763 protein-coding genes, 17 tRNA genes, 6 rRNA genes, 6 pseudogenes and 1 riboswitch (1 of these 793 running past the window's edge) are annotated in these 769,051 nt (G+C 57.0%); of the genes and pseudogenes, 514 read left to right on the top strand and 278 right to left on the bottom strand.

The window, feature by feature from the left end; all coding sequences use genetic code 11:
• The first annotated feature begins 106 nt into the window (after positions 1–106).
• The 8 genes from rpmH to lptC all read left to right on the top strand — a co-directional run bounded on the left by rpmH (position 107) and on the right by lptC (position 6,400).
• Positions 107–241: a 50S ribosomal protein L34 gene (gene rpmH, locus QMG15_RS12950; protein ID WP_005798102.1), complete on the top strand. Its 135-nt coding sequence runs from the start codon at positions 107–109 to the stop codon at positions 239–241.
• A 3-nt stretch (positions 242–244) separates the two neighbouring features.
• Entirely contained in the window at positions 245–679 is a 435-nt protein-coding gene (locus QMG15_RS12945; RefSeq protein ID WP_281788926.1) for a ribonuclease P protein component, read from the top strand.
• A complete protein-coding gene (yidD, locus tag QMG15_RS12940; protein ID WP_108359474.1) occupies positions 676–939 on the top strand; it encodes a membrane protein insertion efficiency factor YidD in 264 nt (87 codons plus the stop codon). Before QMG15_RS12945 ends, yidD begins: the two co-directional genes overlap by 4 nt.
• Positions 936–2,639, top strand: coding sequence for a membrane protein insertase YidC (gene yidC / locus QMG15_RS12935; protein WP_281788924.1), 1,704 nt, complete (start codon positions 936–938; stop codon positions 2,637–2,639). Before yidD ends, yidC begins: the two co-directional genes overlap by 4 nt.
• Positions 2,640–2,710: 71 nt before the next feature.
• Positions 2,711–4,162, top strand: coding sequence for a tRNA uridine-5-carboxymethylaminomethyl(34) synthesis GTPase MnmE (gene mnmE, locus QMG15_RS12930; protein ID WP_281788923.1), 1,452 nt, complete (start codon positions 2,711–2,713; stop codon positions 4,160–4,162).
• Between the two features lie 26 nt (positions 4,163–4,188).
• Positions 4,189–5,202 (top strand): KpsF/GutQ family sugar-phosphate isomerase, encoded by a 1,014-nt coding sequence (locus QMG15_RS12925; RefSeq protein WP_281788922.1) that lies wholly within the window; start codon positions 4,189–4,191, stop codon positions 5,200–5,202.
• Positions 5,202–5,756 (top strand): HAD hydrolase family protein, encoded by a 555-nt coding sequence (locus QMG15_RS12920; protein WP_281788920.1) that lies wholly within the window; start codon positions 5,202–5,204, stop codon positions 5,754–5,756. Before QMG15_RS12925 ends, QMG15_RS12920 begins: the two co-directional genes overlap by 1 nt.
• A complete protein-coding gene (gene lptC / locus QMG15_RS12915; protein WP_281788918.1) occupies positions 5,753–6,400 on the top strand; it encodes an LPS export ABC transporter periplasmic protein LptC in 648 nt (215 codons plus the stop codon). Before QMG15_RS12920 ends, lptC begins: the two co-directional genes overlap by 4 nt.
• Before the next feature lie 67 nt (positions 6,401–6,467).
• Here the strand turns inward: lptC and QMG15_RS12910 are convergent, their stop codons facing one another.
• Together QMG15_RS12910 and QMG15_RS12905 are read right to left on the bottom strand one after the other, a co-directional pair.
• The gene (locus tag QMG15_RS12910; protein ID WP_281788917.1) at positions 6,468–6,899 is read right to left on the bottom strand and encodes an RNA-binding protein; all 432 of its coding nucleotides are present in this window, start codon (positions 6,897–6,899) and stop codon (positions 6,468–6,470) included.
• Positions 6,900–7,093: 194 nt separating this feature from the next.
• Positions 7,094–8,296: an ammonium transporter gene (locus QMG15_RS12905; RefSeq protein WP_281788916.1), complete on the bottom strand. Its 1,203-nt coding sequence runs from the start codon at positions 8,294–8,296 to the stop codon at positions 7,094–7,096.
• Between the two features lie 133 nt (positions 8,297–8,429).
• On the opposite strand from QMG15_RS12905, the pseudogene QMG15_RS12900 reads away from it, so the two are divergent.
• A pseudogene (locus QMG15_RS12900) lies at positions 8,430–8,984 on the top strand (TMEM165/GDT1 family protein); the annotation flags it as partial.
• A 178-nt stretch (positions 8,985–9,162) separates the two neighbouring features.
• Here QMG15_RS12900 and gap (QMG15_RS12895) read toward each other — a convergent pair.
• From gap (QMG15_RS12895) to tkt, 3 genes are all read right to left on the bottom strand, one after another.
• The gene (gap, locus tag QMG15_RS12895) at positions 9,163–10,161 is read right to left on the bottom strand and encodes a type I glyceraldehyde-3-phosphate dehydrogenase (protein ID WP_281788915.1); all 999 of its coding nucleotides are present in this window, start codon (positions 10,159–10,161) and stop codon (positions 9,163–9,165) included.
• Between the two features lie 141 nt (positions 10,162–10,302).
• On the bottom strand, positions 10,303–11,310 hold the full coding sequence (gene gap / locus QMG15_RS12890) for a type I glyceraldehyde-3-phosphate dehydrogenase (protein ID WP_281788914.1): 1,008 nt from the start codon (positions 11,308–11,310) through the stop codon (positions 10,303–10,305).
• Positions 11,311–11,347: 37 nt separating this feature from the next.
• Positions 11,348–13,429 carry a transketolase gene (gene tkt / locus QMG15_RS12885; protein ID WP_281788913.1) on the bottom strand — a complete coding sequence of 694 codons (2,082 nt, stop codon included), beginning with the start codon at positions 13,427–13,429 and terminating at the stop codon, positions 11,348–11,350.
• A gap of 126 nt (positions 13,430–13,555) precedes the next feature.
• On the opposite strand from tkt, the gene QMG15_RS12880 reads away from it, so the two are divergent.
• From QMG15_RS12880 to QMG15_RS12865, 4 genes and pseudogenes are all read left to right on the top strand, one after another.
• Positions 13,556–14,404: a nucleotidyltransferase family protein gene (locus QMG15_RS12880; RefSeq protein ID WP_281788912.1), complete on the top strand. Its 849-nt coding sequence runs from the start codon at positions 13,556–13,558 to the stop codon at positions 14,402–14,404.
• Between the two features lie 32 nt (positions 14,405–14,436).
• Positions 14,437–15,831, top strand: a complete 1,395-nt coding sequence (locus QMG15_RS12875) for an aminopeptidase P N-terminal domain-containing protein (RefSeq protein WP_281788911.1) — start codon at positions 14,437–14,439, stop codon at positions 15,829–15,831.
• Between the two features lie 208 nt (positions 15,832–16,039).
• Positions 16,040–18,349, top strand: coding sequence for an NADP-dependent malic enzyme (locus tag QMG15_RS12870; protein ID WP_281788910.1), 2,310 nt, complete (start codon positions 16,040–16,042; stop codon positions 18,347–18,349).
• Positions 18,350–18,497: 148 nt separating this feature from the next.
• Positions 18,498–18,887: pseudogene (locus QMG15_RS12865) on the top strand (barstar family protein); the annotation flags it as partial.
• Positions 18,888–19,139: 252 nt separating this feature from the next.
• On the opposite strand, the gene rsmA reads toward QMG15_RS12865, so the two are convergent.
• The 3 genes from rsmA to QMG15_RS12850 are packed head-to-tail and all read right to left on the bottom strand — an operon-like array spanning position 19,140 to position 23,689.
• Complete coding sequence (gene rsmA / locus QMG15_RS12860) at positions 19,140–19,898, bottom strand: 16S rRNA (adenine(1518)-N(6)/adenine(1519)-N(6))-dimethyltransferase RsmA (RefSeq protein WP_281788909.1); 759 nt, start codon at positions 19,896–19,898, stop codon at positions 19,140–19,142.
• Between the two features lie 12 nt (positions 19,899–19,910).
• Entirely contained in the window at positions 19,911–21,212 is a 1,302-nt protein-coding gene (locus QMG15_RS12855; protein ID WP_281788908.1) for a peptidylprolyl isomerase, read from the bottom strand.
• Between the two features lie 8 nt (positions 21,213–21,220).
• Entirely contained in the window at positions 21,221–23,689 is a 2,469-nt protein-coding gene (locus tag QMG15_RS12850; RefSeq protein ID WP_281788907.1) for an LPS-assembly protein LptD, read from the bottom strand.
• Positions 23,690–23,781: 92 nt separating this feature from the next.
• Here QMG15_RS12850 and QMG15_RS12845 point away from each other — a divergent pair, with 92 nt between their 5' ends.
• From QMG15_RS12845 to QMG15_RS12835, 3 genes are read left to right on the top strand one after another with little or no spacing between them, the layout of a single operon-like run.
• Positions 23,782–24,909: a phosphotransferase gene (locus tag QMG15_RS12845; RefSeq protein WP_281788906.1), complete on the top strand. Its 1,128-nt coding sequence runs from the start codon at positions 23,782–23,784 to the stop codon at positions 24,907–24,909.
• 2 nt (positions 24,910–24,911) lie between these two features.
• Positions 24,912–25,643 (top strand): 16S rRNA (uracil(1498)-N(3))-methyltransferase, encoded by a 732-nt coding sequence (locus QMG15_RS12840; RefSeq protein ID WP_281788905.1) that lies wholly within the window; start codon positions 24,912–24,914, stop codon positions 25,641–25,643.
• The gene (locus QMG15_RS12835; protein ID WP_281788904.1) at positions 25,640–26,569 is read left to right on the top strand and encodes an EamA family transporter; all 930 of its coding nucleotides are present in this window, start codon (positions 25,640–25,642) and stop codon (positions 26,567–26,569) included. The genes QMG15_RS12840 and QMG15_RS12835 overlap by 4 nt, the downstream gene beginning before the upstream one ends.
• A gap of 11 nt (positions 26,570–26,580) precedes the next feature.
• Here QMG15_RS12835 and metW read toward each other — a convergent pair whose 3' ends face one another.
• The 3 genes from metW to QMG15_RS12820 are packed head-to-tail and all read right to left on the bottom strand — an operon-like array spanning position 26,581 to position 31,348.
• On the bottom strand, positions 26,581–27,159 hold the full coding sequence (gene metW / locus QMG15_RS12830; protein ID WP_281788903.1) for a methionine biosynthesis protein MetW: 579 nt from the start codon (positions 27,157–27,159) through the stop codon (positions 26,581–26,583).
• On the bottom strand, positions 27,156–28,373 hold the full coding sequence (locus tag QMG15_RS12825; protein WP_281788902.1) for a homoserine O-acetyltransferase: 1,218 nt from the start codon (positions 28,371–28,373) through the stop codon (positions 27,156–27,158). Before QMG15_RS12825 ends, metW begins: the two co-directional genes overlap by 4 nt.
• 17 nt (positions 28,374–28,390) lie before the next feature.
• A complete protein-coding gene (locus QMG15_RS12820; protein WP_281788901.1) occupies positions 28,391–31,348 on the bottom strand; it encodes a DNA topoisomerase III in 2,958 nt (985 codons plus the stop codon).
• Positions 31,349–31,458: 110 nt separating this feature from the next.
• Here QMG15_RS12820 and QMG15_RS12815 point away from each other — a divergent pair, with 110 nt between their 5' ends.
• Genes QMG15_RS12815 through QMG15_RS12805 form a run of 3 tightly spaced genes read left to right on the top strand, consistent with a single transcriptional unit; the run spans position 31,459 to position 33,152 of the window.
• A complete protein-coding gene (locus QMG15_RS12815; protein WP_281788900.1) occupies positions 31,459–32,088 on the top strand; it encodes an SET domain-containing protein-lysine N-methyltransferase in 630 nt (209 codons plus the stop codon).
• A 5-nt stretch (positions 32,089–32,093) separates the two neighbouring features.
• Positions 32,094–32,894: a biotin--[acetyl-CoA-carboxylase] ligase gene (locus QMG15_RS12810; protein ID WP_281788899.1), complete on the top strand. Its 801-nt coding sequence runs from the start codon at positions 32,094–32,096 to the stop codon at positions 32,892–32,894.
• A gap of 57 nt (positions 32,895–32,951) precedes the next feature.
• On the top strand, positions 32,952–33,152 hold the full coding sequence (locus QMG15_RS12805; protein ID WP_281788898.1) for a hypothetical protein: 201 nt from the start codon (positions 32,952–32,954) through the stop codon (positions 33,150–33,152).
• 64 nt (positions 33,153–33,216) lie between these two features.
• Here QMG15_RS12805 and ahpF read toward each other — a convergent pair whose 3' ends face one another.
• The 10 genes from ahpF to QMG15_RS12755 all read right to left on the bottom strand — a co-directional run bounded on the left by ahpF (position 33,217) and on the right by QMG15_RS12755 (position 43,642).
• Complete coding sequence (gene ahpF / locus QMG15_RS12800; RefSeq protein WP_281788897.1) at positions 33,217–34,770, bottom strand: alkyl hydroperoxide reductase subunit F; 1,554 nt, start codon at positions 34,768–34,770, stop codon at positions 33,217–33,219.
• A gap of 162 nt (positions 34,771–34,932) precedes the next feature.
• A complete protein-coding gene (gene ahpC, locus QMG15_RS12795) occupies positions 34,933–35,496 on the bottom strand; it encodes an alkyl hydroperoxide reductase subunit C (protein WP_281788896.1) in 564 nt (187 codons plus the stop codon).
• Positions 35,497–35,640: 144 nt separating this feature from the next.
• Complete coding sequence (locus QMG15_RS12790) at positions 35,641–35,856, bottom strand: hemin uptake protein HemP (RefSeq protein WP_281788895.1); 216 nt, start codon at positions 35,854–35,856, stop codon at positions 35,641–35,643.
• On the bottom strand, positions 35,853–36,260 hold the full coding sequence (locus tag QMG15_RS12785; protein WP_281788894.1) for a biopolymer transporter ExbD: 408 nt from the start codon (positions 36,258–36,260) through the stop codon (positions 35,853–35,855). The genes QMG15_RS12790 and QMG15_RS12785 overlap by 4 nt, the downstream gene beginning before the upstream one ends.
• 2 nt (positions 36,261–36,262) lie before the next feature.
• Positions 36,263–36,973, bottom strand: coding sequence for a MotA/TolQ/ExbB proton channel family protein (locus tag QMG15_RS12780; RefSeq protein WP_281788893.1), 711 nt, complete (start codon positions 36,971–36,973; stop codon positions 36,263–36,265).
• A 15-nt stretch (positions 36,974–36,988) separates the two neighbouring features.
• Complete coding sequence (locus tag QMG15_RS12775) at positions 36,989–37,648, bottom strand: TonB family protein (RefSeq protein ID WP_281788892.1); 660 nt, start codon at positions 37,646–37,648, stop codon at positions 36,989–36,991.
• Positions 37,648–38,328, bottom strand: coding sequence for a Fe2+-dependent dioxygenase (locus QMG15_RS12770; protein ID WP_281788891.1), 681 nt, complete (start codon positions 38,326–38,328; stop codon positions 37,648–37,650). The genes QMG15_RS12775 and QMG15_RS12770 overlap by 1 nt, the downstream gene beginning before the upstream one ends.
• A gap of 52 nt (positions 38,329–38,380) precedes the next feature.
• On the bottom strand, positions 38,381–40,663 hold the full coding sequence (locus QMG15_RS12765; RefSeq protein ID WP_281788889.1) for a TonB-dependent siderophore receptor: 2,283 nt from the start codon (positions 40,661–40,663) through the stop codon (positions 38,381–38,383).
• 189 nt (positions 40,664–40,852) lie between these two features.
• Positions 40,853–41,911, bottom strand: a complete 1,059-nt coding sequence (locus QMG15_RS12760) for an extracellular solute-binding protein (protein WP_281788888.1) — start codon at positions 41,909–41,911, stop codon at positions 40,853–40,855.
• A gap of 111 nt (positions 41,912–42,022) precedes the next feature.
• On the bottom strand, positions 42,023–43,642 hold the full coding sequence (locus tag QMG15_RS12755) for an iron ABC transporter permease (protein WP_281788886.1): 1,620 nt from the start codon (positions 43,640–43,642) through the stop codon (positions 42,023–42,025).
• Positions 43,643–43,701: 59 nt separating this feature from the next.
• Between QMG15_RS12755 and QMG15_RS12750 the strand changes: the two genes are divergently transcribed.
• Positions 43,702–44,892: an ABC transporter ATP-binding protein gene (locus QMG15_RS12750; RefSeq protein ID WP_281788884.1), complete on the top strand. Its 1,191-nt coding sequence runs from the start codon at positions 43,702–43,704 to the stop codon at positions 44,890–44,892.
• Between the two features lie 33 nt (positions 44,893–44,925).
• On the opposite strand, the gene QMG15_RS12745 is transcribed toward QMG15_RS12750, so the two are convergent.
• The 3 genes from QMG15_RS12745 to QMG15_RS12735 are packed head-to-tail and all read right to left on the bottom strand — an operon-like array spanning position 44,926 to position 47,605.
• Entirely contained in the window at positions 44,926–46,368 is a 1,443-nt protein-coding gene (locus QMG15_RS12745; protein WP_281788883.1) for a sensor histidine kinase, read from the bottom strand.
• 15 nt (positions 46,369–46,383) lie between these two features.
• The gene (locus QMG15_RS12740) at positions 46,384–47,058 is read right to left on the bottom strand and encodes a response regulator transcription factor (protein ID WP_104801907.1); all 675 of its coding nucleotides are present in this window, start codon (positions 47,056–47,058) and stop codon (positions 46,384–46,386) included.
• Positions 47,059–47,095: 37 nt separating this feature from the next.
• Complete coding sequence (locus tag QMG15_RS12735) at positions 47,096–47,605, bottom strand: MarR family transcriptional regulator (protein WP_281788882.1); 510 nt, start codon at positions 47,603–47,605, stop codon at positions 47,096–47,098.
• A 140-nt stretch (positions 47,606–47,745) separates the two neighbouring features.
• Between QMG15_RS12735 and recA the strand changes: the two genes are divergently transcribed.
• Together recA and recX are read left to right on the top strand one after the other, a co-directional pair.
• Positions 47,746–48,876 carry a recombinase RecA gene (recA, locus tag QMG15_RS12730; RefSeq protein WP_281788881.1) on the top strand — a complete coding sequence of 377 codons (1,131 nt, stop codon included), beginning with the start codon at positions 47,746–47,748 and terminating at the stop codon, positions 48,874–48,876.
• A 48-nt stretch (positions 48,877–48,924) separates the two neighbouring features.
• Complete coding sequence (gene recX / locus QMG15_RS12725) at positions 48,925–49,413, top strand: recombination regulator RecX (protein ID WP_281788880.1); 489 nt, start codon at positions 48,925–48,927, stop codon at positions 49,411–49,413.
• Here the strand turns inward: recX and argC are convergent.
• Positions 49,410–50,327 carry an N-acetyl-gamma-glutamyl-phosphate reductase gene (argC, locus tag QMG15_RS12720; protein ID WP_281788879.1) on the bottom strand — a complete coding sequence of 306 codons (918 nt, stop codon included), beginning with the start codon at positions 50,325–50,327 and terminating at the stop codon, positions 49,410–49,412. The two genes, recX and argC, sit on opposite strands and share 4 nt — an antisense overlap.
• Before the next feature lie 172 nt (positions 50,328–50,499).
• On the opposite strand from argC, the gene sucC reads away from it, so the two are divergent.
• The 5 genes from sucC to QMG15_RS12695 all read left to right on the top strand — a co-directional run bounded on the left by sucC (position 50,500) and on the right by QMG15_RS12695 (position 55,762).
• Positions 50,500–51,660, top strand: a complete 1,161-nt coding sequence (gene sucC, locus QMG15_RS12715; RefSeq protein ID WP_108359437.1) for an ADP-forming succinate--CoA ligase subunit beta — start codon at positions 50,500–50,502, stop codon at positions 51,658–51,660.
• A 10-nt stretch (positions 51,661–51,670) separates the two neighbouring features.
• Positions 51,671–52,567 (top strand): succinate--CoA ligase subunit alpha, encoded by an 897-nt coding sequence (sucD, locus tag QMG15_RS12710; RefSeq protein ID WP_108359436.1) that lies wholly within the window; start codon positions 51,671–51,673, stop codon positions 52,565–52,567.
• Between the two features lie 130 nt (positions 52,568–52,697).
• The gene (locus QMG15_RS12705; RefSeq protein WP_281788878.1) at positions 52,698–53,210 is read left to right on the top strand and encodes a pilin; all 513 of its coding nucleotides are present in this window, start codon (positions 52,698–52,700) and stop codon (positions 53,208–53,210) included.
• Between the two features lie 76 nt (positions 53,211–53,286).
• Positions 53,287–54,966 (top strand): O-antigen ligase family protein, encoded by a 1,680-nt coding sequence (locus QMG15_RS12700; RefSeq protein ID WP_281788877.1) that lies wholly within the window; start codon positions 53,287–53,289, stop codon positions 54,964–54,966.
• A 13-nt stretch (positions 54,967–54,979) separates the two neighbouring features.
• Positions 54,980–55,762 carry a glycosyltransferase family 2 protein gene (locus tag QMG15_RS12695; RefSeq protein ID WP_281788876.1) on the top strand — a complete coding sequence of 261 codons (783 nt, stop codon included), beginning with the start codon at positions 54,980–54,982 and terminating at the stop codon, positions 55,760–55,762.
• 17 nt (positions 55,763–55,779) lie between these two features.
• Here the strand turns inward: QMG15_RS12695 and moaC are convergent, their stop codons facing one another.
• A complete protein-coding gene (gene moaC / locus QMG15_RS12690; RefSeq protein ID WP_281788875.1) occupies positions 55,780–56,256 on the bottom strand; it encodes a cyclic pyranopterin monophosphate synthase MoaC in 477 nt (158 codons plus the stop codon).
• A 55-nt stretch (positions 56,257–56,311) separates the two neighbouring features.
• On the opposite strand from moaC, the gene QMG15_RS12685 reads away from it, so the two are divergent.
• Positions 56,312–57,907, top strand: a complete 1,596-nt coding sequence (locus QMG15_RS12685; RefSeq protein ID WP_281788874.1) for a M48 family metalloprotease — start codon at positions 56,312–56,314, stop codon at positions 57,905–57,907.
• Here QMG15_RS12685 and QMG15_RS12680 read toward each other — a convergent pair.
• Positions 57,860–58,219: a phage holin family protein gene (locus QMG15_RS12680; RefSeq protein ID WP_108359431.1), complete on the bottom strand. Its 360-nt coding sequence runs from the start codon at positions 58,217–58,219 to the stop codon at positions 57,860–57,862. The two genes, QMG15_RS12685 and QMG15_RS12680, sit on opposite strands and share 48 nt — an antisense overlap.
• 79 nt (positions 58,220–58,298) lie before the next feature.
• Between QMG15_RS12680 and QMG15_RS12675 the strand changes: the two genes are divergently transcribed.
• Complete coding sequence (locus QMG15_RS12675; protein WP_108359430.1) at positions 58,299–58,778, top strand: DUF3717 domain-containing protein; 480 nt, start codon at positions 58,299–58,301, stop codon at positions 58,776–58,778.
• 25 nt (positions 58,779–58,803) lie between these two features.
• Here QMG15_RS12675 and QMG15_RS12670 read toward each other — a convergent pair whose 3' ends face one another.
• The gene (locus QMG15_RS12670; RefSeq protein ID WP_281788873.1) at positions 58,804–59,364 is read right to left on the bottom strand and encodes a YaeQ family protein; all 561 of its coding nucleotides are present in this window, start codon (positions 59,362–59,364) and stop codon (positions 58,804–58,806) included.
• 4 nt (positions 59,365–59,368) lie between these two features.
• Positions 59,369–60,772 carry an adenylosuccinate lyase gene (gene purB, locus QMG15_RS12665; protein ID WP_281788872.1) on the bottom strand — a complete coding sequence of 468 codons (1,404 nt, stop codon included), beginning with the start codon at positions 60,770–60,772 and terminating at the stop codon, positions 59,369–59,371.
• Positions 60,773–60,856: 84 nt separating this feature from the next.
• Between purB and QMG15_RS12660 the strand changes: the two genes are divergently transcribed.
• Positions 60,857–61,471: a glutathione S-transferase N-terminal domain-containing protein gene (locus QMG15_RS12660; RefSeq protein WP_281788871.1), complete on the top strand. Its 615-nt coding sequence runs from the start codon at positions 60,857–60,859 to the stop codon at positions 61,469–61,471.
• A 1-nt stretch (position 61,472) separates the two neighbouring features.
• Here QMG15_RS12660 and QMG15_RS12655 read toward each other — a convergent pair whose 3' ends face one another.
• The 8 genes from QMG15_RS12655 to QMG15_RS12620 form a co-directional block, all read right to left on the bottom strand.
• Positions 61,473–61,940 (bottom strand): nuclear transport factor 2 family protein, encoded by a 468-nt coding sequence (locus tag QMG15_RS12655; protein WP_281788870.1) that lies wholly within the window; start codon positions 61,938–61,940, stop codon positions 61,473–61,475.
• A 9-nt stretch (positions 61,941–61,949) separates the two neighbouring features.
• Positions 61,950–62,732 (bottom strand): SDR family NAD(P)-dependent oxidoreductase, encoded by a 783-nt coding sequence (locus tag QMG15_RS12650; protein ID WP_108359425.1) that lies wholly within the window; start codon positions 62,730–62,732, stop codon positions 61,950–61,952.
• 1 nt (position 62,733) lies between these two features.
• Positions 62,734–63,246, bottom strand: coding sequence for a DUF3833 domain-containing protein (locus tag QMG15_RS12645; protein WP_281790149.1), 513 nt, complete (start codon positions 63,244–63,246; stop codon positions 62,734–62,736).
• An 86-nt stretch (positions 63,247–63,332) separates the two neighbouring features.
• Positions 63,333–63,935, bottom strand: coding sequence for a chalcone isomerase family protein (locus tag QMG15_RS12640; protein WP_281788869.1), 603 nt, complete (start codon positions 63,933–63,935; stop codon positions 63,333–63,335).
• On the bottom strand, positions 63,932–65,167 hold the full coding sequence (locus QMG15_RS12635) for a cyclopropane-fatty-acyl-phospholipid synthase family protein (protein ID WP_281788868.1): 1,236 nt from the start codon (positions 65,165–65,167) through the stop codon (positions 63,932–63,934). The genes QMG15_RS12640 and QMG15_RS12635 overlap by 4 nt, the downstream gene beginning before the upstream one ends.
• 19 nt (positions 65,168–65,186) lie before the next feature.
• Positions 65,187–65,933, bottom strand: a complete 747-nt coding sequence (locus tag QMG15_RS12630) for a DUF1365 domain-containing protein (RefSeq protein ID WP_281788867.1) — start codon at positions 65,931–65,933, stop codon at positions 65,187–65,189.
• Positions 65,930–67,222, bottom strand: a complete 1,293-nt coding sequence (locus QMG15_RS12625) for an FAD-dependent oxidoreductase (RefSeq protein ID WP_281788866.1) — start codon at positions 67,220–67,222, stop codon at positions 65,930–65,932. The genes QMG15_RS12630 and QMG15_RS12625 overlap by 4 nt, the downstream gene beginning before the upstream one ends.
• Positions 67,219–67,716 (bottom strand): glutathione peroxidase, encoded by a 498-nt coding sequence (locus QMG15_RS12620; protein ID WP_281790148.1) that lies wholly within the window; start codon positions 67,714–67,716, stop codon positions 67,219–67,221. Before QMG15_RS12620 ends, QMG15_RS12625 begins: the two co-directional genes overlap by 4 nt.
• Before the next feature lie 190 nt (positions 67,717–67,906).
• Between QMG15_RS12620 and QMG15_RS12615 the strand changes: the two genes are divergently transcribed.
• Positions 67,907–68,869 carry a MerR family transcriptional regulator gene (locus QMG15_RS12615; RefSeq protein ID WP_281788865.1) on the top strand — a complete coding sequence of 321 codons (963 nt, stop codon included), beginning with the start codon at positions 67,907–67,909 and terminating at the stop codon, positions 68,867–68,869.
• 11 nt (positions 68,870–68,880) lie between these two features.
• Entirely contained in the window at positions 68,881–69,384 is a 504-nt protein-coding gene (gene rfaE2 / locus QMG15_RS12610) for a D-glycero-beta-D-manno-heptose 1-phosphate adenylyltransferase (protein WP_108402035.1), read from the top strand.
• A gap of 32 nt (positions 69,385–69,416) precedes the next feature.
• Here rfaE2 and glnE read toward each other — a convergent pair whose 3' ends face one another.
• Positions 69,417–72,122 (bottom strand): bifunctional [glutamate--ammonia ligase]-adenylyl-L-tyrosine phosphorylase/[glutamate--ammonia-ligase] adenylyltransferase, encoded by a 2,706-nt coding sequence (glnE, locus tag QMG15_RS12605; RefSeq protein WP_281790147.1) that lies wholly within the window; start codon positions 72,120–72,122, stop codon positions 69,417–69,419.
• 36 nt (positions 72,123–72,158) lie between these two features.
• Between glnE and QMG15_RS12600 the strand changes: the two genes are divergently transcribed.
• The 3 genes from QMG15_RS12600 to QMG15_RS12590 are packed head-to-tail and all read left to right on the top strand — an operon-like array spanning position 72,159 to position 78,856.
• The gene (locus QMG15_RS12600; protein ID WP_281788864.1) at positions 72,159–76,217 is read left to right on the top strand and encodes a YhdP family protein; all 4,059 of its coding nucleotides are present in this window, start codon (positions 72,159–72,161) and stop codon (positions 76,215–76,217) included.
• On the top strand, positions 76,217–78,217 hold the full coding sequence (locus tag QMG15_RS12595) for an ATP-binding protein (protein ID WP_108359416.1): 2,001 nt from the start codon (positions 76,217–76,219) through the stop codon (positions 78,215–78,217). Before QMG15_RS12600 ends, QMG15_RS12595 begins: the two co-directional genes overlap by 1 nt.
• A gap of 3 nt (positions 78,218–78,220) precedes the next feature.
• Positions 78,221–78,856 (top strand): response regulator, encoded by a 636-nt coding sequence (locus QMG15_RS12590; protein WP_281788863.1) that lies wholly within the window; start codon positions 78,221–78,223, stop codon positions 78,854–78,856.
• Position 78,857: 1 nt separating this feature from the next.
• Here the strand turns inward: QMG15_RS12590 and QMG15_RS12585 are convergent, their stop codons facing one another.
• Positions 78,858–78,998, bottom strand: coding sequence for a hypothetical protein (locus tag QMG15_RS12585; protein WP_170108445.1), 141 nt, complete (start codon positions 78,996–78,998; stop codon positions 78,858–78,860).
• Between QMG15_RS12585 and QMG15_RS12580 the strand changes: the two genes are divergently transcribed.
• Positions 78,931–80,193: an MltA domain-containing protein gene (locus QMG15_RS12580; RefSeq protein ID WP_281788862.1), complete on the top strand. Its 1,263-nt coding sequence runs from the start codon at positions 78,931–78,933 to the stop codon at positions 80,191–80,193. The genes QMG15_RS12585 and QMG15_RS12580 overlap by 68 nt on opposite strands.
• Before the next feature lie 12 nt (positions 80,194–80,205).
• On the opposite strand, the gene QMG15_RS12575 is transcribed toward QMG15_RS12580, so the two are convergent.
• Positions 80,206–80,682, bottom strand: coding sequence for an Lrp/AsnC family transcriptional regulator (locus tag QMG15_RS12575; protein ID WP_108359413.1), 477 nt, complete (start codon positions 80,680–80,682; stop codon positions 80,206–80,208).
• Between the two features lie 141 nt (positions 80,683–80,823).
• Here QMG15_RS12575 and QMG15_RS12570 point away from each other — a divergent pair, with 141 nt between their 5' ends.
• The 4 genes from QMG15_RS12570 (at position 80,824) to secF (ending at position 87,667) form a co-directional block, all read left to right on the top strand.
• Complete coding sequence (locus QMG15_RS12570; RefSeq protein ID WP_281788861.1) at positions 80,824–84,384, top strand: indolepyruvate ferredoxin oxidoreductase family protein; 3,561 nt, start codon at positions 80,824–80,826, stop codon at positions 84,382–84,384.
• Positions 84,385–84,471: 87 nt separating this feature from the next.
• On the top strand, positions 84,472–84,801 hold the full coding sequence (gene yajC / locus QMG15_RS12565) for a preprotein translocase subunit YajC (RefSeq protein ID WP_108359622.1): 330 nt from the start codon (positions 84,472–84,474) through the stop codon (positions 84,799–84,801).
• Between the two features lie 28 nt (positions 84,802–84,829).
• On the top strand, positions 84,830–86,683 hold the full coding sequence (secD, locus tag QMG15_RS12560) for a protein translocase subunit SecD (protein ID WP_281788860.1): 1,854 nt from the start codon (positions 84,830–84,832) through the stop codon (positions 86,681–86,683).
• A gap of 30 nt (positions 86,684–86,713) precedes the next feature.
• The gene (secF, locus tag QMG15_RS12555; RefSeq protein ID WP_281788859.1) at positions 86,714–87,667 is read left to right on the top strand and encodes a protein translocase subunit SecF; all 954 of its coding nucleotides are present in this window, start codon (positions 86,714–86,716) and stop codon (positions 87,665–87,667) included.
• Positions 87,668–87,740: 73 nt separating this feature from the next.
• On the opposite strand, the gene QMG15_RS12550 is transcribed toward secF, so the two are convergent.
• Both QMG15_RS12550 and dprA read right to left on the bottom strand, forming a co-directional pair.
• Positions 87,741–88,223, bottom strand: coding sequence for a DUF494 domain-containing protein (locus QMG15_RS12550; protein ID WP_281790146.1), 483 nt, complete (start codon positions 88,221–88,223; stop codon positions 87,741–87,743).
• 61 nt (positions 88,224–88,284) lie between these two features.
• The gene (gene dprA / locus QMG15_RS12545; protein ID WP_281788858.1) at positions 88,285–89,448 is read right to left on the bottom strand and encodes a DNA-processing protein DprA; all 1,164 of its coding nucleotides are present in this window, start codon (positions 89,446–89,448) and stop codon (positions 88,285–88,287) included.
• Between the two features lie 98 nt (positions 89,449–89,546).
• On the opposite strand from dprA, the gene def reads away from it, so the two are divergent.
• From def to QMG15_RS12525, 4 genes are read left to right on the top strand one after another with little or no spacing between them, the layout of a single operon-like run.
• The gene (def, locus tag QMG15_RS12540) at positions 89,547–90,053 is read left to right on the top strand and encodes a peptide deformylase (protein WP_281788857.1); all 507 of its coding nucleotides are present in this window, start codon (positions 89,547–89,549) and stop codon (positions 90,051–90,053) included.
• A gap of 14 nt (positions 90,054–90,067) precedes the next feature.
• A complete protein-coding gene (gene fmt / locus QMG15_RS12535) occupies positions 90,068–91,057 on the top strand; it encodes a methionyl-tRNA formyltransferase (protein WP_281788856.1) in 990 nt (329 codons plus the stop codon).
• On the top strand, positions 91,057–91,794 hold the full coding sequence (locus tag QMG15_RS12530) for an AzlC family ABC transporter permease (RefSeq protein WP_281788855.1): 738 nt from the start codon (positions 91,057–91,059) through the stop codon (positions 91,792–91,794). Before fmt ends, QMG15_RS12530 begins: the two co-directional genes overlap by 1 nt.
• Positions 91,791–92,126 carry an AzlD domain-containing protein gene (locus tag QMG15_RS12525; RefSeq protein WP_108359403.1) on the top strand — a complete coding sequence of 112 codons (336 nt, stop codon included), beginning with the start codon at positions 91,791–91,793 and terminating at the stop codon, positions 92,124–92,126. The genes QMG15_RS12530 and QMG15_RS12525 overlap by 4 nt, the downstream gene beginning before the upstream one ends.
• Before the next feature lie 34 nt (positions 92,127–92,160).
• On the opposite strand, the gene QMG15_RS12520 is transcribed toward QMG15_RS12525, so the two are convergent.
• Positions 92,161–92,544: a hypothetical protein gene (locus QMG15_RS12520; protein ID WP_281788854.1), complete on the bottom strand. Its 384-nt coding sequence runs from the start codon at positions 92,542–92,544 to the stop codon at positions 92,161–92,163.
• Positions 92,545–92,656: 112 nt separating this feature from the next.
• Here QMG15_RS12520 and QMG15_RS12515 point away from each other — a divergent pair, with 112 nt between their 5' ends.
• Positions 92,657–93,406: an SDR family oxidoreductase gene (locus QMG15_RS12515; RefSeq protein WP_281788853.1), complete on the top strand. Its 750-nt coding sequence runs from the start codon at positions 92,657–92,659 to the stop codon at positions 93,404–93,406.
• Positions 93,407–93,496: 90 nt separating this feature from the next.
• A complete protein-coding gene (locus QMG15_RS12510) occupies positions 93,497–94,690 on the top strand; it encodes a phosphoglycerate kinase (RefSeq protein ID WP_281788852.1) in 1,194 nt (397 codons plus the stop codon).
• A gap of 3 nt (positions 94,691–94,693) precedes the next feature.
• Here the strand turns inward: QMG15_RS12510 and QMG15_RS12505 are convergent, their stop codons facing one another.
• The gene (locus tag QMG15_RS12505) at positions 94,694–95,065 is read right to left on the bottom strand and encodes a surface-adhesin E family protein (protein WP_146179039.1); all 372 of its coding nucleotides are present in this window, start codon (positions 95,063–95,065) and stop codon (positions 94,694–94,696) included.
• A 69-nt stretch (positions 95,066–95,134) separates the two neighbouring features.
• The gene (locus QMG15_RS12500) at positions 95,135–96,217 is read right to left on the bottom strand and encodes a fatty acid desaturase (RefSeq protein ID WP_281788851.1); all 1,083 of its coding nucleotides are present in this window, start codon (positions 96,215–96,217) and stop codon (positions 95,135–95,137) included.
• A 237-nt stretch (positions 96,218–96,454) separates the two neighbouring features.
• Between QMG15_RS12500 and pyk the strand changes: the two genes are divergently transcribed.
• The 3 genes from pyk to QMG15_RS12485 all read left to right on the top strand — a co-directional run bounded on the left by pyk (position 96,455) and on the right by QMG15_RS12485 (position 99,970).
• Positions 96,455–97,888, top strand: coding sequence for a pyruvate kinase (gene pyk / locus QMG15_RS12495; protein WP_281788850.1), 1,434 nt, complete (start codon positions 96,455–96,457; stop codon positions 97,886–97,888).
• Between the two features lie 108 nt (positions 97,889–97,996).
• Positions 97,997–99,061, top strand: coding sequence for a class II fructose-bisphosphate aldolase (gene fba / locus QMG15_RS12490; RefSeq protein WP_281788849.1), 1,065 nt, complete (start codon positions 97,997–97,999; stop codon positions 99,059–99,061).
• 3 nt (positions 99,062–99,064) lie between these two features.
• Positions 99,065–99,970, top strand: coding sequence for a phosphoribosylaminoimidazolesuccinocarboxamide synthase (locus tag QMG15_RS12485; protein ID WP_281788848.1), 906 nt, complete (start codon positions 99,065–99,067; stop codon positions 99,968–99,970).
• Here QMG15_RS12485 and trxA read toward each other — a convergent pair whose 3' ends face one another.
• Positions 99,971–100,927 carry a thioredoxin gene (trxA, locus tag QMG15_RS12480; RefSeq protein ID WP_281788847.1) on the bottom strand — a complete coding sequence of 319 codons (957 nt, stop codon included), beginning with the start codon at positions 100,925–100,927 and terminating at the stop codon, positions 99,971–99,973. It abuts the gene before it with no gap.
• A gap of 46 nt (positions 100,928–100,973) precedes the next feature.
• On the opposite strand from trxA, the gene purE reads away from it, so the two are divergent.
• Genes purE through QMG15_RS12460 form a run of 4 tightly spaced genes read left to right on the top strand, consistent with a single transcriptional unit; the run spans position 100,974 to position 104,562 of the window.
• On the top strand, positions 100,974–101,465 hold the full coding sequence (gene purE / locus QMG15_RS12475; RefSeq protein ID WP_281788846.1) for a 5-(carboxyamino)imidazole ribonucleotide mutase: 492 nt from the start codon (positions 100,974–100,976) through the stop codon (positions 101,463–101,465).
• The gene (locus QMG15_RS12470) at positions 101,462–102,634 is read left to right on the top strand and encodes a 5-(carboxyamino)imidazole ribonucleotide synthase (protein ID WP_281788845.1); all 1,173 of its coding nucleotides are present in this window, start codon (positions 101,462–101,464) and stop codon (positions 102,632–102,634) included. The genes purE and QMG15_RS12470 overlap by 4 nt, the downstream gene beginning before the upstream one ends.
• A gap of 23 nt (positions 102,635–102,657) precedes the next feature.
• Positions 102,658–103,680: an L-threonylcarbamoyladenylate synthase gene (locus QMG15_RS12465; RefSeq protein WP_281788844.1), complete on the top strand. Its 1,023-nt coding sequence runs from the start codon at positions 102,658–102,660 to the stop codon at positions 103,678–103,680.
• A gap of 30 nt (positions 103,681–103,710) precedes the next feature.
• Positions 103,711–104,562 (top strand): SGNH/GDSL hydrolase family protein, encoded by an 852-nt coding sequence (locus QMG15_RS12460; RefSeq protein WP_281788843.1) that lies wholly within the window; start codon positions 103,711–103,713, stop codon positions 104,560–104,562.
• On the opposite strand, the gene QMG15_RS12455 is transcribed toward QMG15_RS12460, so the two are convergent.
• Entirely contained in the window at positions 104,559–104,834 is a 276-nt protein-coding gene (locus QMG15_RS12455; RefSeq protein ID WP_108402015.1) for a SemiSWEET transporter, read from the bottom strand. The two genes, QMG15_RS12460 and QMG15_RS12455, sit on opposite strands and share 4 nt — an antisense overlap.
• Positions 104,834–106,342: a D-alanyl-D-alanine carboxypeptidase/D-alanyl-D-alanine-endopeptidase gene (dacB, locus tag QMG15_RS12450; RefSeq protein ID WP_281788842.1), complete on the bottom strand. Its 1,509-nt coding sequence runs from the start codon at positions 106,340–106,342 to the stop codon at positions 104,834–104,836. The genes QMG15_RS12455 and dacB overlap by 1 nt, the downstream gene beginning before the upstream one ends.
• A gap of 32 nt (positions 106,343–106,374) precedes the next feature.
• Here dacB and tsaB point away from each other — a divergent pair, with 32 nt between their 5' ends.
• The 4 genes from tsaB to pyrF all read left to right on the top strand — a co-directional run bounded on the left by tsaB (position 106,375) and on the right by pyrF (position 109,606).
• Entirely contained in the window at positions 106,375–107,184 is an 810-nt protein-coding gene (tsaB, locus tag QMG15_RS12445) for a tRNA (adenosine(37)-N6)-threonylcarbamoyltransferase complex dimerization subunit type 1 TsaB (protein ID WP_281788841.1), read from the top strand.
• A 27-nt stretch (positions 107,185–107,211) separates the two neighbouring features.
• Positions 107,212–107,676, top strand: coding sequence for a ribosomal protein S18-alanine N-acetyltransferase (gene rimI / locus QMG15_RS12440; RefSeq protein WP_281788840.1), 465 nt, complete (start codon positions 107,212–107,214; stop codon positions 107,674–107,676).
• A gap of 11 nt (positions 107,677–107,687) precedes the next feature.
• A complete protein-coding gene (locus QMG15_RS12435; protein ID WP_281788839.1) occupies positions 107,688–108,632 on the top strand; it encodes a uracil-DNA glycosylase in 945 nt (314 codons plus the stop codon).
• A gap of 134 nt (positions 108,633–108,766) precedes the next feature.
• Positions 108,767–109,606, top strand: coding sequence for an orotidine-5'-phosphate decarboxylase (gene pyrF, locus QMG15_RS12430; RefSeq protein ID WP_199220209.1), 840 nt, complete (start codon positions 108,767–108,769; stop codon positions 109,604–109,606).
• A gap of 17 nt (positions 109,607–109,623) precedes the next feature.
• On the opposite strand, the gene QMG15_RS12425 is transcribed toward pyrF, so the two are convergent.
• Positions 109,624–110,286, bottom strand: coding sequence for a GntR family transcriptional regulator (locus tag QMG15_RS12425; protein ID WP_281788838.1), 663 nt, complete (start codon positions 110,284–110,286; stop codon positions 109,624–109,626).
• Between the two features lie 99 nt (positions 110,287–110,385).
• Here QMG15_RS12425 and QMG15_RS12420 point away from each other — a divergent pair, with 99 nt between their 5' ends.
• From QMG15_RS12420 to QMG15_RS12365, 12 genes are read left to right on the top strand one after another with little or no spacing between them, the layout of a single operon-like run.
• Positions 110,386–110,589 (top strand): hypothetical protein, encoded by a 204-nt coding sequence (locus tag QMG15_RS12420; RefSeq protein WP_281788837.1) that lies wholly within the window; start codon positions 110,386–110,388, stop codon positions 110,587–110,589.
• Positions 110,582–111,862: an amidase gene (locus QMG15_RS12415; RefSeq protein WP_281788836.1), complete on the top strand. Its 1,281-nt coding sequence runs from the start codon at positions 110,582–110,584 to the stop codon at positions 111,860–111,862. The genes QMG15_RS12420 and QMG15_RS12415 overlap by 8 nt, the downstream gene beginning before the upstream one ends.
• A 2-nt stretch (positions 111,863–111,864) precedes the next feature.
• Positions 111,865–113,061: a CaiB/BaiF CoA-transferase family protein gene (locus tag QMG15_RS12410; protein ID WP_281788835.1), complete on the top strand. Its 1,197-nt coding sequence runs from the start codon at positions 111,865–111,867 to the stop codon at positions 113,059–113,061.
• A gap of 2 nt (positions 113,062–113,063) precedes the next feature.
• Positions 113,064–113,837, top strand: coding sequence for an enoyl-CoA hydratase (locus QMG15_RS12405; protein ID WP_281788834.1), 774 nt, complete (start codon positions 113,064–113,066; stop codon positions 113,835–113,837).
• Between the two features lie 24 nt (positions 113,838–113,861).
• Positions 113,862–114,839, top strand: a complete 978-nt coding sequence (locus QMG15_RS12400) for an ABC transporter substrate-binding protein (protein WP_281788833.1) — start codon at positions 113,862–113,864, stop codon at positions 114,837–114,839.
• Between the two features lie 15 nt (positions 114,840–114,854).
• Positions 114,855–115,655 carry an ABC transporter permease gene (locus tag QMG15_RS12395; RefSeq protein ID WP_281788832.1) on the top strand — a complete coding sequence of 267 codons (801 nt, stop codon included), beginning with the start codon at positions 114,855–114,857 and terminating at the stop codon, positions 115,653–115,655.
• Positions 115,656–115,662: 7 nt separating this feature from the next.
• On the top strand, positions 115,663–116,421 hold the full coding sequence (locus QMG15_RS12390; RefSeq protein ID WP_281788831.1) for an ABC transporter ATP-binding protein: 759 nt from the start codon (positions 115,663–115,665) through the stop codon (positions 116,419–116,421).
• Positions 116,414–117,292, top strand: a complete 879-nt coding sequence (locus QMG15_RS12385; RefSeq protein ID WP_281788830.1) for a polysaccharide deacetylase family protein — start codon at positions 116,414–116,416, stop codon at positions 117,290–117,292. Before QMG15_RS12390 ends, QMG15_RS12385 begins: the two co-directional genes overlap by 8 nt.
• A 26-nt stretch (positions 117,293–117,318) precedes the next feature.
• Positions 117,319–118,101, top strand: a complete 783-nt coding sequence (locus tag QMG15_RS12380; protein ID WP_108402007.1) for an SDR family oxidoreductase — start codon at positions 117,319–117,321, stop codon at positions 118,099–118,101.
• A 3-nt stretch (positions 118,102–118,104) separates the two neighbouring features.
• Entirely contained in the window at positions 118,105–119,259 is a 1,155-nt protein-coding gene (locus QMG15_RS12375; protein ID WP_108359377.1) for an acyl-CoA dehydrogenase family protein, read from the top strand.
• Positions 119,260–119,268: 9 nt separating this feature from the next.
• Positions 119,269–120,075, top strand: coding sequence for an enoyl-CoA hydratase-related protein (locus QMG15_RS12370; RefSeq protein WP_281788829.1), 807 nt, complete (start codon positions 119,269–119,271; stop codon positions 120,073–120,075).
• A gap of 3 nt (positions 120,076–120,078) precedes the next feature.
• Positions 120,079–121,470, top strand: coding sequence for an MmgE/PrpD family protein (locus QMG15_RS12365; protein ID WP_281788827.1), 1,392 nt, complete (start codon positions 120,079–120,081; stop codon positions 121,468–121,470).
• Here the strand turns inward: QMG15_RS12365 and QMG15_RS12360 are convergent.
• Both QMG15_RS12360 and QMG15_RS12355 read right to left on the bottom strand, forming a co-directional pair.
• A complete protein-coding gene (locus QMG15_RS12360; protein WP_281788826.1) occupies positions 121,467–122,381 on the bottom strand; it encodes a DMT family transporter in 915 nt (304 codons plus the stop codon). The two genes, QMG15_RS12365 and QMG15_RS12360, sit on opposite strands and share 4 nt — an antisense overlap.
• Positions 122,382–122,427: 46 nt before the next feature.
• Positions 122,428–122,826 carry a glutaredoxin gene (locus tag QMG15_RS12355; protein ID WP_281788825.1) on the bottom strand — a complete coding sequence of 133 codons (399 nt, stop codon included), beginning with the start codon at positions 122,824–122,826 and terminating at the stop codon, positions 122,428–122,430.
• A 77-nt stretch (positions 122,827–122,903) separates the two neighbouring features.
• Between QMG15_RS12355 and QMG15_RS12350 the strand changes: the two genes are divergently transcribed.
• Complete coding sequence (locus QMG15_RS12350) at positions 122,904–123,374, top strand: peptidylprolyl isomerase (RefSeq protein WP_281788824.1); 471 nt, start codon at positions 122,904–122,906, stop codon at positions 123,372–123,374.
• A gap of 57 nt (positions 123,375–123,431) precedes the next feature.
• Here QMG15_RS12350 and uvrA read toward each other — a convergent pair whose 3' ends face one another.
• Entirely contained in the window at positions 123,432–126,410 is a 2,979-nt protein-coding gene (gene uvrA / locus QMG15_RS12345) for an excinuclease ABC subunit UvrA (protein WP_281790145.1), read from the bottom strand.
• Positions 126,411–126,597: 187 nt separating this feature from the next.
• On the opposite strand from uvrA, the gene QMG15_RS12340 reads away from it, so the two are divergent.
• Complete coding sequence (locus QMG15_RS12340) at positions 126,598–127,785, top strand: MFS transporter (RefSeq protein WP_281790144.1); 1,188 nt, start codon at positions 126,598–126,600, stop codon at positions 127,783–127,785.
• Positions 127,786–127,812: 27 nt separating this feature from the next.
• A complete protein-coding gene (gene ssb, locus QMG15_RS12335; RefSeq protein WP_104800452.1) occupies positions 127,813–128,310 on the top strand; it encodes a single-stranded DNA-binding protein in 498 nt (165 codons plus the stop codon).
• 77 nt (positions 128,311–128,387) lie between these two features.
• Here the strand turns inward: ssb and QMG15_RS12330 are convergent, their stop codons facing one another.
• Positions 128,388–128,939, bottom strand: coding sequence for a DUF2889 domain-containing protein (locus QMG15_RS12330; RefSeq protein WP_281788823.1), 552 nt, complete (start codon positions 128,937–128,939; stop codon positions 128,388–128,390).
• Positions 128,940–129,179: 240 nt separating this feature from the next.
• Here QMG15_RS12330 and QMG15_RS12325 point away from each other — a divergent pair, with 240 nt between their 5' ends.
• From QMG15_RS12325 to QMG15_RS12280, 10 genes are all read left to right on the top strand, one after another.
• Positions 129,180–130,031 carry a branched-chain amino acid ABC transporter permease gene (locus QMG15_RS12325; RefSeq protein WP_108358871.1) on the top strand — a complete coding sequence of 284 codons (852 nt, stop codon included), beginning with the start codon at positions 129,180–129,182 and terminating at the stop codon, positions 130,029–130,031.
• 18 nt (positions 130,032–130,049) lie between these two features.
• A complete protein-coding gene (locus QMG15_RS12320) occupies positions 130,050–131,030 on the top strand; it encodes a branched-chain amino acid ABC transporter permease (RefSeq protein ID WP_281788136.1) in 981 nt (326 codons plus the stop codon).
• Between the two features lie 72 nt (positions 131,031–131,102).
• Positions 131,103–131,831, top strand: coding sequence for an ABC transporter ATP-binding protein (locus tag QMG15_RS12315; protein WP_108401504.1), 729 nt, complete (start codon positions 131,103–131,105; stop codon positions 131,829–131,831).
• On the top strand, positions 131,828–132,532 hold the full coding sequence (locus tag QMG15_RS12310; RefSeq protein WP_281788137.1) for an ABC transporter ATP-binding protein: 705 nt from the start codon (positions 131,828–131,830) through the stop codon (positions 132,530–132,532). The genes QMG15_RS12315 and QMG15_RS12310 overlap by 4 nt, the downstream gene beginning before the upstream one ends.
• 69 nt (positions 132,533–132,601) lie before the next feature.
• Positions 132,602–133,789, top strand: coding sequence for an ABC transporter substrate-binding protein (locus QMG15_RS12305; RefSeq protein WP_281788822.1), 1,188 nt, complete (start codon positions 132,602–132,604; stop codon positions 133,787–133,789).
• Positions 133,790–133,876: 87 nt separating this feature from the next.
• Complete coding sequence (locus QMG15_RS12300) at positions 133,877–135,394, top strand: FAD-dependent oxidoreductase (protein ID WP_281788821.1); 1,518 nt, start codon at positions 133,877–133,879, stop codon at positions 135,392–135,394.
• A gap of 19 nt (positions 135,395–135,413) precedes the next feature.
• Positions 135,414–135,659, top strand: a complete 246-nt coding sequence (locus tag QMG15_RS12295) for a hypothetical protein (RefSeq protein ID WP_281788820.1) — start codon at positions 135,414–135,416, stop codon at positions 135,657–135,659.
• A 27-nt stretch (positions 135,660–135,686) separates the two neighbouring features.
• A complete protein-coding gene (locus QMG15_RS12290) occupies positions 135,687–137,096 on the top strand; it encodes an FAD-dependent oxidoreductase (RefSeq protein ID WP_281788819.1) in 1,410 nt (469 codons plus the stop codon).
• Between the two features lie 28 nt (positions 137,097–137,124).
• Positions 137,125–138,840, top strand: coding sequence for an FAD-dependent oxidoreductase (locus QMG15_RS12285; protein WP_281788818.1), 1,716 nt, complete (start codon positions 137,125–137,127; stop codon positions 138,838–138,840).
• The gene (locus QMG15_RS12280) at positions 138,806–139,645 is read left to right on the top strand and encodes an SDR family oxidoreductase (RefSeq protein WP_281790143.1); all 840 of its coding nucleotides are present in this window, start codon (positions 138,806–138,808) and stop codon (positions 139,643–139,645) included. The genes QMG15_RS12285 and QMG15_RS12280 overlap by 35 nt, the downstream gene beginning before the upstream one ends.
• 21 nt (positions 139,646–139,666) lie before the next feature.
• On the opposite strand, the gene QMG15_RS12275 is transcribed toward QMG15_RS12280, so the two are convergent.
• A complete protein-coding gene (locus tag QMG15_RS12275; protein ID WP_281788817.1) occupies positions 139,667–140,728 on the bottom strand; it encodes a Gfo/Idh/MocA family oxidoreductase in 1,062 nt (353 codons plus the stop codon).
• Positions 140,729–140,773: 45 nt separating this feature from the next.
• A complete protein-coding gene (locus QMG15_RS12270; RefSeq protein WP_281788816.1) occupies positions 140,774–141,535 on the bottom strand; it encodes an SDR family NAD(P)-dependent oxidoreductase in 762 nt (253 codons plus the stop codon).
• Between the two features lie 111 nt (positions 141,536–141,646).
• Here QMG15_RS12270 and QMG15_RS12265 point away from each other — a divergent pair, with 111 nt between their 5' ends.
• Positions 141,647–142,570, top strand: coding sequence for a LysR family transcriptional regulator (locus tag QMG15_RS12265; protein WP_108360396.1), 924 nt, complete (start codon positions 141,647–141,649; stop codon positions 142,568–142,570).
• A 168-nt stretch (positions 142,571–142,738) separates the two neighbouring features.
• Positions 142,739–142,978 (top strand): hypothetical protein, encoded by a 240-nt coding sequence (locus tag QMG15_RS12260; protein WP_281788815.1) that lies wholly within the window; start codon positions 142,739–142,741, stop codon positions 142,976–142,978.
• Positions 142,979–142,999: 21 nt separating this feature from the next.
• On the opposite strand, the gene mnmA is transcribed toward QMG15_RS12260, so the two are convergent.
• Both mnmA and QMG15_RS12250 read right to left on the bottom strand, forming a co-directional pair.
• Positions 143,000–144,127 carry a tRNA 2-thiouridine(34) synthase MnmA gene (mnmA, locus tag QMG15_RS12255; protein ID WP_281788814.1) on the bottom strand — a complete coding sequence of 376 codons (1,128 nt, stop codon included), beginning with the start codon at positions 144,125–144,127 and terminating at the stop codon, positions 143,000–143,002.
• Between the two features lie 7 nt (positions 144,128–144,134).
• Positions 144,135–144,635 carry an NUDIX hydrolase gene (locus tag QMG15_RS12250; RefSeq protein ID WP_281788813.1) on the bottom strand — a complete coding sequence of 167 codons (501 nt, stop codon included), beginning with the start codon at positions 144,633–144,635 and terminating at the stop codon, positions 144,135–144,137.
• 102 nt (positions 144,636–144,737) lie between these two features.
• Here QMG15_RS12250 and QMG15_RS12245 point away from each other — a divergent pair, with 102 nt between their 5' ends.
• The 5 genes from QMG15_RS12245 to QMG15_RS12225 are packed head-to-tail and all read left to right on the top strand — an operon-like array spanning position 144,738 to position 150,144.
• Positions 144,738–145,868: a Re/Si-specific NAD(P)(+) transhydrogenase subunit alpha gene (locus QMG15_RS12245; protein WP_281788812.1), complete on the top strand. Its 1,131-nt coding sequence runs from the start codon at positions 144,738–144,740 to the stop codon at positions 145,866–145,868.
• A gap of 16 nt (positions 145,869–145,884) precedes the next feature.
• Positions 145,885–146,208, top strand: a complete 324-nt coding sequence (locus tag QMG15_RS12240; protein WP_108283800.1) for an NAD(P) transhydrogenase subunit alpha — start codon at positions 145,885–145,887, stop codon at positions 146,206–146,208.
• Between the two features lie 2 nt (positions 146,209–146,210).
• Positions 146,211–147,704: an NAD(P)(+) transhydrogenase (Re/Si-specific) subunit beta gene (locus QMG15_RS12235; protein WP_281790141.1), complete on the top strand. Its 1,494-nt coding sequence runs from the start codon at positions 146,211–146,213 to the stop codon at positions 147,702–147,704.
• Positions 147,701–149,389, top strand: a complete 1,689-nt coding sequence (locus tag QMG15_RS12230) for a long-chain-fatty-acid--CoA ligase (RefSeq protein ID WP_281788811.1) — start codon at positions 147,701–147,703, stop codon at positions 149,387–149,389. Before QMG15_RS12235 ends, QMG15_RS12230 begins: the two co-directional genes overlap by 4 nt.
• Positions 149,386–150,144, top strand: a complete 759-nt coding sequence (locus tag QMG15_RS12225) for a 5'-methylthioadenosine/adenosylhomocysteine nucleosidase (RefSeq protein ID WP_281788810.1) — start codon at positions 149,386–149,388, stop codon at positions 150,142–150,144. The genes QMG15_RS12230 and QMG15_RS12225 overlap by 4 nt, the downstream gene beginning before the upstream one ends.
• Here QMG15_RS12225 and corA read toward each other — a convergent pair whose 3' ends face one another.
• Positions 150,145–151,131 carry a magnesium/cobalt transporter CorA gene (corA, locus tag QMG15_RS12220; RefSeq protein ID WP_108360403.1) on the bottom strand — a complete coding sequence of 329 codons (987 nt, stop codon included), beginning with the start codon at positions 151,129–151,131 and terminating at the stop codon, positions 150,145–150,147.
• Positions 151,132–151,412: 281 nt separating this feature from the next.
• Between corA and raiA the strand changes: the two genes are divergently transcribed.
• From raiA to hprK, 3 genes are all read left to right on the top strand, one after another.
• A complete protein-coding gene (gene raiA / locus QMG15_RS12215; RefSeq protein ID WP_104800461.1) occupies positions 151,413–151,742 on the top strand; it encodes a ribosome-associated translation inhibitor RaiA in 330 nt (109 codons plus the stop codon).
• Positions 151,743–151,830: 88 nt separating this feature from the next.
• On the top strand, positions 151,831–152,295 hold the full coding sequence (locus tag QMG15_RS12210) for a PTS sugar transporter subunit IIA (protein ID WP_108360404.1): 465 nt from the start codon (positions 151,831–151,833) through the stop codon (positions 152,293–152,295).
• Entirely contained in the window at positions 152,292–153,239 is a 948-nt protein-coding gene (gene hprK, locus QMG15_RS12205) for an HPr(Ser) kinase/phosphatase (protein WP_108360405.1), read from the top strand. Before QMG15_RS12210 ends, hprK begins: the two co-directional genes overlap by 4 nt.
• Before the next feature lie 3 nt (positions 153,240–153,242).
• On the opposite strand, the gene fur is transcribed toward hprK, so the two are convergent.
• Positions 153,243–153,677, bottom strand: coding sequence for a ferric iron uptake transcriptional regulator (gene fur, locus QMG15_RS12200; protein ID WP_108360406.1), 435 nt, complete (start codon positions 153,675–153,677; stop codon positions 153,243–153,245).
• Positions 153,678–153,762: 85 nt separating this feature from the next.
• Between fur and QMG15_RS12195 the strand changes: the two genes are divergently transcribed.
• From QMG15_RS12195 to gshB, 11 genes are all read left to right on the top strand, one after another.
• Positions 153,763–154,305 carry an outer membrane protein assembly factor BamE gene (locus tag QMG15_RS12195; RefSeq protein WP_281788809.1) on the top strand — a complete coding sequence of 181 codons (543 nt, stop codon included), beginning with the start codon at positions 153,763–153,765 and terminating at the stop codon, positions 154,303–154,305.
• A gap of 22 nt (positions 154,306–154,327) precedes the next feature.
• On the top strand, positions 154,328–155,146 hold the full coding sequence (gene dapB, locus QMG15_RS12190) for a 4-hydroxy-tetrahydrodipicolinate reductase (RefSeq protein WP_108360408.1): 819 nt from the start codon (positions 154,328–154,330) through the stop codon (positions 155,144–155,146).
• A 5-nt stretch (positions 155,147–155,151) separates the two neighbouring features.
• Positions 155,152–155,778, top strand: a complete 627-nt coding sequence (locus QMG15_RS12185; protein ID WP_108401989.1) for a MotA/TolQ/ExbB proton channel family protein — start codon at positions 155,152–155,154, stop codon at positions 155,776–155,778.
• On the top strand, positions 155,778–156,230 hold the full coding sequence (locus tag QMG15_RS12180; protein ID WP_281788808.1) for a biopolymer transporter ExbD: 453 nt from the start codon (positions 155,778–155,780) through the stop codon (positions 156,228–156,230). The genes QMG15_RS12185 and QMG15_RS12180 overlap by 1 nt, the downstream gene beginning before the upstream one ends.
• A gap of 95 nt (positions 156,231–156,325) precedes the next feature.
• Positions 156,326–159,013 carry a leucine--tRNA ligase gene (gene leuS / locus QMG15_RS12175; protein WP_281788806.1) on the top strand — a complete coding sequence of 896 codons (2,688 nt, stop codon included), beginning with the start codon at positions 156,326–156,328 and terminating at the stop codon, positions 159,011–159,013.
• A gap of 8 nt (positions 159,014–159,021) precedes the next feature.
• Positions 159,022–159,528: an LPS assembly lipoprotein LptE gene (lptE, locus tag QMG15_RS12170; RefSeq protein WP_108401986.1), complete on the top strand. Its 507-nt coding sequence runs from the start codon at positions 159,022–159,024 to the stop codon at positions 159,526–159,528.
• 2 nt (positions 159,529–159,530) lie between these two features.
• A complete protein-coding gene (holA, locus tag QMG15_RS12165; protein ID WP_281788805.1) occupies positions 159,531–160,601 on the top strand; it encodes a DNA polymerase III subunit delta in 1,071 nt (356 codons plus the stop codon).
• A 15-nt stretch (positions 160,602–160,616) separates the two neighbouring features.
• Entirely contained in the window at positions 160,617–161,897 is a 1,281-nt protein-coding gene (locus QMG15_RS12160; RefSeq protein ID WP_281788804.1) for a glutamate-5-semialdehyde dehydrogenase, read from the top strand.
• Between the two features lie 81 nt (positions 161,898–161,978).
• The gene (gshA, locus tag QMG15_RS12155) at positions 161,979–163,274 is read left to right on the top strand and encodes a glutamate--cysteine ligase (protein ID WP_108360416.1); all 1,296 of its coding nucleotides are present in this window, start codon (positions 161,979–161,981) and stop codon (positions 163,272–163,274) included.
• Positions 163,275–163,279: 5 nt separating this feature from the next.
• The gene (locus tag QMG15_RS12150; protein ID WP_281788803.1) at positions 163,280–165,154 is read left to right on the top strand and encodes a potassium transporter Kup; all 1,875 of its coding nucleotides are present in this window, start codon (positions 163,280–163,282) and stop codon (positions 165,152–165,154) included.
• Positions 165,155–165,157: 3 nt separating this feature from the next.
• Complete coding sequence (gshB, locus tag QMG15_RS12145; protein ID WP_281788802.1) at positions 165,158–166,105, top strand: glutathione synthase; 948 nt, start codon at positions 165,158–165,160, stop codon at positions 166,103–166,105.
• Here the strand turns inward: gshB and QMG15_RS12140 are convergent.
• The 3 genes from QMG15_RS12140 to QMG15_RS12130 are packed head-to-tail and all read right to left on the bottom strand — an operon-like array spanning position 166,102 to position 168,574.
• Positions 166,102–166,878 carry a class II glutamine amidotransferase gene (locus QMG15_RS12140; RefSeq protein WP_108360422.1) on the bottom strand — a complete coding sequence of 259 codons (777 nt, stop codon included), beginning with the start codon at positions 166,876–166,878 and terminating at the stop codon, positions 166,102–166,104. The genes gshB and QMG15_RS12140 overlap by 4 nt on opposite strands.
• 15 nt (positions 166,879–166,893) lie before the next feature.
• The gene (locus QMG15_RS12135; RefSeq protein WP_281788801.1) at positions 166,894–168,357 is read right to left on the bottom strand and encodes an MFS transporter; all 1,464 of its coding nucleotides are present in this window, start codon (positions 168,355–168,357) and stop codon (positions 166,894–166,896) included.
• Positions 168,350–168,574: a cysteine-rich CWC family protein gene (locus QMG15_RS12130; RefSeq protein WP_281788800.1), complete on the bottom strand. Its 225-nt coding sequence runs from the start codon at positions 168,572–168,574 to the stop codon at positions 168,350–168,352. Before QMG15_RS12130 ends, QMG15_RS12135 begins: the two co-directional genes overlap by 8 nt.
• Before the next feature lie 46 nt (positions 168,575–168,620).
• Here QMG15_RS12130 and QMG15_RS12125 point away from each other — a divergent pair, with 46 nt between their 5' ends.
• Positions 168,621–169,823, top strand: a complete 1,203-nt coding sequence (locus tag QMG15_RS12125) for an FAD-binding domain-containing protein (RefSeq protein WP_281788799.1) — start codon at positions 168,621–168,623, stop codon at positions 169,821–169,823.
• 17 nt (positions 169,824–169,840) lie between these two features.
• Here the strand turns inward: QMG15_RS12125 and QMG15_RS12120 are convergent, their stop codons facing one another.
• From QMG15_RS12120 to QMG15_RS12110, 3 genes are all read right to left on the bottom strand, one after another.
• A complete protein-coding gene (locus QMG15_RS12120; protein WP_281788798.1) occupies positions 169,841–170,236 on the bottom strand; it encodes a hypothetical protein in 396 nt (131 codons plus the stop codon).
• 102 nt (positions 170,237–170,338) lie between these two features.
• A complete protein-coding gene (locus tag QMG15_RS12115) occupies positions 170,339–172,558 on the bottom strand; it encodes a malate synthase G (protein ID WP_281788797.1) in 2,220 nt (739 codons plus the stop codon).
• A 131-nt stretch (positions 172,559–172,689) separates the two neighbouring features.
• Entirely contained in the window at positions 172,690–173,718 is a 1,029-nt protein-coding gene (locus QMG15_RS12110; protein WP_281788796.1) for an SLAC1 anion channel family protein, read from the bottom strand.
• Positions 173,719–173,769: 51 nt separating this feature from the next.
• On the opposite strand from QMG15_RS12110, the gene QMG15_RS12105 reads away from it, so the two are divergent.
• Genes QMG15_RS12105 through QMG15_RS12095 form a run of 3 tightly spaced genes read left to right on the top strand, consistent with a single transcriptional unit; the run spans position 173,770 to position 177,135 of the window.
• A complete protein-coding gene (locus tag QMG15_RS12105; RefSeq protein WP_281788795.1) occupies positions 173,770–174,711 on the top strand; it encodes a LysR family transcriptional regulator in 942 nt (313 codons plus the stop codon).
• Positions 174,708–175,538 carry a ChbG/HpnK family deacetylase gene (locus QMG15_RS12100; RefSeq protein ID WP_281788794.1) on the top strand — a complete coding sequence of 277 codons (831 nt, stop codon included), beginning with the start codon at positions 174,708–174,710 and terminating at the stop codon, positions 175,536–175,538. The genes QMG15_RS12105 and QMG15_RS12100 overlap by 4 nt, the downstream gene beginning before the upstream one ends.
• A 7-nt stretch (positions 175,539–175,545) precedes the next feature.
• On the top strand, positions 175,546–177,135 hold the full coding sequence (locus QMG15_RS12095) for a glycosyltransferase family 39 protein (RefSeq protein ID WP_281788793.1): 1,590 nt from the start codon (positions 175,546–175,548) through the stop codon (positions 177,133–177,135).
• Here QMG15_RS12095 and QMG15_RS12090 read toward each other — a convergent pair.
• Positions 177,058–177,429, bottom strand: a complete 372-nt coding sequence (locus QMG15_RS12090; RefSeq protein WP_281788792.1) for a GtrA family protein — start codon at positions 177,427–177,429, stop codon at positions 177,058–177,060. The genes QMG15_RS12095 and QMG15_RS12090 overlap by 78 nt on opposite strands.
• Positions 177,430–177,432: 3 nt before the next feature.
• Complete coding sequence (locus QMG15_RS12085; RefSeq protein ID WP_281788790.1) at positions 177,433–178,473, bottom strand: glycosyltransferase family 2 protein; 1,041 nt, start codon at positions 178,471–178,473, stop codon at positions 177,433–177,435.
• Between the two features lie 68 nt (positions 178,474–178,541).
• Here QMG15_RS12085 and argS point away from each other — a divergent pair, with 68 nt between their 5' ends.
• From argS to QMG15_RS12045, 8 genes are all read left to right on the top strand, one after another.
• A complete protein-coding gene (gene argS, locus QMG15_RS12080) occupies positions 178,542–180,251 on the top strand; it encodes an arginine--tRNA ligase (RefSeq protein ID WP_281788789.1) in 1,710 nt (569 codons plus the stop codon).
• Between the two features lie 20 nt (positions 180,252–180,271).
• Entirely contained in the window at positions 180,272–180,958 is a 687-nt protein-coding gene (locus QMG15_RS12075; protein ID WP_281788788.1) for an SPOR domain-containing protein, read from the top strand.
• Between the two features lie 17 nt (positions 180,959–180,975).
• Positions 180,976–181,635, top strand: a complete 660-nt coding sequence (locus QMG15_RS12070; RefSeq protein ID WP_281788787.1) for a thiol:disulfide interchange protein DsbA/DsbL — start codon at positions 180,976–180,978, stop codon at positions 181,633–181,635.
• A gap of 111 nt (positions 181,636–181,746) precedes the next feature.
• A complete protein-coding gene (gene lptA, locus QMG15_RS12065; RefSeq protein WP_281790140.1) occupies positions 181,747–182,265 on the top strand; it encodes a lipopolysaccharide transport periplasmic protein LptA in 519 nt (172 codons plus the stop codon).
• On the top strand, positions 182,262–183,044 hold the full coding sequence (lptB, locus tag QMG15_RS12060) for an LPS export ABC transporter ATP-binding protein (protein ID WP_281788786.1): 783 nt from the start codon (positions 182,262–182,264) through the stop codon (positions 183,042–183,044). The genes lptA and lptB overlap by 4 nt, the downstream gene beginning before the upstream one ends.
• A 103-nt stretch (positions 183,045–183,147) precedes the next feature.
• Positions 183,148–184,719 (top strand): RNA polymerase factor sigma-54, encoded by a 1,572-nt coding sequence (locus QMG15_RS12055; protein WP_281788785.1) that lies wholly within the window; start codon positions 183,148–183,150, stop codon positions 184,717–184,719.
• 48 nt (positions 184,720–184,767) lie between these two features.
• Positions 184,768–186,183: a THUMP domain-containing protein gene (locus QMG15_RS12050; protein WP_281788784.1), complete on the top strand. Its 1,416-nt coding sequence runs from the start codon at positions 184,768–184,770 to the stop codon at positions 186,181–186,183.
• On the top strand, positions 186,180–186,626 hold the full coding sequence (locus QMG15_RS12045) for a putative toxin-antitoxin system toxin component, PIN family (RefSeq protein ID WP_281788783.1): 447 nt from the start codon (positions 186,180–186,182) through the stop codon (positions 186,624–186,626). Before QMG15_RS12050 ends, QMG15_RS12045 begins: the two co-directional genes overlap by 4 nt.
• Positions 186,627–186,657: 31 nt before the next feature.
• Here the strand turns inward: QMG15_RS12045 and QMG15_RS12040 are convergent, their stop codons facing one another.
• The 4 genes from QMG15_RS12040 to apaG are packed head-to-tail and all read right to left on the bottom strand — an operon-like array spanning position 186,658 to position 189,062.
• Positions 186,658–187,173, bottom strand: coding sequence for a CinA family protein (locus tag QMG15_RS12040; protein ID WP_281788782.1), 516 nt, complete (start codon positions 187,171–187,173; stop codon positions 186,658–186,660).
• Positions 187,170–187,658, bottom strand: coding sequence for a phosphatidylglycerophosphatase A (locus QMG15_RS12035; protein WP_281788781.1), 489 nt, complete (start codon positions 187,656–187,658; stop codon positions 187,170–187,172). Before QMG15_RS12035 ends, QMG15_RS12040 begins: the two co-directional genes overlap by 4 nt.
• Before the next feature lie 10 nt (positions 187,659–187,668).
• Positions 187,669–188,658, bottom strand: a complete 990-nt coding sequence (gene thiL, locus QMG15_RS12030) for a thiamine-phosphate kinase (protein ID WP_281788780.1) — start codon at positions 188,656–188,658, stop codon at positions 187,669–187,671.
• Between the two features lie 11 nt (positions 188,659–188,669).
• Positions 188,670–189,062 carry a Co2+/Mg2+ efflux protein ApaG gene (gene apaG / locus QMG15_RS12025; RefSeq protein ID WP_108360464.1) on the bottom strand — a complete coding sequence of 131 codons (393 nt, stop codon included), beginning with the start codon at positions 189,060–189,062 and terminating at the stop codon, positions 188,670–188,672.
• Between the two features lie 55 nt (positions 189,063–189,117).
• Between apaG and rpe the strand changes: the two genes are divergently transcribed.
• The 30 genes from rpe to QMG15_RS11875 all read left to right on the top strand — a co-directional run bounded on the left by rpe (position 189,118) and on the right by QMG15_RS11875 (position 220,311).
• Entirely contained in the window at positions 189,118–189,807 is a 690-nt protein-coding gene (gene rpe, locus QMG15_RS12020; protein WP_281788779.1) for a ribulose-phosphate 3-epimerase, read from the top strand.
• Positions 189,808–189,815: 8 nt separating this feature from the next.
• A complete protein-coding gene (locus tag QMG15_RS12015) occupies positions 189,816–190,208 on the top strand; it encodes a YkvA family protein (protein WP_281788777.1) in 393 nt (130 codons plus the stop codon).
• A gap of 435 nt (positions 190,209–190,643) precedes the next feature.
• Positions 190,644–192,497, top strand: coding sequence for a VCBS domain-containing protein (locus QMG15_RS12010; RefSeq protein ID WP_281788776.1), 1,854 nt, complete (start codon positions 190,644–190,646; stop codon positions 192,495–192,497).
• Positions 192,431–194,608 (top strand): VCBS domain-containing protein, encoded by a 2,178-nt coding sequence (locus QMG15_RS12005; RefSeq protein ID WP_348773332.1) that lies wholly within the window; start codon positions 192,431–192,433, stop codon positions 194,606–194,608. Before QMG15_RS12010 ends, QMG15_RS12005 begins: the two co-directional genes overlap by 67 nt.
• Before the next feature lie 42 nt (positions 194,609–194,650).
• Positions 194,651–195,022 carry a hypothetical protein gene (locus tag QMG15_RS12000; RefSeq protein WP_281788775.1) on the top strand — a complete coding sequence of 124 codons (372 nt, stop codon included), beginning with the start codon at positions 194,651–194,653 and terminating at the stop codon, positions 195,020–195,022.
• A gap of 100 nt (positions 195,023–195,122) precedes the next feature.
• Positions 195,123–195,845 (top strand): phosphoglycolate phosphatase, encoded by a 723-nt coding sequence (gene gph, locus QMG15_RS11995; protein ID WP_281788773.1) that lies wholly within the window; start codon positions 195,123–195,125, stop codon positions 195,843–195,845.
• Positions 195,846–196,050: 205 nt separating this feature from the next.
• Positions 196,051–197,562 carry a chorismate-binding protein gene (locus QMG15_RS11990; protein ID WP_281788772.1) on the top strand — a complete coding sequence of 504 codons (1,512 nt, stop codon included), beginning with the start codon at positions 196,051–196,053 and terminating at the stop codon, positions 197,560–197,562.
• A complete protein-coding gene (locus QMG15_RS11985) occupies positions 197,559–198,128 on the top strand; it encodes an aminodeoxychorismate/anthranilate synthase component II (protein WP_281788771.1) in 570 nt (189 codons plus the stop codon). The genes QMG15_RS11990 and QMG15_RS11985 overlap by 4 nt, the downstream gene beginning before the upstream one ends.
• Before the next feature lie 9 nt (positions 198,129–198,137).
• A complete protein-coding gene (gene trpD / locus QMG15_RS11980) occupies positions 198,138–199,184 on the top strand; it encodes an anthranilate phosphoribosyltransferase (protein WP_281788770.1) in 1,047 nt (348 codons plus the stop codon).
• A 10-nt stretch (positions 199,185–199,194) separates the two neighbouring features.
• Positions 199,195–199,356, top strand: coding sequence for a hypothetical protein (locus tag QMG15_RS11975; RefSeq protein WP_170108475.1), 162 nt, complete (start codon positions 199,195–199,197; stop codon positions 199,354–199,356).
• Positions 199,353–200,144 (top strand): indole-3-glycerol phosphate synthase TrpC, encoded by a 792-nt coding sequence (gene trpC, locus QMG15_RS11970; protein ID WP_281788769.1) that lies wholly within the window; start codon positions 199,353–199,355, stop codon positions 200,142–200,144. Before QMG15_RS11975 ends, trpC begins: the two co-directional genes overlap by 4 nt.
• Positions 200,145–200,150: 6 nt before the next feature.
• Positions 200,151–200,951 carry a uracil-DNA glycosylase gene (locus QMG15_RS11965; protein WP_281788768.1) on the top strand — a complete coding sequence of 267 codons (801 nt, stop codon included), beginning with the start codon at positions 200,151–200,153 and terminating at the stop codon, positions 200,949–200,951.
• A gap of 60 nt (positions 200,952–201,011) precedes the next feature.
• Positions 201,012–201,097 (top strand) — tRNA-Tyr (locus QMG15_RS11960).
• A 63-nt stretch (positions 201,098–201,160) separates the two neighbouring features.
• Positions 201,161–201,234: transfer RNA gene (locus QMG15_RS11955), tRNA-Gly, on the top strand.
• 39 nt (positions 201,235–201,273) lie between these two features.
• Positions 201,274–201,348 (top strand) — tRNA-Thr (locus QMG15_RS11950).
• Positions 201,349–201,388: 40 nt separating this feature from the next.
• On the top strand, positions 201,389–202,579 hold the full coding sequence (tuf, locus tag QMG15_RS11945; RefSeq protein ID WP_281788767.1) for an elongation factor Tu: 1,191 nt from the start codon (positions 201,389–201,391) through the stop codon (positions 202,577–202,579).
• A 24-nt stretch (positions 202,580–202,603) separates the two neighbouring features.
• Positions 202,604–202,677: transfer RNA gene (locus tag QMG15_RS11940), tRNA-Trp, on the top strand.
• 99 nt (positions 202,678–202,776) lie between these two features.
• The gene (gene secE, locus QMG15_RS11935) at positions 202,777–203,160 is read left to right on the top strand and encodes a preprotein translocase subunit SecE (RefSeq protein WP_281788766.1); all 384 of its coding nucleotides are present in this window, start codon (positions 202,777–202,779) and stop codon (positions 203,158–203,160) included.
• On the top strand, positions 203,160–203,756 hold the full coding sequence (gene nusG / locus QMG15_RS11930) for a transcription termination/antitermination protein NusG (RefSeq protein ID WP_108358433.1): 597 nt from the start codon (positions 203,160–203,162) through the stop codon (positions 203,754–203,756). The genes secE and nusG overlap by 1 nt, the downstream gene beginning before the upstream one ends.
• A 112-nt stretch (positions 203,757–203,868) precedes the next feature.
• A complete protein-coding gene (gene rplK / locus QMG15_RS11925; RefSeq protein ID WP_104800531.1) occupies positions 203,869–204,300 on the top strand; it encodes a 50S ribosomal protein L11 in 432 nt (143 codons plus the stop codon).
• Between the two features lies 1 nt (position 204,301).
• Positions 204,302–204,997, top strand: coding sequence for a 50S ribosomal protein L1 (gene rplA, locus QMG15_RS11920; RefSeq protein ID WP_108358432.1), 696 nt, complete (start codon positions 204,302–204,304; stop codon positions 204,995–204,997).
• 235 nt (positions 204,998–205,232) lie between these two features.
• Complete coding sequence (gene rplJ / locus QMG15_RS11915) at positions 205,233–205,733, top strand: 50S ribosomal protein L10 (protein ID WP_104800533.1); 501 nt, start codon at positions 205,233–205,235, stop codon at positions 205,731–205,733.
• A gap of 39 nt (positions 205,734–205,772) precedes the next feature.
• A complete protein-coding gene (gene rplL / locus QMG15_RS11910; protein WP_104800534.1) occupies positions 205,773–206,144 on the top strand; it encodes a 50S ribosomal protein L7/L12 in 372 nt (123 codons plus the stop codon).
• Positions 206,145–206,401: 257 nt separating this feature from the next.
• Positions 206,402–210,514, top strand: a complete 4,113-nt coding sequence (rpoB, locus tag QMG15_RS11905; protein ID WP_281788764.1) for a DNA-directed RNA polymerase subunit beta — start codon at positions 206,402–206,404, stop codon at positions 210,512–210,514.
• 28 nt (positions 210,515–210,542) lie between these two features.
• On the top strand, positions 210,543–214,769 hold the full coding sequence (gene rpoC, locus QMG15_RS11900) for a DNA-directed RNA polymerase subunit beta' (RefSeq protein ID WP_281788763.1): 4,227 nt from the start codon (positions 210,543–210,545) through the stop codon (positions 214,767–214,769).
• Positions 214,770–214,846: 77 nt separating this feature from the next.
• Positions 214,847–215,404, top strand: a complete 558-nt coding sequence (locus tag QMG15_RS11895; protein ID WP_158268535.1) for a hypothetical protein — start codon at positions 214,847–214,849, stop codon at positions 215,402–215,404.
• Positions 215,401–216,741 (top strand): 16S rRNA (cytosine(967)-C(5))-methyltransferase RsmB, encoded by a 1,341-nt coding sequence (gene rsmB, locus QMG15_RS11890; RefSeq protein ID WP_108358428.1) that lies wholly within the window; start codon positions 215,401–215,403, stop codon positions 216,739–216,741. Before QMG15_RS11895 ends, rsmB begins: the two co-directional genes overlap by 4 nt.
• A complete protein-coding gene (locus QMG15_RS11885; protein WP_281788762.1) occupies positions 216,695–217,357 on the top strand; it encodes a DUF4390 domain-containing protein in 663 nt (220 codons plus the stop codon). Before rsmB ends, QMG15_RS11885 begins: the two co-directional genes overlap by 47 nt.
• Positions 217,354–219,633, top strand: coding sequence for an ATP-binding protein (locus tag QMG15_RS11880; protein ID WP_281788761.1), 2,280 nt, complete (start codon positions 217,354–217,356; stop codon positions 219,631–219,633). The genes QMG15_RS11885 and QMG15_RS11880 overlap by 4 nt, the downstream gene beginning before the upstream one ends.
• Positions 219,634–219,654: 21 nt before the next feature.
• Positions 219,655–220,311 carry a response regulator gene (locus QMG15_RS11875; protein WP_108358425.1) on the top strand — a complete coding sequence of 219 codons (657 nt, stop codon included), beginning with the start codon at positions 219,655–219,657 and terminating at the stop codon, positions 220,309–220,311.
• Between the two features lie 7 nt (positions 220,312–220,318).
• On the opposite strand, the gene QMG15_RS11870 is transcribed toward QMG15_RS11875, so the two are convergent.
• Positions 220,319–220,933 carry a hypothetical protein gene (locus QMG15_RS11870; protein ID WP_281788760.1) on the bottom strand — a complete coding sequence of 205 codons (615 nt, stop codon included), beginning with the start codon at positions 220,931–220,933 and terminating at the stop codon, positions 220,319–220,321.
• 49 nt (positions 220,934–220,982) lie between these two features.
• Here QMG15_RS11870 and QMG15_RS11865 point away from each other — a divergent pair.
• From QMG15_RS11865 to QMG15_RS11830, 8 genes are all read left to right on the top strand, one after another.
• Positions 220,983–221,058: transfer RNA gene (locus QMG15_RS11865), tRNA-Phe, on the top strand.
• 282 nt (positions 221,059–221,340) lie between these two features.
• Positions 221,341–222,540, top strand: a complete 1,200-nt coding sequence (locus QMG15_RS11860) for an ABC transporter substrate-binding protein (RefSeq protein ID WP_108358423.1) — start codon at positions 221,341–221,343, stop codon at positions 222,538–222,540.
• A gap of 84 nt (positions 222,541–222,624) precedes the next feature.
• The gene (locus QMG15_RS11855; protein WP_108358422.1) at positions 222,625–223,542 is read left to right on the top strand and encodes a branched-chain amino acid ABC transporter permease; all 918 of its coding nucleotides are present in this window, start codon (positions 222,625–222,627) and stop codon (positions 223,540–223,542) included.
• Entirely contained in the window at positions 223,542–225,362 is a 1,821-nt protein-coding gene (locus QMG15_RS11850) for a branched-chain amino acid ABC transporter ATP-binding protein/permease (protein ID WP_281788759.1), read from the top strand. The genes QMG15_RS11855 and QMG15_RS11850 overlap by 1 nt, the downstream gene beginning before the upstream one ends.
• The gene (locus QMG15_RS11845; RefSeq protein WP_281788758.1) at positions 225,355–226,080 is read left to right on the top strand and encodes an ABC transporter ATP-binding protein; all 726 of its coding nucleotides are present in this window, start codon (positions 225,355–225,357) and stop codon (positions 226,078–226,080) included. The genes QMG15_RS11850 and QMG15_RS11845 overlap by 8 nt, the downstream gene beginning before the upstream one ends.
• A 5-nt stretch (positions 226,081–226,085) precedes the next feature.
• Positions 226,086–227,729, top strand: coding sequence for a GMC family oxidoreductase N-terminal domain-containing protein (locus QMG15_RS11840; RefSeq protein WP_281788757.1), 1,644 nt, complete (start codon positions 226,086–226,088; stop codon positions 227,727–227,729).
• Positions 227,730–227,746: 17 nt separating this feature from the next.
• A complete protein-coding gene (locus QMG15_RS11835; RefSeq protein ID WP_281788756.1) occupies positions 227,747–229,426 on the top strand; it encodes a GMC family oxidoreductase N-terminal domain-containing protein in 1,680 nt (559 codons plus the stop codon).
• 12 nt (positions 229,427–229,438) lie between these two features.
• A complete protein-coding gene (locus tag QMG15_RS11830; protein ID WP_281788755.1) occupies positions 229,439–230,737 on the top strand; it encodes a hydroxymethylglutaryl-CoA reductase, degradative in 1,299 nt (432 codons plus the stop codon).
• 14 nt (positions 230,738–230,751) lie between these two features.
• On the opposite strand, the gene QMG15_RS11825 is transcribed toward QMG15_RS11830, so the two are convergent.
• Positions 230,752–231,423 carry a glutathione S-transferase family protein gene (locus QMG15_RS11825; RefSeq protein WP_281788754.1) on the bottom strand — a complete coding sequence of 224 codons (672 nt, stop codon included), beginning with the start codon at positions 231,421–231,423 and terminating at the stop codon, positions 230,752–230,754.
• 194 nt (positions 231,424–231,617) lie between these two features.
• Between QMG15_RS11825 and QMG15_RS11820 the strand changes: the two genes are divergently transcribed.
• Positions 231,618–233,270, top strand: coding sequence for an AMP-binding protein (locus QMG15_RS11820; protein WP_281788753.1), 1,653 nt, complete (start codon positions 231,618–231,620; stop codon positions 233,268–233,270).
• On the opposite strand, the gene QMG15_RS11815 is transcribed toward QMG15_RS11820, so the two are convergent.
• Positions 233,267–234,649 (bottom strand): PLP-dependent aminotransferase family protein, encoded by a 1,383-nt coding sequence (locus tag QMG15_RS11815; RefSeq protein ID WP_281788752.1) that lies wholly within the window; start codon positions 234,647–234,649, stop codon positions 233,267–233,269. The genes QMG15_RS11820 and QMG15_RS11815 overlap by 4 nt on opposite strands.
• Before the next feature lie 17 nt (positions 234,650–234,666).
• Positions 234,667–236,751, bottom strand: a complete 2,085-nt coding sequence (locus QMG15_RS11810; RefSeq protein ID WP_281788751.1) for a UvrD-helicase domain-containing protein — start codon at positions 236,749–236,751, stop codon at positions 234,667–234,669.
• A gap of 63 nt (positions 236,752–236,814) precedes the next feature.
• Here QMG15_RS11810 and QMG15_RS11805 point away from each other — a divergent pair, with 63 nt between their 5' ends.
• Positions 236,815–237,783, top strand: coding sequence for an AEC family transporter (locus QMG15_RS11805; protein ID WP_108358413.1), 969 nt, complete (start codon positions 236,815–236,817; stop codon positions 237,781–237,783).
• A gap of 7 nt (positions 237,784–237,790) precedes the next feature.
• Here the strand turns inward: QMG15_RS11805 and priA are convergent, their stop codons facing one another.
• From priA to QMG15_RS11785, 4 genes are all read right to left on the bottom strand, one after another.
• Complete coding sequence (gene priA / locus QMG15_RS11800; RefSeq protein ID WP_281788750.1) at positions 237,791–239,893, bottom strand: primosomal protein N'; 2,103 nt, start codon at positions 239,891–239,893, stop codon at positions 237,791–237,793.
• Positions 239,894–240,240: 347 nt separating this feature from the next.
• Positions 240,241–241,347 (bottom strand): uroporphyrinogen decarboxylase, encoded by a 1,107-nt coding sequence (gene hemE / locus QMG15_RS11795; protein ID WP_281788749.1) that lies wholly within the window; start codon positions 241,345–241,347, stop codon positions 240,241–240,243.
• Between the two features lie 25 nt (positions 241,348–241,372).
• Entirely contained in the window at positions 241,373–241,777 is a 405-nt protein-coding gene (locus QMG15_RS11790; RefSeq protein ID WP_281788748.1) for a CoA-binding protein, read from the bottom strand.
• 3 nt (positions 241,778–241,780) lie between these two features.
• Positions 241,781–244,114, bottom strand: coding sequence for a thioredoxin family protein (locus QMG15_RS11785; protein WP_281788747.1), 2,334 nt, complete (start codon positions 244,112–244,114; stop codon positions 241,781–241,783).
• A 73-nt stretch (positions 244,115–244,187) separates the two neighbouring features.
• Between QMG15_RS11785 and QMG15_RS11780 the strand changes: the two genes are divergently transcribed.
• A complete protein-coding gene (locus QMG15_RS11780) occupies positions 244,188–245,021 on the top strand; it encodes a creatininase family protein (protein WP_281790138.1) in 834 nt (277 codons plus the stop codon).
• Between the two features lie 12 nt (positions 245,022–245,033).
• Here QMG15_RS11780 and QMG15_RS11775 read toward each other — a convergent pair whose 3' ends face one another.
• The 3 genes from QMG15_RS11775 to QMG15_RS11765 all read right to left on the bottom strand — a co-directional run bounded on the left by QMG15_RS11775 (position 245,034) and on the right by QMG15_RS11765 (position 248,319).
• Positions 245,034–245,702 (bottom strand): histidine phosphatase family protein, encoded by a 669-nt coding sequence (locus QMG15_RS11775; RefSeq protein WP_281788746.1) that lies wholly within the window; start codon positions 245,700–245,702, stop codon positions 245,034–245,036.
• Between the two features lie 104 nt (positions 245,703–245,806).
• The gene (locus QMG15_RS11770) at positions 245,807–246,430 is read right to left on the bottom strand and encodes a LysE family translocator (RefSeq protein ID WP_281788745.1); all 624 of its coding nucleotides are present in this window, start codon (positions 246,428–246,430) and stop codon (positions 245,807–245,809) included.
• Positions 246,427–248,319: an ATP-binding cassette domain-containing protein gene (locus QMG15_RS11765; protein WP_281788744.1), complete on the bottom strand. Its 1,893-nt coding sequence runs from the start codon at positions 248,317–248,319 to the stop codon at positions 246,427–246,429. The genes QMG15_RS11770 and QMG15_RS11765 overlap by 4 nt, the downstream gene beginning before the upstream one ends.
• 473 nt (positions 248,320–248,792) lie before the next feature.
• On the opposite strand from QMG15_RS11765, the gene QMG15_RS11760 reads away from it, so the two are divergent.
• The 10 genes from QMG15_RS11760 (at position 248,793) to rrf (QMG15_RS11715) (ending at position 259,670) form a co-directional block, all read left to right on the top strand.
• Positions 248,793–250,327 (top strand): 16S ribosomal RNA (locus QMG15_RS11760).
• Between the two features lie 98 nt (positions 250,328–250,425).
• Positions 250,426–250,502, top strand: a tRNA-Ile gene (locus tag QMG15_RS11755).
• Positions 250,503–250,521: 19 nt separating this feature from the next.
• Positions 250,522–250,597, top strand: a tRNA-Ala gene (locus QMG15_RS11750).
• Positions 250,598–250,941: 344 nt separating this feature from the next.
• A 23S ribosomal RNA gene (locus QMG15_RS11745) occupies positions 250,942–253,818 on the top strand.
• A gap of 115 nt (positions 253,819–253,933) precedes the next feature.
• A 5S ribosomal RNA gene (gene rrf / locus QMG15_RS11740) occupies positions 253,934–254,046 on the top strand.
• Between the two features lie 370 nt (positions 254,047–254,416).
• Positions 254,417–255,951: ribosomal RNA gene (locus QMG15_RS11735) — 16S ribosomal RNA — on the top strand.
• Positions 255,952–256,049: 98 nt separating this feature from the next.
• A tRNA-Ile gene (locus QMG15_RS11730) sits at positions 256,050–256,126 on the top strand.
• A 19-nt stretch (positions 256,127–256,145) separates the two neighbouring features.
• A tRNA-Ala gene (locus tag QMG15_RS11725) sits at positions 256,146–256,221 on the top strand.
• 344 nt (positions 256,222–256,565) lie between these two features.
• Positions 256,566–259,442: ribosomal RNA gene (locus QMG15_RS11720) — 23S ribosomal RNA — on the top strand.
• 115 nt (positions 259,443–259,557) lie between these two features.
• Positions 259,558–259,670 (top strand): 5S ribosomal RNA (gene rrf / locus QMG15_RS11715).
• The 16S, 23S and 5S rRNA genes sit together here with 4 tRNA genes alongside, the layout of an rRNA operon.
• A 76-nt stretch (positions 259,671–259,746) precedes the next feature.
• Here rrf (QMG15_RS11715) and QMG15_RS11710 read toward each other — a convergent pair.
• Positions 259,747–260,661 (bottom strand): MBL fold metallo-hydrolase, encoded by a 915-nt coding sequence (locus tag QMG15_RS11710; RefSeq protein ID WP_281788743.1) that lies wholly within the window; start codon positions 260,659–260,661, stop codon positions 259,747–259,749.
• A gap of 182 nt (positions 260,662–260,843) precedes the next feature.
• On the opposite strand from QMG15_RS11710, the gene QMG15_RS11705 reads away from it, so the two are divergent.
• The 18 genes from QMG15_RS11705 to QMG15_RS11620 all read left to right on the top strand — a co-directional run bounded on the left by QMG15_RS11705 (position 260,844) and on the right by QMG15_RS11620 (position 278,894).
• Positions 260,844–261,569 carry a GNAT family N-acetyltransferase gene (locus QMG15_RS11705; protein ID WP_281788742.1) on the top strand — a complete coding sequence of 242 codons (726 nt, stop codon included), beginning with the start codon at positions 260,844–260,846 and terminating at the stop codon, positions 261,567–261,569.
• Between the two features lie 68 nt (positions 261,570–261,637).
• Positions 261,638–262,522 (top strand): CBS domain-containing protein, encoded by an 885-nt coding sequence (locus tag QMG15_RS11700; protein WP_108358407.1) that lies wholly within the window; start codon positions 261,638–261,640, stop codon positions 262,520–262,522.
• Positions 262,523–262,573: 51 nt separating this feature from the next.
• A complete protein-coding gene (gene lnt / locus QMG15_RS11695) occupies positions 262,574–264,160 on the top strand; it encodes an apolipoprotein N-acyltransferase (RefSeq protein WP_281788741.1) in 1,587 nt (528 codons plus the stop codon).
• Between the two features lie 64 nt (positions 264,161–264,224).
• Positions 264,225–265,130 carry a glycine--tRNA ligase subunit alpha gene (gene glyQ, locus QMG15_RS11690; protein WP_104799598.1) on the top strand — a complete coding sequence of 302 codons (906 nt, stop codon included), beginning with the start codon at positions 264,225–264,227 and terminating at the stop codon, positions 265,128–265,130.
• 17 nt (positions 265,131–265,147) lie between these two features.
• Positions 265,148–267,301 carry a glycine--tRNA ligase subunit beta gene (gene glyS / locus QMG15_RS11685; protein WP_281788740.1) on the top strand — a complete coding sequence of 718 codons (2,154 nt, stop codon included), beginning with the start codon at positions 265,148–265,150 and terminating at the stop codon, positions 267,299–267,301.
• Positions 267,302–267,316: 15 nt separating this feature from the next.
• A complete protein-coding gene (gene gmhB / locus QMG15_RS11680) occupies positions 267,317–267,910 on the top strand; it encodes a D-glycero-beta-D-manno-heptose 1,7-bisphosphate 7-phosphatase (RefSeq protein ID WP_281788739.1) in 594 nt (197 codons plus the stop codon).
• A complete protein-coding gene (locus QMG15_RS11675; RefSeq protein ID WP_281790137.1) occupies positions 267,910–268,656 on the top strand; it encodes a lysophospholipid acyltransferase family protein in 747 nt (248 codons plus the stop codon). The genes gmhB and QMG15_RS11675 overlap by 1 nt, the downstream gene beginning before the upstream one ends.
• A gap of 10 nt (positions 268,657–268,666) precedes the next feature.
• Entirely contained in the window at positions 268,667–269,662 is a 996-nt protein-coding gene (locus tag QMG15_RS11670) for a SprT family zinc-dependent metalloprotease (protein ID WP_281788738.1), read from the top strand.
• A gap of 60 nt (positions 269,663–269,722) precedes the next feature.
• A complete protein-coding gene (locus QMG15_RS11665) occupies positions 269,723–270,154 on the top strand; it encodes a MerR family DNA-binding transcriptional regulator (RefSeq protein WP_108358403.1) in 432 nt (143 codons plus the stop codon).
• Positions 270,151–270,582 (top strand): PaaI family thioesterase, encoded by a 432-nt coding sequence (locus QMG15_RS11660; RefSeq protein WP_233246831.1) that lies wholly within the window; start codon positions 270,151–270,153, stop codon positions 270,580–270,582. Before QMG15_RS11665 ends, QMG15_RS11660 begins: the two co-directional genes overlap by 4 nt.
• A 17-nt stretch (positions 270,583–270,599) precedes the next feature.
• On the top strand, positions 270,600–271,781 hold the full coding sequence (locus QMG15_RS11655) for an isovaleryl-CoA dehydrogenase (protein ID WP_108401894.1): 1,182 nt from the start codon (positions 270,600–270,602) through the stop codon (positions 271,779–271,781).
• 47 nt (positions 271,782–271,828) lie between these two features.
• The gene (locus QMG15_RS11650) at positions 271,829–273,826 is read left to right on the top strand and encodes an LTA synthase family protein (protein WP_281788737.1); all 1,998 of its coding nucleotides are present in this window, start codon (positions 271,829–271,831) and stop codon (positions 273,824–273,826) included.
• Positions 273,827–273,829: 3 nt separating this feature from the next.
• Positions 273,830–274,483: a carbonate dehydratase gene (gene can, locus QMG15_RS11645; protein WP_108358400.1), complete on the top strand. Its 654-nt coding sequence runs from the start codon at positions 273,830–273,832 to the stop codon at positions 274,481–274,483.
• A gap of 38 nt (positions 274,484–274,521) precedes the next feature.
• Positions 274,522–275,712: an acetyl-CoA C-acyltransferase gene (locus tag QMG15_RS11640; RefSeq protein WP_281788736.1), complete on the top strand. Its 1,191-nt coding sequence runs from the start codon at positions 274,522–274,524 to the stop codon at positions 275,710–275,712.
• A gap of 9 nt (positions 275,713–275,721) precedes the next feature.
• Complete coding sequence (locus tag QMG15_RS11635; RefSeq protein WP_281788735.1) at positions 275,722–276,852, top strand: acyl-CoA dehydrogenase family protein; 1,131 nt, start codon at positions 275,722–275,724, stop codon at positions 276,850–276,852.
• A gap of 72 nt (positions 276,853–276,924) precedes the next feature.
• Positions 276,925–277,806 carry a cupredoxin family protein gene (locus QMG15_RS11630; RefSeq protein WP_281788734.1) on the top strand — a complete coding sequence of 294 codons (882 nt, stop codon included), beginning with the start codon at positions 276,925–276,927 and terminating at the stop codon, positions 277,804–277,806.
• 7 nt (positions 277,807–277,813) lie between these two features.
• Positions 277,814–278,221 carry a YchJ family metal-binding protein gene (locus QMG15_RS11625; RefSeq protein WP_281788733.1) on the top strand — a complete coding sequence of 136 codons (408 nt, stop codon included), beginning with the start codon at positions 277,814–277,816 and terminating at the stop codon, positions 278,219–278,221.
• Between the two features lie 7 nt (positions 278,222–278,228).
• Positions 278,229–278,894 (top strand): HAD family phosphatase, encoded by a 666-nt coding sequence (locus tag QMG15_RS11620; RefSeq protein ID WP_281788732.1) that lies wholly within the window; start codon positions 278,229–278,231, stop codon positions 278,892–278,894.
• Between the two features lie 39 nt (positions 278,895–278,933).
• On the opposite strand, the pseudogene QMG15_RS11615 reads toward QMG15_RS11620, so the two are convergent.
• Together QMG15_RS11615 and QMG15_RS11610 are read right to left on the bottom strand one after the other, a co-directional pair.
• Positions 278,934–279,038: pseudogene (locus QMG15_RS11615) on the bottom strand (epimerase); the annotation flags it as partial.
• A gap of 28 nt (positions 279,039–279,066) precedes the next feature.
• Positions 279,067–280,104 (bottom strand): AraC family transcriptional regulator, encoded by a 1,038-nt coding sequence (locus tag QMG15_RS11610; RefSeq protein WP_281788731.1) that lies wholly within the window; start codon positions 280,102–280,104, stop codon positions 279,067–279,069.
• A gap of 98 nt (positions 280,105–280,202) precedes the next feature.
• On the opposite strand from QMG15_RS11610, the gene QMG15_RS11605 reads away from it, so the two are divergent.
• Genes QMG15_RS11605 through QMG15_RS11570 form a run of 8 tightly spaced genes read left to right on the top strand, consistent with a single transcriptional unit; the run spans position 280,203 to position 289,085 of the window.
• Positions 280,203–281,810 (top strand): carboxyl transferase domain-containing protein, encoded by a 1,608-nt coding sequence (locus tag QMG15_RS11605; RefSeq protein WP_281788730.1) that lies wholly within the window; start codon positions 280,203–280,205, stop codon positions 281,808–281,810.
• A 12-nt stretch (positions 281,811–281,822) separates the two neighbouring features.
• Positions 281,823–282,617: an enoyl-CoA hydratase/isomerase family protein gene (locus QMG15_RS11600; RefSeq protein WP_281788729.1), complete on the top strand. Its 795-nt coding sequence runs from the start codon at positions 281,823–281,825 to the stop codon at positions 282,615–282,617.
• A 24-nt stretch (positions 282,618–282,641) separates the two neighbouring features.
• Positions 282,642–284,687: an acetyl/propionyl/methylcrotonyl-CoA carboxylase subunit alpha gene (locus tag QMG15_RS11595; RefSeq protein ID WP_281788728.1), complete on the top strand. Its 2,046-nt coding sequence runs from the start codon at positions 282,642–282,644 to the stop codon at positions 284,685–284,687.
• A 2-nt stretch (positions 284,688–284,689) separates the two neighbouring features.
• Positions 284,690–285,604 (top strand): hydroxymethylglutaryl-CoA lyase, encoded by a 915-nt coding sequence (locus tag QMG15_RS11590; RefSeq protein WP_281788727.1) that lies wholly within the window; start codon positions 284,690–284,692, stop codon positions 285,602–285,604.
• 28 nt (positions 285,605–285,632) lie between these two features.
• Entirely contained in the window at positions 285,633–285,917 is a 285-nt protein-coding gene (locus QMG15_RS11585) for a DUF1289 domain-containing protein (protein WP_281788726.1), read from the top strand.
• A 27-nt stretch (positions 285,918–285,944) separates the two neighbouring features.
• On the top strand, positions 285,945–286,577 hold the full coding sequence (locus tag QMG15_RS11580; protein ID WP_281788725.1) for a 2-hydroxychromene-2-carboxylate isomerase: 633 nt from the start codon (positions 285,945–285,947) through the stop codon (positions 286,575–286,577).
• A 28-nt stretch (positions 286,578–286,605) separates the two neighbouring features.
• The gene (locus QMG15_RS11575) at positions 286,606–288,426 is read left to right on the top strand and encodes a DUF294 nucleotidyltransferase-like domain-containing protein (protein WP_281788724.1); all 1,821 of its coding nucleotides are present in this window, start codon (positions 286,606–286,608) and stop codon (positions 288,424–288,426) included.
• Positions 288,426–289,085, top strand: a complete 660-nt coding sequence (locus tag QMG15_RS11570; RefSeq protein ID WP_281788723.1) for a 3'-5' exonuclease — start codon at positions 288,426–288,428, stop codon at positions 289,083–289,085. Before QMG15_RS11575 ends, QMG15_RS11570 begins: the two co-directional genes overlap by 1 nt.
• Before the next feature lie 373 nt (positions 289,086–289,458).
• Here the strand turns inward: QMG15_RS11570 and QMG15_RS11565 are convergent, their stop codons facing one another.
• Both QMG15_RS11565 and QMG15_RS11560 read right to left on the bottom strand, forming a co-directional pair.
• Positions 289,459–291,252 (bottom strand): cation acetate symporter, encoded by a 1,794-nt coding sequence (locus QMG15_RS11565; protein ID WP_281788722.1) that lies wholly within the window; start codon positions 291,250–291,252, stop codon positions 289,459–289,461.
• Positions 291,249–291,557, bottom strand: a complete 309-nt coding sequence (locus QMG15_RS11560) for a DUF485 domain-containing protein (RefSeq protein ID WP_281788721.1) — start codon at positions 291,555–291,557, stop codon at positions 291,249–291,251. The genes QMG15_RS11565 and QMG15_RS11560 overlap by 4 nt, the downstream gene beginning before the upstream one ends.
• Before the next feature lie 395 nt (positions 291,558–291,952).
• On the opposite strand from QMG15_RS11560, the gene QMG15_RS11555 reads away from it, so the two are divergent.
• The 3 genes from QMG15_RS11555 to QMG15_RS11545 all read left to right on the top strand — a co-directional run bounded on the left by QMG15_RS11555 (position 291,953) and on the right by QMG15_RS11545 (position 300,026).
• On the top strand, positions 291,953–293,611 hold the full coding sequence (locus QMG15_RS11555) for an MFS transporter (RefSeq protein WP_281788720.1): 1,659 nt from the start codon (positions 291,953–291,955) through the stop codon (positions 293,609–293,611).
• Between the two features lie 84 nt (positions 293,612–293,695).
• Positions 293,696–293,878 carry a hypothetical protein gene (locus QMG15_RS11550; RefSeq protein ID WP_108358387.1) on the top strand — a complete coding sequence of 61 codons (183 nt, stop codon included), beginning with the start codon at positions 293,696–293,698 and terminating at the stop codon, positions 293,876–293,878.
• A gap of 154 nt (positions 293,879–294,032) precedes the next feature.
• Positions 294,033–300,026: an excinuclease ABC subunit UvrA gene (locus QMG15_RS11545; RefSeq protein WP_281788719.1), complete on the top strand. Its 5,994-nt coding sequence runs from the start codon at positions 294,033–294,035 to the stop codon at positions 300,024–300,026.
• A 349-nt stretch (positions 300,027–300,375) separates the two neighbouring features.
• Here the strand turns inward: QMG15_RS11545 and QMG15_RS11540 are convergent, their stop codons facing one another.
• Positions 300,376–302,007 carry a peptide chain release factor 3 gene (locus QMG15_RS11540; RefSeq protein ID WP_281788718.1) on the bottom strand — a complete coding sequence of 544 codons (1,632 nt, stop codon included), beginning with the start codon at positions 302,005–302,007 and terminating at the stop codon, positions 300,376–300,378.
• A 107-nt stretch (positions 302,008–302,114) separates the two neighbouring features.
• A riboswitch (S-adenosyl-L-homocysteine riboswitch) is annotated at positions 302,115–302,199 on the top strand.
• Positions 302,200–302,287: 88 nt separating this feature from the next.
• Between QMG15_RS11540 and ahcY the strand changes: the two genes are divergently transcribed.
• From ahcY to metF, 3 genes are read left to right on the top strand one after another with little or no spacing between them, the layout of a single operon-like run.
• Positions 302,288–303,721, top strand: coding sequence for an adenosylhomocysteinase (ahcY, locus tag QMG15_RS11535; protein ID WP_281788717.1), 1,434 nt, complete (start codon positions 302,288–302,290; stop codon positions 303,719–303,721).
• 18 nt (positions 303,722–303,739) lie between these two features.
• Entirely contained in the window at positions 303,740–304,495 is a 756-nt protein-coding gene (locus tag QMG15_RS11530; RefSeq protein ID WP_281788716.1) for a TlyA family RNA methyltransferase, read from the top strand.
• Positions 304,496–304,517: 22 nt separating this feature from the next.
• Positions 304,518–305,357 (top strand): methylenetetrahydrofolate reductase [NAD(P)H], encoded by an 840-nt coding sequence (metF, locus tag QMG15_RS11525; RefSeq protein ID WP_281788715.1) that lies wholly within the window; start codon positions 304,518–304,520, stop codon positions 305,355–305,357.
• Positions 305,358–305,417: 60 nt separating this feature from the next.
• Here the strand turns inward: metF and rlmJ are convergent, their stop codons facing one another.
• Positions 305,418–306,296: a 23S rRNA (adenine(2030)-N(6))-methyltransferase RlmJ gene (gene rlmJ / locus QMG15_RS11520; RefSeq protein WP_281788714.1), complete on the bottom strand. Its 879-nt coding sequence runs from the start codon at positions 306,294–306,296 to the stop codon at positions 305,418–305,420.
• A 210-nt stretch (positions 306,297–306,506) separates the two neighbouring features.
• Between rlmJ and rplM the strand changes: the two genes are divergently transcribed.
• The 3 genes from rplM (at position 306,507) to erpA (ending at position 307,861) form a co-directional block, all read left to right on the top strand.
• Complete coding sequence (rplM, locus tag QMG15_RS11515) at positions 306,507–306,935, top strand: 50S ribosomal protein L13 (protein WP_104799524.1); 429 nt, start codon at positions 306,507–306,509, stop codon at positions 306,933–306,935.
• 9 nt (positions 306,936–306,944) lie between these two features.
• Positions 306,945–307,337: a 30S ribosomal protein S9 gene (gene rpsI, locus QMG15_RS11510; protein WP_104797055.1), complete on the top strand. Its 393-nt coding sequence runs from the start codon at positions 306,945–306,947 to the stop codon at positions 307,335–307,337.
• Positions 307,338–307,495: 158 nt separating this feature from the next.
• Positions 307,496–307,861, top strand: coding sequence for an iron-sulfur cluster insertion protein ErpA (gene erpA / locus QMG15_RS11505; RefSeq protein ID WP_108358382.1), 366 nt, complete (start codon positions 307,496–307,498; stop codon positions 307,859–307,861).
• An 18-nt stretch (positions 307,862–307,879) separates the two neighbouring features.
• Here the strand turns inward: erpA and QMG15_RS11500 are convergent, their stop codons facing one another.
• Positions 307,880–309,007 carry an anhydro-N-acetylmuramic acid kinase gene (locus QMG15_RS11500; RefSeq protein WP_281788712.1) on the bottom strand — a complete coding sequence of 376 codons (1,128 nt, stop codon included), beginning with the start codon at positions 309,005–309,007 and terminating at the stop codon, positions 307,880–307,882.
• Positions 309,008–310,342: a M23 family metallopeptidase gene (locus tag QMG15_RS11495; RefSeq protein ID WP_281788711.1), complete on the bottom strand. Its 1,335-nt coding sequence runs from the start codon at positions 310,340–310,342 to the stop codon at positions 309,008–309,010.
• 120 nt (positions 310,343–310,462) lie between these two features.
• Here QMG15_RS11495 and tyrS point away from each other — a divergent pair, with 120 nt between their 5' ends.
• From tyrS to dbpA, 4 genes are read left to right on the top strand one after another with little or no spacing between them, the layout of a single operon-like run.
• Positions 310,463–311,695, top strand: a complete 1,233-nt coding sequence (tyrS, locus tag QMG15_RS11490; protein WP_281788710.1) for a tyrosine--tRNA ligase — start codon at positions 310,463–310,465, stop codon at positions 311,693–311,695.
• Positions 311,696–311,718: 23 nt separating this feature from the next.
• Complete coding sequence (locus tag QMG15_RS11485; protein ID WP_281788709.1) at positions 311,719–312,666, top strand: cation diffusion facilitator family transporter; 948 nt, start codon at positions 311,719–311,721, stop codon at positions 312,664–312,666.
• A gap of 51 nt (positions 312,667–312,717) precedes the next feature.
• Positions 312,718–313,164: a D-aminoacyl-tRNA deacylase gene (gene dtd, locus QMG15_RS11480; RefSeq protein ID WP_281788707.1), complete on the top strand. Its 447-nt coding sequence runs from the start codon at positions 312,718–312,720 to the stop codon at positions 313,162–313,164.
• Positions 313,161–314,573 carry an ATP-dependent RNA helicase DbpA gene (dbpA, locus tag QMG15_RS11475; protein ID WP_281788706.1) on the top strand — a complete coding sequence of 471 codons (1,413 nt, stop codon included), beginning with the start codon at positions 313,161–313,163 and terminating at the stop codon, positions 314,571–314,573. Before dtd ends, dbpA begins: the two co-directional genes overlap by 4 nt.
• Positions 314,574–314,607: 34 nt before the next feature.
• Here the strand turns inward: dbpA and QMG15_RS11470 are convergent, their stop codons facing one another.
• From QMG15_RS11470 to QMG15_RS11460, 3 genes are read right to left on the bottom strand one after another with little or no spacing between them, the layout of a single operon-like run.
• Positions 314,608–316,149, bottom strand: coding sequence for a glycosyltransferase family 39 protein (locus tag QMG15_RS11470; protein ID WP_281788705.1), 1,542 nt, complete (start codon positions 316,147–316,149; stop codon positions 314,608–314,610).
• A gap of 17 nt (positions 316,150–316,166) precedes the next feature.
• A complete protein-coding gene (gene ybeY / locus QMG15_RS11465; protein WP_108358375.1) occupies positions 316,167–316,619 on the bottom strand; it encodes an rRNA maturation RNase YbeY in 453 nt (150 codons plus the stop codon).
• A 4-nt stretch (positions 316,620–316,623) separates the two neighbouring features.
• Positions 316,624–317,583 carry a PhoH family protein gene (locus QMG15_RS11460; protein ID WP_281788704.1) on the bottom strand — a complete coding sequence of 320 codons (960 nt, stop codon included), beginning with the start codon at positions 317,581–317,583 and terminating at the stop codon, positions 316,624–316,626.
• Between the two features lie 27 nt (positions 317,584–317,610).
• Between QMG15_RS11460 and ruvA the strand changes: the two genes are divergently transcribed.
• The gene (gene ruvA, locus QMG15_RS11455; protein ID WP_108401876.1) at positions 317,611–318,183 is read left to right on the top strand and encodes a Holliday junction branch migration protein RuvA; all 573 of its coding nucleotides are present in this window, start codon (positions 317,611–317,613) and stop codon (positions 318,181–318,183) included.
• A gap of 3 nt (positions 318,184–318,186) precedes the next feature.
• Entirely contained in the window at positions 318,187–319,239 is a 1,053-nt protein-coding gene (gene ruvB, locus QMG15_RS11450) for a Holliday junction branch migration DNA helicase RuvB (protein WP_108358372.1), read from the top strand.
• Positions 319,240–319,248: 9 nt separating this feature from the next.
• On the opposite strand, the gene QMG15_RS11445 is transcribed toward ruvB, so the two are convergent.
• Positions 319,249–319,908 carry a histidine phosphatase family protein gene (locus QMG15_RS11445; RefSeq protein ID WP_281788703.1) on the bottom strand — a complete coding sequence of 220 codons (660 nt, stop codon included), beginning with the start codon at positions 319,906–319,908 and terminating at the stop codon, positions 319,249–319,251.
• 67 nt (positions 319,909–319,975) lie between these two features.
• On the opposite strand from QMG15_RS11445, the gene QMG15_RS11440 reads away from it, so the two are divergent.
• The 5 genes from QMG15_RS11440 to QMG15_RS11420 are packed head-to-tail and all read left to right on the top strand — an operon-like array spanning position 319,976 to position 324,233.
• Complete coding sequence (locus QMG15_RS11440) at positions 319,976–320,662, top strand: TetR/AcrR family transcriptional regulator (RefSeq protein WP_281788702.1); 687 nt, start codon at positions 319,976–319,978, stop codon at positions 320,660–320,662.
• 11 nt (positions 320,663–320,673) lie between these two features.
• On the top strand, positions 320,674–322,470 hold the full coding sequence (locus QMG15_RS11435) for an acyl-CoA dehydrogenase C-terminal domain-containing protein (protein ID WP_281788701.1): 1,797 nt from the start codon (positions 320,674–320,676) through the stop codon (positions 322,468–322,470).
• Positions 322,471–322,508: 38 nt separating this feature from the next.
• A complete protein-coding gene (locus QMG15_RS11430) occupies positions 322,509–322,958 on the top strand; it encodes a DUF2147 domain-containing protein (protein ID WP_281790136.1) in 450 nt (149 codons plus the stop codon).
• A gap of 15 nt (positions 322,959–322,973) precedes the next feature.
• Complete coding sequence (locus QMG15_RS11425) at positions 322,974–323,738, top strand: enoyl-CoA hydratase (RefSeq protein WP_281788700.1); 765 nt, start codon at positions 322,974–322,976, stop codon at positions 323,736–323,738.
• 12 nt (positions 323,739–323,750) lie between these two features.
• Complete coding sequence (locus tag QMG15_RS11420; protein ID WP_281788699.1) at positions 323,751–324,233, top strand: thioesterase family protein; 483 nt, start codon at positions 323,751–323,753, stop codon at positions 324,231–324,233.
• Between the two features lie 3 nt (positions 324,234–324,236).
• Here the strand turns inward: QMG15_RS11420 and QMG15_RS11415 are convergent, their stop codons facing one another.
• The gene (locus QMG15_RS11415) at positions 324,237–324,647 is read right to left on the bottom strand and encodes an acyl-CoA thioesterase (protein WP_281788698.1); all 411 of its coding nucleotides are present in this window, start codon (positions 324,645–324,647) and stop codon (positions 324,237–324,239) included.
• Positions 324,648–324,685: 38 nt separating this feature from the next.
• Here QMG15_RS11415 and QMG15_RS11410 point away from each other — a divergent pair, with 38 nt between their 5' ends.
• Positions 324,686–326,494: an ABC transporter ATP-binding protein/permease gene (locus QMG15_RS11410; RefSeq protein ID WP_281788697.1), complete on the top strand. Its 1,809-nt coding sequence runs from the start codon at positions 324,686–324,688 to the stop codon at positions 326,492–326,494.
• A gap of 408 nt (positions 326,495–326,902) precedes the next feature.
• Here the strand turns inward: QMG15_RS11410 and metK are convergent, their stop codons facing one another.
• On the bottom strand, positions 326,903–328,084 hold the full coding sequence (metK, locus tag QMG15_RS11405; protein ID WP_281788696.1) for a methionine adenosyltransferase: 1,182 nt from the start codon (positions 328,082–328,084) through the stop codon (positions 326,903–326,905).
• Between the two features lie 195 nt (positions 328,085–328,279).
• Here metK and QMG15_RS11400 point away from each other — a divergent pair, with 195 nt between their 5' ends.
• The gene (locus QMG15_RS11400; RefSeq protein ID WP_281788695.1) at positions 328,280–329,146 is read left to right on the top strand and encodes a lysophospholipid acyltransferase family protein; all 867 of its coding nucleotides are present in this window, start codon (positions 328,280–328,282) and stop codon (positions 329,144–329,146) included.
• 3 nt (positions 329,147–329,149) lie between these two features.
• Positions 329,150–330,016, top strand: coding sequence for a lysophospholipid acyltransferase family protein (locus tag QMG15_RS11395; protein WP_281788694.1), 867 nt, complete (start codon positions 329,150–329,152; stop codon positions 330,014–330,016).
• Here QMG15_RS11395 and yihA read toward each other — a convergent pair whose 3' ends face one another.
• Positions 330,017–330,619 carry a ribosome biogenesis GTP-binding protein YihA/YsxC gene (yihA, locus tag QMG15_RS11390; RefSeq protein ID WP_108358505.1) on the bottom strand — a complete coding sequence of 201 codons (603 nt, stop codon included), beginning with the start codon at positions 330,617–330,619 and terminating at the stop codon, positions 330,017–330,019.
• A gap of 228 nt (positions 330,620–330,847) precedes the next feature.
• Here yihA and QMG15_RS11385 point away from each other — a divergent pair, with 228 nt between their 5' ends.
• From QMG15_RS11385 to QMG15_RS11375, 3 genes are all read left to right on the top strand, one after another.
• A complete protein-coding gene (locus QMG15_RS11385) occupies positions 330,848–331,474 on the top strand; it encodes a c-type cytochrome (protein WP_281788692.1) in 627 nt (208 codons plus the stop codon).
• A 144-nt stretch (positions 331,475–331,618) separates the two neighbouring features.
• Positions 331,619–332,641 carry a protein-methionine-sulfoxide reductase catalytic subunit MsrP gene (gene msrP / locus QMG15_RS11380; RefSeq protein ID WP_281788691.1) on the top strand — a complete coding sequence of 341 codons (1,023 nt, stop codon included), beginning with the start codon at positions 331,619–331,621 and terminating at the stop codon, positions 332,639–332,641.
• A gap of 13 nt (positions 332,642–332,654) precedes the next feature.
• Positions 332,655–333,284 carry a protein-methionine-sulfoxide reductase heme-binding subunit MsrQ gene (locus tag QMG15_RS11375; protein WP_281790135.1) on the top strand — a complete coding sequence of 210 codons (630 nt, stop codon included), beginning with the start codon at positions 332,655–332,657 and terminating at the stop codon, positions 333,282–333,284.
• 120 nt (positions 333,285–333,404) lie between these two features.
• Here QMG15_RS11375 and lysA read toward each other — a convergent pair whose 3' ends face one another.
• Positions 333,405–334,682, bottom strand: coding sequence for a diaminopimelate decarboxylase (lysA, locus tag QMG15_RS11370; protein WP_281788690.1), 1,278 nt, complete (start codon positions 334,680–334,682; stop codon positions 333,405–333,407).
• A gap of 17 nt (positions 334,683–334,699) precedes the next feature.
• Positions 334,700–334,951, bottom strand: a complete 252-nt coding sequence (locus QMG15_RS11365) for a lipoprotein (protein WP_108358358.1) — start codon at positions 334,949–334,951, stop codon at positions 334,700–334,702.
• Between the two features lie 13 nt (positions 334,952–334,964).
• Between QMG15_RS11365 and cyaY the strand changes: the two genes are divergently transcribed.
• Complete coding sequence (cyaY, locus tag QMG15_RS11360; RefSeq protein WP_281790134.1) at positions 334,965–335,294, top strand: iron donor protein CyaY; 330 nt, start codon at positions 334,965–334,967, stop codon at positions 335,292–335,294.
• A 41-nt stretch (positions 335,295–335,335) separates the two neighbouring features.
• Here the strand turns inward: cyaY and QMG15_RS11355 are convergent, their stop codons facing one another.
• On the bottom strand, positions 335,336–337,597 hold the full coding sequence (locus QMG15_RS11355) for a penicillin-binding protein 1A (RefSeq protein WP_281790133.1): 2,262 nt from the start codon (positions 337,595–337,597) through the stop codon (positions 335,336–335,338).
• Between the two features lie 234 nt (positions 337,598–337,831).
• Between QMG15_RS11355 and pilM the strand changes: the two genes are divergently transcribed.
• The 39 genes and pseudogenes from pilM to pdxA all read left to right on the top strand — a co-directional run bounded on the left by pilM (position 337,832) and on the right by pdxA (position 374,280).
• The gene (gene pilM, locus QMG15_RS11350; protein ID WP_281788689.1) at positions 337,832–339,031 is read left to right on the top strand and encodes a pilus assembly protein PilM; all 1,200 of its coding nucleotides are present in this window, start codon (positions 337,832–337,834) and stop codon (positions 339,029–339,031) included.
• A gap of 59 nt (positions 339,032–339,090) precedes the next feature.
• Positions 339,091–340,020, top strand: a complete 930-nt coding sequence (locus QMG15_RS11345; protein ID WP_281788688.1) for a pilus assembly protein PilP — start codon at positions 339,091–339,093, stop codon at positions 340,018–340,020.
• Positions 340,021–340,136: 116 nt separating this feature from the next.
• Positions 340,137–341,561, top strand: a pseudogene (gene pilQ / locus QMG15_RS11340) (type IV pilus secretin PilQ); the annotation flags it as partial.
• 8 nt (positions 341,562–341,569) lie between these two features.
• On the top strand, positions 341,570–342,145 hold the full coding sequence (locus tag QMG15_RS11335) for a shikimate kinase (RefSeq protein WP_281788687.1): 576 nt from the start codon (positions 341,570–341,572) through the stop codon (positions 342,143–342,145).
• Positions 342,146–342,148: 3 nt separating this feature from the next.
• Positions 342,149–343,249 carry a 3-dehydroquinate synthase gene (aroB, locus tag QMG15_RS11330; RefSeq protein ID WP_281788686.1) on the top strand — a complete coding sequence of 367 codons (1,101 nt, stop codon included), beginning with the start codon at positions 342,149–342,151 and terminating at the stop codon, positions 343,247–343,249.
• A 150-nt stretch (positions 343,250–343,399) separates the two neighbouring features.
• Positions 343,400–344,554, top strand: a complete 1,155-nt coding sequence (locus tag QMG15_RS11325) for a deoxyguanosinetriphosphate triphosphohydrolase (RefSeq protein WP_281788685.1) — start codon at positions 343,400–343,402, stop codon at positions 344,552–344,554.
• Between the two features lie 21 nt (positions 344,555–344,575).
• Complete coding sequence (locus QMG15_RS11320; protein ID WP_281788684.1) at positions 344,576–345,793, top strand: MFS transporter; 1,218 nt, start codon at positions 344,576–344,578, stop codon at positions 345,791–345,793.
• A complete protein-coding gene (locus QMG15_RS11315) occupies positions 345,786–346,361 on the top strand; it encodes a DUF1415 domain-containing protein (RefSeq protein ID WP_281788683.1) in 576 nt (191 codons plus the stop codon). The genes QMG15_RS11320 and QMG15_RS11315 overlap by 8 nt, the downstream gene beginning before the upstream one ends.
• Positions 346,362–346,364: 3 nt before the next feature.
• Positions 346,365–347,237 (top strand): SAM-dependent methyltransferase, encoded by an 873-nt coding sequence (locus QMG15_RS11310; protein ID WP_281788682.1) that lies wholly within the window; start codon positions 346,365–346,367, stop codon positions 347,235–347,237.
• A gap of 34 nt (positions 347,238–347,271) precedes the next feature.
• Entirely contained in the window at positions 347,272–347,985 is a 714-nt protein-coding gene (locus QMG15_RS11305; protein ID WP_281788681.1) for a transposase, read from the top strand.
• A 173-nt stretch (positions 347,986–348,158) separates the two neighbouring features.
• The gene (gltB, locus tag QMG15_RS11300) at positions 348,159–352,868 is read left to right on the top strand and encodes a glutamate synthase large subunit (RefSeq protein WP_281788680.1); all 4,710 of its coding nucleotides are present in this window, start codon (positions 348,159–348,161) and stop codon (positions 352,866–352,868) included.
• Positions 352,869–352,897: 29 nt separating this feature from the next.
• The gene (locus tag QMG15_RS11295) at positions 352,898–354,379 is read left to right on the top strand and encodes a glutamate synthase subunit beta (RefSeq protein WP_281788679.1); all 1,482 of its coding nucleotides are present in this window, start codon (positions 352,898–352,900) and stop codon (positions 354,377–354,379) included.
• An 86-nt stretch (positions 354,380–354,465) separates the two neighbouring features.
• Positions 354,466–355,299, top strand: coding sequence for an ABC transporter ATP-binding protein (locus tag QMG15_RS11290; protein ID WP_281788678.1), 834 nt, complete (start codon positions 354,466–354,468; stop codon positions 355,297–355,299).
• Positions 355,296–356,072: a lipid asymmetry maintenance ABC transporter permease subunit MlaE gene (mlaE, locus tag QMG15_RS11285; RefSeq protein ID WP_281788677.1), complete on the top strand. Its 777-nt coding sequence runs from the start codon at positions 355,296–355,298 to the stop codon at positions 356,070–356,072. Before QMG15_RS11290 ends, mlaE begins: the two co-directional genes overlap by 4 nt.
• A 15-nt stretch (positions 356,073–356,087) precedes the next feature.
• Positions 356,088–356,567, top strand: a complete 480-nt coding sequence (gene mlaD / locus QMG15_RS11280; protein ID WP_281788676.1) for an outer membrane lipid asymmetry maintenance protein MlaD — start codon at positions 356,088–356,090, stop codon at positions 356,565–356,567.
• Between the two features lie 8 nt (positions 356,568–356,575).
• Positions 356,576–357,322, top strand: coding sequence for a VacJ family lipoprotein (locus tag QMG15_RS11275; RefSeq protein ID WP_281788675.1), 747 nt, complete (start codon positions 356,576–356,578; stop codon positions 357,320–357,322).
• Between the two features lie 47 nt (positions 357,323–357,369).
• On the top strand, positions 357,370–358,011 hold the full coding sequence (locus QMG15_RS11270; RefSeq protein ID WP_281788674.1) for an ABC transporter substrate-binding protein: 642 nt from the start codon (positions 357,370–357,372) through the stop codon (positions 358,009–358,011).
• A gap of 3 nt (positions 358,012–358,014) precedes the next feature.
• Positions 358,015–358,302, top strand: a complete 288-nt coding sequence (locus QMG15_RS11265; RefSeq protein ID WP_281788673.1) for an STAS domain-containing protein — start codon at positions 358,015–358,017, stop codon at positions 358,300–358,302.
• A gap of 74 nt (positions 358,303–358,376) precedes the next feature.
• Positions 358,377–359,294: an ABC transporter ATP-binding protein gene (locus QMG15_RS11260; protein WP_281788672.1), complete on the top strand. Its 918-nt coding sequence runs from the start codon at positions 358,377–358,379 to the stop codon at positions 359,292–359,294.
• On the top strand, positions 359,294–360,073 hold the full coding sequence (locus QMG15_RS11255; RefSeq protein WP_281790132.1) for an ABC transporter permease: 780 nt from the start codon (positions 359,294–359,296) through the stop codon (positions 360,071–360,073). Before QMG15_RS11260 ends, QMG15_RS11255 begins: the two co-directional genes overlap by 1 nt.
• Positions 360,074–360,083: 10 nt before the next feature.
• A complete protein-coding gene (locus QMG15_RS11250; protein ID WP_281788671.1) occupies positions 360,084–360,329 on the top strand; it encodes a BolA family protein in 246 nt (81 codons plus the stop codon).
• A gap of 8 nt (positions 360,330–360,337) precedes the next feature.
• The gene (murA, locus tag QMG15_RS11245) at positions 360,338–361,615 is read left to right on the top strand and encodes a UDP-N-acetylglucosamine 1-carboxyvinyltransferase (RefSeq protein WP_281788670.1); all 1,278 of its coding nucleotides are present in this window, start codon (positions 360,338–360,340) and stop codon (positions 361,613–361,615) included.
• A 100-nt stretch (positions 361,616–361,715) separates the two neighbouring features.
• Complete coding sequence (gene hisG / locus QMG15_RS11240) at positions 361,716–362,384, top strand: ATP phosphoribosyltransferase (protein ID WP_281790130.1); 669 nt, start codon at positions 361,716–361,718, stop codon at positions 362,382–362,384.
• Between the two features lie 24 nt (positions 362,385–362,408).
• Positions 362,409–363,752: a histidinol dehydrogenase gene (gene hisD, locus QMG15_RS11235; RefSeq protein WP_281788669.1), complete on the top strand. Its 1,344-nt coding sequence runs from the start codon at positions 362,409–362,411 to the stop codon at positions 363,750–363,752.
• A 6-nt stretch (positions 363,753–363,758) separates the two neighbouring features.
• Positions 363,759–364,883, top strand: a complete 1,125-nt coding sequence (hisC, locus tag QMG15_RS11230; RefSeq protein WP_281788668.1) for a histidinol-phosphate transaminase — start codon at positions 363,759–363,761, stop codon at positions 364,881–364,883.
• 13 nt (positions 364,884–364,896) lie between these two features.
• Positions 364,897–365,502 (top strand): imidazoleglycerol-phosphate dehydratase HisB, encoded by a 606-nt coding sequence (gene hisB / locus QMG15_RS11225; protein WP_108358335.1) that lies wholly within the window; start codon positions 364,897–364,899, stop codon positions 365,500–365,502.
• Entirely contained in the window at positions 365,499–366,158 is a 660-nt protein-coding gene (gene hisH, locus QMG15_RS11220; RefSeq protein WP_281788667.1) for an imidazole glycerol phosphate synthase subunit HisH, read from the top strand. Before hisB ends, hisH begins: the two co-directional genes overlap by 4 nt.
• A 15-nt stretch (positions 366,159–366,173) precedes the next feature.
• Entirely contained in the window at positions 366,174–366,914 is a 741-nt protein-coding gene (gene hisA, locus QMG15_RS11215) for a 1-(5-phosphoribosyl)-5-[(5-phosphoribosylamino)methylideneamino]imidazole-4-carboxamide isomerase (RefSeq protein WP_281788666.1), read from the top strand.
• Entirely contained in the window at positions 366,907–367,782 is an 876-nt protein-coding gene (locus QMG15_RS11210) for a D-hexose-6-phosphate mutarotase (RefSeq protein ID WP_281788665.1), read from the top strand. Before hisA ends, QMG15_RS11210 begins: the two co-directional genes overlap by 8 nt.
• A gap of 18 nt (positions 367,783–367,800) precedes the next feature.
• Entirely contained in the window at positions 367,801–368,601 is an 801-nt protein-coding gene (hisF, locus tag QMG15_RS11205; protein WP_281788664.1) for an imidazole glycerol phosphate synthase subunit HisF, read from the top strand.
• 23 nt (positions 368,602–368,624) lie between these two features.
• On the top strand, positions 368,625–369,020 hold the full coding sequence (hisI, locus tag QMG15_RS11200) for a phosphoribosyl-AMP cyclohydrolase (protein WP_281788662.1): 396 nt from the start codon (positions 368,625–368,627) through the stop codon (positions 369,018–369,020).
• Between the two features lie 5 nt (positions 369,021–369,025).
• On the top strand, positions 369,026–369,394 hold the full coding sequence (locus tag QMG15_RS11195; RefSeq protein ID WP_104797164.1) for a phosphoribosyl-ATP diphosphatase: 369 nt from the start codon (positions 369,026–369,028) through the stop codon (positions 369,392–369,394).
• A 7-nt stretch (positions 369,395–369,401) separates the two neighbouring features.
• Positions 369,402–369,758 carry a histidine triad nucleotide-binding protein gene (locus QMG15_RS11190; protein ID WP_108358330.1) on the top strand — a complete coding sequence of 119 codons (357 nt, stop codon included), beginning with the start codon at positions 369,402–369,404 and terminating at the stop codon, positions 369,756–369,758.
• Between the two features lie 32 nt (positions 369,759–369,790).
• Entirely contained in the window at positions 369,791–370,021 is a 231-nt protein-coding gene (gene tatA, locus QMG15_RS11185) for a Sec-independent protein translocase subunit TatA (RefSeq protein ID WP_108281767.1), read from the top strand.
• 19 nt (positions 370,022–370,040) lie between these two features.
• A complete protein-coding gene (gene tatB, locus QMG15_RS11180) occupies positions 370,041–370,514 on the top strand; it encodes a Sec-independent protein translocase protein TatB (protein ID WP_281788661.1) in 474 nt (157 codons plus the stop codon).
• Positions 370,507–371,277 carry a twin-arginine translocase subunit TatC gene (gene tatC, locus QMG15_RS11175; RefSeq protein WP_108358328.1) on the top strand — a complete coding sequence of 257 codons (771 nt, stop codon included), beginning with the start codon at positions 370,507–370,509 and terminating at the stop codon, positions 371,275–371,277. The genes tatB and tatC overlap by 8 nt, the downstream gene beginning before the upstream one ends.
• An 18-nt stretch (positions 371,278–371,295) precedes the next feature.
• Complete coding sequence (locus tag QMG15_RS11170; RefSeq protein ID WP_281788660.1) at positions 371,296–372,438, top strand: Do family serine endopeptidase; 1,143 nt, start codon at positions 371,296–371,298, stop codon at positions 372,436–372,438.
• The gene (locus QMG15_RS11165; protein WP_281788659.1) at positions 372,435–373,202 is read left to right on the top strand and encodes a Nif3-like dinuclear metal center hexameric protein; all 768 of its coding nucleotides are present in this window, start codon (positions 372,435–372,437) and stop codon (positions 373,200–373,202) included. Before QMG15_RS11170 ends, QMG15_RS11165 begins: the two co-directional genes overlap by 4 nt.
• A gap of 13 nt (positions 373,203–373,215) precedes the next feature.
• Positions 373,216–374,280: a 4-hydroxythreonine-4-phosphate dehydrogenase PdxA gene (gene pdxA / locus QMG15_RS11160; protein WP_281788658.1), complete on the top strand. Its 1,065-nt coding sequence runs from the start codon at positions 373,216–373,218 to the stop codon at positions 374,278–374,280.
• Between the two features lie 6 nt (positions 374,281–374,286).
• Here the strand turns inward: pdxA and mscL are convergent, their stop codons facing one another.
• Positions 374,287–374,694, bottom strand: a complete 408-nt coding sequence (mscL, locus tag QMG15_RS11155) for a large conductance mechanosensitive channel protein MscL (RefSeq protein ID WP_281788657.1) — start codon at positions 374,692–374,694, stop codon at positions 374,287–374,289.
• 147 nt (positions 374,695–374,841) lie between these two features.
• On the opposite strand from mscL, the gene petA reads away from it, so the two are divergent.
• The 6 genes from petA (at position 374,842) to QMG15_RS11125 (ending at position 378,932) form a co-directional block, all read left to right on the top strand.
• Positions 374,842–375,441 (top strand): ubiquinol-cytochrome c reductase iron-sulfur subunit, encoded by a 600-nt coding sequence (petA, locus tag QMG15_RS11150; RefSeq protein ID WP_281788656.1) that lies wholly within the window; start codon positions 374,842–374,844, stop codon positions 375,439–375,441.
• An 11-nt stretch (positions 375,442–375,452) separates the two neighbouring features.
• Complete coding sequence (locus QMG15_RS11145; protein ID WP_281788655.1) at positions 375,453–376,862, top strand: cytochrome bc complex cytochrome b subunit; 1,410 nt, start codon at positions 375,453–375,455, stop codon at positions 376,860–376,862.
• Positions 376,863–376,882: 20 nt separating this feature from the next.
• Complete coding sequence (locus QMG15_RS11140) at positions 376,883–377,641, top strand: cytochrome c1 (protein ID WP_108401847.1); 759 nt, start codon at positions 376,883–376,885, stop codon at positions 377,639–377,641.
• 96 nt (positions 377,642–377,737) lie between these two features.
• Positions 377,738–378,349, top strand: coding sequence for a glutathione S-transferase N-terminal domain-containing protein (locus QMG15_RS11135; RefSeq protein WP_108358321.1), 612 nt, complete (start codon positions 377,738–377,740; stop codon positions 378,347–378,349).
• Positions 378,350–378,354: 5 nt separating this feature from the next.
• Complete coding sequence (locus tag QMG15_RS11130) at positions 378,355–378,822, top strand: ClpXP protease specificity-enhancing factor (RefSeq protein WP_281788654.1); 468 nt, start codon at positions 378,355–378,357, stop codon at positions 378,820–378,822.
• Positions 378,823–378,856: 34 nt separating this feature from the next.
• A tRNA-Thr gene (locus tag QMG15_RS11125) sits at positions 378,857–378,932 on the top strand.
• Positions 378,933–378,972: 40 nt separating this feature from the next.
• Here QMG15_RS11125 and QMG15_RS11120 read toward each other — a convergent pair.
• Positions 378,973–379,359, bottom strand: coding sequence for a hypothetical protein (locus tag QMG15_RS11120; protein WP_342748872.1), 387 nt, complete (start codon positions 379,357–379,359; stop codon positions 378,973–378,975).
• Positions 379,360–379,471: 112 nt separating this feature from the next.
• On the opposite strand from QMG15_RS11120, the gene secA reads away from it, so the two are divergent.
• The 4 genes from secA to QMG15_RS11100 are packed head-to-tail and all read left to right on the top strand — an operon-like array spanning position 379,472 to position 384,820.
• Positions 379,472–382,216, top strand: a complete 2,745-nt coding sequence (secA, locus tag QMG15_RS11115) for a preprotein translocase subunit SecA (RefSeq protein ID WP_281788653.1) — start codon at positions 379,472–379,474, stop codon at positions 382,214–382,216.
• 7 nt (positions 382,217–382,223) lie between these two features.
• Positions 382,224–383,465: a bifunctional glutamate N-acetyltransferase/amino-acid acetyltransferase ArgJ gene (gene argJ, locus QMG15_RS11110; protein WP_281788652.1), complete on the top strand. Its 1,242-nt coding sequence runs from the start codon at positions 382,224–382,226 to the stop codon at positions 383,463–383,465.
• Positions 383,465–384,346, top strand: coding sequence for an ATP-binding protein (locus QMG15_RS11105; RefSeq protein ID WP_281788651.1), 882 nt, complete (start codon positions 383,465–383,467; stop codon positions 384,344–384,346). The genes argJ and QMG15_RS11105 overlap by 1 nt, the downstream gene beginning before the upstream one ends.
• A 3-nt stretch (positions 384,347–384,349) precedes the next feature.
• Positions 384,350–384,820, top strand: coding sequence for an NUDIX domain-containing protein (locus tag QMG15_RS11100; RefSeq protein WP_281788650.1), 471 nt, complete (start codon positions 384,350–384,352; stop codon positions 384,818–384,820).
• Between the two features lie 13 nt (positions 384,821–384,833).
• Here the strand turns inward: QMG15_RS11100 and QMG15_RS11095 are convergent, their stop codons facing one another.
• The 6 genes from QMG15_RS11095 to QMG15_RS11070 all read right to left on the bottom strand — a co-directional run bounded on the left by QMG15_RS11095 (position 384,834) and on the right by QMG15_RS11070 (position 389,731).
• Positions 384,834–385,034, bottom strand: a complete 201-nt coding sequence (locus QMG15_RS11095; RefSeq protein ID WP_108358298.1) for a DNA gyrase inhibitor YacG — start codon at positions 385,032–385,034, stop codon at positions 384,834–384,836.
• A 3-nt stretch (positions 385,035–385,037) separates the two neighbouring features.
• Positions 385,038–385,790 (bottom strand): cell division protein ZapD, encoded by a 753-nt coding sequence (gene zapD / locus QMG15_RS11090; protein ID WP_108358297.1) that lies wholly within the window; start codon positions 385,788–385,790, stop codon positions 385,038–385,040.
• A gap of 73 nt (positions 385,791–385,863) precedes the next feature.
• A complete protein-coding gene (gene coaE / locus QMG15_RS11085) occupies positions 385,864–386,487 on the bottom strand; it encodes a dephospho-CoA kinase (protein WP_281788649.1) in 624 nt (207 codons plus the stop codon).
• 10 nt (positions 386,488–386,497) lie between these two features.
• Entirely contained in the window at positions 386,498–387,307 is an 810-nt protein-coding gene (locus QMG15_RS11080; protein WP_281788648.1) for an A24 family peptidase, read from the bottom strand.
• A complete protein-coding gene (locus QMG15_RS11075; RefSeq protein WP_281788647.1) occupies positions 387,304–388,311 on the bottom strand; it encodes a type II secretion system F family protein in 1,008 nt (335 codons plus the stop codon). Before QMG15_RS11075 ends, QMG15_RS11080 begins: the two co-directional genes overlap by 4 nt.
• Before the next feature lie 199 nt (positions 388,312–388,510).
• On the bottom strand, positions 388,511–389,731 hold the full coding sequence (locus QMG15_RS11070) for an ATPase, T2SS/T4P/T4SS family (RefSeq protein ID WP_281788646.1): 1,221 nt from the start codon (positions 389,729–389,731) through the stop codon (positions 388,511–388,513).
• A gap of 188 nt (positions 389,732–389,919) precedes the next feature.
• Here QMG15_RS11070 and QMG15_RS11065 point away from each other — a divergent pair, with 188 nt between their 5' ends.
• From QMG15_RS11065 to QMG15_RS11055, 3 genes are all read left to right on the top strand, one after another.
• Positions 389,920–390,192 (top strand): HU family DNA-binding protein, encoded by a 273-nt coding sequence (locus tag QMG15_RS11065; protein WP_108358292.1) that lies wholly within the window; start codon positions 389,920–389,922, stop codon positions 390,190–390,192.
• Between the two features lie 112 nt (positions 390,193–390,304).
• Entirely contained in the window at positions 390,305–390,685 is a 381-nt protein-coding gene (locus tag QMG15_RS11060) for an H-NS histone family protein (RefSeq protein ID WP_281788645.1), read from the top strand.
• 23 nt (positions 390,686–390,708) lie between these two features.
• Positions 390,709–391,035, top strand: a complete 327-nt coding sequence (locus QMG15_RS11055) for a hypothetical protein (protein ID WP_281788644.1) — start codon at positions 390,709–390,711, stop codon at positions 391,033–391,035.
• An 18-nt stretch (positions 391,036–391,053) separates the two neighbouring features.
• Here the strand turns inward: QMG15_RS11055 and QMG15_RS11050 are convergent, their stop codons facing one another.
• Together QMG15_RS11050 and QMG15_RS11045 are read right to left on the bottom strand one after the other, a co-directional pair.
• Complete coding sequence (locus QMG15_RS11050; protein WP_281788643.1) at positions 391,054–391,455, bottom strand: hypothetical protein; 402 nt, start codon at positions 391,453–391,455, stop codon at positions 391,054–391,056.
• Positions 391,456–391,469: 14 nt separating this feature from the next.
• Positions 391,470–392,399, bottom strand: a complete 930-nt coding sequence (locus QMG15_RS11045) for a polyprenyl synthetase family protein (RefSeq protein ID WP_281790129.1) — start codon at positions 392,397–392,399, stop codon at positions 391,470–391,472.
• A gap of 192 nt (positions 392,400–392,591) precedes the next feature.
• On the opposite strand from QMG15_RS11045, the gene rplU reads away from it, so the two are divergent.
• The 4 genes from rplU to proB all read left to right on the top strand — a co-directional run bounded on the left by rplU (position 392,592) and on the right by proB (position 395,451).
• Positions 392,592–392,903, top strand: a complete 312-nt coding sequence (gene rplU / locus QMG15_RS11040) for a 50S ribosomal protein L21 (protein WP_104796975.1) — start codon at positions 392,592–392,594, stop codon at positions 392,901–392,903.
• Between the two features lie 12 nt (positions 392,904–392,915).
• Positions 392,916–393,173, top strand: a complete 258-nt coding sequence (rpmA, locus tag QMG15_RS11035; RefSeq protein ID WP_104796974.1) for a 50S ribosomal protein L27 — start codon at positions 392,916–392,918, stop codon at positions 393,171–393,173.
• A 64-nt stretch (positions 393,174–393,237) separates the two neighbouring features.
• Entirely contained in the window at positions 393,238–394,308 is a 1,071-nt protein-coding gene (gene cgtA / locus QMG15_RS11030; protein WP_108358288.1) for an Obg family GTPase CgtA, read from the top strand.
• A 9-nt stretch (positions 394,309–394,317) separates the two neighbouring features.
• Positions 394,318–395,451, top strand: a complete 1,134-nt coding sequence (gene proB / locus QMG15_RS11025; RefSeq protein ID WP_281788641.1) for a glutamate 5-kinase — start codon at positions 394,318–394,320, stop codon at positions 395,449–395,451.
• A gap of 27 nt (positions 395,452–395,478) precedes the next feature.
• Here the strand turns inward: proB and QMG15_RS11020 are convergent, their stop codons facing one another.
• A complete protein-coding gene (locus QMG15_RS11020) occupies positions 395,479–396,111 on the bottom strand; it encodes an RNA pyrophosphohydrolase (protein WP_281788640.1) in 633 nt (210 codons plus the stop codon).
• A 105-nt stretch (positions 396,112–396,216) separates the two neighbouring features.
• On the opposite strand from QMG15_RS11020, the gene QMG15_RS11015 reads away from it, so the two are divergent.
• The 3 genes from QMG15_RS11015 (at position 396,217) to QMG15_RS11005 (ending at position 399,118) form a co-directional block, all read left to right on the top strand.
• Positions 396,217–397,962: a proline--tRNA ligase gene (locus QMG15_RS11015; RefSeq protein ID WP_281788639.1), complete on the top strand. Its 1,746-nt coding sequence runs from the start codon at positions 396,217–396,219 to the stop codon at positions 397,960–397,962.
• A 119-nt stretch (positions 397,963–398,081) separates the two neighbouring features.
• Positions 398,082–398,735: a lytic transglycosylase domain-containing protein gene (locus tag QMG15_RS11010; protein ID WP_281790128.1), complete on the top strand. Its 654-nt coding sequence runs from the start codon at positions 398,082–398,084 to the stop codon at positions 398,733–398,735.
• Complete coding sequence (locus tag QMG15_RS11005; RefSeq protein WP_281788638.1) at positions 398,732–399,118, top strand: hypothetical protein; 387 nt, start codon at positions 398,732–398,734, stop codon at positions 399,116–399,118. Before QMG15_RS11010 ends, QMG15_RS11005 begins: the two co-directional genes overlap by 4 nt.
• Positions 399,119–399,146: 28 nt before the next feature.
• Here QMG15_RS11005 and grxD read toward each other — a convergent pair whose 3' ends face one another.
• From grxD to hemA, 4 genes are all read right to left on the bottom strand, one after another.
• Positions 399,147–399,464 (bottom strand): Grx4 family monothiol glutaredoxin, encoded by a 318-nt coding sequence (grxD, locus tag QMG15_RS11000; protein WP_108358283.1) that lies wholly within the window; start codon positions 399,462–399,464, stop codon positions 399,147–399,149.
• A gap of 25 nt (positions 399,465–399,489) precedes the next feature.
• Positions 399,490–400,323: a peptide chain release factor N(5)-glutamine methyltransferase gene (gene prmC / locus QMG15_RS10995; RefSeq protein WP_281790127.1), complete on the bottom strand. Its 834-nt coding sequence runs from the start codon at positions 400,321–400,323 to the stop codon at positions 399,490–399,492.
• Between the two features lie 68 nt (positions 400,324–400,391).
• Positions 400,392–401,498: a peptide chain release factor 1 gene (prfA, locus tag QMG15_RS10990; protein WP_281788637.1), complete on the bottom strand. Its 1,107-nt coding sequence runs from the start codon at positions 401,496–401,498 to the stop codon at positions 400,392–400,394.
• 11 nt (positions 401,499–401,509) lie between these two features.
• The gene (gene hemA, locus QMG15_RS10985; RefSeq protein WP_108358281.1) at positions 401,510–402,769 is read right to left on the bottom strand and encodes a glutamyl-tRNA reductase; all 1,260 of its coding nucleotides are present in this window, start codon (positions 402,767–402,769) and stop codon (positions 401,510–401,512) included.
• Between the two features lie 25 nt (positions 402,770–402,794).
• Between hemA and QMG15_RS10980 the strand changes: the two genes are divergently transcribed.
• From QMG15_RS10980 to katG, 12 genes are all read left to right on the top strand, one after another.
• Positions 402,795–403,079, top strand: a complete 285-nt coding sequence (locus QMG15_RS10980) for a hypothetical protein (RefSeq protein WP_108358280.1) — start codon at positions 402,795–402,797, stop codon at positions 403,077–403,079.
• A 358-nt stretch (positions 403,080–403,437) separates the two neighbouring features.
• A complete protein-coding gene (locus tag QMG15_RS10975; protein ID WP_281788636.1) occupies positions 403,438–407,310 on the top strand; it encodes an FAD/FMN-binding oxidoreductase in 3,873 nt (1,290 codons plus the stop codon).
• Positions 407,311–407,321: 11 nt separating this feature from the next.
• Complete coding sequence (locus QMG15_RS10970) at positions 407,322–407,741, top strand: DUF971 domain-containing protein (protein WP_108358278.1); 420 nt, start codon at positions 407,322–407,324, stop codon at positions 407,739–407,741.
• 16 nt (positions 407,742–407,757) lie between these two features.
• On the top strand, positions 407,758–408,489 hold the full coding sequence (ubiE, locus tag QMG15_RS10965) for a bifunctional demethylmenaquinone methyltransferase/2-methoxy-6-polyprenyl-1,4-benzoquinol methylase UbiE (protein ID WP_108358277.1): 732 nt from the start codon (positions 407,758–407,760) through the stop codon (positions 408,487–408,489).
• 27 nt (positions 408,490–408,516) lie between these two features.
• Positions 408,517–409,479, top strand: a complete 963-nt coding sequence (locus QMG15_RS10960) for a Tim44-like domain-containing protein (RefSeq protein WP_281788635.1) — start codon at positions 408,517–408,519, stop codon at positions 409,477–409,479.
• Positions 409,480–409,538: 59 nt separating this feature from the next.
• A complete protein-coding gene (locus QMG15_RS10955; RefSeq protein ID WP_281788634.1) occupies positions 409,539–410,108 on the top strand; it encodes a hypothetical protein in 570 nt (189 codons plus the stop codon).
• Positions 410,108–411,676, top strand: coding sequence for a ubiquinone biosynthesis regulatory protein kinase UbiB (ubiB, locus tag QMG15_RS10950; protein WP_281790126.1), 1,569 nt, complete (start codon positions 410,108–410,110; stop codon positions 411,674–411,676). Before QMG15_RS10955 ends, ubiB begins: the two co-directional genes overlap by 1 nt.
• 20 nt (positions 411,677–411,696) lie before the next feature.
• Positions 411,697–413,142, top strand: a complete 1,446-nt coding sequence (locus QMG15_RS10945; RefSeq protein WP_281788633.1) for a sodium:solute symporter family protein — start codon at positions 411,697–411,699, stop codon at positions 413,140–413,142.
• Positions 413,143–413,217: 75 nt separating this feature from the next.
• Positions 413,218–413,535 carry an FmdB family zinc ribbon protein gene (locus tag QMG15_RS10940; RefSeq protein ID WP_281788632.1) on the top strand — a complete coding sequence of 106 codons (318 nt, stop codon included), beginning with the start codon at positions 413,218–413,220 and terminating at the stop codon, positions 413,533–413,535.
• Between the two features lie 24 nt (positions 413,536–413,559).
• On the top strand, positions 413,560–414,195 hold the full coding sequence (locus tag QMG15_RS10935; RefSeq protein WP_108358272.1) for a DUF502 domain-containing protein: 636 nt from the start codon (positions 413,560–413,562) through the stop codon (positions 414,193–414,195).
• 2 nt (positions 414,196–414,197) lie between these two features.
• On the top strand, positions 414,198–416,012 hold the full coding sequence (gene aspS, locus QMG15_RS10930; RefSeq protein WP_281788631.1) for an aspartate--tRNA ligase: 1,815 nt from the start codon (positions 414,198–414,200) through the stop codon (positions 416,010–416,012).
• Between the two features lie 166 nt (positions 416,013–416,178).
• Positions 416,179–418,338, top strand: coding sequence for a catalase/peroxidase HPI (gene katG, locus QMG15_RS10925; protein ID WP_281788630.1), 2,160 nt, complete (start codon positions 416,179–416,181; stop codon positions 418,336–418,338).
• Between the two features lie 49 nt (positions 418,339–418,387).
• On the opposite strand, the gene QMG15_RS10920 is transcribed toward katG, so the two are convergent.
• Positions 418,388–418,993, bottom strand: coding sequence for an ATP-binding cassette domain-containing protein (locus QMG15_RS10920; RefSeq protein ID WP_281788629.1), 606 nt, complete (start codon positions 418,991–418,993; stop codon positions 418,388–418,390).
• Between the two features lie 62 nt (positions 418,994–419,055).
• Between QMG15_RS10920 and QMG15_RS10915 the strand changes: the two genes are divergently transcribed.
• A complete protein-coding gene (locus QMG15_RS10915; protein ID WP_158268532.1) occupies positions 419,056–419,961 on the top strand; it encodes an alpha/beta fold hydrolase in 906 nt (301 codons plus the stop codon).
• Here the strand turns inward: QMG15_RS10915 and QMG15_RS10910 are convergent.
• Together QMG15_RS10910 and QMG15_RS10905 are read right to left on the bottom strand one after the other, a co-directional pair.
• Positions 419,927–421,054, bottom strand: coding sequence for a class I SAM-dependent methyltransferase (locus QMG15_RS10910; RefSeq protein WP_281788628.1), 1,128 nt, complete (start codon positions 421,052–421,054; stop codon positions 419,927–419,929). The two genes, QMG15_RS10915 and QMG15_RS10910, sit on opposite strands and share 35 nt — an antisense overlap.
• Before the next feature lie 37 nt (positions 421,055–421,091).
• Complete coding sequence (locus QMG15_RS10905) at positions 421,092–421,835, bottom strand: hypothetical protein (protein ID WP_281788627.1); 744 nt, start codon at positions 421,833–421,835, stop codon at positions 421,092–421,094.
• A 63-nt stretch (positions 421,836–421,898) separates the two neighbouring features.
• Between QMG15_RS10905 and QMG15_RS10900 the strand changes: the two genes are divergently transcribed.
• From QMG15_RS10900 to QMG15_RS10880, 5 genes are read left to right on the top strand one after another with little or no spacing between them, the layout of a single operon-like run.
• Positions 421,899–422,636, top strand: coding sequence for an endonuclease/exonuclease/phosphatase family protein (locus QMG15_RS10900; RefSeq protein WP_281788626.1), 738 nt, complete (start codon positions 421,899–421,901; stop codon positions 422,634–422,636).
• Entirely contained in the window at positions 422,621–423,817 is a 1,197-nt protein-coding gene (gene clsB / locus QMG15_RS10895) for a cardiolipin synthase ClsB (protein ID WP_281788625.1), read from the top strand. Before QMG15_RS10900 ends, clsB begins: the two co-directional genes overlap by 16 nt.
• Positions 423,818–423,863: 46 nt before the next feature.
• Positions 423,864–424,562 carry a GTP cyclohydrolase I gene (folE, locus tag QMG15_RS10890; protein WP_281788624.1) on the top strand — a complete coding sequence of 233 codons (699 nt, stop codon included), beginning with the start codon at positions 423,864–423,866 and terminating at the stop codon, positions 424,560–424,562.
• A gap of 4 nt (positions 424,563–424,566) precedes the next feature.
• Positions 424,567–424,992: a BLUF domain-containing protein gene (locus QMG15_RS10885; RefSeq protein ID WP_108358264.1), complete on the top strand. Its 426-nt coding sequence runs from the start codon at positions 424,567–424,569 to the stop codon at positions 424,990–424,992.
• 34 nt (positions 424,993–425,026) lie between these two features.
• On the top strand, positions 425,027–425,887 hold the full coding sequence (locus QMG15_RS10880; RefSeq protein ID WP_281788623.1) for a DUF429 domain-containing protein: 861 nt from the start codon (positions 425,027–425,029) through the stop codon (positions 425,885–425,887).
• 5 nt (positions 425,888–425,892) lie between these two features.
• Here QMG15_RS10880 and QMG15_RS10875 read toward each other — a convergent pair whose 3' ends face one another.
• Both QMG15_RS10875 and QMG15_RS10870 read right to left on the bottom strand, forming a co-directional pair.
• Positions 425,893–427,233 (bottom strand): DNA-directed DNA polymerase, encoded by a 1,341-nt coding sequence (locus tag QMG15_RS10875; protein WP_281788622.1) that lies wholly within the window; start codon positions 427,231–427,233, stop codon positions 425,893–425,895.
• A 40-nt stretch (positions 427,234–427,273) separates the two neighbouring features.
• Positions 427,274–428,956 carry a SulP family inorganic anion transporter gene (locus QMG15_RS10870; RefSeq protein ID WP_281788621.1) on the bottom strand — a complete coding sequence of 561 codons (1,683 nt, stop codon included), beginning with the start codon at positions 428,954–428,956 and terminating at the stop codon, positions 427,274–427,276.
• A gap of 133 nt (positions 428,957–429,089) precedes the next feature.
• Here QMG15_RS10870 and QMG15_RS10865 point away from each other — a divergent pair, with 133 nt between their 5' ends.
• On the top strand, positions 429,090–429,575 hold the full coding sequence (locus tag QMG15_RS10865; protein WP_281788620.1) for a thermonuclease family protein: 486 nt from the start codon (positions 429,090–429,092) through the stop codon (positions 429,573–429,575).
• 12 nt (positions 429,576–429,587) lie between these two features.
• On the opposite strand, the gene moeB is transcribed toward QMG15_RS10865, so the two are convergent.
• From moeB to gpmA, 3 genes are all read right to left on the bottom strand, one after another.
• Positions 429,588–430,340 carry a molybdopterin-synthase adenylyltransferase MoeB gene (gene moeB, locus QMG15_RS10860; protein WP_281788619.1) on the bottom strand — a complete coding sequence of 251 codons (753 nt, stop codon included), beginning with the start codon at positions 430,338–430,340 and terminating at the stop codon, positions 429,588–429,590.
• 18 nt (positions 430,341–430,358) lie between these two features.
• Positions 430,359–431,819 carry a S41 family peptidase gene (locus QMG15_RS10855; protein ID WP_281788618.1) on the bottom strand — a complete coding sequence of 487 codons (1,461 nt, stop codon included), beginning with the start codon at positions 431,817–431,819 and terminating at the stop codon, positions 430,359–430,361.
• A gap of 77 nt (positions 431,820–431,896) precedes the next feature.
• The gene (gpmA, locus tag QMG15_RS10850; RefSeq protein ID WP_108401827.1) at positions 431,897–432,640 is read right to left on the bottom strand and encodes a 2,3-diphosphoglycerate-dependent phosphoglycerate mutase; all 744 of its coding nucleotides are present in this window, start codon (positions 432,638–432,640) and stop codon (positions 431,897–431,899) included.
• A 91-nt stretch (positions 432,641–432,731) separates the two neighbouring features.
• On the opposite strand from gpmA, the gene QMG15_RS10845 reads away from it, so the two are divergent.
• From QMG15_RS10845 to QMG15_RS10830, 4 genes are all read left to right on the top strand, one after another.
• Positions 432,732–433,139: a rhodanese-like domain-containing protein gene (locus QMG15_RS10845; protein ID WP_108358257.1), complete on the top strand. Its 408-nt coding sequence runs from the start codon at positions 432,732–432,734 to the stop codon at positions 433,137–433,139.
• Positions 433,140–433,173: 34 nt separating this feature from the next.
• Positions 433,174–433,431, top strand: a complete 258-nt coding sequence (gene grxC, locus QMG15_RS10840) for a glutaredoxin 3 (protein WP_281788617.1) — start codon at positions 433,174–433,176, stop codon at positions 433,429–433,431.
• A gap of 81 nt (positions 433,432–433,512) precedes the next feature.
• Positions 433,513–433,959 (top strand): protein-export chaperone SecB, encoded by a 447-nt coding sequence (gene secB / locus QMG15_RS10835; protein WP_281788616.1) that lies wholly within the window; start codon positions 433,513–433,515, stop codon positions 433,957–433,959.
• A 21-nt stretch (positions 433,960–433,980) separates the two neighbouring features.
• The gene (locus QMG15_RS10830; RefSeq protein ID WP_281788615.1) at positions 433,981–435,006 is read left to right on the top strand and encodes an NAD(P)H-dependent glycerol-3-phosphate dehydrogenase; all 1,026 of its coding nucleotides are present in this window, start codon (positions 433,981–433,983) and stop codon (positions 435,004–435,006) included.
• Positions 435,007–435,326: 320 nt separating this feature from the next.
• Here QMG15_RS10830 and panC read toward each other — a convergent pair whose 3' ends face one another.
• The 6 genes from panC to metG all read right to left on the bottom strand — a co-directional run bounded on the left by panC (position 435,327) and on the right by metG (position 441,990).
• Positions 435,327–436,190, bottom strand: coding sequence for a pantoate--beta-alanine ligase (panC, locus tag QMG15_RS10825; RefSeq protein WP_281788614.1), 864 nt, complete (start codon positions 436,188–436,190; stop codon positions 435,327–435,329).
• A gap of 1 nt (position 436,191) precedes the next feature.
• A complete protein-coding gene (panB, locus tag QMG15_RS10820) occupies positions 436,192–437,064 on the bottom strand; it encodes a 3-methyl-2-oxobutanoate hydroxymethyltransferase (protein ID WP_281788613.1) in 873 nt (290 codons plus the stop codon).
• 50 nt (positions 437,065–437,114) lie between these two features.
• Positions 437,115–437,912 (bottom strand): ScpA family protein, encoded by a 798-nt coding sequence (locus QMG15_RS10815; protein WP_281790125.1) that lies wholly within the window; start codon positions 437,910–437,912, stop codon positions 437,115–437,117.
• Between the two features lie 98 nt (positions 437,913–438,010).
• A complete protein-coding gene (locus QMG15_RS10810; protein ID WP_108358251.1) occupies positions 438,011–438,214 on the bottom strand; it encodes a DUF3460 family protein in 204 nt (67 codons plus the stop codon).
• 40 nt (positions 438,215–438,254) lie between these two features.
• Positions 438,255–439,916: a SulP family inorganic anion transporter gene (locus QMG15_RS10805; RefSeq protein ID WP_281788612.1), complete on the bottom strand. Its 1,662-nt coding sequence runs from the start codon at positions 439,914–439,916 to the stop codon at positions 438,255–438,257.
• 1 nt (position 439,917) lies between these two features.
• Positions 439,918–441,990, bottom strand: coding sequence for a methionine--tRNA ligase (metG, locus tag QMG15_RS10800; RefSeq protein ID WP_281788611.1), 2,073 nt, complete (start codon positions 441,988–441,990; stop codon positions 439,918–439,920).
• Positions 441,991–442,046: 56 nt separating this feature from the next.
• On the opposite strand from metG, the gene QMG15_RS10795 reads away from it, so the two are divergent.
• The 15 genes from QMG15_RS10795 to QMG15_RS10725 all read left to right on the top strand — a co-directional run bounded on the left by QMG15_RS10795 (position 442,047) and on the right by QMG15_RS10725 (position 457,306).
• Complete coding sequence (locus QMG15_RS10795; protein WP_108358248.1) at positions 442,047–442,328, top strand: AraC family ligand binding domain-containing protein; 282 nt, start codon at positions 442,047–442,049, stop codon at positions 442,326–442,328.
• Between the two features lie 129 nt (positions 442,329–442,457).
• A complete protein-coding gene (apbC, locus tag QMG15_RS10790) occupies positions 442,458–443,549 on the top strand; it encodes an iron-sulfur cluster carrier protein ApbC (RefSeq protein WP_281788610.1) in 1,092 nt (363 codons plus the stop codon).
• Positions 443,550–443,557: 8 nt separating this feature from the next.
• Positions 443,558–444,148, top strand: a complete 591-nt coding sequence (locus tag QMG15_RS10785; RefSeq protein WP_281788609.1) for a DUF3305 domain-containing protein — start codon at positions 443,558–443,560, stop codon at positions 444,146–444,148.
• Positions 444,138–444,815, top strand: a complete 678-nt coding sequence (locus QMG15_RS10780) for a DUF3306 domain-containing protein (RefSeq protein WP_281788608.1) — start codon at positions 444,138–444,140, stop codon at positions 444,813–444,815. Before QMG15_RS10785 ends, QMG15_RS10780 begins: the two co-directional genes overlap by 11 nt.
• Entirely contained in the window at positions 444,742–446,841 is a 2,100-nt protein-coding gene (locus tag QMG15_RS10775; protein ID WP_281788607.1) for a 4Fe-4S binding protein, read from the top strand. Before QMG15_RS10780 ends, QMG15_RS10775 begins: the two co-directional genes overlap by 74 nt.
• An 8-nt stretch (positions 446,842–446,849) precedes the next feature.
• Positions 446,850–447,467: a molecular chaperone TorD family protein gene (locus QMG15_RS10770; protein WP_281788606.1), complete on the top strand. Its 618-nt coding sequence runs from the start codon at positions 446,850–446,852 to the stop codon at positions 447,465–447,467.
• A 179-nt stretch (positions 447,468–447,646) separates the two neighbouring features.
• The gene (locus QMG15_RS10765; RefSeq protein ID WP_281788605.1) at positions 447,647–447,865 is read left to right on the top strand and encodes a formate dehydrogenase; all 219 of its coding nucleotides are present in this window, start codon (positions 447,647–447,649) and stop codon (positions 447,863–447,865) included.
• A gap of 11 nt (positions 447,866–447,876) precedes the next feature.
• Positions 447,877–450,840, top strand: coding sequence for a formate dehydrogenase subunit alpha (locus tag QMG15_RS10760; RefSeq protein WP_281788604.1), 2,964 nt, complete (start codon positions 447,877–447,879; stop codon positions 450,838–450,840).
• A 10-nt stretch (positions 450,841–450,850) separates the two neighbouring features.
• Complete coding sequence (gene fdh3B / locus QMG15_RS10755) at positions 450,851–451,480, top strand: formate dehydrogenase FDH3 subunit beta (protein ID WP_281788603.1); 630 nt, start codon at positions 450,851–450,853, stop codon at positions 451,478–451,480.
• Positions 451,477–451,698 carry a hypothetical protein gene (locus tag QMG15_RS10750; protein ID WP_281788602.1) on the top strand — a complete coding sequence of 74 codons (222 nt, stop codon included), beginning with the start codon at positions 451,477–451,479 and terminating at the stop codon, positions 451,696–451,698. The genes fdh3B and QMG15_RS10750 overlap by 4 nt, the downstream gene beginning before the upstream one ends.
• A gap of 15 nt (positions 451,699–451,713) precedes the next feature.
• The gene (locus QMG15_RS10745; protein ID WP_281788601.1) at positions 451,714–452,853 is read left to right on the top strand and encodes a formate dehydrogenase subunit gamma; all 1,140 of its coding nucleotides are present in this window, start codon (positions 451,714–451,716) and stop codon (positions 452,851–452,853) included.
• A gap of 21 nt (positions 452,854–452,874) precedes the next feature.
• Positions 452,875–453,240, top strand: a complete 366-nt coding sequence (locus QMG15_RS10740; RefSeq protein ID WP_108358240.1) for a hypothetical protein — start codon at positions 452,875–452,877, stop codon at positions 453,238–453,240.
• A 72-nt stretch (positions 453,241–453,312) separates the two neighbouring features.
• Positions 453,313–454,200, top strand: a complete 888-nt coding sequence (locus tag QMG15_RS10735) for a formate dehydrogenase accessory sulfurtransferase FdhD (protein ID WP_281788600.1) — start codon at positions 453,313–453,315, stop codon at positions 454,198–454,200.
• Positions 454,197–456,887, top strand: a complete 2,691-nt coding sequence (locus tag QMG15_RS10730) for an FtsX-like permease family protein (RefSeq protein ID WP_281788599.1) — start codon at positions 454,197–454,199, stop codon at positions 456,885–456,887. Before QMG15_RS10735 ends, QMG15_RS10730 begins: the two co-directional genes overlap by 4 nt.
• 14 nt (positions 456,888–456,901) lie before the next feature.
• Positions 456,902–457,306 (top strand): group II truncated hemoglobin, encoded by a 405-nt coding sequence (locus QMG15_RS10725; RefSeq protein ID WP_281788598.1) that lies wholly within the window; start codon positions 456,902–456,904, stop codon positions 457,304–457,306.
• Between the two features lie 12 nt (positions 457,307–457,318).
• On the opposite strand, the gene QMG15_RS10720 is transcribed toward QMG15_RS10725, so the two are convergent.
• Complete coding sequence (locus tag QMG15_RS10720; RefSeq protein WP_281788597.1) at positions 457,319–457,960, bottom strand: Smr/MutS family protein; 642 nt, start codon at positions 457,958–457,960, stop codon at positions 457,319–457,321.
• Complete coding sequence (gene radC / locus QMG15_RS10715; RefSeq protein WP_281790124.1) at positions 457,957–458,634, bottom strand: DNA repair protein RadC; 678 nt, start codon at positions 458,632–458,634, stop codon at positions 457,957–457,959. Before radC ends, QMG15_RS10720 begins: the two co-directional genes overlap by 4 nt.
• A gap of 64 nt (positions 458,635–458,698) precedes the next feature.
• Between radC and QMG15_RS10710 the strand changes: the two genes are divergently transcribed.
• The 7 genes from QMG15_RS10710 (at position 458,699) to QMG15_RS10680 (ending at position 463,845) form a co-directional block, all read left to right on the top strand.
• Positions 458,699–459,157, top strand: a complete 459-nt coding sequence (locus tag QMG15_RS10710) for an FKBP-type peptidyl-prolyl cis-trans isomerase (RefSeq protein ID WP_108358235.1) — start codon at positions 458,699–458,701, stop codon at positions 459,155–459,157.
• A gap of 6 nt (positions 459,158–459,163) precedes the next feature.
• Entirely contained in the window at positions 459,164–460,102 is a 939-nt protein-coding gene (ispH, locus tag QMG15_RS10705; protein WP_281788596.1) for a 4-hydroxy-3-methylbut-2-enyl diphosphate reductase, read from the top strand.
• A gap of 15 nt (positions 460,103–460,117) precedes the next feature.
• Positions 460,118–461,440: a serine--tRNA ligase gene (gene serS, locus QMG15_RS10700; RefSeq protein WP_281788595.1), complete on the top strand. Its 1,323-nt coding sequence runs from the start codon at positions 460,118–460,120 to the stop codon at positions 461,438–461,440.
• 31 nt (positions 461,441–461,471) lie between these two features.
• Positions 461,472–461,951, top strand: a complete 480-nt coding sequence (locus tag QMG15_RS10695) for a hypothetical protein (protein WP_281788594.1) — start codon at positions 461,472–461,474, stop codon at positions 461,949–461,951.
• A 34-nt stretch (positions 461,952–461,985) separates the two neighbouring features.
• Positions 461,986–462,075 (top strand) — tRNA-Ser (locus tag QMG15_RS10690).
• Between the two features lie 80 nt (positions 462,076–462,155).
• Positions 462,156–463,400, top strand: coding sequence for a voltage-gated chloride channel family protein (locus tag QMG15_RS10685; protein WP_281788593.1), 1,245 nt, complete (start codon positions 462,156–462,158; stop codon positions 463,398–463,400).
• 10 nt (positions 463,401–463,410) lie between these two features.
• Positions 463,411–463,845 (top strand): hypothetical protein, encoded by a 435-nt coding sequence (locus QMG15_RS10680; RefSeq protein WP_281788592.1) that lies wholly within the window; start codon positions 463,411–463,413, stop codon positions 463,843–463,845.
• 28 nt (positions 463,846–463,873) lie between these two features.
• Here QMG15_RS10680 and QMG15_RS10675 read toward each other — a convergent pair whose 3' ends face one another.
• A complete protein-coding gene (locus QMG15_RS10675) occupies positions 463,874–464,071 on the bottom strand; it encodes a hypothetical protein (RefSeq protein WP_108358175.1) in 198 nt (65 codons plus the stop codon).
• A gap of 20 nt (positions 464,072–464,091) precedes the next feature.
• On the opposite strand from QMG15_RS10675, the gene QMG15_RS10670 reads away from it, so the two are divergent.
• The 10 genes from QMG15_RS10670 to ccmI are packed head-to-tail and all read left to right on the top strand — an operon-like array spanning position 464,092 to position 472,002.
• Positions 464,092–465,015: a GNAT family N-acetyltransferase gene (locus QMG15_RS10670; RefSeq protein ID WP_281788591.1), complete on the top strand. Its 924-nt coding sequence runs from the start codon at positions 464,092–464,094 to the stop codon at positions 465,013–465,015.
• 3 nt (positions 465,016–465,018) lie between these two features.
• Complete coding sequence (gene ccmA / locus QMG15_RS10665) at positions 465,019–465,657, top strand: cytochrome c biogenesis heme-transporting ATPase CcmA (protein ID WP_281788590.1); 639 nt, start codon at positions 465,019–465,021, stop codon at positions 465,655–465,657.
• Positions 465,654–466,325, top strand: coding sequence for a heme exporter protein CcmB (ccmB, locus tag QMG15_RS10660; protein WP_281788589.1), 672 nt, complete (start codon positions 465,654–465,656; stop codon positions 466,323–466,325). The genes ccmA and ccmB overlap by 4 nt, the downstream gene beginning before the upstream one ends.
• On the top strand, positions 466,322–467,065 hold the full coding sequence (gene ccmC, locus QMG15_RS10655) for a heme ABC transporter permease CcmC (protein ID WP_281788588.1): 744 nt from the start codon (positions 466,322–466,324) through the stop codon (positions 467,063–467,065). Before ccmB ends, ccmC begins: the two co-directional genes overlap by 4 nt.
• Entirely contained in the window at positions 467,062–467,253 is a 192-nt protein-coding gene (gene ccmD / locus QMG15_RS10650; RefSeq protein WP_108358171.1) for a heme exporter protein CcmD, read from the top strand. Before ccmC ends, ccmD begins: the two co-directional genes overlap by 4 nt.
• Complete coding sequence (ccmE, locus tag QMG15_RS10645; protein WP_108358170.1) at positions 467,253–467,723, top strand: cytochrome c maturation protein CcmE; 471 nt, start codon at positions 467,253–467,255, stop codon at positions 467,721–467,723. The genes ccmD and ccmE overlap by 1 nt, the downstream gene beginning before the upstream one ends.
• Entirely contained in the window at positions 467,720–469,639 is a 1,920-nt protein-coding gene (locus tag QMG15_RS10640) for a heme lyase CcmF/NrfE family subunit (RefSeq protein WP_281788587.1), read from the top strand. Before ccmE ends, QMG15_RS10640 begins: the two co-directional genes overlap by 4 nt.
• Entirely contained in the window at positions 469,636–470,217 is a 582-nt protein-coding gene (locus QMG15_RS10635; RefSeq protein WP_108358168.1) for a DsbE family thiol:disulfide interchange protein, read from the top strand. The genes QMG15_RS10640 and QMG15_RS10635 overlap by 4 nt, the downstream gene beginning before the upstream one ends.
• A complete protein-coding gene (locus QMG15_RS10630; protein WP_108358167.1) occupies positions 470,214–470,678 on the top strand; it encodes a cytochrome c-type biogenesis protein in 465 nt (154 codons plus the stop codon). The genes QMG15_RS10635 and QMG15_RS10630 overlap by 4 nt, the downstream gene beginning before the upstream one ends.
• A gap of 1 nt (position 470,679) precedes the next feature.
• Positions 470,680–472,002 carry a c-type cytochrome biogenesis protein CcmI gene (gene ccmI / locus QMG15_RS10625; protein ID WP_281788586.1) on the top strand — a complete coding sequence of 441 codons (1,323 nt, stop codon included), beginning with the start codon at positions 470,680–470,682 and terminating at the stop codon, positions 472,000–472,002.
• A gap of 75 nt (positions 472,003–472,077) precedes the next feature.
• Here the strand turns inward: ccmI and QMG15_RS10620 are convergent, their stop codons facing one another.
• The 7 genes from QMG15_RS10620 to QMG15_RS10590 are packed head-to-tail and all read right to left on the bottom strand — an operon-like array spanning position 472,078 to position 477,509.
• Positions 472,078–472,668: a response regulator transcription factor gene (locus tag QMG15_RS10620; RefSeq protein WP_281788585.1), complete on the bottom strand. Its 591-nt coding sequence runs from the start codon at positions 472,666–472,668 to the stop codon at positions 472,078–472,080.
• Positions 472,669–472,690: 22 nt separating this feature from the next.
• Complete coding sequence (locus tag QMG15_RS10615) at positions 472,691–473,887, bottom strand: tryptophan--tRNA ligase (protein WP_281788584.1); 1,197 nt, start codon at positions 473,885–473,887, stop codon at positions 472,691–472,693.
• Positions 473,888–473,889: 2 nt separating this feature from the next.
• Positions 473,890–474,561, bottom strand: coding sequence for a site-2 protease family protein (locus QMG15_RS10610; RefSeq protein WP_108358163.1), 672 nt, complete (start codon positions 474,559–474,561; stop codon positions 473,890–473,892).
• A gap of 46 nt (positions 474,562–474,607) precedes the next feature.
• On the bottom strand, positions 474,608–475,243 hold the full coding sequence (locus QMG15_RS10605; protein WP_108401809.1) for an L-threonylcarbamoyladenylate synthase: 636 nt from the start codon (positions 475,241–475,243) through the stop codon (positions 474,608–474,610).
• A 54-nt stretch (positions 475,244–475,297) separates the two neighbouring features.
• On the bottom strand, positions 475,298–476,155 hold the full coding sequence (locus tag QMG15_RS10600; protein WP_281788583.1) for a 3',5'-nucleoside bisphosphate phosphatase: 858 nt from the start codon (positions 476,153–476,155) through the stop codon (positions 475,298–475,300).
• Positions 476,156–476,159: 4 nt separating this feature from the next.
• Positions 476,160–476,978, bottom strand: a complete 819-nt coding sequence (locus tag QMG15_RS10595) for a TatD family hydrolase (RefSeq protein ID WP_281788582.1) — start codon at positions 476,976–476,978, stop codon at positions 476,160–476,162.
• Between the two features lie 15 nt (positions 476,979–476,993).
• Positions 476,994–477,509 carry an Rrf2 family transcriptional regulator gene (locus QMG15_RS10590; RefSeq protein ID WP_281788581.1) on the bottom strand — a complete coding sequence of 172 codons (516 nt, stop codon included), beginning with the start codon at positions 477,507–477,509 and terminating at the stop codon, positions 476,994–476,996.
• Between the two features lie 128 nt (positions 477,510–477,637).
• On the opposite strand from QMG15_RS10590, the gene nhaR reads away from it, so the two are divergent.
• Positions 477,638–478,534: a transcriptional activator NhaR gene (gene nhaR, locus QMG15_RS10585; RefSeq protein ID WP_281788580.1), complete on the top strand. Its 897-nt coding sequence runs from the start codon at positions 477,638–477,640 to the stop codon at positions 478,532–478,534.
• Between the two features lie 51 nt (positions 478,535–478,585).
• Here nhaR and lolD read toward each other — a convergent pair whose 3' ends face one another.
• Together lolD and QMG15_RS10575 are read right to left on the bottom strand one after the other, a co-directional pair.
• Positions 478,586–479,269 carry a lipoprotein-releasing ABC transporter ATP-binding protein LolD gene (lolD, locus tag QMG15_RS10580; protein WP_281788579.1) on the bottom strand — a complete coding sequence of 228 codons (684 nt, stop codon included), beginning with the start codon at positions 479,267–479,269 and terminating at the stop codon, positions 478,586–478,588.
• A gap of 8 nt (positions 479,270–479,277) precedes the next feature.
• The gene (locus QMG15_RS10575) at positions 479,278–480,549 is read right to left on the bottom strand and encodes a lipoprotein-releasing ABC transporter permease subunit (protein WP_281788578.1); all 1,272 of its coding nucleotides are present in this window, start codon (positions 480,547–480,549) and stop codon (positions 479,278–479,280) included.
• 73 nt (positions 480,550–480,622) lie between these two features.
• Between QMG15_RS10575 and QMG15_RS10570 the strand changes: the two genes are divergently transcribed.
• The 6 genes from QMG15_RS10570 to QMG15_RS10545 all read left to right on the top strand — a co-directional run bounded on the left by QMG15_RS10570 (position 480,623) and on the right by QMG15_RS10545 (position 487,692).
• Positions 480,623–481,678: a phosphoglycerate mutase gene (locus QMG15_RS10570; RefSeq protein WP_281788577.1), complete on the top strand. Its 1,056-nt coding sequence runs from the start codon at positions 480,623–480,625 to the stop codon at positions 481,676–481,678.
• 4 nt (positions 481,679–481,682) lie between these two features.
• A complete protein-coding gene (gene recJ / locus QMG15_RS10565) occupies positions 481,683–483,392 on the top strand; it encodes a single-stranded-DNA-specific exonuclease RecJ (RefSeq protein WP_281788576.1) in 1,710 nt (569 codons plus the stop codon).
• Between the two features lie 16 nt (positions 483,393–483,408).
• Complete coding sequence (locus QMG15_RS10560; RefSeq protein WP_281788575.1) at positions 483,409–484,170, top strand: spermidine synthase; 762 nt, start codon at positions 483,409–483,411, stop codon at positions 484,168–484,170.
• 117 nt (positions 484,171–484,287) lie between these two features.
• Positions 484,288–484,773, top strand: coding sequence for a tripartite tricarboxylate transporter TctB family protein (locus tag QMG15_RS10555; protein ID WP_108358152.1), 486 nt, complete (start codon positions 484,288–484,290; stop codon positions 484,771–484,773).
• Between the two features lie 17 nt (positions 484,774–484,790).
• Positions 484,791–486,302, top strand: coding sequence for a tripartite tricarboxylate transporter permease (locus tag QMG15_RS10550; protein WP_108358151.1), 1,512 nt, complete (start codon positions 484,791–484,793; stop codon positions 486,300–486,302).
• Positions 486,303–486,417: 115 nt separating this feature from the next.
• Positions 486,418–487,692 carry a DUF3422 domain-containing protein gene (locus tag QMG15_RS10545; protein WP_281788574.1) on the top strand — a complete coding sequence of 425 codons (1,275 nt, stop codon included), beginning with the start codon at positions 486,418–486,420 and terminating at the stop codon, positions 487,690–487,692.
• Positions 487,693–487,715: 23 nt separating this feature from the next.
• Here QMG15_RS10545 and QMG15_RS10540 read toward each other — a convergent pair whose 3' ends face one another.
• Positions 487,716–489,905 carry a hypothetical protein gene (locus QMG15_RS10540; RefSeq protein WP_281788573.1) on the bottom strand — a complete coding sequence of 730 codons (2,190 nt, stop codon included), beginning with the start codon at positions 489,903–489,905 and terminating at the stop codon, positions 487,716–487,718.
• A gap of 189 nt (positions 489,906–490,094) precedes the next feature.
• Here QMG15_RS10540 and QMG15_RS10535 point away from each other — a divergent pair, with 189 nt between their 5' ends.
• From QMG15_RS10535 to QMG15_RS10520, 4 genes are all read left to right on the top strand, one after another.
• Positions 490,095–491,717, top strand: a complete 1,623-nt coding sequence (locus tag QMG15_RS10535; protein WP_281788572.1) for a gamma-glutamyltransferase family protein — start codon at positions 490,095–490,097, stop codon at positions 491,715–491,717.
• A gap of 81 nt (positions 491,718–491,798) precedes the next feature.
• Positions 491,799–493,583, top strand: a complete 1,785-nt coding sequence (locus tag QMG15_RS10530; RefSeq protein WP_281790123.1) for a gamma-glutamyltransferase family protein — start codon at positions 491,799–491,801, stop codon at positions 493,581–493,583.
• A complete protein-coding gene (locus QMG15_RS10525) occupies positions 493,576–494,169 on the top strand; it encodes an EndoU domain-containing protein (RefSeq protein WP_281788571.1) in 594 nt (197 codons plus the stop codon). Before QMG15_RS10530 ends, QMG15_RS10525 begins: the two co-directional genes overlap by 8 nt.
• A 3-nt stretch (positions 494,170–494,172) precedes the next feature.
• Positions 494,173–494,586, top strand: a complete 414-nt coding sequence (locus QMG15_RS10520) for a hypothetical protein (protein WP_281788570.1) — start codon at positions 494,173–494,175, stop codon at positions 494,584–494,586.
• Positions 494,587–494,593: 7 nt separating this feature from the next.
• Here QMG15_RS10520 and QMG15_RS10515 read toward each other — a convergent pair whose 3' ends face one another.
• Positions 494,594–496,363, bottom strand: coding sequence for a cation:proton antiporter (locus QMG15_RS10515; RefSeq protein ID WP_281788569.1), 1,770 nt, complete (start codon positions 496,361–496,363; stop codon positions 494,594–494,596).
• Positions 496,364–496,445: 82 nt separating this feature from the next.
• Between QMG15_RS10515 and QMG15_RS10510 the strand changes: the two genes are divergently transcribed.
• Positions 496,446–497,354 (top strand): DMT family transporter, encoded by a 909-nt coding sequence (locus QMG15_RS10510; protein ID WP_281788568.1) that lies wholly within the window; start codon positions 496,446–496,448, stop codon positions 497,352–497,354.
• The gene (locus QMG15_RS10505; protein ID WP_281788567.1) at positions 497,354–498,148 is read left to right on the top strand and encodes an SDR family oxidoreductase; all 795 of its coding nucleotides are present in this window, start codon (positions 497,354–497,356) and stop codon (positions 498,146–498,148) included. The genes QMG15_RS10510 and QMG15_RS10505 overlap by 1 nt, the downstream gene beginning before the upstream one ends.
• Position 498,149: 1 nt before the next feature.
• Here the strand turns inward: QMG15_RS10505 and QMG15_RS10500 are convergent, their stop codons facing one another.
• Complete coding sequence (locus tag QMG15_RS10500) at positions 498,150–499,070, bottom strand: DMT family transporter (protein ID WP_281788566.1); 921 nt, start codon at positions 499,068–499,070, stop codon at positions 498,150–498,152.
• 112 nt (positions 499,071–499,182) lie between these two features.
• On the opposite strand from QMG15_RS10500, the gene QMG15_RS10495 reads away from it, so the two are divergent.
• Complete coding sequence (locus QMG15_RS10495) at positions 499,183–500,166, top strand: quinone oxidoreductase (protein WP_281788565.1); 984 nt, start codon at positions 499,183–499,185, stop codon at positions 500,164–500,166.
• A 16-nt stretch (positions 500,167–500,182) separates the two neighbouring features.
• Here the strand turns inward: QMG15_RS10495 and QMG15_RS10490 are convergent, their stop codons facing one another.
• From QMG15_RS10490 to QMG15_RS10475, 4 genes are all read right to left on the bottom strand, one after another.
• Positions 500,183–500,932, bottom strand: a complete 750-nt coding sequence (locus tag QMG15_RS10490) for a 2OG-Fe dioxygenase family protein (protein ID WP_281788564.1) — start codon at positions 500,930–500,932, stop codon at positions 500,183–500,185.
• Positions 500,933–500,934: 2 nt separating this feature from the next.
• A complete protein-coding gene (gene lspA, locus QMG15_RS10485; RefSeq protein ID WP_281788563.1) occupies positions 500,935–501,435 on the bottom strand; it encodes a signal peptidase II in 501 nt (166 codons plus the stop codon).
• A gap of 20 nt (positions 501,436–501,455) precedes the next feature.
• A complete protein-coding gene (gene ileS, locus QMG15_RS10480) occupies positions 501,456–504,341 on the bottom strand; it encodes an isoleucine--tRNA ligase (RefSeq protein ID WP_281788562.1) in 2,886 nt (961 codons plus the stop codon).
• A gap of 128 nt (positions 504,342–504,469) precedes the next feature.
• Positions 504,470–505,444 carry a bifunctional riboflavin kinase/FAD synthetase gene (locus QMG15_RS10475; protein ID WP_281788561.1) on the bottom strand — a complete coding sequence of 325 codons (975 nt, stop codon included), beginning with the start codon at positions 505,442–505,444 and terminating at the stop codon, positions 504,470–504,472.
• Between the two features lie 109 nt (positions 505,445–505,553).
• On the opposite strand from QMG15_RS10475, the gene QMG15_RS10470 reads away from it, so the two are divergent.
• Positions 505,554–506,111 carry an HNH endonuclease gene (locus QMG15_RS10470; RefSeq protein WP_281788560.1) on the top strand — a complete coding sequence of 186 codons (558 nt, stop codon included), beginning with the start codon at positions 505,554–505,556 and terminating at the stop codon, positions 506,109–506,111.
• Between the two features lie 129 nt (positions 506,112–506,240).
• Here the strand turns inward: QMG15_RS10470 and purN are convergent, their stop codons facing one another.
• The gene (gene purN / locus QMG15_RS10465) at positions 506,241–506,831 is read right to left on the bottom strand and encodes a phosphoribosylglycinamide formyltransferase (protein ID WP_281788559.1); all 591 of its coding nucleotides are present in this window, start codon (positions 506,829–506,831) and stop codon (positions 506,241–506,243) included.
• A gap of 59 nt (positions 506,832–506,890) precedes the next feature.
• Positions 506,891–507,133 (bottom strand): DUF1653 domain-containing protein, encoded by a 243-nt coding sequence (locus QMG15_RS10460; RefSeq protein WP_281788558.1) that lies wholly within the window; start codon positions 507,131–507,133, stop codon positions 506,891–506,893.
• Between the two features lie 20 nt (positions 507,134–507,153).
• Here QMG15_RS10460 and QMG15_RS10455 point away from each other — a divergent pair, with 20 nt between their 5' ends.
• Both QMG15_RS10455 and QMG15_RS10450 read left to right on the top strand, forming a co-directional pair.
• Positions 507,154–508,488 carry an RsmB/NOP family class I SAM-dependent RNA methyltransferase gene (locus QMG15_RS10455; protein ID WP_281788557.1) on the top strand — a complete coding sequence of 445 codons (1,335 nt, stop codon included), beginning with the start codon at positions 507,154–507,156 and terminating at the stop codon, positions 508,486–508,488.
• Between the two features lie 51 nt (positions 508,489–508,539).
• Positions 508,540–509,751 (top strand): fatty acid desaturase, encoded by a 1,212-nt coding sequence (locus QMG15_RS10450; RefSeq protein ID WP_108358129.1) that lies wholly within the window; start codon positions 508,540–508,542, stop codon positions 509,749–509,751.
• 120 nt (positions 509,752–509,871) lie between these two features.
• Here the strand turns inward: QMG15_RS10450 and rpmG are convergent, their stop codons facing one another.
• From rpmG to trxB, 3 genes are all read right to left on the bottom strand, one after another.
• Complete coding sequence (gene rpmG, locus QMG15_RS10445) at positions 509,872–510,042, bottom strand: 50S ribosomal protein L33 (RefSeq protein ID WP_100131508.1); 171 nt, start codon at positions 510,040–510,042, stop codon at positions 509,872–509,874.
• A 25-nt stretch (positions 510,043–510,067) separates the two neighbouring features.
• Positions 510,068–510,301, bottom strand: coding sequence for a 50S ribosomal protein L28 (gene rpmB, locus QMG15_RS10440; RefSeq protein WP_100131507.1), 234 nt, complete (start codon positions 510,299–510,301; stop codon positions 510,068–510,070).
• Between the two features lie 115 nt (positions 510,302–510,416).
• Positions 510,417–511,373 carry a thioredoxin-disulfide reductase gene (gene trxB, locus QMG15_RS10435; RefSeq protein ID WP_281788556.1) on the bottom strand — a complete coding sequence of 319 codons (957 nt, stop codon included), beginning with the start codon at positions 511,371–511,373 and terminating at the stop codon, positions 510,417–510,419.
• A 104-nt stretch (positions 511,374–511,477) separates the two neighbouring features.
• On the opposite strand from trxB, the gene QMG15_RS10430 reads away from it, so the two are divergent.
• The 8 genes from QMG15_RS10430 to QMG15_RS10395 all read left to right on the top strand — a co-directional run bounded on the left by QMG15_RS10430 (position 511,478) and on the right by QMG15_RS10395 (position 519,947).
• Positions 511,478–513,829 carry a DNA translocase FtsK gene (locus tag QMG15_RS10430; RefSeq protein ID WP_281788555.1) on the top strand — a complete coding sequence of 784 codons (2,352 nt, stop codon included), beginning with the start codon at positions 511,478–511,480 and terminating at the stop codon, positions 513,827–513,829.
• A gap of 49 nt (positions 513,830–513,878) precedes the next feature.
• The gene (lolA, locus tag QMG15_RS10425) at positions 513,879–514,532 is read left to right on the top strand and encodes an outer membrane lipoprotein chaperone LolA (RefSeq protein ID WP_281790122.1); all 654 of its coding nucleotides are present in this window, start codon (positions 513,879–513,881) and stop codon (positions 514,530–514,532) included.
• A gap of 8 nt (positions 514,533–514,540) precedes the next feature.
• Positions 514,541–515,059 (top strand): DNA-deoxyinosine glycosylase, encoded by a 519-nt coding sequence (locus QMG15_RS10420; RefSeq protein WP_281788554.1) that lies wholly within the window; start codon positions 514,541–514,543, stop codon positions 515,057–515,059.
• 74 nt (positions 515,060–515,133) lie between these two features.
• On the top strand, positions 515,134–516,423 hold the full coding sequence (locus tag QMG15_RS10415; protein ID WP_281788553.1) for a replication-associated recombination protein A: 1,290 nt from the start codon (positions 515,134–515,136) through the stop codon (positions 516,421–516,423).
• 3 nt (positions 516,424–516,426) lie between these two features.
• Positions 516,427–517,356 (top strand): branched-chain amino acid ABC transporter permease, encoded by a 930-nt coding sequence (locus QMG15_RS10410; RefSeq protein WP_281788552.1) that lies wholly within the window; start codon positions 516,427–516,429, stop codon positions 517,354–517,356.
• 5 nt (positions 517,357–517,361) lie between these two features.
• A complete protein-coding gene (locus QMG15_RS10405) occupies positions 517,362–518,450 on the top strand; it encodes an ABC transporter ATP-binding protein (protein ID WP_281788551.1) in 1,089 nt (362 codons plus the stop codon).
• Positions 518,447–519,217 (top strand): ABC transporter ATP-binding protein, encoded by a 771-nt coding sequence (locus QMG15_RS10400; protein WP_281788550.1) that lies wholly within the window; start codon positions 518,447–518,449, stop codon positions 519,215–519,217. Before QMG15_RS10405 ends, QMG15_RS10400 begins: the two co-directional genes overlap by 4 nt.
• A gap of 1 nt (position 519,218) precedes the next feature.
• Positions 519,219–519,947, top strand: a complete 729-nt coding sequence (locus tag QMG15_RS10395; protein WP_281788549.1) for an ABC transporter ATP-binding protein — start codon at positions 519,219–519,221, stop codon at positions 519,945–519,947.
• A 17-nt stretch (positions 519,948–519,964) separates the two neighbouring features.
• Here QMG15_RS10395 and QMG15_RS10390 read toward each other — a convergent pair whose 3' ends face one another.
• The 3 genes from QMG15_RS10390 to QMG15_RS10380 are packed head-to-tail and all read right to left on the bottom strand — an operon-like array spanning position 519,965 to position 522,003.
• Positions 519,965–520,165: a DUF2788 domain-containing protein gene (locus QMG15_RS10390; RefSeq protein ID WP_104801216.1), complete on the bottom strand. Its 201-nt coding sequence runs from the start codon at positions 520,163–520,165 to the stop codon at positions 519,965–519,967.
• Between the two features lie 6 nt (positions 520,166–520,171).
• A complete protein-coding gene (locus QMG15_RS10385) occupies positions 520,172–520,948 on the bottom strand; it encodes a DUF2189 domain-containing protein (protein WP_281788548.1) in 777 nt (258 codons plus the stop codon).
• 23 nt (positions 520,949–520,971) lie between these two features.
• Positions 520,972–522,003 carry a CDP-6-deoxy-delta-3,4-glucoseen reductase gene (locus QMG15_RS10380; protein ID WP_281788547.1) on the bottom strand — a complete coding sequence of 344 codons (1,032 nt, stop codon included), beginning with the start codon at positions 522,001–522,003 and terminating at the stop codon, positions 520,972–520,974.
• A 34-nt stretch (positions 522,004–522,037) separates the two neighbouring features.
• On the opposite strand from QMG15_RS10380, the gene QMG15_RS10375 reads away from it, so the two are divergent.
• Positions 522,038–522,952 carry an NAD-dependent epimerase/dehydratase family protein gene (locus QMG15_RS10375; RefSeq protein WP_281788546.1) on the top strand — a complete coding sequence of 305 codons (915 nt, stop codon included), beginning with the start codon at positions 522,038–522,040 and terminating at the stop codon, positions 522,950–522,952.
• Between the two features lie 47 nt (positions 522,953–522,999).
• On the opposite strand, the gene QMG15_RS10370 is transcribed toward QMG15_RS10375, so the two are convergent.
• The 7 genes from QMG15_RS10370 to QMG15_RS10340 all read right to left on the bottom strand — a co-directional run bounded on the left by QMG15_RS10370 (position 523,000) and on the right by QMG15_RS10340 (position 529,863).
• Positions 523,000–523,962: a tripartite tricarboxylate transporter substrate binding protein gene (locus tag QMG15_RS10370; protein ID WP_281790121.1), complete on the bottom strand. Its 963-nt coding sequence runs from the start codon at positions 523,960–523,962 to the stop codon at positions 523,000–523,002.
• Positions 523,963–524,022: 60 nt separating this feature from the next.
• Positions 524,023–525,144 carry an NADH:flavin oxidoreductase/NADH oxidase gene (locus QMG15_RS10365; RefSeq protein ID WP_281788545.1) on the bottom strand — a complete coding sequence of 374 codons (1,122 nt, stop codon included), beginning with the start codon at positions 525,142–525,144 and terminating at the stop codon, positions 524,023–524,025.
• Positions 525,145–525,237: 93 nt separating this feature from the next.
• A complete protein-coding gene (locus tag QMG15_RS10360) occupies positions 525,238–526,398 on the bottom strand; it encodes a hypothetical protein (protein WP_281788544.1) in 1,161 nt (386 codons plus the stop codon).
• 146 nt (positions 526,399–526,544) lie between these two features.
• A tRNA-Leu gene (locus QMG15_RS10355) sits at positions 526,545–526,629 on the bottom strand.
• 78 nt (positions 526,630–526,707) lie between these two features.
• A complete protein-coding gene (locus tag QMG15_RS10350) occupies positions 526,708–527,115 on the bottom strand; it encodes a hypothetical protein (protein ID WP_281788543.1) in 408 nt (135 codons plus the stop codon).
• 186 nt (positions 527,116–527,301) lie between these two features.
• Positions 527,302–528,927, bottom strand: coding sequence for a response regulator (locus tag QMG15_RS10345; RefSeq protein ID WP_281788542.1), 1,626 nt, complete (start codon positions 528,925–528,927; stop codon positions 527,302–527,304).
• A gap of 390 nt (positions 528,928–529,317) precedes the next feature.
• Positions 529,318–529,863 (bottom strand): phasin family protein, encoded by a 546-nt coding sequence (locus QMG15_RS10340; RefSeq protein ID WP_281788541.1) that lies wholly within the window; start codon positions 529,861–529,863, stop codon positions 529,318–529,320.
• 166 nt (positions 529,864–530,029) lie between these two features.
• On the opposite strand from QMG15_RS10340, the gene cysM reads away from it, so the two are divergent.
• Together cysM and QMG15_RS10330 are read left to right on the top strand one after the other, a co-directional pair.
• Positions 530,030–530,932, top strand: coding sequence for a cysteine synthase CysM (gene cysM / locus QMG15_RS10335; protein WP_281790120.1), 903 nt, complete (start codon positions 530,030–530,032; stop codon positions 530,930–530,932).
• Positions 530,929–531,156 carry a sulfurtransferase TusA family protein gene (locus QMG15_RS10330; protein WP_281788540.1) on the top strand — a complete coding sequence of 76 codons (228 nt, stop codon included), beginning with the start codon at positions 530,929–530,931 and terminating at the stop codon, positions 531,154–531,156. Before cysM ends, QMG15_RS10330 begins: the two co-directional genes overlap by 4 nt.
• 1 nt (position 531,157) lies before the next feature.
• Here the strand turns inward: QMG15_RS10330 and galU are convergent, their stop codons facing one another.
• Both galU and QMG15_RS10320 read right to left on the bottom strand, forming a co-directional pair.
• Positions 531,158–532,042 carry a UTP--glucose-1-phosphate uridylyltransferase GalU gene (gene galU, locus QMG15_RS10325; RefSeq protein WP_281788539.1) on the bottom strand — a complete coding sequence of 295 codons (885 nt, stop codon included), beginning with the start codon at positions 532,040–532,042 and terminating at the stop codon, positions 531,158–531,160.
• A gap of 39 nt (positions 532,043–532,081) precedes the next feature.
• A complete protein-coding gene (locus QMG15_RS10320) occupies positions 532,082–535,009 on the bottom strand; it encodes a valine--tRNA ligase (RefSeq protein ID WP_281788538.1) in 2,928 nt (975 codons plus the stop codon).
• A 180-nt stretch (positions 535,010–535,189) separates the two neighbouring features.
• Between QMG15_RS10320 and QMG15_RS10315 the strand changes: the two genes are divergently transcribed.
• The 3 genes from QMG15_RS10315 (at position 535,190) to queF (ending at position 538,474) form a co-directional block, all read left to right on the top strand.
• Positions 535,190–536,785: an ABC transporter substrate-binding protein gene (locus QMG15_RS10315; RefSeq protein ID WP_281788537.1), complete on the top strand. Its 1,596-nt coding sequence runs from the start codon at positions 535,190–535,192 to the stop codon at positions 536,783–536,785.
• Positions 536,786–536,846: 61 nt separating this feature from the next.
• Positions 536,847–537,629: a peroxide stress protein YaaA gene (yaaA, locus tag QMG15_RS10310; protein WP_281788536.1), complete on the top strand. Its 783-nt coding sequence runs from the start codon at positions 536,847–536,849 to the stop codon at positions 537,627–537,629.
• A complete protein-coding gene (queF, locus tag QMG15_RS10305; RefSeq protein ID WP_281788535.1) occupies positions 537,629–538,474 on the top strand; it encodes an NADPH-dependent 7-cyano-7-deazaguanine reductase QueF in 846 nt (281 codons plus the stop codon). The genes yaaA and queF overlap by 1 nt, the downstream gene beginning before the upstream one ends.
• Positions 538,475–538,485: 11 nt before the next feature.
• Here queF and QMG15_RS10300 read toward each other — a convergent pair whose 3' ends face one another.
• The 4 genes from QMG15_RS10300 to dinB form a co-directional block, all read right to left on the bottom strand.
• Entirely contained in the window at positions 538,486–539,559 is a 1,074-nt protein-coding gene (locus QMG15_RS10300) for an HD domain-containing phosphohydrolase (RefSeq protein WP_281788534.1), read from the bottom strand.
• Positions 539,560–539,561: 2 nt separating this feature from the next.
• The gene (locus QMG15_RS10295; protein WP_281788533.1) at positions 539,562–540,983 is read right to left on the bottom strand and encodes an ATP-binding protein; all 1,422 of its coding nucleotides are present in this window, start codon (positions 540,981–540,983) and stop codon (positions 539,562–539,564) included.
• A gap of 1 nt (position 540,984) precedes the next feature.
• Complete coding sequence (locus QMG15_RS10290; RefSeq protein WP_281788532.1) at positions 540,985–541,800, bottom strand: phosphate/phosphite/phosphonate ABC transporter substrate-binding protein; 816 nt, start codon at positions 541,798–541,800, stop codon at positions 540,985–540,987.
• 99 nt (positions 541,801–541,899) lie between these two features.
• A complete protein-coding gene (gene dinB / locus QMG15_RS10285) occupies positions 541,900–543,147 on the bottom strand; it encodes a DNA polymerase IV (RefSeq protein WP_281790119.1) in 1,248 nt (415 codons plus the stop codon).
• A 75-nt stretch (positions 543,148–543,222) separates the two neighbouring features.
• On the opposite strand from dinB, the gene QMG15_RS10280 reads away from it, so the two are divergent.
• On the top strand, positions 543,223–543,411 hold the full coding sequence (locus tag QMG15_RS10280) for a 4-oxalocrotonate tautomerase (RefSeq protein WP_108358102.1): 189 nt from the start codon (positions 543,223–543,225) through the stop codon (positions 543,409–543,411).
• Here the strand turns inward: QMG15_RS10280 and QMG15_RS10275 are convergent.
• The 5 genes and pseudogenes from QMG15_RS10275 to argH all read right to left on the bottom strand — a co-directional run bounded on the left by QMG15_RS10275 (position 543,408) and on the right by argH (position 548,048).
• A complete protein-coding gene (locus tag QMG15_RS10275) occupies positions 543,408–543,926 on the bottom strand; it encodes an anti-sigma factor (protein ID WP_281788531.1) in 519 nt (172 codons plus the stop codon). The two genes, QMG15_RS10280 and QMG15_RS10275, sit on opposite strands and share 4 nt — an antisense overlap.
• A 14-nt stretch (positions 543,927–543,940) precedes the next feature.
• Positions 543,941–545,096, bottom strand: a pseudogene (locus QMG15_RS10270) (alpha-hydroxy acid oxidase).
• A 99-nt stretch (positions 545,097–545,195) separates the two neighbouring features.
• Positions 545,196–546,131, bottom strand: a complete 936-nt coding sequence (locus QMG15_RS10265; RefSeq protein ID WP_281788530.1) for a 1-phosphofructokinase family hexose kinase — start codon at positions 546,129–546,131, stop codon at positions 545,196–545,198.
• Positions 546,128–546,598: a DUF2127 domain-containing protein gene (locus tag QMG15_RS10260; protein ID WP_281788529.1), complete on the bottom strand. Its 471-nt coding sequence runs from the start codon at positions 546,596–546,598 to the stop codon at positions 546,128–546,130. Before QMG15_RS10260 ends, QMG15_RS10265 begins: the two co-directional genes overlap by 4 nt.
• A 1-nt stretch (position 546,599) precedes the next feature.
• Positions 546,600–548,048, bottom strand: coding sequence for an argininosuccinate lyase (gene argH / locus QMG15_RS10255; protein ID WP_281788528.1), 1,449 nt, complete (start codon positions 548,046–548,048; stop codon positions 546,600–546,602).
• A 197-nt stretch (positions 548,049–548,245) separates the two neighbouring features.
• On the opposite strand from argH, the gene hemC reads away from it, so the two are divergent.
• Genes hemC through QMG15_RS10235 form a run of 4 tightly spaced genes read left to right on the top strand, consistent with a single transcriptional unit; the run spans position 548,246 to position 552,391 of the window.
• A complete protein-coding gene (gene hemC / locus QMG15_RS10250) occupies positions 548,246–549,154 on the top strand; it encodes a hydroxymethylbilane synthase (RefSeq protein WP_281788527.1) in 909 nt (302 codons plus the stop codon).
• 15 nt (positions 549,155–549,169) lie between these two features.
• Positions 549,170–550,006: a uroporphyrinogen-III synthase gene (locus QMG15_RS10245; RefSeq protein WP_281788526.1), complete on the top strand. Its 837-nt coding sequence runs from the start codon at positions 549,170–549,172 to the stop codon at positions 550,004–550,006.
• Entirely contained in the window at positions 550,003–551,091 is a 1,089-nt protein-coding gene (locus QMG15_RS10240) for a uroporphyrinogen-III C-methyltransferase (RefSeq protein WP_281788525.1), read from the top strand. The genes QMG15_RS10245 and QMG15_RS10240 overlap by 4 nt, the downstream gene beginning before the upstream one ends.
• 1 nt (position 551,092) lies before the next feature.
• Positions 551,093–552,391, top strand: a complete 1,299-nt coding sequence (locus QMG15_RS10235; protein WP_281788524.1) for a heme biosynthesis HemY N-terminal domain-containing protein — start codon at positions 551,093–551,095, stop codon at positions 552,389–552,391.
• Between the two features lie 100 nt (positions 552,392–552,491).
• Here the strand turns inward: QMG15_RS10235 and QMG15_RS10230 are convergent, their stop codons facing one another.
• A complete protein-coding gene (locus QMG15_RS10230; protein WP_281788523.1) occupies positions 552,492–555,467 on the bottom strand; it encodes an Rne/Rng family ribonuclease in 2,976 nt (991 codons plus the stop codon).
• Positions 555,468–556,027: 560 nt separating this feature from the next.
• On the opposite strand from QMG15_RS10230, the gene QMG15_RS10225 reads away from it, so the two are divergent.
• The 4 genes from QMG15_RS10225 to QMG15_RS10210 are packed head-to-tail and all read left to right on the top strand — an operon-like array spanning position 556,028 to position 559,068.
• Positions 556,028–557,041 (top strand): RluA family pseudouridine synthase, encoded by a 1,014-nt coding sequence (locus tag QMG15_RS10225; RefSeq protein WP_281788522.1) that lies wholly within the window; start codon positions 556,028–556,030, stop codon positions 557,039–557,041.
• Positions 557,042–557,044: 3 nt separating this feature from the next.
• Positions 557,045–557,704, top strand: coding sequence for an HAD-IA family hydrolase (locus QMG15_RS10220; protein ID WP_108358093.1), 660 nt, complete (start codon positions 557,045–557,047; stop codon positions 557,702–557,704).
• Complete coding sequence (locus QMG15_RS10215) at positions 557,697–558,080, top strand: Rieske 2Fe-2S domain-containing protein (RefSeq protein WP_281788521.1); 384 nt, start codon at positions 557,697–557,699, stop codon at positions 558,078–558,080. The genes QMG15_RS10220 and QMG15_RS10215 overlap by 8 nt, the downstream gene beginning before the upstream one ends.
• A 19-nt stretch (positions 558,081–558,099) precedes the next feature.
• Positions 558,100–559,068, top strand: a complete 969-nt coding sequence (locus QMG15_RS10210; RefSeq protein WP_281788520.1) for a S49 family peptidase — start codon at positions 558,100–558,102, stop codon at positions 559,066–559,068.
• Positions 559,069–559,166: 98 nt separating this feature from the next.
• Here the strand turns inward: QMG15_RS10210 and QMG15_RS10205 are convergent, their stop codons facing one another.
• Positions 559,167–559,937: an SAM-dependent methyltransferase gene (locus QMG15_RS10205; protein WP_281788519.1), complete on the bottom strand. Its 771-nt coding sequence runs from the start codon at positions 559,935–559,937 to the stop codon at positions 559,167–559,169.
• Positions 559,934–560,539 (bottom strand): Maf family nucleotide pyrophosphatase, encoded by a 606-nt coding sequence (locus QMG15_RS10200; RefSeq protein WP_281788518.1) that lies wholly within the window; start codon positions 560,537–560,539, stop codon positions 559,934–559,936. Before QMG15_RS10200 ends, QMG15_RS10205 begins: the two co-directional genes overlap by 4 nt.
• 26 nt (positions 560,540–560,565) lie before the next feature.
• On the opposite strand from QMG15_RS10200, the gene QMG15_RS10195 reads away from it, so the two are divergent.
• From QMG15_RS10195 to QMG15_RS10095, 21 genes are all read left to right on the top strand, one after another.
• Positions 560,566–561,105, top strand: a complete 540-nt coding sequence (locus tag QMG15_RS10195) for a YceD family protein (RefSeq protein WP_281788517.1) — start codon at positions 560,566–560,568, stop codon at positions 561,103–561,105.
• A gap of 99 nt (positions 561,106–561,204) precedes the next feature.
• Positions 561,205–561,387 carry a 50S ribosomal protein L32 gene (rpmF, locus tag QMG15_RS10190; protein WP_100131470.1) on the top strand — a complete coding sequence of 61 codons (183 nt, stop codon included), beginning with the start codon at positions 561,205–561,207 and terminating at the stop codon, positions 561,385–561,387.
• Between the two features lie 75 nt (positions 561,388–561,462).
• A complete protein-coding gene (gene plsX / locus QMG15_RS10185) occupies positions 561,463–562,494 on the top strand; it encodes a phosphate acyltransferase PlsX (RefSeq protein ID WP_281788516.1) in 1,032 nt (343 codons plus the stop codon).
• 12 nt (positions 562,495–562,506) lie between these two features.
• Entirely contained in the window at positions 562,507–563,508 is a 1,002-nt protein-coding gene (locus QMG15_RS10180) for a beta-ketoacyl-ACP synthase III (RefSeq protein WP_281788515.1), read from the top strand.
• 19 nt (positions 563,509–563,527) lie between these two features.
• The gene (gene fabD, locus QMG15_RS10175; RefSeq protein ID WP_281788514.1) at positions 563,528–564,478 is read left to right on the top strand and encodes an ACP S-malonyltransferase; all 951 of its coding nucleotides are present in this window, start codon (positions 563,528–563,530) and stop codon (positions 564,476–564,478) included.
• A 15-nt stretch (positions 564,479–564,493) separates the two neighbouring features.
• Complete coding sequence (gene fabG / locus QMG15_RS10170; RefSeq protein WP_281788513.1) at positions 564,494–565,237, top strand: 3-oxoacyl-ACP reductase FabG; 744 nt, start codon at positions 564,494–564,496, stop codon at positions 565,235–565,237.
• A gap of 93 nt (positions 565,238–565,330) precedes the next feature.
• Positions 565,331–565,570, top strand: coding sequence for an acyl carrier protein (gene acpP, locus QMG15_RS10165; RefSeq protein ID WP_104801359.1), 240 nt, complete (start codon positions 565,331–565,333; stop codon positions 565,568–565,570).
• A 16-nt stretch (positions 565,571–565,586) separates the two neighbouring features.
• Positions 565,587–566,831, top strand: coding sequence for a beta-ketoacyl-ACP synthase II (gene fabF, locus QMG15_RS10160; protein WP_281788512.1), 1,245 nt, complete (start codon positions 565,587–565,589; stop codon positions 566,829–566,831).
• A gap of 10 nt (positions 566,832–566,841) precedes the next feature.
• Complete coding sequence (locus tag QMG15_RS10155) at positions 566,842–567,276, top strand: hypothetical protein (RefSeq protein WP_281788511.1); 435 nt, start codon at positions 566,842–566,844, stop codon at positions 567,274–567,276.
• 14 nt (positions 567,277–567,290) lie between these two features.
• Positions 567,291–568,775 carry a DegQ family serine endoprotease gene (locus QMG15_RS10150; RefSeq protein ID WP_281788510.1) on the top strand — a complete coding sequence of 495 codons (1,485 nt, stop codon included), beginning with the start codon at positions 567,291–567,293 and terminating at the stop codon, positions 568,773–568,775.
• Between the two features lie 458 nt (positions 568,776–569,233).
• Positions 569,234–571,042, top strand: coding sequence for a translation elongation factor 4 (gene lepA / locus QMG15_RS10145; RefSeq protein WP_281788509.1), 1,809 nt, complete (start codon positions 569,234–569,236; stop codon positions 571,040–571,042).
• Positions 571,042–572,037, top strand: coding sequence for a signal peptidase I (gene lepB / locus QMG15_RS10140; protein WP_281788508.1), 996 nt, complete (start codon positions 571,042–571,044; stop codon positions 572,035–572,037). The genes lepA and lepB overlap by 1 nt, the downstream gene beginning before the upstream one ends.
• Entirely contained in the window at positions 572,034–572,759 is a 726-nt protein-coding gene (gene rnc, locus QMG15_RS10135) for a ribonuclease III (RefSeq protein WP_281788507.1), read from the top strand. Before lepB ends, rnc begins: the two co-directional genes overlap by 4 nt.
• Positions 572,759–573,766: a GTPase Era gene (gene era / locus QMG15_RS10130; RefSeq protein WP_281788506.1), complete on the top strand. Its 1,008-nt coding sequence runs from the start codon at positions 572,759–572,761 to the stop codon at positions 573,764–573,766. The genes rnc and era overlap by 1 nt, the downstream gene beginning before the upstream one ends.
• Positions 573,767–573,782: 16 nt before the next feature.
• Positions 573,783–574,550 (top strand): DNA repair protein RecO, encoded by a 768-nt coding sequence (recO, locus tag QMG15_RS10125; protein ID WP_281788505.1) that lies wholly within the window; start codon positions 573,783–573,785, stop codon positions 574,548–574,550.
• 8 nt (positions 574,551–574,558) lie between these two features.
• A complete protein-coding gene (locus QMG15_RS10120) occupies positions 574,559–575,308 on the top strand; it encodes a pyridoxine 5'-phosphate synthase (protein WP_281788504.1) in 750 nt (249 codons plus the stop codon).
• An 8-nt stretch (positions 575,309–575,316) separates the two neighbouring features.
• Positions 575,317–575,712 carry a holo-ACP synthase gene (gene acpS, locus QMG15_RS10115; RefSeq protein ID WP_281788503.1) on the top strand — a complete coding sequence of 132 codons (396 nt, stop codon included), beginning with the start codon at positions 575,317–575,319 and terminating at the stop codon, positions 575,710–575,712.
• 16 nt (positions 575,713–575,728) lie between these two features.
• Complete coding sequence (gene nagZ, locus QMG15_RS10110) at positions 575,729–576,811, top strand: beta-N-acetylhexosaminidase (protein ID WP_281788502.1); 1,083 nt, start codon at positions 575,729–575,731, stop codon at positions 576,809–576,811.
• A gap of 37 nt (positions 576,812–576,848) precedes the next feature.
• A complete protein-coding gene (locus tag QMG15_RS10105; protein ID WP_108358073.1) occupies positions 576,849–577,058 on the top strand; it encodes a hypothetical protein in 210 nt (69 codons plus the stop codon).
• Positions 577,059–577,087: 29 nt separating this feature from the next.
• On the top strand, positions 577,088–578,050 hold the full coding sequence (locus tag QMG15_RS10100; protein ID WP_281788501.1) for a Bug family tripartite tricarboxylate transporter substrate binding protein: 963 nt from the start codon (positions 577,088–577,090) through the stop codon (positions 578,048–578,050).
• Positions 578,051–578,054: 4 nt separating this feature from the next.
• Positions 578,055–578,441: a hypothetical protein gene (locus tag QMG15_RS10095; RefSeq protein ID WP_108358071.1), complete on the top strand. Its 387-nt coding sequence runs from the start codon at positions 578,055–578,057 to the stop codon at positions 578,439–578,441.
• A 70-nt stretch (positions 578,442–578,511) separates the two neighbouring features.
• Here the strand turns inward: QMG15_RS10095 and lysS are convergent, their stop codons facing one another.
• Complete coding sequence (lysS, locus tag QMG15_RS10090) at positions 578,512–580,053, bottom strand: lysine--tRNA ligase (RefSeq protein WP_281788500.1); 1,542 nt, start codon at positions 580,051–580,053, stop codon at positions 578,512–578,514.
• 192 nt (positions 580,054–580,245) lie between these two features.
• Here lysS and QMG15_RS10085 point away from each other — a divergent pair, with 192 nt between their 5' ends.
• Positions 580,246–580,584 (top strand): type II toxin-antitoxin system RelE/ParE family toxin, encoded by a 339-nt coding sequence (locus QMG15_RS10085; RefSeq protein ID WP_281788499.1) that lies wholly within the window; start codon positions 580,246–580,248, stop codon positions 580,582–580,584.
• The gene (locus tag QMG15_RS10080) at positions 580,581–580,895 is read left to right on the top strand and encodes a helix-turn-helix domain-containing protein (protein ID WP_281788498.1); all 315 of its coding nucleotides are present in this window, start codon (positions 580,581–580,583) and stop codon (positions 580,893–580,895) included. Before QMG15_RS10085 ends, QMG15_RS10080 begins: the two co-directional genes overlap by 4 nt.
• Here QMG15_RS10080 and QMG15_RS10075 read toward each other — a convergent pair whose 3' ends face one another.
• A complete protein-coding gene (locus tag QMG15_RS10075) occupies positions 580,896–581,390 on the bottom strand; it encodes a YqaA family protein (protein ID WP_281788497.1) in 495 nt (164 codons plus the stop codon).
• Positions 581,391–581,523: 133 nt separating this feature from the next.
• Here QMG15_RS10075 and dusB point away from each other — a divergent pair, with 133 nt between their 5' ends.
• The 4 genes from dusB (at position 581,524) to QMG15_RS10055 (ending at position 585,781) form a co-directional block, all read left to right on the top strand.
• Positions 581,524–582,558: a tRNA dihydrouridine synthase DusB gene (gene dusB / locus QMG15_RS10070; RefSeq protein WP_281788496.1), complete on the top strand. Its 1,035-nt coding sequence runs from the start codon at positions 581,524–581,526 to the stop codon at positions 582,556–582,558.
• Positions 582,551–582,787, top strand: a complete 237-nt coding sequence (locus QMG15_RS10065) for a helix-turn-helix domain-containing protein (protein ID WP_108358066.1) — start codon at positions 582,551–582,553, stop codon at positions 582,785–582,787. Before dusB ends, QMG15_RS10065 begins: the two co-directional genes overlap by 8 nt.
• Before the next feature lie 12 nt (positions 582,788–582,799).
• On the top strand, positions 582,800–584,386 hold the full coding sequence (gene purH / locus QMG15_RS10060) for a bifunctional phosphoribosylaminoimidazolecarboxamide formyltransferase/IMP cyclohydrolase (RefSeq protein ID WP_281788495.1): 1,587 nt from the start codon (positions 582,800–582,802) through the stop codon (positions 584,384–584,386).
• 81 nt (positions 584,387–584,467) lie between these two features.
• Positions 584,468–585,781, top strand: coding sequence for a DEAD/DEAH box helicase (locus QMG15_RS10055; protein ID WP_281790118.1), 1,314 nt, complete (start codon positions 584,468–584,470; stop codon positions 585,779–585,781).
• Between the two features lie 95 nt (positions 585,782–585,876).
• Here QMG15_RS10055 and QMG15_RS10050 read toward each other — a convergent pair whose 3' ends face one another.
• From QMG15_RS10050 to QMG15_RS10035, 4 genes are read right to left on the bottom strand one after another with little or no spacing between them, the layout of a single operon-like run.
• Positions 585,877–586,230: a DUF6172 family protein gene (locus QMG15_RS10050; protein WP_108358064.1), complete on the bottom strand. Its 354-nt coding sequence runs from the start codon at positions 586,228–586,230 to the stop codon at positions 585,877–585,879.
• Between the two features lie 50 nt (positions 586,231–586,280).
• Positions 586,281–586,433 (bottom strand): hypothetical protein, encoded by a 153-nt coding sequence (locus tag QMG15_RS10045; RefSeq protein ID WP_281788494.1) that lies wholly within the window; start codon positions 586,431–586,433, stop codon positions 586,281–586,283.
• Positions 586,430–587,734, bottom strand: coding sequence for a glutamate-1-semialdehyde 2,1-aminomutase (gene hemL, locus QMG15_RS10040; protein WP_281790117.1), 1,305 nt, complete (start codon positions 587,732–587,734; stop codon positions 586,430–586,432). The genes QMG15_RS10045 and hemL overlap by 4 nt, the downstream gene beginning before the upstream one ends.
• Before the next feature lie 3 nt (positions 587,735–587,737).
• On the bottom strand, positions 587,738–588,670 hold the full coding sequence (locus QMG15_RS10035) for a bifunctional hydroxymethylpyrimidine kinase/phosphomethylpyrimidine kinase (protein WP_281788493.1): 933 nt from the start codon (positions 588,668–588,670) through the stop codon (positions 587,738–587,740).
• 15 nt (positions 588,671–588,685) lie between these two features.
• Here QMG15_RS10035 and QMG15_RS10030 point away from each other — a divergent pair, with 15 nt between their 5' ends.
• Positions 588,686–588,889 (top strand): rubredoxin, encoded by a 204-nt coding sequence (locus QMG15_RS10030; RefSeq protein WP_108358061.1) that lies wholly within the window; start codon positions 588,686–588,688, stop codon positions 588,887–588,889.
• Positions 588,890–588,894: 5 nt separating this feature from the next.
• The gene (locus QMG15_RS10025; RefSeq protein WP_281788492.1) at positions 588,895–589,542 is read left to right on the top strand and encodes a hypothetical protein; all 648 of its coding nucleotides are present in this window, start codon (positions 588,895–588,897) and stop codon (positions 589,540–589,542) included.
• A gap of 21 nt (positions 589,543–589,563) precedes the next feature.
• Here the strand turns inward: QMG15_RS10025 and QMG15_RS10020 are convergent, their stop codons facing one another.
• Positions 589,564–591,063 (bottom strand): deoxyribodipyrimidine photo-lyase, encoded by a 1,500-nt coding sequence (locus QMG15_RS10020; protein ID WP_281788491.1) that lies wholly within the window; start codon positions 591,061–591,063, stop codon positions 589,564–589,566.
• Positions 591,064–591,085: 22 nt separating this feature from the next.
• Here QMG15_RS10020 and QMG15_RS10015 point away from each other — a divergent pair, with 22 nt between their 5' ends.
• From QMG15_RS10015 to QMG15_RS09970, 10 genes are all read left to right on the top strand, one after another.
• Positions 591,086–591,763 (top strand): YqgE/AlgH family protein, encoded by a 678-nt coding sequence (locus tag QMG15_RS10015; RefSeq protein WP_281788490.1) that lies wholly within the window; start codon positions 591,086–591,088, stop codon positions 591,761–591,763.
• The gene (gene ruvX, locus QMG15_RS10010; protein ID WP_281788489.1) at positions 591,760–592,236 is read left to right on the top strand and encodes a Holliday junction resolvase RuvX; all 477 of its coding nucleotides are present in this window, start codon (positions 591,760–591,762) and stop codon (positions 592,234–592,236) included. The genes QMG15_RS10015 and ruvX overlap by 4 nt, the downstream gene beginning before the upstream one ends.
• Positions 592,233–592,736: a bifunctional pyr operon transcriptional regulator/uracil phosphoribosyltransferase PyrR gene (pyrR, locus tag QMG15_RS10005; protein ID WP_281788488.1), complete on the top strand. Its 504-nt coding sequence runs from the start codon at positions 592,233–592,235 to the stop codon at positions 592,734–592,736. Before ruvX ends, pyrR begins: the two co-directional genes overlap by 4 nt.
• A 14-nt stretch (positions 592,737–592,750) precedes the next feature.
• Positions 592,751–593,713, top strand: coding sequence for an aspartate carbamoyltransferase catalytic subunit (locus QMG15_RS10000; RefSeq protein ID WP_108358055.1), 963 nt, complete (start codon positions 592,751–592,753; stop codon positions 593,711–593,713).
• On the top strand, positions 593,710–595,026 hold the full coding sequence (locus QMG15_RS09995) for a dihydroorotase (protein WP_281788487.1): 1,317 nt from the start codon (positions 593,710–593,712) through the stop codon (positions 595,024–595,026). Before QMG15_RS10000 ends, QMG15_RS09995 begins: the two co-directional genes overlap by 4 nt.
• Entirely contained in the window at positions 595,026–595,757 is a 732-nt protein-coding gene (locus QMG15_RS09990; RefSeq protein ID WP_281788486.1) for a lysophospholipid acyltransferase family protein, read from the top strand. Before QMG15_RS09995 ends, QMG15_RS09990 begins: the two co-directional genes overlap by 1 nt.
• A 177-nt stretch (positions 595,758–595,934) precedes the next feature.
• The gene (locus tag QMG15_RS09985; RefSeq protein WP_104801433.1) at positions 595,935–596,222 is read left to right on the top strand and encodes a metalloregulator ArsR/SmtB family transcription factor; all 288 of its coding nucleotides are present in this window, start codon (positions 595,935–595,937) and stop codon (positions 596,220–596,222) included.
• Positions 596,223–596,229: 7 nt separating this feature from the next.
• Positions 596,230–597,807, top strand: coding sequence for a HAMP domain-containing sensor histidine kinase (locus QMG15_RS09980; protein WP_281788485.1), 1,578 nt, complete (start codon positions 596,230–596,232; stop codon positions 597,805–597,807).
• Positions 597,800–598,393, top strand: coding sequence for a response regulator (locus tag QMG15_RS09975; protein WP_281788484.1), 594 nt, complete (start codon positions 597,800–597,802; stop codon positions 598,391–598,393). The genes QMG15_RS09980 and QMG15_RS09975 overlap by 8 nt, the downstream gene beginning before the upstream one ends.
• A gap of 51 nt (positions 598,394–598,444) precedes the next feature.
• Positions 598,445–598,855, top strand: a complete 411-nt coding sequence (locus QMG15_RS09970) for a hypothetical protein (protein WP_281788483.1) — start codon at positions 598,445–598,447, stop codon at positions 598,853–598,855.
• 11 nt (positions 598,856–598,866) lie between these two features.
• Here the strand turns inward: QMG15_RS09970 and QMG15_RS09965 are convergent, their stop codons facing one another.
• From QMG15_RS09965 to QMG15_RS09945, 5 genes are all read right to left on the bottom strand, one after another.
• The gene (locus tag QMG15_RS09965) at positions 598,867–599,046 is read right to left on the bottom strand and encodes a hypothetical protein (RefSeq protein WP_281788482.1); all 180 of its coding nucleotides are present in this window, start codon (positions 599,044–599,046) and stop codon (positions 598,867–598,869) included.
• Positions 599,047–599,216: 170 nt separating this feature from the next.
• Complete coding sequence (locus QMG15_RS09960) at positions 599,217–599,648, bottom strand: DsrE family protein (protein ID WP_281788481.1); 432 nt, start codon at positions 599,646–599,648, stop codon at positions 599,217–599,219.
• Between the two features lie 11 nt (positions 599,649–599,659).
• Positions 599,660–600,946 (bottom strand): NAD(P)/FAD-dependent oxidoreductase, encoded by a 1,287-nt coding sequence (locus tag QMG15_RS09955; RefSeq protein WP_108358047.1) that lies wholly within the window; start codon positions 600,944–600,946, stop codon positions 599,660–599,662.
• Between the two features lie 13 nt (positions 600,947–600,959).
• Positions 600,960–601,295: a c-type cytochrome gene (locus tag QMG15_RS09950; protein ID WP_108401740.1), complete on the bottom strand. Its 336-nt coding sequence runs from the start codon at positions 601,293–601,295 to the stop codon at positions 600,960–600,962.
• 144 nt (positions 601,296–601,439) lie between these two features.
• Positions 601,440–602,516 carry a YeeE/YedE family protein gene (locus tag QMG15_RS09945; RefSeq protein ID WP_281788480.1) on the bottom strand — a complete coding sequence of 359 codons (1,077 nt, stop codon included), beginning with the start codon at positions 602,514–602,516 and terminating at the stop codon, positions 601,440–601,442.
• 107 nt (positions 602,517–602,623) lie between these two features.
• On the opposite strand from QMG15_RS09945, the gene QMG15_RS09940 reads away from it, so the two are divergent.
• The 11 genes from QMG15_RS09940 to QMG15_RS09890 all read left to right on the top strand — a co-directional run bounded on the left by QMG15_RS09940 (position 602,624) and on the right by QMG15_RS09890 (position 611,404).
• Complete coding sequence (locus QMG15_RS09940) at positions 602,624–603,604, top strand: MBL fold metallo-hydrolase (RefSeq protein WP_348773319.1); 981 nt, start codon at positions 602,624–602,626, stop codon at positions 603,602–603,604.
• On the top strand, positions 603,604–604,089 hold the full coding sequence (locus tag QMG15_RS09935) for a thioredoxin fold domain-containing protein (RefSeq protein WP_281788479.1): 486 nt from the start codon (positions 603,604–603,606) through the stop codon (positions 604,087–604,089). The genes QMG15_RS09940 and QMG15_RS09935 overlap by 1 nt, the downstream gene beginning before the upstream one ends.
• Positions 604,090–604,174: 85 nt before the next feature.
• On the top strand, positions 604,175–604,489 hold the full coding sequence (locus QMG15_RS09930) for a hypothetical protein (protein WP_281788478.1): 315 nt from the start codon (positions 604,175–604,177) through the stop codon (positions 604,487–604,489).
• A gap of 115 nt (positions 604,490–604,604) precedes the next feature.
• Entirely contained in the window at positions 604,605–605,957 is a 1,353-nt protein-coding gene (gene soxC / locus QMG15_RS09925; RefSeq protein WP_281790113.1) for a sulfite dehydrogenase, read from the top strand.
• On the top strand, positions 605,941–607,011 hold the full coding sequence (locus QMG15_RS09920; protein ID WP_281788477.1) for a c-type cytochrome: 1,071 nt from the start codon (positions 605,941–605,943) through the stop codon (positions 607,009–607,011). The genes soxC and QMG15_RS09920 overlap by 17 nt, the downstream gene beginning before the upstream one ends.
• 26 nt (positions 607,012–607,037) lie before the next feature.
• Positions 607,038–607,493, top strand: a complete 456-nt coding sequence (soxY, locus tag QMG15_RS09915; protein WP_281788476.1) for a thiosulfate oxidation carrier protein SoxY — start codon at positions 607,038–607,040, stop codon at positions 607,491–607,493.
• A 24-nt stretch (positions 607,494–607,517) separates the two neighbouring features.
• A complete protein-coding gene (soxZ, locus tag QMG15_RS09910; RefSeq protein WP_199220168.1) occupies positions 607,518–607,829 on the top strand; it encodes a thiosulfate oxidation carrier complex protein SoxZ in 312 nt (103 codons plus the stop codon).
• Positions 607,830–607,855: 26 nt separating this feature from the next.
• The gene (gene soxA, locus QMG15_RS09905; protein WP_281788475.1) at positions 607,856–608,677 is read left to right on the top strand and encodes a sulfur oxidation c-type cytochrome SoxA; all 822 of its coding nucleotides are present in this window, start codon (positions 607,856–607,858) and stop codon (positions 608,675–608,677) included.
• Between the two features lie 11 nt (positions 608,678–608,688).
• A complete protein-coding gene (gene soxX, locus QMG15_RS09900; protein WP_281788474.1) occupies positions 608,689–609,342 on the top strand; it encodes a sulfur oxidation c-type cytochrome SoxX in 654 nt (217 codons plus the stop codon).
• 71 nt (positions 609,343–609,413) lie between these two features.
• Complete coding sequence (gene soxB, locus QMG15_RS09895; protein WP_281788473.1) at positions 609,414–611,150, top strand: thiosulfohydrolase SoxB; 1,737 nt, start codon at positions 609,414–609,416, stop codon at positions 611,148–611,150.
• Between the two features lie 23 nt (positions 611,151–611,173).
• Positions 611,174–611,404, top strand: a complete 231-nt coding sequence (locus QMG15_RS09890; RefSeq protein ID WP_281788472.1) for a DUF2892 domain-containing protein — start codon at positions 611,174–611,176, stop codon at positions 611,402–611,404.
• A gap of 9 nt (positions 611,405–611,413) precedes the next feature.
• Here QMG15_RS09890 and QMG15_RS09885 read toward each other — a convergent pair whose 3' ends face one another.
• From QMG15_RS09885 to QMG15_RS09875, 3 genes are read right to left on the bottom strand one after another with little or no spacing between them, the layout of a single operon-like run.
• Positions 611,414–612,475: a YeeE/YedE family protein gene (locus QMG15_RS09885; protein ID WP_281788471.1), complete on the bottom strand. Its 1,062-nt coding sequence runs from the start codon at positions 612,473–612,475 to the stop codon at positions 611,414–611,416.
• A gap of 34 nt (positions 612,476–612,509) precedes the next feature.
• Positions 612,510–612,926: a YeeE/YedE family protein gene (locus QMG15_RS09880; protein ID WP_281788470.1), complete on the bottom strand. Its 417-nt coding sequence runs from the start codon at positions 612,924–612,926 to the stop codon at positions 612,510–612,512.
• Positions 612,927–612,936: 10 nt separating this feature from the next.
• Positions 612,937–613,374, bottom strand: coding sequence for a YeeE/YedE family protein (locus tag QMG15_RS09875; RefSeq protein WP_281788469.1), 438 nt, complete (start codon positions 613,372–613,374; stop codon positions 612,937–612,939).
• Positions 613,375–613,417: 43 nt separating this feature from the next.
• Here QMG15_RS09875 and QMG15_RS09870 point away from each other — a divergent pair, with 43 nt between their 5' ends.
• From QMG15_RS09870 to QMG15_RS09795, 16 genes are all read left to right on the top strand, one after another.
• Positions 613,418–614,308, top strand: coding sequence for an MBL fold metallo-hydrolase (locus QMG15_RS09870; RefSeq protein ID WP_281788468.1), 891 nt, complete (start codon positions 613,418–613,420; stop codon positions 614,306–614,308).
• Positions 614,309–614,424: 116 nt separating this feature from the next.
• Positions 614,425–615,438, top strand: coding sequence for a sulfate ABC transporter substrate-binding protein (locus QMG15_RS09865; RefSeq protein ID WP_281788467.1), 1,014 nt, complete (start codon positions 614,425–614,427; stop codon positions 615,436–615,438).
• A 5-nt stretch (positions 615,439–615,443) separates the two neighbouring features.
• Positions 615,444–616,034, top strand: coding sequence for an NADPH-dependent FMN reductase (ssuE, locus tag QMG15_RS09860; RefSeq protein WP_281788466.1), 591 nt, complete (start codon positions 615,444–615,446; stop codon positions 616,032–616,034).
• Between the two features lie 133 nt (positions 616,035–616,167).
• Positions 616,168–617,142, top strand: a complete 975-nt coding sequence (locus tag QMG15_RS09855; protein ID WP_281788465.1) for a sulfonate ABC transporter substrate-binding protein — start codon at positions 616,168–616,170, stop codon at positions 617,140–617,142.
• 12 nt (positions 617,143–617,154) lie between these two features.
• Positions 617,155–618,150, top strand: coding sequence for a sulfonate ABC transporter substrate-binding protein (locus QMG15_RS09850; protein ID WP_281788464.1), 996 nt, complete (start codon positions 617,155–617,157; stop codon positions 618,148–618,150).
• Positions 618,151–618,181: 31 nt separating this feature from the next.
• On the top strand, positions 618,182–619,330 hold the full coding sequence (gene ssuD / locus QMG15_RS09845; protein ID WP_281788463.1) for an FMNH2-dependent alkanesulfonate monooxygenase: 1,149 nt from the start codon (positions 618,182–618,184) through the stop codon (positions 619,328–619,330).
• A 10-nt stretch (positions 619,331–619,340) separates the two neighbouring features.
• Positions 619,341–620,225 carry an aliphatic sulfonate ABC transporter permease SsuC gene (gene ssuC / locus QMG15_RS09840; RefSeq protein WP_281788462.1) on the top strand — a complete coding sequence of 295 codons (885 nt, stop codon included), beginning with the start codon at positions 619,341–619,343 and terminating at the stop codon, positions 620,223–620,225.
• Between the two features lie 13 nt (positions 620,226–620,238).
• Entirely contained in the window at positions 620,239–621,069 is an 831-nt protein-coding gene (locus tag QMG15_RS09835; protein ID WP_281788461.1) for an ATP-binding cassette domain-containing protein, read from the top strand.
• Between the two features lie 47 nt (positions 621,070–621,116).
• Positions 621,117–621,332, top strand: a complete 216-nt coding sequence (locus QMG15_RS09830; protein ID WP_281788460.1) for a molybdopterin-binding protein — start codon at positions 621,117–621,119, stop codon at positions 621,330–621,332.
• Between the two features lie 114 nt (positions 621,333–621,446).
• The gene (locus QMG15_RS09825; RefSeq protein WP_281788459.1) at positions 621,447–621,803 is read left to right on the top strand and encodes a thioredoxin family protein; all 357 of its coding nucleotides are present in this window, start codon (positions 621,447–621,449) and stop codon (positions 621,801–621,803) included.
• Positions 621,804–621,812: 9 nt separating this feature from the next.
• The gene (locus QMG15_RS09820; protein ID WP_108358032.1) at positions 621,813–622,406 is read left to right on the top strand and encodes a malonic semialdehyde reductase; all 594 of its coding nucleotides are present in this window, start codon (positions 621,813–621,815) and stop codon (positions 622,404–622,406) included.
• Between the two features lie 125 nt (positions 622,407–622,531).
• A complete protein-coding gene (locus QMG15_RS09815; RefSeq protein WP_281788458.1) occupies positions 622,532–623,125 on the top strand; it encodes an alpha/beta hydrolase in 594 nt (197 codons plus the stop codon).
• A complete protein-coding gene (locus tag QMG15_RS09810; RefSeq protein WP_281788457.1) occupies positions 623,122–624,114 on the top strand; it encodes a sulfate ABC transporter substrate-binding protein in 993 nt (330 codons plus the stop codon). The genes QMG15_RS09815 and QMG15_RS09810 overlap by 4 nt, the downstream gene beginning before the upstream one ends.
• A 6-nt stretch (positions 624,115–624,120) precedes the next feature.
• The gene (gene cysT, locus QMG15_RS09805) at positions 624,121–624,975 is read left to right on the top strand and encodes a sulfate ABC transporter permease subunit CysT (protein ID WP_281788456.1); all 855 of its coding nucleotides are present in this window, start codon (positions 624,121–624,123) and stop codon (positions 624,973–624,975) included.
• Positions 624,972–625,865 (top strand): sulfate ABC transporter permease subunit CysW, encoded by an 894-nt coding sequence (cysW, locus tag QMG15_RS09800; protein WP_281788455.1) that lies wholly within the window; start codon positions 624,972–624,974, stop codon positions 625,863–625,865. Before cysT ends, cysW begins: the two co-directional genes overlap by 4 nt.
• Before the next feature lie 16 nt (positions 625,866–625,881).
• Complete coding sequence (locus QMG15_RS09795; protein WP_281788454.1) at positions 625,882–626,976, top strand: sulfate ABC transporter ATP-binding protein; 1,095 nt, start codon at positions 625,882–625,884, stop codon at positions 626,974–626,976.
• A 20-nt stretch (positions 626,977–626,996) separates the two neighbouring features.
• Here QMG15_RS09795 and QMG15_RS09790 read toward each other — a convergent pair whose 3' ends face one another.
• From QMG15_RS09790 to QMG15_RS09770, 5 genes are all read right to left on the bottom strand, one after another.
• Positions 626,997–627,896 carry a dienelactone hydrolase family protein gene (locus tag QMG15_RS09790; RefSeq protein ID WP_281788453.1) on the bottom strand — a complete coding sequence of 300 codons (900 nt, stop codon included), beginning with the start codon at positions 627,894–627,896 and terminating at the stop codon, positions 626,997–626,999.
• 11 nt (positions 627,897–627,907) lie between these two features.
• Positions 627,908–628,486, bottom strand: coding sequence for a rhodanese-like domain-containing protein (locus QMG15_RS09785; protein ID WP_281788452.1), 579 nt, complete (start codon positions 628,484–628,486; stop codon positions 627,908–627,910).
• A gap of 91 nt (positions 628,487–628,577) precedes the next feature.
• The gene (locus tag QMG15_RS09780; RefSeq protein ID WP_281788451.1) at positions 628,578–628,883 is read right to left on the bottom strand and encodes a c-type cytochrome; all 306 of its coding nucleotides are present in this window, start codon (positions 628,881–628,883) and stop codon (positions 628,578–628,580) included.
• 119 nt (positions 628,884–629,002) lie between these two features.
• Positions 629,003–630,352: a TolC family protein gene (locus tag QMG15_RS09775; RefSeq protein WP_281788450.1), complete on the bottom strand. Its 1,350-nt coding sequence runs from the start codon at positions 630,350–630,352 to the stop codon at positions 629,003–629,005.
• Positions 630,349–633,573 (bottom strand): efflux RND transporter permease subunit, encoded by a 3,225-nt coding sequence (locus QMG15_RS09770; RefSeq protein ID WP_281788449.1) that lies wholly within the window; start codon positions 633,571–633,573, stop codon positions 630,349–630,351. The genes QMG15_RS09775 and QMG15_RS09770 overlap by 4 nt, the downstream gene beginning before the upstream one ends.
• Positions 633,574–633,657: 84 nt before the next feature.
• On the opposite strand from QMG15_RS09770, the gene QMG15_RS09765 reads away from it, so the two are divergent.
• From QMG15_RS09765 to QMG15_RS09750, 4 genes are read left to right on the top strand one after another with little or no spacing between them, the layout of a single operon-like run.
• The gene (locus QMG15_RS09765) at positions 633,658–634,020 is read left to right on the top strand and encodes a metalloregulator ArsR/SmtB family transcription factor (protein ID WP_281788448.1); all 363 of its coding nucleotides are present in this window, start codon (positions 633,658–633,660) and stop codon (positions 634,018–634,020) included.
• Positions 634,017–634,397: a rhodanese-like domain-containing protein gene (locus QMG15_RS09760; protein WP_281788447.1), complete on the top strand. Its 381-nt coding sequence runs from the start codon at positions 634,017–634,019 to the stop codon at positions 634,395–634,397. The genes QMG15_RS09765 and QMG15_RS09760 overlap by 4 nt, the downstream gene beginning before the upstream one ends.
• A gap of 17 nt (positions 634,398–634,414) precedes the next feature.
• On the top strand, positions 634,415–634,762 hold the full coding sequence (locus tag QMG15_RS09755; RefSeq protein WP_281788446.1) for a carboxymuconolactone decarboxylase family protein: 348 nt from the start codon (positions 634,415–634,417) through the stop codon (positions 634,760–634,762).
• Entirely contained in the window at positions 634,759–635,934 is a 1,176-nt protein-coding gene (locus QMG15_RS09750) for an MFS transporter (RefSeq protein WP_281788445.1), read from the top strand. Before QMG15_RS09755 ends, QMG15_RS09750 begins: the two co-directional genes overlap by 4 nt.
• A 21-nt stretch (positions 635,935–635,955) precedes the next feature.
• Here QMG15_RS09750 and QMG15_RS09745 read toward each other — a convergent pair whose 3' ends face one another.
• The 14 genes from QMG15_RS09745 to QMG15_RS09680 form a co-directional block, all read right to left on the bottom strand.
• A complete protein-coding gene (locus QMG15_RS09745; protein ID WP_281788444.1) occupies positions 635,956–636,171 on the bottom strand; it encodes a DUF2892 domain-containing protein in 216 nt (71 codons plus the stop codon).
• Positions 636,172–636,240: 69 nt separating this feature from the next.
• Positions 636,241–637,083 carry an amidohydrolase family protein gene (locus QMG15_RS09740; protein WP_281788443.1) on the bottom strand — a complete coding sequence of 281 codons (843 nt, stop codon included), beginning with the start codon at positions 637,081–637,083 and terminating at the stop codon, positions 636,241–636,243.
• Positions 637,080–638,141: an isocitrate/isopropylmalate family dehydrogenase gene (locus QMG15_RS09735; RefSeq protein WP_281788442.1), complete on the bottom strand. Its 1,062-nt coding sequence runs from the start codon at positions 638,139–638,141 to the stop codon at positions 637,080–637,082. Before QMG15_RS09735 ends, QMG15_RS09740 begins: the two co-directional genes overlap by 4 nt.
• A gap of 1 nt (position 638,142) precedes the next feature.
• Complete coding sequence (locus QMG15_RS09730; protein ID WP_281788441.1) at positions 638,143–639,111, bottom strand: tripartite tricarboxylate transporter substrate binding protein; 969 nt, start codon at positions 639,109–639,111, stop codon at positions 638,143–638,145.
• Positions 639,112–639,122: 11 nt separating this feature from the next.
• Positions 639,123–640,082 (bottom strand): tripartite tricarboxylate transporter substrate binding protein, encoded by a 960-nt coding sequence (locus QMG15_RS09725; RefSeq protein WP_281788440.1) that lies wholly within the window; start codon positions 640,080–640,082, stop codon positions 639,123–639,125.
• Positions 640,083–640,109: 27 nt separating this feature from the next.
• The gene (locus tag QMG15_RS09720) at positions 640,110–640,700 is read right to left on the bottom strand and encodes a carboxymuconolactone decarboxylase family protein (RefSeq protein ID WP_281788439.1); all 591 of its coding nucleotides are present in this window, start codon (positions 640,698–640,700) and stop codon (positions 640,110–640,112) included.
• The gene (locus QMG15_RS09715; protein ID WP_281788438.1) at positions 640,693–641,316 is read right to left on the bottom strand and encodes a hypothetical protein; all 624 of its coding nucleotides are present in this window, start codon (positions 641,314–641,316) and stop codon (positions 640,693–640,695) included. The genes QMG15_RS09720 and QMG15_RS09715 overlap by 8 nt, the downstream gene beginning before the upstream one ends.
• 1 nt (position 641,317) lies before the next feature.
• A complete protein-coding gene (locus tag QMG15_RS09710; protein ID WP_281788437.1) occupies positions 641,318–641,839 on the bottom strand; it encodes a carboxymuconolactone decarboxylase family protein in 522 nt (173 codons plus the stop codon).
• 10 nt (positions 641,840–641,849) lie between these two features.
• Positions 641,850–642,809: a tripartite tricarboxylate transporter substrate binding protein gene (locus QMG15_RS09705; protein ID WP_281788436.1), complete on the bottom strand. Its 960-nt coding sequence runs from the start codon at positions 642,807–642,809 to the stop codon at positions 641,850–641,852.
• An 11-nt stretch (positions 642,810–642,820) separates the two neighbouring features.
• Positions 642,821–643,633, bottom strand: a complete 813-nt coding sequence (locus QMG15_RS09700; protein ID WP_281788435.1) for an SDR family NAD(P)-dependent oxidoreductase — start codon at positions 643,631–643,633, stop codon at positions 642,821–642,823.
• Positions 643,634–643,645: 12 nt separating this feature from the next.
• Positions 643,646–644,503, bottom strand: a complete 858-nt coding sequence (locus QMG15_RS09695; protein ID WP_281788434.1) for an amidohydrolase family protein — start codon at positions 644,501–644,503, stop codon at positions 643,646–643,648.
• Positions 644,504–644,528: 25 nt separating this feature from the next.
• On the bottom strand, positions 644,529–645,092 hold the full coding sequence (locus QMG15_RS09690) for a c-type cytochrome (RefSeq protein WP_281788433.1): 564 nt from the start codon (positions 645,090–645,092) through the stop codon (positions 644,529–644,531).
• A 32-nt stretch (positions 645,093–645,124) separates the two neighbouring features.
• Positions 645,125–646,360 carry a PQQ-dependent sugar dehydrogenase gene (locus QMG15_RS09685; RefSeq protein ID WP_281788432.1) on the bottom strand — a complete coding sequence of 412 codons (1,236 nt, stop codon included), beginning with the start codon at positions 646,358–646,360 and terminating at the stop codon, positions 645,125–645,127.
• Positions 646,361–646,450: 90 nt separating this feature from the next.
• On the bottom strand, positions 646,451–648,565 hold the full coding sequence (locus tag QMG15_RS09680; RefSeq protein WP_281788431.1) for a TonB-dependent receptor: 2,115 nt from the start codon (positions 648,563–648,565) through the stop codon (positions 646,451–646,453).
• A gap of 137 nt (positions 648,566–648,702) precedes the next feature.
• Here QMG15_RS09680 and QMG15_RS09675 point away from each other — a divergent pair, with 137 nt between their 5' ends.
• The 3 genes from QMG15_RS09675 (at position 648,703) to QMG15_RS09665 (ending at position 652,092) form a co-directional block, all read left to right on the top strand.
• Positions 648,703–650,916, top strand: coding sequence for a SulP family inorganic anion transporter (locus QMG15_RS09675; RefSeq protein WP_281788430.1), 2,214 nt, complete (start codon positions 648,703–648,705; stop codon positions 650,914–650,916).
• A 6-nt stretch (positions 650,917–650,922) separates the two neighbouring features.
• On the top strand, positions 650,923–651,330 hold the full coding sequence (locus tag QMG15_RS09670) for a c-type cytochrome (RefSeq protein WP_281788429.1): 408 nt from the start codon (positions 650,923–650,925) through the stop codon (positions 651,328–651,330).
• Positions 651,331–651,534: 204 nt separating this feature from the next.
• The gene (locus QMG15_RS09665; protein WP_281788428.1) at positions 651,535–652,092 is read left to right on the top strand and encodes a helix-turn-helix domain-containing protein; all 558 of its coding nucleotides are present in this window, start codon (positions 651,535–651,537) and stop codon (positions 652,090–652,092) included.
• A 327-nt stretch (positions 652,093–652,419) separates the two neighbouring features.
• On the opposite strand, the gene QMG15_RS09660 is transcribed toward QMG15_RS09665, so the two are convergent.
• On the bottom strand, positions 652,420–652,530 hold the full coding sequence (locus QMG15_RS09660; RefSeq protein ID WP_281788427.1) for a helix-turn-helix transcriptional regulator: 111 nt from the start codon (positions 652,528–652,530) through the stop codon (positions 652,420–652,422).
• Positions 652,531–652,659: 129 nt separating this feature from the next.
• On the opposite strand from QMG15_RS09660, the gene QMG15_RS09655 reads away from it, so the two are divergent.
• Positions 652,660–653,652, top strand: a complete 993-nt coding sequence (locus tag QMG15_RS09655) for a hypothetical protein (protein ID WP_281788426.1) — start codon at positions 652,660–652,662, stop codon at positions 653,650–653,652.
• Here QMG15_RS09655 and QMG15_RS09650 read toward each other — a convergent pair.
• The 8 genes from QMG15_RS09650 to QMG15_RS09615 form a co-directional block, all read right to left on the bottom strand.
• Positions 653,642–654,226 carry a recombinase family protein gene (locus tag QMG15_RS09650; RefSeq protein ID WP_281788425.1) on the bottom strand — a complete coding sequence of 195 codons (585 nt, stop codon included), beginning with the start codon at positions 654,224–654,226 and terminating at the stop codon, positions 653,642–653,644. The two genes, QMG15_RS09655 and QMG15_RS09650, sit on opposite strands and share 11 nt — an antisense overlap.
• 114 nt (positions 654,227–654,340) lie before the next feature.
• On the bottom strand, positions 654,341–654,967 hold the full coding sequence (locus QMG15_RS09645) for a hypothetical protein (RefSeq protein WP_281788424.1): 627 nt from the start codon (positions 654,965–654,967) through the stop codon (positions 654,341–654,343).
• A gap of 471 nt (positions 654,968–655,438) precedes the next feature.
• A complete protein-coding gene (locus QMG15_RS09640; protein ID WP_281788423.1) occupies positions 655,439–656,770 on the bottom strand; it encodes a tyrosine-type recombinase/integrase in 1,332 nt (443 codons plus the stop codon).
• Positions 656,771–656,848: 78 nt separating this feature from the next.
• Positions 656,849–656,923: transfer RNA gene (locus QMG15_RS09635), tRNA-Arg, on the bottom strand.
• 14 nt (positions 656,924–656,937) lie between these two features.
• Positions 656,938–657,408 carry a universal stress protein gene (locus QMG15_RS09630; RefSeq protein WP_281788422.1) on the bottom strand — a complete coding sequence of 157 codons (471 nt, stop codon included), beginning with the start codon at positions 657,406–657,408 and terminating at the stop codon, positions 656,938–656,940.
• A gap of 17 nt (positions 657,409–657,425) precedes the next feature.
• Positions 657,426–658,967 carry a DHA2 family efflux MFS transporter permease subunit gene (locus tag QMG15_RS09625; protein ID WP_348773318.1) on the bottom strand — a complete coding sequence of 514 codons (1,542 nt, stop codon included), beginning with the start codon at positions 658,965–658,967 and terminating at the stop codon, positions 657,426–657,428.
• A gap of 16 nt (positions 658,968–658,983) precedes the next feature.
• A complete protein-coding gene (locus tag QMG15_RS09620) occupies positions 658,984–659,889 on the bottom strand; it encodes an efflux RND transporter periplasmic adaptor subunit (RefSeq protein WP_281788421.1) in 906 nt (301 codons plus the stop codon).
• Between the two features lie 25 nt (positions 659,890–659,914).
• Complete coding sequence (locus QMG15_RS09615) at positions 659,915–661,372, bottom strand: efflux transporter outer membrane subunit (protein WP_281788420.1); 1,458 nt, start codon at positions 661,370–661,372, stop codon at positions 659,915–659,917.
• 97 nt (positions 661,373–661,469) lie between these two features.
• Between QMG15_RS09615 and QMG15_RS09610 the strand changes: the two genes are divergently transcribed.
• The gene (locus QMG15_RS09610; protein ID WP_281788419.1) at positions 661,470–662,075 is read left to right on the top strand and encodes a TetR/AcrR family transcriptional regulator; all 606 of its coding nucleotides are present in this window, start codon (positions 661,470–661,472) and stop codon (positions 662,073–662,075) included.
• 18 nt (positions 662,076–662,093) lie between these two features.
• On the opposite strand, the gene QMG15_RS09605 is transcribed toward QMG15_RS09610, so the two are convergent.
• The 4 genes and pseudogenes from QMG15_RS09605 to QMG15_RS09590 all read right to left on the bottom strand — a co-directional run bounded on the left by QMG15_RS09605 (position 662,094) and on the right by QMG15_RS09590 (position 664,990).
• Positions 662,094–663,278: a VWA domain-containing protein gene (locus tag QMG15_RS09605; RefSeq protein WP_281788418.1), complete on the bottom strand. Its 1,185-nt coding sequence runs from the start codon at positions 663,276–663,278 to the stop codon at positions 662,094–662,096.
• Positions 663,279–663,293: 15 nt separating this feature from the next.
• Positions 663,294–663,905 (bottom strand): annotated as a pseudogene (locus QMG15_RS09600) (GNAT family protein).
• Positions 663,902–664,123: a hypothetical protein gene (locus tag QMG15_RS09595; protein WP_281788417.1), complete on the bottom strand. Its 222-nt coding sequence runs from the start codon at positions 664,121–664,123 to the stop codon at positions 663,902–663,904. Before QMG15_RS09595 ends, QMG15_RS09600 begins: the two are co-directional and overlap by 4 nt.
• Before the next feature lie 12 nt (positions 664,124–664,135).
• Positions 664,136–664,990, bottom strand: a complete 855-nt coding sequence (locus QMG15_RS09590) for a MoxR family ATPase (RefSeq protein ID WP_281788416.1) — start codon at positions 664,988–664,990, stop codon at positions 664,136–664,138.
• 56 nt (positions 664,991–665,046) lie between these two features.
• Between QMG15_RS09590 and QMG15_RS09585 the strand changes: the two genes are divergently transcribed.
• The gene (locus tag QMG15_RS09585) at positions 665,047–665,709 is read left to right on the top strand and encodes a c-type cytochrome (RefSeq protein ID WP_281788415.1); all 663 of its coding nucleotides are present in this window, start codon (positions 665,047–665,049) and stop codon (positions 665,707–665,709) included.
• Positions 665,710–665,754: 45 nt separating this feature from the next.
• Here the strand turns inward: QMG15_RS09585 and QMG15_RS09580 are convergent, their stop codons facing one another.
• From QMG15_RS09580 to QMG15_RS09565, 4 genes are read right to left on the bottom strand one after another with little or no spacing between them, the layout of a single operon-like run.
• On the bottom strand, positions 665,755–668,229 hold the full coding sequence (locus tag QMG15_RS09580; RefSeq protein ID WP_281788414.1) for an ATP-binding protein: 2,475 nt from the start codon (positions 668,227–668,229) through the stop codon (positions 665,755–665,757).
• 51 nt (positions 668,230–668,280) lie between these two features.
• Positions 668,281–669,453, bottom strand: a complete 1,173-nt coding sequence (locus QMG15_RS09575) for a CoA transferase (protein ID WP_281788413.1) — start codon at positions 669,451–669,453, stop codon at positions 668,281–668,283.
• A gap of 3 nt (positions 669,454–669,456) precedes the next feature.
• Positions 669,457–670,449 (bottom strand): tripartite tricarboxylate transporter substrate binding protein, encoded by a 993-nt coding sequence (locus tag QMG15_RS09570; RefSeq protein WP_281788412.1) that lies wholly within the window; start codon positions 670,447–670,449, stop codon positions 669,457–669,459.
• 47 nt (positions 670,450–670,496) lie between these two features.
• The gene (locus QMG15_RS09565) at positions 670,497–670,931 is read right to left on the bottom strand and encodes a DUF1841 family protein (protein ID WP_281788411.1); all 435 of its coding nucleotides are present in this window, start codon (positions 670,929–670,931) and stop codon (positions 670,497–670,499) included.
• A gap of 93 nt (positions 670,932–671,024) precedes the next feature.
• On the opposite strand from QMG15_RS09565, the gene QMG15_RS09560 reads away from it, so the two are divergent.
• Together QMG15_RS09560 and QMG15_RS09555 are read left to right on the top strand one after the other, a co-directional pair.
• Positions 671,025–671,753 (top strand): 3-oxoacid CoA-transferase subunit A, encoded by a 729-nt coding sequence (locus QMG15_RS09560; RefSeq protein WP_281788410.1) that lies wholly within the window; start codon positions 671,025–671,027, stop codon positions 671,751–671,753.
• A 2-nt stretch (positions 671,754–671,755) separates the two neighbouring features.
• Positions 671,756–672,406 carry a 3-oxoacid CoA-transferase subunit B gene (locus tag QMG15_RS09555; protein WP_281788409.1) on the top strand — a complete coding sequence of 217 codons (651 nt, stop codon included), beginning with the start codon at positions 671,756–671,758 and terminating at the stop codon, positions 672,404–672,406.
• Between the two features lie 2 nt (positions 672,407–672,408).
• Here QMG15_RS09555 and QMG15_RS09550 read toward each other — a convergent pair whose 3' ends face one another.
• The 3 genes from QMG15_RS09550 to QMG15_RS09540 form a co-directional block, all read right to left on the bottom strand.
• Positions 672,409–673,185, bottom strand: a complete 777-nt coding sequence (locus QMG15_RS09550; RefSeq protein ID WP_281788408.1) for a ferredoxin--NADP reductase — start codon at positions 673,183–673,185, stop codon at positions 672,409–672,411.
• A 136-nt stretch (positions 673,186–673,321) separates the two neighbouring features.
• A complete protein-coding gene (trmL, locus tag QMG15_RS09545; protein ID WP_281788407.1) occupies positions 673,322–673,792 on the bottom strand; it encodes a tRNA (uridine(34)/cytosine(34)/5-carboxymethylaminomethyluridine(34)-2'-O)-methyltransferase TrmL in 471 nt (156 codons plus the stop codon).
• 69 nt (positions 673,793–673,861) lie between these two features.
• Positions 673,862–674,632 carry a ComF family protein gene (locus QMG15_RS09540; protein WP_348773317.1) on the bottom strand — a complete coding sequence of 257 codons (771 nt, stop codon included), beginning with the start codon at positions 674,630–674,632 and terminating at the stop codon, positions 673,862–673,864.
• Here QMG15_RS09540 and QMG15_RS09535 point away from each other — a divergent pair.
• The 7 genes from QMG15_RS09535 (at position 674,631) to QMG15_RS09505 (ending at position 680,272) form a co-directional block, all read left to right on the top strand.
• Positions 674,631–675,545 carry a class I SAM-dependent methyltransferase gene (locus QMG15_RS09535; protein WP_281788406.1) on the top strand — a complete coding sequence of 305 codons (915 nt, stop codon included), beginning with the start codon at positions 674,631–674,633 and terminating at the stop codon, positions 675,543–675,545. The genes QMG15_RS09540 and QMG15_RS09535 overlap by 2 nt on opposite strands.
• Positions 675,546–675,654: 109 nt before the next feature.
• Positions 675,655–676,821: a cytochrome c oxidase subunit II gene (gene coxB / locus QMG15_RS09530; protein ID WP_108357967.1), complete on the top strand. Its 1,167-nt coding sequence runs from the start codon at positions 675,655–675,657 to the stop codon at positions 676,819–676,821.
• Positions 676,822–676,846: 25 nt separating this feature from the next.
• The gene (gene ctaD, locus QMG15_RS09525; RefSeq protein ID WP_281788405.1) at positions 676,847–678,463 is read left to right on the top strand and encodes a cytochrome c oxidase subunit I; all 1,617 of its coding nucleotides are present in this window, start codon (positions 676,847–676,849) and stop codon (positions 678,461–678,463) included.
• A 2-nt stretch (positions 678,464–678,465) separates the two neighbouring features.
• Entirely contained in the window at positions 678,466–678,576 is a 111-nt protein-coding gene (locus QMG15_RS09520) for a cytochrome oxidase small assembly protein (RefSeq protein ID WP_281788404.1), read from the top strand.
• A 4-nt stretch (positions 678,577–678,580) separates the two neighbouring features.
• Positions 678,581–679,186 (top strand): cytochrome c oxidase assembly protein, encoded by a 606-nt coding sequence (locus QMG15_RS09515; RefSeq protein ID WP_281788403.1) that lies wholly within the window; start codon positions 678,581–678,583, stop codon positions 679,184–679,186.
• Positions 679,183–679,377, top strand: coding sequence for a DUF2970 domain-containing protein (locus QMG15_RS09510; RefSeq protein WP_281788402.1), 195 nt, complete (start codon positions 679,183–679,185; stop codon positions 679,375–679,377). The genes QMG15_RS09515 and QMG15_RS09510 overlap by 4 nt, the downstream gene beginning before the upstream one ends.
• A gap of 13 nt (positions 679,378–679,390) precedes the next feature.
• Positions 679,391–680,272, top strand: coding sequence for a cytochrome c oxidase subunit 3 (locus QMG15_RS09505; protein ID WP_281788401.1), 882 nt, complete (start codon positions 679,391–679,393; stop codon positions 680,270–680,272).
• Between the two features lie 59 nt (positions 680,273–680,331).
• Here the strand turns inward: QMG15_RS09505 and QMG15_RS09500 are convergent, their stop codons facing one another.
• Positions 680,332–680,553, bottom strand: coding sequence for a twin transmembrane helix small protein (locus QMG15_RS09500; RefSeq protein ID WP_108358448.1), 222 nt, complete (start codon positions 680,551–680,553; stop codon positions 680,332–680,334).
• Between QMG15_RS09500 and QMG15_RS09495 the strand changes: the two genes are divergently transcribed.
• The 5 genes from QMG15_RS09495 to QMG15_RS09475 are packed head-to-tail and all read left to right on the top strand — an operon-like array spanning position 680,552 to position 684,642.
• A complete protein-coding gene (locus tag QMG15_RS09495; protein WP_281788400.1) occupies positions 680,552–681,316 on the top strand; it encodes an SURF1 family protein in 765 nt (254 codons plus the stop codon). The genes QMG15_RS09500 and QMG15_RS09495 overlap by 2 nt on opposite strands.
• The gene (locus QMG15_RS09490; RefSeq protein WP_281788399.1) at positions 681,294–681,986 is read left to right on the top strand and encodes a hypothetical protein; all 693 of its coding nucleotides are present in this window, start codon (positions 681,294–681,296) and stop codon (positions 681,984–681,986) included. The genes QMG15_RS09495 and QMG15_RS09490 overlap by 23 nt, the downstream gene beginning before the upstream one ends.
• Before the next feature lie 28 nt (positions 681,987–682,014).
• The gene (locus QMG15_RS09485) at positions 682,015–683,139 is read left to right on the top strand and encodes a COX15/CtaA family protein (RefSeq protein WP_281788398.1); all 1,125 of its coding nucleotides are present in this window, start codon (positions 682,015–682,017) and stop codon (positions 683,137–683,139) included.
• Positions 683,140–683,158: 19 nt separating this feature from the next.
• The gene (cyoE, locus tag QMG15_RS09480; protein WP_281788397.1) at positions 683,159–684,046 is read left to right on the top strand and encodes a heme o synthase; all 888 of its coding nucleotides are present in this window, start codon (positions 683,159–683,161) and stop codon (positions 684,044–684,046) included.
• The gene (locus tag QMG15_RS09475; protein ID WP_281788396.1) at positions 684,046–684,642 is read left to right on the top strand and encodes an SCO family protein; all 597 of its coding nucleotides are present in this window, start codon (positions 684,046–684,048) and stop codon (positions 684,640–684,642) included. The genes cyoE and QMG15_RS09475 overlap by 1 nt, the downstream gene beginning before the upstream one ends.
• Before the next feature lie 73 nt (positions 684,643–684,715).
• Here QMG15_RS09475 and rpoH read toward each other — a convergent pair whose 3' ends face one another.
• On the bottom strand, positions 684,716–685,639 hold the full coding sequence (gene rpoH, locus QMG15_RS09470) for an RNA polymerase sigma factor RpoH (protein ID WP_281788395.1): 924 nt from the start codon (positions 685,637–685,639) through the stop codon (positions 684,716–684,718).
• A gap of 161 nt (positions 685,640–685,800) precedes the next feature.
• On the opposite strand from rpoH, the gene QMG15_RS09465 reads away from it, so the two are divergent.
• On the top strand, positions 685,801–686,025 hold the full coding sequence (locus QMG15_RS09465) for a hypothetical protein (protein WP_281788394.1): 225 nt from the start codon (positions 685,801–685,803) through the stop codon (positions 686,023–686,025).
• 5 nt (positions 686,026–686,030) lie between these two features.
• Here the strand turns inward: QMG15_RS09465 and ftsY are convergent, their stop codons facing one another.
• The gene (gene ftsY, locus QMG15_RS09460) at positions 686,031–687,095 is read right to left on the bottom strand and encodes a signal recognition particle-docking protein FtsY (RefSeq protein WP_281788393.1); all 1,065 of its coding nucleotides are present in this window, start codon (positions 687,093–687,095) and stop codon (positions 686,031–686,033) included.
• Between the two features lie 30 nt (positions 687,096–687,125).
• Here ftsY and rsmD point away from each other — a divergent pair, with 30 nt between their 5' ends.
• From rsmD to QMG15_RS09440, 4 genes are all read left to right on the top strand, one after another.
• Positions 687,126–687,749: a 16S rRNA (guanine(966)-N(2))-methyltransferase RsmD gene (rsmD, locus tag QMG15_RS09455; RefSeq protein ID WP_281788392.1), complete on the top strand. Its 624-nt coding sequence runs from the start codon at positions 687,126–687,128 to the stop codon at positions 687,747–687,749.
• 36 nt (positions 687,750–687,785) lie between these two features.
• Positions 687,786–688,283 (top strand): pantetheine-phosphate adenylyltransferase, encoded by a 498-nt coding sequence (gene coaD, locus QMG15_RS09450; protein WP_281788391.1) that lies wholly within the window; start codon positions 687,786–687,788, stop codon positions 688,281–688,283.
• Positions 688,280–689,011: a histidine phosphatase family protein gene (locus QMG15_RS09445; RefSeq protein ID WP_281788390.1), complete on the top strand. Its 732-nt coding sequence runs from the start codon at positions 688,280–688,282 to the stop codon at positions 689,009–689,011. The genes coaD and QMG15_RS09445 overlap by 4 nt, the downstream gene beginning before the upstream one ends.
• Before the next feature lie 75 nt (positions 689,012–689,086).
• On the top strand, positions 689,087–689,341 hold the full coding sequence (locus tag QMG15_RS09440) for a YfhL family 4Fe-4S dicluster ferredoxin (RefSeq protein ID WP_281788389.1): 255 nt from the start codon (positions 689,087–689,089) through the stop codon (positions 689,339–689,341).
• 44 nt (positions 689,342–689,385) lie between these two features.
• On the opposite strand, the gene QMG15_RS09435 is transcribed toward QMG15_RS09440, so the two are convergent.
• From QMG15_RS09435 to QMG15_RS09400, 8 genes are all read right to left on the bottom strand, one after another.
• Positions 689,386–689,934 (bottom strand): hypothetical protein, encoded by a 549-nt coding sequence (locus QMG15_RS09435; RefSeq protein WP_281788388.1) that lies wholly within the window; start codon positions 689,932–689,934, stop codon positions 689,386–689,388.
• Positions 689,894–690,568 (bottom strand): aminoacyl-tRNA hydrolase, encoded by a 675-nt coding sequence (gene pth / locus QMG15_RS09430; protein ID WP_281788387.1) that lies wholly within the window; start codon positions 690,566–690,568, stop codon positions 689,894–689,896. The genes QMG15_RS09435 and pth overlap by 41 nt, the downstream gene beginning before the upstream one ends.
• A 67-nt stretch (positions 690,569–690,635) precedes the next feature.
• A complete protein-coding gene (locus QMG15_RS09425; RefSeq protein ID WP_108357949.1) occupies positions 690,636–691,256 on the bottom strand; it encodes a 50S ribosomal protein L25/general stress protein Ctc in 621 nt (206 codons plus the stop codon).
• 114 nt (positions 691,257–691,370) lie between these two features.
• Positions 691,371–692,348 (bottom strand): ribose-phosphate pyrophosphokinase, encoded by a 978-nt coding sequence (locus tag QMG15_RS09420; protein ID WP_108283498.1) that lies wholly within the window; start codon positions 692,346–692,348, stop codon positions 691,371–691,373.
• An 81-nt stretch (positions 692,349–692,429) separates the two neighbouring features.
• Positions 692,430–692,506 (bottom strand) — tRNA-Gln (locus QMG15_RS09415).
• 32 nt (positions 692,507–692,538) lie between these two features.
• Entirely contained in the window at positions 692,539–693,384 is an 846-nt protein-coding gene (gene ispE, locus QMG15_RS09410; RefSeq protein WP_281788386.1) for a 4-(cytidine 5'-diphospho)-2-C-methyl-D-erythritol kinase, read from the bottom strand.
• Positions 693,385–693,387: 3 nt separating this feature from the next.
• On the bottom strand, positions 693,388–693,882 hold the full coding sequence (locus QMG15_RS09405) for a lipoprotein insertase outer membrane protein LolB (RefSeq protein WP_281788385.1): 495 nt from the start codon (positions 693,880–693,882) through the stop codon (positions 693,388–693,390).
• A gap of 2 nt (positions 693,883–693,884) precedes the next feature.
• Complete coding sequence (locus tag QMG15_RS09400; RefSeq protein WP_281788384.1) at positions 693,885–695,525, bottom strand: tetratricopeptide repeat protein; 1,641 nt, start codon at positions 695,523–695,525, stop codon at positions 693,885–693,887.
• A 41-nt stretch (positions 695,526–695,566) separates the two neighbouring features.
• Here QMG15_RS09400 and mutM point away from each other — a divergent pair, with 41 nt between their 5' ends.
• Complete coding sequence (gene mutM, locus QMG15_RS09395) at positions 695,567–696,382, top strand: bifunctional DNA-formamidopyrimidine glycosylase/DNA-(apurinic or apyrimidinic site) lyase (protein ID WP_281788383.1); 816 nt, start codon at positions 695,567–695,569, stop codon at positions 696,380–696,382.
• Complete coding sequence (gene mutY / locus QMG15_RS09390) at positions 696,379–697,428, top strand: A/G-specific adenine glycosylase (RefSeq protein WP_281788382.1); 1,050 nt, start codon at positions 696,379–696,381, stop codon at positions 697,426–697,428. Before mutM ends, mutY begins: the two co-directional genes overlap by 4 nt.
• Here the strand turns inward: mutY and rapZ are convergent.
• From rapZ to QMG15_RS09375, 3 genes are read right to left on the bottom strand one after another with little or no spacing between them, the layout of a single operon-like run.
• Positions 697,425–698,303 carry an RNase adapter RapZ gene (gene rapZ, locus QMG15_RS09385; RefSeq protein ID WP_281788381.1) on the bottom strand — a complete coding sequence of 293 codons (879 nt, stop codon included), beginning with the start codon at positions 698,301–698,303 and terminating at the stop codon, positions 697,425–697,427. The genes mutY and rapZ overlap by 4 nt on opposite strands.
• Positions 698,300–699,973, bottom strand: a complete 1,674-nt coding sequence (recN, locus tag QMG15_RS09380; RefSeq protein ID WP_281788380.1) for a DNA repair protein RecN — start codon at positions 699,971–699,973, stop codon at positions 698,300–698,302. The genes rapZ and recN overlap by 4 nt, the downstream gene beginning before the upstream one ends.
• Entirely contained in the window at positions 699,970–700,866 is an 897-nt protein-coding gene (locus QMG15_RS09375) for an NAD kinase (RefSeq protein ID WP_108357941.1), read from the bottom strand. Before QMG15_RS09375 ends, recN begins: the two co-directional genes overlap by 4 nt.
• Positions 700,867–700,905: 39 nt before the next feature.
• On the opposite strand from QMG15_RS09375, the gene hrcA reads away from it, so the two are divergent.
• The gene (hrcA, locus tag QMG15_RS09370) at positions 700,906–701,907 is read left to right on the top strand and encodes a heat-inducible transcriptional repressor HrcA (protein ID WP_108358446.1); all 1,002 of its coding nucleotides are present in this window, start codon (positions 700,906–700,908) and stop codon (positions 701,905–701,907) included.
• 5 nt (positions 701,908–701,912) lie between these two features.
• Here hrcA and QMG15_RS09365 read toward each other — a convergent pair whose 3' ends face one another.
• Entirely contained in the window at positions 701,913–702,854 is a 942-nt protein-coding gene (locus tag QMG15_RS09365) for a DMT family transporter (RefSeq protein ID WP_199220165.1), read from the bottom strand.
• A 47-nt stretch (positions 702,855–702,901) separates the two neighbouring features.
• On the opposite strand from QMG15_RS09365, the gene QMG15_RS09360 reads away from it, so the two are divergent.
• The 7 genes from QMG15_RS09360 (at position 702,902) to greB (ending at position 706,692) form a co-directional block, all read left to right on the top strand.
• Positions 702,902–702,978, top strand: a tRNA-Ile gene (locus QMG15_RS09360).
• A gap of 31 nt (positions 702,979–703,009) precedes the next feature.
• Positions 703,010–703,086: transfer RNA gene (locus QMG15_RS09355), tRNA-Arg, on the top strand.
• 195 nt (positions 703,087–703,281) lie between these two features.
• Positions 703,282–703,848 carry a hypothetical protein gene (locus QMG15_RS09350; RefSeq protein WP_281788379.1) on the top strand — a complete coding sequence of 189 codons (567 nt, stop codon included), beginning with the start codon at positions 703,282–703,284 and terminating at the stop codon, positions 703,846–703,848.
• A gap of 128 nt (positions 703,849–703,976) precedes the next feature.
• Positions 703,977–704,954, top strand: coding sequence for a tripartite tricarboxylate transporter substrate binding protein (locus QMG15_RS09345; RefSeq protein ID WP_281788378.1), 978 nt, complete (start codon positions 703,977–703,979; stop codon positions 704,952–704,954).
• Positions 704,955–704,968: 14 nt separating this feature from the next.
• A complete protein-coding gene (locus tag QMG15_RS09340; protein ID WP_281788377.1) occupies positions 704,969–705,670 on the top strand; it encodes a substrate-binding domain-containing protein in 702 nt (233 codons plus the stop codon).
• A gap of 10 nt (positions 705,671–705,680) precedes the next feature.
• Complete coding sequence (locus QMG15_RS09335) at positions 705,681–706,112, top strand: hypothetical protein (RefSeq protein WP_281788376.1); 432 nt, start codon at positions 705,681–705,683, stop codon at positions 706,110–706,112.
• Between the two features lie 13 nt (positions 706,113–706,125).
• Positions 706,126–706,692: a transcription elongation factor GreB gene (gene greB, locus QMG15_RS09330; RefSeq protein WP_281788375.1), complete on the top strand. Its 567-nt coding sequence runs from the start codon at positions 706,126–706,128 to the stop codon at positions 706,690–706,692.
• Between the two features lie 3 nt (positions 706,693–706,695).
• Here greB and QMG15_RS09325 read toward each other — a convergent pair whose 3' ends face one another.
• The 4 genes from QMG15_RS09325 to QMG15_RS09310 form a co-directional block, all read right to left on the bottom strand.
• On the bottom strand, positions 706,696–708,960 hold the full coding sequence (locus QMG15_RS09325; RefSeq protein ID WP_281788374.1) for a bifunctional (p)ppGpp synthetase/guanosine-3',5'-bis(diphosphate) 3'-pyrophosphohydrolase: 2,265 nt from the start codon (positions 708,958–708,960) through the stop codon (positions 706,696–706,698).
• Between the two features lie 69 nt (positions 708,961–709,029).
• A complete protein-coding gene (gene rpoZ, locus QMG15_RS09320; RefSeq protein WP_104798901.1) occupies positions 709,030–709,233 on the bottom strand; it encodes a DNA-directed RNA polymerase subunit omega in 204 nt (67 codons plus the stop codon).
• 16 nt (positions 709,234–709,249) lie between these two features.
• On the bottom strand, positions 709,250–709,873 hold the full coding sequence (gene gmk / locus QMG15_RS09315) for a guanylate kinase (protein WP_108357934.1): 624 nt from the start codon (positions 709,871–709,873) through the stop codon (positions 709,250–709,252).
• The gene (locus QMG15_RS09310) at positions 709,873–710,784 is read right to left on the bottom strand and encodes a YicC/YloC family endoribonuclease (protein ID WP_281788373.1); all 912 of its coding nucleotides are present in this window, start codon (positions 710,782–710,784) and stop codon (positions 709,873–709,875) included. Before QMG15_RS09310 ends, gmk begins: the two co-directional genes overlap by 1 nt.
• A 137-nt stretch (positions 710,785–710,921) precedes the next feature.
• Between QMG15_RS09310 and rph the strand changes: the two genes are divergently transcribed.
• The 6 genes from rph (at position 710,922) to QMG15_RS09280 (ending at position 714,944) form a co-directional block, all read left to right on the top strand.
• Positions 710,922–711,656 carry a ribonuclease PH gene (gene rph, locus QMG15_RS09305; protein WP_281788372.1) on the top strand — a complete coding sequence of 245 codons (735 nt, stop codon included), beginning with the start codon at positions 710,922–710,924 and terminating at the stop codon, positions 711,654–711,656.
• Positions 711,657–711,678: 22 nt separating this feature from the next.
• On the top strand, positions 711,679–712,296 hold the full coding sequence (gene rdgB, locus QMG15_RS09300; RefSeq protein WP_281788371.1) for an RdgB/HAM1 family non-canonical purine NTP pyrophosphatase: 618 nt from the start codon (positions 711,679–711,681) through the stop codon (positions 712,294–712,296).
• 10 nt (positions 712,297–712,306) lie between these two features.
• Entirely contained in the window at positions 712,307–713,521 is a 1,215-nt protein-coding gene (gene hemW / locus QMG15_RS09295) for a radical SAM family heme chaperone HemW (protein WP_281788370.1), read from the top strand.
• Between the two features lie 51 nt (positions 713,522–713,572).
• Positions 713,573–713,662, top strand: a tRNA-Ser gene (locus QMG15_RS09290).
• 69 nt (positions 713,663–713,731) lie between these two features.
• On the top strand, positions 713,732–714,628 hold the full coding sequence (locus tag QMG15_RS09285; protein WP_281788369.1) for a recombination-associated protein RdgC: 897 nt from the start codon (positions 713,732–713,734) through the stop codon (positions 714,626–714,628).
• 16 nt (positions 714,629–714,644) lie between these two features.
• Positions 714,645–714,944 (top strand): DUF5710 domain-containing protein, encoded by a 300-nt coding sequence (locus tag QMG15_RS09280; RefSeq protein WP_281788368.1) that lies wholly within the window; start codon positions 714,645–714,647, stop codon positions 714,942–714,944.
• Here the strand turns inward: QMG15_RS09280 and QMG15_RS09275 are convergent.
• The 8 genes from QMG15_RS09275 to QMG15_RS09240 form a co-directional block, all read right to left on the bottom strand.
• Positions 714,934–715,317: a hypothetical protein gene (locus QMG15_RS09275; RefSeq protein WP_281788367.1), complete on the bottom strand. Its 384-nt coding sequence runs from the start codon at positions 715,315–715,317 to the stop codon at positions 714,934–714,936. The genes QMG15_RS09280 and QMG15_RS09275 overlap by 11 nt on opposite strands.
• A gap of 109 nt (positions 715,318–715,426) precedes the next feature.
• Complete coding sequence (locus QMG15_RS09270) at positions 715,427–716,740, bottom strand: citrate synthase (RefSeq protein WP_281788366.1); 1,314 nt, start codon at positions 716,738–716,740, stop codon at positions 715,427–715,429.
• Positions 716,741–716,777: 37 nt separating this feature from the next.
• Complete coding sequence (locus QMG15_RS09265) at positions 716,778–717,101, bottom strand: succinate dehydrogenase assembly factor 2 (RefSeq protein ID WP_281788365.1); 324 nt, start codon at positions 717,099–717,101, stop codon at positions 716,778–716,780.
• 31 nt (positions 717,102–717,132) lie between these two features.
• The gene (locus tag QMG15_RS09260; protein WP_108357926.1) at positions 717,133–717,837 is read right to left on the bottom strand and encodes a succinate dehydrogenase iron-sulfur subunit; all 705 of its coding nucleotides are present in this window, start codon (positions 717,835–717,837) and stop codon (positions 717,133–717,135) included.
• 13 nt (positions 717,838–717,850) lie between these two features.
• Complete coding sequence (sdhA, locus tag QMG15_RS09255; protein ID WP_281788364.1) at positions 717,851–719,647, bottom strand: succinate dehydrogenase flavoprotein subunit; 1,797 nt, start codon at positions 719,645–719,647, stop codon at positions 717,851–717,853.
• A 3-nt stretch (positions 719,648–719,650) separates the two neighbouring features.
• Entirely contained in the window at positions 719,651–720,016 is a 366-nt protein-coding gene (gene sdhD, locus QMG15_RS09250; protein ID WP_108357924.1) for a succinate dehydrogenase, hydrophobic membrane anchor protein, read from the bottom strand.
• A gap of 18 nt (positions 720,017–720,034) precedes the next feature.
• On the bottom strand, positions 720,035–720,466 hold the full coding sequence (sdhC, locus tag QMG15_RS09245; RefSeq protein ID WP_108357923.1) for a succinate dehydrogenase, cytochrome b556 subunit: 432 nt from the start codon (positions 720,464–720,466) through the stop codon (positions 720,035–720,037).
• 85 nt (positions 720,467–720,551) lie between these two features.
• Positions 720,552–721,361 (bottom strand): GntR family transcriptional regulator, encoded by an 810-nt coding sequence (locus tag QMG15_RS09240; protein WP_281788363.1) that lies wholly within the window; start codon positions 721,359–721,361, stop codon positions 720,552–720,554.
• 144 nt (positions 721,362–721,505) lie between these two features.
• On the opposite strand from QMG15_RS09240, the gene QMG15_RS09235 reads away from it, so the two are divergent.
• The 4 genes from QMG15_RS09235 to acnB are packed head-to-tail and all read left to right on the top strand — an operon-like array spanning position 721,506 to position 726,695.
• Entirely contained in the window at positions 721,506–722,492 is a 987-nt protein-coding gene (locus QMG15_RS09235) for a malate dehydrogenase (protein WP_108357921.1), read from the top strand.
• Positions 722,493–722,511: 19 nt separating this feature from the next.
• Positions 722,512–723,492 (top strand): aldolase/citrate lyase family protein, encoded by a 981-nt coding sequence (locus tag QMG15_RS09230; protein ID WP_281788362.1) that lies wholly within the window; start codon positions 722,512–722,514, stop codon positions 723,490–723,492.
• Positions 723,493–723,504: 12 nt separating this feature from the next.
• A complete protein-coding gene (locus QMG15_RS09225) occupies positions 723,505–724,068 on the top strand; it encodes a hypothetical protein (protein WP_281788361.1) in 564 nt (187 codons plus the stop codon).
• Positions 724,069–724,103: 35 nt separating this feature from the next.
• Positions 724,104–726,695 carry a bifunctional aconitate hydratase 2/2-methylisocitrate dehydratase gene (acnB, locus tag QMG15_RS09220; RefSeq protein WP_281788360.1) on the top strand — a complete coding sequence of 864 codons (2,592 nt, stop codon included), beginning with the start codon at positions 724,104–724,106 and terminating at the stop codon, positions 726,693–726,695.
• 98 nt (positions 726,696–726,793) lie between these two features.
• On the opposite strand, the gene yegQ is transcribed toward acnB, so the two are convergent.
• Both yegQ and QMG15_RS09210 read right to left on the bottom strand, forming a co-directional pair.
• Positions 726,794–728,161 (bottom strand): tRNA 5-hydroxyuridine modification protein YegQ, encoded by a 1,368-nt coding sequence (gene yegQ, locus QMG15_RS09215; RefSeq protein ID WP_281788359.1) that lies wholly within the window; start codon positions 728,159–728,161, stop codon positions 726,794–726,796.
• A gap of 32 nt (positions 728,162–728,193) precedes the next feature.
• Positions 728,194–729,171 carry a tripartite tricarboxylate transporter substrate binding protein gene (locus QMG15_RS09210; RefSeq protein WP_281788358.1) on the bottom strand — a complete coding sequence of 326 codons (978 nt, stop codon included), beginning with the start codon at positions 729,169–729,171 and terminating at the stop codon, positions 728,194–728,196.
• Positions 729,172–729,259: 88 nt separating this feature from the next.
• Here QMG15_RS09210 and QMG15_RS09205 point away from each other — a divergent pair, with 88 nt between their 5' ends.
• Positions 729,260–730,480, top strand: coding sequence for an FAD-dependent monooxygenase (locus QMG15_RS09205; RefSeq protein ID WP_281788357.1), 1,221 nt, complete (start codon positions 729,260–729,262; stop codon positions 730,478–730,480).
• A 6-nt stretch (positions 730,481–730,486) separates the two neighbouring features.
• Here the strand turns inward: QMG15_RS09205 and QMG15_RS09200 are convergent, their stop codons facing one another.
• Genes QMG15_RS09200 through QMG15_RS09190 form a run of 3 tightly spaced genes read right to left on the bottom strand, consistent with a single transcriptional unit; the run spans position 730,487 to position 732,926 of the window.
• Positions 730,487–730,792, bottom strand: coding sequence for a YkgJ family cysteine cluster protein (locus QMG15_RS09200; RefSeq protein ID WP_281788356.1), 306 nt, complete (start codon positions 730,790–730,792; stop codon positions 730,487–730,489).
• Positions 730,792–731,733 (bottom strand): ornithine carbamoyltransferase, encoded by a 942-nt coding sequence (gene argF, locus QMG15_RS09195; protein ID WP_281788355.1) that lies wholly within the window; start codon positions 731,731–731,733, stop codon positions 730,792–730,794. Before argF ends, QMG15_RS09200 begins: the two co-directional genes overlap by 1 nt.
• The gene (locus QMG15_RS09190) at positions 731,730–732,926 is read right to left on the bottom strand and encodes an aspartate aminotransferase family protein (protein WP_281788354.1); all 1,197 of its coding nucleotides are present in this window, start codon (positions 732,924–732,926) and stop codon (positions 731,730–731,732) included. The genes argF and QMG15_RS09190 overlap by 4 nt, the downstream gene beginning before the upstream one ends.
• Positions 732,927–733,122: 196 nt before the next feature.
• On the opposite strand from QMG15_RS09190, the gene QMG15_RS09185 reads away from it, so the two are divergent.
• The gene (locus QMG15_RS09185; protein WP_281788353.1) at positions 733,123–733,443 is read left to right on the top strand and encodes a DUF3579 domain-containing protein; all 321 of its coding nucleotides are present in this window, start codon (positions 733,123–733,125) and stop codon (positions 733,441–733,443) included.
• A 106-nt stretch (positions 733,444–733,549) separates the two neighbouring features.
• On the opposite strand, the gene rpsT is transcribed toward QMG15_RS09185, so the two are convergent.
• Positions 733,550–733,849 (bottom strand): 30S ribosomal protein S20, encoded by a 300-nt coding sequence (rpsT, locus tag QMG15_RS09180; RefSeq protein WP_108282997.1) that lies wholly within the window; start codon positions 733,847–733,849, stop codon positions 733,550–733,552.
• 118 nt (positions 733,850–733,967) lie between these two features.
• Between rpsT and murJ the strand changes: the two genes are divergently transcribed.
• Positions 733,968–735,533: a murein biosynthesis integral membrane protein MurJ gene (murJ, locus tag QMG15_RS09175; RefSeq protein ID WP_281788352.1), complete on the top strand. Its 1,566-nt coding sequence runs from the start codon at positions 733,968–733,970 to the stop codon at positions 735,531–735,533.
• Positions 735,534–735,557: 24 nt separating this feature from the next.
• Positions 735,558–736,286, top strand: a complete 729-nt coding sequence (locus QMG15_RS09170; protein ID WP_281788351.1) for a transglutaminase-like domain-containing protein — start codon at positions 735,558–735,560, stop codon at positions 736,284–736,286.
• Between the two features lie 41 nt (positions 736,287–736,327).
• Here QMG15_RS09170 and purM read toward each other — a convergent pair whose 3' ends face one another.
• Positions 736,328–737,356 (bottom strand): phosphoribosylformylglycinamidine cyclo-ligase, encoded by a 1,029-nt coding sequence (gene purM, locus QMG15_RS09165; protein WP_281788350.1) that lies wholly within the window; start codon positions 737,354–737,356, stop codon positions 736,328–736,330.
• Between the two features lie 82 nt (positions 737,357–737,438).
• Between purM and QMG15_RS09160 the strand changes: the two genes are divergently transcribed.
• The 8 genes from QMG15_RS09160 (at position 737,439) to QMG15_RS09125 (ending at position 744,011) form a co-directional block, all read left to right on the top strand.
• On the top strand, positions 737,439–738,512 hold the full coding sequence (locus QMG15_RS09160) for an AI-2E family transporter (protein WP_281788349.1): 1,074 nt from the start codon (positions 737,439–737,441) through the stop codon (positions 738,510–738,512).
• A 6-nt stretch (positions 738,513–738,518) separates the two neighbouring features.
• A complete protein-coding gene (gene hda / locus QMG15_RS09155) occupies positions 738,519–739,205 on the top strand; it encodes a DnaA regulatory inactivator Hda (RefSeq protein WP_281788348.1) in 687 nt (228 codons plus the stop codon).
• Positions 739,205–739,876: an HAD family hydrolase gene (locus QMG15_RS09150; RefSeq protein WP_281788347.1), complete on the top strand. Its 672-nt coding sequence runs from the start codon at positions 739,205–739,207 to the stop codon at positions 739,874–739,876. The genes hda and QMG15_RS09150 overlap by 1 nt, the downstream gene beginning before the upstream one ends.
• The gene (pcnB, locus tag QMG15_RS09145; protein WP_281788346.1) at positions 739,873–741,417 is read left to right on the top strand and encodes a polynucleotide adenylyltransferase PcnB; all 1,545 of its coding nucleotides are present in this window, start codon (positions 739,873–739,875) and stop codon (positions 741,415–741,417) included. Before QMG15_RS09150 ends, pcnB begins: the two co-directional genes overlap by 4 nt.
• Before the next feature lie 14 nt (positions 741,418–741,431).
• Positions 741,432–741,917: a 2-amino-4-hydroxy-6-hydroxymethyldihydropteridine diphosphokinase gene (gene folK / locus QMG15_RS09140; RefSeq protein WP_281788345.1), complete on the top strand. Its 486-nt coding sequence runs from the start codon at positions 741,432–741,434 to the stop codon at positions 741,915–741,917.
• A complete protein-coding gene (locus tag QMG15_RS09135) occupies positions 741,914–742,276 on the top strand; it encodes a DMT family protein (RefSeq protein ID WP_281788344.1) in 363 nt (120 codons plus the stop codon). The genes folK and QMG15_RS09135 overlap by 4 nt, the downstream gene beginning before the upstream one ends.
• 63 nt (positions 742,277–742,339) lie before the next feature.
• Entirely contained in the window at positions 742,340–742,987 is a 648-nt protein-coding gene (locus QMG15_RS09130) for a DUF47 domain-containing protein (protein WP_108357903.1), read from the top strand.
• A 13-nt stretch (positions 742,988–743,000) separates the two neighbouring features.
• Complete coding sequence (locus QMG15_RS09125) at positions 743,001–744,011, top strand: inorganic phosphate transporter (RefSeq protein ID WP_281788343.1); 1,011 nt, start codon at positions 743,001–743,003, stop codon at positions 744,009–744,011.
• Here QMG15_RS09125 and QMG15_RS09120 read toward each other — a convergent pair whose 3' ends face one another.
• Positions 744,012–744,458 carry a hypothetical protein gene (locus QMG15_RS09120; protein WP_281788342.1) on the bottom strand — a complete coding sequence of 149 codons (447 nt, stop codon included), beginning with the start codon at positions 744,456–744,458 and terminating at the stop codon, positions 744,012–744,014. It abuts the gene before it with no gap.
• A gap of 108 nt (positions 744,459–744,566) precedes the next feature.
• On the opposite strand from QMG15_RS09120, the gene rpsP reads away from it, so the two are divergent.
• The 6 genes from rpsP to QMG15_RS09090 all read left to right on the top strand — a co-directional run bounded on the left by rpsP (position 744,567) and on the right by QMG15_RS09090 (position 748,403).
• Positions 744,567–744,821 carry a 30S ribosomal protein S16 gene (rpsP, locus tag QMG15_RS09115; RefSeq protein ID WP_108358439.1) on the top strand — a complete coding sequence of 85 codons (255 nt, stop codon included), beginning with the start codon at positions 744,567–744,569 and terminating at the stop codon, positions 744,819–744,821.
• A gap of 18 nt (positions 744,822–744,839) precedes the next feature.
• Positions 744,840–745,403: a ribosome maturation factor RimM gene (rimM, locus tag QMG15_RS09110; protein WP_281788341.1), complete on the top strand. Its 564-nt coding sequence runs from the start codon at positions 744,840–744,842 to the stop codon at positions 745,401–745,403.
• Positions 745,404–745,426: 23 nt separating this feature from the next.
• A complete protein-coding gene (trmD, locus tag QMG15_RS09105; protein ID WP_281788340.1) occupies positions 745,427–746,188 on the top strand; it encodes a tRNA (guanosine(37)-N1)-methyltransferase TrmD in 762 nt (253 codons plus the stop codon).
• Positions 746,189–746,279: 91 nt separating this feature from the next.
• Positions 746,280–746,675 carry a 50S ribosomal protein L19 gene (gene rplS, locus QMG15_RS09100; RefSeq protein ID WP_108282983.1) on the top strand — a complete coding sequence of 132 codons (396 nt, stop codon included), beginning with the start codon at positions 746,280–746,282 and terminating at the stop codon, positions 746,673–746,675.
• A gap of 57 nt (positions 746,676–746,732) precedes the next feature.
• Complete coding sequence (locus QMG15_RS09095) at positions 746,733–747,407, top strand: CoA pyrophosphatase (RefSeq protein ID WP_281788339.1); 675 nt, start codon at positions 746,733–746,735, stop codon at positions 747,405–747,407.
• A gap of 39 nt (positions 747,408–747,446) precedes the next feature.
• Complete coding sequence (locus tag QMG15_RS09090; RefSeq protein ID WP_108357898.1) at positions 747,447–748,403, top strand: CobD/CbiB family protein; 957 nt, start codon at positions 747,447–747,449, stop codon at positions 748,401–748,403.
• 25 nt (positions 748,404–748,428) lie between these two features.
• Here QMG15_RS09090 and rsgA read toward each other — a convergent pair whose 3' ends face one another.
• The gene (gene rsgA, locus QMG15_RS09085) at positions 748,429–749,316 is read right to left on the bottom strand and encodes a ribosome small subunit-dependent GTPase A (RefSeq protein WP_281788338.1); all 888 of its coding nucleotides are present in this window, start codon (positions 749,314–749,316) and stop codon (positions 748,429–748,431) included.
• Positions 749,313–750,569, bottom strand: a complete 1,257-nt coding sequence (locus QMG15_RS09080; RefSeq protein ID WP_281790110.1) for a M48 family metallopeptidase — start codon at positions 750,567–750,569, stop codon at positions 749,313–749,315. Before QMG15_RS09080 ends, rsgA begins: the two co-directional genes overlap by 4 nt.
• A gap of 71 nt (positions 750,570–750,640) precedes the next feature.
• Between QMG15_RS09080 and orn the strand changes: the two genes are divergently transcribed.
• A complete protein-coding gene (gene orn / locus QMG15_RS09075) occupies positions 750,641–751,231 on the top strand; it encodes an oligoribonuclease (RefSeq protein ID WP_108357896.1) in 591 nt (196 codons plus the stop codon).
• 216 nt (positions 751,232–751,447) lie between these two features.
• Positions 751,448–753,388, top strand: coding sequence for a DEAD/DEAH box helicase (locus QMG15_RS09070; RefSeq protein WP_281788337.1), 1,941 nt, complete (start codon positions 751,448–751,450; stop codon positions 753,386–753,388).
• 100 nt (positions 753,389–753,488) lie between these two features.
• Here the strand turns inward: QMG15_RS09070 and QMG15_RS09065 are convergent, their stop codons facing one another.
• The 3 genes from QMG15_RS09065 to QMG15_RS09055 all read right to left on the bottom strand — a co-directional run bounded on the left by QMG15_RS09065 (position 753,489) and on the right by QMG15_RS09055 (position 755,064).
• Positions 753,489–754,088 (bottom strand): 2-hydroxychromene-2-carboxylate isomerase, encoded by a 600-nt coding sequence (locus QMG15_RS09065; RefSeq protein ID WP_281788336.1) that lies wholly within the window; start codon positions 754,086–754,088, stop codon positions 753,489–753,491.
• A gap of 147 nt (positions 754,089–754,235) precedes the next feature.
• Positions 754,236–754,451 carry a SlyX family protein gene (locus tag QMG15_RS09060; RefSeq protein ID WP_281788335.1) on the bottom strand — a complete coding sequence of 72 codons (216 nt, stop codon included), beginning with the start codon at positions 754,449–754,451 and terminating at the stop codon, positions 754,236–754,238.
• A 13-nt stretch (positions 754,452–754,464) separates the two neighbouring features.
• Positions 754,465–755,064: a hypothetical protein gene (locus tag QMG15_RS09055; RefSeq protein WP_281788334.1), complete on the bottom strand. Its 600-nt coding sequence runs from the start codon at positions 755,062–755,064 to the stop codon at positions 754,465–754,467.
• A gap of 98 nt (positions 755,065–755,162) precedes the next feature.
• On the opposite strand from QMG15_RS09055, the gene QMG15_RS09050 reads away from it, so the two are divergent.
• A complete protein-coding gene (locus tag QMG15_RS09050) occupies positions 755,163–755,333 on the top strand; it encodes a hypothetical protein (protein ID WP_170108465.1) in 171 nt (56 codons plus the stop codon).
• A gap of 74 nt (positions 755,334–755,407) precedes the next feature.
• On the opposite strand, the gene minE is transcribed toward QMG15_RS09050, so the two are convergent.
• From minE to minC, 3 genes are read right to left on the bottom strand one after another with little or no spacing between them, the layout of a single operon-like run.
• The gene (gene minE, locus QMG15_RS09045) at positions 755,408–755,659 is read right to left on the bottom strand and encodes a cell division topological specificity factor MinE (RefSeq protein WP_108357891.1); all 252 of its coding nucleotides are present in this window, start codon (positions 755,657–755,659) and stop codon (positions 755,408–755,410) included.
• A 3-nt stretch (positions 755,660–755,662) separates the two neighbouring features.
• On the bottom strand, positions 755,663–756,478 hold the full coding sequence (gene minD / locus QMG15_RS09040; RefSeq protein ID WP_281788333.1) for a septum site-determining protein MinD: 816 nt from the start codon (positions 756,476–756,478) through the stop codon (positions 755,663–755,665).
• Between the two features lie 40 nt (positions 756,479–756,518).
• Positions 756,519–757,265 (bottom strand): septum site-determining protein MinC, encoded by a 747-nt coding sequence (gene minC / locus QMG15_RS09035; protein WP_281788332.1) that lies wholly within the window; start codon positions 757,263–757,265, stop codon positions 756,519–756,521.
• 167 nt (positions 757,266–757,432) lie between these two features.
• On the opposite strand from minC, the gene QMG15_RS09030 reads away from it, so the two are divergent.
• Together QMG15_RS09030 and QMG15_RS09025 are read left to right on the top strand one after the other, a co-directional pair.
• Positions 757,433–759,538 carry a TonB-dependent receptor gene (locus QMG15_RS09030; RefSeq protein WP_281788331.1) on the top strand — a complete coding sequence of 702 codons (2,106 nt, stop codon included), beginning with the start codon at positions 757,433–757,435 and terminating at the stop codon, positions 759,536–759,538.
• Positions 759,535–760,392 carry an alpha/beta hydrolase gene (locus QMG15_RS09025; protein ID WP_281788330.1) on the top strand — a complete coding sequence of 286 codons (858 nt, stop codon included), beginning with the start codon at positions 759,535–759,537 and terminating at the stop codon, positions 760,390–760,392. The genes QMG15_RS09030 and QMG15_RS09025 overlap by 4 nt, the downstream gene beginning before the upstream one ends.
• Positions 760,393–760,482: 90 nt before the next feature.
• Here the strand turns inward: QMG15_RS09025 and QMG15_RS09020 are convergent, their stop codons facing one another.
• Complete coding sequence (locus tag QMG15_RS09020) at positions 760,483–761,460, bottom strand: GMP reductase (RefSeq protein WP_281788329.1); 978 nt, start codon at positions 761,458–761,460, stop codon at positions 760,483–760,485.
• A 140-nt stretch (positions 761,461–761,600) separates the two neighbouring features.
• Here QMG15_RS09020 and QMG15_RS09015 point away from each other — a divergent pair, with 140 nt between their 5' ends.
• Positions 761,601–764,027: a UvrD-helicase domain-containing protein gene (locus tag QMG15_RS09015; RefSeq protein ID WP_281788328.1), complete on the top strand. Its 2,427-nt coding sequence runs from the start codon at positions 761,601–761,603 to the stop codon at positions 764,025–764,027.
• Between the two features lie 6 nt (positions 764,028–764,033).
• On the opposite strand, the gene QMG15_RS09010 is transcribed toward QMG15_RS09015, so the two are convergent.
• Positions 764,034–764,810, bottom strand: a complete 777-nt coding sequence (locus QMG15_RS09010; protein WP_281788327.1) for a BPSS1780 family membrane protein — start codon at positions 764,808–764,810, stop codon at positions 764,034–764,036.
• Positions 764,811–764,813: 3 nt separating this feature from the next.
• The gene (locus QMG15_RS09005; protein ID WP_281788326.1) at positions 764,814–765,776 is read right to left on the bottom strand and encodes a homoserine kinase; all 963 of its coding nucleotides are present in this window, start codon (positions 765,774–765,776) and stop codon (positions 764,814–764,816) included.
• 417 nt (positions 765,777–766,193) lie between these two features.
• Between QMG15_RS09005 and polA the strand changes: the two genes are divergently transcribed.
• Together polA and QMG15_RS08995 are read left to right on the top strand one after the other, a co-directional pair.
• A complete protein-coding gene (gene polA / locus QMG15_RS09000) occupies positions 766,194–768,992 on the top strand; it encodes a DNA polymerase I (RefSeq protein ID WP_281788325.1) in 2,799 nt (932 codons plus the stop codon).
• 21 nt (positions 768,993–769,013) lie between these two features.
• Positions 769,014–769,051, top strand: partial view of a LysE family translocator gene (locus QMG15_RS08995; RefSeq protein ID WP_108357881.1) — the start only. Its footprint extends 595 nt past the window's final position; the window shows 38 of its 633 coding nt (coding positions 1–38); it begins with the start codon at positions 769,014–769,016; its stop codon lies beyond the right edge, outside the window.

Genomic DNA, 769,051 nt, shown 5'->3' with positions numbered 1-769,051 from the left:
AAAGCAAAGCTAAAAAGAGTGTGGATAAAAGTCTGCAAGGGGGCGAAAAGTTTGAGATAATCATTGGTTTCCCTGATCTCTCAGGGCTTAGCTTTTTGGAAAAATCATGAAACGCACTTACCAGCCTTCTAAAACCCGTCGCGCCCGTACCCATGGCTTCTTGGTCCGCATGAAAACACGCGGTGGCCGCGCTGTGATCAACGCACGTCGCGCTAAAGGTCGCAAGCGTCTGGCTGTCTAATTTTTGACCGCTGAACAGGCCCGCGACCCAAGCGCCGTGGAACGTCTGAAACAGTGGTCAGAATTTCAGGCCGTCATGTCGGCAGGTTCTGTTGCACGTACGCCGCACTTTGTGCTGCACCAGTGGCAACCGTCTGCCAAAGCCTCTACAGGGTCTGGGTTTGAAGAAGCCCCGACCCTGTTTGTCGATGGCGTCTTGATGATGGGTGCGTTGACGCCCAAGCGTTGGGCTAAGCGCGCGGTCACGCGCAATTTAATTCGACGTCAAATTCATGCGGTTTCGCGTGACTTTGAAAAAGGCTTGATGCCCACCGCCTATGTGGTTCGGTTACGCGCAACATTTAACGCACAAAAGTTTGTCAGCGCGTCTTCGGATGCACTCAAGCAAACGGTGCGTGAAGAGCTCAAACAATTGTTTGGCAGAGTGAGTACACCATGATGCAGTCATTTTTAATGGCGTTGGTGCGTGGGTACCGCTTGTTCCTCAGCCCGTGGTTGGGGTCCTCGTGCCGATTTGAACCGACGTGCTCTGTGTATTCGTTGCAAGCTTTAGAAGTTCATGGTGCCGCGCGTGGCAGCTACCTGACATTGCGTCGCTTAGCGCGTTGCCATCCTTGGTGTGTGGGTGGACATGACCCCGTACCTCCCGCTTTGTTTACCTCTTTGACCTCTTCCAACTCCGGAAAGAAAACTTCATGAATGACATTCGCCGCACCATTTTGTGGGTGATCTTTGGCTTCTCCATGGTCCTTCTGTGGGACCAATGGCAAGTTCACAACGGTCACAAAGCCACATTTTTCCCAACACCTGCGCAGCAAGCGCAAGTGGCAGCAGCTTCGGCTGCCGCACCGCAAGCGGCGGGCGTACCAGCGGCTGTTGTGCCGCAAGGTACGGTGGCTGTGCCAGTGGTTGAAACACGCGCTGCCAGCAAAGAGTTGGTTCAAGTTGAAACCGATTTGTTCAAACTCAGCTTCGACACCGAAGGCGGCACGTTGGTCCGTGCCGAGTTGCTCAAGCATGAAGACGAGCAAAAGCCGGGTCACAAAATTGTGTTGTTGGACGACAGCAAAGACCGCATCTACACCGCACAAACGGGTCTGATTGCCAGCACCCCAGGCGTTGCATTGCCCACACACAAGACCTTGATGACCGTTCGCCCAGGCGCTCGCCAACTCAAAGACCGTGACAACGAGTTGTCCATCACGTTTGAGTCGGCCGCACAAGGCGGCGTGAAGTTGGTCAAGACCTACACCGTCAAGCGTGGCGCGTACGACATGGCTGTGAAACACGACATCGTGAACACGGGCACTCAAGACGTGGCACCGCAGTTGTATTTCCAATTGGTCCGCGATGGCAACAAGCCTGCAGGCGAGTCCTCGTTTTATTCCACCTTCACGGGCCCTGCGATTTACACAGAAGCCAAGAAGTACCAAAAGGTGGAGTTTGCCGACATCAAAAAGAAAAAAGTAGATGTTGAAAAACAAGCCAGCACCGGCTATATCGCCATGGTGCAGCATTACTTCGCGAGCGCATGGATCTTGCCTGATGGCATGAACCGTGACATCTCTATCGACGCGGTCGACATTGGTTCAACCATGGCCGATTGCTGCTACCGCGTGACGTTGATTGCGCCTTTGGAAGCGATCAAGCCAGGTCAAACCAAGAGCGTGGCCGCCACGTTCTATGCCGGCCCACAAGAAGAGAAAAAACTCGAAGCGCTCTACCCTGGCTTGGAGTTGGTCAAGGACTACGGTTGGTTGACCATTTTGGCCAAGCCTTTGTTCTGGTTGCTGCATCAGCTCAACAACATCTTGGGTAACTGGGGCTGGTCGATTGTCAGCTTGGTGGTTTTGCTCAAAGCGGCCTTCTACTGGTTGAACGCTCATGCGTACCAAAGCATGGCCAAGATGAAAGCCATCAATCCAAAAATCATGGAAATGCGCGAGCGTCTCAAAGACAACCCGCAACAAATGCAAGTGGAGATGATGAAGATTTACCGCGAAGAGAAGGTCAACCCCATGGGTGGTTGCGTTCCTATCGCGTTGCAAATCCCCGTGTTCATTGCTTTGTACTGGGTGTTGTTGTCGACCGTTGAAATTCGCAACGCACCTTGGGTGGGTTGGATTCACGACTTGTCGGCACCAGACCCTTATTTCATCTTGCCACTGTTCATGACATTGACAACGTTGCTGCAAACTGCATTGAACCCCGCACCACCAGACCCCATGCAAGCCAAGATGATGTGGATCATGCCGCTGGCTTTCAGCGTGATGTTCTTCTTCTTCCCTGCAGGCTTGGTCTTGTATTGGATCACCAACAACGTGTTGTCGATTGCACAGCAATGGCTCATCAACATTCGCATGGGCGTGCCACCGCAATTCAACTTGCCTAAGTTCTAACGTAGAAACTTGGTCAATCAAAAACCCGCCTCCTTCATCGGTTGGCGGGTTTTTTTCTGGACAATCTAGCCATGCTTGCTCAACACGACGCCCCCATCATCGCCATCGCCACCGCACCCGGTCGAGGGGCCGTGGGCATTGTGCGCGTGAGCGGCAAAAACCTCGGCGCTTTGATTCTGGCTTTGTGTGGTCGCGGACTCAAACCGCGTGAGGCCACCTACATGCCGTTGCCAGATGAAACCGGCGCGCCCATAGACCATGTGCTGGCCTTGCATTTTCCAGGCCCGAACAGTTACACCGGCGAAGACGTGTTGGAGCTGCAAGCACATGGTGGCCCAGTGGTGCTGCAACTTATCCTGGCGCGTTGCCTGCGCGTCGCGGCTTCGTTGAACGAACACGGCAAGCCTTTGCTTGGGGGCTTGCGCTTGGCGCAGCCCGGTGAATTTACCCAGCGTGCATTTTTGAACCACAAGCTCGATTTGGCCCAAGCCGAAGCGGTGGCCGATTTAATTGATGCCAGCACCGAAGCGGCAGCGCGCGGTGCCAGCCGTTCGTTAGCGGGGGCGTTCTCCAACGAAATTCATCAGTTACGTGATGCGCTCATCCACTTGCGCATGTTGGTTGAAGCCACGTTGGATTTTCCAGAAGAAGACATCGACTTTTTGAAGCAAGCCGACGCGCAAGGCCAGCTCAACCGCTTGCAACACAACCTTGCGCGTGTGATGGCGCAAACCAAACAAGGTGCGCTGTTGCGCGAAGGCATTCGCGTGGTCATTGCGGGCCAGCCCAACGCTGGCAAAAGCTCGTTGCTCAACGCCTTGGCGGGCGCAGAGTTGGCCATCGTCACGCCGATTGCGGGCACCACCCGAGACGTGGTGCAGCAAACCATTCAAATTGATGGCGTACCTTTGCATGTGGTGGACACCGCCGGTTTGCGTGAGCACCCCGATGTGGACGAGGTCGAGCGCATTGGCATTGCCCGCGCATGGGACCAAATTGGCAAAGCCGATGCCGTGCTCTTTTTGCACGATCTGACGCGCAAAGACGATGCGGCTTATGCCGCAGCCGATCTGCAAATCGAACAAACATTGCAAGGCAAACTAGACGCCCATGTGCCGGTCTTGCACTTATGGAACAAAGCCGATGCGAAAAGCATGGCTGCAACGCTGCCAAGCCAAGCAGGCACCGCTGATAGCCAGCAACAAGCCACACACCTCACCCTGTCGGCCAAGACAGGCGACGGCCTGCCCGCGCTGCGCCAACAACTGCTGCATCTGGTGGGTTGGCAAGGGGGCGGTGCCGAAGGCATGTTCATGGCCCGTGAGCGCCACGTACAAGCCCTGCACGAGGTGGACGAACACCTCATGTTGGCCAATGCCAGTCTCCAGGCCCAAGTGCCCGCACTGGACTTGTTGGCCGAAGAACTGCGCTTGAGCCAAAACGCACTCAACGCCATTACGGGTGAGTTCACTTCGGATGACTTATTGGGCGTGATCTTCTCTAGCTTCTGCATCGGCAAATAAGTCCACCCCACCGATAAAATGTGCGCATGACCCAAACCCATGCTCACGTCGCCAGCCCTGCTGCGCAGGTGGACGACCAGCGCATTTTGCAGCTGGCCCATGACACCCTCACCATCGAGGCAGACGCTGTGCGGCACTTGCGCGAAGGCTTGTCGCCCTCATTCGTGCAAGCCGTGCGTGCAATCCTCAAAGTCACAGGCCGCGTGGTCGTGATGGGCATGGGCAAAAGCGGCCATGTGGGTCGCAAGATCACCGCGACCTTGGCCTCCACAGGCACTGCCGCAATGTTTGTGCATCCCGCCGAAGCCAGCCATGGCGATCTCGGCATGGTCAAAGATTCGGATTTGGTGATTGCCATTTCCAACAGCGGTGAAAGCGATGAACTCGCTGCCATCCTGCCTGTGCTCAAACGTCAAGGCGTTCCTCTGGTGGCGCTCACCGGCGGCGCTCAGTCCACGCTTGCCAGCCATGCGGACATCGTGCTCAACACAGGCGTGCTCAAAGAAGCCTGTCCACTCAACTTGGCACCCACCGCCAGCACCACCGCACAAATGGCCATGGGCGACGCCTTGGCCGTTGCGCTGCTGGATGCGCGTGGTTTCAAGGCCGAAGACTTTGCCCGTTCACACCCCGGCGGCGCCTTGGGCCGCCGTTTGCTCACGCATGTGAGCGATGTGATGCGCAGCGGTGACGCCGTGCCAGGCGTGTTGCCCACAGCGACCTTCAGTGACTTGATGCGCGAGATGAGTGCCAAAGGTTTGGGCGCATCGGCCATCGTGGACGCGAACAAAAAAGTGTTGGGCATCTTCACCGATGGGGACTTGCGCCGCTTGATTGAAACAGGCACCGACATGCGTCAACTCACCGCGCAGCAAGTCATGCACGCCAACCCACGCACGGTGCGTTCAGGGGCATTGGCTGCTGAAGCCGCTGAGTTGATGGAGCTGCACCGCATCACCAGCGTTTTGGTGGTGGACGAAAAAGGCACCCTGTGCGGCGCGATCAACACCAACGACCTGATGCGCGCGAAAGTCATTTGATGAATACCTTTACCCCTGCGTTGAATTTTGAACCCGCGCTGCTGTTGCGCGCACAAGGCATACGCGTTGCATTTTTTGACGTGGATGGCGTGCTCACCGACGGTGGTTTGCTGTTTACCGAGAGCGGCGAAACCATCAAGCGCTTTTCTACCCTGGATGGCCATGGTTTGAAGATGCTGCAAAAAGTGGGCATCACACCCGCAGTCATCACGGGTCGCGACAGTGCGCCTTTGCGTGCGCGCCTCAAGGCCTTGGGCATCACGCACGTGCGTTATGGCACTGAAGATAAAGCGCCCGCCGCGCAAGAAATCTTGAACGAGCTGGGCCTGGATTGGTCACAAGCCGCACACATGGGCGATGACTGGCCCGACTTGGCTGTCATGACACGCGCGGCCTTTGCTTGCGCCCCCAGCAACGCACACATCGAAGCGAAAGCAGTTGCGCACTATGTGACGCAACGCGAAGGCGGGCACGGTGCTGCGCGCGAGTTTTGCGACTTGTTGCTGGTGGCCAGTGGCCGTTACGCCGAGTTGCTAAGAGGTTATCTCGCATGAGCACGGCTGCCCCTGTGTCGTTGGTGCTGCGCGTCCGCCGTGTGTGGGACCGCTTGGCGGTGTATCTACCGCTGTTGCTCATGGGCGTGATGGCCATGACCACCTATTGGCTGGTGCGCAACACGCCCACCATGGGTGAGCCAGAGCTCGAAGCCGCACCGCGCCATGTCCCAGACTATTTCATGCGAGATTTTTCAGTCAAGGTGTTTGGCGAAAACGGCAAACTCAAAAGCGAAATGATGGGTATTGAAGGTCGTCACTACCCCGATACCGATACCTTAGAAATCGACCAGCCACGCATTCGCATCGTGGGTGCCGAAGGCCGCATCACCACCGCCGTGGCTGCGCGTGGCCTCATCAATGCGGATGGTTCGGAGGCGCAGTTGTTTGACAAAGCGGTGGTCGTTCGTGAAGCCAGCACCGACGCCCAAGGTGTGGTGACGCCGCGCAGCGAATTGCAAAGTGATTTCTTGCACTTGTTTGCCAATACCGAACAAGTCCGTTCGCACTTGCCAGTTGTTTTGGTCCGTGGCGCAGGCGATCGATTTACAGCAGATGGCATGGACTACGACAATTTAGATCGTTTGATGCAGCTCACTGGGCGTGTGCGCGGCACATTGCAGCCGCCCAAAGAAAAAAAATAAGCGCATTCAAGCGCCCATGAAAAAAGGCTCCCGAGGGAGCCTTTTGATTTGCAGTGAAGCAGATCGATTAGTAGCTGCTGCCACCACCGAAACCGCCGCGACCACCACCGCCGCCTTCACGACGACCGCCGCCAGCACCGCCGCCGCCGTAGGGGCTACGGAAACCGCCGCCACCGCCGCCGCCTTCACGACCGCCACCACCGTAGCCGCCGCCGCCACCACCGAAACCGCCGGTGCGGGGAGGACGTGGCTCCATTGGGCGAGCTTCGTTCACCACGAGGCTACGACCACCCAAAGGTGCGCCGTTCATGCCTTCGACGGCTGCCAAAGCTTCGGCATCGCTGCCCATCTCGACGAAACCAAAACCTTTAGAGCGACCAGTGTCGCGCTCCATCATGACTTTGGCGCTAGTCACAGAACCGAACTGTCCGAAAGACTGCTCAAGATCGCTGTCGCGTACCGAATACGGCAAATTGCCGACGTACAGTTTATTGCCCATGAAAGGGACTCCTTAAAACACAAAAACAAAGCGATGGAGTCCCGAACCGAAACTGACCGATCACCAAATACAACCTTGCCCATGACGAGCATTTACAAGGTTGCGACCATTATGGAGCACAAGTTACCTAAATAACCAAGCGTTTACCTGTATTTAACAGGATTCATACCCGAAAAACGACAAATCGTGCCGCCTTACCAGCTGGCTTCTCGATCTGGAGACGCTGTGATCTTGTGAATCGTCAAGTCCGCGCCTTCGAATTCTTCCTCTTGGCTCAAGCGCAAACCGAGCGTCATCTTCAGCACGCCGTACACCACAAAACCACTGATCAATGCCCACACCACACCGAGCGCTGTGCCCGCCAACTGCGCCGTGAGATTGACGCCGCCCAAACCACCGAGCGCTTGCGTGCCAAAAACGCCAGCTGCAATACCGCCCCATGTGCCGCACAAGCCATGCAAAGGCCACACACCCAACACATCGTCAATGCGCCACTTGTTTTGGGTGAGCGTGAACATCACCACAAAAATGCCACCTGCCACAGCGCCCACCACCAAGGCGCCCATGGGGTGCATCAAATCAGAGCCCGCACACACTGCGACCAAACCCGCCAAGGGGCCGTTGTGCACAAAGCCTGGGTCGTTCTTGCCCGCAATCAGCGCCACCAACGTGCCGCCCACCATCGCCATCAATGAGTTGACCGCCACAAGGCCCGAAATTTTGTCGAGGGTTTGTGCGCTCATCACGTTGAAGCCAAACCAGCCCACGATCAAAATCCATGCGCCCAAAGCGAGGAATGGAATGCTCGAAGGGGGATGTGCAGAAATTGCACCGTCTTTGCGGTAGCGGTTGCTACGCGCACCGAGCAACAACACGGCGGGCAAAGCAATCCAGCCGCCTACGGCGTGAACCACCACGGAACCCGCAAAATCGTGGAACTCATCACCGGTCAATGCTTTGAGCCACGCTTGAAACCCGAAATGCTGGTTCCAAGCAATGCCCTCGAAGAAGGGATACACAAAACCAACAATGACTGCTGTGGCAATCAGTTGTGGCCAAAACTTGGCGCGTTCCGCAATACCGCCCGAGATGATGGCGGGAATGGCCGCCGCAAATGTCAGCAGGAAGAAGAACTTCACCAGCTCGTAGCCGTTTTTGTCGGCCAACGACTCAGCGCCGATCATGAAGCTTGCGCCATAAGCCACGCCGTAACCCACCACAAAGTAGGCAATGGTGGAGACACAGAAGTCCACCAAAATTTTCACCAGCGCATTCACCTGGTTTTTGCGGCGAACTGTGCCCAGTTCTAAAAATGCGAAGCCTGCATGCATGGCAAGCACCATGATGGCCCCGAGCAGAATGAACAAAGCATCTGCGCCCTGTTTGTGTGCGTCCATAAATCTATCCTTGGAAGGTTTGTCTTGTTTTGGTGCGTTTTTGCACCTATTTTTTCATTTGCACCGGATGTAAGCAAAAAATGCACCAAATGGTGCGAGTGATTTGAAAAACGACGCGCGGTACGATTGCCATATGGAAGCATTTTTGATCTCAACGGGCATCGTCGCCCTCGCCGAAATGGGCGATAAGACGCAACTTTTGTCACTGGTACTCGCGGCACGTTTTCGCAAGCCTTGGCCCATCGTGTGGGGCATCTTGGTGGCCACGCTGGCCAACCACGCTTTGGCTGGTGGGTTGGGCGCATGGGTGACCAGTCTCATGGGCCCCAACGTGTTGCGTTGGGTGTTGGGCGTGTCGTTCTTGGCCATGGCTGCGTGGATGTTGGTGCCCGACAAGTTGGACGACGATGACGCCGATGTGCAGCCTAAGTTTGGCGTGTTTGGCACCACGGTCATTGCCTTCTTCTTGGCCGAGATGGGCGACAAAACACAAATTGCCACCGTGATGTTGGCCGCTGAATATCAGTCGTGGTTGTGGGTGGTGGCGGGCACGACGCTGGGCATGATGCTGGCCAACGCGCCGGTGGTGTGGTTTGGCGAGCGCATCACGCGACTCGTGCCGCTCACCTGGGTCCACCGCATCAGCGCGGCGGTGTTTGTGGTGTTGGGTCTGCTGGTGTTGTTTGGCACAGAAGCGCCAGAGACGCACGGCAAGCCACACGGTGCTGCCGAACAAGTCGCGGTACCCAGTGAGCCTGCTTCTGCTGTGACAGCGCCAGCCGCATTCAGCGCGCAATAAAAAACGCCAGTGCTTTTTGAGCACCGACGTTGTTTGAAACACTCGGCACGCAAGGTGCCGGTGTGGCTTATTTGGCGATCACGCGCACCATCTCCAAACACTTGTTGGAGTAGCCCCATTCGTTGTCGTACCAGCTGACGATCTTGATGAACGTGCCGTCCAATGCCAAGCCTGCGTCCGCGTCAAACACCGAGGTGCAGGTCTCGCCGCGGAAGTCGGTGGAGACCACTTTTTCTTCGGTGTAACCCAACACGCCTTTCAAAGCGCCAAGGCTTTGGGCCTTCATTTCCGCACAAATTTCTTTGTAGGTGGCTTCGCTGTTCAGCTCAACGGTCAAGTCGACGACCGACACGTCCGACGTCGGCACGCGAAATGACATGCCCGTCAGCTTGCCTTTGACGGCAGGAATCACCACGCCCACCGCTTTGGCTGCACCCGTGCTGGAGGGAATGATGTTTTCCAAAATACCGCGGCCACCGCGCCAGTCTTTGTTGCTCGGGCCGTCCACCGTTTTTTGCGTGGCGGTGGTGGCGTGCACCGTGGTCATCAGGCCGCGCTTGATGCCCCATTTGTCGTTCAACACTTTGGCCACAGGGGCCAAGCAGTTGGTGGTGCAGGACGCGTTGGAGATGATGGGCTGGCCCGCGTAAGTCGTGTGGTTCACGCCATACACAAACATGGGTGTGTCGTCTTTGGAGGGGGCTGACAGCAGCACCTTCTTCGCGCCTGCGGCCAAGTGTTTTTCGGCGGTGGCTTGGTCTAGGAAAAGACCGGTGGCTTCGACCACCACGTCGGCGCCAATCTCATTCCACTTCAATGCGGCGGGGTCGCGCTCTTGGGTGAGGCGAATCTTTTTGCCGTTGACGATCAAGTGGCCGTTGTCCACCGACACCTCGCCTTGGAAGCGGCCGTGTACGCTGTCGAACTTGAGCATGTAGGCCAAGTAGTCGGGCTCTAGCAAGTCGTTGATGCCGACAACTTCGATGTCGTGAAAGTTTTGAATGGCGGCGCGAAATACCATGCGTCCGATGCGGCCAAAGCCGTTGATGCCGATTTTGATGGTCATGTCAGTCTCCTTAGATGGTTCAATTCTATGAAACTTTGTTACATGATTTCAAGATAATTTATGTATTTTTTTTACCTAACGAAAGCAGCAGGCAAAGAAAAAGCGCCCGAAGGCGCTTTTGTATCGCAAGGCTTGGAAGTCTTACTTCTTCTTCGCCACCACGCGAACCATTTCCAAGCACTGCTTGGCATAGCCCCATTCGTTGTCGTACCAAGCGACGATCTTGACGAAGTTCTTGTCCAGCGCGATACCGGCGGTGGCATCAAACACCGAAGCACATGGCTCACCACGGAAGTCGGTGGACACCACTTTTTCGTCGGTGTAGCCCAACACGCCTTTGAGCGCGCCTTCGCTTTGCGCTTTCATTTCAGCGCAGATTTCAGCGTAGCTGGCTTCGTTGGTCAGCTCAACGGTCAAGTCGACCACGGACACGTCAGAGGTCGGCACGCGGAAGGCCATGCCAGTGATCTTGCCTTTGATTTCTGGAATCACCACGCCCACGGCTTTGGCTGCGCCTGTGCTGGACGGGATGATGTTTTCCAAAATACCGCGACCGCCGCGCCAGTCTTTGCGTGACGAGCTGTCCACGGTGGCTTGGCTGGCTGTGGCAGCGTGCACGGTGGTCATCAAACCGCGCTTGATGCCCCATTTGTCGTTCAACACTTTGACCACGGGGGCCAAGCAGTTGGTGGTGCAAGAGGCGTTGGACACGATGGCCTCGCCCGCGTATTTCTTGTGGTTCACGCCGTAGACGAACATGGGGATGCTGTCTTTAGACGGGGCGGAAATGACCACCTTCTTTGCGCCTGCTGCGATGTGCATTTGGCTGGTGGGTTCGGTCAAGTAGTGGCCGGTGCATTCGAGCACGGTGTGAACGCCCATCTCGCCCCACTGCAGGTTGTGTGCATCGCGCTCATGTGAGAGCTTGATTTTTTTGCCGTTGACGATCAGCGCGTCGTCAGTGTGCTCCACCGTGCCATCAAAGCGGCCGTGCACGCTGTCGTACTTGAGCATGTAAGCCAAGTAGTCGGCGGGTTTGGGGTCGTTGATGCCGACGATTTGGATGTCGGTGTAGCCATGCTTGAGCGCAGCGCGCAAAGCCAGGCGACCGATACGGCCGAAACCGTTGATACCTAATTTGATGGTCATGTGGAGCCTTGAGGAGGAAGTTAAAAACCTAGGTGGCTCAAGCCTGCTTTTGCAGCGCGGCTTGAACGGTGTCGGCCACGTTTTCTGGCGTGAAACCGAAGTGTTTGAACAAAACAGGCGCAGGGGCTGATTCGCCGTAGGTGTCGATGCCGACCACGGCCGACACGCCATATTTCCACCAGCCATCGGTCGAGCCCATTTCCACCGCAATGCGGGGCACGCCTGCTGGCAACACGGCAGCTTTGTAAGCCACGCTTTGGCGGTCAAAAGTAGTGGTGCTGGGTACAGACACCACGCGCACGGCAATCTTGCGCTCGGCCAACAAAGCTTGCGCTTTCATGGCCAGTTGCACTTCAGAGCCGGTGGCCAAGATGACGGCTTGCGCCTTTTTCTTGATGCCGACTTCGCTTGGCTCGGCCAGCACGTAAGCGCCTTTGTTGATGGCGTCCAAGCCCGAAATGTCGCCAGCGGCTTCGGTGGCTTTGGTGGCCACCACGTCGCCCTTGGGCAAGTAAGGCAGGTTTTGGCGGCTCAGCAACAACGCGGTGGGCTTATTTTTGTTTTGCAAAGCCACAGCCCAAGCCACAGCAGTTTCAGCTGTGTCCGCAGGACGCCACACGTCGAGGTTAGGAATCAAACGCAGCGAGGCAGCGTGTTCGATGGACTGGTGGGTAGGGCCGTCTTCGCCCAAACCGATGGAGTCGTGGGTGAACACATGGATGATGCGTTGCTTCATCAGCGCGGCCATGCGGATGGCGTTGCGAGAGTAGTCGCTGAACGTCAAGAACGTGCCGCCGTATGGGATGAAGCCACCGTGCAAAGCCACGCCGTTCATGATGGCGGCCATGCCAAATTCGCGCACGCCGTAGTTGATGTGGCGGCCACCTTGGCCAGCTTCGTTCTTCACCACGTTCCCTGCCAAGTCAAAGCGCAGGTTGGGGGTGGATTTGGTGTTGGTCAGGTTGGAGCCGGTCAAGTCAGCGCTGCCACCCAAGAGTTCGGGCAAGGCGGCGGTGAAGGCTTCCAGGGCCAATTGGCTGGCCTTGCGGCTGGCCACTGTTTCGGCTTTGGTGTGGGCGCCGATGACGGTGTCGACCACGGTTTGTGCAAAGTTCTTGGGCAACTCGCCCGCCATGCGGCGCAGCAGTTCTTTGGCCAAGGCGGGGTGTGCAGCTTTGTAGGCGGCGAAAGCGGCTTTCCACTCGGCTTCTTGGGCCTTGCCTTTGGCAGCAGCGTTCCAGTCGGCGTACACCTCTTTGGGCATGTCGAACGGGGCGTGGTTCCAGCCGATGGCGGCGCGGGTCAAGGCGATTTCGTCGGCGCCCAAGGGTTCGCCGTGGGCTTTGGCCGTGTCAGCGCGGTTGGGGCTGCCTTTGCCGATGCTGGTTTTGCACACGATCAAGGTGGGCTTGGTCGTACTCAGCTTGGCGGTGGCAATCGCTTGGCTCACCACAGCAGCATCGTGGCCGTCGATGGGGCCGATGACTTGCCAGCCGTAGGCCTTGAAGCGCTCAGGCGTGTTGTCGGCAAACCAAGGGGCCACTTGGCCGTCGATGGAGATGCCGTTGTCGTCGTACAAGGCGATGAGTTTGTTCAGCTTCCAAGCGCCTGCGAGTGAGCACGCTTCGTGGCTGATGCCTTCCATCAAACAACCATCGCCCATGAAGGCGTAGGTGTGGTGGTCGACGATGTCGTGGCCTTCGCGGTTGAACTCAGACGCCAACAGCTTTTCAGCCAGCGCCATGCCCACCGCGTTGGTGATGCCTTGGCCCAAGGGGCCGGTGGTGGTTTCGACGCCAGGGGTCACGCCCACTTCGGGGTGGCCAGCGGTTTTGCTGTGCAATACGCGGAAGTTTTTCAACTCGTCCATCGGCAAGTCGTAGCCGGTGAGGTGCAACAGCGCGTAAATCAACATCGAGCCGTGGCCGTTGGACAGCACAAAGCGGTCGCGGTTCAACCACTGTGGGTTCTTGGGGTTGTGACGCAGGTGGTCGCCCCACAAAGCGACAGCCATGTCGGCCATGCCCATGGGCGCGCCGGGGTGTCCTGAGTTGGCTTGTTGTACAGCGTCCATTGCCAAGGCGCGAATTGCGCTGGCCATTTGTTGGGTGTTTGCCATGTCAGGCGGCTCCGATGGGGTGTGAGGGAAAACCACGATTTTAGCGAGCCTGCCTACCGCTGGCTGACCACGCGTGACAGATGTTTCATAAATACCCAGCGGCGGGGCTGGCTACACTGCGGCGTGATGACAAAACACCTCATTTCAGCCCCTTCAACTTCGCCTGTTGGCTCTGCGTCAGGCCTTGCCACGGGCCTACTTTTGGCAGCAGGCCGTGGTGAGCGCATGCGTCCCCTCACCGATGCCACGCCTAAGCCGCTACTGCCCGTGCGCGGCCAACCCCTGATGCAATGGGCCATGCAAGGCCTGCAGCGCGGCGGCGTAGAAAACTTGGTCATCAACACGGCTTGGCTGGGCGAGCAAATTCCTCAGCACTTTGGTGAGGTGTTTGAAAGCAACGGCCTTGCGCCCATGCACCTCCAATATTCGCAAGAAGGCGTGGACTTTGGCGGCGCATTGGAAACAGCAGGTGGCATTGCCCGTGCCTTGCCCCAGTTGGCAGATGTGTTTTGGGTGGCTGCGGGCGATGTGTTTGCCCCAGACTTTGTGTTTGCGCCTGAGGCCTATGCGCGCTTCACAGCCAGCCCCCAACTCGCTCACATTTGGCTGGTCCCCAACCCCGAACACAACCTAGGCGGCGACTTTGGTTTGTCTGCCGAGGGCTTGGCTTTGAATTTACCGAAGCTGGCGGTCGCAACAAGCGCTGATGCGCCTGTTATTGCCACTGCCGCAGCAGGCCAAGAGATGTCGCGCTACACCTTCAGCACCATCGCGCTTTACAAGCGTGCTTTCTTCGAAGCGGCTTGGTGTCCTATCCCCGCAGGAAATCCGGAAGGCGTGAAAGCCCCGCTGGCCGCCATGTTGCGTGCCGCCATGGACAATGGCGCGGTAAGTGCGTCGCTCTTCAGTGGCGCGTGGACCGATGTGGGCACGCCCGAGCGATTGGCAGCGTTGAACGCTGCATCTGTCAGCTGACACGTCAACATCACTTTAAAACTGAACGCGCCATGACCCAAGCCTCTGTTTCTCTTTACGCCGCTCGCCGCGCCCGCTTGGCTGCACAGTTGGGCGATGGTGGCGTGGCCATCATTCCCACGGCCCCCGAGCACGCGCGTAACCGCGACAGCGATTTCCCGTACCGCCACGACAGCTACTTTTATTACCTGACGGGCTTCACCGAACCCAACGCTTGGCTGGTGCTCGACGCCACGGGGCGCAGCACGCTGTTTTGCCAGCCCAAAGACTTGGAGCGCGAAATTTGGGACGGTTACCGTTTGGGGCCAAACGCCGCCGTGGCTGCACTGGGTGTGAGTGCCGCTGTGTCAGTGGCCGAGCTGGACAAACAGCTGCCTAAATTGCTGGAGAACCAACACACCGTTTGGTACCCGTTTGCCACGCACAAGGGGTTGGAAACCCGTGTGGATGGATGGCTCAACGCCGTGCGCGCCCGTGTGCGTTTTGGCGCGCAATGCCCTGCACAGCAGCGTGATGCTTGTGGCCCACTGGATGAGATGCGCCTCATCAAAGACGCGCATGAGCAAGACGTGATGCGCCGTGCAAGCGCTATCAGCGCGCGCGCCCATATCCTTGCCATGCAAACCAGCGCACGCATGTTGCGTGCGGGCCAAGACGTGCGCGAGTACCACCTAGACGCCGAGTTGCTGCATGAGTTCCGCATGCACGGCTCACAGTTTCCTGCCTACACCTCCATCGTGGCCGCGGGCGCCAATGCCTGCGTGTTGCACTACCGCGCCGATGCCGCGCCTGTGCGCGATGGCGAGTTGGTGTTGATTGATGCGGGTTGCGAGTTGGATGGCTATGCCTCCGACATCACGCGTACTTTTCCTGCGAACGGCAAGTTCACGGGCCCGCAGCGCGACCTCTACAACTTGGTGCTGGCCAGCCAAGACGCGGCAGTAGCGGCGACCAAAGCCGGTGCGCGTTTTGTGGACCCGCACGACGCGACGGTCAAAGTTCTGGCGCAAGGTTTGTTAGACCTCGGGCTGCTGAGCAAAACCAAGCACGGCACCGCGCAAGACGTGATTGAAAAGCGCGCGTATTTTCCGTTTTACATGCACCGCACCAGCCACTGGCTGGGCATGGATGTGCACGACTGCGGCAGCTATGTGGAGCCGTCTGAGTTGGGCCAAACCAGCGAGCGCAAAGACCCCTTGTCGGGCGAGACCATCGTCAACCGACCCAGCCGCATCTTGCGCGACGGTATGGTGCTCACCATAGAGCCTGGCCTGTATGTGCGACCTGCCGACGATGTGCCCGAGGCGTTTTGGAACATCGGCATTCGCATTGAGGACGATGCCATCGTGACAGCCGATGGCTGCGAGCTCATCACGCGTGGTGTGCCTGTGATTGCTTCGGAAATTGAAGCGTTGATGCGCGGTTAATTTCTTTGACGTACCGCCTCACATCCAAGCGGCGGCCAAAGCAAGTGACCGCTTAAGTTTGCTTTTGCGAATAAGTAAAAACCATTGCCACTTGTGTAAGCACATCCACGCATAAAGCGCCTTAGTCACAGGCCTAAAATGAAATCACAAGCCTAGGCGGTCGTGCTTTTGCAAAGCACGCCGCCTTTTGCATAACAAGGAGATTTCTATGGGTTCCAACCACTCTCACAACAGCGCCGAGGCACGTGCCGAACTGCGCCGCGCCGCGCTCGAATACCACGAGTTCCCCACCCCAGGCAAAGTGGCGATTCACGCCACCAAGCAGCTGGTCAACCAACACGATTTGGCCCTGGCCTATTCCCCTGGCGTGGCCGCACCTTGCGAAGAAATCGTCAAAGACCCGAACAACGCGTTCAAGTACACCAGCCGTGGCAACTTGGTGGCCGTGATCACCAACGGCACTGCCGTGTTGGGCTTGGGCGACATTGGCCCGCTGGCCTCTAAGCCGGTGATGGAGGGCAAGGGCGTTTTGTTCAAGAAGTTCGCCGGCATCGACGTGTTCGATTTGGAAATTGACGAGAAGAACCTCGACAAATTGGTCGACATCATTGCGGCCCTAGAGCCCACATTCGGCGGTATCAACCTCGAAGACATCAAGGCGCCTGACTGCTTCTACGTCGAGCGCAAGTTGCGTGAGCGCATGAAAATCCCAGTCTTCCACGACGACCAACACGGCACCGCCATCACCGTGGGCGCCGCCATTTTGAACGGCCTCAAAGTCGCGGGCAAAGACATCAAAACCGTCAAGCTCGTCACCTCAGGTGCGGGTGCTGCGGCTTTGGCTTGTTTGGGCTTGTTGCTCAAGATGGGCATGCCACGCAAAAACATTTACGTCACCGACTTGGCAGGCGTGGTCTACGAAGGCCGCACCGAGTTGATGGACGAAGACAAGATTCAGTTCGCCCAAAAAACCGATGCGCGCACTTTGAGCGACATCATCGAAGGCGCTGACGTGTTCTTGGGCTTGTCGGCTGGCGGCGTGTTGAAGCCAGAGATGGTCAAAAAGATGGCCTCAAACCCCATCATCATGGCCTTGGCCAACCCCAACCCCGAAATCACGCCTGAAGAAGTCAAAGCCGTGCGCGATGACGCCATCATCGCCACCGGTCGCAGCGACTATCACAACCAAGTGAACAACGTGCTGTGCTTCCCCTACATCTTCCGTGGTGCCTTGGATGCGGGTGCATCCACCATCACCGACGAGATGGAAATTGCCGCGGTGTACGCGATTGCCGAACTGGCGCAAGCCGAGCAAAGCGAAGTGGTGGCGGCGGCTTATGCGGGCGAGACCTTGGCCTTTGGCCCTGAGTACCTCATCCCCAAGCCCTTCGACCCACGCTTGATGATGAAGATTGCGCCTGCCGTGGCCAAAGCCGCTGCAGACAGTGGCGTCGCCACGCGCCCCATCAAAGACATGGAAGCCTACATTGAGAAGCTGCAAGGCTTTGTGTATGCCTCGGGCTCCATCATGAAGCCCATCTATGCCGCTGCCAAACGCGCCACCAAAAAGCGCGTGTGTTACGCCGAGGGCGAAGAAGAACGCGTGCTGCGCGCCGTGCAAATCGTGGTGGACGAGCGTTTGGCCAAGCCCACTTTGATTGGTCGCCCCTCCGTCATTGCCCAGCGCATTGAGAAATTCGGCTTGCGCCTGAAAGAAGGCGTGGACTATGACGTGGTCAACGTCGAGCAAGACCACCGCTACCGCGATTTCTGGCAAACCTATTACAAGATGACGGCTCGCAAAGGCGTGACCGAGCAGTTGGCCAAGATCGACATGCGTCGCCGTTTGTCGTTGATTGGCACCATGATGTTGCACAAAGGCGAGGTAGACGGCCTGATTTGCGGCACGTGGAGCACACCGCTGACTCATCTGAACTATGTGGACCAAGTGATTGGCCACCGCAAAGGCGTGAGCACCTACGCCGCCATGAACGGCTTGTTGTTGCCTGACCGCCAAGTGTTCTTGGTCGACACGCACATCAACTACGACCCCACCGCTGAGCAGTTGGCCGAAATCACGGTGATGGCCGCTGAAGAAATGCGTCGCTTTGGTATCCAGCCCAAGGCCGCTTTGTTGTCGCACTCCAACTTTGGCAGCAGCGATCAGCCCTCCGCCCTCAAAATGCGCGAAACCTTGGGCTTGGTCAAGAAAAAGGCGCCTTGGCTTGAAATTGATGGCGAGATGCACGGCGACGTGGCGCTGGACGGCCATGTCCGTCAGGCCCAAATGCCTGACAGCTCCTTGATTGGCGATGCCAACTTGCTGGTGTTGCCGAATCTGGACTCGGCCAACATTGCCTACAACCTGCTCAAGACAGCGGCTGGCGGCAACATTGCCATTGGCCCCGTGCTGTTGGGTGCTGCCAAGCCCGTGCATATCTTGACCGCGAGCACCACGGTGCGCCGCATCGTCAACATGACGGCCTTGACCGTGGCGGATGCCAGCGCGGTGCGTTAAGCGTTTTCCCTAGCCTAAATTAACCTTTTTAGGTTAAATAACCCTTCAAGGGCCCCCCAGTAATGGGAGGGCCCTTGCTTTTTTGTTTCAATTCGAAGACACTTGCGCTTCCAAATTTCGGGTTAACCCGAACACGAAACGAATACTTATGCCATTGCGTACCGTCAAAACAAATATTGTTCAGTCTATCCGTGCATTCCGCGTGCCTGATTTACAAGAAGCTGCCCAAGGTCTGGGCCACCACTTTTTGTATGTCAACTTGGCCCAAGCCCAAAGCAAACAAGACATCTTGGACATCATCTCCAAAGAGTTCAACTTGTCGGCTTCAGCCAGCAAGAACTTTGATTCTCTGTACGACGGCATGACCGATCCTCTGCACAAGTCTGGCCCACAGCCTGGCTTTATCTTGGTTTTGGAGCACATCCCTGCCCATGCCAAGTTTGACAAAGAAGCCCGCGAACAGCTGTTGGACATCTTCCGCGAAGCCGCAGACTACTGGTCTGACCGCAAAGTGGCGTTCCGCTGCTTCTACTCGTTCTCTGTGGCCCGTGCGCCTTCTGCTGAAAAAGTAGGCGTGTCGCCCGAAGGCATCGAGCTGTTGGAAGAAGGCGAAAAAATGCCAACCGACAAGTTGGTGGACGTGTCGCCCATGGCTTTGCGCATGAGCAGCCCCTTCAACGCAGGCTACTGGCAAACAGCGGCTTAATTGGCAGGCCGCCTTTCAGGCGGCACCAAAAACAAAACCCGTCGCAGGTGACTGCTGACGGGTTTTTTGTGGGCGCTTCGGTCTTTACAGACGCTGCACCAACGCCACATATTCGGCTACCGGCACTTCTTCCGCGCGGCGTTGCACATCAAAGTGCCCTGCAAAATTACGCGCTTCTAGCCAGCGGCCCAAGGTGTGGCGCAACAGTTTGCGGCGTTGGCTGAACGCCGTTTTCACCATTTCTTCCATCAGCTTGACGTTGATTTTGGGCGGCTCCGCCAAGGGCACCATACGCACCACAGCGCTGTCCACGCGCGGTGGCGGATCGAACGATTCAGGCGGCACAAACAACACGTTTTCCATGTCGTAACGCCATTGCAGCATCACACTCAGGCGGCTGTAGTCGCCGCTGCTGGGCGTGGCGACCATGCGGTCAATCACTTCTTTTTGCAGCATGAAGTGCTGGTCTTGCACCACGGCCACGTGTTCAAGCAGGTGGAACAGAATAGGCGACGAGATGTTGTACGGCAGGTTGCCCACCACGCGCAGTTTGGGCACCTTCAAATCAGCGGCCAGTTGGGTGAAGTCCACGCGCAGCACGTCGGACTCAATCACGTTCAGGTGCGGATGCTCGCGCAGGCGCACGGCCAAATCGCGGTCCAGCTCAATGACGTTGAGTTGACCCAAGCGCTCCACCAAGGGCTGCGTCAAGGCGGCCAGACCGGGGCCAATTTCGACCATGGGGTCGCCAGCTTGTGGGTTGATGGCATCCACGATGCCTTCAATGATGGCGCCGTCGGTTAAGAAGTGTTGGCCGAAGCGCTTGCGTGCAATGTGTTTCAAAGTGGGCTCTGTTTATTGCGGTGCGTCGCGGTATTCCACATAGGCGCGGCCACGCACTTCTTGTGCCCACAACTGGTAGGTCTCATCAAACTTTTTCTCGCGCAGGTTGTTGCGTGCCATGTCACGCAGCTCGCGTTCGCTGATGGGGGCTTCGCGGCGCTCCAGCACTTGAATCAGATGCACACCAAAGCGCGAGATGGTGGGGTCAGCCATTTGGCCGGGTTGCAGCTGGTTCATGACTTCTTCAAACTCAGGCACAAACATGCCCGGAGAGACCCAGCCCAAGTCGCCGCCTTCTGGGCCGCTGCCGTCTTGCGAGTGTTCACGGGCAAGTTTGGCAAAGTCGGCTTTACCCGTTTCGATTTGGCGTTTGTATTCAGCCAACTGCGCACGTGCCGTGGTTTGGCTGAGCTGGCCGCCTGGGCGCAGCAAGATGTGGCGGGGGTGGGTTTGTGTCACGGTGATCACACTGCTGGCACGTTTGGTGACCACCTTCAACACATGAAAGCCGGCACCTGAACGCACAAGCGTTGCATCGCCCACGTTCATATTTTTGATGGCATCCACAAACAGCGTTGGGTAACGGCTGGCAGCGCGCAAGCCCATTAAGCCGCCTTTGTCGCGCTCCGCACCATCAGAAAATTCTTTGGCAACACGCGCCAAGTCATCGCCGCGCTTGACGTGTGCCAATGCGGTTTGGGCTTTGGTTTGAAGCGCGGCCACTTCTGCGTCGCTGGCTTTTTCTGGAATGGCAACCAAGACGTGGCCAAGTTCAATGTCGGGGTTGGTGCCCACGCTGGCGTTTTGACGCTCGCGAATCGCTTGGTCAATCTCCACATCGCTGACACGAATTCGGCTGGGGACATTGCGCTCGGTCAGGCGCTGCAGGGTGAGTTGTTCAAGCAGGTTTTGACGCAAACGCGCCACGCTGGAGCCTTCGGCTTTTACTTTTTTATGCAGGGCATCTACGCTGAGTTGGCTTTGCGCAGCCAAGCGTTGCTCGGCTTGCGTCACCGCCTCGTCTTCTACAGTGACGCCGGCTTCTTTGGCGTGTTGCAACAAGGCTTTTTCAACAATCAAACGTTCTAAGGCGGCTTTGAGCAGGGCGTCACCTTGGGGCACGGGGCGACCCTGTTGCTTGAGCTGGTCGCGCAACTGCGGCGCGCGCAAGGCCACGTCGTGGTTGGTGATGGGCACCGAGTCGACGACGGCCACAATGAAGTCGCGACCATTGACGGCGCTTTGCGCTGCGACAGACACTGTCCACGCCATCAAGGCCCACACAAGGTAAGAACGGGGTTTTGAAAAGAACATGGTCATCGTCAATCGTAATTGCCAAAACGGCTAGGGTTCATGGTCGGTTGGCGCAGGGGTTGGTAACGCGGCACGTTGTTGCGCAGCGAGCCCAGTGCGTTTGTGCCCACGCGCGACAGGCCCACAAACTCAAGTTGGAACAAGATGCGTTGACGGGCCAACCCGTCGGTAATTTGTAAACGTTCAATCACGGTGCGGCTGAGCCAACAGCCCGCATCGTATTCGAAGCCGATGACGGACTCGACCGCCTTCTTATTCAGCATGTCGTAGTTCACACGTGCCACGCTGTACCAACGGCCTTCGCCCAAGCCGCGGCCTTGACCATCGTCGCCGTCTGCGCCGCCCCACAGGTCGTGCAACGGCCATTGCCAGCCCACGTCTAACTGTTTGGACACGGGGTTGGCGGATTCGTCGTTTTCGGTTCGCAAGGCGGCATTGATGACGCGGTATGAGCCGGGGTTGTAACGTCCACCGACCACCCGGCGCATGAAGTTGCTGGTTTTGGGGTTGTACTGCACGGTGGAGTCCAGCGCCCAAGCGCGCGACAGGTTCAGGGTTGCGCCGGCCAAGATGTCGCTGATACCCGCCTTGGCGGTTGGGTCATCTGGCAGCGTGACCAATTGCTCTTGCATGCGCAAGCGTTGGGCTACGCCAAAGCGTGCGCCTTCGGCGCCTGTTTCAGGATCAATGAAGCGTGACGTGGCACCCAAAGTGAGCAGCTTGCTGTCTGAAATGCGGTCATGCCCACCAAAGGCGTTCTCAGTGAAGATGCTGGCGAAGTTGAAGGCGTTGCTGCCCGAGTCGTAGTTCGGCAAGTAGTTTTGGTTGCGGTAAGGCGTGTGCACATAAAACACGCGAGGCTCCAAGGTTTGTATCCAGTTGCGGCTGAACAAACGCTTGTTGCGCTCAAAAGCCATCCCTGCATCTAAGCTGAAGGTTGGCACCGTCACGCTGGCGCTGGTTTGGCCTTGGTGGCCGTCATAAAACGAGGTGTTGGGCAGGCCACCATCAAACTGGTAGTTGCGGCCATGCAATTGCACTTTGGGTGTGACATAGCCATAAGGTGACACAAAGGGGCGGCTGAGCTGCACCCAAGACACGGCGCGATCGGCATTGGGGGCGCAGTTGTAAAACGACTTGCTGGTGCCGTTGGCAGCGGCGGCTGCACAGTCGATGTCTCGCACAGATGAAAAACGCGTCAAATCGCCGTCGACGCTGAAATCGAAGCCCCCCGCGACGTTGAATTTTTGTAGCCGCGCTGTGAGTTGCGGCAAACGATCAAACGGTGGCGTGATGCGGTTGTTCACGTTGGCCAAGTCTTGCAGCGTTTGCCATTTTTGAGCGCGTATGCCTGTGCTGACAAAACCGTCTGTCCAAGTGAGGCCGGCATCACTGGACAGCAAGCGTTGAATGCCGACGCCACTGCTGACCGAAAAGTCTTTCCAATAATCGTCGTCGCTCACGCGGTTGATGTTCAGGTTCATGCCCAGACCACCGCCTGCAAAGTAGGGGTTCAGCAGGCCCGTGTGCACGTAATTCATGCTCCAGCGGCGCGAATCGTTGCGAATCTGGTCTTTCTCCATGTAGTCAAAGCGCATGATGCCTTGGAACGGAGGTTGTGGTGCCGCGCTTTCCATGTAGCGGAACTCGGTGCCTAAGTTGATGCCGCGTTTGCTCCAGTACGTCGGGGTCAAGGTCATGTCGCGGTTGGGCGCCAGGTTCCAGTAGTACGGTTGGGTGTATTCCAAGCCGCCAATGTTGTCGATGCCAATGCTGGGCGGTAGCAGGCCCGATTTGCGTTCGTCGTTCAGCGGAAACTCAACCTCTGGCACCGGCAAGATGGGGACACCTTTGAAGCGAACCGATGCGCCTTCCACCAAACCCACATTGCGATCGCTGTCGATGGAAATCTTGTCGCCTTTGAAGAACCAGTCTGGCATCCAGCCTGGCCCAGGCTTGCGTTGACAGGTGGTGAAACTGGCGTTGTGCATGACCGTGTGGGCAGGGTCCACAAAATCAATGCGGTCGGCGTTGCCGTAGGCGTTGTTTTTTAACAGGCGGTAGTTGGGTTGCGTGAAGAACCCTTCGAACGCATCCAAATGCAGATCAAGCGCTGGACCTTGGTACACGTTGCCCGACTGGTTGATGTACACATGGCCACGCGCTTGGGCGAGGTCGTTCACCTGGTCGTAATCAATTTTGTCGGCTTTGAGCAAAAGCTCGCCGCGACGCAACACCACTTGGCCTTCGAGCACAGTTTGTTGGCTGGTTCGCTCATTGAGCGTGTCGCTCTGTAAAAAGGTGGGCAATTGCCGGCGTGTTTCAGGCGACAGAGCTTCTTGCAGCAAGCTGCTCGGCTTCAAAACCAGCGACGGCGCATCGGCCGTTTGTGCCTGCACGCTGGCGTGACCGGCGAACATGCCCATCACCAGCCACGACAGGGCGCGAATTTGGCGGTGAAAATCAGGCAACAGCATGAAAACGGGAAGACCTTCAATGAAGCGATCCCTTGAGCAGCGTGCCCGAAAAGTCGGGGCGCCGAGGACCGTTTGTAGAATTTAGATTATCCATGAGCACACCCTCTATTTCCCAGCCTTCGGGCACATCTCCCCACGCGCCAATCGAATGGGCCCAGCCCGAGCGCCAAGTGGCCTTTCACCAGTGGCTAGACGCCCAAGCCAGCGCCCACGGCGTGCTGCCCGCCACCGTGCGTGCCGCCTCGGCAGATGCCAGCTTTAGGCGCTATTTCCGTGTCGATACGGCCCATGGCTCGTGCATCGTCATGGACGCCCCGCCCGACAAAGAAAACTGCGAACCCTTTGTGCGCATTGCTCGCCTGATGCTGGACGCGGGCCTCTATGCCCCACGCATCTTGGCGTGGGACGAGCCACAGGGCTTCATGTTGCTGGACGACATTGGCTCACAAACCATGATGGACGTGATCAACCGTGACGACCCGCAAGCCAACCACGGCCTGTACATGCGCGCCGTTGATGCGCTGTTGACCTTGCAACAAAGCAGCCGCCCCGGCGTGTTGCCTGTTTATGACGAGGCCTTGTTGCAGCGCGAACTATCGCTGTTTCCCGATTGGTACCTCACCCAACACCGCAAGCTAGACATCGACAGCAGCCAGCGCCAGATGCTGGACAAAACTTTCCAAACCATCGTGCAACGCAACTTGGCCGCCCCCAGCGTGTACGTGCATCGCGATTTCATGCCGCGCAATTTGATGATGCCGCACGACTCCGCCGAACAACGTTTGGGCGTGCTCGACTTCCAAGACGCGGTTTATGGCCCCGTGACCTACGACATCGCCAGCCTCATGCGCGACGCGTTTTTGACCTGGGAAGAAGACGTGGTGTTGGACGTGACCATCCGCTACTGGGAACGCGCCCGCAAACTCGGCCTGATGGACTTTGACGGCTGGCACAACGACTTTGGTGCGTTTTACCGCGCCGTGGAGTGGATGGGTCTGCAACGTCACCTCAAAGTGGCTGGCATCTTTGCACGCCTCACTTTGCGCGATGGCAAACCCAAATATTTGGCCGACGCCCCGCGCTTCATCAACTACATCCGCACCACGGCCAGCCGTTACAGCGAGCTCACGCCCTTGCTGCGCCTAATCGACAAGATTGAAGGCACAGAGCCCGCCATCAGCTTGGCGTTCCCTCGACTCACGCCCGGCGGGCGGGGCTAACGATGGCCCGCTTTTACTGCCCCCTGCCCTTGGTGCCTGGCCAAGTGGTGGACTTGCCACCCACAGCCGCCCGCCATGTGCAGGTGCTGCGCATGCAGCCCGGTCACACGCTGACTTTGTTCAACGGCGAAGGTGGTGAATTCACCGCCGAAGTGCAACACATGGGCCGCAGCGATGTGCGCGTGGTCGTGGGCGAGCACCGCGCCGTGGAATGCGAAGCAGCGTGCCAAGTGCACCTCGCCGTGGGCATGCCCGCCAACGAGCGCATGGATTGGCTGGTGGAAAAAGCCACCGAGTTGGGCGTGCACCGCATCACCCCCTTGATGACTGAGCGCAGCGTGATTCGCCTGACGGGTGAACGCGCCGAAAAGAAACAAGCCCATTGGCAAGCGGTGGCCGCCAGCGCGAGCGAGCAATGCGGCCGCAACCGCGTGCCTGTCATCGACATGCCTGAGCGCTTAGACGCGTGGCTGGCACGTCAAACGACGCAGGCCGATGTGGTGCATGGGGTGTTGTCGTTACACGCGAGCACGCAGCCTTTGAATGCGTTGCGTGAAGGCGCAGCGACCAGCGCAAAGTCTTGGGTCTTGCTCAATGGCCCAGAAGGTGGCTTGACCGATGCAGAAGATGCGGCGGCTCGCGCCAAAGGCTTCACGGCCTTGAGCTTGGGCGAGCGCGTCTTGCGTGCCGAGACCGCGGCCTTAGGCGCTTTGGCCTTGCTCACCCTCGCATGACGCAACGCCTGTCTGACACGCAGCAAGGCTTTGCGTTGGCTTTGACCTCAGCGGTGCTGTGGGGCGTGTCGGGGGCTTGTGCGCAATACGTGTTTCAAAACAAAGGCCTCACCATTGGCTGGTTGGTGACGGTGCGTTTGCTGCTGGCGGGCAGTCTGTTGTTGGGTTACGCACATTGGCGCGGGCAAGATGTTTGGCGCATTTGGCAAACGCAACGCTCAGCGGTGAGCCTGCTGATTTTTGGTCTGCTGGGCATGTTGGCCATTCAGTACACCTACTTCGCGGCCATTCAATATTCCAACGCAGCCACGGGCACCGTGCTGCAGTACGTGGGCCCTGTGCTGATTGCCGTGTACTTTGCGTGTGTGCGCCGCCGTTGGCCCACGCGTGCAGAAAGCTTGGCCGTGATGTTGGCGTTCTTGGGCACGGTGTTGCTGGTCACGCATGGCGATTGGACAGCGTTACAAGTTTCGCCTGCCGCCTTGTTCTGGGGCTTGGCGTCCGCGGTGGCGCTGGCGTTCTACAGCATTCAACCTGAACGTTTGCTGCAAGAAAACGAAGCCACCGTGTTGGTGGGCTGGGGCATGTTGATTGGGGGCTTGGGTTTTTGCGGCGTGAGTCAGCCGTGGCATGTGCCGGGTGTATGGGATATCGCCACCTTGCTGGCGGTCGTGTTCATTGTGTTGTTCGGCACCTTGTTTGCCTTTTACGGCTACTTGGTTGCTGTTCAAAAAATTGGGCCTGAAACCACCAGCTTGTTGGCTTGCGCGGAGCCACTGTCAGCGGCGGTGGTGGCGGTGCTGTGGTTGAAGGTGCCGTTTGGTCTGCTGGATTGGCTCGGCTCGGTGTGCATCATGGCGACCATTTTTTTATTGAGCCACAAAGCACCGAATGCATCCAGCGAAGATGCAGAAACGGGCCCTTGAGGCCCGTTTGTTTATGCTTCAAATTTGAACACCGCCGTGCCCGCCATGAGGTTGGGCCACGTGTCCACACGCTGGCCGTTTTGCAAGCCAAATGAATCGGTCACATGCAGACCGTTTTTCTCGGCCAACACTTCAAAGTCTTTGAACGTGCCCACGCGAATGTTGGGCGTGTCGTACCACTGGTAGGGCAAGCGCTTGGTCACGGGCATGCGGCCTTGCAGAATGCTCAGGCGGTTGGGCCAGTGTGCAAAGTTGGGGAAAGCCACGATGCCAGTTTTGCCCACGCGTGCGGTTTCGCGCAACATGGTTTCGGCGTTGCGCAAATGTTGCAAGGTGTCGATTTGCAGCACCACATCAAACGACTGGTCGGCAAACACGCTCAAACCCAAATCGAGGTTGAGTTGCAGCACGTTCACACCGCGCTGCACGCAGGCGTGCACATTGGTGTCGTCAAGCTCTACGCCGTAGCCGGTGCAGGCTTTGTGTTGTTGCAAATAGGCCAGCAACGCACCGTCGCCGCAGCCGAGGTCGAGCACGCGGCTGCCTTGGGGCACGAGGGCGGCAATGGCCACTAAGTTGTCGTGGGTCATGCTGCACCTCCGGTGTGCGCGGCCAAGGCGGGCTGGACGCCGTTGTTAGAACTGCACGCCGGCAACTCGCCGCTGATGCGCGCAAAGTACGAGCGCACCACATTCATGTAGCGGGCGTCGTCCAGCAAGAACGCATCGTGGCCGTGTGGCGCGTCGATTTCGGCGTAGCTCACATCGCGTTGGTTGTCGAGCAGGGCTTGCACCATCTCGCGGCTGCGTGCGGGTGAGAAGCGCCAATCGGTGGTGAAGCTCACCAGCAAAAACTTCGCGGCTGTGCGTGCAAACGCGGCTGACAAATCGCCGCCGTAAGTGCGGGCGGGGTCGAAGTAATCGAGGGCTCGGGTGATGAGCAAATAGGTGTTGGCGTCAAAGTACTCGCTGAACTTGTCGCCTTGGTAGCGCAGGTAGCTTTCGATTTGAAACTCCACATCTTGGGTGGAGTACTTGTAGCCGGTGGCGCTGCCGACGACTGCATCACGCAGTTCGCGGCCAAATTTTTCGTTCATCACATCGTCGCTGAGGTACGTGATGTGGCCCACCATGCGAGCAATGCGCAAACCGCGCTGCGGCACAACGCCGTGTTGATAGAAGTGCCCACCATGAAAGTCAGGGTCGGTCACGATGGCGCGGCGTGCCACTTCGTTGAAAGCGATGTTTTCAGCCGTGAGGTTGGGCGCACTCGCCACCACCACGGCGTGACGCACGCGGTCTGGGTATTGCAGCGTCCAGCTCAGGGCTTGCATGCCGCCCAAGCTGCCGCCTAAAACGGCGGCGAGCTGGGTGATGCCCAAACGGTCGAGCAGCAAGGCTTGGGCGTTCACCCAGTCTTCCACCGTGACCACGGGGAAATCCGCGCCGTACACCTTGCCCGTGTCGGGGTGGGTGTGCATGGGGCCGGTCGAGCCAAAGCAAGAGCCGAGGTTGTTCACGCCAATCACAAAGAAGTGGTTGGTGTCCACGGGCTTGCCTGGGCCAATCATGTTGTCCCACCAGCCTTCGCTTTTGTCTTGGCCTTCGTACACGCCCGCCACATGGTGCGAGGCGTTGAGGGCGTGGCACACCAGCACGGCGTTAGAACGGTCGGCGTTGAGCGTGCCGTAGGTCTCGTAGGCCAGGGTGTAGTCGCGCACACTGGCGCCGCTCTGCAATTGCAAAGCTTGCTCAAAGTGCATCGCCTGTGGCGTGGCAATCATGGGTTTGGCGTGGACGGTCATGCGGTCACTCTATTTTTTTACTCACCAATGGGTCGCAGGTGTTTGCCTGCAATGCCTGCCAATTCAAACATGGTCACTTGATCTTTCCCAAACACGGGTTTGAGTTTGGCATCGGCGTTGATGGCGCGTTTGTTGGTGGCGTCTTGCAAACCGTTGGCCTTGATGTAGTCCCACAGCTTTTTGATCACTTCGGTGCGGGCCACGGCTTCGGCGCCAATCACGTTGGCCAGGTCAGCGCTGGGCAAATAGCCTGCGGTGACTTTGCGTGGTGCTTTGGGCTTGGCTACTTTTTCAGCTTTTGCTTTGGCAGCCTTGGTGGTCTTGGCGGGCACTTTTTTGCCAGCGGCCTTAATGAGCGCGTTGGTCGTGGGCGTTTTGCCGCCTTTGGGTGGGTACTTGCTCACGCGGGGTTCGAACGCGAAGTTCACCTTGCCCGCTTCGGCGTCCCACTGCAAGAAGGCTTTGAACGAACGGCGTGTGCGCATGGACACAAACTTGTCGAGCAAATCGGTTTTTCCTTCACTCAACAGCTTGGTCATTTGCTCGCGTTCGACTGGCTGCTGCAAGATGATTTTGCCGCTCTTGAAGTCGCAGCTTGGCGTGGCTTGTGCATGTGTGGGCACAGCCTTGCTACACACATAGTTGCTGCCGTGTTCGTGCACGGGGCTGCCGCACTTGGGGCAGTTGCCCAGAGCGGGCGCGTCGCTGAACTCGACGATTTCGCCGGAGTCTGCACCGTCGTCACCAAAGTCGAATTCGAGTTTCCAGTTTTGGTCTTCTTCGCTGTACTTGAGGGCGATTTCGGCGGTGAACGGCCAGCCTGCTTTGGAGCGGAAGCCGTCGAGTGGGCCAATCTTTTTGTTGGTCAAAAACTCTTCCACTTCAGCCGCATCAAAAGTGCGACCGCCTGGAATTTTGCTGATGGAGAAACCGCAGCCTGCGCCGTTTTCGCCCGAGTCAGACGCGCTGCCGTCTTTACCTACGCAGGCGTAGCGACGGTAGTTTTCTTTCACCACGCCGCCGCACTTGGGGCAGGGCGTTTTCAATGTGGCGTAGTCACCGGGAATGGTGTCGCGGTCAAACTCTTTGGCCTTCTTGACGATGTGCTCGGTCATTTCGGCAATTTCGCGCATGAATTCTTCGCGGCTCAGTTGGCCGTGTTCCATGAGCGAGAGCTTGTGCTCCCAGCCGCCCGTGAGTTCGGGCTTTGACAACTCCTCCACGCCCAAGCCGCGCAGCAGCGTGAACAGTTGGAAGGCTTTGGCGGTGGGAATCATCTCGCGGCCATCGCGGATGAGGTATTTCTCGTTGAGCAAGCCTTCAATGATGGCCGCGCGCGTGGCGGGTGTGCCCAAGCCTTTTTCTTGCATGGCTTCGCGGAACTCGTCGTCTTCCACCAACTTGCCAGCCCCTTCCATTGCGCCGAGCAAGGTGGCTTCGCTGTAGCGTGCGGGCGGGCGGGTTTTCAGGCCTTTGGCGTCGGCGGATTCGTTTTTGGCCGACTCGCCTGCTTTCAAGGCGACGAGGGTCTTGCCATCTTCTTCGTTGTCAGAGGCTTCTTGCGCGGCGTCTTTGCCGTACACGGCCATCCAACCGGCGTTGACCAACACTTTGCCTTCGGTGCGGAAGGTGTGGTCTTTGCCGGCAGCTTTGACGGTGCTGATGCGCGTGGTCACCATGTATTCGGCGCTGGGGAAGAACACCGCCATGAAGCGGCGCACCACCAAGTCATACAACTTTTGCTCGGCTTCAGACAAACCGCTGGGTGCTTGCAAGGTCGGGATGATCGCAAAGTGATCGCTGACCTTTTTGTTGTCAAACACGCGTGGCAATTTGCGCACGTAGTTGTTGTTCAGCGCGACGGTGGCATGTTGCTCTAAGTGCTTCATGCCGCTGTCTGCCAGCATGGTGAAGGTGTCTTTCACCACGGCCACATAGTCTTCAGGCAAGTGGCGTGAATCGGTACGTGGGTAGGTCAGCGCTTTGTGGCGCTCGTACAAACTTTGCGCCAAGGCCAAGGTGGTTTTGGCGGAGAAACCAAAGCGACCGTTGGCTTCGCGTTGCAGCGAGGTCAGGTCAAACAAGCCGGGGCTGGCTTTGGTGGTGGGTTTGCTCTCTTCGGTGACGGTGGCAATTTGGTTGCGCACAGCGTCGGCAATGGCCAAAGCTTCGGCTTCGCTCCACACACGGTCGTGTTTTTTCTCGGCGTCTTCGGCGTCTTTTTTGTGCTCGGGGTTGAACCACTTCGCGGGGTAGGCACCTGCTTCCACTTTGAATGACGCGTGAATTTCCCAGTAGTCGCGGCTGATGAACTTGCGAATTTGTTCTTCGCGTTCCACCACCACCGACAGCGTGGGCGTTTGCACACGGCCCACGGTGGTCAAGAAGAAGCCACCCTCGCGCGAGTTGAACGCGGTCAAAGCGCGGGTGCCGTTGATGCCCACCAGCCAGTCGGCCTCAGAGCGGCTGCGTGCAGCATCGGCCAAGCCTTGCATTTGTTTTTCGCTGCGCAAAGATTCAAAACCATCGCGAATCGCTTGCGGCGTCATCGACTGCAGCCACAGGCGCTTCACAGGTTTGTCGAGGGGCTTTTTGCCGCCAGCGTATTGCTCGATCAAACGGAAGATCAGCTCACCTTCGCGGCCCGCGTCACAGGCGTTGATGAGGGCGGTCACGTCTTTGCGTTTGGCCAGCTTCACCACCGCGTTCAAACGCGTCTTGGTTTTTTCCACTGGCTTCAAGTCGAAGAAGGGAGGAATCACGGGCAGGTTGGCAAAGCTCCATTTGCCGCGTTTGACGTCGAATTCTTCGGGTGCTTGGATTTCCACCAAATGACCCACGGCACTAGAGACGACATAGGTGTCGCTCTCAAAGTGATCGTCGTGTTTTTCGAACTTCCCCGCCACAGGCGTGAGTGCGCGCACGATGTCTTGCGCGACCGAAGGTTTTTCGGCAATCACGAGGGTTTTGCTCATTTCAAAGTTCCTTAAAAACTGACCACTACAATTTGCTTCTCTCGCGTGCGCACGCGCGCCCACGGGCGCGCACGCACATGCGTACGTATTTAAGTTAACAGAAAAATTCAGTGTCCAAAAAATCTATCGCCCAAACCCCCGCGCCCATCAAAGGCCGTCGCATTCAAACCCGTCGCTCAGGTGTCCATGGCAAAGGGGTTTTTGCACTGACAGACTTCGCCAAAGGCGAGACCATCATTGAGTACGTGGGCGAAATCATCACTTGGAAAGAGGCGCTGCGCCGTCACCCGCACGACCCCACCGATCCCAACCACACGTTTTACTTTCACATCGACGAGACCCACGTGATTGACGCGCTGTACGGCGGCAACTCTTCGCGTTGGATCAACCACTCGTGCAAACCCAGCTGTGAACCAGACGAAGTGGATGGCCGCATTTTCATCAAGGCGATCCGCGACATCAAAGCCGGTGAAGAGCTGAGCTACGACTACGGCTTGGTCATCGACGCGCCCATGACGCCCGCGCTCAAGCTGGAATATCCCTGCTGGTGCGGCGCGAAGAAGTGCCGTGGCACTTTGCTGTCTTCCACCTCTGAATTTCCAAAGGACGAAAAGCCCAAAGCGAAAAAGGCGGACAAGCCAAAGAGCAAGCCAGCCAAAGGTGACAAAAAGAAGTCAGACAAAAAGTCGACCGGCAAGGCCGACAAAGACGCGTCTAAAGCCAAAGCGCCCAAACGCTAAACCCCATGATCTGGCCAGCGGAAGACCTTTGGCTCGCGATGGTTGCCAAGCAACCAGGCCTCACAGTCGAGGTGCTGCCAGCCATTGATTCCACCAACACCGAGCTGATGCGCCGCGCACGCGCAGGCCAAACCGAACCGGTGCTGTTGGTGGCCGAAACCCAAACCGCAGGCCGTGGCCGCCTAGGTCGCCCATGGCACGGTGAAGTGGGCCATGCCTTGACCTTCTCCTTGGGCCTCATGCTCAAGCCTGCGGATTGGTCGGGCCTGTCTTTGGCGGTCGGCTTGTCGTTGGCGCGCAGCCTAGATCCGCAGGGCGAACTGGGCGTGCGCTTGAAGTGGCCCAACGACTTGTGGGTGAAGCGCCCCCAGACGGCGACAGGCTGGGGCAAATTGGCGGGCATTTTGATTGAGACAGCCCTGCCCGCAGGTATGGACTACGGCAGTGGCCAAGGACGCTATTGCGTGGTGGGTGTGGGCATCAACATCGCCCCGCCTGTGGCCGAGGGCCTATCCACTGCGCCATTGGGCCTGCAAGACCTGCAAAACGGCATCACCGCACCCGAGGCCTTGATGAGGGTGGCCGAGCCTTTGTTGGCCACCTTGCTGGCGTTTGAACGCACGGGCTTTGCGCCATTGCAAAACGCCTTTAATGCCCGTGACGCATTGCGCAATTTGAACGTCACTTTGAGCGATGGTCGTCACGGCGTGGCAAGGGGCGTAGACGCCGCTGGCGCGATGCTGGTGGACACCGAACAAGGCCAAGAGGCCATCAGTAGCTCAGAGGTGAGCGTGCGGCCGGTTTAACGCGGACAACTTCATGCGCGAAAATTCGGCGCAACTTAAAGAACAAAGGTGGTGTTTATGAACTCGAAATATTTTTGGCGCAACGTGGTCTATGCCTTGGCCGCCATCAACCTCTTGTTTTGGTTGTGGAACGACGGTGGCTTGCGTTTCTTGGGGCTCGGCCCTAAGCCTGTGCAAGAGCCGCATCGCGTAGAAAACCAAGTGGACCCAGAGCTGCTGACAATCAAACCAGCAGCGTCTGCGGCCTCTTCGCACTAACGCGCGGCTCAGAAAAAAAGCCCAACGCATAGACACACGTTGGGCTCAGCAAGTGTCTGAACGATCAGTTGCGAATCAAGTGGTCAAACGCTGACAATGCCGCCTTCGCACCCTCGCCCGCCGCAATGATGATTTGCTTGTAGGGCACGGTGGTGCAGTCGCCCGCCGCAAACACGCCAGGCATGCTGGTGTGGCCTTTGGCATCCACCACGATTTCGCCAAACTTGCTCAGCTCCATGCTGCCCTTCAAAAACTCGGTGTTGGGCACCAAACCGATTTGCACGAACACGCCTTCGAGGGGCACGTGGTGCACAACGTCCGTGGCGCGGTCTTTGTAGCTCAGACCATTGACTTTGCCGCCCTCGCCTGTGATTTCGGTGGTTTGTGCATTGGCATGGATGGTCACGTTGGGCAAGCTCTTGAGCTTGTTCACCAACACAGCATCAGCTTTGAGCTGGTCGGCAAATTCAATCAGTGTCACGTGTTCGACGATGCCTGCCAAGTCAATGGCGGCTTCCACGCCAGAGTTGCCGCCGCCGATCACGGACACGCGCTTGCCTTTGAACAAAGGGCCGTCGCAGTGTGGGCAGTAGGCCACGCCTTTGTTTTTGTACTCGGCTTCGCCGGGCACGTTCACATTGCGCCAACGTGCACCCGTCGACAAGATCACGCTCTTGGCCTTGAGCACGCCGCCGTTTTCCAAGTGCACCTCGGTCATGCTGCCGGTTTGTTCGGCAGACACAATTTTGCTGGCGCGTTGCATGGCCATGATGTCCACGCCGTAGTGCTGCACTTGGGCTTCGAGGTCAGCGGCGAGTTTGGGGCCGTTGGTTTCGAGCACCGAGATGTAGTTCTCGATCGACATGGTGTCGTTCAGCTGACCGCCAAAACGCTCAGCGGCAATACCCACGCGGATGCCTTTGCGCGCTGCATACACAGCGGCAGCTGCACCAGCGGGGCCACCGCCCACGATCAACACGTCGTAAGGGGCTTTCTCGCTCATCTTCGCTGCGTCGCGGGCTGCTGCGTTGGTGTCGAGCTTGGCCACGATTTCTTCCACGCTCATTCGGCCCGAGCCAAACACTTGACCGTTCAAGAACACCATGGGCACCGCCATGATTTGGCGCTCTTCCACTTCCTTCTGGAATGCACCGCCTTCAATCACCACGGTCTTGACCTTGGGGTTGACGATGGCCATGAGCGAGAGCGCTTGCACCACGTCTGGGCAGTTGTGGCAGCTCAGGGACATGTAGACCTCAAAGTTGAAGTCGCCATCCAAACCCTTGATGCTGTCGATCACGTCTTGCTCCACCTTGGGTGGGTGGCCGCCTGTCCACAGCAGGGCCAACACCAAGGAGGTGAACTCGTGGCCGAGTGGCAAACCTGCAAAGCGCACGCCCTGTGTTTCGCCTTCGCGAGCGACGACGAAAGAAGGCTTGCGGGCATCTGTGCCCGAGGTGTCGAGTGTGACTTTGTCTGACAGGCCCACGATGGTGTTGAGCAGCTCGTGCATATCCTTGCCGGTTTCGCTGTCGTCCAATGAGGCGATCAAGCGAATGGGCTGGCGCAACATGCCAAGGTATTGTTGAAGTTGAGCTTTGAGGGCGTCGTCGAGCATGGTGTTCTCCTGTTTCAGGGTGCAAACATCCTAGGCCATGCGCGTTCAGCGCTGACCTGGGTGGTTCAAAAGGTTGGGGGGATTTCGTTGAGTACAACGCACGCTGGCATGCCAATGTGCGCTGCGGTCAACGACCTGCGTGAGCAGGTGTGGATCTAAAAATTAGATCTTGCCGACCAAGTCGATGGAAGGAGCCAAAGTCTTCGCGCCTTCTTTCCACTTCGCTGGGCACACTTGGCCTGGGTTGGCGGCTGTGTACTGAGCAGCCGTCAACTTGCGCAGTGTTTCAGACACGTCACGGGCGATTTCGTTGGAATGGACTTCCATGGTTTTGATCATGCCTTCTGGGTTGATCACGAAAGTGCCGCGCAAAGCCAAGCCGTCTTCTTCGATGTGCACGCCAAAAGCGCGTGTCAATTTGTGTGTGGGATCGCCCACCAATGGGAACTTGGCTTTGCCCACTGCTGGAGAAGTCTCGTGCCACACTTTGTGTGAGAAGTGAGTGTCGGTGGTGATGATGTACACCTCAGCGCCGGCTTTTTGGAAGGCTGCGTAGTTGTCAGCAGCGTCTTCAATTTCTGTGGGGCAGTTGAAGGTGAAAGCGGCTGGCATGAAGATGAACACGTTCCACTTGCCTTTGAGCGTGGCTTCGGTCACTTCGATGAATTTGCCGTTGTGGAAGGCTTGGTTTTTGAAAGGCTGAACTTGTGTGTTGATCAAAGACATGTGGTTTCCTTTGTATGGTTGTTAAAAACTATCGAATGAGCAAAACTCATTGACGTGAATGATAGTCAAGATTTTCTGCGTCGGTGATTGTTTGTCTCAATGAGGCCGATTGAGACAGCCTTGCGTGAGGCCATCTGTGCGTCATCACTTGGTCAAAATTAACTTGCCAAAACGCGTGGTTTGTAGCCGATAGACCTCACCCAAATGCACGATTTCCAGCACGCGTTGGCCGCCCATCAACGCGGCGCTGTCCACCCGTAGTGGCCCCACGCACCCAGTCGCGGTGGTGGGCGCTGGGCTTGGCGCAGGTTGCGTGGCTGACGTGGCTATTGAGGCCGATGTGGGCGGGCGAGTGCTCAAGGCTTTTGGGCGATGAAATTGACCTTGGCCAAGCCTGTGCTTTGCAAGGTGCTGAGTGTTTGCAGCACGCGCTCATAGGGCACGGCACGGTCGCCGCTCAGGCGCACCACGGGTTGTGGGTCCAGCGTGGCGGCTTGTTGGGCTTGGGCTTTGAGCGCGTCGTCTTCGACGGCTTTGCCGTTCCAATAGATGTGGCCTTGCGCGTCGATGTCGAGGCGCACGGGTTCGGCGGGTTGCTGTGGCGCCGCACTGCTGGCACGCGGCAGCACCAAGGGAATGGCGCTGTGAATGGCGGGCACGGCCAAGATGAACACGATCAACAACACAAGCATCACGTCAATCAACGGTGTCATGTTGATTTCGGTCATCACCTCGTCATCGTCTTGGGCGGGTAAGAACGACATGCTCAAACTCCCGCGTTGTTGCGCTGGCCCACACGAGCGCCTGTGACCAAAAAGGCGTGCAAGTCGTGTGCGAAGCGATTGAGTTGGCCCAAGATGAATTTGTTGCCACGCACCAAGGCGTTGTAGCCCAGCACCGCAGGCACGGCCACCACCAAGCCCAGCGCGGTCATGATGAGGGCTTCGCCAATCGGGCCGGCCACGCGGTCCATGCCCACTTGGCCTGAGGCGCCAATGCCGATGAGCGCGTGATAAATGCCCCACACCGTGCCGAACAAACCCACGAACGGTGCGGTCGAACCAATCGAGGCCAACACGGCCAAGCCTGCTTGCAAGCGGGCGGTGGAGTCGTCAATCGCGTTGCGCAAGCTGCGTGTGACCCAATCGCTCACGTCCAAGCTGTCGTGCAGTTGTTCTTGCGTGGCGCGGTGGTGGGCCGAGGCTTCGTGGCCTTGTTTGGCCAAGCTGTAAAACGGGTTGGCGTGGGTGACATGCGGTGTTCTGGCATCGAGTGCAGACAAGCCTTCGTTTAAGTTGCTGCTGTGCCAAAACGATTCCACGTGTTGCGCCATGCGTTTCAAGCGCACGATGTCGAGCGCCTTCATGACGATGACGACCCACGACAACACAGACATGCCAATCAACAGCAGCGCCACGATGTGGGTGATGACGTCACCTTGTTGCCAAAAATTCAAAATGCCGGCTTGGTTTTCCATGACAGTTTCCAAAAGTTATTCCAAAACAAAATTAACGGGGACGTTGAACCACATGGCCTCGGGTGTGCCAAAACGTTGGCCCGGCACAAACCGCCAGCGCATTACCGTGCGCAAGGCCTCTTGGTCGAGGCGGTCGTAACCACTGCTGGTTTTGACCTCGCCTTGTTGTGCTGCGCCATCGGTCGTCACGAACACACGAATCACCACTTGCCCTTGTTCGTTCAAGCGACGGCTGACGCGTGGGTACGCGGGCTTGGGGTTGTTCAAGCCATGCGCTTCGCTGCTGGGTAGGCTGAAGGCGGGTGCGCCTTGTGATTTGCCGGTTTGTGTTGGCGTCGTCGCAGGTGCTGCGTTCGTCGCGGAGGATGAAGCCAATGCATCTGCGTTACGTGTGGCCAGCGCAGATGAAAGCGAAGGTGCGGCAACAGCAGGCGTGTTGGGTGTCGTCGGTGCGGCTGTGGGCGTGAGTGCCGCCTGTGCTTTCGCGGGTGTGTTGCTGACCGGGGCCAGCACCATTTCCATGGCGATGCTGTGTTGGTTGTCGATGACGGTGGTGCTTGGCGATAACAGCAAAGTGCCCATGGCCAACACATGCAACGCCACCACGCACAGCACCACGGTGGGGGCTGTGCGTTGCCGCTCTGCGTGTGATGGCGCGTAAGTGAATTGCAGCATCAGGTGTCCGCCCACATGCGCAAGAGGTTGTGATACACGCCGGTTTGCGTGACCGCTTCTGGAATTTCGCCGTATTGGTTGCGCAAGCTCAGCAGGCTCATGTCGAGCTCGTACAGCAGGCGGCGTTGCTCGTCGCTGCGCACCAAACTTTCAATCCAAAAAAAGCAAGCCAACCGCTCGCCACGTGTGACGGGTTTGACTTGGTGCAAGCTGGTGCCGGGGTAGATGACGATGCTGCCCGCAGGCAGCTTGATGCTTTGCTCGCCGTAGGTGTCGGCAATGGTCAGCTCGCCGCCGTCGTAGCTGTCGGGCTCGCTCAAAAACACGGTGCACGAAATGTCGGTGCGCACGCGTTTTTCGTGGCTCAACATACGGATGGCGCCGTCGATGTGGTTGCCAAAGTAATTGCTGTCACCTGCATAGCGGTTGATGCGCGGTGTGTAAATTTTCTTGGGCAGCGTGGCCGAGAAGAAGGTGGGATTGGCGTTGAGCGCCTTGAGCACCATCTCGCGAATGTTCACCGCGGCGTCGCAGCTTTGCGGCAATTGCTCGTTGTGTTTGACCATCGCTGCTTGCCGACCCGCCGTGCCAAGGCCTGGCTCCCAAGGTGCGTCTTTGAGCCAAGCGCGGGTTTGGCTCAATTCTTCGGCGGACAACAAATTGGGCAGGGTCAGCAGCATGGTCGACCCGACGACATGGGGCGTGTTGAAAGCGGTGTCATGGTGTCTCCTGTTAAAACTTGTAAGAGCCCGTCACCTGCACCAAGCGCCCCGCACCCGGCACGTAGTGGCCGCTGTAGAGCTGGTCGGCGTAGAGCTTGTTGGTGAGGTTGCTCACATTGCCTTTGAAGGTGAGCTGTTCGCTGACGCGGTATTCGGCCATCACGTCGGCGGTGGTGAAGGCCGGTGCTTCCCAGCCGGGGTTGCGGTTGGGCGTTTGCGCACCACGGTGATTCAGGCCTGCGCCCACACGCCATTGGCCGTTGATTTGGTAGGTGTTCCACAGCGTGGCGCTGATGCGCGGTGTGAGCGAGGGGCGTGCGCCGGTGCGTTCGTTGTCGCTGCCGGTGGGCGACTTGTAGGCTTCGTCAATGCGTGCATCTGGAATCCACATGAACGAGCCATAAGCTTCCCAGCGCGGCGTGATGCGCCCCGTGAAGTCAAGCTCTAAGCCCGTGGCGTGGCGCTTGCCCGACAACACGGCCACGTCGACCAAGGGGTCGGTGTTGCGCTCGTGGAGTTTGGTGGAGCGAAACAGCGCGTAGCGCGTGGTGAAGTTTTTATCGGCCGAATCAATCTTGGCGCCCAGCTCTAAGTTGATGCTTTGCTCGGGCGGCACATCGGCGTTGTTGGCACCCAAGGAGTAGGCATCGCCCGAGGTGTTGAACGAGGTGGCCGCAGAGAAGTGGTACGACTCGCGTTCGTTGGGTTGGAACAAAGCACCCACGCGCTTGCTCCATTCGCCCACGTTCATTTGGTAATTCGACTTCATACCGTTCGTGGCATTGGCACCGTTGGCAGGCGCCGCAAAACTGTCGTAGTTGCCGTTGAGGTTGTCATAGCGCAAGCCGCCCAAGAGTTTCCAGTGAGGGGCAACTTGCACCAAGTCTTGCGCGTACACGCCCCAAGCTGTGGATGTGTATTGGTTGTTCACGCGCAAGGCACGCGAACCTTCATTCACCCAAGCGCCGTCGTCCGGCGTGCCCACCGTGGTGTTGGGTTTGACGAGGTCGACACCCCCCAAGCCTTGTGCGGCGGTGCGTGCGGCATACACGGTCTTTTGTTCGCGGGCCACATCAATACCGCTGAGTAATTCGTGCTTCATGCCCAGCGCGTCAAACTTTGCACTCAAGTCGCTTTGCAGATACACCGAGTCCAAGTCTTGAATTTTGTTTTGCGTGCCGCGCGTGAGCACCGTGCTGGGGCCAAAGTTCGACAAGTTTTCGCCCGTGGTCAGGCGAATGGTGCTGGCGCGCTGGTCGCGTGTGTAAGCACCACGGCGCAGGCGGGTGGTGAGTTCGGTGTCGCCGTCAAAGCGGTGCGTGTGCGCGAGCGTGGCGTAAGTGGCCGTGCCATCGTTGTAGTCGCTGGCCATTCCGTAATTGCTCGTGGGGCTCACGGGCAACAAGGTGGTGGCGCTGGCAGGGCTGGTGCTGGTCGGTTTGATCCACGGCATGCCGTAATTGATGCCGTTGTTGTTTTCTAAGCGGTACAGGCTGGCGGTGAACTCGTCGCGCTCGCCAATGCCCCAGCGGTAGCTGCCAGCGATGCCTTGTTTGTCGATGCTGCTGCCCGCGCCGTTGTTGTCGGCCGTGGTCTTCATGGCGCTCACGCGCAAGGCCGAGCTCTCGCCGGTTTGTTGGTTGAAGTCGCCCACCACGCGGCGGTGGTTGTGGCTGCCCACGGTCACGTCGATTTGGTTTTCGTCCATCAAGCGCGGCACTTTGTTGACCATGTTGACAGCGCCGCCTGTGGAGCCGCGGCCAAACAACATGGAGGCTGAGCCGCGCAGGAGTTCTACGCGGTCAAGGTTGAAGGTGTCGCGGTCGTAAAACGCGGGGTCGCGAATGCCGTCTACAAAAATATCGCCTGTTGTGGAAAGTGCAAACCCACGCAAGCGAATGTCTTCTTCTCCGCCCTCGGCGGCTTGAAAGGTGATGCCCGCAGTTTGCTTGAGCGCGTCTTTGACGGTGTCTAAGTTGCGGTCATCCATCATGCGCTCGGTCACCACGGTGATGGATTGCGGAATGTCGCGCAGCTTTTGTTGGCCTTTGCCAATGCGGGTTTCGGTGGCGCGCAGGCTGTCTTTGCCTTCTGCCACTTCTGCTTTCTCGCGCACGGTGACGGTGCTGAGTGTGTTTTCAGTTTGCGCGCGCACTGCGCTTGCAAAACTGGCCGCCAACAACATGGCGCCCAAGGGCAACAGTTTGGAGGGCCGCGCAACTTGCACACATGAGTTGCGAGGCGCAGGTAAAGACAAGCGGCGTCGGTTGAGCCGCGAACGGGTGGTCGCCATGGAGAAGCTCCGAAAGTAGTCGCCGAACCAAGTCGGCAGTTGTGATCAGAGGCTGGCTACACGCCCCTGCACGGAGGGCGACAAACGCGGGGTTTGTTGGCTGGCCGAAAAGTTACGGCGCAAAAATTTCTATGTTTTGCGCCTAAGTGCTGGGCACCGCGCCGGGTGCGCGGTGTGTGAGGCAGGTGTTTACTTGAAACCTACGCGGTCCAACATTTGTTGCACCTTGATTTGGTTCATGCCGACAGCGCTGATAGGCACCAGCTCGCTTTTGAAGTTGCCGCCGGTCATGGCTTTGAGTGCGGCGTTGTCCAGCTTCAAGCCTTTGACCACGGGCCACTCGTTGTTGCCGTTGGCAAAGTGGTTTTGGGCTTCGGGGCTGACGAGGTATTCCAAAAACTTCACGGCGTTCGCTTGGTTCTTGGAGTAACGCGCCACGGCACCGCCCGCAACGTTCACGTGCGTGCCCCAGCTTTGTTGGTTGGGAAACACCACGCCCACGCGCTCGGCCACCGCTTTGTCGGCGGGGTTGGTTGAGCGCATCAAGCGCGCCAAGTAATAGGTGTTGGTCACCGCAATGCCGCACTCGCCGCTGGCCACCGCTTTGATTTGGTCGGTGTCGCCGCCTTTGGGGGCGCGTGCCATGTTGTCGACCATGCCTTTGAGCCACGTCTCAGTCGCTGCGGGGCCGAGGTGTTCGGTCATGGCGCCAAACAAGCTCAGGTTGTACGGATGCGAGCCAGAGCGGATGCACAGCTTGCCTTTGTTTTTGGGGTCGGCCAGCTCTTCGTAGGTGTCCACGTCGTCACGTTTGACCTTGAGCTTGTCGTACACCACCACGCGAGCGCGGGTGGACAAACCAAACCATGCAGTGCCGCCGTCATCGGTGGGCTTAGAGCGCAGTTGTGAGGGCACCGCAGTTTCCAAAGTTTTGGACTTGACGGGCAAGAACATGCCATCGACTTCGCCTTTCCACAAACGCGCAGCGTCCACCAGCAAGATCACATCAGCGGGCGATGCGGTGCCTTCAGCCTTGAGGCGGGCAATGATGCCGGCGTCGTCCGAATCCACGCGGTTGATTTTGATGCCCGTGGCTTTGGTGAAGTCGCTGTACAGCGCTTCGTCGGTGGGGTAATGACGGGCGGAGTAAAGGTTGATGACGGGCTCGTCGGCCAACGCAGAAGCGCTGAACAAGCCAGCGGACAAGGCCGAAACGGCCAAAGACAAAACGGTGAGGGTGCGACGCATGTGGCGACTCCAAGTTAAAAAGCTTGGAATGAGTGTACATCAAATGCGAATCATTATCATTTGACTTGGATCAAATGCCCCTGCCGAAAGTGCAGGTTTTGCCGCGCAGCGTCAGCTGCGGCGCAGGGTGCGGCTGAGCAAGATGACCGGCAACAAGCCCACCAGCACCAAAGCCAACGAGGGCAAAGCGGCTTCGCCCAAGCGTTCGTCTCGCGCCAATTGGTAGGCCATGACGGCCAAGGTGTCGGTGTTGAAGGGGCGCAGCACCAAGGTGGCGGGCAGCTCTTTCATCACGTCCACCAGCACCAGCAGCGTGGCCGCTGCCAATGGTTTTTTCAGCAAAGGCCAATGCACGCGGCGCACCAGCGAGAAGCCAGAGGTGCCCAACATGCGCGCGCTGTCATCCAGCGAAGCAGGCACGCGCGCGTAGCCGCTTTGCACTGATTGCAAAGCCACGGCCACAAAGCGCACCAAGTAAGCCCAGACCAAACCCAGCACCGTGGCCGTCAGCCAAAAGCCCACGCCCGATTGCGGCCATGTGGCTTGCACCCAGCCCACGGGCAAGAGCAAGCCCACCACAATCACCGCGCCTGGCACGGCATAGCCCAAGCTCACCACGCCCATGGCTTGGCGCGTGAGCCAGTTGGGGTGCAAGCGGGCTTGTGCGGCCAGCAGCAACGCAGCACCCACAGCCAGCAAAGCCGTCATGCCACCCAAGGACAAACTGGTGAGTGACCATTGCATGAAACGGTCCCAAGGCAAGTCCACCACGCCGTCGCCTTGCAGCAAGGCGCGCACCATGAACAACACGGGCAACACAAAACCGCACAACACGGGCAACACGCACAAAGTCCACACAAACGCAGCAGACAAACCCTGCAACTTCAACGGTTGCGATTCACTGCTGTGACGGTCGGCACGTGCACTCGAAAAACGCAAACGCGATTGCGCGCGTTGTTCGGCTGCCAACAAAGCCACCACCACAATCAGCAGCAAGGTCGCCAGTTGCGCAGCGGCAATGCGGTTGTCCATCACCAGCCAGGCCTTGTAAATGCCAGCGGTGAAGGTTTGAATGCCAAAGTAGCTCGACACACCAAAGTCAGCCAAGGTTTCCATCAAGGCCAATGCGGTGCCAGCGGCAATCGCAGGGCGGGCCAGCGGCAAGGCCACGCGCATGATGCGGCGCGACAAAGGTGCACCCAGCAAACGTGCGGCTTCCATCAAATGGTTGGCGCGTTCAGACAGGGCGGTGCGAGCCAACAAATACACATAGGGATACAGCGCGAGGGTGAACACACACGCCGCCCCCCACACATTGCGCACTTCGGGAAACACGCGACCCTCTAGGCCAAACGCCGCGCGAATGCCGGTTTGCAGCGGACCGCTGAATTGCAAATAGTCGGTGTACGCATAAGCCACCACATACGCGGGCATGGCCAGTGGCAAGAGCAGCGCCCATTCCAAACTGCGACGCATTGGAAAGTCAAACAGCGTCACCGCTGCCGCCGACACCGTGCCCATGCTGATGACGCCTACGCTCACCAAGGCGCACAACAGCAATGAGGTGCCCACGTAGTCGGGCAGCACGGTGCTGGCCATCTCGGTCAAGATGCTGGCAGACGCCGCGTTCCACTGTGCCCAAGAAAACAGCACGGTCAACACCGGCAGTGCCAACAGCAAGGCCAGCACGACCAACACACAGCGTAAAAACAAGCGAGAGCTAAAAACCATGCGGCATTGTAGGTAGCCGCACAGCGTGTGGCGTTAAAGGCCGTCTCTACAATGGCGGTATGTTTTTAGATGTCGTCCAGCTCTCTGTCAGCTACCCAGAACGCCCCCGCCCTTCGGTGGACCGCGTCACCTTGGGACTGCGTGCGGGTGAAATGGGCGTGCTCATTGGCCCTTCGGGTTGCGGCAAAACCACGCTGTTGCGCGCGGTGGCCGGCCTCGAGCGTGCCAGCGCAGGTGAAATTCGCTTGGCCCAATCGGTGGTCAGCAGCGCCTCTGTGCATGTGGCACCCGAAGCGCGACGCATTGGCATGGTGTTTCAAGACTATGCCCTCTTTCCGCATTTGACCGTGCATGACAACGTGAGCTTTGGCTTGCACAAACAACCCCGTGCCGAGCGCGAGGCGCGTGTGCGTGAGGTGTTGGCCTTGGTTGGTTTGGCCAGCAGTGCACAACGTTTCCCGCACGAGTTGTCGGGTGGTCAGCAACAGCGCGTGGCCTTGGCCCGTGCGTTAGCGCCCAAGCCGCAACTGTTGTTGTTGGACGAGCCGTTCTCCAACCTCGATGTGGAGTTGCGCGAACGTTTGGCCTTGGAAGTGCGCGGCATTTTGAAAGAGGCACAAACCACCGCCTTGTTTGTGACGCACGACCAAATGGAAGCCTTTGCGATTGGTGATGTGATTGGCGTCATGTCCGAAGGCCGCTTGCACCAGTGGGACGATGCCTACACGCTGTACCACCGCCCTGCCACCCGCTTTGTGGCGGAGTTCATTGGTCACGGTGTGTTCACGCCTGCCACCTTGCGTGAGGTGAACAACCAAGTGGTGGTTCACACGCCCATGGGTGATTTGATGGATGTGGCCGAGTGTCCGCTGCCCTGCACCTTTGCATCAGGTGAGTGCGACGTGCTGCTGCGCGCCGACGACATCGTGCATGACGACGATGCGCCGGTGAAGGCGGAAATCATTCGCAAATCATTTCGCGGCTCAGAGTTTTTGTACACCTTGCGCTTGAAAACAGGCGAGACGGTGATGGCCCATGTGCCCAGCCATCACGACCACAAAGTGGGCGAGTGGATTGGCATTCGCGCGGAGGTGGACCACGTGGTCACGTTCAACCGTGCTTGCCCGGTGAACGGCCACGACTTGTGCAACATGCCGTGCGCCGAGCACGAAGCGCCGCATGAGCACGCACATGCACATGAGGCACCGCATGAGCAGCCGATTCACTTTCACGTGAAGCCTTCGGCCTAAGCCACTACCTCAGAGGCTGGCAAGCCGCGCGTATCAAGCCTGCGTATTCGAGAAGCGCACCGTGAACCGAGCGCCCGGCATGGGCTTGCCGGGATAAGCATCTTCCAACGTCACCACCGCCGCGTGTTGGTGTGCAATCTCCATCACGATGGGCAGGCCTAAGCCCGAGCCATCGGCCTCGGTGCCCAAGGCGCGGTAGAAGGGCTGGAACACCAAATCACGCTCGGCTTCTGGAATGCCGGGGCCCGAATCTTCCACCTGCAACACCACCACTTTGCCAAACTTGTCGGCGAGCAAGCGCACGGTGATCACGCCTGGGGTGTCGGCTGTGGAGGGCGTGTAGTTGATGGCGTTGTCCACCAAGTTGCGCACCATTTCTTTGAGCAACGTGGGGTTGCCCACCACGCGCACGCCGGTGCTGCCAGACGCTGCGCCTTCGTAGCCCAAGTCAATGTATTTGTCCATCGCGCGGGGCAGCGAGTCTTGAATCACATCACTCACCAGGCTCACCAAATCGCAGGGGCTGCGCGCGATGTTGGTGCTGCCGCTTTCGGCGCGTGCCAGTGACAGCAACTGGTTCACCGTGTGCGTGGCGCGAATGCTGGCGCGACCAATGAGCTTGAGCGATTGTTTGAGTTCATCCGCGCTGGAGTCCGCGCGTTGCGCCAAGTCGGCTTGCATGCGCAAACCCGCCAGCGGTGTTTTGAGCTGATGCGCGGCGTCGGCCAAAAAGCGTTTTTGGGTGGCGATGGATTCTTTGAGCCGCGTGAGCAAGTCGTTGATGGAGGCCACCAGAGGGGCCACTTCTTGCGGCACCGCAGATTCATCCAGTGGACTCAAGTCATCGGGCAAGCGCTGTCGAATGCGCTCTTCAAGTTTGTTGAGCGGGCGAATGCCGCGCGCCAAAGCCAGCCACACCAGCAACACGGCCAGCGGCAAGATGACGAACTGCGGCAGCATCACGCCTTTGATAATTTCGGTGGCCAGCACCGAGCGCTTCTCTAGCGTTTCGCCCACTTGCACCAGCACAGGCTTGGCGCCCGGCACGTCCACGCGCACCCAGGTGTAGGCCACGCGCACATCGGCACCGCGCATTTCGTCATCGCGAATGCGCACTTCACTGGGCAAAGGTTTTTCTTCGTCGGGGGGCAGCGGAAAGTCGCGCTCGCCGCTGACAAACTCGCCGCGTGTGCCCAGCACTTGGTAGTAAATCAAGTCGGCTTCGTCGGCACGCAAAATTTCGCGCGCGGGCAGCGGCAGGTTGAAGTACATGCGCGTTTGGTCGCTCTTGACGAGCTGCGCGAGGGCTTGAACGTTGTATTCCAGGCCCCGGTCAAATGGACGGCCTGCAATGTTTTGCGCCACCAGCCATGTCAGCGCCAAGCTGACTGGCCACAGCAGCAGCAGCGGCGTGAGCATCCAATCCAGAATCTCGCCAAACAGCGAGTGTTGCTCGCGCCTAAACAGCTTTGCCATGCACGTGTGCCGTGTTTAGCCCGGAATTTTTTCGAGGCAGTATCCCAAGCCGCGCACCGTGGCAATGCGAATCGGGCCTTTTTCAATCTTCTTGCGCAGGCGGTGGATGTACACCTCAATCGCGTTGTTACTCACCTCTTCGCCCCACTCGCACAAGCGCTCGACCAACTGGTCTTTGCTGACCAAGCGACCGCTGCGTTGCAACAACACTTCGAGCAAGCCCAGTTCACGTGCAGACAGCTCGACCATCTTGCCGTCGATGGTGGCGACACGACCAGTTTGGTCGTACACCAAGGGGCCATGCTTGATGGATGACGAGGTGCCGCCCATACCGCGACGCGTGAGGGCACGTACACGGGCCTCGAGTTCTTGCAAGCTGAAGGGCTTGGCCATGTAGTCGTCCGCGCCGTAGTCCAAACCCTTGACGCGTTCTTCCACGCCATCAGCGGCGGTGAGGATGAGAACGGGAATAGAGGAGCCGCGTGAGCGCAAACGTTTGAGCACTTCAAGGCCGTGCATTTTGGGAAGACCTAAATCCAAGATGAGCAAGTCAAACTCATCGGTGGTCATCAAGGCGGCATCGGCTTCGGTGCCGCTGGCCACGTGGTCGGCGGCAGCACCCGATGCGCGCAAAGTACGCAACAGGCCATCGGCCAAGACCAAGTCGTCTTCTGCAATCAGGATGCGCATGTTTTGTCTCCAGCTTTGTTTGTGTTTTTTGCAAGTGTCAGCGCTGCGATTCTAGGTCCGAGTAAGCCCCCGCATAGGCCTCCAACCCTAAGCTGACCACGGTGGCCACATCTGCCCCCACTTCTTGTTTGAATTCCGCCTCGGTTTGTGCCACCGCTTGCTCAAAAGCGCGTAGCCAAGCCAAGCCTGTTTCGGTGAACACAATGCGCCGCGCGCGGGCGTCTTGCGGGTCGGGCGTGCGTTGCACCAAGCCCCAGGCCTCGCACTGGGTGACCAAGTCACCCATGGCTTGCTTGGTCATGCCGGCGCTGTCGGCCAACTCGATCAGACGTGAGCCCTCAAGGCTGAGATGGCGCGTGATGTGAATGTGCGCCGCGCTCACTTGGGCGCGTGCTGCGAGGTTAGACAGGGCCAAAGGCACATCTTCGTTGTGCGCCATCAGGTGCAGCACACGTGCATCAAAGCGGCGCATGGCGTGGCCCAGCAAGCGGCCCAAGTGAACTTGCCGCCAGTCTTGCTGGGTAGAAAACGAGGGGGAAGAAGCCATGTTTATATAGTAAGGCAAACTGACCAAAAAAAGTGTTTACAAGTTTTGACTTTGCGGTAAAGTACTGGTCAAGCATCCAGTTGTTGTTAAACACAGTAATTGGACATTCTTGGTAAGCCCTTGATTCCACGGAGATTTTCATGAACAACAAACCCATCGTCGCTGACAGCGAAAAAGCCAAAGCCCTCCAAGCCGCCTTGGCACAAATCGAAAAACAATTCGGCAAGGGCACCATCATGCGCTTGGGCGAAGGCGAAGTGATTGACGACATCCAAGTCGTCTCCACCGGCTCGTTGGGTTTGGACATCGCCTTGGGCGTGGGTGGTTTGCCCCGTGGTCGCGTGATTGAAATCTACGGCCCAGAGTCATCCGGCAAAACCACCCTCACCTTGCAAGTCATTGCCGAGATGCAAAAGCAAGGCGGCACTTGCGCCTTTGTGGATGCTGAGCACGCTTTGGATTCGCAATACGCCCAAAAACTCGGCGTGAACTTGCAAGACCTGCTCATCAGCCAGCCCGACACCGGCGAACAAGCCCTCGAAGTGGTGGACAGCTTGGTGCGTTCCGGCGCGGTGGATTTGGTGGTGGTGGACTCTGTGGCAGCCCTCACACCCAAGGCCGAACTCGAAGGCGACATGGGCGATTCATTGCCAGGCTTGCAAGCCCGTTTGATGAGCCAAGCGCTGCGTAAATTGACGGCTTCCATCAAGAAGACCAATTGCACCGTTATCTTCATCAACCAGATCCGTATGAAGATTGGCGTGATGTTTGGTTCACCCGAAACCACCACCGGCGGTAACGCGCTCAAGTTCTACGCCTCGGTGCGCTTGGACATTCGCCGCACCGGCACCATCAAGCGTGGTGACGAGGCCGTGGGTAACGAGACCAAAGTCAAAGTGGTGAAAAACAAAGTGGCGCCTCCGTTCAAGACAGCCGAGTTCGACATCTTGTTTGGCGAAGGCATCAGCCGCCAAGGTGAAATCATTGACATGGGTGTGAACGCCAAAGTCATTGAAAAGTCTGGCGCTTGGTATGCGTACCAAGGCGAAAAGATCGGCCAAGGCCGCGACAACGCCCGTGAGTTCTTGCGTGAAAACGAAGCCTTGGCTTTCGAAATCGAAAACAAGGTGCGCGAATCTTTGGGTATTCCTTTGTTGGCTGGCGGTGTAGATGCACCTGCGGCCAAAGAAGAAAAAGCGCCCAAGGCCTCTAAGGCTGCCAAAGAAGCCAAAGGCGCTGCGGACGCAGATGCCGACGGCGTGGTGGCTTAACGCGCACTCAAAAGCGTCAACCAAAAAGCCAGCCTCGTGACACACGACGTGGATTCAAACGGAGACGAGAAACCTCAGGCGAAAAGGGCCAACGGGTTTCAACTCTCGCTCAAAGGCCGAGCCCTGCGCTTGCTGTCGCAACGTGAGCACTCGCGCTTTGAGCTAGAGCGCAAGCTCAAACCGTTTGAAGAAACGCCGGGCGAGCTGGTCGAGGCTTTGGATTTTTTGCAGGCCAAAGACTTCATCAACGAACAGCGTGTGGTGGAGTCGGTGGTCAATAGCCGCTCTCGCAAGCTCGGTGCATCCCGGGTGCGTCAAGAATTGCAAGCCAAGGGGTTGCCTGTCGAGGCCATCGCCGAAGCTGTGCAAGAGATGCGCAGCACCGAGCTAGAGCGAGCCCGTGAAGTGTGGCGAAAGAAATTTGGCGCGCCGCCCGTGGACCAAGCGGCACGCGTCAAGCAAGTGCGGTTTTTAGTGAGCCGAGGCTTTGCGCCGGAGGTTGTGCGCAAAGTCGTAGCTGGCGCGGAAGACTTTTAAACGCCCAGCATCAGCTGCAGGTTTTGCACCGCAGCGCCGCTGGCACCCTTGCCCAAGTTGTCCAAACGCGCCATCAGCACGGCATGGCGATGGGTTTCGTTCGCGAAGACGCGAATTTCTAGTTTGTTGGTGTCGTTCAACGCGGTCGCGTCGAGCTTGCCGTTGTCGGTGGCGGGTTGCACGCTCACCCAGCTGTCTGGGTTTTGGCCGTAGTGTTTGGCCAGCGCGTCGTGCAGGTCAGCGGCTTTGGGCTTGCCAGGCAACATGTCCAAATGAATGGGCAGCTGCACCAACATGCCTTGGCGGAAGTTACCCACCGACGGCACAAACAAGGGGCGGCGTGTGAGGCCGGTGTAGGCCATGATTTCTGGGATGTGTTTGTGCTCAAGGCCCAAGGCGTAGGCTTCAAACAGGGGCGCTTTGCCCGCTTCGTAGTCTTCAATCATGGTGCGGCCACCGCCCGAATAGCCGCTGACTGAAGGCAGGGCCACGGGGAAGTCGGCAGGCACCAAGCCGGCATCGACCAAGGGGCGCAACAGCGCAATCGCGCCGGTGGCGTAGCAGCCGGGGTTGGCCACGCGGTCGGCGTTGATCACCGCGTCGCGTTGACCAGCGGCCAGCTCTGGAAAGCCATAGACCCAAGCCGGTGCCACGCGGTGCGCGGTGGAGGCGTCGATGATTTTGGGTTTGCGGCCAGCAAGGCTGTCGATCATGGCCACCGATTCAAGGGCGTGGTCGTCGTGCAGGCACAGGATGACCATGTCCACGCCAGCCATGAGCTCGCGTTTGGCTTCGGGGTCTTTGCGTTTGGCGGGGTCGATGCTGACCACTTGCACAGCTGGCATCAGGGCCAAACGTTCGCGAATTTGTAGACCTGTGGTGCCGGCTTCGCCGTCAATGAAGACTTTAGACATGGATGTCGCCAAAAAGTACAAGAAAAGTTGGGCGTCGCTAAGCTCTTGTAAGCCAATTAAAAGTTTGACGCGATGCAGCATGATACAGTCTTAAGGCTTTGTGCAGGGCGGCTCTTTGGCGTCGTTCACTGCAGAAAACGTTACAAATCCACCGATTACTAAGAGAGATCTCATGAAGATTCACGAGTACCAAGGCAAGGAAATCTTGCGTCAATTTGGTGTGCCAGTGCCACGCGGTATCCCCGCGTTCACGGTGCAAGAAGCGGTGGAAGCCGCGCAAAAGTTGGGCGGCCCAGTTTGGGTTGTGAAGGCCCAAATTCACGCGGGTGGCCGCGGCAAGGGCGGCGGCGTCAAAGTGGCTAAGACCATCGAAGACGTCAAACGCATCTCTGGCGAAATTTTGGGCATGCAGCTCAAGACCCACCAAACGGGCCCAGAAGGTCAAAAAGTCCGTCGTCTCTACATCGAAGACGGCGCTGACATCAACAAAGAATATTACGTGTCAGTTGTGACTGACCGTGCAACGCAAAAGATTGCTTTCATCGCTTCCAGCGAAGGCGGCATGGACATTGAAGAAGTTGCCCACAGCACCCCAGAAAAAATCATCACCGAGTTCATCGACCCGTTGACTGGTTTGGGCGATGCACAAGCCAAGAAGATCGCAGACGCCATCGGCATGCCTGCTGACTCCACCGCACAAGCCGTGGACATCTTCAAGAAGCTGTACCAGTGCTACATGGAAACTGACGCATCTTTGGTGGAAATCAACCCACTGAACCGCGACAGCAAAGGCAACGTGATGGCTTTGGATGCGAAGTTCAACTTCGATGCCAACGCTTTGTTCCGTCACCCAGAAATCGTGGCTTACCGCGATTTGGACGAAGAAGATCCTGCTGAAGTGGAAGCTTCTAAGTTCGACTTGGCCTACATCTCGTTGGACGGAAACATCGGTTGCTTGGTCAACGGTGCTGGCTTGGCCATGGCCACCATGGACACCATCAAGTTGTTCGGCGGCGAGCCAGCCAACTTCTTGGACGTGGGCGGCGGCGCAACTGCCGAGAAGGTCACTGAAGCTTTCAAGATCATGTTGAAGAACCCCAATGTCAAAGGCATTTTGGTCAACATCTTCGGCGGCATCATGAAGTGCGACACCATCGCCAGCGGCGTGATCACAGCTTGTAAAGCCGTGAACTTGTCAGTGCCATTGGTTGTGCGCATGAAAGGCACCAACGACGAGCTGGGCAAGAAAATGTTGGCCGAATCAGGTCTGCCAATCATCTCTGCCGACACCATGGCCGAAGCCGCGACGTCTATCGTTGCAGCCGTGAAGTAAGGGAAAAAACATGTCCATCTACATCAATAAAAACACCAAGGTCATCACCCAAGGTATCACCGGTAAAACCGGTCAGTTCCACACTGAAAAGTGCATCGAATACGCAAACGGTAAAAACTGTTTCGTCGCGGGTGTGAACCCCAAGAAAGCCGGCGAAAAGATTTTTGACGTGCCAATCTTTGCATCCGTCAAAGAAGCTGCTCAAAACACAGGCGCCACCGTGTCTGTGATCTACGTGCCACCAGCAGGCGCAGCTGCAGCCATCTGGGAAGCTGTGGAAGCCGACCTCGACTTGGCCATCTGTATCACCGAAGGCATCCCCGTCCGCGACATGCTCGAAGTCCGTAACAAGATGAAAGCCAAGGAAGCTGCTGGCGGCAAGAAAACCTTGTTGCTCGGCCCTAACTGCCCTGGTTTGATCACACCTGACGAAATCAAGATCGGCATCATGCCTGGTCACATCCACCGCAAAGGTCGTATCGGCGTTGTGTCACGTTCTGGCACATTGACTTACGAAGCCGTGGCGATGTTGACCGAAGTGGGCTTGGGCCAATCCAGCGCCGTCGGTATCGGTGGCGACCCCATCAACGGTTTGAAGCACATCGACGTGATGAAGGCTTTCAACGACGATCCAGACACCGACGCCGTCATCATGATCGGTGAAATCGGTGGTCCAGACGAAGCCGAAGCCGCCATGTGGTGCAAGGCCAACATGAAGAAGCCAGTTGTTGGCTTCATCGCTGGTGTGACTGCCCCTCCCGGCAAGCGCATGGGCCATGCAGGTGCTTTGATTTCTGGCGGTGCAGATACTGCAGATGCCAAGCTCGCCATCATGGAAGAGTGCGGCTTCATCGTCACACGCAACCCCTCTGAATTGGGCAAATTGCTCAAAGCTCAGTTGAAGTAATTTCTTTCGAGAATTGCGAATGAAGAAGCGAGCGGTGGTTTCACCGCTCGCTTTTTTTTGAACTGATGGATTGGCGTTTACTTTGACGCAGATGCCTAAAATTAATGCCCTACCTATCCAAGGATTTGCGATGAAACACACTTTGCAACGCGGCTTCACCTTGATCGAACTCATGATCGTGGTGGCCATCATTGGCGTTTTGGCTTCAGTGGCCTTGCCCGCATACCAAGACTACATGGTCCGCGCACGCGTGAGCGAAGGTTTGGGGCTGGCATCTGCTGCCAAGACGAATGTGCTCGATGTGGTCAACAGCGGCAACATCGCGACAGTCGCCAACGGTTACAAAGCAGGCTACACCTGGTCGGGTGCCACCAAGAACATCAGCAGCATTGACATTGCGTCGAGCACAGGCGTCATCACCATCACCACCACGGCGGCAGCCGGTGGCGGTAGTTTGTTGCTGGTGCCGTACACCAAAAATGGCACGACTGACTCAGCCTTACCGGCCCCGACGACGACCAATGGGGTGGTCGATGGGGTGGTGCAGTGGAAGTGTTTGGCCAAAGGTGCGGATGCATTCGTGGGCGTGTCAGTGCCTGCCGATGCGTTGCAGAAAAAGTATGTGCCCAGTGACTGCAAATAAGTCACCCGACGCATTGAACAAGGCGCCTGCGGGCGCCTTTGTTTTTTTAGGTGCGTGACTGATAGAAAATCTCACCATGAATTCGTCTACAGCCCAAAGCATCTTGGTGCGCAATGTCGTTCTTGTTGCGTGCATCGCTCTGCCGTGGCTCAACCCATTTGCCAGCAGTCCATCTACAGCGGTCATTCCTTTGCTGGTGAGTTGGATGCTGGCCGCCTGCGCCTTGTTGGCGGTGGTGGAGTTGCCCTTGGCGAAGCCGCGTTGGCCGATGTCCTCGCGTGTGGTGTTGGGCGTGCTGCTGTTGTGGTTATTGGCTTCGCTGCTGTGGGTGCCGCAGGTGGTGGACCGTGCATTAACCGCAGGTTTGTTGGCGTCGCTGATGTGTGTGTGGCTGATGGTGGCCGTTGGCCGGCGTGCTGCGGTAGACGAAGGTTTGCTGCAGTGGGTGGTGTGGGGCTTGGTCGTTGCCGCGACCATCAGTGCGGTGCTGGGCATGTTGCAGTATTTGGGTTTGGCACATGGCTTGTCGCCTTGGGTGAACCAACCTTTGAAGGGGGATGCCTTTGCCAATTTGCGTCAGCGCAACCAGTTTGCATCGCTCACCAGCTTAGGTTTGGTGGCCTTGCTGGGCTGGGTGGCCGCGCAGGCCAAGCGGCACACCCTGCAGCGTTCCACTTGGGTGCTGGCGGTGGTGTTGCTCAATGTGTTGGCTGCGGGTGTGGCGTGCTCGGTGTCGCGCACGGGTGCCATGCAATGGGCGTTGGTGGGCGTGTTGATGTCGGCCTGGGGCTGGCGCAGCGCTAAGCAAGATGCTGCATCTGGCAAAGGCTTGGTGTGGCTGGCCTTGGCCGCGCCTGTGTTGGTGGCCGTGTGGTCGGTGTTGATGCCTTGGTTGGCATTGCAAAGCACAGGCGAATGGGGTGCGAGCATGATTTTGCGGGTCACCGGCCAAGCGCAAGACTACGCCGCCTGCGGGGGGCGCCGCGTGTTGTGGGCCAACGTCTTGGCTTTGATTGCGCAACACCCGTGGTTGGGCTGGGGCTGGGGTGAGACCGATTACGCGCACTTCATGACCGGCTACAGCAGCCTGCGTTTTTGCGACATGCTCGACAACGCGCACGACTTTCCCTTGCACATGGCGTTGGAGCTGGGCGTGCCATTCGCGTTGGTGGTCATGGTTGGCATGACTGCGTGGGTGCTGCGTCGCACACCGTGGCGCGAGCGACATGCCTGGCGTGTGATGGCCTGGTGTTGGCTGGTGGTGCTGGGCTTGCACAGTTTGCTGGAGTACCCGCTTTGGTACGGCCCGTTTCAAATGACGCTGGGCTTGGCCATCGGTTTGTTGTGGGCGGCCCCTGATACGTCGGCGGAGCAAGAAGCGCAAGAAGGCCCCATGTGGGTCGCAGCATTGCTCTTCATCGGTTGCTTGTATGCCGCGTGGGATTTCAACCGCGTGGGCCAAATTTACCGACAAGCCGCCTCGCGTGATGCGGCTTACCGTGACAACCCACTGCACCACGCCAAGCAATCGTGGCTGTTCAAAAATCAAGCCGACTTTGCTGAACTCACCACACAAACCGTGACGGCGGACAACGCGGCTGAGCTGTATCCGCAAGCGGTGCGCTTGATGCACTATTCGCCCGAAGCGCGCGTGGTGCAACGCGTGATCGACAGCGGCAAGTTACTCGGGCATCACGAAGAGGCCCAAGCTTTGGCTGAGCGCTTAGAAGACGTGAAACAAAACACGCCGCGCTAAACTCATCTGCAACATGACCCACGCTCACCCCACCCTCTCGGCCATCGTCATCACGCGCAACGAAGCGCATAACCTGCACGACTGCTTGCAGTCCATGCGCGGTTTGGTTGATGAAATCATTGTGGTGGACAGCCAAAGCACAGACGCCACCGTGGCCATTGCTCAGCAGCATGGCGCCAAAGTGGCGCAGCCTGCTGATTGGCCAGGCTTTGGGCCACAAAAAAACCGAGCCTTAAATTTAGCTACCTGTGATTGGGTGTTGTCGATTGATGCAGACGAGCGCGTCACGCCCGAGTTGGCTGCGGAAATCAAACAGGTGTTGCAAGCGGACGCGTCCGACGTGGCCTACAAGTTGCCCCGCTTGTCGTCGTATTGCGGCAAATTCATCCATCATGCGGGCTGGCAACCAGACTATGTGCTGCGCTTGTTCAAGCGTGGCACGGCCAAGTTTTCAGACGATCTGGTGCATGAACGTGTGGTGACCGAGTTGCCCGTGCAGGCGCTGCACAACCATTTGCTGCATTACAGCTACCTCAACTTCTCGCAAGTGTTGTCCAAGGTCGACGCGTATTCCAGTGCCTCTGCCAAACAAGCCTATGCGCGTGGCAAGCGTTCGTCGGTGGCGGGGGCTTTGGGCCACGGTGCATGGGCCTTCTTTCGCACCTATGTGATTCGCCGAGGTTTCTTAGATGGCGGACATGGGTTGGCGTTGTCTATCTCGAATGCTGAGACCAGCTACTACAAGTATTTGAAGCTTTGGCAAATGCAGCAGGCCGAAGAGGCCGCTGCAAAGTAAGCGCACATAGATGGTTTTTAGGCCGCTACGTAGCTGCCCGACTTACCGCCGTGCTTCTCCAGCAAATGCACATCGGTCATCGTCATGCCTCGGTCCACGGCTTTGCACATGTCATAGATCGTGAGTAAAGCGACTTGCACAGCGGTGAGGGCCTCCATCTCCACACCCGTTTGACCGACGGTTTCCACGGTTGCCGTGCATTGCACGCTGTGCGTGGCTTCGTCGATGGCAAATTCCACCGCCACGCGGGTGAGTGCGAGTGGGTGACACAGGGGAATCAAGTCGCTGGTTTTCTTGGCGGCTTGAATGCCTGCAATGCGTGCGATGCCCAACACATCGCCTTTCTTGGCGGTGCCGCTTTGAATCAAGGTCAAGGTGGCGGGCAACATGACGATGCGGCCTGTGGCCACGCCCACGCGCTTGGTGTGGGCTTTGTCGGCCACGTCCACCATGTGGGCTTGGCCTTGTGCGTCAAAGTGTGTGAGTGTGGACATGCTGAAATTTACAACGGGTTAACATGAAAGCCGCATCATACGGTCCATGGCACACATGCTTTCCACCCAGCTTTCGCCCCATCTTTTACGTCGCTTTGGCGTGCTGAGTGTGTGCGCGGCTTTGCTGCTGCCCGTGGCGCCCGCCCATGCGCAACTCAATCCCAGTCGCTTGCCTAATTTAGGCGATGGTGCAGAGGTGCCACTGGGCGTCGAGCGGCGCTTGGGCGAAAGCATCGCGCGGGAAATTTACCGTGACCCCGATTACTTAGACGATCCCGTGCTCGGCGACTATTTGCAGTCGATCTGGCAAACGTTGCTGGCCTCGGCTCGTCAACGCGGCGAGTTGACGCCTGAGTTGGAGCAGCAGTTTTCTTGGGAGGTTTCGCTCATTCGCGACCGCAGCATCAACGCGTTTGCATTGCCGGGTGGTTACTTGGGCGTGCATTTGGGGCTAATTTCGGCGGTCAGCAGCGCAGATGAATTGGCGTCAGTGCTCGCGCATGAGTTGAGCCACGTCACGCAACGCCACATCGCACGCATGATTGCGCAGCAAGGCCGTCAAGGCCCGATGGTGATGGGCGCCATGATTTTGGGCATGTTGGCGGCCAGTCGCACAGCAAACGCCAGCAGCATGAGTGCAGCAAATGCCGTGATGGTCGGTGGACAAGCTGCAGCGATACAAAGTCAGCTGAACTTCTCGCGCGACATGGAGCGCGAGGCCGACCGCGTGGGCTATGGCGTGATGACCGAAGCTGGCTACGAAGCCCAAGGCTTTGTCACCATGTTTGAAAAACTACAACAAGCCGCCCGCTTGAACGACAACGGCTCTTTCCCTTATTTGCGCAGCCACCCCATGACGACCGAGCGCATCGCCGATGCCCAAGCGCGTCAGCAGCTGTTGCCTGCGCGTGCCGCTGTGGCGACCACAGCCACGCACGCCATGATGTCTGCCCGTGCCCAAGTGTTGGCCAAGCCCGGTGTGGATGTGTTGCGCACCATTGCTGCCCAAGCGAATGCCACAACGTTGTTATCGGCCAGCAAAGCCAAACAAGCGGGGGTGTTGTACGGCGCGACCTTGGCGGAGATGGAGCAGCGTAATTTTGCAGTCGCTCGTCAGCATTTGGCCCGTTTACAAAGCTTGAGTGGCCTAGAACTCAGCGCCCTCCGCGTGGTGCGTTTGCTGGCTGCAGAGCTGGCGCTGATGTCGGGTGATGCTGCGCAAGCCGTGGGCTTGCTTGAGCCGAAGGCTGCCGTGTTAGCCAGCCATGACCGTGCAACGCGTATGCAGCTGGCACGTAGCCGCGTTGCTACGCAAAAGCCTGCGCAAGGCAAAGTGGCGGCAAGTGAGTTGTCGTTGTGGTTGAACCAGCACCCACGTGATGCGTCGGCGTGGTTGCTGCAGGCCTCGGCCTATGAGTTGCAAGGCGATAGCTTGCGCGCCATTCGTGCACAAGCAGAGGCGCGCGCCATGGAGTTGGATTACGGCGCAGCCCTCGACCGCTTTAAGGCCGCGCAGCTGTTGGCGCACCAAATGGCAAGTGAAGGCAAGTTAGACCGCGCGGGCCACATGGAGGCGTCCATCATTGACGCCCGTTTGCGCGAATTAGAGAATTTGCGGCGGGAACAAGCGCTCGAGCGCGGCATCAATTAACACGCCAAACGCGGAGTAAATCAGCGAGCCCAGCAGGGCTGAGCCAAAGCCGCGTACCCAGAAGCCTTCGAGCAAGCCTGCCGCGGCCCAAAACATGAAGGCATTGATGACGAACAAGAACAAGCCCAGCGTGAAAAACGTCACAGGCAAGGTCAGCACGACCAAGGCGGGGCGCACGATGAGGTTAAAAATGCCCATGACCAAGGCGGCTGCCATGGCCGCACCAAAGCCCGTGACCTCAACGCCGCTGTATAGGTGTGCCAATGCCATCAAGGCTGTGGCATGGAGTACCCAAGTTAAAAGTAGTTTCATTGCTCGGTCAGCATAGCATTGCCGCTATCATCCACACCCCGACTTTCACCCTGCTTTTTAGGTAACAAACTCTAACGCGATGGCTGGCATTCACATCACCGACATTGAAGCGGCCATCAACTATTGGCGCGAACAAAAACCCTCACCCGATGGCGTCACGCTGGCGCCAGAAATCCGCGCGCTGGCTGAGGTCTACGCGTTGATGATTTATTACCACCACGAAGAAGCGGCGGAACAAGGCTTTCCCAAAAAGGCTTACGAAGCATGGCTAGGTTGGTACCGCACCACACCCGACGCCCCGTGCATCGCCATTTGTTCGACCAGCCAAGGCGATGAAGAGTGCAAAGGCTGTGGCCGCACGTTTGAAGAAGTGCAGTACTGGCCAGAAATGTCGCCAGGCGAGAAGCGCAGCACGTGGCGACGCATCACCATGATTGGCACCTCTTGGCGCTTCAACAAGTACGCAGAGCGTGCGTTGGCGTGTGCGTCAGTGGATGTGGGCGATACGCAAAAAGACGGCGAAGCTAAATCTGACGCGCAAGAAAAAAGCGCACCTTAAGTGCGCTTTGTCAGAGTGGCAGCGCTTATTTCCAGCGCTCGCACTCAATGTCAACGGTGGTCTTGCCGTTGCTCATCATCACCACGCCCTCTTGAATGGTCGCTTGCAGCTGCATGCTGCGCTCGGCCAGGTTGGCCAAATCTTGCGAGGCGCTGCTTGGAATGCGCCACACCTGCAGGGTGGTGGGTTTGATGAGTTTGTTTTGCATGTTCTTCCACCAGACATCGCCTGAGCTGGAGAACACATACAACATCACTTGGTCGGCCTTGCTGCAGGCTTTGAGCAGTGGCTTTTCTTCGGGCTGACCCACTTCAATCCACAGGCGCTTGCGGCCGGTGAAATCGGTCAGCATCACATCGGGTTCGTCGGGGTCTGACAGACCAGCACCAAACGCCAGTACGCCGTCGCCGTTGCACACGTCTTGTAGCAAATGCGCTTGCAATGACAGCGCGACCAAACGCACCATCATGCGTTCATCGGTTTCGCTGGGGTGACGCGCGAGGGTCAGCGCGTGGTCGGCGTAGTAGCCGTGGTCAATGTCAGCGATTTGAACGTTCGCTTTGAAGATGGTGGATTTGATCGCCATCTGTTTAAACGCGACGCGCCAGTTCGGCGGCTTTGCCCACGTAGCTGCCGGGCGTCATGGCCAACAAACGGTCAATGTCTGCTTGTGGAATTTGCAAAGAGGCAATCAAACCATGCAATGCTTCCGCCGTGACGGTTTTGCCACGCGTGACTTCTTTGAGCTGCTCGTAAGCGCCTTGCACACCGTAGCGACGCATGACGGTTTGGATGGGCTCGGCCAACACTTCCCAAGCGGCATCGAGGTCAGCAGCCAAGGCTTCTTCGTTGAGTTCGAGTTTGTTCAGGCCCACCATCATCGATTGGTACGCCAAGGCGGTGTAGCCCAAGGCCACGCCCATGTTGCGCAACACGGTGGAGTCGGTCAGGTCACGTTGCCAGCGGCTGATGGGGAGCTTTTCGCTCAGGTGTTTGAGCACGGCGTTGGCCAAACCCAAATTGCCTTCGGCGTTTTCAAAGTCAATCGGGTTGACTTTGTGCGGCATGGTGGACGAGCCAATCTCGCCCGCTTTCAAACGTTGTTTGAAGTAGCCCAAAGACACATAACCCCACACGTCGCGCGACCAGTCAATCAGGATGGTGTTGGCACGCGCCACGGCGTCGAATAACTCGGCCATGTAGTCGTGGTGTTCGATTTGAATGCTGTAGGGTTGGAAGGTCAGACCGAGGCCCAACGGCGCAGGTGTTTCCACCACTTTGCGGCTGAAGGCTTCCCAGTCGAAGTCGGGCCAAGCGCTCATGTGGGCGTTGTAGTTGCCTACGGCGCCATTCATCTTGGCCATGATGTGCACGCCCGCAATGCGCTCGCGCACTTGGCGCAGGCGCATCACCACGTTGGCCACTTCTTTGCCCACGGTGGTGGGGCTGGCGGTTTGGCCGTGCGTGCGGCTGAGCATGGGCACGTCGGCGTAGGCGTGGGCCATCTCGCGCAGCTTGGCAATCAGGCCATCGAGGCCAGGCAAGATGACTTCATCGCGGCCCGCCTGCAATTGCAGCGCGTGGCTGGTGTTGTTGATATCTTCGCTGGTGCAAGCAAAGTGCACAAACTCAGCAGCCGCTTCGAGTTCTGCATGGCCTTTGAATTTCTTTTTGATCCAATATTCCACGGCCTTCACGTCGTGGTTGGTGACCTTCTCTTCGTCTTTGATAGCCAGCGCGTCTTCGGTGCTGAAGTTGGTGACCAAACTGATGAGATAGTCGCGAGAAGCAGCGCTCAAGGGTTTGAATTCCGCAAAGCCCGCATCGCTCAAGGCGATGAACCACGCAATCTCCACTTGCACGCGGCGGTGCATATAGCCTTGCTCGCTCATCAGGGGGCGCAGGGCGGCGACTTTGCCGGCGTAGCGGCCATCCAGGGGCGACAGGGCGGTGACTTGGGAAATAGCTTGGGGGGTGCGGGTTGTATTGCTCATGTTGCAATTTTAGGTGCTTGGCCCAAGTGCCATGTATACGCCAAGCTCGCTAAACTAGAGTCTCAACAAATCTATGAAAAACATATGAAACTGATTGGTGCAATTACCAGCCCCTATGTGCGCAAAGTGCGCATCGTCATGGCCGAGAAGAAACTGGACTACCAGTTTGTGACCGAAGACGTCTGGGCTGCAGATACCAACATCACGGCATCCAACCCTTTGGGCAAGGTGCCTTGCCTCATCATGGAAGGCGGCGAGGCGCTGTTTGACTCGCGCGTCATCGTTGAATATGTGGACACCCTGTCACCCGTGGGCAAGCTCATTCCTGGCAGTGGCCGCGAACGCGCCGAAGTAAAAACTTGGGAGGCTTTGGCTGATGGCTTGTTGGACGCGGCCATTCTTGCCCGTCTGGAAGCCACTTGGCCTGGTCGCAAAGAGGGGGAGCGCAGCCAAGCGTGGATTGAGCGTCAAATGAAAAAGATTGACGACAGCTTGATTGCGATGGATCGTGCTTTGGCCGAGCGCAGCAACTGCGTGGGCATTCACCTGAGCTTGGCGGACATTGCGGTGGGCGCAGCCTTGGGCTACTTGGATTTCCGTTTCGCGCACATTGATTGGCGTGGTCAGCACCCCAATCTGGCTGCTTTGTATGAGCGTTTGGCACAACGCCCAAGCTTCAAAGACACAGCGCCGGTTTGATTTAGCTGTTGGCGCGTTTTTTCAACCAACGCATCACGCTGCCCACCACGGGCAGCTTCTCGTACAGCTCTTCTGCTGCATCCCAATAGTCGCGGTGCACGGCCACGCGCCACACGCCGGCTTCTTCACGCAACACAAAGTGGGTTGCGCCGCGAATGGTTTGTATTGCGCCGTTGTCCATGCGTGGCGCAGAGAAGAAAAAATCCCAAGTGACAAAACATTGCGCACCGTTTTGTACTTGCTGGGTAATCACAAAGCGTGGTGCTTCTAGCGCTTCAAACATGTGGGTAAAGATGCGCGCAATCGCTGAGATGCCTTGCACCTCATTGAAGGGATCTTTGAACTGCGCGTCTGCGGTGTAGAGCTGCCCCGCACGCGCCACGTCGCCAGGTTGCAGGTGTTCAAAAAAATGCACCACGCGTTGTAGTGCAGCTTCGGGGCTGTCAGGCTGGGTCAGTTGAAATGGCATCGTGACCTCTTACATGCCAGTGCCGCGGCGTACCAAGGCAAAGTACCAGCGATAAGGCAGCAAGCGCATCAAAAGCAACATGCGTGTGAAGCGCTTAGGAAAGTGAATGTGAAATTGGCCCTGACGCCATCCGTTCAAAATTTCAGAAGCGGCTTTGTTGGGCGTGATGAGCGCGGGCATGGGAAAGTCGTTGTTGGCTACCAGCGGAGTTTCTACAAAGCCAGGGTTGATCAAACTCACGCCAATACCGTGGGGCGACACGTCGTAATACAAAGCCTCTGCCAAATTGATAAGCGCGGCCTTGGTGGGCCCGTACGCCAAGCTTTGCGGCAAACCGCGAAAGCCCGCCACGCTAGAAATAAAACTGATGTGGCCGCGCTGCTGCGGCAGCAACTCGGGCAGCACAGCATCCAGCACACGCAGAGCGCCGGTGTAGTTGATGTCAAGGTGGCGCAGCATTTCGGACAGCGAATAGTCGGCCGCGCGCATGGCTTGGTAGTAGCCCGCACAGTACATCACCACATCCAAACCTTGTTGTGTTTGCACGTAGCGGGCTGCGGTGGCAATGGCGGCAGTGTCAGCCACATCCAGCACCACCGCTTGCGCGCCAGGGTGGTCGTCGACAAACTGTTGCAGCAACCCGGCATTGCGTGCCGATACCACCACGCGGGCGCCTGCGGCATGCAGGGCTTTGGCGGTGGCCAAGCCAATGCCGCTAGACGCGCCAATCAGCCACACGCTGCGGCCCTGCCAGTCGGTGATGGGTGGGTTCATGGGTTTGATCCAAGACATGTCAACCTCGGCGAGTGAAGGACAAGGTGACGTCGCCCAAGTGCACGCCCCACTTGCTCATGCGTGCTTTGTTGAGCATGACACGGTCGCTCATCAGATACATCCAATCGTCCATGCTCACATGCAGCACACGGCCGTCCACGGGCAAGGCCAAGGTGTAGCCCCAACGAAAGGCGTTGCCGCGTGTTTGTCCGCTGGCGATGCCCACCACGTCGCCAGCCGTGCCTTGGTACTGGCCGTTACCCAAGTGGGTGAGTTTCCAAATGCGGCGCTCTTGTGTGCCATCGGAGTAGACAAAGCGCTCATCCAACACGCCCTGTTCTCCCTGCCAAGTGCAGGCCATGTCCACGGTGAAGCGCTTCACCACTTTGCCTTGGCGGTCTGTGAACACGCCCCAGGCATCGACCTTGCCGTTGAAGTAGCTGCGCAAGTCCAGCGTGGGTTTGTCCTGGGCGTAGTCTTCAATCGAAGGGCTGGCACAGCCGCTCAAGCCCACAGCAGCCAGTGCGCCCATGCCGGTGGCACTGCGGGTTAAGAGTTGTCGTCTGTTCACCATCTGGTTTCTCCCAAAGTTCAAATGCAGTTCTGCGGTGCTGGGCTTCATTGTTGAGCGCCGGCCAGCAATTGCTGGCGAAGCTGGCGTTGCGAAGTTTCGGGGGCCAACCAAATGCCAAAAAAGCGTTTCGCCAATTCTGCGTCGGTTATGTCACCCAACAGGCGGTCTTGGTGCAAGAGCTGCATGCCTTTGTCGGGGGCGTAAACGCCGGTGATGCGGTCGCCGCTGCGCACGTTTGGAATGAGCGATTGCAACACGCCCGACCAGTTGTGTTGTTGGGCAGCGCTCAAGGTACGCTGGCCTTGCATTTCATCTATGGAGCGTTGCGCAATGTCAGCGCCTTTGAAATCCCGCAGGTAGCGCAGCTCTAGCACCAAGGCTTGCATGGCCCAGTTGTCGGGGGCAAAAGCGGTGCTGCCCCACAGGCTGGCGTCGTACACCTCAAAGCCCCAATAGGTGAATCGGTGCTGCCCAATCAGGCGCGGTGTGCCGCGAAGCAGGGAGCGCACAAAACTTGGGACTGCGGTTGGTGTGTCTGGCTTGGCGTTGCTTTGCTGGTTGGCGTGTGCGTCTAACGACAAGGCACCCGCACAGCTGAGAACCGCCGCACGCATCACATGGGTCAATGCGCTGCGGCGTGTGGTCATGGCTTGACCAAGGTGAACTGCAACACATCGGTGTTGTGCTGCTCAAATGCGGCTTCGCAGTAAGCGAGGTAGAACTCCCAAATACGGATGAAGCGCTCGTCAAACCCCAGTTGCAACACCTGCGTTTTGTCCGCCATGAATTGGTGACGCCAGCGGCGCAAGGTTTCGGCGTAGTCCAAACCAAAGGCCAGCTCGTCCACCACTTTCAGGCCTGCGCGTTCGGCGTGCGCGCGAAACTCGCGCGGACAAGGCAAACAACCGCCGGGAAAAATGTATTGCTGAATGAAGTCGGTGCTTTTGACATAGCGGTCAAACAGCGCGTCGTCGATGACGATGGTTTGGATGCAAGCTTTACCGCCAGACTTCAGCAAGCGAGCCACGCTCTCGAAATAGGTGGGCCAATATTCTTGGCCGACAGCCTCCAACATTTCGATGGAGCAGATCGCGTCATAGGGGCCGTCGTCAATGTCGCGGTAGTCTTGCAAGCGCAGGTGGCTGGTGGCGGCCAAGCCTTGGGTTTGCATGCGTTGGTTGGCAAACGCCAGTTGCTCGTGGCTCAAGGTCACGCCGCTCATGTGCGCGCCAAACTCTTGGCCGCCCAGCTCAGCCAAAGCGCCCCAGCCGCAGCCGATTTCAAGAATGCGGTCACCCGCTTTGGCGTCGACCATGCGCAGGGCGCGCCGCACTTTGGCGGTTTGTGCCTCGGCCATCGGCTTGGCGCGGTCGTTGTCAAACCACGCGGACGAGTAGTTCATCGTGGGGTCAAGCCACAGCTCATAAAAGGCATTGCCCAAGTCGTAATGTGCGTGGATGTTTTTCTTGCTGTTGCTGCGCGTGTTGCGGTGAAGCAAGTGGCGCACGCGGTAGAACAAGCGGCCCAACCAGCTGCCAAAGATCAGCTCGTCCATGTCGCGGCGGTTGGCGACTAAGAGCTGCAGCAGCTCAGACAAATTGTTTGTGGTCCACTCGCCCGCAATGTAGCTTTCAGCGAAACCAATGTCGCCCGATTTCAAGGCTTGCGTCAGCGGGGCATAGCTGTGCAAATGCAGGGTCGCGTTGAGTGCTGGGCCTGTGGCGGGTGCTGCGCCGTATTGCGCCACACTGCCATCGGGCCATTGCACATGCAAGGTGCCATGTTGTAAACGTTGTAGCAAGCTCAGCACGCGCCGCGCAGCAGCGGGCATGTCTTGGGGGGCAGAGCGGACGGGGGCCGAGGTCGTGGATGAAGTCATGGCTAGGCTTTGAATCAGTTCAACGGGTTACAAAATCTTTGGGTGGCGTGGGCTTGGTGAAAAACGGCACACGCTTGCGCCACAGCTTCATCGCTTGCCAATGGATGCGGGCCATGACCATGAGCGTCATCAGCGGGTAGCCCCACAAGGCGCGGCGCAAGGCGGCGCGGGTGATGGGTTCGAGTTGGCCGCTGACGCTGGTTTCGATCAAGGGGCCCAGCGCATCGTCGTGGTCCACGCGCGCCACGGTGTGGTCGGCGGTGCGCATGAAGCGAAAGCGGTAGTCGCCTTGCACGTCGCAAAACGGCGACACATGAAACACCTTGTTGGCGCATTGCTCCACGCCGTATTGCGGGCGATCTAGCAAATAACAGTGGCGTTCGCCAAAGGTGTTGTTCACTTCCACCACGATGGCGCGTAGGCTGTTGTCTGCTGCGTGGCAATACCAAAAGCTCACGGGCTTGAAGGTGTACCCCAGCACGCGTGGGTAGCAATGCAGCCACACCTCGCCCGTGGCGTCGGTGATGCCTTCCTTGTGCAGCAATTCCTCTAGCCATGCCAGGGCACCACCCGCTTCGGGTTTGCGTCCATCGCCGTGGTCTGTGTCGTGAAAGCTGATGGCGCCTGCGCGGTTGATGGGTAGCACCGTGTGGGTGTGAAGCGTGCGCATGGGCAGCATCAAAAAGAAAGTGCTGTAGTTGAACGCATGCACCTTGGGCCGCAAACGTGTGTGACGCACTTGACCAAAACCAATCATGTGGCTCATCTTGCCAAGCTCGCCAATAAGTTCTGTGCGGCATCGCGCCCAGCCTTGAAGCCGTCTTCATGAAAGCCATAACCCATCCATGCGCCGGCAAACCAGGTGTGGTGTTGGCCTTGCAGTTGGGGCATGTGGGCCTGCGCCTGAATGGCGGGCAAGTCAAACACGGGGTGGGCGTAGTCGTATTCTCCAATGACGTGCGCTGGGTCAATCTCGTGCACAGGGTTGAGCGACACGATCACGTCTTGTGTGAACGGCAGCGGCTGCAAGAGGTTGAGCCAGTAGTGCAGGCACACGCGGGTGGACTCGGTGTTGTCATGCGCGGCACGTTCGTAGTTCCATGCCGCCCAGGCGAGTTTTTTCTTGGGCATCACCGACACGTCGGTGTGCAGCACCGCACGGTTGGGGTGGTAGTGAATGGCGCCTAATGTGCTTTGTTCTTGCGCCGTGGGCTCGGCCAGCATGGCCAACGATTGGTCGGCATGGGTGGCCAAGATCACTTGGTCAAAGCGTTCAGAACCTGCGTGGGTTTGCAGCGTCACGCTGTGGGCATCGCGTTCAATGCGCAGCACGGGTGTGTTCAAACGCTGATCGCCAACGCCTGCCAAAATTTTCTCGACGTAATGGCGCGCGCCACCGGCCACCGTGTACCACTGCGGGCGGTTGTTCACTTGAATCAGCCCGTGGTTGTGGCAAAACCGAATCATGGTGGCCACAGGGAATTTCAGCATTTGGTCGGTGGGGCAGCTCCAGATGCATCCCAGCATCGGCAGCAAATACCAATCGCGGAAGGCGTCGCTGAACTTGTGCGAAAACAAAAATCCACTCAGCGGCTGGGCCAGTTCGTGGTCTTGGTTGCGCTCGGCCAATTCTGTGGCCAAGGTGTTGAAGCGAACCACATCGCGCAGCATGCGAAGGAAGCTGGGCTTGAGCAAATTGCTGCGCTGGGCAAACACGGTGTTGAGGTTGGCGCCGTTCCACTCCAACGCGCCTTTGCCGTTCTTGTTGGGCACTTGCACCGAGAACGACATGTCGGATTTGACGGTGGCCACTTGCAGTTGTTCAAACAAGGCAATCAGCCCTGGATACGTGCGCTCGTTGTAGACCAAGAAGCCGGTGTCCACACCGTGGGTTTGCAGGCCTGTGGGGGTGGGCAAGGTCACGTCCACGGTGTGGGTGTGACCGCCAAAATAGTCACCCGCTTCAAACAGCGTGATGTCGGCTTGGCCCTGCAAATGGTGGGCCGCAGACAGGCCCGAAATGCCTGAACCCACAATGGCGATACGTGGCTTCATAGCGCAGAGGCTTTCATGGCCAACTGGTTTTCAATCTCTTGCACAAAGCTTTTATCTTGTGGCCCGGTCATGCTGCTGAAGCTCTTGATGTGTTTGCCATCGCGGCTGATGACGTATTTGTAAAAGTTCCACTTAGGCGTGGTGCCAGTTTGCTCGGCCAACTGTTTGAACAAGGGCAAAGCGTCTGCGCCGCGCACTGTGGTTTTGACAAACATGGGGAACTTCACGCCAAATGTGTTTTCGCAAAAGTCGGCGATCTTGGCATTGTTGTCGGGCTCTTGTGAGAAGTCGTTGCTGGGGAAGCCCAGCACCACCAGACCGCGATCCTTGTATTTGGCATACAGCGCTTCGAGGCCTTTGTATTGCGGCGTGAACCCACAAAAGCTGGCTGTGTTCACGACAACCACCACTTGACCTGCGTATTGGCAGAGTGCTTGTGGTTTTTCGTCTTGCAGTCGCAGCACCGTGTGTTGCAGGACGCGTGGGCAGGTCATTGTTGCTGTCGTGGCGTTTTCTGAGGCGCTGTGCGCTGTGTTGAGGCCCAAGAGCAGCCAAACGAACAAGAAAACAAAACGGTGCGCCATGGGAAAGCCCTTCTTCAATAGGGGACAATCATGGCCTAATCTGAAAAAACCGTCTAGGACAGAACTTATTCTCCATGTTCACTTACGGGGATTGCCATTTATGAACTCACGTGATGATCCTTCAGGCCTGGTGCTTTCCATTGCGGCTGTCGAACGCGACACGGGCATTGGCAAGGACACCCTGCGTGTCTGGGAGCGACGTTATGGCTTCCCTGTGCCCGGTCGCGACGCGCATGGTGAGCGCGCCTACCCGATAGCGCAGGTGGAAAAGCTGCGCCTGATTAAGCGTTTGATGGACCAAGGGCATCGTCCGGGCCGCATCGTGGCGCAGTCCATGGAGGCGCTGCAGCACCTCAGTCGTGGTGAGGCCTCATTGCAGTCAAGCGATGAAGCCGGCATCTTGCATCCACGTTCAGATTTGATGGCTTACATCGTCATGTTGCAAACGCAAGACCATCAAGGCCTTCAGCGCGAACTCCTCAAAACCTTGTCGCAAGATGGCTTGCAGCGTTTTGTCACCGATGTGGTCGCGCCCCTCACGGCGATGGTGGGCGACACGTGGGCTCGCGGTGATTTGGCTGTGCATGAAGAACATCTCTACACGGAATGTGTCATGACCTTGATGCGACAAGCGATCTTGGCGCTTCCAAAGCCAGCCAACGGTGGCGAACCATCGGTGTTGCTGACCACGTTCCCGCAAGAGGCCCATGGATTGGGCTTGTTGATGGTCGAAAGTTTGTTGACCTTGCAAGGCTGCCGTTGTGTGTCGTTGGGCACGCAAACCCCTGTGCGCGACATTGCCCAAGCGGCGATGGCCCATCGTGCGGACGTGGTGGCTTTGAGTTTCAGTGCCAACATGAAGCCCAACCCTGTGGTGGACGGTTTGACCGAGTTGAATTTGCTATTGCCCGCTTCGAGCCAGATTTGGGTGGGCGGGCAAGCCTCGGCGTTGCGTCGTCGACAGATTGAGCGCGTGGTGGTGTTGCACGATTTGAATTCGATCACCGATGCCGTGAACCATTGGCGTCGCCACAAGGCTGCGTCAGTCCATGCCGCCACCTAAAATTCATCCCCATGACTGACACCACTTTGCTCCCCCCGGCTTTCCTTTCCAAGTTGGCTTCACGCCACGACGCGGTGCAACGCGTGGCGGCCTTGCGCGCGCAAGGGCCCGTGGTGTTCACCAACGGCGTGTTTGATGTGCTGCACCGCGGCCACGCCTCGTATTTGGCCCAAGCCCGCAGCTTAGGCGGCAGCTTGGTGGTGGCTTTGAACAGCGATGCGTCTGCGCGCCGTTTGGGCAAAGGCCCAGACCGCCCACTGAACAACGAGCTGGACCGTGCGGCGTTGATGGCGGCTTTAGAGTCCGTGAGTTTGGTAACGTGGTTTGACGAAGACACACCGCTGGAGCTCATCACCGAGTTGCGCCCCGACGTGCTGGTCAAAGGCGGCGATTACGACATGGGCAAACTGGCGGAAACGCAAGTGGTGCTGGCCTACGGTGGCCGCGCCCAAGCGATTCCGTTTGTCGATGGCTACTCCACCACTGCGTTGGTGAAAAAAATCCGACAAGGGTAAAAGCCCCGCACGGTCGTTGCGTGCGGGCTGATTCACACCTCAGGAAACACCGCGTGCCACAGCGCCTGGATGGCTGAACATTCTTTTTCCAGCTCAGCCGTGGGCACTTGCGTGGGTTGTTCGTCCAAGCGCGCACGGTGTTGCACACGGCGCAGTTCTCGGTAAGCGCTGCCAGCCGCTTCGCCCACACCAGCGGGCAGCAAGCCGGCTTTTTCAGCGCTCAGCAACAAGGCAATGTTGCCCACGTTTGCCAGCAAGGCCGGGTGTTGCTGCGCAAACGCCAGCACCAAGTATTGGACGGCAAACTCAACATCCACCATGCCACCCGCGCTGTGCTTCACGTCAAACAAATCGGGCTTGACGGTGTGTGCGGCGTGCAGCTTTTCGCGCATGGCCACAATTTCTTGGCGCAGCGCCGCTTGGTCGCGTTTGGCGTTGATGACGTTGGCGCGGACGGCGTCGAAGCGGGCTTTGAGATCAGACGCGCCCAAGCAAAAACGCGCACGCGTCATGGCTTGGTGTTCCCAGGTCCATGCGGTGTTTTCACCGCGTTGGCATTGGTAGTCTGAGTAGGCTTCGAAGGTTGACACCAACAGGCCCGAGTTGCCGTTGGGACGCAAAGCGGTGTCAATCTCGTACAAATCGCCTTCGCCAGTTTTGACGGTGAGCCAGTTGATGAGCTTGCGCACATAGGTCGCATAAATTTCGCCCGCGCGTTCGTGTGTGTCTTCATAGACAAACACGATGTCCAAGTCGCTGCCGTAGCCCAGCTCTTTGCCGCCCAGCTTGCCGTAGGCGAGGATGGCAAATTGCGGCTCGTCGCGGTGGCGTTGTTTGAAGTGTTGCCACACCCAACGGCTGGTGATCTTCAACACCGAGTCAGCCAAAGCGCTCAAGTCGTCGGCCACTTGCTCGACGGTGATGCGGCCTTCCACGTCACGCGCCAAGGTGCGGAACACTTCGGCGTGGTGCGCGCGGCGCAGCAAGTTGAGCAACGTTTCTTCGTCGGCCTGCCCGGTCGCTTGCAGCGATTCCAGGCGACGTTCCAGTTCTTGTTCAAACTCGGCAGGCACAAAGCGCTCGGCCAACAAGGCTTCGCCCGCGAGCTCGTCAATGACCCCCGGGTGCTGCTGCAAATATTTGGCAGGCCAACGTGCCATGCCCAGCAAACGCATCAGTTGCTCGTGCACGCGAGGCCGCTCAATCAGCAAGGCCAAATAACTTTCGCGGCGTAGCAGCGGCTCCATCCAGTCGCTCCAGCGCACGGCAGCTTCTTCGGTGATGCGGCCATCGTCGATCCATGCATTGGTGCGTTGCAAAAGTTTGAGCAAGCGCTGCACACTGTCGTCGCGCAAGGCGCGCACGCGGGGTTGCTCTGACCACAACGCCACGCGCTCGCGCAGATGCACATTCAGGTCTGGCAGCAAAGACTCGAGGTCTACGTAGTCGTTTTGCGCTTTGGGTGTGCAGCCTTTGCACTCGCTGTTGTTTGTGTTTTCTGCTTTGTCGCCCAAGCCCAACAAGCGGTCAAACTCGTGCGCCACCAATTCCCGGTGGGTGTCGAGCTGGGTCAAAAAGTCGCACACATCGCCATACCCCAAGGTCAGTGCAATCCAGTTCAGGTCGTCGTCGTTGGTGGGCAAGACGTGGGTTTGTTGGTCGTCTAAGTATTGAATGCGGTGCTCGACTTGACGCAGAAACACATAGGCCTTGGCCAACGCATCGGCGGTGGCGGCGGGCATGAGGTTGGCTTGGCTCAGGCGCTGCAAGGCTTGCAGTGTGGGGCGTGTGCGCAATTCGGGGAAGTGGCCACCGCGCACCACTTGCAGCAGCTGCACCGTGAATTCAATTTCACGAATGCCGCCGCGCGAGAGCTTGACATCGTTGGCGCGCTCAGGCCGGCCCGCACTGCGCGTGACCGAGTGCTTGCGAATTTGCTGATGCAAACCGCGCAGCGACTCAAACACGCTGTAGTCCAAATAGCGGCGGAACACAAAAGGCAGCACCGTGTCACGCAGTTCAAACGCATTGGCTTTGGCGCTGAAGGGCGCGACCACGCGGCTTTTGAGCCAAGCAAAGCGCTCCCACTCGCGGCCTTGCACCAAGAAATATTCTTCCAGCGATTGGCGCGACACCACGCTCGGCCCCGAGTTGCCGTTGGGGCGCAAAGCCAAATCCATGCGAAAGACAAAGCCATGCTCGGTGTTGTCGCCGATCAGCGCGTAAATCAGTTTGACGGCTTTGGCAAAGTAGTCGTGGTTGCTGATGCGTCCGCGTCCATCGGGCAAGCCCGTGGTTTCGCCGTCTTCGTCGTACACATAAATCAGGTCAATGTCGCTCGACACGTTGAGTTCACGCGCGCCAAATTTGCCCATGCCAATGATCCACAGCACCGCGCGTTCGCCGCTAGGCGTGGTGGGTGTGCCGTAGCTGGCGTCGAGTTGGGCTTGGGCCTCGTGATAGGCCGCGTCGAGGGTGAATTCGCCCAGTTCGGTCACGGCGCGCGTCACCACATCCAGGCCTGCACCTTGGTCGCAGTCCAACACCGCCAAGCGTTCCATCACCAGTTGGCGCAACATGCGCAGGGCGTTGCCGCAGGGCTGGGTTTGGCGCAGCGCCTCAAAACACGTTTGCATGGTGGCCAAGTTTGGCGCGCCCGCAGGCAGCAGGTGCAGCTCATTGGCATAGCGGCGGCGCAAGCGCTGCACAAAGCGCGAATAAGTACTTAAGTCCTGCATGGAGGGAGGGATAATTCCAGTCACGTTGCTAACACCATGAAAAATTTGTCTGACTCTGTCAATGCCACCCCCGAATCCAAGGCTTCTGATTTGCAAACCAAATCAGGCTGGCGACGCGCGCTCAACTGGGCTTTAGGCCTGGTTGCATTGGCATGGGTGGTGGTGTTGGTCGCTTGGAGCGCCCTGCACATTTTCATTGTGCCCCGAATCGGCGATTACCGTGAGGTGCTGCAACAACAGGCTTCGCGTGCCATGGGTGTGCGCGTGGACATTGGCAGCATCAGCACCCAAGGCGGTTGGTGGGTGCCGTGGTTTGAAGTGAACGACATCGTGTTGTTCGACCGCGAAGGGCGTGAGGCTTTGCGCTTGCCCCGCGTGTTGGCGGCGGTGTCGCCACGCTCTGTCGTGCTGGGCCAGTTTGAGCAACTGGACATTGAGCAACCTGAATTAGAAATTCGCCGTGATGCCGACGGTCACGTGTGGGTGGCGGGTTTAGACACCGGCGCCGCGGGTGACGGCAGCGGTGCCGATTGGTTCTTCTCGCAACCCGAGTTTGTGGTCCGCCAAGGGGTTGTGCATTGGCGTGACGAAAGTCGCCCAAGTGAGGCACAAACGATCGCCCCGGCGCTGACCCTGCGTGGTGTGGACGTGTCGGTGAAAAACCATGGGTTCCAACACGAGCTGCGTCTGGATGCCACGCCGCCCGATGCCTTGGGTCAGCGCATGTCCGTGCGCGGTAAGTTTTACCAAGTGCCCTGGCAACGCGCGGGCGACACCTCGCAATGGACGGGTGAGTTGTTTGCCGATTTGCCGTATGTTGACATCGCCGCGTTGCGTCAGTGGGTGGCTTTAGACAAAGGCTTGTCTTTGCAAGAAGGCCGTGGCGCGATGCGTGTGTGGACCGATGTGCAAAAAGGGCAGCCCATGGGTGTGACGGCTGACGTCGCGCTAGATGCCGTCACCGCGCGTTTGGGCGCTGACTTGCTGCCTTTGGGGCTGCGCCATGTGCATGGCCGTGTGGGCGCGCAATGGCAAGGCGGTGAAGTTGAAATCAGCAGCCAAGACTTGGTGTTTGACACCCAAGAGGGCGAGCACTGGCCGGGCGGTGTGTTGCGTGTGAGCTGGCGCGGCGATGCGTTTGAGTCTGGCACCGTGAATGCCGACCGTTTGGACTTAGACGCGCTGGTGCAAATCAGCCAGCGCCTGCCGTTGCCAGAGGATTGGCGCGAAATTTTGGCGCGCGTGCAACCGCAAGGCCAAGTCAACCAGCTCAAGGCCACTTGGCAGAAAAATGAAGGCGATGTTTTGCAATACGGCGCACGCGGCCAAGTGCGTCAGCTTTCTCTCCAACGTGACGCGCAGCCAGACAGCCCCTTGGCCAATTTGCCTGGCTTGCAAGCGGCGCAGCTCGAATTTGATTTCACACAAAAAGGCGGCAAAGCACGGGTGAGCATTCACAAAGGCAGCGTGACCTTGCCCATGGGTTTGGATGAGCCGTACCTGGCCTTCGAAGAAGCCTCGGCGCAGCTCGCTTGGCAGCTCAAAGGCGATGACGTGGCCGTGCAGTTCACACAAGGCCGTGTGGTCAGCGACGATGTGGCCGGCGAATTCAACGGCAACTGGAAAACAGGCGAAGCCGAGGCGCGTCTGCCGGGCGTGTTGGATTTGACCGCTGCGATCAGCCGAGCCAATGTGGCGCGGGTGTACCGCTACCTGCCCAATACCTTGCCCGCTGATGTGCGCGCCTATGTGCGTGATGCGGTTCAAGCGGGTGAGGCCCATCATGTGACCTTGCGCTTGCGCGGCAATTTGAATGACATGCCGTTTGAGAACCCCAAGCTGGGCGAGTTCCGCATCGTGGCCCAAGTGACGCAAGGGCGCTATGCCTATGTGCCGCCCACACCACCCAAGCCCAAAACACCACCACCGCCTGCATGGCCTGCTTTGATGGCGGTGAACGGCGAGTTGGTGTTTGACCGCACTGCGTTGCATTTCAAAGGCAGCACCCAGTTGGCTGGTGCCCCAGGCGTGATCTGGCAAAAAGTAGAAGCGCACATCCCCAAGCTGGCGCAACCCGTGGTCAGCGTGACAGGTGAGGCACGTGGTCCCGTGGCGCAAGTGCTGGACATGATTGCCAAATCGGCACTCAACGAGTTGACGGGCACCGTGTTGGGCAAGAGCCAAGCAACGGGCGATGCCAATTTCAAATTGGCTCTGACCTTGCCCATCGACAAACTAGAGACCTCCAAAGTTCAAGGCAGTGTGGCGTTTGCGGACAACGCATTGCAAATCATGCCGGGCACACCCGTGCTTAACCGAACGCGTGGCAACTTGCAGTTCAGCGAGCAAGGGTTTGAGCTCAAAGCAGTGCAAGCGCAGCTGTTGGGCGGCGATGCTGTGTTGGATGGTGGCCTGACCTTTGTGGCCACAGAGGGCCAATCGCCCTTGCAACTCAAAATTCGCGGTGACTTGACGGCAGAGGGTTTGCAACAAGCGCGTGAGCTGGGCTTTGTGTCACGCTTGGCGCAACGCGCCACAGGCAAGTCGACTTACACCGCAACTTTGGGGCTACGCCGTGGCGAGCCAGAGCTGTTGATCAACAGCGACCTCAAAGGCATGGCCTTGAACTTGCCAGCACCGCTGAACAAAACAGCCCAGACCGCCATGCCGTTGCGCATTGAGTCGCAACTCACGCGGGAATCGCTGCAAGCCAAATCACGCGTGTTGCAAGACCAAATCAAAGTCACCTTGGGTCGGTTGGTGTCGGTCACATATGTGCGCGATCTCAGCGGCCCACGCGTGCGCGTGGTTCGTGGTGGCATTGCCGTGGGGCAGTCGGTCGTTGATGCGGTGCCCATGCGTGACAACGCGGTGAGCTTGAATTTGCAATTGCCCTCGCTCGACTTGGATGCGTGGAACACCGCGCTCACCCAGCTCACGGGTGTGTCGCCGCTCAAGCGCAAACAGGCCACGGCAGCTGTCATCGGCAGCGAAGCCACGGGTGAAGGCGCGCAAGAGTACATGCCTTCCTTTGCCGCGTTGCTGGCGGACCAAATCAAGGTGTCTGATCGCGTGATTCACAAAGTGGTGGTGGGTGGCACACGCCAAGGCGATTTGTGGCGCTTGAACATCGGTGCCGATGAGCTCAATGGCTCGGCAGAAGTGCGGCCACCTAATGGCAATGTGCCCGCACAGCTGTATGTGCGTTTGGCGTATTTGAATATCCCACCCAGCTCGGTGCCCGATGTGGAGCGCCTGTTGACCGAGCAGCCCAGCAGCATTCCCACCTTGGACATCGTGGTGAATGAGCTGACCTTGCGTGGCAAAAAACTGGGCCGCTTAGAAATTGATGCTGTTAACCGCGTGGGCACAAACGCCGTGCGCGAATGGCGCCTGAACAAATTCAACGTGACGCTGCCAGAAGCCACCTTGACGGCCAATGGCAATTGGGCAACCGAAGGGCCGCGCGTGCGTCGCACGCAGTTCAACTTTGTGTTGGCCATCCGTGACAGTGGCGAGCTGTTGGGCCGCTTGGGCACGCCAGGGGCCATTCGCCATGGCGAAGGACGCCTGGAGGGCCAAGTGTCTTGGCAGGGTTCGCCCATCACGCTGGACTACGCCAGCATGAGCGGCAAGATGAACTTGGCGATTGAAAAAGGGCAGTTCTTAAAAACAGAGCCAGGCGCAGCCCGCTTGTTGGGCGTGCTCAATTTGCAAGCCTTGCCGCGTCGCTTGACCTTGGATTTCAGCGACTTGTTCAGCGACGGGTTTGCGTTCGACTTTGTGCGTGGCGACGTGCGCATTGAGCAAGGCGTGGCCTCCACCAACAACCTGCAAATGAAGGGCGTGGTGGCTGGCGCATTGATTGAAGGCCATGCCGACTTGGTGCGCGAAACCCAACAGCTCAAAGTGGTGGTGGTGCCTGAAATCAATGCAGGCACGGCCTCGCTTTACGTTGCCACCATCAATCCTTTGATCGGCTTGACCAGCTACCTTGCGCAGATGGTGTTGAGCAAGCCTTTGGTGCGTGCCGGGACCAACGAGTTTCATGTGGATGGCACGTGGGCGGACCCCCGTGTGACCAAGGTCGACTGATGCCGTTCAACGCTGGAACACAAGTGCGCCGTTGGGTGCTGTGGGTGCTTCTGGTGGTGCTGGTGCTGTCCATGCTCAGCACTTTGGTGTGGTTGGCGGGGCGTTATGAAGTCAGCCAAGTACAAAGCCGTTTGGAGCGTGATGCGGCGGATGCTGTGGGCGACATTCGCACCGCACTCACCCGCAATGTGCAGAGCTTGCAAGCGCTGCAATACGCCGACCGGGCTGCTACGCCTTGGGAGCAAGATGCCCACACATTGCTGCGTGAACACCGCGAGTGGTTGCGTTTGGAGTTGCGGGATACGGAGTTGCGGGTGCTCAAAAGCATCGACACCTCGTTTCGTGCGCCCGTGTTCAACCGCTTTGGCCGAGCTGCCAACCAGCCCGAAGTGGTGCAAGCCTGTGGTGTGGCGCGTCGCCAAAGCGGCCCCGGCTACGGCGCCAGTACCTACGTGCCGCAAGCCGATGGTTTGGGTTTGGAAATCATGGATCTGTGCTTGCCCGTCATCACCGATGGGCAGCTCACGGGTTACACCGTGGCCACGTATTCCTTGGGTGAGATGTTGGTCAACATGGTGGGCCCGCAACTGACCCGCAGCCAAGAGGTGTCGTTCACCGAGTCGGATGGCACACGCTTGGCCATGCATGGCACGGCACGCCGCGGTTCGCGCGTGTTCATTGCCAAACAGCTGCTGGATTTGCCCGGTCACACCATGGTGCTGCGCATGGACAGTTGGCGCGGTGCACCCGATTTGTTCCCCAACGTTTTGACAGCCTTGGTCACGGCGATGGCGATTGCCTTGGTCACCGTGCTCATCATGCTGGCGCGTGACATGCGCCGTCGCCAACGCGTGGAGCTGGATTTGGCTGACGCGCTGGCCTTTCGCAAAGCGATGGAAGATTCTCTGGTCACGGGTTTGCGCGCGCGTGACAACGAAGGTTGCATCACGTATGTGAACCCTGCGTTTTGCGAGATGGTGGGCTTTGAGGCCAAAGAGTTGATCGGTCGCGGCATTCCTGCCCCCTATTGGCCGCCAGAGATGGTGGATGAATACGGTCAGCGCCAAGCCTTGCGGCTGGCGGGCAATGCACCGCCGCGTGAAGGGGTGGAGTCCGTCTTCATGCGCAAAAACGGCGAACGTTTTGCGGTGATGATTTTTGAAGCCCCGCTCATCAACGCCTTGGGCGAGCAAACTGGTTGGATGGGCGCGGTGTTGGACATCAGCGAGCAGCGCCGCGTGGAAGAAGTGTCGCGTGCCAGCCAAGAGCGACTGCAAGCCACAGCGCGTTTGGCCACGGTGGGTGAAATGGCGTCGCTCTTGAGCCATGAACTCAACCAACCCTTGGCCGCGATTTCCAGTTACGCCACGGGCAGCATGAACTTGTTGCAAGAAGCTGCCGTCAAAGACCCGCAATTGGCGGAGACGCTCAGCAGCGCCATTCAACGCATTGGGCAGCAAGCGGAGCGTGCGGGCAAGGTCATCAAGAGCGTGCACGACTTCGTGCGTCGCCGCGACCAAGCGCGCGAGGCCGTCACGCCACGCGCCTTGTTGGATGACGTGATGCCTTTGGTGATTTTGCAAGCCCGTAAGCTGGGCGTGCGCGTGGTCGTGCAATGCCCGCCTGATTTGCCCACCGTGTGGTGTGACCGCACCATGGTCGAACAAGTGCTGCTGAACCTGTCGCGCAATGGCATGCAAGCCATGGCCGATGACACGCCCAACAAAGTGCTCACGCTCAGCGTGCGTCCTGCGGCGTCGAACGCCATCAGCCGCTGGCTTGAGTTTTCAGTGGCCGATTTGGGCCAAGGCATTCCTGAGGGCGTGTCCGAAAAACTCTTCACACCCTTCTTCACCACCAAAGAAGAAGGCATGGGCTTGGGCTTGAGTTTGTGTCGTACCGTGGTGGAACAGCACGGCGGATTTTTGGGGCACCGCCCCAACACGCCGCGCGGCACGGTGTTCAGCTTCACCCTGCCACAATCGTCACCCGAGACCTGACACATGCAACCCACAGAAGACGCTTTGGTTTTTATCGTTGACGACGACGCTGGCGTGCGCGAAGCCTTGGCGTGGCTGTTGCGCTCGCGTCGCTTGCCCAGTCAATCCTTTGAAAGCGCCGACGCCTTCGCTGAATTTTTGGATGCGGGCAGCAGCCCTTGGCAGCCCACGCAGCCTGGGTGTTTGCTGCTCGATGTGCGCATGCCCGGCATGAGTGGCCTGGCTTTGTTTGAGCAACTCATCGAACGTCAGCTGTTGGATGCGCTGCCCGTGATTTTCTTGACGGGCCATGCCGACGTGCCCACCGCCGTGGATTCGGTCAAGCGTGGTGCTTTTGATTTCTGTGAAAAACCGTTCTCAGACAACGCCTTGGTCGACCGCATTGAGCAAGCCTTGGCGCGCTCGGCGCAAACCTTGCAAAGCCTGCGCAGCAAACAAAATTTGCAACACAACTTGGCAGACTTGACCGAGCGCGAACGCGACGTGATGGACTTGGTTGTGGAGGGCTTGCCCAACAAGCTGATCGCAGATCAGCTCGACATCAGCGTGCGTACGGTGGAAGTGCACCGCGCCCGCGTGTTTGACAAAATGAATGTGAAGTCGGCCGTCGAATTGGCCAACTTGCTGCGCGGCGAGTGAGTTACGGCTTGTCTTTGGCGGCTTCTTGCTGCGCCGCACGGTGCTCTGCTTCGGCCTCTGCACGACCTGAGAACATGGTCCACCACACGATCAATACCAAGATGCAACCTGCGCCTAGCGCTTCTAGCAAAATTAACAGCATGAGACAAATCCTGTGGCGTTTGACGTGGGCCTTGATTGTAGGAAGCTTGGTGGCTTGCGGCACCACGCGCCATGCACCTGTGAGCGACTACGGACGCACGCCGCCTTCAGCTGCGCGCACCCCTGCGGATGCGCCGCGCACGACAGGCAGCTTGGCAGGCACGCCTGGCACACCTAGCCCGCAGCAAAGTTATCGCAGCCGCTGGGTGGCTGCGTCGTGGAGCGAGGTGCCTGGCTGGCAAAACGACCAAATGCAAGACGCATGGAATGCGTGGCTGCAAAACTGCGAACGCCCTGGCCCTTTGTTTGCGCCTCTTTGCAAAGATGTGCGTCAGCTCATGCTGGGCAGCGACGATGACCGCCGCCTGTGGATGATGGGCCGCTTGCAGCCGTATCGGGTTGAATCTTTGGATGGTGCGAGCGACGGTTTGCTCACCAGCTATTACGAGCCGTTGTTTGATGCGTCGGCCCAAATGCGCCCCGGTTTTGAAGTGCCTTTGTACGCACCGCCCGAGGGCTTGGCCGAAGCGCGCCGCGCAGGCCGCCCTTGGTTCAGCCGACAAGAGATCGACACCAACCCTCAAGCGCGTGATGCTTTGCGTGGCCGAGAAGTGGCGTGGCTCGCTGACCCGATTGACGCCTTGGTGTTGCACATCCAAGGTTCGGGCCGCGTGCGCATCGCCAACCCCGATGGCACCACGCGCATCGTGCGCTTGGCGTTTGCAGGTTCGAACGAACAGCCCTACCAAAGCGTGGGCCGTTGGTTGTTGGACCGCGGCTTGATTCGTGATGCCTCTTGGCCCGGCATCAAAGCCTGGATTGTCAGCACACAACAAAGCAACCCGCGCTTGGTGCAAGAGATGTTGTGGAGCAACCCCCGCTATGTGTTTTTCCGCGAGGAAGTTCGCAGTGCCGCCGAGGCCGACTTGGGTCCGCGCGGCGCACAAGGCGTGCCCTTGACCTCTGGCCGCTCCATTGCGGTGGACAAAGATTCGATCCCTTATGGCACGCCGGTTTGGTTGGCCAGTGCGGGCCCCAATGCCAACCTGCAGCGCTTGGTGTTTGCGCAAGACACCGGCAGCGCCATCGTGGGCGCGGTGCGTGCCGATTACTTTGCCGGCACAGGGCCAGAGGCTGGCGACTTTGCGGGTCGCATGAAGCAGGGCCTGCGTTTGTGGGTGTTGTGGCCCAAGTGACCGGACGCTGACTTATTTTTTCAAATGCGTCAGTGGCAAAGCGCCGCTGGCTTTGACTTCGCCCAAGGAAAAACTGGTGTGAATGTCTTTCACATGCGGCAAGTTGATCAGCACCTCGCGTGCAAATTGGCTGAAGCTTTCTAAGTCTTGAGACACCACTTGCAGCTCAAACGTGCCGGTGCCGCTGATGTAGTGGCAAGCCACGATTTCTGGAATTTTGCGAATCGCCACTTCGAGTTTGCGCGCCACATCGCCCGTGTTGCGTTCGGCATCCACGCGCACAAATGCCAACACGCCCAAACCAATTTTGTGGCGGTTGATTTCAGCGCGGTAGCCCGTGATGTAACCCTCTTCTTCGAGCACACGCACACGCCGCCAACATGGCGCGGCGCTCAGGCCCACGCGTTGCGCCAACTCTGCATTGGTCAGGCGTGCATCGGCTTGTAATTCGCCCAAGATGGCAAGATCAAACTTGTCGAGTGTTTCCAAGCTTGCGCTCCTTTGTTTCGTTTAGTGAAGATTTTAGAAAGAATCTTGCGCAAAGGGGGTGATTTAGAGCGAAAAACGCAAACCTTTATCTGGGTTGCAACCCTACACTTTGCTTCAAACACAAAACAAACGGAGACACCGATGAACGCACCCATGTCCGATTCCCTTCGCCGCGCCCTGGACACCGTGACGCTGGACGACAAATACAGCCTCGATGTGGGCCGTGCGTTCATGAGTGGTGTGCAAGCGCTGGTCAAGCTGCCCATGTTGCAGCGCCAACGCGATGCGCTGCAAGGCAAAAACACAGCCGGCTTTATCAGCGGTTATCGCGGGTCACCCCTGGGCACGTATGACCAATCGTTGTGGAAAGCCAAGCCTTACTTAGAAGCGCAAAACATTGTGTTTCAGCCGGGTGTCAACGAAGAGTTGGCGGCTACCGCGTTGTGGGGCACGCAGCAACTTGGGTTTGCGCCACAAGGCAGCAACAAGTTTGATGGTGTGTTTGGCATTTGGTATGGCAAGGGCCCGGGCGTGGACCGTTGCTCGGATGTGTTCAAACACGCCAACATGGCAGGCACCACCCCGTGGGGTGGCGTGCTGGCGATTGCTGGTGACGACCATGTGGCCAAAAGCTCCACCGCTGTTCACCAAAGCGACCACATTTTCAAAGCCTGCGGCACGCCCGTGTTCTTTCCGAGCAGCGTGCAAGAAATTTTGGATTTGGGTTTGCACGCGATTGCCATGAGCCGTTTCAGCGGTGTGTGGTCGGGCATGAAGACGATTCAAGAAATTGTGGAGTCCAGCTCCACCGCGGTGATTGACCCGCACCGCGTGAACATCGTCATCCCTGAGTTTGAAATGCCTGCGGGTGGCTTGCACATCCGTTGGCCTGACACCGCGTTGGAACAAGAAGCGCGTTTGTTTGACTACAAGTGGTATGCGGCCCTTGCGTATGTGCGCGCCAACCGTTTGAACCACAACGTCATCGAAGGACCGAATGACCGTTTGGGCTTGATCACCAGTGGCAAGGCCTACAACGACACGCGCCAAGCTTTGCTTGACTTGGGGCTGGACGATGCCACGTGTCGTCGCCTCGGTATTCGTTTGCACAAGGTGGCTGTGGTGTGGCCGCTGGACGCGCAGCTCACACGCGAGTTTGCCCAGGGCTTGCAAGAAATTTTGGTGATTGAAGAAAAGCGCCAAGTCATTGAGTACCAACTCAAAGAAGAGCTGTACAACTGGCGCGCTGATGTGCGCCCCAATGTGCTGGGTAAGTTCAACGACATGGGCGGTGACCAAGGGCCAGACAGCCTCTTCGGCGGTGGCGGCGAATGGTCCATGCCCAACCCCAGCGCCAACACCTTGTTGCGCGCCAATGCCGACTTGAACCCCGCACTCATTGCCAAGGCGATTGCACAACGCGTCTTGAAGCTCGGCGTGGATGCCGATACCACCGCACGCATCAACGCGCAGCTGGCCATCATCACGGCCAAAGAACAAGCCATGACGGCGGTCACCTTAAAGGTTGACCGCATGCCTTGGTTCTGTTCCGGCTGTCCGCACAACACCTCGACCAAAGTGCCCGAAGGCTCACGCGCGATGGCGGGCATTGGCTGTCACTTCATGGTGTTGTGGATGGACCGCGACACCCATGGCTTCACACAAATGGGTGGCGAGGGCGTGCCTTGGGTGGGCCAGCAACCGTTTGTGAACGACCAACACATCTTCGCCAACTTGGGCGATGGCACTTACTTCCACAGCGGCATCCTGGCGATTCGCCAAAGCATTGCAGCGGGTGTGAACATCACCTACAAGCTGCTCTACAACGATGCGGTGGCGATGACGGGTGGCCAACGCGTGGGCGAACGGCCAGAAGGTCACAGTGTTTTGCAAATCGCGCAAAGCATGAAGGCCGAAGGCGCGCAACGCATCACCGTGGTGACGGATGAGCCCGAGAAATACGAAGGCGTGGGTTTGGTCGATGGCGTGGCGGTGTTCCACCGCGATGAGCTAGACCGCATCCAACGCGAGATGCGCGAGATCAAAGGCTGCACGGTCATCATTTATGACCAAACTTGCGCCACCGAAAAACGCCGCCGTCGCAAACGCGGCACCATGGCCGATCCAGCCGTGCGCGTGATGATCAACGAACTCGTGTGCGAAGGCTGCGGCGACTGCGGCGTGCAAAGCAACTGCATGAGCGTGGAGCCACTCGAAACCGAGTTCGGTCGCAAACGCACCATCAACCAAAGCACGTGCAACAAAGACATCAGTTGCGTGAAAGGCTTTTGCCCGAGCTTCGTCACGGTGGAAGGCGGCAGCTTGAAAAAGAAAGCCAAGGGCGTGTCGCGCATGGCACTGCCTGCGCTTGAATTGCCCGAACCCAAGCTGCCCGATACCACCCACGCGTGGGGCATGGTGGTGGCAGGGGTGGGTGGCACGGGTGTCATCACCATTGGCCAGTTGTTGGGCATGGCCGCGCACATCGAAGGCAAAGGCGTGGTCACGCAAGACGCAGCGGGTCTGGCGCAAAAAGGCGGAGCCACTTGGAGCCATGTGTTGATTGCCAACCACCCAGATGACATTCGTACCACGCGTGTGGGTCTTGCTGCGGCAGACCTCGTGATTGGTTGCGACCCCATCGTGGTGGCCGGCAAAGAAACCTTGCAACGCATGCGTGCCGGTCGCACCCATGTGGCGCTCAACGCGCACAGCGCACCCACCGCAGCTTTTGTGCGCAACGCCAACTGGGAGAACCCAGGCGAAGCGTGCGTGGCCGAAATCGTGCACACCGTGGGTACCGAGGGCGTGAGCGCCTTTGACGCAGACCGCGTGGCCACGCAAGTGCTGGGCGACAGCATTTTTGTGAACCCCATGGTCTTGGGTTTTGCTTGGCAAAAAGGTTGGGTCCCATTGGGACGCGAAGCCTTGATGCGCGCGATGGAACTCAACGACATGGCCGTTGCACAAAACAAAGCCGCGTTTGAATGGGGCCGTCATTGCGCGGTGCATTGGGAGGCTGTGCAAGCGTTGCTCGCGCCCGCGCAAGTGGTGCAATTCCACAAGCCTGAAGGCGTCGATGCGCTCATTGCCAAGCGCGTGGCATTTCTCACTGACTACCAAAACGCGGCTTATGCCAACCGCTACCGTGCGGTGGTTGACCGTGTGCGTGAGGCGGAGGCACCGCTGCACAAAACCACGCTGACCGAAGCCGTGGCGCGCAACCTCTTCAAACTCATGGCCTACAAAGATGAGTACGAAGTGGCGCGCTTGCACACCGACACCGCTTTCTTGCAAAAGATCGACGGGATGTTCGAAGGCAACTACACGCTCAACTACCACTTGGCCCCGCCGTTGACCGCCAAGACCAACGCCAAGGGCGAATTGCAAAAGCAAAAGTTTGGACCGCTCATGCTCACGGGCTTCAAAGTGCTCAAACATTTCAAGTGGCTCAGAGGCAGCGCTCTGGATGTGTTTGGGTACACCGAAGAGCGCCGCACCGAGCGTGCCCTCATCCAGCAATACCGCACAAGCGTGGATGTGTTGGTGAGCCAGCTCAACGCCAGCAACCATGCGTTGGCGGTCGAGATCGCGCGAATCCCTGAACAAATCAAGGGATTTGGCCATGTCAAAGCGCGCCACTTGGCGGCTGCCCGTGAGAAGTGGAACAGCTTGAAAGCCCAGTGGTCGACTCAGAACTGAGAAACTAAGCCAGCCGCATACAATCCGCGGTTGGTCTGCTAGGGCGTTTTGCACCCTGGCAGCCGTCCCTCAATTTGGAGTTTGACCGTGTTGATTTCTTCTGCTTTTGCCCAAACCGCTCCTGCCGCTGCTGCAGGCAACGACATCATGTCTTCTCTCCAAGGCATGTTGCCTTTGGTGTTGATGTTTGTGGTGTTGTACTTCGTGATGATTCGTCCACAAATGAAGCGTCAAAAAGAACACAAAGCCATGATCGAGGCCATCGCCAAAGGCGACGAAATCGCCACTGCTGGCGGCTTGCTCGGCAAGGTGACCAAGTTGGCTGAAGCCACGGTGACCATTGAAATCGCGGCTGGCGTGGAAGTGCAATTGCAACGCCAAGCCGTGGTGCAAGTGCTGCCCAAAGGTACTTTGTAATTTTTAGCCACGAGACGACGAAGCGATCATGAACCGTTACCCCCTTTGGAAGTACGCGATCATCGTGATCGCTTTGTTGGTTGGCAGCATCTACACGCTGCCTAACTTTTTTGGCGAAGCGCCTGCGGTGCAGGTGTCGGCTGCCAAGTCGTCCGTCAAAGTTGACCTGGCGGTGCAAGACCGTGTGCAAGCTGCTTTGGCGGCTGCCAACCTCAGCCCCGATGTGGTCACGTTGGACAACGGCTCGCTCAAAGTGCGCTTTGACAGCACGGACAACCAGCTCAAAGCCAAGGACGCGATACAGCATGCCTTGGTGCCCGACGCGAACGATGCCTCGTACGTTGTGGCTTTGAATTTGTTGGCCCGCTCACCCGCGTGGCTGACCTCGCTCAATGCAGCACCCATGTATTTGGGTTTGGATTTGCGCGGTGGCGTGCACTTCATGTTGCAAGTGGACATGCCTGCTGCTCTGACCAAAAAGGCCGAATCTTTGGCTGGTGACATTCGCACCGGCTTGCGTGAAAAGAACGTGCGCCACAGCGGCATCAGCCGCAACAACCAAACCATCGAGATTCGTTTCCGCGACATGGAAACCCTCGAAGCAGCACAACGCGTGATTCAAGACCAGTTCTTGGATTTGCAAACCACCAGTGCCCCCGATGGCGCTGACGTCAAGCTCACAGCGGTGATCAACCCTGTGGCTGCCAAGCGCGTGCAAGAGCAAGCGATCAAGCAAAACATCACCACTTTGCACAACCGAATCAACGAACTTGGCGTGGCCGAGCCCGTGATTCAACAGCAAGGCACCGACCGCATCGTGGTGCAACTGCCAGGCGTGCAAGACACGGCCAAAGCCAAAGACATTTTGGGCCGCACCGCCACGCTGGAAATCCGCATGGTGGACGACAGCGCCGAAGCCCGTTCTGCCGAATTCGGCAATGGCCCCGTGCCGTTTGGCACAGAGCGCTTCATGGACCGCGGCGGCCAAGCGGTGATTGTGAAAAAGCAAGTCATCTTGACTGGCGAAAACCTCACCGATGCCCAACCCGGCTTTGACAACCAAAACCAAGAAGCGGCAGTGCACCTGACGCTCGACGCCAAAGGCGCACGCATCTTCAAAGACGTGACGCGTGAAAGCGTGGGCAAACGCATGGCCATCTTGCTGTTTGAAAAAGGCAAGGGCGAAGTCGTCACTGCGCCTGTGATTCGCAGCGAAATCGGCGGTGGTCGTGTGCAAATTTCGGGTCGCATGAGCACCGTGGAAGCCAACGACACCGCGTTGTTGTTGCGCGCGGGCTCGCTGGCAGCACCGATGGAAATCATTGAAGAACGCACCATCGGTCCAAGCCTGGGCGCTGAAAACATTGCTAAAGGTTTTGACTCCGTCACTTGGGGCTTTGTGGCCGTGACCGCCTTCATGTGTATCTATTACATGTTGTTTGGTGTGTTCTCTAGCGTGGCTTTGGCGGTGAACTTGTTGCTCTTGGTGGCGGTGCTTTCCATGTTGCAAGCCACGCTCACTTTGCCCGGCATGGCCGCGATGGCTTTGGTGTTGGGTATGGCGATTGACGCCAACGTGCTCATCAACGAACGCGTGCGCGAAGAGTTGCGCAACGGTGCGTCAGCGCAGTCGGCTATCCACGCCGGTTACGACCGCGCTTGGGCCACCATCCTTGACTCCAACGTCACCACCTTGATTGCGGGCTTGGCCTTGTTGGCCTTTGGCTCTGGTCCTGTGCGCGGCTTTGCCGTGGTGCATTGCTTGGGCATTTTGACCAGCATGTTCTCTGCGGTGTTCTTCTCGCGTGGCTTGGTCAACGTTTGGTATGGCCGCCAAAAGAAATTGCAAAGCGTGTCCATTGGCACCGTGTGGCGCGCCTGATCGCTTAGCGACAAGAAAGAGATTTGAGTCATGGAATTTTTCAAAATCCGTAAAGACATCCCGTTCATGAAGCACGCGGTGGCGTTCAACGCCATCTCGTTCATCACGTTTTTGGCGGCGGTGTTCTTTTTGTTCAGCCGTGGCCTGCACCTGTCGGTGGAGTTCACGGGCGGCACGCTGATGGAAGTCAGCTACAGCCAGCCTGCTGACCTCAATGCCGTTCGCGACCAAATCGCCAAGCTCGGTTTCTCCGACGTGCAAGTGCAAAACTTTGGCACCGCCCGCGATGTGATGATCCGCATGCCTGCGGTCAAAGGCCAAAGCTCTGCCCAGCAAAGCGAACAAGTGCTGAATGCACTCAAAACCACCGATGCCAATGTGCAACTGCGCCGCACCGAATTTGTTGGCCCCCAAGTGGGCGACGAGTTGGCGGTTGACGGCCTCAAGGCTTTGGCCTTTGTGATTGTGGGCATCATGATTTATTTGGCCATGCGCTTTGAGTGGAAGTTTGCGGTGGCTGCCATCATTGCGAACTTGCACGACGTGGTCATCATCTTGGGCTTCTTCGCGTTCTTCCAGTGGGAGTTCTCGCTGCCCGTGTTGGCTGCCGTGTTGGCTGTGCTGGGCTACTCAGTGAACGAATCGGTGGTGATCTTTGACCGTATCCGTGAGAACTTCCGTCGCTTTCGCAAGATGGACACGGTTGAGATCATCGACAACGCCATCACCTCCACCATCAGCCGCACCATCATCACCCACGGTTGTACGCAGCTCATGGTGTTGTCTATGTTGTTGTTTGGCGGTGCCACCTTGCACTACTTTGCGCTGGCGCTGACCATCGGCATTTGCTTTGGCATTTACTCATCGGTGTTCGTGGCCGCAGCCATCGCCATGTGGCTGGGCATTCGCCGTGAAGACCTGATCAAACACACCACCAAAGTGGCGGGCGATCCGGATGACGAAAATTCGGGTGCGGTGGTTTAAACCTCTGCGCTGCCCATGAAAAAAGCCGGTTTGTGAACCGGCTTTTTTGTGTCTGTGGTTTGTCTAAATTGGCTTAATGCGCCACGCGATCCGCGTCGTCGCACAGCTCATCCAGCACCAGCGCATCCGGCTCTAGGCCAATGCTCCAGTACACCATCAACACAATGATCTTCAGGTCGTCCAAATCCATGGGGTGACCGGGGATGGCCATGGCGCGGTCCAGCACGATTTCGCGCATGTGGGGCGATAGCACATCCGCAGATTCAAGGAAGTTGATGAAGCCCAAGCAAGCCGCGCCCAAGTGGTCTTGCTCGGCCACCGAGTACACGCGCATGCTGTGGGCCGATTCGGTGTGGTGTTCGCGTGCGGATTGGCTGATGTCGATCAGCTCGGTTTTGTGCGACGCCAAGTTGAGCTCGTCTAGCCACGACAAAGCTTGTTGGATGTCTTCTACGTTAAAACCAGCAGCGCTGAGTTTGCGGCCCAGCTGCTCTAGCTCGGGACACGCATCGCCTCGCCAGTAGTTTTCATAGACGAATACGAGCACTTCAAACATGGAGCCAATATACATGTTTTTTGTTTCTCCGCAGCCGCAAAACATCAGTGTTCACCCTCAATCACGCCGAGGCCAAACGCTGAAACAAACCACCCGGTAATCGACCTACAGCACCGTCTAGTTCTAACGTCAGCAGTTGCGCTTGTAGTGAGGAAGTGTCCAGCCCGCAACGCGCTTGTAAGGCGTCCAAGCTCACGGGCGCAAAGGCCATGTGGGTGAGCAGCGGGTGTTCGTTGTCAGACGCGCCTGTAGCCTCTCCGTCGTTTAACGCATCGGCAAATAAGTTGACTTGTTGTTGTGGTGCAAGCTGCAGCTCTTCCAACACGTCTTGTGCGTTTTCAACCAGCTTCGCACCTTGGCGAATCAGCGCATGGCAACCGTGCGATTGCGTGGCGTGGATGGAGCCCGGAATGGCCAAGACCTCACGGTTCAAATCTAACGCCATCTTGGCCGTGATGAGCGAACCCGATTTCAGCGCAGCCTCCACCACCAAGGTGCCCAAACCCAACGCCGCAATGATTCGGTTGCGCTTGGGAAAGTGGTGTGCCAGCGGTGCAGTGCCCAAGTGGTATTCGCTGATCAGCAACCCTTGCAACGCCATCTGCCCCGCCAGTGTTTGGTGCTGACGTGGGTACACGCGGTCCAAGCCCGTGCCGACCACGCCCACGGTGTGCCAGTGCTGTGTGCGTGTGGATGCCCCATCGCGAGCGTTGCCGCCACGCAGCGCACCTTGGTGTGCTGCACCATCCACGCCCAGCGCCAAGCCCGAGACCACGCACAAACCTGCTGCGCTGAGTGCCTCGCCAAACTGCGCTGCCGTTTGTGCGCCTTGTGGCGTGGGGTTGCGGCTGCCCACGATGGCAATGGCGTTGCCCAGCGCTCGCGCGGTTTGGCCTGCCACATAAATCATCAGCGGTGGGTCGGCCAGTTGCAGCAGCTCGCTGGGGTAGCGCGCATCGCCCAAGGTCCACAGCGCGTGGCTGTGTGTGTCGGGTTGGTGCATCAGCCATTGGTGGGTACGCACACATTGCACAGCCAGTTCGTTGGGTACGCTCAACAGGGCTTGGGCTTGTTGGGGGGTGACTATTTGGCCCAGCGCGGCTTCTGTTTGTTCAAACACCGCTTGCGGGCTGCCAAAGCAGCTTAGTAATCGACGGGCCGCGTCGTTGCCAATGCCCTCGGTCATGCTCAGGCGCAGCCATGCGCGCAACTCGTCTTTGTCCATGCGACCCTCCCGTGGAATGAAAAATCCATTGTCAGAATGGGTGTCACGAATAGGCGAGCCCGAAGGTCGAAAACTTCAAAACCGGAGACAATAAAGCCATGCCCAAGTTAGACATCCTCCGATTCCCCGACCCCAAGCTCCACACCGTGGCCAAGCCCGTCAAAGACATTGACGCGCGCATCAAAACCTTGATTGCCGACATGCTGGAAACCATGTACGACGCCAATGGCATCGGCCTAGCCGCCACGCAAGTGGGCGTGCACGAGCGTTTGGTGGTGATTGACACCTCCGAAGAGCGCGACGAGCCCATGGTGCTCATCAACCCCGAAATCACGTGGATGGGTGACGAGCGCGTCAAGGGCGACGAAGGCTGCTTGTCGGTTCCCGGTATTTACGACGGCGTGGAGCGCGCCACACAGGTGAAGGTCAAAGCCCTTGACGAGCACGGCAAAGAGCGCACCATCGAAGCCGAAGGTTTGCTGGCGGTGTGTATCCAACATGAACTGGACCACTTGTTGGGCAAAGTGTTTGTGGAATACCTCTCACCTTTGAAGCGCAACCGCATCAAAACCAAAATGCTCAAAGCCCTGCGTGACGACGAATAAATGGGTCAGCTTTTATGAGTGATTCATTACGCGTCATCTTTGCCGGCACGCCCGAGTTTGCGGCAGAGGCCTTGGCCAAAATTTTGGCCGCCGGTCACACCGTGCCCTTGGTACTGACCCAGCCCGATCGCCCTGCAGGTCGCGGCATGAAGCTGCAAGCTTCTGCCGTGAAGCAGTTGGCCGTGCAACACAACATCCCCGTGGCCCAACCTTTGAGCCTGCGCCTAGACGGCAAATACCCAGACGATGCCGCCGCTGCACAAGCCGCAATTGCCGAGGCGAATGCGGATGTGATGGTGGTGGCAGCCTATGGCCTCATCCTGCCGCAGTGGACTTTGGATGCGCCACGTTTGGGTTGCCTGAACATTCACGCCTCGCTGTTACCACGCTGGCGTGGCGCTGCGCCCATTCACCGCGCCATCGAGGCGGGGGATGCGCAAACCGGCGTGGTCATCATGCAAATGGACGCGGGTCTCGACACCGGCGACATGCTGCTGACCGACGTGCTCGACATTGCCGCGGATGACACCACCGCCAGCCTGCACGACCGCTTGGCCGACATGGGTGGTGCCTTGGTGGTGCGCGCTTTGGCCGACGCACAAGCGGGCCAATTGCAACCGGTGAAGCAGCCCGAAACTGGCATTACCTACGCCCACAAAATTGAAAAATCCGAAGCCGCGGTGGACTGGCAACAGCCCGCAGAGGCGATTGGCCGACGCGTGCGTGCGTTCAACCCATTCCCTGCGGCCTCGGCGCAGTTGGGTGCTGACGTCATCAAACTGTGGCGTGCCACCGTGGAGACAAGCGCACACAGCCAACAGGCAGGTACGGTGCTGAGTGCCGACGAACACGGCGTGCGCGTGGCCTGCGGCCAAGGCGTGCTGTGCGTGACCGAGTTGCAACGCGCAGGCGGCAAGCGCCTGAGCGCGGCCGACTTTTTGCATGGCTTCGCGCTCACACCTGGCCAATGTTTTGAACCTCACGTTTCACACAAAGTCGACTGATGTTTTGGCAACGCAGACTCCAGCAACACCCTGAGTTTCGACTTGGGGCCAAACATTACGCGCAGCAAGCGCTAGGCCAAGTGGCTTGGGGTTTGATGACCGGCGTGGCGATGGTCAAGTCAGGCATGAGTGTGTTTGAGTCCGTCGCCATGACGCTGTTTGTGTATGCCGGTAGCTCCCAGCTGGCGGCGATGCCGCTGATTGCTGTGGCTGCACCCGCATGGGTGATTTTGGCCACGGGCTTTTGTGTGAACTTGCGCTTTGTGGTGTTCAGCTTGCATCTGCGGCCTTATGTGATGCACCTGTCACGCGGCACACGCATGGCACTGGGCTACTTCACCACCGACATCACCTATGTGTTGTTTACCAAACGCTTTCACACCCCTGCAAAGAGTGACGATGAGCGCACCGCGCACGAGGCCTACATCGCGGGTGCGAGCTTTTTAAATTGGGCGGTGTGGATGGTGTCGAGCTTGGTTGGCGTGGCCTTGGCCAACATCATTCCGCCTTCGTGGGGTCTGGGCTTTGCGGGCATCTTGTGTCTGCTGGGTATTCAATGCTCGTTGGCCAGTTCGCGTTTGCGCGTTTTGTCGTCAGTTGTGGCTGGCGTGACGGCGGTCAGTGCTTATGCCTTCCCGCTCAAACTCAACATCATCTCAGCCATTGCCATGGCTGTGCTGGTGAGCATGCTGGTCGAACACGCCAAGCCGGCACTCGCACAAGGAAGTCGCGCATGATGGACATCAACTGGTGGACGTTTGGGGTGATCGTGGGCTTGGCCGTGGTGACCGTGGTGTCGCGCAGCTTTTTCTTTTTAAGCAACACGGATTGGGATTTGCCCCACTGGGCGCAACGCGGTTTGCAATATGCGCCCATCGCCGCACTGTCAGCTGTAGTGGTGCCTGAAATTGTGATGACCCAAGGCCAACTGATCACGACTTGGCAAGACGCCCGCATCTTTGCGGCGGCAGCTGGGGTAGCGGTTTACTTTGCCAAGCGTGATGTGTTGTTAACCATTGTGTTGGGCATGGCGGTTTTCTTGCCACTTCACTTGGGCTTGGGCTGGTAAGCCGCAAGCCTTGTGCGGCTTAGTCGCGCATCAATTAACCGCGAACAAACAAAGTGACGAGTTCGTCAGCCCCCACTTGGCGGCTCCAATGGCCGTGGACCTTGGGGTCAAACGTGGCGCCTGCGGGCAGCACATCGGCTGAGTAAAAGTGCTCACCAGGCCCAAAGATGCGCGACGTGCCGTCTTGCAAAAAGATTTCCATCTGACCTTCCAACACAAACAACCACTGCGGGTTGTCGGTGCAATGAAAGTCGCTGCGAAACCCCACAGGGCTGCGGCGCAACTGAAAACCATTGCTGGCCATGAGGGGCGACAAACGCGCTTGCGGCTTGCCTTCGGATAGCGCCACCGTTTCTTCGCGGAAACGCGCGAAGCCGTCGGTGTCGGTGAAAAGGATGACTTTGTTGAATGTGCTCATGCAGGTACTTTAGCGCGACTGCATGGGTTTGCTGTTTACGCGCACGAGACAATCATTGCTTGCGCGAGCCTTGAGCTTGTTCACAATCAGGGTTTTACACAGGAGCAACCCCATGAGCAAAGTAGCAATCGTCACAGGCGCCAGTTCTGGCATTGGCAAAGCATGTGCTTTGGCTTTGTTGGCCGAAGGCTGGAAGGTGGTGTTGGTGGGGCGTCGCGCGGATGCGCTGCAAGTCACGGTGCAAGCGGCGGGCGCGCACGCAGGCAATGCGTTGGCTGTGCCTTGCGATGTCAGCCATGAGGACGATGTGGCCAAACTGTTTGAGCAGGTGCGCGTCAACTACGGCCGCTTGGATTTGCTGTTCAACAATGCCGGCATCTTCTTGCCCGCCACCATGCCCGGCGATTTGTCGGGGGCCGATTGGCGTCGTTCGGTAGATGTCAATTTCAACGGCGCGTTTTATTGCCTCTCGCACGCGTTCAAGTTGATGAAAGAACAAAGTCCGCAAGGCGGACGCATCATCAACAACGGGTCGATTTCGGCCCACGCGCCGCGCCCGGGCTCGATCGCCTACACGGCCACCAAACACGCCATCACCGGCATGACCAAAGCGGCGTCGCTGGATGGCCGCGCGTTTGATATTGCAGTGGGCCAGATTGACATTGGCAACGTGGCCAGCGACATGACCGAAAAGTTTGCCGCTGGCGCTTTGCAAGCAGACGGCAGCGTGAAGCCCGAAGCCCGCATGGACATGCAAGGGGTGGTGGACAGCTTCATGGCCATGGCCCGTTTGCCGCTGACGGCCAATGTGCTGTTCATGACGGTGATGGCGACCAAGATGCCGTTTGTGGGGCGGGGCTAAAGCCCTTGAAGAGGACGGCTTGGGCTGCCAATTTCGCGCAAGGCTGAACTTTTAGAATAGCCCTAGTTTTTACTTTTACCGCTTACCTCCATGAACGTCATTCGCTTCTCTGATTTGTGCGCCAACGGCTCGGCCAAAGGCAAACGTGTGTTCATCCGCGCCGACCTCAATGTGCCGCAAGACGACGCAGGCAACATCACCGAAGACACCCGCGTGCGCGCTTCTGTGCCCGCGATTGAAATGGCGCTCAAGGCCGGTGCGGCTGTGATGGTCACGTCTCATTTGGGGCGCCCCACAGAAGGCGAGTTCAAACCAGCAGATTCTTTGGCGCCCGTGGCCAAGCGTTTAGGCGAGTTGTTAGGCCGCGATGTGCCGCTGGTGGCCAACTGGGTGGACGGCGTGACCGTCGAGCCAGGCCAAGTGGTGCTGCTGGAAAACTGCCGCGTCAACAAAGGCGAGAAAAAGAACAACGACGAATTGGCCCGCAAGTTGGGCGCGTTGTGCGACATTTTTGTGCACGACGCATTTGGCACCTCGCACCGCGCCGAAGGCACGACCTACGGCATCGCGCAATACGCGCCCGTGGCCTGTGCCGGCCCGTTGTTGGCGGCAGAGATTGACGCCATCACCAAAGCCTTGGCCAACCCCAAGCGCCCACTGGCCGCCATCGTGGCGGGCAGCAAGGTGTCCACCAAGCTGACCATCCTCAAGAGCTTGGCCAACAACGTGGACCAGCTCATCGTGGGTGGCGGCATTGCCAACACCTTCATGCTGGCCGCGGGCCTGAGCATCGGCAAGAGCTTGGCCGAACACGACTTGGTGGACGAAGCCAAAGCCGTGATCGACATCATGAAAGCACGCGGCGCCGAAGTGCCAATCCCCACCGACGTGGTGACTGCCAAAACCTTCGCGGCGGACGCTGTGGCCACCGTGAAGAAAGCCACCGACGTGGCCGACGACGACATGATTTTGGACATCGGCCCAGAGACCGCAGCCAAGCTGGCCGCGCAGCTCAAGCAAGCTGGCACGATCGTGTGGAACGGCCCCGTGGGCGTGTTTGAATTTGCGGCGTTCGAGAACGGCACCAAAACCATCGCGCACGCCATTGCCGAATCCAGCGCTTTCAGCATCGCAGGCGGTGGCGACACTTTGGCCGCCATTGCCAAGTACGGCATCGAAAAACAAGTGGGCTACATCTCTACCGGCGGTGGTGCTTTCTTGGAAGTGCTGGAAGGCAAGACCTTGCCTGCGTTTGAGATTTTGACCAAGCGCGCTGCGGGTTAAAACTCACCAAGCACAAGCAAACGCAAACAACTGTCGGCTCATGCTGTCTTGGCTGATGGGCCGCCAGCCTTCAGACACTGGCAGGGCTTTGATGGCGGGGCCGTTGCCCATTTTGTTGGGATGGCTGGTGGCGCTGAGGGTTTTGTATTTGCCTTCGGCGCAGTCGTAATCGATGTTTGATTTGACCGATTGCTGGCCTGTTTGGTCTGGTGCTTGCAGGTCGTACACCACCCACACGCGGCGGTTGCCACCCATTTTGCTGATGGCGCTGGAGTCGATGTAAACGGTGGCCACTTCGTTGCGCGTGACCGTGACCCACATGGCGTGCGATGCGGTGGCTGCAGCGGCCAACAAAAACAAAACAATGAACTTCATGGGCATGGAGCGTACAAGAAAAAGCCCCGCAAATTCGTGAGAACTTGCGGGGCTGAGAAGGCTGGGTGCTTAGGCCTTCATCGCACGAGGGCTAGTGACCTTGCCGTCGTAAGTGGTCCAGCTGTCGGTCTTGAAGTCATACAGCTTGCAGTCGCGTGCTGTTTGGAAGTACCAGCGCCAAGAGAAAGGCTGAACGATGATGCGCTCTGGCAGCAACTCTTCGAGTTTGCTTTGCGCTTGTTTCAGTTTGTACAGAGGAATGCTCATGTCCAAGTGGTGCGCGGTGTGCTCCATGATGTGGTGCATCAGCGCGCCAATGTTCAAGGGGAAGGTCAAGTGCACGGTGGTGGACACAAAAGGCGACGCCTTAGACCAACCTGTGCGCTCTTCGTGCCAAGACACGTCCACATGGGTGTGGTGCACGTACACCACGAAACCAATCATGGTCACCCAGAAGAAGAAGGGCACGCCCACGCCCATCAACAAGATGTAGCCGATGGTTTGCTCAGTGGCGATTGCAGCCCAAGCCATGACAGCGATCCAAACGACGGCGAATGCAGTGATCAGCAAGCAGTCTTTAATGAAGATGGGACGGCGTGTGGGCATGTTCTTTTCGTTGGGGAAGACCATCTTGTTCCACCAAATTTCGATCATGTAGTACAAGCCAGGTGCCCAGCCGCTGCGGTACACGCGGTCACGCAATTTTTCGAAGGGGCTCAGGGCTTCGAACTCTTCGGGGGTGTAAGGGGCCCACACGAAGTCGAAGTTTTTGAGGTTGGTGTAACCGTGGTGCACCACGTTGTGGCCAATGTCCCACAGGCTGTAGGCGGTCAACGAGGGCAAGAAGGCAATGCGGCCCAACCACTTGTTGAGGTTGCGGTGTGGTGTGAGGCTTTGGTGACAAGCGTCGTGGCCCAAGATGAACAAGCGGCCAATCACAAAACCTGCTGCGCAGCCGCTCAAGAGCTTGGCCCACCAAGACTCGAACAGCACGGTGCCTGCCATGAGCGCACCCCACAGCACGTAGTCAACGACGAGCATGACGATGGCCAGCGCCGTGGTGCGCTCGGCCAAAGGAATCAGCCATTCGCGCATGACTTTGCGGTGCGGCATCGGTTCGCCGGGGAGGATAGGTTGGATATTTGTGGTCATAGAAGATGAATCTTAGGTGAGCTGTGATGATGCGCACTGATTTGCATCAATTAGTGGCAGATTATCGCTGTTTACGCACATGAATGGGTGTTTACCCGTCAAGCCCCTTATCAACCAAAGGCTGATAAGAGGTCCAAAGCATGCGTTTTTGCCTGCGGATATGTTGAAACACGCCGCTGTGGCGTGCTTTAAGCATGTAAGAATCAAGCAAACAAAACACATTCGGAGACATAAAACATGGCACGTCACGCTACCAAAATTGTTGCTACTTTAGGCCCAGCTTCCAGCGATCCCGCGTTGCTGGAAGCCATGATTCGCGCTGGCGTGAACGTGGTTCGCCTGAATTTCAGCCACGGCAAAGCGCAAGACCACATTGACCGCGCCCGACTGGTGCGCGAAGCCGCCGCCCGCGCAGGCCGCGAAGTGGCCATCATGGCCGACCTGCAAGGCCCCAAGATTCGCGTGGGCAAGTTTGTGGACGGCAAGGTCATGTTGGAGAACGGCGCCAAGTTTGTGTTGGACGCCTCGCGCACCGAACCCGGCGATTTGCAAGGTGTGGGCTTGGACTACAAAGAACTGCCTCGCGACGTGAAGCCCGGCGACTTGCTGCTGCTCAACGACGGCTTGATTGTGTTGACGGTAGAGACCGTGCGCGGTGAGCAAGTGCACACCACAGTGAAGATTGGTGGCGAGTTGTCGAACAACAAAGGCATCAACAAACAAGGCGGTGGCCTGACTGCACCAGCCTTGACCGCCAAAGACATGGAAGACATCAAAACCGCGATGAGCTTCCAAGCCGACTACCTCGCGGTGAGCTTCCCCAAAAACGCCACCGACATGGAAATGGCGCGCCAACTGGCCAACGTGGCGGGCGCTGAATACAAACACAAGCCGGGCTTGATTGCCAAGATTGAGCGCGCCGAAGCCATCCCGCTGTTGGACGAAATTTTGCGAGCCAGCGACGGCATCATGGTGGCGCGTGGCGATTTGGCCGTTGAGGTGGGCAACGCGGCTGTGCCTGCACTGCAAAAGCGCATGATCAAGCTCGCGCGCCAGCACGACAAAGTGGTGATCACCGCCACCCAAATGATGGAAAGCATGATCACCAACCCCGTGCCCACGCGCGCCGAGGTGAGCGACGTGGCCAACGCCGTGATTGACGGTACAGACGCCGTCATGCTCAGTGCTGAAACCGCCGCAGGCAAATACCCGCTTGAGACAGTGCAAGAAATGTCCAAGATTTGCGAAGCCGCTGAAGCGGCTGAAGACGTGGAACTGGACGCCGATTTCAAAGGCCAAACCTTCACCCGCATTGACCAAACCATCGCGATGGGCGCCTTGTTCACGGCGCACCACTTGGGCGCAAAAGCCATCGTGGCCTTGACCGAATCGGGCTCCACCGCGCTGTGGATGAGCCGCCACCGCATTCATATTCCCATCTACGCGGTGACCACCAAAGTGGCCTCGCAGCGCCGCATGGCTTTGTTCCGCAACGTGCGCCCCTTGTTGATGGACACCAGCGCCGACCGCGACACCGCTCTGGCCCAAGCCGAAGCGCACCTGAAGTTACGCGAAATTGTGGACACGGGCGATGTCTACGCCATCACTTGCGGCGACCCCATGGGCACGCCCGGCGGCACCAACATGCTGCGCATTTGCGAAGTTCGCTAAACCATCTTGCACGGTGGGTGGGCTTTTGGGCCTGTCAGCTGTGCGTTGAGCTGCCGCCTTTAAAATTGCCAGCAGTTACATAAGTTTTTAATTTTTGAGGATTTCCCCATGGCACTCGTATCGATGCGCGAACTTTTGGACCACGCTGCAGAGCGCGGTTACGGCATTCCAGCTTTCAACGTCAACAACTTGGAGCAAGTGCAAGCCGTGATGATGGCGGCTGACGCCGTGGGCGCGCCTGTCATCTTGCAAGCCAGCGCTGGCGCACGCAAATACGCCGGTGAGCCTTTCATCAAGCATTTGATTCAAGCCGCCACCGAAGCCTACCCACACATTCCGTTGGTCATGCACCAAGACCACGGCACATCGCCCAAGGTTTGCCAAGGCGCGATTGACCTTGGCTTTGGCTCCGTCATGATGGACGGCTCGTTGATGGAAGACGGCAAGACACCTTCTAGCTTTGAGTACAACGTGCAAGTCACCCAACAGGTGGTGGCCATGGCGCACAAAGTGGGCGTGTCAGTCGAAGGCGAATTGGGTTGCTTGGGCAATTTGGAAACAGGCGAAGCCGGTGAAGAAGACGGCATTGGCGCGGTGGGCAAACTCGACCACAGCCAAATGTTGACCGATCCTGAAGAAGCTGCGCTGTTTGTGAAAGCCACGCAACTCGACGCCTTGGCCATCGCCATCGGCACCAGCCACGGCGCGTACAAGTTCACACGTGAACCCACGGGCGACATCTTGGCCATCAGCCGCGTCAAAGAAATTCACGCCCGCATCCCCAACACCCACTTGGTCATGCACGGCTCTAGCAGCGTGCCGCAAGACCTGTTGGCCATGATCAACCAATACGGCGGCCAGATGAAGCAGACCTTCGGTGTGCCCGTGTCTGAAATTCAAGAAGCCATCAAGCACGGCGTGCGCAAGGTCAACATCGACACCGACATCCGCTTGGCCATGACGGCTGCCGCGCGCAAGTTCATGTTTGAAAACCCAGAAAAATTCGACGCCCGCGAATGGCTCAAGCCAGCCCGCGAAGCCGCGATGAACATCTGCAAACAACGTTATTTGGAATTCGGTTGCGAAGGCCAAGGCAGCAAGATCAAAGGCGACAGCCTTTCTGTGGTGGCGGCCAAGTATGCCAAGGGCGAACTCGCTCAGTTGGTGAAGTAACTCATGACAGCTTTGCACACCTCTGCGCTCACTTCTTTGCCTTTGCTCGCACGCGGCAAAGTGCGCGACAACTACGCCGTGGGCGACGACCGCATCTTGATGGTGGCGTCTGACCGCATCAGCGCGTTTGACGTCATCATGGGCGAGGCCATCCCCGGCAAGGGCGAATTGCTCACGAAGATGGCATTGTTTTGGTTCGGCAAGCTCGGCCACATTTGCCCCAACCACTTGACCGGCGAAGCGCCCGAGAGCGTGGTGAGCGCGGACGAAGTGGCACAAGTCACTGGCCGCTCGATGTTGGTCAAACGCTTGAGGCCCATCCCCGTGGAAGCGGTGGTGCGTGGCTATTTGGCGGGCAGCGGCTGGCAGGAATACCAAGAGAACCAAGCCGTGTGCGGCGTCAAGCTGCCCAAAGGTTTGAAGAACGCCAGCAAGTTGCCAGAGCCCATCTTCACACCCGCGGCCAAAGCAGCCGTGGGTGACCACGACGAGAACATCACTTACGAACAAGTGGTGGAGATGATTGGTGGCGGCTTGGCCGAGAAAATCAAAACTGTCAGCATTGCTTTGTACGAAACCGCGCGTGATGTGGCCGTCGCCAAAGGCATCATCATTGCTGATACGAAGTTTGAATTTGGTTTGGATGCCAACAACGACCTCGTGTTGATGGACGAGGTGCTCACACCCGACTCCTCACGCTACTGGCCTGCTGACAGCTATGCGCAAAGTTTCAAAGACGGCGTGAATCCACCGAGCTACGACAAGCAGTTCTTGCGTGACTGGCTGGAGACTGCCCAAGTGCAAGGCAAGCCGTGGAGCAAGTCACCCCCTGCACCGCATTTGCCGCAAGAGGTGATCGCCCAAACCGCCGCCAAGTACCAAGAGGCTTGGGAGCGGTTGAAGGACTGATTAGTTCAGCACCATGCTGAGCTTGCGACGGTAGCGAGAAATCATCTCCAACACGGGGTCTTCTTGCACCGCAGCTTTGCCAGTTAACTCGATGCCGCCTGCGGATTTGCCGAAGGCGGCATCGTCCGTTTTGGGCTTGGGTGGCGTCATCAGTTCCAAGATGGCCACATAGGTTTTGCGCGCCACATCGTGGTTCCATGCCTTGTCGCGCATGATGATTTCCAGCAACTCGTCCATCGCGTTTTCAAACAACTCAGCGGCAATCAGCACGCGGGCTTTGGCCAAGCGGGTGTCGAAGTCGCGTTTGTTTTGGGCAATGGCGGCATCGAATTGCTCGAATGTCCAAGCTGCGCGCTCGTCGGTCGACACAAATAGCAAAGCTTGCAGCCAGTAGTTCAGTGCATCAAAGCGCAGTTGCAGCGGGATTTCGGTCAGCTTGGGCGCCAATGCCGCTTGCGCTTCTTCCAACTCACCCATAGAAATGAGCAGCTTGACCAAGTTGTAACGGGTTTCGTCGTCAGCCGTGTTGAGGCTCAAAGCCTCTTGCAGTTTGGCGATGGCGGCTTGCGCATCGCCTGCGTTGATGAGTTGCTCGGCTTCTTGGGCATCGGCTTGGGCCGCTACTTCGTTGTCAGATGGCAAATGCTTGTCCAAAAACTCGCGGACTTTACCCTCGGGCAGCGCGCCCATAAATCCATCCACAGGGCGGCCACCCATCAGCAAGATGCAGGTGGGCAGGCTTTTCACGCCAAAGGCGCCGGCCAGCTGCTGTTCGGTATCGGCGTTGATCTTGACCAGCTTGAAGCGGCCTTGGTAGTCGGCTTCCAGCTTTTCCAGCACGGGGCCTAGCGATTTGCAGGGGCCGCACCAGTCGGCCCAGAAGTCCACCAACACGGGGGTGGTTTGTGAGGCGGCGATCACGTCCGCCTCGAAATTTTCCATCGTCACATCAATCATGGGGGTCCCGTCTTAAAATTCGTTTTTGCTCACACACAGCCACATCATGACCCAGTGCCAAGTCGGTGTCGTCATGGGTTCCAACTCTGATTGGGACACCATGCAACATGCAGCCCAGATTCTCCAAGAATTTGGCATCACTTTTGAAACCCGCGTGGTTTCAGCCCACCGCATGCCCGATGACATGTTTGCCTACGCCGAAGCCGCGCAAGGCCGTGGTTTGCGCGCCATCATCGCAGGTGCGGGTGGCGCAGCCCACTTGCCCGGCATGATTGCTGCCAAAACCATCGTGCCCGTGTTGGGTGTGCCGGTGGCCAGTAAACATTTGCAAGGCGTCGACTCCTTGCACAGCATTGTGCAAATGCCCAAAGGCATTCCGGTGGCCACCTTTGCCATTGGCAATGCGGGTGCTGCGAATGCGGCTTTGTTTGCCGTCGCTTTGCTCGCATCGACCGATGCGGCCTTAGCTGAAAAGCTGCAAGCCTTCCGCGTAGCGCAAACCGAAGTGGCGCGCAACATGACGCTGCCACCCGTATGAGCAGCGCCCTGAAGCCATTGCTGCCCGGCTCGACCTTGGGCGTCGTGGGCGGTGGCCAGTTGGGCCGCATGTGGGCGCACGCTGCGCAACGCATGGGCTACAACACCGCCGTGCTCGACCCCGATGCACAAAGCCCCGCAGGCTTGGTGAGCCATCACCACATTCACACCGACTACTTGGATGCCGCAGGTTTGAAGCAACTCGCCGCCGTGTGCCAAGCCGTGACCACCGAATTTGAAAACGTGCCCGCCGACGCGCTGGCGCAACTCGCAGCCACCTTGCCCGTGTCACCCGCTGCATCAGCCGTGGCCGTGGCGCAAGACCGTGCGCGTGAGAAAGCCCACTTTGTGAAGTGCGGTGTGCCTGTGGCGCCGCATGCGGTGATCGACACGCCAGAGCAACTGGCCGCTGTGAACGACAACTTGCTGCCCGGTATTTTGAAAACCTCCCGCATGGGCTACGACGGCAAAGGCCAGTTGCGCGTGACCACGCGTGACGAGTTGAACGCCGGTTGGGCCAAGCTCGGCAAAGTGCCTTGCGTGCTGGAAAAAATGTTGCCCTTGGCCAGCGAGTGCTCGGTCATCGTGGCGCGTGGTCGTGATGGCGTGATGGTGAACTTGCCTGTGCAACGCAACTTGCACCGCGATGGCATCTTGGCCGTGACCGAGGTGTTTGCGGGCAATGTGCCTGACGCCTTGGCCAGTCAAGCCATCACCGCTGCCAAAGCCGTGGCGCAAGAGCTGAACTACGTGGGCGTGTTGTGCGTGGAGTTTTTTGTGTTGGCGGATCACTCGTTGGTCGTCAATGAAATCGCTCCTCGCCCGCACAACAGCGGCCACTACAGCCAAGACGCCTGCGATGTGTCGCAGTTTGAGCTGCAAGTGCGCACCATGGCCGATTTGCCTTTGACGCAACCGCGTTTGCACAGCCCCGCCTTCATGCTCAACTTGTTGGGCGATTTGTGGTTCAAGGACGCCAACGCTTCTCAAGTTGAACCGCCATGGCAAAAAGTGCTGGCGTTGCCTGGCACGCATTTACACCTGTACGGCAAACGCGAAGCGCGTGTGGGCCGCAAGATGGGTCACCTCAACATCACAGCTTCTACGCCAGAAGCCGCCCGTGCTGCGGCATTGCAAGCCGCTGCTATTTTGGGCATTGCGCCATTTTGATGGTTGCGCGTTAAGCCAAGCTCATGATCCTCAACGGCCAACTTCCCGCATCTATCGCCACTGCTGCACAAGCTTTGCAGCGCGGTGAGTTGTTGGGTCTGCCGACTGAGACGGTGTATGGCTTGGCTGCCGATGCGGGCAACGACGCCGCCGTCGCCAAAATTTTTGAAGCCAAAGGCCGCCCCGCCAACCACCCACTCATCGTGCATGTGGCCAGCGTGCAAGGCGTGCAGCGTTTTGCCAGCCATGTGCCCGACTTTGCGCAAAAGCTCATTGCCGCGTTTTGGCCAGGCCCTTTGACCCTCATCTTGCCGCGTCGACCCGAGGTGGCCGCTGTGGCCGCAGGCGGTCAAAACTCTGTGGGCCTGCGCTGCCCTGCGCACGCGACAGCGCACGCTGTGCTGCAAAGCGCTGAAGCCTTGGGCGTGTTTGGCGTGGCTGCGCCCAGCGCCAATTTATTTGGTCGTGTCAGCCCCACCACCGCTGCGCATGTGGCCAGTGAATTTGGTTCTGAGCTACTGATCATTGATGGCGGCGCTTGTGATGTGGGCATCGAGTCCACCATTGTTGATTGCACCCGCGCTGCGCCCGTGCTGCTGCGTCCCGGCGTGTTGACGCCTCAGCAGTTGAGCGAGGCCTGTGGCGTTCACGTCATCACGCCGAGTACGCCAGATGCCGATGCCCCACGTGCCTCTGGCACATTGGCATCGCACTACGCCCCCAGCGCCAAAGTGCAGTTGATGACCGCAGTTGAGCTGCAGCAAGCCATCGACGCGCAATCGGCTGCTCAGGCGGGTCTGCCCTTGACCGGGACCACTGCCGTGTGGTCGCGTTGCGCTTTGCATGTGCCGTCAGACAAGCGGACACAGTTCAACTTGCAGCCCATGCCCCTGGATGCGCATGACTGCGCCCACCAACTTTTTGCCCAGCTGCGTGACTTTGATGCCCAAGGCGTCGCGCACATTTGGGTCGAAATTCCTCCCCCAAACCCCGCGTGGGATGGCGTGCGCGACCGCTTGACGCGGGCCGCCACACCAACTTGTTAAACTAACGTGGTACTCAAAAGAGAGCCTGTGATGAACCCAATTTTTAGCCGAATTTCCAAAGCCCTGTGCATGCTTGCCGCAATCGCGCTGCTGTCTGCCTGCGGCTCAAGCAGTACGGTGGATCCGTTCAAACCAACGCGCGTGATTGGTTTGGGGGACGGTTACAACGACGTCAACGCAACGGTTCGAGAAGGTAGTGCCACTGACACTGTGGTTCAACAAGTGGCGGCGTATTTTGGGCAGTCTAGTGTGGTGTTCGCTGCAGGCAATGGCAAAAAGATTGTTGATTTAGCGACTCAAATTACGTCTGTCGGCAGCTTTTCCGAGGGTGATTTGGTGGTCATCACGGTGGGCACGCACGATGTGATTGATGGCACAAATTTGACAGATGCGAAAAACAATTTGGTTGCAGCAGTCCAAAGCTTGCTGAATGCAGGCGTCAAACATGTGTTGATCATGCCCGTGTTGGAGGTGTCATTAACGCCTTGGGGTCGCAGCACTAGCTCAACCGTTAGTACGACTGCTACCGATACTTTTAACAGTGCGGTACTAGAAGCTCTTGGCCCTGAGTTTGGTGGCCGTAGCATCAATACGGTGATCTATGCCAATGCCTCTAGCTTGACCGTTAGCTTTCGAAACGCAACATCGATTGCGTTGGCATACAGCCCGTTCACTGACACTGGCTTTGGTGGAACAGCCCCTGCTTGTGGCAGCGGTTCTGTTGCGAGCGGAAGCTGGGTGGGCTGTCCTACTACCGGCGCTGGCGCTGCCAGCGCCAGCTACACCACCATGTTGTTTGCCGACGGCATTCACTTGACGCCAGCAGGCAACCGTTGGGTGGCCAGTTATTTGTACAACGCCACCGCCCAAGGCTGGCGTTAATTCGGGGCTGATGCCTTGCGCGCAAAGCGCAAGCGCATCGCCAAAATACTGGCGGCCAACACCAAGGTGATGATGTTGGCAATCACGACGGGCCAGGCTTCAATCAGCAAGCCGTAGGCCAACCACAGCGCAATGCCTAGCGTGAACGCGCTGTACATCCCCAATGAAATGCCGCTCACGTCGCGGGTTTTGAAGGTCAGCCACGCCTGCGGCACAAAGCTCGCAGTGGTCAGGCTGGCGGCGGCGTAGCCGATCCATTCGGTGTAGTTCATCATGGTTGTCTCCCCGCCCAGTCAATCATGGCGTCCAGCGCAGGGCGCGCTGCATTGGCATTGGCGTGGTGCAGGATGGCCACCACCACCAAGCGCTTGCCGCTGGCCGCGTCGACAAAGCCTGCCACGCCTGCCACATCACGCAAACTGCCGGTTTTTAAATGCGCGCTGGCTTGTGCTTTGCTGCGCTTCATCGTGCCGTCTAGGCCGGTGACGGGCAGTGAGCTCATCAGTTCCGACATGGTGGGCGAGGCCCACGCAACCTGCAGCAAACGTGCCAAAGCTTGAGCGCTGATGCGTTCTTCGCGGCTCAGGCCCGAGCCGTTGTCGAAGATGGGTGCTTCACCGCCCACACGTTCGTGCCACCAGCGTTGCATCACCTCGCGCGACGCGTCAAAGCTGCCCACGCCGCGCTGCTGTTGGCTGAGGGTGAGGAACACGTGTTGCGCCATCACGTTGTTGCTGTACTTGTTGATGTCGCGGATGGTTTCTGCCAAGGTGGCTGACTCCGCATTGAATGCAGGTTGGAGGTTTGCGGGTACGTTGCCTTCACGCACTTGGCCGCTGAGTTGACCGCCCAGTTGTTGCCACATGCCTGCGATGGCGCGCTGTGCAAAATGCTGGGGTGCGGCGTAGGCGATGGGCCACATTTTTTCGCCACACACGGCGGGAAAGTTGCCTGCAAAGCGGATGCGGGTCGGGTCTGTCCAATCAGCACGCAAAGCGGTGCGGTAGTCGCTGCAGTCGCCATTGCTCAACGGCACGGTGGTGGGGAACTGCACACCCGCCAATGGCGGCTCGATTTGCACACGCGCCACGTTGGCAGCGCGATCGGGCACAAACTGAATCAGCAGCGATTTGAAGTTCAGCAGCAGCGCATCGGGCGCGGCGTTGTAGGGGCGCAGGGGCTCGCCGTCAAAACTGGCGGCGTCACGCGTGGGCACCTCAAACGCACTGCGGTCCAGCACGATGTCGCCTTGAATTTTCTGAATGCCCAAGCCTTGGATGCGGCGCATCAACAGCCACAAACGCTCCACCACCAAACGCGGGTCGCCGCTGCCCTTGATGTACACATTGCCTTGCAGTACGCCATCGCGCACAGGGCCGTCCACGTAAACGGGCGTGCGCCACACAAAGGCGGGGCCGAGCGTGTCCAGCGCGGCGGTGGTGGTGGCCAGCTTCATCAGCGAGGCGGGGTTCACACGGACTTGGGCTTGGTGGCTCAGACGTGGCGTGCTGCTGGCGCTGGTGTCGACCACCATGACATGGAAGTTCTCGCTTGGCACTTTGGCGCGTTGCAGCGCTGCTTGCACTTCGGGGGGCAGTTGGCCTATGTCGCCCGCCGTGTGTTTGGGGGGCTCGCTGCGCACGGCTTTGGAATGTGGGGCTGCATGCGCGTGCAAGACCGCAGCGCACATCACTGCCAATGCCAAGCGGCCCCAGTGAAATCGGGGGAGTGATAAATGCGCGGGAAGCCGGTGCAAAGAGGGCAAGTGCAGAGGAGTCATGGACAAATTATCACGGCTGGGATAATCACCCCATGCACAACAACCAGTGGCTGGCGTTAGAGACCAGCACCGACACCCTTTCTCTTGCGGTCGCGCGCGGTACGCACACATGGACGCACACCAGCGCAGGCGGTGCGCTCACGTCCACGCACATGATTCCGCAAACCTTGGCGCTCTTGAAAGAGGCCGATTTGGCATTGGCTGATTTGCAAGCCGTGGTGTTTGGCCGTGGGCCGGGCGCGTTCACGGGTTTGCGCACCGCGTGCTCGGTGGCGCAAGGTTTGGCCTTTGGTGCAGATTTACCCGTGTTGCCGATTGACACTTTGTTGGCCGTGGCTGAAGAAGCGCGTGCGGCCCGTGTTGCACCCGTGACCCGCGTGTTGACCGTGATGGATGCACGCATGGAGCAGGTGTATGTGGCGGCGTATGAGTTCACGCCAAATGCTGCTGATGTCACGCCCCCCAATGCAGACGACACCAATCAAATGCAAGGCACATGGCGCTGCGTGCAAGCGCCCGAGCTGCACAGCCCAGAATCTTTGCATTGGCCCGTTGAGTGGTCGCAAGACAGCTTCATTGCCGCAGGCAATGCGTGGCCGGTGTACGTAGACCGTTGGCCCACCGCATTCACGGCACCTCAAGTGACGGCCTTGCCCACCGCCGCTGCGCTGCTGCGTTTGGCTCCCGCTGCGTGGGCCGCAGGTGCTGCCGTACCTCCTGAAGAAGCATTGCCGCTCTACATTCGTGACAAGGTGGCGCAAACCACCGATGAGCGCATGCAAATCAAAGCGCAACAAGCAGAGCAGCTGGCGCAAGCCGCTGCGCCGACAATCAGGCCCTAACTTTTCATAGCCACATCCACCCACGCCATGAGTGCCGTTTTGAAACCCGAAGTTCGCCTAGAGCCGCTGACTGCAGCGCTGCTCGACGACGTGCTGCGCATCGAAAACAGCGCTTACGCCCACCCGTGGACGCGCGGCAACTTTGCGGATTCGCTCAAGTCGGGCTACAAGTTGCTGGCGCTGATGGGCGGCGACACCCTGATTGGCTACTTCGTGGCCATGGAGGGCGTGGAAGAAGTGCACTTGCTCAACATCACTGTTGCGCCTGAATTTCAGGGCCAAGGCTACGGCGTGCTCATGCTCGATGCCTTGTCGGTGTGGGCGCGCAGCCGCCAAGCCCAATGGCTGTGGCTGGAGGTACGCGTGGGCAACACCCGCGCCATGCAGGTGTACGAGCGGTTCGGCTACCGTCGCGTGGGCGAACGCAAAAACTATTACCCCGCTGACCACGGCCAACGCGAGCACGCGGTGGTCATGTCGCTCAAGCTGTAAGCTACTCACCCATGACCGACACCTTGCACCTCGACAAACGCCAACGGGCCATGCTGGCCGAGATGGGCGTACGCGTGTGGTCGCCCATGTCTGAGGCCGCTGTCATGGGTAGCCCCGCGGTGGAAACCTTGGTGGTCGACACATCCGCCTCTGCACCCGCTGAAGTGGTGATGCAAGCCCACGCCGAAGAGGCGCACAGCTTTGCTGCCGCTAGCGAACTGGCCACGCAAGCCATTGCCAACGCCGCAGGCCATGACACCGCAACACGGCAAATGCCTGCGCCTGTGGCCAAGGCTGAGTCCGCTCCCATCATCATTCAGCGCCCCGAGGGCATCGACCAAATGGATTGGTCAGCCTTGCACAGCACGGTGTCTGGCTGCCAAGCTTGCGCCTTGTGCGGCTCGCGCAAAAACACCGTGTTTGGTGTGGGCGCGCCTGCGGCAGAGGGGCAAGCCCCGCAGGTGGATTGGCTCATCGTGGGCGAAGCCCCAGGCGAAAACGAAGACTTGCAAGGCGAGCCGTTTGTGGGCCAAGCAGGCAAGCTGCTCGACAACATGTTGGGCGTCATGAAGCTGTCACGCACCGGTGAACGCACGGCAGAGGGCGGCGGCGTGTACATCGCCAACGTGCTCAAGTGCCGCCCACCCGGCAACCGCAACCCCAAGCCCGAAGAGGTGGCGCAGTGTCTGCCTTACCTTGAGCGCCAAGTGGCTTTGCTGAAACCCAAGATGATTTTGGCCATGGGCCGCTTTGCGGTGCAGGCCTTGTTGCGCGACACCGTGCCCGAGGTGGAAACCACGCCGCTGGGCAAACTGCGTGGCCGCGTGTACCAATACCAAAACTTGCCGGTGGTGGTGACCTATCACCCCGCGTATGTGTTGCGCAACTTGCCTGAAAAGGCCAAGGTGTGGGCTGATCTTTGTTTGGCGATGGCTCACCTTAAGGGCTCTGAGTAGGTTCTCTCGTTCGTGAGTGCTTCGCGCCGGAGAGGGTTGCGCAGCTTGGGTACCCCAGCATGAGGAACCTGCCCACGGCCTTTGCCCGCAGCGAGCCCAGCAAAACCCCCAAACAAGCCTTCTAAAATGGGCGCATGACCTTCCTTGACATGCTGAGCGCCGCAGAGCGCCAAAACAACTCCATGCTCTGCGTGGGCCTCGACCCCGAGCCGACCAAGTTTCCAGACCGCATCAAGGGCGACTCGAACAAGATTTACGACTTCTGTGCGGCCATCGTCGATGCCACAGCAGATTTGGTGAACAGCTTCAAGCCTCAAATCGCTTACTTTGCCGCGCACCGTGCTGAAGGCCAGTTGGAGCGTTTGATGGAGCACATGCGCCGCGTCGCGCCCCATGTACCCATCATCTTGGATGCCAAGCGCGGCGACATTGGCAGCACCGCCGAGCAATACGCCATTGAAGCCTTTGAGCGTTATGGCGCCGACGCCGTGACCCTGTCGCCCTTCATGGGCTGGGACTCGGTGGCACCTTATTTGAAGTACCACGGCAAAGGCGCGTTCTTGCTGTGCCGCACCTCCAACCCCGGCGGTGACGACTTGCAAAACCAACGCCTCGCGTCGGTTGACGGTCAGCCTTTGTTGTACGAACACGTGGCACGGTTGGCCCAAGGCCCTTGGAACCTCAATGGTCAACTGGGGCTGGTGGTGGGTGCGACCTACCCCAAAGAAATTGAACGTGTACGCGAACTTGCACCCACTGTGCCCTTGCTCATCCCCGGCGTGGGTGCTCAAGGTGGCGATGCGGCGGCGACTGTGAAGGCGGGTTTGCGTCAGCGCGATGGTGCCACCACAGGACCCATCATCGTCAACTCCTCACGTGCGATTTTGTATGCGTCGAATGGTGACGACTTTGCAGCCGCTGCACGTCGTGTGGCATTGCAAACGCGTGAGCTGCTTCAAGCCTCACGGGCTTGATTCAGCGCACTTGTGGATCAGCCGGCCAACAACTCACGTGGCAGGCTGATGATGAAATCGTTCAAAGTCTTTGAGTCGCGGCCAGGGCGCATGTGGGCCGTCATGCAGGTGAATGCAGCCGCAGCATCACGTTTTTCGAGCGCGTCGACTATTTTTTCGTGCTGCTCGTAAGACGATTTGATGCGGCCTAAAGCGCCAAACGCATGGCGCCGATAAGCCCCCGTGCGTGACCGAATGCGCAAGACCTCTTGTCGCAAGAACGAGTTACGGGCGCCCTCGTAAATAATTTCATGAAACTTAAGGTTGGCCTCTTGCCAGCCATCAATGTCTTCTTTGGTCGCCAGTTTCTGGCTGCTGCGGTGTTGTTTTACCAAGGCTTTGATTTCATCGTTGGTCATGCGCTCACATGCCAAGCGAACCACAACACCTTCCAACTCGGCAAGCAATTCCCAAAGCGAAAGCAGCTGCTGCAAGTTCATCTTTGACACGATATGACCGCCCCGCGGGGTGCTGCTCAAAATGCCTTGCGCTTGCAGCTGAAGCAGTGCCTCACGAACGGGCGTGCGAGAGACCTTGTGCTGCGTGGCCAAGGCCACGTCATCAATGGCATCACCGGGGAGCAGCTCTCCCGAAGAGATAGCCGATTCAATGCGAAGTCGAATTTGGTCACTGATTTTCATAAACATGCCTAGGTGAAAACGATATTTTAAATATTCCCTATAAATATATTTAATGATGTATAAATATACGCATGTAGATTATCCAAATACGCCAAACGCATGTTGATTAGCGCAAACAGGTCACAAGACTTTACCCAATTGGCCAAGCAGACCTTGGTCGAGAACGGTGTCTTGCCGTCTGATGCGCTGGCGCAAGCCACAGGGAAGATGCTGGCACGTTTGGCGACGTCTGAGCCCGTGCCACAAGCTTCGGACGTGGTTGTCACTCACGAAGCCATGCTGCGGAGGTGCGCCCTTGTTTGAGTTGCCCGATCGCATGGTGCAGTTGCAAGCGCAAATTCGCGCAGGGCAAATTTCAACGCAACAAGCGTTGCTTGCACAAGTTGCACAGGGCCGAGCTTTGCGTGGGCAGTACGCATGCGTGGTCGATGAGTTGCCGATGACCGCCCCTGAGGCAGGACCTTTGGCTGGCATAGCGCTGGCACACAAAGATATTTTTAATCTGCAAGACCAATTGCCTGGATGCGGTGTGCAGCACGGGACATCCCAGATGGGCCAGCAACCCGCGGCGGCCATCTCGGCGCTCGCCAAAGCTGGTGCGAGCCAATGGGCCACCTTGGTGATGGCGCCTCATGCCTGTGGCGCGACGGCGCAAAACCCACACTTTGCGCGTTGCGTCAATCCATTGGATGAGGCTGCGGCTGTGGGGGGCTCGTCAAGTGGTTCCGCCATCGCCGTGGCTGCGGGCATGACGTATGCCGCATTGGGGACTGACACCGCAGGCTCGGTGCGTATTCCGGCGGCGACGTGTGGTTTGATCGGTCTTAAAACCACGCAGGGTGCTGTGAGCACGCAAGGGTGTGCGCCTTTGGCGCCATCGCTTGACAGTGTGGGTCTTTTGAGCCGCTGGCCACAAGATGCGCGTGAAATTTGGCAGGCCCTGTCGCCTGAGTCCTTGCGCGAACCCGTGGTTGCGAATGCAGGGTGTCAGGTCTGGTTGCCTGGCCGTGGCGTAGACAGTCAAGTGATTCAGGCAATTCGTGAATGGGTTGCGCAACTGAATGTGGCCGTTGCTGAGATCGACATGGCCGCTGAGTTTGAGCAACTCAACCGACACGCGCAACGTGTGTTGTTTTATGAAACCGCGCGCACCCATCGCACGTCGTTGCTGGCGGGTCAAGCAGAACCTGCGGTACAGGCGATTGGCATGCCTGGCTTGGGCGTGCCCGACGCGTGGTACCAAGAGTCGATGGCCGCGCGTGCTGCCTATCTCGAGCAGTTTGTTCAGCGACATTTTCACGACGCAGAATTTTTGATCTTGCCCGCCTTGGGTTGCCTGCTGCCTGATTGGTCTGCGGTTGAGGTGGGCCACCCAGCCTTTGACCGTGTCCAGTTGGCGGGCATGCATACCTTTATGGGGTTTGTGAATTACTTGGGTTTGCCGGCGTTGAATTTGCCGATTGCGCGTGATGCGCGACGCCGCCCAATTTGCGTGCAGGTGCTTGCCCGTCCTTTTGCTGAACATCGCTTGCTTGACTTTGCAGAGCAAGCAGAATTAATTTCTCGGGTTACATAAACATGCCAAAAATACAAGCTTCTAGTGCACTCGCACGGTTCAAGGTGATCGATTTGTCGCGCGTGCGTGCGGGCCCCAACTGCGTGCGTATCCTGACCGACTTTGGTGCGGATGTGATTCGTGTCGAGCCGCCCGAAGGTGTCGACCCGAATGAAGCGATGTTTGCGGCGAACCGCAAAGGCGGTGATTTTCAAAACATCAACCGCAACAAGCGCTCCATGACACTCAATCTCAAAAAGCCCGGCGCTCTGGATGTGCTCATGCGCTTGGTCGCTGAGGCGGATGTGGTGGTGGAGAACTGGCGCCCAGATGTGAAAACCCGTTTGGGTCTTGATTACGAGTCTTTGGCCAAGGTCAACCCGCGCATCATCTTGGCGAGTATTTCTGGCTTTGGTCAGGATGGTCCATACGCTTGGCGTCCCGGATTCGATCAAATCATCCAAGGCATGGGCGGCTTGATGAGCGTGACAGGTGAGCCCGAGCACGGCCCCATTCGCGCTGGTTTGGCCGTGGCTGATCTGAGTGCAGGCTTGTACTGTGCCCTCGGTATTTTGGTGGCCCTGTTGGAGCGCGAGGTGTCTGGCAAAGGCCAGTGGGTGCACAGCTCTTTGTTGCACTCCCAAATTGCCATGATGGATTTTCAGATGGCGCGCTACCTCAACGACAACGATGTCCCCGTGCAAGTGGGCAACAACCATCCCACCAGTTCGCCGATGGGCTTGTTCGATGCCAACGATGGCTGCTTCAATTTAGGCGCGTCTGGTGAGGGCAACTGGAAACGCTTTTGTGATGCCTTGGGCAAACCTGATTGGTATGCTGATCCCGAATTCCGCACCGAGCCTTTGCGTGTGCAACACCGTGAACGCTTGAATGCACAAATTGCAGTTGAGTTTAAAAAGAACACCGTCAAGCATTGGGTCGATTTGCTCAACCAGATTGGCGTTCCCGCTGGTCCGGTTTACACCGTGCCTCAAGTGTTTGAAGATGAGCAAGTGAAGCATTTGAAAGTCACACAATCCTTGATGACAAATTTTGGCAAGGAAATTGCGTACATCACTCAGCCAGTGGTTTTAGAGCGCACACCGTCCCAAGTCGTGGCGCCTGCACCTGGATGGGGCGAGCACACGGATGAAGTGCTGCGCGAAGCCGGGTACTCGGACGAAGAGATTCAGCAATTTCACACACAAGAGGTGGTCTAAGCATGGGGGCTATACACGTCACACACGACGCGCACGTGACCGTGGTCACGATTGACGACGCCGAGCGTTACAACGCCATGAGCTTGTCGATGTGGATTGCGCTCGGCCAAGCGTTTGACGCGATTGAACGTCAGCCCGATGTGCGTGCTGTGATTTTGCGTGGTGCCGGTGAACGTGCGTTTGTGTCCGGCGCCAATATCAGCGAATTTGAAACCCAGCGAAATTCAGACGCATCGGTCGCTCACTACAACCAAAGCGTGGCGGAGGCGCAAGAGGCGATCACCCGTTGTCGCGTCCCTGTCATTGCTGCCATCAGTGGTATTTGTTATGGCGGCGGTTTGGGCTTGGCATTGAGTTGCGATTTGCGTTATGCGGGCCCTACATCGAAGTTCCGCATGCCTGCCGCACGCTTGGGCTTGGGCTATGGCTACCAGGGCATGAAAAGCATTGTGCAAAACCTCGGGCCCACAGCGGCGGCAGAAGCTTTTTATACCGCCAAGATTTACAGCGCAGCAGAGGCTGCACACATTGGCATCGTCAACTCAGTGCATGACGATGTGTTCGCGCATTGCGCCGATGTGGCTTTGCAAATTGCACAGAACGCTCCCCTCACGGTTCAAGCCGCCAAGCAAGCCATGCTGTGCATTGCAGATGGCGACACCTCTCAAATCACACGCATCGATCAGGCCGTAGATGCGTGTTTCAAAAGCAGCGACTATGCCGAGGGCCGACTGGCTTTTGCACAGAAGCGGCTACCTCAGTTCACCGGCCATTGAATCAACCACCCCATGGAGAAGAAGATGAAATCTTTAAGAACCCTGCTCACGATTGCGCTGTCATTGACAGCCACCGTTGCTTTGGCTGTAGGGCCCTCCCCCGCACCCATGAAACAAAAAGAAGTCCTCAGTGTGGGCTTTGTCAAAGTGGGCCACTTGGCGCCTATGCTGATGCTGGAAGAGGAGCTCAAGAAGCTCAACATTGAAGTCAAGCGTGCAGAGTTTGTGCGCTACGCCGATGCACGTACCGCGTTGCTGTCGGGCTCGGTCGATGTGTCGGCCGTTGGACCTGGCGATTTGGCCATCGTGGCGGCGCAAGGCAGCAAGAACTTGATCGGTTTGACCGGTGTGGGTAGCTCCAACAAATTTTTGGTGGTGCGCAAAGGCGTGAAGATCGACGAATGGGGTGATATCAATGGCAAGAAAATTGCCATCGCACCCGGATCAGCCGTGTGGTTCCAATGGGCCATGACCTTGATTGAAAAGAACATTCCTTACACCTCGTTCTCGCCCGTTAACGTGCAAGGCGGCGGGACAGCATTTGTGCAAGCCATGAAGCGTGGCGACATTGATGCGATGGTGTTGTGGGAGCCCTTTGAATCTCAAGCTGTTGCCGAAGGCGATGCGTATTTCGCGACCAAGCTTGATTACAGCCAGTCACGTTCCGTGGGCGCAGAGTTGGGCATGTTGGCCGCTTCGGGCGAAGCCATGGCGACTAAGAAAGAATTGGTGCGTCGCTTCTTGTGGGCCTACCTCAAAGTGGAGGAGCAATTGGCGAAAAACAACGACCAATTCGCAGATGCCTATGCCAAGTACACAGGTCTGCCACTGAGTGTGACCAAAGAATCAGCCAAGATCATCAAACTCGGCGGCGTGCTCAACAAAGAGCAGGTGGGTCGTTTGGCTGAGGCTGCGTTCAAGCAAGGCATCGTGCAAAAAGACGTGACCAAAGAAGCGGCTGAGCTGTATGACGACAGCATGGCCAAAGAAATCAAGAAGTAAGTGCAAGGACACACCATGAAGACAACGGCACATTTCAAGCAACTGCTGCTCGGACTGGTGGTACCCACCGCCGTTGTCGTGCTGTGGCAGGTGATGGGCAATATGCCCGGCATGGCCGGCATACTGCCTACGCCTTTGAAGGTGGTTGAGGGGTGGCACGGCTGGATCTTCGGACAAGCCGGTCTGGGCCTCAACCCCTACCTCGGCACGTGGTTGTCCAACGTGGAGTACTCCTCCATGCGTGTGGCACAAGGCTTTGTGTTGGCTGCACTGGTCGGCGTGCCACTCGGCCTGTTGATTGGTTGGAGCAAGTTCATTTCGCAAATGCTCGACCCCTTGATTCAAAGTTTGCGCCCCATTCCCATCACAGCATGGTTGCCCTTCTCCATCGCCGTGTTTGGTATCCGAGATGTGGGTTCGATCTTTCTCATTTTCCTAGGTGGCTTTTATGCCATCGTGGTCAACGCCACACAAGGCGCACGTGATGTCGATCGCAATTTGGTACGTGCTGCTTTGATGATGGGCGCGAGTCGCGCGCAGCTGTTGTATCGCGTGGTGTTGCCAGCGGCGATGCCGTCGATCTTCACCGGTTTGCGTATTGGCCTTGGCATTTCGTGGACAGCGGTGATCGTGTCAGAAATGGTGGCCGTCAAGTCTGGCCTGGGCTATGTGCTGTGGGATGCCTACTACGTGGGCCGCATGGACATCGTGTTGGCCGACATGGTGTCGATTGGTGCCATGGGTTATATCAGCGATCGCATCATTGTGTTCATCGAACGCAAGGTTCTGGTCTGGCGTATTTTGCAAAGTCACTGAAATTCTTATGTCCAATATCACTGTTCAAGATCTTTGCAAAACTTATCCTGGTCAACCGCCTGTCAAGGCACTTGATCACATTGACCTCGACGTGCCTCCGGGTGAGTTTGTGGCGTTGCTCGGCCCCTCGGGTTGCGGCAAGTCCACGTTGCTCAACCTGATTGCAGGTTTCGAGTTGCCCAGTTCGGGCATCTTGCAGGTCAACCAGCAAGCGGTGCAAGCGCCAGGCCCTGAGCGTGGCGTGGTGTTTCAAGAGGCCGCTTTGTTTCCTTGGTTGACAGTATGGGAGAACGTTATTTTTGGTCCTCAAATGCAAGGCCTTCCGAAGGCTGAGTATGAGGAGCGTGCCAATGAAATGCTCAGCATCGTGGGTTTGCATGATTTCAAAAATCACTTGCCCGTGCAGCTGTCAGGGGGCATGCGTCAACGCGTGGGCATTGCGCGCATTTTGACCTTGGGTTCACGTGTGTTGCTGATGGACGAACCCTTTGGCGCGTTGGATGCGCAGACCCGACTCACCATGCAAGAGCTGTTGTTGTCGGTGTGGCAAAAGCTCAAGCCCACCATCATCTTTGTCACACATGACATTGACGAAGCCATTTTCTTGGCCAGCACCATCTATGTCATGTCTGCACGACCTGGTCGCATCCAATCCAAAATCAATGTGCCCTTGGCGCGTCCCCGCACGGTGGCTGACACGGCGAGTGAGGCTTTCAGCGCCATGAAGCTCGACATTCTCAACCTCATCCGACACACCCATGGCTAATCCTCGCATCCCTTATCGGTTTTCTAACGAAGGCCCACAGCTGGCGGCGCCCAAAGAAGGTGCCATCTTGGTTCACTTGGTGGTCAACGTGGAGCACTGGCAGTTTGATGCCAGCATGCCGCGCACCATCATCACGCCGCCACATGGCAAAGAAACTGTGCCTGACGTGCCCAACTTCAGTTGGGTCGACTACGGTATGCGCGCAGGCTTGCCGCGCATCATCAATGCCATTCACAGCCGTGGCTTGCCTGCGTCCACCAGCTTTAACGCGGGTGTGATTCAAGCCTATCCACGTGCGGCAGAAGCCATGCACCAAGCCGGCTGGGAATTCATCGGTCATGGCGTGCATCAAAAGGCGCTCAACCATGCGGAGGGCGAAGAGGCATTGATCTCGACCAGCTTGGACATGATCGAGTCGTTCACGGGCAAACGCCCCAAAGGTTGGCTAAGCCCGGGTTTGCGTGAGTCGCACGACACCCCCGATATTTTGAAGAAGTTGGGCGTTGAGTACGTGTTCGATTGGGTGGTGGACGATGTGCCGCATTGGATGCACACCAAGAACGGCCCACTCATGTCCTTGCCTTACAACCTCGAAGTCAACGACTCCATCATCTACGCGATCGAAAAACATGCGTCAGACGAAATGTTCCAACGCTTGTCCAACACCTTGCGTTTGTTCAAGCGTGAATGTGCGATCCAACCACGGGTGCTGTCGCTTGGCTTGCATCCGCATTTGATCGGTGTGCCTCACCGTTTCGAGAGCTTCGAAAGAATGCTCGACCTTTTGATGGCAACGCCTGAGGTGTGTTTTGTCACCGGCGAAAAAATGGCCCAGTGGTATTCGGCCCAAGTGCCAGCCCCATCCAACTGATCCCAACTTCTTAAAGAGAGCCGACGATGAATTTAGAACTGACAGGACAGCGCGTCCTTATCACGGGTGGATCCAAAGGCATTGGTTTGGCGATTGCGCAAGCGTTCGCGGCCGAAGGCGCCAAGCCTGTTTTGGTGTCGCGTGATCGCGCCAACTTGGCCCATGCGGTGCAAGCCATTGAAGCTGCACACCACATCACTCCCGAGGTGTTTGAGGCTGATTTGGGCTTGCCTGGTTCCGCGGAAAAGTTATGCCAACAGGTGGGTGATATTGATGTGTTGGTGAACAATGCGGGCGCGATTCCAGGCGGCAACATCCACGACATCACCGAAGAGCGCTGGCGTCAGGCATGGGAGCTCAAGCTCTACAGCTACATCAACCTGACGCGCGCATATTTGCCCAGCATGGAAAAACGCGGCAAGGGTGTGATTGCCAACATCATCGGCATGGCCGGTGCGGCACCGCGCTATGAATACATCTGCGGCTCAGCGGCCAATGCGGCGCTCATCGCTTTCACCCAAGGTCTGGGCGGTGGCACGGTGCGCCAAGGTGTGCGCGTGTTCGGCATCAACCCTTCGCCCACCCGGAGTGACCGCATGCAGGGCATGTTGCAGCAGCAAGCCACCACCAAGTTGGGAGACGCCTCGCGTTGGCATGAACTGACCTTGGCTTTGCCGTTTGGTCGTCTGGCCGAACCCGATGAGATTGCCAAGTTGACAGCCTTTTGTGCCTCACCGTTGTGCGGCTATCTGAGCGGCAGTGTCATCAACGTGGACGGTGGCCAAATGTTCACCACACCGAGTAAATAAACCATGAGCCGAAATGATTTTCCCGAATTGCGCGAAGGTGTGCGCCAAGTGGTGTCCGCCTTTGACTCGCGTTACTGGCAAGAGATAGACGAGGCCAGGGCGTTTCCTGAAAAGTTTGTCACCGCCTTGACCGATGCAGGTTGGTTGTCTGCTCTGATTCCTGAGGAATACGGCGGGTCCAACTTGAGCCTGACCGAGGCCAGCGTGATCATGGAAGAGATCAACCGTGCTGGCGGCAATTCAGGCGCCTGCCACGGCCAGATGTACGTGATGGGTTGTGTCGTGCGTCATGGTTCAAAGGCGCAAAAAGAAGCTCTGTTGCCCAAGATTGCTTCAGGTGAGTTGCGCATGCAGTCGATGGCAGTCACGGAGCCAACCACGGGCTCGGACACCACCCAGCTCAAAACAGTCGCGGTGCGCCAAGGTGACCACTATGTCGTCAATGGTCAAAAGGTGTGGACCTCGCGTTTGCAGCACTCCGACTACATGTTGCTGTTGGCCCGCACCACGCCGCTGTCTGAAGTGAAGAAAAAGTCAGAAGGCTTGTCGGTGTTCTTGGTGGACTTGCGTGAAGAGGTCGGCAAGACCATCACGGTCAAACCCATTCGCAACATGGTCAACCATGAGACGAATGAAATCTTCATCGATAACTTGCGTATCCCTGTCGAGAACCGCATTGGCGAAGAAGGCTTGGGCCTGAAATACATTCTGGATGGGTTGAATGCCGAGCGCATTTTGATTGCTGCTGAATGTATCGGTGACGGCTATTGGTTTGTTGACCGAGCCACCCAGTATGCAAAGGAACGCGTGGTGTTTGGCCGCGCGATTGCACACAACCAGGGCATTCAATTCCCGATTGCCAAAGCGCACATCAACGTCGAAGCGGCCAGCTTGATGCGCTATGAAGCCGCGCGTTTGTTCGATGCCGGTCTGCCGTGCGGGGCCGAGGCCAATATGTCTAAATTGCTTGCGGCCGATGCGTCGTGGGAAGCCGCCAATGTGTGTTTGCAAACGCACGGTGGATTTGGCTTTGCCGCCGAGTACGACATTGAGCGCAAATTCCGCGAGACACGTCTCTACCAAGTGGCACCGATCTCGACCAACTTGATCTTGTCTTATGTGGGCGAGCACGTGTTGGGCATGCCTAAATCTTATTGAGCGCACACCATGGCCCACCCCCAGTTGCCGACTTACAGAACGCTTGAATGCACACAGGTGTCGGACCATGTGTTGCAGGTGTGTCTGAACCGTCCAGAGGCCGGCAATGCACTGAACACGCAGATGGGCATCGATTTGCTGGACCTGTGGGTGCGCCTGACCGATCAGCCTGGTGATCTGCGTTGTGTGGTGTTGACGGGGGCTGGCGCCAAAATATTTTGCGGTGGCGGAGATTTGAAAGAGCGCAACGGCATGACGCCGCAAGCGTGGCAATACCAGCACGAGATTTTTGAGCGCTTGTATTGGGCATTGATTGATTTGCCATTGCCCGTCATCGGGGCCATCAATGGCCATGCCTATGGCGGTGGTTTGGAAATGGCGTTGTGCTGTGACTTTTTGTACGCGAGCCAAGACGCACGCTTTGCGCTGCCCGAGGTCACCTTGGGCATCATGCCTGGCATGGGCGGTACGCAAAATTTACCGCGCGCTTTGGGCGAGCGACGCGCCAAAGAATTGGCGCTGACAGGCCGTCCTTTCAGCGCAGAGCAGGCCTTGGAATGGGGTTTGGTCAACCAAGTGGCTGCGCCTGATGCGGTCTTGGCATTGGCGCTAGAGACGGCGCAACGCATTGCCGCCAATGCGCCTTTGTCAGTGCGACAAATCAAGAAATCAATCCGCTACGGCGGGCAAATGGAGCTGCGCACCGCGTATCGGTTTGAGGTGGAGGCTTACAACCGCCTCGTGGACACCGACGACCGCCGCGAAGGTGTGGCAGCCTTTAACGACAAACGCCCACCGGTTTTCAAAGGCCGCTGAGTCATGCAAAGGCTTGGGCTAGGAGCCATCAACAGGCCTTCTTGGACCGAGCAGTTGTTGGCCTTGCAAGGCCGCCCCATCACCGACACCGACCGCCGCCGCGCGGCATTGCATCTGCTGGACTGGTTTGGGTGTGTGTTGCTGGGCCACGCTTCTCCGGCTGGTGCCGCTTTGAACCGTTGGGCCGCACAGACCGCGGCAGGACCCTGTTGGACGGCGGGTGGTTTGCAGTTGCACAGCGAAGCTGCTGCATTGGTCCACGGTGGGCTAGGCAACATCGATGAGTTGGACGACTTGCACCGGGCTGCTGTGGTGCATCCGGCTGACACCATCATGGCAGCAGCGTTGGCTGTTGCACAGCGTGAACAAGCCACACCGCATGCGCTGCTTGATGCGGTGGTGCGTGGCTATGAGGTGGCCATCCGTGTTGGTTTGTTGGCGGGTACCGCGCATTACCGGCACTGGTACAGTACGGCCACATGTGGGGTGTTTGGTGCAGCCACAGCCAGTGCCAGCTTGTTGCAGCTTGATGCCACACAAGCCATGCATGCTTTGGCGCAGGCTGGCATGCAAGCCAGTGGGGTGTGGCAATGTCGCTTAGAACCCGGTTTTTCTAAACAGTTGGCTGCGGGGCGCAGTGCGCAATCGGGCGTCATGGCGGCTGACTTGGCTGCGGCTGGTTTGGTCGGACCTCGTCATATCTTGGAGGGCGAACATGGCTGGTTCGCTGCGACCGGTAGTCGCCCGAATGTAAGGCGCGCAAAGGCAGTGCTCACGCCAAAGCCAAATGCGCCGTGGCTGATACACGAAGTCAGCTTCAAACCTTGGCCTGCTTGCCGCCATGTTCATCCAGCCATTGCGTGTGCTGTGCGGTTGCACGCGCAAGTGCCAGATGTGAGCCAGATCACCCGCATCGAAATCCAGACCTACCAAACCGCAGTGGCGTTTGCCAACCAACCACACCCGAGTACGCGCCAACAAGCCCGCTTCAGTTTGCAACACGGCGTGGCGGTGGGCTTGCTGAGGGGCGATTTTGGTTTGGACGACACGCAACCTGAATGCCTGGCGCAACCCACCTTGGCACGTTTGCGCGCCTGCACCCATGTCAGTGCAGTGTCGCGCTGGAGTCGAGCCTACCCAGCGCACTACGGCGCTCAAGTTCGTGTCTGGTTACGCAACGGTGCGGTGTTGCACACCCAGGTGTCAGATGCACCCGGCGACCCAGAAAGTCCGATGTCTGATGCGATGGTGATCGCGAAAGCGCAACGTGTGATGCAGGCCGCAGGTTATTCGCCGCAGGCCGTGGCCAGGGTGCTTGCCGCCTGCGCCGCATTGCCGCAAGCGTCGTCGTCGGATGATTTATGGCGCGCCTTGCGCCACCTCAACACCGCCTAAATGTGTTCAGCTTGTGATGCGCGCGCTGGCCACAGCACAGAGGCGATGGCCGCGACCACCAGCAACACCGCCAGCCAGTCTTGCCAATGCAACACCTCGCCCAGCCACCACGCGCCTGCGAATACGCCAAGGACAGGGATGAACATCACGCTCAAACTCGATGCCAACGGTGGCAAGCTGCGCGCCAAACTTAGCCACGCGGCTTGCGCAAATACAAAGACGCCAATGGCGTTGTAAATGATGGAGCCCCAAGTGTGGGCAGGAGGCATGGCCCAACGGTCCATTTCAAACACAACGGCCAGCACACTCATCACCACCGCTGTCATGCCGGTCATCCAAAACACAATCGTGAGGGTGGGCACCGTCATCTTGGTGTGACGAATTTGCTGTGTGCCCAAGGCCCATGAGGCTGCGGCGATCAAAGCAATCAAAACGCCCAAGGGCTTCCCGGACAGATGTGCCAACTCGTGCCACAACAAGAGCATGGCGGCCAAGGCGGCCAATGCCACGCCCAACCAAGCACGAGGGCGCAGCGGTGATTTGAAAAACAAAACACCCATCAGCGCTGAAAAAATTGGCATGGTGTAGCCCAAGATGGCCGCGCGTCCACTCGACAAATCTTGCACCGCCAAAATGATCAACACATGCCAAACAAACATATTGCTGATGGCTAAAAGCACCAATTCCCGCCACTCGTGACGCGGCACTTTGAACGGCACTTTCATACGCAGCAGCACGAGGCCCAACAAGGGCCAGCCGATCCACATGGAAATGCTGCGAAAGGTAATGGCGGGATAGCCCGTCACGCCAATTTTTAAGATGGGCCAGTTCATGCCCCAAACCAAAGTCAGGATGACGAGGGTCAGCAACTGTTTGCGGGTGAGACTGTGTAGGGCTGACATGGTCTGCATGGTAAAGCTTCTGGATGCGCGAACATGACGTATAGGTCTTGCAGGTTCAAGCCACTGCTGTACCGAAGCGTTCACGCAGGTAGACCACGATGGTGTTCGAGTCTTGTAGCCACCTTATTTCTCCGTTTGCTTCAGTGATCTTCAGGCACGGCACTTTGGTTGCACTGCTGCCTTGCATCAGTTCGTCACGGTTGGCGGTGTTGTGTTGTGCATCGCGTTTCTCAATCGGCAGCGACAGGCGGCGCATTTCTTGGCGCACCTTGATGCAAAACGGGCAGGTGCTGAATTGGTACAGCGCCAGGTTTTGGCATTCCAGGTTGACCATGGTTTGCGCGGCGGGTTCGCGTTGCACGCCCTTGGTTTGAGTGAGGCGTTCTTTGAGCAACATGACAGGACCCAGCACGAGGCGCAGGGTTTTGAAAAAGGCACGGATGATAGGTTTCATGGGAGGGAATGGTAAGGCTTGATGCGGGTTCAGCCGTGCGGTCGTGGACAATTGAGCTTTTCATTCAAAGCCTAGCCATGCACATCATCCAAGACACGGCCGTCACCCTCAAATACCAAGTCACCACCCCCGCAGGCAAGCCTTTGGATTCGGGGCATTTGTCTTATTTACACGGCGGCTACGAAAACATTTTTCCCAAGTTGGAAGCCGCACTCAACGGCCAAGCGGTGGGCTTTGCCGTCACGCTGGATTTGAGCGCGGAAGACGCCTTTGGCGAGCGCGACGAATCGTTGGTGCGCGTCATTCCTAAAGCGGAATTTCCACCGGGCGTGAAAGTGGGCGGGCAGTTGCAAGGTGCAGGCGACGATGGGCAGCCGCGCGTGTTCAACGTCATGAAGATCAAAGGACCCGAAGTGCACCTAGACGGCAACCACGAGTTGGCGGGCCAAGCGCTGCGTTTCAGTTGTACCGTGACGGATGTGCGCGCCGCCACGGCTGAAGAAATTGCCCATCGCCATGTGCATGGCGCGCATGGGCATCAGCATTAACAGGTGACCTGTCGCGCGGGCCTGCTGCTCAATGGGGCAGCGAAGCCGCTCGCGTGCTCAGCTTGGCAACAAGCGCTTCAAGTACTTGCCGGTAAAGCTAGCAGGGTTGGCCGCCAAATCTTCGGGTGTACCAACGCCCACCACCATGCCGCCGCCCGAGCCGCCTTCAGGCCCCATGTCAATCAGCCAGTCGGCGGTTTTGATGACGTCGAGGTTGTGCTCGATGATGACGATGGTGTTGCCCGCATCGCGCAGGTGTTGCAGCACCTTCAGCAGCAGCGCAATGTCGGCAAAGTGCAGGCCGGTGGTGGGCTCGTCCAAGATGTAGAGCGTGCGACCTGTGTCGCGTTTGCTCAGCTCCAAAGCCAGCTTCACGCGCTGCGCTTCACCGCCCGAGAGGGTGGTGGCAGCTTGGCCGAGTTGCAGGTACGACAGGCCCACGTCCATCAAGGTTTGCAGCTTGCGGGCGATGTTGGGCACGGCGTTGAAAAACACCAGCGCGGCTTCGACGGTGAGCGTCAAAATTTGCGCGATGTTTTTGCCCTTGTACATGACCTCTAGTGTTTCGCGGTTGTAGCGCAAGCCGTGGCACACATCGCAAGGCACATACACATCGGGCAAAAAGTGCATTTCCACTTTCACCATGCCGTCGCCTTGGCAGGCTTCGCAACGGCCGCCGCCTGAGCCTGCGGCCACGTTGAAGCTGAATCGCCCTGGACCATAGCCGCGTTCACGCGCCATCGGCACTTCGGCCATCAGCTCACGGATGGGCGTGAACAGGCCGGTGTAAGTGGCAGGGTTGCTGCGCGGTGTGCGGCCAATGGGCGATTGGTCGACGTTGATGACTTTGTCGAAATAGTCGAGGCCGGTGATTTCGTCGTGCGCTGCTGGCTCGTCGTGCGCGCGGTGAATGGTGTGCGCGGCTGCGGTGTACAGCGTGTCGTTCACCAACGTCGATTTGCCCGAGCCCGACACACCTGTGACGCAGGTGAGCAAGCCCACGGGGAAATCGGCGGTCACGTTTTTCAAGTTGTTGCCCCGCGCACCACGGATGCGAATCACTTGGTGTTCCGACGCGTCTTTGTGCAGCTTGCGTTGGAACTTCAGCTCTTCGGCTTCCACAGGTAAGAAGGCATTGCGTTTGGCAGGCACGTCGATGCGCAACGCTTGCGCGAGGTAACGGCCCGTCAGTGAGTTGGGGTTGGCTTCAATTTCGCTGGGTGTGCCGCTGGCCATCACTTGGCCGCCATGCACGCCCGCGCCGGGGCCCATGTCCACGCAAAAGTCTGCGGCACGAATCATGTCTTCGTCGTGCTCGACCACGATCACGCTGTTGCCGATGTTGCGCAGGTGTTTGAGGGTGTCAATCAGACGGTCGTTGTCGCGCTGGTGTAGGCCGATGCTGGGCTCGTCCAGCACGTACATCACACCGGTGAGGCCCGAGCCGATTTGGCTGGCCAAACGAATGCGTTGTGCTTCGCCGCCCGACAGCGTGTCGGCGCTGCGGTCGAGGCTGAGGTAGTTCAGGCCCACGTCGTTCAAGAATTTCAGGCGTGAAGCAATTTCGCGCACCACTTTGTCGGCAATCTCGGCTTTGGCACCTTGCAGTTGCAGGGTGTTGAAGTAGCCAAAGCATTCGCCCAGCGTGGTGTGGCTGATGTCAAAAATGCCGCGCATTTGCGCACCTTCGCCAATGCGCACATTGCGCGCTTCGCGGCGCAGGCGTGTGCCACCGCATGAGGTGCAGGCACGCACGCCACGGTAGCGCGAGAGGTCTTCGCGCACCACGGTGGAGTCGGTCTCGCGGTAGCGGCGCTCCATGTTGACCAAGATGCCTTCGAAGGGGTGCTTCTTGCTGAGCTTTTTGCTAGAGCCGTTTTCAAGGCTGTAGTTGAATTTGATTTCTTCTTCGCCCGAGCCATACAGCAGCACTTGGCGCACTTCGGGGCTCAGGTCTTCATACGGTGCATCAAGGTCAAATTTGTAGTGCTTGGCCAAGCTCTCGAGCATCGTGAAGTAATGCGCGTTGCGGCGGTCCCAGCCTTTGATGGCGCCGCTGCCTAAGCTGAGTGACGGAAATGCCACCACGCGTGCTGGGTCGAAATAGTCTTGGTGGCCTAGGCCATCGCACGAGGGGCAAGCGCCCACGGGTGAGTTGAACGAGAACAAACGGGGTTCGAGTTCGCTGATGGAATACGTGCACTGTGGGCAAGAAAACTTGGCGTTGAACGCGTGCTCCACACCCGTGTCCATCTCCAGCGCGATGGCGCGGCCTTCGGCTAAGCGCAGCGCGGCTTCAAAGCTCTCGGCCAAACGCTGGCGCAAGCCGGGCGGAGGTGCAGCCACGGCAATGTCGCCAATGCTGGGCGCGGCCACAGGCGCGGGGGGCGCTGCGGGCGCTTCGTGGCGCACCTTGATGCGGTCCACCACCACGTCGATGTCGTGTTTCTCGGTTTTCTTCAGCTCGGGCAGCTCGTCGTATTCGTACACCTTGCCTTCGATGCGAAAACGCACATAGCCCTGCGCTTGCAACTGGGTGAAGATTTCGCTGTACTCGCCCTTGCGGTTGCGCGCGATGGGCGCGAGCAGCATGAGCTTGGTGTCTTCGGGCAGGGCCATGACGGCGTCCACCATTTGCGACACGCTTTGCGCTTGCAGCGCCAAGTTGTGGTCGGGGCAATAGGGCGTGCCCGCGCGGGCAAACAGCAAGCGCAGGTAGTCGTGAATTTCGGTCACCGTGCCCACGGTGGAGCGCGGGTTGTGGCTGGTGGCTTTTTGCTCAATGCTGATCGCGGGCGACAGGCCTTCAATCAGATCCACATCGGGCTTGTCCAAGCGGCCCAAAAATTGACGGGCGTAGGCCGAGAGGCTTTCCACATAACGGCGCTGGCCTTCGGCATACAGCGTGTCAAACGCGAGGCTGGATTTGCCCGAGCCCGACAAGCCCGTGATGACCACCAGCTGGTTACGCGGAATGTCCAGGTCGATGTTTTTCAGGTTGTGCGTGCGCGCCCCGCGAATGCTGATGTTTCGCATCGCGGAGGGGTGGTTCAGGGCTTGGCCTAAGTAGGCGCCGTCAGAAGGTGCGTTCACTGGACACTCAAAATAAAAGGGCAACCCGCCATGATAGTGGCGACGGGCTAACTTGGCCAGGAATACGGGACAATGGTAGGCTGTGACGATCAACTTAACCCCCGACCCCACACTGGACGATAGCCCCACCATGACGCGCACCGAGTTGCGCGCCAGTGGCTCGCTCGCGTCCATCTTTGCTTTGCGCATGTTGGGTTTGTTTTTGGTGTTGCCCGTGTTTGCGCTGGAAGCGCGTAAATACCCAGGCGGGGATGACCCCGCACTGATTGGCTTGGCCATGGGCATTTATGGCCTGACGCAAGGCATTTTGCAAATTCCGTTTGGCATGGCGTCTGACCGCTTGGGCCGCAAGCGGGTGATTATTTTTGGTTTGTTGGTGTTTGCCTTGGGCAGCTTGATTGCCGGCAGTGCCGACACCTTGACAGGTTTGCTGGTGGGCCGCTCGGTGCAAGGCGCGGGCGCGGTGTCTGCGGCGGTCACCGCTTTGTTGGCAGACCTGACGCGCGACAGCGTGCGCACCAAGGCCATGGCTTTGGTGGGCGCAAGCATTGGGCTGATGTTTGCCTTGTCACTGGTGGTGTCGCCCGTGATTGCGGCACACATTGGTTTGTCGGGCTTGTTTGTGTTGACAGCGGTGCTGGCGCTGTTGGGCACGGCCGTGGTGGTGTGGGGCGTGCCAGCTGAGCCTCAGGCGCACAAAGACGCGGCCCGCGGCGGCCTGCGCCACGTGCTGTCTAGCCCTGCGCTGCTGCGCTTGAACATCGGTGTGTTTGTGTTGCATGCGGTGCAGCTGGCCATGTGGGTGGCGATTCCTGCGTTCTTGGTGCAAGCCGGTTTGGGCAAGGACGACCATTGGCAAATTTATTTGCCCGCTGTGCTGGGCTCGTTCGTGTTGATGGGCGGTGTGTTTCCGCTGGAGCGTCGCGGCTATTTGCGTGCGGTGTTTTTAAGCGCCATAGCTTTGATTGCTTTGGTGCAAGTGGCGCTGCTGTGGGTGTCGTCTGGCGCGCCCAGCATCACCTGCTTGGCTTGGTTGTTGTTTGCGTTCTTTTGTGGCTTCAACGTGTTGGAAGCCACGCAACCCAGTTTGGTGTCGCGCATCGCGCCCGCTTCGTCGCGTGGCGCGGCCATGGGTGTGTACAACACGCTGCAATCGTTGGGCTTTTTTGCCGGTGGCGTGATGGGCGGTCAGCTTGTCAAAAGCTACGGCACACAAGGCCTGTTTTTAACTTGCGCGGCACTCATGGTGCTGTGGCTGGTGGTAGCTTGGCCCATGGTGGCGCCCAAGCGCCCAGCCCATTCCGCAAAGACCCCATAATTAGCCCCTATCTGGAGGAATTTACTCATGGCATCCGTTAACAAAGTCATCCTCGTCGGCAACTGCGGCCGCGACCCCGAAGTGCGCTACCTGCCCAGCGGCCAAGCCGTGGCCAACGTGAGCGTGGCCACATCGAGCCGCCGCAAAGACAAAAACAGCGGCGAGATGATTGAAGACACACAGTGGCACCGCGTCACGTTCTACGACCGCTTGGCTGAAATCGCTGGCGAATACGTCAAAAAAGGCCGTCCCATTTATGTGGAAGGCCGCTTGAAATACGGCGTGTACACCGACAAAACCACAGGCGTGGAAAAAAACACCGTGGACATCATTGCGACTGAGTTGCAACTCTTGGGTGGCCGTGAAGGCATGGGCGGCCCCAGCGGTGGTGGCGAAGAAGGCGGCGGTGGCTACAGCCGCCCAGCGGCAGCGCCTCGCGCCGCAGCCCCAGCAGCGCAACGCCCTGCGGCACCTGCGCCTGCCAAGGGTGGCTTTGACGACATGGACGACGACATCCCGTTTTAACGTCTAGGTATCTATCAATGTCAAAAGGCCCGTGACTCTAAGAGCACGGGCCTTTTGCGTATCTGAGATGTCAAAGTTTAAGAACCATCGGTGGATGGTTGTTTGAAAAACATGGGGTAGCGACGGCTGACCAATTCCGTGTCGAGCCGCCATGCGACACAACGGTTTAAGTGAGGTGGTGGTATTTCTGGATTGGTGACTTCAAATGTGCCAGTCACGGTTTGGAATGCGGCGGTGGCCATGTTGAACAGCAGCTCCCGCAGGTGCGCACACCCTTGAGATTTACCCAAGTTTTCTTCAATTGCTTTTCGCCAGCCACTGGCGAGTTGAGCGCCAATCAGTTTTTGCATAGGCGGCATGGCTTGGGGGCACTCGTCGTGCGGAACATCATCCATCGACACCTGAATGTCTTGAATCACAAGGCGTGCATTCACCGTTAAGCGAATCGACATGTTGTGAATTGGTTCGTTCGGTAGCCAAGATTTCTCGCCGGGAACTTCAAATGGCATGGGTTTGGTGTCACGCAACACACCTTCAATGTCCCACAAGCCATCGTCTCTTTGATAGCCAGTGAAAGTGACTTGCCTTGTGTGCGCGTGTCTTCGCGGTTGAGCTGCTGGTAAAGCCAAAGTGAATCCTGAGAACAGAGGGTTTTGATAGCGCTGACTGTATAGCCTCTATCGCTCATGTGCATGAGCCGAAGGTGATCGCATGTGTTTGCCGACAGTCGACACATCCAACATAGATATATTTTAAAAATATGGTTAATACGATTATTTCATTGGAAATGGAATAGCTTCATCTTGATACTCGCGCCCATAAGAAAACAAGTGACAAAACTGAAGGGTGAGTTTTATGAGGATGACAACATGTTGACCATCAACCTTTTTAACGGCCTCGTCTACGGCGCATTGCTCATCGTGATGTGCTCGGGCCTGGCCTTGATCTACGGCCTGCGCCGCGTGGTCAACTTTGCCCACGGCTCGCTCTACATGCTGGGCGCCTACCTCGGCTACACCGTCGCCCTGCAAAGCAACTTCTGGGTCGCTTTGGTGGTGGCCCCCGCCTTGATGGCCGTCTTTGGGGTGCTGCTGGACCGCTATGGTTTTCGCCTGCTCCAAGACCGCGAACCTCTTACCGTTGTGCTGGTCACCTTCGGCTTGCTGCTCGTCATCGAAGACATGGTGCAGTCGGTCTGGGGCAAGAGCAACCTCTCTGTCGCTGCACCCGAGGCCTTGAACTTCTCTGTCGATTTGTTTGGCACCTCCGTGCCCGCTTACCGCATTGGCGTGATCGTGATGGGCGCGGCTGTGGCTCTGGGCCTGAGCCTGTGGCTGCGCTACTCCAAAGTGGGTTTGTTTGTGCGTGCCGCCAGCACCGACCCCGTGACCACCGCCATGCAAGGCGTCAACACCGACGCCTTGAGCGCTGGTGTGGTGGGCTTGGGCACCGCGTTGGCCGGTTTGGCCGGTGTGGTGGCTGCACCCTTCTTGTCGTTGTCGCCTTCCATGAGTTCAGACGTGTTGATTGACTCTTTTGTGGTGGTCGTGATTGGCGGCTTGGGCTCACTCGCAGGGGCTTTCATTGCCGCCTTGTTGCTGGGCATGGTGCAGGCCATTGGCGCGGTGTATTTGCCTGACGCATCGGTGCTGCTGCCCTTTGTGTTCATGGTCGCCATCTTGATTTGGAAGCCCGCAGGTTTTGCTGGCAGCCGCACTTAATTCCCGAGGACTTTGGATATGAGCCCCCTTCGCGCTATTGCTTATTCTGTCGCCGCCCTGCTCGCAGGCGTGGGCTTGGTGGCGGTGATCAGTTCAAACACCGTCCTGTCACTGCTGACCCAAGCCGTGGTGTACGCCGTCTTTGCCTTGGGCATTGGCGTGCTGCTCAAGCAAAACGGCTTGGTGAGTTTTGGTCACGCCTTGTATTTTGGTGTGGCCGGTTACGCCATCGGCATCACCTTGCAACAACAACTCATGCCCGTCGAATGGGCCATCTTGGCCACCTTGGTGGGCATAGGCATCGCCGCCTTTGTGGTGGGCCTGATCATCGTGCGTGTGCCCGGCATTGCGTTTGGCATGTTGACCCTGGCGATTGGCCAAATGTTCTTCTTGTCCGTCTCTCGCGCCCGCGGCATCACCGGTGGCGCAGACGGCATGCAAGTCGACTGGCCTGCCACTATTTTCGGCTTCAGCCAATCGGCCATCCTCAAACCCGCTGCGATGTTTTTGATTTGCTGGACGACCTTGGTCATCGTCATGCTGCTGCTGACCTTGTTGCTCAACACACGTTTTGGTGCCATCACCGAAGCCGTGCGCGACAACGAAGAACGTGCGCGCTTCATCGGCATCTCCACCGTCATTCCACGCGCTGCCATCTACGCCTTGTCTGCGGTGGTCACCGCCGTGGCGGGCTTGTTGTCGACCTTGAACACCGGCTTTGTCTCTCCCGAGAGCTTGCACTGGAGCTTGTCGGGCATGGCCTTGATGATGGTTGTCGTCGGCGGCTTCAAAGCCCTGTGGGGCCCCGCCTTGGGCGCGGTGGTGTATTTCATCTTCAAAGACGTGGTGGGCGACTACGCCACCCATTGGATGTCTATTTTTGGTGTGGCCTTGATCGCCGTCATCGTGTTCTCGCCCACGGGCATCGCGGGAGCTTTGCAAGCGCTCTGGCGCGGCAAGCCCGCCTCAGCGTCACGCGCCAAGGCCGGTGCGCATTAAGCGGCAACCAAAGCCGCAAATAGCACCGCAAACAGAACGCTAAATAGACCGACACACAGACACGGAACCCCTATGAGCAATTCCTCTCCTTATGTACTCCAGGCCGACGATGTGGCCATCCACTACGGCGGCGTCAAAGCCGTTGATGGTGTGTCCCTGACTTTAGAAAAAGGCCAAATTCGCGGCCTGATCGGCCCCAACGGCGCTGGCAAATCCACCGTCATCGACGCCATCACCGGTCGTCGCCGTTTGACGCGCGGCAAAGTCACCTTGCGTGGCACCGATGTGAGCGAGATGGGCGTGGTCGAACGCCGCATGCTCGGCTTGTCACGCAGTTTTCAGCGCACCAGCATTTTTGGTGGCATGCCCGTTCGCAAACAAGTCGAACTGGCCTCGCACAAGATGGGCGTGCAGGACTCGGCCGCCGATGCAGATGCTGTGCTCAAAGAACTCGAACTCGACCGCATGGCCCATGTCATGGCCGAAGACTTGGGCTACGGCGAACAACGCCGCCTCGACTTGGCCCTGGCCTTGGTGGGTCGCCCCAGCGTGCTGCTGCTGGACGAGCCCATGGCAGGTTTGTCGGTCAAAGAGTCTCACGATTTGGCACACCACTTAAAAGCCCTCACCTCGCGCTGGGACGTGTCCGTGCTGCTGGTGGAGCACGACATGGATGTGGTGTTTGGCATCTCTGATGTGGTGACTGTTTTTGAATTGGGCCGCGTCATCGCCAGTGGTGAGCCGGCCGCCGTGCGCGCTGACCCGCGTGTGCGTGAAGCTTATTTGGGGAGTGCAGCATGAGCGCCTTACTGAACCTGAAAAACGTGCATGCCTACTACGGCGCTGCACACATCTTGCACGGCCTGAACTTGCATGTGAACGCAGGCGAACGCGTGGCCTTGATTGGTCGCAACGGCGTGGGCAAGACCACGGTGGTCAACACCATCTTGGGATTGGCCAACCTCAAAAACGGGCACATCCACTTAGGCGCACAGGAGATCAGCAAGCCCCGCCCCTACATGGCCGCACAACACGGCATCGTGGTGGTGCCCCAAGGCCGCTGCATCATTGCCAACCTCACCGTGGAAGAAAACCTCTTGCTCGGCGCTGCGGTGGGCCGCAAAGGCCCTTGGTCTGTGCCCGAGATTTACAAGCTCTTCCCCATCTTGCAAGAGCGCGCCCACACACCGGGCACAGCGCTCTCAGGCGGTCAACAACAAATGCTGGCCGTGGGCCGTGCGTTGATGGCCAACCCCAGTTTGATCTTGTTGGACGAACCCACCGAGGGCTTGGCGCCCGTCATCGTGGACCAACTCGCCGACATCTTCAACCGCGTGGCGGACGAAGGCACCGCCTTGTTGTTGATCGAACAAAACATGAGCCTCGTCGCACGTGTGGCGCACCGTTACTTGGCCATGGCCAAGGGCTCGGTGGTAGCACAAGGCGTGGTGAGCAACTCGCCCGAAGGCCTCAAAGATTTAGAAAGTCATGTGATGGTCTAAGGCCATCGCATCCAGTTCCCAACGGCCGTCGGACCGATTCCGGCAATCCTTCATACCTAGGAGACAAGCATGCAATATAAAAAAATCTATCAACTGTTGGCAAGCGCAGCGCTGGTGACAGCCCTGCCGTTGAGCGCTTTGGCGCAAGGCAAAGAGCCGGTCAAGGTCGGCTTGGTGTCGTCCAAAACAGGCGTTTGGGCGGAGATGGGCGAGGAGGTCATTCGCGGCATCCGATTTGCGATTGATGAGGCGAATACCAAAGGTGGCGTGGATGGCCGCAAAATCGAAGTGGCCGAAGGTGATGACGAGGGCAATCCCGACACGGGCCGTCGTGCTGCTGAAAAGTTGGCACGCGATGGTTACAACTTGCTGATTGGCCCAATCGGGTCCGCCGTTTCTTTGGCCATTGTTCCGAACTTGGAGCGCTGGGATGCGGCTTACTTCGCCACGATCAGCAAGACCGACAAGCTGACTGGCGAAACCTGCAAATTCCGCAGCTTCCGCACCGTGCAGTCGGATACGATTGACATTGCCATGATCAACGAATGGGCGCCCAACATCAAAGGCAACAATTTCGCCATCATCGCGGCTGACTACGCTTGGGGCCGCGACTCCGCGGCATCTTTTAAGAAGGCCGTAGAAGCCAAAGGCAAGACCGTGGCCACAGTTCTGTTCTCCCCCTTAGGGACCAAGGACTACTCACCCTACATTGCCCAATTGAAAGCCGCCAATGTGGATGGCGTTTGGGCTGCCATCCCTGCACGCGATGGCATTAACTTCATGAAGCAAGCGGGTGAGTTTGGTCTCATGCCAAAGACGCCAGTGATTGGTCATGCGATGTTGTCGGACTTCATGGTCGGCGCCACTGGAAAAATCCAAGAAGGCATGGCTGGCACTTTGGGTTACGGCGTTGACATTGACAACCCACGTAACAAGGCATTTGTGTCGGGCTTCCGCTCTAAGTTCAACCGTGCGCCCACCGAAACCGAGGGCTTGGCTTATCACGGTGCCACCGTCATGTTGGAAGGTGTGCGTTTGGCCAAGAGCCCCAAACCTGAAGACGTGAGCAAAGCTTTGCACGGGGCTCAAATCGAAACCATCATGGGATCTTTGACGCTGCGTGCTGCAGACCATCAATTGGTGGTGCCCAACTTTATGGCGCGTGTGAAATCGGTCGACGGCAAGCTCCGCCCTGTTGTTGATCAAACCTACAGCCCCGCCATCGTTCCGAGTGCATCGCCACTTTGCAAGATGTAAAGCGCGTCACCACGCACGCTTATATCTGGGTCTGCCCTCTGATCGGGGGCAGATCATGGACCTCAATTCCTTGAATCAGAAATCATCATGAACTCATCTCCTCAGTCCCTGCGAATAGAAACGGCAGATGTCATCGTTGTGGGCGGTGGCGGTTCGGGCATGGCTGCCGCGATTGCCGCAGCCGAACAGGGAGCGCACGTCATCCTGCTCGAAAAAAATCCATTTCTGGGCGGCACCACCAAGCTATCGGTGGGCTCGATCACGGCAACCGGTACGCGCTTTCAAAAAGCCAAGGGTATTGAAGACACGCCAGATGAGCACTTTAACGACATGTCTCTCTTCTTGAGTCCAGAGTTGGCCAAGAAGGAAAACTTAGAGTTGCGTCGGGTGCTGGTTGACAACGCGCAAGCGACGCTGGAATGGCTCATCAGCATTGGACTGAGTTTTTATGGGCCGATGCCAGAGCCGCCCCACAGCAAGCCGCGAATGCACAACGTGCTGCCCAATTCCCGGGCCTATGCGTACTACCTCGAGAAAGAGTGTCGCAAACAAGGCGTCGATATTCGTTTGGAAACTCGCTTGAGCCATTTGGTCATGGATGGTGAGCAAGTGACAGGCATCGTTGCGGACACAGGTTCAGGCATGACCGAGTTCAAAGCACGCGGGGGGGTCATTCTTGCCAGTGGTGACTTCAGCGCTAGCACCGCGCTGAAACAACAGCACGTACCGCATGCGGCGCATGTCGATGCAATGAACGCTGCCAGCACTGGCGATGGGCATCGCATTGCCCAACAAGTGGGGGGCTGGATCAAGAACCCTGAAGTGATGTGGGGACCAAGCATGCGCTTTAAGGCGCCACCGGTGGAAACACTGCTGCGTCGATTGCCACCTTACCGTTGGATCACCAAGCCGATGCAGTTTGCGTTGATGAATCTGCCGCTGTGGGTGTTCCGCCCTTTTGTGACTCGGTTCATGACCGCGTCACTGGCGCCAGAGCCTTCCCTTTTACGCGCTGGAGCCATGCTGGTTAACAAACGGGCCGAGCGCTTCAGCGACGAACTGGATCGCCCAGAACTTCAGGTGCCCAACCAACCGGACAAAGAGGCGTATCTTGTGTTCGACCATCGTGTGGCGCAAATGTTTGAGGCGTGGCCTAACTTTGTTTCTACCGCGCCAGGCGTGGCTTATGCGTATTTGAAAGACTACAAACACACACGTCCTGACCTGTATCACGAAGCTTCCACATTGGCTGAGCTGGCTCGCCAAATGGGGATGCCTGCAGACCAATTGAACACCAGTGTCCAAGCGTACAACCAGGCGATACAGGCGGATTCCACACGCACGCGTCAGCCGATTAGCCAAGGGCCTTTTTATGCACTCGGCCCAGTGATGAGCTGGATTGTTTTCACCGAAGGTGGTCTGGCCGTCACTGCGCGCCATGAGGTGACGCGACCCGACGGTCAGCGCATCTTGGGTCTTTGGGCGGCCGGCTCAGCAGGGCAAGGCGGCACCATTTTGGCGGGGCACGGGCATCACATTGGTTGGGCCATGACCTCGGGCCGTCGTGCAGGTCGCTTCGCTGCAGAACGCGCTATTCAACGTTAATCTCACATCCAAACTCACTATGTCAGAACCCTTTTCTTCTCACAGCTCATACCCCGTTGTGCAATTCCTGGTGCGTCGTGGACACACGGTTGCATTTGCTTTGTCCGCGTTCGTGTTTCTGGGCTTTCTCGGCATGTCTTTTCAGTTGGGACAGCTCTGGCCAAGCTTCGTTGGCTTCGTGCTTGCCGCTGTATTGCTGGGGCTGTTGGTGAGCTATGTGGAGGTGCTCCGCATCATTGCGGACACCCTGTTGCCTAAGTACTAAGAACACGTGGATTCAAGGAGATAGCCCATGACACTCAGCGATGTAATCGTGATCGGCGGTGGACTTGCAGGACTTGCCGCTGCCAACAAAGTGGCCGAGCAAGGCTGGAGCGTTCAAGTTCTGGAGCAGAGCAAAGACGATGCTTACTTGTGCAACAGCCGCTATACCGGAGGCTTGTTTCACATTGCCATGGACGACATGGCGGGCGACCCTCAGTGGGTGAAAGAGAACTTAGAAAAGACCACCCGCGGGACGACCAATCCACAGCTGGCGGATGCCTTGACGCAAAACGCGCGCCGTACTTTGCGTTGGCTGTCGTCTTTGGGCGTGCGCTTCATTCAAGCGGGGCCTGATGGCTTGCGTCGCAATTCACTTTCCCCACCCGGGGTCCGTCAAACTGGACTGAATTGGCGTGGACGCGCAGGTGATGTGATGTTGCGTACCTTGGGTGATAAGTTGCGTGCGCAAGGTGGCACGATCGCACAAGGTATGACGGCACAACGTCTGCTGATGGGGGCCGACCGTTGCGAGGGTGTCGAAGTCAAAACCGCCACAGGAGATGTGGTGCAGCTGCATAGCCGTGCTGTGGTGATTGCGGATGGTGGGTTTCAAGCCAACCCAGATTTGGTGAAGCGCTTCATCTCTGCACGACCCGATCGACTGTTGCAGCGCAATGCAGGCAGTGGCCAAGGCCAAGGGTTGCTGATGGCTGAGGCGGCGGGTGCAAAACTGGTCGGTACAGATCGTTTCTATGGACACATTCAACATCGCAAGGCCATGACCGATGGGGCGTTGTGGCCTTACCCCGTGCTCGATTCGTTGGCGTGCGGTGGAATCGTTGTAGACGAGACCGCCCGTCGCTTTTGTGATGAAGGCTTAGGTGGTGTGTTCATCACGAACGCGATTGCCCAGCGCGCTGATCCGTTGTCCGCCGTCATCATCTTTGACGAAGCCATTTGGAACGGCCCGGGACGCGACTGGTTGCTGCCTGCCAACCCCTACCTGCTCAGTGCCGGCGGCAATCTGATCAGTGCCGAGACCTTGCCTGAATTGGCTCAAAAGCTGGGACTCGATCCCAGCACGCTCGTCGATACCGTCACGCGCTACAACCAATTGGTCGATGAAGGCACTGCGTCCGATCAACCGCCGCGAAGCGTTCATCCGTATAAAGCGTGGCCGATTCGGCATGGGCCTTTTCATGCCATCGAGGCTTGCGCAGGGATCACTTACACCATGGGTGGCATTGCCACGGACGCGCAAGCGCGCGTCTTGCGTGAGGACGGCCAAACCATTCCAGGGCTCTACGCAGCAGGTGCTTGTACGGGTGGCTTGGAGGGGGGCGGTGAGGCGGCCGGCTACTCAGGTGGATTGTCCAAGTCAGCGGTATTTGGCATGTTGGCTGGAGAAGCCATCGACCAATACCTGCCATCGGTCTGAGCACAGGGTACGAAACAAAGGCAATGAGATGAACGCTAAATCAAATACAACATCCGGCTGGGATCAACAGGTCGATCTGCTGGTGATGGGCGCGGGCCCTGCGGGCATGACCACGGCGCTGGTTGCAGCGCTGGAAGGTATCAAACCGTTGATACTTGAAAAGTCTGCTTGGGTTGGAGGAACTGCAGCCACCTCGGCTGGAACGGTCTGGATTCCAGGCAATCGACAAAGCCTAGAAGCCGGTTACACCGACAGCGCAGATGCCGCTGCTCGTTACATGGATGCGTTGATCGGCGGCCCGGATGTGGATGGCCGACGAACCGCCTATTTGGCGACGGGGCCGAAGGTGGTTGACTACCTGCGTGAAAAAACGGATGTTCACTTCGTGCCTTGCGGCAAGCACCCAGACTATCGGGACATGGATGGTGCAGCGATCACAGGCCGTGCACTCGCGCCAGCCATGTTTGATGGACGACTTCTGGGTAAAGACTTTGAGCGAGTCCGTCCCCCTATTCCAGAGTTCATGGTTCTGGGCGGAATGATGGCGGGTAAGAGCGATCTTGCGCCTTTGATCGATCGCTTTCAATCGATGAGCAATTTCATTTACTCAGGCAAATTATTTTTGCGTTACGTGGTTGATCGTTTGCGTTACTCACGCGGGACGCGTGTTGTCATGGGCAACGCGTTGGTCTCACGTTTGTTTTATAGCCTTCGCAAGAACAATGTCCCCGTGATGTTTGAGACGACGGTGCAGGAAGTTATCTGGGACGCGGGTCGTGTGGTGGGCGTGGTCGCCCAATCCCAAGGCAAACGTCTACGCATCCAAACTCGCCGAGGGTTGGTCATTGCGACAGGTGGTTATGGTCACAACACAAAGCTGCGCCAAATGTTCATGCCAACACCAACACCGCCGCTCAGTGTTGCTTGTCAAAGTAACACGGGCGATGGCATTGAATTGGGATTGGCACATGGCGGCGTTGTCGCGCCAGAAACTCAGGGGCCGGGTGCATTTTGGACACCCGTTTCTGTGACCAAACGACCCGATGGAAGTCGTGGCGTCTACCCCCACTTGTCGCTTGATCGTGCCAAGCCTGGACTGATTGCCGTCAACAGCGCGGGCAAACGTTTTGTCAATGAAGCCAACTCTTACCATGACTTTGTTGAAGGTATGTATGCCTCGCACAAGACAGTGCCAACGATGCCGGCTTACCTAATTTGTGAAGCAAATTTCGTGAAGCAATACGGTCTGGGCAATGTCTATCCAGGCACTACCAATCTGAAACGCTTTGAGGCGGACGGTTACCTCTTGACTGCGGCTACGCTTGAGGCCTTGGCATTGAAACTCAAAATACCGCCAGAAAATCTGACGGCAACTGTGAGCCGTTACAACGCCATGGCGGTCCAAGGTCAGGATCTAGATTTTGGCAAGGGCGACAGCGAACTGAATCGTTTCAACGGCGACCCCACGCAAATGCCCAATCCCTGCCTGCGCCCCATCGCGCATGGTCCGTTCGTCGCCATGGAAGTTTGGCCTGCGGAGATTGGCACCAGCACTGGATTGATAACCAACGCCGATGCGCAAGTGCTGGATTCCCAAGGGCAGGTGCGCGATGGTTTGTATGCGGTTGGCAATGACATGGCGTCCATCATGATGGGAACCTATCCTGGCCCAGGAACGACGCTTGGCCCAGGGCTGACATTTGGCTATCGTGCAGCGATGCACGCAGCGGGCAAAACTGTTTGATTTCTTATTTAAAGCGAACACGATGAATAAAACGTCTTATCTGCATCAAACCTTTGGTTTGGATGGCCGTACGGCCTTGGTCACAGGGTCCGCGCGCGGCATTGGGTTGTCCATTGCAACCGCGCTTGGCAACGCGGGTGCGCGAGTGATCATCAATGATCTTCGATCAGCGGCCTGCGATGAAGCGGTCGCAGGCTTGCAAGCGCAAGGGATTGAAGCACGCGGCGCTAGTTTTGATGTGTCTGACCATGCTGCCGTGCAGGCGGCACATCAGCAGCTGCTCGCCGAGCATTGGGATGTCGATATTTTGATCAACAACGCGGGCAACCAAAATCGCAAACCTTTGATTGAAACGACGCCTGTGGAGTGGCAGCAGTTGATGAATGTGCACGTCAATGGCTCATTCAACTGCAGCCAAATATTCATACCGGGGATGCGCAATCGTGGCTTTGGCCGCGTGGTGATGACTTCTTCTATTTCCGCTGAGGCGACTATGCCGAACATTGCGGCTTACTCGACGGCCAAGGCCGCCATGGCCGCTATGGCGCGGGCGATCGCCGTGGAATATGGACCGCACGGCGTGACGGCGAATGCAATTGCCCCTGGATTTGTACGTACAGAGTTCACCGTTGGCTTACAGGAGCGAGAAGGGTTTGAACATTACTTGCAGGAGTCGGTGCCGTGTGGCCGTTGGGCTTTGCCTGAAGATATTGCCCCAGTGGTTCTGTTTTTGGTTTCGCCCGCCGCTCGTTTTGTCAACGGTCAGACGCTGGCCATTGATGGCGGGTTGTTAGCCCGCGCCTAGGTCGCCACTCAGCAAGACCCGTTAAGCGGGCGTGATTTGAACTGTTTGCCCAGAGCGCGCAGCTTCGTGAACCGCTAGCGTTGTGCGCAAGGTCTGTAACCCGTCCCAGCCAGAGCAGACGGGCACTTCATGTCCTTCTGCCACGGCGCGAATATGAGTTAACTGTGCAACGTACGGATCACCGCGATGTAAGGGCGTGCGCTCTTGCGTGAGCGGTTCATGCCAACCGCGTTTCTCCTTAAAGCTGAAAATTTGGAGCTGAGGAAGTGTGATGGAAGCTTCGGTGCCTGTGATGAAGATGGCATCCACATCCTGTTTGGCGTAGTGAGACGCCTCGCCTGCTGCGAAATCCCAGTTCCACGGTGCGACGGCGGCATCTGAAACGTTGAGTACCGCCAGTGCGCCATTTTCAAACCGCAGCAAGGCTGATGCTGTGTCCTCGACCTCAAACCCCCGAATGGCGTTAGAGGTTTGCGCCTGCACAGACACCACTTCGCCTAACAAGAAGCGCAGTAAATCGATGTCGTGAATCATGTTGATCAAAATCGGTCCGCCACCCGGTTTGCGGCGCCATTCCATTTGAAAATACTCATCTGGTTTGAGCCAAGTTGCCATGGCCGTGGCCGTGACTGGGCGACCAAGCAAGCCCTGTTGTACCAGCGCTTTGGCGCGGCGAAGGATGGGGTTGTGGCGACGCTGATGGCCCACCATCACTGGCACGCCAGCCGTGTCGGCAGCCCTACATAGTTGCGCGGCACTCTCCAGCGTGTGGGCAATGGGTTTTTCTACCAAAAAGGGCAACTTGCGTGCAATGCAAGCCAGTCCCGCGGACGTATGTGTCTGATTGGGCGTGGCAATGATCACCGCTTCGGGTTTGGTGCTTTCCAACAAGGCCAAAGGTTCGCTGAACCACGGCACATTCAAATCGGCGGCCAGTTCGCGCGCGGCGTCCGAAGGGTCTGCAATGCCGCTGAGGCAGACATCAGGATGTGACTGAATGCGTTCAATGTGCATGCGTCCAATCGCGCCTGCGCCGAACACCGCAATGGGCATGCGCGCCGTGGTTTTGAGCCTAGAGGTCATCGGTATCTTTCGTTGTGTGAGTGTGGCTGACGGGTGCGGATGCGTTCACAAACCACGCCCGCCCGACAAGTCGTAAGTGGCACCTGTCGAGAAGGAACACTCTTCAGAGCACAACCAGCACACCAAGGCCGAGGCTTCATCTAGCGTGCCAGGACGGCCTAAAGGAATCCGCGATAGCGCTGCAGCCATGTATTCGGCGGAAAGCTGTTGCAACAACTCCGTTGCAATCAAGGCCGGCGTGATGGCGTTGACGAGTACGCCCGTGCTGGCTAAGTCCTTGCCCATTGACTTGGTGAGTCCCACCACGCCCGCCTTGGAGGCGGCGTAAGGACCCAGATTTTTGGGCCCCTCATTGGCTGTGACAGACGCAATGTTGACAATTCGCCCCCAGCCTCGATCGATCAGATGCGGTGTGACGGCGCGCGACACATAAAAAGTGCCGAACAAATTGATACGCATCACGCGTTCCCAATCCGAAACATCGACTTGCCAAAATGGACCATTAGGGCCCACGATGCCCGCGCCATTGACCAAGATATCTAGTTGAGAAAATTTCTGTAGCGCCTCTTTGAGGGCGTGCTGAATTTGTTGATCGTCTGTGACGTCGACGCGCTGCGTCAACACCCGGTCTTTGTGCGTGTTCTGGCAAGCTTGTAACTTGGCGGCATCGATGTCCCAGACGATGGCTTTCGCCCCTTCATGCACCAAACGATCGACGACCGCTCTGCCAATGCCCGAGGCCCCACCCGTGACCAAGGCCACGCGATTTTCAAAACGCCCTGCAAAAAGAGCTGGTTGATTTGTCATATGACTCTCCAATAATCTGTGGGTACCGATAGTGCGCCAAGAGGCATAACTTTTAAAATAAAAAGTTCTTATACTCCATACGATTATTGGTATATCAAGGCTGGTTAACTTATGAGTACTGACTGGACGCATCGCCTGCGTTTGCGTAATTTGCAAACACTTCTGAGTCTGGGGCAAACAGGCAATATGAGCCAAACGGCTGACGCGTTGAACACGACACAGCCAGGGCTGTCAAAGTGGCTCAAAGAGTTGGAAGATGACATTGGGTTGCCCCTGTTTGAACGTCACGCCCGAGGGTTGCGCCCAACGGTTCATGGCCAAGCTTTGATTGATCATGCGAGACGCATTGAGGCTCACTTAGACACGGCCCGGGATGAAATGTTGCTTCTGCGCGAAGGCAGCAGCGGCCAGGTGACGATCGGTTTTGCCGGCGCATCTTCTGTCGACACGGTGCCAATGGCTGTTTTGAAAATTGTGGATCGATTGCCAATGGCGCGCATCCATTTGCTGGAAAACAAAATCAACGGCCTATTCGATGCACTCAATGCGGGCGAAGTCGATGTCGTGGTTGGCCCTTCGGAAATCATTGCGCACGGGCCTGACATCAAAAGTGAATTGCTCTATTCAGAGCCCATCCATTTGGTTGCACGCATTCAGCATCCGATTTTTCAGTTGAAGACCATCGAATGGGATGACGTGCTGAAATATCCTTGGGCGCTCTGGGCCAAGGGGACGCCTGTTCGTAAAGCGTTTGACCAGGCGTTGTCTCACTTAGGGCACAAACTCCCACCGAATTATGTGGAAAGCAACTCTGCAACATTGACGACCACGCTCCTGTTGCACAGCGACATGATTGGGGTTACCTCACAGCGCCCCGCGCTGCGTTACAGCCGACTACAACTTCTGGGGTTAATCCCGCTGAATTTAGATGTGCACGGTTCAATTAGTTTGTACTGGCGTGCTGATGCGATGGATCGGATTGCGGTGAAGACAGCACTTGATTGCATACGTGAAGTTGTCTACGAGTTCGCTTAACAACTTTTTAATCGCATGGTCGTGTGCCAACGAAAACGCAGACTAACGAACGTTGAGTCTGGTGCGTTGACCAAAATATTTAAATATTTGCGTCAACAGCTGCGTCTTCCTTGCCGTTGAATGTTCACTCCGCTGTTGGAGTTGTTCAACCACCGTAAAGGAATTTATATGAACAAGCTGATTGCCTCTTTGATCGTTGGTGCTTTTTCTGCTGCAGCGTTTGCTGTGACACCTGCGGCGCCGGCGACACCAGCAACACCTGCCACGCCCGCTTCTGCAGCCAAGGTTGAAGCCGCACCTGCGGTGAAGACCGAAGGCAAACACCTCGGCCAAGAGAAGAAGGCTGCAAAAAAAGCCGAAGGCGCTAAGAAGGTCGAAGCCGCTCCTAAAGCTGACGCTGCCAAGTAAACGCGTCGCTGCCTAGCGCAGTTAGGCGAGGGTTGTGTTCAGCGCTGCAGCGCTGGCAATGACCCCGCCGCCCATACACACCTCACCGTCATACAACACAGCCGATTGGCCGGGTGTGACGGCCCACTGAGGGTCATCAAAGGCGAGCACCAGCTCGCCTTCTGTGTTGTAGCTCAACTCGCACGGGGCATCGGCTTGGCGATAGCGTGTTTTGGCTGCGTAGCGTCCGGGTGTTGGCGCGTGAGGGGCGCACCAGCTCAGGTCGTCGGCGTGCAGCGAGCCGTAAAGCAACCAAGGGTGGTCATGGCCTTGCACCACATACAAGGTGTTGGTGGCCAAGTCTTTGCGGGCCACAAACCAGGGCTGATGTTCACCGCCACCGCGCTGTGCGCCTTTTTCTTTGAGGCCACCAATGCCCAAGCCTTGGCGTTGACCAAGCGTGTAAAAACTCAAACCCACATGCGTGCCAATCTTGCGGCCACGCTCGTCTTTGATGGGGCCGGGCTCGTTGGCGATGTAGCGGTTTAAAAACTCACGGAAAGGGCGTTCGCCGATGAAGCAAATGCCGGTGGAGTCTTTTTTCTTGGCGTTGGGCAAACCAATTTCATCCGCAATGCGGCGCACTTCGGTTTTGTGCAGCTCGCCCACGGGGAACAAGGTTTTGGACAACTGTGCCTGGTTCAATCGGTGCAAGAAATAGCTTTGGTCTTTGCTGGGGTCCAAGCCTTTGAGCAGTTGAAACTCGCCATTTATTTCACGCACACGGCAGTAATGGCCGGTGGCAATTTTTTCTGCGCCCAAGCGCATGGCGTGGTCTAAGAACGCTTTGAACTTGATTTCAGCGTTGCACAAAATGTCGGGGTTGGGCGTGCGGCCGCCTTGGTATTCGCGCAAGAACTCGGCGAACACGCGGTCTTTGTATTCGGCGGCAAAGTTGACGTGTTCAATCTCAATGCCAAGCACGTCAGCCACGGCAGCGGCGTCCACGAAGTCGATGTTGGACGAACAGTACTCGCTGTCATCATCGTCTTCCCAGTTTTTCATGAAGATGCCGACGACGTCGTAGCCTTGTTGCTTCAACAGATAGGCACTGACGGCCGAATCCACGCCGCCGCTCAAGCCCACCACCACACGTTTGTTATTTGCCATGCGGCAATTATCCCTTTGCGGGGTTCAAGACGCTGGGGTCGGTGTAAATCAAATCCATCGGAAAGCGTTGTCCAGCCAAGTGGTCTTCCATGCAGCGCAATACCAATGGGCTGCGCAGGCGATGCACATTGGCGCGAATGTCGTCGGGCGTCATCCACAGGGTGCGCACAATGCCTTTGTCTAGCTTGGCGCCTGGTACCTGTTCACCCAGCTCGCCGCAAAACGCGAGGCGAAAGTAGGTCACGTCTTCGGCGGCACGACCTTCGCGGGCAGGGCGTAACAGCCGAGAGATGTAGATGCCCACCATGTCTGTGGGTTTGAAGGTGTAGGTGGTTTCTTCCAACGCTTCGCGTGCGCAGCCGTCTTCGGGTGACTCGCCTGGGTCGAGGTGACCTGCGGGGTTGTTCAGGCGCAAACCTTCAGGTGTGTGTTCTTCGATGAGGAGGTAACGACCATCGCGTTCAATGATGGCGGCGACGGTGACACTGGGCTTCCAACGTTTATTCATTCGCTCATTATCTTTCGGGTAAATCCCGCTCAGTTGTATTTGTAAAGTCGTGTAACCTTGCGTCACTCTGACAAGAATAAGCACTCACACGAGGAGAAGCGCATGTTGATAGGTGTTCCCGCCGAGACGACGGCAGGCGAGACCCGCGTGGCCGTCACGCCTGAAACGGCTAAAAAACTCATTTCCCAAGGACACACCGTCCGCGTGCAAAAGGGTGCGGGCGTTGCTGCCAGCGTTCCAGATACGGCTTATGCCGCGGTGGGCGCTGAAGTGGTGGATGCGGCCAGCAGCTGGGGTTGCGATTTGGTCCTCAAGGTGCGCGCGCCAGAGGCTGTTGAGGCGTCAAGCATCAAAGCTGGTAGCACCGTGGTGGGCATGTTGGAGCCTTTCAACGCGGAAGGCTTGCAGCGTTTGGCGACAGCAGGTGCCACAGGTTTTGCCCTCGAAGCGGCCCCACGAACCACCCGTGCGCAAAGCATGGACGTGTTGTCTTCACAGGCCAACATCGCGGGCTACAAAGCAGTCATGCTGGCGGCAGACACATACCAACGCTTTTTCCCCATGTTGATGACGGCAGCGGGTACGGTGAAGGCCGCCCGCGTGGTCATCCTTGGTGTGGGCGTGGCGGGCTTGCAAGCCATTGCCACTGCCAAGCGTTTGGGTGCGGTGATTGAAGCCACCGATGTACGCCCCAGCGTGAAAGAGCAAGTGGAGTCCCTCGGCGCCAAGTTCATCGACGTGCCGTTTGAAAGCCAAGACGAAAAAGACGCTGCCGAAGGCGTGGGTGGCTATGCCCGCCCCATGCCGCAAAGCTGGCTGGACCGTCAAAAGGTTGAGGTCGCCAAGCGCGTGGCCTTGGCCGATGTGGTCATCACCACGGCGCTCATCCCAGGTCGCGCAGCGCCTGTGCTGGTGACAGAAGACATGGTCAAGGCCATGAAGCCGGGCTCGGTCATCATCGATATCGCTGCAGGTAAAGGGGCCAACGGCACCGATGGCAACTGCCCGCTGACCGAGGCGGGCAAAACCGTCATCAAGCATGGCGTGACGCTCGTGGGCGAGACCAACTTGCCCGCCTTGGTGGCTGCAGACGCCAGCGCGCTGTATGCCCGCAACGTGCTCGACTTTTTGAAGCTCGTCATCAACAAAGAAGGTGCGTTGCACATCGACCTAGAAGATGACATCGTGGCCGCTTGTCTTGTCACCCGCGATGGCGCGGTGGTGAAGAAATAAAACGAGGAACAACAACATGGATGCAGTCTCCCCCACCCTCGTCAACCTGATTATTTTTGTGCTCGCCATCTACGTGGGTTACCACGTGGTGTGGACGGTCACTCCTGCGTTGCACACGCCGCTGATGGCGGTGACCAACGCCATTTCGGCCATCGTCATCGTGGGTGCCATGCTGGCGGCTGCCATGACAGAAACCACGCTGGGTAAAACCATGGGTGTGTTGGCTGTGGCACTGGCAGCGGTCAACGTGTTTGGTGGCTTCATGGTCACGCGTCGCATGTTGGAAATGTTCAGAAAAAAAGACAAACCCGCTAAGGCAGCAGCAGGAGACAAAGCATGAACATGGACTTTGTTTCAATGAACCTCGTCACCTTGATGTACTTGGTGGCGAGCGTGTGTTTCATTCAAGCGCTCAAAGGTTTGAGCCATCCCACCACGTCCATTCGCGGCAACGTGTTTGGCATGAGCGGCATGACGATTGCGGTGCTGACAACGGCCGCTTTGATCGTGAAGCTGTCTGGCTCCAGCATCGGCATGAGCTGGGTGCTGGTGGGTCTTGTGGTCGGCGGCGGTGCCGGCACCCTCATGGCGCAACGCGTTGAGATGACCAAGATGCCCGAGCTGGTGGCTTTCATGCACAGCATGATTGGTTTGGCGGCGGTGTTCATCGGCGTGGCTGCGGTGGCAGAGCCTTGGGCGTTTGGCATCACGCCAGCACCGCAAGAGTTGATCACCAAGGTGCAAACGACGTCGGGCGTGGTCATTACCGAGATGATGCAGCGCTTCCCCATTCCGGCCGGTAACCGTTTGGAGTTGTTCTTGGGTGCCGCCATTGGTGCCATTACTTTCAGCGGCTCGGTGATTGCGTTTGGCAAGCTTTCGGGTAAATACAAATTCCGCTTGTTTCAAGGTACGCCTGTGAGCTTTGCAGGCCAACACATGCTCAACCTCGTGTTGGGCTTGGTCATGATTGGTCTGGGCTTGATGTTTGTGATGACAGAGAGCTGGACTGCTTTCTTCTCCATGCTGGCCTTGTCGTTTGTGATGGGTGTGCTCATCATCATCCCGATTGGCGGTGCCGACATGCCCGTGGTGGTGTCCATGCTCAACAGCTATTCGGGTTGGGCTGCTGCGGGCATTGGCTTCTCGCTCAACAACAGCATGCTCATCATTGCGGGCAGCTTGGTGGGCAGCTCGGGCGCGATTCTGAGCTACATCATGTGCAAGGCCATGAACCGCTCGTTCTTCAGCGTGATTTTGGGTGGCTTTGGCGCAGAGGCGGTCACGGCAGTGGCTGGCGCCCAAGAGCAACGCCCCGTCAAGAGCGGCAGTGCCGACGATGCGGCTTACATCTTGTCTAACGCCGAAACCGTGGTGATCGTGCCTGGTTATGGCTTGGCTGTGGCGCGTGCGCAGCATGCGGTGAACGAGTTGGCTGAGAAGTTGATGCACAAAGGCATCAACGTGAAGTATGCAATTCACCCGGTGGCGGGTCGCATGCCTGGCCACATGAACGTGTTGTTGGCCGAGGCCGAGGTGCCTTACGACCAAGTGTTTGAGATGGAAGACATCAACGGCGAATTTGGCCAAGCCGACGTCGCCATCGTGCTGGGTGCGAACGACGTGGTGAACCCCGCTGCGTTGGAGAAGGGCAGTTCAATTTACGGCATGCCGATTCTGGAAGCTTATAAAGCCAAGACGGTGATTGTGAACAAACGCTCCATGGCTTCGGGCTATGCCGGTTTGGACAATGAGCTGTTTTATATGGACAAAACCATGATGGTGTTTGGTGACGCCAAGAAGGTGGTCGAAGACATGGTGAAAGCGATTGAATGAACTCCACAATGAAGCCTTGGTTAAGCGCCTACCCAGAGGGTGTGCCTGCAGAAATTGACATCACCGCGTACAGCTCGTTGGTAGATTTGATGCAAGAAAGCTTTCGCCAATACGGCGATCGCACAGCTTTCAGTTTCTTGGGTAAGCGGCTGACCTATAAAGAGCTTGACCGTTTGAGCCAAGTTTTTGCAGCCTATTTGCAAAGCTTAGGCTTGGTATTTGGTGACCGGGTGGCCATCATGCTGCCCAACGTGTTGCAGTACCCCATCGCTGTGGCGGCCGTGCTTCGCGCGGGTTTTGTGGTGGTCAACATCAACCCGCTTTACACCGCCCGCGAGTTGGAAGCCCAGCTCAAAGACTCAGATGCCAAAGCGATCGTGGTGCTCGAAAACTTCGGCGCGACTTTGCAAGAGTGTTTGGCCCGTACCCCTGTGAAGCATGTGGTGTTGTGTGCGATGGGCGACCGCTTAGGTTTGCTCAAAGGCGTGTTGGTCAACCATGTGGTGCGCAAAGTTAAAAAAATGGTGCCTGCGTTCGAGCTGCCCACAGCCGTTCGATTCAACGATGCATTAGCGGCCGGCGAGCGTTGCACATTGACGTCCCCTGAGATCCATGGCGATGACTTGGCGGTGTTGCAATACACCGGCGGCACCACAGGCGTGGCCAAAGGGGCTGAGCTGTTGCACCGCAATGTGATGGCCAATATGTTGCAAGCGTCGGCGTGGTTTCAGCCTGCACTCAAGCGCATTCCAGCCAACGAAATTCCAACTTTCATTTGCCCGCTGCCGCTGTATCACATCTTCGCGTTCACGCTCAACATCATGGCGTGTATGCGCATGGGCGGCTGCTCGGTGCTCATCCCCAACCCGCGTGATTTGCCCGCAGTGTTCAAAGAGATCAGCAAGCATCGCTTCCACGTTTTCCCTGCGGTGAACACCTTGTTCAACGCCTTGGCCAACCACCCTGATTTCAATAAAGTAGATTGGTCGCACTTGGTGGTGTCCGTGGGTGGCGGCATGGCCGTGCAAGGCCCAGTCGCCAAGTTGTGGCTGGAGAAAACCGGCTGCCCCATTTGCGAAGCCTACGGTTTGTCAGAAACCAGCCCTGCCGCCAGCGGTAACCCTGTGACCAACAAAGCCTTCAACGGCTCAATTGGTGTGCCATTGCCCAGCACTGACATGAAGATCATCGACGATGACGGCAACGAAGTGCCTGTGGGAACGCCTGGTGAAATCGCTATTCGTGGCCCACAAGTGATGGCGGGTTACTGGCAACGTCCTGACGAAACTGCACGCGTCATGACGGCGGATGGCTTCTTCAAATCGGGTGATGTGGGCGTGATGGACGAGCGCGGCTACTTTCGCATCGTGGACCGCAAGAAAGACATGATCTTGGTCAGTGGCTTCAATGTCTATCCCAACGAGGTGGAAGAGGTGGTGGCCGGTATGCCTGGCGTCATGGAGTGCGCGGTGATTGGCATTCCCGACGAACGCTCAGGCGAAGCCGTCAAACTGGTGGTGGTCAAGAAAGATGCTGCCTTGACCGAAACGCAAGTGCTGGAACATTGCCGCCACAACCTCACGGGCTACAAAATGCCACGCGTGGTGGAGTTCCGCACAGAGTTGCCCAAAACTCCCGTGGGCAAAGTGCTGCGCCGAGAACTGCGCGACAAAACCCCTGCATGAGCCGCATCGCGCTGGTCAGCGCCATGCACGAAGAGCTGGCGGCGGTGCTGGCACGCATGCCTGACGAACAAAAAACCGTGGTGGCGGGCCGCGAATTTTGGGTGGGGCATTGGCATGGTCACGAGGTGGTGGCTGTGCTCTCTCGCATCGGCAAGGTGGCCGCAGCCACCACTGCCACAACCTTGATTGAACGTTTTGGTGTGAGCCGCATCGTCTTCACAGGCGTCGCCGGTGGTTTGGCGCCGCAGGTGAATGTGGGCGATGTGGTGGTGGCGCGTGAGTTCATTCAGCACGACATGGATGCATCGCCTTTGTTCCCGCGCCACGAAGTGCCCTTGACCGGCATGACGCGTTTTGCCGCAGATGCCGCTTTGAGTGATGCCTTGACCAAAGCCGCGCCTTTGGCTATGCAAGACATGTTGGCATCTCTGCCAAAAACAGAGTGGCTCAATTTAGATTTGCCAAACGCCCAAGTGCACCAAGGCTTGATCGCCAGTGGCGACCGCTTTGTGTCACAAACGTTGGAAAGCCAAGCCTTGCAACGTGAGTTACCCGATGCCTTGGCGGTGGAGATGGAGTGCGCCGCCATGGCGCAGGTGTGTCACGACTATGGCGTGCCTTTGGCGGCGGTACGCACTATTTCAGACCGCGCCGATGATGCGGCGCATGTGGACTTTCCGCGATTCATTCAAAGCATCGCCAGTCGCTACAGCTTGGCGGTGCTTGACCGCCTGCTGTCCACGCTGGCCGTTTGATTACTTGAGCCAGCCGCGTTTGCGGAAGTACCACATGGGCACCAAAGCGCTGGCAATCATCAGACACAAGGCCATCGGATAACCCCAGGTCTTGTCGAGCTCTGGCATGTACTGGAAGTTCATGCCGTAGATGCTGGCAATCAAGGTGGGTGGCAGCAAGGCCACGCTGGCCACCGAGAAGATCTTGATGATCTTGTTCTGGTTGATGTTGATGAAACCCACGGTCGCATCCATCAAGAAGTTAATTTTGTCAAACAAGAAAGCCGTGTGGTTGTCCAGCGATTCGATGTCACGCAAAATTTGGCGCGCTTCTTCAAACTGGTCGGCATTGAGCATGCGCGAGCGCATCATGAAACTCACGGCGCGGCGGGTGTCCATCACGTTACGGCGAATGCGACCGTTCAAGTCTTCTTGGCGGGCAATGGCACCCAGCACTTCACCGGCCAGCACGTCGGTCACGTCTTCAGACAGTACCAACTTGCCTGCTTTTTCGAGCTGGTCGTAAATGCCTTCTAGCGTGTCGGCTGAGTATTCGGCGTCGGCGTCAAAGAGCTTTAACAGAACGTCTTTGTCGTCTTCAATCAAGCCAGGCGCGCGGCGTGCACGCATGCGCAACAAGCGGAACACGGGTACGTCTTCATCGTGAATGGAGAACAACACGCCACGGCTGCGTAGCGACGCGTTGTTTTGGTTCAAGATGAACGCCACACGCACGGTGCGGGGCTCGTCTTCGTCGGCGATCAAAAAGTCGCTACGGATGTGCAGTTCGCCGTTGTCTTCTTCGTAGAAGCGGGCAGACTCTTCAATGTCCTCGTCCATCGCATCTTCGGGGATGGAAAGGCCGTAGTACTGCTTGATCCAGCGTTTTTCCTCAAGCGTGGGCGCTTCGAGGTCAACCCAGATGGGTTGGAATTTGGAGAGTTCTTCCAGCGATTCGATCTCTTCTTGAAAGAGTCGACCGTTGGCCAGCGTGAAGATATTGAGCATGGCAGTCCTTGCGCGTGGGGCACAGAAATTCGAAGGGTGAGAAATGCAGCTTTCGAATTCGCGCGCCGTCTATAGGCCTGGTGCGATCCGAAAGCTACCGACTAGGGTAGGTTTCCAAGGAGATAGCTCCGCTGTTGATGTGGCGCAGATTATCGCACCGCCTCGGTGCAGTCTAGGGGTTTTCCGTAGGGTGTTTTTGGGCTGATTTTGAGTTCAACCCATTGCCTTTTAGGTAGGCTGAGCGCATAGTGAAAGCGCTAACTCACCAATGGAGGTTTTTTATGAACTTGACGATCAGTGGTCACCATCTTGAAGTAACTCCCGCCTTGCGCACTTACGTGACAGGCAAGCTAGACCGCATCACCCGACATTTCGATCAGGTGGTTGATGTGAAGGTGCTGCTTAGCATTGAGAACCAAACTGAGAAAGAGCGCCGTCAAAAAGCCGAGTGCAATATCCACGTCAAAGGTAGCGATATGTTCGCCGAGAGTGCACATGAAGACATGTACGCAGCCGTGGATGAGTTGGTGGATAAGCTGGATCGTCAAGTGGTTCGGCACAAAGACCGCTTGCAAAACCATCACCATGAGAGTCCCAAGCGTTTGATGTAGACCCAGAAGCTTCTCAAAACCGCCGTGAATCGGCGGTTTTGTCGTTTCAAGGCTTGTTATTTTGTAGGTGCATAATCTGCGCTCAATCATGAATCGTTTAGCTTCTATTCTTCCTCCAGCACAAGTTCTTGTGCGTGTTGAGGTCACCAGTAAAAAGCGCGCCTTTGAAGAGGCGGGCTTGTTGTTTGAGGGCCTGCACGGCCTCAATCGCGCGTTGGTGGCCGAGAGCTTGTTTGCGCGTGAGCGTTTAGGCTCCACAGGGTTGGGGCACGGCGTGGCGATTCCGCATGGCCGCATCAAAGGCTTGAAGTCGCCCATGGCGGCGGTGTTCCAGCTAGACAAAGCCATTGGCTTTGACGCCCCTGACGAGCAGCCTGTGAGTCTGCTCATCTTTTTGCTGGTGCCCGAGGCGTCTACGCAAAAGCACCTTGAAATTTTGTCTGAAATCGCTGAGTTGCTCAGCGACACCGGCTTGCGCGAAAAAATCAAAACCTGCGATGACGCGACGGAACTCCACCGCATCATCTCCACCTGGAATGCGGTGCAACCGTGAGACCTTCCGTCATCAGCGCGGATGTGCTGTTTGAAGCCTTTCGCGGTCGACTGCGTTGGGAATGGATTGCCGGCTTAGGTGCCTCAGAGCGCCACTTTGATGAGGTGGCTGTGCGCAGCGCGCGCTCTGGCGCCGACTTGGTGGGGTATCTCAATTACATCCATCCCTATCGCGTGCAAGTGATGGGTGAGCGTGAAGCCAATTACGTCAGCAAATGCTCGCCCGAAGACTGCGCCCGTCGCATCGCGCGCATCGTCACCTTAGAGCCTCCGGTGTTGGTCTTGGCTGATGGTCAGCAGCCCTCCGAGGCTTTGGTGTCCATGTGTGAGCGAGCCCAAATCCCCTTGTTTGCCACGCATGAGTCGGCAGCTTTTGTCATTGATTTGTTGCGCGCTTATTTATCCAAGCACTTTGCCGATCGCACCACCATGCACGGCGTGTTCATGGACATTTTGGGCTTGGGCGTGATGATTACCGGTGAGTCCGGCTTGGGTAAAAGCGAGCTGGGCTTGGAGTTGATTTCGCGTGGTAACGGTCTGGTGGCCGACGACGCGGTCGATTTGTACCGCATCAACCAAACCACCATCGAAGGTCGCTGTCCCGAGCTGCTGCAAAACTTGTTGGAAGTGCGCGGCATTGGTTTGCTCGACATTCGCGCCATCTTTGGTGAAACCGCGGTGCGTCGCAAGATGCGCTTGAAGCTCATTGTGCATTTGGTGCGCAAAGAAACCCTAGAGCGCGACTACGAGCGTTTGCCCCATGAGCCTCTGACGCAAGACGTGTTGGGCGTACCCGTGCGTAAGGTTGTCATTCAAGTGGTCGCGGGTCGCAACATCGCGGTGTTGGTGGAGGCGGCGGTGCGCAACTCAATTTTGCAGTTGCGCGGTGTCGACACTTATCAAGAGTTCATTGCGCGCCACCAGCGCGCCATGTCGCAAGGCTAAGCCTCACTTGCCCGCGGGGCGATGCTCGCAATTCTTTTTGACGCAGTGGGCATACAGACTGAGCGCGTGGTCTGCAATCTCGAAACCATGACGCTTGGCCACTTGGACCTGCAGAGCTTCGATTTCTTCGTCGTGAAACTCTTCTACGCGCCCGCAGTCTAGGCACACCAGGTGGTCGTGGTGCTCGCCTTCATTCAGCTCATACACCGCACGCTCGCTCTCAAAGTGGCTGCGTTTCAAAATGTCAGCTTGCTCAAACTGCATCAACACGCGGTAAACCGTGGCGATGCCAATGTCCATGTTTTGCAGCAGCAAATGGCGATACACGTCCTCGGCTGTCATATGCCGTTGCGTGCCTTGTTGGAAAATTTCCAAAATTTTCAGGCGAGGTGCGGTGGCCTTGAGGCCAATGCTTTTGAGGTCGTCTGGGTGTGCCATTTTGTCTTTCGCTCAGCGCTGGAAATAGACCCACCGCTACAATGAACGAATCATAGCCTTAGCGCCTCATTCGGCCTTTCACACCATGTTTGAATCCTGTCGAAATGCCCAAGAATTTTTGCGTCAGCAACGACGCTTCGTGGCCCTTGCCTGCTTGGTTGCGGGCCTAGGGCTGACGGCCTGTTCGAGCAACCTGATTTACAAGCCCGAAGTCGTGCAAGGCAACTTTGTCTCGCGTGAGCAAGTACAAGCTCTGCGCGCAGGCATGCCCCGCCAAGCGGTGCGTGATGTGCTCGGTACACCCTTGGTGACCAGCTTGTTTCATGCAGACCGGTGGGACTACGCCTTCACCATCCGTCGTCAAGGTGCTGAACCGCAGCAACGCCGCTTCAGCGTGTTCTTCAAAGGCGATGTGCTGGACCGCATTGAGGGCGATCCATTGCCCACCGAGGCCGAGTTCGCAGCCAAGTTAGACAACCGTCGCCCACCTACCAAATTGCCAGAGCTCAAAGCCACTGAGGCCGATTTGGCGAAGTTCCCAACCAAGCCGGCACCCGCTCAAGGCTCAGCCCAGCCAGCAGCACCTGTTGGCCCAGTTACTTACCCGCCGCTCGAAGTGGCTCGTTGATTTTTGAAAGCGCCGATACACCATGGCTCAATCTCCTGACATTTTGAAAATTGCCATCGCTGGCGCCAGTGGCCGCATGGGCCATATGCTGATCGAGGCTGTGCGCAACGACCCCACGTGCATGTTGGCTGGCGCCTTGGATGTGCCTTCTAGCCCTGGCATCGGCAACGATGCGACTGGCTTTTTGGGTCAAGCCAGCGGCGTGAACATCGAATCTGATGTGCGCAAAGGTTTGCAAAACAGCCATGTGCTGATTGACTTCACGCGTCCTGAAGGCACGCTGGCGCATTTGAAGATTTGCCGTGAATTGGGCGTCAAGTTGGTCATTGGCACCACCGGTTTTACGGACGAGCAAAAGGCAGAAATCGCCGAAGCCGCCAAGGACATCGCCATCGTCATGGCCCCCAACATGAGCGTGGGTGTGAACGTGACTTTGAAACTGTTGCAAATGGCCGCGCAAGCCATGCCCACGGGCTATGACATTGAAATCATCGAAGCCCACCACCGCCACAAGGTGGATGCGCCTTCAGGCACCGCATTGAAAATGGGCGAAGTGATTGCCGACGCCATCGGTCGCGACCTCAAAGATTGCGCGGTGTATGAGCGTTATGGCCACACGGGTGAGCGCGACCCCTCCACCATTGGTTTCTCCACCATCCGTGGTGGCGACATCGTGGGCGACCACACCGTGTTGTTCGCTGGCATTGGCGAGCGCATCGAAATCACGCACAAGTCGTCCAGTCGTGCCACCTACGCCCAAGGCAGTTTGCGTGCAGCAAGCTTCTTGGCTAGCAAGAAAAACGGCTTGTTCGACATGTTTGATGTCTTGAACCTGCGCTAATTTTTATGGACTTCTTCGCTGCTGCTTTGCAAGGTGACGCGCTCAGCGCCACCTTGGCCTTGGCAATGCTTGCCATGTCGGTGGCCAGCTGGACCGTTATTTTTTACAAAGCCTGGTTGCTGCACCGCGTGAGTGCGGACGTTGTCAATGGCAAAGCTGCCTTTTGGCAAGCGCGCGATGTGCAGCAAGGCATCCAAGCTTTGACGGCTGTAGAGCGCACGGCGGTGCTGTTGCCACTGGCGCAAGCCAACCAACAACTCATGCCCGGCACGTTGGGTGCGCAAGGCGATGTGTCGGCTCAGCGCACGCGCGTGTTGCGCGATGCCTTACACGGCGTGTTGCACCGTTTGCAGTCGGGTCAAGTGTTGCTGGCCACCGTCGGTTCTACCGCGCCGTTTGTGGGTTTGCTGGGTACGGTGTGGGGTATTTATCACGCGCTGACCGGCATTGCCACGGCAGGTCAGCTCACCATCGAGCGCGTGGCCGGTCCCGTGGGCGAGGCGTTGGTCATGACGGCTGCTGGTTTGGCGGTGGCCTTGCCCGCCGTGTTGGCCTTTAACGTGATGGGCCGCGTGATTAACCGCTTGGAGCAAGAGCTGGAAGGCTTTGCCCACGACCTGCGAGAGCTCTGATGGCCTTTGGACGTTTTGAGCGCACGCCGGGCCAAACGCCCATGAGCGACATCAACGTCACCCCGTTGGTCGATGTGATGATGGTGTTGTTGGTCATCTTCATCATCACCGCACCCTTGATGGTCAGCGCTTTGAAGCTTGATTTACCCAAAACCGACGGGGCTCAGGCCAGCAGCGCACCACCGCGCTTTGTCAAACTGAGCATTGACAACAAAGGTGCTATTTTTTTAGATGACAAACGCATTACTTTGGATGAGCTCAAGCGCAGTTTGAATGCCGAAGCCTCCAAAGCCTTAGCCGTAGACCATGGCGAACTGCCCGAAGTGCAGCTGCGCGCCGATGAACGTGTGCCTTATGGCCGGGTGGTCGAAGTCATGGGGCTGGCTCAGCAAGCGGGCATGAACCGTATTGGCTTTGTGACAGAGCGCAAACAGCCGCCAACGGCCCCCTGATTCCCCCTCAACCAAGGCCTAAAATCAAGGCATATGCAGCCTTTGCTTTTAAAGGCGTTGCTCCCCGATGATTTCGGGGTTCTCTGACTGATTCCATGCAAGACAAATACAACCACACCGAGGTCGAACGCGCCGTTCAGGCCGCTTGGACCCAAGCCGACGCCTACCGCGTGACCGAAGACGCGTCCAAGAAAAAGTTTTACGCCTGTTCCATGCTGCCTTACCCCAGCGGCAAGCTGCACATGGGCCACGTGCGCAACTACACCATCAACGACATGCTCACGCGCAACCTGCGCATGAAGGGCTACAACGTGTTGATGCCCATGGGCTGGGACGCATTTGGTTTGCCTGCTGAAAACGCCGCGCTCAAAAACGGCGTGCCACCCGCCAAGTGGACTTACGAAAATATCGCCTACATGAAGAAGCAAATGCAGGCGATGGGCTTGGCCATTGACTGGTCACGCGAGGTGGCCACCTGCGATGCGACCTACTACAAGTGGAACCAATGGCTGTTCTTGAAGATGCTTGAAAAAGGCATCGCCTACCGCAAGACCCAAGTGGTGAACTGGGACCCAGTGGATCAAACCGTGTTGGCCAACGAGCAAGTGATTGACGGCAAAGGCTGGCGCACAGGCGCGCCTGTTGAGAAGCGTGAAATCCCAGGCTACTACCTCGACATCACCCGCTACGCACAAGAGCTGTTGGACCATGTGCAAATCGGCAACGAGAAGGCCACGCTGAACGGCTGGCCCGACAAAGTGCGCTTGATGCAAGAGAACTGGATTGGCAAGAGCGAAGGTGTGCGTTTTGCGTTCACGCACGACATTGCGGGTGCAGATGGCTCGCTCATCGGCGACGGCAAGATGTATGTGTTCACCACACGCGCCGACACCATCATGGGTGTCACTTTCTGCGCAGTAGCGGCCGAGCATCCGCTGGCGCTGCACGCGGCGGCCAGCAACCCCGCAATGGCTGCTTTCCTCGAAGAATGCAAGAGTGGTGGCACGACCGAAGCCGAGTTGGCCACGCAAGAGAAAAAGGGCATGCCCACGGGCTTGTTCGTCACGCACCCATTGACTGGTGCAAAGGTCGAAGTGTGGGTGGGCAACTACGTGCTCATGTCTTACGGCGATGGCGCCGTCATGGGCGTGCCTGCGCATGACGAGCGTGACTTTGCGTTTGCTTTGAAATACGACTTGCCCATCCAACAAGTGGTGTCGGTCAAAGACCAAGCGTTCAATGACCAAGAGTGGCAAGAGTGGTACGGCGATAAACAGAGCTGTGTGTGCATCAACTCTGGTGAACTCGATGGCTTGAACCAAAAAGCGGCCGTCAACAAAGTGGCCGAGCTGCTCGCCGCCAAAGGCCTCGGCGAGAAAAAAACCACCTGGCGCTTGCGCGACTGGGGCATCAGCCGCCAGCGCTACTGGGGCACGCCGATCCCGATCATCCATTGCGACGAGCACGGTGCCGTGCCCGTGCCCGAAAAAGATTTGCCCGTGGTGCTGCCGCAAGACTGCATCCCCGATGGCTCTGGCAACCCATTGCACAAGCACGAAGGTTTCCACGCGGGTGTGACTTGCCCCGTGTGTGGCAAACCCGCGCGCCGCGAGACCGACACCATGGACACGTTTGTGGATTCGTCGTGGTACTTCATGCGCTATTGCGATCCAACCAACACCGACGCGATGGTGGCCGAGGGCGCGCAGTACTGGGCGCCGATGGACCAATACATTGGCGGCATTGAGCACGCAATTTTGCATTTGCTCTACGCACGTTTCTGGACCAAGGTCATGCGCGACATGGGGCTGGTCAAAGTGGATGAGCCCTTCACCAAGTTGCTCACGCAAGGCATGGTGCTCAACCACATTTACTCACGCCGCACCGCCAAAGGTGGCAAAGATTACTTTTGGCCCCACGATGTGGAGCATGTGCTGGACGACGCAGGCAAAGTGGTGGGCGCCAAGCTCAAAAATGCGGCTGACAGCAGCGACGGCAAATTGCCCGTGGGCACCGCCATCGACTACGAAGGCGTGGGCACCATGTCCAAGTCCAAGAACAACGGCGTGGACCCGCAAGATTTGATCGAGCGTTACGGCGCCGACACCGCGCGTCTGTACACCATGTTCACCGCGCCGCCCGAAGCCACGCTGGAGTGGAACGATGCTGCGGTGGAAGGCAGCTACCGTTTCTTGCGTCGCGTGTGGAACTTCGCGTTCAAACACGAGGCCACGCTCAAGGCCGCCACCGCTGGCAACTTGAGCGCCGCCAAGCCGCGCAAAGAAGCTGCCGATCTGCGTCGCGAAATGCATGTGGTGCTCAAACAGGTCAGCTACGACTACGACCGCATGCAATACAACACCGTGGTGTCGGGCTGCATGAAGCTGCTCAACGCTTTGGAAGATTTCAAGGCCGATGGCAGCGAGGGCGACAACGCCGTGCTGTGCGAAGGCATGTCTGTGTTGCTGCGCATGCTCTACCCCGCCTGCCCGCACATCAGTGCGAACTTGTGGGCCGAGTTGGGCTACGCCGCCAAGTCGGGCGATTTGTTAGACACCGCTTGGCCTGAGGTGGACGAGAGTGCCTTGCAACGTGACGAGTTGGAGCTGATGCTGCAAATCAACGGCAAGCTGCGTGGCTCGGTCACCGTCAGCGCCACGGCCACCAAAGAGCAAATCGAGCAAGCGGCGTTGGCCACCGAAGCCTTCATCAAGCAAGCCAATGGTGCTGCGCCCAAGAAGGTCATCGTTGTGCCTGGCCGCTTGGTCAACATCGTCGTTTAAAGGTTGATATGCACACCACACGTCGCGCATGGTTGATGTCCACCGCCCTCATGACAGGGCTGGCGGGGTGTGGTTTTGAGCTGCGTAAGCCGCCCAGCTATGCATTCAACACGCTGTTCAGCAGCATTCCCATCGTGTCACCGTTTGGCGTGAAGCTCAAGCGCAGTTTGGAGTCTTCAGGTCAGGTTGAGGTCATCGGCGATCCGCGTCAAATTGAGCGCGCACAAGTCATTTTTGATCAGTTGTTTGAGTTGCGTGAAAAGGTGGTGGTGGGCCGCACATCGACCGGTGCCATTCGTGAATTTCAGTTGCGTTTGCGTTACCGTTTTCGCCTGCGCTCACGCAACGGCATTGAGCTGATTCCCGACACGGAAATTATGCTGACCCGCGACATCAACTTCAACGAAACTGGCGCGCTGTCCAAAGAGTCGGAAGAAGCCTTGTTGTACCGCGACATGGAAAATGATTTGGTCTTGCAAATTCAACGCCGCTTGGCAGCTGTGCGTCAAATTTAAATATGCAAGTCGCCAGCGCTCAATTTGCCAATCACCTGCAAACGCAGGCGAGCAAAGGCTTGCGCAGCCTCTACACCTTTCATGGGGATGAGCCTCTGTTGCAGCAAGAAGCGCTAGATGCTTTGCGCAATACTGCACGCGAACAGGGCTACACCGAGCGCAACGTGTACACCGTGGCTGGTGCGCATTTTGATTGGGGCGAAGTGTTGGCGGCAGGCGGTTCCATGAGCTTGTTTGCCGATAAGCAACTCATTGAAATTCGCATTCCTTCGGGCAAGCCCGGCAAAGAAGGCAGCACAGCTTTGCAGCAAATTGCTGAGTTGGCTGTGGGCAATGACAGCACGTTGACCGTGGTGCTGTTGCCGCGCTTAGACAAAGCGACCAAAAGTTCGGCTTGGTTCAGTGCCTTAGAAAACAACGGCATCAGCGTGCAGATTGATCCGATTGAACGCCACGCTTTGCCCACGTGGATTGCGCAACGTTTGGGTGCGCAGCAGCAACGCGTCGCCGCTGGCGAAGCGGGTCAACACACCTTGCAATTTTTTGCTGAACGTGTGGAAGGCAACTTGCTGGCAGCGCACCAAGAAATTCAAAAGCTTGGCCTTCTGTACCCCGCAGGCGAGTTGAGCTTTGAGCAAGTCGAACGCGCGGTGATGAACGTGGCGCGTTATGACGTGTTCAAACTCTCAGAAGCTGTACTCAGCGGTCAGCCGCTGCGCGTGCAACGCATGCTCGATGGCTTGAAGGCGGAAGGTGAAGCGGAGGTGTTGGTGCACTACACGCTGGCCGAAGAAATCCGTGCCTTGAAGCGTGTCAAAGACGCCGTGGCATCGGGCAAGGCCTTGCCCATGGCCCTGCGCGAACAGCGCATTTGGGGCCCGCGCGAGCGTTTGTTTGAACGCGTGCTGCCACGCTTGAGCGTGGGCATGCTCGAAAAATTGTTGCAGTCAGCACACCAAGTTGACGGCATTGTCAAAGGCTTGAAAACACCAGAATGGCCTGCCGACAACTGGCAAGCCCTGCACCGTTTGGCCATGCGTTTGTGCCGTGCTTGTATGCCGCGCAACGCTTAATTAGGAAAACACACCATGACGACTCTCAACGTTGCCGACCACATGCACGCGCTGGGCGCTCAAGCCAAAGTCGCTTCAGCGCACATGGCCAAAGCCTCTGCCGCGGTCAAAAACACCGCGCTGCGCAAGCTGGCCGCTTTGCTGCGTGACAACATCGCCGCGCTGCAAATTGACAACGCCAAAGACATCGCCCGCGCCATCGCCGCAGGCTTGGATGCGCCCATGGTGGACCGCTTGAAGCTCACGCCCAAAGTGTTGGAAACCTGCGCGCAAGGTTGCGAACAACTCGCGGCCATGCCAGAGGTGATTGGTGAAATCACGGGTTTGAAAGAGCAACCTAGCGGCATTCGCGTGGGCCAAATGCGCGTGCCTTTGGGTGTGTTCGGCATGATTTTCGAAAGCCGTCCCAACGTGACGATTGAAGCCGCGTCGTTGTCCATCAAGAGCGGCAACGCCTGCATCTTGCGCGGCGGCTCGGAAGCGATTGAGTCCAACAAAGCCTTGGCCAAGTTGGTGCAGCAAGCATTGAGCGAAAGTGGTTTGCCCATTGACGCCGTGCAGATGGTGCAGACCACCGACCGCGAAGCGGTAGGCCATTTGATTGCCATGCCTGAGTTTGTGGATGTCATCATTCCGCGCGGCGGCAAAGGCTTGATCGAGCGCATCAGCCGCGACGCCAAAGTGCCCGTCATCAAACACTTGGACGGTAATTGCCACACCTATGTGGACGACCCTTGCGACATCGCCATGGCTGTGACCGTGGCCGACAACGCCAAGACCCAAAAGTACAGCCCTTGCAACGCCAGCGAAAGCTTGCTGGTTGCACGTGGCGTGGCCGCCGAGTTTTTGCCCAAGATTGGCGCCATCTTTGCTGCCAAAGGTGTGGAGATGCGCTGTTCTCCAGAAGCCAAAACCATCCTCACACAAGTCAAAGGTGCAAACCTCAAAGACGCAACCGAGCAAGATTGGTTTGAAGAATATTTGGGCCCCATCATCAGCATCAAGGTGGTGGAGGGCTTGGACGAAGCCATTGCCCACATCAACCACTATTCGAGCCACCACACAGAGTCCATCCTCACGCGTGACCACATGCACGCCCAGCGCTTCTTGCGCGAGGTGGACTCGTCCAGTGTGATGGTGAACGCCAGCACCCGATTTGCAGATGGTTTTGAATACGGTTTGGGTGCTGAAATAGGCATTTCTACCGATAAATTTCATGCCCGTGGACCTGTGGGCATCGAAGGTCTGACCTCATTGAAATACGTGGTGTTGGGTCAAGGCGAAATTCGCACCTAGCCGATGGCGCGACACTTCTTCGTTTGAAACGCGTCTTGTCATCCCAACGTCCTAGAATTACTTTCCACATACAAGGACACCATGGTTCCTCATCTCATCACCGCCCTCAACGGCCCCATCAACGAGCTTGAACAACGCATCCTCGATTCCATGCCTGCCATCGAGCGTTGGTTTCGTTTGGAATGGATGGAGCACACGCCGCCGTTCTACAGCTCGGTCGATATTCGCAATGCGGGTTTCAAGCTCGCCCCCGTAGACACCAACCTCTACCCAGGCGGCTGGAACAACCTCACGCCTGAAATGCTGCCGCTTGCCGTGCAAGCCGCGATGGCCGCGATTGAGAAGATTTGCCCTGAAGCGCGCAACCTGCTGTTGATTCCCGAGAACCACACGCGCAACACCTTCTATTTGTCGAACGTGGCGCAGCTGCAGCGCATCTTCCACATGGCGGGTTTGAATGTGCGCATTGGCTCGATTAACCCCGAGATCAAAGAAAACACCACCATCGATTTGCCCAACGGTGACAGCGTCACGTTGGAGCCGGTGATTCGTGGCAAACGCCGCTTGGGGCTCAAAGACTTTGACCCTTGCACGATTTTGCTCAACAACGATTTGAGCGCAGGCATTCCTGGCATCTTGGAAGACCTGCACGAGCAACACCTGTTGCCCCCGCTGCATGCAGGCTGGAGCGTGCGCCGCAAGAGCAAACACTTTGAGTGTTACGAAGAGGTCGCCAAGCGCTTTGGCAAACTCTTGGGCATCGACCCTTGGCTGATCAACCCCATGTTCAACCAATGCGGCGAAGTCAACTTTGCCGAAGGCACGGGCATGGAGTGTTTGAAGACCAATGTGGATGCCTTGCTCACCAAGATCAAGCGCAAATACAAAGAGTACGGCATCAACGAAAAACCATTCGTCATCGTCAAGGCCGACAACGGCACCTACGGCATGGGCATCATGACCGTGCGCGATGTCAAAGACTTGGACGTGGTCAACCGCAAGACGCGCAACAAAATGAGCGTGGTCAAGGACGGCCAAGAAGTCAACCAAGTCATCATCCAAGAAGGCGTGCTCACGCACGAGCGCTTGAACGACGCGGTGGCTGAACCCGTGGTCTACATGATGGACCGCTACGTGGTGGGCGGCTTCTACCGCGTGCATGCCGACCGCGGCGTGGACGAAAACTTGAACGCTCCCGGGGCCAGCTTTGTACCTTTGGCATTTGAGCAAAGTGCGCACACACCGCAGCCTGGCATGAAGCCCGGCGCGAGCACGCCGAACCGTTTTTACATGTATGGCGTCATTGGCCGTTTGGCCATGCTGGCTGCGAGTTATGAACTCGAAGCCACCGATCCCGAAGCAGAAAACTACGACTGAGATTGATGATGGAACAACACGGCAAGTCGTCGCTCGCGGCGCTCACCTTAGGCGCGATTGGCGTCGTTTACGGCGACATTGGCACCAGCGTGCTGTATGCGATGAAAGAAGTGTTTGGTTCAGGACATGTGGAGTTCACGCCTGACAACATTTACGGCATCTTGTCGATCTTCTTTTGGACGCTGACGGTCATCGTGTCCATCAAGTACGTGGCCTTGGTGCTGCGTGCCGATAACCACGGCGAAGGTGGTTTGGTGGCGATGTTGGCTTTGGCGTCGATGGCGGTCAAAGACCGACCGGTGTTGCGCCAACGCATGTTGATCGTGGGTATTTTTGGCACCTGTTTGTTTTATGGTGATGGTGTCATCACGCCTGCTATTTCTGTGCTGTCGGCGGTGGAAGGTTTGGAGGTGGTGTCACCCGCCTTTAAGAAGTATGTGATTCCAATCACGATCGTGATTTTGTTTGGCCTCTTTGCGGTGCAAAAGCGAGGCACCAGTGGCATTGGTAAATTCTTTGGTCCCATCACCGTGGTTTGGTTTGCTGTCATTGCTGCTTTGGGGCTTTATCACATTGCATCGCATCCAGAAATCATGTGGGCGCTGAGCCCGCACTATGCCGTGCAGTTCATCATCAGCGAACCCACCGTCACATTTTTGATTTTGGGTGCTGTGGTGTTGTGCGTCACCGGCGGTGAAGCCTTGTACGCTGACATGGGGCACTTCGGGAAAAAGCCCATTCGCTTGGCTTGGTTCTTTGTCGTCATGCCTGCGCTGACGCTGAACTATTTTGGTCAGGGCGCGCTGCTGTTGAGTGACCCCACCGCTGTGGCTAACCCGTTCTTCAACATGGCACCCGATTGGTTGCTGGTGCCTTTGGTGGGCTTGGCGACAGCGGCCACTGTCATCGCATCGCAAGCCCTGATTTCAGGCGCGTTCAGCGTGACCAAGCAAGTGGTCCAAATGGGCTTCTTGCCGCGTTTGCAAGTGCTGCACACCAGCGTCAAGGACACGGGCCAAATCTATATTCCATTTGTGAATTGGGGTCTGTTTGCCGTCATCGTGTTGGCCGTGATGATGTTCAAGTCATCCAGCAATTTGGCGGCGGCTTATGGCATTGCGGTGTGTACTGACATGCTCATCACCACCGTGCTTACTTTCTTTGTGATTCACTATGGTTGGAAATACCCCTTCTGGTGGTGCTTGGCTGCAACCGGCTTCTTCTTTGTCGTGGACTTGGCCTTCTGGGCTTCCAACCTGTTGAAGTTGTTCGAAGGCGGTTGGTTCCCGCTCTTGATCGCTTCCGTCATCATGATGTTGATGCTCACTTGGCGTGATGGCCGTGGCATTCTTCATGAAAAACGCCAAGAGGATGCTTTGGATTTGACGAGCTTCTTGGAAGCGGTTTTCTTGTCTCCTCCCACGCGCGTGGAAGGCACAGCGGTGTTTTTGACATCTGGCAAAGGCAGCGTCCCCAATGCCATGTTGCATAACCTCAAGCATAACAAAGTGCTGCATCATCAAAACCTGTTTGTGAACGTGCAAAACCATGAGGTGCCTTGGGTTGATGATGCGGAGCGTTTGCAAATCAAAGCCTTGGGACACGATTGCTGGCAAGTCGAAATTCATTACGGCTTCAAAGATGATCCTGATGTGCCAGGCGCGTTGTCGCATTTGAAAGGTTTGGGCTGCGAAGTTAGCCCCATGACCACCAGCTACTTCTTGTCACGCGACAGCATCGTGCCTACGGTGGGCAGTGGCATGCCGGCCTGGCGCGAAAAGCTGTTCGCACAAATGCATCTCAATGCCAGCTCTGCTGCCGACTTCTTGAACTTGCCTAGCAACTCCGTGGTGGAGCTGGGCAGCAAAATCGAAATTTAAAACATGCACATCCTCTTCGTCGCAGACCCGTTGTCGTCTTTCAAAATCTACAAGGACACCACGTTTGCGATGATGCGTGAAGCCCAGCGCCGTGGCCACCAAGTGTTGGCCTGCGAACCGCAAGACATCGTGTGGCAAAGCGACCAAAAAGTCACTGCACGCGTGCAATATGTGCGCTTGACGGGTGATGCTGAGAATTGGTTTGACGTGCAAAGCGTGGACGAGCACTACGCGCTCAACAGCGCTGACGCCATCGTGATGCGCAAAGACCCGCCTTTTGACAGCGAGTACTTTTACGCCACGCACTTGCTAGAGCAAGCCGAGCGCGAAGGTGCCAAGGTGTTCAACAAACCTGCTGCTTTGCGCGACCATCCAGAAAAATTAGCCATTCTGGAATTCGCACAATTCATCAGCCCCACCCTGGTGACGCGCAGCGCCGATGCCATTCGTGCGTTTCATGCGCAGCACCGCGACATCATCTTGAAGCCACTCGATGGCATGGGCGGCATGGGCATCTTCCGCGTGAAGGACGATGGCTTGAACCTCGGTGCCATCACCGAAACCCTCAACCGTGACGGCGCCCAAACGGTCATGGTGCAAAAGTTCATCCCTGCGATTGACAAAGGCGACAAGCGCGTGCTCGTCATCGGCGGCAAGGTCGTGCCCTATTGCTTGGCACGCATCCCGCAGGGCGGTGAAGTGCGCGGCAACTTGGCCGCAGGCGGCAAAGGCGTGGCGCAAGCCATCTCCGCACGTGACCAAGAAATCGCCGAAGCCCTCGGCCCCATCCTCGCCAAGCGCGGTTTGTTGTTGGTGGGCTTGGATGTGATTGGTGATTGCCTCACCGAGGTCAACGTGACCAGCCCCACGTGTTTCCAAGAAATCTTTGACCAAACCGGTTTCGATGTGGCCGCCATGTTCATCGACGCGTTGGAAACTGCGGCCGCTTAAGCGCGCAGCTGTCCGTCCACAAACACCTTCAATTCCCCAGGCGCAAACGGCGTCCACACCTCATTGGTCGTCAAAGGCGCCGTCACCACCACAGCCACACGGTCATCAGGCGATGCGTGTTCCGCAAAGTTGATGCTCATGTCTTGGTCACTGAGCGTGGCCTTTGCAAACGGGTGTTTGCGTTCGATGTAGCAAAGATTAGTCGAGGCATGCGCCCACAGCGCCTGACCGTTGGACAGCAAGAAATTGAACGTACCGTGCTTGGCGATCTGCGGCACCAGTTCTTTGAGCGTCAGTGTCAGTTCGTCAACCGATGGCACGCTGGCGTGTGACTTGGCCATCTCTTGCATCAACCAGCAAAACGCCTGCTCGCTGTCGGTGTGACCGACGGGTTTGAAATTGCCGTGCAAGCGCGGTTCGTAGTTCTCTAGGTTTCCGTTGTGCGCAAACACCCAGTAGCGGCCCCACAGTTCACGCACAAAGGGGTGGCAATTCTCAAGTGCCACCACGCCTTGCGTGGCCTTGCGAATGTGGGAAATGACGTTGCGACTTTTGATCGGGTACTTGCGAATCAACTCGGCCACAGGCGAGGTGCTGGCGGGTAAATGGTCAATGAAATGGCGCAAACCGCGGTCTTGTTCGGAGCCTTCAAAGAACGCAATGCCCCAGCCATCGGCGTGGTGGTCGGTCACGCCAGCGCGTTGCGCGAAACCACTGAAGCTGAAGGTCGCGTCTGTGGGGTTTTTGCAATTCAGTCCGAGCAGTTGGCACATGTGGGTTCAACGCAATCAAGAGGTGTGAGGTGGGCGTGGCGCACGAATTTGCCAGGCAGCCAAAAGGGCCAGCAAGCAGACCGCGGCGAGCATGATGAACACCTCGTCAAAGGCGGTCAAACGTGCGGCGGATGTGGTGGCGTTGGTCAACGAGTCGCCATGCACGCGCAGGCGCCATTCAAGCAAGATGCCGCACAGGCTCACGCCAGCCGCACCACCCAGCATGCGTAAAAAATTAATGGCGCTAGCGCCTTGTGGAATCAAGCTCGCATCCATGCCGCGCATGGCACCGATGTTCAATGAGGGCAAGATAAAGCCCAAACCCACACGACCCAAAATTGCCAACACCACCAGCACCCACAACGCAGTTTGTAAATTCACCACCAACATGAGCGCGAACGACAGCGCCAGCAGCACCAAACCAAAGCTCACCATCAGGTGGGTTGGGTGCGTGCTGGAATAGCGTCCCACGATGGCAATGGTGAAAGCCAACAACAAGCCCGCAGGCAGCAGCAAGGTGCCCACATGGCTCGGCGAGAGCCCTAAGCCCAGTTGTAAATACACCGGCAGTAAATACGTTGAACCAAACATGGCAATGCCGTAAATGAAGGCCACGGTGGTGCCCATGGCAAAGGGGCGATGCGCAAACAAAGCCAAGTTCATCAAAGGCACGCCGCCTTGTTGGGTCTGTCTGCGTTGCCACATCACAAAAGCCACGGCGCTGAAAACCGACACACCAATTAAGGTGAACGAGCTTGCAAAATCACCGCTGTGCAGTTGCACCAGACCATTCAACAAACACAGCGTGCCGGCTGTGGCGAGTGCAAGGCCCGCCATATCCAATGATGGCTTGCCATGGTTGGCGCTGACGCCGCCGGGTGCGGTGGTGGGCACATAGCGAAGCGCCAACCACATGGACGCCAAACAAAAGGGCACCACCATGAAGAACAGGGATCGCCAGCCCATCCAGTCCACCAACAAACCGCCGATGCTGGGGCCAATCGCAGGTGCCAACACCACGCCCATGCCAAAGAAGCTGTTGGCGCGGCCTTGTTCAGAGGTGTCAAACGCACGCAAGATGATGATGGCTGGAATGGGTTGCACCACCCCTGCGGCCAAGCCTTCGGCGACGCGTGCCGCAAGCACGAGGTTGTAGTTGCTGGAGAGGCCACCTGCGATGCCTGCCGTGAGCAAGAGCAACATGCAACCCATGTACGTGGTGCGGTAGCCAAAACGTGCCAGCAACCAGGGCGTGGTCAACATGGACACGGTCATCGCCACCATGAAACCAGAGCTGACCCACTGCGCCAACTCTTGGCCAATGCCAAATTGCACGCTCATATCGGGAATGCCCACATTCATGATGGTGGACGACATGATGGCGGCCATGGAGCCAATCATGACCGTTGTGAGCATGAGCCAGCGGTGGCGTGTGCCGTAGCGGCTTTGCAAATCTGCCAGTGAGCCGCGTTCAGTCATCTTGTGCTTTCGTGGCGCACGTTTGGCAAATGCAGGCTTTGCGCTGTGCCGCAGCGGGTATTTGGGTCAGCACTTCAGGTGAGAAAGACACGTTCACACACCAGCAAGCGGCCACGGGTTGTCCCGTGCGTTTGGCAATTTCCATGGCGCACTGGTTGGGCTGGCCGCACAAGGGGCAAGCGCACGCGTCAATGGTGGCGGGCATTTGGCTAGGCATAGCCCTCAGTGTAGCGAGGCAGACAAGGCACAATTACAAAAAATATATGTACGAATTCCCACCCACGCCAGAAGCCGCACAGCTGCGGCTTGACCACGTCAGCCCCAAAGACTATGCGCACAGCCGCAACGCCTTGGATGGCGCGGTGACGCATTTGTCGCCGTACCTCACCCATGGTTTTTTGAGCGTGCCCGATGTGGCCAGCGCCATGTACCACCAGTACCGCGTAGGTGTACAGCACAAGCTGATTTATGAGTTGGGCTGGCGCGAATATTTCCAACACATGCATCACCATTTAGGTGATGGTATTGCGCAGTCCTTGCACGAAGGTGTCTTGCCAGAGTCCGAGTACAGCACCGAGCTACCCGAGGATGTGCGCCACGCTTGCACCCGCGTGCCTGTGATTGACACCGCCATACGCATGCTCTACACCACGGGTTATTTGCACAACCATGCGCGCCTGTGGGTGGCCAGCTACATCGTGCATTTGCGCAAAGTGCATTGGCGCGTGGCCGCCGATTGGATGTACAGCCATTTGTTGGACGGCGATGTGGCCAGCAACTATCTGGGGTGGCAATGGGTGGCCGCGACGGGAAGCAACAAACCTTATTTGTTCAACGCCGACACCGTCGAAAAATTCGCTCCTGAAATTTGGCACAGCCGCGCCACATCGATTGACGTGAGCTACGAGCTGATGGACATCTTGGCCCGTAGCTCGGCCACTGTGGCGCAAGTGCGTAAAAACGAATTGGCTTGGGATGAGCCAGTGGTGTTCTCCGAACCACCCGCTGATTTAGGGTTTACAAAACCTGTGGCAAGTGATGTGGCGGGCCAACATGTGTGGCTGGTGCATCCGTGGGTGCTGGCTGATTTGCCAAAGGACGTACCTGCGGATGTGGTGTGCGTGGCCGTGGCATTTGCAGAGCACACGCAAGCGCATCCATGGAATGCTTTGCGTTGGCACTTTGTGGGTGAACGCATGACGGCACTCACGCCGCACCGTTGGTTTGGTTCTGCTGACGAGGTGTTGGCCGCATTGGCCCATGCGCAAAGTGTGCAAACCGTGGCGCATTTGTGTTTGCCAGACCTTGCTGCAGGTCATGTGCAATTGCGACCTGCACCACGCCTGTTCCGGCACCTCGACAAGCCGATGGATTCGTTCAGCAAATGGTGGGTGCAGGTGAACAAGAACGTGCGGCACTTGCAGCAGTTGGTGTACCCGCTGCCTGCGCGACCACCCGCGTCTTAAACGCGGCTTGATGCGCCTTATTCGCCAGGCGCCGGCGTGACTTTGGTGATGAAGTATTCGGTCTCGCCAAAACAGGTCGGCAAGCCTTTGTGTTGCTCGTATTCCATCACCACTTTTTGACCAATGTGTTTGTTGATTTGGTCAGCCACCGCATCATCTCGTACGGTGAATGCAAACTTTTCTGGAATGGCAGGGAGGGTGGCTAAAGCCCGAATTTGTTCGCCTTCCCATGTTTTACAGATCCAGCCTTTGTAAGAGAGCTTTTGCACAAAACCCACGCTCTCGCCCTTGGAGTAGGTGAAGTGGTACGAGAACAGCAAGTACACGCCCACAGCAATCAGCACGGTCAACACCAAGCCAATCACGGTGCGCAGAGCAAAGCGTAGGGTGGAGCTAATCAAGGGATGTGTCATGGCAAGGGCTCAATCGAAAATGGAATACGCAATCATAGTTCGCAGTGCCCATGAAAAACGGCTCCCGTAGGAGCCGTTTTCTTTTGCTTCACGCAGCCGTGATTAGGCTTGACCGGCCTTCACTTTGAGGCGCCATGCGTGCAGCAAAGGCTCGGTGTAGCCGCTAGGCTGCTCTTTGCCTTTGAACACCAAGTCGAGGGCGGCTTGGTAAGCAGGTGCTTTGGCAAAGCGGCCCGCCATTTTTTGGTAAGCCTTGTCGCCCGCGTTTTGCTTGTCCACCACGGACGCCATGCGCTTGAAGGTGTCTTTCACTTCAGCCGGTGTGACCACGCCGTGGTGCAACCAGTTGGCGATGTGTTGGCTAGAAATACGCAAGGTGGCGCGGTCTTCCATCAGGCCCACGTTGTGGATGTCTGGCACTTTGGAGCAGCCCACGCCTTGGTCGACCCAACGCACCACATAGCCCAAGATACCTTGCACGTTGTTGTCCAACTCTTGTTGCTTCTCAGCAGGCTTCCAGTTGGGGTTGGCTGTGACAGGCACTTGCAACAAGTCGTTCAAGAGGCTGTCGCGTACTTTGTTGTAGTCGACCTTCTCCAACTCTTTTTGCACCTCGACCACTTTGACTTGGTGGTAGTGCATGGCGTGCAACACAGCCGCGGTGGGGCTTGGCACCCATGCGGTGTTGGCACCTGCTTTGGGGTGACCAATTTTTTGCTTCAGCATCTCGGCCATCAAGTCGGGCATGGCCCACATGCCTTTGCCGATTTGCGCCTTGCCGCGCAAGCCGCATGACAAGCCAGCCAACACGTTGTTCTTCTCGTAGGCTTGAATCCATGCGCTGGTTTTCATATCGCCTTTGCGCAACATGGGGCCTGCTTGCATGGCGGTGTGCATCTCGTCGCCGGTGCGATCCAAGAAGCCGGTGTTGATGAACGCCACGCGGCTGGCCGCTGCGGCGATACAGGCTTTCAAGTTCACGCTGGTGCGGCGCTCTTCGTCCATGATGCCCAGCTTGACGGTGCTGTCTGACAAGCCCAAAACCTTCTCAACGCGACCAAACAACTCGCAAGCAAACGCCACTTCGGTGGGGCCGTGCATTTTGGGTTTGACGATGTAGACAGAGCCTGTGCGTGAGTTGCGGATGCCTTTTTTGCCGTGGCCTTGCAAGTCGTGCAAAGCGATGGTCGTGGTGACCACAGCGTCCAAGATGCCCTCTGGGATTTCGTGCATCGCGCCGTCTTTGCCTTTGTAAAGAATGGCGGGGTTGGTCATCAAGTGGCCCACGTTGCGAAGGAACAGCAATGAGCGGCCGTGCAATTTGACGGGCTGGCCGTCTTTGCCTTTGTATTCGCGGTCGGCGTTCAAACCACGTGTGAACGTTTTGCCACCTTTTTCAACCGTCTCGGTCAAGGTGCCTTTGACGATGCCCAACCAGTTGCTGTAGGCCAGCACTTTGTCGTCAGCGTCCACGACGGCCACAGAGTCTTCCAAGTCGAGGATGGTCGACAAGGCAGCTTCCACCACCAAGTCGCTCACACCGGCTGGGTCTGTCGCGCCGATGGGGGTGTTGCGGTTGATTTGCAAATCAAGGTGCAAGCCGTTGTGCACGAACAGCACCGACGATGGCTCAGACATCTTGCCTTGGAAGCCCACAAACTGAGCGGCCTTGGCCAGCTTGGTGGTCTTGCCGCCTTTGAGGGTGACGACCAATTCGCCGTTCACCACGGCGTAGCCTGTGGAGTCGACATGCGAGCCGCTTTTCAAAGGCACGGTGCGGTCCAGCACGTGACGTGCATAGGCAATGACCTTGGCGCCGCGCTTGGGGTTGTAGCCCGCGGTTTTTTCTGCGCCGCCTTTTTCTGGGATGGCGTCTGTGCCATACAAGGCGTCATACAAAGAGCCCCAACGTGCGTTGGCCGCGTTCAAGGCGTAACGTGCATTGAGCACGGGCACCACCAGTTGTGGGCCAGCTTGCAGGGCCAATTCAGCGTCGACATTTTTGGTGGTGGCTTTGACCTTGTCGGGTTGTGGCACGAGGTAGCCAATTTTTTCCAAGAACTTGCGATAGGCCTTCATGTTTTTGATGGGGCCTGGGTTGGCGCTGTGCCATGTGTCCATCTCGGTTTGCAGGCGGTCACGCTCTGCCAACAGGGCAATGTTTTTCGGCGCCAAGTCTTGCACGATGGCGTCGAAACCCTTCCAGAATTTATCGCTGCTCACGCCGGTGTCGGGCAACACTTTGGTCTCGATGAATTTGTACAAGTTGGTGGCAACTTGCAAGCTGCGCACTTGGGTGCGCTTGGTGGTGTCTTGGCTCATGGTGAGGTCTCTCTGGATAAATCAAAAAGGGGAAATCAGGACGAATCTTATTGGATTGCACTGGGGTGATTGCATCGCCAGCTTTTGGGCTGTCGTGACAAATAGGGTGGTAATCCTTTGTGGCTGTGTTTTTACTTCTCAGGCACCAGCAATTGACCATGGCGCAAGCCACGCCATGTGCTGAGAGTTAAGCTCAAAATTAACAGCGATGTGATCGCCAACAGCAAGGTGGCTGGCATTTGCAACCAAGCACCGCCGGGCGCCTGCGTCATACGCAAAGTGAGTGAGGTGAAGGCAGCCAGCGGAAAGCTCATGCCCCAGTTGGCCATGCTGAAAGGTTGTTCGCGAATGATGTTTACTTGTGTCGACGCCAGTATCAAAAAGAATACACCAATCCCCCACGCCATCCATACCAAAGTTAAAGGCGCATCCAGTTGCAACAAGCTCAAGCCTCCAATGGATGGGGGCACCAGCGTGATGAACCAACTGGGCGCTAGGCGCGCAGGCAGGGGGCCGGCTTGGGCCAAACGAACAAACAACAAGGTTTGCAACACGAGCCACAAAAATACGCCCACGCCAAACTGAGCGGTGGCCCATGCTTCTAAGCCAATGCTCACACCGCCGAGTGGTGCGAGCACATTGCCCACCACGGGAACGAAAAACACAGGGGTGAATGTGCTCCACTGCAAACCACCGTTCTCAGCGTTGTTGAGCCAGCGTTCAACCACCCACACCGTGGCCACAATTTCTAAGATCGAACCCACGCACCACAGAAACGTCATCGCTGTGTCGAGCGTGCGGTCTGTGCCCCAAAACAAATGGATGCCTAAGGTTGCCAACAACATAATAGAAATAGGCAAGGTCGCCATGAAGGCGTGACGCACAGGGTGACGCATATCTGCCGCCACGGCGTTGGGGTGAAACGTCAAACGCACCACGCATGAAATGCACAGCAAGACAAATACAAATAGGGCAAAAAGAGAGCCCACCAGTCCTAAGCCAAGGGCGGTGTCGCCCAACACATCGGTGGCGCGCAACCACGCGAGTGACAAACCACACCAGCCCATGACCATGGCAAACCATGCGGGTGCGAGGTGCTCTAACAGCGCAATCGCGCGGGTGATTCGGCTGGGTTGATGCGTAGGCGCTTGGGTATTCATGCAGCTGATTTTAGGTTGGGAGCCGCTTTCACGCCCGTGGATAATTGATGCATGGACAAACTCAAAGCCTTTGAGTCTTTTGTGTCGGTGGCCTTGAAGGGCAGCTTGACCGCTGCGGCCAAAGCCGAGGGCGTGGCACCCGCCATCATGGGGCGTCGCTTGGACAGCTTAGAAACGCACTTGGGCGTCAAGCTCTTGGTGCGCACCACGCGACGCATCACGCTCACACACGAAGGCACGGCATTCCTCGAAGACTGTCAACGCTTGCTGGCCGATGTGGCCAATGCCGAAGCGAGCGTCAGTGCGGGTGGCCTTAAAGCCAGTGGACACTTGCGTATTACCGCGCCTGCAGGTTTTGGCCGTCGTCATGTGGCTCCGTTGGTGCCCAAGTTTCACAGCATGCACCCCGATGTGACGGTGTCACTCAATCTGAGCGACCGTGTGGTCGACTTGGCCGCCGAAGGTTTTGATTGTGCTGTGCGCGTGGGCGATTTGCCCGACTCATCGTTGGTGAGTGTGCGCATGGCCGACAACCGCCGCTTGTGTGTGGCCACCCCCGAATTTTTAAAACGCTACGGCACCCCCAAAGTGCCGAGTGACTTGATGCGCTTCAAATGCTTGACGCTTTCCAGCGATGCATCACAAACACGCGGCTGGGCGTTCCGTGTGCCTGTGACGGGCAAGCGCATCGACAGCCAAACCCATGAGGTGATTCACCTGCGCCCCAGTGGACCTATGGATTGCTCAGACGGCCAAGTGCTGCATGACTGGTGTTTGGCGGGCCACGGCATTGCATGGCGCAGCACGTGGGAGGTGGAGTCTGAAATCAGCAGTGGGCAATTGGTGCCTGTATTGGAAGAATTCGCCGCACCTCCCAACGGAATTTATGCGGTGTTCTCGCAGCGCAAACACCTGCCCCTGCGCTTGCGCTTGTGGATTGATTTTCTCAAAGACCACTACGGTCATGCGAGTTACTGGAGTTCGGCTGCATGACGTTCGATCACATCAAAGACGTCGTGCTGTGTGCAGACGACTACGCGCTGAATGCACCCGTATCGCAAGGCATCGTTGCTTTGGCTGTGCTCGGTCGCTTGAGCGCCACCAGCGTGATGAGCTTGTCGCCCCGTTGGGCTGAAGATGTGGCGGCCCTGCGTGACATGCGTGAGCGCTTGGACGTGGGGGTGCATTTGGATTGGACCAGCAGCTTTGCGATGGAAGCAGGGCACGGCGACCGCTTGGGTGCGGTCATGCTGCGGGCTGCGCTACGCCTCTACAACCAACAAAGCATTGAAGACGAAATTGAACGACAGCTTGATGCCTTTGAGGCTTTGTGGCAAGCGCCCCCCGATCACATCGATGGCCACCAACACATCCAGCAATTTGCGGTCTTTCGTCATGCCTTGGTCGAGGTGCTGATGCGCCGTTATGGCCATACCGCCCAGCGTCCTTGGCTACGCGTGTCGCAAGTCGCACAACCTGGGCTCAAGGCCAAAGTCATCTCTGCCATGGGGGCAACAGCGTTCGCCAAATGGGCCCAGCACCACGCATGGCCCACGGTGGGGCCGCTGTCGGGTGCCTACGGTTTTGAGGGGGGCATGGACGACTACGCACGCCACATGCAAGGCTGGCTCGCGCACTTACCAGCAGACAAAACCGCCCTCATCATGTGTCACCCAGCTGTGTCGGCACAGGCGGACGATGCGATTGGTCCTGCACGCAAGCGAGAGTTTGCTTATCTCGCTGGACACGATTTTGTGCAGCACATGTTTGACGCCCGCGTGCGTTTGGTGCGCGGCAGCGGCAAACTTATACAAGCTTGAGACCCACATGATTTCTTCTTTCTTTGCATCTCCTCGCTGGCGCACTTGGGGCCTTTGGCTCTTGCCGGTGTTGTTGCTGGTCCTGGCCGCCGAGCGTCCGCTCTCTATCCCCGACGAGGGGCGTTACGCGGAAGTGGGTCGATGGATGTGGATGAGTGGCGACTGGTTGACCCCACGCATTGATGGCATTCCTTTCTTTCACAAACCCCCGCTTTTGTACTGGTTCGAAGCGGCCTCCATGGCCGTGTTTGGCGCAACGCCTTGGGCTGCGCGTTTGGTGGTGGCGCTACATGCGTGTTTGATGCTGGGCCTCATGGTGGCCTGCGCGCGTCATTTCTCCGGGGCCGACGTGGCGCATCGCGCAGGTTGGGTGCTGGGTACCAGCATGACATTTTTGGTCGCCGGTCAATATGTGAACACCGACATGATGGTGGCCACATGGATGGGGGTGGCCATTTGGTGCTTTGCCCGTGCCTTCATGCATCAAGGTGGCTTGCATGCCAACTGGGCGCGCGCAGGTTTTGTGGCGTGCGCTTTGGGCGTGCTGAGTAAGGGCTTGATTGGTTTGTTGTTGCCCGGCCTCGTGCTGTTTGTTTGGATTGCTTACACCTGGCAGTGGCGCAAGATTTTGGCCTTGCCTTGGGTGAGTGGCTTGCTGCTCTTTGCTGCGGTCGCCTTGCCTTGGTTTGTGCTGGCTGCGCGTGAGCACCCCGATATGTTGGCCTACATGTTTGGCAAGCACCAGTTTGGCCGCTACACCGCCACCACGTTCAACAACGCGCGCCCTTGGTGGTTCTACGGCGTGGCTGTGCCGGTGTTGTTGTTTCCTTGGGTTTTCTTTGTAGCCGCTGATGGCGTTCAGCGCGTGCGCCAACGTGTGCGTCAGCAACCCTCCAACGACAACGGTACTTGGGTGGCGTTGTGCTGGATTTGGGTGCTGGCCATTCTTGGTTTTTTCTCTATTCCCAATTCCAAACTCATTGGTTATGCCTTGCCTGTGATGCCGCCCTTGGCAGTCTTGGCGGCTTTGTGGTGGCAGCGCCATTTGGCACCGCGTGCTTGGAGCGCCTGGTTGTTTGGCGCTTTGTCGCTGGTGGGCGTGGCGGTGGCCAGTTTTGCCAATCACTACGCTGGCGTGTTCACGCTAGAGCGCAGCACACGTGGCGTGGCCCAAGCGGTGGTGTGCCAAGTGGCTCCCAGCGATGTGCTGGCGGTGGTGGACGACTACCCTTATGACGTGATGTTCTATGCCCAACGCCAACGCCCGATAGAAGTGATTCAAGACTGGGCGCGCGAGGAACAAGAAGCCGGCGACGATTGGCGCCGCGAGCTCATGGACGGCGTGGACTTCGACAAACCCGCGGGGGCTGTGCTGCAACCGATGTCGCGCTTGGCCGAGCTACGCACCGATGAACACGCATGGGTGTTGGCGCCACGTTGGCGAAAGGCGTTTCGTAGCGAAACCTATGCTGGTTTCACCGAGGTCTACAAAGACGATGCGTGGGTTTTGTATCGCGGCTCAACGAGCGCGGCGAAAAGCCCAGAAGCGGCTGAGCAAAAAAGTCTGCGCGGATGCGAAGACCAGCGCAAAAAATAACGCCAACCAATCGGGCAAATTCAAGCCTCGCAGCAATGCCACAAACATCACCTCGTTCGCGGCAAATCCTGCCAGCGCCGTGGCCGCAAAGCGGCGAAAGCTTTGCCACAGGCTGGTCTGCGCATCGCTGAAGCTTAAAAATCGGTGCCCTGCAAAGCTCACCACAAATGCAATGCAAAAGCCCGCCGCATTCGCGACCTCGGGCCACATGTAGGGCGTGGCCAGCATGAACACAGCCATGTGGACCGCCGCGGCTGTTGCGCCCACCACTAAAAACCAAAAACCGGTACGCATGCTTTAGACGGGGTGCGGTGGGTCGTTGTCGATCACCGCAGGCGCTGTCGCTTTGACCGGCGCCAAAGACAAGCCCGCGCCCCAACGTTGGCTCACCAAATACATGGGGCGTTGTTTCACCTCTTCGTAAATGCGACCCACGTATTCAGCCAGGATGCCAATCGACAGCAGCTGAATGCCACTGAAAAACATCATGCCCACCACCAGTGTGGCGTAGCCCGGGACATCAATGCCCCAAACAAAATACTCGGCTACCACCCATGCGCCGTAGCCCAAAGCCAACATCGCCAGCATCAAGCCGGTGATGGTCAGGGCGCGCAACGGTGCGATGGAGAACGCCAATACGCCAGTCAGTGCCAACGCAAATGAGCCGCGCAAACCAAAGCTGCTTTCGCCCGCTGCGCGTGGCAGCGGCTCGTAGTCAATCGCGGTACTGGCAAAGCCCACCCAGGCGTACAAGCCCTTCATGAATCGGTTGCGCTCGGGCAGCTGCTTCAAGGCCTCCACCACGCGGCGATCCATCAGGCGGAAGTCGCCTGCGTGCGCGGGAATCTTCACGCGGTTGCCCATGTTGATGAGCTTGTAAAACATGCCTGTCAGCCCCGCGTGCAAGGCCGATTGGTCGTCACGTGTGCGGCGAATCGCGTACACCACGTCCGAGCCCTCACGCCAGCGCTTCACCATATCGGCAACCAGCGACACAGGGTGTTGGCCGTCGGCGTCCATCAGCACGACCACCTCGCCGCGTGCGGCGTCAATGCCCGCCGTCAGTGCGGCTTCTTTGCCAAAGTTGCGTGACAAGTTGATGCCCACCACCTCGCGGTGCGCTTCGCACAGCGCTTGAATGACCTGCGCCGTGTCGTCACGGCTGCCGTCGTTGATGAGCACGATTTCCACTTGCGAACCCAGTGCCTGCAAGGCTTGCAGCACCTGCGGCACCAAGGTGCCTAAGTTCTTGCCCTCGTTGTAGGCGGGCATGACGCACGACAGGGTGGGGGTGTATTGAAAACGGTCGGTGGGGGAGAGGTCGTGGGCGTCGCGCATGGGTACACATCATGCCAAAAAAATCGCCCACTCTTATGAAGGACAGGTCCGCCCCGTAAAATCTAGCCATGCTCCAAGTTAAACAAGAATTGCTGGCCGCCCTGAGCCAAGCCCTCGACGGTTTGTTGCCCGGCTCTGGCAACAAGGCTGCTTTTGAATCTCCTAAGGTCGCCGCGCATGGCGACTTCGCCATTACCGCTGCGATGCAGTTGGCCAAACCCCTCAAGCTCAACCCACGTCAGCTCGGCGAACAGCTGCGCGACGCGTTGCTGGCCGCGCCCGTGTACCAACAGTGGGTGCAAGACATCGAAATTGCAGGCCCCGGCTTCATCAACATCCGTTTGAAGCCTGCCGCCAAACAGCAAATCGTGCGCGAGGTGTTGGCTGCCAAAGAACAATTCGGCTTCCAAGCCGACAACGGTCAACGCGTGTTGGTCGAGTTTGTGTCTGCCAACCCCACCGGCCCGCTGCATGTGGGCCACGGCCGTCAAGCCGCGCTGGGCGATGCGATTTGTAATTTGTTTGCCACGCAAGGCTTCAACGTCTACCGCGAGTTTTATTACAACGACGCGGGCGTGCAAATCAACACCTTGGCCAAGAGCACGCACTTCCGCGCCCAAGGCATCAAACCCGGCGATGCCAGCTGGCCGGTGGACCCCGAGAACCCAGAGAGCAAAGCGTTTTACAACGGCGACTACATCCAAGACATCGCCACCGATTTCTTGGCTGGCAAAACCGTCAAGTCCGACGACCGCGAATTCACCGCCAGCGGTGATGTGAACGATGTGGACGGCATGCGCGAATTCGCCGTGGCCTACCTGCGTCACGAGCAAGACCTCGACTTGAAAGCCTTTGACGTCAAGTTCGACAACTATTACTTGGAAAGCAGCCTCTACACCAGCGGCAAAGTGGCCGATGCGGTGAGTCGCCTCCAAGCCGCAGGCAAAACCTACGAGCAAGACGGCGCCTTGTGGCTCAAGTCCACCGATTACGGCGACGACAAAGACCGTGTGATGAAAAAGACAGACGGCACGTACACCTACTTTGTGCCGGACGTGGCGTACCACATCACCAAGTGGGAGCGCGGCTTCACCAAGGTGGTGAACATTCAAGGCACGGACCACCACGGCACCATCGCCCGCGTGCGCGCTGGCTTGCAAGCCGCCAATGTGGGCATTCCCGAGGGCTACCCCGACTACGTGTTGCACACCATGGTGCGCGTGATGCGCGGCGGCGAGGAAGTGAAAATTTCTAAGCGCGCTGGCAGCTACGTGACCCTGCGCGATTTGATCGAGTGGACCAGCAAAGACGCCGTGCGCTTCTTCTTGCTGAGCCGCAAGCCCGACACCGAGTACACCTTCGACGTGGACTTGGCCGTGCAAAAGAACAACGACAACCCTGTGTACTACGTGCAATACGCGCATGCTCGCATTTGCTCGGTGCTGCGCGCATGGGTCGACAAAGACGGTGGCGATGTGGCTTCGCTCAAAGAGGTGGACTTGTCGGCGCTCGAAAGCCCACAAGCGCAAGCGCTTATGTTGCAGCTGGCCAAGTATCCCGCCATGCTCTCGGCAGCATCGGCCGACTTTGCGCCGCATGACGTGACTTTCTACTTGCGCGACCTGGCTGCTAGCTATCACAGCTACTACGATGCCGAGCGCATTTTGGTGGACGACGAAGCGGTCAAAAAAGCGCGACTTGCACTCGTGGCTGCCACCGCGCAGGTGCTGCACAATGGCTTGGCGGTGTTGGGCGTGTCAGCCCCCGCCAGCATGTAAATACGACGGAGACTTTGAGCATGAATCAGCAACGCGGCAGCACTTTGGTGGGCTTCATCATTGGTTTGGTGGTGGGCCTCGCCGTGGCCTTGGGCGTCGCGGTGTACGTGACCAAAGTGCCCATGCCTTTCATGAACAAAGGCCAAACGCGTTCGGCAGACTCCGACGCTGCCGAAGCCGAGAAGAACAAAGACTGGGACCCCAACGCACCGCTGTACGGCAAAAAGGGCGCTAAGTCGGGCGACAAAGCCGATGAAGCCAAAGCAGAGCCTAAGCCAGACGCCGCGGTCAAGGTTGACCCCAAGAGTGCAGACCCCTTGGGTGATTTGGCCAAAGTGAAAGCCGCTGAACCCAAGTCAGAGCCCAAAGCAAAGCCAGAGGCAAAAGCACCTGAAGCCCCGCCTGCAGAAACAAAAGCGCCCCAACCCAAAGCCGCTGAACCTGTTGCCGAGGCTAAGCCCGCCAGCACGGACCCATTCATTTACTTTGTCCAAGCTGGCGCCTATCGCAGCAACGACGAAGCCCAAGCGCAACGCGCCAAAACCGCCTTATTGGGCTTAGACGCCAAAATCAGCGAGCGCGACCAAGGCGGCCGCACGGTCTACCGCGTGCGTGTGGGCCCGATGGACAAAGTTGAAGCCGAGCGCGTGCGCGCCAAGCTCGAAGCTGCTCACATTGATTCCGCCATGGTGCGGGTGCAACGTTAAACACCAAGAGGTAACCCATGAAACGTCGTGATTTTTCTTTAGCCGCCATCAGCGCAGCGTCTGTGGCTGGTCTGCCCTTGGCTGCGCAAGCACAAAGCCCTGCCGCTGCCAAAAAGCCGGTGGAAGGCACGGATTACCTGTCGCTCGACAAGCGCGTGCCGACCGATGTGGGCGCAGGCAAGATTGAGTTGATCGAGTTTTTTTGGTACAGCTGCCCGCATTGCAATTCGTTTGAGCCGCAGTTTGCTGCGTGGGTCAAAGCGGCCCCTAAAGACGTGGTGGTTCAGCGCGTGCCCGTGCGCTTCCGTGACGACTTTGAAGCGCAACAACGTGCGTATTACGTGTTTGAGTCGCTCGGCTTGGTGGATGCCATGCACGGCAAACTGTTCCATGCCATTCACACCGAGCGCCAGCAGCTCAACACCGCACCCGTCTTGGCGGCTTGGGCTAACAAAAATGGTTTGCCTGAGAAGAAGTTTTTGGATACCTTCAACAGCTTTGGCGTCGCCACCAAAGCACGCCGCGCCACGCAGCTGCAAGACGCGTTCAAGGTCCAAGGCGTGCCTGCCTTGGGCGTGGCTGGCCGCTTCTACACAGACGGCTCGCTGACCCAAACCATGGACCGTGCCTTGCAGGTTGCTGAATACCTCATCGGCGAAGTACGCCGCGGCCGCTAACTCCAGCTGGGTCAGCACGAAAATTGCTTTGTTGATGGTTAGAATGCCATCAACTTAACGAGCAATATTCGTGCCTTGACTTCATTTGCTTCTTTCTCCCTCGCTTTGCTGATGGCCATCGTGCCGGTAGCGGCGTCTGCAGAAAAAGCAGATCGTGAGAAGCCCACCCACATCGAAGCCGACAGCTTGGTTCATGACGAGTTGAACCAAGTCAGTATCTTCACCGGACGTGCCGTGTTGACCCGAGGCACGATGGTGATGCGCGGCACGCGCATTGAGATGCGCGAAGACGCCGATGGTTATCAATTTGGCGTCATCCTTCCTGAGCCGAACAAGCGTGCTTTCTTTCGCCAAAAGCGAGAAGGCAATGACGAGTTCATGGAAGGCGAGGCTTTGCGCATCGAATTTGATGGCAAAGCAGACCGCGTCAAACTCATCGACAACGCCGAAGTGCGCCGCTACCGCGGTGCTGTGTTGAATGACACGATGACCGGCAAACTCATCATTTATGAAAACCTGACCGATGTCTTCAGCATCGATGGCCAACGCACCAAAGCAGGCGGCAAGGCCAGCGGTGGTCGGGTGCGTGCCGTGTTGGCGCCACGCAGCAAAACATTGGATAAACCGTGATCGAAACGCTTTCACCCACACACACCGCTGAGACCACAGAGAGTCGTTTGGAAGCCCGCCACTTGGAAAAATCCTATGGCAGCCGCAAGGTCGTGCACGACGTGTCGATTTCTGTGAAAAAAGGTGAGGTCGTGGGCTTGCTCGGCCCCAACGGCGCGGGTAAAACTACCTCGTTCTACATGATCGTGGGCTTGGTGCGCGCCGACGGTGGCAGCATCACCATCGATGGTCAGCCGGTGGCACATTTGCCCATTCACCGCCGCTCGCGTTTGGGTTTGAGTTATTTGCCACAAGAAGCCTCCATCTTTCGCAAACTGAATGTGGAAGACAACGTGCGCGCCGTGTTGGAGCTGCAACGCGGTGAAGACGGCAAGCCACTCAAGCACGAGGAAATTGAAACCCGCTTGACCTCGCTGCTGCAAGAGTTGCGCGTGGACCATTTGCGTGCATCGCCTTCTGTGGCGCTCTCCGGCGGTGAGCGCCGTCGCGTAGAGATCGCGCGCGCCTTGGCCACCAACCCGCGCTTCATTTTGTTGGATGAGCCGTTCGCTGGCATCGACCCGATTGCGGTGATTGAGATTCAGCGCATCATTGGCTTCTTGAAAGCGCGTGGCATGGGCGTGCTCATCACCGACCACAACGTGCGCGAAACGCTGGGCATTTGCGACCACGCGTGCATCATCAGTGATGGCCGTGTGCTGGCGCAGGGCACGCCGCGCGAAATCATCGAGAACGCCGACGTGCGTCGCGTGTACCTCGGCGAACATTTCCGAATGTAGGCATGCAGACCCCCACGCTCATCACTTCGTGTTTCGCTGCCCCCCGAGGGGGCCTTCGCGCCTTGGGGCGGCCCTTTGTCGCTCATCGTTTCGGAGCGAAACGATGAAGCAAGGCTTATCACTCCGCGTCTCCCAACATCTGGCGCTCACGCCGCAGTTACAGCAGTCGATCCGACTGTTGCAGTTGTCCACCTTGGAGTTGAGCCAAGAGATTGAGCAAATGCTCGACGAGAACCCGTTTCTCGACAAAGAGTTTGAAGAAGCGCCGCGCGAAGAGTTTGGCCTCGACAAAGCCGATGCCCCTACCCGTGACGAAGAAGTCGAGCCTGTCCGCGAAGTGCCATCGCTCGATGGCGGCATGTCTGAAATCAGCGTGGACAACACGGCCAGTGACACCGAACCCAGCGTGGATGGCGTGGCCGAAAGCTGGGATGGTGATGGCAGCGTGGAGTTCTCAGCCGACGATTCTGAGTGGGGCGGCGACGCACCCGCCAGCAATAACAACAACACCGCCGACAGCGACACCGCAGACGCCACCGAGCTGGCGCGCATGCAAGAGTCGCTCACCTCGCATTTGCACCGTCAAGCTTTGGCTTTGCGCTTGAGCCCTACTGACCAAGCGGCCTTGCGCTACTTGATTGAAAACCTCAACGACGACGGCTACCTCGAAGACACGCTGCGCAGCTTGGCCGAAGGTTTGGGTGGTGACGATGAAGAGGAAATTGAAGAACTCGAACACCGCTTCCAAGTGGCCTTGTCGCTGCTGCAAAGCCTAGAACCTGTGGGTGTGGGCGCGCGTGATTTGGCCGAGTGTTTGACGCTGCAACTCAAAGCCTTGACGCCCAAAGGCGAAGAAGCTTTGCAGATTCGCGACACCGCCATTCTCATGTGCAAGCAGCCCATGGAGATGTTGGCCAAGCGCGATTTCAAACGCTTGGCGGTCATCGTGGGTGACAGCGAAGCCAATGTCAAAGTGGCCATTGCCCTGATTGGCCGTCTAGAGCCCAAGCCCGGCCGTCGTTTTGCCGATGTGGAGCGCCATGTGGTGGTGCCTGATGTGTTGGTGACGCGCGTGGGCAAGTCGACCATGACGCCAAAATTCAAAGTGGCATTGAACCCCGATGTGATGCCTCGCTTACGTGTGCACGACATCTACGCCAATGCCCTCAGAGGCGGCAAGGGCGAAGCGCATGCGGGCTTGCAACAGCGTTTGCAAGAAGCGCGTTGGTTCATCAAGAACATCCAACAACGCTTTGACACCATCTTGCGTGTGAGCAATGCGATTGCTGAGCGCCAGAAAAACTTCTTCATCCACGGCGAACTCGCCATGCGCCCGATGGTGCTGCGCGAGATTGCCGAGGAGCTGGGGCTGCACGAATCCACCATCAGCCGCGTGACGACCAACAAATACATGAGCACCCCTTTTGGGACGTTTGAGCTCAAGTATTTCTTCGGTTCAGGGTTGGAGACGGACAGCGGCAACAACGCCTCCAGCACGGCGGTGCGCGCGCTCATCAAGCAATTTGTGGCGAGCGAAAACCCCAAAAAGCCGCTGTCGGATAATCAGCTCTCCGAAATGCTCAAAGAGCAAGGCATTGAGTGCGCCCGCCGCACCGTGGCCAAATACCGTGAGGCGCTGCGCATTGCGCCCACGACATTGCGCAAGGCCCTCTGATAACTTGCGGGACAGGCCCAATTTGCGCTGTCCTCAACTGGTGAAACTATGAATCAATTACATCTCTTCTTGCCCTGTGCGGCAGGCGTCGAATCCTATTTGGCCGAGGAAGTGCGCCGCATCACCGGCGTGGGCGACGACGACTTGCGCGCTTTCCGTGCTGGCGTGATGGTGCGCGCCTCGTGGCGCGATGTGTTGTTGCTCAACCTGCACAGCCGCTTGGCGCAGCGCGTGTTGGTGGAGTTGTCGCACACCCAATATCGCCAAGAGGAAGACCTGTACCGCGCGGCCTGCGAGGTGGCGTGGGAGCTGTGGTTCTCGCCCAAAGAGTCTTTCAAAATCGAAATCACCGCGCAGCACAGCCCGCTCAAGAGCTTGAACTTTGCGGCGCTCAAAATCAAAGACGCAGTGGCCGACCGCTTCCGTCACAAGTTTGGCGTGCGCCCCGATGTCAACACGCAATGGCCCGATGCCCGCATCTACGCCCACCTGACCACCGAAAATTGCACGCTGTATATCGACACCTCGGGCGAGCCCTTGTTCAAGCGCGGCTGGCGCGCTGACAAAGGCGATGCGCCTTTGAAAGAAACACTCGCTGCCGCCATGCTGGCCGCTAGCGGTTGGAGCCAAGGCGACGGCACAGCGGCCAACCCCGAAGGCCTCGTGGCCCAAGGCGTGCCGCTGTATGACCCGTGTTGCGGCAGCGGCACCATCGCGGTGGAAGCGGCGCAAATCGCCTGCAACATTGCACCGGGTTCGATGCGCAAATTTGGCTTCCAAAAACTCATTCCTTACCAAGAGCATGTCTGGCACGGCTTGCTCGACAACGCGCGCGCGCAAGAGTGCGAGCCGCGTGCGCCGATTTACGGCAGTGACGTGGCCTTTCGTATGGTCGACTTCGCGCAACGCAACGCCGAGCGCGCAGGCGTGGCCCACGCCGTGCAGCTGCGCGGTGGCGATGCCTTGCAGCGTATGCCCCCCAGCGATGTGCCGGGCGTGATGCTGGTCAACCCACCGTATGGCGAACGTATCGAAGCCGCAGGCATTGCGGGCGCGGCGCGCCGTGCGCGCTACTCGCCGCCCACCGACTATGTGTCGCCCTACGAAGACGTCAACCAAAACGGCGATGCAGGTTTTGATGACGAATCGTTTGACCATGGCATGGTGCGCGACGACGTCCCACGCTTTGGCGCACGCGACATTGCGCAGACCGAAGATGGTGGCGATTTCTTTGCCCAACTCGCGAGCCATTGGAAGAAAAACTACCCCGGCTGGACGGCATGGATGTTGACGCCCGACCTGAAACTGCCAAGCCGCATGCGCTTCAAAGAATCGCGCCGCGTGCCCATGTGGAACGGCCCGATTGAGTGCCGCATGTTCCGCTTTGACTTGCGTGCGGGTTCGATGCGCAACAAGCCCAACGACGCGCAGCCCCCAGAGGGCAACGCGCCGTCAACATCGTGAGCGGCGCTGTCGATGTAGCACCCGCGCGCGTGGTGCTTGACACCAACATCGTGCTGGATTTGTGGCTCTACCAAGACGCGGCCACGCCGGTGTTGTTGGCGGCGCTCACAAACAAGACGGTGCAATGGCTGGCCACGCAAGTCATGCGTGATGAGCTAGAGCGCGTGTTGGCCTACACCCACATCGTCAAACGGTTGGCGTTCAGTCAACTCACCGCGCAAGACATCTTGGCGCAGTTTGATGCACATGCGCAGCTGGTGCCTATCGCGCCCAAAGCGCTGTTTGTGTGCAAAGACGGTGATGACCAAAAGTTCATAGATTTGGCGGCACAACACCAAACCCAACTCATCAGCAAAGACAGAGCGGTGTTGACCATGCGTAACCGCATGGCGCGTTTGGGCGTGGCGGTGGGTAAGGTTTTTCCAGCGACTTTGCCGGTTTGATGTGCGCTTGATGGCGCGCGAGGTGTCTTGCTCAGTGCTGTTGCAGTAAGTTCAGCAAAGTGTTGAGCGCATGTTGTGTCGTGGCTTCGCGCACCGCAGCGCGGTCGCCAGCGAAGTGCATCAACTCAGTTTTGACCCACGCGGTTTCAGCGCCCAATGTGGGGCCAGCATCGCTGGGGGTGGCCCACGCCAACCACACCGTGCCCACAGGCTTGTCTGCCGAACCCCCTGTGGGGCCTGCCACACCTGTCACGGCCACAGACACTTGCGCGCGTGAGTGGCGCAAAGCACCCAAGGCCATCGCTTGTGCGACGGCTTCACTCACTGCACCATGCTGCGCAATCAACGCAGCGTCGACGCCCAGCATCTCGTGTTTGGCTTCGTTCGAGTAGGTCACAAAGCCGCGTTCAAACCAGTTGCTAGAGCCGGACAAATCCGTGCAGTTCGCGGCAATCAGGCCGCCCGTGCAACTCTCGGCGGTGGCCAGCATCCAGCCGTGTTGTTGCAACACGTCGGCCAGTTGTTCCGTCACAGTGTGTGCACTCATAACGACCTCCAAATAGCGATCACCAACAAGGTACAAAACGCAGCCACCAAGTCATCAAAGATGATGCCCCAGCCCCCACGCCAACCAAACCCTTTGAACAGGCTGTCGGCCCAGCGCACAGGGCCAGGCTTGGCCGCATCAAAGTAGCGAAACAAGACAAACGCACCCAGTTGGCCCCAGAACGTGGCGGGCGTCACCAGCCACAACACCAACCAAAACGCAATCACCTCGTCCCACACAATCGCGCCGGGATCTGCCACGCCCATGTGCTGTGCGGTGACTGTGCAAGCCCACCAGCCCACCAACGTGGACGCCGCAATCAGCATGCCCATTTGTAGCGGGGTCAACCAAATTTGCAAGAGTAAAAACACGGCCCATGCCCACAAGGTGCCTGCTGTGCCCGGTGCCAAACGCGACAGGCCCGAGCCTGCGCCGAGTGCAATGAAGTGGGCGGGGTGGGAGAGTAAAAAACGGCGGTTCAGCATCTGAGGCCTGTCATGCGAAATGGTCAAACGACGCAAAGCGTTTGGCAATGGGTTGACCTTGCGGGTCAAGTACCACCAAGCCAAGTTCTTGTGTGATGCGGCCAATGCGTGTGACGGGCGTGTGGGTTTCCCATGCGGCGGCATGCACCAGTTCGCGTTGGTTCACGGGTGCGGTGAAGCACAGCTCGTAGTCGTCGCCGCCTGAGAGGGCGAACTCTAGGCGTTTGTTCCAAGGCAGCTCGACCAGCACGGGCGTGATGCCTGCGGGCAAGCGTGCTTCGCCAAAGCTGCCTGCGGCTTGCAGCCAAGTGGTGTCAATCTGCGCGCCCACGCCTGAGCGTTTGAGGATGTGGCCTAGGTCGCCCAACAAACCATCGCTCACATCAATCGCCGCGTTGGCTACAGCGCGCAGTGCGCTACCCAATGCAACGCGGGGGGTGGGTTGCTCCATGCGCAAACGCGCTTGCTCGAAGGCTTCGCCTGACAGGGCGTGCGTGCCGCGAAACACTTCGAGTGCCAAGCGCGCATCGCCCACTGTGCCGCTGATGTAAATGTCATCACCCACTTGTGCGTTTTGGCGCAGCAGCGCGTCGCCTGGGGGCACTTCGCCAAAGACGGTGATGCAAATGTTCAGCGGTCCTTGCGTGGTGTCGCCGCCCACCAGCTCGCAGCCGTGGGCATCGGCCAAGCGCAGCAAGCCGCTCGAAAAACCTGCCAGCCATGCTTCGTCCACGCGTGGCAAAGAGAGCGCGAGGGTGAAGGCCAAAGGCTCTGCGCCCACAGCAGCCAAATCGCTCAGGTTCACGGCCAAGGCTTTGTGGCCCAAACGGGCGGGGTCGACCGTGCTTAAGAAGTGGCGGCCTTCCACCAACATGTCGCTCGACACCGCCAGCTGCATGCCGGGTGTGGTGTTGAGCAAGGCGCAGTCGTCACCCACGCCGAGTGCGGCTTTGTGTGTGGGGCGCTTGAAGTAGCGCTCGATGAGGTCAAATTCACCCATGACGTTTGGCCTTAGTGCAAGTTGCGGTTGCCCGGCTCATCGCTGAGCGCATCGAGCACAAACATGGGGATGTCGACATCAAACTTTTCCCCGTCTTCAGCCACGCAAAAGTAGCTGCCGTGCATGGTGCCCGTGGGCGTGCGCAGACGGGTGCCGCTGGTGTACTCAAACTGTTCACCGGGCTGCAGCAAGGGCTGGTGGCCCACCACACCTAGGCCTTTGATTTTTTCGTGCGTGCCGTTGGCGTCGTTCACGTTCCAGGTGCGCGAGATGAGCTGTGCCGCCACATGGCCCGCGTTGGTGATGGTGATGGTGTAAGCGAAGGTGTACAAGCCACCGTCTGGGTCGGACTGCTCAGGCAGGTATTGCGGGTGAACTTCGACTTGGAATTTGTAGCGTGGCATAGGGTGATTTTGGCCTAAGCCAGCTACCCCTCTCGGAGGGTGAAATAATCACCCCATGACCAGCCCACGCACCCCATTCAACATCGCGCCCTCCATCTTGTCTGCCGATTTCGCCCGTTTGGGTGATGAAGTGAAAAACGTCATCGCCGCTGGCGCTGATTGGATTCACTTTGACGTGATGGACAACCACTATGTGCCCAACCTCACGTTTGGCCCCATGATTTGCCAAGCCTTGAAGCCGCACGCCAAAACGCCAGCCGGCGTGGCCGTGCCCATCGACGTGCATTTGATGATTTCGCCTGTGGATGCTTTGGCCGCTTCGTTTGCCGAAGCCGGTGCGGACTACATCAGCTTTCACCCAGACGCCAGTGCCCATGTGCACCGCAGCATCCAAGCCATCAAGAGCAAGGGCGTGAAAGCGGGTTTGGTGTTCAACCCTGCCGAGCCTTTGGACGTGCTGGAATGGACGATTGACGAGATTGATCTCATCCTCATCATGAGCGTCAACCCCGGCTTTGGTGGCCAAAGCTTCATCGACTCGGCCCTGCGCAAAGTCGAGCTGGCTCGCAAGTGGATTGAGCGCAGCGGCAAAGACATTCGCCTTGAAGTGGACGGCGGCATCAAGCCCGACAACATCCGCCAAGTGGCCGATGCAGGCGCCGACACCTTTGTGGCGGGCAGCGCGATTTTTGGTAAGCCTGACTACAAAGCGGTGATTGACCAAATGCGCGTGGCCTTGGCCTGACTTTAGAAATGACGGACTCAGCGACACCGCCTTCCGTCATTTCTCGCTTGAAAACGTGGGCCCGCGGCATCAAGCGCGATGTGGTGACGGTCTACTTTGCCGCGCGCGACCCGCAAGCGCCTGTGGGTGCGCGCCTCTTGGCGGGTTTGGTGGCCGCCTATGCGCTCAGCCCCATTGATTTGATTCCCGATTTCATTCCCGTCTTGGGCTATTTGGATGACTTGCTCATCGTGCCTCTCGGCTTGCTGTTGGTCATGCGCTTCATGCCCGACGACGTGCTGGCCAACGCCCGTGCCAAAGCCGACAGCTTGTTCGCCAAGCCGCGCAGTCTGTTGGCTGCGGCGTGCTTTGTGCTCATCTGGTTGGCACTCGGGTTTTACATAGCACTTTGGCTGCTGTGAGCAGGATTTATTCCCTGTCTCATCCAAAGCAAAACACCTAAATTCATCAGCATGCAGTCGAGGCACTTTGCCTTGAGCTTTGCGGTTGTTCTCTGGTTTTTTATCGTCCGTGTTTTTGCTCGGTGTGATGCCCGCAGATTACCCAAGTCAGTGGTCTGACTGATCACGACATTTCAAAAATAAAGAAGTTAACCGAGTCAGTCGTCAGGCTTGAAATAGTGGCGCTGTGCTTTTTCGAGAGCTGCTTTAAAGGCTTTTTACTTTTGCTAGAAAAGCTTGAGCGCCGCCCGAAAAAAAGGTAACTCTCACCCATGTAAACCAATTGGCATGTGGCTTTGAACGCCTAAAGATCAGAAAATTTATTGATCACAAAACAGGTACGCACTATTTCGCGCGACAGCCTTTGTCGTTTCAAAGAAATCAACACATTGCATCATGGCTAAAACAATCAGATTCATCGTCAACACAGGCAAAGCTCAAACCACTCAAACCTTTGACGTGACGCAGGGTAGCGTGCAGGGGCAACCCATGCGCATTCAAGCGGTCAACGGTGCGCGTTACCAGTTGCAAGACCCCGCCGCCAACAACACGGCTCCTCAAAACCTACGTATCAAGCGTTTAGGTAAGAACCTGCACATTAGCTTGGAGGGCAGTGCGGAATCAGATCTGATCATCGAGGGCTATTACGATGCACCCCCTGAGATGGACGGACAAGGCAGTGTGTACGGCCGCGCTGAAGACGGCAAGCTCTACGAGTACAGCTCGCAAGCCGCAGGTGCATCGCCTGCACCCATGGCGCTGCAAGATGGCGCTCCTGCTTTGAGCCAAACGCTGGGCGGTGTGGAAATGGAGGAGGGTTACGAACTTAGTAACTTGTCCGTTTCAGGTGATGGGTTTGGTGGTTTTGTGACGAGTCTGGTTGGTGTCGCGGTGGTCACGAACAATCGCGAAAAAATCGACAACAAAGTTACCGTTGCGGTGAACAAAATCGAGGCCTACAACAATGGCGACGGCACCACGCCCGCTGCACTGACTCTGCAAGATTACGTTGATGCCGGTGTGAGCGGTGTCACGGCTCACAACTTGGCCGTCGTCAACGCCAAAGTGCTTGCCGCCTCAACAGGTGGCGCCGACACGACCGCAGAGGTGCAAGCGCTGGTCACCGCCGCTGTCGGCGCCTACGATGCCAGTTTGAATTTGATTGCAACGTACGCCGAAACCGGCGTCACCGCACCCGCACTGGGCGACTACACCCATGTGGGTGTAGTGGGCGTCACCATGGGCAACCTCGCGGCCATCAACAGCGCGATCAATGCCCAAGCTGGCGCTGACAACGTTGTGGGAAATGCCAACGACCGCGAGGGTGCAGACACCGCTGTAGCAGTGCAAAGCATCGTCAGCGCTTACAACGCAATCTTGTCTGCCGCTGACGGCGTCGACAACACCGCCAACAGTGCCAACCCCACCCAAACGCAATACGCAAGCATCGGCGTCAAGGGCGTGAGCACCGACGCGCATGCGAGCTTGTTGGGCGACATCATTGACAGGCTCGCTTCTTCGGCGGTTGATACCGTTGCTAAAGTGCAGGCTTTGGCGGACGCGGTGGCAGCTGTCTTGACGGGTGCGGCCAATGGCACCGCACCGACGTTGGTGCAGTTGTCGTCCTTAGGCTTGGCGAACGTCAATACCAACAACATTGCGTTGGTGCAAGCCACTCTTGCAGGCACTGCCAACGATGGGTCTGATGTAGACACTTGGGCAGAGTTGCAAGCGCTGATCCGCTCGGTGAATACCCCCGCCATCATCGGTGGCGACACCACCAAGGTACTGACCGAAGCCAATGCGGCACTCAGCACCGGCGGCACTTTGACAATCACCGATGCAGACGGTTCCCCAACGTTTACAGCCCAAACCAATATCGCAGGCAGCAACGGCTACGGTGCGTTCAGCATTGACGCCGCGGGTGTGTGGACGTACACGATGAACGGCGCGCACGACGCGTTTGTGGGCGGCACGGCATATACCGACAGCCTCACGGGTGCGGCGGTCGACGGCACGCAGCAAGTGGTGACCGTCACCATCACAGGCACGAATGATGCGGTTGTGATCAGTGGCACCAGCACGGCGGCAGTGACAGAAACCAACACAGCGCAAAGCGCAAGCGGCACGCTCGTTCCCACTGACGTGGATGGCACAGCAACGCCTTTACAGCCCAAACCAATATCGCAGGCAGCAACGGCTACGGCACCTTCAGCATCGACACCGCGGGTGCATGGATGTACACGATGAACAGCGCGCACGATGTGTTTGTGGGCGATCAAAGCTACACCGACAGCATCACGGTTGCGGCGATCGACGGCACGCAACAAGTGCTGACCATCACCATCACCGGAACCAATGATGCAGCCATCATCAGCGGTACCAGCACCGCAACGTTGACCGAAACCAACGCAGCGCAAACCGCAACAGGCACGTTGACCAGTGGCGATGTAGATGGCACAGCCAACTTGTTCACGGCGCAAACCAGCGTGACAGGCAGCAACGGCTACGGTGCGTTCAGCATCGACGCCGCGGGTGTGTGGACGTACACGATGAACGGCGCGCACGACGCGTTTGTGGGCGGCACGGCATATACCGACAGCCTCACGGTTGCGGCGATAGACGGCACACAACAAGTGGTGACCGTCACCATCGTCGGCAGCAACGATGCTGCTGTGATTAGCGGCGCCAGCACCGCCGCGTTGACCGAAACCAACGCAGCGCAAACAACAACAGGCACGTTGACCAGTGCCGACGTAGATGGCACAGCCAACGTGTTCACCGCACAAACCAGTGTGGCTGGCAGTAACGGCTACGGTGCGTTCAGCATTACCAGCGGTGGTGTGTGGACGTACACGATGAACAGCGCGCACGATGCGTTTGTGGGCGGTCAAAGCTACACCGACAGCATCACGGTTGCAACGGCCGACGGCACGCAACAAGAGGTGACCGTCACCATCACTGGCAGCAACGATGCGCCGACGACGGCTCTGATCACTTACACGTGCATGGAAGAAACGCCAGCCCCTATCAACGGCACAACGACGGGTACCGCCCTCGCTGATTTACCAGCGCTCGCTGGGAAAGATGCCGAGGGGACTGTCGTGGGCTTGGCAATCGTCAGTCCAACCTCGAACGGCTATGCCACGCTCTGGTTCAGCCTGAACGGTGGTACGACATGGACCAGTTTGAGCACAGTCGCGGGACTGTCTTTCACAAATGCTTTGGTATTGGATAGAACCGCACGCATTTATTTTCAACCTGGAAGTGACAAGTCGGGCGCTAATCTGGCCAGCATCACGCAGTACGCTTGGGATGGAACCGATGGGGCAGTCTCCGGTTCGAGGGTTGATTTGACTGGTAAGACCGGGGTCAGTGGTGCTTACTCTGCTGCTTCTAACTTCTTGAAGGTTTCGGTCACCGACATCAACGATGTACCCTCTCTGACCGCGACGGCCACAGGCGGCCCCTACACGGGAGCGGCAGTGACTGCTTTTAGCAGCGCTAGCGTGTACGCTGGTGGCTCCATGGGCGAGAGTTCACAAAAATTCATCAAACTAGTTCTCACGGTCAGCGGCTTGGCCGATGGTGCGAGCGAGCAGCTCACAGTTGATGGCAGTACGTTCAGTTTGACGGATGGCTCCACAGGCGTCACATCTACCAATGGCGTTAGCTACACCGTAAGCCTGACAGGAACAACGGCGACTGTCACTTTAGACAAGGCTGCAGGCGTTGCCTCTGCCGCATTCAACACCTTGGTGAATAGCATTGCGTACAGCGATGTGGCAAGTGTCCGTACGTCTGGCAACCGCGTGATTAGGCTCACCACGCTGCAAGACAGTGGCGGCGTGACCAGCGGTGGCATTGATACCGCCACGTTAAATTTAGCGAGCACGGTTAACGTGCAGGCGACTGTCCCCGTGGTCTTTGACCTCAACCGCGACGGCACCTTCAGTTACAGCCAGGTGGTGATGGATGTCAATGGCGATGGCTTGTTGGACAAAACCGCTTGGGCAGGCGCACAAGACGGTGTGTTGGTGTGGGACAAATACGCTGACGCTCAAGTGCATGACGCCAGCCAATACGCGTTTGCGCAGTACGGTGGCCGCACCGACTTGCAAGGCTTGGCCGCAGGGTTTGATACCAACTTGGATGGCAAGTTCAACGCGCAAGATACTAAGTTTGCCCAATTCAAAATCTGGCAAGACCTGAATCAAAACGGCATCAGCGACGCAGGCGAAGTGCGTAGCTTGGCCGATTGGGGCATTGCCGAGATCAACCTCAGCAGTGATGGCGTGGTGCGCACACCCGCCGCAGGTGTGGCCGAAGCAGGTCGTGCCACAGCCACAACCACCGATTGATCAATCCTCTTGGTGGCCGATGCAAGCTTTGACAGCGCCCCCTTGGACTACAGCATAACGGTTGCCAACACCCCGCAAACGGGTGCCACGCTGAGCGTGCTGGGCAGCGGTATGAGCATTGACTTGTCGCGCTTCATTGCGCAGCACGGTGCGATTGCAGAGGTTGATCTCAGTGGCACGGGGGCCAACACTTTGACACTCAGTTTGAATGACGTGTTGCAGGGCGCATCTGCCAATATCTTGAAGGTGACTGGCGATGCCGACGATGTGCTGAGCGTACAACTCGCCACCGACTGGGCCAATACCGGTTCAGTTGTGGCCAGCAACGACCACAGCTACGTGGTGTTCAGCGCCAATGCCAATTCGGCGGCTCAGCTGTTGATCGACCAACATTTGTTGATCCACGCGTCATAAGCGCTGAACTCACAACCAACTTGAAGGCCCGCGTTTCACAAGGACGTAGGCCTTTTTTCTTGTGTGTCGCGTGAGAGGTGTTGTCTGTCAAAATCCACCCATGTTTCCGAACGCTATTCATTTGCAAGCCGCCATCGTTGATCTTGATGGCACGATGATCGACACCTTGGGCGATTTTGAAATTGCCTTGAACCGTTCGCTGGCCGATTTAGATTTGCCGTGCGTGACCCGCGCCTTGGTCGAGCGCACCGTGGGCAAGGGTTCCGAGCATTTGATTCGTTCGGTGTTGGCGCATCAGTTGGCTTTGCCCGAAGTCAAAGGCCTCACCAACGTGTGCGATGCACGCAGTGTGGAGAACTTGTATGAAGCCGCTTGGCAGCGTTACCAGCACCACTACCTCGCCATCAATGGCGAGTTCGCGCTTGTGTATCCGGGCGTGGTCGAAGGCTTGCAACAGTTGCGCGAAGCGGGTTTGCAACTGGCGTGCCTGACCAACAAGCCGTTGTCATTTGCCAAGCCTTTGCTACAAGCCAAAGGCTTGGATGCGTTTTTCACCCACGTCTTTGGTGGTGACAGCTTTGAGCGCAAAAAGCCAGACCCGCTGCCCTTGCTCAAAACCTGCGAGGCCTTGGGCGTGAGCCCCAAGCAGGCGTTGATGGTGGGCGACTCCAGCAACGACGCCCAAGCCGCCCGTGCCGCGGGCTGCCCCGTGGTCTTGGTGCGCTATGGCTACAACCACGGAGAACCCGTGGATGGGGTGGATGCCGACGCCCACGTGGATACCCTGACCCACATCGCGCAAGCGCTGGCCCGCTTGGGTTGAGCGTTTGCTAAACTGAGCCCATGTTCATTCATCGCAGCACTGTCACAGGTTGTCATGACCGGGGAGCTTGGCCCTGGCGTACGCCGTCGTTTGCGCTCGTCTAAAGCACGCCTTGCCGTGCCCGCGCTGATGCACTTTTTTGCTGCTCAGCACTTGTCCGAATGAACGCCCCAAGGCTTATGGGGCAGAGCTGTGGAGGCTCACGATGACTGAAACTGAATTCAAACAATTGGCCCAAGAGGGCTACAACCGCATCCCGTTGGTGGCCGAGGCCTTTGCCGACTTAGAAACCCCGCTTTCGCTTTATTTAAAACTGGCCCATGTGCAAAACAAGGGCGAGCGCAGCTTTTTGCTGGAGTCCGTGGTGGGTGGCGAGCGCTTTGGGCGCTACAGCTTCATTGGCTTGCCCGCGCGCACGTTGTTGCGTGCCAGTGGTTTTGGCTCAGAGGCGAAGACCGAGGTGGTGACCGATGGCGTGGTGGTCGAAACCCACGCAGGCAACCCGCTTGACTTTGTGGCCGATTACCAAAAGCGTTTCAAAGTGGCGCTGCGCCAGGGTTTGCCGCGTTTTTGCGGTGGCTTGGCGGGCTACTTTGGCTACGACACGGTGCGCCACATCGAAAAGAAATTGGTGCACTCCTGCCCACCCGATGACCTCGGCATGCCCGACATCTTGCTGCTGCAAACCGAAGAGTTGGCGGTGATTGACAACCTCTCAGGCAAGCTCTCGCTCATCGTTTACGCAGACCCTGGGCAGCCCGATGCCTACGCCAAAGCCCATGCGCGTTTGGCGGAGTTGAAGCTGCGCCTGAAAGCGCCCGCGCAAGCCCCATCTATTGCGCCTTGCGCCAGCCACCCCGCCGAGCGCAGTTTTGCGAAAGACGATTACCTGGCCGCTGTGTTGCGTGCCAAAGACCTGATTGCAGCTGGCGACTTCATGCAAGTGCAAGTGGGTCAGCGGATTCATAAAAAGTTCACTGCCAGCCCGCTGTCCTTGTACCGTGCGCTGCGTTCATTGAACCCCAGCCCGTACATGTATTACTACAACCTCGGCGACGCCTACGTGGTGGGTGCATCGCCTGAGATTTTGGTGCGCCAAGAGTCCACGCCCGAAGGGCAAAAAGTCACCATCCGTCCCTTGGCCGGTACGCGCCCACGCGGTGCCACGCCCGAAGCTGACAAGGCGGCAGAGGTGGAACTCATCAACGACCCCAAAGAGCGTGCCGAGCATGTGATGTTGATTGACCTCGCGCGCAACGACATTGGACGCATTGCTAAAACAGGTAGCGTCAAAGTGACCGAGGCCTTTGTGGTGGAGCGTTACAGCCATGTGATGCACATCGTGAGTAACGTCGAAGGCTTGTTGCTCGACGGTGCAGATGGCAAGCCACTCACCAGCATGGACGTGCTCAAAGCCACGTTCCCTGCGGGCACGCTGACGGGGGCGCCCAAAGTGCATGCGATGGAATTGATTGACCAGCTCGAACCTACCAAGCGCGGTTTGTATGGCGGCGCTTGCGGCTACCTCAGCTTTGCGGGTGACATGGACGTGGCGATTGCCATTCGTACCGGCATCATCAAAAACGACACGCTCTATGTGCAAGCCGCCGCAGGCGTGGTGGCCGACTCGGTGCCCGAGTTGGAGTGGAGAGAAACCGAACACAAAGCGCGCGCCTTGTTGCGTGCCAGCGAGTTGGTCGAGGAGGGCTTGGAATGAAAAAGCTCAAACTCCTCATGGTCGACAACTACGACAGCTTCACCTTCAACATCGTTCAATACTTTGGCGAGTGGGGTGCTGAGGTCGAGGTGTTTCGCAACGACGAAATTACACTCGAAGGTATTGCGGCACGCAAGCCGGACCGCTTGGTGATTTCGCCCGGCCCTTGCTCGCCAGCTGAGGCGGGTATTTCGGTGGCGGCCATTCAACACTTTGCAGGCAAGTTGCCTATTCTTGGTGTGTGCCTTGGTCACCAAAGTATTGGCGCCGCGTTTGGCGGCAACGTCATTCGTGCGCAAGAGTTGATGCACGGTAAAACCAGTGTCATCACCACCACGCAAGAGGGTGTGTTTGCCGGGCTGCCCGAGAAGTTCACGGTCAACCGTTACCACTCGCTCGCGATTGAACGTGCGTCTTGTCCCTCGTGTCTCAAGGTCACGGCGTGGACGGATGATGGCGAAATCATGGGTGTGCGCCATACTGAGTTAGACATTCAGGGCGTGCAGTTTCACCCTGAATCTATCCTGACCGAGCATGGCCACGCCATGCTGAAAAACTTTTTGTAAAGGCTGGCTATGACAACCACCATGCACGCAATCACGCCACAAGAAGCGTTGCAGCGCGTCATCGAGCACCGTGAGATTTTTCATGACGAGATGCTGCACATCATGCGCCTCATCATGTCGGGCGAAATGTCGCCGGTCTTGATGTCGGCGTTCATCACCGCTTTGCGCGTGAAGAAAGAAACGATCGGCGAAATCACCGCCGCAGCACAAGTGATGCGCGAGTTCTCCACCAAGGTGGACGTGCCCGACCGCACCCACATGGTGGACATCGTGGGCACAGGCGGTGATGGTTCGCACACCTTCAACATCTCGACGTGTTCGATGTTTGTGGTGGCGGCTGCGGGCGGCAAAGTCAGCAAGCACGGTGGTCGCAGCGTGAGCAGCAAAAGCGGCAGCGCCGATGTGTTGGAGAGCTTAGGCGTCAACATCAATTTGCCACCTGCGCAAATTGCCAAGTGCATTGCCGATGTGGGCATTGGTTTTATGTTCGCACCCAACCACCACCCCGCAATGAAAAACGTGGCACCAGTTCGCAAAGAACTGGGTGTGCGCACCATCTTCAACATCCTCGGCCCCCTCACCAATCCTGCCGGCGCACCCAACATCTTGATGGGTGTGTTTCACCCGGATTTGGTGGGCATTCAAGTGCGTGCTTTAGAGCGCTTGGGCGCTGATCATGTGCTGGTCGTTTATGGCCGCGATGGTTTGGATGAGGTGTCCTTGGGTGCATCGACTTTGGTCGGTGAACTCAAAGACGGCAAGGTGCGCGAGTACGAAATTCACCCCGAAGACTTTGGTTTTGCCATGAGCAGCAACCGCGCTTTGCGCGTGGAAACGCCCGAGCAATCGCGTGCCATGTTGCTGGGCGTGTTGGACAACCAAGCGGGTCCTGCGCGTGACATCGTGGTGCTGAACGCGGGCGTGGCTTTGTATGCCGCCAACGTGGTGGGCAGCATTGAGGCGGGCATTGCGCGTGCGCGTGATGTCTTGGCGTCAGGTGCGGCCAAAGCCAAGCTGGACCAACTGGTCACCGTGGCGCATGCGTTGTCGGCCTGAGGTCTGAGTGATGTGGAATAACCCCGAGGCATGGATTGCCATTGGTGTCTCGGTGGGGTTTGTGGTTGCAGGCGTGGTGATGCATCGCGTGTTTGTGAATGTTTTGAAAAATGAGTCGTCAAATGACGATCACCATGTGTCGCCTGAGCGCGAAAAGAAAGCCAAGTCATGAGTGACATCCTGAACAAAATCGTTGCTGTCAAACACCAAGAGGTGGCAGCGGCCTTGCAACGCAAATCGTTGGCGGCCATGCGCGCCGATGCCGAAAGCCGCGTGCTCACGCGCGACTTCGTGGGCGCATTGCGCGCCAAGATTGCCGCAGGCTTGCCCGCGGTGATTGCCGAAATCAAAAAAGCCAGCCCATCCAAAGGCGTGATTCGCGAAGACTTCATTCCTGCTGACATCGCGCAAAGCTATGCCGAGCACGGTGCGGCATGTTTGTCGGTGTTGACGGATAAGGACTTTTTCCAAGGCCAAGTGGATTACCTCAAGCAAGCGCGCGCCTCGTGCGACTTGCCCGTGCTGCGCAAAGACTTCATGGTCGATCCGTACCAGGTGTACGAGGCCCGTGTGATGGGCGCAGACTGCATCTTGCTGATTGCCGCGTGCTTGACGGATACGCAAATGGCCGAGATGGAAGCGATTGCGCGTAACCTCGACATGGCGGTGTTGGTCGAGGTGCACGATGCGGACGAGCTGCAACGCGCGCTCAAACTCAAAACGCCGTTGGTGGGTATCAACAACCGCAACCTGCGCACCTTTGAGGTGTCGCTCGACACCACGATTGACATGCTCAAAGACGTGCCTGCTGACCGCTTGCTCATCACCGAGAGTGGCATCGTGCAACGCAGCGACGTGCAAAAAATGCGCGATGCGAACGTGCATGCGTTCTTGGTGGGTGAGGCGTTCATGCGCGCACCCGATCCCGGCGTGGCGTTGGCTGAATTGTTTGCGGCTTAATCGCGCATGACAGGCGATTTGTTTGGCGTTGCTGCGTCGGTTGAGCCGCAAGCGCCACGTTTGACCCAATGGTCGCCCACCGACTGGTCAACGCAGCCTGATTGGCGGCCTGTGCTGGATGCGTTTTGGCGCAGCGCGCAAGGCGTGTCGTTGGCGTCATTTGTGCAATCGCGCTTAGATGCTGGTGTGGTGGTCTATCCCAAGCATCCCTTGTGGGCGTTGCAGCTCACGCCTTTGTCGCAAGTGAAGGTGGTCATTCTGGGTCAAGACCCCTATCACGGGCCGCACCAGGCGCAGGGCTTGTCTTTTTCTGTCGCACCCGGCGTGAAGATCCCGCCTTCTTTGCGCAACATTTTCAAAGAGTTGCAGCGCGACTTGGGTCAAGCGGCTCCCCCTCATGGCTCGCTCGAGGCTTGGGCTAAGCGCGGCGTGTTGTTGCTCAACACCAGTTTGACCGTGGAGGATGGTCAGCCCGCCAGCCACGCCAAACGCGGCTGGGAGCAGCTGACCGATGCTTTGTTGGCTGAGGTGGCACGCACAGCGCCTGCCTGTGTTTACATGTTGTGGGGCGCGCACGCGCAAGCCAAGGTCGAGATCGTTGAGCGGGAGACCGCCAGTCAGTCGCCTGGTTTTGTGGGGTTGCGCGATGGCGCAGCGCAAAAACGCGCGGCGTTGGTGCTCAAAGCCAACCATCCCTCGCCGCTGTCAGCCTTGCGCCCGCCGCAGCCTTTCATTGGCTGCGGTCATTTTTCGCAGGCCGCAGCATGGCTGGCTCAACATAATCTGGACTTGGATTGGAATTTGTGAGTCATTTAGGTCCAAAGATTCGCGAATACCCTAAAACTCTGCTATAGTTCGCGATTCGCCGGAGGGGTGCCCGAGTGGCTAAAGGGGGCAGACTGTAAATCTGTTGGCTTACGCCTACACTGGTTCGAATCCAGTCCCCTCCACCAGCGAAAACCAACAAGTAGAAGTGCCGGTAGGCCTGCAACTGTGACGATCTTTTCTGATCCGATGCGGGAGTAGTTCAATGGTAGAACCCTAGCCTTCCAAGCTAATGACGCGGGTTCGATTCCCGTCTCCCGCTCCACCTGTGGTTTTCGATGGATTGATTGGCGATCAATGTTTTGCCCTTGTGGCTCAGTGGTAGAGCACTCCCTTGGTAAGGGAGAGGTCGCGGGTCCGATTCCCGCCAAGGGCACCAGATTTTTTGTGATTGACCTATTTTTTTTCGGAGTCGAAAGATGGCAAAAGGAAAATTTGAACGTACCAAGCCGCACGTGAACGTGGGCACCATTGGTCACGTCGACCACGGCAAGACAACGTTGACAGCTGCGATCACCACGATCCTGTCGACAAAGTTCGGTGGCGAAGCGAAGGCTTACGACCAAATTGACGCGGCTCCTGAAGAAAAAGCACGCGGCATCACGATCAACACCGCTCACGTTGAGTACGAGACTGAAACACGTCACTACGCTCACGTGGACTGTCCTGGTCACGCCGACTATGTGAAAAACATGATCACGGGCGCTGCTCAAATGGACGGCGCTATTTTGGTGTGTTCAGCTGCTGACGGCCCCATGCCACAAACTCGCGAGCACATCTTGTTGGCTCGTCAGGTGGGCGTGCCTTACATCATCGTGTTTTTGAACAAGTGCGACATGGTGGACGACGCTGAGTTGTTGGAATTGGTCGAAATGGAAGTTCGCGAACTTCTGCAAAAGTACGACTTCCCAGGCGACGACACCCCAATCATTCAAGGTTCAGCCAAGCTGGCCCTTGAAGGCGACAAAGGCCCATTGGGCGAAGAAGCCATTTTGAAATTGGCTGCTGCTTTGGACAGCTACATCCCTACGCCTGAGCGTGCAGTGGACGGTAACTTCTTGATGCCAGTGGAAGACGTGTTCTCTATCTCTGGTCGCGGTACTGTGGTGACAGGCCGTATCGAGCGCGGCATCATCAAAGTCGGCGAAGAAATCGAAATCGTGGGTATCGTTGATACCGTCAAGACAACTTGTACCGGCGTGGAAATGTTCCGCAAGCTGCTGGACCAAGGTCAAGCGGGCGACAACGTGGGTATCTTGTTGCGCGGTACAAAGCGCGAAGACGTGCAGCGCGGTCAAGTGCTGTGCAAGCCAGGTTCGGTCAAGCCACACACTCACTTCACTGCTGAGATCTATGTGTTGTCTAAAGACGAAGGCGGCCGCCACACACCATTCTTCAACAACTACCGTCCTCAGTTCTACTTCCGTACGACTGACGTGACAGGCGCTATCGAATTGCCAGAAGGCAAAGAGATGGTGATGCCAGGTGACAACGTGTCGATCACTGTGAAGTTGATCCACCCCATTGCGATGGAAGAAGGCTTGCGCTTCGCTATCCGCGAAGGCGGTAAGACGGTTGGCGCTGGTGTGGTTGCCAAGATCATTGCCTAATTAACAAATTTAGGCGCCAGATTTAGGGGCGTAGCTTAGTGGTAAAGTTGCGGTTTCCAAAACCGTCGATGGGGGTTCGATTCCCTCCGCCCCTGCCACAAAAGCTTCAAAGCTGAGTGGTTTACCAAGCCCGCCAAGATGGCGGGCTTCGGTGTCTTAATCAACGCATAAAAAACGGTACAGGAAAACCCTTATCCATGTCTGCAGCAAATATTGAAAACGTATCGACGACCGCCGACAAGGCCAAACTTGTCTTGGTGGTGGCTTTGGTCGTGGCTGCTTTGGCCGGTTTTTACACGCTGACTGCGCAAGGTCCTATCGTTCAATGGTTGACATTGATTGGTGGCTTGGTGGCTGCGGTAGTGGTTTTCTTGTTGTCGTTGCCGGGTCGCCAGTTGGTGGCTTTTGGCAATGATGCGTGGCGTGAAGTTAACAAGGTTGTGTGGCCAACTCGTAAAGAGTCAACGCAAATGACTTTGTATGTGTTTGCCTTTGTGGTGATCATGGCGCTGTTTTTGTGGCTGACTGATAAGACCCTCGAGTGGGTGTTTTACGACCTGATTCTGGGCTGGAAAAAATAATGAGCGACATCATCGACAACGCCGCAGCTGATGCGGCTTCAACGCCACCTGCTTACGTGAATCCTGATTTGCGTTGGTACGTGGTTCATGCCTATTCGGGCATGGAAAAAGCCGTTGAGCGCAACATCCGCGAAAGCATTGCGCGCGCCGGCATGGAGACCAAATTTGGTCGCATCTTGGTGCCTACCGAAGAAGTCGTTGAGATGAAAAACGGTCAGCGTCGTACCGCTGAGCGCAAATTCTTCCCTGGCTATGTCTTCGTTGAAATGGTGATGGATGACGACACATGGCACTTGGTGAAGCACACCAACAAGGTGACAGGTTTTGTGGGTGGTGCAAAGAACCGCCCTGCGCCTATTTCTGAGGCGGAAGTCCAGAAAATCGTGAGCCAAATGCAAGACGGCGCTGACAAGCCTCGTCACAAGGTGGAATTCATGGTGGGTGAGTTGGTGCGTGTCAAAGAAGGCCCGTTCACCGACTTCAATGGTTCGGTCGAAGAGGTCAACTACGAGAAAAGCAAAGTGCGCGTCTCGGTCACCATCTTCGGTCGTGCAACGCCTGTTGAATTGGAATTCGGCCAGATCGAGAAAACTTAATCTGGTTCAAAGTTTTGTGGTTTGGTACTTCCCGACTCGGTGCCAAACATTTGAAGTGAGTCGTTAACCCCGGGGAGTTCGCAAGAACGTTTGCACCCGCAAGGAGAAAAGCATGGCGAAAAAAATCGTCGGTTTTATCAAGCTGCAAGTTCCAGCAGGTAAAGCTAATCCATCGCCACCTATTGGCCCAGCATTGGGTCAACGTGGTTTGAACATCATGGAATTCTGCAAGGCGTTCAACGCCCAGACCCAAGGCGTTGAGCCAGGTCTGCCATTGCCAGTGGTCATCACTGCGTTTGCAGATAAATCCTTCACCTTCATCATCAAGACGCCTCCAGCGACCACCTTGATCAAGAAGGCTATCAAGCTCGACAAAGGTTCTGCCCGTCCTCACGTCGACAAAGTTGGCAAGATCACTCGCGCTCAGCTCGAAGAGATCGCCAAAACCAAGATGGAAGACTTGAATGCTGCCGACTTAGACGCAGCTGTTCGCATCATCGCCGGCTCTGCCCGTTCGATGGGCGTGACTGTGGAGGGCGTGTGATATGGCCAAGTTGACTAAAAAACAAAAAGCCTTCGAAGGCAAAGTTGATAGCACCAAGCTGTACGCTTTGGTCGATGCTTTGGGCATCGTCAAAGAGTGCGCAACTGCCAAGTTCGACGAGTCCATCGACGTTGCTGTGCAACTCGGTATCGACGCTAAGAAATCTGACCAAGTGGTGCGTGGCGCCGTGGTCTTGCCTAACGGCACTGGTAAAACTGCTCGCGTGGCCGTGTTCGCCCAAGGCGCTAAAGCTGAAGAAGCCAAAGCCGCTGGTGCTGACGTGGTGGGTATGGACGACTTGGCCGCGATGGTCAAAGCCGGTGACATGCCTTTCGACGTGGTGATCGCTGCTCCTGACGCCATGCGCGTTGTGGGTACTTTGGGTCAAATCTTGGGCCCACGCGGTCTGATGCCTAACCCCAAAGTTGGCACCGTTACACCAGACGTCGCCACTGCTGTGCGCAACGCCAAAGCTGGTCAAGTCCAGTTCCGCGTTGACAAAGCCGGTATCGTGCACGGCACCATCGGTCGTCGTTCATTCGACACAGATAAGTTGCAAGGCAACTTGGCTGCATTGATCGAAGCTTTGAACAAGGCCAAGCCTGCTTCAAGCAAGGGTGTTTACCTGCGCAAAGTCGCCGTGTCGTCCACCATGGGTGTGGGTGTTCGCGTTGACGTTCAAACAGTGGGCGCTTAATTAGCGTTCAAAAATCCGGGTGGTGCGAAAGCACTGCCCAGAGTGGTGGGCTGAGGCAGCTTTTCGAAGTTGCACAGGCCATCCAAGACCGTTGGTGTGGGGCTTGCCCCGCTTAATTTGATTGACCAACGCAGATGGCGATCCCGCTCGACGGAATTCTTCCTGACAGTTAGGTCGCTGCAAAAGTGGCGTGTCGACGGGTAATTACCTGAAGACACATTTAAAGGAGTAGACCTTGAGTCTTAATCGCAGTGAGAAAGAAGCGGTCATTTCAGAAGTGACCACGCTCGCCGCCCAAGCTCAAACGCTGGTGATTGCGGAATACCGCGGCATCACGGTCGCTGACATGACTAAGTTGCGCAACCAAGCGCGCAGCAACGGTGTGACCCTGAGCGTGTTGAAAAACACACTCGCACGCCGTGCTGTGACTGGTAGCTCATTCGAAGTCGTCGCCGACCAGATGACCGGTCCGCTGATCTATGGCTTCTCTGTTGACGCTATTGCTGCCGCTAAGGTGGTGGCTAACTTCGCGAAAACCAACGACAAGTTGGTGATCCGCGCTGGCGTTTACGGTGGTAAAGCTTTGGACGCGAACGGCGTTAAGCAATTGGCAAGCATCCCTTCGAAAGAAGTGTTGTTGGCTCAGTTGTGTGGCTTGTTGATGTCGCCTATGTCTCGCACCGCAGTGGTGTTGGGCGCTTTGGCTGCTCAAAAAGGCGAAACAGCTGCCGCTTAATGCGCAGCTTGTGTTTTAACTAATTGTTAGGAAATAAAAATGGCATTCGATAAAGACGCATTTTTGACCGCGCTCGACAGCATGACGGTCTTGGAACTCAACGAACTGGTGAAAGCCATCGAAGAGAAGTTTGGCGTGAGCGCTGCCGCTATGGCCGCTCCTGCTGCTGCTGGTGGCGGTGCCGCTGCTGCAGAAGAGAAGACTGAATTCAACGTCATGTTGATGGAAGCCGGCGCAAACAAAGTGTCCGTGATTAAAGCAGTTCGCGAAATCACCGGTCTGGGCTTGAAAGAAGCCAAAGACATGGTTGACGGCGCTCCAAAGGCTGTGAAAGAAGGCGCTTCTAAGGCTGACGCTGAAGCCGCTAAGAAGAAGCTCGAAGAAGCTGGTGCTAAGGTTGAACTGAAGTAATTCGGTTCGCTTTCGAGGCTGGAGTGTCCCGTCAAGGGCCTCCAGCCTTCTGTGCTTACAGAGCACACCCATAAGCGGGTTGAATCAACCTTCTTTTGAGTGTCTTCTGACCCCAACTGCAGAAGATGCCTTGGTTCGGGTTGCGTGCAATGCGCAACCGTCCGCCAACGCTGGTAGAGGCCAGCCGCCAAGCCTGATGTATGGGACGTGATGTCTCATGCAGAAAACAGTTCTGAAAGATCAAGCCCGGAGATCTCATGGCCTACTCATACACCGAACGCAAGCGTATCCGCAAGAGTTTCGGCAGCCGCGACAGCGTGCTGGAAATTCCATATTTGTTGCAGATGCAAAAAGACGCGTACACCGCGTTCTTGCAAGCTGATGTCGCCCCTAAAAAGCGTACCAACGAAGGTCTGCAAGCTGCATTTGAAGCTGCATTCCCCATCGTGTCGCACAACGGTTTTGTCGAGATGAAATATCTCGAATACAACTTGGCCAAGCCCGCCTTTGACGTGCGCGAATGCCAAACCCGTGGTTTGACTTTCTCTTCAGCTGTGCGCGCTCGCGTGCAACTCATCATTTACGACCGTGAGTCCTCTACACCACAGTCCAAAGTGGTCAAGGAAGTGAAAGAGCAAGAGGTCTACATGGGCGAAGTGCCTTTGATGACAGACAAAGGTTCTTTCATCATCAACGGTACCGAGCGCGTGATCGTGTCTCAGTTGCACCGTTCGCCTGGCGTGTTCTTCGAACACGACAAGGGCAAGACCCACAGCTCTGGCAAATTGTTGTTCAGCGCGCGCATCATCCCTTACCGCGGTTCATGGCTCGACTTCGAATTCGACCCCAAAGACTTGCTGTACTTCCGCGTCGACCGTCGTCGCAAGATGCCCGTCTCTATTTTGTTGAAAGCCATCGGCTTGACACCAGAGACCATCCTCGCGAACTTCTTCGTGAACGACAACTTCCGCTTGATGGACAGCGGCGCACAAATGGAATTTGTGGCCGAACGTCTGCGCGGCGAAGTGGCGCGCTTTGACATCACTGACAAAGCCGGCAAAGTGATCGTTGCCAAAGACAAGCGCGTGACCGCACGTCACACCCGCGAGTTGGACGAAAGCAAAACCACGCACATCAGCGTCCCAGAAGATTTCTTGATTGGCCGCGTGTTGGCCAAGAACATCATCGACAGCGACACAGGCGAATTGATTGCCCGTGCCAACGATGAGTTGACAGAAGCCTTGCTCAAGAAATTGCGCGAAGCCGGCGTGCAAGAACTCCAATGTATCTACACCAACGAACTCGACCAAGGTGCGTACATTTCGCAAACCTTGCGCACGGACGAAACCGTGGACGAATTCGCTGCACGCGTGGCCATCTATCGCATGATGCGCCCTGGCGAGCCACCGACAGAAGATGCGGTGCAAGCCTTGTTCCAACGTTTGTTCTACAACCCAGACACGTACGATTTGTCGCGCGTGGGTCGTATGAAGTTCAATGCCAAAGTGGGCACACCAGAATCCACAGGCCCCATGGTTTTGACCAACGACGACATCTTGTCTGTTGTGAAAATCTTGGTGGACTTGCGCAACGGCCGTGGCGAAGTCGATGACATCGACCACTTGGGTAACCGTCGCGTGCGTTGCGTGGGCGAATTGGCTGAAAACCAATACCGCACAGGTTTGGCACGTATCGAAAAAGCCGTGAAAGAGCGTTTGGGCCAAGCCGAGCAAGAGCCGCTCATGCCTCACGACTTGATCAACTCCAAGCCAATTTCTGCTGCGCTCAAAGAATTCTTCGGCGCATCACAGTTGTCACAGTTCATGGACCAAACCAACCCCTTGGCCGAGATCACGCACAAGCGTCGCGTCTCAGCATTGGGCCCAGGTGGTTTGACACGCGAACGCGCAGGCTTTGAAGTCCGTGACGTGCACGTGACCCACTACGGTCGTGTGTGTCCTATCGAAACGCCAGAAGGTCCAAACATTGGTTTGATCAACTCTTTGGCTTTGTACGCCCGTTTGAACGAGTACGGTTTCATTGAAACCCCATACCGTCGCGTGGTGGACGGCAAAGTGACGATGGACATCGATTACTTGTCCGCCATCGAAGAAGGCAAATACGTTATTGCTCAAGCCAACGCGGCTTTGGACAAAGACGGCAAGCTGACTGGCGACTTGGTGTCTGCCCGTGAAAACGGCGAATCCATTTTGTGCGGCGCAGAGCGCATCCAGTACATGGACGTGTCTCCAGCGCAGATCGTGTCTGTGGCGGCCTCTTTGGTTCCGTTCCTCGAGCACGATGACGCGAACCGCGCGTTGATGGGTGCCAACATGTCACGTCAAGCCGTGCCTGTGTTGCGTCCAGAAAAGCCAATGGTCGGTACCGGTATCGAGCGCGTTGCTGCGGTCGACTCGGGCACTGTGGTGACCGCCACTCGCGGTGGTGTGGTGGACTATGTCGACGCAACCCGCGTTGTGGTTCGCGTGAACGACGCCGAAGCACAAGCTGGCGAAGTGGGCGTGGACATCTACAACCTCATCAAGTACCAACGTTCTAACCAAAACACCAACATCCACCAGCGTCCGATCGTCAAGCGTGGCGACAAGATTGCCAAGGGTGACGTGGTGGCTGACGGTGCATCGACTGACCTGGGCGAAATCGCCATCGGTCAAAACATGTTGATCGCCTTCATGCCTTGGAACGGCTACAACTTCGAAGACTCGATCTTGATCAGCGAGCGCGTGGTGGCAGAAGACCGCTACACCTCGATCCACATCGAAGAACTCGTGGTGATGGCGCGCGACACCAAGTTGGGCGCCGAAGAAATCACACGCGATATTCCTAACTTGGCTGAGCAACAACTCAACCGTTTGGATGACTCCGGCATCATCTACGTGGGTGCAGAAGTGCAACCCGGCGACACACTGGTCGGCAAGGTCACGCCAAAAGGCGAAACCACACTGACACCAGAAGAAAAACTGTTGCGCGCGATCTTCGGCGAAAAAGCCAGCGATGTGAAAGATACATCTCTGCGCGTGAGCCAAGGTTCGCAAGGCACGGTCATCGACGTGCAAGTCTTCACGCGTGAAGGCATCGTGCGTGACAAGCGTGCTCAGCAAATTATTGATGACGAACTCAAGCGTTTCCGTCTCGATTTGAACGACCAGCTCCGCATCGTGGAAGCTGACGCGTTTGACCGTATCGAAAAACTCTTGAACGGCAAAACCGCCAACGGCGGTCCCAACAAGTTGGCCAAGGGCAGCAAGATCGACAAGGCCTATTTGGCTTCTGTCGAGAAGTTCCACTGGTTCGACATCCGTCCTTCTGATGAAGAAACTGCAGGCCAGTTGGAAAGCATCAAGAACGCGATGGAACAAACCCGCCACAGCTTTGACTTGGCCTTCGAAGAGAAGCGCAAGAAGTTGACGCAAGGCGACGAGTTGCCAGCAGGCGTGTTGAAGATGGTCAAGGTCTACTTGGCCGTCAAGCGTCGCTTGCAGCCTGGTGACAAGATGGCCGGTCGTCACGGTAACAAGGGTGTGGTGTCAAAGATCGTTCCGGTCGAAGACATGCCTTACATGGCCGACGGCACACCTTGCGACATCGTGTTGAACCCCTTGGGCGTTCCTTCACGTATGAACGTGGGTCAGGTGTTGGAAGTTCACTTGGGTTGGGCTGGTAAAGGTATCGGTCAACGCATTGGCAACATGCTCCAAGCAGAAGCCAAAGCCGCTGAAATCCGCAGCTTCATGGAAGAGTTGTACAACGGTTCAGGCCGCAAAGAAGACTTGACCAAGCTGAGCGACGCGCAAATCGTCGAGATGGCTGGCAACTTGACCAACGGTGTTCCTTTTGCAACCCCCGTGTTCGACGGCGCTGCAGAAGAAGACATCCGCACCATGTTGAAGTTGGCATATCCAGAAGACATCGCCAAGGCGAAAGGTCTGACGGCGACGCGTACACAAGCGAACTTGTTTGACGGCCGTACTGGCGAAGCTTTCGAGCGTCCAACCACCATCGGCTACATGCACTTCTTGAAGCTCCACCATTTGGTCGACGACAAGATGCACGCACGTTCTACCGGCCCGTACAGCTTGGTCACGCAGCAGCCGCTGGGTGGTAAGGCTCAGTTCGGTGGTCAGCGTTTCGGTGAGATGGAAGTGTGGGCTTTGGAAGCTTACGGCGCGTCTTACACATTGCAAGAAATGCTCACCGTCAAGTCCGACGACGTGCAAGGCCGTACCAAGGTGTACGAGAGCATCGTCAAAGGCGAACACTCGATCGAAGCGGGCATGCCCGAATCGTTCAACGTGTTGGTCAAAGAAATTCGTTCATTGGGCATCGACATTGAGTTGGACCGCGCCTAAGCGGTTTGACGACATAAGGATTTAAAACATGAAATCATTACTCGACCTGTTCAAGCAGTTCACGCCCGATGAGCATTTCGATGCCATCAAAATTGGCATGGCTTCTCCCGAGAAGATCCGTTCATGGTCTTTCGGCGAAGTGAAAAAGCCAGAAACCATCAACTACCGTACCTTCAAGCCTGAGCGCGATGGTCTGTTTTGCGCCAAGATCTTTGGCCCTATCAAAGACTACGAATGCTTGTGCGGCAAATACAAACGCCTCAAGCACCGCGGCGTGATTTGCGAGAAGTGCGGCGTTGAAGTCACACAAACCAAAGTGCGTCGCGAGCGCATGGGTCACATTGACCTGGCTGCACCTTGCGCCCACATCTGGTTCTTGAAGTCATTGCCATCACGTTTGGGCCTCGTGCTCGACATGACCCTGCGTGACATCGAGCGCGTGTTGTACTTTGAAGCATATGTGGTGACCGATCCCGGCATGACACCTTTGAAGAAGTTCGCCATCATGTCGGAAGACGACTACGAAGCCAAAGTGGTGGAGTACGGTGACGAATTCATCGCCAAGATGGGCGCTGAAGGCATCAAAGATTTGCTCGAAGGTCTCGACCTCGATGTTGAAATCGAAAAGCTGCGCAACGACTTGACCGGCTCTGAAATCAAGATCAAGAAAAACGCCAAGCGTTTGAAATTGATGGAGGCGTTCAAGAAGTCAGGCATCAAGCCCGAGTGGATGGTGTTGACTGTCTTGCCCGTGTTGCCACCTGATTTGCGTCCTTTGGTGCCGTTGGACGGCGGTCGTTTTGCGACCTCCGATTTGAACGACTTGTACCGTCGCGTGATCAACCGTAACAGCCGCCTGCGTCGTTTGCTCGAACTCAAGGCGCCTGAAATCATTGCACGCAACGAAAAGCGTATGTTGCAAGAAGCCGTGGACAGCTTGCTGGACAACGGCCGTCGCGGCAAGGCCATGACAGGCGCTAACAAGCGCGCCTTGAAGTCTTTGGCTGACATGATCAAAGGTAAGAGCGGTCGTTTCCGTCAAAACTTGTTGGGTAAGCGCGTCGACTATTCAGGTCGTTCCGTGATTACCGTGGGCCCAACTTTGAAACTGCACCAGTGCGGTTTGCCCAAGTTGATGGCACTCGAGTTGTTCAAGCCTTTCATCTTCTCGCGTCTCGAAGCCATGGGCATCGCGACCACGATCAAGGCCGCGAAGAAAGAAGTCGAATCCGGCTCAGCCGTGGTGTGGGACATCTTGGAAGAGGTGATCAAAGAGCACCCCGTGATGTTGAACCGTGCGCCTACGCTGCACCGCTTGGGTATCCAAGCGTTCGAACCTATCTTGATCGAAGGTAAAGCCATTCAGTTGCACCCACTCGTCTGTTCAGCGTTCAACGCCGACTTCGACGGTGACCAAATGGCCGTTCACGTGCCTTTGTCTGTGGAAGCACAGATGGAAGCCCGTACCTTGATGCTGGCTTCGAACAACATCTTGTTCCCTGCCAACGGCGAACCCTCTATCGTTCCTTCACAAGACGTTGTGTTGGGCTTGTACTACGCCACCCGCGACCGTATCAACGGCAAGGGCGAAGGCTTGGTGTTTGCCAACTTGACCGAAGTGCAACGTGCGTTGGACGCTGGCGTGGTCGAATTGACCGCCAAAGTGGCCGTGCGTTTGACCGAGTGGACCAAGGACAAAGAAACCGGTGAGTTCTTGCCGAGCACCAGCTTGGTTGACACCACCGTGGGCCGCGCTTTGTTGTCGGAAATCTTGCCCAAGGGCTTGCCCTTCTCGAACATCAACAAGTCGTTGAAGAAGAAAGAAATTTCTAAGCTCATCAACGTGTCATTCCGCAAGTGCGGTTTGAAAGAGACCGTCGTGTTCGCCGACAAACTGTTGCAAAACGGTTTCCGTTTGGCGACTCGCGCTGGCATCTCCATCGCGATTGACGACATGTTGGTGCCGCCAGAAAAAGGCGCCATCATCAGCGCGTCTGAAAAAGAAGTCAAAGACATCGAACAGCAATACGTGTCCGGTTTGGTGACTTCTGGCGAGCGTTACAACAAGGTGGTGGACATCTGGGGTAAGGCTGGCGACGCTGTGTCAAAGGTGATGATGGACCAACTCCGCAAAGAGAAGACCATCGACCGCCACGGCAAAGAAGTCGAACAAGAATCGTTCAACTCCATCTACATGATGGCCGACTCTGGCGCTCGCGGTTCTGCCGCTCAGATCCGTCAGTTGGCTGGTATGCGTGGTCTGATGGCCAAGCCTGACGGCTCCATCATTGAGACACCCATCACGGCGAACTTCCGTGAAGGTCTGAACGTGTTGCAGTACTTTATTTCCACCCACGGTGCACGTAAAGGTCTGGCCGACACGGCGTTGAAGACAGCGAACTCAGGTTACTTGACACGTCGTTTGGTTGACGTGACCCAAGACTTGGTGGTCACTGAACACGATTGCGGTACGACCAACGGTCAACTCATGCGCGCCATCGTTGAAGGTGGTGAAGTGATTGAATCATTGCGCGACCGTATCTTGGGCCGCACTGCGGTTGAAGATGTGTTGAACCCAGAAACACGTGCGGTGTTGGTCAAGGCCGGCGTCATGCTGGACGAAGACATCATTGACGAAATCGAAGCCGCTGGCGTCGACGAAGTCAAAGTGCGCACTGCATTGAATTGCGAAACACGCTTCGGCTTGTGCGCCATGTGTTACGGCCGTGACTTGGGTCGCGGTGGCTTGGTCAACAACGGTGAAGCTGTCGGCGTGATCGCTGCGCAGTCCATCGGTGAACCCGGTACACAGCTGACCATGCGTACGTTCCACATCGGTGGTGCAGCGTCTCGTGCCGCCGTGGCTTCCAGCGTGGAAGCCAAGTCGAATGGTGTGATTGGTTTCAACTCCACCATGCGCTATGTGTCCAACACCAAGGGCGAGTTGGTGGTGATTTCTCGCTCAGGCGAAATCATCATCCACGACGAACATGGCCGTGAGCGTGAGCGTCACAAAGTGCCGTACGGTGCGATTCTGTCGGTCAAGCCCGACCAGACCCTCAAGGCTGGTGTGATCTTGGCCAACTGGGATCCATTGACGCGCCCCATCATCACTGAATTCGCCGGTAAGGTGCAATTCGAAAACGTCGAAGAAGGCCTCACCGTTGCCAAACAAGTGGACGAAGTCACCGGCTTGTCTACCTTGGTGGTGATTGACCCGAAACGTCGCGGCTCAACCAAAGTGGTTCGTCCACAGGTCAAGCTGATCGATGCGTCTGGCAAAGAAGTGAAGATCCCTGGCACAGACCACGCGGTGACGATTGGTTTCCAAATCGGCGCGCTGATTCAAGTGCGCGACGGTCAAGATGTGGGCCCAGGCGAAGTCTTGGCACGTATCCCTGTTGAAGGTCAAAAGACCCGCGACATTACCGGCGGTTTGCCACGTGTGGCCGAACTGTTCGAAGCTCGCTCACCCAAAGACAAGGGTATGTTGGCCGAGATGACCGGTACTGTGTCGTTTGGTAAGGAAACCAAAGGCAAGGTTCGTTTGCAGATCACGGATCCAGAAGGCAAAGTGTGGGACGAACTCATTCCTAAAGAGAAGAACATCTTGGTCCACGAAGGCCAAGTGGTCAACAAAGGCGAGAGCGTTGTGGACGGCCCAGCCGACCCACAAGACATCTTGCGTTTGCTCGGCATGGAAGAGTTGGCTCGCTACATCGTCGACGAAGTGCAAGACGTTTACCGCTTGCAAGGCGTGAAGATCAACGACAAGCACATTGAAGTGATCGTGCGTCAAATGTTGCGTCGCGTTGTGGTCGAAAGCGTGGGTGATTCCAACTACATCGCTGGCGAACAAGTTGAGCGTTCTGAGATCCTCAACACCAACGAAGCGCTGCAACGTGATGGCAAAGTCCCCGCGACTTTCACCAACTTGTTGTTGGGTATCACCAAAGCGTCCTTGTCGACCGACTCGTTCATCTCTGCGGCTTCTTTCCAAGAAACCACACGTGTGTTGACCGAAGCTGCCATCATGGGCAAGCGCGACGAATTGCGCGGCTTGAAAGAAAACGTCATCGTCGGCCGCCTGATTCCTGCAGGTACCGGCATGGCTTATCACAAAGCCCGCAAGGTCAAAGACGCGATGGACGACGCCGAGCGCCGCGCCATTGCTGAAGCCGAAGCGGCTGAGTTGGCTGGAGACTCTTCGGAAGAAGAAACTCAAGTCGATCACGGCGCTGGCGAAGAAGCGTAAAGCGACCCTCTCAACAAAGGCCCGAAAGGGCCTTTGTTGTTATGGGACAAGAGGTTGGAAGACACAAGGGGTTCAACATGCTTGATGCGTGGTGGTTTTGGCTGTTTGTAGCCGTGATGGTGTTTTGGAGCGTGGGCGCCTACCGCCGTTTGGTGGGCTTGCGCACGGCGGTGAACAAGCAGTTTGCGGTGCTCGAAGAGCTCATGCTGCGCTACCAAGCGCTGGTGCAAGAGGCCACGACGGCTGCGGTGACCTCGCCTTCGGGCTGGCAAACCGCTGTGTCACCCGAGTTGGGTGCCAGTCACTGGACACGCTTGCAGGTGGCTGCCAATTTGTCAGCCATGGCTTTGGCGCGCATGCAAGAGCATCCGTTGGATCCTTCGTCATCCATTGCGCTGGTCGCGACCAGCCGTGATTTACAAGATGCGTGGGAAGCCCTCACGCATCCCGATGTGTATTACGTGTCGGTGCCCGCAGAGCTGACGCAGCGCTGGACGGAGTTGGGTATCTCGATCCAACCTGATTTGCAGCGTTTCAACCAAGCGGTGGCCCATTACAACGACGCGATTGATATGTTCCCAGCCACTTGGATGGCACGTTTGTTCAAGTTCAAACCCGGACGCATTTTGGGATGAGCGAACACACGTCTACCTCCATCCCCTTGTGGCAACAGCTGCAAGCTGTTGCGCAAGCCTTGGCGCAAGTGCGTCGTGGTGTCTCTGGCACGGCTGCGCTAGACGCGGTGCCATCGGCGCTGCGTCCCGGTGTGCAAGCCTTGCTGTTTCAAGCGCTGCGACAACTCGGCCGTGCGCAAGCCCTGCGTGCGCAGTTGGCCTCGCGTGCGCCCGCCCCGCTGCCCGATGCGCTGTTGTGCACGGCACTGGCCTTGGCGTGGGACCCAGAGAACGCGCCCTATGAGCCGCACACCTTGGTGAACCAAGCTGTTGAGGCTGCCAAGCAAACCCGCAGCTTGCAAATGCAGGCTAACTTTTTGAATGCGTGTTTGCGCCGTTTTTTGCGTGAGCGCGATGCGCTTGTGCGTGCCACAGACAACGATGTGCATGCGCAATGGAACCACCCCGAGTGGTGGGTCAAGCGTCTGCAAAAAGACCACCCTGACCATTGGCAAGACATCTTGCGCGCCAACAACCAAGCGGCACCCATGACATGGCGTGTCAACACCGCGCGCACCAGTCGCGAAGCTTTGCAAACGGACTGGGCCAACCATGGTTTGCCGTCGCATCCTGTGGGCGAACAAGGCTTGGTGCTTGAGCAAGCGCACAACGTGCGTGACATTCCTGGTTTTGCCGAAGGCTTGTGTTCGGTGCAAGATGCAGCGGCCCAATGTGCCGCGCAAATTTTGTTGAATGGTTTGGCTCCTGCGCATCAACCGCTGCGCATCTTGGATGCGTGTGCGGCACCTGGCGGCAAAACAGCACATTTGCTGGAAATGTTGAACGACCAGTCCGAGGTCATCGCTTTGGACATTGACCCACAGCGTTGTGAGCGCATCGCGCAAAACATGCAACGCATTGGGCGTAGCGCCAAAGTCATTGCGGCAGATGCCGCGTTGACCAAAACTTGGTGGGATGGTCAGCTGTTTGATGCGATTCTTTTGGATGCACCCTGTACAGCCTCTGGCATTGTGCGGCGTCACCCCGATGTGCGTTGGTTGCGTCGAGAGGCGGACATCGACAAACTCGCGGCGATTCAGAAAAACTTACTCAAGCAGCTTTGGCCCTTGGTCAAGCCCGGCGGTCGTTTGCTGTATTGCACATGCTCGGTTTTCAGAGCCGAGGGCGAGAACCAGGCCAAAACGTTTGTTGAACACAACACCAATGCCCGTTTACTGCCGTCTCTGGGCCATTTAAGGCCTCAAACCCATGCAACGACGGCCTTGCTCACCGACAATCTACCAGGTGACCATGACGGCTTTTATTACGCACTGCTGGAAAAACTTCCTACGCCTTGATCTGCCTTTCTCAGGTGGCGTCAAGCGCGTGCGGTCGCTGTGCGCCGCTGTGTTGGCCGTGTGTTGCTTGGCCTTCGCTGGTGTGGCACAAGCGGATACACCTGTCGATTTGCAGGGGCTTCAGCTAGAGCGCCAAGAAGCGGGGCTTTATATGTCTGGTCAATGGCGTTTTGATTTGCCGCCAGCCCTAGAAGATGCCTTGCTCAAAGGCATCACGCTTTACTTTGTGACGGAAGTCGAGATCAACCAAGAGCGCTGGTACTTTTACAACCAACGTGTGGCACGTGCGGAGCGTCATGTGCGCTTGTTCTACCAGCCACTCACACGCCGTTGGCGCGTCAATATTTCCCCGCAAGCGTTCAACCAGAGTGGCTTAGGCGTGAGCCTGGGCCAAAGTTATGACACCGCAGAAGAGGCCATGAGCGCCGTGCGTCGCATCATTCAGTGGCGCATTGCGAATGCAACCGATGTCGCCTCGGATGCCAAGCAAACCATCAGCATCAATTTCAAACTCGACCTCAAGCAACTGCCCCGACCTCTGCAAATTGGCGCAGCAGGCCAGAGTGACTGGAACATTGGCTTTAGCAAAACACAACGCCTGGAGTTGGCGCCATGATTGAGTTGGCTGAAAAGCGGGTGCGCCTTTCACGCTTTCAGTTGAGATGGTTGCTGGTCATCAGCGCCACGGTGGTGTTGGGTCTGGGCTTGGTGTTGTTGTTCTTGTTGACGCAAGCCACGGACAACCGAGAGCTGTACGAACGCAACTACCGCCAACTCTTTGGCTTGAATGTGGTGGTCGCCACCTTGTTGATGGGCGTGATTGCCTGGCTGTCCGTTCGCTTGTTGTTGCGCCTGCGTCAAGGCAAATTTGGCAGCCGCTTGTTGCTCAAAATCGCGGCGACCTTTGCGCTGGTGGGCTTTGTCCCTGGCTTGCTGATTTACAGCGTGTCATACCAATTCGTTTCGCGCTCCATTGAGAGTTGGTTTGATGTGAAGGTCGAGGGGGCGCTAGACGCAGGCCTGAGCTTGGGCCGCACCACACTCGACACTTTGGCGAATGACTTGGGCCAAAAAACACGTTCGGCAAGCGTGCAAATCAACGACTTGCCAGACGCCTCTGTGGGCGTGGCGTTGGATCGCATGAAAGACCAGCTGGGCGCCGATGACGTGATTCTGTGGAACACCTCTGGCCAAGCCTTGGCCAGTGCCGGCGATTCACGTTACAAAATCAACCCTGAGCGGCCCAGCCCTGCACAACTTCGCTTGGTTAAAACACAAAGTGTGGTCACGGCCGTTGACGGTTTGGACGAGGCGGATTCTCTGGGTACGGCCAAAGCGCGTATTCGTGCGTTGGTGTTGGTGGCCCCATCCGGTTTAGGCTTGCTGATTGAACCGCGTGTTTTACAAGTGACCAAAGTCTTGCCGCCAACTTTGGTCAGCAACGCCTTGGCCGTGGAAGTGGCGTATCGCGAATACCAAGAGCGTGCGCTTGGGCGTGAAGGCTTGCGCAGCATGTACATCGGCACTTTGACCTTGAGCTTGTTCTTGGCGGTGTTTGGTGCGGTGTTGTTGGCCGTGCTGCTGGGGAACCAACTTGCGCGGCCTTTGTTGATGTTGGCCGAAGGTGTGCGCGATGTGGCGGCGGGGGATTTGAGCCCAAAGCCTGCACTTCAAGGTCGCGATGAATTGGGCGGCTTGACACGTTCATTCGCCCAGATGACGCAGCAATTAGCCGATGCTCGCTCGGCAGTGGACCGAAGCATGTTGCAGGTGCACACCTCGCGCGCCAACTTGCAAACCATTCTTGACAACCTCACGGCGGGCGTCATTGTGATGACGGACAAGGGACTCATCAAATCTTCCAACCCTGGCGCCACGCGTATCCTGCGCGTGCCGTTGGCCGCTTGGGAAGGTCGCTCGCTCAGCGACATTGAAGGACTTGCCGAGTTTGCGCAGCATGTGCAATCGGAGTTTGATGGCTTCTTGGGCGAACGCAGCCAGCATGGTCTAGACCATTGGCAGCAGTCTTTTGAGCTGCATGCCACAGCCATCAGCCCTGCCGTGCAATTAACGGACGATATGCACCAGCACATCACTCTGCTCGCGCGTGGTGCCGTGCTGCCCAACAACGGACGCTTGCTGGTGTTTGACGATATTTCTGAAATTGTGTCGGCCCAGCGCGCGCAAGCGTGGGGCGAGGTGGCGCGTCGATTGGCGCATGAAATTAAAAATCCACTCACCCCCATTCAGTTGTCGGCAGAACGCTTGGAAATGAAACTCACGGGCAAGTTGCAAGAGCCCGAACAACTCATTTTGAACAAGTCGGTGAAGACCATCGTGGACCAAGTGGACGCCATGAAGCGTTTGGTGAACGAGTTCCGTGACTACGCCCGTTTGCCAGTGGCTGAACTCAAACCACTCGACCTCAACGCCCTGGTGCAAGACGTGATGCAGCTCTACGGGACAGAAAATGCTTCTGTTCCCGTACACGCCCAGCTAGACCCCACTTGTCCCATCATTCAAGGGGATGCTCAGCAGTTACGCCAAGTGGTGCACAACCTGTTGCAGAACGCACAAGATGCGACAGAGGGCCAAGCCCACCCCATGGTGTCCATTGCCACGCAATGGGTGCCTAGTTCGGGGCGCGTGCGTTTGGTGGTGCGAGACAACGGGCCTGGCTTTCCACCCAAAATCTTGAACCGTGCGTTTGAGCCCTATGTCACCACCAAGTCTCGTGGCACGGGTCTCGGCTTGGCGGTGGTGAAGAAAATTGCGGATGAGCATTCGGCGCGAATTGACCTCAAAAATCGTGGATTACAGGGGCGGGTGATTGGTGCGCAAGTGTCGTTATCATTCCAAGTTGCAGAATCGCAACAAACCCAACTCATTTAATTCAGCGAGACAAATTTAGACATGGCAAACATTCTGGTGGTGGATGACGAGTTAGGCATTCGGGACCTCTTGTTTGAGATCCTCAATGACGAAGGTCATGCGGTTGAAGTTGCAGAAAACGCCGCACAAGCGCGCATGGCTCGACAAGCCTCGCGCCCAGATTTGGTCTTGCTTGACATTTGGATGCCTGACACCGACGGTGTGACGCTGCTCAAAGAATGGGCGGGCGCGGGTTTGTTGAACATGCCAGTCATCATGATGAGTGGCCACGCCACCATCGATACCGCCGTCGAAGCAACCCGCATTGGTGCGCAAGCGTTCCTTGAAAAACCCATCACCATGCAAAAGCTGCTCAAAGCTGTTGAGCAGGGATTGGCGCGCAAACCGTTGGCTTCGGCGCCTGCGAAAGTTGGGTTGAACTCAAACAAAGACGCGTCAGGCGTATTCGTGACGCCGCAACCGGTGGTGCTGCCGCCAACGCATCAGAGCTTTGATTTAGAGCAGCCTTTGCGTGAAGCACGCGATACGTTTGAGCGTGCTTACTTTGAATACCACCTCACGCAAGAGAGCGGCTCGATGACCCGTGTGGCAGACAAAACAGGTTTAGAGCGCACGCATTTGTATCGCAAGCTCAAGCAGCTTGGTGTGGATTTGTCCAAAGCCAAGCGCGTGGCTTGAACTGGCGTCAGGTTTCCGTCGTTGGCGGCACGGGTTCTCTGGCTTTTTCGCGCAAGTACTGAATCAGTTGCGTACGACGCGCCAGCCAACGTAGGCCCAGTGCGCCAATGACGGCACCGTTGACATCGCCGATCACCATGTACATGAGCTGATTCGGATCCACCAATTGAGATGTGTCCAGTATTGACCACAGCAAGTGGTGTGTGAGTGCGTTGAGTAGGGCGTAAAACAAAGCCAGTTGGAGCAAGTCATCTAACCGTGTGAGCAAGAGTGCGCGTTTTTGCATAAAACGCATCAACATGACAGCCAGCGCGGCACTGCCCGCAGAGATGGTCGTGTTGGCAATGCTCAGCCACAAACTGTCGTTCATCCAAAAGAACAGCAAGGCACCACCAAAAGCCGAACCCAAGGTGCCCCACAGCAGCCCGAGTACCAATACATTGGCCAAGCGCAAAAAGCTGGGTAAATAGATCAAACTGATGTGTCCTGTGACCTCAAGCCCGCTGAATAACCAGTTGTTGGCCAGGTGTGTGGCGCAATACAAGCAGCCCGTCAAGACGACCAAGATGAGAATGGTTAGGTCTTTGTCAGGGGAGGACGGATCGAAAATGCTATTTTTCACGGGCCACCATCTTAATAGCCGCGCCAGAGGGTGTTACAATATTTCTCTCGGCCCGGTAGCTCAGTTGGTAGAGCAGCGGATTGAAAATCCGCGTGTCGGCAGTTCGATTCTGCCCCAGGCCACCAAAACGAGAAAGCCTCAGTGTTCGCACTGGGGCTTTTTTCTTTTCTGGATCGCTCTTTGACCGCGTCACGCGCATGGCGCATTTGACGGCGGCCACGGCACCGACCTCTTGGAGTCCCAAAGTGCGTGACATCGCATTGGGGACACGTCCATAACTGTTCTATCAAACTGTACCTTTCTGGGTGGGTACAGTTTGTATAAAGTGTGACGCACACGTGTTCACGCCGCTTATGTGGCGCACGCGTGCGGTTCAAGTAGCAGTGACGTCAACCAGGAGACAAGACATGAGAATGATTCATAAGATAGCCAAGGCCGCGGCCATTGCCCTGACGGCGGCATGTGCCATCAGTGCACATGCGCAAGATGTGATCAAGATTGGCTACACAGCAGACCAATCTGCCAGCGGCGTTGCCGAGCTGGGCATTGCCGGACGCTGGGGTTTTGAAGCAGCGATTGAAGATTTGAACAAGGCTGGCGGCATTCTTGGCCGTAAGGTGGTGGGTGTGGTGCGTGATGACCTCGGCACGCCCCCCAAGGCCATTCAAAACGTCACCGAACTGATTGACAACGAGAAAGTGCAAGCCATCGTCGGCCCCGCCAACTCGGGCAACGCTTTGGCTTGGTTGCATCTGCCGCAACAAAAGAAGATTCCTGTGGTGGTGCCAATTGCGACCTCGACAGAGATCACGACGCGCTACGCCAAAGAAGCACAGAACTACCTCTTCCGCGTCTCCATGGTGGATCGCGAGCAAGTGGCTTTGTTGGCTGCCTATGCCGCGAAAGCCTCAAAGGGTCACAAGATCGCGATCTTGGCTGACTCCACTGGTTATGGCCAAGGCGGTATCAAAGACGCCACCGAAGTGTTGGCATTGCATGGCGTCAAGCCTGTGGCTGTTGAAAAATACGGCCCCAAGGACACGGACATCACCTCGCAGTTGACCAAAATCCGTGATGCTGGCGCAGACACTGTGATCATTTATGGCATTGCAGACGGCGCGGCCAACGTGTTGCGCAGCATGGAAAAAATCAACTATCTGCCCACGACGCTCGGCACTTGGGGCAACCTGAGCTCGTTGTTGCCTCGCTTGGCCGGTCCAAAGATGGCCGACCACCTCATCTTGGCTGCTTCGACGACCGAAGATTCCAATGCCAAGACCAAGTCTTTGGGTGAGCGCGTGCGCAAGAACTTCCCCACGTTGACCACGTTCCCTTGTTCGGCTCAGGCCTATGACTCGGTGATGTTGTTGGCTGCGGCCATGAAGGCAGCAGGTACCACCGACGGCGAGAAAGTGGCTGCCGCGCTGGAAAACGTGAACAACGTTGAAGGCGTGATCAAGACCTACAACAAGCCGTTCTCCAAGACCGACCATGAAGGCTTGGGCGTTGCTGACTTCTACTTGGCCAAGTGGAAGAACGGCACGACGGTGGTGCGCTACGAAGATGCTGTGACAAAGTCGCTCACTGCAGCGGATTTGAAGAAGTAATTTTGCTGTTCCCCTGACGCCTTGCGTTTCCCTCGGGTCCTTCTGTGACTGGGGGAGCGCTCGGCGCTCTTAGAAAGTTTCCCCATGGTTGCTATCTTGCAAGCCTTGCTGAGCGGACTCGCGTTGGGCGGTATTTACGCGCTCGTCGCCGTCGGTTTCAACATCACCCACAACACCACCAAAACCTTCAACTTTGGCCAAGGCGAGTTCTTGTCAGTTGGTACGGTGGTTGCGGTGTCTGCCATGCTGTTGTTGTCTGGCAAAGACATCCATGGCGCGTTGACGCCTGAAGATGTGACGGTGTGGCGAATGATCGCTGCGCTCGTGATTTGTATGGCCGTTCTCGGTGCGCTGGGTGTGCTGCTGTACTACACCGCCGTGCGACCTTTTGTCGGTGGTGGCGGTTTGGCTTGGGTCATGAGTACCCTGGGCTTTGGCATCATCATTCAAAACGCGGCCTTGGCCGTTTGGGGGCCTGCCGCCATGGTGGTGCCTTCTATTTTGGGGAGCGATGTCATTCGCATCGGTGGCGCGGGTGTGCTGCCACAAGAAATTTTGGTGCTGGTTTTTAGCATTTGCATCATGTTGGGGTTGGACTTGGTGATGCGCAAAACCAAGATCGGCAAAGCGGTTCGCGCCGTCGCGCACAGCAAGAACGCCGCGACCTTGATGGGCATCAACGTGGGCGCCGTCGTCGTGCTCGCCTTCGTGATCAGTTCGGGCTTGGCAGGTGTGGCCGGCTTGCTGATTGCACCGATCACCACTGCTTCGGTTTTCATGGGCTTGCTGATTGCGTTGAAGGCGTTTTCAGCGGCCATCGTGGGCGGACTCTCGAACGCCCGTGGCTGCATGTTGGGTGGTTTTATGTTGGGCATCATGGAAGCCATGGTGGGTCTGTGGCAAGCAGAGATGCGAGAGATCAGCATCTTCTTGCTCATCATCATTGTGCTGGTCGTCAAGCCTGAAGGCTTGTTGGGCACACGTGTTGTGGAGAAGGTGTGATGAAGGCTTACAACACACACTGGATGGGTTTGATATTGGTGGTGGCTGCCATCGTCATTGGCCCACAACTCACAAATAACGGCTTCTACCTGAAGATCATGTTCATGATCGGCGTGAACTATTTGGCTGCTGCTGGCCTGAATGTGTTGGTGGGACACACAGGGCAGAAGTCATTGGGCCATGCCGGTTTGTTTGCCGTTGGCGCATACACAGTGGCGGTGCTGACAGCACGCCATGGTTGGAATCCTTGGTTTGCATTCTTGGCTGCAGGGGTGGTCGCTGCATTGTTTGGTGCGCTCATCGCTTTGCCAGCCTTGCGTGTCAAGGGCCCCGCCTTGGCGATGGTGACGATTGGTTTTGGCATCGTGGCTGAAAAGGTCGTCGCCGAGTGGCAAGACGTGTTCGGCGGTCAGGCCGGTATCTATGGTGTGGTGCCGCCGACCTGGGGCAGCCAGTCTCTGGATGACCGCGACTGGGTGTGGCTGGTGTCCGCGTTGTGCATCGTCACGCACTTGATGTTGCGCAGTTTGTTGAACGGCAAATATGGACGCGCCTTCATGGCCGTCAACACAGCCGAAGTGGCGGCTGAAAGCGTGGGGGTGAGCGTTTACCGAATCAAGGTCATCGCCTTTGTCATCAGCGCTGTCACCTGCGGTTTTTCGGGTGCTTTGATTGCGCAGCAGAACCAATTTATTTCTTCGGACTTCATCACCTTCAACATGTCGATCTTCTTCTTGTTGATCGTCTTGTTTGGCGGCAGTTCGGTGTATGGGCCTTTGTTGGGCGCGGTGGTGTTGACCTTGCTCGACAACTTCTTGGCGCGTTGGCCCCATGTGCAACATTTCACCTATGGTGCGTTGTTGTTGTTTGCGTTGTACGCCATGCCCGATGGCCTGTCCGCTTGGCTGCGTTCGATTGCCGTTCGAATTTTTCCGAGGTTGGCGCGTCACCCGGCCTTGCCTTCGGCGCTGAGTCCTTGGCGTTTGCATGCGAACGAAGCCTTAGAAGCCAACCGCCCCTTGTTAGAAGCCAAGGGCCTTTACAAAGCCTACGGCGGTGTCGTTCCCACCAACGACGTGGACCTGACGCTGCGCACAGGCCATGTGCATTCTTTGATCGGCCCGAATGGCGCTGGCAAGACCACCTTGCTCAACATCCTGTCGGGTGTGGTCGAACCTGATCGCGGCACCATTCGTTTCAATGGCACAGATGTGGTGGGCATGTCCATCAACGGTGTGGCGCGCTTAGGCTTGGCGCGCACGTTTCAAAACCTGCGTTTGTTTGTCGACATGACCGTGTTGGACAACGTCAAGGTTGGCTTGCATCGCCACATGGAGGCGGGGTTTTGGTCTTGCTTGTTTGGCTCGCGGCTTTCTGCGCGTAGCGAAATTCAGGCAACAGAAGAAGCGCTGCAAATTTTGGGGTTCCTTGGCTTGGCCGACAAAGCGTATGAGCGTGCAGGCAGCTTGCCCTATGGCGTGCAGCGTCGCGTGGAAATTGCACGCGCCTTGGCGACCCACCCACGGTTGCTGTTGCTGGACGAGCCAGCGGCCGGATTGAACCCACATGAAACCCGTGACTTGGTGGACGTGATTGCCCGCATCCGCGACCTAGGCATCACGGTCTTGTTGATTGAGCACCACATGGACTTGGTCATGCGCATTTCAGACCATGTCATCGTGCTGGACTATGGCCAAAAGATTGCAGAGGGCAAGCCCGCTGAGATTCAAAGTAACCCCCGTGTGATCGCCGCCTACCTTGGGACCGAGGATGAGACGGATGATGCAAACGATGTGGTGACAGGAGTGACCCATGGCTGATACCCCCTTGTTAAAAATTGAAAATCTTGAGGTCCGCTACGGGGCGGTAGAAGCCCTTAAGGGCGTCTCCATCCATGTGAATGCCGGCGAAGTGGTCACCATCATTGGCGGCAATGGCGCAGGCAAAAGCACCTTGATGAAAACCATTTCAGGTTTGGAGCCAGCGGCTGCTGGCCATGTGATGTTTGAAGGCCACGACATCACGCGCATGCCGGGTTATCAGCGGGTGGCGCTTGGCGTGGCTCAGTCACCCGAGGGGCGACAGGTGTTCCCTGATCAAACCGTCCGCGACAACTTGTTGCTGGGGGCGTACCACCGCAAGGCCCGTGCTGCTGAGTTGGAAGCCGACTTGCAAGCGCAATTTGAAACCTTCCCTCGCTTGCGTGAGCGTCAAGAGCAACCCGCGGGCACCATGTCCGGCGGTGAGCAACAAATGCTGGCCATTGCACGGGCGCTGATGGCGCGGCCTAAGCTGCTGCTGTTGGACGAGCCCTCGCTCGGATTGGCGCCGTTGATCGTGAAAGAAATTTTTGCGGTCATCCGTGCGCTCAAGTCACGCGGCGTGACCATCTTGCTGGTCGAGCAAATGGCCAACCAAGCCCTGGCCGTTGCTGATCGTGCGTACGTGTTGGAGACGGGGCACATCACCATCGAAGGGCCAGGCGCAGAGCTGCGTCGGGATCCACGCATTCGTGCGGCTTATTTGGGTGAGCATTGAACGCCATGACTGAAGAGAGTTTTGACTTCGTCGTCGTTGGGGGTGGCGCAGCAGGCGCCATCTTGGCAGACCGTCTGAGTGAGGACGGTCGCCACACGGTCTGTTTGCTGGAAGCGGGGCCGGCTGACTGGCATCCGTTTTTGCACATTCCCGCTGGGTTCATCAAAGTGTTGTTCGATCCCGCATTCACATGGACCTATTCGTCTGAGCCTACCGAGTGGACCCACGGGCGGCGTGTGCCCCTTCCGCAGGGGCGAACGTTGGGCGGTTCTACGTCGATGAACGGCTTGGTCTACAACCGTGGACAACGTGAAGATTTCGATGGCTGGGCAGCGCAGGGCAACCTTGGTTGGGGCTACGACGAGGTGCTGCCGTACTTCCAGCGCAATGAACGCTATGCGGGTGGCGACGACCGCTTTCGTGGCCGAAAAGGGCGATTGCCGGTCAGTGATTTGACGTGGATTCACCCCTTGTGCGAACAATTCATTGCTGGCGCACAAGGCTTAGGCATGCCGCGCAATCCCGATTACAACGGGGAAACACAAGCCGGCGTTGGCTATTTCCAGCGCAGCATTGAAGGGCGTTGGCGCATGAGCACGGCGCGCACTTATTTGCGCGCTGCGCGAGGCCGATCTAACCTGAAGATCATCACACGTGCGCAAGCCACTTCGGTGGTGTTTGACGGAACCCGTGCCACGGGTGTGCGCTATGTGCAGGGCCATGATCAGCACAACGTACGGCAAGTGCATGCACGTCGCGAAGTTGTGCTCTCGTGCGGCGCCACCAATACGCCCAAGCTGTTGCAGCTCTCGGGCGTGGGACCGGTGGACCAATTGCAAAGTCTCGGCATACCGGTGGTGCATGCCTTGCCAGGTGTGGGTGCGAACCTCAGCGATCATTTTTCTGTCCGCTTTGTGGCCGGTGTCAAAGGCATCACCACGATCAACGAACTCTCACGCGCCCCGCGCTTGTGGGGCCAGATTGCAGCTTGGTTGGCAGGACGGCCCAATATTTTGGCCGTGAGCCCGTCGCTGGTGCATTGGTTTTGGCAGTCTCAACCTGGCTTGAACCGCCCAGATTTGCAGGGCGTGTTTGCGCCGGCGAGTTACCGCGAGGGATATGTGGGTATGTTGGATCGCTACCCGGGCATGACGTGTGGCGTGTGGCAACACCGCCCAGAAAGCCGAGGCACCGTCACATTGCGTTCGCGCGATCCGCTGGCGCCGCCGGTGATTCAACCCAACTACCTCGCGGATGAACGAGACCGTGCGGTGTTGCTCGGCGGCATGCGTTTGGCGCGTGAATTGTTGGCGACGTCCGCGTTGTCTGGGTACGTGACAAAGGAAACCTTACCGGGCGCGCACGTGCAAAGCGACGATGAACTCATGGACTTTGCCAAACGCTATGGCGTGTCTTCCTACCATCTCAACGGCACAGCACGCATGGGATTGGCCAGCGATCCCACTGCCGTGGTGGACCCTGAGTTGCGCGTTCATGGCTTGCAGGGACTGCGCGTGGTGGATGCCTCGGTCATGCCGAGCATCGTGTCGGCCAACACATGTGCTGCCACCATGATGATCGCGGAGAAAGCCGCAGACATGATTCTGGGCAGGGCTGCATTGCCTGCTGCGCGAACGATGGCTGAATAACCCAGAAAGAACTGCGCATGAATGCCTCTGCATCAACGACGAGCGATGCTCGCGTTTTTGATTACGTCATTGTCGGCGGCGGTGCTGCGGGCTGTGTGCTTGCCAATCGGCTCTCGGCGGACGGGCGCTACACCGTGTGCCTGCTAGAAGCTGGGCCGCCAGATCACAACCCATTCATTCACATTCCTGCGGGTTTCATCAAGCTGGCGTACGACCCGCGCAACACGTGGCAAATCAAGACCGAGCCTACCGAATGGACGGCTGGGCGCGGCATCCCCACCACGCAAGGGCGCACCTTGGGTGGTTCAAGTGCCATCAACGGTTTCAACTACACCCGAGGCCAACGCGAGGACTACGATGGTTGGGCCGCGTTAGGCAACGCTGGCTGGAGTTACGCACAACTGTTGCCGTATTTCAAACGCTCGGAACGTCGCATTGGCGTGGCTGACCCGCGCTATCGGGGCACCGATGGCCCGTTGCCCATCACCGATTGCGATTGGCGTCATCCCTTGTGCGATGCCTTCATTGAAAGTGCGCGCGAGGTGGGTGTTCCTGATAACCCCGACTACAACGGTGCTTGCCAAGAGGGGGCCGGCTATTACCAGCGATGGATTTACCGTGGTCGCCGCTACAGCACCGCACGTGCTTTTTTAAGGCCTGCACGCAAACGCCCCAACCTCACGGTGGTGACACAGGCGCAGGCCACCCGCATCTTGCTCGATGGCAAACGCGCCATTGGCGTGGTCTACAGCGCGGGCGCGCATGCGCCGATGCACGAAGTGCACGCCAGGCGCGAGGTGGTGTTGAGTGCGGGGGCTGCCAACACGCCCAAGTTGCTCATGTTGTCTGGCATCGGCCGGCCTGATCGACTTTCGCCGCACGGCATTGCGGTGCAACATGCGTTGCCAGGTGTTGGCGATAACTTGCAGGACCATCACATGGTGCGATCGTCCGCACGTGTGCATGGCGTGGTCACCCTCAATGAAATGGCGCGCGGTTGGCGCCTCGTGGGTCAAGTGGTGCGCTGGTTGATGCGCCGCCCGAGCATCCTCAGCATCAGCCCTTCGGTGGCCTACGCCTTTTGGAAAACCGATCCCTCACTGGCGCGTGCGGATGTGCAATTTCATTTCAGCCCCGGCAGCTACAAAGAAGGCGTGGCCGGATTGCTGGACGATTTCCCGGGCATGACCTTGGGCTTTTATTTGATGCGCCCACACAGTCGCGGCCATGTGCGCTTGGCCTCGTCAAACCCATTTGATCTGCCCATCGTGCAGCCCAACTATTTGTCTGAAGCGTCGGACCGTGAGACCACAGTGGCTGCTTTGCGTTTGACGCGACGCATCTTGCACGGTCAAGCCTTGAGCCGTTTTCACGACGTCGATATGTTCCCGCCAGCTGAAGCGACCAGCGATGCACAGCTGCTGGAGTTTGCGCGTCAGCGTGGGGGAACGGCTTGGCATTTGATCGGCACGTGTCGCATGGGGCCCGCCCACCAGTCCGACTCGGTGGTTGACCCCGAGCTGCGTGTGATCGGGCTAGAAGGCTTGCGCATTGCAGACGCTTCGATCATGCCCACCATGCCCTCGGGCAACACGCAGGTGCCGACCATGATGATTGCCGAGAAGGCTGCTGATTTGATCCTTGGCCACGCAGCACCTGCCGCCGAGGACCCCGCTACTTTGCCCACTCACCCTTGAAATGGATTTTTCATGACACTCGATTCACGTCTTCCTGGCTTTCGTTCTTTGACCCCTGCACAGCGCTTGAGCCAACTGCAGACCTCTGTGGGCTTGACGGCAGAAGACCTGGCGCTCTTGAGCACGCCAGGGGCGTTGCCGCTGGCCACCGCGGATGGCATGGTCGAAAACGTCATTGGCACGTTTGAGCTGCCGCTGGGCGTGGCTGCAAATTTCCGAATCAATGACCGTGATGTGTTGATTCCCATGGCGGTTGAAGAACCTTCGGTGGTGGCAGCAGCCTCGTACATGGCACGACTGGCGCGCGAATGTGGCGGGTTTCAAACCTCGACCAGCGGCCCTGTGATGCGCGCACAAGTGCAAGTGTTGGGCGCGACAGATCCGCACGGCGCACGTCATGCGCTGCTGCGTGCGCGTCAACAAATCTTGGACACCGCCAATGTCCGCGACAAATTGCTCGTGAGTTTGGGCGGTGGTTGCAAAGACATCGATGTCCACGTGTTTGACGACACCCCACGCGGCCCCATGTTGGTGATGCATTTGATTGTGGATGTGCGCGATGCGATGGGCGCCAACACCGTCAACACCATGGCGGAAGCCGTGTCGCCCCTGGTTGAGCAAATCACGGGTGGCCGTGTCTGCTTGCGCATCTTGTCGAACTTGGCGGATTTGCGTCTGGCCCGTGCGCGTGTGCGTGTCACACCGGAGGTGTTGAGCACCAGCGAATACAAAGGTGAAGAAGTCATCGAAGGCATTCTGGATGCCTACACGCTGGCCGTGGTGGACCCTTACCGCGCCGCCACCCACAACAAGGGCATCATGAACGGCATTGACCCAGTCATTGTGGCCACCGGCAACGATTGGCGCGCGATTGAAGCAGGCGCCCACGCGTGGGCTTGTCGCAAGGGCAGCTACACCTCACTCACGCATTGGGAAAAAGACAGTTCGGGGGCCTTGGTGGGCACCTTGGAAATGCCGATGGCTGTGGGCTTGGTGGGGGGCGCCACACGCACGCATCCGCTGGCGCGTGTGGCACTGAAAATTTTGAATGTGCAATCGGCGCAAGAGTTGGCCGAAGTGGCGGTCACCGTCGGCTTGGCACAAAACATGGCGGCCTTGCGCGCGCTGTCAACGGAAGGTATCCAACGTGGGCACATGGCGTTGCATGGCCGAAACTTGGCGGTGATCGCCGGGGCTGTTGGCGAAGAGGTCGACATCATTGCCCGCCGCATGGCGCAAGAGCGCGATGTTCGAACCGACCGCGCGCTTGCGCTCTTGCAGGAAATTCGTCAAGGCGAAGCCAAGGCCTGAACGTCGCAGCTCAATCAAGCGGGCCGAATGTCGGGGGCCGGTACCTCCGACACCCCTTGCGCTTGGGCCGCGTGCTGCTGCGCCGCGAGCGCCTTGATGTAACCCGTGCGCGCTTGCAGGCGTGTCCAATACGCGGCAACAGCGGGCGTGAAACGCGGCGCTAACCCAAGATGCGTTGCCAACATCAAGGCGTACCCCACCGAGACATCGGCTGCCGTGAAGCGGTTGGCGCACAGGTAGGACTGGTTGTCGAGCACGGGTTCTAGCGTTTTGAGGCGTGCCAAAAACCATTTGGCGTAGTCCTCGGCGACGCTCGGTTGCCTGCGCTCGGGCGGTTCGAAATGGGCATAGCGCAGCACCAAGGTTTGAGGGAAGGTCAGCGTCGCTTCGCCAAAGTGAAGGTAGTTCAAGTACGCCCCAAAGTCAGCCTCGTCGGGCGAGACTTGCAGTGGTGTGGGCGCATGGCGCGCGCACAAGTATTCGCAGATGGCCACTGACTCGGTCATGCGTGTGTGGCCATCCACGAGCAAGGGAATGGTGCCCAGCGGATTGACGTCTAAGTAGCTGCGCTGCAGCACTCTTGGCGGAAACGGCAGCATCTCTAACGCATACGGCATGCCGAGTTCTTCAAGCATCCACAGGGGGCGGAATGAGCGCGCGCTCATGCAGTGAAACAGAGTAATCAACGGGTTTTTCCTTGAGGGGTGATCGTGTTGTTCGCGTCACCTTAACTGAAAATAGCGCTATCTTTCGCGTCAGCTGCCGCATCGGATGCGAACGCATCACTGTTCTATCAAACTGTACCTTTTGAGATGGGTACAGTTTGGCTAAAGTACATGAGACGTCGATGAATGACGAAGCACATGGATAGGAAGCTTGCATGATTGTTCCGAGTGAAACCGCAACCATCGGAGAAATTTTTTTCGACGCCGCGCAGCGCTATGCCGATCGCCCATTGTTGGTTGCGCCATCGAATTCGGCGCGTGCCTATGACCCGCAGGGCCGTTCGCTGAGCTACGCCGAGGCTGCGCATGCGGTGCGTGGATTGATGGCGCAGTACCGTGAAGCCGGTTATGGCGTCGGCCATCGCGTGGCCTTGTTCCTAGAGAACCGACTGGAGCACATGCTGCACAAGTTGGCGTTGAACGCGATCGGTGTGTGTTGCGTGCCCGTGAATCCAGACTATCGCCCTCGAGAGTTGGCGTATTTGATCGAACATGCACACGTGGATTTGGCGGTGGTTTTGTCGGCTCGCGTGGCGGACTGGGAGGCCGCGCGCCACGAGGCCACGTGGCAACCCCCACACGTGGTGTTTGAACAATGGACCGCGGGCTTGCCGCCTGTGTTGGTCCCTGCCAAGACCTACATGCCAGATGCGCAAACCCCCGCGAGCATTCTGTACACCTCGGGCACGACAGGCCGTCCCAAAGGCTGTGTGTTGTCGCATCGTTACGAACTTGCCGCAGGCGAGGCGTATGCCACGCGCGGCGGGCTGGCCACATTCCGTGCAACGGGTGAACGGCTTTACAACCCCTTGCCGCTCTTTCATGTGAACGCTTCGATTTTGTCGTTCTATGCCGTGCTGCTCACGGGCAGCTGCCAGATTCAGACCGACCGTTTTCAGCCCTCACGGTGGTGGACCGAAGTGCGCCAATCTCAGGCCACCATCGTGCATTACTTGGGGGTCATCATTCAGATGTTGCATGCGCAAGCACCGCACGACCAAGAGCGCGACCACTGCGTGCGCTTTGGCATGGGCGCTGGCGTAGAGCCGCATTTGCATGCGGCAGTCGAGGCTCGGTTTGGCTTTCCATTGCTAGAGCTGTGGGGCATGACGGAAAACGTGCGCATTTTGGTGGACAACATGCCGCCGCGCCAAGTGGGTACCCGAGCTTTTGGACGTGCGTTGCCAGGCATTGAGGTGCGCGTGGTGGACGATGCCGATGGCGATGTGCCAGACGGTCAGCCTGGCGAGATGGTGATTCGCCATTCCGAGCGCACGCCGCGCAAAGATTTTTTCTCCAGCTATCTGGATGATGATGCGGCCACGGAGGCCGCTTGGCGAGGCGGATGGTTTCACACCGGCGATGTCGTGACGCGTGATGACACGGGCATGCTGCATTTTGTGGAACGCCGCAAGAACATCATCCGACGTTCTGGTGAAAACATCGCAGCGGCCGAAGTGGAGGCTTGGTTGCTGTCGCACCCCGATGTCGAGCAGACCGCTGTGATTGCTGTGCCCGATGAGGTGCGCGAAGAAGAAGTGCTGGCTTGCATTGTGCTGAAGCCGCATGCGGCGCAGGCGTTGTCAGCGGCTTCGCAGGAGGCGTTGCTGCGTTCGATTTTTGACCATTGCAGCGCGGGCTTGGCCTATTTCAAAACCCCAGGTTGGGTTTGGTTTGCCGACCACATCCCGACGACAGGCACGCAGAAAATTCAAAAACACAGCATCTTTGCACCAGGAATCGACCCGCGTAGTCTGACCGGCATGCACGACTTGCGCGCATGGAAGAAGCGCACAAACGCACGTTAACCCAACAGTTTGTCGAGCGCGCGGCGGAACCTGGGGTCTAGCACCGCATGGGGGTTGCAGCGTGTCCAAGGTGAGATGTTGTTGGGGTTCACGCTGAAGATGTTGCCGGGTGCCATCACGATGTTTTCGTTCAGCATGGCGTGCGCTAGCTTTTGTGTGTCGGAGACGCCCGGCAGTTGGGCCCAGATAAAGAGCGAGCGCTCAGGTCTGACAAAGATGGTGGCGCCAACATCGTCCAGCAGCTCGTAAGCGCGGCCTGTGGCTTCCTCCAGTTTGCTGCGCAGCTCTTCGAGGTACTTCAGATGGTGCCGTTCGGCCAGCAGCGTGTCGACGGTGCGTTCTGCGTATTCAGAGCTGCTGACACTGGTCAAAATTTTGATGTTGGCAATGTCGTTGGCGATGTCAGCGCTGCAGGCCAAAAAACCCACGCGCAGGGCCGCTGAAAGCGACTTGGAAAAACTGCTGATGTACAGCGTGCGCTCCAATTGGTCCAAGGCCGAGAGGCGTGTTTGGCTGGCGCTTCGAAAGTCGCTGAGCGCATCGTTTTCAACCAACAACAAATTGTGTTGTTCGGCCAGTTTCAAAATGGCCCGCGCTTTTTGTTTTGACAGGTCTGAGCCTGTGGGGTTGTGGGCCAGTGATTGTGTGAAAAACAGGCGCGGGCGCCACGTGATCAAAAGGCGCTCGAGCTCTTTCAAATCAGGACCATCCGCCAAGCGCGGCACACCAATCGTGTTGGCACCTGCCAAGCGCAGCTTGCCGATCAGTGGGTAATAGCCGGGATCGTCAATCAGCACCGTTCCGCCCGCAGGCACAAAGTAGCGCACGATCAAATCCAAGGCTTCATTGGCACCGTGGGTCAACACAATTTGAGACGGGTGCGCGTCAATGCCTTGGTCTGCCAAGCGGCGCACCAAACGCTGACGCAAAGGTGCATAGCCGAGCCGGTCGCCATAGCGGAACAAGGTGCCCAAACCACTGCGTGCGACTTTGTGGTGTGGGCGGTCCAGCCTCGCGCCGGCCAGCCATTGGGAGGGCGGAAAAGCGTCGCCGACGGTCAGTTGCCCGGGCTCGTTTCTGAGCTGCATGTTCATGAGCCAGACGATGTTCATGGCGCCGTTCAGCGATTGCGTGTCGTGGGGCTCGGCTTTGACGGTTCTTTCTTTGACGTAAAAACCTGAGCCGTGACGCGGCTCGACCAAGCCTCTGGCGACCAACAATTCAAACGCGGCGACGACGGTGTTTTTCCCGTAGTTACGCAAGGCCGCGATTTCTCGTAAGGAGGGTAGTTTTTCGCCGACCTTGTACGCCTCATCACGAATCTGCCGCTCGATGGAGTCAGCAAGTGCGGTGAAAAGAGGCGTCTGTGAGGATGACATCGTATTTGTTCGCCGCTCTATTTGTTGGCGGCGCTTTCAGCCGATGCCGCGCTGGCGCGTTGGGCAAACTCAGCACGCAAGGCTTTGAGTTTTTCGCGCGGGTCTTCTTTCACGGTGTCTTTGTCCAAGCCCATCTCCGCGATGAAGCGGCTGGGGATGGCGGCAATCATGTCGCGGCCTTTTTTGCGTTTACGCGTCCAGCTGACGGACAAAGAGCGTTGGGCACGTGTGATGCCCACGTACATCAGGCGGCGTTCCTCTTGCAGGCGAACCGCGATGTTGTCGTTGGTGTGTTCGGTGCCGGGTTCGTCGTCAAGTTTGAAGGGCAACATGCCTTCGGTCACGCCTACCAACATGACATGCGGCCACTCTAAACCTTTGGAGGCGTGCAGCGTGGAGAGCGTGACCACGTTTTGGTCTTTCTCGCGCTCGGTCAAGGTGGAGAGCAGCGCGATGGTTTGCGCTACTTCCAGCAGGTTCTTCACTTCGTTGCCAGAGGTCACGCCAGCGGTGTCGTCAATCTGGCCGCCGCAGCGCTGGGCCATCCAGTCGCAAAACTCCATCACGTTGTTCCACTTGGAGGCAGCGGCTTTTTCGCTTTCTTCCGCGTCGTAGAGGTGCTTTTCGTAGCCAATGTCTTTGAGCCAGTCGGTCAAAAACGCGCGGGCATCTTCGGCGCCGGTGGTGAGGCGGGCGCGAAATTCAAGGTCGTTCACATAGCGGCCAAATTCGTGCAGGCTGCCCAAGGCGCGCGCATTGAGCACCGAGGGCAAGCTGTTGCTGAACAGCGCTTCAAACATGCTGAGTTTGTACTGGCTGGCGAACTGGCCCAAGCTGGCCAAGGTTTGGTGGCCAATGCCGCGCTTGGGTGTGGTGACGGTGCGCAAGAAGGCCGGGTCGTCATCGTTGTTGACCCACAGACGCAGCCACGCGCACAGGTCACGAATTTCGGCGCGGTCAAAAAAGCTTTGGCCACCCGACACCTTGTAAGGAATTTGCGCTTTGCGCAGCGCTTTTTCAAAGATGCGCGCTTGGTGGTTGGCGCGGTACAGCACCGCAAAGTCTTTGAGTTCTTTGAAGCCGCAGCTGCCTGCATCGGTGCCACCGTGCAAAGACTGGATGCGCGCCACCACGCGTTCGGCTTCGTGTTCTTCGTTGTCGGCATCGACCACACGCACGGGCTCGCCCTCGCCGAGTTCAGAGAACAAGGTTTTGGGAAACAGCTTGGGGTTGGGCTGGATGACGTTGTTGGCCGCGCGCAGGATGGCGCTGGTGGAGCGGTAGTTTTGCTCCAGCTTGATGACTTTCAGGTTCGGAAAGTCTTGCGGCAGTTTGCGCAGGTTGTCCAGCGTGGCACCGCGCCAGCCGTAAATCGATTGGTCGTCGTCGCCCACAGCGGTGAAGCGGGCGTTGTCGCCCACCAAACACTTGAGCACTTCGTATTGCGTGGCGTTGGTGTCTTGGTATTCGTCCACCAGCACATGGCCGAGTTGGGATTGCCATTTGAGGCGCACTTCGTCGTGCTCTTGCAGCAACTTCAAAGGCAGGCCAATCAGGTCGTCAAAGTCCACGCTTTGGTAGGCGGTGAGGCGCTCTTCGTAGCGCGCCATGATTTTGGCGATGATGCGTTCGTTGTCGTCTTTGGCCAGTGCCAAAGCTTGGGCTGAATTCAAACCCATGTTTTTCCAAAGGCTGATGGTCCATTGCCATTGGCGCGCGGTGGCCGCGTCGGTGGTGCCGCCTGCGTCTTTCAAAATGCCGGTCACGTCGGCGCTGTCCATGATGCTGAACTGGGGTTTGAGGCCCATCACGCCGCCGTCTTGGCGCAACATGCGCACGCCCAAGGCGTGGAAGGTGCAAATCACCACGTCGTTGGCCGCCTTGCCAATGAGCCCTTTGGCACGCTCACGCATTTCGGTGGCGGCCTTGTTGGTAAAGGTGATCGCGGCGATGCGCTTGGGCTCTAGCCCGGTTTGGATGAGGCGGCCAATCTTGTGCGTGATGACGCGCGTCTTACCCGAGCCCGCCCCCGCCAGCACAAGACAGGGACCGTGCAAGAAATTGACGGCTTCTTGTTGCGCGAGATTCAGGCCAGCAGACATTCAGGAGACAGTTGATGTGAAGCGGGCAATGATACCGACCCGCCCAACGGGCAAAATAGGCGGGTGCTGAACATTCTTCTCATTACCTTTCCCTTCTTTGCGCTGGTTTTGGCTGGCTTTGTGGCGGCGCATCGCCGCATGTTGCCGCTGGACGCGATTCCTGGTTTGAATGGCTTTGTGCTGTTCTTTGCGCTGCCGTGCATGTTGTATCGGTTTGGCGCGAGCACGCCCATCGTGCAGCTGTTGGATGCCACCTTGTTTTGTGCCTATTTGCTTTGCGCCTTGTTGATGGTGGGCTTTGTGGTGGCGGTGAGCATGAACAAACGCATCGGCTGGAACGACGCGTCGTTTGGTGCGTTGGTGGGCGCGTTCCCCAACACGGGTTTCATGGGCGTGCCGTTGTTGGTGGCCTTGCTGGGTGCTTCGGCGGCAGGGCCTGCCATCGTGACCATCGTGGTGGACATGGTCATCACCACGTCCTTGTGCATTGCCTTGTCGCGCTTAGACGGCGCGGACGAGCACGGTGCCAGCCGCGCGGCCAAGAGTGCCCTCAAAGGCGTGTTGACCAACCCCATGCCGTGGGCCATCAGCTTGGGTGGCTTGTCCTCGGCCCTGGATTGGCAGTTGGTGGGGCCCGTGGCGAAAACCGTGGGCTTGTTGGCGGACGCCGCTTCGCCGGTGGCCTTGTTCACCATTGGCGCGGTGCTGGCACGTTCACAAATTCGCGTGAAAGAAAGTGGCCATCCGCCCATTCTGTGGCGCGATGTGTTGCCTGTGGCACTTTTCAAATTGGTGCTGCACCCGTTGCTGGTGTTGCTGGTGTTGGCCGCAGCAGTGCAGATGGGCTTTCACATTGAACACTTCACCATGGTGGTGGTGGTGTTGGTCGCGGCATTGCCCAGCGCCAGCAATGTGGCTTTGTTGTCGGAGCGTTTTGGCGCAGATACGGGGCGCATTGCCATGATTATTTTGGTCACCACGGCCGCGGCGTTTTTTACTTTCTCAGGGGCCGTGGCACTGCTCCACGGCTGACCCCAACTTAAATCGCCAGCGGGTCCACGTCGACTGCCCAACGGATCACCTGCCGATGGGCGCTGCGCAGGCTGTGCAGATCAGCCTGCCAATGCGCCAAGAAATGTTGCAGTGCTTTGCGTGAGGTGCATTCGATCAACATTTGTGCACGCTCGATGTTGGCCACGCGCTGAATCGTCATGGGCACAGCGGGATACAAATCCACCAACAACTCATCGGCCAGTGCGGCACCGGCTTCGCGTGCGGCATTTAAAAACCCTTGAGCGGCTTCTTGGCTGCGTGCCTCTGCGCGCACCAAGGCTTGGAAGCTGAAGGGCGGCAAGGTGGCTTGCTCGCGTTCTTTGAGCTGTTGCTCTGCGAAGGCGGGATAGTCGTGCTGCTTGAGCGCTTCAAACAAAGGGTGCTGCGGGTGGTGGCTTTGCACCCACATTTCGCAGGGGCTGACCAAATTCATCGTGGCATCGCGCCCTGCCCGTCCGGCGGCTTGCATGAGCAAACTGAACAAACGCTCAGGCGCTCGGAAATCGCTCGAAAACAAAGCGCCATCCGTGTTGAGTGCCGCCACCAAGGTGACGCGCCGGAAGTCGTGGCCCTTGGCAATCATTTGCGTGCCCACCAACACATCCACCGCGCCTGCGTGGACTTCGGCCAGCTGGCGCTCTAGCTCACCTTTGAGGCGGGTGCTGTCGGCGTCGATGCGGGCGATGCGAATGGGCTCGCCGTCAGGTCTGCGCACATCGGCCAGCAACTCGGTCAAGTGTTCTTCGAGCTGTTCGGTGCCGCGGCCCAAAGGGCTGATGTCTAAATTGCCGCAGCTCGGGCACGCGCGTGGCACGGGCTGTGTGAAGCCGCAGTGGTGGCAGCGCAGCGTGCGGTCAAGTTTGTGGAACACGCGAAACGCGCTGCAGTGTGGGCATTCGCTTTTCCAGCCGCAGTCGTTGCAGTTGAGCACGGGCGCGTAGCCACGGCGGTTGAGCAACACCAAGATTTGTTCGCCACGCGTCACGCGTTCGCGCATGGCGTCGAGCAGGTGGTTGGAGAACACGGTTTTGTATGGCTGGCGGTTCATGTCCACGCGGCGCACCAAAGGCAAGGCACCTTGGCCCACGCGTGAAGGCATGGCCAAACGCATGTAGCGGCCTGCGGGTTCTGAGGTGGTGGCGGGGCGGCTGTGGTGCCAGCTTTCCAGCGAGGGTGTGGCTGAACCCAATATGACTTTCGCACCTTCGAGCTGGCCGCGGTAGATGGCCAGGTCGCGTGCCGAGTAGCGTGCGCCTTCTTGTTGTTTGTAACTGGGGTCGTGTTCTTCATCGACCACGATGAGGTGCAAATGCGGCATGGACGCAAACACGGCCATGCGCGTGCCCAACACAATGCGCGCCTCGCCGCTGTGCGCGGCCAGCCAGTTTTTCAGGCGCTGCGCGGGCGTGAGGCTGCTGTGCATGGACACCAAACAGTCGGCGCCCCACTGCGGGCAAAAGCGGGCGCGAAAGCGTTCTTCCAACTGTGGCGTGAGGTTGATCTCCGGCACCATCACCAAAATTTGCGCTTGCGGGTTGTGTTCCAGCACGGCTTGCGCGGCACGCAAATACACCTCGGTCTTGCCGCTGCCGGTGTTGCCAAACAACAAGAACGGGCCTTTGTGGGTGGCAATGTCAGCCAGCACTTGGGCTTGTTCGTCGGTGGGTTCAGGAATGGTTTGTGTGGCGCCCTCATAGGCCGCGACCACTTTGGGTTTGCGTTTGAGGCGGCGTGCCCATTGTTCAGCGCTCAGATCACGCAGCTGGCTGGGCAGTGCGGCCAAGGCCACCTCGCCTGCACTCCGTTGGTAATAACTGGCGGCAAACTGCACCAGCTGGCGCCAATGGGCGTTGAGCGGCGTGAGGCCTTCCAACACGCTGGCGATGGCGCGCAGCTGCATAGGGGCTGTTTCGCCGCTGTCGGCGTGCGGCCCCGCCCCGCCCCACACCACGCCCAACAGCTCTCGGCTGCCCAGTGGCACCCGCACCAAAGTGCCGGCTGTGTGCGCTGTGCCGCTTTCGTACGTGAGTGCGCCACCGATGCCGCTGTGCGCGGGGGTGTGGACCATCACTGAAATTTGGTGCGACATGTCAAGCGTTAAGTTGGGGTGGTTAGCTCAGGTGTTTTAGCAGAAAAGGCTTTAAGTCGTTGATTTACAAAGACTTCGGGATAAACCCAGAATTTTTGTGGATAACTTTGTTGATATCTACCGTTGAGTGGCTCCGAGGGCGCATGGATCAAGGCTTTGAACAAACTGCCTCAAAAAAATGCAGGCCAAGAACTCTATATAAATCAATGACTTACGAGATATTAAAGTTTTCCCGAATGCGGCAAAAGAAAAAACCAACTTGGTGCGTCGGATCAACTTTTTTGTGCATAAGTGTGAAGTCGAAGTAAAACTTTTGATGACTTGACACACTATTTCTTGAGTCAGTTTTAAGGTTTTCTCAGTGCGCGGGAGTGGCTGTGCACCGCTTCCACCAACACGCCCACGCTCTCCGGCGGGGTGAATTGGCTGATGCCATGGCCCAAGTTGAAAATTTGGGTCGGGCCGGTGGTGGTTTTGTTGGTGTGCGGTTTGCCAAACGCATCCAGCACGCGGCGTGCCTCGGTGGCAATGGCGTCGGCAGGTGCAAACAAGGCGTTGGGGTCGAGGTTGCCTTGCAGGGCCTTGCCGGGGCCGCCCACCGCGCCACCCACTTGGGCGCGCGCTTTGGCGAGGTTGACCGTCCAGTCCACGCCCAGCACGTCGCAGTCGAGGTCGGCCATTTCGGGCAACCACAAACCGCCGCCTTTGGTGAACACCAAGCGGGGAATCACGGCGCCATCGTGCGAGCGCTTGAGTTGTGCCAACACGCGCTTGGTGTAGGCCATGCTGAACTGTTGGAACATGCCGTCGGCCAGCACGCCGCCCCAGCTGTCAAAAATCATCACGGCTTGTGCGCCGGCTTCGATTTGGGTGTTGAGGTACAGGGCCACCGCGTCGGCGTTGATTTCCAAAATGCGGTGCATCAAGTCGGGGCGGCTGTACATCAGGCTTTTGACTTGGCGGTAGTCGTCTGAGCCTGCGCCTTCGACCATGTAGCAGGCCAAGGTCCAAGGGCTGCCTGAGAAGCCAATCAAAGGCACACGGCCGTTCAAGGCTTTGCGAATGGAGGTGACGGCGTCAAACACATAGCGCAGCTTGGCCATGTCGGGCACAGCCAGCTCGTTGACGGCGGCTTCGTTGCGCACGTTCTTGGCGAACTTGGGGCCTTCGCCTTGGGCAAAAGACAGGCCCAAGCCCATGGCGTCGGGCACGGTCAAGATGTCGCTGAACAAAATGGCGGCATCGAGCGGGTAGCGCTCCAGCGGTTGCAAGGTGACTTCGGTAGCGAAGTCGGTGTTGGTGGCCAAACCCATGAAGCTACCGGCCTTGGCGCGCGTGGCGCAGTACTCTGGCAAGTAGCGGCCGGCTTGGCGCATCAGCCAAACGGGGGTGTGGTCGGTGGCTTGGCGCATGCAAGCGCGCAAAAAGGTGTCGTTTTGGAGTGGTGCAAACATGGCGACATTGTCGCCGAGGTGTTGCTCAGCGAAGCTGACGGTGCTCAACCATCAAGCATTTGTCTTGCACGACGGTGAGGCCTGCGGCTTCGGCTTGCGCGGCTGCTGCGTCATTCACGACGCCAATTTGCAGCCAAAGCGATTTCGCGCCAATGGCAATCGCCTCTGCGGCGATGGGCGGGATGTCTTCGGAATTGCGAAAGCAGTTCACCATGTCGATGCGTTCGTGCATGGCTGCTTCGGTGAGGGAGGCGTAGGCTTTTTCGCCCAGCACTTCATGCGCGTTGGGGTTGATGGGCACGATGCGGCATCCGTGGTCTTGCATGTATTTGGCCACCCGGTAGCTGTCGCGGTGCGGTTTGGGCGAGAGGCCCACCACGGCGATGGTGTGGCAATTGGCAAGGCTTTGACGAATGGCGCTTTGAGTCATGGCTTATTTGCGGGTGAGTGTGGATGCGCCGTTGGTTGGGGGCTGCTGCGCAAAGTCAGTTGTGGGAGCAGGGCTTTCAGCCGCAGGCAAGGTGGCCAGCGCTTCGCGCATTTGGCGCACGCTTAACAACTCAGACAGCACCAGCGGCGCTTTGCCAGGTGCGTGCAGCACATACACCGGCACGCCGCTGCGGCCCAAGGCGGTGAGTGCGGCGGTGATGGCTGGGTCGCGACGCGTCCAATCGGCACGCATGAGCGTGACTTGGTGCGCCGCCACGTCTGCCAGCACCTCGCTGTTGGACAGGGTGGACTTTTTGTTGATTTGGCAGGTCACGCACCACGCCGCAGTGAAGTCCACAAACACAGGTCGGCCTTGGGCCAAGCTTTGTGCCACGGCGGCGTCAGACCAAGGCTGCCAAACGGCGCCTTGCGATTGGGGGCTGCCTGGCAACGCCGCTGTGGAAAGGCTGCTCGTCGGTGCTTTTAAATCTTCTGCGAAAGTGAGTGCGCCCCAAACCAGCGCGGCGGCCAAGAGCCCGCTCAAAACGCGAGATGCAGGGCCGTGTTGTTTGAGTGCCCACATCAAAGCGGTCAGCAGCAGCAAACCCCCCAGCGCAAACATGGCGGCATCTAAGCTGGTTTGTTGGCCCAGCACCCACAGCAGCCACACCACCGTGGCGAGCAAGGGGAAGGCCAACAGCTGGCGCAGCGTGACCATCCACGGGCCGGGGTGTGGCAGCAAACGCGCGACGGCGGGCACAAAGCTGGCTAACAAATAAGGCGCGGCCAAGCCCAAGCCCATGGCCATAAAAATAGCCAGCGCTTGCCACGTCGGCAAGGTCATCGCAAGGCCCAACGACGCACCCATGAACGGCGCGGTGCAGGGCGATGCCACTGCCACGGCCAGAACGCCAGAGAGGGCTGCATCCATGACGGGGTGTTTGTATTGAAAGCTGGCCATGCGTGAGGGCAAGATGTGCCCAAACTCAAACAGCCCCAATAAATTGAGTGCAATGAGCGTGAACAGAGCCGCCAGCACACTCACCACCACGGGGGACTGCAACTGAAAGCCCCAGCCCAGTTGCTCGCCCGCTGCGCGCAAGGCCAGCACGCCAGCGCCCAGCGCCAAGAAGCTCAGCACCACACCGGCGGTGTAGGCCAGGCCTGCCACGCGGTGTGCCCGGTGTGCGTGGCTGTGTTGCGCAAACCCCAGCAGCTTGATGGCCAGCACCGGCAACACGCACGGCATGAGGTTGAGGATGAGCCCGCCCACGAATGCGCCCAGCAGCGCCAAGGCAAAGCCCAGAAAGCCATCACTGCCGAGCATGGTTTCGTTGACTATGGCGCTGGCATGGCTTGTGGTGTTGGGCAAGGTGGCTGAGTCGGCGGGCAGATCAGATACGGCAGGCCAGGCCTGCGTGACAGGGGCGGAGACCACGAAGCCTTGGCGTTTGGCACTCTCGTCAGCGATGAGCAAAAAACCCACTTGCTTAGGTTCCGTCATGCGCAAATTGCTCAGAGGGAGTTGGACTGTCCACACATCGCCTTGCCACGATTGGCTGGCGCGCGGGTGCTGCTCAGTGGCAGACGCCACCAGCTCGGCGGTGTCTGGAAACACGCTGAGCGTTTTGCCGTGTAGCGAGGTGGGCAATCCTCTGACTTGCAGTGCCAAGCGTTGTGCTTCAAAGCGGGTGGTGGCTTTGACGTCTGGCAAAGGTTTGGGTTGCTCCGCCAGCAGCGCTGAAAACGCGGTGGCATGGGGCGCAAAGCTGCTGTTGACGGGAATGCGCAAGGCGAAGTCGCCTTCTTGTGGAATGCACTCCAGTCGGCAAACCAACCAGTTGGCGTGCAGTTGAATGTCCAGCGTTTGTGTGGCGTTGGGTTTGAACTGTGTCGACACTGTCAGCGGCACGGCCAGCAGCAAAGTTTTGTCGAAACCGTAGTTGGTCAAGTTGCCTGCTTTGAGTTTTTGCGGCAGCGGCCATTGCACCTCGCCCGCGGTGATGCCCGCAGGCAAATTCAGCTCTAGTTGTGTTGGCAGACCTGAGTCACCGGGGTTGCGCCAGTAGGTGTGCCACTCGGGCTGGTGCGTGAGCTGCAGGCCCACCCACATCGGCTGACCCGCTTGCACCCCTTGCGGGGCATGCACCACCAACTCGGCGCGCAACTGCGGCGTGCTGACCACGGCACTGGCCAAGGTCTGGGCATTGCTTGGCAGGGTAAATGCACAAGCCCCCCAGAGTAAAACGCCAAATGCTTTCGCCAACGTGGCTTTGGCGCAGACGGTCACGACACGGGGATGAGCTGCGCCCAGCAGGCGCGAAACAAAATGGAGCATGCGCCAGATGTTACCGAGCTACAGCCGCCCGCGTGTAAAGCCCAAGCCATGGCAGGAAAGTAAGATGGCGCTCATGACTGCGCACACCAGCACCCCCTTCCCCGCTTTGGCATCACACCGTTGGGCCGAACTCAACACCCGTGACTTTGTGGCCCTCGACCCCGCGCGTACCGTGGCCGTCTTGCCTCTGGGTGCGACCGAGCAACATGGGCCGCATTTGCCCCTGTCGGTGGACACGGTGTTGGTCGATGGTGTAGTGAACGCTGCATTGACGCACTTGGCTGCCACAGACCCTGTGCTGGTGTTGCCCACGCAGACGCTCGGCCTGAGTACCGAGCACACGGCCTTTGCTGGCACGCTGCATCTGTCGCCACAAACCTTGATCCAACTCTGGTGCGACATCGGTGCCTCGGTGGCGCGTGCGGGTGTGAAGAAGCTGCTGATGTTCAACGCCCACGGCGGCAATGTGGGGCTGATGGATGTGGTGGCGCGCGAGCTGCGTGCCCAGCATGGCCTGATTGTTTACAGCAGCAGTTGGTACAACTTGCCCTTGGATGCGGCCGTGATGGGGCAGTTCTCGGCGGATGAACACCGCTTTGGCATCCACGCGGGTGACATGGAAACGTCCATGATGCGGGCGCTGGCGCCCGATTGCGTGAACATGGCGGAGGCTCAAAACTTTGCTTCCACGTCGCAAGACCGGGCCAAACACTACCCGGTCTTGGGCAATGGCAAAAGCGCCAAGCTCGGCTGGCACATGCAGGACTACAACCCCCAAGGTGCCGCGGGCAATGCTGCTGCGGCCACTGCGGCGAAAGGCGAAGCGCTGGTGCACAGCGCGGGCGAGCAGCTGGCGCTGCTGCTGCAAGAGCTGGTGGCGCTGCCGCTCAGCACGGTGCGCGTTTAAATATTTCAGCCTTCAGGCGAACGTCACCCACTCTTTGTGGCTGGGCGTTTCTAAGTGCGGCACGCTGTTGAAGGCGATCAGGCTGTGACGTTTGGCGTTGAAGCTGAATTCGCTCACCGCGCTGTTGCGAAGCCGCATGTTCAGCTCGATGCTGGTTTCAGGGCTGACGCGCAGCACATGCGCCACGGCTGTGGCAATGGGGCCGCCGCTGGACACAAGCAAAACATTCCCCTCGTGCTGTTGGCGAATGTGATCGAGGGCTGACGTGACGCCTTTTGCAAACTCGGTGTAGCTGGGCATGCCCTGTGGGCTGACCACGCCGGCCATCCATTGTGTGAGGCCATCGCGTAGCAAGCGGAAATGCTGTTTGTAGCCCTCTGGCGTGGTGGGTTTCACCAGCTCGCCCGGTTGAATGGCGCGGATGAGGGCTTCGCTGTCGTATTCGTTCAGGCCTGGCCAAACCCGTGCTTCATGCCGTGTTCCCATGCCTTGTTGAATACCTGCCAAGGTTTGTGCATGGCGCTTGAGTGCGCCGGTGATGACGGCATCAAACGTGAGGCCTTGCGCTTGCCAATGCTCGCCGAGGCGATGGCTTTGCTGCAGGCCCAAAGGGCTGAGTTGGTCGTAATCGGCGGCGCCCAACGAGGCTTGCCCGTGTCGCACTAAATAGAGTTGTCCCATGGTGTGATGTGGGTTGTTTGCGTTCATTCTGAAGACGAATGGCAAGACAAACAGTCACGACTGAGACCCGCAGTCACCTGTGCGGCAGCGCGTGCGGCCCGTATTTAGAGTGTTTGCAGCGCCGGCCGCACCATCCACACGACCGTGCCTAAGAGCGCCAAGGCCATCAGTCGGTTGAACCATTGCAGGCGCTGCGCGGTGTCATTTGGGCCGCGCAGCCAGTGGCGCAAGCTGGCGCCTATCCATGCATAGGTGAAGTTGCTGGCGAGGCCAAAGAACATGAAGAGGGGCAATGTTTCCAGCAGACGTGCGGGGGTGTCGTCGTGGCCGATGACCCAGCCGCTCACCACTGACATGGCCAAGAACCAGGCTTTGATGTTGATGAACTGAAGCATCACGCCTTGCTTGAAACCCACGATGGGGCCTTGTGCCGCATCGCTCAAGCGCTGCGTGCTGGCGAGTTTCCAAGCGAGCCACAGCAAATACAACACGCCGGCTGCCAGCAGACCCCAACGCAGCGGTGGAAAGCCCAGCACCAGTGCGCCTAAGCCGGCTGCGTTGAGGACGAGTAAAACACCCCAGCCCGCAGGCACGGCGCACACAAAAGGCAGCGCACGTCGCAAGCCATGGTTCGCCGCAAGCGTGGCGGACAGTGCGGTGTTGGGGCCGGGGGTGAAGGTGCCCACGGTAGCGAGGGCAATCAGGGCAAAGAGTTCAGCGCTGCTCATGCCGGTGAGGATAGTTGCTCCCAGCGTTCAAGGGCTGTCATCAGTGCGTCTTCAATTTCAGTGTCGCGTTTGTGAATTTGCGCGACTTTGGCGGGGTCGCTGGCGTACAGGCTGTTGTCGCTGAGGGCGGCTTGGGTTTCTTTTTGCTCCGCTTCGAGCGATGCAATCAGTGCCGGCAGTGCCTCCAGTTCGCGTTGCTCTTTGTAGCTGAGCTTGCGCGTCTTTGCGGCAGGGGCTGCAGGCTTGGGCGCTTCTGCGGCCGTCGCTTTGGCCACTACGGGTGCGGAAACTTTGGTTTGAGGGGCGAGGCTGCGGGCGCGCTCTGACTGGATGAGCCAATCTTGCACGCCGCCTTCGTATTCGCGCCAGAAACCGGGGTTGTCCTCTGTGGCTTCAAACACCAAAGTGCTGGTGGCCACGTTGTCGAGGAAGGTGCGGTCATGGCTGACGATGAACACGGTGCCGTCATACTTTTGCAGCAACTCTTCGAGTAGTTCCAGCGTGTCGATGTCTAAGTCGTTGGTGGGTTCGTCCAGGACCAGGACGTTGGCTGGGCGTGCAAACAAACGAGCGAGCAGCAAGCGGTTGCGCTCACCGCCAGACAGCGAGCGCACAGGCGATGTGGCGCGAGCGGGTGAGAACAAGAAGTCGTCCAAGTAGCTTTTGACGTGTTTGCGCTGGGTGCCAATTTCAATCCACTCGCTGCCTGGGCTGATGAAGTCTTCGAGTGAGGCGTCCATGTCTAGCGCGTTGCGCATTTGGTCAAAGTACGCCACTTGCAGATTCGCGCCTTGGCGGATCTTGCCGCTGTCGGCCTCAAGCTCGCCCAAGATCATTTTCAACAGCGTTGATTTGCCTGCGCCGTTCGGGCCGATCAAGCCAATCTTGTCACCGCGCAAGAAGGTCGCCGAGAAGTTTTTGGTAATCACCTTGCCGCCAAAGGCTTTGTCCACCTCGGTGAGTTCGGCCACGATCTTGCCTGTGGGGGCGCCGCTGGCGACGTCTAGCTTCACACGGCCGACGGCTTCGCGGCGCGCTTCCCGCTGGCTGCGCAAAGCTTCTAGGCGTCCAATGCGGCTTTGGCTGCGTGTGCGGCGCGCTTCTACGCCTTTGCGAATCCACACTTCTTCACCAGCCAGCAGTTTGTCGGCTTTGGCGTTGATCACCGCTTCTTGGGCGGCTTGTTCTTCTTTTTGCAATTGGTACTGCGAGAAGTTCCCGGGGTAAGTCAACAAATGACCGCGGTCCAGTTCCACAATGCGTGTGGCGACCTTATCCAAGAACGATCGGTCATGCGTGATGGTGATGATGCTGCCCTTGAAATCAATCAAAAGCTGCTCCAGCCACTCGATGCTGTCGAGGTCCAAGTGGTTGGTAGGCTCGTCGAGTAAGAGCACGTCCGGTGATGTCACCAAGGCTTGTGCGAGTGCGACGCGTTTGAGCGTGCCCCCAGAGAGTGCACTGATGCGGGCATCGGGGTCAAGGTGCAAGCGGTGCAATGTTTCTTGCACGCGTTGTTCCCAGTTCCAGCCGTCAAAGAGTTCAATCTCGTTTTGCATGGCTGTGAGATCACCCTCACCAGCCGAGTACTGATCAATCAGGTGGATGACGCGCGCCAAGCCCGCACTCACGGATTCAAAGACAGAGGCGTTGCTATCTAGTTGAGGCTCTTGGGCCACATAGGTCACGCGCAAGCCCTGCTGGACACGTAAGTCACCATCGTCAGGCTTTTCTAGTCCGCCCAAGATGCGCAGTAATGAGGATTTGCCAGCGCCATTGCGGCCGATCAGGCCTACGCGCTCAGCGGTTTCAAGGGAGAACTCTGCGTGATCAAGGAGAGCGACGTGCCCAAAAGCGAGTTGGGCGTTCTGTAGAGTAATTAAAGACATGCCCCATTATCAAGGGCGCCCTTGGGCGGCTTCTATCTAGACAAAGCCAGGCTTTGTAGAAACGAGGCGCGAAGAGCTGATTGCGAACTTTTTTCAAGATAGTTGCGCGAAGCCAAAAAGTAGTGCTATACTGACGGGCTCCGCTGATGAGAACTGTTGAGGGTTTACCCGAGACAATGTTGGCGGAGGTGGCAGAAAAGATTTTTTAAAATTTCTTCGAAATGTTCAAAAATCCGATGTATACTGCAAGGCTTCGCTGATCGCAGCGTAGTTGCTCAAGTAGTTGAGTGGTTCATTAAAAACATACAGCCGATAAGCGTGGGCGTTTGATGGTGATTGCCAAGTTCTTTAGGAACTTAGCTTTAATTAGCTAACAAACGCTCATGAAGTAAAAAAGATGTGAAATTCGTCAAAGAAAATCACGTCGATTCCAATTTATGAGTTGATCGAAAGATCAAAAAAATATCAAGATCGAACTATAGAGTTTGATCCTGGCTCAGATTGAACGCTGGCGGAATGCTTTACACATGCAAGTCGAACGGCAGCACGGACTTCGGTCTGGTGGCGAGTGGCGAACGGGTGAGTAATATATCGGAACGTGCCCAGTCGTGGGGGATAACGTAGTGAAAATTACGCTAATACCGCATACGATCTAAGGATGAAAGCGGGGGATCGCAAGACCTCGCGCGATTGGAGCGGCCGATATCAGATTAGGTAGTTGGTGAGGTAAAGGCTCACCAAGCCAACGATCTGTAGCTGGTCTGAGAGGACGACCAGCCACACTGGAACTGAGACACGGTCCAGACTCCTACGGGAGGCAGCAGTGGGGAATTTTGGACAATGGACGCAAGTCTGATCCAGCCATTCCGCGTGCAGGACGAAGGCCTTCGGGTTGTAAACTGCTTTTGTACAGAACGAAAAGGTCTCTATTAATACTAGGGGCTCATGACGGTACTGTAAGAATAAGCACCGGCTAACTACGTGCCAGCAGCCGCGGTAATACGTAGGGTGCAAGCGTTAATCGGAATTACTGGGCGTAAAGCGTGCGCAGGCGGTTATATAAGACAGATGTGAAATCCCCGGGCTCAACCTGGGAACTGCATTTGTGACTGTATAGCTGGAGTGCGGCAGAGGGGGATGGAATTCCGCGTGTAGCAGTGAAATGCGTAGATATGCGGAGGAACACCGATGGCGAAGGCAATCCCCTGGGCCTGCACTGACGCTCATGCACGAAAGCGTGGGGAGCAAACAGGATTAGATACCCTGGTAGTCCACGCCCTAAACGATGTCAACTGGTTGTTGGGTCTTCACTGACTCAGTAACGAAGCTAACGCGTGAAGTTGACCGCCTGGGGAGTACGGCCGCAAGGTTGAAACTCAAAGGAATTGACGGGGACCCGCACAAGCGGTGGATGATGTGGTTTAATTCGATGCAACGCGAAAAACCTTACCCACCTTTGACATGTACGGAAGCCTTTAGAGATAGAGGCGTGCTCGAAAGAGAGCCGTAACACAGGTGCTGCATGGCTGTCGTCAGCTCGTGTCGTGAGATGTTGGGTTAAGTCCCGCAACGAGCGCAACCCTTGTCATTAGTTGCTACATTTAGTTGGGCACTCTAATGAGACTGCCGGTGACAAACCGGAGGAAGGTGGGGATGACGTCAAGTCCTCATGGCCCTTATAGGTGGGGCTACACACGTCATACAATGGCTGGTACAAAGGGTTGCCAACCCGCGAGGGGGAGCTAATCCCATAAAACCAGTCGTAGTCCGGATCGCAGTCTGCAACTCGACTGCGTGAAGTCGGAATCGCTAGTAATCGTGGATCAGAATGTCACGGTGAATACGTTCCCGGGTCTTGTACACACCGCCCGTCACACCATGGGAGCGGGTTCTGCCAGAAGTAGTTAGCCTAACCGTAAGGAGGGCGATTACCACGGCAGGGTTCGTGACTGGGGTGAAGTCGTAACAAGGTAGCCGTATCGGAAGGTGCGGCTGGATCACCTCCTTTCTGGAAAACTGCAATCTAAATTGAACGTCCACACTTATCGGTTGTTTTGAAGGTTGTCGTCGATTAACTCGGTTTACTGAGGATGTCGCGACCGGCTTGGGTCTGTAGCTCAGTTGGTTAGAGCACTGTGTTGATAACGCAGGGGTCGTTGGTTCGATTCCAACCAGACCCACCAAACGTCTAAGTGATTCATTGGGGGATTAGCTCAGCTGGGAGAGCACCTGCTTTGCAAGCAGGGGGTCGTCGGTTCGATCCCGTCATCCTCCACCATTCATTCAACAACAAAGCAGCTTCTGTTGAGGCTTCTTTGTTGTTGATCGATATTGATTGATTAACTAGGCTGTTCATTAAAAATTCATAGAGTAGATATCAGAGTTACTAGCGGAAACTGCACATTCGTAAAGGTTTAGTGCAGACCGTGCCGCTAGTAACATTTTTGATTGCGTCAAAACGAATATTCAAACTTTGGTTTGGATTTCAAGTAATGACGAATGTTCTTTAATAGCGATATTGAAGGATTATTCATATTTACGGCATAACGCGACAGGTGAGAGACCTGTCAAATCAGTCCTTGAAAACAATTTTTGATCTCGAAAGAGGTGTCAAAGTTATAGGGTCAAGTGACTAAGAGCATATGGTGGATGCCTTGGCAATGATAGGCGACGAAAGACGTGATAGCCTGCGATAAGCTTCGGGGAGCTGGCAAATTAGCTTTGATCCGGAGATTTCTGAATGGGGAAACCTTACCGAAAGGTAATCCTGCAGTGAATACATAGCTGCTGGAGGCGAACCGGGTGAACTGAAACATCTCAGTAGCTCGAGGAAAAGACATCAACCGAGATTCCGAAAGTAGTGGCGAGCGAAATCGGAGAAGCCTGCTAGTGATAGCACAAGACTTAACGGAACAACCTGGAAAGGTTGACTATAGAGGGTGATAGTCCCGTACGTGAAAAGACCTGTGTGGTACTAAGCTAGCGACAAGTAGGGCGGGACACGTGTAATCCTGTCTGAATATGGGGGGACCATCCTCCAAGGCTAAATACTCATCATTGACCGATAGTGAACTAGTACCGTGAGGGAAAGGCGAAAAGAACCCCGGGAGGGGAGTGAAATAGATCCTGAAACCGTATGCTTACAAAAAGTAGGAGCCCGCAAGGGTGACTGCGTACCTTTTGTATAATGGGTCAGCGACTTACATTCAGTGGCAAGGTTAACCGAATAGGGAAGCCGTAGAGAAATCGAGTCCGAATAGGGCGAATTAGTCGCTGGGTGTAGACCCGAAACCAAGTGATCTATCCATGGGCAGGATGAAGGTGCCGTAACAGGTACTGGAGGTCCGAACCGACTAATGTTGCAAAATTAGCGGATGACCTGTGGATAGGGGTGAAAGGCTAAACAAACTTGGAAATAGCTGGTTCTCTCCGAAAACTATTTAGGTAGTGCCTCAAGTATTACCTGCGGGGGTAGAGCACTGTTTTGGCTAGGGGGTCATGGCGACTTACCAAACCAATGCAAACTCCGAATACCGCAGAGTACAGCTTGGGAGACAGAGCACCGGGTGCTAACGTCCGGACTCAAGAGGGAAACAACCCAGACCGCCAGCTAAGGTCCCTAAAATTGGCTAAGTGGGAAACGAAGTGGGAAGGCTAAAACAGTCAGGATGTTGGCTTAGAAGCAGCCATCATTTAAAGAAAGCGTAATAGCTCACTGATCGAGTCGTCCTGCGCGGAAGATGTAACGGGGCTAAGCCAGTTACCGAAGCTGCGGATTTGCAATTTATTGCAAGTGGTAGGAGAGCGTTCTGTAAGCCTGTGAAGGTGCGTTGTAAAGCGTGCTGGAGGTATCAGAAGTGCGAATGCTGACATGAGTAGCGTTAAAGGGGGTGAAAAGCCCCCTCGCCGTAAGCGCAAGGTTTTCTACGCAACGTTCATCGGCGTAGAGTGAGTCGGCCCCTAAGGCGAGGCAGAGATGCGTAGTTGATGGGAAACAGGTAAATATTCCTGTACCGATGTGTAGTGCGATGTGGGGACGGAGAAGGTTAGCTCAGCAGACTGTTGGATATGTCTGTTCAAGCCTGTAGTCGTGCCTGGTAGGTAAATCCGCCGGGCTTAGATGAGGGGTGATAACGAGGATGCTTGCATCCGAAGTGAGTGATACCCTGCTTCCAGGAAAAGCCACTAAGCTTCAGCTACACACGACCGTACCGCAAACCGACACTGGTGCGCGAGATGAGTATTCTAAGGCGCTTGAGAGAACTCAGGAGAAGGAACTCGGCAAATTGACACCGTAACTTCGGAAGAAGGTGTGCCTTTAGTATGTGAACCTGTACAAGGGGAGCAGAATGAGGCCTCAGAGAATCGGTGGCTGCGACTGTTTAATAAAAACACAGCACTCTGCAAACACGAAAGTGGACGTATAGGGTGTGACGCCTGCCCGGTGCTGGAAGATTAAATGATGGGGTGCAAGCTCTTGATTGAAGTCCCAGTAAACGGCGGCCGTAACTATAACGGTCCTAAGGTAGCGAAATTCCTTGTCGGGTAAGTTCCGACCTGCACGAATGGCGTAACGATGGCCACACTGTCTCCTCCTGAGACTCAGCGAAGTTGAAATGTTTGTGATGATGCAATCTCCCCGCGGAAAGACGGAAAGACCCCATGAACCTTTACTGTAGCTTTGTATTGGATTTTGAACAGACCTGTGTAGGATAGGTGGGAGGCTTTGAAGCCGGAACGCTAGTTTCGGTGGAGCCAACGTTGAAATACCACCCTGGTGTGTTTGAGGTTCTAACCTAGGTCCATTATCTGGATCGGGGACAGTGCATGGTAGGCAGTTTGACTGGGGCGGTCTCCTCCCAAAGCGTAACGGAGGAGTTCGAAGGTACGCTAGTTACGGTCGGACATCGTGATGATAGTGCAATGGCATAAGCGTGCTTAACTGCGAGACTGACAAGTCGAGCAGATACGAAAGTAGGACATAGTGATCCGGTGGTTCTGTATGGAAGGGCCATCGCTCAACGGATAAAAGGTACTCTGGGGATAACAGGCTGATACCGCCCAAGAGTTCATATCGACGGCGGTGTTTGGCACCTCGATGTCGGCTCATCTCATCCTGGGGCTGTAGCCGGTCCCAAGGGTATGGCTGTTCGCCATTTAAAGAGGTACGTGAGCTGGGTTTAAAACGTCGTGAGACAGTTTGGTCCCTATCTTCCGTGGGCGCTGCAGATTTGAGGAAGCCTGCTCCTAGTACGAGAGGACCGGAGTGGACACACCTCTGGTGTATCGGTTGTCACGCCAGTGGCATTGCCGAGTAGCTATGTGTGGAAGAGATAACCGCTGAAAGCATCTAAGCGGGAAACTCGTTTCAAGATGAGATCTGCCGGGGCCTTGAGCCCCCTAAAGAGTCGTTCAAGACCAGGACGTTGATAGGTCAGGTGTGGAAGCGTAGTAATACGTTAAGCTAACTGATACTAATTGCTCGTGCGACTTGACCCTATAACTTTGATCCAATGTGATCAAGGAAGTTATGCCAAGTGACGCATTCAAAATAAATCTGATATTGCTCTATGAATTCGTTGCCTTGATTTGATCAAGGTGACAACAAGTTATGCCTGATGACCATAGCAAGTTGGTACCACTCCTTCCCATCCCGAACAGGACAGTGAAACGACTTAGCGCCGATGATAGTGCGGGTTCCCGTGTGAAAGTAGGACATCGTCAGGCTATTACAGCCTCAGAAACCCCCGCTCGATTGAGTGGGGGTTTTTGTTCCCAAGCTCTCTATCTAAGGATAGAGATGTTTGGAGATTCTTCTTAACGAAAAATCTCCAAACATTTGCAAAGTGGCACTTAATTGTGCTATACTGCAAGGCTTCGCTGATCGCAGCGTAGTTGCTCAAGTAGTTGAGTGGTTCATTAAAAACATACAGCCGATAAGCGTGGGCGTTTGATGGTGATTGCCAAGTTCTTTAGGAACTTAGCTTTAATTAGCTAACAAACGCTCATGAAGTAAAAAAGATGTGAAATTCGTCAAAGAAAATCACGTCGATTCCAATTTATGAGTTGATCGAAAGATCAAAAAAATATCAAGATCGAACTATAGAGTTTGATCCTGGCTCAGATTGAACGCTGGCGGAATGCTTTACACATGCAAGTCGAACGGCAGCACGGACTTCGGTCTGGTGGCGAGTGGCGAACGGGTGAGTAATATATCGGAACGTGCCCAGTCGTGGGGGATAACGTAGTGAAAATTACGCTAATACCGCATACGATCTAAGGATGAAAGCGGGGGATCGCAAGACCTCGCGCGATTGGAGCGGCCGATATCAGATTAGGTAGTTGGTGAGGTAAAGGCTCACCAAGCCAACGATCTGTAGCTGGTCTGAGAGGACGACCAGCCACACTGGAACTGAGACACGGTCCAGACTCCTACGGGAGGCAGCAGTGGGGAATTTTGGACAATGGACGCAAGTCTGATCCAGCCATTCCGCGTGCAGGACGAAGGCCTTCGGGTTGTAAACTGCTTTTGTACAGAACGAAAAGGTCTCTATTAATACTAGGGGCTCATGACGGTACTGTAAGAATAAGCACCGGCTAACTACGTGCCAGCAGCCGCGGTAATACGTAGGGTGCAAGCGTTAATCGGAATTACTGGGCGTAAAGCGTGCGCAGGCGGTTATATAAGATAGATGTGAAATCCCCGGGCTCAACCTGGGAACTGCATTTGTGACTGTATAGCTGGAGTGCGGCAGAGGGGGATGGAATTCCGCGTGTAGCAGTGAAATGCGTAGATATGCGGAGGAACACCGATGGCGAAGGCAATCCCCTGGGCCTGCACTGACGCTCATGCACGAAAGCGTGGGGAGCAAACAGGATTAGATACCCTGGTAGTCCACGCCCTAAACGATGTCAACTGGTTGTTGGGTCTTCACTGACTCAGTAACGAAGCTAACGCGTGAAGTTGACCGCCTGGGGAGTACGGCCGCAAGGTTGAAACTCAAAGGAATTGACGGGGACCCGCACAAGCGGTGGATGATGTGGTTTAATTCGATGCAACGCGAAAAACCTTACCCACCTTTGACATGTACGGAAGCCTTTAGAGATAGAGGCGTGCTCGAAAGAGAGCCGTAACACAGGTGCTGCATGGCTGTCGTCAGCTCGTGTCGTGAGATGTTGGGTTAAGTCCCGCAACGAGCGCAACCCTTGTCATTAGTTGCTACATTTAGTTGGGCACTCTAATGAGACTGCCGGTGACAAACCGGAGGAAGGTGGGGATGACGTCAAGTCCTCATGGCCCTTATAGGTGGGGCTACACACGTCATACAATGGCTGGTACAAAGGGTTGCCAACCCGCGAGGGGGAGCTAATCCCATAAAACCAGTCGTAGTCCGGATCGCAGTCTGCAACTCGACTGCGTGAAGTCGGAATCGCTAGTAATCGTGGATCAGAATGTCACGGTGAATACGTTCCCGGGTCTTGTACACACCGCCCGTCACACCATGGGAGCGGGTTCTGCCAGAAGTAGTTAGCCTAACCGTAAGGAGGGCGATTACCACGGCAGGGTTCGTGACTGGGGTGAAGTCGTAACAAGGTAGCCGTATCGGAAGGTGCGGCTGGATCACCTCCTTTCTGGAAAACTGCAATCTAAATTGAACGTCCACACTTATCGGTTGTTTTGAAGGTTGTCGTCGATTAACTCGGTTTACTGAGGATGTCGCGACCGGCTTGGGTCTGTAGCTCAGTTGGTTAGAGCACTGTGTTGATAACGCAGGGGTCGTTGGTTCGATTCCAACCAGACCCACCAAACGTCTAAGTGATTCATTGGGGGATTAGCTCAGCTGGGAGAGCACCTGCTTTGCAAGCAGGGGGTCGTCGGTTCGATCCCGTCATCCTCCACCATTCATTCAACAACAAAGCAGCTTCTGTTGAGGCTTCTTTGTTGTTGATCGATATTGATTGATTAACTAGGCTGTTCATTAAAAATTCATAGAGTAGATATCAGAGTTACTAGCGGAAACTGCACATTCGTAAAGGTTTAGTGCAGACCGTGCCGCTAGTAACATTTTTGATTGCGTCAAAACGAATATTCAAACTTTGGTTTGGATTTCAAGTAATGACGAATGTTCTTTAATAGCGATATTGAAGGATTATTCATATTTACGGCATAACGCGACAGGTGAGAGACCTGTCAAATCAGTCCTTGAAAACAATTTTTGATCTCGAAAGAGGTGTCAAAGTTATAGGGTCAAGTGACTAAGAGCATATGGTGGATGCCTTGGCAATGATAGGCGACGAAAGACGTGATAGCCTGCGATAAGCTTCGGGGAGCTGGCAAATTAGCTTTGATCCGGAGATTTCTGAATGGGGAAACCTTACCGAAAGGTAATCCTGCAGTGAATACATAGCTGCTGGAGGCGAACCGGGTGAACTGAAACATCTCAGTAGCTCGAGGAAAAGACATCAACCGAGATTCCGAAAGTAGTGGCGAGCGAAATCGGAGAAGCCTGCTAGTGATAGCACAAGACTTAACGGAACAACCTGGAAAGGTTGACTATAGAGGGTGATAGTCCCGTACGTGAAAAGACCTGTGTGGTACTAAGCTAGCGACAAGTAGGGCGGGACACGTGTAATCCTGTCTGAATATGGGGGGACCATCCTCCAAGGCTAAATACTCATCATTGACCGATAGTGAACTAGTACCGTGAGGGAAAGGCGAAAAGAACCCCGGGAGGGGAGTGAAATAGATCCTGAAACCGTATGCTTACAAAAAGTAGGAGCCCGCAAGGGTGACTGCGTACCTTTTGTATAATGGGTCAGCGACTTACATTCAGTGGCAAGGTTAACCGAATAGGGAAGCCGTAGAGAAATCGAGTCCGAATAGGGCGAATTAGTCGCTGGGTGTAGACCCGAAACCAAGTGATCTATCCATGGGCAGGATGAAGGTGCCGTAACAGGTACTGGAGGTCCGAACCGACTAATGTTGCAAAATTAGCGGATGACCTGTGGATAGGGGTGAAAGGCTAAACAAACTTGGAAATAGCTGGTTCTCTCCGAAAACTATTTAGGTAGTGCCTCAAGTATTACCTGCGGGGGTAGAGCACTGTTTTGGCTAGGGGGTCATGGCGACTTACCAAACCAATGCAAACTCCGAATACCGCAGAGTACAGCTTGGGAGACAGAGCACCGGGTGCTAACGTCCGGACTCAAGAGGGAAACAACCCAGACCGCCAGCTAAGGTCCCTAAAATTGGCTAAGTGGGAAACGAAGTGGGAAGGCTAAAACAGTCAGGATGTTGGCTTAGAAGCAGCCATCATTTAAAGAAAGCGTAATAGCTCACTGATCGAGTCGTCCTGCGCGGAAGATGTAACGGGGCTAAGCCAGTTACCGAAGCTGCGGATTTGCAATTTATTGCAAGTGGTAGGAGAGCGTTCTGTAAGCCTGTGAAGGTGCGTTGTAAAGCGTGCTGGAGGTATCAGAAGTGCGAATGCTGACATGAGTAGCGTTAAAGGGGGTGAAAAGCCCCCTCGCCGTAAGCGCAAGGTTTTCTACGCAACGTTCATCGGCGTAGAGTGAGTCGGCCCCTAAGGCGAGGCAGAGATGCGTAGTTGATGGGAAACAGGTAAATATTCCTGTACCGATGTGTAGTGCGATGTGGGGACGGAGAAGGTTAGCTCAGCAGACTGTTGGATATGTCTGTTCAAGCCTGTAGTCGTGCCTGGTAGGTAAATCCGCCGGGCTTAGATGAGGGGTGATAACGAGGATGCTTGCATCCGAAGTGAGTGATACCCTGCTTCCAGGAAAAGCCACTAAGCTTCAGCTACACACGACCGTACCGCAAACCGACACTGGTGCGCGAGATGAGTATTCTAAGGCGCTTGAGAGAACTCAGGAGAAGGAACTCGGCAAATTGACACCGTAACTTCGGAAGAAGGTGTGCCTTTAGTATGTGAACCTGTACAAGGGGAGCAGAATGAGGCCTCAGAGAATCGGTGGCTGCGACTGTTTAATAAAAACACAGCACTCTGCAAACACGAAAGTGGACGTATAGGGTGTGACGCCTGCCCGGTGCTGGAAGATTAAATGATGGGGTGCAAGCTCTTGATTGAAGTCCCAGTAAACGGCGGCCGTAACTATAACGGTCCTAAGGTAGCGAAATTCCTTGTCGGGTAAGTTCCGACCTGCACGAATGGCGTAACGATGGCCACACTGTCTCCTCCTGAGACTCAGCGAAGTTGAAATGTTTGTGATGATGCAATCTCCCCGCGGAAAGACGGAAAGACCCCATGAACCTTTACTGTAGCTTTGTATTGGATTTTGAACAGACCTGTGTAGGATAGGTGGGAGGCTTTGAAGCCGGAACGCTAGTTTCGGTGGAGCCAACGTTGAAATACCACCCTGGTGTGTTTGAGGTTCTAACCTAGGTCCATTATCTGGATCGGGGACAGTGCATGGTAGGCAGTTTGACTGGGGCGGTCTCCTCCCAAAGCGTAACGGAGGAGTTCGAAGGTACGCTAGTTACGGTCGGACATCGTGATGATAGTGCAATGGCATAAGCGTGCTTAACTGCGAGACTGACAAGTCGAGCAGATACGAAAGTAGGACATAGTGATCCGGTGGTTCTGTATGGAAGGGCCATCGCTCAACGGATAAAAGGTACTCTGGGGATAACAGGCTGATACCGCCCAAGAGTTCATATCGACGGCGGTGTTTGGCACCTCGATGTCGGCTCATCTCATCCTGGGGCTGTAGCCGGTCCCAAGGGTATGGCTGTTCGCCATTTAAAGAGGTACGTGAGCTGGGTTTAAAACGTCGTGAGACAGTTTGGTCCCTATCTTCCGTGGGCGCTGCAGATTTGAGGAAGCCTGCTCCTAGTACGAGAGGACCGGAGTGGACACACCTCTGGTGTATCGGTTGTCACGCCAGTGGCATTGCCGAGTAGCTATGTGTGGAAGAGATAACCGCTGAAAGCATCTAAGCGGGAAACTCGTTTCAAGATGAGATCTGCCGGGGCCTTGAGCCCCCTAAAGAGTCGTTCAAGACCAGGACGTTGATAGGTCAGGTGTGGAAGCGTAGTAATACGTTAAGCTAACTGATACTAATTGCTCGTGCGACTTGACCCTATAACTTTGATCCAATGTGATCAAGGAAGTTATGCCAAGTGACGCATTCAAAATAAATCTGATATTGCTCTATGAATTCGTTGCCTTGATTTGATCAAGGTGACAACAAGTTATGCCTGATGACCATAGCAAGTTGGTACCACTCCTTCCCATCCCGAACAGGACAGTGAAACGACTTAGCGCCGATGATAGTGCGGGTTCCCGTGTGAAAGTAGGACATCGTCAGGCTATTACAGCCTCAGAAACCCCCGCTCGATTGAGTGGGGGTTTTTGTTTTTGGGTTTTCAAATTTAAGATTTCTAAATTAATGATTGATGATGTATTCATCATTGATCGTGCATGCGCCGCTTGTCTCTAGGCTCTGGCACAAGTCAAAAAACCAAGTCTCAAAACTGATGCCTGTTGAATACATGGCATGCAGCAAGTGCAGATATTCAGCAGAATGCGCCCAAATGCAATAGTCACTCAGTTTGACTTTTTGTAACTCAAGCAGCTTGAACTTCAGTAAAACCTTGGCCGCGTAGCTTGCGTGCTTATCAGGTGCATTTTGAAATTGCGCCAGGCGACTTCTTGCACGTACAAGTGCGCCCGTCACGTCGGTGAAAGCCGCGCCGTGACCAGGGAGTACGAGTTTTGGAGCAAGTCGCTCAATGATTTGAAGTGTTGATTCGACCTCATTGAACGCTGATAGTCCTTCAATTTCTGGAAAAACAACACCAAAGCCATTCTCCCAAAGTGCATCGGCAGAGATCAACACACGATCTTCTTCATTGAAGAGGACGATTGAATGCGGGTCATGACCCGGTGCAGCATGGATCCGCCATGTTTTGCCTGCAACACAAAAATGGTCACCATCGCGAAGAACGCCCGACTTTTTAAATGGGGGACAGTACTGACCTGTTGGCGTGTAAGTTAGCGCATTCGAGTCCCATGAGTCAACATAGCTTGCATGACCAGGTGGTATCAAGGTTTCAAGCTTAGGAAACAATGCTTGCAGATGCGCATTTCCGCCGCAATGGTCGCTGTGCAAATGCGTATTGATAACCGTGGTGAGCGGTTGCTGTTTCAGGGCTGCTGTCACAAGCGCCGCAGTCTGCTCAGCATGCGTCCAGTAACCTGAGTCAACGAGGATGGCTTGAGCCTCATCCTGAATTAACACATTGTTGGACGAAAGCCAACCTCTTTCGAAAAAAGTAACGCCGGAAGGTAATGCGAGCATGAAAGTGCGTGTCCTCAAATATTAGAAATTAGCGTTCTCGATAACATTTTGACAGTTACCGCCTCGCTGCAACACGTTGGCTGTGACGTACGTTACAAATGCACGACTTCTCTGTTTAGAGCCGCGCGCCTAATTGACGTCAGATAACTGAAAGAATGAGGGAAAACCCGTAGAATTCCATCATGGCACTCGTACACACTCTTGCAAAAACCACCTTGGAGGGCGGGCGACAAATGCTTCGCTTCACTGGCGCATCGCAAGAGCAATTTCATAAAACCGACGGCGTATTGATTCCAATCGCGCCGTTGGGAATCGAGCACGTGCCTCAAATTTTGGCGCATTTGTTGGCGCTGTCAGAGCACGACCGTTATTTGCGCTTCGGCTATACAGCCACAGACGAGCACATACAGCGCTACGTTGCGGGGCTGAATTTTGACCGTGATGAAATTTACGGGATATTCAATAGCAATCTCGAGATCATTGCGATGGCGCATTTGGCGCTGATCAAAGATCCCGGACGTGAATTTAGCTCCGAATTTGGTGTGTCCGTATCTGCCTACGCACGTGGTCGTGGTTACGGCGCACGTTTGTTTGAGCGTGCAGTGATTCATGCCCGCAACGAAAAGGTGTACCAGATGTACATCCATGCCCTGAGTGAAAATGCCCCCATGATTCGAATTGCGCGCAAGGGCGGCGCAAAAATAGAGCGTGACGGTTCAGAAACAGAAGCCTTCCTGAGCTTGCCAAAGCGTGACCTCGACAGCCGAGTCACCGAGTTTGTTGCCGATCAGTATGCCAAAACAAACTACAGCATCAAGGAAGATGCCAAGCGTTTTTGGAGTTTCTTGGCCAAGGTTAAAGAAATTCGTGATGGTGTACGCGACGCCCGGCATCAAGCAGCTGAGTAAATGAATCGCCCATCCGCATGGGCTATGCTTGAGGCTTGTGAGACTCCCGCAGCAATGGCTGCAACACTGTGATACCCCCGCATTCCCGAGAATTAGACAAACAAGACAAGCGCAGCTATTGGCAGCGCTTGCTTGAGTTCATACATCCTGGCCCAGACTCGCGTGAAGAGCTGCTTGATGCACTCTCAGACGCAGAAGACAACCAAGTCATTGGTGCGGAAAGCCGTCTCATGCTTGAAGGCGTGCTGCGCATGGCTGATCTCACCGCCGGTGAGGTCATGGTCGCTGCGCCGCGCATGGATCTCATCAACCTTGATGCTCCCATTGAAGAGAGTTTGCATCAAGTCATCGACACGGGGCACTCGAGATTTCCCGTGTACGAAGGAGAGAGAGATAACTTGGTCGGCATCTTGTTAGCCAAGGATCTGCTCAAACTCCAGCGTGCACCAGCTCTGAACATTCGCACATTGCTGCGGCCTCCCGTTTTTGTGCCAGAAAGCAAAGGCTTGAACGACTTGTTGCGTGAGTTTCGCAACACACGCAACCACATGGCTTTGGTCGTCGATGAGTTTGGCCGCATCGCAGGGCTTATCACAATTGAAGATGTGTTGGAACAAATTGTGGGCGACATTGAAGACGAATTTGACAGTCAAGAAGATGTCGGCGACATCTTCGCATTGGCCGACGACACTTACCGCGTGAGTGGCAATGCTTCACTTGAACGCGTTGCCGAAGCATTTGGCACACACCTTGAAGTCACGGCTGCTGAGGAAAGCGAAGATACAAACTTTGACACCATTGGCGGCTTCATCGCTCATGCCATGGGCCACGTACCTCGGCGCGGCGAACACTTTGAAATCAACAAATTACGGTTCGAAGTGCTGCACACGCGCGGCGGTGCTGTGAAGTGGTTCAAGGTGTACCCCGCCCCCGTCGATAAAGCGCCGATCTAAAGAATGCGCGAGCACACACTGCAATCACAGAGGTGGCCTCTGACACTGCACGTGACCCTGCTTTTGGTCGTGGCTGGTTTGACGCAGGCCATCTCGCTTGCTTGGCCTTTTGACGGCAACTTTAAAGGCGTGCCACAAGGCTGGCTGCAGTATGTGAGTTTGCTAGTCCTTGCCGGATATTTGGATCGGAGTCAAACGCCTAAAGAAGCTTTTGCCAAAGGCTGGGCGTTTTCATTTGCATGGCTGCTTGGCGCTACGTGGTGGTTGTTCATTTCAATGAATCGTTACGGCGGGCTGTCGGCCCCTGTCGCCGCTCTTGCCGTCGCGCTACTTGCCGCAGGCTTGGCATTGTTTTATGGCGCAGCTTGTGCCATTTTTTATGCTGTGTGTAAGACGCGCGTCAACGTGCTGCCTCGCGCCAGTGCTTTTGCTGCTGTTTGGGGCTTGGCTGAAATGCTGCGCGGCACACTTTGGACCGGGTTTCCTTGGGGGGCTGTAGGCTATGCACACGTAGACAGCGTGTTGCAGCACTGGGCGCCTTGGGTTGGCGTTTACGGGCTATGTGCGTTGTCTGCGTTTTTCGCCATGGCTGTTGCTGCACAACGTCGAGGAAATGGTGTCGCATCGCCAAAGGCGCTGGTCGGTCCGTGCTTGTTCGTGATTGTCCTTGGCTTCACTTGGGTCACCTCGCCCAGCAGAAGCGCGACACTTGCGGATGTCTCTGTCTCTCCCTTACGTGTGACGCTGCTGCAAGGCAACATCGCGCAAGACTTGAAGTTTGGCGAGGGCGTCAGCCTTGCCCTGCATGACTACCGTGATGCCTTGCTCACAGGTCGTAGCGATTTGATCGTCACGCCTGAAACCGCAATTCCGTTAATTCCAGAACAAATGCCTGAGCATTATTGGCGTCAATTGCAATCGCATTTTTCCAAAGGTTCGCAAGCTGCACTGGTCGGCTTACCGCTGGCAAAACGCAGCCAACAGGGGCAGTTGCAATACAGCAACTCGGCATTGGGCTTGATGCCTCAAACCACGCCAGCATCGACGGCTACTTACCAATACGACAAGCACCATTTGGTGCCCTTTGGCGAGTTTGTGCCGCCGTTGTTTCAGTGGTTTGTTCAGATGATGAACATCCCTTTAGGTGACTTCACACGTGGCGATGTGGCGCAACCTAGTCTGCAATTCAAGGGTGAACGCATTGCACCGAACATTTGTTATGAAGATTTGTTTGGAGAAGAGTTGGCGCGGAGCTTTACTGACGCTGAAAGTGCGCCCACCATGCTGGTCAACCTCAGCAACATTGCCTGGTTTGGTGACACCGTAGCCATTGACCAGCATTTGCACATTTCCCGCATGCGCGCGATAGAACTAGGCCGCCCCATGCTGCGCGCCACCAACACAGGGGCCACGGCCATCATCAACGCCCAAGGCCAGGTCACGCACCGACTCCCCAGCGCCGTGAAGGGCGCTCTTACCGCCGATGTTTATGGCGTGCATGGACCCATCACGCCCTATGCACGCTGGGTGTCCGTTTGGGGGCTTTGGCCACTGGCTGGCTTGGCGTTGCTGACCCTCTGCATCGTTGCCGCCATGGCGCATGCATCTAGGCACGGCCAGAGGCGTTTCGGCCCGTAAAATCAGAGGTTTGCGGGCGTCTTGACCCGCAGCCTAATTTGCCAGCGTTGGCTGGCCACTTTGCATGCTGACTTTTCAACAAATCATTCTCAAACTCCAGTCCTACTGGGCCGAGCAAGGCTGTGCCTTGTTGCAACCCATCGACATGGAGGTCGGTGCGGGCACCTCGCACACCGCCACGTTTTTGCGCGCCTTGGGCCCTGAGCCTTGGAAAGCCGCCTACGTGCAACCCAGCCGCCGCCCCAAAGACGGCCGCTACGGCGAGAACCCCAACCGCTTGCAGCACTACTACCAATACCAAGTGGTGTTGAAGCCCGCGCCCAGCAACATCTTGGAGCTGTACTTGGGCTCACTCGAAGCGCTTGGCTTTGACCTCAAGAAAAACGACATCCGCTTCGTGGAAGACGATTGGGAAAATCCAACCTTGGGCGCATGGGGCTTGGGCTGGGAAGTTTGGTTGAACGGCATGGAAGTCACGCAGTTCACTTACTTCCAACAAGTCGGCGGCATTGACTGCAAACCCATCACCGGCGAAATCACCTACGGCTTAGAACGCTTGGCCATGTACCTGCAAGGCGTGGACAACGTCTACAACCTGCAGTGGACCGATGGCTTGACGTATGGCGACGTCTACAAACAAAACGAAGTGGAGCAATCCACTTACAACTTCGAGCACAGCGATGCTGAGTTCTTGTTCACCGCTTTTGGTGCACACGAGAAACAAGCGCAGCACCTCATGGGCGCGCAGCTCGCATTGCCCGCTTACGAGCAAGTGCTCAAAGCCGCGCACACCTTCAACCTGCTCGACGCCCGTGGCGCCATCAGCGTGACCGAGCGTGCCGCCTACATCGGCCGCATCCGTAACTTGGCGCGCGCTGTGGCACAAAGCTATTACGAGAGCCGCGAGCGTTTGGGCTTTCCCATGGCCCCGCGCGAATGGGTTGAACAAATGCCAAAGAAGACCGCTTGAGCGTAGGACACAAGAACATGACGACACAAAACCTACTCATCGAACTCTTCGTGGAAGAGCTGCCTCCTAAGGCTTTGCAAAAACTCGGCGACGCTTTTTCTAGCGTGTTGTTTGAGCAGCTCAAAGCCCAAGGCTTGACCGCTGCTAATTCAGCCGTGACGGCCTACGCATCGCCTCGCCGTTTGGCTGCGCACATCACCGCCGTGTCGGCATTGGCTGCTGACAAAGCCGTGCAGCAAAAACTCATGCCCGTCACTGTGGGCTTAGACGCCAGCGGCAACGCCACCCCCGCCTTGCTGAAAAAACTGCAAGCCTTGGGCGCTGGACCCGAGGCCGTGGCGCAACTCAAACGCGCGCCCGATGGCAAGGCCGAAGCCTTGTTCTACGACAGCATCGTCAAAGGTGCGAGCTTGGCCGATGGCTTGCAAAAAGCCTTGACCGAAGCCATTGCCAAATTGCCTATCCCCAAAGTGATGAGCTACCAGCTCGAAACCGACTGCGAATTGCCAGGCTGGAGCAGCGTTAACTTTGTGCGTCCCGCGCACAGCTTGGTCGCCTTGCATGGCAGCACCGTGGTGCCTGTCAAAGCATTGGGCTTGACCGCTGGCAACAACACACAGGGCCACCGTTTTGAAGCCCGTGTGTCGCCCGTCGTGTTGGCCAATGCCGATGTGTACGCAGACACACTCGCCAAAGACGGCGCAGTCATCGCCAGCTTCATCGAGCGCCGTGCTGAAATTGCACGCCAACTCGAAGCAGCCGCAGCCAAAGTTGGCGGTGGCGAGGACTCGCAGTCGCACGGAGCGCTCCGACCAATCGAAGATGCGGCTTTGCTCGATGAAGTCACTGCCTTGGTCGAACGCCCCAATGTGTTGGAGTGCGAGTTTGAAAAACAATTTCTCGACGTGCCACAAGAGTGCCTCATCCTCACGATGAAGGCCAACCAAAAATACTTCCCGCTGCTCGATGCTGCAGGCAAGCTCACCAACAAGTTCTTGGTGGTCAGCAATATCACGCCCGATGACGCATCGGCTGTGACTGGCGGCAACGAGCGCGTGGTGCGCCCCCGTCTGGCCGACGCCAAATTCTTCTTTGACCAAGACCGCAAAAAGACACTCGCTTCGCGCGTGGACGGTTTGGCCAAAGTTGTGTATCACAACAAACTCGGCACGCAAGGCGAGCGCACCGACCGCGTGCGCGCCATCGCCAAAGGCATTGCCGCTTTGTTGCCGCAAGGCAAAGACGCCGCCTTTGTGTCCGCCGTTGACGCTGCCGCGCAATTGGCCAAGACCGATTTGCTGACCGACATGGTGGGCGAGTTCCCCGAGTTGCAAGGCATCATGGGCGGCTATTACGCCCGTCACGATGGCTTGGGCGAAGAGGTGGCGCAAGCCATCGAAGACCACTACAAGCCCCGCTTCGCCGGTGACGAATTGCCGCGCAACACCGTGGGTGTGGTGGTCGCTTTGGCCGACAAACTCGAAACCCTGGTCGGCATGTTTGGCATCGGCAATTTGCCCACCGGCGACAAAGACCCATTTGCATTGCGTCGTCACGCCTTGGGCGTGGTGCGCATGTTGAGCGAAGCCAATTTGGATGTGGCCTTGGACGCGTTGATTGCACAAGCCATTCCCGCCTTCGGCGACAAAATCACCGACCCAGCTGCGGCGTTGACCTCGTTCATTTACGACCGCCTCTCTGGCGGCCTGCGCGAGCAAGGTTACTCAGCGCAAGAAGTCGAAGCCGTGTTGGCCTTGCACCCACAACGCTTGAGCGATGTGGCCAAGCGCCTCACCGCCGTTCGCGCTTTCGCTGCATTGCCCGAAGCCGCCGCTTTGGCCGCTGCCAACAAACGCATCGGCAACGTGCTCAAAAAAGCAGGCGAGGTCGATGCACACGTCAACACCGCTTTGTTCAAAGAAGATGCCGAGCAAGCGCTGTACGCCATCATGCAAAAGCTGTTGCCTGAATCTGAAGCGCAGTTCAAGGCTGGTGACTACACCGCATCCCTGCAAACCTTGGCCACCTTGCGTTCGCCCGTCGATGCGTTTTTTGACGACGTCATGGTCAACGCCGAAGAGATGGACTTGCGCCTCAACCGTCAAGGCCTGCTCAAGTGCTTGCACTTGGCCATGAACCGCGTGGCCGATTTGTCAGCCCTCGCTTCTTAAAGCCAAAGCCCAGCCATGCAAACCAAACTCGTCATCCTCGATCGCGACGGCACCATCAACCAAGACAGCGACGACTACGTCAAGTCTGCCGATGAGTGGATTGCGCTGCCCGGTGCGCTCGAAGCGATTGCGCGTTTGAACCATGCCGGCTGGCACGTGGTGGTGGCGTCTAACCAATCTGGCTTAGGTCGAGGTTTGTTTGATGTGGCGGCGCTCAATGCCATGCACAGCAAGATGCACAAGCTCTTGGCGGTTGCGGGCGGTCGTATTGATGCCGTGTTCTACTGCCCGCACAGTCCAGAAGAAACTTGCAACTGCCGCAAGCCTCTGCCGGGTTTGTATGAACAAATTGGCGAGCGCTATGGCATGGACCTCAAAGGTGTGCACACCGTGGGCGATTCGTTGCGTGACTTGCAAGCCGGTGCCGCTGTGGGTTGCGCCACGCATTTGGTACACACCGGCAAAGGTGCCAAGCTCAAAGGCCAACTCTTGCCCGTTGATTTTCCGCAAGGCACGTTGGCGCATACCGACCTCAGCGCATTTGCGGATTGGTTGCTCGCGCAACCCGAGTCTGCCGCGAAGGCCAGCAAAGCCGGGGGCAAAGCATGATGGCGATGCTCCGCTCAACGCTGCACATGGCGTTCATGTTTGTCACCGTCATTCCCTATACCTTGCTCATCTTGTTGGCGCGTGTGTTCGGCGCCAAGGGCGACAAGCTTTATGCGATTGCGCAAAAGTGGCTCACGCTCAGCGTGGATTCCGCGCGCGTCATCATGGGCATCCGTTACGAAGTGCAAGGCCAAGAGAACTTGCCCGTGGGTGAAACCAGCCCTGCCATCTTGTTGGTCAAACACCAGTCCACCTACGAAACATTTTTGATGCCAGCCATCATGCCGCACCCTCTGGCCTATGTGTTCAAAAAAGAGCTGCTGTATGTGCCGTTCTTTGGCTGGTCCATTGGCAGCTTGGACATGATTCACATCGACCGCAGCCAACGCGCCAAAGCGTTTGCCAAAGTGGTGGAGCAGGGCAAAGCCCTGTTGGCCCGTGGCGTTTGGGTCATCATGTTTCCAGAAGGCACACGCATTCCTCGTGGTGAGCGCGGCAGCTATAAAAGCGGCGGCACACGCTTGGCTATTGCCACAGGTGCACCCGTCATCCCCGTGGCGGTGACCTCCGCCAAATGCTGGCCACGTAAAGCTTTCATCAAACACCCAGGTGTGGTGGAGGTGTCCATTGGCAAACCCATTCCCAGCGTGGGCCGTGAGGCGGACGAGCTGATGCGCGAAGTCGAAACGTGGATCGAAGCCGAAATGCACCGCCTCGACCCCGAGGCCTACGCCGGCCAACACTGAGCCCGCACGCATGAGCCGCTTTTTGCAACTCGTGCTCGACATGTTCGACGGGGCCACTGCCAAGGCCTTGCAAGGTCTCGGCACAGACAACCGGCCTAGCCCCAAAAAACGCCAACCCAAAGCCCCCAAACGCATCAAGCCGCAAACCTTGTTTGGTGGCCTGCACAGCGATGCCAATGCGTTGCCCGCCGCACCTGCGCTACACGGCCCACATTTGCCCTCTGAACCCTTGGGGCAGGTGCTACCCAATGCGCATCACGCGCACCCACGTGCGACGCGTCGTATCCAACTCGGCACCACCGATGTGGCCTATGCCTTTCGGCGCGGCAAACGTCGCACCATTGGCATGGCGATTGGGCCTGACGGCCTAGAGGTCAGCGCGCCGCGCTGGGTGACGGTGGGCGAGGTGGAATCGGCCTTGCGCGAAAAAGCCGATTGGATTGCGCGCAAACTGGTGGAGATGCAAGAGCGTCAACAGCAACTCGGCGCCGCCCGCATCGTGTGGGCCGATGGTGTCGTGCTGCCGTATTTGGGCGAGCCGTTGCAAGTGGTGCTTGATTCGTCCAGCACGCTCAAAAAGAAGAGTGCGCAGTTTGAGCCGGCCACCTCGGACGTCCATACCTTGCGCTTAGGCCTGCCGCTGACGGCAGAGCCGCAGCAAATCCGCGACGCTGTGCAAGCTTGGCTTATGCGCCAAGCCAAAGCCTTGTTTGTGGAGCGCCTAGACCACTTTGCCCCGCAGCTCGGGGTGCAGTGGCAACGCGTGTCGCTCAGCAGTGCTGCCACGCGCTGGGGCAGTGCCAGCGCCAATGGGTCCATTCGCCTTAACTGGCGTTTGGTGCACCACAAGCGCGACGTGATCGACTACGTGGTGGCTCACGAACTCAGCCATTTGCGCGTGATGGACCACAGTCCGCGCTTTTGGGAAACCGTGCAAAGCGTCATGCCCGACTATGCCCAGCGCAGGCGTGTTCTTAAGGATGAACCCTTACCTCCGTGGTCTTGACTTGGTTTTTGGAGATTTCCCGTCATAATTGACGTTTACGTAAACGTAAACAAGGACATCATGGCGACCACCTACTCCATCAGCGACTTAGCGCGTGAGTTTGACCTCACCACGCGAGCCATCCGTTTTTACGAAGACATGGGCCTGTTACAACCCGAGCGCTCTGGCCCCGGCGGGCGCAACCGCGTCTACAGCCACCGCGACCGCACACGCCTCAAGCTCACCTTGCGTGCCAAGCGTTTGGGCTTGTCGCTCAACGAGGCCAAAGAGCTCATCGACATGTACGACACCCCACGCGACACGGGGCCGCAGCTGCAAAAATTCTTGCTCGTGCTCGATGCCCACAAGCGCGAACTCGAAGCGCAAATGGCTGAAATTGAAGCCAACCTTGATGAGGTGAAAGCCCACGAAAAAGAAGCGCGTAGCTTGTTGGCGAAGCAGGGCGAAAAGCCCGCCAAGGTGGCCAAATCTGCGAAAGCGAGCAAGGCATGACGCACCCCGATTTACACGCGCGCATCGAAGCCAGTTTTGTGCGCCAAGGCATGATGCAGCACCTCGGTGCGCGCATCGTTTCCGTTGCGCCCGGTGAGGTGGAAATCGCCTTACCGTATTCTGAGCGCGTCACCCAACAACAAGGCGGTTATCACGGCGGCGCCATGGGCGCGCTGGCTGATATTGCGGCGGGTTACGCCGGTCTCACCCTCGCGCCTGAGGGGCAAGAAGTCACGACGGTGGAATACAAGATCAACTTCTTGGCTGCTTTTCAAGGCGGCGAATTACGAGCCCGCGGCCATGTGGTGCGGGCGGGCAAGCGCCTCATCATCACCACCGCCGAAGTGGTGCACCTCGACGACAACGGCGGCGAATCGCCTTGCGCCTTGATGCAGCAAACCCTCGCCACTGTGAACAAAACCTACTAAGCCCATCGGAGACAAACATGAACAATTTACCCGGCCTCAACTTTCAATTAGGTGAAGACATCGATGCGTTGCGCGACGCCGTGCGTGATTTCGCGCAAGCCGAAATCGCCCCCCGCGCTGCACAGATCGACCACGACGACCAATTCCCCATGGACCTGTGGCGCAAGATGGGCGACCTCGGCGTGCTGGGCATCACCGTGGGCGAAGAATACGGCGGCGCCAACATGGGCTACTTGGCCCACATGATCGCGATGGAAGAAATTTCGCGCGCTTCTGCCAGCGTGGGCCTGAGCTACGGCGCGCACAGCAACTTGTGCGTGAACCAAATCAAGCGCAACGGCACCGACGCACAGCGCCAAAAGTATTTGCCCAAGCTCATCAGCGGTGAGCATGTGGGCGCCTTGGCCATGTCCGAACCTGGCGCTGGATCTGACGTCATCAGCATGAAGCTGAAAGCAGAAGACAAGGGCGGCTACTACGTGCTCAACGGCAGCAAGATGTGGATCACCAACGGCCCCGACGCTGACACCCTGGTGGTCTACGCCAAGACCGAGCCCGAGCTGGGCGCACGTGGCGTGACGGCCTTCTTGATCGAGAAGGGCATGAAGGGCTTCAGCGTCGCGCAAAAGCTCGACAAGCTGGGCATGCGCGGCAGCCACACCGGCGAGTTGGTGTTCAACAACGTCGAAGTGCCCGCTGAAAATATTTTGGGTGGCCTGAACATGGGTGCCAAAGTGCTGATGAGCGGTTTGGACTACGAACGCGCAGTGCTGTCAGGCGGCCCACTCGGCATCATGCAATCGGTGATGGACAACGTCATTCCTTACATCCATGACCGCAAACAGTTTGGTCAAAGCATTGGCGAGTTCCAGCTCATCCAAGGCAAAGTGGCCGACATGTACACCGTATTGCAAGCCGGTCGCAGCTTTGCCTACACCGTGGCCAAAAACCTCGATTTGTTGGGCACCGATCACGTCCGCCAAGTGCGCAAAGACTGCGCTTCGGTGATCTTGTGGACGGCTGAAAAAGCCACCTGGATGGCAGGCGAAGGCGTGCAGATTTTTGGTGGCAATGGCTACATCAACGAATACCCACTGGGCCGCTTGTGGCGTGACGCCAAGCTGTACGAAATTGGTGCTGGCACCAGCGAAATTCGTCGCATGCTGATTGGCCGCGAGCTGTTTGCCGAGACAATGTGAGGCTTGCGCCACACACCTGCGGCGCACCCTTTTTGACTCGTGATTGAATGAACAAACTTCTTGCCCTTTTGTTAATCCCCTCGCGTGCCGTGCTTCACGGTTTTGGGGTGGGTCTGTGTGTCGGGCTGGCGCTGGCGCTGTGGTTCAGCGTGGCGCGCGTGTTGATGCTGACCGCCTACTGGCCCTCCCCCGGAAATGACTTGTGGGCCGAGTTGCCCGTGGCCCTGCTCATGGGCTTTCGGTTTGACTTGAAGATGGGGGCCATTGCTGCGCTGTTGCTGTTCCCCTTGTTGGGCTGGCATGGGCGCATGCGTGCAGTGGTCATTCGCGTTTGGGCCAGCGCTTTTGCATTGCTCGCGGTCATCAACTTTTATTACTACGGTTTTTACAAGCTGCCGATTGACAGCGTGATTTTTGGTCTCGCCGATGACGACACCATCGCCGTGCTACACACCATTTGGCAAGACTTTCCGATGCTGCAAATTGTGGCGGTACTGGCGCTGGCCGTGTGGTCTGCCAACGCATTGGCCTTGCGGGTGGGGCAGCGTGCATGGCAGTGGCTGCAACAACACTGGGCCAGTGCGTGGCATGTGTTGTTGATTCCCGTTTTGTTAGTCGTCGTGTTGATGGTGGGCAAAGGCACACTCAAAGGCATGGCCTTGCAGTTGGACAACATCACGGCCACCAGCAAATCGTTTTTGAACAACGTCATCCCTAACGGCGTGACCGCGCTCTACAACGCCTGGGATGCTTATCGCACCTCTACCGACATTGGCGAAGAAGACACGGGTTTGAAAACCTATGGTTTTGGGTCGTACCAAGATGCCGCGCGTGCCTATGGCTTGACCGCAACCACGCCCGAAGGTGTGCAACGTGCGCTCATGGCTGCGGGCCCTCACAAACCCAATGGCAAGAACTTGGTGTTCTTCCAAATGGAGTCGTGGAGTGCGGAGCCTTTCAAATACCAATCCCAGGACATGGACGTGCTCGCGGGCTTGAGCAACAAATTGCACAACGCTTGGTTGTTTGACAACTTCGACGCGGCCCACCACGGGACCCATCCTGCGCTTGAAGCCATCTTGTTCAATACCCCCGTCACACCGATCACCAATGGCAAGTACCGCCACATCATGTTGGATTGGGGGGTTCCGTTTGCGATGAAGAAAGCGGGGTACGACACCTTGTTCGTCACGTCAGGTCAATCGGGCTGGCGCGAACTCAACCGTGTGTTGCTGACCCAAAGTTTTGACGAGGTGATTGATGCGGCGACCTTGCGTGCCAGATACCCTGGTGCTGAGGGCGGCATCTGGGGCGTTTGGGACGCTTACATGTTTCGCATCATCGAAGAGCGCTTGGCCAAGCAGCCCAAAGACAGACCTTTGTTTGTCTACGCCATGTCCACCACCAACCATCCGCCTTATGAGCTGCCGTCAGATTACAAGCCCTTTGTGTTTGACATCAACAAGTGGCCGGGCGACAAAGGCTCTGAACACCTGATCCCCAATCTGCAAACCTACCGTTACGCCAACGACGAGCTGGCCAAGTTCGTGACTGCAGTGGAAAGCAGCCCCGCCGCCAAGCGCACGGTGGTGGCCGCCACAGGTGATCACAACGTGCGCACCTTTGGCCAATACGCCACGCCTGAAAGTCAAGTATTGCGTCAGCAAGTGCCGTTTGTGGTGTGGGGGGCTGGCAAGCTGTCGTGTGACAACGCCTTGCATCAGGCCGCCAGTCATTTGGACATGTTCCCCACGCTGTTTCCTATGCTTGGTATTGGCCAGGGCTACCTGATGACGGGGCGTGACTTGGCCAAGTGCCCCAGTGCCACAGATGCCGCCGAGGCACTGGCTGTGACGTTCATTGGGCAAGCGCGTTCTAACCATGCCATTTGGAGCATGGGAGGCGCCAACACATTGGCCTGTCAACCCTTAGGCAGTGTGTGTGAATGGCAAGCCGAACAAGACGCCAAAGCGCGTGCCCGCGTAGCATTGATGGACTGGAATCTCCGTCATCACATCCATCAAGTCTCAGGGAAGAAGAAATAAAGCATGCCTAACTCACTCAAACATCTGTTCGACAACAACCGGGAATGGGCGGCGCGCATGGAGCGCGAGCAACCTGGATTTTTCTCCCGCCTGTCCCAGCAGCAGCTGCCCAAATATTTGTGGATCGGTTGCTCAGACAGCCGTGTCCCAGCCAACCAAATTACAGGCCTTGATCCTGGCGAAGTATTTGTGCATCGCAACGTGGCAAATGTGGTGGTTCACTCAGACTTGAACGCCTTGTCTGTTATTCAATACGCCGTGGATTGCTTGAAAGTCGAACACATCATGGTCGTGGGGCACTACGGCTGCGGTGGTGTGTTGGCGGCCACGCGCGGCACGCGCATTGGATTGGCAGACAACTGGCTGCGTCATGTGCAAGACGTGCGTTTGCGCCATCGCCAGCGCTTGAACCATTTGCCACAACCGCAATTGGAAGACGTGATGTGCGAAATGAACGTGATCGAACAAGTGGGCAACGTGGCCTTGTCCAACGTCATGCAAGACGCGTGGAGCCGCGGGCAAAAGGTGTCGATTCATGGATGGATTTACCGCGTGTCTGATGGCTTGGCGCACGACTTGGATGTGACGATGAGCCGTCCGGGCGAAGTGGTCGATGTCTTTCGTCGCGCTTTCAAGAAATATCCACGCGGGATGTAACAGCTTTTATTTTTCAAAACCTCAACAGGAGACACAACATGACCTCACACGCAGACCCCATCGTCATCGTCAGCGCAGCACGCACCCCCATGGGCAGCTTTCAAGGCGACTTCTCTGCGCTTGCCGCGCACGACCTCGGTGGTGCCGCCATCAAGGCCGCGGTGGAGCGTGCAGGCATCAGCCCCGAGTTGGTGACTGAGGTCTTGTTTGGCAACTGTTTGATGGCCGGTCAAGGTCAAGCCCCTGCACGTCAAGCGGCGTTCAAAGGCGGTTTGCCCAAGTCTGCTGGCGCAGTGACCTTGTCCAAGATGTGTGGCTCAGGCATGCGCGCGGCGATGTTTGCGCACGACATGTTGATTGCTGGTACGCACGATGTGTTGGTCGCTGGCGGTATGGAGAGCATGACCAACGCGCCTTACCTGATGCTCAAAGGCCGTGGCGGTTACCGCATTGGCCACGACCGCATCTTTGACCACATGATGCTCGACGGCTTGGAAGACGCTTACGAACCTGGCCGCAGCATGGGCACCTTTGGTGAAGACTGCGCGGCCAAGTACAGCTTCACCCGCGCCGAGCAAGACGCGTTTGCCACTGCCAGCGTGCAGCGCGCCAAAGCCGCCACCGAGAGCGGTGCCTTCGCCACAGAAATCACCCCCGTCACAGTGAAGACCCGCTCAGGCGAAACCGTGGTGTCGATTGACGAGGGCCCAGGAAAAATCAAGCTCGACAAAATCACCTCGCTCAAGCCCGCGTTCAAAAAAGACGGCACCATCACCGCCGCCTCTAGCTCGTCTATCAACGACGGTGGCGCAGCCATGGTGTTGATGCGCGAAAGCACAGCCAAGAAATTGGGTTGCAAGCCACTGGCCCGCATCGTCAGCCACGCCACGCACGCGCAAGAGCCTGAATGGTTTGCCACAGCCCCTGTGGGCGCCACACAAAAAGCCTTGGCCAAAGCCGGCTGGAAAGTGGAAGACGTGGACCTGTGGGAAGTCAACGAAGCCTTCGCCGTGGTGCCCATGGCTTTGATGAAAGAACTCAACGTGTCGCACGACAAGGTCAACGTCAACGGCGGCGCCTGTGCTTTGGGTCACCCCATCGGTGCATCGGGTGCGCGCATCATGGTCACGCTGATTCACGCGCTCAAAGCACGCGGCCTGAAAAAAGGCTTGGCCACCTTGTGTATCGGTGGCGGCGAAGGCACGGCTGTCGCGCTCGAAATCATTTAAGGACGCGCCATGTTGCTCACCCCAGATCAAACCATGATTCGCGATGCTGTGCGCGACTTTGCACAGCAAGAACTCTGGCCCAACGCCGCCAAATGGGACAAAGAACACACCTTTCCGCATGAGGTGCACAAAGGCTTGGCCGCCCTCGGCGCTTACGGCATTTGCGTGCCTGAAGACTTGGGCGGCGCTGGCTTGGACTATTCCACGCTCGCGATTGTTTTAGAAGAAATCGCCGCAGGCGATGGCGGCACCAGCACGGCGATTAGCGTGACCAACTGCCCTGTCAACGCCATCCTCATGCGCTACGGCAACGATGCCCAAAAGAAACAGTGGCTCACCGAATTGGCCCAAGGCAACATGCTCGGCGCGTTTTGCTTGACCGAACCACACGTGGGCTCTGACGCCTCTGCGCTGCGCACCACCGCCACCAAAGAAGGCGACGAATACGTCATCAACGGCGTGAAGCAATTCATCACCAGCGGTAAAAACGGCCATGTGGCCATCGTCATTGCCGTGACCGACAAAGGCGCAGGCAAAAAGGGCATGAGCGCCTTCATCGTGCCCACCAGCGCACCTGGCTACCAAGTGGCACGCCTCGAAGACAAGCTGGGCCAACATAGTAGCGACACCGCACAAATCAACTTTGACAACTGCCGCATCCCCGCTGAAAACCTGATTGGCGCAGAGGGTGAGGGCTACAAGATTGCGCTGTCTGCTTTGGAAGGCGGTCGCATCGGCATTGCTGCGCAAAGCATTGGCATGGCGCGCAGCGCGTTTGAAGCGGCCTTGCAGTACAGCAAAGAACGCGTGAGCTTTGGCACAGCCATCTTCAACCACCAAGCGGTGGGTTTTCGTTTGGCCGATTGCGCCACGCAACTCGAAGCTGCGCGCCAACTCATGTACCACGCCGCTGCGTTACGCGACGCTGGCTTGCCTTGTTTGAAAGAAGCTGCCATGGCCAAACTCTTTGCCAGTGAAACGGCCGAGAAGGTGTGCAGTGTGGCCATTCAAACCTTAGGCGGCTACGGCGTGGTGAATGACTTCCCCGTCGAGCGCATCTACCGCGACGTGCGCGTCTGCCAAATCTACGAAGGCACCAGCGACGTGCAAAAAATCATCATCCAACGCGCCTTGGCTTGATCTGCCTTAACTTGCCGTTCACATGGCCTGTGTAGGATTGTTTGTCTGCACTTCAGTGAATAGGAATTTGCCATGAGCTTTGCCCAAACCCATATCGCCACCTTGTTCAAATACGGTGGCATCAGCTTCATTGCAGGGGCGGTGAACCATGGCTTTTTCAGCGAGTCGCGCTCGATCTGGACCGCCGGCTTTGGTGTGCTGTTTTATTTGTTGGGCTCATGGCTAGACATTCGCAACGACCAAGCACGCCATGTGCGCTGGGGCGATGTGCTGGGCTTTGGTTTGTTGTCGTCCATCGGCTTGGGGTTTTTCACCGGCGGGTTGCAGCACTTTCCTGATTCGCCAGACCGCAGCCTGTGGGTTGTGCCACTCGGTTTTGTATTGAGTTTGCTGGCCATGTACTTCATGGATTGGCGTGGCCAACTGCGCGCGCGTGCGCTGGTCAGTTACGGCTTAATTTCGTTTGCGGTTGTGATGGCAGGCTCTGCGGCTGCATGGTCTGTGTTGCAAGGGGCGCCCGCTTCTGAACACAGCCACTCGCACGGCGAAGCGAGTGCCGCCCCTGAGCACAACCACGATGCCCATTCACATGATGCGACGGCTGGCGATGCGTCAATGCGAACCGTCACCATCACCATGGATGACACCATGCGTTTCACGCCTGCCAACTGGCAAGCCACATCAGGTGAAACCGTGCGAATTCGTGTGGTGAACATTGGCAAGGTGCGCCACGAGTTCATCATCGGCACGGACGCCGAGTTGAAAGCCCATGCGCAGGAGATGAAAAAGCCAAGCGCCCATCACCACCATGCGGATAACGCACTCAGCTTAGGCGCTGGCGAGTCGGGCGAGCTGCGCTGGACTTTTGCTGATGCAGGTGTGTTGCACATTGCGTGCTTTGAACCCGGTCATTACGAAGCCGGTATGCGCGGCACGATTTCTGTTTTGCCCTGAATCCGGTATGCGTGCCAGCGCTGCCTGCCCGTGCGGGCGCATCGACACCAAGAAACGTCCAGCGACATACGCCGATTGCTGCAGTCGTTTCGTTGACCACTTCGACACCGCACCTGCGCCCGACGCAGAGCACCTCATGCGTTCACGTTACAGCGCGTTTGTGCACGAACAAGCCAACTACTTGCTCACCACGTGGCACAGCAGCACACGTCCTGCATTGCTCGACTTCGATACAGGCGCCAAGTGGTTAGGCCTGGAGGTGCGCGAGCACACAGTCGCAGGGGCTGACACAGCCGAGGTGGAGTTTGTGGCGCGTTACCGTGTGGCCGGCCAAGCCGTGCGCCTGCACGAGCGCAGCCGCTTTGTGCGCGAAGACGGCCGCTGGTTTTATGTCGATGGTGATCAGCGCGGATAATTCCCGCATGACATTTGAAGCTGTTTTGTTCGATTGCGATGGCGTGCTGGTCGACAGCGAAGCCATCACCTGCGGTGCCTTGCGTGACATGCTGGATGAAAACGGCTGGCGCTTGAGCTTGGCCGAATGCATGGCGCACTTTGTGGGCCACACCGTGCGCAGCCGCGCTGACCTGATTGAACGTCACACAGGCAAGCCGCTGACCGACGCCTTCATGGACGAGTTCTATCGCCGCCGCAACCTTCGCCTAGAAAGCGACATCACTGCCATCGACGGCATTCACGATGCTGTGCGTCATCTGCATGAACGCTGCGAGGGCCGCATTGCGGTTGCTTCTGGTGCAGACCGTTACAAAGTTGAGATGATGTTGCAGCGCGTGGGCCTCGCTCAGTTTTTTGAAGGCCGCATTTTCAGTGGCCATGAAATGCCACGCAGCAAACCTTTCCCTGATGTGTACTTGGCTGCTGCAGCACACTTGCAAGTCGACCCTGCACGCTGCTTGGTGGTGGAAGACACACCCGTGGGCATCACGGCGGGTGTGGCTGCGGGCGCGACGGTGTGGGCGTATGCGCCGCCTCTTGCGCCCACTGACGTGCTCGTGCAAGCGGGCGCCAAGCATGTGTTTGCACACATGACCGACTTACGTTTGCCGTCATTGGGGAGCCTCGCCTGAGGTGTGTGGACGCTCAGCCCTGTGTGTTTGCGCCAGTGGTGTGCGTCCAGCGGTCACGACTTGGTGCACATCCTGGGCTGTCAGGCATTCACGCAAAACGCCTTGTCCCACCATCCCGCTGGCGCCAAAAATCAATACTTTCATCACAGTTCCTTTTGATAGTTGCCCAAAATTAGGCCTTGTGTCGGAACGCTTCAGGCGCTTGCCCTGTCCACGTTTTGAATGCACGAATGAAGCTCTTTTCATTCGAGAACCCCACCTCGTTGGCAATTTGCTTGAGCGGCTTGCGGGTGCGCAGCAGCAGTGTGCGTGCGCGTTGTTCACGCACACTGTCTTTGAGTTGTTGCAAGCTCGCGCCTTCTTCTTGCAGTTGCCGGTGCAGGGTGCGGGCCGACATGTTCAGCCACGCCGCCAAGTCATCCGCATTGCGGCTGTGTTCGGGGTGCTGGGCCAAGGCTTGGCGGACTTTCTCCACCAACAACCGGTCACGTCGATAGGGACGCACGGTCAGCAGCAAGGCGCGTTCCAGCATCTGTTGCAGAGCGGCTTCGTCGCGGCGCACGGGCAGTGCCAAGTAGCCCGCATCAAACTGCAAAGAGTTGGCCGCCGCATGGAAGTGCGTGGGGCCATCAAACAACACACGGTAGCTGTCGGCGTGTGCGGGCGGCGCAAAGCGCAGGTGCGTGGCGGTGAGCGGGATGCGTGAATCGGTCAGCCAACACGCCACCCCCAGCGCATTGCGCAACACCGACACCACGCAAAACTCACGGAACACACCCAAGTCGCGCGTCTCATCCAGTTGTAAGGTGGCCACGCCGTTGCGTTCGGTCAAGCTCAGCCGAATGTCGTCGGTCAACAAACCGTGGTGCCGGCACCAACGCCCCAGCGCCAAACCCAGTGTGGGTGAGGTGAGTGAGGCGCGCACCAACATGCCGTAGCTGCCCCAAGGCAGGCGGCGGCTGAACCAGCCTAGGCCCTCGTCGTCCAGCTCTTGCATGGCAATGCCCGACATCAACTCCATCTGCATGGCGGTGACGCGGGTGTTGTTTTTCTTTAAGAGTTTTGGCTCGATTTGTGCCTTTTTCAGGGCGTCGTCCACGCGCAAGTCGCGCTGCGCGTAGGCCGTCGCAATCGCTTGAATGAAGGCGATCGGCGTCTCGGCACGACCCAGCGCGGGCGTTTGTTCGGGGGCAGAATTAGGACTAACCATAAGAAGTGTCATTGTGGCAGGATTTGCAACCCATCTGACACATGACGTGGGGGTAAACAGCCTAAGCTTGGCAGCAACGCCGTTCAAGGAAAAAGACGATGACTGTTTTGCATTCCCAACTCAACCCACGCTCTGCCGATTTCACGGCCAACGTCGCTGCCATGCGCACCGTGGTGGATGACCTCAAGGCCCATCTCGAAAAAATCGCCGTCGGCGGTGGCGAGGCCGCACGCGCCAAACACACCGCACGCGGCAAGCTGCTGCCCCGCGACCGCGTGCAAATGTTGCTCGATCCAGGCACGCCATTCCTTGAGGTGGCCCCACTCGCCGCGCTCAACATGTACAACAACGACGCGCCGTGCGCAGGCTTGATCGCGGGCATTGGCCGCGTCAGCGGTGTGGACTGCATGATCGTCTGCAATGACGCCACGGTGAAGGGTGGCACCTACTACCCGCTCACAGTGAAGAAGCATTTGCGTGCGCAAGAAATTGCGCAGCAAAACAACTTGCCTTGCATTTACTTGGTCGACTCGGGCGGTGCCAACTTGCCCAACCAAGACGAGGTGTTCCCAGACCGTGACCACTTTGGCCGCATCTTTTTCAACCAAGCCAACATGAGCGCGCAAGGCATTGCGCAAATTGCGGTGGTCATGGGCAGCTGTACCGCAGGCGGCGCGTATGTGCCGGCCATGAGCGACGAAACCATCATCGTGAAAAACCAAGGCACCATCTTCTTGGGCGGCCCTCCTTTGGTGAAGGCCGCCACCGGTGAAGTGGTGACAGCCGAAGACCTGGGCGGTGGTGATGTGCACACGCGCCTCTCCGGCGTGGCCGACCACCTCGCGCAAAACGATGTGCATGCATTGGCGCTGGCGCGTCAGACAGTGAAAAACCTCAACGCTCAAAAGCAGCCCAACATTGCCACGCACGCGCCTGTGCAGCCGAAGTACGACGCGCAAGAGTTGTATGGCGTCATTCCCACCGACACACGCAAGCCGTTTGATGTGCGCGAAATCATTGCGCGCATCGTCGATGGCAGCGAGTTCGATGAATTCAAAGCCCGCTTTGGCACCACGCTGGTGTGCGGCTTTGCGCGCATCGAAGGCATGCCTGTGGGCATCATTGCCAACAACGGCATCTTGTTCAGCGAGTCTGCCTTGAAGGGCGCGCACTTCATTGAGCTGTGTTGCCAACGCAAAATCCCGCTGGTGTTTTTGCAAAACATCACCGGCTTCATGGTGGGCCGCAAATACGAAAACGAAGGCATTGCCCGCAACGGCGCCAAGATGGTCACGGCAGTGGCCACCGCCGCTGTGCCCAAATTCACCATCATCATTGGTGGCAGTTTTGGTGCGGGCAACTACGGCATGTGTGGCCGCGCGTACAGCCCCCGCTTTTTGTGGATGTGGCCGAATGCGCGCATCTCCGTCATGGGCGGCGAGCAAGCCGCCAGCGTGTTGGCCACCGTCAAGCGCGATGGCATTGAGGGCAAAGGCGGTCAGTGGAGCGCCGAAGAAGAGCAAGCCTTCAAAGACCCGATTCGCCAACAGTACGAAGAGCAAGGCCATCCTTATTTCGCCACCGCGCGTTTGTGGGACGACGGTGTGATTGACCCCGCTGACACACGCCGTGTCTTGGCTTTGGGATTGAGCGCTTCGTTGAACGCGCCCATTCCTGAAACCAAGTTTGGTTTGTTCCGCATGTGATGGAGCGCTGAGATGTCCACACCTTCAAACACCGCACTGACCATCGCCGACCACGGCGCCGTGCGCACCCTCACCCTCAGCCGTCCCGATGTGCGCAATGCGTTCAACGACGAAGTGATTGCCGAGTTGAAAAATGCTTTCATCGACGCTGGCCTTGCCGCTGACGTGCGCTGCGTGGTACTGGCCGCAGAAGGCCCCGCGTTTTGCGCAGGTGCCGACCTGAACTGGATGCGCCGCATGGCCGACTACACGCGGGACGAAAACCTCGCTGACGCAGGCCAGCTTGCTGCCATGCTGCGTGCGATTTACGAATGCCCCAAGCCAACCATCGCCCGCGTGCAAGGCGATGTGTTTGCCGGTGGCGTGGGCTTGGTCGCTGCGTGCGACATGGCGGTGAGTGTGGACACGGCCACCTACTGCTTGAGCGAGGTGAAGCTGGGTCTCATTCCCGCCACCATCAGCCCCTATGTGATTCGTGCCATGGGCGCGCGTGCTTCGCACCGCTACTTTTTAACGGCCGAGCGTTTCAGCGCGGCAGAGGCGCATCGTGTGGGCCTCGTTCACGAGGTGGTGGCCGCGGATGCGCTGGATGCCAAAGTGGCCGAGTTGACCAGCGCCTTGGTCAGTGCCAGCCCCAATGCTGTGCGTGCCTGTAAACGCTTGGTGCAAGACGTGGCTGAGCGCAAGATTGACGACGCCTTGGTGGCGCACACCGTGGCAGGCATTGCCGACATTCGTTCAAGCGCAGAAGGCAAAGAGGGCGTGCAGTCTTTTTTGCAAAAGCGCAAGCCTTCGTGGTTGCTGTGAGCTTCTCGGAAAAAGGATTCAAAGATGTTTAAGAAAATTCTGATTGCCAACCGTGGCGAAATCGCTTGCCGAGTTGCGGCCACCGCTCGCCGCATGGGTATCAAAACCGTGGCCGTGTATTCGGATGCTGACGCACAAGCCAAGCACGTGCAGGTCTGCGACGAGGCCGTTCACATCGGTGGCAGCGCCCCCAAAGACAGCTACTTGCGCTGGGAGCGCATCTTGCAAGCCGCCAAAGACACAGGCGCGCAAGCGGTGCATCCAGGCTACGGCTTTTTGAGTGAGAACGAAGACTTTGCCAAAGCGTGCGCAGCAGCAGGCCTCGTGTTCATTGGTCCACCCGCCTCAGCGATTTTGGCGATGGGCTTGAAAGCTGAATCTAAACAGCTCATGGAAAAAGCAGGCGTGCCTTTGGTGCCCGGCTACCACGCCGCTGACCAAGACCCTGCGTTGCTGCAACGCGAGGCCGACCGCATTGGCTACCCCGCGCTCATCAAAGCCAGCGCAGGCGGTGGTGGAAAAGGCATGCGCGTGGTCAACAGCAGCGCCGAGTTTGCCGATGCATTGGCCAGCTGCAAACGCGAAGCCATCAACAGCTTTGGCGACGACGCGGTGTTGATTGAAAAATACGTGCAACGCCCACGCCACATTGAAATTCAAGTGTTTGGCGACACGCACGGCAACTGTGTGTATTTGTTTGAGCGCGATTGCTCGGTGCAACGTCGCCACCAAAAAGTGTTGGAAGAAGCCCCTGCACCCGGCATGACCGAAGCCTTGCGCAAGCAAATGGGCGAAGCCGCTGTGGCCGCCGCCAAAGCGGTGAACTATGTGGGCGCGGGTACGGTGGAGTTCATCGTCGAGCAAACGGCGTATGACAAGCCCGAGTCCATGAAGTTTTTCTTCATGGAAATGAACACACGTTTGCAGGTGGAACACCCCGTGACTGAAGCCATCACCGGCCTCGACTTGGTGGAGTGGCAACTGCGCGTGGCCAGCGGCGAGCCGCTGCCTTTGCAGCAAAGCGATTTGCGCATCCACGGCCATGCCATTGAAGCGCGCATTTGTGCCGAGAACCCAGACAACAATTTCTTGCCTGCCACCGGCACTTTGGCGGTGTACCGCAAGCCCACCTGCAGCAGCTTTGAAATCCCGAACACGAGCGACACAGGCATTGCGGTCCGCATCGACGACGGCGTGCGCGAAGGCGACAGCATCAGCCCGTTTTACGACTCGATGGTGGCCAAGCTCATCGTGCACGGCGACACGCGTGAGCAAGCACTGGCGCGTTTGGACGAAGCGCTGTCGCAAACCCGCATCGTCGGTTTGACCACCAACGTGCAGTTCTTGCGCCACATCATTCGCACCGATTCGTTCGCCACGGCCAAGCTCGACACGGCCTTGATTCAGCGCGAAGAAAAAGCCTTGTTTGCGCAAGAGCCCTTAGGCCTCGCGCTCACTGCGGCATCGGTGGTGGCCAACACGCTGCACCGTGAACAGGCCTTGAAGGGCAACGATCCTTTCAGCAGTCGCGATGGCTGGCGCGCTTTTGGTGTCGCCACGCGCAACTTTGGTTTTGTGTTCCATGGCGCGTCTTACGACGCCGTGCTGACCTACGTCCATGACGGCAGCTTGCAATTGAGCGTGGCCGATGCAGACGGTGATGTGTCTGACACCTTGACTTACCGCGAAGACGGCGATGCCTTGCACATCAGCTTTGCGGGTCAACACGCCCGCGTGCAAGTCTTCCACGAAGCACAAGGCCATGAAGACGTGGCTCATGTGTTTGCGCCACAAGGCGCCACGCGCATCACCGTGGTCGATGCCTTGGCCCACGCCGGCGAAGTGCAAGAGGCGGGTGGTCGTTTGACTGCGCCCATGCCTGGTAAGGTGGTGTCGTTTGCGGTTGCCGCAGGTGACAAGGTCAAGGCCGGTCAGCCGTTGGCGGTGATGGAAGCGATGAAAATGGAGCACACCATTGCCGCACCTGCGGATGGTGAAGTGTTAGAACTGCTCTATGCGCCGGGCGACCAAGTGGCCGAAGGCGAAGAGCTTTTGAAATTGAAAGTGTGACCATGTTGACCTCTTTGCCGCATCGTGTGCGTTTGATTGATGTGGGGCCGCGTGATGGCCTGCAAAACGAAAAGCAGCCCGTGCCTGCCGCCGTCAAGGTGGAGCTGGTGCATCGCCTGCAAGACGCCGGTTTGAACGAAATTGAAGTCACCAGTTTTGTGTCACCCAAATGGGTGCCGCAAATGGCCGACAACGCCGAGGTGATGGCGGGCATTCACCGCCAGCCCGATGTGCGCTACTCGGTGCTCACCCCCAATTTGCAAGGCTTTGAAGCTGCGTTGAAAACCAAGCCCGATGAAATCGTGGTGTTTGGCGCGGCCAGCGAAGCCTTCAGCCAAAAGAACATCAACTGCTCGATTGCAGAAAGCATTGAGCGCTTTGCTCCCGTGGTGAAGGCCGCGCGCGATGCCGGCATTGCCGTGCGCGGCGCCATGAGCTGCACCGTGGGCTGCCCTTACGAGGGTGAGATTGCGCCAGAGCGTGTGGGGTACTTGGCGGGCTTGATGAAGAGCATTGGCATTCAGCGCGTGGACGTGGCCGACACCATTGGTGTGGGCACCCCGCGCAAAGTGCAAGCGGCCATGGAGGCCACGCTCAGACACTATGCGCTCAATGATGTGTCGGGCCACTTTCACGACACCTATGGCCAAGCCTTGGTCAACACCTTGGCCGCTTTGCAAATGGGCGTGTGGAATTTCCAATCTTCAGTGGCCGGCTTGGGCGGTTGTCCGTATGCCAAAGGTGCCACTGGCAACGTGGCCACCGAAGACGTGGTCTACATGATGCAAGGCATGGGCATTGAGACCGGCATTCATCTCGACAAGCTCATTGATGCAGGTGTGTTCATCAGCAACGCCTTGGGGCGCCAACCCAATTCCCTGGTGTCCCGCGCGGTTTTGAACAAACGCGCCGTTTGAGCGGTTGACGTTCGCCGACAATTCATCCATGTGTGGCAGCGAACTCACCCCCAAACCCCAAGGCTTGACGCCTGTTGATTTGCGCTTGCAAGCGCAGGCCAAGCGCGTGCTGCAAAGCCGCGATGCGCCCCCGTCTCCTTGTATTTCGATTTGCCGCATGTCAGACGACACCACGTATTGCGAGGGCTGCTGGCGCACCTTGGATGAAATTGGTGGATGGGGCCAGCGCACCGCAGATGACAAGCGTGCGGTGTGGCAGTTGATTGGCGAGCGTTTGGCGGCGCACGCCGTTGCATCTGCCCTGCCGAAGTAGCGCAGCGCTTTCCATCAGAATGCATCCATGAAAACCATCACGTGTTACCTTGATTTCATCTCGCCCTACGCCTACCTCGCGTTTGAGGTGTTGCCAAAACATTTGATGGGCGTGAGCCACCGCATGGTTTACAAGCCTGTGTTGTTCGCAGGCATGCTCAAGCACCACGGCCAACTGGGCCCTGCTGAAATTGCAGGCAAACGTGAGTGGACTTATCGTCAAGTGCTGTGGCAAGCCAAGCAGCTGGGCATTCGCTTAGACATGCCGCAATCACACCCGTTCAACCCCCTGGCCTTGTTGCGCTTGGCTGTGGCATGCAGCGCGGAGGGCGAGCCCAATCGTCATGTGTGCGAAACCATCTTCAAACACGTGTGGCAGGGCGGTGCAGCCGCCGATGACATGGCACGTTTGCAGGCCCTCACGCAACAGTTGGCACCCCAACGCTCGGTGGATACGCCTGAGGTCAAACAACAGCTCAAAGCCAACACCGAAGAGGCCATTGCGTGTGGCGTATTTGGTGTCCCCACGTTTTGTGTGGACGACAAAGTTTTTTGGGGCTTGGATGCGCTGCCCATGATGCGTGCTTACCTTGATGGAGATCAATGGTTTGATCAAACATGGCGCACCGCTGCAAGCATTCAGCAAGGCGTGAAGCGTTGAATCAGGGCATTGCTATGAAAATGCTCGCATGCCTAACGCTTTTAACTTCTCAGCCTCCCCGTTTGACTGCTTAACGCCCGACCAACAGCGCTTGGTGCGCGACAGTGTAGACGTGGTTTACTACCCCGAGGGTGAGACCATTTTGGATGTCGGCACAGCTCCCACGCATCTGTTTGTCATCATCAAAGGGTTTGTCACGCAGTACGACGGCGACGAGGTGATCACCACTTATGGGCCCGACGACACCTTTGATGGTCGCGGCCTGGTGGCAGGTAAAACCAGCAACAAATTTGTGGCGCAAGAAGAGGTAGTGGCCTACCAACTGGCGCGCAAAACCGTGACCGATTTGATTGCCAGCAACGCCACCTTTGGTGCTTTGTTGTTCTCGGACTTGAGCAACAAACTCACGGCTTTGTCGCAGCGACAAAGCCAGCACGAACTGCAGTCCCTCACGCTCTCGCGTGTGGATGAAGCCTTTGTACGCCCCGCACATTTTGTAGAGATGGATGCCGATGTGCTGTCGGTGGTCAAGGTGCTGCAAGTGCAACGCACCAAATGTGTGTTGGTGCGTGATCGCAGCAGCACGCCTGAGCGCTTGGGTGTGTTTACCGCCTCGACCTTGCAACGCGCGATCCTGAATGGCGCACCATTGGCGCAACAAAAGGTCGGAGACCTCGCCAACTTTCAAATCATTGCCGTGCGCCCATCTGACCAAGTGGGCGATGCCTTGGCGTTGTTGCAGCGCCACCGTGTGCACCGTTTGGTGGTGATGGACGACAACCGTGTGGTGGGCGTTCTAGAGGCCTTGGACTTGTTCAGCTTCTTGTCCAACCATTCGCACCTCATCACGGTGCAGGTTGAAGCAGCGACAGACATTGAAGGCTTGGCCCAAGCCGCCGCGCAAATCACCCGCATGGTGACCACGCTGTACCGCAGCGGTACGCGCGTGAGTTTGATTGCGCGCTTGGTGCAAGACTTGAATGCCCGTTTGTTTGAACGCGCTTGGCAGTTGATCGCCCCCGCAGATCTGGTGGCTAACAGTTGCTTGTTTGTGATGGGCAGCGAAGGGCGCGGCGAGCAGCTGCTGAAGACGGACCAAGACAACGGTCTTGTCCTGCGTGATGGCTACACGCCGCCCGATAACCTGGAAGCCATTTGCCAGTCGTTCTCGCAAGCTTTGTCCGCGTTTGGTTACCCCGAATGCCCGGGCCACATCATGGTCAACAACCCCATGTGGCGCAAGACCTCGTATGACTTTGGGCAGATGGTGAAGCATTGGCTGTTGATGCCTGATGCCAACAGTTTGATGAACTTGGCGATCTTCTTAGATGCCCACGCGGTGTGCGGCGATGCCCATTTGTTGCAAGACGCCCAGCAGGTGCTCATGCGTTTTGCTACGGACAACGATGCCATGCTGGCGCGCTTTGCAGCAGCGATTGATGCCTTCGGCAACAGCCAAGGTTGGTGGAACCGTTTGCTAGGCTTGGATGACCAGCAAGGCTTGCACCTCAAGAAAGAAGGCATCTTCCCGCTGGTGCATGGCGTGCGCAGCTTGGCCTTGGCCGAGCATTTGCAAGAGACCAGTACCACGGCGCGCATTGATGCCTTGGTGTTGAAAAACGTCATCACACCTGCGCTGGGTGCCGACCTCACGCAGAGCTTGCATTTTTTGATGGGTCTGAAGCTCAAGGCCGGTGTGACCGAAATGGAAACGCAACGTGAAGTGTCAGGCTTGGTCAATGTGGCCAAGCTGTCGACCTTGGAGCGCGACTTGTTGAAAGACGCGCTGGGGGTGGTGAAGCATTTCAAAGCTTTGTTGCGCAGCCGTTTCAAACTTGATGCGCTGTGATGATCTCGTTTCTCTCTCCTTTGCAGTGGTGGCGCTCGCTCAAGCGTGAGTGGCTGATTTATCACCTCGGCTTGCCTGAGTTTCGTTTCATGTTTGACGCCCCACCTCCGAACGAATGGGTGTCGCTCGATTGCGAAACCACAGGTCTGAATGTCAACTCAGATGAAATCATCTCCATCGGGGCGGTTCGCATTGTGGGCAACAAAATCATGACCAGCGAGCGCTTTGAAGTGCTGGTGCGCCCCGAGCGCGGCGTGTCTGCCGACAGCGTGCGTATTCACCGCTTGCGTGGTCAAGACGTGGCGCAAGGCTTGACCGCCGATGAAGCCATGAAGCAACTCCTGCGCTTCATTGGCAGCCGCCCCTTGGTGGGCTACTTTTTAGAGTTCGATGTGGCCATGCTCAATCGAGCGATCTGGCCGCTCTTGGGTCAAGGCTTGCCTCAGCCGAAGATCGAAGTCTCGGCGATGTACTACGACCACAAGTTTCGCCAGATGCTGCCGTATGAACAGCAGACCAACCCCAACATCGATTTGCGTTTTGCCACGTTGATGTCGGATTTAGATTTGCCTGTGCGTGAGGCGCACGACGCTTTGAATGACGCGGTGATGGCGGCCATGGCGTTCATTAAGTTGCGTCAGTTGCGTTCTGGGGGGTAACGTCCCTTCTTTGGCGCGCGAGGTGAGGTAGGCGAACACGGCTTACATCGCTGCGCGACGAATGGCGCCGTATTCGCCTACCTCACCTCGCTTTCGCTTGTGATGCGAATCAAGTTTCGCGTGCCTACAGTTGCTCAGTGAGCCGACTGGTTTGAATTCAGCTACTTCGCCACGCTTAAAGCTCACCGAAACACAAAGTGTGAGGGACACACAGATGCGGCGCCATTCGTCGCGAAGCGATGTAAGCCGCGTCTGTGTGTCCCTCACACATCTCAGCCAAAGCAAATATCAAAAACAAACAGACATAAAAAAACCGAGCACGAATGCTCGGTTCTTAGAGGACTGAGCCCCGAAGGACTCAGAACCCAAGGTCTTAGTGACCCGATGCGCCAGAAGCGCCGTAGCCAGTTTCCGAACGCACTTGTTGTGCGGCGAACGCTGCGCGCTCTTTCTTGGCTTGTTCGCTGTTGTCCAAGATGGAGAACAACCAGATACCCACGAAGCCGATGGTCATAGAGAACAAGGCAGGTGAGGCATAAGGGAACCATGCTGAACCTTTGGGGTTGCCCAGTGCGGCTTCCCACACAGAAGGCGACACCACGGTCAAAGCCACAGAAGAGATCAAGCCCAAGAAGCCACCAATCACGGCACCTTTGGTCGTGCAATCTTTCCACAACACAGACATGAACAACACAGGGAAGTTAGCAGACGCGGCAATCGCGAAAGCCAAGGCCACCATGAAGGCGATGTTTTGCTTCTCAAACGCAATGCCCAACACCACAGCCACAACGCCAAGCGCCAAGGTCGTGATGCGAGACACGCGCAATTCAGAAGCGCTGTCAGCGTTGCCCTTCTTGAACACCGTGGCGTACAAGTCGTGTGACACAGCGGATGCGCCAGACAAGGTCAAGCCAGCCACCACAGCCAAGATGGTTGCGAAGGCCACGGCAGAGATGAAGCCGAAGAACACGTCGCCGCCAACAGCCTTAGCCACCAGCACAGCCGCCATGTTGGCGCCACCGGCTTTGAGTTGCGCATTCAATTCAGGGTTGGTGATCACCAAGGTGATGGCGCCGAAACCGATGATGAAGATCAACACGTAGAAGTAGCCAATCCATGTGGTTGCCCAGAACACAGATTTGCGAGCTTCTTTGGCGTCAGGCACCGTGAAGAAGCGCATCAAGATGTGTGGCAAACCAGCAGTACCGAACATCAAAGCCATACCGAAAGAGATGGCAGAGATCGGGTCCTTGATGAAGCCGCCAGGGCCCATGATGGACATGCCCACTTTGGCTGCGTCCGTTGCATTGGCTTTGTCCAACGCAGCAGATGCAGCGGCAGCGGCTTCAGGTGTGGCTGCGGCAGCTGCAGAGGCGGTGGCCGCTGCAATGGCAGCTTCTTTCGCCACGCCAGCCAAGGCTGTTTTCACTTCAACGCCTTTGGCGAACAGAGCTTCAGGGCTGAAACCGAATTGAGCCAAGACCATGAAGGCCATGAAGGTCACACCGGCGAGCAGCATGATGGCTTTGATAATTTGCACCCATGTCGTGGCAGTCATGCCGCCGAACAACACGTACACCATCATCAATGCACCGACCAACACCACGGCGATCCAGTAGTCCAAACCAAACAACAGCTTGATCAATGAACCAGCGCCCACCATTTGAGCGATCAAATAGAAAGCCACCACCACCAAAGTGCCAGAAGCAGCAAAGGCGCGGATAGGGGTTTGAGCGAAGCGGTAGCCTGCCACGTCAGCAAATGTGAATTTGCCCAAGTTGCGCAGACGCTCAGCCATCAAGAAGGTGATCACTGGCCAGCCGACCAAAAAGCCGATGGAGTAGATCAAACCGTCATAGCCCGATGCCATCACAGCAGCGGAAATACCGAGGAACGACGCGGCAGACATGTAGTCGCCCGCAATCGCCAAGCCGTTTTGGAAGCCGGTGATGCCGCCACCTGCGGTGTAGAAGTCCGCTGCAGATTTGGTTTTGGCCGCAGCCCATTTGGTGATGCCCAAAGTGGCAATCACGAATGCGCCGAACATGACGATGGCGGTCCAGTTGGTGGCTTGTTTGGTGGTTTCACCCAAGTCAGCACCTGCTGCGAAGACGGTGCCTGCAGACAGCGCCAAGACAGCGCCTAAGAGTGTGGAGATTTTTTTCATTTGGTTGCGTCCTCCAAGATTTCCTTGGTCAACGTGTCGTATTCGCTGTTCGCGCGGTTCACATAGATGCCGGTGATCACGATGGTGAAAATGATCACGCCCATGCCCAATGGAATACCGATGGTTGTGACGCCTGCACCGATAGGTTGTGCGAGGAAAGGTTTGTTAAATGCAATCAATGCGATGTAGCCGTAGTACACGACCAACATCAACACGGCGAGGAACCAACCGAAGCCACCGCGCTTGGCGCGCAGCTCTTTGTATTTCGGGTGGTTCTGGATCTTGTCGACCACTGGATCACTCATTGTTATCTCCCATTTGGGTTATTGAAAAACGCAAGAAGGATGCTTCCTTCATTGACTGATCCATTGTGGAAAGGGGGACTGACCAAGTCCTTACGCGCTATAGGGGCAAACTCTTTGTTTTCAGAGGGAAATGCTTAAAAAATAAACAAATTTTGTCGGTGTAAACCCCTACGCTCAAGGGTGAGTTATTTCATGTTTTATAGTCCAATTTGGAACCGAATTCCGCATGTAGAAAAAACAGCAAAGGGTTTCTACTCGGTTTTGATGTTTTGTGTTTTTTGAGCAGTATTTGTTCTGTCATGGGGCGTCAGAAAACGGTCAGTTAGCACACAGATAGTTGCCGCCACAGCCGCTGCCTAGGGGCTGCAATCAAAAAGTCTAAGGAGACAAAAAACATGGCAACACTAGACGTCAATCGCCCGATGTCAGCTGAAGAAAAGAAGGTGATCTTCGCTTCTTCATTAGGTACCGTTTTCGAGTGGTACGACTTTTACCTGTACGGTTCACTCGCTGCAATTATTGCGAAGCAGTTCTTCAGCGGTTTGGATGAAGGCTCTGCGTTCATCTTCGCACTGCTGGCTTTCGCGGCTGGTTTCATCGTGCGTCCTTTTGGCGCGATCTTCTTTGGCCGCTTGGGCGACATGATTGGTCGCAAGTACACCTTCTTGGTGACGATCCTGATCATGGGCTTGTCCACCTTCATCGTGGGTATCTTGCCTAATTACGCCAGCATTGGTGTCGCTGCTCCTGTGATCTTGATCTGCTTGCGTTTGCTGCAAGGTCTGGCTTTGGGTGGTGAGTACGGTGGTGCGGCTACGTATGTGGCTGAACACGCGCCTCACGACAAGCGTGGCGCTTACACCTCTTGGATTCAAACCACTGCGACCTTGGGCTTGTTCCTGTCGTTGATGGTGATCTTGGGTACACGTACTGCTATCGGCGAAGAAGCATTTGCCGAGTGGGGCTGGCGTGTGCCGTTCATCGTGTCTATCGCGTTGTTGGCCGTGTCGGTCTACATCCGTTTGTCGATGAACGAGTCACCTGCTTTCGTGAAAATGAAAGCGGAAGGCAAAACTTCTAAGGCACCTCTGACCGAATCTTTCGGCCAATGGAAAAACCTGAAGATCGTGATCTTGGCCCTGATCGGTTTGACTGCAGGTCAAGCTGTGGTGTGGTACTCGGGTCAGTTCTACGCTTTGTTCTTCTTGACACAAGCGTTGAAAGTGGACGGCGCGACAGCCAACATCTTGGTGGCGGTGTCTTTGTTGATCGGTACACCATTCTTCATCGTCTTCGGCTCGTTGTCTGACAAGATTGGCCGCAAGCCCATCATCATGTTGGGCTGCTTGTTGGCTGTGTTGACTTACTTCCCTGTGTTTGAAGCGCTGACCAAGGCTGCTAACCCAGACTTGTACGCTGCACAACAAAAGAACAAAGTGGTTGTGACCGCTGACGCTGCTGAGTGCTCGTTCCAGTTCAACCCCACAGGCACTGTGAAGTTCACTAGCTCATGCGACATCGCTAAGCAAGTGTTGGCTTCTAGCTCTGTGAGCTATGAAAACACGGCAGGTGCTGCTGGTACGCCAGCCACCATCAAGATCGGCGAAGTCGAAATCGCCAGCTACAGCTCTAAAGGTTTGCCAGCTGACGAAGCCAAGGCCAAGTCTGCTGAGTTCCGCAAAGCAGTTGCTGAGGCTTTGAAAGCCGCCGGCTACCCAGCCAAGGCTGATCCAGCCAAAGTGGACCAAGTCAAGATCACCATCATCCTCACTTACTTGGTGATTTTGGTGACCATGGTTTACGGCCCAATCGCTGCGATGTTGGTGGAAATGTTCCCCACACGTATCCGTTACACCTCTATGTCTCTGCCTTATCACATCGGTAACGGCTGGTTCGGCGGCTTGCTGCCCACCACCGCTTTCGCGATCGTGGCGCAGACCGGCAATATGTACAACGGCTTGTGGTATCCCATCATCATCGCGGGTATGACCTTCGTCATCGGCATGATCTTTGTGAAAGAAACCAAAGACGTCGACATCTACGCTGACGACTAAGCATGTCAGCCACCCGGGGTGACCCGGGTGCTACATTCGAGCCCTCCCTGGTGGAGGGCTTTTTACTGATTTCGGAGATTTGATATGTTGAAAATTTTTGTAGGTTTCGTCATCTTCGCGGCACTGGCCATGTTTGTCATCTTCAAAGGCGGCAACAGCTTGGACATGGGCGGCGAAAAACATGGCGATGAAGCCATCCACGCCCCTGCGGAAGCCGCTTCTGGCGCTGCCTCGGGTGCGTCTGCAGACGCTTCTGCTGCCAAGTAATTTTTCGTTACTTCGCTCGTCAAAACGCCACGGCCAGTCCGTGGCGTTTTGCTTTTGTGGGTCGATTGAATGCTTAAGGTTAGGTAATGCCCCGACGGCGGGCTGGAACTGTGCGACTCTCTAGAATATTTGCCACACTACAAAAGGTCCAGCCATGACAGGCACCATCCGCATTCGTGGCGCTCGCCAACACAACCTCAAAAACTTAGACCTCGACATTCGCACGGGCGAGCTCACCGTGGTCACCGGCCCCAGTGGTTCGGGCAAGTCGAGTTTGGTGTTTGACACCTTGTACGCCGAGGGCCAGCGCCGCTATGTAGAGACCTTCAGTGCCTACGCGCGACAGTTTCTAGACCGCATGGACCGCCCCGCCGTCGATAAGGTGGAGGGTGTGCCCCCCGCGATTGCGATTGACCAAACCAACCCCGTGCGCAGCTCGCGCTCCACCGTGGGCACGATGACGGAGCTGAACGACCATTTGAAGTTGCTCATCGCGCGCGCTGGCCATTTGTTTGACCGCCAAACTGCACAGCCCGTACAGCACGACACGCCGCAAAGCATTTATGCCGAGCTGCAACGTCGCTGCGCGGCACAGCCGCAAGACCCACGCCTCATCATGACCTTCCCCGTGGAGTTGCCTGCCAACACCACAGCCGCCGAAGTCGAGCAGTGGTTGAGCGCCAGTGGCTTCACCCGCGTCCACGCCGAGCGCGAAGTGGCCACGCCGACAGGGCCACGCAAATTGCTGGATGTGGTGGCTGACCGCTTCAAACTCGGCAACACCGAACAAGCCCGCGTGGTGGAAGCCATTGAGCTGGCCATCAAGCGCGGCGGTGGCCGCTTGAATGTGTATTGGTCATTGGACGCCGAAGCCACGCCTGAACTCTGGCGCTTCTCCACCGGGCTGCATTGCCCCGACAGTGACTTGCGTTACAGCGACCCTATTCCTTCGATGTTCTCGTTCAACTCTGCTGTGGGTGCGTGCGAAACCTGTCGTGGTTTTGGCCGCGTGATTGGCGTGGACTACGGCTTGGTGATTCCGAACGACAAGCTCACCTTGCGTGCAGGGGCCATCAAAACCATCCAAACCCCAGCGTGGAAAGAAACCCAAGACGACCTGATGCGCCACGCCGAAGCCGAAGGCATTCCGCGTGACACGCCTTGGTACAAGCTGAGCCAAGAGCACAAAGACTGGGTCATCCACGGTTCGCCTTTGTGGAAAGGCAAGTGGAACCACCAGTGGTACGGCGTCAAACGCTTCTTTGAATACTTGGAGAGCAAGTCCTACAAGATGCATATTCGCGTGCTGCTGTCCAAGTACCGCAGTTACACACCATGTGGCACTTGTGCAGGCGCGCGTTTGAAAACCGACAGTTTGTTGTGGCGCATCGGCACCAAAGAACATGCCGACGCTGTGCTGCCACCGGCCAAGCGCTTCATGCCGCAAGGCGTGCAATGGAGCCGTGCGCAACTCGAAGCCATGCCAGGCTTGTGCCTGCATGACTTGATGCTCTTGCCCATCGACAAGCTGCACCAGTTCTTCAACAGCACACAAGTGGATGTGGCCGGTGCTGACGCACAAGCCTTGCATTTGTTGATGGACGAAATTCGCACGCGCTTGAGATACCTCAGCGATGTGGGCATTGGCTACCTCACCCTCGACCGCCAAAGCCGCACACTCAGCGGCGGTGAAGTGCAGCGCATCAACCTCACCACGGCACTCGGCACCTCGCTGGTCAATACCTTGTTTGTGCTGGACGAGCCCAGCATTGGCTTGCACCCGCGCGACATGAGCCGCATCAACGAAGCCATGCTGCGCTTGCGCAATGCAGGCAACACGCTGGTGGTGGTGGAACACGACCCCGCGGTGATGATGTGCGCCGACCGCATCATCGACATGGGCCCAGGCCCAGGCGTGAAGGGCGGGCAGATTGTGTTTGACGGCACCACCGAAGCTTTGAAGTCGGCTGATACCTTGACGGGCGCGTACTTGGGTGCCCGCAAAACCATTGGCCTTGGGCTTAAGCGCTTGGTCACCGACAACACGCCACGCCTGATTCTCGAAGGTGCGCGCGAGCACAACCTGCAAAACCTGAGCATCGAGTTCCCGCTGCAACGCTTGGTGTGCATCACCGGCGTCAGCGGTTCGGGCAAGTCGACCCTGATTCAAGATGTGCTCACGCCAGCGTTGCTACGCCACTATGGCCGCGCCACCGAAACACCAGGTGCACATGACCGTTTGTTAGGTGCGGACTACCTGAGCGATGTGGTGTTTGTGGACCAATCGCCCATCGGCAAAACCGCACGCTCCAACCCCGCCAGTTATGTGGGCGCGTGGGACGCTGTGCGCGAAATTTTCGCGGTGGCACCACTGTCCAAGCAACGAGGCTACACCGCCTCAAAGTTCAGCTTCAACAGCGGCGATGGCCGCTGCCCCACCTGCGGTGGTTCAGGCTTTGAACACGTTGAGATGCAGTTTTTAAGCGATGTCTACCTTCGCTGCCAAGACTGCAATGGACAACGTTACCGTCCAGAAATCCTAGAAGTCCGCATCGAGCGCAAAAAGCCGGTTGGCGCTGGGGCAGTGCTGACGCAGCGACATTCTGAGCAAAGCGAAGAGGAGCAAGGCAGTGCTGCCCCAGCGACAACCAGCGTCTTCCTCAATGTGGCGGACGTGCTGGAGCTGACTGTGGGTGAAGCGTTGGAAATTTTTGCGAGTGACCGCGAAGTAGTACGCACTTTGCAACCCATCGTCGATGTGGGCTTGGACTATGTGAAGCTGGGCCAACCCGTGCCGACCTTGAGTGGTGGCGAAGCACAGCGCTTGAAGCTCGCTGGCTTCTTGGCCGAGGCTGCCAAAGCGAAAACATCGAGTCGCCAGACGCTGGCTAAAAAGGGTGTGCTGTTTTTGTTTGACGAGCCCACCACCGGCTTGCACTTTGACGACATTGCCAAACTCATGCGCGCCATGCGCCGCTTGTTGGAAGACGGCAACTCGCTCATCGTCATTGAACACAACCTCGACGTCATCCGTGCCAGTGACTGGTTGATTGACCTCGGGCCCGAAGGCGGTGACGCGGGGGGCTTGTTGGTCGCCGAAGGCACGCCTGAAGAAGTACGCCTGCACCCCACGTCGCACACGGGCAAAGCCTTGCGTGACTACGCAGCGTCGATGGGCGTGGTGTACGAGATTGATGGCGAGAAGGCATCTGCAGGCTTGTTGGCTGCTGAAGACACGGCTCGGTTTGCAAAAGCTGCGCGTGGCATATCCGTTGCCGATGGCGCGATTCAAATCATCAATGCCAAAGAGCACAACCTCAAAAGCTTGAGCGTCAACATTCCACGCGGCAAGTTCAACGTCATCACGGGCGTGTCGGGCTCGGGCAAGTCCACGCTTGCATTTGATATTTTGTTCAACGAGGGGCAACGCCGCTATTTAGAAAGCCTTAACGCTTACGCGCGCAGCATCGTGCAGCCCGCAGGTCGCCCCGAGGTGGATGCGGTGTATGGCATTCCGCCCACGGTGGCGATTGAGCAGCGCTTAAGCCGCGGGGGGCGTAAGTCCACCGTGGGCACGACCACTGAGGTGTGGCATTTCTTGCGCTTGCTGTACGTCAAGCTGGGCACCCAACATTGCACCCACGACGGTGCCGCCGTGCAGCCGCAAACCGCAGAGCGCATTGCCGCACAGCTGATGCGCGAGTTCAAAGGTCAACACATTGGCCTGATGAGCCCCTTGGTGATGAACCGCAAAGGCGTTTACACCGAGCTGGCCGATTGGGCGCGTCCACGCGGCTACACCCACTTGCGCGTGGATGGTCACTTCTTGCCGACCAATGGCTTCCCGCGTTTGGACCGTTTCAAAGAGCACACCATTGAACTGCCAGTGGCCAGCCTTGAAGTTTCGGCACAAAACGAAACGGCCTTGCGGTTGGCGCTGACCATCGCACTAGAACATGGCAAAGGCGTGGTGCATGTCTTGAGTCAACTTGATGGTTTGCGCGAAGCGATGGAGGCCGGCACAGACACCAACAGCATTGGTCGCTTGGATGTGTATTCCACCAAGCGCGCCTGCCCTGTGTGCGACACCTCGTATGCCGAGCTGGACCCTCGCTTGTTCTCATACAACAGCAAGCACGGCTGGTGCCCCGACTGTGTGGGCACGGGCGTGAAGCTCAACAAAGACCAACGCAAGGTGTTGGACGATTCGGTGCGTGACGACAAAGAAAAAGGCCGCGAGCAAACCTTTGCCGAACCTGATGTGGACGACTTGGTCGATGTGGCTTGCCCGACCTGCGAAGGCACACGTTTGAACGCCACGGCACGTGCCGTGAAGTTTGCAGGCGTGGGCATCACAGACATCGCGCGTTTGAGCGTGACCGAGATTCGCAAGTGGGTTGAGAAGCTAGCCATGAGCGGGCGCGATGCCGACATCGCACGCGATCTGTTGCCTGAAATCAAGAGCCGTTTGGAGTTTTTAGAGCAAGTCGGTTTGAACTACCTCACGCTCGACCGTGGCGCGCCCACGCTCAGTGGTGGCGAGGCGCAACGCATTCGCTTGGCCGCGCAGTTGGGTAGTAACTTGCAAGGCGTTTGCTATGTGTTGGACGAGCCTACGATTGGTCTGCATGCGCGTGACAACCAAATTTTGTTGAACGCCTTGCATTTGCTCAGCGACAAGGGCAACACGCTGGTGGTGGTGGAACACGACGAAGACACCATTCGCCGTGCGGACCACATCATCGACATTGGGCCAAGCGCGGGTAAGCGCGGCGGGCGTTTGATGGGTGAGGGTTCGGTGAAAGACATCACCTCGCAGAGCGAATCTCAGACGGGGCGTTACCTGTTGCATGCGATGCGGCATCCGTTGCAGGCGCGGCGGCCTGTTTCTGAGGCGGCGCTGTCTGCTTTTGCAGCCGCCGCTGCTGCTGCCTCGCTCGCTGCGAAGGATGAGGCATTGCCGGGTTCCTCATGCGGCGAGCCAAAATCGTCACCCGGCAACGCCCCATCCTCCGCGAAGGTGGGTAAGCGCAAGGCGGCTGCTCCTGTTGCTGAAGCCGTTGCCACCGATGTGGCTGCTGTGCTTCAGTGGTTGTCGCTTGAGGGGGCATCGCTGCACAATTTGAGCGACGTGAGTGTGTCGATTCCGCTTAAGCGTCTGGTCGCGGTCACCGGTGTATCGGGGTCTGGCAAGTCCACCCTCGCGCGCGATGTGCTGTTGCACAACGTGGCGGCTGCGGTGGCGCAGCGCTCTACTCAGGCGGGGCGCAAGCTCGATGAGGAAGGCAAGCATCCGGCATGGTCTGGCTGCACGGGGCTTGATGGTTATCAAACCATCGACCGCGTGTTGGAGGTGGACCAAACGCCGATTGGCAAGACGCCACGTTCATGCCCTGCAACCTACATTGGTTTTTGGGACACGATTCGCAAATTGTTTGCCGAAACACTTGAAGCCAAAGCGCGCGGCTACGGCGCAGGACGCTTCAGTTTCAACACGGGTGAAGGCCGTTGCCACACGTGTGAAGGCCAAGGCCTGCGCACGATTGAGATGAGCTTTTTGCCCGACGTGAAAGTGCCATGCGAAACCTGCCACGGCGCTCGCTTCAACCCCGAGACTTTGGCAGTGAGCTGGCGCGGTAAGAGCATCGGCGATGTGTTGCAAATGGAAGTGGACGAGGCAGTGGAATTTTTCGCCACCATGCCCAACATCGCACACCCCTTGCAGCTGCTCAAAGACGTGGGCTTGGGTTACCTCACCTTGGGTCAGCCTTCACCCACGCTCAGCGGCGGTGAGGCGCAGCGCATCAAGCTGGTGACCGAGTTGAGCAAGGTGCGCGACGACGTGACGCGCCGAGGCAACAAAGCACCGCACACGCTGTATGTGTTGGACGAACCCACGGTGGGCCTGCACATGGCCGACGTGGACAAGCTCATTCGCGTGTTGCACCGCTTGGTGGATGGCGGTCACAGCGTGGTGGTGATTGAGCACGACCTTGATGTGATTGCCGAAGCCGATTGGATCATTGACCTCGGGCCTGAGGGCGGCGATGGCGGTGGTTTGATCGTGGCGGCCGATACGCCAGAGGCGGTGGTGGCTTTGGGGACGCACACGGGTGTTGCTTTGAAACCCGTGTTGGCTCGTTCGTAACGTTTCTTTTGTTGCGCTACGTTTCTGGGGCTCTGCTTGTTTCTTTGGCGTGGTTGCGTGCTGCGGGATAAGCCTAGGCTCCTCTTCGCTGCGCTCAGAATGTCGCTACGGCTTATCCCGCAGCACTTGTTTGTTTGCGAATGACTTCGCTCATACAAGTTGGTGCATAAGCGACGTTCTGAGTGTCAGAGTTTTCGGGCGCTGGCGGACGCTTGCACCTGCACCCGAATCTGATGCGTGCAAACGCGAAGAGAGGCTCAGTGGTGTTGCCCGTAGCGACATTCTGAGCGCAGCGAAGAGGAGCCTAGGGCAATGCCACTGAGCCTCTCTTCACTACAAAAGCAACAACTCAACCCGCAGTAGACAAAGCCAACCCAGCGTGCTCACGCAAAGGATGGAAATGAATCTTAGGAAAGCGTTCCTGCGCCAGTCGCACGTCATAAGGCGACGTGCATAAATACGCCAACGTATTGGCCGCATCCAACGCCATGCGCTGTGGATAGGCATAGGTGAACTCACGCAGCTCAGCTGGTGTGTCCGCCGTGATCCAGCGCGCACCCGTGTACTGACAGCTTTCTAGCTTCACATCGCAGTCGTACTCGGCTTTCAAGCGGTGTTGCACCACTTCAAACTGCAATTGGCCCACAGCGCCCAGCAGCATGGCGCCGCCAGCCTCGGGCTTGAATACCTGAATCGCGCCTTCTTCACCCAGCTGGTCCAAGCCCTGTTGCAGTTGCTTGGTGCGCAATGGGTTTTTCAAAATCACCGTCATGAACAACTCGGGCGCGAAGAATGGCAGGCCGGTGAATTGCAAGGCCGGTCCATCGGTGATGGTGTCGCCCAGCTGCACGCCGCCGTGGGTGGTGAAACCGATGATGTCGCCGGCATAGGCTTCTTCCACCGCTTCGCGGCGTTGCGACATGAAGGTCACCACGCTGGTGGGGCGCAGTTCTTTGGCGGTGCGTTGCACCTTCAGCTTCATGCCAGGGGTGAACTTGCCCGAGGCCACGCGCACAAAGGCAATGCGGTCGCGGTGGTTGGCGTCCATGTTGGCTTGCACCTTGAACACCACGCCTGCGAAGCCTTCATCTTCGGGCTGAATGGTTTTCTCAATGGCTTGCTTGTTGACGACAAGATGGCTCAAGCGTGGGCGAGGGGAGGGGGCGAGGTCGACCAAGGCGTCGAGCACTTCCATCACACCAAAGTTGTTCACGCCCGAGCCAAAGAACACGGGGGTTTGTTTGCCAGCCAAGAACGCTTCTTTGTCGAACTTTGGCGAGGCGCCCGTAGCCAGCTCCATGCTTTCCATGGCGGAGGCCCATTCCAAACCAAAGCGCTCGGCGAGTTTGTCTTGTTCGGTCAGCGGGTGGGTTTCAAAGTCTTGGGGCAAGCGTTCGGAGCCGGAGTCAAACACGGTCATGGCTTGCGTGCGCAAGTTGATGATGCCGCCAAACAGCTTGCCTTGGCCCACAGGCCAGGTCATGGGCACGCAGGGCATGCCGAGTTCGCGTTCGACTTCGTCGAGGATGTCGAGGGGGTCGCGCACTTCGCGGTCCATCTTGTTCACAAACGTGATGATGGGCGTGTCGCGCTGACGGCACACCTCAATCAGGCGTCGTGTTTGTGCTTCCACACCGTTGGCCGCATCAATCACCATCAAGGCCGAGTCCACGGCGGTGAGCACGCGGTAGGTGTCTTCCGAGAAGTCTTTGTGGCCAGGGGTGTCGAGCAGGTTGATGACGTGGTCGCGGTACAGCATCTGCATGACCGACGAGGCCACCGAAATGCCGCGTTGCTTCTCAATCTCCATCCAGTCCGAGGTGGCGTGGCGGCTGGCTTTGCGGCCTTTGACGGCGCCCGCAATTTGAATCGCGCCCGAGAACAGCAACAGCTTTTCGGTCAGCGTGGTTTTACCCGCGTCAGGGTGAGAAATGATGGCAAAGGTGCGGCGACGGCGCACTTCGTTCAGAAAGGAGCTCATGGGGTCACTATAAAAAGGGAGTGCCTAAAAATGGCAAATCAAGGCGGGAATCATAGCGCTGGGTCCGTGGTGAAGCAGGGGTTTTAGAAGTTCGTTTAAAATCTTGGCTATCCGAGGAGCGCTGCAGCCTGCGGACCTGCAACAGGTCTATTCATCAGGCGAGGCTCGGGTTTCCAACCGCGCTCACCCACTGTCAACGTGAGGTGAGCACCTCGTGAATCTTCATGAATGCTTGTCGCGCCCTGACATTGGTTTGACCCACTGTTTGGAGTATTTATTCATGAACGCTGTTCTTAAAACCAACGCCGCCGCCGATTACATCGTGGCCGACATGTCTTTGGCCGCTTGGGGCCGCAAAGAAATCAAAGTTGCCGAAACCGAAATGCCCGGTTTGATGGCCATCCGCGAAGAGTTCGCCAAAGCGCAGCCTTTGAAAGGCGCTCGCGTGACCGGCTCTTTGCACATGACCATTCAAACGGCTGTGCTGATCGAAACCTTGAAGTCTTTGGGCGCTGACGTGCGTTGGGCTTCTTGCAACATCTTCTCAACCCAAGACCACGCTGCTGCTGCGATTGCCGAAGCGGGCATTCCTGTGTTCGCCACCAAAGGCGAAACCTTGGCTGAGTACTGGGACTACACCCACCGCATTTTTGAATTCGGCGCCAAAGGTGCTGAAGGCGAAGGCCCCAACATGATCTTGGACGACGGCGGTGATGCCACGTTGTTGATGCACTTGGGCAAGCGCGCTGAAACCGATGCGTCTTTGATCGCCAACCCCACCAGCGAAGAAGAAACTTGTTTGTTCAACGCCATCAAAGCCAAATTGGCTGTGGACCCCACTTGGTACAGCCGCAAAGGTGCGCACATCATCGGCGTGACCGAAGAGACCACCACTGGCGTGTTGCGCTTGAACGAAATGGCCGCCAAAGGCAGCTTGATGTTCCGCGCCATCAACGTGAACGACTCAGTGACCAAGAGCAAGTTTGACAACCTGTACGGCTGCCGCGAATCTTTGGTGGACTCCATCAAGCGCGCCACCGACGTGATGATCGCTGGCAAAGTGGCTTGCGTGGCTGGCTACGGTGACGTGGGCAAAGGTTCAGCCCAAGCCTTGCGCGCTTTGAGCGCCCAAGTGTGGGTGACCGAGATCGACCCGATCAACGCCTTGCAAGCTGCCATGGAAGGCTACAAAGTGGTCACCATGGAATACGCCGCTGACAAGTGCGACATCTTCGTGTCGGCCACCGGCAACAAGAACGTGATCCGCTACGAGCACATGGCCGCGATGAAAGACGAAGCCATCGTGTGCAACATCGGTCACTTCGACAACGAAATCGATGTGGCTTCGTTGGAGAAGTGCAAGTGGGACGAGATCAAGCCTCAAGTCGACCACGTCATCTTCCCTGATGGCAAGAAGATCACTTTGTTGGCCAAAGGCCGCTTGGTGAACTTGGGTTGCGCCACTGGCCACCCCAGCTTTGTGATGAGCTCCAGCTTTGCGAACCAAACGATCGCTCAGATCGAGTTGTTCACCAAGCAAGACCAATACGAAGCGGGCAAGGTCTATGTGTTGCCTAAGCACCTCGACGAAAAAGTGGCACGTTTGCACCTCAAGAAAGTTGGCGCACAGCTGACCGAATTGACCGACGAGCAAGCGGCTTACATCGGCGTGTCTAAGAACGGCCCCTACAAAGCCGACACTTACCGCTACTAAGCACTTCGCACTTCACGGATGCGTGCCGACCAGCTACTTCTCGAACGTGGTTTAGCCGCTTCGCGCTCTCAAGCGCAGCGGTTGATAGCCTCGGGCGTCGAGTGGCGGTTGGGCACCAAGCCGTGGCAACGCGTTTCCAAAAATGGTGACGAGCTGCCACTGCCCTGTGAAGTGCGTTTGCTGGACACCGCCGAGGCGCGCTATGTGTCTCGCGGTGGTTTAAAGCTCGAAGGTGCGTTGCACAGCAGCGGCTTGTCAGCCCAAGGTTTGCGCTGCCTCGATGTGGGGCAAAGCACCGGTGGCTTCACCGATTGCTTGTTGCAGCAAGGTGCTGCGCAAGTGGTGGGGCTGGATGTGGGGCATGGCCAGTTGCATCCTCGTTTGCGCGACGATGCGCGTGTGGTGTGTGTGGAACGCATCAACGCCCGCGAGTTAGAAGTGAACGATGCGCGTGTGCCCGATGTGGCCCTAGGATTTGATTTGGTGGTGGGTGATTTGTCTTTCATCTCACTCACCTTGGTATTACCCGCGTTGCTGCCTTTGCTGAAAAAGGGCGGCGCGCTGCTGATGTTGGTCAAACCGCAGTTTGAACTGCAGCCCAGCGACATTGGCAAAGGTGGCTTGGTCAAGGACGAAGCCAGCTATGTGCAGGTCGAGGCGCGATTGCGCGAGGCTTGCGCAGCATTGAATTTAGAAGTGTTGGGCTATTGGCCCAGCGCCATTGCCGGTGGCGATGGCAACAAGGAATTTTGGATTGGTGCGCGTCGTGCATGACGCGCCAACACGTGAGACAGATATGAACGCGAACAACAGCTTGAGCATTGAGTTTTTTCCACCTAAAACGCCAGAGGGTGCAGAGAAGTTGCGCGCGGTGCGTCAGGCCCTGTACCCGCTCCAACCGCAGTTTTGTTCGGTCACCTATGGCGCAGGTGGTTCGACCCAAGCGGGCACGATTTCTACCTTGAAAGAAATCTTGAGCGAAGGCGTGCCTGCCGCCTCGCACTTCTCGTGCATTGGTGCCACGCGCGACAGTGTGCGTCAGCAATTGGCCGAGTTCAAAGCCATGGGCGTGAAGCGCTTGGTGGCCTTGCGTGGCGACTTGCCCAGCGGCTATGGCGCAGGTGGTGAGTTTCACTACGCCAGCGATTTGGTGGCTTTTATTCGCGCAGAGACGGGTGACGATTTCGGTATTGAAGTGGCCGCTTATCCAGAGATTCATCCGCAAGCCAAATCAGCCGAGGCTGATTTGCAAGCCTTTGCCACCAAAGTAAAGGCGGGCGCAGACTCGGCCATCACACAGTACTTTTACAACAGCGATGCGTATTTCCGTTTTGTGGAAGATGCCGATAAGCTTGGTGTGCACATCCCCGTGGTGCCCGGCATCATGCCCATCACCAGCTCGTCGCAGTTGTTGCGCTTCTCCGATGCCTGTGGTGCTGAGATTCCACGTTGGATTCGTTTGCGTTTGCTTGGGTTTGGGGATGACCTCGCGTCCATCAAAGCCTTTGGCTTGGATGTGGTGACTGATTTGTGTGACCAGTTACGTGCAGGTGGTGCGCCAGGTTTGCATTTCTACAGCATGAATCAAAGCGTCCCAACGTTGGCGATCTGCAAAAACTTAGGCCTTGGTGTCTAAGGGATTGTCCAAGTAAAAGGCCTCGCATTGCGAGGCCTTTTTTATGCGCGTGCAAGCAGCTTAGCCACCCGACTCCACCACCCAGCCCCGACCGGGGCCGCGTGCCAAGGCTTCTTCCACCACGGGTAGCGCTTCGTTCAACAAAGGCTTCAATGTGAAGGGCGGGTTGACGATGAACATGCCGCTGGCGCTTAAGCCCGCGTCATTGCCCCCCGTTTTGCGGCCGATGGCCAAGGTGGCATGCAGCCATGGCTTTTTGGCTTGGCTGCACAGGCCTTTGAGCTTGCGTGGCAAGTCGTGCGCTTCAGGGCGCGGCACGATGGGGTACCACACGATGTAGGTGCCGGTGGCAAAGCGCTTCAAGCTGTCTTGAATGCAATCGATCACGCGGTAGTAGTCGTTCTTGATTTCGTAGCTGGGGTCAATCAGCACGCAGGTGCGGCGTGAGCCGCTGCTAGATACCGGCGGTGGCAGCAAAGCCTTGAGCGATTCAAAGCCATCGGCGCGTGTGACGCTGACCGTGCGGCCCGCTTCGAGCTGCTGAATATTGCCCGCGAGTGATTTGTGGTCAGTCGGATGCAGTTCAAACAGCTTCAAGCGGTCGCGCGCTTCGTGGCGCAGCAGCTTGTGAATGATGAAAGGCGAGCCTGGGTAAATCTTGTGGCTGCCTTTGGCGTTGAAACTGGCCACCATCTCTAGGTAGTCGGTCAAGGCGGCAGGGCCTTTGAGGTTGAGCACCTTCAAAATGCCTTCGGCGGCTTCGCCACTTTTTTCGGCATAGTCGCCGTCCAGGCGGTACAGGCCCGCGCCGGCATGCGTGTCCACAAACTGAATGCCCGCGTCTTTGTGCATCAAATGCTTCAAAGTGGCAATCAAAGTGAGGTGTTTGAGGACGTCGGCGTGGTTTCCGGCGTGAAAAGCGTGGCGATAACTGAACATAACTGGGATGGTAACCCGCCAAATCGCCTTGTTTGGGCCAAATTTGCGCTAAGCGCTTGATTTTGCTTATAATCTTTGGCTATGCAGCGTTCGAGTGGTCCCGCGGCAGAGGCTTTGAAAAAGGCACATCCCACCTAAGAGGTTCTCAACAGAAGAACGCCGACCGTGGAAAAGGACCCTACAAACCAACTCTCCTTTTAGGATTTAACTATGTCTACATTCAGCGCAAAACCCGCTGACGTGGTGCATGAGTGGTTTGTGATTGACGCCACCGATAAGGTGCTCGGACGAGTAGCCAGCGAAGTTGCTCTCCGTTTGCGCGGCAAACACAAAGCCATTTACACACCCCACGTCGATACAGGTGACTTCATCGTCATCATCAACGCTTCCAAGATCAAGGTCACTGGTACCAAGTCTTTGGACAAGGTGTACTACCGTCACTCGGGTTACCCCGGCGGTATCACTGCAACAAATTTCCGCGATCTGCAAGCCAAACACCCTGGCCGCGCGATTGAGAAGGCTGTCAAGGGCATGTTGCCCAAAGGCCCACTCGGTTACGCCATGATCAAAAAGCTCAAGGTGTACGGCGGTGCAGAGCACCCTCACACCGCACAACAGCCTAAAGTGCTGGACATCTAAGGAGCCGAAATGATTGGTGAATGGAACAACGGCACCGGCCGTCGCAAATCAAGCGTCGCTCGCGTGTTTCTGAAAAAGGGCTCCGGCAAAATCACGATCAACGGTAAAGACATCGCCGCATATTTCGGCCGTCAAACCTCGATCATGATTTCGAAGCAACCCTTGATGCTGACCAACAACGGCGAAGCGTTTGACATTCAAGTCAACGTGCACGGCGGTGGTGAGTCTGGCCAAGCTGGTGCAGTGCGTCACGGTATTACCCGCGCTTTGATCGACTACGACGCAGCTTTGAAGCCCGTCCTGTCACAAGCCGGTTACGTGACTCGCGATGCTCGCGAAGTGGAACGTAAAAAGGTTGGCTTGCACTCTGCTCGCCGCCGCAAGCAGTTCAGCAAGCGTTAATCCGCTTTCTGTTTTGCCAAAAGCCGCATGGGTTCGCCCTTGCGGCTTTTTTGTTGTCGGGCGAATGCCCCCATCGGCAATAGCGTTTCTCGGGCCTTGTGCAGTGCTATACCCGAGTAAAGCGATATACTTTTACGCATTGATTCAGGAGTCCTCACATGAGCGCAGTTGCAGAAAACATCCAAACAGAAATGCCATCCCCTTTCGTCTTCACCGACAGCGCAGCTGCCAAGGTGGCGGACTTGATTGCGGAAGAAGGCAACCCTGAATTGAAGTTGCGCGTGTTCGTGCAAGGCGGCGGCTGCTCAGGCTTTCAATACGGTTTCACGTTTGATGAAATCGTGAACGAAGACGACACCACCATCAATAAAAACGGCGTGTCTTTGTTGGTTGACGCGATGAGCTACCAATACTTGGTGGGCGCTGAGATTGACTACAAAGAAGACTTGCAAGGCGCTCAGTTCGTCATCAAGAACCCGAACGCGACATCGACCTGCGGCTGCGGCTCGTCGTTCTCAGCCTGATCGATAGATCCCTAAAGCTCAGGCTTTAAAAATTCCACCCAGTATGCGGGCGCCTTGTGCGCCCGTTACTTTTGGCAAGTTGCCTGGCAGGCCCCGCACGGTTTGACGAGCCAGCCATGCAAAGGCGGCGGCCTCCACTTGTAAAGGCGGCATGCCGCGTTCAGCGGACGACAACACACGCACGCTGGGTAAGCCCGCTTGCAAGCGCTGCATCAGCAAACCATTCAACGCACCACCGCCACACACAATGAGCTCCGACGCCTCTGCCGCATGGCGCCGCACATCGTTCACGCAGGCACGTGCGGTGAACTCCGTCAGAGTGGCTTGCACATCGGCGGGGTTTGCATTGACGTCGCCGCTGAGTTGGTGTGTCAGCCAGGTGGGGTGAAACAAATCGCGTCCCGTGCTTTTTGGGGGCGCTTGGTGCAGAAAAGGTTCGGCCAACATGGCTTGCAGCAAGGGCTCTATCACGCTGCCGCTGGCGCCCCATGCGCCGTTGTTGTCAAAGGCGTCGCCGGTGTGTTGTTGGCACCAATGGTCCAGCAGGGCGTTGCCTGGACCGCAATCAAAGCCCAGCACATCGCCGTTGGCGTGCAACACGCTGAGGTTGGCAATGCCACCGATGTTCAGCACGCCTACTGTTTGGTTGGGTTGACCAAAGATGCCTTGGTGAAACACGGGCACGAGCGGGGCACCTTGACCGCTGGCTGCCACATCGCGGCTGCGGAAATCAGCCACCACATCAATGCCGGTGAGCTCGGCCAAGAGGGCTGGGTTGTTGAGCTGCAGCGTGTAGCCCGTGCCATCAAACGCGCCCGGTTGGTGGCGCACGGTTTGGCCGTGGGCGCCGATGGCGCACACATCGCGGGCGGGTGTTTGTGTGTCACTCAATAACGCTTGCACAGTTTGCGCATACACGCGCACCAAGCCGTTGGCGGCCAATGCCGCACGGTGCAGTTCGTTGTCAGATGGGGTGTTGAGTGCCAGCAGTTCTTGTTTCAATGCTGGCGCAAAGGGCATGGCGTGGTGTGCCAACACCCGTGGTTGCGGGCCGCTGAAGTCTGCCAACACACCGTCCACGCCGTCGAGCGACGTGCCCGACATCAAGCCAATGAAAAGCTGCGGTGATGCTGCAGACGCAGACATTTATTCAGCGCGGCTGATTTGGGTGCTGGCCGCTGCGGTCAAGTCAATCTTGGCCAGGGTGGCGTGGCGTTTGAATTGCTCGCGAGCAGCAGCAGACACTTCCACCGATACGCTTTGGCGTGCCATGGTGATCGGGTCTTTGTGCTGACCATTCACGCGGAATTCAAAGTGCAGGTGTGGGCCTGTGGCCCAGCCTGTGGCGCCGACCAAACCCAGGGTCTGGCCCTGCATGACCGACTGACCGCGTTTGACGTGGATGCGGCTCAAGTGCGCGTACACCGTGGTGTGACCATTGGCGTGCTTGACCATCACCACATTGCCAAAGCCGCCTTGCGTGCCGGCCACGTCCACAATGCCTTGGCCTACGCTGCGCACGGCGGTGCCAGTGGGCGCTGCGTAATCGACGCCGAGGTGGGCGCGCCAAGTTTGCAAGATGGGATGAAAACGCATCTTGAAGCCACTGGTCATGCGCGAGAACGCGAGGGGCGATGCCAAGTAGGCGCGTCGCAGGCTGATGCCGTCGGCGTTGTAGTAGCCGCCTTCTTTGGCATTGGCTTCTTGGAACCAAAACGCTTGGTGTGTTTTGCCGTTGTTCACAAATTCTGCAGACAACACGCGGCCTGTGCGCAGCACCTCGCCATCGGCTTCCAGCGATTCGTACACCACGGCGAAGCGGTCGCCTTTGCGCAGAGCGCGGTGAAAGTCGATGTCGCCAGCAAAGATGTCAGCCAACTGGCTGGCCACGCTGTCGGGAATATTTGCATCATCCGTGGCTGCAAAGAGTGAGCTTTGAATCGTGCCGTTGCCCATGCGTGTGCCGACGTTCAGGCGTGCGGTTTCTTCGCGCGCCACAAAACCTTCGGCGTTGCGCTCCATGATCCAACGGGTGAAGTTTTCCCCGTCGTCATTGGCCCAGCGTGCGGTCAAGCGGGTGAGGCGGTGCTCGGCATCGCCTTCCACGCTCACCATGCGTCCGGCGCGACCCATGAGCTGTTGGCGTGCTGTCCGTGCGTTGCGCAGGTAAGCCGCGGCCTCTGGGTCACTCAGGCCGAGGCGTGAGAGCAAACTGTCGGCCGTGTCGCTTGAGCGCGTCAGGTCTGAGCGGAACAGTTGCAAGGGCTTGTCAGCCCATAAATTAGGAAACGTGACGGTGTTGACGTTTTCCACCACTTGGCGAAGCGGCATGCTGGCGACGCCCGCATCCAAGCTCGCCACCGCAAATGCCCCGCCACCGACCACGGAGAGCGCGACAGCCACGCCAGCCATGACGCGACGGGGGTGGGTTTGAAAGCAGTTTTGCAGGCGTGTGGCCCACAAAGAAAAGAATTGCTGCAAGGTATTTCTCCGGCAGTAGGTAAAAGGCGGGGACTGAGCCCAGGGCCTCAAGGTTTGGGCCTCTAAAATCAGGCTCAAACACCAAACCGGTGAGTATACCTTGCACGGTAAAAAATCCTTATGAATCAAGCATCTTTACAAAACCACCCTGTCACCGATCGCGTCCTCGAAGCCTTGGCTGTGACCAAGCGCGGCTGCGAAGAGCTGATTCCCGAAGACGCTTGGGTCAAAAAGCTCGCGCGCTCCGAAGCCACGGGCCAACCCCTGCGCATCAAATTGGGCTTGGACCCAACGGCACCCGACATTCACATTGGCCACACGGTGGTGTTGAACAAGATGCGCCAGTTGCAGGACTTGGGGCATCAAGTCATCTTTTTGATTGGCGACTTCACCAGTTTGATTGGCGACCCATCAGGCCGCAACAGCACGCGCCCGCCGCTCACGCCTGAGCAAATCAAGGTGAACGCTGAGACGTATTACAAGCAAGCCTCGTTGGTGCTCGACCCCGCCAAAACCGAAATTCGCTACAACAGCGAATGGTGTATTCCGCTGGGCTCCATGGGCATGATTCAGCTCGCGTCCAAGTACACCGTGGCGCGCATGATGGAGCGCAACGACTTTCACGATCGCTTCCACGCCAACACGCCCATCAGCGTGCATGAGTTTTTGTACCCGCTGATGCAGGGCTACGACTCGGTGGCCTTGAAGTCTGATTTGGAATTGGGCGGTACCGACCAAAAATTCAACTTGCTCATGGGTCGCCATTTGCAGGCCGAGTACGGCCAAGAAGCGCAGTGCATCTTGACCATGCCTTTGCTCGAAGGTTTGGATGGCGTTGAAAAAATGTCCAAGTCCAAGAACAACTACATCGGCATCAGTGAAGAACCGAACACCATGTTTGCCAAGGTGTTGTCCATCTCTGACGTGCTCATGTGGCGCTGGTACACCTTGCTGTCGTTCAAGTCGATGGCTGACATCGAGGCCTTGAAAAAAGAAATCGAAGGCGGTCGCAATCCCAAAGACGCCAAGGTGGCCTTGGCCAAAGAAATCACGGCACGTTTCCACGGTGCAGCAGCTGCGGATGCGGCTGAACAAGACTTCATCAACCGCAGCAAAGGCGGCGTGCCCGATGAAATTCCAGAGGTGTCGCTCAGCGGCGCACCCATGGGCATTGGCGCCTTGCTCAAAGCGGCAGGCTTGGCACCTTCCAGTAGCGAAGCCAACCGTTTGATTGACGGCGGTGGTGTGCGAGTGGACTCCAGCGTGGTCAACGACAAAGGCTTGAAGCTCGATGCCGGAACGTTTGTGGTGCAAGTGGGCAAGCGCAAATTTGCGCGTGTCACATTGGCTTAATCGGCCGCCACTAGACTGCGCGCATGAACACTCGGACGCTTGAAAAATGGCTCTCGCCCAAAGGCTTGCTTTGGGCCTCGGTCGTGGTGGCGTGCATCACCATCGCACTCAAAACCTTGGCATGGCACCTCACCGATTCGGTGGGTTTGTTGTCCGACGCGATGGAGTCGCTGGTGAACTTAGCCAGCGCCATCTTTGGTTTGATGATGGTCACGGTCGCTGCTATGCCTGCGGACGAAGACCATCCTTATGGTCACCACAAGGCTGAGTATTTTTCATCGGGCTTTGAAGGCATCCTCATCGTGGTTGCCGCGCTGGGCATCATGTGGGCAGCGGGGCGCCGCATCTTTGACCCCCAGCCCTTAGAGCAAGTAGGTATTGGTTTGGCCTTGTCTGTGGCCAGTTCTGCGCTGAATGGTTTGCTGGCTTGGGTCATGTTTCGTGCGGCCAAAACACACCGCTCGATTGCGCTAGAGGCCGATGCGCGCCATTTGGTGACGGATGTGTGGACCTCTGCCGGTGTGGTGGTTGGTATTGCGTTGGTCAGCTACAGCGGTTGGCTGTGGTTGGATGCTGTGGTCGCGATTGGCGTTGCATTGAACATCCTCAAAGAAGGCTGGCATTTGATTTGGGGTGCCTCACAAGGCTTGATGGATGAAGCAGTCGAGCCCGAGGTGCTGGCGCAAATCAACACGGTGTTGCACAACCTGTCGATGGTCCATGAAGAGACAGGTGCCGACCACACGCACCTCGTGCGTTTCGATCACATCATCACGCGCAAAGCAGGCCAACGTCGCTTTGTGGACTTGCACATGCACATGCCTGCCGAGTGGACGCTGGGGCGTGCCGCCATGTTTCGCGCCAATGTGGAGCAATCGTTGATGAAAGCGGTGCCCGGTTTGCGCGCCACCATTCAGTTGCTGCCCAACGATGTGGAAGCGCATCTGGACGACCCGCTCGATGTGAACTAAGCCACGCGGCATGCCAAGGTTGCGAACCGAGGCCCTCAGAAAGAGACATGAATGAAAGCAGTTTTACAACGCGTGAGCGAAGCCCGTGTGGTGGTGGACGGTCAAACTGTCGGTGAGATTGCACAAGGCTTGTTGATACTGCTGTGTGCCGAGAAAGGCGACACCGAAGCGGTGGGCCAAAAAATGCTCGACAAAATTTTGAAGCTGCGCGTGTTTTACGACGAAGCAGGCAAGATGAACCGCAGCGTGAGCGATGTGCACGGCGGTTTGTTGGTGGTGAGCCAGTTCACCTTGGCCGCAGACACCAGCAGCGGCACTCGCCCCAGCTTCACCAGCGCTGCCCCCGCCGAAGAGGGCCGGCGCTTGTACGACGCCTTTGTGGCGCAAGACAAAGCGCAGCACCCGCAGGTGCAAACGGGCATCTTTGGCGCAGACATGAAAGTGCATTTGGTGAACGATGGCCCTGTGACCATCCCAATCACGATAATCGGTGCATGACCGATTTAAAAAATACCGCTACGACCTTTGCTTCCCTGAGCCTCGCGGCCTCTTCTCTCGATAACTTGACGCAGCTGGGCTACACCCAGATGACCCCTATTCAAGCTGCGAGCTTGCCCCTGACTTTGGCAGGTCGCGATTTGATTGCGCAAGCCAGCACCGGCAGCGGCAAGACGGCCGCGTTTGGCATCCCTTTGGTTGAAAAGCTCGACCCTGCGCAGTTCGATGCGCAAGCTATGGTGCTGTGCCCCACTCGCGAATTGGCCGATCAAGTGACGCAAGAAATTCGCCGCTTGGCTCGTGCTGTGGGCAACATCAAAGTGGTCACCTTGTGTGGCGGTGTGGCCTTGCGTGGGCAGACCGTCAGCCTCGAACACGGTGCGCATGTGGTGGTGGGTACGCCCGGCCGCATCATGGACCACTTGGAGCGCGGCTCGCTCAGCCTGCAAGGCTTAAAAATGTTGGTGCTCGATGAAGCTGACCGTATGTTGGACATGGGTTTCTTTGATGACATCGCCAAGGTGGCGCGCCAGTGCCCCAAAGATCGTCAAACCTTGTTGTTCTCTGCCACTTACCCGGAAGGCATTGCCAAGCTCGCCTCGCAATTCATGCGCGAGCCGCAAACCGTCAAGGTGCAAGCGCAACACGACGCACAAAAAATCAAACAAATTTTTTATGAGGTGAGTAACAACGAGCGTTTGCATGCTGTGTCGCAACTGCTGAACCACTTCCGGCCTGAATCGACCTTGGCGTTTTGCAACACCAAACAGCAATGCCGCGATTTGGTGACGGTGTTGCAAGCGCAAGGCTTCAGCGCTTTGGCCTTGTTTGGTGAACTTGAACAACGCGAGCGTGACCAAGTGCTGGTGCAGTTTGCCAACCGCAGTTGCTCGGTGTTGGTGGCCACCGATGTGGCGGCGCGTGGCTTGGATGTGGCCAATTTAGAAGCCGTCATCAACGTGGACGTGACGCCTGACCCCGAGGTGCACATTCACCGCATTGGCCGCACAGGTCGTGGCGATGCCGAGGGGTTGGCCTTGTCACTGGCCAGCATGGACGAGATGGGCAACGTGGGCAAGATTGAACAGTTGCAAAACCGCGAGTCCACATGGGCACCGCTCAGCAGCCTCACGCCAGCCGCAGGCGGCATCTTGCAGCCGCCCATGGCGACGCTGCAAATTGTGGGTGGTCGCAAAGAAAAGATTCGTGCCGGCGACGTGTTGGGCGCACTGACCGGCGATGCCGGCTTTGCCAAAGAGCAAGTGGGCAAGATCAATGTGAATGAGTTCTCTACCTACGTGGCGGTGGCGCGCAGCATTGCACGTGAGGCTGTCAAGCGCCTGAGCGAGGGCCGTGTCAAAGGTAAAACGGTGAAGGTCCGTTTACTCGAAGACGCTTCTGGGCGTTGATTGGCCTCTGCGTGCCGATACACGCAAGCGCGGCTCAGTCTGCTGAGTCGCTCAAGTTGCTGCAGCGTACCTCGCCACAGTAGTGCTGACAGAAGGGACACCCTGTCATGGGCAACCATGAGGGAATTCGGTGGCGCGTTTGAAAGATGTCTTTGAGCACCGTGTCACGGTAGACCGTCCACTTGAAGTTTTTCCCCTCAACGGCATAAAACGGCACGCCGTCTTGCGACACCGTGATGAGCGACACGCTGTCAAAGTAAGCGCGGTACGCGTCTAAGTTGGGCTGGCTAAATCCAATGATGCGCACGGTCTTGCCGTCAAAGTCGGCGAAATTGACCAACAGGTCATCTTGACGTGCATGGAAGCTGCCTGTGCCAAACACCGGCACATAGGTTTTGAGTGTTTGACCGTAGATGGAGGCGGGTGTGTACGACGTGGCCATCAGCACCGTGTTGGGGGCTTGCACCTGCGCCAACAGTTCTTGTGTGCGGTAGCTTCGCACAATCTCCGGGTAAATCTTGACGCTTTTCCAGTCAGCGAGTTGTGTGCTGTACATCGCCGCCACAGCGACCAGATGCACGCCTAAGAACACCGCCATCCATTGGCTGGTGCGTTTGACTTGCGCAAGGGGTAGCGCAAACGCGAGCCACACAAAGAACAAGGGGTAGAAGTTGAGCACCCAATGTAAGCCCACCACTTTTTTGACAGCGATGAGCGCAAAGAATGCCAGTGGCACAACGATGAGTGTGGCCAGTAATTTATGTTGGCGCGCGAACGCCACCATCGCTGTCCGCTCTTTCCATGCAAACCACACAAACCCTGGCGTGAGTAGATACACCCATGTCAGCAGATACAGCGCAGGTTTATGCCATGCAAACACTTCGCCTTGGTTGCGGTTGTAGACGTTGAACATGATGTTGGCCCATCCGTGGCCCATGTTCCACCACAGGTTCACCAATGGGCCTGGTGTGGCCGCCAGAACCAACAGCGCCAAACCCAACCAGCGTTCGCGGCGGAACGCCATGAAGTACACAAAATACGCGAAGCCGATCACGACTGCAAAGTATTTGGACAGAAATGCAAGACCTAAAAACAAGCCGCTCAAGGCGTGTAGCGCGTAAGTGTTGCGGTCTTGATGCGCGCGTTGCTCGGCACGAACCAAAGCGCAGATGGACAACACGGACCAAAAAATCAAAGGCGTATCGGTGGTGATGAGCGCATTCAGCCAGTTGATGGGCGTGAGCCAGAACAACACAATGGCCCAAGCTGTTTTCTCGCGGTCCACGTTCGAGAACCCCCACCACAAAGCAGCCCCCAAAGCCGTCGGTAACAACAGGGCAGGAATACGCATGGCAAACGTGGTGTCACCAAACAATGTCAGCATGGCAGCAATGGCCCAGCCGGCCATGGGCGGGTGGTCGTAATAGCCCCAGTCGGGATAAACACCCCACCAGTAGAAATACGCTTCATCGCCGGTGATAGGGAATGTCACGCCAATCCATGTGCGCACCAAGAGCGACAACACGCCAGTCCATAGCAGCAAACGAATCAATGACGGAGAAAGCGGTGCGTTCATGTGAGCAGCGTGGTCAATCAATAAGGGCAAGGCAGGCCGAGGGCTGCCATGATGAACATCTCAAGTGTTTCCATTTCATTGGCGTCGGCCTCAGAGGTTTCATGGTCGTAGCCTTGGGCGTGCAGCGCACCGTGAATCAACAAATGGGCGTAGTGTTCTTGCAGCGACTTGCCTTGCTCTTTGGCCTCGCGTGCCACGACGGGGGCGCACAGCACGAGGTCGGCCATCACCATAGGGGCTTGTGCATAGTCAAACGTCAACACATTGGTGGCGTAGTCTTTTTTGCGATAGCTGCTGTTCAAGGCTTGGCCTTCTTCAGCGTTGACGATGCGCACGGTCATTTCTGCGTCATGTGCCAACGCGTGGCGGATGCAACGGTTCACAAAAGCGCGGGGCAATGCCGCGCGGTGGCGCGCGGCGTAGGGCACATCGCCAAATTGCAGGGTGAGGTCTAAGGTGGGCAGGGCCATGTTTTTAAGATTGTTTGCGTGAAGGGGCGCCGGTGGTCGCCGTGCGCTGTGCGTCATAGGCATCCACGATGCGGGCCACCAGTGGGTGACGCACCACATCAGCGCTGGTGAAGCGGGTGACCGAGATGCCTTTGACGCGTTTCAACACGCGCTCTGCATCAATCAAGCCGCTGAGCTGACCCTTGGGTAAGTCAATCTGGCTCACATCCCCCGTGACCACCGCTTTGGCACCAAAGCCAATGCGGGTGAGGAACATCTTCATTTGCTCGGGCGTGGTGTTTTGCGCTTCGTCCAAGATGACAAAAGCGTTGTTGAGCGTGCGGCCTCGCATGAAGGCGAGTGGCGCAATTTCAATTGCATTGCGTTCAAACGCTTTTTGCACGCGGTCATAGCCCATCAGGTCATACAGCGCGTCATATAAAGGGCGCAAATACGGATCGACTTTTTGGCCCAAGTCGCCGGGCAAGAACCCCAGTTTTTCGCCGGCTTCCACGGCGGGGCGTGTCAAAACAATGCGTTGCACAGCGCTGCGCTCCAGCGCATCGACCGCGCAGGCCACGGCCAAATAGGTTTTGCCTGTACCCGCTGGGCCAATGCCAAAGCTGATGTCGTGCGCAGCAATGTTGTCGAGGTAGGCCGCCTGTGTGGGTGTGCGTGCGCGCAAATCGGTGCGGCGGGTTTGCAGCGTGGGGATGTTCTCTTCCTCCATCGCACTGTCACCCGCGAGCATGAGCTGCACTTGTTCGGGGGGGATGGCTTTGGCGGCGCGTTCATACAAGGCTTGCAGCACCTCCAGGGCACGGGTGGCTTTGGCTTTGTGGCCGTCCACTTTGAACTGCTCGTGGCGGTGGGCGATTTTCACGTCCAAGGCCAGTTCGATGGTGCGCAAATGCTCGTCGGTAGGGCCGCACAGATGCGACAAACGGGTGTTGTTATGCGGGGTGAAGGTGTGGCGAAGAATCAAGTCGATAATCCCTAAAAAGGTCCCCCAATGATAGGCAAGTTAACAGGCATCCTCAGCGAGAAAAATCCACCCCAAGTTTTGGTGGACTGCAACGGCGTGGGCTACGAAGTCGATGTGCCCATGAGTACGTTTTACAACCTACCCGCCACTGGCGAAAAAGTGTCGTTGCTGACGCACTTTGTGGTGCGCGAAGACGCCCAAATTTTGTTTGGTTTTGGCACCGCTTCTGAGCGTGCCACGTTTCGCTTGCTCATCAAAATCTCAGGCGTTGGGCCTCGCATGGCCCTTGGCATCTTGAGTGGCTTGAGCGCTGACGAGCTGGCGCGTGCGGTGTCTGACCAAGATGCGGCGCGTCTCACCAAAGTGCCGGGCATTGGCAAAAAAACGGCAGAGCGTTTGCTCTTGGAACTCAAGGGCAAGTTGGGCGCAGACCTTGGCCCCAATATGTTTTCTGCGCCCGACCATCAAAGCGACATCTTGCAAGCGCTGCTGGCCTTGGGCTACAACGACAAAGAAGCCGCTGCTGCACTCAAGGTCTTGCCCGCCGATGTGGGTGTGAGCGATGGCATCAAGCTGGCTTTGAAATCGTTGGCCAAATAAACCATGAGCATTCAAACTGACGACTTCGCCCCTACGCCACGTGTGGTGTCTGCCGCGCCCGTGTCTCCCAACGAAGAGGCCATTGAGCGCGCTTTGCGCCCCAAGCTGCTGCAAGAGTACGTGGGCCAGATGAAGGTGCGCGAACAGCTTGAAATCTTCATTGGTGCGGCCAAGATGCGCAACGAAGCGCTCGACCACGTGTTGCTGTTTGGCCCACCCGGTTTGGGTAAGACCACACTGAGCCACATCATTGCGCAAGAGCTGGGTGTGAACTTGCGTTCCACCAGTGGCCCGGTGTTGGAAAAGCCCAAAGACTTGGCGGCGCTGCTGACTGGCCTTGAGAAAAACGATGTGTTGTTCATCGACGAAATTCACCGCCTTTCGCCCGTGGTGGAAGAGATTTTGTATCCCGCGTTGGAGGACTACCAAATCGACATCATGATTGGTGAAGGCCCAGCGGCACGCAGCATCAAGCTTGATTTGCAGCCCTTCACCTTGGTGGGCGCCACCACACGCGCAGGCATGTTGACCAACCCACTGCGCGACCGCTTTGGCATTGTGTCGCGCCTTGAGTTTTACACCGCAGAAGAGCTGCAACGCATCGTGGTGCGCAGCGCGGGCTTGCTGGACACGCCGATGGATGTGGAAGGGGGCTTTGAGATTGCGCGTCGCTCACGCGGCACGCCCCGCATTGCCAACCGCTTGCTGCGCCGCGTGCGCGACTATGCCGATGTGAAGGGCACAGGCCGCATCACCGAAGACATTGCCAAACGCGCATTGGCCATGTTGGATGTGGATCCGCAAGGTTTTGACTTGATGGACCGCAAATTGTTGGAGGCGGTGATTCACCGTTTTGACGGCGGCCCCGTGGGTCTAGACAACATTGCCGCCAGCATCGGCGAAGAGCGCGACACCATTGAAGACGTGATTGAGCCGTATCTGATTCAGCAAGGTTTTTTGCAACGCACACCACGAGGCCGCATGGCCACGTTGGCGGCCTATCGCCACTTGGGTGTCACGCCGCCCAAGGCGATTGGCGAGGTGTCCGCCGATTAAGCCAGCGTTTTAAGTGGTGGTCTCGTCGCGCGGCGAGCCGTGTGCATCGTCAAAGTGCGACACATCGCCCCAGCCCACGAGGCTCAAGCCCTGAGGCGTCCACAGCAAGCGGTTGACGGCGGCATTGCCCAGGTGCCATGTACGTGGTGCTTCCACGGACTGATTGGTGGCCAAGCGGTACAACGCATCCATCACACCCCCGTGGGCCACCAGCACGATTTGTCCGCCTAGGTGTTGGCTGGCCAATTCATCCACACAGCGGCGAATGCGTTCGCGCAAGGCCGTGAGTGACTCACCGCCCACCGGCGACCAATGCGGGTCACGCCCGCGCCAGAGCTTGGCGTCTGCAGGCCAGCCACTCTCAATCTCTGCCCAAGTTTGACCTTGCAAGTGCCCAAAGTGGCGCTCGCGCAAACCGGTGTGCCCGACCACTGAAAGCTGGGCTGCGCGTGCGTGACTTTGCGCGATGGCTTGTGCGGTTTCAAAAGCACGCACCAAGTCACTGCTGTAAATCGCAGCGATGTGTTCTTCACGCAGGGCGTGGCCCACGCGTTGGGCCTGCCATTTGCCTGTGTCGTTGAGGCCGATGTCGAGTTGGCCTTGAATGCGGGTGTCGACATTCCAAGGGGTTTCCCCATGTCTTATGGCGAGAATTCTTGTGGCTTGCATGGCTGTGAAGTTTAGATGGCTTGTTTTTCATGCAAAATAGCACGATCGTTCTTTTCTTGAATTTCGTATGACCGCATCTCGTCAAACTGCCGCCTCTGAAAGCCGGGCCCTTCAAAAAGGCCAGCAAACCAAAGCCGCCATTGTGGACGCCGCTTTGGGCTTGGCCACACAAATTGGCTTAGAGGGTTTGAGCATCGGCGCTTTGGCCGAGGTGGCGCGCATGAGCAAGTCGGGCGTGTTTGCCCACTTTGGCTCGCGCGAAGAGTTGCAAATTTCGGTGGTGCGTGAATACCACCAACGCTTTGAACACGAAGTTTTTTTGCCCATCCTGCAAGCTGACCGCGGTTTGCCTCGCTTGCGCCAACTGTTTGCCAACTGGACCAAGCGCACCTCGGCTGAGATTGATTCAGGCTGCCTCTACATCAGCGGTGCTGCGGAGTTTGATGACCGACCCGGACCCGTGCGCGACGCCTTGGCCAGCTCGGTCAAAACTTGGCTGGCGGCGGTGTACCGCACGGTGGTGCAAGCACGTGACGAAGGCCATTTGGCGGCAGACATCGACGCCGAGCAAATGGTGTTTGAGTTGCATGGCCTCATCTTGGCCCTGCAATACGAAGCCCGGTTCTTACGCTCTTCCAAATCGTTGGCGCGCACCCTCAAAGGTTTTGAAAACATCTTGCAGCGCTATGGCGCAAGAGACGCAACACCCGTCATTAAAACAAGCGCCAAGCGCACCACTTCATCCAAAAAGTAAGGAGACACACCATGCCCAGCTACACCCCACCTCTGCGCGACATGCAATTTGTGCTGCACGAGGTGCTGCACGTCACCAACGACCTCCAGCAAATGCCCAAGCACGCCGACATGGATGCTGACACCATTGCGGCCGTGTTGGAAGAGGGCGGAAAGTTTGCGTCAGAGGTGATTTTCCCGCTCAACCAAGTGGGCGACCAGCAAGGCTGCACGCTCAACCGTGACACGCACGAAGTCAAAACGCCCGATGGCTTTAAAGCCGCGTATGACCAATACGTACAAGGCGGCTGGCCAGCCTTGAGTGCCGACCCCGAGTACGGCGGCCAAGGCCTGCCTGTGGTGGTGAACCAGTGTTTTTATGAAATGCTCAACAGCGCCAACCAAGCGTGGACCATGTACCCCGGCCTGACACACGGCGCCTACGAGGCACTGCATGCACACGGCACGGATGCCCAAAAAGCGCTGTACCTGCCCAAGCTCACCAGCGGCGAATGGACCGGCACCATGTGTTTGACCGAGCCGCATTGCGGCACCGACCTGGGCCTCTTGCGTACCAAAGCCGAGCCACAAGCCGATGGTACGTACCGCATCACAGGCAACAAAATTTTCATCAGCGCGGGCGAGCACGACATGGTGAGCAACATCGTGCACTTGGTGTTGGCGCGCTTGCCCGATGCGCCTGCAGGTAGCAAAGGCATCAGCTTGTTTGTGGTGCCCAAGTTCAACATCCATGCCGATGGCAGCTTGGGCGAACGCAACGGCATTTACTGCGGCGGCTTAGAGCACAAGATGGGCATTCACGGCAACGCCACCTGCCAGATGGTGTTGGACGGCGCGGTGGGCACGATGGTGGGCCAACCCAACAAGGGCTTGGCCGCCATGTTTGTGATGATGAATGCCGCGCGCGTGGGCGTGGGCATGCAGTCACTGGGCTTGACCGAGGTGGCGTATCAAAACGCCGTGGCGTATGCCAAAGACCGCATTCAGTCGCGCAGCCTGACGGGCGCCAAAGACCCCAGTAAACCCGCCGACAGCATCTTGGTGCACCCCGATGTGCGCAAGATGTTGCTCACCGCACGCGCTTACGCCGAAGGCGGTCGTGCATTGGCGCTGCATTGCGCCCTGTTGATTGACCGCGAACTGAATCACCCTGACGAGACGGTGCGTGCCGAGTCTGCCGAGCAAGTGGCCTTGCTCACGCCCATCGTCAAAGCCTTCATCACCGACAACGCGTGGACGGCCACCTCGTCGTGCATGCAGGTGTTTGGTGGTCATGGGTTCATTCGTGAATGGGGCATGGAGCAATACGTGCGCGACGCCCGCATCAACATGATTTACGAAGGAACCAACACCATCCAAAGCTTGGACTTGTTGGGCCGCAAGGTGTTGGGCAACCAGGGCGCATCGCTCAAGAAGTTTGGCAGACACATTGCCGAGCTGGTGGCCGAGACCCAAGGTGACGAAGACATGGCCGAGTTCATCAACCCGCTGGCCAAGCTGGGCCAACAGATGACGCAGTTCACCGGCGAGATTGGCTACAAAGCCATGGAGAACGCTGACGAAGTGGGCGCCGCTGCGGTGGACTACCTGCGCGTGGCGGGCCATTTGGTGTTTGGCTACTTCTGGGCGCGCATGGCCCAAGTGGCCTTGCAAAAGATCGCCGAAGGCAACCGCGATCCGTTCTACCAAGCCAAGGTGCAAACGGCGCGTTTCTACTTTGCCAAGTTGTTCCCAGAAACCGCATCGCTCATGGTCACCGCGCGCGCAGGCTCGGCTGTACTGATGGAGACAGAGGCAGTATTTGCCTGAGTTGTATGCACTTAGAAATCAGGTAAATTCAAAACATGATGAATACACGCATTTTGAAAACCCTCGCGGGGCTTACCCTGTTGGCAGCCGGTAGCAGCTTTGCACAAATGACGCCCGTTGGCACATGGCGCAACATCGACGACAAAACGGGTGAGGCGAAAGCTGAAATCCAAATTGTTGAAAAAGAGGGCGAGCTGAGTGGTCGCATCGTCAAGTCGTTGCGCAACGACCCGAACGCCAAGAAAACGTGTGAAGACTGCAAAGATGACCGCAAAGACCAAAGCATCCTTGGGATGGAAATCATCCGCGGTGTGAAGTCTGATGCTTCCAGTGAATTCTTATGGGCCGGTGGTGGAAAAATCTTGGATCCAGAAAACGGCAAGGAATACACCGTAAAAATGGTGCCCAAAGAGGGTGGCCAAAAGCTGCAAGTACGCGGCTATATCGGACCGTTTTATCGCACGCAGATTTGGTTGCGCGCGCAGTAATTAAGTAGGAAAGCCATGACAGAAATTTTGAGTCACATCGATGGCGGTGTGATGACCCTGACCTTCAACCGCGTTGACAAAAAGAACTCTCTCACTGCGGCGATGTACACCGCCTTGGCCGATGCCGTTGAGCAAGCGGACAGCAACCCGAGCGTGCGCGTCTTGGTGTTTCAAGGCCACGAAACTGTGTTTTGTGCCGGCAACGACATCGCCGATTTTTTGAACAACCCGCCATCTACCTTGGATGCGCCAGTGTTCCGTTTGTTGCGCAACATCGCGGCTTTCCCCAAGCCTGTGCTGGCCGCCGTGGCGGGCCCCGCTGTGGGCATTGGCACCACGCTGCTGTTCCATTGCGATTTGGTTTATGCCGGTGACAACGCCGCGTTTGCGATGCCGTTTGTCAACTTGGGCGTGTGCCCTGAAGCCGCATCTAGCTTGCTGGCCCCGCAAATGATGGGCTACCACCGCGCGGCAGAAGCGTTGCTGTTGGGCGAGCCCTTCATGGCCGAGGCCGCACTGGAAGTGGGCTTGGTCAACCGTGTGTTGCCGCCAACGGAGGTGAATAACTATGTGCAAGCGCAGGCACGCAAGCTGGCGGCCAAGCCCTTGTCATCGCTGTTGGAAACCAAACGCTTGATGAAAGCGGGTCAAGCTCAGCTGGTGCAAAAGCAGATGAACGAAGAGGCGGCTTCGTTTGGTCGCATGCTCACAGAGCCTGCGGCCAAAGAAGCGTTCGGCGCGTTCATGGAAAAACGCAAGCCCGATTTTTCGAAGCTTTGACTGACGCACGGCATGCCGCAACAACTCGCCAACGCCGTCGTGTTTGAGCCTGATTACCTCGAAGGTTTTCGCCAAATCTATGAAGAAAAAATTGTCTTCAACCACACGCTGGGCTTGAAGCTGGTGAGCGTCACGCCCGAAGAAGTCGTGGCCCGTATCGATATGCGCCCAGAGCTGGTGGGGCACTACGCCTATAACCGCATTCACGGTGGCGTCATCAGTGCCGTGCTAGACGCCATTGGCAGCGCGGCTGTGATGGCCTGCTTGGCCGCCAAGCACATGAAAGAGTCACCCGCAGAGCGCTTAGAGCGCTTTGCCAAATTGGGCACGATTGATTTGCGGGTGGACTATTTGCGTCCCGGCATTGGTGAGCACTTCACCATCCACGCCCATGCGCTGCGTGTGGGCACACGTGTAGGCACCTCGCGCATGGAGTTTCGCGGACCAGATGGCACGCTGATGTCCACCGGTACAGGCGCCTACATCGTTTCTTAACCCTCAGTCTTTGGGAATGGCACGTGGCTTGCCATCTTTGTCGATCGCCACGTAGGTGAGGGTGGCTTCGGTCACTTTCATGTATTCGCCCTGCGAGCTGAAGCGCTCGGCAAACACTTCCACTTGCACGGTGATGGAGGTATTGCCAATGCGTTGCACACGCGAGAAAAAGCTCAAGATGTCGCCCACTTTGACAGGGTGCTTGAAGATGAACTGATTCACCGCAATGGTGGCAAAGCGTCCGCGCGCATGGCGAGCGGGCAGCACCGCACCGGCTAAGTCCACCTGAGCCATCACCCAGCCACCGAAAATGTCGCCATTGGCATTGCAATCGGCGGGCATGGGGATGACCTTCAAGACCAGTTCTTGGTCCGTGGGCAGTGGTTCGGCATGAGGGTTGGGGGAATGAGACATAGGCACAATCGAAGAATTACTTTTTGGCATTGTGCAACATGCGTCATCACGCCCATTCTTCTGCCCCCGCTGGGCAACACGTTAAGCAACGCCCCGACAGCGAAACCCTGAAACGCCTCTTCCCGTATTTGTGGCAATACAAATGGCGAGTCGTCGCCGCGTTGACCTTCATGGTGGGGGCTAAGTTGGCCAACGTGAGCGTGCCCTTGCTTCTCAAAGAGTTGATTGACGCCATGTCGTTCAAGCCCAATGACCCGATGGCGGTCATCGTGGTGCCTGTGTCTTTGTTGGTGGTGTACGGCGTGCTGCGTTTGTCGGTGTCTGCCTTCACCGAGCTGCGTGAGTTGGTGTTTGCCAAAGCCACCCAAGGTGCTGCGCGGCAAATTGCACTGGAAACGTTTCAGCACTTGCATGCTTTGAGTTTGCGTTTTCATTTGGAGCGTCAAACCGGTGGCATGACGCGCGACATCGAGCGCGGTGTGCGCGGCATTGAATCGCTCATTTCGTATTCGCTCTACAGCGTGGTGCCCACGCTGATCGAGGTCGCTTTGGTGCTCAGCATCTTGGCCGTGAAGTTTGATGTGTGGTTTGCGGGCATCACGCTGGCTGCGCTGGCGCTGTACATCGTGTTCACCATCAGTGTGACCGAGTGGCGCACCCAGTACCGCCGTCAAGCCAACGAGTTTGATTCTGCCGCCCACACCAAGGCCGTGGACTCGCTGCTCAATTACGAAACCGTCAAATACTTCAACAACGAAGCCTTCGAGGCTTCGCGCTATGACAAGAGCTTGGAGGCCTTGCGCCGTGCGCGTCTGAAAGCACAAACGTCGTTGTCGTTGCTCAACACGGGGCAGCAACTCATCATCGCCGTGGCCTTGGTGGGTATGTTGTGGCGCGCCACGCAAGGCGTGGTGGACGGTCGCATGACCTTGGGTGATTTGGTGATGATCAACGCCTTCATGATTCAGCTCTACATTCCGCTCAACTTTTTGGGCGTGCTGTACCGTGAAATCAAACAAAGTTTGACGGACTTGGATCGCATGTTCACGCTGCTCGAAAAAGAGCGCGAAGTGGCGGATGCGCCCCATGCTTCGGCGCTTGAATTGAGTGGCCCGCCGACAGTGAAGTTTGAATCCGTGGTGTTTGCGTATGAACCCACGCGGCCCATCTTGCATGGCATCAGCTTCGAGATTCCTGCGGGCAAAACGGTGGCAGTGGTGGGCCCTTCGGGCTCGGGCAAGTCCACCTTGGCGCGCTTGCTGTTTCGTTTTTACGACGTGGGCTCGGGCGCGATCACCATCAACGGCCAAGACATTCGCCACGTCACGCAAGGCAGCGTGCGCCGAGCCATGGGCATCGTGCCGCAAGACACCGTGTTGTTCAACGACACCGTGCGCTACAACATCGCTTACGGCCGCACCGACGCGACCGAAGCTGAGGTGGTGCAGGCCGCACGCGCCGCACACATTCACGACTTCATCGCGGCCACACCCAAAGGCTACGACACGATGGTGGGGGAGCGCGGCCTGAAGTTGTCGGGGGGTGAAAAGCAACGTGTGGCGATTGCCCGTACCCTGTTGAAGAACCCGCCGATTGTGATTTTTGACGAAGCCACTTCGGCGTTGGACAGTGCCAATGAGCGTGCCATTCAGGCTGAGTTGCAAAGTGCCGCGCAGAACAAAACCACCTTGGTGATTGCGCACCGTTTGTCGACCGTTGTCGATGCGCATGAGATTTTGGTGTTGGACGCGGGGCGCATTATGGAGCGGGGTTCGCACTCGGAGTTGTTGGCGCTGAATGGGCGGTATGCGCAGATGTGGGCGTTACAGCAGTCTTCGGAAGTTTGATTCTTCTGTCGTTGCGGTTTCGTTCTTGGTTTTGTGCGTTTCTAGCTGAGGCGAAGCTTGGGTGGCGCACCCCAAACGGCTTACATCGCTTCGCGACGAATGGCGCCTTATTGGGGTACGCCACCCAAGCTTCTTTTGGCGAGCAAGCGGTGACACGCAATTGAACGTGTGCATCGCTGAAGGTGGTTAGAACAACAACATGCGGGTTGGGGTAGGCAGATGCGGCGCCATTCGTCGCGAAGCGATGTAAGCCGCGTCTGCCTACCCCAACTCGCATCTCCCGAGGCCAAAGAAAAAGGGCTTCCCGTAAAAACGAGAAGCCCTTCAACACGACTTCTGGTCTCCGCTCACATCGCAAGCGATATGAGCTTCGCCCAAGAACCGATACCTCGCTTGCGCGAGGCGGTCTTACAGACCGGCTGCTGCACGAAGTGCCGCAGCTTTATCGGTTCTTTCCCAAGTGAACTCAGGCTCTTCACGACCAAAGTGGCCGTAAGCCGCAGTCTTGGTGTAAATCGGGCGCAACAAGTCGAGCATTTGAATGATGCCTTTGGGGCGCAAGTCAAAGTGCTCAGCCACCAATGCTGACAACTTGTCGTCAGAAATCACACCTGTACCTGCGGTGTTCACGGTGATGTTCATGGGGCGTGCCACGCCAATCGCGTAAGCCACTTGCACTTGGCATTGCTTGGCCAAACCAGCCGCCACGATGTTTTTTGCCACGTAGCGTGCAGCGTAAGCAGCAGAGCGGTCGACCTTCGATGGGTCTTTGCCTGAGAACGCGCCACCGCCGTGAGGGCATGCGCCGCCGTAGGTGTCCACAATGATCTTGCGACCAGTCAAGCCGCAATCGCCTTGAGGGCCACCGATGACGAAACGGCCTGTGGGGTTGATCAAATACTTGGTGTCTTGCAACCACTCTTTGGGCAACACGGGTTTGATGATCTCTTCAATGATGGCTTCATTGAAGCTGGCCTTCATCTTGGTGGCTGACTCGCTTTGGTCGGGGCTGTGTTGGGTCGACAACACCACGGTGTCAATGCTGTGAGGCTTGCCGTCCACATAACGCATGGTCACTTGGCTCTTGGCGTCGGGACGCAAGAAAGGCAGGCGGCCGTCTTTGCGCAACTGGGCTTGGCGCTCGACCAAACGGTGGGCGTAGTAAATAGGAGCTGGCATCAACTCAGGCGTTTCGCTGCAAGCGTAGCCAAACATCAGGCCTTGGTCGCCCGCGCCGATGTTGAGGTGGTCGTCAGACGCATGGTCCACGCCTTGGGCGATGTCGTTGGATTGCTTGTCGTAACACACCATCACAGCGCAACCTTTGTAGTCGATGCCGTAGTCGGTGTTGTCGTAGCCGATGCGCTTGATGGTGTCGCGTGCGACTTGGATGTAGTCGACATGCGCGTTGGTGGTGATCTCACCAGCCAAGACAACCAAACCGGTGTTGGTCAGGGTTTCGGCAGCCACACGTGAAAGTGGGTCTTGCTCGAAGATGGCGTCCAAAATTGCGTCAGAGATTTGGTCTGCCACTTTGTCTGGGTGGCCTTCTGAAACAGATTCAGAGGTGAAGAGGTAATTGCTAGACATGAAAAAAGCTCCTTGTTTTCAGTGGGTTGTTCGGCGTTGCCGACCCTGAAAACTTGGAGCCCAGCGAACGCTTTAGCAGTGGTTTGGGCTTTGCCCTCACTCTCACACCGTGGTGTGTTGTCGCCCTGCAAGTTGTTCTGTAACTCAGCGACAATCGGAATTCTAATGGATTTTTGTCAAACTCATTAAAAGCACATGTCTGCCACCACGCGTCTTTTTCATTTCCTTGCCCGTATGCCCCTGCCCTTGATGCAGCGGGTAGGCGCTGTGTTGGGGTGGTTGGTGTGGTGGTTGTCGCCCAGCTATCGCCGCAATTTCAAGGCCAATGTACAAGCCGCTGGTGTGGCCTGGCGTCAGGCGCGTCCTGCCGTGGCCGCCATTGGCGCGATGGTGGCTGAGCTGCCTTGGGTGTGGATGCGTCCGCACAGTGCCAAGCTGGATGGTTTGGTGACGTGGGATGGTTCAGAGCATTTCGAAGCGGCCATGCAAGTGGGCAAAGGCGTCATCATCATGTCGCCGCATTTGGGGGCATGGGAGATTGGTGCACAAGCCATTGCTGAAAAATTTGGTCCCAACTACGGGCCGATGGTGGCGCTGTTCCGCCCCGCCCGCAAAGCATGGCTGGAGCCCTTGGTGGCCAATGCGCGTACGCGTCCGTATTTAGATTCCGCGCCTACATCACTGGCCGGTGTACGCACCCTCATTCGCACGTTGCGCAATGGCGGCTACACGGCCATCTTGCCCGACCAAGTGCCGCCCTTGGGTCAGGGCGTGTGGGCGCCATTCTTTGGTCGCGATGTGTACACCATGACCTTGCTGGCGAAGTTGGCGCAACAAACCGGTGCTGAAGTCATCATGACGTGGTGTGAGCGTTTGCCTGCTGGTCAAGGTTTTTGCATGCACATGCGACCCTTTGATGCGCCCGAAATGAAAAACGCCAGCGTGCCGCCCGAGGTGGCTGCAGCGGCGGTCAACCGCGGTGTGGAACGCATGGTGCTGGATGCGCCCGGTCAATACCTGTGGGGCTATGCACGCGACAAACAACCGCGGGCAGAGGGCTAAACCATGTTCAGCAAATTAGGTTTGTTACTGCTGCGCGCGTTGGGTTATTTGCCCTTGTCGTGGTTGCGTGCCTTAGGGGCAGGCTTGGGCGTTTTGTTGATGGTGGTGATTCCATCGCGCCGCCGCGTGGTGCATACCAATTTGCGTGTGTGTTTCCCGCATTTGAGCGATGCCGAGCGTGATGCGCTCACGCACCAAACCTTTGTGTATTTCGCGCAAGCATGGTTGGACCGCAGCTGGCTGTGGCACCGCAGCGCGGCGTGCATCCAATCGCGCGTGCAGCTGTCGGGCGAAGTGGCCGCTTTGTCAGAAGCCAAGCCCACGGTGTTGTTCGCGCCGCATTTCATGGGCTTGGATGTGGGGTGGACAGCGCTCACGCTCAACTTGCCTTTGCGTTTCACGACCATCTTCACGCCGCAATCGAACGCGGCGGTGGATGCGTGGGTGGCCAAAGGTCGTCAGCGCTTTGGTCACGTTCGATTGTTTCGCCGCGAAGATGGCGTCAAACCGATCGTGGCTGCCTTGCGTCAAAACGAGTTGCTGTACTTATTGCCTGACATGAACTTTGGCCCGAGCGAGTCCATCTTTGTGCCGTTTTATGGCGAGCCAGCGGCCACTGTGCCGTCGCTCTCACGCTTCGCCAAATTGGGCCGTGCCCGTGTGGTGCCTGTCATCACGCGGATGACGGATGCGGGTTATGAAGTGGTGGTGCATCCGGCGTGGTGCGATTTCCCTACCGATGACGCTGAGGCCGATACGGCCACCATGAATCAGCGCTTGGTGGTGTTCATCAACACCATGCCCGCTCAATACTTCTGGGTGCACAAGCGCTTCAAGACACGCCCACCGGGCGCGCCTGAACTCTATTGATTAAGGGTGCATCCACTTGTACAAGGTGGCGGCGACTTCGTCCACCCCTTGTTTTTTCAGCGCTGAGAACAAACGCACTTCACCGCCACCCGCTTGCAGCTTGGTGATTTGCAGGGCCTTCGCTCCATCGGTTTTGTTCAGTTTGTCTGCCTTGGTGAGCAGCACCAAAAACTTCAGGCCTTCTTCCACGCGTGGGCGAATCACGTCCAACAAAATTTCGTCCAGCTCGGTCAATCCGTGGCGTGGGTCACACATCAGCACCACCGCACGCAGGTTGGGGCGGGTGAGTAAATAGTTCGCCATCACTTGTTGCCAGCGAATCTTGTCTTGCTTGGGCACAGCGGCGTAGCCGTAACCGGGCAAGTCGGCCAGCACGGCATCGGTTTTGCCTTGGCGGCCCATGGCGAATAAGTTGATGTGCTGGGTGCGGCCGGGCGTTTTGGAGGCGTAGGCCAAGCGTTTTTGCTGGGTCAGCACGTTGATGCACGTCGATTTACCCGCGTTGGAACGGCCCACAAAGGCAATTTCAGGCAAGTCGTAGACGGGCAAGTGGTGCAACTGGGCCGCGGTAGTCAAGAACCGGGCCGTATGCAACCAGCCCATGGCGTATTTGGCTTGATCGGTGGGGCTTAGCGCCTCAAAGGTCGCTTTGGCGGCGGCGCGTTCGGCGTCTCTTTGGGCCTCAAGTTCAGCGTTCAAAACCGCGATTTCGGGCACCTCAGGCGTGTCAATTTGGGCGGGGGTGTCGTGTGGGTCTGGCTGGTTCATGCAGCATTGTAGAATCACCTCAGTTTTTCGACGTCTTTGAGACCCATTAACCAAAGAACACTTATGAAGCTGATTGCCTCTTTGCTGATTGCTGCCGCCATGGCAGCCCCCGCCCTTTCCAATGCCGCCGAGCCAGCAGCCCCTGCTGCCAAAGCCGATTTGGCCAAAGGTGAAGCCACTTACACCGCGATTTGCGCGTCTTGCCACGGTGCAGACGGTAACTCCGGTTCGCCTGCTTACCCCAAGTTGGCGCAGCAACACCCTGACTATTTGGTCAAGCAATTGCAAGAATTCAAATCCGGCAAACGCGCCAACGCCATCATGAGCGGCATGGCAGCAGGCTTGTCTGACGCCGACATGAAAAACGTGTCCGCTTGGGTGGGCTCGAAAGAATCTAAGCCTAACTTCGCCAAAGAAAAAGACTTGGTGGTGTTGGGTGAGCGCATCTATCGCGGTGGCATTGCTGACCGTCAAATCGCTGCTTGTGCCGGTTGCCACACGCCCACTGGCGCTGGTATTCCTTCTCAATACCCACGTTTGTCAGGCCAACACGCCGACTATGCGGTGGCGCAGTTGGTCGCCTTCCGCGATGGCGTGCGTAAGAACAGCGCCCAAATGACAGGCGTTGCTGCCAAGATGAACGACCGCGAAATCAAAGCGGTGTCTGACTACATCGCTGGTTTGCGTTGATCTGAGCGTTTCATCGCTTCCCAAAAAAGCTGGCCTTAAGCCAGCTTTTTTTATGCCCCGCAGAAAAGCCTTTGTCGGAGGTGTTGAGCATGAAAGCAAGCTTCGATTCACAATGTGAACCCACATCTGGAAAGAGAGCCCCGCATGCATCGCCATCTATTTAGCCGCGCCAGTGATTCTGGTTTTGTGCACCCCTTGGGCAGTGAAATCACGCCGCAGCAGATGTACATGCAACGTCGCGATTGGTTGAGGCAGGTGGCGGCAGGTGCTGCGGGCGTGTCTTTGGCTGCTTGGGCTTCCCGTGATGCCGTGGCGCAAGCGCCGAGCGAAGCCATCGCACGCCCTGGAAAATTAGCGCCCTTGACGGGGGCCGTGAGTCGCGTGAGCGGCGCCAACACGATGGAAAAAGCGACGCCGTACGCCGATGCCAGCAGCTACAACAACTTTTACGAATTCGGCACCGACAAAGCAGACCCCGCCAAATACGCGCACACCTTGCAGACCAAGCCCTGGACGGTCGAAATTGAAGGGCTTGTCAAAAAGCCGGGTCGTTTCGACCTAGACGCCTTGCTCAAACTCAGCCCCATGGAAGAGCGCATTTACCGCTTGCGTTGCGTGGAAGGCTGGTCGATGGTGGTGCCGTGGGTGGGTTATTCGCTGGCCGAACTCATCAAACGTGTGGAGCCTTTGGGCAGCGCCAAGTATGTGGAGTTCATCACCCAGGCCGACCCCAAGACCATGCCCGGCGTGCGCTCGCGCGTGCTCGATTGGCCCTATGTGGAAGGCCTGCGCATGGACGAGGCCATGCATCCGCTCACGTTGCTGAGCTTTGGTATGTACGGCGAAGTGCTGCCCAATCAAAACGGTGCGCCTGTGCGCTTGGTGGTGCCATGGAAATATGGTTTCAAGAGCGCCAAGAGCTTGGTGAAGATTCGCTTTGTTGAAAAGCAACCCGTCAACTCCTGGGGCCGCTCAGCGCCGCAAGAATACGGTTTCTATTCCAACGTGAACCCGAATGTGGACCACCCCCGGTGGAGCCAAGCCAGCGAGCGCCGCATTGGCGAAGATGGCTTGTTTGCGAAAAAGCGTAAGACCTTGATGTTCAACGGCTACGAAGCCCAAGTGGGTCAGCTCTACGCAGGCATGGATTTGAAAAAGCTGTACTGACGTGGTCGTTGCGTTGCGCCATGCTTTGAAGCACCGCAGTGCGAAGCCTGCGTTGTGGCTGCTGTGCAGCTTGCCGTTTGTGTGGCTGGTGTGGGGCGCTGCCAACGACGCGTTGGGTGCCAACCCCGCTGAGTCTGTGATTCGCGCCACGGGTGACTGGACGTTGCGCCTGCTGTGCGTGACGCTGGCCGTGACGCCGTTGCGTGTGATGTTGGGCTTGCCCGAACTGGCCAAACTGCGGCGCATGTTCGGCTTGTTCACCTACTTTTATGTGGTGCTGCATTTGCTGTGCTACAGCTGGCTGGACATGGGGTTTGAATGGCCCGAGATTGCCCTCGACATTGCCAAGCGGCCATTCATCTTGGTTGGTTTCAGCGCTTTTGTGTTGCTCACGCCGTTGGCATTGACCTCGTTCAACCGCGCGATTCGGGGGTTGGGTGCGAAGCGTTGGCAGTGGTTGCACCGTCTTGTTTATGTCGTGGCTATGTTGGCGGTGTTGCACTTCTTTTGGATGCGGGCGGGGAAGAACAACTTTGCTGAGGTATTTGTTTATGCCTCGGTGCTGTTTGTTTTGCTTGCTTGGCGTGTTTTCCGCTCTTCTATGTGGCAATACTTGGCTCGCTCGGTTGGCTTCACTCGCTGATGTGGCTACGGGGGTGCGGCCCCTTCCTCATGCTGGCGTACCAGAAATCGTCAGGGGCCGCACCCCCGTAGCCACATCGGATTCGAGTTTACGAACAGATTCACGCGAGCAGTCAAAAACTTAACGAACCAACGACTCGCAAGCCATCTGATCAGCCACAGTCTCACGGCGACGAATGACATGCGCCTTGTCACCGTCCACCAAAATCTCAGCCGCCCGTCCACGCGTGTTGTAGTTGCTAGACATCGCCATGCAATACGCGCCCGTAGACAACACCGCCAGCAAGTCGCCCGACTGCACGGCCAGTTGACGGTCACGGCCCAACCAATCGCCGCTTTCGCACACAGGGCCCACCACGTCATACGTCACGGCCTCACCTGCACGTGCAGACACCGGCACGATTTGGTGGAAGGCTTCGTACATGGCAGGGCGGGGCAGGTCGTTCATTGCGGCGTCAACGATGCAAAAGTTTTTTTGCTCGCCGGGCTTCAGATACAACACCTCTGTCAAACACACACCCGCATTGCCCACGAGTGAGCGGCCGGGTTCAATCATCAGCTGGCGCTGGCCGTAACCGCGTGCATCGAGCTTGGCCAACAGCTGCGCCCACAGCGCATCAGCGGCAGGTGGCGTGTCACCGTTGTAGTTGATGCCTAGGCCACCACCAAAGTCGATGTGGTGAATGGCAATGCCTGCGGCTTCAATGGCTTGCACGAGGTCCAGCACACGGTCCATCGCATCCAGGTAAGGCGTGGACTCGGTGATTTGCGAACCGATGTGGCAATCAATGCCCGTCACTTGCAAGCCGGGCAGGCTGGCTGCGCGCTGGTAAGTGGCCAAGGCACGTTCGTGGGCCACGCCAAACTTGTTGCCTTTGAGTCCCGTTGAAATGTAGGGGTGGGTTTTGGCATCCACGTTGGGGTTGACGCGAATGCTGATGGGGGCGCGTTTGCCCATGCTCTGCGCCACGTCGCTGAGCACTTCGAGTTCAGCTTCGCTTTCGACGTTGAAGCAGGCAATGCCTGCTTCCAAAGCTTTACGCATTTCGGCACGTGTTTTGCCTACGCCCGAAAAGATGACTTTAGAGACATCGCCGCCTGCCGCGATCACGCGGTCCAGCTCGCCGCCTGACACGATGTCAAAGCCGCAGCCCGCTTGTGCAAATACTTGCAGCACGGCCAAAGACGAATTGGCCTTCATGGCGTAGCAAATGCGCGCGTTGCGACCTGCAAAACCACGTTGGTAAGCCGCGAGGGCGCTGAGCATGGCGGCTTTGGAGTACACAAACAAGGGCGTGCCGTGAGCGTGCGCAAGGTCAGCGAGTTTGACGCTTTCCAAATACAAATCGTTGTTCTGTGTGGCCACAAAAGGCGCACCGGCAAGCGTGGTGTGTGTCATCAAACGGCTCTTAAAAATTAACGGCCAGTTGCAGCAGACGCTGCGCTGGCAGGTGAGGTGGCAGCGGGTGCTGGGGCTGTGGTGTTGCCTGGCAATTGCCGACGCACAATGTCAGGCAGCTTGGCGCGCTGTTGGAACTCAGGATCATTCGGCATGTATAAATTGCCTTTTTGTCCACAGGCCGTCAGCGCGGCTGCCGCGCACAACGCAGAGGCCACACACGCACGAAGGCTTGCGCCCGTGACTAGAATCTTTTGTTCAATACCCATGGCGCAAATTGTAATGACCGATCTCGAATTCTTAGACCGCGCAGAACTTCTGCTCAAAGCCATTGAATTGGCTTGCGACCGCATCAACGATGACGGCGAGGCTGACATCGACAACCAGCGCGTGGGCGGCATGATCACGCTGACGTTTGAGAACAAAAGCCAAATCATCATCAACTTGCAAAAGCCCTTGCACGAGGTGTGGTTGGCGGCACGTTCGGGCGGCTATCACTTCAAGTTTGATGGCCAGCACTGGGCCGACACCAAAGGTCAAGGCGAGTTCTTTGCACGTCTCAGCAAAGATGCCAGCGTGCAAACTGGTTTGGCGCTTACCTTTCACGCGTAAGGTCACCGTTCGATAAAAAAGGGCGCTGATAGCGCCCTTTTTTAATTCTTGAACAAATCGAGAATCTTTTTCTTCTCGTCGTTCGCCGGCAGTTGTTCGCTGCTGCTGCCCGAACGGCTGTCCAGCCCCAAGCTGCTCACGCCGCCGCCTTTGCTGAACTCGGCATAGGCCCAATCGCCGCTTTCATGGCTCAAGCCTGCAGGCGGCGTGGGTTCGGTAATCGGCACGTTTTGCAAAGCGTGTTGCATGTAGCTGATCCACACGGGCAAGCTCAAGCCACCACCGGTTTCGCGGTCACCCAATTTGCGTGGGGTGTCGTAACCAATCCATGTGACGGCTGTGAGCGTGGGGTGGTAACCCGCAAACCAAGCGTCCATGGAGTCGTTGGTGGTGCCGGTTTTGCCGTAAATGTCGTTGCGCTTCAAGGTGGCTTGTGCGCGTGCCGCTGTGCCCGAGCGGGTGACTTCTTGCAACAAGCTGGTCATCACAAACGCGTTGCGTGCATCAATGGCGCGGGCCGATTCATCCAAAGGCGTTGGTGTGAACTCAGACAAGGTCTTGCCCATTTGGTCCGTCACCTTGGTGATGAGGTAGGGGTTCACGCGGTAGCCGCCGTTGGCAAACACCGAATAACCCGCCGCCATTTGCATGGGCGTGACCGAGCCAGCGCCCAGCGCCATGGTCAAGTAGGGCGGGTGTTTCTCGGCATCAAAGCCAAATTGGGCAATCCAGTCTTGCGCGTTTTGTGCGCCCACGGCTTGCAGCACACGGATCGAAATCATGTTTTTCGATTTCGCCAAACCTTTGCGCAAGGTCATGGGGCCTTCAAAAGTGCCGTCGTAGTTTTTGGGCTCCCACGGTTGGCCGCCGGTGACGCTGGCGTCGAAGAACAGCGGCGCATCGTTCACCACCGTCATGGGCGTGAAGCCTTTTTCTAGGGCTGCCGAATAAATGAAGGGCTTGAAGCTTGAGCCGGGCTGGCGCCAAGCTTGGGTCACGTGGTTGAACTTGTTCTTGTTGAAGTCAAAGCCGCCCACCAGTGCGTGAATCGCGCCGTCGCGTGGGTCGATGGACACAAACCCACCTTCGACTTCGGGCAGTTGGGTGATTTCCCAGCCGCCTTTGGCGGTCTTGGTGATGCGCACCAGCGCGCCTGGGCGCAGCTTGATGTTGGGGGCTGCTTTGTCAGACAGGCCGGATTGAACGGGTTGCAGGCCATCGCCTGTGATTTCCAGCACTTCGCTGTTTTGGCGCATCACGCGGACTTTTTTAGGCGTGGCGTCCAGCACCACGGCGGCCAGCAAGTCGCCTTTGTCGCCTTGCTCAATCAAGGCGTCGTCAATTGCATCTTCCAGCTCTGCCGCTTTTTCTGGCAAGTTGATGAAGCGCTCAGGGCCGCGATAGTGTTGGCGGCGTTCAAAGTCCATGATGCCGCGGCGCAGCGCAAAGTAGGCCGCTTGTTGGTCGCTGGCGCGAACGGTGGTGTAGACATTCAAGCCGCGTGTGTAAATCTCAGGGCCGTATTGCGCAAACATCAGTTGGCGCGCCATTTCAGCCACGTAGTCGGCATGTGTGTTGAGGCTGCTCATGGCGGTGCGAATCTTCAACTCTTCTTGCTTGGCAGCGACGGCTTGCTCTTTGGTGATGAAGCCGTTTTCTTCCATGCGCTCAATGATGTAGAGCTGGCGTGCGCGTGCGCGCTTGGGGTTGGCAATTGGGTTGTAAGCCGATGGTGCTTTGGGCAGGCCGGCCAACATGGCCGCTTCGGCAATGCTGATGTTTTTCAACGGCTTGCCAAAGTAGGCCTCAGACGCAGCTGCAAAACCGTAGGCACGGTTGCCCAAATAAATTTGGTTCAGATAGATTTCAAAAATCTGGTCTTTGCTGAGCATGTGCTCGAGCTTGCTGGTCAGCAAGATTTCATAAATCTTGCGCGTGAAAGTTTTCTCTGACGACAAGTAAACGTTACGCGCCACCTGCATGGTGATGGTGGACGCGCCTTGACTCTTGGCGCGGCCTAAGTTGGCCAAGCTGGCGCGCATGAGGCCGATGTAGTCCACGCCACCGTGTTGGTAAAAGCGCGCGTCTTCAATGGCCAGCACCGCGTCTTTCATCACCTTGGGGATGTCTTTGAATGGGGTGAGGTTGCGGCGCTCTTCGCCAAACTCGCCAATCTGTGTGCCTTCGACGGAGTACACCCGCATGGAGAGCTTAGGCCGGTAATCGGCCAAGTCGGAAATGTCGGGCAGCTGTGGATAGGCCATGGCCAGCGCAACGCCGACCAACAAGCCCACCACGAGCATGATGGCTGCGGCAATGCCGAAGGCCCACAGCAAGAGTTGGCTCGCCAAAGAGCGAGGGGCTGCTGACGCAGCGGCGTGTTCTTTCGAACCTTCAGGGGTGTGGTTTTTCGCCATAAGTGGGAAGGATTATAAAAACCATGCTTTCATCACAAAAGTCCCGAGTCAAACACCTCCGCACGCACTTGTCAACGCGTTGAAATGCCAAGTATTCCCGCCCGATTCAAAGGATGTGTCATGCGTTGGTCGTCATGGTTGCTTCGCTTACGTCAACGCCGCTTGTGTGTGGTGGGGTTGGATGTGGGGCCTGAATTTTGTAGCTTGGTGGTGTTGACTGGCTCCCCAGCACAGCCCGACACGGTGTGCTGCGCCGAGTGGCTGAGCTTGCCCGAAGCTTGGGTGGTGCAGGGCGAGGTTTTGCAATCTTTTGAGTTGGGACATTGGTTGCAGGCTTATTTGGAGGCTGGCGACTACCAGCCCGAGGCCGTTTATATGGGCTTAAATGACGCCTGTATTTCGCATCACACCGTCACCTTGGCCGAGGGCTTGTCTGAAGACGATGTGGCGTTTCAGTTGTTCGCTGAAGTTCAGTCGGTCTTGCCCGAATACGCCGCTGATATTTCGATCGACTTCGGGGTAGATGCTGAGCCCGCTCCTGCGGGCGAGCCGCGTTATTGGGTGCAAGCGGTCCCTCGTGCGCGCGTGGATGCCTTGCAACGTGTGGCCCATGCGGCGAATTTAAAGTTGCAGGTGGTGGAGCCGCGCCATGATGCCGCACGTCGCACCCAGTTGAGCGACGCGTTGGCCCAGCTGCCTCAGGCCAGTGCTGCTTTGGCATGGCAGTGTGACGAAGCCTTTGGCTTGGCGTTGCGAGCTTGGCGTGACGAGGGGGTGAATTTTTTGCCGCACCGCGCAGTGTCAAAACACCTGTTGCGACGTGCTTGGGTTTTGGGCGTGTCTGTGTGCGCGATGGGGGGCGCATTTTTGGCGGCAGGCTTTGCGCTTGTCATGTCTTCTGCCGCCGAATCCAAGCATCGGCAGATGGGGGATGTGGTGGCTTCGGCCCAGGCCTATGACGCAGCGCAAAAAACCCATGCGCAGGCCAAAGCCGCACAACAGCGTCGTGCGGAACAAGCCCGCTGGCTCAAGGCGCGTCAAGACTTGCAGTCACAAAGTTTGCAATGGAGTCGGGTGCTCAGCCAAGCCGCACACGGCGTGTGGGTGGCCAGCGTGAAGCAGCAAGGCACGCGCTGGACGGTCCAGGGGGAAGCGCTGTCTGCGACCCATGCGCAGCAGTTGGTGGCGCAGCTCACGGCCTTGGATATTTGGGCGCAAGCACCGGCGCTGCCGCAGTTGCAAATCACATCTGCCGTGCCCACCACGGGTTTGCCAGTTTGGCAATTTCGCATCGAAGCCGATTTGAAAGTGGGCGTGTGATGCCGTGGCCGCGCATGCCCATGCCGCCACTGAATTGGCGTCAACCGTGGGGTTGGCCCATGGCATATCAACGCGCCTTGTTTGTGTGCGCGGCGATCATTGGCATCTGCTTGTTGAGCCCTTGGTGGGCCAAGAGCTGGCAAGCTTGGGATGAAGCCCTTCAGGCCCAAGAGCAGCTGCTTGCACAACAACAAGCCACACAGGACATGCGAGAGCAAACAGCCCTGTTGTTGCAAACGCAAACGGACCTGAAACTTTCTTTTGTGGATACGACTGCGCTGGCCACGCTCGCGCGACAACAAGGCTTGCAGTTCTCGCAGCTCGGTGTGGATAAGCCCCTGCAAACCGCTGCTTTGAGTGCCCTGCACATTCAACAACTGCCCTTGCATTGGCAGGTACAAGGCTCGTGGGAGGCTTGGCTCAATTGGCTGGCTCAGTGGCCGACCTCTGCGCCAGGTGTGACCGTGTCGTCACTTGAACTCAAAGCCGACCCACGGGGTGGCATTTCTGCGCAAGTGGTGGCTGTGGCCCCTCAGCCTACGGCGCACGAAGCGTCGTTTGCGCTGAGCAGTTTGAGTGCGGAAGACACCACCGCGACGGACCCTTTCAATGCGCAAGCGTGGATACACGCACAGCGCATGCGCGCCCAGCAACACCCCAGCTATGCCAAGTTGGTAGCGCCTGAACTCCTTCGCCCGCGTGCGACATTGGAAGCTTTTCCGCGCGAACGTTTGCAATACGTGGGGCAAATTGCTACTGGGACGGATGTTGAAGCCTTGGTCAAAGTGCTACCGGCGGCGGGTGGCAACAAGGACCCATCCATGATGACGGTGCATCGTGTGCGTGTGGGTGGTTATTTGGGGCATGACTTTGGGCGTGTGATCGCAATTTCCCCAGACCATCTGATGTTGCAAGAGTTGGTGCTGAATGCGACAGGCGAATGGCTGACCCGCGAGGCGACCTTGCCTTTGAAAGACGCTGCGCCATGAGCCGCCGCGACCTCTGTGTGGGCCGTTCAGCGGTGTTGTGTTTGATCGCTGTGTGCTGTGCCTGGGTTTTGCCACTGCGCAGCCAAGAAGTTAAGCCGAACTACACCGGTGCATCCATGTCGATGAATTTTCAAAACATCGAGGTGCGCACAGCTTTGCAAATCGTGGCGGATTTCACGGGGCTCAACATCATCACGTCAGACAGTGTGACGGGCGCGCTTACGCTCAAACTACACAAAGTGCCTTGGGACCAAGTGTTGGACATCATGGCGCAGGCCAAAGGTCTGAGCGTGCGCAAGCAAGGCAACGTCATTTGGGTGGCGCCGCGCGTAGAAGTCGCTGCACGTGAAAAACTTGAGTATGAAAGCAAGTTGGCGGCGCAAAACCTAGAGCCCATGCAAACGCGAGGCTTTGCCCTCAACTACGCCAAGGCGGTGGATGTGCTGACGCAGATTCAAGGTGGCACGGTGTTGCCTGCGATGGGTGGTTATGGTGCAGGCGCTGTTGGCAGTTATGGCGGGCTCGGTGGTCTGGGTGGCTTAGGCAACGCAGGTCTTGGCTACGCATCACCCACAAACGCAACTCCCTTCAGTCTGTCTTCGATGAGCGGTGGCTCACGCATCCTCAGCACACGCGGCAGCGCGATGGCCGAGCCTCGCACCAACCAGCTGTTTGTGACCGACATTGCCGAGCGCATCGACCAAGTGGCTCAGATGATTGCCAAGATCGACATTCCCCTGCGCCAAGTGATGATTGAAGCGCGCATCGTGCAAGCCAGCGACACCTTTGGCCAAACCCTCGGCGTGCGTTTGGGCGGCATGGGGCAGGTTGGTGCGCAAAGCGTGTGGGGGCCGACCAATGCCAATGTGATGGCCAATGCCAACCCCACGGCGCTACAAGCCACCAGCTTCAACATCGCCGACAAAGCGCTGGACACCTCGGGCCAGTTCGTCAATCTGCCTGCGGCTGGCCTGAATGGCTTTGCGTCAGCCAGTTTTGCCGTGTCCATCTTCAACTCGGCCAAGAACCGTTTTCTCAACCTTGAGTTGTCGGCCTTGGAAGCCGATGGCAAAGGCAAGGTCGTCTCTAGCCCGCGCGTGGTCACCGCAGACCAAGCCAAAGCCGTGATCGAGCAAGGGACCGAGTTGCCCTACCAAGTGGCGGCCGCAAGCGGTGCATCCACTTTGGCCTTTCGCAAAGCCAACCTCAAGTTGGAGGTCACGCCGCAAATCACGCCGGAGGGCGGCATCGTGCTCGATCTGGATATTTCCAAAGACAACGTAGGCCAAATTACCCCCGCTGGTTTTGCCATTGACACCAAACACATCAAGACCCAAGTGCTGGTGGAAAACGGCGGCACGGTCATGATTGGCGGCATTTACGAGACCAGCGAGCAAGAGGACGAGTACAAGGTGCCTTTCTTGGGTGACATCCCTGTGTTGGGCTATTTGTTCAAAAACCGCCGTCAAGTCCAAGCCAAGCAAGAGTTGCTGGTCTTCATAACCCCTAAAATGCTCGATCACAGTGCCGTTGCACGTTAAGAAAGCATATGTTGTTGGTTTTGGTGGGTCTGCCGGGTTCCGGTAAAACGACTGTTGGACGTCAACTTGCGCGACGTCTTCACCTCCCCTTTGTTGATTCGGATCACGCGATTGAGAACCGCTTGGGTTGCTCGGTGCGCGAATATTTCGAACGCGAAGGGGAAGACCGCTTTCGCGACCTCGAATCTGAAGTGCTGGCCGATTTGTGCCAAAACCACCAAGGCGTGTTGTCCACCGGCGGCGGCTCGGTGCTGCGCCCCATCAACCGTGAACGTCTGCACCAACACGGCCATGTGTTTTATTTGCGTTCTAGTCCCGAAGAAGTGTTTCGCCGTTTGCGCAACGACCAAAACCGCCCCTTGTTGCAAGTGGCTGACCCGCAAGCGCGCTTGCGCGAGTTGATGGAAAAGCGCGATCCGCTGTACCGCGAAACCGCGCACTACGTCATTGAAACAGGCCGCCCCAATGTGGCCAGCTTGGTCAACATGATCGTGGCGCAGCTCGAATTGGCTGGGCACATCAAACCCGTCTCGCCCCCCGCGCCTGCTGACCGCCCACGCGTGTCGCCCCCACACAGAATTTGAGCCATGTCGAACACCTCACACCTTGAACGCGTTGCCATTGACTTAGGCGACCGCAGTTACAGCATCTTGATTGGCGAGCAGTTGCTCGACGCCGCTGGTACGTGGGCCGATTTGCCCAAAGCCTCGGCAGCCCTCATCGTCACCAATGACACCGTGGGCCCCCTCTACGCTGAGCGTTTGCAAGCCGCGCTGGCGCCGCTCTACAAACACGTCCACACCGTGGCCTTGCCCGACGGCGAGAGTCACAAAGATTGGCAAACCCTCAACCTGATTTTTGATGAGCTGCTGGGCAAAGGTGCCGACCGCAAAACCGTGTTGTTCGCCTTGGGCGGCGGCGTGGTGGGTGACATGACTGGCTTTGCTGCCGCCTGCTACATGCGCGGCGTGCCTTTTGTGCAAGTGCCCACCACCTTGCTGGCGCAGGTCGATTCATCGGTGGGTGGCAAGACAGCCATCAACCACCCCATCGGCAAAAACATGATTGGCGCGTTCTACCAACCGCAACGCGTGGTGTGCGATCTAGATACGTTGCAAACCTTGCCCCAACGCGAGATGAGCGCGGGCTTGGCTGAAGTCATCAAATATGGCCCCATCGCCGACATGCAGTTTTTGGATTGGATTGACGCCAACCTCGACGCGCTCTTGGCACGCGACCCAAAAGCTTTGGCACATGCTGTGAAGCGCAGCTGCGAAATCAAAGCATGGGTGGTCGGCCAAGACGAACGCGAAGGTGGCATCCGCGCCATCCTGAATTTCGGCCACACCTTTGGCCACGCCATCGAAGCGGGCTTGGGCTTTGGCGAATGGCTGCACGGCGAAGCCGTGGGTTGCGGCATGGTCATGGCCTCGCACCTCTCGCAACGTTTGGGCTTGGTGGACGAGGCCTTTGTGTCACGCTTCACCGCCCTCATCGAACGCGCAGGCCTGCCCATCGTCGGCCCCAAACTTGGCGCCGACGAATACCTGCACCACATGCGCGTGGACAAAAAGGCAGAAGCCGGTGAAATCAAATTCGTGCTCATAGACAAACCCGGCACCGCCATCGTGCGCGGCGCACCCGATGCCTTGGTGGCCCAAGTCATCGACGATTGCTGTGAAAAATAAGCCGCAAGAGGTAATGCAAAAAACGGGGCGAGTGCAACAAAGCCCCGACGCAGTCTGGCGGTATGGGGGATGTGCCGCTTCTTCATGCTGGTCCAGAAATCATCAGCGGCACATCCCCCATACCGCCAGCGAGCACAGAAAACAAAAGCAATGACCCAACTCGCCCCCTACGCCTGCCAACCCGAACTGTCCCGTGGTCGCAGATACAAAGAGCAAGAAGCCCCCGCGCACGCCCCCAGCTTTCGCAACCCGCACCAGCGCGACCGCGACCGCATCGTTCACTCCACCGCGTTCAGACGTTTGGTCTACAAAACCCAAGTCTTCTTGAACCACGAAGGCGATTTGTTTCGCACGCGCATGACGCACTCGTTAGAGGTGGCGCAGCTGGGCCGCTCCATCGCCCGTGCGTTGAACTTGAACGAAGATTTGGTCGAAGCCATCGCCCTGGCCCACGACCTCGGCCACACGCCTTTTGGTCACGCGGGGCAAGACGCGCTGAACGAATGTATGTCCCCCTACGGCGGCTTCGAACACAACTTGCAAAGCCTGCGCGTGGTGGATGAGTTGGAAGAACGCTACCCCGCGTTCAATGGTCTGAATCTGAGCTTTGAAACCCGCGAAGGCATCTTGAAGCACTGCGCGCGTCGCAACGCAGAACTCATCAACGCGCAAGAACCCGGTGGCGTTGCTGCGCGTTTCTTGAACGGCACACAGCCCAGCCTAGAAGCGCAACTGTGCAACTTGGCCGACGCCATTGCCTACAACGCGCACGACATTGACGACGGCGTGCGCTCTGGTTTGCTCACGCTCGAACAAATGCAAGACGTGTCATTGTTTGCCCGTTATCACGCGCAAACCTTGGCTGAGTACCCGCACCTGCAAACGCAGCATCCCAATACGCAAGGCCGTCGCGTGTTGTACGAAACCATTCGCCGCATGTTGAGCGACCAGGTGTACGACGTGATCAACGCCACACGCGCGGCTCTGCAACAGCACGCACCCGCCAGTGCTGACGAAGCCCGTCAATGCCCGCCGCTGGTGCAGTTCAGCGCGGCGATGTACGAAGAGTCGAAAGCGCTCAAGTCGTTCTTGTTCCGAAATTTGTACCGTCACCCGCAGGTCATGCAAACCACCGATGGTGCGCGTGCGATGGTTCAAGAGCTGTTTGCTGTTTACTTGGCCAAGCCTCAAGAAATGCCAGCTGCCTACGCCCAGCGCAGCGATGTGCCGCGTGCCGTGGCCGACTACCTGTCTGGCATGACAGACCGTTTCGCCACGCGCGAGCACGCGCGATTGACGGCTTAACTTCAACCGCTCAAACCTGATATGCGCCACCACCGTTTTGGCATTCATCCCTCGTGGGTCATCGTGTTTGCAGGCGTATGCGCCGCGCTGCATGTGGGCAAGCTGCCCCCCGCGTTGCCGGTGCTGCAAGACGCACTGAATATCACTTTGGTACAAGCCGGCTTCTTGTTGTCTGCGGTGCAAGTGGCCAGCATGACATTGGGCTTGGCTGTAGGCCTGAGTGCCGATAGTTTGGGCCTGCGCCGCAGCATGTTGGTCGGTCTTGGCCTGTTGTCGTTCGCCAGCATCAGCGGTGGGTTTGTGGCCGATGCCAATGGCTTGTTGGTCTTGCGTGCGTTAGAGGGCTTGGGCTTTTTGCTGGTTGTCATGCCTGCGCCTGCACTCATTCGCCGCACGGTGGATGCCTCGCAGCTGAGCGGTCGCATGGGCTGGTGGGGCTCCTACATGCCCACAGGCAGTGCGCTGGCGTTGCTGTTGGGGCCTTGGGTCATTGCAGGTTTGAACTGGTCTGCTTGGTGGTGGCTGCTCGGTGCAGTGGCCGCGTTGGCTTGGGTGGCCGTGTGGCTGTGCGTGCCCGATGTGCAGCCGCCCGCACCCATACACAACGCCGCCAATGATGCATGGCCCAAGCGCTTGGCGCTCACCCTTCAAAGCCCTGGCCCTTGGTTGGTGGCGCTCACGTTTGCGGTGTATTCCTCGCAATGGTTGGCCGTGGTGGGCTTCTTGCCCACGGTCTATGCCGAGCTGGGTTTGGCTGCGGGCACGGCGGGCGTGTTGTCTGGCTGCGTGGCGCTGGCCAATGTGAGCGGCAACATCATGTCGGGCCGTTTGCTGCAACGTGGCTGGCCCACACAACGTTTACTTTTGATCGGCTTTGCCTGCATGGCATTGGGCGCTATCGGCGCGTACGCCGTGTGGCAGGGCGAAGGCTTGCCTACCTCGCTGCGCTTTGCGTGTGTGGTGATGTTCTCGGCCGTGGGCGGTTTGATTCCCGGCACGTTGTTTTCGTGTGCTTTACGTTTGGCCCCCAGCGAAGGCACGGTGTCCACCACTGTGGGCTACATGCAGCAGCTCTCGGCGCTGGGTCAGTTTGCAGGCCCGCCCTTGGTGGCATGGGTGGCGGCCAGCGCAGGCGGCTGGCAGTGGACGTGGGCCGTCACCGCCACACTCAGTTTGGCGGGCGCGGTGTTGGCGCATTTCATTGGCCGTGCATTGCACAAGAAAGAAAAACATGACTGACACATTGACTCCAGACCAAGAACGCACCGCCATCGAAGACACGCAAAAGTGGTTGTTAGAAGCCGTGGTGGGCCTCAACCTGTGCCCCTTCGCCAAAGCGGTGGTGGTCAAAGACATGGTGCGCTACCGCGTGTGCGCATCCGCCGAGCCAGCCGACCTGCTGGCCATGCTGCGTGAAGAGTTGCAACACTTGGCCGAGGCCGACCCAGACAAACTAGACACCACGCTGCTGATTGCGCCCAACGCCTTGCCCGACTTTTTGGACTTCAATGACTTCCTTGAAGACTGCGACGAAGTGCTGATGGACTTAGAACTAGACGGCGTGCTGCAAGTGGCCGACTTTCACCCGCACTACCAATTCGGCGGCACGGAGGTGGACGACATTGAGAACTTCACCAACCGCACGCCATACCCCACGCTGCACTTGCTGCGCGAAGCCAGCCTTGACAAAGCGGTCGAGGCTTATCCCGATGCGTCGCTCATCTTTGAACGCAACATTGAGGTGTTGAATAAGTTGGGGCATGCGGGGTGGGCTAAGTTGGGCATTGCGTCTCGACTGCACAATTGAGCCATGTCCAAACACAAACCCGCTGTTGCGGCTAAGCCCCAAGACCCAAGTTCTCAGCTCGACCTGCGCCCCGGCCAGTCCATCGAGTTGCTCAAAGAGCTGCACATCCTCACCCGCGACGGCAAGCTCAACCAAGATTCGCGCCGCAAGCTCAAGCAGGTGTATCACCTGTATCAGTTCATTGAAAAGCTGCTGAAAGAACTGCCGGCCAGCGAGCAAGGCCCCACCTTGGCCGACCACGGCGCGGGCAAGTCGTATTTGGGTTTCATCATTTACGACTTGTTTTTCAAAGCCTTGGGGCAGGGCAGTATTTACGGCATCGAGACGCGCAGCGAGTTAGTGGTGTCGTCCCAAGCACTGGCGCAGCGCTTGGGCTTTGAGCGCATGAAGTTTCTCAACCTCAGCGTGGCCGAGTCCGCGCACAGCGATGCTTTGCCCGACCAAATTGATGTGGTCACTGGGCTGCACGCGTGCGACACGGCCACCGATGACGCGATTGCGTTTGGTCTGCAAAAGAAAGCCAAATACATGGTGCTCGTGCCGTGTTGCCAAGCCGAGCTGGCGCGCGCGCTGAACAAAAACAAAGCACTCAATTTGCAACGCACACCGTTGGCCGAGCTGTGGCGTCACCCGCTGCACACGCGCGAGATGGGCAGCCAGCTGACCAATGTGCTGCGCTGTTTGTACCTAGAAGCGATGGGCTACCAAGTGACCGTGACCGAGCTGGTCGGTTGGGAGCACAGCATGAAAAACGAACTCATCTTGGCCAAATACACGGGGCAAAAAAAGCGCAGTGCGGCGGAGCGCTTGACGGCTTTGTTGGAAGAGTTTGGCTTGCAAGAGTTGGCTGAGACACGATTCCAAGTGAACGGTTAATTAATCGGGGTCAGATTCGAATTACCATCAGCAGATGGCCCGCCTACCCCGTCTCACCGTCACCGGCTACCCGCACCACGTCATCCTGCGGGGCAACAACCGACAAGACATTTTTCGCAGCACCGCGGATTACCAGCGCATGCTCGATTTGCTGTTCGAGCACAGCCGCGCGCACAAGGTCGACATTCACGCGTATGTGTTGATGGGCAACCATCTGCATTTGCTGCTCACGCCACAAGAAGACCAGGGCCTGCCCAAGATGATGCAGGCTGTGGGCCGCAGCTATGTGCAGGTGTTCAACAAAGTGCACGCACGCACGGGCACGTTGTGGGAAGGGCGCTACCGCTCCACGCTCATTCAGACCGATCGCTACTTGCTGGCGTGCATGGCCTACATCGACCTCAACCCCGTGCGTGCCCACATGGTGGCGCAGCCTGAGGATTACGCATGGTCGAGCTACGGGCATTACGCGGGGCAACGAATTGACAGGTTGATCACGCCGCATGCCTTGTATTGGGGGCTGGGCAATACCCCGTTTGCACGTGAAGCGGCATACGCCGAATTGGTGCGTACAGGCCTCAGTGCGGACCAGCAGGGTGCATTGACCGATGCCACGCTCAGTGGTTGGGCGCTGGGTGACGCGCGATTTGTGGCCGATTTACAGACGCAAACCGAAAGACGCTTGGTTAAAACCAAACCGGGCAGGCCATTTAGCAAGCCAAAAAATACAGAGAAGCCCGAAAAATAAGGGTTTGAGCTGTGGTGCTACCTTTAGCGAATCAGAATTTCAATCTGTCCCTAATTAATTTAACAACAAATCCCGGGTTTAATTAATTGGGTTCTGACCCCAATTATTTCTCTTGGCATGGATGCTGCAGTGCAGTATCCTTCTTGTCCCGCTGAATTTTTGAGGAATGCGCCATGACCACGGCTGCCGATAAAGCACAACTGCAATCTCAGGGTTTGTACGACCCATCTAACGAACATGACGCCTGCGGCGTGGGCTTTGTCGCTCACATCAAGGGTCAAAAGAGCCACGCCATCGTGGGTCAAGCGCTCAAAATTTTGGAAAACCTCGACCACCGTGGTGCTGTGGGTGCGGACGCACTCATGGGCGACGGCGCAGGTATCTTGATTCAATTGCCCGACGCGTTGTACCGCGAAGAGATGGCAAAGCTTGGCGTGACCTTGCCGCCACTCGGCGAATATGGCGTGGGCATGGTGTTCTTGCCCAAAGAAAGCGCGTCGCGCTTGGCTTGCGAGCAAGAGTTGGACCGCGCTGTCAAAGCCGAAGGCCAAGTGTTGTTGGGCTGGCGCGATGTGCCGGTCAACCTCGACATGCCCATGTCGCCCCGCGTGCGTGAAAAAGAGCCGGTCATCCGTCAAATCTTCATCGGTCGTGGCAATGACGTGATCGTGCAAGACGCGCTGGAGCGCAAGCTGTACGTGATCCGCAAAACAGCCAGCGCCGCGATTCAGCACTTGAACTTGAAGCACGGCAAAGAGTATTACGTGCCTAGCATGTCTAGCCGCACCATCATTTACAAAGGCTTGTTGCTGGCCGACCAAGTGGGTACCTATTACCGTGACTTGACTGACGAGCGCTGCGTGTCCGCCCTCGGCTTGGTGCACCAACGCTTCTCGACCAACACCTTCCCAGAATGGCCGTTGGCTCACCCCTATCGCTATGTGGCGCACAACGGTGAGATCAACACCGTCAAAGGCAACTACAACTGGATGAAGGCCCGCGAAGGCGTGATGTCTTCTCCCGTGTTGGGCGACGACCTGCAAAAGCTCTACCCCATCAGCTTCGCTGACCAGTCCGACACCGCCACGTTCGACAACTGCCTCGAATTGATGACGATGGCCGGCTACCCCATCAGCCAAGCTGTGATGATGATGATTCCCGAGCCATGGGAAAACCACACCACCATGGACGAGCGCCGCAAGGCCTTCTACGAATACCACGCGGCGATGTTGGAGCCATGGGATGGCCCAGCCTCTATTGTGTTCACCGACGGCCGCCAAATCGGCGCCACGCTGGACCGCAACGGCTTGCGTCCTTCACGCTACTGCATCACCGACGACGACATGGTCATCATGGGCTCTGAGTCGGGCGTGTTGCCTGTGCCTGAGAGCAAGATTGTGCGCAAGTGGCGTCTGCAGCCCGGCAAGATGTTCTTGATCGACCTTGAGCAAGGTCGCATGATCGACGACGAAGAACTCAAAGCTGGCCTGACCAACACCAAGCCCTACAAGCAATGGATTGAAAACGTCCGCATCAAGCTCGACGACGTCAAAGGCCACGAAGGCGAAGTCGCCCAAGCCAGTGATGTGTCTCTGCTGGACCGTCAACAAGCGTTTGGCTACAGCCAAGAAGACATTAAGTTCTTGATGGCGCCTATGGCCATCAACGGCGAAGAGGGCATTGGTTCGATGGGCAACGACAGCCCCTTGGCCGTGTTGTCTAGCAAAAACAAACCGCTGTACAACTACTTCAAGCAGTTGTTCGCGCAAGTGACCAACCCACCGATCGACCCGATCCGTGAAGCCATCGTGATGTCCTTGGTGTCGTTCGTGGGCCCTAAGCCCAACTTGCTCGACATCAACCAAGTCAACCCACCCATGCGTTTGGAAGTCAGCCAGCCTGTGCTGGACTTCGCCGACATGGCCAAGTTGCGTGACATCGAAACACACACACACGGCAAGTTCAAGAGCGCCACGCTCGACATGACTTACCCACTGGCTTGGGGCCACGACGGCGTGGAAGCCAAGTTGGCGTCGTTGTGCGCTGAAGCCGTGGACGCCATCAAAGGCGGCCACAACATCCTCATCATCAGCGACCGCGCTGTGGGCCCCACACAAGTGGCGATTCCTGCGGTGTTGGCTCTGTCTGCGATCCACCAACACTTGGTGCGCGAAGGCTTGCGTACCACCGCTGGCTTGGTGGTCGAAACTGGCAGCGCCCGCGAAGTGCATCACTTTGCGGTGTTGGCTGGCTACGGCGCAGAAGCCGTGCATCCCTACCTCGCGCTCGAAACATTGGCCAATCTGCACAAAGATTTGCCAGCCGATTTGTCGACCGAAAAAGCGATCTACAACTACATCAAAGCGATCGGCAAAGGCCTGTCGAAAATCATGTCCAAGATGGGCGTGTCCACTTACATGTCTTACTGCGGCGCGCAGTTGTTTGAAGCCATCGGTATCAACACCGAAACTGTGCAAAAGTACTTCACCGGCACACCAAGCCGCGTGGAAGGTATCGGCATTTTCGAAATGGCCGAAGAAGGCATTCGCATGCACAAGGCCGCATTTGGCGAAGACCCCGTGCTTGCCAACATGCTCGATGCAGGCGGTGAGTACGCTTGGCGCGCCCGTGGCGAAGAGCACATGTGGACGCCTGACGCGATTGCCAAGTTGCAACACAGCACGCGCTCCAACAACTTCAGCACGTACAAAGAATACGCACAAATCGTCAACGACCAAAACAAGCGTCACCTGACCTTGCGCGGTTTGTTCGATTTCAAGATTGACCCATCCAAAGCCATCTCGGTGGACGAGGTCGAGCCAGCCACTGAAATCGTCAAACGTTTCGCCACCGGCGCGATGTCACTCGGTTCCATCTCGACTGAAGCACACGCCACCTTGGCCGTGGCGATGAACCGCATCGGCGGCAAGTCCAACACGGGTGAGGGCGGTGAAGATCCAGCGCGTTACCGCAACGAACTCAAAGGCATCCCCATCAAAAAGGGTGAAACTTTGAAGAGCGTCATTGGCGCTGACGTGGTGGAAGTCGACATGCCTTTGGAAGCGGGTGACAGCCTGCGTTCACGCATCAAGCAAGTGGCTTCTGGCCGCTTCGGTGTGACAGCTGAATACCTGTCTTCTTCTGACCAAATTCAGATCAAGATGGCTCAAGGCGCTAAGCCTGGTGAAGGTGGTCAGTTGCCAGGCGCGAAAGTGTCTGAGTACATCGGCAAGCTGCGTTACAGCGTGCCAGGCGTGGGCTTGATTTCGCCCCCGCCACACCACGACATCTATTCGATCGAAGACTTGGCTCAGTTGATTCATGACTTGAAGAACGTCGCCCCTCACGCGGACATCAGCGTGAAGTTGGTGGCCGAAATCGGCGTGGGCACGATTGCCGCAGGCGTTGCCAAGTGCAAGGCCGATCACGTGGTGATCGCTGGCCACGACGGCGGCACAGGCGCATCGCCTTGGTCTTCCATCAAGCATTGCGGTTCACCTTGGGAAATCGGTTTGGCCGAAACCCAACAAACTTTGGTGTTGAATGGTTTGCGTGGCCGCGTGCGCGTGCAAGCCGACGGCCAAATGAAAACTGGCCGCGACGTGGCTGTGGGTGCTTTGCTCGGCGCTGACGAGTTTGGTTTTGCCACTGCACCGCTGGTGGTTGAGGGCTGCATCATGATGCGCAAGTGCCACTTGAACACCTGCCCCGTGGGCGTGGCCACACAAGACCCAGAGTTGCGCAAGAAGTTCACAGGCAAGCCTGAGCACGTCGTCAACTACTTCTTCTTCATCGCTGAAGAAGTGCGTCAAATCATGGCGCAGTTGGGCATCAAAAAGTTTGACGACATGATCGGCCGTGCCGACCTGCTCGACATGCGCGCTGGCATCGAGCACTGGAAAGCTTCTGGCCTCGACTTCGCACGTTTGTTGGCTGTGCCCCAAGTGGGCCCAGAAATTCCTCGCTACCACGTGGACAAGCAAGACCACGGCTTGGAAAAAGCACTGGACCAAAAACTCATCGAAAAATCCAAGCCCGCCATCGAGCGCGGCGAGAAGGTGCAGTTCATGGAAGTGGCCCGCAACGTCAACCGCTCAGTCGGTGCGATGTTGTCTGGTGCTGTGACCAAGGTGCACCCAGAAGGTTTGCCAGACGACAGCATCCGTATCCAACTCGAAGGCACGGGCGGTCAATCGTTTGGCGCGTTCTTGTGCAACGGCATCACGCTGTACCTCATTGGTGACGCCAACGACTACACCGGCAAAGGCCTCTCAGGCGGCCGCGTGGTGGTTCGTCCCAGCATTGATTTCCGTGGCGAAGCCGTCAACAACATCATCGTGGGTAACACCGTGATGATTGGTGCGACGCGCGGTGAAGCGTTCTTCTCTGGCGTGGCTGGCGAGCGTTTCGCAGTGCGTTTGTCCGGCGCGACCGCAGTGGTTGAAGGCACAGGCGACCACGGTTGCGAATACATGACAGGCGGCACAGTGGCGGTGTTGGGTAAAACCGGCCGCAACTTCGCTGCGGGTATGAGCGGCGGTGTGGCGTACGTGTACAACGAAGACGGCCAGTTCGACAAGAAGTGCAACACCGCCATGGTCTCCATGGAAAAAGTGTTGTCTGCTGCCGAGCAAGAAGCGTCTATCCCACGCGCCATTTGGCACCGTGACCAAACCGACGAAGCGCAACTCAAGAAGTTGCTCGAAGACCACCACCGTTGGACGGGCTCTAAACGCGCCCGCGATTTGCTGGACAACTGGGACACCGCACGTGCCAAGTTTGTCAAAGTGTTTCCCAACGAATACAAGCGTGCCTTGGGCGAGTTGAACGCAGCCAAGACTGCCAAAGCTCCTGCGGCCAAAAAAGCCGTCGCCGTCAAGTAATGCACAGCACCAGTATAAGGATTTGAATCATGGGAAAAGTCACTGGCTTTATGGAAATTGAGCGCATCGAAGAGGGCTACAAGCCCGTCAAAGAGCGCTTGAAAAACTACGACGAATTTGTGATTGGTTTGGACGACAAACAAGCCAATGCACAAGCTGCCCGTTGCATGGACTGCGGCACACCGTTTTGTAACAACGGCTGCCCAGTCAACAACATCATTCCGGACTTCAACGACTTGGTGTACCAAGGCGATTGGAAAAACGCGATTGACGTGCTGCACAGCACCAACAACTTCCCCGAGTTCACCGGCCGTATCTGCCCCGCGCCTTGCGAAGCAGCCTGCGTGGTGAACGTCAATGGCGACGCGGTGGGCATCAAGTCTATCGAGCACGCCATCATTGACAAAGCTTGGAATGAAGGCTGGGTGGTGGCTAAGCCCGCCAAACACAAGACTGGCAAGAAGGTTGCTGTCGTGGGCTCAGGCCCTGCCGGCATGGCCGCTGCACAGCAGTTGGCGCGCGTCGGTCACGACGTGACCTTGTTCGAAAAGAACGACCGCATTGGTGGTTTGTTGCGTTACGGCATTCCAGATTTCAAGATGGAGAAGTCGCACATCGACCGCCGCGCTAAGCAGCTCGAAGCCGAAGGCGTGACCATTCGCACCAACGTGATGGTGGGCGAGTTGCCCAAGGGCTCTAAGGTCACCAACTGGGCCAAAGAAACCATCACACCAGCTCAGCTCCAAAAAGACTTCGACGCTGTGTTGTTGACTGGCGGCTCTGAGCAGTCACGTGATTTGCCCGCTCCTGGCCGCGACTTGGCTGGCATTCACTTTGCGATGGAGTTCTTGCCCCAGCAAAACAAGGTCAACGGCGGCGACAAGGTCAAAGACCAATTGCGTGCAGACGGCAAGCATGTGGTGGTCATCGGCGGTGGCGACACCGGCTCTGACTGCGTGGGCACCAGCACACGCCACGGCGCTGCTGGCGTGGTTCAGTTCGAGGTGATGCCTATGCCACCCGAGCACGAGAACAAGCCTTTGGTGTGGCCTTACTGGCCGCTGAAGCTGCGCACCAGCTCTAGCCACGACGAGAGCGCCGAAAAAGGTTTGCTCAAGCGTGAATTCGCCATCTCGACCAAAGAGTTTGTTGGCGAAAACGGCAAAGTCACAGGCGTCAAAACCGTTCGCGTCGAATGGAAAGACGGCAAGATGGTCGAGGTTGCGGGCTCCGAAGAAATCATCAAAGCCGACCTCGTGTTGTTGGCGATGGGCTTCGTGAACCCTGTGGCCACCATTTTGGAAGGCTTCGGCGTTGAGAAAGACGCACGCGGCAATGCCAAGGCCACGACCGAATTCACCGGTGGTTACGCCACTAACGTGCCCAAAGTGTTTGCCGCAGGCGATATCCGTCGCGGTCAATCTTTGGTCGTTTGGGCCATCCGCGAAGGCCGCCAGGCTGCACGCTCGGTGGATGAGTTCTTGATGGGCGCGAGCGATTTGCCCCGTTAATTGACCATTTTTACAAGCTTGTGACGGCTTGGTTCTAAAATAGCAAAAGTTGGCCTGTTTTTATCAATAGGCCAGCTTTTGTTTTTATGAATAACACTTCCCCCTTAAACACAAACCCTGATGCGCTGGTCGAGCTGCGCGACATTCGCTTTGGCTATGGCGAACGCCTCATTTTGGATGGCATTTCGCTCACCATACCGCGCGGCAAGGTGACGGCGCTGATGGGCGCTTCGGGTGGCGGCAAGACCACGGTGCTGCGTTTGATTGGCGGCCAATACCGCGCTCAGTCTGGCAGCCTCACGTTTGATGGCCAAGAAGTTGGCGCGCTAGACCCCGCTGGTCTGTACGCCGTGCGTCGCCGCATGGGCATGCTGTTTCAGTTTGGCGCTTTGTTCACCGACTTGAGCGTGTTTGACAACGTGGCTTTCCCGCTGCGCGAGCACACCGACTTGAGCGAATCCATGATTCGCGATATCGTGTTGATGAAGCTCGAAGCCGTGGGCCTGCGTGGCGCGCGCGATTTGATGCCCAGCGAAATTTCGGGCGGCATGGCCCGTCGCGTGGCCTTGGCGCGTGCCATGGCACTCGACCCAGAACTCATCATGTACGACGAGCCCTTTGCAGGTCTAGACCCTATTTCTCTCGGCACCGCTGCTCGCTTGATTCGCCAGCTCAACGACACCTTGGGCTTGACCAGCGTGATCGTGTCGCATGATTTGGATGAGACCTTTCACATCGCCGATCAAGTGATCGTGTTGGCCAACGGCAAGATTGCTGCACAAGGCACACCTGATGAAGTGCGTCACAGCACCGACCCGTTGGTGAAGCAGTTTGTCACCGCCGCACCAGATGGTCCTGTGCGTTTCCATTACCCAGGCCCCAGCGTGGCGCAAGACTTTGGCGTGGAGGGCGAGGCATGAAATTCATCGCCAATTTAGGCTTTGCTGTGCGCAGCTACTTGGCTGGCTTAGGGCTAGGCGCACGTTTGTTTGTGCGTCTCATCACCGAGTTTGGCCACAACATGCGCCGCTTTGGTTTGGTGCGCGACCAAGTGCATTTTTTGGGCAACTACTCGTTGGCCATCATTGCGGTGTCGGGTTTGTTTGTGGGCTTTGTGCTCAGCTTGCAGGGCTACTACACCTTGCAGCGCTATGGCTCTGCCGAAGCGCTGGGCTTGTTGGTGGCCTTGAGCTTGGTGCGTGAACTTGGTCCCGTGGTCAGTGCCTTGTTGTTTGCAGGCCGTGCCGGTACATCGCTCACCGCTGAAATTGGTTTGATGAAAGCGGGCGAGCAACTCAGCGCCATGGACATGATGGCGGTCGACCCCGTGCGCCGCATCTTGGGCCCACGTTTTTGGGGCGGCATCATCGCTTTGCCTTTGCTGTCAGCGGTGTTCAGCGCCGTGGGCATTTTGGGCGGCTGGATGGTGGGCGTGTTGATGATTGGCGTCGATGCCGGCTCGTTCTGGAGCCAGATGCAAGGCGGCGTCGATGTGTGGAAAGACGTGGGCAATGGCGTGGTCAAAAGCATCGTGTTCGGTGTGACCGTCACGTTTGTGGCGCTGCTGCAAGGCTATGAAGCTCAACCCACACCCGAAGGTGTTTCGCGCGCCACCACCAAGACGGTGGTGGTCGCTTCGTTGGCGGTGTTGGGGTTGGACTTCATCCTCACCGCCATGATGTTCAGTATTTGATGAATCGAGGAAGCTATGCAACGCTCCAAAAATGATGTGTGGGTGGGTTTGTTTGTGCTCTTGGGCGCAGCAGCGATTTTGTTTTTGGCTTTGAAATCAGCCAATTTGTTGACCTTGAATTTCCAGTCCAGCTACACCGTGAGTGGCCGCTTTGACAACATTGGTGGTTTGAAGCGCCAAGCGGCCGTCAAGAGCGCAGGCGTGGTGGTGGGCCGTGTGGAAAACGTCACGTTTGACGACAAAACCTTTCAAGCCACGGTCACGATGAACATCGAGAGCCGTTACCAGTTCCCCAAAGACAGCTCATTGAAAATTCTCACCAGTGGTTTGCTGGGCGAGCAATACATTGGCATCGAAGCTGGTTCTGAGGCTGACAACTTGGCCAATGGCGACCGCATCCAAGCCACGCAATCTGCCGTGGTGTTGGAGAACTTGATCAGCCAATTTTTGTACAACAAGGCTGCTGAGCCAGCGCCTGAAAAGGGTGGCAAATGATAGGTGTGATGCTTCAACGTTGGGGTGTGTATGCAGCGTTGGTGGTGCTGACCGCGCTGAGCGCTGGCTGCGCCACAGATCCTAATGCGAACCCCAAAGATCCGTTGGAGCCATTCAACCGCAAAGTGTCCGTCTTCAACGACGCCTTGGACGATAACGTGCTCAAGCCGGCAGCCACAGGTTACCGCGACTACACGCCACAACCCGTGCAAACAGGTGTGAGCAATTTCTTTCGCAACTTGTCTGATGTTTGGTCTACCGCCAACAACGGTTTGCAACTCAAAGGCCGCAACACCGCTGAGTCGTTGATGCGCGTGGTGGTGAATACCGTGGTGGGTATTTATGGCATTTTTGACGTGGCAACAGAAATTGGTTTAGAGCGCCATCCTGAAGACTTCGGTCAAACGCTGGGCTATTGGGGCGTACCGAGCGGGCCCTACGTGGTGTTGCCTGTATTCGGCCCCTCGACAGTGCGGGATACCTCCACTTTGCCGTTGGAGTTTGCGACTGATTTTGTGACCCACCATGATGTGGTCGCAGAACGCAATGTGGCTGTTGTGGCGCGTACGGTGGACAAACGGGCGAGCTTGTTGCAAACCACGGATTTGTTGTCGGGTGCTGCTATTGATAAATACAGCTTCACGCGTGACTCCTACTTGCAATACCGTCGCAACCAGGTCTACGACGGGAATCCGCCGGATGAAGAAGACCTGCCTGACCCGAGCGCTGAGCCTGCCACTCCGTCAACGAAGTAAGACGTTTTGACGTTAAAAATAAACAGAATCCTTTGGAGCTTGAAACCATGAACCGCTTTTTGTCACGCCGCACATTGTCTGCATGGGTCTTGGGTGCGGCTTGCGCGCTGGGGATGGTCCATGCCGTGTATGCCGCGGAAGAGCCTGCGGATGTGTTTGTCAAACGCGTTTCAGGCGATATCTTGGACGCCATCAAGGCGGACAAATCCATTCACAGCGGGGATGTGAACAAAATTGGTCTTTTGGTTGACCAACGTGTCATGCCCAATGTCAACTTCTTGCGCATGACGGCGTCTGCTGTCGGCCCAGGCTGGCGCCAAGCCACGCCAGAGCAGCAAAAGCGTTTGCAAGAAGAATTCAAAACCTTGTTGGTGCGCACCTACGCAGGCGCTTTGGGTCAAGTCAACGACCAAACCATTGTGGTGAAGCCATTGCGTGCGGCTGCCGATGACAAAGAGGTGTTGGTTCGTACCGAAGTGCGTGGCAAAGGTGATCCCATTCAACTGGACTACCGTGTCGAGAAGTCTGCGGATGGCGCTTGGAAGGTTTACAACATGAATGTCATGGGCATATGGCTGGTTGAAAACTACAAAACTCAGTTTGCGCAAGAAATCAACGCCAAAGGCGTGGATGGCTTGATCGCCAGCTTGAGCGACCGCAACAAAACCAACGCTCGCGCATCCAAATAAACCATGAACACCTTGACCGCCGCCATTGCCTTGCCTGCCGTGTTGATGCAGGCTCAAGCTCAAGCCGTGGCTGATGGCTTGGTGGCGTCTTTGACCGCACAGCTGGCCGAAGGCGGCGAAGCGGTTTTGGATGCCTCTGCGTTGACTCAGTTTGATTCTTCGGCTTTGGCCGTGATCTTGGCCTGTCGCCGTGCGGTGTTGGACAAAGGTGCGCAGTTGCGCGTCACGGGCCTGCCCGAGCGTGCCCAAGCCTTGGCCAAAGTCTATGGCCTGAGCGCCTTGCTCCACTAAAACGGGTTTTAGGTGCCCTAAGTGGGTGCCGCCAAGTCAGGGCATTGGTAAAGCCTTAAAATCAAAGGCTACTCATGCCCGCTATTTCTTTTCAATCCGTTTCCAAAACCTTCCAAACCGCCCGAGGCCCGTTTCAGGCGCTCGATGGCGTGCGTTTTGATGTCCAAAAAGGCGAGTTCTTCGGACTCTTGGGCCCCAACGGTGCGGGCAAAACCACCCTCATCAGCATCTTGGCCGGTTTGGCCAAAGCCACGTCTGGCTCGGTGCTCGTGCACGGCGTCAATGTGGCCACCCAATCCGCCCAAGCCCGCCGCATGTTGGGCGTGGTGCCGCAGGAGCTGGTGTTTGACCCGTTCTTCAATGTGCGCGAAGCTTTGAAGTTTCAATCGGGCTACTTTGGCGTCAAGCACAACGATGACTGGATTGACGAGCTGTTGCACAGCCTCGGCCTCACCGATAAAGCCCACCACAACATGCGCCAACTCTCAGGCGGCATGAAACGCCGCATGTTGGTGGCGCAAGCTTTGGTGCACAGGCCGCCTGTCATCGTGCTCGACGAGCCCACCGCAGGTGTGGACGTAGAGCTGCGCCAAACCTTGTGGCAGTTCATCGCCAAGCTCAATCGAGAGGGCAGCACCGTGTTGCTGACCACGCATTACCTCGAAGAAGCCGAAGCTTTGTGCAGCCGCATTGCTATGTTGAAAAACGGCAAAGTGGTGGCGCTCGATAGCACCACCGAGTTGCTCAAAGCCGCATCGAGCAATGTGCTGCGCTTCAAGCTCGACACCGAGTTACCACCGGCACTCGCCGCTAAAGCGCGAGTGACAGGCCGCATCGTGCAGTTCCCTGCCAACGACGCGTTGGAGATTGAACGCTACCTTGCAGCCGTGCGCGAAGCAGGTTTGCATGCGCAAGACGTAGAAATTCGCAAAGCCGATTTGGAAGACGTTTTTCTTGATGTGATGCACAAAAGCGAAGAGGTGAACGCATGATGACCGGCTGGACCATGCTGTTTTACAAAGAGGTGCTGCGTTTTTGGAAGGTCAGTTTCCAAACGGTGGCGGCGCCTGTGCTCACCGCGGTGATGTACCTGATGATTTTTGGTCACGTGCTGGAAGCGCATGTGCAGGTGTACGACGGCGTGAGCTACACCGCGTTTTTGATTCCAGGCCTCGTGATGATGAGCGTGTTGCAAAACGCGTTTGCCAACAGTTCCTCGTCCATGGTGCAAAGCAAGATCATGGGTAATTTGGTGTTCTTGTTGCTCACCCCGCTGTCGCACTGGAGCTGGTTCTTTGCCTATGCGCTGTCAGCCATGGTGCGGGGCTTGTTGGTGGGTGCGGGCGTGCTGCTGGCGGGCGTGCTGTTTGTGTGGCAGTCGTCGGTGCTTAATTTCTCGCTCATGCCCACGCAGCCTTTGTGGGTCATCACCTTCGCTGTGTTGGGCGCGCTCATGCTCGGCTCGCTGGGTTTGATTGCCGGTTTGTGGGCGGATAAGTTTGACCAGATGGCTGCTTTTCAAAACTTCATCATCATGCCGATGACGTTTTTGAGCGGCGTGTTTTACTCCATCCACTCGCTGCCGAGCTTTTGGCAAAGCGTGAGCCACCTCAACCCGTTCTTCTACATGATTGACGGTTTCCGTTTTGGTTTCTTTGGCCAGAGCGATGTGTCGCCTTGGCTGAGCTTGGGCGTGGTGGGCGTGTGTTTAACCGCGGTGTCAGCCATCGCGCTGCACTTGCTGCGCACGGGTTACAAGATTCGAGGATGAAGGTTTTTAAATGACAGCAGAAGAACTACAAACCATCATCGCCGCAGGCCTGCCCTGCGAGCATTTGCACGTCGAGGGCGATGGCCGTCATTGGTATGCCACTTTGGTGTCCGCCGAGTTTGAAGGCAAACGCCTCATCCAACGCCACCAGAAGGTGTACGCCACCTTGGGCGAAAAAATCAAAACCGACGAAGTACACGCTTTGTCCATGAAAACCTACACGCCTGCCGAGTGGCAAGCTGCTTCTAAAGCTTAAGAAACCCTATGGATAAATTACTCGTTCGCGGCGGCCGCACCCTCAATGGCGAGGTGCTGATTTCTGGCGCCAAAAACGCGGCCCTGCCCGAGCTGTGCGCGGCCTTGTTGACCGACCAACCTGTCACGTTGCACAACGTGCCGCAGTTGCAAGACGTGGCCACCATGCTCAAGCTCATCCGCAACATGGGTGTCACCGCCGAGCGCGCCGATGACGGCACCGTGAGTTTGGATGCGGGTGGTTTGAACAACCCCGAAGCCCCTTACGAGCTGGTGAAAACCATGCGCGCTTCGGTGCTGGCGCTGGGCCCCTTGTTGGCCCGCTTTGGTCACGCCAAGGTGTCGTTGCCCGGCGGTTGCGCCATTGGCTCACGCCCTGTGGATCAGCACTTGAAAGGCTTGCAAGCCATGGGTGCTGAAATTGAGGTGGAGCACGGCTACATGGTGGCGAAGTTGGGTGGTGGTCGCACACGCCTCAAAGGCGCGCGCATTGCCACCGACATGGTGACGGTCACGGGCACAGAAAACTTCCTGATGGCTGCGGCTTTGGCCGACGGCGAAACCGTTTTAGAAAACGCTGCGCAAGAGCCAGAAATTCCAGACTTGGCTGAAATGCTCATTGCCATGGGCGCGAAGATTGAAGGCCACGGCACCAGCCGTATTCACATCCAAGGTGTGGAGCGCTTGCACGGCTGCACCCATAAAGTGGTGGCCGACCGCATTGAAGCCGGCACGTTTTTGTGCGCAGTGGCTGCGACCGGCGGCGACGTGTTTTTGCGCCACGCCCGTGCCGACCATTTGGACGCGGTCATCGACAAGCTGCGCGATGCTGGTGCAATCGTCACTGCCAACGAAGACGGCATTCGCATCCAAGGCACAGCGCCCGCGTATGAACACCTCAAGGCGCAAAACTTCCGCACCACCGAATACCCAGGCTTCCCCACCGACATGCAAGCGCAGTTCATGGTGTTGAACGCGATTGCCAAGGGTGCCTCGAAGGTGACCGAAACGATTTTTGAAAACCGCTTCATGCATGTCAACGAGTTGGTGCGCTTGGGTGCACACATCCAAATCGACGGCAAAGTGGCCGTGCTTGAAGGCGTGCAAAAGCTCTCGGGTGCAACAGTGATGGCTACTGACTTGCGCGCTTCTGCCTCGCTGGTGATTGCCGGCTTGGTAGCCGATGGCGAAACCTTGGTGGACCGCATCTACCACTTGGACCGTGGCTACGACAAGATGGAAGCCAAGCTGCGCGCTATCGGTGCAGATATCGAAAGAGTCAAGTAATGGCCCCCACGCTCGTCACTTCGTGTACTTCGCTGCCCCCCGAGGGGGCCCTCGCGCCTTGGGGCGGCCCGGCGGCGCTCACGCCATGAAAGTAAAAGAAATGCTCACACTCGCTCTCTCCAAAGGCCGCATCTTTGACGAAACCATGCCGCTGCTCAAAGCCGCAGGCATTGAGGTGCTCGAAGACCCAGAAAAATCTCGCAAGCTCATCTTGCCCACCAACCACGCCAACGTGCGCGTGGTGCTGGTGCGTGCGTCTGATGTGCCCACGTATGTGCAATACGGCGGTGCTGATTTGGGTGTGACGGGTCTTGACACGTTGATCGAACACAGCGGTGGTGTGGCGGGTGGCGTGGCCACCACGGGCCTGTACCAACCGCTCGATTTGCAAATCGCCAAATGCCGCATGAGCGTAGCCGTGCGTTCTGACTTCGATTACGCCGCGATGGTCAAACAAGGCGCACGCTTGAAAGTGGCGACCAAGTACACCACTATTGCGCGTGACTTCTTCGCCACCAAAGGCGTGCACGTCGATTTGGTCAAGCTCTATGGCTCCATGGAATTGGCCCCGCTCACCGGCTTGGCCGATGCCATCGTGGACTTGGTGTCTACCGGCAACACGCTCAAAGCCAACCACTTGGTGGAAGTTGAGCGCATCATGGACATCAGCTCGCGCTTGGTGGTCAACCAAGCCGCGCTCAAGATGAAGCAGGCCGACATTCGCCGCATCATCGATGCCTTCTCTGCTGCTCTGTCGGCAGGCAAATAATCTCTCACATCACACGTACACAAGATGGCCAAACCGCTTCGTCTCTCGACCACCAGCCCCACCTTTGAAGCTGATTTCAAAGCGCGTCTGCATTGGTCTGCCGACACCGATGCGGCCATCGAGCAACGCGTGGCTGACATCTTGGCCGACGTGCAAAAGCGTGGCGACGCCGCTGTGCTGGCGTACACCGAGCGCTTTGACGGCCTGAAGGCCGACAGCATGGCTGCGTTGGAGCTGACGCAAGTCGAACTCAAAGCCGCCTTCGATGGCTTGCCCGCCGAGCAACGCGACGCCTTGCAAGCCGCCGCCGCCCGCGTGCGCAGCTACCACGAGGCGCAAAAGAAAGCCAGTGGCGAAAGCTGGACTTACCGCGATGCCGATGGCACGCTGCTGGGTCAAAAAGTCACGCCACTCGACCGCGTGGGCATCTATGTGCCCGGTGGCAAAGCCGCGTATCCATCCAGCGTGTTGATGAACGCCATTCCTGCGCACGTCGCAGGCGTGAGTGAAATCATCATGGTGGTGCCTACGCCAGCACGCGATAGAAGCTCGGCTGACGCCTCGCGTGGCGAAAAGAACCCGCTCGTGTTAGCCGCTGCGTATGTGGCCGGCGTGAGCCGCGCCTTCACCATCGGTGGCGCACAAGCCGTGGCTGCGTTGGCCTACGGCACAGCCACAGTGCCAGCGGTGGACAAAATCACCGGCCCCGGCAACGCCTATGTGGCCGCTGCCAAGCGCCGTGTGTTTGGCACGGTGGGCATTGACATGATTGCGGGCCCCAGCGAAATTTTGGTGTTGGCCGATGGCTCCACGCCCGCCGATTGGGTGGCCATGGATTTGTTCAGCCAAGCCGAGCATGACGAGTTGGCGCAAAGCGTGTTGCTGTGTCCCGATGCTGCGTACATTGACCGCGTGCAAGCCGAGATTGAACGCTTGCTGCCGCAAATGCCGCGCAAAGACATCATCGAAAAATCGCTCAATGGCCGTGGTGTGCTCATCCACACCCAGAGCATGGAAGAAGCCTGTGCCATCAGCAACCGCATTGCGCCCGAACACTTGGAGGTGTCGAGCAACGAGCCACACAAGTGGGAGCCGTTGCTCAAGCACGCAGGTGCGATCTTCTTGGGCGCGTTCACCAGCGAAAGCTTGGGCGACTACTGCGCTGGCCCCAACCACGTGTTGCCCACCAGCGGTACGGCGCGTTTCAGCTCGCCCTTGGGCGTGTACGATTTCCAAAAGCGCAGCAGCTTGATCGAGGTGAGCGAGCAGGGCGCACAAACGCTGGGCAAGATTGCCGCTGTGCTGGCCTATGGCGAAGGCTTGCAAGCCCACGCCATGGCGGCTGAGTTTCGTTTGAAGAAAGACTGATCAGATATGACGAATCAAACGAACAAGGCTCTGCGTTTCATTCGCCCCGATGTTCAAGCCATGCACGCCTATGCTGTGCAGCACTCGGTGGGCATGGTCAAGCTTGACGCGATGGAAAACCCATTCACCCTCTCGTCCGAATTGCAGGCCAAACTCGGCGCACGTTTGGGCGCGGTGGAAGTCAATCGCTACCCTGGCGCTCGCATCGACGACTTGAAGAGCGCACTGGCGAAATACGTTGATTTGCCTGCAGGTTTGGGCCTGATGTTGGGCAACGGCTCTGACGAACTCATTTCTTTGTTGTCGCAAGCTTGTGCCGTCCCCGGCGCTCAAGATCGCGCCAAAGTTGTGGCCCCAGAGCCCGGCTTTGTGATGTACGGTATGAGCGCACAGCTGCAAGGTTTGCAATACATCGGTGTGCCGCTCAAGGCCGACTTTGAGTTGGACGAAGCCGCCATGTCTGTCGCCATCGCCCAACACGAACCGGCCATCGTTTACATCGCCTATCCCAACAACCCCACTGCCAACTTGTGGGACGCCGACACCATTCGTCGCCTCATCACGCAGGTCAGCGCTTACGGTGGCTTGGTGGTGATGGATGAGGCGTATCAGCCGTTCTCCAGCAAAAGCTGGTTGGACGAAATTCGCCAGCATCCAGCGGCGAACGCCCATGTGCTGCTGATGCGCACGCTGTCTAAGTTTGGTTTGGCTGGCATTCGCTTGGGCTACATGATTGCCCCACAGGCGCTGATCAACGAGGTCGACAAACTGCGCCCACCGTACAACGTGAGCGTGCTCAACGCCGAATGCGCTTTGTTTGCGCTGGAGCACACGGATGTGTTTGCCCAGCAAGCCGCTGTCATTCGCACCGAGCGTGAAGCTTTGTTCAAAGCCTTGCAGCAAATGACTGGCGTCACGCCCTATGCCAGCGAAGCCAACATGATGGTGCTGCGTTTCAATGGTGAGGCCGATGCCGCCAACCGCGCTTTTGAGGTGCTCAAGGCCCACAAAGTGCTGGTGAAGAACGTTTCTAAAATGCACCCATTGCTTGCCAATTGCTTGCGCCTGACCATCGGCACGCCCGAGGAAAATAAACAACTCTTGGCTGCCCTGCAAGCCGCTCTCTCTTAATCGAAAGTCAAACATGACAGCCCAAACAGCGCCAAGAACTGCCGAAGTCAGCCGCAACACGGCCGAGACCCAAATCACCGTCAAGATCAACCTCGACGGCACAGGCCAATCCAAGCTCTCTACCGGCATTGGTTTCTTTGACCACATGCTCGACCAAATCGCGCGTCATGGTTTGATTGACCTCGACATCCAAGCCAAGGGCGACCTGCACATCGACGGCCACCACACCGTGGAAGACGTGGGCATCACCTTGGGCCAAGCGTTTGCCAAAGCCGTGGGCGACAAAAAAGGCATTCGCCGTTACGGCCACGCCTATGTGCCGCTCGACGAAGCGCTCAGCCGCGTGGTGGTGGATTTCTCGGGCCGTCCTGGCCTCATCATGCATGTGCCGTTCAAGAGCGGCATGATTGGCGAGTTCGACAGCCAACTGGCGTTTGAATTCTTCCAAGGCTTTGTGAACCACGCTTTTGTGACCTTGCACATCGACAACTTGCGCGGCGAGAACGCGCATCACCAAGCTGAGACCGTGTTCAAGGCCTTTGCGCGTGCTTTGCGTGCTGCTTTGGAATTGGACCCACGCTCCGCCGGCATGATTCCTTCCACCAAGGGAAGCCTGTGACCAACAAAGTCGCAGTCGTTGATTACGGCATGGGCAACTTGCGCTCGGTGGCGCAGGCGGTGATGCATGCGGCTTCGCTGGTGGACCATGCCGAAGTGGTGGTCACATCTGACCCGCAGGTGGTGCGCGATGCGCACCGCGTGGTCTTGCCTGGTCAAGGTGCTATGCCTGATTGCATGCGCGAGTTGCGTGAGTCCGGCATGTTTGATGCGGTCATGGACGCTGCCCACAAAAAACCTTTGTTTGGCGTGTGCGTTGGCATGCAAATGATGCTGGACCACAGTGCCGAGGGCGACACGCCCGGCTTAGGCCTGATTCCCGGCGAGGTGGTGAAGTTTGATTTGGCGGGCCGCACACAACCCGATGGCAGCCGCTTCAAGGTGCCGCAAATGGGCTGGAACCAAGTGCAGCCCACACGCCCGCACTTCATGTGGACCGATGTGCCGTCAGAGAATGGGGGCAGCTACTTCTATTTCGTGCACAGTTTCTACGCCCGCCCAGCGAACCCAGAGCACAGCGCGGCCCAAACTGACTACGGCGGCCTTTTTACATGTGCCGTGGCCCGTGACAACATTTTTGCGACACAATTTCACCCGGAAAAAAGCGCGGCGCATGGCTTGGCCCTGTACCGCAACTTTCTGCACTGGAACCCTTGAACTTTTAACGCCATCATGTATTTAATTCCCGCCATCGACCTCAAAGACGGACATTGCGTGCGCCTCAAACAAGGTGACATGGAGCAATCCACCACCTTCGGTGAAGACCCAGCGCAAATGGCGCTCAACTGGGTGGCCAAAGGCGCGCGTCGCCTGCACTTGGTGGACTTGAACGGCGCTTTCGCCGGCACGCCACAAAACAAAGCGGCCATCAAAGCCATTTTGAAAGCCGTGGGCCACGACATCCCCGTGCAGTTGGGCGGCGGCATTCGCGACCTCGACACGATTGAAAAATACATCGACGCAGGCTTGCGTTACGTCATCATCGGCACCGCTGCCGTGAAAAACCCCGGCTTCTTGAAAGATGCGTGTGCAGCTTTTGGCGGCCACATCATCGTGGGCCTTGACGCCAAAGACGGCAAAGTCGCCACCGACGGTTGGAGCAAGCTCACCGGTCACGAAGTGGCTGACCTCGGCAAGAAGTTTGAAGACTATGGCGTTGAGTCCATCATCTACACCGACATCGGTCGCGATGGCATGTTGACAGGCATCAACATCGACGCCACCGTCAAGCTGGCGCAAGCTGTGTCGATCCCCATCATCGCTTCTGGCGGCTTGTCCAACATGGCCGACATCGAACAGTTGTGCGCCGTGGAAGATGAGGGCGTCGAAGGCGTGATTTGTGGTCGCGCCATTTACAGCGGCGATTTGGACTTCGAAAAAGCCCAAGCCCGCGCTGACGAACTCAATGGCTAATGCCACAGCCGCCGGTAACGCGGCCTGCGGTGAGCTTCACCAAGGCCTTGCCTGCCAGCGCTTGACCTTGCCTTGCGGCGATACCGTGTTGGTGGCCCTGCAAGGTGCGCATGTGTTGTCGTGGGTTAGCCAAGGCCGCGAGCGTTTGTATCTAAGCCCCAATAACCTGTGGGATGGCCAATCCGCCATCCGTGGCGGCGTGCCGGTGTGCTTCCCTCAGTTCAACCAACGCGGCACTTTGCCTAAACATGGCTTTGCACGCAACATGGATTGGACAGCGGGCGATGCGGTGACAAGTGGTGACGACGTACACATTGACTTCACCCTCAGCACCAACCCCGACACACTCGCCATTTGGCAACAGGCCTTTGTGGCCCAGCTGCGCGTGGCGTTGACACCCGGCCAGCTGACCCTCACGCTGACCGTCAACAACACCGAAGCGCAAAACGATTTGCACTTCACTGGCGCACTGCACACGTACCTAGCCGTCGATGACATTGACCTGACCGAGCTGCGTGGCTTGGGCGGTCACCCCGAATGGGATGCTGTGGCCGATGTGCACGGCGTGGCCGACGAGGCGCTGTACTTTGACGGCGAGTTCGACCGCGTATACGCGCGTGGTGAGGGCTTATCTGCCAAGCCGCTGCACCTGCAAGATGGTGCGTCTACCTTGCAAATTGAACAAAGCCCTTCGTGGGCTGAGTCTGTGGTGTGGAACCCCGGCGAAAGCAAATGCGCCGCACTGGCCGACATGCCCGCTCAAGGTTTTGCTCGCATGTTGTGCGTGGAAGCCGCGCAGGTGTTTGAACCCATCTCAATTCCCGCTGGTAGCCAATGGGTTGGCTGGCAGCGTTTGACCGTTTCTTGAAGAACTCTTTGGATCTCTATGCTTGCTAAGCGCATCATTCCTTGCCTCGACGTGACCGGTGGTCGCGTCGTCAAAGGCGTCAACTTTGTCGAGCTGCGCGATGCAGGCGACCCTGTTGAAATCGCGGCACGCTACAACGACCAAGGTGCAGATGAGCTGACGTTTCTTGACATCACCGCTACCAGCGACGCGCGTGATGTGATTCTTCACATCATCGAAGCCGTGGCCAGCCAAGTGTTCATCCCTCTCACTGTGGGCGGTGGTGTGCGCACCGTCGACGACGTGCGCCGCATGCTCAACGCAGGCGCTGATAAAGTGAGCTTCAACTCAGCCGCCATTGCCAACCCACAAGTGATTCGCGATGCCTCGGCCAAATACGGCGCGCAGTGCATCGTCGTGGCCATCGATGCCAAACGCCGCACCGCGGAAGACGAACAGCGTATGGGCGCAAACGGTTTGCCCGTTGGCCCCGGCTGGGATGTGTTCAGTCACGGCGGCCGTAAAAACGTAGGCCTGGACGCCGTGGCGTGGGCCAAGCAAATGGCCGATTACGGCGCAGGCGAAATCTTGCTTACCAGCATGGACCGCGACGGCACCAAGAGCGGCTTTGACTTGCAGCTCACCCGTGCTGTGTCCGACATCGTGCCCGTGCCCGTGATTGCCTCAGGCGGCGTGGGCAACCTCGACCACTTGGCCGACGGCGTGCAACAAGGCGGTGCTGACGCCGTGCTGGCTGCGAGCATCTTTCACTACGGCGAATACACCGTGCAGCAAGCCAAAGAGCGCATGCGTGAGCGCGGCATTCCTGTGCGCTTGTAATCCTTTTCTTGAAAACAACCGACATGACCTCAACTTGGCTTGATGCCATCAAATGGGACGACAAAGGGCTGGTGCCCGTGATCGCCCAAGAAAAAGACAGCGGCGATGTGCTGATGTTTGCGTGGATGAACCGCGAGGCGCTGCAAAAAACGGCTGAGCTCAAGCGTGCGGTGTATTTCAGCCGCTCACGCAACAAGCTGTGGTTCAAGGGCGAGGAGTCGGGCCATGTGCAAACGGTGCACGACATTCGCATCGACTGCGACAACGACGTGGTGTTGCTCAAGGTGACGCAAGAAGGGCACGAGCCCGGCATTGCCTGCCATACTGGCCGCCATAGCTGCTTCTACCAACGCCTTGAAGGTGAAGCGTGGCACGCTTGCGAGCCTGTGCTGAAAGACCCTGAATCTATTTACAAGTGAACACCATGAGTTCAAACGATACCCTGCAGCGTCTGGCCGACGTGATTGAAAGCCGCAAGCCCGCCAATGGCGGCGACCCCGAGAAGAGCTACGTCTCGCGCTTGCTGCACAAAGGCCCTGACGCGTTCTTGAAGAAGATTGGCGAAGAAGCCACTGAGACCGTGATGGCCGCCAAAGATGTGGACCATGGCGGCGACGCTTCTAAGTTGGTGTACGAAGTGGCCGACCTGTGGTTTCACAGCATGATCGCTTTGGCGCACTATGGCTTGAAGCCCTCTGACGTGATTGACGAGCTGGCGCGCCGCGAAGGCCTGAGTGGCTTGGAAGAGAAAGCTTTGCGCAAAGCGCAAGCCCGCGAAGCCGCAGGCGAGTGAGGACAATATGACAGACGCTAATTGCATTTTTTGCAAAATCATCGCGGGTCAAATCCCGTCGCGCAAGGTGTACGAAGACGACGAAATCTTCGCGTTTCACGACATCAACCCGTGGGCGCCCGTGCACTTTTTGATCATTCCTAAGTTGCACATTCCCTCGATGGCGCATGTCACGCCCGAGCATGAAGGTTTGTTGGGTCGCATGATGTTGCTGGCCCCCAAGCTGGCTTTGCAAGAAGGCGCAAAACCTTACCCCGAAGGTGGCTTTCGCATCGTGGCTAATACTGGCGCTGAAGGTGGGCAAGAAGTCCATCACATGCACTGGCATGTCATGGGCGGTCCACGCCCTTGGCTGCGCGGCTGATTAGAATTCAATCAATTATTTAGGAGTCACACATGGGTTCGTTTTCAATTTGGCATTGGCTGATCGTCTTGTTGATCGTCATCATGGTGTTTGGTACCAAGAAGCTCAAAAACTTGGGCTCAGACTTGGGCGGCGCCGTGAAGGGTTTCAAAGACGGCATGAAAGATGGCAGCGCACCTGCCGAAGACAAGCCAGCAGCGCCTGCTGCCGCTGTGTCTGCTGACAAAAACACCATTGACGTTGAAGTCAAGAACAAGTCTTAATTGATGTTGATCGCTTGCTTTGTTTGATCTCGATTTTTCCAAAATTGCGGTAGTGAGTGCGGTGGCCTTGGTGGTCATCGGGCCCGAGCGATTGCCCAGTGTCGCCCGCACGATGGGGACGATGATTGGCAAAGCCAAGCGTTACGTGGCTGACGTCAAAGCTGAGGTCAACCGCACGATGGAGCTCGATGAGCTCAAGAAGATGAAAGAGACGATGGAGACAGCGGCACGCGATGTGGAGCACTCCGTACACACCGCAGCCAGCGACTTTGAGAAAGACTGGTCCGAAACCACGGCTGGTTTGTCGTCTGACCATTACGAACCGTTGGCCCCACCGCCACCCACGTATGAAAACCCAGGCAAGAAATGGCGCCTCAAGCGTGGTGCCGTGCCGCATTGGTACAAAGCCCGTCAAGGTGTACGCACCAAGGCGCTATCTGGCGCGGCCCGCGTGGCGCGTTTTCGCCCTGTGAAGCGTTCTGAACATGTCTGATACCCCCTCTACCGACGAATTGGCAGGCACCGAGCAGCCGTTTGTGCAGCACTTGATTGAGTTGCGTGACCGTTTGGTCAAAGCCACGATTGCCGTGTTGGTGGCTGGTGCTGCGTTGGCGATTTACCCCGGCCCTGCCGAGCTGTATGACTTGTTGGCTGCACCTTTGGTGGCTCAGTTGCCTGCGGGTGCCACGTTGATCGCCACGTCGGTGATTTCACCATTTTTGGTGCCGCTCAAAATTTTGCTGATGACTGCGTTCTTGCTGGCGCTGCCGGTGGTGTTGTACCAAGTGTGGGCGTTCGTGGCGCCTGGCTTGTATTCGCACGAAAAGAAATTGGTGCTGCCTTTGGTGGTGTCGAGCACTTTGCTGTTCATGGTGGGGGTGGCCTTTTGCTACTTCTTCGTGTTTGGCCAAGTGTTCAAGTTCATCCAAAGCTTTGCGCCCAAAAGCATCACGGCTGCACCTGATATTGAGGCTTATTTGGGCTTTGTCATCAGCATGTTCATCGCCTTTGGTTTGGCGTTTGAAGTGCCTATCGTGGTCATTGTGTTGGCGCGCATGAATGTGGTGACCATCGAAAAGCTCAAAGACTTTCGCTCGTACTTCATCGTGTTGGCATTCATCATCGCGGCCATCGTGACGCCCCCCGATGTGGTGTCGCAGCTGGCGCTGGCCATTCCCATGTGCATCTTGTACGAGATCGGCATTTGGGCCGCACAGTTGTTCATCAAACACACGCAAGCGCCTGACGCCGAATAAGCTCTGCGCAAACACACCATGAAACGTCAATGGTTGCTGTTCTCCCAAGTGGTCACCGTGCTGGTGGCGATTTGGTTTGTGGTGGGGACCTTGAAGCCTGAGTGGCTCAACCGTCGCGTGCCAATCTCAGGTGTGACTTTGCTGGAGGCTGCACCCAATGTCGCTGGTACGGTCATGCCTGGCAGTTTCAGCCCCGCGGCCAAAGTGGCATCGCCTGCCGTGGTGAGCATTGCCACCACACAAGCGAATGCGCCCGCGCATCCTTTTCAAAACGACCCTTGGTTTCGCTTTTTCTATGGCGACCGCGAAGACGACACGCCACAGCAGGGCTTGGGCAGTGGCGTCATCGTCAGCCCTGAGGGGTACATCCTCACCAACAACCATGTGATTGAGGGTGCGCAAGAAATTGAAGTCACCTTGAGTGACAGTCGCCATGCAACTGCACAGGTGATTGGCGCAGACCCGGATACCGACCTCGCTATTTTGCGCATCAACCTAGACCGCTTGCCCGTCATTGCCTTGGGCAATTCAGACACCGCGCAAGTGGGTGACCGCGTGTTGGCAATTGGCAATCCATTCGGCGTGGGCCAAACCGTGACCAGCGGCATCGTGTCGGCCTTGGGCCGTAACCAGTTGGGCATCAACACTTTTGAGAATTTCATCCAAACCGATGCGGCCATCAACCCTGGCAACTCGGGCGGCGCTTTGGTGGATGTGAACGGTAATCTGATTGGTATCAACACCGCCATCTATTCGCGTTCGGGCGGCAACATGGGCATTGGTTTTGCCATTCCTGTGTCTACCGCGCGTCAAGTGCTAGAGGGTATCGTGCGCGATGGTCAAGTGACACGCGGCTGGGTGGGAATTGAACCCAGTGAGTTGACGCCTGAATTGGCCGAGACGTTTGGCTTGAAGCAAACCAACGGTGTGGTGATCACGGGGGTGCTGCAAAACGGCCCCGCTGCGAATGCAGGCTTGCGCCCAGGCGATTTGTTGTTGGCCGTGGCTGGGCAGCCCGTGAAAAATGTGGGCGAGCTGTTGACGCGAATTGCCGCACTCACGCCCGGCGAGAACGTGAAGCTCGAAGTGGTTCGGCGCAATCAAAACCTGACCTTGAATGTCACGGCGGTCCAGCGTCCCAAAACCAAGGTGCCCCGATGAGTCAAACCGTCACCCGCCAAACATTGCTGAGTGCCTTCAACGATTTGTTGCAGCCTGCACGTTTCAAAGATTACGGACCGAACGGTTTGCAAGTCGAAGGTGCAGACACCATTCGCCACATCGTCTCTGGCGTGACCGCCAGCCGCGCTTTGATTGAGGCGGCGATAGATGCCAAGGCGGATGCCATTTTTGTTCATCACGGTTTGTTTTGGCGTGGCCAAGACGGCACGGTCACCGGCTGGATGAAGCAACGCTTGCAACTGCTGTTGGCACACAACATCAACTTGTTGGCGTACCACTTGCCGCTGGATGCACATCCTGAATTGGGCAACAACGCGCAGCTAGGCCAGCGTTTGGGGCTGCAAGTGCAAGGCACGTTTGGTGAGCAAGATTTGGGCTTGTGGGGCGCGCGCGCGGATGGCCAAACGTTTGCCGATGCGCAAGCTTTGGCGGCAGTGGTGTCGGGGGCTTTGCAACGTGAGTCTGTGGTGGTGCAAACGCCTGCGCGAGAAATACGCAAAGTGGCTTGGTGCACCGGCGGTGCGCAAAGTTATTTCGAAGCAGCCATTGCCGCGGGTGTGGATGCCTTTATCACGGGCGAAATTTCAGAGCCCCAAGCGCATTTGGCGCGCGAAACTGGGGTGGCTTTTTTGGCTTGTGGGCATCACGCCACTGAGCGTTATGGCGCACCTGCCGCTGCGGCGCATGTGGCGGCACAACTGGGCATCAGCCACCAGTTCATCGAAATAGATAACCCCGCATGATGGGTGTTCGCACATGAGCACCGCTGAACATTTCAAGCCCATGGCCATCACGCTGGGCGATGCTGCGGGCATCGGCCCAGAAATCATCGTCAAAGCGTTTCGTGATGCACCCGAGCAGCTGCAAGGCTGCGTGGTCGTCGGTGATTTGGCGGTGATGCAGCGTGCCGCATTGCTGTTGGCTCAGTGCGAATACCACGAACCACAAATGCACATGCAGTTGGTCAACGATTTGCGTGAAGCTGCCCAAATCAAAGCGCCATTCACCATCCCCGTCTTGCAAGTCACGCAGCCTTTGGCGGCTGACCAGCTGCCTGCGTGGGGCCAAATCAGCGCAACCGCTGGGAAGCTGGCTGCTGACTGCGTGGTGTGGGCGGCGCAAGCCGCCTTGCGCGGCGATGTGTCGGCGGTAGTCACAGCACCTTTGCACAAAGAGGCCTTGTTTGCAGCGGGTGTGCCGTTCCCGGGGCATACCGAAATGTTGCAGGCGTGTGCAGCAGCCCATGCAGGCGTGGGGGTGGACGACATGCCCGTGCGCATGATGTTGGCCAACCCTGAACTCAAAACGGTGTTGGTCAGCATCCATGTGTCCCTGCGCCAAGCGATTGACGCGGTGACCCATGACAACATTTTGCAAACCCTGCGCATCACCCATGCGGCAGAGTTGGTGGCCACGGGTCGCGCACCACACATGGCCGTGGCGGGCTTGAACCCGCATGCGGGCGAGGGTGGCTTGATGGGGCGTGAAGAACTCGACACCATCATCCCCGCCTTGCAACAGGCGCGTGCCGAGGGCATGCACGTGAGCGGGCCGTTTGCGCCCGACACGGTGTTCATGCGCGCACGTGCCAAGAACGGACAACCCGGTGAGTTTGATGTGGTGGTGGCGATGTACCACGACCAAGGCTTGATCCCCGTGAAATACTTGGGCGTAGAGCAGGGCGTGAACGTGACGTTAGGACTGCCGCTGGTGCGCACCAGCCCCGATCACGGCACTGCCTTTGATGTGGCCGGCACGTGCAAGGCGGATGCGTCGAGCCTGTTGGCTGCGGTCGCCATGGCGCGTGCCATGCGCCGCTGAAGCGGTTTATTTTTTCAAACTGTCGCGGATATCGCGCAACAACAGGACTTCTTCTTTCGGCGCTGCTTCTTCGGCCGTGCCTTTGATGCGGTTGATTTGCTTGATCATCAAGAAAATGATGAACGCCAAAATCACGAAGTTCACGGCCACGGTGATGAAGTTGCCATACGCAAACACCGGTACGCCCGCTTTCTTCATGGCATCCAGCGTCATTGCGGTGCCTTGAGGGGCTGAACCGAGAACGAGGAAGAAATTAGAAAAATCGAGATGACCAATGAAGGCGGCCACGATGGGCATGATCAGGTCGTTCACGGCTGAATCGACGATTTTTCCAAACGCTGCACCGATGATCACACCGACAGCCAAATCGATGACATTGCCTTTGACGGCGAAGGCTTTGAACTCTTTCAACATGTTGAATCCTTTGTGTATAAAAGTATTCGAATTATCGCTGGCTTACCGCAGCCTTGCAGTGGAAGCACTGCGTAATAAATAGCGGGTGTGTGTGGTCAGCTACAATCAAGTGTTAACCCAACCAGTGATTATTGTTTGAGGAATTCCATGAGTGACACCCCAGTAGACACCAACAAACGCACGTGGCTGATTGCCTCGACTTGCGCGGGTGCGGTCGGTGGCGTAGCAGTAGCTGTGCCTTTCGTCAGCACGTTCCAGCCTTCCGAGAAGGCCAAAGCTGCCGGCGCTGCTGTCGAAGTCGACATCTCTGCCCTCAAACCCGGCGAAAAAATGACCGTCGAATGGCGCGGCAAACCCGTTTGGATCGTCAAGCGCACCCCTGAGCAGCTCGAGTCTTTGAACAAGACCGAAACTCAGCTGGCTGACCCCAAGTCGGAGCGCAAGCCCAGCGAACTCACGCCTGCATATGCGCGCAACCAAGCTCGCTCTATCAAACCTGAAGTGTTTGTGGCTGTGGGTATTTGTACGCACTTGGGTTGCTCACCCTCAGACAAATTCCAAACAGGCGCACAGCCTTCACTGCCTGACGATTGGAATGGTGGCTTCTTGTGCCCTTGCCACGGTTCGACGTTTGATATTGCTGGTCGCGTGTTTAAAAACAAGCCTGCGCCAGACAATCTCGAAATCCCGCCACACATGTACCTGTCCGACACCAAGCTGTTGATTGGTGAAGACAAGAAAGCCTGATAGGACGCACCATGGCTGAATTTAAAGAAATCTCCCCTGACGCCAGCGCTGGCGAAAAATTGCTCAACTGGGTGGACAACCGTTTCCCAGCATCAAAGCTCTACAAAGAGCATTTGTCTGAGTACTACGCACCCAAGAACTTCAACTTCTGGTACTTCTTTGGCTCATTGGCACTCTTGGTGTTGGTGATTCAAATCGTGACCGGTATTTTCTTGGTCATGCACTATAAGCCAGACGCCGCTTTGGCATTTGGTTCTGTTGAATACATCATGCGCGACGTGCCATGGGGCTGGTTGATCCGCTACATGCACTCCACTGGCGCTTCGGCGTTCTTCATTGTGGTTTACATGCACATGTACCGTGGCTTGATCTACGGTTCATACCGCAAGCCACGTGAATTGGTGTGGGTCTTTGGCTGTGCCATCTTCTTGTGCTTGATGGCCGAAGCTTTCATGGGTTACTTGTTGCCTTGGGGCCAGATGTCCTATTGGGGCGCTCAAGTGATCGTGAACTTGTTTGCTGCTGTGCCTTTCGTGGGCCCCGACTTGGCTTTGCTGATTCGTGGTGACTACGTGGTGGGCGATGCCACCTTGAACCGTTTCTTCAGCTTCCACGTGATTGCTGTGCCACTCGTCCTGTTGGGCTTGGTGGTTGCACACATCATTGCGTTGCACGAAGTGGGCTCTAACAACCCAGACGGCGTGGAAATCAAAGGCCCGAACGCACCGAAAGATGCCAACGGTCACCCACTCGACGGCGTGCCTTTCCACCCGTATTACACCGTGCACGACATTTTGGGTGTGAGCGGCTTCTTGTTGGTGTTCAGCGCTGTGATCTTCTTCGCACCTGAATTCGGTGGTTACTTCCTCGAATACAACAACTTCATCCCTGCGGATCCTTTGAAGACACCGTTGCACATTGCGCCAGTGTGGTACTTCACGCCCTTCTATTCGATGTTGCGTGCGATCACCAGTGAAATGATGTACGTGTTGATTGCTTGCGTTTTAGCTGGTGCTTTCTTTGGTGCTGTCAAAACCAACTTGCCAAAAGTAGTCAAAGCGGGTGTGGTGGGTGCAGCTTTGTTTGTGTCCGTGCTCATGCTCTCCATCGACGCCAAATTCTGGGGTGTGGTGGTGATGGGCGGCGCTGTCGTGATCTTGTTCTTCTTGCCCTGGTTGGACAACTGCGGTGTCAAATCAATCCGCTACCGTCCTGACTGGCACAAGTACATGTACGGTGTGTTCGTGGTGAACTTCATCGTGTTGGCTTATTTGGGCGTTCAACCACCCTCCGCCATTGGCGAGCGCGTGTCGCAAGTCGGTACCTTGTTCTATTTCGGCTTCTTCTTGTTGATGCCGATGTGGAGCCGCATGGGTGCAACTAAGCCTGTGCCTGACCGCGTTACCTTCACGCCTCACTGAGATTCACGGAGTACATAACCATGAAAAAAATCATTCTCAGCTTGGCATTGGCCCTCGGTGTGGTGGCTGGCGCGCAAGCGTCTGGCGGCGACACCATCGCATGGGACAAAGCGCCTAACAAAACCAACGATTTGGGAGCCTTGCAAAACGGCGCCAAAATTTTTGTCAACCACTGCTTGAACTGCCACTCGGCTGCATTCATGCGTTACAACCGATTGAAAGACATCGGTTTGACAGAACAGCAGATCAAAGACAACTTGTTGTTCACGACTGAAAAAGTCGGTGACACCATGAAGGCCAACATTGACCCCAAACAGGCCAAAGATTGGTTTGGTGCCACACCGCCTGACTTGACAGTGATCGCACGTTCACGTGCTGGTCACGGCGGCACAGGTGCGGATTACCTCTACACCTACATGCGCACGTTCTACCGTGACGAAACCAAAGCCACAGGTTGGAACAACTTGGTGTTCCCTAACGTGGGCATGCCTCACGTGTTGTGGGAATTGCAAGGCGAGCGTCGTCCGATCTATGACACACACGAAGACCACGGCCATCAAGTCCAAACCTTCAAAGGCTGGGAACAAATCAAGCCAGGCAAGATGACCGCTTTGGAATACGACCAAGCCATGGGTGATCTCGTGGGTTACTTGCAGTGGATGGCTGAGCCAGCTCAAAATACACGCGTGCGCATCGGCGTTTGGGTCTTGTTGTTCTTGGTTGGTTTCATGTTCATCGCATGGCGCTTGAATGCTTCCTTCTGGAAAGACATCAAGTAATTTGCGCAAATTCGGCAACAGGCTTCATGCCTGTTGTCACTTCACGGAGTGACAGGTTAGCCTGCCACTCTTTTTGATTTTTAGGAGCCGCCCATCATGATGGTGCTTTATTCGGGAACTACGTGTCCCTACTCACATCGCTGCCGTTTTGTCTTGTTCGAAAAAGGCATGGACTTTGAAATTCGCGATGTTGATCTTTACAACAAGCCCGAAGACATCAATGTGATGAATCCGTACGGTCAAGTGCCAATTTTGGTTGAGCGCGATTTGATCTTGTATGAGTCCAACATCATCAACGAATACATCGACGAACGTTTCCCACATCCACAGTTGATGCCTGGCGACCCTGTCGAGCGCGCCCGCGTGCGTTTGTTCTTGTTGAACTTCGAAAAAGAATTGTTCACACACGTGTCCACGTTGGAGTCTCGCGCTGCCAAAGCCAACGACAAAGCTTTGGAAAAAGCACGCGCTCACATCCGTGACCGTTTGACACAGTTGGCTCCCGTGTTCTTGAAGAATAAGTACATGTTGGGCGAAAACTTCTCCATGCTCGACGTGGCCATTGCACCACTGTTGTGGCGCTTGGATCATTACGGCATCGACTTGTCGAAGAATGCTGCACCATTGCTCAAGTACGCTGAGCGCATCTTCTCGCGCCCAGCCTACATCGAAGCATTGACGCCTTCTGAAAAGGTCATGCGCAAGTAATTCGTATGTTGAACGCTCCAGACGCCTCTTCCACCCGTCCGTATCTGTTGCGTGCGTTGCACGAGTGGTGCACCGACAGTGGGTTCACGCCCTATGTCGCGGTCTTGGTTGACGAGACCGTGCAAGTGCCGATGGAGTACGTCAAAAACGGTGAGATTGTGTTGAACGTGGGCTATGACGCCACGGCAGGCATGACGCTGGGCAATGAGTTCATTGAATTCAAAGCCCGCTTCGGTGGTGTGCCGCGTGAAATCATCATCCCCATCAATCGTGTGATGGCGATTTACGCGCGTGAAAACGGACAAGGCATGTCCTTTCCGATGAACACCGCATCTGATGCGGTTCCTGCCGCTGTGGCTAAACGTCCCGCATTAAGTGCGGTGGACACGTCACAGGTTGACGGTGGTGCAGACGATGAGCCGCCAACGCCCACGACACCTTCAGGTCGTCCAACACTCACGCGTGTGAAGTAAAAACACACGAAAGTTAGGTTAGAATTCTGCCTGCGCCGCTTTAGCTCAGTTGGTAGAGCACCCGCCTTGTAAGCGGTAGGTCGTCAGTTCGATTCCGACAAGCGGCACCAAAATAAAACCCGTTACGCCTTTGGCGTAGCGGGTTTTTCTTTAGCTGTGCGATTTCACTTTGACGCGGATGGTGTTCACATTCCAACCCTTGGTGCGCAAGTGGGCGCACAAGGCCGGCAATGTTTGCCGTAGCTTGGCGGCTACAGCGCTGTTGGGCACCAACAAACACCAAGCATCATCTTCTACCCCACCAGATTGGACCAGTGGACGCAACGAAGCGGGAAGCAGTGGGGCGATCGCTTTGAGTCTGTTTTGGGTGTCCTGAGCAATCGCGGAGAGGTGGGCCAAAGAAGGTGCTGAGCCAACCACTTGCTCCAAGGTCTGTGATTTACCGCGCACACTGACCCTTGATTTGGGCGGTGTGTTGTATCCCAGCGCACGATAGGCGGCAAGTGTGTCGGGATGCGGTGTAGAACGGGTGGCCATGACGCAATTATGGTTCCGCTGACGGTTAAAATTCTGAGCTTCTATCAAGCCTTTCACAAAGGATTTTGCGACCCTTGTTTTTGCAGAAAAACAGGGACCTCGCAGTGCTCGCATGGCTCTCAATTTCTTGACTCAAATTTTTGGTAGCCGCAATGAGCGGCTACTCAAGCAATACCGCAAAACCGTCACGCAAATCAATGCGTTGGAGCCTTCGTTGGAGAAGCTCGACGATGCGGCCTTGCGTGCCAAAACCGACGAATTCAAATCACGCGTCGCCAACGGTGAGGCCTTAGACGATTTGTTGCCTGAAGCTTATGCCGTGGTGCGTGAGGCTTCCAAGCGCGTCATGAAAATGCGCCACTTTGACGTGCAGATGTTGGGCGGCATTGCGCTGCACCAGGGCAAAATTTCCGAAATGCGTACCGGTGAAGGCAAGACCCTCACCGCCACATTGCCCGTGTACCTGAATGCCCTCACCGGCAACGGCGTGCATGTGGTGACGGTGAACGATTACTTGGCCAGCCGTGACGCGCAATGGATGTCGCGCCTGTACAACTGGTTGGGTTTGTCTGTGGGCATCAACTTGCCACAGATGCCGCGCGAAGAAAAGCAAGCGGCTTACCGCGCCGACATCACCTACGGCACAAACAACGAATACGGCTTTGACTACCTGCGCGACAACATGGTCTACGAAGCCGCTGACCGTGTGCAACGCAAACTCAACTACGCCATCGTGGACGAGGTGGACTCCATCTTGATCGACGAGGCGCGCACACCGCTCATCATCAGCGGTCAAGCCGAAGACCACACAGCGCAGTACGTGGCCATCAACCGCATCGTGCCGTTGCTCACTCGCCAAGTCGGTGAAGAAGACCCACGCACGGGCGAGGGCATCATCACGCCCGGTGACTTCACGGTGGACGAAAAATCACACCAAGTCTTCATGACCGAACAAGGCCATGAAAACGCTGAGCGCATTTTGAGTGCCAACGGTTTGCTGCCCGAAGGCGCATCGTTGTACGACCCCGCCAACATCAGCTTGATGCATCACCTGTACGCAGCCTTGCGTGCCAACCACCTGTATCACCGCGACCAACATTACGTGGTGCAAAACGGTGAGATCACCATCGTGGATGAGTTCACGGGTCGTTTGATGTCGGGTCGCCGCTGGAGCGATGGTCTGCACCAAGCGGTGGAAGCCAAAGAGGGCGTGGAGATTCAAGCCGAGAACCAAACACTCGCCTCCATCACGTTCCAAAACTATTTCCGCTTGTACAACAAGCTCGGCGGCATGACAGGTACAGCCGACACCGAGGCGTACGAGTTTCAAGAAATTTACGGTTTGGAAACGGTGGTGATTCCACCCAACCGCATCAGCAAACGTGAAGACCAGCTGGACCGCGTTTATAAAACCACGGCAGAAAAATACACTGCTGCCATTGACGACATCCGCGAATGCTACGAGCGCGGTCAACCCGTGCTGGTGGGCACCACCTCGATTGAAAACTCAGAGCTGATTGCTGAGATGTTGGAGAAGGCCAAGTTGCCGCACCAAGTGCTCAACGCCAAACAGCACGCCAGCGAAGCCACCATCATTGCGCAAGCCGGTCGCGCCAAGATGATCACCATCGCCACCAACATGGCCGGTCGTGGTACCGACATTGTGTTGGGCGGTAACGTTGAAAAAGCGATTGCTGAAGTCGAAGCCGATGAGGCTTTGGACGCCACAGAAAAACAAAAACAAATCGACGCCCTGCGCGTGCAATGGGCCAAAGACCACGACTATGTGAAGTCACTCGGTGGCTTGCGCATCATTGCCACAGAGCGCCACGAGTCACGCCGCATTGACAACCAGTTGCGCGGCCGCTCGGGCCGTCAAGGTGACCCAGGTTCTTCTCGTTTTTACTTGAGCTTGGATGACTCTCTGATGCGCATTTTTGCGGGCGAGCGTGTCAAGTCCATCATGGACCGATTGAAGATGCCAGAGGGCGAGGCCATCGAAGCTGGCATCGTCACACGCAGCATCGAAAGCGCGCAGCGCAAAGTCGAGGCACGCAACTTTGACATTCGCAAGCAACTGCTGGAATACGACGATGTGTCCAACGACCAGCGCCGTGTGATTTACCAACAGCGCAACGACATCTTGGATGCCACCGATTTGACCGCTCAAATCGCCAGCTTGCGTCAAGGTAGTTTTACCGACTTGGTGCGTCAATACGTGCCCGAAGAATCGGTGGAAGAGCAGTGGGACATCGCAGGCTTGCAACGTGCGTTGTTGCAAGAATGGCTCATTGAACTGCCGTTGCAAGAAACCGTGCAACAAGCGTCGGCCATCACCGACGAAGAGATTCTTGAGCAGGTCATTGAAGCGGCGCACGCCACATTCCAAGCCAAGCTCGATCGCGTGGGCATTGAACAGTTCACGCCGTTCATGCGCGTGGTCTTGTTGCAAAACATCGACAGCCATTGGCGCGAGCATTTGGCAGCCTTGGACTATTTGCGCCAAGGCATTCACTTGCGCGGCTACGCCCAAAAGCAGCCCAAGCAAGAGTACAAGCGCGAAGCGTTTGAGTTGTTTGGCCAGTTGCTCGACTTGGTGAAGAACGAAGTCACCCGCGTGTTGATGACGGTCAAGATTGAATCGAACGAGCAAATTGAACAAGCTGCGACTGAGTTGGAAGACCGCGCAGAGAATTTGCACAACGTGACCTACACCGCCCCTGACGAATCAGGCCAAGCGGTCACCACGGCAGATGAAACCACCTTTGCCGCACAAATGCCGCCTGTGGGTCGTAACGATCCCTGCCCGTGTGGCAGCGGTAAAAAATTCAAGTTCTGTCACGGTAAGTTGATCTAATAAATACATGTCAGTTCATCTCACTCCTCCCAATCCTGCCGATTTACATGCCATTGCTGGCGTGCGCATTGGTGTCACCCAAGCGGGCATTCGCAAAGCAGATCGCAAAGACTTAACCGTGGTGCTGATTGACGAAGGCGCATCGGTCAGCGGTGTGTTCACGCAAAACCGTTTTTGTGCAGCACCTGTCCAGGTGTGTCGTGAGCATTTGGATTCAGGTCAAGGTATCCGTGCGATGGTGGTCAACACCGGCAATGCCAATGCGGGCACGGGCGAAGAAGGCTTGAAGCGTGCACGCGAAACCTGCGTGGCCTTGGCTGAAGCCTTGCATATTTCTCCTAACCAAGTGTTGCCTTTCTCGACCGGCGTCATCATGGAGCCGTTGCCGCATGACCGCATCATTGCGGGCATGCCTGCAGCCATCGCCGCGGCTGGGGATGCCGGCAGTGCACAGCAATGGGCCTATGCCGCTGAAGGCATCATGACCACTGACACGGTGCCCAAAGCGGCCAGCACACAAGTACAAATTGGTGGTGCAACCGTCAGCGTGACCGGCATCAGCAAAGGCGCGGGCATGATTCGTCCCAACATGGCCACCATGCTGGGCTATGTGGCCACCGATGCGTGCGTGGCCCCCGTGTTGATGAAAGAGTTGTCGTTGGTTTTGGCCGAAGGCTCGTTCAACCGTATCACTGTCGATGGCGATACATCGACCAACGACTCGTTTGTCGTCATCGCCACCAACAAAGCGCAACACGCGCCTATCACCAGCTTGCAAAGCGCAGAAGGCCAAGCCTTGCTGCAAGCCATGTTGCAAGTCGCACGCGAACTCGCGCAAGCCATCGTTCGCGATGGCGAGGGCGCCACCAAGTTCATCACCATCCGCGTGGAGGGGGGCAACACCAGCGCAGAATGCCGTCAAGTCGCCTATGCCATTGCCCATTCGCCTTTGGTGAAAACAGCCTTCTTTGCCAGCGATCCCAACTTGGGCCGCATCTTGGCTGCGGTGGGCTATGCGGGCATCACCGACCTCGACCAAACTGGCATTGATTTGTATTTGGACGATGTACATGTCGCCATCCAAGGTGGCCGTCATCCCGAGTACCGCGAAGAAGACGGTCAACGTGTGATGAAGCAATCTGAAATTACTGTGCGCGTGGTCTTGGGCCGTGGCACAGCCAGTGACACGGTGTGGACTTGTGATTTGAGCCACGACTATGTCAGCATCAACGCCGACTACCGCAGCTAATGACAACCGAACTTCATCCCTTAGAACGCTTGGTGCAACGCGCCGAGGCTTTGATGGCGCGCATTGAGCAAGTGCTGCCGCAACCCATGGCTGAGCCTGATTGGTCAGCGAGCGTGGCCTTTCGGTATCGCAAACGCAACAATGGTCGCGGCGGCTTAGAGCCTGTACGTCATGTGGCCAAACTGGGTTTGGCTGACTTGCAAGAGATTGACGGCCAAAAAGAAAAAATTCAGTGCAACACTGAGCAATTTGTGAAGGGCTTGCCCGCCAACAACGTGTTGCTCACGGGCGCGCGTGGCACAGGTAAGTCGTCACTGATCAAAGCGTGTTTGAACGAATACGGCCCACAAGGTTTGCGTTTGATTGAGGTCGACAAAGACGACCTGACCGACTTGCCCGACATCATTGAGTTGGTGTCAGAGCGTCCAGAAAAGTTCATGATCTTCTGTGATGACTTGAGTTTTGAAGATGGCGAGCCCGGCTACAAAGCGCTCAAGTCCATCTTGGATGGCTCGATTGCGGCAGCGACACCCAATGTGTTGATTTATGCCACCAGCAACCGCCGTCATTTGTTGCCCGAGTACATGAAGGAAAACCTCACGTACACGCATACCGACGATGGCGAAGTGCACCCAGGTGAAGGCGTAGAAGAGAAAATTTCTTTGTCTGAACGCTTTGGTTTGTGGGTGAGCTTTTACCCCTTCAGCCAAGATGAGTACCTGACGATTGCTGCGCAGTGGCTCTCGTCGTTTGGCTTCAAGCCTGCTGAAATTGAGGCGGCCAAACCTGAGGCGTTGGTCTGGGCTCTAGAGCGCGCTTCGCGCAGTGGCCGTGTGGCGTATCAGTTTGCTCGCGACTACGCGGGCAAACACGCCGCTTAAATCATGACGGACGCTGAAGTGCGCGTGGTCGATGCAGACCGGCCGCGCTCGACGGACCGCAGCTTGGTGCAAGTGGCGGTCGGTGTGTTGATGCGCGGTGACGATGCCTTCTTGCTCACCAGCCGTCCCGAAGGTAAAGCCTACGCAGGCTTCTGGGAGTTTCCTGGTGGCAAGCTCGAGGCTGGCGAGACGGTTGAGCAAGCTTTGCGCCGCGAACTACAAGAAGAAATTGGAATCACCATTCACGATTGCACCCTGTGGAAGACCGAGCGCATCGATTACCCCCATGCCTTGGTGCAACTGAACTTTTGCAAAGTGACGCAGTGGTCGGGTGAGTTGCAAATGTTGGAGTCGCAGTCGTTTGCTTGGCAACAGTTGCCGGTGGCTGTGACGCCTGTCTTGCCCGGTACGGTGCCCGTGTTGCAGTGGTTTGCGCAAGAGCGCGCATTTGTGGGCGAGACGCATAGCGTCTGAGATATCGCGTTGTTTATTGCAGCGGTGTGTTTTCGAAGTCGGCGTCGTCTTGCGGCGTTTGATCGGGCAAGCGGTGTTCTTCGTTGGCCCAAGCGCCTAGGTCAATGTTGCGGCAGCGTTCGCCGCAAAAGGGGCGATACACATTGGCTGCTTCGTAGCGACTAGGCCCACCGCACTGCGGGCAAACAACGATGCGAACCTCAGCGTCACTCATGGCTTAAACGCAAAGAGCCATTTCAAAAGGCACATCATCGGTGCTGTGCTGCAAACGGCCATCGCCGTCTTGGCGCATCATGCGCACCCAAATCATCAAACGGTTGCCGCTGATTTCAGGGATGAAGCCCAGCGCTGGGTCAATCGCCACACGCATGAGTTGGAATTTTCCTTGCGCCAGCGATTGCTGGAACTGGCCGCCCATGGCCATCATTTTTTGTGTGGTGCCTGTGTCGCGCATGAGCGAGAGCAGCAGATTCACAGAGTCTTTCATGGGCTGGAACACTTCGAACCAGCGCATGATGTCGGCACGGCGCAGGTCTGGACTTTGTTGCTGCCATGCGTGGTACGCCGGCAAATCAAAACAGCAAGTGCCACCAGGAATTGCCACACGGTTGCGCAACGCGGTGAGCCATTCGTTTTCTGTGATGTTCTGGCCAATCTTGCCAACGGCCCCGTTGAGACCGCCATAGCAATGGTCGATGTTGTCGAGCAACTGTTGCAAGGCCGTTTCAGACACCGACGGGTTGCCGCGCAAGGAGTTGAACTGTTGTTTGTGGCGCTCTAAGTCTTTGAGCACGTCTGACTTGAGGTCGGTACGTCCACCGGCTTCGACCAACTCAAACAGGGTGGTGAGCGCAAAGTGGTTGTCTACGGGGTGGTTGCGCGATGTCAGTTCTTCAAAACGCTGAAACAGGTGTTCCAGGCGCAAGTAGGTGCGCACACGTTCGTTGAAGGGATGTTCGTACAGAATCACGCGAAAAAACGAGTCAAAGTTGGACTTTTGTAATTAACAAGATCATAACCGCTTGCAAACCCCGCCTCCCCGATTAAAGAGGCTGAATAGGTAAAGCGGCGACAAGTTGATCTAAGGCTTGGAGCGACAGCGCGTCGTTGTAAATCACCCAGTCAGCCGCAGCCAGTCGTTGCTCTCGGGTGGCTTGAGCCGCTATGATTTTTTCGACCGTGTCGCGGCTGAAATTGTTGCGTGCCATGACCCGTTGAATTTGAGTTTCGACGAGGCAGTCGACCACCAGCACGCGGTCAACTTGGCTGCGCCAACGGCCAGACTCAACCAGCAGGGGGACATCAAACACAACGGTGCGGTGTCCCGCATCCAAAGCGGCTTGGGCTTGACGCTTGGTTTCGAGCGAGACCAGCGGATGGATGATGCCTTCTAAGCGTTGTTTGGCCGAAGGGTCGCTGAAGACATGGGTGCGCATGCGTTCGCGGTCGAGCGCGCCTTCGGGCGTTACAAAATCAGCGCCAAACGCCTCGGCGATGGCGGGTATGGCCAAGCCATGTGCAGCGGTGACGCTGCGCGCGATGGCGTCTGCGTCAACCAAGGCCGCGCCGCGTTTCACAAGCATGGCTGCCACACTGCTTTTGCCGCTGCCAATGCCGCCGGTGAGGCCTAAACGAAGCGTGGGGGTGACATGTGAGTGTGCAGACATGGCGCTAAGTCTATGCAAAAAATGACCAACCCAACCATGCGGCAATAGGCCCCATGCCGACAACCGCGATCAACAGGCCTGCTGCCGCTAAGAAGGGGCCAAAAGGGACGTAACCGTCGGGGTGGAGCCGATCGATGAATTTGAGTGTCAAACCAAAGATGGCGCCGCTCAAGCTGGCCAACATCAGCAAGGGAATCAAAGCCAGCGGCCCCAGCCAAGCGCCTAAGCCAGCCAGTAATTTGAAGTCGCCAGCCCCCATGCCTTGCTTGCCTGTGATGCGTTCAAACGCCGTGGCCACGCACCAAAGCACACCATAGCCCATGACAGCACCCCAAACGGATTGATCTAGGCGAAGTGGCAGCCCACCACTGGCGCTGGCGATGAGGCCACCCCACACCAACGCTTGCGTTAGATCATCGGGGAGCAGCGTGGTTTGCCAATCAATCACGGCCAAAGCCAGCAGTGTTGTTGCAAAGAGTGCCCAGCAAAGCGCCGTGACATTGAACCCCCAGTGCCATGCGCATGCAACCCACGTCAGAGCCGTGATCACTTCAAGCAGTGGATACAGCGGGTGGATGGCTTGTTGGCAAAAACCGCAGCGACCTTTCAGCCAAACAAAGCTGAGCAAAGGAATGTTGTGGTGCCATTTCAAAGGCGTGTGGCACTGCGGGCAATGTGAGGCGGGCCAGCACAAGTCGTAGCGTTGATTTGTGTGAATGGTATTGGGCTCAGCCATCACCATGCGTGGCAAACGGTGAACCGCAACATTCACAAAACTGCCAACCAAAAGTCCGAGGCCAAAGGCGATGAGCCACGTCATACCACTTGCCCCAGTTGAAAAATTGGAAGATACAAAGCCATCACCAAGCCGCCAATCAAGACACCCAGCACCACCATGATGAAGGGTTCCATGAGTGTAGACAGTCTCGCCACGGTGCTGTCGACGTCGCGTTCGTAGTAGTCGGCCGTTTTGGCGAGCATGTGATCGAGTGCGCCAGACTCTTCGCCAATGGCGCACATTTGCCCGACCATGGGTGGAAAGAGTGCCTCGGTGCTGTCCAGTGCTTTCGAGAGTGATGTGCCTCGCATCAACTGCGCTTGGATGGACCGCGTTGCAGCTTGAAACACCGCGTTGCCTGTCACGCCCTGGACCACGTCTAAGGCCTCAGTCAGTGGCACGCCTGCTGTAAATAGAGTGGCCAAGGTGCGTGTCCAGCGCGCGGTGCAGGCATGGCGTATGAGTTGGCCAGCAATCGGGATGCGCAGCAAAAAACGATCCAGGCGTGCCTGCCAAGCCACACGGTGCCTGATTTGGTGGCGCGCCCACCACGCAGCGGCGATGCCTAACGCCGCACAGGCCAAGCCATAGCGTTGAAACGTCTCACTGAGCGCAATGACCATCCGCGTGAGCCAAGGCAACTCGGCACCGAACGAGGCAAAGATGTTTTGAAAAGCAGGCACCACAAACACCAAGATCAGTGCGAGGACCGTGAGCGCAATCACCAGAATTGCGGCGGGATAGACCAACGCTGAGCGGACCGTGGCCTGCAGCGCTTGCGTTTTTTCAAGATGGTGCGCCAACCGATCGAGCACAACATCCAGCGTGCCTGACATTTCGCCAGCCGCGACCAGATTGCAATAAAACGCATCGAACACCTGGTGTTTTCTGAAAGCTTGGTTGAGTGCAATGCCTCCTTCAATTTGGGTGTGCACATCGCGAATGAGAGTTTGAAGGTCGGAGGGGGCGAGACCTTTGCCGAGCATGTCAAAGGATTGAAGCAGCGGCACGCCTGCGTGCAGCAGCGTGGCCAACTGGCGGGTCATTTGTGTGAGCTCGTCAGTCTGAATGCGTGGTCTTCTTGTGCGCCTCAGCCAAGGTGGCAGTGTCCATTGACGTTGGATCTGGGTGGGTCGAATGCGCTGCTGACGCAACCATTCAGCCACATCGCTTGGGCTATTCGCTTGCATTTCGCCCCGCAAGCGCTGCCCTTGTCGATCGTTACCCCGCCATGCGTAGCGATGCTCAGCCATGGTTGGTGAGGGCCATGACCTCGTCCATGGTGGTGATGCCTTGCAAGACCTTCAACCATCCGGCTTGCCTTAAGGTACGCACGCCCTCCAGTGCGGCTTGCGCAGCCAAGGTTTGGGTGTCGTTGTCACGGATGATGCATGTTTGCATGGCATCACTGACAGGCATGACTTGGTAAATGCCGATGCGTCCTTTGTAGCCTTTGTCGCAGGCGTGGCAGCCGACCGCTTTGTACAGTGCGGCGTGTGCGCGTGAGTCGGCTGGAATGGCTTGGCTGTCTTGCGGCGTTAATGTGTTGAAAAAGAAGGCGGTTTGTTCTGCATCTAAAGGGCTTTTGCATTTGTCACACAAACGTCGGATCAGCCGTTGTGCTGTGATGAGGTTGACGCTCGCAGCCACGTTGAATGCCGCAATGCCCATGTGGCGCAGCCGCGCTAAGGTGCTGGGGGCGTCGTTGGTATGCAGTGTTGAGAGAACTAAATGGCCAGTTTGTGCCGCTTGAATGGCAATTTCGGCAGTTTCTAAATCGCGAATTTCACCCACCATGATCACGTCAGGATCTTGTCGCAGCAAGGCCCGAAGCGTGGTGGCAAAAGTCAATCCAGCGCGCTCATTGATATTGACTTGGTTCGCGCCAGGGAGGTGAATTTCTGACGGATCCTCAACCGTTGAGATATTGACTTCTGCCCGGTTTAATAATTCAAGGCAGCTGTAAAGAGACAAGGTTTTGCCAGAGCCCGTTGGCCCCGTCATCAAAATCAGGCCATGTGGGCGGCCTAGGGCTTGAAGTAATTTGGTGCGGTCATCTGGCTCATACCCCAACGCAGCCAGCCCCGGCCTTTCACGGGAGAAATTCAAAATTCGAACCACGATTTTCTCGCCATGCAACGTGGGCAAAGAGCTGACCCGTAAATCAATGGTTTGGTCTTTGTAGGGATACTGAATTCGGCCATCTTGCGGTACACGCTTCTCCGCAATATCCATCCGAGCCAAAACCTTGAGGCGCGAAACAACCGGATCTCGCAAACTGAGGGTAGGGGTGGCTGCGATTTGTAATTGCCCGTCAATGCGAAACCGCACGCGAAAGAAATCCTCGCCACTTTCGACATGAATGTCTGACGCAAGTTGTTCAAATGCGCGATGCAGGAGCAGATCCAGCGTTTGGACGGCAGATTGTTCCGGTATTGCGGATGGCGCGATGTGTGGGGGTGGCATCAAAATCCTTAACCAATGAATGAGGATTTTTGGCTGATGCTTCGGCCAGAAGATGGGGTTGACGTTACAAACATGTCATTTGCACCATTCCCGGGAAATACGCCAATTGGCGTATTTCAGAACACTTTAAATTTAAGTAAACTGCCTAAATCAGCATCGCTGGTAAAATCAACAACAGGAACAACACCGTGAACAAGACAGAACTCATTGAACACATCGCAGGTAAATCTGATATTTCTAAAGCTGCTGCCACACGCGCACTCGCTTCCATCATTGAGGCTGTCAAAAAGACACTCAAAAAAGGCGACACCGTGACTCTGGTTGGTTTTGGCACTTTCAGTGTGAGCAAACGTGCAGCACGCACAGGCCGTAACCCACGTACTGGCGCTGCTTTGAAAATCAAGGCCGCTAAGGTGCCACGTTTCAAGCCCGGCAAAGGTTTGAAGGATGCTTTGAATTAATATTAAATTCAAATCATTTTAATAAAAGCCCGCTTTATGCGGGCTTTTTAATTTCTCTGGTTATGTTTAGAATAACAACGTCTTTTTAAAACATATTGAATAGGAATATCTCATGGCACGTACAACTGTTGCAAATCAACTCGCCGCTATTCGTAAACAGCGCGAACTGTTGGACAAAAAAGAGCAGGCTTTGAAATCGAAGTCTCACGACAAAGTGTTGGCAAGTATTGTCGCCATGGCCAAAGACGCGGGTTTGACCGCTGACGACATTGCGAAAGCATTGAGCGCAGGCAAGGCCGCCAAGGCAGGCAAAGCCCCCAAAGCTACCAAAAAAGGCGCTTTGGCTGGTAAAAAAGTGGCACCTAAATACCGCAACCCTGCCAACCCAGAGCAAACTTGGACGGGCCGCGGCGTGTCCCCCACTTGGGTTCAGGCGTTGAAGAGTGCTGGCACCTTAGATTCAGCGCTCATCGCTCAAGCTGTTGCGGCTTAATTCACGGATTGCCGAGTTTGAACATGAGTCGTTTTAAATATGTGGCTTGTGCCTTGGCACTCATCGGTTTTGCAGCTTTGGCTAAGCCGATTGGCAACTATCCCTCGATTCATTTGAGTGAACTGCCTGACTCTTTGCGGTCTGTGTGGAAAGAGCTCAAGCCTGAAATGAATGAAATGAGCCATTGCGCTGCAGCCTTTGATAGCCATTCTGATGGTGAAAAAATGGCATTTCGCTGCTCAATTCATATCAAAATGTCTGCAGAGGGTGAACGTCGTGCGATGCGCTATTGCGAAGAAAAGCGCGCAGAAAAGGGCATCAAAATGCCCTGTAAATTGGTTGAAGAGTAAATATCTGGCGCGCTGTATTTAGCGCGCTAGATTTAATTTCTGCATGATTTGTTGGGTGGCCTGAATAATAGGCATGGCTGCCTCGGCCAATAGAGGCGCATCCGTGGATTGATGGGCCCATTGGTCAGCGCGATCGAGTATCAAATAGAAATCGTTCATATTGCCAATCTCGAACGATTCGTCTTTGGCTTTCATGATTTCGAGCAAAGTCAAATAGCCTAAGAAATACAAGGCGAACATCAAAGAGATGGACGCATTTTGTGACAGCGCATGACCATCCACAATTTCGGCAAACATCTCACGAATGGTGTCGATCGTGACAATTTCGTTGGGGTCGAATTTAAATTCTGCTTTGAAGCAATCGCAAGCGATGTCCCATTGCTGAATGCTGTCGGTGTAGGGTTTGTCTAAATCGTGCATTCGGTACCTGGGGTTTAGTTGCGGCGGTCTAGCAATTGCGCCGCCAAGGCATGCATGGCTTCGCGATACGGGCCAGTTGGCAAGATACTCAAGGCAGCAATCGCACGTTCAGCTTCAGCGCTCGCGGCCGCGCGGGTGGCGTCTAGTGCGCCGGTGCTGCGCACAATCTCGACAATTTCTGCCAAGGCATCCATTTCGCCATTTTCAATCGCGCTTTGGATGGTTTGGCGTTGCGCAGGTGTACCGCGCTGCATGGCAATGATGAGCGGTAAGGTGTTTTTACCTTCGCGCAAATCGTCGCCTAAGTTTTTGCCCAGTTCTTTGGCATCACCGTCGTAGTCGAGCACGTCGTCAATCACTTGGAAGGCCGTGCCCAAGGCTTGGCCGTAGTCGGCGCAGGCTGCTTCAACGTCAGGTGAGCTTTTGGCCAAAATGGCGGCCAAGCGTGTGCTGGCTTCAAAGAGTTTGGCAGTTTTGGAGCGAATCACGCGCAAATAACCGGCTTCGTCCAGCGAGGCGTCGTGCATGTTCATCAACTGAAGAACTTCGCCTTCAGCAATCACGTTGGTGGCTTCGGCCAGCACTTCCATGACGCGCATTTCGCCGGAATCCACCATCATTTGGAAGGCGCGGGAATATAAGAAGTCGCCCACCAGCACGCTGGCTGGGTTGCCAAACGATTCGTTGGCCGTGGGGCGGCCACGGCGCAGGGTGGATTCGTCCACCACATCGTCATGCAGCAAGGTGGCCGTGTGGATGAATTCCACCACGGCTGCCAAGTTGTGGCGCTGCGCATCGGTGTATCCCAAAGCGCCGGCCATGAGCAGCAATAACGCTGGGCGAATTCGCTTGCCGCCCGCGGAGATGATGTACTGCGACACGGTGCCCACCAGCGGCACGCCCGAGTCCAGGCGTTGCGCAATGACGCGGTCAACTTCTGCCATATCGGCAGCGATCAGGGCTAAGGCGTTGGAAGGTGTGGTGGACAAAGCGTGACTAGAAAAAATGGGGACAAAAGCGTTGAAACGCCGCTGGATTATAGGGACGAGCAAACCAAATCAATCACTGCTATAATTTCGGGCTCTGCGGAAATCCGTCCGTAGATATCCACATAGATTCTTATCTAGAGGTCTCACATGTACGCGGTCATAAAAACCGGTGGCAAACAGTATCGTGTTGCTGCTGGCGAAAAAATTAAAGTAGAACAGATTGCTGCGGACGTAGGCCAAGAGATTGTGATCGATCAAGTTTTGGCAGTCGGCAACGGCGCTGAACTCAAGGTCGGCACACCCTTGGTGTCCGGTGCAACTGTCACAGTGACAGTTTTGTCTCATGGCAAACACGACAAAGTTCGCATTTTCAAAATGCGTCGTCGTAAGCATTACCAAAAACGCCAAGGGCATCGTCAGCAATTCACAGAATTGCAGATTGCTTCCATCAACGGCTAAGGAGCATTTGACATGGCACAGAAAAAAGGCGGCGGCTCTACGCGAAACGGGCGCGATTCCAAGCCCAAAATGCTCGGTGTGAAAGCCTTCGGCGGTGAGTTGATCTCTGCTGGCTCTATCATCGTGCGCCAACGTGGTACCAAGTTCCACCCCGGCGTGAACGTCGGCGTGGGCAAAGACCACACTTTGTTCGCATTGGTTGACGGTCACGTCTCGTTCGGCGTTAAAGGCGCTTTGAACAAGCACATGGTCAACATCACACCCGTTTGATTTTTTCAAACTGATTTGTGACAAAGCCCCGACTTGTCGGGGCTTTACTTTTTACACTAGACCCATGAAATTCGTAGACGAAGCCTATATCGACATCGCCGCTGGTGATGGGGGGAACGGCTGCGTCTCCTTCCGTCATGAGAAGTACAAAGAGTTCGGCGGCCCCAACGGTGGCGACGGCGGGCGCGGCGGCCATGTGTTCGCCGTGGCTGACCCCAACCTCAACACCTTGGTTGACTTCCGTTACTCACGCCGCCACGAGGCCAAGCGCGGCCAACACGGCATGGGCTCCGACATGTTCGGCCATGCAGGCGACGACATCACCTTGAAAATGCCCGTGGGCACCATCATCACCGACGTCGAAACTGGCGACGTGTTGTTTGAGTTGCTCACCCCAGGCGAAGTCATCACCATCGCCAAGGGCGGTGACGGTGGCTTTGGCAACATGCGCTTCAAGAGCGCGATCAACCGTGCGCCCCGTCAAAAAACACCAGGCTGGCCTGGTGAAAAACGCGAACTCAAACTTGAGTTGAAGGTGTTGGCCGACGTCGGTTTGCTGGGCATGCCCAATGCGGGCAAGTCCACGTTGATTTCCGCCATCTCCAATGCGCGTCCCAAAATTGCCGATTACCCCTTCACCACCTTGCACCCAAATTTGGGTGTGGTGCGCGTGGCCGCCGAGCAAAGCTTTGTGGTCGCCGACGTGCCCGGCTTGATCGAAGGTGCGTCTGACGGTGCAGGCTTGGGCCATCAGTTCTTGCGCCACTTGCAGCGCACACGTTTGTTGCTGCATCTTGTGGACATTGCACCGTTCGATGAAGGCGTGGACCCCGTGGCGCAGGCCAAGGCCATCGTCAACGAACTCAAAAAATATGACAAGGCCTTGTACGACAAGCCGCGTTGGATTGTGCTCAACAAGCTCGACATGGTGCCCGCAGACGAACGCGAAGCCTTGGTGGCTGATTTCGTCAAGCGCATGAAGTACAAAGGTCCGGTGTTCCAAATCTCGGCGCTCACGCGCGAGGGTTGCGAACATCTGATCAAAGACATCTACAAACACATCAAAGCGCAACAGGTGGCTGAGCAGCCGCCCGAGTATGTTGACCCCCGCTTTGTTGAGCCCACGCCTGAATAAGCTGCTGCCATGACGCTTTCGACTTCCACCGTGTTGCGCGATGCACGACGCATCGTGGTCAAGGTCGGCTCTAGCTTGGTCACCAACGAAGGCCGTGGCTTAGACGAAGAGGCCATTGGCGAGTGGTGTCGCCAGCTCGGTGCCTTGGTGCGCGATGGCCGTGAAGTCATCATGGTGTCCAGCGGCGCCATTGCCGAAGGCATGAAACGCTTGGGCTGGACAACCCGCCCGCAAGAGCTGCACGAGCTGCAAGCCGCCGCCGCGGTGGGCCAAATGGGCTTGGCCCACATGTACGAAACCAAGCTGCGCGAAAACGGTTTGGGCTCGGCCCAAGTGCTGCTCACGCATGCCGACCTCGCTGACCGCGAGCGTTATCTCAACGCCCGTTCCACCTTGTTGACCCTGCTCACGCACGGCGTGCTGCCTGTCATCAACGAGAACGACACGGTGGTCAACGATGAAATCAAGTTTGGCGACAACGACACCTTGGGTGCCTTGGTGGCCAACTTGGTCGAGGCCGATGCCCTGATCATCTTGACCGACCAAAAAGGTTTGTACACCGCTGACCCGCGTCGCGACCCAACAGCTACCTTTGTGCATGAGGCGCGCGCAGGCGATGCCAAACTCGAAGAGATGGCGGGCGGCGCAGGCTCAAGCATCGGCAAGGGCGGCATGATCACCAAAATCTTAGCGGCCAAACGTGCCGCAGGTTCGGGTGCCTCCACCGTCATTGCATGGGGCCGTGAGCCAGATGCTTTGGTGCGTTTGACGCAAGGCGAAGCCATTGGCACCTTGTTGGTGGCGCAAACCCAAAAGCAACAAGCCCGCAAGCAATGGATGGCCGATCACCTGCAACTGCGTGGCTCCGTCACCATCGACGATGGCGCGGTGAATAAGCTTAAGTCCGATGGTTCAAGCCTCTTGCCCATCGGCATGACAGGTGTGGACGGTGATTTTTCACGCGGCGAAGTGATTGCGATTCTGGACAGCCAAGGCCAAGAAATTGCTCGTGGCTTGGCCAACTATGCGGCTGCTGAAGCGCGTTTGCTGTGTCGCAAGCCTTCAGGAAAAATGACAGAGCTACTCGGCTACGCCGCTGAGCCAGAGATGGTGCACCGCGACAACTTGGTGCTCTCCAAATAACAAAAAGCCCACCGAAGTGGGCTTTTTTTATGAACCTTCGCGCTGTCGCAAACCTGCTTGTGGGTCAGGGTCAAACGTGGCGCCTGGTGGCAACTCCATGTTCATGACGGCACCAAATTGCTTGGGCATACCGCTGTTTTCTTGTGCGGGGTGATGGCCAGTGCGCAAATGGCGGTTGCGGTTGTCTTGGCGCGGCAAAAAGCGCGACAGCTCAGTCAGCGCCATTTCATACACGCCGCGCTTGAACTCGACCACCACGTCCAGTGGCACCCAGTAGTCATTCCAACGCCAAGCGTCAAACTCTGGATGGTCGGTGGCACGTAAATTCAAATGGTGGTCAGGCGCGACCATCTGCAGCAAAAACCAAATTTGCTTTTGGCCTTTGTAAAAACCGCGCGCATCGCGGCGGATGAACCGGTCTGGCACCTCATAGCGCAACCAATCACGGGTACGGGCAACAATGCGCACATGCTCTTGCTTGAGCCCCACCTCTTCGTGCAGTTCACGGATCATGGCTTGCTCGGGAGTCTCTCCTCGATCAATGCCACCTTGTGGGAACTGCCAGCTGTGGGTGCGAATGCGCTTGCCCCAAAAAACCTGATTTTTCTGGTTGAGCAAGATGATGCCGACGTTGGGTCTGAACCCTTCTCGGTCAAGCATAATCAAACCTCAAATTTTTAAACTGAGTCGATTATGCACAGAGCTGCACCAGTTCACTCAAAATTTGACGTAATTCCCTACTAAATTGACGATTCGATTGCACGCATGAAAGCCTCCCAGTTTCTCATTTCCACCCTCAAAGACGCCCCCGCTGACGCCGAAGTGGTCAGCCACAAATTGATGATGCGCGCGGGCCTGATCAAAAAGCTCGGCGCTGGCATTTACAACTACATGCCCATGGGCTTACGCGTGATTCGCAAAGTCGAAGCCATCGTGCGCGAAGAGATGAACAAAGCGGGCGCCATTGAGCTCACCATGCCCGTGGTGCAACCTGCTGAGCTGTGGCAAGAAACCGGTCGATTCGACAAGATGGGCCCAGAACTCTTGCGCATCAAAGACCGCCATGGCCGCGACTTTGTGGTGCAACCCACCAGCGAAGAAGTGGTGACCGACATCGCCCGTCAAGAAATTCGCAGCTACAAACAGCTGCCTAAAAATTTCTACCAAATTCAAACCAAATTCCGTGACGAGCGCCGCCCACGCTTTGGTTTGATGCGCGGCCGCGAATTCATCATGAAAGACGCGTACAGCTTTGACCGTGACCAAGTTTCGGCCAAGCAAAGCTACCAAGTCATGGCTGACGCTTACCGCAAGATTTTTGACCGCTTCGGCTTGACCTACCGTGCCGTGGCTGCGGACAGCGGCGCCATTGGCGGCGACTTGAGCGAAGAGTTCCAAGTGATTGCCGCCACCGGCGAAGACGCCATCGTCTATTGCCCCACCAGCACTTACGCCGCCAACATGGAAAAGGCCGAGGCCTTGGCGCCCACGCAAACGCGCGGTGCAGCCACGCAGGCTTTGACCAAAACTGCCACACCTGGCAAAAGCACTTGCGAAGACGTGGCTACTTTGTTGAACGTGCCGCTGAACACCACCGTCAAATCATTGGTGTTGGCCACCGACACCCTCAACGACAAAGGCGAAGTCGTTAAGTCACAAGTGTGGCTCTTGCTCTTGCGCGGCGACCACGACATGAACGAAGTCAAAGTGGGCAAGTTGCCTGGCTTTGAAGGTGGCTTCCGTTTCGCCACAACGCAGGAAATCGACGACCACTTCGGTTGCAAGCCCGGCTACCTCGGTCCCGTCAACTTGAAGCAGCCTTTGAAGATCGTGGCAGACCGCGATGTGGCGGTGATGGCCGATTGGATTTGCGGTGCTAACGAAGTCGACTTCCACATGACGGGCGTCAACTTTGGCCGCGATGTGGCTGAGCCTGATTTGGTGGCCGACATTCGCAACGTGGTGGCCGGTGACGCCTCGCCAGACGGCCAGGGTGTGCTGGCGATTGAGCGCGGCATCGAAGTGGGCCATGTGTTCTACCTCGGCACCAAATACAGCCAAGCCATGAACGCCACGTTCTTGGACGTGAACGGCAAACCGCAATTCATGGAAATGGGTTGCTACGGTATTGGTGTGACGCGCTTGCCCGCCGCCGCCATCGAACAAAACCACGACGAGCGCGGCATGATTTGGCCTGATGCCATCGCACCATTCACCGTGGTGATTTGCCCCGTCAACATGGACCGCAGCGAAGACGTCAAAGCCGCTGCCTTCAAGCTCTACGAAGACTTGTTGGCCTTGGGCGTGGACGTCATCTTGGACGACCGTGGCGAGCGCCCCGGCGCGATGTTTGCCGACTGGGAATTGATCGGCGTTCCCCACCGCGTGACCATTGGCGACAAAGGCCTCAAAGACGGCGTGGTCGAGTACCAAAATCGCCGCGACAGCGAATCCACCAAAGTGGCCGTGGCCGAGGTGTTGGCGCATGTGAAGGCCAAGCTCGGTTTGTGATGCAGCAGCGTGCTTGCGCCCGTTCAGGCCAGACAGGCATGGCGGGTGTTGAGCACCTGATACGCAATACATGCCGCTTGCTTTGGCGCTTTGGGCGACAGAGTACGGCGGCTTTTTTTCTGTGCGTCTTATGCCTCCCCTTGGCGAATGCCGGCAACCAGCGTGAAGAGCCCTTGATCGATTCGGTGCGCACCGCGCTCAGCGCGGCGGTGCATCAGTCAGGTCCTCCGGTATTAGTTCATGCCGATGTGAAGGCGCTCAACGCCTTTCAGCAATGGCTCACGCAAACCGAAGCACGTTTAGAAAAACAGTTGCAACGTCGCAAAGCCAGCCCTGCACAAGCCAATCTAGCCATCGCTGCGGCCACGCCAAACGGCACACCTGATGTACTGGCGCATGAACTGGCCAATCCGCATTTGCGCCGCGAGTTTTTGCAAACCGTTTGGTACGAAAGCCAGCGTGCCGGCTTAGAGCCCTCGCTGGTGTTGGGCCTCATTCAAGTGGAAAGTGGTTTTCGCAAATTTGCCATCAGCAGTGCAGGGGCGCGGGGCTTTATGCAAGTCATGCCGTTTTGGACGCGTGTGCTGGCCGAGGGCGATGCCAGTGTGTTGTTTCAAGCGCAAACCAATTTGCGCTTTGGTTGCGTCATCTTGCGGCACTACATGAACGTTGAGAACGGAGATTTATTTTTGGCGCTAGGCCGTTACAACGGCAGTCGGGGCCAAGCGCAATATCCAAATGCTGTGTTGGCAGCGCAAAAGGGGTGGCAATGAAAGTATGGTTTTTCGTCTTGGCAGCGGCGCTGCTGACAGGCTGCGCCACCAAAGCCTATCGCGCTGTTGAGGCCGAGTGCGCGCCACAAGCTTTGGCGGATTACCCTGAGAACAAAGTGCAAGTGGTGCAAACACGTCAACGCGTGATTCATGTGTCAACAGGGATGCGCAGTTGTTTTAGCACGCGCGACGGCGCACACACCAACACCATTTGCAACGACATCACGCGGCCCGAATACATTCCCTACCAAGAAACTGTCGTGATTGACCAAAACGAAGCCGTTCGCAAAATGGCCATTGAGTCGTGCGCTGCCAATTTGTGTTTGCAACGCTACGGCAACGCCAAATGTAAAACTGAGCAACTGTTGGTGCCGGTGCAATAAAAAAGCCCGCTGCAGCGGGCTTTGGTGATTAACCGTTGATGACTTTTTGCAACTCACCCGACTCATACATTTCCATCATGATGTCGGAGCCACCAATGAATTCGCCCTTGATGTAGAGCTGTGGGATGGTGGGCCAGTTGCTGTATTCCTTGATGCCTTGACGAATTTCGGCGTCATCCAGCACGTTCACGGTTTTGATGGCTTTGGGGTCGACGCCGCAAGCTTTGAGCACTTGCACCGCACGGCCCGAAAAACCACACATGGGGAAGCTTGCGCTGCCCTTCATGAACAGCAACACCTCGTTGCCTTTTACGAGTTCATCAATGCGTTGTTGTGCGTCGCTCATAGGTTCTCTCCAAATCAAAAGTTAATTATTTCACTGTTGGCCATTGTCCACCCGAGCAGCGCAAGATGCCCGCAAGGTCAGGACGGCTTTGTACGTTCACAAACCCTTGGTTGCCCAGCAAGGTTTGCACGGCATGGGCTTGGTCGTAGCCGTGTTCCAGCAACAGCCAGCCATTGGGTTTGAGGTGTTGTGTGGCTTGGCGCACGATGGTGCGGATGTCGTCCAGTCCGTCCACGCCAGAAGCCAGCGCAGACAAAGGCTCGTGTTTCAACGCAGCCAAATGTGCATCATCGCTGGCCACATAGGGCGGGTTGGACACGATGGCGTCGAAGGTGTGCCCGTTCAAGGGGGCTAGCCACGAGCCGTGGTGAAAATCCACAGGCAGCGCCAAACGTTTGGCATTGGCACTGGCCACAGCCAAAGCATCGGCACTGGCGTCTACTGCACACACTTGGGCATCAGGCCGCGAATGTTTGAGCGCCAAGGCAATCGCGCCACTGCCGGTGCCAAGGTCCACCACGTCGGGCGAGGGCGTGTCGGCAAGGCAGGACAAGGCCCACTCCACCAAAGTTTCGGTGTCTGCGCGTGGGTCGAGCACGCGGTGGTCCACGTGCAGTGTCAACCCGAAAAACTCTTTCTCGCCGGTGATGTAGGCCACGGGTTCGGTGTTCAGGCGGCGTTGTGTGTTGGTCGCGAAGGTGGCTTGCACAGTCGCATCTAGCGCGTCATCACCGTGCGCCAACAACCAAGCGCGGTCATGCGGTGCGCGGCCCAAGGCGTGCAACAGCAGCACTTGGGCTTCTAGGCGTGGCAGGCCCAAGGTTTGTGCCCAGGCTGCAGCTTGCACGACAGTCTGCATGGCTTGTGCTTCTGATGTGTTTGCTCCAGTGGTCGACACGACAGGCAAACCGCTGGGCTGCATCGCGCTCATGTGTTGCCTTCCAGCGCGGCCAGTTGTTCGGCTTCGTGCGCATGCTTCAACGCTTCCATCGCTTCGCTCAAATCACCTTCCATGATGAAGTTGAGTTTGTACAGCGTGAGGTTGATGCGGTGGTCAGTCCAACGCCCTTGCGGGAAGTTGTAGGTCCGGATGCGGTCGCTGCGGTCGCCACTGCCAATCAAGCCTTTGCGCATGGCGGCGTCTTTGGCGGCGCGCTCTGAGCGGTCTTTTTCTTGGATGCGAGCCGTCAGCACTTTCAACGCTTGGGCTTTGTTGCTGTGTTGGCTTCGGCCGTCTTGGCATTCGGCCACGATGCCTGTGGGCAAGTGGGTGATGCGCACGGCAGAGTCGGTCTTGTTGATGTGCTGACCACCCGCACCGCTGGCGCGGTAGGTGTCGATGCGCAAATCGGATGGGTTGATTTTGATGGCCTCGGCTTCGTCTGGCTCAGGCAGCACCGCCACCGTGCAAGCGCTGGTGTGGATGCGGCCTTGGGTTTCGGTGGCTGGCACGCGCTGCACGCGGTGGCCACCCGATTCAAATTTGAGCCAGCCATACACGCCGTCGCCGCTAGAGCCACCGTCCATGCGCACCACCACTTCTTTGTAGCCACCCAGCTCGCTTTGTGATTCGCTCACGATTTCGGTGCGCCAGCCTTTGCGCTCGGCGTAGCGCATGTACATGCGCAGCAAATCGGCGGCAAACAAAGCAGACTCGTCGCCGCCCGTGCCCGCGCGAATTTCGATGAACGCAGGGCGTGCATCGTCGGGGTCTTTGGGCAGCAACATGCGTTGCAGCTCGGCTTCGAGTTGCAAGAGTTCGGCTTGGGCGCTGGCAATTTCTTCTTCAGCCATGGCGCGCATGTCGGCGTCATCGCCACCGTCTTGCAACATCTGCTGCGCGGCTTGCAAATCGGCTTCGCGTTGTTGGTAGCGCGCGTAGCGGCCTGCGGTGGCCGTCACGTCGGTGTGTTCGCGTGACAAAGCCAAGAACTGTGTCATGTCTTTCATGATGTCTTCGCGAGACAGCAAGAAATCGAGTTCATGCAAACGTTGGGTGTGGCGCGCAAGCTGAGCGCGCAGAAAGTCTTTCATGGGGTCAGCGCCTAACGGTTGCCGCGCAAAAAGAAATGCTCAATCGCGTGGCGTGCCCGTTCGCGCGAGTCGGCGTCACCTGCGTGCAATTCGGCCATGGCACCGTGCAGCATTTTTTGGGTCAGGCCGCGTGACAAGGTTTCCAGCACCGCATCGACATCGTCGCCTTTGGCCAGTGATTTACGGGCACGCGCCAGCTCAGCGCTGCGCCAGTCTTCCGCTTGCGCGTTGAGTTGCTGAATGAGCGGCACATTGCTGCGCTGGTCCATCCAGTGTTCAAAGCTTTGCACGCCGGCATCGATGATGGCTTCGGCTTGCGCCACGGCGGCTTGGCGGTTGGCTTGACCGGTTTGCACCACGTCAGACAAATCGTCCACGGTGTAGAGGTACACGTCTTCGAGTGACTTCACTTCGGGCTCAATGTCGCGTGGCACGGCCAAGTCGACCATGAACATGGGGCGGTGTTTGCGTTGTTTGAGTGCGCGCTCCACCGCACCCAGGCCAATCAAGGGCAGGGTGCTGGCGGTGCAGCTGATGACCACATCAAACTCATGCAGTCGCTGCGGCAAGTCGGCCAAGCGCATGACTTCACCGCTGAATTGCGTGGCCAGCTTTTCGCCGCGTTCCAACGTGCGGTTGGCAATGGCGATGGCTTTGGGGTTCTTGGCGGCAAAGTGCGTGGCGCACAGCTCAATCATTTCGCCCGCGCCCACAAACAGCACGCGGGTTTCGCTGAGGTCTTCAAACAGCTGGCTGGCCAAGCGCACCGCGGCGGCGGCCATGCTGATGGAGTGCGCGCCAATCTCGGTGGAGCTGCGCACCTCTTTGGCCACAGCAAACGAGCGTTGGAAAAGTTGATTGAGCGTGGTGCCCAAAGCGCCGGCTTCTGAGGCAGCGCGCACCGCGTCTTTCATCTGGCCCAAGATTTGGGGTTCGCCCAACACCATCGAGTCCAAGCCGCTGGCCACGCGAAAGGCGTGACGGGCGGCATCGGCTTCCAGCAGGGCGTAAGTGTGGCCTTTGAGGTCATCTGCCGACACGCCGCCTGACTGCGCTAACCAAGCCAAGGTTTGCTGCATTTGGGCCTCGCTGCCCGCGCAGTAAATCTCGGTGCGGTTGCAAGTGGATAGGATGGCCACCTCGCTGTCGGGTGCAAAAGAATGGCGCAGGGTCGCGATGGTCGGACCCATTTGTTCGACCGCAAAAGTAAAACGGCCCCGCAAATCAAGCGGGGCTGTCGTGTGATTGAGGCCTAAAGCCCAGACTGCCATAACGCAGATTATAAAATTTACTCACATGGGCCCTTTAGAACAAATCATTCACACTTTTAACTTCATTGCACCGGCATGGGTTGTGGCCCTGTTTTGCGTGCTCGTGGCCCGTTTCACCGCCCGTTGGTGGCTGCCTGTGGCCAGTTGGAGCCTGCTGAAACAGACTGTGGTGAGTGGTGTTTTAGGCACGGCCGTCTTGGCTGGCGGCTTGGTTTTATGGGGCGTTGACGGAAAAATGGCTACGTATTCGGCTTTGGTCATCGCTTGTGGCACTGCCCAGTGGTTGATGTGCAAAGGCTGGCGCAGCTAAGTGTTGTGGTGATAAACACCTAACTTGGCATTCAAACATGCAGGCTTAAGAGGTAAAGCGAAGCGAGCGCTCCCCGAGACGAGCGAAGCAACGCCCCGCCAGACGGTGAGTAGGCCGTGTGCGCGGTGAGCGACATTCTGAGCGCAGCGAAGAGGAGCCAACGCGCATGCGGCTTACTCACCGTGCAGAAGTGACTTCAATCCAACGTCACCCGACCAATACCCCTAAAAGCCAATACCCGACACCCCCAAAGCCAGTAAGTGCTCTCAGCCCTCAAAACTCAAGTACCCAAGCCCCCTGCGGTAAAATTAACCCCTTAATTCGCGCCCTCAATGCGCCTTAGCGCGCACACCACAACATGAATGCTCCCACCTCGCTGAACCACTTGCTCGCCACGGCTGAAGAAAGCCCGCGACTGCGCGAAATTCCCTACAACTACACCTCGTTCTCTGACCGAGAAATCGTGTTGCGTTTGCTCGGCGCCGATGCCTGGGAATTGCTGCTGCGTTTGCGCCAAGAGCGCCGCACCGGTCGCTCGGCTCGCATGTTGTACGAAGTGTTGGGCGACATCTGGGTGGTGCAACGCAACCCCTATTTGCAAGACGACTTGCTCGACAACCCCAAACGCCGCCACCAACTGGTGGAAGCCTTGCATCACCGCCTCGGTGAAGTTGAGCAACGCCGCACGCCCGATACCGACACCGAACGCGATGCCATGGTGGGCCAGCTGCTGCAAGCGGCCAGTCGTGCGATTGAAACGTTCAACACCCAGTTCGACGCGATTGCCGCCCTGCGCAAAAAAGCAGCGCGCATGCTCAAGAAGCACACCGCCCACGACAACATCAAGTTCGATGGCCTCTCACGTGTGAGCCACGTGACCGACGCCACCGACTGGCGCGTGGAATACCCCTTCGTTGTTCTGACGCCAGACACGGAAGAAGAAATGGCGGGCTTGGTCAAAGGCTGTATCGACCTTGGCCTGACCATCGTCCCACGTGGGGGCGGCACGGGCTACACGGGTGGTGCGATTCCGCTCACGTGGAAGAGCGCGGTCATCAACACCGAAAAGCTCGAAGCCATGACCGAAGTCGAAATGGTCGACTTGCCCGGCATCGCGCACAAAGTGCCCACCATCTACACCGAAGCCGGTGTGGTGACCCAGCGCGTGGCCGATGCGGCTGAGCGCGGTGGTTTTGTATTTGCCGTAGATCCCACGTCTGCTGAAGCCTCGTGCATTGGCGGCAACATCGCCATGAATGCGGGCGGTAAAAAAGCTGTGTTGTGGGGCACCGCGCTCGACAACTTGGCCAGCTGGCGCATGGTGACCCCCGACGCTGAGTGGTTGGACGTGGTTCGCGTGGACCACAACCTCGGCAAGATTCACGATGCTGAGATGGCCAGCTTCGAGCTGAAGTACTACCAAGCCGACGGCAAAACCTTCATCCGCCAAGAGCGCCTCGACATCCCCGGCAAGTCCTTCCGCAAAGAAGGTCTGGGCAAAGACGTGACCGACAAGTTCCTCAGCGGCTTGCCCGGCGTGCAAAAAGAAGGCTGCGATGGTTTGATCACCAGCGCGCGTTGGATCTTGCACCGCATGCCTGTGCACACACGCACCGTGTGTATGGAGTTTTTCGGCAACGCCAAAGACGCGGTGCCCAGCATCGTGGAAATCAAAGACTACATGTTTGCCGAGCAAAAGCGCAGCGGCGTGTTACTGGCTGGCTTAGAGCATTTGGATGACCGCTACCTGCGTGCTGTGGGCTACGCCACCAAGAGCAAACGCGGCGGCTTGCCCAAGATGCTGTTGATTGGCGACATCGCTGGCGATGACGCTGACGAAGTAGCTCGCGTCACCTCTGAAGTCTCACGCATGGCCAACACCCGCAGCGGCGAGTGCTTTGTGGCTGTGAGCCCTGAGGCGCGTAAAAAATTCTGGCTCGACCGCAAACGCACGGCAGCCATCAGCCGCCACACCAACGCGTTCAAGGTCAACGAAGACGTGGTGATCCCTTTGCCACGCATGGCCGAGTACACCGACGGTATTGAGCGCATCAACATCGAGTTGAGCCTGCGCAACAAGATTGAGCTGTGCGACGCTTTAGAAGACTTCTTTGCCAAAGGCAATTTGCCTTTAGGTAAGTCTGACGATGCCGCCGACATTCCTACGCCCGAGTTGCTCGAAGACCGCGTGCAACAAGCCCGCTCACTCATTGGTGAAGTGCGTGGCCTGTGGCAGCAGTGGCTCAACGAGTGCGATGCACTGTTCCCACAGTTGCAAGATCACACTTTGCGTGCCAGCTGGAAAACACAAATCCGTGCGGTGTTGCAAAACACGTTCACGGGCGCACAACTCGCGCCCATCTTGGACGAGTGCAATGCCATTCACCAACGCGTGCTCAAAGGCCGCGTGTGGGTGGCCCTGCACATGCACGCCGGTGACGGCAACGTGCACACCAACATCCCCGTCAACAGTGACAACTACGCCATGCTGCAAACCGCCCACGAAGCGGTGGCACGCATCATGGTGCTGGCGCGTTCGCTCAATGGTGTGATTTCGGGCGAGCACGGCATTGGCATCACCAAGCTCGAGTTTTTGACCGACGACGAACTCAAACCGTTTGCCGACTACAAAGCCAAGGTGGACCCAGAAGGCCGCTTCAATAAAGGCAAATTGCTGCGCAACCAGGATGTGGATACATCCTTGCGCCACGCCGATTTGAGCCAAGCCTACACGCCGAGCTTTGGTTTGATGGGCCACGAATCGCTGATCATGCAGCAGTCCGACATTGGCGAAATTGCGGCCAGCGTGAAAGACTGCTTGCGTTGCGGTAAATGCAAACCCGTGTGCTCGACCCACGTGCCACGCGCCAATTTGCTGTACAGCCCACGTAACAAAATTTTGGCCACCTCGCTGCTGGTCGAAGCCTTCTTGTACGAAGAGCAAACGCGCCGTGGTGTGTCCATCAAGCATTGGGAAGAGTTTGAAGATGTGGCCGACCACTGCACGGTCTGCCACAAGTGTTTGTCGCCTTGCCCGGTGAAGATTGACTTTGGCGATGTGTCCATGAACATGCGCAACCTGTTGCGCAAGATGGGTAAAAAGAGCTTCCGTCCCGGCAATGCAGCCGCGATGTTCATGCTCAATGCCACCAACCCTGAAACCATCAAGCTGGCACGTGGCGCCATGGTGGGCGTGGGGATGAAACTGCAACGCTTTGCGCACGATGTGCTCAAGGTCGTGGCACGCAAACAAACCAAGGCGCCGCCTGCGTCGGTGGGTGCCGCGCCCATCAAAGAGCAGGTGATTCACTTCATCAACAAAAAGATGCCCGGCAACTTGCCCAAGAAAACCGCGCGCGCTCTGCTGGACATCGAAGACAAAGACTACGTGCCGATCATCCGTGACCCGAAGACCACCACGTCTGAAACAGAAGCGGTGTTCTATTTCCCCGGTTGCGGCTCAGAGCGCTTGTTCAGCCAAGTGGGACTCGCCACGCAAGCCATGTTGTGGCATGCGGGCGTGCAAACCGTGTTGCCGCCTGGCTACCTGTGCTGCGGCTATCCGCAAAAGGGTTCGGGTCAGTTCGACAAGGCTGACAAGATCATCACGGACAACCGCGTGTTGTTCCACCGCGTGGCCAACACGCTCAACTACCTTGACATCAAAACCGTGGTGGTGAGCTGCGGCACGTGTTTTGACCAGTTGCAGGGTTACCAGTTCGACAAAATCTTCCCTGGTTGCCGCATCGTTGACATCCACGAGTTCTTGCTCGAAAAGGACATCAAGCTCAGTGCCGAGCAGCAAGCAGGCTATTTGTTCCATGACCCATGCCACAGCCCCATGAAGCAACAAGACCCGATGAAAACGGTCAAAGCTTTGGTGGGTGACCAAGTGGTCAAGAGTGACCGCTGCTGTGGCGAGTCTGGCACTTTGGGTGTGACGCGTCCTGACATTGCCACGCAAGTGCGCTTCCGCAAAGAAGCCGAGTTGCAAAAGGACGAAGCCGCTTTGCGCGCCATGACGGGTGAAGCCAAAGGCGACATGAAGATCCTCACCAGCTGCCCCAGCTGCTTGCAAGGCCTCACGCGTTACGGTGACGATTTGCAAAACGGCTTGCTCGAAGCCGACTACATCGTGGTCGAGATGGCACGCAAGATCTTGGGCGAGCAGTGGATGCCCGAATACGTGGCCAACGCCAATGCCGGTGGCATTGAGCGCGTGCTGGTCTAACAGGAGCCCTTATGGCTGGATTGCAAAAAAACACCCCTGCGCCTCAAGACATCACGGTGCATGGCGCCTCGCGTGTGTTGGAAGTCAGCTTTGCCGACGGCGCGAGTTTTCGCATCCCGTTTGAGCTGATGCGCGTCTACAGCCCGTCTGCCGAAGTGCAGGGCCACGGCCCTGGCCAAGAGGTGTTGCAAACCGGTAAGCGTTTGGTGGACCTCGAAGGCTTAGAGCCCGTGGGCAACTACGCCATCAAACCCACCTTCAGCGACGGCCACGACAGCGGCTTGTTCACTTGGGAATACTTGTATTTCTTAGGCTCTGAACAAGACCAGCTGTGGGCTGACTACGAACGCCGCTTGCAGGCAGCCGGCACCGAGCGCGATGCCCCCATGCCCGAAAAGGCAGGCGCAGGCTGTAGCAGTCACGCACATTGATAAAATTAACAAAATTATGAGCAGCACCCATTTCGGCTTCAAAACCGTCGACGAGAAAGAAAAAGCCAAGCACGTGCGTGGCGTGTTTGACTCGGTCGCGTCCAAATACGACGTGATGAACGACCTCATGTCCGCTGGCCTGCATCGCGTGTGGAAACGCTACACGGTCATGGTGGCTGACTTGCGCGAGGGCTCGCAAGTGCTCGACATCGCAGGCGGCACAGGTGACTTGTCGATGGCCTTTGCCAAGAAAGTTGGCAAAACGGGTCGCGTGGTGCATACGGACATCAACGAAGCCATGTTGCGTACCGGGCGTGACCGTTTGTTGGACCATGGTTTTGTGTTGCCCACTTTGGTGTGCGACGCTGAGAAACTGCCGTTCCCCGACAACCATTTCGATGTGGTCAGCGTGGCCTTTGGCCTGCGCAACATGACACACAAAGACGTGGCCCTCAAAGAGATGTGCCGCGTGCTCAAGCCCAACGGCAAGCTGCTGGTGTTGGAGTTCTCCAAAGTGGCCAAGCCGCTAGAAAAGGCCTACGACTGGTACTCCTTCAACATCCTGCCCAAGCTGGGCCAGATGATTGCGGGCGATGCATCTAGCTACCAATACTTGGCGGAGTCCATTCGCATGCACCCTGGCCAAGAGGAGCTGAAAGTCCTCATGAAACAAAATGGCTTTGGCCATGTGGACTTTCACAACATGAGCGCCGGTGTCGTTGCGCTTCATGTTGGAATCAAGTGCTGATACATTGAGACAACAGGAGACGACGAAATGAAAAAACTTTTGACAGCTATTTTTGTGGTGGCGATGGCATTTGCCACCATGCACGCCGAGGCCGCCAAGCGCTTAGGCGGCGGCAAATCTACTGGCCAGCAGTCCAGCAACGTGACGCAGCGTGAAGCTGCCAAGCCTGCGCCTGCAGCGACCCCCAGCGCCGCACCCGCAGCTCCTGCCGCAGCCCCCGCTGCTGCGCCTAGCCGTTTTGGTGGCATGGGTGGCATGCTCGGCGGTTTGGCGGCTGGTTTGGGCCTCGCTTGGTTGGCTCACTCGATGGGTTTTGGTGCTGAGTTTGGCCAGTTCTTGATGTTTGGCGTGTTGGCCTTGGTTGTGATGATGGTGATTGGTGCCATCATGCGCCGCCGCCAGCAACCAGCAGCAGCCAACAACAGTCCGTACGCCTTTGAAGGCGCTGGCGCTCCCGCCAACCCCGCCACCTTGCCTCAGTACAACCCCAAAAATGTGGGCAACGACTCGTCAGCCCGTCCTGTGGACACCCACACCGACTTCGCCCCTGTGGGTGGTGGCTCGATGATCGGTTCTGCTTTGGGTGGCAACCAAACTTGGGGCATCCCAGCCGACTTTGACACCGCTGGTTTTGTCAGTGCTGCCAAGCAAAACTTCATGACCTTGCAGCAAGCGTGGGACCGCTCAGACATCGCCGCCTTGCGCGTGATGATGACCGACAGCATGCTGGACGAAATCAAGGCCCAATTGGCTGAGCGTGAAGCCACAGCCAATGGCCAAGTCAACCACACCGATGTGGTCATGCTCGATGCACACCTGTTGGGTATTGAAGACGTGGGCAACAACTACATGGCCAGCGTGGAGTTCTCGGGCCTGATCCGTGAAGAACCATCTTCTGGTCCCACACCGTTCCGCGAAGTGTGGAACATGACCAAGCCCAAAGACGGCAGCTTGGGCTGGTTGGTGGCAGGCGTGCAAGCTCTGCAATAAGCCTGTCAAACATCAGGATGCCCTCAGAAGGGCATCCAAACAAGGAATAATCGGGGACTATGGCAACACAGTCCCCTTTTTCTTGGTTGGCCGATGCAGCAGACACGCTGCGCGCCCAACTTCCCGCAGATTTTCCACAGTCGTTCACGCCGCCTGCATGGGCCGTGGCTGAAGTGCAGCAGCGCGTGGTGCTCTTGTTGAACCATGTGCTCATGCAAGAGCCTGCGGCGCTCGACCGCTTGCAACGCCAACGTGGCCGCCAAGTGCAAGTGTGCTGGCGTGACCAAGTGTTTCAATGTGCGTTCACGCCTGCGGGTTTGGTTGAGCTCATCACGCCCGATGCAGCTGGCAAGGCTGCTGACCTCGTGCTGCGTGTGAACGAACCTTCCCCGTTTGAATTGGCTAAAACTGTGTTGCAAGGCGAGAAGCCTGCCATTCGCATCGAAGGCGATGTGCAGTTGGCCGCCGAAGTCAATTGGCTGATCGACCACGTGCGCTGGGATCCCGAAGAAGACGTGGCTCGCCTCATGGGTGACGCACCTGCGCACACCTTGGTGCAAACCGCCAAGCGCATCGACGATGCGCTGCGCAGCTTTGTGCAACAACAAACCGCGAAGGCCGCGCCATGATGACCCGTTTGCTGCGCGGTATTTACATCGTCCTCATCGTCTTGCGCTATGGCTTGGACGAGCTGGTGCTGACCAGTTTTCAAAAGCCAGGCCTGCGTTTGCTGGCGCGCATTGTGTCGGTGGGGCGCGATTTATCGGCCCCGCGCGGCCAGCGTTTGCGCGAGGCCTTGGAGCATCTGGGCCCCATCTTCGTGAAGTTCGGCCAGGTGTTGTCCACCCGCCGCGATTTGCTGCCCCCCGACATTGCCGACGAGCTGGCCTTTTTGCAAGACCGCGTGCCACCGTTTTCGTCAAACGTTGCTGTGGACACCATCGAGCGCGCGTTTGGTCGCCCGCTGAACGAAATCTTTGTCGAATTCACGCACAAACCCGTGGCCAGCGCGTCCATCGCGCAGGTGCACTTCGCAGTCATCAAAGATCGCGACGGTCAAACGCGCGAAGTGGCCGTTAAAGTGCTGCGCCCCGGTATGTTGACGGTGATCGACAAAGACCTGAGTCTCATGCGCATGATGGCCGGTTGGGTGGACCGTCTCAGTGCCGACGGCAAACGCCTGAAACCCCGCGAAGTCGTGGCCGAGTTTGACAAGTACCTGCACGACGAACTCGACTTCATGCGCGAAGCCTCCAATGCCGCGCAACTGCGCCGCAACATGGAAGGCCTCAACCTGGTGCTGATTCCTGAAATGATTTGGGATTTCTGCCGCGACGACGTGATCGTGATGGAGCGCATGAAGGGTGTACCCATCAGCCAGGTGGACCGTTTGCGTGCAGCGGGAGTGGACATTCCAAAGCTGGCGCGCGATGGCGTGACCATCTTCTTCACCCAGGTGTTTCGCGATGGTTTTTTCCATGCCGACATGCATCCCGGCAACATCCAAGTCAGCTTGGAGCCCGCCACGTTTGGTCGCTATATCTCGCTGGACTTCGGTATCGTGGGCACGCTCACGGAGACCGACAAAGAGTATTTGGCGCAAAACTTCACCGCCTTCTTTCGCCGCGACTACAAGCGTGTGGCCGAGTTACACATCGAGTCAGGCTGGGTGCCCACTGACACACGTGTGGATGAGTTGGAGTCTGCCATTCGCGCGGTGTGCGAGCCGTACTTTGACCGCCCGTTGAAAGAAATTTCTTTGGGTTTGGTGTTGATGCGTTTGTTCCAAACCTCGCGTCGCTTCAATGTTGAGATTCAGCCGCAACTCGTGTTGCTGCAAAAAACCTTGCTCAACATCGAAGGCTTAGGCCGCCAGCTCGACCCCAATTTGGATTTGTGGAGCACCGCCAAACCGTTTTTGGAAACGTGGATGCTCGACCAAGTCGGGCCTAAAAAGCTGTGGAAACAATTGATCGCCGAAGCGCCGCGTTACGCCAAGCTTTTGCCTGAATTGCCGCGTCTGGTGCATGACTTTTTGAAGCATCGCCAAAATAACGACAACGCCCAGTTGCAGCTACTTATTCAAGAGCAACGCCGAACCAACCGCTTGCTGCAAGGTATGGCGTGGGTGGGTGGGGGCTTTGTGGTGGGCTTGCTTGCGATGCAAATTTTTGTGCGTTTGCACCATTTTTATTAAATATTTTTCGGAGTTGACCCGTGCTGCTCACACTCGTCATCGTCTATTTGTTGGTCACCATCGCCATTGGTTTGATGGCGGCCAAGCGCGTTCAAAACTCGGCTGACTTCGCCATCGCAGGCCGTCACCTGCCCATGGCCATGATCGTCACCACCACGTTTGCGACGTGGTTTGGCTCAGAAACGGTGTTGGGCATTCCCGCCAAGTTTGTGAATGGCGGTTTGCACGGTGTGGTGGAAGACCCTTTCGGCGCGGGCTTTTGCTTGATTTTTGTGGGCCTGTTTTTCGCGGGCAAGCTCTACCGCATGACGTTGCTCACCATCAGCGACTACTTCCGTGAGCGCTATGGCCGCACGGTGGAAGTGGTGTGCTCGCTCATCATCATGGTCAGCTACCTCGGTTGGGTGTCGGCGCAAGTGACGGCTTTGGGCTTGGTGTTCAACCTGTTGTCCGATGGTGTGGTCAGCCTAGAGCAGGGCATGGTGATAGGTGTGGTGTCTATCTTGGCCTACACCTTGTTTGGTGGCATGTGGTCGGTGGCCATCACCGACTTCATTCAGATGATCATCTTGGTGGTGGGGCTTTCCATCTTGGCTGTGTTTGCCGCAGGGCAGGCGGGTGGTGCGGACAAGGTGATGGCGCTGGCGATCAGCCAAGACATGTTCAAGTTCTGGCCTGAGCCGAACATGAAAGATATTTTGTTCTTCTTCGCCTCGGCCATCACCATCATGCTGGGCTCGATTCCGCAGCAAGACGTGTTTCAGCGGGTCATGTCGGCCAACAGCATCAAGGCCGCCACGCATGGTCCCGTGATTGGCGGCATTTGCTACATCTTGTTTGCGTTTGTACCCATGTTTTTGGTGGTCAGCGCCATGATCATCATGCCGGAGCAAGCGGCCGCGTTGATGGCCGATGACCCGCAAAAAGTACTGCCGACCTTGGTGATGACGCAGATGCCGTTTGTCATGCAGGTTTTGTTCTTCGGGGCTTTGCTGTCGGCTATCAAATCTTGTGCTTCGGCGACTTTGCTGGCACCTAGCGTCACGTTCACCGAAAACATTTGGCGCCAATTTCATCCGCACCAAAGTGACCAACAAGAACTGCGTGCCATGCGCGTGACGGTGTTGGTGTTCAGCATGTTGGTGTTGGGCTATGCCATTCGCATGCAGGGCACGTCGATTTACGAGATGGTGTCGGGTGCTTATCAGGTGCCGCTGGTGGGTGCGTTTGTGCCGCTCACCTTTGGCCTGTACTGGAAACGTGCCACCACGCAAGGCGCCATCTTTGCCTTGGTGTTGGGCTTGCTCACTTGGGGCTTGTTCTTGGCCACGCCAGCAGGTGACGAGTTTCCTGCCCAATTGGCAGGTGTGTTGGCCAGTTTGACGGGCATGTTGGTGGGCTCTTTGGGGCCACAAGCCATCCGCAATGCCCACGGCAGCCATCACAAACTGGTGGGCGCGGCCTAAACCTAGGTGCGCCATCGCCCCTTGAAATAGGGGCCGGGCGCCTATAATTCAGGGTTTTACCGAACCCGTCTCGCCATGCCCATTTATGCCTACAAATGCGGGTCCTGCGGCCATGCCAAGGACGTCCTGCAAAAAATTTCAGATGCCCCGCTGACAGATTGTCCTGAGTGCGGCAAACCTACCTTTTCTAAGCAACTCACGGCTGCGGGCTTTCAGCTCAAAGGCGCGGGTTGGTACGCCACCGATTTCAAAGGCGGCTCGGGCGGCACATCGGCCCCTGCATCCGTCGCGGGCGGCGCAGCCGCTGCAACCGAAACTGCATCGACTGCCAGCGCTGACACGCCCTCCAGCACACCTCCCGCTGCTTGCGGCGGCGGTTGTGCTTGCCACTGATTTTTCAATCCCACTAGGTTCTTCATGCCGATTAAAAAATACCTGCTCGCAGGCCTCTTGGTCTGGACACCTTTGGCCATCACGGTCTGGGTGCTGACATGGCTCGTGGGTGTGATGGACGGCATCTTCATCGACACCCTCTCCAAGTTCCGTCCTTTGGTGTCGCAAGACACGGTCACCTCCATGCGCAACATGACCGGCTTGGGCGTCATTTTGGTGTTGCTGGTGCTGCTGGTGACGGGCGCCTTGGCCTCTAACGTGTTGGGCAAATGGCTGGTACGTCAGTGGGACAAGTTGTTCACCAACATCCCCATCGTCAAGTCGATTTACGCCAGCGTGAAGAAGGTGTCGGACACCTTGTTCTCCAGCAACGGCAATGCGTTTCGCCAAGCCCTGTTGGTGCAATACCCCCACGCAGGCATGTGGACCATCGCGTTCCAAACGGGCACGCCCGTGGGCGAAGTGGCCAGCAAATTGACGGGCGAACACCTGAGCGTGTACGTGCCCACCACCCCCAACCCCACCAGCGGATTTTTCTTGCTGGTGCCACGCAGCGATGTGATCGAACTCGATTTGAGCGTCGACGAAGCGCTGACGTATGTCATCTCCATGGGCGCTGTGTCTCCTAGCGCCCCAGCAATTAACGAAAAGAGAAAATAAAAATGGCAATGCGTTCCCACTATTGCGGTCTGGTGACCGAAGCCCTCAATGGCCAAACCGTGAGCCTGTGCGGCTGGGTCAACCGTCGTCGTGACCACGGCGGCGTGATCTTCATTGACTTGCGTGACCGCGAAGGCTACGTGCAAGTGGTGTGCGATCCAGACCGTCCTGAGATGTTCAACGTGGCTGAGAACGTGCGCAATGAGTTTTGTATCCAAGTCAAAGGCTTGGTGCGCGCCCGTCCTGATGGCACGACCAACGAAGGTTTGAAGAGCGGCAAGATTGAAGTGCTGTGCCACGAACTCATCGTGTTGAACGAGTCGGTCACGCCTCCCTTCCAAATCGACGACGACAACTTGTCTGAGACCACGCGTCTCACACACCGCGTGCTCGACCTGCGCCGTCCGTACATGCAAAACAACCTGATGCTGCGCTACAAAGTGTCGATGGAAGTGCGTAAGTACCTCGATGAAAACGGCTTTGTCGACATCGAAACCCCCATGCTCACCAAGAGCACGCCCGAAGGCGCGCGCGATTACCTCGTGCCCAGCCGCGTGCATGACGGTCACTTCTTTGCCTTGCCTCAGTCACCTCAGTTGTTCAAGCAGCTGTTGATGGTGGCGGGCTACGACCGTTATTACCAAATCACCAAGTGCTTCCGTGACGAAGACTTGCGTGCGGACCGTCAACCTGAATTCACCCAGATTGATATTGAAACCTCGTTCTTGAGCGAGGAAGAAATCCGCGACATGTTCCAAGGCATGATCAAACGCGTGTTCACCAACACCATCGGCGTGGACCTGGGCGAGTTCCCTGTCATGACCTACCAAGACGCCATGCACATTTATGGCTCGGACAAGCCTGACCTGCGCGTGAAACTGCAGTTCACCGAAGTGACCGACGTCATGGGCGATGTGGACTTCAAAGTGTTCTCGGGCGCTGCCAACATGAAGGGTGGTCGCGTGGTGGCCCTGCGCGTGCCAGGTGGCTCGGTCGAAGGCGGCGGCATCAGCCGTGGCGAGATCGACGCTTACACCGAGTTCGTCAAGATCTACGGCGCCAAGGGCCTGGCCTACATCCGCGTCAACGACCTGTCCAAAGGCCGTGACGGTTTGCAGTCGCCCATCGTCAAGAACATCCACGACGCGGCACTCAATGCTGTGCTGGAGCGCTGCGGCGCGCAAAACGGCGACCTGATTTTCTTTGGCGCCGACAAGGCCAAGATCGTCAACGACGCCATCGGTGCCCTGCGCATCAAGATCGGCCACAGCGAATTCGGCAAGAAAAACGGCCTGTTCGAAGACCGTTGGGCCCCGATGTGGGTGGTCGACTTCCCCATGTTCGAGTTCGACGACGAGAACCAGCGTTACACCGCCGTGCACCACCCTTTCACCGCGCCCAAAGACGGCCACGAAGACTGGATGGTCACCGCGCCCGAGAAGTGCATCTCCAAGGGCTACGACATGGTGTTGAACGGCTGGGAAATGGGCGGCGGCTCGGTGCGTATCCACCGCGCCGACGTGCAGCAAAAAGTGTTTGACGCGTTGAAGATCACGCCTGAAGAAGCCCAGCTCAAGTTCGGCTTCTTGCTCGACGCCCTGCAATACGGCGCGCCACCACACGGCGGCCTGGCCTTTGGCCTGGACCGCATCGTGACCTTGATGACCGGTGCCGAGTCGATCCGCGACGTGATCGCCTTCCCCAAGACACAACGTGCCCAGTGCTTGCTGACCCAAGCTCCAAGCCCTGTGGACGAAAAGCAGCTGCGCGAATTGCACATCCGCTTGCGCAATTTGGACGCTGCAAAAACAGCTTAAGTTTTCTAACGACGCTTGTTGCAAACGCCACCTTCGGGTGGCGTTTGTCTGTGCGCTGTCAAACGTTTCTATGGGCTATTGCCGTGATTAGAAAATATCAACCCAAGGTGTAACGCTTCTCCCTACACTGGATCTCCATTCAACAGCACCACGAAGGAGTAGTGACATGGATAGCCAAAAAACCTCATCAACAACAGGGCAGTGTCCTGTGATGCACGGCGCCAACACCACGCACGCCAACGCCCCAATGGTCTGGTGGCCCAATGCGCTCAATCTGGACATCCTGCACCAGCATGACCGTAAGACCAACCCGATGGGGCCTGACTTTGACTACCGCGAAGAAGTCAAAAAACTCGATGTGCCTGCGCTCAAAAAAGACCTGACCGCACTCATGACCGACAGCCAAAACTGGTGGCCGGCTGACTGGGGGCATTACGGTGGCCTGATGATCCGTATGGCTTGGCACGCTGCAGGCACTTACCGCATTGCCGATGGCCGTGGTGGTGCGGGCACTGGTAACCAGCGCTTTGCCCCCCTCAATTCTTGGCCTGACAACGCCAACCTCGACAAGGCACGCCGCTTGCTGTGGCCTATCAAAAAGAAATATGGCAACCGCCTGAGCTGGGCCGATTTGATTGTGCTGGCGGGCAACGTGGCTTATGAATCCATGGGCCTCAAGACCTACGGCTTTGCCTTTGGTCGCGAAGACATCTGGCACCCTGAGCAAGACATTTACTGGGGTTCTGAGAAAGAATGGTTGGGTTCCAACCGCTACGACGGAGACAAGCGCGACACGTTGGCGAACCCTTTAGCGGCCGTGCAAATGGGCCTGATCTATGTGAACCCCGAAGGGGTCAACGGTCAACCTGACCCGCTTAAGACAGCGCAAGACGTGCGTTTGACTTTTGCCCGCATGGCGATGAACGACGAAGAAACCGTGGCTCTGACCGCAGGCGGCCATACCGTGGGTAAAGCACACGGCAATGGCAAAGCGCAAAACTTGGGACCCGCGCCTGAGGGGGCGGACGTGGCGGAACAGGGCTTGGGTTGGATGAACCACACCACGCGCAGCGTGGGCCGTGACACCGTCACCAGTGGCATTGAGGGTGCCTGGACGACCCATCCCACACAGTGGGACAACGGTTATTTCCACTTGTTGCTCAACTATGAATGGGAACTCACCAAGAGCCCGGCCGGTGCGAACCAGTGGAAACCCATCAACATCAAGGAAGAAGACAAGCCTGTGGATGTGGAAGACCCGTCGATCCGCTTGCAACCCATGATGACCGATGCCGACATGGCCATGAAGATGGACCCGGCCTACCGTGTCATTTCCGAGCGGTTTTACAAAGACCCCGCGTATTTCTCCAAAGTTTTCGCCCGCGCTTGGTTCAAGCTGACCCACCGAGACCTAGGCCCCAGGGCGCGTTACATCGGCCCCGAAGTGCCGCAAGAAGACCTGATCTGGCAAGACCCGGTGCCAGCCGGCAAAGCCGATTACGACGTGGCTGCGGTGAAAACCAAAATCGCGGCTAGCGGATTGAGCGTGAGCGACATGGTTTCTACAGCCTGGGACAGCGCCCGAACTTTCCGCCACTCCGACAAGCGTGGCGGTGCCAACGGTGCACGCATCCGCTTGGCTCCGCAAAAGGACTGGGAAGGCAATGAACCCGCACGCTTGGTCAAGGTGCTGGCTGTGCTCGAAGGCATCGCCAAAGACAGCGGCGCCAGCGTGGCCGATGTGATTGTGTTGGCCGGCAATGTGGGGGTGGCACAGGCCGTGAAGGCTGCAGGCTTTGACATCCCCGTGCCCTTCATGCCGGGTCGTGGTGACGCGACGCAAGACATGACCGATGCCGAATCGTTTGCGGTGCTTGAACCCTTGCATGACGGTTTTCGCAACTGGGTCAAGCAGCACTATGCGGTGAGCCCCGAAGAGATGTTGCTAGACCGCGCCCAACTCATGGGACTGACCGCTCACGAGATGACGGCGTTGATGGGCGGCATGCGCGTGCTGGGCACCAACCACGGGGGTTCCAAACACGGGGTGTTCACCGACCGTGTGGGGGTTTTGAGCAACGACTTCTTCGTGGCGCTGACCGACATGGCTTACCAGTGGAAGCCCACAGGTCGGAATTCGTATGACATCTGTGATCGACAAACAGGCCAAGCCAAGTGGACGGCCACGCGGGTCGATTTGGTGTTTGGTTCCAACTCGGTTTTGCGCGCTTATGCCGAGCTTTATGCGCAAGACGACAACCGCGAGAAGCTGGCGCGTGACTTTGTCGCCGCCTGGACCAAGGTCATGAACGCGGATCGTTTTTAAGCGGCTAGGACTCACGCAACCTCAAGGGCACTGCTTGCAGTGCCCTTTTTTATTGGGCGCCGCCGCTTGCGTACAGGTCAAGATTGAGCACGCGTGAGGTGTGCCACTGCGCCGGTGCTTCATAGTCAGCCACGATCCAAGTCCTGCGCGTGTGATGGACCGCTTCATGCAAAAAATCTTCAATGATGTGGATGGATGCCATGTCAAGCGCTGCAAACGGCTGGTCTAGCAGTGTGACTGTTGCGCCGGATGCCAAAGCTGCCACCACCATCACCTTGCGTCGGCTGCCTGCTGAGAGCATGTTGAGACGCTTCTCAAGGTGTGGGGTCATGTCGAGCGCTTCAGCTAAATCTTGTTGCAATGCCGCGTTCCAGTTGGGGTAGCGTGCGCGCAGCGCATCCCAGCTGGCTTGCACCGTGGTGGTGTCGTGTGCGGGGTCTTGCAGGTTGGCCCAGAACACACCGCCTTCAGGTGTGGTGACAGCGCCAGCTGTCGGCTGCACATCGCCCGCCAGCAAACGCAGCAGCGTGGTTTTTCCTGTTCCTTCATCACCGCACAGCCAGCTCACACCTGTGGGCCAAGTGAAGTTGAGGTTTTGAATGGGACCGAGGCTCAAACCTTGGGCTTGGAGCATGAATGCGTGAGGGGTAGACATGGCGTAATCGTGAGCGATGTGTGAGCTTTGTCTTTCGAGTATCGACTAGGATGATTGCAGTTATGACAGTCTCTAAATTTTCAGCTCTTAATTTCCAGTTACCTGCCGCCGAGCGCCATTTGGCTTATAGCCAAGTGGGCGACGCCCAGAGTGCCCATGTGTTGTTGTGTTTGCCAGGCTTGCTGGAAACACGCGCCACCTTTGACCCGCTGCTGCAAGCTGCTGAGGGGGTGCGTGGGCTGCGCATCATCAGCCTTGACCATTGCGGCCGAGGGGACTCCAGCCCATTGCCAGGCGATGCGGGTTACACCATGCAGGTGTACTTGGCCGACACGGTGGCCTTCATTCAACACGTCATCATGCGTGCGGACGTGCCCGTGACACGTTTTGAAGTGCTGGGCACCAGCATGGGTGGCATTTTGGCGATGTATTTGGCGAACCAAGCTGGCATTCGCATAGATGGTTTGCACTTCAATGACATCGGTTTGAATTTGCCGTGGATGTCGATTTACGGTTTGTACGACGGCATGAAGGTAGAAGGCCGCTTGCCTGAACCTCAAGTCATGGCGACACGGTTCAACGTCAGTTTAGGTGCCGTGGTGGCGGTGCAATCGCCGTCGCACTTTGACTTGCCGTATCGCAAAGATTGGAAGGGCATGAATTTTGGCCACCTGTTGAGCCACTTCAAAGGCCCCGTGCGCTTGATTCACGGCAGCGATTCGGGCGTTTGTCCCATTGAGCAGGTGCGTGTGATGAAGCGTGAGCTGCCCCAATGCCAAGTGTTAGAAGTGCCGGGGGCACATCACCCCGCCCCCTTCACGCCTGAGGTGTGTGCGTTTGTGTTGCAAGCGCTCAGTCAAGCGCCGGTGGCGGTGGAGTCGGCGGCAGCCAAAGAGCGCCGCGAAGAAAAAGAACGCGGCTTTTGGCCGTGGCTCAAGCAGCGCTACCGAGGCGCCAAAGCGAAGTAACTTCCTTGGCACGCGCCGCATGCAGCGGGTCGTTCTCGTCGCTGGCTTTGCCATGGCGCGGCTTGATGTCGTGACGGCCCAGCAGTAGCAAGCCCGCTTCGCTGATCCAGCACAACAGTTCTTCTCGGGTGCGCAGCCCTAGGTGCTCGGCCAAATCCGACAAGATGAGCCAACCCTCGCCGTTGGGTGCCAGGTGCTCACGCAGGCCACTTAAAAACCCACGCAGCATGCGGCTGCCTTCGTCATACACCGCATGCTCGATGGGTGAGCTGGGACGTGCAGGCACCCACGGTGGGTTGCACACCACCAACGGTGCTTTGCCTTCGGGGAATAAATCGGTTTGCACCAATGCCACTTTGTCGATGCGCTGCAGGCGTTGCAGGTTTTCTCGCGCGCAGGCGAGGGCGCGTGGGTCCTGGTCGGTGGCGACGATGTGTTGCACGCCACGCTTGGCCAACACGGCCGACAACACGCCGGTGCCCACGCCAATGTCAAACGCGAGTGATTTGTCTTTGATCGGGGTGTTTGCCACAAGGTCCACATATTCGCCGCGCACCGGCGAAAACACGCCATAGTGTGGGTAGATGCGGTTATTGGGCGCGTCGCCCAAAGCTGCAATCTCTACGCCTTTTTTGCGCCACTCATGTGCGCCCACCACGCCTAACAATTCGCGCAGCGACACCATGCAGGCCTCGCCTGTTGCCGGGCCCCACGCTTCGGTGCAGGCTTGTTTCAAATCGGGCGCGCGGCGCAATGGAATGCTGTAGTCGCCATTCAACGGCACGATCACCATGGCCAAGATGCGGGCGCGTTGGCCCAAGGCTTGGCGGTGCAGGTTGAAGGCTTGCACAGGTGTGACGTCCGCGTCTGCCTTTTTGGATTTTTTAGGCTTGCGTTCTGTGCGGCGTGCCAAGGCTTGTAGCAATTGGCGTGCATTGTGAAAGTCACCTTGCCACAACAGGCCCGTACCTTCACAGGCAAGGCGGTAGGCGGTGTCGGCCGATGTTGTGTCGTCTGCAGCCACGACACGGCGTGGTGCAGCAGCGCCACTTTCGGCGCGCCACGTGGGCAAGTTTTCTAAAGGGGTGAGCATGGCGGCATCATAGAGGCGTGCCGCCTGTGGGTGCGCGTCAGGGTGTGGTGAATTGCCAAGCCACGCCGGCTTGCCAGCGTTTGCTGGCGGGCTCGTAGGCGTTGCTCACCACGTCAGAGTCGCCCAAGCCTGTGTAACGCACATAGGGCGATAGGGTGTGACGCGCATCCATTTGCAGGTTCAGTTGGCCTTGCAGGTAAGCGCCCTTTTTTTGCGTGTTCACCACATCCGCACTGGGCGGCGATGTGTTGGCTTGTGACAGTTTGGAGGTGTGGCGCCCATACACCAAGACGCCTGCTTCTAGCTCCCAAAAGTTGCTCACCCATCGAACGGGCAGCCACAGTTGGGTCGCGCTGCGTTCGTAACCGCCGCTGCCAGTCGAGCTGGTGCCGCGCAAATCGTTCCACAAGGTGTGAAGACCAAGACCGGCATACAAACCGTGCTGGTTGGCGGTGTTGGCAAACACGGGCATCAAGGCACGCCAGCGCGTTTCAATGTTGTGAACGCCGTTCATGCTGCCGGTGCTGTTGCTGGTGTAGCGCTGTTTGCCGAAAAAAACATCACCCTCCACATGCAGTTGCGGCATTGCGTTGAAGTTGTACGCACGCGCATGCAGTCCGACCTCTGGACCTTGGAGCTGCATCAAATTGGGTTCTTTGTATTGGTTGACGCCTGCACTCAGACCCCATTGCAGCACTGGGTGGGATGGGGTTTGTGATTGCGCGACACAAGGCAATGCCAATGCCAAAGACAAAAAATAAACGGATGATTTTTGATGCATCTCTTGTTTTTAGCAGAATTTTGATGGAGAGCGACTTTGCTGAGGCAAACTTGTGTGCTGAAGATGAAAACATTCAAAGTCGCCACTTACAACATCCACAAAGGCGTGCAGGGCATAGGCCCCGCGCGTCGTTTAGAGATACATAACCTCGGCCATGCGGTCGAGCAGTTCGATGCGGACATTGTGTGTTTGCAAGAGGTGCGTGCGTTCAATCGCCAACAAGCCCGCCGCTTCAAGCATTGGCCGGATCAGGGGCAAGCTGACTTTTTGGCACCTGAGGGCTACACCCCCGTGTACCGCACGAACGCCATCACCAAGCATGGTGAGCATGGCAATGCTTTGCTCAGTCGTTGGCCCGTGCTAGAGCAGCGCCACGAAGACATGTCAGACCACCGCTTAGAGCAACGTGGCTTGCTACACGTGACCTTGCAGGTGCAAGCGCGTGAGGTGCACGTCATCGTGATTCACCTTGGGCTTTTGCCTGGCAGCCGCTTGCGCCAAACACAGCAGCTGCATGATTTCATTGAGCGGGAAATTCCTGCTGATGCGCCCTTGTTGGTGGCGGGCGATTTCAACGATTGGGGCAGCGCTGTGTCGCGCATGATGGCCACCGTGGGCTTGCACACCAATGCAGGTAAGCAGTACCCCACGTACCCTTCGCGCTTGCCCTTGGTGCAGCTTGACCATGTGTATGCGCGTGGCGTGCATCGCGTGAGCACGCATGTGCCGCGTGGCCCGATTTGGGGCCGTATGTCTGACCACTCACCGCTGCTGGTGGAGTTTGCATGGGATGCACCGTGAACCACGCACGCGCACATTCGCACGAGATGCGCTTGTTGACAGGCGGTGTGGATTTGTTTGCGGCCATGGTCGTGGCCATGGATGCTGCGCAGCACGAGGTGCTGCTGGAAACTTATATTTTTACCTTTGCAGGTGCTGGGGCCGATGTGGCGCATGCGCTTATGCGCGCAGCACAACGTGGCGTGCGTGTGCGTGTGGTGGTCGATGGTGTCGGCACGGGCGAGTTGCCTGCCGTGTGGGCCGATCAGTTTGCGCAGGCCGGCGTACAAGTGCGTGTGTATGCCCCGGCTGTCGGTCTTGGCTTTTGGCTGCCCAGTCGCTGGCGGCGCTTGCACCGCAAGCTGTGCGTGGTGGACACCACGGTGGTATTTTGTGGCGGCATCAACATCTTGGACGATTACCTCGACCCGCATGTGCAAGGCTTGTTGACAGCCCCACGGCTTGACTACGCCGTCAGCGTGCGCGGCCCATTGGTGGTTGCGGCACGTGCCACCATGGCGCAGTTGTGGTCGCGCATCGAAGCGGTGCGTGAGTTACGCAGCCAAGATTTAAGCAGCGCTTTGGATGCGCTTAGAAGGACCAAGCAACGTTTGCATTTGCCCGCGCGTGGCGAAACCCAATTGGTGTTGCGTGACAACGTGCGCCACCGCGCGCACATTGAACGCACCTATCGCAAAGCCATTGGTGCAGCGCGGCAGGACATCATTGTGGCCAGTGCCTATTTCTTTCCAGGCTTGCGTTTGCGTCGTGCGTTACTCATGGCTGCACGCCGCGGCGTGCGTGTGCGTTTGCTGTTGCAGGGGCAGTATGAATACTACGTGCCTTACCGCGCGGCACGCCAGTTGTATGGCCAACTCATGGCCGCTGGCGTAGAAATTTACGAGTACCACGCCAGCTATTTGCATGCCAAAGTGGCCGTGATCGATGGCAAGTGGCTCACCGTAGGTTCGTCCAACCTTGATCCTTTCAGCTTGTTGCTGGCGCGTGAAGCCAATGTGGTGGCGCACGACGCCCAGATGGCCCAGGCCCTGCAGGCCAGTTTGGTGTCGGCGATTGAGCAAGGCGCTGTCCGCGTAGACCCGCATGCCTACCTCAATCGTGGCTGGCGCGAACGTGCAGTCGACGCATTGGCCTCAGCCTTGTTGCGCTTTGGTGTATTTTTGACGGGTAAACGCTACTGAACAGGGCTTGGCGTAAGGTTTTTGCTTCGCTGATACCATTATCCCTATGACTGCAAAAGACAACTTCGAAGGCACGCCGGTTTCTGTCAAGATCCGCGAGCGCATTGCCGCCGCACGCAAGCGATTCCACTCCAACGACAACATTGCTGACTTCATCCAGCCTGGTGAGTTAGAGGCTTTGCTTGACGAAGTCGAAATCAAAATGCAGGGCGTGCTGGACAGCATGGTGATTGACACCGAGCACGACCACAACACCGGCGACACCGCCCGTCGCGTGGCCAAGATGTACTTGCAAGAGGTCTTCAAAGGCCGCTACGTCAAAGCACCGGCCATCACCGAATTCCCCAATGCTGAGCACCTGAACGAGCTGATGATCGTCGGCCCCATCACCGTGCGCAGCGCGTGCAGCCACCACTTTTGCCCCGTCATTGGCAAGATCTGGATTGGCGTGTTGCCCAACGAGCGCACCAACGTGATTGGCTTGTCCAAGTACGCCCGCTTGGCCGAATGGGTCATGGGCCGCCCTCAAATTCAAGAAGAGGCCGTGGTGCAACTGGCCGATTTGATCCAAGAAAAAACACAGCCCGATGGCTTGGCCATCGTGATGGAAGCCAGCCATTTCTGCATGTCTTGGCGCGGTGTGAAAGACATGGACAGCAAGATGATCAACTCGGTCATGCGCGGTGCTTTCTTGAAAGACCCCAACTTGCGCCGTGAATTTTTGTCTCTGATTCCTAAAGGTTGATGCCATGCTCGTTCGTCTGTTGTATGTGAGCCGTTCCGTCAAACCCGAAACGCCCGAAGAAACCGAATCCATCCTGAACAGCTCGCGTGAGCACAACATTGGCAACGGCATCACTGGCGTGCTGTGTTTTGGTGGTGGTATTTATTTGCAAGCCATCGAAGGTGGTCGCAACCAAGTCAACGCGCTGTACACCCACATCGTCAAAGACCCGCGCCACAAAGACGTGGTGATCTTGGCTTATGAAGAAATCACCGAGCGCCGCTTTGGTGGCTGGACCATGGGCCACGTCCGCTTGGACAAACTCAACCCGTCCATCGTGTTGAAGTACTCCGAAACCCCTGAGCTCGACCCTTACGGTGTGTCAGGCAACGTGTCATTCGCGCTGTTGGAAGAACTGATGGCCACTGCGTCCATCGTCGGCCGCGCTTAACAGCCCATTGGGGTCAGAACCCAATTCACGCGACATGACGCTCATTGGCTGCGACTTCAGCAGCAGCCCCACCAAACGCAAACCCGTCGTCGTCGCTGTTGGTCATGCCAAAGCGGGCCGCGTGCAGCTGCAAAGCTTGCTGCAGTTTGACACACTTGTTTCCTTTGCTGATTGGCTGAAACAGCCCCAAACGTGGGTGGGTGGTTTCGATTTGCCGTTCGGCTTACCGCGCGAGTTGGTCGAAACTTTGAACTGGCCCCGCGACTGGTTGCCCTGCATGCAGCACTACGCCGCACTCAGCCGCGCCGAGATACGCGACACCTTCAAAGCCTTTTGCGATGCGCGTCCTGTGGGCGGCAAATTTGCGCACCGCGCCACCGATACGCCTGCAGGCTCTAGCCCGTCCATGAAGTGGGTGAACCCGCCGGTCGCCTACATGTTGCACGCGGGCGTGCCGCTGCTGATTGAGGCGGGCGTCACGCTGCCGCGCTTGCATGCGCCTGCTGTGTGTGACGGTGCCGCCGTGCCCGCAGTTGCCGAGTCGCCTCTGCCCTTGCGTATCGCGTTGGAAGCCTACCCCGGCTTGCTGGCGCGTGAGCTGATTGGCAACACCAGTTACAAAAGCGACGACAAAGCCAAGCAAACCCCCGAGCGTTTGATTGCCCGCAAACAGCTGCTGCAGGCCTTGGAGATTGGCCAAACCCGTTTGGGCCTGCGTCTCAAACTCAGCCATGCCCAACACGACACTTTGGTGGACGATGCCAGCGGCGATAGCCTCGACGCCGCGCTGTGCATGGTGCAAGCCGCGTGGGCGCAAGCGCAGCATGAGGCGGGGCATGCGCAATACGGCTTGCCCGAGTGCGATCCGCTGGAAGGATGGATCGTGACGGCTTAAAACGCCTAGCGCTCCGACTCCAAATCAGGAATTCGATTGAACGCAATCCGCATCGGCGCGTGGTCTAGCCCCGCTTGTGCGCTGGCAAAGTACACCGTGTTTTTGCCATGCTTACCGTTGAGCGTGTCGATGGCGGCCAGTAGTTTGCGGCGGTCGCGCACAGGGTTGATTTTTTGGGCGGTGCGCGCGGACAAAGAGCCCATCGCTTCGGGTTTCTCATTTGCGTCAGATGTGCTTTTTGCATCGGCTGCCGCTTCATCAAACCCAAACAAATCGCCCGTGTGTTGACCCGCTTCAATCAGCCCATGCAGCTGCACGCCGACCGTCACGGGTTGGGGCAACAAGTGCAAGCCGCTGTGCCACAGCTGCTCTAGCGTGTGCAGCAAAAACGCAGTGTCTTGGGTTTCGCCCACCTGCGCGGCGCGGTCGTCGCCCATGCGCTGCCCACGGTTGCCGCCGTACCCGTGGCGGCAGCGCACATGCACGCTCATGCTGGTGGCATACACGTTTTGTTTGCGCAGGCGCATGGCCGCTTTTTGTGTCAGACGGTTGAGCACCGCAAACGCACCTTCGGGGTTGCGTAAGTCGGGCGGCAGCACGTGCGAGTGGCCCAGCGACTTCGCCACCGTCTCGCGCGGGCCATACCACTGGCCGCGCAGCTTGTCGTACATCTCGGCTCCCGCCACGCCCCCCCATGCGGTGCGCAGCAGCTCGCGGGGCGCGGCATACAGCTGTTCCATCGTGTGAATGCCGCAGCGCTCTAGCCGCTGCACCATGCGCGGGCCAATGCCGTTGATCGCCTTGGGCTTGAGCCCATACAAACGTTGCGGCAGCTCGTGGGCTTCGATCACCGTCAGCCCGTCTGGCTTTTGCATGTTCGACGCCAGCTTGGCCAGCAGCGTGTTGGGCGCAATGCCCACCGACGTGCGCATGCACTCACCCAGCTGCGCCACCACCTCGGCCTTCACGCGTTCGGCCAGCCTCACCGCACGGTCGCGTGTTTGCCAGCGGCCGGTCAGCTCGCACTCCATCTCGTCAATCGAGAGCACTTGGCGCACGGGCGCCAGCGTGTCGACCACCGCCACCGCGCGGTGGTGCATCTCTACATATTTGGCGTGGTCGGCCAGCACGATGGCAATGTCGGGGCACAGCCGCCGCGCTTCGGCCACACCTGTGCCTGTGCTAATGCCCAGCGCCTTGGCCTCGTAACTGGCGGCAATGCAGCACGATGTTTCGGCCAGCACCGGCACCACGCCCACAGGCCGCCCGCGCAGCGCGGGGTTGAGCTGTTGTTCAACCGAGGCGAAGTAGCTGTTGAAGTCGACGAAGAGAGAGCGGAGCGTCATTGAATACTGTTTATAAAAACAGTATTCTAGTGGTCGAGCTTTAAATACACCACCCCATATCCGCAGGCAACGCCTCCAGTTGCCGCAGCTGCTGAATCGCCTCCGCATCTGTGCGATACAGGTGCAGCCCTGCATGCGCTTGCAGGCAGCCTGCACGGCGCAGCACGGTTTCTACCGGTAGCTTCATGCCGCTGATGTGCAGGCTGATGCCGCGCTCGCGCAGCATGGTTTCTAGTTTGGCGAGGCTCTCTACACCCGTGGCGTCAATGCGGTTGATGGGCAGCGCAAACAGGCACACATGGGCCACGTTGGGGTGCTGGCTGAGGTGTTCCATCACAGCGCGCTCTAGGGTGCTGGCGGCGGCAAAGTCGAGCTCGGCGTCCATGCGCAGGGCGTAGAGGTTGGCGGCTAACGGTGGCAGTTTCCACAGGTGTCGGTCACGCAGGCTGCCGTCGGGGTGTAGGCCCACTTCAATGATGCGCGGGTGCAGGCGCGTGTGCAAAAAGTGGCTCAGGCCCATCACCACACCGGCCAGCACGCCCCAATACAAGCGCGGGGCCGAGAGCAGCGTGATGACAAAGGTCACCACCGCCGTGGCCGCCTCAACGCGGTCGATTTTGTAAAGCTGCGCAAACGCGCGTGGCTTGATGAGGCCCAACACCGCGGCCACCACGATGGCTGCCAATACCGATTGCGGCACAGGCTGCAACACCGCGGTGAAGAACAACAGGATGACCAAAATCACCGCCACGGAAAAGATGGTGGCCCATGCCGACTGCGCGCCCGCATAGAGGTTGAGCGCCGAGCGGCTGAACGACGAACTGGTGGGAAATGCGCCGCACAAACCCGAGGCCACTTTGGCCAAGCCTTGGCCAATCAAGTCTTGGTCTTGGTCCCAGCGTTTGCCACTGCGGTCGTTGTCCACTTTGGCGCTGGAGGCAGTTTCTAAAAAGCTCACCAGCGTAATCACCAACGTGGGCAACACCAACTGCTTGAAGATGTCCCATTCAATGACGCTGGGCACAAACAACGCAGGCAAGCCTTGTGGCAACGCGCCCACCACGGCTGTGCCCGAGGCCTCCAGCCCCAGCGCCCAGCTCAGGCCCGCCGCGCCCAGCACCACCACCAACACGGTAGGAAATGTGGGCCGCCAACGGCGTGCGACCACCAGCAGCACCAAAGTGACCAAGCCAAATGCCAAGCTGGCCCAGTCCATGCCAGTGCCTGTCAGCAGGGTGGACCAGCCATGTTGAAAACCCAGCAACGCAGGCAGTTGCGACGAAATGATGAGCACGCCCGCGCCTTGCGTGAACGCCATCAACACCGGCGAGCTGACCAAATTCAGCAACCAGCCAAAGCGCGCAAAGCCCAGCACCACCTGCAGCAAGCCCGTCATGAGCGACAGCCACACCGTGAGGTTGATCCATTCGGCACTACCAGGCGCCGCCATGCCGCTGAGTGAGGCCGCAATCAAGATGGAGGTGAGCGCCGTGGGCCCCACCGACAAACGCGGCGACGCACTGAATAGCACAGCCACCAGTGCAGGCAACAACGACGCGTAAATGCCGGTGATGAGTGGCATGCCCGCCAACGCCGCATACGCCACGCCCTGCGGAATAACCATCAGGCCCACGCTCAGGCCCGCGAAGGCCTCGCTCTTGAGCAGTTGAGGGGTTGGCTTGGGCCAGCTGAGAAACGGGAACCAGTGCTTTGCAGAGTGCATGCGCTAATCGTAACGGCTGGCTCACCCCCTGCTGCTTGATGGTTTGCACAATGCCGTTTTTGGTTTGAGGTGGTTGATGAACTTCACGCGGTGCATGCAAATGGCAACAACGGCGCAAAGCCTGCAGGCTTGCATGCTTGTCACGTTGTTGCTGTGTCTGTCCGCCTTCGCGCATGCATGGCCTGGCATCGTCACACACGTGAGCGATGGCGACACCGTGTGGGTGCAACCGCTGCAAGGTGGCGAGGCGCACAAGGTGCGGCTGCTGGGCATCGACGCGCCCGAGATTTGCCAACCGTGGGGCCCGCAGTCACGCGCCGCATTGCACGCCGCGCTGCAAGGCCAAGTGGTGGAGGTGCGTGCCCGCACACGCGACAGCTATGGCCGTTTGCTGGCGCAGCTCACGCGCCAAGGCAACGATGTGGGCGCTTGGATGGTGGGGCAGGGTTATGCGTGGTCGTACAGCTACAAAAACAACGCAGGCCCCTATGAGACGCTGCAGCTGCAAGCGCAAACGCAGCACCTAGGTTTGTTCTCAGATGGCCGGGCTTTGCAGCCGAGGTGGTTTAGAAAACGGTTTGGGTCGTGTCACTTGCCCACGCCCGATACGCCGCACTGAGGTGTGCGTTGCTCAGTGCTCGTCGCCGCACACAGGGCAGCTCGCGTTGCGTTGCAAGCGCACTTCGTGCCATTCCATGCCACGACCATCCAGCATTTGCAAGCGGCCTGTTAGGCGCGAGCCCATGCCTGTTATGAGCTTGACCGTTTCCATGGCTTGCATGGTGCCAATCACGCCCACCAGCGGTGCGAGCACGCCCATGGTGGAGCACAGCACTTCTTCAGGCGCTTGATCGGGCGGGAAGATGCAGGCGTAGCAGGGCGATTTGTCATCGCGCGTGTCGTACACCGCCAGCTGGCCATCCATGCGAATGGCCGCGCCCGACACCAGCGGCACTCGGTGCTTCACACACGCGGCGTTCACGGCTTGGCGGGTTTCGAAGTTGTCGCAGCAGTCCACCACCACTTGCACGGTGGGCACCAGCGCGTTGAGCTGGACGGCGTCTAGTTTGTGGGCCAGCGCGGTCACACGCACTTCGGGGTTGAGGGCCAGCATGGCTTGCGAGGCTGACTCTACTTTTGGGTGGCCCACACGGGCGGTGGTGTGGGCGATTTGGCGTTGCAGGTTGGTGAGGTCCACCACGTCGTGGTCAGCCATCGTGATGTGACCCACGCCGCTGGCTGCTAGGTACAACGCCACCGGAGAGCCTAAACCGCCTGCGCCGACGATCAGCACATGGCTGTCGACCAAGCGCTGCTGGCCTTCGATGCCCACATCGCCAAGCAAGATGTGGCGCGAATAGCGCAGCAGTTGGTCGTCGTTCACCGCAAACTCAGTCTTGCGTTATTTCTCTTTTTTCTCAGCAGGACGCTCGGTTTGCGTCTTGCTGGCCAACACGGGTTGGCCTTTGAGGCGTTTGATGGCTTGCTCAAGTTGGAAGTCTTTGTCGCTGCCAAACTCGGGCGGGCGACGCTCGTTGTTTGGTTTTTTGGATTCTTCTTCCAAACGCTTCATGGCTTCTTCGCGGGCCTTTTCACGTTCTTTGTCTTGCGCTTTGTCTTTGGCGACATTGCCTTGACCGCTTTCCAAGTGCTTGTCCAAATCAGCCTCACGCATGCGCAGGATGGCAAAGGGGCTGCCCTCTGCGGTGTCGTCCAGCAACACGTCCGGCACGATGCCTTTGGCTTGGATGCTGCGGCCATTGGGCGTGTAGTAACGCGCCGTGGTGATTTTCAAAGCGGTGTCTGGACCCAGCTGGCGCACGGTTTGCACCGAGCCTTTGCCAAAGGTCTGGCTGCCCATGATGGTGGCGCGCTTGTGGTCTTGCAAAGCACCGGCCACGATCTCGCTGGCCGAGGCCGAGCCTTCGTTCACCAACACCACCAAAGGCACGGTGCGGTAAATGCCTTTTGTGGCTTGGTGCAAGCGGGCCACAGGGTCGCTGCCACCGTTGCGGCGGTAAAACTCGGGAGAGGCCTTGTAAATAAATTTACTCTCAGCCAATTGGCCGTTGGTAGACACCACGTTGATGTTCTCAGGCAAGAACACGGCAGACACCGCCACGGCAGCGTCTAACAAACCACCGGGGTCGTTGCGCAGGTCTAGCACCACGCCTTTGAGTTTGGGTTCTTGTTTGTAGATTTCTTCGAGCTTCTTGGTGAAGTCGTCCACCGAGCGGTCTTGGAACTGACTCAGGCGAATCCAGCCGTAGCCGGGTTCCATCACTTTGCCTTTGACGCTTTGGGTCTTGATTTCCTCGCGAATGATGTTCACGGGGAAGGTGCGGTTTTCATCTTTGCGGTAGATGGTCAACATGACCTTGGTGCCTGGCTCGCCGCGCATGCGTTTGACGGCGTCATTGAGCGACAGGCCTTTGACAGCGGTGTCGTCAATCTTGGTGATCATGTCACCCGACTTGATGCCACCCCGAAAAGCGGGTGAGCCCTCGATAGGCGACACAATTTTGATCAGACCTTCTTCTTGCGTGATCTCAATGCCCACACCTACAAAGCGGCCGGTGGTGCCTTCGCGGAATTCTTTGAAAGACTTCTTGTCGTAATACTGCGAATGCGGGTCGAGGCTGGCGACCATGCCGGTGATGGCGTCGCTGATGAGTTTCTTCTCGTCCACGGGCTCGACGTAGTCGCTCTTGACCATGCTGAACACAGCAGCGAGTTGCTGCAGCTCTTCCAGCGGCAGGGGCGCCATGTTGGCGCGTGCAGCGGTTTGCAGCGAGACGGTGGTCAGTGCGCCGGTCAGGGCGCCGATGGCGACCCAGCCTGCAATCTTGAATTTTTGACGCATGTGGCCTTCGAGAATGGACAAATTTAGTAGGTGCTCAATATACAACGCGCCTAGAAGGCGCGCTATATGTAGGACGATTAGGCTTTGCCTTGTGTGGCCACTGAGGCAGCGGCTTTGGCCGCCGCTTCGGCATCGCCCAAATAGTAGTGACGGATGGGCTTGAGGTTCTCGTCCAGCTCATACACAAGTGGGATGCCGTTGGGGATATTCAAGCCCACGATGTCGCTGTCGCTGATGCCATCGAGGTATTTGATCAGCGCACGGATCGAGTTGCCGTGTGCGGCCACCACGATGCGCTTGCCAGCCTTGATGGCTGGGGCCATCGACTCGTTCCAGAACGGGATGACGCGGGCCACGGTGTCTTTCAAACACTCGGTCAGCGGCACTTGCGCGGGGTCGAGCTTGGCGTAGCGGGGGTCGCCGCGTTCGCTGCGAGGGTCGGTTGCTTCGAGTTCGGGAGGTGGCGTGTCGTAGCTGCGGCGCCAGATCAGCACTTGGTCGTCGCCGTATTGTTTGGCCATGTCGGCTTTGTTCAAACCTTGCAAGCCGCCGTAGTGGCGCTCGTTCAAGCGCCAGCTTTTGACCACGGGCAACCAAGTGCAGTCCATCTCGTCCAACGCGAGGTACAGAGTGCGAATGGCGCGCTTCAAAACGCTCGTGTAGGCCACGTCAAACTCGTAGCCTTCGGCCTTGAGCAGCTTGCCTGCGTTCTTGGCTTGTTCGATGCCAGTGGGGGTCAGGTCCACGTCGGTCCAGCCGGTGAAGCGGTTTTCAAGGTTCCAGGTGGATTCGCCGTGGCGGATTAATACGAGCTTGTACATGGTTTAAATCAACAGAGTCAGTGAAAGATTGGCCGTGATTTTAGAATGCTGCCCTGACTCGATACTTTTAACCCCCTGAACTGGATTCCCCGTGAAATTTATTCTCGACAACTGGATGTTGATGGCCATTGCCCTGAGCAGTGGTTTCTTTTTGCTGCTGCCCGTGGTGCAAGGCGCTGCAGCCACCGGTATTTCGCCCACAGAAGCGGTGCAATGCATGAACCGCGAAAAAGGCGTGGTGATTGATGTGTGCGGCGCAGACGAGTTTGCCCAAAGCCACATCAAAGGCGCGGTGAACGTGCCTTTGGACGAGCTGGAAGCCCGTTTGGACAAGGCCGTGAAAAACAAAAGCACCCCCGTCATCATGGTGTGTGCGGCGGGTGCGCGTTCTAAGCGTGCCCAAGCCATTGCGCAAAAACTGGGCTACGAGAAGGTGCATTCCTTGCACGGCGGGCTGAAAGCTTGGAAAGAAGCTAACCTGCCCATCGCTAAAGCTTAATTAGCCCAAGCCAAATCACCTGAGAAAGAACGCCATGTCAACCGTCAAGATGTACACCACCGCCGTTTGCCCCTACTGCATTCGCGCTAAGCAGCTGCTGACTGCCAAGGGCGTGGCCCACATTGAAGAAGTGCGCATCGACACCGACCCCGAGGCGCGTGCCCACATGATGCAAATCACGGGCCGCCGTACCGTGCCGCAAATCTTCATTGGCGACACACACGTGGGTGGTTGCGACGATTTGGTGGCGCTTGACGCCAAAGGCGGTTTGCTGCCTTTGTTGCAATCTTGAGCTGACATAATTCAGCCATCCCGATTTGCTGCCCGCTTCGGTATTGCCGATGCGGGCATTTTTTTGTTTTAGGAAATAACCATGTCAGACGAACAAGCCACGCCAGTTTTTCAAATTCAACGCGTCTATTTGAAAGACCTGTCTTTGGAGCAACCCAACTCTCCCGCCATCCTGACCAGCACTGAGCAACCTTCGGTGGACATCCAGTTGGGTGTGGGGATGGAACAAGTGGCCGATGGCATCGTCGAAGTGACCGTGACAGCCACGGTGACCACCAAGCTTGAAGACAAAACCGTGTTCTTGGTCGAAGCCAAGCAAGCTGGCATTTTCGAAGTGCGCAACTTGCCTGAAGACCAAATGGGCCCCGTCATCGGCATCGCTTGCCCACAAATCATTTACCCCTACCTGCGCGGCAACGTGGCGGACGTGATTCAACGCGCGGGCTTCCCACCTGTGCACTTGGCCGAAATCAACTTCCAAGCCATGTACGAACAACAGCAGCAACAAGCGGCTGCCTCAGTTCAGTAATTTCACACGCAGGCCGTCGACATGAAGATTGCCGTTTTAGGTGCAGGCGCGTGGGGCACAGCGCTGGCGATCAACGCTGGCGCACACCACACCGTGACGCTGTGGGCCCGTGATGTGCCCCAAGCCCAAGCCATGCAAGCCGAGCGCGTGAACACGCGCTACTTGCCTGACTTGCCCTTCACCGCAGGCGTGCAAGTGTCTTCGGAGCCGCTCGGCCCCTGGTTGGCCGAGCAAGATTTGGTGGTCATCGGCTCGCCCATGAGCAGCCTGCGTGGCATGCTCACGCAGCTCGCGCCTATCCTGGGCAGCACCGTGCCTGTGGCGTGGCTGTGCAAAGGCTTTGAAGCGGCGCAGCCTGGTACATCAACTGCTGATGCGTCACAAAGTGGCGTTGGCTTGATGGCCCACGAAGTCAAAGCCCAAGTGGCCCCCGCCTTGCGCGGTGGCGCACTCAGTGGCCCCAGCTTCGCGCAAGAAGTGGCCCGCGGCATGCCCACCGCCTTGGTGGCCGCCAGCGACGATGCCGCAGCCCGCGATGCCATGGTGCAAGCCTTTCACAACAACAGCCTGCGCGTGTACGCCAACGACGACATCGTGGGCGTGGAAGTAGGCGGCGCGGTGAAAAACGTGTTGGCCATCGCCACCGGTTTGTGCGATGGCTTGCAACTGGGCCTCAACGCACGCGCTGCACTCATCACACGCGGCTTGGCCGAAATCACCCGCTTAGGCGTGGCACTGGGCGCCAAGACCGAAACCTTCATGGGCTTGTCGGGCTTGGGCGACTTGGTGCTCACCGCCACAGGCGACCTGAGCCGCAACCGCAAAGTGGGCTTGGCCTTGGCTCAAGGTATGACCCTGCAGCAAGCGGTGGATTCACTCGGCCACGTGGCCGAAGGTGTGTATTGCGCCCGCACCGTGGTGCAACGGGCGCAGCACCTCGGTGTGGACATGCCGATTGCTCAGGCGGTGGTGTCCTTGCTCGACGGGCACATCACACCCGCGCAGGCGGTGGCTTTGTTGATGGGGCGTGGGGCTAAGGGCGAATAGCTTTTTTGCTGTGCTCGCTTCTTGCCTAGTGAATAGGCAGGTTCCTCATGCTGGGGTACCAGAAATCGTCACCTGCCTATTCACTAGACAAGAAGACTGCGGCTTGCAGACGTGTGGGTTGACTGTTTCTGGCGCAATTCAATTGCTTTGATGTTGCGTTGTTTTGAGCTGGAATTTTTCTATCCAACGATGTCGTGTGCGTGAGGTGCGGCGGCCAACGATTTCTGGTACTCCAGCATGAGGCGGCCGCCGCACCTCACGCACGCGACCCTAGCCGGAGAAAAACCCCACGAACACCCACAACCAAGCCGAATAGGAACTCAAACTTCGAGGTTATCAATCAACCGCGTCTTACCCAACTTAGCTGCACCCAACACCACCAGCGGTTCAGCGCATGGGCCGTTCACAGGCGACAAGTCATGCTGGCGGCGCAGGGTGATGTAGTCTGGCGCCCAGCCGCGTTGGCGCAGGGCTTCCATGGCAGCGGCTTCGGCAGCCGCCACATCCAGCTGACCAGCGGCATTGCCCGCACGGGCCACCGCAGCCAAACCCTTCAACGCGATAGACAGCTGCACAGCCTCGGCGCGTTCTTCGGCACTCAGGTAGCCGTTGCGTGAACTCAAAGCCAAGCCGTCTTCAGCGCGGCGGGTTTCGCCACCGATGATCTCGATGGGTAAGGCCATTTGCTGCACCATGCGGCGGATGACCATGAGTTGTTGGTAGTCCTTCTTGCCAAACACGGCCAAGTCGGGCTGCACGATGTTGAAGAGTTTGTGCACCACGGTGCTCACGCCCACAAAGAAGCCGGGGCGGAACGCGCCTTCCAAGATGTCGGCCAGCTCAGGCGGCGGGTGTACCTTGAACACTTGAGGTTCTGGGTAGAGGTCTTTTTCAGATGGGGCAAACACCACGTCACAGCCGTTGGCTTCTAGAAGCGCGCAGTCGTTTTCAAACGTGCGGGGGTAGGTGTCAAAGTCTTCGTTGGGGCCAAATTGCAGGCGGTTGACGAAGATGCTGGCCACGGTCATGCCGCCTTTTTCGGTGCGTTTATCAACCTCTTGGCGAGCCATTTGCATCAGCTCTAAGTGGCCTTGGTGCAGGTTGCCCATGGTGGGCACAAAGGCGCGCAGGGCGGCGGGCTTTAAGGTGCGGCGCAGGTCCGCGAGGGTGTGAACGATTTGCAAATTAGACCCAAGCGTGTTTGGCGTTGTCGGGAAAGGTGCCGTTTTTGACGGCGACCACATAGGCGCTCATGGCGTCCAGCACGCTGGCATGGCCTTCCATGAAGTTGTGAACGAATTTGGGGTTCTTGCCCAAGTTGACGCCCAGCATGTCGTGCATGACCAGCACTTGGCCGGCCGTGCCGTTGCCCGCGCCAATGCCAATGGTGTGGCAGGTGGGTAGCTCTTGGGTCAGGGCAGTCGACAGGGGCTGGGGCACCATTTCCAGCACCACCATGGTGGCACCTGCGTCTTGCAGGGCGAGGGCTTCTTGGCGCAGTTGCGTGGCCGACTCGCCGCGGCCTTGCACTCGGTAGCCGCCTAAGGCGTGAACGGTTTGTGGGGTGAGGCCCAAATGCGCGCACACAGGGATGCCGCGTTCGACCAGGAAGTGCACGACGTCGGTGGTCCAGCCGCCACCTTCGAGCTTCACCATGTGAGCACCCGCTTGCATCAGAACCGTGGCACTGCGCAGGGCTTGTTCTTTGGACTCTTGGTAGCTGCCAAAGGGCAGGTCGCCAATGATCCACGCGGTGCCTTGCACGCGGCGGATGCCGCGGGCCACGCTCTCCACGTGGTAGCGCATGGTGTCTAGCGTCACGCCCACGGTGCTGGTGAGGCCTTGGCACACCATGCCCAGCGAGTCGCCCACCAAAATGCATTCCACACCCGCGGCATCGGCCACGGCGGCAAAGGTGGCGTCGTAGGCCGTGAGCATGGTGATTTTTTCACCGCGTGCGCGCAGCTCGTTCAAGCGGGGCAAGCTGATGGGCTTGCGGGCTGCAACGGGCGAAGCGGGGGGCAAAGTGCCGTAGGGCGAAGCGTTGGTGTTGCTCATAGAACGATATGGCGCAAAGCCAGTCCTGTGTTGCCGAGAAGATTTGGAGTTTACGTGGGTGTGTAAGCCAAGCGCACATAAATAGGCGCGAAAGCCTCGGCCTGCGTGATTTCAATCAGCGTTTCTTTGGCCAGCTCGAGCAAGGCAATGAAGGTCACCACCAGCACGGGCACGCCTTGTGTGGGTTCGAACAGTTTTTCAAACTCGACAAAGCGTTGGCCTTGGAGTTTTCTCAAAACAATGCTCATGTGCTCGCGCACAGACAGTTCTTCGCGGCTGATTTTGTGGTGTTGCACCAGCTTGGCACGCTTCAAGATATCGGCCCAAGCTTGTTGCAGCTCGACCACGTGTACATCGGGGAAACGTGGCTGCAATGACTGCTCAATGAACACCTGCGCGCGCAGAAAGTCGCGACCAAATTGCGGCACTTCGTTGAGCTTGGCGGCTGCCAGTTTCATTTGCTCGTACTCGAGCAGGCGGCGCACCAGCTCGGCGCGAGGGTCTTCGGGCTCTTGGCCTTCTGCCACCTTCTTGGGCGGCAGCAGCATGCGTGATTTGATTTCAATCAGCATGGCGGCCATCAGCAGGTATTCGGCGGCCAACTCTAGGTTACGCGTGCGAATTTCGTCCACATAGCTCAGGTACTGGCGCGTGAGCGCGGCCATGGGGATGTCGAGGATGTTGAAGTTTTGCTTGCGGATGAGGTACAGCAGCAAATCCAGCGGGCCTTGGAAGGCCTCAAGGAAAACTTCGAGCGCATCAGGCGGGATGTACAAATCCTGCGGCATGGCAAACAGCGGCTCGCCATACAGGCGGGCCACGGCCACGTGGTCAACCACCTCGGGCATGACCGAGGCAGGGGTTGCCTCGTCGTTGGGCAGGGTGGTGTCAGCAGGTTGCACGGTGGGCGCTTAATCGGAAGGGCTTAGGCCAAGACCGAAGGTCTTTAAGCGTTCGTTTGGTACACGTAGGGCTTTTGCGCCACGCGGCCAGCTTCGATGTCTTGTTGGATGTCGCGGTTGACTTGCTTGTCCCACAACAAAGCGCGGCCTTCGCGCTGTTCTTTTTCGAGGGTGGGCTTCTTCGCTTTGAGCGACTCGATGAACTGAGTGGCTTCGGAGGTGTAGTTGTCACGCTGGAAAATCGACATGGTGGTTTCCTAAATGGGATATCTTGAAATTGAGAAGATTTTAGCGACCGAGGGCCAAGGCCAAGCCTTGGTTCAAATCGGGTGCCAAGTCGGTGTCCGGCAGGGCTTGAAGCAGGCCGCAGCGTTGCGCCATTTCCAGCGGTTGGTGGGCCAAACCACAGACGATCAGGCGGACCTTCTTTTTGCGGCAGCTGCGCACCAAAGACATCAGTGCATCCGCACCAGACGTGTCGATGTAAATCAGGTTTTTCAGATCCACCACCACGGCTTTGGATGGCAGGTTTTCTTCCATGGCTTCCACCAGTTTGACCGCGCCAAAGAACAACGCGCCATACAGGCGGTGGGCTTGCACGTGGGCTTCTTGGCCTGTCAGCTCGGGGTGGCTGTCCGCCAGCACATGCTCAGCACGGGTGAGGCTAGAGATGCGGTAGATAAAGGTCAGACACGCGGCGATCAGACCCACTTCCACGGCCACCGTCAAATCGACGATGACGGTGAGCAAGAACACCAGCAACAAGGTGACGCGGTAGGTCATGCGGAACTGGCGCAGGTGCACAAACTCGTGCCACTCGCCCATGTTCCAAGCCACAAACATCAGAATAGCTGACAGCGCGGCCAGCGGCACATCGCCCGCCAGCGGCGCAGCCACCAGCATGACCACCAACAAAGTAAAGGCATGCACGATGCCAGCCACGGGGCTGTTGCCGCCGTTTTTGACGTTGGTCACGGTGCGGGCAATCGTGCCGGTGGCGGGCATGCCACCAAAGAACGGTGTGACGAGGTTGGCAACGCCTTGGGCCATCAGCTCTTGGTTGGCATCGTGGCGGTCACCGTAGGGGCCGTCGGCCATCATTTGGTCGGCAATGCGGGCGCACAAGAGCGACTCAATCGAACCGAGCAAGGCCAGCGTGGTGGCGGGAATCAGTAAGAACTTGGCGGTTTCCCAGCTGAAGTCGGGCCATGCAAACGCGGGCAAGCTGTTGGGGATGCTGCCAAAACGCGAGGCGATGGTTTCGACATCCAGTCCCATCATCTTGCTGGCCATGGTGGCCCCTACCAGCACCACGATGGAGCCAGGGATGGTCGCGAAGTTTTTGGTGCTGGGCATGGCATTGGCCAAGCGCGGCAAAGCCAGTTGCCAAAACGCCAACACGGCCAAACACACCACCGCAAGGCCCAAGGCTTCACCATTGAACGTGCCGATGTTGGCGCTGAGCGTGTGCAAGATGCCGAAGAAATCAGCCGGCATGGCTTTGACTTGCAGCCCCAAGAAGTCTTTGAGCTGCGACACCATGATGAGCACGGCAATGCCGTTGGTGAAACCAATCACCACCGCCACCGGGATGAAACGAATGAGTGAACCCAAACGCAACAAGCCCATGGCCAGCAGCATGACGCCCGACATGGCGGTGGCAATCATCAAATTGGCCAAGCCATAGCGCTCCAAAATACCGTAAACGATGACGATGAACGCGCCTGCAGGCCCGCCAATTTGTACGCGGCTGCCACCCAAAGCGGAAATTAAAAAGCCCGCAATGATGGCGGTGAACAAACCCGCCTCAGGTTTGAGTCCCGACGCAATGGCAAACGCCATGGCCAGCGGCAAAGCCACCACGCCCACCGTGATGCCCGCGCCCACGTCTTGGTAAAAACGTTGGCGCGTGTAGCCTTGCAGCGCGTCGAGTAATTTGGGTTTGAACATGTCAGTGAATACGCATGCCAGGCTTCGCGCCTGGCCATGGGTGCAGCACGTAAATGCCCGCATCGGTTTTGTCGTCCGCGTGGCTGGCGGCGAGCACCATGCCTTCACTCACGCCAAACTTCATTTTGCGTGGGGCCAAGTTGGCCACCATCACGGTGAGCTTGCCTTTGAGGTCTTCAGGTTTGTACATGCTGGCGACGCCACTGAACACGTTGCGTGTTTTACCCTCGCCCACATCGAGTGTGAGGCGCAACAGTTTGGTCGAGCCTTCCACCGCTTCGCAGTTGACGATTTCGGCAATGCGCAAATCGACCTTGGCAAAGTCGTCGATGCTGATGGTGGGGGCAATTTCTTCGCCGCCTGGCGTGACTTTTTCTTCCACCACGGCTGGTGGCTCAAACAAGGCTTCGAGTTGTTCGGGGGTGACGCGTTGCATGAGGTGTTGGTAGGGTTGGATGGTCGCCACGTAGCCTGTGGCGTTCCAGTTTTGCATGGAGGTGCCGGTGAAACTTTCCACAGCGTGGGCCAATGAAGGCAGCACAGGTGCCAAGTAGCGGCTCAGCTCAGCAAAGGCGTTGATGAGCAACGAGCACACTTGGTGCAAGGCTTCGTTGTTGGCGGCGTCTTTGGCCAAGTCCCAAGGTTTGTGTTGGTCCACATACGAGTTGACCTTGTCGGCCAGCAACATGATTTCACGGGCAGCTTTGCCGTACTCGCGGGCGTCATAGGCTTGGGCGATGCTTTCTTTGGCGGCATGAATGTCGCTCAACAGCGCAGTGCCTTGTTCGCCAAAGCTTTGTGTGAGCTTGCCTTCAAAACGCTTGGTCAAGAAGCCCGCGGCACGCGAAGCGATGTTGACGAACTTGCCAATCAAATCGCTGTTCACGCGCAGCATGAAGTCTTCGGCGTTGAAGTCGATGTCTTCGTTGCGGTTGTTGAGTTTGGTGGCCAAGTAGTAGCGCAGCCACTCGGGGTTCATGCCCAAGCTCAAATACTTGAGCGGGTCTAGGCCCGTGCCACGGCTCTTGCTCATCTTCTCGCCGTTGTTGACGGTGAGGAAGCCGTGCACAAACACGTTGTTGGGCGTCTTGCGGCCGCTGAAGTGCAGCATGGCGGGCCAGAACAGCGTGTGGAAGGTGACGATGTCTTTGCCGATGAAGTGGTATTGCTCCAGCTGCTCGTTGGCCATGTAGGCGTCGTAGTTCTCGCCGCGCTTGTCGAGCAAGTTTTTCAGCGAGGCCAAGTAGCCCACGGGCGCGTCGAGCCACACGTAGAAGTATTTGCCTGGCGCATCTGGAATTTCGATGCCGAAGTAAGGCGCGTCACGCGAGATGTCCCAGTCGCCCAAGCCTTCGCTGGTCGTGCCATCGGGGTTGGTGCGCACGGTGAACCACTCTTTGACCTTGTTGGCCACTTCGGGTTGCAGCTTGCCGTCTTGGGTCCACTTTTCCAAGAACGCCACGCAGCGTGGGTCAGACAGCTTGAAGAAGAAATGCTCTGAGCTTTTCAGTTCAGGCTTGGCACCCGACAAAGCGGAGAAGGGGTTGATCAGGTCGGTGGGGGCGTAGACCGCACCGCACACCTCGCAGTTGTCGCCGTACTGGTCGTGGGCGTGGCACTTGGGGCACTCGCCTTTGATGAAGCGGTCGGGCAAAAACATGTTCTTCTCGGGGTCGAAGAACTGGTCAATCGTGCGGCGTTCGATCAGTGAGCCGCCTTGTGATTCAGGAATGTCGCGCAAGTCACGGTAAATCTGGCGGGCCAGTTCGTGGTTTTCAGGCGCGTCAGTGCTGTGCCAGTTGTCAAACTGAATGTGGAACCCGTCCAAGTAGGGCTTGCGGCCCGCAGCGATGTTGGCCACAAACTGCTGCGGGGTGATGCCGGCCTTCTCGGCCGCAATCATGATGGGCGCGCCGTGCGTGTCGTCCGCGCCCACGAAATCGACCTTGTGGCCCTGCATTCGCTGGAAACGCACCCAGATGTCAGCCTGGATGTACTCCATGATGTGGCCGATGTGGAAATTGCCGTTGGCGTAGGGCAGGGCGGTGGTGACGAAAAGCTGGCGCTGGGACATTTGGGAGCAAGACCTTAGGGCGAAGGGGGCGATTTTAGTTCCTACAGAATGCGAGCATGAACTTACCTAGCTTTGACGAATTCCGCCAAAAAGCCATGGCCGCCGGCTTTGATGAAGTGATTGAACGCGAATGGGCGCCCAACACCGTGCTGGACACCCACACCCACGCATTTGGCGTGCACGCCATCCTCACGCGCGGTGAGATGTGGCTGACCATGCATGGCCAAACCCAGCATCTGCTGCCCGGCTCTATTTTTGAGCTGGACCCCAATGTGCCGCATGACGAGCGCTATGGCGCTGAAGGTGCGGCGTATTGGGTGGCGCGTAAAAACGCTTGATCTGCGCTCGCTTGCGCTGATTTACTGCTGCAACGTGCGCTCAGTCGCACGGATGACCTGCGTTGCGTGCGGTCAAACGCGCCGCGCTAGACTTGCGCGCAATACCTATTTCAAGAACAAAGAAGTTTTATGGCCCTGAACGAACAAGCCCTGACCGCGGCTCTCCAAACCGTGATTGACCCCAACACGGGCAAAGACTTTGTCACCACCAAAGCGCTGAAGAACCTGCAAATTCAAGGCGGCGATGTGTCGTTTGACGTGGTGCTGGGCTACCCCGCCAAGAGCCAAATCGCAGGCTTTCGCAAAGAATTGATCGCTGCCGCCAAGGGCGTAGCGGGTGTCGAGAACGTGTCGGCCAACATCACCATGAACATCGTGGCGCACGCCGCGCAGCGCGGTGTGGCTTTGTTGCCCCAAGTGAAAAACATCATCGCCGTGGCTTCGGGCAAGGGCGGTGTGGGCAAAAGCACCACCGCCGCCAACTTGGCCTTGGCCTTGGCCGCTGAAGGCGCGAGCGTGGGTTTGCTGGACGCCGACATTTACGGCCCCAGCCAGCCCATGATGATGGGCATCGAAGGCCGCCCCGAAAGCACGGACGGCCAAACCATGGACCCGCTGGAAAACTACGGCGTGCAAGTCATGTCCATCGGTTTCTTGGTGGACCAAGACGAAGCCATGATTTGGCGCGGTCCCATGGCCACCCAAGCGCTGGAGCAGCTGTTGCGTCAAACCAACTGGAAGGCGCTGGACTATTTGATCGTCGACATGCCCCCCGGCACCGGCGACATCCAGCTCACGCTGAGCCAGCGCGTGCCCATGACCGGTGCGGTCATCGTCACCACGCCGCAAGACATCGCGTTGTTGGATGCCAAAAAAGGCATCAAGATGTTTGAGAAGGTGGGCGTGCCCATCCTCGGTTTGGTCGAGAACATGGCCGTGCATGTTTGTACCAACTGCGGCCACATCGAGCACATCTTTGGCGCTGACGGTGGCAAGAAGATGGCCGAGCAATACAACATGGACTACTTGGGCGCCTTGCCCCTGAACATGCAAATCCGCCTGCAAGCCGACAGCGGCAAGCCCACCGTGGTGGCCGACCCTGACGGCGACGTGGCGGGCATTTACAAGGCCGTGGCCCGCCAAGTGGCGGTGAAGATCGCGGCCAAGGCCAAGGACTTTTCGAGCAAATTCCCGAGCATCAAGATTTCTAAAGAAACTTGATTCACGCCATGTCGCAACGCCCCAGCCTCCAAGTCGCCGTTGTCATGCGCCGTGAGCGCGTGCCGGGCGCCATGAGCCGTTGGCAACCTTGGCGCTGGGTGTTGCACGATGTGACGGGGCACGACTTGGTGCCGCACGCCGAGCACTTTGGCACCGAGCCGCGCTGTTTGCGCCAAACCGACGACGAACAAATTTGGCTGCATCCAGGCTTCACAGTTGAGCTGTTTCGCGACGATGCCGAGGGCTACTACCTCAACGCCGCCTCGCCTGCGCCGTGCTGGTTTGTGTTGTGGCGCATGGAAGAAGAGCCCAGCCTCAGCGACGAGGTGATGGCCGTGCCCGCCATGGTGAGCCTGAGCTACCACGACGCAGGTCGTTGGCTCGATGCCCAAGAAAACGTGGACCAAGTGCCCGCACCACCCGAGGTGGTGGCATGGATGACTGAGTTCATGGATGCGCATTTGGTGGTTGAGGCCAAGCGCCGCAAACGCCCCGATAGTTTCCGCCCTTTACAAGATCGCTTTGGCAACCCAGCGTCGGTCAGCACCGAAAAAATGCGTGGCGGTGGCCAAAACCATGGAGGCGGTCATGGCCAATGACGACACGCCTGCTGGTTTTTTAAGTCGCTGGTCACGCCGCAAAGCCGATGTGCGCGAAGGCCGGCCGTTGGCCGAGCTGACGCCTGCGCCGAGTGCTGCTGAGCCTGCCAACCTGCCAACCCGTGAGTCAAATGCACCTGTTTCTGCCGGTGCTGCATCGCCTGTGGCGCATGCTTCCCAGGCTGCCACTCCCAGTGCGACATCACCTGCTCAGACCCACGCACCCGCAGCTCGTCCCGTGCCCACGCTGGCTGATGCGCAGCAACTCACCCCTGAATCTGATTTCACGGGCTTCATGGCGCGCGGTGTGGCGCCCGATGTGAAAAATGTGGCCATGAAAAAGCTGTTCAGCGACCCGCACTTCAATGTGATGGACCGTATGGATATCTACATCGACGACTACAGTCAACCCGATCCCTTGCCCATGGCGATGCTGCGTCAGATGACCAGTGCCAAGACCTTGAACTTGTTCGACGACGAGCCTGAAAAAACGGTCGAGGCCAACGTGGGTGACAAACCCGCATTGGAAGAACCCAAAGTCGTGGCACAGTCCGACCCTGCTGACAACCATTCCAACATCGAGCCCACTACGCATGACCACGCTGATTTGCGACTGCAACCAGACCCAACCGCTAGACCCGAAGGCACTGAGCCAAAGCCTGTCTGAACCCCTCACGCTGCACACGGCTTTGTGCCGCCGCGAGGCGGGTGCTTTTGTGCAAGCCGTGCAAGGCACCGACGACGTGGTGGTGGCCTGCACCCAAGAGCAACGCTTGTTTGGTGACTTGGCCGTCGAGGCGCAAGCCAAAACCTCGGTCATCAAATTCGTGAATATTCGCGAGACCGGTGGTTGGAGCAGTGACGCCAAAAACGCCTCACCCAAAATTGCTGCACTGTTAGCCGCTGCGCATTTGCCCGAACCCGAGCCTGTGCCCACCGTCACGTTCAAGAGTGCAGGGCGTTTACTCATCATCGGCGAACTCGATCAGGCCGAACAAGCCGCAGCGCTGTTGGCTGACAACCTGAATGTGACCCTCTTCACCCAAGGCGCTGGCGAAGCGGGTGGCGCACAAAACCGCCGCTACCCCGTGTTGGGTGGTCAAGTGGTGCGTGTGGATGGTTGGCTGGGCGCGTTCAAGCTCACCTGGCAAAACAACAACCCCATTGACCTTGACCTGTGCACACGCTGCAACGCCTGTGTGGCCGTTTGCCCCGAGCAAGCGATTGGTCTGGATTACCAAATTGATTTGAGCAAGTGCAGCTCGCACCGCGATTGCGTGACCGCTTGCGGCGCCGTGGGCGCGATTAACTTTCAACGCGAAGCGCAAGAAGAAACCACCGAGTTCGACCTCGTGCTTGACCTGCGCGAGCAAAGCGCCTTCACCCGCCACGCGTTGCCCCAAGGCTATTTTCGCGGTGCAACGGCGGCCAACTTGTTGCGCTTGCGTGAGCTGGTGGGTGAGTTTGAAAAGCCCAAGTTTTTTGACTACAAACAAAAGCTCTGCGCGCACAGCCGCAACGAAAAAGTGGGTTGTAACGCCTGCGTGGACATTTGCTCTGCTGAGGCGGTCAGCTCCGACAAGTCGCGCCAACAGATCAAGGTCAACCCCAACCTGTGTGTGGGCTGCGGTGCGTGCACCACGGCGTGCCCCACAGGCGCACTGACTTACGCATATCCGCGTGCCAGCGAGCAAGGCGTCAAGCTCAAAACTTTGCTGAACACCTACCAAAAAGCGGGCGGCAAAGACGCTGTCATCTTGTTGCACAGCCAAGACGCAGGCCAAGCCTTGGTCAATGAGCTGGGTCGTGCGGCACAGCTCAAAGTGGCCAAAGGACTACCTGCGCATGTGATTCCTGTGGCGCTGTGGCACACCGCCAGCCTTGGGTTGGATGTGTGGCTTACTGCCTTGGCGTATGGCGCAGCCCAAGTGTTGGTGCTGAATACCGCTGAAGAAGCGCCGCAATACGCTGAGGGCTTGCAAGCGCAAATGGCGCAAGCACAGGCGATGCTTGAAGGCTTGGGCTACGCGAAGCCTGGTCGCATGCCTGTGCAGTTGCTGCACGCCACACAAGCTCTTGAATTGGATGCTGAATTGCAGCGTCTCACCACGGGCCAGCAACGCTTGAGCACCACCGTGCCCGCTGCCACGTTTGCGGTGATGGCTGAGAAACGCAGCACCCTGAGTATGGTGATTGACCATTTGCTTGAACATGCACCGGTTTTGAAAACTGCAGCTGCACCTGAAGCCTTGGCTTTGCCCAAAGACGGCTCGCCATTCGGCTCAGTCGAAGTCAACAAAGACAGCTGCACCTTGTGCATGAGCTGCGTCAGCGCCTGCCCCGCCAACGCGCTGCAAGACAACCAGCAAGCGCCTCAACTGCGCTTCTTTGAAAAAAACTGCGTCCAATGCGGCTTGTGCGTCAGCACCTGCCCCGAAAAAGCCCTCAACCTTGTGCCGCGCTTGTTGCTCACACCACAACGCAAAGAAGTGCGTGTGCTCAACGAAACGCAACCTTACGGTTGTGTGCGTTGCGGCAAACCGTTTGGCACGCTCAAAGGCATCGAAGCCATGATTGGCAAATTGACTGGGCACTCGATGTTCCAAGGCGATGCTTTGGAGCGTCTCAAGATGTGTGGCGACTGCCGCGTGATTGACATTTACTCTGCTGGTGACGAGCAAAAAATCGTTTAAATATTTGTATGACTGAACCACATTTGTCTTCCGCCCTTGACGAAGAAACCGCACGCGCCGAGCTGTACGGTTTGATTTCTGAGTTGTTCTACGCGCCCGCACGTCCCGAGCTGTTGGCGCAGTTGCGCGTTGCTGCCACCGATGCGCCCACTTCAGGTGGTTTTCTGGAGGAGCCTTGGCGTCAGTTGGTGGGCGTCGCTCGCGAGATGGATGACCAGAGCATCCAAAACGAACACAACGCCTTGTTTGGTGGCGTTGGCAAGCCTGAGGTCTATGTCTACGCCTCGCATTTTTTGACTGGTTTTTTGAACGAAAAACCCTTAGCGCAATTGCGCACCGACCTGGCTGCACTCGGCTTGGGTCGCGACGACACCACCATGTTCGAAACCGAAGACCATGTGTCTTATGTGTTTGAGGTCATGCGTTTTTTGGTGGCGGGTGAGGATGTGTCGGTGTCCAACCTCACACAGCAAGCCAAATTTTTTGCGGCCCATGTGCAAACCTGGTTGCCTGCATTCTGTGATGCTTTGCAAGCGACGCCTCGTGCGCGCTTCTATGCGGCGCTGGCCGACTTGACCCGTGCGTTTGTGAGCGTTGAAGCGCAGGGTTTTGACATGCTGGCTTGATCGCTGGCTGTGCTGCTTTGTTTGTGTTTTGATGAGCGTATTTGACGCCTAGGCGACAAGAGGCGTCAGCATCCTAGAAATTTCAAGGGTTACTGACGTAAGTACGTATAGGACAAACTCACATCATTGGTACATTTATGCAAAGTCGTGCATACCCGCGACATCACGAGGAGCTAGAAATGAAAAAAGAACAAGCCACCGAACAAGCGACTCCGTCGCGTCGTGGATTTTTTATGGGTGCCGCCGCTGCAGGTGCCGCTGCCGCTGCAGTGACAGCTATGCCAGGCCTCAACACCCCCTCCGCTGAATTGAACAAACTTCCCCCCGCGCCTGAAAACGGTGGCGGCTACAGCTTGAGCGAACACGTCAAGCGTTACTACCAGACCGCTCGCGTCTGAAGGAGTTGCACATGTTGTTGACCCGTAAAACAGATTCAACTGCCCACACTGCTGGCAGTTCTGCCTTCGTTGGCCGCTTGCAACGTGGCTTGTCGCAGGCTTTGCCGACGCTCGACCGTCGTGGCTTTTTGCGCCGCTCAGGTTTGGGCATTGGCGTGGGTTTGGCTGCCACGCAGCTGAGCTTGGTGAAAAAAGCCAACGCTTCTGGCGCCATGTCGAACAACGGCGGTGGCAAGATTGAAGTCAAACGCACGGTGTGTACCCACTGCTCTGTGGGCTGTGCGGTGGATGCCGTGGTTGAAAACGGCGTGTGGGTGCGCCAAGAAGCGGTGTTTGATTCCCCCATCAACCTCGGTGCCCATTGCGCCAAAGGTGCGGCCCTGCGCGAGCATGGCCACGGTGAGTTCCGTTTGCGTTACCCGATGAAGCTGGTCAACGGCAAATACGAGCGCATCAGCTGGGACACAGCCCTCGAAGAAATCAGCGCCAAGCTGCTGGATCTGCGCAAAACCGCAGGCCCCGACAGCGTGTATTGGATCGGCTCTTCGAAGCACAACAACGAACAAGCCTATTTGCTGCGCAAGTTTGTGAGCTACTTCGGTAGCAACAACTGTGACCACCAAGCCCGTATTTGTCACTCCACCACGGTGGCCGGTGTGGCCAACACGTGGGGCTACGGTGCGATGACCAACTCGTACAACGACATGCAAAACAGCAAGGTCGCTTTGTACATTGGTTCCAACGCGGCTGAAGCCCACCCTGTGTCCATGTTGCACATGCTGCACGCCAAAGAAAACGGCTGCAAGATGATCGTGGTGGATCCACGTTTCACACGCACTGCAGCAAAGGCTGACGAGTACGTGCGTATTCGCTCTGGCTCTGATATTGCTTTCTTGTTCGGCCTCTTGCACATCATCTTCAAGAACGGCTGGGAAGACAAAAAGTACATCAACGACCGTGTGTTCGGTATGGACAAGGTCAAAGAAGAAGTCATGGCCAAGTGGACGCCAGACAAAGTGGAAGAGGTTTGCGGTGTGACGCCTGAGCAGTTGCTCAAAGTGGCCACCATGCTGCACGAAAACAACCCCGGCACCATCGTGTGGTGTATGGGTCAAACTCAGCACAGCATTGGTAACGCCATCGTGCGTGCCTCTTGCATCTTGCAGTTGGCTTTGGGCAACGTCGGCAAGGCCGGCGGCGGCACCAACATTTTCCGCGGCCACGACAACGTGCAAGGCGCGACCGACGTCGGTCCTAACCCTGACTCCTTGCCCGGCTACTACGGCATCGTCGAAGGCTCATGGAAGCATTTCGCCAAAGCGTGGGGTGTGGAATTCGATTGGCTCAAAGGCCGTTTCGCATCGCCCGCGATGATGACCAAGCCTGGCATCACCGTCTCGCGTTGGATCGACGGTGTGTTGGAAAAGAACGAGCTCATCGACCAAGACAGCAACCTCAAAGGCGTGTTCTATTGGGGCCATGCACCCAACTCACAAACCCGTGGTTTGGAGATGAAGCGTGCCATGGACAAGCTGGACTTGTTGGTGGTGGTTGACCCCTACCCATCGGCCACTGCGGCGATGGCCGCCATGCCAGGCAAGGCTGAAGACCTCAACCCCAACCGCGCCGTTTACCTGTTGCCCGCTGCCACGCAGTTTGAAACCAGTGGCTCGGCCACGGCCTCGAACCGTTCGCTGCAATGGCGTGAAAAGGTGATTGAGCCTTTGTGGGAAAGCCGCTCTGACCACATGATCATGTACCAATTGGCCGAAAAACTCGGCTTTGGCAAAGAGCTGGTCAAGAACTACAAGCTGCAAAAAGTCAAAGGCATGGACGAACCCATGGTCGAAGACATCTTGCGTGAAATCAACAAGTCGGTTTGGACCATTGGCTACACCGGCCAAAGCCCAGAGCGCTTGAAAGCGCACATGCGCAACATGCATCTCTTTGACGTCAAGACCCTCAAGTCCAAAGGCGGCAAAGACAAAGAAACCGGTTACGACTTTGGTGGTGACTACTTCGGCTTGCCTTGGCCTTGCTACGGCACGCCCGAACTCAAGCACCCAGGCACATCCAACCTGTACGACACTTCCAAACACGTCATGGAAGGCGGCGGTAACTTCCGCGCCAACTTCGGCGTCGAGAAAGACGGCAAAAACCTGTTGGCCGAAGATGGCTCGCACTCCAAAGGCGCGGACATCACCACGGGCTATCCCGAACTCGACCACGTGTTGCTCAAGAAACTCGGCTGGTGGGACGAACTCACCGATGCTGAAAAAGCATTGGCCGAAGGCAAGAACTGGAAGACCGACAACTCGGGCGGCATGATGCGTGTGTTCATGCAAAACCACGGTTGCCACCCCTTCGGTAACGCCAAAGCGCGTGCCGTGGTGTGGAACTTCCCAGACCCCATCCCACAACACCGCGAGCCCTTGTATGGCACGCGTCCTGACTTGGTGGAAAAGTACCCCACGCACGCTGACAAAAAAGCGTTCTGGCGTCTGCCCACTTTGTACAAGACGATCCAAGACAAGAACGTCGCCGACAAAGTGCACGAGAAATTCCCGCTCATCCTCACCTCGGGCCGTTTGGTCGAGTACGAAGGTGGCGGCGAAGAAACCCGTTCCAACCCCTGGTTGGCCGAGTTGCAACAAGAAGCCTATGTGGAAATCAACCCCAAGACCGCAGCAGACCGTGGCATTCGCAACGGCGAGCGCGTGTGGTTGAAGAGCCCCACCGGCGCACGTTTGAACGTGCAAGCGTTGGTGACCGAGCGTGTGGACACAGGCACCGTTTGGATGCCCTTCCACTTCTCAGGTCGCTGGCAAGGTGAAGACATGCTCAAGTACTACCCCAAAGGCGCAGCGCCTGTGGTGCGTGGTGAAGCAGTCAACACAGCCACCACGTATGGTTACGACAGCGTCACCATGATGCAAGAAACCAAAACCACCGTTTGCAACATCGAACGCGCCTAAGGAGAATTAAATGGCACGCATGAAATTTATCTGTGACGCTGAGCGTTGCATCGAGTGCAACGGTTGCGTCACCGCTTGTAAAAACGAACACGAAGTCCCATGGGGTGTGAACCGCCGCCGTGTGGTCACCTTGAACGATGGCGTCCCCGGCGAGAAATCCATCTCTGTCGCCTGTATGCATTGTTCCGATGCGCCTTGTATGGCAGTTTGCCCTGTGAACTGCTTCTACAAGACCGACGAAGGTGTGGTCTTGCACGACAAAGACATTTGCATTGGCTGCGGCTATTGCTCATACGCTTGCCCGTTCGGCGCACCTCAGTTCCCAAGCCAAGGCACCTTCGGTGTGCGCGGCAAGATGGACAAGTGCACCTTCTGCGCCGGTGGCCCAGAAGCCAACGGCAGCCAAGCCGAGTTTGAAAAATATGGTCGCAACCGTTTGGCCGAAGGCAAGTTGCCTGCTTGTGCCGAAATGTGTTCGACCAAAGCCTTGCTCGCCGGTGACGGCGACATGGTGGCCGACATCTTCCGCAGCCGCGTGGTCAAGCGCAACAAAGGCGCTGAAGTGTGGGGCTGGGGCACGGCTTACGGCTCTAAGCAAGCTGGCCAAGCACCCGCCAAAGTCGAAGGAGTGAAGAAATGATGAAACGCATGTCACTCCTTGTGTTGAGCGTGGCCGCTCTCACCGCTTGCGGTGAGAAGGCTCAAACCCTCGGCACTAAAAACGACGCCACCGCCTACAGCGGCGCAGCCAATAGTTTTGTCGAATCAGGCTGGACAGCCGGTGATAAAAACAGCTGGGAGCAGCACCTGCGTGCTCGTGGCCAGTACGGTCAGAACGACAACAGTCGCGCACCGTAAACAAAGGGGCACATCATGTACCGCTCTTTTCAATCGGTGTTGTGTGCAGCGTTGACGGTGTTTGCACTGTCTGCTGTCGCGCAAGACAAAGCGCCTGCGACGGCTATGGCTGTGCAGAGCGTCAACATCCAAGACGTCAAGCCTGACGCCAGCGATTCGCCCGGCTACGCCGAGCAAACCAATGGTGAACGCGGCAAGGTCCAACCCGGCAACAACGCGCCCATGTGGCGTGCGGTGGGTGCTGGCGTGGAAGGCTACAGCAGCCTGCCCAAGTCAGAAGCCCCAGAGGCTGGCGTGTTGATTCAACCCTTTGTGCAATACCCAGGCTCACGCCTCACCAATGGTGGTGAAGCGTGGCGTCAAGTGCGCAACAACTGGATCATTCCTTACGGCGGTTCGCTGCTGTTGATCGTGTTGGGCGCGGTGGGTGTTTTCTACTGGCGCAAAGGCATGATCAAGTTGCATGGCAAACCGACGGGTGTCGAGATTGAACGCTTCACACCGTTCGAGCGCTCAGCCCACTGGACCAATGCCATTGCGTTTGTGGTGTTGGCCTTGTCTGGCGTCACCATGGCTTTCGGCAAGTTCTTCATGCAACCGATCATTGGCGACACGCTGTTTGGTTGGATCACTTACTTGCTAAAGAATGCGCACAACTTTGCAGGCCCTCTGTTCGCGGTGTCTTTGACTGTGGTCTTTGTGACATTCTTGAAAGATAACTTGCCAAGCAAAGAAGACTTTGTGTGGATCATCAAAGGCGGCGGTTTGCTCAGCGGCCACGAGGTGCCATCGCATCGCTTCAACGCGGGCGAGAAGATCGTGTTCTGGGGTGGTGTGTTTGCCCTTGGTTTGGTCGTGGTGGCTTCGGGCTTCGTGCTCGACAAAATCATCCCCTTCCTTGTGTACGAGCGCAGCACCATGCAAATGGCGCACATGATTCACGCTGTTGCCACGCTGTTGATGATGGCCATGTTCATCGGCCACATCTACATGGGCACCATCGGCATGGAAGGCGCTTACAAAGCCATGAAGACCGGCTATGTGGACGAGACATGGGCCAAAGAGCACCACGAGCTCTGGCACGACGACATCAAGGCTGGCAAGATTCCAGCCCATCGCTCCGAAGAAACCTCGGGCACCACAGCGCACGTTTGATGCGCTGAACAGGAGAACAAAATGAACAAAGCACTCTTCGCACTGATCTTGGCTGCTGTCAGCGCCACGGCCTTTGCCAAATTGCCCGCACCCAACGACGAAGCGAAAGCCAAAGCTGCTGAAGCTGCCGCTAAGACAGCGCACGCCGGTAAAACTGACGCCTACTTGTTGTGCAAGTCGCAAGACAAAGTAGCAGCCCACGTGCAAAAGACCAACAAAGCCAAAGCAGGCAAGCCCGAGGCCACACCGCCTTGTGCTGACCCAGGCAAGTTTGTTTACACGCCACCAGAGGCCGCCGCTTCTGCGCCGGCTGCCGCTGCATCGGCCCCTGCTGTGGCTGCCGCCCCAGCGAAAGCCGCCGCACCTGCTGCACCAGCTAAGAAGTAATCCATACAGCCTTGCTGTTCATTGGGCCGCACCGAAAGGTGGCGGCCCTTTTTGTTGTAGCCTTGTCGGCTTATGTCTATTGCATCTTCTACTTCTCCTGTGTTGCCACGCCTGACCCAAGCGCAAGCTGAACTGACCCGACAGATTGACGTCGTGAACGAACATGGTGTGCGTGAACAGGTGTCCATTCCCGCCGAGCGTGCATTGACGGTCTATGTGGACAAGCGTGAAATCGTCACACTGATGACCTTGGGTGCACACCCTGAACTGCTGGTGTTAGGTTATTTGCGTAACCAACGTTTGGTGGCGACTGTGAGCGAGGTCGAATCCATCACCGTCGATTGGGACGCGGGCGAAGACGGTGCAGGCGTGGCGGCTGTCAAAACCTGTCACGGCATAGCCGACATTCAGGCACGCACCGAAAAACGCGTGGTCACCACGGGCTGCGGTCAAGGCAGTGTGTTTGGCGACTTGATGGGCGAAATCGACCACTTGGTGCTGCCTGACGCGCGCATCAGCCAAGCGCGTTTGTATGGCGTGCTCACTGCCATTCGTTTGCAAGAAACCACTTACAAATCAGCGGGCTCGGTGCATGGTTGCGCCTTGTTCAGCGGCGAGTTGATGCAAATCTTTGTCGAAGATGTGGGCCGTCACAACGCCATCGACACCATCGCAGGCTGGATGTGGATGCAAGGCGTGTCTGCCGATGCCGATTCGATTTTTTACACCACCGGCCGCTTGACCAGTGAGATGGTGATGAAGTCCGCCCAAATGGGCGTGGCCGTGGTGGTTTCGCGCAGCGGCATCACGCAAATGGGCTACGACGTGGCCACGCGTTTGCAGCTGTGCACGATTGGTCGCGCGACGAACAAACACTTTCTTTGCTATACCGCACCTGAGCGTTTGCAATTGGACCCCACGCTGGCCGTGGGCGGCGTGCACAAGGTGGCCATGACATGAACACGCATGTGCAACAAGGTGCAAGTCCATCGGGTACAGCGCAGCAAGCGTTGGTCTATTCAGGCGTGACATGGTGGACACAAGCTTGGCGTACGCTCTGGCGTGATGCCCGCGCAGGTGAACTCCGTTTGTTGGTGGTGGCCGTAGCTTTGGGTGTGGCAGCGCTCAGCTCAGTCAGCTTTTTGGCCGACCGCTTGAACGGTGGTTTGCAACGCGATGCCCGCCAACTCTTAGGCGGCGATGTGGTCGTCGTGAGCGACCAGGCCACGCCTGCGCACATCGTGCAACACGCCAAAGATGCTGGCTTGCAAGGTGTGACCACATTGAGCTTCCCCACCATGGCGCGTGGGCAATCGCAAAGCGGTGCGGAGAGCAATAGCCGTTTGGTGGCGCTCAAAGCTGTCGAGGCAGGTTACCCTTTGCGCGGCGAACTTAAAGTGGCAAGCAGCTTGGCGCAAGCGCAACTTGCATTGAACCATGACAGCACTGCCAGCGAAGGCGCCAAGCGCATCAGCCAGTCAAACGTTGAGAAAATCAGCGCCATCCCAACCCGTGGCGAGGTCTGGATCGAGCCCGCTGGCTTAGAAGCCTTGGGCCTTGACGTGGGCGACAGTGTGTTGCTGGGCAACAGCCGCTTACGCATCAGTCGCGTGCTGGTGCACGAGCCAGACCGTGGTGCAGGCTTCATGAACTTTGCACCCCGTGTGTTGATGAATAGCGGCGATTTAGCCGCCACCGCGCTGGTTCAACCCGCCAGTCGGGTGACGTGGCGCTACGCTGTAGGGGGCAGCGACGATGCTGCTAAAAACTTTTTAGCCTGGGCTGAAGCTGAGAGTAAGAAGCCCGAGGTGCGCGGTGTGCGCGTGGAGTCTCTCGAAGCGGGCCGCCCCGAAATGCGTCAAACCTTGGACCGCGCGGGTAAGTTTTTGAACCTTGTGGCCTTGCTGGCTGCATTGCTCAGTGCCGTGGCGGTGGCCTTGGCTGCACGCGCTTTTGCTGCACGTCATTTGGATGACTGCGCCATGCTGCGCGTATTGGGTTTGAGCCAACGCCACATTGCCCTGTCGTACAGCGCAGAATTTGTGTGGGTGGGCACCTTTGCCAGCGTGTTGGGGTTGGCCCTTGGCTATGCCGTGCACTTGGTGTTCGTGGCCTTGCTCAAAGGCTTGGTTGACACGGCCTTGCCTGCACCCAGTGTGTGGCCGGTGGTGTATGGCTTGGGCACAGGTTTGACCTTGTTGCTGGCGTTTGGCTTGCCACCTGTGTTGCAGCTGGCCAGCGTGCCTGCATTGCGCGTGATGCGTCGCGATGTGGGGGAACTCAAAGCCACCACGCTCAGCGTGTGGGTCTTGGGCCTCACCGGTTTTTCTGTGTTGTTGATTGCCGTCAGCCGTGATTTGAAACTCGGTCTCATGGTGGTGGGCGGCTTTGCAGGAGCGGTGCTGTTGTTTGCGGGCATGGCTTGGTTGGCTGTGCAGGTGTTGCGCCGCAGCGTGGTGGAAGGCGCGGCACCACCGTGGCTGATGCTGGCCACGCGACAGGTGAGCGCACGCCCTATTTATGCGATGGTGCAAGTGAGTGCTCTGGCCGTCGGCTTGTTGGCCTTGGCCTTGCTGGTGTTGCTGCGTACCGACCTCATCAGTAGCTGGCGCAATGCCACACCCGCCAACGCGCCGAACCGTTTCGTGATCAACATTCAGCCCATTCAGGCTGAACCGTTTTTGCAAACCTTGCGTGAAGCGGGCGTGAGCAAACCTGATTGGTATCCCATGATTCGTGCGCGTTTGGTGGCGGTGAACGGCACTACCGTTACACCCGACAGCTACACCGAAGAGCGTGCGCAGCGTTTGGTAGACCGTGAATTCAATGTGTCGTTCAACGCCACACCGCCCGAACACAACACCTTGGTGGCTGGTGCTTGGCAGGCCGAAGAGGTCGGTGGTTTGAGCATCGAAGAAGGCATCGCCAAAACATTGAAGCTCAAGTTGGGTGACAGCTTGAGTTTTGATATGGCGGGTCTGTTGCATGAGGCTCGTATCACCTCAATCCGGCGTGTGGACTGGACTTCCATGCGCGCCAATTTCTTTGTGATGTATCCCGTCAGCCGCATGACCACCGTGGCAGGCTTTGATGTGCCCACCACGTACATCGCTGCTTTCCGTGCGCCGCAGCAAGTGCCTGCGGCAGCGTCCAGCAAAATCAATTTTGATAACCAACTTATTAACCGCTTTCCCAATGTCACCAGTGTGGACATGGGCGCGACTTTGAACCAAGTCCAAACGGTGCTTGACCAAGTGGTGAGCGCCGTGGAGTTTTTGTTCTTGTTCACGCTCGCTGCTGGTTTGGTGGTGTTGTTTGCCGCTGTCACTGCGACACGGGAAGAGCGCGCGCGTGAATACGCGGTGCTCCGAGCGCTAGGTGCATCCAACCAATTGCTGGCCAATGTGCAACGTGCGGAGTTGGCAGGGGTGGGCGCACTCGCCGGTTTCTTGGCCAGTGGCGTTGCGATGGCCATGGGTTGGGGCTTGGCCCACTTTGCATTTGAGTTTGAATGGACCGCCAGCCTGTGGGTGCCTGTGCTCGGTGCCGCTGCTGGCGCATTGCTGGCGCTAGCTGCAGGTTGGTGGGGCTTGCGCGATGTGCTGCGCCGCCCGGTGGTGCAGACCCTCAGACAAGCCAGCCATTGATTGAGAATTGACAGATGCAAATCGAAGAAAAATCACCTTTTGATACCCCGTTTGAATGGCTAGGCGGCGAAGCGCGCGTGCGTGTTTTGGTTGACCGTTTTTATGACCTCATGGATTTAGAGCCCGCTTACCTAGAGCTGCGCGCCACGCACGGCCCCGACTTGGCCAATGCACGCGAACGCTTGTTCATGTTTTTGTGCGGCTGGTTGGGCGGGCCTAATTACTATGTCGAGCAACATGGCCACCCGCGCTTGCGCATGCGTCACATGCCTTTTGCCATTGGCATCAAAGAACGCGACCAATGGGTGGCGTGCATGGACCAAGCCATGGGTGAGACCGATGTGCCTGAGGGGTTGCGTACACGTTTGAAAAATAGTTTTTTCCAAACAGCGGATTGGATGCGTAACAAAGGCGTTTAAGCCCTTGTTTCTTTAAACGTTGCTCGGTCCCAGCAACACCACCAACGCCCCCGCGCCCCCATCCGAAGGCTTGGCCTGCACAAAGGCCAGTACCTCGTTTTTTTGCACCAACCAGCGCTGCACTTTGCTCTTGAGCACGGGTTCTTTGCCGGGTGAGCCCAAGCCTTTGCCGTGCACCACGCGCACGCATCGCCAGCCCATGCGTTTGGCGTCGCGCACAAATTGGCCGAGGGCTTCGCGTGCTTCGTCAGTGCGTAGGCCATGCAGGTCAAGCTGGCCCTGCAGGCTCCACTCGCCTTTGCGAAGTTTGCGTGTCACGTCCGTGCCGATGCCGGGCCGTCGGAAACTCAGTTGGTCATCCACATCCAGCAATGTGCTCACATCGAACTCGTCGCTCATGCTTTCCAGCAGCGCGGCTTGGTCGTCTAGCTCTTGCTGCAGAGGGCGGGCTGCTGGGCGTTGTGGTGTGATGAATACGCGCGCTTTGGCGGCAATCGGGTTCACGTTGCCAATTGCGGTGGTGAATAAATTGCGCTCAGCTTCGGCGCGACGTGCCGCTTCACGGCGTGCTTCTTCGGCCGCGGCGGCAGCCAACGCTGCGTCGTTCACCTGTTTGCGGATAGCGCCCAAGTCTTGCAGCGATTTGGCTTTCACAGCAACCCCTCTTCGGCCATCGACAAATATTTGCCCTGAGCCACGATGATGTGGTCGCGCACGGTCACGTCAATCAGGGCCAGTGCTTCTTGCAGGGTGCGGGTGAGTTTCATGTCAGCTTGCGAGGGTTTGACGGTGCCGCCTGGGTGGTTGTGGGCCAACACCACGCCATCGGCGCCCAAGGCCAAGGCGGTCTTGGCGACTTCGCGCGGGTAGACCATGGTTTGCGACAGCGAGCCGCGAAACATGGGCTGGTACGACAGCAGGCGGTTGTGAGCGTCAAGAAACAAAACGGCAAAGACCTCGTGTTTGAGTTGGGCGAGTTCGAGTTGGAGGTATTGTTTCACCGCATTGGGTGAATTCATCACCGTGGTTTCAGTTAATTGTTGGGTCAGGGCGCGGCGGGCCATTTCCAGCACGGCCACCAGTTGCGAGCGTTTGGCGTCGCCGCCCATGCCTTTGAAGGTTTTGAGTTCAGCGGCGCTGGCGTGGATCAGCCCGGCAAAGCCCTTGAAGCGCTCTAGCAGTTCTTGGGCCATCACAAACACGTTTTTCCCTTTGATGCCCGTGCGTAAAAACAAGGCCAGCAGCTCGGTGTCGGTCAGCGCCGAGGCCCCGTGTTTGAGCAGCTTTTCGCGGGGGCGCATCTCGGCAGGGAGCTGCGCAATGGTCATTGGTTCGGGCATTCGGTCCATAGCGAGAGCTTTCTACAATAGACGGTTCAACACAGAGAGTCCTATGACTGCATCCAACGCTCACCCTACCATCGGCCCCGCCTCTTTTTTAACGCTGCACTATCGGCTTTCGGGACCGCAAGGCGACGTCATCAATACGTTCAATGACAAACCCGCCACGCTCTCGCTGGGTTCGGGTGAGTTGTCGCCCGCGTTGGAGCAGCGTTTGATGGGGCTCGAAGAAGGCACGCGTACCACGTTTGAGCTAGCCGCTGGCTTGGCCTTTGGTGAGCGCAACCCCGACATGCAGCAATGGGTGAGCAAGAGTTTGCTCAAAGAATTTGGCGACCCCGATGAGCAATACAACGTGGGCGATGTGGTGCAGTTTCCTGCGCCCACCGGCCAAGGCTCGTTTGCGGGCGCGGTACAACAAGTGACCGACGACCAAGTGCTGTTTGACTTCAACCATCCTTTGGCCAATCAGCCCGTGACGTTTGAAGTTCACGTCATTGGTATTTTGTAAATCGCCATGAGCAACAACAGCTTGCAAGAAATCGTACTCGCCGCACCCCGTGGCTTTTGCGCAGGCGTGGACCGCGCCATCGACATCGTGGACCGTGCCCTCGAAAAGTTTGGTGCGCCCGTGTATGTGCGCCACGAGATCGTGCATAACACCTTTGTGGTGGCCGACCTCAAAAACCGTGGCGCCATCTTCATCGAAGACTTGGCCGATGTGCCCGCAGGCGCCACGTTGGTGTTCAGCGCTCACGGTGTGCCCAAGGCTGTGGAAGAAGAGGCTGCACGACGCGGTTTCACCGTGTTTGATGCCACTTGTCCCCTGGTGACCAAGGTGCATGTGGAAGTGGCCAAGCTGCACAAAGAAGGCTTCGAGTTCATCATGATTGGCCACAAAGGCCACCCCGAAGTGGAAGGCACGATGGGCCAGTTGCTCGATGGCATTTACTTGGTGGAAGACGTGGCCGATGTGGCGCACGTCAGCCCGAAGCAAACCGAGCGCTTGGCCGTGGTCACGCAAACCACGCTCAGCGTGGACGATGCGGCCCTCATCACCGAAGCCGTGGTGGCGCGCTTTCCCAACATTCGCAAGCCCAAGATGCAAGACATTTGCTACGCCACCCAAAACCGCCAAGACGCGGTGAAAGTGTTGAGCAACGAGGTCGAGTTGGTCATCGTGGTGGGCAGCCCCACCAGCTCCAACAGCAACCGTTTGCGCGATGTGGCGCAGCGCTCGGGCGCTCAAAGCTACATGGTCGACAACGCCGACGAACTCAAAGAAGAATGGTTCGCTGGCGTGACCCGTGTGGGCCTGACCGCCGGAGCCTCAGCGCCTGACATCTTGGTGCAACAAGTCATTGCCCGCATGCGCGCCTTGGGCGCCGTGTCTGTACGAACCCTCGATGGTGTGGAAGAAACCATCAAATTCCCTCTGCCCAAAGGGCTGAAGTAAAAGGACTGAAACTCAATGCTCGACATCAACCAACTGCGCCGCGACCTGCCCAGCGTCATTGCCAAACTCGAAAAGCGCAAGAACCCACAAGCATTCTTGAATGTGGATGCGTACCAAGCTTTAGAGGCTGAGCGCAAAACATTGCAGACCCGCACCGAAGAATTGCAAGCCAGCCGCAATGCGCTGTCTAAACAAATCGGCATGCTCAAAGCCAAAGGCGAAAGCGCTGACGGTGTGATGGCGCAAGTGGCCGACATCAAAACCGAACTCGATACCTCGGCCGTGCGCTTAGACGCCCTGCAAGCCGAGTTGCAAACCTTGTTGTTGGCCGTGCCTAACTTGCCGCACGACAGCGTGCCCGCAGGCGAAGACGAACACGGCAACGTGGTGCTGCGCAGCTGGAGCCCCACAGGCACCGAACCCGCACCTTTGGGCTTCGAACCCAAAGACCATGTGGACTTGGGTGAGCCTTTGGGCCTCGACTTTGAAATGGGCGTCAAGCTCTCTGGCTCACGCTTCACCGTGATGAAGGGCCAAATTGCCCGCATGCACCGTGCGCTCGCGCAGTTCATGCTCGACGTGCAAACCCAAGAGCACGGTTACACCGAGTGCTACACGCCCTACATCGTGAACGCCGACAGCCTCAAAGGCACCGGCCAGTTGCCCAAGTTTGAAGAAGACTTGTTTGCCGCCAAGAAGGGCGGCCAAGAGGGCGAAGCCACCAGCGAAAGCGCGGCGCTTTACCTCATTCCCACCAGCGAAGTGCCGCTGACCAACTTCGTGCGCGATGTGGTTTTGGCCGAAAACGAGTTGCCTATCAAGCTCACCGCACACACACCTTGCTTCCGTTCTGAAGCTGGCAGTGCTGGCCGCGACACACGTGGTTTGATTCGCCAACACCAGTTCGACAAAGTCGAGATGGTGCAAATCGTGCACCCCGACAAGAGCTACGAGACCTTGGATGAAATGACAGGCCATGCCGAGGCTGTGTTGCAAAAACTGGGCTTGCCTTACCGCGTGATGTTGCTCTGCACGGGCGACATGGGCTTTGGTGCCACCAAAACACACGACCTCGAAGTGTGGCTGCCTGCGCAAAACACCTACCGCGAAATCAGCTCGGTGTCGAACTGCGAAGCCTTCCAAGCCCGTCGCTTGCAAGCGCGTTTCAAAAACGCCCAAGGCAAGAACGAACTTGTGCATACCTTGAACGGTTCAGGCCTGGCCGTGGGCCGCACCTTGGTGGCCGTGTTGGAAAACTACCAACAAGCCGATGGCAGCATCCGCGTGCCTGAAGCGCTGCGCCCTTACATGGGTGGCGTGACAGAGCTACGCGGCTGATACAGTTCGCAAAACTTTAGGAATGAACGCTGTGAAAAAATTATTTCTTTTGCTGGTCACAGCGTTGCTGAGCGCTTGCGCGAGCACCAATGAATCGCAAACCAATGCGGACAATGGCCAGCGCCCCAGCATGGACCAATTTGGGCGCATGCCAATGCCCGTGGGCACCAAGCTGCGCACACCAGAGTCTTTGATCTTTGGTGTGGGTGAGGGCTGGTTAGGCCGTGCAGTGTTTGAGCTGCCAAATGACGCCAACGCGAGCTACAACTTCTTTGCTGAACAGCTGCCTCGTCAAGGTTGGACCATGATCGCTTCTGTACGCGGTAAGAAAAGCCTGCTCGTGTTCACACGCGCTGACCGTGCCGCCACGATTGAGATTGAAGACAGTGGTTTGTTTTCTGGTTCGCTCGCATCCATGACCGTCAGCCCCGTGGGCAGCACAGGCGGTGCATCTGCAGGTGCGGGTGTGGTGGTGCAGCCTTTGGGCGGCGCTGGCGCACGTCGCCCCTGATAGAATTGCGGCTTCGACAAACGACACCGAATCAGGAGAAGTGGCAGAGTGGTCGAATGTACTTGACTCGAAATCAAGCGTAGGGGCGACCCTACCGAGGGTTCGAATCCCTCCTTCTCCGCCAAGCCTAACAAGCACCTTAAAAAGCCGTTCGTCATCGAACGGCTTTTTTCATATTCGGCTGTCAGTCTTACAGGGCGACAGATGCCGCATCTTGAGCAATCTTCCAAGCTAGACCTCCTGCGCTACGTGGCGAAGTGGGTGGCTTTGGCGACGGTGGTTGCTGGATTGGCAGGCTCTGCCTCAGCCCTGTTTCTTTTCTCGCTTGATTGGGCGACCCAGACCCGTGAAGCCAACCGTTGGCTGATTTGGGGCTTGCCCGTCGCGGGCTTCTGTGTGGGCTGGTTGTACCTCAAGTTTGGTCAGCACGTCGAGGCGGGTAACAACTTGTTGATTGACGAAATTCACGACCCTCAAAAAGTAGTGCCTTTGCGCATGGCTCCGTTTGTGTTGGGCGGTACGGTGATTTCTCATTTGTTTGGCGCATCGGTGGGCCGTGAAGGCACGGCGGTGCAAATGGGCGGCGCACTGGCCGACCAGCTCACCCACTTTTTCAAGCTCAACCACACGGACCGTCGCATGGTGTTGATGGCCGGTATCAGTGCCGGTTTTGCCTCCGTCTTTGGTACGCCCTTGGCCGGTGCTGTGTTTGCGCTAGAAGTGCTGGCCATTGGTCGCCTGCGCCTCGATGCTTTGCTGCCCTGTGTGATCGCTGCGGTGGTGGCTGACCAAGTGGGCTTGCTGTGGGGCGTGCAACACACGCTATACGAAGTGGGCTTGGTGCCACAAATCACGGCATGGCTGCTGGTAGCCATGGTGGTGGCCGGTGCCGTGTTTGGCTTGGCTGGCAAGGTGTTTGCCGATGGCACCCACGCGTTGAGTGGGGTGATGAAAAAGCGCATTGCCTATGCACCGCTGCGCCCTTTGTTGGGCGGCACGGTGATTGCCGCTGTTGTGATGTGGGGTAGCTTTGACCGTTACATCGGTTTGGGCATTCCGGTGATGGTGGAGGCTTTCGGCCATCCCCTTGCACCCACCGACTTTTTAGGCAAGATGATGTTCACCATTGCGTCGCTGGGTTCAGGCTTTAAGGGTGGCGAAGTGACGCCTTTGTTCTACATTGGCGCCACACTGGGCAATGCCTTGGCGCCGTTGCTGGATGTGCCGTTTGCACTGTTGGCTGCGGTGGGTTTTGTGGCCGTGTTTGCAGGGGCTGCCAACACGCCCATCGCGTCGACTTTGATGGCGATGGAGTTGTTCGGTGCAGAGATCGGCGTGTTTGCCGCGCTGGCCTGTGTGATGAGCTATGTATGCTCGGGTCAATCGGGCATTTACCGCGCGCAAAGGGTGGCGCATCGCAAGACGGATGCGCCGTCTCAGCCTTCTTAGAATGGGAACTATGACGATGAATCCCGCCCGTTTGGTACCTGCCACGCTGTTTGCCGCAGCCTTGTTTGCCAGTCCAGCTTTTGCGCAGACCTTCAAAATGCCTTGCGAGGTGGAAGCCAGTATCCCGGCGATGGAAGACGTGAAGATCAAGCCGCAAAAAGTGGTGATTGAAATTCAATCCATGGGCAAAAATATCTTCCTCAAGATGAATGGCCCTGAGCCTTATTTGGTGATGGCCAACAGCTTGGCGACCGAAGAGTTCACAGGGAAGAACTTAACGACGCCCAAAGAAATGGGCGCGTTTCGCAAGCACAAGGTGACAGGGGCCGAGTCAGAGATTCGCATCGAGCAAGCCACCATCGTGGTGACCGCTTACACCGACACCACCTACATGGGTAAAAAAGTGCGTATCAACATCACAGGGCCTTGCAGCGTGCCCCGTTAAGGCCGTGCAAACAACGATGGCTCTCTGTTTAAAACCAGCACCAAAAACCGGTGCAGTTGCCCGTGATTTGCTGAATGAGCAAGTCAATCAAGCTGCTGACGACCAGCAGGGGCAAACCCACGTACACAAACACCCACAGCACAAACACCAGTGTCAGGCGGGGTTCTTCCAAGCGATGACCCATCACGGTCTCGGCTTGTCGGCGAAGGCGAAGTTTGTTCAACATGGTGTGAGGATTCTAGGCGTATGAAAGTCAACTGGGACACCTTGACCCATCCCGAGTGGGACGCACACCATGCCGCTTCTGCTGCCCCCTTGCAGCAAGACTGGGCCTATGGCTCATGCATGAAAACGCTGGGCGTGGGCGTGTTGCGCGCCTATGTCGAACAAGATGGCGCGCCCGTGGCCTTGGCTCAATTCATCGTGCGCCGTTTGGCCAGCGGTTTGGCCAACATGGCGCTGTGCTCGCTGGGGCCGGTGTGGTTGCAACCGCTGTCGGGTGCTGAGAAGGCCCGTGTTTACAAAGCGTTGAAGCAAACCATTCCTTTGAAAAATTTGCGCGTGGTCGCGTTCACGCCGCTGGAAGCGCAAAGCTCTGAACTGGGCCTCTCGCGCTGGCGTCGTGTGATGACAGGGCACAGCACCGTGATGCTGGACCTCACCCTGTCGATGGATGAGCTGCGTGCGCAGCTGGACAAACGCTGGCGTCACCGCTTGGGCGGTGCAGAAAACTCTGAGCTCACCATCCATCGCGTGGGTACCAATGCCGGCCAATACCGTTGGCTGTTGGACGCCGAAATGCAGCAACGCGAGCAACGTGGTTTGCACGGTTTGCCGCTGCACTTCTTTGACTTGTACGTGCCCTCGCGCCAACAGCCCACCAAAACCATTTTGACGATGCGCGCCGACGTGGGCCGCGACCGCGTGGCGGGCATGATGTTTTTGATTCACGGCGAAGCCGCCACCTACCAAGTGGGTTGGACCAGCGATGCGGGCCGTGACTTGCATGCCCACAATTTGATTTTGTGGAAAGGCATCGAAGAGTTGCGCGAGCGCGGTGTGCGCAAACTCGACCTCGGCGGTGTCAACACCACACGCAGTGCAGGCATTGCGCGTTTCAAAATGAGCACGGGCGGCCAAGTGCTCACCTGCGCAGGGACGTTCATTTAAACCATGCTGCGCGTCTCACACCTTGTCTGCAGCCGTGGCAACAAGCCACTGTTTGCCGACGTCAGCTTTGCCCTGCAAGCGGGCCAAGCCTTGCACCTCGAAGGCGACAACGGCGTGGGTAAAACCAGCTTGCTGCGCATCATCTGTGGCTTGTCACCCGCCGATGCGGGTGAGGTGTGTTGGCAAGACAAAACCATTCAGCAAAATGCCGTCGCGTTTCATTCATCCTTGTTTTATTTGGGCCACGGTTTGTCGCTCAAAGAAGAGCTGTCGGCTTTAGAAAACCTCATGTCTGATGCCGCAGTGTCGGGCCGCACCTTGAGCGAACCACAAGCCATGGTGGCTCTGGCCCGCATGGGTTTGCGCGGGCGCGAGCATTTGCCGCTGCGCGTGATGTCGCAAGGCCAAAAGCGCCGCACAGCGCTGGCCCGTTTGCTGGCCAGTCAAGCCCCGCTGTGGGTGTTGGACGAACCTTTTGTGGCCTTGGATGTGAAAGCAGTGGATGGCCTGCGTGGCCTGTTGGCCGAGCATGTGGCCAACGGCGGCATGGTGCTCTTTACCAGCCATCAGCCTGTGACGCTGACCCGTGCCAACGGCTCGTCGGTCGATGTGCAAACTTACCGATTGAGAGGCGTGGCATGAGTGGCGGCGCGTTCATGGCCGTGTTGCGGCGCGATTTGCTGTTGGCGATGCGTCGCAAGAGCGAGGTGCTGACCGCGGTGTTTTTCTTTGTGGTGGTGGCCGCTTTGTTTCCACTTGGCATTGGTCCAGAGCTGAACACCTTGCGCTTGGTGGCCCCGGGTGTGTTGTGGGTGGGCGCGCTGTTGTCGAGCATGTTGGCTTTGCAGCGTTTGTTTGAGGCCGATTACCGCGACGGCACGCTGGAACAAATGGCCTTGTCGCCCACGCCAATGCCCTTACTGATCAGTGCCAAACTCTTGGCGCACTGGCTCGTCTCAGGGGTGCCGTTGGTATTATTGGCGCCAGTTTTAGGGCTGCAATTTGACCTGTCGGCAGATGCCTTGGTCACCCTCACTTTGGCGCTGTTGTTGGGCACGCCAATTTTGTCTTTGGTGGGCGGCATTGGTGCCGCATTGACCTTGGGTGTGCGTGGCGGTGGGGTGTTGTTGTCGCTGTTGGTCTTGCCTTTGTTCATCCCTGTGCTGGTGTTTGGTGCTGGCGCAGTTGAGGCGCAAGCCAGTGGGTTGGGCGCACAGGCGCATTTTTCAATTTTGATGGCCATGCTTTTGCCCGCAGCCTTTTTCAGCCCGTTTGCATGTGCAGCGGCTTTACGGATCGCGTTGGAATGAAAAAAACAAACTTGTTTCACTACGCCGCACCGCAAACCTTTTATGGTTTAGCGGGCAAGGCGTGGCCTTGGTTTGCGGTGCTGGCCATCTTGCTGATGGCGGCGGGCCTATGGCTAGGCTTTGCCGTGGCGCCCACCGACTTCCAGCAAGGCGAGGGCTACCGCATCATCTTCGTGCATGTGCCTGCGAGCTGGATGTCGATGGTCATTTACTTGGCCATGGCGTTTTGGAGTGTGTTGGGCCTGACCTTCAACACCCGCCTGTCGGGCATGATGACCCGCGCTTTGGCACCGACGGGTGCCATGTTTGCGTTTCTGTCCTTGTGGACCGGCGCACTCTGGGGCAAGCCCATGTGGGGCGCTTGGTGGGTGTGGGATGCGCGCCTCACGTCTGAGTTGATTTTGTTTTTCTTGTACCTCGGCTACATCGCTTTGACGTCGGCCATTGACGACACGCGTCGCAGCGACCGCGCGGGTGCACTCATTGCCATCGTGGGCGCGATCAACGTGCCCATCATTTATTTTTCAGTGAAGTGGTGGAACACCTTGCACCAAGGTGCCTCGGTGTCGCTCACCAAAGCCCCCAGCATGGCTGAAATCATGTTGTGGAGCATGTTGCTGATGGCCTTGGCATTTTGGTTTTACACCGTGGCCCTGGTGCTGTACCGCGTACGTACCCTCATCTTGCAGCGTGAGAGCCATGCCAGTTGGGTACACGAACTCGATGAGGTGAAGCCATGAGATGGGAAAGCTGGAGCCAGTTTTGGGCCATGGGCGGCTATGCCGTGTATGTGTGGGGCAGCGTGGGCGTGACCGCTTTGCTGCTGGCGCTGGAAGTGCTGCAAGCGCGTTGGGCGCACCGCGTGGTGCTGAATCAATTGAAAGCCGAGCAGGCCGTGGCTCAATTACCTGTTGAAGAGTTGATGTGATGAAACCCAGAACCAAACGATTTGCACTCATTGCCGCTGGCATCGTGGTGTTGTGCGCGGCAGCGGCTTTTGTGCTGAACGCCTTCCAAAGCAATTTGGTGTTTTTCTTCACACCCACGCAAGTGAGCAAGGGCGAAGCACCCAAGGGCCGCACCTTTCGCGCGGGCGGTATGGTGAAAGAAGGCAGCTTGGTGCGCGATGGCAACACCGTCCGCTTTGTGATCACCGACACCGTGCACGAAATGCCCGTGACCTATGTAGGCCTGTTGCCCGATTTGTTCAAAGAGGGCAAAGGCGTCGTGTCGCAGGGCAAACTGGGTGAAGACGGCATATTTGTAGCCAGTGAAGTGTTGGCCAAGCATGACGAAAACTACATGCCTCCTGAGGCCCAACACGCGATGGACGAAGCGGCTGCTGCCAAAGCGGCCAAGTCTGTGCAAACGCCAGCCCCCATCAAAGGCAATCCATGATTCCAGAACTCGGTAATTTCGCGCTCATGCTCGCTGCTGTGGTGGCCGTGATGCAAGGCGTGTTGCCCATTGCAGGCACCTTGGTGCGGAACTCGCAAACACAAATCACGTTGCAATCGTTGGCTCGCCCCACGGCTGCTTTGCAATTCGTGTTGGTGGCGTTTGCGTTTGGTGCATTGGCTGCTTCGTTTTTGAACAACGATTTTTCGGTGTTGTATGTGTCGCAGCATTCCAATTCCTTGCTACCCAAGCCCTACCAATTTGCGGCGGTATGGGGTGGCCATGAAGGTTCGCTCTTGCTGTGGGTGTTGTTGTTGTCGCTGTGGACCGTGGCTGTGGCGGTGTTCTCGCGCAGCTTGCCACTCGACATGGTGGCCCGTGTGATTGGCGTGTTGGGTTTGATTTCGGTGGGCTTCTTGCTGTTCATCTTGACCACCTCCAACCCGTTTGAGCGTTTGTTGCCAGCGGCCATGGATGGCAAAGATTTGAATCCCTTGCTGCAAGACCCAGGCTTGGTCATTCACCCGCCCATGCTCTACATGGGCTATGTGGGCATGGCCGTGGCATTTGCGTTTGCGGTGTCTGCTTTGATGAGTGGTCGCTTAGATGCGGCGTGGGCGCGTTGGTCGCGCCCATGGACGGTGGTGGCTTGGACCTTCCTCACCTTTGGCATTGGCCTCGGTTCTTGGTGGGCGTATTACGAACTCGGCTGGGGCGGCTGGTGGTTTTGGGACCCCGTTGAAAACGCCTCACTCATGCCTTGGTTGGTTGGCACGGCACTCATTCACTCGTTGATGGTGACCGAGAAACGCGGCAGCTTCAAAGCATGGACGGTGTTGCTGGCCATTGCCGCTTTTTCGCTGTCGCTGCTAGGGACGTTCTTGGTTCGTTCAGGCGTGCTCACCTCGGTGCACGCGTTTGCGTCTGACCCCAAGCGCGGTGTGTTTATTTTGGTGTTCTTGGCGGTGGTGGTGGGCGCGTCGCTCACGCTGTTTGCTTGGCGTGCGCCACGCGTGGCCTTGGGTGGCCGCATGGAGTTGGTGTCGCGTGAATCGTTCTTGTTGGCCAACAGCGTGTTGTTGGTGGTGGCCACTGCGGCGGTGTTGCTGGGCACGATTTACCCGCTCATCATTGATGCACTCAATATGGGTAAGTTGTCGGTGGGGCCGCCTTACTTCAATGCGGTGTTTGCACCGTTGCTCGTGCCGACTGTGTTTTTGATGGTTCCGGGTTCGGTGGCGCGTTGGCGTGATGCCAATGTGCGTGAGATTGCCCACAAGTTGCGTTGGACCTTTGCTGGCGCGGTTGCGCTGGCCGTGCTCTTGCCGTTTGTGTTGGGTGGTTGGTCCATCGGTGCGGCGTTTGGTTTGTTCCTCGGTTGCTGGGTGGCTTTGGGTACAGCGCAACAAGTGATTGAGCGTGTGGGTAAGCCGGGGCGTATTGGCGCATCTTTCTGGGGGCAACACATCGCGCACTTGGGCATGGCGGTGTTGGTGATTGGCATCACGGGTGTGAAGTGTTACGAGGTCGAGCGCGATGTGCGCATGCAAATTGGTGACGTGGTCACCATCGCGCCTTACACCTTCCGCTTGAATTCGCTCGACGAAGTGCGTGGCCCCAACTACAAGGCCGTGCGTGCCGATGTGCAAGTGCTGCGCGACGACAAGGTCATTGAAATTTTGCAGCCTGAAAAGCGCCGCTATTTCTCATCGGCCATGGCGATGACCGAAGCGGGCATTGACTCGGGCTTCATGCGCGATTTGTATGTGTCGTTGGGCGAGCCGCTGGATGACGCACGCACCGAGTGGAGCATGCGGGTGTACTACAAACCGTTTGTGCCGTGGCTGTGGGGCGGTGTGTTGCTGATGGTGTTGGGTGGCGTGTTGGCTGCACTGGACCGGAGATACCGCAAATGAAAAAAGTTTTGATTCCGCTGGTGTTGTTCATCGGCTTGGTGGTGTTTTTGGCCGTGGGCTTGAAGCGCGACCCGCGTGAAATCCCGTCGCCCTTGATTGGCAAGCCAGCGCCACATTTCACCTTGTTCACACTCGAGCCGGGCGATGCCAAGTTCTCACCCGTGGACATGCAGGGCCAAGTGTGGATGCTCAATGTATGGGCCACCTGGTGTGTGGCGTGCCGCGAAGAGCACCCTGTGCTTGTGGCGTTTTCAGAAAAAAACCAAGTTCCTATCGTGGGCCTGAGCTACAAAGAAATTCAGCCGCAAGACCCCGCCTACAAATCGCCGTTTGACGAAAAGCTCAAGCTCGCACGCGAGCGCAGCCAAGTCTGGCTCAAACGCCATGGCAACCCGTATGTGACGTCGGTCATGGACCTGGATGGCCGCGTGGGCATTAATTACGGCGTGTACGGCGTGCCCGAGACCTACGTCATCGACAAGGCCGGTGTGATTCGCTACAAGTTTGTGGGCGCTGTCACCCCCGCGTTGTTGGCTGACAAAGTCTTGCCTTTGATTGCGGAGTTGAACAAGTCATGAAGCGCATTGTTGTTCGTGTCGCGATGGCGATGAGCCTTGTGTTGTTTGCATCTGTCAGCACAGGCCGCGAGGCGGTACCCATGGCGGACGACCCCAAGCTCGAAGCCCGCTTGGTGGACATCTCGCAAGAGCTGCGTTGTTTGGTGTGTCAAAACGAATCTTTGGCTTCCTCGCATGCCGAGTTGGCGGACGACTTGCGTCAAGAAGTGCGCGAGCTGATTCGTGCGGGTAAGTCTGACCAAGAAATCAAAGACTTCTTGGTGGCACGTTATGGTGACTTTGTGTTGTACCGCCCCGAGGTCAAGCCTTTGACATGGGTGTTGTGGTTTGGCCCGTTTTTGTTGCTGGTCATCGCTGCCATCTTCCTCGGTGTCTATTTGCGCCAGCGCCGCGCCTTGGCCGCACCTGCCGCTTTGAGCGATGAAGCGCGCGAACGCGCCAAACAACTGTTGAAAGGTTGATGTGAATCCCGCACTCGCTTTTATTTATGTCGCCGTGGCCATGATGGCCGTGGTGTTGGTCGTGTTGAGTGTGGCGCTTTGGCGTGGTTCGCAACAAGGCGCGCGCTTGGCCGCACATCAAGCCGATGCCATCAATGACCCCGCCAAAGCCAACGCCGCGGTGTACCGCGACCAACTGGCCGAGTTGGACCGCGAATACGTGATGGGCAACTTGAACTACGAAGAACTCAAAGCCGCGCGTGATGAGTTGTCTGAACGTTTGTTGGCCGATGTCGCTGGCCTTGATGAAACTGTCCAGCCTGCACCCCCTACGTCTACCGTGGTGTGGCAAAAGCCTTGGCTCAGTATTGCGGTGCTGGTGTTTGTGGTGCCTGTGTCGTCCATGCTGATGTACAGCGTGTTGGGCGAGCCCGCCGCCTTGGACCCGATGGCTTTGAAGCAAGGTGTGGATTCATCCGCTGAAGTCACACCCGAGAAATTGACCGAAATGGCCACGGCCTTGACCCGCCGTTTGCAAGACGAACCCAACAGCATGGAAGGCTGGGTCATGCTCGGTCGCGTTCAACGCGCGCGTGGCCATTTTGAAGAGTCTGCTGAGGCCTTTGCCAAAGCCTTGGCCTTGAGCCGCGATGACAACTTGTCGATTGAACGTGCTGAAGTGTTGGCGCAAAAGAACGGCGGCAGTTTCGCAGGCGAGCCTTGGTCCATCATCCAGCGCGTGCTCACCGCAGACCCGCATCACCTCAACGCCTTGTTCTTGGCGGGCAGTGCGTCTTATGCGGAGATGAATTTCACCACCGCCTTGCGTTATTGGGAGCGTGCCCGTGAGGTTGTGCCTGCTGATTCACCTGATGCGCCAGAGCTAGACCGTGCCATTGCAGAGGCGCGCAACAAATTGGGCCTGCCTGCTATTCCGCCACGTGCGGCAGAGCCAGCGGCTAACTTGCAAGCCAGTCAGGCGACCCTCGCAGCGACCAGCATCAGCGGCCGCGTGACCTTGGTGAAAGAACTCAAAGGCTTGGTGGCCCCCACGGACACCGTGTTTGTGTATGCCACGCCTGTGACGGGTTCACGCATGCCTGTGGCCATCGTGCGCACCACGGCAGACAAACTGCCTTTGGACTTTGTGCTCGACGACAGCACTGCGATGAACCCCAGCGTCAAGCTCTCGAGCATGGACGAGGTCACGGTGCGCGTGCGCATCTCCAAGAGCGGGCAAGCCACTGCGCAACCGGGTGACTACGGCGTGAGCCTCACGCCTGTGAAGCCGGGCAGCAAAGGTTTGAACTTGATGGTGCGTGACACCTTGCAAGCCACGCCTTAATCACACGCGGCACAGGCCAACAAAAAGCCCCGCAGTTTTGAAAACTGCGGGGCTTTTTGTTGGGCGGGGTGCTGGTTACAGCAAGCCGTTCATGCGTGCGAAGTGCAGCGTTTGCGTGCGGCTTTTCACGTCCAAGCGACGGAACAAGCGCCACAGGTGAACCTTCACCGTGTGTTCGCTGATGTCCAGCTCGGCGGCAATGTCGCGGTTGCTCAAACCACGGTCCAACATGACGATGAGTTGCTTTTGGCGCTTAGACAATTTGGTCTCGCCCACAGCCACTACTTCTTCGTCACCGTTCTCAGCGGCAAACAAACCTTGGATGGCAGAGGAGATTTCGTTGGCCGCCGTGGACTTCTCGATGTAAATGTCGGCACCGGCTTCGATGCATGTTTCTTCCGCTTCGCCAGCAGGCATCGAAGAAATCACGGCCAAGGGCACGGTGGCGTACATGGTTTTGATTTCTTTGACAGCTGACGTGCCTTTCACGCCAGGCAGCAACAAGTCGAGCACAAACAACTCTGGCTCACCGTTTTTGATGATGGCAGCTTGCAATTCGCTGAATTTCTCTAATTCGATCACTTTCGATGCGGGACGCATACGGCGCAACAACATGGCAATGGCTTGGCGAACCAAAGGATGGTCGTCAATGATGTACATACTCATTTTTATTACTCCTGAATCAATATTAGTAGTTTAGCCCCATTGCAGATCGGACATCCTGCATGGTTTCCCGAGCTGTGATGCGTGCTTTTTCAGTACCTGCATCGACGATGTCGCGGACAATTTTGGGGTTGGTGATGTACGGTTCCGCACGTTCGAGCATGGGCTGTTGCTCACGCAAGATGGCTTCAATGATGGGTTGTTTGCAGTCCAAGCAGCCAATGCCTGCGGTTTTGCAGCCTTGGGAGACCCACTGGCGTTGGCCTTCGTCGCTGTAGACCAGGTGAAATTGCCACACGGGGCACTTGTCGGGGTCGCCCACGTCGGTGCGCTTTTGGCGCGCGGGGTCGGTGGGCATGCGCTTGACCTTGTGCTCCAGCGTGGCGCGGTCTTCGCGAATGGCAATCGAGTTGTTGTAACTCTTGCTCATCTTGGCACCATCCAAGCCTGGCAGTTTGCTGGCTTGGGTGTACAGCGCGTGTGGTTCGGTCAAGATGACTTTGCCTGTGCCCTTGAAGTAGCCGCCCAAGCGCTCGCGGTCTTGCTCGTCCAATTCAGGCGCTGATGCGATATAGCCCAACGCGCCTTCCATGGCCTTGGCATCGCCTGTTTCTTGGTAGGCCTTGCGTGCTTTCTCGAAGCGCTTGACGCTGTCTTTGGGCAGTTTGGCCAGCGAGGCTTGCACTTTTTCTTCCGCGTTGATTTCGCGGCCATACAAGTGGTTGAAGCGGCGCGCGGCTTCACGCGTCAGCTCGACGTGGCTGGCTTGGTCTTCGCCCACAGGCACGTGCTTGGCTTTGTAGATCAAGATGTCGGCTGCTTGCAGCAGCGGGTAGCCCAAGAAGCCGTAGGTGGCCAAGTCTTTGTCCTTGAGCTTTTCTTGCTGGTCTTTGTAGGTGGGCACGCGCTCCAACCAACCCAGCGGTGTGCCCATGGCCAAGAGCGTGAACAACTCAGCGTGTTCAGGAATACGGCTTTGCAAAAAGATGGTGCAAGCGTTGGGATCAAGGCCAGCAGCGAGCCAGTCAATCACCATCTCATACACGTTCTTCTCAATCACTTCGCGGTTTTCGTAGTGCGTGGTGAGGGCGTGCCAGTCGGCCACGAAGTAGAAGCAATCCATCTCGGACTGCAAACGCACCCAGTTTTTCAAAGCACCGTGGTAGTGACCCAAATGCAAGGCACCCGTGGGGCGCATGCCGGAGAGAACGCGTTCTTTCATGTTCAAGGCTTCAGTAAAAATTCAAACGGACTGAGCATGAGGCTCAGCAACTCAAAGGTGAGCGACATGATGGGCGCCATCCACAAGGTGTCGACGACTTTCAAAATGACCAAGGCCATCACGATGTAAAAGCCATAAGGCTCAACGCGCGACAGCCACACGGCTTGCTTCCAAGGCAGCAAGCCCACCAAGATGCGTCCCCCGTCGAGCGGCGGCAGCGGAAATAAATTGAAGGCAAACATCACGGCATTCACTTTGACGCCAGCTTTGCAGACCTCGATGAAATAGCGTTCTTCTACGCCTGCGGCGATCAGCCCGTACATGGCGAAGGCCCACACAAAGGCTTGGATGAAGTTGACAGCCGGGCCTGCAAGGGCCACCCAAACCATGTCGCGCTTGGGATGGTGCAAGCGGCTGAAGTTCACGGGCACAGGTCGCGCATAGCCAAATAAAAAGTTGCCGCCCGTCGCCAAGAACAACACGATGGGCATGACCAGCGTGCCCATGGGGTCGATGTGCGGCATGGGGTTGAGCGTCACGCGCCCCATCATCCAGGCCGTGTTGTCGCCGCGTAAGTGCGCGACGTAGCCGTGGGCGGCCTCGTGCAGCGTGATGGCAAACACCACGGGCAGGCCGTAAATCAGAATGGTTTGAATCAGGTCAGGGAAATTCACGGTGCAATTGTCGCATTCAACACTTTGGGTCTAGTTGTGCGGCGGCTCACAGGCCCAAAGTGCTCAGAGGCCCCCGTCCTTGGCGGATCACCTCGGGGTCACCCCCGCCGTCCATGGGTGTGAGGTCCACGACGGTGGTGGGTTCGAGCGGGCAAGCGCCGGCATCAATCACGGCGGCCAGTTCGTGCTCAAAACGGTCGCGAATTTCTTCGGCATCGTTCATCGGGTCGGTCTCGCCGGGGGCGATGAGGGTGGTGGCGAGCAGCGGTGCGCCATGCAGTTCAAGCAAATCGAGCAGGGTTTTGTTCAGCGGCACGCGCAGGCCAATGGTTTTGCGCTGTGGGTGGCTGACGCGGCGGGGCACTTCTTTGGTGGCTTCCAAGATGAAGGTGTAGGCCCCGGGCGTGGCGGCTTTGAGCAAACGGTATTGGCGGTTGTCCACGCGGGCGTAGTTGGCCAGCTCGGACAAATCGCGGCACATCAAGGTGAGGTGATGTTTGTCGTCCACTTGGCGAATGCGACGCATCTGCTCCACCGCCGCTTTGTCGTCCAGGTGGCAGACCAAGGCATAGCTGGAGTCGGTGGGCACGGCCACGATACCGCCGCGCTCCAACAGCTGAACGGCTTGCTTGAGCAAACGGGGTTGGGGGTTGTCGGGGTGAACTTGAAGAAACTGAGCCATGAACGTGTACGCCGAAAAGTAAGCAGGTGTGGTGGCCTCACACCACTAAATTTTTTATTGAACTCGGTCCGCGAGCGCTTCCCACACGGGGGTGAGTTGACCGGGCAACCAAGGCAGGGTGCCTAGGTCAATGCGGCTCTCAAGTGGGCTGTGGAAATCGCTGCCGCGTGAGGCAAAGAAGTCAAACTCTTGGGCCATGTCGGCGTAGGTGACGTACTCCGCGGGCGTGTGGCTGCCGGTCACCACTTCTACGCCTTGGCCGCCGTGGTTTTTGAATTCGGTGAAGAGCGCAAATTCTTCGTTGGGCGTGAAGCCGTAGCGCGCAGGATGAGCGATGACCGCCATGCCCTTGGCTTGCACGATCCACTGCACCGCGTCCTTGAGCGAGGCCCAGCGGTGCGGCACAAAGCCGGGATTGCCTTCGGTCAAGAAGCGACGAAACACCTCGTTGGTGTCTTGGCACACGCCGGTTTCGACGAGAAAGCGCGCGAAGTGGGTGCGTGATACCAACTCTGGGTTACCGGCGTATTTCAGAGCGCCTGTATATGCGCCGTGAATGCCCACTTTGGCTAAGCCATCTGACATTTCTTGGGCGCGCTCACTGCGGCCACCACGTGTGCGCTGCAAGCCGGTTTTCAGTTGTTCGTCATGGGCATCAAAGCCCAGACCGACGATGTGGACGGTCTTGTTGGCGAAGGTGACCGAAATTTCAGTGCCTGTGAGGTACTTCATGCCGTTGGCGTGGGCTGCGGCGAGGGCGCGGTCTTGGCCGCCCACTTCGTCGTGGTCGGTCAAGGCCCACAGCTCGACACCGTTGGCTTTGGCGCGAGCGGCCAATTGCTCAGGTGTGAGCGTGCCATCCGAGACCACGGAGTGGCAGTGCAGGTCGGCGTTGAGGATGGATGAAGTCACGCCTTCATTGTAGGCGTGGCAAGGCAACTCGAGCGTTCGCGCTGGTGGCTGCGGCCAGCGCGTCTAGGGAAATGCCGCGCAGCTCGGCCAGCACTTGGGCGATGCGCGGCAGCTCGGCGGGTTCGTTGCGGCCTTGGGGATGGCCAGCGGCGCGTTGCTCGGCTGTGGCGTACAGCCAATGCGGCGGAATGTCGGGCGCATCGGTCTCCAGCACGATGGCCGAGAGTGGCAGCTCGGTGGCCAAGCGGCGCAGCTGCAAAGCGCGGTCATAGGTGAGTGCGCCGCCAAAGCCGAGCTTGAAGCCTAAGGCGATGAAGGCCTGCGCTTGTTGCAAGCTGCCATTGAACGCATGGGCAATGCCGCCCACCACGGGTGTGTCGCGCAAACCTTTGAGCAACAGGTCGGCACTGCGGCGCACGTGCAAGATGACCGGCAGTTGGTGTTGTTGCGCGAGTTTGAGCTGGGCTGTGTAAAAGCGTTGCTGCTGGGCCAGCGCTTTCGAGTTATTCAGCTCGGGCACAAAACCATCAATGCCAATTTCACCCACGGCAACCAAACGCATGTCATGACGGTGGGTGTGCAGCGCGGCATCAAGTTGTGCCAAATGGACATCGGTGGCTTGCGGTGTGTAGAGCGGGTGAATGCCCAGCGCGTAAGCGTCTTGCTGGGCATGGGCCAGCAAGCGCACGGTGTCAAAGTTAGCGGCTGCAACCGCGGGAATCACACAGGTCGTGACGCCTACGGCGCGTGCACGCAGATGCACCGCAGCGCGGTCAGCGTCAAACTCGGCGGCGTCTAAATGACCATGTGTGTCAATCCACATCGTGTGTGGCGCGACTCAAACGCTGCCTAGCGCGAACACCGAGTTGGGCGCTCTGGTGGTGACCGTGGTTTGTGGTTTTTGAGCGAATACGCCGCGCTTGGGGGAGTTGTTGTTTGGCAAGTCTCTCGCTTTCGAGAGTTGTGCCGCAATCAAACTGTGCAAGCTGATGGACTGCATGTGGTCTTCCATTTTTTGGTTCAGGTGTGACCACAACTCTTCGGTGGACACGTAGCCATTTTGTTGGGCATCTGCAGACACTTGCTCCTTCTCGTCGGGGCTGTTGACCGCATCAATGATGTCGGCCACGCTGATCTGGTTGGCGTCGCGGTTCAAGGTGTAGCCGCCGCCGGGGCCGCGTGTGCTTTCCACCAAACCGTGTTGGCGCATTTTGCTAAAGAGCTGCTCAAGGTAAGAGATCGAGATGTGTTGGCGTTGGCTGATGGCGGCCAACGACACGGGACCTTGGTGCTGACGCATGCCCATGTCAATCATGGCGGTGACGGCAAAACGGCTTTTGGTACTCAAACGCATGGTGTGCTCCTTTCGGGTTTCTTCTGGCTGTTTGCCAGACTGCGGTGAACTTTAAGCAGAAAATCACTTCGTGTAAATTCGTATTTATTCTTTTATTTATTCGAAAAAACCGAAGTTTAATACGGGTTATGAATTTCAAGCATCTTTACTATTTCTGGGTCACTGCACGTGCTGGCGGCATCATGCGCGCAGGTGAGCAGTTACACACCACGCCGCAAACGCTGTCTGGGCAAATCAAATTGTTGGAAGAAAGCTTGGGCCGTCAGCTGTTCCGCAAAAGTGGCCGCCAGCTCGAGCTGACCGAAGACGGGCGCAAGGCGCTGAGCTACGCCGACGATATTTTTGCCTTGGGCTCAGAGCTGCAAGCCGCCATGGCCAACACGAAAGCGGGCGTGCGTACCTTGGAATTTCGGGTGGGCGTGGCCGATTCGGTGGCCAAGTCGGTGGCCTATCGGCTGCTAGAGCCCGCTTTGTCGATTGCTGAGCCTGTGCGTTTGATTGGCAGCGAGGGCAAGTTTCCAGACCTGCTGGCGCAGCTGGCTTTGCATCGACTCGATTTGGTCATAGCTGACGAGCCGCTGTCCAAGCGCATCAGCGTGAAGGCCTTTAACCACGCGCTGGGCACCACGCCCATGAGCTTTTTTTGCACGCCTACTTTGCGCGCCACGTTGAAAGGTAAGTTTCCGCAATGCTTGCACGATGCGCCCATGCTGATTCAGGGCTCATCGTCTTCGGTGCGGCAACAGCTCGATGGCTGGCTGGTGCGCCACAAAATTCAACCGCGCGTGGTGGGCGAGTTTGACGATGGTGCGTTGATGACGGCGTTTGGTCGCGAAGGGCGGGGTGTGTTCATGTCGCCCGGCATCTTGGAAACAGAAACGGTGGCGCAGTACGGTGTGGAAGTGATTGGCCGCAGTGACGAGCTGGTGGAAGAGTTTTTTGCGGTGTCGGTGGAGCGCCGCATTTCGCACCCGTGTGTGGCAGCCATCACGCAAAACGCGCGTGGTCGCTTGTTCAGCGGTTGATGCAACGATTCATTCGAAGAAGGGCCGCTTGGCCAAGCAGTGCCTACTTCTTCACGTGTTTTGCAGCACGCCTGCGTTCAGGTGCAGCTGGCGGTCGCAGCGCGCCGCCAAGGCGTTGTCGTGCGTCACCAACACAAACGCGGTGTTGTGCTCACGGGCCAGTTGCAACATCAAGGCAAACACGTTGTCTGCCGTGTTGCGGTCGAGGTTGCCGGTGGGCTCGTCGGCCAGCACACACGCAGGGCGTGTCACCAAAGCACGGGCAATCGCCACGCGTTGGCGTTCGCCGCCTGACAGCTCGGCCGGGCGGTGGTGCATGCGTGGGCCCAAGCCCACGGCTTCGAGCATGGCCTGCGCTTGCGCGCTGGCAGCGGCACGGTCCATGCGGCGAATCCACAAGGGCATGGCCACGTTGTCGAGCGCGCTGAACTCGGGCAGCAAGTGGTGGAACTGATACACAAAGCCCAAATGCTGGTTGCGCAAATTGCCCAAGGCCGCAGCGCTGAGGCCAGCCAAGGGTTGCCCCATCAGCGACACGCTGCCAGAGCTGGGCTCGTCCAAGCCGCCCAGTACATGCAGCAATGTGCTTTTGCCAGAGCCCGATGAGCCAACGATGGCCAAGGTTTCGCCGGCATTCACCGAGAGGTCAACGTTTTGCAACACCGTCACATCCAGCGGCCCTTCGGTGAAGCGGCGGCTGATGTGGTGGGCGGTGAGAACAGGTGTATTGGTCATAGCAAGCCTCATTCGTAGCGCAAGGCTTGAGCCGGGTTGACGCGGCTGGCGCGCCAACTGGGGTAAATGGTGGCCAAGAAGGCCAACACCAACGAGATGATGGCAATCGGCCAAATGTCGGCGGCTTGCGGGTCGCTGGGCATGCGGCTGATGAGGTAGATGTCACGCGGTAAGAAGCTCGCACCCAACAGGTGTTCAATGGCGGGCACGATGACGTCAATGTTGAATGCCACGCTCAGGCCCAACAGCAAACCACCCAGCGTGCCAAGCACGCCTACCGTGGCGCCTTGCACCACAAAGATGGCCATGATGCTTTTGGGGCTCGCACCCAGTGTGCGCAAAATGGCAATGTCAGCGCGTTTGTCAGTCACGGTCATCACCAGCGTGGTGACCAGGTTGAACGCCGCCACCGCCACGATGAGCGTGAGGATGATGAACATCATGCGTTTTTCGACTTGCACCGCCGCAAACCAAGTGCGGTTTTGGCGTGTCCAATCGCGCACGATGACATCGGGGCCAAGTTGCATCGCCAAGTCATAAGCCACGCTGCGGGCTTGCTGGCTGTCTTTGATTTTCAGGCGCACCCCCGTGGGCGCTTCCAGGCGGAAGATGCGTTGCGCGTCTTCCATGTGCAGCAGCGCGAGCGAGGCGTCGTATTCATAATGGCCCGAATCAAACACGCCCGACACATGCAACTGCTTCAAGCGTGGCATCACACCTGCAGGTGTGACTTGCCCGCCGGGCGCGATGAGGGTAATTTGGTCGCCCACGCGCACACCTATGGACATGGCCAGCTCGCCGCCCAACACCACATTGAAGCTGCCGGGCTGCAAGGTGGCGCGCACCGCGGGGGGGATTTGTAGGGTGAAGTCGCTCACCTGTGTTTCGGGTTCGGGGTCAATGCCGCGCACCATGGCGCCGCGCATGTCTTCGCCACGCGCCATCAACGCTTGTTGTGACACAAAGGGGGCGGCTGCCACGACCTCGGTGTTTTGTTTGGCTTGGGCGATGAGTGCATTCACATCGGCAAAGCCTTCGCCGCCGGGGGCGAGCAGCTCGATGTGCGACACCACGGCCAACATGCGGTCGCGCACTTCCTTTTGAAAACCGTTCATCACGCTCAACACGATGATGAGCGCAGCCACGCCCAACGCAATGCCCAACATGGACACGCCCGAGATGAACGAAATAAAACCGTTGCGACCCGCCACACGGCCCGCGCGTGTGTAACGCCAGCCAATGAGCAGTTCGTAGGGAAGTTTGGAGGAAGTGGTTTGCATGTGGGTTGGATTATCCCGTAGTGAAAAGAATGCCTTTTCAAAGTGTTTGGCGGCATCACGGACAATCAAGGCTATGACTTCTGCGCTGACCTCTGTGCCGTCTGATGATGTGCGCGATACCACCCTGATTCCGTTTTCGCTGTGGACCACCCACGGCCCCGAGGCATCGGTGTTGGCCAAGGCCGAGCTGCCCCATCTGCGCGCGTGGCTAACGCAGGCCCGACGTGTGGATGTGCAAGTCGATCCCGTGCAAGAACCGTTGCTGGCCACTTTGTCGCCCCCGCATGAACGCGCTTGGGCGCAAGCTGTGGGTTGGCGAGCGACGGATGGTGGTTTGCCATGGGCTGCGCGTGCGGCTGTGGCGCAAGGCTTGGTTGCTGATGGCGCAACAGAGGGCTGGGCCTTCATCACCCTGTGCAACTGGCATGTGAGCAACGGCCAAGTCACGCTGGGCGACCCCGCTTATTTGCAAATCGACGAAGCCACAGACAGCGCGCTGTTCAACGCCATGCAAAGTTTTTTTGCCGAAGACGGCATTGCCTTGCACCCCCACAAGCCCGGTCAGTGGCTGGCGCAGTCGCCTTTGTTGGCTGACTTGCTCACCGCCTCGGTAGACCGCGTGATTGGCCGCAACATTGATCCGTGGTTGGTGGGCAGCCATGTGGCCGCTGATGCGTTAAGCCCCGCCGCCAAACTGCTGCGCCGGTTGCAAAACGAAATGCAAATGTTGCTCTACACCCACGCTGTCAACGACGGTCGCAGCCTGACCATTAATTCGTTTTGGGTGCATGGCACGGGCGCTTTGCCTAGTGATGCAACAGCCGGCAACACGGCCGAAGCGAACAAGCCCGCACAGCAAGAGCCCGCCGTCATTCACACCTTGCGCCAAAGCGCGTTGCAACAAGACCTCATCGGCTGGCTAGAAGCGTGGCAACACGTTGATGCCCATGTCATTGCGCCCATGTTGGCGCGCGTGGCTGCAGGCGAGCCGCAGCGATTGGTGTTGTGCGGTGAGCATGAGTTTCATGTGTACGACAGCGCAGCCCCGTCGCTGTGGCAACGCCTGCGCACGCAGTTGGCCCCGACTTCTTTAGACACCGTGTTGGCCGTTGCGCCTTTGAAAGATTAAGCCCATGCAATTCATCCCACGCGACATGCCACCGCGCAGCATTTGGGCGCTGGAGCAAGCGGGCGTGCATCCGCTGTTGGCGCGCCTGTATGCCGCACGCGGCATTCAAGATGCGGCCACGCTCGACGCTTCGCTCGCGCAACTGTTGCCACCCACAGGTTTGAAGGGCATTGAAGCAGCAGCCGTGTTGTTGGCCGATGCCATGGCCGCGAACAAAAAACTTTGCGTGGTTGCCGACTACGACTGCGACGGCGCCACCGCCTGTGCTGTGGCCCTGCGTGGCCTGCGCTTGCTGGGCGCGAAGCACGTGAGCTACATCGTCCCCGACCGTGTGGTGGATGGGTATGGCCTCACGCCCCCCATTGCTGAGCGTGTCAAAGCCAGCGGCGCCGATGTGCTCATCACCGTGGACAACGGCATTGCCAGTGTCGAGGGCGTGGCCACGGCGCGCAAGCTGGGCTTGCAAGTCTTGGTGACCGACCATCATTTACCGGCTGCGGTGTTGCCCGAGGCCGATGCGATGGTCAACCCCAACCAACCCGGTTGCACGTTCGAGAGCAAAGCGCTCGCGGGCGTGGGCGTGATGTTTTATGTGCTGTTGGTTTTGCGTGCGGAGCTGCGCAAGCGCGGTGTGTTCACTGCGGAACAACAGCCCAAGCTCGACATCTTGCTGCCACTGGTGGCGCTGGGCACAGTGGCCGACGTGGTCAAGCTCGACGCCAACAACCGTCGCTTGGTGGCTCAAGGCTTGGTGCGTGTGCGCAAGGGCCAAATGCCTGCGGGCATGACCGCTTTGTTTGCAGCCGCTGGTCGCACCAGCGAGAAATGCACCTCGCAAGATTTTGGTTTTGCAGTGGGGCCGCGCATCAACGCCGCAGGCCGTTTGTCGGACATGACCTTGGGCATTGAATGCTTGACGACGGATGACGTGGGCCGTGCGACCGAACTGGCTACGCAGCTTGATCGCATCAACCGCGAGCGCCGCGAGATTGAAGGCGACATGCGGGAGCAAGCGTTGGAGCTGGCGCAAGAAATGTTTGACCCCGAAGAAGAACCGCCTTCAGCTTTGTGCGTGTTCGACCCCGACTTCCACGAAGGCGTGGTGGGCATCGTGGCCGCCAAGCTCAAAGACTTGCACCACCGCCCCACGTTTGTGTTCGCGCCCAGCCAAGCCGCAGGCAAGGGGCACGAGCTCAAAGGCTCAGGCCGCTCCATTCCCGGTTTTCATTTGCGTGATGCACTCGACCTCGTGGCCAAGCGCCACCCCGGTGTGTTGCTGCGCTTTGGCGGTCACGCCATGGCTGCGGGTTGCACCTTGGAAGAGGACAACCTCGCCACCTTTGAAGAAGCCTTGCAACAAGTCGCGCAAGAGTGGCTCGATGAAGCCACCTTGCAACGCCGCTTAGAAACCGACGGCCCCTTGCTGCCCGAATACCGCCGCCCCGAGCTGGCCGACACCTTGGCCCGCGAAGTGTGGGGCCAAGGCTTTGCGCCGCCCACGTTCAGTGAAGAGATCGAGGTACTCGGCCAGCGCTTGGTGGGCGAAAAACATTTGGCCCTCAAACTGCGCCACCATGGCCAACCTGTGGATGGCATTTGGTTTGGTCGTGTGGACCCCTTACCGCCGCTGGCGCATCTGGCGTTTCGCTTAGAGGCCGATGAATGGCAGGGCAACAAGCGCGTGCGCTTTGTGGTCGAAGGCATGGCTGGATAAAAAAGAAAACAACGCAATGGCAACCAAGAAAAAAATCGAACTTCCTGAAGTCAATTTCTCTGACTACGGCGACACCCGCTACCTGCACCTCGGCACACCGTGGGTGCAAGGCTCGATGAACATCGACAAGCCCTTTGACATCGACTTGGAATACGTGCAACGCATGATGGCGTGGCTCTTGTTTGTGGACATCGACCAAGTGGGCAAGCTGCACGCCATGCAGTTGGGTTTGGGGGCGGCGTCGCTCACCAAGTTTTCATTCAAGCATCTGCGCATGAAAACCACCGCGATTGAACTGAACCCCCAAGTGGTGGCTGCCTGCCGCCTGTGGTTCAAGCTGCCCGCCGACAGCGCCAAGCTGCAAGTGGTGTTGGGCGACGCAGCCGAAGTGGCCAAACACGACCACTGGCGTGGCCAGATCGACGCGCTGCAAGTGGATTTGTACGACCACGAGGCTGCTTCGCCTGTGCTGGACAGCGCCGAGTTTTATGCCGACTGCCGCAGCTTGTTGACCGACGAAGGCTGCATGACCGTCAATCTGTTTGGCCGCAGCTCCAGCTTTGCCCAAAGTGTGGAGAAGATGGCCAAGGCTTTTGGCGAAGATGCGCTGTGGGCTTTCAAGCCCACGCGCGAGGGCAACACGGTGGTGCTGGCGCAACGCACGCCCAGTCATCCCAAGCGTGCCGAATTGATGGCGCGTGCCGAGGCCATTCAAGCGCGCTGGCCCCTGCCTGCGACCAAATGGTTGCGCGTGTTCAAACCGCTGCAAGCCTTGTGAGATAAGGGTTTACCCCTGATTTTTGACCTCGAAAAAGTAGGTGGAACCCACATCGGGTGACCCCTAGGTGCAACTCCATAATTCACTGCATATTTGCTTTTGAATAGAGGAGATGAAATGATCAAAAGTCAAAAAGACTTTTTCTCCGGCCTGATGTTCACATTGGTCGGTGGTGGCTTCGCGTGGGGTGCAACCAACTACACGATTGGCACAGGCGCGCGCATGGGCCCTGGCTACTTCCCCATGCTGTTGGGTATTTTCTTGGCCGTGTTGGGTGCCTTCATCATGTTTTACTCATTGGTCGAGCACACCGAAGACGGCGAGCCGATTGGTAAGTTTGCTTGGCGCCCCATTGTGTTCATCTTGGGTGCCAACGTGGTGTTCGGTATCTTGTTGGCTGGCTTGCCCAGCTTGGGCGTTCCAGCCATGGGCTTGATCGCTGCGATCTACGCCTTGGTCATCATTGCAAGCAAAGCCGGCGAGACGTTTGTGTTGAAAGACGTCCTCATCTTGGCCACCATCTTGTCTGCTGGTAGCTACTTGGCTTTCATCGTGCTGCTGAAATTGCAGATGCCTGTGTGGCCCACCTTCATCACTGGTTGAGCCGGGAGAAATAAAAAATGGATTTGATTGCAAACCTCTCATTGGGTTTTGGTGTGGCGTTCACGCCCATCAACCTCATGTACGCCTTGGTCGGTTGTATCTTGGGCACGCTGATTGGCGTGTTGCCAGGCATTGGCCCTGTGGCCACCATCGCCATGTTGTTGCCTGCCACTTACGCGCTGCCCCCTGTGTCGGCGCTGATCATGTTGGCCGGTATTTATTACGGCGCCCAATACGGTGGCTCCACCACCGCGATTTTGGTGAACTTGCCGGGTGAATCGTCGTCGGTGGTGACCACCATTGACGGTTACCAAATGGCCCGCAAAGGCCGAGCAGGCCCCGCTTTGGCGGCTGCTGGTTTGGGTTCGTTCTTCGCCGGTTCTGTGGGTACCTTGATCTTGGCGGCCTTCGCGCCTCCTTTGACCGAACTCGCTTTTAAGTTCGGCCCTGCCGAATACTTCTCGCTCATGATCTTGGGCTTGGTTGGCGCGGTGGTGTTGGCTTCGGGCTCTTTGCTCAAGGCGATCGCCATGATCGTGTTGGGCCTCTTGATGGGCTTGATCGGTACCGACGTCAACTCTGGTGTGGCACGTTTCAGCTTTGACATCCCTGAACTCACCGACGGTGTGGGCTTTGTGGTGGTGGCGATGGGCGTGTTCGGTTACGGCGAGATCATTTCGAACTTGTCGCAACCCGAAGACGAACGCGAAGTGTTCACGGCCAAGGTGGAAGGTTTGTTCCCCACCAAGGAAGACTTCAAGAACATGTTGCCTGCGGTCATTCGCGGTACAGCGTTGGGTTCGTTGCTCGGCGTGTTGCCTGGTGGCGGTGCTTTGTTGGCTGCGTTTGCTGCATACACCATCGAGAAGAAAACCAAGCTGCGTCCAGGCGAAGTGCCATTCGGTCAAGGCAACATCCGCGGTGTGGCTGCGCCTGAGTCGGCCAACAACGCCGGTGCACAAACCTCCTTCATTCCCTTGCTCACCTTGGGTATTCCACCCAACGCCGTGATGGCTTTGATGGTGGGTGCGATGACCATTCACAACATCCAGCCCGGCCCACAGGTGATGACCAGCAACCCCGAGTTGTTCTGGGGTCTGATTGCCTCCATGTGGATTGGTAACTTGATGCTCGTGATCTTGAACTTGCCTTTGATTGGCATGTGGATCAAGTTGTTGTCTGTGCCTTACCGATTCTTGTTCCCCGCCATCGTGCTGTTCTGCGCGATCGGTGTGTACTCGACCAACAACAACACCTTCGACATCTGGATGGTCGCCGCCTTCGGTTTGGTGGGCTACACCTTTGTGAAGCTCGGTGTGGAACCTGCGCCTTTGTTGCTGGGTTTCATCTTGGGCCCGATGATGGAAGAGAACCTGCGTCGCGCCTTGTTGCTGTCGCGTGGTGACTGGACCGTGTTCGGTACACGTCCTTTGTCTGCGGGTTTGTTGGCTGCTGCTGCGTTGCTCTTGGTGATCGTGCTGTTGCCGTCCATCAAGTCCAAACGCGAAGAAGCCTTCGTGGAAGATTAATTCAGTTAAAACTGTTTCACCTTCAAACGGCACCTTCGGGTGCCGTTTTTCATTAGGTCTTGATTCGGCTTCGCTTATATTGAAGGCTGAAACGAGTTTTCTTGGAAAGACAGCAATGATGGATCACCCCCAACGCCTGGCCCTGCATAACGAAGTGCATGCGCGACCGCCAGAACCCATGCAAGCGCCACAGGTGATTTCGCGTGTGGTCATGTGGGTGGACCGTGCCAGCGCCCAAGCCAGCCGTGACCACTTGGCTCAACTGCTGCACGACCACCATTTGCCCGCGCCCGATGCCCATACCAACCATGTGCGCGTGGACTTGGGCTCGTTTCGCATGCGCTGGGAGCTGCACACCGAGTTTGTCTCGTGGACCTTCATGCGTCCTGTTGGGGCAGATGTGTTTGCGCATGTGGATCCCATGACGGCGATTCAAGCTGTGCCACAAAAATGGTTGGCCCAGCTGCCTGGAGAATGCTTGGCGCGTTTGCATCTGTGGTTGCTGTCGTCTTCGACGATGAATATTCATCAAGACATGCCTAAGGTCCTGCACGATGACACCTTGGTGGCCTCTACCGTGGCCGAAGGTCATGGTGAGGTGTACACCGACTTTCAACTGCACCCCGATGGCTTTTCGCGCATCGTGTTGTTGACGGGCTCGCTCACGCCACGTCGCCAAGGCCGCTTGGTGCAGCAACTGTTGGAGATTGAAACCTACCGAATGGCCGCCTTGCTGGGGGTGCCTGCAGCGCGCGAGGCCTCGCACGTGTTGGCCGACGCTGAGCGTGAATTGGCTGAACTGGCCAATGCCATTCGCCATGCCGAGCGTGCCGATGAAGCGGGCTTGCTGGATCGGCTCACCCGTTTGGCAGGCGAGGTCGAAGGACAGTACGCGGCTACTCACTCACGCTTCTCGGCCACACGGGCTTACTTTGAGTTGGTGGATCGCCGCATCCGTGACATTGCCGAATCGCGCATGCCTGGCATGCAAACCATTGCGGAATTCATGGAGCGTCGTTTATCACCCGCACGCAGCACCTGCGATTGGGCATCACGTCGTCAGAACGCTTTGTCTGAGCGTGTCTCACGCATGAGTAATTTGTTGCGTACCCGTGTGGACTTTGAGCAGCAACAAAGCAGCCAACAGTTGCTCACGACGATGAATCAGCGCCAAGACTTGCAGCTGAAGTTGCAATCGACGGTCGAAGGCTTGTCTGTCGCAGCGATCACCTATTACTTCACCGGCTTGGTGAGTTATCTGGCCAAAGGGGCTGAGAAGCTGGGTTGGCCTTTTTCGTCAGACATCACCGCCGCGTGTGCTTTGCCGTTTGTCGGGTTGGTGGTGTGGTGGTCTATGCGTCGCTTGCACAACAAGGTGTTCAAAGTTTGAGTTTGTGCTGCGCGACGCGTCCGTTATGAAATGCTGCTGTTGATCAGCGCTTGAAGTTGCGCCCAGGTGTGCACGTCGGCGCCTGAGTCAAGCGTTGCGCGCAGGTTGGTGTTGAACGTGGCTTGGTTGGCACTGGCCGTGTTGGTCAATCCCAGGGTGCTGAGTTCCGCGAGTGTGACGGGGTTGGTGGTGCTGATTGCCGCTGCGGTGTTCATGATGTGATCAATGGCGGTGGCATAAGCTTCTAGCTCGCTGACGGTGTCCACGCCGAGTTGGCTCTTGTGCGCTACCACGTCATTCATGAGTGACAAGGCGTTGTCACTGGCCAGTGTTGTGGCACCGAGCGTGCCGCCTTGCAAAACATGTGAGGTGGTGAGCAACATGGTGTACTGCGCAGCCGTCGGGTCGGCATGGGTATTCGATGCACCATTGCTGGCTTCGTCCAAGACGGCTTGAAAGCTGAGCGCGATATCAGGCACGAGTGCGTAGGTGTGCTTGGTTGCTAAGACCGAGTTGACGCCGGTTTTCAAGTTCTCCGTCCACGTGACGCTGGGGCTGGTCGCCAAGGTCAGGCCTGAGTCTTTGTAGTCTTGAAGCGTGGGTGCTGGCGACGTGACCGATTGGTCTTCTGCATAGGTTTGGATCACCGCTTTCGCGACCATGGTTTGGAGTTCCGCCAAACTGTCAACGGCTGAACCGTCGGCACTGTGGGTTGAAGAAATTTGGTTTGCAATTTTCTGCAGATTGTTGGCAGTCACCCCAGTTAGACCCAGGCTGCTTAAGTCTGTAGCCGTCAGTGCAGATGCCGCCGTTGCACCACTGGCAATGTCCATGACTTTGTCAACCAAGATGCTGAGTTGGTTGATTTCTGCTGTTGTGTCCACTAGGGTGCTAGTTTTTCCATCCATTACATCGTTCAACAGATTCAGTGCTGATGCATTTTGTGCACCTGTCCCGATGGCTTTGCCGTTGATGGCACCTCCCGTGTTGGTAGTGCCCGTGGCATCGTAGTGACTCAACAGGCCCAAGCTCGTCAGGTCGGCAACGGTCAATTTGGCTGCGGTCGATGTGTTGGCTTTGATGCCATCTGCTTGCGCCAAGATTTTCGAGTAACTGGCGTCGATGGCTTTGATCGCGGCCAAGCTGTTGATGCTTGAGCCATCGTTGGCACTGGCCTCCATCGCGTTCATCAACATGCTGTTGGGGATGGTGACGGTGAGTCCCATGGTTTGAAAATCTGCTGCGGTGAGTGTGGTGGCGGTCGTTCCAGTGTTGCCTGCCGCGATGAGGATGATTTTTTCGGCCATCGCCGACAACGCGCTCAGTTTGGCGACTGTGATGATGTCCGCCACCAACCGATTTTTCACAATGTCGTTGAGCAAACTGAGGTAGTTGGGTTTTTGTGCATCCGTCAGGGTGTTGAGCGGCTGCACACCAAGTGCTGCGTAGTCGCTGAGCAATGGGTCAGCAGTGGGTGTGGCATCGGTGTTGGTGCCATTGGCTTCTGCCAATATTTTGAGATAGGCGGTGACCACCTCCGACACTTTGGCGTTGCTGTCGGCTTTGACGCTGGCGATGGCGTTGTTGATGGCGCTGAGGTTGCCGCTCGTGACGTCTTTGAAGCCGGCTTCGGTGTAGTCGTTGACTGTGGGTGTAGCGGTGGTCCCCGTTGTCCCATAGCTGGTGATTTTGGCCAAGGCGGTTGCATTGGTATCAGGCGCAGCGGCTGTGTCTGATTTTGAAGATGACTTGGCGGCGATCAATGCAGCAGCCCCCGCACCCGCCAAAACCCAAGGCGACAGAAAACTTGTGGTCTCCGCGCCGCTTGCCACCAAGCTGGTGATGCCAGTCTCTGCGCCAAATAAACTGGATGTAAAGAGGCCGTTGCTTTGCGCATCAAAGAAGCTCAAGCCACCCGATCTCAGGGTGGTGGCAAAGGCTGTGTTTTGTTCAAACGCTGCATAGTTCTCGATGATGATTTCAGGTGCATTGATGTCGCCATCTTCAGCGGCCACATGCAAATCTTTACCGACTTTTTTGGTGATGATTTTTTTGATGGGACTTGCGCCGTCTTGTGACTGAAAGGTATACGTCACATCTGGCTCGGCTTGCAGCACCGTTGCTGCCATACCTTTGCGTGTGCCATTGCTGATCTGTTTACGCAGAATCACTTGACCGTGCTTGATAACTTTGAAGGTGTAAACGTTTGACATGGTGATGCTGCTTTTAGGCTTAATTGGGTGAGTAACAAGAAAAACGGTTTGACACGTAAATCGTCAAATCATCTAAATTAAGTTAATTCTATAGTGTTAATTTATTGTATTTATGAACCCCAAATAATGACTCAGTTTTGAATTCTTTATGGTTCAATCAATTCATCATTCCGAGCCTTTTAAAACCGTATGCAGTTCAACTACAGCAACCCCTACACCTCGACGCGCTTACCTGTTTTTGCACGCAATGTGGTGTCCACCTCGCACCCGCTTGCAGCGCAAGCGGGCTTGCGCATGCTGTGGCAAGGCGGCAATGCCGTGGACGCAGCCATTGCGGCTGCAGCGGCTATCACACTGACGGAGCCCGTGAGTTGTGGCTTGGGCTCAGACGCGTTTTGCATCTTGTGGGATGGCAAAGAACTCCATGGGCTGAACGCCTCGGGCCACGCACCGCAAACCTGGACGCCCGAGTACTTCAAACGCAAATACGGTGACGACGCCAAGACGCCGCCCAAGCGCGGCATAGATTCGGTCACCGTACCCGGTGCGGTGGCCTCGTGGGTGGCGATGAGTGAGCGGTTTGGCAAGTTGCCGTTTGAAAACTTGTTGCAGCCCGCCATTGAAATTGCGGAGCGCGGTTATTTGTTGCCCGTGGTGGTGCAACAAAAGTGGGCCGCTGCCACACCAGAGTTACAAAACCAGCCCGGTTTTGCCCAAAACTTTTTGCCATGGGGTCGCGCACCCAATGTGGGGGAATTGTTCACGTTCCCTGCCGCAGCCAAGGGCTTGCGTGCCATTGCAAAAAGCAAAGGCCAAGCGTTTTATGGTGGTGAGATTGCGCACGCGATTGAACAGTTCTCTACCAAACACGGTGGCAGCATCACTGCCCGCGACTTTGCCAACTACAAAGCCGAATGGGTCACACCGATTGCGCAAAACTACCGTGGCTATACGCTGCACGAAATTCCACCCAACGGGCAAGGCATCGCGGCACTTATCGCTTTGGGCATTCTGGAGAACTTTGACATCGCCAGCTTGCAGGTCGATGGCGTGGATTCACAACATTTGCAAATCGAAGCCATGAAGTTGGCATTTGCCGATGTGTACCGCTACGTCGCTGAGCCCAGCGCGATGGAAGTCACGCCAGCGCAAATGCTGGACCCGTCTTATCTCAAGAGCCGCGCTCGATTGATCGATATGAACCGTGCCCAAGACTTTGGTGCAGGCAACCCAGTGAAGGGCGGCACAATTTATCTCAGCACGGCGGATGAAAACGGCATGATGGTCAGCTTCATCCAAAGCAATTACATGGGCTTTGGCTCGGGCTGTGTCGAACCCAACTTTGGCATCAGCTTGCAAAACCGTGGCCACGGTTTCAGCTTGAACGCGCAGGGTTTGAACCCCGCCAATTTGGTAGCACCTGGCAAGCGCCCCTTCCACACCATCATCCCAGCCTTCCTCAGCAAAGACGGTCAGCCCGTGATGAGCTACGGCGTGATGGGCGCCAACATGCAGCCGCAAGGCCACATGCAAACACTGGTGCGCATGCTGGATTACCAACAAAACCCGCAAGCTGCCTGCGATGCCCCGCGTTGGCGTTACAACGCGGGCTTGGAGATCAACGTCGAGGCGTCGCTCAACCACGACACGGCCCAGGGCTTGCAGGCGCGTGGCCACCAAGTGGGGGTCATCAACGACAGCTACCAAGACTTTGGCGCGGGTCAATTCATCTGGCGTGCAGGTAATCCCAAGGTCGAAGGCTATGTGGTCGCTAGCGATGCGCGGCGCGATGGTTTAGCCGCAGGCTTTTAAAGCGTGGATGCGCAAAACAACGTGCGTTTGAAACGCGTCGGTGTGCTGGCGGTGGTGTTGGCCTTGTTGGCAGCATGCGCTGTGCCGCCTGGTGGATTGACATCGCCCACCACGGTCAGCGGTGCACCGCTGCAACCCGAAATCGCCACAGGCTTCACACGCAAAGCCGATGTGGTGACGCAAACATTTGCGGTGGCTGCGGCCAACCCCTTGGCCACACAAGCAGGTTTTGAGATGTTGAAGGCGGGCGGCTCGGCTGTGGATGCAGCGATCGCCGTGCAAATGGTGCTGGGTTTGGTAGAGCCTCAGTCGAGTGGCATTGGCGGCGGTGCTTTTTTGTTACACAGCACGGCCACCCAAGGGGGGCGCGCAAAGGTGCAAGCGTTCGATGGCCGCGAAACAGCACCTGCAGCTGCCACTGAAGACATGTTGCTCCATGCCGATGGCAAGCCGCTTGTCTTCCACGATGCTGTGGTGGGCGGTCGTTCGGTGGGCACACCCGGCGTGTTGCGCATGTTGGCGCAAGCGCATGCGCAACACGGCAAACTGCCATGGACCAAGTTGTTTGAGCCTGCCATTGCATTGGCAACCCAAGGCTTTGCCATCAGCCCTCGTTTGCACGCGCAGCTCAAGGCAGATGCGTATTTGCGTTTAGACGCATCAGCACGCGCTTACTTTTACCAAGCCAATGGCGAGCCGCACGCGATCGGCCATGTGTTGCGCAACCCAGAGTTAGCCGCTGTGTTGCAACGCATCGCCAACGAGGGCGTGCAAGCGTTTTACAGCGGCGAGGTGGCCGAGGCCGTGGTGCGCAAAGTGCAGCAACACCCCAGCAATCCAGGACGTTTGGCATTGAGCGACTTGGCCAACTACCAAGCCAAAGAGCGCACGCCTGTGTGTTTTGACCATGGCGCCGCGAGCCGTGTGTATCGCGTGTGTGGCTTTCCACCGCCCAGCTCAGGCGCGATTGCCATCGGCCAAATACTGGGCATGTTGCAGCACACGCCCGCGTCATTGATGTCGTCACCGACAGAGGTGGTGGATGGCACACCCGACCCACGGTGGTTGCATCTGTACACCGAGGCTTCGCGTTTGGCCTTTGCCGACCGTGCCTTGTATGTGGCCGATCCTGACTTTGCACCGGCACCCAGCGGCGAATGGCAAAGCTTGTTGGCCCCTGCGTATTTGCGTGAGCGTGCCAAACTTATTCGCCCCACGGCCATGCCGCAGGCCTTGCCCGGTGTGCCTGTGCATGCGCAGCGCAGCAGCTTTGCGCCCATGGCTGAACAGCCGGAGTACGGCACCTCGCACATCAGCATCGTGGACGGGCAGGGCAATGCACTGGCTATGACCACCACCATTGAAGACGCATTTGGTTCGCGCCAAATGGTCAAAGGTTTTTTGCTCAACAACGAGTTGACCGATTTCAGTTTTGCCCCGCGCGATGCACAGGGTCGCCTCGTGGTCAACCGCGTGCAGCCCAACAAGCGCCCACGTTCGTCGATGTCACCCACCTTGGTGTTTGACAAGGCCACGGGCCAGTTGGTGATGAGCGTGGGCAGCCCCGGCGGCGCGATGATCATTCACTTCACCGCCAAAACTTTGGTGGGTGTGTTGAACTGGGGCTTGAGCCCGCAGCAAGCCATCGCACTTCCCAACTTTGGCAGCGTGGGCGGCCCACTCGTGTTGGAAGGCGGGCGCTTTGCGCCTGCTACCCTTGCGGCCTTGCGCGAGCGCGGCCACGAGGTGCGCGAACTTGCATTGACGAGCGGCTTGCAAGCCGTGGTCAAACAAAATAGAAATGAAAAATTCGTGTGGGTGAGCGGCGCTGATCCACGACGTGAAGGCGAGGTGATGGGTGAATAAATTGATTCGTGTTGGATTGGCTTTGGTGATCGTCGCGCTGTCGGCGTTCTTTTCGTACAAAGCGCCGCACAGTTCATCGAACACGACGTCGCATGAAAAAGCCAAGTCGGTGGCGGTGGTGCAAGAGTCTGCACCTCAAGCCACACGCACCGCCGAAGCTGCGCTGCCCGCCAGCAATTCACCCATTGATTTCAAACACATCATCGGTGCCGACTACAAGCGCCACACCGGCGAGCCTACAGGCGGACACACCTTGCTCAACGGCGATGTGCGTGTGATGGAAGGCACAGCATCCGCACCAGATGCCACCGGCGTGTACCGCGCGCAAGTGCAAATGATGGACCCCAATCACCCAGGCCAGTGGCTCACCAAAACCGACCGCAATGGCAACCCCATGCCCAACACCATGTTTCCCAAAGACTGGACGGCAGCGCAAGTGGTGAGCGAGGTGAACGCCGCCTGGTTCAGCCCGACCAAAACCATTCGCGGTGACAAGTGGAGCGCACTCACGCCCAGCGGTGTGCGCGTGGAAGGCTACTTAGAGCCGCGCGTCACCGCGTATCCCGTGTACAGCAAACGCCGCTGATTCATGTCACTTCGTTGTTTCATCCAAACACAAGCGCCTATCCCCGGCAGCGGGGCGCAGCCTGTGCGTTATCCCGCGTGCGAATGGGTGGATGACGATGGCGCAGCAGACCCACAGCATCCGCTGAATCGTTTTGTGTGCAGCTGGCTGACCAGCGACGTGAACACCGTCGAACGTTGCCAAGAGGTGTTGGATGCCATCGCACAAATTGAGGCAGGCCAGCGAACGCCATGGTTTGCAGATGGCGATGCGTTTGGCGTGGACTTTTCTGCAAGCGGTGTGCAGTTCAACCAAAGCAATGTGGGGCCAGAAGACACCGCTTGGTGGAACCCGTCTGAGGGGCGTTTCAAGCTGGCCGATGTGAACGCGCTGCTTGGGTTGTGGCGAGACTTCTTAGGGCAAGCCGCTTCGCCTTGACTGACGCTCACAGCGTGGCGGTGTCGTCCAAGCCTTCTTTGTATTTGTTTGTGTCGCGCATCAACGCGTAGCGCGTCATACGCTGGCCTTGCACCAAACGAATCACACGTTTGAGGGGAATGCCGATGTGTGCCAAAGTTTGGCTGGCGAGCATCAAGCTGCCTTCAATCACTTCGGGCACCACTTCGGCAGCACCTGCGGCGCGCAGGTCTTCTAAGTGTTCGTCGTCGTGGGTGCGCACAATCACGGGCACGTTGGGCGCGTGCTCTTTGACCCACGCCAACACCTTCAGTGCAGAGGGCAAGTCGGGGTAGGTCACGGCCACGGCGGCGGCGCGCACCAAACCCGCCGACATGAGACTCGAGAAACGAGTGGCATCGCCCAGCTCGACATGGTGGTCATGGTCGCGGCCCATTTGTACTCGGTCGGGGTCGGAGTCGAGGGCGACATACGGAATGTTTTCAAGCTTGAGCAAATCGACCAAGTTGTGGCCGCTGCGCCCGTAGCCGCACACGATGACGTGGTTTTCAATTTTGAGGGTGCGCTGGGCCATGCCGGTGAGGGCCAGCGATTGCAGCAACCAATCGGTGCTGATGAATCGGTTGACGATGCGGTCTGCATTCATCACCAAGAAGGGCGTGGCAATCATTGATAACACCATGGACGCCAAGATGGGGCTCATCCAAGCCGCAGGGATGAGCGAGTTTTGCAAGCCCAGTGACAACAGCACAAAACCGAATTCACCCGCTTGTGCGAGGTACAAACTGGTGCGCAGGCTCACACCGGCAGGCGCGCCGGTGATGCGCGCCAAGACAAACACCAAGCCCGCTTTGAAGAACACAGGAATGAACGACAGCAGCAGCACCCAGCCCCAGCTGTCGATCAACACTTCCCAATCCAGCTTCATGCCGATGGTGATAAAGAACAAACCTAGCAGCACATCGTGGAAGGGGCGAATGTCTTCTTCCACCTTGTGTTTGAAATTGGTTTCGGCAATCAACATGCCGGCCAAGAAAGCACCCATGGCCAACGACAAACCTGCGAGTTCGGTGAGCCAGGCCAAGCCCAAGGTCATGAACAACAGGTTGAGCATGAACAGTTCATCGCTCTTGCGACGTGCCACCAAATGCAGCCAACTGCGCATCACGCGCTGACCGCCCCACAGCAACAAGCCCACCAGCGCGGTTGCCTTGAGCATGGCGATGGCCAGCACTTTCCAAATGTTGTGCTCGCCCATATCCGCCAACGCGGGGATGAGCACCAGCAGCGGCACCACGGCCAAATCTTGGAACAGCAACACGCCCATCACGCGTTGGCCGTGGGGTGACTCCAGCTCCACACGGTCCGCCATGAGCTTGACCACGATGGCCGTGCTCGACATGGCCAAGGCACTGCCCAAAGCCAAAGCCGCTTGCCAGCTCAAGCGCCAGAGGTAGCCCAGCTCTTTGAGCGCAAAGCCGACGGCGAGGTTGAACAGCAATGCGCCCACAAGCGTGAACAGCACTTGCCCCAAGCCCAACCCAAACACCAGCTTGCGCATGCGCATGAGTTTGGGTAAATTGAATTCAAGGCCGATGACGAACATCAAAAACACCACGCCAAATTCGGCCAGGTGTTCAATCGCTGCGGAGTCTTTGGCCAAGGCCAGCGCGTTGGGACCAATCACCACGCCTGCAAACAAATAGCCCAACATGGCGGGCAGTTGCAGCAGTCGACACGCCACCACGCTGACCACGGCAGCGCACAAATACAGCAGGGTGAGTTCGAGGGATGACATACCCCCCAATGGTACCGAGCGTTTGTGACACGCCCGCGCCTAAGGCTCACATAAACTCAAGACTTACTGGTTATTTTCACGAATGAATTCTGTCCAACGTCCTGCTTTGTCGGGGCTTCTTTTAGCGGCTGCGGGTGCCATTGCGTTCAGCGGCAAGGCCATCATCGTCAAGCTGTCTTATGTGTATGGCGTGGATGCCGTCACCGTCATCATGTACCGCATGTTGTTTGCGCTGCCGTTTTTCATTGCCATGGGCTTGTGGGCTGAGCGTCAAGCCATCGCGCGTGCGAACCCGCTGACACGCCGTGATGTGTTGAACATCATGGGGCTTGGTTTTGTGGGCTACTACCTGTCAAGCTACCTCGACTTTTTAGGCTTGCAATACATCACGGCCAGCTTAGAGCGGCTGATTCTGTACCTCAACCCCACGCTGGTGGTGGTGCTGGGTTGGGCGCTCTACAAGAAACCCATTCAACCGATTCGCATGTTGGCGATGGGGGTGAGCTACAGCGGGGTGTTGCTGGTGTTCGCGCATGAGCTCACGCTGTCAGGTGCCGACGTGGCCTTGGGCAGCGGATTGATTTTTGCGAGCGCTGTGACCTACGCCTTGTATTTGATTTTCAGCGGCCAGATGGTGAACCGCATTGGCTCTTTGCGATTGGTGGGGTGGGCCACCAGTGTGGCGTGCGTGTGCTGCATTGCACAGTTTGTGTTGCTACGCCCACTGTCGGCGGCCCATGTTCCCGTAGACGTGTTGTGGCTGGCCTTGCTCAATGCCTTGGCGTGCACGGTGGCACCTGTCCTCATGGTGATGATGGCCATTGAGCGCATCGGTGCTGCTTTGACCGCACAAACGGGCATGATTGGCCCCATGGCCACCATCGCGATGGGCGTGTGGGTCTTGAATGAGCCGTTGAACATGTGGATTGGGGTGGGTACCCTGCTGGTGTTGAGTGGCGTGTTTATTGTTTCTAAGTACGGAGCGAAGTGATGGATTTAGGTCTCAAAGGTAAATGGGCATTGGTGGGTGGCGCAAGCAAGGGCTTGGGTTTTGGCTGTGCGCAGTCACTCGCACGCGAAGGCGTCAACGTGGTCATCGTGGCGCGTGGTGCTGAGGCGCTAGACGCTGCGGCCGCCGAGCTGCGCAAGCTGGGCACCACCATCCTCGCGGTGGCGGTGGACATCACCACCGCGCAAGGTCGCGAAGCCATTTGGTCGGTGGCCGGTGGCCCCGGCAAGAACTTTGACATCGTGGTGACCAATGCCGGCGGTCCGCCACCCGGCGACTTTCGCAACTGGGAACGCGACGATTGGATCAAGGCTGTTGACGCCAACATGCTCACGCCGATTGAACTCATCAAAGCCACCGTGGATGGCATGGCCGAGCGCGGCTTTGGCCGCATCATCAACATCACCTCTAGCGCCGTGAAAGCGCCCATCGACATCTTGGGCTTGTCCAATGGCGCACGTTCAGGATTGACGGGTTTTGTGGCGGGCGTGGCACGCACGCAAAAACTGGCAGCCAACAATGTGACCATCAACAACTTGCTGCCCGGTGCGTACGACACCGATCGACTAAAAGGCACGATGAAAGGCGCGGCAGACAAAACTGGCCAGCCCATCGAGGCGATTGCCGAAGCGCGCAAAAAAACCATTCCTGCGCAACGCTTTGGTAACCCGCAAGAGTTTGGCGACACCTGCGCGTTTTTGTGCTCAGCGCAAGCGGGCTACATGACGGGTCAAAACATCTTGACCGATGGCGGGGCTTACGCAGGTACTTTCTAAGTTACTTGCGTGACGACACCACAATGCCGCCAATGATGAGCGCAAACGCCGCAGCGTGATACACCTGCGGCATTTCGCCCAGCACCAAGGCTGACAAGGTGGCGGTGAACACGGGAATGAGGTTGACAAAAAAGCCAGCAATGTTCGGCCCCACCCGCTGAACGCCCAACCCCCAGCAGCGGTAAGCCAAGAGCGACGGGCCTACCGCCACATACACCAGCGCGGCCACCAAGGGCCAGCCCAAGCTGATGTGTCTATCACTCAAGCCTGTGAAGCCCGACCACTCGGCTCCGCTGAATGCGGCTGACCAAAATAGACCAAACACCATCTGCGACATCAGAAAATTGGCCCAGTTGCTGCGCGCCTCCGTGGGCTCTTGTGTGCGGGCCAGCAGCCAGCTGTACCAAGACCAACACGCGGTGGCAATCAACACAAACACATCGCCCACGACCAGATGCACATTGGCCAGCGCTTGCCAGTCGCCACGGCACAGCACCACCAACACGCCCAAGATAGACAGCAACGCGCCCGCCATTTGGCGCTTGCGCACGGTCTGTTTGAAGAACAGTGCCCCCACCAGCAGCATGAACACGGGCATGCTCGACCCCACCAAGGTCACGTTGATGGGCGTGGAGGTTTGTAGCGCCAAATAGAGCAAGCTGTTGTAGCAGCCCACGCCCAACAGACCCAGCACGGCATAGTGCTTCCAGTGCGCCCACAAGGGGCTGGTGCGGCGCAACATGCGGTGCGCCAGTGGCAGCAGCAGCACAAAGGCCAAGGCCCAGCGAATGAAGTTCAGAGTGAGTGGTGGGATCAGGTCCGCAATCATGCGTCCCACCACGGCGTTGCCCGCCCACAGCAGGGGCGGTATCAATAAAAGCGCCGCATTGCGCGGCGTCAGGGTGTGAGGAACAGCAGACATAAGGGCGAGACTTTACCTGAGGGCTTGAATAACCCAGGCGACACCCGAGCCACCAGTTTCATGGCAGGATTCAGCGTCTTAAAAAATTCACCCACATCTGGAGCATCACCCCATGACCAAAGCAGTCATCATCGAACAACACGGCGGCCCCGAAGAGCTCAAGCTCGTTGACGTGACCGTGGGCCAACCCGGCCCAGGCGAGATTCGCATTCGCCACAAAGCCATTGGCCTGAACTTCATTGATGTGTACCAACGCAGTGGCGTGTACCAACTGCCCATGCCTTTGCATTTGGGCATGGAAGCCTCCGGCATCATCGAAGCCGTGGGCGAAGGCGTGACCCATTTGAAAGTGGGCGACCGCGCTGCTTACGCTAGCCAACCCCCCGGCAGCTACTGCGAAGAGCGTGTGATGCCCGCCAAGTGCGTGTGCAAATTGCCAGACGCGATTTCGTTTGAAACTGGCGCCGCCATGATGCTCAAAGGTTTGACCGCGCAGTATTTGCTCAAGCGCACGCTGCCTCAAGGCGGTTTGAAAGCCGGTGACTTCATCTTGTTCCACGCAGCCGCTGGCGGTGTGGGCTTGATCGCTTGCCAATGGGCCAAGGCCTTGGGCTACCAACTCATTGGCACGGCAGGCAGCGATGCCAAGTGCGCTTTGGCCAAGGCCAACGGTGCCGCCCACGTCATCAACTACAACACGGAAGACTTCTTGGCCCGCGTGAAAGACATCACAGGCGGCAAGGGCGTGAAAGTGGTCTACGACTCGGTGGGCAAAGATACCTGGGACAAGTCACTCGACTGCTTGGCCCCGTTTGGTTTGATGGCCAGTTTTGGTAACGCATCAGGCGCTCCTGCACCGATTGCTCCCGGCATCTTGGGCCCTAAAGGTTCCATCTATCTCACCCGCCAAACTTTGTTCAGCCACATCGTCACGCGCGAAAGCACGCAAGAAATGGCCGACGATTTGTTTGACGCGGTGACCAGCGGCAAGGTGAAGATTCACATCGACCAAACCTACCCATTGGCCGACATCGCCCAAGCGCACCGCGACTTGGAAGCCCGCAAAACCACGGGTTGCACCATCATCACTTTGTGATGACAGCGCAGAGGTTTCAGACGCTGGGTTCGGCGTCCTGAAACTTGTCTGCGCGGCAGGTGAGCACCAGCGTATCGCGATGGCCGCCCTCAGCCAAGGGCTGAATGGGCGTGCTTTCGTGAATCACGCGGGTGTCGTCTAACAGCATCAACGACCAAGGCTCGCTCAGCGTGAAGCGCTCGCCTTGTGGGCCGTTGGCTTCAAACACGCGGGTTTCGCCGCCTTTGATGTGGGTGCGGTTGACCATGAACACCGCCACAAAATCTACGCCATCGCGATGCGCACCCTCGGGCGTGGGCCGGCCAATGCCGTCGGTGGTGTCAATGCGGAACTGATGCGCTTCGATGCACCACTTGGTGTTGGGTGTGCCGCGCACTTCGCTTGCTGTGCGCGCAAATGCGGTGAGCAATTGTGTCCACGCGGTCGATGCCACGGTGGCTTCGTGCATGGGTTCAAACCAACGCTCCATGCCGCCGTGCAGCGCGTTGTAGTCGAGGGACTGCCAATGGGCGCGGTGGGGCACTGGGTGCAGGGCGCCGTTTTCAAATACAAAGCTGCTGTGACGGCGACGACGGTAGCGGCCTCCGTCTTTCAAATAGTTGTCTGGCGGCATGTCGTCCCAGTTGGGCGACAGGGCTTGCAGCGCGTTCAATTCACAACCTGCCCACTCGGCCACGCTGGCGGCGCTGAGCATGCCGTAGCCTTTGTGTTGAACCGTGGCGCTCAGCTCGGCAACGGTGATGGTTTGGGGTGACAGTATTTGCATGGTCAGTTTCCGCGACGCACGCGCAGCACTTCGTCCAAGATCAAGCAGGCTGCGCCTACCGTGATGCCGCTGTCGGCAATGTTGAACGCGGGGAAGTGAATGCCGGCGTAATAAAAATCCAAGAAGTCCACCACGTAGCCGTATAAGACGCGGTCAATCACATTGCCCACTGCGCCGCCCAAGATGCAGGCAATGGCAAAGCCAAACAGTTTTTGACCAGGGTGTTTTTTGAGCATCCACACCATGGCGATGGTGGCCACCACACCGAGGCCCGTGAAGAACCAACGCTGCCAACCGCCCGCTGTGGCGAGGAACGAAAACGCAGCGCCTTCGTTGTGCACACGCACGATGTTGAAAAAGCTGGTGACGGGAAAACCTTCGCCCAACTGATACGCGCTGACCATCAACACCTTGGTGAACTGGTCGGCCAGCAGCACCACCAAAGCGAGCCCTAACCACACCCAATACGAGGTGGTGTTGCGGATGAAAGTGTGGCGTGCCATGGGGTGCTTTCGTGAAGGCGTTAGGCGAAATGACGCACTTCACCGTCGCCGTGCAAGTTGCTGTCGCAACGGCCGCACAGGGTGGGGTGAGCGGCGTTGTGGCCCACATCGTCGCTGTAGTGCCAGCAGCGTTCGCACTTTGTGGCTGCGCTGGCTTTGACGTCGACGGTCAAGCCTTCGCCTTTTGCCAAAGTGACCTTGGAGGTGATGAACACAAACTTCAAGTCGTCGCCCAATGAAGCCAAGGCGTCATAGGCTGCGCCATCGCAGTGGATGACCAACTCTGCTTGCAATGATGCGCCCACCAAACCTTCGGTGCGTTTGTTCTCGATTTCTTTGTTGGCGATTTCGCGCACTTGCTGCACGGCATGCCACTTGTCCATCAAGGCTGCGTTGCTTGCGCCGAGGTTGGTGAAAGTTTCCAAGAAGATCGACTCAGACTTGCCAAACGTGGTCCACGCTTCTTCAGCGGTGAAGCTGAGGAACGGGGCCATCCAACGCAGCATGGCGTGGGTGATTTGGTGCAACGCGGTTTGCGCGCTGCGGCGTGCGAGTGACTTAGGCGCTGTGGTGTACAGGCGGTCTTTGAGCACGTCCAAATAAAACGCGCCCAAATCTTCCGAGCAATACAGCTGCAACTTCGACACCACGGGGTGGAACTCGTACTTGTCGAAGTGGCTCAAGATGTCGGCCTGCACTTGCGCAGCGCGAGACAGCGCGTACTTGTCGATTTCCAACAGGTCGTCAAACGCCACGGCGTCTTTGGCTGGGTCGAAGTCGCTCACGTTGGCGAGCAAGAAGCGCAGCGTGTTGCGGATGCGACGATAGGCATCGACCACGCGGGCCAAGATTTTGTCGTCGATGTTGAGGTCGCCTGAGTAGTCAGTGCTGGCCACCCACAAGCGCACGATTTCGGCGCCCATCTTGTCGCTCACTTCTTGCGGTGCGACGGTGTTGCCCAAGCTCTTGCTCATCTTGCGGCCTTGGCCGTCGGTGGCAAAGCCGTGGGTCAGCAGACCTTTGTAGGGCGCGCGGTCGTACAAGGCGCAGCCGAGCAACAGCGAGCTGTGGAACCAGCCGCGGTGTTGGTCGTGACCTTCTAAATACAAGTCGGCTTCTGGGCCTTGGTCGTGGTGCGGCGCACGGTCGTAGGCATCTTTGTGGCTGCCGCGCAGCACGTGTTGGAAGGTGGAACCTGAGTCAAACCACACTTCCAAGATGTCGGTGCTCTTGGTGTAGCTGGCTGCGTCGTCGCCGGGCTGGTTGAGGATGTCTTCCACCGTCACGCGGCTCCACGCTTCGATGCCGCCTTTTTCAACGATGTCGGCCGCTTGGTCCATGATGGCCATGGTGCGTGGGTGCAACTCGCCGCTGTCTTTGTGCAAGAAGAACGGCACGGGCACACCCCAGCTGCGTTGGCGCGAGATGCACCAGTCGGGGCGGTTGGCAATCATGTCGCGCAAACGTGCACGGCCGTTTTCTGGGTAGAAGTGGGTTTGGTCAATCGCGTGCAATGCGAGTTCGCGCAATGACTTGCTCGACTTGTCGGTGATGAACTTGCCCGTGGTTTTTTCGGTGGTGCTGTCAAACGCATCCATGCGGATGAACCACTGCGCTGCCGCGCGGTAGATGACAGGCGTTTTGTGACGCCAGCAATGTGGGTAGCTGTGCGTGATGGTTTGTGTGGCCATCAAGCGGCCTGCGTTTTGCAGCGCTTCCAGAATGACGGGCACAGCTTTCCAGATGTGTTGGCCACCGAACAACGGGAAGTCAGCGGCGTATGCGCCGTTGCCTTGCACGGGGTTCAAGATGTCGGTGTACTTCATGCCGTTGGCCATGCATGAGTTGAAGTCATCCACGCCGTAGGCGGGTGCGCTGTGCACGATGCCTGTCCCGTCGCTCTCGCCCACGTAGTCGGCCAAGAACACGGAGGCTGTGCGTTGGTAGCCAGCGTCTACGTGTGACAGTGGGTGGTTGAATTCAATGAGGCCGAGCTTGTCGCCTTTGGCGGTCGCAACGACTTGGCCTTCGAGCTTCCAACGCGCCAAACATTTCTCGACCAACGAAGCCGCGCACAAGAACAAGCCACGCTCGGTATCCACCAAGGCGTAGTCAATCTCGGGGTGCATGTTGAGCGCTTGGTTGGCAGGGATGGTCCACGCGGTGGTGGTCCAGATGACGGCGAACGCTGGCTTGTCGAGCTTGGGCAAACCAAATGCAGCAGCCAGTTTCTCGGGCTGGGCACACAAGAAGGCCACGTCGAGCGTGTCGCTCTTTTTGTCGGCGTATTCAATTTCAAACTCGGCCAATGACGAGCCGCAGTCAAAGCACCAGTACACGGGCTTCAAGCCGCGGTAGACAAAGCCACGTTCCATCACGCGTTTGAAGGCGCGCAGTTGGCCGGCTTCGTTGGCGGGGTCCATGGTGCGGTAGGGGCGCTCCCAGTCGCCCAGCACGCCCAAGCGTTTGAAGTCTTCGCGTTGTTGGTCAATTTGCTCGGTGGCGAAGGCGCGGCTCTTGGCCTGCATGTCGTCGCGGCTGAGTTTGCGGCCATGCAGTTTTTCGATGGCGTTTTCGATGGGCAAACCGTGGCAGTCCCAGCCGGGGATGTATTGCGCGTCAAATCCGCCCAATTGCTTGGACTTGACGATCATGTCTTTCAGCACTTTGTTCAGCGCGTGGCCGATGTGCAGCTTGCCGTTGGCGTAGGGCGGGCCGTCGTGCAGCACAAAGAGCGGTGCGCCTTGGCGAGCCGCGCGCAGTTTTTTGTACAAGCCGTGCTCGTTCCATTGCTTGGCCCAAGCGGGTTCGCGTTTGGGCAAGTCACCACGCATGGGGAACGGGGTGTCCATCATGTTGAGGGTGGCACGGTAATCGGTGGACGATGGGGTGGCTTTGTCGGTCATGGCGATCTCAGGTCGTAGGCTTAAATTTGGGTGGGTGCTGCAAAAGCCGCGTTTAAAGGGCGGGCTTCAAGGCAGACGAAGAGAAAGAAGTGCGGGGCCGTGTGCAGAACGTGGGGCTGCACGCCCCGTCAAATTCGGGCTGCGAGCCAGGCGCGTGCGTCGTCGCAGTCTTTGTGTATGCCTTGCATCAAGGCGTCCAGACCGTCGTACTTCAGCTCGTCGTGTAATTTGTGCAGCAGTTCCACGCGGATGATTTTACCGTAGCCCCCCTCGGCGCCTAGGCTGGTGGGCCAGTCGAGGCAATGGGTTTCCAGCAGCACGCGGCCGCCGTTCACATCGCTAGGGTCGAGCGAGGGGCGAATGCCCAAATTGGCCACGCCCGCCAGGGGCTGCTCGGTCAAGCCGTGTACCTGCACCACGAAGATGCCGCTGGCAGCAGGCTTCCAGTGGCTGAAGCGTAAATTGAGCGTGCGGCAGTTCAGTTCGCGGCCCAGCTTGCGGCCATGCACCACATGGCCCGAAATGGCATAAGGTCGGCCCAGCAGCTGCGCCACCTCTTGCATGGCTCCGCGGCCCAAGGCGTCGCGTACGGCAGAACTGGAGACGCGCAGGTTCTTCACCTCGTAGCTGTTCATGCGGGCCACGTCAAAACCGTGGGCCGTGCCTGCGGCGTCGAGCATGGCGTAGTCGCCCGCGCGTTTGGCCCCGAAGCGGAAGTCGTCACCCACCAAGACGTATTTCACGCCCAGGCCTTTGACCAACACCTCTTCGATGAAGGCCTGCGGTTGTTGCGCGGCAAAGGCTTGGTCAAACGGCAGCACCACGCATTGGTCGATGCCGCAGGCCCGAAGCTCGTTGAGCTTGTCGCGCAACGTGGCGATGCGGGCAGGGGCGAGGTCGGGCTGTTGGTGCTGCTCGGCGAAGAAGTCGCGCGGGTGCGGTTCAAACGTCATCACACAACTGGGCACACCACGGTGGCGCGCCTCGTTCTTCAGCAAGGCCAGCATGGCTTGGTGGCCACGGTGGACGCCGTCAAAGTTGCCAATGGTCAAAGCGCAGGCCTTGGCCAATTTCGGGTGATGAAAGCCTCTGAAAATTTGCATAACTTAGGTGAAATGCGACAGCTATAAAACCGTCACTCAATAAAGGTATATTGTCAGCGATAGATGTGCATTCCCCAACGGTCGTTTTTAAAGCGAATGGAGGTCAGGTGTGAAGGTCTTGAAACTGTCTGCCCAAGGGCTACCGCAGTCGTGGATATCGCTGGAACAAGCGGTCATTCACTACGCGGCTGACGAAGTGCGCTGGGAATCTGGCGGCGAAGTGGCGGTGTTTCATGGCGGCACCAATGCCATCACAGGACAGCAGTCCATCATCACGGTCAACAGCATCATCGGCACCAAGGGCGTGCCCAATATCAACCCGTTTGATTTGAAATCGGGCCTGACCAACGACAAGCTCTTTAGCCGCGACCGCAACATCTGCGCGTACTGCGGCGACCATTTCCATGAATCAGAACTCACCCGTGAGCACATTCGCCCGATTGGCCAACGTGGCCCGAACACTTGGATGAATGTGGTGACGGCGTGTAAATCGTGCAACCACCGCAAGGGCAACCGCACGCCCGAGCAGGCGCGTATGCCGTTGCTTTACACGCCGTATGAGCCGTCGCTGTGGGAGGACTTCATCCTGAGAAACCGTCGTATCTTGGCGGACCAGATGGAGTTTTTGATGGCGCATGTGCCTAAGAGTTCTCGGCTCTTGGCTTGAGTCTGCTTCTTTCGGGATGGGCTCTGGCGCTTCGCTGAGAAGGAAATGGCCATCTTCCTCATGCTGGAGTACCAGAAATCGTCAGCTGGCCATTCCCTTCTCAGCTACGAGGTTCTTCACTCCGTCTGTTTACTTCGCCAGTAGCTCCGCCACCGCCTTCGGATAAATCAAATGCTCCTGCGTCAACACCCGCGCAGCCAGTGTGTCCGCCGTGTCGTCGGGCAGCACGGGTACGACGGCTTGCGCGAGGATGGGGCCGTGGTCTAGTTCAGCAGTCACGCTGTGCACGGTGGCGCCGGCAAATTTGCAGCCGGCTTCGATGGCGCGTTCGTGGGTGTGCAGGCCGGGGAAGGCGGGCAGGAGTGAGGGGTGGATGTTGAGCAACCGGCCTTCGTAGTGCGCCACAAAGCCTGGGGTGAGGATGCGCATGAATCCTGCCAACACCACAAGGTGGGGCTGGTGTTTGTCAATTTCTGCCATCAACGCGGCGTCAAAGGCTTCGCGGGGTTGGGGCTGGTCGGCGAAGGCTTTGTGGTCAATGACCGCCGTGGCGATGTTGTGTTCTTTGGCAAACGCCAAGCCTTTGGCATCGGCTTTGTTGCTGATGACAGCGCTGACCTGCGCGTTGAATTGCTTGGCCCAGTTTTGGGCTTGCGCTGTGCGCACGATGGCGGCCATGTTGGAGCCGCCGCCAGAAATCAAGATGACGATGTTTTTCATTGCCGCGAATTATCAGCGGGTGTGGATGTGCTTCTGCATACACGCGCGCAGGTTAACTTTTAAGTGTCTTGCACTTTTTCAAAGCGCGGACGCACAACACCATCAATTTCAATGGTTTCGCTGAACATCGCCGCAGGGCGCACCCACAGGCCGTGCGCGCCGTACAAGGCTCGGTAAACGGTCATGGCTTCTAGCGTTTCGCTGTGGCGGGCTGTGCCAATCACCTCGTATTGGCCGCCTTTGTAGTGGCGATACAGGCCGATGGGGGTTTCTTGTAATGGGGGGAGGTCTTGGTCGTTCATAGGATGGGACAATACACCCTATGCATCCAAAAGCCCTTCTTGAAGCTTGTACTGAGCTTGTTCGCCTCACTTTGAAGTTTGACCACCCTGCCGACGCAGTGGTGTCTAAGTTTTTCCGTGACTACCGTAAAACCTATGCCTTCGGCCCGCGCGAGCGTGCTGCCTTGGCCGAAACCACTTACAACGTGTTGCGCAACAAACTGCGCTTCGACCACTTTGCGCCTTCGGGCTCCGGCCCCAAAGAGCGCCGCTTGGCCATCCTCGGCTTTGCCCAGCATCTGAAAGACCAAGCGCCTGCCAACAACGCCCCCAAAAGCGCCAAGCACGCCAACAACAGCCCGCTCGACTTTTTGATGAGCGCGCTCAACAAACAAGAAGCTGCCTGGCTCGAAGCCTGCGAAGCCGTGAGCCCCGCTGACCTGATGGAGCGCCACCGCCACAACATGCCCGAGTGGCTGGTGGAGCCGCTCAAAGCCCAAGTGGGCGAGGGCTTTTGGCCTTTGGTCGAACGCCTGAACGGCGGCGCACCGCTGGACTTGCGCGTGAACACCTTCACCGACAAACGCGCCGATGTGCAGCACGAGTTGAAGCTCGCGGGCATCAAGGCCGTGGACACACCGTTTTCGCCTTGGGGCTTGCGCATTGAAGGTAAGCCCGCCTTGTCGGGCCTGGACGCGTTTTCGCGTGGCGCGATTGAAGTGCAAGACGAAGGCTCGCAGTTGTTGGCCCTGTTGCTCGACGCCAAGCGCGGCGAGATGGTGGTCGACTTTTGCGCGGGCGCGGGCGGCAAAACGCTGGCCATTGGCGCGTCCATGCGCAGCACAGGCCGTTTGTATGCGTTTGATACCTCGGGCCATCGCTTGGAGTCGCTCAAGCCACGCTTGGCGCGCAGCAAGTTGTCCAACGTCCACCCATCCGCCATTGCGCATGAGCGCGACGAGCGCGTCAAGCGCCTGAGCGGCAAGATTGACCGCGTGTTGGTGGATGCGCCTTGTTCGGGCTTAGGCACCTTGCGCCGCAACCCCGACCTGAAGTGGCGTCAATCGCCCAAGGCCGTGCAAGAGCTCACCGAAAAGCAAACCTCCATCTTGGCCAGCGCCGCGCGCTTGGTGAAGTCGGGTGGCCGTTTGGTTTATGCCACGTGCAGCGTGTTGCCTGAAGAGAACGAGGCGATTGCCCAAGCCTTCAGTGCAGCCCATCCCAACTTTGTGCCGTTGTCAGCAGCCGACACCTTGACTGAGTTGAAAGTAGCCAATGCCGCTTCGCTTTGTACAACCGACGGCTTGTATTTGCGCCTTTGGCCCCATCTACATGCGACCGACGGCTTCTTCGCCGCGGTTTGGGTAGCCAAATAAGCACCTAAACCCTAAAATTGAAGGTTATTTTCATAAAACTGAAAGATAGACATGTTGTTACCCAATTGGGCTTGGCTTGATGCCACGTTGAACTGGCTGAGCTATGGCTTGCTGCACTTTTCTGGCTGGCAAGTCTTCATCGTTACGATGGTGCTCACACACATCACCATCGCCAGCGTGACCATTTATTTGCACCGCCACTCGGCGCACCGCGCGTTGGACTTGCATCCGATTGCGGCCCACTTCTTCCGTTTTTGGCTGTGGCTCACCACCGCCCAAGTGACCAAAGAGTGGACATCGATTCACCGCAAGCACCACGCCAAGTGCGAGCAAGCGGAAGACCCACACAGCCCACACATTCACGGCATCAAAACCGTGTTGTTCACGGGCGCGGAGCTTTACCGCAAAGAAGCTGAAAACCTCGAAACCCTCGAGCGTTTTGGCCACGGCACACCCAATGATTGGATCGAGCGCAACGTCTACACCCCGCACTCTGTGCTGGGTGTGTCATTGATGTTGGTCATCGACTTGGCTTTGTTTGGCGCTTTGGGTTTGACCGTTTGGGCCGTGCAGATGATGTGGATTCCCGTCACTGCCGCTGGCATCATCAACGGTGCAGCCCATTACTGGGGTTATCGCAACTTTGAGGCGCCAGACGCCAGCACCAATATTTCGCCATGGGGCATCATCATTGGCGGCGAAGAGTTGCACAACAACCACCACACGTACCCCACCTCGGCCAAGTTGTCGGTCAAGCCCTACGAGTTCGACTTGGGCTGGCTCTACATCCGTATTTTGGAAACTTGCGGTTTGGCCACTGTGAAGAAAACAGTGCCGAAGTTGGCCTTTGGCGACATCAAGCCTGTGGCGGATGAAAAGACTTTGGAAGCTGTCATTGCCAACCGTTACGAAGTGATGGCCAATTACGCCCGTCAACTGCGGTTGGCCATGAACCAAGAGTTGTCCAGCATGTCCACCTTGCCTGCCGACTCTGTGTTGGCGGCGGCCAAACGTTGGATGCACCGTGATGCTGAGAAAGTGCCAGCTGCTGTGGTGGGTGAACTGGCCCAAGCCCGTGCGGTTTTGCCCGACGTGGACACCATGGTGAAGATGCGTGAAGAGTTGCGTCAGTTGTGGCTCAACACCAACCACAACCGTGCGCAACTGGCGCTAGACCTGCAAGCTTGGTGCAAACGCGCTGAGACCAGCGGTATTGCTGCTTTGCAAGAATTCTCGATGCACTTGCGTGCGGCACGCGTATAAACGCTTCTGCCAATACGACAAAGGCACCTTCGGGTGCCTTTTCTTTTGGGTAACTTTGTACAGACAACAAAAAACCCGCCATCTTGCGATGAGCGGGTTCTTGATAAGGTCCAGCCTGAATTACTTCAGTTTGGTTTCCTTGTATTCAACGTGCTTGCGAGCTTTGGGATCAAATTTCATGATCAACATTTTCTCGGGCATTGTTTTCTTGTTTTTGCTGGTCGTGTAGAAGTGACCTGTGCCGGCTGTCGATTCCAGCTTGATTTTTTCGCGTCCGCCTTTGGATGCCATGATCGTGTCCTTTCAGTAACTGGAATTAAGCTTGACCGCGCGAACGCAAGTCAGCCAACACGGCGTCGATGCCGTTTTTGTCGATCAAACGCAGAGCTGCGCTAGAGACGCGCAAGCGAACCCAACGGTTTTCAGTCTCTACCCAGAAACGGCGGTATTGCAGGTTAGGCAAAAAACGGCGTTTTGTTTTGTTGTTCGCGTGGGAAACATTGTTCCCAGACATTGGGCCTTTGCCCGTTACTTCACATACGCGTGCCATGTGGACACTCCATATCAACGGCGGTCGTTCCCACGAGCGCCTCACCTCGCCAAAAAGGGTGGCGGTAACCCATCTTCTTCGCTGAATTCAGCAAAGCCTGAGATTGTAGCGTCTTTTAGTGGGCGCCTTGCTCCAAGAAGCGCTGGGCGTCCAAAGCTGCCATGCAGCCCGTGCCAGCGCTGGTGATGGCTTGGCGGTAGATGTTGTCTTGCACGTCGCCTGCCGCAAAGACGCCGGGCACGCTGGTCATGGTGGCAAAGCCCTCAGAGCCGCTCTTGGTCAGCAAATAGCCGTTTTTCATGGCCAGTTGACCTTCAAAAATGCCAGTATTGGGTGAGTGGCCGATAGCGATGAAGCAGCCTTGGGTGGCGATGTCACGTGTGCTGCCGTCGGCGGTGCTTTTCAAGCGGATGCCTGTCACGCCAGAGGCGTCGCCCAAAACTTCGTCCAAAGTGCTGTTGGTTTCGAGCACGATCTTGCCTGCGGCGACCTTTTCCATGAGCTTGTCGATCATGATGGCCTCGGCCTTGAAGGTCTCGCGGCGGTGCACCAAGTGAACTTTAGAAGCAATATTGGAGAGGTACAGGGCTTCTTCCACCGCAGTGTTGCCGCCGCCGACCACGCTGACCACTTGGTCGCGGTAGAAGAAACCGTCGCACGTGGCACAGCCCGACACGCCGCGGCCCATGAAGGTTTCTTCAGAAGGCAGGCCCAAGTACTTGGCCGATGCGCCCGTGCAGATGATGAGCGTGTCGCAGGTGTAAGTGCCACTGTCGCCGGTCAAAGTGAAAGGGCGCTTGGAAAAATCGACCTGGTTGATGTGGTCAAACACGATTTGGGTGTTGAAGCGCTCTGCGTGTTGCTGGAAGCGTTGCATCAACTCTGGGCCTTGCACGCCATTCACGTCGGCAGGCCAGTTGTCGACTTCGGTGGTGGTCATCAGTTGGCCGCCTTGGGCCATGCCGGTGATCAACAGGGGCTTGAGGTTCGCGCGGGCTGCATAAACAGCGGCGGTGTAGCCAGCAGGGCCGGAGCCGAGAATCAAAACTTGGGCGTGTTGGGTGGTAGACATCTGAGCAACGCAATCAAAGAGACAATAAAGACAAGATTGTAAGAACCTCTCCCTTTACCCCTGACGGCGTGTGGTTGCCGCTCGGGTAAGCTCTCCCTCTAGACATGACTTACTCGCTCAATACATTAAAGAATGACCCGCGCGCCTCTGCTGCCGACGCGGACCACAAGCCCACAGGTTTTCGCCGCTTCGCGCAAGAAATTGCGCTGACGGCTGGCTTTGTGTTCATGACTTTTTGGCTGCTGGCGCTGCTGACCCATTCGCCGCTTGACCCTGCGTGGACCACGTCGGGTTCGGGCACCACCGTGCGCAACTTTGGTGGTCGCTTGGGCGCGTTGTTCGGCGATTTGAGCTTTTTCTTGCTCGGCTATTCGGTGTGGTGGTGCTATGTCGCCGCCCTGGCGGCTTGGTTGGCTGCGTTGGCCAACCGTTTGCGCGACGAAGACGAGCCACAGCCTGAACATACCGGCTGGCGCTACACGCGCTTTGCGTTTTGGGCAGGTTTGGCTTTGCTGTTGATTTCCAGCACGGGTTTGGAGTGGACGCGCATGTACCGCTTTGAAGACCGTTTGCCCGGCCACAGCAGTGGCGGTGTGTTGGGTTACTTGGTGGGCCCATCCAGCTTGAACTGGTTGGGTTTCAATGGCTCCGGTTTGATTTTCATTGTGTTTGGTGTGGTCGGTGCCTCGTGGGTGTTTCGCTTTTCATGGGGCCAAACCGCTGAAAACATGGGTGCTTTGCTAGACGGCATGTACGAGAAATGGCGCGAGCGCCGCGAGCGCGAAGAAGATGTGGCCTACGGCTTGGTGGCCGCCCGCGAGCGCGAAGAAGTGGTGTTTGAAGAGCGCGTGGAAATCAAAGAGCATCCGCCCATCACCGTGCACATCGAGCCCGAAGTGATTGAAGTGCCTAAGAGCGCACGCGTGGCCAAAGAGCGCCAAAAGACCTTGTTCACCGACGCAGCCACGGATTCCCGCTTGCCGCAAGTCGATTTGCTGGACGACCCGCTGATTCGTCAAGACACCGTGGCCCCCGAAACGCTGGAAATGACCAGCCGCATGATTGAGAAAAAACTCAAAGACTTCGGCGTCGAAGTGCGTGTGGTGGCAGCATCGCCTGGCCCTGTGATCACCCGCTACGAGATTGAGCCCGCCACCGGCGTGAAGGGTTCACAAGTGTTGAACCTCGCCAAAGACTTGGCGCGTTCACTCTCGCTGGTGTCGATTCGCGTGGTCGAAACCATCCCCGGCAAAAACTACATGGCGCTGGAATTGCCCAACGCCAAGCGTCAGTCCATTCGCTTGAGCGAAATTTTGGGCTCGGATGTGTACAACGAATCCAAGTCCATGCTCACCATGGGCTTGGGCAAAGACATTGTGGGCAACCCCATCGTGGCCGACTTGGCCAAGATGCCTCACGTGTTGGTGGCGGGTACCACCGGTTCAGGTAAATCGGTGGGTATCAACGCCATGATTTTGTCCTTGCTCTACAAGGCCGAAGCCCGCGATGTGCGCTTGCTGATGATCGACCCCAAGATGTTGGAAATGTCGGTCTACGAAGGCATTCCGCATTTGCTGGCCCCTGTGGTGACCGACATGCGCCAAGCCGCACACGGCCTGAACTGGTGCGTGGGCGAAATGGAAAAACGCTACAAGCTCATGAGCAAACTGGGCGTGCGTAACCTCGCGGGTTACAACGCCAAGATTGACGAAGCCGCGTCGCGCGAAGAGTTCATCTACAACCCCTTCAGCTTGACCCCCGAGCAGCCCGAGCCACTGCAACGCTTGCCACACATCGTGGTGGTGATTGACGAGTTGGCCGACTTGATGATGGTGGTGGGCAAGAAGATTGAAGAGCTGATTGCACGTTTGGCGCAAAAGGCGCGTGCAGCCGGTATCCATTTGATTTTGGCCACGCAGCGTCCGAGTGTGGACGTCATCACCGGCCTGATCAAAGCCAACATTCCCACGCGTATCGCGTTCTCGGTGGGCTCCAAAATTGACAGCCGCACCATCCTTGACCAAATGGGCGCTGAGGCGCTGTTGGGTATGGGTGACATGCTTTACATGGCCAGCGGCACAGGCTTTCCCGTGCGTGTGCACGGTGCGTTTGTGAGCGACGAAGAAGTACACCGCGTGGTGAACTACTTGAAGAGCCAAGGCGAGCCCGACTACATCGAAGGCGTGCTCGAAGGCGGCACGGTCGATGGCGATGGCAATGCCTCAGGCCCCGATTTGTTTGGCGAAGTCGCGGCTGAAAAAGACCCGATGTATGACCAAGCCGTTGAGGTGGTTTTGAAGAACCGCAAGGCCAGCATCTCGTTGGTGCAACGGCACTTGAAGATTGGCTACAACCGCGCCGCACGCTTGGTGGAAGACATGGAGAAAGCTGGCATGGTCAGTGCCATGAGCAGCAATGGCCAGCGCGAAATTTTGGTGCCCAAGCGTGATGAATAAAAACACTGCGCAGAGTTTGAGCAAGGTTTCAGCTTTTGTGAATCGCGCCATGCGCGGAGTTGGCGCTGGCTTGACCATCGCAGCGCTGAGCGCAGGTGTTGCGTCTGCCAGCAGCTTAGACACACTGGAAACGTTTTTGAAATCCACCAAAAGTGGCCGAGCTGATTTCACGCAAGTGGTCACGCCGCCTGCCAAAGCAGGGCAGACCACGGTGCGTAGCAAAACATCGACGGGGCAGTTTTCGTTTGTGCGCCCCACGCGCTTTCGTTTTGATTACGTCAAACCTTTTCCGCAAGTCATCGTGGCCGATGGTCAAACCCTGTGGTTGTACGACGCCGACCTGGAGCAAGTGACCGCACGCAAACAAGCGCAAGCCTTAAGCAGCACACCTGCTGCCTTGGTCGCCACAGCGGTGGACTTGGGCACCTTGCAAAAAGAGTTCAGCTTAGAAGCGCAGGCGGACGTCGATGGTTTGCAGTGGGTGCAAGCCACGCCCAAAAACCGCGAGAGCACCATCCAATCGGTGCGCATAGGCTTGCGTGCCGATGGCGCGCAAGTGAGCCTCAGTAAGCTCGAAATTTTTGATGCCATGGGCCAACGCTCAGTGCTCAGCTTTGAGCGTTTTGAAGTGAACCCTGCCAACCTCGGCGCAGCGCAGTTCAACTTTGTGACGCCCAAAGGCGTGAGCGTCATTCGTCCTTAAGCGTCCATATGACACAGGCCGCGCCCGTGTTGCAAGGCTTACCACCTTTGCTGGACGCCAACACACGCTTGGTGGTGTTGGGTAGTTTTCCTGGCGTGGCCTCGCTGCGCGCGCAGCAGTATTACGGCCACCCACAAAACCAGTTTTGGAAAATCATGGGCACGCTGTTGTCGCCCCATGCCGTAGACGTGCTAGCCACGCCCTATGCCGAACGTGCGCAGTGGCTGCTCAGCCAAGGCGTGGGCTTGTGGGATGTGTACGCCGCCTGCGAGCGCGAGGGCAGCCTAGACGCCAACATCCAAAACGCACAGCCCAATGACTTGCAAAGCTTGCGTGTACGTTGCCCCGCGTTGGTGGCGATTGCGCACAACGGCGGTGAAAGCTTCAAACACGCCAAGCTCACCCGGGCTTTGGGCTTGCCCGTGCATCGTTTGCCGTCCACCAGCCCCGCGAATGCGAGCTGGACGTTGGCACGCAAGTTAGAGGCGTGGCGTGAGGTGTTTCACGCGGCGGGCTTGCTGCGCTGAACGCCCGCTTGAAGTCCAGCGTTGCTGGCCCTTCGCTACACTCACAGCTTGTACAAATCAAAGCCTTTTTAAGCGTGTCCTCCACCCACATTCCTCTCGCCGAACGTCTGCGTCCACGGACGCTCGGCGACGTCATTGGTCAGCAGCATTTGCTGGGCGAAGGCATGGCCTTGCGGGTGGCGTTTGAGTCGGGCCAGCCGCACAGCTGCATTTTGTGGGGCCCGCCCGGCGTGGGCAAAACCACCATCGCCCGTTTGATGGCCGATGCGTTTGATGCCCAGTTCTTGTCTATCAGCGCCGTGCTGGGCGGTGTGAAAGAAATTCGCGAATCGGTGGAGCTGGCCATCGCGGCCCGTGACTCACTCGACCCCAAACGCACCATCATGTTTGTGGACGAGGTGCACCGCTTCAACAAAAGTCAGCAAGACGCGTTTTTGCCGCATGTCGAATCCGGTCTGTTCACCTTCATTGGCGCCACCACCGAGAACCCGTCGTTCGAGGTGAACTCGGCCTTGTTGTCGCGTGCAGCGGTGTATGTGTTGCAGTCGCTCAGCGTGGACGACCTCACGCAAATCATTGCCAAAGCGCAAGCCATTGGCGCCGTACCCGCTTTGGAAGACGCAGCGCTAGAGCGACTGATTGCCTATGCCGACGGCGACGCACGCCGATTGCTCAACACGCTCGAGACCTTATCGGTCGCGGCCAAGCGCGAGAAACTGGAAGAAATCAATGACACATGGCTGATGCGCGTGCTGGGCGAGCGCATGCGCCGCTACGACAAAGGTGGCGAACAGTTTTACGACACCATCAGTGCGCTGCACAAATCGGTGCGTGGCTCAGACCCCGATGCGGCTTTGTATTGGTTGGTGCGCATGCTCGATGGCGGGGCCGAGCCCAAATACATGGCGCGCCGTTTGATTCGCATGGCCGCCGAAGACATTGGTTTGGCCGACCCACGCGCTTTGCGTTTGGCGCTGGATGCAGCCGAGGTGTATGAACGCTTGGGTTCACCCGAAGGCGAGCTGGCGCTGGCTGAATGCGTGGTGTATTTGGCCGTGGCGCCTAAGTCAAACGCGGTGTACAAGGCCTACAACGAAGCCAAAGCCCTCATCAAAAAAGACGGCACGCGCCCCGTACCCATGCACCTGCGCAACGCCCCCACCAAGATGATGAAAGACATGGATTGGGGTAAGGGTTACCGCTACGCCCACGACGAAGAAGACGGCTTTGCCGCGGGCGAAAACTACATGCCTGAAGGCCTAGAGACTACGGGCTTCTACCGCCCTGTCGAGCGTGGTTTAGAGATCAAAATCGCCGACAAGTTGCGCCACTTGCGCGACAAAAATCAACAAGCAGGTAAATAACACATGGACGTCTTGCTTCAACAAGTCATCAACGGCTTGGTGCTCGGCAGCATGTACGCACTGGTCGCTTTGGGCTACACCATGGTCTACGGCATCATCAACCTCATCAACTTCGCGCATGGTGAGGTGTTGATGATTGGGGCCTTGTGCAGCTGGTCGGTTATCGGCCTTTTGCAGCCGCTCATGCCCGATACGCCGGGTTGGGTGTTGTTGCTCATCTCGATGGTGTTGGCGTCTATCGCTGCCGCCGCATTGAATTACGCGATTGAAAAAATTGCGTACCGCCCGTTGCGCAATGCGCCCAAGCTGGCCCCGCTCATCACCGCCATTGGCATGTCGATCTTGTTGCAAACGCTGGCCATGATTGTGTGGAAGCCCAACTACAAACCCTTCCCCACGCTCTTGCCGACCACGCCGTTTGAAATTGGCGAGGCCGTCATCACACCCACGCAGTTGATGATTTTGGGCCTCACAGCTGTGGCCTTGGCCGTGTTGTCGTGGTTGGTCAATCGCACCAAGTTAGGCCGCGCCATGCGCGCCACCGCTGAGAACCCTCGCGTGGCCAGCCTCATGGGCGTCAAGCCCGATGTGGTGATTTCTGCCACCTTCATCATCGGCGCGGTGTTGGCCACCATTGCCGGTGTGATGTGGGCTATGAACTACGGCACCGCGCACCATGCGATGGGATTCTTGCCGGGCCTCAAAGCCTTCACCGCTGCGGTGTTTGGCGGTATTGGCAACTTGGGCGGCGCGGTGGTGGGCGGCTTGCTGCTGGGCTTGATTGAATCGATTGGCTCAGGCTACTTGGGCGAGCTCACCGGTGGTGTGCTGGGCAGCCACTACACCGACATCTTGGCGTTCATTGTGTTGATCGTCACGCTCACATTGCGCCCTTCCGGCTTGTTGGGTGAGCGCGTGGCAGACAGGGCTTGATCACCATGACACACAAACTCTTTTCTAATCGTTGGTTCATGGCCGCTGTGCTGCTGGTGTTGCCACTGGTGTTGCAAAGCTTTGGCAATGCGTGGGTGCGTATTGCCGACATGTCACTGCTGTACGTGTTGCTGGCGCTGGGCTTGAACATCGTGGTGGGCTACGCGGGCTTGCTCGATTTGGGCTATGTGGCGTTCTTCGCCGTGGGCGCGTATTTGTTTGGGCTTTTGGCTTCGCCCCATTTGACCGATGTGTTTCCGTGGATTGCGGTGATGTTCCCCGATGGTTTGCATCTCAGCTTATGGCTGGTGTTGCCTCTTGCCGCAGGCTTGGCTGGTTTGTTTGGTGTGCTGTTGGGCGCGCCCACCTTGAAGCTGCGCGGCGACTACTTGGCCATCGTCACCTTGGGCTTTGGTGAAATCATCCGCGTGTTTTTGAACAACCTCGACCACCCCGTCAACATCACCAACGGCCCCAAGGGCTTGGGGCAGATTGATGCGGTGAGTGTGTTTGGCTACCCGCTGTCCAAGCGTTTGGATTTGGGCTTCATCGAGTTGTCTTCGGTCACCTTGTATTACTACCTGTTTCTCACGCTCGTGGTCGTGAGTGTGGTGATTTGCCATCGCCTTGAGTACTCGCGCATTGGCCGCGCTTGGATGGCGATTCGTGAAGACGAAATTGCCGCCAAAGCCATGGGCTTGAACACGCGCAACTTGAAGCTCATGGCCTTTGGCATGGGCGCCACGTTTGGCGGTATTTCGGGTGCGATGTTTGCGGCCTTCCAAGGTTTTGTGTCGCCCGAGTCCTTCAGCCTCATGGAGTCGGTGATGATTGTGGCGATGGTGGTGCTGGGCGGCTTGGGTCATTTGCCCGGCGTCATCTTGGGTGCGGTGTTGTTGGCTGCTTTGCCTGAGGTGTTGCGCTATGTGGCCAGCCCCTTGCAAGCCATGACCGATGGCCGTTTAGACGCCGCCATCTTGCGTCAACTGCTGATTGCCTTGGCCATGGTCACCATCATGCTGTGGAAACCGCGCGGTTTGTGGCCCACGCCTGAACATGGCAAAAACCTCAACCCACAAGGAGGTGCGCGATGAGCGACCTCGTGTTGAATGTCTCAGGCATTTCCAAACGCTTCGGTGGTTTGCAGGCCCTGACCGATGTGCGCATGCAAATTGAACGCGGACAGGTCTATGGTCTGATTGGCCCCAACGGTGCTGGCAAGACCACCTTCTTCAACGTCATCACAGGCTTGTACACGCCTGACAGTGGCAGCTTTGAGCTGGCAGGCAAACCGTATGAACCCACCGAGGTGCACTTGGTGGCGCAGGCGGGCATTGCGCGCACGTTTCAAAACATCCGTTTGTTTGCCGAAATGACCGCGTTGGAAAACGTGATGGTGGGCCGCCATGTGCGCACGGGTTCCGGCTTGCTCGGTGCGATTTTCAGAACGAGCAAATTCAAAGCCGAAGAGTTGGCGATTGAGCAACGCGCCCGTGAACTGCTGGACTACGTGGGTATTGCCAACTTGGCCGACTACAAAGCCCGCACGCTGAGCTATGGCGACCAGCGTCGCTTAGAAATTGCGCGGGCCTTGGCCACCGACCCGCAGCTCATTGCGCTGGACGAACCTGCCGCTGGCATGAACGCCACCGAGAAAGTGCAGCTGCGCGAGTTGATTGACAAAATTCGCCGCGACCACCGCACCGTGTTGTTGATTGAGCACGATGTGAAGTTGGTCATGGGCTTGTGTGACCGCGTGACCGTGCTCGACTACGGCAAGGTGATTGCTCATGGCACACCTGCCGAAGTGCAGCGCGACCCGCAAGTGATTGAAGCCTATCTCGGCACGGGAGGGCATTGAGATGAAACACGACCACGCAGCGGTGCTGTTGAGCGTCCACGATGTGAAGGTGGCGTATGGCGGCATTCAAGCCGTCAAGGGCGTGAGCCTAGAGGTGCGCGAGGGCGAGTTGGTTTCGCTCATCGGTTCCAACGGCGCAGGCAAAACCACCACCATGAAAGCCATCACAGGGCTGTTGCCTTTGGGGGGCGGTCACATTCAGCTGGCTGGCAAAACCATTGACGGGCAAGGTCCTTGGGATTTGGTGCAACAAGGCCTAGCGATGGTGCCTGAAGGTCGCGGTGTGTTCACCCGGATGACCATCGTGGAGAACCTGCAAATGGGTGCTTACATTCGCAATGACAACGCTGCCATTGCGGAGGACATCGAACGTGTGTTCACCACCTTCCCACGCCTCAAAGAACGCCGCGACCAATTGGCCGGCACCATGTCTGGGGGTGAGCAGCAAATGTTGGCGATGGGCCGTGCGTTGATGAGCCGTCCCAAAGTGTTGTTGCTCGATGAGCCGTCGATGGGTTTGTCACCCATCATGGTGGACAAAATCTTTGAAGTGATTCAAGAGGTGTCAGCCCAAGGTGTGACGATTTTGTTGGTCGAACAAAACGCCAGCCGCGCCTTGCAAATTGCAGACCGTGCTTATGTGATGGAGTCGGGCTTGATCACCTTGAGTGGTGATGCGCACGAGATGCTGCATGACCCGAAAGTGCGCGAGGCTTATTTAGGCGAATAAGCGTGGCAGAGGAGGGCTTAGCCCTCCATCATCCAGATTAGCACTTGCTTGGCCACAAAGCCGAGCATGCCAAACGCCAGCACCAAGAACAACACGAAGGTGCCGAACTTGCCAGCTTTGGATTCACGCGCGAGCTGAAAAATAATGAACAGCATGTACAGCATGAAGCCGCCCACGCCAAAGGTCAGCCCAAATTGGGCGAATTGTTCTTCTGTCATAAAAACTCAGTGGGCCGAAGGGTCGTAAGCGACCAGGTCCCGGTACGCGTGCCAACTGGCGTGTCCCAACATGGGCACCACACCGAGTAAGCCTAAAAAGGCTGAGCCTATGCCCAGCGCTGTGAACAAACACAAAATGCCCGCCCAGCACGCCATGGCGAATGGGTTCAGGGCTACCACGCGCCAGCTGGTCAGCACCGCTTGTTGCACGGTGAGCGTGGGGTGATCCATCAACAAAGGAATGGTCACCAGCGTAGAGGCAAACATGGGTGCGGCAATCAGGGCGCTCATCAGCACCCAAATTTCAAACAGACCAAAGTTGGATTGCAGCACGACCAGTCGCACAAAGTCGGCAGGTGTGTGCACGCTGGCGGGCAGCATCCAGTGAATCAAGGCCGCTGAGCACACCAACCAACCCGCACTCGACAAAGCCAGCAGTAAACCAAATTGAATCAGGCGTTTATCACCAGAAGTCCAAATGCGAAAGGCATCCGTCAAGGTCGCCTCTTCGTTGCGTTCTAAGCGGCGGCTGATCTCATACAAGCCCATGGCCAATAAAGGTGCCACGATCATGCAGGCAGACAGCATGGCTGCGATCCACCAAAACTCATGGCGTGCAAACCAAAACAACCCACCACCGATGATGGCGAGGATCAAGCCATGTGTCACGCCTGCGGTGGGGCAGCGTTCCATGTCTTTCCATGCCAGCGCGAGCCAGTGCATGGGCCTGAACATTTCAATGTCTTTGGCTTCCAGATCGGGGTGTGGGGTGATGAGGTGCATGACACGCAGTCTACGTCGGGTGATTAAACCTTGTCGGCTGCAGAGGTGAACGAGTCTGCGTAGAACTCGTCGGATGGCAAGCCCGCTTGGGTATAGGCCGCGCGGGCCGAGTCCACCACGATGGGCGCGCCGCAGGCGTACACCTGATGACCGCTGAGGTCGGCGTGGTCTTGCAACACCGCCGCGTGCACAAAGCCTGTGCGGCCTGTCCAGTTGTCTTCTGGCAATGCGTCAGACACCACGGGTATGTAGGTGAGGTTTGGCATCGCGGCGGCTTGCGCTTGCACCCAGTCGTGCATGTACAAGTCGGCAGGGCGGCGGCCGCCCCAGTAGAGCGACACAGGGCGTGTGATGCCTTTGTGCTGCATGTGCTCCAAGATGGCCTTGATGGGCGCAAAGCCTGTGCCCGAAGCCAAGAACACCAAAGGTTTGTCTGAGTCTTCACGCAAGAAGAAGCTGCCTTGTGGGCCTTCGATGCGTTGGATTTCTTTTTCTTTCATCGCGCCAAACACGTGGTCGGTGAACTTGCCGCCGGGCATGTGACGGATGTGCAGCTCAATCGCTGGCGCGCCTTCGACGAAGGTGTGTGGCGCATTGGCCATCGAATAGCTGCGGCGGTCGCCGTCCCGCAACAAAAAGTCGACGTACTGACCGGCATGAAACTTCATGGGGTCGGTCGCAGGCAATTGCAGTTTGACGACCATCACATCGTGCGAGACTTTCTCAAGTGAGACGACGCGCACTGGCATTTTTTTGATGGGGAAGGCGCCTTCTTCCACCACTTGGCGCGACTCCAGCACCACATCGCTGTGGGCGGTGGCGCAGCAGGTGAGGACAAAGCCGTTGGCTTCTTCGTCCGCACTCAAGGCTTTTTCTTGGTGGGTGCCGTGGGTCACTTCGCCTGAAATCTTTTTGCATTTGCAGGAGCCGCAAGCGCCGTCTTTGCAGCCGTAGGGCAGACCAATGCCTTGGCGCAGGCCGGCGGCCAGCAGGGTTTCGTCAGAAGTGGCGGTGAATGCGCGGCCGCTGGGTTGGACCGTGATGTTGAAACTCATCTTTGGGTATCCTTGAACTTTTATAGGGTGTATTTTGCCTGTCCATCAATCCCCCCTCGGCGCCTTGCCTTCTCGCTTCAAACGCGAGCGTTTGCTCATCATCGGCTGCGGTGATGTGGGTCAGCGCGTGGTGCGCGTGCAGCGCCATGTGCGGGTGGTGGCGCTGACCTCTAGCCTTGCGCGTGTGGCCGCTTTGCGAGCCCAAGGTGTAACGCCCATCGTGGGTAATTTGGATGCGCCAGCCAGCCTGCAACGCTTGGCGGGCTGGGCCACGCGGGTGCTGCATCTGGCCCCACCGCCTTTGCAAGGCAGCACAGACCCCCGCACTTTGACGCTGACCCGCCTGTTGATGCGCCGAAGCGCGCCGCGCAGCGTGGTGTATGGCTCGACCAGCGGGGTGTATGGCGACTGTGCGGGTGCGTGGGTGGCTGAAAGCCGCAAGGTGAACCCCATCACACCCAGAGCGCAACGGCGTGTGAATGCCGAAGCGCGTGTGCGCCATTTGGGGCGTTTGCGTTCCAGTGCCGTGCGGGTGAGTGTGCTGCGCATCCCCGGCATTTATGCCCCTGACCGCGAGGGTGGTACGCCGCGTGAACGCCTGTTGCGTGGCACGCCTGTGCTGGCGCATGGGGACGATGTGTTCACCAACCACATCCATGCGGATGACTTGGCGCGTGCCTGTCAGCTCGCGTTGTGGCGTGGCCAGCCCCAACGTATTTACAACGTGAACGACGACAGCCAGCTGTTGATGGGCGACTACTTTGACATGGCGGCGGGGCTGTATGGCTTAGCCAAACCACCGCGCATCAGCCGTGCCCAAGCGCAAACCGAGTTGCCTGCCATGCAGCTGAGCTTCATGAGCGAGTCGCGCCGCATGGTGAACACGCGCATGAAGGGCGAGCTGCGTTTGCAGCTGCGCTACGCAGACGTGGAGCAGGGTTTGAGGTGATGGTTTTGGGTGGGACGGCTTGCTTCAAGCGCCGACCCACACACGCATCAATCAAACTTGATGTTGCCCGCTTTGATGGCCTTGGCCCAGCTGGTGGTGTCGCGCTCTAGCAGCTTGGTGGTGTTGTCAGGCGTGAGGTAGCGCACTTCTACGCCTGCGGCATCGGCGCGTTGCTTGGTCTCTGGTTGTTCCATGCTGCGTTTGACATCGGCTGAGAGTTTTTGCACCACCTCTTTGGGCGTGCCGTTCGGCACGTACAAGGCCACCCATGATTCCAGCTCAAAGCCACTCAAGCCAGCTTCTGCGGCGGTGGGCACTTGCGGCAGCTGTGGGTGGCGCGCTTTGCCTGTCACCGCCAAAGCCTTGAGTTTGCCGTTGAGCACATGGCCCATCACCGAAGGCGGTGTGGTGATGAACACCTGCACTTGACCCGCCAGCACGTCTTGAATCGCTTGGCCCGAGCCCTTGTAGGGCACGTGCGTCATTTCAATGCCGGTTTGCTGTTTGAAGATTTCAGTGCCGATGTGCGACACCGAGCCATTGCCCTGCGAGGCGTAGTTGAGCTTGCCTGGATTTTGTTTGGCCCACGCGATGAACTCTTTCAAGTTGTTGGCGGGCACCGAGGGGTGAACCGCAATCACGTTGGTGGCCACGGTGATGAGGCCCACGGGTGTGAGGTCTTTCAACTCCCACGGCAGTTTGTCCATCAGGATGGGGTTGGCAATGTGATAGCCCGAGTACGACACCAACACGGTGTAGCCGTCTTTGGCGCTGCGTGCCACGTTGGAATAGGCCAAGTTGCCACTGCCACCGGGTTTGTTGTCCACCACCACCGATTGCCCGGTAACGCGCGCCAAAGGCTCGCTCACCAGACGGGCTGAGGTGTCCACCAAGCCGCCGGGTGGGTTGGGTACCACCAAGGTGATGGGTTTGTTGGGGTAGGCGTCAGCTTGTGCGTGTGCCGCGAGTGGGGCTAGAAATGCGCCTGTGCTGATGACGGCAGCGGCCATCAAAGCTGCGTTGAGGCTGCGACGTGTGAGGTGTGTCATGTGTTGTCTCCTGTTTGTTTTTTATCGTTGTCCCATTTGCACGGCATCAAAAATACCTTGTGCTTCACGGGGCATGCAGCGCCAATATTGCGGGCTGGCTTGCACCGTGCCGTGCAACGCAGCTGCGGCCTCCCACACCCAGCGAGGTTTGTAGAGGAAGGCGCGGGCGAGCGCGATCAGGTCGGCATCGCCGCGCGCCAAGATGTCTTCGGCTTGTTGCGGTTCAGTGATGAGGCCCACGGTGATGGTGGGCATGCCTGTTTTTTGTTTCACCAATTTGGCGAAGGGCACTTGGTAGTCGGGACCCAAAGCAATCTTTTGCTGTGCGGCCACGCCACCTGATGAGATGTGCACAAAGTCGGCGCCTGCGAGTTTCAAGCGCAACGAGAAGTCTGCGGTTTCTTCAGGCGTCCAGCCGTTGTCTACCCAGTCGGAGGCCGAGATGCGCATGCCCAGCGTGCCTTTGTAAACCGCGCGCACCGCCTCAAACACTTCCATGGGGAAGCGTGTGCGGTTGTCAAAGTTGCCGCCGTAGCTGTCAGTGCGGTGATTCGCCACGGGCGACAAGAATTGGTGCAGCAAATAGCCGTGTGCGCCGTGCAGCTCGATGGCTTCAATGCCCATGGCTTCGGCGCGTTGTGCGGCTTTGGCAAAGGCTTGTTTGATGTGTTCCAAGCCCTTGGCATCGAGTTCGTGCGGCGCGGTTTCTTGCGCCAAATGCGGGATGGGGGAGGGCCCTTCGGTTGGCCAACCGCCTTGCTCAGGCTTGAGCAACTGGCCGCCTTGCCACGGTACGGCGCTGGATGCTTTGCGGCCTGCATGGGCGAGCTGAATGCACACGGGCACCTTGGGTGCCAGCTGGCGTGCGCGATGCAGCTTGTCTTGCAAGGCCGCCGCTGTCGCGTCGTCCCACAGTCCTAAGCACATGGGCGTGATGCGGCCCTCTGGCACAACGGCGGTGGCCTCAATGATGAACATGGCGGCCCCGCTGTTGAGCATATTGCCCCAATGCATCAAATGCCAATCGCTGGCTTGCCCGTCGTTGGCCGAGTATTGGCACATGGGCGCGACGATGGCGCGGTTGGCCAAGGTCAGCGGGCCGCTTGGCGAGGTGAGGGTGAATTCAGAAAAGAGGTGACTCAAGGGAACTCCAAAAACAAAAATGCCTGCGGTTCAGGCAGGCATGCATCGTAATCAGGAAGAAGCCAAAGTCATGGCATCTGGGTGACAAGACCTTCAGTCGAGTTTGATGTCAAAGTTTTCTGGGTTGCCTTTGATCAAGTTGGCATCTTCTTTGTGAACTTTTTCTTCAAAGTCAGACAAACGGCTGTTGAGTGCTTCCACGTTGTGCTTGATGCCCGCGAGACGGCCATGGAAAGCGTCGTTGATTTGCTCGCGTTTGAGCTTGGCTTCTTGCTGCGCGGCGGCTGTTACTGGTGGGCGCACGGCGGCAGCGGATGGGGTGGTCGGCTTGCTCACTCTTTGGACGGAAGGTGTTGCTGCGGCCTTATTCACCGTGCCGTTGGTCGAGCCTGTGGGGAAGTCGACCTTCTTGCGCTCGACCGCGCCAGAGGGCAGGGGTTCGAAATGCGATGTGATGGCTTCGTTGCCTACGCCTTGGCGATTGACGCCAGAGGGGGTGTCTTGCGGTGCCGCTTGACGGTTGAGTGAGGCGGCCTCTGTGCCAATCGCTTGGTTGTTTGGCGCAATGCTGGGCGCTGGGGCAAGTGCTTGGCGATTTGTGTCGAAGCCGTCTTGCGCAATCGCTTGTTGGTTGTCTTGAACGCCTAGCTTGGCCAGATTTTGCGCATGGGTGCTGATGCCATCTGTGGGAATGCCTTGCTGGTTTTTGGCGTTGCCGTCTTGACCTAAAGATTGGCGATTGAGCCCCTGTGCATCTTGTGCAATGGTTGGGTTGTTGGCCGTGAGAGGCTTGCTGCTGATGTCTTGCACATTGGGCGCAATCACATCCGTAGGAATGCCTTGTCGATTGGCTTCAATCGCTTTTTCGCCGGGAATGTTTTGTTTGTTGGTCGCAACATGGCCGCCACCTACGTTTTGCTGATTCGATGCAATGACATCGGTTGGGACGCCTTGCCTGTTGTCTTGAATCTTGTCGATGCCTACCTTTTGGTTGTTAGCCTCAAGCACATCGGTGGAAACGTTTTGGACATTGGGCTTGGCAGCACCCTCGCCAGCAACTGTTTGGCGGTTGGCGGCCTCTTTGTTAGCCGCCACTTTTTGGATATTGGCGTCAGTGGTGCCATCGTCTGGTGCGACGTGTGTGGTGTGCTCTGCCAGCGCTGTTGCAAGTGCTTTTTCAGCGTCTAAAGCATCCAACGCTTTTTGTTCAAACGCGCGTTTACGCGCTTCGGTTTCTTCCTCATGGGAAGTCACGATGTTTTTTGGGGTTTTGGCGTTGCCTGTGTGCTCGGAAACCGAGACGCTGTGCTGAGAGCCACTTCTGACTAAGCCGGAAAAGTCGTCGTCATTCATAAGATCTGAAAGCGCGCTATCGAGTCAGGACGGTAAAGATGTACCGATGGTGCCCGGGGCCGGAATCGAACCGGCACGCCTCGCGGCGGGGGATTTTGAGTCCCCTGCGTCTACCAATTTCACCACCCGGGCACGGGAGAGAAGACCGATATTATGACACAAATTTTTCATCGTTTTCTAAAAAAGTGCTGAGAAGTTAAACGTCGCGACTTAACCCCACGTATTGACGTTGGTACCTTGGCCCAACATCGCTAAAACGCTGGACTGTTGCGCTTTCAGACTGGCTTGCGCCAAGGCAGCCGCTGCTTTTTGGGCGGGTGTTGTCGGCGTGCTGACGATTGGATTGGCAGCGGTGCTTGAGCTTTTGCCATTTTTCCCTTGCATATCTAGTGCAGCTTTTTGCGCGCCCGCCAAATCTTCATGGCGCAAGGCTTGGTACAGGCGACCAAGTGGGCTGGTGTTAGTAGCGGCCATAGGCGGCATGCCAGAGGATGCATAGGCTTTTTGCGCTGCTGCCATGTCGCCGGACTTGAGGGCTGCAAACATGTTGTTCATGTTTTGTTGCTTTTGTTGCAGTCCGCTGGCGTACGTGCTTTGTCCAATGGTGTTGACTGTCATTTTTTCTCCGTGTCGGGTTGAGAGGAGATAAGCAATAAACAGACCTTGCTGCATTTGCCACGCTGAGCGGCAAATCATTGCCGCCTTGCGTAGCTTGGATCTCGGCTCAGGGACCCATTTCCCATCCAAGCTAAGGTCGCTTAGCCGTGACCTAAGACGCTGGCTTGCTTGGCTCAGTGGCCTTGTTCACGCCGTCAAATGCTGCCGAATTTTGTCCAGCATGTGATCCACTTTGAACGGTTTGGCCAGATGGTCATCCATGCCCGCATTCAGGCAAGCTTGGCGGTCATCGCCGACGGCGCCTGCAGAGACGCCGATGATTTTCAAATTCAGTTGGTTGATCTGGCGTAGCGTTTCTGCCAGCTCAATGCCGCCCATGTCAGGCATTTCTACATCGACCAGCATCACGTCGTAGTGTTGGTCTTTCAGCTTTTCGAGGGCGGTGAGGCCGCTGTCCGCATGGTCCACGGCCATGCCATGGTGTTTCAGCAGGCGGCACATGGCATCGCGAACAGCGTCGTTGTCTTCCACCACCAGTACGCTGCGCCCCTTGAGGTTGACGTGGGCAAATGGGTTGAGCGTTTCGCCTTGCTCACTTGTCAATGCTGTATTTGCATGCGTTCCCACGCGCGCAGTAAACCAAAACGTGGAGCCGCTTCCCAAAGATGAAGTGACACCTGCATCGCCCGCCATCAGTTGGGCCAGTTGGCGGCAAATAGGAAGCCCCAACCCGGTACCGCTGGTGCGCGAGATATTGCTTTGCGTACCTTGCACAAACCGCTCGAAGACACGCTCACACATGTCTTCAGACAAGCCGCGCCCCGAATCTTGCACAGAGAATTTGAGGGTCACATCATTTTCAGAGCGGTCAATTTGTTCCACGTAGATACGCACAAAACCTTGCTCTGTGAATTTCACCGCGTTGCTCGTCAAATTCAGCAAGGCTTGGGTGAGCCGAGGGGCGTCGCCAACCAGCGTCACGCGATCGTCCATGTTGAAGAGGACGGCATAGTCCAGGCCTTTGCTTTTGACGCTGTGGGCTACCAGGTCACTGACTTGAGTGACAACCTGGTTCAAAACAAAGGGCGCTTTTTTAATTTCGACTTTTCCAGATTCAATTTTGGAAAAATCCAAAATGTCATTGATGAGGTGCAACAGCAGCTCACCCGCAGACTGCGCTTTTTCCAATGATTCACGTTGGTCCGCTGCATCTGTTGGGTGCATGGCTTGTTCCATGTAGGCCAACATGGCGGTCATGGGGGTGCGCACTTCGTGGCTGATGTGGGCCACAAACTCGCTCTTGGCGTTGTTGGCTTTTTCGGCGGCTTGGCGCGCAGATTTCAGTTCATCTTCATAGAGCTTGCGTGCCGTGATGTCTCGGGTCACGCCCAAAATTTCGATCAACGCCCCCTGTGCATCGGCCAAAGGGAAGGCCAAGACTTCGGTCCAAAAGGTGGATCCATCTTTGCGGTAGTACTCCAATTCGCCGTGGAAGTTTTTGGGCGTTTCGCCACGTTGTGCGGCTTGCAGCACGTCTATGACGTATTGGGTTGAAACGGCTTGCGAATCGGGTGTCAGTATTTGGTCGATGGTTTGCTGCATCGCTTCTTCGGGCGTGAGTCCGCGAAGCTTAAAAACGGCGGGGCTGATGTAAGTGATGGCACCATCCAGGCCCATGGTCCAGATCACGTCGTTGGCATAGTCAGCCAGCAGGCGGTGGCGTTGCTCAATCAGATGCAAGGATCGATTGGAATCCGCAAGCCCGCCATCGTTCGCTAGATGTTTGTTGGCTAAATAGTGGGTCGTGGTCATTCGGGCTCAATAGATGGGTTGATCTGGTGTCTGGGCTGAACACGCCGGGCGAAAGTGTAAGACAGGCGCTAGGCACTTACCCTTGGCGCTAATTTGATAAAATTGGGAAATGAGCAGAGACGACGTAACCACAAAAATCGCCAGCGACGGTCTTCGCTACAAATCCAAAGCGGGCGGAAGTCCCTTCGGTGCAACAGGCAACATGATCAACACCATGAGCTGTATGAAGTGTGGGTTGCACAAGCCTCGCGCTTTAGGGTCGTTTCGGCGCCTCTTGGACAAAAGCCATTTCTTCTGCGGTGACTGCCGGCCCATCAAGGCGGCCGAAGCTGTATAAAAAAAATCCCCGTGTAAACAAATACACGGGGATTTTTTTATGACGATTGCGACTTAAGCGCGGGCTTTGCGGCGTGCAGGTGCCTTGGCTGCTTTGGGAGCATGCTCTTTCAGTTTGGCAATGCCTTCTTGGGCCAACTCGGCTGTTTTCTTGGCGTTTTGGCGGGCTTCGGCCAGCGCTTTGTTGCCAGCATCCACAGCGGCCTTGATCACTTGCACAGCAGCTTCAGAACCTTCAGGGGCTTTTTTCAGGTTGTCGTTGATGGCTTTGTTCGCTGCTGCGTGGGCTTGATCAAAGTGACCTTCTGCAAAAGCAGTGGCTTCAGCTTGGAACTGTTGGCCCAATTCGAAGGCTGTTGCTGCAAAACCTGCCAAGCTCTTGGCCGATGTTTCCATTTGCGCTTTCAACAACGCAATGGCTTCTGTGGGGTCTTTCACTTCTAAAGCAGAAGTCAGTTGGTCTTGTGCCAATTCGGCGTTGACTTTGGCTTGCTCGAGCGTCAGCTCAGTGATGCGCTCGGCTTGTGCGAACGACAGGTTCGCCAATTCAAAAGCGGCTTGCACAGAGGCTTCAACTTGGGGTTTGATTTGGTTTTGCATGTTTATTCCTTGGATGGTTGAATTTGATCCAGAAATGTTATCGATCAATTCTGAAAAAACAACGGCTTGGGTTGGCTTTAGAGCCAGTGCTCTAGCCGACTTTTTTCTATAGCCGGCCCATGGATGGCGTACCACTTATGGCACAGTGTGGGCTATGAGTTCACACCTGATTTACCCCACGATTGAGGACGCGATTGGTAAGACGCCTTTGGTCGCTTTGCAGCGCATGGGCGCTGCCGAGAACGCCAAACGCGGCAACGTGATTTTGGGCAAGCTAGAGGGCAACAACCCCGCCGGTTCTGTCAAAGACCGCCCAGCGTTGTCCATGATTCAACGCGCGCAAGAGCGCGGCGACATCCAGCCCGGCGACACCTTGATCGAGGCCACCTCTGGCAACACCGGCATTGCGCTCGCGATGGCTGCGGCCATCAAGGGCTACCGCATGGTGCTCATCATGCCCGAGGACTTGTCGATTGAACGCGCCCAAACCATGAAGGCTTTTGGTGCCGAGCTGATCTTGACGCCCAAGAGCGGCGGCATGGAATACGCCCGCGACTTGGCCGAGCGCATGGCCAAAGAAGGCAAGGGCCGCGTGCTGGACCAATTTGCCAACGAAGACAACCCGCGCATCCACTACGAAACCACCGGCCCCGAGCTGTGGGAGCAAACGCAGGGACGCATCACGCACTTCGTGAGCGCCATGGGGACCACGGGCACCATCACCGGCGTGTCGCGTTATTTGAAAGAAAAGAACCCCGCCATTCGCATCATTGGCGCGCAGCCCTCAGAAGGCTCGCGCATTCCTGGCATTCGCAAATGGCCGCAAGAGTACTTGCCCAAAATTTACGACGCGAGCAACGTGGATGAGTTGGTCTACGTCAGTCAAGACGATGCCGAAGACATGTGCCGACGCATGGCGCGCGAAGAAGGCATCTTTGCGGGTATCTCAGCCGCTGGTGCTTGCTGGGTGGCGATGCAAATTGCGCAGCAGGTTGAGAACGCCACCATTGCCTTCATCGTCTGCGACCGTGGCGACCGCTACTTATCGACTGGGGTGTTTCCCGCATGAACATCGATGTCGAACTGGACACGCGCGGCTTGAATTGCCCGCTGCCGATTTTGAAAGCCAAGAAGGCCCTCACCGCCATGGCGAGTGGTCAAGTGCTGAAAGTGGTGTCGACCGACACGGGCTCATTGCGCGACTTTGCGGCTTTTGCCAAACAAACCGGTAATGAGTTGTTGTCGCAAACCACAGAGGGCAGCGACTTCATTCACATTCTGAAGAGACGTTGAATTAAGCGACGTTGAGTTGCTTGAGGTAGGCGCGGAACTCAGCGCCCACTTCGGGGTGCTGCAAGGCGAGCTCAACGCTGGCTTGCAAGAAGCCCACTTTGCTACCGCAGTCGTAGCGCTTGCCTTCGTACGAATAGGCCAGCACTTTTTCAGTGGCCAACAAACCCGCAATGCCATCGGTGAGTTGAATCTCACCTTGCACGCCACGGCCGCCTGCGCGGATGCGCTCGAACACCGCAGGGGTCAAGATGTAGCGGCCTGCCACCGTGGTGCGCGAGGGCGCCACTTCGGCTTTGGGCTTTTCCACCATTTGCTGGATGTCGACCAAGCCGTTGCCAATGTCGGTGCCCGCCACCACGCCGTAGCGGTGCACGTGTTCCAGCGGCACTTCTTGCACGGCCAACACAGAAGACTGTGTGCGTGCAAACACTTCAGCCATTTGCTTCAACACGCCAGGGCCACCTGCTTTGCCACGCATCAAGTCGTCGGCCAGCAACACAGCAAAGGGCTCATCGCCCACCAAGTGCTCAGCACACAACACGGCATGGCCTAAGCCCAGTGCGCGAGCTTGGCGCACGTAGACGCATTGCATGTCGTCGGGTTGCACGCTGCGCACGATGTCGAGCAGGGCTTGTTTGCCAGCGGCTTCGAGTTCGGTTTCCAACTCGTAGGCCATGTCAAAGTGGTCTTCAATGGCGCGCTTGCTGCGGCCTGTGACAAAAATCATTTCACGAATGCCAGCCTCATAGGCTTCTTCCACCGCGTATTGGATGAGCGGCTTGTCCACCACGGTGAGCATTTCCTTGGGGCTGGCTTTGGTCGCGGGCAAGAAGCGTGTGCCCATGCCTGCTACTGGGAATACGGCTTTGGTGAGTGCTTTGGTCATAGATGTGAAATTAATAGTTTTGCCAAGTTTAGCGAGGCTTTATTTCTGCAGTTTGACAAGCTGCTCTTGCACCTTGGTCAGCGTGGCCGTGAATTCAGCCACGCGCTTCTTGGCTTCTTCAATCACTGCGGGGGGCGCTTTGGCCACGAAGGCTTCGTTGCTCAGCTTGGCACCCGCTTTTGTGATTTCGTTTTGCAAACGGTCCACTTCTTTGCCCAAACGAATCTTCTCGGCGGCCACGTCCACTTCGATGAACAAGCACACGCGCAATTCGCCAATCACGGCCACGGGTGCGGCTTGTGCAGCGGCAGACCATGCGGCCTCGTCGTCAAACACTTTGACTTCGCTGAGTTTGGCCAAGGCTTGCAACACAGGTGCTGCACCTTGCATGAAAGCGAACTCTTCTGCATTGCCAGCCAGCGCAAACAAAGGCATGCGGGTGGCGGGCGACACGCCCATTTCGCCGCGCAAGTTGCGACAGGCGTCTACCAACGATTTCAAGCGCGCCACATAGGCCTCGGCTTGTTCGTCAATGCGCTCAGGCTGGCTCACGGGGTAGGCCGCAATGCTGATCGACGCCGCTTTGTCGTCGGCCTTGATGCGGCCTGCCACCACCGCCACGGTTTGCCACAGTTCTTCGGTGATGAAGGGGGTGATGGGGTGAGCCAAACGCAGAATGGTTTCTAACGTGCGAATCAGGGTGCGGCGGGTCGCACGTTTTTGCGCCTCATCACCGGTGTTGATTTGTACTTTCGCGATTTCCAAATACCAATCGCAGAACTCGTTCCACACGAAGTCGTAAATCGTGTTGGCCACGTTGTCGAGGCGGTACTCGGCAAAGCCTTTGGCCACTTCGGCTTCCACGCGTTGCAGCTTAGACACGATCCAGCGGTCGGCTTGGCTGAAGTTCAGGTAGCCGTGTGACGAGCCACCTACCGCGCACTCTTCTTTGGTGTGTTCTTTCAAGCCACAGTCTTGGCCTTCGCAGTTCATCAACACAAAGCGTGAGGCGTTCCACACTTTGTTGCAGAAGTTGCGGTAGCCTTCGCAGCGCTTGCTGTCGAAGTTGATGCTGCGACCCAATGAGGCCAATGCCGCAAACGTGAAGCGCAGCGCATCGGCACCGTAGGCCGGAATGCCTTCGGGGAATTCTTTTTCGGTTTGCTTGCGGACTTTGGGGGCAGTCTCGGGTTTGCGCAGGCCTTGGGTGCGTTTGTCTAACAAGGGCTCTAGCGTGATGCCGTCAATCAAGTCCACAGGGTCCAGCACGTTGCCTTCAGACTTGCTCATCTTCTTGCCCTGTGCATCGAGCACCAGGCCGTGGATGTACACATGTTTGAACGGCACGCGACCCGTGAAGTGCGTGGTCATCATGATCATCCGGGCGACCCAGAAGAAGATGATGTCGTAGCCGGTCACTAAGACAGACGAAGGCAAATACAAGTCGTAATCGGGCGTCTTCTCAGGCCAGCCCATGGTGCTGAACGGCACCAGCGCCGACGAGTACCAAGTGTCCAGCACGTCTTCATCGCGCTTGAGCGTCTTGCCGGGGGCTTTGGCTTGTGCTTCGGCTTCGTTGCGGGCCACGTACACATTGCCGTCTTCGTCGTACCAAGCTGGGATCTGGTGGCCCCACCACAGTTGGCGGCTGATGCACCAGTCCTGGATGTTGTTCATCCACTGGTTGTAGGTGTTGATCCAGTTTTCAGGCACGAACTTGACTTCACCCGATTGCACGGCGTCAATGGCTTTTTGGGCAATGCTCTTGCCGGTGGCGTCGCCTTGGCCGACCTGGTTCATGGCGACGAACCACTGGTCGGTCAGCATGGGCTCGATCACCTGGCCGGTGCGGGCGCAGCGGGGCACCATGAGCTTGTGTTTCTTCACCTCGACCAAAGCACCTGCGGCTTCGAGGTCGGCCACCACGGCCTTGCGGGCCACGAAGCGGTCCAGGCCCCGGTATTTTTCGGGGGCGTTGCTGTTGATGGTCGCGTCCAGATTCAGCACGCAGATCATGTCCAGCTTGTGGCGCTGGCCGACTTGGTAGTCGTTGGTGTCGTGCGCGGGCGTGACCTTGACCACGCCGGTGCCGAAGGCCTTGTCCACGTAGTCGTCGGCGATCACGGGGATGGTGCGGCCGCACAAAGGCAGGTTGACCTGCTTGCCGATCAGGGCGCTGTAGCGCTCGTCTTCGGGGTGCACCATCACGGCCACGTCGCCCAGCAGGGTTTCGGGGCGGGTGGTGGCGACAGTCAGGCTGCCTGAGCCATCGGCCAAGTCATAGCGGATGTGCCACATCGAGCCGTCTTCTTCTTCGCTCTCGACTTCGAGGTCAGACACCGCGCTCATCAGCACCGGGTCCCAGTTGACCAGGCGCTTGCCACGGTAAATCAGACCTTGTTCATACAGTTGCACAAAGGTTTCGGTCACGGTTTTGGACAGCTTGGGGTCCATCGTGAAGTATTCGCGGCTCCAATCCACGCTGTCGCCCATGCGGCGCATTTGGCTGGTGATGGTGCTGCCCGATTCCTCTTTCCACTCCCAGACCTTGCTCACAAAGTTCTTGCGGGCCTCGGCAGGCGTGGGGCCCATGTCGTGGCGGCTGATGCCTTTGGCCTGCAACTGGCGCTCCACCACGATTTGCGTGGCAATGCCGGCGTGGTCGGTGCCGGGAATCCAGGCGGTGTTGAAGCCAGACATGCGGTGGTAGCGGGTGAGCGAATCCATGATGGTCTGGTTGAACGCGTGGCCCATGTGCAGCGTGCCCGTCACGTTGGGCGGCGGCAGCTGGATGGCAAACGCGGGTGCATCAGCCGCTGGTGCGCCTGTGCCGCGGAAGCCAGCTACGCCATAGCCGCGTTTTTCCCACTCTGGGCCCCAATGGGCTTCTAAGGCGGCGGGCTCGAACGATTTAGACAGGCGCTCAAGGCCGGGTTGTTCGAGAGGGAGTGCGGGCGTGTTGCTCATGAGACGGGCTTTTGCAAAAGAAAAACGGCAGCACAGGGCAGCCGTTGAACGCTGTTAGCGGGGATAGGTCATTTTACCTAGGTGCGGGCTTGCCAAATCAGAGAGCCGTCCACACACGAGGTAGAAATATATGAGTAAAAATAGCCTCATAAAAATCATTCAAATTAAGTGAATTGAATCATGATGAACTTCCTATTTCGCGCCTTGCTTGCTTGTGTGTGTGTCTCCAGCGCGTTGGCCGCCACAAAAGACCTGGTGTACTGCGCAGAGGGCAGCCCCGAGTTCTTCTCGCCCAGCATCAGCCATTCGGCCACCTCGTTTGATGTGACGCAGCAAATTTTTGACAATTTGGTCACATTTGAAGCAGGAACAACCCACCTCAAGCCGGCTTTGGCCACGTACTGGCACGTGTCGGAGGATGGGTTGACGTACACCTTTTTCTTGCGACGCGGTGTGAAGTGGCAGTCCAACGCCTTGTTCACGCCGAGGCGTGATTTCAATGCCGACGATGTCATCTTCACGCTGGCGCGTTCTTGGAAGCCAGAGCATCCTTATTTCCACGTCACGCACCAAGACCACCCGTACTTCAACGACATGGCCATGGGGGAGGTGCTCAAACACATTCGCAAGGTCGATGACTACACCGTTGAATTTGTCTTGACCGAGCCAGTGGCACCCTTCGTGGCGAACTTGGCCATGTCTTGGGCGGGCATTCAGTCGGCCGAGTACGGGGCCGCCATGCACGCGGCGGGTACGCCCGAACAGTTTGACCAAGCGCCTCTGGGCACTGGGCCATTTCAGTGGCGCGCTTACCAAAAGGACAGATCAATCGTCTTCACGGCATTTGACAAACATTGGGCGGGTCGTGCCAAAGTTGATCGCCTGACCTTTCTGATTGACACCGACCCCTCGGTGCGTTGGGCCAAATTGCAAGCGGGGCAGTGCCATGTTTTGGCGTATCCCAATCCCGCAGACATGCCGCAGATGCGCCAAGATGTGCGCGTCAAAGTGTTGAGCCAAACCGGATTGAACGTTGGTTTCTTGGCGTACAACATCAGCAAAAAACCGTTCGACGATGTGCGTGTGCGTCGCGCCTTGAACATGGCGATCAACAAACGAAAAATTTTGCGCACGGTCTACCAACACACCGCAGTCCCCGCCATCAACCCCATGCCACCGATTCAATGGGGTTACAACCGCGAGGTCGAAGACGATGTGTATGACCCCGAAGCCGCCATGAAGCTGTTGGCGCAAGCCGGCTATCCCAAGGGCTTCAAAACCGATGTGTGGGCCATGACCGTGCAACGCCCCTACATGCCCGACGCGTTGAGCGTGGCCAAGTTGATCCGCGAAGACTTGGCTGAAATCGGTGTGAAGGTCGAGATCAAAAGCCCTGAATGGACCGACTACGTGCGCGGCATGAAAACCGGCGAGCACCACATGGGCTTGTTCGGTTGGGCCGGGGACAACGGCGATCCCGATAACTTTTTGAACACCTTGCTGGGTTGCTCGGCCATGAATGGATTCAATGTGGCGCGTTTTTGCGATGCGGGCTATGACGATTTGGTCAAACAAGCCAAACGCTCGTCCAGCAAGCAAGAGCGTTCTGTCCTTTACCAACGCGCCCAAGTGATTGCCAAAGCACAGGCCCCCTGGTTCACCATTTCGCACACGGTGCAGTTCAAGGTGGTGCGGCGTGAGGTGGAGGGGTTTGAGCTCAGCCCTTTGGGGCGGCTCAGTTTTCATCGCGTCTCTTTGGGGCAGTCCAGCCCCTGACGCGGGGCTATTTGGCCCCATCCATAATTCAGGCTTCCTCGTGAAGCCTTTTTTGTGCCCTATGTTGTTTCTGCTCTCACCCGCCAAAGCCCTTGACTACGACACCCCTGCGGGTGACGTGCCGCACACGCAGCCGCTGTTTGTGCAGCAGTCTGCCGAGTTGATTGACATCCTCAAAGACAAATCGCCGCAAGACATTGCCAGCTTGATGCACTTGAGCGATGCGCTTGCCAGCCTGAACGTGGCGCGCTACCAAGCGTGGCGCCCAAAATTCACAGACAAAAATGCCAAGCAAGCGGTGCTGGCCTTCAATGGCGATGTGTACGAAGGCTTGGACGCCAAAACCTTGAAGCCCAAAGACTTGGATTGGGCGCAAGAGCATGTGGCGATTTTGAGTGGCCTCTATGGCGTGTTGCGCCCCCTCGACTGGATGCAACCGTATCGCCTAGAAATGGGTACGGCGTTGGCCAATGACAAGGGCAACAACCTGTACAAGTTTTGGGGCACACAGATTGCTGATTATTTGAACGAACGCTTGAGCGCTGAGCGCGAGCCCATCATCGTCAATTTGGCATCGCAAGAGTATTTCAAATCGGTAGACCGCAAGGCCTTGAAAGCGCGCGTCATTGAATGCGTGTTTGAAGACTACAAAGGCGGCAAATACAAAATCATCAGCTTCAACGCCAAGCGCGCGCGTGGTTTGATGACGCGCTATGCCGTGACCCACCAAGTCAAAACGCCCAAGGCCTTGGAAGGCTTCAACTCAGAAGGCTATGCGTTTGACGCCGCTGTCTCAGAGCCGGACCGCAAAGTGTTCCGCCGCAAATTGGATGGAATGAATTGATGAACACCCCTGAACAATCGCAGCTTGGCAAGTCGTCGTCGTATGTGGACCAGTACGACGCGTCCTTGCTGTTTCCCATTCCACGCCAAACCAAACGTGACGAAATTGGCATCACCGGCCAGCCCCCATTTTTTGGTGCTGACTTATGGACGGCGTATGAGCTGAGTTGGCTCAACACACGCGGCAAGCCGCAAGTGGCTTTGGCGCGCATCACCGTGCCCGCGGAGTCCACGCACATCATTGAGAGCAAATCGTTCAAGCTGTACTTGAACAGTTTCAACAACACGCGCATCGACGACATTGCTGAATTGCAAACCCGTTTGCGCCAAGACTTGAGCGCAGCCATTTGGCAGGGCGAGTCCGTCAAGGCCAGCGTGGGCGTGCAACTGGTGTTGCCCGAAAGTTTTGACCGCGAGCCCGTGCACGAGTTGGACGGACTCAGTCTGGATCGTTTGGATTTGGAGTGCGACCAGTACCAACCCAACCCCGAGCTGCTGACCGCCAATTTCAACGAAGCGCCGACCACCGAAACATTGACCAGCAATTTGCTGAAAAGCAATTGCTTGGTCACGGGTCAACCCGACTGGGGCAGTGTGCGCATCAGCTACACCGGCCCGCAAATTGACCAGGCCGGTTTGTTGCGCTACATCGTGAGCTTTAGAAACCACAACGAGTTCCATGAGCAATGCGTGGAGCGCATCTTCATGGACATCACGCGCCGTTGCAAACCGCTGCGCTTGGAGGTGTATGCGCGTTACACACGCCGCGGTGGCTTGGACATCAATCCTTGGCGCACCAGCCATCCGCAGGCCGTGCCATCGAACGTGCGCACGGCACGCCAGTGATCGCAGCGGTGTCAGCCACCTAAGGCTTTCACAAACACGTCCGTCATCTCGGGGCAAAACAAGGTGCCCTTGTTGCTCAAGATCACGCGCACAGCGTCGGCGGGGCTGCTTTCTGCTTTGGCGTAGTCGCCCGATTGCAGCTCTTCGTAGGCTTCCACGATGGCCACAATGCGTGCGCCCACTGGAATCTCGTTGCCGGTCAGCGCATCTGGAAAACCCGTGCCGTTGAAGTACTCGTGATGTGAACGAATGATGGCGGCCACCCCTTTCATGTCGTCCAGCGTGTTGAGTGTGGTCTCTCCCATGAGGCAGTGGGTGCGATACACCTTGGCATCGGCCAGTGGCAGCTCGATGAACTTGGTGTTCAGCACGCGGTCGCTCAAACCAATCTTGCCAATGTCGTGCAACAAACCCGCGATGTAGACCGATTGACACGCGTCATCGCTCAAGCCCGCCAGTTTGGCCATCTTCATCGACAGCGTGGCCACGCGGCGTGAGTGCGGCAGCAAGTCGGGGCGACGCAACTCTAGGATGTTGGAGAACGCCTTGATGGAGGCCACATAAGCTGCACGCAAATCTTTTGTGCGCTCCTGCACGCGGGACTCCAGCGTGTCCACCATTTCATTGAGCGATTCTTTTTGCGCCACCGTCAACGCTTCTAAGCGGTCATGTTCGTTGGCCAAGGTGCCAAATGCGATGGCCGACTTGATGGTGCCCAGCAACTCCGCATCGTTCCAAGGCTTAGCGGTGTAGCGGTAAATCGCCCCTTGGTTGATGGCGTCAATCGCACCCGAGACATCGGATGCACCCGTCAGCATGAGGCGCATGGTGTGCGGCCATTGCTGGCGCACTTTTTCAAGCAGTTCTGTGCCGTCCATCTGCGGCATTTGCATGTCCGAGATGATGACGTGGATGGGTTCTTTCGCCAGCAAGTCCAAGGCTTGTGCGCCGCTTTCTGCGGTGAACACCTCAAACCCTTCAAGTGACAACATGCGACGCAAGGCCGACAAGATGTTGGGCTCGTCGTCCACGCACAGCACTTTGTATTGGCTGGCATCAAACGATTCATTGCTAGAAGAAGTCATGGTCATCCTTTGGCCGCTGGGCGTTTGATGGGGAGTGTGATTTTGAACGTGGTGCCCACGCCAACAGTGCTGTCCACCGTGAGTGTGCCGCCGTGCTGCTGGATGATGTTTTGCGACACCGAAAGTCCAAGGCCTGTGCCCGTACCCGGGTCTTTGGTGGTGAAAAACGGATCGAAGATTTTTTTCAAAATCTCGGGCGCAATGCCTGGCCCGTTGTCTTGCACCTCAACCCACACCTGTTCGTGATTGCAGGCGGTCCGAATGTCAATCACGCCCATCTTGCCGGTGGGCATGGCTTGTGCGGCGTTGACGATGAGGTTCAAAAACACTTGGTCAATTTGTGACGGTGCGCATTCCACCAAAGGTAAATCGCCCAGCGTCAAACGCACATCGGCACGGTCTTTGAGTTGGTTGCGCGCAATGTTGAGGGTGGACTTCAAGCCCACCTGAAGGTCAGACGCCACATAGTGCGTGGCTGCATTGGTGCGTGCGTAGTCTTTCAAGTCTTGGATGATGGCCTTCACGCGGCCCACGCCTTCTTGCGTTTCTTTCAGCAAGCTTTGTAAATCGTCGCGGATGAAGGCGTAGTTGAGTTTCTTTTTCAACGCGGCCATTTCTGCGGGGTCCGTTGCGGGTGCATCCAGCACCTTTTCGTACACCGCCAAATATTTTTGCAGCGTGGTCAGATTGGACGACACGTAGCCCACAGGGTTGTTGATTTCGTGGGCCACGCCTGCAGCCAGTTCGCCGAGCGAGGCCAGTTTTTCAGACTGCACCAAGCGCTTGGTGGCTTCGTCGAGTTGGGCCTCAAACATGTGGCCGCGTTGCACCACGGTGAAATAAGCGCGCCACAAAAACACGCCCAAAATGAGAATGCCCGACACCACCGAAAGCACCGAAAGCAGCAGCGTTTGTTGGCGCAGGCTGACCAAGTCGGCGCTGTCGAGTTCGTTGTAGGTTTGCAGCCGCACCCAGCCCAAGTCAGAGCCCAAGCTCACCTTGGCCCAGGTGGTGATGAAGGCGTGGTCGCGCGATTGCAGCAGCGCTTGCTCGGTTTCTGGGGTTTGTATCCAATCGGGATCAAACACCAAATGCGGCTCTTGACCCGGCTCACGTTTGAGGGCCGATAGCACCTTGCCTGCGGTGTCGGTCAAGATGACCGAGGCCACTTCGGCATTCGACATGGTTTGCACAATGCGCGACTCGACCGAGGCGTAGTCTTTCAGCACCATTTGGTCGGCCACCGCCACCACCAAACCTTGTGTGAGGTTGTGCGAGGTTTGAAACTTACCTTCCCACAACAAGCTTTTGGATTGGTAATACGCCGCCAGCCCTGAACCAATTTGCAGCAGCGCCAACGCCAGCCCAATCAACAGGGCCGGTTTGATGCTTTTCCACTGCGCAGAACTCAGGCGTTGCAGCATGTCACTGGCCACTCAGAACCAAAAACTTGTCCAGCTGCAAAGACTCCAAAGGCTTGTAGTGTTTGGCGTAGGTGACGGCTTGCGGCTTGTGCAGGTTGATGCCGTCCAGCAGTTTGCGTCCGTCGTCGTCTTGTGTGAGCTTGAGCATGGCCTTCAAGAAACGCTCACGCACAGCCGCGGGCACCGAGGGGTGGGTGGCCACGGGGTGGGGCGTGTAGGCGGGGGTTTCAAACAGCACGCGCAATTGCTGGCGCACCTCGGGCGCTTCGTTGTCTAGCGTGTTGTTCACGCCACCGCCCGCCAAGGCGTCTTTGCCAATCACGGAGCGGTACACATTGCTGTGGGTTTTGACGAACACGGGGTTGATGTCGATCTTCTTTTTGGCCAATTCCGCACGAATCAGCAACGAGGCGGCAAATGCGTTGGGGGCGGGGAACGACACGTTTTTGCCCTTCAACTCGTCCAAGCTTTTGATGGGGCTGTCTGCGCGCACCACCAAGATGCCGGTGAGCAAGTCTTCGCTGTCCGCCAGCAAAGGTTGGTACTTTTTCTTTTGGTGGGCCAACACGGCGTGGTAGGGGTTGAGAAACACAAACTCGGGCTCGCCCTTGAGTAGCTTTTGCTCAAACTCTGGGATGGTGGGCGAGACACGCAACTCAAAGCACAAGCCCGCTTCTTGGCCCACGCGTTGCAACAAAGGCGACCAGGTGGTGTAAATCTTGGCGGCGGTGAGCTGTGGCACCACGTCAAAGGTGTAGACCTTGGTGGTGCTTTGATCGCCCAAACATGCGGCTTGTGCGGCGCTGTTGATCAGCAACGCACAAGCGAAAAGCCCAACGAGATGTCGTCTGAAAGCGCGCATTTGGCAAAACCCATTTTGATTGATTTTGTTATTTTCGCTTGAGTTGTGACTTTATCAATTTTGTTCAGATTCATCCCCAAACAACGACTCGGTATAGGGCTGTGCGGGTGTTTCTTCGGCGCGTGAACCTTGCGCTTGCCAGTCTTCAATTTTCATCAACGAGCCCACGCGAACGCCCAGCAAACGCAGGCGGCGTTTGAGGTCGACGCGCTTCAGGCATTGGCCTGCGGCTTGTCTGATGGCGGGGGCTTGGTGGATGTAGCTCTCGAGCGTTTGGTCGCGTGTGACGCTTTGAAAGTTGTCGTAGCGCAGCTTGATGCCAATGGTCTTGCCCACATAGCCTTTGCGTTGCAAGTCGGCGGCCACTTGTTCGCACAGTTGGGTGAAGATCGCACCCAAGGCCTCGCGGTCCCGCACGGCGTGCAGATCGTGTTCAAACGTGGTTTCGCGGCTGATGCTCACGGGCTCACTGGCGGTTTCAATCGGGCGATCGTCTTTGCCGTGGGCGGCATCGTGCAGCCAGGCACCGTAGCTTTTGCCGAAATGCTGCATCAGCCACACGCGGTCGCGTTGCGCCAAGTCGCCAATGGTGTGAATGTCGTGTTGGGCCAGCTTGGCTTCGGCCTTGGGGCCAATGCCATTCACCTTGCGGCAGGGCAGGGGCCAAATCATGTCTGTCAAATCAGCGTCGGTGACGATGGAAATGCCATTGGGCTTGTTGAACTCACTCGCCATTTTGGCCAGCAGTTTGTTGGGCGCCACGCCCACCGAGCAGGTGAGGCCGGTGTCGTCAAAGATGGCTTTTTGAATCAAGCGCGCCAACACGCGGCCACCTTCGCGTTGGCCGCCCGGCACGTCGGTGAAGTCGATGTACACCTCGTCCACGCCGCGGTTTTCCATCAACGGTGCGATGTCGGTGATGATGGCTTTGAAGCGTTGTGAGTAGTGGCGATATTGGTCAAAGTCCACGGGCAGCAGGATGGCATCGGGGCAGAGCTTGGCCGCCTTCATCACGCCCATGGCTGAGCCCACGCCGAACTGTCGCGCGGCATAGGTGGCGGTGGTGATGACGCCTCGGCCTGTGTAGCCAGAGAGGCGCGGAAAGAAAGCGAGCGGTATTTCGTCGAGTTTGTCTTCGGACCACGCGTGTTCTGGGTGTTCTTGGCGCAAGCGTTCCAGCATGTCGTCCACGCGGCGGCGTCCACCGCCAATCACCACGGGCAAGCCCTTGAGCTGCGGGTAGCGCAGCAGCTCGACGGAGGCGTAAAAAGCGTCCATGTCGAGGTGTGCAATGCGGCGCATTTTCAGAGGGTTGGATTCAGGCAAGGTCACAGCAGGCAAGCATAATCGCAGCCACTTTGAACTCCAGGAGAACCCATGCCTACCATTCGCGTTGAATTGCTTGAAGGTCGTACACCAGAGCAAAAGAAAGAATTGGCGAAAGCCTTGACCGAAGCCACTTGCCAAACTTTAGGCAGCAGCCCCGCTGCGGTGGATGTTTTGTTTTTTGACATTCCCCGCCACGACTGGGCCACCGGCGGTGTGCCTTGGAGCGAGAAGCTTTAAATCGCTTTTTGAACCAACCAGCCTTTGAACAACCAAGGCTGTCGTGGTTTGCCGTCACGTGGACCACGGTCTTTGTTCTCGACGCTGATGCCTAAGGCGCGTGCGCCTTCAAGGGCTTGTGTCGGCACATCAAGCTGTTGGGTTTTGTAGCGGTCCGTGAGAACACCCAACAAGCGAGGCACATCACCTTCGGCGATGGCCCACACATGCAGACTTTGCTCGCGGCCTTCTTTGACGTCGTTGAGGCGCTGCACTTGCAGCTTTTGGTTTTTGGGGTCGTAGGTGAGCAGCATGGCAGGGGCTTGTTGCTCATCTTGCAGCACAGCCACTTCGCGCACCTGAGGAATTTCCACCAGCTTGGCTTCCAAGTGGTGAACTTGTGCCTTGAGCTGCTCATACATGCTGGCGCTGAAGGCCCACCCGATGAACACCACGAGGGCCAGAAAAATACTCAGGGCGCGCCACCAAGCGCTGACGCTGGTGGACTTGGGGGATGTGGTTGTGTCTTCGCTCATCCCTCAAGTGTGCCTTAAGCCTTAGGGAAGGTACCCGGCAGCAAGATGTTGGTGTTCACGTTTTGGATGTTGGTGTGACCGCAAAACGCCATGGTCACATCCAGCTCTTTGTGGATGATTTGCAAGGCCTTGCTCACGCCTTCTTCGCCCATCGCACCGAGGCCGTACACCATGGCACGGCCAATCAGCACGCCGCGTGCGCCCAAGGCCCAAGCTTTCAGCACGTCTTGACCGGAGCGAATGCCGCCGTCCATCCACACCTCAATTTGGTCGCCCACGGCGGCCACGATAGCGGGCAGCGCTTCGATACTCGATTGCGCACCGTCGAGTTGGCGACCGCCGTGGTTGCTCACCACGATGGCATCGGCACCGCTTTGCGCAGCCAGCTTGGCGTCTTCCACGTCTTGAATGCCTTTGAGGATGAGCTTGCCACCCCACTGGGCTTTGACCCATGCCACGTCTTCCCACGACAGGCGGGGGTCAAACTGTTCGTTGGTCCAAGAGGACAGCGACTTCATGTTGCTCACGCCTTTGACGTGGCCCACCAAGTTGCCAAAGGTATGGCGGCGTGTGCCCGCCATGCCCAAACACCAACGGGGTTTGGTCATGAGGTTGATGATGTTGGCGATGGTGGGGCTGGGGGGCGCTGTCAGACCGTTCTTCAAATCTTTGTGGCGTTGGCCAATCACTTGCAAATCCAGTGTCAGCACCAAGGCGCTGCACTTGGCTTTGCGAGCGCGTTCAATCATGTTGGACATTGGCTTCGCGGTCGCGCATCATGTAGAGCTGGTACATGAAGGGCGCGGTGGTGGCAGCGGCCACGTCTTCCATGGAGCAAATGCTCATGGTGGACAAGATGAAGGGGATGCCAAATTTTTCAGCAGCGCGTGCCGCTTTGATTTCACCATCGGCGCTTTGCATGCCGGTCAGGCCCACGGGGGCAATGGCCACGGGCATCTTCACATCGAGGCCCACCATCTTGGTGGCGGTCGTGCGGTTTTCCATGTTCACCGCCACGCGTTGGCGCAGCTTGATTTTTTGGAAGTCCGCTTCGTTGGCGCGGTAGGTGCCCTCGGTCCAGCTGCCGGAATCGGCGTAGTCATAGAACATGCGGGGCACACGTTTTTCGGCCAAAACGCGCAAGTCTTCGATGTTGGTAATCACGGGCATGCAAGGTCTCCTAAATTTGAGACGCATGGTAGCCCGAGGTGCAGTGAAAGCGGTGTGAAGAGTGCGACAGCGGGATTGAAATAATTTAAAGCGAGCGCCTCAGATGGCTTCCACCACCACTTGCGGTAGCAAATAGTGCACATCTGCCGCTTGGCTCAGCGATGTGCCTGGGGCCAGCAGTGCCGCCGCACCCGAGGCCATGCCGTATTGAAATGCTTTGAGCAAGCGGTCGCCTCGACCCATCGACCACACCATGCCGCCCACAAAGCTGTCGCCCGCGCCAATGGTGGTTTGCACATCCACTTTGACGCTGCGGGCACGCCAATGCTCGGTGGCGCTGATCACCAAGGCACCGTCTGCACCCAAGGACACCGCCACGATCTCGGCTTGACCACATTGAATGAGCTGCTGCGCCGCAGCCACTTGGGCTTCTTCGTTGGGTAAGTCTTGGCCTGTTAAATCGCGCAACTCACGCAAGCTGGGTTTGAACATAGACACGCCCACCTTCAACGCTTCGGCCAATGCGGGGCCATTGGTGTCTAGCACCACGCGCACGCCGTGCGCTTTGGCCAGCGCTGCCAAACGCGCATAAAAATCAGTGGGCACGCCCGGTGCCAAACCACCGCTGATGACCAAAAATTGTTTGGGCAGGTGCTGCGCCACGTAGTCAAAGCAGGCCTCAACTTCGGCGGCTGAGACCTGAGGGCCGGGCAATACAAAGCGAAAGTCGTTGCCACTCGATGTTTCGTGGACCGAAAAACTCTCGCGTGTTTCTTCGGCGATGGGCATCACATGGCAGCGCACTTTCTCAGTGCGCATCAACTTGTGATGACGCTCGCCGGTGACACCGCCTGCCAGATACAAAGCCACGCAGTTCGCGCCCAAGCGGTGCAGCACACGCGCCACGTTCACGCCACCACCACCCGGGTGCTTGAGCACCGCGCCGCAGCGCATCTTGTGGGTGTGGCTCACCTGGGCGATGGTGGTCAGCACATCCAAGGCGGGGTTCATGGTGACGGTGAGGATGTCGGTCATGTGTGTGGCTGGTGGCGTTGCCACAGTGCGTAGGTGAGGTAGCCAACGATGGCTGCATTCAATGTCACGATGAAAGCGTTCATCCATGAGGGCTCGTCGATCAAATGCATAACCTCAAACGGAATGTAAATGCCGCCTGAGAGTGCGCCCAAATATTCACCCCAGGCCTTGCCCAGCCAAAGACCCGTGGCCTCAATGAAGCGCAACGCAATGTAGGCCGAGGCCAACATGACCAACATGTGGACATCGGTGTCTGGCAACAAGTCGGCGTAATGCAGCAGCAGGGACGGGTAGTGCGCCTCGGGGTCTAGGCCAAAGCGTCCAATCAGCGTCAAGACCACAGCGCGGACATCGCGGTGCAGCAAGTCAAGCACACCAATCAAACCGGCCAGAGCGGCCATGCCTTTGGTCGCTTCAAAGATCGCGATGGCTTGGAGCGCGCTACGCGGGTCTTTGACGTCGGACATGTCAGCCTAAGCGTTTGTGGTGGCGCTCAATTTGCGCGCGCACTTGCACGGGGGCTGTGCCGCCTAGTGTGTTGCGGGCATTGAGTGAGCCATGCAGGCTCAAGCAGTCGTACACGTCTTTTTCGATGGCGGGGTGAAAGCTTTGCAGCACTTCAAGCGGCAACTCAGACAAATCGCAGTTGTGGCTGGCGGCGGCCTTGACGGCGTGGGCCACGGTTTCGTGTGCATCGCGGAAGGGCTGGCCTTTTTTCACCAAGTAGTCGGCCAAGTCGGTGGCGGTGGCAAAGCCTTTTTTGGCGGCGTCTTCCATGGCTTGGGCGTTGACGGTGATGCCGCCTTCTTTTTGATCCGTGGCTGGGTTGACTTGGCCGCCCACCATTTCGCTGAAGATGCGCAGCGTGTCTTTGAGTGTGTCCACCGTGTCAAACAACGGCTCTTTGTCTTCTTGGTTGTCTTTGTTGTAGGCCAGGGGCTGGCCTTTCATCAAGGTGATGAGGCCCATCAAATGGCCGACCACACGGCCAGTTTTGCCGCGTGCGAGTTCGGGCACGTCTGGGTTTTTCTTCTGCGGCATGATGGAGCTGCCGGTGGTGAAGCGGTCAGCAATTTTGATGAAGCCAAAGTTTTGGCTCATCCACAAAATCAACTCTTCTGACATGCGGCTGATGTGCACCATGCACAGCGAAGCGGCGGCGGTGAACTCAATGGCGAAGTCGCGATCGCTCACGCCGTCCAAGCTGTTTTGACAGACTTGTGCGTTGCCGTGTTCGTCGACCATGCCCAGTGTGCGGGCCACGCGCTCGCGGTCCAGCGGGTAGGTGGTGCCAGCCAAAGCGGCGCTGCCCAAAGGGAGGCGGTTGGTGCGACGTCGCACGTCGCTCATGCGCTCAGCGTCACGTGCAAACATTTCCACATAGGCCAACAGGTGGTGGGCAAAGCTCACGGGCTGGGCCACTTGCAAGTGGGTGAAGCCGGGCAAGATGACTTCCACATTCTTCTCGGCCACTTCCACGAGCGACTTTTGCAAATCGACCAACAGATCGATGATGAGGTCCATCTCGCTGCGCAACCACAGGCGCACGTCGGTGGCCACTTGGTCGTTGCGGCTGCGGCCGGTGTGCAGGCGTTTGCCAGCATCGCCCACCAATTGGGTGAGGCGGGCTTCGATGTTCAGGTGCACGTCTTCCAGGTCGAGCTTCCACTCGAACTGGCCAGATTCAATTTCAGACCAAATTTGCGCCATGCCTTTTTGGATGGCGGCGTGGTCGTCTTTGCCGATGATGCCTTGGTGGCCCAGCATCTCCGCGTGGGCCAAGCTGCCCGTGATGTCGGCTTGCCACAAGCGTTTGTCAAAGAACACGCTGGCTGTGTAGCGCTTGACCAACTCGCTCATGGGTTCAGAAAACAGGGCGGACCACGCTTGGGATTTTTTGTCGAGTTGGTTTGTCATATAGGTCAGATTTTATCGGGCTGGCGGCCGCTTCCCGCGATGGCGCTTCGGTTTCGTCTTCGTGGGGCGTGTGATCTGTGCGTTCAGCGCTTGGGTGCGCCTGCTAACATTTACCGCAATTGATTTCGCCACACGCCTGTCGTGGCTCTGAAAAAGCGAGTTTTGTTTTGCCTACTGCCTCCACAACCCCCGTTTCCTTGACCATCGCCACCCGCGAAAGCCGTTTGGCCATGTGGCAGGCTGAGCACGTGCAAGCCTTGCTGCAGGCTCAAGGCCACAGCGTGGCGCTGCTGGGCATGACCACGCAAGGCGACCAAATCTTGGACCGCAGTTTGAGCAAAGTGGGCGGCAAAGGCTTGTTTGTGAAAGAACTCGAAGTGGCACTCGAAGAAGGCCGCGCCAACTTGGCCGTGCATTCCCTCAAAGACGTGCCCATGGATTTGCCCGAAGGTTTTGACCTGGCCTGCGTGATGGAGCGCGAAGACCCGCGCGATGCGTGGGTGTCGTCCCAATACGCGCACCTGAATGATTTACCGCAAGGCGCGGTGGTGGGCACTTCCAGCCTGCGCCGCACCGTGCTGCTGCGCGCTTTGCGACCCGATTTGAAGATTCAGCCCTTGCGCGGCAACCTCGACACCCGTTTGCGCAAGCTCGACGAAGGCCAGTACGACGGCATTGTGTTGGCCGCTGCGGGCTTGAAGCGTTTGGGCTTGGGTGAGCGCATTCGTCACATTTTTGAAACCACCGAGATGCTGCCCGCCGCAGGGCAGGGCGCATTGGGCATTGAGGTGCGCAGCAACCGTGCCGACGTGGCCCAAGCCTTGGCCCCGCTGGCCGATGCCGCCACTTGGCTGACCGTGACCGCCGAGCGCGCCGTGAGCCGTGCCATGGGCGGCAGCTGCTCCATGCCCTTGGCGGCACATGCCACGTTGACCAACGGCGTGCTGCACTTGCAAGCTGCGTGGGGCGACCCATCGGGCGCGCCCGTGTTGTTGCGCGCTGAAGTCAAACAAACCTTGGACGCTGCTGACCCCGCTTCACGCGAAGCCGCCAATGTGTTGGGCGAATCGGTGGCCGCCCAGTTGCGTGCCCAAGGCGCCCACTAAACCGCGCGGCCTGCCATGCGCGTCATCATCACCCGACCCGCAGGCGATGCGCCAGCGTGGGTCGATGCGCTGCAAGCCGCTGGCCACCAAGCGCTGGCCTTGCCCTTGATTGAGGTCGGCCCCGCTAGATATTTACAGCCCGTGTTGCAAGCGTGGGCGCACTGGTCCGAATGGCAAGCCGTGATGTTTGTCAGCGCACAAGCCGTGCGCTATTTCTTTGACAGCCAACCAGCGGCCCTGCGTGCCGATGCGGGGCAGATCACAAGCCCCACTTGGGCCAACGGCCCGCGTTGCTGGGCCACGGGTCCGGGCACGCACAAAGCCTTGTTGCAAGCGGGGGTGCCCGAAGCGTGCATTGACAGCCCTGCCACCGACGCGGCGCAGTTTGACTCGGAAGCCTTGTGGCAGCGTGTCGCCGCGCAGGTGAAAGTGGGGCAAGCTGTGCTGATTGTTCGGGGCCATGACGTGTGTTCAGACACGGCAGCCGCACAACCAGAGCCCAACGCCGCACTCACCGGCACAGGCCGCGATTGGCTGGCCCAACAGCTGCAGGTCGCAGGCGCATCGGCTCAGTTTGTGGTGGCCTATGAGCGCCGCGCGCCCGTGTGGTCGACCCAGCAAAAAGCGCAGGCCGCCCAAGCTGCCACCGACGGCAGCGTGTGGTGCTTCAGCAGCTCGCAAGCCATCCAACACCTTGCCCACGCCTTGCCCGCTCAAAGTTGGGCCAACGCCCGCTGTATCGCCACCCATGCCCGCATTGCCCAAACGGCGCAGACGCTGGGTTTTGGTGCGGTTCACCTCTCTCGCCCCCATGTCGCGGATATGCTTCGCTCATTAGAATGTCTGGCATGAAGCCAGAGCACGACGACACCTCCAATCTCCCACCCTTGGGCCCGACGACTGAACCGCTTGCCAACGCCAGCGAGTTCGCCAGCACCCGCACGGACGCCAACACGTGGCTCATCCGCAGCATCGGCGCATTGGCCGTGGTGGGCGCTGTGGGCTCGGGCCTGATGTGGGCCAAGCTCTCGGGCATTCAAGAACAACTGGCGCGCCAAAGCGCTGACACCGGTAGCCAAGCGGTGGAAGCGCGTGTGACGTCCAAACAAGCCGAAGAGTTGGCGCGCGAAACTGCCGCCCGCTTGTCGGTGACCGACGCCAAGCTCAGCGAAGTGGCCTTGCAACGCAGCCAGCTCGAAGACCTGATGCAAAGCCTCTCGCGCTCGCGCGACGAAAACTTGGTGGTCGACATTGAATCCGCCATTCGTTTGGCGCAGCAACAAGCCCAGCTCACTGGCAGCGTGCAGCCTTTGTTGGCCGCGCTCAACTCGGCCGAGCAACGTTTGACCAAAGTCGCACAACCCCGCCTCGCACCCGTGCTGCGTGCGGTCACCCGCGACATTGAACGCATCAAAGCCACGGCTGTGGCTGACACCCCGGCCTTGCTGTTCAAGCTCGACGAGCTGGTGCGCGTGGTCGACACCTTGCCTTTGCTCAACGCGGTGGGCCATGCGCCCAAAGAAAAACCGGTGCAAGCCGTGCCCACCACGAGCTGGGCCAAGGCCATCAGCATGAGCTGGTGGGAGAAGGTGCTGTCTGACGTTTGGGACGACGCCCAAAGCCTGATTCGCGTCAGTCGCATTGGCAAACCCGAAGCCAGCATGCTGTCACCCGACCAAAGTTTCTTTGTGCGCGAAAACCTCAAGCTGCGTTTGCTCAATGCACGTTTGGGTTTGTTGGCCCGTCACTTCGATGCCGTGCAATCTGACATGAAGCAAGCCAACGACGACTTGGTGCGTTACTTTGACATGCAAACCCGCCAAGGCCAAACCACCTTGGCGCTGGCGCGTGAAGTGCTGGCGCAGGCTAAGCAAATTGAAATCCCGCGTGTGGACGACACCATCGCGGCCCTCACCACAGCTGCAGCGGGGCGCTGATATGAAAGCCGCTTTGTGGTTTGTTGCCTTGTTCGGTGTGGCCGTGGCCTCGGCCTTGTTGGCCGGCGGAAACCAAAGCACGGTCACCGTGTTTTGGTCGCCTTACCGTGTCGACCTGTCGCTCAATTTGGTATTGCTGGTGTTGGTGGCGCTGTTTGTGATGCTGCACTTGGCATGGCGCGCCATGTCGGCCCTGTTTGAATTGCCCCACCAAGCCCGCCGCTGGCGCTTGCAACAAAAAGAGCGTGCCATGCACGCGGCTTTGTTGGATGCACTGTCTCAGTTGTGGAGTGGCCGCTATGTGCGTGCCGTCAAGTCGGCTGAACAAGCGCTGGCTTTGGAGGCCTTGTTGGCTTCGGTGCGCACGGCAGACGACCCCGCGCTACGCCACACACAACAGCTCCGCGCTTTGTCGCACCTGATTGCCGCCGAAAGCGCCCATGCCTTGCGTGACCGTGATGCCCGTGTGTCGCATTTGCAAGCGGTCATGGCCTTGGGCCGTGAACAAGCGGATGAGGCGGTGGATGAAGCCATCGAATCTGCCTATTTGGGCGCAGCCCGTTGGGCTTTGAGTGACCGTGATGCCCCTGAAGCACTGCGCTGGTTAGATGGTTTGCGCCACGGCCCCGCGCGTCGCACCTTGGCCTTGCGTATGCGCCTGAAAGCGACGCGCCTCGACCAACAACACACCTTGGCCCTCGACACCGCACGTTTGCTGGCCAAACATGGCGCATTTTCTGAGACGGCCGCGCAAAGTTTGCTGCGTGAGTTGGCCGTGGCCAGCTTGAACGAAGCGCACGACAGCGCCCAATTGCAGCGCGCGTGGGATGCGTTGGAGCCCACAGAGCGCGAGCAGCCCGAGGTGGTGTTGCATGCCGCGCAGCGCATGCTCAAACTCAGTGGCGAAGCCACCGCCGTGATGCCTTGGCTCACGCCTTTGTGGAATCGCATGGTGCAAAAGCCAGACAGTTGCACGCCTGCTGTTCGCGAGCGTGTGGCCCAAACTCTGGCACGTGCCTTGGTGCTGCTGCCTGCCGATTCAGATTGGCTGGCCAGCATTGACCGCGCGCGTCAAACCTACCCACGCTGGGTGGAGTTGCAATATTTGGCAGGCCTGGTGTGTTGGCATCACGCTCTGTGGGGCAAGGCGCAGCAAATGCTGGAGCAAGCTGCACCGCAGCTCAAAAACCCCGACATGCAGCGCCAAGCCTGGCGCACCTTGGCTCAGCTGGCCGAGCAGAAAGAAGAAACAGCACGCGCCCAGTTGTGCTGGAAGCGCGCTGCTGAGGTGGCCGCGTAAACATCGCCAAGCCTTCATCATTGCATCGCTAAACAAAAACGGCCTAGAGTGATCTAGGCCGTTTTGCTTGGGGGTTCAAACCCCTTGCGGGGCGTGTGGTTTACAGATCCTTGCGGGTCTCAACCAACACCAATGGACCTTCATCCAAGATCACCACAGGTGGACGCTCGCGTGGCACATGCACGGGCTTGGGCTCGGCTGCAATCGCAGCTTGCACCGCAGCGATGCTTTCTGGATTGGAGTTGACCCATTCCAAACCGCTGCTTTGGGCCACTGCTTGCATCGCAGACACAGGCAATGTGAACGCTTGGATGCTTGGCATGCCTTGGCGTGCAGCGGCTTGTGCCACAGGTGCTTCTGGCTGTGAGGCTTCACGAGGCGCTTGACGTGGGGCACGTTCCGAACGCTCGCTGCGCTCTGGACGCTCTTGGCGCTCAGTACGTTCACCGCGTGGTTCACGGGGTTGGCGAGGCTCGCGGGCTTCTTGAGGCGCTTGCTCTTGAGACGTGTTGTCGTGCTCAGCGGCTGGGCCTTGATCGGCGTGTTCTGCAGAACCTTCTTCACGCGGTGCGCGGTCGCCACGCTCGCGGCGGTCACGGCCGTAGCGGTCGCGTGAGCGGCGCTCACGACGCTCGCCACCGTTCTCGTCGGTTTGCGGTGCTTGACCTTCGGTGGCTGCGGCGTTGTCGAGTGGCAAAACTTCTGGATTGCCGTTTTCGTCAACGCGTGGGGCGCGCTCACGGCGGCCTTCGTTGCGTTCGCCGCGTGGGCTACGTTCGCGACGGCCTTGGCCCTCACCACGTTCGCCGCGTTCAGCACGGTCACCGCGAGGTTCGCGTGGCTCGTTGCCGCCTTCGGTGCTTTCGCCACGCTCTTCGCGGGCCATGCGCTCGTTGCGCGCTTTGGCGCGTGCTTCGGCTTGGGCTTCGGGGGAGGCGTTGTTGTCGAGAGCCGCTTGGCCTTCGACGTTACGGCCTTCACCGTTGCGACCTTCACCACGGCCACCGCGGTTGCGGTCTTGGCGTGGGCCACGGCCTTCGCGGCCACCCTCGCTGCGACCACCTTCACCGCGTTGTTCCACATTGCGCTCGCCGCGCTCTGCACGCTCACCGCGCGCTGGGCGTTCGCCACGGGCTTCAACGCCTTCAGCGTTGCGCTCAGTGCGGCCTTCGGCGTTGCGCTCGGTACGGCCTTCAGTGCCACGTTCGGCGCGGTCACCACCACGGCCACCGCGACCACCACGGCCGCCTCGGCCATTGGCACTGCGGCCATCACGGCGCTCGCCGCGTTCGCCTGGCTTTTTGTCGCCCACGGCTGGCTTGGCTTTTTCTTCCGAGTCACTGCTGAACAAGCCAGTGAACCAACCCCACAAGCCGCCCGATTTAGCTTCAGGTGCTTTGGCCGCAGGCTTAGGGCCGCGTGCGTGTGCAGGTGCTTTCGCAGGTGCAGCAGGCTTAGGCTCATGCGCGGGTGCCGGTGCATCAGGCAACACGCCTTTGATGACAGGCGTTTGCTTGTTGGTGGGCTCTTGTGAGCGACGTGTCACGGCGGTGGGGTCTTCAAACTCCTCGGCCATTTTGTAACTGGCTTCCACGCGGTCGAGGCGTGGGTCGTCGTGCTTCAGACGCTCCAACTTGTAGTTGGGTGTTTCCAGTGTCTTGTTTGGCACGAGCAACACGTTCAAGCGTTGTTGGATTTCGATCTTGGCAATCTCAGTGCGCTTCTCGTTCAACAAGAACGAGGCCACTTCCACCGGCACTTGGGCGTATACGGCAGCCGTGTTGTCCTTCATGGCCTCTTCTTGGATGATGCGCAAGATTTGCAGAGCCGAGCTCTCGGTGTCACGCACGTGGCCAGAGCCGCCGCAACGTGGGCATGGAATCGAAGCGCCTTCGCTCAGCGCAGGGCGCAGGCGTTGGCGGCTCATTTCCATCAAGCCGAATTTGCTGATGGTGCCAAATTGCACGCGGGCACGGTCGTGGCGCAAGGCTTCGCGCAAGCGGTTTTCCACGTCACGGCGGTTGCGGCTTTCGTCCATGTCAATGAAGTCGATGACGATCAGGCCACCCAAATCGCGCAAGCGCATTTGGCGGGCCACTTCGTCGGCGGCTTCGAGGTTGGTGCGGGTGGCGGTTTCTTCAATGTCGCCGCCTTTGATGGCGCGGGCCGAGTTGACGTCCACCGACACCAAGGCTTCGGTGTGGTCAATCACAATCGCGCCGCCGGATGGCAGGTTGACGGTGCGGGCGTAGGCCGACTCGATTTGGTGTTCGATTTGGAAGCGGCTGAACAGCGGGGTTTCGTCGCTGTAGCGCTTCACGCGAGCGGCGTGCTCAGGCATGACGTGGGCCATGAACTGATGCGCTTGCTCATAGATGTCATCGGTGTCGATCAAGATGTCGCCGATGTCATGGTTGAAGTAGTCACGGATGGCGCGGATGACCAAGCTGGATTCTTGATAAATCAAGAACGCGCCTTTGGCACCCTTGGCGCCGTCAATGGCGGTCCACAACTTGAGCAAGTAGTTCAAGTCCCATTGCAACTCAGGGGCGCTGCGGCCAATGCCAGCGGTGCGCGCGATGATGGACATGCCCTTGGGGTATTCCAATTGGTCCATCGCTTCTTTGAGTTCTGCACGGTCGTCGCCCTCGATGCGGCGGCTGACGCCACCACCGCGTGGGTTGTTGGGCATGAGCACCACATAGCGGCCAGCCAGCGAGATGAAGGTGGTCAGGGCTGCGCCCTTGTTGCCACGTTCTTCTTTTTCCACTTGGACCAACAGCTCTTGGCCTTCTTTGATGACGTCTTGGATGCGCGCTTGGCTCACCGACACGCCTTCGGCGAAGTACTGTTTGGAAATTTCTTTGAACGGCAAGAAGCCGTGGCGGTCTTCGCCGTAATCCACAAAGCAAGCTTCGAGAGATGGCTCGACGCGGGTGACTACGGCTTTGTAGATGTTGCCTTTGCGCTGTTCGCGGCCTTCGATTTCGATTTCATAGTCGAGCAGTTTTTGGCCGTCGACGATGGCCAGGCGGCGTTCTTCCGACTGGGTTGCGTTAATTAGCATCCGTTTCATGATGCGGTTCCTTCACGTGTCAAATCATCACAGGCCCATGACGGGCCAACGATGCCTGAGGGACGTCAGAGAACGAAGGGAATTGCCGCTGAGACCGTCGCCGCCGCGCTAATCAATGTGAGATCAGCGCAGGGGACGGTGGGTGGGCGCGTGGATAAGGGCAAGAAGTCGCGGTTGTCCTGTTGTCGAGTGCGTGGCTTGATGAGCCGGTGCAGGGGAGACAGGGCTGGTCCAGCTGGCATAGATGCGACGCGCAACGCTGTACACAGACCGTGGCAAAAGCCACTCTGTGCAGAGTTCCATCAACATCAACATTGCCACAACCATCGTTTTTGCTTCTTGCAGTGATCCGTCATGGAGGCTTTTCAAAAAGAGCCTCCACAACTTGGGGTATTCCGTTTCAGTGTTTTCTGAGCGTCGGCTCAACTTTTGGGGCGAGTGCCACTCAGTCTCTTGGGTACTGGGTCTGCGTCTCGGGCACAAAAGGGGCATCGACCTTACCGCGTTCGTCAGTACATGGTCTAATCTGTGTTAAATCAAGCACTTAGAGCAAAACGCTGGTGAATCACATTATAGGGGCTTTGGCCCCAACCCCCACCCCTTCGGTAAAAACACTCACGGTCGATGAAGACTCGGCGGGTCAACGCCTGGACAACTTCCTCATGCGCCACCTCAAGGGTGTGCCAAAAACCCACGTTTACCGCATCATTCGCTCGGGCGAAGTGCGGGTGAACAAAGGCCGTGCCTCTGCCGAGCAACGGGTGGAGACGGGCGATTTGATCCGTTTACCGCCCGTGCGCATCTCAGCCCAAGTGCAGGCCAAGGCCGATGCGCCGGCTCCAGCGCGTGAATTTCCCGTGCTGATGGAAGACGAGTGCATGATGGCCATCGACAAACCCGCTGGCGTGGCCGTGCACGGCGGCAGCGGCGTGAGCTTTGGCGTGATCGAGCAACTGCGCCGGGCCCGCCCCGCCTCAACCAACTTGGAGCTGGTGCACCGTTTGGACCGCGAAACCTCGGGCGTGTTGCTGGTGGCCAAAAAGCGCAGCGCATTGAAAAACCTGCAGGACCAATTCCGCGACCGCGAAACCGGCAAAACGTATTTGGCGTTGGTGTTGGGCTTGTGGCCGTCGAACAAGAAAGTGATCGACTCGCCTTTGTTCAAGTACACGGTCGAGAACGGCGTGGGCGAGGGCGAACGTCGTGTCAAAGTGGTCGGCAAAGACGACCCCAACGGCATGCGGTCCATCACGCTGGTGCGCGTGGCGCGCACGGTGGGCCCCTACACTTTGTTGGAAGTGACCATCAAGACGGGCCGCACCCACCAAATTCGTGTGCATCTGGCCAGCCAAGGTCACCCGATTGCGGGTGACGACAAATACGGCGATTTCGAGCAAAACAAAATTCTGCAAAAGATGGGCCTCAAGCGCATGTTCTTGCATGCGTGGCAGCTCAAGTTTCAGCATCCACAAAGTCATCGTCTCGTCACCTTGCAAGCGCCGCTGCCACCGGAGTTGAAAAACTTCGTGGACTCGGTCCAGCCGCCCATCATCCAACCGCATCTCGACGTTTAAGCCATGCGCCCACGCCAGTTTGATTTGATCGCCTTCGATTGGGACGGCACGCTGTTTGATTCCACGCAAATCATCACCCGCTGCATTCAGTTGGCGGTGGTGGATGTGGGCGGGGCCAAGCCCTCGGACGAGGCCGCGTCGTATGTGATTGGCATGGCGCTCATGCAAGCCTTGGCCCATGCAGCGCCGGATGTGCCGCAAGACAAATACCCGTTGCTGGGCGAACGCTACCGCTTTCACTACATGAAGCACGCCAACGACATTGCTTTGTTTGAAGGCGTGTTGCCTTTGCTGGCCACTTTGCGTGAACGTCACCACTGGCTGGCGGTCGCCACAGGCAAAAGCCGCCGTGGCTTGGACGAAGCGTTGCACACGTCCGAACTCAAAGGTGTGTTCGATGGCTCGCGCACGGCAGACGAAACGGCAGGCAAACCGCACCCGCGCATGTTGCACGAGCTGATGCGCGAGTTTGGCGTTGAGCCCGAGCGCACCTTGATGATTGGCGACACCACGCACGACTTGCAAATGGCGGTCAACGCAGGATGCGCCAGTGTGGGCGTGAGCTACGGCGCGCACGACCACGGTCAGTTTGAACCCTTGAATCCACGTTTTATCGCGCACTCTGTGAAGGAGTTGCACGATTGGTTGTCCGCCCATGCCTGAGTCTTTGCCACACGTGATTCCCCTGTGCAACAGCCCAGACTTGGCCGAAGGCGGCCGCGCTGTGCCGTTTGATGTGGTGTTTGCTGGTCAAACCTGCCGCGCCTTTGCGATTCGTTTTGAAGGCCAGCCGCATGCTTATCTGAACCGATGCACGCATGTGGCGATGGAAATGGATTACCAGCCGGACCAGTTTTTTGATGCCTCAGGTCGCTGGCTGTTGTGCGCCACGCACGGCGCTGAATACGCGCCCGATACCGGTGAATGCGCAGGCGGGCCTTGCCGAGGTGGCTTGGTCAAGATTGCGCTCAGCGAACTGGATGGCGTGGTCCACTGGCATACTGCGTACAACTTAAAGCCTTTCGAATTTCTAGATTAATTTGTGAAAACCTCCCGACATGTCTGAACATCACGCAAACCCCGAAAACCCCAGCCACAAAACAGTGTGGGAGCGCGACACCTTGGAGCGCTTGGCGTTCGCCACCCTGGCCGAGCAACGTGCCAGCCGCCGCTGGCGCATCTTTTTCCGCATGGCTTGGTTTGCTTTGGTGGTCGTGTTGCTTTGGACGGGCATGCACAAAGGCGGCGTCGGTGGCACCAGCCCCAGCCAGCCGCACACCGCTGTGGTGGCCATCAAAGGCGAGATTGCCGATGGTGCCGATGCCAGCGCCGAGTGGGTGGTTACCGCTTTGCGCGCTGCGTTTGAAGACGAAGGCTCGCAAGCCGTGGTGTTGCAAATCAACTCGCCCGGCGGCAGCCCTGTGCAAGCGGGCATCATCAACGATGAGATTCGTCGTTTGAAAGAAAAGCACAAAAAGCCGGTGTACGCCGTGGTGGAAGAGTCATGTGCTTCGGCGGCTTATTACATCGCTGTGGCGGCTGATGAAATTTACGTGGACAAAGCCAGCATCGTGGGCAGCATTGGTGTGCTCATGGACGGTTTTGGTTTCACGGGTTTGATGGACAAGCTCGGTGTGGAGCGCCGCTTGATGACGGCGGGCGTGAACAAAGGTTTCCTTGACCCCTTCAGCCCACAAACCAAACCCCAACGCGCACACGCACAAACCTTGCTCGACCAAATTCACCAACAGTTCATCCAAGTGGTGCGCGATGGCCGTGGCAAGCGCTTGAAAGAAACGCCCGAGTTGTTCAGTGGCTTGTTTTGGAGCGGCGAGCAAGCGGTGGAGCTCGGCTTGGCTGATGGCTTGGGCAACCTTGACTACGTGGCTCGCGAAATCGTGAAAGCCGAAGACATCATTGACTACACCCGTCATGACAACGTGGCCGAGCGCTTGGCGAAACGCTTTGGCGCTGCCATTGGCGAAGGTGCGGTGCGGGCCATGCAGACCATGCCCCAAGTGCGTTAACTTGCGCTGATATTTCATAGATGGCCAGCGACTTGCTCGCTGTTGCTATAAAAGAAAAAGGCTCCGAAAGGAGCCTTTCTTCATGGTGCTGTGCTGCGTCACTTGCCAATCAAAAACACAGTCGGCTCACCCGAGATTTGCGCCTTGCCCGCGCTGCGCCAAGCCTGCACCGTTTTGCATTGCACCTGCATGCTGGCCATGGTCAAACCGCTGGCGCGTGCCAAGCGGGTGTTGCCTTGCAGGCCGTTCACCAGCGCATCCCACAGGGCTTGGTTGCGGTAGGGTGTTTCGATGAACATCTGAGTTTGGCCGTGTTTGGCAGCGAGGCCTTCTAGCTCGCGCAAGCGCTGGGTGCGGGCCGCGCCGTCTTGCGGCAAGTAGCCGACAAACGCAAAGTTTTGGCCGTTCAAGCCACTCGCGGCCAAGGCCAGCAGCAATGACACAGGGCCCACCAGCGGCACGACGCGAATGCCCAGCTCATGCGCAGCGCGCACCACGGACGAGCCAGGGTCAGCCACCGCAGGCATGCCCGCTTCGCTGACCAAGCCTACGTCGTGGCCAGCCAACGCGGCTTTGAGCATGGGCTTGGCGTCAAAGTCGCCCGTGTGGTCGCCTTTTTTGTGCACCTCGCGGGGCAACTCGGTGATGGTGTTTTCTTGGATGGTTTGGGCCAGCGGCACATGGGCATCGACGCGCTTCAAGAAGGCGCGGGTGCTTTTGGCGTTTTCGGTAATCCAGTGCGTCACGCCGGCGGCCACACGCAAGGTCTCTTGCGGCAGCACATCGGTGATGGGGGCTTGGGTGTCGCAGCCAAAGTCCAGTGGGGTGGGCACGAGGTAGAGCGTGCCTTTTTGGGTTGGCGCTGTCATGGCTTCATCGCTCCCAGCAAGTCAATGCCAGCCGCGCGCAACAAGCGGGCGGTGCGAATCATGGGTAAGCCAATGAGGGCGGTGGGGTCGTCGTTGTCGATGGCGTCGAGCAGGGCAATGCCCAGGCCTTCGCTTTTGGCGCTGCCTGCGCAGTCGTAGGGTTCTTCGGCGCGCAAATAGGCTTCGATTTCAGCGTCGCTCAGGTCGCGAAAGCGCACCTTGATTTGGGCGAGTTCGGTTTGTTCAAAGCCGCTGGCTTGGCACACCACTGACACGGCGGTTTGAAACACCACGGTTTGGCCGCGCATGCGTTGCAGTTGCAGCACGGCGCGTTCATGGGTGCCGGGCTTGCCCAGTGGTTCGCCGTTGAGGTCGGCCACTTGGTCTGAGCCAATCACCACGGCGTGGGGGTGAAGCGCGGCCACAGCTTTGGCTTTGGCCAAGGCCAAGCGGGTGGCCAGGGCTTGTGGGGTTTCGTCTGGCAGCGGGGTTTCGTCGACTTCGGGGCTGACCACGTCAAAAGGCACGCGCAAGCGTTGCAGCAATTCACGGCGGTAACGGGAGGTAGAGCCCAAAATCAGGGCGCGTTGAGCAATAGACATGGGTGGATTCTCTTACACTGGCGCGCATGCAAAAACCAAAGAATCTTCACGCCCTCGATGTCAAAGCCTTTGCCAAAGCGCAAATGCATTTGGAGGGCGACACACCGCTCGTCGAGTTTGAGCGCTTGGCCGCAGACTGCAGTGGCGAGGTCACGGGTCATGTGTCGTGGTCGGCGCAAGGTGCCCTCGACCCAGACCAAAGTGGCAAAGACGCGACGTGGTTGCACCTCGAAGCCAAAGCGACCGTGCCTTTGACGTGTCAACGCTGTTTGCACCCCGTGCCGGTGGCGTTGCTGATTGAGCAAGATTTCCGCTTTGTGGCCGATGAAGCCACGGCTTTGGCGGAAGACGACGAGTCGGAAGAAGACCTGTTGGTCTTGGAAGACAGCTTCGATTTGATGGCGTTGATTGAGGATGAGTTGCTGATGAGCATGCCTTTGGTGCCTATGCATCCTGCATGTTTGAGTGAGCAGGCGCCAACTTCGCCAGAAGAGGAGGCCATCTTGTCTGAGGCCAAGCCCAACCCGTTTGCCGTGTTGGCATCGCTCAAAACGCGCAGGCACTGAAACCTGGGGAGTTGGGCTATAATCTTAGGCTTCGTGTCACGCTGACCCCGGTTGGTTTGTGGCCCAATGATCAACCACATTTAGTTCCAGGAGCCGATCATGGCTGTTCAGCAAAATAAAAAATCTCCTTCCAAGCGCGGCATGCACAACTCTCACACAGCGTTGACAGCCCCAGGTACAGCCGTTGAGCCAACGACTGGTGAAATCCACTTGCGTCATCACATCAGCCCCACCGGTTTCTACCGTGGTCGCAAAGTGTTGAAGACCAAGTCTGAAGCTTAATTACTTCATTCTTCATTGGCCCGTGGCTGTCTTAGGCGCCTCGGGCTTTTGTTTTTTTGACGAGAAGAAACCTGCATGACCACTCTTGCTGTTGATTGCATGGGTGGCGACCATGGCCCACGTGTCACGCTCGTGGCCTGTCGCCGTTTCTTAGACACGCATCCAGACGCCAAGCTCTTGCTGGTGGGTCTGCCCGATGCGTTGTCGTCTTTTTCACACCCCCGAGCTCAAGTGGTCGCGGCCTCCGACGTGGTGGCCATGGACGACCCCATCGAAGTTGCCTTGCGCCGCAAAAAAGACTCGTCTATGCGCGTCGCGATTGAGCAGGTCAAAAGCGGTGCCGCCCAAGCGGTGGTATCTGCAGGTAACACGGGCGCTTTGATGGCGATCGCACGCTATGTGCTCAAAACCATCGACGGCATTGACCGTCCAGCCATTGCGGGTCGCATGCCCGACTTCAAAGGCGGCGGCACTACCATGCTCGATTTGGGGGCCAACGTGGATTGCACGCCTCAGCATTTGTTGCAGTTCGCGGTCATGGGTTCAGCACTGGTTTCGGTGCTTGACAACATTGAAAGCCCCACGGTGGGTTTGTTGAACATCGGCGAAGAAGACATCAAAGGCAACGAAGTTATCAAAAAAACAGGTGAACTGCTGCGAACTGCGGCTAATTCTGGTGATTTGAACTTCTATGGCAACGTCGAAGGTAACGACATTTACCAAGGCACGGTCAATTTGATCGTGTGCGATGGCTTTGTCGGTAATGTGGCCTTGAAAGCCAGCGAAGGCTTGGCGCACAAGATCAGTGAAACACTGAAAAATTCGTTTACGCGTAACATCCTCACCAAAATTGCGGCTATCTTTGCTTATCCTGTTCTTTCTGATTTCAAAGACAAGGTAGACCACCGCCGTTACAACGGCGCCGCGCTTTTGGGTTTGAATGGCATTGTTTTTAAGAGCCACGGTTCCGCCGATGATGTGGCCTTTGGTACTGCTTTGAACCGCGCGTATGATGCAGCCCACCATAACTTGCTCGAACGTGTGCGTTCACGCATTGCCCATGCGGCTCCTTTGTTAGCCCTAGGACAATCAGACGCCTCGGCCTGAGCCACCTGATTAATGACCCTTTTCTCCCGAATCACTGGCACCGGAAGTTTTCTCCCACCCCGCCGGTTGACCAACGCAGACTTGGTCGCAGAACTGGCCGCACAAGGTGTGGAAAGCTCTGACGAATGGATTGTTGAACGCACAGGCATCCGTGCCCGCCATTTCGCGGCACCAGAGATGAACAGCAGCGACTTGGCTTTTGAGGCTTGCAAACAAGCCCTCGACGCCGCGGGTCGCCGCCCCCAAGACATTGACCTCATCATTGTGGCCACGTCTAGCCCAGACATGGTATTCCCATCGACCGCCTGCATCTTGCAGCACAAGCTGGCGCAGTTGGACGAGGAGGCTGTTGGGATTGCGGGCGCCCCCGCGTTTGACGTGCAGGCCGTGTGCAGTGGCTTTATTTACGCGCTGACGGTGGCCGACGCCATGATTCGCGCGGGCTCGGCCAAACGTGCTTTGGTGGTGGGTTCTGAAATTTTCTCGCGCTTGCTCGACTTCCAAGACCGCACCACGTGCGTGTTGTTTGGTGACGGCGCTGGCGCGGTGGTGCTGGAAGCGTCTGAGACGCCCGGCATCTTGGCCACTGACATTCACGCCGATGGCAAGCATGTGGGCATCTTGTGCGTCCCAGGCCACGTGCGCAATGGCAACATTTTGGGCGACCCTGTGCTCAAGATGGACGGCCAAGCCGTGTTCAAGTTGGCCGTGGGCCTGCTGGAAGGCGCCGCACGCACCGTGCTCGACAAAGCAGGCTTGACGGACCGCGACATCGATTGGCTGATTCCACACCAAGCCAACATCCGCATCATCCAAAGCACAGCCAAAAAGCTGAAACTACCTATGGAAAAGGTGGTTTTGACCGTTCACGATCATGGCAACACCTCGGCTGCGTCCATTCCATTGGCATTGGACAAGGCCGTGCGTAGCGGTCAAGTGAAAAAAGGCGAGACCCTCATGCTTGAAGGCGTGGGCGGCGGCTTTACTTGGGGCGCGGTGCTTGTCAAGCTGTAACAAATTTTCCGGATACGTGATGACTTCATTTGCTTTTGTATTTCCAGGTCAAGGCTCTCAATCGGTCGGCATGCTCGACGCTTGGGGCGACAACCCTGTGGTGGCGCAAACTTTGGTCGAGGCGTCTGACGCCATGGGCGAAGACATTGCCAAGCTCATCCACGAAGGTCCTAAAGAAGCTTTGGGCTTGACCACCAACACGCAACCCGTGATGTTGGTATCTGCCGTGGCAGCTTATCGTGCTTGGTTGGCTGAAGGCGGCGCTGTGCCAAGTGTGGTGGCTGGCCACTCTTTGGGCGAATACTCAGCTTTGGTCGCGTCTGGCGTGTTGACGCTGGCGCAAGCTGCCCCGCTGGTGCGCTTCCGCGCGCAAGCCATGCAAGAGGCCGTGCCTGTGGGCACAGGTGCGATGGCTGCCATTTTGGGCTTGCCTGCCGACAAAGTGATTGCGGGCTGTGCTGAAGCGCAAGCCACGTTTGGCGCAGGTTCTGCCGAAGTGGTCGAGGCCGTGAACTTCAACGACCCCGGCCAAACCGTGATTGCTGGCAGCAAAGCCGCTGTTGAAAAAGCATGCGAAGTGCTCAAAGCCAACGGTGCCAAGCGCGCTCTGCCTTTGCCTGTGTCTGCACCTTTCCATTCCAGCTTGATGAAGCCAGCAGCCGAGCGTCTGAAAGAAAAATTAGCAGCCACTTCATTTGCCGCAGCGCAAATCCCCGTGGTGAACAACATTGATGTAGCGGTTGAAACCGATGCCGACCGCATCCGCGACGCGCTCTATCGCCAGGCCTTTGGCCCTGTGCGTTGGGTCGAGTGCGTGGCCGCCATCAAGGCGCGCGGCGTGACCACCTTGGTCGAATGCGGCCCGGGCAAGGTTTTGGCTGGCATGGTCAAGCGCATCGACGCAGATTTAACTGGCTTGCCTTTGTTTGACCCCGCCAGCTTGGCTGAAGTCAAAACTGCGCTTGCTTAATCAGAAGAGAAGAACATGAGCGACAACAAACAACACATTGCTTTGGTAACCGGCGCTTCGCGCGGCATCGGCGCAGCCATTGCCCAAGAGTTGGCCCAACAAGGCTACTTGGTCATCGGTACGGCCACGTCGGACGACGGCGCAGCCAAAATTAGCCAAGCTTTGTCTGCCCACGCAGGCTGCCGTGGTGCGAATTTGAATGTGAACGACGGCGCCGCTGTCGAAGCTTTGATTGACCAAATCACCAAAGACCACGGCGCTTTGCACGTGTTGGTGAACAACGCCGGTATCACCCGCGACACCTTGGCCATGCGCATGAAGGATGACGACTGGGATGCCGTGCTGGACACCAACCTCAAGGCTGTGTTCCGCGTGTCACGCGCCGTGATTCGCCCCATGATGAAACAGCGCTACGGCCGCATCATCAGCATCACCAGCGTGGTGGGCGCATCGGGCAACCCCGGTCAAGCCAACTATGCAGCGGCCAAGGCCGGTGTGGCAGGCATGACCCGCGCTTTGGCGCGCGAGTTGGGTAGCCGTGGCATCACGGTCAACTGCGTGGCCCCAGGCTTCATCGAAACCGACATGACGGCTTCGTTGCCCGAAGAACAACAAAAAGCCTTGCTGGGCCAAATCCCTCTGGGACACCTCGGCAAACCTGCTGACATTGCACACGCCGTGGCCTATTTGGCTGGCGCACACGCCAGTTATGTGACGGGTCAAGAGTTGCACGTCAACGGCGGCATGTTCATGGCTTAAAGCCATGAATTGACAAAGAAGCCAAACAGAATCAATACGGTCAGTCCGTCCGGTTAAAATAGCGGTCTTATTCACAACCCTTAGAGGGAATCCATGAGCGATATCGAACTGCGTGTCAAAAAAATCATTGCCGAACAACTCGGCGTTGAAGAGTCTCAAGTTACCAACGAAAAAGCCTTCGTGGCTGATTTGGGCGCCGACTCCTTGGACACAGTGGAATTGGTGATGGCATTGGAAGACGAGTTTGGTATTGAAATCCCAGACGAAGATGCCGAGAAAATCAACACCGTGCAAAACGCGATTGACTACGCGTTGACCCACAAAAAAGCCTAACTACTAGGAACACCGCATGAGCCGTCGTCGCGTCGTCGTGACCGGCCTAGGTTGTATCAGCCCCGTGGGTAACACGGTGGCTGACGCTTGGGCCAATCTTTTAGCTGGTAAATCTGGCATTGCGAACATCACCCGTTTTGATGCGTCTGCAATCAACTGCCATTTCGCTGGTGAAGTGAAAGATTTAGACCTTGACCAATACATCGCCCCGAAAGAGGCGCGTGCCATGGACAAGTTCATTCATTACGGCATCGCGGCGGCGATGCAAGCGGTTCAAGACTCAGGCTTGGCCACGGGCGAAGCCCTGAGCGAAGAAGAAGCGACGCGCATTGGCGTCGTGATCGGCTCTGGCATTGGCGGCTTGCCGCTGATTGAAGACATGCACAGCGAACTGTTGGCCAAAGGTCCACGTCGCATTTCGCCATTCTTCGTGCCAGCGTCCATCATCAACATGATTTCCGGTCACGTGTCCATGCGTTACGGCTTCAAGGGCCCTAACTTGGCCGTGGTCACAGCCTGTACCACAGGCTTGCACAGCATTGGCGAAGCCGGTCGCCACATTGAGTACGGCGATGCCGACGTGATGATTGCTGGCGGTTCTGAATGCTGCATGTCGCCCTTGGGCGTCGGTGGCTTTGCTTCCATGCGTGCTTTGTCGACCCGCAATGACGACCCTGCGACCGCTTCACGTCCTTGGGACCGCGACCGCGATGGTTTCGTCTTGGGCGAAGGTGCGGGTGTGTTGGTGCTCGAAGAGTACGAACACGCCAAAGCACGCGGTGCCAAGATTTATGCAGAGTTGGGTGGCTACGGCTTGAGCGCTGACGCCGGCCACATGACAGCCCCCAACATGGACGGCCCACGCCGCGCCATGCTCAGTGCGCTGCGCAACGCCGGTGTGAATGCCGATCAAGTCGATTACTTGAACGCACACGGCACCTCCACGCCGCTGGGCGACATCAACGAAACCAACGCCATCAAAGCGGCGTTGGGCGATCACGCCAAGAAGACCGTGGTGAACTCCACCAAGTCGATGACTGGCCACTTGTTGGGCGGCGCTGGCGGTATTGAGAGTGTGTTCACGGTTTTGGCCATCCACAACCAAAAGAGCCCACCCACCATCAACATCTTCAACCAAGACCCCGAGTGCGACTTGGACTACTGCGCCAACACCGCGCGCGATATGAAGATTGATGTCGCTCTGAAAAACAACTTCGGATTTGGCGGCACCAACGGCGCGTTAGTTTTCAAACGCATCTAAGGTTTTCGCCATGCACAACGCCCCATCGGTCTCGTATCCGGTGGGGCGTTGTGCTTTTCAGCGTACCTGTTTTATGGGATTGCTGATTGCTGCGTTGGCTGTCTTGGGGGCTTGGTCGTACCAACAGCCCTTCAGCGTCACCATGGCTTTGAGCGGCTTGTGTGTGGTGCTGGCCTCGGTGTGGGGTGGGAAATCGTTGCAGTTCACCGGAACTTTGAGTTGGAATGGTCAAGTCTGGTGCTTGCACGGTCGCGGTGACGCGATTGACGATGCGTTGGGGGAGGTGCATGTGGCTTGCGATATGCAGCAGGCCTTGCTTTTGCGCTGGCAGCCCGCATCTGACACACTCCAAGCATCGCCAACTTGGCTTTGGTTAGAAGCTCAACAGTCAAACGTCCGTTGGCAAGATTTGCGTCGCGCTGTGTACCAGCGCTTTGAAATGTAGTGAAGGAAAAAATCATGGCACGTCCATTCGCGTTCAAGCGTTCTGTCTCTGTTGGTTTGTTGTGCGCCTCGTTGTGGGGCGCGGGCTTGACTATGGCGCTGGTCCAGCCCGTGAATGCACAAGGGGTGCGCGGCTTGCCAGACTTCACCGAGTTGGTCGAGCAGGTGGGCCCTTCGGTGGTGAACATCCGCACGATGGAGAAAGCCGCACCTCGTGATGTACAGAGCAGCGATCAGGATGCGGAAATGCAAGAGTTCTTCCGCCGCTTCTTTGGTGTGCCCATGCCGACACCCAATACGCCCAACGGACCGCGTCAACAACGCCCCAACCGTGGCCAGCCCGAAGAGGCGCAACCCAAAGGTGTGGGCTCGGGCTTTATCTTGTCGGGCGATGGCTACGTCATGACCAATGCGCACGTGGTGGAGGGGGCAGACCAGGTGTTGGTCACGCTGCCTGATAAGCGTGAATTCAAAGCACGCATCGTGGGCATGGACAAGCGTACAGACGTGGCCGTGGTGAAGATCGAAGCCACAGGCCTTCCCGCTGTGAAGATTGGCGATGTGAGCCGTCTCAAAGTGGGTGAGTGGGTGATGGCCATTGGCTCACCCTTTGGTTTGGAAAACACCGTCACCGCCGGCATCGTCAGTGCCAAGCAGCGCGACACGGGCGACTACTTGTCATTCATCCAAACCGATGTGGCCATCAACCCTGGCAACTCAGGCGGGCCGCTCATCAACATGCGCGGTGAGGTGGTGGGCATCAACAGCCAAATCTATTCGCGCTCGGGTGGTTTCATGGGCATCTCGTTTGCTATTCCGATTGACGAAGCGGTGCGTGTGAGCGAACAGCTGCGCGCCACTGGCAAAGTGCAGCGTGGCCGCTTGGGCGTGCAGATTGACCAAGTGAGCAAAGATGTCGCTGAATCACTGGGCTTGTCCAAAACGCAGGGTGCGTTGGTGCGCGGTGTCGAGCAAGGCTCGCCCGCCGAGAAAGCAGGCTTGGAGCCGGGTGACATCATCTTGAAGTTCGAAGGTAAGACCATCGACAAGTCGAGCGACTTGCCACGCATGGTGGGCAACACCAAGCCAGGCACCCGCAGCGCCATTCAAGTGTGGCGACGCGGCAGTGTCAAAGACATGCAGATCACCGTGGGTGAGTTTGAAGCCGACAAACCCGTGAAGAAAGCCGCAGCCGCAGAAAAGCCGCAGGCGGGCACCGTGACCAAGGTGCTGGGTTTGACGGTGAGCGAACTCACCGATGCGCAGAAAAAAGAACTCAAATTGCGCGGCGGCGGCGTGCGTGTGGATGCCGTGGCCGAGCCTGCTTCGCGTGCTGGCATCCAAGAAGGCGACGTGATTTTGGCCTTGGCCAACATCGAAACGCCCAATGTGCAGACCCTCGAAGCCCTGACCGCCAAGCTGGATCGCAGCAAACCTGTGAGCCTTTTGATTCGCCGTGGCGAATGGGCGCAATACACAGTGATTCGACCCCTGCGTTAAACCCCTAGGCCAAAGTCGGGAATCAGGGTGATTCTCAAAATATTTTTGAGATCCTAAAAATAGTTTTTAAGTTGGTACTCGCTAACTTAAATAAAGTGTTCAAGCCCTTTTTGTATAGAATTGAGGGGCTGAATGCGTTTTTGCGATATATCGCAAGCCCAAAACTCCACGATACGGGATTGGTTGACTGACTCCACAGGTGATCCACAGATCACCCACAAGTTGCCCCAAAACCCCTTTGTCAAAATGTTAATAAGTTGTGGATAAATTCATGTTGCGAACCCGCAACGAGGCCTCGGTCGTGTTGAGACCGCTGTGCAAATCCGGGTTTTTGCCTACAATGAACTACCAACTTATGCAGTTGCCATTGCTTGTTGGTTCTGGGCGCGTCAGCACATGACGCGCCCTTTTTTCATGGCGCTCTCCCTTTGAATTCAATCACTTAAGTGTCCCCGTTGATGAATAACATCAGAAACTTTTCAATCATTGCCCACATCGATCACGGCAAATCTACGCTCGCAGATCGTTTGATTCAGCGTTGCGGAGGACTTGAAGAGCGCGACATGGAAGCGCAAGTTCTCGACTCGATGGACATCGAAAAAGAACGTGGGATAACTATCAAGGCACAGACCGCTGCGCTGCAATACAAAGCGAAAGACGGTCAGGTCTACAACCTGAATTTGATCGACACACCGGGTCACGTGGACTTCTCGTATGAGGTGTCGCGTTCACTCTCTGCCTGCGAAGGCGCCTTGCTGGTGGTCGATGCTTCTCAAGGTGTGGAAGCGCAAACGGTTGCCAACTGTTACACCGCACTCGACCTTGGTGTCGAGGTTGTGCCCGTGCTCAACAAGATGGATTTGCCCAACGCCGATCCAGAGAACGCGAAGGCAGAAATTGAAGACGTCATTGGCATTGATGCCACCGACGCGATTCCATGCTCAGCCAAAACAGGTTTGGGCATCGACGAAATCTTAGAAGCCGTGGTCGCCAAAATTCCACCGCCCCAAGGTAACAAAGACGCGCCGCTGCGCGCCATGATCATCGACAGCTGGTTTGACAGTTACGTGGGTGTGGTGATGTTGGTGCGTGTGGTCGATGGCCGTTTAGGCAAAGGCGAGCGTTTCAAAATGATGGCCACAGAGGCTGTCTACAACGCCGACAACCTGGGCGTGTTCACCCCGGGCAACGAGCCACGTCAGTCGCTCGAAGCCGGTCAAGTGGGCTACATCATTGCGGGCATCAAAGAGTTGCAAGCCGCCAAGGTGGGTGACACCATCACCTTGGAAAAGAAACTGCCCAACAACTTAGGCCCTGCTGAACAAGCCTTGCCTGGTTTTAAAGAAATTCAGCCTCAGGTGTTTGCGGGTCTGTACCCCACTGAAGCCAACCAATACGACGGCCTGCGCGATGCGCTGGAAAAGCTCAAGCTCAACGACGCGTCTTTGCAATACGAACCCGAAGTGTCGCAAGCGCTGGGCTTTGGTTTCCGTTGTGGCTTCTTAGGGCTTTTGCACATGGAAATCGTGCAAGAGCGCTTGGAGCGCGAGTTTGACCAAGACTTGATCACGACCGCGCCAAGCGTGGTCTACCAAGTGGTCATGCCTGGTGACGAAGTGGTGATGGTTGAAAACCCATCCAAGATGCCTGACCAAGGCAAGTTGCACGAAATTCGCGAACCCATCGTGACGGTGCACTTGTACATGCCGCAAGACTACGTGGGCGCGGTGATGACACTGGCCAACCAAAAGCGCGGCGTGCAAATGAACATGGCATACCACGGTCGCCAAGTGATGTTGACCTACGAAATGCCTTTGGGCGAAATCGTGCTCGACTTCTTTGACAAACTCAAATCGGTCTCACGCGGCTACGCCTCGATGGACTATGAGTTCAAAGAGTACCGCGCCTCGGATGTGGTGAAGGTCGACATCTTGCTCAACGGCGAGAAGGTGGATGCCTTGTCCATCATCGTGCACCGTTCGCAGTCGCAGTACCGTGGCCGTGCGGTGGTAGCCAAGATGCGCGAAATCATCAGCCGTCAGATGTATGACGTGGCGATTCAAGCCGCCATTGGTGCCAACATCATTGCGCGCGAGACCATCAAGGCTTTGCGCAAGAACGTGCTGGCAAAATGCTATGGCGGCGACATCAGCCGCAAACGCAAGCTGCTTGAGAAGCAAAAAGCAGGTAAAAAACGCATGAAGCAAATTGGCTCAGTTGAGGTTCCACAAGAAGCCTTCTTGGCCATTTTGCAGGTGGAGGATTAATGGCGACGTTGACCGCATTCGTACTGGCCGCCTTTCTGGGCTACGCTGGTTTTTGGTATGTGGGCATGATTGAGGGCAACTTTGCCTTGCTCATGTTCATGGCCACCGTGGTGACCGGTATCTACTGGTTGGCCGAGCAGTTCTATTTCTTGCCTCAGCGCAAAGCCGCGGCTGAAGCACTGCAAGCGCAAGCTGACAAGCGCACCGCCGAGTTGCATGCCCAAGGCATTGCTCAGACCGATGTGAATGTGACCGAGGCCAAAGAGCGTCTGTACATGCAGCCTTGGTGGCTGGATTGGACAGCGGGTTTGTTCCCCGTCATCGCCGTGGTGTTTGTGTTGCGCTCCTTTTTGTTTGAGCCTTTCAAAATCCCATCCGGTTCGATGATTCCCACCTTGTTGGTGGGCGACTTGATTTTGGTGAACAAATACCACTACGGTGTGCGCTTGCCCGTGCTCAACCTCAAGCTGACGGACGGCAATCCCGTGCAGCGTGGTGACGTCATGGTGTTCCGCTACCCACCCAAGCCCAGCCTCGACTACATCAAGCGTGTGGTCGGTGTGCCCGGTGACGAAGTGGCTTACCTGAACAAGCAACTTACCATCAATGGCCAAGCTGTGAGCAAAGAAGTTCGCACCGATTTCTTTGAAGAAGACAGCATGCGCTACATCTCTCAGTTTGAAGAAAAGCTGCCCTTGGGTAGCAAGTCAAGCGAGATGACTGGCGTGCGTACCCACAATTTGCTGAATGACAAAGACCGCCCCTCATTCGTGCCGGGCGCTGACGACTTTGCGTTCAAAGACAACTGTCGCTACACCGTCGAAGGCGTGACCTGCAAAGTACCCGCCGGCCACTACTTCATGATGGGTGACAACCGCGACAACTCACTCGACTCGCGCTACTGGGGCTTTGTGCCAGAGAAAAACATTGTGGGCAAAGCCTTCTTTGTTTGGATGAACTTTGGCAGCCTCTCGCGCATCGGCGCATTTCAATGACCTCACGCGCACGCTCAGACCGACCCAGCCCGTCTCAACAACACATCCTTGAGACGCTTCAAGCGCGTCTCGCGTACACCTTTCAAAACCCTGCGTTGCTCACGCAGGCCTTGACGCATCGCAGCTTCAGCTCGGACCACTACGAACGCTTGGAGTTCTTGGGCGACTCGGTGCTCAATTTGGCCATTGCCAATTTGCTGTACCAACGCCTGAACACTTTGCCCGAAGGCGACCTCTCGCGTGTGCGCGCCAACTTGGTCAAGCAAGACACGTTGCACCATTTGGCGGTTGAGCTGGGCTTGTCGGGCATCTTGCGATTGGGCGAAGGCGAGATGAATTCGGGTGGCCAAAAGCGCCCCTCCATCTTGGCCGATGCCTTAGAGGCTGTGCTGGGTGCGGTGTACCTTGACGCAGGCTATGCAGCCGCAGACGCCTTGGTGCAACGCATTTTTTCCAAGGTCGAGGTGAACCCCGAGATGCAAGCGGTTGGCAAAGATGCCAAAACGGAGTTGCAAGAATGGCTGCAAGCGCGTAAGTTCAAGCTGCCTATCTACCGTGTGGTCGGCACCTTGGGTGCGGCGCACAAACAAACCTTTGACGTGGAATGTGAAGTTCCCGAACTGGCCCGCTGCGAGCGTGGCATTGGCGGCTCGCGCCGCGCAGGAGAGCAAGCCGCCGCAGCAGCCATGCTCCAAATCATCAAAGACAACGGGCTCAAATAATGGCGACTCCTCCAAAAAACGAACAATCCCTTCAAGACATCGACGCCATGCTGGCTGCCAGCAAAGGCAACCGTGTCGTGGCCAGCCAAGCGGTGGTGGCGCCTGCCGACCAACGCTGTGGCCTGATTGCCATCGTGGGCAAACCCAACGTGGGCAAGTCGACCTTGCTCAATGCGTTGGTGGGCCAAAAAATCAGCATCACCTCACGCAAGGCGCAAACCACGCGTCACCGCATCACCGGCATGCACACCCAAGGCGCATCGCAATATGTGTTTGTGGACACGCCTGGTTTTCAAACCATCCACGGCAACGCCTTGAACAAATCACTCAACAAAGCCGTGCAAGGCGCTGTGGGCGATGTGGACGTGGTGTTCTTGGTGGTCGAGGCAGGTAGCTTTACCCCCGCTGACGAAAAAGTGCTGTCGCTGCTCGCGCCTGGCATTCCCACCATCTTGGTGGCGAACAAGCTCGACACGATGAAAAACCGTCCCGAGATCATGCTGTGGCTGCAGTCCATGCAAGAGCGCCACCCCTTTGCCGAAATCGTGCCCATGTCGGCCAAAAACGACAAAGATGTGCAGCGCCTCTTGGGCATCGCCGAAAAATACCTGCCCGAGCAAGCCTGGATGTACGCCGCTGACGAGCTGACCGACCGCAGCGAAAAATTCATGGCCGCCGAAATGGTGCGTGAAAAATTGTTCCGCCTGACCGGTGACGAATTGCCTTACACCTCGACCGTCGTCATCGACAAGTTCGAAGAAGAAAAGGGCAAGACCAAAGGCGTCAAACGCTTGGTGCGTATTGCCGCCACCATCGTGGTGGAGCGCGATGGTCACAAAGCCATGGTCATCGGCGACAAAGGTGAGCGCTTGAAGCGCATGGGCATGGAAGCCCGCACCGAGTTGGAAAAGCTCTACGACGCCAAAGTGTTCTTAGAGCTGTGGGTCAAAGTCCGCTCCGGTTGGGCCGACGATGCAGCGCGGGTGCGTAGCTTTGGCTACGAGTAAATCCAGCACCTTCACCATGTCGCGGGGCATTCCCCGCATTCAGGACGAGCCTGCGTTCGTGGTGCACCGCTACGACTGGAGCGAGTCCAGCCTGATTTTGGAAACCTTCACCCGCCACTTTGGTCGGGTGGCCTTGGTGGCCAAAGGCGCTAAAAAACCCAGCTCTAACTTTCGCCCTGTGCTGCTGCCTTTGCAGCCGCTGTACGTCAGCTATTCCGGCGATGCCGAAATTCGCACCTTGAAGGGCGCTGAATGGGTGGGCGGTCACATCATGCCCACAGGCGAAGCGCTGCTGTCGGGCTATTACATCAATGAGTTGCTGCTGCGCTTGTTGGCACGCGACGACCCGCATCCCAGTTTGTTTGACCTGTACCGCCAAGTGGTTCAGGTGTTGGCCTCTGGCCACGAAGGCACGATTGCCCCTGCGCTGCGCGCCTTTGAATTGCTGCTGCTGCGCGACATTGGTTTCTTGCCCGAACTCAACGCCCAAACCCTCACGCTTGCGGCCTTGCAGCCCGATGCCTTGTATGTGCTGGTGGCCGAAGGCGGCCTGCGTACCCACAACGCGCAAGACCGCACGGGCCTCGCTGGCAACGTGTGGCTGCAGCTGCACGACAGCCTGTCCACAGACGCGCCATTCACCGCCACGCTGCGTTTGTGTGCCGAGATGCCACCCGAGCAACGCAACGCCTTGCAGGGCCAGCTACGGGCCTTGCTGCACTACCATTGCGGGGTCAAAACACTGCGCACTCGGCAGATGATGATTGACCTGCAATCCCTTTGATTCACGCCATGTCCCAACACACAAAAACCGCCTTGTCGGTCAACCTCAACAAAGTGGCCTTGGTGCGCAACACCCGCCATTTGGGCATCCCCAGCGTCACGCGTGCGGCCACCCTGTGCCTAGAGGCGGGCGCTGCGGGCATCACCGTGCACCCACGCCCTGACGAGCGCCATATCCGCGCTGGTGATGTGCATGACTTGGCGGCGTTGCTCAAGGCCTGGCCCGACCGCGAGTTCAACATCGAAGGCAACCCGTTTCACAACCTGATGGACTTTGTGCGCCAAGTGCGCCCCCATCAAGTGACCTTTGTGCCCGACAGCGAAGGCCAGTTCACCAGCGACCACGGCTGGACTTTTCCACAAGACGCCGAGCGCTTGAAGCCCCTCATCGCCGAAGCCAAAGCCCTTGGAGCGCGCGTGAGCCTGTTCATGGACCCTGTGCCTGAGGCCATGGCTGCGGCCAAAGCCGTCGGCGCTGACCGTGTGGAGCTGTACACCGAGACCTATGCCTCAACCTATGGCACGCCCAAACAAGCTTCAACGTTGGCCGCTTTCAAAGCCACCGCTGAAGCCGCCCTGAAGGCTGGCCTTGGCATCAACGCAGGCCACGACCTGAACCGCGACAACCTGCACACCTTCGTCGCCACCGTGCCCGGCGTGCAAGAGGTGTCCATCGGCCACGCCTTGATTGCCGACGCGCTAGAGCTGGGCTACACAGAAACTGTTCGCGCCTACAACGCGTGCATGTCGCAGGCTTAAGGCAATAAATGATTTACGGCATCGGCACCGACATTTGCGACATTCGCCGTATCCGTGCGTCTTTAGAAAAGCACGGCGAGCGTTTTGCGCAAAAGGTGTTGAGCGACAACGAGATGAACACCTACCGCGCCCGCAGCGAGCGTTGGCCCGAGCGCGGTGTGCGCTATGTGGCCACGCGCTTTTCGGCCAAAGAGGCATTCAGCAAAGCGGTGGGTTTGGGCATGCGCATGCCCATGACGTGGCGCTTGTGCGAAGTGGCCAAGCTGCCCAGCGGGCAGCCGACCATCGTCTTGCACGGTGTGCTCAAAGATTGGTTTGAAGCCAAAGGCTTGAGCGCCCACGTCAGCGTGAGCGATGAGTCTGATTACGCCACCAGTTACTGTGTTGTTGAAAAGAACAGCTGAAACGAACCTCTGATTTATGTCTCACCACGCCCCCCTCATTCTTGACATCGCAGGCACCCAGCTGACCGCCGCTGACCGCACGCGCTTGAAACACCCGCTCACAGGCGGCGTGATTTTGTTTGGTCGCAACTGGGCCAACCGCCAACAGCTCACCCAGCTGTGTGCGGACATCAAGGCTGTGCGCGACGATTTGTTGATTTGTGTAGACCACGAAGGCGGGCGCGTGCAGCGCTTTCGCACCGATGGCTTCACGCACATCCCACCCATGCGCGCCTTGGGCGAGCTGTGGATGAAAGACAAAAAGGGGCAGCCCGGTAGTGGCGCTATGGCAGCGATGGACGCCGCCACCGCCAGCGGCTATGTGCTGGCCAGCGAGCTGCGCGCGTGTGGTGTGGACTTCAGCTTCACCCCCGTGCTCGACCTCGAACATGGCGAGAGTAGTGTGATTGGCGACCGTTCTTTCCACCGCGACCCACGCGTGGCTACCACGCTGGCCAAGAGCGTCATGCACGGTTTGTTGCTGGCGGGCATGGCCAACTGTGGCAAACACTTTCCGGGCCACGGCTTTGTGAAGGCTGATTCGCATGTGGATATTCCGGTCGACAAGCGCAGCCTCAAAGCCATCTTGGGCGACTGCGCATTGCCTTATCAGTGGCTCACCACCACGCTGACCAGCGTGATGCCCGCGCACGTCATCTATCCCAAGGTCGATGCCTTGCCCGCTGGCTTTTCGTCACGTTGGTTGCAAGACATCTTGCGCGGTCAGTTGCATTTCAACGGCGCCATCTTCAGCGACGATTTGTCGATGGAAGGCGCACGTCGCATCGAAGGCCGCTCGGTCAGCTTTGCCGAAGCGGGCGTGGCGGCATTGAATGCTGGCTGCGACCTCGTGCTCTTGTGTAACCAAAGCATTGGCAATGGTCATGGGGTCGATGACATGCTCGAAGGCTTGACCGAACGCCTCGTTAAAAACCAATGGCATGCCAGTGACGCCAGCGAACAACGCCGTCGCGCACTGCTGCCCAAAACTTCGCCGCTAGCTTGGGACGCGCTGATGACTCACCCCGCATACTTGCGGGCTTTGGACTTGTTGCCTTAACGCGCACATACGTTCACCACTACCCACGAAAGCTCACATGGCAACGCCCAATTACAACTACGAAAAACGCCAACGCGAGTTAGCCAAGAAAAAGAAGAAAGAAGAGAAATTGCGCGAACGCGATGCGCGCAAGAGCTCGCCCGATGGCGAGTTTGGCCAGAACCCAGAAATGCCACCCGAGCAAGACCCTGACCACGCTCAAAACCCAGACGGTGTGGTGCCAGCTGCTAACCCAGATCAAGTCTGATTTATTTGTTTTCAATAAGGAGTTCCGCCATGTTTCCTTCTCGCCGTCACTTTGCAGTTTTAGCCTTGGCCCTGAGCTGTGGCTTGGCTGCGGCGCAAAACGCCAAACCCATCAAGCTGATGGTTGGCTTTCCGCCAGGCGGCGGCACCGATGCGGTGGCCCGCATCTTGGCTGAGAAACTCAAAGACGAGTTGGGTACCCCCGTGGTGGTTGAGAACAAACCCGGTGCAGGCGGTCAACTCGCAGCGCAAGCATTGAAAGTAGCACCTGCCGATGGCTCGGTGTTGTTCCTCTCGCACGACCACACCATTTCTATCTTGCCCTTGGTGGTCAAGAACCCAGGCTACGACCCTGCACACGACTTTGCACCCGTGGCTGGCTTTGCCACCTTTGTGAACGCCTATGCTGTGTCTGGCGGCACACCTGCCAAGTCGTTCACTGAGTACGTGGCTTGGGTCAAGGCCCAAGGCGGCAAAGGAGCGGTGGGCATTCCAGCTCCAGCGTCAACGCCTGAGTTTTTGGTGAAAGTAGTGGGCGACAAGTTCAAACTCGATTTGATCTCTGCGCCATATCGCGGCAGCGCACCGATGATGGCTGACATGCTGGGTAACCAAATTGCCGCAGGTGTGGGCTCGGTGCCTGACTTCATTGAAAACCACAAGGCGGGCAAAGTGCGCGTGGTGGCGGTGTTGGGCTCTAAGCGTCAAGCGGCGCTGCCTGATGTGCCCACCTTTGCAGAGCTGGGTTTGAGCGGTTTGGAAGACATGCCTTACTACGGCATCTTCGCCCCCTCAGGCACACCACAAGCCACTATCAACCACTTCGGTGTGGCCTTGTCCAAAGTGTTGGCCATGCCCGATGTGCATGAGCAGCTCACCAAAATGGGCCTCACTGTGGGCTACATGAACTCGCACCAGTTGGAGCAACGTGAACGCGCTTACACGCAGGTGTGGACCAAGATGATCAAGAACAGTGGCTTTCAGCCCCAGTAACGCCATGGCAATCCCTTGGCTCTCTGCACTCAAAGTGATTCCCTGGGGGGATGTGATTTCTCATGCGCCCAACGTGCTTGAAAAAGCCCGCGAGCTGATGGACCGCAAGCGGGCAGAGGCGACACCACAACCCATGGCTACACCCAATGCACACGACGATGTGCCCAGCTTGGGTGAGTTGAAAAACCGGTTGCTTGCAGCGAATATGCAGCTTGACGAGCTGCAGCAACGCCACACCCAACTCACACACACCGTGCGCGAGCTGGCCGAACAAAACGCTGGCTTGGTGGCTGCGGTGAGCGGACTGCGTCAAACCCTTCGCCTGATGGTGGGTGGTTTGGTGCTGGCGTTTGTGGGCTTAGGTGCTGTCGTGTTCAGCCGGTTTTTCTAAACTGTACGCACCAACAAAAACGCCTCCTAGTCAATCACTAGGAGGCGTTTTGTTTTGGGGCCTAGTCGCTTTAAGCTTCGCGGCGCAAAGCAGGGAACAAAATGACATCGCGGATGCTGGGGCTGTCGGTCAGCAACATCATCAAACGGTCAATGCCAATGCCGCAGCCGCCGGTGGGTGGCATGCCGTATTCGAGGGCGCGCACAAAGTCATGGTCGTAGAACATGGCTTCGTCGTCGCCGCTGTCTTTAGCAGCCACTTGGGCGTGGAAGCGTGCAGCTTGGTCTTCGGCGTCGTTCAACTCGCTGAAGCCGTTGCCGAACTCGCGGCCTGTGATGTAGAGCTCAAAACGCTCGGTCACATCGGGCTTGTTGTCGCTGGCACGGGCCAAGGGTGAAATTTCCACAGGGTGCTCGCAGATGAAGGTGGGCTGCCACAGCTTTTCTTCCACGGTTTCTTCAAAGTACATCACTTGCAAGCTGGCCAAGCTGCGGGTGGAGAGTTTGTCTTTCTCTTCTTTGAAACCGAGTTTTTGCAAGGCGTTGATCAACCATGTGGCGTTGTCCACGTTGTCGCCCGCTTCGGTGTGCTTGAGGATGGCTTCACGAATCGTGAGGCGCTCAAACGGCTGGCTCAGGTCCACCGGCTTGCCACCGTAGGTGAGCAGCGTGGTGCCAGCGGCCTTCATGGCGGCATCGCGCACCAGCTCTTCGGTGAAGTGCATCAGGTCTTGGTAGTTCCAATACGCCGCGTAGAACTCCATCATGGTGAACTCGGGGTTGTGGCGCACCGAGATGCCTTCGTTGCGGAAGTTGCGGTTGATTTCGAACACGCGCTCAAAACCGCCCACGATCAAGCGCTTCAAGTACAGCTCAGGCGCGATGCGCAAGAACATTTCTTGGTCCAGCGCGTTGTGGTGCGTGGTGAACGGCTTGGCGTTGGCACCGCCGGGGATGGGGTGCAGCATGGGCGTTTCGACTTCGAGGAAGTTGTGTTGCACCATGAAGTCGCGAATGCCGCTGACCGCTTTGCTGCGCGCCATGAAGCGCTTGCGAGCGGTTTCATCGGTCATCAAATCGACGTAGCGTTGGCGGTATTTGATCTCTTGGTCAGCCACGCCGTGGAACTTGTCGGGCATGGGGCGCAGGCTCTTGGTGAGCATGCGGATGCTGGTGGCGTGGATGGACAACTCGCCGGTGCGGGTTTTGAACAACTTACCTTCGCAGGCCACGATGTCGCCCAAGTCCCAGTGTTTGAAATCGGCGTAGAGCTCTTCGCTCACGTCATCGCGTGTGACGTAAATCTGGATGCGACCTGTGCTGTCTTGCAGCGTGGCAAAGCTGGCCTTGCCCATCACGCGCTTGAGCATCATGCGGCCTGCCACTTTGGCGAACTGGCCTTCTTCGGTCAACACCTCGGCGGTTTTGTCGCCATGCAGCTCGTGCAAGGTGGCAGCGTGGTGCGCGGGCTTGAAATCGTTGGGGAAGGCAACGCCTTGGCCCGCGGCTTGGCGCTCGCGCATGACCTTGAGCTTCTCGCGGCGCTCGGCCATGAGTTGGTTTTCGTCGACGGGAGCGGCTTCGGGCGTGGCGGGGGTGTTGTTGTTAGACATCTAAAGGGGCGTGAGTAGGAGAGGGGCTGCCCAAAAACGTGAAAGGCAGCAAGCCTTGTATTTTAAGAGGAAGGCGCTGCCTACCCGCGTTATGCCAAACATCTGCAAAAGACTAACTTAGCTATCACCGTTAGCCTGCTTAGCTAGCTAGGCTTGACAACATAAAAACTATACGCTGTTTGCGTACAATATATGAAAGCCGTTTTTGTTGAGTTACCAGCGTTTTCGCGCTATCGAACTGACTATCTAGACGATGAAGGTTTTCGTGGGCTGCAAACGGCCATCATGAAGAACCCTGAATCGGGGGATGTCATTGAAGGTACAGGTGGGCTTCGCAAGTTGCGACACGCTGATGCGCGCCGAGGCAAGGGCAAGCGTGGTGGCTTACGAGTCATTTATTACTGGTGGGACGATGCGAGCCAGTTTTGGTTGTTTACGCTGTACGACAAAGACGAAATGACGGACTTGAGTCCTGATGAAAAGAAGGCACTCAAACACATGTTGAAAATCGAGCTGGAGGCACGGCGATGAAAAAGCGAAACCTGTTTGTAGAACTGAGCGAAGGCTTTGACGCCCTGGGTAACGCACGTGCGGGTAAACAAACGCTGCGCACGCATGTGGTGGAGGACAAACCAGCGCCGGAGGTGACAGCCGATGAACTGCTGGCGCTGCGCGAACGCCTGCATTTGTCGCGCGCTGTGTTTGCGCGTTACTTGCGCACCAAGCCGCGCACACTGGAGAACTGGGAGCAGGGGCGCGCGAAACCTAATCCACATGCGGCTTTGCTGATTCGCCTCGTCGAAAAGTATCCAGATACGGTTGAGCGATTAGCTGCAGTTTGATTAACCAATGCCCCAATGCTGCGGAAACACCCAAAGCAACCCACCCGTCATCACCAGGTACCGCGCAAACTTACCCACCGCCATGTAGGCCACGCAAGGCCAAAAGGGCAGGCGCAACCAGCCGGCGACTGCGCACAGCGGGTCGCCCACGCCAGGCAGCCAACTGAGTAAACACGCTTTGGGGCCTAAGGCGTGCAGCCAGCGCAGGGCGCGGGCGTCTTGCGCGGAGGTTTCTTTGTGTCGCACTTTGTCGCTCACCTTGTGCGCGCCGTGGCCCATCCACCAGCTGATGGCGCCGCCAATGGTGTTGCCAGCGGTGGCCACCAAAATGGCGGGCCAAAACAATTCGGGGTTGAGTTTGACCAAGCCAAACACCACGGGCTCCGAGCCCATGGGCAGCAGGGTGGCCGAGATCAGCGACACCACAAACACGGTGCTCAGGCCGTATTCGGGCAGGGCCAAGGCGGCCAGCACAGATTGCATCCAAATTTCCATGCCCGCAGTGTAGTGAGGGCCGCTGTCAATTCTTCGCAAACCCTTACAAAATCGTCATTTTCAGACCGCATGCTGAAATTTTGGGCAGGTACAATCACGCCTCCTTTTTAAGCGCCTCAACTCTTCCCACCCCATGCACATCGGTCCATACACACTGGCAAACAACCTGTTTGTCGCGCCGATGGCTGGCGTGACCGACCGGCCGTTTCGCATGTTGTGCAAACAGTTGGGTGCGGGCTATGCGGTGAGCGAGATGGTCACCTCGCGCAAAGATTTGTGGACCAGCCTCAAAACCTCACGCCGCGCCGACCACACGGGCGAGAGCGGCCCCATCGCCGTGCAAATTGCCGGCACCGATGCGGCCATGATGGCCGAGGCGGCGGTGTACAACATTGAGCGCGGTGCGCAAATCATTGACATCAACATGGGTTGCCCCGCCAAGAAGGTGTGCAACAAATGGGCGGGCTCTGCCTTGATGCAAGACGAGCCCTTGGCCATGTCCATCGTGCAAGCGGTGGTCGATGCCGCACAACCCCACAACGTGCCTGTGACCTTGAAGATGCGCACCGGCTGGTGCGACGCACACAAAAACGCCGTGGCCTTGGCCCGCGCTGCCGAAGCTGCTGGCGTGCAAATGATCACCGTGCATGGCCGCACCCGCGAGCAAGGCTACAAAGGCTTGGCCGAGTACGACACCATCACCGCTGTCAAGCAAGCCGTGCGCGTGCCCGTGGTGGCCAATGGCGACATTGACTCGCCCGAGAAAGCCAAAGAAGTTTTGAAGCTCACCGGCGCCGATGCGCTGATGATTGGTCGCGCCGCACAAGGCCGCCCTTGGATATTCCGTGAGATATCGCACTACTTGGCCACGGGCGAGCATTTGGCTCAGCCTTTGGTGGAAGAGGTGAGCCGCTTGTTGCTGGCGCACCTGGACGAGCACTACGCCCTGTATGGCGAGAGCACCGGCGTGCGCAGCGCCCGCAAACACATTGCTTGGTACATCCGCAGCTTGCCCGGTGGCGAGGCGTTTCGCCAACACATGAACACCCTAGAAGACAGCGCGTCGCAACACCGCGCCGTGGCTACCTTCTTCGATGACCTGGCGCAGGCGCATGAGCGCTTGCCCGAACCTGTTTTATTAGTAGAACCCTTAGCTTTGCATGAGTAAAAAACACATTGAAGAGGTGGTACGTGCCAGCCTCGAAACCTATTTCCGCGACCTCAAAGGCACAGAGCCCGACAACATGCACGACATGATGGTGCGCGTGGTTGAAAAACCGCTGCTCGAAGTGGTGATGCAGCAGGCCGACCACAACCAGTCGCGCGCCGCCGAATGGCTGGGCCTCAACCGCAACACGCTGCGCAAAAAACTTCTCGATCACAAACTCATCAAATAAGACTGCACCCCAATGAAAGCACTCATCTCCGTCTCTGACAAAACCGGCATCGTCGAACTCGCGCGTGACCTGCACGCCTTGGGCGTGGGCCTGATCTCCACCGGCGGCACCGCCAAGCTCTTGGCCGAACAAGGCTTGCCCGTGACCGAAGTGGCCGAAGTCACAGGCTTTCCCGAAATGCTCGATGGCCGTGTGAAAACCTTGCACCCCAAAGTGCACGGCGGCTTGCTGGCGCGCCGCGACACGCCCGAGCACATGGCTGCTTTGAAAGCGCACAACATCGACACGATTGATTTGCTCATCGTTAACTTGTATCCGTTTGAAGCTACCGTGGCCAAGCCCGGTTGCACGCTGGCCGACGCGATTGAGAACATCGACATTGGCGGCCCCGCCATGGTGCGCTCGGCCGCCAAAAATTGGAAAGACGTGGGCATCGTCACCGACGCCAGCCAATACGCGGATGTGATTGCTGAACTCAAAACCAGCGGCAAGTTGAGCGACAAGCTGCGCTTTGCCCTGTCGGTGGCCGCGTTCAACCGCATCAGCCAATACGACGGCGCGATCAGCAACTACCTCTCCAGCGTGAACTTTGAAGCTGAAAAACTGAGCGAAGAATACGTGCCCGAGCGCGCCCAGTTCAGCGGCCAGTTCAACGAGCAATACGTCAAAGTGCAAGACCTGCGTTACGGCGAAAACAGCCACCAGCAAGCCGCTTGGTACCGTGACCTCGCACCCGCTGCTGGCTCACTCGCCACCGGTGTCCAGCTGCAAGGCAAGGAACTCAGCTACAACAACATCGCCGACGCCGATGCGGCTTGGGAATGCGTGAAGAGCTTTGACACCTCAGCTTGCGTCATCGTCAAACACGCCAACCCTTGCGGTGTGGCCGTGGGTGCGAACCCGCTCGAGGCCTACAGCAAGGCCTTCCAGACCGACCCCACCAGCGCGTTCGGCGGCATCATCGCCTTCAACCGCCCCGTGGACAAGGCTGCTGCCGAAGCCGTGAGCAAGCAATTCGTCGAAGTGCTGATGGCTCCTGACTTCAGCGCCGAAGCGTTGGAAGTGTTCAAGAGCAAAGTCAACGTGCGCTTGATGAAAATCGCCTTGCCTGCCAACTACGGCGATGTGCGCAACGCTTTGGAAACCAAGCGCGTGGGCTCCGGCCTGCTGCTGCAAAGCGCCGACAACCACGAGCTGGCGCTGGCTGACTTGAAGATCGTCACCGTCAAGCAGCCCACCCCTGAAGAGCTGCATGATTTGCTGTTCGCCTGGAAAGTGGCCAAGTTCGTCAAGTCGAACGCTATCGTGTTCTGCAAAAACGGCATGACCATGGGCGTGGGCGCAGGCCAAATGAGCCGCCTCGACTCCGCCCGCATCGCCAGCATCAAGGCCGAAGCGGCCAAGCTGAGCCTGCAAAACACCGTGGTGGCCAGCGACGCCTTCTTCCCCTTCCGCGATGGCCTCGACGTGGTGGTGGACGCAGGTGCCACTTGCGTGGCCCAGCCCGGTGGCTCCATGCGCGACCAGGAAGTCATCGATGCGGCGAATGAGCGCGGCGTGGCAATGGTGTTCACCGGCGTGCGCCACTTCCGTCATTGATCGCCCCCATTGAACATTGACAACACCCACGCGCCGCGCGATGCGGCGCAGTCTGCATCGGCCGATTCCACGGCCGCTGCGCTGACGCAAGAGCCTGCATCTGTTAGCTTTGCTCAACTCGGCCTCAACGCTGAGTTACAAAGCTCGGCGACCCAAGCGGGCTTCACCGCACCCACCCCAGTTCAAGTCGAAGCCATTGGTCCCGTGCTGAATGGCCGCGATGTGCTGGCTACTGCACAAACTGGCTCTGGCAAGACGGCGGCCTATGTGCTGCCCGTGTTGCAACTGCTCATGGCCACAGCCGCGTCGCGTGACGAAGCGCCGAAGAAGCGCATCACCCAAGTGCTGGTGCTCGTGCCCACACGCGAGCTCGCCACACAGGTGAGCGACGTGTTGCGCGATTTGGCGCGGCCTCTCACGCAGTCCATCAAAGTAGGCACGGTGTTTGGTGGCGTGTCCATCAACCCGCAAATGATGAGCTTGCGCAGCGGTGCCGATGTGGTGGTGGCCACGCCCGGCCGCTTGCTCGACCTAGTCGATCACAACGCCTTGAACTTGGGCCAAGTGCAGCACCTGGTGTTGGACGAAGCCGACCGCTTGCTCGACCTCGGCTTTGCCGAAGAGTTGCACCGCATCTTGGCGCTGCTACCTACCAAGCGACAAAACTTGTTGTTCAGCGCCACCTTCGAGCCTGCAGTGCAAACCTTGGTCGAGGCGCTGCTGAGCAACCCCGCGCGCATCACCATTGCGCACACTGAAGCACACACGCCCGACATTGCACAACGTGCGATTCAGGTGGACGAAAAAAGCCGCACGACCTTGCTGCGCCACCTGATCAAAACCCACGCGTGGAAGCGTGTGTTGGTCTTTGTGGCCACGCGTTACGCGTGTGAGCATGTGGCCAACAAGCTCTACAAAGCAGGCGTGTTTGCCACCGCGTTTCATGGCGAGATGAGCCAAGGCGCGCGCCAAGATGTGTTGGCCGAGTTTAAAGAAGAACGTTGGGAAGTGGTGGTCACCACCGACCTCGCGGCGCGTGGCATCGACATCGCGCAGCTGCCTGTGGTGGTCAACTACGACTTGCCACGTTCAGCCACCGACTACACCCACCGCATTGGCCGCACAGGCCGCGCGGGCGCAAGTGGCGAAGCGGTGAGCTTTGTCACCGCCGCCACGCTGGCGCATTGGCAGCTGATTCAAAAGCGCCAAAAGATTCAGCTGCCGGTCGAAGTGCTGGAAGGCTTTGAGCCCACCGAAGTGCCGCCTCCTGTGTCGCCACTCAATGACGGTACCGGCGGCATCAAAGGCAAACGTCCAAGCAAGAAGGACAAGTTGCGGGCGGCTGCGGCTGCGGCAGCGACAAAAGACGAGCGACCAGAACCACCAAGCGAATAAGCCTCAGCTCTGAAATTCTGCAAATGAAAAAGCCACCTGCGAAGGTGGCTTTTTTTGTGGGCGCTTGCGAATCAGCGCAAATCATCCATTAACGATCAGTCGTTGTTGTCATCGTCCAAACCATCCAAGGCATGACGCTCTTGGTATTCCTGTGCTTCACCGGCGGGGCGTTTGGTGCGCACGCCGTGTTTGGCCAAGATCTCGACGTAAAACTGTTTGGCTTCTTTTGCCACAGCATCGTCGATGCAGGTGATGACGTTGGCCAAGTGCACCACTTCAGCGGTTTCTTCGGTCAAGCCGAATTTGCAATCGAAATCCCAAAAGTCGGCACCTTCCGGCAGATCGCGACGGCGCTCACGCTTGAGGTATTTGCGAATGTCGTGTTTGATGGCTTCGAGCAAACGGTCGGGGTGTTTGCCTTCGACTTGAAGTTGGAATGTTTTTTTCATGAAAGTCCTTGTGGGAAAAACGCCCGAGAAGGACGAGAAGAGAGAAAGAGTTAAGGGCGAAGGTTGTACTTGAGCTGAAACGTCACCGCGCCATGCAGTTTGGCACCGATGGTGGAAACAAAGCCCACGTTCAAACCGCGTGGTCCGTCTGTCGATGCCGCAGGTGCAGCCACTAGAGGCCGAGCCACTGTGCGTTTTTTCATAGCTGCGCAAAGACCTCTGCGGCCACTGACACGGTTTGGGCAATGTCTGCCTCGGTGTGTGCTGCGCTCACAAAGCCTGCTTCGTACAAGGCCGGTGCGATGTACACGCCACGGTCGAGCAAGCCGTGGAACAGCTTGTTGAATTTGGGGCTGTCGCTGGTCATGACCTTGGCGTAGTTGTGTGGCAGCTCTGGCAACAAGAAGAAGCCAAACATGCCGCCTTGGCAATCGGCGCTGAAGGGCACACCCGCTTTGGCGGCCGCCGTTGTGAGGCCGTCGACCAAGCTTTGTGTGCGGGCACTTAGCGCGTCAAAGAAGCCGGGCTTGGCAATTTCGCGCAAGGTGGCCAAGCCGCAAGCGGTGGCCACAGGGTTGCCGCTCAAAGTGCCTGCTTGGTACACAGGGCCAGTGGGGGCGAGCTGCTGCATGATGGCGCGTGGGCCACCAAAGGCCGCCAGCGGCATGCCGCCGCCAATGACTTTGCCCAGCACCGTGATGTCGGGCTGAAAGCCTGGAATGAGTTGGGCGTACACGCTTTGCGCACTGCCCAACGCGACGCGGAAACCGGTCATCACTTCGTCAAACACAAACAGCGCGCCGTATTCGGTACACAGCTCGCGGCAGCGTTTCATGAAGGGCACAGACGCGCGCACAAAGTTCATATTGCCTGCGATGGGTTCAATCATCACGCAGGCCAGTTCTTTGCCGTGCAACTTGAAGGCTTCTTCGAGTTGCTCAATGTTGTTGTACTCGAGCACCAAGGTGTCGCGCACCACTTCAGGCGGCACACCCGCGCTGGTGGGGTTACCAAAAGTGGCAAGGCCCGAGCCTGCTTTGACCAGCAAGGCATCACAGTGGCCGTGGTAGCAACCTTCAAACTTGATGAACTTGCTGCGGCCCGTGGCACCGCGTGCCAAGCGCAAAGCGCTCATGCCGGCTTCGGTGCCGGAGCTGACCAAACGCACCATCTCCATCGATGGCACATGCTTCAAAATTTCTTCGGCCAGTTCAATTTCGCGCTCGGTCGGTGCGCCGAATGAGAAGCCATCCAAGGCCGCTTTTTGCACAGCTTCAAGCACCACGGGGTTGCCGTGGCCCAAAATCATCGGGCCCCAAGAGCCGATGTAGTCGATGTACTTTTGGCCGTTGGCATCCCAAAAGTAAGCGCCTTGGGCGCGTTGCACAAAGCGCGGTGTGCCGCCCACGGCGCGAAACGCGCGCACGGGCGAGTTCACGCCACCGGGGATGACTTTGGCGGCGCGGTCAAACAGGGTTTGGTTCAAATCGGTCATGGTCTTCAGATGTCAATGTTTGGTTTCATGTCGAGGCAGCGAGAAGTCTTCGGCGGTGGCTGGCAGACCATCGCTGTCTTCGCCTGCCTCGTCTTCTTCAGCCCAAAACAAGCGGTCGGGCACGATGTGGCCCATGCCTGGGCGAAAGCCGCTGTTGAGGCTTTGGTCGAGGTAATTCAAGGCTTCGTGTGTGGCCAGCTCTAGGTCGGTGCCTGCGGCCAACACAGCCGCCAGCGTGATGCTGAGGGTGTCGCCTGCGCCAGAGAACATGGCGTCAAAACGCTCAAAACGTTCGCTCACCATCACGGTGTGGGCGGTGGCCAAGGCGTTTTCTACATGTTGGTCGGGGTGGTTGATGCCGGTCACCAGCACGTAGGGCACGCCCACTTCGGCGGCGGCGCGCGCAATGTCGCGCGGGCTGGGGCTTTTCTCATTGCTCCACTCGGGCAGCAGCCAGCGCCACAAGGTGTTGTGGTTGCCCACCAGCACCGTGGTTTGGGGCAAGATCAATTCGCGGAAAGCGTCGAGGTAGGCGTCAATTTGTTCGTCTTCCCACCACGAGAGGTTGGGCATGTAGGCGACCACTGGCACTTCGGCGTAATCGGTGCTGATTTCGGCAATCACGCTGAGGTTGTCGGGGTTGCCGCAAAAGCCTACCTTGATGATTTGCACGCTGATGTCTTCCAGCACGCTGCGGGCTTGTTCGGCCACGGCGTCATCGTCAAAGGCGATGTGGTCAAAAATTTCAGCGGTGTCGCGCATGTAAGCACCCGTCACCACCGGCAGCGCGTGAGCGCCTACTGACGCAGCGGCCAGCACATCGGCTGACAAGCCACCGGCACCACTGGGGTCGTTGGCATTGAAAACCAGCACACAGGGGGGCGCGGCGCTGGTTTCGTCAGACAGCACAAGTTCAGGAGAGGGTGGGGTGTTTTCTGGCGCCATGGGTGGGTCGATACAATGCTTTTCATTCTATGCGTTGACGAAAGAAATACTGTGGCTAATACCTGGATGTGTCTGATTTGTGGATGGATTTATGACGAAGAGACCGGCGCGCCCGAGCACGGCATCGCCCCCGGCACTGCTTGGGCCGATGTGCCCATGAACTGGACCTGTCCAGAGTGCGGCGCGCGCAAAGAAGACTTTGAAATGGTCCAAATCTAAACCTCATGGAAGTACGTGCGCAGTTTGAAAGCCATGTGCTGGCCTTGCTGCGCCACCGTCCAGCCGTGCATTTGCATTCGGCTCGGCAGTTGGAGCTGATGTGTCAGCGTCAGCTCGATGCTGAAACCCTTCCTGGTTGGCGTACCTTTTGGTCGTTGGCCACCCATTTTTTTGAAGGCTTGCGTCTGGCCCCTGGCCGCAGCATCGACGCGCCTGAGGCCAGTGCCGCCTCACAAGTATTGAGTGGCTTGCTGCTGCGCGAGCAATTCAATGAGCACGACATGCCCATCGAAGACAGCTTGCAAGTCATCAACCATCTGCTGTTTTTAGAACAAGCCGACGTGATTTCGCAGCGCTTGGTGAGCATCCTGAACGATTGGTCTGAGTCGCCTGAGTTGGACCTGCCCACCGAGGCCCAACTGGATGTGCAAAGCATGGCCCAACTTGCCCAAGATGTGCAGTTGACGGCCGTGCAACAAGTGGCCGATTCATTGGCGGTGCAACTGGCGCGCTTGCGTGCCAAGCGCGTCGCCGACGACATCAAAGCCAGCCTGAGCGGCGCCCAAGAGGTGAGCCGCTTGCTGCAGCACTTTGCAGTGGGCAGCGTGCGTGAGCCGCAGGCGAATGTGCTGGCGGCCCTCAGAGGCGAATAGCCTCTTGTACCGCCTCGCTTCTTACTTCACCTTCTTCACCACCCCATACCGCTCGAGTGTGAGCTTGCGTGCCTCGGCGTGATCAACGATGGGGCTGGGGTAATCGCGGCCCAACACAAAGCCGGCAGCTTCTAACTCGATGGGCTTAGCCAACCACGGCGCGTGGATGGCTTTGTTGCTGAGCTTGGCCAGCGCGGGCACGTAGCGGCGAATGAACTTGCCCTCGGGGTCAAATTTTTCACTTTGGTTGGTGGGGTTGAAGATGCGAAAGTAGGGCTGTGCATCGCAGCCGCTAGAACTGGCCCACTGCCAGCCGCCGTTGTTGGCGGCGAGGTCAAAGTCGTTCAGATGCTCGGCAAAATAGCGCTCGCCCCAGCGCCAATCAATGCCAAGGTCTTTGGTCAAAAAGCTGGCCACCACCATGCGCAGGCGGTTGTGCATGTAGCCGGTTTGGTTGATTTGCGCCATCGCCGCATCGACCAGCGGGTAGCCTGTGCGGCCTTCGCACCAAGCCGCAAACAGTTCTTTGGCGTGCTTGTGGTGGTCCCACTTGATTTCGTCGTACTCAGGCTTGAAGGCGCCCGTCACCACGCGCGGGTGGTGGTGCAAGATTTGGTGATAAAAATCGCGCCAAATCAGCTCCGATAGCCACGTCTCAGCGCCTTTGGAGCCCACCAACATGCGTTTGTACGCGGTGGAGGCCAGCTGGCGAATGGACACCGTGCCAAAGCGCAAATGCACGCCCAAGTAGCTGGGGCCTTTGATGGCGGGGAAGTTGCGCGTGTCGTCGTACTTGTCCATGCGGTCGAAGAAGTCTTCAAACAAGGCCAAGCCGCCGGGGCTGCCGGTGGGCACGTGCAAGCTGCTGAGGTTGGTGGGCTCAAAGCCAATGTCGGCCAATGTGGGGACGGGCACTTGGTAGGCCTTGGGCCGCGCGGCCAAGGCCTTGATGTACTTGCCCACGGGGTAGGACTTCAGATAAAAGTCGTTGACCTTTTGCAGCCATGCGTTTTTGTAGGGGGTGAACACGCCGTAGGGCTTGCCCATTTGGGTCAGCACCTCGCTGCGCTCAAAAATGACATGGTCTTTGAAGGTTTGAAAACCAATACCAAAGTTGGCCAAAGCACCGCGCACATGGGCGTCACGGGCCAATGCATCCGGCTCGTCGTCGTGGTTGGCAAACACCTCTTGCACGCCCAGCTCGTGGGCGAGGCGAGGCACTTCATCAGCGGCCACGGCGTGGCGCACGATGAGGCCTGCACCGGCAAGGCCCGCCACGGCGTGCAGCTCGGCATCCAGCGCCACCAGTGACTCGCGGATGAACTCCACACGGCGGTCCGCGCGGGGCAGGCTGTCCAAGATGGCCTTGTCAAACACAAACACGCAATACACTTGTTTGCAGCTTTTGAGGGCGTGAAACAGCGCCGCGTTGTCAAACGCGCGCAGGTCGCGGCGGAACCACATCAGCCCTTTGTCCACGTGGGGCAAGTGGTGTGCGGATTTAGACGACTGACTAGGCATGTTCACCCTTTAAAATTGCAATATGACCGCTGATTCTGCCTCCATCAACCTGACGCATCATTTTTTGATTGCCATGCCCGGTTTGGAAGACGAGGCTTTTGCCAAAAGCGTGGTCTATGTGTGTGAGCACAGCGAACGCGGCGCACTCGGTCTGGTCATCAACAAACCCAGCGACTTGTCGATGGAAGGTTTGTTTGAAAAAGTCGACTTGCCCCTGCATCGCCAAGACTTGATGAATGCCCCTGTGCTGCAAGGCGGGCCAGTGCACACCGAACGCGGCTTTGTGTTGCACGATGCCATGCTGGTCGATGTGCCTACGGATGAAGCGGGCCAAGATGATGTCATTGAAGCAGCCCAAGAGGCTGCGGCCTTGAGCGCCGTGAGCAACAAAGAACCGGCCAAAGAATCTGTTTATGCCTCCACCATGACCATTCCCGGTGGCTTGGAAATGACCACCTCCAAAGACGTGCTCGAAGCCTTGTCGATGGGGGCTGGCCCCACACGTGTGCTGATTTCTCTGGGCTATTCGGCTTGGGGTGAAGGCCAGCTGGAGTCCGAGCTGGCCGAGAACAGCTGGCTCACGGTGGGTGCCGATACGGCTGTGATTTTTGACACGCCGGTGGACCAACGCTACGAACGTGCCATGAAGCTGCTGGGCTTGGAGTCGTGGATGCTCTCTAGCGAAGTGGGGCATTCATGAGCGACGTTGTGAATGTGAACGCGGCCAGCGATGCGGCATTGCAAGCGGGCGCACCGTTGGTCTCTGCGGCCAAGCCTGTTGTGCCACCGCACTTTCAATCTTTCTTGGCGTTTGACTTCGGTGTCAAACGCACCGGCGTGGCCTATGGCAGCCGCATGTTGCGCGAGGCACAGCCGCAAGCCACGGTGAATGCCGAAGGCGATGCTCGCTGGACCCTCATCACTAAACGCATTGCTGAGTGGCAGCCAGACGCGTTGGTGGTGGGCGTGCCGTATCACCCAGACGGCGCGGCACACGAGAACACGGCCAAGGCCAAAAAATTTGCACGCCAACTCAACGGCCGCTTCAACCTGCCTGTGTTTGAAGTGGACGAGCGTTACAGCACCACCGAAGCCCACAGTCAAGGCGCCAAAGATGCAGACGCTGCATCGGCTTGCATCATCCTCAACCAATTTTTTCGAGAGAACTTATGAGTACCCACGGAAACCTCATGCTGGACGCAGAGAGCTTGTACAAAGAGCTGCTCAAAGGCGTGCGCAGCATGCTCACGCCCACCACACGTTTGGTGGGCATCACTTCAGGTGGTGCTTGGCTGGCCGCACGTTTGCAAAAAGATTTGAAGCTCGAAGGCGAGGCCGGCAGCATCTCATCCGCCATGCACCGCGACGACTTCGCGCAACGCGGCTTGGCCGATGGCGGCCAAACCAAGCTGCCGTTTGAAGTGAATGGCGCGCACCTCATCGTGCTCGACGATGTGCTCTACACCGGTCGCACCATCCGCGCCGTGCTCAATGAGTTGTTTGACTACGGCCGTCCTGCCAATGTGCAGCTGGCCGTGTTGGTGGACCGCGGTGGCCGCGAGCTGCCCATTCAGGCCGACTACGCGGCAGCCCGTGTGGCACTGCCCGCCACCCAATCGCTGGCGCTGACCAAAGACGACCACGGCCAATTTAATTTTTCAGTGAAGGGCTGATGACAAGAACTCCTATGCTCTACAAACGCAACCCCCAACTCAACAAAAACGGCGAGCTGATTCACCTGCTCTCCACCGAAGGTTTGTCACGCGACATCCTCACCCACATCTTGGACACCGCCGCCAACTTCGTCTCGGTCAACGATCGCGAAGTGAAGAAGGTGCCACTCTTGCGCGGCAAGAGCGTGTTCAACCTGTTTTTTGAAAACAGCACACGCACGCGCACCACGTTTGAAATTGCCGCCACACGTTTGTCGGCCGATGTGTTCAACCTCGACATTGCGCGTTCATCCGCAGCGAAAGGCGAGTCGCTGCTTGACACCATCGCCAACTTGAGCGCGATGGCGGCTGATATTTTTGTGGTGCGCCACAGCGAGTCGGGCGCGCCGTATCTGATTGCTGAACATGTCGCACCCCATGTGCACGTGGTCAACGCCGGTGACGGCCGTCACGCACACCCCACGCAGGGCTTGCTGGACATGTACACCATCCGTCACTACAAAAAAGATTTCACCAACCTCACCGTGGCCATCGTGGGCGACGTGTTGCACTCGCGTGTGGCGCGCTCTGACATTCACGCGCTCACCACTCTCGGCTGCGCCGAAGTGCGCGTGGTGGGCCCCAAGACCTTGGTGCCCAGCGACTTGTCGGCCATGGGTGTGAAGGTGTTCAACAACCTCGAAGAAGGCATCAAGGATTGCGACGTGGTCATCATGCTGCGCTTGCAAAACGAGCGCATGAGCGGTGCCTTGTTGCCATCGAGCCAAGAATATTTCAAGTCGTTTGGTCTCACGCAAGAGAAGTTGCAATTGGCCAAACCCGACGCCATCGTGATGCACCCTGGTCCCATCAACCGCGGGGTGGAGATTGACTCTGCCGTGGTCGATGGACCGCAAAGTGTCATCTTGTCGCAGGTGACGTTTGGTATTGCTGTGCGTATGGCCGTGATGTCCATCGTGGCGGGGAATGAAGCATGAACATCCTGATTCAAAACGGTCGTGTCATCGACCCAGCCTCTGGCTTTGACCACACCGCTGATGTGGCGGTGGCTGATGGCCACATCGTGGCGATTGCCAAAGCAGGCGAGAAGTTGCCCGCCAACTTCAAGGCCGAACAAACCATCGACGCCAAGGGCTGCATCGTCGCGCCCGGCTTGGTCGACTTGCAAGTGCGCTTGCGCGAACCCGGCTACGAACACGAAGGCATGCTGGCCTCCGAGCTCACCGCCGCTGTGGCCGGTGGTGTCACCAGCCTCGTGTGCCCACCCGACACAGACCCCGTGTTGGACGAGCCAGGCTTGATTGAGATGCTCAAGTTCCGCGCCGAAAAACTGCACCGTGCGCGCGTGTTTCCGCTGGGCGCACTCACACGTGGTTTGAAAGGCGAAGTACTGACCGAAATGTCAGACCTCACCGACGCAGGTTGCGTGGGCTTTAGCCAAGCCGAAGTGCCGTTGGAAAACACCCAAGTGCTGCAACGCGCTTTGCAATACGCGGCCACTTTTGGATACACCGTGTGGTTGCGTCCGCAAGAAATGCATTTGGGCAAGGGCGTGGCAGCCAGTGGCCCGCTCGCCACCCGTTTGGGTTTGGGCGGCGTGCCTGTGGCAGCTGAGACCATTGCCCTGCACACCATCTTCGCTTTGATGCGCAGCACCAAAGCCCGTGTGCACTTGTGTCGCATCTCGAGCGCCGAAGGCGTAGAGCTGGTGCGTGCTGCCAAGAAAGAAGGCTTGGCAGTGACGGCTGATGTGAGCATCAACTCCCTTCATTTGAGCGACCACGACATTGGCTACTTCGACAGCCGCGCACGCGTGACGCCTGTGTTGCGCCAACAGCGCGACCGCGAGGCACTGCGTGCGGCGCTGGCCGACGGCACCCTCGATGCTTTGGTGTCTGACCACACGCCCATCGACAACGATGGCAAGGCTTTGCCATTTGCCGAAGCCGAATCGGGTGCGACGGGCTTAGAGCTGTTGCTCAGCCTCTCGCTCAAGTGGGCACAGGACAGCAAAGTGAGTGTGCTGCGTGCTTTGGACGTGTTGACGGCACAGCCCGCCAAAGTGTTGGGCAAAGTGCAAGGTCAAAGCAACAGCTTGGGCCAGTTGCATGTGGGCGGTGTGGCCGACATCGTGGTGTTTGACCCCACGGTTGAATGGCATGTCACACCCGATGCCTTGCATAGCCAAGGCAAGCACACACCGTTTGCGTTTGACATGACAGGCATGTCTTTGCCTGCACGCGTCAAAGCCACCTTGGTGGCGGGTCGCGTGGCCTACCAAGCGGCTTGATGCGCAGCTTGCACGCCATCGCCAAGTTTCTGCGCGTCATCGCGCAGGTCTTGCGTGGCTATTGGATGGTGCGCACCGCATTCCCCAAACTCAGCGACGAGCAACAAGCCCGTGCAGTCGAGGTATGGGCGCGCGGCATGTTGGCCATCATCGGCATTGAGGTGCGCGTCAAAGGCCACCCGGCACAGGGCCCTGTCTTGATGGCGGCCAACCATATTTCGTGGCTCGACATCTTGGTGATGCATGCCGCTTGCCATTGCCGCTTTGTGGCCAAGTCTGAAATTCGCAGCTGGCCTTTGGTGGGCGTGCTGACCACCGGCGGTGGATCGCTCTACATCGAGCGTGGCTCGCGCAACGATGCGATGCGCGTGGTCCATCAAATGGCGTCTGCTTTGTGTGAAGGTCAAGTGCTGGCCGTGTTCCCAGAAGGCGTTACGGGCGATGGCATCACGGTGCTGCCGTTTCATGCCAATTTGTTGCAAGCAGCCATTTCTGCAGAAGCACCGATTCAGCCCGTTGCATTGCAGTTCATGGATGCGCATACCCAAGAACGTAGCTTGGCGCCTTGCTACCACGACCATGACACCTTGATCAGTTCTTTGTGGCGCACGTTGTGCGCACCGCCGCTGCTGGCGCAAGTGCGTTATGGCGACAAGCAGCACGCCGATGGACGCAACCGCCGCGAGTGGGCGCAAAGTCTGCAAACCTCAGTAGCCGATTTGTGCAAGTGATATCCTTTTAAACCTATGGCTACTAAAAAGACAAACCCAACACCCGTCAAAGCAAAGACGGCGACCAAACCTGTGGCCGTAAAAAAACCGGTGGTCAAAAAGCTTGTCGCCAAAACGGTGAAGACCTCTGCCAAGACGCCGAAAAAAACGACAACTGAAAGTCCAAATCTGGATGTGATGTTTGATTTGGCTGCCGAAACTTTCCGTGTGATGTCAGCGCCCATGCGTTTGAAAATCATCAACTGCTTGTGCAACGAAGAAAAAAACGTGGGGCAGTTGCTTGAAGAAATCGACACCACCCAACCCAATATGTCGCAGCACTTGAACACCTTGTTCAAAGCCAAAATTTTGGGTCGTCGCCGTGAAGGCGTGCAAATCTATTACCGCATCATCAATGAGCGCGTCGTCACGCTGTGCCGTGCGGTGTGTACTCAAATCGCCATTGATAGCGATTTGTCGCATTAAACATTGGATGCTGAACCTCAAAAAAATCGCCATCGCGCTGGTTTTTTCATGCTTGTTCTTTGCCGTCGACAAGCTTAGCTACATCTACCCCATTGGTGACCTGAACATCACGCCCTGGAATCCTCCTGCGGCGCTCGAGGTGTTGTTTCTTTTTTGGGCTGGCAACTCATGGATGACATGGGTGTATCTCACGTTGGGCCTGTCAGACAGTTTGGTTCGTGGCACTTTGTTTTTGTCACCTGCCGTGGTCTTGGGCAACGCGGTACTTGTGACTTGCTATGCAGCGATTGCTTTGACTTTGCGGTGGACTTTGGCGGGGCGCACCGCGCTACGCAATCGGCATGACGTTTTCGTGCTGGGTGCGGTAATTCTTTGCGGCGCTTTGTTTACAGCCATGGCCTATGTGGGCACGCAGACTTGGATTGGCGTGCTGTCTACGCATGACTTCTTAGGCGCTGTGCACCGTTTCTTTATCGGCGATTTGTTGGGTTTGATGGTGCTGCTGCCGTTGTTTTTTGTCGCGGCTGACAAGCGGCGCCATGTGCAATACCTACAGATGTTTCGCAGTGTTTTGTTTTGGGTTCTGATGTTGGGCTTAGCCATCTGTTTATGGCTGATTTTTTCATTGCCCATTGAAGACCAGATGAAATATTTTTTCTCGCTGTTCTTTGTGTTGGGCTTGATCGCGGCCACGTATTCGCTGCCAGGTGCCACGTTGGTTGCAGCGCTCATTCAGTTGCCTTTGGTGTTTTCTGCCACGCGAGTGGGGGTGCAGCCTGCTGATTTGATGGACATGCAAATTGTCATGCTCAGTTTGTCGTTGACGGGACTCATCATTGGAACGGTGGTGGATGAACGTTTGCGCACGGAAGAGCGCTTGCGTGACAGCTTGCAGCTGGTGGCTGCGGGTGAATTGGCTGGGTCGCTGGCGCACGAGCTGCATCAGCCCATGAGTGCTTTGAGCGCTTATGCGGAATCGGCACTCATGCTGACCGAACTGCAAAAAGAAAAAATGACAGATGCACAACAAACGCAGCTCGTCACCATGCTGCGCAATGTGGTGAATGAGGCCTTGCGTGCGACAGATATTGTGCGGGGCTTGCGCAGTTATTTCATTTCAGGTGCATCGTCTTTGCAAGACACCTCGGTCACGCATTTGGTAGATGAATGCGTGGCGCGTTTTGCACACAAGGCCGCCAAGGCAGATGTGGCCTTGGTCACGGTCTACACACACCATGAAGATCATGTCTTGGTGGACCGTGTGCAGATCAGCACCGCCTTGGGTAACTTGTTAAAAAATGCCATTGATGCGTCACCTTCAGGGGCTCAAGTGACGGTTCGCGTCAACGCAGATGAAAAGCAGATGCTGAGCATCCGCGTGATCGACCAAGGCACGTTGCTAGATGCAGATGCGGCCGATCAAGTGTTCAGGCCCTTTTATTCCAAGAAAAAAGATGGCTTGGGGTTGGGTTTGTCAGTGAGTCGCTCACTGGTTGAAAATAACGGGGGCGTGTTGCGTTATCAAGCGCACCCTGAGAAATGTTTTCAAATCCTTCTTCCCCTTGGAGATTGCGTCGATGAATGAGAGCCGTTTGGTTTGTATCGTGGACGACGATGCGTCTGTGCGTGATTCCTTGTCCATCATGCTGGGTCTCAAAGGGTTTGATTGCCGCACCTATGAAAGCAGCGAGGCTTTTCTAAGCGCTGCGCCCGATAAGCCTTGCTGTTTGGTATTGGACCTCAACATGGCCGGCATGAGCGGGCTTGATTTGCAAGAGAAGTTAGGCAGTCTGCATCACCCTATAGAAGTGATTTTCCTCACGGCCTTTGCTGATGTGGACGTGATGCGTCGCGCCTTTTTGAACCAAGCGGTCGACTTTCTTGAAAAACCGGTCGTCATGTCGATATTGCTTGACGCCATTGAGCGTGCGTTTGAGCGGCTCAAATCGAACGCCGTTTCTACCGTTCGAACCCAGTCGTTTGAGACGTTGACACCCCGTGAGCGTGAAGTGATGACAGCCATCGCTCAAGGCATGACACATCGCGAGGCTGGCGCTTTGCTGGGCATCAGCCCACGCACGGTGGAAGTGCATAAAGGGCGTGTGATGGAGAAGCTGGGTGCCAAGACCTTGGCCGAGCTGGTTCGCATGAGCATTGAACGCATCCATTAATTCTTTTGGGCGTACGGCCTAGCCCGTACGTGGCTTATCGAATTTTCAAAATTGCGAATTGTTTCTACAGTCATCACTATGACTGATCAGCAACAAGGTGCAACGCTTGCGCCTGTAAAACTCAAATATTTAGATTTTTTGTTGGCCGTACACAAGGCCCGTCAATCGCATCAAAAACCTTTGTTGATTCCACCCGATGAGCAAAGACTGCTTGAAATCATTGCGGTTCGATATGCGATGCAGCAGCCTTTATCCATGATGCAGGCCTTGGAGTTGCGTGACGAACTGTTCCTCAGCCCATCTGCGGTGAGCCGAAAAATTGACAACTTGCGAGATGCTGAATTGATTCATGTGGTCGTCGACACGGTTGACCGTCGTGTGAAATTTATTGAGCCCGCAGAGAAGGCCCTTGCCTATTTTGAATACTTGGGAACTCTGATGCCTGCATCAACCGTGGGTTGATTGACCTCGCATCAGGCATAAAGCGAAATCATCAACACGGTGAAGACGACCAGCAAGAAGATAAAAAACCCAGCCACATCTTTGTAGTACATCTGTTGCTCGCTGGTTGGATCTTCTTTGGTGGCCATTGAACGTGCCAGCGTTTGCTGCTTCTTTTTCTTGAGCAGAACTTGTGTAACAACGGGTGTCATGTGAGGCTTTCTTTGGCTTGGAACAAATGCACGGGTTTGCAGATACCTCACTGTAGAAAAAATCACAGTATTTGAAAATTCGATAAGCCACGTACGGGCAAGACCGTACGCCAGTTGATGAAATAAAAAAGGGCCGCAATTGCGGCCCTTTTCATAGAAGCATTGACGTGTTATGGCTTGAGATACACATGACCTTCTTTGGCTTGCAAGCGCGCCACTTCGGCCACGCCTGATGGCACGATCTTGGCATCCATGGACACTTTGTTGGCATCGATGTTGCGCGAGGTCAGCGTGTTGTTACACACGCGAAACTGCACACCTTTGCCAGACAAGTCAGACACCATGCCGCTGAACTCGCGGCCTTTGTTGTCTTTGGCGCCATCCAACAAAAAGTCGATGCCAGGGCCATGAGTGACCACCACAATTTTGGCTGTTGGATCTGCATTCAAGTGATTGCGTACGTTGCCCAAGATGGCCGCTGCGGTGTCCACGCCTGTGTTGACGTGGTAGACCACCTTGATGTCTTGTGCTTGTACCGAGCTGAAACTCAATGCCAGCAACAAGGCTGTGAGAGCGTGTGAAATATATTTGAAGATATTCATGTGGTGCATTCTCACATCAAGCTGTCGGCCCAGATGTTTTGGGCCCAATTCCACGCGTAAATGCCTTCCAGTTCGTTAGGCGCTGCAGACACACCGCCCGAGCCTGGCACGGTTTTGTAGGTTTTGTCTTTGGCATCGTATTGGTGAACCGATGCTACGTGCACCACCAACTTGTCGTTCACAAAGCTGTAGCAAGTGTTGCTGAGGAATGGTGCTGGGTTGACCGGCATATCCGACAACTGCGCCACGATGGCGGCTGCTGTGACCTTGCCGTGCGAGTTGGCCATGTGACCCGACTTGGGCATGAGCGGGGCCAGCATGATGGAGTCACCAATGACGTGAATGTCTTTGGCTTGTGTGGACTCAAAGGTTTGGTAGTGCACGCCGCACCAACGTGCGTTGACGTTGGCCAAGCTCGACTGCACGGCAATGCCACCCGCGCGCATGGCAGGTAACACGTTGAGCACGTTGGCTTTGACATCGTTTTGCACATCAAACTTTAAGGTGTTGGTCTTGGCGTCAACTGCCACGACTTTGTGCTGCGGCATGTATTCCAAGATGCCTTTGTAGTTGTCTGCCCAGAACTTCTTGAACAACGGACCTTTGGAGGTCACGTCTTGGTTGGCATCCAAGATCAGCACTTTTGACTTGGGCTTGTGTTGCTTGAAGTAATGTGCCACTTGGCTGGCTCGTTCGTACGGGCCGGGTGGGCAGCGGTAGGGCGCTTCTGGAATGGTGATGGCATACACGCCGCCATCGTCCATTGACTCAAGTTGTTTGCGCAGGGCCAAAGTTTCCGGGCCACCTTTCCAAGCTTGCAAAATTTGACCGGAGGCGTTGGCTTCTTTCAAACCTTCGATGGTGTTGAACATCAAGTCAATGCCAGGCGACATGACCAGCTTGTCGTAGCGAATGCTGGGGCCACTGGCCAAAGTCACCGTCTTTTTGACGGGGTCGACACTGGCAACGTAGTCCCGCACGATGTTGACACCATGCTTGCCAGAGAGCTTGTCGTAGGGCGTGGTGATGTCTGCCATGGTCTTGCTGCCGCCAATCACCAAGTTGGAGATCGGGCAGGACACGAACTCACCATTCGGCTCAATCAAGGTCACATCGATTTGGTAGTTCGACAACATGCGCACGTACTTAGCAGCAGTTGCGCCACCATAGCCGCCACCCACCACGACCACGCGTGCTTTTTCGGGCACGCGGCCCACCGATGCGCAACCGACCATGCTGCCGAGTGCGCCAAAAGAACCAAGAGCCATAGAGGCTTGAACAAAACTGCGACGTTTCATGATGAATCCTTGATCAGCGCTTGGTAGCAGCGTAGTAATTGGCGATGGTGTCGATTTGGGCATCGGTCAGGCCTTTGGTGATTTGGTGCATCACTGTGGCAGGACGTGTACCTTCTTTGAAGGCTTTCATTTGCAACACCATGTAGTCTTTGGGCATGCCAGCCAACGAGGGAATAGCTGAGCCTTCGATGGTGCGGCCTTCGGTGCCATGGCAGTTGGCACACATGGCAGCGGTGGCGCGGTTGTGCAATTGCGTGGCTTTGTCTTGGGCGTGTGATGCGACGTTGGCACCCAGCATCAAGGCTGCGGCGGCCAGCAAACGCAACAAGTGGGGAGATGTTGTTTTCATCGAAACCTCGTTGAGCAGATTTAATTAATCAGTGATCAGTAATATATCGAGAATGGCAAAACGCCATCACGGGGTTAACCCAGTGATGGCGTTTGCCAGTACGTTGAAAACTATAACGTAAGAATTCGAATCAACCGTCGCCGCTCAAGGTTGCATCAACGTGGGGGCACTCACGGGTGGCGGATCCATCCATCGGTCGACCAAGCCTGCGCCCATCCACATGCCAATCAAAGCAAGCCAAGCTGTCAGCGCAAAAATAGCCCCGCCTGTCACGCCGGCACCTACCGCACAACCGCCTGCCAGCATGGCACCAAATCCCATGAAGATGGCGCCCACGATGTAGCGGCGCATGGCATAGCCGTCTTTGAACCCTTCCAATTTGAGTTCCTTGCCTAGCCACGCAGCAAAGAACGAGCCCAGGAAAACACCAGGCAACAAACCAAAGTCAAAACCAATGGCTGGTGGATTGGGGGCCAGCACGCGCATGAGCCACTCGGCTGACGGGCCGCTGAAGGTGATGCCTTGGATGTGCACCACTTCGAACGAGGCTTTAGACACGCTGTACGAAAACCACCAAGCCATCGCCACGCTCAAGCCGGTGCCAATGCCGCCTATCCACATCCATGCACGTTGCGTGGTGCGTGTGGTGAAGTACAACGCAGCCAACAGCCAAACGCATCCAATGACCAATCCTGTGGTGTGGCTCAGACCCAACATGGCCAACAGGTCACGGCTGCTGCCGCCTTCCACCGTCCAAAGGTTGGTGATCTCTTGGCGCAGAGGCGAGAGCGCTCCTGACAAAGCCGATTGCGCAGTAACGGCAAACACCAAGCCCGATAGCAAAGCACGTAAATTGCCGTTGGCTGACAAAATGAGCAAGCGGCTGGCACACCCGCGGGTCATGATCATGCCTGCACCAAACAGCAAGCCGCCAATCAGTGCGCCGGACAAGCTGCCCCGCGTGGCCAGCTGACGTGCGGTGCTGACGTCGAGGTCGCCCAACACAATGAGGCTTTGAATGGCAATGACTGCTGCAGAAAATGTGAGCAACCAAACTGAAAGTTTTTCCCCAAATTGATGGTGCCAAAACTCCACAACGGCTGCACGCAGGCAAAACTTAGAGCGCTGGGCAAAAAATCCAAACAACAGACCAATGACCCAGCCACCAACGGCCAAGACAGCGGACTCGCCATAAGTTTCATTCAGTGCAGTGAGATTCATATGATTTAGTCTACGCTTATATTTGGACTATGCTAAGTGCTCTGGTTCAGGCGCTGCTTGATGTATGTCAAGCCCTAGATTGGCCTGCTGTTTGAGGAGAAGTGATTGTGAAACTGGCTTTTGTGCGCCAACTTTGCGTGTGTTGGTTTTGTGGCTACCTAGGTCTTGCCGTGTCGGTACAAGCGCAAACATCTGCGCCTACTGTTGCTGTGACTAAACCTTTGATGCAAGCCAAGCAAGTGGTGCCTGAGGTTTATTACGTCCAAGGCGTTTCAGAGATGGGGTCGTCGGCGAATCAAAACTTCATCTCCAATGCAGGGTTCGTGGTCACGCCCGCAGGCGTGGTGGTGATCGATGCCTTGGGTTCGCCAGAGTTGGCGCGTCGCTTGGTGGCTGAAATTGCCAAAGTCACACGCAAGCCGATTCACACCGTGGTGTTGACCCACTACCACGCTGACCATATTTATGGTTTGCAAGTGTTCAAAGATTTAGGGGCGCGCATCGTGGCCCACGGAGCTGCGCGTGAATACCTAACTTCAGACACAGCGCGTTTGCGTTTGGAGAGTTCGCGTCAAGAACTCTGGCCTTGGGTCGATGAGAAGACGCGCTTGGTGCCTGCGGATGAGTGGCTGAGTGGCCCACAAGTCTTGACGGTGGGTGGTGTGCGATTTGACATCCAACCTGTTGGCCCTTCACACACCGCCGAAGACTTGGTGGTGTACTTGCCGCAGCAAAAAGTTTTGTTTGCGGGTGACCTTGTGTTTCGTAACCGTATTCCGTTTGTCGGCCAAGCCGATAGCCGTCACTGGATAGAGGCCATGCAAAGCCTGCTCAAGTTTGATGCCCGCTGGGTGGTGCCCGGCCACGGCCCCATTTCGAACGACCCTAAAGGCGACATGACCCTCACGCGCGACTACTTGTTGTATTTGCGTGAGGCCATGGGGCGTGCGGCCAAAGACATGGAGCCATTCGAAAGCGCCTATGTCAACACAGATTGGTCGAAGTTCGAGAAAATGCCTCTTTTCAAATCCGCGAACCGCATGAACGCCTACAACACCTATTTGCTCATGGAGCAAGAAGCTAAGTGATGCCCACCACACACTTTTCTCGTCGCCAAGCCATGCAAGGTCTGGCCTTGTGTATGGCGGGCGTGGCCACGTTGGATGCGATGGCAGCGCCAGTGGCCTTGCCCACCACTGGGTCATTGCAGGCCTCATTGGCACAAGCGCTGCAGGCCAAGCAACCTTTGGTTGTGATGGTCAGTTTGCACGGCTGTCCATTTTGCAAAGTGGTGCGGGAGAACTATTTGCACCCCATGCTCGCATCGGGCTTGCCGGTGGTGCAAGTGGACATGCGTGACAACCGCGCCTTGATTGATTTCGATGGCACGCCACTCACGCAAGACGCATGGGTGCGTAAGCAAGGCATCAAGCTAGCACCGACGGTGTTGTTCTTTGGCGCCCATGGGCGCGAAGTGGCCACGCGTTTAAAAGGTGCGTATTTGCCTGATTTTTATGGTGCTTACCTAGATGAGCAGTTGGCTGTGGCGCGACGAGTTGAGGCGGGTACATGATTCCCATCAAAACCGAATCAGCATGGCGCGGCATCTCGGATTACCGATCCGAGCTTTTGCAAGAAAAGTAACAAGGAGACATGTCATGAGAAAGTTTTTGTTCTTGATTTTGTTGGCAGTTGCAAGCATTGCCAATGCGCAGCAGCACGCCTTGTTTAAAGATGCTGACCTCAAAGCCGGCGAAAAACTGATTGCTGAAAATCAGTGCAACGAATGTCATATTCGTCGCGTGGGTGGCGATGGCAGTGCCATCTATAACCCCAAAGGCCGTATCAACACAGCAGGCACATTGCGCGGCATGGTGGAGTACTGCAACACTGAGCTCAACCTCGGATTCTTCCCTGAAGATACCAATGCTGTTGCCGCTGTCCTGAACAAACAGCACTACAAATTTCGTTGAGCTAATTCGGTTTATGGCGTAAACCCGATGGATACCCTATCAGAGATGATTTATATTAGCGGGTATTGATATATAACTATATGTGGAAGGACTGTCTGTGAAAACACCAGATGGCATTCAATCGGGCCGCGTTCAAAAAGCGCCCGAAAACTTTTTAGACCGTGACGGCATTCGCACCGTCATTGCCGAGAGCAAGACGGGCCGACGCAGCTTCATTCGCAGCGCGTTTGCCGCTGCCGCCGCAGGTGCTGCGGCACCCATGGCCTTGGGGCAGGGCAACCCAGTCCCTACCGAAGGGGGCGATCCTCATATCTTGAATTTGCCGGAGCACGCCACAGGCTTAGGTCAAGGTGTGGCTGCCAACAATGGCTACGGTGTCCCGTCTAAGTTCGAGTCCAATGTGCAGCGTCGTCAAAGCCCAGGCTTGACACAAACTACGCAAGCCTCGGTGTCGTTCGCACCTTTGCAGTCGTTGTTTGGCATCGTCACGCCGAGTGGTCTGCACTTTGAGCGTCATCACCAAGGCTGGTGGGACATCGACCCCTCTAAGCACCGCTTCATGATCAACGGCATGGTGAAAACACCCAAAGTGTTCACCATGGACGAAATCATGCGTTTGCCCTCTGTCTCACGTTTTCACTTCATTGAATGCGGTGCGAACACTGCAGTTGAGTGGGGCAATGTGGCCGTGCCCACCGTGCAATACACACATGGCATGGTGTCATGCAGCGAGTTCACAGGTGTGCCGCTTATCACCTTGCTCGAAATTGCGGGCGCTGATTTCAAGAACGCCAAATTCATCTTGGCTGAAGGTGGTGACGGTTCTTCCATGACCCGCACCATTCCAATGAGCCTCATCTTGTCAGGCGAAGTTCTGGTGGCTTATGGGCAAAACGGCGAAATGCTGCGTCCTGAAAATGGCTACCCCTTACGCTTGATCGTGCCTGGCATTCAAGGTGTCAGCTGGGTCAAGTACCTGCGTCGCATCGAAGTGGGCGATATGCCCTATGCAGCCAAAGACGAAGCTGTGCATTACATGGACTTGATGCCCGATGGCCAACACCGTCAGTACACCAACATTCAAGAGTGCAAGAGCGTGGTGACCACGCCTTCTGGCGGCCAGGTGTTGTTGGATAAGGGTTTCTACAACATCACAGGTTTGGCTTGGTCGGGTCGTGGCAAGGTCAAAAAAGTTGACGTGTCAGTCGATGGTGGCCGCAACTGGCGCCAAGCCCGTTTGGAAACACCGGTGCTCAGCAAAGCGCTGACGCGCTTCAACATCGACTGGGTTTGGGACGGCAAGCCTGCCATCATCCAAAGCCGCGCCACAGACGAAACTGGATTCGTGCAGCCCACCTACAAGCACTTGCGTGCAGCACGTGGCACCCGTTCGATTTATCACAACAACGCCATCCAATCTTGGTTGGTGCAAGAAAACGGCGAGGTCAAGAATGTCCAAGTTTCGTAAAGTCGTTTTGACCACGGCCCTGTTGGTTGCTGCTGGTTTTGCCAGCGCACAAAGCACGGCTTACCCTGGCGTAGGTCGTCCGGCCACGCTGAAAGAAGTGGCTGCATGGGACATTGATGTGCGCCCTGACTTCAAAGGCTTACCTGCGGGTTCAGGCTCGGTAGCGCAAGGCCAGGATTTGTGGGAAGCCAAGTGTGCCCACTGTCATGGTGTGTTTGGTGAATCCAACGAAGTGTTCAGTCCCTTGATTGGTGGCACTACCAACGACGACATCAAAACTGGCAATGTGGCCAATTTGAAGCGTGCAGACTTCCCAGGACGCACCACCATCATGAAGGTGGCTACGGTGTCTACGCTGTGGGACTACATCAACCGCGCCATGCCTTGGACGGCACCCAAATCGCTCAAGCCTGATGAGGTGTATGCGGTCACGGCTTACCTTTTGAGCTTGGCCAATGTGGTGCCTGAAAACTTCGTGTTGTCAGACAAAAACATGGCCGAAGTGCAAAAGCGCATGCCCAACCGCAACGGCATGAGCACCAAGCACAACATGTGGGCCGGCAAAGAGTTCAACGGCACCGCCAAACCTGACACTGCAAACGTGGCCTGTATGAAAGATTGCATCCCAGAAGCCAAAGTGGCTTCCATGCTGCCTGACTACGCACGCAATGCGCATGGCAACTTGGCCGATCAAAACCGATTGGTGGGCCAACAGCACGGTGCGAATACGGCTGTGCCAGAAAGCAAATCCACCTCAGCCGGTGCCGCATCGGTAGCCCCAGCTGCAAAGCCCGCTGCCAAAGTGGTTGACCCCGCTCTGGCTTTACTCGGCAAACACAACTGCACGGCGTGTCATGCACAAAACACCAAGGTGGTGGGCCCAAGCTTCAGCGATATCGCCAAAAAGTATCCAGGCAAAGCCGATTACTTGGCTGGCAAGATCAAGTCAGGTGGTTCTGGTGTGTGGGGCCCAATTCCAATGCCCACACAAACGGCCTCGGAAGCCGATATCAAAACGATGGCCAACTGGCTCGCCGCAGGTGCGGCAAAATAACCCAAAACCTTTTTTAGGAGCACTACATGCAAACTCGTCGCGAGACCCTCAAGCACAGCGCCGCTGTGGCAGGCCTCTTGGCCTCTACTGGCCTGTTCCCTCAATACGCACAAGCGTTTGACAAAGCTGCGTTTGACGCCAAGAGCGTAGCCGAAGCTGTCAAGGCCATGGGCGGCTCAGCCCCCGTGGAAAGCAAGGACGTCACCATCACTGGACCAGACATCGCTGAAAACGGTGCTGTTGTCCCATTGGGCGTGAGCACCAGCTTGGGCAACGTCAAGCGCGTGTTGTTGTTGGTGGAGAAAAACCCATCGGCTTTGATTGCTATGTTCAACGTGACGCCTGAAGTGGAAGCCAACTTCGCCACGCGTTCAAAAATGGGCCAATCGTCAGATGTGTATGCGGTGGCCATCACCAATGACGGCAAAGCTTTCTTCGCCAAGAAGGAAGTCAAAGTGACACTCGGCGGCTGCGGCGGCTAATTTAGAAATTTCAGGAGAAACACCATGGCAGATCCAATGCGCATTCGCGCCCAAGCAGCTGGCGACAAAGCAACCATTCGTGTCTTGATGAGCCACGAAATGGAATCCGGTCAACGCAAAGACGGCACCGGAAAAATCATTCCCGCTTGGCACATCCAAGACGTGACAGCCACTCTCAACGGCAAAGTCGTGATGACAGCCGAGTGGGGCCCCGCTGTGTCTAAGAACCCGTTCTTGCAGTTCACCATCAAAGGCGCCAAAGCCGGTGACAAAGTGGGCATCACTTGGAAAGACAACAAGGGCGATACACGCTCTGACGAAGCAACCGTTTCGTGATCACAGCGAACGCAGTGGAGACACACATGAAAAAAATAGCACTAGCGTCTAGGTGCATCGGCTTATCAGCCGCTGTGGGGCTCATCGGTTTGTCAACCGCTGCGTTCGCCCAAAAGTCGTCAACCGACAGCATCGCCGAATACCGTGCCATGCTGCAAGACGGCAATCCTGCCGAGTTATTTGAAGCCAAAGGTGAAGACCTGTGGAAGCAAAAGCGAGGCCCTAAAAAAACATCGCTTGAAAAATGCGATTTGGGCAAAGGCGCAGGCGTGGTCAAAGGCGCTTGGGTTGAACTGCCCCGTTACTTCTCTGACACCGGACGGGTGCAAGACCTAGAGTCACGTTTGGTGACGTGCATGCAAGAGTTGCAAGGCTTCAACGGCGAAGAAATCGCCAAGACACCTTTTGGCCGAGGCGAGCAAAGCAATGTCACCGCGTTGGCGACATGGATTGCTGGCGAGTCCAAAGGCATGAAATTCAACCTCTCGCAAAGCCATGTGGAAGAACGCAAGATGTACGAAGTGGGCCAACGCCTGTTCTTCATGCGCGGCGGCTCACACGACTTTGCCTGTGCTACTTGCCACAGCCAAGACGACAAGCGCATCCGTTTGCAAGATTTGCCTAATCTGACCAAGAACCCCGGTGCTGGCAACGGCTTTGGTGCTTGGCCCGCTTATCGTGTGTCTAACGGGCAAATGTGGGGCGCTCAGTTGCGCTTGAACGATTGCTACCGTCAACAACGTTTCCCTTACCCCTTGTTCGGCAGTGATGCCACCATCGCCTTGGGCGTGTACATGGGTGTGAATGGCAAAGGTGGTGAAGCCATCGCGCCTGCGATCAAACGATAAGGACAACGCAAATGAACCGCAAATATCAAATCGCCTTGAGCGCAGCCGCTGTGGCCTTGCTGACGGCATGTGCTGCACCGATGCCTTCGAGCGCTGACCTCGACAAACTCACCCAAGACATTTTGGGGCGTTCTTTCCGTGCCCAAGGTCAAGCTAAGCTGGACCGTTTGAGCCCTGACGAAGATAACCGCTTGTGTGCGGAGTCTGATCGCACGGGCGTGGCATTGGATGCCAAAGTCAGCGCTGAAATCGAAGCTCGCAACATGAAAACCATCAAGGCCCCAGCCGATGGCAAGTATTTGGGTGACTTCAAAGAAGGCGAAAAGATCGCACAAAGCGGCGCTGGAAAAACATGGACCGATGCCGAAGGCTCGGTCAATGGCGGCAACTGCTACAACTGCCACCAAATCAGCAAGACCGAGTTGTCTTATGGCACCTTGGGTCCAAGTTTGTACAACTACGGCAAGATGCGCGGCGTGACCAACCCCAACAGCGCAGAGTCAAAGCCCATCGTGGAATACACCTGGGGCAAGATTCAAAATGCACGTGCTTACAACGCTTGTTCCAACATGCCACGCTTTGCGCATAAAGGCATCTTGACCGAAGTGCAAATCAAACACGTGATGGCTTTGTTGCTCGACCCCGCGTCGCCAGTCAACAAGTAATCTTTCAAAGGGCCGCAGGATGAGGAATCGTCTGCGGCTTTTTTACGTTATTTAAATAAGTAGGTGCTGATATGAACTTAACCAAACGCGAATTCATGCAAGTCATGGGTGCTGGCTCCATGGCCGGCCTCAATATGAATGCTTATGCCCAAGCTGACAGCAGCGTGGCTGCCAAAGGTTTGTATGACATCCCGAAGTTTGGCCAAGTGTCATTTCTGCACATGACCGATTGCCATGCGCAGTTAAAGCCCATCTATTTCAGAGAACCCAGTGTCAACCTCGGCATTGGCAGCATGAAAGGGCAGTTGCCCCATTTGGTGGGCGAGCATTTACTCAAGACGGCAGGTGTGCGTCCTGGTAGCGCCGAAGCGTATGGCATGAGCTACTTGAACTTTGAAGTGGCGGCCAAGCGCTACGGCAAAGTGGGTGGCTTTGCGCATTTGGCCACCTTGGTCAAGCGCCTCAAAGCTAGCCGCCCTGGCGCGTTGTTGCTCGATGGTGGTGACACATGGCAGGGCTCGGCCACCTCGTTGTGGACCAACGGGCAAGACATGGTGGATGCTTGTAAGTTGCTGGGTGTGGACGTGATGACGGGCCACTGGGAATTCACCTACGGCATGGAGCGCGTGCAAGAAATCGTCAACAAAGACTTTGCAGGCAAAGTGGATTTCGTCGCGCAAAACATCAAAACCCAAGACTTTGGCGATCAGGTGTTCAAGCCCTACGTGATTCGTGAAATGAACGGTGTGACTTGCGCCATCATCGGTCAAGCCTTCCCCTACACACCGATTGCCAACCCACGCTACATGGTGGCCGATTGGGCGTTTGGTATTCAAGACGAAAACATGCAAAAGATGGTTGACGAAGCCCGCGCCAAAGGCGCGCAGGTGGTGGTCGTGCTGTCACACAACGGCATGGACGTGGATTTGAAAATGGCCAGCCGCGTCAGCGGCATCGACGCCATCATGGGTGGCCACACCCACGACGGCATGCCTGTGGCCACTTTGGTCAATAACAAGGGCGGCAAAACCATCGTCACCAACGCAGGCTCAAACGGCAAATTCTTGGGCGTGCTCGACTTCGAAGTGAAGAACAAAAAGATCACAGACTTCCGCTACAAGCTGTTGCCTATCTTTTCCAATATGTTGCCTGCCGACAAAGAGATGGACGCGCTCATCAACAAGATCCGCGCGCCGTACGAAGCTAAGTTGAATGAGACCTTGGCCATCACAGAAGGCACGCTGTATCGCCGTGGCAACTTCAATGGCACGGGCGACCAGTTGTTGCTCGATGCGCTGATGGATGTGCAAGGCGCCGACATGGCCTTCTCGCCTGGCTTCCGTTGGGGGACGTCGTTGTTGCCAGGTCAACCTATCACGCGTGAATGGCTCATGGACATGACAGCCACCACTTACTCGTATGCCACGGTGACTGAGATGACAGGCGAGACCATCAAGACTGTGCTCGAAGATGTGTGCGACAACTTGTTCAACCCTGATCCGTATTACCAACAAGGCGGTGACATGGTACGTGTGGGAGGCCTCGAATATGTGTGCCGTCCTAACGAGAAAATGGGCAACCGCATTGGTGAGATGCGCCTCAAAGGCAAGCTCATCGACGCCAACAAGAAATACAAAGTAGCGGGTTGGGCGCCCGTGGCTGAAGAAGCCAAAAACCAAAACCTCAAACCCGTGTGGGAAGTGGCAGAGCAATGGCTCAAAGCCAGCGGCGGCAAAGTGTCTAAGCGCAAGCTCAACACGCCCAAGCTTGAAGGTGTGCTGCCCAACCCTGGCTTTGCAGCTGTTTGATTTTTAAATTTGGAGTAATGAAAATGACTGTCGAACGTTACATCCGCATCGTTGCGGGCTTGTTCATCATGGTGTCACTGGCTTTGGGCGTAGAAGAAAGCCCCCTGTTTGTGAGCCGTTGGGCCTTGGCTTTCACAGCCTTTGTGGGTCTGAACTTGTTTCAGTTTGGATTCACTAACTTTTGCCCCATGGCCATCATCTTGCGCAAGCTTGGCGCTAAAGATAGCAACGCAGCATGCTGCGTTACTGAATAAGCGCTGAACTTAAATGGGGCTATTGATGGACTTGAGGGCTTTGTAAGTCAAGCCAGCCCCGAGGATGATGGATACCAATGTGAGCCACGCGGTGTTCGAGAAAATCGCACCACCGCTCATGCCTGAGCCCACTGTGCAACCGCCCGCCATGACCGCGCCAAAGCCCATCAACACGGCGCCTGTCAGGTAATGGCCCAGTTTGTTTTCTGTTTGAAAACCTTCAAACTTGAATTCACCAAACATCACACTGGCCACCAAAGATCCAATAAACACACCTGGTAGCAAACCTGCGTCGAAGCCAAAGCTTGGCGCCGTCGCAGTAGACAGCGTGCGCATCAGCCATTCGGCAGAAGGTGAGCTGAAGCTCAGACTTTGCACGGCAATGGGCTCAAACGACACACTGGCCACCAGCTGTGTGAAACCCCAGCCCAAAGCAATGGCCAAGCCCACCAACGCACCTGCCCAGTTCCATGTGTTGCGGCTCTCTGTATCGCTGACGCGCAAACGCCAAAGTGCTACGGCACCCATTGCAGCACCTACAACCAAACCCATCCATGAGGTGGTGAGGTTCAACAGGTTGCGATCGGGCCCGCCTTCCACCATCCACAACGAAGTGACCCACTGACGCGCTGGTGCCAACAAGCCTGAGATTGAGGCTTGCACCGTCACGGCAAACACCAAGCCTGACAGTAGGGCGCGCAAATTGCCGTTCGCGGACAAAATCAACAAGCGACTGGCGCAGCCGCGCGTCATGATCATGCCCATGCCAAACATCAGGCCACCCACGACCGCGCCTGAGATGCTGCCGAGTGCGCCTAAATGGCGAGAGCTTTCAGGTTTCAAGAAGCCCACCACCACGATGGTTTGCACCGCCAAAATGGCCACGGCAAAGCCCAATAACCAAACGGCTAAACGCGAGCCCAACGTGCCATCGCAACATTCAATGACAGCCGCGCGTGCGCAAAACTTGGAGCGTTGAGCAAAGAAACCAAACATCAAACCGATGAGTGCGCCACCCATGGCTAAGACCGAGTGGTCTCCGAAGGTTTCAATCAAGTTGGTCAGATTCACAAAGTTCCCCAATGGTCAGTGGCGGTAAAAGCCTTCAATTGTCTCTTTTTTTGACACGATCAAACAGCACCATACCCACCAACATGGCCAGCACAAACACCAAGGCTTTGTCGTTGCCAGAGGCCATGGCCACCAGCGCGGGGCCAGGGCAAAAGCCAGCCAAGCCCCAGCCCATGCCAAACATCAAACTGCCCAGCACCAAGGGGCGGTCAATCTGCGTCATTTCTGGCCAATGAAAGGGAGCACCCGAGAAGCTGATGGTTTTTTTCTTAGCCAAGCCAAATCCCACTAAACCCACCATCACGCCGCCGCCCATCACAAAGGCCAGCGATGGATCCCATGCACCCGCTAGGTCTAGAAAGCCTTGCACTTTGCCAGGGTCGGTCATGCCTGAAATTAACAAGCCAAGGCCAAAGGTGAGGCCCAGTACAAATTCAATCACGCGTTGCATAGACAGTTCCTCACAGCAGATGGCGAATGACGAACACAGTGATGAAGCCTGTGCCCATGAAAGACAAGGTCGCCACCAATGAGCGCACAGACAAGCGGCTCAAGCCGCAAATGCCATGACCGCTGGTGCAGCCCGCGCCCCAACGCGTACCAAACCCTACCAACAGACCGGCCACGATCACCATGGCCCAGTTGGCATCGATGCGTGGCGTATGCAGGAGATTTGCAGGCAACATGAGCTTGGCAACCAAAGGTGATGCAAACAAGCCGAGTAAAAAAGTCAAACGCCATGGCGAATCTTCTCGCGTGGGCTGGAACAAGCCTTCCAAGATGCCGGTGATACCCAAGATGCGCCCGCTATTTAAAAATAACGCGCCGGCTGCAATGCCAAGCAGAATGCCGCCCAACAGGGACGATCCAGGTGTGAAATGAAGCCAGTCGATGCGCATGGTTTATTTGTATATCTAAAGTTACCTATATTATTGTGCCCTTATGAACCAGAGCTTTTCTATGCCCGCTGCTTTGAACCCCATCGTCCACGGCATCTTTGATCCCGCCACGTGGACCGTGACCTATGTGGTGTATGAAAAAGAGGGCAGCGCCTGCGCCATCATCGACTCGGTGCTCGACTATGACCCCAAATCTGGCCGCACCAGCACGCAGTCGGCAGACCAAGTGATTGCATTTGTGCGCGAAAAAAATCTGCACGTGCAATGGATTTTAGAAACGCATGCGCATGCTGACCACCTGACCGCTGCCCCTTACCTCAAAGAGCGGTTGAGTGGACAAACGGCCATTGGCGACCACATCACTGCTGTGCAGCGTGTGTTCAAAGGTGTCTTCAACTTAGAGGCTGGCTTCAAAGAAGACGGCACACAGTTTGACCATTTGCTGAAAGCGGATGAAACATTTGCGATTGGCAACTTAAGCGCGCAAACCTTGTATGTACCTGGGCACACACCTGCGTGCGTGGCCTACCAAGTGGGTGATGCGGTATTTGTTGGCGACACCTTGTTCATGCCCGATGTGGGCTCGGCGCGCTGCGACTTTCCGGGTGGATGCGCTAAAACGCTGTATGCCTCTGCACGCAAAATTCTGAGCTTGCCAGACAACACGCGCTTGTTCATGTGTCACGACTATCCACCCGAAGACCGTGCTGTGCGGTTTGAAACCACGGTCGCCGAACAGCGTGCGCACAACATTCATTTACACGATGGCATTGATGAGGCAGAGTTTGTGCGTATGCGCACTGCACGCGATGCCACTTTGGCCATGCCTGTGCTGATCTTGCCTGCGGTGCAAATCAACATCCGTGCGGGTGAATTTCCACCCAAAGACGACAACGGTGTGTCCTACCTCAAAATTCCTTTGAACGCGCTTTGACATTGGCTTAGATGTTTAGGTAATTAACAACCAAAAACTCTGTCGTTCCCTTTTCGCGCTGCTGCGCTAAGAATCCATCCATCGCAAATTGAGATGGATTCAAAAAGGGAACCGACATGATTCAACGCAAACACTTTCTCAAAACTCTGGTGGCCACAGCCTTGGTGGCTGTGAGCGGTTTGGCTGCGGCACAAACCGCGCCCGTCACCTTGCTCAATGTGTCGTATGACCCGACCCGTGAGCTGTACGCAGAGTTCAACACCGCCTTTGCCAAACATTGGAAAGCGCAAACCGGCCAAGATGTGACCATCAAACAGTCGCATGGCGGTTCGGGCAAACAAGCACGTTCGGTCATCGATGGCATTGATGCCGATGTGGTCACGCTGGCTTTGGCGGGTGATGTGGATGCCCTCTACAAAAATGCGGCGCTGATCCCTCAAGACTGGCAAAAGCGTTTGCCTCACAACTCAGCGCCTTACACCTCGACCATCGTGCTGGTGGTGCGCCAAGGTAATCCCAAGGGCATCAAAGACTGGGACGATTTGGTCAAGCCTGGTATCAGCGTCATCACACCCAACCCCAAAACATCGGGCGGCGCGCGTTGGAACTACTTGGCCGCTTGGGAGTTTGCTAAACGCAAATACGGCGGTGAAGCGAAAGCCAAAGAGTTTGTGGCAGCCCTCTACAAAAACGTGCCTGTGCTCGACACAGGTGCACGCGGCTCATCGGTGACGTTTGCACAACGCAACCAAGGCGATGTGTTCATCTCTTGGGAAAACGAAGCGCACTTGTTAGAGAAAGAGTTTGGCAGCAAGGTCGACATCGTCTACCCCTCCATCAGCATCTTGGCCGAGCCACCTGTGGCGGTGGTGGACAAAAACGTCGAGCGCAAAGGCACACGCAAAGTGGCTGAGGCTTATTTGAATTACCTCTACACCGATGAAGGCCAAGACATTGCTGGCAAAAACTTTTACCGCCCCATCTCAGCCAAAGCCCAAGCCAAATATGTGAAGCAATTGCCCAAGTTGCCCTTGTTCACCATTGACCAAGCCTTTGGTGGCTGGGCCAAGGCAGACAAAGACCACTTTGCCGATGGCGCGAGCTTCGACCAAATCTATTTGAAGAAGTAATCGCCATGTCTGTACTTTTGATTGCTGGCAGTCCCTCTGAGCGCTCACGCACCGCCGCCTTGCTCAGTGCTGCGGGGCAGCGGCTCGCGTTTCGCGGTGCACAGGTGGAGACCTTGCGTGTACGTGACTTGCCCCCTCAAGCGCTGCTGTTGGCTGATTTTGGCAACCCTGCGGTGATTCGCGCCACAGCCCAAGTGGCTGATGCCGACATCGTGGTGGTGGCCACACCGGTTTACAAAGCGGCCTACAGCGGTGTGTTGAAAGTGTTTTTGGATGTGCTGCCGCAAACCGCACTCAAGGGCAAAACCGTGTTGCCACTGGCCACTGGTGGTAGCCCGCACCACATGTTGGCTTTGGACTACGCGCTGCGGCCTGTGCTGCAGTCGTTGGGCGCGAAGAACATCTTGCCCGGCATCTACGCCACCGATTCACAAGTGGTGGTCAACCCAGAAGGTGGCTACCAGGTGGCCGATGAAATTGGCGAGCGTTTGGACGATGCGGTGCACACCTTGGTCACCGAGCACATCGCACCCACATTGGCCCATGCTGGCCGCTTCTCGAATGTGCACTTCTCGCAAGTGCGATGTAGTGTCTAACCACGCCCTCGTGTTTGCCTCAAGCGCCAACTTGAAGCAAACGTCTTTCTAAATCTCCCAACGCATTTTTTCAAACCGCTGTGAACGCGGTCTGGGCGGAGCCTTGGCCATTCACAACTGAATAGGACGTTCTATGACATTTGCATCTGATATTTCTCGCCGCCAATTTTTCTCTGCGGTTGCCATTGCATCCACAGCCCTTGGCACCCTAGGCGCAAGCTTGCCAGTCTTTGCACAAAAAGCCACGCGCACCTTGCGCATTGGCCATCAAAAAGGTTGGCTCTCCATTCTCAAAGCGCGTGGCACTTTGGAAAAACGTTTGGCCCCGTTGGGTGTGAACGTCACGTGGACCGAGTTCAACGCAGGCCCTGTGCAACTGGAAGCATTGAACGTGGGTGCGATTGACTTTGGTGATGTGGGTGAAGCGCCTCCCATCTTTGCGCAGGCCGCGGGCGCGCCTTTGGTGTACGCCGGTGCCACGGTGCCACGTCCACGCCTAGAAGCCATCATCGTGCCCAAAGGCTTGTCCATCAAAACTGTGGCGGATCTCAAAGGCAAACGCGTGGCCTACAACAAGGGCTCGAACGTGCAGTACTTTTTGGTGAAGCTGCTCGAAAAGCACGGCCTTAAGTACAGCGATGTGCAGTCGGTGTTTTTACCTCCGCCTGATGCCCGTGCTGCCTTTGAAAAAGGCGCGGTCGATGCTTGGATCATTTGGGACCCGTTCTTGGCCTCTGCGCAAAAGTCACTCGATGCTCAGGTGTTGGCAGATGCAACAGGCGTTGCAAAGAACCGCCAGTACTACTTCACCTCACGCGAGTTCGCCACGCACAACACCGATGTGCTGCGCATTGCGATTGAAGAGGTCAATGCCATTGATACCTGGATTTCTAAAAACAAATCTGCTGCCGCTGCCGAGTTGTCGCAAGTGCTGGGCTTAGACAAAAGCATCACCGAGGTGTATGTAGGCCGCGCAGCGTTCGGCACAGCACCCATCACGCAGAGCATTTTGGAAGAACAGCAAAGCATTGCCGACACCTTCTTTGAGCTCAAGCTGATTCCCAAAAAACTCAACCTCTTGCACGCCGCACCGGTGAGCTTGAACTAAGTAGGGCCGAACATGAAACATAACAACCGTCGTGAACTGCTGCGCTTGCTGGCTTTGTCAGCAGGGGCTTGGGGGCTGACCGCCCCGATTGCCGCACCCAGCGCGTTGGCACAAGCCAAAGACAAACCCAGCACCAAGCCCTTAGAGCAACTGCGCATTGGCTACCAAAAATCAGCCGTCAACTTGGTCATCTTGAAGCAACAAGGTGTGCTCGAAAAACGCTTCCCCAGCACCAAGGTGTCGTGGATTGAGTTTCCTGCAGGCCCTCAGTTGTTAGAAGCACTGTCGGTCGGTGCTTTGGAGTTTGGCCTCACGGGTGATGCACCCCCTGTGTTTGCGCAAGCCGCAGGCAAAGACTTGTATTACGTGGGCGCCGAGCCTGCCAAGCCTGAGAGCTCGGCTATTTTGGTGTTGCAAGACTCACCCATCAAAACCTTGGCTGATTTGAAGGGCAAGAAGATTGCCTTGCAAAAAGGTTCTAGCGCGCATTACCTGTTGGTACGTGCGGTAGAGAAGGCCGGTTTTTCGTGGAGCGACATTCAGCCCATCTATCTCACACCCGCAGATGCACGTGCCGCGTTTGAACGCAAGAGTGTGGAAGCCTGGGTGATTTGGGACCCGTTCTATGCCGCCACCGAATTGGCCTTGCCCACGCGCGCCCTCACCACCGGTGTGGGGTTATCAGGCAACAACTCGTTTTACTTGTCGTCCACGGCATTGGCCAACCAATACCCAGAAGTGGTGTTGACCTTGTTTGAAGAGCTCTCACGTGCCGACCGCTTTGTGCAAGAACGTCGCCCCGAAGCCATCAAGTTGATTGCCAACTTCAGTGGTTTGGATGCGGGCGTGGTCAGTCTTTTTTTGAAGCGTCGCCCCCGTTCGCCCGTGGGTTTGCTCAGTGCAGAAGCAGCCGCCAGTCAACAACAAGTGGCTGATGCCTTTGCGCGCTTGGCACTCATTCCTAAACACGTGCGTGTGGCCGACATCGTTTGGCGCTTCGCTCGTTAATTCATTCATCCCCATCAAAGAGAACATCATCATGAATATTTTTTGGTTTATTCCCCTGCACGGCGATGGCCGTTACCTCGGCACTTCACAAGGCGCACGCGCTGTGGACCACGCCTACATGAAGCAAATCGCACAAGCTGCGGACAAGCTCGGTTATGGCGGTGTGTTGCTTCCCACCGGTCGCTCCTGCGAAGACCCTTGGATTTCGGCGGCGAGTTTGATTTCATCCACACAGCGCTTGAAGTTCTTGGTGGCCTTGCGCCCCAGCATCATGTCGCCCACGGTGGCGGCTCGCCAAACCGCCACGCTGGACCGTTTGAGCGAGGGCCGTTTGTTGGTCAACGTGGTGGCCGGTGGTGACAGCAGCGACTTAGAAGCAGACGGCACTTTCTTGAGCCACGACGAACGCTACGAACACGCCCGTGAATTCTTAGAGGTGTACACCCGTGTGCTCTCGGGTGAGACTGTGGACTTTGAAGGCAAACACGTCAAGGTCAAAGGCGCACGCCAGTTGTTCCCACCCGTGCAACGACCTTACCCACCTTTGTACTTCGGTGGCTCATCGGATGCAGCACACGACTTGGCTGCTGAGAAGGTGGAGCTGTACCTCACTTGGGGCGAACCACCCGAAGAAGTGGCCAAGAAGTTTGACGATGTGCGCAAGCGCGCTGCCAAGCTCGGCCGAAAAGTGAAGTTTGGTGTGCGCTTGCACGTCATCCCACGCGAAACCAATGAAGAAGCATGGGCTGCTGCAGATGACCTCATCAAACATTTAGACGATGCCACCATCGCCAAAGCGCAAGCAGGTTTGAGCAGCATGGACTCGGAAGGCCAGCGCCGCATGCGCGAGCTGCACGGCGGCAATCGCAACAAGCTCGAAATCAGCCCCAATCTGTGGGCGGGCGTGGGCTTGGTGCGCGGCGGTGCAGGCACGGCTTTGGTGGGCGATGGCGAGACCATTGCCAAGCGGCTCAAAGAGTACCAAGCCATTGGCGCTGACACCTTTGTGTTGTCGGGCTACCCGCACTTGGAAGAAACCTATCGCTTTGCTGAGTTGGTTTTCCCACACATCGGCGTGAACCCGCAAGCCACAGTCGCCAATGTGAACTTGGTCAGCCCCTTTGGCGAAGTGATGGCTAACAACTTGGTGCCCGTTGAAAAACTGGCATCGCAAAGTTAAGCGAGTGCGTATGACAAGAACTTCTGATCAACAGCTCGCCGCTTTCACCGCCATGGAATCGGGTGTGTTGCAAGCCACGTGGTACCAAAGCGCTGATGTGTCTTGGTTTCCTTGGAGCAAGTTGCGCAGCTTTGTGCATGCAGCGTTTCAACGCCTTTTACCTTGGCTGGTGCCGTTGCTTTTGGTGAGCGTGTGGCAAGTTGCCTCTGTGCAAGGCTGGATTTCGGTGCGCGTGTTGCCTGCGCCGCTCTCGGTGGTGGATGCCGCTTGGGCCTTGGCCGATTCGGGGGAGTTGTGGAAGCACGTGCAAATCAGTGCTGCGCGCGCTTTGCTGGGGTTGGCTGTGGGTGGTGGTTTGGGGTTGGCCTTGGGGCTGCTCACGGGCTCTATCCGTTGGGCTGAAACCTTGCTCGATTCCACCATCCAAATGGTGCGCAACATTCCTGCACTCGCTTTGATTCCCTTGGTCATCCTGTGGTTTGGCATTGATGAAACCGCCAAGTTGTTTTTGATTTCGGTGGCGGTGTTCTTTCCGATTTACATCAACACCTTTCACGGCATCCGCAATGTGGATGTGGGCTTGATTGAAATGGGCCGCACCTATGGCCTGTCGCAATGGGGCTTGTATCGCCACATCATCTTGCCTGGGGCGCTGTCTTCCATCTTGGTGGGCTTGCGTTTTTCGCTGGGGCTGATGTGGGTGATTTTGATCGTGGCTGAAACCATTTCGGCACAAGCGGGCATTGGCTACCTCACCATGAATGCGCGTGAGTTTTTACAAACCGATGTGGTGTTGGTGGGCATCTTGCTTTACGCCATTTTGGGCAAATTGGCCGATGTGTTTGCCAAAGCCTTAGAGCGCTATTGGCTGCGCTGGCACCCTGGATACCAATGATGGAAAGACGAACATGACACACACAACTTCTACAACACCAGCAGGCGATTTTTTAGGTGGCGTTCGCTTAGACATTCAAAACTTAGGCAAAGCCTACGGCCAACGCCAAGTGCTGCACAACACCCAGCTCACCATTGGGCTGGGCGAGTTTGTGGCCATCGTCGGTCGCAGCGGTTGCGGTAAAAGCACCTTGCTGCGTTTGGTCGCAGGCCTTGAAACCCCCACACAGGGCAAGCTGCAAGTCAACGGTCAAGACGTGACGGGCTTGCGCCACGACACACGCATCATGTTTCAAGAGGCACGCTTGCTGCCTTGGCAGCGCGTGGTCGACAACGTGGCTTTGGGTTTGCCCGAATCGCACCATGATGATGCTGCGAAGGTTTTGGCCCAAGTGGGCTTGGGCGATCGTTTGAACGAATGGCCCGCCAAGCTCTCGGGCGGTCAACGCCAACGTGTGGCCTTGGCCCGTGCCTTGGTGCACAACCCACGTTTGTTGTTGCTCGACGAACCTTTGGGTGCTTTGGATGCACTCACACGCATTGAGATGCATGCCCTCATTGAGCAGCTGTGGCGCGACAACGGCTTTACTGCCTTGCTGGTCACGCACGATGTGCAAGAGGCAGTGGCGTTGGCGGACCGCGTCATCTTGATTGAAGACGGCACCGTGTCTTTGGATGAACGCATTGATTTGCCCCGCCCACGCTCGCGTGGTGATGCGCAATTTGCCGCGTTGGAAAAACGCATCTTGGACCGCGTGCTGCAACACCCTGACGAAGAACAACCACCCGCCAACGACGAAGCTTGGCCAGGCTTGCCCGCGCATGGTTTGCGCTGGGCGATTTAAAAACTTTTCACTCACCCTTTTCATCACGGACTTTTAAGGAGAAACCCATGTCCATTCAAGCTATCAACGTACGCAACCAATTCCAAGGCAAAGTGCGCGAAATCATTCGCGGCGATGTGGTGTCAGAGATTGACGTCGAAACCCCTTGGGGCATTGTCACCTCAGTCATCACCACCCGTTCGGTAGACGACCTCGGTCTGGCTATTGGCTCGGACGTAGTCGCTTTGGTTAAGTCGACCGAAGTGTCAATTGCCAAGCTTTGAAATTGAATCAATCTAAGTTCCTAAATATTTAAGAACGTCGAATGCGACAATTGCGCAACGCCAAACGCTGAGCGCTCTGTTGGAAGAGGCTTGGCCTCTTCCAACTTTTTGTCAATGTCCGATACACCCCCTCGTTTGCTCGTTGCTTGCTTTTGTGCCGCCTGGTGTCGAACCTGTGATGACTATGCCCAGGTGATGGATGCACTCAAGCTGCAATACGCGCAGCAAGCCGATTTTGTTTGGGTCGACATCGAAGATCAGGCCGAGGTGTTGGACAACGTCGATGTGGAGAACTTCCCCACGCTGTTGATTTCAGATGCGCAACAGGTGTACTTCTGGGGCACGGTGCTGCCGCACGCAGCCACGGCTTCGCAGTTGATAGACCGTGTGTTGTCTGGTGACATTCGGGTGACAAATGCACCTGATATTCTTCAACTCGATCATCGTTTGCGATCTTCTCTTTTTTCTTAGGAACTTTTCATGTCATTCAACGTTCTCAACGACGCCGCGCTTAACCAATTGTTTCGTGATGCACGCACGGTTCATGCTTTCAAAGACACACCTGTGTCAGATGCTGTGATTCACCAGTTGTACGACTTGCTCAAGTGGTGTCCTACTGCGTTCAACGCGCAGCCTGCACGCTACGTATTTTTGAAAACTGCTGAAGCCAAAGCCAAGCTCATTCCTGCGTTGATGCCCGGCAACGTGCCCCAAGTGCAAAGCGCTGCTGTGACTGTGATCGTGGCCCAAGACACACGCTTTCACGAGCACCTGCCCACCCAGTTCCCTGGCTACGACGCCAAGCCTTTGTTTGACGCCAACCCCGCCATGACCGAAGCCACTGCCGCACGCAACAGCAGCATGCAAGGCGCTTACCTGATCTTGGCCGCACGTGCTTTGGGCTTGGACAGCGGTGCCATGTCTGGTTTTAACCCACAAGCGGTGAACGAGGCCTTCTTTGCCGATGGCCGTTTCAAAGCCAACTTCCTCATCAACCTCGGCGTGGCTGACCCTGCAGGCGTGCACCCACGTGGTCCGCGCTTGGCTTTCGACGAAGCTGCCCAAATTCTGTAAGGGCATTGCGCCTTGCCCTCTGAAAGCCCGCATGTTTGTGGGCTTTTTTCTTTATACGCATGCGTTATTAACTAACAAATAAACAGTCGTTTGAGTTTGCTGCATTGCCACCCACAATCGCGGCCATGTCTCAAACACCCACCATCCTCATCGTTCCGGGTTGGCGCGATTCCGGCCCCGGTCACTGGCAAAGCCTGTGGGCCGAGTCTGTGGTGGGCGCGGTGCGCGTGAGCCAAGACAACTGGATTTCTCCCACCCGCAGCGCATGGGTGGGGCGCATTGCTGAAACCATTCTTGCCCAAGATGGCCCTGTGGTGTTGGTGGCGCATAGCCTAGGCTGCATTGCATCGGCCCATTTGCCGTCCGAAGCTGTGGCGCGGATTCATGGCGCTTTGTTGGTCGCTCCGGCTGATCCAGAGCGTCGCGCACCCTTGGTGGATTTTGCCCCTGTGCCTTACCAAACCTTGCCCTACCGCAGTGTGGTGGTAGCCAGCAGCAACGACCCGTTTTGCCCCGTGCGCACTGCAGGGGCGTATGCGCGGTCATGGGGTAGCGAGTTTGTGCGTTTGCAAAACGCAGGGCACATCAACATTGATTCTGGTTTTGGTGCTTGGCCCTTAGGGCTGGCACTGTTGCAATCTTTGGTGGCAACACCTTTGGTTTTCAAGACCTCGACACCCGCAATTTCTTCTCATTCTTTGGAGCTTCAAACTGTATGAAAAAATTTCTACACACCACCTTGGCCGCTGCACTCTTGGCAGTCAGTTCTTTCGCTTCTGCACAAACTTTGCTGAATGTGTCGTATGACGTGGCCCGCGAGTTTTACAAAGACTACAACGCCGCCTTCGTGGCCCACTACAAAAAGACCACAGGCAAAGACATCAAAATTGACCAAGCCCATGGCGGTTCAAGCGCGCAAGCGCGCGCGGTGAACGACGGGTTAGAAGCCGATGTGGTGACCATGAACACCACCACGGACATTGAGTTTTTGGCCAGCACAGGTGTGGTCGCCAAAGATTGGGCGAAGAAGTTTCCTAACAACGCATCGCCCACCACCTCGACCATGTTGTTCCTCACGCGCAATGGCAATCCCAAGGGCATCAAGGACTGGGACGACCTGACCAAGCCTGGCGTGCAAGTCATCATCGTCAACCCCAAAACTGGTGGCAATGGCCGCATGGCGTATTTGGCCGCGTGGTCTTATGCACGCAAAAAAGGCATGAACGACGCAGGCGCTGCCGAGTTTGTCGCCAAGATTTTCAAGAACGTGCCCGTGCTCGCCAAAGGTGGCCGTGATGCCACCACCATCTTCTTGCAACGCAACATCGGCGATGTGCTGGTGACGTTTGAATCAGAAGTGGTGTCGGTGGACCGCGAATTTGGTGAAGGCAAGGTCGATGCGGTGCACCCCTCCGTCAGCATCATTGCTGAGAACCCCGTGGCTGTGGTGGAGCGCACAGTGAACAAAAAAGGCACAGGCGATTTGGCCAAGGCTTACTTGAATTACTTGTACTCTGACGAAGCACAAGAAATTGCAGCCAAGCACGCCTTGCGTCCACGTTCACCTGCGTTGCTCAAGAAATATGCGACTACTTTCAAACCCGTTCAGTTGGTGCCTGTGAGCGAGTATTTCGGTTCGCTCAGCGAAGCGCAAAAAGTCCACTTCAATGACGGTGGCCAGTTCGACAAGATTTACACGGTGAAGTAATTTTTCATGGCATTGTTTTCTCTGGCGCGCAGCCACAAGGCGGCGCGCGTTCTTCCCGGTTTCAACATCACGCTGGGCTTCACGCTCACATACTTGAGCTTGATTGTGTTGATCCCGCTCTCGGCCTTGGTGTTCAAAACCTTCACGCTCACGTGGGAGCAGTTTTGGGCTGCCGTCACAGGCCCTCGCGTGATGGCGTCGTACCGACTCACGTTTGGCGCGTCGCTGATTGCGGCCTTGGTGAACGTGGTGTTTGGCTTGCTCGTGGCTTGGGTGCTGGTGCGTTACAACTTCTTCGGCAAGAGGGTGGTGGATGCGTTGGTGGACTTACCTTTTGCTTTGCCCACCGCCGTGGCTGGTATTTCGCTCACTGCGTTGTTGGCGGGTAACGGCTGGGTGGGGCAGTACCTCGAACCCTTGGGCATTCAGTTGGCCTTCAACCCCAATGGCGTGGTGATTGCGCTCATCTTCATTGGCTTGCCCTTTGTGGTGCGCACCGTGCAGCCTGTGTTGGAAGACGCAGAGAAAGAACTCGAAGAAGCGGCCACCTGCTTGGGTGCGACGCGTTGGCAAACGTTTAGCCGTGTGATTTTTCCCAGCATCGCACCGGCCTTGCTCACCGGGTTTGCCATGGCCTTTGCGCGTGCGATTGGCGAATATGGTTCGGTTATTTTCATCGCGGGCAACATGCCCATGGTGTCTGAAATCACGCCACTCATCATCATTGGTAAGTTAGAGCAATACGACTATGCCGGTGCCACGGCAGTGGCTGTGGTGATGTTGGTCATCTCGTTTGTTTTGTTGTTGGTCATCAATGCCCTGCAGGCTTGGCAGCGCCGCCATACAGGAGCCCCGGCATGAGTACCGTCATCAATCCATCCGTGCGCCGCGCGCAAGCCGGAACAACGGAACCCGCATGGGTGCGCTACAGCCTGATTGGTGTGGCGTTGACTTTCATGTTTTTCTTCCTAGTCTTGCCGTTGGCTGCGGTGTTCACCGAAGCCTTGCGCAAAGGCTTGGATGCGTACTGGCAAGCCTTGCAAGAGCCCGATGCGTGGTCTGCCATTTATTTGACCTTCATCACCGCACTCATTGCTGTGCCTTTGAACTTGGTGTTTGGTGTGGCCGCTGCTTGGGCCATCGCCAAATATGAATTCACAGGCAAAGCCTTTTTGACCACCTTGGTCGACTTGCCTTTTTCGGTGTCGCCCGTGGTGGCGGGTTTGATTTATGTGTTGATGTTTGGCGCACAGGGCTGGTTTGGCCCGTGGCTGCAAGCGCATGACATCAAGATTGTGTTTGCTGTGCCTGGCATTGTGTTGGCGACTGTGTTTGTCACGTTCCCCTTCATCGCGCGTGAATTGATTCCACTCATGCAAGCGCAGGGCAATGACGAAGAGCAAGCCGCCATTGTGTTGGGTGCCACAGGCTGGCAAACCTTTTGGTATGTCACGCTGCCCAACATTAAATGGGGTTTGATTTACGGCGTCATCTTATGTAACGCACGTGCCATGGGCGAATTTGGCGCGGTGTCGGTGGTGTCTGGCCACATCCGTGGACAAACCAACACCATGCCTTTGCATGTGGAAATTTTGTACAACGAATACCAATCGGTGGCGGCATTTGCCGTGGCCTCACTTTTGGCTTTGTTGGCCTTGGTGACTTTGGCGATCAAGTCGGTGGTGGAGTGGCGTCATGCGCGTGAGCTGAAAGCCACGGCTGAGCTGCCACAAGAAATGCCAAGCGCATAAATATGAGTAAAGAATCATGAGCATCGAAATCAGAAACATCCACAAACAGTTTGGCGACTTCCAAGCGCTAGGCGATGTGAGCCTAGACATTCACTCTGGCGAGTTGATTGCCTTGTTGGGCCCATCGGGCTGCGGCAAAACCACTTTACTGCGCATCATCGCGGGTTTAGAAACCGCAGATGCTGGCACCATTTTGTTTAGCGGTGAAGACACCACCCATGTGCATGTGCGTGAGCGCCAAGTGGGGTTTGTGTTCCAACACTACGCCTTGTTCCGCCACATGACTGTGTTTGAAAACGTGGCCTTTGGCCTGCGCGTGAAACCGCGCAGCGAACGTCCCAGCGAAGAGCAAATCAAAAAGAAGGTGCACGACTTGTTGAGTCTCGTGCAACTCGATTGGTTGGCTGACCGCTATCCCTCGCAGCTCTCGGGTGGTCAACGCCAACGCATTGCTTTGGCCCGTGCCTTGGCAGTCGAACCCAAAGTGCTGTTATTGGACGAGCCCTTTGGTGCCTTGGACGCCAAGGTACGCAAAGAGCTGCGCCGCTGGTTGCGCCGTCTGCACGACGATTTGAATGTGACCACCATCTTTGTGACGCATGACCAAGAAGAGGCCCTCGAAGTGGCCGACCGCGTGGTGGTGATGAACAAAGGCAATGTCGAGCAAGTGGGCTCACCTCAAGAGGTGTGGGAACACCCAGCCAGCCCATTTGTGTATGGCTTCTTAGGCGATGTGAACTTGTTCCATGGCCGTGCCCACGAGGGCGAAATGCACATTGGTGTGGAAGATCAAACTGTGCGCGTGGCTAGCCCTGAGCACCATGCGGCACAAGACGCCAAAGCGTTTGCCTATGTGCGTCCCCACGATTTGGATGTGCGTCGTTACACATCCGGTAGAAATGACGAGGGAGGCATCGTGGCACAACTGACCCGCGCCATCGTGGTGGGACCGATTGCGCGCTTAGAGCTGGTGGCCGCTGAAGGAGACAGCCCGTCCGACCAGCAGATCATTGAAGCGCAAATCCCTGCATCGCAGTTTTACGAGCAGGGATTTACAGAGGGTGAGACCTTGGTGCTCACACCGCGCAAAGCGCGGGTGTTTGTCGCGTAAAACGCGTCTGAACGCTTGGCTTAAACGTACTGTTTGAGCCAAGCCACTGCACGATGCCAACCGTCAGTCGCAGGGGCTGCACGGTAGCTAGCGCGGTAGTCCGCATGGAACGCGTGCGGTGCATCGCGGTACAACACAAAGTCTGAGGTCTTGGCTGCTTTGTTGCCTTTGACGGCAGCTTGCGCCAAGGCTTCTTTCATGTTGTTGATCGATGTGACGGGAATGCCTGTGTCTGCACCACCATACAAACCCAGCACGGGTGCTTTGAGTGCACCCACCAAATCGATGGGGTGCTTTGGGTTATTGGCATTCGTTTGACCTTCCATGCGACCGTACCAAGCCACGCCAGCTTTGATCTTGGGGTTGTGCTCGGCATACAGCCATGTGATGCGACCGCCCCAGCAAAAACCAGTGATGGCTGCACGGTTGGCATTGCCACCGTTTTTGCTGGCCCATTGCAAGGTGGCATCCAGATCGGCCATCACTTGTGCGTCGGGTACTTTTGAAATGACTTCTGCTTGCAGCTTGGCAATTTCGCCATACAGGCTTGGGTCGCCTTGGCGAACAAACAACTCAGGGGCAATCGCCAAGTAGCCGGCTTTGGCCAAGCGACGTGTCACGTCGGCAATGTATTCATGCACGCCAAAAATTTCAGAAATCACCAAGACCACGGGCAAGTTGGTTTTACCTTTGGGCGCTGAGCGGTAGGCAGGCATTTTGAAGCCGTTGACGTCAATCGTCACTTCACCTTCGATCAAGCCTTCGCCTGATGTTTGAATGGCCGTTTGTGCGATCAGCGGCATAGCTGCGGCGGCGTAGCCCAGGCCCAATGCGGTTTGCAAAGCCAGGCGGCGTGTGGGTGCTGATTCATCCTTGCTGTTGAGCAAGGCTTGGGTGTCTTGTATCCAGTTGGTGTGCATGAGGTGCCTTTTTAGAAATCGCCTTTGAGAACTGGGAAGCCCAATGCTGCCCAATCCAACATACCGCCGCGATAGTAATAAATTTTGCTGGCAGGGAAGCCATCGCGTGTCATGGCCTGAATGGCTGTGGGGCTTTGTGGGCAGACGGGACCATTGCAGAAGGCAAATACCTTCTTGGCATTGGCGCAATCCCAGCCTTTGGCAGTTTTCTTGCAGCCTAGCTCATTTAATCGAGCAGACACTTCGGTGTAGACGATGTGGTGTGAGCCTGGAATGGTGCCTTGCTCTCGGTCTTCGGGTTCGCGCATGTCGACCAACATGGCATCGCGGTCGTTCATGGCGTTGAGCATTTCAATCTCTCCCACGGGGGTGACGCCTGGGACCGGCACCATGGGTTGCAACCAACCTTTGTTTTTGGCGCAAGGCGTCATCACACGTTTGATTTCGCGCTCTTCGCCTTTGGTGTTTTTCACCACGAACTTGGTGTCTGTGCCAATGATGCGTAGGTATTCAGGCTCAGCGGCAAGACTGGTCAAGCTGATAAGGGCCAAGCCAATGGCAGCGAGGAGGTGCGTCAAGTTCAGTTTCATAGCTTTCTTTAATTGACTGAATGCTGAAAGAAAAAGAGCTTCCCTGAGAAATCTCTGAGGGAAGCTCATCAAGGTATGAGTACCAGTCGTATTACTTAGCGCCTGCCAAGACCCAAGCAGCAAGGGCCTTGGCGTCTGCATCGCTCAGTTGAGCTTGTGCAGGCATTGGGATAGGGCCCCATTTGCCACTGCCACCGGCTTTGATGCTTTTCGCCAATGCGGCTTCAGCATCGGCTTGGCCAGCGTATTTTTTGGCAACGTCTTGATAGGCGGGACCGACAATTTTTTTATCGACGGCATGGCAAGACAAGCAGTTGTTTTTCTTGGCCAAGTCAGCGTTGGCCCAGGCACCTGTTGAGGCAAAAGCGATGAACGCGACGGCTGCTAATTTTTTCATGTCTATCCTCTGAAATTTATAATTCGTTAATTGCTTATGTATAAATTCTAGCAAGCCTGAACTGCTAGATTTTCAAGGGATTTCCCTGCTGTGAGTTACCAAATACGCAGCATGCGCGCTTATTTCAGCAAAGCATTCACTTGGCGCAACTGGGCTTCGCCCAATTCCCCACTGGCGGCTGCTAAGCGTAATTGCTCCATGGCCGTTTGAATGCGCAGCTGCAGCACGGCCAGCTCGGCCTGTGCTGCATCGTGTTCAGCGCCCAACAGTTCGTTCGTGGTGCGAGCACCAGTGCGGTGCGCTTGGCGGGTAGCACTGAGGCGCGCTTTGCTGGCTTGCTCAGATTGTGTCAAGGCTTGCAGGCGGGCTTGCGCGGTGCTCAGGCTTTGCCAGGCGTCGCGTACCTGTTGCTCGACTTGCTGCTCAACTGCTTCTTGGTCGTAGCGCAGTTTTTCCACTTGCTTCAAGGCTTCGCGTTCACGCGACTCCACCATGCCGCCTGAGCTGAGTGGTGCATTGAGTTGAATGCCCACCATGTACTGCGCCATTTGGTTGCTGGCCGAGCCATACATACCCTGGCCAGACAAGCGGTCCATTTGGGCTTGGGCCACCCAATCCACGGTCACGGCATTGCCGGCTTTGACGCGTTTGGCCTCTTGACTTTGAATGGCTTGTTGCAAGCCCATCATTTGCACGCTGGGTGACTGTTGCTTGGCGCGTTGCACCCAAGTGTTCGCGTCTGCCAAATTGGCAGGCGTGAGGTTGATGGTGGCGATAGGTAGCAATTGAGTAGGCTCTTGGCCTGTCAGTTGGCGGTAGGTCACTTTCTTGGTGGCCAAGTTGTTCTCAAACGTCAGCACATGGGCGCGAATTTCAGACACACGGGCGTTGGCTTCTTGTACATCCATCACGCTGGCATCGCCCACAGATTGACGTTTGCTGATTTCGGCTGCAGCTTGCTGCATGGCTTTTTGCTGGCGTTGCAGCACAGTGAGGGTTTGCTCAGCGGCCACCACATCAAAGTAGCGTTGGGCCGTGCGCATGATGAGGGTTTGCTGGGCTTGCTGCCATTGAGTTTGTGCGATTTGCGCGGACAACTCTAACTGCTTGCTTTGCGCTTCGCGCTCTGGGCTGATCCATGCTTTTTGTGCGCCTATGCTGGCACGCGCCAAACCGCCTGCATTCACATTTGTTTTGAAAGTGACATCGCTTTGGCCCATGGCCTCTGCGCCCTTGGTTCGGCTGTCAGATCCACCTATGCCCACAGCACCACCGGCCGACACCATGGGCGCCCACAAGGCCTTGGCTTGCTCTTGTCTGAACGTGGCTTGCTCGTGCAAGGCGCGTGCGGCAGCGATTTCTGGATCACGTGCAAGCGCTGCTTGCCAAGCGCCCATCAGGTCTGCAGCATGTGCTGCTGAGGTCATGCCTGCAAGGGCGAGTGTGGCGATGAGGGGCAAGCGGTTCATGCGTGTTCTCCAGAAATGACAGAGCTTGGCTTGTTCTTGAAAGCCATGAAATAGAGCAGTGGAATCACCAGCAGGGTGAGCGCGGTCGAGACAAAAATACCGAAGATGAGCGAGATGGCTAAGCCATTGAAGATGGGGTCATCCAAGATAAAGAACGCGCCCATCATGGCAGCCAAACCTGTCAACACAATGGGCTGTGCGCGGGTGATGGCCGAGGCCACCACGGCGTCTTTCAGCGCCACACCTTGCGAGACCTGCAAGCGGATGAAGTCCACCAGCAAGATCGAGTTGCGCACGATGATGCCAGCCAAGGCAATCATGCCAATCATGGAGGTGGCGGTGTAGGGTGCACCTAACAATGCGTGGCCGGGCATCACCCCAATGATGGTCAGCGGAATAGGGGCCATGATGATGAGCGGCACGAGGTAAGAACCAAATTGCGCCACCACCAACAGATAGATCAACACCAAGCCCACGGCATAAGCCGCGCCCATGTCGCGGAAGGTTTCGTAGGTCATCTGCCACTCACCATCCCACTTAACGGCGTAGTGCTGGTAAGGATCGGTGGGTTGTTGGATGAAGTACTCATTCACCGGCTTACCATTGGGCGCTTGAATTTGACTCAAGCCACTGCGCATGCCAAACATGCCGTACAGCGGGCTATCCACTTTGCCCGCCATGTCGCCCACCACATAGGTGACGGGCAGCAAGTCTTTGTGATAAATCGGTTGTTCGCGTTGTGTGTCACTGATGGTGACGAGCTGACGAATGGGCACGATTTCGCGTTGTGAGTTGCGCACGCCAAGGCTCAGCAGTTTGTCCAGCGAGTCTTGTTCACTCTTGGGCAATCGAATGACAATGGCGCCCGCATATTTGTTTTGGTCGTGCGCGTAGACGGTCGATTCCCCCGCCAATGCTGCACGCAAGGTGCTCACGATGGCTTGCTGTGACACACCCATTTGTGAGGCCTTTTGGCGGTTGATCAGCAACACTTGGCGAGTCGCTGCACTGATGGTGCTGTCGTCCACATCCACCACGCCTTGTTGTGCGCTAAACATCGCACGCACAGATTTGGCTACCTGATTGCGACCTTCGTCTGTCGGACCATACACCTCTGCCACGATGGGGGCCAACACGGGTGGGCCGGGTGGCACTTCAATCACTTTCACATTCGCATTGAACTGTTGGCCAATGGCTTGCAGGGCAGGACGCTCTCGCATGGCGATGATGTGGCTTTGCGCTTTGCGCAAGTGTTTGTCTTGCAGGTTGACTTGGATGTCACCCACGTTGCCACCACTGCGCAAATAGTATTGACGCACCAAACCGTTGAAGTTGATGGGGGCACTCAGGCCTGCATAAGCCTGGTAGTGGATGACCTCTGGCACGGTAGCTAAGTGAGCGCCCAAGGCACGCAATACTTTTTCGGTTTCCTCCACACGGGTGCCAGCAGGCATGTCGACCACGATTTGGAATTCAGACTTGTTGTCAAAGGGCAGCATCTTCAAGGCAACCAAGCCAGATACTGGCAAGGCCACTGACACAGCGATGACACCCAACACGGCGGCGCCGAGGCTCCAGCGGTTGCGTTGACCCGACTGGTCATTCAAAAAGGGTGTGAACACACCATTGAAAAAGCGCTTGAGCCATGGCTTGAAGGCGCTGGTTTGTTCAACGCCGTGTGCAGGCGTGGCTTTCATCCAAATGCGTGCCAACCAGGGTGTGACCACAAAGGCCACGGCCAAAGACAACAACATGCCCATACTCGCGTTGATCGGGATGGGGCTCATGTACGGGCCCATCAAACCTGTCACAAACGCCATGGGCAACAAAGCTGCAATGACTGTGAAGGTGGCAAGGATGGTGGGCGCACCCACTTCATCGACTGCACCTGGGATGATTTGTGTGAGGTTTTTTTGCGGAAACAAACCTTGGTGACGGTGGATGTTTTCCACCACCACGATGGCGTCGTCTACCAAAATACCAATCGAGAAAATCAAAGCAAACAGCGACACGCGGTTGAGCGTGAAGCCCCAAGCCCATGAGGCAAACAAAGTAACTGTCAAGGTCAAGATCACAGCGGTGCCCACAATGGCAGCTTCACGACGCCCTAAGGCGATGAACACCAAGGCTACGACAGAGGCGGTGGCAAACAAGAGCTTTTGAATCAGCTTCTTGGCTTTCTCGTTGGCGGTTTCGCCATAGTTGCGCGTAGTGGTGACTTCTACGTTTGCGGGGATTTTGCTTTGCTTGAGTGTGCCCACTTGAGTGACCACGGCGTTGGCCACTTCAATGGCGTTTTCACCAGGTTTTTTGGTGATGGCGATGGTCACTGCGGTGCGTTCGGTGGGCTTGGCACCTGCCACGCCATGCCACACGGCAGTGTTTGCTTGAGCGCCGCCATCTCGCACTTGCGCAATGTCATGCACGTGCAGGGGCGTGCCCGCACGCACGCCCACCACCAAGCTGGCCACATCTTTGGCGTTACCCAAGAAAGGGCCAGACTCAATGGCGATGGCTTGTTGGCCCACCAGTAAATCACCCACAGGCGCGCCCAGGTGTGCAGCTTGCAAAGCCATCCGCAGCTCGGGCACAGTGATGCCTGCGGCTTGCATGCGTGCAGGGTCGATGTCAATTTGAATGGCGCGAGATGGGCCACCTATCGTGGTGACTTCGCGTGTGCCTTTGACCCGTTTCAAATCTTGCTCCATGTTTTGTGCGATGCGTTCCAACTCAAACGCGCTCAAATCAGTGTCCTTGCCATGCAAGGTGAGCGACAAGATCGGTACATCGTCAATACCCTTGGGTTTGATGAGGGGCTGCAACACGCCCAAGCCTTTGGGCAGCCAATCGGCATGTGAGTTGACGGTGTCATACAAACGCACCAAGGCTTCGGTGCGTGGCACGCCCACTTTGTATTGCACGGTCACCACAGACATGCCAGGTTGAGAGACCGACATGACGTGCTCGACGCCTGCAATTTGCGACAGCACTTGTTCCGCAGGCCCCGACACCATTTGTTCCACATCCTTGACCGACGCGCCGGGAAAGGGAATGAGCACGTTGGCCATGGTCACGTTGATCTGTGGTTCTTCTTCACGTGGCGTCACCATGACGGCAAAGACACCGAGCAGAAAGCACACCAAAGCCAGCAGCGGTGTGATTTGTGCGCTTTGGAATAAACGGGCCAAACGACCAGAGATGCGAAGGTTTGAATCAGTCATGTTGCTTATTCTATAAATAATCACCTGATTATTTAACCAAACAATTAAATAATCAATAACTGAATTATGTCTACAATCGAAAACATGAACCAACTTCCAGAACAAGCCATTGACCGTGTGGCCAGCTACTTTCAGGCTTTGGCGGAGCCCACGCGCTTGCGCATTTTGAATTTGTTGCGTGAGGCAGAGCACAACGTGGGTGAATTAGCCGAGGCTTGTGGCTATACAGCAGCTAATATGTCCCGCCATTTGGCGGTGTTGATGCAACAAGGCTTCGTGAAGCGTGAAGGCCGAGGCACCAGCGTGTATTACCAAATCGCAGACCCCACCATTTACGCCTTGTGCGATTTGGTGTGTGATCGCATCACTCAACAGCATTTAGCGCAAGCCTGGCCTTTGGCCACGGTTGCCAAAAAACGTTCCACCGCAGCAAGGAGAGTCGCATGAAAACCGCTCACGATTTGGTCGTTGAAGCCAAACAATCAGTTCAAGAGATTTCTATAGATCAGGCTGTCAAGGCCATCCAATCCTGTGATGTGCTGATTGATGTGCGCGAAGCCGACGAGTATTTGGCTGGGCATTTGCCTGGCGCTCTGCACATGTCGCGCGGCATGTTGGAGTTCAAGATGGCGGGTAACCCCAAGTTGCAATCACGCGACTTGAATATCGTGCTGTATTGCAAAACCAGTGGCCGTGCTGCTTTGTGTGCGCAGTCTTTGGCGCAGATGGGCTACGGCCATATCCAATCCATCGCAGGCGGCATTGATGCTTGGCAGGCTGCTGGCCATGACGTGTTCAAGCCTGCACAGCCTTCATTTGAATAAACGAAACGAGAGTCACCATGAGCACGTTCGACCATCCCTCCCTCATCAAAAACATCAGCCAATCGATGACCGAATTACGCAAAGCGCAACCCGAAGCCATGCAAGGTTTTGGTCAATTGGCCAAAGCGGCCATGGCAACCGGTGCTGTGAGTGAGAAACACAAAGAGCTGATGGCGTTGGCCATTGGTATCACGCAGCACTGTTCAGGTTGCATCGGTTTTCATGTGAAGGCCTTGCACCGCGTGGGGTGCACGCGTGAAGAGCTGGAAGAAACTTTGGCTGTGTGCGTTTACATGGGTGGCGGGCCTGCACTGATGTATGCGTCTGAGGCATTGAAGGCTTGGGAAACCATGGCACCGTTATGAACCGTCATCTGGTTTTACTGTCCATCGCGCAGGGCTTGTTCCTGACCAACAACGTCACGTTCATCGCCATCAATGGTTTGGTGGGGTTGAGTTTGGCGCCTGAGTCATGGATGGCCACCCTGCCTGTGATGGGCTATGTGGTGGGTGGTGCGCTCAGTACAGGCTTGGTCGCTCAATCACAGCAACGCTTTGGCCGCAAGGGATCGTTTCAGTTGGGGCTTTTGGTGGCCTTGCTGTCAGCGGCTTTGGGTGCATTTGCCGTGCTCACCCAATCTTTTTGGCTGTTGGTCACGGCCACGGTGGTAGCTGGGTACTACAGCGCGAATGGTCAGTTGTACCGTTTTGCGGCGGCTGAGTTGTGCAAGCCTGAGTACCGCGAAAAAGCGGTGTCGTTGGTGATGGCGGGTGGTTTGATAGGTGCCGTGATTGGCCCCAACTTAGCCATTCAAACCAAGAGTTTGTTTGGTGTGCCGTTCGCTGGCGCGTACGTAGCGCTGATGGTGGTGGCTGTGGTGTCGATGGCGGTGATGAGCTTCATTCACTTCCCGCCTGCACCTATTGCCAAATCAGATGACGCAGGTGGCCGTCCTTTGGGCGACCTCATGCGTCAACCTGTGTTTGTGGTGGCGACGATGGCTGCAGCGTTGGGCTATGGCGTGATGAACTTGCTGATGGCGGCCACACCGCTGGCCATGCAAGTGTGTGGTTTCCCATTTGAAGACACGGCCTGGGTGCTGCAGTGGCACGTGATTGGCATGTTTGCACCGGGCTTTGTGACGGGCCACTTGATCAAGCGTTTTGGTGTGTTGTCCATCATGGGGGTGGGCGTGCTGCTGAACATCACTTGCATTGCCATTGCCTTGTCTGGCGTAGATTTGCACCAATTTTTGCTAGCTTTGTTTTTGTTGGGTGTGGGCTGGAACTTTTTGTTCACGGGCAGCACCACACTGTCAATGCAGGCCTATACGCCGCAAGAGAAAAACCGCGCACAAGCCGCTATTAACTTTTGCGTGTTTGCCACCATGGCGTTTACCTCGTTTGCATCAGGTGCTTTGGTGACCACGCAGGGTTGGGCTTGGTTGAACTGGGGGTCGTTGGTGCCGGTTCTCACGACCGGTGCGGGTTTGTTGTGGTTGGCGCGTAAAAAAGCCTCAGCCCCTAAACCAGACTGAGGCTTTTGAAGGGCGCGCGGTTTAGTGTGCGTGCTCTTCTTCGGCCGGTTTGATCGGACAAGTGTTGATGCCCAACAAGGTGTACGCGCCGCAAAAGCGGAACACACCTGTCGCCAACACGATGCCACCGACGATGTAGCCCCACATGCCCACCACCTGTGTGAATGCCAATGCAATCAGTACCAAGCCTGCGGCGATGCGCAAGATGCGGTCGATGCCGCCAACGTTTGCTGTCATACATTTCTCCTAAGTGAATGTTGCATTAGACACCTAGGTGGCGACGCTGTCATTGCGCTAGATCAACCCTCAGAATCTGTAAAGCTGGTTCGGGTTGTCTACCAGCACTTGCTGTCGTGCTTCTGGCGTTGGCAACCATTGCCAAAGCTCATGTTGCAGTGATTCGGCGTTGATGTCGCGGTAGCCACTCACCTCATGTGGGTGACGCCCTGGCTCTCGGTTGGTGTGTGGCCAATCACTGGCCCACAGCAAACGGTCGGGGCGGGTGGCCAGCAGCCGTTGGCTCACAGCATGCAATGCCTGTGCGTCTCTGATCGGGCTGCGATAGCTCGCTGATAGTTTGATGTAGATTTTTCCCCGAGCCAACAAGTCAAGCAAACACTTTGATTCCGGAGATGTACAGGAAGCATCGTTCCAAAGCGCAAAGTGGTCGAGGACGACAGGTACGGGAAATTGTGCGATCAGGGGCGCGCAAGAAAGAGTCACCGTCAGTGGGGCATAGATCTGCAGATGCCACCCAAGATCGGCTAAACGTGGGGCCCATGTTTGCAATGCAGCTTGTAGCTTGGCGCTGTTGTGCTCGCCAGCACTTTCCAAGTTCAAACGAATGCCACGCACGCCCTGTGCGTCTAATGTCTGCAAGGCGTTGGTCGTGGTTTGCGTGTCAAGTACGGCCACGCCACGCGCTTGTCCTGCCATGGACGACAACGCGTCGAGCAAGCATTCGTTGTGGGTGCCGTACACACTGGGTTGGATGATGACGGCACGTGTCAGTCCTAGGCGTTTCAGATGCCTTTTTAAATCGGTGACGTCGGCAAGACCTGGTGTGTATTGCCGATCCGCCACCATCGGGTAAGCCTTGGCTTCCCCGATGACGTGCACATGTGTGTCACAGCCGCCTGTGAGGATCATGTCTGTTGCAGGCGTTTCACCACGGCTTTCCCAGTGGCCTGCGTACCCAGTACGCCACCAACATCGCGTGTCGACTCGCCTGCAGCAATGCAGGCAGTGATGGCGTCTTCAATCGCACGTGAGGCTTGCAGGTATGACAAATTGCCGCTGCGTTGTGCATGCCAACCTAACAGCATCGCCGCAGAGGTGATGAGCGAGAAGGGGTTGGCAATGTCTTGCCCCGCAATGTCTGGTGCTGAACCATGTGCGGCTTGCCCCATCGCATTGTGCGCACCCGCGTTCAGTGAGCCGCCAAGGCCCAAGCTGCCAGAGAGTTCTGCGGTGAGGTCTGACAAGATGTCGCCAAACATATTGGTGGTCACGATCACGTCAAATCGTTCGGGTGCGCGTACCACGTGCGCCATCATGGCGTCGACGATGAAATCATCAACGGTAACTTCTGGAAACTCCGCGGCCACGCGGTGGCAGGCATCTAAGAAAATGCCATCGGTGATTTTGAGCACGTTGTGCTTGTGCACCAAGCTCAGGTGTTTGCGACGCTGCATGGCCAGTTCAAATGCGCTTCGTGCAATGCGTTCGCAGCACTCGCGCGTGATGCGTCGCAGAGAAATGGCGACATCGGGCGTCACCAATATTTCGCTGTTGCCGGACTCGACGTTGCGGTCTGCATAAAACCCCTCGGTGTTTTCGCGCACCACCACCAAGTCAAATGGGCCGGTGATGGTTTTGACGCCTGTGTACGTGCGTGAGGGACGAATGTTGGCAAACAGGTCTAGGCTTTTTCGGAAAAACTTGGAGGGGTTGATTTCTCCCTTGGCTTCGTCTTTGAAGTCATACGTTGACATCGGGCCGAGCATGAGTCCGTCAGCCTCTTTGACTTTTTCAAGCAGCGCCGGGGTGACCGTTGCGCCATGCTTTTTTAAACTTTCATGGCCGGCAATGTCGTGGATCAATTCCAAATCTAAACCAAATCGAACTGAAGCAGCTTGCAGAACCTCCACCGTGACGGCCATGGTTTCAGGGCCAATGCCATCACCGGGTAAAACAACAATTTTCATATCACTGATCGACTTTCACGTTGGCTTCTTTGATGAGTTTTTCGAACTTCACAGATTCTGCTTTCACATAATCTGCAAATTCAGCAGGTGTATTTTTGGGCACAGCCACGTTGTCTGCTTCGAGTCGGCTGCGGATGTCGGGCTGCGCCAGTACGGCGTTGACTTCACGGTTGAGGCTTTCAATCACATGGCTGGGGGTGCCTGCGGGCGCAAACAAACCGCCCCACAAGGTGTAGCTAAAGCCGGGCAAGCCAGCCTCGGCAATGGTGGGTACCTGTGGCAATGACGTCATGCGCTGTGGGGTGGTGACACCCAAGGCTTTGAGCTTTCCACCTTTGATTTGCGGCATGGCAGCAGAGGCGCTGCTGAAGAAGGCTTGTAAGCGCCCGGCCATCAAATCAGACAACAAAGGTCCAACGCCTTTGTAAGGCACGTGCACCATGTTGAGTTTGGCGCCAAGCCCCAAGGCTACGGCAGACAAATGGCCTGGTGTGCCTGCACCCACTGAGCCATAGCTGAATTCACCTGGTTTGGCGCGCGCCAGTTGGATGAATTCGTTCACCGTGTTGTAGGGCGCATCGGCAGGGGCGAGCATCACCAACGGGGCATTGCCAATCAACACCACGGGGATCAGCTCTTTCATAGGGTCGTAGCCCATGTCTTTGATCAGCAAACGATTGACCGTGATTTCACCGGTTTGTCCCAACAACAAGGTGTAGCCATCGTTTTTAGCCTTCGCCGCCACACGTGTGCCCACCGTTCCTGAGACGCCGGGTTTGTTGTCGACCACCACGGGTTGTTTGTAGACGGTTGACAGCTTTTCACCGACTAAGCGCGCGAACACATCCCCTTGGCCACCTGGTGCATAAGCCACGACGATGGAAACAGCTTTGTTTGGATAGTCGGTGTCAGCGGCAAAAGCGCATGCGGCGCTCATGATGAGCGATAAAGTGGCTGCAATCTTTTTCATGGTGTCTCCTCTTATTCAGGTTTGATGTTGGCTTCGCGTACCACACGTGTCCACTGCGCGAGCTCTTGCTTTAATACAGCATCAAGTTCTTGTGTGGACGAGCTGACCGCTTGCATGCCCAGCTTGTTGAAGCGGTCGCGCACATCTTGGCGTTGCATGATGGTGCGTAAATCTTGGTTCAACTTATCCACGATGGACGTGGGCGTTTTGGCCGGTACAAAGAAGGCCAGCCAAATGGTGGTGACGTAGCCCGGCACACCTTGCTCACTGATGGTAGGCAGGTCGGGTAGCTCAGGGTGACGTTTCGCGCTGGCAATGCCCAAGGCTTTGACGCGTCCAGACTTGATGTTGGGGACGGCAGAGTTGAAAGCGTCAAACATCAGTTGGATGTGCCCAGCGAGCAAGTCTTGCGCAGCCGGTCCTTGGCCTTTGTATGGCACGTGACCCAGTTGTGTTTTGGTCATGTTGGCAAACATCTCAGAGCCCAAGTGGTACGTGCTGCCTGTACCCGAAGAGCCGTAAAACAACTTGCCGGGATTGTCTTTGGCGTAACGAATGAACTCTTGCACGTTGTTGGCGGGGACGGAAGGATGAACCACCAAAATGTTTTCAATCGTGGCCACCAAACTGACGGGCGCAAAGTCACGCACGGGGTCATAGGCGAGCTTGGGCATCAACGCGGGGTTGGCCCCCATGATGCTGCTGGTGCCAAACAAAATGGTGTTGCCGTCTGCTGGCGCACGCGCCACAAACTCTGCGCCAATCGCACCGGTCGCGCCCACTCGGTTGTCCACGATGACGGTTTTCCCCATGGCCTCTGACAGCAGCGGGGCAATGACACGTGCCGCAATGTCTGTGGGGCCACCGGTTGAAAAGGGGACGACCAAACGAACGGTATTGCTTTGCGCGAAGCTGGATGTGACCCCCCAGAACAAACTGGCGGCAATCGCGATGTGACGGCGTGAAATCATGGAAATCTCCGGAGATGTGAAGCCTATTTAAGCTAACAGGCGCTGGCGAATATCGAGTGGGGATAAAACTTCAAGTGGTTCTTCGCCCCCGTTGGGGATGCCTACTTGCGTGGCGTTGAGCAGCATCGACACCATCACGTAGGTGCCTGACAGAACGGTCAAATCCACCACCGCCTGTTCGCCCATTTGGGCAATGGCTTGTGCCCATAAAGCATCGGGCACACGGTGGTTCAGGGTGAGCTGGATGCAAAAGTCGTAGACCAATGCTTCGTCGTCTTGCATGCCTTCTGGCCGTTTGCATTGGCGAAGTTGTTCGATGATGTAGGGCGACAAGCCCGCGCGTTGGGCGATGGGGTCATGCGCCCACCACTCGTATTGCGCATTGGCAATGCGCGCTTGGATGAGGATGGCAAATTCATTCAAGCGCTTGCTGACCGACGTTCTGAAACGCAGGTAGTCTAAAAAATCAAAACATCGGCGCGCCATATCAGGGCTTCGCAACAGCGCGTTGTAGGGGCCACCTAAGGCTGCACTGGATACTTTCAGAATGTCGTCCGCCAAAGGGCGAACTTCGGGCGCGAGATCTTCGTAGCGGACTTGGGAAAATCGTTCAGTCATGGTGGGTTAGCTCTTTGTTTTCAAACAGGGTTCGCAGGGTGTTGGTGAAATGTGGGCGACAGATGTCGCTCCAGGCGGTGCCGCGCACGGCCAGCCAAGGCGCAGAAGTCAGCACTGCCGGGTTCAATAGGTCATAACAGGCGAATGAACGCGGGCTGTGATCAAGGTTGAGATAACGGCGTGCGACCTGGCACCCGGGCACGCGTGCCAGGCCTGGGAGGTGCTCTTGGTCGTACCACTTGAATATTTCATCTTCCCAACCCGCCTCTGGGTCTGTTTCGACCACGTAATGGACGTCCAAGGCCGATGGCGTGTGGGGCGCTTCGAGATGCACGACCTCTTGCAGACGCGAAATTTGGGCGGCATGGCCCGTCTGTGCTTGCCATGCTTTTTCGAGCGCGACACAGCTTGCGTGACTCATGTCTGCTGCTTCAGAAAACCGCACATAAACATGCAGCATGGGCAACCCGTTTTCAGCGTGTGGTGTGAAGGCGCTATCCAACGATGTCTGAAGCTGTGCTGGCCAAGTGGCTGATGCGTGCCAACGCATCGCTGCATCTGGCGGGCAGGCTGCTGCACATTTCAAAAGAAGGGCGTTGCAGGTGTGTGTGTGCATGTCAGTGTCCAATGTGCAGTGCCACCAAAACGCGCGACACCATGTTGTAGGCACCAATCGTGATGCACAGATCCAGCAACCGTTGGCCTTCGAAGTAGGTCGATACGCGGGCGAACAATTCGTCAGGAACTTCAATGTCGCGCGTCATGGTGTCGGTGAGCGCAAGCACCACTTGTTCTTCTTCGCTAAAAAGCGTCGCAACTTTGAGTTCTTTGACCGCCTCAATTTTGGTGTGTGGCAAACCCGCTTTCAGTGCGTGCTCAATGTGCGCATCAAACTCGTACGGCGCGCGGTTTAAGACAGCCACGCGCAAAATAATCAGCTCTCGCAAGTCTGCCGGCAAGCTGTTGCGTTGGCGGACGGCGCTTAAAAACTCCTCCCAACCTTCGGCCATCACAGGGCTGTTGAGCAAGTGTTGGTAAAGCGGGGTGATGCGTCCGCGTTTGGCAATGATTTTGGCTTCCAGCGCTGCCAAGGCAGGGCGTGTGCCAGGGGCAATGGCTGGAATACGCGCGTTGGACATCTTCAAGGCCTCAATCTGCTTTGACTTTTTTGTCACGAATCACACGGCCCCATTTGGCCATGTCATTCTTCAACAAGGTGCTCAGTTCGACAGAGCTAGACGCTGAGGGTTCGGCACCGGAGGCGATCAGCTTCGTGCGCACCGCGTCATTGGCTAACGTGCGACGCACGGCCTGGTTGATGCGGTCCAACTCGGCAGCCGATGTGTTTTTGTGTGCGAACAAGGCATACCAATTGTCAGAGTCCACGCCAGCGACACCAATTTCTTGGAAAGTTTTGACATCCGGAAACAGCGGGTGACGGCGTGTTGATGCCAGTGCCACAGGTTTGAGCTTGCCGCTGCGGATGTGGCCCATCAATCCGGGAATGTCACCAAAGAACCCATCCACGTGTCCAGCCATCACATCGGTGATGGCAGGGGCTGCACCTTTGTACGGCACATGCACCAGGTCGGCACGTGTGGCATCTGCCAGTAGCTCCATGGCCAAATGCGGCACGCTGCCGGTGCCCGAAGAGGCCATGGTGGTTGATTTTTGTCGCGCCGCAGCAATGAATTCTTGTGGCCCATTGACTGGGTTATTTGGGTTCACCACCAACATTTCGACGTTGTTGACGACCAATGACACAGGGGCCAAGTCACGCAAAGGATCGTAGGGCAGAGCGGCATAAAGTGAGGGGTTGATGGCCACGGCCCCCACGCTGGTGAGCCACAACGTTTGGCCATCGGCAGGGGCTTTGAGCAAGGTGTCAGCCGCAATTGCGCCGTTGGCACCCGCCTTGTTTTCAACCATCACTTGCTGCCCCAGTTCTTTGCTCAGCTGCTCCGTGAGCGTGCGGGCTACAAAGTCAACCGGACCGCCGGGAGGGAAAGCCACCAAGATGCGTGTTGTTTTGGTTTGTGCAGAAGCCAAGGTCGTCAAACCAACCAGGGCCGTAGCTGCCAAAATTTTGATAAAGCGTTGTCGTTGCATGTGAAGCTCCTTTAATCGCATCGGGCCGACATGCCGCCGTCCACAATGATTTCTGTACCCGTGATGAAGCGTGCTTCATCGCTGGCTAAAAACAAGACAGCATTAGCGGTGTCTTGGCCGTCACCCATGAAGGGCAGCGGAATGCGTGCTTGTCGTTGCGTGAGCAATGTCTGTACATCACCACCGGTGCGCTGCTTTGCCAAGCGCACATCCACCATGGGTGTGTGCAGTTGGCCAGGCACCACGGTATTGACGCGGATTCCCTTTTTTGCATATTGCACAGCCACCACGCGCCCCAGTTGAATGACCGCGGCTTTCGTGGCGGCATAGGCGACTTGGGCGGAACCCGTCCAGCGGATGCCCGAGGTGGATGACAGATTGACAATGGCGCCCGCACCTTGTTGTTCCATCACCGGCAAGACATATTTGCACATCATGAACACGCTCTTGAGGTTGTGGTCGATTTGGGCATCCCACACCTCTTCGCTCATTTCTACAGGCCCACCTGGAGCCGAGCCGCCAACGTTGTTGATGAGCACATCAATGCGGCCAAAGCGGTCGAGGGTGGCTTGTATGGCTGCTTCAATAGAGGCAGTGCTGGTGACATCGCACGTCATGGACGCGATTTCACCGTGGTTGACTGGGCATAGTGCATGGGCGCGTGACAGCGTTTCTTCTAGGCGTGTTTGCTCGCGGTCCAGCGCCATCACCTTGGCGCCTTCTTCGACCATACGAACTGCAATGGCTCGGCCATTGCCCCAGCCTGGGCCGACAGAACCTGCGCCTGTGACCAGCACCACTTTGTTTTGCAGTCTTCCTGTCATCGTGAATGGCTTTCAGTTTTCAAAGCGATAAAGCGCTTGTGGGTTGTCTACCAACACCTGCTGCATCAACGCCGCGGTGGGGGCGATGTGTTGCAGCGCATCGACCAGCACGCCGTCGTCTGGTACGTGTGTGTGGTTGGGGTGGGGCCAATCTGTGCCCCACACACATTGGTGTGAAAAGTTTTCGACCAAATGCTTGGCTAATTCGATGCCCTGTGTGTAGGGCGGCTCAGTCAAGGGCACGCGCGCTTGAATTCGGTCAATGCCACTCACTTTCACATGAAACTTGGGATCATCCAACAAGCGGCACAGGGCTTGAAAATCGGCATGGTGTAGGCCCAGTGCTGCATCGACACGGCCCATGTGGTCGATCACCACAGGAACGGCAGATTTTTGGAAACAAGGGCCGAGTTCGTGGATCAAGCTGCTCTCAAAATGCACTTGCAAGTGCATTTGGTGATCTGCTAGCCGGTGGGTCAATGCCACGAGGTCATCGGGTGTTGTGCCCATGCCCAAGTGTTTCATGAAGTTAAAGCGCACAGCCCGAAAGCCGGCTGCAGCCAAGCGTTTGAGCTCTGTGTGATCCACGTGCGCAGGTGTCAGGGCCACGCCTAAGTAGTGGCCGTGGCCTGCGGTAATGGCGTCTTCCACGACTGCATTGTCAAAACCATGCACCATGGATTGCACGATCACACAGCGCGTGATGCCCAGTTGTTTGTGCAGTGCAAAGAGTTTTTCTTTGGGCGCCTCGGCCGGTTTAGCCCCTGGGGTGTTGGCATAAGCAAAGCGTGCCGTGGGGCCAAACACATGGACGTGCGCATCGCAAGCATTGGCGGGCAAGCGCCATGTGGGTTGCGAAGGTTGCGTCATGTAGGTTTGCATATTTTTGACGAGCTCAAGGCAAGCTACGCGCGTACGCAGCCATGGCATCAATCTCTTCATCCGTCAAACTGCGTGCCGCACTGGCCATCGTGCCGTCCATGTCGGCGCGCGCACCCGAGCGAAGGTTGCGCAGCTGTGTGACGAAATAGGTGTGTGATTGACCCGACAGACGGGGCACATGTTTTTGCCCTTGCAGCTGTGCGCCGTGGCAGGACGAACAATATTGCTGTTGTGCAATTTGTTGACCACGTGCAATCTTTTGCGCATCGCCACCCGCCTGAGGCGCTGGTGCCGGCAGCGTGGCGTAGTGGGCAGCAATGTCGCGCATGTCTTGTTCAGTCAGGGTCGTCGCGATAGCTTCCATGCCCCCGCCTTTGCGGCGCTGGTCACGGAACTGCAGCAATTGGTAAAAGATGGACAGCGGCGGTTGTGCGGCTAAATGTGGGATGTCTGGGTTGGGGGACACACCGTTCTCACCATGACATGCGGCACACAGCTGCGCTTTGGCTTTGCCCGCCACCGCATCTGGCGCAGCCCAGGCGTACTGCGCAGCTAGCGCTGCGAAAAAAAAGGCCATTCCCTGAATGGCCTTTGAAACATACCTAGACATTATTTGCTGTGTGAGACACGGAAGATGGCACCGGCCACGTCGTCAGACACGAGCAGTGAACCATCTTTCATCACATGGACGTCCGCAGGGCGACCCCAGAAATCGTCGCCTTGAATCCAGCCGGACACAAAGACTTCTTTCTTGGTGACATTGCCTTTGGCATCAAGCGCGACGCGCACCACATCAAAGCCTGTTTTCTTGGTGCGGTTCCATGAGCCATGTTCAGCGATGAAGATGTTGTGGGCGTACTCGGCAGGGAACTGCTTGCCGGTGTAAAAGCGCATGCCCAAAGCTGCCACGTGTGGGCCAATCTTCAACACGGGCTTGTCGAACTCATCGCATGAGCGGCCTTTGCCGAAGTCGATGTCAAGCAAATCGCCTTGGTGGCAGAAGGGGTAGCCAAAATTCATGCCCTTGCGTGTGACGCGGTGCAAGGTGTCGTTGGGCAAATCATCATTGACCCAATCACGTGCATTGTTGGTGAACCAAAGTTCTTTGGTGACCGGATGGAAATCCATGCCAACGCTGTTGCGCACCCCGTGAGCCACGGTTTCCATGATGTTGGTCTTGAGGTTCAAGCGAACAATCACGGCGTGTGTCACAGGTTGGACGGTGATGTTGGCAGGCGTGCCGATTTGGAAATACAAGTAGTTGCCGTCTGGGCTGAGCTTCATGAACTTCCAGCCGTGTGGCTCGTCTTTGGGCAGTGCGTCAAACACGACCACGGGCGCAGGTGGGTTGTCTAAGTTGGCTTCGATGTTGTCGTAGCGAATGATGCGTGACAGCTCGGCCACATACAGCGAACCATCTTTGAATGCCACACCGTTAGGACGGTGCAGACCTTTGGCAATTGTCTTGACTTCGCGTTTGCCATCTTTTTCAACCACCGCGTAAACGTTGCCTGGGAAACGTGTGCCCACAAACAAAGTGCCTTTGGGTGTTTGCACCATCGAGCGCGCGTTAGGCATGCCCGTGGCCCACAGCTCTACCTTGAAACCAGCGGGTACTTTGAGCTTGTCGGTTGGAATGTCGCTGGCGGGCAAGGCCGTCATGCCTGGTGGATGCGGCACGAGATTCAATGCGGCTTGTTCGGGGGTGCGGCCTTGCGCCCAGGTGGGTGGAATCGCTGATGCGGGAGGGGCGGTTGGCGCTTGCGCCATGGCCAAGCTGCTGAATGTCATGCCCAAGGTGAGGGCCGCATTTTGTAGGGTACGGGTAAAGTGTTGACGTTTCACAAATGTCTCCTTTGAAGGTCTTGGATTAAAAACGTAATTGCTGAATCTGTGAGTCACCAAGGCGATTAGGGTGAACCCGAGTGGCGTGTGTCAAAGTGGAATTTGGCTTTGCACACCGACGATCCAAGCACGTGGCAAACCAGGTTCGAAATATTGTTTGGACGACTGATTCACGATGACAGAGCTGATGGCTTTTTTGTCGGTGAGGTTGTCCACTCCCACTGACACTTCGACGCGTGCAGGGCCCACTTGGTAGCGTTGGCGTACACGTGTGTTCAGTTGCGTGTAACCGGGCGCTAGGGCGTAGTCGTTTGCTGTGGTTGAGTTGGTGTCGTTCGCCCACATGCTGGATCGGCTGATCACATCAAGGCTGGCTTCAAAACCCAATGGCGGTTTTTGTCCGGCCAGAGAAAACCCTTTTTCAGACCATTGCAGCGATGTCAACAATTGACGTTTGGGGATGGCCGGTAGGCTGTTGCCTGCGGACACATTGTTGGTCGTGCCATTCACAAAGTTGCTGAAACCTTGCGCATACGTGGCATCCATGAACGTGGCCGAAACGTGGCCGCGCCAATGGCTGTCGTATTGATGGCGCAACGCCAGCTCAAACCCATCCCGTGAAGTTTTGGAGGCATTGGCGTAGGCAGTTTTGCCACCTGACGAACGCACCGTGACGATTTCATCGTCTGTTTTGATTTGAAACCAGGCGGCATCAACGCGGGTGTTTGCCGAGGGGCGCCATTTGGTGCCCAACTCCAGATGTTTGCTGCGCGAGGCTAAGAGATTGGGATTGAATTGACCTTTGATGGTGCTGGGGGCTAGCAGTGTGTAAGCCGCCTCTGCCATCGTGGGTGTTTCAAAGCCTTTGCCTTGGTTGATGTAAATATTTAAATTGTCTTGTGCGTGCCAGGTGAGCCCAAGAACTGGGCTGGTCGCTGTGTAATTCACGCTGCCGGAGCCATTGTCTGGATGTGTTCCGGAAATCGGCACATCGTCTCGGCTTTTGAGGGTGACCTGGCTTTGGCGTGCACCCGTTGTCAAGGTGTAGCGCTCGCCCAATGACCAATTGGCTTGGGCATAAAAGTCACGGTTGCTGGCCTCATTGAGTTCGTTGCGTGTGGTGTCTGTTTTTTCACCCACTGCGGCGTTACCTGCTTGACGCTGTTCTTGCGCGTGGTCGATGTCGGTTCCAACCACCCAGTTCATGCGTTGACCATTCCAAACATGCGCCTTGCCGTTGGCTTGTAAGCCCATGCCTTCGAATTGACGCGTTAGCCCTGTCCATGCGCCAGTCGGGTTTGTTACCGTGGCTGCTTGGTATTGCAAATTACTTCGGTTGCCTCCGTAGACGCGAGCTTGAAATTTCAAATCTCTGTTCACCGCATGCTCCATCACAAGACCTGTTTGTTCTTGTTTGACGGCTTTGCGTGTGCGCGCATCCATCGCGCCTGTGCCTGCTTGTGCCGGGTTGGTTGCAAGTTGGCTGGCTGTGAGGCCCAGTGCATCTTTGGCATAGGGCATGTCAAAGACGTTGATGATGAATTTAAACCGTGTGTCCGGTTGCACATCGACGGTGATCACGCTGTTAAGTTGCTGACGACGTGCGTCGTTGTTGGCACGGTAGCCTTCGGTCGCGAAGGTGCTGTAGTCGGCGACGAGTCCCACCTGACCCGTGCGTTGGCTGATTTGCCAATCGGTGCGTGTCATGCCAAATGCACCAGCGTACATCTGCACCTGTGCTTCGGGCTTGTCGCCCGCTTCACGTGTGAACGTTTGAATCACGCCCCCCGATGCGTTGCCATACAGCTGCGCCAAAGGCCCCGTCAGCACTTCGACGCGATCTGTGGATGTCATGCTGACGGTCGAGGCCTGACCTTGTCCATCTGGCATCGATGCAGGAATGCCATCGGTGATGAGACGAATGCCACGCAAACCAAATGCAGCGCGCGAGCCGAAGCCACGAATAGAAATTTGAACGTCTTGGGCGTAGTTGTTGCGGTTCAGGGCCACCACACCAGGCACGCGATTGAGCACGTCTGACATATTGACTTGTGGGCCTGAGCTGCGCAATGTGTCAGCATCTATGGCGTAAACCGATCCAGGGGTGTCGAATTGTTGTTGCACCAAACGACCACTTTGCACCACGATATCGGGCAGTGGTGATATCGGTGTTTGCGCATGTAAGAGTGGCGTCGCAACACCCATGACAAGTGGGAAAAAACGTGACCAAGAACTGTATGAGGACATACCAACCATGATGCGTGATCAGGTTTGCGTGATTACCCTTAAGAAGTCGTCTGAGTGACTGAAGTCAGGCCTGTAGACAGTGATAACCTTGAGCAATGACTACCGCTCAATTACAACTATCGCGCGCCAATTTATCTGGTGACATCTGGGGTGGTTTTGCCGCCATGTTGGTGGCATTGCCCTCGGCCATTGCTTTTGGTGTGACCATCTTTTCGCCGCTGGGCGCAGACTTTGGCGCCAAAGGCGCGTTGGCTGGCATGTTGGGGGTGACGGCGTTAGGCCTGATCGCTGCGACGTTTGGCGGCACGCAGCGCCTGATTTCTGCGCCGTGTGCGCCCGCAGCGGCGGTGCTGTCAGCCCTCACCATCCAAATGACGCAACAAGGCTCAGGTGTGGGGGCTGTGGTGCTGACCTTGTTTTTGGTGGCTTTCATCAGCAGCTTGGTACAAATTTCGTTTGGCTTGCTGCGCATTGGCGAACTCATCAAGTACATGCCGTTTCCCGTGGTGAGTGGCTATTTGAGTGGCGTGGGCCTGATCATCGTGATGAGCCAATTGCCAAAGTGGATGGCGCTGCCTAAGGGCATGAACTGGTGGCAGGGCCTACACGCGATGGAACTTTGGCAAGCACCAAGCCTCATCGTCGGTGCAGCAACGGCGGCATTCATGTTGCTGGCGCCACGCATTTCCAAACGTGTGCCTGCGGTGATTGTGGGCTTGCTAGGCGGAATGCTCTCTTATTGGCTATTGGCCTTTACTGCCTGGCCGGAGTTGCGCAACCTGCACGACAACCCGTTCATCATTGGTCCACTGTCGGTTGGTGGCGAGGGCTTCTTTGAATCGTTGCTCGATCCCTTTCGCAGCTTGAGCGAATCTGGCATGCCTAACTGGACGCACATTGCGTTTCCTGCCATCACTTTGGCCGTGTTGCTGTCGATTGACACCCTCAAGACCTGCGTGGTGTTGGATGCCATGACAGGTTCACGCCATGACTCCAACAAAGAACTGATTGGCCAAGGCTTAGGCAATTTGGCTTCTTCTCTGATTGGTGGCGCACCCGGCGCGGGCACCATGGGCGCGACTTTGGTGAACAAGGCCAGTGGTGGCACCACGTATTTGTCGGGTGTGTTCCAAGGCGCGTGGTCCTTGTTGGCAATTTTGTTGCTGACTTCGCTCATCGCATGGGTGCCTGTGTCAGCCTTGGCCGCATTGCTGATCGTCATCGGTTTCAGAATGATTGATTGGCACTCGCTGCAGTTGCTCAAGTCCAAAGACACGATGGTTGATTTTGCGGTGATTTTGATGGTGGTCATCGTGGCCAATACGGTCAGCTTGATTGCCGCATCGGGCGTGGGCGTGGCCTTGGCCATCATGCTGTTTTTGCGTGAGCAAATTCACACCTCCACCATTCGGCGCAAGTCGTTTGGCGATAAGATTTTTTCTTCGCGCGTGCGTGGCCAACGCGAACGAGACGTGCTGACCGAGAAGGGCAGCCATACCGTGATTTTTGAATTGCAAGGCAGCTTGTTCTTTGGCACCACCGATCAGTTGTACACCGCCATTGAGCCCGAGTTGAGCGATGCCAAGTTTGTGGTGCTCGACTTCATGCGCGTGCAGTCGATGGACATGACCGCAGGCCACATGATTGAACGGATTCGTAACATGTTGGCCGAGCGCCATGCCAAGCTGGTGCTCACCCGCGTCCCCGAGCGTTTACCCAGCGGGCGAGATTTGCGTTCGTACGTGGACCACATCGGCTTGTTGTCCGACAGCACGGCCAAAATTTTTGACGAGTTTGACGAAGCGTTGGAATGGATTGAAGACGAAACCTTGGCCCTTGCTGGCCACGCGCATGTGTCGCACGAAGGCATTCCTTTAGGCAAGTTTGAAATCTTCCACGGTTTGAATGCGCAAGAAATTGCGGCACTCGAACGCTGCGCTCAGCACCATGTGTACCAAGCGGGTGATTTGGTGTTTGGTGCTGACTCGACTGGTCATGAGCTGATGCTCATCAGCCGAGGCGAGGTGAAGGTGAGCTTGCCCTTGGCCAATGGCAAAACGATTCACCTCACCACGTTCAGCCGTGGTCAATTCTTTGGCGAAATGTCGTTTTTGGATGGCCGCGCGCACTCGGCAGACGTGTACGCGACGCGTGAAACCGAATTGATCGCGATTGACCGTAAAGCCTTTGCCACTGTGGCGGCGGGCGACCCTGTGATGAGCATCAGCGTCATGCGCTCGGTGGCCCTGGCCATCGCTGACCGCTTGCGCCATGCCAATGCTGAATTGCGTGAGATGCGGCAGGCCTAATGTGGTGTGTCACACACTGTTTCTTGCGCCGCGCTGGTAGCGTCGAGATGGCATTTCGCCATTCAAGGAGCAGGAAACATGGACAGAGTTGAAAAGATTTTGCTGATCCTCATGCTGGGCATGAGCACATCCACCTTTGCGGATGTCAATCTGGTCAAAGACAAGCAATGCATGCAGTGTCACGATGTTACGGCTGAGCGCATTGGGCCTTCATTTCAGCGCATTGCCAAACGTTGGAAAGGTAATCCAGTGGCTGAGCAGCTGCTGATTTCGACGATTCAACAAGGCACACAAGACGGCGGTGGGCAGCATTGGAGCTCAAAGGCCAATATGCCCAATTCGCAGGAGCGTCCTTTGGTCAGCAACGACGAGGCGAAAAAGATTGTGAAATGGATCATGAATCTTTCTTCATGAGCTATTTCTTGCTTGTGCAGAGGCCATGTTAGGAAATCATCTTTGGTAAGCTTTGTCTTGTTGAGATATTGTTAGCTTGAAAGAATGACCCCTCGAATCAATAGATTACTAGCTGAATTACCAGAGTCTGAGTATGAAAAATTAGCGCCCCATATGGAGCTTGTGTCACTTGTCAAAGGTGAGACACTTTTTAGAACTGGGGAGGTGCCCGCCTATGTGTATTACCCCGTTGGCGCGATTGTGTCGATGATGACTGACATGTCCGATGGCTACAGCGTGGAGACCTACATGTTGAGCAAGTCCAGCACCGTGGGTGCTTTGAACGCGCCAAGTTTTTACCGCGCCTATGTCAGAAATTCCGGGTTGGCCTATCGCATACCTGTGTGCATCTTGCAGCGAGAGTACCCGTTTTGTCCTTTTTACATGCAGTCCGCCATGGCTGCGATGCGGCGCATGGTCATGCAGCTCGCACAGTCGATTGCCTGCGGCAAACACCACAGTGTGGAGCAGCAGCTGATTCGTTGGATGCTCATCACCTTAGACCGCATCTCGACATCCAAAATTGCCATCACACACAAAGAGCTGTCCGGCATTTTGGGATTTCGACGCGAGGCGATGACGTTGTCGTTGAAAAAGCTGACAGGTTTGGGCTACATCGAATCGCGGCGAGGTGAGATTGAGGTCATCAACCGCAAAGGCTTAGAAGCGCTCTCGTGTGATTGCTATTGGATCGGTCAAGAGAAGACGCGACCCGTGGGCTAATAGCCCCGTAGGCGAACATGGTGCCCCCGACAGGAGTTTGCCTTCTTGTTGACTCCTGAAAAATTCATATAAATCAATATGTTATACATTATATGGGGACATTATTTTTAAACTGTCCCCTGATTTTGCGTGTTTTGTCCCCCATTTTGTCCCCGTTTAGAAGGCTGTCAAATGTCTTTGATAGACCGCAAAATGTGGCCAGCTACCTTGTGTAGATTTCAAAATATCAATGACTAAATAGAGGTGTCAATCTGCTTAAGGATTGCAGCAGCGTCAGCGTTACATGCCTTGCAGTAGTCGATGAAAAAGAACACATCCATGTAGCGTTCACCCCCGTTCAATTTTTGAGAGGTTTGATTGCTCCATGTACAGCTGTTCTGCAAGTTGCACTTGTGAAAGACCAGCCTTTTTTCTTGCTTCCTTGAGTGCTGAGCGCATTCGAGCATATCTAACGTTGTGAACAGAGATAACCATTCCCTGATGGTTAAGTTCATTCTGATATAGTCCAAATTGACCTATATTGGAGTTTGTCAATTGGAAGAAATAAAACGCAACAACGACTTAAATATGCATAAATTTCAATTTAATGGATATAAATTACTGAATACCATGGTAGTGGTATCGGCTGTGTCTGTGTTTTTTACTGGTTGTGCCTCGACACCAGAATACGTGAAAAACATTAAACCAGAGAATTATCTCTATTCAAATACAGTCAAAATAGATTTGACTAAATCGCTAGAAGATATTTCACTGAGTGTTGGCAACGATAAGACGGGATTTATTAGTCCAGATAGGTCTACAGAGCGTATAAATTTTGAGAGAAATTACCCGATTAAACAACATAGTTCAGAGAGCTTAGAGGCATTAAACGGTATAACTTACAACCACAGGGTTGGGCAAGTATTGAGGCTAAGTGCAGACCTAGATAAAAGAACGAGCGGGTTCTTAAAAAGTGAGAAGGGAGACGCTGTATCGGTATCAGGCATGATTCAGATAACCTCAGAACCAGCTATATCCTCAGCGTTGGCTACTGGCGGTAGTCAAGTTGTTGCTACTTCAGTAAGTAGTGGTTCTGCAATAAATCCAGCTCAGGGTGCGGGATATAACATTGGTGCTGGGCTAGGACTGGGATTTATCGCAGGTGGAATTCATGCACTTCAAGCCGATGCAGCCAAAAACGGAATCATTAGTAAAGAAGATTATGGCAGTCGAATGGAGGAAACTACATTTTCTTTTGCCATTCCCTCAGCAGGTCGATTGACGCTTGATGGATACGGTAGAAGAGGGCGAGCCGAACCAGTTTTAGTATCTGACGGTATTGTGAAAGTGATTTTCACAGTTGATGGTGGTAAAACCATAGACTATAAAAATAAAATATTTTTACTTTCTACAGTGGGGACCTATCGAGGAGAAGTGTATAGAAAAAAATACCCACAGACAGAAGGTTGGGAGTTCAGAATTACTAATATGAACGTAATAGCGATTCCAGATTTGAACACTCCCGAGAAACGCTATTTAGAACTTAGGAAGGCATTGCTAGAAAATAATGTCAAACTGTAGATTTGCAGTAGTTCTTAACAGTGGCTTCGCTGATTTTGAAGTGTTTAGCCGTTTGACTTATGCTGGCGCTGGTTAGCTCTCTCCACGCTTTAACTTTTGCGTGGTCAGCTGCTTTGGGTCGACCTAGTGACGATTTACCTTTGTGAGTCTTTCCAGTAGCCTCGAAGCTTTCTTTAGCGGCAGCACGACCAGCGGCTGTACGCTCTCTGATTTTGCTACGTTCCATTTCTGCAACTTGAGCTAGCAGGGCAACTATCATTTTTCCGATATCGCCATGAATCCTTCCGATGCCGTGGATATCTAGTTCTACTCCTTTTTCTAGAAGTTGTTTGACGGTTAGTTGAACGTCAATTGAGTCGCGACCAAGACGGTCGATGGCATAACAGCTAACTAAGTCTCCAGCTCTGGCAACGAGCATCAGTTCTGATAACCCCTTTCTATCCTTAGCCATAACACTACCGCTAATTCCTGAATCAATGAACTCAGCATCAAAGTTGCTGCCAATGGCTTGGCGTTGAGCTTCAATACTTTGGGAATTGGTACTGACTCTGAAGTAGGCAAAGTGTTTTGACATAGTTACTAAGGATAAAAAGATAGGGTAATTTTATAGCTAGCTAAAAAGATAGTCAATAGTTAATTAATAGCCATAGGCAAGAAAGTTACAACTTATTGGCTTTGACTGTCCAGCTTAAAGCTCAGGCCGCTGGGCCGCTAACGCATTGCTTAACCTGCATACCAGATAACATTTTTTTCTATTTGGAATTAAACGCTTGGTCATTGATTTTGCAAAATAGCTAAGCCTCTCATAGCCATCAGCTAGCTCTGTTTTTAAGGTGTGATAATCCGAATGACCTTTGCGAATGAGTCCGCCATCTTCATTTTTACGAATTACGCCGTCACTATCCGTAAGGAAAACTCGCTTTCGTTTCAATACTTTTGCTTTTCCCTTTCTGCTGAACTTAGACAGTCGCTCACTGAGAATCTGCAAGTCAACGTAAGCGATGCCGTCAGCGATAACAGCTATATGAAGATGAAACCCTCTGCTGCTAGATTGCTCATAAACTGCTATCCATAACGGTTTACTAGAGCAACTAGGCTTCCTCTGTGTGAACCATCTTCTAATCTCAGCTCCAAGTCTTTCGAAGATTAACTCATTAGGCGACTGAACCACAAGATGAGCAAGTCTAGGCTCCCTATGCGTACTTACGGATTCAGATAAAATGAGTTGTATATTTTTGAGTATGGTTTCATCAAACCCTTCTTCTGTCTTCTCAGAGCTGTTTAGTGGGTAATTAGTGAAATCAATATTTGGCATGTAAATCTCCTTAGTAAAGTGGAGATAGCTAAATAAATCAATTAATAATGTACATAAATTACCTCTCTTTAATAGAGGCGATAATTTTAATGTTTAACTTATCCGTGAAATGCTTTGAACCTGTTTAATTTAAACAGTAAACACATCTGAACCTAATGTTTAATTGATTCTTAAGAGGTTTTGCTCTTGAAAGGCTTGCCAGATGGTGATTTGTATGATGAATTATTATTAAAAATTAATTTAAAAGCAACTACAAAAATGTATTTGAATATGTAGTTGGAATTGGTAATTTAACTATCTATATTTTCTCAAGTCGCAGTCTTATTTTAATGACTTTTGACAGTTTGGATTATACCAGAAAAAAGCATAAATTACAATATTTTCGTATAGAGGTTAGTATCTAAAATACTTAACTATTGATAATTTAGTTACATAGTATTAATGTATTTATATTGTTTTTTGCTGTTCAGACTAAGAGTTCAATTCAGAAATATGGTTTTCTACTGCTTGCAACCGCTGACGCAGCAACTCAGTAAGGTCTCTGTTTCCATATTGGTCTCGCATGGTGCCGCTACTCCAGCCACATATGCCGTCTATCTCTGAAGCTCTTGCCCCAAGTTTATCTAGCGTGTCTCGCATAAAGTGTCTCAAGCTATGAGAGCTAAATTCAAATCCATTAGATTTGTAGAATTTTCCCAGCGCAGCAGATGCGGATGCAGCAGAATTTGGTTTTGTTGAATCAAAATATTTGGTGATTGCCTTATGTATTGATGGCGTCAGAGGTAGTTCTCTTGTGCTGATTTGATTTTTAATGCGCCTTGTCTCGTTATGTTGTATTTTAAAAGCTAGGCGTTCTTCATTGATATCTGTAGGTTCAAGACCCCACGCTTCAGCTAATCTGCAACCTGTTAATAAAACTATCAAACATAGATGCTCAACATAGCTAGCTTTATCGCTTTCAATAATCAGTTTGTACAGTCGTTGTACTTCTGCTGGTTGTGCCGTTGCTCTATTTTTCTTTGGTTGGTTAGGTAACGAATGATTTGCAAATGGATTGCGTATGTCTAAATCAGCGTTTAGTTTGCTGTAATTCCAGATTGCACTTAGGCTTCTTAGCTCTCGACGAACGCTGTTTGGACTAACGGACTTCATTCTGTGCTCAATGTAGCTTTTCACATCTAAACGGTCTATCAGATTGAAGGGCTTCTTTCCGATGTAGTTTTCGAATAAGTGCGCGTACCGTGTTGAATCGTAGATTGCCTTAGATGAAAAGGGGATAGCACGTTCTTTGTTTATATAAGTAGGAAGTTCATCTGACATACCCAACAGTGGGCGCTTGTTGTCCCTTAGAGCTTCGATTAGTACAGTACCTAATGGGGTGTAAGAAGCCACCTTGGCATAGCGCTCTACTCGGTAATAGTCCTCGACTTGTTTAATGAACCCATCTTCGATGATTTTGTTTTGAGATTGCTCGACGTAACCGATGGAGTTTTTGTTCTGAACGTACTTTCTAGGGTCGTAATCACGATGGAAGAACAGAAATCCCTCGACTGCTAAAAGCTTTTCATGCGTACTGAAAGTGGTAGTTCTATCGCCTTTGGCTACCTTTTGCAGGGTTCTAAGCTTGTAGGCAATGTCAGAAGCGTCTAGACGGGCTTGTTGTTCTGTGGAGGCTTCTAGCTGTCTAGTTAGCTTTATCGGTTCTTCTAGGCCGTAAAAAGCCCCTTTCTTGGGGTTTAGACGCATGACGAAGCGCCAGCCAGAACCTTTTTTTTCAATGTGTGTTTTTGGTTGTTTTTCCACTTTGTCCCCTCTAATGTCCTAATTCTACGTTATGGACTAAGGGAATGTCTATTAAAAACAACGACTTACGATAATTGTTGGTGCCCCCGACAGGAATCGAACCTGTATCACTCCCTTAGGAGGGGAGAGTTCTATCCATTGAACTACGGTGGCAACCGGCGTGTATTTTACGACTCACGGCTTGCGTCTTTCGGGCCTCGATAAACCAACACAGGAATTTGAGAGTGCGTTAATACGTTTTGCGTTTCGCTGCCGAGCAGTAAACCGCTTAAACCGCGCCTGCCGTGTGATGCCATAAAAATCAAATCACACCCATGGGCCTCAGCAGCTTGAATGATCACAGTGTGAGGTTTGTTGCCGATTGATACCACTTGTTGGCAAGCAACGTCTGCATCACGCACCAATGCCTCGGCCGCATTAAGAATCTCTTTGGCCGCACTGTCCAAGCGGTTGTGCATGTCTTGGTCGAGGTGCGGGGCGCTGATGGTGCCCATGCCCATGTAAGCAGCAGGGGGGTCTGGTTCTGCGTAAAACAGCGTGATGCGAGCGCCTGCCTCTTTGGCAAACGAGGCCGCACGCGCAACAGCTTGCAGTGATAAATCGGAGCCGTCTGTCGGTACAAGTAGATGTTTGAACATGAGTTTTCCTTTAAACGTCAATGCCCGCCTGCGCCGGGCTCAATGGTGCGTACGGGTTTGGGTGCCAGCCAAATTAAGGTGGCGGCGAAGATGAAAATGAAGCCAATGACAGTCATGATTTGATTCGTGGACAGCATGATGCTTTGTGAGGTAATCATGTAATCTATGACTTGATTGGCGGCATCAGGCGTGGCACCGCCTTGGGATAGCAAGTCACGCATACGTCCATCGGCGTCGGTGATGCCTACCAATTCAGCATGGTTGTGTGTTGCTTGATCGCTCCACACTGTTGTGACCAAGGATGTTGCAAAAGCACCCGAGAGTGTTCGCAAGAAATTCATCAGGCCCGCGGCTGAATCCATTTCCCGTTCGTCCACACAGCCTAAGGCGAGGCCTGTGGAAGGGATGAAAAAGAAGGGCAGCGCAAAACCCATGACCATCAGCGGAATTGAGATGTCCCAAAAACTCATGTCGGTGTTTCCCACGGTGCGCCATAGCGTGACAAGCCCCATCCAGATGACCCCGATGAACACCAATAAACGCGGATCGCGTTTGCTGTTGGCTACTGCGGGGGCAACAAACAAGGCGGTCACACCTGTCCACGCTGTGGCCAAACCCGCATCTGTGGCGGTATAGCCCATGAAACTTTGCAACCACAGTGGCGTGAGAACGCTGGCGGCAAAGAAGGCAGCAAAGGCCAAGCTGATGGTCAGCACACTTATCGTAAAGCCTCGATGCCGGAAGACGCGTAAATCCACAATGGGGTGTGCCTCGTGCAATTCCCAAATCAAGAATGCGGCAAAGGCGATGGCTGCGATGAGGGCCAAAGCAATCATTTGAGCCGATGCAAACCAGTCTAAGTTTTTGCCTTCATCCAACATCAACTGCAAAGCAGCAACCCAGATGATGAGTAACCCCATGCCGACCAAATCAATCGGACTTCGAGCGCCCAACTCTTGGTAACGCTTGAGCAGTTGCCATGCATAAAAACCAAAACCAATGGCAATCGGTGCATTGATCAAAAATACCCATGACCAGCTGAAGTCGTCGCACAAATACCCACCCAAGATCGGTCCAATCACCGGCGCGACGAGCGTGGTCATCGACCACAAGCCAATGGCTGCCGCTACTTTGTCCTTGGGGAAAATTCGCATCAACAAGGTTTGTGACAGCGGCATCAACGGGCCACCGCACAGACCTTGAAACACGCGCGCAACCACCAAAATTCCCAGCGAGGGTGCAAGGCCACAAATGATGGAGAAGACACCAAACAAAACCATGGAGGTGGTGAACACACGAACGGCGCCAAAACGGGAAGCCAACCAACCTGTCAAAGGGACGGTGATGGCTTCACCCACGGCATAAGACGTGATGACCCATGTGCCTTGGCTGGTGGCTGCGCCGAGCGCGCCTGCGATGTTGGGCACTGCCACGTTGGCAATCGTCATATTCAGCACGGCGATGAAGTTGGCTGCTGCCAGCATCAGTGCGGCCAACCAAAGCATGCCGCCTGTCAGTGGTGCATCAAGCCCAGGTGATGCATGTGTAGTTTCATTCATAGACGCCTCGTTGGGTTCAGTTCTTTGACTGGCGTGTGTCGATTTCGGCGCTCATCGAGAGTCCAACCTTGAGTGGGTTGGTTTGTAGTTGTGCTGGGTCCAGCTTCACACGCACAGGTAGGCGTTGCACCACCTTGATCCAGTTGCCGGTGGCATTTTGTGCAGGAATAACAGAGAAGGCCGAGCCGGATCCGCCAGAGAAACCCTCCACCACGCCGGTGTAAGTCACGCCTTTGCCGTACAAATCGGCGTGCAATTTGACGGGTTGACCGACGCGTACTTTTTCCAATTGAACTTCTTTGAAGTTGGCGTCTACATACATATCGCCTACCGGTACCACCACCATCAGAGGCATGCCCGTTTGCACGCGTTGCCCCTGTTGTACTTGACGCTTGGCGACCACGCCATCGACCGATGATTTGATGGTGGTTCGCTCTAAATCAACCTTGGTTTGCTCAAGGCGGGCACGGGCTACGGTGAGTGCCGCTTCGGTGGTTGCCTGTGTACTTTTCACACGTGTGAATTCCTCGCCTGACACCGCGCCTGATGACACCAAGGGCGCACGGCGCTCAAGGTCTGTACGTGCACGCTCAAAGTCAGCTTGGGCTGCGGCGAGTTGTGCGTTGGCCTGAGCCATGGCCAATTTGATATCGGTCTGGTCGATCATGACCAAGATGTCTCCCGCCTTGACCACTTGTGTGTCTTTCACCAGAACTTGTTGCACGGTACCGCTCACCGCAGGTGTGATTTGAGCCACTTCTACAGCGGTATAGGCGTTGTCGGTGGACACAAAGTGCGAGGCATACAAGGTCCAATAGGTGGTCACTGCAATGGCGCTCACTGCGACCAAGCTTCCTAAAAGCATGAACAGTTGGTTACGACGCTGCTTCAATGTGTGTTCTGCCGTGTTGTTTTGAGTCATAAAAATTCCTGAATAAATGTCTTGGTTAACGCTGGGCTGTTTGAAATCCACCGCCCAGGGCGCGTTTGAGTGCGATGTCGAGCGAGAAAGACACGGACCGTAAATGGGTCAATTCGGTTTGACTTTGAAGGCGTCTGTTTTCCACTGAAAGAAGTTCGATGGCACTGGCCAGTCCTGCCGCATAACGCAGACGGGTGAGGTGATAGGCCTCACTGTTGGCTTCAAACGCTTCTTGCGCTTTCAAGGTTTGTTGGTTCAATGCCTTTTGGCTGACGGCAGCATCCGCCACCTCTTGCAGTGCGTGTGCAATGGCGGCGTTGTAATTTGCTACGGCTTCGGTGTAGCGGGCTTGTGCGCCCCGAAGTTCACCTCTCAAACGCCCGCCTGTGAAGATCGGCAGAGAAATGGCAGGGCCTACGCTGCCAATGCTGGAACCGTCTTTGCTCAGCATGTCGATACCGAGCGACTGCACACCAATGAACGCATTTAAGTTGACGTTCGGGTAGAACTCAGTTTTCTTTTGTTCAATGCGGCTGGCTTGTGCTTCGGCTTGTAGGCGTGCAGCCACCACATCGGGGCGTCTGCCCAACAAGTTCACCGCGAGTTCAGTGGGCAGGCCAAAGCTGTGTTCGAGCTTGAGTGTTGGTTTGACAATGCTGAGCCCGCGATCTGGACCTCCGCCCATCAGTGCGGCTAGACGGTTGCGTTGCAAGGCAATTTGTTCTTCTAATGCCAGCACTGAACTTTCTGCCTCGGCGCGATGGGCATCTGCTTCGTGCAGGGGGGCACGCGTGTCTAAGCCTCTGTCCAGCCGTTGTTTAACCAAAGCACTTGTTTGGCTGTGCAGCTCGACGGATCTTTTGGCAATGTCACGTAACGCGAACAAGCGACTCAGCTCGGCGTAGTGGCTGGCGATGCCCGAAGCGAGGATCAACCGAACTTGCGCCAATTCGGCTTGTCCAGATTGCAATTCCGAGGTGGCAGCGGCAAGCGATGCGCGATTTTTGCCCCAGAAGTCCAACTCCCATTGCAGGTTCACCGTGGCGCGACCGTAGTCGTTCCAGCCCGATGGTGTGACAGCTTTGGGGGTCAAGTAGTTTGTGCTCAGCTTGTCTTGACTGACGGATGCGTTCGCACTGACCTGAGGCTTTGTAGAGGAACCTGCAATTTGTGTCATTGCATCAGCGCGCTGCACGCGGGCTGTGGCCGCCATGAGGGTGGGAGAGGCGGCCATGGCTTCTTCAATGAGTGCATTGAGCTGTGCATCGCCGTAGGCGTGCCACCACTGTTCGGCAGGCCAAGCGGCATTGGCCGCTTGGAATGACATATGCGATTGGAATTCGTCTACTCGCCTGATTTGTGATGTGGCTGTGTCGCTTGGCAACTGCGCGCAGCCCGTCAGGTAGGCGGCACAGCAAAGACCGATGAGTGGAAAAGTGAGTCGTCTTGCCAAAGGCGATGGCGGTGATTTGGGTCTAAGCATCAAAACTCCATTATTGAACCAATTGGTTTAGTAATGGGAATTCTATCGGGGTTAAACTAAAAAATAAACCGGTTGGTTTAAAAATAAAATACTGGACATGAGAACAAAAACAGAGACAAGAAGGCAGGCGATTCTGCAAGCCGCCACTGAGGTGTTTCAACAGTCGGGTTTTGAGCGCAGCTCGATGTCAGACATTTGCGAGCGCGTGGGTTATTCCAAACCTACGCTGTACAGCTACTTTCCTTCTAAAGAGGAATTGTTTTTTGCGGTGATGTTTGAAGCGACAGAAATTGAATTTCAAACAATTTTTGAAACGCTGGACACAGGGATGGATGACATCACAAAGTCGCTAGAAAACTTTGGTGTGGGTCTGTTGACGTTGCTCTATTCACCGCAAGTTCAGGCCGTGCGTCGCTTGGTGTCGTCTGAGGCTGGACGATCAGATTTAGGCAAGAAGTGCTTTGAGTTGGGGCCCGCACGCAGTGAGGCTGCGATCACTGCATTCATTCAAGCCGCCATGGATCAAGGCCAGTTACGCAAGGCCAATCCACGCGTAGCGGGCTTGCACTTGAAGGGTTTGTTAGAGGCCGAGTGGATTGAAGGCTTTATTTTTCAAACACTGCAAGAGCTTCCTAAAAAGGAGCTGCTGCTGACGGTGAAGCGCGCTGTGGCGGTGTTCATGGCCGCTTACGGCAAAGACTGAATCCACGCGTGATTTGAATTATTTGCTCAGCATTCGCATGGCTTCTTCCAAGCCTTTGAGTGTGAGCGGGTACATGCGGTTGCTGACGATTTGTTGAATCATCGCAATGCTTTGGCGGTACTCCCACACACCTTGTGGCTCTGGGTTGATCCACGCAAATTTAGGAAAAGCGTGAAGCAGGCGCTGTAGCCATTCGGCACCGGCTTCTTCGTTGTTGTATTCCACGCTGCCGCCGGGCTGCACAATTTCATACGGGCTCATGGTGGCGTCGCCAATGAAGATGAGCTTGTAGTCTTTGTTGTATTTGCGAATGATGTCCCACGTCTCAAACTTCTCGGCGTAACGGCGCTTGTTGTTGCGCCACATGAAGTCATACACGCAGTTGTGGAAGTAATAAAACTCTAAGTGCTTAAACTCGGCCTTGGCAGCAGAGAACAGTTCTTCCACGCGGGCGATGTGGTCGTCCATGGTGCCGCCCACATCCATCAGCAGCAACACTTTCACATTGTTGTGGCGCTCGGGGCGCATCAAGATGTCCAAGAAACCCGCGTTGGCCGCGGTCTTGTGGATGGTGCCGTCTAGATCGAGCTCTTCGGCCGAGCCCTCACGTGCAAAGCGGCGCAAGCGACGCAGCGCCACTTTGATGTTGCGTGTGCCCAGCTCTTGGGTGTCGTCGTAGTCGCGGTAGGCGCGTTGGTCCCACACCTTGACCGCGCTGCGGTTGCCGCCTTTGCCGCCAATGCGGATGCCTTGCGGGTTGTAGCCGCCATTGCCAAAGGGTGATGTGCCACCCGTGCCAATCCATTTGTTGCCACCTTCGTGGCGTTCTTTTTGTTCTTTGAGGCGTTTTTTGAGCGTCTCCATCAACTCGTCCCAGCCCATTTTTTCGATGGCTGCTTTTTGCTCAGGCGTGAGTTCTTTTTGAAGAATTTTTTCTAGCCAATCGAGTGGTACTTCTTTGGTGAAGTCGGTCAGCAGCTCCACGCCTTTGAAGTAGGCACCAAACGCACGGTCAAACTTGTCATAGTGCTTTTCGTCTTTGACCAAGATGAGGCGGCTCAACACATAAAAGTCGTCCATGCTGCAGGCATCGCTGCCGGGGCCCACCACTTGGGCTTGCAGCGCCTCAAGCAGGGTGAGGTACTCCTTCACCGAAACCGGCAGCTTGGCGGCACGCAGGGTGTAGAAGAAGTCGATCAGCATGTTGTGTCTTCGTCCTTAAGCACGCAAGCGTGCAAGTTGGTAGTCCAGATGCGTTTTCACATTGGGCCATTCACTGGCGATGATGCTGTACACGCAGGTGTCACGCAGTGCGCCTGCAGCCAATGGATGCGGATTGATTTGATGGCTGCGCAGAATGCCGTCGAGTTTGGCACCTAGGCGCTCGATGGCGCGACGGCTTTGTTGATTGAAGAAGTGCGTACGGAACTCGACCGCGATGCATGCCAGCTGTTCAAAGGCATGCCCTAACAAGAGGCGCTTGGTCTCGGTGTTGATGGATGAGCGCTGCACACTTTTTCGATACCACGTTGAGCCGATTTCGACACGACGATTGACTGCGTCGATGTTCATCTAGGTCGTCATACCCACAGCCTGATTTGTTGCTGTGTCGATCACAGCAAAAGCGCACATGCTGCCCTTGGTCTGCAGGTCTAAGCGACGTTGAATTTCGCCAGCCATGTTTTCAGTGCGAGGAATGGTGGTGTACCAGTGATTCCAAAGCTCACCATCGCGAACCGCCTCTACCAGTGAATCATGGTGCGAGTGGTGCAGTGGTACCAATTTCACATATTGACCACTCAGCGTGGCAGGCGCAGCAAATGGGTTCATAGGGATTCAGAATCACTTGGTTTGGCGCGGAAGTGGCGAGCAGCTTGCAAGCCCATACCGCCGCCAATGCCTACCAACAAGATGGCAATGATGCTGCCCGTGCCATAGCCTTCGGCAAACAAATTCAAGCCAAATGCCACGCCCAAGCCATAGCCGAGCAATGCGCCGACGACGAAACCAATGGCGTCGGTCAGACCTTCGATGAGGGATGCAAACATGATGTTCTCTTTTTAACGGTTGCGGCTTTGCATAAACACGAGTTTTTCAAACAGTGTGGTGTCTTGCTCGTTTTTCAGCAGTGCGCCCACGAGTGGCGGGATGGACACTTTGTCGTCTGCGGTTTGCAGGGCTTCAATCGGAATGTCTTCGGCCACCAACAACTTGAGCCAGTCAATCAACTCACTGGTCGATGGCTTTTTCTTCAAGCCGGGCAAGTTACGGATGTCAAAGAAGGTTTTCATCGCCACGCTTAGCAAGTCTTGCTTGATGGTGGGGAAGTGCACTTGCACGATGTGGCGCATGGTGTCGGCATCTGGGAACTTGATGTAGTGAAAGAAGCAGCGACGCAAGAACGCGTCTGGCAGCTCTTTCTCGTTGTTCGAGGTGATGAACACCAAAGGTCGGTTTTTTGCCTTGATGAGCTGGCGCGTTTCGTAGCAATAAAACTCCATGCGGTCGAGTTCGCGTAACAGGTCGTTGGGAAACTCGATGTCAGCTTTGTCGATCTCGTCAATCAACAAGGCCACCGGTTGCTCGGAGGTGAACGCCTGCCACAACACACCTTTGAGGATGTAGTTGTTGATGTCTTTGACGCGTGCTGCACTTTCGGGATCAGCCATTTGGCTGTCACGTAGACGACTCACGGCGTCGTATTCGTACAGGCCTTGCTGGGCCTTGGTCGTGGATTTGATGTGCCATTGCAACAGGGGTAAACCCAGGGCTTGGGACACCTCTTCTGCAAGCATAGTCTTGCCTGTGCCTGGTTCACCCTTGACCAGCAAGGGCCGCTTGAGCGCGATGGCTGCGTTGACTGCGAGCATCAAGTCTTGGGTTGCAACGTAGGTGTCAGTGCCTTTGAATTTCATGGGTAGTTCCGTCTATTATTTGGGTTACATCAACCTCTAGGGATTGTGGTTTGCATATGAAAAAGATTGTTTCGATCGCGTTTGCTCTGACTGTATCTGCCGTGTCTTCACTGGCATTTGCGCAAGACATCAAAGGTGATGCTAACGCAGGTGAAAAGAAAATTGCCATGTGCATCGGCTGCCACGGCATCGTCGGTTACCAGGCCAGTTTTCCCGAAGTTTATAAGGTTCCCAAAATTTCTGGCCAAAACGAAAAATACATCACCACTGTTTTGAACGCCTACAAAAAAGGCGAACGCAAGCACCCCACCATGCGCGGCATTGCTGACAGCCTGAGTGACCAAGACATGGCAGACATCTCTGCCTACTACGCCAATCACGGCAAAGTTGAAGGTGCACCGTTGCCAGACAAAGCCAAAGAGCCCAATGCCAAAGTGGCCGCCTTGCTGACCAAAGGTGCATGTGCTTCATGCCATGGTGAAAACTTTGCCAAAACGATTGACCCGAGCTATCCAAAGATCGCTGGCCAAAATGCCGACTACTTGTTTGTGGCTTTGAAGTCCTACAAAGTGGAAGGTGCTGCCACTTGGGGCCGCAGCAACGGTGTGATGGGTGGTGTGGCCAAGCAGTTCAGCAATGCTGAGCTGAAAGAGCTGGCCAATTACATGGCTGCACAGCAAGGCGATTTGAAAACCGTGCCGCAAAGCAAGTTCCGCTAAGTCGACGGTTTGCTCAAAAAAAAGCCCCACTCTGTGGGGCTTTTTTTATTTACCGTCGGATTGATTTTGAAATTTGTGACTCATGTGTCGTATGTTTTGTGTGGGCTCTTTGTGGCAGGCGCGTCGGTAGGCTTGCAGCGTTTTATCGGCCAAGGCAAGAATGCTTTGCGCTTCATAGCTTCCCCCTTTGAGCTCTTTGCCAAAGGCCACACCCATCAAAAGCTCAGCGCCTTCGCTGGCGTGGTCTGCGGTGTAGATATGAAATTGACCTCGGGTCACTGCATCCACCACTTCTTGGCTGAGCATCAAGTGGTGGCGGTTGCGACGTGGAATTAAAGCGCCTTGCGTGCCATCGAGCCCTTGGGTTTTGCAGGTGCGAAAGAAGCCTTCGATTTTTTCGTTCACGCCGCCCACCGGCAAGATTTCACCGTTTTGGTTCACCGCGCCTGTGACCGCGATGTTTTGCTTGAGCGGCAAGCCTGAGAGTGAGGACAGCAGGACGTACAGCTCGGCGCACGAGGCAGAGTCACCCTCGACGCCGCTGTACTCTTGCTCGAACACCACCGAGGCGTTGAGCGCCAAAGGTGCGATGTGCGAAAACAGTGCCGACAAATAGCTGTGCAAGATGAGCACGCCCTTGTCGTGAATCGGGCCTGACAGCTTCACCTCGCGTTCGATGTTGACCAAACCTTCGTTGCCCGCGTAGGTGCGTGCCGTGACGCGCACGGGAAAGCCAAATGAATGGTCACCCAGCTCGATGACGGTGAGGCCATTGAGCTGGCCGACTTTTTCGCCTTGCAAAGAAATGAGCCGTTCGCCATCGGTGATGGACTCTTGCAAGCGCTGTTCGATGTAGCCGTTTCTAAAGTCGCGTGCGGCAATGGCTGCATCGACATCGGCGGCTTGCACTTTGTCTGCGCCGCGTTGGCGTGCGTGGTTGGCGCTTTCAATGATGAGCGATTCGGTGTGCGAGAACAACGCGCTTTGGCGTGTTTGGTCATCCACCTCGCGGTGTGTGCATTCAATCAAGCGGGCCACCGCATCGGCATTGAAGTGTGGCAAGCCTAAGCGTTGGCAGCTGTGCGCCACAAAGACGGCGGAGGCACGGTGTGTGTCTGCGCTGGCAGGAAAGCTCTCAGCAAATTCCACTTTGCACATGAAGCGACGGAAGAATTCGGGTGCGCCTTCTTGCAGCACGTAGTATTCCTCGACAGTACCAATCAACACCATCTTCACGTCAATGTGAACAGCCTCGGGCTCGAGTGCCACGGCGGCAATGGGTGAGAGGTGCAGGCCCGATTCTTCAATCTGCAAACGGCCGCTGCGTAAAAAGCGTGAGAGCTTTTCCCACACCAGCGCATCGGTGAGCAAGTCGCGCACATGCAGCATCAAAAAACCGCCATGGGCTTTGAGCAAGCTGCCCGCACGGATGCGCGAGAAGTCGGTCATCAACACATCGTCTTCGGTTTGGTATTCCACGCTGCCAAACAAGGTGCGAAACACGGGGTTGTCTTCCACCAACACGGGCGCGCCTTGTGTGTCGTGGTTGTCCACGGCCACGTTCACGCGGTAGCGCAGCAGCAGGGTGTCGAGGGCTTCGAGACGTGTTTCTTCTTCGCTTTCATCGTCGTCATGCGGCTCAAACAGTTCGATGTGTTCCAACACGTCGGTCATCACCTTGTGAAAATAATGCGTGAGCTTTGTGTTGTCTTGGCTTTGTTTGGTCAAGGCCTCTTGAATGCGTCCTAATTCTTGGGTCAACATGGGTTTGATGGTTTGGCGACGCAGGGCTGCCAAGCCTTCGTTTTTCACACGGTCAATTGGGCGTGTTTTGTCGAGAAAATTGGCAATCTCGGCGCGCAGCTCTAACTCGGCTTGGTCTATGGCTATGCGGCGTTCTTTGGGCAGTGCCAGCGCTTCGGCTTCGGTGAGGGGCATGCCTTTGTCATCGCGCAAGGTGAACACCAAATGCCCGCCTTCGCGAAACAGCGAGAAGCTGCGCGCTTCGGCAAATGCATCGAGCACGGCATAGGCACGGTCTTCTTCCTGTTTGTAGGTTTTCTCGATGTGTTCGCTTTCCACCTTGAAGTCTTGCGCGCTCAATCGTTTGGGGATTTCTGTGAGCAGCATCTTGGTGAGCTGTGCCATGTGCAGGCGCAGCTTGCGGCCTTCACCAGCAGGCATGTGTAAGGCGTGAGGATGCTCGGGTGTGTCAAAGTTGTGCAAGTAGCACAGGTCGGGTGGTACAGGTCGTTTGGCGGCCACGCTGCGCATCATCTGTTGAAGCAGGGTGGAACGGCCGCTGCCGATTTCGCCCAACACAAACAGGTTGTAGTTGGCTTGCTCCATTTCCAAGCCAAAGCGCGCTGCTGTTTCAGCGCGTTGTTGGCCAATCCACGGCAGGGCTTGTGTCACCAATTCAGAGGTGTTGCCAAAGCCCAGCTCTGTGGGGTGGATGGTCAGCCGCAAGTCTGCGGCTGGCACTGTGGCGGCGCTGAGTGGCTGGGTGGTGGTGTGCATGTGCTTTTCCAATTGCTGCGACGGTAGGCGCAACAGTTGTAGCACAGACCGTTAAGTTCTGAGGCTGTTCAGCACTTCTTCTGTGTGTTCACCCAAACGCGGCGCAGGGCGCCACACCCCTGTGGGTGTGCCACTCATGCGCACAGGCGGACGCAACTGACGCAACATGCCTTCAAACGGATGCGGCACGTCCAGCCACGCTTGTGTGGCGGCCAGGTGCGGGTCGGTCAGCAGATCATCCAGCTTCATCATGGGCATGACGGGAATGTCGTGCGTGGTGAAGTCTTTCATCCACTCGGCGCTGGTGCGGGCGCGCATGTGCTCGCCCACAAAGGCGTAGAGCGCGTCGATGTGCTTGAGGCGTTCGACGTGGGTGCTGAAGCGGGCATCGGTTTGAAATAAATCAGTCTGACCCACGAGTTTTAAAAACGCTTGCCAATGTGCGTCGTTGTACATAAGCGCGCAGATGTAGCCATCTTGCGTTTGATACGGTTTGCGGTTGGCCGACAGCATGCGCGTGTAGCCCATGGGGGCGATGGGCGGTTGCCATGTTTCGCCACTCAAATGCTCGCCCAGCACAAACTGCAGCAAACATTCAAACATGGGCACTTCGACGTGTTGGCCTAAACCTGTGCGGTAACGCGCGATGACGGCAGCCAACACGGCATGCACCATGTTGAGTCCGGTCACGCGATCGGCAAAGGTGGCGGGCACATACCGTGGCTCGGGGCTACCGCTTTGTGTCATCAACCAAGGGATGCAGGCCGCGCCTTGAATCAGGTCGTCATACGCAGGCCAGTCCGAATAGGGGCCGCCTTCGCTATAGCCATACGCGCCGCACACCACCAAGCGTGGGTTGATCGCGTGCAGGGTGTCAAACGACAAGCCCAACCGCGCCATGGATGCCGGGCGAATGTTGTAGGTCAACACATCAGCGGTTTTGCACAAGGCCAGCAACTGCTCGCGTTGCTCGGGCTGTCGCAAATCAAGCACCACCGAGCGTTTGTTGCGGTTGGCGTTGATGAAGATGTGGCCCATGCCTGGGTGCTTCATCGGGCCCGCGTGGCGCATGATGTCGCCACTGGGTGGCTCGATCTTGATGACGTCTGCGCCGTAGTCGCCCAAAATTTGCGTGGCGTAGGGGCCCAGCACCACGCCCGTCAGGTCGATCACGCGCAGGCCCGCGAGGGCGCCTTGCAGGTTGGCGTTCTCAGTGAGGCTCATGGCTTATTCAGGTGTGATGCCCGCTGACTTGACCCAGCCACCCCATTTTTTAATTTCACTGTCAATGGTTTTGGCGAGGGTGGCCGAATCTTCCACGTCGAGGTCAATGCCGACGCCTTGAATTTTTTCGCGCACTTCAGGTTTGGCCAACACCGCCATCAAAGTGGCTGTGGCTTTCTTTTGCACGTCAGCGGGCATGCCGGCTGGGGCCATCAAGCCGAACCAAGCGCTCACGTTGTAGTCTTTGACGGTGTCGCCAATCGGGGGCACGTTGGGGGCTTTGCCCGCACGTTTCTTGGTGGTCACGCCAAGTCCGCGCATGCGGCCGCCGTTCATTTGTGACACCGCGTTGCCGGTGTCGGCAAAAGCGAATTGGATTTGACCGCCCAACAAATCAGTCAGCGCAGGTGGGATGCTTTTGTAAGGCACGCCCACGGTTTGCAAGCCAGCCAGCTCGGTGAGCATGGCCGCTGAAACCAACGAGCCTGAGGAGCCGTGACCGTAGGCCAGTTTTCCGGGGTGGGCTTTGGCGTAGCTCACAAACTCTTTCATGTCTTTGGCAGGAAAGTCGTTGTTGACCATCAAGATAAAACCGACCTCACCAATCTTGCCGATAGGTGTGAAGTCTTTCACGGGGTCATAAGGCAGCTTGCGGTACAGATGCACGTTGGCCGCTTGCGTGGTGCTGGTGGTGACCAAGAAGGTGTAGCCGTCAGCTGGGGCCGCTTTGACCGCTTCCGCGCCCAAGATGCCATTGGCGCCGGCTTTGTTTTCGATGGTGATGGGCTGGCCCCAAGCGTCGCTCATGGCTTGCGCAATGATGCGGCCCACGTTGTCAGTGGCGCTGCCTGCGCTGAAAGGCACAACAAATTTGATGGCCTTGTTGGGGTAGCTTTGTGCGTGCGTCGCAGGCGCGACCAGGCTGCCTAATGCGAAGACTGCAAAGCTGGCACACAGGGTGCGGCGAAAGTTTGACTTGATTTGAATGTGACGCATGGGGGATCTCCAGTTTGTATTTTTGGAGATCTTAATGCCAAGGCGCACTAGTCTTTGGTGGCGCGCCGTTGCACCGCGTCGATGTAGGCGTGGCCATCGGGTGGGCGACCGCTGCGTTGGCTTTCCCAGATCATTTGGCCCAAAGCATCCATGGTTTCATGGTGGGCCTCGTGTAGTGAATCGCGTTTGGCGGTGAGCAGCTCAACCGCCTGTCGGATGCCACGGGGTTGATCAATCGAGCATTGCTCACTCACCGACAGGTGCATGGACAAGTGTAAGAAGGGGTTGGTTTGGCCGTCTTTGACTTCGTACATGCGCTCAAGCGCGGCATCGACATCGGTGAAGTCGGCGTGGTACTCGGGGTGCTCGGCCACCCATTGGCTGGCAAGTGTTTCGAGCGCGTCCATGGGTTGGGCGTTGCGCCACTTGGCATAGACCGAACAAAAAAAGCGCCGTACGTCGGCTTGGCTGGGTTCAAACATAGGCGTCATTGTCACCCAGGTGTCGGGCGTTTGCGGGCAGAAAATTCCAGTCGTTACAGTTCGTGAATCACACGAGACACAAAGAGGTAGGCCATGATCAATAAAGTAGCCGATTCCATTGCACAAGCGCTACAGAGCTTGACGGATGGCATGACGTTGATGGTGGGCGGTTTTGGCACTGCAGGTATTCCAAGCGAACTGTTGGATGGCTTGGTTGACGTGATTCACGAGCGCCAGGTTCGTGGGCTCACAGTGGTCAACAACAACGCGGGCAATGGCGATACCGGCTTGGCGGCGCTGCTCAAAACGGGCTGTGTACGCAAAATCATTTGCAGCTTTCCGCGTCAAGCAGATAGCCATGTGTTCGATGGCTTGTACCGCGCGGGCAAGCTGGAGCTTGAGCTGGTGCCCCAAGGCAATTTGTCTGAGCGCATTCGCGCAGCGGGCGCTGGCATTGGTGCATTTTTTACACCCACAGGTTACGGTACAGAACTCGCCAAATACCCAGACGGTTCGCCCAAAGAAACCCGGGAGATACATGGCCGCATGCATGTGCTGGAGTACCCAATCCATGCCGATTTCGCGTTGATCAAAGCCGAAAAGGGCGATCGCTGGGGCAATCTGACTTACCGTAAATCGGCTCGCAATTTTGGACCCGTCATGGCTGCTGCAGCCAAGCGCACCGTGGCCTCTGTGCATGAGGTGGTTGAGTTGGGCGCCTTAGACCCTGAGAGCATTGTGACCCCCGGCATCTATGTCAGCCACGTGGTTCAAGTGCCGCGTCAGGCGACCCAAGGTGCTGGATTTAAGAAGGTGGCTTGATCATGACCTACACCCGTCGCACCAAAGACCAAATGGCCGCCCGCGTGGCGCAAGATATGCCTGATGGCGCGTATGTCAACCTAGGTATCGGCATGCCGACCTTGGTGGCCAACCACTTGCCGCAGGGGCTGGAAATTATTTTGCATAGCGAAAACGGTATTTTGGGCATGGGCCCAGCGCCAGCCCAAGTGGATGAAGACTTTGACCTGATCAATGCGGGTAAGCAGCCAGTGACCTTGTTGCCCGGTGGTGCCTATTTCCATCACAACGACAGCTTTGCCATGATGCGTGGCGGTCACTTAGACATTTGCGTCTTGGGCGCATTTCAGGTGAGCGAGCGCGGTGATTTGGCCAATTGGCACACCGGCGAAGCCGATGCCATTCCTGCCGTGGGCGGCGCGATGGATTTGGCTATTGGTGCCAAACAGACCTGGGTGATGATGGATTTGCTCACCAAACAAGGTGAGAGCAAAGTGGTGCGCGATTGCACTTACCCATTGACCGGCTTGGCGTGCGTGAGCCGTATTTACACCGATTTGGCGACCTTAGAAGTCACTGACCAAGGCTTGCAGTTGATCGACGTGGTGGATGGTTTGGCCCACGCAGATCTCGAAACCTTGATTGGCCTGAAGCTACAGGCCAAGCGTTGGTAGGCTTACTGTTCGACGAAGGCGCGTTCCACCACAAAGTCGCCAGGGGTGGTGGTGGAGCCTTCTTTGAAACCGCGCTCTTCCAGCAGGGCGCGCATGTCTTTGTTCAGCTCCGGGCTGCCGCAAATCATGATGCGGTCGTTGGCGGGGTCGATGTTGGGCAAGCCCAAATCTTGGGTGAGCTTATTTGACGTGAGCAAGTCGGTCACGCGGCCTTGGTTTTTAAAAGGCTCGCGGGTGACGGTGGGGTAGTACAACATTTGGCTGCTGACCATCTCGCCTAAGAACTCGTGCTTGGGCAGCTCTTCGGTCAAGTAGTCGCGGTAAGCCAGTTCTTTCACTTCGCGCACGCCGTGAACCAAGATGACTTTTTCGAAACGCTCATACGTCTCAGGGTCACGCACGATGCTGAGGAACGGGGCCAAGCCCGTGCCGGTGCCGATGAGGTACAGGTTTTTGGCGGGCAACAAGTAGTCGCATAGCAAGGTGCCTGTTGGCTTTTTGCCGACCACGATTTTGTCGCCTACTTTGATGTGTTGTAGCTTGGAGGTGAGGGGGCCGTCCTGCACCTTGATACTCAAGAACTCCAAATGCTCTTCGTAGTTGGCGCTGACGATGCTGTAGGCGCGCAGAAGCGGTTTGCCGTTTTCGCCGCGCAAGCCAATCATGGTGAAGTGACCGTTGGAGAAACGCAGCGAAGTGTCGCGTGTGGTGGTGAAGCTGAACAGGCGGTCGGTCCAGTGGTGGACGGACAAAACTTCTTCGTCTAGGAATGCACTCATGACAGTAATAAATCGATATAAATCAAGCCCTCTAGTGTAGGCGAGGGCTTAAAACCTAGGGCTATATGTTGCTATGCAGAACGCTATAAGCCTTGACGTGCATCAACGGGGCTTTGAGGCTGTTGACGTTTGCTATCTATGCCTTGCCCGCAAAGCCGTTTTGTCGCCAAGCCTCATAGGTGATGACGGCCACTGAGTTCGACAGGTTCAAGCTGCGCTGGTCGGCGCGCATGGGCAGGCGCAGGCGCTGTGCGAGCGGGAAGCTTTCGCGGATGTCCACAGGCAAGCCACTGGTCTCAGAGCCAAACACAAACCAATCGCCGGGCTGAAACGCCATGTCATGCGCGGTGTTGGAGCCTTTGGTGGTCATGGCAAACATGCGGGCAGGGTCGGGCTTGGCGTCGTTCAAAAACGTGGCCCAGTCGGCGTGGCGCAGCACGGGCGCGTACTCGTGGTAGTCCAAGCCCGCGCGGCGCATGTGCTTGTCTTCCATCGAGAAGCCCAAGGGCTCAATCAAATGCAAGGTGCAACCTGTGTTGGCCGCCAAGCGGATGATGTTGCCCGTGTTGGGCGGAATTTCGGGGTGGATGAGGACGAGGTGGAACATGCGCACATTGTCCCGCATGAGAGACGGGACTCGCGCTGTGCGGTGCGAGCCGCTGTCGACAGCTTTGCATCAATGATGCGCTTCTCGTTCTTCGGTACGTGCCAGGACCAATCCTGTGATGTGCGCTGCGCCTGCTACCCGCAACGCCCGCGCTGCTTCGTGCATCGACGCTCCCGTGGTCATCACATCGTCCACCAACACCACGCGCTGACCGCGCACGGCAGATACGTGTTCGGGTGCAACCCAAAACGCATCGCGCACATGGTCTAGCCGCTCCTGTCGAGAGGCACCCACTTGGTGGGCGCTGTCACCGCGGCGCAGCAAGGTGTGAGCGTTAGTTTTGAGCGGGGCCAAGTGACGAGCCAGCTCGAACGCTTGGTTAAAACCGCGTTCGCGCAGGCGTGACGGGGCCAGAGGCATGGGCACCACCAGCGTGGCGGCGTCGAGTGCGGGTTCGACCCACGGGGCATGGCGCATGAGGTGGGCCAAGGCGCGTGCGAGGCTGGGGTCGGCTTGAAATTTGAAGCGGGCAATGCAGTCCGCCCATGGGAAGGTGTAGCTCACGGCGGCCACACAAGCGTCTAAGGGGCTGGGGTGCTCTGTGCAATTGCGGCAGGTGCTTTTGTGGCTGAGCGTGAGGGCGCACGTGGGACAGCGCTGCGTGGGCTGCGCAAAGCGCTCGATGCATGGCACGCACAAAGGTTGGCTGGGCCAGCGGCGGCAAATGTGGCAAAGGCTGGGTAAGCGCAACATGCCCCGCATTGGAAAGACATTGCGCGGGCTTGGGTTGAAGCGCAGGGCAATGTTTGCGAAGGGCGCGGTGTCGATAATAGGGGCCATGTCTGAACCGTCTCCCTCTGATACGCCTCCCTCGCTCGATCCTGTGGCCTGTGCCCGTTGGGCCGCATGGCCGCATGCCGCATCGCCTTGGTTGAACGAGGAAATTGGCCGACGCATGGAAGACCGTTTGCAGTGGATTCGTTTGCAACCCACATCGTGGGTGGATTGGGCGCCCTTGAGCGGTGGTTTAGAAACACACGCCAAGCTCCGTGCGCGTTACCCGCAGGCGCATTGCCAAGTGATAGAGACCAGCGCCCAGCGCGAACAGTTGGCGCGTCAGGCGCTGCAAGCGCCTTGGTGGCAGCGCTGGCTGAAGCCGGATGCTTTGACATTTGGCGCACCTGCCGCAGGCAGTGCCGACATGTTGTGGGCCAATATGGCGTTGCACACCAGCGACGATCCGCAAGCTTTGTTGCAAAAATGGCACCAACTGTTGGCGGTGGATGGCTTTTTGATGTTTTCGTGTCTCGGACCGGACACCCTGCGCGAGTTGGCCGACGTGTACCAAGGCAAGGGTTGGCCACCTGCGTGTCATGCGTTTACCGACATGCACGATTGGGGTGACATGCTGGTGCAAGCCGGTTTTGCAGAGCCCGTGATGGATATGGAACGCATCACGTTGACCTATGCCAATGCCGAGAGTTTGTTGGCTGAGTTTCGTGCGCTAGGCCGCAACCTGCATCGGGATCGCTTTGCCGGCTTGCGTGGCAAGCAGTGGTTGGCGCAGCTCAAAACCGCATTGCTTTTGTTGGCCAAGCCGGCGCAAGATGGGCGCATCACGCTGACGGTGGAAGTGATTTATGGCCACGCTTTGAAGCCCTTGCCGCGCCTCAAAGTTCAGCAGCACAGTTCGGTGTCTTTGCAAGACATGCGAACCCTACTAGGGCAATCCCCTAGTGGTCGCTCTGTATGATTTTCTTTGTAAGCTTGTAGCGCAAATCATGCTTAAACACTTTGAGTTAAATCAGTGTTTGAGGGGGTTTGTAGTCCTGAAGACAAAAAACATTGAGGCAATCAAAGTGATGAAGAACAATCTTTTCCAAAAGTTGACTTCAGGTGTGTTGTTCCTCGCCGCCTGGGCGAGCACAGCCGCTTGGGCGGTGAACGATTTGCCGGGTGGCCCTGCCGTTCGACAACTGAACCTCCAACCTGGCGCGACCAAAATTGCTCAAGAGCAGGGCTGGCTGCATTGGTTCATGCTCATCATCTGTACCGTTATTTTTGTGGCGGTGTTCGGTGTGATGTTCTATTCCATCTGGAAGCACCGCAAATCGGTGGGCCACAAGTCGGCCAGCTTCCACGAATCGGTCAAAGTCGAAATCGCATGGACCGTCATTCCTTTCATCATCGTGATCTTGATGGCCTTGCCTGCGACCAAAGCAGTGGTGGCTCAGAAAGACACGTCGAACGCCGACCTCACCATCAAAGCCACGGGCTACCAGTGGAAGTGGGGCTATGACTACCTCAAGGGCCAGGGCGAGGGCATTGCTTTTATCTCGACCCTCGATAACGCGCATCGCGAAATGTCAAACAACGGCGCCAAGGGCGTGGACATCGACAACTACCTCTTGAAAGTGGACAACCCACTGGTGGTGCCCGTTAACAAAAAGGTGCGCATCATCACCACAGCCAATGACGTGATTCACGCGTTTGCTGTGCCGTCCCTCGGCGTGAAGCAAGACGCGATTCCCGGCTTTGTGCGCGACACCTGGTTCCGCGCTGAAGCGGTGGGTGACTACTACGGCCAATGCCAAGAGTTGTGTGGCAAAGAACACGCGTACATGCCGATTCACGTGAAGGTGCTCAGTGCTGCTGACTACAGCGCCTGGGTGGCCACAGAGCAAAAGAAGATGGCTGCGAAGCAAGACGACCCTTCCAAGGTTTGGAATTTGGCCGATTTGTCTAAGCGTGGTGAGAAGGTGTATGCGGCTAACTGTGCCGCTTGCCACCAACCCAACGGCAAGGGCGCTGGCCCTATCAAACCACTCGACGGTGCTGCCGTGGTGTTGGATGCTGACAAGAACAAGCAGATCAAAGTGCTGTTGAACGGTCAAAACAATTTGACCATGCCTTCATGGAAGCAACTCAGCGACACCGACATTGCGGCTGTGATCACTTACACAAAAAACAATTGGTCGAACAAGACCGGCCAGCTGGTTCAGCCTGCCGATGTCAAGGCCGCCCGTTAAAACTAGCGTTTAGAAGGAACACATCATGAGCGCAGTACTCGATTCCCACGGCCACGGTCACGATGACCACCACGGCGCGCCACACGGCTGGCGCCGTTGGGTGTATGCCACCAACCACAAAGACATTGGTACCTTGTACCTGTTGTTTGCCTTCACCATGCTGATGATTGGCGGCGTTTTGGCGCTGTTGATTCGCGCTGAGCTGTTCCAGCCAGGCTTGCAGTTGGTCAATCCCGAGTTGTTCAACCAACTCACCACCATGCATGGACTGATCATGGTGTTTGGCGCCATCATGCCGGCCTTCGTGGGTTTTGCGAACTGGATGATCCCGTTGCAAATCGGCGCCTCTGACATGGCCTTTGCCCGCATGAACAACTTCAGCTTCTGGCTGATGATTCCTGCGGCTGCCATGTTGGCAGGTTCGTTCTTCATGCCTGGCGGCGCCCCCGCTGCTGGTTGGACCTTGTACGCACCGTTGACCCTGCAAATGGGCCCCTCCATGGATGCTGGTATTTTTGCCATGCACATCTTGGGTGCTTCATCCATCATGGGTTCGATCAACATCATCGTGACCATCCTCAACATGCGCGCCCCTGGCATGACCTTGATGAAGATGCCGATGTTTGTCTGGACTTGGTTGATCACCGCTTACTTGTTGATCGCTGTGATGCCTGTGTTGGCTGGCGCGATCACCATGACGCTGACAGACCGCCACTTTGGCACGACCTTCTTTAACCCTGCTGGTGGTGGTGACCCCATCATGTACCAGCACATCTTCTGGTTCTTCGGTCACCCTGAGGTGTACATCATGATCTTGCCGGCCTTCGGCATCATCAGCCACATCGTGCCCGCATTTGCTCGCAAGAAATTGTTTGGTTACGCCTCCATGGTGTACGCCACATCGTCCATTGCGATTTTGTCGTTCATCGTGTGGGCGCATCACATGTATGCCACAGGCATGCCTGTGACCGGCCAGTTGTTCTTCATGTACGCCACGATGTTGATCTCTGTGCCCACAGGCGTGAAGGTGTTCAACTGGATTGCCACCATGTGGCGCGGCTCCATGACGTTTGAAACGCCTATGCTGTTTGCAGTGGGTTTCATCTTTGTGTTCACCATGGGTGGTTTCACGGGCCTCATCTTGTCGATGGCGCCGATTGACACGCAGGTGCAAGACACCTACTACGTGGTGGCGCATTTCCACTATGTGTTGGTGGCGGGCTCGTTGTTTGCCATGTTTGCGGGCTTCTACTACTGGTGCCCCAAGTGGACCGGCGTGATGTACAACGAAACACGCGGTCAAATTCACTTTTGGTGGACCTTGATTTCGTTCAACGTCACCTTCTTCCCGATGCACTTCTTGGGTTTGGCCGGTATGCCGCGTCGCTACGCCGACTACCCCATGCAGTTTGCGGACTTCAATGCGTTGGCATCTATCGGTGCGTTCTTCTTCGGCTTTGCTCAGGTGTACTTCTTCTTGTTCGTGGTGTTGCCAGCGATGCGCGGCCACGGCGAAAAAGCGGTTGCCAAGCCTTGGGAAGCTGCTGAAGGTTTGGAGTGGGAAGTGCCTTCGCCTGCACCCTTCCACACCTTTGAGAACCCACCCAAGTTGGACGCCACTGCAACGCGCGTGATTGGTTAAGCATGACGCCCGACCAACGTAAAAACAACCTTCGCCTAGGCCTGATTTTGGCCTCGGTGGCGGTGGTGTTCTTCGTGGGCTTCTTTGCCAAGATCATGCTTTTGAATCGCTGAGATCATGGCTGCACCACGTCATAACCTGCTGATGTTCAAAAAGCTCGTCGTCGTGGCGGCTGGCATGTTTGCGTTCGGTTATGCCTTGGTGCCCATGTACAAAGCAATTTGTGAATTCACAGGCATCAACATCTTGGCGCTGGGTGAGCGTGAAATCCCAGGTTCTGGCAACGCACGTGCAAAAGCCAAAAACACGCAAGTGGACGCGAGCCGCACCATCACGGTGGAGTTCGATGCCAATGCGCGTGGTCCTTGGAAGTTCAAGCCTGCGCAAAGCTCCATGCAAGTGCATCCGGGCGAGATGATGACGGTGATGTACGAGTTTGAAAACGTGCAAGACCGTGTCATGTCAGCCCAAGCCATTCCCAGCTATGCGCCACGCCAAGCGGCGGCGCATTTCAACAAGTTGGAATGTTTCTGTTTTAACCAATACACCTTGGCGCCAGGCGAGAAAAAGCAATGGCCCGTGGTGTTTGTGATTGACCCTAAGTTGGCCAAAGACGTGACCACCATTACTTTGTCGTACACCTTCTTTGAAGTGGGATCCAAAACACCAGCAGCACCGACGGCTGCGCTGGGTGTGTCCTACAAAACAGGGGTGGGCGTATGAGTAACAAGGTGTCGCTCATGCGTTCGGTCAAGGCGGTGGCATGGTCATTTTTGGGAATTCGCAAAAGCAGCGAGTTTCAAGAAGATATCGACAAGATCACACCCTTGCATGTGCTGGGTGTGGGCTTGGTGGCAGGTTTGTTGTTTGTGATCGGTTTGATCGTTGTGGTCAATCTGGTCGTCGCGAAATAAAGAAGGAGTGGATATGAGTAGCACCTCACACGGCTCAACGCCTTACTACTACGTACCTCATGCGTCACGCCATCCGGCGATGGCTGCGTTGGGATTGTTCTTCGTGATTCTTGGCGCAGGCCAGTGGGTCAATGGGGTGGAGTGGGGCAAGTACAGCTTGTTCTTTGGCCTCGTGTTTTGGTTGGGCGTGCTTTACCAATGGTTTGGCGATGCCATCGCCGAGAGCGAAGGTGGCCAATATGGTCACAAGATTGACCTGTCCTACCGCTGGAGCATGAGCTGGTTCATCTTCTCTGAGGTGATGTTCTTTGGCGCGTTCTTCTCTGCTCTGTGGTGGGCGCGTGTGCACTCAGTGCCGATGTTGGGTAATTTGGACAATGCTTTGTTGTGGCCTGATTTCAAAGCCGTGTGGCCCACAGCCGCGGCAGGCATGACAGCTTCACCTGCTGGCATCATCGAGCCCTTCCAAACCATGACGCCGTTTTGGTTGCCCACCATCAACACCGCGTTGTTGTTGACCTCGGGCGTGACCTTGACGATCGCGCATCATGCGTTGATTGAAAACAAGCGCGACACCACGATCAAGTTCATGTGGCTCACGGTGCTGTTGGGCGTGGTGTTCTTGTTTGTGCAAGGCTATGAATATGCCCACGCCTACAGCGACATGAACCTCAAGCTCACCTCGGGTGTGTATGGCTCTACGTTTTACATGCTCACAGGCTTCCACGGTTTCCACGTGTTCTTGGGCATGTTGATGCTGCTGGTGATTACCTTGCGCTTGCAAAAAGGCCATTTCACAGCTGACAAGCACTTCGGTTTCGAAGGCGCAGCTTGGTACTGGCACTTTGTGGACGTGGTGTGGTTGGGCTTGTACATCTTGGTGTACTGGATGTAACTGCCTGCTTGAATGCAACAAAGGCCGCATGTGCGGCCTTTGTTTTTGGTGATGTAGTTTTACTGCCCAGGTGCAATGCCTGTGGGCTGTATGTAGCCCAGATGCCACCCTATCAAAATACAAATAAACAAGACAATCGAAATACCCACCCGAAGCCCCAAAGCTTTCACCATGTGGCCCGACTGTGTTTTGCCGCTGCGCCCATTGCGCATCATGAAGACCAGGGCAGAACCCAAGCTGGCGAGAATGGCTAAGAAGGCAAGTGCAACAATGAATTTCATGCGCATCATTATCTCCATCCCACGCACCCGTGCTTTTGCATGGGTGACACTGGCCATGCTGGTGGGGGTGGCTTTGACAGTGCGTTTAGGGTTATGGCAGCTGTCGCGTGCGGCTGAAAAAGAAGCCCGTCATGCCGCCATCGTGGCGCAGATGACCTCGCCTGTGCGCGATACAGCCGCTTTGTTGGCGCAACCTGCACAGTTTGAACAGTTGCATCAGCGTGTTGCGCTACAAGGGGAATGGTTGCCAGAGCACACCGTGTATTTGGATAACCGACCCATGAACGGGCGGGCTGGATTTTGGGTGCTAACACCGCTGCAGTTGAACGCCTCGACGCGTGTGTTGGTGCAGCGCGGTTGGGTGCCTCGTCACCAGTTGGACAGAACCCTGCTGCCCGCGATTCAAACCCCTTCAGGTGTGGTGCAAGTGTATGGGCGCATTGCGCCACCGCCTTCGAATTTGATGGCCTTGAGTAGCGAGCCAGAAGTGACAACACAGGCATCAGTGCCTTCGAAGATTCGGCAAAATCTGAACCTAGAAGCCTATGCCGCTCAAACAGGTGGGGCATTCGCCGCTGTTGTGTTGCAAACCGATTCAGCCTCTGAAGGTTTGCTGCGTGACTGGCCAGAAATTGTGGCAGGGGTCGAAAAAAACTTGGCTTATGCTTTTCAGTGGTTTGCGCTCGCCGCGCTGCAGCTGATGCTCTACATTTGGTTCCAATTCATTCAACCTTATCGCCATGCAAGACGCTCCTCGCTCTAAATCTCAGCACCCCTTGGGCATGACGGTGTATGACTTGCCTTCGCCCTCAGATGCGCTGCATACAGAGGCCAAGCGCACGGCCATGGGCCGCTTGCGCATGATCTTGGTGCTGCTTATCTGTGCAGCTCCCGTGGTGGCGTCGTACTTCACGTATTACGTGGTGCGTCCCGAAGGTCGTCGCAACTTTGGCGATTTGATTGAGCCTGTGCGCGCCTTGCCCGATGTGAAAGCCCAAGCATTGAATGGCGATGTGTTGCAACTGCCCTCGCTCAAAGGCCAATGGCTCTTGATCAGCGTGAGTGGCGGCGATTGCCAAGCCGATTGCCAACAACAGCTGTACCTGCAGCGTCAAATCTTGGCGGGCCTCGGCAAAGACCGTGCACGCACCGATTGGGTGTGGCTGGTCTCTGACAGCGCAGACATTCCTAGCAGCATCATGCCCGGCCTGAAAGAAGCCACGGTGTTGCGCGTGAATCCCGATGCCTTGGCGCAATGGCTACAGCCCGCCGAAGGACAAGCTTTACAAGACCATTTGTATTTGGTCGATCCGCATGGTCAATGGATGATGCGTTTCCCTGCCAAGCTCAGTCCTGAAGCGGCTTTGAAAACCAAGCGTGACATTGAACGTTTGTTGCGTGCCGCCGCTTCGTGGGATGAGGCTGGCCGTTAAGGCCTCGTAGCGTTCAAACCTCATACACATGACTGAAAGCCTGTACAACCTCACGCCGGTGTTACACCTGCTCATCATGGGCGCTTTGGTGGCCATGGTGCCGCTGTGTTGGGTGTGGTTGCGCAACCCGCAGGCCTCAACGGCGCGCCGTGTGCAGGCGCTGACGGTGATCACCTTGTTCATCACGTTTGATTTGGTACTGTTCGGCGCGTTCACGCGGTTGACTGATTCAGGTTTGGGTTGCCCAGACTGGCCAGGCTGCTACGGCCACGCCAGCCCTGTGGGTGCCCAGTCTGCCATTGCCTTAGAGCAGAGCCAAATGCCACATGGCCCCGTGACACACACCAAAGCATGGATTGAAATGATTCATCGCTACATGGCCATGGCGGTGGGTGGGCTGATATTGACCTTGACGGCATTTTCGTGGGTGCGCCGTAGGCGTGGCGATGCAACCTCTGGTGTGCTGTGGCCCACGTTCACATTGGTCTGGGTCTGTGTGCAAGGTGCGTTTGGTGCTTTGACGGTCACCATGAAATTGTTTCCGCTCATCGTCACCTTGCACTTGATGGGCGGTCTGGTGTTGCTCGCATTGCTCACGATGCAGGTGCAACGTCAGCTTTTAGGCAGTGCGCGTAGTCAGTCCATTTTGTTGCGCCCTGGTTTGTTTGGCGCCACGCTGCTGGGCTTGTTGCTGTTGACGGTGCAGGTGCTGTTGGGCGGTTGGGTCAGCACCAACTACGCGGTGCTGGCATGCAACACGTTTCCAATGTGCCAAAACAGTTGGTGGCCGCTGATGAACTTTGAACAAGGCTTTACTTTGTGGCGACACTTAGGCTTAGATGCGTCGGGTCAGCCCTTGGTGTTTGAGTCGCTGACAGCCATTCACTATGCGCATCGTTTGGCTGCTTATGTGGTGCTGGTTTATCTGGCTGGCTTGGCCTTTTCTTTGCACCGGGTGCCGGCTTTGAAGATGGCTGCGCATGTGTTGCTCTCTTGCTTGTTGCTGCAGCTGCTCACCGGTTTGTCGAACGTCGTGTTCGATTGGCCTTTGGCGGCTGCTGTGTTGCACACCGGTGGCGCTGCGGCGCTGGTGGTGGTGTTGATGTGGATCTTGACCGGTGCGCGTGCCTCGCGCAGCACGGTGTTGAATTGATTGTGAAGAGACCCTGTTTATGAGCCTCGCTTCCCCTTTCATGTCTCGCTTGCGCCAGTTCAATGCGCTGACCAAACCGCGCGTGATTCAACTCATTGTGTTTTGTGCCCTGATCGGCATGGTCTTGGCCGTGCCCGGTGTGCCGTCTTGGCCTGAGGTGCAGTTGGCACTGCTGGCGTGTTTGGGCATTTGGTTTGTGGCCGGCGCCGCCGCCGCCTTTAATTGCTTGGTGGAGAAGGGCATTGATTCACGCATGAAGCGCACCGCTTGGCGGCCGACGGCCAAAGGTGAGTTAAGCGACCGTGAGACCTTGCTGTTTTCCACGCTCATGTGCGCTGTGGGTTCGTTCATTTTGTATGTGTGGGTGAACCCGCTCACCATGTGGCTGACCTTCGCCACCTTTGTGGGCTATGCGGTGGTTTACACCGTCATCTTGAAGCCACTCACCCCACAAAACATTGTGATTGGTGGTGCATCAGGGGCCATGCCACCGGTGTTGGGCTGGGCCGCCATGGCGGGTGAGGTGAGCCCCGAGGCTTTGATTTTGTTTCTCATCATTTTCTTGTGGACGCCGCCGCATTTTTGGGCGTTGGCCTTGTACCGCGTGGAAGACTACCGCAAGTCTGGCTTGCCCATGCTGCCTGTGACACACGGCAATGAATTCACGCGTTTGCAAATTCTGCTCTACACCTTTGTGTTGTTTGCGGCTTGCTTGATGCCTTTCATCTATCGCATGAGCGGCTGGTTCTATTTGGTGAGCGCAGTGATTTTGAGTCTAGGATTTTGCGGCTACGGCTGGGCCTTGTGGCGCAATTACTCGGATGAGCTGGCACGCAAGACCTTTCGCTTTTCTTTGATTCACCTCAGCCTGTTGTTTGCAGCGCTTTTGATTGACCATTACCTCTGATGTTTTCACACACACGCCGATATTTGTTGTCTGCCTTGGCCGTGTTCGCCTTGGTGGCGTGCAGCCCCGATAAGCCAAAGTTCAACGCCATCGACATCACGGGTGCCGACTACGCCAAGGGCTTCACCCTGACCGACCACAACAGCCAAAGCCGCAGCCTCTCTGATTTCAAAGGCAAAGTGGTGGTGCTGTTTTTTGGCTACACGCAATGCCCTGATGTGTGTCCTACCTCGATGGTGGAGCTAGCTGAAGTGAAGCGCTTGATGGGTGCCGATGGTGACAAGCTACAAGGCGTGTTTGTGACGGTGGACCCCGCACGTGACACAGCAGAATTGCTCAAGGCCTACATGGCCAACTTCGATCCCACATTTGTAGCGTTCATTCCCACACCTGAGCAATTGGCAGTGGTTGCCAAGGACTACAAGATTTATTACAAAAAGGTGGATGGCAAAACGCCCACCAGCTACACCATGGACCACTCTGCCGGTAGCTATGTGTACGACACCCAAGGCAACTTGCGTCTCTACAGCCGCTATGGTGTGGGCCCGCAGGTGTTGGCGCAGGACATTCAGACTTTGCTGAAAACAACGCCTTGACGCTGTTGGCTTGAGCTAAACAAAAAGGGCCGCCATGTTTTGCATGGCGGCCCTTTGCGTTGGTTGGTTTGCTTTACGCGTATTCAGCCAGCGCCGCTTTCATTTTCTTCATGGCAGCGACTTCGATTTGGCGGATGCGCTCAGCGCTCACGCCGTATTCAGCGGCCAAGTCGTGCAGCGTCATGCCGCCCGAGCCGTTGTCTTGCACTTTGAGCCAGCGCTCTTCCACGATGCGGCGGCTGCGCTCGTCGAGCACGTTCAGTGCTGCGGCAATGCCGTCAGACGCCAGTACATCGCGCTGGTGCGCGGCCATCATGGCGGTGGGCTCGTGGTTGGTGTCAGTCAAATAAGCGATGGGGCCAAAGGCTTCGTCGCTGTCTTCGTTGGGTGTGGGGTCAAGCAGCACGTCGCCGCCGGACATGCGCATTTCCATCTCCAGCACTTCTTCGGGTTTGACGTTGAGTTTGGTCGCGACCGCGTTCACCTCTTGTGGGTTGAGGGTGTTGCGGTGTGTGGCATCGGCTGCGTCAGCCTTGAAGCCTTGTTTCATGGAGCGCAGGTTGAAAAACAGTTTGCGCTGGGCTTTGGTGGTGGCCACTTTGACCATGCGCCAGTTTTTCAAGATGTATTCGTGAATCTCGGCCTTGATCCAGTGCATGGCGTAGCTCACCAAACGCACGCCTTGGTCAGGGTCAAAGCGTTTGACGGCTTTCATCAAGCCGATGTTGCCTTCTTGAATCAGGTCGGCGTGTGGCAGACCGTAGCCCAAGTATTGGCGCGACACCGAGACCACCAAACGCAGGTGCGAGAGCACCAGCTTTCCAGCGGCTTCGATGTCGTTGTTGTCTTTGAGTTGACGCGCAAACTCCTGCTCTTGCTCTAGCGTGAGCATAGGCAAACGGTTGGCAGCGGTGATGTAGGCATCCAAGTTGCCCAGCGACGGAACCAAGCCCCAAGGGTTGGTCATAGCGAGTGGCTGATGGGTGATTGCAGTCATGGAATTAGTCCTTTCGGATAACTAAAACGTATATTAGCACTCCTGCATTAAGAGTGCTAAACCCTGCTAAGTTTATGGGTTAACCCTTGGTAAAGGTTCGCTTTGAGTACTGTGTTTTTTAACATATACTGAAAATAATCACAGTATTTAAGGAGCCCTTTATGCCCCCCATGACCTTGGAGCGAATTACCATGCAGTGCTGCAAGAGCTGCGCGCATGTGCTGAATTCCGACTCATCCGAAACTCAGCTGCGTTGTGGTTTGGGCTACTACATTCAGCCGCCGCTCACGCGCAAGCAGGGCCGCATGGACAGTTACCCCGTGGTGGAGGCGCATGAACGTTGTGGCCGCTGGCGCGATAGCCTGAAGGGCGTTTTAAAGCCCTGAATAGCTTAGCCCAAGAGGGCGTCGGCAAACTCTTGGGCGTTGAAGGTTTCCAGGTCTTCCACGGCTTCGCCCACGCCGATGAAATACACCGGCACGGCCGAGCCACCCGCTGCCACACGGCCTTGGCCCCAAAGCGCAATGGCGGCCAGCACGCCACCTTTGGCGGTGCCGTCGAGTTTGGTGACGATGAGGCCGGTCAAACCCAGCGTTTCGTCAAACGCCTTCACTTGCGCGAGGGCGTTTTGGCCGGTGTTGCCGTCAATCACCAGCAACACTTCGTGTGGTCCAGTTGCTTCGGCCTTTTGCACCACACGTTTGATTTTTTTCAGCTCTTCCATTAGGTGCAGCTGCGTGGGCAGGCGGCCTGCGGTGTCGACCAGCACCACGTCTTTGCCGCGTGCGCGGCCTGCGGTGACGGCATCAAAGCTCACAGAAGCCGGGTCGCCGCCTTCTTGGCTGACGATCTCCACCGTGTTGCGTGTGGCCCAAACGGCGAGTTGTTCACGTGCCGCGGCGCGGAAGGTGTCGGCTGCAGCCAGCAGCACCGAGGCACCGCTGTCGCTCAAATGGCGGGTGAGTTTGCCAATCGAGGTGGTTTTGCCTGCGCCATTGACGCCAGCCACCATGATGATGGTGGGCTTGTGCGCGCCGATGGTGAGGGGCTTTTCTAAAGGCTTGAGTAGCTGGGCAATTGAAGCGGCCAAGAGCGCCTTGACGGCGGAGGGCTCGGTGGTGCTGGTGTCTTTGACGCGTTTCTTCAAATCGGCCAGCAAATACTCGGTGGCTTGCACGCCTGCATCGGCCATGAGCAGGGCAGTTTCGAGTTCTTCATAGAGCGCGTCATCAATCTTGGTGCCCGTGAACACGGTGCTGATGGTTTGGCCGGTGCGGCGCAGGCCTTGGCCTAAGCGGGCCATCCAGCTCGCGCGGGGACGCTCGGCTGGCATCTGTTGTGGTGTGACTTCAGATGGGACGGCGCTAGCCGAGGTGTTCGCAGGTGTGGCTGTGCTGTTGCCCGTTGCTTCGGTAGCAGGCTGGCCAGTGATTTTTTTCTTGAAGAAGCTAAACATGTGTGGGGGTTTCTAGAATCAGTCCATTCTATGAAAACCCGCACACCACAATCTTTCAATGCCACCCCCGCCAAACCCGTCGTTGAAAAACGGCACAAAGGTGCAGGCGAGGTGCGCATCATCGGCGGCGAATGGCGCCGCACCAAACTGCCCGTGGCCCTGAAGCCCGGCCTGCGCCCCACGCCCGACCGCGTGCGCGAGACCTTGTTCAACTGGCTGGGCCAGTCGCTGCTGGGCTGGCGCTGTGTGGACCCATTTGCGGGCACAGGTGCTTTGGGCCTTGAAGCCGCTTCACGCGGTGCTGCCCATGTGCAGGTGTGTGAGCTTGACCCCGCCTTGGTGGCGCAGCTCAGCACCCAAGTGAACCGCCTCAAGGCGACCAACGTACATGTGCTTCGCACCGATGGCGTGGCTTGCTTGAAGCAGCTCAGCGCAGCGAGCGTGGATTTGATCTTCATCGACCCGCCGTTTGATGGCGGGTTGTTTGAGCCCGCTTTGCAAGCTGCCGCCAAAGCGGTGAAGGCCGATGGCTATGTGTACCTCGAAGCCCCTGTGGCGTGGACGGATGAGCAGCTTGAGCCCATGGGCTTGTCATTGCACCGCCACCTCAAGGCGGGGGCGGTGCATGCCCACCTGCTGCGCCGGATTGCATAATCAGTTTTGATTTTTAGAAATACGTAGGAGCGTCCCATGTCCAAGCAAGTTGTGGCCATTTATCCCGGCACCTTTGACCCCATCAGCTTGGGCCATGAAGACATCGTGTTGCGTGCGGCGGCCATGTTTGACAAAGTCATCTTGGCAGTGGCCACGGCGCACCACAAGAAAACTCTGTTTACCTTGGATGAGCGCATGGACATGGCACGTGAGGCCATGGCCGCGCATCCCCAAGTGGAAGTGGTGCCCTTCACCGGCTTGGCCCGCGATTTTGTGCGCAGCCACAACGCCACCGTGATGGTGCGCGGCGTGCGCACCGTGACCGACTTTGACTATGAGTTTCAACTCGCGGGCATGAACCGTGAGCTGATGCCCGAGGTGGAAACCGTGTTCCTCACGCCCAGCGCCAAATACCAATTCATCTCCAGCACCTTTGTGCGCGAAATCTCTTTGCTGGGTGCGGGTGACGATGGCCAGAACTTGGTGTCGGCGGGTGTTTACAAGCGCTTGTTGGCCAAGCGTGCGGCGAAGTGACTGATTTTTTGCTCATTCGCCACGGCGAAACCGCATGGAACCGAGAGCTGCGGTTTCAAGGCCAGCTGGATGTACCACTCAATGACATGGGCTTTGCGCAAGCCCAGCGCTTGAAAACCCGAATGTCGCAAGCCTTTGCCGAATGGCAAGCGCAGGGCCGTGTGCCCACCCGACTGATCAGCAGCGATTTGTTGCGCGCCCAACAAACCGCACAACCCGTGGCCGAGGTGTTGGGGCACACCTGCATCTTGAACACGGGCCTGCGAGAGCAGTGCTACGGCGTGTTTGAAGGCATGCGCAGCCCCGATATCCAAGCGCAACACCCCGAGGCATGGCAGCGCTGGCTGGCCTTTGATGCCGATGTGGCGGTGGAAGGCGCGGAGACCACGCGAGCATTCCATGACCGCGTGATTGCCGCGTTGCAAGAGCTGGCGCAGCAATACGCCGGTGAGCATGTGGTGGTGGTCACACATGGCGGCGTCCTCGACATGGTCTGGCGTCATGCGCAAGCTTTGTCGCTGAGTGGGCCTCGTGTGTGTGACATTCCCAATGCAGGCCTCAACCAAGTGGCTTGGCGCGATGGTGGGCTGCACATTCAAGGGTGGGCGGATGCCACGCATTTGGCCGATTTGCCTGAGCAACCGGTGTACAGCCAAAAGCGCTTGCTAGACGCGCGTGGTCAAACGCATGACCAAGCGCTTGAAACACACGCCAACGGTGTGGCCTAAACACCGCGCCATATGGCGGCACTAGGCAAGCTGGGATAATTAAGTTCTTGTTTTAGCCCACTGACGGATTTTTTTATGGCCTTGATGATCACCGACGAATGCATCAACTGCGATGTGTGTGAGCCCGAGTGCCCAAATGAAGCCATCTTCTTAGGGCCCGAAATTTACGAAATCAACCCCGACAAATGCACCGAGTGCGTGGGCCATTTCGACGAACCTCAGTGTGTGCAGGTGTGTCCCGTGGCGTGTATCCCTGTGAACCCCGAGCGGGTGGAGGGGCGCGATGCGTTGCTGGCCAAGTTTCGACTGTTGCAGCAGACCGCGCAGTAATTGAAGTAATTAGCCACCCAGCCAGCCCTCTGCTGTCATTGGCTTTAAGGATTTTTGACAGGCACCGCTTTGGCGGTGCTTTTCTTTTTGGGTGCTGCGTTGGGGTCTACAGCTGTGAAGTAAGGGCTTGCAGGTTTGCGTGCGTGTTTGCCTTGGCGCTTGCCGTTAGCCGCTAAAGACTCGTTATGTGTGGCGATAGGCGGTGGTGTATGGGGTGCGCTGATTCGCACGGGTGCTGTTTGGGCTGCTTGGCGTTCAGCTTGCAGCCTTTGCCTTTCGAGGGCTTGTGCATCGCGCAAGTCACTGGTCGCTGTGATGCTTTTATCTTGCCCCGTAGCGTGTAGCACTGAAGAGGGTTTGACTTCTGTCGCGACAGTGTTGCCACATTGGCTTGAGGTGCTGTAGGCCTCGCCGCAGCGGTACACCGTGTCTGCATGCGTGGGCATGATGATGCACCATGCGCTCAGAGTGAAGGTGAGGCTGATGAAGAGGCGCGTGTTGAGCGTGGGTGCATCGTCAGCACGTCTGCCGTGCAGCGGCAATATCTGCAAACTAGCTGGCGTCAGCTCCTTTGGTTGGCGTTGTTTCAGCATGGATAGCCCCTGTTTTCTCAGTGCCAGGCAGCGTGGCCGGCCGAGGTGGTTTGGGCCGGGGCGGCTTGGCGGTGTGAATCATTTGCGTGGCTTTCACCATGTCGCCCGCAAGCAAATGCGGCAAGGCCAAGCTGGTGCGTGTGATGCAGTCTTCAATCGCAGTGCGTTGGTCGGGGGCTGGTTTTTTCAGTACCCAATTCGCAACCTCTGATTTCACACCAGGGTGGCCAATCCCAATGCGCAGTCGCCAGTATTGGTCTGTGCCAAGTTGTGCATGGATGTCGCGCAAACCATTGTGGCCCGCATGGCTGCCACCGAGTTTGAGTTTGGCTTCGCCAGGCGTGATGTCCAACTCGTCGTGCACCACCAAAATTTCTTGCGGTTGAATTTTGAAGAAGCGCGCCAACGCCCCCACCGATTTGCCCGAGAGGTTCATGAAGGTTTGGGGCTCTAGCAGCCACACGTTCTCGCCTTTGACCGAGGTGCGAGCCAACAAGCCGTGGTACGCACGGTCGGGTTGCAGCGTGACCTTTAGGTCGCGTGCCACGGTGTCTATCCACCAAAAGCCAGCGTTGTGACGCGTGGCTTCGTATTCAGTGCCGGGGTTGCCCAGGCCAACGAGGAGCTTGATCATGTGAGGATTATTCCAAAAGCAAAACGGCCCACCGAAGTGGGCCGTTCAAAGCGATCTCTAAACGAGATTACTTCTTCTTTTTGTTGTCGCCAGCAGCAGCGGCGGCTTCTTGAGGTGTAGGTGCCTCAGCTTTTGTTGCCACCACAGCAACCAACACAGGGTTGGAGCTGCCAGGCGCCACAACGGTCACGCCTGCGGGCAGGGTGATGTCTTTGGCGTGCAAAGAGTGACCTTTGGTCAAGTTGCTCAAGTCCACAGCGATGAACTCTGGCAAATCTTTTGGCATGCAAGAGATTTCCAGTTCAGTGGCGATGTGGTTGATCAAGCATTGGTCAACTTTCACAGCTGGAGAGTTTTCTTCGCCAGAGTAGTGCAAAGGCACTTTTTTCTTCATCTTGGTGTTGGCATCGATGCGTTGGAAATCGATGTGCAAGACGAGTTGCTTGAAGGGGTGGTATTGCACGTCGCGCAACAACACTTCGGTTGTTTTGCCGGCGTGTTCCATCTGCAAGACAGAAGCGTGGAAAGCTTCTTTCTTCAAGGCGTGCCACAAAGCGTTGTGATCGAGTTCGATCAATGTGGGTTCAGCGGTGCCACCATAGACGATGCCAGGTGTACGGCCAGTGATACGCAGACGGCGGCTCGCACCCGTTCCCTGCTTAGCGCGCTCAAAAGCGACAAATTTCATAATTAACTCCAGTAAGAACCCACCGCGACCAGTGTGGCTCCAGTTTCAAAAATAGGCTGCACAACACAAGGAAGGCAGCCCGAGGTGATGTTCGACGACGAAAGCGTCAGCTGTTTAGAACAGCTGGTCTTGGTCGGAGAACAAACTCATGACCGACTCGCCGCTGGCAATGCGTTGGATCGTTTCGGCGATCAACGGAGCCACGGTGAGTTGGCGAATTTTTTTGCAGGCGCGGCCAGCTTCGCTCAAAGGAATGGTGTTGGTCACCACCACTTCGTCGAGGGCATCGCCTTTGGCAATGCGTTCAATCGCAGGGCCAGAGAAGATGGGGTGTGTGCAATAGGCGTAAACCTTTTTGGCACCACGTGTTTTCAACACTTCAGCGGCTTTCACCAAAGTGCCTGCTGTGTCGATCATGTCGTCCATGATCACGCAGTTGCGGCCTTCGATGTCACCAATGACGTTCATTACTTCAGACACGTTGGCTTTGGGGCGACGCTTGTCGATGATGGCCAAATCGCAACCGAGTTGCTTGGCCAAAGCGCGGGCACGCACCACGCCACCTACATCGGGTGACACCACGATCAGGTCTTCGTAGTTTTTCGTACGCAAGTCGCCCAACAAAACTGGGGAGGCGTAGATGTTGTCGACTGGGATGTCGAAGAAACCTTGAATTTGGTCAGCGTGCAAGTCCATCGTCAACACACGGGCTACGCCAGCGGTTTGCAGCAAATCGGCCACCAGTTTGGCCGAGATCGGCACGCGGCTTGAGCGTGGGCGACGGTCTTGACGGGCGTAGCCGAAGTAGGGGATGACTGCGCTGATGCGCTCCGCTGAGGCACGCTTCAAAGCGTCGACCATGATCAGCAACTCCATCACGCTTTCGTTGGTGGGTGCGCAAGTGCTTTGCACCACGAACACATCGCGGGCACGGACGTTTTGGTTGATTTCGACGGTGACTTCGCCGTCAGAGAAGCGACCCACATGGGCTGCACCAACTTCGATACCGAGGTGGGTTGCAATTTCGGCGGCCAAAGTGGGATTGGCATTGCCGGTAAAGACCATGAAGTCGGGGGTGTGGTTCGACATGATGACGTATGACTTTCGCTTCAAGACCAATGACGCAAAAAGCCGTCACTTGCAAACCTAGCACTGATGTGCTCTGAAAAAATTTGGCAGGGGAAGAAGGACTCGAACCTTCGCATGCTGGAATCAAAATCCAGTGCCTTAACCAACTTGGCGACTCCCCTACACAGGTCAGGCGCTTTGCAGCGACCAACCGTTAACTTTCGCTGGCTGCCCACCCCGCTTGTGGATGAACTGCCATATTGCTGCATATTCGCATTTGCCAGTTGTGCGGTGCTGAGTCAATCAGCACACCGTTTTGTAACTGGGCAAACACTGCGCTGCCAGAACCGGTCATGCGTGGGCTTAATCCAAAAGAGCCTAACCACTGAAGGGCTTCGGTTATTTCTGGGCACAGCGCCTGAGCCACTGGCTGCAAATCGTTACGACCGAAACCGTAAGGATCAACAGCGAAGACCGGCATTGTAGCAGTTTCTGTGGCACGTTGCAGCTCTGGGTGACGAAAAATTCTTGAAGTTTCTAAACCGGCGTTCGGTTTGACCACCACAAAGCGACTGGCAGGCAGCTGAATTGGTGTGATTTTTTCGCCAATACCCTCTACCCAAGCGTTGTGGCCACCCATGAAAAACGGCACATCTGCACCCAAAGTGAGTCCCAACGGCATGAGCTTGGGCAGCGGCCAATTCAAGCCCCACAAACGGTTGAGTGCCAACAACGTGGTGGCTGCATCAGACGAGCCGCCACCCATGCCGGCTTGCGCAGGGATATGTTTTTCAATGGCGATGTGCGCACCCAACGTGGTCCCGCTGGCTTGTTGCAGCGCGCGTGCGGCGCGCGTGACCAAATCGTCTGCGGGCAATGCCACGGTGAGGTCTTCGCGCGTGATCAGGCCGTCGTCGCGTACATCAAAGTGCAGGGTGTCACACCAGTCGATCAACATGAAGACGGACTGCAGCAAGTGATAACCGTCGTCACGTCGGCCTGTGATGTGCAAAAACAGGTTGAGCTTGGCCGGGGCTAAAAGGTGGTGGAGCGAGCGCATGGTTTACTGGTCGAGTTTGATGCGCAGCGTCACTTCAGGCGACGGGGCTGTACGGCGTGCACTCAGCGAACCTTGTGAGATGGCTGACAAGTCGGCTGTCCAGCCCGTGGTGGACACATCGCGGCCTTGCAGCCACGCAAAAATGGCGTCAATCGGCAGTGCTGCGCCCGTGGTCTTTTCGGTCAATTCCGCCAAAGAGCTGAAGTATTGGCGCTTGCTGCCATCGTTGAGTTGCACGAATTGGGGCGTCCACTGCAAAGCGCCAAGCGTGGTGCCGAGGGGGGAATACAAATCAAGCTCGCCGTTCTTTGCGTCACCGCGCAACAAAAAGCTGGCGCTCATCGAAGAAGGGGCTTCGCCTTGCACCTGCACACTGATGCGGCCTTGCCACTCGGTGGGGCTGACTTGTTCCGCACCCAGCGCTTTGGCGGGGCGACTGGGCGTGGCGCAGCCAAGCAGCATGAAGCCCGTGAGCAAACCCAGCAACCAAGCGCGCATCGTCACAGGGCTGGTTTGAGGCGTTGCAGGGTTTCTTGCAAGGTCTCGTTGTTTGGTGACGTGCTCAAGCCTTCACGCCAGATTTGAATGGCTTCGTCTTGGCGCTTCATGCGCCACAGCACTTCGCCTAGGTGGGCCGCAATCTCGGCATCGGCGCGGTCTTTGTAGGCTTTTTGCAGATGGCTCAAGGCCGAGGTGAGGTTGCCCAAACGGAACTCGACCCAGCCCAAGCTGTCTGTGATGAAAGGGTCATCAGGGGCAAATGTCAGGGCCTTGACGATCAGTTGCTTGGCTTCGGGCAAGCGCAAGTTGCGATCAGCCAGTGAAAAGCCCAGCGCGTTGTAGGCGTTGTAATAGCTTGGATTTTTGGCAATCACGGCACGCAAGAGCTTTTCCATCTCGTCGATGCGGTGGAGCTTTTCTGCCAGCATGGCTTGCTCGTACATCAAGTCGATGTCATCGCCGCTGTTGGCGGCGAGCAGGTCAAACGCGGCTTGCCATTGGCTGTGATCGCGCAAGAGTTGCACTTCTGCGAGCAAGCGGCTGCGTTGTTCCTCCGCATTGTTGGCCGGTAGTTTGGCAATCAGCTCACGTGCTTGGACGATCTTGCCTTGGCGAGCAAGCAGTGTGGCGCGACGTGTTTGCGCTTGCGTGAGACCACGTGTGCTGTTGTCAGAGGGGGTTTGTGTGGCCAATGCCACATAGCGAGCCAATGAGGCTTCGGCGAGTTTGTCTTGGCCTTGTTCGAATTGCAGCGAACCCAGCACCAACCAAGCATCAGCCAACTTAGGGTCTTTACGCGTGATGGCTTGCAGCTGCTCAGACGCATCGGTGTAACGTTCTAATTCAATCAACACACGCACATAGCTCATGGCTAACTCTGTGCCTTGTTGGCGGCTCAAGGCCTGCGTCACCCATGCTTCTGCGCCGGACACTTTTTTGCCCATCAATTCCAAGGCCAGTAACGCTGGGCCTTGTGCCTTTGCATCGGCGGATTGCCCCTTTTTGACTGCATCGAGTGCGCCGTCCATGTCGTTGCTGCTGATGCGCATGCGTCCGACCGTGGTCCATGCCGAGGCGGCGGTGTTTGATTTACTCAAGTAGGGTTCAAGCGCTTGCGTCACAACGTTGGTTGCACGCTTTTTGTCGGTGACGCGTGCGTAGTGGCGAGGAATCAGGCTGATGACAGCCTCACGCTCCATCTCGGGCGCCAACGCCAAATCCTTTTTCAGAGGCTCTAAGCTTTCGTTGACTTGGTTGAGTGCCAACAAAATTTGCAGCACTTGGTTGTTGGCCTTGCGGTCCTGTGGCCAAGCTTGTGACCACGCCCGTGCCGCCATCAAAGCACCATCGCCCGAGCGGGCTTGCAAGGCAATCTCGACGGCACGGTCATACAGCTGCACGTCGTTGGATTTACGTGCCGCATCGAGCAGGAGTGAGAACCCAGCGGCGGGCTCACCCTGGCGCAAATTGAGTTCGCCCAACAAGATCTCGTACAGCAACTCGCCCGTGATTGCCGAGTTGGGCGCGGCTTGCGTGCCATCGGTTTGTGCGTTCCCCACAACAGGTAGCGCACACGTGGCAGCTGTTAATAGGGCAAGGCGCAAGGCCCAAAGACGGGCTGCAGGCAAGGGGAATTTCATGCTCGCATCATAATCGCTGACTGTTTTTTCTTGAGTGCGCTATGCCCGAATTACCCGAAGTTGAAGTCACCCGGTTGAGCTTTGCTGATCGCATTGCTGGGGCGCGCATCACGGCGGTTCGGGTGGGGAAGCCACTGCGCTGGCCTTTGGGATGCAAGCCTGAGGCTTTGGTGGGGCGCCAGGTGTTACGGGTGCGTCGACGTGGCAAATACCTGCTGGTTGATTTGGATGAAGGGTTGCTGCTGTGGCATTTGGGCATGTCAGGCAGCTTGCGCTTCAGTGATGACCGAAGCCCGCCACAAACGCATGATCACTTCGATTTAGACACGACGCATGGCTTGCTGCGCCTCAACGACCCTCGCCGCTTTGGCGCGGTGGTGTACGCGCCGAGCGAGCAAAGCGCTGAAGCCGTGAAGCTGCTGGGGCACTTGGGGGTGGAGCCGCTGAATGGGGCATTCGATTTGGACACTTTCCATGCGGGTTTGAAAAAACGCAAAACTGCCATCAAACAAGTGCTGTTGGGCGGCGCACTGGTGGTGGGCGTGGGCAATATTTATGCGTCCGAGGCATTGTTCTTGGCGGGCATTCGCCCCACCACCCGCGCAGACCGCATCAGCCGCCCGCGTGCCGAAAAGCTGCGTTTGGCCATCATCGATGTGTTGGCGCGTGCGGTGAAAAAGGGGGGGAGCACCTTGCGTGACTTCTCAAATGCCGATGGCCAGCAGGGGTACTTTCAGCTCGAAGCCCATGTGTATGACCGCGCAGGCGAGCCGTGTCGCGTGTGCGGCACCACCATTCGCCGCATCCAACAAGGCCAACGCTCTACCTATTACTGCCCCACATGCCAAAAACCATGACTGCAAAAAACAAAAGCTTTGGCGACACCGTGGTGGCGTGGCAAAAAAAACATGGTCGCCACGATCTGCCGTGGCAAAACACGCAAGACCCGTATGCCGTGTGGCTGTCAGAAATCATGTTGCAGCAAACGCAGGTGGTCACCGTGCGCGAGTACTTTGCACGTTTCATGACGCGCTTTCCCACCGTGGCTGATTTGGCTGCCGCGCACCAAGACGAGGTGTTGGGCCTGTGGAGCGGCTTGGGCTACTACAGCCGCGCCCGCAATATGCACAGGGCCGCGCAAGACGTGGTGGCTTTGCATGGCGGCGTGTTTCCGCGCAGCTCTGAAACCTTGCAAACTTTGCCTGGCATTGGCCGCTCCACGGCAGCAGCCGTGGCCTCGCTGTGCTTTGGCGAGCCGATTGCGATTTTGGATGGCAACGTCAAGCGCGTGCTCACCCGCTATTTGGGTTTCAAAGAAGACTTGGCTTCATCGCGTGTGGAAAAAGATCTATGGGCCATCGCCCAAACCATGTTGCCCCAGCGAGATGTGACAAGCGCTATGCCTCGTTACACCCAGGGTGTGATGGATTTAGGTGCGACCTTGTGTACGCCTAAAAAGCCGCAATGCGAGCAATGCCCCGTGGCGGATGCGTGCGTAGCCAGGGCTGAAGGTCAGCCCGAAGCGTATCCCTTCAAAACACGCAAACTCAAACGCACGTCAGAGCAGTTGTGGTTGTTGCACGCCGTCACACGTGATGGCGATGTGTGGCTGATGCAGCGCCCACAAAAGGGTGTGTGGGCGGGTTTGTATTGCTTGCCGGTGTTTGAAAGCTTTGACACCTTGCTGGCTGCTTTGCCAGCCAAGTACCACGCGCAGTTGCAGGAGGGCGGGGTGTTCAAACATGTGCTGACGCACAAAGATTTGCATTTGCATCCGGTGCAGCTGAACTTACCCAGTGCCGTGAAGTTGGGTGCTGCGATGGGGGAGGGGCAATGGGTGGCAGGCGTTGATTGGCCCGCATTGGGGCTGCCCGCGCCTATCCGAAAGCTGCTAGCAGGTTAAGGCGCGACGTCCAGCTCGCGGTGACGCTTGAGCGTGACCCACTCTTGTGCAAAACGCTTGGACAGCAACTCCACCAAATACACCGAGCGGTGTTGCCCACCGGTGCAACCAATGGCCACCGTCACATAGCTGCGGTGGTCTTGGTTGAGGTCAGGCAACCAGGTGTTCATGAAGTCGGTGATTTGGCTGGCCATTTTTTCGACCGCGCCGTGCTCGGTCAGCCAATCGGCTACGGGGGCGTCGCGCCCAGTCAGCGGGCGCAAGGCGGGTTCGTAGTGTGGGTTGGGCAGCATGCGCACGTCAAACACATAGTCGGCATGCACGGGGATGCCGCGTTTGAAGGCGAAAGATTCAAACATCAAGGTCAGCTGTGTGGCAGGGGCCGAGATGAGCGACTTGATGTAGCCCTGCAACTTGCTGCTGCGCAACAAGCTGGTGTCGATGATGTGTGATTCCTCGCGCAGCTCAGACAGCAGTTCACGTTCTAGCTCAATGGCTTCCACCAAGTCGCGTTGCTGATCGCGAATCACGTCTTGACCATCTTGGCGCGACAGCGGGTGGCGGCGACGTGTTTCGGAAAAACGGTGCACCAAAATGTCTGTGGTGGCATCTAAGAACAGCAAGCGCACATCCACGTCCATCAGGCGCAAATGGGCCAGTTGCGCAGGCACCAAAGGCAATGAGCTGGCGCTGCGCACATCCATCGCAATGGCGACTTTGCCGATGCTTTGTTGCTGTTCCAGCTGAACAAAGGGCAGCAGCAACTCGGGCGGCAGGTTGTCTACGCAGTAGTAGCCTGCGTCTTCCAGCGCGTTCAAAGCCACGGATTTACCCGAGCCCGACATGCCTGTGATGAGCACCAGTTCTTGTTTCATTTTTTGCCAGTCTTTGCAGAGGTTTGAAGCATTTCACGCGCGTGGGCGAGGGTGGTGTCTGACACCTTTTCGCCGCCTAACATGCGTGCAATTTCGTTGACTCGTGCATCGGCACTCAGGGCCGTAACTTGACTCGATGTGCCTTGCGCATTGCTGTGTTTGGACACCACCAAGTGGTGGTCGGCACACGCGGCAACTTGTGGCAAGTGGGTCACGGCCAGCACTTGGCGGTCAATGCCGAGTTGCTTCATCAAACGGCCTACAGTCTCAGCCACAGCACCGCCCACGCCTGAATCCACCTCGTCAAAGATGAGGGTTTGCGCCGTACCCAGTTCGCTGGTGGTCACGGCGATGGCCAAGGCAATGCGCGACAGCTCGCCGCCCGAAGCCACTTTGCCCACGGGGCGCGGTGTGCTGCCGGGGTGGCCTGCCACCAAGAAGGTGATGCTCTCTAGGCCACTGGCCGTAGGTTGCTCAGTTTTGTCCAACTGCACCTCAAAGCGACCACCTTGCATGCCCAAGCCTTGCATGGCTTGGGTGATGGCGGTGGCCAGCTTGGGCGCAGCTTGTGTGCGGGCTTGGGAAATTTTGCGGGCTTGCACTTGATACGCCGCTGCGGCTTTGGCTTCTGTGGCCTCCAGGGCTTCAAGGTCTGTGGCGGCATCGAGCTGCGTCAAACGCGTTTTCCACTCCAGGTACAGCGCAGACAGTTCTTGCGGTGTGCGCTTGAAGCGGCGCGCCAAAGACATCCACAGCGACATGCGGTCGTCCAGTGTTTGCAATCGCGCAGGGTCGAGCTCTGTGCGGCTCAAATAGGCGTTGAGCGAATGCGCCACATCGCCCGCTTGTGCAAGGCTAGAGGCCAGCACGTCCACCAGCGCGGTGAATTCGGGCTCCACATCGGTTTGGTCTTGCAGCGTGTCTTGGGCTTTGGTCAACAGGCGTAGTGCGCCGCTGTCGTCGTCTTCTAAGGCTTGGATGGCGGCTTGCGCGGCATCCATCAAGGCTTGTGCGTTCGACAGGCGCGTGTGCTGGCTGTTGAGCTCATCCCATTCGTCTGCGGCGGGCGCAAGCTTGTCGACCTCGGCAATTTGCCACAGCAAACGCTCGCGCTCTTCTTGCAGCGTGGCTTGCGCGGTGCGCGCCTCGTGCAGGGCTTGGGTGGCTTGGCGCCATTGCGTCCATGTTTGTGTCATGCCTTGCAGGCTCACGCCTGCATAGGCGTCTAGCAAACCGCGCACTGCGTCTGGACGGGTCAGGCTTTGCCACGCGTGTTGGCCGTGGATGTCCAGAACCATGTCGCCCAAAGCGCGCAGCTGGGTGGCGGTGGCGGGGCTGCCGTTGATCCACGCGCGGCTTTTGCCTTGCGCGTCAATCGTGCGTTTGAGCAGCAGGTGGTCGTCGGCAGCGATGTCGGCAAAGCCTTCTTCATCTAGCCATTTCAAGATGTCGGATGTGGTGTCGAACTCGGCACAAATCTCGGCACGGGCTGCGCCTTCGCGCACCACGCTGCTTTCAGCACGCGCGCCCAGTACCAGTTGCAGGGCGTCTATCAAAATCGATTTGCCAGCACCGGTCTCGCCGGTGAGCGCAGAAAAACCGCTTGACAAGTCGAGGTCCAGCTCGCGCACGATCACAAAATCGCGCAAAACGATGTGCTGCAGACTCATGCCACACCCTCGTTCCAGTGCAGTTTTTGACGCAAGGTGTCGTAATAGCTCCAGCCGCGTGGATGTAAAAAGGTGGCGTGGTAGTTGGAGCGTTTGACTGTGATGCGGTCGCCAATCAGCAGCGATGCCAGCGACTGCATGTCAAAGTTGGCACTGGCGTCACGGCCAGCCACCAGGTCAATCGTCACCTCGCCGGTGTCGGACAGCACGATGGGGCGGTTGGACAGTGTGTGCGGCGCAATGGGTGCCATGACCCAGGCTGGCAAGGACGGGTGCAGCAGCGGGCCGCCGACGGATAGAGAGTAAGCGGTAGAGCCTGTGGGCGTTGCAATGATGACGCCGTCAGCGCGTTGGTTCGCCACAAACCGGCCATCAATGGCGACGCGTACTTCCAGCATGCCGCTGGTGGCGCCACGGTTGACCACCACGTCGTTCAGGGCCAGGGCATTGAACACGCAATGGCCATCGCGCCATACCTTGGCGCGCATCAATGCGCGGCGGTCTTCCTCATAGCCGCCGCCCAGCATGGCGGTCAGTGTGTTTTTGACTTCATTCAAAGGAATGTCAGTGATGAAACCCAAGCGACCTTGGTTGATACCAATGAGCGGTACGTTGTGTGGTGCCAGTTGGCGGGCATAGCCCAGCATGGTGCCGTCGCCACCCAGCACAATGGCCAAGTCGCAAGATGTGCCAATTTCTTCGATGCCCATCACCGTGTAGCCACTCAGGCCCGAGCCGGCTGCTGTGTCATGCTCTAGGATGACTTCACAGCCCAGCGTGTGCAAGAACTGCGCAATTTCCTCTAGGGTTTTGCGGGAAGATGGGTTAGCGCTTGAACCTGAGTTCAAGTGGTATTTCCCAAGCAAGGCAATCTGACGAAACTTCGATTTCATAGGCAAATTACATCACTAAAATTCGACAACAGGATGACCATGCTAGACGATCGCGCCAAGTTATTGCTCAAAGCGCTGGTAGAGCGCTACATCGCTGACGGGCAACCCGTCGGATCGCGCACGTTGTCTCGCGCCACGGGCATCGAGTTGTCGCCCGCGACCATCCGCAATGTGATGTCGGATTTGGAGGAGTTGGGCCTCATTGCCAGCCCCCACACCTCAGCAGGGCGCATTCCCACGGCGCTGGGCTATCGCCTGTTTGTGGACACCATGCTCACCGCTGAGCGCAGCCACATGCAAACCCCGACGTTGGCCCCAGATCAGCCGCAAAAAGTGATCGCCAATGCCGCACATCTGTTGTCTGATTTGTCGCATTTTGTGGGGGTGGTGATTGCGCCGCGCCGCAGCTCGGTGTTTCGCCACATTGAGTTTTTGCGTCTGTCGGACCGGCGTTTGTTGGTCATCATCGTGTCGCCCGAGGGTGATGTGCAGAACCGCGTGCTGTTCACCGAAACCGACTACTCGGCCTCGCAGCTGGTGGAAGCATCTAACTATTTGAACCACCATTTCGCGGGCATGGCGATTGAGCAGGTGCGCGAAAAACTCTTGGCCGAGGTGGAATCACTGCGCGGCGAAATTGCCACCTTGATGCAAGCGGCGGTGCAGGTAAGCACCGAGGCCTTGACCCAAGCGCAAGACAATGTGGTGGTCAGTGGCGAACGTAATTTGCTGTCGGTGAGTGACTTTTCCAGCGACATGGGCAACCTGCGCCGCGCTTTTGATTTGTTTGAACAAAAAGCACAGCTGGTGCGTTTGCTCGATAGCTCCGCTCAAGCCGAAGGTGTACGTATTTACATCGGCGGCGAAAGCAAAATCGTGCCTATGGAAGAGCTGTCGGTGGTGAGCGCTCCCTACGAGGTAGACGGCCTCGTGGTGGGTACGCTGGGTGTCATCGGCCCCACGCGCATGGCCTACGACCGGATGATTCAAATTGTGGATATCACGTCCAAGTTGGTGAGCAACGCCCTCAGCCACAAATAGGGCGTTTAAGTTTTTGGCAAACGTACGCCAAACAAAATACCGCAAGTCACTAGGGCAAGACCTGCAATTAAGTTGAGGCTCATGGGTTCATTCAAAAACACCACCGCCCCCAGCGCTGACAAGCCCGGCACCAGCGCCGTGATCATGGTGGAGCGCACGGGACCATAGTGACGGATCATCACGTTAAAGGTGATGCCTGAAATCACGACGGAACCTACGCCTTGGAATATGGCTTGAAACAACATCTCAGAAACAGGGGCTGTGTCTAAGTGTGTAGGCACCCAGCCTGCGTAAGCGGCCAAACCATAAACCGGCACAAAGCCCACGCAAGAAAAAGCCGTGATGGCGATGGTGGCGCGCACAGGTTCTAGCGCATGGCGGCGTACCAGCACGCTGTAGCAAGCCCAGCAAAAGGCTGCCGACATAAACATCACATCGCCTTTCCAAACCTCGCCGCCATCCAATGCTTTGAGCAAACTTGTACCGCCCACCAACATATCGCCCAACACAATGCAAGCCAAGCCCATGGCGCGTGCGCGGGTGATGTGATCGTGTAGCACCACGAGGGCCAAGAGTGATGTCCACAGCGGCAAGCTGCCAGGCATCAGTACAGAAGCGTGTGCTGCAGGCGCAAAGAAAAAACCAGAATAAACCAACATTGCATAAAGCATGCTGCCGAAAAGCCCAGCCAAGACCGTGATGCGCAAGGGCAGTGGAGACAAACCCATCAGCGAACCCACGCGGTCACCCGAATGGCGCTGCGAACGCATCAGCCACCAGCCCCAAGGGAGCAGCACGCATCCCGCGCCGATGATGCGCAGAAAGCCAATATCGAGGGGAAGCAGGTGATGCGCAGCAGAGGCGCGCGCCACAACGATGAAGGACGACCAAATCAGCACCGTCACGACTGCAGCGGCGAGCCCGAGGGCTCTAGGGGAGAGTTTCATTTGAAGAATGATAGTTTGCATAGCCCCTACAATCTGTCGCTTCGGTTGGGGCGTTAGCTCAGTTGGTTAGAGCAGAGGACTCATAATCCTTTGGTCCACGGTTCAAGTCCGTGACGCCCTACCAAATATCTGTGATATACTTTCGGTTTTCCAGAGCGGCTGTAGCTCAGCTGGATAGAGTACTTGGCTACGAACCAAGGGGTCGTGGGTTCGATTCCTGCCAGCCGCACCAAACGTGAAGTCCTAGAACAGTAATGTTCTAGGACTTTTTCGTTTTTGCAGCTCTTTATGCCGATCTCGCTTGGTGGACATCCGGTGACCGTTTGGTAATTTATTTTCCTTGGGTCGAATTTATATTCATTAGGAATAAGCCAACTGCAAGCTTGGCATATCAATATGACGAAAATTTCTGAAAGAAGGAATTGTCGTGACTTATAAAAACCGGTTTTTCATTGTCTGTACCACGGCAATCGTTTATTTCGTTTTGTATCAAGTTAACTTGATACTGTTTAGCTCGCTCAATTACTCTCACCGTGTGGATTGGGTGTTTTTGCCAAGTGGTCTGCGGTTGACGTTCGTACTTTTATTTGCGCTGGACGGTGCCATCGGCATCATGCTTGCGTCGACCTTGTTGACATATTTTTTATATTTCGACGGCAGCTATCTGAACCTTTTGATCGGTGGTTCGCTTGCTGGTTTCGCGCCTTTCATGGCACGGCAAATTGCGATCGATTACTTAAAGCTCGATAAAGATTTGTTGAACTTGCGTGCCTTAGGGCTTTTCAAGGTGTCTGTTTTGTTTGCCATCATCAGTTCGTTGATTCATCAGCTTTGGTATTTTTGGATTGGGCGGACTGAGAGTTTTCTCACCAGCACTGCCGTCATGATGGTGGGCGATTGGTTTGGGACAGTCTTGGTGTTGGCTTGCTTTGGATTGATTCTTCCTTGGATGAAGTCAGCCTTAGCGTTCGTCAAAACGAAAGTGATTCAATAGGGGGGCAAGCCTCGTTTCTTGTGTCCAAGGCGCCCGATTGCTTTACGTGACTGTGGTTTTTGAAGTTTTCTTCTTTAATGTGTTTGGAAGTGTGAGTCACTTCACAAAAACAAACAGGAGACGTCAGTATGAAAACCATTCGCACGCTGTTCAAGGTCGGTATGACCTTCGCTTCGTTCTTCGCCGCGTTCGCGGGGCACGCCCAACAAGGCTATCCAAATCGCCCCGTCAAAATCATTGTGCCGTTTGCCGCCAGTGGACCGGCTGACAACTACGCGCGCTTTATGGCGCAGCGTTTGCAAGACGCCTTAGGGCAGCCTTTTGTGGTGGATAACCGGCCTGGTGCGGGGTCAATCATTGGCACTGACGCTGCAGCCAAAGCACCTGCCGATGGTTACACCTTGTTGATGATGTCCAACGCACAGACGGTGAATGAGTCTTTGATTCCCAATAAGCCTTACAACTTGGTCAAAGATTTTGCGCCGATTGCGCCAATTAATTATTCAGATTTGGTCTTGGTGGTGAACCCCAACGTCCAGGCCAATTCATTGCAAGATCTCATCAAACTTGCGCGTGCGAATCCCGGCAAGATGAACTATGCCTCCTCGGGCAACGGCACGCCGTATCACATGGCGGGTGAGCTGTTCAAGTACATGGCGAATGTGCAAATGACGCACATTCCCTACAAGGGCAGTGCCGCTGCGCGAACCGATGTGTTGTCAGGCCAAGTCGACATGATGTTTGACGCGGTGACCACCATGTCTGAAAACATCAAAGCTGGCAAAGTACGCGGACTCGCCACCACGGGGCGTGTACGTTCTGCGGTCACACCTGAACTTCCGACGATGAGTGACGACGGTGTCCCCAAATACGAAGCCGTGATTTGGCTCGGCATGATGGCGCCTGTGGGCACGCCAGAGGCCATCGTGACCAAGCTCAACGCTGAAATCAACAAGATTGTCAATACAGCTGAGGTCAAGGCTATTTGGGCGAAGCAAGGTGCTGCTCCCATGTCGATGTCGGCCCCCGTGTTTGCGAAATACGTCATTGAGGATGTGGCGAAATGGGCCACGATTGTGAAAGTTTCTGGCGCGAAAGCCGATTGATTCAAGGACGAAACATGGAACTGCATATTTTGAGCGGCGGTGCCGCTGCCAGTTTGGTCAATTCGTTGAAGGCTGACTTTGAAGCCACGCATGGCTGCCAAATTCACGGCACGTTCAGTGCGGTGGGCGCGATGAAAGAGAAGCTGCTCAAAGGTGAGCGTTGCGATTTGCTGATCTTGACGCAATCTTTGATGGACGGTTTGATGGCTTCCGGGGAAGTTCGTCCCGGTACTCTGCGCGATCTGGGCGTGGTGAAAACCGGCATTGCAGTCAAGCACGGTAGCCCGCACCCAGCCATTGCCACGCGCGCAGATTTGCAAGCCGCCTTTCGCGCTGCCGAAGGGATTTACTTTCCCGATCCCCAACTCGCAACAGCGGGCATTCACTTTTTCAAAGTGTTACAAACCCTGGGTTTAGATGTGGAACTGGCCGATCGGTTTCATACCTTTCCCAACGGCACCACGGCCATGCATGCCATGGCGCAGGCCAAAGGTGCGCATGTGATGGGGAGTACGCAGGTCACAGAAATCAAATACACCCCCGGTATCGACTTGGTTGGGGTGTTGCCCCAAGAGTTTGAATTGGCCACCATGTACGTCTTGGGAATTCCCACGCGTGCGCATGAGCCTGCACTGGCGCAAAAGTTGGCTGATGTGCTGGCCAGTCACGAAACTCGTACCTTGCGCACATCGAGTGGGTTCGAGTTGAGAGACTAAAATTTGCGGCATGAAATACCATGCCTCACCCTTATTGCTCTGTATCGCTGCCGTGTTGACAGGCTGTGCCACGCCATTGGCCAAGCCTGCGTTTTACCCAAATGCCCATTACCAATATGTGGGGCCAGCCCAAGCCCAAGCTGACACACAAACGTGCATCAGCTTGGCGCAGCAGTCTGATGTGGGTGCTGTGAACAAGGTTGATGCAGGCCGCGCAGCTGCCGCCGGTGCTGCCGGTGTGGGCACGGCAGGCGTTGTTGGCTCGTTGCTCAGTGGCCATAAACCTGATTTGAAAAATATTGCTGCGGGTGCGGCGGCCATTGGTGCGGGTGGCGCTGCCGCTACGGCTGCAGGCCAGTCGGTGGGAGGGAGCAGTTTGTATCGCCAGTTTGTGCAGCAATGCTTGGCTGAACGCGGCTACCAAGTGATTGGATGGCATTGATTTTTAGCCCACCATGAGTAAGGCGTTCACGCGTGAGACCGATGCGGATGACGACGACGACATCACCTTGCCCCCGTTGCCTGCAGGCAGCAAGAACTACATCACGCCTCAGGGCTATGCGGTGCTTCGCGCCGAGTTGTTTGAGTTGATCGACAACGAACGCCCACGCATGGTTGAAATCGTGCATTGGGCCGCCAGCAACGGTGACCGCTCAGAAAACGGTGATTACCACTACGGCAAAAAACGTTTGCGTGAAATTGACCGTCGTATTCGTTTTCTGACCAAGCGTCTAGAGATCGCGGAAGTCACCGATCCCAGTGTTCACCACGGCAGCGACCAAGTGTTCTTTGGTGCCACGGTCACGTATGTGGATGAGGCCGATGTCGAGCGCACTGTCACCATCCTCGGCATTGACGAGGCGGATAGTTTGAACGCTCAAGTGACTTGGGTGTCGCCCATCGCACGTGCGTTGCTCAAAGCGCGTGAAGGCGATGTGGTGAAGTTGGTCACGCCTGTGGGCGTGCAAGACGTCGAGGTGGTCGAGGTGCGCTATCCGGCACCAGCCCCTGCGCAAGCTTAAAGCTTAGGCCTCGCGCCCCACGCCAGACACCACGCGTTGCGCTTGCAACACCGACGGCACGCGGCGTAGATTGCCCAAAACAGTTTCTAAGTGTGCCTTGTCGCGCACCGTGAAGATAAAGCGCAAATCTGTCGCTTCTTGACCGCTCACCTCATCGGCCATCAACACGTGGGTAATGTCAGCTTCGGCACTGGTGATGGCTGAAGCCACGCGGGCCAGCACACCTTTGCCGTTGCTCACGGTCACCACCACAGCGACTTCAAATGTGCGCGTGGGCTCATCTGCCCATTCGACGGCAATGAAGCGTTCGCTGTCTTTGTATTTCAAGCGCTGCGCCACGCCGCATTGGTCGGTGTGTACCACCAAGCCTTCGCCGCGTCCTAGGTAGCCCACGATGGCGTCACCTGGCACGGGGCGGCAGCAGGTGGCGTATTGCACGGAAGCGTTTTCGCTGCCATCCACAGTCACGCTGCCTTGTGACACGTTCTCGTGCGCGGTGAAGCGCTCGCGGCTCAGCAGCAAGGCATCAGGCTTGAGGCCTGTGTCTGAGAGCAAGGTGGCCAAACGTTTGGCCACGATGCTGGCCACGCGCTTGCCCAAGCCAATGTCTGTCAACAATTCGGCCTGTGTTTTGCTGCCTGTGAAGTGCAGCAGCTTGTCCCACAGGGACGCATGTTCACCATCCCGGGCTGGCATTTTTTCAATGCCTTCCGCGCGCAGGGCTTGCGCCAATAGTTTCTCCCCCAAGCCTTGTGACTCGGAATGGGCCATGGTCTTGAGGTGATGGCGAATCTTGGAGCGGGCGCGCCCTGTGCGCACGAAACCCAGCCAAGCGGGGTTGGGCGAGGCAACAGCCGAGGTGATGACTTCGACGATGTCGCCACTGCGCAGCTCGGTGCGCAGCGGCACTTGTTCGCCGTTGACTTTACCTGCCATCGTGCGGTCGCCCACATCGCTGTGGACGGCATAAGCAAAGTCAACGATGGTCGCGCCGCGTGGCATCGCCATGATCTTGCTCTTGGGGGTGAACACATACACCGCATCTGGAAACAAGTCGACTTTGACGTGATCCCAAAACTCGGTGGCGTCTCGCGTTTCGTCTTGGATGTCCAGCAGCGATTGCAGCCACTTATTGCCTAAGTTGGCATTGGCTTCGTTGCTCGAACCTTTGTCTTTGTAGAGCCAGTGTGCAGCCACGCCTGTTTCGGCCACGAGGTGCATGGCTTCGGTGCGCATTTGAAACTCCACGTTCAAACCCGATGGCCCCACGATGGTGGTGTGCAGCGATTGATAGCCGTTGAGCTTGGCAATGGCGATGTGGTCTTTGAACTTGCCCGGCACCGGTTTGTAGATCTGATGCAGCACGCCCAAGGCGGTGTAGCAATCAATCACGTCTGGCAGGATGAGACGGAAACCGTAAATGTCGGTCACCTGTGCAAAGCTGAGGTGCTTGCCATCCATCTTCTTGTAAATCGAATACAGCGTTTTTTCGCGGCCCGAGATGCGCACCTTGAGGCCTGCTTTGGCGAAAGAGGCCTCGACCTCTTGTTGCACTTTTTGCATCAAATCGCGGCGGCGATGGCGGGCTTTTTGAATGGCTTTGTTCAGCACCTTGTGACGCCACGGCCACAGGTATTGAAAGCACAGTTCTTGCAGCTCGCGGTAGGTTTGGTTCAGGCCCAAGCGGTGGGCGATGGGGGCGTAAATTTCCAGCGTTTCGTTCGAGATGCGGCCCCACTTGGCACGAGGCATATCGCCCATGGTGCGCATGTTGTGGCTGCGATCAGCCAGCTTGATGAGGATGACACGCACATCACGCGCCATGGCCAACAGCATCTTGCGGAATGACTCGGCTTGGTTCTCTTCGCGGGTGTTGAACTCCAGCTTGTCGAGCTTGGTCAGGCCATCCACCAAATCGGCCACTTGGATACCAAAGCGTTCGATCAAATCTGTTTTGGTGATGCCGCAGTCTTCCATCGCGTCGTGCAGCAGTGCGGCCGACAGGGCTTGTGCATCGAGCTTCCACTCTGCGCATTGCGCGGCCACAGCGATGGGGTGGGTGATGTAAGGCTCGCCGCTGTTGCGCAACTGGCCTAAATGGGCTTCGTCGGCATAGCGGTAGGCACGACGCACCATGTCTAGGCCTTCTGCATTGAGGTAGCCTAGTTTTTCCGTCAACGCAGCAAAGCTGGCCGCTGCCGCATTGGCTGCAGCCGCGCTTCCAGACAGGGAAGCGGGGGGCTTTAACGTGGATTGGGTAACGCTCATACTGTTTACTTTACTCCCAATAAAAAAGCACCGACACTGCGGTGCTTTTCAGATGGGGAAGACCCCGATTTAGCCGGGTACTTTTTTCAGCATTTCGATGCCGATTTGGCCTGCCGCGATTTCGCGCAAAGCGGTCACGCCTGGCTTGTTCTTGCTCTCAACCTTGGGTGTGTGACCTTGGCTGAGCATGCGAGCGCGGTAAGTGGCGCACAGCACCAATTGAAAGCGGTTAGGGATTTGCTCGAGGCAATCTTCAACAGTGATGCGGGCCATGTGGGTACTCCAGAATTCAGGTGATGTTCAGGGCTTGAAAGATATCAGCCCGAGCCCGGCGCTGTGCCAGGTATTTGAGGCGCTGTGCATGCACGATCGCTTTCAGGTCGAACAAGGCAGTCTCAAACAATTCATTGATTATAACGTAGTCAAATTCTTTGGCCTGCGCCATCTCGTCAGCGGCGTTTTGCAGGCGCAGGTCAATGATGTCGGGGGCGTCTTCGCCACGGTTGTGAAGGCGAGACTTCAGTTCTTCCCAGCTCGGCGGCAAGATGAAGATCAGCACCGCGTTGGCAAACAGCTTTTTCACCTGGATGGCGCCTTGGAAGTCGATTTCCAAAATCACGTCTGCGCCTTGGGCAATGCGGTCTTCGATGGCTTTGCGCGATGTGCCGTAGCGTTGGCCGTGGACATTGGCCCATTCCAAAAACGCGTTCGATTCAACCATTTGGTCGAATTCAGGCAGCGAGACAAAGAAGTATTCGCGGCCATGCTTTTCTTGGCCACGGGGTTGGCGCGTGGTGTGCGATACGGAGGGGCGCACTTTGGCGTCGAGCTCCATCAAGGCTTTGACGAGGCTCGATTTGCCAGCCCCGCTGGGGGCCGCGACCACAAAGAGGTTGCCGGGGAAGTTGTCCATTATTCGATGTTCTGTACTTGTTCGCGGAGTTGTTCGATGAGCACTTTCATGTCCACCGAAATACGAGTCATTTCCATGGTGGCCGACTTCGATCCCAAGGTGTTGGCCTCGCGGTGCAGCTCTTGGATGAGGAAGTCCAAACGCTTGCCCACGCCTTCGGCCTTGCCGCCTTTGGCCAGCAAGTCGTCCATCTCGTCAAAGTGCGAGACCAAGCGGGTCAGCTCTTCGGCCACGTCAATGCGAATGGCAAAAGATGTGGCTTCGGTCAGTGCACGGTCTTGCGCGGCTTCGGGCAGGGCCGTGCCTTCGGTCAAGGCCATGGCTTCGCGCCAGCGCTCTAAAAAGCGCAGGCGTTGTTGCTCCACCAGCTGCGGCACCAGCGGTGCGGCCTGTGTGGCCAGCACGCGCAATTGGCCAATGCGTTCGCGCAGGGTTTGGGCCAAGCGTGCGCCTTCGCGTTCGCGGGCGTCGCTCAGTTGGGTCAAAGTGGTTTGGGCCAGTTTCAGCACCGCAGGGCCAATGTCGGCGGGCGCGGCAGATTGGGCCGTGGCCAAGCGCAGCACATCGGCCACCGACAGTCCGTTGGCCTTTGGCAAGTGAGCGTGTACTAGCTCTTGTAGGCCCAGCAGGCGTTGCAGCAGGGCAGGGGTGGGCTCAGAAAAGCTGGTGTCGGCCGTGCTTTCAATGTTGGCGCGCACCTCAACTTTGCCGCGTTTGAGGTGCTTGGTCACCAGCTCTCGCATAGCCGCTTCGTGCTGGCGCAGCTCTTCGGGCATCTTGAACGTCAGGTCCAGAAAGCGGCTGTTGACCGAGCGAATCTCTAGCCCCAAGCGCAGGGCTGGGCTGTTGGCGGTGTCTGAAGTCAGCTCGGTTTGCGCACTGGCATAACCGGTCATGCTGTAAATAGGCATGGTGTGGCGTTTCGTATCAAAGACGAGATTATCTCAGGCTCGCAGCTGCACTTTTGGACGTGCGCATGGGTAATGCGGATTGCCCGACAATTGACGTTTTACCGAACCCTTCACACGCTTGATTCAAAGCCCTAAAAATGACGACCACCTTGCCCGCCTCTCGCCACACCCGTGCTGCCGACCAACTGCGCCCCGTGCGCATCACCCGTCACTTCACCATGCATGCCGAAGGTTCGGTGCTGATTGAGTTTGGTCACACCAAAGTGTTGTGCACCGCCTCGGTGGAAGAAAAAGTGCCTGGCCACAAAAAAGGCTCGGGCGAAGGCTGGGTCACCGCCGAATACGGCATGCTGCCCCGCGCCACCCACACCCGCAGCGACCGCGAAGCCGCACGCGGTAAACAGTCGGGCCGCACGCAAGAAATTCAGCGCCTCATTGGCCGCTCGATGCGCGCTGTGTTTGACCTGAAGAAACTGGGCGAACGCACCATCCATTTGGACTGCGACGTGTTGCAAGCCGATGGCGGCACACGCACCGCTAGCATTACGGGCGCGTTTGTGGCGGCGCAAGACGCGGTGAACAAGCTCATCGCCGCTGGCAAGCTCACCGAGAGCCCCATCATTCAAGGCGTGGCTGCGATTTCGGTGGGCATGTTGGGCGACTTGCCTTTGCTCGATTTGGAATACACCGAAGACTCCACCTGCGACACCGACATGAACGTGGTCATGACCAGCGCTGGCCACTACGTGGAAGTGCAGGGCACAGCCGAAGGTTTGCCATTCACCCGCGACCAAATGAATGCCTTGATGGCCTTGGCCGAAAAAGGCGTGCGTGAACTCATTGCCATGCAGCAAGAAGCCTTGCAATCTTGATTCATCACCTCGGCTGCAATCTATGACATCGGCGTTGAAAAAAATCGTTCTGGCCTCCAACAACCAAGGCAAGCTTGCCGAGTTGCAAGCCATGTTTGCGCCTTTGGGCGTCGAGCTGGTGCGCCAAGGTGATTTGCACATTGGCGAAGCCGAAGAGCCGTTTCACACCTTCGTCGAAAACGCCTTGGCCAAAGCCCGCCACGCAGCGCGTGAGAGCGGCTTACCCGCCGTGGCCGACGATGCAGGCCTGTGCGTCGACGCCTTTGGTGGCCTGCCCGGTGTGCAAACCGCTTTCTACGCCACCCAGTTTGGCTACGAGAAAAGCGACGACAACAACGTGCGCGCTTTGCTGGAGCAAATGGCCAACGTAGACAACCGCCGCGCAGCTTTGGTGAGCACCCTTGTGGCCGTGCGCCACCCTGACGACCCCGAACCGCTTATTGCTGTGGGCCGTGCCGTGGGTGAAATCACCCGTGTGCCAGTGGGGGCCAACGGCTTTGGCTTTGACCCCATCATGTTCATCCCGCGTTTTGGCAAGACCTTTGCCGAACTGCCCATCGAGGTTAAAAACGCCAACAGCCACCGTGGCCAAGCCGCGCAACAAATGCTGGCGCTCATGCGCGAACGTTGGTTCGCTTAAAGCTTCTTTGATGACCCAAGACATCCAACACCTCATGCGCCCCGGCACGCTGTCGCTTAGCAGCTTGCCGCCGCTCTCGCTGTACGTGCATTTGCCGTGGTGCTTGAAGAAGTGCCCCTATTGCGACTTCAACTCGCACGAGCTCACGAGCAGCGTGGGTGGCGAGTTGCCTGAGCAGCGCTACCTCGATGCCCTGTGTGCTGACCTAGAGCACAGCTTGCCTCTCATCTGGGGCCGCAGTGTGCACAGTATCTTCATTGGTGGGGGCACGCCCAGCTTGTTTTCGCCGGCTGCGATTGAGCGGCTCATCAGCGACATGCGCGCGCGTTTGCGTTTAGAGGCCGATTGCGAAATTACGTTAGAGGCCAACCCCGGCACGTTTGAAAAAGACCGCTTTCGTGCCTTCCGCGCCGCAGGCGTCACCCGCTTGTCGGTGGGCGTGCAAAGCTTCAACGACCAACACTTGCAAGCCTTGGGGCGCGTGCACAACCGCGCCCAAGCCATTGCTGCGGTAGAAGAAGCACGCGAAGCCTTTGACACCTTCAACCTCGACCTGATGTACGCCTTGCCCGGCCAAACGTTGGCGCAGTTGGACGAAGACCTTGACATGGCTTTGTCTTTGCAGCCCCCGCATTTGTCGGTCTACCACCTCACCATTGAGCCCAACACCGTGTTTGCCAAATTCCCGCCCCAAGTGCCGGAAGACGACGACGCCTACGCCATGCTCGACCGCATCACCGAGCGCACCGCCGCCGTGGGCCTGCACCGCTACGAAGTGTCGGCCTACGCCAAAGACAACCACCGCTGCTGGCACAACACCAACTATTGGCAGTTTGGCGACTATTTGGGCATTGGCGCTGGCGCCCACAGCAAACTCAGCTTTGCACATCGCGTGCTGCGCCAAGTGCGCAACCGTGACCCGCGCCTGTTCATGGACCACGCGCTAGACACCAGCCGCGCTGACCGTGCCGTGGCCCAAAGCACCGAGGTGGCACGCGCCGAACTGCCGTTTGAGTTCATGCTCAATGCGCTGCGCCTGCGCCACGGTTTTTCGTTGGCTGACTTCACCGACCGCACGGGCCTGCCCGTGACTGCCATTCAAGCTGCACTGACCGAGGCCGAAGCCAAAGGACTCATCACGCGCGACTTTCAGCGCGTGGTGCCCACCGAGCGCGGCTTTGATTTCTTGAGCGATTTGCAATCTTTGTTTTTGTCTGAGGCCTGAACCTCAAAAACAGGTCAAAGTGCCATTACAATCTCGCCTGAATTTCAACTAGGAAGCTTGGCAGAGCGGTTGAATGCACCGGTCTTGAAAACCGGCGAGGGTGTGAGCCCTCCGTGAGTTCGAATCTCACAGCTTCCGCCAGTTTTAAAAACCAACTCATTGCAGTTGGTTTTTTTATTTCTGCAGTCGTAGAAAACATAAAGGCAGCCCGTGTTCAAAAACGTGATGGTGTATCGAATCGGTGAGGGCTGGAGCCCTAGCCTTGAGCAAATCGAACAGGCGTTAGACGCCGAGCGTTTTGTGCCTTGTGGTGCGAGCCAAGAAAAAGCCATTGGCTGGGTTGAGCCACGCGGCGAGGCGCACGGCCCGTTGGTTGAGGCGGTGAGTGGCCAGCGCATTTTGAAACTCAAGATCGAGACCAAAGGCGTGCCCGGCTCGGTGGTCACCCGCAAGGCCAAAGAGCGCAGCGCGGTGATTGAAGCCACCGAAGGCCGCAAGCCTGGCAAGAAGGAAATGAAGGAAATCAAAGAGGACGTGAAGATGTCTTTGATGCCCATGGCCTTCAGCAAAGAGTCATCGGTGCTGGTGTGGATTGACCCCGTTACAAATCTGATGGTGATGGACGCAGGCAGTCAAGCCAAAGCGGACGAGGTGGTGACCATGCTGGTCAAATCGTTTGCAGGCTTGAGCTTGACCTTGATCAACACCGAAATGTCGCCACAGTCGGCCATGGCTTCGTGGTTGATCACGCAAGAGTCACCCGCGGCATTCAGCGTAGACCGCGAGTGCGAACTGAAGGCTGCAGATGAGTCCAAGTCGGTGGTGCGTTACGTGCGCCACCCGCTAGATACCGATGAGGTGAAGCACCATGTGGAAGGCGGCAAGCTGCCCACGCGTTTGGCGCTGACCTGGGAAGGGCGCGTGTCGTTCTCGCTGACCGAAGCCATGCAGCTGAAAAAGATCACCTTCTTAGACGTGGTATTTGAAGCCACGTCCACCGAAAAAGACGAAGGCTTTGATGCCGATGTGGCCATTGCCACCGGTGAGCTGAGCAAGCTCTTGCCCGACTTGTTTGAAGCCTTGGGCGGCGAGATGGCGTTGGGCTAAAGGCCAGAGGCGCGTGATGCGAATTAACCTGGTCACCCCATTTGCCGAGAAAGACGCCGCCAAAGCGCTAGGCGCGCGTTGGGATTCAGCCAAGAAAGTTTGGTACATCGTGGATGTGGAAGATCTGACGCCGTTCTTGCGCTGGATTCCCAACCTAGATGCTGCCCAAGATACGGTGGCTACAGCGCCTGCAAGCGTTCAAACGCCCATGGCTAAGGTCAAGTCACCAGCCACCTCAAAACCTGCTGTAGAAGTGCCGCATTGCGGCTGCAGCGTGCTGCCTTGGGATGACTGCGAACACTCGCTTAGTCGGTAATCAATTCAGTGTTTAACCGCCGTGCGCGGTGGTCCACGTAGTAGCCACCAAACTCGGTGTAGCGCAGTACGTGTTGTTGGCACTTACTGCAGGCGTGCACATCGCAGCGGTTGTACGGAAAAAATTTCAAAGCCACAGGCGCATCGGCTGATTCGTAGCGGGTGCCGTTTGGGTGCTGTTCTTCAAATGTGGGTTCATACGCATCGGGGTCGCGCAAGGTGGCCACGCGCGTCATTTGCTGGGCAGGCCAAGCGGTGTCGTTGACGCTTTCCCAGCCTGCGCAGTGTTGCAGGCTGCATTGGCAGGAGGTGTGGGGTTGGCTGGCCAGCTGGCGCAGGGCCTCGGGCGTGTTTAAAAACGGAACAGAACTCATAGCGGCAGAGCCTACCACTGCGCCGCTGTGTGAAAGCTTCTAAAACAAAAAAGCCCTGCAGTGCAGGGCTTTTTGCTGTCGCGAACGAGTCGCACTAGGCTGTGTGCAATTACTTGCGCTTGGCCAATGGCTCCACGTTGCGGTGTGCATCGCCCGTGAACAATTGACGTGGACGGCCGATTTTGTACTCGGGGTCGCTGATCATTTCGTTCAACTGAGCGATCCAGCCCACGGTACGTGCCAAGGCGAAGATGCCGGTGAACAAGTTCACGGGAATGCCGATGGCGCGTTGCACGATGCCAGAGTAGAAGTCGACGTTGGGGTACAGCTTGCGGCTGACGAAGTATTCGTCTTCCAAAGCGATTTTTTCCAAAGCCTTGGCCAACTTGAACAAAGGATCGTTCTCGAGACCGAGTTCTTTCAACACTTCGTCGCAAGTTTCTTGCATCAATTTGGCGCGTGGGTCGTAGTTTTTGTAAACGCGGTGACCGAAGCCCATGAGCTTGACGCCAGAGTTCTTGTCTTTGACCTTCTCCATGAACTCGCCCACTTTAGAGACGCCGCCCATGGCTTGGATTTCTTCCAACATGTTCAAGCAAGCTTCGTTGGCGCCGCCGTGTGCGGGGCCCCACAAGCAAGCCACACCCGCAGCGATGGCTGCGAAGGGGTTGGTGCCTGACGAGCCGCACAAACGCACGGTCGATGTGGAAGCGTTTTGCTCGTGGTCTGCGTGCAACGTGAAGATGCGGTCCATGGCGCGCTCGAGCACGGGGTTGACCACGTACTCTTCGCAAGGTGTACCAAACATCATGCGCAAGAAGTTGCCTGAGTAGCTCAGGTTGTTCTGTGGGTACATGTAAGGCTGGCCCACGCCGTATTTGTAAGCCATGGCCACCAGGGTTGGCATCTTGGCGATCAAACGGATGGCAGCGATTTCGCGGTGCTCTGGATTGTTGATGTCGGTGCTGTCGTGATAGAACGCAGACAAAGCGCCCACCAAGCCAGTCAACACAGCCATCGGGTGTGCATCACGGCGGAAGCCACGCAAGAAGAATTGCATTTGCTCGTTGACCATGGTGTGGTTGGTCACGGTGCTTTCAAACTCGGCTTTTTGTGCGGCGTTGGGCAGCTCGCCCTTCAACAGCAAGTAACAAGTTTCGAGGTAGTCGCAGTTGGTGGCGAGTTGTTCGATGGGGTAGCCGCGGTACAGCAACTCACCTTTGTCGCCGTCGATGTAGGTGATGCCCGATTGGCAAGACGCGGTCGACAAAAAGCCTGGGTCATAGGTGAACATGCCAGTTTGGCCGTACAACTTACGGATGTCGATGACGTCAGGACCGACGCTGCCGCTGTAGACGGGCATGTCGATGCTGGGGCTGCCGTTGCTGAACGACAGGGTTGCTTTGTTATCTGCAAGTTTCATGGTGATTCCTAAATGTCTTTTAAAAGCGGTGTTCGGTTCAGTGTCTCAACATACTCAGCACTTCAAGTGCTTCTTCTGTCAGGGGTTTGTCTGGCAATTCTTTGCGTTGCAACAAGATGTCGAGCAAGTCGTTGTCAGACAAATCCATCAATTCATACATGCCTCTGGCGTGGCTCACAGTTAAGCGAGATTCATGCCGCTCGAAAAACTTTTTGATGAACAAATCGTTTTCGAGCAGGCCGCGCCGGCTACGCCAGTGCAGCTTGCTGAGGGCCCGCTCGCTAAGCGCTTGCTTACCGTCTAGACCGTCCAGCGTCGGGTCACCGACTGAGGTGTCGCGAAATGGTGCGTCCGCGTCCATCTTGGTGCTCCGTGTGATGTTTTGCCGTGCCTTAGATGGCGCGACGAACCATCAATTCTTTGATCTTGCCGATGGCCTTGGTGGGGTTCAAACCCTTGGGGCACACGTCGACGCAGTTCATGATGGTGTGGCAACGGAACAGACGGTAGGGGTCTTCCAAGTTGTCCAAACGGCCAGCGGTGTCTTCGTCGCGGCTATCGGCAATGAAGCGATAGGCTTGCAACAAACCGGCAGGGCCCACGAACTTGTCGGGGTTCCACCAGAACGAGGGGCAGCTGGTGGAGCAGCTGGCGCACAAGATGCACTCGTACAAGCCGTTCAACTCATCGCGCTCTTCGGGCGACTGCAGGCGCTCTTTGTCAGGCACTTGTGTGTCGTTGACCAAGTAGGGCTTGATGGAGTGGTATTGCTTGAAGAACTGGGTCATGTCCACGATCAAGTCGCGGATGACAGGCAGACCTGGCAGCGGCTTCAACACAATCACGCCGGGGAGGGTGCGCATGTTGGTCAAGCAGGCCAAGCCGTTTTTGCCGTTGATGTTCATCGCGTCTGAACCGCACACGCCTTCACGGCATGAACGACGGAACGAAATGGTGGGATCGACGGCTTTGAGTTTCATCAAAGCATCCAAGAGCATGCGCTCGTTGCCATCCAATTCGACCTCGATGGTCTGCATGTAGGGCTTGGCGTCGGTGTCTGGGTCGTAGCGATAGATTTGGAACGTGCGTTTTGTCATGGTGTTTACCTGATCAGAAAGTACGGGTCTGCAGCGGGATGCTGTCGACAGTCAATGGCTTCATTTGCACGGGCTTGTAAGTCAGCTTGTTGCCTTCTTTGTGCCACAGGGTGTGCTTGTGCCAGTCTTGGTCGTTACGGCCGTTTGGATGCTCTGGGGTGTCGCCGTAATCGTTCACGGTGTGAGCGCCACGACTTTCGTGACGCGCAGCGGCGGACACGATGGTGGCTTGTGCAGCTTCGATCAAGTTTTCAACTTCCAGGGCTTCGATGCGTGCGGTGTTGAAGACTTTGGAGTTGTCTTTCAAGCCGATGTTGTTCACGCGCTCGCGCAGGGTAGCGATTTGTTTGACGCCTTCGTCCATCAACGCCTGTGTGCGGAACACGCTGGCGTGTGATTGCATGGTGTTGCGGATGTCGTTGGCCACGTCTTGTGCGTATTCACCAGTTTTGTTGGCTTCCAAACGTGCCAAGCGCGCCAAGGTCACGTCAGCCGCGTTGGCTGGCAGAGGCTTGTGCTCTTTGTTCTTTTGGTTGAACTCAACAATGTGGTTGCCCGCTGCGCGGCCGAACACCAACAAGTCGAGCAAGGAGTTGGTGCCCAAGCGGTTAGCGCCGTGCACCGACACGCAAGAGCATTCGCCCACAGCGTACAAACCATTCACCACAACGCTTTCGTTGTTGGCGTTTTGCGTGACCACTTGACCGTTGATGTTGGTCGGGATGCCGCCCATTTGGTAATGGATGGTGGGGATCACGGGGATGGGCTCTTTGGTGATATCGACGTTGGCAAAGTTGTGGCCAATTTCGAACACCGAAGGCAAACGCTTCATGATGGTGTCAGCGCCCAAGTGGGTCATGTCGAGGTTGATGTAGTCCTTGTTAGGACCGCAGCCGCGACCTTCTTTGATCTCTTGGTCCATGCAGCGTGACACATAGTCGCGTGGGGCCAAGTCTTTGTAGGCGGGGGCATAACGCTCCATGAAGCGCTCGCCATTGCAGTTACGCAAAATAGCGCCTTCGCCACGGCAACCTTCGGTCAACAACACGCCAGCACCGGCCACGCCAGTGGGGTGGAATTGCCAGAACTCCATGTCTTCGAGTGGGATGCCAGCGCGTGCGGCCATGCCCAAACCGTCGCCGGTGTTGATGAACGCGTTGGTCGAAGCTGCGAAGATGCGGCCTGCACCACCGGTGGCCAACATCACTGTTTTGGCTTCCATGATGTAGAGCTCGCCTGTTTCCATTTCGAGGGCAGTCACGCCCACCACATCACCCGCGTCATCGCGAATCAGGTCGAGGGCCATCCACTCCACGAAGAAGCTGGTTTTGGCTTTGACGTTTTGTTGGTACAGCGTGTGCAACATGGCGTGACCGGTGCGGTCAGCGGCAGCACACGCGCGCTCCACGGCCTTTTCGCCGTAGTTGGCGGTGTGGCCGCCGAAGGGGCGTTGGTAAATGGTGCCGTCTGGGTTGCGGTCGAAAGGCATGCCCATGTGCTCCAAGTCGTACACGACTTTGGGCGCTTCGCGGCACATGTATTCAATCGCGTCTTGGTCGCCGAGCCAGTCGGAACCTTTGACGGTGTCATAGAAGTGGTAGTGCCAGTTGTCTTCGTTCATGTTGCCCAAAGAGGCGCCAATGCCGCCTTGCGCCGCCACGGTGTGTGAACGTGTGGGGAACACTTTAGACAAAACAGCCACGTTCAAACCTGCGCGGGCAAGTTGCAACGAAGCGCGCATGCCAGAGCCACCGGCACCGACGATGACGACGTCAAACTTGCGACGAGGGATAGAGCTTTTAACGGTCATGACTTAGAGCCTCCAGAGAACCTGAATGGCCCAGCCGAGACACGACACCAGCCAAACCAAAGTGAATACTTGCAGAACCAAGCGCAAACCCACAGGCTTGACGTAGTCCATCCAAATGTCGCGAACACCCACCCACACATGGATGGCCAACGCGATGAATACAGAGAAGGTCAAAGCCTTCATGAATTGGGTGCTGAAAATACCAGCCCATTTGTCATAGCTGATGTCGCCGCTGGTCAGCAGCACTTGGCCCAAAACAGCCAAGGTGAACAAAACCATCAAAACACCAGTGATGCGCTGGGCGAGCCAGTCACGCAGACCGTAGTGCGCGCCCACGACGACGCGCTTGGAACCGTAATTCACGGACATGTTTTTGCTCCTAGGAAATCAGTAAAGGCCAAACAGCTTGGCACCCAAAGCGGCAGTCAGACCGAGGCTCACCACCAAGGTGAACACAGCGGAAGACTTGCCGAATTCTTTGGTCACCGCGTGGCAAACGTCCATGTAGACGTGGCGCACGCCAGCGATCAAATGGTGCAAGTAAGCCCAGATCAGACCTAACACCACAACTTTCACCAACACAGCAGGCACAAAGCCCAGACCAACGTTGAACGCGGCGCTGAATTTAGCGAAAGAAATCTCGGAAGACACAGAGGTGTCAAACATCCAAACGATGAGCGGCAACAGCAAAAACATGATCAAGCCGCTGATGCGGTGCAAGATCGACACAATGCCAGCCGCTGGAAGGCGGTAGGACGGCAGGTCAGTCAAGGCGTTGATGTTGCGGAACTCAGGCCGCTTTTTGGCAAGCTGGGTCATGTGGGGTCTTTCTTCGGGTTTATCTGCAAGTCAAAACAACTTTTCATTCTATTTCACTTCACCAAACTGACATGAGGGTTTCATGTCAGCTCAAAGCATTACGGTAGTGATGCGTGTCAGTTCTATAGAGACCGCGCCGCAATTCCATGGGGGTGTCGTTGTAGGTGTACGCCACACGCTCCACGCTCAGCAATGGCGCGGTGATCGGGACATTGAGTAGCTCGGCTTGCTCACTGTCTGGGTTGACAGCGCGGATGTTTTCGTCGGCCCGAACCATGCGTACGCCGAACTCAGTTTCAAACAGGGCGTACATCGGACCGTTGTAATTACTTAAGCGTTCGGCAGTCAGGCCTTTGAAGGGCGTGCCGGGCAACCACAGCTCTTCCAAAATGGTGGGCACGCCGGCATAAGCCAGCACGCGGCGCACTTGCAACACGGGGTCGCCGCTGCGCAAGCTCAGGGCGCGGGCGATGTCGGCGCTGGCGCGCAGACGCTTGCAGTCAATGATGGTGCGCTCGGCGGGGCCTTCGCTTTGGGTGTCGCCGTTGTCGGGCTGCAGCTTCAAGAAGCGGTATTGCACTTGCTGCTCGGCATGCGTGGCCACAAAGGTGCCCTTGCCTTGGCGGCGCACCACCAAATTTTCAGCAGACAACTCGTCAATGGCTTTGCGCACGGTGCCCTGGCTGACGCGAAAGCGGGCGGCCAAATCCATCTCGCTGGGGATGGATTCACCGGGCTTCCACTCGCCCGATTGGAGGCTTTGCAAAATCAGCCCTTTGATTTGCTGATACAGCGGGCTGAAAGCGGGGGTCAAACCCAGCGCGCCCAATGCATCGCCAGCGGCGAGCTGCGATTGGGCGTTGGTGGTGTAGGGATGCGCTGGGTTGGATGCCATGTGTTTGTCATCTAGACGCAGTAGCGTCAGTTCTTTGTCAAGCTCGTATCATATCTTCTATAAGACATAAGACAGACCGTTTGCTGGTTTTCGCGGGTAAACTCTGTCATCAAATTTTTTTCATCACTACTTGGAGTTTTTCCCATGAGCAAGAAGCCTGTTCGCGTTGCCGTCACTGGTGCAGCTGGTCAAATTGGTTACGCACTGTTGTTCCGTATCGCCTCTGGCGAAATGTTGGGCAAAGACCAACCTGTCATCTTGCAATTGCTGGAAGTGCCAGTTGAAGGCCCACAAAAAGCCCTGCGCGGCGTGATGATGGAACTCGAAGATTGCGCGTTCCCCTTGTTGGTCGGCATGGAAGCCCATGGCGACCCGATGACTGCATTCAAAGACGTCGACTACGCTTTGTTGGTCGGTTCACGTCCACGCGGCCCAGGCATGGAGCGCGCTGAATTGCTCGCCATCAACGGCGCCATCTTCACCGCTCAAGGCAAGGCTTTGAACGCTGTGGCTTCACGCGACGTGAAAGTTTTGGTCGTGGGCAACCCCGCCAACACCAACGCTTACATCGCCATGAAGGCTGCACCTGACCTCAAGCCAGGCAACTTCACCGCCATGCTGCGTTTGGACCACAACCGCGCTGCGTCACAAATCGCTGCCAAGACTGGCAAAGCCGTGGCCGACATCGAAAAATTGTGCGTGTGGGGCAACCACTCGCCCACGATGTACGCCGACTACCGCTTCGCCACCATCAAGGGCGAGTCTGTCAAGACCATGATCAACGACCAAGAATGGAACGCCAACGTGTTCTTGCCAACCGTGGGCAAGCGTGGTGCCGCCATCATTGAAGCCCGTGGCTTGTCTTCGGCTGCTTCGGCTGCCAACGCCGCCATCGACCACATGCGCGATTGGGCTTTGGGCACCAACGGCAAGTGGGTGACCATGGGTATCCCATCACAAGGTTGGTACGGCATTCCAAAGGACGTCATGTTCGGTTTCCCCGTGACCTGCGAAAACGGCCAATACAAAGTGGTCGAAGGCTTGGAAATCGACGCATTCAGCCAATCTTGCATCGACAAGACGCTGAAAGAGTTGACCGACGAGCAAGCTGGCGTTGCCCACTTGATCTAATTCTCAACAGAGAAATAGAGTGAGCCATCCGCGCGACGTTCTGTTGGGTTCGCAAGCAGGTAGCGTTCAGCTACCCGTTTGTGACCACTACAGCGGTGTCGAAGCGCGGATGCGCAAAAGCTTGCAGCTGCAAGCCGAAATGACGCAAGAGTTTGGAACCTGCGTCTTTGATGTGACCCTTGATTGTGAAGACGGTGCCCCCGTGGGCGGCGAGGCAGAGCATGCCGCGCTGGTCACCGAGTTGGCGCTGAGTGCAGCACCCGAGGCCCGCGTGGCTGTGCGTGTGCACCCCGTCGATCACCCCAGTTTTCAAGCAGACATTGCCACCATTGCTGGCAAAGCTGCGAACCGCTTGACGCACATCATGGTGCCCAAGGTTGAGTCAGTGGCCGATGTGCAACTGGCTGAGCAAGCCTTGGTTCAAGCGGGTGCCAAAGATTTGGCCTTGCATGTGTTGATTGAGTCTCCCGCTGCGGTGCACCGCGCGTTTGACATTGCCGCGCACCCGCGCGTGCAGTCGCTCAGTTTTGGTTTGATGGACTTTGTGTCGGCCCACGGTGGTGCGATTCCTGCACACGGTATGGGGGCACAAGGTCAATTCACCCACCCGCTGGTGGTGCGTGCCAAGCTGGAGATTGCCAGTGCCTGCCATGCCCATGGCAAAGTGCCCTCGCACTGTGTGGTGACCGAATTCAACGACACAGCCGCCATGCGCGCTGCGGCCCAACGTGCTGCGCACGAATTTGGCTACACCCGCATGTGGAGCATTCACCCCGCGCAAATTCGCCCCATTCTTGAGGCCATGGCCCCAGATGCCGCCGCCATTGAAGTGGCCAGCGAAATTGTGTTGGCTGCGCGTGCTGCTCAGTGGGCGCCCATCAGCCACAAAGGTCAGTTGCATGACCGGGCCAGTTACCGCTTCTTTTGGCAAGTGTTGGAACGCGCGCACAGCACGGGCTGTAGCCTTCCAGCTGAAGTCCAGTTATTCTTCAAGGATTAACCGGAGATGCTCATGCAAAAGTTGATTACCGCTGTGGTTTCATTCACTTTATCGGGCTTGGCCTTGGCGGCCACGCCTGTTGACACAGCACACGCGAAAAAGAAGGCGCCAGTCAAACAAGCTGTGAAGCCTGTGGCTGCGAAATTAAATACGCACATCGCAAAAGCGGCGCCCTTGGTTGCCGCTGCGCCTGTCGTGGCGATGGCCGCTGCGGATCCCAAACAGCAAGACATCATTGCCGATCTGGTACACACCGGTCGCATGGTGTGTGAGCTGGGTAACTTTGTGACCGTGACACCTGACCCCGAATCGTCCACGCGTTTCATCGTGCAGATGAAAAAGAACACCTACCGCATGTCACCGGTGGAAACGACCACAGGCGCGGTGCGTTTGGAAGACGCACAGGCCGGTGCCATGTGGTTGCAATTGCAGAACAAGTCGATGTTGATGAACAGCAAACTCGGCCAACGCATGGCCGATGAATGCCAAAGCCCCAACCAAATGGCGGTCGCCGAAGCAATGAGGCTGGCCCCGCCGCCCAGCTTGCTGGATGCACCAACTTTCGCGAAAAAATAACCCCTCAATTTTGATTTGATAGACCGGAGAAAACCATGTTGAAAGCCTACCGTGAACACGTAGCCGAGCGCGCAGCGCTGGGTATCCCACCACTGCCTTTGGATGCCAAGCAAACGGCTGAATTGATCGAGCTGATCAAGAACCCACCTGCAGGCGAAGACGCAGCGTTGATGGACTTGTTGACCCACCGCGTGCCACCCGGCGTGGACGACGCAGCCAAAGTCAAAGCCTCTTTCTTGGCCGCTGTGGCACACGGTGAAGTCAAGGTTGGCTTGATCTCTAAGTCCAAAGCCACTGAGCTGTTGGGCACCATGGTGGGTGGCTACAACGTGCACCCCCTGATCGAATTGCTCGACGACGCCGAAGTGGCTGCTGTGGCCGGTGAAGCCTTGAAGAAAACTTTGTTGATGTTCGACTTCTTCAACGACGTCGCCGACAAAGCCAAGGCTGGCAACGCCAAAGCCAAAGAAGTCATGCAAAGCTGGGCCGAAGGCGAGTGGTTCACCACACGTCCTGAAGTCGAAAAGAAAATCACAGTCACCGTGTTCAAGGTGCCTGGCGAAACCAACACCGACGACCTGTCGCCAGCCCCTGACGCATGGAGCCGTCCAGACATTCCATTGCACTACTTGGCAATGTTGAAAAACACCCGCGAAGGCGCAGCGTTCAAGCCCGAAGAAGACGGCAAGCGCGGCCCCATGCAGTTCATCGAAGACCTGAAGAAAAAAGGCCATTTGGTGGCCTACGTGGGCGACGTGGTGGGTACAGGCTCTAGCCGCAAATCAGCCACCAACAGCGTGATCTGGGCCACAGGCCAAGACATCCCCTTCGTGCCAAACAAGCGCTTCGGTGGCGTGACTTTGGGCGGCAAGATTGCCCCCATCTTCTTCAACACCCAAGAAGACTCTGGCGCATTGCCGATCGAAGTGGACGTGACCAAGCTCGAAATGGGTGACGTCATCGACATCCTGCCCTACGACGGCAAGATTGTGAAAAACGGCGCGACTGTGACTGAGTTCAAACTCAAGAGCGATGTGTTGTTTGACGAAGTGCGCGCCGGTGGCCGTATCAACTTGATCATTGGTCGCAGCTTGACCGCCAAGGCTCGTGAGTTCTTGGGTCTGCCTGCTTCTACCTTGTTCCGTTTGCCCACAGCGCCTATCGCCACCAAAGCTGGTTTCACCTTGGCGCAAAAGATGGTGGGTCGTGCGGTTGGTTTGCCAGAAGGCCAAGGCGTTCGCCCCGGCACTTACTGCGAACCCAAGATGACCACCGTGGGTTCACAAGACACCACAGGCCCGATGACCCGCGACGAGTTGAAAGACTTGGCTTGCTTGGGCTTCTCGGCTGACATGGTCATGCAATCGTTCTGCCACACAGCGGCTTACCCCAAGTCGGTGGACGTGAAGACGCACCGCGAATTGCCAGCGTTCATCAGCAACCGTGGCGGCGTGGCTCTGCGCCCAGGCGACGGTGTGATTCACTCTTGGTTGAACCGTTTGTTGTTGCCTGACACCGTCGGTACAGGTGGCGACTCGCACACACGTTTCCCCATCGGTATCAGCTTCCCAGCCGGTTCTGGCTTGGTGGCGTTCGGTGCTGCCACAGGCGTGATGCCTTTGGACATGCCCGAGTCCATCCTGGTTCGCTTCAAAGGCGAAATGCAACCCGGCGTGACCTTGCGCGACTTGGTGCACGCGATTCCTTTGTACGCGATCAAGAAAGGTTTGTTGACCGTGGCCAAGGCCGGCAAGATCAACGAATTCTCTGGCCGCATTTTGGAAATCGAAGGCTTGCCAAATCTCAAGGTCGAACAAGCGTTTGAATTGTCTGACGCATCTGCCGAGCGTTCAGCTGCAGGTTGCACGATCAAGCTCAACAAAGAGCCCGTGCAGGAATACCTGAAGTCCAACGTGGTTCTGATGAAGAACATGATCGCCGACGGCTACGCCGACGCACGCACTTTGGCTCGCCGCATTGAGAAGGTTGAACAGTGGTTGGCTGCGCCTAACCTGCTCGAAGCCGACAAAGATGCCGAGTACGCACACGTCATCGACATCGATTTGGCCGACATCAAAGAGCCCATCGTGTGCTGCCCGAACGACCCAGATGATGCGAAGTTCTTGTCTGAAGTGTCTGGCACCAAGATCGACGAAGCCTTCATCGGTTCTTGCATGACCAACATCGGCCACTTCCGTGCTGCTGCCAAGTTGCTCGGCGGTCAACGCGACATCCCCGTCAAGTTGTGGGTCGCACCTCCAACGAAGATGGACGAGAGCGAGTTGATCAAAGAAGGCCACTACGCTGCGTTCGGCACTGCTGGTGCACGTACCGAAATGCCAGGCTGCTCGTTGTGCATGGGTAACCAAGCACAAGTGCGCGAAGGCGCGACCGTGGTGTCTACCTCCACACGTAACTTCCCCAACCGTTTGGGCAAGAACACCAACGTGTACTTGGCGTCTGCCGAGTTGGCCGCCATCACCTCGAAGATGGGCAAGTTCCCCACCGTGGCCGAATACCACGAAGCCATGGGTGTGGTGAATAAAGACGGCGAAGCTATCTACAAGTACCTGAACTTCAACCAAATCGACGAATACGTTGAAACGGCCAAAGGCGTGACAGCGTAAGCTGTCTGCGTCTTCACCCAGCACTTCGGTGCTTGGGTGACAAAACAAAACCCCGCAAAGCGCGAGCCTTGCGGGGTTTTGTTTTGGGGCGATGCGGTTTAGAACATGCGCGCCAACAAGCCACCTTCAACTGGCCCATCCACAGGAATCCACACATGCGTGGGGCTGCCTGCAGCCACCTCGATGGAGGCGCCGTTTTTGTCTTTCATTTGCTCAAGCTTCACCTTGCGGTTGCCGCTGGGGTGAATGATTTCGATGGTGTCGCCGACGGAGAATTTGTTTTTGGTTTCAATCTCAGCCCAACCGTCAGCCACGCCGCGCACTTCGCCCACAAACTGACTGCGGTGTGCAATGGAGTGACCGGTTTCATAGTTTTGGTAGTCATTGGCAGGGCGGCGGTCCATCAGGCCAGCGGTGTAGCCGCGGTTGGCCAAGCCTTCGAGTTCGGTGATGAGCTCGGGGTTGAAGGGGCGGCCTGCCACGGCGTCGTCAATGGCGCGGCGATACACCTGTGCGGTGCGGCTCACGTAATAAAGCGACTTCGTGCGACCTTCAATCTTGAGTGAGTCCACGCCAATTTTGGTGAGGCGTTCCACGTATTCGACAGCACGCAAGTCTTTGCTGTTCATGATGTAGGTGCCGTGCTCGTCTTCCATGATGGGCATGAGCTGGCCGGGGCGGCCTTTTTCTTCGAGCAAGTAAATGTTGTCGGCGGCGGGGTGGCGCTCGCCGTTGCCGCAAGACGAGAAGCTGGACTCGGCTTCTTGCTGTGACTTGGCAAAGTCAAAGTCGCCTTCCATGGGCAAGGCCATGGCTTCGCCGGTGTTGGGGTCGGTAGCGCTGGCTTGTGTGCCATAGCTCCAGCGGCAGGCGTTGGTGCACGTGCCTTGGTTGGGGTCGCGGCGGTTGAAGTAGCCTGACAACAAACAACGGCCTGAATACGCAATGCACAAGGCGCCGTGCACGAACACTTCGAGCTCCATGTCGGGGCACTCTTGGCGAATTTTTTCAATCTCGTCAAAGCTGAGTTCACGCGACAAGATGATGCGCTTCACGCCCACCTTCTGCCAAAACTTCACCGCCGCCCAGTTCACCGTGTTGGCTTGCACCGACAGGTGAATGTCCACCTCAGGCCACTTCTCGCGCACCATCATGATGAGGCCGGGATCGGCCATGATGAGCGCATCGGGCTTCATCGCGATGATGGGTTCGATGTCACGCAAGTAGGTGCGCACCTTGTCGTTGTGCGGCAGCAAGTTGCTGGTCAAAAAGAACTTCTTGCCGCGTGCGTGGGCTTCGGCGATGCCGATGCCAATTTGCTCAAGGCGGAACTCGTTGTTGCGCGCGCGCAAGCTGTAACGGGGTTGGCCGGCATACACGGCGTCAGCGCCGAAGTCATAAGCGGCGCGCATTTTGTCGAGCGAACCTGCGGGTAGCAGGAGCTCGGGGGCTTTGAGTGTGGTCATAGGTAGTTGCTGCTTACAGGGCAGCTAGAAAATCATTCAGGGTCGATTTTCGCATCCCGCACGACTTTTGCCCAACGTGGGGCTTCTGCCTTGATGAGCGCCGCAAATTGCTCGGGCGTGCCGCCACCGATTTCGTTGCCTTGGCTCAAGATTTTTTCTTTCACCTCGGCCGTTTGCAGGGCTTGGTTGCACACGGCGTTGAGCTGCTTGACCAACTCAGGCGCCATGCCTTTGGGGCCAATCAAGCCTTGCCAGTTGAGCACTTCGACCTCGGGGAAGCCTTGCTCACCCATGGTGGGCAAGTTGGGCAACAAAGGCGAACGTTTTTTGCTGGTGATGGCCAATGCGCGCATGCGACCGCCTTGGATGGAGGGCATGGCGGCATACATCTGCTCAAACATCATGTGGACTTGGCCACCCATCAAATCGGTGGCTGCGGCAGAGCCGCTTTTGTAGGGGGCATGAATCATGTCAATGCCGGCCGCGTGCTCAAACAAAGCACCGCTCAAATGGTGCGAGCCACCAATGCCGCCCGAGCCGTAGCTGAGTTTGCCGGGCGATGCTTTGGCGGCGGCCACGAGGTCTTTGACAGTTTTGTAGGGTGAGTCGTTGCGCACCATCAAGATGAGGGGACCGCGTTCAATCAAGCAAATGGGTGTGAGGTCGTTCAGTGGATCGAAGTTAAGCTTTTTGAACAAGGCCTGGTTGACAGCCAAGGGCGCGAAGTTGCCCATGCCCAAGGTGTAGCCATCGGGCTTGCCGCGAGCAATGGCTTCGGTGCCAATGTTGCCGCCTGCACCCGCCTTGTTGTCGATGATGATGGGCTGGCCCAACAGGGTGCCCATGGCTTTGGCCACTTGGCGTGAGCGGCTGTCGGCGTTACCGCCTGCAGCGTAGGGGCAAATCCATAGGATGGTTTTGCTGGGGTTGGGGTACTTGTCTTGGGCTTGTGCGAACAGGGGCAGCAAGCTGCTACTGGCTGCGGCTTGAATGAGGGTGCGACGTTTCATGGTGGAAGTCTCCTTATTTTCAGATGCCACAAATCATAGGCTGGACGGTAGACTTTCTGAGAGCTTCAGGCATAGCACAATCACGTATATGAATCGAAATGTGTTGATTGCTGGTGGCGGTATTGCAGGCATGGCAGCGGGCTTTGCAGTGGCGCGTGCAGGGTGGCGTGCCACGGTGTTTGAGCGCGCACCTGAGTTTTCAGAGGTGGGCGCTGGCGTGCAGCTGGGCCCCAACGTGACACGCATTTTGCAAGCCTGGGGTTTGGGCGATGCACTTAAGCAAGTGGCGGCGTTTCCTGCGGGTTTACGTGCGCGCAGCATGAACACGGGTGAGGTGTTGGCGACCTTGCCTTTGAAAGATGCGGTGAGCACCTACGGCGCGCCCTACGTGACCCTCCACCGTGCTGACTTGCACGGCTTGTTGTTGCAAGCTGCTGCGCGTGAAGGCGTGCAAGTGCACAGCGATTCGGTGGTGCAGCGTGTGCATCAAACCCCAGATAGCGTCATGCTTGATGTGATGCAACACGGCCAGCTTCAACGCCATCATGGCCCAGCAGCGGTGGCCGCCGATGGCGTGTGGAGCCCATTGCGTCAACAGTTGTTGGGTGATGATTTGCCAGTTTTTACGGGGCACATTGCTTACCGCGCACTGGTGGCACAAGCCGACTTGCCCTTGCATTTGCGTAGCCAAGATGTGTCGGTGTGGATGGGCTCACAAGCCCATGTGGTGAGCTACCCCGTGCGTGGCGGCGAGTACCTGAATGTGGTGTGTTTGGCCGAGGGGCGTTTGTTAGACGACGATGCCAATGACTTGCAGGCCTTGCAAACATGGAATGCGCAAAAGTCAGAAGCGCAAACCTTGGCCGAGCTGCACCACGCATTGCGCGGGGCGTGTGCGCCGCTGACTGACTTGATGGCTGCTTGCAGCGATTGGCGTTTGTGGCCCCTGTGCGGTAGGCCTGCGATGCGGGGTGCAAACGAGCATGTGCAAGGCCGCGTCGCTCTGGTGGGCGATGCAGCGCACCCCATGCTGCCGTACTTGGCGCAAGGCGCAGGCATGGCGATTGAGGATGCGTCTGAGCTGGCTTTGCAGTTGCACCATGCCACGGCAGAGGATGTGCCTGAACGACTGCAGCAGTTCGCCCAAGCCCGCTGGCAACGCAATGGACGCGTGCAGGCGAGGGCCGTGCGCAACGGTCAAATTTTTCATGCCACGGGGCCAATGCGCCTAGGTCGCGACATGGGCTTGAGGCTCATGGGTGCGCGTTTGATGGATGTGCCGTGGTTGTATGGCTATGACCGCAACTAATCTGAGTTAGTCAAGCGCAGGCAAACCTTGGCGCATACGCGCACGCTGGCAAGCATCGCTGCCTTCTTCAAACTCTCGGCAAGGGGAGGGGCGCCATTCGTAAATACCGCAAGTGGCTTTCTCGCCCACTTTGCCGCTGAGTGCGGCGCAACGCGGTGGCGAGTAGTCGGTGCCGCGCATGCGGCACATCGTGGCGGTGAGTTCTTGACCCAAGCCTGTGGGCACAGAGCCGCCGTGCGTGTCCATTTCTTCCACGCTGAAGTCCACCCGAAAGCTGGCGCAGCAGGCGCCGCAGCTGGTGCAGGCGGACATCACTGACGCCCGAGCAGCAGGTACTCCATGAGTGCTTTTTGCACGTGCATGCGGTTTTCGGCTTCGTCCCACACCACGCTTTGTGGGCCATCAATCACGTCAGCCGACACTTCTTCTCCGCGGTGGGCGGGCAAGCAATGCATGAAGAGGGCGTTGGGTTTGGCCACGGCCATCATCTCGCTGTCGACACACCAATCGGCGAAGGCTTTTTTGCGCGCTTCGTTTTCAGCCTCGTAGCCCATGCTGGTCCACACGTCGGTGGTGACCAGATCTGCGCCTTCGCAGGCTTGCATGGGGTTGGCAAACACTTTGTAGCAATCGGTGTTTTTCAGGCCCGCAATGGCGGGGTTCACCTCGTAGCCGCTGGGCGTGCTGACGTGGACGGTGAAGCCCAGCATGTCTGCGGCTTGCAGCCAAGTGTTGGCCATGTTGTTGCCATCACCCACCCACGCCACCACTTTGCCTTTGAGGCATTCGAGCGGATGCACGGTCAAGCCGCGGTGCTCGATGAAGGTGAACAAGTCCGCCATGATTTGGCAAGGGTGAAACTCGTTGGTCAAGCCGTTGATCACGGGCACGCGCGAGTTGGCGGCAAAGTTGCTGATTTTGTCTTGGCCGTAGGTACGAATCATCACCAAGTCTGTCATGCGGCTGATGACTTTGGCGCTGTCTTCGATGGGCTCCGAACGGCCCAGTTGGCTGTCGCCCGTGGTGAGGTGCACCACCGAGCCTCCCAGCTGATACATGCCTGCTTCAAAGCTCACGCGGGTGCGTGTGGAGGCTTTTTCAAAAATCATCGCCAGCGTACGGTCGGCCAGCGTGTGGTGTTTTTCGTAGGCTTTGAATTTCTTCTTGATGAGCGCTGCGCGTTGAAACACGTAGGCGTATTCGTCCGCCGACAAATCAGTGAATTGCAGGTAATGTTTCAGCGCTTGGGTCATGGGGCTTCTGCCAAGAATGTTTGGATGAGCGGCACGAGGATGGCGACCACTTCGTCAGCCTCTGCCTCGGTGATGATGAGCGATGGCACCAAACGCACCACGCTGTCGGCGGTGACGCTGAGCAACAAGCCCGCATCAAGTGCGCGTTGCATCAGCACGCCGCATGGACGGTCGAGGTCAATGCCAATCATCAGGCCTTGGCCGCGAATTTCTTTCACGCCCTTCACACCATCGAGCTCACGATGCAGGGCCGCATGCAAATGCGCGCCAACCTTGAGCACGTTGTCCAGCAACTTGTCTTCTTCCATGATGCGGATGGTTTCCACACCGGCGCGCATGGCCAAGGGGTTGCCGCCAAAGGTGGTGCCGTGGTTGCCGGGTTGGAAAATGTGAGCGGCTTTGGGGCCTGCTACCACCGCGCCAACCGGTACACCTGAGCCTAGGCCTTTGGCCAAGGGCATCACGTCAGGCACGATGCCTGACCATTGGTGTGCAAACCATTTGCCGGTGCGGCCCATGCCGCATTGCACTTCGTCAATCATCAAAAGCCAATCGCGTTCGTCGCAGAGTTGGCGGACTTGTTGGAGGTAGTCCGTATTCATAGGCTTGACGCCACCTTCACCTTGAATGGTTTCAAAGAACACGGCTGCCACATTGGGGTTGCCTTCGGTGGCTTTTTTCAAGGCCTCGATGTTGTTGACGGGCACGCGGATGTACCCCTCCATCATGGGGCCAAAGCCTTCTTTGATTTTTTCGTTGCCGGTGGCCGCGAGGGTCGCCAACGAACGGCCATGAAAGGCTTTTTCGTAAACCACGATTTCAGGCTTCTCAATGCCCTTCATGTGGCCAAACTTGCGTGCCAGTTTGAGGGCTGCTTCGTTGGCTTCCAAACCGCTGTTGCAGAAGAAGACATTGGTCATGCCCGACAACTCGACCAACTTGGCTGCCAGTGCTTCTTGCAGGGGGATGTGGTAGTAGTTGCAGCTGTGGATCATCTTGCCCACCTGGTCTTGCAAGGCAGGGGTGAGCTGGGGGTGGGCGTGGCCCAAGGTGTTGACGGCAATGCCAGCCAAGGCGTCAAGGTAGGCCTTGCCGTTGGTGTCCCACACACGCAATCCTTTGCCATGCGATAAAGCCACGGGCAAACGGCCGTAGGTGTTCATGCAATGGGGGGATGCGGCAGGCGTGGTCATGTCAACTCCAAAATAAAAAACGACCCAACGAAGGTTGAGCCGTTGACATGAGATTTTAGAGGCTGTCGTGTGACAAAACAGTGGCGTGTTTGCATTCATGAAAATGCCACAAGTCTTATATAAGATAGAATAGTGTCACCCGAGCGTCAGTGGGAGATCCCCCGTCACTCAAGCAACAGCCCTGCGCATCTACCCGATGATTTCACACTCCGCCAAAGAAGTTTTTATTCTGGGTTTGACCCAAGAAGGACGCACGTTTCGCCCCAGCGACTGGGCCGAGCGTTTGGCGGGCGTGATGAGTCAATTCCGTCCGGGTGGCGCTACCCCCGGCAGCCATTTGAGCTATTCCCCTTGGTGTGTGCCCAACACGCTGGACGGCAACAAATGCGTCATTGTTCATACCGACTTGCGCGACGAAGAGCCCATGGCCTGGAACTTCGTGATGAACTTCGCCAAAGACAACAACTTGCAAGTCGTGGAAGCCTGCTTGTTGCCCGAGCACCCATCTGCTACTTAACAACAAAAAACCCGCTCAAGAGCGGGTTTTTGCTTTTTCTTTGCTGACAGCGCACCCGTTACAAACGGCGGGCTGAACAGTCAGCCCGGGCTGGTTGCCTAATAAATTAGGCGGCGAGTGCCAAGGCTTTCACCTTGGTCGACAAGCGGCTCTTATCGCGAGCTGCTTTGTTTTTGTGGAAGATGCCTTTGTCAGCAATCGTGTCCACAACGGCTTGCATCTTGGCAAACAGTTCGGTAGCTTTGGTTTTGTCGCCAGCCAAGACAGCTTTCTCGACGTTCTTCACCGCAGTGCGGTACTTCGAGCGCAACGAGGTGTTGGCAGCGTTGATTTTGATGTCCTGACGGACGCGTTTACGGCCTGATGCCAGGCGTGGGTTCTTTTTCTTGGGTTTGGCTGAAGCCATGATAATTTCCTTACGTGTCTGAGGATGATGTCAGCAAAGCCCACGATTGTAGCAAATCCCAAAACTGGTGCCGAAGCCCGCCCGAAAGGCCAGCCAAGGCCTCGCTACACTCCAAAGCGTGTCACTGTTCAAATCTGCCTCCATCGTCTCGGGCTTGACCCTGGTTTCCCGCATCACAGGCCTGATGCGCGAACTGCTGATTGCCTCGACTTTCGGGGCCAGCGCCCTGACCGACGCCTTCAATGTGGCGTTTCGCATCCCCAATTTGTTCCGCCGCCTGTTTGCCGAGGGTGCGTTCAGCCAAGCCTTTGTGCCCGTGTTGGCTGCCAGTCGCCAGCAGCACGGCGACGAAGCCACCCATGTGCTGATCAACCAAGTCGCGACCTTGCTGATTTGGGCTTTGTTGTTCACCAGTGTGCTGGGTGTGGCTGGCGCGCCGTTGTTGGTGTGGGCGATGGCCAGTGGTTTGCAGCAATCGCCCCAAGGCTTTGAGGTGGCGGTGGTGATGACCCGCTTTATGTTCCCGTACATCGCCTTCATGTCGCTGGTGGCCTTGGCTGCGGGTGTGCTCAACACGTGGAAGCGTTTTGCCGTGCCTGCGGCCACGCCGGTGCTGTTGAACGTGGCCATGATTGCTGCGGCTTGGTGGGGCGGCCCTTGGTTTGGCGCTTTGGGTGTGCCACCGATTTACGCCTTGGCCGCAGGCGTGATGCTGGGCGGCGTGGCCCAGCTGAGTGTGCAGCTCTTGGCTTTGCGCCGTTTAGGCATGTTGCCCCGCGTAGGCCTGAGCTGGCGCGCTGTGCGCGAGGCTTGGGGCGCCGAAGGCCCCAAGCGCATCTTGCAGCTCATGGCCCCCGCTTTGCTGGGCGTGAGCGTGGCGCAGATTTCTTTGCTCATCAACACGCAAATTGCCTCGCAGTTGACCCCGGGCAGCGTGAGCTGGCTGAGCTACGCCGACCGCTTGATGGAGTTTCCTACCGCCTTGTTGGGCGTGGCTTTGGGCGTGGTGCTGATGCCCCAGCTTTCGGCGGCCAAAGCGGCCAACGACACGGCCAAATATTCAGACATGCTTGATTGGGGCCTGCGTTTGGTGGTGGTCTTGGCGTTGCCGTGTGCCTTGGCCTTGTTGGTGTTTTCTAAAGCCTTGGTGGCCGTGCTCTACAACTACGGTGCTTTCAGCGCGCACGATGTGCAGCAAACCACGCTGGCGCTGATGGGCTATGGCGTGGGCTTGTTGGGTTTGGTGGCCATCAAAGTGTTGGCCCCTGGTTTCTACGCCAGCCAAGACATTCGTACGCCTGTGCGCATTGCGGTGGCGGTGCTGGTGATTACTCAGTTGTTCAACGTGGCGTTGGTGCCCTTTTTGGCGCATGCGGGTTTGGCCTTGTCGATTGGCTTGGGCGCATTGGTCAACGCAGCTTGGCTGCTGTGGGGTTTGCGAAAAAATGGAACGTATGTGATGAGCGCAGGCTGGACGCGCTTTGTGTTGCAAGTGTTGGCGGCGTGTGCCGTGCTGGGCGCTTGGCTGTGCTGGTCGGCGCAATATTGGGACTGGACCGCCTTGCACGCCACACCACTGCTGCGTGTGGGCTTGATGGCGGGTGTGCTGGCGGTGAGTGCATTGCTGTACTTCGCCACGCTGACCCTCACCGGTTTGAAGCTGCGCATCTTGCTGCGCCGATAACTCAAAACAAGAGGGGACAGAGCCATGGATTTCAAATTGGAAGTACCCACCGCCTTGGAATACTTTGCCTCGCTGGTGCAAAGCGACGAACACTTTCCGTTGCTCGAAGCTGCTGCCAGCTTGGCCCAAGACGAATACCCCGAGTTAGACATTCAACAGGTGTTGGACCAGGTCGACCAATTGGGCAGCCGCTTGAAACAACGCTTGCCTGCCGATGCGGGCGCCATGCAGAAGCTGCGCTTGTTGAACAAGTTTTTCTTTGAAGAGCAAGGCTTCAGCGGCAACCTCAACAACTACTACGACCCCGACAACAGCTATTTGCACGTGATGCTGCGCACGCGGCGCGGTATTCCCATCAGCTTGGCGGTGTTATGGCTAGAGCTGGCGCTGGGCTTGGGGCTTAACGCCCAAGGCGTTGGTTTTCCGGGGCACTTCTTGGTGAAGGTGCGTTTGCCTTATCCCAACGAAGGGCAGGTGGTGATTGACCCGTTCACGGGCGAGTCGCTCAGCAAGGAAGAGCTGTCAGAGCGCTTGGTGCCACTGCATGCCGAGTCTGGCTTGTTGCGTGACGGCCATGTCTCGGACGAGTTGCTCAAACACTATTTGCGGGCCGCTACGCCACGCGAAATTGTGGCGCGCATGTTGCGCAATTTGGAAGAGGTGTACACCTCGCACCAAGACCCTGAGCGGTTGATGTTGGTGAAGCAGCGGTTGATGGTGCTGCTGCCGCAAGTGGACGACGAGCAAGAATAAAAAAGCACCCGAAGGTGCTTTTTTTATTGGGGCAAGGCGGTTTAAGCCACCACCACCGCAGCGCCGTCGCCGCGTTCAGCAATCACGCCAATCGTGTGCACTTGCTCGCCGTGAGCGCGCAACACATCCGCACAAGCAGAGGCGTGGGCAGCGTCAATCACCACCACCATGCCAATGCCGTTGTTGAAGGTGCGGTTCATTTCGATGTCGTCAATGCCCGCTGTGTTTTGCAACCAAGCAAACAGCTCGGTTTGTGGCCAGCTTCCCTTTTTCAGGTGAGCGGCTGTGCCTTCGGGCAAGACGCGTGGGATGTTTTCCAGCAAGCCGCCACCAGTAATGTGGGCCAATGCCTTGATGGGTGTTTCGGCCAAAGCAGCCAACACGCTCTTCACATACAAGCGGGTGGGTGCCATGATGGCTTCTTTGAACGGCTTGCCATCCAAAGTGGCAGGGGCGTTTGCACCTGCACGGTCGATGACTTTGCGCACCAGCGAGAAGCCGTTGGAGTGCACGCCAGCCGAGGCCAAGCCCAACACCACGTCACCAGGTTTGACGTCTTGACCAGTCAAGATTTTGGATTTTTCAACGGCGCCGACAGCAAAACCTGCCAAGTCGTATTCGCCATCGGGGTACATGCCGGGCATTTCAGCGGTTTCGCCGCCAATCAAGGCGCAGCCAGACAGCTCGCAGCCTTTGGCAATGCCGCCGACCACCGCAGCGGCGGTGTCCACATGCAGCTTGCCGCAGGCAAAGTAGTCGAGAAAGAACAGGGGCTCAGCGCCTTGCACCAGCACGTCGTTCACGCTCATGGCCACCAAGTCGATGCCCACGGTGTCGTGCATTTGCCATTCAAAGGCCAGCTTGAGCTTGGTGCCCACGCCGTCCGTGCCGCTCACCAGCACAGGTTCTTTGTAACGCTTGGGCACTTCAAACAGGGCGCCAAAACCGCCAATGCCTGCCAACACGCCCTCGCGCATGGTTTTCTTGGCCAGAGGTTTGATGCGTTCGACCAAGGCATCGCCTGCGTCAATGTCGACGCCGGCGTCTTTGTAGGAGAGGGGTTTGTTCATAGTGAGGAGGTGCTGGGGCGTGCAGAAGATGCGCGCCGATAGAATCGAAGCTTAATTTTAAAGCCATCACCCGTCCCGCTGTATGCAATTCACTCCCGCTCAACAACATGCCTTGGCTTGGACTGGCCTTTCGGGCGTGGCTGCGCTTGTGTTGTGGCTCTTGGGGCCTGTGTTGATGCCCTTTGTGGTGGCCGCCGTGCTGGCCTATGTGCTGAGCCCTTTGGTGCGAAGTCTCCAACGTGTGTGTGGTGGCCGTTTGCCCCGTTTGGTGGCGGTGGTGTTGGTCGAAGTGCTGTTTTTGTTGTTGCTGGTGGCTTTGTTCACTTTGCTGATTCCCATCTTGGCGAATGAGTTGCCTCGCATGCGTGACCAGTTGCCTGTGCTGGTTGAGCGCCTGCAAACCGACATCGCGCCTTGGCTGCAAGCCAAAGGCATTCCGGTCATGCTCGACAGTGCCAGCATCAAAGCCTTTGTGCTGCAAACCTTCAGCACCTCGTTTGACGATGGTTTCAAACAAGCCCTGACCTCGCTGCGCATTGGCGGCAGCGTGGCATTGGCTGTGGTGGGCAATTTGATATTGATACCCGTTGTGCTGTTTTATTTGTTAATTGATTGGCAACGCTTCGTTCGCCATGTAGAGGCCTTGGTGCCTATGCCCGCACGCGGTGCTTACGACAGCTTTGTGAGCGAATGTGACGCAGTGCTGGGTCAATATCTGCGCGGCCAGTTGTCGGTCATGGCCTTGTTGGCGGTGTACTACAGCGTGGCCTTGTGGGCCTTTGGCTTGGAGTTGGCATTCCCGATTGGTGTGTTCACCGGCTTAGCGGTGTTTGTGCCGTATGTGGGTTATGGCGTGGGCTTGGCTTTGGCGATTCTGGCAGGCGTATTGCAGTTTGCGCCCAGTGAGGCCCTGCTGATGGTCGCGGTGGTGTATGGCTTGGGCCAACTCATTGAGAGCTTTGTGCTCACACCGCGCTTGGTGGGCGAGCGCATTGGCCTGCACCCGCTGCATGTGATTTTTGCTTTGATGGCCTTTGGCCAGTTGTTTGGTTTTGTGGGCGTGTTGGTGGCCTTGCCAGCCAGCGCGGTGTTGCTGGTGGCCATTCGCCGCTTGCGTGCGCAATACCAAGCCAGCGCCTTGTACCGTGGTATTTGAGTGCAGATGAAGCAAATCGCGCTCGACATTGGTTTGGCCCCCGGCCCAACACTCAAAAACTTTTTCGCAGGTCCAAACCTTGCTGCCTTGCAGCATTTGCAACTGTGGGTGGGCAACGACAAACGCTCGCCCGTGCCCACGTATGTGTGGGGCGAGGGCGGCAGCGGCAAAACCCATTTGCTGCGCGCCGCGCAAGCCAGTTTGCGTGACCAAGGCTGCCCCGTGGGCTGGATGGATGCCACGGTAGCTGAGCCGACTGCTTTCAATGACGCTTGGCGTGTGGTCATCTTGGACGATGTACACCTTTACACAGCTGTGCAGCAGCACGCTGCATTCAACTGGTTTGTGAATGCCACCACCCCCAGCGATGGCCAACAGCGTTGGGTGTTGGCTGCAGGCAATGTTCCGCCCAGTGATTTGGCCTTACGCGAAGACTTGCGCACCCGTTTGGGCTGGGGCCATATTTTTCAATTGCAGGTGCTCAGCGAAACCGAGCGCCGTGCCGTGCTGCGCCAACAGGCCGATGACCGCGGTGTGTTCTTGAGCGATGAGGTGATGGACTTCATGCTCAATCGTTTCAGCCGTGACCTCAGCAGCCTCATTCAACTCCTCGACCAACTCGATGGTTACGCCTTGCAAACACAACGCGCCATCACCATCCCGTTGATCAAAGCCATGCTGGAAGCCATGTGATGAAACTCGCCTTATTTGACCTCGACCACACTTTGTTGCCGATTGACTCTGACCAATCCTGGGGCGAGTTCACCGTGCGTTTGGGCTGGCATGCACGCGACACGTTCATTCAGCGGAACGACGAGTTTTATGCCCACTACCAGGCGGGCACGTTGGATATTCATGAATACGTCCGGTTTGCCGCTGAAGCCTTTTGCCAGCGCGGTCCAGAAGTGGCAGCCGATGCCCATGCGCAATTCATGCGCGACGTGGTTCAGCCGGCCATTCGCCCCGAGGCCTTGGCCTTGGTGCAAAAGCACAAGGATGCGGGCGAGCGCGTCATCATCATCACGGCCACCAACGAGTTTGTGACCCGCCCAATCGCCAAAGCCTTTGGCGTGGATGAGCTGATTGCGGTGGAACTGGTGCGTGATGCCAAAGGCTGGTTCACCAACGAAATCAACGGTGTGCCCACCCTGCGCGAAGGCAAAGTGCAACGTCTGCAACAATGGCTCATACGCGAAGGCTTGGACTGGGCTGATGTAGACACCACGTTCTACAGCGATTCCCGCAACGATTTGCCCCTGTTGGAGCGCGTCAACCACCCCGTGGCGACCAACCCCGACGACACACTGCGCGCCGTGGCCCTAGAAAAGGGCTGGCCGATTTTGGAACTCTTCCCAAAACAATGATCAAACAATTCATCAACAAGCTGATGGGCAAAGCACCCGTTAGCAGCAAGACCAGTTTGGGCAAACGCCATGTGGTGCCTGCCAAAGTGCACGGCATCAACGTCGACTGGGTCGACGAGCGTGCCTTGAATGTGGTGCGCACTTTGCAAGATCGTGGCTTTGAGGCCTACATCGTGGGCGGTGCCGTGCGTGATTTGCTGTTGGGCTTGAAACCCAAAGACTTCGATGTGGCCACCAACGCCACGCCTGAACAAGTCAAAGCCGCATTCCGACGCGCCTTCATCATTGGCCGACGTTTCCGCATCGTGCATGTGGTGTACGGCCGTGGTCGCGAGCATGAGGTGATTGAGGTGTCCACCTTCCGTGCGCACTTAGACAACGCCGATGCTGAACAAGTCAAAGGCAACGAACGCAGCAGCAAGCAAGAGCTGGCGAACATGAAGCACGCGGTGGACGCTAGCGGGCGCGTGCTGCGCGACAACGTGTGGGGCCCGCAAGACCAAGACGCGGCACGCCGCGACTTCACCATCAACGCCATGTATTACGACCCCGAAACGGGTAACGTGATTGACTACCACGGCGGCATTGCCGACGCGAAGAAAAAAGTCATCCGCATGATCGGTGACCCCGCCACGCGTTACCGTGAAGACCCTGTGCGCGTGATTCGCGCCGTACGTTTTGCGGCCAAGCTGGCAGGCTTGGGCTTCAAGATGGAAGCAAAGACAGCCGCTCCGTTGAAGAAAGCCGCCAAGCTCTTGGCCGATGTGCCGCAAAGCCGCTTGTTTGATGAAATGCTCAAACTCTTGCAAACCGGCCATGCGCTGGCAAGCATTGAACAACTCAAGCAGCACGGGTTGGCCAAAGGTATTTACCCCTTGCTCGACATCGTGGTCGAACGTGCCAACGAACAGTTCGTCATCACAGCCCTGAACGACACCGACCGCCGCGTGGGCGAGGGCAAGCCTGTGGCGCCTAGCTTCTTGTTGGCTTGTGTGTTGTGGTCGGATGTGCGCGAGACCTGGGCGCACCGCAGCGCCAAACAACCTTCGTTCCCCGCCTTGCAAGACGCGATTGACGAAGTGTTTGACTCCCGCATTGGCGATGTGTCGGGTCGCGGCAAGCTCGGCGCAGACATGCGCGAAATTTGGATGATGCAACCGCGCTTTGAAAAGCGCACGGGCAGCGGCCCTTGGACCTTGGTGGACCAAGCGCGTTTCCGTGCCGGCTTTGACTTCATGCGCTTGCGCGCCGATGTGGGCGAGGTGGACGAAGCCTTGTCGGATTGGTGGCAAGAATTCAGCGTTGCCAGTGACAGCGAGCGCGAAGACCTGCTGCAGCAAGTACGCCAAGAACAACAAAAATCCCAACGCGCGCCTCGCGTGCATGCGGTGCGTCGTGCGCCAAAGCCTGAGAGCGAAGACCCGCGTTTTCGCGAGGTTGAGCCCGAAGGCGAAGAGGGCGTTGGATCGCCCGCCAAAAAACGCCGCCGTCGCCGTCGCAAACCAGGTGGTGAGGCCGGCAGCGCACCCGCCGCCGAATAAACGGAGCCTTCGCCATGTCAACGTCCCCCGTCATGGCGTGCGTGGCCCTTGGCGCCAATTTGGGCGATGCAGTGGCCACCGTGCAGCAAGCCTTGCGCGATGTGGCGGGTTTGCCCGGAACGCAACTCCTCAAAGCCTCGTCGCTGTACCGTAGCGCTCCATACGAGGCCCAAGGCCCAGACTTCATCAACGCTGTCGCTTTGCTGCAAACCCAGCTCAGTCCGCTGGTTTTGTTACATGCCTTGCAAGCGATTGAGCTGAAAAGTGGTCGCGAGCGCCCCTACAAAAATGCACCGCGCACGCTGGATCTGGATGTCATCTTTTACGGCGATGTGTCACTAGACGGCCCAGAGCTGATCTTGCCGCACCCTCGGTGGCAAGAGCGCGCGTTCGTGCTTCAACCTTTGTTTGAAGTTTGGCCCGAACGTGTGAGCGCCGTCCAATTGGCTGCAGTGCAAAACCAAGCCATTCAGCGCATCAATTTGCAGGACTTACCATGAACTTTTCTGCCATTCCTTTGGTTTTGCAAGCGGTGTTGTTGCTGATTGCGGCCAATGTGTTCATGACGTTTGCTTGGTACGGTCACCTCAAGAGCCTGGCCAACTCGCCTTGGTACACCGCTGCGTTGGTGAGTTGGGGCATTGCGCTGATGGAGTATTTGCTCCAAGTGCCTGCCAATCGCATTGGTTTTCATGAGGCGGGGTTAGAAGTCGGACAACTCAAAATCATTCAAGAAGTGATCACCTTGGCGGTGTTTGTACCGTTTTCAGTCTTTTTCTTGAACGAACCACTCAAGTTGGATTATGTTTGGGCTGGTTTGTGCATGGTCGGGGCGGTGTATTTCGTCTTTCGCGGGTGAGACGCGATTACACTTTGCCCCGTCATCTAACTGTCATAAATAAGTCATCCACAGGAGCTCCAAATGCTATTTGGAAAGTTGTTGCCCACTGAAGGCAATTTTTTCGTCATGTTCAACCAGCATGCAGATCGCATCGTCGAAGCTGCACATGCTTTCTCAAGCTTGGTCGCTAATTACAACGACCCCATCTTGCGTGACAAATACAACCAAGAAGTGGACAACGCCGAACGCGGTGCAGACCGTGTCACGCACGAGTGCAATGTGGCCATCCACAAGACCTTCATCACGCCCATTGATCGCGAGCAAATCCACTCCTTGATCAACACCATGGACGATGTGGCTGACTTGATTCAAGACACCGCTGAAACCATGGCTTTGTATGACGTGCGCGTCATGAACGAAGAGATCGTGCGTTTGACAGACTTGAGCGTGAAGTGCTGCGAGCGCTTGCGCGATGCCGTGTACATGTTGGAAAAAATCTCCGACCACGCCACCGCCGAAGCCGCGTTGAAGACCTGCGAAGAAATCGACAAGCTCGAATCAGATGCTGACCGCGTGATGCGCAGCGCCATGAGCAAGTTGTTCCGCGAAGAGCCCGATGTGCGTGAAGTGCTCAAACTCAAAGCCATTTATCAGTTGTTGGAAACCATCACTGACAAGTGCGAAGACGTGGCCAATTTGATCGAGGGCATCGTCCTCGAAAACTCTTAATCACGAGTCCCGTATGGAAACCGTACAAACCGCCTTTTGGGTGGTCGCCTTGTTGGTCGTGTTAGCCCTCATGTTCGATTTCATGAACGGCTTTCACGATGCAGCGAACTCCATTGCCACGGTGGTTTCCACCGGTGTCTTGAAGCCCGCTCAGGCGGTGCTGTTCGCGGCCTTTTTTAACTTCGTGGCAATTTTTATTTTCCACCTGAGCGTGGCCGCTACCGTGGGTAAGGGCATTGTTCAGCCTGGAATTGTGGACACCCACGTGGTGTTTGGCGCCTTGTTGGGCGCGATCACTTGGAACGTCATCACTTGGTATTACGGCATCCCCAGCAGCTCGTCACATGCCTTGATTGGTGGCATTTCGGGCGCTGTGATTGCCAAGGCGGGCACCAGCGCCTTGGTGGCTGCTGGTATTTTGAAAACGGTGGCTTTTATCTTTGTGTCACCTTTGCTGGGCTTCACATTGGGCTCGTTGATGATGGTGGCTGTGGCTTGGATTTTCCGAAGCTTCCGTCCCTCACGTGTGGACAAGTGGTTCCGTCGTTTGCAGCTCGTCTCTGCTGGCGCTTACAGCTTGGGTCATGGCGGTAACGACGCACAAAAAACCATCGGCATCATTTGGATGTTGCTTTTGGCCACGGGCTACGCTTCGGCTGAAGATAAATCACCTCCCAGCTGGACCATCGTGAGTTGCTACATGGCGATTGGCTTGGGCACCATGTTTGGTGGCTGGCGCATTGTGAAAACCATGGGTCAAAAGATCACCAAGCTCAAGCCCGTGGGCGGTTTTTGTGCTGAAACCGGCGGTGCCATGACCTTGTTCTTGGCAACGGCTTTGGGTATTCCAGTGTCTACGACGCACACCATCACCGGCGCTATCGTCGGGGTCGGCTCTACGCAGCGTGCCAGTGCCGTGCGCTGGGGCGTGGCGGGTGGCATTGTGTGGGCGTGGATTTTGACCATCCCTGCCAGCGCCTTTGTGGCTGGCGTGGCTTACTGGATCAGTCTGCAGCTTTTCTAATCACTCAGACAGCTTTCGCGCCTCTTCGATTTGGTATTCGAAGTAGCGCTGAAAGCTGAACACGATGCTCGACATGAGTACCGTGGTGCCAATCAACAAGGCAAGAGCCACCGCACCGATGGTCAACCAATTGGTTTGACCAGCCGGTGCGTCGTTGTTTTCGAGGCCGTTGAAGCGGGCGTTCCAAGCTTCGGGTGTCATCAAACCATAAACAATGGCGTTCAAGGCGCAGGCCGCAAATGTGAAGCCCGCAATCGGGATGAGCCACCAGCTCAGCATGTCGTCCAAGCCGTAGGCCTGCACGCGCTCAATGCCGTAGAACCCCAGGGCAGTAGGGATAGGCAGCAGCCAGCCCAAGGTGTCCCAGAGCCCAAACAGGTAAAAACGGTGAAGTCCGAAAGGACCGCCCAAGAAGGCCAACCAGGCCGCGATGGTTTTGTTTTTCATGGCTTGAGTGTAGAGCGCTATAATGGCAGGCTTTTCAGCGTGTCGCAGGCCGGGTGGCTTAGCGCGTGTCTCAAACGTTGAAAAAAATTTCCACCCGAAGGATTCATCATGGTCGTCATCCGACTTTCACGCGGCGGTTCTAAAGCCCGTCCGTTTTTTAACATTGTTGTTGCCGACAAGCGCGATCGTCGCGACGGCCGCTTCATCGAGCGCATTGGTTTTTACAACCCAATCGCCAAAGGCCAAGCAGAAACCTTGCGCGTTGCGCAAGACCGTTTGACTCATTGGACCAGCGTGGGCGCTCAATGCTCTCCCACTGTGATCCGTTTGATCAAGCAAGCTGCTAAAACAACTGCTGCTTAATTGAACAAAGGCACTGCCATGACGCTGGACCTTGAGTCCGCAGAACTTCCTGCGGACGCCATCGAAGTCGGGCGCATTGCAGATGCTTGGGGCATCAAAGGCTGGTTCAAGGTCTTGCCCTATAGCGCTTCTCCGGAAGCGCTTTTTTCTTCCAAGCGTTGGTTTTTACAACCCGCTGAACGTGGTGCCAAAACCTTCTCTGGCACCGTGCTTCTGAAAATCAAAGAAGCCAAAGAACACTCCGACTCTGTGGTGGCCACTTCGGCTGAAGTGCCAGACCGCAATACCGCAGAGCTGCTCAAAGGCGCGCGCATTTTTGTCTCGCGTGCCAGCTTTCCTACCCCCGAAAACGACGAGTACTACTGGGTCGACCTGATTGGCCTGGATGTGGTCAACCGCGAGGGTGTCGCCTTAGGCGCTGTGCGCGAGCTGCTGCACACCGGCCCACAAACCGTGTTGGTGCTTGCTTACGAGGAAGAGGGCAAAGCCAAAGAGCGCATGATTCCTTTTGTGTCGGCCTACATCGACACCGTCGATTTGGCAGGCCGCCGCATCACTGCCGATTGGCAACCCGATTACTGACGTGATCAGCCCAAGGCCTAGCCGTGCGCTTTGACATCATCACCCTGTTTCCAGAGCTGTTTGAGCCGTTTTTAAAAATCGGCATCACGCGCCGCGCCTATGAAGCGAGCCTTGTGGATGTGCGCTTGTGGAACCCGCGCGATTACGCCGAAGGCAACTACCGCCGCGTTGACGACCGCCCCTTTGGCGGCGGCCCCGGCATGGTCATGATGGCTGAGCCCTTGACGGCCTGTTTAACGGCCATCCGTGCCGACCGTGGCCAAGGCCGCGATGTGGCTCCGTTGGTATTTTTTTCGCCCATCGGTGAAACCTTGCGCCATGCGGCTGTGCAGCGCTGGTCTGACAGCCAAGGCGCAGTGCTGCTGTGCGGCCGTTACGAGGGCATAGACCAGCGTTTCATCGACGCACACGTGGACCTGCAAATCAGCCTGGGCGACTTCGTGCTGTCGGGTGGTGAGTTGGCGGCCATGACCTTGCTTGATGCCGTGGCACGTTTGCAGCCCGGTGTCCTGAACGACGAGGGCAGCCATCAGCTGGACAGCTTCAACCCTGCTTTGGACGGCTTGCTTGACTGTCCGCACTACACCCGTCCCGAACAATGGGAGGGGCAGGGCGTACCGGCTGAACTGATGTCAGGCCACCACGTCAATATTGAGCGTTGGCGCCGCGATCAGCGTTTGCTGCTGACCGCCCGTCTACGCCCTGAGCTGATTGACGCTGCCCGCGCGGCCGCCAAGCTCACACCACAAGACGAGGCTATTTTGAAGGCTCAAAACTCGCTATAATGGTGGGCTTTTCGATCCTCTGGTCGGCCGCTTTGGGCATTGTGTCCCGAAGCCTTTTGTGTAGCGCGATCAAGATCTTTTAGAGGAAAACATGAACCTGATCCAAACTCTCGAGGCAGAAGAAATTGCTCGCCTCGGCAAAACAATCCCCGAATTCGCACCTGGCGACACAGTCATTGTGAGCGTCAACGTGGTTGAAGGTACACGCAAGCGTGTGCAGGCCTACGAAGGTGTGGTGATTGCTAAGCGTAACCGTGGCCTCAACAGCGGCTTCACAGTGCGTAAGATCTCTAGCGGCGAAGGCGTGGAGCGTACGTTCCAAACATACAGCCCATTGATCGCTAGCATTGAAGTCAAGCGTCGCGGTGATGTGCGTCGTGCCAAGTTGTACTACTTGCGCGACCGTAGCGGTAAGTCTGCTCGTATCAAAGAAAAATTGGTCAGCAAGTCGGCCGCAGCTTCTAAAGCCGCAGCAGCCGCTCAATAAGCAGGTCACCCCTTGCTTAGAAGCCACCCCAAGTGAAAGCTTGCGGTGGCTTTTCTTATGTCTAAACCTCTCATTTTTGATCCTCAGCAAGTGCCCGTGTTCCAAGTGGACACGCACTTGGCGGCTGTGCCTGCGCAGCACCTCACGCCAGCTGCGTTGCAGGCGCGTTTTGCGAATCCCCCTTTGTGGCAGCCCGAGCTGGTGCGTGAGCGCAAGTTTTTAGACCGCGCGCCTGCCCAAGCTGCAGTTTTGCTGGGCCTTGTCATGCGAGATGAACCCACAGTGCTCTTGACCCAGCGCCCGTCCCACATGTCCACACACGCGGGTCAAATTGCTTTTGCGGGCGGCAAAAGTGACGAGGCAGACGTAGATGCAGCCGCCACCGCTTTGCGTGAAGCGCATGAAGAAGTTGGCCTGGACGCGCGTCATGTCCAAGTGCTGGGCGTGTTGCCCGAGTACGTGACCGGCTCGGCCTTTCATGTGACGCCTGTGGTAGCCCTGATTTCCCCCAACATGGCGCTGCAACTCAACGCCCACGAAGTGGCCGATGCGTTTGAAGTGCCCTTGGCCTTTTTGATGAACCCAGCCCACCACCGCTGGCACCGTCACGAGTTTGAGGGCGTGACGCGTGAATGGCTGTCTATGCCTTACCAAGACGGCGAGCAGCTGCGTTTTGTCTGGGGTGCCACGGCAGGGATGTTGCGTAATTTTTACCGTTTTCTGCGTGCCTGATGCCGCAGAACGACGTACACGGGCCGCTATCATCGCGATATGAGTTTTCTTTCCCTGCTCCTTGCCCTGTTGATTGAACAAGCCCGCCCTTTGATGCCCGGTAATTGGGTGCATCGCACCGTGCGCGCGTGGGTGACTTGGATCAGCCAGACGCTGGATGCGGGACACCCCCGTTTGGCATGGACCACGTGGTCCTTGGCGGTCGGGCTGCCTGCTGTCATCGCCACGGTGGTGCATTGGCTATTGATTGCGCTGTTTGGTTGGCCTGTGGCGATGATCTGGAGCATTGCGGTGCTCTATGCCACCTTGGGCTTTCGCCAGTTCAGCCACCACTTCACGGACATCCGTGATGCCTTGGATGTGGGCGATGAGCGTTTGGCGCGGGAATTGTTGGCTGAATGGCAGCACGTCGAAGTGGGGAGCTTGCCCCGCAGCGAATTGCTGCGCCATGTGATTGAACACTCGGTGCTCTCGGCGCATCACCATGTCTTTGGCGTGTTGAGCTGGTTCTCTGTGTTGGCTGCTTTGGGTTTTGGCCCCGCCGGTGCGGTGGTTTACCGCATGAGCGAGATGGTGTCACGTGTTTGGTTGGCATCGCCTAAGCCGTCCAAAGGCTGGGTGAGTGACACCTTGCAAGCTGCCGCGCGCAGTGCATGGCGCCGTGTGGATTGGTTGCCTGCGCGCTTGACCGCGGTGGCATTTGCGGTGGTCGGTAACTTTGAAGAAGCCATCGATTGTTGGCGCAACCATGCCCAACGTTTCCCGGATGACAACGACGGCGTGGTGCTGGCTGCCACCGCTGGTGCGTTGAATGTGCGATTGGGCGGTGAAGCTTTGCGTGCAGACGACAGCGACGAGACCCAAGACAGCGAAAGCACTCCAGGCCGTGCGCCAGAGATGGCGCATCTGCCCAGCGTGGTGGGCTTGGTTTGGCGCAGCGTGGTGCTGTGGATGGTGTTGTTGGCCTTGCTGACCTTGGCCCGATTGTTGGGTTGAGGTTTGGGCTAACCCAAGGCGGGTTTCAGTAGTTCACAGGCTGTGTGAGCTCGGCAAACAACATGCCGTACAGCTTGTAGCGCGAAGGGCTGATGGCCCCTGACGCCACCGCGTCTTGCACACCGCACGAAGGTTCGTGCAAATGCGTGCAGTTGTAAAACTTGCAGTTCGCCACATGCGGTTTGAAGTCGGGCATGTAGGCCGCCAGCTGCATGGCATCGATGTGATGCACGCCAAATTCTTGAAAGCCAGGTGAGTCAATCAACCCTGTTTTGCGCTCCGCATCCACCCAATGCCACGTGGTCGATGTGGTGGTGTGTTTGCCTGAGTTGAGGGCTTGCGAAATTTCAGCGGTAGCAACATTGGCGTTGGGAACCAAGGCGTTGATGAGCGTGCTTTTGCCTGTGCCTGAGGGGCCAAGCACCAAGGTGGTTTTGTCTTTCAAACGCTCCGGCAGGTCACCCAAGTCACCTGTTTTAAACGCACCTTGAAGCACGGTGTAACCCATCTTCACGTAAGGTTCTAAGCGGGCAAAGGCGCGCGCATGCAGCTCGGTTAAATCGCGCTTGTTGAGCACGATGAGGGGCGTGATGTGCTCTGCCTCAGCGGCGATCAAAGCGCGCGTGAGTTGCATTTCAGAAAACTCCGGCTCCGCCGCGAGCAAGATGAGCACTTGGTCCAAATTGGCTGCAAACGACTTGGTGCGAATCTCGTCTTGTCGGTAAAACAAGTTGTGGCGTGGCTCCACTTTCTCTATGGTGCCTTCGTCGGTGCTGGCCAACCATTGCACGCGGTCGCCCACCACCACTTGGCTCTTCTTGCCACGCGGGTGGCAAATGCGGCGCTCGCCATCGGGTGTTTCCACCACGCAGTGTCGTCCGTGGCTGGCCACCACTAAGCCGCTTTGCTTCATGCGGCCATGCGCGCCAAGCGCTGTGAGGCGGGGGGGTGCGAGTAGTAAAACGCCACATACCAAGGGTCTGGCGTGAGGGTCGACGCGTTGTCTTGGTAGAGCTTGAGCAGGGCGCTGGCGAGCGATTTGCCATCGCTGTTGGCCACTGCATACGCATCAGCTTCAAACTCAAATTTGCGCGAACGGTGTGCCGATAAGGGCGACACAAAGAAAGTGAACAAAGGCAGTACCAGCATGAACAGCAACAAGGCTAATGCGCTGTTGTTGCCATTCAAGTTAGGCATTACACCCAAGCCTGTGTAAAACCAAACTTGCTGCGATACCCAGCCCAGCAAAGCGAGGCCCGCTAGGCTGGTGGCAAAGCTGGTGGCCATCATTTTCAAAATGTGGCGGTGTTTGAAGTGGCCCAATTCGTGGGCGAGCACGGCTTCCATTTCATCGCCATTCAATTTGGCCAGCAACGTGTCGAAAAACACCACGCGCTTGGCTGCACCAAAGCCTGTGAAAAACGCATTCGAATGGGCTGAGCGGCGGCTGCCATCCATCACAAAAAAACCTTTGGCGGTGAAGCCTGAGCGTTTCATCAACGCGGTGACACGCTCTTTGAGCGTGGCGTCTTCCAGTGGCGTGAATTTGTTGAACAAAGGCATGATGACGTTGGGTGCAATCCACATCACAAACAGTTGGTACACCACCAAGGCGGCCCAGGTGTAGAGCCACCACAGCGCGCCGCCCGCCTGCATGAGCCACAACACCAACCAAAGAATGGGCAAGCCCAATACCATGCCCACCAACAAGCCTTTGAGCATGTCGCTCACCCACAGCTTTGGCGTGGTGTGGTTAAAACCAAAGCGCTGCTCAATGCCGAAGGTTTGGTACAGCGACAAGGGCAGGCCAATCAAGCCACCAATCAAGGTGAAGCTCACCACTAAAGCCACTTGTTGGCCCATGCCTTCACCCATCCAATCTAGCGTGACTTGGTTGAGCAGGTCTAAGCCGCCGAGCAATGTCCAAGCCATCAAGGTGATGGCGTCTAGCCCCAAGTCCATCACCCCCACGCGTGCTTTGGCCAGTGTGTAGTCCGCCGCTTTTTGATGTGCGTCTAAGCTGATGGTGTGTGCAAATGCTGCAGGCACTTGCGCGCGGTGTTGCGCCACGTGACGCACTTGACGGCCGCTGAGCCAGAGTTTGGTGAGCAGGTTGGCCACCAGCAGGGCCGCCAGCGTCAAGGTCATCGCGAGAGAGGGGTTCATCATGGTGCAGGAGTTTAGATGAAGCGGCGTAACTGAAATTGCCTTTGGCGTGATGGGCGACAATCTGCCTCATGTCTGAAGTTGCTACCACTCCTGTTACCCCCATCGTCCCCAAACTCGCCAAGTCAGACTTGAACTTGGTTTGGCTTGATTGCGAAATGTCGGGCCTTGACCCCGAGCGCGAGCGCTTGCTAGAGATTGCGGTCATCGTGACCAACCCCGATTTGTCGGTGCGCATTGAAGGCCCAGTGTTTGTGATTCACCAAAGCGATGAGTTGCTGGGCAAGATGGACGCATGGAACAAGGGCACCCACGGCAAGAGCGGTTTGATTGACAAAGTCAAAGCCTCCACCGTGACCGAGGAACAAGCGCAAGAGCAACTCATTGCCTTCATGAAGCACTACGTGTCTAAGGGGGCCTCGCCCATGTGTGGCAACACCATTGGTCAAGACCGCCGCTTCTTGAACAAATACATGCCCAAGCTCGAAGCGTGGTTCCACTACCGCAACGTGGATGTGAGCACGCTCAAGGAGCTGTCACGCCGCTGGAAGCCTGAGGTCTTGAATGCCTTTAAAAAGGCCCAGAAACACACGGCGCTGGCCGATGTGCATGAATCCATCGACGAGATGATTCACTACCGTGAACACTTTCTGAAACTGTGATTAGGTAAAAACCCGAATCCGTGCCATAATTGCGGTCTTCGCTACAAAGCCGTAGCGAATTTGTACATCTCCCTTCATTCACCGGGCTCGCTAAATGGGCCCCAAGCACTGAATAACCCCTAGCGGGTCAGAGCAGGTTCCGTTTGATGGTTGATGTTTTTTAACCTAGAACGGAGCAGCCGCACAACTTGCGGCGCTCACGTGCGAGAAAAAATCATGACTGACACTTTAAATGTGACAGGCGAATTTACGCCTGCCGAAACTATTTCTATTCCCGCTCAAGAAGCTGTTTCTACTGAGGGCGTTCACACACCCGAAGTCGCTCACGCTGAAGCTGATGCACCTCAAGTCGACGTGCCAGTGGATGTTCCTAATGGCTTCGTTGAACTGGGCTTGGCCCCTGAACTGGTGCAAGCCGTGGCCGACCTCGGCTACACACAGCCCACCACGGTTCAACTGAAGACCATTCCTTTGGCTTTGCCAAATGACAACGCCGATGCCAAGGCCGGCTTCATCGACTTGATGGTGTCTAGCCAAACAGGTAGCGGCAAAACAGCCGCCTTCTTGTTGCCCGTGTTGCACACCTTGATTCAACAACAAGCCCAAGCCGAAGCCGCTGACAAAGCGGCGTGGGACAAGCTCGTGGCTGATGCTGCGGCCAATGGCGAAGAGCCACCTAAGCGCGCCAAGCGCAAAGACCCAACCAACACACGCAACTTCAAAGCCCCAACCCCTGGCGCCTTGATCGTTTGCCCAACCCGCGAATTGGCACAACAGGTGGCACATGACGCCATCGACTTGGTCAAGCATTGCCGCGGTTTGCGCGTGGCCAACGTGGTGGGCGGCATGCCTTACCAGTTGCAAATTGCCAAGTTGCAAAACGCTGACTTGGTCGTGGCCACACCTGGCCGTTTGCTCGACCTGCAACGCTCCATGCAAATCAAGTTGGACAAAGTCCAATTCTTGGTGGTGGACGAAGCCGACCGCATGTTGGACCTCGGTTTCTCGGATGACTTGGCTGAAATCAACCAACTCACCATCGACCGCAAGCAAACCATGATGTTCAGCGCCACATTTGCGCCGCGCATTCAACAGTTGGCCACACGCGTCATGCGTCAACCCCAACGCGTGCAAATTGACTCACCTCAAGAAAAGCACAACAACATTCGCCAAGTGCTGCATTGGGCGGACAACGCGCAACACAAGCGCCGTTTGTTGGATCACCTCTTGCGCGATACCACCATCAACCAAGCCATCATTTTTGCTAGCACCCAAATCGAGTGCGACGGCTTGGCCAATGACTTGCAACAAGAAGGCTTCTCCGCTGTGGCATTGCACGGTGCGTTGAGCCAAGGCTTGCGTAACCGCCGATTGATGGCTTTGCGCCAAGGTCAAGTGCAGTTCTTGGTGGCCACCGACGTGGCTGCGCGCGGCATTGACGTGCCTACCATCACGCACGTGTTCAACTTTGGCTTGCCTATGAAGTCTGAGGATTACACCCACCGCATTGGCCGTACCGGTCGTGCTGGCCGTGATGGCTTGGCGATCACTTTGGCTGAGTTCCGCGACAAGCGCAAAATTTATGACATCGAAGCCTACACACGCCAACAGTTCACGGCTGAAGTGATTCCAGGCATGGAACCCACGCAACGCGTTGAACAACGCGGCGGTGCTGGCCGTGACTACGACCGCAAAGGCGGCGGCAAGTTTGGCGGCGGCGGTGGTCGTGGCGGCTTCGGCGGCGGCAACAAGTTCGGTGGCGGCGGTGGACGCTTTGAAGGCAACGGCCAAGGCCGCTTCGAGCCACGTGCAGAAGGTCGTTTCGAAGGCCGCTCTGAAAACCGTTTCGAAGGCCGTCAAGACAACAACCGTTTTGATGACCGTCGTGGTAACTCGTTCGAGCCACGTCAAGGCGCGCCTCGCGGTAACTTTGGCGAAGGCCAAGGCGCACCACGTGGCAACTTCGGTGCCCCACGTAGCTTTGAAGACCGCGCACCTCGCAGCTTTGATGACCGTGCCCCAGCACGTGGCCCACGTGCCCCGTTTGAAGCAGGTCGTACACCGTTCGACAAGCCAGCTCGTCCAGCTGCTGGCAAGTCGTTTGGTGGCGGTTTTGACGCCAAAAAACGCGCACCTAAGCCACGCACACCGCGTTAATTAGCCTCCGCTAAAACGCATTCAGCCACCGCGCCTTGCACCTTGTGTGCAAAGCCGGTGGCTGAATTTTTTGTGGGCGTCGGTGGAGGAGGTCGTGCTTTTACGACTTGAGCTTTTGCGCCACAAAGTCCAGACGGTCTTGGCCCCAAAACAATTCACCGTCAATCACATAGCTTGGCGCGCCAAACACTTGGGCATCAATCGCGCTTTGCGTGTAGCTGTCGTAGCGGGCTTGCACCTCGGGCGTGTTGGACAACGCCAAGCATGCGGCATCCAGTTGGTGTTCGCTCAGCAAAGCAGCCAAAGTTGCGGCATCTGCGATGTCACGTTCTTCGTGCCACACGGCAGACAACACAGCGCTGGTGATGGCCAAAGCCGCATCTGTGCCATGGTGCATGTCTACCGCGATGATGAGCTTCGCTGCAGGGTCGCCCGCCACAGGGAAAAACTTGGGATGCAGGTTCAGCGGCAGCTTGAGTGCTTGGCTGAAACGCGCCAACTCCACCAATCGATATGCTTGTCGTTGGGGGGCGCGTTTGCCCAGAGGCAAACCACCGGAGATGGGGAATACTTGGCCTAAGTCCATCGGCATCACACGCACGGAGGCACCCGTCGCTTTGGCGATTTGCACCAAACGTTGATGACCCAAATAAGTCCAAGGGCTTTGTGGGGCCAGGTAGTAATCGACCGTTTTTGACATGGATGTCTCCTGTTGAAAATTTAGATGAACACGATCGATAGCATGGCTGCGTCATCAATCAGGTTGATGACGGCATAAGCGCTTAGCCTGTACATCATGGCCAGAGCAAGCTCTCGCAGTTCGCTTGGCAGAATTTCTTGCATTGACTCAATAGTGCGGCGGCAGCTCATCACGCAAGCTGCTGAAACCACCCGAACCACCGTCTGGTGTTTGCTGGCGCAGTTGGCTGACCTCGCGGATGAGGGCCTCAATTTGTTGCTGTTGCTGAAAGATGGTTTGGTTGAGTTGCTCCACCAAGTCTTCGGTGAAACTGGCCTTGATTTCTAAGTCCATCAGGCGTTTGTCAATGTTATTGTGTGGCATGTGTGCTTGCGTGTTATTCGCTTGTTTGATTAATCTCAACCAACTGAGTGCGTAGGCGTTCTAGCTCTTGCTTGTAGCTTTCGGCATCACCAAAGTCTACAAAGCCTGTGTAGTAGGGGTGGGCGGCCATGACTTTGCGAGCATGTTTGATGGGGCACCAGTATTGCTCGGTGCGTGCCACGATTTCACGTGCGTAGGCCATCAGACCGTTGCCATACGAGCAATAGGCGCAGTTGATTTTTTCAATCAGGTTCAGGTAGGCCAAATGCGCGCGGTCAAACACAAAGTAGTCGCTGCGCTTGACGCGCGGAATGCCGTAGGCGCGGAAACAAACGTGTTGGTACACCGTGACTGAAATATCCAGTAACACCATGGGGAAGAACACGGCATAAATGATGGGCGCTGTCAGTGCGGTTCGCAAATCGGTGGACAGCATGTATTTCAGCAGGCCTGTTTTGAAGCGGCGTTGTTGTTCCAGCACTTCGTGTTCAAACTTGACGCGGGTTTCCTCAAAGTCGGCTTGCAACTCAGCGCGCTTGCGCTTCATTTCCTGCTCGATTTCTAGCTCCATTTGTTGGATGCGAGCCAACAGTTCGCTGATTTTTGGGTTCATAAATCACCTTCTTTGCGAGGATTATGAGCGGTTACATGCGAAAATACGCCGAACCTGTGGCCTAATTAGGGGCTGTAACTTTTTATCTGGAAAATTTCATGGGAAACAAAATCGTCACCGAAGCCGATCGCCAACGCGCACCAAAACCAATCCCCCTGCCAGGCACCATGCTGCGCACCGGTGGTCGTGGTCAACGTGTGAGTCTTGAGCGCGGTGTTGCGACACGTAGCAAAAAGAACCCTGGCAAGCGTTCAAACAAAGGCGGTTAATCCCCTTTTGCTTGTGAAAGCCAAATAAAAAGCGTCCCTCGGGACGCTTTTTATTTGGGTGGGTATTTAAACCTTCACTCGGGGAGTTCGATTTTGACTTCGAGCACTTCGAGGTTGTCGTGACGCTCCAGATTGACCTTGATGTCATCAGGATTGATCTTCACGTATTTAGAGAGCACGGCCACCAAATCACGCTGCAAAGCGGGCAGGTAGTCGGGCTGTGGGTTGCGACCCGTGCGTTCGTGGGTGAGGATGAACTGCAAACGCTCTTTGGCAACGTTCGCTGTTTTTTTCTTCTCACCGAGTAAGAGAGAGAGCAACGACATGGCTTACTTCCCGCCAAAAATTCGTTTGAACAAACCAGGCTTGACATGCTCAGTGAAGCGCATGGGCACGTCTTCGCCCAAGAAGCGGCTGATCACGTCTTTGTAGGCTTCAGACACATCGGTGTTTTCCAAGTGAACCGCTGGCAAGCCTTGGTTCGATGCGGTCAACACGGTTTCTGATTCAGGAATCACGCCGATCAACGGAATGCGCAAGATGTCTTGGATGTCTTCGAGCGACAGCATGTGACCTTCTTCCACGCGGCTTGGGTTGTAGCGTGTGATGAGCAAGTGTTCTTTGATGGGGGTGTCGCCATCAATCGCACGTTTGGTTTTGCTGCTGAGCATGCCCAAGATGCGGTCTGAGTCACGTACCGAAGACACTTCGGGGTTAGTGACCACCAACGCTTCGTCTGCGAAGTGCATGGCCATCATGGCGCCTACTTCGATGCCGGCAGGGGAGTCGCACACGATGTAGTCGAACTTCATGTCTTTGAGTTCGTTCAACACGCGCTCCACACCCTCTTGTGACAGGGCGTCTTTGTCGCGCGTTTGTGAGGCGGCCAACACAAACAAGTTGTCGCACTGTTTGTCTTTGATCAGCGCTTGGTTCAGCGTGGCTTCACCGTTGATGACGTTGATGAAGTCATACACCACGCGACGCTCGCAACCCATGATGAGGTCGAGGTTACGCAAGCCGACGTCAAAGTCGATGACCACCGTTTTGAAGCCGCGCAACGCGAGGCCAGAGGAAAAACTGGCGCTGGTTGTGGTCTTGCCCACGCCGCCCTTGCCAGAAGTCACCACCACGATTTTTGTCATGAAGAAAGCCTTAGGTTGTTCTAAAAATTAATTCGCAATTTTACAGCGCTTGCATCACCAACTTATCGCCCTGAAGGCTGATTTGCGCGGCTTTGCCAGCCACATCCGCAGGCAGCGGTGCATCCCCGCTGGTGCGGTAGGTGCCAGCAATCGAGATCAACTCGGCCTCAAGGCACGATGTGAAGATGCGTGCTTGTTCGTCGCCGCGTGCGCCTGCAATGGCTTTGCCACGCAGCGGTGCGTAGACGTGAATGTGGCCATCGGCCATGATTTCCGCACCTGGGTTGACCATGGCCAGCACAATCAGATCGCGGCCTTTGGCATACACGTGTTGGCCTGAGCGCAGGGGCTTGTCGATGACCATGGCCGCGCCGCTGCCGGTTTGCACTTCGCGCACCACTTCCACCTCGCGAATCACTTCTTGCACCACGGTTTCAACGCGAGGGGCCGCAGGGGCTTGAATGCTCAAGTCGCTCGCTTCAAACAAGCCCGCTTTGCGTGCATTAGCTAATTGGTGTTCATTTGCGCCGCGCACGGCCACTGGCAACATTTGGTGCGTGCGCAGCATCAGGCAAACCGAAGGGAGATCAAGCTGGTTGTTGGGGTCTTCCAGCACGCTCAAGTCGATGACGACCGGGTCGTTGTCGAAGAAGCCGGGGGTGGCGCCCAAGCGACGGGCCATATCGGCTTGCAAGGCTGATGTGTCAGAGGTTTTGAGGAGAAAAGACACCAAGGGCAAGGAGGCACTTTTGATTTCGTAGGCGTGTGGCGCAGCAGCTTGGCTCATGGAACTTGCAGGAAAAATAAAACCTGAACTTTACACGGCAAGGGTATTGATACCTCGGTAAACTTTTTGATATGCATTCATCGACCTTTTATCGCGTGCTTTTCGTGCCTTTTGCGCTAAGCGCTACGGCTGTTTGGGCTCAACAAGCAGCGGCACCAGCAACAGATATGGGGCGCATTGAAGTCACCAGTGGCCGTGACAACGACACGCAACAGCGCCGTGAGTCAACCGCTAGCAAAATCGTGATTGGTCGGGAAGAAATCGAACGTCAAGGCGACGCCAATCTGGGCGAAATTTTGAAGCGCATGCCTGGCATCACCTTGGGGGGCGCTCCTGGACGGGGCGGCGGCATTCGCATGCGTGGCTTGAGTCAGGGTTACACACAAATCTTGCTCGATGGCCAGCGTGTGCCGCCAGGTTTCTCGGTGGAGTCACTCACGCCAGAGATGATTGAGCGCATCGAAATTTACCGCGCCCCCACGGCCGAAACAGGTGCGCAAGCGATTGCAGGCACCATCAACATCATCACGCGTGAAGGCCGCAAAGGCATGCCCACCGAGTTGAAAGTGGGCTCTTCGTTTCAAGGCGGTTATGCATCGCCCACCGCCTCGTTGGTGAAGTACCACGACGCGGAACAGTGGACAGCAAATTACACACTGTCGGTCAATCGCTATGCGGCGCCGGACCACAGTGAAAACGAGTTGACGCGTGATGAGATTCCAGTTGCGGGTGGCAATACAACGCAGCATCGCTATACGAACCGTTCACGTATCAGCGACAGCCATTACGCGCGTGAGGGGTTGAATGCCACCGCGCGGTTGCAGCTCAAAGGCGATCCGGGCGAGACCTTTACCCTGATGCCATTTGTCGCACTGTCGCAAGGCAGCACAGCTGGCAGCATTTACGCGAACCAAACTTCAACAGGCTACTTGCCGCTAACCAACGGCAGCACCACAGCGAGTACGGGCAACGACAACCACTTTGCTGTTGCGCGTCTCAATGGGCAATGGCGCCGCAAGCTTTCAGCAGATAGCAATATGGAGTGGAAGTTCAATGTGGGCGGATGGAATAGCCACAACGAATTTCAACAAACCTCTGGCAACCTTTTGTTATTGCCAAGTGCGACCGAAAATTCGCATGTGCAAGACCGATCGGCCAACTTGAGCGGTAAGTACACGAATGTGATGGGCGGTGGCCATCAGTGGGTGAGTGGTGCAGAGATGGAGTCGGTGCGCCGTACGCAGGAAGTAGTGGGAGCCTATCAAACCATTCCAGGCAGTGCAGATTACAAAGCTAGCTCTATGCGTTATGCCATGTATTCGCAAGACGAGTGGCAACTCACGCCACATTGGGCGACGCATGCGGGTGCACGCTACGAAGGTTTGACCACACAGGGCAACACAGCAACAGGTGATGTGACCAACCACAACGGTGTGTTCACGCCCTTGCTTCACGCCATGTGGCGCCCCGCCCCTGATAGTCGTGATCAAGTCCGCATGAGCCTCACCCGCAGCTTTAAAACACCCACTATGCCCTCTTTGTTGGCGCGTCGGACCTACACGCGCGATGACAACAGCGCCACCAACCCTGACGTCTCGGGTAATCCCGATCTCAAGCCAGAAATCGCCACAGGTTTGGACGTTGCTGTTGAGCGCTACTTACCGCAAGGTGGGGTGTTGAGTGCAAGTGCATTTCATCGCCGTGTGCAGAACTTGATTCGCAACGTCACCACGTATGGCCCCGTGCCCGGTGTGCCAGGCATGTCGCGCTGGTTGTCCAGCCCACAAAACATCAGCGAAGCCATCACCGAAGGCGTCGAGTTAGAAGCCAAGTTTCGCATGGACCAATGGGTCGCAGATGCCCCACATGTGGACCTGCGCAGCAATGTGAGTTTTTACCGTTCACGTGTACTGAGCATTGATGGCCCCAATAACCGGCTTGACCAGCAACCCGACATGACGGCTAACCTAGGCGCTGACTACCGACTCAAAGCCGTGCCACTGACTGTTGGCGGTAACCTCAATTACAACCCCGGCTACACCACGCGTTTAAGCGCGGAGCAGTTGACAACAATTTCGCAAAAGCGCGTGATGGATGTGTATGGTTTGTGGCGTGTCGATGGCAGCACGGCATGGCGCTTGACCTTGAGCAACCTCAATCCACGCAACTACAACACGGGCAGTGTGTACAGCAGTGCTGGCGTTGTTGAAAACAGCAGCACCCAAAACCGCAGCTGGACCAATGTGCAAATTCTTCTCGAGAAAAAACTATGACGCAACGCGACGGCGCTTGGTATGACCGCATGTACAACAACCGCGCCTTGGTGCCTAAACATGCAGCGCACTTTACCTATTGGCGCGAAGCGTCGGCGCAGGTACGTGCCACGCAGCGTTGCTTTCAAGACGTGGCCTATGGCCGTGGTTTGAATGAAACCTTGGATATTTTTCCCAGCGATACGGCCAATGAAAAAGCTCCCGTGGTGGTGTTCATTCACGGTGGCTTCTGGCGTGCATTAGACAAGTCTGACCATTCGTTCATCGCGCCAACTTTCACCGCACAAGGTGCGCATGTGGTGGTGCCCAACTATGCCTTGTGCCCCGCGGTGACGGTGTCTGACATTGCCCTGCAAATGGTCAAGTGCGTGGCTTGGGTGTGGCGCAACATCCATCGCTTCGGGGGGGACCCCAGCCGCATCACCTTGATGGGGCACTCTGCGGGAGGGCAGTTGGTCGCTCTGCTGTTGGCTTGCGATTGGCCCGCCTATGCGGCTGATTTACCGCCACACTTGGTGATCAAAGCTTTGTCGATTTCAGGTTTGTACGAGTTGGAGTCGGTGCGCGCGACGCCCTACCTCAAAGACAGCTTGCGTTTGACCGAGCAAGAGGCGGTACGAAACAGCCCCGCATGGATGCCTGCGCCCCAACAAGCCACTCTTTACAGCGTGGTCGGTGGCATTGAGAGCGAAGAGTTCTTGCGGCACAACCTCTTGATTCAACAGTCGTGGGGCAAAGATCGTGTGCCCGTGGCCGAAGCTTTAGACGGCTTGCAGCACTTCAGCATCGTTGAAGCGTTGACGCAACCCGGCCACCGTTTGCACACGCTGGCGCTCGAGTTGTTGAACAAGTAAAACGCGTCAACACCAAGCTGCGTAACCGCAATAAAAAAAGCCTGTCATGCATGAAGCAGACAGACTTTTTTATTGGCCGAAATGTGAGGTTTACATCAACAGATGTTCGCCTGCGTTGTCGCCGCCCAAGATGACGTAGTTCACCTTGCGTATGTCCATCAGCTTGGTGCCGCCGGCATAGCTGATCGAGCTTTGCACGTCTTGCTCCATCTCGATGAGCGTGTTGGCCAACTTACCTTTGACAGGCTCCAAAATGCGCTTGCCTTCCACGTGCTTGTATTCGCCTTTGTTGAAGTCAGAGGCTGAGCCGTAATACTCTTTGAACAACTCGCCGTTGACTTCCACTGTCTTGCCGGGCGACTCTTCGTGGCCAGCAAACAGTGAGCCAATCATCACCATGCTCGCGCCAAAGCGGATGCTCTTGGCGATGTCGCCGTGGCTGCGAATGCCGCCGTCGGCAATGATGGGCTTGGTCGCCACGCGGGCGCACCACTTGAGCGCTGACAACTGCCAGCCGCCTGTGCCAAAACCAGTCTTGAGCTTGGTGATACACACCTTGCCAGGGCCCACGCCCACTTTGGTCGCATCAGCACCCCAGTTTTCGAGGTCGATCACGGCTTCAGGCGTGGCCACGTTGCCCGCGATCACAAAGCTGTTTGGCAACTTGGCCTTGATGTAGCCAATCATGTCGCGCACGCTGTCGGCGTGGCCGTGGGCAATGTCGATGGTGATGTATTCAGGCGTTAAACCAGCCGCAGCCAAAGTGTCTACGGTGGCGCGGTCTGGGGCTTTCACGCCCAAAGAGATCGACGCGTACACACCCTTGGCGTGCATGTCTTTCACGAATTGGACATTGTCCAAATCGAAGCGGTGCATCACGTAGAAGTAGTTGTTTTGCGCCATCCACAAGCAGATGGTTTCATCCACCACGGTTTTCATGTTGGCGGGGACAACTGGCAAGCGAAACTTGCGGCCACCGAGTTCAACACCTGCATCGCATTCAGAGCGGCTTTCCACGCGGCACTTGCGTGGCAGCAACAAGATGTTGTCGTAATCAAAAATTTCCATATTCCCAAGCTCCAGAAAGTAACGTTCGAAGATTGAGCGCTTGGCTTGGCCGGTTTTTTCAGGTGCAAAGTGCAGGCATAAAAAAACCGAGCGCAAGAATCTTGGGCCCGGTGGCTGATTCTAAACCCTAAAATTGACGGATGCATTTTTCACCCGATACCTCGCCCTTGCTCCAAGGCCTCAACAACGAACAAGCGGCGGCGGTCACGTTGCCTCAGGCGCACGCGCTGATTTTGGCGGGCGCGGGTTCGGGCAAGACGCGGGTGCTGACCACGCGCATCGCGTGGCTCATGCAAACCGGGCAGGTGTCGCCGGGCGGCATCTTGGCGGTCACGTTTACCAACAAGGCTGCCAAAGAAATGCTCACGCGTTTGTCGGCCATGTTGCCTGTGAGTGTGCGCGGCATGTGGGTGGGCACCTTTCACGGTCTGTGCAACCGCTTTTTGCGGGCCCACTGGAAGCTGGCCAACTTGCCCCAGTCTTTTCAAATCTTGGACACCCAAGACCAGCTCAGCGCCATCAAGCGTTTGAGCAAACAGTTCAATGTGGATGACGAGCGTTTTCCACCCAAAGAAACCATGCGCTTCATCGCCGGTTGCAAAGAGGACGGCTTGCGTCCCAAAGACGTGGTGGCCCGCGACCCAGACGACCGCAAACGTGTGGAGCTCTACGAGCTGTACGAAGCCCAATGCCAACGCGAAGGTGTGGTGGACTTTGGTGAACTCATGCTGCGCTCTTACGAGCTGCTGCGCGACAACGACTCGCTGCGCGAGCACTACCGCCGCCGCTTTCAACACATCTTGGTGGACGAATTTCAAGACACCAACAAGCTGCAATACGCCTGGCTCAAGCAACTCGCTGGCCCAGTGGACCAAGGCGGCGGTGCCATCTTGGCTGTGGGCGACGATGACCAAAGCATTTACGCCTTCCGTGGCGCACGCGTGGGCAACATGGCCGACTTTGTGCGCGAGTACAAGGTTGAACACCAAATCAAGCTCGAGCAAAACTATCGCAGCTTCAGCAACATCTTGGACAGTGCCAACCATCTGATCAGCCACAACAAAGGCCGCTTGGGTAAAAACCTGCACACCACGCAGGGCGCAGGCGAGCCTGTGCGTGTGTATGAATCCCCCACCGACTTTGCCGAGGCGCAATGGATGGTGGAGGAGATGAAGCAACTCTTGCGTGATGGCAAAAATGATGTGGGTGATCGTGGCGCTGGCGCAAATGGTGTGCAGCACCGCAGCGAAATTGCGGTGCTCTACCGCAGCAACGCACAAAGCCGCGTGATCGAAACCGCACTGTTCAACGCAGGCATGCCGTACCGCGTGTACGGTGGTTTGCGCTTCTTCGAGCGCGCTGAAATCAAACACGCTTTGGCTTATTTGCGTTTGTTAGAAAACCCACGCGACGACACCAGCTTCATGCGTGTGGTCAACTTCCCGCCGCGTGGTATTGGCGCGCGCAGCATCGAACAGCTGCAAGACGCCTCGCGTGCCATGGGCTGCGCCATGAGCGACGCCGTCACGGCCGTGGCGGGCAAAGCCGGTGCCAACCTCAGTGCCTTTGTGGCCAAGATTGATGTGCTGCGCGAGCAAACACAGGGGCAAAATCTGCGCCAAATCATTGAGCTGTTGCTTGACCACTCAGGCTTGATCACCCACTACCAAGGTGAGCGCGAAGGCCAAGACCGCATTGAAAACTTGCAGGAATTGGTCAACGCTGCCGAGAGCTTTGTCACGCAAGAAGGCTTTGGCCGCGATGCTGTGGCCTTGCCGATTGACGAGCACGGTCAGCCTTTGGCGACAGACACAAACGCGATGCCGAGCGAAGGCGAACTCACACGCCAAGCTGCACCCCAAACCATGATCAACGCCGACACCGGCGAAACCTTGTCGCCCTTGGCAGCCTTCCTCACGCATGCCGCGTTGGAGTCGGGCGACAACCAAGCGCAAGCGGGTCAAGACGCCATTCAGCTCATGACGGTACATGCCTCGAAGGGCTTGGAGTTTGATTGCGTGTTCATCACAGGCATGGAAGAGGGCTTGTTCCCCCACGAAAACTCGATGAACGACTTTGACGGCCTGGAAGAAGAACGCCGCCTCATGTATGTGGCTATCACACGTGCGCGTAAGCGTTTGTACCTGAGCCATTCGCAAACCCGCATGTTGCATGGCCAAACGCGCTACAACTTGAAAAGTCGTTTCTTCGAAGAGCTGCCAGAGCACACGATGAAGTGGATCACGCCTGCGCGTTCAGCCTTTGCCTATGCCATGCCTTCGCGCCGCGATGCATGGCAGAACAACAACGGCTGGCAAAACAACGCATGGGGTGGCGGTGCGGCTACAGCCGTGGCTCCCAAGCCTGTACCTCAACGTGCAGCCCCTGTGACCAGTGGTCCTAACGCATGGGTGCGCAGCGGTGTGCAGGTGTTCCACGCCAAGTTTGGCGAGGGTGCGGTGATCAGCATTGAAGGTTTAGGCGACGATGCACGTGCGCAAGTGAACTTCCCGCGTCACGGCACCAAGTGGCTGGCGCTGAGTGTGGCCAAGCTCACACAGGTGTGACGCACCTTACGCGTAAATCACGTCAGACGTGAAGCAGTCTTTGAAGCTGTAATACGTCGAGCAAAAAAACATTGCCGCCAGCATCAACATGGCGGGTAGCAAGGCCATGGCGGCAAAGTCGTTGTCGCCAAATGCGCCAGAGAGCAGTGTGATGGCCAAGGTGGTGCCCAAGAAGATGAAGGACCACATGAGTCCAAACACCAAAAAGGCGCGCCAGTTGCTTAAGCAGGCCACGGTGCTGAAGAACATGCTTTTCACCACAGGGACAGCGTGCCAATGTGTCAGTGCGGGCGCATGCCAAAACACCATCGACAAAGGCAAATACAACATGAGCGAGAGCCACATGGCATTTTGAAACTCGGGCTTCATCAAGGTGTCCATCTCCAGCGAGCCGCCGACCAAGTACAACTTGGCAAAGTCACCGCCGTCGACCAGTGCGGACAAACCCATCACGCCGATGAAGCCCAAGGCGTAGCAAACGCCCAGCACCAACATGTTGCGTTTGCCGTCTTTACCCGTTGTGAAGCCTGCGGCCAAGATAAAAGGCATGGGGAATTTACCCAACTCCACCTCGCGTGTGGCGGCCATCAATCCCAGCGAAGCAGCGGGCAACAGCATCAAAGCCAAAAAACCGCCCAGCACCGGCACGATAGAGAGGATGGACATGCTGGCCATGAACATGAAGAACAAGCCGCTGAGTGCGAGGGGCTGCTTCCAAAAAGCGCGAATGCCTTGGCGCACCCAGAGTGAGCCAGTTTTTGCGGGGACGACGTTGAGTTTCATAGATCAGAGTGTGACAGGGTGTGCCACACGTTGGCGCAACACACGCTCAAAGTGTGTCGGGTCGTGGGGTTGCAACATGCTGGCTTCGCGCGGCAGGTGGAAGTCCCACAGGCGCGAGGTCCAAAAACGCAAAGCGCCCGCACGCAACATGGGGTTGAGCAGTTGGCGCTCAGCTGGTGTGAAAGGGCGCACGGCTTGATAAGCGTCAATGAATGCCTTGGCTTTGGCCGCATCGTGCGTGCCATCGACGTGGGTGATGCACCAGTCGTTCAAACACACGGCCACGTCAAACAGCCAGGTGTCCACGCCTGCAAAGTAAAAGTCGAAGAAGCCACTCAGCTCGGGGGCTTCTTGGCTGCCATCAAACATCACGTTGTCGCGGAACAGGTCAGCGTGGATGGGGCCACGGGGCAGGGCGGCGTAAGCCGATGACGCGGCTGTGTGGTTTTGATAAGCCAGCTCGGTTTGAATGAGCGCGGCTTGCGATGCGTCCAAATACGGCAGCACCACTGGCACGGTGTCGTTCCACCAAGGCAGGCCGCGCAAGTTGGGTTGCTGGCGGTTGTAGTCACGGCCAGCCAAGTGCATGCGGGCCAGCATGTCGCCCACAGCGGCGCAGTGGGCAGCGGTGGGTGCTAGCTCGCTTTTGCCACGCAAGCGGTTGACCACCGCAGCAGGCTTGCCTTCCACGGTGAGCAAGATGTCGCCGTCTTGGTTAGACATGGGGTCTGGCACAGGAATGCCGCCTTGTGCCAAGTGTTTCATCAGGTACAGATAAAACGGCAGCTGCTCGTGCGTGAGGCGCTCAAACAGCGTGAGCACGTATTGGCCTTCGGTGCTGGTGAGAAAGTAATTGGTGTTCTCAATGCCGCCTTGGATGCCTTTGAGTTCGACCAACTCGCCAAGCTTGAGTTGGGACAGCAGTTCTTGCGCGGAGGACTCTGAAACTTCGGTGAAAACTGCCATGACTGCCAAGGGGTTAAAAAGTTCGCACATTGTAGTTGGGGGGGCTTTGCTTCTTTTGCTGGGCTCGCTTGGACGTTGAGGGATGAGCGGGTTCCTCATGCTGGGGTACCAGAAATCGTCACCCGCTCATCCCTCAACCCCCAAGACTACGGCCTGCAGTGTTGTGGCTCCGCTGTCGCGATTGCCACATCAGTTCCTACGAGCGGCAGTCGTGTTTGCGTTGCGTGGCAATGTGCCAAAGGCACGAGCCATGCAGAAGGCGTGCCAAAACCTATGCCGTAGTCTGGGCGTGGCTGGTGGGCGTCGCCATGATTTCTGGTACGCCAGCATGAAGCAGCGACGCCCACCAGTCGCGTCCAGCGAGCCCAGCAACAAAGCACAAAGGCAACACAACAACCCACGGCACAATCAACAGTTATGAGTGAATCCAAAACATTGCTGCTGGTCGACGGCTCCAGCTACCTCTACCGCGCCTTCCATGCCATGCCCGACTTGCGCGCTGTACCCGGTGACCCAACGAGCGCCGCCACAGGCGCCATTCGCGGCATGATCAACATGATGCAAGCCCTGCGCAAAGAGGTGCCCACCCAGTTGGCCGCTTGCGTGTTTGACGCCAAAGGCCCCACTTTCCGCGACGAGATGTACCCCGCGTACAAAGCCAACCGCTCGCCCATGCCTGATGACTTGCGCTCGCAAATCGAGCCCATTCACGCCATGGTGCGCATGTTGGGTTGGACCGTGCTCGATGTGCCTGGCGTTGAGGCCGATGACGTGATTGCCACCTTGGCCGTGACCGCTGCCAAGCAAGGCGTGACGGTGGTGGTGTCGAGCGGTGACAAAGACTTGAGCCAACTGGTGAACGAACACATCACCATCATGGACACCATGAACGGCAAGAAGCGCGACGTGGCGGGTGTGACTGCCGAGTTTGGCGTACCGCCTTCGCTGATGATTGACTACCAAACCTTGGTGGGCGACACGGTGGACAACGTGCCAGGTGTGCAAAAGGTCGGCCCCAAGACCGCCGCCAAGTGGCTGATGGAATATGGCTCGCTCGACAACTTGATGCAAAACGCCAGCGCCATCAAAGGCGTGGCGGGCGAGAACTTGCGTCAAGCGGTTGAATGGCTGCCCACGGGCCGCCAGCTGGTGACCATGAAAACCGATTGCGATTTGTCGGCCTATGTGCCGGGTTTGCCCGCGCTGGATACGCTGCACTTGGCTGAGCCCGACAAGCTTGCACTCAAAACCTTTTATGAGACCTATGGCTTCAAGGGCTTGGCCCGCGCCATCAGCGAGGGCACTGATTCAAGCAGTTCAGCAGGACGCGCATCAGGCGCTGCTGCCAAGCCAAAGTTTGAGCCCAACCCCGGCCTGTTTGACGAACCCGAGCCCACGGTCTCGCAAGTGAGCGACAAAGCGTACGACTGCGTGTTGACGTGGGAGGCGTTTGACACCTGGCTGGCCAAACTACAAGCTGCAGAGCTGGTGGCGTTTGACACCGAGACTACCTCACTCGACGCCATGCGCGCTAAGATTGTGGGCTTGAGTTTTTCAATGAAGCCGGGTGAGGCTTGTTACATCCCGCTTACCCACAGCTACGGCGATGCGCCCACCCAATTGCCCATCGACGAGGTGCTGGCCAAGCTCAAACCGTGGTTTGAAAACCCAGCCATTCACAAGGTGGGTCAGCACATCAAATACGACCGCCATGTCATGGCCAACCACGGCATTGAGGTGAAGGGCTACGCGCACGACACCATGCTGCAAAGCTATGTGCTGGAAGTGCACAAGCCCCACGGCTTGGCCAGCTTGGCCGAGCGCCATGTGGGCCGCAAAGGGTTGAACTACGAAGACCTGTGCGGCAAAGGCGCGCACCAAATTCCGTTCTCGCAAGTGGACGTGGCTCGTGCCACCGAATACTCGTGCGAAGACTCCGACATGACGCTGGACGTGCACCACGTGTTGTGGCCGCGTTTGCAAGCCGACGACAAACTGCGCTTTATCTACCAACTGGAAATTGACAGCAGCGAAGCGCTGTACCGCATCGAGCGCAACGGCGTGTTGATTGACGCGCCCACCTTGGCCGCACAAAGCCACGCGCTGGGCCAACGCATTGTGCAGTTGGAAAACGAGTCGTACGAAATTGCGGGCCAGCCGTTTAACTTGGCCAGCCCTAAGCAACTGGGCGAAATCTTCTTCGACAAACTGGGCTTGCCCGTCATCAAAAAAACCGCCACGGGCGCACGCAGCACCGACGAAGAAGTGCTGGAGAAATTAGCCGAAGACTATCCGTTGCCCGCCAAGATTTTGGAGCATCGGTCTTTGAGCAAGCTCAAAGGCACCTACACCGACAAGCTGGCGCTGATGGCTTTGCCACGCACAGGCCGCGTGCACACGCACTACGCGCAAGCCGTGGCGGTAACGGGTCGCCTGTCTAGCAACGACCCCAACTTGCAGAACATCCCGATTCGCACTGCCGAAGGCCGCAAAGTGCGCGAAGCATTTGTGGCCCCTGCGGGCTGCGTGATTGCCAGCGCCGACTACAGCCAGATCGAGCTGCGCATCATGGCGCACATCAGTGGCGACGAGGCCTTGGTGAAAGCCTTTCACGAAGGTTTAGACGTGCACCGCGCCACCGCCGCTGAAGTGTTTGGCGTGGCCGTGGGCGACGTGAGCACCGAGCAACGCCGCTATGCCAAGGTCATTAACTTTGGCCTCATCTACGGCATGAGCGCCTTTGGTTTGGCCAAGGCGCTGGGCATCGACAACACCGCGGCCAAGAACTACATCACCCGCTACTTTGAACGCTTCGCGGGCGTGAAGCGCTACATGGACGACACACGCGAACAAGCCAAAGCACAAGGTTATGTTGAAACCGTGTTTGGCCGCCGCTTGTACTTGCCCGAAATCAACAGCCCCAACGGCCCACGCCGCGCAGGCGCAGAGCGCGCCGCCATCAACGCGCCCATGCAGGGCACAGCCGCCGACCTCATCAAGATGAGCATGGTGGCCGTGCAAAAAGCCATTGACCAACAACAGCGCGAAACCAAAGTCATCATGCAAGTGCACGATGAACTGGTGTTTGAAGTGCCCGAGTCAGAAGTGGAATGGGTGCGCACCGAAGTGCCACGCTTGATGGCTGACGTGGCTCAGCTCAAAGTACCTCTGCTGGCAGAGGTCGGTGTGGGACCCAACTGGGACAAGGCGCACTAAAGCTTTGTAGAAAACAGCACCATGCTCAGCCTCGATCAGTTACTCGCCTTCTTGTTGGC

The sequence above is a fragment of the Limnohabitans sp. INBF002 genome (assembly GCF_027924905.1).
Taxonomy (GTDB): Bacteria; Pseudomonadota; Gammaproteobacteria; order Burkholderiales; family Burkholderiaceae_C; genus Limnohabitans.
The sequence above is the reverse complement of the archived record's forward strand: the minus strand, read 5'-3'. Positions and strand labels throughout refer to the sequence as shown.

Excerpts from the sequence above, each read along its gene's own strand:
- QMG15_RS10260 (WP_281788529.1), bottom strand. The coding sequence starts at position 546,598 with ATGTCCGACGTCAAAGACCCGCGTAGCGCGCTCCAAGCCATCGCGATC.
- rplU (WP_104796975.1), top strand. The coding sequence starts at position 392,592 with ATGTACGCGGTCATAAAAACCGGTGGCAAACAGTATCGTGTTGCTGCT.
- QMG15_RS09260 (WP_108357926.1), bottom strand. The coding sequence starts at position 717,837 with ATGACAAAACGCACGTTCCAAATCTATCGCTACGACCCAGACACCGAC.
- QMG15_RS09125 (WP_281788343.1), top strand. The coding sequence starts at position 743,001 with ATGGAAACCGTACAAACCGCCTTTTGGGTGGTCGCCTTGTTGGTCGTG.
- rplL (WP_104800534.1), top strand. The coding sequence starts at position 205,773 with ATGGCATTCGATAAAGACGCATTTTTGACCGCGCTCGACAGCATGACG.
- QMG15_RS10605 (WP_108401809.1), bottom strand. The coding sequence starts at position 475,243 with ATGGCTCAGTTTCTTCAAGTTCACCCCGACAACCCCCAACCCCGTTTG.
- QMG15_RS10155 (WP_281788511.1), top strand. The coding sequence starts at position 566,842 with ATGCACAACGCCCCATCGGTCTCGTATCCGGTGGGGCGTTGTGCTTTT.
- QMG15_RS12315 (WP_108401504.1), top strand. The coding sequence starts at position 131,103 with ATGAGCAATTCCTCTCCTTATGTACTCCAGGCCGACGATGTGGCCATC.
- QMG15_RS09020 (WP_281788329.1), bottom strand. The coding sequence starts at position 761,460 with ATGGAAATTTTTGATTACGACAACATCTTGTTGCTGCCACGCAAGTGC.
- QMG15_RS12420 (WP_281788837.1), top strand. The coding sequence starts at position 110,386 with ATGTTGATTAGCGCAAACAGGTCACAAGACTTTACCCAATTGGCCAAG.
- pyk (WP_281788850.1), top strand. The coding sequence starts at position 96,455 with ATGGCACGTCACGCTACCAAAATTGTTGCTACTTTAGGCCCAGCTTCC.
- ccmB (WP_281788589.1), top strand. The coding sequence starts at position 465,654 with ATGAGTGGCGGCGCGTTCATGGCCGTGTTGCGGCGCGATTTGCTGTTG.
- QMG15_RS10220 (WP_108358093.1), top strand. The coding sequence starts at position 557,045 with ATGCGCCCACGCCAGTTTGATTTGATCGCCTTCGATTGGGACGGCACG.
- ruvB (WP_108358372.1), top strand. The coding sequence starts at position 318,187 with ATGAGCATTCAAACTGACGACTTCGCCCCTACGCCACGTGTGGTGTCT.
- QMG15_RS12760 (WP_281788888.1), bottom strand. The coding sequence starts at position 41,911 with ATGCGTCGCACCCTCACCGTTTTGTCTTTGGCCGTTTCGGCCTTGTCC.
- QMG15_RS09270 (WP_281788366.1), bottom strand. The coding sequence starts at position 716,740 with ATGAAACTTGCAGATAACAAAGCAACCCTGTCGTTCAGCAACGGCAGC.
- coaE (WP_281788649.1), bottom strand. The coding sequence starts at position 386,487 with ATGTCTGCACACTCACATGTCACCCCCACGCTTCGTTTAGGCCTCACC.
- yidC (WP_281788924.1), top strand. The coding sequence starts at position 936 with ATGAATGACATTCGCCGCACCATTTTGTGGGTGATCTTTGGCTTCTCC.
- QMG15_RS11435 (WP_281788701.1), top strand. The coding sequence starts at position 320,674 with ATGCCCAGCTACACCCCACCTCTGCGCGACATGCAATTTGTGCTGCAC.
- QMG15_RS10680 (WP_281788592.1), top strand. The coding sequence starts at position 463,411 with ATGACGATGAATCCCGCCCGTTTGGTACCTGCCACGCTGTTTGCCGCA.
- QMG15_RS10615 (WP_281788584.1), bottom strand. The coding sequence starts at position 473,887 with ATGAAAGAACGCGTTCTCTCCGGCATGCGCCCCACGGGTGCCTTGCAT.
- QMG15_RS09005 (WP_281788326.1), bottom strand. The coding sequence starts at position 765,776 with ATGGCAGTTTTCACCGAAGTTTCAGAGTCCTCCGCGCAAGAACTGCTG.
- rpoC (WP_281788763.1), top strand. The coding sequence starts at position 210,543 with ATGAAATCATTACTCGACCTGTTCAAGCAGTTCACGCCCGATGAGCAT.
- QMG15_RS09710 (WP_281788437.1), bottom strand. The coding sequence starts at position 641,839 with ATGTCCAACGCGCGTATTCCAGCCATTGCCCCTGGCACACGCCCTGCC.
- gmhB (WP_281788739.1), top strand. The coding sequence starts at position 267,317 with ATGCAAACCAAACTCGTCATCCTCGATCGCGACGGCACCATCAACCAA.
- metW (WP_281788903.1), bottom strand. The coding sequence starts at position 27,159 with ATGACCCACGACAACTTAGTGGCCATTGCCGCCCTCGTGCCCCAAGGC.
- QMG15_RS10500 (WP_281788566.1), bottom strand. The coding sequence starts at position 499,070 with ATGTCTGCTGTTCCTCACACCCTGACGCCGCGCAATGCGGCGCTTTTA.
- rpmA (WP_104796974.1), top strand. The coding sequence starts at position 392,916 with ATGGCACAGAAAAAAGGCGGCGGCTCTACGCGAAACGGGCGCGATTCC.
- QMG15_RS10630 (WP_108358167.1), top strand. The coding sequence starts at position 470,214 with ATGAAGCGCATTGTTGTTCGTGTCGCGATGGCGATGAGCCTTGTGTTG.
- ahcY (WP_281788717.1), top strand. The coding sequence starts at position 302,288 with ATGAACGCTGTTCTTAAAACCAACGCCGCCGCCGATTACATCGTGGCC.
- QMG15_RS09010 (WP_281788327.1), bottom strand. The coding sequence starts at position 764,810 with ATGAAACTCAACGTCGTCCCCGCAAAAACTGGCTCACTCTGGGTGCGC.
- rfaE2 (WP_108402035.1), top strand. The coding sequence starts at position 68,881 with ATGACTGACACCACTTTGCTCCCCCCGGCTTTCCTTTCCAAGTTGGCT.
- tuf (WP_281788767.1), top strand. The coding sequence starts at position 201,389 with ATGGCAAAAGGAAAATTTGAACGTACCAAGCCGCACGTGAACGTGGGC.
- QMG15_RS12735 (WP_281788882.1), bottom strand. The coding sequence starts at position 47,605 with ATGGCTTCTTCCCCCTCGTTTTCTACCCAGCAAGACTGGCGGCAAGTT.
- QMG15_RS10100 (WP_281788501.1), top strand. The coding sequence starts at position 577,088 with ATGTTTCCTTCTCGCCGTCACTTTGCAGTTTTAGCCTTGGCCCTGAGC.
- minE (WP_108357891.1), bottom strand. The coding sequence starts at position 755,659 with ATGTCGTTGCTCTCTCTCTTACTCGGTGAGAAGAAAAAAACAGCGAAC.
- folE (WP_281788624.1), top strand. The coding sequence starts at position 423,864 with ATGACTGCAAAAGACAACTTCGAAGGCACGCCGGTTTCTGTCAAGATC.
- QMG15_RS11815 (WP_281788752.1), bottom strand. The coding sequence starts at position 234,649 with ATGTCATCCTCACAGACGCCTCTTTTCACCGCACTTGCTGACTCCATC.
- metF (WP_281788715.1), top strand. The coding sequence starts at position 304,518 with ATGAACGCGAACAACAGCTTGAGCATTGAGTTTTTTCCACCTAAAACG.
- QMG15_RS11275 (WP_281788675.1), top strand. The coding sequence starts at position 356,576 with ATGCTTCAACGTTGGGGTGTGTATGCAGCGTTGGTGGTGCTGACCGCG.
- QMG15_RS09310 (WP_281788373.1), bottom strand. The coding sequence starts at position 710,784 with ATGCCTATTTACAGCATGACCGGTTATGCCAGTGCGCAAACCGAGCTG.
- QMG15_RS11005 (WP_281788638.1), top strand. The coding sequence starts at position 398,732 with ATGAAAGTATGGTTTTTCGTCTTGGCAGCGGCGCTGCTGACAGGCTGC.
- QMG15_RS12455 (WP_108402015.1), bottom strand. The coding sequence starts at position 104,834 with ATGAACTACACCGAATGGATCGGCTACGCCGCCGCCAGCCTGACCACT.
- QMG15_RS10080 (WP_281788498.1), top strand. The coding sequence starts at position 580,581 with ATGAAAAAGCGAAACCTGTTTGTAGAACTGAGCGAAGGCTTTGACGCC.
- trpC (WP_281788769.1), top strand. The coding sequence starts at position 199,353 with ATGAGTGACATCCTGAACAAAATCGTTGCTGTCAAACACCAAGAGGTG.
- aspS (WP_281788631.1), top strand. The coding sequence starts at position 414,198 with ATGGCAATGCGTTCCCACTATTGCGGTCTGGTGACCGAAGCCCTCAAT.
- QMG15_RS12210 (WP_108360404.1), top strand. The coding sequence starts at position 151,831 with ATGAATCGTTTAGCTTCTATTCTTCCTCCAGCACAAGTTCTTGTGCGT.
- QMG15_RS12105 (WP_281788795.1), top strand. The coding sequence starts at position 173,770 with ATGGACAAACTCAAAGCCTTTGAGTCTTTTGTGTCGGTGGCCTTGAAG.
- QMG15_RS10430 (WP_281788555.1), top strand. The coding sequence starts at position 511,478 with ATGACTTACTCGCTCAATACATTAAAGAATGACCCGCGCGCCTCTGCT.
- ssuC (WP_281788462.1), top strand. The coding sequence starts at position 619,341 with ATGACAAGAACTTCTGATCAACAGCTCGCCGCTTTCACCGCCATGGAA.
- soxY (WP_281788476.1), top strand. The coding sequence starts at position 607,038 with ATGCAAACTCGTCGCGAGACCCTCAAGCACAGCGCCGCTGTGGCAGGC.
- QMG15_RS12185 (WP_108401989.1), top strand. The coding sequence starts at position 155,152 with ATGGACTTCTTCGCTGCTGCTTTGCAAGGTGACGCGCTCAGCGCCACC.
- QMG15_RS09620 (WP_281788421.1), bottom strand. The coding sequence starts at position 659,889 with ATGACTCAAAACAACACGGCAGAACACACATTGAAGCAGCGTCGTAAC.
- QMG15_RS09780 (WP_281788451.1), bottom strand. The coding sequence starts at position 628,883 with ATGAAAAAATTAGCAGCCGTCGCGTTCATCGCTTTTGCCTCAACAGGT.
- QMG15_RS12825 (WP_281788902.1), bottom strand. The coding sequence starts at position 28,373 with ATGACCGTCCACGCCAAACCCATGATTGCCACGCCACAGGCGATGCAC.
- QMG15_RS11670 (WP_281788738.1), top strand. The coding sequence starts at position 268,667 with ATGAGCCGCTTTTTGCAACTCGTGCTCGACATGTTCGACGGGGCCACT.
- QMG15_RS10725 (WP_281788598.1), top strand. The coding sequence starts at position 456,902 with ATGCAAATCGAAGAAAAATCACCTTTTGATACCCCGTTTGAATGGCTA.
- QMG15_RS12755 (WP_281788886.1), bottom strand. The coding sequence starts at position 43,642 with ATGGTTTTTAGCTCTCGCTTGTTTTTACGCTGTGTGTTGGTCGTGCTG.
- QMG15_RS12470 (WP_281788845.1), top strand. The coding sequence starts at position 101,462 with ATGAGCAGCGCCCTGAAGCCATTGCTGCCCGGCTCGACCTTGGGCGTC.
- ubiE (WP_108358277.1), top strand. The coding sequence starts at position 407,758 with ATGAGCAGCACCCATTTCGGCTTCAAAACCGTCGACGAGAAAGAAAAA.
- secF (WP_281788859.1), top strand. The coding sequence starts at position 86,714 with ATGGAATTTTTCAAAATCCGTAAAGACATCCCGTTCATGAAGCACGCG.
- QMG15_RS09825 (WP_281788459.1), top strand. The coding sequence starts at position 621,447 with ATGTCCGATACACCCCCTCGTTTGCTCGTTGCTTGCTTTTGTGCCGCC.
- rlmJ (WP_281788714.1), bottom strand. The coding sequence starts at position 306,296 with ATGTTCAGTTATCGCCACGCTTTTCACGCCGGAAACCACGCCGACGTC.
- rpe (WP_281788779.1), top strand. The coding sequence starts at position 189,118 with ATGACCAGCCCACGCACCCCATTCAACATCGCGCCCTCCATCTTGTCT.
- lolA (WP_281790122.1), top strand. The coding sequence starts at position 513,879 with ATGCGCGGAGTTGGCGCTGGCTTGACCATCGCAGCGCTGAGCGCAGGT.
- QMG15_RS09795 (WP_281788454.1), top strand. The coding sequence starts at position 625,882 with ATGAGCATCGAAATCAGAAACATCCACAAACAGTTTGGCGACTTCCAA.
- QMG15_RS10245 (WP_281788526.1), top strand. The coding sequence starts at position 549,170 with ATGCGCGTCATCATCACCCGACCCGCAGGCGATGCGCCAGCGTGGGTC.
- QMG15_RS12870 (WP_281788910.1), top strand. The coding sequence starts at position 16,040 with ATGGGTTCCAACCACTCTCACAACAGCGCCGAGGCACGTGCCGAACTG.
- rdgB (WP_281788371.1), top strand. The coding sequence starts at position 711,679 with ATGACATCGGCGTTGAAAAAAATCGTTCTGGCCTCCAACAACCAAGGC.
- QMG15_RS12835 (WP_281788904.1), top strand. The coding sequence starts at position 25,640 with ATGACGCAACGCCTGTCTGACACGCAGCAAGGCTTTGCGTTGGCTTTG.
- QMG15_RS09225 (WP_281788361.1), top strand. The coding sequence starts at position 723,505 with ATGCAAAAGTTGATTACCGCTGTGGTTTCATTCACTTTATCGGGCTTG.
- QMG15_RS09570 (WP_281788412.1), bottom strand. The coding sequence starts at position 670,449 with ATGCGTCACATTCAAATCAAGTCAAACTTTCGCCGCACCCTGTGTGCC.
- QMG15_RS12140 (WP_108360422.1), bottom strand. The coding sequence starts at position 166,878 with ATGTGCCAACTGCTCGGACTGAATTGCAAAAACCCCACAGACGCGACC.
- corA (WP_108360403.1), bottom strand. The coding sequence starts at position 151,131 with ATGCTCAATATCTTCACGCTGGCCAACGGTCGACTCTTTCAAGAAGAG.
- QMG15_RS10770 (WP_281788606.1), top strand. The coding sequence starts at position 446,850 with ATGACTGAACCACATTTGTCTTCCGCCCTTGACGAAGAAACCGCACGC.
- QMG15_RS12625 (WP_281788866.1), bottom strand. The coding sequence starts at position 67,222 with ATGAAGCCACGTATCGCCATTGTGGGTTCAGGCATTTCGGGCCTGTCT.
- raiA (WP_104800461.1), top strand. The coding sequence starts at position 151,413 with ATGAACTTGACGATCAGTGGTCACCATCTTGAAGTAACTCCCGCCTTG.
- sdhC (WP_108357923.1), bottom strand. The coding sequence starts at position 720,466 with ATGACCCAGCTTGCCAAAAAGCGGCCTGAGTTCCGCAACATCAACGCC.
- tatC (WP_108358328.1), top strand. The coding sequence starts at position 370,507 with ATGTCTGATACCCCCTCTACCGACGAATTGGCAGGCACCGAGCAGCCG.
- QMG15_RS09375 (WP_108357941.1), bottom strand. The coding sequence starts at position 700,866 with ATGAAATCGAAGTTTCGTCAGATTGCCTTGCTTGGGAAATACCACTTG.
- QMG15_RS09920 (WP_281788477.1), top strand. The coding sequence starts at position 605,941 with ATGTCCAAGTTTCGTAAAGTCGTTTTGACCACGGCCCTGTTGGTTGCT.
- QMG15_RS09790 (WP_281788453.1), bottom strand. The coding sequence starts at position 627,896 with ATGCACACCAACTGGATACAAGACACCCAAGCCTTGCTCAACAGCAAG.
- yihA (WP_108358505.1), bottom strand. The coding sequence starts at position 330,619 with ATGGGCTGGTTGCATACGGCCCGGTTCTTGACTACCGCGGCCCAGTTG.
- QMG15_RS10750 (WP_281788602.1), top strand. The coding sequence starts at position 451,477 with ATGATGAAACGCATGTCACTCCTTGTGTTGAGCGTGGCCGCTCTCACC.
- QMG15_RS12100 (WP_281788794.1), top strand. The coding sequence starts at position 174,708 with ATGACGTTCGATCACATCAAAGACGTCGTGCTGTGTGCAGACGACTAC.
- QMG15_RS10640 (WP_281788587.1), top strand. The coding sequence starts at position 467,720 with ATGATTCCAGAACTCGGTAATTTCGCGCTCATGCTCGCTGCTGTGGTG.
- QMG15_RS12295 (WP_281788820.1), top strand. The coding sequence starts at position 135,414 with ATGTCAGAACCCTTTTCTTCTCACAGCTCATACCCCGTTGTGCAATTC.
- QMG15_RS09065 (WP_281788336.1), bottom strand. The coding sequence starts at position 754,088 with ATGTCAAAAACGGTCGATTACTACCTGGCCCCACAAAGCCCTTGGACT.
- QMG15_RS11580 (WP_281788725.1), top strand. The coding sequence starts at position 285,945 with ATGAAAACCATCACGTGTTACCTTGATTTCATCTCGCCCTACGCCTAC.
- QMG15_RS10025 (WP_281788492.1), top strand. The coding sequence starts at position 588,895 with ATGGAAGTACGTGCGCAGTTTGAAAGCCATGTGCTGGCCTTGCTGCGC.
- QMG15_RS09240 (WP_281788363.1), bottom strand. The coding sequence starts at position 721,361 with ATGGCATCCAACCCAGCGCATCCCTACACCACCAACGCCCAATCGCAG.
- QMG15_RS09275 (WP_281788367.1), bottom strand. The coding sequence starts at position 715,317 with ATGAGTTCTGTTCCGTTTTTAAACACGCCCGAGGCCCTGCGCCAGCTG.
- msrP (WP_281788691.1), top strand. The coding sequence starts at position 331,619 with ATGCATCGCCATCTATTTAGCCGCGCCAGTGATTCTGGTTTTGTGCAC.
- nhaR (WP_281788580.1), top strand. The coding sequence starts at position 477,638 with ATGAATTTCAAGCATCTTTACTATTTCTGGGTCACTGCACGTGCTGGC.
- QMG15_RS09550 (WP_281788408.1), bottom strand. The coding sequence starts at position 673,185 with ATGAGTGCATTCCTAGACGAAGAAGTTTTGTCCGTCCACCACTGGACC.
- QMG15_RS12240 (WP_108283800.1), top strand. The coding sequence starts at position 145,885 with ATGGATGCAGTCTCCCCCACCCTCGTCAACCTGATTATTTTTGTGCTC.
- ctaD (WP_281788405.1), top strand. The coding sequence starts at position 676,847 with ATGAGCGCAGTACTCGATTCCCACGGCCACGGTCACGATGACCACCAC.
- gmk (WP_108357934.1), bottom strand. The coding sequence starts at position 709,873 with ATGGACAACTTCCCCGGCAACCTCTTTGTGGTCGCGGCCCCCAGCGGG.
- ccmC (WP_281788588.1), top strand. The coding sequence starts at position 466,322 with ATGAAAAAAACAAACTTGTTTCACTACGCCGCACCGCAAACCTTTTAT.
- QMG15_RS12680 (WP_108359431.1), bottom strand. The coding sequence starts at position 58,219 with ATGAAACTACTTTTAACTTGGGTACTCCATGCCACAGCCTTGATGGCA.
- QMG15_RS09625 (WP_348773318.1), bottom strand. The coding sequence starts at position 658,967 with ATGAATGAAACTACACATGCATCACCTGGGCTTGATGCACCACTGACA.
- QMG15_RS11315 (WP_281788683.1), top strand. The coding sequence starts at position 345,786 with ATGACTGACACATTGACTCCAGACCAAGAACGCACCGCCATCGAAGAC.
- purM (WP_281788350.1), bottom strand. The coding sequence starts at position 737,356 with ATGAACAAACCCCTCTCCTACAAAGACGCCGGCGTCGACATTGACGCA.
- QMG15_RS09870 (WP_281788468.1), top strand. The coding sequence starts at position 613,418 with ATGAACCAGAGCTTTTCTATGCCCGCTGCTTTGAACCCCATCGTCCAC.
- erpA (WP_108358382.1), top strand. The coding sequence starts at position 307,496 with ATGAGCGCAGTTGCAGAAAACATCCAAACAGAAATGCCATCCCCTTTC.
- QMG15_RS11130 (WP_281788654.1), top strand. The coding sequence starts at position 378,355 with ATGTTGAACGCTCCAGACGCCTCTTCCACCCGTCCGTATCTGTTGCGT.
- QMG15_RS09500 (WP_108358448.1), bottom strand. The coding sequence starts at position 680,553 with ATGAAATTCATTGTTGCACTTGCCTTCTTAGCCATTCTCGCCAGCTTG.
- QMG15_RS10230 (WP_281788523.1), bottom strand. The coding sequence starts at position 555,467 with ATGAAACGGATGCTAATTAACGCAACCCAGTCGGAAGAACGCCGCCTG.
- QMG15_RS11100 (WP_281788650.1), top strand. The coding sequence starts at position 384,350 with ATGACGGACGCTGAAGTGCGCGTGGTCGATGCAGACCGGCCGCGCTCG.
- lysA (WP_281788690.1), bottom strand. The coding sequence starts at position 334,682 with ATGACACACACCACGCTTGCCGGTGCGCCTTTTGTGGCCACACAGAAC.
- QMG15_RS11075 (WP_281788647.1), bottom strand. The coding sequence starts at position 388,311 with ATGACCCGCCAGTTGGCCACGCTGCTGCACGCAGGCGTGCCGCTGCTT.
- QMG15_RS10045 (WP_281788494.1), bottom strand. The coding sequence starts at position 586,433 with ATGAAAAAACGCACAGTGGCTCGGCCTCTAGTGGCTGCACCTGCGGCA.
- tsaB (WP_281788841.1), top strand. The coding sequence starts at position 106,375 with ATGCACAACAACCAGTGGCTGGCGTTAGAGACCAGCACCGACACCCTT.
- QMG15_RS12675 (WP_108359430.1), top strand. The coding sequence starts at position 58,299 with ATGGCTGGCATTCACATCACCGACATTGAAGCGGCCATCAACTATTGG.
- rimI (WP_281788840.1), top strand. The coding sequence starts at position 107,212 with ATGAGTGCCGTTTTGAAACCCGAAGTTCGCCTAGAGCCGCTGACTGCA.
- QMG15_RS09565 (WP_281788411.1), bottom strand. The coding sequence starts at position 670,931 with ATGTTTGAACCCAGCCAAGCCGACGTACGGCGCTTTTTTTGTTCGGTC.
- fba (WP_281788849.1), top strand. The coding sequence starts at position 97,997 with ATGGCACTCGTATCGATGCGCGAACTTTTGGACCACGCTGCAGAGCGC.
- coaD (WP_281788391.1), top strand. The coding sequence starts at position 687,786 with ATGTCCAAGCAAGTTGTGGCCATTTATCCCGGCACCTTTGACCCCATC.
- ftsY (WP_281788393.1), bottom strand. The coding sequence starts at position 687,095 with ATGTTTAGCTTCTTCAAGAAAAAAATCACTGGCCAGCCTGCTACCGAA.
- hisD (WP_281788669.1), top strand. The coding sequence starts at position 362,409 with ATGGCCAAACCGCTTCGTCTCTCGACCACCAGCCCCACCTTTGAAGCT.
- QMG15_RS12050 (WP_281788784.1), top strand. The coding sequence starts at position 184,768 with ATGAATCAATTACATCTCTTCTTGCCCTGTGCGGCAGGCGTCGAATCC.
- QMG15_RS09630 (WP_281788422.1), bottom strand. The coding sequence starts at position 657,408 with ATGTTCAAACATCTACTTGTACCGACAGACGGCTCCGATTTATCACTG.
- QMG15_RS09345 (WP_281788378.1), top strand. The coding sequence starts at position 703,977 with ATGAAAACCATTCGCACGCTGTTCAAGGTCGGTATGACCTTCGCTTCG.
- QMG15_RS10730 (WP_281788599.1), top strand. The coding sequence starts at position 454,197 with ATGAACACGCATGTGCAACAAGGTGCAAGTCCATCGGGTACAGCGCAG.
- QMG15_RS09815 (WP_281788458.1), top strand. The coding sequence starts at position 622,532 with ATGTCTCAAACACCCACCATCCTCATCGTTCCGGGTTGGCGCGATTCC.
- prmC (WP_281790127.1), bottom strand. The coding sequence starts at position 400,323 with ATGCAGACTGTCGTGCAAGCTGCAGCCTGGGCACAAACCTTGGGCCTG.
- QMG15_RS10265 (WP_281788530.1), bottom strand. The coding sequence starts at position 546,131 with ATGACCGACATCCTCACCGTCACCATGAACCCCGCCTTGGATGTGCTG.
- QMG15_RS10710 (WP_108358235.1), top strand. The coding sequence starts at position 458,699 with ATGACTGCATCCAACGCTCACCCTACCATCGGCCCCGCCTCTTTTTTA.
- QMG15_RS12520 (WP_281788854.1), bottom strand. The coding sequence starts at position 92,544 with ATGAGCACATTCAACAAAGTCATCCTTTTCACCGACACCGACGGCTTC.
- secB (WP_281788616.1), top strand. The coding sequence starts at position 433,513 with ATGTCAGACGAACAAGCCACGCCAGTTTTTCAAATTCAACGCGTCTAT.
- QMG15_RS10295 (WP_281788533.1), bottom strand. The coding sequence starts at position 540,983 with ATGCTGCAACGCCTGAGTTCTGCGCAGTGGAAAAGCATCAAACCGGCC.
- QMG15_RS10595 (WP_281788582.1), bottom strand. The coding sequence starts at position 476,978 with ATGTGGATTGACACACATGGTCATTTAGACGCCGCCGAGTTTGACGCT.
- QMG15_RS10905 (WP_281788627.1), bottom strand. The coding sequence starts at position 421,835 with ATGCATCAAAAATCATCCGTTTATTTTTTGTCTTTGGCATTGGCATTG.
- QMG15_RS12150 (WP_281788803.1), top strand. The coding sequence starts at position 163,280 with ATGATGGAACAACACGGCAAGTCGTCGCTCGCGGCGCTCACCTTAGGC.
- QMG15_RS10195 (WP_281788517.1), top strand. The coding sequence starts at position 560,566 with ATGCAAAAACCAAAGAATCTTCACGCCCTCGATGTCAAAGCCTTTGCC.
- acpP (WP_104801359.1), top strand. The coding sequence starts at position 565,331 with ATGAGCGATATCGAACTGCGTGTCAAAAAAATCATTGCCGAACAACTC.
- QMG15_RS12585 (WP_170108445.1), bottom strand. The coding sequence starts at position 78,998 with ATGCTGTTAATTTTGCTAGAAGCGCTAGGCGCAGGTTGCATCTTGGTA.
- QMG15_RS11595 (WP_281788728.1), top strand. The coding sequence starts at position 282,642 with ATGTTTAAGAAAATTCTGATTGCCAACCGTGGCGAAATCGCTTGCCGA.
- QMG15_RS12320 (WP_281788136.1), top strand. The coding sequence starts at position 130,050 with ATGAGCCCCCTTCGCGCTATTGCTTATTCTGTCGCCGCCCTGCTCGCA.
- QMG15_RS09365 (WP_199220165.1), bottom strand. The coding sequence starts at position 702,854 with ATGAAACTCTCCCCTAGAGCCCTCGGGCTCGCCGCTGCAGTCGTGACG.
- QMG15_RS10410 (WP_281788552.1), top strand. The coding sequence starts at position 516,427 with ATGGACGTCTTGCTTCAACAAGTCATCAACGGCTTGGTGCTCGGCAGC.
- QMG15_RS09980 (WP_281788485.1), top strand. The coding sequence starts at position 596,230 with ATGCTGAACCTCAAAAAAATCGCCATCGCGCTGGTTTTTTCATGCTTG.
- QMG15_RS09725 (WP_281788440.1), bottom strand. The coding sequence starts at position 640,082 with ATGATTTCACGCCGTCACATCGCGATTGCCGCCAGTTTGTTCTGGGGG.
- QMG15_RS11835 (WP_281788756.1), top strand. The coding sequence starts at position 227,747 with ATGAATGCCTCTGCATCAACGACGAGCGATGCTCGCGTTTTTGATTAC.
- grxC (WP_281788617.1), top strand. The coding sequence starts at position 433,174 with ATGTCAACCGTCAAGATGTACACCACCGCCGTTTGCCCCTACTGCATT.
- hemA (WP_108358281.1), bottom strand. The coding sequence starts at position 402,769 with ATGGCAGTCTGGGCTTTAGGCCTCAATCACACGACAGCCCCGCTTGAT.
- QMG15_RS10635 (WP_108358168.1), top strand. The coding sequence starts at position 469,636 with ATGAAAAAAGTTTTGATTCCGCTGGTGTTGTTCATCGGCTTGGTGGTG.
- lepB (WP_281788508.1), top strand. The coding sequence starts at position 571,042 with ATGGCGACGTTGACCGCATTCGTACTGGCCGCCTTTCTGGGCTACGCT.
- QMG15_RS09775 (WP_281788450.1), bottom strand. The coding sequence starts at position 630,352 with ATGAACCGCTTGCCCCTCATCGCCACACTCGCCCTTGCAGGCATGACC.
- QMG15_RS09025 (WP_281788330.1), top strand. The coding sequence starts at position 759,535 with ATGACGCAACGCGACGGCGCTTGGTATGACCGCATGTACAACAACCGC.
- hemE (WP_281788749.1), bottom strand. The coding sequence starts at position 241,347 with ATGTTTGCACCACTCCAAAACGACACCTTTTTGCGCGCTTGCATGCGC.
- QMG15_RS12055 (WP_281788785.1), top strand. The coding sequence starts at position 183,148 with ATGAAGCAAGGCTTATCACTCCGCGTCTCCCAACATCTGGCGCTCACG.
- QMG15_RS10035 (WP_281788493.1), bottom strand. The coding sequence starts at position 588,670 with ATGGCGCCAGAAAACACCCCACCCTCTCCTGAACTTGTGCTGTCTGAC.
- secD (WP_281788860.1), top strand. The coding sequence starts at position 84,830 with ATGAACCGTTACCCCCTTTGGAAGTACGCGATCATCGTGATCGCTTTG.
- can (WP_108358400.1), top strand. The coding sequence starts at position 273,830 with ATGCCTAACTCACTCAAACATCTGTTCGACAACAACCGGGAATGGGCG.
- QMG15_RS11260 (WP_281788672.1), top strand. The coding sequence starts at position 358,377 with ATGCCCGCTATTTCTTTTCAATCCGTTTCCAAAACCTTCCAAACCGCC.
- QMG15_RS10870 (WP_281788621.1), bottom strand. The coding sequence starts at position 428,956 with ATGCACTCTGCAAAGCACTGGTTCCCGTTTCTCAGCTGGCCCAAGCCA.
- QMG15_RS10520 (WP_281788570.1), top strand. The coding sequence starts at position 494,173 with ATGTCACTTCGTTGTTTCATCCAAACACAAGCGCCTATCCCCGGCAGC.
- QMG15_RS11660 (WP_233246831.1), top strand. The coding sequence starts at position 270,151 with ATGACGCACCCCGATTTACACGCGCGCATCGAAGCCAGTTTTGTGCGC.
- QMG15_RS11540 (WP_281788718.1), bottom strand. The coding sequence starts at position 302,007 with ATGAGCTCCTTTCTGAACGAAGTGCGCCGTCGCCGCACCTTTGCCATC.
- QMG15_RS12395 (WP_281788832.1), top strand. The coding sequence starts at position 114,855 with ATGAAGACAACGGCACATTTCAAGCAACTGCTGCTCGGACTGGTGGTA.
- QMG15_RS12740 (WP_104801907.1), bottom strand. The coding sequence starts at position 47,058 with ATGCGCATCCTGATTGCAGAAGACGACTTGGTCTTGGCCGATGGCCTG.
- yaaA (WP_281788536.1), top strand. The coding sequence starts at position 536,847 with ATGTTGTTTCTGCTCTCACCCGCCAAAGCCCTTGACTACGACACCCCT.
- QMG15_RS12875 (WP_281788911.1), top strand. The coding sequence starts at position 14,437 with ATGACCCAAGCCTCTGTTTCTCTTTACGCCGCTCGCCGCGCCCGCTTG.
- rapZ (WP_281788381.1), bottom strand. The coding sequence starts at position 698,303 with ATGAAACAAGAACTGGTGCTCATCACAGGCATGTCGGGCTCGGGTAAA.
- QMG15_RS10180 (WP_281788515.1), top strand. The coding sequence starts at position 562,507 with ATGACCCTTTTCTCCCGAATCACTGGCACCGGAAGTTTTCTCCCACCC.
- pth (WP_281788387.1), bottom strand. The coding sequence starts at position 690,568 with ATGATCAAGCTCCTCGTTGGCCTGGGCAACCCCGGCACTGAATACGAA.
- rplA (WP_108358432.1), top strand. The coding sequence starts at position 204,302 with ATGGCCAAGTTGACTAAAAAACAAAAAGCCTTCGAAGGCAAAGTTGAT.
- QMG15_RS12770 (WP_281788891.1), bottom strand. The coding sequence starts at position 38,328 with ATGCTGCTGACCCTGCCCAATTTGTTGTCCGCCGAAGAATTGAGCCAA.
- QMG15_RS10980 (WP_108358280.1), top strand. The coding sequence starts at position 402,795 with ATGGGCCCTTTAGAACAAATCATTCACACTTTTAACTTCATTGCACCG.
- thiL (WP_281788780.1), bottom strand. The coding sequence starts at position 188,658 with ATGGGTGAATTTGACCTCATCGAGCGCTACTTCAAGCGCCCCACACAC.
- QMG15_RS09095 (WP_281788339.1), top strand. The coding sequence starts at position 746,733 with ATGTCTAAACCTCTCATTTTTGATCCTCAGCAAGTGCCCGTGTTCCAA.
- QMG15_RS09855 (WP_281788465.1), top strand. The coding sequence starts at position 616,168 with ATGACATTTGCATCTGATATTTCTCGCCGCCAATTTTTCTCTGCGGTT.
- QMG15_RS11310 (WP_281788682.1), top strand. The coding sequence starts at position 346,365 with ATGTCCAAACACAAACCCGCTGTTGCGGCTAAGCCCCAAGACCCAAGT.
- QMG15_RS11770 (WP_281788745.1), bottom strand. The coding sequence starts at position 246,430 with ATGAGCAGCGCTGAACTCTTTGCCCTGATTGCCCTCGCTACCGTGGGC.
- fmt (WP_281788856.1), top strand. The coding sequence starts at position 90,068 with ATGAGTGATTCATTACGCGTCATCTTTGCCGGCACGCCCGAGTTTGCG.
- QMG15_RS11270 (WP_281788674.1), top strand. The coding sequence starts at position 357,370 with ATGAACCGCTTTTTGTCACGCCGCACATTGTCTGCATGGGTCTTGGGT.
- QMG15_RS11985 (WP_281788771.1), top strand. The coding sequence starts at position 197,559 with ATGAAAAAGCTCAAACTCCTCATGGTCGACAACTACGACAGCTTCACC.
- QMG15_RS10400 (WP_281788550.1), top strand. The coding sequence starts at position 518,447 with ATGAGCGACCTCGTGTTGAATGTCTCAGGCATTTCCAAACGCTTCGGT.
- QMG15_RS10350 (WP_281788543.1), bottom strand. The coding sequence starts at position 527,115 with ATGACAGTCAACACCATTGGACAAAGCACGTACGCCAGCGGACTGCAA.
- QMG15_RS09965 (WP_281788482.1), bottom strand. The coding sequence starts at position 599,046 with ATGACACCCGTTGTTACACAAGTTCTGCTCAAGAAAAAGAAGCAGCAA.
- argH (WP_281788528.1), bottom strand. The coding sequence starts at position 548,048 with ATGACAAACCAACTCGACAAAAAATCCCAAGCGTGGTCCGCCCTGTTT.
- QMG15_RS12390 (WP_281788831.1), top strand. The coding sequence starts at position 115,663 with ATGTCCAATATCACTGTTCAAGATCTTTGCAAAACTTATCCTGGTCAA.
- QMG15_RS09050 (WP_170108465.1), top strand. The coding sequence starts at position 755,163 with ATGGGAAACAAAATCGTCACCGAAGCCGATCGCCAACGCGCACCAAAA.
- QMG15_RS11875 (WP_108358425.1), top strand. The coding sequence starts at position 219,655 with ATGGCAAACATTCTGGTGGTGGATGACGAGTTAGGCATTCGGGACCTC.
- QMG15_RS12340 (WP_281790144.1), top strand. The coding sequence starts at position 126,598 with ATGACGCGCACCGAGTTGCGCGCCAGTGGCTCGCTCGCGTCCATCTTT.
- QMG15_RS09575 (WP_281788413.1), bottom strand. The coding sequence starts at position 669,453 with ATGAGCCTCACTGAGAACGCCAACCTGCAAGGCGCCCTCGCGGGCCTG.
- QMG15_RS12780 (WP_281788893.1), bottom strand. The coding sequence starts at position 36,973 with ATGGAAAACCAAGCCGGCATTTTGAATTTTTGGCAACAAGGTGACGTC.
- rimM (WP_281788341.1), top strand. The coding sequence starts at position 744,840 with ATGACGCTGGACCTTGAGTCCGCAGAACTTCCTGCGGACGCCATCGAA.
- QMG15_RS11570 (WP_281788723.1), top strand. The coding sequence starts at position 288,426 with ATGATCTCGTTTCTCTCTCCTTTGCAGTGGTGGCGCTCGCTCAAGCGT.
- QMG15_RS10050 (WP_108358064.1), bottom strand. The coding sequence starts at position 586,230 with ATGAAAAAAACATTCCAACTTCAAGTCGAAGGCAAACACCCCGACCGT.
- QMG15_RS09080 (WP_281790110.1), bottom strand. The coding sequence starts at position 750,569 with ATGAACCCCTCTCTCGCGATGACCTTGACGCTGGCGGCCCTGCTGGTG.
- QMG15_RS10065 (WP_108358066.1), top strand. The coding sequence starts at position 582,551 with ATGAGTAAAAAACACATTGAAGAGGTGGTACGTGCCAGCCTCGAAACC.
- QMG15_RS12705 (WP_281788878.1), top strand. The coding sequence starts at position 52,698 with ATGAAACACACTTTGCAACGCGGCTTCACCTTGATCGAACTCATGATC.
- QMG15_RS12650 (WP_108359425.1), bottom strand. The coding sequence starts at position 62,732 with ATGTCTTGGATCAAACCCATGAACCCACCCATCACCGACTGGCAGGGC.
- sucD (WP_108359436.1), top strand. The coding sequence starts at position 51,671 with ATGTCCATCTACATCAATAAAAACACCAAGGTCATCACCCAAGGTATC.
- QMG15_RS11810 (WP_281788751.1), bottom strand. The coding sequence starts at position 236,751 with ATGTCTGCTGGCCTGAATCTCGCGCAACAAGAAGCCGTCAATTTCTTG.
- hemW (WP_281788370.1), top strand. The coding sequence starts at position 712,307 with ATGACCCAAGACATCCAACACCTCATGCGCCCCGGCACGCTGTCGCTT.
- QMG15_RS09150 (WP_281788347.1), top strand. The coding sequence starts at position 739,205 with ATGAAACTCGCCTTATTTGACCTCGACCACACTTTGTTGCCGATTGAC.
- QMG15_RS11560 (WP_281788721.1), bottom strand. The coding sequence starts at position 291,557 with ATGAGTGATCCAGTGGTCGACAAGATCCAGAACCACCCGAAATACAAA.
- QMG15_RS11485 (WP_281788709.1), top strand. The coding sequence starts at position 311,719 with ATGAACACTCGGACGCTTGAAAAATGGCTCTCGCCCAAAGGCTTGCTT.
- hisC (WP_281788668.1), top strand. The coding sequence starts at position 363,759 with ATGACGAATCAAACGAACAAGGCTCTGCGTTTCATTCGCCCCGATGTT.
- QMG15_RS10510 (WP_281788568.1), top strand. The coding sequence starts at position 496,446 with ATGAATTCTGTCCAACGTCCTGCTTTGTCGGGGCTTCTTTTAGCGGCT.
- QMG15_RS12570 (WP_281788861.1), top strand. The coding sequence starts at position 80,824 with ATGAACGCACCCATGTCCGATTCCCTTCGCCGCGCCCTGGACACCGTG.
- QMG15_RS10490 (WP_281788564.1), bottom strand. The coding sequence starts at position 500,932 with ATGCAAATACTGTCACCCCAAACCATCACCGTTGCCGAGCTGAGCGCC.
- argJ (WP_281788652.1), top strand. The coding sequence starts at position 382,224 with ATGTCAGTTCATCTCACTCCTCCCAATCCTGCCGATTTACATGCCATT.
- QMG15_RS10280 (WP_108358102.1), top strand. The coding sequence starts at position 543,223 with ATGCCTACCATTCGCGTTGAATTGCTTGAAGGTCGTACACCAGAGCAA.
- QMG15_RS12265 (WP_108360396.1), top strand. The coding sequence starts at position 141,647 with ATGAGTACTGACTGGACGCATCGCCTGCGTTTGCGTAATTTGCAAACA.
- QMG15_RS12515 (WP_281788853.1), top strand. The coding sequence starts at position 92,657 with ATGAGCAAAGTAGCAATCGTCACAGGCGCCAGTTCTGGCATTGGCAAA.
- QMG15_RS12350 (WP_281788824.1), top strand. The coding sequence starts at position 122,904 with ATGCACATCATCCAAGACACGGCCGTCACCCTCAAATACCAAGTCACC.
- gshB (WP_281788802.1), top strand. The coding sequence starts at position 165,158 with ATGCACATCCTCTTCGTCGCAGACCCGTTGTCGTCTTTCAAAATCTAC.
- QMG15_RS10210 (WP_281788520.1), top strand. The coding sequence starts at position 558,100 with ATGTCTGAACATCACGCAAACCCCGAAAACCCCAGCCACAAAACAGTG.
- QMG15_RS12920 (WP_281788920.1), top strand. The coding sequence starts at position 5,202 with ATGAATACCTTTACCCCTGCGTTGAATTTTGAACCCGCGCTGCTGTTG.
- panB (WP_281788613.1), bottom strand. The coding sequence starts at position 437,064 with ATGAGCAACACCAACGCTTCGCCCTACGGCACTTTGCCCCCCGCTTCG.
- QMG15_RS11060 (WP_281788645.1), top strand. The coding sequence starts at position 390,305 with ATGGCACGTACAACTGTTGCAAATCAACTCGCCGCTATTCGTAAACAG.
- QMG15_RS09675 (WP_281788430.1), top strand. The coding sequence starts at position 648,703 with ATGACTACCGCTCAATTACAACTATCGCGCGCCAATTTATCTGGTGAC.
- QMG15_RS10780 (WP_281788608.1), top strand. The coding sequence starts at position 444,138 with ATGGCCAATGACGACACGCCTGCTGGTTTTTTAAGTCGCTGGTCACGC.
- QMG15_RS12405 (WP_281788834.1), top strand. The coding sequence starts at position 113,064 with ATGGGGGCTATACACGTCACACACGACGCGCACGTGACCGTGGTCACG.
- QMG15_RS11430 (WP_281790136.1), top strand. The coding sequence starts at position 322,509 with ATGAATACACGCATTTTGAAAACCCTCGCGGGGCTTACCCTGTTGGCA.
- QMG15_RS10455 (WP_281788557.1), top strand. The coding sequence starts at position 507,154 with ATGCATCCAAAAGCCCTTCTTGAAGCTTGTACTGAGCTTGTTCGCCTC.
- QMG15_RS12615 (WP_281788865.1), top strand. The coding sequence starts at position 67,907 with ATGAACTCACGTGATGATCCTTCAGGCCTGGTGCTTTCCATTGCGGCT.
- lptA (WP_281790140.1), top strand. The coding sequence starts at position 181,747 with ATGGCCATCGTGCCGGTAGCGGCGTCTGCAGAAAAAGCAGATCGTGAG.
- glnE (WP_281790147.1), bottom strand. The coding sequence starts at position 72,122 with ATGCAGGACTTAAGTACTTATTCGCGCTTTGTGCAGCGCTTGCGCCGC.
- QMG15_RS10740 (WP_108358240.1), top strand. The coding sequence starts at position 452,875 with ATGAACAAAGCACTCTTCGCACTGATCTTGGCTGCTGTCAGCGCCACG.
- QMG15_RS09960 (WP_281788481.1), bottom strand. The coding sequence starts at position 599,648 with ATGAATATCTTCAAATATATTTCACACGCTCTCACAGCCTTGTTGCTG.
- QMG15_RS11120 (WP_342748872.1), bottom strand. The coding sequence starts at position 379,359 with ATGGCCACCCGTTCTACACCGCATCCCGACACACTTGCCGCCTATCGT.
- recO (WP_281788505.1), top strand. The coding sequence starts at position 573,783 with ATGTCGCGGGGCATTCCCCGCATTCAGGACGAGCCTGCGTTCGTGGTG.
- purN (WP_281788559.1), bottom strand. The coding sequence starts at position 506,831 with ATGAAAAACATCGTCATCTTGATTTCTGGCGGCGGCTCCAACATGGCC.
- QMG15_RS09400 (WP_281788384.1), bottom strand. The coding sequence starts at position 695,525 with ATGAAATTCCCCTTGCCTGCAGCCCGTCTTTGGGCCTTGCGCCTTGCC.
- QMG15_RS10300 (WP_281788534.1), bottom strand. The coding sequence starts at position 539,559 with ATGACTTCTTCTAGCAATGAATCGTTTGATGCCAGCCAATACAAAGTG.
- greB (WP_281788375.1), top strand. The coding sequence starts at position 706,126 with ATGAGTAAGGCGTTCACGCGTGAGACCGATGCGGATGACGACGACGAC.
- QMG15_RS10885 (WP_108358264.1), top strand. The coding sequence starts at position 424,567 with ATGCTCGTTCGTCTGTTGTATGTGAGCCGTTCCGTCAAACCCGAAACG.
- rsgA (WP_281788338.1), bottom strand. The coding sequence starts at position 749,316 with ATGAAGCAAAGCGGCTTAGTGGTGGCCAGCCACGGACGACACTGCGTG.
- QMG15_RS10865 (WP_281788620.1), top strand. The coding sequence starts at position 429,090 with ATGCTTGTCACGTTGTTGCTGTGTCTGTCCGCCTTCGCGCATGCATGG.
- QMG15_RS11650 (WP_281788737.1), top strand. The coding sequence starts at position 271,829 with ATGAACAAACTTCTTGCCCTTTTGTTAATCCCCTCGCGTGCCGTGCTT.
- mutM (WP_281788383.1), top strand. The coding sequence starts at position 695,567 with ATGCCCGAATTACCCGAAGTTGAAGTCACCCGGTTGAGCTTTGCTGAT.
- QMG15_RS11640 (WP_281788736.1), top strand. The coding sequence starts at position 274,522 with ATGACCTCACACGCAGACCCCATCGTCATCGTCAGCGCAGCACGCACC.
- QMG15_RS10200 (WP_281788518.1), bottom strand. The coding sequence starts at position 560,539 with ATGTCTATTGCTCAACGCGCCCTGATTTTGGGCTCTACCTCCCGTTAC.
- QMG15_RS12530 (WP_281788855.1), top strand. The coding sequence starts at position 91,057 with ATGTTTTGGCAACGCAGACTCCAGCAACACCCTGAGTTTCGACTTGGG.
- QMG15_RS09235 (WP_108357921.1), top strand. The coding sequence starts at position 721,506 with ATGAGCAAGAAGCCTGTTCGCGTTGCCGTCACTGGTGCAGCTGGTCAA.
- QMG15_RS10745 (WP_281788601.1), top strand. The coding sequence starts at position 451,714 with ATGTACCGCTCTTTTCAATCGGTGTTGTGTGCAGCGTTGACGGTGTTT.
- hisG (WP_281790130.1), top strand. The coding sequence starts at position 361,716 with ATGCTCACACTCGCTCTCTCCAAAGGCCGCATCTTTGACGAAACCATG.
- rplS (WP_108282983.1), top strand. The coding sequence starts at position 746,280 with ATGAACCTGATCCAAACTCTCGAGGCAGAAGAAATTGCTCGCCTCGGC.
- rpmG (WP_100131508.1), bottom strand. The coding sequence starts at position 510,042 with ATGGCATCCAAAGGCGGACGCGAAAAAATCAAGCTGGAATCGACAGCC.
- QMG15_RS11015 (WP_281788639.1), top strand. The coding sequence starts at position 396,217 with ATGAAAGCCTCCCAGTTTCTCATTTCCACCCTCAAAGACGCCCCCGCT.
- QMG15_RS09835 (WP_281788461.1), top strand. The coding sequence starts at position 620,239 with ATGACACACACAACTTCTACAACACCAGCAGGCGATTTTTTAGGTGGC.
- purH (WP_281788495.1), top strand. The coding sequence starts at position 582,800 with ATGAAAGCACTCATCTCCGTCTCTGACAAAACCGGCATCGTCGAACTC.
- recN (WP_281788380.1), bottom strand. The coding sequence starts at position 699,973 with ATGAGTCTGCAGCACATCGTTTTGCGCGATTTTGTGATCGTGCGCGAG.
- QMG15_RS10935 (WP_108358272.1), top strand. The coding sequence starts at position 413,560 with ATGCCGATTAAAAAATACCTGCTCGCAGGCCTCTTGGTCTGGACACCT.
- QMG15_RS11880 (WP_281788761.1), top strand. The coding sequence starts at position 217,354 with ATGATTGAGTTGGCTGAAAAGCGGGTGCGCCTTTCACGCTTTCAGTTG.
- QMG15_RS11710 (WP_281788743.1), bottom strand. The coding sequence starts at position 260,661 with ATGCTCGCATTACCTTCCGGCGTTACTTTTTTCGAAAGAGGTTGGCTT.
- QMG15_RS12460 (WP_281788843.1), top strand. The coding sequence starts at position 103,711 with ATGAACCCAATTTTTAGCCGAATTTCCAAAGCCCTGTGCATGCTTGCC.
- QMG15_RS09690 (WP_281788433.1), bottom strand. The coding sequence starts at position 645,092 with ATGGCCTTTTTTTTCGCAGCGCTAGCTGCGCAGTACGCCTGGGCTGCG.
- argS (WP_281788789.1), top strand. The coding sequence starts at position 178,542 with ATGCTCCAAGTTAAACAAGAATTGCTGGCCGCCCTGAGCCAAGCCCTC.
- QMG15_RS11545 (WP_281788719.1), top strand. The coding sequence starts at position 294,033 with ATGACAGGCACCATCCGCATTCGTGGCGCTCGCCAACACAACCTCAAA.
- QMG15_RS10495 (WP_281788565.1), top strand. The coding sequence starts at position 499,183 with ATGACCAAAGCAGTCATCATCGAACAACACGGCGGCCCCGAAGAGCTC.
- hisF (WP_281788664.1), top strand. The coding sequence starts at position 367,801 with ATGCTTGCTAAGCGCATCATTCCTTGCCTCGACGTGACCGGTGGTCGC.
- QMG15_RS11095 (WP_108358298.1), bottom strand. The coding sequence starts at position 385,034 with ATGAGTGACGCTGAGGTTCGCATCGTTGTTTGCCCGCAGTGCGGTGGG.
- QMG15_RS10020 (WP_281788491.1), bottom strand. The coding sequence starts at position 591,063 with ATGCCTAGTCAGTCGTCTAAATCCGCACACCACTTGCCCCACGTGGAC.
- ispH (WP_281788596.1), top strand. The coding sequence starts at position 459,164 with ATGAGCAACAACAGCTTGCAAGAAATCGTACTCGCCGCACCCCGTGGC.
- QMG15_RS10830 (WP_281788615.1), top strand. The coding sequence starts at position 433,981 with ATGAAGATTGCCGTTTTAGGTGCAGGCGCGTGGGGCACAGCGCTGGCG.
- QMG15_RS09830 (WP_281788460.1), top strand. The coding sequence starts at position 621,117 with ATGTCCATTCAAGCTATCAACGTACGCAACCAATTCCAAGGCAAAGTG.
- QMG15_RS10535 (WP_281788572.1), top strand. The coding sequence starts at position 490,095 with ATGCAGTTCAACTACAGCAACCCCTACACCTCGACGCGCTTACCTGTT.
- QMG15_RS09865 (WP_281788467.1), top strand. The coding sequence starts at position 614,425 with ATGATTCAACGCAAACACTTTCTCAAAACTCTGGTGGCCACAGCCTTG.
- prfA (WP_281788637.1), bottom strand. The coding sequence starts at position 401,498 with ATGAAAGACTTTCTGCGCGCTCAGCTTGCGCGCCACACCCAACGTTTG.
- dacB (WP_281788842.1), bottom strand. The coding sequence starts at position 106,342 with ATGACTCCTCTGCACTTGCCCTCTTTGCACCGGCTTCCCGCGCATTTA.
- QMG15_RS12910 (WP_281788917.1), bottom strand. The coding sequence starts at position 6,899 with ATGGGCAATAAACTGTACGTCGGCAATTTGCCGTATTCGGTACGCGAC.
- QMG15_RS09785 (WP_281788452.1), bottom strand. The coding sequence starts at position 628,486 with ATGAAACTGAACTTGACGCACCTCCTCGCTGCCATTGGCTTGGCCCTT.
- QMG15_RS10555 (WP_108358152.1), top strand. The coding sequence starts at position 484,288 with ATGATCAAAAGTCAAAAAGACTTTTTCTCCGGCCTGATGTTCACATTG.
- def (WP_281788857.1), top strand. The coding sequence starts at position 89,547 with ATGCCCAAGTTAGACATCCTCCGATTCCCCGACCCCAAGCTCCACACC.
- QMG15_RS09130 (WP_108357903.1), top strand. The coding sequence starts at position 742,340 with ATGCTATTTGGAAAGTTGTTGCCCACTGAAGGCAATTTTTTCGTCATG.
- ahpF (WP_281788897.1), bottom strand. The coding sequence starts at position 34,770 with ATGCTCGACGACGCCCTCAAAGCTCAACTTCAACAATACCTTGGCATG.
- gap (WP_281788914.1), bottom strand. The coding sequence starts at position 11,310 with ATGACCATCAAATTAGGTATCAACGGTTTCGGCCGTATCGGTCGCCTG.
- QMG15_RS12360 (WP_281788826.1), bottom strand. The coding sequence starts at position 122,381 with ATGCAGACCATGTCAGCCCTACACAGTCTCACCCGCAAACAGTTGCTG.
- QMG15_RS12365 (WP_281788827.1), top strand. The coding sequence starts at position 120,079 with ATGCAAAGGCTTGGGCTAGGAGCCATCAACAGGCCTTCTTGGACCGAG.
- rnc (WP_281788507.1), top strand. The coding sequence starts at position 572,034 with ATGACCTCACGCGCACGCTCAGACCGACCCAGCCCGTCTCAACAACAC.
- recA (WP_281788881.1), top strand. The coding sequence starts at position 47,746 with ATGAACAACAAACCCATCGTCGCTGACAGCGAAAAAGCCAAAGCCCTC.
- rph (WP_281788372.1), top strand. The coding sequence starts at position 710,922 with ATGACGACCACCTTGCCCGCCTCTCGCCACACCCGTGCTGCCGACCAA.
- QMG15_RS09850 (WP_281788464.1), top strand. The coding sequence starts at position 617,155 with ATGAAACATAACAACCGTCGTGAACTGCTGCGCTTGCTGGCTTTGTCA.
- QMG15_RS09280 (WP_281788368.1), top strand. The coding sequence starts at position 714,645 with ATGCGAATTAACCTGGTCACCCCATTTGCCGAGAAAGACGCCGCCAAA.
- QMG15_RS12290 (WP_281788819.1), top strand. The coding sequence starts at position 135,687 with ATGACACTCAGCGATGTAATCGTGATCGGCGGTGGACTTGCAGGACTT.
- QMG15_RS10570 (WP_281788577.1), top strand. The coding sequence starts at position 480,623 with ATGACTTCTGCGCTGACCTCTGTGCCGTCTGATGATGTGCGCGATACC.
- QMG15_RS11665 (WP_108358403.1), top strand. The coding sequence starts at position 269,723 with ATGGCGACCACCTACTCCATCAGCGACTTAGCGCGTGAGTTTGACCTC.
- QMG15_RS09610 (WP_281788419.1), top strand. The coding sequence starts at position 661,470 with ATGAGAACAAAAACAGAGACAAGAAGGCAGGCGATTCTGCAAGCCGCC.
- QMG15_RS12090 (WP_281788792.1), bottom strand. The coding sequence starts at position 177,429 with ATGCGTACCGGTTTTTGGTTTTTAGTGGTGGGCGCAACAGCCGCGGCG.
- QMG15_RS10735 (WP_281788600.1), top strand. The coding sequence starts at position 453,313 with ATGTCTATTGCATCTTCTACTTCTCCTGTGTTGCCACGCCTGACCCAA.
- ubiB (WP_281790126.1), top strand. The coding sequence starts at position 410,108 with ATGACCCGTTTGCTGCGCGGTATTTACATCGTCCTCATCGTCTTGCGC.
- QMG15_RS12590 (WP_281788863.1), top strand. The coding sequence starts at position 78,221 with ATGCAACCCACAGAAGACGCTTTGGTTTTTATCGTTGACGACGACGCT.
- fabG (WP_281788513.1), top strand. The coding sequence starts at position 564,494 with ATGAGCGACAACAAACAACACATTGCTTTGGTAACCGGCGCTTCGCGC.
- glyS (WP_281788740.1), top strand. The coding sequence starts at position 265,148 with ATGACGACACAAAACCTACTCATCGAACTCTTCGTGGAAGAGCTGCCT.
- QMG15_RS10320 (WP_281788538.1), bottom strand. The coding sequence starts at position 535,009 with ATGAGCAACACGCCCGCACTCCCTCTCGAACAACCCGGCCTTGAGCGC.
- QMG15_RS10515 (WP_281788569.1), bottom strand. The coding sequence starts at position 496,363 with ATGTCATCCCTCGAACTCACCCTGCTGTATTTGTGCGCTGCCGTGGTC.
- QMG15_RS09465 (WP_281788394.1), top strand. The coding sequence starts at position 685,801 with ATGCCCCCCATGACCTTGGAGCGAATTACCATGCAGTGCTGCAAGAGC.
- fabD (WP_281788514.1), top strand. The coding sequence starts at position 563,528 with ATGACTTCATTTGCTTTTGTATTTCCAGGTCAAGGCTCTCAATCGGTC.
- QMG15_RS11055 (WP_281788644.1), top strand. The coding sequence starts at position 390,709 with ATGAGTCGTTTTAAATATGTGGCTTGTGCCTTGGCACTCATCGGTTTT.
- QMG15_RS12645 (WP_281790149.1), bottom strand. The coding sequence starts at position 63,246 with ATGGGCGCACTGGCTGCTGTGGGCTTGAGCGGCTGTGCCAGCCCTTCG.
- QMG15_RS10085 (WP_281788499.1), top strand. The coding sequence starts at position 580,246 with ATGAAAGCCGTTTTTGTTGAGTTACCAGCGTTTTCGCGCTATCGAACT.
- QMG15_RS09515 (WP_281788403.1), top strand. The coding sequence starts at position 678,581 with ATGGCTGCACCACGTCATAACCTGCTGATGTTCAAAAAGCTCGTCGTC.
- mlaD (WP_281788676.1), top strand. The coding sequence starts at position 356,088 with ATGCAACGCTCCAAAAATGATGTGTGGGTGGGTTTGTTTGTGCTCTTG.
- QMG15_RS09485 (WP_281788398.1), top strand. The coding sequence starts at position 682,015 with ATGACTGAAAGCCTGTACAACCTCACGCCGGTGTTACACCTGCTCATC.
- QMG15_RS12235 (WP_281790141.1), top strand. The coding sequence starts at position 146,211 with ATGGACTTTGTTTCAATGAACCTCGTCACCTTGATGTACTTGGTGGCG.
- QMG15_RS11070 (WP_281788646.1), bottom strand. The coding sequence starts at position 389,731 with ATGCCACCCCCACACATCGCGCCATCCGCAATACCGGAACAATCTGCC.
- moaC (WP_281788875.1), bottom strand. The coding sequence starts at position 56,256 with ATGTCCACACTCACACACTTTGACGCACAAGGCCAAGCCCACATGGTG.
- QMG15_RS11470 (WP_281788705.1), bottom strand. The coding sequence starts at position 316,149 with ATGAACGCACCGCTTTCTCCGTCATTGATTCGTTTGCTGCTATGGACT.
- QMG15_RS09555 (WP_281788409.1), top strand. The coding sequence starts at position 671,756 with ATGACCTACACCCGTCGCACCAAAGACCAAATGGCCGCCCGCGTGGCG.
- trxA (WP_281788847.1), bottom strand. The coding sequence starts at position 100,927 with ATGATTGATGTGACGATGGAAAATTTCGAGGCGGACGTGATCGCCGCC.
- QMG15_RS10775 (WP_281788607.1), top strand. The coding sequence starts at position 444,742 with ATGACCACGCTGATTTGCGACTGCAACCAGACCCAACCGCTAGACCCG.
- QMG15_RS12850 (WP_281788907.1), bottom strand. The coding sequence starts at position 23,689 with ATGCTGTTGCCTGATTTTCACCGCCAAATTCGCGCCCTGTCGTGGCTG.
- QMG15_RS11170 (WP_281788660.1), top strand. The coding sequence starts at position 371,296 with ATGAAACGTCAATGGTTGCTGTTCTCCCAAGTGGTCACCGTGCTGGTG.
- soxZ (WP_199220168.1), top strand. The coding sequence starts at position 607,518 with ATGGCAGATCCAATGCGCATTCGCGCCCAAGCAGCTGGCGACAAAGCA.
- rpoZ (WP_104798901.1), bottom strand. The coding sequence starts at position 709,233 with ATGGCCCGCATCACTGTTGAAGATTGCCTCGAGCAAATCCCTAACCGC.
- argC (WP_281788879.1), bottom strand. The coding sequence starts at position 50,327 with ATGTCTAAAGTCTTCATTGACGGCGAAGCCGGCACCACAGGTCTACAA.
- QMG15_RS10275 (WP_281788531.1), bottom strand. The coding sequence starts at position 543,926 with ATGAGCGAAGACACAACCACATCCCCCAAGTCCACCAGCGTCAGCGCT.
- QMG15_RS10120 (WP_281788504.1), top strand. The coding sequence starts at position 574,559 with ATGTCCCAACACACAAAAACCGCCTTGTCGGTCAACCTCAACAAAGTG.
- QMG15_RS12550 (WP_281790146.1), bottom strand. The coding sequence starts at position 88,223 with ATGTTTGAAGTGCTCGTATTCGTCTATGAAAACTACTGGCGAGGCGAT.
- QMG15_RS11050 (WP_281788643.1), bottom strand. The coding sequence starts at position 391,455 with ATGCACGATTTAGACAAACCCTACACCGACAGCATTCAGCAATGGGAC.
- QMG15_RS10960 (WP_281788635.1), top strand. The coding sequence starts at position 408,517 with ATGAAAAAACTTTTGACAGCTATTTTTGTGGTGGCGATGGCATTTGCC.
- QMG15_RS12630 (WP_281788867.1), bottom strand. The coding sequence starts at position 65,933 with ATGAGCCACATGATTGGTTTTGGTCAAGTGCGTCACACACGTTTGCGG.
- soxB (WP_281788473.1), top strand. The coding sequence starts at position 609,414 with ATGAACTTAACCAAACGCGAATTCATGCAAGTCATGGGTGCTGGCTCC.
- QMG15_RS11575 (WP_281788724.1), top strand. The coding sequence starts at position 286,606 with ATGCCTAACGCTTTTAACTTCTCAGCCTCCCCGTTTGACTGCTTAACG.
- QMG15_RS11325 (WP_281788685.1), top strand. The coding sequence starts at position 343,400 with ATGACCCAACTCGCCCCCTACGCCTGCCAACCCGAACTGTCCCGTGGT.
- ccmD (WP_108358171.1), top strand. The coding sequence starts at position 467,062 with ATGAGATGGGAAAGCTGGAGCCAGTTTTGGGCCATGGGCGGCTATGCC.
- dinB (WP_281790119.1), bottom strand. The coding sequence starts at position 543,147 with ATGCGCCGCATTGCACACCTCGACATGGACGCTTTTTACGCCTCCGTC.
- QMG15_RS12660 (WP_281788871.1), top strand. The coding sequence starts at position 60,857 with ATGAAACTGATTGGTGCAATTACCAGCCCCTATGTGCGCAAAGTGCGC.
- QMG15_RS10385 (WP_281788548.1), bottom strand. The coding sequence starts at position 520,948 with ATGCACCTCATCACCCCACACCCCGATCTGGAAGCCAAAGACATTGAA.
- QMG15_RS12525 (WP_108359403.1), top strand. The coding sequence starts at position 91,791 with ATGATGGACATCAACTGGTGGACGTTTGGGGTGATCGTGGGCTTGGCC.
- QMG15_RS09335 (WP_281788376.1), top strand. The coding sequence starts at position 705,681 with ATGAAATACCATGCCTCACCCTTATTGCTCTGTATCGCTGCCGTGTTG.
- QMG15_RS10590 (WP_281788581.1), bottom strand. The coding sequence starts at position 477,509 with ATGCGTTTGAGTACCAAAAGCCGTTTTGCCGTCACCGCCATGATTGAC.
- QMG15_RS09735 (WP_281788442.1), bottom strand. The coding sequence starts at position 638,141 with ATGAAAATTGTTGTTTTACCCGGTGATGGCATTGGCCCTGAAACCATG.
- QMG15_RS11420 (WP_281788699.1), top strand. The coding sequence starts at position 323,751 with ATGCCGCAACAACTCGCCAACGCCGTCGTGTTTGAGCCTGATTACCTC.
- sdhA (WP_281788364.1), bottom strand. The coding sequence starts at position 719,647 with ATGACCGTTAAAAGCTCTATCCCTCGTCGCAAGTTTGACGTCGTCATC.
- QMG15_RS11080 (WP_281788648.1), bottom strand. The coding sequence starts at position 387,307 with ATGACGTGGCTCATCGCCTTTGGCCTCGGACTTTTGGTTGGCAGTTTT.
- QMG15_RS12275 (WP_281788817.1), bottom strand. The coding sequence starts at position 140,728 with ATGACCTCTAGGCTCAAAACCACGGCGCGCATGCCCATTGCGGTGTTC.
- rpsP (WP_108358439.1), top strand. The coding sequence starts at position 744,567 with ATGGTCGTCATCCGACTTTCACGCGGCGGTTCTAAAGCCCGTCCGTTT.
- QMG15_RS10215 (WP_281788521.1), top strand. The coding sequence starts at position 557,697 with ATGCCTGAGTCTTTGCCACACGTGATTCCCCTGTGCAACAGCCCAGAC.
- QMG15_RS09985 (WP_104801433.1), top strand. The coding sequence starts at position 595,935 with ATGTTTGATTTGGCTGCCGAAACTTTCCGTGTGATGTCAGCGCCCATG.
- QMG15_RS12695 (WP_281788876.1), top strand. The coding sequence starts at position 54,980 with ATGACCCACGCTCACCCCACCCTCTCGGCCATCGTCATCACGCGCAAC.
- QMG15_RS11845 (WP_281788758.1), top strand. The coding sequence starts at position 225,355 with ATGGCTGATACCCCCTTGTTAAAAATTGAAAATCTTGAGGTCCGCTAC.
- nagZ (WP_281788502.1), top strand. The coding sequence starts at position 575,729 with ATGTCTCACCACGCCCCCCTCATTCTTGACATCGCAGGCACCCAGCTG.
- QMG15_RS10545 (WP_281788574.1), top strand. The coding sequence starts at position 486,418 with ATGATGGATCACCCCCAACGCCTGGCCCTGCATAACGAAGTGCATGCG.
- ssuE (WP_281788466.1), top strand. The coding sequence starts at position 615,444 with ATGTCTGTACTTTTGATTGCTGGCAGTCCCTCTGAGCGCTCACGCACC.
- QMG15_RS10370 (WP_281790121.1), bottom strand. The coding sequence starts at position 523,962 with ATGGCCGCTGCCGTCATCAGCACAGGCGCATTTCTAGCCCCACTCGCG.
- QMG15_RS10910 (WP_281788628.1), bottom strand. The coding sequence starts at position 421,054 with ATGCTCACCCCTTTAGAAAACTTGCCCACGTGGCGCGCCGAAAGTGGC.
- metK (WP_281788696.1), bottom strand. The coding sequence starts at position 328,084 with ATGTCTAGCAATTACCTCTTCACCTCTGAATCTGTTTCAGAAGGCCAC.
- QMG15_RS12435 (WP_281788839.1), top strand. The coding sequence starts at position 107,688 with ATGACCGACACCTTGCACCTCGACAAACGCCAACGGGCCATGCTGGCC.
- QMG15_RS12750 (WP_281788884.1), top strand. The coding sequence starts at position 43,702 with ATGTTTTTAGATGTCGTCCAGCTCTCTGTCAGCTACCCAGAACGCCCC.
- QMG15_RS11410 (WP_281788697.1), top strand. The coding sequence starts at position 324,686 with ATGCGTCATCACGCCCATTCTTCTGCCCCCGCTGGGCAACACGTTAAG.
- QMG15_RS09325 (WP_281788374.1), bottom strand. The coding sequence starts at position 708,960 with ATGAGCGTTACCCAATCCACGTTAAAGCCCCCCGCTTCCCTGTCTGGA.
- yidD (WP_108359474.1), top strand. The coding sequence starts at position 676 with ATGATGCAGTCATTTTTAATGGCGTTGGTGCGTGGGTACCGCTTGTTC.
- acpS (WP_281788503.1), top strand. The coding sequence starts at position 575,317 with ATGATTTACGGCATCGGCACCGACATTTGCGACATTCGCCGTATCCGT.
- QMG15_RS10975 (WP_281788636.1), top strand. The coding sequence starts at position 403,438 with ATGAATGCTCCCACCTCGCTGAACCACTTGCTCGCCACGGCTGAAGAA.
- QMG15_RS10405 (WP_281788551.1), top strand. The coding sequence starts at position 517,362 with ATGACACACAAACTCTTTTCTAATCGTTGGTTCATGGCCGCTGTGCTG.
- QMG15_RS09705 (WP_281788436.1), bottom strand. The coding sequence starts at position 642,809 with ATGCAACGACAACGCTTTATCAAAATTTTGGCAGCTACGGCCCTGGTT.
- QMG15_RS09185 (WP_281788353.1), top strand. The coding sequence starts at position 733,123 with ATGATTTCACACTCCGCCAAAGAAGTTTTTATTCTGGGTTTGACCCAA.
- dapB (WP_108360408.1), top strand. The coding sequence starts at position 154,328 with ATGGCTCAATCTCCTGACATTTTGAAAATTGCCATCGCTGGCGCCAGT.
- QMG15_RS10000 (WP_108358055.1), top strand. The coding sequence starts at position 592,751 with ATGCTCTACAAACGCAACCCCCAACTCAACAAAAACGGCGAGCTGATT.
- acnB (WP_281788360.1), top strand. The coding sequence starts at position 724,104 with ATGTTGAAAGCCTACCGTGAACACGTAGCCGAGCGCGCAGCGCTGGGT.
- QMG15_RS09440 (WP_281788389.1), top strand. The coding sequence starts at position 689,087 with ATGGCCTTGATGATCACCGACGAATGCATCAACTGCGATGTGTGTGAG.
- ispE (WP_281788386.1), bottom strand. The coding sequence starts at position 693,384 with ATGCGCTCGCTCCACCACCTTTTAGCCCCGGCCAAGCTCAACCTGTTT.
- QMG15_RS10075 (WP_281788497.1), bottom strand. The coding sequence starts at position 581,390 with ATGGAAATTTGGATGCAATCTGTGCTGGCCGCCTTGGCCCTGCCCGAA.
- QMG15_RS12110 (WP_281788796.1), bottom strand. The coding sequence starts at position 173,718 with ATGAATACCCAAGCGCCTACGCATCAACCCAGCCGAATCACCCGCGCG.
- QMG15_RS11355 (WP_281790133.1), bottom strand. The coding sequence starts at position 337,597 with ATGCTCGTGGTGGGCTTGTTGGTCGGCGTTGCGCTGGCCATGGCCTAT.
- hisI (WP_281788662.1), top strand. The coding sequence starts at position 368,625 with ATGACCTCAACTTGGCTTGATGCCATCAAATGGGACGACAAAGGGCTG.
- QMG15_RS11550 (WP_108358387.1), top strand. The coding sequence starts at position 293,696 with ATGTTGAAAATTTTTGTAGGTTTCGTCATCTTCGCGGCACTGGCCATG.
- argF (WP_281788355.1), bottom strand. The coding sequence starts at position 731,733 with ATGACCCAAGCGCTGAAACATTACCTGCAATTCACTGATTTGTCGGCG.
- QMG15_RS11385 (WP_281788692.1), top strand. The coding sequence starts at position 330,848 with ATGAAGCTGATTGCCTCTTTGCTGATTGCTGCCGCCATGGCAGCCCCC.
- QMG15_RS10235 (WP_281788524.1), top strand. The coding sequence starts at position 551,093 with ATGAAAGCCGCTTTGTGGTTTGTTGCCTTGTTCGGTGTGGCCGTGGCC.
- QMG15_RS09605 (WP_281788418.1), bottom strand. The coding sequence starts at position 663,278 with ATGCTGATCGACTTCTTCTACACCCTGCGTGCCGCCAAGCTGCCGGTT.
- cysT (WP_281788456.1), top strand. The coding sequence starts at position 624,121 with ATGGCATTGTTTTCTCTGGCGCGCAGCCACAAGGCGGCGCGCGTTCTT.
- QMG15_RS12635 (WP_281788868.1), bottom strand. The coding sequence starts at position 65,167 with ATGACTTCATCCACGACCTCGGCCCCCGTCCGCTCTGCCCCCCAAGAC.
- QMG15_RS09535 (WP_281788406.1), top strand. The coding sequence starts at position 674,631 with ATGTCTGAACCGTCTCCCTCTGATACGCCTCCCTCGCTCGATCCTGTG.
- QMG15_RS10760 (WP_281788604.1), top strand. The coding sequence starts at position 447,877 with ATGTTGTTGACCCGTAAAACAGATTCAACTGCCCACACTGCTGGCAGT.
- hisB (WP_108358335.1), top strand. The coding sequence starts at position 364,897 with ATGACAGCCCAAACAGCGCCAAGAACTGCCGAAGTCAGCCGCAACACG.
- rpoH (WP_281788395.1), bottom strand. The coding sequence starts at position 685,639 with ATGACTGCAATCACCCATCAGCCACTCGCTATGACCAACCCTTGGGGC.
- QMG15_RS09930 (WP_281788478.1), top strand. The coding sequence starts at position 604,175 with ATGAGAAAGTTTTTGTTCTTGATTTTGTTGGCAGTTGCAAGCATTGCC.
- QMG15_RS11775 (WP_281788746.1), bottom strand. The coding sequence starts at position 245,702 with ATGGGACAACTCTATTTAGTGCGACACGGGCAAGCCTCGTTGGGCGCC.
- QMG15_RS11365 (WP_108358358.1), bottom strand. The coding sequence starts at position 334,951 with ATGGGTATTGAACAAAAGATTCTAGTCACGGGCGCAAGCCTTCGTGCG.
- QMG15_RS09055 (WP_281788334.1), bottom strand. The coding sequence starts at position 755,064 with ATGAACCCAAAAATCAGCGAACTGTTGGCTCGCATCCAACAAATGGAG.
- QMG15_RS10550 (WP_108358151.1), top strand. The coding sequence starts at position 484,791 with ATGGATTTGATTGCAAACCTCTCATTGGGTTTTGGTGTGGCGTTCACG.
- QMG15_RS11440 (WP_281788702.1), top strand. The coding sequence starts at position 319,976 with ATGACCGCATCTCGTCAAACTGCCGCCTCTGAAAGCCGGGCCCTTCAA.
- soxX (WP_281788474.1), top strand. The coding sequence starts at position 608,689 with ATGAACCGCAAATATCAAATCGCCTTGAGCGCAGCCGCTGTGGCCTTG.
- QMG15_RS10915 (WP_158268532.1), top strand. The coding sequence starts at position 419,056 with ATGACAGTCTCTAAATTTTCAGCTCTTAATTTCCAGTTACCTGCCGCC.
- QMG15_RS09660 (WP_281788427.1), bottom strand. The coding sequence starts at position 652,530 with ATGCGCTCAGCACTCAAGGAAGCAAGAAAAAAGGCTGGTCTTTCACAA.
- QMG15_RS12595 (WP_108359416.1), top strand. The coding sequence starts at position 76,217 with ATGCCGTTCAACGCTGGAACACAAGTGCGCCGTTGGGTGCTGTGGGTG.
- ruvX (WP_281788489.1), top strand. The coding sequence starts at position 591,760 with ATGAGCGACGTTGTGAATGTGAACGCGGCCAGCGATGCGGCATTGCAA.
- cyaY (WP_281790134.1), top strand. The coding sequence starts at position 334,965 with ATGACCGATCTCGAATTCTTAGACCGCGCAGAACTTCTGCTCAAAGCC.
- cyoE (WP_281788397.1), top strand. The coding sequence starts at position 683,159 with ATGAGCCTCGCTTCCCCTTTCATGTCTCGCTTGCGCCAGTTCAATGCG.
- QMG15_RS12775 (WP_281788892.1), bottom strand. The coding sequence starts at position 37,648 with ATGCTGCAATTCACTTACGCGCCATCACACGCAGAGCGGCAACGCACA.
- QMG15_RS12785 (WP_281788894.1), bottom strand. The coding sequence starts at position 36,260 with ATGTCGTTCTTACCCGCCCAAGACGATGACGAGGTGATGACCGAAATC.
- QMG15_RS12010 (WP_281788776.1), top strand. The coding sequence starts at position 190,644 with ATGGCTAAAACAATCAGATTCATCGTCAACACAGGCAAAGCTCAAACC.
- QMG15_RS10150 (WP_281788510.1), top strand. The coding sequence starts at position 567,291 with ATGGCACGTCCATTCGCGTTCAAGCGTTCTGTCTCTGTTGGTTTGTTG.
- QMG15_RS12655 (WP_281788870.1), bottom strand. The coding sequence starts at position 61,940 with ATGCCATTTCAACTGACCCAGCCTGACAGCCCCGAAGCTGCACTACAA.
- QMG15_RS09490 (WP_281788399.1), top strand. The coding sequence starts at position 681,294 with ATGCAAGACGCTCCTCGCTCTAAATCTCAGCACCCCTTGGGCATGACG.
- QMG15_RS12300 (WP_281788821.1), top strand. The coding sequence starts at position 133,877 with ATGAACTCATCTCCTCAGTCCCTGCGAATAGAAACGGCAGATGTCATC.
- QMG15_RS11565 (WP_281788722.1), bottom strand. The coding sequence starts at position 291,252 with ATGAAAAAAATCTCCACACTCTTAGGCGCTGTCTTGGCGCTGTCTGCA.
- QMG15_RS11290 (WP_281788678.1), top strand. The coding sequence starts at position 354,466 with ATGAATAACACTTCCCCCTTAAACACAAACCCTGATGCGCTGGTCGAG.
- QMG15_RS12855 (WP_281788908.1), bottom strand. The coding sequence starts at position 21,212 with ATGTTCTTTTCAAAACCCCGTTCTTACCTTGTGTGGGCCTTGATGGCG.
- QMG15_RS09655 (WP_281788426.1), top strand. The coding sequence starts at position 652,660 with ATGCATAAATTTCAATTTAATGGATATAAATTACTGAATACCATGGTA.
- QMG15_RS11250 (WP_281788671.1), top strand. The coding sequence starts at position 360,084 with ATGACAGCAGAAGAACTACAAACCATCATCGCCGCAGGCCTGCCCTGC.
- sucC (WP_108359437.1), top strand. The coding sequence starts at position 50,500 with ATGAAGATTCACGAGTACCAAGGCAAGGAAATCTTGCGTCAATTTGGT.
- QMG15_RS09730 (WP_281788441.1), bottom strand. The coding sequence starts at position 639,111 with ATGAAAAAGATTGCAGCCACTTTATCGCTCATCATGAGCGCCGCATGC.
- QMG15_RS09695 (WP_281788434.1), bottom strand. The coding sequence starts at position 644,503 with ATGACGCAACCTTCGCAACCCACATGGCGCTTGCCCGCCAATGCTTGC.
- QMG15_RS09160 (WP_281788349.1), top strand. The coding sequence starts at position 737,439 with ATGCAATTCACTCCCGCTCAACAACATGCCTTGGCTTGGACTGGCCTT.
- nusG (WP_108358433.1), top strand. The coding sequence starts at position 203,160 with ATGAGCGACATCATCGACAACGCCGCAGCTGATGCGGCTTCAACGCCA.
- ssb (WP_104800452.1), top strand. The coding sequence starts at position 127,813 with ATGGCATCCGTTAACAAAGTCATCCTCGTCGGCAACTGCGGCCGCGAC.
- QMG15_RS12685 (WP_281788874.1), top strand. The coding sequence starts at position 56,312 with ATGCTTTCCACCCAGCTTTCGCCCCATCTTTTACGTCGCTTTGGCGTG.
- QMG15_RS11045 (WP_281790129.1), bottom strand. The coding sequence starts at position 392,399 with ATGGCAGAAGTTGACCGCGTCATTGCGCAACGCCTGGACTCGGGCGTG.
- QMG15_RS11265 (WP_281788673.1), top strand. The coding sequence starts at position 358,015 with ATGAACACCTTGACCGCCGCCATTGCCTTGCCTGCCGTGTTGATGCAG.
- dbpA (WP_281788706.1), top strand. The coding sequence starts at position 313,161 with ATGACCGATTTAAAAAATACCGCTACGACCTTTGCTTCCCTGAGCCTC.
- tkt (WP_281788913.1), bottom strand. The coding sequence starts at position 13,429 with ATGGCAAACACCCAACAAATGGCCAGCGCAATTCGCGCCTTGGCAATG.
- QMG15_RS11500 (WP_281788712.1), bottom strand. The coding sequence starts at position 309,007 with ATGTCTGCGTCTGCAGCATCACCGCAGCTTTTCATTGGCTTGATGTCG.
- QMG15_RS11965 (WP_281788768.1), top strand. The coding sequence starts at position 200,151 with ATGACAGGCGATTTGTTTGGCGTTGCTGCGTCGGTTGAGCCGCAAGCG.
- QMG15_RS12270 (WP_281788816.1), bottom strand. The coding sequence starts at position 141,535 with ATGACAAATCAACCAGCTCTTTTTGCAGGGCGTTTTGAAAATCGCGTG.
- trmL (WP_281788407.1), bottom strand. The coding sequence starts at position 673,792 with ATGTTCCACCTCGTCCTCATCCACCCCGAAATTCCGCCCAACACGGGC.
- lysS (WP_281788500.1), bottom strand. The coding sequence starts at position 580,053 with ATGTCTAACAACAACACCCCCGCCACGCCCGAAGCCGCTCCCGTCGAC.
- petA (WP_281788656.1), top strand. The coding sequence starts at position 374,842 with ATGAGTGACACCCCAGTAGACACCAACAAACGCACGTGGCTGATTGCC.
- QMG15_RS12410 (WP_281788835.1), top strand. The coding sequence starts at position 111,865 with ATGCCAAAAATACAAGCTTCTAGTGCACTCGCACGGTTCAAGGTGATC.
- plsX (WP_281788516.1), top strand. The coding sequence starts at position 561,463 with ATGACCACTCTTGCTGTTGATTGCATGGGTGGCGACCATGGCCCACGT.
- QMG15_RS11605 (WP_281788730.1), top strand. The coding sequence starts at position 280,203 with ATGACTGTTTTGCATTCCCAACTCAACCCACGCTCTGCCGATTTCACG.
- QMG15_RS11020 (WP_281788640.1), bottom strand. The coding sequence starts at position 396,111 with ATGCTTGACCGAGAAGGGTTCAGACCCAACGTCGGCATCATCTTGCTC.
- QMG15_RS12135 (WP_281788801.1), bottom strand. The coding sequence starts at position 168,357 with ATGACTGAACGCGGCTCACTGGCAGATTTGCAAAGCCGCTACGGCACA.
- QMG15_RS11625 (WP_281788733.1), top strand. The coding sequence starts at position 277,814 with ATGCGTGCCAGCGCTGCCTGCCCGTGCGGGCGCATCGACACCAAGAAA.
- QMG15_RS10810 (WP_108358251.1), bottom strand. The coding sequence starts at position 438,214 with ATGTCGATTTTCCAGCGTGACAACTACACCTCCGAAGCCACTCAGTTC.
- orn (WP_108357896.1), top strand. The coding sequence starts at position 750,641 with ATGTCTGAAGTTGCTACCACTCCTGTTACCCCCATCGTCCCCAAACTC.
- QMG15_RS12095 (WP_281788793.1), top strand. The coding sequence starts at position 175,546 with ATGATTTCTTCTTTCTTTGCATCTCCTCGCTGGCGCACTTGGGGCCTT.
- gpmA (WP_108401827.1), bottom strand. The coding sequence starts at position 432,640 with ATGTACAAGCTCGTATTAATCCGCCACGGCGAATCCACCTGGAACCTT.
- QMG15_RS11555 (WP_281788720.1), top strand. The coding sequence starts at position 291,953 with ATGGCAACACTAGACGTCAATCGCCCGATGTCAGCTGAAGAAAAGAAG.
- QMG15_RS10795 (WP_108358248.1), top strand. The coding sequence starts at position 442,047 with ATGAACTTACCTAGCTTTGACGAATTCCGCCAAAAAGCCATGGCCGCC.
- QMG15_RS09435 (WP_281788388.1), bottom strand. The coding sequence starts at position 689,934 with ATGCTGAAACAACGCCAACCAAAGGAGCTGACGCCAGCTAGTTTGCAG.
- apbC (WP_281788610.1), top strand. The coding sequence starts at position 442,458 with ATGGCCCTGAACGAACAAGCCCTGACCGCGGCTCTCCAAACCGTGATT.
- cysW (WP_281788455.1), top strand. The coding sequence starts at position 624,972 with ATGAGTACCGTCATCAATCCATCCGTGCGCCGCGCGCAAGCCGGAACA.
- QMG15_RS10855 (WP_281788618.1), bottom strand. The coding sequence starts at position 431,819 with ATGCGTCAAAAATTCAAGATTGCAGGCTGGGTCGCCATCGGCGCCCTG.
- hisA (WP_281788666.1), top strand. The coding sequence starts at position 366,174 with ATGTATTTAATTCCCGCCATCGACCTCAAAGACGGACATTGCGTGCGC.
- QMG15_RS10015 (WP_281788490.1), top strand. The coding sequence starts at position 591,086 with ATGACCGCTGATTCTGCCTCCATCAACCTGACGCATCATTTTTTGATT.
- QMG15_RS10340 (WP_281788541.1), bottom strand. The coding sequence starts at position 529,863 with ATGCAAAACCAAATCAAACCCCAAGTTGAAGCCTCTGTGCAAGCCGCT.
- QMG15_RS11140 (WP_108401847.1), top strand. The coding sequence starts at position 376,883 with ATGAAAAAAATCATTCTCAGCTTGGCATTGGCCCTCGGTGTGGTGGCT.
- fur (WP_108360406.1), bottom strand. The coding sequence starts at position 153,677 with ATGGCACACCCAGACGACCTCAAAAGCATTGGCCTCAAGGCCACCGCA.
- tyrS (WP_281788710.1), top strand. The coding sequence starts at position 310,463 with ATGAATCAAGCATCTTTACAAAACCACCCTGTCACCGATCGCGTCCTC.
- era (WP_281788506.1), top strand. The coding sequence starts at position 572,759 with ATGGCGACTCCTCCAAAAAACGAACAATCCCTTCAAGACATCGACGCC.
- QMG15_RS09015 (WP_281788328.1), top strand. The coding sequence starts at position 761,601 with ATGCATTTTTCACCCGATACCTCGCCCTTGCTCCAAGGCCTCAACAAC.
- QMG15_RS12505 (WP_146179039.1), bottom strand. The coding sequence starts at position 95,065 with ATGAAGTTCATTGTTTTGTTTTTGTTGGCCGCTGCAGCCACCGCATCG.
- QMG15_RS12305 (WP_281788822.1), top strand. The coding sequence starts at position 132,602 with ATGCAATATAAAAAAATCTATCAACTGTTGGCAAGCGCAGCGCTGGTG.
- QMG15_RS11790 (WP_281788748.1), bottom strand. The coding sequence starts at position 241,777 with ATGACTCAAAGCGCCATTCGTCAAAGCCTTGCCAATTGCCACACCATC.
- QMG15_RS12510 (WP_281788852.1), top strand. The coding sequence starts at position 93,497 with ATGAACGTCATTCGCTTCTCTGATTTGTGCGCCAACGGCTCGGCCAAA.
- QMG15_RS11195 (WP_104797164.1), top strand. The coding sequence starts at position 369,026 with ATGAGTTCAAACGATACCCTGCAGCGTCTGGCCGACGTGATTGAAAGC.
- dtd (WP_281788707.1), top strand. The coding sequence starts at position 312,718 with ATGAAAGCAGTTTTACAACGCGTGAGCGAAGCCCGTGTGGTGGTGGAC.
- QMG15_RS12380 (WP_108402007.1), top strand. The coding sequence starts at position 117,319 with ATGAATTTAGAACTGACAGGACAGCGCGTCCTTATCACGGGTGGATCC.
- QMG15_RS09715 (WP_281788438.1), bottom strand. The coding sequence starts at position 641,316 with ATGCACACACACACCTGCAACGCCCTTCTTTTGAAATGTGCAGCAGCC.
- QMG15_RS09510 (WP_281788402.1), top strand. The coding sequence starts at position 679,183 with ATGAGTAACAAGGTGTCGCTCATGCGTTCGGTCAAGGCGGTGGCATGG.
- QMG15_RS09745 (WP_281788444.1), bottom strand. The coding sequence starts at position 636,171 with ATGACAGCAAACGTTGGCGGCATCGACCGCATCTTGCGCATCGCCGCA.
- QMG15_RS09560 (WP_281788410.1), top strand. The coding sequence starts at position 671,025 with ATGATCAATAAAGTAGCCGATTCCATTGCACAAGCGCTACAGAGCTTG.
- QMG15_RS10560 (WP_281788575.1), top strand. The coding sequence starts at position 483,409 with ATGGCAACCAAGAAAAAAATCGAACTTCCTGAAGTCAATTTCTCTGAC.
- QMG15_RS09340 (WP_281788377.1), top strand. The coding sequence starts at position 704,969 with ATGGAACTGCATATTTTGAGCGGCGGTGCCGCTGCCAGTTTGGTCAAT.
- lolD (WP_281788579.1), bottom strand. The coding sequence starts at position 479,269 with ATGACCAATACACCTGTTCTCACCGCCCACCACATCAGCCGCCGCTTC.
- aroB (WP_281788686.1), top strand. The coding sequence starts at position 342,149 with ATGTCGAACACCTCACACCTTGAACGCGTTGCCATTGACTTAGGCGAC.
- QMG15_RS12035 (WP_281788781.1), bottom strand. The coding sequence starts at position 187,658 with ATGCTGAACCGCCGTTTTTTACTCTCCCACCCCGCCCACTTCATTGCA.
- hda (WP_281788348.1), top strand. The coding sequence starts at position 738,519 with ATGAAGCAAATCGCGCTCGACATTGGTTTGGCCCCCGGCCCAACACTC.
- QMG15_RS09120 (WP_281788342.1), bottom strand. The coding sequence starts at position 744,458 with ATGAAAAACAAAACCATCGCGGCCTGGTTGGCCTTCTTGGGCGGTCCT.
- pdxA (WP_281788658.1), top strand. The coding sequence starts at position 373,216 with ATGAGCACCGCTGAACATTTCAAGCCCATGGCCATCACGCTGGGCGAT.
- QMG15_RS09935 (WP_281788479.1), top strand. The coding sequence starts at position 603,604 with ATGCCCACCACACACTTTTCTCGTCGCCAAGCCATGCAAGGTCTGGCC.
- QMG15_RS09755 (WP_281788446.1), top strand. The coding sequence starts at position 634,415 with ATGAGCACGTTCGACCATCCCTCCCTCATCAAAAACATCAGCCAATCG.
- QMG15_RS09135 (WP_281788344.1), top strand. The coding sequence starts at position 741,914 with ATGAACTTTTCTGCCATTCCTTTGGTTTTGCAAGCGGTGTTGTTGCTG.
- QMG15_RS12400 (WP_281788833.1), top strand. The coding sequence starts at position 113,862 with ATGAAATCTTTAAGAACCCTGCTCACGATTGCGCTGTCATTGACAGCC.
- QMG15_RS11785 (WP_281788747.1), bottom strand. The coding sequence starts at position 244,114 with ATGCTCCATTTTGTTTCGCGCCTGCTGGGCGCAGCTCATCCCCGTGTC.
- fabF (WP_281788512.1), top strand. The coding sequence starts at position 565,587 with ATGAGCCGTCGTCGCGTCGTCGTGACCGGCCTAGGTTGTATCAGCCCC.
- QMG15_RS11975 (WP_170108475.1), top strand. The coding sequence starts at position 199,195 with ATGTGGAATAACCCCGAGGCATGGATTGCCATTGGTGTCTCGGTGGGG.
- QMG15_RS10765 (WP_281788605.1), top strand. The coding sequence starts at position 447,647 with ATGAAAAAAGAACAAGCCACCGAACAAGCGACTCCGTCGCGTCGTGGA.
- QMG15_RS11165 (WP_281788659.1), top strand. The coding sequence starts at position 372,435 with ATGAGTCAAACCGTCACCCGCCAAACATTGCTGAGTGCCTTCAACGAT.
- pyrF (WP_199220209.1), top strand. The coding sequence starts at position 108,767 with ATGACCTTCCTTGACATGCTGAGCGCCGCAGAGCGCCAAAACAACTCC.
- QMG15_RS12500 (WP_281788851.1), bottom strand. The coding sequence starts at position 96,217 with ATGACCACAAATATCCAACCTATCCTCCCCGGCGAACCGATGCCGCAC.
- gltB (WP_281788680.1), top strand. The coding sequence starts at position 348,159 with ATGACCACGGCTGCCGATAAAGCACAACTGCAATCTCAGGGTTTGTAC.
- apaG (WP_108360464.1), bottom strand. The coding sequence starts at position 189,062 with ATGCCACGCTACAAATTCCAAGTCGAAGTTCACCCGCAATACCTGCCT.
- QMG15_RS11295 (WP_281788679.1), top strand. The coding sequence starts at position 352,898 with ATGGGAAAAGTCACTGGCTTTATGGAAATTGAGCGCATCGAAGAGGGC.
- ruvA (WP_108401876.1), top strand. The coding sequence starts at position 317,611 with ATGATAGGCAAGTTAACAGGCATCCTCAGCGAGAAAAATCCACCCCAA.
- holA (WP_281788805.1), top strand. The coding sequence starts at position 159,531 with ATGCAAGTCGCCAGCGCTCAATTTGCCAATCACCTGCAAACGCAGGCG.
- QMG15_RS09765 (WP_281788448.1), top strand. The coding sequence starts at position 633,658 with ATGAACCAACTTCCAGAACAAGCCATTGACCGTGTGGCCAGCTACTTT.
- QMG15_RS09425 (WP_108357949.1), bottom strand. The coding sequence starts at position 691,256 with ATGAAATTTGTCGCTTTTGAGCGCGCTAAGCAGGGAACGGGTGCGAGC.
- QMG15_RS12195 (WP_281788809.1), top strand. The coding sequence starts at position 153,763 with ATGTTTGAATCCTGTCGAAATGCCCAAGAATTTTTGCGTCAGCAACGA.
- gshA (WP_108360416.1), top strand. The coding sequence starts at position 161,979 with ATGGTTCCTCATCTCATCACCGCCCTCAACGGCCCCATCAACGAGCTT.
- QMG15_RS11620 (WP_281788732.1), top strand. The coding sequence starts at position 278,229 with ATGACATTTGAAGCTGTTTTGTTCGATTGCGATGGCGTGCTGGTCGAC.
- mutY (WP_281788382.1), top strand. The coding sequence starts at position 696,379 with ATGACTGCAAAAAACAAAAGCTTTGGCGACACCGTGGTGGCGTGGCAA.
- QMG15_RS12600 (WP_281788864.1), top strand. The coding sequence starts at position 72,159 with ATGAAAAATTTGTCTGACTCTGTCAATGCCACCCCCGAATCCAAGGCT.
- QMG15_RS09475 (WP_281788396.1), top strand. The coding sequence starts at position 684,046 with ATGTTTTCACACACACGCCGATATTTGTTGTCTGCCTTGGCCGTGTTC.
- QMG15_RS12820 (WP_281788901.1), bottom strand. The coding sequence starts at position 31,348 with ATGAGCAAAACCCTCGTGATTGCCGAAAAACCTTCGGTCGCGCAAGAC.
- QMG15_RS10330 (WP_281788540.1), top strand. The coding sequence starts at position 530,929 with ATGAACATCGATGTCGAACTGGACACGCGCGGCTTGAATTGCCCGCTG.
- QMG15_RS10785 (WP_281788609.1), top strand. The coding sequence starts at position 443,558 with ATGTCGCAACGCCCCAGCCTCCAAGTCGCCGTTGTCATGCGCCGTGAG.
- QMG15_RS11590 (WP_281788727.1), top strand. The coding sequence starts at position 284,690 with ATGTTGACCTCTTTGCCGCATCGTGTGCGTTTGATTGATGTGGGGCCG.
- gap (WP_281788915.1), bottom strand. The coding sequence starts at position 10,161 with ATGACCATCAAAATCGGCATCAACGGCTTTGGCCGCATCGGACGCATG.
- QMG15_RS09520 (WP_281788404.1), top strand. The coding sequence starts at position 678,466 with ATGACGCCCGACCAACGTAAAAACAACCTTCGCCTAGGCCTGATTTTG.
- lspA (WP_281788563.1), bottom strand. The coding sequence starts at position 501,435 with ATGGCACGCCACACTTTCATCCGCAACACCACCTCGTATTGGGTGTGG.
- proB (WP_281788641.1), top strand. The coding sequence starts at position 394,318 with ATGACGCTTTCGACTTCCACCGTGTTGCGCGATGCACGACGCATCGTG.
- QMG15_RS11530 (WP_281788716.1), top strand. The coding sequence starts at position 303,740 with ATGCGTGCCGACCAGCTACTTCTCGAACGTGGTTTAGCCGCTTCGCGC.
- QMG15_RS11105 (WP_281788651.1), top strand. The coding sequence starts at position 383,465 with ATGACAACCGAACTTCATCCCTTAGAACGCTTGGTGCAACGCGCCGAG.
- QMG15_RS11400 (WP_281788695.1), top strand. The coding sequence starts at position 328,280 with ATGTCTGCCACCACGCGTCTTTTTCATTTCCTTGCCCGTATGCCCCTG.
- rpmH (WP_005798102.1), top strand. The coding sequence starts at position 107 with ATGAAACGCACTTACCAGCCTTCTAAAACCCGTCGCGCCCGTACCCAT.
- mscL (WP_281788657.1), bottom strand. The coding sequence starts at position 374,694 with ATGTTGAAAGAGTTCAAAGCCTTCGCCGTCAAAGGCAATGTCATCGAT.
- QMG15_RS11600 (WP_281788729.1), top strand. The coding sequence starts at position 281,823 with ATGTCCACACCTTCAAACACCGCACTGACCATCGCCGACCACGGCGCC.
- QMG15_RS09540 (WP_348773317.1), bottom strand. The coding sequence starts at position 674,632 with ATGGCCCCTATTATCGACACCGCGCCCTTCGCAAACATTGCCCTGCGC.
- QMG15_RS10030 (WP_108358061.1), top strand. The coding sequence starts at position 588,686 with ATGCTTTTCATTCTATGCGTTGACGAAAGAAATACTGTGGCTAATACC.
- ssuD (WP_281788463.1), top strand. The coding sequence starts at position 618,182 with ATGAATATTTTTTGGTTTATTCCCCTGCACGGCGATGGCCGTTACCTC.
- QMG15_RS10395 (WP_281788549.1), top strand. The coding sequence starts at position 519,219 with ATGAAACACGACCACGCAGCGGTGCTGTTGAGCGTCCACGATGTGAAG.
- QMG15_RS09760 (WP_281788447.1), top strand. The coding sequence starts at position 634,017 with ATGAAAACCGCTCACGATTTGGTCGTTGAAGCCAAACAATCAGTTCAA.
- lptE (WP_108401986.1), top strand. The coding sequence starts at position 159,022 with ATGCACACCACACGTCGCGCATGGTTGATGTCCACCGCCCTCATGACA.
- gph (WP_281788773.1), top strand. The coding sequence starts at position 195,123 with ATGTTTCCGAACGCTATTCATTTGCAAGCCGCCATCGTTGATCTTGAT.
- QMG15_RS11210 (WP_281788665.1), top strand. The coding sequence starts at position 366,907 with ATGGCTAATGCCACAGCCGCCGGTAACGCGGCCTGCGGTGAGCTTCAC.
- recJ (WP_281788576.1), top strand. The coding sequence starts at position 481,683 with ATGCAATTCATCCCACGCGACATGCCACCGCGCAGCATTTGGGCGCTG.
- QMG15_RS12670 (WP_281788873.1), bottom strand. The coding sequence starts at position 59,364 with ATGGCGATCAAATCCACCATCTTCAAAGCGAACGTTCAAATCGCTGAC.
- QMG15_RS11395 (WP_281788694.1), top strand. The coding sequence starts at position 329,150 with ATGTTCAGCAAATTAGGTTTGTTACTGCTGCGCGCGTTGGGTTATTTG.
- QMG15_RS12905 (WP_281788916.1), bottom strand. The coding sequence starts at position 8,296 with ATGGACGCACACAAACAGGGCGCAGATGCTTTGTTCATTCTGCTCGGG.
- QMG15_RS11425 (WP_281788700.1), top strand. The coding sequence starts at position 322,974 with ATGACAGAAATTTTGAGTCACATCGATGGCGGTGTGATGACCCTGACC.
- QMG15_RS10505 (WP_281788567.1), top strand. The coding sequence starts at position 497,354 with ATGGATTTAGGTCTCAAAGGTAAATGGGCATTGGTGGGTGGCGCAAGC.
- QMG15_RS12160 (WP_281788804.1), top strand. The coding sequence starts at position 160,617 with ATGACGACTCTCAACGTTGCCGACCACATGCACGCGCTGGGCGCTCAA.
- QMG15_RS10670 (WP_281788591.1), top strand. The coding sequence starts at position 464,092 with ATGAAAGTCAACTGGGACACCTTGACCCATCCCGAGTGGGACGCACAC.
- QMG15_RS11585 (WP_281788726.1), top strand. The coding sequence starts at position 285,633 with ATGTGTGGCAGCGAACTCACCCCCAAACCCCAAGGCTTGACGCCTGTT.
- QMG15_RS11635 (WP_281788735.1), top strand. The coding sequence starts at position 275,722 with ATGTTGCTCACCCCAGATCAAACCATGATTCGCGATGCTGTGCGCGAC.
- QMG15_RS10620 (WP_281788585.1), bottom strand. The coding sequence starts at position 472,668 with ATGAGTATGTACATCATTGACGACCATCCTTTGGTTCGCCAAGCCATT.
- rpmF (WP_100131470.1), top strand. The coding sequence starts at position 561,205 with ATGGCTGTTCAGCAAAATAAAAAATCTCCTTCCAAGCGCGGCATGCAC.
- rpsT (WP_108282997.1), bottom strand. The coding sequence starts at position 733,849 with ATGGCTTCAGCCAAACCCAAGAAAAAGAACCCACGCCTGGCATCAGGC.
- QMG15_RS11675 (WP_281790137.1), top strand. The coding sequence starts at position 267,910 with ATGGCGATGCTCCGCTCAACGCTGCACATGGCGTTCATGTTTGTCACC.
- QMG15_RS11860 (WP_108358423.1), top strand. The coding sequence starts at position 221,341 with ATGAGAATGATTCATAAGATAGCCAAGGCCGCGGCCATTGCCCTGACG.
- soxA (WP_281788475.1), top strand. The coding sequence starts at position 607,856 with ATGAAAAAAATAGCACTAGCGTCTAGGTGCATCGGCTTATCAGCCGCT.
- rpoB (WP_281788764.1), top strand. The coding sequence starts at position 206,402 with ATGGCCTACTCATACACCGAACGCAAGCGTATCCGCAAGAGTTTCGGC.
- QMG15_RS09210 (WP_281788358.1), bottom strand. The coding sequence starts at position 729,171 with ATGAAACGTCGCACCCTCATTCAAGCCGCAGCCAGTAGCAGCTTGCTG.
- QMG15_RS11335 (WP_281788687.1), top strand. The coding sequence starts at position 341,570 with ATGTTGTTGGTTTTGGTGGGTCTGCCGGGTTCCGGTAAAACGACTGTT.
- QMG15_RS11610 (WP_281788731.1), bottom strand. The coding sequence starts at position 280,104 with ATGGTTAGTCCTAATTCTGCCCCCGAACAAACGCCCGCGCTGGGTCGT.
- ybeY (WP_108358375.1), bottom strand. The coding sequence starts at position 316,619 with ATGGCCCTGCCCACCTTAGACCTCACCCTGCAATTTGGCGATGTGCCC.
- QMG15_RS12700 (WP_281788877.1), top strand. The coding sequence starts at position 53,287 with ATGAATTCGTCTACAGCCCAAAGCATCTTGGTGCGCAATGTCGTTCTT.
- QMG15_RS09265 (WP_281788365.1), bottom strand. The coding sequence starts at position 717,101 with ATGGACGCGGACGCACCATTTCGCGACACCTCAGTCGGTGACCCGACG.
- QMG15_RS09995 (WP_281788487.1), top strand. The coding sequence starts at position 593,710 with ATGAACATCCTGATTCAAAACGGTCGTGTCATCGACCCAGCCTCTGGC.
- QMG15_RS10345 (WP_281788542.1), bottom strand. The coding sequence starts at position 528,927 with ATGACCACGACCCACTATTTAGCCAACAAACATCTAGCGAACGATGGC.
- QMG15_RS09060 (WP_281788335.1), bottom strand. The coding sequence starts at position 754,451 with ATGCCACACAATAACATTGACAAACGCCTGATGGACTTAGAAATCAAG.
- QMG15_RS09875 (WP_281788469.1), bottom strand. The coding sequence starts at position 613,374 with ATGCGCATCGACTGGCTTCATTTCACACCTGGATCGTCCCTGTTGGGC.
- QMG15_RS12620 (WP_281790148.1), bottom strand. The coding sequence starts at position 67,716 with ATGACCTGCCCACGCGTCCTGCAACACACGGTGCTGCGACTGCAAGAC.
- QMG15_RS12370 (WP_281788829.1), top strand. The coding sequence starts at position 119,269 with ATGGCCCACCCCCAGTTGCCGACTTACAGAACGCTTGAATGCACACAG.
- glyQ (WP_104799598.1), top strand. The coding sequence starts at position 264,225 with ATGCTGACTTTTCAACAAATCATTCTCAAACTCCAGTCCTACTGGGCC.
- hrcA (WP_108358446.1), top strand. The coding sequence starts at position 700,906 with ATGCTAGACGATCGCGCCAAGTTATTGCTCAAAGCGCTGGTAGAGCGC.
- QMG15_RS11630 (WP_281788734.1), top strand. The coding sequence starts at position 276,925 with ATGAGCTTTGCCCAAACCCATATCGCCACCTTGTTCAAATACGGTGGC.
- QMG15_RS10540 (WP_281788573.1), bottom strand. The coding sequence starts at position 489,905 with ATGTCAAACGTTTACACCTTCAAAGTTATCAAGCACGGTCAAGTGATT.
- folK (WP_281788345.1), top strand. The coding sequence starts at position 741,432 with ATGTCAACGTCCCCCGTCATGGCGTGCGTGGCCCTTGGCGCCAATTTG.
- QMG15_RS11655 (WP_108401894.1), top strand. The coding sequence starts at position 270,600 with ATGAACAATTTACCCGGCCTCAACTTTCAATTAGGTGAAGACATCGAT.
- QMG15_RS10380 (WP_281788547.1), bottom strand. The coding sequence starts at position 522,003 with ATGAGTTTCAACATCACGGTCCAACCCAGCGGCCGCGCATTCACCGCC.
- ccmA (WP_281788590.1), top strand. The coding sequence starts at position 465,019 with ATGCTGCGCGTCTCACACCTTGTCTGCAGCCGTGGCAACAAGCCACTG.
- QMG15_RS11145 (WP_281788655.1), top strand. The coding sequence starts at position 375,453 with ATGGCTGAATTTAAAGAAATCTCCCCTGACGCCAGCGCTGGCGAAAAA.
- QMG15_RS11445 (WP_281788703.1), bottom strand. The coding sequence starts at position 319,908 with ATGCAAGCCACAAGAATTCTCGCCATAAGACATGGGGAAACCCCTTGG.
- QMG15_RS09700 (WP_281788435.1), bottom strand. The coding sequence starts at position 643,633 with ATGACAGGAAGACTGCAAAACAAAGTGGTGCTGGTCACAGGCGCAGGT.
- QMG15_RS09650 (WP_281788425.1), bottom strand. The coding sequence starts at position 654,226 with ATGTCAAAACACTTTGCCTACTTCAGAGTCAGTACCAATTCCCAAAGT.
- rsmB (WP_108358428.1), top strand. The coding sequence starts at position 215,401 with ATGAGCGAACACACGTCTACCTCCATCCCCTTGTGGCAACAGCTGCAA.
- QMG15_RS09090 (WP_108357898.1), top strand. The coding sequence starts at position 747,447 with ATGAGTTTTCTTTCCCTGCTCCTTGCCCTGTTGATTGAACAAGCCCGC.
- QMG15_RS11840 (WP_281788757.1), top strand. The coding sequence starts at position 226,086 with ATGACTGAAGAGAGTTTTGACTTCGTCGTCGTTGGGGGTGGCGCAGCA.
- QMG15_RS09950 (WP_108401740.1), bottom strand. The coding sequence starts at position 601,295 with ATGAAAACAACATCTCCCCACTTGTTGCGTTTGCTGGCCGCCGCAGCC.
- QMG15_RS12325 (WP_108358871.1), top strand. The coding sequence starts at position 129,180 with ATGTTGACCATCAACCTTTTTAACGGCCTCGTCTACGGCGCATTGCTC.
- ileS (WP_281788562.1), bottom strand. The coding sequence starts at position 504,341 with ATGACCGACAAAGCCACCCCATCGTCCACCGATTACCGTGCCACCCTC.
- QMG15_RS11190 (WP_108358330.1), top strand. The coding sequence starts at position 369,402 with ATGACAGACGCTAATTGCATTTTTTGCAAAATCATCGCGGGTCAAATC.
- rsmD (WP_281788392.1), top strand. The coding sequence starts at position 687,126 with ATGAAAACCCGCACACCACAATCTTTCAATGCCACCCCCGCCAAACCC.
- QMG15_RS12810 (WP_281788899.1), top strand. The coding sequence starts at position 32,094 with ATGATCTGGCCAGCGGAAGACCTTTGGCTCGCGATGGTTGCCAAGCAA.
- QMG15_RS12765 (WP_281788889.1), bottom strand. The coding sequence starts at position 40,663 with ATGGCGACCACCCGTTCGCGGCTCAACCGACGCCGCTTGTCTTTACCT.
- QMG15_RS12115 (WP_281788797.1), bottom strand. The coding sequence starts at position 172,558 with ATGAGCCAAGACACCACCAAGCGCACCCAAGTGCGCAGCTTGCAAGTT.
- QMG15_RS09740 (WP_281788443.1), bottom strand. The coding sequence starts at position 637,083 with ATGATCCTCACAGGCGGCTGTGACACACATGTGCACGTCATCGGGGAA.
- QMG15_RS09880 (WP_281788470.1), bottom strand. The coding sequence starts at position 612,926 with ATGCAACGCGTGATTGAATTTGTACTGGGCCTCACCTTTGGCCTTGGC.
- yegQ (WP_281788359.1), bottom strand. The coding sequence starts at position 728,161 with ATGACCACACTCAAAGCCCCCGAGCTCCTGCTACCCGCAGGTTCGCTC.
- QMG15_RS09170 (WP_281788351.1), top strand. The coding sequence starts at position 735,558 with ATGGATTTCAAATTGGAAGTACCCACCGCCTTGGAATACTTTGCCTCG.
- QMG15_RS12245 (WP_281788812.1), top strand. The coding sequence starts at position 144,738 with ATGTTGATAGGTGTTCCCGCCGAGACGACGGCAGGCGAGACCCGCGTG.
- secE (WP_281788766.1), top strand. The coding sequence starts at position 202,777 with ATGTCTGCAGCAAATATTGAAAACGTATCGACGACCGCCGACAAGGCC.
- QMG15_RS12070 (WP_281788787.1), top strand. The coding sequence starts at position 180,976 with ATGAAACGTCGTGATTTTTCTTTAGCCGCCATCAGCGCAGCGTCTGTG.
- mlaE (WP_281788677.1), top strand. The coding sequence starts at position 355,296 with ATGAAATTCATCGCCAATTTAGGCTTTGCTGTGCGCAGCTACTTGGCT.
- minD (WP_281788333.1), bottom strand. The coding sequence starts at position 756,478 with ATGACAAAAATCGTGGTGGTGACTTCTGGCAAGGGCGGCGTGGGCAAG.
- QMG15_RS12075 (WP_281788788.1), top strand. The coding sequence starts at position 180,272 with ATGAATCAGCAACGCGGCAGCACTTTGGTGGGCTTCATCATTGGTTTG.
- QMG15_RS12845 (WP_281788906.1), top strand. The coding sequence starts at position 23,782 with ATGAGCACACCCTCTATTTCCCAGCCTTCGGGCACATCTCCCCACGCG.
- QMG15_RS10955 (WP_281788634.1), top strand. The coding sequence starts at position 409,539 with ATGGCAACACAGTCCCCTTTTTCTTGGTTGGCCGATGCAGCAGACACG.
- QMG15_RS12485 (WP_281788848.1), top strand. The coding sequence starts at position 99,065 with ATGACAGCTTTGCACACCTCTGCGCTCACTTCTTTGCCTTTGCTCGCA.
- QMG15_RS10920 (WP_281788629.1), bottom strand. The coding sequence starts at position 418,993 with ATGTCTACCCCTCACGCATTCATGCTCCAAGCCCAAGGTTTGAGCCTC.
- QMG15_RS12180 (WP_281788808.1), top strand. The coding sequence starts at position 155,778 with ATGGCCTTTGGACGTTTTGAGCGCACGCCGGGCCAAACGCCCATGAGC.
- QMG15_RS09190 (WP_281788354.1), bottom strand. The coding sequence starts at position 732,926 with ATGACCACGCCTGCCGCATCCCCCCATTGCATGAACACCTACGGCCGT.
- QMG15_RS09810 (WP_281788457.1), top strand. The coding sequence starts at position 623,122 with ATGAAAAAATTTCTACACACCACCTTGGCCGCTGCACTCTTGGCAGTC.
- QMG15_RS10880 (WP_281788623.1), top strand. The coding sequence starts at position 425,027 with ATGACGCTCATTGGCTGCGACTTCAGCAGCAGCCCCACCAAACGCAAA.
- ccmE (WP_108358170.1), top strand. The coding sequence starts at position 467,253 with ATGAAACCCAGAACCAAACGATTTGCACTCATTGCCGCTGGCATCGTG.
- QMG15_RS12040 (WP_281788782.1), bottom strand. The coding sequence starts at position 187,173 with ATGAGTGCACACACTGTGACGGAACAACTGGCCGACGTGTTGCAACAA.
- sdhD (WP_108357924.1), bottom strand. The coding sequence starts at position 720,016 with ATGTCCGTGAATTACGGTTCCAAGCGCGTCGTCGTGGGCGCGCACTAC.
- QMG15_RS10315 (WP_281788537.1), top strand. The coding sequence starts at position 535,190 with ATGATGAACTTCCTATTTCGCGCCTTGCTTGCTTGTGTGTGTGTCTCC.
- QMG15_RS12925 (WP_281788922.1), top strand. The coding sequence starts at position 4,189 with ATGACCCAAACCCATGCTCACGTCGCCAGCCCTGCTGCGCAGGTGGAC.
- QMG15_RS09975 (WP_281788484.1), top strand. The coding sequence starts at position 597,800 with ATGAATGAGAGCCGTTTGGTTTGTATCGTGGACGACGATGCGTCTGTG.
- QMG15_RS09595 (WP_281788417.1), bottom strand. The coding sequence starts at position 664,123 with ATGTTTGCATCCCTCATCGAAGGTCTGACCGACGCCATTGGTTTCGTC.
- QMG15_RS10970 (WP_108358278.1), top strand. The coding sequence starts at position 407,322 with ATGGCTGGATTGCAAAAAAACACCCCTGCGCCTCAAGACATCACGGTG.
- radC (WP_281790124.1), bottom strand. The coding sequence starts at position 458,634 with ATGACCATTGCGCAGCTCCCTGCCGAGATGCGCCCCCGCGAAAAGCTG.
- QMG15_RS09820 (WP_108358032.1), top strand. The coding sequence starts at position 621,813 with ATGTCATTCAACGTTCTCAACGACGCCGCGCTTAACCAATTGTTTCGT.
- QMG15_RS11830 (WP_281788755.1), top strand. The coding sequence starts at position 229,439 with ATGACACTCGATTCACGTCTTCCTGGCTTTCGTTCTTTGACCCCTGCA.
- QMG15_RS12260 (WP_281788815.1), top strand. The coding sequence starts at position 142,739 with ATGAACAAGCTGATTGCCTCTTTGATCGTTGGTGCTTTTTCTGCTGCA.
- QMG15_RS11415 (WP_281788698.1), bottom strand. The coding sequence starts at position 324,647 with ATGTCTCATTCCCCCAACCCTCATGCCGAACCACTGCCCACGGACCAA.
- pilM (WP_281788689.1), top strand. The coding sequence starts at position 337,832 with ATGCGTTGGTCGTCATGGTTGCTTCGCTTACGTCAACGCCGCTTGTGT.
- rplK (WP_104800531.1), top strand. The coding sequence starts at position 203,869 with ATGGCGAAAAAAATCGTCGGTTTTATCAAGCTGCAAGTTCCAGCAGGT.
- QMG15_RS09750 (WP_281788445.1), top strand. The coding sequence starts at position 634,759 with ATGAACCGTCATCTGGTTTTACTGTCCATCGCGCAGGGCTTGTTCCTG.
- QMG15_RS11855 (WP_108358422.1), top strand. The coding sequence starts at position 222,625 with ATGGTTGCTATCTTGCAAGCCTTGCTGAGCGGACTCGCGTTGGGCGGT.
- QMG15_RS10900 (WP_281788626.1), top strand. The coding sequence starts at position 421,899 with ATGAAAACATTCAAAGTCGCCACTTACAACATCCACAAAGGCGTGCAG.
- pcnB (WP_281788346.1), top strand. The coding sequence starts at position 739,873 with ATGATCAAACAATTCATCAACAAGCTGATGGGCAAAGCACCCGTTAGC.
- QMG15_RS11765 (WP_281788744.1), bottom strand. The coding sequence starts at position 248,319 with ATGTCTTTAATTACTCTACAGAACGCCCAACTCGCTTTTGGGCACGTC.
- QMG15_RS10420 (WP_281788554.1), top strand. The coding sequence starts at position 514,541 with ATGACACAGGCCGCGCCCGTGTTGCAAGGCTTACCACCTTTGCTGGAC.
- QMG15_RS11320 (WP_281788684.1), top strand. The coding sequence starts at position 344,576 with ATGCGCCACCACCGTTTTGGCATTCATCCCTCGTGGGTCATCGTGTTT.
- QMG15_RS09720 (WP_281788439.1), bottom strand. The coding sequence starts at position 640,700 with ATGACTGAACGATTTTCCCAAGTCCGCTACGAAGATCTCGCGCCCGAA.
- QMG15_RS11820 (WP_281788753.1), top strand. The coding sequence starts at position 231,618 with ATGATTGTTCCGAGTGAAACCGCAACCATCGGAGAAATTTTTTTCGAC.
- QMG15_RS12745 (WP_281788883.1), bottom strand. The coding sequence starts at position 46,368 with ATGGCAAAGCTGTTTAGGCGCGAGCAACACTCGCTGTTTGGCGAGATT.
- QMG15_RS09680 (WP_281788431.1), bottom strand. The coding sequence starts at position 648,565 with ATGGGTGTTGCGACGCCACTCTTACATGCGCAAACACCGATATCACCA.
- QMG15_RS10390 (WP_104801216.1), bottom strand. The coding sequence starts at position 520,165 with ATGACAGAAGAACAATTCGCCCAATTTGGGCTGACCTTTGGCGTGGGC.
- QMG15_RS11850 (WP_281788759.1), top strand. The coding sequence starts at position 223,542 with ATGAAGGCTTACAACACACACTGGATGGGTTTGATATTGGTGGTGGCT.
- mnmA (WP_281788814.1), bottom strand. The coding sequence starts at position 144,127 with ATGGCAAATAACAAACGTGTGGTGGTGGGCTTGAGCGGCGGCGTGGAT.
- QMG15_RS12355 (WP_281788825.1), bottom strand. The coding sequence starts at position 122,826 with ATGAAACCTATCATCCGTGCCTTTTTCAAAACCCTGCGCCTCGTGCTG.
- QMG15_RS10105 (WP_108358073.1), top strand. The coding sequence starts at position 576,849 with ATGGCAACGCCCAATTACAACTACGAAAAACGCCAACGCGAGTTAGCC.
- QMG15_RS11705 (WP_281788742.1), top strand. The coding sequence starts at position 260,844 with ATGGCACTCGTACACACTCTTGCAAAAACCACCTTGGAGGGCGGGCGA.
- purB (WP_281788872.1), bottom strand. The coding sequence starts at position 60,772 with ATGAGCAATACAACCCGCACCCCCCAAGCTATTTCCCAAGTCACCGCC.
- QMG15_RS09505 (WP_281788401.1), top strand. The coding sequence starts at position 679,391 with ATGAGTAGCACCTCACACGGCTCAACGCCTTACTACTACGTACCTCAT.
- tatA (WP_108281767.1), top strand. The coding sequence starts at position 369,791 with ATGGGTTCGTTTTCAATTTGGCATTGGCTGATCGTCTTGTTGATCGTC.
- QMG15_RS09580 (WP_281788414.1), bottom strand. The coding sequence starts at position 668,229 with ATGCACACCACCACCCAGCCACTCAGCGCCGCCACAGTGCCAGCCGCA.
- QMG15_RS09405 (WP_281788385.1), bottom strand. The coding sequence starts at position 693,882 with ATGCGCGCTTGGTTGCTGGGTTTGCTCACGGGCTTCATGCTGCTTGGC.
- QMG15_RS09645 (WP_281788424.1), bottom strand. The coding sequence starts at position 654,967 with ATGCCAAATATTGATTTCACTAATTACCCACTAAACAGCTCTGAGAAG.
- mnmE (WP_281788923.1), top strand. The coding sequence starts at position 2,711 with ATGCTTGCTCAACACGACGCCCCCATCATCGCCATCGCCACCGCACCC.
- galU (WP_281788539.1), bottom strand. The coding sequence starts at position 532,042 with ATGACCAAAGCACTCACCAAAGCCGTATTCCCAGTAGCAGGCATGGGC.
- QMG15_RS12640 (WP_281788869.1), bottom strand. The coding sequence starts at position 63,935 with ATGACCACACGCCGCAGCGCATTGACCCATGTGATGCGTGCGGCGGTT.
- QMG15_RS11895 (WP_158268535.1), top strand. The coding sequence starts at position 214,847 with ATGCTTGATGCGTGGTGGTTTTGGCTGTTTGTAGCCGTGATGGTGTTT.
- secA (WP_281788653.1), top strand. The coding sequence starts at position 379,472 with ATGGCTCTCAATTTCTTGACTCAAATTTTTGGTAGCCGCAATGAGCGG.
- QMG15_RS09890 (WP_281788472.1), top strand. The coding sequence starts at position 611,174 with ATGACTGTCGAACGTTACATCCGCATCGTTGCGGGCTTGTTCATCATG.
- QMG15_RS12385 (WP_281788830.1), top strand. The coding sequence starts at position 116,414 with ATGGCTAATCCTCGCATCCCTTATCGGTTTTCTAACGAAGGCCCACAG.
- lepA (WP_281788509.1), top strand. The coding sequence starts at position 569,234 with ATGAATAACATCAGAAACTTTTCAATCATTGCCCACATCGATCACGGC.
- rpsI (WP_104797055.1), top strand. The coding sequence starts at position 306,945 with ATGATTGGTGAATGGAACAACGGCACCGGCCGTCGCAAATCAAGCGTC.
- QMG15_RS11780 (WP_281790138.1), top strand. The coding sequence starts at position 244,188 with ATGACTGCGCACACCAGCACCCCCTTCCCCGCTTTGGCATCACACCGT.
- QMG15_RS09200 (WP_281788356.1), bottom strand. The coding sequence starts at position 730,792 with ATGTCCGCCTGCACCAGCTGCGGCGCCTGCTGCGCCAGCTTTCGGGTG.
- QMG15_RS09615 (WP_281788420.1), bottom strand. The coding sequence starts at position 661,372 with ATGCTTAGACCCAAATCACCGCCATCGCCTTTGGCAAGACGACTCACT.
- rplM (WP_104799524.1), top strand. The coding sequence starts at position 306,507 with ATGTCTACATTCAGCGCAAAACCCGCTGACGTGGTGCATGAGTGGTTT.
- QMG15_RS11885 (WP_281788762.1), top strand. The coding sequence starts at position 216,695 with ATGACGGCTTTTATTACGCACTGCTGGAAAAACTTCCTACGCCTTGAT.
- dusB (WP_281788496.1), top strand. The coding sequence starts at position 581,524 with ATGCACATCGGTCCATACACACTGGCAAACAACCTGTTTGTCGCGCCG.
- leuS (WP_281788806.1), top strand. The coding sequence starts at position 156,326 with ATGCAAGACAAATACAACCACACCGAGGTCGAACGCGCCGTTCAGGCC.
- pyrR (WP_281788488.1), top strand. The coding sequence starts at position 592,233 with ATGAGTACCCACGGAAACCTCATGCTGGACGCAGAGAGCTTGTACAAA.
- QMG15_RS12840 (WP_281788905.1), top strand. The coding sequence starts at position 24,912 with ATGGCCCGCTTTTACTGCCCCCTGCCCTTGGTGCCTGGCCAAGTGGTG.
- QMG15_RS10450 (WP_108358129.1), top strand. The coding sequence starts at position 508,540 with ATGTTGTTACCCAATTGGGCTTGGCTTGATGCCACGTTGAACTGGCTG.
- QMG15_RS10875 (WP_281788622.1), bottom strand. The coding sequence starts at position 427,233 with ATGACGCTCCGCTCTCTCTTCGTCGACTTCAACAGCTACTTCGCCTCG.
- QMG15_RS10095 (WP_108358071.1), top strand. The coding sequence starts at position 578,055 with ATGGCAATCCCTTGGCTCTCTGCACTCAAAGTGATTCCCTGGGGGGAT.
- murA (WP_281788670.1), top strand. The coding sequence starts at position 360,338 with ATGGATAAATTACTCGTTCGCGGCGGCCGCACCCTCAATGGCGAGGTG.
- trpD (WP_281788770.1), top strand. The coding sequence starts at position 198,138 with ATGACAACCACCATGCACGCAATCACGCCACAAGAAGCGTTGCAGCGC.
- QMG15_RS09070 (WP_281788337.1), top strand. The coding sequence starts at position 751,448 with ATGACTGACACTTTAAATGTGACAGGCGAATTTACGCCTGCCGAAACT.
- QMG15_RS10240 (WP_281788525.1), top strand. The coding sequence starts at position 550,003 with ATGAAGCCAGAGCACGACGACACCTCCAATCTCCCACCCTTGGGCCCG.
- queF (WP_281788535.1), top strand. The coding sequence starts at position 537,629 with ATGAACACCCCTGAACAATCGCAGCTTGGCAAGTCGTCGTCGTATGTG.
- QMG15_RS11305 (WP_281788681.1), top strand. The coding sequence starts at position 347,272 with ATGGCCCGCCTACCCCGTCTCACCGTCACCGGCTACCCGCACCACGTC.
- QMG15_RS11990 (WP_281788772.1), top strand. The coding sequence starts at position 196,051 with ATGACTGAAACTGAATTCAAACAATTGGCCCAAGAGGGCTACAACCGC.
- QMG15_RS12230 (WP_281788811.1), top strand. The coding sequence starts at position 147,701 with ATGAACTCCACAATGAAGCCTTGGTTAAGCGCCTACCCAGAGGGTGTG.
- QMG15_RS10675 (WP_108358175.1), bottom strand. The coding sequence starts at position 464,071 with ATGTTGAACAAACTTCGCCTTCGCCGACAAGCCGAGACCGTGATGGGT.
- serS (WP_281788595.1), top strand. The coding sequence starts at position 460,118 with ATGCTCGACATCAACCAACTGCGCCGCGACCTGCCCAGCGTCATTGCC.
- QMG15_RS09030 (WP_281788331.1), top strand. The coding sequence starts at position 757,433 with ATGGGGCGCATTGAAGTCACCAGTGGCCGTGACAACGACACGCAACAG.
- trxB (WP_281788556.1), bottom strand. The coding sequence starts at position 511,373 with ATGTCTACCACCCAACACGCCCAAGTTTTGATTCTCGGCTCCGGCCCT.
- QMG15_RS10205 (WP_281788519.1), bottom strand. The coding sequence starts at position 559,937 with ATGACAGCGCCAACCCAAAAAGGCACGCTCTACCTCGTGCCCACCCCA.
- QMG15_RS09205 (WP_281788357.1), top strand. The coding sequence starts at position 729,260 with ATGAATCGAAATGTGTTGATTGCTGGTGGCGGTATTGCAGGCATGGCA.
- ahpC (WP_281788896.1), bottom strand. The coding sequence starts at position 35,496 with ATGTCTTTGATCAACACACAAGTTCAGCCTTTCAAAAACCAAGCCTTC.
- polA (WP_281788325.1), top strand. The coding sequence starts at position 766,194 with ATGAGTGAATCCAAAACATTGCTGCTGGTCGACGGCTCCAGCTACCTC.
- clsB (WP_281788625.1), top strand. The coding sequence starts at position 422,621 with ATGGGATGCACCGTGAACCACGCACGCGCACATTCGCACGAGATGCGC.
- QMG15_RS10460 (WP_281788558.1), bottom strand. The coding sequence starts at position 507,133 with ATGAACGACCAAGACCTCCCCCCATTACAAGAAACCCCCATCGGCCTG.
- QMG15_RS12375 (WP_108359377.1), top strand. The coding sequence starts at position 118,105 with ATGAGCCGAAATGATTTTCCCGAATTGCGCGAAGGTGTGCGCCAAGTG.
- QMG15_RS09990 (WP_281788486.1), top strand. The coding sequence starts at position 595,026 with ATGCGCAGCTTGCACGCCATCGCCAAGTTTCTGCGCGTCATCGCGCAG.
- QMG15_RS12130 (WP_281788800.1), bottom strand. The coding sequence starts at position 168,574 with ATGCCTAGCCAAATGCCCGCCACCATTGACGCGTGCGCTTGCCCCTTG.
- QMG15_RS09770 (WP_281788449.1), bottom strand. The coding sequence starts at position 633,573 with ATGACTGATTCAAACCTTCGCATCTCTGGTCGTTTGGCCCGTTTATTC.
- QMG15_RS12805 (WP_281788898.1), top strand. The coding sequence starts at position 32,952 with ATGAACTCGAAATATTTTTGGCGCAACGTGGTCTATGCCTTGGCCGCC.
- QMG15_RS10685 (WP_281788593.1), top strand. The coding sequence starts at position 462,156 with ATGCCGCATCTTGAGCAATCTTCCAAGCTAGACCTCCTGCGCTACGTG.
- QMG15_RS12125 (WP_281788799.1), top strand. The coding sequence starts at position 168,621 with ATGTACGAATTCCCACCCACGCCAGAAGCCGCACAGCTGCGGCTTGAC.
- QMG15_RS12120 (WP_281788798.1), bottom strand. The coding sequence starts at position 170,236 with ATGACACATCCCTTGATTAGCTCCACCCTACGCTTTGCTCTGCGCACC.
- minC (WP_281788332.1), bottom strand. The coding sequence starts at position 757,265 with ATGAGCCAAGCTGCTGCGCCACACGCCTACGAAATCAAAAGTGCCTCC.
- QMG15_RS10815 (WP_281790125.1), bottom strand. The coding sequence starts at position 437,912 with ATGCCCGAGGTGGTTGACCACGTGGCCGTGGCCCGCCTGTATGGCGAG.
- cgtA (WP_108358288.1), top strand. The coding sequence starts at position 393,238 with ATGAAATTCGTAGACGAAGCCTATATCGACATCGCCGCTGGTGATGGG.
- QMG15_RS12085 (WP_281788790.1), bottom strand. The coding sequence starts at position 178,473 with ATGCGCGACGCCCACGACCTCTCCCCCACCGACCGTTTTCAATACACC.
- QMG15_RS12580 (WP_281788862.1), top strand. The coding sequence starts at position 78,931 with ATGGTCCACCACACGATCAATACCAAGATGCAACCTGCGCCTAGCGCT.
- katG (WP_281788630.1), top strand. The coding sequence starts at position 416,179 with ATGGATAGCCAAAAAACCTCATCAACAACAGGGCAGTGTCCTGTGATG.
- QMG15_RS10805 (WP_281788612.1), bottom strand. The coding sequence starts at position 439,916 with ATGTTCAAACCCAAATTACTCGACGCGCTGCAAGGCTACACGCGCCAA.
- QMG15_RS10575 (WP_281788578.1), bottom strand. The coding sequence starts at position 480,549 with ATGCAAACCACTTCCTCCAAACTTCCCTACGAACTGCTCATTGGCTGG.
- QMG15_RS12310 (WP_281788137.1), top strand. The coding sequence starts at position 131,828 with ATGAGCGCCTTACTGAACCTGAAAAACGTGCATGCCTACTACGGCGCT.
- QMG15_RS12465 (WP_281788844.1), top strand. The coding sequence starts at position 102,658 with ATGATCCTCAACGGCCAACTTCCCGCATCTATCGCCACTGCTGCACAA.
- lptC (WP_281788918.1), top strand. The coding sequence starts at position 5,753 with ATGAGCACGGCTGCCCCTGTGTCGTTGGTGCTGCGCGTCCGCCGTGTG.
- QMG15_RS09585 (WP_281788415.1), top strand. The coding sequence starts at position 665,047 with ATGAAAAAGATTGTTTCGATCGCGTTTGCTCTGACTGTATCTGCCGTG.
- QMG15_RS12880 (WP_281788912.1), top strand. The coding sequence starts at position 13,556 with ATGACAAAACACCTCATTTCAGCCCCTTCAACTTCGCCTGTTGGCTCT.
- QMG15_RS09955 (WP_108358047.1), bottom strand. The coding sequence starts at position 600,946 with ATGAAACGTCGCAGTTTTGTTCAAGCCTCTATGGCTCTTGGTTCTTTT.
- metG (WP_281788611.1), bottom strand. The coding sequence starts at position 441,990 with ATGTCCCAGCGCCAGCTTTTCGTCACCACCGCCCTGCCCTACGCCAAC.
- fdh3B (WP_281788603.1), top strand. The coding sequence starts at position 450,851 with ATGGCACGCATGAAATTTATCTGTGACGCTGAGCGTTGCATCGAGTGC.
- QMG15_RS09945 (WP_281788480.1), bottom strand. The coding sequence starts at position 602,516 with ATGAATCTCACTGCACTGAATGAAACTTATGGCGAGTCCGCTGTCTTG.
- grxD (WP_108358283.1), bottom strand. The coding sequence starts at position 399,464 with ATGAGCGACGCACAACAACGCATTGATGAACTCGTAAAAGGCAACGAG.
- uvrA (WP_281790145.1), bottom strand. The coding sequence starts at position 126,410 with ATGCGAAACATCAGCATTCGCGGGGCGCGCACGCACAACCTGAAAAAC.
- priA (WP_281788750.1), bottom strand. The coding sequence starts at position 239,893 with ATGTCGCACCAAATTTCAGTGATGGTCCACACCCCCGCGCACAGCGGC.
- rpmB (WP_100131507.1), bottom strand. The coding sequence starts at position 510,301 with ATGGCACGCGTATGTGAAGTAACGGGCAAAGGCCCAATGTCTGGGAAC.
- QMG15_RS12285 (WP_281788818.1), top strand. The coding sequence starts at position 137,125 with ATGAACGCTAAATCAAATACAACATCCGGCTGGGATCAACAGGTCGAT.
- QMG15_RS12015 (WP_281788777.1), top strand. The coding sequence starts at position 189,816 with ATGACGGACTCAGCGACACCGCCTTCCGTCATTTCTCGCTTGAAAACG.
- QMG15_RS12225 (WP_281788810.1), top strand. The coding sequence starts at position 149,386 with ATGAGCCGCATCGCGCTGGTCAGCGCCATGCACGAAGAGCTGGCGGCG.
- QMG15_RS09590 (WP_281788416.1), bottom strand. The coding sequence starts at position 664,990 with ATGAAATTCAAAGGCACTGACACCTACGTTGCAACCCAAGACTTGATG.
- QMG15_RS12250 (WP_281788813.1), bottom strand. The coding sequence starts at position 144,635 with ATGAATAAACGTTGGAAGCCCAGTGTCACCGTCGCCGCCATCATTGAA.
- QMG15_RS10475 (WP_281788561.1), bottom strand. The coding sequence starts at position 505,444 with ATGCAAATTTTCAGAGGCTTTCATCACCCGAAATTGGCCAAGGCCTGC.
- coxB (WP_108357967.1), top strand. The coding sequence starts at position 675,655 with ATGAAGAACAATCTTTTCCAAAAGTTGACTTCAGGTGTGTTGTTCCTC.
- QMG15_RS12425 (WP_281788838.1), bottom strand. The coding sequence starts at position 110,286 with ATGAAAATCAGTGACCAAATTCGACTTCGCATTGAATCGGCTATCTCT.
- QMG15_RS11255 (WP_281790132.1), top strand. The coding sequence starts at position 359,294 with ATGACCGGCTGGACCATGCTGTTTTACAAAGAGGTGCTGCGTTTTTGG.
- QMG15_RS10940 (WP_281788632.1), top strand. The coding sequence starts at position 413,218 with ATGCCCATTTATGCCTACAAATGCGGGTCCTGCGGCCATGCCAAGGAC.
- QMG15_RS11135 (WP_108358321.1), top strand. The coding sequence starts at position 377,738 with ATGATGGTGCTTTATTCGGGAACTACGTGTCCCTACTCACATCGCTGC.
- QMG15_RS09495 (WP_281788400.1), top strand. The coding sequence starts at position 680,552 with ATGCGCATCATTATCTCCATCCCACGCACCCGTGCTTTTGCATGGGTG.
- QMG15_RS11345 (WP_281788688.1), top strand. The coding sequence starts at position 339,091 with ATGGCATATCAACGCGCCTTGTTTGTGTGCGCGGCGATCATTGGCATC.
- dprA (WP_281788858.1), bottom strand. The coding sequence starts at position 89,448 with ATGGACAAAGACGAGTTGCGCGCATGGCTGCGCCTGAGCATGACCGAG.
- purE (WP_281788846.1), top strand. The coding sequence starts at position 100,974 with ATGACCCAGTGCCAAGTCGGTGTCGTCATGGGTTCCAACTCTGATTGG.